The organism is Micromonospora rhizosphaerae, assembly GCF_900091465.1.
GTDB lineage: Bacteria > Actinomycetota > Actinomycetes > Mycobacteriales > Micromonosporaceae > Micromonospora > Micromonospora rhizosphaerae.
In genome coordinates this window covers 5,477,369-6,386,480 of the sequence record NZ_FMHV01000002.1, presented here as the reverse complement: position 1 = coordinate 6,386,480, position 909,112 = coordinate 5,477,369, and the positions used below count along the sequence as shown (strand labels likewise).

816 protein-coding genes, 2 tRNA genes and 38 pseudogenes (2 of these 856 cut by a window edge) are annotated in these 909,112 nt (G+C 71.1%); 500 read left to right on the top strand and 356 right to left on the bottom strand.

The window, feature by feature from the left end:
• Positions 1-586, bottom strand: partial view of a M48 family metallopeptidase gene (locus GA0070624_RS30015; protein WP_091346473.1) — the 5' portion only. Its footprint begins 689 nt before the window's first position; the window shows 586 of its 1,275 coding nt (coding positions 1-586); it begins with the start codon at positions 584-586; its stop codon lies beyond the left edge, outside the window.
• Positions 587-914: 328 nt separating this feature from the next.
• Between GA0070624_RS30015 and GA0070624_RS30010 the strand changes: the two genes are divergently transcribed.
• From GA0070624_RS30010 to npdG, 4 genes are all read left to right on the top strand, one after another.
• A complete protein-coding gene (locus GA0070624_RS30010) occupies positions 915-1,118 on the top strand; it encodes a hypothetical protein (RefSeq protein ID WP_091350136.1) in 204 nt (67 codons plus the stop codon).
• 76 nt (positions 1,119-1,194) lie between these two features.
• Positions 1,195-2,238, top strand: a complete 1,044-nt coding sequence (locus GA0070624_RS30005) for a hypothetical protein (RefSeq protein ID WP_245719062.1) — start codon at positions 1,195-1,197, stop codon at positions 2,236-2,238.
• Positions 2,239-2,315: 77 nt separating this feature from the next.
• Positions 2,316-3,749, top strand: coding sequence for an RNB domain-containing ribonuclease (locus tag GA0070624_RS30000; protein WP_091346470.1), 1,434 nt, complete (start codon positions 2,316-2,318; stop codon positions 3,747-3,749).
• Positions 3,750-3,820: 71 nt separating this feature from the next.
• On the top strand, positions 3,821-4,519 hold the full coding sequence (gene npdG / locus GA0070624_RS29995; RefSeq protein WP_091346467.1) for an NADPH-dependent F420 reductase: 699 nt from the start codon (positions 3,821-3,823) through the stop codon (positions 4,517-4,519).
• Between the two features lie 83 nt (positions 4,520-4,602).
• Here npdG and GA0070624_RS29990 read toward each other — a convergent pair whose 3' ends face one another.
• Positions 4,603-5,232: a ribonuclease FAU-1 family protein gene (locus tag GA0070624_RS29990; protein ID WP_091346465.1), complete on the bottom strand. Its 630-nt coding sequence runs from the start codon at positions 5,230-5,232 to the stop codon at positions 4,603-4,605.
• Between the two features lie 83 nt (positions 5,233-5,315).
• Complete coding sequence (locus GA0070624_RS29985) at positions 5,316-6,665, bottom strand: HNH endonuclease signature motif containing protein (protein WP_091346463.1); 1,350 nt, start codon at positions 6,663-6,665, stop codon at positions 5,316-5,318.
• A gap of 92 nt (positions 6,666-6,757) precedes the next feature.
• On the opposite strand from GA0070624_RS29985, the gene GA0070624_RS29980 reads away from it, so the two are divergent.
• Positions 6,758-7,201: a VOC family protein gene (locus GA0070624_RS29980; protein ID WP_091346462.1), complete on the top strand. Its 444-nt coding sequence runs from the start codon at positions 6,758-6,760 to the stop codon at positions 7,199-7,201.
• A gap of 59 nt (positions 7,202-7,260) precedes the next feature.
• Here the strand turns inward: GA0070624_RS29980 and panB are convergent, their stop codons facing one another.
• Both panB and GA0070624_RS29970 read right to left on the bottom strand, forming a co-directional pair.
• Complete coding sequence (panB, locus tag GA0070624_RS29975; protein ID WP_091346460.1) at positions 7,261-8,106, bottom strand: 3-methyl-2-oxobutanoate hydroxymethyltransferase; 846 nt, start codon at positions 8,104-8,106, stop codon at positions 7,261-7,263.
• 156 nt (positions 8,107-8,262) lie between these two features.
• Positions 8,263-10,023: an NAD+ synthase gene (locus GA0070624_RS29970; RefSeq protein ID WP_091346458.1), complete on the bottom strand. Its 1,761-nt coding sequence runs from the start codon at positions 10,021-10,023 to the stop codon at positions 8,263-8,265.
• Positions 10,024-10,238: 215 nt separating this feature from the next.
• Here GA0070624_RS29970 and glnA (GA0070624_RS29965) point away from each other — a divergent pair, with 215 nt between their 5' ends.
• From glnA (GA0070624_RS29965) to GA0070624_RS29955, 3 genes are all read left to right on the top strand, one after another.
• Entirely contained in the window at positions 10,239-11,588 is a 1,350-nt protein-coding gene (gene glnA / locus GA0070624_RS29965) for a type I glutamate--ammonia ligase (RefSeq protein ID WP_091346456.1), read from the top strand.
• A gap of 39 nt (positions 11,589-11,627) precedes the next feature.
• Positions 11,628-12,320 carry a helix-turn-helix transcriptional regulator gene (locus GA0070624_RS29960; protein ID WP_091346454.1) on the top strand — a complete coding sequence of 231 codons (693 nt, stop codon included), beginning with the start codon at positions 11,628-11,630 and terminating at the stop codon, positions 12,318-12,320.
• A gap of 104 nt (positions 12,321-12,424) precedes the next feature.
• Positions 12,425-12,805, top strand: a complete 381-nt coding sequence (locus GA0070624_RS29955; RefSeq protein ID WP_091346451.1) for a VOC family protein — start codon at positions 12,425-12,427, stop codon at positions 12,803-12,805.
• 50 nt (positions 12,806-12,855) lie between these two features.
• On the opposite strand, the gene GA0070624_RS29950 is transcribed toward GA0070624_RS29955, so the two are convergent.
• Together GA0070624_RS29950 and GA0070624_RS29945 are read right to left on the bottom strand one after the other, a co-directional pair.
• Complete coding sequence (locus GA0070624_RS29950; protein ID WP_091346449.1) at positions 12,856-13,311, bottom strand: hypothetical protein; 456 nt, start codon at positions 13,309-13,311, stop codon at positions 12,856-12,858.
• Positions 13,312-13,544: 233 nt separating this feature from the next.
• Positions 13,545-14,420: a S66 peptidase family protein gene (locus GA0070624_RS29945; RefSeq protein ID WP_091350133.1), complete on the bottom strand. Its 876-nt coding sequence runs from the start codon at positions 14,418-14,420 to the stop codon at positions 13,545-13,547.
• A gap of 127 nt (positions 14,421-14,547) precedes the next feature.
• Between GA0070624_RS29945 and GA0070624_RS29940 the strand changes: the two genes are divergently transcribed.
• The 7 genes from GA0070624_RS29940 (at position 14,548) to GA0070624_RS29910 (ending at position 23,959) form a co-directional block, all read left to right on the top strand.
• On the top strand, positions 14,548-15,315 hold the full coding sequence (locus GA0070624_RS29940) for a type 1 glutamine amidotransferase (protein ID WP_091346447.1): 768 nt from the start codon (positions 14,548-14,550) through the stop codon (positions 15,313-15,315).
• A gap of 1 nt (position 15,316) precedes the next feature.
• Positions 15,317-18,358 (top strand): bifunctional [glutamine synthetase] adenylyltransferase/[glutamine synthetase]-adenylyl-L-tyrosine phosphorylase, encoded by a 3,042-nt coding sequence (locus GA0070624_RS29935; RefSeq protein WP_091346445.1) that lies wholly within the window; start codon positions 15,317-15,319, stop codon positions 18,356-18,358.
• 124 nt (positions 18,359-18,482) lie between these two features.
• A complete protein-coding gene (locus GA0070624_RS29930) occupies positions 18,483-20,000 on the top strand; it encodes a hypothetical protein (protein WP_425413564.1) in 1,518 nt (505 codons plus the stop codon).
• Positions 19,994-21,409 (top strand): polyprenol phosphomannose-dependent alpha 1,6 mannosyltransferase MptB, encoded by a 1,416-nt coding sequence (gene mptB / locus GA0070624_RS29925; protein WP_091346443.1) that lies wholly within the window; start codon positions 19,994-19,996, stop codon positions 21,407-21,409. The genes GA0070624_RS29930 and mptB (GA0070624_RS29925) overlap by 7 nt, the downstream gene beginning before the upstream one ends.
• 12 nt (positions 21,410-21,421) lie before the next feature.
• Positions 21,422-22,927, top strand: a complete 1,506-nt coding sequence (gene mptB / locus GA0070624_RS29920) for a polyprenol phosphomannose-dependent alpha 1,6 mannosyltransferase MptB (RefSeq protein WP_091350125.1) — start codon at positions 21,422-21,424, stop codon at positions 22,925-22,927.
• A gap of 203 nt (positions 22,928-23,130) precedes the next feature.
• Entirely contained in the window at positions 23,131-23,478 is a 348-nt protein-coding gene (locus GA0070624_RS29915) for an ArsR/SmtB family transcription factor (protein ID WP_091346441.1), read from the top strand.
• A 16-nt stretch (positions 23,479-23,494) separates the two neighbouring features.
• On the top strand, positions 23,495-23,959 hold the full coding sequence (locus GA0070624_RS29910; protein WP_091346439.1) for an SRPBCC family protein: 465 nt from the start codon (positions 23,495-23,497) through the stop codon (positions 23,957-23,959).
• A 90-nt stretch (positions 23,960-24,049) separates the two neighbouring features.
• Here the strand turns inward: GA0070624_RS29910 and glnA (GA0070624_RS29905) are convergent, their stop codons facing one another.
• Positions 24,050-25,474: a type I glutamate--ammonia ligase gene (gene glnA, locus GA0070624_RS29905; RefSeq protein WP_091346437.1), complete on the bottom strand. Its 1,425-nt coding sequence runs from the start codon at positions 25,472-25,474 to the stop codon at positions 24,050-24,052.
• Between the two features lie 287 nt (positions 25,475-25,761).
• On the opposite strand from glnA (GA0070624_RS29905), the gene GA0070624_RS29900 reads away from it, so the two are divergent.
• Entirely contained in the window at positions 25,762-26,166 is a 405-nt protein-coding gene (locus tag GA0070624_RS29900; RefSeq protein WP_091346434.1) for an RDD family protein, read from the top strand.
• A gap of 92 nt (positions 26,167-26,258) precedes the next feature.
• Here the strand turns inward: GA0070624_RS29900 and GA0070624_RS29895 are convergent, their stop codons facing one another.
• Positions 26,259-26,948 (bottom strand): DUF4191 domain-containing protein, encoded by a 690-nt coding sequence (locus tag GA0070624_RS29895; RefSeq protein WP_091346432.1) that lies wholly within the window; start codon positions 26,946-26,948, stop codon positions 26,259-26,261.
• A 225-nt stretch (positions 26,949-27,173) separates the two neighbouring features.
• On the opposite strand from GA0070624_RS29895, the gene GA0070624_RS35100 reads away from it, so the two are divergent.
• Complete coding sequence (locus GA0070624_RS35100; protein WP_176731928.1) at positions 27,174-27,344, top strand: hypothetical protein; 171 nt, start codon at positions 27,174-27,176, stop codon at positions 27,342-27,344.
• Positions 27,341-30,475 carry a helix-turn-helix transcriptional regulator gene (locus GA0070624_RS29890; RefSeq protein ID WP_245719060.1) on the top strand — a complete coding sequence of 1,045 codons (3,135 nt, stop codon included), beginning with the start codon at positions 27,341-27,343 and terminating at the stop codon, positions 30,473-30,475. The genes GA0070624_RS35100 and GA0070624_RS29890 overlap by 4 nt, the downstream gene beginning before the upstream one ends.
• On the opposite strand, the gene GA0070624_RS29885 is transcribed toward GA0070624_RS29890, so the two are convergent.
• Positions 30,457-32,037 carry a hypothetical protein gene (locus tag GA0070624_RS29885; RefSeq protein WP_091350119.1) on the bottom strand — a complete coding sequence of 527 codons (1,581 nt, stop codon included), beginning with the start codon at positions 32,035-32,037 and terminating at the stop codon, positions 30,457-30,459. The two genes, GA0070624_RS29890 and GA0070624_RS29885, sit on opposite strands and share 19 nt — an antisense overlap.
• Before the next feature lie 59 nt (positions 32,038-32,096).
• Positions 32,097-33,155 (bottom strand): lipoyl synthase, encoded by a 1,059-nt coding sequence (gene lipA / locus GA0070624_RS29880; RefSeq protein WP_091346430.1) that lies wholly within the window; start codon positions 33,153-33,155, stop codon positions 32,097-32,099.
• A 344-nt stretch (positions 33,156-33,499) separates the two neighbouring features.
• On the opposite strand from lipA, the gene aspS reads away from it, so the two are divergent.
• Positions 33,500-34,786 carry an aspartate--tRNA(Asn) ligase gene (gene aspS / locus GA0070624_RS29875; RefSeq protein ID WP_091350116.1) on the top strand — a complete coding sequence of 429 codons (1,287 nt, stop codon included), beginning with the start codon at positions 33,500-33,502 and terminating at the stop codon, positions 34,784-34,786.
• Between the two features lie 44 nt (positions 34,787-34,830).
• On the opposite strand, the gene nadE is transcribed toward aspS, so the two are convergent.
• From nadE to GA0070624_RS29855, 4 genes are read right to left on the bottom strand one after another with little or no spacing between them, the layout of a single operon-like run.
• Positions 34,831-35,712 carry an ammonia-dependent NAD(+) synthetase gene (gene nadE / locus GA0070624_RS29870; protein ID WP_091346428.1) on the bottom strand — a complete coding sequence of 294 codons (882 nt, stop codon included), beginning with the start codon at positions 35,710-35,712 and terminating at the stop codon, positions 34,831-34,833.
• A gap of 18 nt (positions 35,713-35,730) precedes the next feature.
• Positions 35,731-36,123: a VOC family protein gene (locus GA0070624_RS29865; protein WP_091346426.1), complete on the bottom strand. Its 393-nt coding sequence runs from the start codon at positions 36,121-36,123 to the stop codon at positions 35,731-35,733.
• A 3-nt stretch (positions 36,124-36,126) separates the two neighbouring features.
• Positions 36,127-36,774, bottom strand: coding sequence for a lipoyl(octanoyl) transferase LipB (lipB, locus tag GA0070624_RS29860; RefSeq protein WP_091346424.1), 648 nt, complete (start codon positions 36,772-36,774; stop codon positions 36,127-36,129).
• Positions 36,775-36,830: 56 nt separating this feature from the next.
• A complete protein-coding gene (locus GA0070624_RS29855; RefSeq protein WP_091346422.1) occupies positions 36,831-38,654 on the bottom strand; it encodes a DUF6311 domain-containing protein in 1,824 nt (607 codons plus the stop codon).
• A gap of 191 nt (positions 38,655-38,845) precedes the next feature.
• On the opposite strand from GA0070624_RS29855, the gene GA0070624_RS29850 reads away from it, so the two are divergent.
• Both GA0070624_RS29850 and GA0070624_RS29845 read left to right on the top strand, forming a co-directional pair.
• Entirely contained in the window at positions 38,846-40,048 is a 1,203-nt protein-coding gene (locus GA0070624_RS29850; RefSeq protein ID WP_091346420.1) for an extracellular catalytic domain type 1 short-chain-length polyhydroxyalkanoate depolymerase, read from the top strand.
• Positions 40,049-40,352: 304 nt separating this feature from the next.
• A complete protein-coding gene (locus GA0070624_RS29845; RefSeq protein WP_091336056.1) occupies positions 40,353-41,576 on the top strand; it encodes an IS110 family RNA-guided transposase in 1,224 nt (407 codons plus the stop codon).
• Between the two features lie 23 nt (positions 41,577-41,599).
• On the opposite strand, the gene GA0070624_RS29840 is transcribed toward GA0070624_RS29845, so the two are convergent.
• Together GA0070624_RS29840 and GA0070624_RS29835 are read right to left on the bottom strand one after the other, a co-directional pair.
• The gene (locus GA0070624_RS29840; RefSeq protein ID WP_091350113.1) at positions 41,600-42,499 is read right to left on the bottom strand and encodes a TIGR01777 family oxidoreductase; all 900 of its coding nucleotides are present in this window, start codon (positions 42,497-42,499) and stop codon (positions 41,600-41,602) included.
• Between the two features lie 136 nt (positions 42,500-42,635).
• Entirely contained in the window at positions 42,636-43,637 is a 1,002-nt protein-coding gene (locus tag GA0070624_RS29835) for an aldo/keto reductase (RefSeq protein WP_091346418.1), read from the bottom strand.
• A 155-nt stretch (positions 43,638-43,792) separates the two neighbouring features.
• On the opposite strand from GA0070624_RS29835, the gene GA0070624_RS29830 reads away from it, so the two are divergent.
• Complete coding sequence (locus GA0070624_RS29830) at positions 43,793-44,977, top strand: low temperature requirement protein A (protein ID WP_091346416.1); 1,185 nt, start codon at positions 43,793-43,795, stop codon at positions 44,975-44,977.
• A gap of 3 nt (positions 44,978-44,980) precedes the next feature.
• Here GA0070624_RS29830 and GA0070624_RS29825 read toward each other — a convergent pair whose 3' ends face one another.
• The 3 genes from GA0070624_RS29825 to GA0070624_RS35095 all read right to left on the bottom strand — a co-directional run bounded on the left by GA0070624_RS29825 (position 44,981) and on the right by GA0070624_RS35095 (position 46,992).
• Positions 44,981-46,168 (bottom strand): low temperature requirement protein A, encoded by a 1,188-nt coding sequence (locus GA0070624_RS29825; protein WP_176731927.1) that lies wholly within the window; start codon positions 46,166-46,168, stop codon positions 44,981-44,983.
• A gap of 143 nt (positions 46,169-46,311) precedes the next feature.
• Positions 46,312-46,572, bottom strand: a complete 261-nt coding sequence (locus GA0070624_RS29820; protein WP_091346413.1) for a hypothetical protein — start codon at positions 46,570-46,572, stop codon at positions 46,312-46,314.
• Between the two features lie 258 nt (positions 46,573-46,830).
• Positions 46,831-46,992, bottom strand: coding sequence for a hypothetical protein (locus tag GA0070624_RS35095; protein WP_176731926.1), 162 nt, complete (start codon positions 46,990-46,992; stop codon positions 46,831-46,833).
• Positions 46,993-47,312: 320 nt separating this feature from the next.
• Between GA0070624_RS35095 and GA0070624_RS29810 the strand changes: the two genes are divergently transcribed.
• Together GA0070624_RS29810 and GA0070624_RS29805 are read left to right on the top strand one after the other, a co-directional pair.
• Positions 47,313-47,540 (top strand): GntR family transcriptional regulator, encoded by a 228-nt coding sequence (locus GA0070624_RS29810; protein ID WP_091346409.1) that lies wholly within the window; start codon positions 47,313-47,315, stop codon positions 47,538-47,540.
• Positions 47,541-47,641: 101 nt separating this feature from the next.
• Positions 47,642-48,208, top strand: coding sequence for a hypothetical protein (locus GA0070624_RS29805; RefSeq protein ID WP_091346407.1), 567 nt, complete (start codon positions 47,642-47,644; stop codon positions 48,206-48,208).
• Between the two features lie 240 nt (positions 48,209-48,448).
• Here GA0070624_RS29805 and GA0070624_RS29800 read toward each other — a convergent pair whose 3' ends face one another.
• The 4 genes from GA0070624_RS29800 to GA0070624_RS29785 form a co-directional block, all read right to left on the bottom strand.
• The gene (locus GA0070624_RS29800) at positions 48,449-48,724 is read right to left on the bottom strand and encodes a type II toxin-antitoxin system Phd/YefM family antitoxin (RefSeq protein ID WP_091346405.1); all 276 of its coding nucleotides are present in this window, start codon (positions 48,722-48,724) and stop codon (positions 48,449-48,451) included.
• A gap of 202 nt (positions 48,725-48,926) precedes the next feature.
• On the bottom strand, positions 48,927-50,231 hold the full coding sequence (locus GA0070624_RS29795; RefSeq protein WP_091350110.1) for a type II toxin-antitoxin system HipA family toxin: 1,305 nt from the start codon (positions 50,229-50,231) through the stop codon (positions 48,927-48,929).
• A complete protein-coding gene (locus tag GA0070624_RS29790) occupies positions 50,224-50,499 on the bottom strand; it encodes a helix-turn-helix domain-containing protein (protein WP_176731925.1) in 276 nt (91 codons plus the stop codon). Before GA0070624_RS29790 ends, GA0070624_RS29795 begins: the two co-directional genes overlap by 8 nt.
• A gap of 136 nt (positions 50,500-50,635) precedes the next feature.
• A complete protein-coding gene (locus tag GA0070624_RS29785) occupies positions 50,636-51,559 on the bottom strand; it encodes a TIGR03621 family F420-dependent LLM class oxidoreductase (RefSeq protein ID WP_091346401.1) in 924 nt (307 codons plus the stop codon).
• Positions 51,560-51,768: 209 nt separating this feature from the next.
• Here GA0070624_RS29785 and GA0070624_RS29780 point away from each other — a divergent pair, with 209 nt between their 5' ends.
• From GA0070624_RS29780 to GA0070624_RS29755, 6 genes are all read left to right on the top strand, one after another.
• On the top strand, positions 51,769-51,951 hold the full coding sequence (locus tag GA0070624_RS29780) for a hypothetical protein (protein WP_091346399.1): 183 nt from the start codon (positions 51,769-51,771) through the stop codon (positions 51,949-51,951).
• A gap of 84 nt (positions 51,952-52,035) precedes the next feature.
• Positions 52,036-53,805 (top strand): thiamine pyrophosphate-dependent enzyme, encoded by a 1,770-nt coding sequence (locus GA0070624_RS29775; protein WP_091346397.1) that lies wholly within the window; start codon positions 52,036-52,038, stop codon positions 53,803-53,805.
• Positions 53,802-56,933 carry an FAD-binding and (Fe-S)-binding domain-containing protein gene (locus GA0070624_RS29770; protein ID WP_091346395.1) on the top strand — a complete coding sequence of 1,044 codons (3,132 nt, stop codon included), beginning with the start codon at positions 53,802-53,804 and terminating at the stop codon, positions 56,931-56,933. The genes GA0070624_RS29775 and GA0070624_RS29770 overlap by 4 nt, the downstream gene beginning before the upstream one ends.
• Before the next feature lie 6 nt (positions 56,934-56,939).
• On the top strand, positions 56,940-58,019 hold the full coding sequence (locus GA0070624_RS29765) for an enolase C-terminal domain-like protein (RefSeq protein ID WP_091346393.1): 1,080 nt from the start codon (positions 56,940-56,942) through the stop codon (positions 58,017-58,019).
• 24 nt (positions 58,020-58,043) lie between these two features.
• Positions 58,044-58,472 (top strand): hypothetical protein, encoded by a 429-nt coding sequence (locus GA0070624_RS29760; RefSeq protein WP_091346391.1) that lies wholly within the window; start codon positions 58,044-58,046, stop codon positions 58,470-58,472.
• A 54-nt stretch (positions 58,473-58,526) separates the two neighbouring features.
• Complete coding sequence (locus tag GA0070624_RS29755; protein WP_091346389.1) at positions 58,527-59,534, top strand: SDR family oxidoreductase; 1,008 nt, start codon at positions 58,527-58,529, stop codon at positions 59,532-59,534.
• A 41-nt stretch (positions 59,535-59,575) separates the two neighbouring features.
• On the opposite strand, the gene GA0070624_RS29750 is transcribed toward GA0070624_RS29755, so the two are convergent.
• Positions 59,576-60,907 carry a low temperature requirement protein A gene (locus GA0070624_RS29750; RefSeq protein ID WP_091346387.1) on the bottom strand — a complete coding sequence of 444 codons (1,332 nt, stop codon included), beginning with the start codon at positions 60,905-60,907 and terminating at the stop codon, positions 59,576-59,578.
• A gap of 130 nt (positions 60,908-61,037) precedes the next feature.
• Here GA0070624_RS29750 and GA0070624_RS29745 point away from each other — a divergent pair, with 130 nt between their 5' ends.
• A complete protein-coding gene (locus tag GA0070624_RS29745; protein WP_091346385.1) occupies positions 61,038-61,985 on the top strand; it encodes an SDR family NAD(P)-dependent oxidoreductase in 948 nt (315 codons plus the stop codon).
• 74 nt (positions 61,986-62,059) lie between these two features.
• Here GA0070624_RS29745 and sucB read toward each other — a convergent pair whose 3' ends face one another.
• Both sucB and lpdA read right to left on the bottom strand, forming a co-directional pair.
• Positions 62,060-63,853, bottom strand: coding sequence for a 2-oxoglutarate dehydrogenase, E2 component, dihydrolipoamide succinyltransferase (sucB, locus tag GA0070624_RS29740; protein ID WP_091346383.1), 1,794 nt, complete (start codon positions 63,851-63,853; stop codon positions 62,060-62,062).
• 66 nt (positions 63,854-63,919) lie between these two features.
• Positions 63,920-65,362 carry a dihydrolipoyl dehydrogenase gene (lpdA, locus tag GA0070624_RS29735; protein WP_176731924.1) on the bottom strand — a complete coding sequence of 481 codons (1,443 nt, stop codon included), beginning with the start codon at positions 65,360-65,362 and terminating at the stop codon, positions 63,920-63,922.
• A 128-nt stretch (positions 65,363-65,490) separates the two neighbouring features.
• On the opposite strand from lpdA, the gene GA0070624_RS29730 reads away from it, so the two are divergent.
• A complete protein-coding gene (locus GA0070624_RS29730) occupies positions 65,491-65,817 on the top strand; it encodes a hypothetical protein (RefSeq protein ID WP_091346381.1) in 327 nt (108 codons plus the stop codon).
• A gap of 109 nt (positions 65,818-65,926) precedes the next feature.
• Here GA0070624_RS29730 and GA0070624_RS29725 read toward each other — a convergent pair whose 3' ends face one another.
• A complete protein-coding gene (locus GA0070624_RS29725) occupies positions 65,927-67,498 on the bottom strand; it encodes a leucyl aminopeptidase (RefSeq protein WP_091346379.1) in 1,572 nt (523 codons plus the stop codon).
• Positions 67,499-67,660: 162 nt separating this feature from the next.
• On the opposite strand from GA0070624_RS29725, the gene gcvT reads away from it, so the two are divergent.
• On the top strand, positions 67,661-68,791 hold the full coding sequence (gene gcvT / locus GA0070624_RS29720) for a glycine cleavage system aminomethyltransferase GcvT (RefSeq protein WP_091346377.1): 1,131 nt from the start codon (positions 67,661-67,663) through the stop codon (positions 68,789-68,791).
• A 132-nt stretch (positions 68,792-68,923) separates the two neighbouring features.
• On the opposite strand, the gene GA0070624_RS29715 is transcribed toward gcvT, so the two are convergent.
• The 4 genes from GA0070624_RS29715 to GA0070624_RS36685 all read right to left on the bottom strand — a co-directional run bounded on the left by GA0070624_RS29715 (position 68,924) and on the right by GA0070624_RS36685 (position 75,013).
• Positions 68,924-70,219 carry a DUF2314 domain-containing protein gene (locus tag GA0070624_RS29715; protein ID WP_091346374.1) on the bottom strand — a complete coding sequence of 432 codons (1,296 nt, stop codon included), beginning with the start codon at positions 70,217-70,219 and terminating at the stop codon, positions 68,924-68,926.
• A gap of 66 nt (positions 70,220-70,285) precedes the next feature.
• Positions 70,286-71,059, bottom strand: coding sequence for an adenosylcobinamide-GDP ribazoletransferase (gene cobS / locus GA0070624_RS29710; protein WP_091346372.1), 774 nt, complete (start codon positions 71,057-71,059; stop codon positions 70,286-70,288).
• A complete protein-coding gene (locus GA0070624_RS29705) occupies positions 71,049-73,034 on the bottom strand; it encodes a bifunctional adenosylcobinamide kinase/adenosylcobinamide-phosphate guanylyltransferase (RefSeq protein WP_091346370.1) in 1,986 nt (661 codons plus the stop codon). Before GA0070624_RS29705 ends, cobS begins: the two co-directional genes overlap by 11 nt.
• A 95-nt stretch (positions 73,035-73,129) precedes the next feature.
• Positions 73,130-75,013 (bottom strand): serine/threonine-protein kinase, encoded by a 1,884-nt coding sequence (locus GA0070624_RS36685; protein WP_342672759.1) that lies wholly within the window; start codon positions 75,011-75,013, stop codon positions 73,130-73,132.
• A gap of 133 nt (positions 75,014-75,146) precedes the next feature.
• Here GA0070624_RS36685 and GA0070624_RS29695 point away from each other — a divergent pair, with 133 nt between their 5' ends.
• A complete protein-coding gene (locus GA0070624_RS29695) occupies positions 75,147-75,347 on the top strand; it encodes a hypothetical protein (RefSeq protein WP_091346366.1) in 201 nt (66 codons plus the stop codon).
• On the top strand, positions 75,344-76,135 hold the full coding sequence (locus tag GA0070624_RS29690; RefSeq protein WP_425413526.1) for a site-2 protease family protein: 792 nt from the start codon (positions 75,344-75,346) through the stop codon (positions 76,133-76,135). Before GA0070624_RS29695 ends, GA0070624_RS29690 begins: the two co-directional genes overlap by 4 nt.
• A gap of 49 nt (positions 76,136-76,184) precedes the next feature.
• Here GA0070624_RS29690 and GA0070624_RS29685 read toward each other — a convergent pair whose 3' ends face one another.
• The gene (locus GA0070624_RS29685; protein ID WP_091346362.1) at positions 76,185-77,183 is read right to left on the bottom strand and encodes an aldo/keto reductase family protein; all 999 of its coding nucleotides are present in this window, start codon (positions 77,181-77,183) and stop codon (positions 76,185-76,187) included.
• A gap of 112 nt (positions 77,184-77,295) precedes the next feature.
• The gene (locus GA0070624_RS36200; protein ID WP_245719059.1) at positions 77,296-81,534 is read right to left on the bottom strand and encodes a WG repeat-containing protein; all 4,239 of its coding nucleotides are present in this window, start codon (positions 81,532-81,534) and stop codon (positions 77,296-77,298) included.
• Positions 81,535-81,695: 161 nt separating this feature from the next.
• Between GA0070624_RS36200 and GA0070624_RS29675 the strand changes: the two genes are divergently transcribed.
• The 3 genes from GA0070624_RS29675 to GA0070624_RS29665 are packed head-to-tail and all read left to right on the top strand — an operon-like array spanning position 81,696 to position 84,362.
• Positions 81,696-82,547 (top strand): ABC transporter permease, encoded by an 852-nt coding sequence (locus GA0070624_RS29675; protein WP_091346360.1) that lies wholly within the window; start codon positions 81,696-81,698, stop codon positions 82,545-82,547.
• Positions 82,540-83,373: an ABC transporter permease gene (locus GA0070624_RS29670; protein WP_245719057.1), complete on the top strand. Its 834-nt coding sequence runs from the start codon at positions 82,540-82,542 to the stop codon at positions 83,371-83,373. Before GA0070624_RS29675 ends, GA0070624_RS29670 begins: the two co-directional genes overlap by 8 nt.
• Positions 83,370-84,362 (top strand): ABC transporter ATP-binding protein, encoded by a 993-nt coding sequence (locus tag GA0070624_RS29665; RefSeq protein WP_091346358.1) that lies wholly within the window; start codon positions 83,370-83,372, stop codon positions 84,360-84,362. Before GA0070624_RS29670 ends, GA0070624_RS29665 begins: the two co-directional genes overlap by 4 nt.
• An 87-nt stretch (positions 84,363-84,449) precedes the next feature.
• On the opposite strand, the gene GA0070624_RS29660 is transcribed toward GA0070624_RS29665, so the two are convergent.
• Complete coding sequence (locus GA0070624_RS29660) at positions 84,450-85,010, bottom strand: helix-turn-helix domain-containing protein (RefSeq protein ID WP_091346356.1); 561 nt, start codon at positions 85,008-85,010, stop codon at positions 84,450-84,452.
• Between the two features lie 67 nt (positions 85,011-85,077).
• On the opposite strand from GA0070624_RS29660, the gene GA0070624_RS29655 reads away from it, so the two are divergent.
• On the top strand, positions 85,078-85,929 hold the full coding sequence (locus GA0070624_RS29655) for an AzlC family ABC transporter permease (RefSeq protein WP_091346354.1): 852 nt from the start codon (positions 85,078-85,080) through the stop codon (positions 85,927-85,929).
• Entirely contained in the window at positions 85,923-86,231 is a 309-nt protein-coding gene (locus GA0070624_RS29650; RefSeq protein WP_091346352.1) for an AzlD domain-containing protein, read from the top strand. Before GA0070624_RS29655 ends, GA0070624_RS29650 begins: the two co-directional genes overlap by 7 nt.
• Before the next feature lie 53 nt (positions 86,232-86,284).
• Here the strand turns inward: GA0070624_RS29650 and GA0070624_RS29645 are convergent, their stop codons facing one another.
• The 3 genes from GA0070624_RS29645 to nadA all read right to left on the bottom strand — a co-directional run bounded on the left by GA0070624_RS29645 (position 86,285) and on the right by nadA (position 89,735).
• Positions 86,285-86,893: a DUF3043 domain-containing protein gene (locus tag GA0070624_RS29645; RefSeq protein ID WP_091346350.1), complete on the bottom strand. Its 609-nt coding sequence runs from the start codon at positions 86,891-86,893 to the stop codon at positions 86,285-86,287.
• A 75-nt stretch (positions 86,894-86,968) separates the two neighbouring features.
• The gene (murA, locus tag GA0070624_RS29640; RefSeq protein ID WP_091346349.1) at positions 86,969-88,324 is read right to left on the bottom strand and encodes a UDP-N-acetylglucosamine 1-carboxyvinyltransferase; all 1,356 of its coding nucleotides are present in this window, start codon (positions 88,322-88,324) and stop codon (positions 86,969-86,971) included.
• Between the two features lie 211 nt (positions 88,325-88,535).
• Complete coding sequence (gene nadA, locus GA0070624_RS29635) at positions 88,536-89,735, bottom strand: quinolinate synthase NadA (RefSeq protein WP_091350093.1); 1,200 nt, start codon at positions 89,733-89,735, stop codon at positions 88,536-88,538.
• A gap of 68 nt (positions 89,736-89,803) precedes the next feature.
• On the opposite strand from nadA, the gene GA0070624_RS29630 reads away from it, so the two are divergent.
• The 4 genes from GA0070624_RS29630 to GA0070624_RS29615 all read left to right on the top strand — a co-directional run bounded on the left by GA0070624_RS29630 (position 89,804) and on the right by GA0070624_RS29615 (position 93,240).
• Positions 89,804-90,940, top strand: a complete 1,137-nt coding sequence (locus GA0070624_RS29630; RefSeq protein ID WP_091350096.1) for a glycerate kinase family protein — start codon at positions 89,804-89,806, stop codon at positions 90,938-90,940.
• Positions 90,941-91,107: 167 nt separating this feature from the next.
• Positions 91,108-91,476: an iron-sulfur cluster insertion protein ErpA gene (gene erpA, locus GA0070624_RS29625; protein WP_091346347.1), complete on the top strand. Its 369-nt coding sequence runs from the start codon at positions 91,108-91,110 to the stop codon at positions 91,474-91,476.
• Between the two features lie 205 nt (positions 91,477-91,681).
• Positions 91,682-92,659, top strand: coding sequence for a carbohydrate kinase family protein (locus GA0070624_RS29620; protein ID WP_091346345.1), 978 nt, complete (start codon positions 91,682-91,684; stop codon positions 92,657-92,659).
• Complete coding sequence (locus GA0070624_RS29615; RefSeq protein WP_091346343.1) at positions 92,656-93,240, top strand: P-loop nucleotide/nucleoside kinase family protein; 585 nt, start codon at positions 92,656-92,658, stop codon at positions 93,238-93,240. Before GA0070624_RS29620 ends, GA0070624_RS29615 begins: the two co-directional genes overlap by 4 nt.
• A 139-nt stretch (positions 93,241-93,379) precedes the next feature.
• On the opposite strand, the gene GA0070624_RS29610 is transcribed toward GA0070624_RS29615, so the two are convergent.
• Together GA0070624_RS29610 and GA0070624_RS29605 are read right to left on the bottom strand one after the other, a co-directional pair.
• Positions 93,380-93,607: a sulfurtransferase TusA family protein gene (locus GA0070624_RS29610; RefSeq protein WP_091346341.1), complete on the bottom strand. Its 228-nt coding sequence runs from the start codon at positions 93,605-93,607 to the stop codon at positions 93,380-93,382.
• On the bottom strand, positions 93,604-94,755 hold the full coding sequence (locus GA0070624_RS29605) for a cysteine desulfurase family protein (protein ID WP_091346339.1): 1,152 nt from the start codon (positions 94,753-94,755) through the stop codon (positions 93,604-93,606). The genes GA0070624_RS29610 and GA0070624_RS29605 overlap by 4 nt, the downstream gene beginning before the upstream one ends.
• 171 nt (positions 94,756-94,926) lie before the next feature.
• On the opposite strand from GA0070624_RS29605, the gene ctaC reads away from it, so the two are divergent.
• Together ctaC and GA0070624_RS29595 are read left to right on the top strand one after the other, a co-directional pair.
• Positions 94,927-95,898 (top strand): aa3-type cytochrome oxidase subunit II, encoded by a 972-nt coding sequence (ctaC, locus tag GA0070624_RS29600; RefSeq protein WP_091350090.1) that lies wholly within the window; start codon positions 94,927-94,929, stop codon positions 95,896-95,898.
• 10 nt (positions 95,899-95,908) lie between these two features.
• Complete coding sequence (locus tag GA0070624_RS29595) at positions 95,909-96,334, top strand: cytochrome c oxidase subunit 4 (protein ID WP_091346336.1); 426 nt, start codon at positions 95,909-95,911, stop codon at positions 96,332-96,334.
• Positions 96,335-96,472: 138 nt separating this feature from the next.
• Here GA0070624_RS29595 and GA0070624_RS29590 read toward each other — a convergent pair whose 3' ends face one another.
• The 4 genes from GA0070624_RS29590 to GA0070624_RS29575 form a co-directional block, all read right to left on the bottom strand.
• The gene (locus GA0070624_RS29590; protein WP_091346334.1) at positions 96,473-96,685 is read right to left on the bottom strand and encodes a hypothetical protein; all 213 of its coding nucleotides are present in this window, start codon (positions 96,683-96,685) and stop codon (positions 96,473-96,475) included.
• A gap of 127 nt (positions 96,686-96,812) precedes the next feature.
• Positions 96,813-97,859 carry an anthranilate phosphoribosyltransferase gene (gene trpD, locus GA0070624_RS29585; RefSeq protein WP_091346332.1) on the bottom strand — a complete coding sequence of 349 codons (1,047 nt, stop codon included), beginning with the start codon at positions 97,857-97,859 and terminating at the stop codon, positions 96,813-96,815.
• A gap of 77 nt (positions 97,860-97,936) precedes the next feature.
• Positions 97,937-98,335, bottom strand: a complete 399-nt coding sequence (locus GA0070624_RS29580) for a response regulator (RefSeq protein WP_091346330.1) — start codon at positions 98,333-98,335, stop codon at positions 97,937-97,939.
• 106 nt (positions 98,336-98,441) lie between these two features.
• A complete protein-coding gene (locus tag GA0070624_RS29575; protein WP_091346328.1) occupies positions 98,442-99,395 on the bottom strand; it encodes a cytochrome c oxidase assembly protein in 954 nt (317 codons plus the stop codon).
• Between the two features lie 108 nt (positions 99,396-99,503).
• On the opposite strand from GA0070624_RS29575, the gene ctaE reads away from it, so the two are divergent.
• The 5 genes from ctaE to GA0070624_RS29550 all read left to right on the top strand — a co-directional run bounded on the left by ctaE (position 99,504) and on the right by GA0070624_RS29550 (position 104,671).
• Positions 99,504-100,103: an aa3-type cytochrome oxidase subunit III gene (gene ctaE / locus GA0070624_RS29570; protein ID WP_091346326.1), complete on the top strand. Its 600-nt coding sequence runs from the start codon at positions 99,504-99,506 to the stop codon at positions 100,101-100,103.
• Between the two features lie 72 nt (positions 100,104-100,175).
• Entirely contained in the window at positions 100,176-101,009 is an 834-nt protein-coding gene (gene qcrC / locus GA0070624_RS29565) for a cytochrome bc1 complex diheme cytochrome c subunit (protein WP_091346324.1), read from the top strand.
• 67 nt (positions 101,010-101,076) lie between these two features.
• Positions 101,077-102,168 (top strand): cytochrome bc1 complex Rieske iron-sulfur subunit, encoded by a 1,092-nt coding sequence (qcrA, locus tag GA0070624_RS29560; protein WP_091346320.1) that lies wholly within the window; start codon positions 101,077-101,079, stop codon positions 102,166-102,168.
• Positions 102,165-103,784, top strand: a complete 1,620-nt coding sequence (gene qcrB, locus GA0070624_RS29555; RefSeq protein ID WP_091346318.1) for a cytochrome bc1 complex cytochrome b subunit — start codon at positions 102,165-102,167, stop codon at positions 103,782-103,784. Before qcrA ends, qcrB begins: the two co-directional genes overlap by 4 nt.
• A 224-nt stretch (positions 103,785-104,008) precedes the next feature.
• Positions 104,009-104,671 (top strand): DUF4142 domain-containing protein, encoded by a 663-nt coding sequence (locus GA0070624_RS29550; protein ID WP_091346316.1) that lies wholly within the window; start codon positions 104,009-104,011, stop codon positions 104,669-104,671.
• 64 nt (positions 104,672-104,735) lie between these two features.
• On the opposite strand, the gene GA0070624_RS29545 is transcribed toward GA0070624_RS29550, so the two are convergent.
• The 5 genes from GA0070624_RS29545 to GA0070624_RS29525 form a co-directional block, all read right to left on the bottom strand.
• Positions 104,736-105,023 (bottom strand): Lrp/AsnC family transcriptional regulator, encoded by a 288-nt coding sequence (locus GA0070624_RS29545; protein WP_091346314.1) that lies wholly within the window; start codon positions 105,021-105,023, stop codon positions 104,736-104,738.
• A gap of 80 nt (positions 105,024-105,103) precedes the next feature.
• Complete coding sequence (locus tag GA0070624_RS29540) at positions 105,104-105,988, bottom strand: nucleotidyltransferase family protein (protein ID WP_091346312.1); 885 nt, start codon at positions 105,986-105,988, stop codon at positions 105,104-105,106.
• Positions 105,985-106,524, bottom strand: coding sequence for an NUDIX hydrolase (locus GA0070624_RS29535; RefSeq protein WP_091346310.1), 540 nt, complete (start codon positions 106,522-106,524; stop codon positions 105,985-105,987). Before GA0070624_RS29535 ends, GA0070624_RS29540 begins: the two co-directional genes overlap by 4 nt.
• A gap of 29 nt (positions 106,525-106,553) precedes the next feature.
• Positions 106,554-108,344, bottom strand: a complete 1,791-nt coding sequence (locus GA0070624_RS29530; RefSeq protein WP_091346308.1) for a RelA/SpoT family protein — start codon at positions 108,342-108,344, stop codon at positions 106,554-106,556.
• A gap of 128 nt (positions 108,345-108,472) precedes the next feature.
• Positions 108,473-110,230 carry a DEDD exonuclease domain-containing protein gene (locus GA0070624_RS29525; protein ID WP_091346307.1) on the bottom strand — a complete coding sequence of 586 codons (1,758 nt, stop codon included), beginning with the start codon at positions 110,228-110,230 and terminating at the stop codon, positions 108,473-108,475.
• Between the two features lie 128 nt (positions 110,231-110,358).
• Here GA0070624_RS29525 and GA0070624_RS29520 point away from each other — a divergent pair, with 128 nt between their 5' ends.
• From GA0070624_RS29520 to GA0070624_RS29505, 4 genes are all read left to right on the top strand, one after another.
• Entirely contained in the window at positions 110,359-111,780 is a 1,422-nt protein-coding gene (locus GA0070624_RS29520; RefSeq protein WP_091346305.1) for an NYN domain-containing protein, read from the top strand.
• A gap of 141 nt (positions 111,781-111,921) precedes the next feature.
• Positions 111,922-112,137, top strand: a complete 216-nt coding sequence (locus GA0070624_RS29515) for a hypothetical protein (protein ID WP_091350086.1) — start codon at positions 111,922-111,924, stop codon at positions 112,135-112,137.
• 109 nt (positions 112,138-112,246) lie between these two features.
• Complete coding sequence (locus tag GA0070624_RS29510) at positions 112,247-113,503, top strand: M48 family metallopeptidase (RefSeq protein ID WP_091350083.1); 1,257 nt, start codon at positions 112,247-112,249, stop codon at positions 113,501-113,503.
• Positions 113,504-114,628, top strand: coding sequence for a glycosyltransferase family 4 protein (locus GA0070624_RS29505; protein WP_091346303.1), 1,125 nt, complete (start codon positions 113,504-113,506; stop codon positions 114,626-114,628).
• A gap of 352 nt (positions 114,629-114,980) precedes the next feature.
• Here GA0070624_RS29505 and GA0070624_RS29500 read toward each other — a convergent pair whose 3' ends face one another.
• The 5 genes from GA0070624_RS29500 to GA0070624_RS29480 all read right to left on the bottom strand — a co-directional run bounded on the left by GA0070624_RS29500 (position 114,981) and on the right by GA0070624_RS29480 (position 121,946).
• Positions 114,981-116,648, bottom strand: coding sequence for a putative bifunctional diguanylate cyclase/phosphodiesterase (locus tag GA0070624_RS29500; protein WP_176732066.1), 1,668 nt, complete (start codon positions 116,646-116,648; stop codon positions 114,981-114,983).
• Positions 116,649-116,733: 85 nt separating this feature from the next.
• A complete protein-coding gene (locus tag GA0070624_RS29495) occupies positions 116,734-117,546 on the bottom strand; it encodes an SAM-dependent methyltransferase (RefSeq protein ID WP_091346301.1) in 813 nt (270 codons plus the stop codon).
• Positions 117,547-117,752: 206 nt separating this feature from the next.
• On the bottom strand, positions 117,753-118,421 hold the full coding sequence (locus GA0070624_RS29490) for a response regulator transcription factor (RefSeq protein WP_007072219.1): 669 nt from the start codon (positions 118,419-118,421) through the stop codon (positions 117,753-117,755).
• A 7-nt stretch (positions 118,422-118,428) separates the two neighbouring features.
• On the bottom strand, positions 118,429-120,120 hold the full coding sequence (locus GA0070624_RS29485; RefSeq protein WP_091346298.1) for a sensor histidine kinase: 1,692 nt from the start codon (positions 120,118-120,120) through the stop codon (positions 118,429-118,431).
• Between the two features lie 14 nt (positions 120,121-120,134).
• Positions 120,135-121,946: an AMP-dependent synthetase/ligase gene (locus GA0070624_RS29480; RefSeq protein ID WP_091350074.1), complete on the bottom strand. Its 1,812-nt coding sequence runs from the start codon at positions 121,944-121,946 to the stop codon at positions 120,135-120,137.
• A 159-nt stretch (positions 121,947-122,105) separates the two neighbouring features.
• Here GA0070624_RS29480 and GA0070624_RS29475 point away from each other — a divergent pair, with 159 nt between their 5' ends.
• The 6 genes from GA0070624_RS29475 to GA0070624_RS29450 all read left to right on the top strand — a co-directional run bounded on the left by GA0070624_RS29475 (position 122,106) and on the right by GA0070624_RS29450 (position 127,450).
• The gene (locus GA0070624_RS29475; RefSeq protein WP_091346296.1) at positions 122,106-122,561 is read left to right on the top strand and encodes an SRPBCC family protein; all 456 of its coding nucleotides are present in this window, start codon (positions 122,106-122,108) and stop codon (positions 122,559-122,561) included.
• A gap of 40 nt (positions 122,562-122,601) precedes the next feature.
• The gene (locus GA0070624_RS29470; protein WP_091350071.1) at positions 122,602-123,279 is read left to right on the top strand and encodes a hypothetical protein; all 678 of its coding nucleotides are present in this window, start codon (positions 122,602-122,604) and stop codon (positions 123,277-123,279) included.
• A gap of 69 nt (positions 123,280-123,348) precedes the next feature.
• The gene (locus GA0070624_RS29465) at positions 123,349-124,296 is read left to right on the top strand and encodes an ROK family glucokinase (RefSeq protein ID WP_091346294.1); all 948 of its coding nucleotides are present in this window, start codon (positions 123,349-123,351) and stop codon (positions 124,294-124,296) included.
• On the top strand, positions 124,293-125,006 hold the full coding sequence (locus GA0070624_RS29460; protein ID WP_091346292.1) for an endonuclease/exonuclease/phosphatase family protein: 714 nt from the start codon (positions 124,293-124,295) through the stop codon (positions 125,004-125,006). The genes GA0070624_RS29465 and GA0070624_RS29460 overlap by 4 nt, the downstream gene beginning before the upstream one ends.
• 103 nt (positions 125,007-125,109) lie before the next feature.
• Positions 125,110-126,519 carry a flavin-containing monooxygenase gene (locus tag GA0070624_RS29455; protein WP_091346290.1) on the top strand — a complete coding sequence of 470 codons (1,410 nt, stop codon included), beginning with the start codon at positions 125,110-125,112 and terminating at the stop codon, positions 126,517-126,519.
• A 106-nt stretch (positions 126,520-126,625) separates the two neighbouring features.
• Positions 126,626-127,450, top strand: coding sequence for an alpha/beta hydrolase (locus GA0070624_RS29450; protein ID WP_091346287.1), 825 nt, complete (start codon positions 126,626-126,628; stop codon positions 127,448-127,450).
• Positions 127,451-127,484: 34 nt separating this feature from the next.
• Here the strand turns inward: GA0070624_RS29450 and GA0070624_RS29445 are convergent, their stop codons facing one another.
• Positions 127,485-128,903: an alpha,alpha-trehalose-phosphate synthase (UDP-forming) gene (locus GA0070624_RS29445; RefSeq protein ID WP_091350067.1), complete on the bottom strand. Its 1,419-nt coding sequence runs from the start codon at positions 128,901-128,903 to the stop codon at positions 127,485-127,487.
• Between the two features lie 169 nt (positions 128,904-129,072).
• Positions 129,073-129,924 carry a hypothetical protein gene (locus tag GA0070624_RS29440; protein WP_091346284.1) on the bottom strand — a complete coding sequence of 284 codons (852 nt, stop codon included), beginning with the start codon at positions 129,922-129,924 and terminating at the stop codon, positions 129,073-129,075.
• Positions 129,925-130,171: 247 nt separating this feature from the next.
• Between GA0070624_RS29440 and GA0070624_RS29435 the strand changes: the two genes are divergently transcribed.
• Positions 130,172-130,882, top strand: a complete 711-nt coding sequence (locus GA0070624_RS29435) for a lysophospholipid acyltransferase family protein (protein WP_091346281.1) — start codon at positions 130,172-130,174, stop codon at positions 130,880-130,882.
• Between the two features lie 39 nt (positions 130,883-130,921).
• Here the strand turns inward: GA0070624_RS29435 and GA0070624_RS29430 are convergent, their stop codons facing one another.
• On the bottom strand, positions 130,922-132,142 hold the full coding sequence (locus tag GA0070624_RS29430) for an MFS transporter (RefSeq protein WP_091346279.1): 1,221 nt from the start codon (positions 132,140-132,142) through the stop codon (positions 130,922-130,924).
• Between the two features lie 206 nt (positions 132,143-132,348).
• On the opposite strand from GA0070624_RS29430, the gene GA0070624_RS36545 reads away from it, so the two are divergent.
• Positions 132,349-132,477, top strand: coding sequence for a hypothetical protein (locus GA0070624_RS36545; RefSeq protein WP_281181026.1), 129 nt, complete (start codon positions 132,349-132,351; stop codon positions 132,475-132,477).
• Between the two features lie 96 nt (positions 132,478-132,573).
• Here GA0070624_RS36545 and GA0070624_RS29425 read toward each other — a convergent pair whose 3' ends face one another.
• Entirely contained in the window at positions 132,574-133,266 is a 693-nt protein-coding gene (locus tag GA0070624_RS29425) for a Crp/Fnr family transcriptional regulator (protein ID WP_091346277.1), read from the bottom strand.
• Positions 133,267-133,510: 244 nt separating this feature from the next.
• Between GA0070624_RS29425 and GA0070624_RS29420 the strand changes: the two genes are divergently transcribed.
• The 4 genes from GA0070624_RS29420 to GA0070624_RS29405 all read left to right on the top strand — a co-directional run bounded on the left by GA0070624_RS29420 (position 133,511) and on the right by GA0070624_RS29405 (position 136,629).
• Positions 133,511-134,023 carry a polyadenylate-specific 3'-exoribonuclease AS gene (locus GA0070624_RS29420; protein ID WP_091346275.1) on the top strand — a complete coding sequence of 171 codons (513 nt, stop codon included), beginning with the start codon at positions 133,511-133,513 and terminating at the stop codon, positions 134,021-134,023.
• 155 nt (positions 134,024-134,178) lie between these two features.
• Positions 134,179-135,207, top strand: a complete 1,029-nt coding sequence (locus GA0070624_RS29415; protein ID WP_091346273.1) for a 6-phosphofructokinase — start codon at positions 134,179-134,181, stop codon at positions 135,205-135,207.
• A 68-nt stretch (positions 135,208-135,275) separates the two neighbouring features.
• Positions 135,276-136,094, top strand: a complete 819-nt coding sequence (gene proC, locus GA0070624_RS29410) for a pyrroline-5-carboxylate reductase (RefSeq protein ID WP_091346271.1) — start codon at positions 135,276-135,278, stop codon at positions 136,092-136,094.
• Positions 136,095-136,278: 184 nt separating this feature from the next.
• A complete protein-coding gene (locus GA0070624_RS29405) occupies positions 136,279-136,629 on the top strand; it encodes a DUF2203 domain-containing protein (RefSeq protein ID WP_091346269.1) in 351 nt (116 codons plus the stop codon).
• A gap of 99 nt (positions 136,630-136,728) precedes the next feature.
• Here GA0070624_RS29405 and yczR (GA0070624_RS29400) read toward each other — a convergent pair whose 3' ends face one another.
• The gene (yczR, locus tag GA0070624_RS29400; RefSeq protein ID WP_091346267.1) at positions 136,729-138,216 is read right to left on the bottom strand and encodes a MocR-like transcription factor YczR; all 1,488 of its coding nucleotides are present in this window, start codon (positions 138,214-138,216) and stop codon (positions 136,729-136,731) included.
• A gap of 59 nt (positions 138,217-138,275) precedes the next feature.
• Here yczR (GA0070624_RS29400) and yczE (GA0070624_RS29395) point away from each other — a divergent pair, with 59 nt between their 5' ends.
• Entirely contained in the window at positions 138,276-138,980 is a 705-nt protein-coding gene (gene yczE, locus GA0070624_RS29395; protein WP_245719056.1) for a membrane protein YczE, read from the top strand.
• A gap of 145 nt (positions 138,981-139,125) precedes the next feature.
• Complete coding sequence (locus GA0070624_RS29390; RefSeq protein WP_091346265.1) at positions 139,126-139,632, top strand: GNAT family N-acetyltransferase; 507 nt, start codon at positions 139,126-139,128, stop codon at positions 139,630-139,632.
• Between the two features lie 147 nt (positions 139,633-139,779).
• On the opposite strand, the gene GA0070624_RS29385 is transcribed toward GA0070624_RS29390, so the two are convergent.
• From GA0070624_RS29385 to GA0070624_RS29375, 3 genes and pseudogenes are all read right to left on the bottom strand, one after another.
• Positions 139,780-141,576, bottom strand: coding sequence for a serine hydrolase domain-containing protein (locus GA0070624_RS29385; RefSeq protein ID WP_245719055.1), 1,797 nt, complete (start codon positions 141,574-141,576; stop codon positions 139,780-139,782).
• 11 nt (positions 141,577-141,587) lie between these two features.
• Positions 141,588-142,880 (bottom strand): exo-beta-N-acetylmuramidase NamZ family protein, encoded by a 1,293-nt coding sequence (locus tag GA0070624_RS29380; RefSeq protein WP_091346263.1) that lies wholly within the window; start codon positions 142,878-142,880, stop codon positions 141,588-141,590.
• A gap of 119 nt (positions 142,881-142,999) precedes the next feature.
• Positions 143,000-143,490: pseudogene (locus tag GA0070624_RS29375) on the bottom strand (glutathione peroxidase).
• Positions 143,491-143,633: 143 nt separating this feature from the next.
• On the opposite strand from GA0070624_RS29375, the gene GA0070624_RS29370 reads away from it, so the two are divergent.
• The 4 genes from GA0070624_RS29370 to GA0070624_RS29355 all read left to right on the top strand — a co-directional run bounded on the left by GA0070624_RS29370 (position 143,634) and on the right by GA0070624_RS29355 (position 148,517).
• Complete coding sequence (locus GA0070624_RS29370; protein WP_091346261.1) at positions 143,634-145,247, top strand: glycosyl hydrolase family 18 protein; 1,614 nt, start codon at positions 143,634-143,636, stop codon at positions 145,245-145,247.
• Between the two features lie 176 nt (positions 145,248-145,423).
• Positions 145,424-145,915 (top strand): hypothetical protein, encoded by a 492-nt coding sequence (locus GA0070624_RS29365; RefSeq protein ID WP_091346259.1) that lies wholly within the window; start codon positions 145,424-145,426, stop codon positions 145,913-145,915.
• Between the two features lie 113 nt (positions 145,916-146,028).
• The gene (locus GA0070624_RS29360; protein WP_091346257.1) at positions 146,029-147,435 is read left to right on the top strand and encodes a class II 3-deoxy-7-phosphoheptulonate synthase; all 1,407 of its coding nucleotides are present in this window, start codon (positions 146,029-146,031) and stop codon (positions 147,433-147,435) included.
• 62 nt (positions 147,436-147,497) lie between these two features.
• Complete coding sequence (locus GA0070624_RS29355; protein WP_091350056.1) at positions 147,498-148,517, top strand: threonine aldolase family protein; 1,020 nt, start codon at positions 147,498-147,500, stop codon at positions 148,515-148,517.
• Between the two features lie 45 nt (positions 148,518-148,562).
• Here the strand turns inward: GA0070624_RS29355 and GA0070624_RS29350 are convergent, their stop codons facing one another.
• Together GA0070624_RS29350 and pknB are read right to left on the bottom strand one after the other, a co-directional pair.
• Positions 148,563-149,429 (bottom strand): deoxyribonuclease IV, encoded by an 867-nt coding sequence (locus GA0070624_RS29350; RefSeq protein WP_091346255.1) that lies wholly within the window; start codon positions 149,427-149,429, stop codon positions 148,563-148,565.
• Positions 149,420-151,396, bottom strand: coding sequence for a Stk1 family PASTA domain-containing Ser/Thr kinase (pknB, locus tag GA0070624_RS29345; RefSeq protein WP_091346252.1), 1,977 nt, complete (start codon positions 151,394-151,396; stop codon positions 149,420-149,422). The genes GA0070624_RS29350 and pknB overlap by 10 nt, the downstream gene beginning before the upstream one ends.
• 508 nt (positions 151,397-151,904) lie before the next feature.
• Between pknB and GA0070624_RS29340 the strand changes: the two genes are divergently transcribed.
• Positions 151,905-152,294 carry an Rv2175c family DNA-binding protein gene (locus GA0070624_RS29340; RefSeq protein WP_091346250.1) on the top strand — a complete coding sequence of 130 codons (390 nt, stop codon included), beginning with the start codon at positions 151,905-151,907 and terminating at the stop codon, positions 152,292-152,294.
• 187 nt (positions 152,295-152,481) lie between these two features.
• Here the strand turns inward: GA0070624_RS29340 and GA0070624_RS29335 are convergent, their stop codons facing one another.
• Positions 152,482-153,564 carry a polyprenyl synthetase family protein gene (locus GA0070624_RS29335; RefSeq protein WP_091346248.1) on the bottom strand — a complete coding sequence of 361 codons (1,083 nt, stop codon included), beginning with the start codon at positions 153,562-153,564 and terminating at the stop codon, positions 152,482-152,484.
• A gap of 9 nt (positions 153,565-153,573) precedes the next feature.
• A complete protein-coding gene (locus GA0070624_RS29330) occupies positions 153,574-154,968 on the bottom strand; it encodes an NsdA family TPR-like regulatory protein (protein WP_245719054.1) in 1,395 nt (464 codons plus the stop codon).
• 229 nt (positions 154,969-155,197) lie between these two features.
• Here GA0070624_RS29330 and metF point away from each other — a divergent pair, with 229 nt between their 5' ends.
• Together metF and GA0070624_RS29320 are read left to right on the top strand one after the other, a co-directional pair.
• Complete coding sequence (gene metF, locus GA0070624_RS29325; RefSeq protein WP_091346245.1) at positions 155,198-156,115, top strand: methylenetetrahydrofolate reductase [NAD(P)H]; 918 nt, start codon at positions 155,198-155,200, stop codon at positions 156,113-156,115.
• Positions 156,116-156,163: 48 nt separating this feature from the next.
• A complete protein-coding gene (locus GA0070624_RS29320) occupies positions 156,164-156,850 on the top strand; it encodes a CDP-alcohol phosphatidyltransferase family protein (protein WP_091346243.1) in 687 nt (228 codons plus the stop codon).
• A gap of 99 nt (positions 156,851-156,949) precedes the next feature.
• Here GA0070624_RS29320 and GA0070624_RS29315 read toward each other — a convergent pair whose 3' ends face one another.
• The 6 genes from GA0070624_RS29315 to GA0070624_RS29290 are packed head-to-tail and all read right to left on the bottom strand — an operon-like array spanning position 156,950 to position 162,272.
• Complete coding sequence (locus GA0070624_RS29315; protein ID WP_091346241.1) at positions 156,950-158,437, bottom strand: phytoene desaturase family protein; 1,488 nt, start codon at positions 158,435-158,437, stop codon at positions 156,950-156,952.
• 11 nt (positions 158,438-158,448) lie between these two features.
• Entirely contained in the window at positions 158,449-159,576 is a 1,128-nt protein-coding gene (locus GA0070624_RS29310) for a glycosyltransferase family 2 protein (RefSeq protein ID WP_091346239.1), read from the bottom strand.
• On the bottom strand, positions 159,573-160,421 hold the full coding sequence (locus tag GA0070624_RS29305; protein ID WP_091350053.1) for a carotenoid biosynthesis protein: 849 nt from the start codon (positions 160,419-160,421) through the stop codon (positions 159,573-159,575). The genes GA0070624_RS29310 and GA0070624_RS29305 overlap by 4 nt, the downstream gene beginning before the upstream one ends.
• The gene (locus GA0070624_RS29300; protein ID WP_091346236.1) at positions 160,421-160,999 is read right to left on the bottom strand and encodes a GNAT family N-acetyltransferase; all 579 of its coding nucleotides are present in this window, start codon (positions 160,997-160,999) and stop codon (positions 160,421-160,423) included. Before GA0070624_RS29300 ends, GA0070624_RS29305 begins: the two co-directional genes overlap by 1 nt.
• Complete coding sequence (locus GA0070624_RS29295; protein WP_091350047.1) at positions 160,996-161,754, bottom strand: monooxygenase; 759 nt, start codon at positions 161,752-161,754, stop codon at positions 160,996-160,998. The genes GA0070624_RS29300 and GA0070624_RS29295 overlap by 4 nt, the downstream gene beginning before the upstream one ends.
• A gap of 29 nt (positions 161,755-161,783) precedes the next feature.
• Positions 161,784-162,272 (bottom strand): YbaK/EbsC family protein, encoded by a 489-nt coding sequence (locus GA0070624_RS29290; RefSeq protein WP_091346234.1) that lies wholly within the window; start codon positions 162,270-162,272, stop codon positions 161,784-161,786.
• A gap of 865 nt (positions 162,273-163,137) precedes the next feature.
• On the opposite strand from GA0070624_RS29290, the gene GA0070624_RS29280 reads away from it, so the two are divergent.
• The 4 genes from GA0070624_RS29280 to GA0070624_RS29265 all read left to right on the top strand — a co-directional run bounded on the left by GA0070624_RS29280 (position 163,138) and on the right by GA0070624_RS29265 (position 169,875).
• Entirely contained in the window at positions 163,138-163,587 is a 450-nt protein-coding gene (locus GA0070624_RS29280; RefSeq protein ID WP_091346232.1) for an SAV_6107 family HEPN domain-containing protein, read from the top strand.
• Between the two features lie 115 nt (positions 163,588-163,702).
• Positions 163,703-164,551, top strand: coding sequence for a hypothetical protein (locus tag GA0070624_RS29275; RefSeq protein ID WP_091346230.1), 849 nt, complete (start codon positions 163,703-163,705; stop codon positions 164,549-164,551).
• Positions 164,548-166,239 (top strand): DNA polymerase Y family protein, encoded by a 1,692-nt coding sequence (locus GA0070624_RS29270; protein ID WP_091346227.1) that lies wholly within the window; start codon positions 164,548-164,550, stop codon positions 166,237-166,239. The genes GA0070624_RS29275 and GA0070624_RS29270 overlap by 4 nt, the downstream gene beginning before the upstream one ends.
• A 240-nt stretch (positions 166,240-166,479) precedes the next feature.
• Positions 166,480-169,875, top strand: a complete 3,396-nt coding sequence (locus GA0070624_RS29265; protein ID WP_091346225.1) for an error-prone DNA polymerase — start codon at positions 166,480-166,482, stop codon at positions 169,873-169,875.
• 46 nt (positions 169,876-169,921) lie between these two features.
• Here the strand turns inward: GA0070624_RS29265 and GA0070624_RS29260 are convergent, their stop codons facing one another.
• Positions 169,922-170,641, bottom strand: coding sequence for a sulfite exporter TauE/SafE family protein (locus GA0070624_RS29260; RefSeq protein WP_176731923.1), 720 nt, complete (start codon positions 170,639-170,641; stop codon positions 169,922-169,924).
• A 135-nt stretch (positions 170,642-170,776) separates the two neighbouring features.
• On the opposite strand from GA0070624_RS29260, the gene GA0070624_RS35090 reads away from it, so the two are divergent.
• From GA0070624_RS35090 to GA0070624_RS29240, 5 genes are all read left to right on the top strand, one after another.
• Entirely contained in the window at positions 170,777-170,944 is a 168-nt protein-coding gene (locus tag GA0070624_RS35090) for a hypothetical protein (protein WP_176731922.1), read from the top strand.
• Positions 170,945-170,991: 47 nt separating this feature from the next.
• Positions 170,992-171,741, top strand: coding sequence for a methyltransferase domain-containing protein (locus GA0070624_RS29255; protein WP_176731921.1), 750 nt, complete (start codon positions 170,992-170,994; stop codon positions 171,739-171,741).
• The gene (locus GA0070624_RS29250) at positions 171,738-172,901 is read left to right on the top strand and encodes an alkaline phosphatase family protein (protein WP_091346220.1); all 1,164 of its coding nucleotides are present in this window, start codon (positions 171,738-171,740) and stop codon (positions 172,899-172,901) included. The genes GA0070624_RS29255 and GA0070624_RS29250 overlap by 4 nt, the downstream gene beginning before the upstream one ends.
• A gap of 95 nt (positions 172,902-172,996) precedes the next feature.
• Positions 172,997-174,256 (top strand): DNA polymerase IV, encoded by a 1,260-nt coding sequence (locus GA0070624_RS29245; RefSeq protein WP_091346219.1) that lies wholly within the window; start codon positions 172,997-172,999, stop codon positions 174,254-174,256.
• Positions 174,257-174,371: 115 nt separating this feature from the next.
• Positions 174,372-174,767, top strand: coding sequence for a DUF3040 domain-containing protein (locus GA0070624_RS29240; protein WP_091346217.1), 396 nt, complete (start codon positions 174,372-174,374; stop codon positions 174,765-174,767).
• 253 nt (positions 174,768-175,020) lie between these two features.
• Here GA0070624_RS29240 and GA0070624_RS29235 read toward each other — a convergent pair whose 3' ends face one another.
• The 3 genes from GA0070624_RS29235 to GA0070624_RS29225 are packed head-to-tail and all read right to left on the bottom strand — an operon-like array spanning position 175,021 to position 179,852.
• Positions 175,021-177,483 (bottom strand): transglutaminase TgpA family protein, encoded by a 2,463-nt coding sequence (locus GA0070624_RS29235; RefSeq protein ID WP_091346215.1) that lies wholly within the window; start codon positions 177,481-177,483, stop codon positions 175,021-175,023.
• Between the two features lie 16 nt (positions 177,484-177,499).
• Positions 177,500-178,798, bottom strand: coding sequence for a DUF58 domain-containing protein (locus GA0070624_RS29230; RefSeq protein ID WP_091346213.1), 1,299 nt, complete (start codon positions 178,796-178,798; stop codon positions 177,500-177,502).
• A gap of 1 nt (position 178,799) precedes the next feature.
• Complete coding sequence (locus GA0070624_RS29225) at positions 178,800-179,852, bottom strand: AAA family ATPase (RefSeq protein ID WP_091346211.1); 1,053 nt, start codon at positions 179,850-179,852, stop codon at positions 178,800-178,802.
• Positions 179,853-180,299: 447 nt separating this feature from the next.
• Between GA0070624_RS29225 and leuS the strand changes: the two genes are divergently transcribed.
• Positions 180,300-183,140 (top strand): leucine--tRNA ligase, encoded by a 2,841-nt coding sequence (leuS, locus tag GA0070624_RS29220; protein ID WP_091346209.1) that lies wholly within the window; start codon positions 180,300-180,302, stop codon positions 183,138-183,140.
• Positions 183,141-183,417: 277 nt separating this feature from the next.
• Here the strand turns inward: leuS and GA0070624_RS29215 are convergent, their stop codons facing one another.
• From GA0070624_RS29215 to GA0070624_RS29205, 3 genes are read right to left on the bottom strand one after another with little or no spacing between them, the layout of a single operon-like run.
• Entirely contained in the window at positions 183,418-184,101 is a 684-nt protein-coding gene (locus GA0070624_RS29215; protein WP_091346206.1) for a TVP38/TMEM64 family protein, read from the bottom strand.
• Positions 184,098-184,817: a type 1 glutamine amidotransferase gene (locus tag GA0070624_RS29210; RefSeq protein WP_091346203.1), complete on the bottom strand. Its 720-nt coding sequence runs from the start codon at positions 184,815-184,817 to the stop codon at positions 184,098-184,100. The genes GA0070624_RS29215 and GA0070624_RS29210 overlap by 4 nt, the downstream gene beginning before the upstream one ends.
• Positions 184,807-186,054 carry a MurT ligase domain-containing protein gene (locus tag GA0070624_RS29205; protein ID WP_091350044.1) on the bottom strand — a complete coding sequence of 416 codons (1,248 nt, stop codon included), beginning with the start codon at positions 186,052-186,054 and terminating at the stop codon, positions 184,807-184,809. The genes GA0070624_RS29210 and GA0070624_RS29205 overlap by 11 nt, the downstream gene beginning before the upstream one ends.
• A 356-nt stretch (positions 186,055-186,410) precedes the next feature.
• On the opposite strand from GA0070624_RS29205, the gene mraZ reads away from it, so the two are divergent.
• The 25 genes from mraZ to GA0070624_RS29080 all read left to right on the top strand — a co-directional run bounded on the left by mraZ (position 186,411) and on the right by GA0070624_RS29080 (position 212,863).
• On the top strand, positions 186,411-186,842 hold the full coding sequence (mraZ, locus tag GA0070624_RS29200) for a division/cell wall cluster transcriptional repressor MraZ (RefSeq protein ID WP_091346201.1): 432 nt from the start codon (positions 186,411-186,413) through the stop codon (positions 186,840-186,842).
• 200 nt (positions 186,843-187,042) lie between these two features.
• Positions 187,043-188,152, top strand: coding sequence for a 16S rRNA (cytosine(1402)-N(4))-methyltransferase RsmH (gene rsmH, locus GA0070624_RS29195; RefSeq protein WP_091350042.1), 1,110 nt, complete (start codon positions 187,043-187,045; stop codon positions 188,150-188,152).
• Positions 188,149-188,748: a cell division protein FtsL gene (gene ftsL, locus GA0070624_RS29190; RefSeq protein ID WP_091346199.1), complete on the top strand. Its 600-nt coding sequence runs from the start codon at positions 188,149-188,151 to the stop codon at positions 188,746-188,748. The genes rsmH and ftsL overlap by 4 nt, the downstream gene beginning before the upstream one ends.
• Positions 188,749-188,752: 4 nt before the next feature.
• Entirely contained in the window at positions 188,753-190,963 is a 2,211-nt protein-coding gene (locus GA0070624_RS29185) for a peptidoglycan D,D-transpeptidase FtsI family protein (RefSeq protein WP_091346197.1), read from the top strand.
• Positions 190,964-191,053: 90 nt separating this feature from the next.
• Positions 191,054-192,577 carry a UDP-N-acetylmuramoyl-L-alanyl-D-glutamate--2,6-diaminopimelate ligase gene (locus GA0070624_RS29180; RefSeq protein WP_091346195.1) on the top strand — a complete coding sequence of 508 codons (1,524 nt, stop codon included), beginning with the start codon at positions 191,054-191,056 and terminating at the stop codon, positions 192,575-192,577.
• Positions 192,574-193,971, top strand: a complete 1,398-nt coding sequence (locus tag GA0070624_RS29175) for a UDP-N-acetylmuramoyl-tripeptide--D-alanyl-D-alanine ligase (RefSeq protein ID WP_091346193.1) — start codon at positions 192,574-192,576, stop codon at positions 193,969-193,971. Before GA0070624_RS29180 ends, GA0070624_RS29175 begins: the two co-directional genes overlap by 4 nt.
• Positions 193,968-195,092 carry a phospho-N-acetylmuramoyl-pentapeptide-transferase gene (gene mraY / locus GA0070624_RS29170; RefSeq protein WP_091346192.1) on the top strand — a complete coding sequence of 375 codons (1,125 nt, stop codon included), beginning with the start codon at positions 193,968-193,970 and terminating at the stop codon, positions 195,090-195,092. The genes GA0070624_RS29175 and mraY overlap by 4 nt, the downstream gene beginning before the upstream one ends.
• Positions 195,093-195,317: 225 nt before the next feature.
• The gene (locus GA0070624_RS29165) at positions 195,318-196,742 is read left to right on the top strand and encodes an FtsW/RodA/SpoVE family cell cycle protein (RefSeq protein WP_425413563.1); all 1,425 of its coding nucleotides are present in this window, start codon (positions 195,318-195,320) and stop codon (positions 196,740-196,742) included.
• Positions 196,742-197,848, top strand: a complete 1,107-nt coding sequence (gene murG / locus GA0070624_RS29160) for an undecaprenyldiphospho-muramoylpentapeptide beta-N-acetylglucosaminyltransferase (protein ID WP_091346188.1) — start codon at positions 196,742-196,744, stop codon at positions 197,846-197,848. Before GA0070624_RS29165 ends, murG begins: the two co-directional genes overlap by 1 nt.
• A 136-nt stretch (positions 197,849-197,984) precedes the next feature.
• Positions 197,985-199,466, top strand: a complete 1,482-nt coding sequence (gene murC / locus GA0070624_RS29155) for a UDP-N-acetylmuramate--L-alanine ligase (protein ID WP_091346186.1) — start codon at positions 197,985-197,987, stop codon at positions 199,464-199,466.
• Complete coding sequence (locus GA0070624_RS29150) at positions 199,463-200,281, top strand: cell division protein FtsQ/DivIB (RefSeq protein ID WP_091346184.1); 819 nt, start codon at positions 199,463-199,465, stop codon at positions 200,279-200,281. Before murC ends, GA0070624_RS29150 begins: the two co-directional genes overlap by 4 nt.
• Before the next feature lie 262 nt (positions 200,282-200,543).
• Positions 200,544-201,659 carry a cell division protein FtsZ gene (gene ftsZ, locus GA0070624_RS29145; RefSeq protein WP_091346182.1) on the top strand — a complete coding sequence of 372 codons (1,116 nt, stop codon included), beginning with the start codon at positions 200,544-200,546 and terminating at the stop codon, positions 201,657-201,659.
• 9 nt (positions 201,660-201,668) lie between these two features.
• Positions 201,669-202,415, top strand: coding sequence for a YggS family pyridoxal phosphate-dependent enzyme (locus GA0070624_RS29140; RefSeq protein WP_091346180.1), 747 nt, complete (start codon positions 201,669-201,671; stop codon positions 202,413-202,415).
• A gap of 190 nt (positions 202,416-202,605) precedes the next feature.
• The gene (locus GA0070624_RS29135; protein ID WP_091346177.1) at positions 202,606-203,292 is read left to right on the top strand and encodes a cell division protein SepF; all 687 of its coding nucleotides are present in this window, start codon (positions 202,606-202,608) and stop codon (positions 203,290-203,292) included.
• Between the two features lie 30 nt (positions 203,293-203,322).
• Positions 203,323-203,628: a YggT family protein gene (locus tag GA0070624_RS29130; RefSeq protein ID WP_091346176.1), complete on the top strand. Its 306-nt coding sequence runs from the start codon at positions 203,323-203,325 to the stop codon at positions 203,626-203,628.
• A 43-nt stretch (positions 203,629-203,671) separates the two neighbouring features.
• Positions 203,672-204,466, top strand: a complete 795-nt coding sequence (locus GA0070624_RS29125; protein ID WP_091346175.1) for a DivIVA domain-containing protein — start codon at positions 203,672-203,674, stop codon at positions 204,464-204,466.
• A 68-nt stretch (positions 204,467-204,534) separates the two neighbouring features.
• Entirely contained in the window at positions 204,535-205,134 is a 600-nt protein-coding gene (locus GA0070624_RS29120; RefSeq protein ID WP_091346172.1) for a hypothetical protein, read from the top strand.
• 12 nt (positions 205,135-205,146) lie between these two features.
• Positions 205,147-205,446: a DUF167 domain-containing protein gene (locus tag GA0070624_RS29115; protein WP_176731920.1), complete on the top strand. Its 300-nt coding sequence runs from the start codon at positions 205,147-205,149 to the stop codon at positions 205,444-205,446.
• Between the two features lie 22 nt (positions 205,447-205,468).
• On the top strand, positions 205,469-206,971 hold the full coding sequence (locus tag GA0070624_RS29110; protein WP_091346169.1) for a potassium/proton antiporter: 1,503 nt from the start codon (positions 205,469-205,471) through the stop codon (positions 206,969-206,971).
• Between the two features lie 225 nt (positions 206,972-207,196).
• Positions 207,197-207,616, top strand: coding sequence for a TraR/DksA family transcriptional regulator (locus GA0070624_RS29105; protein WP_091346167.1), 420 nt, complete (start codon positions 207,197-207,199; stop codon positions 207,614-207,616).
• A 67-nt stretch (positions 207,617-207,683) separates the two neighbouring features.
• Entirely contained in the window at positions 207,684-208,307 is a 624-nt protein-coding gene (gene lspA, locus GA0070624_RS29100) for a signal peptidase II (protein ID WP_091350038.1), read from the top strand.
• Positions 208,304-209,248: an RluA family pseudouridine synthase gene (locus tag GA0070624_RS29095; protein WP_091346165.1), complete on the top strand. Its 945-nt coding sequence runs from the start codon at positions 208,304-208,306 to the stop codon at positions 209,246-209,248. Before lspA ends, GA0070624_RS29095 begins: the two co-directional genes overlap by 4 nt.
• A 34-nt stretch (positions 209,249-209,282) precedes the next feature.
• Positions 209,283-210,194, top strand: coding sequence for a hypothetical protein (locus tag GA0070624_RS29090; protein WP_091346163.1), 912 nt, complete (start codon positions 209,283-209,285; stop codon positions 210,192-210,194).
• Between the two features lie 137 nt (positions 210,195-210,331).
• Positions 210,332-211,849 (top strand): AAA family ATPase, encoded by a 1,518-nt coding sequence (locus GA0070624_RS29085; protein WP_091346161.1) that lies wholly within the window; start codon positions 210,332-210,334, stop codon positions 211,847-211,849.
• Between the two features lie 48 nt (positions 211,850-211,897).
• Positions 211,898-212,863 carry a hypothetical protein gene (locus GA0070624_RS29080; RefSeq protein ID WP_091346159.1) on the top strand — a complete coding sequence of 322 codons (966 nt, stop codon included), beginning with the start codon at positions 211,898-211,900 and terminating at the stop codon, positions 212,861-212,863.
• Here GA0070624_RS29080 and GA0070624_RS29075 read toward each other — a convergent pair.
• Complete coding sequence (locus tag GA0070624_RS29075) at positions 212,778-213,482, bottom strand: LON peptidase substrate-binding domain-containing protein (protein ID WP_091346157.1); 705 nt, start codon at positions 213,480-213,482, stop codon at positions 212,778-212,780. The two genes, GA0070624_RS29080 and GA0070624_RS29075, sit on opposite strands and share 86 nt — an antisense overlap.
• 106 nt (positions 213,483-213,588) lie before the next feature.
• Here GA0070624_RS29075 and hisD point away from each other — a divergent pair, with 106 nt between their 5' ends.
• From hisD to hisF, 12 genes are all read left to right on the top strand, one after another.
• Positions 213,589-214,911, top strand: coding sequence for a histidinol dehydrogenase (gene hisD / locus GA0070624_RS29070; RefSeq protein WP_091346155.1), 1,323 nt, complete (start codon positions 213,589-213,591; stop codon positions 214,909-214,911).
• Complete coding sequence (locus GA0070624_RS29065; RefSeq protein ID WP_091346152.1) at positions 214,908-215,981, top strand: histidinol-phosphate transaminase; 1,074 nt, start codon at positions 214,908-214,910, stop codon at positions 215,979-215,981. Before hisD ends, GA0070624_RS29065 begins: the two co-directional genes overlap by 4 nt.
• Complete coding sequence (gene hisB, locus GA0070624_RS29060; protein WP_091346149.1) at positions 215,978-216,589, top strand: imidazoleglycerol-phosphate dehydratase HisB; 612 nt, start codon at positions 215,978-215,980, stop codon at positions 216,587-216,589. Before GA0070624_RS29065 ends, hisB begins: the two co-directional genes overlap by 4 nt.
• 58 nt (positions 216,590-216,647) lie before the next feature.
• A complete protein-coding gene (locus tag GA0070624_RS35085) occupies positions 216,648-216,818 on the top strand; it encodes a hypothetical protein (protein ID WP_176731919.1) in 171 nt (56 codons plus the stop codon).
• Positions 216,818-217,441: an imidazole glycerol phosphate synthase subunit HisH gene (gene hisH / locus GA0070624_RS29055; RefSeq protein WP_091346147.1), complete on the top strand. Its 624-nt coding sequence runs from the start codon at positions 216,818-216,820 to the stop codon at positions 217,439-217,441. The genes GA0070624_RS35085 and hisH overlap by 1 nt, the downstream gene beginning before the upstream one ends.
• 115 nt (positions 217,442-217,556) lie before the next feature.
• Positions 217,557-217,874, top strand: coding sequence for a hypothetical protein (locus GA0070624_RS29050; RefSeq protein ID WP_091346145.1), 318 nt, complete (start codon positions 217,557-217,559; stop codon positions 217,872-217,874).
• Between the two features lie 16 nt (positions 217,875-217,890).
• Positions 217,891-218,619 (top strand): bifunctional 1-(5-phosphoribosyl)-5-((5-phosphoribosylamino)methylideneamino)imidazole-4-carboxamide isomerase/phosphoribosylanthranilate isomerase PriA, encoded by a 729-nt coding sequence (gene priA, locus GA0070624_RS29045; protein WP_091346143.1) that lies wholly within the window; start codon positions 217,891-217,893, stop codon positions 218,617-218,619.
• Positions 218,616-219,005 (top strand): RidA family protein, encoded by a 390-nt coding sequence (locus tag GA0070624_RS29040; protein ID WP_091346141.1) that lies wholly within the window; start codon positions 218,616-218,618, stop codon positions 219,003-219,005. The genes priA and GA0070624_RS29040 overlap by 4 nt, the downstream gene beginning before the upstream one ends.
• 87 nt (positions 219,006-219,092) lie before the next feature.
• Positions 219,093-219,539 (top strand): MarR family winged helix-turn-helix transcriptional regulator, encoded by a 447-nt coding sequence (locus tag GA0070624_RS29035; protein WP_091346139.1) that lies wholly within the window; start codon positions 219,093-219,095, stop codon positions 219,537-219,539.
• A gap of 2 nt (positions 219,540-219,541) precedes the next feature.
• Positions 219,542-219,967 (top strand): organic hydroperoxide resistance protein, encoded by a 426-nt coding sequence (locus tag GA0070624_RS29030; RefSeq protein WP_091346137.1) that lies wholly within the window; start codon positions 219,542-219,544, stop codon positions 219,965-219,967.
• Between the two features lie 169 nt (positions 219,968-220,136).
• Positions 220,137-221,129 carry an NADP-dependent oxidoreductase gene (locus GA0070624_RS29025; RefSeq protein WP_091346134.1) on the top strand — a complete coding sequence of 331 codons (993 nt, stop codon included), beginning with the start codon at positions 220,137-220,139 and terminating at the stop codon, positions 221,127-221,129.
• Positions 221,130-221,202: 73 nt separating this feature from the next.
• The gene (gene hisF, locus GA0070624_RS29020) at positions 221,203-221,970 is read left to right on the top strand and encodes an imidazole glycerol phosphate synthase subunit HisF (RefSeq protein WP_091346131.1); all 768 of its coding nucleotides are present in this window, start codon (positions 221,203-221,205) and stop codon (positions 221,968-221,970) included.
• 118 nt (positions 221,971-222,088) lie between these two features.
• Here hisF and GA0070624_RS29015 read toward each other — a convergent pair whose 3' ends face one another.
• Entirely contained in the window at positions 222,089-222,547 is a 459-nt protein-coding gene (locus tag GA0070624_RS29015) for a hypothetical protein (protein WP_091346128.1), read from the bottom strand.
• Positions 222,548-222,789: 242 nt separating this feature from the next.
• Positions 222,790-223,494 (bottom strand): membrane protein YczE, encoded by a 705-nt coding sequence (gene yczE, locus GA0070624_RS29010; protein WP_245719053.1) that lies wholly within the window; start codon positions 223,492-223,494, stop codon positions 222,790-222,792.
• 58 nt (positions 223,495-223,552) lie between these two features.
• Here yczE (GA0070624_RS29010) and yczR (GA0070624_RS29005) point away from each other — a divergent pair, with 58 nt between their 5' ends.
• Positions 223,553-225,010, top strand: a complete 1,458-nt coding sequence (yczR, locus tag GA0070624_RS29005) for a MocR-like transcription factor YczR (protein ID WP_091346125.1) — start codon at positions 223,553-223,555, stop codon at positions 225,008-225,010.
• A gap of 65 nt (positions 225,011-225,075) precedes the next feature.
• Positions 225,076-226,392, top strand: coding sequence for a low temperature requirement protein A (locus GA0070624_RS29000; RefSeq protein ID WP_245719052.1), 1,317 nt, complete (start codon positions 225,076-225,078; stop codon positions 226,390-226,392).
• 87 nt (positions 226,393-226,479) lie between these two features.
• Here GA0070624_RS29000 and GA0070624_RS28995 read toward each other — a convergent pair whose 3' ends face one another.
• From GA0070624_RS28995 to GA0070624_RS28985, 3 genes are all read right to left on the bottom strand, one after another.
• On the bottom strand, positions 226,480-228,306 hold the full coding sequence (locus tag GA0070624_RS28995; RefSeq protein ID WP_091346123.1) for an AMP-dependent synthetase/ligase: 1,827 nt from the start codon (positions 228,304-228,306) through the stop codon (positions 226,480-226,482).
• A gap of 88 nt (positions 228,307-228,394) precedes the next feature.
• Positions 228,395-228,745, bottom strand: coding sequence for a hypothetical protein (locus tag GA0070624_RS28990; RefSeq protein ID WP_091346120.1), 351 nt, complete (start codon positions 228,743-228,745; stop codon positions 228,395-228,397).
• A 71-nt stretch (positions 228,746-228,816) separates the two neighbouring features.
• Positions 228,817-229,446 (bottom strand): TIGR03085 family metal-binding protein, encoded by a 630-nt coding sequence (locus tag GA0070624_RS28985; protein WP_091350032.1) that lies wholly within the window; start codon positions 229,444-229,446, stop codon positions 228,817-228,819.
• A 216-nt stretch (positions 229,447-229,662) separates the two neighbouring features.
• Between GA0070624_RS28985 and GA0070624_RS28980 the strand changes: the two genes are divergently transcribed.
• Both GA0070624_RS28980 and GA0070624_RS28975 read left to right on the top strand, forming a co-directional pair.
• Positions 229,663-231,540, top strand: coding sequence for an ABC transporter ATP-binding protein (locus tag GA0070624_RS28980; protein WP_091346117.1), 1,878 nt, complete (start codon positions 229,663-229,665; stop codon positions 231,538-231,540).
• Positions 231,537-233,330 (top strand): ABC transporter ATP-binding protein, encoded by a 1,794-nt coding sequence (locus GA0070624_RS28975; protein WP_091346115.1) that lies wholly within the window; start codon positions 231,537-231,539, stop codon positions 233,328-233,330. The genes GA0070624_RS28980 and GA0070624_RS28975 overlap by 4 nt, the downstream gene beginning before the upstream one ends.
• Before the next feature lie 45 nt (positions 233,331-233,375).
• Here the strand turns inward: GA0070624_RS28975 and rpsD are convergent, their stop codons facing one another.
• On the bottom strand, positions 233,376-233,987 hold the full coding sequence (gene rpsD / locus GA0070624_RS28970; protein ID WP_091346113.1) for a 30S ribosomal protein S4: 612 nt from the start codon (positions 233,985-233,987) through the stop codon (positions 233,376-233,378).
• A gap of 70 nt (positions 233,988-234,057) precedes the next feature.
• On the opposite strand from rpsD, the gene GA0070624_RS28965 reads away from it, so the two are divergent.
• Entirely contained in the window at positions 234,058-234,813 is a 756-nt protein-coding gene (locus GA0070624_RS28965) for a DUF2470 domain-containing protein (protein ID WP_091346110.1), read from the top strand.
• A gap of 159 nt (positions 234,814-234,972) precedes the next feature.
• Here the strand turns inward: GA0070624_RS28965 and GA0070624_RS28960 are convergent, their stop codons facing one another.
• The 3 genes from GA0070624_RS28960 to GA0070624_RS28950 all read right to left on the bottom strand — a co-directional run bounded on the left by GA0070624_RS28960 (position 234,973) and on the right by GA0070624_RS28950 (position 237,128).
• The gene (locus GA0070624_RS28960) at positions 234,973-235,569 is read right to left on the bottom strand and encodes a TetR/AcrR family transcriptional regulator (RefSeq protein ID WP_091346108.1); all 597 of its coding nucleotides are present in this window, start codon (positions 235,567-235,569) and stop codon (positions 234,973-234,975) included.
• Positions 235,570-235,632: 63 nt separating this feature from the next.
• A complete protein-coding gene (locus GA0070624_RS28955) occupies positions 235,633-236,388 on the bottom strand; it encodes an ABC transporter permease (protein ID WP_091346106.1) in 756 nt (251 codons plus the stop codon).
• Complete coding sequence (locus tag GA0070624_RS28950) at positions 236,385-237,128, bottom strand: ABC transporter ATP-binding protein (protein ID WP_091346104.1); 744 nt, start codon at positions 237,126-237,128, stop codon at positions 236,385-236,387. Before GA0070624_RS28950 ends, GA0070624_RS28955 begins: the two co-directional genes overlap by 4 nt.
• 110 nt (positions 237,129-237,238) lie before the next feature.
• On the opposite strand from GA0070624_RS28950, the gene GA0070624_RS28945 reads away from it, so the two are divergent.
• From GA0070624_RS28945 to GA0070624_RS28925, 5 genes are read left to right on the top strand one after another with little or no spacing between them, the layout of a single operon-like run.
• A complete protein-coding gene (locus tag GA0070624_RS28945) occupies positions 237,239-237,628 on the top strand; it encodes a MerR family transcriptional regulator (RefSeq protein WP_091346103.1) in 390 nt (129 codons plus the stop codon).
• Positions 237,625-238,632, top strand: coding sequence for an aldo/keto reductase (locus tag GA0070624_RS28940; RefSeq protein WP_091346101.1), 1,008 nt, complete (start codon positions 237,625-237,627; stop codon positions 238,630-238,632). Before GA0070624_RS28945 ends, GA0070624_RS28940 begins: the two co-directional genes overlap by 4 nt.
• 59 nt (positions 238,633-238,691) lie before the next feature.
• Complete coding sequence (gene hisI, locus GA0070624_RS28935; RefSeq protein WP_091346098.1) at positions 238,692-239,126, top strand: phosphoribosyl-AMP cyclohydrolase; 435 nt, start codon at positions 238,692-238,694, stop codon at positions 239,124-239,126.
• A complete protein-coding gene (locus GA0070624_RS28930) occupies positions 239,123-240,676 on the top strand; it encodes an anthranilate synthase component I (protein ID WP_091346095.1) in 1,554 nt (517 codons plus the stop codon). The genes hisI and GA0070624_RS28930 overlap by 4 nt, the downstream gene beginning before the upstream one ends.
• The gene (locus tag GA0070624_RS28925) at positions 240,673-241,290 is read left to right on the top strand and encodes a Trp biosynthesis-associated membrane protein (RefSeq protein ID WP_091346093.1); all 618 of its coding nucleotides are present in this window, start codon (positions 240,673-240,675) and stop codon (positions 241,288-241,290) included. The genes GA0070624_RS28930 and GA0070624_RS28925 overlap by 4 nt, the downstream gene beginning before the upstream one ends.
• On the opposite strand, the gene GA0070624_RS28920 is transcribed toward GA0070624_RS28925, so the two are convergent.
• The gene (locus GA0070624_RS28920) at positions 241,283-241,552 is read right to left on the bottom strand and encodes a hypothetical protein (protein WP_091350027.1); all 270 of its coding nucleotides are present in this window, start codon (positions 241,550-241,552) and stop codon (positions 241,283-241,285) included. The two genes, GA0070624_RS28925 and GA0070624_RS28920, sit on opposite strands and share 8 nt — an antisense overlap.
• Positions 241,553-242,044: 492 nt before the next feature.
• Between GA0070624_RS28920 and trpC the strand changes: the two genes are divergently transcribed.
• The 3 genes from trpC to trpA (GA0070624_RS28905) are packed head-to-tail and all read left to right on the top strand — an operon-like array spanning position 242,045 to position 244,932.
• The gene (trpC, locus tag GA0070624_RS28915) at positions 242,045-242,848 is read left to right on the top strand and encodes an indole-3-glycerol phosphate synthase TrpC (RefSeq protein WP_176732062.1); all 804 of its coding nucleotides are present in this window, start codon (positions 242,045-242,047) and stop codon (positions 242,846-242,848) included.
• A 41-nt stretch (positions 242,849-242,889) separates the two neighbouring features.
• Positions 242,890-244,125: a tryptophan synthase subunit beta gene (gene trpB, locus GA0070624_RS28910; RefSeq protein ID WP_091346089.1), complete on the top strand. Its 1,236-nt coding sequence runs from the start codon at positions 242,890-242,892 to the stop codon at positions 244,123-244,125.
• Positions 244,126-244,128: 3 nt separating this feature from the next.
• A complete protein-coding gene (gene trpA / locus GA0070624_RS28905; RefSeq protein ID WP_091346087.1) occupies positions 244,129-244,932 on the top strand; it encodes a tryptophan synthase subunit alpha in 804 nt (267 codons plus the stop codon).
• A gap of 352 nt (positions 244,933-245,284) precedes the next feature.
• On the opposite strand, the gene GA0070624_RS28895 is transcribed toward trpA (GA0070624_RS28905), so the two are convergent.
• Positions 245,285-245,893 (bottom strand): NUDIX hydrolase, encoded by a 609-nt coding sequence (locus tag GA0070624_RS28895; RefSeq protein ID WP_091346083.1) that lies wholly within the window; start codon positions 245,891-245,893, stop codon positions 245,285-245,287.
• Between the two features lie 103 nt (positions 245,894-245,996).
• Between GA0070624_RS28895 and lgt the strand changes: the two genes are divergently transcribed.
• Entirely contained in the window at positions 245,997-247,292 is a 1,296-nt protein-coding gene (lgt, locus tag GA0070624_RS28890; protein ID WP_176731918.1) for a prolipoprotein diacylglyceryl transferase, read from the top strand.
• Positions 247,293-247,305: 13 nt separating this feature from the next.
• On the top strand, positions 247,306-248,493 hold the full coding sequence (locus tag GA0070624_RS28885) for an FAD-dependent oxidoreductase (protein WP_091350020.1): 1,188 nt from the start codon (positions 247,306-247,308) through the stop codon (positions 248,491-248,493).
• 190 nt (positions 248,494-248,683) lie between these two features.
• Here the strand turns inward: GA0070624_RS28885 and GA0070624_RS28880 are convergent, their stop codons facing one another.
• On the bottom strand, positions 248,684-249,532 hold the full coding sequence (locus GA0070624_RS28880; protein ID WP_091346081.1) for a GNAT family N-acetyltransferase: 849 nt from the start codon (positions 249,530-249,532) through the stop codon (positions 248,684-248,686).
• 145 nt (positions 249,533-249,677) lie between these two features.
• On the opposite strand from GA0070624_RS28880, the gene gltB reads away from it, so the two are divergent.
• The 3 genes from gltB (at position 249,678) to GA0070624_RS28865 (ending at position 257,594) form a co-directional block, all read left to right on the top strand.
• On the top strand, positions 249,678-254,393 hold the full coding sequence (gene gltB, locus GA0070624_RS28875) for a glutamate synthase large subunit (protein ID WP_091346079.1): 4,716 nt from the start codon (positions 249,678-249,680) through the stop codon (positions 254,391-254,393).
• Positions 254,386-255,924, top strand: coding sequence for a glutamate synthase subunit beta (locus GA0070624_RS28870; RefSeq protein ID WP_091346077.1), 1,539 nt, complete (start codon positions 254,386-254,388; stop codon positions 255,922-255,924). Before gltB ends, GA0070624_RS28870 begins: the two co-directional genes overlap by 8 nt.
• 125 nt (positions 255,925-256,049) lie before the next feature.
• Positions 256,050-257,594, top strand: coding sequence for an MFS transporter (locus tag GA0070624_RS28865; protein WP_245719051.1), 1,545 nt, complete (start codon positions 256,050-256,052; stop codon positions 257,592-257,594).
• Positions 257,595-257,729: 135 nt separating this feature from the next.
• Here GA0070624_RS28865 and GA0070624_RS28860 read toward each other — a convergent pair whose 3' ends face one another.
• On the bottom strand, positions 257,730-259,145 hold the full coding sequence (locus GA0070624_RS28860; RefSeq protein WP_091346076.1) for an alkaline phosphatase PhoX: 1,416 nt from the start codon (positions 259,143-259,145) through the stop codon (positions 257,730-257,732).
• A 192-nt stretch (positions 259,146-259,337) separates the two neighbouring features.
• Here GA0070624_RS28860 and GA0070624_RS36540 point away from each other — a divergent pair, with 192 nt between their 5' ends.
• Positions 259,338-261,146, top strand: a complete 1,809-nt coding sequence (locus tag GA0070624_RS36540; protein ID WP_281181025.1) for a hypothetical protein — start codon at positions 259,338-259,340, stop codon at positions 261,144-261,146.
• A 107-nt stretch (positions 261,147-261,253) separates the two neighbouring features.
• Here GA0070624_RS36540 and GA0070624_RS28845 read toward each other — a convergent pair whose 3' ends face one another.
• Complete coding sequence (locus GA0070624_RS28845; protein ID WP_091346073.1) at positions 261,254-262,363, bottom strand: ice-binding family protein; 1,110 nt, start codon at positions 262,361-262,363, stop codon at positions 261,254-261,256.
• Between the two features lie 188 nt (positions 262,364-262,551).
• On the bottom strand, positions 262,552-264,018 hold the full coding sequence (locus tag GA0070624_RS28840; protein ID WP_091346072.1) for an MFS transporter: 1,467 nt from the start codon (positions 264,016-264,018) through the stop codon (positions 262,552-262,554).
• Positions 264,019-264,234: 216 nt separating this feature from the next.
• On the opposite strand from GA0070624_RS28840, the gene GA0070624_RS28835 reads away from it, so the two are divergent.
• The 7 genes from GA0070624_RS28835 (at position 264,235) to GA0070624_RS28805 (ending at position 270,926) form a co-directional block, all read left to right on the top strand.
• Entirely contained in the window at positions 264,235-264,810 is a 576-nt protein-coding gene (locus tag GA0070624_RS28835; protein WP_176731917.1) for a TetR/AcrR family transcriptional regulator, read from the top strand.
• A gap of 413 nt (positions 264,811-265,223) precedes the next feature.
• A complete protein-coding gene (locus GA0070624_RS28830; protein WP_091346068.1) occupies positions 265,224-266,051 on the top strand; it encodes a lipase family alpha/beta hydrolase in 828 nt (275 codons plus the stop codon).
• A gap of 263 nt (positions 266,052-266,314) precedes the next feature.
• Positions 266,315-266,680 (top strand): YciI family protein, encoded by a 366-nt coding sequence (locus GA0070624_RS28825; RefSeq protein WP_091346066.1) that lies wholly within the window; start codon positions 266,315-266,317, stop codon positions 266,678-266,680.
• A gap of 210 nt (positions 266,681-266,890) precedes the next feature.
• Complete coding sequence (gene pyk, locus GA0070624_RS28820) at positions 266,891-268,339, top strand: pyruvate kinase (RefSeq protein ID WP_091346063.1); 1,449 nt, start codon at positions 266,891-266,893, stop codon at positions 268,337-268,339.
• A complete protein-coding gene (locus GA0070624_RS28815) occupies positions 268,336-269,220 on the top strand; it encodes an acyl-CoA thioesterase (RefSeq protein ID WP_091346061.1) in 885 nt (294 codons plus the stop codon). The genes pyk and GA0070624_RS28815 overlap by 4 nt, the downstream gene beginning before the upstream one ends.
• Before the next feature lie 79 nt (positions 269,221-269,299).
• A complete protein-coding gene (locus tag GA0070624_RS28810) occupies positions 269,300-269,767 on the top strand; it encodes an RrF2 family transcriptional regulator (protein WP_091346060.1) in 468 nt (155 codons plus the stop codon).
• Positions 269,768-269,912: 145 nt separating this feature from the next.
• Positions 269,913-270,926, top strand: a complete 1,014-nt coding sequence (locus GA0070624_RS28805; protein ID WP_091346058.1) for a sulfite exporter TauE/SafE family protein — start codon at positions 269,913-269,915, stop codon at positions 270,924-270,926.
• 86 nt (positions 270,927-271,012) lie between these two features.
• Here the strand turns inward: GA0070624_RS28805 and GA0070624_RS28800 are convergent, their stop codons facing one another.
• The 3 genes from GA0070624_RS28800 to GA0070624_RS28790 all read right to left on the bottom strand — a co-directional run bounded on the left by GA0070624_RS28800 (position 271,013) and on the right by GA0070624_RS28790 (position 274,228).
• On the bottom strand, positions 271,013-272,446 hold the full coding sequence (locus GA0070624_RS28800) for a pyridoxal-dependent decarboxylase (protein ID WP_245719050.1): 1,434 nt from the start codon (positions 272,444-272,446) through the stop codon (positions 271,013-271,015).
• 246 nt (positions 272,447-272,692) lie between these two features.
• Positions 272,693-273,703: an LLM class flavin-dependent oxidoreductase gene (locus GA0070624_RS28795; protein WP_176732061.1), complete on the bottom strand. Its 1,011-nt coding sequence runs from the start codon at positions 273,701-273,703 to the stop codon at positions 272,693-272,695.
• 45 nt (positions 273,704-273,748) lie between these two features.
• On the bottom strand, positions 273,749-274,228 hold the full coding sequence (locus tag GA0070624_RS28790) for an Lrp/AsnC family transcriptional regulator (protein WP_091346052.1): 480 nt from the start codon (positions 274,226-274,228) through the stop codon (positions 273,749-273,751).
• Positions 274,229-274,330: 102 nt separating this feature from the next.
• On the opposite strand from GA0070624_RS28790, the gene GA0070624_RS28785 reads away from it, so the two are divergent.
• Positions 274,331-275,488, top strand: a complete 1,158-nt coding sequence (locus GA0070624_RS28785) for a trans-sulfuration enzyme family protein (RefSeq protein ID WP_091346051.1) — start codon at positions 274,331-274,333, stop codon at positions 275,486-275,488.
• A 15-nt stretch (positions 275,489-275,503) separates the two neighbouring features.
• On the opposite strand, the gene GA0070624_RS28780 is transcribed toward GA0070624_RS28785, so the two are convergent.
• Positions 275,504-276,238, bottom strand: coding sequence for a transcriptional regulator (locus GA0070624_RS28780; protein ID WP_245719049.1), 735 nt, complete (start codon positions 276,236-276,238; stop codon positions 275,504-275,506).
• A gap of 48 nt (positions 276,239-276,286) precedes the next feature.
• Positions 276,287-276,369: transfer RNA gene (locus tag GA0070624_RS28775), tRNA-Leu, on the bottom strand.
• 80 nt (positions 276,370-276,449) lie between these two features.
• On the opposite strand from GA0070624_RS28775, the gene GA0070624_RS28770 reads away from it, so the two are divergent.
• From GA0070624_RS28770 to polA, 11 genes are all read left to right on the top strand, one after another.
• A complete protein-coding gene (locus tag GA0070624_RS28770; RefSeq protein ID WP_091346047.1) occupies positions 276,450-277,070 on the top strand; it encodes an ANTAR domain-containing response regulator in 621 nt (206 codons plus the stop codon).
• A gap of 61 nt (positions 277,071-277,131) precedes the next feature.
• Positions 277,132-278,277 (top strand): hypothetical protein, encoded by a 1,146-nt coding sequence (locus tag GA0070624_RS28765; protein ID WP_091346045.1) that lies wholly within the window; start codon positions 277,132-277,134, stop codon positions 278,275-278,277.
• Positions 278,278-278,531: 254 nt separating this feature from the next.
• Complete coding sequence (locus GA0070624_RS28760) at positions 278,532-279,692, top strand: branched-chain amino acid ABC transporter substrate-binding protein (RefSeq protein ID WP_091346044.1); 1,161 nt, start codon at positions 278,532-278,534, stop codon at positions 279,690-279,692.
• Between the two features lie 94 nt (positions 279,693-279,786).
• Positions 279,787-280,737: a branched-chain amino acid ABC transporter permease gene (locus tag GA0070624_RS28755; RefSeq protein WP_091346042.1), complete on the top strand. Its 951-nt coding sequence runs from the start codon at positions 279,787-279,789 to the stop codon at positions 280,735-280,737.
• Positions 280,734-281,888, top strand: a complete 1,155-nt coding sequence (locus GA0070624_RS28750; RefSeq protein WP_091346040.1) for a branched-chain amino acid ABC transporter permease — start codon at positions 280,734-280,736, stop codon at positions 281,886-281,888. Before GA0070624_RS28755 ends, GA0070624_RS28750 begins: the two co-directional genes overlap by 4 nt.
• Before the next feature lie 112 nt (positions 281,889-282,000).
• Positions 282,001-282,801: an ABC transporter ATP-binding protein gene (locus GA0070624_RS28745; RefSeq protein ID WP_425413562.1), complete on the top strand. Its 801-nt coding sequence runs from the start codon at positions 282,001-282,003 to the stop codon at positions 282,799-282,801.
• Entirely contained in the window at positions 282,791-283,501 is a 711-nt protein-coding gene (locus GA0070624_RS28740; RefSeq protein ID WP_091346037.1) for an ABC transporter ATP-binding protein, read from the top strand. The genes GA0070624_RS28745 and GA0070624_RS28740 overlap by 11 nt, the downstream gene beginning before the upstream one ends.
• Positions 283,502-283,550: 49 nt before the next feature.
• Positions 283,551-284,462, top strand: a complete 912-nt coding sequence (locus GA0070624_RS28735; RefSeq protein ID WP_091346035.1) for an ABC transporter substrate-binding protein — start codon at positions 283,551-283,553, stop codon at positions 284,460-284,462.
• 2 nt (positions 284,463-284,464) lie between these two features.
• Positions 284,465-285,442 (top strand): amino acid ABC transporter permease, encoded by a 978-nt coding sequence (locus GA0070624_RS28730; protein WP_091346033.1) that lies wholly within the window; start codon positions 284,465-284,467, stop codon positions 285,440-285,442.
• On the top strand, positions 285,439-286,248 hold the full coding sequence (locus GA0070624_RS28725; RefSeq protein WP_091346031.1) for an amino acid ABC transporter ATP-binding protein: 810 nt from the start codon (positions 285,439-285,441) through the stop codon (positions 286,246-286,248). The genes GA0070624_RS28730 and GA0070624_RS28725 overlap by 4 nt, the downstream gene beginning before the upstream one ends.
• An 86-nt stretch (positions 286,249-286,334) precedes the next feature.
• Positions 286,335-289,034 (top strand): DNA polymerase I, encoded by a 2,700-nt coding sequence (gene polA, locus GA0070624_RS28720; protein WP_091346028.1) that lies wholly within the window; start codon positions 286,335-286,337, stop codon positions 289,032-289,034.
• Between the two features lie 24 nt (positions 289,035-289,058).
• On the opposite strand, the gene GA0070624_RS28715 is transcribed toward polA, so the two are convergent.
• Genes GA0070624_RS28715 through GA0070624_RS28700 form a run of 4 tightly spaced genes read right to left on the bottom strand, consistent with a single transcriptional unit; the run spans position 289,059 to position 290,776 of the window.
• Positions 289,059-289,487, bottom strand: a complete 429-nt coding sequence (locus GA0070624_RS28715) for a DUF3140 domain-containing protein (RefSeq protein WP_091346027.1) — start codon at positions 289,485-289,487, stop codon at positions 289,059-289,061.
• The gene (locus GA0070624_RS28710; RefSeq protein ID WP_091346025.1) at positions 289,474-289,692 is read right to left on the bottom strand and encodes a hypervirulence associated TUDOR domain-containing protein; all 219 of its coding nucleotides are present in this window, start codon (positions 289,690-289,692) and stop codon (positions 289,474-289,476) included. Before GA0070624_RS28710 ends, GA0070624_RS28715 begins: the two co-directional genes overlap by 14 nt.
• Positions 289,693-289,736: 44 nt before the next feature.
• Positions 289,737-289,937 (bottom strand): hypothetical protein, encoded by a 201-nt coding sequence (locus tag GA0070624_RS28705; protein ID WP_091346023.1) that lies wholly within the window; start codon positions 289,935-289,937, stop codon positions 289,737-289,739.
• 35 nt (positions 289,938-289,972) lie between these two features.
• The gene (locus GA0070624_RS28700; RefSeq protein WP_091346021.1) at positions 289,973-290,776 is read right to left on the bottom strand and encodes a class I SAM-dependent methyltransferase; all 804 of its coding nucleotides are present in this window, start codon (positions 290,774-290,776) and stop codon (positions 289,973-289,975) included.
• Positions 290,777-291,140: 364 nt separating this feature from the next.
• Between GA0070624_RS28700 and rpsA the strand changes: the two genes are divergently transcribed.
• Both rpsA and coaE read left to right on the top strand, forming a co-directional pair.
• A complete protein-coding gene (gene rpsA / locus GA0070624_RS28695; protein ID WP_091346019.1) occupies positions 291,141-292,628 on the top strand; it encodes a 30S ribosomal protein S1 in 1,488 nt (495 codons plus the stop codon).
• Positions 292,629-293,120: 492 nt separating this feature from the next.
• Positions 293,121-294,299 carry a dephospho-CoA kinase gene (gene coaE / locus GA0070624_RS28690; RefSeq protein ID WP_091346017.1) on the top strand — a complete coding sequence of 393 codons (1,179 nt, stop codon included), beginning with the start codon at positions 293,121-293,123 and terminating at the stop codon, positions 294,297-294,299.
• A 103-nt stretch (positions 294,300-294,402) separates the two neighbouring features.
• On the opposite strand, the gene GA0070624_RS28685 is transcribed toward coaE, so the two are convergent.
• Positions 294,403-296,088 (bottom strand): hypothetical protein, encoded by a 1,686-nt coding sequence (locus GA0070624_RS28685; protein ID WP_091346015.1) that lies wholly within the window; start codon positions 296,086-296,088, stop codon positions 294,403-294,405.
• A gap of 217 nt (positions 296,089-296,305) precedes the next feature.
• Here GA0070624_RS28685 and uvrB point away from each other — a divergent pair, with 217 nt between their 5' ends.
• Together uvrB and GA0070624_RS28675 are read left to right on the top strand one after the other, a co-directional pair.
• The gene (uvrB, locus tag GA0070624_RS28680; protein ID WP_091350012.1) at positions 296,306-298,411 is read left to right on the top strand and encodes an excinuclease ABC subunit UvrB; all 2,106 of its coding nucleotides are present in this window, start codon (positions 296,306-296,308) and stop codon (positions 298,409-298,411) included.
• A 176-nt stretch (positions 298,412-298,587) separates the two neighbouring features.
• A complete protein-coding gene (locus GA0070624_RS28675; RefSeq protein ID WP_091346012.1) occupies positions 298,588-299,508 on the top strand; it encodes a helix-turn-helix domain-containing protein in 921 nt (306 codons plus the stop codon).
• An 83-nt stretch (positions 299,509-299,591) separates the two neighbouring features.
• Here GA0070624_RS28675 and GA0070624_RS28670 read toward each other — a convergent pair whose 3' ends face one another.
• Entirely contained in the window at positions 299,592-300,353 is a 762-nt protein-coding gene (locus tag GA0070624_RS28670; protein WP_091350009.1) for an SDR family oxidoreductase, read from the bottom strand.
• Between the two features lie 179 nt (positions 300,354-300,532).
• Positions 300,533-300,826, bottom strand: coding sequence for an antibiotic biosynthesis monooxygenase family protein (locus GA0070624_RS28665; protein ID WP_091346010.1), 294 nt, complete (start codon positions 300,824-300,826; stop codon positions 300,533-300,535).
• 101 nt (positions 300,827-300,927) lie between these two features.
• Here GA0070624_RS28665 and pnuC point away from each other — a divergent pair, with 101 nt between their 5' ends.
• From pnuC to GA0070624_RS28650, 3 genes are all read left to right on the top strand, one after another.
• Positions 300,928-301,584: a nicotinamide riboside transporter PnuC gene (gene pnuC, locus GA0070624_RS28660; RefSeq protein WP_091345999.1), complete on the top strand. Its 657-nt coding sequence runs from the start codon at positions 300,928-300,930 to the stop codon at positions 301,582-301,584.
• On the top strand, positions 301,581-302,693 hold the full coding sequence (locus GA0070624_RS28655) for an AAA family ATPase (protein WP_245719048.1): 1,113 nt from the start codon (positions 301,581-301,583) through the stop codon (positions 302,691-302,693). Before pnuC ends, GA0070624_RS28655 begins: the two co-directional genes overlap by 4 nt.
• Positions 302,694-303,040: 347 nt before the next feature.
• Complete coding sequence (locus GA0070624_RS28650; RefSeq protein ID WP_091345998.1) at positions 303,041-304,039, top strand: TerC family protein; 999 nt, start codon at positions 303,041-303,043, stop codon at positions 304,037-304,039.
• Positions 304,040-304,093: 54 nt separating this feature from the next.
• Here the strand turns inward: GA0070624_RS28650 and GA0070624_RS28645 are convergent, their stop codons facing one another.
• Both GA0070624_RS28645 and GA0070624_RS28640 read right to left on the bottom strand, forming a co-directional pair.
• On the bottom strand, positions 304,094-305,029 hold the full coding sequence (locus GA0070624_RS28645; RefSeq protein WP_091345997.1) for a C40 family peptidase: 936 nt from the start codon (positions 305,027-305,029) through the stop codon (positions 304,094-304,096).
• A 58-nt stretch (positions 305,030-305,087) separates the two neighbouring features.
• Positions 305,088-306,185: a mandelate racemase/muconate lactonizing enzyme family protein gene (locus GA0070624_RS28640; protein ID WP_091345996.1), complete on the bottom strand. Its 1,098-nt coding sequence runs from the start codon at positions 306,183-306,185 to the stop codon at positions 305,088-305,090.
• Positions 306,186-306,229: 44 nt separating this feature from the next.
• On the opposite strand from GA0070624_RS28640, the gene GA0070624_RS28635 reads away from it, so the two are divergent.
• Positions 306,230-307,027, top strand: coding sequence for a tyrosine-protein phosphatase (locus tag GA0070624_RS28635; RefSeq protein WP_091345995.1), 798 nt, complete (start codon positions 306,230-306,232; stop codon positions 307,025-307,027).
• Positions 307,028-307,035: 8 nt separating this feature from the next.
• Here the strand turns inward: GA0070624_RS28635 and GA0070624_RS28630 are convergent, their stop codons facing one another.
• On the bottom strand, positions 307,036-307,899 hold the full coding sequence (locus GA0070624_RS28630; RefSeq protein ID WP_091345994.1) for a serine hydrolase: 864 nt from the start codon (positions 307,897-307,899) through the stop codon (positions 307,036-307,038).
• A gap of 71 nt (positions 307,900-307,970) precedes the next feature.
• On the opposite strand from GA0070624_RS28630, the gene GA0070624_RS28625 reads away from it, so the two are divergent.
• Positions 307,971-308,636 (top strand): class I SAM-dependent methyltransferase, encoded by a 666-nt coding sequence (locus tag GA0070624_RS28625; protein ID WP_091345993.1) that lies wholly within the window; start codon positions 307,971-307,973, stop codon positions 308,634-308,636.
• A 195-nt stretch (positions 308,637-308,831) separates the two neighbouring features.
• Here the strand turns inward: GA0070624_RS28625 and typA are convergent, their stop codons facing one another.
• Positions 308,832-310,700 carry a translational GTPase TypA gene (typA, locus tag GA0070624_RS28620; RefSeq protein WP_091345992.1) on the bottom strand — a complete coding sequence of 623 codons (1,869 nt, stop codon included), beginning with the start codon at positions 310,698-310,700 and terminating at the stop codon, positions 308,832-308,834.
• 133 nt (positions 310,701-310,833) lie between these two features.
• Here typA and GA0070624_RS28615 point away from each other — a divergent pair, with 133 nt between their 5' ends.
• The 6 genes from GA0070624_RS28615 (at position 310,834) to GA0070624_RS28590 (ending at position 318,275) form a co-directional block, all read left to right on the top strand.
• Positions 310,834-312,231 carry a DedA family protein gene (locus tag GA0070624_RS28615; protein WP_091345991.1) on the top strand — a complete coding sequence of 466 codons (1,398 nt, stop codon included), beginning with the start codon at positions 310,834-310,836 and terminating at the stop codon, positions 312,229-312,231.
• Entirely contained in the window at positions 312,231-313,103 is an 873-nt protein-coding gene (locus GA0070624_RS28610) for a lytic transglycosylase domain-containing protein (protein WP_091345990.1), read from the top strand. Before GA0070624_RS28615 ends, GA0070624_RS28610 begins: the two co-directional genes overlap by 1 nt.
• Before the next feature lie 95 nt (positions 313,104-313,198).
• Entirely contained in the window at positions 313,199-314,674 is a 1,476-nt protein-coding gene (locus tag GA0070624_RS28605; protein WP_091345989.1) for an alkaline phosphatase PhoX, read from the top strand.
• Positions 314,675-314,687: 13 nt separating this feature from the next.
• Positions 314,688-316,355 carry a CocE/NonD family hydrolase gene (locus tag GA0070624_RS28600; protein ID WP_091345988.1) on the top strand — a complete coding sequence of 556 codons (1,668 nt, stop codon included), beginning with the start codon at positions 314,688-314,690 and terminating at the stop codon, positions 316,353-316,355.
• Between the two features lie 25 nt (positions 316,356-316,380).
• The gene (locus GA0070624_RS28595) at positions 316,381-316,956 is read left to right on the top strand and encodes an ArsR/SmtB family transcription factor (RefSeq protein ID WP_091345987.1); all 576 of its coding nucleotides are present in this window, start codon (positions 316,381-316,383) and stop codon (positions 316,954-316,956) included.
• Positions 316,957-317,027: 71 nt separating this feature from the next.
• On the top strand, positions 317,028-318,275 hold the full coding sequence (locus GA0070624_RS28590; RefSeq protein ID WP_091345986.1) for an MFS transporter: 1,248 nt from the start codon (positions 317,028-317,030) through the stop codon (positions 318,273-318,275).
• Between the two features lie 48 nt (positions 318,276-318,323).
• On the opposite strand, the gene GA0070624_RS28585 is transcribed toward GA0070624_RS28590, so the two are convergent.
• Positions 318,324-318,527, bottom strand: coding sequence for a cold-shock protein (locus GA0070624_RS28585; RefSeq protein WP_091345983.1), 204 nt, complete (start codon positions 318,525-318,527; stop codon positions 318,324-318,326).
• Positions 318,528-318,692: 165 nt separating this feature from the next.
• Here GA0070624_RS28585 and GA0070624_RS28580 point away from each other — a divergent pair, with 165 nt between their 5' ends.
• Together GA0070624_RS28580 and GA0070624_RS28575 are read left to right on the top strand one after the other, a co-directional pair.
• Entirely contained in the window at positions 318,693-319,385 is a 693-nt protein-coding gene (locus GA0070624_RS28580) for a class I SAM-dependent methyltransferase (RefSeq protein ID WP_091345981.1), read from the top strand.
• A gap of 99 nt (positions 319,386-319,484) precedes the next feature.
• The gene (locus GA0070624_RS28575; protein ID WP_091345980.1) at positions 319,485-320,108 is read left to right on the top strand and encodes a DedA family protein; all 624 of its coding nucleotides are present in this window, start codon (positions 319,485-319,487) and stop codon (positions 320,106-320,108) included.
• A 66-nt stretch (positions 320,109-320,174) separates the two neighbouring features.
• Here the strand turns inward: GA0070624_RS28575 and GA0070624_RS28570 are convergent, their stop codons facing one another.
• Positions 320,175-320,828, bottom strand: coding sequence for an MBL fold metallo-hydrolase (locus GA0070624_RS28570; RefSeq protein WP_091345979.1), 654 nt, complete (start codon positions 320,826-320,828; stop codon positions 320,175-320,177).
• Positions 320,829-320,837: 9 nt separating this feature from the next.
• Entirely contained in the window at positions 320,838-321,557 is a 720-nt protein-coding gene (locus GA0070624_RS28565; protein ID WP_091345978.1) for a maleylpyruvate isomerase family mycothiol-dependent enzyme, read from the bottom strand.
• Between the two features lie 180 nt (positions 321,558-321,737).
• Between GA0070624_RS28565 and rsgA the strand changes: the two genes are divergently transcribed.
• From rsgA to uvrC, 5 genes are all read left to right on the top strand, one after another.
• A complete protein-coding gene (gene rsgA / locus GA0070624_RS28560) occupies positions 321,738-322,784 on the top strand; it encodes a ribosome small subunit-dependent GTPase A (protein WP_091350001.1) in 1,047 nt (348 codons plus the stop codon).
• Between the two features lie 399 nt (positions 322,785-323,183).
• Positions 323,184-326,126 carry an excinuclease ABC subunit UvrA gene (gene uvrA / locus GA0070624_RS28555; RefSeq protein ID WP_091345977.1) on the top strand — a complete coding sequence of 981 codons (2,943 nt, stop codon included), beginning with the start codon at positions 323,184-323,186 and terminating at the stop codon, positions 326,124-326,126.
• A gap of 143 nt (positions 326,127-326,269) precedes the next feature.
• Positions 326,270-326,713 (top strand): Rieske (2Fe-2S) protein, encoded by a 444-nt coding sequence (locus GA0070624_RS28550; protein ID WP_091345976.1) that lies wholly within the window; start codon positions 326,270-326,272, stop codon positions 326,711-326,713.
• Between the two features lie 165 nt (positions 326,714-326,878).
• Positions 326,879-327,367 carry a Rieske (2Fe-2S) protein gene (locus GA0070624_RS28545; RefSeq protein WP_091345975.1) on the top strand — a complete coding sequence of 163 codons (489 nt, stop codon included), beginning with the start codon at positions 326,879-326,881 and terminating at the stop codon, positions 327,365-327,367.
• Between the two features lie 140 nt (positions 327,368-327,507).
• On the top strand, positions 327,508-329,451 hold the full coding sequence (gene uvrC / locus GA0070624_RS28540; RefSeq protein WP_091345974.1) for an excinuclease ABC subunit UvrC: 1,944 nt from the start codon (positions 327,508-327,510) through the stop codon (positions 329,449-329,451).
• 25 nt (positions 329,452-329,476) lie between these two features.
• On the opposite strand, the gene recQ is transcribed toward uvrC, so the two are convergent.
• On the bottom strand, positions 329,477-331,321 hold the full coding sequence (gene recQ / locus GA0070624_RS28535) for a DNA helicase RecQ (protein WP_091345973.1): 1,845 nt from the start codon (positions 331,319-331,321) through the stop codon (positions 329,477-329,479).
• Positions 331,322-331,631: 310 nt separating this feature from the next.
• Between recQ and rapZ the strand changes: the two genes are divergently transcribed.
• From rapZ to GA0070624_RS28495, 8 genes are all read left to right on the top strand, one after another.
• The gene (gene rapZ / locus GA0070624_RS28530) at positions 331,632-332,516 is read left to right on the top strand and encodes an RNase adapter RapZ (RefSeq protein WP_425413561.1); all 885 of its coding nucleotides are present in this window, start codon (positions 331,632-331,634) and stop codon (positions 332,514-332,516) included.
• Positions 332,513-333,502, top strand: coding sequence for a gluconeogenesis factor YvcK family protein (locus tag GA0070624_RS28525; protein WP_091345972.1), 990 nt, complete (start codon positions 332,513-332,515; stop codon positions 333,500-333,502). Before rapZ ends, GA0070624_RS28525 begins: the two co-directional genes overlap by 4 nt.
• Positions 333,503-333,556: 54 nt before the next feature.
• Positions 333,557-334,537, top strand: coding sequence for a DNA-binding protein WhiA (whiA, locus tag GA0070624_RS28520; RefSeq protein WP_088992890.1), 981 nt, complete (start codon positions 333,557-333,559; stop codon positions 334,535-334,537).
• A 263-nt stretch (positions 334,538-334,800) separates the two neighbouring features.
• Positions 334,801-335,805 carry a type I glyceraldehyde-3-phosphate dehydrogenase gene (gene gap, locus GA0070624_RS28515; protein WP_091345971.1) on the top strand — a complete coding sequence of 335 codons (1,005 nt, stop codon included), beginning with the start codon at positions 334,801-334,803 and terminating at the stop codon, positions 335,803-335,805.
• Positions 335,802-337,001 carry a phosphoglycerate kinase gene (locus GA0070624_RS28510; protein ID WP_091345970.1) on the top strand — a complete coding sequence of 400 codons (1,200 nt, stop codon included), beginning with the start codon at positions 335,802-335,804 and terminating at the stop codon, positions 336,999-337,001. Before gap ends, GA0070624_RS28510 begins: the two co-directional genes overlap by 4 nt.
• Complete coding sequence (gene tpiA, locus GA0070624_RS28505; RefSeq protein ID WP_091345969.1) at positions 337,001-337,792, top strand: triose-phosphate isomerase; 792 nt, start codon at positions 337,001-337,003, stop codon at positions 337,790-337,792. Before GA0070624_RS28510 ends, tpiA begins: the two co-directional genes overlap by 1 nt.
• 96 nt (positions 337,793-337,888) lie before the next feature.
• Positions 337,889-338,152 (top strand): preprotein translocase subunit SecG, encoded by a 264-nt coding sequence (gene secG / locus GA0070624_RS28500; protein WP_091345967.1) that lies wholly within the window; start codon positions 337,889-337,891, stop codon positions 338,150-338,152.
• A 131-nt stretch (positions 338,153-338,283) separates the two neighbouring features.
• Positions 338,284-338,625, top strand: a complete 342-nt coding sequence (locus GA0070624_RS28495; RefSeq protein ID WP_091345965.1) for an RNA polymerase-binding protein RbpA — start codon at positions 338,284-338,286, stop codon at positions 338,623-338,625.
• A gap of 37 nt (positions 338,626-338,662) precedes the next feature.
• Here GA0070624_RS28495 and pgl read toward each other — a convergent pair whose 3' ends face one another.
• The 6 genes from pgl to tkt all read right to left on the bottom strand — a co-directional run bounded on the left by pgl (position 338,663) and on the right by tkt (position 347,206).
• Complete coding sequence (pgl, locus tag GA0070624_RS28490) at positions 338,663-339,433, bottom strand: 6-phosphogluconolactonase (protein WP_091345963.1); 771 nt, start codon at positions 339,431-339,433, stop codon at positions 338,663-338,665.
• Between the two features lie 116 nt (positions 339,434-339,549).
• Positions 339,550-340,566, bottom strand: coding sequence for a glucose-6-phosphate dehydrogenase assembly protein OpcA (locus tag GA0070624_RS28485; protein WP_091345960.1), 1,017 nt, complete (start codon positions 340,564-340,566; stop codon positions 339,550-339,552).
• Between the two features lie 31 nt (positions 340,567-340,597).
• The gene (gene zwf / locus GA0070624_RS28480; protein ID WP_091345958.1) at positions 340,598-342,112 is read right to left on the bottom strand and encodes a glucose-6-phosphate dehydrogenase; all 1,515 of its coding nucleotides are present in this window, start codon (positions 342,110-342,112) and stop codon (positions 340,598-340,600) included.
• Between the two features lie 37 nt (positions 342,113-342,149).
• Entirely contained in the window at positions 342,150-343,799 is a 1,650-nt protein-coding gene (locus GA0070624_RS28475; RefSeq protein WP_091345956.1) for a glucose-6-phosphate isomerase, read from the bottom strand.
• Between the two features lie 73 nt (positions 343,800-343,872).
• Positions 343,873-345,051 carry a transaldolase gene (gene tal / locus GA0070624_RS28470; protein ID WP_091345954.1) on the bottom strand — a complete coding sequence of 393 codons (1,179 nt, stop codon included), beginning with the start codon at positions 345,049-345,051 and terminating at the stop codon, positions 343,873-343,875.
• Between the two features lie 16 nt (positions 345,052-345,067).
• Positions 345,068-347,206, bottom strand: a complete 2,139-nt coding sequence (tkt, locus tag GA0070624_RS28465) for a transketolase (protein WP_091345952.1) — start codon at positions 347,204-347,206, stop codon at positions 345,068-345,070.
• 265 nt (positions 347,207-347,471) lie between these two features.
• Here tkt and GA0070624_RS28460 point away from each other — a divergent pair, with 265 nt between their 5' ends.
• From GA0070624_RS28460 to GA0070624_RS28450, 3 genes are all read left to right on the top strand, one after another.
• Complete coding sequence (locus tag GA0070624_RS28460) at positions 347,472-348,431, top strand: heme o synthase (RefSeq protein WP_091345950.1); 960 nt, start codon at positions 347,472-347,474, stop codon at positions 348,429-348,431.
• A gap of 240 nt (positions 348,432-348,671) precedes the next feature.
• Positions 348,672-349,007, top strand: a complete 336-nt coding sequence (locus GA0070624_RS28455) for a hypothetical protein (RefSeq protein WP_091345948.1) — start codon at positions 348,672-348,674, stop codon at positions 349,005-349,007.
• A gap of 8 nt (positions 349,008-349,015) precedes the next feature.
• A complete protein-coding gene (locus GA0070624_RS28450) occupies positions 349,016-349,939 on the top strand; it encodes an ATP-grasp domain-containing protein (RefSeq protein ID WP_091349993.1) in 924 nt (307 codons plus the stop codon).
• An 89-nt stretch (positions 349,940-350,028) separates the two neighbouring features.
• On the opposite strand, the gene GA0070624_RS28445 is transcribed toward GA0070624_RS28450, so the two are convergent.
• Positions 350,029-350,973, bottom strand: coding sequence for a COX15/CtaA family protein (locus tag GA0070624_RS28445; protein WP_091345947.1), 945 nt, complete (start codon positions 350,971-350,973; stop codon positions 350,029-350,031).
• 212 nt (positions 350,974-351,185) lie between these two features.
• On the opposite strand from GA0070624_RS28445, the gene GA0070624_RS28440 reads away from it, so the two are divergent.
• From GA0070624_RS28440 to GA0070624_RS28405, 8 genes are read left to right on the top strand one after another with little or no spacing between them, the layout of a single operon-like run.
• Entirely contained in the window at positions 351,186-351,890 is a 705-nt protein-coding gene (locus GA0070624_RS28440; RefSeq protein ID WP_091349988.1) for a helix-turn-helix transcriptional regulator, read from the top strand.
• Positions 351,887-353,317, top strand: a complete 1,431-nt coding sequence (gene sufB / locus GA0070624_RS28435) for a Fe-S cluster assembly protein SufB (protein WP_091345946.1) — start codon at positions 351,887-351,889, stop codon at positions 353,315-353,317. Before GA0070624_RS28440 ends, sufB begins: the two co-directional genes overlap by 4 nt.
• A 56-nt stretch (positions 353,318-353,373) precedes the next feature.
• Complete coding sequence (gene sufD, locus GA0070624_RS28430; protein WP_091345944.1) at positions 353,374-354,522, top strand: Fe-S cluster assembly protein SufD; 1,149 nt, start codon at positions 353,374-353,376, stop codon at positions 354,520-354,522.
• Positions 354,522-354,848, top strand: coding sequence for a non-heme iron oxygenase ferredoxin subunit (locus tag GA0070624_RS28425; RefSeq protein ID WP_088961257.1), 327 nt, complete (start codon positions 354,522-354,524; stop codon positions 354,846-354,848). Before sufD ends, GA0070624_RS28425 begins: the two co-directional genes overlap by 1 nt.
• The gene (gene sufC / locus GA0070624_RS28420; protein ID WP_091345942.1) at positions 354,848-355,621 is read left to right on the top strand and encodes a Fe-S cluster assembly ATPase SufC; all 774 of its coding nucleotides are present in this window, start codon (positions 354,848-354,850) and stop codon (positions 355,619-355,621) included. The genes GA0070624_RS28425 and sufC overlap by 1 nt, the downstream gene beginning before the upstream one ends.
• A gap of 22 nt (positions 355,622-355,643) precedes the next feature.
• Complete coding sequence (locus tag GA0070624_RS28415) at positions 355,644-356,948, top strand: cysteine desulfurase (RefSeq protein ID WP_091345939.1); 1,305 nt, start codon at positions 355,644-355,646, stop codon at positions 356,946-356,948.
• Positions 356,948-357,424 (top strand): Fe-S cluster assembly sulfur transfer protein SufU, encoded by a 477-nt coding sequence (sufU, locus tag GA0070624_RS28410; RefSeq protein WP_091345937.1) that lies wholly within the window; start codon positions 356,948-356,950, stop codon positions 357,422-357,424. The genes GA0070624_RS28415 and sufU overlap by 1 nt, the downstream gene beginning before the upstream one ends.
• Positions 357,421-357,795: a metal-sulfur cluster assembly factor gene (locus GA0070624_RS28405; RefSeq protein ID WP_091345935.1), complete on the top strand. Its 375-nt coding sequence runs from the start codon at positions 357,421-357,423 to the stop codon at positions 357,793-357,795. The genes sufU and GA0070624_RS28405 overlap by 4 nt, the downstream gene beginning before the upstream one ends.
• A 15-nt stretch (positions 357,796-357,810) precedes the next feature.
• Here GA0070624_RS28405 and GA0070624_RS34420 read toward each other — a convergent pair whose 3' ends face one another.
• On the bottom strand, positions 357,811-358,041 hold the full coding sequence (locus tag GA0070624_RS34420; protein ID WP_141715210.1) for a hypothetical protein: 231 nt from the start codon (positions 358,039-358,041) through the stop codon (positions 357,811-357,813).
• Positions 358,042-358,271: 230 nt separating this feature from the next.
• Between GA0070624_RS34420 and GA0070624_RS28395 the strand changes: the two genes are divergently transcribed.
• The 3 genes from GA0070624_RS28395 to GA0070624_RS28385 all read left to right on the top strand — a co-directional run bounded on the left by GA0070624_RS28395 (position 358,272) and on the right by GA0070624_RS28385 (position 360,352).
• Positions 358,272-358,901, top strand: a complete 630-nt coding sequence (locus tag GA0070624_RS28395) for a LysE family transporter (RefSeq protein WP_091345931.1) — start codon at positions 358,272-358,274, stop codon at positions 358,899-358,901.
• A 57-nt stretch (positions 358,902-358,958) separates the two neighbouring features.
• A complete protein-coding gene (locus tag GA0070624_RS28390) occupies positions 358,959-359,615 on the top strand; it encodes an acVLRF1 family peptidyl-tRNA hydrolase (RefSeq protein ID WP_091349984.1) in 657 nt (218 codons plus the stop codon).
• A gap of 371 nt (positions 359,616-359,986) precedes the next feature.
• Positions 359,987-360,352: a YybH family protein gene (locus GA0070624_RS28385; RefSeq protein ID WP_091345930.1), complete on the top strand. Its 366-nt coding sequence runs from the start codon at positions 359,987-359,989 to the stop codon at positions 360,350-360,352.
• Positions 360,353-360,554: 202 nt separating this feature from the next.
• Here GA0070624_RS28385 and ypfJ read toward each other — a convergent pair whose 3' ends face one another.
• Complete coding sequence (gene ypfJ, locus GA0070624_RS28380) at positions 360,555-361,469, bottom strand: KPN_02809 family neutral zinc metallopeptidase (protein WP_091345928.1); 915 nt, start codon at positions 361,467-361,469, stop codon at positions 360,555-360,557.
• A 246-nt stretch (positions 361,470-361,715) separates the two neighbouring features.
• Between ypfJ and GA0070624_RS28375 the strand changes: the two genes are divergently transcribed.
• The 4 genes from GA0070624_RS28375 to GA0070624_RS28360 all read left to right on the top strand — a co-directional run bounded on the left by GA0070624_RS28375 (position 361,716) and on the right by GA0070624_RS28360 (position 366,617).
• The gene (locus tag GA0070624_RS28375; protein WP_091345926.1) at positions 361,716-363,320 is read left to right on the top strand and encodes an ABC-F family ATP-binding cassette domain-containing protein; all 1,605 of its coding nucleotides are present in this window, start codon (positions 361,716-361,718) and stop codon (positions 363,318-363,320) included.
• 165 nt (positions 363,321-363,485) lie between these two features.
• Positions 363,486-363,713 carry a helix-turn-helix domain-containing protein gene (locus tag GA0070624_RS28370; RefSeq protein ID WP_007462679.1) on the top strand — a complete coding sequence of 76 codons (228 nt, stop codon included), beginning with the start codon at positions 363,486-363,488 and terminating at the stop codon, positions 363,711-363,713.
• A gap of 43 nt (positions 363,714-363,756) precedes the next feature.
• Positions 363,757-364,524 (top strand): enoyl-CoA hydratase/isomerase family protein, encoded by a 768-nt coding sequence (locus tag GA0070624_RS28365; RefSeq protein WP_091345925.1) that lies wholly within the window; start codon positions 363,757-363,759, stop codon positions 364,522-364,524.
• A 113-nt stretch (positions 364,525-364,637) separates the two neighbouring features.
• Complete coding sequence (locus GA0070624_RS28360; protein ID WP_091345923.1) at positions 364,638-366,617, top strand: ABC transporter ATP-binding protein; 1,980 nt, start codon at positions 364,638-364,640, stop codon at positions 366,615-366,617.
• Between the two features lie 12 nt (positions 366,618-366,629).
• On the opposite strand, the gene mug is transcribed toward GA0070624_RS28360, so the two are convergent.
• The 6 genes from mug to GA0070624_RS28330 form a co-directional block, all read right to left on the bottom strand.
• The gene (gene mug, locus GA0070624_RS28355; RefSeq protein ID WP_091349981.1) at positions 366,630-367,244 is read right to left on the bottom strand and encodes a G/U mismatch-specific DNA glycosylase; all 615 of its coding nucleotides are present in this window, start codon (positions 367,242-367,244) and stop codon (positions 366,630-366,632) included.
• A gap of 8 nt (positions 367,245-367,252) precedes the next feature.
• Positions 367,253-368,014, bottom strand: coding sequence for an SDR family oxidoreductase (locus GA0070624_RS28350; protein WP_091345921.1), 762 nt, complete (start codon positions 368,012-368,014; stop codon positions 367,253-367,255).
• Between the two features lie 42 nt (positions 368,015-368,056).
• A complete protein-coding gene (locus GA0070624_RS28345; RefSeq protein WP_091349978.1) occupies positions 368,057-368,509 on the bottom strand; it encodes an SCO6045 C-terminal-like domain-containing protein in 453 nt (150 codons plus the stop codon).
• Positions 368,510-368,559: 50 nt separating this feature from the next.
• Positions 368,560-369,378 carry an MbnB/TglH/ChrH family RiPP precursor modification enzyme gene (locus tag GA0070624_RS28340; protein ID WP_091345919.1) on the bottom strand — a complete coding sequence of 273 codons (819 nt, stop codon included), beginning with the start codon at positions 369,376-369,378 and terminating at the stop codon, positions 368,560-368,562.
• On the bottom strand, positions 369,375-370,292 hold the full coding sequence (locus GA0070624_RS28335) for a TIGR04222 domain-containing membrane protein (RefSeq protein WP_091345917.1): 918 nt from the start codon (positions 370,290-370,292) through the stop codon (positions 369,375-369,377). The genes GA0070624_RS28340 and GA0070624_RS28335 overlap by 4 nt, the downstream gene beginning before the upstream one ends.
• 129 nt (positions 370,293-370,421) lie before the next feature.
• Positions 370,422-370,994, bottom strand: a complete 573-nt coding sequence (locus GA0070624_RS28330) for a TetR/AcrR family transcriptional regulator (RefSeq protein WP_091345916.1) — start codon at positions 370,992-370,994, stop codon at positions 370,422-370,424.
• Positions 370,995-371,099: 105 nt separating this feature from the next.
• On the opposite strand from GA0070624_RS28330, the gene GA0070624_RS28325 reads away from it, so the two are divergent.
• The 3 genes from GA0070624_RS28325 to GA0070624_RS28315 all read left to right on the top strand — a co-directional run bounded on the left by GA0070624_RS28325 (position 371,100) and on the right by GA0070624_RS28315 (position 373,796).
• Positions 371,100-371,960 (top strand): carbon-nitrogen hydrolase family protein, encoded by an 861-nt coding sequence (locus GA0070624_RS28325; protein WP_176731914.1) that lies wholly within the window; start codon positions 371,100-371,102, stop codon positions 371,958-371,960.
• A gap of 61 nt (positions 371,961-372,021) precedes the next feature.
• A complete protein-coding gene (locus GA0070624_RS28320; protein WP_091345914.1) occupies positions 372,022-372,711 on the top strand; it encodes an HAD-IA family hydrolase in 690 nt (229 codons plus the stop codon).
• Between the two features lie 155 nt (positions 372,712-372,866).
• Positions 372,867-373,796 carry an RIO1 family regulatory kinase/ATPase domain-containing protein gene (locus GA0070624_RS28315; RefSeq protein ID WP_091345913.1) on the top strand — a complete coding sequence of 310 codons (930 nt, stop codon included), beginning with the start codon at positions 372,867-372,869 and terminating at the stop codon, positions 373,794-373,796.
• An 86-nt stretch (positions 373,797-373,882) separates the two neighbouring features.
• Here the strand turns inward: GA0070624_RS28315 and GA0070624_RS28310 are convergent, their stop codons facing one another.
• Positions 373,883-374,131, bottom strand: a complete 249-nt coding sequence (locus GA0070624_RS28310; protein WP_091345911.1) for a DUF2630 family protein — start codon at positions 374,129-374,131, stop codon at positions 373,883-373,885.
• Between the two features lie 471 nt (positions 374,132-374,602).
• Between GA0070624_RS28310 and GA0070624_RS35445 the strand changes: the two genes are divergently transcribed.
• From GA0070624_RS35445 to GA0070624_RS28270, 8 genes and pseudogenes are all read left to right on the top strand, one after another.
• Positions 374,603-374,932 carry a GNAT family N-acetyltransferase gene (locus GA0070624_RS35445; RefSeq protein ID WP_218105345.1) on the top strand — a complete coding sequence of 110 codons (330 nt, stop codon included), beginning with the start codon at positions 374,603-374,605 and terminating at the stop codon, positions 374,930-374,932.
• Between the two features lie 133 nt (positions 374,933-375,065).
• Complete coding sequence (locus GA0070624_RS28300; protein ID WP_245719199.1) at positions 375,066-376,403, top strand: cytochrome P450; 1,338 nt, start codon at positions 375,066-375,068, stop codon at positions 376,401-376,403.
• A 47-nt stretch (positions 376,404-376,450) separates the two neighbouring features.
• A complete protein-coding gene (locus tag GA0070624_RS28295) occupies positions 376,451-377,308 on the top strand; it encodes a terpene synthase family protein (protein ID WP_091349973.1) in 858 nt (285 codons plus the stop codon).
• Positions 377,305-378,933, top strand: coding sequence for a prenyltransferase/squalene oxidase repeat-containing protein (locus GA0070624_RS28290; RefSeq protein ID WP_218105344.1), 1,629 nt, complete (start codon positions 377,305-377,307; stop codon positions 378,931-378,933). Before GA0070624_RS28295 ends, GA0070624_RS28290 begins: the two co-directional genes overlap by 4 nt.
• A gap of 106 nt (positions 378,934-379,039) precedes the next feature.
• Positions 379,040-381,643 (top strand): sensor histidine kinase, encoded by a 2,604-nt coding sequence (locus tag GA0070624_RS28285; RefSeq protein WP_091345907.1) that lies wholly within the window; start codon positions 379,040-379,042, stop codon positions 381,641-381,643.
• 97 nt (positions 381,644-381,740) lie between these two features.
• A pseudogene (locus GA0070624_RS28280) lies at positions 381,741-382,162 on the top strand (roadblock/LC7 domain-containing protein).
• Between the two features lie 3 nt (positions 382,163-382,165).
• Positions 382,166-382,552 carry a DUF742 domain-containing protein gene (locus GA0070624_RS28275; RefSeq protein WP_091345905.1) on the top strand — a complete coding sequence of 129 codons (387 nt, stop codon included), beginning with the start codon at positions 382,166-382,168 and terminating at the stop codon, positions 382,550-382,552.
• Entirely contained in the window at positions 382,533-383,138 is a 606-nt protein-coding gene (locus tag GA0070624_RS28270) for a GTP-binding protein (protein WP_091345903.1), read from the top strand. The genes GA0070624_RS28275 and GA0070624_RS28270 overlap by 20 nt, the downstream gene beginning before the upstream one ends.
• A 62-nt stretch (positions 383,139-383,200) precedes the next feature.
• Here the strand turns inward: GA0070624_RS28270 and GA0070624_RS28265 are convergent, their stop codons facing one another.
• Entirely contained in the window at positions 383,201-386,053 is a 2,853-nt protein-coding gene (locus GA0070624_RS28265; RefSeq protein WP_091345901.1) for an aconitate hydratase, read from the bottom strand.
• Between the two features lie 345 nt (positions 386,054-386,398).
• Here GA0070624_RS28265 and GA0070624_RS28260 point away from each other — a divergent pair, with 345 nt between their 5' ends.
• Positions 386,399-387,055: a DedA family protein gene (locus GA0070624_RS28260; protein ID WP_091349971.1), complete on the top strand. Its 657-nt coding sequence runs from the start codon at positions 386,399-386,401 to the stop codon at positions 387,053-387,055.
• Positions 387,056-387,112: 57 nt separating this feature from the next.
• Here the strand turns inward: GA0070624_RS28260 and GA0070624_RS28255 are convergent, their stop codons facing one another.
• Positions 387,113-387,763 carry a C39 family peptidase gene (locus tag GA0070624_RS28255; protein WP_091345898.1) on the bottom strand — a complete coding sequence of 217 codons (651 nt, stop codon included), beginning with the start codon at positions 387,761-387,763 and terminating at the stop codon, positions 387,113-387,115.
• Between the two features lie 650 nt (positions 387,764-388,413).
• Between GA0070624_RS28255 and GA0070624_RS28250 the strand changes: the two genes are divergently transcribed.
• Positions 388,414-388,782, top strand: coding sequence for an ArsC/Spx/MgsR family protein (locus GA0070624_RS28250; protein WP_091345896.1), 369 nt, complete (start codon positions 388,414-388,416; stop codon positions 388,780-388,782).
• 209 nt (positions 388,783-388,991) lie between these two features.
• On the opposite strand, the gene GA0070624_RS28245 is transcribed toward GA0070624_RS28250, so the two are convergent.
• On the bottom strand, positions 388,992-389,171 hold the full coding sequence (locus GA0070624_RS28245; protein ID WP_176732059.1) for a hypothetical protein: 180 nt from the start codon (positions 389,169-389,171) through the stop codon (positions 388,992-388,994).
• A gap of 105 nt (positions 389,172-389,276) precedes the next feature.
• Between GA0070624_RS28245 and GA0070624_RS28240 the strand changes: the two genes are divergently transcribed.
• Complete coding sequence (locus GA0070624_RS28240; protein ID WP_091345893.1) at positions 389,277-389,939, top strand: hypothetical protein; 663 nt, start codon at positions 389,277-389,279, stop codon at positions 389,937-389,939.
• Between the two features lie 40 nt (positions 389,940-389,979).
• The gene (locus GA0070624_RS28235; protein WP_091345891.1) at positions 389,980-390,369 is read left to right on the top strand and encodes a hypothetical protein; all 390 of its coding nucleotides are present in this window, start codon (positions 389,980-389,982) and stop codon (positions 390,367-390,369) included.
• A gap of 15 nt (positions 390,370-390,384) precedes the next feature.
• Here GA0070624_RS28235 and GA0070624_RS28230 read toward each other — a convergent pair whose 3' ends face one another.
• On the bottom strand, positions 390,385-390,537 hold the full coding sequence (locus GA0070624_RS28230) for a hypothetical protein (RefSeq protein ID WP_425413524.1): 153 nt from the start codon (positions 390,535-390,537) through the stop codon (positions 390,385-390,387).
• A gap of 115 nt (positions 390,538-390,652) precedes the next feature.
• On the opposite strand from GA0070624_RS28230, the gene GA0070624_RS28225 reads away from it, so the two are divergent.
• Both GA0070624_RS28225 and pulA read left to right on the top strand, forming a co-directional pair.
• Positions 390,653-391,327, top strand: a complete 675-nt coding sequence (locus GA0070624_RS28225) for a cellulose binding domain-containing protein (protein ID WP_091345889.1) — start codon at positions 390,653-390,655, stop codon at positions 391,325-391,327.
• A gap of 236 nt (positions 391,328-391,563) precedes the next feature.
• Positions 391,564-397,062, top strand: coding sequence for a pullulanase-type alpha-1,6-glucosidase (pulA, locus tag GA0070624_RS28220; RefSeq protein ID WP_091345887.1), 5,499 nt, complete (start codon positions 391,564-391,566; stop codon positions 397,060-397,062).
• An 80-nt stretch (positions 397,063-397,142) separates the two neighbouring features.
• Here pulA and GA0070624_RS28215 read toward each other — a convergent pair whose 3' ends face one another.
• The 3 genes from GA0070624_RS28215 to GA0070624_RS28205 all read right to left on the bottom strand — a co-directional run bounded on the left by GA0070624_RS28215 (position 397,143) and on the right by GA0070624_RS28205 (position 402,779).
• Positions 397,143-398,876, bottom strand: coding sequence for a hypothetical protein (locus tag GA0070624_RS28215; RefSeq protein WP_091345885.1), 1,734 nt, complete (start codon positions 398,874-398,876; stop codon positions 397,143-397,145).
• A 374-nt stretch (positions 398,877-399,250) separates the two neighbouring features.
• Complete coding sequence (locus tag GA0070624_RS28210) at positions 399,251-400,996, bottom strand: hypothetical protein (protein WP_091345883.1); 1,746 nt, start codon at positions 400,994-400,996, stop codon at positions 399,251-399,253.
• 298 nt (positions 400,997-401,294) lie between these two features.
• The gene (locus GA0070624_RS28205) at positions 401,295-402,779 is read right to left on the bottom strand and encodes an aminopeptidase P family protein (protein ID WP_091345882.1); all 1,485 of its coding nucleotides are present in this window, start codon (positions 402,777-402,779) and stop codon (positions 401,295-401,297) included.
• A gap of 110 nt (positions 402,780-402,889) precedes the next feature.
• Here GA0070624_RS28205 and asnB point away from each other — a divergent pair, with 110 nt between their 5' ends.
• Both asnB and GA0070624_RS28195 read left to right on the top strand, forming a co-directional pair.
• Positions 402,890-404,851 carry an asparagine synthase (glutamine-hydrolyzing) gene (gene asnB, locus GA0070624_RS28200; protein WP_091349968.1) on the top strand — a complete coding sequence of 654 codons (1,962 nt, stop codon included), beginning with the start codon at positions 402,890-402,892 and terminating at the stop codon, positions 404,849-404,851.
• A 68-nt stretch (positions 404,852-404,919) separates the two neighbouring features.
• The gene (locus GA0070624_RS28195; RefSeq protein ID WP_091345881.1) at positions 404,920-405,852 is read left to right on the top strand and encodes a carbohydrate kinase family protein; all 933 of its coding nucleotides are present in this window, start codon (positions 404,920-404,922) and stop codon (positions 405,850-405,852) included.
• A gap of 181 nt (positions 405,853-406,033) precedes the next feature.
• Here GA0070624_RS28195 and GA0070624_RS28190 read toward each other — a convergent pair whose 3' ends face one another.
• Together GA0070624_RS28190 and GA0070624_RS28185 are read right to left on the bottom strand one after the other, a co-directional pair.
• Positions 406,034-406,864, bottom strand: a complete 831-nt coding sequence (locus tag GA0070624_RS28190; RefSeq protein ID WP_091345880.1) for an MBL fold metallo-hydrolase — start codon at positions 406,862-406,864, stop codon at positions 406,034-406,036.
• Positions 406,861-407,265, bottom strand: a complete 405-nt coding sequence (locus GA0070624_RS28185; RefSeq protein WP_091345879.1) for a thioesterase family protein — start codon at positions 407,263-407,265, stop codon at positions 406,861-406,863. Before GA0070624_RS28185 ends, GA0070624_RS28190 begins: the two co-directional genes overlap by 4 nt.
• Before the next feature lie 112 nt (positions 407,266-407,377).
• Between GA0070624_RS28185 and GA0070624_RS28180 the strand changes: the two genes are divergently transcribed.
• A complete protein-coding gene (locus tag GA0070624_RS28180; RefSeq protein WP_091345878.1) occupies positions 407,378-408,499 on the top strand; it encodes a phosphatase PAP2 family protein in 1,122 nt (373 codons plus the stop codon).
• An 88-nt stretch (positions 408,500-408,587) separates the two neighbouring features.
• Here the strand turns inward: GA0070624_RS28180 and GA0070624_RS28175 are convergent, their stop codons facing one another.
• From GA0070624_RS28175 to GA0070624_RS28165, 3 genes are read right to left on the bottom strand one after another with little or no spacing between them, the layout of a single operon-like run.
• On the bottom strand, positions 408,588-409,955 hold the full coding sequence (locus tag GA0070624_RS28175; protein WP_091345877.1) for a PH domain-containing protein: 1,368 nt from the start codon (positions 409,953-409,955) through the stop codon (positions 408,588-408,590).
• Positions 409,952-410,479 (bottom strand): PH domain-containing protein, encoded by a 528-nt coding sequence (locus GA0070624_RS28170; protein WP_091345876.1) that lies wholly within the window; start codon positions 410,477-410,479, stop codon positions 409,952-409,954. Before GA0070624_RS28170 ends, GA0070624_RS28175 begins: the two co-directional genes overlap by 4 nt.
• 22 nt (positions 410,480-410,501) lie before the next feature.
• Positions 410,502-410,732 (bottom strand): hypothetical protein, encoded by a 231-nt coding sequence (locus tag GA0070624_RS28165; RefSeq protein ID WP_091345875.1) that lies wholly within the window; start codon positions 410,730-410,732, stop codon positions 410,502-410,504.
• Between the two features lie 289 nt (positions 410,733-411,021).
• Here GA0070624_RS28165 and GA0070624_RS28160 point away from each other — a divergent pair.
• From GA0070624_RS28160 to GA0070624_RS28130, 7 genes and pseudogenes are all read left to right on the top strand, one after another.
• Positions 411,022-412,127: pseudogene (locus tag GA0070624_RS28160) on the top strand (AAA family ATPase).
• Positions 412,106-413,098, top strand: a complete 993-nt coding sequence (locus GA0070624_RS28155; RefSeq protein ID WP_176732056.1) for a DUF58 domain-containing protein — start codon at positions 412,106-412,108, stop codon at positions 413,096-413,098. The pseudogene GA0070624_RS28160 and the gene GA0070624_RS28155 overlap by 22 nt, the downstream one beginning before the upstream one ends.
• On the top strand, positions 413,095-414,045 hold the full coding sequence (locus GA0070624_RS28150; RefSeq protein ID WP_091345873.1) for a VWA domain-containing protein: 951 nt from the start codon (positions 413,095-413,097) through the stop codon (positions 414,043-414,045). Before GA0070624_RS28155 ends, GA0070624_RS28150 begins: the two co-directional genes overlap by 4 nt.
• A 611-nt stretch (positions 414,046-414,656) precedes the next feature.
• Entirely contained in the window at positions 414,657-415,361 is a 705-nt protein-coding gene (fabG, locus tag GA0070624_RS28145) for a beta-ketoacyl-ACP reductase (RefSeq protein WP_091345872.1), read from the top strand.
• Positions 415,362-415,382: 21 nt separating this feature from the next.
• Positions 415,383-416,150 carry an enoyl-ACP reductase FabI gene (gene fabI / locus GA0070624_RS28140; protein WP_091345871.1) on the top strand — a complete coding sequence of 256 codons (768 nt, stop codon included), beginning with the start codon at positions 415,383-415,385 and terminating at the stop codon, positions 416,148-416,150.
• Positions 416,151-416,220: 70 nt separating this feature from the next.
• Positions 416,221-417,252 carry a ferrochelatase gene (locus GA0070624_RS28135; RefSeq protein WP_091345870.1) on the top strand — a complete coding sequence of 344 codons (1,032 nt, stop codon included), beginning with the start codon at positions 416,221-416,223 and terminating at the stop codon, positions 417,250-417,252.
• A gap of 36 nt (positions 417,253-417,288) precedes the next feature.
• Positions 417,289-418,068, top strand: a complete 780-nt coding sequence (locus tag GA0070624_RS28130; protein ID WP_091345869.1) for an HAD-IIA family hydrolase — start codon at positions 417,289-417,291, stop codon at positions 418,066-418,068.
• A 6-nt stretch (positions 418,069-418,074) separates the two neighbouring features.
• Here GA0070624_RS28130 and GA0070624_RS28125 read toward each other — a convergent pair whose 3' ends face one another.
• Complete coding sequence (locus GA0070624_RS28125; protein ID WP_091345868.1) at positions 418,075-418,869, bottom strand: hypothetical protein; 795 nt, start codon at positions 418,867-418,869, stop codon at positions 418,075-418,077.
• A gap of 261 nt (positions 418,870-419,130) precedes the next feature.
• Between GA0070624_RS28125 and GA0070624_RS28120 the strand changes: the two genes are divergently transcribed.
• Positions 419,131-419,943 (top strand): DUF3097 domain-containing protein, encoded by an 813-nt coding sequence (locus GA0070624_RS28120; protein WP_091349966.1) that lies wholly within the window; start codon positions 419,131-419,133, stop codon positions 419,941-419,943.
• Positions 419,944-420,199: 256 nt separating this feature from the next.
• Here the strand turns inward: GA0070624_RS28120 and GA0070624_RS28115 are convergent, their stop codons facing one another.
• Positions 420,200-421,513 carry a serine hydrolase domain-containing protein gene (locus tag GA0070624_RS28115; RefSeq protein WP_091345867.1) on the bottom strand — a complete coding sequence of 438 codons (1,314 nt, stop codon included), beginning with the start codon at positions 421,511-421,513 and terminating at the stop codon, positions 420,200-420,202.
• Between the two features lie 94 nt (positions 421,514-421,607).
• On the opposite strand from GA0070624_RS28115, the gene GA0070624_RS28110 reads away from it, so the two are divergent.
• From GA0070624_RS28110 to GA0070624_RS28095, 4 genes are all read left to right on the top strand, one after another.
• A complete protein-coding gene (locus GA0070624_RS28110; RefSeq protein WP_091345866.1) occupies positions 421,608-422,081 on the top strand; it encodes an NfeD family protein in 474 nt (157 codons plus the stop codon).
• Positions 422,082-422,086: 5 nt separating this feature from the next.
• Positions 422,087-423,193: an SPFH domain-containing protein gene (locus GA0070624_RS28105; RefSeq protein ID WP_091345865.1), complete on the top strand. Its 1,107-nt coding sequence runs from the start codon at positions 422,087-422,089 to the stop codon at positions 423,191-423,193.
• Between the two features lie 151 nt (positions 423,194-423,344).
• The gene (locus tag GA0070624_RS28100; RefSeq protein ID WP_091345864.1) at positions 423,345-424,151 is read left to right on the top strand and encodes a hypothetical protein; all 807 of its coding nucleotides are present in this window, start codon (positions 423,345-423,347) and stop codon (positions 424,149-424,151) included.
• 184 nt (positions 424,152-424,335) lie between these two features.
• Complete coding sequence (locus GA0070624_RS28095) at positions 424,336-426,558, top strand: transglycosylase domain-containing protein (RefSeq protein ID WP_091345863.1); 2,223 nt, start codon at positions 424,336-424,338, stop codon at positions 426,556-426,558.
• 61 nt (positions 426,559-426,619) lie between these two features.
• On the opposite strand, the gene GA0070624_RS28090 is transcribed toward GA0070624_RS28095, so the two are convergent.
• Together GA0070624_RS28090 and GA0070624_RS36190 are read right to left on the bottom strand one after the other, a co-directional pair.
• Positions 426,620-427,048, bottom strand: a complete 429-nt coding sequence (locus tag GA0070624_RS28090; RefSeq protein ID WP_141715209.1) for a GNAT family N-acetyltransferase — start codon at positions 427,046-427,048, stop codon at positions 426,620-426,622.
• 41 nt (positions 427,049-427,089) lie between these two features.
• Positions 427,090-427,434: a hypothetical protein gene (locus GA0070624_RS36190; protein ID WP_245719047.1), complete on the bottom strand. Its 345-nt coding sequence runs from the start codon at positions 427,432-427,434 to the stop codon at positions 427,090-427,092.
• 430 nt (positions 427,435-427,864) lie between these two features.
• Here GA0070624_RS36190 and GA0070624_RS28080 point away from each other — a divergent pair, with 430 nt between their 5' ends.
• The 4 genes from GA0070624_RS28080 to GA0070624_RS37045 are packed head-to-tail and all read left to right on the top strand — an operon-like array spanning position 427,865 to position 431,941.
• The gene (locus GA0070624_RS28080; RefSeq protein ID WP_091345861.1) at positions 427,865-428,422 is read left to right on the top strand and encodes a dihydrofolate reductase family protein; all 558 of its coding nucleotides are present in this window, start codon (positions 427,865-427,867) and stop codon (positions 428,420-428,422) included.
• A 49-nt stretch (positions 428,423-428,471) separates the two neighbouring features.
• Entirely contained in the window at positions 428,472-429,281 is an 810-nt protein-coding gene (locus GA0070624_RS28075) for a TrmH family RNA methyltransferase (RefSeq protein WP_091345860.1), read from the top strand.
• Between the two features lie 38 nt (positions 429,282-429,319).
• Complete coding sequence (locus GA0070624_RS28070; RefSeq protein WP_141715208.1) at positions 429,320-429,898, top strand: hypothetical protein; 579 nt, start codon at positions 429,320-429,322, stop codon at positions 429,896-429,898.
• Between the two features lie 54 nt (positions 429,899-429,952).
• Positions 429,953-431,941: a PucR family transcriptional regulator ligand-binding domain-containing protein gene (locus GA0070624_RS37045; RefSeq protein WP_091349964.1), complete on the top strand. Its 1,989-nt coding sequence runs from the start codon at positions 429,953-429,955 to the stop codon at positions 431,939-431,941.
• 123 nt (positions 431,942-432,064) lie between these two features.
• Here the strand turns inward: GA0070624_RS37045 and GA0070624_RS28060 are convergent, their stop codons facing one another.
• Positions 432,065-433,414: a MurL-like N-terminal domain-containing gene (locus GA0070624_RS28060; RefSeq protein ID WP_091345858.1), complete on the bottom strand. Its 1,350-nt coding sequence runs from the start codon at positions 433,412-433,414 to the stop codon at positions 432,065-432,067.
• 87 nt (positions 433,415-433,501) lie between these two features.
• On the opposite strand from GA0070624_RS28060, the gene murD reads away from it, so the two are divergent.
• Positions 433,502-434,851 carry a UDP-N-acetylmuramoyl-L-alanine--D-glutamate ligase gene (gene murD / locus GA0070624_RS28055; protein WP_091345857.1) on the top strand — a complete coding sequence of 450 codons (1,350 nt, stop codon included), beginning with the start codon at positions 433,502-433,504 and terminating at the stop codon, positions 434,849-434,851.
• A 176-nt stretch (positions 434,852-435,027) separates the two neighbouring features.
• Here murD and GA0070624_RS28050 read toward each other — a convergent pair whose 3' ends face one another.
• Complete coding sequence (locus GA0070624_RS28050) at positions 435,028-436,014, bottom strand: hypothetical protein (protein ID WP_245719046.1); 987 nt, start codon at positions 436,012-436,014, stop codon at positions 435,028-435,030.
• A 172-nt stretch (positions 436,015-436,186) separates the two neighbouring features.
• Here GA0070624_RS28050 and GA0070624_RS28045 point away from each other — a divergent pair, with 172 nt between their 5' ends.
• Positions 436,187-437,488 (top strand): aspartate aminotransferase family protein, encoded by a 1,302-nt coding sequence (locus GA0070624_RS28045; RefSeq protein ID WP_091349961.1) that lies wholly within the window; start codon positions 436,187-436,189, stop codon positions 437,486-437,488.
• Positions 437,485-438,975: a CoA-acylating methylmalonate-semialdehyde dehydrogenase gene (locus GA0070624_RS28040; RefSeq protein WP_091345856.1), complete on the top strand. Its 1,491-nt coding sequence runs from the start codon at positions 437,485-437,487 to the stop codon at positions 438,973-438,975. Before GA0070624_RS28045 ends, GA0070624_RS28040 begins: the two co-directional genes overlap by 4 nt.
• On the opposite strand, the gene GA0070624_RS28035 is transcribed toward GA0070624_RS28040, so the two are convergent.
• Positions 438,947-440,290 carry an acyltransferase family protein gene (locus tag GA0070624_RS28035; RefSeq protein WP_091345855.1) on the bottom strand — a complete coding sequence of 448 codons (1,344 nt, stop codon included), beginning with the start codon at positions 440,288-440,290 and terminating at the stop codon, positions 438,947-438,949. The two genes, GA0070624_RS28040 and GA0070624_RS28035, sit on opposite strands and share 29 nt — an antisense overlap.
• Positions 440,291-440,491: 201 nt before the next feature.
• Here GA0070624_RS28035 and ngcE (GA0070624_RS28030) point away from each other — a divergent pair, with 201 nt between their 5' ends.
• The 7 genes from ngcE (GA0070624_RS28030) to GA0070624_RS28000 all read left to right on the top strand — a co-directional run bounded on the left by ngcE (GA0070624_RS28030) (position 440,492) and on the right by GA0070624_RS28000 (position 445,711).
• Complete coding sequence (gene ngcE, locus GA0070624_RS28030; protein WP_091345854.1) at positions 440,492-441,907, top strand: N-acetylglucosamine/diacetylchitobiose ABC transporter substrate-binding protein; 1,416 nt, start codon at positions 440,492-440,494, stop codon at positions 441,905-441,907.
• A gap of 63 nt (positions 441,908-441,970) precedes the next feature.
• Complete coding sequence (locus GA0070624_RS28025) at positions 441,971-442,879, top strand: carbohydrate ABC transporter permease (protein WP_091345853.1); 909 nt, start codon at positions 441,971-441,973, stop codon at positions 442,877-442,879.
• Positions 442,876-443,787: a carbohydrate ABC transporter permease gene (locus GA0070624_RS28020; RefSeq protein WP_091345852.1), complete on the top strand. Its 912-nt coding sequence runs from the start codon at positions 442,876-442,878 to the stop codon at positions 443,785-443,787. The genes GA0070624_RS28025 and GA0070624_RS28020 overlap by 4 nt, the downstream gene beginning before the upstream one ends.
• Before the next feature lie 87 nt (positions 443,788-443,874).
• Complete coding sequence (locus GA0070624_RS28015) at positions 443,875-444,504, top strand: hypothetical protein (protein WP_091349959.1); 630 nt, start codon at positions 443,875-443,877, stop codon at positions 444,502-444,504.
• Positions 444,505-444,596: 92 nt separating this feature from the next.
• On the top strand, positions 444,597-444,971 hold the full coding sequence (locus tag GA0070624_RS28010) for a glyoxalase superfamily protein (protein WP_091345851.1): 375 nt from the start codon (positions 444,597-444,599) through the stop codon (positions 444,969-444,971).
• Positions 444,964-445,284: an ArsR/SmtB family transcription factor gene (locus GA0070624_RS28005; RefSeq protein ID WP_091345850.1), complete on the top strand. Its 321-nt coding sequence runs from the start codon at positions 444,964-444,966 to the stop codon at positions 445,282-445,284. Before GA0070624_RS28010 ends, GA0070624_RS28005 begins: the two co-directional genes overlap by 8 nt.
• A complete protein-coding gene (locus GA0070624_RS28000; RefSeq protein WP_091345849.1) occupies positions 445,277-445,711 on the top strand; it encodes an SRPBCC family protein in 435 nt (144 codons plus the stop codon). The genes GA0070624_RS28005 and GA0070624_RS28000 overlap by 8 nt, the downstream gene beginning before the upstream one ends.
• A gap of 303 nt (positions 445,712-446,014) precedes the next feature.
• On the opposite strand, the gene GA0070624_RS27995 is transcribed toward GA0070624_RS28000, so the two are convergent.
• Positions 446,015-447,004 carry an N-acetylglucosamine kinase gene (locus GA0070624_RS27995; protein WP_091345848.1) on the bottom strand — a complete coding sequence of 330 codons (990 nt, stop codon included), beginning with the start codon at positions 447,002-447,004 and terminating at the stop codon, positions 446,015-446,017.
• Between the two features lie 194 nt (positions 447,005-447,198).
• Here GA0070624_RS27995 and GA0070624_RS27990 point away from each other — a divergent pair, with 194 nt between their 5' ends.
• The 7 genes and pseudogenes from GA0070624_RS27990 to GA0070624_RS27960 all read left to right on the top strand — a co-directional run bounded on the left by GA0070624_RS27990 (position 447,199) and on the right by GA0070624_RS27960 (position 454,708).
• Positions 447,199-448,161 carry a MurR/RpiR family transcriptional regulator gene (locus GA0070624_RS27990; RefSeq protein ID WP_091345847.1) on the top strand — a complete coding sequence of 321 codons (963 nt, stop codon included), beginning with the start codon at positions 447,199-447,201 and terminating at the stop codon, positions 448,159-448,161.
• A pseudogene (locus tag GA0070624_RS27985) lies at positions 448,140-448,454 on the top strand (sugar isomerase); the annotation flags it as partial. The gene GA0070624_RS27990 and the pseudogene GA0070624_RS27985, both read left to right, overlap by 22 nt.
• A gap of 25 nt (positions 448,455-448,479) precedes the next feature.
• The gene (ngcE, locus tag GA0070624_RS27980; protein WP_091345846.1) at positions 448,480-449,889 is read left to right on the top strand and encodes an N-acetylglucosamine/diacetylchitobiose ABC transporter substrate-binding protein; all 1,410 of its coding nucleotides are present in this window, start codon (positions 448,480-448,482) and stop codon (positions 449,887-449,889) included.
• A gap of 33 nt (positions 449,890-449,922) precedes the next feature.
• Positions 449,923-450,864, top strand: a complete 942-nt coding sequence (locus GA0070624_RS27975) for a carbohydrate ABC transporter permease (RefSeq protein ID WP_091349957.1) — start codon at positions 449,923-449,925, stop codon at positions 450,862-450,864.
• Positions 450,865-450,877: 13 nt separating this feature from the next.
• Positions 450,878-451,834, top strand: coding sequence for a carbohydrate ABC transporter permease (locus tag GA0070624_RS27970; RefSeq protein WP_091345845.1), 957 nt, complete (start codon positions 450,878-450,880; stop codon positions 451,832-451,834).
• A 410-nt stretch (positions 451,835-452,244) separates the two neighbouring features.
• Entirely contained in the window at positions 452,245-453,954 is a 1,710-nt protein-coding gene (locus tag GA0070624_RS27965; RefSeq protein WP_091345844.1) for a bifunctional 3'-5' exonuclease/DNA polymerase, read from the top strand.
• 160 nt (positions 453,955-454,114) lie between these two features.
• Positions 454,115-454,708, top strand: a complete 594-nt coding sequence (locus GA0070624_RS27960; protein WP_091345843.1) for a nucleotidyltransferase family protein — start codon at positions 454,115-454,117, stop codon at positions 454,706-454,708.
• A gap of 202 nt (positions 454,709-454,910) precedes the next feature.
• Here GA0070624_RS27960 and GA0070624_RS27955 read toward each other — a convergent pair whose 3' ends face one another.
• The 3 genes from GA0070624_RS27955 to GA0070624_RS27945 all read right to left on the bottom strand — a co-directional run bounded on the left by GA0070624_RS27955 (position 454,911) and on the right by GA0070624_RS27945 (position 458,831).
• A complete protein-coding gene (locus GA0070624_RS27955) occupies positions 454,911-455,834 on the bottom strand; it encodes an amidohydrolase family protein (RefSeq protein WP_245719045.1) in 924 nt (307 codons plus the stop codon).
• Positions 455,831-456,640, bottom strand: coding sequence for a metal-dependent hydrolase (locus tag GA0070624_RS27950; RefSeq protein WP_091345842.1), 810 nt, complete (start codon positions 456,638-456,640; stop codon positions 455,831-455,833). Before GA0070624_RS27950 ends, GA0070624_RS27955 begins: the two co-directional genes overlap by 4 nt.
• Positions 456,641-456,896: 256 nt before the next feature.
• Positions 456,897-458,831: an amylo-alpha-1,6-glucosidase gene (locus tag GA0070624_RS27945; protein WP_091345841.1), complete on the bottom strand. Its 1,935-nt coding sequence runs from the start codon at positions 458,829-458,831 to the stop codon at positions 456,897-456,899.
• Positions 458,832-458,873: 42 nt separating this feature from the next.
• On the opposite strand from GA0070624_RS27945, the gene GA0070624_RS27940 reads away from it, so the two are divergent.
• The gene (locus tag GA0070624_RS27940) at positions 458,874-461,576 is read left to right on the top strand and encodes an MGH1-like glycoside hydrolase domain-containing protein (RefSeq protein WP_091345840.1); all 2,703 of its coding nucleotides are present in this window, start codon (positions 458,874-458,876) and stop codon (positions 461,574-461,576) included.
• Between the two features lie 66 nt (positions 461,577-461,642).
• Here the strand turns inward: GA0070624_RS27940 and GA0070624_RS27935 are convergent, their stop codons facing one another.
• Positions 461,643-462,995, bottom strand: a complete 1,353-nt coding sequence (locus GA0070624_RS27935; RefSeq protein WP_245719044.1) for a hypothetical protein — start codon at positions 462,993-462,995, stop codon at positions 461,643-461,645.
• Between the two features lie 201 nt (positions 462,996-463,196).
• Between GA0070624_RS27935 and GA0070624_RS27930 the strand changes: the two genes are divergently transcribed.
• From GA0070624_RS27930 to GA0070624_RS27915, 4 genes are all read left to right on the top strand, one after another.
• Positions 463,197-463,895, top strand: coding sequence for an HAD family hydrolase (locus GA0070624_RS27930; RefSeq protein ID WP_091345839.1), 699 nt, complete (start codon positions 463,197-463,199; stop codon positions 463,893-463,895).
• 21 nt (positions 463,896-463,916) lie between these two features.
• Positions 463,917-464,708, top strand: coding sequence for a DUF4184 family protein (locus tag GA0070624_RS27925; RefSeq protein WP_091345838.1), 792 nt, complete (start codon positions 463,917-463,919; stop codon positions 464,706-464,708).
• Positions 464,709-465,088: 380 nt separating this feature from the next.
• Positions 465,089-465,751, top strand: coding sequence for a L,D-transpeptidase family protein (locus tag GA0070624_RS27920; RefSeq protein WP_091345837.1), 663 nt, complete (start codon positions 465,089-465,091; stop codon positions 465,749-465,751).
• A gap of 69 nt (positions 465,752-465,820) precedes the next feature.
• On the top strand, positions 465,821-466,531 hold the full coding sequence (locus GA0070624_RS27915) for an AMIN-like domain-containing (lipo)protein (RefSeq protein WP_091345836.1): 711 nt from the start codon (positions 465,821-465,823) through the stop codon (positions 466,529-466,531).
• A 23-nt stretch (positions 466,532-466,554) separates the two neighbouring features.
• Here the strand turns inward: GA0070624_RS27915 and GA0070624_RS27910 are convergent, their stop codons facing one another.
• From GA0070624_RS27910 to GA0070624_RS27875, 7 genes are all read right to left on the bottom strand, one after another.
• Complete coding sequence (locus tag GA0070624_RS27910) at positions 466,555-466,830, bottom strand: hypothetical protein (RefSeq protein ID WP_091345835.1); 276 nt, start codon at positions 466,828-466,830, stop codon at positions 466,555-466,557.
• 47 nt (positions 466,831-466,877) lie between these two features.
• Positions 466,878-467,309 (bottom strand): RusA family crossover junction endodeoxyribonuclease, encoded by a 432-nt coding sequence (locus GA0070624_RS27905; protein WP_091345834.1) that lies wholly within the window; start codon positions 467,307-467,309, stop codon positions 466,878-466,880.
• Between the two features lie 209 nt (positions 467,310-467,518).
• The gene (locus tag GA0070624_RS27900) at positions 467,519-468,223 is read right to left on the bottom strand and encodes a VOC family protein (protein WP_091345833.1); all 705 of its coding nucleotides are present in this window, start codon (positions 468,221-468,223) and stop codon (positions 467,519-467,521) included.
• Positions 468,224-468,535: 312 nt separating this feature from the next.
• The gene (locus GA0070624_RS27890; RefSeq protein WP_176731912.1) at positions 468,536-470,644 is read right to left on the bottom strand and encodes a xanthine dehydrogenase family protein molybdopterin-binding subunit; all 2,109 of its coding nucleotides are present in this window, start codon (positions 470,642-470,644) and stop codon (positions 468,536-468,538) included.
• The gene (locus tag GA0070624_RS27885; protein WP_091349947.1) at positions 470,641-471,633 is read right to left on the bottom strand and encodes an FAD binding domain-containing protein; all 993 of its coding nucleotides are present in this window, start codon (positions 471,631-471,633) and stop codon (positions 470,641-470,643) included. Before GA0070624_RS27885 ends, GA0070624_RS27890 begins: the two co-directional genes overlap by 4 nt.
• Positions 471,630-472,094, bottom strand: coding sequence for a 2Fe-2S iron-sulfur cluster-binding protein (locus GA0070624_RS27880; protein WP_245719197.1), 465 nt, complete (start codon positions 472,092-472,094; stop codon positions 471,630-471,632). The genes GA0070624_RS27885 and GA0070624_RS27880 overlap by 4 nt, the downstream gene beginning before the upstream one ends.
• 165 nt (positions 472,095-472,259) lie before the next feature.
• Complete coding sequence (locus GA0070624_RS27875) at positions 472,260-473,363, bottom strand: winged helix DNA-binding domain-containing protein (protein WP_245719043.1); 1,104 nt, start codon at positions 473,361-473,363, stop codon at positions 472,260-472,262.
• A 146-nt stretch (positions 473,364-473,509) separates the two neighbouring features.
• On the opposite strand from GA0070624_RS27875, the gene GA0070624_RS27870 reads away from it, so the two are divergent.
• Positions 473,510-474,268 carry a HipA family kinase gene (locus tag GA0070624_RS27870; RefSeq protein WP_091349943.1) on the top strand — a complete coding sequence of 253 codons (759 nt, stop codon included), beginning with the start codon at positions 473,510-473,512 and terminating at the stop codon, positions 474,266-474,268.
• Positions 474,265-474,633: a DUF3037 domain-containing protein gene (locus GA0070624_RS27865; protein ID WP_091345831.1), complete on the top strand. Its 369-nt coding sequence runs from the start codon at positions 474,265-474,267 to the stop codon at positions 474,631-474,633. Before GA0070624_RS27870 ends, GA0070624_RS27865 begins: the two co-directional genes overlap by 4 nt.
• 214 nt (positions 474,634-474,847) lie before the next feature.
• On the opposite strand, the gene GA0070624_RS27860 is transcribed toward GA0070624_RS27865, so the two are convergent.
• Positions 474,848-475,339, bottom strand: coding sequence for a GNAT family N-acetyltransferase (locus GA0070624_RS27860; RefSeq protein ID WP_091345830.1), 492 nt, complete (start codon positions 475,337-475,339; stop codon positions 474,848-474,850).
• A 97-nt stretch (positions 475,340-475,436) separates the two neighbouring features.
• On the opposite strand from GA0070624_RS27860, the gene wrbA reads away from it, so the two are divergent.
• Entirely contained in the window at positions 475,437-476,054 is a 618-nt protein-coding gene (gene wrbA / locus GA0070624_RS27855; protein WP_091345829.1) for an NAD(P)H:quinone oxidoreductase, read from the top strand.
• 63 nt (positions 476,055-476,117) lie between these two features.
• On the opposite strand, the gene GA0070624_RS27850 is transcribed toward wrbA, so the two are convergent.
• A complete protein-coding gene (locus GA0070624_RS27850; RefSeq protein WP_091345828.1) occupies positions 476,118-478,085 on the bottom strand; it encodes a chorismate-binding protein in 1,968 nt (655 codons plus the stop codon).
• 268 nt (positions 478,086-478,353) lie between these two features.
• Here GA0070624_RS27850 and GA0070624_RS27845 point away from each other — a divergent pair, with 268 nt between their 5' ends.
• From GA0070624_RS27845 to GA0070624_RS27820, 6 genes are all read left to right on the top strand, one after another.
• A complete protein-coding gene (locus GA0070624_RS27845) occupies positions 478,354-479,745 on the top strand; it encodes an FGGY family carbohydrate kinase (RefSeq protein ID WP_091345827.1) in 1,392 nt (463 codons plus the stop codon).
• Between the two features lie 112 nt (positions 479,746-479,857).
• A complete protein-coding gene (locus GA0070624_RS27840) occupies positions 479,858-482,383 on the top strand; it encodes a sensor histidine kinase (RefSeq protein ID WP_091345826.1) in 2,526 nt (841 codons plus the stop codon).
• Between the two features lie 2 nt (positions 482,384-482,385).
• Positions 482,386-482,802 carry a roadblock/LC7 domain-containing protein gene (locus GA0070624_RS27835; RefSeq protein WP_245719196.1) on the top strand — a complete coding sequence of 139 codons (417 nt, stop codon included), beginning with the start codon at positions 482,386-482,388 and terminating at the stop codon, positions 482,800-482,802.
• A 179-nt stretch (positions 482,803-482,981) separates the two neighbouring features.
• Positions 482,982-483,500 carry a DUF2231 domain-containing protein gene (locus GA0070624_RS27830; protein ID WP_091345824.1) on the top strand — a complete coding sequence of 173 codons (519 nt, stop codon included), beginning with the start codon at positions 482,982-482,984 and terminating at the stop codon, positions 483,498-483,500.
• Positions 483,500-483,916: a hypothetical protein gene (locus tag GA0070624_RS27825; RefSeq protein ID WP_091345823.1), complete on the top strand. Its 417-nt coding sequence runs from the start codon at positions 483,500-483,502 to the stop codon at positions 483,914-483,916. Before GA0070624_RS27830 ends, GA0070624_RS27825 begins: the two co-directional genes overlap by 1 nt.
• 18 nt (positions 483,917-483,934) lie before the next feature.
• Positions 483,935-485,440: an NAD(P)/FAD-dependent oxidoreductase gene (locus GA0070624_RS27820; protein WP_091345822.1), complete on the top strand. Its 1,506-nt coding sequence runs from the start codon at positions 483,935-483,937 to the stop codon at positions 485,438-485,440.
• 44 nt (positions 485,441-485,484) lie between these two features.
• On the opposite strand, the gene GA0070624_RS27815 is transcribed toward GA0070624_RS27820, so the two are convergent.
• Positions 485,485-486,174: a DUF3159 domain-containing protein gene (locus tag GA0070624_RS27815; RefSeq protein ID WP_091345821.1), complete on the bottom strand. Its 690-nt coding sequence runs from the start codon at positions 486,172-486,174 to the stop codon at positions 485,485-485,487.
• Positions 486,175-486,257: 83 nt separating this feature from the next.
• On the opposite strand from GA0070624_RS27815, the gene GA0070624_RS27810 reads away from it, so the two are divergent.
• Positions 486,258-487,157: a phosphatase PAP2 family protein gene (locus GA0070624_RS27810; RefSeq protein WP_176731911.1), complete on the top strand. Its 900-nt coding sequence runs from the start codon at positions 486,258-486,260 to the stop codon at positions 487,155-487,157.
• Here GA0070624_RS27810 and GA0070624_RS27805 read toward each other — a convergent pair.
• Entirely contained in the window at positions 487,142-487,597 is a 456-nt protein-coding gene (locus tag GA0070624_RS27805; protein WP_091349941.1) for a YbhB/YbcL family Raf kinase inhibitor-like protein, read from the bottom strand. The two genes, GA0070624_RS27810 and GA0070624_RS27805, sit on opposite strands and share 16 nt — an antisense overlap.
• Before the next feature lie 166 nt (positions 487,598-487,763).
• On the opposite strand from GA0070624_RS27805, the gene GA0070624_RS27800 reads away from it, so the two are divergent.
• Positions 487,764-488,435, top strand: coding sequence for a maleylpyruvate isomerase N-terminal domain-containing protein (locus GA0070624_RS27800; RefSeq protein WP_245719042.1), 672 nt, complete (start codon positions 487,764-487,766; stop codon positions 488,433-488,435).
• Between the two features lie 42 nt (positions 488,436-488,477).
• On the opposite strand, the gene GA0070624_RS27795 is transcribed toward GA0070624_RS27800, so the two are convergent.
• Together GA0070624_RS27795 and GA0070624_RS27790 are read right to left on the bottom strand one after the other, a co-directional pair.
• Complete coding sequence (locus GA0070624_RS27795; protein ID WP_091345820.1) at positions 488,478-489,341, bottom strand: DUF1028 domain-containing protein; 864 nt, start codon at positions 489,339-489,341, stop codon at positions 488,478-488,480.
• 41 nt (positions 489,342-489,382) lie between these two features.
• Positions 489,383-490,201 carry a low temperature requirement protein A gene (locus tag GA0070624_RS27790; protein WP_091345819.1) on the bottom strand — a complete coding sequence of 273 codons (819 nt, stop codon included), beginning with the start codon at positions 490,199-490,201 and terminating at the stop codon, positions 489,383-489,385.
• On the opposite strand from GA0070624_RS27790, the gene tnpB (GA0070624_RS27785) reads away from it, so the two are divergent.
• The 3 genes from tnpB (GA0070624_RS27785) to GA0070624_RS27775 all read left to right on the top strand — a co-directional run bounded on the left by tnpB (GA0070624_RS27785) (position 490,112) and on the right by GA0070624_RS27775 (position 493,470).
• Positions 490,112-491,509: an IS607 family element RNA-guided endonuclease TnpB gene (gene tnpB / locus GA0070624_RS27785; protein ID WP_245719041.1), complete on the top strand. Its 1,398-nt coding sequence runs from the start codon at positions 490,112-490,114 to the stop codon at positions 491,507-491,509. The two genes, GA0070624_RS27790 and tnpB (GA0070624_RS27785), sit on opposite strands and share 90 nt — an antisense overlap.
• Before the next feature lie 175 nt (positions 491,510-491,684).
• Positions 491,685-492,665 (top strand): LLM class F420-dependent oxidoreductase, encoded by a 981-nt coding sequence (locus tag GA0070624_RS27780; RefSeq protein WP_091345817.1) that lies wholly within the window; start codon positions 491,685-491,687, stop codon positions 492,663-492,665.
• A gap of 1 nt (position 492,666) precedes the next feature.
• Entirely contained in the window at positions 492,667-493,470 is an 804-nt protein-coding gene (locus GA0070624_RS27775) for an SDR family oxidoreductase (RefSeq protein ID WP_091345816.1), read from the top strand.
• On the opposite strand, the gene GA0070624_RS27770 is transcribed toward GA0070624_RS27775, so the two are convergent.
• From GA0070624_RS27770 to GA0070624_RS36185, 6 genes are all read right to left on the bottom strand, one after another.
• Positions 493,464-493,766 carry a hypothetical protein gene (locus tag GA0070624_RS27770; RefSeq protein WP_091349937.1) on the bottom strand — a complete coding sequence of 101 codons (303 nt, stop codon included), beginning with the start codon at positions 493,764-493,766 and terminating at the stop codon, positions 493,464-493,466. The two genes, GA0070624_RS27775 and GA0070624_RS27770, sit on opposite strands and share 7 nt — an antisense overlap.
• A 107-nt stretch (positions 493,767-493,873) precedes the next feature.
• Positions 493,874-496,180, bottom strand: a complete 2,307-nt coding sequence (locus tag GA0070624_RS27765) for a transglutaminase TgpA family protein (protein WP_091349932.1) — start codon at positions 496,178-496,180, stop codon at positions 493,874-493,876.
• 155 nt (positions 496,181-496,335) lie between these two features.
• Complete coding sequence (locus GA0070624_RS27760) at positions 496,336-497,493, bottom strand: DUF58 domain-containing protein (protein WP_091345815.1); 1,158 nt, start codon at positions 497,491-497,493, stop codon at positions 496,336-496,338.
• A 9-nt stretch (positions 497,494-497,502) separates the two neighbouring features.
• A complete protein-coding gene (locus tag GA0070624_RS27755; protein WP_091345814.1) occupies positions 497,503-498,498 on the bottom strand; it encodes an AAA family ATPase in 996 nt (331 codons plus the stop codon).
• 32 nt (positions 498,499-498,530) lie between these two features.
• Positions 498,531-501,155 carry a fibronectin type III domain-containing protein gene (locus GA0070624_RS27750; protein ID WP_091345813.1) on the bottom strand — a complete coding sequence of 875 codons (2,625 nt, stop codon included), beginning with the start codon at positions 501,153-501,155 and terminating at the stop codon, positions 498,531-498,533.
• Positions 501,156-501,302: 147 nt separating this feature from the next.
• Positions 501,303-503,267: a tetratricopeptide repeat protein gene (locus tag GA0070624_RS36185; protein WP_245719040.1), complete on the bottom strand. Its 1,965-nt coding sequence runs from the start codon at positions 503,265-503,267 to the stop codon at positions 501,303-501,305.
• A gap of 235 nt (positions 503,268-503,502) precedes the next feature.
• Here GA0070624_RS36185 and GA0070624_RS27735 point away from each other — a divergent pair.
• The 3 genes from GA0070624_RS27735 to GA0070624_RS27725 all read left to right on the top strand — a co-directional run bounded on the left by GA0070624_RS27735 (position 503,503) and on the right by GA0070624_RS27725 (position 505,184).
• Positions 503,503-503,586, top strand: a tRNA-Leu gene (locus GA0070624_RS27735).
• A 114-nt stretch (positions 503,587-503,700) separates the two neighbouring features.
• Positions 503,701-504,162, top strand: a complete 462-nt coding sequence (locus GA0070624_RS36180; RefSeq protein WP_245718803.1) for an AbrB/MazE/SpoVT family DNA-binding domain-containing protein — start codon at positions 503,701-503,703, stop codon at positions 504,160-504,162.
• The gene (locus GA0070624_RS27725; protein WP_091341790.1) at positions 504,159-505,184 is read left to right on the top strand and encodes a tyrosine-type recombinase/integrase; all 1,026 of its coding nucleotides are present in this window, start codon (positions 504,159-504,161) and stop codon (positions 505,182-505,184) included. The genes GA0070624_RS36180 and GA0070624_RS27725 overlap by 4 nt, the downstream gene beginning before the upstream one ends.
• A 122-nt stretch (positions 505,185-505,306) precedes the next feature.
• Here the strand turns inward: GA0070624_RS27725 and GA0070624_RS27720 are convergent, their stop codons facing one another.
• Positions 505,307-506,335: a tyrosine-type recombinase/integrase gene (locus GA0070624_RS27720; protein WP_091345812.1), complete on the bottom strand. Its 1,029-nt coding sequence runs from the start codon at positions 506,333-506,335 to the stop codon at positions 505,307-505,309.
• A 166-nt stretch (positions 506,336-506,501) separates the two neighbouring features.
• Positions 506,502-507,284: a hypothetical protein gene (locus GA0070624_RS27715; RefSeq protein WP_091345811.1), complete on the bottom strand. Its 783-nt coding sequence runs from the start codon at positions 507,282-507,284 to the stop codon at positions 506,502-506,504.
• 34 nt (positions 507,285-507,318) lie between these two features.
• Here GA0070624_RS27715 and GA0070624_RS27710 point away from each other — a divergent pair.
• The 3 genes and pseudogenes from GA0070624_RS27710 to GA0070624_RS27700 form a co-directional block, all read left to right on the top strand.
• Positions 507,319-507,447 (top strand): annotated as a pseudogene (locus GA0070624_RS27710) (transposase); the annotation flags it as partial.
• Positions 507,448-508,118: 671 nt separating this feature from the next.
• Entirely contained in the window at positions 508,119-509,417 is a 1,299-nt protein-coding gene (locus GA0070624_RS27705; protein ID WP_091341815.1) for an IS701 family transposase, read from the top strand.
• A 24-nt stretch (positions 509,418-509,441) separates the two neighbouring features.
• A pseudogene (locus GA0070624_RS27700) lies at positions 509,442-510,038 on the top strand (NsdA family TPR-like regulatory protein); the annotation flags it as partial.
• Positions 510,039-510,101: 63 nt separating this feature from the next.
• Here GA0070624_RS27700 and GA0070624_RS27695 read toward each other — a convergent pair.
• Both GA0070624_RS27695 and GA0070624_RS27690 read right to left on the bottom strand, forming a co-directional pair.
• Positions 510,102-510,668 (bottom strand): hypothetical protein, encoded by a 567-nt coding sequence (locus tag GA0070624_RS27695; protein ID WP_141715207.1) that lies wholly within the window; start codon positions 510,666-510,668, stop codon positions 510,102-510,104.
• 324 nt (positions 510,669-510,992) lie between these two features.
• Entirely contained in the window at positions 510,993-511,964 is a 972-nt protein-coding gene (locus GA0070624_RS27690) for a zinc-binding dehydrogenase (RefSeq protein ID WP_091345808.1), read from the bottom strand.
• Between the two features lie 603 nt (positions 511,965-512,567).
• Here GA0070624_RS27690 and GA0070624_RS27685 point away from each other — a divergent pair.
• Positions 512,568-513,026: a GNAT family N-acetyltransferase gene (locus GA0070624_RS27685; RefSeq protein WP_091349925.1), complete on the top strand. Its 459-nt coding sequence runs from the start codon at positions 512,568-512,570 to the stop codon at positions 513,024-513,026.
• 247 nt (positions 513,027-513,273) lie between these two features.
• Here the strand turns inward: GA0070624_RS27685 and GA0070624_RS27680 are convergent, their stop codons facing one another.
• From GA0070624_RS27680 to GA0070624_RS27665, 4 genes are all read right to left on the bottom strand, one after another.
• The gene (locus tag GA0070624_RS27680) at positions 513,274-513,699 is read right to left on the bottom strand and encodes a DUF4259 domain-containing protein (RefSeq protein WP_218105343.1); all 426 of its coding nucleotides are present in this window, start codon (positions 513,697-513,699) and stop codon (positions 513,274-513,276) included.
• A 286-nt stretch (positions 513,700-513,985) separates the two neighbouring features.
• A complete protein-coding gene (locus GA0070624_RS27675) occupies positions 513,986-514,543 on the bottom strand; it encodes an NUDIX hydrolase (protein WP_091345806.1) in 558 nt (185 codons plus the stop codon).
• 117 nt (positions 514,544-514,660) lie between these two features.
• Complete coding sequence (locus tag GA0070624_RS27670) at positions 514,661-515,977, bottom strand: ISL3 family transposase (protein ID WP_091345805.1); 1,317 nt, start codon at positions 515,975-515,977, stop codon at positions 514,661-514,663.
• Between the two features lie 818 nt (positions 515,978-516,795).
• Positions 516,796-517,959 (bottom strand): Shedu anti-phage system protein SduA domain-containing protein, encoded by a 1,164-nt coding sequence (locus tag GA0070624_RS27665; protein WP_141715206.1) that lies wholly within the window; start codon positions 517,957-517,959, stop codon positions 516,796-516,798.
• A 116-nt stretch (positions 517,960-518,075) separates the two neighbouring features.
• On the opposite strand from GA0070624_RS27665, the gene GA0070624_RS34405 reads away from it, so the two are divergent.
• Positions 518,076-519,440, top strand: coding sequence for a DUF5677 domain-containing protein (locus GA0070624_RS34405; protein ID WP_141715205.1), 1,365 nt, complete (start codon positions 518,076-518,078; stop codon positions 519,438-519,440).
• Positions 519,441-519,781: 341 nt separating this feature from the next.
• Here the strand turns inward: GA0070624_RS34405 and GA0070624_RS27660 are convergent, their stop codons facing one another.
• Positions 519,782-520,303 (bottom strand): hypothetical protein, encoded by a 522-nt coding sequence (locus GA0070624_RS27660; protein ID WP_141715204.1) that lies wholly within the window; start codon positions 520,301-520,303, stop codon positions 519,782-519,784.
• A gap of 401 nt (positions 520,304-520,704) precedes the next feature.
• Here GA0070624_RS27660 and GA0070624_RS34400 point away from each other — a divergent pair, with 401 nt between their 5' ends.
• Together GA0070624_RS34400 and GA0070624_RS27645 are read left to right on the top strand one after the other, a co-directional pair.
• On the top strand, positions 520,705-523,431 hold the full coding sequence (locus tag GA0070624_RS34400) for a hypothetical protein (protein WP_141715203.1): 2,727 nt from the start codon (positions 520,705-520,707) through the stop codon (positions 523,429-523,431).
• A gap of 1,791 nt (positions 523,432-525,222) precedes the next feature.
• Positions 525,223-525,423: a helix-turn-helix transcriptional regulator gene (locus tag GA0070624_RS27645; RefSeq protein WP_091345800.1), complete on the top strand. Its 201-nt coding sequence runs from the start codon at positions 525,223-525,225 to the stop codon at positions 525,421-525,423.
• Between the two features lie 263 nt (positions 525,424-525,686).
• Here GA0070624_RS27645 and GA0070624_RS27640 read toward each other — a convergent pair whose 3' ends face one another.
• The gene (locus tag GA0070624_RS27640; protein ID WP_091345799.1) at positions 525,687-526,499 is read right to left on the bottom strand and encodes an IS5 family transposase; all 813 of its coding nucleotides are present in this window, start codon (positions 526,497-526,499) and stop codon (positions 525,687-525,689) included.
• A 292-nt stretch (positions 526,500-526,791) separates the two neighbouring features.
• Entirely contained in the window at positions 526,792-527,262 is a 471-nt protein-coding gene (locus tag GA0070624_RS27635) for a MarR family winged helix-turn-helix transcriptional regulator (protein WP_091349923.1), read from the bottom strand.
• A 98-nt stretch (positions 527,263-527,360) separates the two neighbouring features.
• On the opposite strand from GA0070624_RS27635, the gene GA0070624_RS27630 reads away from it, so the two are divergent.
• Positions 527,361-527,894: an NADPH-dependent FMN reductase gene (locus GA0070624_RS27630; RefSeq protein ID WP_218105342.1), complete on the top strand. Its 534-nt coding sequence runs from the start codon at positions 527,361-527,363 to the stop codon at positions 527,892-527,894.
• Entirely contained in the window at positions 527,891-529,108 is a 1,218-nt protein-coding gene (locus GA0070624_RS27625; RefSeq protein ID WP_091345797.1) for an MFS transporter, read from the top strand. Before GA0070624_RS27630 ends, GA0070624_RS27625 begins: the two co-directional genes overlap by 4 nt.
• Before the next feature lie 13 nt (positions 529,109-529,121).
• Here the strand turns inward: GA0070624_RS27625 and GA0070624_RS27620 are convergent, their stop codons facing one another.
• Positions 529,122-530,033 (bottom strand): alpha/beta fold hydrolase, encoded by a 912-nt coding sequence (locus GA0070624_RS27620; RefSeq protein ID WP_091345796.1) that lies wholly within the window; start codon positions 530,031-530,033, stop codon positions 529,122-529,124.
• Between the two features lie 89 nt (positions 530,034-530,122).
• Between GA0070624_RS27620 and GA0070624_RS27615 the strand changes: the two genes are divergently transcribed.
• Positions 530,123-530,641: a CGNR zinc finger domain-containing protein gene (locus tag GA0070624_RS27615; protein ID WP_218105341.1), complete on the top strand. Its 519-nt coding sequence runs from the start codon at positions 530,123-530,125 to the stop codon at positions 530,639-530,641.
• Positions 530,642-531,259: 618 nt separating this feature from the next.
• Here the strand turns inward: GA0070624_RS27615 and GA0070624_RS36175 are convergent.
• Both GA0070624_RS36175 and GA0070624_RS36170 read right to left on the bottom strand, forming a co-directional pair.
• Positions 531,260-531,565, bottom strand: a complete 306-nt coding sequence (locus tag GA0070624_RS36175) for a transposase (RefSeq protein WP_245719039.1) — start codon at positions 531,563-531,565, stop codon at positions 531,260-531,262.
• Complete coding sequence (locus GA0070624_RS36170; RefSeq protein ID WP_245719038.1) at positions 531,538-531,918, bottom strand: hypothetical protein; 381 nt, start codon at positions 531,916-531,918, stop codon at positions 531,538-531,540. Before GA0070624_RS36170 ends, GA0070624_RS36175 begins: the two co-directional genes overlap by 28 nt.
• 172 nt (positions 531,919-532,090) lie before the next feature.
• On the opposite strand from GA0070624_RS36170, the gene GA0070624_RS36165 reads away from it, so the two are divergent.
• On the top strand, positions 532,091-532,546 hold the full coding sequence (locus GA0070624_RS36165; protein WP_245719037.1) for a hypothetical protein: 456 nt from the start codon (positions 532,091-532,093) through the stop codon (positions 532,544-532,546).
• A 669-nt stretch (positions 532,547-533,215) separates the two neighbouring features.
• Here the strand turns inward: GA0070624_RS36165 and GA0070624_RS27600 are convergent.
• Positions 533,216-534,016, bottom strand: coding sequence for an enoyl-CoA hydratase-related protein (locus GA0070624_RS27600; protein WP_091345794.1), 801 nt, complete (start codon positions 534,014-534,016; stop codon positions 533,216-533,218).
• 11 nt (positions 534,017-534,027) lie between these two features.
• Positions 534,028-535,224 (bottom strand): thiolase family protein, encoded by a 1,197-nt coding sequence (locus tag GA0070624_RS27595; RefSeq protein ID WP_091345793.1) that lies wholly within the window; start codon positions 535,222-535,224, stop codon positions 534,028-534,030.
• 80 nt (positions 535,225-535,304) lie between these two features.
• Here GA0070624_RS27595 and GA0070624_RS27590 point away from each other — a divergent pair, with 80 nt between their 5' ends.
• Both GA0070624_RS27590 and GA0070624_RS27585 read left to right on the top strand, forming a co-directional pair.
• Positions 535,305-536,066 carry an SDR family NAD(P)-dependent oxidoreductase gene (locus GA0070624_RS27590; RefSeq protein WP_091345792.1) on the top strand — a complete coding sequence of 254 codons (762 nt, stop codon included), beginning with the start codon at positions 535,305-535,307 and terminating at the stop codon, positions 536,064-536,066.
• The gene (locus tag GA0070624_RS27585) at positions 536,044-536,511 is read left to right on the top strand and encodes a RidA family protein (protein ID WP_342672758.1); all 468 of its coding nucleotides are present in this window, start codon (positions 536,044-536,046) and stop codon (positions 536,509-536,511) included. The genes GA0070624_RS27590 and GA0070624_RS27585 overlap by 23 nt, the downstream gene beginning before the upstream one ends.
• Here GA0070624_RS27585 and GA0070624_RS27580 read toward each other — a convergent pair.
• The gene (locus GA0070624_RS27580; protein WP_091345790.1) at positions 536,508-537,359 is read right to left on the bottom strand and encodes a PaaX family transcriptional regulator; all 852 of its coding nucleotides are present in this window, start codon (positions 537,357-537,359) and stop codon (positions 536,508-536,510) included. The genes GA0070624_RS27585 and GA0070624_RS27580 overlap by 4 nt on opposite strands.
• 445 nt (positions 537,360-537,804) lie before the next feature.
• Here GA0070624_RS27580 and GA0070624_RS27575 point away from each other — a divergent pair, with 445 nt between their 5' ends.
• Together GA0070624_RS27575 and GA0070624_RS27570 are read left to right on the top strand one after the other, a co-directional pair.
• Positions 537,805-538,005, top strand: a complete 201-nt coding sequence (locus GA0070624_RS27575) for a hypothetical protein (protein ID WP_091345789.1) — start codon at positions 537,805-537,807, stop codon at positions 538,003-538,005.
• Positions 538,002-538,439: an acyl-CoA thioesterase gene (locus GA0070624_RS27570; RefSeq protein ID WP_091345788.1), complete on the top strand. Its 438-nt coding sequence runs from the start codon at positions 538,002-538,004 to the stop codon at positions 538,437-538,439. Before GA0070624_RS27575 ends, GA0070624_RS27570 begins: the two co-directional genes overlap by 4 nt.
• A 150-nt stretch (positions 538,440-538,589) precedes the next feature.
• Here the strand turns inward: GA0070624_RS27570 and GA0070624_RS27565 are convergent, their stop codons facing one another.
• Positions 538,590-539,336 carry an SDR family NAD(P)-dependent oxidoreductase gene (locus GA0070624_RS27565; RefSeq protein WP_245719036.1) on the bottom strand — a complete coding sequence of 249 codons (747 nt, stop codon included), beginning with the start codon at positions 539,334-539,336 and terminating at the stop codon, positions 538,590-538,592.
• 119 nt (positions 539,337-539,455) lie between these two features.
• Here GA0070624_RS27565 and GA0070624_RS27560 point away from each other — a divergent pair, with 119 nt between their 5' ends.
• The 6 genes from GA0070624_RS27560 to GA0070624_RS27535 all read left to right on the top strand — a co-directional run bounded on the left by GA0070624_RS27560 (position 539,456) and on the right by GA0070624_RS27535 (position 548,690).
• Positions 539,456-541,822 carry a bifunctional salicylyl-CoA 5-hydroxylase/oxidoreductase gene (locus GA0070624_RS27560; RefSeq protein WP_091345786.1) on the top strand — a complete coding sequence of 789 codons (2,367 nt, stop codon included), beginning with the start codon at positions 539,456-539,458 and terminating at the stop codon, positions 541,820-541,822.
• 27 nt (positions 541,823-541,849) lie between these two features.
• A complete protein-coding gene (locus GA0070624_RS27555) occupies positions 541,850-542,083 on the top strand; it encodes a thiamine pyrophosphate-binding protein (RefSeq protein WP_091345785.1) in 234 nt (77 codons plus the stop codon).
• A 59-nt stretch (positions 542,084-542,142) separates the two neighbouring features.
• Positions 542,143-543,438: an MFS transporter gene (locus GA0070624_RS27550; RefSeq protein WP_091345784.1), complete on the top strand. Its 1,296-nt coding sequence runs from the start codon at positions 542,143-542,145 to the stop codon at positions 543,436-543,438.
• Positions 543,439-543,566: 128 nt separating this feature from the next.
• Entirely contained in the window at positions 543,567-545,615 is a 2,049-nt protein-coding gene (locus GA0070624_RS27545) for an acetate--CoA ligase family protein (RefSeq protein ID WP_091345783.1), read from the top strand.
• A gap of 4 nt (positions 545,616-545,619) precedes the next feature.
• A complete protein-coding gene (locus tag GA0070624_RS27540) occupies positions 545,620-547,179 on the top strand; it encodes an AMP-binding protein (RefSeq protein ID WP_091345782.1) in 1,560 nt (519 codons plus the stop codon).
• The gene (locus GA0070624_RS27535; RefSeq protein WP_091345781.1) at positions 547,167-548,690 is read left to right on the top strand and encodes an acyl-CoA mutase large subunit family protein; all 1,524 of its coding nucleotides are present in this window, start codon (positions 547,167-547,169) and stop codon (positions 548,688-548,690) included. Before GA0070624_RS27540 ends, GA0070624_RS27535 begins: the two co-directional genes overlap by 13 nt.
• A gap of 249 nt (positions 548,691-548,939) precedes the next feature.
• Here the strand turns inward: GA0070624_RS27535 and GA0070624_RS27530 are convergent, their stop codons facing one another.
• The 6 genes from GA0070624_RS27530 to GA0070624_RS27505 all read right to left on the bottom strand — a co-directional run bounded on the left by GA0070624_RS27530 (position 548,940) and on the right by GA0070624_RS27505 (position 557,679).
• Positions 548,940-549,710, bottom strand: coding sequence for a cyclase family protein (locus GA0070624_RS27530; RefSeq protein ID WP_091345780.1), 771 nt, complete (start codon positions 549,708-549,710; stop codon positions 548,940-548,942).
• 46 nt (positions 549,711-549,756) lie between these two features.
• Positions 549,757-551,406, bottom strand: a complete 1,650-nt coding sequence (locus GA0070624_RS27525) for an indolepyruvate oxidoreductase subunit beta family protein (RefSeq protein ID WP_091345779.1) — start codon at positions 551,404-551,406, stop codon at positions 549,757-549,759.
• Positions 551,406-553,754, bottom strand: coding sequence for a thiamine pyrophosphate-dependent enzyme (locus tag GA0070624_RS27520; protein ID WP_218105340.1), 2,349 nt, complete (start codon positions 553,752-553,754; stop codon positions 551,406-551,408). The genes GA0070624_RS27525 and GA0070624_RS27520 overlap by 1 nt, the downstream gene beginning before the upstream one ends.
• Before the next feature lie 729 nt (positions 553,755-554,483).
• On the bottom strand, positions 554,484-555,242 hold the full coding sequence (locus tag GA0070624_RS27515; protein WP_091345777.1) for a FadR/GntR family transcriptional regulator: 759 nt from the start codon (positions 555,240-555,242) through the stop codon (positions 554,484-554,486).
• A gap of 21 nt (positions 555,243-555,263) precedes the next feature.
• Positions 555,264-556,655, bottom strand: coding sequence for a M20/M25/M40 family metallo-hydrolase (locus GA0070624_RS27510; RefSeq protein ID WP_176731909.1), 1,392 nt, complete (start codon positions 556,653-556,655; stop codon positions 555,264-555,266).
• A 10-nt stretch (positions 556,656-556,665) separates the two neighbouring features.
• Positions 556,666-557,679: an ABC transporter ATP-binding protein gene (locus GA0070624_RS27505; RefSeq protein WP_245719035.1), complete on the bottom strand. Its 1,014-nt coding sequence runs from the start codon at positions 557,677-557,679 to the stop codon at positions 556,666-556,668.
• Between the two features lie 179 nt (positions 557,680-557,858).
• On the opposite strand from GA0070624_RS27505, the gene GA0070624_RS27500 reads away from it, so the two are divergent.
• From GA0070624_RS27500 to GA0070624_RS37040, 9 genes and pseudogenes are all read left to right on the top strand, one after another.
• On the top strand, positions 557,859-559,484 hold the full coding sequence (locus GA0070624_RS27500; RefSeq protein ID WP_141715201.1) for an ABC transporter substrate-binding protein: 1,626 nt from the start codon (positions 557,859-557,861) through the stop codon (positions 559,482-559,484).
• 15 nt (positions 559,485-559,499) lie between these two features.
• Positions 559,500-560,513 carry an ABC transporter permease gene (locus GA0070624_RS27495; RefSeq protein ID WP_091345773.1) on the top strand — a complete coding sequence of 338 codons (1,014 nt, stop codon included), beginning with the start codon at positions 559,500-559,502 and terminating at the stop codon, positions 560,511-560,513.
• Position 560,514: 1 nt separating this feature from the next.
• Positions 560,515-561,402 carry an ABC transporter permease gene (locus GA0070624_RS27490; protein WP_091345772.1) on the top strand — a complete coding sequence of 296 codons (888 nt, stop codon included), beginning with the start codon at positions 560,515-560,517 and terminating at the stop codon, positions 561,400-561,402.
• Positions 561,399-562,388 carry an ABC transporter ATP-binding protein gene (locus GA0070624_RS27485; RefSeq protein WP_091345771.1) on the top strand — a complete coding sequence of 330 codons (990 nt, stop codon included), beginning with the start codon at positions 561,399-561,401 and terminating at the stop codon, positions 562,386-562,388. Before GA0070624_RS27490 ends, GA0070624_RS27485 begins: the two co-directional genes overlap by 4 nt.
• Entirely contained in the window at positions 562,385-563,086 is a 702-nt protein-coding gene (locus GA0070624_RS27480; protein ID WP_176731908.1) for an aspartate/glutamate racemase family protein, read from the top strand. Before GA0070624_RS27485 ends, GA0070624_RS27480 begins: the two co-directional genes overlap by 4 nt.
• The gene (locus GA0070624_RS27475) at positions 563,083-564,171 is read left to right on the top strand and encodes an S-methyl thiohydantoin desulfurase family protein (RefSeq protein WP_091345769.1); all 1,089 of its coding nucleotides are present in this window, start codon (positions 563,083-563,085) and stop codon (positions 564,169-564,171) included. The genes GA0070624_RS27480 and GA0070624_RS27475 overlap by 4 nt, the downstream gene beginning before the upstream one ends.
• Positions 564,168-565,718 carry a hydantoinase/oxoprolinase N-terminal domain-containing protein gene (locus tag GA0070624_RS27470; RefSeq protein WP_091345768.1) on the top strand — a complete coding sequence of 517 codons (1,551 nt, stop codon included), beginning with the start codon at positions 564,168-564,170 and terminating at the stop codon, positions 565,716-565,718. The genes GA0070624_RS27475 and GA0070624_RS27470 overlap by 4 nt, the downstream gene beginning before the upstream one ends.
• 129 nt (positions 565,719-565,847) lie before the next feature.
• Positions 565,848-567,008, top strand: a complete 1,161-nt coding sequence (locus GA0070624_RS27465) for an aminotransferase class V-fold PLP-dependent enzyme (RefSeq protein ID WP_091345767.1) — start codon at positions 565,848-565,850, stop codon at positions 567,006-567,008.
• A 277-nt stretch (positions 567,009-567,285) separates the two neighbouring features.
• Positions 567,286-567,417, top strand: a pseudogene (locus tag GA0070624_RS37040) (cyclase family protein); the annotation flags it as partial.
• A gap of 172 nt (positions 567,418-567,589) precedes the next feature.
• On the opposite strand, the gene GA0070624_RS36155 reads toward GA0070624_RS37040, so the two are convergent.
• Positions 567,590-567,973 carry a hypothetical protein gene (locus GA0070624_RS36155; RefSeq protein WP_245719033.1) on the bottom strand — a complete coding sequence of 128 codons (384 nt, stop codon included), beginning with the start codon at positions 567,971-567,973 and terminating at the stop codon, positions 567,590-567,592.
• A gap of 762 nt (positions 567,974-568,735) precedes the next feature.
• Here GA0070624_RS36155 and GA0070624_RS27455 point away from each other — a divergent pair.
• The 4 genes from GA0070624_RS27455 (at position 568,736) to GA0070624_RS27440 (ending at position 572,924) form a co-directional block, all read left to right on the top strand.
• Entirely contained in the window at positions 568,736-569,191 is a 456-nt protein-coding gene (locus GA0070624_RS27455) for an OsmC family peroxiredoxin (RefSeq protein WP_091345765.1), read from the top strand.
• 88 nt (positions 569,192-569,279) lie between these two features.
• Positions 569,280-570,719 (top strand): amino acid permease, encoded by a 1,440-nt coding sequence (locus GA0070624_RS27450; protein WP_218105337.1) that lies wholly within the window; start codon positions 569,280-569,282, stop codon positions 570,717-570,719.
• Between the two features lie 125 nt (positions 570,720-570,844).
• A complete protein-coding gene (locus tag GA0070624_RS27445; RefSeq protein ID WP_091345763.1) occupies positions 570,845-571,660 on the top strand; it encodes a cupin domain-containing protein in 816 nt (271 codons plus the stop codon).
• Positions 571,661-571,769: 109 nt separating this feature from the next.
• Positions 571,770-572,924, top strand: a complete 1,155-nt coding sequence (locus tag GA0070624_RS27440) for an aminotransferase class V-fold PLP-dependent enzyme (protein WP_176731906.1) — start codon at positions 571,770-571,772, stop codon at positions 572,922-572,924.
• 517 nt (positions 572,925-573,441) lie between these two features.
• Here the strand turns inward: GA0070624_RS27440 and GA0070624_RS27435 are convergent.
• Entirely contained in the window at positions 573,442-574,290 is an 849-nt protein-coding gene (locus GA0070624_RS27435; RefSeq protein WP_091345761.1) for a PaaX family transcriptional regulator, read from the bottom strand.
• A 219-nt stretch (positions 574,291-574,509) separates the two neighbouring features.
• Here GA0070624_RS27435 and GA0070624_RS35080 point away from each other — a divergent pair, with 219 nt between their 5' ends.
• A complete protein-coding gene (locus GA0070624_RS35080; protein ID WP_176731905.1) occupies positions 574,510-574,650 on the top strand; it encodes a hypothetical protein in 141 nt (46 codons plus the stop codon).
• 343 nt (positions 574,651-574,993) lie between these two features.
• Here GA0070624_RS35080 and GA0070624_RS27430 read toward each other — a convergent pair whose 3' ends face one another.
• On the bottom strand, positions 574,994-575,347 hold the full coding sequence (locus tag GA0070624_RS27430) for an IS3 family transposase (RefSeq protein ID WP_141715199.1): 354 nt from the start codon (positions 575,345-575,347) through the stop codon (positions 574,994-574,996).
• 23 nt (positions 575,348-575,370) lie between these two features.
• Here GA0070624_RS27430 and GA0070624_RS27425 point away from each other — a divergent pair, with 23 nt between their 5' ends.
• Positions 575,371-576,771: an IS30 family transposase gene (locus tag GA0070624_RS27425; RefSeq protein WP_091337528.1), complete on the top strand. Its 1,401-nt coding sequence runs from the start codon at positions 575,371-575,373 to the stop codon at positions 576,769-576,771.
• On the opposite strand, the gene GA0070624_RS27420 is transcribed toward GA0070624_RS27425, so the two are convergent.
• Positions 576,668-577,378, bottom strand: coding sequence for an IS3 family transposase (locus tag GA0070624_RS27420; protein ID WP_091345759.1), 711 nt, complete (start codon positions 577,376-577,378; stop codon positions 576,668-576,670). The genes GA0070624_RS27425 and GA0070624_RS27420 overlap by 104 nt on opposite strands.
• Entirely contained in the window at positions 577,375-577,686 is a 312-nt protein-coding gene (locus GA0070624_RS27415; RefSeq protein ID WP_176731904.1) for a transposase, read from the bottom strand. The genes GA0070624_RS27420 and GA0070624_RS27415 overlap by 4 nt, the downstream gene beginning before the upstream one ends.
• A gap of 378 nt (positions 577,687-578,064) precedes the next feature.
• On the opposite strand from GA0070624_RS27415, the gene GA0070624_RS27410 reads away from it, so the two are divergent.
• From GA0070624_RS27410 to GA0070624_RS27385, 6 genes and pseudogenes are all read left to right on the top strand, one after another.
• Positions 578,065-578,430 carry a hypothetical protein gene (locus GA0070624_RS27410; protein WP_141715198.1) on the top strand — a complete coding sequence of 122 codons (366 nt, stop codon included), beginning with the start codon at positions 578,065-578,067 and terminating at the stop codon, positions 578,428-578,430.
• Positions 578,427-578,846: a hypothetical protein gene (locus GA0070624_RS27405; RefSeq protein ID WP_091345756.1), complete on the top strand. Its 420-nt coding sequence runs from the start codon at positions 578,427-578,429 to the stop codon at positions 578,844-578,846. Before GA0070624_RS27410 ends, GA0070624_RS27405 begins: the two co-directional genes overlap by 4 nt.
• Positions 578,843-579,097: pseudogene (locus tag GA0070624_RS37035) on the top strand (hypothetical protein); the annotation flags it as partial. The gene GA0070624_RS27405 and the pseudogene GA0070624_RS37035, both read left to right, overlap by 4 nt.
• A 556-nt stretch (positions 579,098-579,653) precedes the next feature.
• Positions 579,654-580,622 (top strand): ThiF family adenylyltransferase, encoded by a 969-nt coding sequence (locus GA0070624_RS27395; RefSeq protein WP_091345754.1) that lies wholly within the window; start codon positions 579,654-579,656, stop codon positions 580,620-580,622.
• Positions 580,623-580,669: 47 nt separating this feature from the next.
• Positions 580,670-580,843 carry a hypothetical protein gene (locus GA0070624_RS35075; RefSeq protein ID WP_176731903.1) on the top strand — a complete coding sequence of 58 codons (174 nt, stop codon included), beginning with the start codon at positions 580,670-580,672 and terminating at the stop codon, positions 580,841-580,843.
• Positions 580,843-581,253 (top strand): nucleoside/nucleotide kinase family protein, encoded by a 411-nt coding sequence (locus tag GA0070624_RS27385; RefSeq protein WP_091345752.1) that lies wholly within the window; start codon positions 580,843-580,845, stop codon positions 581,251-581,253. The genes GA0070624_RS35075 and GA0070624_RS27385 overlap by 1 nt, the downstream gene beginning before the upstream one ends.
• A 1,119-nt stretch (positions 581,254-582,372) precedes the next feature.
• On the opposite strand, the gene GA0070624_RS27380 is transcribed toward GA0070624_RS27385, so the two are convergent.
• A complete protein-coding gene (locus GA0070624_RS27380; RefSeq protein ID WP_091345751.1) occupies positions 582,373-583,437 on the bottom strand; it encodes an integrase core domain-containing protein in 1,065 nt (354 codons plus the stop codon).
• 162 nt (positions 583,438-583,599) lie between these two features.
• Here GA0070624_RS27380 and GA0070624_RS34390 point away from each other — a divergent pair, with 162 nt between their 5' ends.
• From GA0070624_RS34390 to GA0070624_RS27350, 5 genes are all read left to right on the top strand, one after another.
• Positions 583,600-585,558, top strand: a complete 1,959-nt coding sequence (locus tag GA0070624_RS34390; RefSeq protein WP_141715196.1) for a DUF1156 domain-containing protein — start codon at positions 583,600-583,602, stop codon at positions 585,556-585,558.
• Between the two features lie 216 nt (positions 585,559-585,774).
• The gene (locus tag GA0070624_RS27365) at positions 585,775-590,031 is read left to right on the top strand and encodes a bifunctional RecB family nuclease/DEAD/DEAH box helicase (protein WP_091345748.1); all 4,257 of its coding nucleotides are present in this window, start codon (positions 585,775-585,777) and stop codon (positions 590,029-590,031) included.
• 210 nt (positions 590,032-590,241) lie between these two features.
• Positions 590,242-591,849 (top strand): TIGR02677 family protein, encoded by a 1,608-nt coding sequence (locus tag GA0070624_RS27360; protein ID WP_245719030.1) that lies wholly within the window; start codon positions 590,242-590,244, stop codon positions 591,847-591,849.
• Entirely contained in the window at positions 591,846-593,300 is a 1,455-nt protein-coding gene (locus GA0070624_RS27355; protein ID WP_176731902.1) for a DUF2398 family protein, read from the top strand. The genes GA0070624_RS27360 and GA0070624_RS27355 overlap by 4 nt, the downstream gene beginning before the upstream one ends.
• Positions 593,297-594,109: a hypothetical protein gene (locus tag GA0070624_RS27350; RefSeq protein WP_091345746.1), complete on the top strand. Its 813-nt coding sequence runs from the start codon at positions 593,297-593,299 to the stop codon at positions 594,107-594,109. Before GA0070624_RS27355 ends, GA0070624_RS27350 begins: the two co-directional genes overlap by 4 nt.
• A 5-nt stretch (positions 594,110-594,114) precedes the next feature.
• Here GA0070624_RS27350 and GA0070624_RS27345 read toward each other — a convergent pair.
• Positions 594,115-594,908 (bottom strand): IS5 family transposase gene (locus GA0070624_RS27345; RefSeq protein WP_218105384.1). Its coding sequence is split into 2 segments (ribosomal slippage): positions 594,115-594,572 and positions 594,572-594,908, totalling 795 coding nucleotides; the frame shifts between segments, so codons are not numbered across the junction.
• 184 nt (positions 594,909-595,092) lie between these two features.
• Positions 595,093-595,221 (bottom strand): hypothetical protein, encoded by a 129-nt coding sequence (locus GA0070624_RS36535; RefSeq protein WP_281181020.1) that lies wholly within the window; start codon positions 595,219-595,221, stop codon positions 595,093-595,095.
• A 30-nt stretch (positions 595,222-595,251) separates the two neighbouring features.
• Between GA0070624_RS36535 and GA0070624_RS27335 the strand changes: the two genes are divergently transcribed.
• A complete protein-coding gene (locus tag GA0070624_RS27335) occupies positions 595,252-598,542 on the top strand; it encodes an SbcC/MukB-like Walker B domain-containing protein (protein WP_141715195.1) in 3,291 nt (1,096 codons plus the stop codon).
• Positions 598,539-599,813, top strand: coding sequence for a TIGR02679 family protein (locus tag GA0070624_RS27330; RefSeq protein ID WP_091345743.1), 1,275 nt, complete (start codon positions 598,539-598,541; stop codon positions 599,811-599,813). Before GA0070624_RS27335 ends, GA0070624_RS27330 begins: the two co-directional genes overlap by 4 nt.
• Before the next feature lie 456 nt (positions 599,814-600,269).
• Here GA0070624_RS27330 and GA0070624_RS27320 read toward each other — a convergent pair whose 3' ends face one another.
• Entirely contained in the window at positions 600,270-601,217 is a 948-nt protein-coding gene (locus GA0070624_RS27320; protein WP_091345742.1) for a hypothetical protein, read from the bottom strand.
• Positions 601,218-601,346: 129 nt separating this feature from the next.
• Here GA0070624_RS27320 and GA0070624_RS27315 point away from each other — a divergent pair, with 129 nt between their 5' ends.
• From GA0070624_RS27315 to GA0070624_RS27300, 3 genes are all read left to right on the top strand, one after another.
• Complete coding sequence (locus GA0070624_RS27315; RefSeq protein ID WP_091345741.1) at positions 601,347-602,165, top strand: hypothetical protein; 819 nt, start codon at positions 601,347-601,349, stop codon at positions 602,163-602,165.
• A 500-nt stretch (positions 602,166-602,665) separates the two neighbouring features.
• Entirely contained in the window at positions 602,666-603,214 is a 549-nt protein-coding gene (locus GA0070624_RS27305; RefSeq protein ID WP_141715193.1) for a hypothetical protein, read from the top strand.
• Between the two features lie 686 nt (positions 603,215-603,900).
• The gene (locus GA0070624_RS27300) at positions 603,901-604,998 is read left to right on the top strand and encodes a CapA family protein (protein WP_141715192.1); all 1,098 of its coding nucleotides are present in this window, start codon (positions 603,901-603,903) and stop codon (positions 604,996-604,998) included.
• A 396-nt stretch (positions 604,999-605,394) separates the two neighbouring features.
• Here the strand turns inward: GA0070624_RS27300 and GA0070624_RS35070 are convergent, their stop codons facing one another.
• Entirely contained in the window at positions 605,395-605,595 is a 201-nt protein-coding gene (locus tag GA0070624_RS35070) for a hypothetical protein (protein ID WP_176731901.1), read from the bottom strand.
• Positions 605,596-606,055: 460 nt separating this feature from the next.
• Here GA0070624_RS35070 and GA0070624_RS27290 point away from each other — a divergent pair, with 460 nt between their 5' ends.
• The gene (locus tag GA0070624_RS27290) at positions 606,056-606,838 is read left to right on the top strand and encodes a hypothetical protein (protein WP_141715191.1); all 783 of its coding nucleotides are present in this window, start codon (positions 606,056-606,058) and stop codon (positions 606,836-606,838) included.
• Positions 606,839-607,085: 247 nt separating this feature from the next.
• Here GA0070624_RS27290 and GA0070624_RS27285 read toward each other — a convergent pair whose 3' ends face one another.
• Complete coding sequence (locus tag GA0070624_RS27285) at positions 607,086-607,451, bottom strand: ArsR/SmtB family transcription factor (protein ID WP_091349914.1); 366 nt, start codon at positions 607,449-607,451, stop codon at positions 607,086-607,088.
• A gap of 543 nt (positions 607,452-607,994) precedes the next feature.
• The gene (locus GA0070624_RS27280) at positions 607,995-609,071 is read right to left on the bottom strand and encodes an IS110 family RNA-guided transposase (RefSeq protein ID WP_091348255.1); all 1,077 of its coding nucleotides are present in this window, start codon (positions 609,069-609,071) and stop codon (positions 607,995-607,997) included.
• 656 nt (positions 609,072-609,727) lie between these two features.
• Here GA0070624_RS27280 and GA0070624_RS27270 point away from each other — a divergent pair.
• On the top strand, positions 609,728-610,798 hold the full coding sequence (locus GA0070624_RS27270; RefSeq protein WP_245719028.1) for an ATP-dependent DNA ligase: 1,071 nt from the start codon (positions 609,728-609,730) through the stop codon (positions 610,796-610,798).
• Between the two features lie 97 nt (positions 610,799-610,895).
• On the opposite strand, the gene GA0070624_RS27265 is transcribed toward GA0070624_RS27270, so the two are convergent.
• Complete coding sequence (locus tag GA0070624_RS27265) at positions 610,896-611,843, bottom strand: endonuclease/exonuclease/phosphatase family protein (protein ID WP_091349912.1); 948 nt, start codon at positions 611,841-611,843, stop codon at positions 610,896-610,898.
• Between the two features lie 268 nt (positions 611,844-612,111).
• On the opposite strand from GA0070624_RS27265, the gene GA0070624_RS27260 reads away from it, so the two are divergent.
• Entirely contained in the window at positions 612,112-612,783 is a 672-nt protein-coding gene (locus GA0070624_RS27260) for an HNH endonuclease family protein (protein WP_091349907.1), read from the top strand.
• Between the two features lie 63 nt (positions 612,784-612,846).
• Here GA0070624_RS27260 and GA0070624_RS27255 read toward each other — a convergent pair whose 3' ends face one another.
• Positions 612,847-613,098 (bottom strand): hypothetical protein, encoded by a 252-nt coding sequence (locus GA0070624_RS27255; protein WP_091349904.1) that lies wholly within the window; start codon positions 613,096-613,098, stop codon positions 612,847-612,849.
• A 33-nt stretch (positions 613,099-613,131) separates the two neighbouring features.
• Positions 613,132-615,234 (bottom strand): annotated as a pseudogene (gene recD2, locus GA0070624_RS27250) (SF1B family DNA helicase RecD2); the annotation flags it as partial.
• On the opposite strand from recD2, the pseudogene GA0070624_RS36150 reads away from it, so the two are divergent.
• From GA0070624_RS36150 to GA0070624_RS27210, 8 genes and pseudogenes are all read left to right on the top strand, one after another.
• Positions 615,228-615,407, top strand: a pseudogene (locus tag GA0070624_RS36150) (hypothetical protein); the annotation flags it as partial. The pseudogenes recD2 and GA0070624_RS36150 sit on opposite strands and share 7 nt — an antisense overlap.
• 43 nt (positions 615,408-615,450) lie before the next feature.
• The gene (locus tag GA0070624_RS27240; protein WP_091349900.1) at positions 615,451-616,380 is read left to right on the top strand and encodes a TRM11 family SAM-dependent methyltransferase; all 930 of its coding nucleotides are present in this window, start codon (positions 615,451-615,453) and stop codon (positions 616,378-616,380) included.
• A gap of 38 nt (positions 616,381-616,418) precedes the next feature.
• Positions 616,419-616,961, top strand: a complete 543-nt coding sequence (locus GA0070624_RS27235) for a DNA cytosine methyltransferase (RefSeq protein ID WP_091345734.1) — start codon at positions 616,419-616,421, stop codon at positions 616,959-616,961.
• Positions 616,962-617,468: 507 nt separating this feature from the next.
• On the top strand, positions 617,469-617,606 hold the full coding sequence (locus tag GA0070624_RS36145) for a hypothetical protein (protein ID WP_245719026.1): 138 nt from the start codon (positions 617,469-617,471) through the stop codon (positions 617,604-617,606).
• Between the two features lie 105 nt (positions 617,607-617,711).
• A complete protein-coding gene (locus GA0070624_RS27225; protein ID WP_091345733.1) occupies positions 617,712-618,086 on the top strand; it encodes a helix-turn-helix domain-containing protein in 375 nt (124 codons plus the stop codon).
• Between the two features lie 2 nt (positions 618,087-618,088).
• Entirely contained in the window at positions 618,089-619,225 is a 1,137-nt protein-coding gene (locus GA0070624_RS27220) for a tyrosine-type recombinase/integrase (RefSeq protein WP_091345732.1), read from the top strand.
• A gap of 370 nt (positions 619,226-619,595) precedes the next feature.
• Entirely contained in the window at positions 619,596-620,087 is a 492-nt protein-coding gene (locus GA0070624_RS27215; RefSeq protein WP_091345731.1) for a DUF6933 domain-containing protein, read from the top strand.
• Positions 620,088-620,238: 151 nt separating this feature from the next.
• On the top strand, positions 620,239-620,601 hold the full coding sequence (locus GA0070624_RS27210) for a hypothetical protein (RefSeq protein ID WP_141715190.1): 363 nt from the start codon (positions 620,239-620,241) through the stop codon (positions 620,599-620,601).
• Here GA0070624_RS27210 and GA0070624_RS27205 read toward each other — a convergent pair.
• Positions 620,594-620,794 carry a site-specific integrase gene (locus GA0070624_RS27205; RefSeq protein ID WP_091345729.1) on the bottom strand — a complete coding sequence of 67 codons (201 nt, stop codon included), beginning with the start codon at positions 620,792-620,794 and terminating at the stop codon, positions 620,594-620,596. The genes GA0070624_RS27210 and GA0070624_RS27205 overlap by 8 nt on opposite strands.
• Positions 620,795-621,261: 467 nt before the next feature.
• On the opposite strand from GA0070624_RS27205, the gene GA0070624_RS27195 reads away from it, so the two are divergent.
• From GA0070624_RS27195 to GA0070624_RS27145, 11 genes are all read left to right on the top strand, one after another.
• Positions 621,262-622,419 (top strand): hypothetical protein, encoded by a 1,158-nt coding sequence (locus GA0070624_RS27195; RefSeq protein WP_218105336.1) that lies wholly within the window; start codon positions 621,262-621,264, stop codon positions 622,417-622,419.
• Positions 622,420-622,941: 522 nt separating this feature from the next.
• Positions 622,942-623,673 carry a helix-turn-helix transcriptional regulator gene (locus GA0070624_RS27190; RefSeq protein WP_091349895.1) on the top strand — a complete coding sequence of 244 codons (732 nt, stop codon included), beginning with the start codon at positions 622,942-622,944 and terminating at the stop codon, positions 623,671-623,673.
• Positions 623,674-623,848: 175 nt separating this feature from the next.
• Positions 623,849-625,174, top strand: coding sequence for an ABC transporter substrate-binding protein (locus GA0070624_RS27185; RefSeq protein WP_091345727.1), 1,326 nt, complete (start codon positions 623,849-623,851; stop codon positions 625,172-625,174).
• 5 nt (positions 625,175-625,179) lie between these two features.
• The gene (locus GA0070624_RS27180; protein WP_245719195.1) at positions 625,180-626,145 is read left to right on the top strand and encodes a carbohydrate ABC transporter permease; all 966 of its coding nucleotides are present in this window, start codon (positions 625,180-625,182) and stop codon (positions 626,143-626,145) included.
• Positions 626,142-627,002: a carbohydrate ABC transporter permease gene (locus GA0070624_RS27175; RefSeq protein WP_091345725.1), complete on the top strand. Its 861-nt coding sequence runs from the start codon at positions 626,142-626,144 to the stop codon at positions 627,000-627,002. Before GA0070624_RS27180 ends, GA0070624_RS27175 begins: the two co-directional genes overlap by 4 nt.
• Positions 626,999-628,102 carry a serine hydrolase domain-containing protein gene (locus tag GA0070624_RS27170; protein WP_091345724.1) on the top strand — a complete coding sequence of 368 codons (1,104 nt, stop codon included), beginning with the start codon at positions 626,999-627,001 and terminating at the stop codon, positions 628,100-628,102. The genes GA0070624_RS27175 and GA0070624_RS27170 overlap by 4 nt, the downstream gene beginning before the upstream one ends.
• Before the next feature lie 116 nt (positions 628,103-628,218).
• On the top strand, positions 628,219-629,238 hold the full coding sequence (locus GA0070624_RS36530) for an ABC transporter ATP-binding protein (RefSeq protein ID WP_425413523.1): 1,020 nt from the start codon (positions 628,219-628,221) through the stop codon (positions 629,236-629,238).
• 6 nt (positions 629,239-629,244) lie between these two features.
• A complete protein-coding gene (locus GA0070624_RS27160; RefSeq protein ID WP_091345722.1) occupies positions 629,245-630,375 on the top strand; it encodes a mandelate racemase/muconate lactonizing enzyme family protein in 1,131 nt (376 codons plus the stop codon).
• A gap of 34 nt (positions 630,376-630,409) precedes the next feature.
• The gene (locus tag GA0070624_RS27155) at positions 630,410-631,237 is read left to right on the top strand and encodes an alpha/beta fold hydrolase (protein ID WP_091345721.1); all 828 of its coding nucleotides are present in this window, start codon (positions 630,410-630,412) and stop codon (positions 631,235-631,237) included.
• The gene (locus GA0070624_RS27150) at positions 631,234-632,052 is read left to right on the top strand and encodes an aspartate dehydrogenase (protein ID WP_091345720.1); all 819 of its coding nucleotides are present in this window, start codon (positions 631,234-631,236) and stop codon (positions 632,050-632,052) included. The genes GA0070624_RS27155 and GA0070624_RS27150 overlap by 4 nt, the downstream gene beginning before the upstream one ends.
• A gap of 376 nt (positions 632,053-632,428) precedes the next feature.
• The gene (locus GA0070624_RS27145; RefSeq protein WP_245719025.1) at positions 632,429-635,272 is read left to right on the top strand and encodes an FAD-binding and (Fe-S)-binding domain-containing protein; all 2,844 of its coding nucleotides are present in this window, start codon (positions 632,429-632,431) and stop codon (positions 635,270-635,272) included.
• 654 nt (positions 635,273-635,926) lie between these two features.
• Here GA0070624_RS27145 and GA0070624_RS27140 read toward each other — a convergent pair.
• Together GA0070624_RS27140 and GA0070624_RS27135 are read right to left on the bottom strand one after the other, a co-directional pair.
• Positions 635,927-636,586 carry a hypothetical protein gene (locus GA0070624_RS27140; RefSeq protein WP_141715188.1) on the bottom strand — a complete coding sequence of 220 codons (660 nt, stop codon included), beginning with the start codon at positions 636,584-636,586 and terminating at the stop codon, positions 635,927-635,929.
• A 197-nt stretch (positions 636,587-636,783) separates the two neighbouring features.
• Entirely contained in the window at positions 636,784-636,957 is a 174-nt protein-coding gene (locus GA0070624_RS27135) for a hypothetical protein (protein ID WP_218105335.1), read from the bottom strand.
• Between the two features lie 126 nt (positions 636,958-637,083).
• On the opposite strand from GA0070624_RS27135, the gene GA0070624_RS27130 reads away from it, so the two are divergent.
• The 3 genes and pseudogenes from GA0070624_RS27130 to GA0070624_RS27115 all read left to right on the top strand — a co-directional run bounded on the left by GA0070624_RS27130 (position 637,084) and on the right by GA0070624_RS27115 (position 642,207).
• The gene (locus GA0070624_RS27130) at positions 637,084-637,773 is read left to right on the top strand and encodes an IS6 family transposase (protein WP_091349892.1); all 690 of its coding nucleotides are present in this window, start codon (positions 637,084-637,086) and stop codon (positions 637,771-637,773) included.
• Between the two features lie 53 nt (positions 637,774-637,826).
• Positions 637,827-638,798, top strand: a pseudogene (locus GA0070624_RS27125) (aldehyde dehydrogenase family protein); the annotation flags it as partial.
• A 1,588-nt stretch (positions 638,799-640,386) separates the two neighbouring features.
• Positions 640,387-642,207, top strand: coding sequence for a carboxypeptidase-like regulatory domain-containing protein (locus GA0070624_RS27115; protein ID WP_091345716.1), 1,821 nt, complete (start codon positions 640,387-640,389; stop codon positions 642,205-642,207).
• 535 nt (positions 642,208-642,742) lie between these two features.
• Here the strand turns inward: GA0070624_RS27115 and GA0070624_RS27105 are convergent.
• The gene (locus GA0070624_RS27105) at positions 642,743-643,840 is read right to left on the bottom strand and encodes an integrase core domain-containing protein (protein ID WP_091345715.1); all 1,098 of its coding nucleotides are present in this window, start codon (positions 643,838-643,840) and stop codon (positions 642,743-642,745) included.
• A gap of 454 nt (positions 643,841-644,294) precedes the next feature.
• Between GA0070624_RS27105 and GA0070624_RS27100 the strand changes: the two genes are divergently transcribed.
• From GA0070624_RS27100 to GA0070624_RS27085, 4 genes are all read left to right on the top strand, one after another.
• The gene (locus GA0070624_RS27100) at positions 644,295-644,600 is read left to right on the top strand and encodes an ABC transporter substrate-binding protein (RefSeq protein WP_091345714.1); all 306 of its coding nucleotides are present in this window, start codon (positions 644,295-644,297) and stop codon (positions 644,598-644,600) included.
• Positions 644,601-645,029 (top strand): carboxymuconolactone decarboxylase family protein, encoded by a 429-nt coding sequence (locus tag GA0070624_RS27095; protein WP_218105333.1) that lies wholly within the window; start codon positions 644,601-644,603, stop codon positions 645,027-645,029.
• Between the two features lie 6 nt (positions 645,030-645,035).
• Positions 645,036-646,490 carry an aldehyde dehydrogenase family protein gene (locus tag GA0070624_RS27090; RefSeq protein WP_091345713.1) on the top strand — a complete coding sequence of 485 codons (1,455 nt, stop codon included), beginning with the start codon at positions 645,036-645,038 and terminating at the stop codon, positions 646,488-646,490.
• A 260-nt stretch (positions 646,491-646,750) separates the two neighbouring features.
• Entirely contained in the window at positions 646,751-646,999 is a 249-nt protein-coding gene (locus GA0070624_RS27085; RefSeq protein WP_218105332.1) for a hypothetical protein, read from the top strand.
• A 168-nt stretch (positions 647,000-647,167) separates the two neighbouring features.
• Here GA0070624_RS27085 and GA0070624_RS36130 read toward each other — a convergent pair whose 3' ends face one another.
• From GA0070624_RS36130 to GA0070624_RS27060, 4 genes are all read right to left on the bottom strand, one after another.
• Positions 647,168-648,364, bottom strand: coding sequence for an integrase core domain-containing protein (locus tag GA0070624_RS36130; RefSeq protein WP_245719024.1), 1,197 nt, complete (start codon positions 648,362-648,364; stop codon positions 647,168-647,170).
• 1,316 nt (positions 648,365-649,680) lie between these two features.
• Positions 649,681-650,424 carry a helix-turn-helix transcriptional regulator gene (locus tag GA0070624_RS27070; RefSeq protein ID WP_176731899.1) on the bottom strand — a complete coding sequence of 248 codons (744 nt, stop codon included), beginning with the start codon at positions 650,422-650,424 and terminating at the stop codon, positions 649,681-649,683.
• A 64-nt stretch (positions 650,425-650,488) separates the two neighbouring features.
• On the bottom strand, positions 650,489-651,205 hold the full coding sequence (locus GA0070624_RS27065; protein ID WP_091345710.1) for a phytanoyl-CoA dioxygenase family protein: 717 nt from the start codon (positions 651,203-651,205) through the stop codon (positions 650,489-650,491).
• A 227-nt stretch (positions 651,206-651,432) separates the two neighbouring features.
• Positions 651,433-652,569 carry a LacI family DNA-binding transcriptional regulator gene (locus tag GA0070624_RS27060; protein WP_091345709.1) on the bottom strand — a complete coding sequence of 379 codons (1,137 nt, stop codon included), beginning with the start codon at positions 652,567-652,569 and terminating at the stop codon, positions 651,433-651,435.
• Between the two features lie 187 nt (positions 652,570-652,756).
• Here GA0070624_RS27060 and GA0070624_RS27055 point away from each other — a divergent pair, with 187 nt between their 5' ends.
• From GA0070624_RS27055 to GA0070624_RS27040, 4 genes are all read left to right on the top strand, one after another.
• Positions 652,757-654,721 (top strand): glycoside hydrolase 5 family protein, encoded by a 1,965-nt coding sequence (locus GA0070624_RS27055; RefSeq protein WP_245719023.1) that lies wholly within the window; start codon positions 652,757-652,759, stop codon positions 654,719-654,721.
• Between the two features lie 67 nt (positions 654,722-654,788).
• Positions 654,789-656,075 carry an ABC transporter substrate-binding protein gene (locus tag GA0070624_RS27050; protein ID WP_176731898.1) on the top strand — a complete coding sequence of 429 codons (1,287 nt, stop codon included), beginning with the start codon at positions 654,789-654,791 and terminating at the stop codon, positions 656,073-656,075.
• On the top strand, positions 656,066-656,977 hold the full coding sequence (locus GA0070624_RS27045) for a carbohydrate ABC transporter permease (protein ID WP_091345707.1): 912 nt from the start codon (positions 656,066-656,068) through the stop codon (positions 656,975-656,977). Before GA0070624_RS27050 ends, GA0070624_RS27045 begins: the two co-directional genes overlap by 10 nt.
• A gap of 10 nt (positions 656,978-656,987) precedes the next feature.
• On the top strand, positions 656,988-657,833 hold the full coding sequence (locus tag GA0070624_RS27040) for a carbohydrate ABC transporter permease (RefSeq protein WP_091345706.1): 846 nt from the start codon (positions 656,988-656,990) through the stop codon (positions 657,831-657,833).
• Positions 657,834-657,881: 48 nt separating this feature from the next.
• On the opposite strand, the gene GA0070624_RS27035 is transcribed toward GA0070624_RS27040, so the two are convergent.
• From GA0070624_RS27035 to GA0070624_RS37030, 3 genes and pseudogenes are all read right to left on the bottom strand, one after another.
• On the bottom strand, positions 657,882-658,973 hold the full coding sequence (locus tag GA0070624_RS27035) for an integrase (protein WP_091345705.1): 1,092 nt from the start codon (positions 658,971-658,973) through the stop codon (positions 657,882-657,884).
• Positions 658,974-659,175: 202 nt separating this feature from the next.
• Entirely contained in the window at positions 659,176-659,349 is a 174-nt protein-coding gene (locus GA0070624_RS35065) for a hypothetical protein (protein ID WP_176731897.1), read from the bottom strand.
• 289 nt (positions 659,350-659,638) lie between these two features.
• Positions 659,639-659,836 (bottom strand): annotated as a pseudogene (locus GA0070624_RS37030) (DUF5994 family protein); the annotation flags it as partial.
• A gap of 746 nt (positions 659,837-660,582) precedes the next feature.
• On the opposite strand from GA0070624_RS37030, the gene GA0070624_RS27030 reads away from it, so the two are divergent.
• The 5 genes and pseudogenes from GA0070624_RS27030 (at position 660,583) to GA0070624_RS27010 (ending at position 664,479) form a co-directional block, all read left to right on the top strand.
• Entirely contained in the window at positions 660,583-661,656 is a 1,074-nt protein-coding gene (locus GA0070624_RS27030; RefSeq protein WP_091345704.1) for a PIN domain-containing protein, read from the top strand.
• A 131-nt stretch (positions 661,657-661,787) separates the two neighbouring features.
• A complete protein-coding gene (locus GA0070624_RS27025; protein WP_091345703.1) occupies positions 661,788-662,006 on the top strand; it encodes a hypothetical protein in 219 nt (72 codons plus the stop codon).
• Positions 662,007-662,517: 511 nt separating this feature from the next.
• Positions 662,518-662,950 (top strand): annotated as a pseudogene (locus GA0070624_RS27020) (IS6 family transposase); the annotation flags it as partial.
• A gap of 62 nt (positions 662,951-663,012) precedes the next feature.
• Positions 663,013-664,080, top strand: a complete 1,068-nt coding sequence (locus GA0070624_RS27015; RefSeq protein ID WP_245719022.1) for an integrase core domain-containing protein — start codon at positions 663,013-663,015, stop codon at positions 664,078-664,080.
• A gap of 51 nt (positions 664,081-664,131) precedes the next feature.
• The gene (locus tag GA0070624_RS27010) at positions 664,132-664,479 is read left to right on the top strand and encodes an FHA domain-containing protein (RefSeq protein ID WP_091345702.1); all 348 of its coding nucleotides are present in this window, start codon (positions 664,132-664,134) and stop codon (positions 664,477-664,479) included.
• Between the two features lie 323 nt (positions 664,480-664,802).
• On the opposite strand, the gene GA0070624_RS27005 is transcribed toward GA0070624_RS27010, so the two are convergent.
• Entirely contained in the window at positions 664,803-665,249 is a 447-nt protein-coding gene (locus tag GA0070624_RS27005) for a hypothetical protein (protein WP_091345701.1), read from the bottom strand.
• 91 nt (positions 665,250-665,340) lie between these two features.
• On the opposite strand from GA0070624_RS27005, the gene GA0070624_RS27000 reads away from it, so the two are divergent.
• Positions 665,341-666,066 carry a helix-turn-helix transcriptional regulator gene (locus GA0070624_RS27000; RefSeq protein WP_091345700.1) on the top strand — a complete coding sequence of 242 codons (726 nt, stop codon included), beginning with the start codon at positions 665,341-665,343 and terminating at the stop codon, positions 666,064-666,066.
• Positions 666,067-666,478: 412 nt separating this feature from the next.
• On the opposite strand, the gene GA0070624_RS36125 is transcribed toward GA0070624_RS27000, so the two are convergent.
• From GA0070624_RS36125 to GA0070624_RS26980, 6 genes and pseudogenes are all read right to left on the bottom strand, one after another.
• Positions 666,479-667,117: a recombinase family protein gene (locus tag GA0070624_RS36125; RefSeq protein ID WP_245719021.1), complete on the bottom strand. Its 639-nt coding sequence runs from the start codon at positions 667,115-667,117 to the stop codon at positions 666,479-666,481.
• Positions 667,020-667,892, bottom strand: coding sequence for a recombinase family protein (locus tag GA0070624_RS36120; RefSeq protein WP_245719020.1), 873 nt, complete (start codon positions 667,890-667,892; stop codon positions 667,020-667,022). Before GA0070624_RS36120 ends, GA0070624_RS36125 begins: the two co-directional genes overlap by 98 nt.
• Before the next feature lie 139 nt (positions 667,893-668,031).
• Positions 668,032-668,163, bottom strand: a complete 132-nt coding sequence (locus GA0070624_RS36525; protein WP_281181017.1) for a hypothetical protein — start codon at positions 668,161-668,163, stop codon at positions 668,032-668,034.
• Positions 668,164-668,732: 569 nt separating this feature from the next.
• A pseudogene (locus tag GA0070624_RS26990) lies at positions 668,733-669,151 on the bottom strand (DUF4259 domain-containing protein).
• 240 nt (positions 669,152-669,391) lie between these two features.
• Complete coding sequence (locus GA0070624_RS26985) at positions 669,392-670,111, bottom strand: IS6 family transposase (RefSeq protein ID WP_091345699.1); 720 nt, start codon at positions 670,109-670,111, stop codon at positions 669,392-669,394.
• 135 nt (positions 670,112-670,246) lie between these two features.
• Entirely contained in the window at positions 670,247-672,310 is a 2,064-nt protein-coding gene (locus GA0070624_RS26980; RefSeq protein WP_141715186.1) for an amylo-alpha-1,6-glucosidase, read from the bottom strand.
• Between the two features lie 404 nt (positions 672,311-672,714).
• Here GA0070624_RS26980 and GA0070624_RS26970 point away from each other — a divergent pair, with 404 nt between their 5' ends.
• Positions 672,715-674,049, top strand: coding sequence for a hypothetical protein (locus GA0070624_RS26970; protein WP_176731896.1), 1,335 nt, complete (start codon positions 672,715-672,717; stop codon positions 674,047-674,049).
• Between the two features lie 364 nt (positions 674,050-674,413).
• On the top strand, positions 674,414-674,800 hold the full coding sequence (locus tag GA0070624_RS26965) for a hypothetical protein (RefSeq protein ID WP_091345695.1): 387 nt from the start codon (positions 674,414-674,416) through the stop codon (positions 674,798-674,800).
• Positions 674,801-675,013: 213 nt separating this feature from the next.
• On the opposite strand, the gene GA0070624_RS26960 is transcribed toward GA0070624_RS26965, so the two are convergent.
• The 4 genes from GA0070624_RS26960 to GA0070624_RS26945 form a co-directional block, all read right to left on the bottom strand.
• On the bottom strand, positions 675,014-675,370 hold the full coding sequence (locus GA0070624_RS26960; protein WP_091345694.1) for a nuclear transport factor 2 family protein: 357 nt from the start codon (positions 675,368-675,370) through the stop codon (positions 675,014-675,016).
• On the bottom strand, positions 675,367-675,831 hold the full coding sequence (locus tag GA0070624_RS26955; protein ID WP_091345693.1) for an SRPBCC family protein: 465 nt from the start codon (positions 675,829-675,831) through the stop codon (positions 675,367-675,369). The genes GA0070624_RS26960 and GA0070624_RS26955 overlap by 4 nt, the downstream gene beginning before the upstream one ends.
• Entirely contained in the window at positions 675,828-676,175 is a 348-nt protein-coding gene (locus tag GA0070624_RS26950) for an ArsR/SmtB family transcription factor (RefSeq protein WP_091345692.1), read from the bottom strand. The genes GA0070624_RS26955 and GA0070624_RS26950 overlap by 4 nt, the downstream gene beginning before the upstream one ends.
• Before the next feature lie 601 nt (positions 676,176-676,776).
• A complete protein-coding gene (locus GA0070624_RS26945; RefSeq protein WP_091345691.1) occupies positions 676,777-677,910 on the bottom strand; it encodes an FAD-dependent monooxygenase in 1,134 nt (377 codons plus the stop codon).
• 52 nt (positions 677,911-677,962) lie between these two features.
• On the opposite strand from GA0070624_RS26945, the gene GA0070624_RS26940 reads away from it, so the two are divergent.
• The 3 genes from GA0070624_RS26940 to GA0070624_RS26930 all read left to right on the top strand — a co-directional run bounded on the left by GA0070624_RS26940 (position 677,963) and on the right by GA0070624_RS26930 (position 679,963).
• A complete protein-coding gene (locus GA0070624_RS26940; RefSeq protein WP_218105331.1) occupies positions 677,963-678,601 on the top strand; it encodes a TetR/AcrR family transcriptional regulator in 639 nt (212 codons plus the stop codon).
• Positions 678,602-678,921: 320 nt separating this feature from the next.
• Positions 678,922-679,374, top strand: coding sequence for a bacteriocin immunity protein (locus tag GA0070624_RS26935; protein WP_091345690.1), 453 nt, complete (start codon positions 678,922-678,924; stop codon positions 679,372-679,374).
• Between the two features lie 163 nt (positions 679,375-679,537).
• Positions 679,538-679,963, top strand: coding sequence for a hypothetical protein (locus GA0070624_RS26930; protein WP_141715184.1), 426 nt, complete (start codon positions 679,538-679,540; stop codon positions 679,961-679,963).
• 96 nt (positions 679,964-680,059) lie between these two features.
• On the opposite strand, the gene GA0070624_RS26925 is transcribed toward GA0070624_RS26930, so the two are convergent.
• Positions 680,060-680,818, bottom strand: coding sequence for a hypothetical protein (locus GA0070624_RS26925; RefSeq protein WP_091345688.1), 759 nt, complete (start codon positions 680,816-680,818; stop codon positions 680,060-680,062).
• 368 nt (positions 680,819-681,186) lie between these two features.
• On the opposite strand from GA0070624_RS26925, the gene GA0070624_RS26920 reads away from it, so the two are divergent.
• Positions 681,187-682,416, top strand: coding sequence for an IS110 family RNA-guided transposase (locus GA0070624_RS26920; protein ID WP_218105330.1), 1,230 nt, complete (start codon positions 681,187-681,189; stop codon positions 682,414-682,416).
• Positions 682,417-682,555: 139 nt separating this feature from the next.
• Complete coding sequence (locus GA0070624_RS34370) at positions 682,556-682,966, top strand: hypothetical protein (protein WP_141715183.1); 411 nt, start codon at positions 682,556-682,558, stop codon at positions 682,964-682,966.
• Between the two features lie 215 nt (positions 682,967-683,181).
• Here GA0070624_RS34370 and GA0070624_RS26910 read toward each other — a convergent pair whose 3' ends face one another.
• The 7 genes from GA0070624_RS26910 to GA0070624_RS26875 form a co-directional block, all read right to left on the bottom strand.
• Positions 683,182-684,264, bottom strand: a complete 1,083-nt coding sequence (locus GA0070624_RS26910) for an IS110 family RNA-guided transposase (protein WP_245719019.1) — start codon at positions 684,262-684,264, stop codon at positions 683,182-683,184.
• A gap of 400 nt (positions 684,265-684,664) precedes the next feature.
• Complete coding sequence (locus GA0070624_RS26905; protein ID WP_141715182.1) at positions 684,665-685,141, bottom strand: hypothetical protein; 477 nt, start codon at positions 685,139-685,141, stop codon at positions 684,665-684,667.
• Positions 685,142-685,197: 56 nt separating this feature from the next.
• Positions 685,198-686,598 carry a transposase gene (locus tag GA0070624_RS26900; RefSeq protein WP_483819069.1) on the bottom strand — a complete coding sequence of 467 codons (1,401 nt, stop codon included), beginning with the start codon at positions 686,596-686,598 and terminating at the stop codon, positions 685,198-685,200.
• A gap of 203 nt (positions 686,599-686,801) precedes the next feature.
• On the bottom strand, positions 686,802-687,275 hold the full coding sequence (locus GA0070624_RS26895; RefSeq protein WP_091349869.1) for a molybdenum cofactor biosysynthesis protein: 474 nt from the start codon (positions 687,273-687,275) through the stop codon (positions 686,802-686,804).
• 11 nt (positions 687,276-687,286) lie between these two features.
• Positions 687,287-688,894, bottom strand: coding sequence for an alpha/beta hydrolase fold domain-containing protein (locus GA0070624_RS26890; RefSeq protein ID WP_091345684.1), 1,608 nt, complete (start codon positions 688,892-688,894; stop codon positions 687,287-687,289).
• A 276-nt stretch (positions 688,895-689,170) separates the two neighbouring features.
• Positions 689,171-689,641, bottom strand: coding sequence for a hypothetical protein (locus GA0070624_RS26885; protein ID WP_141715181.1), 471 nt, complete (start codon positions 689,639-689,641; stop codon positions 689,171-689,173).
• Between the two features lie 496 nt (positions 689,642-690,137).
• On the bottom strand, positions 690,138-690,566 hold the full coding sequence (locus GA0070624_RS26875; protein ID WP_281181016.1) for an enoyl-CoA hydratase/isomerase family protein: 429 nt from the start codon (positions 690,564-690,566) through the stop codon (positions 690,138-690,140).
• A 240-nt stretch (positions 690,567-690,806) separates the two neighbouring features.
• Here GA0070624_RS26875 and GA0070624_RS26870 point away from each other — a divergent pair, with 240 nt between their 5' ends.
• Positions 690,807-691,088, top strand: coding sequence for a hypothetical protein (locus GA0070624_RS26870; protein ID WP_141715180.1), 282 nt, complete (start codon positions 690,807-690,809; stop codon positions 691,086-691,088).
• Here the strand turns inward: GA0070624_RS26870 and GA0070624_RS26865 are convergent.
• From GA0070624_RS26865 to GA0070624_RS26855, 3 genes and pseudogenes are all read right to left on the bottom strand, one after another.
• Entirely contained in the window at positions 691,063-691,596 is a 534-nt protein-coding gene (locus tag GA0070624_RS26865; protein ID WP_091345681.1) for an HdeD family acid-resistance protein, read from the bottom strand. The genes GA0070624_RS26870 and GA0070624_RS26865 overlap by 26 nt on opposite strands.
• A 94-nt stretch (positions 691,597-691,690) precedes the next feature.
• Positions 691,691-692,362 (bottom strand): annotated as a pseudogene (locus tag GA0070624_RS26860) (BON domain-containing protein).
• Positions 692,363-692,515: 153 nt separating this feature from the next.
• A protein-coding gene (locus GA0070624_RS26855; protein ID WP_425413534.1) for an IS5 family transposase occupies positions 692,516-693,393 on the bottom strand; the annotation gives its coding sequence in 2 pieces (ribosomal slippage) (positions 692,516-693,018 and positions 693,018-693,393; 879 coding nt in all).
• A gap of 258 nt (positions 693,394-693,651) precedes the next feature.
• Between GA0070624_RS26855 and GA0070624_RS26850 the strand changes: the two genes are divergently transcribed.
• Positions 693,652-694,554, top strand: coding sequence for an IS5 family transposase (locus tag GA0070624_RS26850; RefSeq protein ID WP_091345680.1), 903 nt, complete (start codon positions 693,652-693,654; stop codon positions 694,552-694,554).
• A gap of 218 nt (positions 694,555-694,772) precedes the next feature.
• Positions 694,773-695,708: a PrsW family intramembrane metalloprotease gene (locus GA0070624_RS26845; RefSeq protein ID WP_245719018.1), complete on the top strand. Its 936-nt coding sequence runs from the start codon at positions 694,773-694,775 to the stop codon at positions 695,706-695,708.
• 111 nt (positions 695,709-695,819) lie between these two features.
• Here GA0070624_RS26845 and GA0070624_RS26840 read toward each other — a convergent pair whose 3' ends face one another.
• The gene (locus tag GA0070624_RS26840; protein WP_245719017.1) at positions 695,820-696,917 is read right to left on the bottom strand and encodes an IS110 family RNA-guided transposase; all 1,098 of its coding nucleotides are present in this window, start codon (positions 696,915-696,917) and stop codon (positions 695,820-695,822) included.
• A 311-nt stretch (positions 696,918-697,228) separates the two neighbouring features.
• Positions 697,229-697,910, bottom strand: a pseudogene (locus GA0070624_RS26835) (IS6 family transposase).
• Between the two features lie 856 nt (positions 697,911-698,766).
• Here GA0070624_RS26835 and GA0070624_RS26830 point away from each other — a divergent pair.
• Together GA0070624_RS26830 and GA0070624_RS26825 are read left to right on the top strand one after the other, a co-directional pair.
• Positions 698,767-699,798, top strand: coding sequence for an IS110 family RNA-guided transposase (locus GA0070624_RS26830; RefSeq protein WP_091345678.1), 1,032 nt, complete (start codon positions 698,767-698,769; stop codon positions 699,796-699,798).
• 1,598 nt (positions 699,799-701,396) lie between these two features.
• Complete coding sequence (locus GA0070624_RS26825) at positions 701,397-702,494, top strand: IS110 family RNA-guided transposase (RefSeq protein ID WP_245719017.1); 1,098 nt, start codon at positions 701,397-701,399, stop codon at positions 702,492-702,494.
• 298 nt (positions 702,495-702,792) lie between these two features.
• On the opposite strand, the pseudogene GA0070624_RS26820 reads toward GA0070624_RS26825, so the two are convergent.
• The 3 genes and pseudogenes from GA0070624_RS26820 to GA0070624_RS36115 all read right to left on the bottom strand — a co-directional run.
• Positions 702,793-704,037 (bottom strand): annotated as a pseudogene (locus GA0070624_RS26820) (AAA family ATPase); the annotation flags it as partial.
• A gap of 85 nt (positions 704,038-704,122) precedes the next feature.
• Entirely contained in the window at positions 704,123-705,133 is a 1,011-nt protein-coding gene (locus tag GA0070624_RS26815; protein ID WP_245719016.1) for a mechanosensitive ion channel family protein, read from the bottom strand.
• A gap of 148 nt (positions 705,134-705,281) precedes the next feature.
• Positions 705,282-705,602, bottom strand: a complete 321-nt coding sequence (locus GA0070624_RS36115) for a hypothetical protein (protein WP_245719015.1) — start codon at positions 705,600-705,602, stop codon at positions 705,282-705,284.
• 42 nt (positions 705,603-705,644) lie between these two features.
• Here GA0070624_RS36115 and GA0070624_RS36110 point away from each other — a divergent pair, with 42 nt between their 5' ends.
• Both GA0070624_RS36110 and GA0070624_RS36105 read left to right on the top strand, forming a co-directional pair.
• Positions 705,645-705,821 (top strand): diacylglycerol/lipid kinase family protein, encoded by a 177-nt coding sequence (locus GA0070624_RS36110; protein WP_245719014.1) that lies wholly within the window; start codon positions 705,645-705,647, stop codon positions 705,819-705,821.
• A gap of 99 nt (positions 705,822-705,920) precedes the next feature.
• Positions 705,921-706,115: pseudogene (locus tag GA0070624_RS36105) on the top strand (diacylglycerol kinase family lipid kinase); the annotation flags it as partial.
• Between the two features lie 258 nt (positions 706,116-706,373).
• On the opposite strand, the gene GA0070624_RS36520 reads toward GA0070624_RS36105, so the two are convergent.
• The gene (locus GA0070624_RS36520) at positions 706,374-706,697 is read right to left on the bottom strand and encodes a DJ-1/PfpI family protein (RefSeq protein WP_281181052.1); all 324 of its coding nucleotides are present in this window, start codon (positions 706,695-706,697) and stop codon (positions 706,374-706,376) included.
• Positions 706,698-706,763: 66 nt separating this feature from the next.
• On the opposite strand from GA0070624_RS36520, the gene GA0070624_RS26800 reads away from it, so the two are divergent.
• Positions 706,764-707,405, top strand: coding sequence for a TMEM175 family protein (locus GA0070624_RS26800; RefSeq protein ID WP_091345677.1), 642 nt, complete (start codon positions 706,764-706,766; stop codon positions 707,403-707,405).
• Positions 707,406-707,472: 67 nt separating this feature from the next.
• Positions 707,473-707,702, top strand: a pseudogene (locus GA0070624_RS26795) (CBS domain-containing protein); the annotation flags it as partial.
• 74 nt (positions 707,703-707,776) lie between these two features.
• On the opposite strand, the gene GA0070624_RS26790 reads toward GA0070624_RS26795, so the two are convergent.
• Positions 707,777-708,952: a low temperature requirement protein A gene (locus GA0070624_RS26790; RefSeq protein WP_245719011.1), complete on the bottom strand. Its 1,176-nt coding sequence runs from the start codon at positions 708,950-708,952 to the stop codon at positions 707,777-707,779.
• A gap of 145 nt (positions 708,953-709,097) precedes the next feature.
• Between GA0070624_RS26790 and GA0070624_RS26785 the strand changes: the two genes are divergently transcribed.
• Entirely contained in the window at positions 709,098-709,466 is a 369-nt protein-coding gene (locus GA0070624_RS26785; RefSeq protein WP_091345675.1) for a hypothetical protein, read from the top strand.
• A 1,210-nt stretch (positions 709,467-710,676) separates the two neighbouring features.
• Here GA0070624_RS26785 and GA0070624_RS36095 read toward each other — a convergent pair.
• Positions 710,677-711,075, bottom strand: coding sequence for a cytochrome ubiquinol oxidase subunit I (locus tag GA0070624_RS36095; protein WP_245719010.1), 399 nt, complete (start codon positions 711,073-711,075; stop codon positions 710,677-710,679).
• Positions 711,076-711,405: 330 nt separating this feature from the next.
• Between GA0070624_RS36095 and GA0070624_RS35440 the strand changes: the two genes are divergently transcribed.
• On the top strand, positions 711,406-711,621 hold the full coding sequence (locus GA0070624_RS35440; protein ID WP_218105328.1) for a hypothetical protein: 216 nt from the start codon (positions 711,406-711,408) through the stop codon (positions 711,619-711,621).
• Between the two features lie 365 nt (positions 711,622-711,986).
• Here the strand turns inward: GA0070624_RS35440 and GA0070624_RS34350 are convergent, their stop codons facing one another.
• Complete coding sequence (locus GA0070624_RS34350; RefSeq protein ID WP_141715178.1) at positions 711,987-712,895, bottom strand: hypothetical protein; 909 nt, start codon at positions 712,893-712,895, stop codon at positions 711,987-711,989.
• Between the two features lie 155 nt (positions 712,896-713,050).
• The gene (locus tag GA0070624_RS26755) at positions 713,051-713,299 is read right to left on the bottom strand and encodes a hypothetical protein (protein WP_091345672.1); all 249 of its coding nucleotides are present in this window, start codon (positions 713,297-713,299) and stop codon (positions 713,051-713,053) included.
• A gap of 218 nt (positions 713,300-713,517) precedes the next feature.
• Here GA0070624_RS26755 and GA0070624_RS35060 point away from each other — a divergent pair, with 218 nt between their 5' ends.
• Both GA0070624_RS35060 and GA0070624_RS34345 read left to right on the top strand, forming a co-directional pair.
• The gene (locus tag GA0070624_RS35060; protein WP_176731895.1) at positions 713,518-713,736 is read left to right on the top strand and encodes a TMEM175 family protein; all 219 of its coding nucleotides are present in this window, start codon (positions 713,518-713,520) and stop codon (positions 713,734-713,736) included.
• Between the two features lie 124 nt (positions 713,737-713,860).
• Positions 713,861-714,052, top strand: a complete 192-nt coding sequence (locus tag GA0070624_RS34345) for a hypothetical protein (RefSeq protein ID WP_141715177.1) — start codon at positions 713,861-713,863, stop codon at positions 714,050-714,052.
• Positions 714,053-714,446: 394 nt separating this feature from the next.
• Here the strand turns inward: GA0070624_RS34345 and GA0070624_RS26740 are convergent, their stop codons facing one another.
• The gene (locus GA0070624_RS26740) at positions 714,447-714,680 is read right to left on the bottom strand and encodes a hypothetical protein (protein WP_091345670.1); all 234 of its coding nucleotides are present in this window, start codon (positions 714,678-714,680) and stop codon (positions 714,447-714,449) included.
• A gap of 73 nt (positions 714,681-714,753) precedes the next feature.
• A complete protein-coding gene (locus GA0070624_RS26735; RefSeq protein WP_091345669.1) occupies positions 714,754-715,374 on the bottom strand; it encodes a hypothetical protein in 621 nt (206 codons plus the stop codon).
• Positions 715,375-715,414: 40 nt separating this feature from the next.
• Between GA0070624_RS26735 and GA0070624_RS26730 the strand changes: the two genes are divergently transcribed.
• Entirely contained in the window at positions 715,415-716,029 is a 615-nt protein-coding gene (locus GA0070624_RS26730; protein ID WP_091345668.1) for a MarR family winged helix-turn-helix transcriptional regulator, read from the top strand.
• Between the two features lie 367 nt (positions 716,030-716,396).
• Here GA0070624_RS26730 and GA0070624_RS26725 read toward each other — a convergent pair whose 3' ends face one another.
• The 5 genes from GA0070624_RS26725 to GA0070624_RS26710 form a co-directional block, all read right to left on the bottom strand.
• On the bottom strand, positions 716,397-717,185 hold the full coding sequence (locus tag GA0070624_RS26725) for a DUF4352 domain-containing protein (protein ID WP_091345667.1): 789 nt from the start codon (positions 717,183-717,185) through the stop codon (positions 716,397-716,399).
• 18 nt (positions 717,186-717,203) lie between these two features.
• On the bottom strand, positions 717,204-718,526 hold the full coding sequence (locus GA0070624_RS26720; RefSeq protein ID WP_245719009.1) for an ATP-dependent DNA ligase: 1,323 nt from the start codon (positions 718,524-718,526) through the stop codon (positions 717,204-717,206).
• A 105-nt stretch (positions 718,527-718,631) separates the two neighbouring features.
• Complete coding sequence (locus tag GA0070624_RS26715) at positions 718,632-718,931, bottom strand: hypothetical protein (RefSeq protein ID WP_091345666.1); 300 nt, start codon at positions 718,929-718,931, stop codon at positions 718,632-718,634.
• A 33-nt stretch (positions 718,932-718,964) separates the two neighbouring features.
• Positions 718,965-719,120 carry a hypothetical protein gene (locus GA0070624_RS35055; RefSeq protein WP_176731894.1) on the bottom strand — a complete coding sequence of 52 codons (156 nt, stop codon included), beginning with the start codon at positions 719,118-719,120 and terminating at the stop codon, positions 718,965-718,967.
• Between the two features lie 156 nt (positions 719,121-719,276).
• Positions 719,277-719,696, bottom strand: a complete 420-nt coding sequence (locus GA0070624_RS26710; RefSeq protein WP_091345665.1) for a DUF4259 domain-containing protein — start codon at positions 719,694-719,696, stop codon at positions 719,277-719,279.
• A gap of 86 nt (positions 719,697-719,782) precedes the next feature.
• Between GA0070624_RS26710 and GA0070624_RS36090 the strand changes: the two genes are divergently transcribed.
• The 3 genes from GA0070624_RS36090 (at position 719,783) to GA0070624_RS35050 (ending at position 721,370) form a co-directional block, all read left to right on the top strand.
• The gene (locus GA0070624_RS36090) at positions 719,783-720,220 is read left to right on the top strand and encodes a hypothetical protein (RefSeq protein ID WP_245719008.1); all 438 of its coding nucleotides are present in this window, start codon (positions 719,783-719,785) and stop codon (positions 720,218-720,220) included.
• A gap of 13 nt (positions 720,221-720,233) precedes the next feature.
• Entirely contained in the window at positions 720,234-720,779 is a 546-nt protein-coding gene (locus GA0070624_RS26705; protein WP_245719007.1) for a CbrC family protein, read from the top strand.
• 69 nt (positions 720,780-720,848) lie between these two features.
• On the top strand, positions 720,849-721,370 hold the full coding sequence (locus GA0070624_RS35050) for a hypothetical protein (RefSeq protein ID WP_176731893.1): 522 nt from the start codon (positions 720,849-720,851) through the stop codon (positions 721,368-721,370).
• A gap of 144 nt (positions 721,371-721,514) precedes the next feature.
• On the opposite strand, the gene GA0070624_RS26700 is transcribed toward GA0070624_RS35050, so the two are convergent.
• From GA0070624_RS26700 to GA0070624_RS26690, 3 genes are all read right to left on the bottom strand, one after another.
• On the bottom strand, positions 721,515-722,015 hold the full coding sequence (locus GA0070624_RS26700; RefSeq protein WP_176731892.1) for an integrase: 501 nt from the start codon (positions 722,013-722,015) through the stop codon (positions 721,515-721,517).
• 238 nt (positions 722,016-722,253) lie between these two features.
• On the bottom strand, positions 722,254-722,457 hold the full coding sequence (locus GA0070624_RS26695) for a hypothetical protein (RefSeq protein WP_091345663.1): 204 nt from the start codon (positions 722,455-722,457) through the stop codon (positions 722,254-722,256).
• 36 nt (positions 722,458-722,493) lie between these two features.
• A complete protein-coding gene (locus GA0070624_RS26690) occupies positions 722,494-722,856 on the bottom strand; it encodes a helix-turn-helix domain-containing protein (RefSeq protein ID WP_091345662.1) in 363 nt (120 codons plus the stop codon).
• Positions 722,857-722,989: 133 nt separating this feature from the next.
• Here GA0070624_RS26690 and GA0070624_RS26685 point away from each other — a divergent pair, with 133 nt between their 5' ends.
• The 4 genes and pseudogenes from GA0070624_RS26685 to GA0070624_RS26670 all read left to right on the top strand — a co-directional run.
• On the top strand, positions 722,990-723,355 hold the full coding sequence (locus tag GA0070624_RS26685; RefSeq protein ID WP_091345661.1) for a hypothetical protein: 366 nt from the start codon (positions 722,990-722,992) through the stop codon (positions 723,353-723,355).
• Between the two features lie 80 nt (positions 723,356-723,435).
• Positions 723,436-725,043, top strand: a complete 1,608-nt coding sequence (locus tag GA0070624_RS26680; RefSeq protein WP_091345660.1) for a S8 family serine peptidase — start codon at positions 723,436-723,438, stop codon at positions 725,041-725,043.
• A gap of 175 nt (positions 725,044-725,218) precedes the next feature.
• Positions 725,219-726,512, top strand: a pseudogene (locus tag GA0070624_RS26675) (IS256 family transposase).
• Between the two features lie 50 nt (positions 726,513-726,562).
• Positions 726,563-727,125 (top strand): annotated as a pseudogene (locus GA0070624_RS26670) (IS5 family transposase); the annotation flags it as partial.
• A gap of 113 nt (positions 727,126-727,238) precedes the next feature.
• Here the strand turns inward: GA0070624_RS26670 and GA0070624_RS26665 are convergent.
• Complete coding sequence (locus GA0070624_RS26665; RefSeq protein WP_091345659.1) at positions 727,239-729,656, bottom strand: beta-galactosidase; 2,418 nt, start codon at positions 729,654-729,656, stop codon at positions 727,239-727,241.
• Between the two features lie 117 nt (positions 729,657-729,773).
• Here GA0070624_RS26665 and GA0070624_RS26660 point away from each other — a divergent pair, with 117 nt between their 5' ends.
• The 5 genes from GA0070624_RS26660 to GA0070624_RS26640 all read left to right on the top strand — a co-directional run bounded on the left by GA0070624_RS26660 (position 729,774) and on the right by GA0070624_RS26640 (position 735,497).
• Positions 729,774-730,805, top strand: coding sequence for a LacI family DNA-binding transcriptional regulator (locus GA0070624_RS26660; protein ID WP_091345658.1), 1,032 nt, complete (start codon positions 729,774-729,776; stop codon positions 730,803-730,805).
• A gap of 187 nt (positions 730,806-730,992) precedes the next feature.
• Positions 730,993-732,111, top strand: a complete 1,119-nt coding sequence (locus GA0070624_RS26655; RefSeq protein ID WP_245719006.1) for a sugar ABC transporter substrate-binding protein — start codon at positions 730,993-730,995, stop codon at positions 732,109-732,111.
• 1 nt (position 732,112) lies between these two features.
• Positions 732,113-733,075 carry a carbohydrate ABC transporter permease gene (locus GA0070624_RS26650; RefSeq protein WP_091345657.1) on the top strand — a complete coding sequence of 321 codons (963 nt, stop codon included), beginning with the start codon at positions 732,113-732,115 and terminating at the stop codon, positions 733,073-733,075.
• 2 nt (positions 733,076-733,077) lie between these two features.
• Positions 733,078-733,926 (top strand): carbohydrate ABC transporter permease, encoded by an 849-nt coding sequence (locus GA0070624_RS26645; protein ID WP_091345656.1) that lies wholly within the window; start codon positions 733,078-733,080, stop codon positions 733,924-733,926.
• A gap of 29 nt (positions 733,927-733,955) precedes the next feature.
• Positions 733,956-735,497, top strand: coding sequence for a glucoamylase family protein (locus tag GA0070624_RS26640; RefSeq protein WP_091345655.1), 1,542 nt, complete (start codon positions 733,956-733,958; stop codon positions 735,495-735,497).
• A 206-nt stretch (positions 735,498-735,703) separates the two neighbouring features.
• On the opposite strand, the pseudogene GA0070624_RS35435 reads toward GA0070624_RS26640, so the two are convergent.
• The 3 genes and pseudogenes from GA0070624_RS35435 to GA0070624_RS26625 form a co-directional block, all read right to left on the bottom strand.
• Positions 735,704-737,353, bottom strand: a pseudogene (locus tag GA0070624_RS35435) (GH39 family glycosyl hydrolase).
• Positions 737,354-737,954: 601 nt separating this feature from the next.
• A complete protein-coding gene (locus tag GA0070624_RS36085) occupies positions 737,955-738,218 on the bottom strand; it encodes a hypothetical protein (protein ID WP_245719005.1) in 264 nt (87 codons plus the stop codon).
• Positions 738,219-738,851: 633 nt separating this feature from the next.
• On the bottom strand, positions 738,852-739,331 hold the full coding sequence (locus GA0070624_RS26625; protein WP_091345654.1) for a MarR family winged helix-turn-helix transcriptional regulator: 480 nt from the start codon (positions 739,329-739,331) through the stop codon (positions 738,852-738,854).
• Between the two features lie 113 nt (positions 739,332-739,444).
• On the opposite strand from GA0070624_RS26625, the gene GA0070624_RS26620 reads away from it, so the two are divergent.
• The 4 genes and pseudogenes from GA0070624_RS26620 to GA0070624_RS26605 all read left to right on the top strand — a co-directional run.
• Positions 739,445-740,524 (top strand): epoxide hydrolase family protein, encoded by a 1,080-nt coding sequence (locus GA0070624_RS26620; RefSeq protein ID WP_091345653.1) that lies wholly within the window; start codon positions 739,445-739,447, stop codon positions 740,522-740,524.
• Between the two features lie 38 nt (positions 740,525-740,562).
• Complete coding sequence (locus GA0070624_RS26615; RefSeq protein WP_091345652.1) at positions 740,563-740,997, top strand: nuclear transport factor 2 family protein; 435 nt, start codon at positions 740,563-740,565, stop codon at positions 740,995-740,997.
• Positions 740,998-741,503: 506 nt separating this feature from the next.
• Entirely contained in the window at positions 741,504-742,379 is an 876-nt protein-coding gene (locus GA0070624_RS26610; RefSeq protein ID WP_218105389.1) for an IS5 family transposase, read from the top strand.
• Between the two features lie 255 nt (positions 742,380-742,634).
• Positions 742,635-742,868: pseudogene (locus GA0070624_RS26605) on the top strand (SDR family NAD(P)-dependent oxidoreductase); the annotation flags it as partial.
• 248 nt (positions 742,869-743,116) lie between these two features.
• Here the strand turns inward: GA0070624_RS26605 and GA0070624_RS26600 are convergent.
• Both GA0070624_RS26600 and GA0070624_RS37025 read right to left on the bottom strand, forming a co-directional pair.
• The gene (locus tag GA0070624_RS26600; RefSeq protein WP_141715176.1) at positions 743,117-744,154 is read right to left on the bottom strand and encodes a TolB-like translocation protein; all 1,038 of its coding nucleotides are present in this window, start codon (positions 744,152-744,154) and stop codon (positions 743,117-743,119) included.
• 40 nt (positions 744,155-744,194) lie between these two features.
• Positions 744,195-745,334 (bottom strand): annotated as a pseudogene (locus GA0070624_RS37025) (IS3 family transposase).
• Positions 745,335-745,687: 353 nt separating this feature from the next.
• On the opposite strand from GA0070624_RS37025, the gene GA0070624_RS26580 reads away from it, so the two are divergent.
• The 7 genes and pseudogenes from GA0070624_RS26580 (at position 745,688) to GA0070624_RS26550 (ending at position 753,423) form a co-directional block, all read left to right on the top strand.
• The gene (locus tag GA0070624_RS26580; RefSeq protein ID WP_245719004.1) at positions 745,688-747,655 is read left to right on the top strand and encodes an APC family permease; all 1,968 of its coding nucleotides are present in this window, start codon (positions 745,688-745,690) and stop codon (positions 747,653-747,655) included.
• Between the two features lie 10 nt (positions 747,656-747,665).
• Positions 747,666-749,042: a sensor histidine kinase gene (locus tag GA0070624_RS26575; protein ID WP_091345647.1), complete on the top strand. Its 1,377-nt coding sequence runs from the start codon at positions 747,666-747,668 to the stop codon at positions 749,040-749,042.
• A complete protein-coding gene (locus tag GA0070624_RS26570; protein ID WP_091345646.1) occupies positions 749,039-749,725 on the top strand; it encodes a response regulator in 687 nt (228 codons plus the stop codon). The genes GA0070624_RS26575 and GA0070624_RS26570 overlap by 4 nt, the downstream gene beginning before the upstream one ends.
• Before the next feature lie 77 nt (positions 749,726-749,802).
• A pseudogene (locus GA0070624_RS26565) lies at positions 749,803-750,483 on the top strand (IS6 family transposase).
• Between the two features lie 177 nt (positions 750,484-750,660).
• Positions 750,661-751,833: a tryptophan synthase subunit beta gene (trpB, locus tag GA0070624_RS26560; RefSeq protein ID WP_425413559.1), complete on the top strand. Its 1,173-nt coding sequence runs from the start codon at positions 750,661-750,663 to the stop codon at positions 751,831-751,833.
• Positions 751,830-752,552, top strand: a complete 723-nt coding sequence (trpA, locus tag GA0070624_RS26555; RefSeq protein WP_091345644.1) for a tryptophan synthase subunit alpha — start codon at positions 751,830-751,832, stop codon at positions 752,550-752,552. The genes trpB (GA0070624_RS26560) and trpA (GA0070624_RS26555) overlap by 4 nt, the downstream gene beginning before the upstream one ends.
• A 139-nt stretch (positions 752,553-752,691) precedes the next feature.
• Positions 752,692-753,423: a GntR family transcriptional regulator gene (locus GA0070624_RS26550; RefSeq protein WP_091345643.1), complete on the top strand. Its 732-nt coding sequence runs from the start codon at positions 752,692-752,694 to the stop codon at positions 753,421-753,423.
• A 6-nt stretch (positions 753,424-753,429) separates the two neighbouring features.
• Here the strand turns inward: GA0070624_RS26550 and GA0070624_RS37020 are convergent, their stop codons facing one another.
• The 8 genes and pseudogenes from GA0070624_RS37020 to GA0070624_RS34335 form a co-directional block, all read right to left on the bottom strand.
• The gene (locus tag GA0070624_RS37020; RefSeq protein WP_218105324.1) at positions 753,430-753,699 is read right to left on the bottom strand and encodes a transposase; all 270 of its coding nucleotides are present in this window, start codon (positions 753,697-753,699) and stop codon (positions 753,430-753,432) included.
• Positions 753,600-754,373: pseudogene (locus tag GA0070624_RS26545) on the bottom strand (IS110 family transposase); the annotation flags it as partial. The gene GA0070624_RS37020 and the pseudogene GA0070624_RS26545, both read right to left, overlap by 100 nt.
• A 270-nt stretch (positions 754,374-754,643) precedes the next feature.
• A complete protein-coding gene (locus tag GA0070624_RS26540) occupies positions 754,644-754,925 on the bottom strand; it encodes a DDE-type integrase/transposase/recombinase (RefSeq protein ID WP_245719003.1) in 282 nt (93 codons plus the stop codon).
• Positions 754,926-755,073: 148 nt separating this feature from the next.
• Positions 755,074-755,199 (bottom strand): annotated as a pseudogene (locus GA0070624_RS37015) (IS3 family transposase); the annotation flags it as partial.
• A gap of 88 nt (positions 755,200-755,287) precedes the next feature.
• Positions 755,288-756,592 (bottom strand): Nramp family divalent metal transporter, encoded by a 1,305-nt coding sequence (locus tag GA0070624_RS26530; RefSeq protein ID WP_091345641.1) that lies wholly within the window; start codon positions 756,590-756,592, stop codon positions 755,288-755,290.
• On the bottom strand, positions 756,573-756,830 hold the full coding sequence (locus GA0070624_RS26525; RefSeq protein ID WP_218105322.1) for a hypothetical protein: 258 nt from the start codon (positions 756,828-756,830) through the stop codon (positions 756,573-756,575). The genes GA0070624_RS26530 and GA0070624_RS26525 overlap by 20 nt, the downstream gene beginning before the upstream one ends.
• A gap of 228 nt (positions 756,831-757,058) precedes the next feature.
• Positions 757,059-758,057: a ferritin-like domain-containing protein gene (locus tag GA0070624_RS26520; protein WP_218105321.1), complete on the bottom strand. Its 999-nt coding sequence runs from the start codon at positions 758,055-758,057 to the stop codon at positions 757,059-757,061.
• A gap of 239 nt (positions 758,058-758,296) precedes the next feature.
• Positions 758,297-758,437, bottom strand: a pseudogene (locus GA0070624_RS34335) (IS701 family transposase); the annotation flags it as partial.
• A gap of 145 nt (positions 758,438-758,582) precedes the next feature.
• Between GA0070624_RS34335 and GA0070624_RS26515 the strand changes: the two are divergent.
• On the top strand, positions 758,583-759,677 hold the full coding sequence (locus tag GA0070624_RS26515; protein WP_176731874.1) for an IS630 family transposase: 1,095 nt from the start codon (positions 758,583-758,585) through the stop codon (positions 759,675-759,677).
• Positions 759,678-760,033: 356 nt separating this feature from the next.
• Here the strand turns inward: GA0070624_RS26515 and GA0070624_RS26510 are convergent, their stop codons facing one another.
• The 5 genes from GA0070624_RS26510 to GA0070624_RS26490 form a co-directional block, all read right to left on the bottom strand.
• Complete coding sequence (locus tag GA0070624_RS26510; protein WP_218105319.1) at positions 760,034-761,005, bottom strand: quinone oxidoreductase family protein; 972 nt, start codon at positions 761,003-761,005, stop codon at positions 760,034-760,036.
• A gap of 694 nt (positions 761,006-761,699) precedes the next feature.
• Complete coding sequence (locus GA0070624_RS35420) at positions 761,700-761,879, bottom strand: winged helix-turn-helix transcriptional regulator (protein ID WP_218105318.1); 180 nt, start codon at positions 761,877-761,879, stop codon at positions 761,700-761,702.
• A gap of 184 nt (positions 761,880-762,063) precedes the next feature.
• The gene (locus GA0070624_RS26500) at positions 762,064-763,137 is read right to left on the bottom strand and encodes an aldo/keto reductase (RefSeq protein ID WP_091345639.1); all 1,074 of its coding nucleotides are present in this window, start codon (positions 763,135-763,137) and stop codon (positions 762,064-762,066) included.
• A gap of 89 nt (positions 763,138-763,226) precedes the next feature.
• Positions 763,227-764,213 (bottom strand): zinc-dependent alcohol dehydrogenase family protein, encoded by a 987-nt coding sequence (locus GA0070624_RS26495; RefSeq protein ID WP_091345638.1) that lies wholly within the window; start codon positions 764,211-764,213, stop codon positions 763,227-763,229.
• 115 nt (positions 764,214-764,328) lie between these two features.
• Positions 764,329-765,534: a multidrug effflux MFS transporter gene (locus tag GA0070624_RS26490; protein ID WP_091349848.1), complete on the bottom strand. Its 1,206-nt coding sequence runs from the start codon at positions 765,532-765,534 to the stop codon at positions 764,329-764,331.
• A gap of 263 nt (positions 765,535-765,797) precedes the next feature.
• On the opposite strand from GA0070624_RS26490, the gene GA0070624_RS26485 reads away from it, so the two are divergent.
• A complete protein-coding gene (locus GA0070624_RS26485) occupies positions 765,798-766,274 on the top strand; it encodes a MarR family winged helix-turn-helix transcriptional regulator (RefSeq protein WP_091345637.1) in 477 nt (158 codons plus the stop codon).
• Between the two features lie 77 nt (positions 766,275-766,351).
• Here the strand turns inward: GA0070624_RS26485 and GA0070624_RS35040 are convergent, their stop codons facing one another.
• Positions 766,352-766,528, bottom strand: a complete 177-nt coding sequence (locus GA0070624_RS35040; RefSeq protein ID WP_176731889.1) for a hypothetical protein — start codon at positions 766,526-766,528, stop codon at positions 766,352-766,354.
• A gap of 17 nt (positions 766,529-766,545) precedes the next feature.
• Positions 766,546-766,899, bottom strand: a complete 354-nt coding sequence (locus tag GA0070624_RS34330; RefSeq protein ID WP_141715175.1) for a tyrosine-type recombinase/integrase — start codon at positions 766,897-766,899, stop codon at positions 766,546-766,548.
• A gap of 293 nt (positions 766,900-767,192) precedes the next feature.
• Between GA0070624_RS34330 and GA0070624_RS36080 the strand changes: the two genes are divergently transcribed.
• Positions 767,193-767,450 (top strand): M48 family metalloprotease, encoded by a 258-nt coding sequence (locus GA0070624_RS36080; protein WP_245719002.1) that lies wholly within the window; start codon positions 767,193-767,195, stop codon positions 767,448-767,450.
• 290 nt (positions 767,451-767,740) lie between these two features.
• Here the strand turns inward: GA0070624_RS36080 and GA0070624_RS26480 are convergent, their stop codons facing one another.
• The gene (locus tag GA0070624_RS26480; protein ID WP_245719001.1) at positions 767,741-768,373 is read right to left on the bottom strand and encodes a C39 family peptidase; all 633 of its coding nucleotides are present in this window, start codon (positions 768,371-768,373) and stop codon (positions 767,741-767,743) included.
• A 485-nt stretch (positions 768,374-768,858) separates the two neighbouring features.
• The gene (locus tag GA0070624_RS26475) at positions 768,859-769,062 is read right to left on the bottom strand and encodes a hypothetical protein (RefSeq protein ID WP_091345635.1); all 204 of its coding nucleotides are present in this window, start codon (positions 769,060-769,062) and stop codon (positions 768,859-768,861) included.
• Between the two features lie 441 nt (positions 769,063-769,503).
• Here GA0070624_RS26475 and GA0070624_RS26470 point away from each other — a divergent pair, with 441 nt between their 5' ends.
• Complete coding sequence (locus GA0070624_RS26470; protein ID WP_091345634.1) at positions 769,504-770,592, top strand: Ig-like domain-containing protein; 1,089 nt, start codon at positions 769,504-769,506, stop codon at positions 770,590-770,592.
• A 59-nt stretch (positions 770,593-770,651) separates the two neighbouring features.
• A pseudogene (locus GA0070624_RS26465) lies at positions 770,652-770,858 on the top strand (C39 family peptidase); the annotation flags it as partial.
• Between the two features lie 230 nt (positions 770,859-771,088).
• Here GA0070624_RS26465 and GA0070624_RS36515 read toward each other — a convergent pair.
• The 7 genes from GA0070624_RS36515 to GA0070624_RS26435 are packed head-to-tail and all read right to left on the bottom strand — an operon-like array spanning position 771,089 to position 773,751.
• Positions 771,089-771,223, bottom strand: coding sequence for a hypothetical protein (locus GA0070624_RS36515; RefSeq protein WP_281181013.1), 135 nt, complete (start codon positions 771,221-771,223; stop codon positions 771,089-771,091).
• A 2-nt stretch (positions 771,224-771,225) separates the two neighbouring features.
• Positions 771,226-771,921 carry a cation efflux transmembrane domain-containing protein gene (locus tag GA0070624_RS26460; RefSeq protein WP_091345633.1) on the bottom strand — a complete coding sequence of 232 codons (696 nt, stop codon included), beginning with the start codon at positions 771,919-771,921 and terminating at the stop codon, positions 771,226-771,228.
• Positions 771,918-772,277, bottom strand: a complete 360-nt coding sequence (locus GA0070624_RS26455) for an ArsR/SmtB family transcription factor (RefSeq protein ID WP_091345632.1) — start codon at positions 772,275-772,277, stop codon at positions 771,918-771,920. The genes GA0070624_RS26460 and GA0070624_RS26455 overlap by 4 nt, the downstream gene beginning before the upstream one ends.
• Positions 772,278-772,324: 47 nt before the next feature.
• Positions 772,325-772,660: a YnfA family protein gene (locus tag GA0070624_RS26450; protein ID WP_091345631.1), complete on the bottom strand. Its 336-nt coding sequence runs from the start codon at positions 772,658-772,660 to the stop codon at positions 772,325-772,327.
• Entirely contained in the window at positions 772,657-772,965 is a 309-nt protein-coding gene (locus tag GA0070624_RS26445; protein WP_141715174.1) for a hypothetical protein, read from the bottom strand. The genes GA0070624_RS26450 and GA0070624_RS26445 overlap by 4 nt, the downstream gene beginning before the upstream one ends.
• The gene (locus tag GA0070624_RS26440; protein ID WP_091345629.1) at positions 772,949-773,398 is read right to left on the bottom strand and encodes a MerR family transcriptional regulator; all 450 of its coding nucleotides are present in this window, start codon (positions 773,396-773,398) and stop codon (positions 772,949-772,951) included. The genes GA0070624_RS26445 and GA0070624_RS26440 overlap by 17 nt, the downstream gene beginning before the upstream one ends.
• Positions 773,395-773,751 (bottom strand): hypothetical protein, encoded by a 357-nt coding sequence (locus GA0070624_RS26435; protein ID WP_091345628.1) that lies wholly within the window; start codon positions 773,749-773,751, stop codon positions 773,395-773,397. The genes GA0070624_RS26440 and GA0070624_RS26435 overlap by 4 nt, the downstream gene beginning before the upstream one ends.
• A 165-nt stretch (positions 773,752-773,916) precedes the next feature.
• On the opposite strand from GA0070624_RS26435, the gene GA0070624_RS26430 reads away from it, so the two are divergent.
• Positions 773,917-774,135 (top strand): SHOCT domain-containing protein, encoded by a 219-nt coding sequence (locus GA0070624_RS26430; protein WP_176732053.1) that lies wholly within the window; start codon positions 773,917-773,919, stop codon positions 774,133-774,135.
• A 159-nt stretch (positions 774,136-774,294) separates the two neighbouring features.
• On the opposite strand, the gene GA0070624_RS26425 is transcribed toward GA0070624_RS26430, so the two are convergent.
• The 4 genes from GA0070624_RS26425 to GA0070624_RS26410 all read right to left on the bottom strand — a co-directional run bounded on the left by GA0070624_RS26425 (position 774,295) and on the right by GA0070624_RS26410 (position 777,303).
• Positions 774,295-774,909: a class I SAM-dependent methyltransferase gene (locus tag GA0070624_RS26425; RefSeq protein ID WP_218105316.1), complete on the bottom strand. Its 615-nt coding sequence runs from the start codon at positions 774,907-774,909 to the stop codon at positions 774,295-774,297.
• A gap of 290 nt (positions 774,910-775,199) precedes the next feature.
• Positions 775,200-776,012, bottom strand: a complete 813-nt coding sequence (locus tag GA0070624_RS26420; protein WP_245718999.1) for a phosphotransferase family protein — start codon at positions 776,010-776,012, stop codon at positions 775,200-775,202.
• Positions 776,009-776,674 carry a class I SAM-dependent methyltransferase gene (locus GA0070624_RS26415; protein ID WP_091345626.1) on the bottom strand — a complete coding sequence of 222 codons (666 nt, stop codon included), beginning with the start codon at positions 776,672-776,674 and terminating at the stop codon, positions 776,009-776,011. The genes GA0070624_RS26420 and GA0070624_RS26415 overlap by 4 nt, the downstream gene beginning before the upstream one ends.
• The gene (locus GA0070624_RS26410) at positions 776,671-777,303 is read right to left on the bottom strand and encodes a TetR/AcrR family transcriptional regulator (protein WP_218105315.1); all 633 of its coding nucleotides are present in this window, start codon (positions 777,301-777,303) and stop codon (positions 776,671-776,673) included. Before GA0070624_RS26410 ends, GA0070624_RS26415 begins: the two co-directional genes overlap by 4 nt.
• Before the next feature lie 83 nt (positions 777,304-777,386).
• Here GA0070624_RS26410 and GA0070624_RS26405 point away from each other — a divergent pair, with 83 nt between their 5' ends.
• Both GA0070624_RS26405 and GA0070624_RS26400 read left to right on the top strand, forming a co-directional pair.
• Positions 777,387-778,337: an ATP-binding cassette domain-containing protein gene (locus GA0070624_RS26405; RefSeq protein WP_091345624.1), complete on the top strand. Its 951-nt coding sequence runs from the start codon at positions 777,387-777,389 to the stop codon at positions 778,335-778,337.
• The gene (locus GA0070624_RS26400) at positions 778,334-779,161 is read left to right on the top strand and encodes an ABC transporter permease (RefSeq protein WP_091345623.1); all 828 of its coding nucleotides are present in this window, start codon (positions 778,334-778,336) and stop codon (positions 779,159-779,161) included. Before GA0070624_RS26405 ends, GA0070624_RS26400 begins: the two co-directional genes overlap by 4 nt.
• 262 nt (positions 779,162-779,423) lie before the next feature.
• On the opposite strand, the gene GA0070624_RS26395 is transcribed toward GA0070624_RS26400, so the two are convergent.
• The 12 genes from GA0070624_RS26395 to GA0070624_RS36510 form a co-directional block, all read right to left on the bottom strand.
• Positions 779,424-779,612, bottom strand: coding sequence for a hypothetical protein (locus GA0070624_RS26395; RefSeq protein ID WP_245718998.1), 189 nt, complete (start codon positions 779,610-779,612; stop codon positions 779,424-779,426).
• Positions 779,613-779,843: 231 nt separating this feature from the next.
• Positions 779,844-780,959: a glycerate kinase gene (locus GA0070624_RS26390; RefSeq protein WP_218105314.1), complete on the bottom strand. Its 1,116-nt coding sequence runs from the start codon at positions 780,957-780,959 to the stop codon at positions 779,844-779,846.
• A 32-nt stretch (positions 780,960-780,991) separates the two neighbouring features.
• A complete protein-coding gene (locus GA0070624_RS26385) occupies positions 780,992-781,894 on the bottom strand; it encodes a sugar phosphate isomerase/epimerase family protein (protein ID WP_342672756.1) in 903 nt (300 codons plus the stop codon).
• Positions 781,887-783,083: a dihydrodipicolinate synthase family protein gene (locus GA0070624_RS26380; RefSeq protein ID WP_091345621.1), complete on the bottom strand. Its 1,197-nt coding sequence runs from the start codon at positions 783,081-783,083 to the stop codon at positions 781,887-781,889. The genes GA0070624_RS26385 and GA0070624_RS26380 overlap by 8 nt, the downstream gene beginning before the upstream one ends.
• Positions 783,080-784,231 carry a Gfo/Idh/MocA family protein gene (locus GA0070624_RS26375; RefSeq protein WP_091345620.1) on the bottom strand — a complete coding sequence of 384 codons (1,152 nt, stop codon included), beginning with the start codon at positions 784,229-784,231 and terminating at the stop codon, positions 783,080-783,082. The genes GA0070624_RS26380 and GA0070624_RS26375 overlap by 4 nt, the downstream gene beginning before the upstream one ends.
• Before the next feature lie 88 nt (positions 784,232-784,319).
• Positions 784,320-785,150, bottom strand: coding sequence for a sugar phosphate isomerase/epimerase family protein (locus tag GA0070624_RS26370; RefSeq protein ID WP_091345619.1), 831 nt, complete (start codon positions 785,148-785,150; stop codon positions 784,320-784,322).
• A 3-nt stretch (positions 785,151-785,153) separates the two neighbouring features.
• Positions 785,154-786,059, bottom strand: a complete 906-nt coding sequence (locus GA0070624_RS26365) for a DUF6807 domain-containing protein (protein ID WP_091345618.1) — start codon at positions 786,057-786,059, stop codon at positions 785,154-785,156.
• Between the two features lie 72 nt (positions 786,060-786,131).
• The gene (locus GA0070624_RS26360) at positions 786,132-787,337 is read right to left on the bottom strand and encodes an ROK family transcriptional regulator (RefSeq protein ID WP_218105313.1); all 1,206 of its coding nucleotides are present in this window, start codon (positions 787,335-787,337) and stop codon (positions 786,132-786,134) included.
• 11 nt (positions 787,338-787,348) lie between these two features.
• Positions 787,349-788,290 carry a carbohydrate ABC transporter permease gene (locus tag GA0070624_RS26355; protein ID WP_245718997.1) on the bottom strand — a complete coding sequence of 314 codons (942 nt, stop codon included), beginning with the start codon at positions 788,288-788,290 and terminating at the stop codon, positions 787,349-787,351.
• A complete protein-coding gene (locus GA0070624_RS26350) occupies positions 788,287-789,195 on the bottom strand; it encodes a carbohydrate ABC transporter permease (RefSeq protein WP_091345616.1) in 909 nt (302 codons plus the stop codon). The genes GA0070624_RS26355 and GA0070624_RS26350 overlap by 4 nt, the downstream gene beginning before the upstream one ends.
• 53 nt (positions 789,196-789,248) lie before the next feature.
• Positions 789,249-790,643 (bottom strand): ABC transporter substrate-binding protein, encoded by a 1,395-nt coding sequence (locus GA0070624_RS26345; protein ID WP_091345615.1) that lies wholly within the window; start codon positions 790,641-790,643, stop codon positions 789,249-789,251.
• Positions 790,644-790,844: 201 nt separating this feature from the next.
• Positions 790,845-790,970 (bottom strand): hypothetical protein, encoded by a 126-nt coding sequence (locus GA0070624_RS36510; protein ID WP_281181011.1) that lies wholly within the window; start codon positions 790,968-790,970, stop codon positions 790,845-790,847.
• A 294-nt stretch (positions 790,971-791,264) separates the two neighbouring features.
• On the opposite strand from GA0070624_RS36510, the gene GA0070624_RS35415 reads away from it, so the two are divergent.
• The 11 genes and pseudogenes from GA0070624_RS35415 (at position 791,265) to GA0070624_RS26290 (ending at position 802,495) form a co-directional block, all read left to right on the top strand.
• On the top strand, positions 791,265-791,507 hold the full coding sequence (locus GA0070624_RS35415; protein WP_091345614.1) for a hypothetical protein: 243 nt from the start codon (positions 791,265-791,267) through the stop codon (positions 791,505-791,507).
• On the top strand, positions 791,504-792,334 hold the full coding sequence (locus GA0070624_RS26335) for a sugar phosphate isomerase/epimerase family protein (protein ID WP_091345613.1): 831 nt from the start codon (positions 791,504-791,506) through the stop codon (positions 792,332-792,334). Before GA0070624_RS35415 ends, GA0070624_RS26335 begins: the two co-directional genes overlap by 4 nt.
• Positions 792,331-793,722 carry an MGH1-like glycoside hydrolase domain-containing protein gene (locus tag GA0070624_RS26330; RefSeq protein ID WP_141715173.1) on the top strand — a complete coding sequence of 464 codons (1,392 nt, stop codon included), beginning with the start codon at positions 792,331-792,333 and terminating at the stop codon, positions 793,720-793,722. The genes GA0070624_RS26335 and GA0070624_RS26330 overlap by 4 nt, the downstream gene beginning before the upstream one ends.
• Positions 793,722-794,741 (top strand): zinc-dependent alcohol dehydrogenase, encoded by a 1,020-nt coding sequence (locus GA0070624_RS26325; RefSeq protein WP_141715172.1) that lies wholly within the window; start codon positions 793,722-793,724, stop codon positions 794,739-794,741. Before GA0070624_RS26330 ends, GA0070624_RS26325 begins: the two co-directional genes overlap by 1 nt.
• Positions 794,738-795,493: a cupin domain-containing protein gene (locus GA0070624_RS26320; protein WP_091345611.1), complete on the top strand. Its 756-nt coding sequence runs from the start codon at positions 794,738-794,740 to the stop codon at positions 795,491-795,493. Before GA0070624_RS26325 ends, GA0070624_RS26320 begins: the two co-directional genes overlap by 4 nt.
• A gap of 542 nt (positions 795,494-796,035) precedes the next feature.
• Complete coding sequence (locus tag GA0070624_RS26315; RefSeq protein ID WP_091345610.1) at positions 796,036-797,025, top strand: hypothetical protein; 990 nt, start codon at positions 796,036-796,038, stop codon at positions 797,023-797,025.
• Between the two features lie 305 nt (positions 797,026-797,330).
• A pseudogene (locus GA0070624_RS37010) lies at positions 797,331-798,240 on the top strand (ISL3 family transposase); the annotation flags it as partial.
• 441 nt (positions 798,241-798,681) lie between these two features.
• Positions 798,682-799,434, top strand: coding sequence for an ABC transporter permease (locus GA0070624_RS26305; protein ID WP_091345609.1), 753 nt, complete (start codon positions 798,682-798,684; stop codon positions 799,432-799,434).
• Entirely contained in the window at positions 799,431-800,672 is a 1,242-nt protein-coding gene (locus tag GA0070624_RS26300) for a betaine/proline/choline family ABC transporter ATP-binding protein (RefSeq protein WP_218105310.1), read from the top strand. Before GA0070624_RS26305 ends, GA0070624_RS26300 begins: the two co-directional genes overlap by 4 nt.
• Positions 800,669-801,451, top strand: a complete 783-nt coding sequence (locus GA0070624_RS26295) for an ABC transporter permease (protein ID WP_091345608.1) — start codon at positions 800,669-800,671, stop codon at positions 801,449-801,451. Before GA0070624_RS26300 ends, GA0070624_RS26295 begins: the two co-directional genes overlap by 4 nt.
• Before the next feature lie 60 nt (positions 801,452-801,511).
• Positions 801,512-802,495: a glycine betaine ABC transporter substrate-binding protein gene (locus GA0070624_RS26290; RefSeq protein WP_091345607.1), complete on the top strand. Its 984-nt coding sequence runs from the start codon at positions 801,512-801,514 to the stop codon at positions 802,493-802,495.
• Between the two features lie 128 nt (positions 802,496-802,623).
• Here the strand turns inward: GA0070624_RS26290 and GA0070624_RS37005 are convergent, their stop codons facing one another.
• The 5 genes from GA0070624_RS37005 to GA0070624_RS26265 form a co-directional block, all read right to left on the bottom strand.
• Positions 802,624-802,755 (bottom strand): NPCBM/NEW2 domain-containing protein, encoded by a 132-nt coding sequence (locus GA0070624_RS37005; RefSeq protein ID WP_176731886.1) that lies wholly within the window; start codon positions 802,753-802,755, stop codon positions 802,624-802,626.
• 279 nt (positions 802,756-803,034) lie between these two features.
• Positions 803,035-804,843 carry an amylo-alpha-1,6-glucosidase gene (locus GA0070624_RS26280; protein ID WP_091345605.1) on the bottom strand — a complete coding sequence of 603 codons (1,809 nt, stop codon included), beginning with the start codon at positions 804,841-804,843 and terminating at the stop codon, positions 803,035-803,037.
• Positions 804,840-806,165 (bottom strand): MGH1-like glycoside hydrolase domain-containing protein, encoded by a 1,326-nt coding sequence (locus GA0070624_RS26275; protein WP_091345604.1) that lies wholly within the window; start codon positions 806,163-806,165, stop codon positions 804,840-804,842. Before GA0070624_RS26275 ends, GA0070624_RS26280 begins: the two co-directional genes overlap by 4 nt.
• Complete coding sequence (locus GA0070624_RS26270) at positions 806,162-806,980, bottom strand: sugar phosphate isomerase/epimerase family protein (RefSeq protein ID WP_091345603.1); 819 nt, start codon at positions 806,978-806,980, stop codon at positions 806,162-806,164. Before GA0070624_RS26270 ends, GA0070624_RS26275 begins: the two co-directional genes overlap by 4 nt.
• Entirely contained in the window at positions 806,977-808,029 is a 1,053-nt protein-coding gene (locus tag GA0070624_RS26265; RefSeq protein WP_091345602.1) for a zinc-dependent alcohol dehydrogenase, read from the bottom strand. The genes GA0070624_RS26270 and GA0070624_RS26265 overlap by 4 nt, the downstream gene beginning before the upstream one ends.
• Positions 808,030-808,166: 137 nt before the next feature.
• On the opposite strand from GA0070624_RS26265, the pseudogene GA0070624_RS36665 reads away from it, so the two are divergent.
• The 4 genes and pseudogenes from GA0070624_RS36665 to GA0070624_RS26250 all read left to right on the top strand — a co-directional run.
• A pseudogene (locus GA0070624_RS36665) lies at positions 808,167-808,505 on the top strand (hypothetical protein); the annotation flags it as partial.
• Positions 808,506-808,548: 43 nt separating this feature from the next.
• The gene (locus tag GA0070624_RS36070; RefSeq protein WP_245719225.1) at positions 808,549-808,749 is read left to right on the top strand and encodes an ABC transporter permease family protein; all 201 of its coding nucleotides are present in this window, start codon (positions 808,549-808,551) and stop codon (positions 808,747-808,749) included.
• A 4-nt stretch (positions 808,750-808,753) separates the two neighbouring features.
• Positions 808,754-809,908, top strand: a complete 1,155-nt coding sequence (locus tag GA0070624_RS26255; RefSeq protein WP_091345601.1) for an ROK family transcriptional regulator — start codon at positions 808,754-808,756, stop codon at positions 809,906-809,908.
• 85 nt (positions 809,909-809,993) lie between these two features.
• Entirely contained in the window at positions 809,994-810,878 is an 885-nt protein-coding gene (locus GA0070624_RS26250) for a Gfo/Idh/MocA family protein (RefSeq protein ID WP_091345600.1), read from the top strand.
• A gap of 327 nt (positions 810,879-811,205) precedes the next feature.
• On the opposite strand, the gene GA0070624_RS35035 is transcribed toward GA0070624_RS26250, so the two are convergent.
• Positions 811,206-811,403 carry a hypothetical protein gene (locus GA0070624_RS35035; protein ID WP_176731885.1) on the bottom strand — a complete coding sequence of 66 codons (198 nt, stop codon included), beginning with the start codon at positions 811,401-811,403 and terminating at the stop codon, positions 811,206-811,208.
• A 191-nt stretch (positions 811,404-811,594) separates the two neighbouring features.
• Positions 811,595-812,404 (bottom strand): GntR family transcriptional regulator, encoded by an 810-nt coding sequence (locus tag GA0070624_RS26240; RefSeq protein ID WP_218105308.1) that lies wholly within the window; start codon positions 812,402-812,404, stop codon positions 811,595-811,597.
• A gap of 89 nt (positions 812,405-812,493) precedes the next feature.
• On the opposite strand from GA0070624_RS26240, the gene GA0070624_RS26235 reads away from it, so the two are divergent.
• The 11 genes from GA0070624_RS26235 to GA0070624_RS26190 all read left to right on the top strand — a co-directional run bounded on the left by GA0070624_RS26235 (position 812,494) and on the right by GA0070624_RS26190 (position 822,604).
• Complete coding sequence (locus tag GA0070624_RS26235) at positions 812,494-813,498, top strand: Gfo/Idh/MocA family protein (protein ID WP_091345597.1); 1,005 nt, start codon at positions 812,494-812,496, stop codon at positions 813,496-813,498.
• Between the two features lie 4 nt (positions 813,499-813,502).
• Entirely contained in the window at positions 813,503-814,468 is a 966-nt protein-coding gene (locus GA0070624_RS26230) for a sugar phosphate isomerase/epimerase family protein (protein WP_091345596.1), read from the top strand.
• A 2-nt stretch (positions 814,469-814,470) separates the two neighbouring features.
• Positions 814,471-814,833 carry a PfkB family carbohydrate kinase gene (locus GA0070624_RS36505; RefSeq protein WP_281181010.1) on the top strand — a complete coding sequence of 121 codons (363 nt, stop codon included), beginning with the start codon at positions 814,471-814,473 and terminating at the stop codon, positions 814,831-814,833.
• The gene (locus GA0070624_RS26225) at positions 814,833-815,438 is read left to right on the top strand and encodes a PfkB family carbohydrate kinase (RefSeq protein WP_281181009.1); all 606 of its coding nucleotides are present in this window, start codon (positions 814,833-814,835) and stop codon (positions 815,436-815,438) included. Before GA0070624_RS36505 ends, GA0070624_RS26225 begins: the two co-directional genes overlap by 1 nt.
• Positions 815,439-815,440: 2 nt before the next feature.
• Positions 815,441-816,331 carry a Cgl0159 family (beta/alpha)8-fold protein gene (locus GA0070624_RS26220; protein ID WP_176731884.1) on the top strand — a complete coding sequence of 297 codons (891 nt, stop codon included), beginning with the start codon at positions 815,441-815,443 and terminating at the stop codon, positions 816,329-816,331.
• On the top strand, positions 816,331-816,654 hold the full coding sequence (locus GA0070624_RS35400; protein WP_218105307.1) for a 5-deoxy-glucuronate isomerase: 324 nt from the start codon (positions 816,331-816,333) through the stop codon (positions 816,652-816,654). The genes GA0070624_RS26220 and GA0070624_RS35400 overlap by 1 nt, the downstream gene beginning before the upstream one ends.
• Positions 816,651-818,597, top strand: a complete 1,947-nt coding sequence (iolD, locus tag GA0070624_RS26210; protein WP_091345594.1) for a 3D-(3,5/4)-trihydroxycyclohexane-1,2-dione acylhydrolase (decyclizing) — start codon at positions 816,651-816,653, stop codon at positions 818,595-818,597. Before GA0070624_RS35400 ends, iolD begins: the two co-directional genes overlap by 4 nt.
• Positions 818,594-819,490, top strand: coding sequence for a TIM barrel protein (locus GA0070624_RS26205; protein ID WP_091345593.1), 897 nt, complete (start codon positions 818,594-818,596; stop codon positions 819,488-819,490). The genes iolD and GA0070624_RS26205 overlap by 4 nt, the downstream gene beginning before the upstream one ends.
• A 139-nt stretch (positions 819,491-819,629) precedes the next feature.
• On the top strand, positions 819,630-820,616 hold the full coding sequence (locus tag GA0070624_RS26200) for a sugar ABC transporter substrate-binding protein (protein WP_091349826.1): 987 nt from the start codon (positions 819,630-819,632) through the stop codon (positions 820,614-820,616).
• Between the two features lie 6 nt (positions 820,617-820,622).
• A complete protein-coding gene (locus GA0070624_RS26195; RefSeq protein WP_091345592.1) occupies positions 820,623-821,678 on the top strand; it encodes an ABC transporter permease in 1,056 nt (351 codons plus the stop codon).
• Positions 821,675-822,604 (top strand): ATP-binding cassette domain-containing protein, encoded by a 930-nt coding sequence (locus tag GA0070624_RS26190; protein WP_091345591.1) that lies wholly within the window; start codon positions 821,675-821,677, stop codon positions 822,602-822,604. The genes GA0070624_RS26195 and GA0070624_RS26190 overlap by 4 nt, the downstream gene beginning before the upstream one ends.
• A 76-nt stretch (positions 822,605-822,680) precedes the next feature.
• Here GA0070624_RS26190 and GA0070624_RS35395 read toward each other — a convergent pair whose 3' ends face one another.
• On the bottom strand, positions 822,681-822,941 hold the full coding sequence (locus tag GA0070624_RS35395) for an integrase core domain-containing protein (protein ID WP_091345590.1): 261 nt from the start codon (positions 822,939-822,941) through the stop codon (positions 822,681-822,683).
• 256 nt (positions 822,942-823,197) lie between these two features.
• A complete protein-coding gene (locus GA0070624_RS35390; RefSeq protein WP_091345589.1) occupies positions 823,198-823,398 on the bottom strand; it encodes a hypothetical protein in 201 nt (66 codons plus the stop codon).
• Positions 823,399-823,661: 263 nt separating this feature from the next.
• On the opposite strand from GA0070624_RS35390, the gene GA0070624_RS26175 reads away from it, so the two are divergent.
• The 8 genes and pseudogenes from GA0070624_RS26175 to GA0070624_RS26135 all read left to right on the top strand — a co-directional run bounded on the left by GA0070624_RS26175 (position 823,662) and on the right by GA0070624_RS26135 (position 829,897).
• Positions 823,662-824,024 (top strand): ArsR/SmtB family transcription factor, encoded by a 363-nt coding sequence (locus tag GA0070624_RS26175; RefSeq protein WP_091345588.1) that lies wholly within the window; start codon positions 823,662-823,664, stop codon positions 824,022-824,024.
• Positions 824,025-824,098: 74 nt separating this feature from the next.
• The gene (locus GA0070624_RS26170) at positions 824,099-825,739 is read left to right on the top strand and encodes a SulP family inorganic anion transporter (RefSeq protein WP_091349822.1); all 1,641 of its coding nucleotides are present in this window, start codon (positions 824,099-824,101) and stop codon (positions 825,737-825,739) included.
• A 795-nt stretch (positions 825,740-826,534) separates the two neighbouring features.
• Positions 826,535-827,683, top strand: a complete 1,149-nt coding sequence (locus GA0070624_RS26160; protein ID WP_091345586.1) for an NAD(P)-dependent malic enzyme — start codon at positions 826,535-826,537, stop codon at positions 827,681-827,683.
• The gene (locus tag GA0070624_RS26155) at positions 827,680-828,024 is read left to right on the top strand and encodes an ArsR/SmtB family transcription factor (RefSeq protein ID WP_091345585.1); all 345 of its coding nucleotides are present in this window, start codon (positions 827,680-827,682) and stop codon (positions 828,022-828,024) included. The genes GA0070624_RS26160 and GA0070624_RS26155 overlap by 4 nt, the downstream gene beginning before the upstream one ends.
• 180 nt (positions 828,025-828,204) lie before the next feature.
• Positions 828,205-828,399, top strand: a pseudogene (locus tag GA0070624_RS37000) (NADH-quinone oxidoreductase subunit B family protein); the annotation flags it as partial.
• Between the two features lie 64 nt (positions 828,400-828,463).
• Positions 828,464-828,613: pseudogene (locus GA0070624_RS36995) on the top strand (hypothetical protein); the annotation flags it as partial.
• Between the two features lie 130 nt (positions 828,614-828,743).
• On the top strand, positions 828,744-829,085 hold the full coding sequence (locus GA0070624_RS35380; protein WP_218105305.1) for a hypothetical protein: 342 nt from the start codon (positions 828,744-828,746) through the stop codon (positions 829,083-829,085).
• A 302-nt stretch (positions 829,086-829,387) separates the two neighbouring features.
• On the top strand, positions 829,388-829,897 hold the full coding sequence (locus GA0070624_RS26135; protein ID WP_091345583.1) for a hypothetical protein: 510 nt from the start codon (positions 829,388-829,390) through the stop codon (positions 829,895-829,897).
• A 290-nt stretch (positions 829,898-830,187) separates the two neighbouring features.
• On the opposite strand, the gene amaB is transcribed toward GA0070624_RS26135, so the two are convergent.
• The 3 genes from amaB to GA0070624_RS26120 form a co-directional block, all read right to left on the bottom strand.
• Positions 830,188-831,729, bottom strand: coding sequence for an L-piperidine-6-carboxylate dehydrogenase (gene amaB / locus GA0070624_RS26130; RefSeq protein WP_091345582.1), 1,542 nt, complete (start codon positions 831,727-831,729; stop codon positions 830,188-830,190).
• 44 nt (positions 831,730-831,773) lie between these two features.
• Positions 831,774-832,940: an NAD(P)/FAD-dependent oxidoreductase gene (locus GA0070624_RS26125; protein ID WP_176731882.1), complete on the bottom strand. Its 1,167-nt coding sequence runs from the start codon at positions 832,938-832,940 to the stop codon at positions 831,774-831,776.
• Between the two features lie 68 nt (positions 832,941-833,008).
• Entirely contained in the window at positions 833,009-834,211 is a 1,203-nt protein-coding gene (locus GA0070624_RS26120) for a PucR family transcriptional regulator (protein WP_141715171.1), read from the bottom strand.
• A gap of 356 nt (positions 834,212-834,567) precedes the next feature.
• Here GA0070624_RS26120 and GA0070624_RS26115 point away from each other — a divergent pair, with 356 nt between their 5' ends.
• From GA0070624_RS26115 to GA0070624_RS26085, 7 genes and pseudogenes are all read left to right on the top strand, one after another.
• The gene (locus GA0070624_RS26115; protein ID WP_091345580.1) at positions 834,568-835,839 is read left to right on the top strand and encodes a branched-chain amino acid ABC transporter substrate-binding protein; all 1,272 of its coding nucleotides are present in this window, start codon (positions 834,568-834,570) and stop codon (positions 835,837-835,839) included.
• A 163-nt stretch (positions 835,840-836,002) separates the two neighbouring features.
• Positions 836,003-836,965, top strand: coding sequence for a branched-chain amino acid ABC transporter permease (locus tag GA0070624_RS26110; RefSeq protein ID WP_218105304.1), 963 nt, complete (start codon positions 836,003-836,005; stop codon positions 836,963-836,965).
• Positions 836,878-838,011: pseudogene (locus GA0070624_RS26105) on the top strand (branched-chain amino acid ABC transporter permease); the annotation flags it as partial. The gene GA0070624_RS26110 and the pseudogene GA0070624_RS26105, both read left to right, overlap by 88 nt.
• Positions 838,012-838,226: 215 nt before the next feature.
• The gene (locus GA0070624_RS26100) at positions 838,227-839,036 is read left to right on the top strand and encodes an ABC transporter ATP-binding protein (RefSeq protein ID WP_091345578.1); all 810 of its coding nucleotides are present in this window, start codon (positions 838,227-838,229) and stop codon (positions 839,034-839,036) included.
• 2 nt (positions 839,037-839,038) lie between these two features.
• Positions 839,039-839,803: an ABC transporter ATP-binding protein gene (locus tag GA0070624_RS26095; protein ID WP_245718994.1), complete on the top strand. Its 765-nt coding sequence runs from the start codon at positions 839,039-839,041 to the stop codon at positions 839,801-839,803.
• A 201-nt stretch (positions 839,804-840,004) separates the two neighbouring features.
• On the top strand, positions 840,005-840,907 hold the full coding sequence (locus GA0070624_RS26090; RefSeq protein ID WP_091345318.1) for an IS5 family transposase: 903 nt from the start codon (positions 840,005-840,007) through the stop codon (positions 840,905-840,907).
• Between the two features lie 251 nt (positions 840,908-841,158).
• Positions 841,159-841,959: an SAM-dependent methyltransferase gene (locus GA0070624_RS26085; RefSeq protein WP_091345577.1), complete on the top strand. Its 801-nt coding sequence runs from the start codon at positions 841,159-841,161 to the stop codon at positions 841,957-841,959.
• Here the strand turns inward: GA0070624_RS26085 and GA0070624_RS36055 are convergent.
• Positions 841,871-842,284 (bottom strand): transposase family protein, encoded by a 414-nt coding sequence (locus GA0070624_RS36055; protein WP_245718993.1) that lies wholly within the window; start codon positions 842,282-842,284, stop codon positions 841,871-841,873. The genes GA0070624_RS26085 and GA0070624_RS36055 overlap by 89 nt on opposite strands.
• 263 nt (positions 842,285-842,547) lie before the next feature.
• Here GA0070624_RS36055 and GA0070624_RS26075 point away from each other — a divergent pair, with 263 nt between their 5' ends.
• From GA0070624_RS26075 to GA0070624_RS36045, 3 genes are read left to right on the top strand one after another with little or no spacing between them, the layout of a single operon-like run.
• On the top strand, positions 842,548-842,835 hold the full coding sequence (locus tag GA0070624_RS26075; protein WP_141715170.1) for a Rossmann-fold NAD(P)-binding domain-containing protein: 288 nt from the start codon (positions 842,548-842,550) through the stop codon (positions 842,833-842,835).
• Positions 842,817-843,083, top strand: coding sequence for a hypothetical protein (locus tag GA0070624_RS36050; protein ID WP_245718992.1), 267 nt, complete (start codon positions 842,817-842,819; stop codon positions 843,081-843,083). The genes GA0070624_RS26075 and GA0070624_RS36050 overlap by 19 nt, the downstream gene beginning before the upstream one ends.
• A complete protein-coding gene (locus GA0070624_RS36045; protein ID WP_245718991.1) occupies positions 843,080-843,286 on the top strand; it encodes a hypothetical protein in 207 nt (68 codons plus the stop codon). The genes GA0070624_RS36050 and GA0070624_RS36045 overlap by 4 nt, the downstream gene beginning before the upstream one ends.
• Positions 843,287-843,584: 298 nt before the next feature.
• On the opposite strand, the gene GA0070624_RS26065 is transcribed toward GA0070624_RS36045, so the two are convergent.
• From GA0070624_RS26065 to GA0070624_RS26055, 3 genes are all read right to left on the bottom strand, one after another.
• On the bottom strand, positions 843,585-844,481 hold the full coding sequence (locus GA0070624_RS26065) for an RNA polymerase sigma-70 factor (protein WP_091345575.1): 897 nt from the start codon (positions 844,479-844,481) through the stop codon (positions 843,585-843,587).
• Between the two features lie 14 nt (positions 844,482-844,495).
• Positions 844,496-845,698 (bottom strand): NAD(P)/FAD-dependent oxidoreductase, encoded by a 1,203-nt coding sequence (locus GA0070624_RS26060; protein ID WP_091345574.1) that lies wholly within the window; start codon positions 845,696-845,698, stop codon positions 844,496-844,498.
• 71 nt (positions 845,699-845,769) lie between these two features.
• On the bottom strand, positions 845,770-845,982 hold the full coding sequence (locus tag GA0070624_RS26055; RefSeq protein WP_091345572.1) for a hypothetical protein: 213 nt from the start codon (positions 845,980-845,982) through the stop codon (positions 845,770-845,772).
• A 20-nt stretch (positions 845,983-846,002) separates the two neighbouring features.
• Here GA0070624_RS26055 and GA0070624_RS36990 point away from each other — a divergent pair.
• Positions 846,003-847,775: pseudogene (locus GA0070624_RS36990) on the top strand (Tn3 family transposase).
• Between the two features lie 20 nt (positions 847,776-847,795).
• On the opposite strand, the gene GA0070624_RS26030 reads toward GA0070624_RS36990, so the two are convergent.
• Entirely contained in the window at positions 847,796-848,155 is a 360-nt protein-coding gene (locus GA0070624_RS26030; protein ID WP_245718990.1) for a leucine zipper domain-containing protein, read from the bottom strand.
• Positions 848,156-848,652: 497 nt separating this feature from the next.
• Here GA0070624_RS26030 and GA0070624_RS26025 point away from each other — a divergent pair, with 497 nt between their 5' ends.
• Positions 848,653-850,191: a Re/Si-specific NAD(P)(+) transhydrogenase subunit alpha gene (locus GA0070624_RS26025; protein ID WP_091345561.1), complete on the top strand. Its 1,539-nt coding sequence runs from the start codon at positions 848,653-848,655 to the stop codon at positions 850,189-850,191.
• Positions 850,192-850,193: 2 nt separating this feature from the next.
• Positions 850,194-851,600, top strand: a complete 1,407-nt coding sequence (pntB, locus tag GA0070624_RS26020) for a Re/Si-specific NAD(P)(+) transhydrogenase subunit beta (RefSeq protein ID WP_091345559.1) — start codon at positions 850,194-850,196, stop codon at positions 851,598-851,600.
• Positions 851,601-851,684: 84 nt separating this feature from the next.
• On the opposite strand, the gene GA0070624_RS26015 is transcribed toward pntB, so the two are convergent.
• The 5 genes and pseudogenes from GA0070624_RS26015 to GA0070624_RS25995 form a co-directional block, all read right to left on the bottom strand.
• A complete protein-coding gene (locus GA0070624_RS26015) occupies positions 851,685-852,329 on the bottom strand; it encodes a M15 family metallopeptidase (protein WP_091345557.1) in 645 nt (214 codons plus the stop codon).
• Positions 852,326-853,494, bottom strand: a pseudogene (locus tag GA0070624_RS26010) (UDP-N-acetylglucosamine--N-acetylmuramyl-(pentapeptide) pyrophosphoryl-undecaprenol N-acetylglucosamine transferase). The gene GA0070624_RS26015 and the pseudogene GA0070624_RS26010 overlap by 4 nt, the downstream one beginning before the upstream one ends.
• A complete protein-coding gene (locus GA0070624_RS26005; protein WP_091345555.1) occupies positions 853,494-854,522 on the bottom strand; it encodes a D-alanine--D-alanine ligase family protein in 1,029 nt (342 codons plus the stop codon). The pseudogene GA0070624_RS26010 and the gene GA0070624_RS26005 overlap by 1 nt, the downstream one beginning before the upstream one ends.
• Entirely contained in the window at positions 854,519-855,685 is a 1,167-nt protein-coding gene (gene alr, locus GA0070624_RS26000) for an alanine racemase (protein ID WP_176731881.1), read from the bottom strand. Before alr ends, GA0070624_RS26005 begins: the two co-directional genes overlap by 4 nt.
• A gap of 35 nt (positions 855,686-855,720) precedes the next feature.
• The gene (locus GA0070624_RS25995) at positions 855,721-855,912 is read right to left on the bottom strand and encodes a hypothetical protein (protein ID WP_091345553.1); all 192 of its coding nucleotides are present in this window, start codon (positions 855,910-855,912) and stop codon (positions 855,721-855,723) included.
• Between the two features lie 180 nt (positions 855,913-856,092).
• On the opposite strand from GA0070624_RS25995, the gene GA0070624_RS25990 reads away from it, so the two are divergent.
• Positions 856,093-856,833 (top strand): response regulator transcription factor, encoded by a 741-nt coding sequence (locus GA0070624_RS25990; protein WP_091345551.1) that lies wholly within the window; start codon positions 856,093-856,095, stop codon positions 856,831-856,833.
• Positions 856,830-858,488, top strand: coding sequence for a sensor histidine kinase (locus GA0070624_RS25985; protein ID WP_091345550.1), 1,659 nt, complete (start codon positions 856,830-856,832; stop codon positions 858,486-858,488). Before GA0070624_RS25990 ends, GA0070624_RS25985 begins: the two co-directional genes overlap by 4 nt.
• A 223-nt stretch (positions 858,489-858,711) precedes the next feature.
• On the opposite strand, the gene GA0070624_RS25980 is transcribed toward GA0070624_RS25985, so the two are convergent.
• Positions 858,712-859,491, bottom strand: coding sequence for a DUF427 domain-containing protein (locus tag GA0070624_RS25980; RefSeq protein WP_091345548.1), 780 nt, complete (start codon positions 859,489-859,491; stop codon positions 858,712-858,714).
• A 442-nt stretch (positions 859,492-859,933) separates the two neighbouring features.
• Between GA0070624_RS25980 and GA0070624_RS25975 the strand changes: the two genes are divergently transcribed.
• Together GA0070624_RS25975 and GA0070624_RS35025 are read left to right on the top strand one after the other, a co-directional pair.
• Positions 859,934-860,221: a DUF2277 domain-containing protein gene (locus GA0070624_RS25975; RefSeq protein ID WP_091345547.1), complete on the top strand. Its 288-nt coding sequence runs from the start codon at positions 859,934-859,936 to the stop codon at positions 860,219-860,221.
• Between the two features lie 270 nt (positions 860,222-860,491).
• Positions 860,492-860,647, top strand: coding sequence for a hypothetical protein (locus GA0070624_RS35025; protein WP_176731880.1), 156 nt, complete (start codon positions 860,492-860,494; stop codon positions 860,645-860,647).
• Between the two features lie 56 nt (positions 860,648-860,703).
• Here GA0070624_RS35025 and GA0070624_RS25970 read toward each other — a convergent pair whose 3' ends face one another.
• The 5 genes from GA0070624_RS25970 to GA0070624_RS25950 form a co-directional block, all read right to left on the bottom strand.
• On the bottom strand, positions 860,704-861,441 hold the full coding sequence (locus tag GA0070624_RS25970; protein WP_091345545.1) for a VOC family protein: 738 nt from the start codon (positions 861,439-861,441) through the stop codon (positions 860,704-860,706).
• A gap of 294 nt (positions 861,442-861,735) precedes the next feature.
• Positions 861,736-862,572 (bottom strand): carbohydrate ABC transporter permease, encoded by an 837-nt coding sequence (locus GA0070624_RS25965; protein ID WP_091345543.1) that lies wholly within the window; start codon positions 862,570-862,572, stop codon positions 861,736-861,738.
• Between the two features lie 3 nt (positions 862,573-862,575).
• Positions 862,576-863,529, bottom strand: a complete 954-nt coding sequence (locus GA0070624_RS25960; RefSeq protein WP_091345541.1) for a carbohydrate ABC transporter permease — start codon at positions 863,527-863,529, stop codon at positions 862,576-862,578.
• Positions 863,530-863,600: 71 nt separating this feature from the next.
• Positions 863,601-865,112: an ABC transporter substrate-binding protein gene (locus GA0070624_RS25955; RefSeq protein WP_141715169.1), complete on the bottom strand. Its 1,512-nt coding sequence runs from the start codon at positions 865,110-865,112 to the stop codon at positions 863,601-863,603.
• Between the two features lie 224 nt (positions 865,113-865,336).
• Positions 865,337-866,410: a LacI family DNA-binding transcriptional regulator gene (locus GA0070624_RS25950; protein ID WP_091345536.1), complete on the bottom strand. Its 1,074-nt coding sequence runs from the start codon at positions 866,408-866,410 to the stop codon at positions 865,337-865,339.
• A gap of 330 nt (positions 866,411-866,740) precedes the next feature.
• Here GA0070624_RS25950 and GA0070624_RS25945 point away from each other — a divergent pair, with 330 nt between their 5' ends.
• A complete protein-coding gene (locus GA0070624_RS25945) occupies positions 866,741-867,397 on the top strand; it encodes a glycoside hydrolase family protein (RefSeq protein WP_091345534.1) in 657 nt (218 codons plus the stop codon).
• Between the two features lie 5 nt (positions 867,398-867,402).
• Here GA0070624_RS25945 and tnpB (GA0070624_RS25940) read toward each other — a convergent pair whose 3' ends face one another.
• Together tnpB (GA0070624_RS25940) and GA0070624_RS25935 are read right to left on the bottom strand one after the other, a co-directional pair.
• A complete protein-coding gene (gene tnpB, locus GA0070624_RS25940; protein WP_245719191.1) occupies positions 867,403-868,830 on the bottom strand; it encodes an IS607 family element RNA-guided endonuclease TnpB in 1,428 nt (475 codons plus the stop codon).
• A 26-nt stretch (positions 868,831-868,856) separates the two neighbouring features.
• Positions 868,857-869,432 carry an IS607 family transposase gene (locus GA0070624_RS25935; protein WP_091345530.1) on the bottom strand — a complete coding sequence of 192 codons (576 nt, stop codon included), beginning with the start codon at positions 869,430-869,432 and terminating at the stop codon, positions 868,857-868,859.
• A 215-nt stretch (positions 869,433-869,647) separates the two neighbouring features.
• Between GA0070624_RS25935 and GA0070624_RS25930 the strand changes: the two genes are divergently transcribed.
• The 10 genes from GA0070624_RS25930 to GA0070624_RS25885 all read left to right on the top strand — a co-directional run bounded on the left by GA0070624_RS25930 (position 869,648) and on the right by GA0070624_RS25885 (position 884,146).
• The gene (locus tag GA0070624_RS25930) at positions 869,648-870,124 is read left to right on the top strand and encodes a hypothetical protein (RefSeq protein ID WP_091345528.1); all 477 of its coding nucleotides are present in this window, start codon (positions 869,648-869,650) and stop codon (positions 870,122-870,124) included.
• Positions 870,125-870,271: 147 nt separating this feature from the next.
• On the top strand, positions 870,272-871,273 hold the full coding sequence (locus tag GA0070624_RS25925) for an aldose 1-epimerase (RefSeq protein WP_091345526.1): 1,002 nt from the start codon (positions 870,272-870,274) through the stop codon (positions 871,271-871,273).
• Positions 871,270-874,788, top strand: a complete 3,519-nt coding sequence (locus GA0070624_RS25920) for a glycoside hydrolase family 38 N-terminal domain-containing protein (protein ID WP_091345524.1) — start codon at positions 871,270-871,272, stop codon at positions 874,786-874,788. Before GA0070624_RS25925 ends, GA0070624_RS25920 begins: the two co-directional genes overlap by 4 nt.
• A gap of 160 nt (positions 874,789-874,948) precedes the next feature.
• Entirely contained in the window at positions 874,949-875,779 is an 831-nt protein-coding gene (locus GA0070624_RS25915; protein ID WP_245718989.1) for an SDR family NAD(P)-dependent oxidoreductase, read from the top strand.
• A 77-nt stretch (positions 875,780-875,856) separates the two neighbouring features.
• A complete protein-coding gene (locus GA0070624_RS25910) occupies positions 875,857-876,714 on the top strand; it encodes an SMP-30/gluconolactonase/LRE family protein (protein WP_176731879.1) in 858 nt (285 codons plus the stop codon).
• Positions 876,711-877,763, top strand: a complete 1,053-nt coding sequence (locus tag GA0070624_RS25905; protein WP_091345520.1) for a mannonate dehydratase — start codon at positions 876,711-876,713, stop codon at positions 877,761-877,763. Before GA0070624_RS25910 ends, GA0070624_RS25905 begins: the two co-directional genes overlap by 4 nt.
• Before the next feature lie 8 nt (positions 877,764-877,771).
• On the top strand, positions 877,772-878,614 hold the full coding sequence (locus tag GA0070624_RS25900) for a fumarylacetoacetate hydrolase family protein (RefSeq protein ID WP_245719190.1): 843 nt from the start codon (positions 877,772-877,774) through the stop codon (positions 878,612-878,614).
• A gap of 541 nt (positions 878,615-879,155) precedes the next feature.
• Entirely contained in the window at positions 879,156-879,896 is a 741-nt protein-coding gene (locus GA0070624_RS25895; protein WP_176732051.1) for an SDR family NAD(P)-dependent oxidoreductase, read from the top strand.
• 540 nt (positions 879,897-880,436) lie between these two features.
• Positions 880,437-883,547, top strand: a complete 3,111-nt coding sequence (locus GA0070624_RS25890; RefSeq protein WP_176731878.1) for a S8 family peptidase — start codon at positions 880,437-880,439, stop codon at positions 883,545-883,547.
• A gap of 395 nt (positions 883,548-883,942) precedes the next feature.
• On the top strand, positions 883,943-884,146 hold the full coding sequence (locus tag GA0070624_RS25885; protein ID WP_091345512.1) for a hypothetical protein: 204 nt from the start codon (positions 883,943-883,945) through the stop codon (positions 884,144-884,146).
• Between the two features lie 94 nt (positions 884,147-884,240).
• On the opposite strand, the gene GA0070624_RS25880 is transcribed toward GA0070624_RS25885, so the two are convergent.
• Positions 884,241-884,819 carry a dihydrofolate reductase family protein gene (locus GA0070624_RS25880; protein WP_091345510.1) on the bottom strand — a complete coding sequence of 193 codons (579 nt, stop codon included), beginning with the start codon at positions 884,817-884,819 and terminating at the stop codon, positions 884,241-884,243.
• 156 nt (positions 884,820-884,975) lie between these two features.
• On the opposite strand from GA0070624_RS25880, the gene GA0070624_RS25875 reads away from it, so the two are divergent.
• Positions 884,976-885,983 carry a sigma-70 family RNA polymerase sigma factor gene (locus GA0070624_RS25875; protein ID WP_091349801.1) on the top strand — a complete coding sequence of 336 codons (1,008 nt, stop codon included), beginning with the start codon at positions 884,976-884,978 and terminating at the stop codon, positions 885,981-885,983.
• Between the two features lie 116 nt (positions 885,984-886,099).
• Here the strand turns inward: GA0070624_RS25875 and ltrA are convergent, their stop codons facing one another.
• Positions 886,100-887,854: a group II intron reverse transcriptase/maturase gene (ltrA, locus tag GA0070624_RS25870; protein WP_245718988.1), complete on the bottom strand. Its 1,755-nt coding sequence runs from the start codon at positions 887,852-887,854 to the stop codon at positions 886,100-886,102.
• Positions 887,855-888,042: 188 nt separating this feature from the next.
• On the opposite strand from ltrA, the gene GA0070624_RS25865 reads away from it, so the two are divergent.
• From GA0070624_RS25865 to GA0070624_RS25855, 3 genes are all read left to right on the top strand, one after another.
• The gene (locus tag GA0070624_RS25865) at positions 888,043-888,354 is read left to right on the top strand and encodes a transposase (protein ID WP_176731877.1); all 312 of its coding nucleotides are present in this window, start codon (positions 888,043-888,045) and stop codon (positions 888,352-888,354) included.
• Positions 888,355-888,545: 191 nt separating this feature from the next.
• Complete coding sequence (locus tag GA0070624_RS25860) at positions 888,546-889,631, top strand: IS110 family RNA-guided transposase (protein ID WP_091345506.1); 1,086 nt, start codon at positions 888,546-888,548, stop codon at positions 889,629-889,631.
• Positions 889,632-889,654: 23 nt separating this feature from the next.
• Positions 889,655-890,368, top strand: coding sequence for an IS3 family transposase (locus GA0070624_RS25855; RefSeq protein ID WP_091345503.1), 714 nt, complete (start codon positions 889,655-889,657; stop codon positions 890,366-890,368).
• Here the strand turns inward: GA0070624_RS25855 and GA0070624_RS25850 are convergent.
• The gene (locus GA0070624_RS25850) at positions 890,265-891,665 is read right to left on the bottom strand and encodes an IS30 family transposase (protein WP_091337528.1); all 1,401 of its coding nucleotides are present in this window, start codon (positions 891,663-891,665) and stop codon (positions 890,265-890,267) included. The two genes, GA0070624_RS25855 and GA0070624_RS25850, sit on opposite strands and share 104 nt — an antisense overlap.
• Positions 891,666-891,688: 23 nt before the next feature.
• Here GA0070624_RS25850 and GA0070624_RS25845 point away from each other — a divergent pair, with 23 nt between their 5' ends.
• Complete coding sequence (locus tag GA0070624_RS25845) at positions 891,689-892,012, top strand: integrase core domain-containing protein (protein ID WP_176731876.1); 324 nt, start codon at positions 891,689-891,691, stop codon at positions 892,010-892,012.
• 676 nt (positions 892,013-892,688) lie between these two features.
• Here GA0070624_RS25845 and GA0070624_RS25840 read toward each other — a convergent pair.
• Together GA0070624_RS25840 and GA0070624_RS36035 are read right to left on the bottom strand one after the other, a co-directional pair.
• Complete coding sequence (locus GA0070624_RS25840; RefSeq protein WP_176731875.1) at positions 892,689-893,660, bottom strand: phosphotransferase enzyme family protein; 972 nt, start codon at positions 893,658-893,660, stop codon at positions 892,689-892,691.
• Between the two features lie 95 nt (positions 893,661-893,755).
• Positions 893,756-894,169: a hypothetical protein gene (locus tag GA0070624_RS36035; RefSeq protein ID WP_245718987.1), complete on the bottom strand. Its 414-nt coding sequence runs from the start codon at positions 894,167-894,169 to the stop codon at positions 893,756-893,758.
• A gap of 204 nt (positions 894,170-894,373) precedes the next feature.
• Between GA0070624_RS36035 and GA0070624_RS35020 the strand changes: the two genes are divergently transcribed.
• The gene (locus GA0070624_RS35020) at positions 894,374-894,670 is read left to right on the top strand and encodes a hypothetical protein (RefSeq protein ID WP_176731535.1); all 297 of its coding nucleotides are present in this window, start codon (positions 894,374-894,376) and stop codon (positions 894,668-894,670) included.
• Positions 894,671-895,020: 350 nt separating this feature from the next.
• Here the strand turns inward: GA0070624_RS35020 and GA0070624_RS25830 are convergent, their stop codons facing one another.
• Positions 895,021-895,782 carry a methyltransferase domain-containing protein gene (locus tag GA0070624_RS25830; RefSeq protein ID WP_091345496.1) on the bottom strand — a complete coding sequence of 254 codons (762 nt, stop codon included), beginning with the start codon at positions 895,780-895,782 and terminating at the stop codon, positions 895,021-895,023.
• A gap of 82 nt (positions 895,783-895,864) precedes the next feature.
• On the opposite strand from GA0070624_RS25830, the gene GA0070624_RS25825 reads away from it, so the two are divergent.
• Positions 895,865-896,281 (top strand): MerR family transcriptional regulator, encoded by a 417-nt coding sequence (locus GA0070624_RS25825; protein ID WP_218105302.1) that lies wholly within the window; start codon positions 895,865-895,867, stop codon positions 896,279-896,281.
• 773 nt (positions 896,282-897,054) lie between these two features.
• Here the strand turns inward: GA0070624_RS25825 and GA0070624_RS25815 are convergent.
• From GA0070624_RS25815 to GA0070624_RS25800, 4 genes and pseudogenes are all read right to left on the bottom strand, one after another.
• Positions 897,055-898,977, bottom strand: coding sequence for a helix-turn-helix domain-containing protein (locus tag GA0070624_RS25815; RefSeq protein WP_091345494.1), 1,923 nt, complete (start codon positions 898,975-898,977; stop codon positions 897,055-897,057).
• A gap of 30 nt (positions 898,978-899,007) precedes the next feature.
• A pseudogene (locus tag GA0070624_RS35375) lies at positions 899,008-899,203 on the bottom strand (aldehyde dehydrogenase family protein); the annotation flags it as partial.
• 217 nt (positions 899,204-899,420) lie between these two features.
• Complete coding sequence (locus GA0070624_RS25805; RefSeq protein WP_245718986.1) at positions 899,421-900,740, bottom strand: MFS transporter; 1,320 nt, start codon at positions 900,738-900,740, stop codon at positions 899,421-899,423.
• A gap of 91 nt (positions 900,741-900,831) precedes the next feature.
• Positions 900,832-901,980 (bottom strand): zinc-dependent alcohol dehydrogenase family protein, encoded by a 1,149-nt coding sequence (locus GA0070624_RS25800; RefSeq protein WP_091345490.1) that lies wholly within the window; start codon positions 901,978-901,980, stop codon positions 900,832-900,834.
• Between the two features lie 397 nt (positions 901,981-902,377).
• On the opposite strand from GA0070624_RS25800, the gene abc-f reads away from it, so the two are divergent.
• A complete protein-coding gene (gene abc-f / locus GA0070624_RS25795; protein ID WP_091345488.1) occupies positions 902,378-904,060 on the top strand; it encodes a ribosomal protection-like ABC-F family protein in 1,683 nt (560 codons plus the stop codon).
• Positions 904,061-904,311: 251 nt separating this feature from the next.
• On the opposite strand, the gene GA0070624_RS25790 is transcribed toward abc-f, so the two are convergent.
• From GA0070624_RS25790 to GA0070624_RS36030, 3 genes and pseudogenes are all read right to left on the bottom strand, one after another.
• Complete coding sequence (locus GA0070624_RS25790) at positions 904,312-905,172, bottom strand: SAM-dependent methyltransferase (RefSeq protein WP_091345486.1); 861 nt, start codon at positions 905,170-905,172, stop codon at positions 904,312-904,314.
• Positions 905,173-905,558: 386 nt separating this feature from the next.
• Entirely contained in the window at positions 905,559-905,894 is a 336-nt protein-coding gene (locus tag GA0070624_RS25785; RefSeq protein ID WP_091345484.1) for a hypothetical protein, read from the bottom strand.
• 298 nt (positions 905,895-906,192) lie between these two features.
• Positions 906,193-906,327, bottom strand: a pseudogene (locus GA0070624_RS36030) (LuxR C-terminal-related transcriptional regulator); the annotation flags it as partial.
• A 281-nt stretch (positions 906,328-906,608) separates the two neighbouring features.
• Between GA0070624_RS36030 and GA0070624_RS25775 the strand changes: the two are divergent.
• The 3 genes from GA0070624_RS25775 (at position 906,609) to GA0070624_RS25765 (ending at position 908,546) form a co-directional block, all read left to right on the top strand.
• Positions 906,609-906,956, top strand: coding sequence for a YciI family protein (locus tag GA0070624_RS25775; protein WP_091345482.1), 348 nt, complete (start codon positions 906,609-906,611; stop codon positions 906,954-906,956).
• Positions 906,950-908,137: an RNA polymerase sigma factor gene (locus GA0070624_RS25770; protein ID WP_091345480.1), complete on the top strand. Its 1,188-nt coding sequence runs from the start codon at positions 906,950-906,952 to the stop codon at positions 908,135-908,137. The genes GA0070624_RS25775 and GA0070624_RS25770 overlap by 7 nt, the downstream gene beginning before the upstream one ends.
• A 187-nt stretch (positions 908,138-908,324) precedes the next feature.
• Positions 908,325-908,546 (top strand): hypothetical protein, encoded by a 222-nt coding sequence (locus tag GA0070624_RS25765; RefSeq protein ID WP_091345478.1) that lies wholly within the window; start codon positions 908,325-908,327, stop codon positions 908,544-908,546.
• A gap of 80 nt (positions 908,547-908,626) precedes the next feature.
• On the opposite strand, the gene GA0070624_RS25760 is transcribed toward GA0070624_RS25765, so the two are convergent.
• Positions 908,627-909,112, bottom strand: the 3' portion of a protein-coding gene (locus tag GA0070624_RS25760) for a DinB family protein (RefSeq protein ID WP_091345476.1). 105 nt of this gene lie beyond the right edge of the window; only the last 486 of its 591 coding nucleotides appear in the window; its start codon lies beyond the right edge, outside the window; it ends in the stop codon at positions 908,627-908,629.

The window sequence follows — 909,112 nt, the reverse complement described above, 5'->3', positions numbered from 1 at the left end:
AGAGCACCCGCCGTCGACGCACGCCGACCAGGTGCGTGTACGCGTTGATGTCGCCGTCCACCCCGACGATCTGCGGGGTCGGCGCGCCGATCGCCGCCGCCACCTCGTCCACCAGGGCGAAGAGTTCCGGTGCCCGATCCCGGGAGAGCACCTCCAGGTCCTCGTTCAAGCGGTCGAAGCGGGGCCGGAGCGCGTACGCGAGGCCGAGCAGCGCGACGCCGAGCACCACCGACAGGTTCGGGAACGGGAAGGCGACGATCAGCCACACCCCGGTCGTGGCGAGGGCGAGCACCCCGGCAAGGAGCAGCACCGAGGCGACCGCGGTCACCACGCGGGCGGCGCCGGACCGGGCACCGTCCAGCGGTCGCCCGACCAGCCGGTCGAACTGCCGCCCGGTCATCCGGTACGCCAGCCGCCAGGTCGACCGGTCCACCCAGGTCCAGCCGAACTCGCGGGGGCGCCGCGCCCGGTCGTACGCGTCGAGGTCCCACTCGCAACCGGCGCACCACGGCGTTGCGTCCCGCACCGACACCATGGACGCACCGCAGCGCGGGCAGGCGTCCGTCCCCGCCGTCGTGTTGATCACGGCACCCGATCCTGCCGAGCGACGGCCGACGCGGGAACCGGCCGTTCAGCCGATCGGGCCGCAGAGTTGCGGCTGCTCTTGTGGGCCAGCGACGGCTGCCGGATTCGGCCGTGCCGGCGGAGGCGACCGTCGCCGGCCGGGGCCAGCTCGCCCTGGCACGCGCCGGCCGGCCGGGGGTACGACCTGGGCGAGACGCCGCCGCCGGCTTGCGCCGGGAGTTTCCCCGTTCCGGTGCCCGGTGGCCGGCAGCCGGTCTACTGTGGAGGACATCGGCGACATTTCTGGCGATCCGGTGGCGGCCGGAGGCGTCCCGGTGCACAGTGATCTCATGAGCGACAGCGGACGTGGTGCGCGCTACTACTGGTGCACCCGACACCACCGGGTCGAGACCGATGCCGACGTGTGCCCTGCCAAGCACGTTCTCGGACCGTACGCCTCAGCCGCCGACGCGGAGAACGCCCTGCAGAGGGTGCGGGAGCGCAACGAAGCGTGGGAGGCGGAGGACGCCCGTTGGGCCGGGGAGGAGAGGTAGACGGCGCGGGACGGCCCGCGCCGAGGCACCCCGTGCTCCGCGAGGGCGAGAGCACGTCCCCAAGGAGGGAACCGAGATGGCCGAAGCACAAAAGGCCACCACCCGCCCGGCCGCCAGACGTACGACCGCGAAGAAGACCGCCGCCGCGAGCGCGACCCGGACCGCTGCGGCGCGCCGGCCCGGCACGGTGAGGAAGGCGACGGTCACCAGGGCGTCCGCGAACGCCTCCGGCGCCGGCGCCGGTCGGGTTCCGGCGAAGACGGCGGTCGCCAAGAAGGCCGCGGCGACCAGGACCGCCGCGACGAAGGCCCCCGTCACGAAGGCCACCGTGAAGAAGGCGCCCGCGAAGAAGGCAACCGCGAAGAAGGCGCCGGCCACGAAGGCCGCCGCGAAGAAGGCGCCGGCCAAGAAGGCGGCAGCCAAGAAGACCACGGCCGCGAGGAAGGCGCCCGCCAAGAAGGCGCCCGCGAAGAAGACCACGGCGGCGAGGAAGGCGCCCGCGAAGAAGGCGCCGGCCACGAAGGCCGCCGCGAAGAAGGCGCCGGCCAAGAAGGCGGCAGCCAAGAAGACCACGGCGGCGAGGAAGGCGCCTGCGAAGAAGGGGCCGGTCACGAAGGCCGCCGCGAAGAAGGCGCCGGCCAAGAAGGTGGCCGCGAAGGCGCCCGCGAAGAAGGCGCCCGCGAAGAAGGCGCCCGCGAAGAAGGCGCCCGCCAAGACCGCGGGCGCCCGCAAGGTCACCGCCACGGCCAAGAAGACGACCGCCACGGTCAAGAAGACCGGCGCGGCGGCGAAGAAGACCACGGCAGCGAAGAAGGCCCCGGCGAAGAAGGCGACCGCCAAGAAGGCCGCGACGACCCGGCCCACCGCCGGCGCCCGGAAGGCCGCGGCGACGAGGGCACCCGTGAAGAAGGCCACCGGTACCTCGTCGACCGCTACTCGCAAGGCGGCGGCGAAGAAGGCGACACCCGCGGCGTCGACCGCAACGCGCCGGGCGGCCGGGACAAGCACCTCCACCGCCACCACCAAGCGGAGCGTCGCCGCCCGGAAGCCCCCTGGTAAGCGAGTGGTCGCCGGCCGATCGACCATCAAGCCGGGGAGCATCCGGAAGGCCGCCGGCTGAGAGCCGCGATCCGCCGCTGATCGGCCGAACGCCACGCCGGTGAGCGGATCACGCGCCGCGCTGTCAGGATTGACCGCGTGGTGATCCGACGCGTACTGGCGCCCCGCATCGACTTCGGCGCGCTACGGCGCGAGCTGGGACTGCCGAAGGGCTTTCCGGCCGCGGCGCAGCGCGAGGCGGACGAGGCGGCGGCCGCACCGCTGCCGGCCGTCGCCGACCGGACCGACGTCCCGTTCGTCACGGTCGATCCGGCGACCTCGCGCGACCTTGACCAGGCCATGCACCTCAGCCGCCGTCCCGGTGGCGGCTTCCGGGTGCGGTACGCGATCGCCGACGTGGCCACCCACGTACGCCCCGGCGGCCCGCTGGAGGAGGAGACCTGGCGTCGCGGGCAGACGGTCTACCTGCCCGACGGCAACGTGCCGCTGCACCCGCACACGCTCAGCGAGGGCGCGGCCAGCCTGCTGCCCGACGAGGACCGGGCGGCCGTGCTCTGGACCATCGACCTCGATCCCGACGGTGACACGGTTGCCGTCGCCCTGGAACGCGCCCGGGTACGCAGCCGCGCCAAGCTGGACTACGCCGGCGTACAGGCCGACGCCGACGTCGGCCGGCTGCCCGAGCCGATCGCCCTGCTGCCCGAGATCGGCGGCCTGCTCGCCGCCCGTGGGTTCCGCCGGGGCGCGATCAACCTGCCGCTGCCGGAGCAGGACGTCGAACCGGACGGCGACGGCTGGCGGCTGGTGCTGCGTGGGCCGGGGCCGATGGAGGACCACAACGCGCAGATCTCCCTGCTCACCGGGATGGCCGCGGCGGACATCATGCTCGCCGGCCGGATCGGGCTGCTGCGCACCATGCCGTCGCCGAAGCCGGAGGCGGTCGACCGGCTCCGGCTCGCCGCCGCCCCGCTCGGCGTGGACTGGCCGGACGGGCTCGGGGTGGGCGAGGTCCTCGTCCGGCTGGACGCCTCACAGCCCCGGGCGGCGGCGTTCATCGACCAGGCCGCCGAGCTGATGCGCGGCGCCGCGTACACCGCCTTCGACGGGGAGTTGCCCGAGCAGCCGGAGCACGGCGGGGTCGGAGCCGCGTACGCGCATGTCACGGCGCCGCTGCGCCGGCTGGCCGACCGGTACGCGACCGAGGTCTGCCTGGCCCTGCACGAAGGCCGGCCGGTGCCCGACTGGGCGCGCGCGGCGCTGCCGAAGCTGCCGGAGGTGATGTCGACCACCGACCGGACCGCGTCGGCGGCCGCCCGGGGTGCCATCGAGTTGGCCGAGGCGGTGCTGCTGGAGCATCGGGTAGGGGAAACCTTCGAGGCTGCAGTGCTGGACGTGGACGCGTCGCTGAACGGCCAGTCGAAGCCGGGCCGCCCGCCTGGCGGCACGGTGGCCCTGGACCAGCCGCCGGTGCGCGCCCGCTGCACCGGCGAACTGCCGCTCGGCGAGCGGATCCTGGTCCGCCTGGTGACCGCCGACCCGGCGCAGCGCAAGGTCCTCTTCGAGCGCGCCTGACCCGCCGCCAGCGGGGATTGTCACAGTGGCCGGCCGCACTGCCAGCCGGAGACCTTTGCGAGGATGACCGCATGGCTTACGACGCGACCACACTGCCCGACGTCTCCGGGCTGACCGTCGGCATCATCGGTGGCACCGGCGACCAGGGGCGAGGTCTCGCCTACCGGTTCGCCCGGGCCGGGCAGACCGTCCTGATCGGCTCCCGTTCGGCGGAGCGGGCCGCGCAGGCCGCCGCGGAGATCGCCGCGCTGCCCGGCGTCCCGGCCGGAGCCGACGTGGCCGGCGCCGACAACGACGAGGTGTCCCGGCGCAGCGACGTGGTGATCATCGCGGTGCCGTGGGACGGGCACGCCGCCACGGTCGGCGCGCTGGCCGGGCCGCTCGCCGGCAAGATCGTCGTGGACTGCGTCAACCCGCTGGGCTTCGACAAGCAGGGCCCGTACGCGCTCACCGTCCCCGAGGGCAGCGCCGTCCAGCAGGCCGCCGGACTGCTGCCGGACTCCCGGGTGTGCGCCGCGTTCAACCACGTCAGCGCGCCGTTGCTGGCCGACCCGGAGGTCGACCGGATCGACCTCGACGTGCTGATCTGCACCGAGGACCGGGAGTTGGCCGGCGTGGTCGCCGCGCTCGCCGCAAGGATCCCCGGCATGCGCGGCATCTACGCCGGCCGGCTGCGCAACGCCCACCAGATCGAGGCGTTCACCGCCAACCTGATCGCCATCAACAAGCGCTACAAGGCGCACGCCGGCATCCGGGTCACCGACCTGTGACGGTCAGGATCCCGACCAGGTGAGCCTCGGCTCCTGACGCCGAGGGTTGGTGGCGGATCGACCCCGGGCAGGCACGTATCCGGTCAGCTCGTCGGGACCGTCGTCGCCTCGAAATTCGGTGACAGCCGCAGCGGCGCCCAGTGCAGGTCTGGAACGAAGTCGGTGTATGTGCCGTCGAACGGGAACTCGCCCGTTTCGATGAGTTTGATGAGCCGTTCCCCCTCGGCGCGGGCGGCGTCGGCGGTCGCCCGGTCGAAGTAGAGCGGATTCCCGATGCGCTCGGCGAACTCGTCGGTGTCCTTCCACTCCCACTGCCGCTGCGGCGTCACGACGAGGTCGAGGACCAGGTCGGTGGTGTCGACGCCGTCGGGCCGTCGGACATACGGCTCCTCCAGGTTGACGTACCAGCCGGCGAAGACGCCGTCGCGGAAGAACCACCACACCGAGTACGCCGCTGCTGGCGGCATGAGCACCAGGATGTCGTATTCCTGCCAGGTAAGAATGGTCAGCTTCGGATCGCGCATCTGGTCGAGAGTGATCTCGTGCTGGGTGTTGCCGTCGGCGTCGACGAGCCGGGCGAAGTCGCTACCGGCCGGATGCCAGAGCAGTAGGCCGTGCGTGTCGTCGGAGACCACCCGCATGGGCTGCACCCACGTGCACCAGCGGCCGCGCAGGTAGCGACGGGTGATGACCTGTCCCGGCTCGAAGATCATCGCCGCAACGTACACCAATCCGGCGGTCGAGTTTGTCCCGTTGGTTGTCGGCGGACCGCCGTCGGCAGAGGGCTGCTCACCCGTCATGGCGGCCGGGGACGGGCCGACGGTCGGCCGGGAGGCCGCGCGGTGGTGCGCGGTGCCGTCCCTGCCAGGGAGGTCGGAGCGGGTTGTTGGCGCAGGTACGTGCGTTGGTGGTGGCGGCTACGGCGGGGGCGGCGCTGCAGGTCGAGCCAGGCGGGCGGGACGAACTCAGGGTGCCCGTCGGCGGCGAGCCGGACCTGCCAGCCGTGGTGATGGATTTGGCGGTGATGGTGCCGGCAGAGCAAAACTGAATTGTCCAGAGTGGTGCCGCCGCCGTCCGACCAGTGTCGGATTTGGTGGCCCTCGCACCAGCGGGGCGGGCGGTCGCAACCGGGGAAGACGCAGCCTCGGTCCCGCAGGACCAGCGCCCGGCGGAGCGGTCCTGCGATGAGACGGCGTTGCCGGCCGACGTCCAGCACCTGACCGGCGCCGCCGAGCACGGCGGGCAGGATGGCGGCGTCGCAGGCCAACCGCCGGACCGTCTCCGGCGTCAGGGACAGCCCGGTGTCAAGGGTCCCGGCCCCGAGCTGACCGACGACAGCGTCGTAGGACGTGGTGACGACCATCTGGGCGGAGTCACCGCCGTGCTCTGGCAACTCAGCGGTGCGCAAGGCGAGTCGACAGATGTCGCCGAGCGCGTCGTGACGGCGTTGCCCGGGGGAGCGGGTGTCGTCCAGCCCGGACGGGGCGGTCAGCGGGTCCAGCGCCGCGCGAAGTAGGGCCGCCGCCTCGGCATCGAGGCTGCCGGTCAGGCGGAGGCGGCCATCCCGCAGCTCGGCGAGGGTGAGGTGGCGATTGCGGGCCGCGCGGGCGGCCTCGGCCTCCAGCGCCCGGCCGGTGGCAGCCTCGGCAACCTCCGGGGCGACGTGGTCGAGAATCCGGGCGCCGAGCTTGCGCAGCGCGAACGGGTCGAACTGCCCGGCCCATTCGACGAGGAGGCCGACCGACTTTTCGCCCGCCGCAGGGCCGGCCTCCGCGCGTACGACGGCCGTGGTCTCGGTGATCACCTGGGCCTGAGCCGCGTCGACCCGGCCATCGGCGAGGGCGTCACGGACCGCGGGGGAGCCTTCGTGGAGCGCGGCGGCGAGATCGACCAGTCGGCGGGCCGCCGGCACGGTGAGCCGCAGCCTGTCGCGCAGCCAGACCGCCGTCGACGAGGCGCCCTGCGCCACGGCGACGCCCCTCCCGTCGAGCTCCCGTACCAGCGCCAGCTGCACTGCCGCAACGCGCTGCCCCAAGGTGTGCACCGCGTCGAGGGCATCGACGAGGTCCGGCTCGGGCATTGCCCATGCCGGCCGGCCCAAGCACGACCGTAGCGCCGCATCGGCTCGCGCCAGCTCATCGATCACGGCGTCAGGCTAGTACAGGTGTACGACAACTGTGGCGTCGACGGCCGAGCTCATCTCGATCGGCTGTCGTAACCGGGCGGCATCATCGCCGTATGGAGTGGCAACTGGTGATCGATTGTCGGGAGCCGGCACGGCTCGTCGCGTTCTGGGCGGAGGCGTTGCGGTATCGACCGCAGCCACCGCCGGACGGGTACCCAACCTGGCGGGACTGGTACCTGTCCATCGGGATCCCGCCGGAGGAGCTCGGCGAGGGTGACTGCGCGGACCGGCTGGAGGATCCCACCGGAGCCGGGCCGAGGATCTGGTTCCAACCGGTGCCCGAGCAGAAGTCGATCAAGAACCGACTGCACATCGATCTGAAGGTCGGCGGCGGGAGAGGGGTTCCGTTGGCCATCCGGCGATCCCGCGTCGACGCGGAGGTGGCCCGGTTGCTGCCGCTCGGGGCGCGGGTGCTCGGCGGGATGGACGCGCCGGAGAACGACCACTACTCGGTCCAGTTGGCCGACCCGGAGGGCAACGAGTTCTGCGTGGTGTGACACCGGCCGGCGCGCCGTGGGCCGGGCGGCGCGGCCGGAGCCGCACCGCCCGGCCACTGTCAGAAGGTGTGCTCGGCGGCGGGGAACTCGCCGCCGCGTACCTCCTCAGCGAAGCGGCGGGTCGCGTCGGTGAGGGCGCCGGCGAGGTCGGCGTAGCGCTTGACGAAGCGTGGCGCCTTGCCGGTGCGCAGGCCGGCCATGTCCTGCCAGACCAGCACCTGGGCGTCGGTGTCCGGGCCCGCGCCGATGCCGACCGTCGGGATCCGCAGCTCGTGGGTGATCCGCTTGGCCACCTCGCCGGGCACCATCTCCAGCACCACCGCGAACGCGCCCGCCTCGGCCACCGCCCGGGCGTCGGCGATCACCTCGTCCGCCGTGTCCCCCCGCCCCTGCACCCGGTAGCCGCCCAGGGTGTGCTCGCTCTGCGGGGTGAAACCGATGTGCGCCATCACCGGGATGCCGGCGCCGACGATCGCCGCGATCTGGTCGGCGCAGCGCCGGCCGCCCTCGAGCTTCACCGCGTGGCAGCCGCCCTCCTTCATGAACCGCACCGCGGTGCGCAGTGCCTGCGTCGGGCCCTCCTCGTACGAGCCGAAGGGCAGGTCGCCGACGATCAGCGAGTGCCGGGTCGCCCGTACCACCGCGCGGACCAGCGGCAGCAGCTCCTCGGCGGTCACCGGCAGGGTGGTCTCGTAGCCGAAGACGTTGTTCGCGGCCGAGTCGCCGACCAGCAGCACCGGGATCCCCGCCTGGTCGAAGATCGAGGCGGTGTACTGGTCGTACGAGGTGAGCATCGCCCAGCGCTCGCCGCGTTCCTTGGCGGCGATCAGGTCGCGGGTGCGGACCCGTCGGGTGGCCGGCCCGCCGTAGAGGGCGGTCACCTCGGTCGGGGTGGACTCCACCATGACTCTCTCCTTCCTCGAGGCCGCCTTCGCGGTCCCCGGGTTCCGCCGCGATCGTCCCACCGGACGACGGGCCGGCGGCAGGGCGCAGTGGAGGATTTCACTCCCCGCCCGCGGCCGGAGCCGGCTTGCCCAGCACCGGCCGTCGGGAGGTTCGGGTCAGCCGTGTTCCCGCCAGCGGTTGGTGATCGGCAGGCGGCGGTCCCGCCCGAACGCCTTGTGCGAGATCTTCGTGCCCGGGGCGGACTGGCGCCGCTTGTACTCGGCGGTATCCACCATCCGCAGCACCTTGTCGACCACCGCCGGGTCGTGGCCCGACTCGATCAGCCCGTCCCGGCCGAGGTCGCCGTCGACGTAGCCGATCAGGATCGGGTCGAGCACGTCGTAGGCCGGCAGGGTGTCGCTGTCCAGCTGGCCCGGGCTCAGCTCGGCCGAGGGCGCCTTGCCGATTGAGCTCTCCGGGATCGGGGCGGTCTCGCCACGCTGGGCGGCGTCCGCGTTGCGCCACTTGGCCAGCCGCCAGATCAGCGTCTTCCAGACGTCCTTGACCGGGTTGTAGCCACCCACCGAGTCGCCGTACAGGGTGGAGTAGCCGACCGCCAACTCGCTCTTGTTGCCGGTGGTGAGGACCAGGTGGCCCTCCTGGTTCGACAGCGCCATCAGGATGACGCCGCGGACCCGGGCCTGAAGGTTCTCCACGGCCACGCCGGAGAGCGACATGTTGGCCAGGAAGGCGTCCACCATGGGCTGGATCGGCTGGATCCGGTAGTCCAGCCCGGTGCGCTTGGCCAACTCCTCCGCGTCCGCCCGGGAGTGCTCCGAGGAGTGCTGGCTGGGCAGCGACACGCCCACCACCCGCTCCGGGCCGAGCGCGTCCACCGCGATGGCCGCCGACACCGCCGAGTCGATCCCGCCGGAGAGGCCGAGCACCAACGATGGGAAGTGGTTCTTGTTGACGTAGTCGCGCAGGCCCAGCACCAGCGCCTGCCACACCTCGGCCTCGTCGGCGACCGGCTCGATGATGCCGCCGACCGCGACCTCGCCGGTGGGGGCGGGCAGCGTGTCGCTGACCTTGACCCGGACCACCCGCATCCCGTCGGCCAGCTCCTCCTCGCGGTCCACCGGCTCCTTCGCCGGCGGCAGCTCGACGTCGTGCACCAGCAGGTGCTCGACGAACTGCGGCGCCCGGGTGAGCAGCTGGCCCTCCGCGCTGACGATCATCGAGTCGCCGTCGAAGACCAGCTCGTCCTGGCCGCCGATCATGTTGACGTACGCGATGGTGGCCGCGGCCTCGGCGGCCCGGCGGCGGACCAGCGGCAGCCGGATGTCGTCCTTGTTCAGCTCGTACGGCGAGCCGTTGATGTTGAGCACCAGGCCCACGCCGGCCTGCCGGGCGACGGCGAACGGGCCACCCGCCTGCCAGAGGTCCTCGCAGATGGTCAGCGCCACGTCCACCCCGCCGATCCGGACCACGGTCAGCGTGTCGCCCGGCACGAAGTAGCGGTCCTCGTCGAAGACCCCGTAGTTGGGCAGGTGGTGCTTGAAGTAGGTGGCGACGATCTTGCCCCGGTACAGTAGCGCGGCGGCGTTTCGGGCACCCCGGCCCGGCTCGGCGTCGGCGCTGACCTGCGGCGGGCCGTCCGCGTCCAGGTAGCCGACCATGACCGGCAGCTCGCCGAGCCCGTCGGCGGCCAGGTCGGCGGCGAGCCGCTCCAGCGCGGCCTTCGACGCGGCGACGAAGGACCGGCGGAAGACCAGGTCCTCGACCGGGTAACCGGTCAGCATCAGCTCGGGGAAGAGCGCGAGCTGGGCGCCGGCGTCGGCGGCCTTGCGGGTCCAGCCGCGGACCAGGTCGGCATTGCCGTCGATGTCACCGACGGTGGGGTTGACCTGGCACAGGGCGAGACGCAGCGTGGGCATGTCCTCATCTTGCCCCAGCCCGGGGACCCCGACACGGCCGGACGCGGGAGACCCTGGCCACCCCGGTACGTCCCGGGCGGTCCGTGCGGCGGGACACGGGGAGGACGGGCCGCGGGCTGGTCGCGTAACGTCGGCGTAACGAGCCCGGTGGAGACTGGGCGGTCAGGCCGGACCGGCCCGGCCGGTCTCGGAAGACAGTGTCGCGAGGGGTTGAAGTGGACCGTCAGCAGGAGTTCGTCCTCCGTACGCTGGAAGAGCGGGACATCCGGTTCGTCCGGCTGTGGTTCACCGACGTGCTCGGCACGCTCAAGAGCGTGTCGGTCGCCCCGGCCGAGCTGGAGGCGGCCTTCGATGAGGGGATCGGCTTCGACGGCTCGGCGATCGAGGGCTTCGCCCGGGTGTACGAGTCCGACATGGTGGCCATGCCCGACCCAACCACCTTCCAGGTCTTCCCGTTCGAGGGCGGGGTGAGCGGCGAGAGCGCCCGGATGTTCTGCGACATCCTGCTCCCCGACGGCACCCCGTCCTGGGCGGATCCGCGGCACGTACTGCGCCGGGCGCTGTCCAAGGCCGCCGAGAAGGGCTTCACCTTCTACACCCACCCCGAGATCGAGTTCTTCCTGCTGGAGAACGGCCCGATGGACGGCTCGGTGCCCACCCCGGTGGACACCGGCGGGTACTTCGAGCACACCACCCACGCCGTCGCGCGGGACTTCCGCCGCCAGGCCGTGCTCGCCCTCGAGCGGATCGGCATCTCGGTGGAGTTCAGCCACCATGAGGTCGCCCCCGGCCAGCAGGAGATCGACCTGCGCTACGCCGACGCGCTGACCACCGCGGACAACATCATGACCTTCCGGCACGTGGTCAAGGAGGTGGCGCTCTCCACCGGGGTGCAGGCCAGCTTCATGCCGAAGCCCTTCACCGACCAGCCCGGCAACGGCATGCACACCCACCTGTCGCTCTTCGAGGGGGAGCGCAACGCCTTCCACGACCCCGGCGACCCGATGAAGCTCTCCAAGGTGGCGAAGTCGTTCATCGCCGGCCTGCTCCGGCACGCCCGGGAGTACACCGCGGTCACCAACCAGTGGGTCAACTCGTACAAGCGGCTCTTCCCGCAGGCGCTGCCGGACCGGATCACCGAGAGCCCGGCGTACGTCTGCTGGGGTCACCTCAACCGCTCGGCGCTGGTCCGGGTGCCGGCGTACGGGAAGCCGAACTCGGCCCGGGTGGAGGTCCGCTCGCTGGACTCGGCGACCAACCCCTACCTGGCCTTCGCGGTAATGCTCGGGGCCGGCCTCAAGGGCATCGAGGAGGGCTACGAGCTGCCCCCGGGCGCGGAGGACGACGTCTGGTCGCTGACCAGCGCCGAGCGCCGCGCGATGGGATACGAGGCGCTGCCGGAGAACCTGGCCGAGGCGATCGACGTGATGGCCGGCTCGGAACTGGTCGCCGAGGTGCTCGGCGAGCACGTCTTCGATTACTTCCTGCGCAACAAGCGGGCCGAGTGGGAGCAGTACCGCCGCGAGGTCACCCCGTACGAGCGGCAGCGCTACCTCTCGCTATAGCTCGAGGGTCTGTCGTACCCCGGGATTAGCTTGCGGGGCGTGAACCGGACGGATCGTCTCTACGCGTTGGTGGAGGAGTTGCGGGCGGTGTCGCCGCGGCCGCGTAGCGCCCGCTGGCTGGCCGAGCGCTTCGAGGTCAGCGCCCGCACAATCGAGCGGGACATCGCCGCGTTGCAGGCCTCCGGCGTGCCGATCTGGGCCCAGCCGGGCCGCACCGGCGGCTACGTGGTCGACCGCGCGCACACCCTCCCGCCGGTCAACCTGACCGCCGGCGAGGCGGTCGCGATGGCGGTGGCGCTGCACCGGCTCGGCGGGACGCCGTTCGTGTCGGCCGCCGGCGCCGCGCTGCGCAAGCTGATCGCGGTGATGCCGGCCGCCGGCGTGGCCGAGGCGCACCGGCTGGCTGGCCGGGTGCACCTGATCGGCGCCGGCCCGGCCACGCCCGTCCCGGCCGCCGTCGCCGACGCGGTCGCCGCGCGACGGGTGCTCCGCCTCCGGTACGCGGACCGCACCGGCGCGGATTCCGTACGCGACGTGGAGCCGCTCGGCTACCTCGGCAACCCCACGCACTGGTACCTGGTGGCCTGGTGTCGGCTTCGCGACGGGCTGCGCTGTTTCCGCACCGACCGGATCGTCTCGGTGCATCCGCTGTCGGAGGCGGTGACCCGGGAGCTGCGCCCCGGCGACCTGGACATCCCCGAGCGGGTGGTCCGCCGGCTCAGCCTGGTCTGAGTTCGTCGGGAAACACCGACACGACGCTGTCGCAGACAGGGTCGAGGCTGGTTCGTGCGAGGACGCCGGCCGACCGGTCGGCGCGACGAAACGGGAGGCAGTCCATGGCCACGACCAACGGGATCACCTGGTTCGAGATCGGCTCCGACCGGCCGGCGGAGGCCGAGAAGTTCTACGGCGAGCTGTTCGGCTGGACCTTCGAGGAGCAGGGCGGCCCGGGCGGGTCGTACCGGGTGACGGAGGCCGGCGCGGGCGAGGGGATCGGCGGGGCCATCCGGGCCACCGACGGAAAGTCGCCGAACTACGCGATCTTCTACGCGGAGGTCGCCGACGTGGCGGAGACCTGCCGCCGGGCCGAGGCGGCCGGTGGCAAGGTCCTGGTGCCGCTGCGGACCGCGCCGAGCGGGCTCACCTTCGCCCACCTGCGCGACCCGTCGGGCAACCACCTCGGCGTCTTCACGCCCCCGCCCGCCGACCAGGGGTGAGACCGGGCGCCGTCCGCCCCGGCCAGGCAGCCGGGGCGGACGGCTCCTGCTCACTTGTCGGTCGTACCCTCCGGGGCGTGGTGGCCGCGGCCGCCCGGGCCCGGGAAGACGCCGGCCTCGACGGCCTTGGTGATCGCGTCGGCCTGCTCCTGGGTGAGCTTGCCGTCCTTGACGGCCTGGTCCAGCCGTTCCTTGAGCTGCGCCTGCCGGTCCTCGCCGGAGGGCCGTTCGGGGCGGTCGGCCTGGTGCTGCTCGCGCAGCTTCGCCAGGGCCGCGGTGACCTTGTCGGTGGGGACGCCCAGCTCCTTGGCGAGCGCCTCGGCGAACTCGGCCTGCCGGTCGGCCCGCTGCTGCTGCCGGTCGGTGCCCTGGTCGCTGCTGCTCGCGCTCGGCGTCGGGGTCGCGTCGTCGGCGAACGCCACCGTGGGGGCGGCGATCCCCACGCCGAGCACTCCGGCGGCGGCCAGGCCGGCCAGCAGGTGCTTCTTGGAAATCGTGCGGGACATCAGTCCTCCAGGTTGTCCGTGGTGCGATGACGTCACCGACAGTGACGGTCGCGGCTGGAGGAAACCCGTCAGGACCCTATGAACGCGCTGGCAACCCACCCGGCCACCCGGACAAACCGCCTTCGCTCGCACCCGACTCCCCTCGTCGATCATGAAGTTGTTGTCAGCCGCCCCGGCGAGTCGCGACAACAACTTCATGATCAGCGGGCCGGGCCGGGCCGGGTGGGGTGGGGTCAGTGGACGGCGGGGGAGACCGTCAGGGTGCCGGCGTCGGCGTCGAGGGTGGCCGCGGTGCCGACGGGGACCGTGAGCTGGCCGACGCCGTGGCCGATCGGGAGGCCGCCGAGGACCGGGACCCCCAGGTCGCCGAGGCGCTCGGTGAGCACGTCGGCGACCTGCGTTTCCCAGCCGTCCGCGCAGTCGGTGAACTGGCCGACCGCCACCCCGGCGATGCCGTCCAGCGCGCCGCAGCGGCGCAGGTGGGTGAGCATCCGGTCGACCTTGTACGGCGGCTCCTGCACCTCCTCGACCAGCAGCACCGCCCCGGTCAGGTCGGGCATGTCCGGGGTGCCGATCGAGGCGGTGATCAGGCAGAGGTTGCCGCCGAGCAGCGGCCCGACGGCCCGGCCGGGTACGCGTACCCGGAAGGTCTCCTCCTCGGCCACGGCGGCGACGGTGACCGGCTCGGTGGTCATCAGCGCGGCGTGCAGCGACTCCGCCGACCGGGGTGGGGTCCGGTCGTCCAGCCAGGCCGCGCCCGGGCCGTGCACGCTGGCGAGGCGGGCGCCGCGCCAGAGGGCGAACTGCAGGGCGGTGATGTCGGAGAAGCCCGCGACCACCTTCGGGTCCCGGCGGACGGCGTCCATGTCGATCAGGTCGACCACCCGCTGCGCGCCGTAGCCGCCCCGGGTGCAGATCACCCCGCGCACCTCCGGATCGGCGAAGGCCGCGTTCAGGTCGGCCGCGCGCAGCTCGTCCCCGCCGGCCAGATAGCCCTGCCGGGCGTACGCGTTCGGCGCCAGCACCGGCCGCAGCCCCCAGCCGGTGAGCAGCTCGATGCCCCGGGCCACCCGCTCGGGCCGGGTCGGGCCGGACGGCGACACCAGCATCACCGTGTCGCCGGGGCGCAGGACGGGTGGCAGGACGGTCTCGATCACAGCGGCACAGCCTAACCGTCGCCGCAACCCGGCCGAGCCGTTCCGGGGGGCGGTCGGCGCACGGGATAGCCTCGACGTCGTGGCGACCGCGCTGGTGATCGAGAACGACCCGACCGACGACCTCCGCCGGCTGGGGGAATGGCTGACCGAGGGGGGACTCCAGCTGCGGGTGCTCCGCCCGCACGCCGGCGAGGAACTCCCCGCCGACCTGGAGGGATACGCCGCGCTGGTGGTCCTCGGCGGCGAGCAGCAGGCGTACCCGCTGCCGGACGGCAGCCCCGGCGCGCCCTGGTTTTCGGCCCTCGAGGGGCTGCTGCGCAAGGCGGTCCGGCACCGGCTGCCCACTCTCGGCATCTGCCTCGGCGCGCAGCTGCTCGCCACCGCGCACGCCGGCCTGGTGGAGCGGAGCCCGTCCGGCCCCGAGGTCGGCCCCGCGGTGGTCGGCAAGCGGGACGCCGCCGAGGCCGACCCGCTCTTCCGGTACGTCCCGCTGATCCCGGACGTGCTCCAGTGGCACTCCGACGAGATCACCGAGCTGCCCCGGGGCGCGACGCTGCTCGCCGCCTCCACCCGCTACCCGCACCAGGCGTTCCGGCTGGGTGACCGGGCCTGGGGGCTGCAGTTCCACATCGAGTGCGACACCGCGATGATCGCCGAGTGGGCGCGGGACTCCCAGCTCCTCGCCGAGCTGGGCTACGACCCGGAGCTGGTGGTGGCCGCCTGCGACCGGGTGATGGTCGACGTCGAGGAGGTCTGGCAGCCGTTCGCCATCCGGTTTGCCGCCCTCGCGCTCGGCGAGCTGGACGACGACCCGACCCGCCGCAGTCTGCCGCTGCTCGGGCACTGAGATGACCCGACCGACGAGGGCACGCCTCGCCCGGTACGGCTTCGGCACCGCGGAGGGGGACGGCGGCGCCCGGGCCGCCGACCTGCTCGGCCCGGACGGGCTCGGGCTGTGGCGCCCCGACGAGCAGGAGCCGACCGACGAGCGCGCCGCCGAGCTGCTGGCCGCCCTCTCCCGGGCCGCCGATCCGGACCTGGCCCTTCGTCAGCTGCACCGCCTGGTCGAGGCGGAACGCCGCGCCGCCGACAAGCCGGCGGTGCTCGACGCGTTGCACGACGACCCGGGGCTGCGTCGCCGACTGATCGCCGTGTTGGGCGCCTCCTCGGCGCTCGGCGATCACCTGGTGGCCAACCCGGCGCAGTGGTCGGTGCTGGCCACCGCCCCGGACGGGCTCGCCCCCACCGCCGAGGGCCGGCTCGATCTGGCCGCCGCCGCCCGGCTGACCGCCGCAAACGGGCCGGTCGCGGTGCTTCGGCAGGCGTACCGGCTGGCGCTGCTGCGGATCGCGGCGGCCGACCTGACCGGCGGCCGGGGCCTGGAGCAGACCATGGCGGCGCTCTCCGCGCTCGCCGACGCCACCCTCGCGGCCGCGTACGAGATCGCGGTGGGCGAGCTGCCGGACGGGACGCCGCGACCCCGGCTGGCCGTGGTGGCGATGGGCAAGTGCGGCGGCGACGAGCTGAACTACGTCTCGGACGTGGACGTCATCTTCGTCGCCGCCGACGACGCCGACCTGACCGCCGCCACCACGGTCGCCACCCGGCTGATCCACGTCTGCGGGCTGGTCGCCTGGCCGGTCGACGCCGCGCTGCGCCCCGAGGGCAACCGGGGGCCGCTGGTCCGTACCCTCGCCAGCCACCTGGCCTACTACCGGCGCTGGGCCCGGACCTGGGAGTTCCAGGCGTTGCTCAAGGCCCGGCCGGCGGCCGGTGACCTCGACCTGGGCCGGGAGTGGATCGACCAGCTCGCGCCGCTGGTCTGGCGGGCCGCCGAGCGTCCGGAGGCGGTCGAGGACGTCCGCTCGATGCGCCGGAAGATCATCGACAGCGTTCCGCCGAAGGAGCTGGAGCGGGAGATCAAGCGCGGCCCGGGCGGGCTGCGGGACATCGAGTTCGCCGTCCAGCTGCTGCAACTGGTGCACGGCCGGGGCGACGAGTCGCTCCGGGCCCCGGGCACCATCCCGGCGCTGCGCGCGCTGGTCGCCGGCGGCTACGTCGGCCGGGCCGACGGGGAGGCGCTGCTGCGCGGTTACCGCTTCCTGCGCGGCGTCGAACACCGGCTCCAGCTGCAGGCCCTGCGTCGCACCCACACCGTGCCGACCGAGCCGGCCGCCCTGCGCTGGCTGGCCGCCGCGCTCGGCTACACGGCCACCCCGGGCCGCAGCGCCGTCGAGGAGTTCCGCGCCGAGTGGGTCACCCACGCCACCGAGGTACGCCGGCTGCACGCCAAGCTGCTCTACCGGCCGCTGCTGGAGGCGGTGGCCCGGGTCCCCGCCGACGGGCTGCGGCTCACCCCGGAGGCGGCCCGGCACCGGCTGGAGATCCTCGGCTTCGCCGACCCGGCCGGGGCGCTGCGTCACCTCCAGGCCCTCACCGGCGGGGTGAGCCGGACCGCCGCGATCCAGCGGACCCTGCTGCCGGTGCTGCTCAGCGAGTTCGCCGACGCGCCCGAGCCGGACCGGGGGCTGCTCAACTACCGGCAGGTCTCCGAGAAGCTCGGCAGCACCCCCTGGTACCTCCGCCTGCTGCGCGACGAGGGGCCGGTGGCCCGCCGGCTGGCCCGGGTCCTCGCGCTGTCCCGGTACGCGGCCGATCTGCTGGCCCGGGAGCCGGAGGCGCTGCGGCTGCTGGCCGAGGACAGCGAGCTGACCCCGCGCCAGCGGGAGGTGCTCTGCGAGGGCTTCACGGCCGCCGCGGCCCGGCACGCCGACCCGGAGCAGGCCACCCGGGCGGTACGCGCGCTGCGCCGCCGCGAACTGGTCCGGCTCGCCTGCGCCGACGTGCTCAGCCGGGCCGGCGCGCTCGCCCCGCTCGCCGAGCGCGGACCCCGCGCCGCGCAGCCCGGCGCACGCCCCGGGCCGGCGCCGACGCTCGCCGACGTCACCGCCGTGGGCGCCGCGCTGTCGGACGTCACCGACGCCACCCTGGCCGCCGCGCTGCGTACCGCCCGGGCCGCCCAGCCGGCGTTGCCCGGGCTGCGGTTCGCGGTGATCGGCATGGGCCGGCTGGGCGGGTACGAGTCCAACTACCTCTCCGACGCCGACGTGCTCTTCGTCTACGACCCGCCGGCCGGGGCCAGCGAGAGCGCGGCCAGCGCGGCCGCCCACGCGATCGCCGAGGAGTTGCGCCGGCTGCTCGGCGTGCCCGCTCCCGACCCGCCGCTCGGGGTGGACGCCGACCTGCGCCCGGAGGGGCGGCAGGGCCCGCTGGTGCGCAGCCTCGCCGCGTACGCGCAGTACTACGCCCGCTGGTCGAAGGTGTGGGAGGCGCAGGCGCTGCTGCGCGCCCGGTTCGTCTGCGGCGACGCCGACCTGGGCGCCGAGTTCGAGGCGATGATCGACCCGGTGCGCTACCCGGCCGACGGGCTGACCCGCGAGCAGGGGGTGGAGATCCGCCGGATCAAGGCCCGGGTGGAGACCGAGCGGCTGCCCCGCGGCGCCGACCCGGCCACCCACACCAAGCTCGGCCGGGGCGGCCTGGCCGACGTCGAGTGGGCGGTGCAGCTGCTCCAGCTCCGGCACGCCGGCCGGCTGCCGGCGCTGCGCGGCACCCGTACCCTCGACGCGCTCGCCGCGGCCCGGGACGCCGGACTGGTGGACGCCGACGACGCCGCCGCGATGGCCGCCGGCTGGACCCTGGCCGCGCAGGTCCGCAACGCGCTGATGCTGGTCCGCGGCCGGGCCGGCGACCAGCTGCCCCGGCACGGCTTCGAGCTGGCCGGGGTGGTCCGGCTGCTCGGGCGGGACGACCCGGGCGAGTTCCTCGACGAGTACCTGCGCACCGGCCGGCGGTCCCGGGCGGCGATGGAGCGGGTGTTTGATGCCTGACGCGCTCACCCGCCCAGTCCCCGCCCGCGCCGATTCCCGCACCGAGCCCCGGTCCCTGCCCGGCTGGCTTCCGGCCACCGCGGCGGCGCTGCTGCTCGCGGCGGCGTTCCTGCTCGCCCCGCCGATGGGCACGGACCTGGCGGCCCAGGTCGCCCGGGCCGGGTTCGTCGAGCGCCACGGCGGCGCGCCGATCGACTTCGGCTGGTACGGCGGGGTGAACCAGTACGGCTACAGCCTGTTCACCGCCCGGCTCGGCGCGTGGCTCGGGGTACGGCCGCTGGGCGCGCTCGCCGCCGTGGTGGCCGCCGCGGCCCTGGGTTGGCTCTTCGTCCGGCACCGGGCCCGGCGTCCGGTGCTCGCCGGGGTGCTCGGCGCGGTGGTGCTGGTCGGCAACCTGGCCAGCGGCCGGATCACCTTCGCGGTCGGCCTGGCGTTCGGTCTGCTCGCCCTGTGCGCGGTGAGCGCGGCCCGGCCGGCCCGGCCGCTGCGGCTGGTGCTGGCCGCCCTGCTCGCCGCGCTCGCCACCTGGGCCAGCCCGGTCGCCGGTCTCTTCACCGGCCTGGCCGGGGCGGCGCTGCTCCTCGGCAGCCTGCGGGGCGGCGCCGGACCGGGCCGACCGCTGCCCGGCGGCTGGCGGGCCGACCGGCCGCTGGCGGAGAGCCTCGTGCTCTGCCTCGCGCCGGCGCTCGCCCTGGCCCCGATGGCGGTGCTCTTCGGCAACGGCGGGACCCAGCCGTACTCCGCCGAGTCGATGCGGATCAACGTCGCCCTGGCCGTGCTGGTGTTCTTCGTCGTACCCCGCCGCCGTCGGGTGCTGCGCGTCGGCGCCGTGCTCACCGTGTTGCTCCTCGTCGCGGCGTTCTACCTGCCCAGCCCGATCGGTTCCAACGCGCTGCGACTGCCGATGCTCTTCGCGCTGCCGCTGCTCGCCGGGTACGCGCCGCTGCCCGGCCCGTGGCTGGCCGGGCTGCTCGCCGCCACGGTCTGGTGGCAGTCGCCGGTGATGACCAGCGACGTGGCCCGGGCGGGCTCGGCGGAGAGCGCGGCCGCCGTCTACCGGCCGCTCGTCGACGAGCTGGCCCGGCGCCAGCCGGTGGGCCGGGTCGAGGTGGTGCCGCTGCGGGACCACTGGGAGTCGGCGTACGTGCCGCCGACCGTGCCACTGGCCCGCGGCTGGGAACGGCAGGCCGACACCGACCGCAACCCGCTCTTCTACGCCGACGGCCTGAACGCCGGCTCCTACGCCGGGTGGCTGCGCCGGGAGGCGGTCAGCTACGTGGCGCTGGCCCCGGACCGTCCGCTGGATCGGTGGGGGCGCGCGGAGGCCGACCTGGTCCAGGCCGGTCAGCCCTACCTGCGGGAGGTCTGGCGGGACCCGACGTGGCGGCTGTACGCGGTGGTCGACCCGACGCCGCTGGTCGGCGCGCCGGGTCGGCTGCTCGCCTCCGACCAGGGCGGGATGCGGTTCACCACGGACCGGCCCGGCGACGTGCCGGTCCGGGTGCGGTGGTCCCGCTGGCTGACCCTGAGTGGCCCGGACGGCTGCCTGACCGCCGCCGCCGACGGCTTCGTGACGGTGCGGGTCAGCGCGCCGGGGGAGTACCGGGTCAGCAGCTCGCTGCGGCCGTCCGGACAATGCTGACCGTGGACCATCACCGCCTCATCCGCTACTCGGGGTTCGCCGGGTCGCTGCTGCTCGCCCTGGCCGCCTTCCTCGGTGGCGCCCATCCCTCATCCCCGTTGCGCACCAACCCGGTCCTCATCTGGCAGGGCCGGCACGGACCCCTGGTCATCGGCGCGTGGCTGGTCGGCACCGGGCTGATGGCCTGGGCCTGGTGGTCCCTGCGGGACCGGGTGCCATCGGCTCGGTGGGCCCTGGTCACCGCCGGGCTCTGGCTGCTGCCGATGCTGCTCGCGCCCCCGTTCGGCAGCCGCGACGTCTACGCGTACGCCTGCCAGGGCGCCAGCTACGCCAACGGGATCAGCCCGTACGAGCACGGGGTCTCCACGCTGCCGTGCCCGTGGCTGGACACCATCTCCTACATCTGGCGGGACTCTCCGGCACCGTACGGGCCGCTCTTCGTCATCATCGCCGGCACGGTGGTGAAGGCGACCGGCTCGCTGATCGCCAGCGTCGTGGTGTTCCGGGTGCTCGCCCTGGCCGGGGTGGCACTGACGGCGTGCGCCCTGCCGGCGCTGGCCCGCCGCTGCGGCGTACCGGTCGAGCGGGCGCTCTGGCTGACGCTGGCCTGCCCGCTGGTCGCCATCCACCTGATCGGCGGGCCGCACAACGACGCGCTGATGATCGCCGCGGTGGTCGGCGGGCTGGCCGTGGTGGCGTCCCGGCCGGGACGCCCCGGGCCGCTGCTGGCCGGGGGCGCGCTGCTCGGCGTCGCCGTGGCGATCAAGCCGACCGCGCTGGTCGTGGTGCCCTTCGGGGCGCTCGCGGCGATGGTCGGGCCGTACTCGATCCGGACGCTGATCCGCGACGGCGGGTGGGTGGTCGGCGCGGCCGTCGCCACGGTGGTCGGAGTGACCTTCGCCGGGGGCCTGGACTTCGGCTGGGTCGGCGGGCTGTCGCAGGGTGGCGTGGCGATCGCCTGGACCTCCCCGCCGACCGCGGTCGGGCAGGCGGCCGGCTCCATAGCGGCGCTGTTCGGGGCGCACGTCGACGCGCTCCCGGTGACCCGCGGAATCGCCGTGGTGCTCCTGGCCGTGCTGCTGGTGTGGCTCTGGTTCCGGGCCCGCACCCGGGACCCGCTCTACCACGCGGGCCTGGCGTTGGCCCTGACGGTCTCCCTCTCCCCGGTCGTGCATCCCTGGTACTGGACCTGGCCGCTGGCCGTGCTCGCCGCCACCGCGCCGCTGCGGGAGAAGTGGTACCTCGTGGTCGCCCTGGTCTCGTTGTTCCTGATCCTGCCCGACGGCACGGGCCTGCCCCGGTACACCAGGACGCCCGGTGCGCTGCTGATGACGCTGCTGGTGATCGTGGTCGCCGTCCGGTTGGTACGGTCGGCTCGGGCGGCCCGCCAACCGGCCCCCGCCGACTGAGGAGAGGTGCCGGTGACCGACCGCGGCGCAGCGGCCGACGGGCCCGGCCGGGCCTGGGCCGCGCGCTACGCGGGGCTGGTCGGCGCCGTGCTGCTGACGGTTGCCGGCTGGCTGGGCGGGGCGCTGCCCACCGACGCGGTCAGCTCCACGCCGGTCGGCATCTGGCGGGGCGCGCACGGGCCGTGGAGCGTCGGCTGTTGGCTGGTCGGCAGCGCCCTGATGGTGGGCGCCTGGTGGTCGCTGCGGCGGGGCGCACCGTCGACTCGCTGGGCGTACCTGACCGCCGGGCTCTGGCTCCTGCCGCTGCTGGCCGCGCCGCCGGTGGGCAGCCGGGATGTCTACTCGTACGTCTGCCAGGGCTGGGCCTGGACGGAGGGCATTGATCCGTACCGGGTGGGGGTGGCGGCGGCCGGCTGTCCCTGGGCGCACGCGGTCGCGCCGATCTGGCGGGACACCCCGGCGCCGTACGGGCCGTTCTTCGTGCTGCTGGCCGGGCTGGCGGTGGTCCTCGGTGGCGGCCTGGTCGGCGCGGTCGCGCTGCTGCGGGCCCTGGCCGTGGCGGGGCTGCTGCTGGCCGCGCTGTGCCTGCCCGGGCTGGCCCGGGCCGCCGGGGTGCCGACCCGGCGGGCGGCCTGGCTGGCGCTGGCCTGCCCGCTGGTCGGCGTGCACCTGGTCGGCGGCCCGCACAACGACGCGCTGCTGCTCGGCCTGCTCCTGTTCGGCCTGCTGGTGCTGGTCCGGCTGCCCGGCAGACCGCGGGCGCTGCTGGTCGCCGGGGTGCTGCTCGGGCTGGCGGTCGCGGTGAAGGCCGTCGCGGTGGTGGTGCTCCCGTTCGCCGCGCTCGCCGCGGTGTCGGGCCGCTACACGGTACGGGCGCTGCTGCGGGACGCCGCCTGGCTGGCCGGGGGAGTGGTGGCCGCGCTGCTGGTCACGTCGCTGGTGACCGGGCTGGGCTTCGGCTGGGTCCGCGGCCTGGCCCGCAGCGGCGACTCCGAGCAGTGGACCTCCCCGCCGACCGCGGTGGGCTTCGTCGTCGACTACGCCGGTGCCCTGGTCGGCCGGGAGCCCGACGCGGTGCCGGTGGCCCGGATGGTCGCGCTGGTGCTGCTCGCGGCGCTGCTGATGGCGCTCTGGTGGTGGGCCTGGACGTCGCTGCGCCGGCTCAACGACGCCCGGCAGCGGGTGGCCCGGCTGGCCGCCGCCCGACCGCGGGTGACCCTGACCGGGGCAGGACTGGCGCTGGCCGCCACGGTCCTGCTCGGCCCGGCCTTCCACCCCTGGTACGCCACCTGGCCACTGGCCGTGCTGGCGGTGGCCACGGTGTCGGTGCGGCGCACGGTGTGGTTCGTGCTGCCCTGCGCGGTGGCCTCCTTCCTCACCCTGCCGGACGGCAGCGGCCTGGCCCGGTACACCAAGGCCCCGGGCGCCATCGCGATGACCGCGCTGGTGCTGGTGCTCGTGGTGTTGGGGGCCCGGGCGGCGCTGGCCTGGCGGGCCAGGCAGGCTCGGCGGGCCTGATCGAGGATCCGCGGCCGGGGTGGCCAGGTACGCCCGACGTGCTCTGGTCCGGCCCTCCGTCAGGTGCCCCGCCTGTGCGGGCAGCTCCAAAGGGACTCCGGAAGGCACTCACACGCCGACGCGAACAAGCCGGAAGGGCTTGACGGCCCGCACCGCCGGGCCTATGTTTAACGCATCCGTTAATTAACAAGGTGGTTATACAAGTGCCAGGTGATCGACTCAGCGTCATCTTCGCGGCGCTGGCGGACCCGACCCGCCGGGCGATCCTCGCCCGGCTGGCCGAGGGGGACGCCACCGTCACGGAGCTCGCCGAGCCGTTCGCGATCAGCCTCCCGGCCATCTCGCGGCACCTCAAGGTGCTCGAGCAGGCCGGCCTGATCACTCGGGCCCGCAGCGCCCAGTGGCGCTCCAGCAGTCTCAACCCGGAGCCGCTGCGCGAGGCGACGGCCTGGATGGAGCGCTATCGGCAGTTCTGGGACACGAACTTCGACCGGCTCGACGCCCACCTCAAGCGGATGCAGCAGGCACAGACCGAGCAGAGCGAGCAGTGACAGAGAGGACAACACCATGACCGAGACCACGGCGACCGAGGAACTCGTCATCACCCGCGTCTTCGACGCCCCGCGCAAGCTGGTCTGGCGCGCGTTCACCGACCCGGACCAGTTCGCCCAGTGGTTCGGCCCGGTCGGTTGGTCGGTGCCGCGGGACACCGTCGACATGGACGTCCGGGTCGGCGGGCACCAGCGCTTCGTCATGGTCAATGACGAGGACCCGAACATGACCTCGCCGGGCGACGGCATCTTCAGCGAGGTCGTCGAGCACGAGCTGCTGGTCGGCTACGAGGAGGTCAAGGACTTCCCCGGCCTGCCCGACGGCACCCGGATGACCTTGCGGCTGGAGTTCCACGAGGAGCCCGGCGACAAGACGCGCCTGGTGCTGCGGCAGGGCCCGTTCCCCGTGGACGTCCGGACCGGTGCCGAGCAGGGCTGGGGCAGCTCCTTCACCAAGCTGGACGCACTGCTCGCCCGCTGAGCGCGTCACGGCGTACGGAAACGGCCGGGCCGGCCCCGCGATCGCGGAGCCGGCCCGGCCGGTAGCTGGTGGTCACCAGTCGAAGGCTGCTCAGCAGTCGAAATACATCGCGAACTCGTGCGGGGTCGGGCGCAGGCGCACCGGGTCGACCTCGTTGGTCCGCTTCCACTCCACCCAGGTGGAGATCAGGTCCGGCGTGAAGACGCCGCCGTCGAGCAGGTAGTCGTGGTCGGCCTCGAGCGCGTCGAGCACCTCGGGCAGCGAGCCCGGCACCTGCTTGACGTCGCCCCACTCCTCCGGCGGCAGGTCGTACAGGTCCTTGTCGATCGGCGCCGGCGGCTCGATCTTGTTCTTGATGCCGTCCAGGCCGGCCATCAGCATCGCCGAGAAGGCGAGGTAGACGTTCGCCGACGGGTCCGGCACCCGGAACTCGACCCGCTTGGCCTTCGGGTTGCTGCCGGTCACCGGGATTCGGGTGCAGGCGGAGCGGTTGCGCTGCGAGTACACCAGGTTGACCGGCGCCTCGAAGCCCGGCACCAGGCGGCGGTACGAGTTGACCGTCGGGTTGGTGAAGGCCAGCAGCGACGGGGCGTGGTGGAGCAGACCGCCGATGTACCAGCGAGCGGTGTCCGACAGGCCGGCGTAGCCGGTCTCGTCGTAGAACAGCGGCTCGCCGTTCAGCCAGAGGCTCTGGTGGGTGTGCATGCCGGAGCCGTTGTCGCCGAAGAGCGGCTTCGGCATGAAGGTGGCCGTCTTGCCGTTGGCCCAGGCCTCGTTCTTCACGAGGTACTTGAAGAGCTGGAGCTGGTCACCGGCGTGCAGCAGGGTGGAGAACTTGTAGTTGATCTCGGCCTGACCGGCGGTGCCGACCTCGTGGTGCGAGCGCTCCACGGTGAAGCCGGTGTCGACCATCCGGCGCACGATCTTGTCGCGCAGGTCGGCGTAGTGGTCGACCGGCGGCACCGGGAAGTAACCACCCTTGTAGGCGGTCTTGTAGCCCCGGTTGCCGCCCTCCTCCTCGCGGCCGGTGTTCCAGGCGCCCTCGATGGAGTCGATGTAGTAGAAGGCCCGGTTCGGCGCGGTCTCGTGGCGGATCGAGTCGAAGATGTAGAACTCCGCCTCGGGGCCGAAGTACGCGGTGTCGGCGATGCCGCTCGCCGCCAGGTACGCCTCGGCCTTCTTCGCCACGTTCCGCGGGTCCCGGGAGTACGCCTCCCGGGTGAACGGGTCGTGGATGAAGAAGTTCAGCGCGAGCGTCTTCTGCGCCCGGAACGGGTCGATGAAGGCGGTGGCGACGTCCGGGAGCAGGAGCATGTCCGACTCGTGGATCGCCTGGAAGCCACGGATCGACGAGCCGTCGAACGCGAGGCCCTCGGTGAAGAGTTCGTCGGACACGGACTCGACCGGCAGGTTGAAGTGCTGCATCACGCCGGGCAGGTCACAGAAACGTACGTCGACGAACTTCACGTCCTCGTTCCTGAGGTATCGCAGGAGTTCCTCGGGGTTGGCAAACACATGTCCTCCTGGCACGTCCACTCCGGTGGCTGGGCTCCTGGCGACGCTATGACCGTGGGGTTGCCCGGCCGTGTCTCCTTTGTTTCTGCCGTGTTACGTCCCTCGCGGAGCGTCATCTCGGCCGCTCAGGCACCTCCGGATCTCCGTTCGGACGATACCGACAGCGACGATGTACCGCCAATTGATGCCTTTGGCCCGAATTGACGGGGGATGCGGATCCGTCGCTTGTCACCCGCCGCGACGGCCTCCGCCGGACGGTCCGGTGCCCCTGGCTACCCTTGACCGCTGTGACCAACCCCCATGACCCGGCACCGGTGCCGCCCGCCGCAGACCCCGACTTCACCCCGCCGAGCCTGGGCCGCCGGTTCGGGGCGCTGGTCATCGACTGGGTGCTCTGTCTGCTGGTGTCCAACTTCTTCGCCGACCCGATGCGGGACGGCTGGGCGCCGGTGCTGGTGCTGATCCTCGAGTACGGCTTCTTCCTCGGCCTCTTCGCCCAGACCCCCGGCATGTACATCGCCCGGATCCGCTGCGTCGCCTGGGCCGACGGCGGCCGGATCGGCCTGATCCGCGCCCTGCTCCGCGGCGTACTGCTGGCCCTGGCCGTGCCGCCCCTGATCATGGACGGCCACCGCCGCGGCCTCCACGACCGCCTCACCGGCTCGGTCATCACCGACGCCCCCCGCCCCTGAGGTCCGCGATCTTGCACTTCCGGTGCCGACAAACGACGTGAAACAGCGCAAAGTGGCCGCCGAAACTGCAAGATCGCGGGCGGGGGAGCGGGTCAGCGGCCGCGGGTCTGGCGGAAGGCGCCGCGTGGGGGGCGCATGTTCTTCGGGATCGCGCCCTTCGGCATCTGCGGGCGGGCGGTGAGCGCCTTGAGCCGCTTGTCCAGCGCGTTGACGTCCTTGGGGGAGAGGCTGCGCGGCAGCCGCATCAGGGTCATCCGCAGCTTGCGGATCGGCAGCTCGTCCTCGCCCTGGCCGATCATGTAGTCGTGCAGCGGGGCGGTGCCGATCACCTTGGCCAGCCGCCGCTTCTCCTGGCCGAGCAGGCCGCGGACCCGCTGCGGGTTCCCCTCGGCCAGCAGAATCACGCCGGGTCGGCCGATCACCAGGTGCACCATGTCCATCTGGGTGGTGGAGCTGACGGCCGGCGTCACCCGCCAGTCGCCGCGCATGCTCTCCATGATCTGCGCCGCCGCGCCGGGCTGCCCCTCGGCGGCGTTCATCATCGCCTTGTTGGACCGCAGGTTGAGCACGATCAGCACGGCGAGCAGGGTGAGCAGGATGCCGATCGGCAGGTAGATCCAGCCCCAGAGGATCACCGCGACCACGGTGAGCGCGAGCGGGATCAGCACCGCCGCGGCGGCCAGTGGCGCGAACCACCTGTCCTGCTTGGCGGTGAACCGGAACACCATCCCGATCTGCTTCAGCCGCTGGCCGAACGAGACCTTCTCCTGGGGCTTTGCCATACCGCAGAGTCTAGTGGTCGCCGCGCCCGCCGTTGATCCGCGGCCGTCCCTTCCGGCACTCGGTCCCGCGCGGCTGAGTACCTTACGTCGCCGCCCACCCGCTGAGGAGGCGGAGTAAGGAGGGGGACGGGGCGAAGATCAGGCGGCGCACCCATGCCCCGGGGCCACCTTCGCGCGGAGAGTCAGTGTCGACAGCGAAAGACACCGCACGACAGGGGAACCGAGATGTTCGGCAACGACGCAGACCTCCTACTCACCATCCACCGCACCCACGCCGCCGAGCTGCAGGCCGACGCGGCCGCGGACCGGCTCGCCCGGGCGCTGCCCCGCCGCCACCCGCGCGGCTGGCTCGGCCGGCGCCACCACGCCGCCCGGACCACCGACACCCGCCGGTGACCGCCCCCGCCCAGCCGGTCGCCCGACCGGCCGCCGCGCCGCCGGCGCCGCCCGCCGCCGGACGGGTCGACCGCGGCGCGGCGCGGGTGCTGCCGCCCGACCGGCCGGCGCCGGTCGGCGAGGCCGGTCCGGCCGCCACGGGGGCGGCCGGGCCCGGTCCGGCGAGCCCCGGAGACCGACCGGTCGGCGGGGACGGCACTCGCGGCCGTCATGGCATGCTCGATGCCGTGACCGTACGCGCCGCCAGCACCGTCCTCGTCGGCCGCCAGCCCGAGGTGGCGGCGCTGCGCGACGCGCTCGGCCGGGCCCGCGCCGGGGAGCCCACCACCGTCCTGGTCGGCGGGGAGGCCGGCGTCGGCAAGACCCGGCTCCTGGAGGAGTTCGGCGTCCTGGCCACCGACGCCGGAGCCCGGGTGCTGGTCGGCCAGTGCCTCGAACTGGGCGAGGCCGGCCTGCCCTTCGCGCCGTTCGCCGCCGCGCTGCGCGAGGTGCTGCGCCGCGACGGCCCGGGCGTCTTCGAGGGGTACGAGGCGGAGTTCGCCCGGCTGCTGCCCGAGCTGGCCCGAGTGCCGGCCGGCGTCGCGGCACCCACCGGCCTGCCCGTGACGGACACTCCGCGCGGCTACCTGTTCGACCTGGTCGCCGACCTGTTCCAGCGGATCGCCACCGGGCAGCCGCTGGTGCTGATGATCGAGGACCTGCACTGGGCCGACCGGTCCACCCGGGACCTGATCGGCTTCCTGGTCCGGGCGGCCCGGTCCGCCCGGCTGTTGCTGATCTGCACCTACCGCACCGACGAGCTGCACCGCGGCCACCCGCTGCGCCCGTTCCTCGCCGAGCTGGACCGGGCCCGGGGCGTCGAGCGGGTCGAGCTGGGCCGGCTCGACCGGGACGGCACCGCCGCGATCCTGGCCGACCTGCTCGGCGGGGAACCCGCCGCCCGGGCCGTCGACGACGTCCACACTCGGACCCAGGGCAACCCCTTCTTCATTGAGGAACTGGCCGCCGCCGGCAACCCGGTCGGCTGCGCCGCGCTGCCGGAGACCCTGCGGGACCTGCTGCTCGCCCGCGTCGACCGGCTGCCCGAGCCGGCCCAGCGGGTGCTGCGGATCGCCGCCGCCGGCGGCACCCGCTTCGCCCATCAGCTCCTCGCCGAGGTCGCCGGCCTGCCCGAGCACGAGCTGGAGGACGCGCTCCGCTCCGCCGTGGCCGCTCAGCTCGTGGTGGCCGACCCGGACGGCGACTACGAGTTCCGGCACGCCCTCGTCCGCGAGGCCGTCCACGACGAGCTGCTGCCCGGTGAGCACGCCCGGCTGCACGCCCGGTACGCCGCCGCGATCGAGGCGCAGCCGCACCTGGTGGCCGCCGGCCGCGCCCCGGCCGAGATCGCCCACCACTGGTACGCCGCGCACGACCACCGCCGGGCCCTGGTCACCGCCCGCGCCGCGGCCTGCGCGGCCGCCGACCGGTACGCGTACGCGGAGCAGAGCCGGCTGCTGGAACGGGTGCTGGAGCTCTGGGAGCTGGTGCCGGACGCCGCCGACCGGCTGGGCATGGACCACCTCCGGGTGCTGGAGGAGACGCTCGACGCGGCGACCACCGCCGGGGACTACAGCCGCGCGGTCACCCTCACCCGGGCCGCGCTGGCCGAGGTGGACACCGACGCCGAGCCGCTGCGCGCCGCCCGGCTGCTGGCCCGCCGGGGTCGGCTGCTGGCCGTGCTCGGCAAGAGCGACGGCGCCGCCGAGCTGCGCGAGGCGTACCGGCTGGCCGCCGGGGTGCCGGACGGGCGGGAGCGGGTCGGGCTTCTCGCCGACATCGCGGCGTACCTGATGAAGGTCGATTCGGAGCAGGCCGCCCCGGTCGCCGCGGAGGCGATAGCCGCCGCCGAAGCGCGCGGCGAGGACGTGGCGCTGCTGCGGATCGCCCTGCTCTGCCGCGCCGACAAGACCCCCGACCTGGGGCTGGCCGAGCTGCGCCGGGCGGAGGCCCGGGGCCGCGCGGAGGGCAACGCGCCGGCGCTGGTCAGCGCGCTCGTCCACCTCTCCGACGTGCTCTTCGAGCTGGGCCGCTACGCCGAGTCGGAGGAGGCGGCCGCCGCCGGGGTGACCGAGGCGCGCCGGGTCGGGATCAGCCGCTCCACGGGGGCGTACCTGCTGTCGAACCGGGCCGAGGCGCTGATCGCGCTGGGGCGCTGGGACGAGGCCGACGGGGCCTGCGCCGAGGCGGCCCGAATCGACCCGCCCGGGGTCTCCGGCCTGCACTGGCTCCAGCTGCGGGCCGGGCTGCGGCTGGCCCGGGCGCACCCGGCCGCCGACGAGCTGGTCAGCCGCGCGCTGGCCTTCCTCGCCCGGCCGTACCTCTGGCCGAACCACCGGCTTCCGCTGCACGAGCTGCGAATCGAGGCCGCGCTGGCGGCGGACGACAAGGTCGAGGCGGTGCGGGCGGCCCGTACCGCTCTGGCCGACGAGCGCCTGCCCGAGCAGCCCCGAGAGGGGTGGCCCGTGCTCAGCGCCGTCGCCCGTACCGCCGCGCTGGTCGCGGACGCCGACCTCGCCGCCGAGGTGTTTACGATGGCCGCCGCCCTGCCCGTCCGCTATCCGGCGGAACGGGCGCACGCCGCCCAGGTCACCGCGATCCTGGCGGCCGGCGGCACGGCGCTGCCCGCCTGGCGGGCGGCGGTCGACGGGTGGCGGGCGAACGGGCAGCCGTACCCGCTGGGTCGGGCGCTGCTCGGGCTGGCCGAGGCGGCCGCCGCCGCGGGGGAGCGGGACACGGTGGCCTCGGCGGTGCGGGAGGCCGGGGAGATCGCCGACCGGCTCGGCGCGCGGCCGCTCGCCGAGCAGGCCGCCACCCTGGCCCGCCGGGTCGGGCTGCGGGGCGGGGGCCGCCCCGGCCCCGACCTGCTCACCTCCCGTGAGCAGGAGGTGCTGCGGCTGGTCGCCGAGGGGCACAGCAACAGCCGGATCGCCGAGCAGCTCTTCATCTCGCCGAAGACGGCCAGCGTGCACGTCTCGCGGATCATCGCCAAGCTCGACGTCAGCAACCGGGTCGAGGCCGCCGCCCTGGCCCACCGCCTCGGCCTCCTGGAGCGGGACCCCGCGGGTGTGCCTCAGCCGCGCGGCACGTAGATGCGCCAGCCGTCGATCGTGACCAGCTTCAGGTCGCCGGGTTTCGGTCCCAGGCGGTGATCGAGGCGGGCGGCAAGCGGTGAGCCCGCGGGGGCGACCCAGGCCGGGGCGGCGGCCCGCTCCACCGCCCGCCGGTACGCCGGGTAGCGGTCGTGGCCCGGCCGCAGCTCGTCGTCGACCACCGCGCAGACCACGTCCTCGCCGCTGGCGAAGGTGAGCCGGTTGCAGGTCCAGTAGCCCCCTCGTACCTGCCGTACGGCGAGCTGCCGCAGGGTGTCGACCAGCGCGCGGTGCCGGGCGGCCTCGGCGTGGGTGGCCGGCACGGTGCCGACCGCGCCGTGGGTGGCGACGGCGGCCGTGCCGAGCAGGGCCGCCAGCACGGCCACCGCGACGATCCGGGCGGCCGACCGGCGGCGCGCCGCCGCCCAGAGCGGCCAGAGCAGGGCCGGCGTGGCGATCGCCAGGCAGGAGAGGTAACGGGCGCTCTCCATCGGGGTCCGCCCGGCCGCGCTGCTGACCGTGTACGCCCCGAGCACCGCCGCCGCCGCCAGCACCAGCGCGAGCCGCACCGCCGCCCGCGCCCCGTCCGTGACCGAGACCGGACGGTCGTGGAGGGTGTGCCAGGCGGTGCAGGCGGCGAGGACGAGCAGGATCGGGAACACCGCCGCCCACCAGAGCTGCCAGGTGGCGCAGTGGTTCGGCGCGCAGAGGCCCATGCCCAGCGACGGCCCGAGCACCAGCCCGCCGTGCAGCCGCTCGCCCCAACCGGCCGCCGCGTCCCCGCCGCCGGCGGCCAGGACGGCCGCCAGGGGGTTGCGCCCGTGCCGGACGCTGTCCAGCAGCATCGGTGCCGCCCCCAGCAGGGTCGCGGCGCCGACCACCAGGCCGGCGCGGCCGGCCAGCTCTCGCCGGCGCCACACCATCAGCACCACGCCGGTCGCGACGATGTACGGCAGCAGCAGCGGGTCGACCCAGATCATCAACCCGGAGATCAGCCCCCAGGCCGCCCAGCGGGTCAGTCGGGCTCCCGGCCGCCCGGCGCAGAGGTCGAGGGTGAGCAGGGCGAGGCCGACGCCGGCCGGGTTCAGCTCGGGGTAGCCGCCACCGGCGATCAACTGGTTCTTGACGATCCGGTCCGAGCCGAGGGCGAGGAAGCCGACGACCAGCAGGGCGAACCACCGGTCCCCGCCGAGTCGCCGGGTCAGCCGCCAGATCAGGGCGAGGAAGAGCGCGTAGAGCGCGAGGGTGGGCAGCCGCAGCGCGAGCACCGAGGGCCCGGCCACCGCGAAGACCGGTGCGGCCAGGTACGCCTCCAGCGTCCCCATGTACGCCTGGCCGTAGAACCAGACCGGGAACTCCTGGCCGCGGGCGATGTGCAGGGCGGCGAGCCCCATCGTCGCCTCGTCGCTGTTGGTCGGCGGGGCGTCCGCCAGCAGCAGGGCTAGCCGGTAGCCGACCCCGGCGAGGGCGGCGAGCAGGGTGAACAGCACCGGCAGCCGGGGACGCCGGGGCGTGCGCGGGCCTCTGGCCTCGCGCGGCTCCTGGCGTACCCCCGCGGTCATGCCCGTGATCATGGCATCCGGAGCACCGGCGGACGGCCGGTGACACGGGATTGGCCGGCTCAGCCGGCGGTGGTGACCGCCTCGCGGGCCTCCAGGGCCTGCCGGTAGAGCCGCCCGGCCCGGTACGACGAGCGCACCAGCGGCCCGCTCATCACGCCGGCGAAGCCGATCTCCTCGGCCTCCTCGCGCAGCTCGACGAACTCCTCCGGCTTGACCCAGCGGAGGACCGGGTGGTGCCGGGGGGAGGGGCGGAGGTACTGGGTGATGGTGATCAGCTCGCAGCCGGCCTCGTGCAGGTCGCGCAGCGCCTGGGAGACCTCGGCCCGCTCCTCGCCCATGCCCAGGATCAGGTTGCTCTTGGTGACCAGCCCGGCGGCGCGGGCCTGCCGGATCACGTCCAGCGAGCGCTCGTAGCGGAACGCCGGTCGGATCCGCTTGAAGATCCGCGGCACCGTCTCGACGTTGTGCGCGAGCACCTCCGGCCGGGAGCTGAACACCTCGGCGAGTTGCTCGGGGATCGCGTTGAAGTCGGGGATCAGCAGCTCGACGCCGCAGCCGGACTGCAGGGCGTGGATCTGCCGGACCGTCTCGGCGTAGAGCCAGGCGCCGCCGTCGGGCAGGTCGTCGCGGGCGACGCCGGTGATGGTGGCGTAGCGCAGGCCCATCGCGGCGACCGACTCGGCGACCCGGCGGGGCTCGTCGGCGTCGAACTCGGCCGGCTTGCCGGTGTCGATCTGGCAGAAGTCGCAGCGCCGGGTGCACTGGTCGCCACCGATGAGGAAGGTGGCCTCCCGGTCCTCCCAGCACTCGTAGATGTTGGGGCAGCCGGCCTCCTGGCAGACGGTGTGCAGCCCCTCGCGCGAGACCAGCCCGCGCAGCTGGGTGTACTCCGGCCCCATCTTGGCCTTGACCTTGATCCACGGCGGCTTGCGCTCGATCGGCGTCTCGGCGTTGCGCGCCTCGATTCGCAGCATCCGCCGCCCCTCGGGGGCGACCGTCGCGGTGCGCGCAGGCTGCTCAGTCTTCGGCGCGGAGTGCTCGATCGTCACAAGGCCGAGCCTACGCCCGACGGTGGCCGTCGATGGACCTCGGGCGACCGGCGTCACGCCCCAGACCATGTGACACCGGACACCAGCGGCGAAATATCGGCGTCACACGCACGGCGATCGGGTGCTACGGTCTCGGCAACAGCGACGACGGAGCCGAGTAGCGCACCGGTCCCGCCAGTCCAGAGAGCCGCCGGTTGCTGCGAGGCGGTCTGGTCCCGGCGCGCGAAGACCCTCCCGAGCTGCGGGAAGAACGGCGCCCGCGCCCAGTAGAGCCCGCCCGGCTGGCCCCGGTTACCAGGCGACGAACGAGGCTCCCCGCTGACGCGGGGGGCGAAGGTGTGGTGGCACCGCGAGGACCCGCTCGCCCACACCTCCCGGGGATCGCGTTGCGATTGATCGAGGAGGTAACCGCCGTGCAACGCATCCTTTCCACCCAGCTCACCGCCCATGTCGGCGAGACCGTGCGGGTCGCCGGCTGGGTGCACCGCCGCCGGCTGCTCAAGTCGGTGGCCTTCCTGATCGTGCGGGACGCCGCGGGCCTGGCCCAGGTGGTGGTCACCGACCCGGCCGCCCGCGCCGAGCTGGAGCAGCTCACCGAGGAGAGCGTCATCGAGGTCACCGGCACGGTGGTCGCGAACGACACCGCGCCCGCCGGGGTCGAGCTCACCGACCCGGCGGTACGACCGCTCGGCGCGCCCGCCGTCCCGCCCCCGTTCGACCTGTACCGGCCGGCGCTCACCGCGACCCTGCCCACCCAGCTGGACAACGCCCCGACCGCGCTGCGCCACCCGTCGCGGTCGGCGGCGCTGCGCATCTCGGCGGCGAGTGTGGCCGGGTTCCGGGCCGCCCTGGACGCCCACGACTTCGTGGAGATCCACACCCCGAAGGTGGTCGCCTCGTCCACCGAGAGCGGAGCCAATGTCTTCGCGCTGGACTGGTTCGGCCGGCCCGCGTACCTCGCGCAGTCACCGCAGTTCTACAAGCAGCTCATGGTCGGCGTCTTCGAACGGGTCTATGAGGTCGGGCCGGTGTTCCGGGCCGAGCCGCACGACACCGTCCGGCACCTGGCCCAGTACACCTCGCTCGACGTCGAACTGGGCTTCATCACCGACCACCGGGACGTGATGCGCGTGCTGCGGGACACCCTCGCCGGGATGCTGGACGCGGTCGGCGACCGCGCCGGGGCGGCGCTGGCCACCCTCGGGGTGACCGCCCCGGAGGTGCCCGCCGAGATCCCCACCGTGCACTTCACCGAGGCGCTGAAGATCGCCGGGGCGCCGGCCGACGAGCCGGACCTCGCCCCGGCTCACGAGCGGGCGCTGGGGGAGTGGGCCCGGAAGGAGCACGGCTCCGACTTCCTCTTCGTCACCGGGTACCCGATGGCGAAGCGGCCCTTCTACACCCACCCGGACCCGGCCCGGCCGGCGTACTCCAACGGGTTTGACCTGCTGTTCCGGGGGCTGGAGCTGGTCACCGGCGGGCAGCGGCTGCACCGGTACGACGACTACCTGGCCGCGCTCGCCGCGCGCGGCGAGCCGGTCGAGCCGTACGCCGGCTATGTGGACGCCTTCCGGCACGGCATGCCGCCGCACGGCGGCTTCGCCATCGGGCTGGAACGCTTCGTCGCCCGGCTGACCGGCGCGGCCAACGTCCGCGAGGTCACCGCCTTCCCCCGCGATCTGCACCGGCTGACGCCGTAGCCGCAGACCAGGGTGGCCACCGGAGCCCTGGTTGCGGGCCCGGATCAGCGCGAGCGGCCGGAAGCCCGAACCGTGACCGGATCCCCGGCCGGGCCCGCACCCAACGGCGCGAGCGGGAGGCACCGCTTGTGGTCGGTGGCCCGGTAGCGGGCGACCAGCGCCTGCTCGACCTCCGTCGGGACCGGCCGGCCCTCCAGGTAGTCGTCGATGTGCTCGTACGCCAGGCCGAGGGCGTCCTCGTCGAGCCGGCCCGGGGCCAGGCTCTCCAGGTCGGCGGTGGGCGCCTTGCCGACCAGTTCGGCGGGAGCGCCGAGCGCCTGGGCGATCGCCCGCACCCGACGCTTGGTCAGCCCGGTCAGCGGTACGACGTCCGCCGCGCCGTCGCCGTGCTTGGTGAAGAAGCCGGTGACCGCCTCGGCGGCGTGGTCGGTGCCGACGACCAGCCCGTCCATCGCCCCGGCCACCGCGTACTGGGCGATCATGCGCTGCCGGGCCTTGATGTTGCCGTGCACGAAGTCCTGCTGGGCGGCGTCCCGGAAGGTCAGCCCGCCGGCCACCAGTGCGTCCAGGGCGGCGTCGCTGGCCGGCTTGACGTCTACCGTCAGCACCCGGTCGGCCCGGATGAACTCCAGCGCCGCCTGGGCGTGGTGCTCGTCGGCCTGCACGCCGTACGGCAGTCGCATCGCGACGAAGATGGCCGGGTGGCCGGCGGCGCGGGCGCGTTCGGCCGCGAGCTGGCAGAGCCGGCCGGCGGTGGTGGAGTCCACTCCGCCGCTGATGCCCAGGACCAGCGCCGTCAGCCCGGTGTCGACCAGGCGGTCGGCGAGGAAGACGACTCGGTGCTCGATCTCCTGGTGCGCGTCGAAGGTGGCGGTCACCTGGAGTTCGTCGGCGATCTGCTGCTGCGTCGACATCACGTCGGTCATCGGGGGTCCTTCCGGGGGTCAGGCGGGGCCGAGCAGGTCCCAGGGGTTGCCCTCGATGTCGCGGAAGACCGCGACCCGGCCGTAGGGCTCGGTGCGCGGGGGCTTCACGAACTCGACGTTCGCCTCGCGCATCCGCCGGTAGGCGGCCTCGAAGTCGTCGACCCGGAGGAAGAAGCCGACCCGGCCGGCGACCTGGTCGCCGACCACGGCCTGCTGCCGTTCGCCGTCGGCGCGGGCCAGCAGCAGGCCGGTCTGCGCGCCCGGCGGGCGGACCACCACCCAGCGCTTCGGGCGGCCGTCGTTGGTCAGCGACGGCTTGTCCTCGACCAGTTCGAAGCCGAGCACCTCGGTGAAGAAGTCGATGGCCGGGTCGTACTCCGCGACGACGAGGGTGACGAGATCGATCCGCACCCGTCAGGCTTCCACCGTGATCAGGGTCGGCAGGTGGCGCTCGACCACCGGGAGCACGTCGGCGACGGCGACCGGGCGGCCCAGCTCGGCGGTCAGCGAGGTGACGCCCGCGTCGCGGATGCCGCACGGCACGATCCGGTCGAAGTACGTCAGGTCGCAGTCACAGTTGATCGAGAAGCCGTGCAGGGTCACCCCGCGGGCCACCCGGATGCCGATGGCCGCCACCTTGCGGGCCGGCCCCCGGTCGTCCTCCGGCACCCAGACGCCGCTGCGCCCCTCGATCCGGCCGGCGGCCAGCCCGAACTCGGCGCAGACGTCGATCAGCATCTGCTCGGTGCGCCGGACGTACGCGACCACGTCCACCGGGTCGGGGAGCTTGACGATCGGGTAGCCGACGAGCTGCCCGGGGCCGTGCCAGGTGATCTTGCCGCCCCGGTCCACGTCGATCACCGGGGTGCCGTCCATCGGGCGGTCCCACGGCTCGGTGCGCTTGCCCGCCGTGTAGACGCTGGGATGCTCCAGCAGCAGCACGGTGTCGCCCTGCTCGCCGGCCACCACGGCCTCGTGCAGCCGCCGCTGCTCGTCCCACGCGCTCTGGTAGTCGAGCAGACCGGCGTGCACGGCGGTCAGCCCGGAAGTCGTCACACTCACGGCACCAGCCTAGACCCGCCCGCCCTCGCCGCCCCCCGTGAGCCGCCTCACCGCCCTCAGGGTGGGGGGACCTTCCAGAGCCAGACGTCGTCGATGCGTTGCGGCGGGCCGAGGAGGGCGGTGGCGGTGCGGCGCAGGGCCTCCTCGTCGACGTCGTACTTGGCGCCGTGCACCCGGTCCGGCAGGACCACCGCCTCGACCTTCCAGTAGTGCAGGTCGGTCAGGGACTGCTTGATGCTGCCGTCGGTGATGATCGGGACCAGCTTCGTCCGCCCGGCCTGGTCCATGAGCGAGTCGAAGGTGCGCGGCGGCGGCCCGATCCGGCCCCGGCCGTCCGGGCCGCCGGGGCCGAGGAAGAAGCCGGCCGGGATGCGGAACTCGCCCTGCCGGTGGGCCAGGGCGTACGCCTGCCAGCGCTGGCCGTCCGGCGTGACGTCGATGGTCAGCGGCAGCGGGGTGAGCACGCCGCCGGGGGAGACGTGCTGCTTCCAGGTGCCGGCGGTGATGAACCTCGGGATCGGCTCACGGACGCTGGTCAGCAGCGGGGTGGGCAGCAGCGGCAGCAGCGCGGCCGCGAAGCCGAGCGTCCAGGCCAGCTCGGTCGAGCGGTGCCGGGGCGGCTCGGCGCGCAGCCGTTCCACCGCGTACGCGAGCAGCAGCCCGATCACCGGCGCCACCACCAGCGCCAGCCGGGAGGGCAGCGCGGCGTTGACCACCGGCAGGTTGTCGAGCACCCCGAACGGCAGCAACTGGTCCGTGCGCCGGCCGTGCCACTTGGCCCTCGGCCCCCAGGAGAGCACCGCGAAAACGACGGCGGTGACGCCCAGCGCCAGGAGCGTGGCCCGGAACGCCCGGTCGGCCCGCCGCCAGAGCAGCCCGAAACAGGCGACCGCGAGCAGCAGCAGCGGGATGCCGAAGAAGGAGTTCTCCTCGGTCGGGTTCGGCGCGAGCGAGGTGCCCAGCCCGGCCCACCCGGCCAGCGACCGGCGCGGGTACGACCCGTAGGCGGCGATGTCCTCGGAGTGGATCAGCGGGTCGAAGCCGGTGCCGTGGAAGCGTTGCGGCCCGGCGAAGTGCAGCCAGAGCGGGTACGCCAGCAACACCCCCGCGACCAGCGCGGTCACGCCGAGCCCGCGCAGGAAGGCGGGCAGCGCGGCGCGTACCTCGGCGCGCCGGGCCGGGTGCAGGGCCCAGACGATGAGGAAGAGGGCGATCGCGAGCGCGGTGAAGAAGAGCCCCTCGGCGGCGATCGAGAAGGCGATCGCCACCAGCACACCGAGCAGGATGCCGCCGCGTATCGCGTTGCCCGGGCGGCGCAGCCGGAAGACACCCCAGATCAGCAGCGGCACCAGCCAGCCCGCGGTCCAGTTCAGGTGGGCGTTGGCGTGCGACACCATCGCCGGGCAGTAGGCGATGAAAAGCGCCCCCGCCCCGGCCGCGAGCCGGCTGCGGACCAGGTGTCGGCTGAGCAACCAGTACCAGGTCAGTGCGGTGGCGGCCAGGTTGAGGGTAAGGATCACCAGGAACGTCGCGGGCGGCCCGATCAGATAGGTCAGCGGCGCGAAGACCCCCGCGTACACGGTGATCGAGGTGTTGACCGCGAGGTTGACCCCGTCCGGGACGTTGATCAAGTGGGTGAAGAACGGGTTCTCCCCGTGGGTGAGCGCGTGCCCGCCGAAGGCCAGCAGCCACTCGAAGAGCGCCTGGTCGCTGGAGTTGACCGTGATCGCCCGGCGGTTCGGGTCCCACCACAGCCCGCTGGTGACCCAGCCCGCCAGGGCCAGCGCGGCCACCGCCACGATCAGGTCGGCGCGACGGTCCCGGGTGACGGGCGGGGACGCGGGCGACGGACCGGTGGTCACGGACGGGGAGGACGGCACGCAGCGGACGTTACCAACCGGACCCGGACAGGCCGGTCAGACACGAAAGCTGAGCGCGCCACGTCCGCGTCCGCCATATTCGGACATCGACAAATGTGGTTCTCCGGGCCATGTCGGCCGACGGCAACCCGGACGTAACCTCTCGGCAATTCGGGGGTGACCCAGTTCACAATCCGCAACGGGAGGTCGCCGTGCGCCGCTCCTCATCCATACCCATCCGACTCGCCGGGGCGGTCGCCGGCGCCGTGCTGGCCCCGGCCGCGCTTTTCGCCGTCGCCGTGCCGGCCCAGGCCGCCACGCTCACCCAGGTGACCGGCTTCGGCTCCAACCCCGGCAACCTGAGCATGTACGCCTACCGCCCCGACGGCCTGCCGGCGGGCGCGCCCGCCGTGGTCCTGCTGCACGGCTGCACCCAGAACGCGTCGGGCTACTTCACCAACTCGGGCTGGCGGAAGTACGCCGACCTGTGGCAGTTCGCCCTGATCGTGCCCGAGCAGAAGACGGCCAACAACGCCAACTCCTGCTTCAGCTGGTTCCAGACCGGGGACACCGCGCGCGGCCAGGGCGAGGCACTGTCGGTCAAGCAGATGGTCGACTACGCGAAGACCAGCTACGGGGTCGATTCGAGCCGGATCTTCGTCAGCGGGCTCTCCGCGGGCGGGGCGATGAGCGCGGTCATGCTGGCCACGTACCCCGACGTCTTCGCCGCCGGCTCGGTCATCGCCGGCCTGCCCTACCGCTGCGCCACCAGCACCGCCAGCGCGTACTCCTGCATGAACCCGGGGGTGGACAAGACCCCGGCGCAGTGGGGCGACCTGGTGCGGGCCGCGTACTCGGGGTATGCCGGCCGGCGGCCGCGGGTGGCGATCTGGCACGGCACCTCGGACACCACCGTCGCGCCGCTGAACGCCGCCGAGTCCCGCGACCAGTGGACCAACGTGCTCGGCGTCTCGCAGACCCCGACCAGTACGGCGTCGCTGCCCGCCGGCACCAGCCTCGAGGTGTACGGCAGCGACGCGGTCCGCCTCTTCCGGGTCTCCGGCATGGGGCACGGCACGCCGGTCGACCCCGGCTCCGCGACCGACCAGTGCGGCACCGCCACGTCGTACTTCCTGGACACCATCTGCTCGACCTACCGGGACGCGCTCTTCTTCGGCCTCGACGGCGGGACCGCCCCGAGCCCGACCCCGACGGCGAGCCCGAGCCCGACGCCGACCACCTCTCCGGTCTGCGTCACCGCCAGCAACTACGCGCACGTCACGGCCGGTCGCGCCTACCAGTCCGGCGGCTACGCGTACGCCCTCGGCAGCAACCAGAACATGGGCCTCTACAACACCTTCTACACGACCACCCTCAAACAGACCGCTCCCAACTACTGGGTCATCGGCTGCTGACCAGGTGTTAAAAGGGGCCCCCTGCGATGCACGAGGCGTTAACAGGGGGCCCCTCCTAATGAGTTCTGGGAGTGAGCCATCCGGCAAACTCCTGGTGGGTAGGTAGCCGCCGGCGGGTGAGCACTTGCTGTTCCTGGACGTCGAGTCCTGATGAAAGATCGTGCCCCTGCCGGTCGGTGAGGAGAGTTGATCGCTGATGGGATGTCGTGCCCGCCCGGTTGTGGCGTGAGCACTGCTTCATTAGGTCGCTGATGGTTCTCCTGCCGGCTACTGACCGTGTTTGCGATCGGAGGCGGGAGACGCGGTGCTGTTCGTGGGAGATGACTGGGCCGAAGACCATCACGACGTTGAGTTGATGGATGCGGCTGGGCGCACCCTGGCCAGGGCCAGGTTGCCCGAGGGCGTCGCAGGGATCACGCGACTGCACGCGATGATCGGCGCGCAGCTCGGCGAGGACGCCGACGGCGCCGGGCAGGTCACGATTGGGATCGAGACCGACCGAGGGCCGTGGGTGCAGGCGTTGATCGCGGCGGGGTACACCGTGTTGGCGGTCAATCCGTTGCAGGCGGCCCGTTACCGTGACCGTCTCGGGGTGTCCGGTGCCAAGAGCGACGCCGCCGACGCGCACATGCTGGCCGACATGGTCCGTACCGACGGCCACCAACTGCGCCGGGTCGCCGGTGACAGTGCCGGATCCGAGGCGGTCAAGGTGGTCGCCCGGATGCACAAGACACTGATCTGGGAACGCACCCGCGCCAGCCAGCGGTTGCGGCACGCGTTGCGGGAGTACTTCCCTGCCGCGTTGGCCGCGTTTGACGATCTCGACGCCGCCGACACCCTTGAGTTGCTGGCCAGGGCCCCGGACCCGGCCAGCGCCGCGAGGCTGAGCATCAGCCAGATCAGCGCGGCCCTCAAACGGGCCCGCCGCCGCGACATCCCGGCCAAGGCCGCAGCGATTCAGGCCGTCCTGCGCGCCGAGCACCTCAGCCAGCCCGCCGTGGTCACCGCCGCCTACGCCGCCTCGGTCCGGGCGCTGATCGCGGTCCTGGGCACGCTCAACGAGCAGGTCAAGGCCCTGCAAGGGCAGGTCGAGGCCTATTTTGGCCAGCACCCGGACGCTGAGATCATCCTGTCCCAACCGGGACTGGGCACGATCCTCGGCGCCCGGGTGCTCGCCGAGTTCGGCGACGCGGCCGACCGCTACACCTCGGCCAAGGCCCGCAAGAACTACGCCGGCACCAGCCCGATCACCCGCGCCTCGGGTAAGAAACGCACCGTCGCTGCCCGGTTCGTGCACAACGACCGGCTCATCGACGCGCTGATGACCCAAGCGTTCGCGTCGCTGAACACCTCGCCCGGCGCCCGCGCCTACTACGACCGGCAACGCGCCCGCGGCGCCAGCTACAACGCCGCGCTGCGGCAACTCGCCAACCGGCTCGTCGGCATCCTGCACGGATGCCTCAAAACCGGCGCGCTCTACGACGAGGCGACCGCCTGGTCGCATCACCTCAACGAGGCCGCTGCTTGACATTCAAGCTCCTGGGATGTCTTTCACTCGGTGAGGGCGGCGTGGAGGGCGGTGGGGAGGTCGGGGTGGTGGTAGGTGAGGCCGGCCCTTGACAGGACGCCGGGGAGGACCCGGGCGCTGGTGAGGGCCTCGTGGGCGAAGCCGCCGAGGGTGATCTTCAGGGCCAGTGCGGGGATCGGGATGATCGCCGGCCGGTGCAGCTGGCGGGCCAGCTCCTTCGTGAACTCGGCGTTGGTGACCGGGTTCGGGCCGACGACGTTGACCGGGCCGGCCAGGTCGTCCCGGTCCAGCAGGAACGCCGCCGCGTCCAGCCAGTCCCGCATCGAGATCCACGGCAGCCACTGCCGGCCGCTGCCCAGCCGGCCGGCGACGCCGAGCTTGAACGGGAGCAGTTGCGGCTTGAGCATCCCGCCCGCGCGGTGCAGCGGCAGCCCGGTGCGCAGCCGGACCACGCGTACGCCGGCGTCCTCGGCCGGCCGGGTCGCGGCCTCCCAGACCCGGCAGACGTCGGCCAGGAAGCCCTCGCCCGCCGGCGAATCCTCCTCGACCACCCGGTCGCCGGTGTTGCCGTACCAGCCGACGGCGGAGGAGTTGAGGAAGACGGCGGGTCGGTCCTCGGCGGGCAGGCCGGCGATGGTGATGGCCAGGGTGGTGGTGCTGTCCACCCGGCTGGACCGGATCAGCTTCCGGTACTCGTCGTTCCACCGCTTGTCGCCGACGCCGGCGCCGGCCAGGTTGACCACCGCGTCGGCGTCGGCGACCACCGCCGGGTCGAGCTCCGCGGCGGACGGCTTCCACTGCCGCTCGTCGGGGGTGCGCGGCGGCCGTCGGACCAGCCGGACGACCTGGTGCCCGTCCGAGGTGAGCCGGTCGACCAGCCGGGTGCCGAGGAAGCCGGACACGCCGGCCATGAGGATCCGCATGCTCATATCTTCAGGTACGGAGCCCGGCTTGGATGCGTTGAGTGGGATGCGGCACTTCGGGTTCCGGTCTGCCCGTGGCGGTCGACGGGTGGGTAGCCGGCTGCTCGTGCGCTACCGACCTGATGACGTGAATGAATCAGCGTGTGGCGGCCGCCGGGCGCAGGTCGGCCAGGAGCCGCTCCACCTCGGCGAACGCCTCGTCGGGCAGCGGTCCGAGCGCGAGCGTGGCGAAGTTCTCCTCGGCCTGGGCCACCGTCCGGCAGCCCGGGATGGGCACCGTCCGCGGGCTGCGGGCCAGCAGCCAGCCCAGCGCACCCTGGGCGAGGGTGCGACCGTCGGCGGTCAGCGCCTCCCGGATCTGGGCGAGCCGGGCGGACCACTCCGGGGTCGGGCGGCCGTCGGTGAACCAGACCAGCCACTCCGGGGCCACCCCGCGCACGTCGTTCCGCCCGATCGCCCGCGTCGAGCCGGTGAGCAGGCCCATCGCGAGCGGACCGCGGTTGAGGCTGGCCAGGTCGAGCGCGTCGCAGAGCGCCAGCATGTCGGCGTTGTCCTTGAGCACCGACTCGTCGTGCTGAATCGCGGCGCAGTGCGGTCCCGCCTCCGCGAACGCCCGCGCCGACGACGGATTGTCGGTGCTCCAGCCGTACGCCCGGATCTTGCCCTGGGTGACCAGGGCCTCCAGGGTGTCGACCAGGTCGAGCGCGGCGGACGCCGGCAGGTCGCCGAGGTGCAGTTGGTAGAGGTCGACGTGGTCGGTGCCGAGCCGGCGCAGGGATTCCTCCAGGCTGGTCACCGCGTACGCCGGGCCGGCGTCGGTGCCGCTCCACCGCCGGGTGGTCTCGTCGGAGCGGTTGCCGAACTTGGTCGCGATCACCGCGCGGTCGCGACGGTCGGCGAGCGCGCGGGCGAGGACCCGCTCGCTGTGCCCGGCGCCGTAGATGCTGGCCGTGTCGAAAAGGGTGACGCCCAGGTCGAGTGCCCGATGGATGGTCCGGACCGACTCGTCGTCGTCGACCTCGCCCCAGCCGAACGGCTGCCTGTCGTCGCCCCAGAGTAGACCGCCGATCGCCCAGCACCCCATGCCGACCGCGCTGACCTCGATGCCGCTGCGGCCAAGTGTCCGTGTCATCGTCATGCCGTCAGTGTTCGACTTGGAGTGCTCTCGAGGTCAAGCACCAGCGCCTGCGCCCCGGCTCCTCATTCAGGCTCTCCGGTGATCCCCGGTTTTGTAGGTTGGCGGGGAGACCGCCTCCGCTTCCCCGGTGCGGCGTGCCAGAGGAGGCAGACGCGGTGACGTCCAGCCCGCTACCCCGGATCCTTCGCCGGCGCGGCGAGCCCGACTATCCGACGTTCCTGGAACTCTTCTTCGACCTGGTCTACATCTTCATGCTCTCCAGGCTCTCGGCGGGCCTGGCCCAGGACCTCACCGTCCGGGGCGCCGCCCAAACCGCCGTCCTGCTGATGGCCGCCTGGTGGGTCTGGGTACTGACCGCGTGGCTCACCGACCTGTTCAACCCACGGCTGCCGGTCATCCAGGCCACTGTCCTGGCGGTCATGTTCGGCACCCTGCTGATGGCGATCGCGGTGCCGCACGCCTTCGCCGACTACGGGTGGCTTCTCGTCGCGGCGTACTTCGGCATCCACCTCGTCCGGGACGCCGTCCTCATCCCCGGTACCCGGGTGAACCGCCCGATCCAGGCCAGGAGCATCCGTGTCTTCTTCTGGTTTGGCGTCACTGCGGTGCCGTGGGTGGCCGGGGCGTTCGTGGACGGAACGGCCCGGCTGCTGTTCTGGTCGGTCGCGGCGGCGGTCGACCTCGGATCGGCCCGGATCGGCTGGCCGACGCCGAAACTCGGCCGCACTGAGCTCGCCAGTCAGATCTTCACCGGCACCCACCTGTCCGAGCGGCATCGGGAGATCTTCCTCATCTCGCTCGGCGAGCTGATCCTGACCGCCGGCATGGGGCTGGCCGGCAGTGGCTTCCAGGCCGGCCGGGTGGCCGCGAGCGCCGTCGCGTTCGTCAGCGCAGTCGTGTTGTTCCAGCTCTACTTCCACCGGGTGCGGCAGCTCCTGGCACCGCCCTCCGTCACCGTGGTGGAGCGAGTTCGGCCCGGCACCTCCACCTCGTACAGCCATCTGGTGATGGTGGCCGGGGTACTTGTGGGCTCGACCAGCGTCTCGCTGGTCATCGAGCGGCCGTTCAGTGCGGCACCAGCCGCCTGGATCGCCGCCATCCTCGGCGGACCGGCCCTGTTCCTGCTCGGGAGTTGCCTGTTCGACGCCGTGCTGACCGGACGGGTCCTCTGGTCCCGGGCGCTGGGGATCGTGGTGCTGTGCGCCATCGCGCCCGCGATGGCGCTGCTTCCGCCGCTGGCCATCCTGGTCGTGGCGAATCTGATCCTGCTGCTCACTCTGGTCTGGGAGACCCTGGCCCCACACTCGCGGCTGGTCCGGGTCACCGTGCCGGCGGGGTGAGGGTCACCCGAGCGCCGGTGGCATCGGCGTGCGCGGGTGCACTCGGGTGCTCACCAGGTTCGCCGCGGCGATCAGGGCCAGGATGGTCATGGCGAGCAGCGCGACCACGACCGGCGGCAGCACGGACGCGGCCGGCGCCACGCCGGCCAGCAGGATCAGCCCGGCCAGCCGGGACCGGGAGATCCGACCGAACACCGTGTAGTCGAGCACGCCGCGGCCGACCAGGAACAACGCCGGTCCGCCGAGGATGACGGCAGCCCAGGAGGGCGGCGTCTCGCCAAGGGGACGCCCCACGACGAGGTGGCTGGTGACCGCCGTGCCGGCGATGCCGGCCACCATGATCAGGTGGGTGACCGCGGCGGACTGGGTGAGCAGCGACGGGTTCGTCGACCGCGCGATGGCGTCGGTCAGCAGCTCGCCGGCCCGGTAGATGTAGATCCGCCAAGTCAGCACCACGATCGTGAACACCACCAGGAGCGCCCAGGCCCGGTCTCTCGTGTACTCGCCCAGGCTGAAGGTCGTCCCGGTCACGAAGATGGACGCGCCGAGCGCGATGATCATGAACTGCCGGTACCGCTCGGCCACCCGCCCGCCGACCAGCCGCCACTCCTGCGGCCGGGATCGCCCCAGCCGCGGCACCGGCCAGCCGAACGAGGCGGCGACGTACTCCACGCCGACAGTCGCCGCCCAGAACATCAGGCGGGTGGGGCCGGCGGCCAGGCCGCCGCCGATCCAGCCGATTGCTGCGATGGTGTACCAGAACAAGATTCGGCCGCTGCGGCGCAGCTCGGCCGCATCCGGCAGGAGCAGGAGGTAGTAGATGCTCGACCCGAGGTGGATGGCCAGGTAGGTGACCGCGAAGAGCAGTCCGCGCTCGTCGTACGCGTCGGGCGCCGCGGCCGCCAGCAGCAGGCTGGCGGCCGCCACCCCGATGAACTGCACCTGGACCGCGGGCCGGGCCAGGTCGAGGGTGTCTGCGGCCCACGTGGTCAGCGCCCAGACCAGGGTGAACGCGAGCAGCAGGACCAGCGTCTTCCCGACGCCGGTCAAGGTCAGGTCGACAGCGAGCGTCTTGACCAGGGAGATCAGCGCAAAGACGTAGACCAGGTCGAAGAAGAGTTCCAGGAACGCCGGCCGCCCGGGATCCGGCTCGGCTGGAGCCGCCGCATTGGTGCCGCGTTCCGCTGCCATCGACGTCCTCCGGACCCGCCACTCCCTCCTCGCCCGATGACAGGCTACGGGCACCGGCCCGGCCGCGCCTCGCCATCCACTCATACTGGAAAGACCGAGCCCGAGCCCGACGACGCCGGACAAATAAGTGAGCTCCTGCACCATCAGCGGAACCGGCGAATCAAAGCCCAGCCGAGGAAGCGGTCGAAGAGCTGCGTCGGCTCGGGCGCGTCGTGTGGATTCAGGGTGTGCAGTTGCCCGGCCGCGTCGTGCAGCAGGCCGCCCAGGTACACCAGTAGCGCGACTCGGTCATGGGCGTACTCCCGCAGGAGGGTGAGGCGGGCCGTCGCGCACGGCCAGGGGGCGGCGCAGGCCCGGCAGAGCCAGAGCGGGCGGATCGGCAGGTGCGGGGGTGGCCCGCTCACCGGCGACCGCCGTTGGCGCGCCAGGTCTGCCCGGGTGTGAGTCGGCCGACTCGCCCGACCTGCGGGTAGGCCTGCGTGACCTCGTCCCACCAGCAGCCGTTGGGCGGCGGGGCCGGTGGCTCGGTCGGCACCGGCGCGTGCCGGTCGGGGCACGTCGTCCAGCGCAGGCCGCACGAACACCAGCGCCGCCACCGCCGCCAGGTCCGCCGGTGGCGCGGCGCGAGCGGCACCGGCTTCGCGTTCCGTCGCGGCCACATCTCAGCGCGACCGATCGGGTACGCGGACATGCCGGTCGCCGCGCGCCACCAGCTCGTCGACCACCGCCCGGACGGCGAGCTGGACGTCCTCCGCCGTGACGAAGCACGGCATCGGCAGCTCGCCGAGCACCTCTTCCACCGCGTCCATGGGCTGGTCAATCACTGGATGCACCGGACCGCCTTCCTCGTCGGGCGGCGCCGAGACGGGCGGGGTCGGCGGTATGCCGGAGCCCGGCACCCGCCCCGGGCCTGCTCACGGGCCCGCCGACGCCAGGTCGCGGGCAGGGGGTGGCACCCGGCCGACTACCGGGGGAGCGGCCGACCGGGTGTGTTTCACGGGGCGACCAGCTCCGGTTTGCAGACCAGGGAGCCAGCCGAGGGCAGCATCACATATCCGCTTATATAAAGCAAGGCATGAGCGGGCATCGGTTGCCATCTCAAGTTGGCACGTGCTCAAATGGCGGTGCAGACCAGGGAGAACAGATGCCCGCCAAGCCCAAATGGGCGCAGCTTGCCGACCACCTTCGTGGGCAGATCGCGTCCGGTGAACTCGCCCCGGGAGACAAGCTCCCCTCAACGGCTCAGCTCTGTCAGGAGCACGGAGTCTCGACCATCGTCGTCCGCCAAGCCATCTTCGCTCTCAGGACAGAGGGCTTGGTCGAAGGTGTGCAGGGCGTTGGCGTCTTCGTCGCCGAGCGGCCGGAAAGCTAGCCGCCCGACAGGGCCGGGTTGCGTTAGATCGGTCTCCACAGCCCGGGTGGTCGCTACCAAATTCGATTGCTCGGCCCTGGCGCCGGTGCCACCATCTCGCCGTGCTCATCGAGTTCGCCCGCGCCAAGGCCGGATCGACGATTGCCACGATCCGCCGTCGCGATGGTGTCCTCCTTGAGCTTCCCGGCTACGACAGGAAGCACCGGGTTCCGCACGACCTGGCTCACGTGGTGACGGAACGCGAACTTGGAATGTCCGGCGGGGTGTTCGGCTCGATCGCGAGTGGCGCCATGTTTTCCAACATGCGGGTGGTCGACGGCAAGCAACGCCATGACGCTGGTGAGCGCAGCAAGCGCCTCCTCAAGGCGAATCGGGAAGCTCTGGTCCTGGCAGAGATCATGGCCGGCGTGGTGCACGACGCCGTCGAACACGAGGGCGGCCGGAGTGTCTGTGCCGAGGCGCGCAGGGCCTGGGCCAGCGTCAGCGTGGATCCGTTCCCGTGGACGGACCAACAACTGACCGACGCCGTCCGCCGACTGACCGAGCTGGCGGCGAACTACCAGCGCGACGATGCCGTCCAGGTCACCTGGCCGGACAACTTGAGTAGTGCTGTGCCCGACCCGCCAGGCATCAAGCGAGGCCGCCGAGGGCGCAACAAATCGGGCTGACGCCTGGGACAGCCGGCAACGGGCGATCCGGTGGATGGCGGGAACCGCGGCGACCCTGCTGGTCGGGACGGCCGCAGCCGCGCTTCGCCGACGGCGTCGATGAGCCGCAGGGACGAAGTCACCGCCGAGGGGGCTGGAACCACCAATAGCCCTCGAAGCGATATGCCTCTGCGTCATAAATATGACTCACAGTCATACCGCTCACTGGCACCAGAGTCAGGTTTCGATTCCCCAGCGCTCCTACTGCCGGTCCCACAGTGCGGCTCCGCCCTGATCTATGGCGGCGTCGAGATCGGCGCGTAACGCTGGCGCGTCGAGGACGGGCGACGTGGCAAACGCCCTCATCGCGTCGGCTCGTGAGGTGAAGGTTGGTCGCTCCACCGGGACAAGCCGCGCGGCTGGGCTGTCGTTGCGGGTGACGACGTAGGACCGGCCACGCTGCACGTCCTCCAGGATGGCGGCTAGGTCGTCGTGCAGCTCGCGCTGCGTGATGGTGCGAAGCTCACCCTCGGCCACAAAAGCCAGCCTAGCGACGGACCTGTCCAGCGGACGCCTGAGCCTTGGAGGGGCGCGTCGGGCGACGAGCCCACCTGCGCGTGACGATCCCCTCGCCGCCGGGGAGGAGCTGAATGTCTTTCCGTCCATTGACGTGTTCGGCGCAAACGCGTCGGGCAAGTCGAACCTGCTGCGGACCTCGTTCCCTGGCCCTGCGTCCAGCTCAGCCCTGAACGAGCGCGCGGCGGCAGTGCTCGACCAGTGCGGACACGCGCGCGGTGAGGAGGGTCGGCAAAGAACTCTTGAGTTGCCTGACGGATTCGTCGGCCGCCGCCGCTGCGAAACTCGGCGGCACCCGGGCAGCCAACTGATCAATTCGCTCGATCGTCGACTCTGGGTCGAGCCCATTGTCAGCGGCAAAGCGCCGCCAGTGGCGGCCGTTGATCCGCTCAATCCGATACTCACCGCCGATCCGCATCGCCAGGCGCAGCTTCGGCAGGTACATGTCGTCGTAGGGCAGCACGCTCGCGATGTCGTACAGCGGTGCCAGCCGGACCTGGCCGCCCGCCAGCAGGATCGAATAGTTCTTCGCGTGCGCGTCCGTCCCGCCGACGAGCCAGTTGAATGCCAACGCATCGATGAAACGACCGATCTCGATCTCGCTTCGACCTCTTGGCTGCACCTCGCGGCGGAGCAACTCCACGATCTGCTCCGGTGTCGGCCCGCCCTCGCTCTGGTACTTCTGTGTTGGCAGCAAACCCAGGGCCTGGCACATGTCCTCCTGGTGGATGCGCAGCGTCTCCCCTCCCGCTGCCTGCAAGCGGTCGTACCGTTCGATGACGATCGCGCGCTCCCTGCCGAACGCCACCACCTGGGACGACGCCACGGTGAGCGCAGCGTGGCGCGCGGCCTGCAGGCACAGGTGTTCGTTCAGGTCGTGTTCATCGAAACCGGCGATTGCTGGCTTGATGATGTGTGTCGTGGGTGTCGAGCCCCACGGATCCCCCCACCGACCCGATGCCGTGTCGCGGTGAAGGGCCGTCTTGGCCTGCGCGCCTGCAAGGCTGAACTGGCCGGTGCGCGCGAGGTGCCAGGACGCAGGGTCCCGCCGCAGCACCCGAAGTCGCTCGGCGATCTCGTCATCGCTGATCCATTCGACGCCTCCCTCGCCGGTGAGCATCATGTCCACCCGATCCGGGGCCACGAACTGTGCTGCGCCGGCGCAGTCCTCACCGACATGCTGTAGCAGGGCGAATGGATTGCGGGCGGAGACCTGGTAGTCGCGTGCCCAGCGTTCCAGCACCCGCTCGCTGTCCGGCAGCAGGCCCCACAGATACGCTCGGACGGCGCTGTCGTCGTGGATACGCGCAGTCAGCGGCAGGGACAGTGACAGCGGTGCGGCATGGGGGAAACGGCGCCAGTCGTCGTCGTACACAAGGCTGAGCCGTCCATCGCGGGCCTGGCTGACCACCCCCACCCGCCGACCGTCATGGAGCACGACGAGCCGCTTGTCGTCCGACTCACCCATCACTCGGGCCCAACCTTCTCAACAGATCATCGAGATCGACCCCCGTGCCGGGCAATGTCTCCAACGGCACGGCGTCGACCATGAGGTTCAGCGCCGCGAGCGTACGCAGCACCAGGCCGACCTCGGCGCTCTCCTTGCCTGCCTCAAGATCTGAAAGCCAGCGGCGGCTGACTCCGGCCTCTGCGGCGAGGCCGGTCTGCGTCAATCCGAGTTCCCGGCGGCGATCACGCACGTAGAGGCCCAGGTCCCGAACGCTGCCGATTCTCACGGGCCCTCCTATGTGCGCGTCCGTGCACATCATAGCTCATGAGCAGGTACGCGCACATCAGTGGTCGTGTGTGCGAACGTGCACATCATCTCACCGCGAGAACGTGCACGCTGCTCGGCTTGCCCTCGTTGGCGTGTCACTCCGCGGCTGTCAGACGGGGCAGCAAGGCGCGGAGCGGGTCTAGGGCGTTTTCGCGTACCACGAAGCGGGTGATGCCCCAGCGACGCTGGTGGGCCGCGACCGCGTCGACGATCTCGTCCGGCGTGCCGATCAGGACGAACGGGGTGGCCAGCAACTCGGCGACGGTCAGGCCGGTGTCGGCGGCCAGCTCCGCGGCGGCTGCCTCGGCGTCGTCGGTGACCATCACCCGCTGGACGAGGGCCTCCAGCGCCGGGGGCTCGGCTCGGCCGGCGGCCCCGGCCGCCACGTGGGCGAGCTGCGCCTCGATCTGGTCGGCCCGCCAGCGCACCTCGTGGCTGTGCCCGTCGGCGAGGGTCCGGCCGAAGCCGCTCAAGCCGACCACGTCGGCGTGCGCGCCGGCCCAGCGCAGCAGCGCGGAGTTGGCCGTACCGATGGTGAGCGGCACCCGGCGCTGGACGGGCCGCGGCTGGTTCAGTTTGGCCGCGTGGGCGACCAGTTCCGCGGTCTCGACCGTGACCTCCTCGCCCGCCAGCAGGTCCCGGACGGCCTCGGCGACGGCCACGCACCGGCGTACCCGGGCGGCGACGTCGGGGCGCTCGCGCCCGACGGCCCGCCACTCGGCAGGGGTGTGGCCGGCGCCGAGGCCGAGCCGGGCCCGACCGCCGGAGACCACCTCCAGGGTGGCCACGTCGCTGGCGAGCAGGATCGGCTCCCGGACGCCGGCGTTGGAGACGTACGAGCCGAGGCCGAGGGTCGAGGTCACCGCGGCCGCGGCGGCGAGGGCGACGAACGGTGACGCGCAGTCGCCAGGGTGATCGGCGGCGAGCAGGGCGTCGAAGCCGGCCGCCTCGACCCGGCGGGCGAGGTCGAGCCAGCTCGCGCCGTCGGTGGGACGGGCCTGAACGGAGAAGATCACCACGAGCCCAGCATGCGGTGCGGCGACCGGGTCGACCAGCCGGCTGGGGTGGATTCTGCCAGCGGCAGAGCGGCCGACAGGGGTCGGCGGCGGAGCCGGGACCGGCGACAAGCCGGAGCTTGCCGCTTCACCGGCGCCCGGGACTACGGACCGTTTGCGGCCCGGGCGGCCGGGTACCGGCGGCAGGACCGGTGCGAGAGGACGGGTGGGCGATGAAGCGGGGTCGGATCGGTGACGTGGTCGTCGGCACGATCGGCGACGTGGCGGGCACGGTGGTCGATCCCCGGCGGGGGTTCGGCCAGTTGCGATCGGCGGTCTCGGGCAGGGCCATCACGCTCGGGCTGGCCGGCCTGGCCGCCGGTCTCCTGATCGCCTGCGTACGCCGCCGCGGCTGACGGGTTTGCCGCCAACGGGCACGGGTAGCCGCCCAGGCATTGGAACGCGCCGCGGGGCGCGCAGGCCGTGGTGGGAGGCGTGACGTGCAGGAGATCGTTGGCGAGAGTCTGGCCCGGCGACTGGTGGCGTGGGGGGTCGACACGGTCTTCGGTCTACCCGGCGACGGCATCAACGGCCTGATGGAGGGCTTCCGGCGGCAGCGCGAGAAGCTCAAGTTCGTACTGGTGCACCACGAGGAGGCGGCGGCCTTCATGGCCACCGGCTACGCCAAGGCCACCGGGCGCCTCGGCGTCTGCACCGCGACCTCGGGGCCGGGCGCGATTCACCTGCTCAACGGGCTGTACGACGCCAAGCTGGACCACGTGCCGGTGCTGGCCCTCACCGGCATGCAGGAGACCTCGGTGCTCGGCTCGCACTACCAGCAGGAGGTGCACGCCGACCTGCTCTACCAGGACGTCGCGGAGGCCTACAACCTGATGGTCACCAACCCGCAGCAGGTGCCCGGGGTGGTCGACATCGCCATCCGCCACGCCCTGGCCAAGCGGAGCGTCGCCCACCTGACCTTCCCCAACGACGTGCAGGTGGCCATCGCCGGGGAGGACCCGTACCGGCACGTCAGCCCGGGCGAGCCGGCGATGAGCAACCCGATCGTGTCCCAGCCCCCGCTGCCGGCCGCCCAGGTCGAGCTGGCCCGCGCGGCGGAGGTGCTCAACGCCGGCAAGAAGGTCGCCATGCTGGTCGGCATCGGTGCCCGCGGCGCCCGGGACGAGGTGCTCGCCGTGGCGGAGGCGCTGGCCAGCCCCATCGTCAAGACCCTGTCCGGCAAGCAGGTGGTGCCGGACGACCACCCGCTCACCACCGGCGGCCTCGGCCTGCTCGGCACGAAGCCGAGCGAGGAGCTGATGGAGGAGTGCGACACCCTGCTGATGGTGGGCACCACCTTCCCGTACGGGAAGTACCTGCCCTCGCCGGGCCAGGCCCGCGTGGTCCAGATCGACATCGACCCGACCCTGATCGGCCTGCGGTTGCCCGTCGACGCGCCGGTCACCGCCGACGCCCGGCCGGCGTTGCAGCAGCTGCTGCCGATGCTCCAGGCCCGCACCGACCGGTCCTTCCTGACGAAGTACCAGCGCGCGCGGGACGCGTGGCGCGCGGACATGGCCGCGTTGGAGGACCCGAGCCGCGACCCGATCGCCCCGCAGTACCTGATGAGCTGCGTCGATCAGGCCGCCACCTCGGACGCAATCCTGACCTGCGACTCCGGCACCATCGCCACCTGGGCGGCCCGGCACTGGACCATCCGCGGCGGCCGGGAGTTCTACCTATCGGGCAACCTCGCCACCATGGCGCCCGGCCTGCCGTACGCGATCGCCATGCAGCACGCGTACCCGGGTCGGCAGGTCATCGCGTTCGTCGGCGACGGCGGATTCGCCATGCTGATGGCCGAGTTCCTCACCGCGGTGCGGCACGAGCTGCCGATCAAGGTGGTCATCAACAACAACAACTCGTACGGCCAGATCCTCTGGGAGCAGATCGTCCTGGGCTACCCCGAGTACGCCGTGCGGCACCGGCAGCCGGAGGCGGACTTCGGCGCCTGGGCGCGGGCGTGCGGCGGGCACGGCGCGAAAATCACCGACCCGAAGGCGCTGCCGGACGCGATTCGCGCGGCGCTGGCCCACCCAGGCCCGGCCCTGGTGGACTGCGACGTCAACCCGCACGAGCCGCCGATGCCGGGAAAGGTCCGGTACGAGCAGGCCAAGCACTTCACCGAGGCGTTCCTGCGCGGCCAGCCGCACAAGGCCGCCACGCTCGCCACCGTGGCCCGCGACAAGATCAACGAGCTGCGTTCATGACGCGGCGCGGCACCGGCACCGCACGCACGGCAGCTCCGGCCGCGAGGCCGGTGTCCCTGCCCGAGCCCGTCCTGCGACCGCCCGAGCCCGCGCAGGATGTCGACCTGGCCGCACTCGCCGCCGATCTGCGTGCCGCGGTGGACGGCGAGGTGCGCTTCGACGCCGGCTCACGGGGGGCGTACTCCACCGGTGGTTCCAACTACCGCGAGGTGCCGCTCGGCCTGGTGGTGCCACGGACCGTCGAGGCGGCGGTGGCCGCCGTCGCGGTCTGCCGCCGGCACGGCGCACCGGTGCTTTCCCGCGGCGGCGGTACCAGCCTGGCTGGGCAGGTCACCAACGTGGCCGTGATCATCGACTGGTCGAAGTACTGCAACCGGCTGCTGGAGGTCGACCGGGAGGCGCGCACCTGCCTGGTCGAGCCGGGGATCGTGCTCGACACGCTCAACGAACTGCTGGCCCCCGAGGGACTGGAGTTTGGTCCCCGGCCATCCACCCACGACTGCTGCGCCATCGGCGGGATGATCGGCAACAACTCGTGCGGATCGTCCGCGCAGCACAGCGGCAAGGTGGTCGACAACATCGTCGAGATGGAGGTGCTGCTCTACGACGGCACCCGGATGTGGGTCGGCGAGACCACCGACGAGCAGTATGCCGAGATCCAGCGCCGCGGTGGCCGCCAGGCCGAGATCTACGCCCGGTTGCGGGCCCTGCGGGACGAGTACCTGGCGGAGATCCGCACCCGCTTCCCCCACATCCCGCGCCGGGTCTCCGGATACAACCTGGACAGCCTGCTGCCGGAGAAGAACTTCAACCTGGCCCAGGCGCTGGTCGGTTCCGAGGGGACCCTGGTCACGGTGCTGCGGGCCCGGCTGAAGCTGCTGCCGGTGGTGCGGGCCAAGTCCATGGTGTTCCTGTCCTACCCGGACATCGCCGCCGCGGCCGACGACCTACCCCGGATCCTGCCGTACCGCCCGATCGCGCTGGAGGGAATCGACCACAAGCTGATCAACTTCGAGAAGCGCAAGAACCTGCATCCGGCGGCCCTGCACAAGCTGCCCGAGGATGGCGCCTGGCTCATGATCCAGATGGGCGGGGACACCGACCAGGAGGCGGACGCCGCCGCTCATCGGATGCTCACGGGACTGCGCCGCGAGGGCGGGCCGGGCGTGCACCGGTTCGACGACGAGGCCGACGAGGAGCAGATGTGGCTGGTCCGCGAAGCCGGGCTCGGGGCGACCGCCCGGGTCCCGAATGAGCCCGACACCTGGGAGGGCTGGGAGGACTCGGCGGTCGCCCCGGACCGGCTCGGCGACTACCTGCGGGATCTCGAGCGCCTCTATCGGGAGTACGGCTTCGAAAAGGCGTCGCTGTACGGGCACTTCGGGCAGGGGTGCGTACACACCCGGATCCCGTTCAAGATGACGACCGCGGAGGGCGTACGCCAGTTCCGCTCGTTCGTCGAGCGCGCCGCGGACCTGGTGGTCTCGTACGGCGGCTCCATCTCCGGGGAACACGGTGACGGGCAGGCCCGCGGCGAACTGCTGGGGAAGATCTTCGGCGACCGGCTGATCCGCGCGTTCGGGCAGTTCAAGGCCATCTTCGACCCCGACGACCGGATGAACCCGGGCAAGCTGGTGGCGCCGTACCCGCTGGACAGCCAGCTCCGGCTCGGCGTCGACTACAACCACGGCGGGTGGGAGACCGACTTCCGCTACCCCGACGACTCCGGCAGCTTCGGTCGGGCGGTGCTGCGCTGCGTCGGCGTCGGCATGTGCCGGCGGCAGCACGGCGGCGTGATGTGTCCGTCCTACATGGTCACCCGGGAGGAGGAGCACTCCACCCGCGGCCGTTCCCGGCTGCTCTTCGAGATGCTCGACGGGACCGCGCGGGGCGGCACCATCGGCGACGGCTGGCGCTCCACGGCCGTGCGCGACGCCCTCGACCTCTGCCTGGCCTGCAAGGGCTGCAAATCCGACTGCCCGGTCAACGTCGACATGGCCACGTACAAGGCGGAGTTCCTCTCCCACCACTACCGGGGCCGGCTTCGCCCCCGCCCCCACTACTCGATGGGGTGGCTGCCGGTGGCGGCCGCCGTCGCCGCCCGGGCGCCCCGGGCGGTGAACGCGCTGACCCAGGCCCCCGGGTTGGGTCAGCTCGCGAAGCTGGTCGGCGGCATCGACCAGCGTCGGAAGATCCCCGTCTTCGCGCCGGAATCCTTCCAGCGCTGGTTCGCCAACCGGCGGCCCTCCGGCGACGGCTCGCGCGGGGAGGTGCTGCTCTGGCCGGACACCTTCACCAACCACTTCCACCCCGGCGTCGCGCAGGCGGCGGTCGAGGTGCTGGAGGCGGCGGGCTGGCGGGTGCGGGTGCCGGAGCAGCCGGTCTGCTGCGGGCTGACCTGGATCTCCACCGGACAGCTCGGCATCGGGAAGAAGGTCCTGCGGCGGACGGTGGAGGTGCTCCGACCCCACCTGCGCGCCGGCACCGCAGTGGTGGGTCTGGAACCCTCCTGCACGGCGGTGTTCCGCAGCGACGCCCACGAACTCTTCCCCGACGACGAGGACGTCACCCGGCTGCAGAAGCAGACGGCCACCCTGGCCGAGCTGCTGCACGACCACACCCCGGGCTGGCGGCCGCCCCGCCTGCCCGCGCACGCGCTGATCCAGACCCACTGCCACCAGCACGCCGTCCTCGGCACCGCCGCCGACCAGGCGGTGCTCAGCGAGGCCGGGGTCCGGGCGGACTTTCTCGACTCCGGCTGCTGCGGGCTGGCCGGGAACTTCGGCTTCGAGAAGGGGCACTACGAGGTCTCCGAGGCCTGCGCCGAGCGGGTGCTGCTGCCCGCCGTACGGGACGCCGACGAGACCGACGTGATCCTGGCCGACGGCTTCAGCTGCCGTACCCAGGTCGAACAGGGCGCCGCCGACGGCCGGTCCGCGATCCATCTCGCCGAGCTGCTTCGCGCCGGCCTGCACGCCGATCGGGTGTCGCCCCGCCCGGAACGCCAGTGGGCCGAGCGGCCCGCCGGGCCGTCCCCAGCGGCCCGTCTGCTCGCCGTCGGGGCGGTCGGCCTGGCCGCGCTCGCCCCGGCGGTCGCGCTCGCCGCGCGAGTGCGCAGGGCGCGGTGACCGCCGGTGCGACTGACCGCGACGGCGTACCGGGTGCCCACCGACGCGCCCGAGGGCGACGGCACCTTCGCCTGGACCAGCACCACGCTGGTGCTGGTCCAGGCCGAGGCCGACGGGCACACCGGGATCGGCTGGACGTACGGGCCCGCCGCGGCGGTCCCGGTGGTGGCCGAGCAGTTCGCGCCGGTGGTGACCGAGCTCGACCCGGACGACGTTCCGGCGATCTGGTCAGTCATGCAGCGGACGTTGCGGAACGCCGGACGGCCGGGGGTCGCGGGGCTGGCGCTCTCCGCGGCGGACTGCGCGGTCTGGGACCTCAAGGCACGCAGGCACGGGTTGCCGCTGGCCCGGCTGCTGGGCACGGCCCGCCGCCAGGTCCCGGTGTACGCCAGCGGCGGGTTCACCACCTACGACGCGGAGCGCCAGCACCGGCAGTTGTCCGGTTGGCTGTACGACGACGGCATCCCCCGCGTGAAGATCAAGATCGGTGAGTCCGGGGGGACCGAGGTCTCCCGCGACCTGGCCCGGATGGCCGCCGCCCGGCGCAGCATCGGTGACGACGCCGAGCTGTACGTCGACGCGAACGGCGCCTACCAGCGCAAGCAGGCGCTCCGGGTGGCCCGCGCCGCGGCCGACCTCGACCTGCGCTGGTACGAGGAGCCGGTCAGCTCGGACGACCTGGCCGGCCTCGGACTGGTTCGCGACCAGGTCCTGCCCGACGTGACGGCCGGCGAGTACGGCTTCGACCTGGTCTACTTCCAGCGGATGGCCCCGTACGTCGACTGCCTGCAGATCGACGTCACCCGGTGCGGCGGCATCACCGAGTTCCTGCGGGCAGCGGCGGTGGCCGCCGCGTCGGGCCTGGAGGTCTCGGCGCACTGCGCACCCCAGCAGCACCTGCCGGTGGCCGCCGCGACGCCGAACCTCCGGCACATGGAGTGGTTCCACGATCACGTCCGGATCGAGTCGATGTTCTTCGACGGGGCGGCGCCCGCGACCGGCGGCAGCGTACCGGTGGTGTTGGAACGACCGGGCCACGGGCTGGAGCTGCGCGCGGCCGAGACGGAGACGTACCGGGTGCGCTGAGGCGGCCGAGGAGAGGAGGGCGCGATGGACGCGACGACAGCGGTGCCGGTCTGGCACACCAGCGCGATCGCGCGACTGGTCTGGGGCGGCACGCTGAGCGCCGTGCCGCGCCGGGTGCTGCGCCGGCTGGGCCGGCCCACCGGTCTCGCGGTGGCGACCCTGCGGGTGCTCGGCGTGCGGCACCTGGCCCAGGCGGCGCTGACCTTGCGCCGGCCGACTCCCGCGGTGCTCACCGTCGGTGCGGCGGCGGACGGGCTGCACGCGCTGACCGCCGTGGCGCTCGCCGGCGTCGACCGGCGACAGCGGCGACTCGCCCTGCTCGACACCGCCATCGCCGGCGGCTGGATGCTGCTCGACCTCGGCGCGGCCCGCCACCCGCGGCGATGGACCGGCCGGAGGACTCGGCTGCGTGGGCTCGGCCAGGTCCGCTCGGGGCGGGGCGGCCGGCGATGAGATGCGCGAGCAGCGGGTAGGAGTGGGCTGACGGGCGAGACCGGGAGGGACGACATGCGCAGGCAGGATGCACGGGTAGCGGTGATCACGGGCGCCAGCGCCGGGGTGGGGCGGGCCACCGCACGGCTGCTCGCCAGGCGGGGGATCGCCATCGCGCTGCTGGCCCGAGGACGCGCCGGGCTGGACGCCGCCGCCGAAGAGGTACGGGCGGCCGGCAGTCGGGCCCTGCCCATCGAGGTGGACATGGCCGAGTACGACCAGGTGGTCGCGGCCGGGCAGCGGGTGGCGGCCGAACTGGGGCCGGTCGACCTCTGGATCAACAACGCCTTCAGCTCGGTCTTCGCGCCCTTCCAGCAGACCCGACCCGAGGAGTTCCGGCGCGCGACCGAGGTCACCTACCTCGGCTACGTGCACGGCACCCGCGTCGCGCTCGCCCACATGACCCCGCGCGACCGCGGAACGATCGTGCAGGTCGGATCGGCGCTGGCGTACCGGGGGATCCCCTTGCAGGCCGCCTACTGCGGGGCCAAGCACGCCGTCGTCGGGTTCACCGAGTCGCTGCGGTGCGAGCTGCTGCACGACAAGAGCAAGGTCAAGGTGACGATGGTGCACCTGCCGGCGCTCAACACGCCGCAGTTCGACTGGCTGCTGTCCCGGCTGCCCCGGCGCGCCCAGCCGGTGCCGCCGATCTACGAGCCGGAGGTCGCGGCCCGGGCCATCGTGGCCGCCGCGGACCGGCCCGGGCGGCGCGAATACTGGGTAGGGGCGCCCACTGCGTTGACCATTCTCGCCAACCGGATCGTGCCCGGTCTGCTCGACCGCTATCTGGCCCGCACCGCGTACGACTCGCAGCAGACGGACCGGCCCGCGCCGCCGGACCGGCCGGCGAACCTGTGGCACCCGGTGGACGGGCCGGGCGGCGAGGACCAGGGGGCACACGGCAGCTTTACCCCACGGTCGCACAGCCACAGTGCACAGGCCTGGTTGTCCCGGCACCGACTGGTGGCTACGGGAGGTCTGACCGGGGCGGCAGTGGGCGTCCTGGCCTGGCGCCGGCACTGACCGTGCCCAAGCCACCGGCTCCAGGGTCAGCCGGGGCCACCTCACGTCGAGGGCTCGCCGGGCTCCGGCTCGTTCCAGCGGGCCCGCCAGCCCGACTCGTACTGCTCGTGGCTGGTCCGCTCGTGGACCACCAGCTGGTGAAGGGCGTCCCGGGACTCCGCGAAGGCCACCACCTCGACCGCCACCAGCCCCACGCAGATGGCGGTGAGCAGGCCGAGGGTGGCCAGCCCCGGCAGCCGGTCGCCGATCGGGATGCCGGCGGCCAGCGCCAGCAGCGTTCCCACCCGGGTCCAGGTGACCGTGTGCAGCGTGCGGAGCTGGAAGAGCATGTTGCCGCAGAGGTAGACCATCACCCCGCCGAAGAGCAGCGGTACGGCGGGCGGGTGCACCTGCACCTCCGGCCCGACGTGCGGATCGGCGATCATGTGCACGATCCGCTCGGCGCCCAGGGCGAACATGATGATCCCGGCGATCATCGGCAGGTAGAGGTAGGCGTACGCGTCCCGGGCCATCCTCACCCGGGGTTGGCCCTTCGCCGCGTGCAGCGCGATCCGGGCGGCGGGTCCCACCCAGTCGTAGTGCACCCACCACAGCGCGGCGGTGAAGACGATGCCGAGTATGGCGGCGGCGACGGCCGGCCAAGTCGGGGGCTGACCGAGCAGGTTGCTGCCGACGCCGACCGAGATGACCGACTCACCGAGGGCGATGATCAGGATGAGGTCGTACCGCTCGGTCCAGTGCTCGGCGGAGGTGACGTTCCAACCCCAGGTGCCGACGAATTGCCCGGTGCCGTACTGGAGCAGAACCACCACCGCCCACAGCCCGTCGCGGGTGGGGCCGGCCCAGCCGGTGTCCGCGATCTGCGGCGGGAGCAGCGCGGCGACGAGCAGCAGGCCGGTGCTGATCACCAGCTCCGGGCCGAACCGGAGCAGCTGCTTCCGCTCGCGCGGGTTGTCCCGCACGATGTGCAGGTACAGGGCCAGGTGCACCACCCGGATCACCACGTAACTGAGCGCCGCCACCATCGGCCCGGCCGCGTTCTTCTCGGGGGTGCGGAAGGCCTGCGGGAGCGCCAGCGCGAAGGTGAACAGCGCGGCCATCCCGACCACCATCAGCACCGGGACGAAGCCCTCGCCCAGCCGGATCCGGGTGGCGACCACGCTGTGCACGACCCAGCACCACCAGAGCACGGCGAGCACCAGCAGGGCGTGCAGCAGGTTGGTGCTGTTGATGTCCGTGGCGGTGGCCCGGGTGATGATGAAGAACGAAAAGACGAAGACCAGGTCGAAGAAGACCTCGAACCGGTCCACCCGGGCGCCGGGGGCGATGGGCACCGCGGGCCCGAGCCGCTTTCGCCACCCGTCGCCGCCCACCGACCGAGTCTTTCAGCGCCCCGGCCGCCGGGGGCCGGAATCGGCACAGCTCGGCGCGCGCGTTACCTCCGGTCTGGCGTGGGAAAACGCCGGTAGCGCGGGGTCCAGCAGCCACCGACAGGGATGGATCATGACCACCAGTACGCACGTCAGCACGCCGTTCTCCCGGGAGACCACCGCGATGGAGGTGGTACGCGGGATCGACCTCGCCAATCGGCGGGCCATCGTCACCGGCGGCGGGTCAGGCATCGGCGTGGAGACCGCCCGGGCGCTCGCCGCCGCCGGGGCCGACGTCACCCTCGCCGTACGCAATCCTGAGGCCGGCCAGCGGGCCGCCACCGACATTGCCGGCACCACCGGCAACGACCAGATCCTGGTGGCCCCGCTGGACCTCGCCGACCCGGAGTCGGTGGCCGCGTTCGTTCGGACCTGGGACGGACCGCTGCACATCCTGGTCAACAACGCGGGCATCATGGCCACGCCGGAGATGCGCACGCCGCAGGGCTGGGAGATGCAGTTCGCCACCAACCACCTCGGCCACTTCGCCCTGGCCACCGGGCTGCACCGCGCCCTGGCCGCCGCCGAGGGAGCGCGGGTCGTCTCGGTCAGCTCGTCGGCGCACCTGCGCTCGCCGGTCGTCTTCGAAGACATCCACTTCCAGCGCCGGCCGTACGACCCGTGGGCGGCGTACGGGCAGTCCAAGACGGCCAATGTGCTCTTCGCGGTGGACGTCACCAGGCGCTGGGCGAACGACGGAATCACCGCCAACGCGCTGATGCCGGGCGCGATCCGGACCAACCTCCAGCGCTACATCACCGACGAGGACCTGGCCCGGCTGCGTGCGGAGAGCGGCGGCGGCGGGGAGCCCAGTTGGAAGAACCCCGAGCAGGGCGCGGCCACCTCGGTGCTGGTCGCCACGTCCCCGCTGCTCAACGGCGTCGGCGGGCGGTACTTCGAGGACTGCCAGGAGGCCGGGCCGAACCAGCCCGGGACCCGCACCGGCTACGCGCCGTACGCCCGCGATCCGGCGGCCGCGGAGGAGCTCTGGGACGTCTCCGAGGCGCACCTGCGGAGCTGACCGGGAGCTCCCCGGACGACGGAGGGGGCGCGCGGCGCACGCCGCGCGCCCCCCTCCGGGCGTCACCGGTTGAGCTAAAGACCCAGCTCGGCCTCGAAGTTACCGGCCTCCAGCCGCTCCTTGACCGCGACCAGGAAGCGGGCGGCGTCGGCGCCGTCGATCAGCCGGTGGTCGTACGACAGGGCCAGGTAGACCATCGACCGGACCGCGACGACCTCGCCCAGCTCCGGGTCGTTGACCACGACCGGACGCTTCACCACGGCGCCCGTGCCGAGCATCGCCGACTGCGGCGACGGCACGATCGGGGTGTCGAAGAGCGCGCCTCGGCTGCCGGTGTTGGTCAGCGTGAACGTCGCACCGGCGATCTCGTCCGGGGTGATCTTGTTGGCCCGGGTCCGCTCCGCCAGGTCGGCGATCCGCTTGGCGATGCCGCCCAGGTTGAGGTCGCCGGCGTTGTGGATGACCGGCACCAGAAGCCCCCGCTCGGTGTCCACGGCGATGCCGAGGTGCTCCGCGTCCGGGAAGGTGATCGTCCCGGCCTCGAGGTCCATCCGGGCGTTGACGATCGGGCGCGTCTGCAGCGCCTCGACGGCGGCGAGGGCGAAGAACGGCAGGAAGGACAGCTTCACGCCGTGCCGCTGCTGGAAGGAGTCCTTCGCCTGCGCCCGCAGCCTGGCGATCTTGGTAACGTCCACCTCGATCACCGTGGTCAGCTGCGCCATCTCGTGCAGCGACTCATGCATCCGCTTGGCGATGGCCGCGCGGATCCGGGGCAGCTTCTCCGTGGTGCCCCGCTTGGCGCTCGGCTGCGGCTTCGCGGCCGGCTTTGCCGGGGCCGCCGGAGCCGCCGGAGCGGCGGCCGGCGCCGGGGCGGCCTTGGCCCGCTCGGCCGCCTCGAGGACGTCCTGCTTGCGGATCCGGCCGCCGACGCCGGTGCCGTTGACCGAGGAGAGGTTGACGCCGTGCTCGCTAGCGAGCTTGCGGACCAGCGGGGTCACGTAGCCGGCCGCCTCCGCGCCGGCGGGACGCGGCGCGGTCGGGGTCGGCGCGGGCGGCTGGGCCGCCAGCTCGGCCTTCACCGGCTCGGCGGCGGTCTCCGCCTCGGGCGCCGGCTGGTTGTACGACAGGCCCGGGGTGGGCTCCTCCAGCCGCGGCGCCGGGGCGGCCTCGGGCTTCGGCTCGGGCTTCGGCGCCGGCTTGGGCTCGGGCTTCGGCGGGGCGGGGGCGGCAGCCGGGGCCGGGGCCGCGCCGGGAGCGCCGATGATCGCCAGGTCGGCGCCGACGTCGGCGGTCTCGTCCTCGCCGACCTTGATCTCCAGCAGGGTGCCGGCGACCGGCGACGGGATCTCGGTGTCGACCTTGTCGGTCGAGACCTCCACCAGCGGCTCGTCCACCTCGACGGTGTCGCCGACCTGCTTGAGCCAGCGGGTGACCGTGCCCTCGGTGACGCTCTCGCCCAGGGCCGGCAGCTTGACCGGGGTGCCCTGGGCCGGCGGCGCCGGGGCGGCCTGGGCCGGCGGCTCCTCGCGGGCCGGCTCCGGGGCCGGCGCGGGGGCCGGCGCCTGGGCGACCGGCTCCGGCTGCTCGGCCGGGGCCTCCTGCGGCGGCGCGGGCGCGCCGGCCGCCTCGCCCTCAGCGGCGATGACGGCCAGCTCGCTGCCGACCTCGGCGGTCTCGTCCTCGCCGACCACGATCCGGCTCAGCACGCCCGCCGCGGGCGACGGGATCTCGGTGTCGACCTTGTCGGTCGAGACCTCGAGCAGCGGCTCGTCGACCTCGACGGTGTCGCCCTCCTGCTTGAGCCAGCGCGTGACGGTGCCCTCGGTGACGCTCTCGCCGAGCCGGGGCATGGTGACCGATACCGGCATTTTCTCCAGACTCCTTCTGTTCCCCTGGTGGGATCATCGCCCGTCGCCGGACGCCGCGTGTTGTGGTCAGGCGTGTGCGTGCAGCGGCTTGCCGGCGAGGGCCAGGTGCGCCTCGCCCAGGGCCTCGGTCTGCGTGGGGTGGGCGTGGATGAGCTGCGCCACCTCGGCCGGGTACGCCTCCCAGTTGTAGATGAGCTGCGCCTCGCCGATCAGCTCGCCGACCCGGGCGCCGACCATGTGCACGCCGACCACCGGGCCGTCCTCGACGCGGACCAGCTTCACGAAGCCGGCCGTCTTGAGGATCTGGCTCTTGCCGTTGCCACCCAGGTTGTAGTTGTGGGTCTTGATCTTGTCGGCGCCGTACTGCTCCTTGGCCTTCGCCTCGGTCACGCCGACCGACGCCAGCTCCGGATCGGAGTAGGTGACCCGCGGGATGCCGGCCTCGTCGATCACGGCCGGGTTCTGGCCGGCGATCTCCTCGGCGATGAAGATGCCCTGCTGGAAGCCGCGGTGGGCGAGCTGGAGGCCGGGCACGATGTCGCCGACCGCGTAGACGTTCGGCACGCTGGTGCGCAGCCGCTCGTCGGTCAGGACGTAGCCGCGGTCCATCTTCACGCCCTGCTCCTCGTACCCGAGGTTGGCGGTGTTCGGGCCGCGGCCGACGGCGACCAGCAGCAGCTCGGCCTCGACGGTCTCGCCGCCGGCGATGGTGACCTTGACGCCGCTCTCGGTCTTCTCGACCTTCTCGAACGGCTTGCCGACCTTGAAGTTGATCTTCCGCTTGCGGAACGCCCGCTCCAGCGCCTTCGACGACTCCTCGTCCTCGGCGGCGACCAGGCGGGGCAGCGCCTCGATGATGGTCACGTCGACGCCGAAGGACTTCCACACGCTGGCGAACTCGACGCCGATCACGCCGCCGCCGAGCACGATCGCGGAGGAGGGGACCCGGTCCAGGGTCAGGGCGTGGTCGCTGGTGATGATCCGCTCGCCGTCGATCTCCAGGCCGGGCAGGCTCTTCGCGTACGAGCCGGAGGCCAGGACGATGTTCCGGCCGGTGTAGCGCTTGCCGTCAACCTCGACGACGTTCCGGCCGACCAGCCGGCCGGCGCCGGCCACGAAGGTGATGTTCTTGGCGCTGCCGACCAGGCCCTGCAGGCCCTTGTAGAGCCGGGAGACCACGCCGTCCTTGTACGAGTTGACCGCGGCCATGTCGATGCCGACCAGCTCGGCCTTGACGCCGAACTGCTCCGACTCGCGAGTCTGGTCGGCGATCTCGGCGGCGTGCAGCAGCGCCTTGGTCGGGATGCAGCCGTTGTGCAGGCAGGTGCCGCCGAGCTTGCCCTTCTCGATGAGGGCGACGGAGAGATCCAGTTGGGCGGCACGCAGCGCTGCGGCGTAGCCGCCGCTGCCACCTCCGAGAATGACGATGTCGAAGGTTGCGTCGTTCGGCTCGCTCACGTCCAACTCCCAGGTCGCGTCGCTGCATCGGGGGTCACGGTGGGGCGACATGGACACACCCCACCTCGGTCATCTTGTCACTTGGGCATCGGAAGCGCGTAGTGAGGTGCCCAATGACACGTCGTCGACACGTACTCTTGGCACCGTCTTCGATGACCTACGGGGGAGGAGAGGGTCGGGTGGGGCTGTTCCGACGGAAGCGGACGGGCGCGGTGAGCCGCGACCGGGCCGCGGACCGCGCCGATCTGGACCATCTCGAGAACTTTGTCCGGACCCGGCTGGGGGTCGAGGCGTACATCGAGCCCCGGACGACCGTCACCGAGACCACGGTCATGCTGATCGCCGACGACGGGGAGTGGACCCGCCGGCGGATCGACGGCCCGGAGGGGGCGCGCCGCTTCGCCCATCGGATGGCCATTCCGGTCTACGACGTCCGCCTCATGGGCTACCCGCAGCGCATGCGGGACTACAACGAACGCCGCAAGCGCCGCCCCGAGCTCTTCTGACCCCCGGGGCGCACCCCGGGAGAAGCTTCTTACCCGGAAGGAGTGGCCATCCCGCGCGGAATGGCCACTCCTTCCGGGAATTTGTGCGGATCTTGGTGGCGTAACCCGGTCAGCCGTTGGCGGCGATGTCGTCGACCAGCTGGAGCAGGGTGCGGACCGGGACGCCCGTGCCGCCCTTGGTCCAGTAGCCGGTGGGCTCGCCCGAGTGGTAGCCGGGGCCGGCGATGTCGATGTGCGCCCAGGACACCTCGTCGGTGACGAACTCGCGCAGGAAGACGCCGCCCTGGAGCATGTGGCCGGCCCGGTCCATGCCGGCGTTGACCTGCGAGATGTCCGCGACGTCGGAGTCCATGCCCTTGCGCACGTCGTCCGGCAGCGGCATCGGCCAGGCCGGCTCGCCGGTCGCCTCGCCGGCGGCCTTCACCCGCTCGCACAGCTCCGGGGTGCCCATCACGCCGGCGATCTTCTTGCCCAGCGCGATCACCTGACCGCCGGTCAGGGTGGAGGTCTCGAAGAGGTAGTCGCAGCCGTCCTCGCAGGCCCGGGCGATCGCGTCGGCGAGGATCATGCGGCCCTCGGCGTCGGTGTTGAGCACCTCCACCTTCTTGCCGTTGTACATGCTGATCACGTCGCCCGGCCGGTACGACCTGCCGGAGGGCATGTTCTCCGCCATCGGCAGGTACCCGGTCACCGCCACCGCCGGCTTGAGGGCGGCGACCGCCAGCATGGCCGCGCCGACCGCCGCCGCGCCGGCCATGTCCGACTTCATCTCCCACATGCCCTGCGCCGGCTTGATGGAGATGCCGCCGGTGTCGAAGGTGATGCCCTTGCCGACCAACGCCACCCGCTTGCCGGTCGCGCCGCCCTCCGGGGTGTAGGTCAGCTTGACCAGCCGCGGCGGGGCCTCGGAGCCCTGCCCGACGGCGAGGATGCCGCCGTACCCGCCGGCCGCCAGGGCCGCCTCGTCGAGCACCTCGACGCCGAGGCCGGCCTCCCCGGCGGCGGCGGCCACGGCGTCGGCGAACGACGGCGGCCGCAGCTCGTTCGGGGCGGTGTTGACCCAGTCCCGGGTGGTGCGGACCGCGCCGGCCACCGCCTGGGCCCGGGTGATCTCCGCCTGGGCGCCCGCGTCGGCGGCGTCCGGGACGGCGACCAGCACCTCACCCACCGGCTCGCGCCGGGTCGGCTGCGGCTTGGTCTTGTAGCCGGCGAACCGGTAGCCGCCGAGCAGCGCGCCCTCGGCGACCGCGCGCAGCGCGGCCGGGGCGTCGGCGTCGTCGGGCAGCGGCAGGGCGAGCGCCACCCGGGGCGCGCCGGCGAGGGCCCGCACGGCCGCGCCGGCGGCCCGGCGCAGGGTCTCCGGGTCCGGGGCGGCGCCGGTCGGCTCCGGGCCGAGCCCGACGGCGGCGACCACCGGCGCGGTGACCGTGCCCAGCGTGGCCAGCTTGACCACCTCGCCGGGGCCGCCGGTCGCGCCGAGCAGCGCCAGCGTCTCGGTCAGCTTGCCGTCGAACGCCGCGGCGATGCTCTCCGCGCCGCTGGCGAGCAGCAGGGTGCCGGCGAGGCCGCTCGTGGCGGCCTGCTCTCCGGACTGGCTGTGCACGCCGATCACGATCGCGTCGACGGCGAGTTCGGCGGGGTCGGTGTCGACCAGGCTCAGGGTGGTGCTGGGCGATGTCACTGAAGCTACTCCGGGCGGGCCGGGCCGGCCGCTACGTCGCGTACCGGCGATGAAGGTCTCCGGCGGCAACCTACCTGCCGGATGCGTGGCTGTCCCGCCGATCGCTGCCGACGGGTCCCGCCGATGCTAACCATCCGTTCAGGTCCCTGTAGGTTGCCACCCATGACCGACGTGACCCCCGACGTGGCCGAGACCCGGCTGCGCCGTTCCCCGCTGCACGAGCGGCACACCTCTCTCGGCGCGAAGTTCGCTCCCTTCGGGGGCTGGGAGATGCCGCTGGAGTACGCCGGCGGCGGCGTGCTCAAGGAGCACACGGCGGTCCGGACCGGGGTCGGCGTCTTCGACGTGTCACACCTGGGCAAGGCGCGGATCACCGGGCCCGGAGCGGCGGACTTCGTCAACTCCTGCCTCAGCAACGACCTTGGCCGGATCGGCCCCGGCAAGGCGCAGTACACGCTCTGCTGCGACGACGCCACCGGCGGGGTGGTGGACGACATCATCGCCTACCTGCACGCCGACGACCACGTCTTCCTCATCCCGAACGCGGCGAACACCGCCGAGGTGGTCCGCCGGTTGCGCGCCGCCGCGCCGGCCGGGGTCGTCGTCACCGACGAGCACGCGGCGTACGCGGTGCTGGCCGTGCAGGGGCCGCGCTCGGCGGAGCTGCTCGGCGCCCTGGGCCTGCCCACCGAGCACGGCTACATGAGCTTCTCCACCGCCACGCTGAACGGTGTCGGGCTGACCGTCTGCCGCACCGGCTACACCGGTGAGCTGGGCTACGAGCTGGTCGTCCCGGCCGAGCACGCGCTCGCCGTGTGGGACGCGCTCTTCGCCGCCGGTGCGGCGTACGAGCTGCGGGCCTGCGGGCTGGCCGCCCGGGACACGCTGCGCACCGAGATGGGCTACCCGTTGCACGGGCAGGACCTGTCGCTGGAGATCACCCCGGTGCAGGCCCGCTCCGGCTGGGCGGTCGGCTGGGACAAGCCGGCCTTCTGGGGCCGGGAGGCGCTGCTGGCCGAGAAGGCCGCCGGCCCCCGGCGTACGCTGCGCGGCCTGGAGGCGGTCGACCGGGCGATCCCGCGCCCCGGCATGGCGGTGTACGCGGGCGACGCGCGGGTCGGCACCGTCACCAGCGGCACCTTCTCGCCCACCCGGAAGCAGGGCATCGCCCTGGCCCTGCTCGACACCGACCCGAAGCTGGCCGACGGCGATCTGGTCGAGGTCGACATCCGCGGCCGCCGCGCCCAGATGCGCATCACCCGGCCCCCCTTCGTAACCCCCTCGGTCAGGTAACCCCCGGCCCGGCCCCCGCCCGCTCGCGCCCCGGGTGATCATGAAGTTGTTGTCACGACACGCCGGGTGCGATGGCGATAACTTCATGATCAACCGGCCGGGTCGCGGGCGGTGTGCGGGAGTGGGGCGGGGTCAGACGGGTGGGGTGGGCCGTTCGCCGGCGTCGAGGACGGCCTGGGTCCAGCCGCCCTCGATCACGCCGGTGCCGTCGAGCAGGGCCCAGTCGACGACGTCGGCCGCCTCGACCACCACCGGGGCGCCGATCCGTACCGTCGGGTCGGTGGCCGCGTCACTGGCGCTGGCGCCGATGATCCGCTCCGGGGTCTCCCAGGAGGTCACTCCGGCCCAGACGAATTCCGGGCCGTCGTCGCCGGGGAGGCCGTACTTGACCACGAGCTGGGTCTCGGCGGGGAGCTGACCGGCCAGGAACCGGGCCCGGATGTCGCCCAGCCCGGACTGGGCGGTGGCGATCGCCTTGCTCATCGCGTCGCCAGGGCGGGCGTACCGGACGTCCGGCTTGATGCCGGCGAAGAGGGTGGCGCAGGCGGCGGCGAAGTAGCGTCCGGCCGGACCCGGGTGCCCGGGCGGCGGCTTGAGGCTGAGGAAGGAGTCGGCGTCCGGGTCGGTCGCCGGATCCAGCTCCAGCCGGAGCAGCACCGGCGCCGTCGCCCCGTGCTGCTCCGGGTTGCCGTACGCGACCGCGATGTCGTGCCCGGTGACCGTGGCCAGCACCGGGAGCTGCACGAACGCCGGCACCTCCTCGCCGGCCAGCCCGTCGGTCCAGTCCCGCAGCAGCCGGCGGGCCGCGCCGGTCATCACCGCGCCCCAGGCCCGGGTGAGATGGTCCGGCACGCCCTGGGCCTGCAGCTCCAGCAGCCCGAACCGGCGCAGCCCCTTGGTGGTGAACCACAGCCCGTCGGCGTCCGAGGAGTACGGCACCAGCACCCAGTCGACCAGGCGGATCCGACCCTGCTCGTCCGGGAGCGAGCGCAGCGCGGTCGCCGGGTCGAGGAACTGCAGGCCGAAGACATCCACCACGTCGCCGTCGACCGTCTCGGCCACCGCCGCGGCCACCGCCCGGGCGGCCCACTCGTGCGCGGGCGGCCAGCCCGGCCGGTACTCCGCCTGGACCACCACCAGGTGGGTGGCGGCGGCGAGGCGGGCCAGCTGTGCCTCGGTGGCGCCGAACGCGGTGAGCAGGTCCGGCGGCAGCTCCGGGAACTCGCTGATCGCCCGGGTGCCCACGGTCATCAGCGGGCTGTCGAGCATCTGCCGGGCCAGCCCGTACACCGGCTCGGCGAGCCGGCCGGCGAGCGCCTCCACCGCCGTCTTCGGGCTGACCTTGGGCAGCCCCGCGATCGGCACCAGGTAGGTCGCGTCGAGCGACTCCGGGACCGGTACGGGCAGGAAGTCGTCCGTGATGAGCATGCCGTTCCCCCATCGACCGCGCCGGTGCTGTCGCTCAAGAACGCTACCCGGCCCGGCGTGTCCAGCTCAGCCGGACAGCACCAGTCCCAGGTAGACCAGCGTGGTGACGATCTCCACGGTGGCGCCGAGCACGTCGCCGGTGACGCCGCCGAGCCGGCGTACCAGGTGACCCAGGAGCACGACCGCGACGGCGAGGGCGGCGACCACGGCGACCGGCCCCTGCCACGGGCGGCCCGGCACGGCCGGCACCGCAAGCAGCGCGACGGCGGCCGTGCCGAGCACCAGCGCGACCGGTCCGACGGTCCCGGCGACCAGCGCGCCCAGCCCCTCCGGCCGGGCGGCGGGGACGCCGCGCCGGCAGGCCACCGCGACGCCGAGCCGGCCGGCGGCGGTGGCCGCGACCACGGCCGCGAGCACCGCCGGCCAGGATCGCCCGGCCAGCTCCGCGAGCGCCGCGGCCTGCAGCAGGAGTACGAGCACCAGCGCGACCACCCCGAACGGGCCGACGTCCGGCTTCTTCATGATTTCCAGCGCCGCCGCCCCGCGCCGGTACGAGCCGAGCGCGTCCACGGTGTCGGCGAGCCCGTCGAGGTGCAGCCCGCGGGTGAGCAGGGCGGCCAGACCGACGGTGACCGCGGCGGCGACCAGCGGGGGAGCGATCTGCGTCAACAGCAGCAGCGCTCCGGCGAGGACCGCGCCGAGCAGCGCCCCGACCGCCGGGGCGAGCGCCATCGCGACGCTCGCCGCGTCCCGGTCGACCCGGCCGGCGCGCACCGGCAGCGTGGTGAAGGTGGTGACCGCCAGTCGGACGCCGTCGGCGACCCGGGAGTCAGTCGGCACGCCGGCCGGAGGAGTCCGGCACCGCGACCGGCTCGTCCGGCTCGGCGGCGGTGGACCCGGGCTCCGCCCGCCGCGGCTCGGCGAACTCCGGCTCGGTGGTGGTCGGGCCCGGCCCGGCGGGCTCGGGCTCGGTGAACTCCGGCTCGGTGGTGGTCGGGCCCGGCCCGGCGGGCTCGGGCTCGGCGAACTCCTCGTCGGTCTCCGGCTCCTCGCCCTCGTCGGCGCTGCCGCCGAGCGAGGGGTGGGTGGGCAGCGCGGCGGCCAGCGCCAGCGCCGAGCGCAGCAGCGGCAGCGTGGCCAGCGCGGTGGCTCCCTCGCCGAGGCCGAGCCGCAGGTCGAGCAGCGGGGTCAGGCCGAGCACGTCGGCGGCCAGCCGGACGCCCGGCTGCCCGCCGTGGTCGGGTAGCAGGCACCAGTGCCGGGCCTGCCCGGCCAGGTCCCGGCTGACCATCCCGGCGGCCACGCCCACCGGCCCGTCGATCAGCACCGGCACCCGCCGGGCGGTCGCGCCGAGCAGCACGCCGGTGGCGACGGCGATGTCACCGCCGCCCAGCTCGGCCAGCACGTCCGTGGCCCCGCGTGGGGACCGCCGGGTCCGGTGCAGCGCGTCCCGGACCGCCGCGCAGCGGGCCATCCAGGCCGCGTCGTCGATCTCGCCGCTCTCGGTGACCACCCGACCGAGCACGGCCGGCGGTTCCGCGCCGGCCGTCGCCGCGAGCACGGCCGCGGCCGCCGCGTCCGTGCCGGCGCCGCACGCGGCCAGCACCAGCAGCTGTACGCCCGCGTCGGCGGCCTGCTCGGCCAGCCGCCAGCCGTACCGCAGGGCCGACTCGACCTGCTCGGCGGTCAGCGCCGGCCCCTCCTCCATCGGGGCGGAGGTCGGGGCGTCGACGACCTGGAGGCTGGCGCCGTTCTCGGCGGCCAGCCGGGCGAGGGCCCCCTTGCCGACGCGGGCCTGCCGGGCCCGGCGGGCCGACTCGCCGGGCACCGTGCCGGCGGCGGCCCCGCCGGAGTGGTCGCCGTGCAGCAGCAGCACCCGGACCGCGCTCCAGGGCGCCGGGGTGTGGGTGCCCTGGGTGGCGGCGGCAAAGCTCACCACCCGCTCCAGCACGCCGAGCCCGGCGCCGGGCAGGTCCAGGGTGGCGAGCCGGTCGACGGCCTGTGGACCGGCGTACTCGTCGGGCATCGGCAGTTCCATGCCGGGCTGGATGACCAGGCCGGTGGCGGCCAGCGGCAGCGCCATGGTCGGGGCGGCCCAGGCGGCACCCGCCTCGGTTGCCGCGGGGGCCGGAACGGACGGCGCGGCAGGGGTCAGCACCTCCGGCAGCGCGATGCCGTTCGTCGGCGGCCCGGCGAGCGTCGGCTGGCTGGGCGCGCCGGCCTGGCCGGGCCCGGCCTGCGTCGGCACGCCGACGGCACGCGGCCCGGCCGCCGGCTTCAGCCAGGTCGGCTGGCCGGCGACCACCAGTACGACGGCGTCGCAGGCGTCGGCGACCGTGCGGTTCGCCGCGCCCAGCGCGTCGGTGAACGCCCGGCCCAGCGGGGTGGTCGGCACCAGGGAGAGCCCGACCTCCGGGCTGACCAGCACGAGCCGCGCGGCGGTCGCCCGGACCGCCGCCGCGAGCTCGGAGATGGTCGCGGTGTCGTCGGCGGGCTGGTGGGCCGGGTCGAGCAGCACGGTCACCCAGCCGCCGAGGTCGTCGACGAGCAGCGTCTCGTTCGGCTCGGCGGTGGCGATGACGTCGGCCAGCCGGCGCGGGTCGCCCGCCGTCTCCTCGGTGGTCCAGCTCCCCGGTCGGCGGCCGCGGTGCGCCGCCAGCCGGGTAGCCCACTCGGTATCCTCCGGGTCCCCCTCGGGCGCGGTGGCCACGTAGCGGACCGTCGGTGCGTCGGCGACCAGCGATTCCGCGAACTCGGACTTGCCGGACCGGATACCGCCGAGCACCAGGAGCGTGTTCCACCCGTCAACGGACATGCCCGTACCTTAAAGCCGTCCGCCGGGCCGCCGCCCGCCGCCCCGTACGCCGCCCGCGGCGGGCAGCGGCGCACGGTGCGGGCGTGCCGGTCGGCTCAGCCGCAGTGCTCGAAGGGGCTGCCGTAGCTGGCCCCGCCGGCCGAGCCGCCCCACTTCACGCAGGCGCCGGCGGCGCCGGCCCGGACCGGGCCGGCGTAGTACTTGAAGGCGCCGCTGTCCGTGCTCCGGGTCCGCCCCTGCACCTCCAGGTACGCCGCCACGGTGGTGGCGGTGCCGACGCCGGTGTCCTTGAGGGTGACCACGCAGTTGTAACCGTTGCCGGGGTTGTAGAGCAGGTACACCCGGCCCTGTCGGGTACCGCCCGCGGTCAGCGTCGCCGAGTCGATCACCTGGTAGCCGCTGCCGCACACCTGCCCGGCGGTGTACGGGTTGGCCTTCTCCGGGGCGCTGGTGGTGCTGCTCGGCGTCGGTGCACCGGTCGTGCCGGTGGTCGGCTGTGCCGTGCTGCCGGCGGTGGTCGGGGCGGCCGGGTGCCCAGTCGACCGGGTCGGCGCGGCCGGCGGGGACTTCGTGGCCCGGCCAGTGCTGCTCCCGGGCTCCGGCGTGTTCCCGCTGACCTGCGGCTCCGGCGGTGCCGGTGGGGCCGCGGCGGACTCGCCGGTGAGCGCGGCCCGACGCTCCCGCGAATCGGATCCGGCCGGCGAGCGCAGCGCCGCCACGGCCACCGTCGTCAGCAGCGCGACGAGCACGATGCCCGCCGCGCCGGCCAGGGCGAGCGTCCGCCCGCGGCCCGGCCGGCCGCTCGTCGGTTCCTCGAGCGGGTTCGGCATGCCGGGGTGGTCCTGTTGCGGGCCGTACCCGCCGGGGCGCGGCGCGGCAGCACCGGGCTGCGCGACGCCGGCCGACCAGGCCGGGGCGACCGTCACGGGTCTGGGCGGGGTGGGCGTGCCGTCCGGGCCGACCGAGGCGGGCGGCCGGCCGTGCGGTGCCGGGGCGTCCGCCGACGCCCCGCCGCTCGGCGTCGCCGGCGGCGGTCCGGCCGCGTTTGGCGCGGCGGGGGCCTCGGGCGTCGGCAGCGCGGCGGGGCCGGCGACGGCCGGGCCCGGCACGGCCCAGGGCGGGCGGGGCGGCACCGGGACGCTGGCCAGCGTGGCGTCCCGGGCGTCCTGGGCGGCCTCGGCCATCGCCGCGGCGCCGGGGAACCGGTCGGCGGGGCTCTTGGCCAGTGCCCGGCGGACCACCTCGATCACCGCCGGCGGGGTGCCGGGCGGCAGCGGGGCGGGCTCGTCCTGGACGTGCCGCAGCGCCACCTGGAGCGGGTTCTCCCCGTCGAACGGCGGTCGGCCGGCGAGGCAGTAGTAGGCGACCGCGCCGAGCGCGTAGACGTCGGTGGCCGGCGAGACGGGCTGGCCGGCCGCCTGCTCCGGCGACATGTAGGAGGCGGTGCCGAGGACCATGTTGGCGGCGGTGATCCCGGCCATGGTGGCGGACCGGGCGATGCCGAAGTCGACCAGCACCACCCTGCCGTCCCGCTTGACCAGCAGGTTGCCCGGCTTGACGTCCCGGTGCACGATTCCCGCGCCGTGCGCGGCGTGCAGCGCCTGGGCGGCCTGCGCCACCACCGACATGGTGGAGGCCGGGTCGAGGTGGCCGGCCCGGCGGATCCAGGTCAGCAGCGGCTCGCCGTCGACGTACTCCATCACCAGGTAGCTGACCTGGCTGCCGTCCGCGAGCGTCGCCGAGCCGAAGTCGTGGACCTGCACGATTCCGGGATGCCGCAGGGCGGCCATCATCCGCGCCTCGCCGTGGAAACGGGTGGTGAACTCCGGGTCGGCGACCAGCGACGGCAGCAGCACCTTCACCGCCACCTCGCGGCCGAGCAACGTGTCCGTGCACCGCCAGACGGCCCCCATGCCACCGGTCGCGATGCGTTCGCTCAGCAGATAGCGGTCGCTGAGCACCACTCCTCGAGTCAGCACCGAGTCACCGTACCGGCCGACGCGTCGTTCATTGATCCACCCGTGGCCCGGTGGCCCCGACCGTCCCGCGCCCGGCCGACTACGCTTGCACGGGTTCGTCCCAGGGGACGACGACGGCGAGGGGAGACGCGGCATGGCGTGGGGCTGGCGGTACGAGGGCTCGAACGGCGAGTCGGTGGACGGACCGGCGGAGTCGTTCGCCAGCCAGGCGGACGCCGAGTCGTGGATCGGCCAGACCTGGCGGGAGCTCGCGGCGTCCGGCGTCACCTCCGTCGCGCTCGTCGAGGACGACCGGGTGGAGTACCGGATGAGCCTGCTTCCCCCGGCCGAATGATGAGCCGTCCCGGCGAGCCGCTGGTGCTCGGAGTGCCCCGGGGGGCGTTCCGGCCCAGCCCGATCTTCCTCGCCCTGGTCGCGCTCTTCGTGACCAGCGGGGTGATGGCCTGGCAGCGGTTCGGCAACGTCCGCTTCGACGTCTTCCTCTTCGTGATCTCGGGCTGGCTGGTCTCGCTCTGCCTGCACGAGTACGCCCACGCGGTGGTGGCGTTCCGGGCCGGGGACCGGGACATCGCGCACCGCGGCTACCTGACGCTCAACCCGTTCAAGTACACCCACCCGCTGCTGTCGATCGTGTTCCCGGTGATCGTGGTGCTGCTGGGCGGCATCGGCCTGCCCGGTGGGGCGGTCTGGGTGGACCAGCGCGCCATCCCCGGCCGGCTGCGGGACAGCCTGGTCAGCCTGGCCGGCCCGGCCACCAACGTGCTCTTCACCCTGCTGCTGGTGGCGGCGCTGCGGATCGGCTTCGGCGGCGGCGGGTCGCTGGAGTTCTGGGCCGGGGTGGGACTGCTGGCCTTCCTCCAGCTCACCGCCAGCGTGCTGAACCTCCTGCCGGTGCCCGGACTGGACGGCGGCAACATGATCCAGCCGTGGCTGAACCCGCAGTGGCGCCGGATGTACGACCTGTTCGCGCCGTACGGCTTCATCCTGCTCTTCGCGCTGCTGTGGAACCCGCGGATCGGCGGCTGGTTCTTCGGTGCGGTCTTCTGGGTCGCCGACCTGCTCGGCCTCCGGCCCGGCTTCTACTCCGTCGGCCTGGAGCTGATCCGCTTCTGGCAGGGCTGAGCGGGCCCGGTCCGGCCGGCGCGGTGACGCCGGCCGGACCGGGGAGCGCTCACGGACGCTGCGCGGGGGACTCGGTCTTCGCCGGGTCGCGCTCGGTGATCGGCTCGACGATCTCGTCGATCGCCTTGAGCAGGTCGGCGTCGAGCTTCACGCCGGCCGCCTTGACGTTGTCGTGCACCTGCTCGGGGCGGGACGCGCCGACGATCGCCGAGGAGACGTTCGGGTTCTGCAGCACCCAGGCGATGGCGAGCTGCGCCATCGTCAGCCCGGCCTGCTCGGCCAGCGGCTTGAGCTGCTGCACCCGGGTGAGCACCTCGTCGGTCAGCCACTTCGCGATGAACCCGGCGCCCGACTTCTCGTCCGTGGCCCGGGAGCCGGCCGGCGGCGGCTGACCTGGCCGGTACTTGCCGGAGAGCACGCCCTGGGCCATCGGCGACCAGACGATCTGGCCGATGCCCAGCTCCTCGCTGGTGGGGATGACCTCCGCCTCGATGACCCGCCACAGCATCGAGTACTGCGGCTGGCTGGAGACCAGCGGGATGCGCAGCTCGCGGGCGAGCCGGTGGGCCTCCCGGATCTGCGACGCCTTCCACTCCGAGACCCCGATGTAGTGCGCCTTGCCGGAGTGCACGACGTCGGCGAACGCCTCCATCGTCTCCTCCAGCGGGGTGCTGTAGTCGTACCGGTGGGCCTGGTAGAGGTCCACGTAGTCGGTCTGCAGCCGGCGCAGCGAGCCGTTGATGGACTCCATGATGTGCTTGCGGGACAGGCCGCGGTCGTTGCGGCCCGGACCGGTCGGCCAGAAGACCTTGGTGAAGATCTCCAGCCCCTCGCGCCGCTCGCCCTTGAGCGCCCGGCCGAGCACCTCCTCGGCCTTGGTGCCGGCGTACACGTCGGCGGTGTCGAAGGTGGTGATGCCGGTGTCCAGGGCGGCCCGGACGCAGGCGGTCGCCGCGTCCTCCTCGACCTGCGAACCGTGGGTGATCCAGTTGCCGTACGAGATCTCGCTGACCATCAGGCCGGAGCGGCCCAGGTGTCGGAATTCCATGACCCGACCCTAGCCCCGTCCGATCATGGTCACCGGGCGGCGGTACGCGGTGTGACGCTCAGCCGGGCAGCAGGGCGTCCCCGATCCCGGCGGCGCGCCGGTCCCGCCCCGGTCAGAGCACCGGGCTGGCGTCGGCGAGCAGCCGGTCGAGCTCCGCGACCACCTTGGCCCGGCTCGGGTGCACCGGGTCGATCAGTGGCTGGCCCCGCCGGTCCCGCGCACCCCAGCGGCCCGACTCGTCGCCGATCAGGAAGGCGACCGGGTGCACGACCAGGGTCGGGTACACCGGCGCGACCAGCACCCGACCGTGCCGGTCCACCACGCCCCGGCGGCCGGCCAGCTCTACCACGGCCAACCCCTCCTCGGTGAAGCCGTCCACGTGCCGGCCGTCGGCCAGGGCGGTGGCGAAGCCGTGGTACCGGGTCGGCACGACGACCTGACCGGTCCGGTCGACCGCACCCCAGCCGCCGTTCTGGCGGACCGCCGCCAGGCCGCTTCGGAACGGTCGGACGTCCTCGAAGCCCGGCGGGATCCGCACGATGTTGGTCGGGTCGACCGCCATCCAGTTGCCCTTGCCGTCCATCGACACCCAGGCCAGGCCCTCGGAGAAGGACCGCACCCCCCGGTAGCCGTTGTTCGCCTCGATCAGCGCCGCTCCGGACTCGTCGATCAGCGCCCAGCGGGAGGCCTCCGGCCGGCGTACCCAGGCCATCCCCTCGCGGAAGGGCTGCACCTCGGCGTACCGGTGCTCGATCACCAGGTTGCCCTCGGCGTCGGCGTACCCCCAGAGCTCCGACTCCTCGTCCAAGGTGGGCACCGGCGACCGCTCGCTGCGCAGGATCTCGTCCCGGCTGCGCGGCCGCGGGCCGAATCCCCCGGCCGCGGCCCGCTCCTCGACCGCGGCCAGCGCCGTGCCGGTACGCGCGACGAGCTCCGGGTCGTCACCCTGCCGCAGGTCCATGGCCCGCTCGAAGTGCTGGCACGCCTCGATCAACCGGCCCTGGTCATAGCAGGAACGGCCGGCGTGCTCGTGCAGCGCCGCGCGCAGCCGGTCGGGCAGCTCGGGGGAGTTGGCCTGGGCGAAGAGCCGGTCGGCCTCGGCGTGCTCACCACGCCAGCGCAACACCTCCGCGAGCCGGGCGCGCGCCAGCGCGGTCCGCCGCAACTCGCCGGTCGCCTCGGCGTACGTCAGGGCGAGCCGTCCGTCGGCGAGGGCGTCGTCCAGGTCGCCGAGGATCCGCGAGGCCACCGCGCGGAGGCTGAGCAGGCGGGCCCGGCTCCGGTTGTCGACGGCGACGCCGAGCTTGGCGGTGAGCCCGTCGCGGACCGCCCGCAGCTCGTCCGGATCGCTCGCCTCCTCGCGCAGCGTCTCCGGATGCAGCCGCCACTGGAAGGCGGCGAGCGCCTGCTCGGGGTCCGGCTGCGCCGGTCCTTCCTCGCCTCGCTCAGCCTCCGGCCCGGAGTCGGCGGGAGCGGCCGAGACCGGCCGCGCCGGCGGTGCGGACACCGGTGCGGGTGGTCCGGAGACGGGCTGGGAGACCGGTGCGGGCGGTCCCGAGACCGGCTGCGCCGGAGGCGCGGAGACCTGTGCAGATGCCTCCGCGCCGGGCCGCGCGGCCGACTCCGAAACGGGCTGCGCGGGCGGTGCGGACACCGGTGCGGGTGGTCCGGAGACGGGCGGGGCCGGAGGCGCGGAGATCGGTGCGGATGGGCCGGGCTGGGCGGTCGGCCCCGAAAAGGGCTGCGCCGGGGGCGCGGACACCGGTGCGGGTGGCGCGGACGCGGGCTGCGCGGGCGGTCCGGAGACGGGCCGCGAGACCGGTGCGGGCGGCGCGGACGTGGGCTGGGTGGGCGGCCCCGACACGGGTGGGGCGGGTGGTGCGCTGGTCGGCGCGGCGGCGGCTGGCGGGCCGTCCTGCCCGATCGGCGACGCGGAGGCCGGCCGGTACGCGGGCGGCGCCGAGACCGGCCGGTAGGCGGGGGGCGCGGAGACCGGCCGGTACGCGGGCGGGGCGGAGACCTGGCCCGCGGTCGGTGGTGCGCTGTCCGGTGCCACGGGCGGCGCCGAGACGGGTCGGGTTGCGGGCGGGGCGGAGACCTGGCCCGCGGTCGGTGGTGCGCTGTCCGGTGCCACGGGCGGCGCCGAGACGGGTCGGGTTGCGGGCGGCGCGGAGTCCGCCGGGCCCGCCGCCGCGGGGACCGGTCGGTAGGCCGGCGGCTTGACCCGCTGCGCGGGCGCCGTCTCGGCACGCTGGGCCGGCTCGTCGGCCGGCGCCTGCGGCGTGGCCGACTCGGCGGCCGGCGGTGCCGGCCTGCTCGGTCCGAACCACGCCTCCGCCACCTCGACGGCCCGGCCGGCCGGCGGTGTCTGCGCCCCGCGCGGCGTGGACCCGGTCGTGGCCGGTGGCCCGGAGACGGGCGCAGGCGCGGGCCCGGGGGCCGGAGCGGACGGCGACGGGCCGCCGGACACGGGTGCGTCCGCCGGTCGGGTCGGCGGCGCGGAGGCCGGCCGGGGTGCGGGGGCGCCGGACACCGGCGCGCCCGAGGTGGGGGCCACCGGCCGCTCGTCGGGCCGGGCCCGGGCGACGGGCTCGACGGGTGGCCGCCGGCCGTCGTCCTGACGCGGCGGGACCTGCTGGCTCCGCGGCCCGTCGGGCCCGGGCCGGACGCCCGGCTCCGGCTGGGGACGCCGGACGTCGCCCGGGCGGACCGTACCCCGCTCGACCGGGTGGCCGTGCCGCTCGTCGGGCCTGGACCGGACGGCCGGCCGGTCCTCGGGGCGGTGGCGCTCGTCGGGCCGGGACGTGACCTGCTCGGCCTCGGGACGCCGGCCGTCGTACCGGGCACCCTCGACCGGGTGGCCCTGCCAGCCGTCCGGACGGGCGGCGCCCCGCTCGTCACGACCGTGCGACGCGGGTTCGACCGGGTGCGCCGGCCGGCCGCCGGGCCGGCCGACGGTCGAGGGACGCTGGCGGTCGTCGGAGCGCTGGCGGTCGTCGGGACGCTGGCGGTCGTCGGGACGCTGGCGGTCGTCGGGGCGGTGCACGGCGGGCTCGATCCGGGCCCGCTGCTCCGCCGCCTGCCGCTCGTCCGGACGGAGCCGGGAGGGGTCGCCCTGCGGGCGGTACGTCTCCCAACGCTCGTCGGGGCGGAAGGCAGCGGGCCGGTCGACCGGACGCGGCTCGGCGTGGTGGCCGGGCCCGCGCTCCGGGCCGCGCGGGTCCACAGTGGACCAGCGCTGGCCGTCGCGGTCGGCCGCGGGGCGAGGGCCGGCGTCCCGATACGTCTCGGCGCGCGCCGCGGCCTCCCGGCGCGGATCGCGGTCCGGGTGCGGCGGACCGCCGCGGCCCTGCCGGTCCGCCGGGGGAGGGGTCGGCCGCCCGTCGGCCGTCGGCGTGCTCCACTGGCGCTCCGACCGCGTCGGGGCGTCCGGGCGCCGGTCCGCGGCCGGCTGGGGTCGGCGCGCGAACTCGTCGGGCTCGGGAAGCCAGCCGGGCTCGGGCGCGGGGGAGACCGGTCGCTGCGGGGCCGCGTCCGGCGGCATCCGCCGGCCCGACTCCGGGCGGCCCCACCGCTGATCCTGCCGGTCCCGGTCGCCGTGCCAGCCGGCGGCGCGGTCCCGGTCCACCGTCCACTCCGGGGCGCGCTGGTCGTACCGGCCGGACTCGCGGTCGGCCGGGCGGCGCTCGCCGGGGTGTCGGTCGCCGGGCCGGCCGTCCTGGCCCGGTCCACGCGGGTACCGGTCGTCGGCGGCGCGGCGGTCCTCCCAGCCCCGCCGCTCCCGGCCGTCGACGTCGGCGCGCCGGTCCGCCCAGGCGGTGGCGCGGGGATCGTCGTCCCGGCCGCGCCGGTCGCGGCCGTCGCTCACCATGCGCCGGTCGTCCCCACCGCGCCGGTCGCGGTCGTCGCCCCCGCGCCGGTCGTCCCCACCGCGGTGGTACGTCCCACCGGGCCGCTCCGCCGGGCCCGGGATGATCGGGTACGCGCCGCGCCGGTCACCCGGGGCGCGGCTGACCGGGCGCGCGCCGCGCCCGTCGTCGGGGGCGGGGCTGACCGGATCCGCGCCGCGTCGGTCGGGGGCCGGGCTGACCGGGCGCGCGCCGCGCCGGTCGTCGGGGGCGGGGCTGATCGGGTGGGCGCCGTCGCGCGGCTCGCCCGGGGCGGGGCTGACGGGCTTGACCTCGGCCCGGCCGACGACCGCCCGGCCGCGCGGAGCGGGCGAGCTCAGGTGCTGGATGCCGATGTCGCCCGGATAGCGCTGGCCCGGGAACTGCGGCTGCCACTCGTTGGTGGGTTCGGCGGCCCAGGACGGCTCGGCCGGGTCCCCCCAGCGGTCGTAGCCCCGGCTCATCGACCCACCCGCTCGCCGCCCGCGCGGCGCGGCCCCGGGGCCGGCTCGCGTCGCTCGCTCACGGCGATGTCACCTCGTTGCAAATTGTCGCGCTGGTCGCCGGACGTGCCGGTAGAGTCGCCCGGTCCAGCACGTCGTGGCTGCGGATGGAGGGTAGCGGCGTGGGCTCAGTCACCGCCACTGTGGCGCCGCCCACGGACTCAAACGTTATCCGATCGTTCCGGACATTTAGCGCCATAGTCGTCGCCGGTTTCCGACGATACGCGACCTACCGGCAGGCAGCCGTGGCGGGAGTCGTCACCAACACCGTCTTCGGCTTCCTGCGCTGCTACGTCTTCCTCGCCGTGGCCGGGGCGGCCGGCACCGTGGCCGGCTACGACCGGGCCCAGCTCGCCACCTTCGTCTGGGCCGGGCAGGGCCTGCTGGCGGTGATCCTGCTCTGGGGCTGGACCGACCTGGCCGACCGGATCCGCACCGGCGAGATCGCCAGCGACCTGCTCCGACCGGTCCACCCGGTGACCAGCTACCTCGCCACCGACCTGGGCCGCGCCGGGTACGCCTCGATCTCCCGGCTGCTGCCGCCGGTGCTGGTCGGCCCGCTCTTCTTCGACGTGTACCTGCCCCGGCGGTGGGCCACCCTGCCGCTCTTCGTGTTCTCCGTGCTGGTCGCCGTGGTGCTCTGCTTCGGTTGCCGGTTCCTGGTCAACGCCACCGCGTACTGGCTCCAGGACGTCCGGGGCGCGATGATCCTGTGGACGCTCGGCTCCGGGGTGCTCGCCGGGCTCTACTTCCCACTCCGCTTCCTGCCCGGGTGGCTCCAGGTCGCGCTCTGGTTCGGCACGCCCTTCCCGAGTCTGTTCCAGACTCCGCTGGACGTGCTGGTCGAGCGGGACCCGACCCCGATGCAGTTCGGGCTGGTCGGGGTGCAGCTCGGCTGGGCGGTGCTGATCCTCCTCGGCTGCTGGCTGGTGCAGCGCCGGGCGGAACGCCGGCTGGTGGTGCAGGGTGGCTGACCGGGGGCTGGTGGCGGGACCGCGTCCGGGCGCGCTGGCCGCGTACCGGGCGTTGCTGCGCGGGCAGGCGCGGTCGCAGACCACGTATCGCACCTCGTTCATCGTGGACCTGGTGGGCAACGTCGGGGCGACCCTGTTCGACGTGGTGACCGTCCTGGTGATCTTCGGGGTCACCCGGGAGCTGGGCGGCTTCACGCTGCGCGAGGCGCTGGTGATCGTCGGCCTCTCCTCCTGCGGGTTCGCCACCGCCGACCTGCTGGTCGGCAACATCGAGCGGCTACCCCGGTACGTCCGGACCGGCCTGCTCGACGCCGTGCTGGTGCGCCCGCTGGGCGCGTTGCCTCAGCTGCTGCTGATGGACCTCCCGCTGCGCAAGGTGTCCCGCGCGATCTTCGGCCTGGCCGTGCTGGTCGTCGCGCTCGCCTCGGCCGGGATCCACTGGACGCCGGGGCGGCTCGCGCTGGCGCTCGTCGCTCCGCTCGCTGCGGTGGTCTTCTTCGCCGCGGTCTTCGTGGCCACCGCCACCGTGTCGTTCTACTGGATCGACTCCGGCGAGCTGGCCAACTCGATCACCTACGGCGGGCGCGACTTCACGTCGTACCCGGTCACGGTCTACGGCGGCTGGTTCCGCGCACTCTTCGCGTACGGGATGGGCTTCGCCTTCGTCAGCTACCACCCGGCGCTGGCGCTGCTCGGCCGGGCCGACCCGCTGGGCCTGCCGGCCTGGGTCGGCTGGGCCGCGCCCGGCGTCGCGCTGGTCGCCGCCGCGGTCGCGGCCGTGGCCTGGCGCGTCGGGGTTCGTCACTACCGGAGTACGGGGTCATGAGCGTGATCGAAATGCGGGGGCTGCGCAAGGAGTTCACCGTCCGGGTAAAGGCCGGGCGGCTGCGCCGCGAGAAGCGGGTGGTCACCGCGGTGGACGGGGTCGACCTGCGGGTGGAGTGCGGCGAGATGCTCGGCTACATCGGGCCCAACGGTGCCGGCAAGTCGACCACGCTGAAGATGCTGACCGGGGTGCTGATGCCGTCGGCGGGGGAGGCCCGCGTCTGCGGCCTGCGGCCGGTGGCCGAGCGCACCCGGCTGGCGCTGCGGATCGGGGTGGTCTTCGGCCAGCGCTCGCAGCTCTGGTGGGACCTGCCGCTGCGCGACTCGTTCGACCTGCTGCGCCACGTCTACCGGGTGCCGGCCGCCGACCACGCCGCCCGGCTGCGCCGCTGCCGGTCTCTGCTCGACCTCGACGAGTTCCTGGACACCCCGGTCCGGCAGCTCTCCCTCGGCCAGCGGATGCGCGGCGAGCTGACCGCCGCCCTGCTGCACGGGCCGGAGGTGCTCTTCCTGGACGAGCCCACGATCGGGCTGGACGTGGTGAGCAAGCAGGCCGTCCGGGGCTTCCTGACCGAGCTGGGCCGGGCCGGCGACACCACCCTGGTGCTCACCACCCACGACCTGGCCGACATCGAGCGGCTCTGTCACCGGCTCGTGGTGATCGACCACGGTCGGGTGGTGCACGACGGCTCGATCTCGGCCCTGCACAGCCGGTACGGCTCCCGCCGGCTGGTGGTCGCCGAACTGGACGCCGCGCTCGCGGAACCGCCGGTGCTGCCCGGCGCGCCGCTGGAGCGGGTGGAGGCAGACGGGCACCGGCTGGTCTTTGCGCTGGAGTCGGCGGGCGTCGCCGAGGTGGTCGCCGGGCTGGCCGGCCTGGCGACCCTGCGCGACATCTCGATCGTGGAGCCGGACATCGAGGAGGTGGTGGCCCGGCTCTACCGGACGCCCGCCGGCGACGACCGCCCGGTGACCCACGTCGCCCCGTAGCGCTCTTGACGCCGGCCCGGTGCGGCGGACCGGCGCGACCACCCGGTTCATACGCCGGGTGACGCCACCACCGGCGTCACCCGATCCTCACGGATGCTCCATCACCAGGACCGCGAAGGTGCCGGGCGCGAGCGCCTCGTACCGGTGCGGCGCGTCGCCGGGGAAGGTGGCGTAGTCGCCCGGACCGAGGTCGACCAGGTCCGACTCCGGGCCGACGCGCATCCGGCCGGCGGCCACCACGATGTGCTCGATGCTGCGCGGGGTGTGCGGCTCGGCGACGCGGACGGCGCCCGGCTCCAGTTCCATCACGTAGACGTCGCGCCGGGCGTGCGCCGAGCCGGCGGAGAGCAGGGTGGCGGTGAAGTCGGCGTGCTCCGAGCGCACCCGGGGACCCTCGCCGGCCCGGATGACCCGGACCGCGGCCGGGGGTGGCTCGACCAGGCGGCTGAACGGTACGCCGAGCGCCACCCCCAGCGCCCAGAGCGTCTCGACGCTCGGGTTGCCGACCCCTGATTCGAGTTGGGACAGGGTGGACTTGGCGATGCCGGCGCGGCGGGCCAGCTCGGTCAGCGAGATGCCGGCCCGATCGCGCTCGCGGCGCAGGGCGGCGGCGATGGTGGCCAACGGCGGAGCGGGTTCCAGGGCCATTCGTTCGCTCCAGGGGTCTGTTTGTTCGGTTTGACGAACACGAGGGCTGCGTTCATCATAATGGACTATGCGTACGGCAGATCGAACGACCGACGCGGGGATACTCCGCGACGTCGCCGCCATCGGCGCCGCGATGATCGCGGTCGGCGCCTCCTTCGGCGCGGTGGCGGTGGCCGCCGGCCTGCCCGTCTGGGCGACCGTCGCCATGTCGGTGTGCGTGTACGCCGGCGGCGCGCAGTTCATGGCGGTGGGGCTGGTCGCCGCCGGCAACCCACTCGCCGCGGTCCTGGCCGGCCTGCTGCTCAACACCCGGCACCTGCCGTTCGGCCTGACGCTGGGCGACAGCCTCGGCCCCCAGCGTTGGCGGCGGCTGCTCGGCAGCCACCTGATGACCGACGAGGCGACCGCCTTCGCGCTGGCCCGACCGGCCGGCGGTGCGCGCCGGCGGGCGTTCTGGTTCGCCGGGGCGCTGCTCTTCCTGGCCTGGAACGCCGGCACCCTGCTCGGCGTGCTCGCCGGGGGCGCGGTCGGTGATCCGACGGCACTGGGGCTGGATGCCGCCTTCCCAGCCGGGCTGATCGCCCTGCTGCTGCCGTCGCTGCGCGACCGGGAGACCCGTCAGGTGGCGCTGGCGGGGGCAGGGCTGGCGGTACTGGCCACCCCGCTGCTGCCGGCCGGGCTGCCGGTGCTGCTCGCCCTCGCCGGCCTGGCCGTGCCGGCGCTACGCCGTCGTCGGCCACCCCCGGCCGGCGCGGGCGCCGGGGGCGGCGCGGCCGCCGGGACCGGCACGGCCGCTCGGACCGGCGCGGCCGCTCGGACCGGCGCGGTCGGTTCGGGCCGGGAGCGGGGTGCGGACGACGAGTTGTCACGGGAAACCGGATCGACGCAGGTCGTCCGGGCGGGGGAGGCGTCGTGCTGATCGCCGTGATTCTGGCCCTGGCCGCCGGCACGTACGGCTTCCGGGTCGCCGGGGTGCTGCTGCGGGACCGGCTGGACCTGCCCGAGTGGTCCCGGCGGCTGCTGCCGGTCGGCGCCGCCGCCCTGCTGGCCGCGCTGGCCGCGACCGCCGCGTTGACCGAGGCCGGCGGCTTCGCCGGCTACGCCCGGCCCGCGGGCGTGCTGGTCGGGGTGCTGCTCGCCTGGCGTCGGGCGCCCTTCGTCCTGGTGGTGGTCGCGGCGGCCGGCACCACCGCGCTGCTGCGCCTGCTTGGCATCGAATGACGTGACCCCTCCCCGCGGCTGCGGGAAGGGGTCAGGTCGTGCCGGGGGTCGGGTCAGATCTTGTCGCCGATGTTGACCTGCGGCGCCGGGGCCCGCATCCGGCGGAACGTGATCGAGCGCATGATCGCGTACAGGTAGAGCGAGCCCAGCCGCTGGTCGGACTTCGGGAAGCGCTCGCGGACCAGCTTCTTGATCTTGCGAGAGATCAGGATCGAGTCGATCACCACGCCGAGCGCCAGCGCACCCCAGAGGATGTTGGAGATCAGCCGGACGATCGGCGGCATCGCGGCGTTCGAGCCGACCAGCACGATCAGCGCGCCGCCGAAGAACCAGGTGCCGACCGTACGGCGGGAGTCGACCACGTTGCGGGCCAGCAGCCGCTCCGGACCCCGGTCGCGCGGGCCGCCCTCCCGACGGAACTCCGCCGCCGCCTCGGCGCGCGCCGCACGGCGATGCTCCCGCGCCTGCTCCTTGGTCAGCGGCGTGGTGGGCGTGCCCGGACGCCGGCCGGCGGTCGGCCGCTTCGGCGTGACCTTGCCCAGCTCCTTCTTGCTCGGTGTGTAGCCCCGGGGACGGGCAGAGGCGGGCGCCTCATCGGTCGTCACCGGGGTGACGGACTCCTCGACGAGGTTGGCGGACTTGCGGCGAAACAGCGAGGTCACGTCGTGAAGGGTAGCCAAACGGCCGCGCCCGGTGCACCTCGCGGGTGCCCCGGGCGCGAAAAGAGCGATGTGACCTTACGGACGCTCGACGCGCGCGCCCAGGTCGGCCAGCTTCGCCTCGAAGTCCTCGTAGCCGCGATTGATCAAATCGACGCCGTACACCCGGGAGGTGCCCTCGGCGGCGAGCGCCGCGATCAGGTGGCTGAACCCGGCCCGCAGGTCCGGGATGACCAGGTCGGCCGCGTGCAGCTTGCTGGGGCCGGCGATCACCGCCGAGTGCTTGAAGTTGCGCCGACCGAAGCGGCACGGGGTCCCGCCGAGGCAGTCCCGGTAGACCTGGATGTTGGCGCCCATCGAATTCAGCGCCTCGGTGTAGCCGAGCCGCTGCTCGTAGACCGTCTCGTGGACGATCGACAGGCCCCGGGCCTGGGTCAGCGCCACCACGAGCGGCTGCTGCCAGTCCGTCATGAAGCCGGGGTGGACGTCGGTCTCCAGGGCCACCGCGTTCAACTCGCCGCCCGGGTGCCAGAACCGGATGCCGCCCTCCTGGCCCGGGTCGCCGAGCTTCGGCGGGCGGGGGTCGGTCACCTCGTACGCGCCGCCCACCGAGCGGAAGATGTTGAGGAAGGTCATCATGTCGACCTGGTTCGCGCCCAGCACCTCGACGTCGCCCCGGGTGGCCAGCGCGGCGGCCGCCCAGCTCGCCGCCTCGATCCGGTCCGGGATCGGCCGGTGGGTGTAGCCGCTGAGCCGCTTGACGCCCTGGATCTCGATCACCCGGTCGGTGTGCACCTTGATGATTGCGCCCATCTTCTGCAGGACGCAGATCAGGTCGATGATCTCCGGCTCCACCGCGGCGTTGCGCAGCTCGGTGACGCCCTCGGCCATTACCGCGGTCAGCAGCACCTGCTCGGTGGCGCCGACGCTCGGGTACGGCAGGGCGAACTTCGTGCCGTGCAGCCCGTTCGGCGCCGACAGGTGCAGCCCCTCGGGCCGCTTGTCGACGGTCGCGCCGAACTCCCGCAGCGCCTGCAGGTGGAAGTCGATCGGGCGCGGCCCGATGTGGCAGCCGCCCAGGTCGGGGATGAAGGCGTGGCCGAGCCGGTGCAGCAGCGGGCCGCAGAACAGGATCGGGATGCGGCTGGAGCCGGCGTGGACGTTGATCTGGTCGGTGCTGGCGCTCTCGACGTTGGCCGGGTCGAAGACGAGCTCGCCGTCCTCCTTGCCGTCGGTCACCTTGACCCCGTGCAGGCCGAGCAGACCCCGGACCACCTCGACGTCACGGATCCGCGGCACGTCGAACAATCGGCTGGGCGAGTCGCCCAGCAGGGCGGCGACCATCGCCTTGGAAACGAGGTTCTTCGCGCCGCGCACGCGGATCCGCCCTTCCAGCGGAGTGCCTCCGTGTACGACCAGGACGTCGTCGGTCAACGCAACCTCCAGCGCGTTGGTGCTGCCGTGTAGATGGTCGGGCCCACGATCTGCATCGCTACCCCGAATGCGGCCGAGTGCAAACGGCCTACGAGTCGTCGCCCCGGCAGCATAGCCCTCGGTGACGAAAAGGGAATCGGTCACATCACCAGCGAGGGCACGAACCGGGGTGTCCCGTGTGTTTCCGTACCAGCGATGTGACCGAGCGTGATCAAGCGACGGTGGGCGCCGGGGTGTCCGCCGCCGGGAGGGCGAGCATCTGGTCCAGCGCGACCCGGGCGTGGTGGGCGGTCTCCGGGTCGACGGTGATCTGGTTGACCACCCGCCCGGCGACCAGTTCCTCCAGCGTCCAGACCAGGTGCGGCAGGTCGATCCGGTTCATCGTCGAGCAGTAGCAGACCGCCCGGTCCAGGAACATGATCTGCTTGTCCGGGTGGGCCAGCGCCAGCCGGCGGACCAGGTTCAGCTCCGTGCCGACCGCCCATGCCGAGCCGGCCGGGGCCGCTTCGATGGTCTTGATGATGTATTCCGTCGAGCCCACGTGGTCGGCGGCGGTGACCACCTCGTGCCGGCACTCCGGGTGGACCAGCACGTTGACCCCCGGCACCCGCTCCCGGACGTCGTTCACGCTGTCCAGGGTGAACCGGCCGTGCACCGAGCAGTGCCCGCGCCAGAGGATCATCTTCGCGTCCCGCAGCTGCTCCGGGGTGAGCCCGCCGTTGGGCTTGTGCGGGTCGTAGAGCACGCAGTCGTCCAGCGAGAAGCCCATCTCCAGCACGGCGGTGTTGCGGCCCAGGTGCTGGTCGGGCAGGAAGAGCACCTTCGACCCCTGCTGGTACGCCCAGTCCAGCGCCCGCTTCGCGTTGGACGAGGTGCAGACCACGCCGCCGTGGCGGCCGACGAAGCCCTTGATGTCCGCCGAGGAGTTCATGTAGGTCACCGGGACGGTGTCCTGGGCGATGCCCAGCTCGGTCAGCACGTCCCAGGCGGTCTCGACCTGCGACAGCACCGCCATGTCGGCCATCGAGCAGCCGGCGGCGAGGTCGGGCAGGATGACCTTCTGCGCGTCCGAGGTGAGGATGTCGGCGCTCTCGGCCATGAAGTGCACGCCGCAGAAGACGATGTACTCCGCGTCGGGCCGGGCCGCCGCCTCCCGGGCCAGCTTGAACGAGTCGCCGGTCACGTCGGCGAACTGGATCACCTCGTCGCGCTGGTAGTGGTGGCCCAGCACGAACACCTTCGTGCCGAGCGTGGCCTTGGCCGCCGCCGCCCGGGCCACCAGGTCCGGGTCGCTCGGCGCGGGCAGGTCACCCGGACACTCCACGCCACGCTCGGTGGCGGGGTCGCTGCCGCGACCGAGGAGCAGCAGCGCAGTGGCGGTGTTGGAGGGCTCAACCCAGGTCGAAGTCACGACTCCCATGGTCCCACAGCGTGGCCGGTGCGCAGCCGCCGTCGGTGTGTGCTGCCACACTGCTGGGCATGCGCGTGCTGCTCTGCCCCGACAAGTTCGCCGGCACGCTGCCGGCCCAGGAGGTGGCCGCCGCGGTGGCCGATGGCTGGCGGGAGGTGGCCGACGGTGACGAGCTGGTCCTCCGGCCGCTCGCCGACGGCGGCCCCGGCTTCATCGCCGTCCTCGCCGAGGCGCTCGGCGGCCGACGGATCCCGGTGCCGACGGTCGACCCGCTCGGCCGCCCCGCCGCCGGTGAGATCCTGCTCACCGACGACGGCACGGCGTACCTGGAAAGCGCCCAGGCCTGCGGGCTGCACCTGCTCGCCGCCGCCGAGCGGGATCCGAAGACCACCACCTCGTACGGGCTGGGGCTGCTGATCGCCGCCGCGGTGGAGAGCGGGGCGCGGAGCGCGGTGATCGGCCTGGGCGGCTCCGGCACCAACGACGGCGGCGCCGGGATGCTCACCGCGCTCGGCGTGACCCCGTTGGACGAGGCCGGGCGGGCGCTGCCGTACGGCGGCGCGGCGCTCGCCGCGGTGGCCGCGCTGGACGGCGCGCCCCGGCTGCGCGGAACGACCCTGATCGCCGCCACCGACGTGGACAACCCGCTGCTCGGCCTGCATGGCGCCAGCAACGTCTTCGGCCCGCAGAAGGGTGCCACCCGGGCGGACATCCTGCTGCTCGACGCCGCGCTGGAGCGCTTCGCCGCCGTGCTGGAGCGGGAGCTGCCGGGCTGCCCGGCGGGGCTCGGCGGGCAGCCCGCCGGTGGGGCGGCCGGCGGGCTGGGCGCGGCCGTGCTGGCCCTCGGCGGCCGGTGCGAGTCCGGCATCGGACTGGTCAGCCGGGCGATCGGGCTGGACACCGCGCTGGATGCCGCCGACCTGGTGATCACCGGCGAGGGCTCCTTCGACCACCAGTCGCTGCGCGGCAAGGTGGTGGCCGGGGTGGCCGGGGCCGCCCGGGACCGCGGCGTGCCCTGCGTGGTGCTGGCGGGGCGGGTCAGCACCGGGCGACGGGAGGCCGCCGCCGCCGGGGTGACCGAGGCGTACAGCCTGGTGGAGCACTTCGGCGGCGAGGAGCGCGGCGGGGTGGAGGCGGCGATGGGCCGGCCCGCCGAGGGGCTGCGCGCGCTGGGCGCTCGGCTGGCCCGGCAGTGGAGCCGGTGATCCGGCCACCGGCCTGCGGCGCGGGTCACGCCCGACCGGTCTCACGCCACGGAGGTGACTCGCGGCAACGCGGCGTACGATCGGATCTGGACCACACCGGGAATCATTGGACGACGCGCGACGTTGGCCAGTGCGTCCGGACCCATACCGCGCAGGGAGATTTCGACGTGACCACGCCAGCGCAGACCGAGTCGACCGAGGCCAAGGCCCCTGACACCGTCGTCCTCACCGACGTCGCGGCACAGAAGGTCAAGGCCCTGATCGAGCAGGAGGGCCGCGACGACCTGCGGCTCCGCGTCGCGGTGCAGCCGGGCGGCTGCTCCGGCCTGCGGTACCAGCTCTTCTTCGACGAGCGGTCGCTCGACGGTGACATCGTCACCGACTACGACGGTGTCGAGGTCGTCGTCGACCGGATGAGCGCCCCCTACCTGGCCGGCGCGACGATCGACTTCGCCGACCGGATCGACGCCCAGGGCTTCACCATCGACAACCCGAACGCCGGCAACTCCTGCGCCTGCGGCGACTCGTTCAGCTGACCGGCCGGCCCGCAGGGCCGACGGGACGTACGCAACGGCGGCACCGCCCCCACGGGTGGTGCCGCCGTTTTTCATTAGGAGTCGGGTGTCCGTGCGGTGACGTCCGGGTATTCGTGGATCGACCGGTTGTCGACCGACCCGTGACCGGCGTCCGGGCCGGACCGGTAGGCTGACCGGCGCCGTGCTCCCGACCCCGAGGGTTGACATGAAGATCGCCGTGACCGGCTCGATCGCGACCGACCATCTGATGAGCTTCCCCGGTCGCTTCGCCGACCAGCTCCTCGCCGACCAGCTGGACAAGGTCTCGCTCTCCTTCCTCGTCGACGAGTTGGTGCTCCGTCGCGGCGGCACCGCGGCCAACATCGCCTTCGGCATGGCCCAGCTCGGCCTGCGCCCGGTGCTGCTGGGCGCGGTCGGGACCGACTTCGCCGACTACCGCTCCTGGCTGGAGCGGCACGGGGTCGACTGCGACTCGGTGCACATCAGCGAGGTGGCGCACACCGCCCGGTTCGTCTGCACCACGGACACCGACATGTGCCAGATCGCCTCGTTCTACGCGGGCGCGATGAGCGAGGCTCGCAACATCGAGCTGGCCCCGGTGGCCCAGCGGCTCGGCGGCCTCGACCTGGTCCTGGTCAGCGCCAACGACCCGGCCGCCATGATCCGGCACTCGGGGGAGTGCCGCGAGCGCGGTTACTCCTTCGCGGCGGACCCCTCCCAGCAGCTCGCCCGGATGGACGGCGAGGACGTGCTCGGCCTGGTCGACGGCGCGGACTACCTGATGACCAACGAGTACGAGAAGTCGCTGCTGCTGAGCAAGGCCGGCCTGACCGACGCCCAGCTGCTGGATCGGGTGAAGGTCCGGGTCACCACGCTGGGCAAGCAGGGCGTGGAGATCGCCAGCCGGGACTTCGCCACGATCCACGTGCCGATCGCCCGCGAGATCCAGGCGGTCGACCCGACCGGCGTCGGCGACGGCTTCCGGGCCGGTTTCTTCGCCGCGCTCAACTGGGGCGTCAACCTGGAGCGGGCCGCACAGGTCGGCTGCCTGCTCGCCACGCTGGTGCTGGAGAACTTCGGCGGCCAGGAGTACGAGGTCCGCCCCGACCTGTTCGTCAAGCGCCTCGCCGAGTCGTACGGCGACGCGGCCGCCGAGGACGTCCGGCCGCACCTGCTGCCGTGACCTCAGCCGCCCCCGAACCCGCCCACTCCGCGGTCTCCGGACGGGTGGATCCGGGCGCGGTGCGACCCGGCGCCGCCGGTCCGGTGCTGGTCGCCTTCGCCGGGCTGCCCGCGGTCGGCAAGAGCACCCTCGCCAACCGGGTCGGCGCGGCGCTGGGCGCCCCGGTCCTGCCGGTCGACCCGGTCGAGCGCGCCCTGCACCGGTACGGCCTGGTCGGTGACGTCCCCGGGATGGCCGCCTACGGCGCGATCGCCGGCCTCGCCGAGGTGCAGCTCAGGCTGGGGCTGAGCGTGGTCGTCGACGCGGTCAACCCGGTGGCCAGCGCTCGCGGCCTCTGGCACGACCTGGCCGATCGGGCCGACGTGCCGTTGCGGGTGATCGAGGTGCACTGCGGCGACGAGGCGGAGCACCGTCGCCGGGTCGAGGCGCGGCTGCCCGCCGAGCCGGACCCGCTGCTGCCGACCTGGGAGCAGACCCTGGTCCGGCGCGCCGAGTACGAGCCCTTCATCGGCCCCCGGCTGGTGGTCGACACCGCCGTCGACACCGACCCCCTCCCCGGCATCCTCGCCTACCTCCGCTGACCCGCCCCGCCCCGGCCCGCGCCGCCAACCCGCTTCCGCCCGATCTTGCACTTTGGGTGGGCAGTTTGCGGCAATTGGGCTGCCTTGCCCCCACCGCAACTGCAAGATCGCCGGGGGGAGAGGGGTAGGGGGTTACGGGTCAGTGGGTGCGGCGGACGTCGTAGGCGGGGCCGTCGGGGGTGGCGGTGAGGAAGTCTTGGCCACGCATGCGGCACCAGGCGGGGATGTCCAACGCGGCGGCCGGATCGTCGGCGAGAACCCGGAGCACCGCCCCGACCGGCAGCTCCGGCAGGCGGCGGGCCAGGGCGATCACCGGGAGCGGACAGCGCTGGCCCCGGCAGTCCAGCACCTCGTCCGGCTCGCTCACAGCCCCGTCACCCCTGCCTGGGCGCGCAGGTCGGCGACGATGCCGGGCAGTTCGGCGAGGAATCGCTCCACGTCCGTCTCCGTCGTCTCCCGGTGCAGCGAGACCCGGATGTTGCCGTGCGAGAGCACGCCCATCGCCTCCAGCACGTGCGACGGTCGCAGCGTCGACGAGGTGCAGGAGGAGCCGGAGGAGACCGCGAAGCCCCGCCGGTCCAGCGCGTGCAGCAGCGCCTCGCCGTCCACGTAGAGGCAGGAGAAGGTGACCAGGTGGGGGAGGCGGTCGACCGGGTCACCGACCACCTCCACGTCCGGCACCTCCGCCGCCACCCGGGCCCGGATCCGGTCCACCAGCGGCGCCAGCCGGGCCGTCTCGGCCGCCGCGTCGGCCGCCGCCGCGCGCAGGCTCGCCGCCGCGGCCACCACCGCCGGCAGGTTCAGCACCCCCGGCGTACGCCCGGACTCGCGCTCGTCCGCCGGGAACGGCGACTCCCAGCGGGTGCCCTTGCGCACCACCAGCAGCCCGACTCCGGGTGGTCCGCCCCACTTGTGCGCGCTGGCCGTCAGCACCGACCAGCCCGCCGGCAGCGGCGCCCGGCCGACCAGCTGCGCGGCGTCGACGTAGAGCGGTACGCCGGCGTCGACGCACTCGGCGGCCGCCGCCGGCACCGGCTGGACCGTGCCCACCTCGTGACTGGCGCCGATCAGCGCGGCCAGCGCCACCCCGGGCGCCCGGACCGCGGCCGACCAGACCGCCAGATCCAGCCGGCCGAGCCGGTCGACCGGCACGGGCGTGGCGGTGCCTCCGCCGGCCACGTGCCGCTCCGCCGCGTGCAGCACCGCGGAGTGCTCGATCGCCGAGTGCACCAGGATCGACCCGACCCGACGCCGCCCGGCCAGACCGCCGAGCACGGCGGCGTGTGCCGCGGTCGTACCGCTGGGGGTGAAGGAGATCTCATCGGCGCGGACGCCGAGGGTCTGCGCGGTGGCCTCGCGGGCGGCGTCGAGCAGTTGGCGGGCGCGCCGGGCCTGGGTGTAGAGCTTGCCGGGATCGGCCCAGCCGTCGTCCAGCGCGGCCAGCAACGCCTGCCGGGCGACCGGGTGCAGCGGCGCGGCGGTCGCCGCGTCCAGATAGACCGGGGATGCGCTCACGACTGCCGACGCTATCGCGCCGGTAGGCCCGTAGAACCCCCGATGGGGTGGACACTGACCCCAACACGGTCCAGCCCGTCATGGTCGAGTAATCTGCGACCGTCGGTGACGCCTTTGCCGTCGGTGCTGATCGAAAACAACCACCGCGGCGCGCTAGGGAGGCAGGACCAGGTGGTCGCAAGGAGTTCGGAGGTACGGCCGTCGGCCGTACGGCACAGCGCTTCCCCAGGAGCCGGTGGGCGCCGGCGGCGTGGTGCTGGTCGGCTCGCCGGGCTCGGCCTCGGCGGAGTGGCGCTGTTGGTTCTGCTCACCGGCTGCGACGTCGGCAGGACGTTCGACGGCTTCGGCTGGCCGCAGGGCGGCATCACGGCGGAGTCCCGGCGGATGTACGACCTGTGGATCGCGTCCTGCATCGCGGCGCTCGCGGTCGGCGTCTTCGTCTGGGGTCTGATCTTCTGGTGCGTGATCCGCTACCGGAAGCGCGGCAACGAGCTACCGGTGCAGACCCGCTACAACATGCCGATGGAGTTCCTCTACACGATCGCGCCGATCCTGATCGTCTCCGTGCTCTTCTACTACACGGCGATCGTGCAGACTGACGTGAACAAGACGACGAAGAACCCGGACGTCACCGTCGAGGTCGTCGCCTTCAAGTGGAACTGGCAGTTCAACTACCGCGACGGCCAGGGCCGCGAGGCGAACACGGTCGCGTCGGTCCTCGGCACCAGCGAGGTCATCCCGGTGCTCGTCCTGCCGACCGGCCGGTCGATCCGGTTCGAGGAGCAGAGCCGCGACGTCATCCACTCCTTCTGGGTGCCGGAGCTGCTGTTCAAGCGGGACGTCTTCCCGGGCAGTGTCCGTAACGTGTTCGAGGTCCGCAACCTGGAGACCGAGGGTGCCTACGTCGGCCGCTGTGCCGAGCTCTGCGGCACCTACCACGCCTTCATGAACTTCGAGCTGCGGGTCGTCTCGCCGGAGAAGTACGACCAGTTCCTGGCGGCGAAGAAGGCCGGCAAGTCGACCCAGGAGGCGCTCCAGGCGATCGGCCAGAAGCCGTACGCCGAGAAGACCGAGCCGTTCAACACGCGGCGCACCACGGCCAACTTCAACCCGGACAGCGTCGCTCCCGGCGCGGGAAGATGAGGGGACCGGCATGAAGACTGAGTGGCGTATCTTCCTGATCGTCGCGGCGTTCCTCTTCGGCGTCGCGATCCTGTACGGCGCCTGGACGCACGGCGAGAGCGGCCGGATCGAGTGGGTCGGCACGGTGGCCCTGCTGCTGTCGTTCCTGCTCTGCTCGATGTGCGGCGGCTTCTTCTGGTTCGTGTCCCGCCGGATCGACCTGCGTCCGGAGGACCGGCCGGACGCCGAGATCTCCGACGGCGCGGGCGAGATCGGCTTCTTCAGCCCGGGCAGCTACTGGCCGTTCGGCCTGGCACTGGCCGCCTCCGTCGCGGGTCTGGGCCTGGCGTTCTGGCAGTTCTGGCTGCTGGGCCTCGGCCTGGTGGCGGTCATCGGCGCCGCCTCTGGCCTGATCTTCGAGTACTACACCGGCACCCGCCGCACCGCCGAGCACTGAGCTGACGGCTTCTCCGTGGGCCCGCGTCCCGAACAGGGACGCGGGCCCACGTGCGTCCGAACGTGCCGGCCGGGAGGCGCGGGCGAGACGCCGCTGGGCGGCAAAGAGCCGTTCGGGAAAAAGAGCCGCGGAAGGGCGTCAGGCGGCGCGGCGGTGGGGTGAGCGGGTGGGGCGCCGCCAACGGGCGTCCAGGCGCGCGGGGTGGAAGGCGAACGTGGCGATCAGCACCGCCGCGCCGCAGCCGATGCAGACGAGCTCAGGGCAGTCGACGCCGTGGCCGTCTACGCACGGCGGGGCCTCGAACGGCTGAACGCCCTCGCAGGTGTCGCAGTAGAGCTCGCGGTCCGACACGGGCGTCTCCTCTTCCTCTGCCCGCCGACAAGCTGACATCGGCGGCAAGCGGAAATTACTCCCGTGTAGTTTGGCACGCCGTTCCGACACTTTCGGGGACCACCGGGGCGGCTCCGACGGCGGGCGGTCAGAGCGAGCGGGCGACCTCGAGCCAGCGGTCGAGGGCGCCGGCGGCGGCGCCGGAGTCGATCGACTCGGCGGCCCGGGCCATCCCGGCCCGCAGCGCCTCGTGCAGGTCCCCGTCCAGCGGCCGCTGGGTGGCCAGCGCCGCGGCGGCGTTCACCAGCACGGCGTCCCGCACCGGACCGGTCTCGCCGGCCAGCAGCCGCCGGGCCACGTCGGCGTTGTACGCCGCGTCCCCGCCCCGCAGATCGGCCAGGGTGGCCCGGGGTACTCCGAGGTCGGCCGCGTCCAGCAGCGCCTCTCTGACGGTGCCCCGCTGGGCCACCCAGACGCGGGTCGGCGCGGCGGTGGTGAACTCGTCCAGCCCGTCCTCGCCGCGCATCACGATCACCGAGTCCCCCCGGGCGGCGAAGACGGCGGCCATCACCGGGCCCATCCGGAGGTCGAAGCAGCCGACCGCGCCCGCCCGCGGCCGGGCCGGGTTGGTCAGTGGTCCGAGGAAGTTGAACGCGGTGGGCACGCCGATCTCCCGCCGTACCGGGCCGGCGTGGCGGAATCCCGGGTGGAACCGGGCCGCGAAGCAGAACCCGATGCCCGCCTCAAGCACGCACCGGGCCACCTGCTCGGGGGTCAGGTCCAGCGGTACGCCCAGGAACTCGAGCAGGTCCGCGGTGCCGCACAGGGAGGAGGCGGCGCGGTTGCCGTGCTTGACCACCCGGACGCCGGCCCCGGCCACCACCAGCGCGGTCATCGTGGAGATGTTCACCGTGTGTGCGAGGTCACCGCCGGTGCCGACCACGTCCAGGGCGGTGGCGCGTACCTCCTCGGGGAGGGCGACCTCGACCGACCGGCCGAGCATCCCCTGCGTCAGGCCGGCCAGCTCGGCCGGGGTCTCGCCCTTGGCGCGCAGCGCCACCGCGAAGCCGGCCACCTGCGCCGGGCTGGCCGAGCCGGTCATGATCTCGTCCATCGCCCAAGCCGTGTCGGCGGTGGTGAGCTCCTCGCCACGCAGCAGCGCGTTGAGCAGAACCGGCCAGGTCCGTTCGCCCATGGTGGGCCTCCCGAGCGGGCGTGGTTGCGGGTGAGGAACGGCGCCGCGGCCACGCTGCCGCGGCGCCGAGGGGCGACTCAGGCGGCGGCGCGCGTACGCCGCAGCAGCTCGGCGACGGTCGTGCCGGTGGTCACCGGGTCGAGCGGGTGCACCAGGGTGGCGTCGACCTCGGCGTACGCGGCCAACCAGCGGTCGGCGGCGCGGGCGATCACCACGCAGGTCGGCGGGGCGTCGTCCCGGTCGTCCTTGATCTGGCGGGCGATGCCGATGCCGCCGCCGGGGGTCGCCTCGCCGTCGAGCAGGAGCAGGTCGATCTCGTAGTCGTCGATCAGGCGGACGCACCCGGCGTAGTCGGAGGCCTCGACGAACTCGATCTCCAGCCCGGGCGCGGGCCGGGTACCGACGGCCAGCCGCATCCGGTCACGGACCTTGGGGTCGTCGCTGTAGAGCAGGACGGTGCAAAGACGATCGCTCATCGCTGGCTTGGCTCCCACCTCGTAGCTGCCCGCTGATCGTAGCGGTCGTCACAACGGGCCTGGCGGCCCGCCCGGGCGGGCCGGTTCGGGTACCGGTCGGAGGAGGTCATGCCGCGGATTCCGCGGCGCGCTGGCGGGCCTCCTGGCGGTCCAGCTCGCGGTCCACCCGGCGGGCCTCGCGCTCGGACTGCTTGATCCACTGCACTACGAGGACGGCCAGCATGGTGACGCTGACGAACTCGCCGCCGGCCCAGAGGACGCCGCCGGCGACCACCTGGTCGTTCTGCGGGTCCGACCAGCTCAGGTGCAGCGACGGGTACCAGTCGCCGCCGAAGAGGATGGTGCTCTGCATGATGGTGAGCCCGAGCACGGTGTGGAACGGCACGGAGAGCACCATCAGCAGCGCGCGGGCCGGGTACGGCCAGCGGCCGGGCAGCGGGTCCAGGCCGACCAGCGGCCAGAAGAACACGCAGCCGGTCGCGATGAAGTGCGCGTGTACCAGCTCGTGCGCCCAGGCGTGCTCGAGCGTGTAGCGGTACAGGTCGGTGAAGTAGAGGGCGAACGGATTCACCACGAAGATGGCGAACGCCACCAGCGGGAAGCTGTAGACCCGGGCGATCCGGCTGTGCACGATCGCCAGCAGCCGCTTGCGCGGGCGCACCGGCAGGGTGCGCAGGGCGAGCGTCACCGGGGCGCCGAGGGCCAGGAAGATCGGCGCGATCATCGACAGCACCATGTGCTGCACCATGTGCACGGACAGCAGCGCCGTGTCGTACGCGTGCAGCCCGCTGACCGTGACCGAGGCGATGCCGCCGAGGCCCGGGCCGAGGAAGCAGACCGTCCGGACGAGCGGCCAGCGGTCGCCGCGCAGCCGCAGCCGGTACACGCCGTACAGGTAGAGCGCGGCGGCGACCACCAGCCCGAGGGCGAGCCAGCTGTCCAGCCGGGTCTCGGTGAACACCCGGGCGACGGTGAAGGGTGGCGGGACGGCCTCGCCCCCCGCCGCCAGGCGCGACGGAGCGACCGAGGTGGCGGCAAAGATCGGATCGACGTGCAGCACGCTTTTCAGGGTAGGTCAGGCGAACCGGACCACCCCGATCGGGCCACGGATGGCGGGGGTTTGCCACCCCGCTGATCGCCGGTCCCGGTCAAGGGCAATAATGACCGCGTGACTGCGGCCCCAGCCATTGACAAGAGCCGGATCCATTCCCTGACCCGACCCAACATGGTCAGCGTCGGGACGATCGTGTGGCTCTCCAGCGAACTCATGTTCTTCGCGGCGCTGTTCGCGATGTACTTCTCGATCCGCGCGGCGGCGCCGGAGCAGTGGGAGAAGCACACCGAGATCCTCAACATCCCGTACGCGACCACCTTTACGGTGATCCTGGTGTTGTCCTCGGTGACCTGCCAGCTCGGTGTCTTCGCCGCCGAGAAGGGTGACGTCCACGCCCTGCGGCGCTGGTTCACGATCACCTTCGTGATGGGCCTGATCTTCGTCCTCGGCCAGGGGAACGAGTACCGCCACCTGGTGGAGGACGGCATCAAGATCAACGGAGACGGTTACGGGTCGATGTTCTACCTGACCACCGGCTTCCACGGCCTGCACGTGACCGGCGGTCTCATCGCCTTCGTCATCTTCATGGTCCGCACCACCATGGGCCGGTTCACCCCGGCGCAGGCCACGTCGGCGATTGTCGTGTCCTACTACTGGCACTTCGTCGACGTGGTGTGGATCGGGCTCTACGCCATGATCTACTGGCTCCAGTGATCTTGGCGCGTCACATACCGCGCCGCTGCTTCGTCCCCTGAGACAAGGTCCAACCGGTTAAGGACACAGGTCATGACTTCTGACAACGACCGCCGACGCGGTCTGCTCGCGCGCCTGCGCGGGCGGCCCGTAGCGCGCAGCAGGGGCCGCCGCCGGCTGGGCGCCGCGGTCCGACTGCTCGCCGCGCTGATGCTGGCCGGCGGCGCCTACACCGTCTTCGCCCCCGGCGCGCAGGCGCAGGACAACCCGCCGCTGAGCGCCGCCGGCAACGAGGGCAAGGCGCTGTTCGACGTGAGCTGCGTGAGCTGTCACGGTCGCAACGCCCAGGGCGTCGAGGGACGCGGGCCGAGCCTGATCGGCGTCGGCGCGGCCGCGGTCGAGTTCCAGGTCAGCACCGGTCGGATGCCGATGGCCCGGCAGGAGGCCCAGGCGCCGCGGAAGCCCCCGCAGTTCACCGACGAGCAGGTGCGCCAGCTCGCCCAGTACATCCAGGAGCTCGGCGGCGGCCCGCAGATCCCCGAGGGCAACCTCCGCGAGGGCGCCGACCTGGCAGCCGGCGGCGAGCTGTTCCGGATCAACTGCTCGCAGTGCCACGCGTTCGGCGGTGGCGGCGGTGCGCTCTCCTCCGGCAAGTACGCGCCGAGCCTGCACCCGGCCAGCGACCGGCAGATCTACGCGGCGATGCTGAGCGGCCCGCAGAACATGCCGGTCTTCGGCGACAACCAGCTGCGCCCGGAGCAGAAGGCGGACATCATCGCCTACATCCAGGAGAACCTGAAGCAGACCCAGGACCAGGGCGGCTTCAACCTCGGCCGGTACGGCCCGTCCACCGAGGGCCTGGCGGCCTTCCTGATCGGCATCGTCGCGCTGGTCTTCGCGAGCCTGTGGATTGCGGGCAAGTCGTGACCCGGCAGATCATTGGTTTCAGTGCTGTGGTGCCGACCCCCGGCACCACCCGTAGCGAGGTGACGGCATGAGCACCCACACCGAGCACCAGGCCCCGCAGGGCCGGGAGCCGCTCGACGTGCACGACCCCCGGCTTTCCCGGTTCGACATCGTCCGGGAGGGTGCCCGGCGGGACGACATCGAGATCGTCCACTACGAGCCGCAGGTCGTGCCGGGCAGCAAGGCCGAGCGCCGGCTGACCCGCACGGTCGCCTCGATGTTCCTGCTGACCGGCCTGGCCGCGACCGTCTTCCTGGTCGTCTACATCGCGTGGCCGTGGGAGTTTAAGCCCGGCCGCGGCGGCGACAAGTGGTTCACCCCGCTGCTCGGCGTCACCCTGGGCATCGCGCTGCTCGGCATCGGCTTCGGCATCCTCACCTGGGGCAAGAAGCTGCTGCCCAAGGAGGTCTCGATCCAGGACCGGCACGACCAGCCGAGTTCTCCGGACGATCGCAAGATCACCGGCGAGACCATGGTCTACCTGGCCGACGAGCTGGGCGTCCGGCGCCGGCCGCTGCTCGGCATCTCGCTGCTCGCCGGTCTCGCGCCGGTCGGCGCGGTGGTCGCGGCGCCGCTGGTCGGCGGCCTGATCTCCGACCCGCACAAGGACAACCAGATGTTCACCACCGGCTTCAAGCCGGCCGAGGGCGGCAAGAAGAAGGTCCGGCTGGTCACCCAGGACGGCCGGCCGATCCGCCCCGCGGACATCAGCGCCGGCGGCCAGATCACCGCCTTCCCCGGCATCGAGCACGGCGTGAGCAACAAGCACGCCGACTCGCCGACCCTGCTGATCCACCTGCGGGAGTCGGACGCGCAGGAGTCCCGGGCGAACAACGCGCGGATCGGCCACGGCGACTACATGTGGGGCAACTACGCGGCGTTCTCCAAGATCTGCACGCACGCCGGCTGCCCGGCCAGCCTGTACGAGCAGCAGACCAACCGCCTGCTCTGCCCGTGCCACCAGTCCCAGTTCCACATCACCGACAACGCCCGACCCATCTTCGGCCCGGCCAGCCGGCGGCTCCCGCAGCTGCCGATCGAGGTGGACGCAGAGGGCTTCTTCGTGGCGAGGTCGGACTACACCGAAACCATCGGCCCCGACTTCTGGGAGCGGCCATGAAGCGTCGAAAGTTTGACATGGCAACGGTGCCGGGCAAGACCGCCGGGGCGTTGGACGACCGGTTCCAGGCGGCCACCCCGCTGCGCGCGGTGCTGAACAAGGTCTTCCCGGACCACTGGTCCTTCCTGCTCGGTGAGATCGCGCTCTTCTCGTTCATCGTGCTGCTGCTGACGGGTGTCTTCCTGACGTTCTTCTTCGAGCCGGCGATGACCGAGGTGGTCTACAACGGCAGCTACATTCCGCTGCGGGGCACGCCGATGTCGGCCGCGTACGCCTCCAGCCTGAACCTGTCGTTCGACGTCCGGGGCGGCCTGGTCATGCGGCAGATGCACCACTGGGCGGCGCTGATCTTCATGGCCGCGATCGTGGTGCACATGCTCCGGATCTTCTTCACCGGCGCGTTCCGCAAGCCGCGTGAGACGAACTGGATCATCGGCTCGCTGCTGTTCTGGGTCGGCTTCCTGGCCGGCTTCACCGGCTACTCGCTGCCGGACGACGCCCTCTCCGGCACCGGTCTGCGGATCGCCTCCGCGATCATTCTCTCCATCCCGGTGATCGGCTCCTGGATCAGCTCGTCGATCTTCGCCGGCGAGTTCCCGGGCGAGATCATCATCAGCCGGTTCTTCATCGCCCACGTGCTACTCATCCCGGCTCTGCTGGTGGCGCTGATCAGCGCCCACCTCGGCCTGGTGTTCAAGCAGAAGCACACCCAGTGGCCCGGCCCTGGCCGGACCAACGAGAACGTGGTCGGCGAGCGGTTCTACCCGCGCTACACGCTCAAGCAGGCCGGCTACTTCATGGTCGTCTTCGGCGTGATCGCGCTGATGGGTGGTCTCTTCCAGATCAACCCGATCTGGCTGTTCGGCCCGTACGAGGCGTGGGTGGTGTCCGCCGCCAGCCAGCCCGACTGGTACGTCATGTTCCTCGACGGCTCGACCCGCCTGATGCCGGCCTGGGAGATCAACATCCCGATCGGCGACGGGTACGTCATCCCGCCGATCTTCTGGCCGACGGTGGTGCTGCCGGGCATCCTGGTCGGGATCTCCCTGCTCTACCCGTTCCTGGAGGCGCGGCACCTCAAGGACTACAAGCACCACAACCTGCTCCAGCGCCCCCGGGACGTACCGGCCCGGACCGCCGCGGGCTCGATGGCCGTGGCATTCTGGCTGGTGCTGACCCTCAGCGGCGGCAACGACGTCATCGCCGACAAGTTCCACATCAGCCTGAACGCGATGACCTGGGCCGGCCGGATCGGTCTGCTGATCCTCCCGCCGTTGGCCTACTACTTCGCGTACCGGATCTGCCTGGGTCTGCAGCAGCACGACCGCGAGGTGCTGGCCCACGGCGTGGAGACCGGCATCATCAGGCGACTGCCGGACGGCCGGTTCGTCGAGGTCCACCAGCCGCTGGCCGCGGCCGACGAGCACGCCGAGCTGGACTACGTCGGCTGGGTCGTGCCGAAGAAGATGAACCGGCTCGGCGCCCTCGGCCCGGCCATCCGGGGCTTCTTCTACCCGATCGAGAAGCCGGCCGAGGCGCCGGTCTCGCCGGGGCACCCGCCGATCGAGCCCCGTGCCGAGCGGCAGGAGGTCGGCAGCGGCGAGAGCCGTCGCTGACCCGCCCGCAACACCCGACCGTGGCGCCCGCCGGATCTTCCGGCGGGCGCCACGTCCATGTCCGGGCCACCCTGCGCGCGGTGCCCGATCCGTCCTCCCGGGCGCCGTCTGTGCCGGGCGTTCCGCCTCCGGCGGCCGTCCTCCCGCGCCACGGACGGGTGGAATCGCAGGAATAACCCGGGTCAGCCGGGTATCCGTGCGGTCCAACGAAAAGGGGGGGAAACATGTTGGGTATCAAACGCCTCGGGCTGCTCGCCGCCCTGGTGGTGGTCGGGCTGACGCCCGCGGCGGCGGCGCAGGCCGCGGCACAGCCGTCCAGCCAGGACACCCAGTACCTGCAGGCGCTGCACCAGGTGAACCTGGCGGAGATCGTCATGGGCAACCTGGCCCAGCAGAAGGGCCAGAACCAGCAGGTCAAGGACCTGGGCAAGCAGTTCGTGACGGACCACACCCAGCTTGACGAGACGGTGCAGAGCACCGCGAAGCAGTTGAACGTGCGGCTGCCCAGCGAGCCCACCGCCGACGAGCAGAAGGTGATCGACCGGCTCAACAACCTCAGCGGCGCGGAGTTCGACAAGGCGTGGGTCACCGCCGAGCTGAACGGCCACGTCCAGGCCATCCAGGCGACCCAGACCGAGATCTCGCAGGGCTCCGAGCAGTCGGTGGTCCAGTTGGCCCAGGACGCCCTGCCGGTCCTTCAGGCGCACATCGACGCGCTGACGGCCCTGGCCCAGGCCCTGGGCGTCCCGGTCCCGCAGGCGACCCCGACCGGCACGGCGAGCCCCGGTGGCACCGGCACCCCGTCTCCGGGTGGCCCCACTGAGTCTCCGGGCACCGAGTCGCCGTCTCCCGGCACCACTGAGACGCCGTCTCCGACCGGCAGTTGACGTCGTACGGCCGATGGCCGGTCCGCCCTACCGGGCGGGCCGGCCATCGCGCGTCCGGGCCGGATCAGTCGGCGCTGGCCAGCCCGATCGCGAACGCCTCCTCCAGGTCGTGCTGGGAGTACGCCCGGAAGGCGATGTGCGACTCGGTGTTGATCACGCCCGGCACCTTGGAGATGTGGCCCGCGATGACCTCGGCGATCTGCTCGAACTCGCGGACCCGGACCATGGCGATCAGGTCGACGTGGCCGGCCACCGAGTAGACCTCGCTGACGCCGGGGAGGTTGGCCAGGGTCTCGGCCACCTCGGGGATCGAGTCGGTGGCGCAGTCGATCAGCACGATCGCGGTGATCACGGGACATTTCTCCGTTCGTCGACGTCGTCGCCCATGCTAGAGGTTCCCGCCGCCCCGCCGTCCCCGGCTCGTCGATCCGGCTACCGCCGGGCCGCGGCGACTGTCAGGTCCGTGCCGGCCCGGATCGCGTCGGTGAGGCGCTCGTCGGCCTGGACCGCCGCGTCGGGCCAGACCACCGCCCGGGTGACCTCGCCACGGACGACCGCCCCCGCGCCTACCACCGCCCGTCGTACCGGACCGGTCACCGTGGCGGTCGGGTCGACCAGGCTGCCGTCACCGGCCGCGTGCAGGTTGGCGGCGAGGTAGTCGGCCGGGGTCCCGGTGTCGTAGAAGGTGCCGCCGTAGGTCACCACCTCCAGCGCCCCGGCCGCCTCCGCCGGCCGCCAGACCGCCCGGACCAGGTCGCCGAAGGCCGCCGGGAGGTCGCGGACCAGCCGCCAGGGGAGCAGCGAGAAACCGACGAAGCGGTGGCCGTCGAAGGTGCCGGGCTCCCGCGGGTCGTCGGCCGGTTGACCCAGCAGGCGTACGGTCCGCCCGTCCCAACGATGCAGCAGCGCGGCGATGTCCGGCCCGGGCGGGGCCTGCGGGTCGGCCAGGTAGGCGTCCGCGTTGCCGACCAGAACGCCCCGGCCGGCGATCCAGTCCCGCAGGTTGCCCAGGCCGCCGGCGGTGCCGAGCGGGGCGCCCGGCTCGACCGAGAGGTGCGCCCGCGACCCGACGTGCGCGACCACCTGGTCACCCAGGTAGCTGGCGTTCACCGCGACCCGGTCCGGACCGGCGAGGCCGAGCCCGGCCAGCCGGGCCAGCGCCCCGTCGAGCAGGGGTACGTTCCCCACCGGGCAGAGCGCCTTGGGCAGCCGCTCGGTCAGCGGCCGCAGCCGGGTGCCCTCGCCGGCGGCGAGCACCACCGCGCAGACGTCGGTCTCCGCCCGCCAGCCGGCGTCGGGCGGGGCGGGGGCGGTCACGCTCCCGGCTGGGCGGCCGGCGGGAACTGTTCCGCCTGCGGCCCGATGCCGTAGCGGCCGAGCAGGGCGGCGGTGGCCCGGCTCAGCCGGGGCAGGTCGTCCAGCGGGTACCAGGCTGCCTCGAAGACCTCGGCGCCGTCCACCACCAGTTCGGTGGTGGAGGCGGGGACCTCCACCTCGAAGACCACGTCCACCCAGCCCTTGGCGTGCACTACCGCATTGGGCACGGCCGGGCGGAGCCGGTCGGGGGAGAGCCGGATGCCCGACTCCTCGTACAACTCCCGCGCCGCGCCGACCACCGGCGCCTCACCGCGTTGCAGCAGCCCGGCCGGGAGCGTCCAGCTGTATCCGGGCGGCTGGCGCAGCAGCAGCAGCCGGCCCGCCCCCTCGGCCTCGGCGTCCCAGACCAGGGTGACCGCGCCGACGATGTACTTCGGCACGGCGAGCCGGACCAGCCGGCGGCGCAGCGGGACGGGCAGCCGGTAGAAGACCTGGTACGCCAGGGCCCGTCCGGTGACGCGCGAGCGGGGGATCATGCTTCCAGGCTAGTGGTGGCCGGTTTGGCCTACTGCCGGTGGTCGACCAGGTCGATGAGCTGCAGGACCACGGCCTCCGGCTCGACGGCTCGGTCGAAGACCGCGACCAGCAGGGTTTCCAGATCGGGGTAGCCCAGCTCCTCCGACAGCCGCAGCAGCGGCAGGTCGCTGGCCAGACCCCGGTTGTGCTTGCGCAGCGCCAGGCCGATGGTGGCCCGGCCGAGGCGTACCTTGTCGGCGATCGAGATCCCCGGCTCGGTGTGGTCGGCGAACCAGCGGCTGATCTGCATCTGGGCGTGCGGCGACTTGACGAACCCGAGCCACTCCCGGCGCGGCCCCCGGGGAGCCACCTCCGCCTCGAAGCCGCTCTCCGCGTCCGACTCGGTGAAGATCTCCACCACGTCGCCCTCCTCCAGCTCGGAGGAGAGCGGTGCCAGCCGCCCGTTGATCCGCGCCGCCAGGCAGTGGTCGCCCCGGTCGGTGCCCAGCTCGTACGCCAGGTCCACCGGGGTGGCGCCGGCCGGGAGGACGATCTGCCGGCCGTCGGCGACCACCTGGATCTGCGCCTCGGCCAGGTCGCAGCGCAGCGACTGGAGGAACTGGGCCGGGTCGACGGTCTCCTGCTCCCAGTCGAGCACCCGGCGCAGCCAGGCCAGCTCGTCGGCCCGGTCGGCCGCCCGACCGGCGGCCCGCGGGAAGCGGTAGTGGGCGGCGATGCCGTACTCTGCGGAGCGGTGCATCTCCTCGGTGCGGATCAGCACCTCTACCGTGTGGTCCTGCGGGCCGCAGACGCTGGTGTGCAGCGAGCGGTAGAGGTTGTTCTTCGGCGACGCGATGAAGTCCTTGAACCGGCCGGGGACCGGGCGCCAGAGCCCGTGGACCGCGCCGAGCGCGGCGTAGCAGTCGGTGGCCGGACCGTCCACGATGATGGCGATGCGCGGCAGGTCGAACGGAGCGGCGTGGCCGCCGGCGACGGTGTCCTTCCAGATCGAGTAGAGGTGCCGGGGCCGGGGGGAGACCTCGGCGTCCACCCGACTGCGGCGCAGCGCCACCTTGGTCCCGGCCACCACGTCGTCAAGGTAGGCGTCCCAGCCCGGCCGGTCGTGCACGTGCCGGGCGATCCCGGCGTGCTCCTCGGGCTGCAGGTGCAGCAGCACCACGTCGTCCAGCTCGCGCTTGAGGGTCTGGATGCCCAGCCGGTCGCAGAGCGGGACCAGCACCTCCTGGGTGGCCCGGGCGATCCGCTGCTGGGAGGCGGCGGAGCGGACCCCGAGGGTACGCATGTTGTGCAGCCGGTCGGCCAGCTTGATGATCAGGACCCGGACGTCCTTGCCGGCCGCAATGATCATCTTGCGGATCGTCTCCGCCTCGGCGGCCTTGCCGTAGAACGCCTTGTCGAACTTGGTCACCCCGTCGACCAGGTGGGCCACCTCGCGGCCGAAGTCCTCAGCCAGCGCCTGGAGGGTGTAGCGGGTGTCCTCCACGGTGTCGTGCAGCAGCGCGGCGACCAGGGTGGTGGAGTCCATGCCCAGCTCGGCGCAGATCCGGGCGACCGCGAGCGGGTGGGTGATGTACGGCTCGCCGCTCTTGCGGAACTGGCCGCGGTGCATGTTCTCCGCGATGGTGTAGGCCCGGCGCAGCACGGAGGCGTCGGCGCTGGCGTGGATCCCCCGGTGGGTCCGGATCAGCGCGCTGACCGGGTCGGCGTCGGTGGTGGGCCAGGTGAGCAGGGAGCGCAACCGGCGGGTCAGCGGCAGCTCGCCGGAGTGGGTCGGAAGGGCACCCCCCAGGGCGGCGCCGCGTCCGGCGTCGACGTCCACCTGGGACACCTCCTCACCCCGGCCCCTCGGTCGCCCTCCCCGGCGATCGGGAGCAGGCCCGCGAAACGGGCAGGACTGCACTCCGTTAACAGCCTAAGGGAGTAGACGTAGTCCGATCGGTCACATGGTCATGAGCGTTCGGTCGAGAATGGGTGGGACGCGGCGTTCTCCGCCTTGGTCAACAGGTCGCGGAACCGGCCCGCGCCGGTGACCGGCGAGGCCCAGCCGGAGGAGGCCTCCACCAGCCGGGTCTCCCGGCGCTCCAACCAGGACAGGATGCGCTCGGACTCCTCGGCGGAGGCCCGGGGGACCGGGCCGTGGCCGGGCAGCACGGTCTCGGCGGTCGCCCGGATCGTCTCCAGCGTCCGTCGCGGATGGACGTCGGGCGGCGAGACCCCGGCGCCGGCCAGCCGGCCGTGTCGGACCAGGGCCAGCTCCCAGCCGCCGTGCGGGGCCCGCCGGGCGGCGGCCAGCTCGGCGATCCGGGTCAGCCCGGCCAGCCGCTGCATCCGGACCGTGGCGCGGAGCACCGCGGCGAGCCGGGACCGCACCACCGCCGCCTCCTCGTAGCGCTGGTCGCGGGAGAGCACCTCGATCCGGGTCAGCAGCGCGTCCACCACCACCTGCGGGTCGCTGGTGGTCGCGGTGCGGAACGGCGCGGCGGCGCGGTGGTCGTACTCCTCCGGGGTGATCCGGTGCTCGCAGGGCGCCGGGCAGCGACCGAGCTCGGCCAGCGCGCAGGCCGGCATGACCGTGCGCAGCGAGAGCCGGTGGGTGCACTGGCGCAGCGGCACCGCGTCGTGGAACCCCGCCGCGGCCAGCTCGGCGGCCCGGCGGGAGCTGAACGGCCCGAGGTAGGCCTGGTCGCCGGCGGCGAGGCTGCGCACCACCGACAGCCGGGGGTACGTCTCGTCGGTGAGCTTGAGCCAGACCACCCGCTCCGGGTACTTGGAACGGCGGTTGTACGGCGGGGCGTGCGCGGCGATCAGGCGCAGCTCGCGGACCTCCGCCTCCAACGAGTGGGCGCACTCGACCGCCTCCACCCGCTCCGCGGCGGCGAGCATCTCGGAGATCCGGGCCCGCTTCTCCCCAGCCGTGAAGTAGCTGCGCACCCGGGTGGCGATGTCGCCGGAGGTGCCGACGTAGAGCGGCCGATCGTCGGCGGCCCGGAAGATGTAGACCCCCGGCGCCTTCGGCAGCCCCTCGGCCAGGTGCCGCTTGCGGCGCTGGACGGGGGTGACCGCCCGGGCGAACTCGATCGCGTCGCCCACGGTCTCCACCCGGTGCCCGCCCAGCCGGGCGATCAGCCCGTGCAGCACGTCGACGGTCGCCTTGGCGTCGTCGAGCGCGCGGTGGGTCGGCTGGGTGGCGGTGCGGAAGTAGGCGGCCAGGGTGCCGAGCTTGCGATTGGGCACCTCGTCGCGGGTGAGCACCCGGCGGGCCAGCGCCGCAGTGTCCAGCACCCGGGGGTTGGGCCAGCGGTAGCCGTGCTTGGCGCAGGCGGCCTTGAGGAAGCCGACGTCGTAGGGGGCGTTGTGGGCGACGAGCACGGCGTCGGAGATGAACTCCAGGAAGCTCGGCAGCACCTGCTCGATCGGCGGAGCCGGGATCAGCATGGCCTGGGTGATGCCAGTGAGCACGGTGATGAACGGTGGGATGGGCACGCCCGGGTTGACCAGGGTGGCGAGCACCCCCAGCTGCTCACCGCCGCGCACCTTCACCGCGCCGATCTCGGTGATCCCGCCGCCGTCCGGTGCGCCGCCGGTGGTCTCCAGGTCGACCACCACGAAGGTGGTCGCGTACAGCGGCAGCGCGGGGTCCACGCCCGCGCCCGCCGCCGGGTCCAGACCGGCCAGCGCCTCCTGGACGTACTCCGCTCGTGCCACGCGCGGCACGCTAGCGTCGGGGTCCGACACTCCCGCCCCAGCGGTCCCAGCCGTCACCACCGGCCCTACGATGAGAGATCGGCTCACTCACCGGGCGGTGGGCCCGCACGCGGTGGGAGACTTGCCACATGCCCCTCACCGAGCCGTACGACGACCACCTCCCCGAGGAGGAGTCGGTGGCCGCCGCGCACGCCGGTGGGGACGCCGACGACCCCCGGTCCGCCCAGGAGCCGGCCGTGCCCGAGCCGGAGCCCACGCTGCCCGAGCCGGTCCGGCAGCGGATCGTGGCGCTGACCGCCGCGGTGCTGCCCGGTCTGCCCGCCGACGAGGTGCCGGTCCCGCTGCGCCGGGTGGCCAAGTTCGCCCCCAACCGGCGCGCCCGGCTCGGCGCCCCGGCGATCGCCGCCCAGCTCACCGCCGACCCGCTGTTCCGGCAGCGGGTCACCGCGCGGGTGCTGGCCGATGCCGGCGACCTCGGCGGGGCCGTCGTCGAGGGGACCGCCCCGGCCGCCGCCGACCCGGTCGAGGTGGCCGCGCTGGCCTACCTGGCCCGGCCGCGCGGCTGGCGGGAGCTGATCGAGGCCAGCGGCGCCGCGGTGCGGGCCGAGGCGGACAGCGCGGTGGTGGCCGAGCTGGTCCGCGAGGCCGAGCAGCGGGCCACCAGGGCGGAGCACGACCGGGCGGTGGCCCGGGTCGAGGCGGAGAAGCTCCGCGACGAGCTGGCCCGGGTCCGGGAGGAGCTGGGCCAGCTGCGCGAGGAGACCCGGCAGCTGAGCCGTACGCTGCGCGAGACCCAGGCCCGCGAGCGGCGGGCCAACGAACTGCTCGCCACCGAGCGCGGCCGGGCCGCCCGGGTGGCCGCCGACAGCGAGGCCGAGCTGCGCCGGGCCCGGGCCCGGCTGGCTGAGGCGGAGGCGGCGGCCGGGGTGGCCCGGGCCAGCGCCAAGGAGGCCCGCTCCGTCGACGACGCGAAGCTGTGGCTGCTGCTGGAGACGATCGGGCAGGCCGCCGTGGGGCTGCGCCGGGAGTTGGCGCTCGACCCGGTGGAGAAGCTGCCGGCCGACTTCGTGGCGGACGCCTTCGCCGACCGGTCGGCGGTCACCCCCGCCGGTGCGGCCGCGCGCGCCCGGGACACCGACGACCCGGCCCGGCTCGACCAGCTCCTCGCGCTGCCGAAGGCGCATCTGGTGGTCGACGGCTACAACGTGACCAAGCGCGGCTTCGGCGAGATGTCCCTGGAGCAGCAACGCAAGCGGCTGATCACCGGGCTGGGCGGGATCGCCGCGCAGACCGGCGACGAGGTCACCGTGGTCTTCGACGGTGCCGAGCGGATGCACGGGCTGCCGCCGACCCCGCGCGGGGTGCGCGTCCTCTTCTCCCACAAGGGGGAGACGGCGGACGAGCTGATCCGCCGGCTGGTCCGCGCCGAGCCCCCGGGCCGCCCGGTGGTCGTGGTCTCCTCCGACCGGGAGGTCGCCGACGGGGTACGCCGACACGGCGCGTACCCGCTCGGCGCCGACTCGCTGCTGCGCCGGCTGGCCCGCTCCTGACGCCTCTTGATCGGATTCGGGGCGGCTGCGACCTCGTTGTCCGTTTCTGTCACACCGTTGCACTAGCGTCGATGTGACCGACGGTGGTCGGGCGACGACGACCGCGTCGCGCCCGCCGCCGTGACGCATCAGGAGGCGTTCATGCTCATCGACTGCGACAGGTGCGGGATCCGGGGCGCGGGCTGTTCCGGCTGCCTGGTGACCGCGCTGCTCGACACCGGCTCGCCGGCGGCCGGCCTCGACGCCGCCGAGCACCGGGCGATCGAGGTGTTCGCCCGGGCCGGCTTCGAGGTGGAGGTGCTGCCGCCGGCACCGCCGGTCGGGCCACGCTCCGCCCGCCGTCGCCACGCCGCCTGACCGCGGCGTCGGCACCCCGGCCGCGGCGCCCGTGCCGGGCAAATAGGATGAGCGGTCACGGCGGGAGGAGCGGCGGCATGAGGCGGGTACGGCGCGGCGGGGTGTGGCGGTGAGCCCGCGTGGCTGGGCGGTGCTGACCCTGGCCGGGCTGGTCGTGACGCTGGTCGTCGCCAGCGCCCTGCTGATCCCGTGGCACCGCCCTCCGGCGCCGCGCGCCGACCAGCTCGCCGCGCTGCGGGACCTCCCGGTCGACCAGGTGGCCCGGGGCCGGGCCTTCCACGCCGCGCTGCGCCCCGCCGGATACACCGCGCTGGTGGTCGGGCTGCTGGTGGCCCTCGCCCTCGGGCTGACCCCGCTCGGCAGCCGCCTGGTGGAGCTGGTCGGCCGGCCCCTCGGCGGCCACTGGGCCGCCCAGGCGGTGCTCGGCGGGTTGGCCGTGATGCTCGTCGCCGACCTGCTCACCCTGCCGTTCGCCGCCTGGCGCCACACCGTGCTCACCCGGTACGGGCTGAGCACCCAGGGCTGGGGTGGTTGGGCGGTGGACCTGCTCAAGTCGTACGCGGTCAGCGCGGTCATCGGCGCGCTCGCCCTGCTCGGCTTCTACACCGTCGTCCGGCTCGCCCCGCGCTGGTGGTGGGCGTTCGGCGCGGCCGGCGCGGCGGGGCTGGTGGTGCTGCTGTCGTTCGTGCTGCCGGTGCTGGTGGAGCCGGTCTTCAACCGGTTCACCCCGATGGAGCAGGGCCCGCTGCGCACGGAGCTGATCAGCCTGGCCGCCCGGGACGGGGTGCCGGTGCGGGACGTGCTGGTCGCCGACGCGTCCCGGCGTACCCGGGCGGTCAACGCTTACGTCTCCGGGCTGGGACCGACCCGGCGGGTGGTCGTCTACGACACCCTGCTGCACGAGGCCACCCCGGCCGAGGTGACCAGCGTGGTGGCGCACGAGCTCGGCCACGCCAAGGACCGGGACGTCTGGGTCGGCACGCTGACCGGGGCACTCGGCGCCGCCGCCGCGGTGATCGCGCTCTACCTGATCGGCTCCTGGACGCCACTGCTCCGGCTGGCCGGGGTCGACTCCGTCGCCGAACCGCGCGCGTTCCCGTTGCTGATCGCCCTGATCACGGTCGTCGGGCTGGCCGCCACGCCGGTGCAGGCGCTGGTCTCCCGGCGGGTGGAGGCCCGGGCCGACGCGCACGCGCTCGCGTTGACCGGCGATCCGGAAACCTTCGAGGCGATGCAGCGCCGCCTGGCCGGGGTCAACCTGGCCGACCCTGACCCGCCCCGCTGGGAACGCCTCTGGTCGGCGTCCCACCCGTCCACCGTGGAGCGGATGGCCGCCGCCCGCGCCTACGTCAGGGGAGATCGGTAGATGAGCCGGACGTTGCTGATCACCAACGACTTCCCGCCCCGCCCCGGTGGCATCCAGTCCTTCGTGCACAACCTCGCGGTGCGCCAGCCCTCCGGCTCGCTGGTGGTCTACGCGTCGAGCTGGCGGGGGGCCGCCAAGTTTGACGCCGACCAGCCCTTCGAGGTGATCCGGGAGCGCACCCGGGTGCTGCTGCCCACCCCGCTGATCGCCCGGCGGGCGGCGCGGCTGGCCCGCGCGTACGACTGCGACACGGTCTGGTTCGGCGCGGCGGCCCCGCTGGGGCTGCTCGCCGCGGGCCTGCGCCGCCGGGCCGGGATCCGGCGCGCGGTGGCCCTGACCCACGGGCACGAGGTCGGCTGGGCCGCGCTGCCCGGCGCCCGGACCGCGCTGCGGCGCATCGGCCGGGGCGTGGACGTCACCACCTACCTCGGGGAGTACACCCGGGTACGGCTGGCGCGGGTGCTGGACGGGGTGACCGAGCTGCGCCGGTTGGCACCGGGGGTGGACGTGGACACCTACCACCCGTCGGTGGACGGGGAGCCGGTGCGGATCCGGCTCGGCCTGACCGACCGGCCGGTGGTGGTCTGCGTGTCCCGCCTGGTGCCGCGCAAGGGGCAGGACATGCTCATCCGGGCGATGCCGCAGATTCGCCGTCGGGTGCCGGACGCCGCGCTGCTGATCGTCGGCGGGGGCCCCTACCGGACGTACCTGGAGAAGCTGGCCCGCCAGACGGGGGTGGAGCGGGACGTGGTCTTCACCGGCTCCGTGCCGTCGGCCGAGCTGCCGGCGCACTACGCGGCCGGCGACGTGTACGCGATGCCGTGCCGCACCCGCAACCGGGGCCTGGACGTCGAGGGGCTGGGGATCGTCTACCTGGAGGCCAGCGCGACGGGGCTGCCGGTGGTGGCCGGCGACTCCGGCGGGGCGCCGGACGCGGTCCGGGAGGGGGAGACCGGCTACGTGGTCCGAGGCCGGGACGTCGCCCAGCTCGCCGACCGGGTGGCCACGCTGCTCGCCGACCGGGACCTCGCCAGGCAGGTCGGCGCGGCGGGCCGGGCCTGGGTGGAGAAGGAGTGGCGCTGGGAGACCCAGGCGCAGCGGATGGCGGACCTGCTCGCCGGCTGAGGCGCGACGCCACGAGGCTTGACGGCTGAGGCGCGACGCCACGAGGCTTGACGGCTGAGGCGCGACGCCACGAGGCTCGCCGCCCGGGCCGAGCCGCAGTCGCCGTCACCCAGCTCCGACCGGGCAGCCGGCCGCGTACTTGTCCATCGCTCCTCTTGGAGCTGCCCCGTCTGCGCTACCGCCCCATCGGGGCCGTCGCCCAATTCACGTGTCGCGGACGCCGTCGAGGCGGCGCCCCGTCCGTGCGGGCAGCTCCAAAGGAGACCAGAGCCCGTGCCTGGCTCCGCCGCGGAGCGGAGCGAGGCGACCCGGCCGTGCCCGTCGCGCCGCGTGGATCGCGGGGCGGGCCAGCTCAGGACAGGCGGGCCAGGATCTGGTCGGCGGGGGCCGGGCGGCCGAAGTGCCAGCCCTGGCCGGCGTCGCAGCCGATCGCCCGCAGCCGCTCGGCCTGGTCGGCCGTCTCCACGCCCTCGGCGGTGACGGTCAGGTCCAGGGCGTGGGCCAGCGACACCAGCGAGGCGAGGATCCGCTCGTCGGTGCGGCTGGCCGAGTCGGTCGCCGGGGCGCGCAGCCCGGCCACGAACTCACCGGCCACCTTCAGCTCGGTCACCGGCAGATCCCGCAGGTACGCCAGGTTGCAGTAGCCGGTGCCGAAGTCGTCGATGGCGATCCGGACCCCGAGGTCGGCGAGCACCCGCAGCGCCCGTACCGGCTCCTCGGCGGTGCGCATCAGGGTGCTCTCGGTGATCTCCAGCTGGAGCCGTTCGGGGGGCAGGCCGGTCTGCCGGAGCAGGTCCCGCACCTCCTGCACCAGGCCGGGGCGGTGCACCTGGCGGACCGCCAGGTTAACGCTGACGAACGGGGCGTCGTCGTGCCCCGCCGACCAGCTCTCTGCCTCCCGGCAGGCCTCGGCCAGCACCCAGCCGCCGAGCCGCACGATCAGCTCGGTCTCCTCGGCCAGCCCGATGAAGCTGTCCGGCCGGAGCACCCCGAACTCCGGGTGCCGCCACCGGACCAGCGCCTCCACGCCGAGCAGCGTCCCGTCGCGCAGCGAGGCCAGCGGCTGGTAGTCCAGGTAGAACTCGCCCCGCTCCAGCGCCGTTGGAATGGCCGCCGAGAGGGCGTACCGGGCCAGCTCCCGCCGGTTGCGGTCGGCGTCGAAGAGGGACCATCGGGCCCCGCCGGCCGCCTTGGCCCAGTGCAGCGTGCTGTCCGCGGCCCGCATCAGTTCACCGGGCGAGGTGCCCGCGACCTGACGCTCGACGATGCCGGCGCTGGCGGACACGCTCAGCTCGTGCCCGTCCACGACGGCCGGCTCGCTCACCGCCGCCAGCGCCGCCTCGGCGACCTTGACCACGTCGTCGGTGCAACCGGTCCGCTCGACCAGGATGACGAACTCGTCCCCGCCGAGCCGGGCCACCAGGTGCTCGCCGGCGGCCCGGCGCAGCCGCTGCGCCACGCACACCAGCAGCGAGTCGCCGATCTGGTGGCCGAGGGAGTCGTTGACCACCTTGAACCGGTCCAGGTCGAGCATGCACACTCCGAGCCGGTCGGTGCCCCGGCCGGGCTCCGTGATCGCGGCGGAGAGCCGTTCGGTGAAGAGGGTGCGGTTGGGCAGGTCGGTCAGCGGGTCGTGGGTGGCCTGGTGGCGGAACCGCGCCTCGCTGTCCCGCAGCGCCCGTTCGGCCTGGTTCCGCGCCGTCATGGCGGCTCGGCGGATCGCCTCCTGCTCGTCCAGCGTCCGGTCCCGCAGCGCGCGGGCGTACCCGGTGGCCACGGCCGCCAGCAGTCGGGCCATCCGGTCCTCGACGTCGTCGGCGACCAGCCCGAGGTCACGTACCAGCCGGAGCTGGATGACCTCGATGGTTCGGCCCAGCCCCTCGGCCGAGGCGATGTGCGCCGCCACCAGCTCCGCGCCGACCTGCTGGCCGATGCGCAGGTCGAACGGCTCGGCCCGGAGCGCCACGGCCAGCCGCTCGGTGAGCCGCTGCAGCAGGGCTTCGAGCTGGGCCTGCGTCATCGGCAGGTAGCTCGTCCCGGAGACCGCCTTGGCCCACGCCCGGGCGAAGGTGCCGGGACGGGAGCGGGTCGCCGCGGCGGCCCGCTCACCCACCGAGCCGCCCGACGCCACCCATGAAGACCGCCCGCTCGGCGTTCTCCGCCTGCTCCGGGGACTCCGGACGCCACTGCGGCACCCAGACCACCCCCGGGTCGACCAGCTGGAAGCCGTCGAAGAGCGCGGCCAGCTCGGCGCGGCTGCGGATCCAGAGCTGGTTGTCGGTGCGGCGGTAGACCCGCTCCGCCTCCGCCCGCTCACCCGTCTCGCTGCGGCCGTCGTCGCTGGCCTGCGACATCACCAGGTAGCTCCCGGGCGCCAGGGCCCGGCGCAGCGCCCGCAGGATCTCCGCCGGCCGGTCCGCGTCGGGGATGAAGTGCAGCACCGCCACGATCATCACGGCGACCGGCTGGGTGAAGTCCAGCAGCTTGGTGACCTCCGGATGGCTCAGGATCGCCTCGGGCCGGCGCAGGTCCTCCTGGATCACCGTGGCCCGGTCGTTGCCGCCGAGGATCTCCCGGCTGTGCGCCACCGCCACCGGATCGACGTCGACGTAGACCACCCTGGACCCGGGGTCGATCCGCTGGGCGATCTCGTGCACGTTGCCGACCGTCGGGATGCCGGAGCCGATGTCGAGGAACTGGCGCACCCCGGCGTCGGCCAGGAACTGCACCGCCCGGCGGAGGAACGCCCGGTTGGCCTGCGCCATCAGCGGTGCCTCCGGCACCGCGTCGATCATCGCCCGGGCCGCCGCCCGGTCGGCCGCGAAGTTGTGCGAGCCGCCGAGGTAGTAGTCGTACATGCGGGCCACGCTGGGGCGCTCGATGTCGATCGTGTCGGGTGCCCAGTCCGGCCGCTGCATGCCCTCGCCCCTTTTTGTCAACAGCGCGTGGGGTCGTCGCCCGCGCGGGTCACCGGGTATTCTGCCCGCCCACTGTCACAGTGCAAAGACCACCGTCGCTGCGGGTCGGCTCCGCACCGTACGCGGCCGGAGCCGCCCGGGACGCCGCAGCGGCCCGCGTCCCGTGGACGGGCGCGGGCCGCTCCGGGTAGGCGGTCGGGACCGCCTCAGAACTTGGGGGCGTCCGGCGCCTCGAGCAGGCCGAGCCGCAGCGCGGTCATCAGCGCCTGGGCGCGGTTGGCGGCGCCCAGCTTCTCGTACAGCTTGGAGATGTGCGTCTTGGCGGTCGACTCGCTGACGAAGAGCTGCTTGGCGATGCCCGCCACGCTCATCCCGTCGGCGAGCAGCCGCAGCACCTGCCCCTCGCGGGGGGAGAGCTGCGGGCCGGACGGCGCCAGCCGACGCTTCATCGCCTCGGCGAGGTCCGCCGCGGTGAAGGCGCTGGGGGAGGAGGCGGCGTGCCGGGCGGCGGCCACCACCTCGTCGGCCGGGGCGGTCTTCGGAACGAAGGCGCTCGCCCCCGCCTCCAGGGCCCCGAAGAGCTGGTCGTCGCCGGCGTACATGGTGAGCACGACGATGCCCATCGACGCGCTGGACTTGCGGAGCGCACGGGTGGCCTCCAGGCCACTGCCGTCGGGCAGCCGCAGGTCCATGATCACCACGTCCGGCTGGAGGGCACCGGCCTGGCGTACGCCCTCCGCCGCCGTCGCGGCCTCACCGACGACCTCGAACTGCCGGTCCCGCTCGAACGCGTGCCGCAGCCCCTTGCGGATCAGGTCGTGATCGTCCACAAGGAGGACCTTGGTGCGGGTGGCCGGCGTCGGACTTGTGGTCATCCTCGGGTTACTCCCCTTCTGCTGCTGCGCTGCCGCGCACCTTATCGCGCCGGGGCGAGGAGCCGAGTACCACCGCCACGGTCGTGCCGCTGGGTCGCCGCGGCCTGATCTCCAACCGGCCCCGGATACGTTCCGCCCTCTCGGCCATGATCGCAAGCCCGTAGTGGCCGTCGGAGCGCTGGTCACCGATGCCGTGACCATCATCCGACACTTCAATCTGGGCGTACGGGGGGTCCACCGCACAGGTGACCCACAGATTAGACGCCCCGGCGTGCTTGCGCGCATTGGTGACCGCCTCCTGGGCGATGCGCAGCAGCTCGGCCTCGGTGGCGGCCGGGAGCCGGGCGGTGGACTCGTCCAGGGACAGGTGCACCCGCAGCCCGCCGGAGGCGCCGACGGTGCGCGCGTACTCGGCGATGGCGGCGGCCAGGCCCCCGTGCCGGTCCACCTCGCTGCGCAGCTCGAACAGGCTCAGCCGCAGCTCGGTGATCACCCGGGTCACCTCGCCGCGTAGCGTGCGCAGCGACTCGGCGGTCTCCTCGCTGTCGTCGTGCACGGTGGCCAGGGCGTTGTCGATGCCGTAGCCGACCATCACCAGCTCCTGGGCGACCCCGTCGTGGATCTCCCGAGCCAGCCGCTGCCGCTCCTCGTTGGTGGCCAGCGAGCGGACCTCGTCGAAGAGGAGCGCGGCCTCCAGCCGCAGCGCCGCCGGCCCGGTCAGCGCGGTCACCCGGGACATCACCGGCGGCGGGTAGGCGTGCGGAGTGTCCGCCTCCAGCACCACCAGGCCGACCGTCCGGACGCCGGCGACCAGCGGCACGATCAGCGCGGAGACTTCGCCGCCCCGGTGCGACCGGGCCTGCGAGCGGGACGAGGTCTGCGCCTGCTGGCTGGCCCAGGCGTCGGCGATCGCCGAGTCGGCGTCCAGCGTGGTCTCCCAGTCGACCCGCTCCACCCCGATCTGGGCGAGCACCACCAGCCGGCCGGCGCCGCTGGCGGAGAGCACCGCGCCGCGGTCGGTCTTCGCCACCACCCGCAGCTCCTCCAGCAGATGCTCGGAGATGCCGCCCGGGTCGAGGGTGGCGCCGGGCAGCTGCCGGGCGACCGTGCGCAGCTGGGTCAGCAGGCGGGTGGCCTCCGCGTACGGCTGGGGCTTGCCCTCGCCGCGGACCCGCATCACCCGGTGCAGCGTGCTGGCGGTGTACAGGCCGAGACCGGCCAGGATCAGCCACTTCGCGCAGACCGCGAGGTAGCCGGGCTGGACGAGCTGCCGACCGCCGTCGACCTCGGTGAACGCCGCGCTCATCAGCAGGGTGGCCGCGGTGACCGCGAGCAGCGCGGCGCCCTCCCGGAACCGGCGGCGCAGCGCCGTCACGGTCACCGGCACGGCCAGGTACGGCAGCACCGCCGAGGCGCCCAGCCCGCCCGTCACCCCGGTGAGGTGGGTGTCCGCGGCCACCTGGCTGGCCGCCAGCCCGAGGACCACCACCTCGGCGAACCGGCTGAGCAGCCCGAGCACCCGGTGCTGCGGGGCGAGCACGGCGGGCAGCCCGGCGACGCCCAGCAGGGCGATCCACCAGAGCTGGGGGACGTCGCGGGTGGCGAAAACGGTCAGGACGGCGACCAGCGCGAGCAGCACCACGCGCGCGGCCGCGGCGAGGGGTTGGGTCGGGGGCTGGCTGGGTGTGGAGGCGGGCACGTGACGGATGGTAGTCAGCCGCGGTAGATATCGGCGATCTCCGCCGCGTACGTCTTGTGCACGACCTGCCGCTTGACCTTCAGCGACGGGGTCAGCTCGCCGGTGGCCTCGGTGAAGTCCTGCGGCAGGATCCGAAAGACCTTGATCGCCTCGGCCTTGGAGACCGACCGGTTGGCCAGGTCGATGGCGCTCTGGACGTCCGCCCGCAGCGCCTCGTCCTCGCGCAGCTCGGCGACGCTGGTCGTCTCGGGCCGGCCATGCGCGGCCAGCCACTTCGGCAGCGCATCCTCGTCGATGGTGACCAGCGCCGCGATGAACGGCTGCCGGTCGCCGACCACCAGGCACTGACTGACCAGTGGGTGGGCGCGGACCTGGTCCTCCAGGACGGCCGGGGCGACGTTCTTGCCGCCGGCGGTCACGATGATCTCCTTCGTCCGGCCGGTGATGAGGAGAAAGCCGTCGTTGTCGAGCTGGCCCAGGTCGCCGGTGCGGAACCAGCCGTCCGGGGTGAGCGCCTCGGCGGTGGCCGCCTCGTTGTGCCAGTAGCCCCGGAAGACCAGGTCGCCGGAGATCAGGATCTCGCCGTCGTCGGCGATCCGGATGGTGACGCCCGGCAGCGGGCGGCCCACCGTGCCGATCCGGGTGCCGCCGGGCAGGTTCGCGGCGGCGGCCGGGGAGGTCTCGGTAAGGCCGTAGCCCTCCAGGATCGTCACCCCGATGCCGCGGAAGAAGTGCCCGAGCCGGGCGCCGAGCGGCGCGCCGCCGGAGATCGCGTCGCGGCAACGGCCGCCGAGGGCGGCGCGCAGCTTGCGGTAGACCAGCCTGTCGAAGACCGCGTGCTGGGCGCGCAGCGCCAGGCCCGGCCCGTCCGCGGTCTCCAGCGCCTCGCTGTACGCGATCGCCACCCGCTCGGCCCGGTCGAAGATCTTGCCCTTGCCGTCCGCCTCGGCCTTCTGCCGGGCGCCGTTGTAGACCTTCTCGAAGACCCGGGGCACGGAGAGCACGAAGGTCGGCTTGAACTCCTGGAGCTGGCCAACCAGGTCCTTGGTGTCTGCGCAGTGCGCCATGGTGGCCCGGGCCTGCACCACGCCGATCTGGATCAGCCGGGCGAAGGCGTGCGCGAGCGGCAGGAAGAGCAGGGTCGAGGCGCCCGGTCGGAAGAGGTTCGGCAGCACCGGCACCGCGTTGGCGATGTCCGCGTACATGTTGCGGTGGGTGAGCACGCAGCCCTTGGGCCGGCCGGTGGTGCCGCTGGTGTAGATGATGGTGGCGAGGTCGGCGGCCTTCACCGCCTTGCGGCGTACCTCGATCTCGACCGGGTCGACCGACTCGCCGGCGGCGACCAGCTCGTCCACGGCGCCCAGCTCGATCTGCCAGACCTGGCGCAGCTCCGGCAGCCGCTTCCGTACGCCGGCGACCAGGGTGGCGTGGGCGTTGCTCTCCACCACCGCGGCGACCGCCCCGGAGTCGGCGAGGATCCAGGCGGCCTGTTCGGCGCTGGAGGTCTCGTAGATCGGTACGGTCACCGCGCCGGCCGCCCAGATGGCGTAGTCGAGCAGCGTCCACTCGTAGCGGGTGCGGCTCATCAGCGCGACCCGGTCGCCGGGGGAGATGCCGGCGGCGACCAGGCCGCGGGCCACCGCGATCACCTCGTCGCGGAACTGCCGGCAGGTCACCTCCGCCCAGCTGGTGCCCTCCGGGCCGGTGCCACTGGGCCGGGCGAACTGCACCGCGTCCGGGGCGACCTCGGCGTTGTCCCAGACCGGGTCGGTCAGGTTGGCCGCGTCGCCGACAGTGACGATCGGCGGAACGGAGAACTCGCGCACCTGCACTCCCTCGTGCTCGCACTGGCCGGGGCCCGCCGTGGGTCGGCTCTGTCGAAACCTACCCGCCCGTCCCGATGCGTGAGGGAGGGAGGTTGCCCGCCCGGCTGGTGGGACGCCCGCGCGCCGCGCGGGGGGTCGCCGCCGGGTAGCCTCCCCCCCATGGCGGACTCCTCCACCCAGTCGATCATCATCGGCGCGCCACCGGACCGGGTGGCGGCCGTCATCTGCGACTTCCCGAGCTACCCCGAGTGGACCGACGCGGTGCGGCGGGCAGAGGTGATCGAGGAGTACGAGGACGGCTACGCCAGCCAGGTGCGGTTCACCATCGACGCCGGCGTGCTGGCCGACGAGTACGTGCTGGCCTACGAATACGCCGAGGACCTCTCCCGGATCGAGTGGCACCTGGTCGAGCCCTCGAAGATGCAGAAGGCCCAGCACGGGTCGTACGACCTGGTCGGCAACCCGGACGGCACCACCACGGTGACCTACACCCTCGAGGTGGAGCTCTCCGTGGCAATGCTCGGGATGTTTCGGCGCAAGGCCGAGAAGATGATCATGGATGCCGCGTTGAAGCAGCTCAAGCGCCGGGTAGAAGCACCCGGTGCGGCCCACTGACCCGACCGGCGACCCGGTCGTCACGGTACAGGAGCCGACCATGGGGGTTACGGATCCGGGTTCGGCCCGGGAGGAAGCGGAACGCCTGGTGGCCACGCTGCTGGCCACCGCGCGGCTGGCCAGCTCGGCTCCCGGGGTGGGCCCTTGGGGCCCGCTCGGTGGGATCCTGGCGGGTGTCCTCGGTCACAGTGCCGGTCCGGGTCCGTCCACCGGCCCGGACCCGGCGGCGCCCGGGGCGAGCCCCGCCGGGTTCGCCACCGGCTCGCCGGAATGCTGCGTCTGTCCGATCTGCCGGGGTATCGCAGCCTTGCGCGACCCGAGCCCCGAATTCGCCGAGCGGCTCGCCACCGGCGCGGGGGACCTGGCCGCCGGAGTGGCGAGCCTGCTGCGGGCGTTCGCCCCCGCCGAGCCCGCCCGACCGGCCGCCACGACGGCCGAGGGTCCGGCGGGCGCGGCCGCCGAAACCGACGCCGGCGACCACGTCTGGCACGAGGCCACCCGTACCGGGCATGATTCTCAGCCGGCACCCGAGCAGGACGTCTGGTCCGCCGCCACCCGGGGGGAGGGCGCGGCCGATGCGGGTGCCGTCGTGCCGCCCGCCGATGCTGCCCGGCCGGTTGCGCCGGTCACCAGCCGGCCGCCGGCCGGCCGTCGCGTGGTGCCCGCCTCGCGGGCGTCCGGCGAGGTGGGCGAGGACGCACCACGCGACGGGGCCTGACCACGGACATCCCGGCATCGCACGGCGTTCGGCCGATGTCGGGCAGCACAGCAGAGGGGAGTGGCAGCGGTGACGCTGACCATCGGAGTCGACGTCGGTGGCACGAAGGTGGCCGGCGGTGTCGTTGACGACGCCGGCAGGATTCTCGTGCAGATCCGACGGGACACCCCCGCCGACGACGTGGCCAAGACCCGGGACGTCATCATCGAGGTGGTCAGCGAGCTGTCCGTCGGCATCACCGTCGAGGCCGTCGGTATCGGTGCGGCCGGCTGGATCGACGCCAGCCGCTCCGTCGTGCTCTTCGCCCCCAACCTGGCCTGGCGGGACGAACCGCTGCGGGAGTACGTCAGCGCCGCCACCGGCCTGCCGGTGACCGTGGAGAACGACGCCAACGTGGCCGCCTGGGCGGAGTTCCGCTACGGCGCGGCCCGGGACGCCGACGACTCGATGGTCATGTTCACCATCGGCACCGGAGTCGGTGGCGGCATCGTGCTCGGCGGGGAGCTGCTCCGGGGCGCCAACGGCGTCGCCGCCGAGCTGGGCCACATGATGGCCGTGCCGGACGGCCACCTGTGCGGCTGCGGCCGGCTCGGTTGCATCGAGCAGTACGCCAGCGGCAGCGCCCTGGTCCGCTTCGCCCGCGCCGCCGCCCGCCAGGAGCCGCACCGGGCCACCGCCCTGCTCGAGCTGGCCGGCGGCGGGGCCGAGGCGATCACCGGGCCGATGGTGACCGCGGCGGCCAAGGGCGGGGACCTGGTCGCCGCGGAGGCGTTCGCCCAGGTCGGGCGCTGGCTCGGCACCAGCCTCGCGGACATGGCCCAGATCCTCGACCCGCAGGTGCTCGTCGTCGGCGGCGGCGTGATCGACGCCGGTGACCTGCTGATGGGCCCGACCCGCCGATCGTTCACCGAGGCCCTCGCCCAGCGCAGCCGGCTCCCGGTGGCCGAGATCCGCCCGGCCGAGCTGGGCAACGCCGCGGGCGTCATCGGCGCCGCCGACCTCGCCCGCCGTCTGTGAGCGGTACGGAACCGGGTGGTGGCGGGCCGCTGCGCGTCGTGTCGTACAACATCCACAGCCAGCGGGACGACACGGCCGCGCTGGCGGCGGTGGTCCGGGAGGCCGCCCCGGACGTGGTGATCGTGCAGGAGGGGCCGCGCCGGTTCCGGTGGCGGCAGAAGTGCGCCGCGCTGGCCGACTCGTTCGGCCTGGTGGTCGCCGCGGGTGGCCTGCCGTCGCTGGGCAACCTGCTGCTGACCAGCCTGCGGGTACGGGTGCTGGCCACCCGCTGCCAGCGCTATCCACTGACTCCCGGCCGGCACATGCGCGGCGCCGCGTACGCGGAGGGCCAGGTCCGGGGGGCGCGGTTCCTGCTGGCCGGCTCGCACCTGTCCACCGACCCGGCGGAACGGCCGGCCCAGGCGGCGGCGTTCAAGCGGGAGCTGGCCGCGACCACGCTCCCGGTGATCGCCGGCGCCGACCTGAACGAGGGACCGGACGGCCCGGCCTGGCGGACGGTCGCGGCGGGGCTGACCGACGTCGCCGTGGCCGCGGACCGCGCGGACCGGCACACCTACTCCTGCGCCAATCCGCGCCGGCGAATCGACGCCCTCTTCGTCGACCCGCGGATCACCGTGGTCGACTACGACGTCGTGGACACGCCGCAGACCCGACGGGCCAGCGACCACTTCCCGGTCCTGGTCGACCTGCTGCTGCCCGCCGCCGACTGACCCGCCCGCCGATGTCGCCCTCGCCGGGCTGGACAATCGCGGCACTTGTCGGCAGGATTTCGCAGCGACCCGGCACTCGTGCCGCACATAAGGAGATTCCCCGGTGTCCTCCTCCAGCGACCTCGGCCGCCCCGATCCGGAGACGGCGACGCTCGCCCTGACGCGGGACGGCCGTCCGGTCTCCGACCGGGGCGGCACCGTCTGCGTCATCGGCGCCGGGGCCAGCGGCCTCACCGCGGTGAAGAACCTCAAGGAGCACGGCTTCGGCGTCGACTGCTACGAGCGGGAGACCGGGATCGGCGGGGCGTGGAACTGGCGGCACGACCGCAGCCCGGTGTACGCCAGCACCCACCTGATCTCGTCCCGGCCGTTCACCCAGTTCCCCGACTTCCCGATGCCGGACGACTGGGCGGACTACCCGCACCACAGCCAGCTGCTGTCCTATTTCGAGCGGTACGCCGACCACTTCGACCTGCGCCAGCACATCTGGTTCGGCACCGAGGTGGTCCGGGTGGAGCCGGTCGAGGGGGACCGCTGGGACGTCACCACCCGCAGCACCGGCGGATACGGCCCGGAGCGCACCTCCCGGTACGCCGCGGTGGTCGTCGCCAACGGGCACAACTGGTCGCCGAAGCTGCCCCGCTACGAGGCGCTGGAGGAGTTCCGCGGCGAGGTCATGCACGCCTCGTCCTACAAGGACCCGGCTCAGCTGCGCGGTAAGCGGGTGCTGGTGGTCGGCGGCGGCAACACCGGCTGCGACATCGCGGTCGAGGCCGCCCAGCAGGCGTCCCGCTGCTGGCACTCCACCCGCCGCGGCTACTGGTACGCCCCGAAGTACGCCTTCGGCCGCCCCACCGACCAGATCAACGACGCCCTGCTCGCGCTGCGGGTGCCGCTGCGCGTCCGGCAGTGGCTCTACCACTGGACGCTGCGGCTGACCGTCGGTGACCTGACCCGGTTCGGCCTGCCCAAGCCCGACCACCGGGTCTACGAGACCCACCCGATCGCGAACAGCCAGCTGGTCTACTACGTCGGGCACGGCGAGATCACGCCGGTGCCGGAGGTGGCCCGGTTCCACGCGAAGTCGGTCGAGCTGACCGACGGCCGGGAGATCGACCCGGAGCTGGTCATCTTCGCCACCGGCTACCTGCCACGCTTCGAGTTCCTCGACCCGAAGGTGCTCGGCGACGACAACCTCTCCGGCCGGCCCCGGCTCTGGCTCAACGCCTTCGCCGCCGGGCACCCGACCCTGGCCGTGGTCGGCCTGGTGCAGTCGGACTCCGGCATCTTCCCGCTCTCGCACTGGCAGAGCGTGCTCTTCGCCCGGCTGCTCCGGCTGCGCGCCACCCGGCCGGACCGGGCCGCCGCGTTCGCCCGGAAGGTCACCGCCGGCATCGGCGAGCGGTACTCGGGCCGGGTGAAGGACAGCAGCCGGCACTGGTTCGAGGTGGCCCACGTCGACTACCTGCGCGCGGTCCAGCGCGCCCTGGACGGGCTGGAGGGGAGCCGGTGAGCGCGAGGAGCGAGCGTTCCTGGGCGGCTGGCGTGGGACGCGGTCGGGCAGGAATGCGAGTAGCAGCGACGCGGAGCCCCGCAGTCGCAAACGAACGGAAGGCCCGGTGACCGCCGAGCGGCTGCGGATCGTGCGGGGGCGGGAGTGGGCCCGCCCGGTCCGCCCGGCCCGCCGCGAGGTGCTCAGCGCCGTGCCGGAGCTGGAGGAGGGGCGGCCGCCGCTGCTCTTCGTACCCGGTTTCGGGCACGGGGCGTGGGCGTTCGCCGAGCACTGGCTGGAGTACGCCGCGTCCCGCGGCTTCCCGGCGCACGCGCTGAGCATGCGCGGGCACGGCGGCAGCGAGCCGGCGCCGGAGGCGACGCTGCGGTCGTACACCCATGACGTGGTCCAGGTGGCGGCGCGCCTGCCGCGGCGGGTGGTGCTGGTGGGTCACGGCGCCGGGGCGCGGGTGGTCGCGCACGCCCTGGCCCGGTATCCGGTGCGGGCGGCGGTCCTGGTGGCGCCGGTCCTCGGCGGCTGGGGGACGTTCGGTACCGCGCTGCGGCGCAACCCCGTCGGCACCCTGCCGGCGGTTTTCGGCGGCGGCCTGCGGCTGAGCCGCCGGCAACTGTTCAGCCGGGAGCTGCCGGACGGCCAGGCCCGCCAGTACGTCTCCCGGCTGGGCCGGGCCGGGCGGCGGGCGCAGTGGCAGCTGCTGACCGGCCGGGAGCCCGAGCCGGCGGTGGGCCGGCCGCCGGTGCTGGTGCTGGGCAGCCCGGACGACCGGGTGGTGCCGCCGGCCGCGCTGACCCGGGCCGCCCGCCGGTACGCCTCGGCCCCGCTGCTCTTCCCCGGGATGGGGCACGACCTGATGCTGGACGCCCGCTGGCGGGAGCCGATCGACGCGATCCTCGACTGGCTGGAGAAGGACCCGGCGCCGACGGCCGGCTGACGCGTCAGCCAGTCCCGGCGAGCCGGGTGAGGCGTCAGTCGGGCCCGGCGAGCCGGGTGAGCAGGGAGCCGCTCTCGTCCAGCGCGCTGAGGTAGGAGCGGGCCCAGGCGTGGATGTCGTGGCGGTGCAGATGTTCCCGCATCGCCCGCATCCGGGCGGCCATGTCCGCCGGGGACGCCCGCAGCGCCGAGAGCAGCTTCTGCTTCAGCCCCTCCAGGTCGTGCGGGTTGACCAGGTACGCCTGGGGCAGCTCGGCGGCGGCCCCGGCGAACTCGCTGAGCAGCAGCGCCCCGGTATCGTCCACCCGGGCGGCGACGTACTCCTTGGCGACCAGGTTCATCCCGTCCCGCAGCGGGGTCACCGCCATCACGTCCGCGACCCGGTAGAGGGCGGCCAGCTCGGCCCGGTCGAAGGTCTGGGTGAGGTAGTGGATCGCCGGCTCGCCGACTCGGCCGAACTCGCCGTTGATGCGCCCGACCTGGTGCTCCACCCGGTCGCGCAGGATCTGGTACTGGCCGACCCGTTCCCGGCTGGGCACCGCCACCTGGACCAGCACGGTGTCCCGGACCTTGACGTCACCGCTGGCGAGCAGCTCGCGGTACGCCTTGAGGCGCTGCTCGATGCCCTTGGTGTAGTCCATCCGGTCGACGCTCAGGATGACGTGCTCGGGGTTGCCGAGGTCCTGGCGCAGCCGGCGGGCCCGGTCGGCGACGTCCGGTCGGGCGGCGAGCGCGGCCAGCTCGACGGTGTCGATGGAGACCGGGAAGGCGCCGATCCGGACGATCCGGCCGTCGACGCCGATCCGCCGGTCGGTCGCCGGCAGGTCGAGCACCTTCGTCGCCAACTGGGCGAAGTTGTGCGCCGCCTGGGCCCGCTGGAAGCCGACCAGGTCGGCGCCGAGCATGCCGCGCAGCAGTTCGGCGCGGCGGGGCAGCTGCATGAACAGCTCCGGCGGCGGGAACGGCACGTGCAGGAAGAAGCCGATCCGCACGTCGGGGCGGAGCGCCCGGAGCAGGCCGGGGACCAGTTGCAGGTGGTAGTCCTGCACCCAGACCACGGCGTCCGGGTCGGCCACCTCGGCGGCGGCCTCGGCGAACCGCTGGTTGACCCGCTGGTACGCCTCCCACCAGCGCCGGTGGTATTCGGGCTGCTCCACGGCGTCGTGGTAGAGCGGCCAGAGGGTGGCGTTGGCGAAGCCCTCGTAATGGTCGCGCAGGTCCTCGGCGCTGAACGGGACGGTGTGCATCCGGACGCCGTCCACGTCGGGCAGGCGGGGCGCCGGGCCGGGGCCGCCCGCCCAGCCGACCCAGGTCGCCGGGGTATGTCGGAGCAGGGGGTGCAGGGCGCTCACCAGGCCGCCGGGGCTGCGGCGCCACTCGCAGGCGCCGTCCGGCGCCACACTGTCGTCGATGGGGAGGCGGTTGGCCACCACCACGAGGGAACTCTGTCGCATCTCGGGCATTCCGATCAGCAGAGCACCGACCACCGCGACGGAGGAACAACCGGGCAGTCAGTGGGGGACGTGACGTACGGCCATATTCCTACTGACAGCAAGTTACACCACCGTTACCCCGGCGACCGCACGTGGTCGGCGTCCGGGATGCGGGCAGCGGGTGCGTCGGTCAGACCACCGCGCCGTCGTCCGGGTCGTGGTCGTCGGTGTCGCCAGGGCGAAGCCGCCAGACCAGCGTCACGAAGCCGGCCAGGATGCTGGTGAAGCCCAGCAGCGTCACGATCTCCGGATCGCTGACCGGGAGCACGGTCGGCGAGAGGAAGAGCACGAACCCGACCACGATGCCGAGCACGCCGACCACGGCGTACTTCGAGAAGCGCGGCAGCGGGGGCGGTGGTGGCGGGGTGTAGTGCTCCTCGTCGGCGTCGTCCGGCAGATCGGTGCCGAAGGAGTCCAGCCCGTCCAGCAGCGACGGCTCATCCGGCCGGCCGCGGCTGACCGAGATCCCGGAGATGTCGGCGGCGTAGGGGAGGCGCCGGAGGTCGGTGGCGGTGGGGCCGGCGGTCTCGTCGGCACCGGCGCGCGGGGCGGTGCGACCGGTGGGTTCCGACGGGTCGACCGGGTCGTCGACGTCCTCGGCGGCGGGCCACGGGTGACTCCCGGCGGCCGGGGCGGTGTCGAAGTCGGCGACGATCCGGGCCCACTCCGCCTCGATGTCCGGCTCGTCGTCCCGGGACGGCTCGGGGGTCACCTCGTCGGCGAGCTGGGTGAGGTAGTCGCGGGCGGTGGTCAGGTGCGAGCGGTCGACGTAGAGCCGGTCGACCGGCCGGGACGGGACGGTGGTGGTGCGGGTCACCGGGTTGAGGTCGGCGGAGGGCTGGAGGTACGCGGCGATGCCACCGGCGGCGAGCACGTCGAGCAGATGCTCACCGACCCGCGGATCGACGTCGCCCGCGACGGCGTACTCGCTCGCGTCGAGCCCGTTGTCCCGCCGTCCCCGGCGGGGCCCACCCGCTGACACCGGACACCCTCCTCATCGCACCTGGCAGTGCGGCCGCTCGAGCCCGGCGCCCCGTACGCCGTGTCCTGAATCGTGACACGTCAGGACCCGGTTCCGGGAGTGCGTTGTGGCGTGCCGCTCTCGGTTCGTAGGCTGATCACCGACAGTCCCGCTCGCCGACGGCGCCCGGGCGCGGTCCGGCGAGTTTCGGCGGCCCGCCCGGCTCCCGACGACGGTGGTGTCGGCATCCCCGGCTGGAAGGACACCGGTGCTGTACTGGCTGATGAAGTACATCCTCCTCGGCCCGCTGCTGAGGCTGATCTTCCGCCCGCAGGTCGAGGGGCTCCACCACGTGCCGGACACCGGACCGGTCATCCTGGCCAGCAATCACCTGTCCTTCTCGGATTCGATCTTCACCCCGTTGATCATCAAGCGAAAAGTCACATTCATCGCTAAAGCGGAGTACTTCGCCGGTAAGGGCATCAAAGGCTGGCTGACCAAGATGTTCTTCGTCGCCGCCGGCACCATCCCGGTGGACCGTTCCGGCGGCCGGGCGGCCCGGGCGGCGCTCGACACCCAGCTGCGGGTGCTCCGGGCCGGCGGCATCGCCGGCATCTACCCGGAGGGCACCCGCTCGCCGGACGGGCGCCTCTACCGGGGCAAGACCGGGGTGGCCCGGCTGGCGCTGGAGAGCGGCGCCCCGGTCGTGCCGATGGTGATGCTCAACGCGGACGAGATCCAGCCGCCCGGCAAGCTGATTCCCAAGATCAAGCCGGTGAGGATCCGCTTCGGCGCGCCGCTGGACTTCTCCCGGTACGCCGGGATGGCCGGCGACCGGTTCGTCGAGCGGGCGGTCACCGACGAGATCATGTACGAGCTGATGGAGCTCTCCGGCCGCGAGTACGTGGACATGTACGCGCAGAAGGTGAAGAGCCAGCAGACCGCCGAGCCCGCGAAGGCCGAGCCGATCGCCGCGTGACCCGGCGTCCACCCCCAGGGGCGACGGGCCGTGTGGGCCTCACCCGGCGACCGGCAGCGGCGCCTTCCGGCGGGCCGACCATCGGCCCAGGGCGCGGGAGAGCATCGGCGCGATCAACGCCAGCGTCGCCAGGATGCCCACCCCTGAGACGGTCAGCAGCCATCGCGGACCGAGGGCCGACAGCAGCGCGCCGCCGACCGCGTATGCGAGGATCTCCGCCGCGTACGGGAACATGTAGACCGTGCCGAAGACGACGCCGAGGCGGTCGCCCGGCACGTTCTGCTGGATGAGGGTGTCCGCCGCGACGTTGTGCCAGCCCGCTCCCGCTCCCGCGAGCGCCTGGCCGGCGAGGGCCAGCGCGATCACCGGGCTGAACCCGGTCGCCAGGGTGCCCACCCCGAGCGCGAGCAACGCGGTGTAGAGCACCAGATCCATCCGGGCCCGCCGGCCGGCGCGGGCCAGGCTCATCGGGCCGAGCACCATTCCCACGCCGTACGCCGTGCCGAGCAGGCCCACGAGGACCTCGTCGGCAGCGAGTTCGGAGCGCCCCAGCGGTACGACGGCGAGATTGTCCAACGCGGCGAACGTCACCATCACCAGGAACCCGACCGACACCGCGCGGGTGACGGCGTTGCCCCGCACCACCTGCAGCCCGTCGTGCAGCACCTTCCGGAACGGCTCGCCCCGGTGCGCCGGCATCGTGTCCGACAGTCGCCGCACCCCGGCGACCAGCAGCGCCGATGCCAGGAAGCTCGCCACGTCGACGAGCAGCGTGGCGGTGAGCCCGGCCGTGGCGAGCAGCAGCCCGCCGAGAGCGGGTCCGGCGGCGAAGCCGATGTTGACGCCCACCGCCAACTGGGCGTTGGCGGGGGCCAACCGGTCCCGTCCGACGAGTGCCGGCAGCAGACTGCGGCCGGCGGGCGTGAAGGTGGTGGCCGCGACGGTGGCGGCGGTGATCAGTGCGAGCAGGACGGGCAGCGGCGGCATGAGGAGCGCGACCGCCAGGTAGAGCAGCGCCTGGGTGAGGTCGCACCCGATCATCAGCCGACGCTGGTCGAATCGGTCGGCGAGGGCACCGAGCACCGGACCGAGCAGTCGGGGCGCGGTTGAGGCGAGGAGCAGCAGCGCGACGGCCGTGCCCCCGTACCGGTCGTAGACCGCGATCAGCAGGGCCGTCCGGGCGAGCTGGTCGCCCGCGTACGAGATCAACCGAGCGGACCAGTATCGACGAAAGGCAATGTTGCTGCGGATAAGAGACATGTCCGTCAACTCCTCGCTGCGGTCGTTCTGGCCGGTCGGGCACCGGCATGACTGCGGGCGCGGCAACCTTGTCAGCAGACCGCTCCTGCGGGAAACCGCCCTTCGGGTACTGATGTATGGCAATTTGTCTATTTTGCCGGGTTCGCTCCCGCCCTAGTGTCGACGGCAGACAGCGCCACAAATGGCGATCAACCAGGGAGGCGAACATGGAGACGTCGACGAACGCGAGCACGGCGGCCGGCTGGGCGGGCCCGGGCTACTGGGCAGGTCCCACCCGCTGGGCCGGTCCCACCCGCTGGGTTGGCCCGACCCGCTGGGCCGGTCCCACCCGCTGAACCGGCACGGTCACGCCGGCTGCCCTCGGCAGCCGGCGCAGCCGTATGTCCGCGCAGGCGCGGGTCAAAGGGGTGGCGCCCCGCGGCGAGAGGCCGTCAGCGGTCGTTCATGCCGGCGCGGCGGCGCAGCGCGGCCACGTCGGTCACCACGATCCGGCGCCCCTCGGTGCGCAGCCAGCCGCGGCTGGCGAACGAGCCGATCGCCTGGTTGACGCTCTGCCGGGAGCCCCCGGCCATCTCGGCCAGCTGGCTCTGGTTGAGCTCGATCGTGATCATCGGGGCCTGGCTCTCGCCGGCCAGCCGGACCAGCGTCTTGGCCACCCGACCGGGCAGGTCGAGGAAGACATGGTCGGCGTTCTGCTCGGTGAGCCGGCGGATCAGCCCGCCGAGCGAGCGCATCACCGCGTCCAGGATGCGCGGGTTGGAGTGGACCAGCTCCATGAAGGCGGCGCGGGACAGCGCGAGCGCCGAGCAGTCCTCGATCGCCTCCGCCGACGCGGAGCGGGTGGAGGCGTCCAGCAGGGAGACCTCGCCCAGTACGTCGGGCGGACGCATCACCGAGAGCACGGCCCGCTCGCCCGTCGGAGCGGTCCGGAAGACGGCCACCGCGCCCCGGCGCAGCACGATCAGGGACTCGCCCGGATCGTTCTCCACGAAGAGCAGCTGACCCTTGCGGTAGGTGCGCGGGACCGCCGTGGCGATCACCCGCTGCCGTACGTCCGGTTCGAGCCCGGCGAACATCTCGACACCCGTGAGCGCGTCACCCGGCTCCGGCAGGCGAACCTCCACGGCCCAACCCCTCCCAGATCAAGGACCACAACTCGCAGCCGGGTGAACCTGCAGCCCCCGCCATGAGGCTCTGATCCGGTTCGGCGTCCGGTAGCGGTACACATCAGATCATGACGGCCCGGTCGCGTGCTGTACACCCCTGAGGGCACTTCCGTGACCGTGCCGAGCTGCGACGCAGGGAGGACTACGTCCGGGCGGTGCCCCGGCCGCCCGCGTCCGGCCGCGGTGGGCGAGGATGGCGGGGATGGTCTACCGCTATTTCTACGACTGCGAGTTCATCGAGGACGGCCGCATCATCGACCTCGTGTCGATCGGCGTCGTCGACGAGCACGGCCGCGAGTTCTACGCGGTCTCCACCGAGTTCGACGACTCGCGGGCCATACCCTGGGTCCGCCGCAACGTGCTGGACAAGCTCCCCTCGCCGGCCGACCGGGCCTGGCGGTCCCGGGAGCGGATCCGCAACGAGCTCTACGACTTCCTGATAGCGCCGGTCCGGGACCGGCCCGGCGAGCAGATCGAGCTGTGGGCCTGGTACGCCGCGTACGACCACGTGGCGCTGGCCCAGCTCTGGGGGGCGATGCCGGCGCTGCCCCGGGAGATCCCCCGGTTCACCAGGGAGCTGCGCCAGCTCTGGGACGACCGGGGCCGGCCGAGGCTCCCGGAGGCCGAGGCGGGGCGGCACGACGCGCTGGTGGACGCCCGGCACAACCTGGCCCGGTGGCGGGCGATGACCATCCGGGGAGCGTCCGGGCGGTGAACGGCGCCGGGGCGCGCTGTCGGCGGACCGGCGCGGCGACTACAGTGCGCATTGACGGCCCGCCCCGGGCCGGCAACGGCGCCGATGGTCTGATCTGACACATATCCTGGGGCTTATCCGGGCTTCACCTGATGCTCCAGGAGGATGAGCAGATCATGCGTATCGGCGTGCTCACCGGCGGCGGCGACTGCCCAGGTCTCAACGCGGTGATTCGGGCGGTGGTCCGCAAGGGCGTCGCCACCTACGGTCACGAGTTCGTGGGCTTCCAGGATGGCTGGAAGGGTCCGCTGGAGGGCCTGTCCAGGCCGCTGGGCATCGCCGAGGTGCGCGGCATCCTGCCCCGCGGCGGCACCATCCTCGGCTCGTCCCGGACCAACCCGTTCAAGATCGAGAACGGCGTGCACCGGATCAAGGAGAACCTGGCCGCCCAGGGCGTGGACGCGCTGATCGCGATCGGCGGCGAGGACACCCTCGGCGTCGCCACCAAGCTGCACGAGCTGGGCGTCAACGTGGTCGGTGTGCCGAAGACCATCGACAACGACCTCGGCGCCACCGACTACACCTTCGGCTTCGACACCGCGGTCAACATCGCCATGGAGGCGATCGACCGGCTGCACACCACCGCGGAGAGCCACCACCGCACCCTGGTCGTCGAGGTGATGGGCCGGCACGCCGGCTGGATCGCCCTGCACGCCGGCCTCGCCGGCGGCGCCAACGTGATCCTCCTGCCCGAGCGGCAGTTCGACGTCGACCAGGTCGCCGGGTACGTCGAGAAGCGCTTCCAGCACCAGTACGCCCCGATCGTGGTGGTCGCCGAGGGGGCGCACCCGCTGGAGGGGCAGATGGTCCTGCACACCCAGGAGCTGGACGCGTTCGGCCACGTTCGGCTCGGCGGCATCGGCCAGTGGCTGGCCGAGCAGCTGGAGGCGAAGACCGGCAAGGAGGCGCGCACCGTCGTGCTCGGCCACATCCAGCGCGGCGGCACGCCGACCGCGTTCGACCGGGTGCTCGCCACCCGCCTCGGCCTGCACGCGATCGACGCCGCGCACGAGGGCGACTGGGGCAAGATGGTCGCCATGCAGAGCACGGACATCGTCCGGGTGCCGCTGGCCGAGGCCACCCGCGAGCTGAAGACCGTGCCGCTGGAGCGGTACGCCGAGGCCGAGGTCTTCTTCGGCAGCTGATCGGCGGCAGGCGGCGCGGCGGCCCGCAGGTCCGCCGCGCCGCGCCTCGACGAGAGGGGTACGGCGGAATGTCACCCGGGGTGCACACGGTCGCGGTGATCGGCGCGGGCAAGATCGGTGAGCTGATGCTCTCCGGGCTGCTCCGCTCCGGCTGGCCGGTGGAACGGCTGCTCGCCACCACCCGGCGGCCCAGCCGCGCGGAGGAGCTGACCACCCGGTACGGCGTACGGGTGGTGGACAACCTCACCGCGGTGGACGAGGCCGAGGTGCTCGCCATCTCGGTCAAGCCGCAGGACGCGGCCGCCCTGCTGGACGAGATCGGGCTCAAGGTGCCGGCCGACAAGCTGGTCATCTCGCTCTGCGCCGGCCTGCCCATCAGCTTCTTCAACCGCCGGCTGCCCGACGGCACCCCGGTGGTCCGGGTGATGACCAATACCCCGGCCCTGGTCGACGAGGCGATGAGCGCCATCTCGGCCGGCCCGCACGCCACCGGCGCGCACCTGGCCCTCGCGGAGGAGATGTTCAAGCCGCTCGGCGCGACCATCCGGGTGCCCGAGTCCCAGCAGGACGCGGTGACCGCCCTCTCCGGCTCCGGCCCGGCCTACTTCTACCTCCTGGTCGAGGCCATGATCGACGCCGGCATCCTGCTCGGGCTGCCACGGCAGGTGGCGCACGAGCTGATCGTGCAGACCGCGATCGGCTCCGCGGTGATGCTGCGCGACTCGGGCGAGCATCCGGTCACGCTGCGGGAGGCGGTCACCTCGCCGGCCGGCACCACCATCTCGGCCATCCGGGAACTGGAGAACCACGGCGTCCGCGCGGCACTGCTGGCCGCGCTCGAGGCCGCCCGGGACCGCGCCCGCGAGCTGGCCGCCCACGCCGGCTGAGGCCGGCAGGGCTTCGACCGCGCCCGCGAGCTGGCCGCCCACGCCGGCTGAGGCCGGCAGGGCTTCGACCGCGCCCGCGAGCTGGCCGCCCACGCCGGCTGAGGCCGGCAGGGCTTCGACCGCGCCCGCGAGCTGGCCGCCCAGGCCGGCTGAGGCCGGCGCGGCACTGCCGCATACTGGCCGGGTGTTCACTCTCGCCCAGGCACGGCATCTGATGGCGACCCTGCGCCCGCGTGTTGACGAGCTGATCCGGCTCCGGGCCGACCTGGCCGAGCTCCGGGTCGACCTGGCCGACCACGGGGCCAGCCCGTTGGGCGGCCTGGCCGAGGTCAAGGCGCTGGAGGCCCGGCTGCACGCCATCGTGGACGAGCTCACCGAGCACGACATCCAGATCAAGGGCATCGCGCCGGTGCTACTGGACTTCCCCGGTGAGCGCGACGGCCGGTCGGTGCTCTGGTGCTGGCTGGAGGGGGACGGCGACCTGCGCTGGTACCACCGGGTCGAGTGCGGCTTCGCCGGCCGCCGTCCCGTCTGAGGCACGGCGGCCGTCCCGTCTGAGGCGCCGTCCCGTCTGCGGCGCGGCAGCCGTCCGGTGTCAGGCGACCGAAGGGCGGAAGCCGGCGGCGGGATGCCGTCACGCGACCCAGTGCGGTCGCCCGCCGGCCGACGAGGCGGGGAGGCCGTCGGCGAGTGCGGTGGCCATGCGGTGCACAGCCTCGAGCAGGGTGTCGGGAGGCAGGGTGTAGGGGATGCGGAGGCGCTGCTCGAAGAGGCCAGGGTCGGTGGCGAAGTGCGCACCGCCCTCGATCCGCACCCCGTAGTCCAACGCCCGCTCGGCCAGCGGTGCGGCGATGGGTTCGCCCAGGTCGACCCAGAGTGACAGACCGCCGGGCGGCAGTCGCCAGCTCCACTTCGGGATGTGCTCGGCGAGGGCGGCGGCCAGGGCTGCGCGCTGCTCCCGCATCTGTTCCAGGCGCGATGGCAGCAGCTCCCAGGCCCGATCCAGGAGGTCGAGGGCCAGGAGTTGGTCCAGGACCGAGCCGCCCATGTCGGTGGCGACCCGCTGGCCGGCGAGTTCGGTAACCAACCGCGAGGGAGCTCGCAGCCAGCCGATGCGCAGGCCGCCCCAGTGGGTTTTGCTCATCGAGCCGATGGTGATGACCTGGCCGACCCCACCGGGCGTGGCATGGGAGGCGAAGGGCGGTGGGGCGGGGACGTCGAGGGCGAGGTCGGCCAGGGTTTCGTCGACGACGAGCCAGGTGCCGGAGCGCTGAGCGGCGTCCAGGATGCGGATGCGCTCTTGATCGGGCATGAGGCAACCGGTCGGATTGTGGAAGTCGGGGATCAGATAGGCCAGCTGGGGCACGACCTGATGCAGCGTCGACTCGATGATCTCGATATCCCAGCCGGTATCGGTCACCGGGACGGACACGGTCCGGAGCCGGGAGCGGCGCATTGCCTCCAGAGCGTTCGGGTAGGACGGATTTTCGACCAGGACCCGGTCACCAGGGCTGCCCAGGAGTCCCAGGACCAGCGTGAGTGCGTGCTGTGCGCCGGAGGTCACCAGGATCTGTTCCGGCATGGTGGCCAGGCCCCGCTGGGTGAAACGCTCGGCGATGGCGGCGCGCAGTTCGGGCAGGCCGTAGGGGTGGTAGCCGGGGGTGTGCGCGTGCTCGACCAGCCGGGGGGCGACCCGGCGGAGAGCATCGACGAGCGCCTGCTCCGGCAGTCCGGGGGCCGCCCGGGCCAGGTCGATCGCGGTGTCCGGGGGGCTGAGGAACCGGGTGATGCCGCTGGGGGTACGGCCTTCCGGCAGGGCGGTCCAGGTACCCGAGCCCTGGCGGCTGTGCGCGTAGCCGTTCTCGCGCAGCAGGTCGTACACGGCGGTGACGGTGGCCCGGCTGATGTTCAGGGCGGTGGCCAGCTCCCGCTCGGCGGGGAGTTTGACGTGCAGCGCGATCCGCCCGTCCAGGATCAGCGCGCTGATCGACTGAGCCAGGTGGCGGTAGGCGGGCCTCGTTCCGGCCGGGTCGGGCAGCAGCGCGGCGAGCTGTCGGCTCCCCAGGGTCCGGTTCGTGCCGTTCACCCTCGCCACGGGCTGGAACTGAGCTGGCGCGGCCATACCATTCTCCCGAGATTGGCCATGTGGTCTGGGCCAATCAGCGTACAGACTCGCCTCCCGTGGCTCTGAAAAAGACACCAGCGCCCCTGCCGCCCCTGACCTACGTCCCCCTCGGTGAGCGTCCGCTGCGGCGCCTGCCCCAACTGTTCATCGGCCTCGCCCTGTACGGATTCAGCCTCTCGCTCATGGTCCGGGCCTCGCTGGGCGTCAACCCCTGGAGCGTTTTGTACGAGGGGTTGGAGCACCACACTTCCCTGAGCTTCGGCGCGATCAGCGCCGTCCTCGGGGTTCTCGTGCTGCTGTTGTGGATTCCCCTCAAGCAGAGACCGAAGTTCGGCACGGTCGCCAACATCATCGTCCTGGCGTACTCATCCGACCTCGGCCTCCTGCTCATCCCTGCGCACCTGGGCTTCCCGGCCCGGGTCTGCCTGCTGGTCGGGGGAGTCCTGCTCAACGGGCTTTCCGTCGCCGTCTACGTCGGCGCGCGCTTCGGACCCGGCCCCCGGGACGGGCTGATGACAGGCGCGTCCGCCGCAACCGGGCGCTCCATCCGGCTCATCCGCACCCTGATGGAGATCACCGTTCTCGCCGTGGGCTGGCTACTCGGTGGCAGCGTGGGCGTCGGCACCGTGCTGTACGCACTCGCGGTCGGCCCGACCACCCAGTTCTTCATGCCCTGGTTCGCCTACCGGAGCACCGCCGAACAGGCTGCGGAGGCAGCGCTGTCCGAGGAGGTGCTTGCCGGCCAACGATGCGAACCATGACACCAGCCCGAGCCGGGCCGGGCCCGGGACCGCCTGGGGTCCGTGCGCTGCCAGGTCATCCGGCGCGTACGGCGCGTCCGGCGGCGGTCGGGTGCCGCCGGACCCGGCAGGCGGGCTCCGGAGCTGGCTGGGTAGCGTCCGGCCCATGGTCAGCGCACGCCGGGCAATGGTCGACGACGCCGCCGAACTGGTCCGACTGCGGGGCCTGATGATCGCTGCGCTGGAGGGCGCGGAGCCGCCCCCGGGCCCGTGGCGGGACGCAGCGCGGGACACCCTGCGGGAGCGCCTGGTCGAGCCGGAGGAGCTGATGGCCGCCTTCGTGGTGGACGCGCCGGATCGGCCGGGAACGCTGGCCGCCTGCGCGGTCGGCACCATCGACCGCCGCCTCGGCGGCCCGGGCAACCCGAGCGGCCTCACCGGGTACGTCTTCAACGTCTGCACCGACCCCGGCCACCGGCGGCGGGGATACTCCCGGGCCTGTATGGAGGCGTTGCTGGACTGGTATCGGCGGCGTGGCGTGCTCAGGGTCGATCTGCGGGCGTCCGAGAGCGGCGAGCCGCTCTACCGGTCCCTCGGCTTCCGGCCCACCGCGGGGTCGACCCTCCGGCTGACCTTCCCGGTCGCGGCCGCACCTACCGGACAACCGGCATAGCGACAGCCGGGAGACGGGTGCAGGTCTCTTGCGGAGCGGGTGTCAGCGGATGCGGTCGCCTTCGGTTGCCCTTCGCCCCGGCGTCGTCACCGGCGATCGGCAGGGCGGTCCGGTCCCGCGCCGGGCGGTCGGGCCAGGGCGCCGGCGTCAGCTGCGCGTCTCCGACCAGCCGTCGGCGACGAGCCGGGTGGCGTCGGCGCCCTCGCCGCTGAACAGCATCCCGTCGCCGTCCGCGGCCACGATCTGGTCGACGTAGACGCCGCGGCCCTGACCGGAACCGTCGGTGCTACTGCTCCAGCGCAGGTGGGTCGTCCCGTCCGGCAGGTCCACCGAGGCGCGCCACCAGGTCCGGCCGCCGTAACCGGTGACCACGCCGTCCGCCGTCCACGAGCCGTCGCTCGACTGCAGCGCCAGCCGGGCCGGCGACCAGGTCAGCCCGCCGTCCGTCGACGTCTCCACGCGGGCCCTGTCGTAGCCGGGCTCGGTGTCGTACCAGAACATGAAGCTCGCCCGCCCACCCATGGCGGGGTGCCGCAGCGGCGCGGTGAGCGTGACCGTCGCCGAATCGCGCTGGTCCGCCCGCCAGGCGCTGCCCGAGCGCGGGTGCACGGGCATCGCGTTGGCGAAGTCGCGGGCCATCGCCCGCCGGGAGACGTTGTTGCTGCCCCAGGCCCGGTCCGGGTGTACGCGGTTGCTGAGCAGGATGACGAACGAGTGGGACAGTGGGTCGATCACGAGCGACGTGCCGGTGAAGCCCGTGTGTCCGAACGCGACCGGCGAGGAGAGCCCCATCATGTACCAGTGCTTGTTCAGCTCGAAGCCGAGCCCGCGGTCGCTCTCCGGGTAGGCGGACTCCAGCTGGGCGTTGTAGTTGACCAACATCGCGCGGACGGTGTCCTCGCGCAGGATCCGCTGCCCGCCGTACCGTCCGCCGTTGAGCAGCATCTGGCACAGCACGGCCAGGTCGCCGGCGGTGGAGAAGGCGCCGGCGTGGCCCGCCACACCCCCGAGTGACCAGGCGTTCTCGTCGTGCACCTCGCCCCAGACCATGCCGCGTCCGGCGTACGGCTCATATTCGGTCGCGGCGATCCGGCTCCGCAGCTCCGGCGCCGGGTTGTACCCGGTGTCGGCCATCCCCAGCGGGTCGGTGACGCCCTCCCGGACCAGATCCGCGAGCTGGCGGCCGGTCACCCTTTCCAGGAGTACGCCCAGGGCGATCAGGCCGAGATCCGAGTAGACGTACCGGGTGCCGGGGGTCGCGCCCGGGGCGAGGGGGGTGGCCAGCGCGGCGGCGAATCGTTCCGCCGGGCTCGCGTAGGCGCTCCACAGGGGAGCCCAGGCGGGCAGCCCGGAAGTGTGGGTGAGCAGCATCCGCACGGTGACGTCCTGCTTGCCGCCGGCGGCGAACTCCGGGAGGTAGCGGGAGACCGGGGCGTCGAGGGCGATCCGGCCCCGCTCGACCTGCTGCATCGTCACGATCGTGGTGAACAGCTTGGAGACCGATGCCAGGTCGAACATCGTGTCGGGCCGGGTCGGGATCTGCTGATCGGCCGGTAATTCCACCCCGTCCCGCCCCGGAGGCGGCTCGACGGCGCTGTACCGCACGGCGGTACCCACCGCGGCGTGCTGCACGATGACGCCGTCCTTGGCGGCCAGCACGACGGCACCCGCGTACGTCGGATATCCCGGATGATCGGCCGTCGGCTGCAGGTACGCCTCGGCGTCGGTGCGCATGCGGTCGACGTACTCGGGGATCAGGCCGACCTCGCGGGCGCTGCCCGCGCGGAGCGTGTCGTGGGTGAAGCGGAGGTCGGCGGGGGTCACGGTCGGCGGGCCGGCCTCGAGCGCGGCCGGGGCCGCGACCGCCGGCGCCGGAGCGGCGGCGGCCACCAGCGTCAGGCCGAGGGCGAGTGAGCCGAACGGGCGGCGGGACGGGATGGTCACGGCTGCACTCCTCAGTAGAGCAGGTAGGGCTTGCGGCGCTGCTCGAACGCCGTCAGCTCGTCGGCCCAGGCGCCGACCACGTCGTCCACATCGGCTCCCGCGTCGATCATCGTGCGCAGCCGGGGCGAGCCGGTCAGCTTGTCCACCCAGTACGGCCGAACGGTGTCCCACGAGTCCATGCGCCACGCGAACGCCGGGTACCTGCGCGCCTCCACCAGCATCGCCACCGCGGTGCGGATGGGGTCGTAGGCGGCCCGGTCGACGACCTTCACCTCGACGCCGGCGCAGAGCTTGTTCAGCAGCGCCGGCTTCTGGCCGGCCGACGTCGGTGCGAAGTACGCCTCGCGGAACTCGACACCCGGCAGGCTCCGGGCGTTGAGCCGGTCCCCCCAGTGGTAGTCGAAATCGCCGGCGAGCCCGCCGATCAGCTCGAACGGCCGGCAGGTGCCCCGCCCTTCGGTGATCGAGGCGACGCCCTCGAAGAGGCAGGTGCCGGGGTAGACCAGCGCCGTGTCGGGGGTGGGCATGTTGGGGCTGGGCATCACCCAGGGCAGGTCGGTGTCGGCGGCGAGCAGCTCGCGCTTCCAGTTCCGGCACCGCACCACGTTCAGCTCGACCGACCGTCCGGCGTCGGCGGGCAGGAACTCCGCGTTGAAGAGCCGGGCCAACTCGCCGACGGTCATGCCGTGCTGCTGGACGATCTCCTTCAGCCCCACGCCGGAGGTGTAGGCGGGCGTCATCATCGGCCCGTGCGCCCGCCCGCCGACCGGGTTGGGCCGGTCGAGCACGACGTACCGTTTGCCGACCCGGGCCGCGGCGACCATCGAGGTGTACATCGTCCAGATGTAGGTGTAGAAGCGGGCGCCGACGTCCTGGATGTCGAAGACGACGGTGTCCACGTCGGCCTGAGTGAACATGCTCTCCCACTTGGCCTGCGAGGCGCCGTACGCGTCGTAGACCGTGATGCCGGTCCGGGCGTCCGTCCCGGTGCCCTCGCTGCCGCCGGCCTGGGCGGAACCGCGGAATCCGTGCTCGGGGCCGAACGCCGCGACGACCTGCACGCTGCCGGAGCCGTGCATCAGGTCGACGAGGTGCCGGTACGCCGAGTCGACGCCGGTGGGGTTGGAGATGACCCCGACCCGCTGGCCGGCGAGGTCCGCGAAGCCCGACCCGACGAGCACGTCGAGGCCGGTCTCCACGCGACGGACGCCGGGCACCGCGTTGGCGGGGGAGCCAGGGGTCGCCGCCGCGACCGCGCCCGCGGTCACCGCACCCGCACCAGCCAGGAACTTTCGACGCTCCACGCTCGACCTCCCGTCAGTTTCATTGAAACTTAGCTACGCATGGATGCCGGGTCAAGGAAGGTTAGCTACGAAGAGCGGGCGGGCCGGGTCGCTGCGTCCGGCGGGCGGGTGCCGACTGATCAGGCTGCGGGTAGCACCTTCTCGATGGCGGCGCGCAGCTCGGGGGAGTCCGGGGTCACCGTCGGGGCGAACCGGGCCGCGACCGTGCCGTCCGGGGTGACCAGGAACTTCTCGAAGTTCCACCGGATGTCGCCGGTGTGCCCCTCGGCGTCGGGGTGGGCACCAGTTCGGCGTAGAGCGGGTGCCGCGCCGGCCCGTTGACGTCGATTTTCTCCGTCAGCGGGAATGTCACGCCGTAGTTGACCTGGCAGAACTCGCCGATCTCGTCGGCCGTGCCCGGCTCCTGGCCGGCGAACTGGTTGCAGGGCACGCCGAGCACCACCAGGCCGCGGTCGGCGTACTCCTCGTGCAGGGCCTGAAGGCCGGCGTACTGCGGGGTCAGGCCGCAGCGGGAGGCCACGTTGACCACCAGCAGCGCGCGTCCGCGGTACCGCCCGAGGCCGGCCGGGCCGCCGGCGAGTGCGTCGATCTGAACGTCGAAAACGGTCATGCCGCGAGGCTACGCGCTCGTCGGCGACGTCCCGACGGGGGCCGAAGAGATCGATACATGTACATCTTGACGAACTGATGACGGCGTGAGAACGTCTCACCACAGAATCTGGAAAGTTTCCTAACTGTTTGGGGAGGCGCCACATGAAGAGATCCCTCCGCCGGGCCCTCTGGGCCGGTGCCGTGGTCGCGCTGGCGGTGGCGGCGGTGCCGATGGCCACGGCGTCCGCCGCCGGCAGCGTGACCGCCACGTTCACCAAGGTGCAGGACTGGGGGACCGGCCACGAGACGAAGGTGACCGTCACCAACGGCACCAGCGCCAGCGTGGACACCTGGCGCATCGAGTTCGACCTGCCCTCGGGCACCACCATCAGCACCTTCTGGGACGCCGACGTCACCAGCAGCGGCAACCACTACGTCGCGGTCAAGAAGAGCTGGGCCGGCCCGCTCGCCCCGGGCGCCAGCTTCAGCTGGGGCTACAACGGCACCGGGCCGTACGCCGCTCCGCTGAACTGCACCGTCAACGGCGGGTCCTGCTCCGGCGACGGCACCCCGCCACCCACCACCACCCCGCCGACCACCGTGTCGCCCACGACGACCCCGCCCCCCACGACCCCACCGCCGACCACCCCGCCGCCCAGCGGCGACCAGAAGGTCGTCGGCTACTTCGCCGAGTGGGGCGTCTACGCCCGCAACTACCACGTCAAGAACATCCACACCAGCGGGTCCGCGGCCAAGCTCACCCACATCCTGTACGCCTTCGGCAACACCGCCGGCGGGCGCTGCGCGATCGGCGACAGCTACGCCGACTACGACAAGGCGTACACCGCGGCGGACAGTGTGGACGGCGTCGCCGACACCTGGGACCAGCCGCTGCGCGGCAGCTTCAACCAGCTGCGCAAGCTCAAGAAGATGTACCCGCAGCTGAAGGTGCTCTGGTCCTTCGGCGGCTGGACCTGGTCGGCCGGCTTCACCCAGGCCGCGCAGAACCCGGCCGCCTTCGCCGACAGCTGCTACAACCTGGTGGAGGACCCGCGCTGGGCGGACGTCTTCGACGGCATCGACATCGACTGGGAGTACCCGAACGCCTGCGGCCTCCAGTGCGACAGCAGCGGCCCGAACGCGTTCAAGAACGTGATCAGCGCCCTGCGGGCGAGGTTCGGGTCCGGCGCGCTGGTCACCGCGGCGATCACCGCCGACGGCACCAACGGCGGCAAGATCGACGCCGCCGACTACGCCGGCGCGGCGCCGTACCTGAACTGGTTCATGCCGATGACGTACGACTACTTCGGCGCCTGGGCGGCCCAGGGCCCGACCGCGCCGCACTCGCCGCTGACCTCGTACGCCGGCATCCCCCAGCAGGGCTTCTACGCGGACGCGGCGATCCAGAAGCTCAAGGCCAAGGGCATCCCGGCGAACAAGCTGCTGCTCGGCATCGGCTTCTACGGCCGAGGCTGGACCGGGGTCACCCAGACCGCCCCGGGCGGTACCGCGACCGGCCCGGCGCCGGGCACCTACGAGCAGGGCGTCGAGGACTACAAGGTGTTGAAGAACAGCTGCCCGGCGACCGGCACCGTGGCCGGCACGGCGTACGCGAAGTGCGGCAGCAACTGGTGGAGCTACGACACCCCGTCAACCATCGGCGGCAAGATGACGTACGCCAGGAACCAGGGCCTCGGTGGCGCCTTCTTCTGGGAGCTCTCCGGTGACACGAGCAACGGCGAGCTGATCGGCGCCATCAGGGGCGGTCTCGGCTGAGCCGACGGCCGACGCACCCCACACGGCGGGGAGGGACCACGCACCGGTCCCTCCCCGCCCTTAATCGGAAGGGAAGTTGACAAAAGTCCCGGGCATGGCGGGCGCGGCATGAAGGAAGCGATGTGACAGACTCGCCGCTCGGCATGTCTCGATGTCCGCGCCGATGGGAGGGACCGATGGGCCTGACGCACCCGAGGGTGGCGAGCGCCGTCGCCGCGCTCGCGCTCCTGCCGCTCACCCTGGTCGGCTGCGGCATCGTGGGAAACGACGACCCCGCCACCCCGGCCAGCGAGGGGCAGCGGGTGCCGGCCGAGGAGGCCGCCGCCAAGTCCCGCGAGCGGGTGCAGGCGTACCTCGACGCGATGGCCGCGAAGGACGTCGACGCCGGCCGCAGCCAGCTCTGCGCCCCGATGCAGGACGCCTTCGACGCCGCCGCCACCGGCCCGAACGGCGACTTCGCTGATCACTTCACGATCCCGCAGGCGGCCATCACTGGCGTGCGGTCCGGGCCCCGGGGGCAAGAGGTCAGCACCTCGGTCACGGTGGCCGTCGGCGCTCGCAAGGCCACCCGCCCGCTGCTCTTCACCGTCACCCGCAGCGGCGCCGACTGGTGCATTTCGGGCGAGACCCCGGGCGGCAACACCCCGGAGCCGGCGGTCACCCCCTGAGCCGGTCCCGGCCCTGACCTGCGGCCACCCCGCAGTGTGGCGCTGATCTCCAACTGCCGGAACCGTCCCCCTCGGCGGGGGTCTGCCCCGGCTGTCGCCGTAGGCTTTCCCTCATGCGCCATGAGTGGCATCAGTTGAGTCACCCCGCGGTGGGCAGCCCGGCCCTCCAGACCAGTCGTCCGACCGTCGACTCCGCCGAGGACGCGGCCCTCGGCCTGGACCGCTGGCGGGAGCTTCCCCGCGCGCAGACCCCGTCCTGGCCGGACCAGGCCAAGGTCGCCGAGGTCTGCAAGGTGCTCGACACCGTGCCGTCGGTCGTCGCGCCCTACGAGGTCGACCAGCTCCGGCAGCGGCTCGCGCTGGCCTGCGAGGGCAAGGCGTTCCTGCTCCAGGGCGGCGACTGCGCGGAGACCTTCGCGGACAACACCGAGAGCCACCTGCTGGCCAACGCCCGCACGCTGCTCCAGATGGCGATCGTGCTGACGTACGGCGCGTCGCTGCCGGTGGTCAAGGTGGCCCGGGTCGCCGGCCAGTACACCAAGCCGCGGTCGCTGCCGACCGACGCACGCGGCCTGCCGGCCTACCGCGGTGACATGATCAACTCGCTGGAGGCCACGCCGGAGGCGCGGGTCGCCGACCCGCAGCGCATGATCCGGGCGTACGCCAACTCGGCCGCCGCGATGAACATGCTCCGGGCGTACCTGGCCGGCGGGCTGGCCGACCTGCACGCGGTGCACGACTGGAACAAGGGCTTCGTCAAGAACTCCCCGGCCGGCGAGCGCTACGAGGCGATCGCCCGGGAGATCGACCGGGCCCTGGCCTTCATCCGCGCCTGCGGGCTGACCGACGACGAGGCGCTGCGCACCGTCACCCTCTACTGCTCCCACGAGGCCCTCGCCCTGGAGTACGACCGGGCGCTCACCCGGGTCTCGGACAACCGGGCGTACGGGCTCTCCGGGCACTTCCTCTGGATCGGCGAGCGGACCCGGCAGATCGACGGGGCGCACATCGACTTCATCTCCCGGATCGCCAACCCGATCGGGGTCAAGCTCGGCCCGACCACCACCCCGGACGAGGCGATCGAACTCTGCGAGAAGCTCAACCCGGACAACATCCCCGGCCGGCTCACCCTGATCAGCCGGATGGGCAACCACAAGGTCCGGGACGCCCTGCCGCCGATCGTCGCCAAGGTCACCGCCGCCGGCGCCAAGGTGGTCTGGCAGTGTGACCCGATGCATGGCAACACCCACGAGTCCTCGAACGGCTACAAGACCCGGCACTTCGACCGGATCGTCGACGAGGTGCTCGGCTACTTCGAGGTGCACCGCAGCCTGGAGACCCACCCGGGCGGCCTGCACGTCGAGCTGACCGGCGAGGACGTCACCGAGTGTCTCGGCGGCGCCCAGGGCATCGAGGACCTCGACCTGCCCGACCGGTACGAGACCGCCTGCGACCCGCGACTGAACACCCAGCAGTCGCTGGAGCTGGCCTTCCTGGTGGCGGAGATGCTGCGTGGCTGACGCGAGGAGTGAGCTTGCGAGCCCCGCAGTCGGCAGCCGAAAGGATGACTGTGGCTGACAACATGATCGATCTGCGTTCCGACACGGTGACCCGGCCGACCGCCGGGATGCGGGAGGCGATGGCCACCGCCGAGGTCGGCGACGACGTCTACGGCGAGGACCCGACCGTCGCCGCGCTGGAGGCCGAGGTCGCCGCGCTCTTCGGGCACGAGGCGGCGCTCTTCGCCCCGAGCGGCTCGATGGCCAACCAGATCGCCCTCCAGCTCGTGGTCCCGCCGGGCGAGGAGCTGCTCTGCGACGCCGACGCGCACGTGGTCACGTACGAGATCGGCGCGGCGGCCGCGTACGGCGGGATCTCGTCGCGGACCTGGCCGGCGGTCGGTGCGGAGATCGACCCGGACCTGGTCGCCGGCATGGTCCGGCCCGACGGCTACTTCGCGGTGCCGACCCGGGCGATCGCCGTCGAGCAGACCCACAACCGGGGCGGCGGCGGGGTGATCCCGCTGGCCACCCTGCGCGAGCTGCGCCGGGTCGCCGACGACAACGGGCTGGCGCTGCACTGCGACGGCGCCCGGATCTGGCACGCGCACGTCGCCGACGGCGTCCCGCTGGCGGAGTACGGCGGCCTTTTCGACACGATGTCCGTCTGCCTCTCCAAGGGCCTCGGCGCGCCGGTCGGCTCGCTGTTGGTCGGCAGCGCCGAGAAGATCGAACGGGCCCGCTGGATCCGCAAGCGGATGGGTGGTGGCATGCGTCAGGTCGGCATCCTCGCCGCCGCCGGCCGGTACGCGCTGGCGCACCACGTCGAGCGGCTCGCGGCGGACCACGCCAAGGCGGCCCGGCTGGCCGAGGCGGTCGCCCCGTTCGGGGTGCTCGCCGCCCCGGCCCGGACGAACATCGTCCCGCTGGACCTCACCAAGCACCCGCTGGACGCCAAGGCGCTGGCCGCCGCCGCCCGCGCCGAGGGCGTGCTGATCTCCGTGCTCGGCCCGCGCACCGCCCGCCTGGTCACCCACCTGGACGTCGACGACGCCGCCATCGACCGCGCGGCCGAGGCGCTCACCCGCCTCCTCCGCGCCTGACCCACCCGGCCTGGGCCGCCGGCGCGCGGCGCGAGCCGGCGCGGGTCAGCGGCGGAGGCGCTTGAGGGTGGCGATGTCGGCGGCGTGGCCGACGTGCTTCTCCGTGGGGGTCTCCACCACCACGGGAATGCCGGCGGTGGCCGGGTGGGCCATCAGCTCGGCGAACGCCGGCTCCCCGATGGTGCCCTTGCCGATGTTCTCGTGCCGGTCCCGGGTCGAGCCGCACAGGTCCTTCGAGTCGTTGGCGTGCACCAGCTTCAACCGGTCCGGCCCCACCGTCGCCACCAGCGTGTCCAGCGTCGCGGTCATGCCGCCCTCGGCGGCCAGGTCGTGCCCGGCGGCCCAGGCGTGGCAGGTGTCGAAGCAGACCCCCAGCCAGGGGTGCCGGTCCACCGCGTCCAGGTAGGGGCCGAGCTGCTCCACCCGGGAGGCCAGCGACCGGCCGCCGCCGGCGCTCGGCTCGACCAGCAGCATCGGCCCGCCGCCCGCCGCCGCCTCGTCCAGCAGCGGCAGCAGCGCCTCCCGGACCTGCCGCATCGCGGCCTCGGCGTGCCCGGCGTCCACCGCGCTGCCCGCGTGGAACACCACCCCCTGGGCGCCGATCGCGGCCCCCCGGTGCAGCGCGTGCGCCAGGGTCAGCGCCGACCGCTCGACCGTGGCCGGGGTGGGGGAGCCCAGGTTCACCAGCAGGGACGCGTGGATGAAGACCGGCACCTCCCGCTCGGCGCAGCCGTCGCGGAAGAGCGCGTCCTGAGCCGGGTCGCCCGCCGGCAGCGCCCAGCCCCGCGAGTTGGAGACGTAGATCTGCACCACCTCGGAGCCGGCCGCCTCGACGTAGGGCAGGGCGGCCTTCGCCAGACCCCCCGAGGTGGGGGTGTGCGAGCCGATCAGCCGGTGGGCGTTCACAGGCATCCGATGGTGACCGTGGTGCCGGGCGGCACCGGGGAGTTCTCGGGCGGATTCTGGAACCGGACGATGGCGTTCGGATCCCCCTGCACCGACACCGGGAAGCCCTGGCTCTGCAGCTGCTGCTGGGCCTGTGGGCAGGGCAGGTCGACGACCCGGGGCACGACCAGCTGCGGCGGCCCCTTGCTGATCTGCAGCTTGACCTGGGCGCCCTTCTCGACGCCGGTGCCGTCGGCCGGGCTCTGACCGAGCACCTCGTCCTTCGGCTTGTCCGAGTCCTTGTACGTCTCCACCGGGGTCAGCCCGAGCTGCGCCAGCATGGCCCGCGCCTCGTTGATGTTCTTGCCGACCAGGTTCGGCACCGAGATCGGCGCCCGGCCCTTGCTCAGCACGACGGTCACCTTGTCGCCCGGCTTGACCGCCGCGCCGGCCTTCGGGTTGGTGGCCACCACCACCCCCGACGGCAGGTTGTCGTCGTAGCGGGCGGGGCCCTTGACCACCACCAGCTTGGCGTCGGTCAGCTCGGCCTGGGCCAGCTCGAAGTCCTTGCCCACCACGTCGGGCACCGGCAGCCGCTCCGGACCGAGCGACAGCGTGAGCGTGATCGTGCCGCCCTTGACGATCCGGCTTGCGGAGGCCGGGTTCTGCCCGAGGACGCTGTCCTTGGGGACCTTCTCGTCGTACCGGGGTGAGGCGTAGGCCAGGGTGAAGCCGCCGCGGGCGGCCTGCGCCTCCGCCTGGGCCTTGGTCAGGCTCACCAGCTGCGGGGCCACCGTGTAACGCCCCACCCCGAACCACCAGCCGCCGACCGCGGCCACCAGGCCGAGCACCACGACCGCCGCGGCGACCGCCAGGCGGCCCCGGGGGGAGCCCATGACCCGGGTACGCAGCCCGGCCAGCCGGGCTCCGAGATCGCCGCCCTCCGGCGCGGCCCGGCGGCGGTGCGGGCGCTGCCCGCCACCCTCGGGCAGCCGGGCCCAGGAGGGGCGCTCGGCGGGCCGGACCGCCGCCACCACCATGGTCGGCTGGGCCAACGATGCATCGCCGACCTGCCGCAGCATGGTGGTGTGCGAGTTCGAGTTGCCCAGGTCGTCCCGGACCACCTGCACCTCGGCCAGCAGCGCGCCGGCGTCGGTGGGACGGGCGCCGGGATCGCGGCGGGTGGCCCGCCCGACCAGGTCGTCGAGCGCCCTGGGCAACCCGGGCACCAGGGTCGAGGGGGCCGGCACGTCCCGGTCGACGTGCTGCCAGGCGATGTCCACCGGCCGGTCGCCGTCGTACGGCACCCGCCCGGTGAGCATCTCGAACAGCACGATGCCGGCCGAGTAGACGTCGGTGCGCGGGTCGGCGTGCCCCTCGGTGACCAGCTCCGGGGCGACGTACGCCACGGTGGCCATGAGCTGGTTGCCGTTCTCCTCCTCGGCGGCCTCGACCGCCCGGGCGAGCCCGAAGTCGGCCACCTTGACCACGCTGTCCACCAGGTTGGCCGCGCCGCCGCTGGGCGCCTCGGCGACCAGCACGTTCTCCGGCTTGACGTCGCGGTGCACCAGGCCGGCCCGGTGCGCGGCGGCGATCGCGGCGAGCATCTGCTCGGCGATGGCCAGGGCCTCGTCCGGGTTGAGCCGGCGCCGCTCGGCGAGGACGTCGCGCAGGGTGCGGCCGCGGACGTACTCCATCACCAGGTAGGGCAAGCCCTCGTGGGTGCCCTGGTCGTAGACCGCGACCACGTTGGGGTGGGTCAGCCGGGCGATGGTCTTCGCCTCGTCGGTGAACCGCCGTACGAACCCGGCCGCACGGGCCTGGGCCTCGGGTGCCTGGGTCGGGTGAATGATCTTGACCGCCACGGTGCGCTCGAGGCGCTCGTCCGTGGCCGTGTACACGGTCGCCATGCCGCCGCGGGCCACGCGACCGCGAATGCGGTAGCGCCCGTCGATCAGCGAGCCCAGCAACGTGTCGGCGACCTGTGTGTCCATCGGCAGGCAGTCTATGTGTCCAGGGGGTGAAGGTTGAACAGGATGCTACAGCCGGGGGCCGACGGCATCCTTCCCGCCGCGCTCGCGCAGCTCACCGGCCACGCCGTGGGCCCGGGGGCGGAGGCCGTCCGGCCCCGCTGGCGGGGTTCACCGATGTTGAGCGTGCCGGTGGAGGTGACGGTGGCCCTGGGGCCGAGCCGGGCGCCGCTCGCCGGCCCCGGACCTCGGGCTCGGCCTGAATGTCCTGGTGTGCGATATGACTGAGCGGCATAGCTATGACTCTCAGTCATATCACTCAATCGACCCTCGTCTCCGGCGCCGGCCTCGCCCCGTCCCGGTGACCTCGCCGCTGCCCGAGCCCTCCACCCCGGCCCTGATGACCTCGCCGCTGCCGGAAGCGGGGCAAGGGCTTCCGGTCCGCGTGTTCAGCACCGGCGGGGGCAGGCCGGGTAGCAGCGTGACGGGGTGCCGGTGCCGCGCCCGCACGAGCACGTGGCAGGGTGATCGGGTGACCGATTCCGTACCCGCCGACCAGCCCGCCGCCGGCGCGGACCTGCCCGGACCGGCCGATCCGGCCGGCTGGCTGACCCTGCCGGACGTCGCCGAGCGTCTCGACCTGCCGATCAGCAAGGTCCACCAGATGATCCGGGACCGCGAACTGATCGCGGTGCGCCGCGACGGCGTCCGCCGGGTCCCCGCCGACCTGGTGGCCAACCGCACCGTGCTCAAGCACCTGCCCGGCGTGCTCAACCTGCTCGCCGACGCCGGCTACGACGACGAGGCCGCCCTGCGCTGGCTGTACGAGGAGGACGAGACCCTCCCCGGCACCCCGGCCGCCGCCCTCGGCGGCGACCAGGCCCGCGAGGTCAAGCGCCGCGCCCAGGCCCTCGGCTTCTGACCCACCCAGCGCGACCCAGGCCCGCCCCACCCCGCCGGGCCAGCCCGGCCCGACCCACCCCGCCCCGACGCACCGGTGATCATGAAGTTGTTGTCACGACACGCCGGTGTCGCTGGTCATAACTTCATGATCACCGAGGCAAGGCGGGGCCGGCCGGGGCCGGGTCGGGGCCGGCGGGTGGGTGGGGTCAGTCGGTGCGGCGGGTGGCGGCGATGGCCAGGTCGACCAGGGCCTGGCGGGCCTCGGTGTCCAGGTCGACCGTGGTGAGCGCGGCCAAGGCGCTGTCGGTCAGCGCGGTGATCCGCTGCTCCGTCCGGGACAGCGCCCCGCTGGCGATGATCAGCTCGCGCAGTCGGTCCACCCGGGCCCCGCCCAGCTCGGGGTCGCCGAGCCCACCGAGCAGCAGCTCCCGACCGGCGTCGTCGACCGCCTCGAGAGCCGCCGCGACCAGGTAGGTCCGCTTGCCCTCGCGCAGGTCGTCGCCGGCCGGCTTGCCGGTCTGCGCCGGGTCCCCGAACACCCCCAGGACGTCGTCGCGGAGCTGGAACGCCTCGCCCAGCGGCAACCCGTACGCCGAGTACGCCGCCCGTACCTCCGGCGGGGCGTCGGCCAGCGCGGCGCCGAGCAGCAGCGGCCGCTCGACGGTGTACTTCGCCGACTTGTAGCGGGCGACCTTGCCGGCCCGCTCCAGCGAGGTATCGCCGGTGGCCTGGGTCAGCACGTCGAGGTACTGCCCGACGGTCACCTCGGTGCGCATCTCGTCGAAGACCGGCCGGGCCCGGGCCACCGTCCGCGGATCGAGGCCGGCGGAGTGCAGCAGCTCGTCCGACCAGACCAGGCACAGGTCGCCGAGGAGAATGGCCGCCGCGTCGCCGAACCCGTCCGGGTCGCCGGCCCAACCGGCGGAGCGGTGCCGCGCGGCGAACCGGCGGTGCACCGCCGGCTCACCGCGCCGGGTGTCCGAGCGGTCCATCAGGTCGTCGTGGATCAGCGCGCTCGCCTGCACGAACTCCAGTGCGGCGAGGGTGGTGACCACCTGGTCGGAGTCGACGCCGCCGGCGCCCCGGTAACCCCAGTACGCGAAGGCCGGTCGCAGCCGCTTCCCACCCCCCAGCACGAACGCCTCGATCGCCTCGGCGACCGGCACCAGCGCTTCGTCAAGACCGGTCATCCAGCCGCGCTGGCCGGCGAGGAAGTCGGTGAGGGCCTTGTCGATCCGCTGGCGCAGGCCGGCGCGGTCGACGGGGGAAACGGGAGCGGCGTGGGTCACGCCAAGACGCTAGCCGGTCGGCGCCGGTCCCGTCGCATCGCCGGGTCGGCGTGCCGCGCCGGGCGTCGACCCCGGTCGCCTGACCCGGCCCGGTCGCGGTGCCGGGCCGGACCTCAGCGGCAGGTAGGGACGGGCCGCCGCGAGCAGCGCCGCGTACCGCCGTACCGCCGGCTCGTCGCGGTGCGCGGCCAGCCGGCGGCGTACCTCGGTGAGCGGGCCGATCGCCCGGGGCGAGCCCGACCGGACGGCGTCGAGCAGGGCGTTGCCGGCCACCGCGCAGGCCTGCTCCACCTCGCCGAGCTGGAGGTAGCCCCGGGCCAGCCAGCCGCCGTAGATCGCCGCGCTGCGCGGGCGGCCCCGCCGGTCGACGACCGGGTGCAGCAGCGGTGCGGCGGGTGCGGGTCGGCCCAGGGCGACGAGGGTGCGTCCGGTCATCGCCGCCAGCTCGGCCTCGTCCAGCCAGTAGAGCCAGGGCGGTTCCCGGCCCGGCTCCGGCCCGGTCACCCGGCCGGCCGCGGCCAGGGCCTGGCGGGCGGCCCGTTGTCGCCCGCCCAACGCGGCGGCCAGCGCCACCCGGTGCAGCAGCAACGCCCGCAGGCCGGGGGAGGCGGCGCCGCGGCAGCCGGCGTACCCGGTGCGGGCGAGCGTGCGCGCCCCCTCCGCGTCCCCCGCACCGGCGAGCAGGTGACTGGCCGACCCGAGGACGTGCCCGCCGAACGCCCGATCGCCGGCGGCCCCGGCCGCCCGCAGCGCCAGCCGGTAGGCGTCCAGGCCGCCGGACAGGTCCCCGGCGTCTGCGGCGAGCCAGCCGGCGAGCTGGGCCGACTCGGCCAGTACCGGCAGCAGTCGGCGGCGCGCCACCGGGCCGGCCCCGGTGAGCGCCCGGGCCGCCCGGCGCAACCGGTGGGCCGCGTGACCGGCCAGGTCGGCACCGCCCATCAGGTCGTCCCACCGGCGCAGCTCGGCCAGCCCGGCCCCGCCGAACCCCGCGCCTTGCCCGGCGGTGCCGGCGCGCTCGGGCGGCGGGCCGGAGGGTACGCCGAGCAGCGAGCCGGACGGATCGACCAGCCAGCGGTGGGCCAGCGTCAGCAGGGCCGCCCGGGACCGGGATCCGGCCCGGTCGACGGCGGCCGGTGCGGCGTCGCGCCGGCGGCTGTGTGCCGCGGCCTCCGCGAGCAGCTCACCCGGCACGCCGAGGACGACAGCGAGCCAGCCCAGCCAGAAGTCGCCGGGCAGCCGCAACTGCCGTTCCCAGCGGGAGATCTCGTGCCGGGTGAGGGTGGGCACGCCGGAGGCGGCGCAGAGCTCGCCGGCCATCCGCTGCTGGCTCCACCCGCGGGCCAGTCGCAGCTCGGCCAGGAGCGGCCCGAGCAGTCGCGGGCCGGGTGGCGGAAACGGGGTCATCGGTCCTCCGGAGGTCATCGGCTCGGGCGGCGGCGCGCACGTCCGGCCGGTCCGGACCGGCGCGTCGCCGATCGTGCTGGGCCCCCGCGCGGGCCCCCGGGGACCGGCCACCGGCCGGCCCCACCGCGCTGCCCTCGTTCTACCCCCGGGGTACGACGCTCCGCCGCGCCCGCCGCCCGCCGGATGGGAAGCCCTGGGTGCGACGAGCGCTGCCCGTTAGAGTCGGTCCGTGGCGCTCGGTCTTCCCTCGGTCCTCCCCAATCCCCAGCCGGCCATCGGGGAGCTGATCCGCGAGTGCCAGCCGACCTTCTCCTTCGAGTTCTTCCCGCCGAAGACCCCGCACGGGGAGCGGCTGCTCTGGCAGGCGATCCGCGAGCTGGAGTCGCTGCGTCCCTCGTTCGTCTCGATCACGTACGGCGCCGGCGGGTCGACCCGGGACACCACGGTCGCGGTGACCGAGCGGATCGCCACCGAGACCACCCTGCTGCCGATGGCGCACCTGACCGCGGTCAACCACTCCGTCGCCGAGTTGCGGCACGTCATCGGCCGGCTGGCCGGTGTCGGGGTGCGCAACGTGCTCGCCGTGCGCGGCGACCCGCCCGGCAACCCCGGCGGCGAGTGGGTGCCCCACCCGGAGGGCGTGCGCTACGCCGAGGACCTGGTCCGGCTGGTCCGTGACGCCGGCGACTTCAGCGTCGGGGTGGCGGCCTTCCCGTACAAGCACCCGCGCTCGCCCGACGTGGCCAGCGACACCGAGCACTTCGTCCGCAAGTGCCGGGCCGGGGCCGACTTCGCCATCACCCAGATGTTCTTCGACGCCGACGACTACCTGCGGCTGCGGGACCGGGTCGCGGCGGCCGGCTGCGACACCCCGATCCTGGCCGGGGTGATGCCGGTGACCCAGATCGGCACCATCGAGCGGTCCGTCCAGCTCTCCGGGGCGCCGTTCCCGCCCGCGCTGGCCGAGCGGTTCGAGAGGATCGCCGACGACCCGGAGGCGGTCCGCCGACTCGGCATCGAACAGGCCAGCGAGATGTGCGCGAAGCTGCTGGACGAGGGGGTGCCGGGGATCCACTTCATCACCCTCAACCGGTCCACCGCCACCCGTGAGGTCTGGCAGCACCTCCGGGCCGACGCGCGGGTGTGAATCCACGTCCCGCGACACCCGCACCGGGTTTCGACGGATGATCCCGGGGTGGGGACACACCTGAACTGGGACCAGTACGCGACCGCGTGGGCGCGACTGCACGGCGGGTTCGACCCGCGGGCGGCCGCTCCGGTGGTCCGTGCCTGGCTCCGGTTCGCCTACCACGTCGGGTACGTGCTGGGCCGGCTCCGGGTCGGCCCGACCCCGGTGACCGTGGCCGGAGTGCTGCTCTGCGTCTGCGTGCCGCTGTTCGTCGTACGGCCGGTGGACGGGCCGATGCTCGGTGCGCTGTTCGTGCTGCTCGCGGCGGTGGCGGACAGCGTCGATGGCGCGGTTGCGGTGGCGACCGGCCGGACCACCCGGCTCGGGTACGTCTACGACTCGGTCGCCGACCGGCTGGGCGAGGCCGCCTGGCTGACCGCGTTCTGGCTGCTCGGCGCGCCCGGCGCGCTGGTCGCCGCCGCCGGCGGCCTCTCCTGGCTGCACGAGTACGTCCGGGCCCGGGCGGTCTCCGCGGGCATGCGGGAGATCGGCGCGGTGACCGTGGGGGAGCGCCCCACCCGGGTCTGCGTGGCCCTGGTCGGGCTGCTGGTCTCCGGGCTGACCGGGCTGATCGACCCGGACCTGACCTCCGGCACGATCACCATGACCACCACGGTCTGGGTGCTACTGGCCGGCTACGGCCTGGGGCAGCTCTTCGCCGCCGTCCGCCGCGCCCTGATCGAGGCCGGCTGACCGGCCCGCCCGATGAGCGACACGGCTTGCGGCGGCTCGCGGCATCCCCGCGGCCGGACACCGCCACATGCCGCAAGCGGAGTCGATCAAGAGTGGCGGTCACCAGGCGGGGCCGATCTCGTCGGCGACGATCTGCGCCGACAGGGTGACCATCGGCAGGCCGCCGCCCGGGTGACTGGAGCCGCCGACCAGCCAGAGCCCGTGCGCCGGGCCCCGGTTGGCCGGCCGGAGCAGCCCGCCGGCGGTGCCGTAGATGGCCCCGCCCGGCGCGCCGGTCGCCGCGTCCAGATCGGCCGGGGTACGGATCTCCCGGAACACCAGCCGGTCCCGCACGTCCACGCCCCGCTCGGCGAGCACGTCGAGGATCCGGTCGGCGTACGCCTCGGCGAGCCCCGGCCGGCGCCAGTCCACCGCCCCCATGCCGGTGCCATGGCGGGCGGCGTTGACCAGCACGAACCACGCCTCGTGCCCGTCCGGGCGGACCATCGGGTCGTCGGCGACGGTGACGAGGACGGTCGGGTCGAGCGCCGGGCGGGCCCGGATCCCGCGCCCCGGGTCGCCGAAGACCGCGTCGAACTCGGCGTCGTAGTCGCGGGGGAAGAAGACGGTGTGGTGGGCCAGCCCCGAGTCGCCGCGTACGCCGAGCAGCAGCACGAAGCCGGCCAGGCTGCGGTCGGTCAGCCCGGCCAGTCGGCGCGGGGTGGGCAGCAGGTCCCGGTAGACGGTGAGGGCGTCCACGTTGGCCACCACCACGTCGGCGGGGACGGGCGCGGCGACGCCGGCGAGGCGTACCCCCTGCACCCGGCCGCCCGCGGCGTCGATCCGGGTGACCGTGGCGCCGGTCTGCACGACCACGCCGAGGTCGAGACAGCGCGAGAGCAGCGCGTCGGCGAGGGTGCCCAGCCCGCCGCGCAGGTACCAGCCGCCGAAGGTCAGTTCGGCGTGGGGGATGGCGACCAGCGCCGCCGGGGCCCGGCGCGGGTCGGCGCCGGTGTAGGTGGCGTACCGGTCGAGCAGCATCCGCAGCCGCGGGTCGGCCAGGTGCCGGCGGCCCAGCCCGCGCAGGGTGCGGCCCGGGCCGATGGCGGCGAGGTCGCCCAGCCGCCAGGCCAGTGCGGCCAGGTCACGCGGGGAGTCGATGGTCCGGCGCAGGACGTCGCGGTGGGACACCGCCCAGACCCGGGCGGCCCGGCGCCAGAGCCGCTCCCAGTCGGTGGCGGCCCGGTCGCCGAGGGCCGCGCCGATCCGGGCGGCGAACTCCGCCGGGTCGGCGCAGGAGTCCAGGGTCGGGCCGCCGCCGGGGAAGACGTGCCGGACGATCGGGTCCAGCGGGGCCAGGTCGAGGTACTCGTCGAGCTTGGCCCCGGTCGCCTCGAACAGGTCGTGGAAGACCTCGGGCAGGGTGAGCAGGCTCGGGCCGGTGTCGAAGTGGAAGGCCCCCGCCGGGGTGTCGTGCGTGTACCGGCCGAGCTTGCCGCCGACGGTGTCGGCCCGTTCGAAGACGGTGACCTCGTGCCCGGTGACGGCCAGCCGGGCGGCGGTGGCCAGCCCGCCCACGCCGGCGCCGATGACCACGATCCGCGCCATGCCGCGTCCTCCTAGCTGACCGGGCGGCCCCGCCAGGACAGCCGGTGCCGCTTGCGCAGATGGTACGACCGCAGCGTCAGCCAACCGAGGACCACGACCGACACGGGGTGTGTCAGCGCGTCAGGCCACCACCGGCCCCCGGTCGCCCGGGCGCTGACCACCCGGCCGGCCACTCCGACCAGGTAGGCGAGGGCCGCGAGGGCGGCCACCGCCGGCGCGCCGGCCAGCAGCGCCGCCAGCGCGATCAGCGGGGGAGCGGGGTAGAGCAGGAGCAGCAGGGCCACCACGACCGCCGCGGCGACCGGGTGGCCGAAAATGGCCGAGAGCGACTTGGCGTAGCCGTCGCGCAGCTGCGGCCAGGTCTCGTACATCCGGCAGGCGGCCAGCCGGGAGCCGTCGGCGAGGGCGATCCGGCCGCCGGACCGCTTGACCGCCCGGGCCAGCTCGATGTCCTCCAGCACCTTGTCGGCGACCGCCGCGTGTCCGCCGGCCCGCAGGTAGCCGGCGCGGTCGACCACCAGGAACTGGCCGCCCGCCGCGGCCAGGGACGGCCGCGGCGAGCGTTCCATCGCCCGCAGCGGCAGGAAGGTCAGCCACAACCACTGCAGCAGCGGCTGCACCAGCCGGTCGGCCACCGTCCGCACCAGGATTTTCGGATACGGCGACAGCAGCGTGGCCCGCGCCGCGCGCAGCTCGGCCACCGCCGCCGCCACCGCGTACGGGCTGAGCACCACGTCGGCGTCGACGAAGGCCAGGACGGTGGCGGCCGGGTCGGTCCGGCTGGCGAGCTGCCAGCAGGCGTACGGCTTGCCCAGCCAGCCCGGCGGCGGGGCGACCCCGGTGAGCAGGGTGAGCCGCTCGTCGTCGCCGGCCACCGCGCGCACCACGTCGGCGGTGCCGTCGGTGGATCCGTCGTCGAGCACGACGATCCGCAGCCGGGGCACCCCCCGTTGGGCGAGCAGCGCCCGCAGGCACGGCTCCACCCGGTCGGCCTCGTCGCGCAGCGGCAGCAGCACCGCGACCGGCTCGGCCACCTCGACCGGCCCGTCGGCGGGGCGGCGCAGCCAGCGGGTGGCGTTCACCCAGGTGTGCACGGTGAGCGCGGCCACGGCGAGGAGCAGGACGAGGACGGCGGTCATGCGGTCGCGTCGACGCCGGGGCGGGGCGCGGGCATCTGCTTGTCGTTCTCCTGCGGACGGGCGCGGAGGAGCACCAGCGCCAGCGGCACGGCGGCCACCGCCATGCCGGCCGCGCCCCAGGCCGCCGAGGCGGGCAGGCGGAGGAAGACCGCGTGGGCCAGCACGCTGGAGAAGTACGTCCAGAGGTACAGCGCGAACATCGGCCCGTCCTGCCGGCCGGTGCGGTCCACGGCCGGCCCGGCCAATGGGCGCAGCGCCGACATCAGCAGCACTGCGAAGAGCAGCCAGCCGAGGTAGTTGCTGACCGGGATGCGGGGCAGGCCGGGCAGCGCGGGGACGGCGTCCCGCCAGACCCAGTAGCCCTCCGCCACCATCTGCGGATCAAGGAAGAGGTCCCAGGCGGCCAGCCCCACCGCGGCCAGCGTGACCCGTCCGACGTGGCGGGTCCACGCGGCCCGGTCGCCCGCCGGCGGCGCGCCGGGTGTGGTCAGCCGGATGGCCGTCAGCCAGGCCGGCCAGGCCATCCACGTCCAGGCGAGCGGGATGATCAGCGGCACCCCGGCCAGCTTCGGGCCCAGCTCACCGGAGTAGTCGTAGCTGCCGAACGGGAAGCCGGTGGCCACCCCGACCGCCTCGATCGCGAACCCGCCGCCGGTGGCCACCGCGACCAGCGCCGCCGCCGTCCGCGCACCGCGGCTGAGCAGGGCGTGGCCCACCGAGAGCAGCCAGCCGAGCACGACGGTGGCCACGGTCAGCCCGGCCCGGGCGGCGCCGGTGGTCAGCGGATAGCAGATCTGGGCGAGGATCAGCACGGCCAGCAGCGCCCAGGGCACTGGCCGTCGGATCACTGCGCGCCCGGTACGGGTGCCGGGGCCGGTTCGGGCGCGGCCAGCGGCAGGTCCCGGCCGAGTACGCCGAACGGCCGCTCGTCGCCCGGGAAGTGGAAGTCGCGCAGGATGTCGACGAAGCCGAACCGCCGGTACAGCCGCCAGGCCCGGGACTTCTGCTCGTCGGCCTCCGGCGTGGAGAGCAGGGTGGTCGTCCCCTCGGCCATGATCAGCAGGGCGCGCAGCTGGCCGGCGCCGAGGCCGTGCCCCTGCGCGGCCGGGCGGACGTGCAACTCCACCACCTCGAAGCAGTGGGTCAGCCAGCGCTTGCGGGCGTCGACGTCCAGCGCCTGGTACACCTGGTCGTGCCACCACTGCCCGGCCGCGCCGACGTAGCCGTACCCGAAGCCGACCAGGTGGCCCTCGGTGGTGAGACTGGCGACGGCCCGGAAGCCGGGGCGGCGGACGTGGGTGGCGATGTAGCCGCGCCGGGCCTCCAGCAGGTCCGCACGGTAGCCCATCGCCTCGCCGTAGACGGCCACCACGTCGTCCAGTCGCCGGACCAGATCGTCCGGCGTCCACCGCACCAACCTCATGCGCGTCCTCTCGCCTGTTCCAGGTCGCCGTCGGCGACCCACCCGAGCACCGTCCGGTCGCCGACCACCTCGCGCACCTCGAACCGCGCGAAGAGTTCCTCCGCGTACCACCCCTCGATCGGGGTCCGCGTGATCGCGGCGCGGTGCTCCGGGTGACGGTACGCGAACGCGACCAGGTCCGCCGGGTCTCGCCATACGCTCACCGTGCCCTGCCAGCCGAGCGGGGCCTCGCCGACGCCGAACCGGGCGAGCAGCCCGGCCGCGGCGGGCAGGGTGGCGGCCACCGGCGGGATCGCCCGCCAGAAGGTGACCGCCCGGCGGGGTCGCAGCCGGGCCCGGGTCAGCGCCAGCAACGGGCCGTCCACCCGGCCGGCGGATGGGTCACCGAACGGCCGGGTGCCGGACCACTCGCCCCGGCTGGTGAGCGGGCGCAGCCCCACCCGCACGGACGACCGGGCGATGCGGGCCCAGGAGCGGCCCACCGGCGAGTCGTCGAAGCCGGCGGCCGCGGCCGGGGAGTCCCAGACCACCAGCGCCGCCCACCGGGTCAGGTCGGCGTCGCCGGGGCCGAAGCCGGTGCCGGTCCCGGTGCCGAGCAGCTTGCCGAACCGGACGCCGGGGGTGCGCCGCAGCCGCCGCGGGTGCAGCGCCATCCGGGCCAGCGCCCGGGGCACCGCCGCCCGGCGGATCCGCCACACGTGCAGGGTGACCAGCTCCGGAGTGTCCGGAGCCGCCTCGCCGACGGCTCGCCGCACCGGGCGGCTGGGCCTGCCGGTTGGCTCGCTCACGCCACCTCGGCGGGCGTCCCGGCGGTGATCCGCAGCAGCTCGGCGTACGTCGTGGGGAAGACCGCCTGCGGCACCCCGCCCGCGGCCCAGACCTCGTCGTACTCGGCGAGCGCGGTGTCGACCAGGGTGCGCAGCGGCTTCGGGTGGCCGACCGGGGCGACGCCGCCGATCACCTGGCCGGTGTGCTCCTTGACGAACTGCGGGGTGGCCCGGCGCAGCCGGGTGACCCCGATGGACGCGGCCAGGCCGGCGGAGTCCACCCGGTGCGCGCCGGAGGTGAGCACCAGCAGCGGCGCGTCGTCCGCGTCGAAGATCAGCGAGTTGGCGATGGCGCCCACGTCGACGCCGAGCGCCGTGGCCGCCGCCACGGCGGTGTGCACCGCCTCGGGCAGCAGGCGGATCTGGCTCGACCCGCCCGAGCCGTCCCGCGCCTCCGCCGCGTCGAGCGCCCGCTGCACCGCCTGCACGTTCGGATGTGGCTGCATGCGGTCATTCTCCCCGGTCCCGGTTCGCCCGCTTCACCCGCCCACGCCGGGCCAGTTCGGGGTGGTGCGGACCCGACCGGCGGCGTCCACCAGCAGGGCGGCGTACCCGTCCAGGGTGGCCAGCCAGTCGAGCGCGTTCGCGGTAGCCGTCGCTGGTGACGGTGGCCCCCGAGACCGTGTCGATGTGGGCGCTCTGCGCCGCCAGCGCCTCCTGCCGCAGCGGCGGCGCTGCCCGCGGCGTCGGCCCACCAGCCGGGGACCGCCGGGAGGCCACGGCGCGGGGATCGCCGGTCGGCGACGGCGGCGGTCACCGGGCGGTCGTTTCGGTACGGCTGACGTTCATGGGTCAACCCTGCGGCGACGATCTCGGTGCCGCCTTTGCCGATGCTGTGCGCCGACTGAGAATCCCGGCCGCCGACGGCGTGTCGCCCCGACCCGCCGGATCGCACGGTGATCGGGCGCCTCGGCGCGTCACACGTTGCATTTTTGTCGGACGGGGGGTGTACTGTCAGGGCAGTTAGAACGAGTGTTCGATTAGGTCGTACGCCCGTTCCAACTTCCCGGGAGGGGTGTTTCGCGGCGCCGGCTTCCGGGCGGTGCGGTTCCGCGGACCGCACCGGGGTTCCGGGCAGTCGCGAGCCCGGTCCCCGTCAGGCAGGATCGTCGTCCGCCGCCCACGACCCCCGGGCGGCGGGCGACGGACCCGCCGGTACGCCGGCCGGGTGTGGGTGTGGGGAAGCGTCCACACCCGGCCGGCCCCCACCACGGTGCGTCTTCCTCCGCACCACCCGCCCCGGGCGCTCGCCGGCGGATCCAATCCGCTCGCGCGGCGCACCCGCCTCGGCCACGTGGAGGAGACAGTCCCATGCCGACCAGTCCGGCTCAGGCACCGACGGTGCCGGCGCACGTGCTGCCGCACCGCACTCCCGCCCAGCTGCTGGCGGTGGCCCGCCACGGGCTGACCGAGGCCGCCCAGACCCGCCCCGACGGACTCCGCTACGCCGCCGCCCACCTCTCGGCGCTGCGCGCCGCCGCCGCCCTGCTCGCCGCCCGCGCCCGCCCCGCCCCCGGCCGGCGCAACCGGATCACCAGCGTCTGGGTCCTGCTCTCCGCCGTCGCCCCCGAGCTCGACGAGTGGGCGCGCTACTTCGCCGCCGGCGCCGGCAAGCGGGCCGCCGCCGAGGCCGGCATCCCCCGGGTGGTCACCGCCCGCGAGGCCGACGACCTGCTTCGCGCCGCCGAGCAGTTCGTGACGGTGGTGGAGACCGCGCTCGGCCTGGCGCATCAACCGTCGCTCGACGGGCTCGCCGCCTGACCCGTGGCGTCCGGCCGCCGGCGGGGAGCCGGGTGGCCGGACGGCGCGCCTGCACTTCTGATCCAGCACAACGACGGGGTTGGTTCCCGTGGCAACACGACAGGGGGTTGGTCCAATGGCGGGCCGCATGGTGGTCGGTTCCGCCGCACTGGCCGGTCTGGTGCGTCCGGCGAGCGCACCCGACCCGGCGGGCGGTCACCGGGTGCTCCCGGTCCTGCCGGAGCTGACCGGGCTGCTGCCCAACCGCGGGCTGCGTCGCGGCAGCACCATCGCGGTCGGCGTCGGACAGCCCCGGCGCAGCGGCGGGACGTCGCTGATCCTGGCGCTGCTCGCCGAGGCGTCCCGGGCGGGCTCGTGGTGCGCCGTGGTCGGGGTCCCCACCTTCGGGGCCGTCGCCGCGGCCGAGGCCGGGATCGCCCTGGACCGCCTCGCCCTGGTGCCGCACCCCGGGCCCGAGTGGCCCACCGTCATCGCCGCACTGATCGACGGGGTGGACGTGGTGGTCACCGCCGTGCCGACCACGGTCTCCGCCTCGGTCGCCAATCGGCTGGCCGCCCGGGCCCGGCAGCGCGGCAGCGTGCTCGTCCCGTACGGCCGGTGGGACGGCGCCGACGTCACGTTGCAGGTGGTCCGGGGCGTCTGGGAGGGGCTCGGGCCGGGCCGGGGACGGCTCCGACGCCGGGAGGTGACCGTCTCGGCGCGCGGGCGCGGCGCGGCCGCCCGACCCAAGGAGATCAAGGTCTGGCTGCCCGGTGACGGGCTCACCCGGGTCATCCCCCGGGCCACCGGGGCGGTCGTCCCGGGTGTCGCCTCCCGGCCGGCGGTCCGCGGCACGGCCACCCCGGCCGCGTCCGGCACGGGTCGGTCTGGTGCCGGGCGGCTCCGCCCGGTGACGCCGGTCGCCTCGGCGGCCCTGGCCACCCCGTCCCGCCGCGGCGCGCTCACCCTGGTCGGTCCGGCATGACCGGTGCGCCGGTGCGGACGCTGCTGCTCTGGTGCCCGGACTGGCCGGTGCTCGCCGCCGAGATCGTCGACGGGGTGCCCGCCACCGACCCGGTCGCGGTGCTGCACGCCAACCGGGTGGTCGCCTGCTCCGAGCGGGCCCGCGCCGAGGGGGTGCGCCGGGGGCTGCGCAAGCGCGAGGCGCAGGGGCGCTGCCCGCAGCTCACCGTCGTCGAGTACGACCCCGGCCGGGACGCCCGGGCGTTCGAGCCGGTGGTCGCCGCCGTCGAGGAGATGGCCGCCGGGGTCGAGGTGGTCCGCCCCGGGGCGTGCGCGCTGGCCGCCCGCGGCCCGAGCCGCTACCTCGGCGGTGAGGAGGCGGCGGCCGAACGGATCATCGAGCACGTCGCCCAGTCCTGTGCGGTGGAGAGCCAGGTCGGCATCGCCGACGGGGTCTTCGCCGCCGGGCTGGCCGCCCGGGACGGGCGGATCGTGCCGCCCGGCGGAACACCGGAGTTCCTGGCCGGGCTGTCGGTCGAGGCGCTCGGCCGCCCGGCCCTGGCCGACCTGCTGCGCCGGCTGGGGGTGCGTACCCTCGGGGACTTCGCCGCGCTGCCCGCCGGTGACGTGCTGGCCCGGTTCGGCTTCGACGGGGCGCTGGCCCACCGGCTCGCCGCCGGACGGGACCACCGGCCGCTCGCCGTCCGGCAGCCCCCGGCCGACCTGGCGGTCACCGCCGACTACGACGAGCCGATCGACCGGGTCGACGCCGCCGCGTTCGCCGCCCGGGCGCTCGCCGAGCAGCTGCACGAGCGGCTGGCCGCGTACGGGCTGGCCTGCACCCGGCTCGGCATCGAGGCGGTCACCGCGCACGGGCAGGAGCTGCACCGGGTCTGGCGGCACGACGGCCTGCTCACCGCCGCGGCCATCGCCGACCGGGTGCGCTGGCAGTTGGACGGCTGGCTCTCCGGCAGCAACGGCCGAGGCGGGGCCCGCCCGTCCCGACCGACCGCCGGCATCATCCGGTTGCGGCTGGTGCCGGACGGGGTGCTCGCCCAGGCCGGCCTGCAACCCGGGTTGTGGGGGGAGACCGGTGCGGAGCGGGAGCGGGCGCACCGCGCGTTGAGCCGGGTGCAGGGCATCCTCGGCCCCGAGGCGGTGGTCACCGCCGTGCTCGGCGGCGGCCGGTCCCCGGCCGACCAGGTGCGGCTCGTGCCGTGGGGCGACGAACGGCTACCCGCCCGCCCCGGCGAACCGCCCCTGCCGGCCGAGCCGTCCTTGTCGGACGGGTCGGCAGCGGCGGGTGGACCGGCGCGGCAGGGTGGGGCGGCCGCGCGGGATGGGCGGGGCCGGTCGGCCGCGGCGGGGCGGTCCGCCGCGCCGCCGCCGTGGCCGGGTCGGCTTCCGCCGCCCGCGCCGGCCGTGGTGCTGCCCACCCCGCTCCTGGCCACCGTGCACGACGCCGCCGGCGAACCGGTCGTGGTCAGCGCCCGGCTGGCGGTGAGCGCCCCGCCCGCCCGGCTGGTCGTCGGCACGGGCCGGCCGGCGGAGATCGTCGGCTGGGCCGGTCCGTGGCCGGTGGACGAGCGCTGGTGGGCGCCGACCGAGGCTCGGCGGCGGGCCCGATTCCAGGTCTGCCTCGCCGACGGCGCCGCCCTCCTGCTGGTGGTCGAGGCCGGCCAGTGGCTGGTGGAGGCGATCTATGACTGAGCCGGTCGGCGTCCCGGCCCGGCTGCTCCACTCCGCGGCGGGTGGGCCGGGCGTGGCTCACTCCGCCGTCGCTGCGTGCCGGCGGCCCCGCACCACCTCGCGGTCGCTCGCGCTGCTGTCCGGCGCGCCGAGGGAACTTCTCCCGGAAAGCGATATACCTGTGAGTCATAAATATGCCTCCCAGGTATATCGCTCAGCGGCCTCCTCGTCGGTGGAGCCGGCCACCACCGGAGCGGCCGGATGAGCTTCCACAACCCGAAGCTGTCCTGGTCGGAGCTGGAGGGGGTGCTCTCCGGCCGACCCGCTGATGGCCGGCCGGGCGGGGGGCGGGCGGACGGCGGGCGGTCACGGGACGAGCGGCACCTGCATGTGGTGGATCCGCTCGCGGTCGACGCCGACGGCGGCGACTCCCCGGCCTGGAGCCGCAAGCGGCAGCACTACCAGCCGCCCGAGCTGCCCCGCCCGGACGGCGTGGTGCCCTACGCCGAGCTGCACGCGCACTCCAACTTCAGTTTCCTCGACGGCGCCAGCCATCCCGAGGAGCTGGCCGAGGAGGCGGCCCGGCTGGGGCTCACCGCGCTCGCCGTCACCGACCACGACGGCTGCTACGGCGTGGTCCGCTTCGCCGAGGCGGCCCGCGCGCTGCACCTGCCGACGATTTTCGGCGCCGAGCTCTCCCTCGGGCTGCCCGGTCCGCAGAACGGCGAGCCCGACCCGCTCGGCCGGCACCTGCTGGTGCTCGCCCACGGGCACGAGGGGTACGCCCGGCTGGCGGCCACGATCTCCCGCGCCCAGCTGCGTGGCGGGGAGAAGGGCCGCCCGGTCTACGGGGAGCTGGAGGAGGTCGCGGCCGAGCTGCGCGACCACGTGCTGGTGCTCACCGGCTGTCGCAAGGGGCACGTGCCGGCCGCCCTGCTCACCGAGGGCGTCGACGCGGCGGCCCGGGAGCTGGACCGGCTGACCGCGCTCTTCGGCGCCGAGACGGTGGCGGTGGAGCTGACCGACCACGGCCACCCGGTCGACGCCGACCGCAACGACGCCCTCGCCGAGCTGGCCGCTTCCGCCGGGCTGCCCACGGTCGCCACCAACAACGTGCACTACGCCACCCCGGGCCGACGCCGGCTGGCCACCACCCTGGCCGCCGTCCGGGCCCGGCGCAGCCTGGACGAGATCGACGGCTGGCTGCCCGCCGCGGCCACCGCCCACCTGCGCAGCGGCGCCGAGATGGCGGCGCGGTTCGCCGCGTACCCGGGGGCGGTGGCCCGGGCCGCCGAGTTCGGCGCGGAGCTCGCGTTCGACCTGCAACTGGTCGCGCCGAAGCTGCCGGCGTACCCGGTGCCGCCCGGGCACACCGAGATGAGCTGGCTGCGCAAGCTCACCATGGACGGCGCCCGGGAGCGGTACGGCCCGCCCGAGGCGCACCCCGAGGCGTACGCGCAGCTCGACCACGAGCTGGCGATGATCGAGGAGCTGGGCTTCCCCGGCTACTTCCTGGTGGTCTACGACATCGTCACGTTCTGCCGGGAGCAGGACATCTACTGCCAGGGCCGGGGCTCGGCGGCCAACTCGGCGGTCTGCTACGCGCTGCGGATCACCAATGTGGACGCGGTCCGGCACCGGCTGCTCTTCGAGCGCTTCCTCGCCCCGGAGCGGGACGGCCCACCGGACATCGACGTGGACATCGAGTCCGACCGCCGGGAGGAGGTGATCCAGCACGTCTACACCCGGTACGGCCGGGAGCACACCGCCCAGGTGGCCAACGTCATCTCCTACCGGCCGCGGTCGGCGGTGCGGGACGTGGCCAAGGCGTTCGGCTTCTCGCCCGGCCAGCAGGACGCCTGGAGCAAGCAGATCGACCGCTGGGGCTCGGTCGCCTCGGTCGACGTGGAGGACATCCCCGAGCAGGTCGTCGCGTACGCCAACGAGCTGCAGACGTTCCCCCGGCACCTGGGCATCCACTCCGGCGGCATGGTGATCTGCGACCGGCCGGTGATCGAGGTCTGCCCGGTGGAGTGGGGGCGGATGCCCGGCCGCAGCGTGCTCCAGTGGGACAAGGACGACTGCGCGGCGGTCGGCCTGGTCAAGTTCGACCTGCTCGGGCTCGGCATGCTCTCCGCGCTGCACTACGGCTACGACATGATCGGGATGAGCCTCGACCTGGGCGACATGACCCTGGACGACCCCGAGGTCTACGACATGCTCTGCCGGGCCGACTCGGTCGGGGTGTTCCAGGTGGAGAGCCGCGCCCAGATGGCCACCCTGCCCCGGCTCAAGCCCCGCTGCTTCTACGACCTGGTGGTGGAGGTGGCGCTGATCCGGCCCGGCCCGATCCAGGGCGGCTCGGTGCACCCGTACATCCGGCGCAAGAACGGCCAGGAGCCGGTGACGTTCCCGCACCCGCTGATGCGCAACGCGCTGGAGAAGACCCTCGGCGTGCCGTTGTTCCAGGAGCAGCTGATGCAGCTCGCGATCGACCTGGCCGGCTTCGACGCGGCCGGGGCCGACCAGCTGCGCCGGGCCATGGGGGCCAAACGCTCGGCCGAGCGGATGGCGCAGATCGCCGACCGGCTCTACGCCGGGATGGCCGAGCGGGGCATCACCGGCGAGTTGGCCGACGATGTCTACCGCAAGCTCACCGCCTTCGCCAGCTACGGCTTCCCGGAGAGCCACGCGATGAGCTTCGCCTACCTGGTCTACGCCAGCTCCTGGCTCAAGCGCTACCACCCGGCGCCGTTCCTGGCCGCCCTGCTCAACGCCCAGCCGATGGGCTTCTACTCGCCGCAGAGCCTGGTCGACGACGCCCGCCGGCACGGCGTCGAGGTGCGCCGCCCGGACATCAACGCCAGCGGCGCGAAGGCGGTGCTGGAATCCACCCCGGAGACCCGGTGGGGCAGCCAGCCGGGGGAGCCGCCGCACGCCTGGGGGCTGGGCGGGCCCGCCGTCCGGCTGGGGCTGGGCAGCGTCCGTACCCTCGGCGAGGACGTGGCCGAGCGGATCGAGGCCGACCGGACGGCGCACGGGCCGTACCGGGACATGCCGGACCTGGCCCGGCGGGTCGGTCTCACCGCCGCGCAGCTCGAGGCGCTGGCCACCGCGGACGCCTTCGCCTGTTTCGGGCTGACCCGGCGGCAGGCGCTCTGGGCCGCCGGCGCGGCGGCCCAGGACCGGCCGGGCCGGCTGCCCGGCACGGTGACCGGCGCGGCCGCGCCCACCCTGCCCGGGATGGAAGCGGTGGACCGGCTGGTCGCCGACGTCTGGGCCACCGGGCTGTCGCCGGAGAGCCACCCGGCGCGGTTCATCCGCGACCGGCTCGACGCCCTGGGCGCGGTGCCGATCGCCCGGCTCGGCCGGGTCGAGCCCGGCCAGCGGATCCGGGTCGGCGGGATCGTCACCCACCGGCAGCGGCCGGCGACCGCGGGCGGGGTCACCTTCCTCAACCTCGAGGACGAGACCGGGATGCTCAACGTCACCTGCTCGCCGGGGCTCTGGCAGCGCTACCGCCGGGTGGCGAAGACCAGCACCGCCCTGGTGGTGCGCGGCCGGTTGCAGCGGCACGAGGGGGTCACCACCCTCACCGCCGACCGGCTCGACGCGATCGAGCCGCCGGTGGCCCCGGCGTCCCGCGACTTCCGCTGACCCGGGACGCGCGCCGACCCGGAACGCGGTCCGCGGACGACCGGGCTCAGCCGGCGAGGCTCGCGAGCGCGGCGCCGGCGCTGCCCAGCAGCCCGACCAGCACGATCCGGCGGAACACCACCGGGTCGATGCGGTGGAACAGCCGGTTTCCCAGCCACCAGCCGAGCGGCACCGCGGGCAGCGCCACGAGGGAGATCCGCACCACGTCGGCGTGCACCTGACCGGCCAGCAGGAACCCCGTCAGCCCGATCAGGCTGGTGCCGGAGAAGGTCGCCGCCAGGGTGGCCCGGAAGGTGCGCGGGTCGTAGCCGAGCGAGTGGAACGCGGCGACCAGAGGTGGCCCGTTCGTCCCGGTGGCGGCGGTGAGCACCCCGACGATGACGCCGATGGCCCCGAGACCGAGCCGTCCGGTGCGGATCCGCGCCCCGGACCAGACCAGCGCGGCGCAGCCGAGCACCACGGCCGCGATCAGCGCGCTCAGCAGCCGCTCCGGCGCGCGCGCGAGGACCAGCAGGCCGGCCGGCAGGCCGAGCAGGGCGGTGGCGGTGAGTGCCCCCGCGACCCGCCACCGGGCGTACGCGCGTTCCCGAACGGCCGCGGTGAGGGTCAGCCCGATGCCGGTCAGCGCCGACACCACCACGGCGGCGCGCGGGTCGACGGCGGCGGCCAGCAACGGCACGGTCACCAGCGCGTACCCGAAGCCGCTGACCGCCTGGGCGAAGGCGCCGAGCAGCACGATGCCGAACGCGCTGAGCAGGATGACCACCCGCCGAGACTGGCGCACCGGAGGGCGGGCGGACAACCGGCCGGCTCGGAGATAACCGACACATGCGGCATCGTTTTACACGATCCATTTGTTTCAGGAGGCGTTCCGGTTTCCGGTACTACGAGGGGAGGAACGATGAGCGAGACGTACCACAGGGTGGCCAACAGCCGGCGGACCCGGCTGGGGGCGGACTGGCACCCGCACCAGTGCGAGGCCCGGGAGTACCCGGTGACCGACGGGCCGGTGGCCAACGCCCGGCGGTCCCGCGCCGAGCAGGACCCCGAGGGCGGGGCCGAGGCCTGAGCACCACGCGCATCGCCACCACCGGCCGCAATGGGTGAGTGGCGCGGGTGACTAGGCTCGACCGGGTGGAGCAGACGCGAACGTTGACCCCCCGTACCGCCGTCATCTGGTCGGTGCTCCGGGCCGAGCTCGACCGCCGCGCCGGCGAGCGACTGACCGTGCTCGACGTCGGCGGCGGGACCGGCGGTTTCGCGGTCCCACTCGCCGAGGCCGGCCACCGGGTCACCGTGGTCGACGCCAGCCCCGACGCGCTCGCCGCGCTGACCCGCCGGGCCGCGGAGGCCGGGGTCGCCGATCGGGTACGCGCGCTGCAGGGCGACGCCGACGCGCTCGCCGGGCTGGTCGAGCCGGCCAGCGTCGACCTGGCCCTCTGCCACTCCGTCCTGGAGGTCGTCGACGATCCCGCCCCGGTGGTCTCCGCGCTGGCCGCGGCGCTGCGCCCCGGTGGGGCGGCCAGCGTCCTGGTCGCCGGCCGGGCCGGCGCGGTGCTCGGCCGGGCGATGAACGGCCACCTCGACGTGGCCGCCGCGCTCGCCGCCGACCCGCACGGCAGCACCGGGCCCCGGGACACCCTGCGCCGGCGCTACGACGCGGACCGCGCCGCCGCGCTGCTGACCGGCGCCGGGCTCACGGTCGAGGAGATCCACGGGGTACGCGTCCTCGCCGACCTGCTCCCCGCGGCCGTGGCGGACGGCCAGCCGGCCGCCCTGATCGAGCTGGAACGGGCCCTGGCCGCCCGGTCGCCGTACCGGGACCTCGCCGCCCAGCTGCACCTCTTCGCCCGCCGCCCGGCGTGACCGCGGTGTCGGTCGGGCCGTTCGAGCCGGTCGCCCCGCGCTACGGCGGGGGCAGCCTGGCCGACCTCCTACCCAGCGCGCTGGCCGTGCTCGGCGTCGCCGGCGCCGTCGACCTGCTCGGCCTCGGGCCGCGGCTGGCCGGGGTACGCCGGATCGCCGTGCTGCTGGTCGACGGGCTCGGCTGGTACCAGATCCCCACCGCCGCCCCGTACGCGCCGACCCTGGCCGGCCTCGCCGCCACCGTCGGCACGCCGCTGACCTCCGGCTTCCCCTCCACCACCCCGACCAGCCTGGTCACCCTGGGCGCCGGTGCCCCGGCCGGGGCGCACGGAGTGCTGGGGTTCAAGGTCCGGGTCCCCGACACCGACCGGGTGCTCAGCCACATCGAGTGGGCCGACGACCCGGAGCCGCTGCGCTGGCAGCCGGTGCCCACCCAGTACGAGCGGGCCCGGGCCGCCGGCGTCGCGGTCACCGTGGTCAGCCGTCCCGAGTACGGCGGCAGCGGCCTCACCCTGGCCGCCAACCGCGGCGGCGACTACCGGGGCGCCTCGGACGTCGACGCGCTCGCCGTGCAGATGCTCACCGCGCTGGCCGCCGGCACCGGCCCGACCCTGGTCTCCGGCTACCACCCCGACCTGGACCGGCACGGCCACCTCTCCGGGGTCGACTCGGCGCCCTGGCGGCTCGCCGCCGCCGAGGTGGACCGGCTGCTCGCCCGGCTGGTCGACGGGCTGCCGCCGGACGCCGCGCTGCTGGTCACCGCCGACCACGGTCAGCTCAACGTGCCGCAGGCGCACCGGTTCGACCTGGACACCGACCCGCGCCTGGGGGCCGGGGTGCGGGTGGTGGCCGGCGAGCCCCGGGTCCGCTACCTGCACGTCGAGCCGGGCGCGGTCGCCGACGTGGTGGCCGCCTGGTCGGCGGTGCTGGGCGACGCCGCGTGGGTGGCCACCCGGGACGAGGCGGTGGCCACCGGTTGGTTCGGGCCGGTGCCCGAGGAGCACCTGCGCCGGATCGGCGACGTGGTGGTGGTCTGCCGCGGCACGTACGCGGTGGTGGCCACCCGGTCGGAGAGGCCGATGGAGTCGCGGCTGGTGGCGTACCACGGCGCGGACACGGCGGCCGAGATGACCATCCCGCTGCTGGTCGTCCGGGGCTGACCGGCTCGGCTGGCTGCCGCTCGTCGCGCTGCCGGCTGCTGCTTGTCGGGTCGGGCGCGGGCCGGGTTGTCGGACCGGGCGGCTAGCCTGCCGGCATGGGCCGCAGCCAGTCGTTGCCCCGGGGCGGGGATCCGCGCTTCGGGCCGGACGCCGACGACACCGGCTGCCACATCCTGCACGTCGACATGGACGCCTTCTTCGCCTCGGTCGAGGTGCGTCGCCGTCCCGAGCTGCGCGGCCGGCCCGTCGTGGTCGGCGGGATCGGGCCGCGCGGCGTGGTCAGCTCCGCCAGCTACGAGGCCCGCCGGTACGGCGTCCGCAGCGCCATGCCCACCGCCCAGGCCCGGGCGCTCTGCCCGCACGCGGTCTACCTGCCTCCCGACTTCGGGCCGTACTCGGCGGCCTCCAAGGCGGTGATGCAGATCTTCCGCGACGTCACCCCGCTGGTCGAGCCGCTCTCCCTGGACGAGGCCTTCCTCGACGTGGCCGGCGCCCGCCGGCTCTTCGGGCCGCCGGCCCAGATCGCCCGGCTGATCCGCCGCCGGGTCGCCGAGGAGCAGGGGCTGACCTGCTCGGTCGGGGTGGCGCCGAGCAAGTTCGTGGCCAAGCTGGGCTCCACCCGGGCCAAGCCGGACGGCCTGCTCGTGGTGCCGGCCAGCCGGGTGCTCGACTTCCTGCACCCGCTGCCGGTCGCGGCGCTGTGGGGGGTGGGGGAGCGCTCCGCCGAGGCGCTGCGCCGCCTCGGCCTGAACACCGTCGGCGACCTGGCCGAGGCGCCCTTCGGCATGCTGCGCCGGGCGGTCGGTGAGGCGCCCGCCACGCACCTGCACGAGCTGGCCTGGGGGCGGGACCCGCGCCGGGTCAGCCCGGAGCACGTGGAGAAGTCGATCGGCGCGGAGGTGACGTTCGACGTCGACGTGGCCGACCCGCTGGAGATCCGCCGGGCAATGCTCGCCCTGGCCGAGAAGGTCGGCGCCCGGCTGCGCCGGGCCGGGCAGGTGGGGCGGACGGTGTCGCTCAAGGTCCGGCTGGCCGACTTCCGCACCGTCAACCGCTCCCGCACCCTGCCGGTGCCGACCGACACCGCCCGGGAGATCTTCGATACGGCCTGGGCGCTCTGGACCGTCCTCGACCCGGGGGAGCGGATCCGCCTGGTCGGCGTACGGGTGGAGGGGCTGGCCGCCGCCGGGGAGACGCCGCGCCAGCTCACCCTGGGCGCTCCCGAGCGCGGCTGGCGGGAGGCCGAGGCGGCCGCGGACGCCGCCGCTGCCCGATTCGGGCGGTCCGTCATAGGTCCGGCCAGTCTTCTCGGCAAGCGTGATCCGCATCGAAGGGAAAATCCGACCCGCCCCTAGGTCGTCCCGCTTTCCGACGCGCGAGCCCCCTCGTAGACTTGCGGGTAAGCAGCCGAATGGCTGCCACGGTCTGTCGGCCCGACCGGGCCGACCAACGTGACCGGGGAGGAGTGCCGTGCCGCTCTCGGAGCACGAGCAGCGGCTGTTCGAGCAGATCGAGCGGTCGCTTGCCGAGGACCCCAAATTCGCCTCGGCCGTGCGCGCCAGCGACCCGCGTTTCCACGCGCGGCGTCGCCTGCTCGTCGCTGCCGGCGTGGTCATCGCTGGTCTGGCCCTGTTGGTCTACGGGGTCGTGATCACCACCCCGCTGCTGTCGGTGGCGGGTTTCGTTGTCATGCTGGCCTCGCTGGGCTACGCGGTGCAGTCGCATCGCCGCTCCCAGTCGCCCGACCTGCACGTGGTGGGCGGCACGACGAGTCGCCGTCGTCCCCGCGGTCGTACGGGTCGCCGGGGATCATTCCTCGAACGGTTGGAGGACCGGTGGCGGCAGCGCCCGGAGGGGCACCGCTGACCACGTCCCACCCCTGATTCGGGGCCGCGACGGCGCGTCGCCGGAGTCATAGTCCGGCGAGCGTGGTCGCATCACCATGCCTGTTGCTCCCACGCTGCCGGGTCTGCGGCGTCGGCCAAGATCGCACTGTTCGCAGGAAGTGGTGGCCTCGTGGAATCGAGGCCGCCACTTCTTCCCGCAAGTAGCGCGATCTTGCTCGGCACGCCCCCGTCCGCCGGCAACGCGGGAGGCGCCGGCGGACGGCTGGGCCGGATCAGCGGGCCAGGAGGCGGCGCGGGTCCCACCGGAGCAGGCTGCCTCGGAGCCGGCTGGTGGTGACGACCAGGCGGGCCGACGTGTCCGACAGGGCGGCCCGCCAGCGCAGCAGCACCGACGGCGGCAGCACGGCCGCGAGCAGGCGGGTGCGTCGGTCGGCCTGGGCCGCCAGCGCCCCGCGCACCCTCCGTAGCGCCGGGTGCAGCTCTTCGCCGGTGAGCGGATCGCGGGCGTAGCGGGCCCGCTCCTCGGCGCGGCCGAGCAGCCGGACCGCCGTGGCGGCGTCAGCATCCTCGGTGAGCGTCTCCCGGACCAGGCGGGCGGCCGTCGCCCGGGGCGTCTCCGTGCGATCGACGCGTACCCGGAAGTCGATCAGCGTGTCCAGCAGCTCGTCCCAGGCGGCGTGCGCGTCCGCGCGGGCCCGGTCCGCCGCCACGCCGACCACCACCTCGCGTGCCCCGCCGGGCGTGTCCGGGGCGGGGTCCATGGTGGCGGCCGCCGGTGCGGCCGTCCGGCTGCCCCGACGGCGGCGCAGCGCGGCCCGGCGCAGCGCCGGCGCGGCGAGCAGCGCCAGCAGGGCGAGCGCTCCCGCCGTCCACCATGGCCAGACCGGGGCCTGCCGGGTCGGGCCGCCGCCGTCGATACTGAGGCCGGCGTCGATCTCCTTGTCCATGCGGTCCGGCCCCTCTGGGCCGGCCGAGGGGTCGACCCCGCCGGGGGCGGACGCGCCGCTCGGCAATGGGGTGGGCTCCTCGGGAGCGTCGACGTCCGGGGCCCAGGCCGATCGGACCGACCCCTGGATGCTCGCCGCCGGGGTGGCGTCGAACGGCACCCAGCCGATCTCGGCGAAGTAGACCTCGGTCCAGGCGTGCAGGTTCCGGTTGGTCAGCACGTACGTGCCGCCGCTGGAGTTGCTGCCGTTGGTGAAGCCGAACGCCACCCGCGCCGGGATGCCCGCCGCCCGGACCAGCCACGCCATCGCGGCGGCGTACTGCTGGCAGAAGCCCACCCTGCCGGTGAGGAAGTCGGTGATGTCATCCCCGCTGGTGCCGCCCCGGGTGGAGAGCGAGTACCTGAACTCGTTCTCGACGGAGAAGAAGTCGTAGATCGCCCGGACCTTGTCGTAGTCGTTCTGCTTGCCCTTGATCAGGTCCTTGACCAGCTTCTCGACCGCCACCACCGTCGGGGTCCAGGTCAGCTGCTGGCGCAGCACCGGGTCGTCCGCCGGCAGGGACGGCGCCGCGCGCAGCGCCGCCGGGTTGTACGTCGAGCGGACGTAGTCGAACGCGTAACGCTTGCCCCGGGAGTTGTCCCGGTTGGAGAAGACGATCTGGCGGTTCGCGTCATAGAACCAGCTGCCGCTCAGGTCCTCGGTCTTCACCGGCTCGGCGTAGACCGGCAGCAGTGGCATGTTGAGGTTCTTCGTCACCTCGATGGTGGCGCGGTAACGCTGCCGGTCGACGCCCCGGACGCTCCGCTCCGTCGGGTCCGGCAGGCCCCGGTTGACGGGCCGTCCGCTCGGGGCCCGGACCCGGAAGCCATCCGGCCGCAGCTCGTCGGCCACCCCGAAGCGCAGGTAGAAGGGGGCCGGCTCGTTGGTGGTGACCTTGACCAGCTCGGTCACCTCGGACTGGTTGAGCTGCCCGCTGAGCGCGGCGAAGAGGTCGATCCGTCCCTGGCTGCCGCCCTGGCCGGGTCGCCCGGTGCCGTCGCCCGTCCCGGAGCCGACCGTGTCCATCAGGCCGCCGGTCATCCCCGGCACGGCCAGCGGCAGGGCCACCGCCAGTGCCACGCCGACCACCGCCAGCCGCCGGCCCGCCGCGGCCAGCGGGGAGGCTTCCCAGACGTCGACGTCCCGGCCCTCGCCGGTGAACCGGCGGCCGAACCGGCGTACCCGGTCGACGTTGTCGGTGACCAGCAGCCAGAGGTAACCGCAGGCGCCGAAGATGAACGGCGTCGCGGGGACGCTGTCCACGTAGACCGCCACCGGCACCGAGTAGATCGCCAGCATCGGCAGGCCGGCCAGCGCCGGGCGGCGCAGTCCCACGGCGAGCACGTCGACCAGCACCGCGACCCCGCCGATGCCGAGCACCGTGAGGAACAGCAGCGAGTCGACGTCCGGCACCTCCACGCCGTACGACCGCATGTCCGCCACCGACGCGCCGAGCAGCTCACCGAAGTGGGCGAGGGTGCCCGGGCTCGGCAGGAACGCGAGCAGCTCGGTGCCGGCCGGGAAGATCCAGGTCAGCGCGAGCAGGAGACCGGCGAGCATGGCCAGGACCTGGCCCCACAGCGGCGCCCGGACCACGCGGCTCAGGGCCGCCGCGCCGGCCACCACGGCCACCGCGATGGCCGCCTGGATCAGCCACGTCCAGCGCTCGAAGATGGCCGACAGCGGCGCCGCGGCCAGCAGGGTCGCGGCGGCGGCGACGAAACCGAGGTTCCGGTGCGCGGTTGTCACGAGGTCACCCTTCCGGTCATCGCACCCCTCCGGCCACCGTCTCGGCGAGCGCGGCGCGCAGCGCGAAGCCCTGCGAGCCGCGGGCCGCCTGCGGCCACAGCACCGGCAGCCGGCTGCCGTGGTCCACCCCGATCACCCGCCAGCCGCTCTGCAGCAGGGCGAGCGCGGCGGCGCCGTGCGCCTGTTCCGCCTCGGCCCGGGCCTTCGGTGGGAGGGTGAGCCAGGTGGAGCTGTCCAGCAGGAACCCGACGCAGGTCGCGCCGTTGCCGCGCAGCCCGGCCAGCAGCTCGGCCTCGGCGCTGCTCAGCGTGCCGAACAGGGCGATGATCAGCCCGCCGTCGGCCCGCTGCCGGACGCTCTCCACCAGCGTGCCGATCTCGCCCCGCTTGTCCAACCGGACCTCGGCGAGGTGGTCGAGGAGCAGCCCCTCCCCGGCCCCCTCGGTCGCGTCCACGTCCGCGCCGGAGCCGGTGACCAGGCGCAGCTTGTAGCCGGCCTGGCGCAGGTGCACGGCGATGCTGGCCGCGGCGGAAACCGCCCACTCGAAGCTCGCCGTCGGGCCGTCGCCGCGGTGACCGAAGGTGCGGGTGTCCAGCACGACCGTGGCCCGGCTCTCCCAGGGCTGCTCCTCGCGGCGCACCATCAGCTCGCCGGTGCGCGCGGTCGACTTCCAGTGCACCCGGCGCAGGTCGTCGCCCGTCCGGTATTCCCTCGTGGCGGCGTCGTTCTCGCCGTGCACGGCGACCGAGCGGGCCCGGCTGTCGCCGCTGCCGGCGTACTCGCCGGGCAGGCGGACCGAGGGCAGCGGGGTGACCTGCGGGATGACCGTGAGGTGGTCGGTGCTGGGGAAGGCGCGGCTGAGCTCGCAGAGCCCGAACGGGTCGGTCAGCCGGACCACCAGCGGGCCCACCTCGTACCGGCCGCGCACGTCGGCCCGCACCGTGTACGCCACCGAGCTCGCCTGGTGCGCGCCGAGCCGTTCCAGCACCACCCGGGGGCGGCTGCCGAGCGCGTACGGCAACCGGTCCTCCAGCAGCAGCGTGCCGGTGGGCAGCCGGGACAGGTTCTGCAGCCGCAGCACCACCCGGGAGCTGGCCCCGACCGGCACCCGGTGCGGCTCCAGCGCGCGGTTGCAGGCGAGCTTGTAGCGGCTGCGCCCGACGTACGCCGCCGCGAGCAGCGGCAGGATGGCGAGCAGCACGGCCACCCGGAGCAGGTCCTTCTCCCCGAGGATGCCGGCGGAGACCGCCGCGGCGGCCGCGGCCGCCAGGAACGAGCGGCCGCGGGTGGTCAGTCCGCGCAACCCGTCGCGCACGTCACGGCCTCCGGGGCTCGTACGGCCCGCGGCCCTTGCCGGGGGCGGGCCGGGTGTCGTACGGCGAGCGCTTGCGCTCGTGCGGCAGCGGCAGCCGGTGCACCAGCTCGGCGACGATGGCGTCGGTGGTGCGCCGGGCGAGCTGCGCGTCGGCGGTCGGGATGATCCGGTGCGCCAGCACGGGCACCGCGAGGGCCTGCAGGTCGTCGGGAAGGACGTAGTCCCGCCCCTCCAGTGCGGCCACCGCGCGGGCGGTGCGCAGCAGCTGGAGGGTGGCCCGGGGGGAGGCGCCGAGGCGCAGGTCGAGGGATTCCCGGGTGGCGGTGACCAGGTCGATCGCGTACTGCTTGACGGCGTCGGCGACGTGCACCTGCCGGACGGTGGCGATGAGCTGGCGGACGATGGCCGCGTCGGAGACCGGGCGCAGCTCGTTCAGTGGGTCGGTGGCGCCGTGACCGTCCAGCATGGCCAGCTCGGCGCCGGCGTCCGGGTAACCCATCGCGATCCGGGCGGTGAACCGGTCGCGCTGCGCCTCCGGGAGCGGGTAGGTCCCCTCCATCTCGATCGGGTTCTGCGTCGCGATCACCATGAACGGGGTCTGCAGCTGGTAGGTCACGCCATCGACGGTGACCTGCCGCTCCTCCATGCACTCCAGCAGGGCGGACTGGGTCTTCGGCGACGCCCGGTTGATCTCGTCGCCCACCACCAGGTTGGCGAAGACCGCGCCGGGGCGGAACTCGAAGTCGTGCGTCTCCTGGTTGTAGACGCTGACCCCGGTGACGTCGCTGGGCAGCAGGTCGGGGGTGAACTGGATGCGGCGGACCGAGCAGTCGATCGAGCGGGCCAGGGCCTTGGCCAGCTTGGTCTTGCCGACGCCGGGCACGTCCTCGATGAGCAGGTGGCCCTCGGCGAGCAGGACGGCGAGGGCGAGCCGGACCGTGGCGGTCTTGCCCTCGATGACCTGCTCGATGTTGGCCACGATGGCCTCGCTGGCGGCGCGGAACTCGTCGTGCGGCAGCAGACCGCCCACCTCGTCCCAGGTCTGTTGTGTCACGGGCACTCCTCCTCGTCGCCTGGACGGCAGCTCTGAATAGAGCACCTGGACCCGCCGTTGGGTTCGCGTCGGCCGAGCCTCGTCTGCCGCAAAAATCTCACTGTTCTCAGGCTAACCATGTTTGTCGTTGTCGCCGACCCCCGCAGGCGGTCGGTCGGTTACGCCCGGAATATTCGCCGGACCGGGGGACGCGTGGCCGTGTCGCGCGCGGGTAACCAGGTCCCGGCCCGCGTCCGGACACGCCGGGCGTCCCGACCCGTGGTAGTGGGCGACACGGGTGGCCGCCTGGCGGGTACACTGCCGGTCATGGCCGGAGTCTTCCTGCTTCTTACCGGGCCGTGCTGATGCGCTGACGCGCGACAGCACGGCGGCCCCTCCTGCGTGAGGGGCTTTTTTGTGCCCTGAGCAGAGCTCCCCATATCCGACATGAAGCGCCGAGGAGACGCCATGAGTGAGGCAGCCGCACCGGCGAGCGACATTCCCCCGTTCCGGTACACCGCGGCCCTGGCCGACGAGATCGAGCACCGCTGGCAGGACAGCTGGGAGCGGGCGGGGACCTTCCACGCGCCGAACCCGAGCGGGCCGCTGGCCGACCCGGACCACCCCCGGTCGGGCGCGGAGAAGCTGTACGTCCTGGACATGTTCCCGTACCCCTCCGGCGCCGGCCTGCACGTCGGTCACCCGCTGGGCTACATCGGCACCGACTGCTTCGCCCGCTACCAGCGGATGGCCGGGCGCAACGTGCTGCACGCGATGGGCTTCGACGCGTTCGGCCTGCCCGCCGAGCAGTACGCGGTGCAGACCGGCACCCACCCGCGCACCACGACCGAGGCGAACATCGAGCGGTACAGGGAACAGCTGCGCCGGCTGGGGCTGGCCCACGACGAGCGTCGTTCGGTGGCCACCATCGACACCGACTTCTACCGCTGGACCCAGTGGATCTTCCTGCAGATCTTCAACTCCTGGTACGACGCGGACGTGAAGATGGCCCGCCCGATCGCCGAGCTGATCGCCGAGTTCGAGGGGGGCAACCGGGCCACCCCGGACGGCCGGTCCTGGGCCGAGCTGACCGTGGCCGAGCGGCGCAAGATCATCGACGACCACCGGCTGGCGTACGTCTCGGAGGCGCCGGTGAACTGGTGCCCGGGGCTGGGCACCGTGCTGGCCAACGAGGAGGTCACCGCCGACGGCCGCTCCGAGCGGGGCAACTTCCCGGTCTTCAAGCGCAACCTGAAGCAGTGGATGATGCGGATCACCGCGTACGGCGACCGGCTGCTGGAGGACCTGGACTACCTGGACTGGCCCGAGCCGATCAAGCTGCAGCAGCGCAACTGGATCGGCCGGTCCAACGGGGCGCACATCGACTTCCCGACCGCGCAGGGCCCGGTGCGGGTGTTCACGACCCGGCCGGACACCGTCTTCGGCGCCACCTACATGGTGCTGGCGCCCGAGCACGAGCTGGTCGACGTGCTGATGCCGGCCGCGTGGCCGGAGGGGACGAAGGAGGCCTGGACCGGCGGGCACGCCAGCCCCCGGGCGGCCGTCGAGGCGTACCGGAAGGCCGCCGCGGCCAAGACGGACGTGGAGCGGCAGGCGGAGACCAAGGAGAAGACCGGCGTCTTCGTCGGCGCCTACGCCACCAACCCGGTCACCGGCGGGCAGATCCCGATCTTCATCGCCGACTACGTGCTGGCCGGCTACGGCACCGGGGCGATCATGGCGGTGCCCGGGCAGGACGAGCGGGACTGGGAGTTCGCCGAGGTCTTCGACCTGCCGATCGTGCGCACCGTGCAGCCGCCGGAGGACTTCGACGGCAAGGCGTACACCGGGGAGGGCTCGGCGATCAACAGCGCCGCGCCCGACCGCGGCCTGAACCTGAACGGCCTGGGGGTCGCCGACGCCAAGGCCCGGATCATCGAGTGGCTGGAGGTGAACGGGCACGGCACCGGCGCGGTCACCTGGCGGCTGCGGGACTGGCTGTTCAGCCGGCAGCGCTACTGGGGCGAGCCGTTCCCGATCGTGTACGACGAGACCGGCGCGCCGATCGCGCTGCCCGAGTCGATGCTGCCGGTCGAGCTGCCCGAGGTGGACGACTTCTCCCCGAAGACGTACGACCCGGAGGACGCCGACAGCAACCCGGAGACCCCACTGTCCCGGCGGCGCGACTGGGTGGAGGTGGAGCTGGACCTGGGTGACGGGCCCAAGCGCTACACCCGGGAGACCAACGTGATGCCGCAGTGGGCCGGCTCCTGCTGGTACGAGCTGCGCTACCTGGACCCGACGAACCGCGAGCGCTTCGTCGACGCGGAGAACGAGCGGTACTGGATGGGGCCGCGCGACGCGGGCGACTGCGGCGGCACCGACCTGTACGTCGGCGGCGCCGAGCACGCCGTGCTGCACCTGCTGTACGCCCGCTTCTGGCACAAGGTCCTGTACGACCTGGGCCACGTCTCGTCGTTCGAGCCGTTCCGGAAGCTGTTCAACCAGGGCTACATCCAGGCCTACGCCTACACCGACGCCCGCGGCGCCTACGTGCCCGCCGCGGACGTCGAGGAGCGCGACGGCGGCTTCTTCCTGGGCGACATCAAGGTCAACCGCGAGTACGGCAAGATGGGCAAGTCGCTGAAGAACGTGGTCACCCCGGACGAGATGTGCGCGGCGTACGGCGCCGACACGTTCCGGGTCTACGAGATGTCGATGGGCCCGCTGGAGGTGTCCCGTCCCTGGGAGACCCGGGCGGTGGTCGGCTCGTACCGGTTCCTGCAGCGGGTCTGGCGGGCGATCGTCGACGAGCAGACCGGCGAGTCGCGGGTCACCGACGTGCCGGCCGACGAGGCGACCCGCCGGCTGCTGCACAAGGTCATCGACGGCGTCCGCGGCGACATGGAGGCGATGCGGTTCAACACCGCGATCGCCAAGCTGATCGAGCTGACCAACGGGCTGACCCGGCTGTCGGCCACGCCGCGTGAGGTGGCCGAGCCGCTGGTGCTGATGCTGGCGCCGTTCGCCCCGCACGTCGCCGAGGAGCTGTGGCAGCGGCTGGGCCACGACACCTCGCTGGCGTATGCGGACTTCCCGAAGGCGGACCCGGCGCTGCTGGTCGCCGAGACGGTGACCTACCCGGTGCAGGTCAACGGCAAGGTCCGGGGCCGCATCGAGGTCCCCGCCGACGTGTCGGAGGACGAGGTGCGCGAGGCGGCGCTGGAGGCGGTGGCCTCCTCGCTGTCCGGCAAGGAGCCCCGCAAGGTCATCGTCGTGAAGGGACGCATGGTCTCCGTCGTCGTCTGACTCCGCCTCCCCGCCCTGGGGCGCGCCCCGGCGCGCCCCGGGAAGGGAGCAGATTCAGGGAAAGAGTGGCTCGGACGGTGGGCTCGTAGCGCTCTCAGCGGTGATCTGGAACCTTCCGACCGGTGTCGTCAGGCGGCCTGGCGCGGACGCGACACGCCGCGGCAGATCGCTGGGGGCGACTCGGCTCGCCGTGGTCGCGCCGGCGTCGGTGGCGCGGAGAGCGGGGAGGCCGACACCGGAGCGCCGGCGAACGGCCGATCGGGCCGCGCGGCCGGCATCAGGTCGGCCCCAGCCGGCGCCGCCGCTCGGCGCGCCACCAGCGGTGGATCAGCACCGCGCTGGCGATCAGGCCGAAGCTGGCGGGGGCGGCGGCGTACCAGTTGACGTGGCCCGGCGAGCTCACCGCCGCCCCGATCGCGGCGTAGCCGACGGCGGTCGGGGTGGCGGCGATCACGCTGCCGGCCAGGAACGGCAGCAGCCGGGTGCCGGTGGTCCCGTAGCCGTAGCTGACCAGCCCGAAGCCGGCGATCGGCAGCAGCCGGACGGTAATCACCCCGAACACACTCTGCCGGGCGAACCAGCCGTCCAGCCGGGCCAGCCGGCCGCGGACCCGCTCGGCCACGAACTCCCGGCCGAGCAGCCGGCCGACCGCGAAGCCGATCGCCGCCGCCAGCAGCGCCGCGCCGAGGGCGTACGCGGCGCCCGCCAGGGGGCCGAAGATCGCGCCCGACGCGAGCGTGATGAAGGTACGGGGAACCAGGGCCACCAGCAGCAGCGCGCCGCCGACGATCGCCGCGACCGGGGCGTACCCGCCGAGGGAGTCGGCGAGCCGGGGCAGCTGGGCCGGGTCCGGCCGGGGCACCAGCAGGACGGTCACGGCGAACCCGGCGAGCAGGAGCAGCAGACCGGCGAAGCGGAGCGCCGACGGCTGCCGGAGCAGCCGCCGGACGGCGGGGATCATGCCCGGGCGGCGGCCACCGCGGCGCGGCGCTCGGCGCGGAGCCGGTCGGACCAGGTGTCGTCCAGCGGGGCGAGCTGGTGGATGCCGGTGGCCCAGCGCAGCAACAGGTCGGCCAGGGCCGGGTTGCGGGCCAGGGCGGGCCCGTGCGAATAGGTGCCGAGCAGCTTGCCTCGCCAGGCGCCCTCGGTGACGCCGTCGTTGCCGACCCCGGCGGTGACCCGGGCCAGCGGCGACACCCCGGGCCCGAGGTGGGTGCGCCCGCCGTGGTTCTCGAAGCCGGACAGCGCCGGGATGCCCAGCCGCGGATCGACCTCGCCGGCCAGTTCGCCGACGCCCCGGGTGGGACCCCGGTCCGAGGAGATGTCGAGCAGCTCGAGCCCGGCGTACTTGGTGCCCTTGGCGAAGAAGGAGGTGCCGAGGAGCTGGTACCCGGCGCAGACGCTGAAGACCACCGAGCCCTGGGCCACCGCCCGGTGCAGGCCGCCGTCCGCGATCAGCCGCTGGGCGCCGAGCGCCTGCGGGCCGTCCTCGCCGCCGCCGAGCAGGTAGATGTCGGCGGTGGAGGGCAGCCGCTGGTCGGAGCGGACCTCCAGCACCTCGACCGGCATGCCGCGCAGCTGGGCCCGGCGGGCCAGGATCAGCGCGTTGCCCCGGTCGCCGTAGGTGGAGAGCAGGTCGGGGTAGATCCAGACGATGCGCAGGGTCTCAGTTGACACGGTCCAGCTCCGCTCGGATGTCCTGGAAGGCGGTGTAGTTGGCGATGACCTCCAGCCGGCCCGGGGGCACCGCCAGGACCGCCTCGTCGAAGCTCGGTACGTGCTGGAACGGCACGTCGTTGACGTCGAGCCGCACGGCCAGGTCGTACGCCCGGTCGCCGGTGATCAGCACCTGCCGACCGCGCAGCGGGGCGAAGTCGACGTCGTAGAGCCAGGAGGTGTCCAGCCCGTCGGGGTCCCGCGCGTTGATGGAGAGCAGGGTCGGTGCCTCGTCGGCCATGTCGAACGCCTCCAGCCAGCTGGCCGGGTTCTTGGCCAGCAGCAGCCGGATGTTGCGTCCGTCCCGCTCCACCTGCGCGTAGCGCCCGGCGACCGAGGTGACCGCCCCGAGCCGGTAGACCGCGTCCACCGGGCGTACGCCGAACTCGGCGGCGACGGCCAGCGCGGTCGCCGCGTTGCCCAGATTGACCTTGCCGGGGAGCTGGAGCTGCACCTTGTGCCAGGCGCCGGTCGGGTCGAGCACGCCCTCGTCCTCCACCGTCCACTGCGGTTCGGGCCGGCGCAGCGGGCAGCCGGTGCACCGCCACTGGTCGCCTGAGCGCTCGATGGTGTAGCCGCACTCGGGGCAGACCCACGAGTCGTCGTGCCAGCGCTGGCCGGCGCTGAACCAGGTGACGTGCGGTGGGTTGATGCCCTGCGCCGGGTCGGCCGGCGGGGTGGCGGCCCAGACCACCATCGGGTCGTCGGCGTTGGCCACCACCCGCACGTCGGGGTGCCGGACCAGCGCGGCGCGCCAGAGCTGCGCCATCATGGCGACCTCCTTGGCCCGGTCCAGCTGGTCGCGGGAGAGGTTGAGCAGCGCCACCACGTGCGGCTCGGTGGCCTCCAGCACCTGGGCGAGGTAGTGCTCGTCGACCTCGAGGACGGCGTACGGGGTGCTGCCGGCCTTCGCGAGGGCGGAGGTGTGGCCGGTGGGCATGTTGGCGCCGAAGGAGTTGGTGGCGACCCGGCCGAGCACGCCCACGGCGGCGGCGGTGAGCCGGGTGGTGGTGGTCTTTCCGTTGGTGCCCGACACCAGGGCGATGGCGCGCCCCGAGGACAGGTGGGCGAGCAGGTCGGGATCGATCTTGAGACCGATCCAGCCACCGATCACCGAGCCGTCGCCACGGCCCGCGGCCCGCGACAGCGCCGCGGCGGTCCGCGACACCGAACTGGCCACCTTTGCCCGCAGGGGCATCTTCGCGTCCGTCACGGCAGCGAGGTTACCGGACCCGCGGCCCCACCAGATCGCCGCCGACGGCGATCCGTTCGGCCGGGCACCGTCAGGCGTCCGGCCGGCCGGTGCTCGGCCGGATGGAGTCGATCTATGTCGGGTAGCGGACGCGGCCGCGGGGGCAGCGCCGTCCTCCACTCCGCCCCACCCCCTTTGACGTGCTCTTTTGCCCACGGAAACGGCGCGCCACGCGGGCGATTCCGGTTGCAGGTGGAGGGAAGTGGAGTAGAGTGGGGCGCGATGGTGAGGCCGGGAGGGCCGCACCGGCCCGGGGGGTCAGCGGCGCCGCGAACGCCGCTCAGGGCAAGGGGGTTGGGCCGATGTTCCTCGGCACCCACACTCCGCGCCTGGACGACAAGGGCCGGTTGATCCTTCCGGCGAAGTTCCGGGACGAGTTGGCGGGGGGTGTCGTGATCACCAAAGGGCAGGAGCGCTGTCTCTACGTCTTCCCGATGCCCGAGTTCCAGCGGATCGCGGAGCAGTTGCGCGCGCAGCCGATGACGCACAAGGCGGCCCGGGCCTACAGCCGGGTCTTCTTCGCCAGCGCACACGACGAGGTTCCGGACAAGCAGGGCCGGGTGACCATTCCGGGGCACCTGCGCTCGTACGCCGGCCTCGACCGGGATCTGGTGGTGATCGGCGCGAGCACCCGGGTGGAGATCTGGGCCAGGGGGGCCTGGGAGGCCTACCTCGCGGAGAGCGAAGACGACTTCGCCGACATCGAGGAGGGGGTGCTGCCCGGCGGTCTGTAGGGCGTGACGGCGCCCGACGTACTGCGAGATCTCCAGCCGCTTTCGAGTTCCTGGCACCCCTTCCCCGGTGCCAGGCGCACGATCCAGTCGGGGGCCGGGGCCGCCGCGGGCGGGAGCGGATGGGGATCTGGCGGTACGACGAGCGCCGTCCGACGCAGGGCGCGACACGGACGGAAAGACGTTTCAACCAGGGGGTCGAGATGGGGGAGCTACGCGGCACCCACGTGCCGGTGCTGCTCGAGCGATGTCTCGAGTTGCTGGCCCCCGCGCTGGGTCGGAATCGCCGCACCGTTCACGTCGACGCGACGCTGGGTCTGGCCGGGCACGCCGAGGCGGTCCTGGTGGCGCACCCCAACACGGTGCTGATCGGCCTGGACCGGGACACCGAGGCCCTCGCCCACGCGCGGGTCCGCCTCGCCCGGTTCGCCGACCGGATCCACCTCGAGCACGCCGTCTACGACGAGCTGCCCGAGGTGCTCGACCGGCTCGGGTACCCGGCGGTCGACGGGATCCTGTTCGACCTCGGGGTGTCGTCGCTGCAACTCGACGTGCCCGACCGCGGGTTCGCGTACGCGCAGGACGCGCCGCTGGACATGCGGATGGACCAGACCCGGGGGATGACCGCCGAGGAGGTGGTCAACACCTACTCCCACCCGGACCTGGCCCGGGTGCTGCGGGTGTACGGCGAGGAGAAGTTCGCCGGGAAGATCGCCTCGGCGATCATCCGGGAGCGAGAGCGCGCTCCGATCACCTCGTCGGCGCGGCTGGCGGAGCTGGTCCGGGAGAGCATTCCGGCACCAGCCCGACGAACCGGGGGACACCCGGCAAAGAGAACGTTTCAGGCTTTAAGGATCGAGGTAAACAGGGAGTTGGCCGCGCTGGAGACGGCGCTGCCGGCCGCCCTGGACAAGCTCACCGTGGGCGGCCGCATGGTGGTCCTGTCCTACCACTCGCTGGAGGACCGGCTCACCAAGCAGGCGCTCGCCGACCGGGTCCGCAGCAAGGGCCCGATCGACCTCCCGGTCGAACTGCCCGGCACGGGCCCGACGTTCCGGCTGCTCAGCCGAGGCGCCGAGCTCCCTGCGGAGGCGGAGGTCGCCGCCAACCCGCGCGCCGCCTCGGTGCGGCTGCGGGCCGCGGAACGGCTCGACCCGGAGGCGGCCCGGCAGGGGCGTACCGACCGCGAACGGTACCGCCGCCGGGTCAAGGCGATGCACCAACCGGGGACGGGGTCACCGGGATCCGGCAGGGATCCCCGGTCGGCCCCGAGGGACGGCAGCGGGACGGACGAACAGGGGGAGGGGACATGAACGTCAACACGCGCGACGGCCGGGACGCCGTCGGGCAGCGCGCACCGCGGTCGGGGGGCCGGACCGCGGCGCAGCGCACCACGCGGACCACGACCGCGACGGCGGGGGCCGACCGGCTCGACCGTCGGGGGGAGACTCGCGCCCGGGGGGTGCGCGAGTTCCCCACCCAGGGCAGCGCCGCGCTGCGGCCGGCCGAGCGGACCCGGACCACCGGCGGGCCGCCGCCGCGGCTGCGGGTCGCCCCGCCGCCGCCGGTGTCCGTGCCGCGGGCGCCGTTCGTCGGGCTGATCCTGGTGCTGGTGGTCGGCGGGGTGCTCGGCATCCTGCTGGTCAACACGAAGATCAACGAGAACGCCTTCCGGCTGGAGAAGCTCCAGCAGCAGCAGGCCAAGCTCGACGTCGACCAGGAGCAGTTGGAGAAGGAGATCGCCGAGCAGAAGGCGCCGGGCAACCTGACCGCCAACGCCCGCAAGCTCGGCCTCGTCGAGTCGGGCGAGCCCGCGTACATCCGGCTGCCGGACGGCCGGATGATCGGTGTGCCGCACCCGGCCACGGGTGAGCCGGCCATCACCAGCCAGCAGGGCAACGGGGGGTAGTCAGGTGCCCCCGAGATCGGAGGAACCGCGCCGGGACGCCACGGGCTCCCGGCGCGGCTCGTCCCGGGGCGCCGACCCGCGCTCCGGCGAGCCGGGCATCGGGGGCATCTCCGACGCCCGGGCGTACACGCCCCGGGGGCGGACCATCCGTGAGGGCGGCGGCGCCGCCCGGGCCGCGACCAGCGGGGGCGCCGAGCCGCGACGTACCCCGCGTAGCAGCCGCTCCGGCGACCCGTTCCGGCCGGCGTTGCAGGTGCTCGACGGTGGCCGGACCGGCGCGACCCGCACCGGCCGCCGGGAGACCGCCGCCGGGGGTGGGCGCGTCGGCGTGGTGCGAACGGTGCCGCGCCCCAGCCGGGCCCGGCCCGACGACGAGGACGATCTGCCGCCGCCGCGCCGCCGCCCGGGTCCGCGCGCGCCGCGCCGCCCGGACCGGGCCGCCGCGCGCCGGCCCTCCCGCAAGCCGCGGCGCCCGCCGAAGCTCGCCGACCCGCGCCGCCGGCTGCGGCTGGGCACGCTGCTCACCCTGGCGCTCTTCGCCACCATCGGCATCCGGCTGGTCTACCTCCAGACGGTGGACACCCCGGCGTACGCCGACGGCGGGCTCGCGAAGCGGCTGGCCGTGGTCGACCTGCCGGCCCCGCGCGGCGCCATCTACGACCGGACCGGCGCCCCGCTGGCGCACAGCGTGGAGGCGCGGTACGTCTTCGCCGACCCGACGCGGGTCAAGGACCGGGTGGCGACCGCGAGGCTGCTCTCTCCGTTGCTCGGCTTGCCGGCCTCCGAACTCGCCGAGAAGATGAAGCGGCGGACCCTCCCCGGCGGGGGCGAGTCCCAGTTCCAGTACCTGGCCCGGGGCGTCGAGATCGACAAGGCCAAGCAGATCGTGGCGCTGGACCTGGCCGGCATCGGCGTGCACCGGGACGAGCGGCGCGAGGTGCCCGGCGGCGACCTGGCCGCCAACCTGATCGGCTTCACCAGCCAGGACATGGTCGGCCTGGAGGGACTGGAGGCGAAGTACGACGACCTGCTGCAGGGACAGTCCGGTCGAAAGAGGTACGAGGTGGGGCAGGGCGACCTGGCCGCGCCGATCCCGGGCGGCTACAGCGAGACCACCGAGCCCAAGCCGGGCAGCTCGCTGGAGCTGACCATCGACCGGGATCTCCAGTTTCAGGTGCAGCGGATCCTCAGCGCCCAGATGGCGCAGACCCGGGGCAGCGTCGGCGCCGCCGTGGTCCTCGACGTCGCCACCGGCGAGGTGCTGGCCCAGGCGAGTAACCCGACCTACAACGCGGCGACGCCGGAGGAGAGCAAGTCGACCGCCCGGGAGGACGCGGCGACCAGTTTCGTCGTCGACCCGGGCTCGATCCACAAGGCGATCACCTACGGGGCGGCCCTCCAGGAGGGTGTCATCACGCCGGAGACGGAGATGCCGATCGCCAACAGCATCACCAAGGGCGACGTGACCTTCCGGGACACCCACCCGGCCAACGGCCGGCGGATGAGCATCCCCGGGATGCTGGCGTACTCGTCCAACGTCGGGACCATCGAGATCGCCGACAGGCTCGGCAAGGACCGGCTGATCGACTACCAGAAGCGGTTCGGCCTCGGCCAGCCCACCGGCGAGGGGATGCCGGGGGAGGCCTCCGGGCGGCTGCTGCCCGCGGCGGAGTGGAGCGGGTCGTCGTACGGGTCGGTGCCGATCGGGCACAGCGTCGATGCCACGCCGCTGCAGATGGCCGCCGCGTACGCGGCCATCGCCAACGACGGGCGGTACGTCCAGCCGCACCTGATCAAGGACGTGATCGGGCCGGACGGCAAGCGGACGCCGGGCCCGAATCCGGTCACCCGATCGGTGCTCAGCCCGGCCAACGCGGCCGCGCTGCGGACCATGCTGGAGGCGGTCACCACCGTCGAGGGGGCCACCGGCCGAGCCGCGGCGGTCTCCGGCTACCGGGTGGCCGGCAAGACGGGCACCGGCCTGCGGTACGTCGACGGCAGGCAGCAGCCCGGCGAGGTCGGCTCGTTCATCGGGATGGCCCCGGCGGAGAAGCCGAGGTACGTGGTGGCGGTCTTCGTCTGGAGCCCCGGCGGCGAGGGCGGCGCGGTGGCCGCCCCGGCGTTCCGGGAGATGATGGGCTTCACCCTGCGTCACTACCGGGTGCCGCCCTCGGCCACCAGCAGGTCCCCGAAGTTCGAGGTCTTTCCGCGCTGAGCGGAAACGGCGGGACATCATCGGTGCGTGGGACAAACCACCGGGGCGGCTTTGTGGCCGGAACCGGACGACCGGGTAGGGTCTGACGCCGTGCCCGGCAATCCACGACCCCGTACCGTGAATCCCGTCCGGCTCGGCGATCTCGCCGCCCGACTCGCCGCCGAGCCACCGACCGGCGCCGCCGAGGTGGCCGTGACCGGGGTGACCCACGCCAGCCAGGAGGTCCGCCCCGGCGACCTGTACGCGGCGCTGCCCGGTGCTCGCCGGCACGGCGCGGAGTTCGCCGCCGGCGCGGCCGAGGCCGGCGCGGTGGCCGTGCTGACCGACCCGGCCGGCGCGGAGCTGGCCGCCCTGGCGGGGCTGCCCGCGCTGGTGGTGGCCGACCCCCGCGCGGTGCTGGGCACCGTCGCCTCCACCGTCTACGGCGACCCGACCGAGGGGCTGACCATGATCGGGGCGACCGGCACCGCCGGCAAGACCTCGACCGCCTACCTGATCGAGTCAGGGCTGCGCGCGGCCGGCCACACCACCGGCCTGATCGGCACCGTGGAGACCCGCCTGGGCGACCTGGTGGTCGACAGCGTGCGGACCACCCCCGAGGCGACCGACCTGCACGCCATGCTCGCCGCCGCCCGGGACCGCGGGGTCACCGCGGTGGTCATGGAGGTCTCCAGCCACGCCCTGGCCATGGGCCGGGTCGGCGGGGTCCGCTTCACCGTCGGCGGCTACACCAACTTCGGCTCCGACCACCTGGACTTCCACGCCGACCGGGACGACTACTTCGCCGCCAAGGCGCAGCTCTTCGACGGCCGCTGCGACGTCGAGGTGCTCAACCACGACGACCCGGAGCTGCGTCCGCTGTTCAAGCCGGCCACGGTCAGCTACTCGGCGGCCGGCGACCCGGCCGCCACCTGGTACGCCACGGACGTCGACGGCGAGGGGTACACCCAGCGGTTCACCGCGCACGGCCCGGACGGGCTGACCGTGCCGGCCGGCGTGGCGCTGCCGGGCCGGCACAACGTGGCCAACGCGCTGCTGGCCATCGCCGCGCTGGTGGCCGTCGGGGTGGACCCGGCGACCGCGGCGTCCGGGGTGGCCGCCTGCGGCGGGGTGCCCGGGCGGCTGGAGCTGGTCAGCGGGGACGCCCTGGTGCGCGGCGTGGTCGACTACGCGCACAAGCCGGACGCGATCGTGGCCGCCCTGGCCGCGCTGCGGGAGCTGAGCGCCGGCCGGCTGATCTGCGTCATCGGCGCCGGCGGCGACCGGGACCGGGGCAAGCGGCCGGTGATGGGCCGGGCCGCCGCGGAGGGAGCCGACGTGGTGCTGGTGACCGACGACAACCCGCGGACGGAGGACCCGTCCACGATCCGCGCCGAGGTGCTCGCCGGGGCGTACGCAGCCGGCACCCCGGCCCGGATCATCGAGGTGGACGGCCGGCGGGCGGCGATCGCCGAGGCGGTCCGGCTGGCCGAGCCGGGCGACGTGGTGGCGGTGCTCGGCAAGGGGCACGAACGCGGCCAGGAGATCGGCGGCGAGATCCTGCCGTTCGACGACCGCACCGAGCTGGCCGACGCGCTGCGGGCCCGCTTCGGGGACCGGGCGGGTCAGCGGTGATCGCGCTGAGCCTGGCCGAGGTCGCCTCGGCGGTCGACGGGCGGCTGGTCGCCGCCGACCCGGACGCCCGGGTGACCGGGTCGGTCGAGTTCGACTCCCGCAAGGTCGGCCCCGGTGGGCTCTTTGTCGCATTCCCCGGGGAGAAGGTGGACGGGCACGACTACGCCGCCGGCGCGGTCGCCGCCGGGGCGGTCGCGGTGCTCGGCACCCGCGCGGTGCCCGGGGTGCCGATGGTGCTGGTCGACGACGCGCTGGCCGCGATGGCGTGCCTGGCCCGGGCGGTGGTGGACCGGCTGCCCGGGCTCACCGTGATCGGCGTGACCGGCTCTTCCGGCAAGACCACCACGAAGGACCTGATGGGCCAGCTCACCGTCCGGCTCGGCCCGACCGTGGCGCCGCCCGGCACGTTCAACAACGAGCTGGGCCACCCGTACACGGTCATGCAGGCGGGCCCGGAGACGCGCTACCTGGTGCTGGAGAAGAGCGCCCGCGGGGTGGGGCACGTGCGGTACCTCTGCGAGATCGCGCCGCCGCGGATCTCGGTGGTGCTCAACGTCGGGGTGGCGCACATCGGCGAGTTCGGTTCGGTGGAGACCATCGCCCTGGCCAAGGGGGAGCTGGTCGAGGCGCTGCCGGCCGACGGGCTGGCCGTGCTCAACGCCGACGACCCGTTGGTCGACGGGATGGCCACCCGCACGCCCGCCCGGGTGGTCCGGTACGGCGAGGCGGCGCACGCCGACGTCCGCGCCGTGGACGTGGCGCTGGACGACCGGGGCCGGCCGTCGTACACCCTGGTGACGCCGGAGGGTCGCGCGCCGGTCCGGCTCGGGCTGACCGGGCGGCACCAGGTCTCCAACACCCTCGCCGCCGCGGCGGTGGCCCGCGAGCTGGGCATGCCGCTGGCCGACCTGGCCGTCGCGCTCGGCGAGCTGGGGCTGGTCTCCACCCGCCGGATGGACGTCTTCGAGCGTCCCGACGGGGTCACGGTGATCGACGACTCGTACAACGCCAACCCGGCCTCGATGGCGGTCGCGCTGCGGGCGCTGGCCGGCATGGGGGGGCAGGGGCGTACCCTCGCCGTGCTCGGTTACATGGCCGAGTTGGGCGCGTTCGAGCGGGAGGGACACCAGCAGGTCGGCCGGCTCGCGGCCGAACTGGGCGTGGACCGGCTGCTCGTGGTGGGCGAGGCGGCTGCGCCGATCCACGACGGCGCGACAGCGGTAAGCGACTGGGGAGGAAGTTCGGTGCTGCTCACCGATCAGGCGGCGGCCGTCGAGGTGCTGCGGGGCGAGCTACGTCCGGGTGACGTGGTCCTGGTGAAGGGCTCCCGGTACCGCACCTGGGAGGTGGCCGACGCGCTGCGCGCGGCCGCCGGGAACGAGGCCGCCTCATGAGGGCGGTGATCGTCGCCGTCGGGGTCGCGTTCCTCATCTCGTTGTTCTGCACCCCGATCGCGATCAAGGTGTTCACCCGGCTCAAGGCGGGCCAGCCGATCCGGGCCGAGGGCCCGGCCATGCACCAGGGCAAGAAGGGCACGCCGACGATGGGCGGCGTGGTCTTCATCCTGGCCACGGTGATCGCGTACGTCGCCGGCCACCTCGCGCTGACCACCCTGCCGGACGCGCAGATCGCCCAGGTGGAGCCGACCATCACCGCGCTGGTGCTGCTCGGTCTGATGGTCTTCTCCGGCGCGGTCGGCTTCATCGACGACTTTCTCAAGGTGCGCAAGCGGCACAGCGGCGGGCTGAACAAGCGCGGCAAGCTGGCCGGCCAGATCCTGGTCGGGGCGATCTTCGGCATCGTCGCGCTCTACTTCCCGAGCACCATGTACGACGCCAGCGGCAACCGGACCAACGCCGAGACGGTCGGCAGCACGACACTGAGCTTCATCCGGGACATTCCGGCGCTGGAGATCGGCAAGATCGGCGCGGTGATCGTCATCATCATGGTGGTGATGGCGGCGACCAACGGCGTCAACCTCACCGACGGCCTGGACGGCCTGGCCACCGGCGCCTCGGTGATGGTGCTCGCCGCGTACGGGCTGATCGCCTTCTGGCAGTACCGGCACTGGTGCGCCGACCCGAACTACACCGAGGCGTACTGCTACACCGTCCGGGATCCGCTGGAGATCGCGCTGATCGCCGGCGCGGCCGCCGGTGCCTGCGTCGGCTTCCTCTGGTGGAACACCTCACCGGCCCGGATCTTCATGGGCGACACCGGCGCGCTCGGCCTGGGCGGCCTGATCGCCGGCATGGCGATGTCCACTCGGACCATCCTGCTGCTGCCGATCCTGGGGGCGCTCTTCGTGATCATCACGATGTCCGTGGTGATCCAGATCATCTCGTTCCGCACGACCGGCAAGCGGGTGTTCCGGATGTCGCCGCTGCAGCACCACTTCGAGCTTGCCGGCTGGAGCGAGGTCAACATCGTGGTCCGGTTCTGGATCATCGCCGGCATCGGCGTGGCCATCGCGCTGGGCCTGTTCTACAGCGAGTTCCTCGCGGCGGTCACCTGAGCCGGCCAAGGAACGGAGGGGCCCTCGTCGACGCCAGGCGTTGACAAGGGGCCCCTCCTTTCGCTTCGACACGCCGACGGGGCGGTTGCGCCACGGCCGGGCGGGCCGAGCCGCGATGATGTGCGGGTGGGGGAGGGACTTCAGACCGACGGCACGACCGACCCGCAGGCCAGGCGGGCGCCGGCGGCGACCCGGACGCCGGATCCGCCGGGCCTGCCGCTCGGCCTGGATCCGGCCGGTGGGCTCGCCGCGCTGCGCGGTCTGCTGGCCCGGCCGCTGGCCTCCTACCACCTGCTGATCTCCAGCGCCGGCCTGCTGCTGCTGATCGGCCTGACCATGGTCTTCTCGGCGACCAGCGTGAAGGACTACGCCGAGGGCGGCGACGCCTCGGCTTCCCTGGTCAAGCAGACGATCTTCGCGGTGGTCGGCATCGTGGTGTTCTGGGCCTGCCAGCGGCTGCCTGCCCGCACCTTCCGCGCGCTGGGCCGGCCGGTGCTCGGGCTGGCGGTGGTGCTGCTGCTCCTGCTCAACCTGCTGGTCGTGTTGGACTCGTTGTTCCGAATCGACTCGATCGGCCCGCTGCGGGCCCACCTGCTCTGGCTCTACCTCGGCCCGATCCAGGTGCAGCCGGCCGAGCTGGCCAAGTTCGCCCTGGCGCTCTGGGGCGCGCACGTGCTGGTCCGCAAGGGCGCCGCGCTGGGCTGGTGGAAGGAACTGGCCACCCCGCTCTTCCCGGTGGTCGGCCTGCTCTTCGTGCTGGTCGGCTACAACGACCTGGGCAGCATGCTCTGCCTGCTCGCCCTGGTGGTCGGCCTGCTCTGGGCGGCCGGGGTGCGGCTGCGGGTCTTCGCCGCGCTCTCCGCGGTGGGCCTGCTCGGGATCGGCCTGCTGGTGGCGGCGGCGTCCCTCGGCGCCGGCTCCGGCTCGCGCGACGCGGACAACTACCGTCTGACCCGGCTCACCTCGTTCGTCGACCCGCCGGACCCGGCCAAGTGCTTCGAGAACGCCTGCTACCAGATCGTCCAGGCCCGCAACGCGATCGAGCACGGCGGCTGGTTCGGCGTCGGGTTGGGCAAGAGCAGCCTCAAGTTCGGCTGGCTGCCCGAGGCGCACAACGACTTCATCTTCGCGATCATCGCCGAGGAGCTGGGCGTCGTCGGCTGCACGGTGGTTCTGGTGCTCTTCGCCGTACTGGCCTACACCGGACTGCGGATCGCCCGGCGGGTGGAGGACCCGTTCCGCCGGCTCGCCGCCGCGGGGGTGACGGCCTGGCTGGTCGGCCAGGCGGTGATCAACATCGGCGGCGTGGTCGGCGTGCTCCCGCTGACCGGCGTGCCCCTGCCCTTCATCTCCGACGGCGGCAGCGCCCTGGTCGTCACCCTGGCCGCGGTCGGGATGCTCGCCTCCTTCGCCCGTGCCGAGCCCGACGCGGCCCGAGCCCTGCATGCCCGTCCACCGGCCCGGTGGGTCCGACTACTCTGGGCCCCGTTGCCGCCGCTTCCCGGCGGGCGACGCCGACCGGCGTCGCCACCGGCCGACCGTGGGTCCGTGCCCCGGTCCCGTGGGCGGCGGGAGGACGACCAGGCCGCAGCCCGCGGCGCCCGGCCGAGCCGGACGCGCGCCGGGACGGGGAGCGAGAGGAGACGCTGATGGGTCCGCTGCGTTCGGTGGTGCTCTGCGGAGGGGGTACGGGCGGGCACATCTACCCGCTTCTCGCCTTTGCCGACTGCCTGCGTCGACACGACCCGGGCGTCCGGATCACCTGCCTCGGCACCCCGAAGGGCCTGGAGAACGAGCTGATCCCGCCGCACGGCTACGACCTGCGCCAGATCCCGGCCTACCAGCTGCCTCGCTCGATCAACATGAGTCTGGTCCGCACCCCGGACCGGATGTGGAAGGCGGCCCGCGCGGCGGGCAAGGTGATCGACGAGGTCCAGGCCGACGTCGTGGTCGGCTTCGGCGGGTACGTCTCGGTGCCCGGCTACCTGGCCGCCTGGCGGCGTGAGCTGCCGATCGTCATCCACGAGGTGAACGTCCCCCCAGGGGTGGCCAACCGGCTGGGGATGAAGTTCACCAAGCACGTCGCGGTGGGCTTCCCGCACCAGCCGGCCCAGGCCGAGTCGCTGCGCGACGCGCGGGTGGTCGGCGTGCCGCTGCGCCGGGGCATCGCCGGGCTGGACCGCGCCGCCCTGCGCGCCGCCGCGCGGGCCCACTTCGGGCTCCGCCCCGACCTGCCGGTGCTCTTCGTCGCCGGCGGTTCGCAGGGCGCCCGCTCGATCAACCTGGCGGTCTCCGGCGCGGCCAAGGAACTGGCCCGCAACGGCGTGCAGGTGCTGCACGTGATCGGCGCCCGCAACGAGCCGGTGTCGGTCCCCACCGACCTGCCCGTGCCGTACGTGACCCTGCCCTACCTGTCCGAGATGGAGCTCGGCTACGCGGCCGCCGACCTGATGCTCGCCCGGGGCGGGGCGATGACCTGCGCCGAGGTGGCCGCCATCGGGTTGCCCACCATCTACGTCCCCTACCCGCACAGCAACCAGGAGCAGAAGCGCAACGCCCTGCCGGTGGTGGAGGCCGGGGGCGGATTGCTCGTCGACGACGCCGAGCTGACCCCGGACTGGTTGGAGCGGACGGTCATCCCGTTGGTCCGGGATCCGCGGCGGCTCGCCGCGATGGGCGCCGCCGCGGCCGCGTACGGCCGGCGGGACGGCGACGTCGCGCTGCTGAACTTCGTCTACGAGGCGGTGTCTCGGTGAGCGCGAGGAGTGAGCTTGCGAGCCCCGCAGTCGCGAACAACGGCGGCGCCGTGAGCGCGAGGAGTGAGCTTGCGAGCCCCGCAGTCGCGAACAACGGCGGCGCCGTGAGCGGCACCGCGACGGGAAGGTACTCGGCATGAACACCGCGCAGTTCACCCCCGCCGGCACGTTGACCGCGGAGGACCTGGGCCGGATCCACCTGATCGGGGTGGGCGGGGTCGGCATGAGCGGCCTGGCCCGGCTCTTCCTCACCCGGGGCCTGCCGGTCTCCGGCAGCGAGCTGCGCGAGTGGCCGTCCCTGGCCGGCCTGCGGGCGCTCGGCGGCACGATCCACATGAGCCACGAGGCGTCCAACCTTGACGGCGTGGACACCGTGGTCTACTCCTCGGCCATCCCGCAGGACCACCTGGAGATGGTCGAGGCCCGCCGGCGCGGCCTGCGCGTGCTGCACCGCTCCGAGGCGCTCGCCGCGGCGATGACCGGCCGCCGGACGGTGGCGGTCGCCGGCACCCACGGCAAGACCACCACCACCTCGATGGTCACCATGGTGCTCCAGCAGGCCGGGACGGATCCGTCCTTCGTGATCGGCGGGGAGATCTCGGAGGTGGGTTCGGGGGCGCACCACGGCACCGGCGAGTACTTCGTGGTGGAGGCCGACGAGAGCGACCGCTCGTTCCTGATCTACCGCCCGTACGTCTCGATCATCACCAATATCGAGGCGGACCACCTGAACACCTACGGCGATCTGGCCACGCTGGAGGCGACCTTCGCCGACTTCGCCCGGCTCACCGATCCGGAGGGGTTCATCATCACCTGCGCCGACGACCCGGGCGGGCGGCGGCTGGCCGCGACGCTGCGGGCCGAGGGGCGGCGGGTGTACACGTACGGCGAGTCGGCCGACGCCGACCTGCGGCTGAGCGAGATGGCCTCCTCCGCGCGGGGGGTGCGCTACCTGGCCGAGATCGACGGCCGGTCGCTGGGCGAGATCCGGCTGCCGGTGCCGGGGCGGCACATGGGGCTCAACAGCGCCTCGGCCGTGCTGGCCGCGTACCTGCTGGGGTTGCCGATCGAGGCGGCGGAGGCCGCGCTCGGCGTGTTCCCCGGCGTGCGACGGCGCTTCGAGCGCAAGGGCGTCGCGGACAGCGTGGTGGTCTACGACGAGTACGCCTACCACCCGACCTCGATGACGCTGGCCCTGCAGACCCTGCGCGAGGTGGCCGGCGCGGGCCGGCTGGTCGTGGTCTTCCAGCCGTACCGGCTCTACCGGACCCGGGACCTGCAGGCCGAGATCGCCGCGGCGCTCGGCATCGCCGACGAGCTGGTGCTGCTGGAGGTCTTCGGCCCCGGCGAGCTGCGCCAGCCGGGCGAGGGTTCGGCGGCGCTGATCGAGGTGGTGCCGCTGCCGGCCGAGCGGAAGGTCTTCGTCGACTCGTGGGAGGCGGCGCCGGTCGAGGTGGCCCGCCGGGCGCGACCGGGCGACGTCGTGGTCACCATGGGCGCGCCGCCCATTTCGCTGATGGGCGACCAGCTCCTCGACGCCCTGCTGGCCCGCAGCGCTGAGGCCAGCGGCGCGACGGCCATGGGCAGTGCCGTCGGCCCGGACGCCGCGGCCGGATGAGCCCCGGTCCGGCCCGGGGCCGGGTCCCGGGCGCGGACGGCGGCGCCGGCCGGCGCGGTCCGGTACGCCGCTGGCAGCTGGTCCGGGCCGGCACGGACGCGGTCCCGCCATCGACCCGGCGGTTCATGGCGCGGGCCCGGCGGCGCCGGATGCGGGCCGCCCTGCCGTGGGCGGTCGCCGCCGGGGTGCTCGCGCTGGCCGGGCTGGTCGCCTGGACCCTGCTGGGCACCGGCCTGTTCGGCGTCCGCGAGGTGCGGGTGGTCGGCGCGGAGCTGGTCACCCCGGTCGAGGTGCGGGACGCGGCGGCGGTCCCCGACGACACGCCGCTGGCCCAGGTGGACCTGGCCGCCACCGCCCGCCGGGTCGGCACGCTGGCGCCGGTGGAGCGCGCGTCGGTGTCCCGGGACTGGCCGGGCACCCTGGTGATCCGGGTGGTGGAGCGGACCGCCGTCGCGGCGGTGCCACAGGGGGAGCAGTTCGCCCTGATCGACCGCTCCGGCGTCGTCTTCCGGACCGTGCCCCGCGCCCCGGACGCGCTGCCGCTGGTCCGGGTGGACCGGCCGGGCCCGGGCGACCCCGGCACCCGGGCCGGGCTGGCGGTGCTCGCCGCGCTCACCCCGCAGCTGCGCGCCGAGCTGGTCTCGGTGGACGTGGCCGGGCTGGCCCGGATCACCCTGCGGCTGCGCGCCGACCGGATGGTGGTCTGGGGGGACGCGACCCGGGGCGCGGAAAAGTCGCGGGTGGCCACCGCCCTGCTGGGTCAGCAGGCGAAAACGATCGACGTCAGCGCGCCGGACGTGGTGACCTTCCAGTGATCCGCCGGCCGGCGGGCTCTCAGGTGGGCGGGGAAAGTGAGTCGTCCCGCTCCGGCGGCGACACGCCGATCAGATCCTTGGCTCTCGGCGTGGAGCCGCTTACGTTGCCCGGAAGAGGATCAGTGGTTGACATAACTGTAAGCCTCTAGTAGAGGGTGAGGGTTCAGCCTCAGCCGCTACCGGGGACTGCCGTCGTCGACCGCTGGTCTGGCCAAGCCGTGTGGGGTCGGCCCATGCCAATCTCGAATGGAAAGGACCGGAGATGACACCTCCGCACAACTACCTGGCGGTCATCAAGGTCGTCGGCATCGGGGGCGGCGGCGTCAACGCCGTCAACCGGATGATCGAGGTTGGGCTCAAGGGCGTCGAGTTCATCGCGATCAACACCGACGCGCAGGCGCTGCTGATGAGCGACGCCGACGTCAAGCTCGACGTCGGCCGGGAGCTGACCCGGGGCCTCGGCGCCGGCGCCAACCCGGAGGTCGGCAAGAGCGCCGCCGAGGACCACCGCGACGAGATCGAGGAGGTGCTCAAGGGCGCCGACATGGTCTTCGTGACCTGTGGCGAGGGCGGCGGCACCGGCACCGGCGGCGCCCCCGTGGTGGCGAACATCGCCCGCAAGCTCGGCGCCCTCACCATCGGCGTGGTGACCCGGCCGTTCTCCTTCGAGGGCAAGCGTCGCCAGGTGCAGGCCGAGTCCGGCATCGACGAGCTGCGCAACCAGTGCGACACGCTGATCGTCATCCCGAACGACCGGCTGCTCGCGCTCGGCGACCGCAACATCAGCATGATGGACGCCTTCCGGACCGCCGACCAGGTGCTCCTCTCCGGTGTCCAGGGCATCACCGACCTGATCACCACCCCGGGTCTGATCAACCTGGACTTCGCCGACGTCAAGAGCGTGATGAACGGTGCCGGCAGCGCGCTGATGGGAATCGGCAGCGCCCGGGGCGAGAACCGCGCGGTCGAGGCGGCCGAGGCGGCCATCTCCAGCCCCCTGCTGGAGCAGAGCATGGACGGCGCCCGGGGCGTGCTGCTCTCCATCGCCGGCGGCTCCGACCTAGGCCTGTTCGAGATCAACGACGCCGCTCAGATGGTCACCGACGCGGCGCACCCGGAAGCCAACATCATCTTCGGCGCGGTCATCGACGACGCGCTCGGCGACGAGGTTCGGGTGACCGTGATCGCGGCGGGCTTCGACGGGGGCATGCCCGCGTACAAGGCGGCCGAGCCGGGCCGCAAGACCAACCAGAACCAGCCGGCGCAGCCGAACTCGCCGGTTTCGCCGCCGGCCAGCATGCCGGCCCCGCAGCAGTCGCCGCGCCGGGTGCTCTTCGACGACGTGGACGTGCCCGACTTCCTCAAGAACGGGTCCTGAGCCGCGCCGATGACCGACAGAACAGCCACGGTACGACCGGATCGTCGTGCCGAGCTCGCGGCCGGACTGGCCCGGGTCCGGGCCCGGATCGCGGACGCGTGCTCCGCCGCCGGCCGGGACCGTACCGAGGTCACCATGATCGCGGTGACCAAGACCTACCCGGCCGGGGACGTGGTGGCATTGGCCGGGCTGGGGGTCACCGACGTGGGGGAGAATCGCGACCAGGAGGCGGCCGCCAAGGCCGCCGAGGTGGCCGCGGCCGGGGTGGCGCCGCGCTGGCACTTCATCGGCCAGCTGCAGCGCAACAAGTGCCGCTCGGTGGTCCGGTACGCCGACGTCGTCCAGTCGGTCGACAGCGTCCGGCTGGCCGGGGCGCTGGACGCGGCCGCGGCGGCCGGCCGGGACCGGCCGCTGGACGTGCTGGTCCAGGTCAGCATCGACGGTGACCCGGCGCGGGGCGGGGCGGTGCCGGACTCGGCCGACCCGGACCGCGGCCTCGGCCCGGTGGCGGAGGCGGTGGCCGGCGCGGGGGCGCTGCGGCTGGGCGGCCTGATGGCGGTGGCGCCGCTGGGCTGGGAGCCGGAGCGGGCGTTCGCCCGGCTGGCCGAGGTGACGGGGTGGTTCCGGGGGCTGTACCCCGCGGCCACCGCGCTGTCCGCCGGGATGAGCGGGGACCTGGAAATTGCGATCGGATACGGCGCGACACACGTCCGCGTCGGCAGCGCGTTGCTCGGAATGCGTCCCACGCTGCGGTAGCCTGACCGCGAACGAAGCAAATTACATCGGTGTTGTTCAGGAACGGCATCCCGTTGTCCGGGGGTCATGGCGGGCGAGAAGGAATCGCCCGTCAGGGGATTGCCGATCCGGTCCGGTGGGCAGGTTGTCCACTCGCGACAGGCGACACGGCACGGGGGTGCGTGCCGCACGGCGGACGGAGGGGCGCGGGATGGGTGCTCTGCGCAAGGCGGGGGTCTGGCTCGGTCTGGTCGAAGAGGACGACGAGCGGGCCTACGAGGACGGTGGCTACGACAAGGGCGGCTACCGCGACTCGCGCTACCGGTCGAGCCGGTACGCCGAGGAGTTCGCCGACGAGGAGGACGACGAGTCCGAGGAGCCGCCGGCGCCGCGGCCCCGGGTCGGCGACCGCGGCCGGCTGACCGAGCGCGCCGCGAGCCGGGCGGTGGAGACCGACCGGGCCGATGTCGAGCGGGTGGAGCGGTCCAGCGTACGGTCGATCACCCGGTCGGGCGCCGGGGAGACCTCCGGCGCGCTGACCTACCACACCCGGGACAACCTCGCCCTCGCGCCGCAGGTCCAGCCCCGGGAGCGCGCGGTGGTGACCGAAGATGAACAGCGCTACCAGATCACCACGCTGCACCCGACCACCTATCGGGAGGCGCGCACCATCGGCGAGCACTTCCGGGACGGCGTGCCCGTGATCATCAACCTCACCGAGATGGAGGAGGCGGACGCCCGTCGACTGGTTGACTTCGCGGCCGGGCTGGCGTTCGGGCTGCGCGGTACGATCGAGCGCGTGACCAACCGGGTGTTCCTGCTCTCACCGGCCAATGTCCAGGTCACCGCGGAGGACAAGGCCAAGATCGCTGAGGGCGGCTTTTTCAGCCTGAGCTAGCCCACGCTCGACCGAGGGACGTCGCCTGCCGTGTTGTCGATCCTGTTGCAAGTGCTCTACCTGATCGTTTATCTGTTCCTGCTTGTTCTCTTGGCCCGATTTGTGCTTAGTGCCGTTCTGGCCTATGGGCGCCGCTGGCAACCGGGGCGCGGAGCATCGGCAGGACTCGAATCCGTGTGGAGCGTCACTGATCCGCCCCTCAAGGCGTTGAGGCGTGTGATCCCACCACTGCGAATTGGTAACGTGAGCATCGACCTGGCCTCGCTTGTGCTCCTGGTTATCCTGTTCGTGCTGATGAGGTTTGTGTTAACGCCGTCGATCATCGCGGTTTCCTGATGACCGGCACGCTACGCGGCCGCAACTGACCCGAGGAGTTTCGATGCCGCTGACCCCGGCCGACGTCCACAACGTCGCCTTCAAAAAGCCGCCGATCGGCAAGCGGGGGTATGACGAGGAGGAGGTCGACGCCTTCCTGGACGAGGTTGAGCGCGAGCTCGCCCGTCTGATCGAGGAGAACAACGAGCTGCGCGCTCAGGTGGAGCGCGGCGGCCGTGGTGGCGCTCCCGCCGGCCCCGGCGGCGACGCCCGTCTCGCGGCGGAGCTCAACGACGTCAAGGCCCAGCTGGACCGGGTGCAGCGCGACAAGGCGGCCGCCGATCAGGCGGCCCGGGCGATGCAGGCCGAGCTGGAGCAGGTCCGCGCCCAGGGCGGCCCGACCGTCTCCGGTGACGGCGAGCAGCAGGCGCTGCGGGTGCTGATGATGGCCCAGCGCACCGCCGACGACCACGTCTCGGACGCCCGTCGCGAGGCCGACCAGTTGCTCTCCGAGGCCCGTTCCAAGGCTGAGGAGGTCACCCGTGAGGCCCGCGCCAAGGCCGACGCCCTGGAGCGGGACGCCCGCCAGCGGCACCAGGAGGCCATGGGTGGCCTGGACGCCAAGCGCACCGCGCTGCAGAAGCACATCGAGGAGCTGAAGCAGTTCGAGCGGGAGTACCGCACCCGGCTCAAGGCGTACCTGGAGAGCCAGCTGCGCGACCTGGACGGCCGGGGCCAGGGCCTGGAGGCCGAGGTCAACCGCGCCGAGGGCAACCGCTCCGGTGGCGGCAGCAACGGCCTCGCCACCGCCGGCTCGTACGGCGGCGGCCGCTCGGGCTCGCTCGAGTCGGGTCGCTGATCCGCCGTCGGCGCCCGTCCCCGGACGGCCGTCGGCCGCACACCGAAACGATGCGGCGGGGGTGAGCTGTGGCAGTCGCCAGCATCCTGCTCATCCTCGTCGCCGTCGTGCTCCTGGCGGCCGGGTTGGCCGGTGGGTCCGGTCCGCTGCTGATCACTTCCATCGGGGCCAGCCTGCTGGCCGCCGTCGCCCTCGTCGTGGGTGCCCGCCAGGCGGCCGCCACCCGGGCGACGACCGACCGGACGGCGCGGCGTCGGGGCGGGCCGGCCACGTCCCGCAGCCCGTACGGCGCCCCGGTCGTGGAGCCGGAGATCCCCGTCCAGCACGTTCCTCCCACGGTCGGCACCGGGTGGCGGCAACCGCCCGAGCCGCCGTCGGGGTCCGATCTGCGGCCGAGGCCGGCACCGGGGCCCGGCACCGACGAGGCGCCGGCCGACGAGCCGGCCGTCCAGCGGGTGCGGCCCGAGGACGCGGCCCTCGTCGCCGAGCTGCGCACCCCGGTGCACGTGGTGCAGGGCCGGCCGCGATACCACCTTGCCGCCTGTCCGCACCTGCTGGACCGGCTCTCGTCCCGGCTCCCGGTGGCCGAGGCGATCGAGCTCGGCTTCACCCCGTGCGCCCGGTGCACGCCGGACACCACCCTGCTCGCCCACGCCGATCCGAGCTGAGCGCGGGTGCCCATGGACGACACGCTCACGGTCGCGGTGCGGGTGAAGCCGGGCGCCTCCCGGGCCCGGGTCGGCGGCCGCTTCGACGGCCCGCACGGGCCCGCCCTGGTGATCGCCGTGACCGCCCCGGCGGTCGACGGCCGGGCCACCGAGGCGGCCCGCCGGGCCCTGGCCGACGCGCTGGGCGTACGACCGGCGGCGGTCTCGCTGCGGACCGGCGCGGCGAGCCGGGACAAGCTCTTCCTGGTCGACCGTTCCGCGCCGGAGCTGCCCGACGTGCTGCGCCGGCTGCGCGACGGATCGGCCGAGTGAGGCCCGTCCAGGCCGGCCGCGGATGACCCCCGGGCTGGATCTGGCGCTGCTGCTCGGCGCGGCCGTCCTGCTGGTTGCGGTCGGCGCGGTCCGCATCTCCACCCGGCTCGGGGTGCCCAGTCTCCTCGTCTACCTCGCGCTCGGGGTGGCGATCGGCGAGGCGGGGCTGGGCATCCGGTTCGACAACGTCGAGCTGACCCGGATGCTCGGGTTCTGCGCGCTGATCGTGATCATCGCCGAGGGCGGCCTGAGCGCCCGGTGGAGCACCCTGCGGCCGGTGCTCGGCCTGGCCGCCGCGCTCTCCACGGTCGGCGTGGTGGTCAGCATCCTGGTCGTCGGCCTCGCGGTGCACCTGCTGCTCGGCCTGGACTGGCGGCTGGCGCTGCTCTACGGCGCGGTGCTCTCCTCCACCGACGCCGCCGCGGTCTTCGCCACCCTGCGCCGGTTGCGCCTGCCGCCCCGGCTGGTGGCCACGCTCGAGGCCGAGTCGGGCATGAACGACGCCCCGGTGGTGATCCTGGTGGTGCTCCTCTCCCGGAACGCCCCGGCCACCCACGCCTGGTGGTACGAGGTCCTGCTGGTCGCGTACGAGTTGGGCCTCGGCGCGGTGGTCGGGGTGGCGGCCGGGATCACCGGCCGATGGGCGCTGCGCCGGGCCGCGCTGCCCTCGGCTGGGCTCTACCCGATCGCGGTGGTCGGCTTCACCGTGCTCGCGTACGCCGCCGGGTCGGTGCTGCACGCGTCCGGCTTCCTCGCCGTCTACGTCGCCGGCGTGCTGCTCGGCAACGCCCGGCTGCCGCACCGGCAGGCCATCCTCGGCTTCGCCGACGGGCTGGCGTGGCTGGCCCAGATCGGCCTCTTCGTGCTCCTCGGGCTCCTGGTCTCGCCGACCCGGCTGGACGACGCGGTGCTGCCGGCGGTGGTCGCCGGCCTGGCCCTGGTGTTCGCCGCCCGGCCGCTGTCGGTGGCGGTCTCCGCGCTGCCGTTCCGGTTCGGCCTGCGGGAGCAGGCCTTCCTGTCCTGGGCCGGGTTGCGCGGCGCGGTGCCGATCGTGCTGGCCACCATCCCGCTCTCCGAGCGGGTGCCCGGGGCGGACCGGCTCTTCGACGCGGTCTTCGTGCTGGTGGTGATCTTCACGCTGCTCCAGGCGGGGACCCTCGCCCCGGCCGCCCGCCGGCTCGGGGTGACCGCGCCCGCCGAGGCGGCCGAGATCCGGGTCGAGACGGCCCCGCTGGAACGGATGCGGGCGGACTTGCTTCAGGTCGAGGTGCCGCCCGGCTCCCGGCTCGGCGGGGTGCACGTGGACGAGTTGCGGCTGCCGGTGGGCGCGTCGGTGACCCTGGTGCTGCGCGACGGGGCCGGCTTCGTGCCCGGGCCGGACACCCGGCTGAAGGTGGGCGACAGCCTGCTCATCGTGGCCACCGCAGAGGTCCGGGACGAGGTCGAACGGCGGCTGCGGGCGGTGAGTCGGCGCGGTCGGCTGGCTCGGTGGTTTGGCGAGTACGGCGAGGACCGGGACCGATAATCTGCTAACGTTCCTTTTGCCCCGATTGGTGGCTGTCTGGGGCTGAATCGCGGTGCGACGGTGCGGCACGTTGTCGGACGCCTGTACGTTCCGTATCCTTGCCACCCTCCGGAGTGCGCGGCCATGCTCGCCGCGCGCCCGTTTTGTACATGGGGGACGCCCTGGCCGGCGGACCCTGCCCAGGCACCGCCGAATGCCGCGGTATCGCGGCCGAGGGAGCTGACGATGGCGAAGCCAGCCGACACCAGGACCACCGGCCGCAAGCCGGCGGCGAAGGCCACCCGCAGCCCGGCGGAGACCGAGAAGATCCGGGCGGCGTTGGCAGCGCGGCGCACCGAGCTGCGCGCCGAGTACGATCAGACGCTGAGCGAGATCACCGAGCTGCAGCGCGACCGGCTGACCGACTCGGCCGGGGACGACCAGGCCGACACCGGGACGAAGACGTTCGAGCGGGAGCAGGAGATCTCACTCGCCAACAGCATCAAGGAGCGGATCACGCAGGTCGAGCGGGCCCTGGAGCGGCTCGACGAGGGTGGCTACGGCTGGTGCGAGCGGTGCGGCAACCCGATCCCGGTGGAGCGGCTCGCCGCGTTCCCGTCGGCCACCCTGTGCGTGACCTGCAAGCAGCTGGAGGAGCGGCGCTGAGGTCCGCTCCCCGGCGGCGGAGTGGAGACGGTGAGGGATCACCGTGGAGAGCGTCGATGGGGAGCAGATGACCGTAGCACCGCGCGCCGGATCCGGCACCGCTGAGCCGGGCGGCGGCACGCCCCGGCGCAAGGCGCTCGGGGTCCTCCTCGGCGTCGCCCTGGTCGCCCTCCTGGCCGACCTGCTCACCAAGCAGCTCGCGCTGCAGACGCTCACCGGCCGGGGGCCGGTGTCGCTGTTCGGCGGCGCCGTCTACCTCAGCCTGACCCGCAACAGCGGGGCGGCGTGGAGCATCGGGTCCGGCCACACCTGGATCTTCCCCCTGATCACCATCGGCGTGATCGGCTGGATCGGCTGGATGGCGCTGCGGCTGCGGTCGCTGCCCTGGGCGGTCTCCCTCGGCCTGGTGCTGGGTGGGGCGCTCGGCAACCTCACCGACCGGATCTTCCGCGCGCCCGGGCACTTCGTCGGGCACGTGGTGGACATGATCAGCCTGTTCGACCCGTACGGGCAGGTCTGGCCCGTATTCAACCTGGCCGACAGCGCCCTGGTCTGCGGCGTGACGCTGGCGGTGCTGCTCGAACTGACCGGCCGGCAGCGCGACGGCAGCCGGGCGGGCGCCGAGCCGGGCGGGCAGCCGGAATCCGCCGACGAGGCGACCAGCGGCAGCGAGCAGCGGGGGCGGGCGTGACCTCCGCCTTCGCCGCCGGTGGCGACCGCCGGTCCCTGCCGGTGCCGGACGGCCTCGAGGGCATGCGGCTGGACCAGGCGGTGTCCCGGCTCTTCGGGCTCTCCCGCACCGCCGCGGCGGTGCTGATCGACGCCGGCGACGCGCTGGTCGACGGCGCCGTCCGGCCCAACTCGTACAAAGTCAAGGCCGGTTCCTGGCTGGAGGTGACCCTGCCGGCCCCGGCCGCCCCGCCGACCGTGGTGCCGCAGGCGGTGCCCGGGCTGCGGGTGGTCTACGCCGACGACGACATCGTCGTGGTGGACAAGCCGGTCGGTGTGGCCGCCCACCCGAGCCCCGGCTGGACCGGCCCGACCGTGATCGGCGGGCTGGCCGCGATCGGCCACCGGATCTCCACCAGCGGCGCCGCCGAGCGGCAGGGCGTCGTGCACCGGCTGGACGTGGGCACCACCGGGATCATGGTGGTGGCCAAGAGCGAGCAGGCGTACAGCGTGCTGAAGCGGGCGTTCAAGTACCGCGAGGTGGACAAGCGCTACCACGCCGTGGTGCAGGGGCACCTGGACCCGCTGCGCGGCACCATCGACGCGCCGATCGACCGGCACCCGCACCACGACTACCGCTGGGCGGTCGTCTCCGGCGGCAAGCCGAGCATCACCCACTACGACACCATCGAGGCGTTCCCGGCGGCCAGCCTGGCCGACGTGCGGCTGGAGACCGGCCGCACCCACCAGATCCGGGTGCACTTCTCCACCCTGCGCCACCCGTGCGTCGGCGACCTCACCTATGGCGCGGACCCGACCCTGGCGGCCCGGCTCGGGCTGAGCCGGCAGTGGCTGCACGCCCGTGCGCTGAGCTTCCTGCACCCCCGCACCGGCGACGAGGTCAGCTTCGTCAGCGACTACCCCGATGACCTGGCCCGCGCGCTGGACATCCTCCGCGACTGATCCGCCGCGCCGACCGACGAGGGGACGTTTGACCGTGTCCGCCGACGAACCGTCGCGCCCGCCGCGCCGCGGCAGGTCGAGGTCGGTAGGGCTGACCTGGGCGGCGCTGCTCTGCGCGGTGGCGGTCCTGATCACCGCCATCTGGGCCGGCCGACGCGAGCCGGTGGGCGACCGGACCGTGGGCGAGGTCACCCGGGTGGGCGTGGCCGCCGGCGACCCGATCCCCGACTATCTGCGCGCCGCCTCCGACGAGCTGGCCCGGCTGCCGGACGCGTCGCCACCGGCCACCGGTGACGGCACGTACGCCCTGGTCACCTTCGCGTCGTACCTGACCCCGCGGCGGGTCGCCGCGGCGCTCGACGGGGTGCCGGTCTCGGCGGTCGTCGCCCGGGTGCCGCTGCCCGGCCGGCAGACCGAGATCGTCCGCATCCCGGCGATGCGGGTACCGGTGGACGTGGTGGCCGGGATGGCCGAGGTGGCCGCGCGCAAGGACCGGGAGGCCGCCGACTACCGGGCGCGGTCCGTCGCCCCGACCGGCGCCGCCGACCCCGAGCTGCGTCGGCTTTACGACACCGGCGCGCGGGTCGCCGCCGAGGAGGCGGCGGCGTACCGGTCCGGCTGCGCCTGCGTGTACGCGGCGGTGATCCGCGCCACGCCCGAGGTGCTGCGCCGCGTCGCCGCCCGGCCCGGCGTGCGCGCCGTCGATCCCGCGCCGGAGGTGCGGCGGTTGGACCGGACGGTCTTCACTCCGCCGCTGCCGGAGCAGCGGGACGTGGCCCGCCCGCCGGCCGACGAGGGGCTGACCGGCCCGGCCGTCACGCCGACCGGGGGCGCCCCGAAGGTGGGCGATTCGTCGGAAGCCGCACGGACGGTGAGCGGTTCCTCACCGGGCTCGGGCGGGCCTGCCTCGGCCGGAGCACCGCCGTCGACCCCGCCGACCTCGTGAGACGCGGCCGGCGGGAGTGCGCCGGGGCCGCGCGGTGAGGATGGCCACCGGGGGATGTGCGCGGACGGGTGTGGTCCGAATAGGGTTTCGTTCGTAGCCTGTCAGGCGGAGATCCATGGGGCTGGGGAGGGCGATCCTTGGATGGCAGCGAGACCGGCTGGGGTCGGCAAGCTGAGCCGGCACCACGGTGGCGAGCGCTGCTCGACCGGGCCCGGCTCGGCCGCGGTGCTGAGCAGGCCGAGGTCGACCACCGCGCCGAGGAGGCGGCCACGCCCCCCGAGCAGTTGCCCCGGCGCACCGCCGGCAACGGCTGGTCCGGCCGGGCATCGGCGGTCGAGCCTTCCAGCGAGCTGACCTACGGCGCAGAGCCGCCCTACCGGGTCGGGGCGACCTACCGGGTCGAGCCGGCCTACCGGGTGGACCCCGGACACCAGCCCGAGCCGACCTACCCGGCGGAGCCGTCCTATCCGGCCGAGTCGACGTACCGGGCGGAGCCGGCCTACGGGGCGGAGCCGGCCTACGGGGCGGAGCCGGCCTACGGGGCGGAGCCGGCGTACCAGCCCGCGCCGGAGCCGGTCCGCCGCGACCCCGAGCGGCACCGGGGTTCCGCGTCCGTCACCGAGTCCCGGTACGCCCTGCTGGACGACGGTTACCGGCACGAGCCGCCGCCGGTCGAGTCCCGGTACGCGCTGCTCGACAACGGCTACCGGTCGGAGACCTACCAGCCGGCGGAGCCGGCATACCAGCCACCGCAGCCGCTCGCGTACCAGCCGCCGGCGACCGCCGAGGGCTATCCGGGCCGGATCGGGTCGGCCCGCGTCGAGTGGCGGGCGCCGGCCCCGGAGACGGAGCTGGAGCGGGCCGCCGGGGTGCTCCGGCGCGAACTGGGCACGCCGCGGGTGCTCGCCTTCGCCAACCCCAAGGGCGGCGTGCACAAGACCACCGCCACCGTGCTCGCCGCGGCCACCGTGGGCAGCATCCGGGGGCGTGGGGTGCTCGCCTGGGACGACAACGAGCTGCGCGGCACCCTCGGCCTGCGCGCCGGCAGCGCCCGGCACGCCCGCACGATCCGACATCTGATCAGCGACCTCGCCCAGATCGAGATCCTGGAGGGGGAGACCCTGCTGGCGCACCTCGACGACTACCTGCGGCACGCCTCCGACGGCTCGTACGACGTGCTGGCCGGCGAGGAGAGCCCGCGCTTCGCCCAGCGGCTGGACCAGTTCACCGTCAAGCGGGTGCTGGAGCTGCTGCGGCGTACCCACGACGTGGTCTGTGTGGACACCGGCAACAACGTGGAGAGCCCGAACTGGCGTACCGTCATGCAGGCCGCCGACCAGCTCGTGGTGACCACCGTGCCACGGGAGGACGCCGCGTTCAGCGCGGACTGGATGCTCGACCTTCTGCACGAGGTGGGGATGGGGGAGCTGGCCGACAACGCGGTCACCCTGATCTCCTGCCCGACGCCGGGCCGCACGTCGCTCCAGGACGACCTGGAGCGGCACTTCGCCACCCGTACCCGGGCGGTGGCCGTGGTGCCCTACGACCCCGCGCTCGAGACCGGGTCGTCGATCGAGTACCACCAGCTCCAGCCGGAGTCCCGGCAGGCCTGGCTGAAGGCCGCCGCGGTGATGCTGGAACCGTTCGCCCGCTGACCGCCACCAGCGGGCCCGCGGTGGCCCCGGGCCTGAGAGGATCATCGGGTGAGTCCGGACACCTCCGATCCCGAGCAGCCCGTCGACCGTCCGGTCGAGCCTGGCCGCCCCGGTCCCGCTCCCGACCGCCCCTTCGACGGTCCGGCGGGTGCCCACCGCCCCGGCTCGGACGCCGACCGACCGGGCGGGTTCGCTCCGCCCGATCCGGACCGGGCGGCTCCCGGGTGGCCGGGCGGCCTGCCGGTGCCCGCCGGGACCCCGGTGACCGCGCCGGGCGCCGATCCGTTCGCCTGGTACGCACCCGGACCCGAGCACATGCCGGGGGCCGGGACGACCGGTCCGGCAGACGACCGTCGGCGGGCGGTCGGGGTGACGCTCGGCGTCGCGTTCCTGCTGACCGTCCTGGGCGCTCCGCTGGGGCTGCTCTGGGCCGCCGTCGCGCCGGACACCCCGGCGGTGAAGACCGCCGAGGGGGTGATCTACGCCCAACCGCAGCCGGAGGAGCCGATCGCCGCGGACGGCTGGTTCGCACTGCTCGGGCTCGGCTTCGGCGTGCTCGCCGCGATCGCCGTCTGGTTCCTGTTACGCCGCCGCCGCGGCCCGGTCGGGCTGCTCGGTGGGACGGTGGGCGGCCTCGGCGCGGCGCTGGTGGCCTGGCAGTTGGGCCGGCGGATCGGGCTGTCGGCCTACCAGCGGCTGGTGGAGACCGCGCCGGACGGGCGGGCGTTCACCAAGCCGGCCGATCTGCGGGCCGGCGGCGTGGACTGGCTCCTCGGCGTGCTGCCGGTGCCGCACGGCAACCTGCTGCTGCCCGCGTTCGGCGTCGCGGTGACGTACACCCTGCTGGCCGGCTGGTCGAGGTGGCCGTCGCTGCGCCCGGAGCCCGAGCCCGACGCGGCCTGGCGGCCGGCGGTCCCGGCCGCCGGGCTCAGTTCGGGGTGGGGGGACCGGCCAGCTCGCTCAGCGGCGCCGGAACCGCCCGCACCTGGCGGAGCAGAGCCGCCTCGCGGTTGAGCAGACGCAACTCGGCTCGGAGCCGGCCGGCGGTGTCGTCGATGGCGAGCAGCCGCTGCCGGTCGGCGAGCGTCAGCGCGGCCGCGGCGGCCACCAGGTGCGACAGTACGGTCGGGTCCTCCGGCAGCTGCTCGGAGATCTCCTGCGGACCCGGCCGGATCAGCCCCAGGTACTGCCGGAAGACCGAGATCACCCGGGCGGCCAGCAGGTCTGCGACCTCGTCCGTGCCGGCCGGCTCCGGCAGCCAGTCCACCTCGGCGGTCAGGTAGGGCGCGGAGCGGGCGTCGACGTCGGCGATCCGGAACCGCCGCCGACCGACGGTGACGATGTCGAACCCCCCGTCGGCCAGCTCGGTGATCTGCCGCAGCTCGGCGGTGCAGCCCACCTCGTGCAGCGTGACGTCACCGCCGCCCGGGGCCGGTCGGCCCGACGGCCCGGCCGGCGCGACCTCCCAGCCGGCCCGGATCGCCACCACGCCGAACTCGCGCGGCGCGCCCTCCGGCAGCCCGACCAGGTGGCGCACCAGCGCCCGGTAGCGCTCCTCGAATATGTGCAGTGGCAGCACCAGCCCCGGGAAGAGCACCGTCCCGAGCGGAAACACCGGCAGCCGCGCAGTCACGCGTCGAGCCTAGTCCGATCGGGCCCCGGCGGCGTGTCCCGGCTCACCGTCCCGGCCTGCGGGCGGCGCGGGGTGGGCTGCGGGCGGGCGGCCTAGACTGGCACGGGTGTTGAACCGGATCGACCTGCGCGGCGGGGTGCGTGACCCGCGCCGCCTGCTGCCCCGTGCCCAGCTCGACGTCTCCGTGGCCGTCGAGCGGATCCGCCCCCTCGTCGAGGCGGTCCGGGAGCATGGGTACCCGGCGATCCGGGAGGCGAGCGAGCGGTTCGACGGCATCTGCCCGGACCGGCTGCGGGTGCCGGTGGAGGCGATCAAGGAGGCCGAGGGGACCCTCGACCCGCGGGTGCGCGCCGCCCTGCTGGAGTCGATCACCCGGGCCCGCAAGGTCCACGCCGACCAGCGCCGCACCGACCACACCACCCAGGTGGTGCCGGGCGGCACGGTGACCGAGCGCTGGGTGCCGGTCGACCGGGTGGGGCTCTACGTCCCCGGCGGCCTGGCCATGTACCCGTCGACCGTCGTGATGAACGTGGTCCCCGCCCAGGCGGCCGGGGTCCGCTCGCTGGTGGTGGTCAGCCCGCCGCAGCAGGACAACGGCGGCCTGCCCGACCAGCGCGTGCTGGCGGCCTGCGCGCTGCTCGGCGTCGACGAGGTGTACGCCGTCGGCGGCGCCCAGGCGGTGGCGATGCTCGCGTACGGCTCGACGACCGACGCCGAGGGCGCGGAGCGCTGCGACCCGGTCGACATGATCACCGGCCCGGGGAACATCTGGGTCACCGCCGCCAAGCGGCTGCTGCGCGGCGTGGTCGGCATCGACGCCGAGGCCGGGCCGACCGAGATCGCCATCCTGGCCGACGACACCGCCGATGCGGCACACGTCGCCGCCGACCTGATCAGCCAGGCCGAGCACGACCCGCTGGCCGCCAGCGTGCTGGTCACCCCATCGGTCGCGCTGGCCGACGCGGTCGAGCGGGAGCTGGCCCGGCAGGTGCCCGCCACCAAGCACGCCGAGCGGATCGGCACCGCGCTCAGCGGCGAGCAGAGCGGCGTCGTCCTCGTCGACGACCTCGAGGCCGGGCTGCGGGTGGTCGACGCGTACGCGGCCGAGCACCTGGAGATCCAGACCGCCGACGCCCGCGAGTGGGCGCTGCGGGTGCGCAACGCCGGGGCGATCTTCGTCGGCGCCTGGTCGCCGGTGTCGCTCGGCGACTACTGCGCCGGCTCCAACCACGTGCTTCCCACCGGCGGCTGCGCCCGGCACTCCTCCGGCCTGTCGGTGCAGTCCTTCCTGCGCGGCATCCACCTGGTGGAGTACACGCAGGAGGCGCTGCGCGACGTCGCCCCGCACGTGCTCACCCTGGCGAACGTGGAGGACCTGCCGGCCCACGGCCAGGCGGTCAGCGTGCGCTTCCCGGGGGAGAGTTCGTGACCACACTGGACGACCTGCCGATCCGCGACGACCTGCGCGGGCTGTCGCCGTACGGGGCGCCGCAGCTCGAGGTGCCGGTGCGGCTGAACACCAACGAGAACTCCTACCCGGTGCCCGAGCCGGTGGTGGAGGCCATCGGCAAGGCCGTCGCGGCCGAGCTGCGTGACCTCAACCGCTACCCGGACCGGGACGCGGTGGCGCTCCGCGCCGATCTGGCGGCGTACCTGGGCCACGGGCTCACCGTCGACCAGGTCTGGGCCGCCAACGGCTCCAACGAGATCCAGCAGCAGCTGCTCCAGGCGTTCGGCGGGCCGGGGCGCACCGCGCTCGGCTTCACCCCGGCGTACTCGATGCACCCGCTGCTGGCCCTCGGCACCGGCACCGGCTGGATCCCGGGCGCGCGCGGCGTCGACTTCGGACTGACCGTCGAGGACGCGGTGGCCCAGGCCCGCGCGCACCGGCCCGACGTGGTCTTCCTCTGCTCGCCGAACAACCCCACCGGCACCGCGCTCGACCCGGCGGTGGTGTCGGCGGTGCTGGACGAGGTGCCGGGCATGGTGATCGTGGACGAGGCGTACGCCGAGTTCGCCCGCCCCGGCACGGTCAGCGCGCTCGCCGTGCTGCCGGGGCACCCCCGGCTGGTGGTGACCCGGACGATGAGCAAGGCGTTCGGCTTCGCCGGCGGCCGGCTGGGCTACCTGGCCGCCGATCCGGCGGTGGTGCAGGCGGTGCAGCTCGTGCGGTTGCCGTACCACCTCTCGGCGCTCACCCAGGCCGCCGCCCGGGCGGCGCTGGCGCACCGCGACGCCCTGCTCGGCACGGTCGCCGCGATCATGGAGCAGCGCGACCGGATCGTGGCCGAGCTGCGCGCCCGGGGCCACCGGGTCGCCGACAGCGATGCCAACTTCGTGCTCTTCGAGGTGGGCGGGGACCAGTCGGCGGCCTGGCGCACCCTGCTGGCGCAGGGCGTGCTGGTCCGCGATGTCGGCCTGCCGGGCTGGCTGCGGGTCACCGCCGGCACCCCCGCCGAGACTGACGCCTTCCTCGCAGCGATGGAGAAACTCTCATGAGCCGGACCGCCCGGGTGGAGCGGATCACCAAGGAGACCAAGGTCCTCGTCGAGATCGACCTCGACGGCACCGGCAAGGCCGACGTCGAGACCGGCGTCGGCTTCTACGACCACATGCTGAACCAGATCGCCCGGCACGGCGGCTTCGACCTGACCGTGCACACCGTCGGCGACCTGGAGATCGACGCCCATCACACCATGGAGGACACCGCGCTCGCCCTGGGCGCCGCGTTCGACCAGGCGCTGGGGGACAAGGCCGGCATCCGGCGGTACGGCTCGGCGACCGTGCCGATGGACGAGGTGCTGGTCCGGGCCGCGGTCGACCTCTCCGGCCGCCCGTACGTGGTGCACGACGAGCCGCCGCTCGCGCCGTACATCGGGCCGGTCTACCCGACCAGCATGACCCGGCACATCTGGGAGTCCTTCGGCCAGGCGGCCCGGATCACCCTGCACGTGGACGTGCTGCGGGCGGCCCGCCCCGGCGGCCACCCGGACGCCCACCACGTGGTGGAGGCCCAGTTCAAGGCGGTCTCCCGCGCCCTGCGCGAGGCCACCTCGATCGACCCGCGTACCCAGGGCGCGATCCCCAGCACCAAGGGAGCTCTCTGATGAGCGCGAGGACCGGAGCGCAGCGGAGTACCGCAGTCGCGAATGAAGGACGGATCTGATGGGGCGGCTGCTGCCGACGCTGTTGCTGATCCTGGCCGGGGTGCTGGTCGGCGGGACCTGGTCGCTGTTCCGGCAGGGCGCCTCGCGCGCCACGGTGGTGACGGCCGGGCTGCTCGCCGCGCTGGCCGCCGCCGGCGGGGTGCTCTGGCTGCTACCCGGGGAGGGCTGATGGCGAAGCGGATCGTGGTGCTCGACTACGGCTCGGGCAACCTGCGCTCGGCCGAGCGCGCCCTGGAACGCGCCGGCGCGGACGTCACGGTGACCGACGACCTGGCCGCCGCCGCCGAGGCGGACGGCCTCGTGGTGCCGGGCGTCGGCGCGTTCGCCGCCTGCATGGCCGGGATCGAGGCGCTCGGTGCCGGGCCGGTGATCGCGGAGCGGGTCGCGGCCGGCCGGCCGGTGCTCGGCATCTGCGTCGGCATGCAGGTGCTCTTCGAGCACGGCGACGAGCACGGCGTGGTGACCAAGGGCCTCGGGCTGCTGCCCGGCGGGGTGGCGAAGCTGGCCGCCGAGCGGCTGCCGCACATGGGCTGGAACACCGTGCAGGCGCCGGCGGAGTCGGTGCTCTTCGCCGGCCTGCCGGCCGACAGTCGGTTCTACTTCGTCCACTCGTACGGGGTGAACGACGTCGCCGGGCTGGCCGCGGCTGGCGCGAAGGTCACCACCGCGCACCACGGGACGGACTTCGTCGCCGCCGTGGAGCGGGGCCCGCTGTCGGCCGCCCAGTTCCACCCGGAGAAGTCGGCCGACACCGGCGCCACGCTGCTCCGCAACTGGCTGGCGACGCTGTGAGCGCGAGGAGTGAGCCGGGTTTGCGAGCCCCGCAGTCGCGAAACGATGGTGGTTCGGTGAGCGCGAGGAGTGAGCCGGGTTTGCGAGCCCCGCAGTCGCGAACGATGGTCGTTCGGTGAGCAAGGAGCGGGCTCGCCGGCGGGAGGCCCGGCAGGCCCAGTTGGAGCGGGAACGCGCCGTCCGCCTTCGCCGGGTGGCCCGCCGGGAGCGCCGCCGCGCGCTGGTACGCCGGCTGACGCCCCGCCGCGGCCGGACCGGCCGGCTGGCCCGGCACACCCGGGGCGAACGCGCGGCGATCGTGTTGCTCACCGGGGCGGCGTTGATCGGCATCTGGAGTTTGGTCGACGACCTGGCGCTGCGGCTGGCGCTGGTCGTGTTGTTGCTGCTGGTCCTGCCGGCGATCGTGGTGATCGCCCTGGACCGCCGTATCTGAAGCGAGGAGGAGAGCGTTGAGCCTCACCCTGTTGCCCGCCGTGGACGTCGCCGACGGCCAGGCCGTCCGGCTCGTGCAGGGCGCCGCCGGCAGCGAGACCGCGTACGGCGACCCGCTGGAGGCGGCGCTCGCCTGGCAGCGGGACGGCGCGGAGTGGGTCCACCTGGTGGACCTGGACGCCGCGTTCGGGCGCGGGTCCAACGCGGCGCTCCTCGCCGACGTGGTCCGGCGGCTCGACGTGCAGGTGGAACTCTCCGGCGGGATCCGGGACGACGAGTCGCTGCGAGCGGCGCTCGGCACCGGGGCGGCCCGGGTCAACATCGGCACCGCCGCGCTGGAGGACCCGGAGTGGTGCGACCGGATCTGCGGCGAGTACGGCGACCGGGTGGCGATCGGGCTGGACGTGCGCGGTCGTACCCTCGCGGCGCGGGGCTGGACCCGCGACGGCGGTGACCTGTACGAGGTGCTGGAGCGGCTGGACAAGGCCGGCGCCTCCCGGTACGTGGTCACCGACATCACCAAGGACGGCACGATGCGCGGGCCGAACCTGGACCTGCTCCGCGAGGTCTGCTCCCGCACCGACGCCCCGGTGATCGCCTCGGGCGGGGTCTCCACGCTGGACGACCTGCGCGCGCTGGCCACCCTGGAGCCGTTCGGGGTGGAGGGCGTGATCGCCGGCAAGGCGCTCTACGCCGGCGCGTTCACGGTCGCCGAGGCGCTGGCGACGCTGCGGGGTGCGGCGTGACCGTCACCCGGCTGGGCTCGGGCGGCCCCTGGGAGGCCGCCTTCGGCTACTCCCGCGTGGTCCGGGCCGGTGACCTGGCCTGGACGGCCGGCTGCACCGCCACCGTCGACGGGAAGGTCGTCCACGTCGGGGACCCGGCGGCGCAGACCGCGCAGGCGCTGCGAATCGCCCTGAACGCGCTGGCCGAGGTGGGCGCCGAGCCCGCCGACGTAATCCGTAGCCGGATGTACGTGACGGACCGGGCGCACGCCGACGAGGTCGGCCGGGCGCACAACGCGGTGTTCGGCGCCGTCCGTCCGGCCGCCACGATGGTGGTCGTGGCCGGTCTGATCGACCCGGACCACCTGGTCGAGGTCGAGTTGGAGGCCTGGCTCGGCGACCGGTGACTCCGGCTGCCCCTGCCATGGAGTGGGGGCGGCCACACCGTGAGCAGGTCGGTTGTGCACAACTTAATTGGGCGCTATGGTTCGGCGGTGACCGATGATCTGGTGCTACGCCGGCAGGTGTGCTTCGCGCTGTACGCGGCGTCGCGCGCCCTCACCGACGTCTACCGGCCCATCCTCGACGAGCACGGGCTGACCTATCCGCAGTATCTGGTGCTGCTGGTGCTCTGGGAGCGCGGCGACGACGCCCCCACGGTCTCCGAGCTGGGCGCCGCGCTGCGGCTGGACTCCGGCACGCTCTCCCCGCTGCTCAAGCGGCTGGAGGCGGCGGGCCTGGTGGTACGGACCCGGTCGGCGCGCGACGAGCGCCGGGTGGAGGTGGGCCTCACCGAGCAGGGCCGGGCCCTCCGCCAGCGGATGGACGAGGTGCCGTGTCGGGTCGCCCGCGCCACCGGCCTCACCGAGGCCGAGCTGGTCGCCCTGCGCGACACCCTCACCCGGGTCACCGAGACGATCCACCGACAGAAGGAGCAGTGACCATGCAGGTGCTCTACACCGCGTCCGCCCTGGCCGGCGGGGACGGTCGGGACGGCCACGTCCGCACCTCGGACGGCACCCTCGACCTCGACCTGGCGATCCCGAAGGAGATGGGCGGCGTCGGCGGCGCGGCCAACCCCGAGCAGCTCTTCGCCGCCGGCTACGCGGCCTGCTTCCACTCCGCGCTGCGGCTGGTCGCCCGCCGGGCCAAGGCCGACGTCACCGGCTCGGTGGTCGAGGCCCAGGTGGGCATCGGCCCGAACGGCAGCGGCGGCTTCGGGCTCACCGTCGCCCTGGTGGTGGACCTGCCCGCGGTGGAGCGCGCCGCCGCCGAGCAGCTCGTCGCCCAGGCCCACCAGGTCTGCCCGTACTCCAACGCGACCCGCGGCAACGTGGAGGTCTCCCTCACCGTCCGGGAGGCAGTGTGAGCGCGAGGAACGCAGCGCAGCGGAGTACCGCAGTCGCGAACGAGAGTGGCACTGTGAGCGCGAGGAACGCAGCGCAGCGGAGTACCGCAGTCGCGAACGAGAGTGGCACTGTGAGCGCGAGGAACGCAGCGCAGCGGAGTACCGCACTCGCGAACGGGAGGATCGCACTGTGAACCGGGAGATCCACCTGGCCTCCCGTCCGCAGGGCTGGCCGACCGCCGACAACTTCCGCCTGGTGGAGGCCGAGGTGCCCACGCCGGCGCCGGGTCAGCTCGTGGTCCGCAACCGGTTCATGTCGGTCGACCCGTACATGCGCGGCCGGATGAACGACGTCAAGTCGTACGTGCCGCCGTTCCAGCTCGACGCCCCGCTCGACGGTGGCGCGGTCGGCGAGGTGGTGGCGAGCGAGGCCGAGGGGTTCAAGCCCGGCGACACCGTGCTGCACGGCCTGGGCTGGCGGGAGTACGCGCTGCTCGACGCGCGCGCGGCCCGCAAGGTCGACCCGAGCCTCGCGCCGGTGAGCGCGTACCTGAGCGTGCTCGGCATGACCGGCCTGACCGCGTACGCGGGGCTGCTCGAGGTGGCCGGCATGCAGCCGGGGGAGTCGGTCTTCGTCTCCGCCGCCGCCGGTTCGGTGGGCAGCCTGGTCGGCCAGATCGCCAAGCTCAAGGGCGCGTCCCGGGTGATCGGCAGCGCCGGCTCGCCGGCCAAGGTCGAACGGCTGAAGGCGCTCGGCTTCGACGCCGCGTTCGACTACCACGACGGCCCGGTGCGCGACTCGCTCAAGGCGGCCGCGCCGGACGGCATCGACGTCTACTTCGACAACGTCGGCGGTGACCACCTGGAGGCCGCGATCGCCTCGATGAACCTGCACGGCCGGGCCGCCATCTGCGGCATGATCGCGCAGTACAACGAGACCGAGCCGCCGGCGGCGCCGCGCAACCTGGCGCTGGTCATCGGCAAGCGGCTCACCCTGCGCGGCTTCCTGGTCGGCGACCACGGCCACCTGCGCGACCGGTTCGTCCGGGACATGTCCGGTTGGCTGCGCGACGGGAAGATCTCGTACGACGAGACGGTCGTCGACGGCATCGAGAACGCCCCGGAGGCCTTCCTCGGCCTGCTCCGCGGCCAGAATCTCGGCAAGATGCTCGTCCGGGTGTGACCCGGGACTCGTTCCCGGCGGCCGGCCCGCTCGGGCCGGCCGCCGTGCCGTTCGCGTTGGATAGGCTCGCGACATGACGGTGGCGGTGCGGGTGATCCCCTGTCTGGACGTGGACGCCGGGCGGGTGGTCAAGGGGGTCAACTTCCTCGACCTGCGCGACGCCGGCGACCCGGTGGAGCTGGCGGCCGCGTATGACCGGGCCGGCGCCGACGAGCTGACCTTCCTCGACGTCACCGCCTCGTCCAGCGACCGGGGGACCATGCTCGACGTGGTCCGCCGCACCGCCGAGTCGGTGTTCATCCCGCTGACCGTCGGCGGCGGCATCCGGCAGGTCACCGACGTCGACACGTTGCTGCGGGCCGGCGCGGACAAGGTCGGCGTGAACACCGCCGCCGTCGCCCGGCCGGAGCTGATCGCCGAGATCGCCGACCGGTTCGGCCGGCAGGTGCTGGTGCTCTCGCTCGACGTACGGCGCACACCGGCCGGCACCACGCCGAGCGGCTTCGAGGTGACCACCCATGGCGGTCGCCGCGGCACCGGCATCGACGCGGTGGAGTGGGCGCGGCGCGGCGCCGAGCTGGGGGCGGGGGAGATCCTGCTCAACTCGATGGACGGCGACGGCACCAAGGCCGGCTTCGACCTCGCGCTGATCCGGGCGGTCCGGGCCGTGGTCGACGTGCCGGTGATCGCCAGCGGCGGGGCCGGCCGGGTGGCGCACTTCCCGCCGGCGATCGGCGCGGGCGCGGACGCGGTGCTCGCGGCCAGCGTCTTCCACTTCGGCGAGCTGACCGTCGCCGAGGTCAAGGATGCCCTTCGTGGAGCGGGCCACCCGGTCCGCTGACCGCCTGATCGACTCCGTATCCGGGAAGTGGGGCTGTCCGAGTGGCCCGGATACCGCCATGTCACGCATGTTGAGTGGATCAAGCGCGGACCGCGCGCCAGGCGCCGGAGCCGGGGCGTCAGCGGCCGGACTGGCCCTCGGACGAGCGGCGCGGGGCCGGGATGGAGCGGACGACGTACTCCTGCACGGCGGCGGCGTGGTCGTCCTCGTGTAGGTGCCAGTCCGCGGCGCCGGGGGTGTGCCGCCGGCTCAGCACCCCCTGCACGGTGTCCACCGTGGTCGCCAGCCCGGCGCTGGGTCGGGTGCGCCAGAGCCGTTCCCCCTCCGGCGTGATCCGGAACCAACCGTCGGAGACGCTGACCAGGCCGGCGCCGACCAGCCGGCGGACCGCCCCCTCCACCTCGTGCCGTTCCGGAATGGACTGGTTGAGGTGGTCGGCGGTGGAGAGCACGTCAGCCAGGCGAACCCCCTCGGGCCGCCGGGTGGAGGGCGACCGGCGGTGCCGGCCGGCCCCGCTCGCGATCACCAGTGAGACGAAAATCCAGGCATCGGTCCAGCGCCATCCGTTCTCCCCCATGCAGGAATGATGCCCGGCGCTGCCGGCGGAGAAAACACCTGGTTTCCCGATAGGACATCACCGCAGCTCAGCCCGGGGCCATGCGAGCCGCCGCGATCACCCTGGGTGTGCTCCGGGTGACCGCCGGCCGAGATCAGCCGCGGCGGCCGGGCCGCCGGCGCGACGACCGCATCGAGCCGGCGCGACGCGACCGGGCCACCACGCCGCGGCGTGACCCGGGCCACCGACGCCGACGCGCGGCTTCAGGCTGCCTCGCCCGCCGGATGTGCGGCTCCGGTCCGGCAGACGGCCGCGGGCTCCATACCGGACACCGCGGTACCCGTGGCCGGCTCGTCGGGTCGCGCTGCCACCGCGAAGAGCGGGATGAACAGCTGCGCGAGCGGCCCGATGCCGAGCGCGTAGGCGACCGTGCCGACCCCGACGGTGCCGCCGAGCAGCCAGCCGAGCGCCAGCACGGTCACCTCGATGACCGTGCGGACCAGCCGGATGGACCGGCCGGGGCGGCGGGCCACGTACCCGGTCATCAGGCCGTCGCGCGGGCCGGGACCGAGTTGTGCGCCGAGGTAGAGCCCCGTGGCGGCGCCGTTGGCGACGATCCCGACGATCAGCAGGCAGATCCGTACCGGCAGCGGTCCACCGAGCGGCAGGAGGGCGAGGGTGGCGTCCACGACCAGACCGATCACCACCACGTTGCTGACCGTGCCCAGTCCGGGGCGCTGTCGCAGCGGGATCCAGAGCAGCAGGACGACGGCGCCGACCGCGATGGTGACCGTGCCGAAGGAGAGCCCGGTCTGCCGGGCGAGCCCCTGGTGGAAGACGTCCCAGGGGTCGAGGCCGAGACCGGACCGGATCATCAGGGCCATGCTGACCCCGTAGAGGGTGAGCCCGGCGTAGAGCTGGGTCAGCCGCCGGGCCGGCCGGTACCGAAGATTGCCAATTGCTGCCATGCATGCCACCCTAGGGGCCAATCTCGGCGATAGAAGAGCCAATTAGGGAGCGGTGGCCATGACGAGTCAGGTACGTGGTGCCCAATTGGCTCGCCTGCTCGGTCAGTGGCACGCGCTGCCGGGCCGGCGGCGCAGCCCGGACTACGCCGCGCTCGCCGCCGCGGTCCGCGGCCTGCTCGCCGACGGCCGGCTTCCCCTCGGAGTACGCCTGCCGGCCGAGCGCGAGCTGGCCGAGGCGCTGCGGATCAGCCGCACGACGGTCACCGCCGCGTACCGGGAGCTGCGGGAGAGCGGCCACCTGGCCAGCCGGCGGGGCGCCGGCAGCTGGACCATGCTCCCGGGCAACCACCGCGTGGCCAGCACCGGCCTGTGGACCCCGCAGGACGACCGGGACATGATCGACCTGGGGGTCGCCGCGCTGGCCGCCCCGCCGGAGCTCGTCCGGGCCGCCCGGGCCGCCGCCGAGGACCTGCCGCGCTACCTGTGCGGGGCCGGCTACCACCCGACCGGGATCATCGAGCTGCGCGAGGCGGTCGCCCGGTCGTACACCGAGCGGGGGCTGCCCACCAGCCCGGAGCAGATCATGGTCACCAGCGGTACCCAGCACGCGCTGGACCTGGTGCTCCGGCTGGCCCTCTCGCCCGGTGGCGGCGTGCTGGTCGAGTCGCCGACCTACCCCAACGCGCTGGCCGCGCTGTCGGCCCGCCGGGCCCGGATCACCACGCACGGCCTCGCCGTGGACGACGGCGGCTGGGACGCCGAGCTGCTGCTGGGCAGCATCCGTCAGGGCCGGCCGAAGCTGGCGTATCTGATCCCCGAATTCCAGAACCCCACCGGCCACCTGATGCCGACCGAGCTGCGCGAGCGGGTCGTGGGCGCGGCTCACGCCGCCGGGACCGACCTGGTCATCGACGAGTCCTTCGTGGACCTGCCGTTGGACGGCACGGAGCTGCCGCCGCCCACCGCCACCTTCGACCGGCACTCCCGGGTGATCTCCATCGGCGGGATGAGCAAGCCCTACTGGGGCGGCCTGCGGATCGGCTGGGTGCGCGCCTCCGCGCCGCAGGTGCAGCGGCTCGCCGCCGCCCGGGTCGGGGTGGACATGGCCAGCCCGGTGCTCGACCAGCTGGTCGCGGTGCACCTGTTGGCCGACGCGCCGAGCATCGTGACGGCCCGCCGGGCCCAGCTCGCCGCCCAGCGCGACGCGCTGATCGACGCGCTGGCCGAGCGGCTGCCGGACTGGCGGGTCTGCGTCCCGCGCGGCGGCGTGACGCTCTGGGTAGAGCTGGACGGCCCGGTCTCCAGCGCCCTGGCCCGGGCCGCCGAGGAGGTCGGCGTGCGCCTGGCGCCCGGCCCGCGGTTCGGCCTGGACGGCACCCTGGAGCGCTTCCTGCGGCTGCCCTTCACGCTGCCCGCGGCGGATCTGGTGGAGGCGGTGGGACGGCTCGCCGCGGTCCGCTACGACCTGGACCGCGCCGGTCGGCCGCAGTGGCGGGAGCCCTCCGTCATCGCCTGACTCCTCCGCCGCGCCAGCTGTGCGGATCGGGCCTGCGACGGCCACCGGACTGGGAGACTGCCCAGGTGGGGAACGGGGACGCTGGTGCCCGGTGGTCGCGCGGCATCCGGCCCGGGGCGCCGGGCTCCAAGGCGACCCGGCTCGAGCTCTTCTACGACCTGGTCTTCGTCTTCGCGTTCCTCAACGTCACCACGCTGACGGCGACCTATCCGTCGGCCGCCTCGCTGGTGCGCTGCCTGATGGCACTCGCCCTGCTCTGGTGGTGCTGGACCGGGTTCGCCGGGCTCGGCAACGTGATCCGCACCGACCAGGGGGTGGTCCCGCTGGTCGGCTTCTGCACCATGGCGGCGGTGTTCCTGGTGGCGCTGACCCTGCCCGAGGCGTTCGTCGACCGACCGGGCGGGCTGCCCGGACCGCTGGTCTTCGCGGGCTGCTACTTCCTGGTCCGCACCGCCCAGGTGGCGGTCTTCGGCTGGGTCTCCCGTACCGATCCGGAGCTGCGCCGGCGGTGGCTGCCGCTCGCTCTGCCGGTGCTGGTGGCGACCGCCCTGGTGGTCACCGCCGCCCTGGTCCCGCAGCGGCTCGCCGATGGGGCGGCCGAGTCGTTGATCCGGCTGGCGTTCTGGGTCGTCGCGCTCGGCGTCGAGTACGGCGTGGGTCTCGTGCTGCACGGCGCCGGCTGGGGGGTGGTCTCGGCCAGCCACTGGGCCGAGCGGCACGCCCTGATCATCCTGGTCGCCCTCGGCGAGACGATCATCTCGCTGGGCCTGGGGCCCAAGTTCATCGCCGGCCTGCCGCTCACCTGGTCGGTGGTGCTTGCCGCGGTGTGCGGCATCGCCATCGCCTCGATGCTCTGGTGGGCGTACTTCGACACCCTGGCCCTCGCCGTCGAGCAGGTGCTGCACGGGACGCGCGACCGGAGCGCGCGGAGAGCGTTGGCCCGGGACGCCTACACCTACCTGCACCTGCCGATGATCGCCGGGATCATCTTCTTCGCCCTGGGGCTCAAGGGCCTGCTCACCGACGTGGCGAACCCGGACACCCCGCGCTGGGGCGGTCCGCTGCCCCGGTTCGAACTGCTGACCCTCTACGGCGGGGTGGCGGTCTACCTGCTGGCGCTCAACGGGTTGGCGCTGCGCGCGTTACGGAAGGTCCGCCGGGTGCCGGTGGTGGCGCTGGTGCTGATCGTCGCGCTCATCCCGGTCGCCGGCCCGCTGCCGGAGCTGGCCGCGCTGGGGCTGTTGTCCCTGGTGTGTGTGCTGATGACGGTGGCGCAGACCGTCACGGCCGGCACCCACCGGGAGCGGATCCGCCAGGTGGCGCTGGAGGAGCAGCTCGCCGCCGAGGCGGAGCAGAGCGAGTGGCGTCGGCGCCACCTCTGACTGCCGTGCCGACGTCCGACGCCCCGACCACCACCGGCGGCCGTGCCCCGGGACGGAGGAGCACGGCCGCCGGTGGGTACGGGTGGCTCAGAGCTCGGCCAGGGTGCCTTGGTACATCTTGTCGATCTCTGCCGCGAAGTTGCTCTCCACGCCCCGGCGCTTGATCTTCAGCGACGGGGTGATCTCGCCGTGTTCGATGGTGAGGTCCCGGGGGAGGATGGTGACCTTCTTGATCGTCTCCCAGCGGTTGAGCTTGCCGTTCAGCTCCGCCACGTAGCCCTCGACCATCGCCTGCGCCTCCGGCGAGGCGACGATGTCGGCGTACTCCCGGCCCTCCAGCGGGCCGCCGGCCGCCCAGCCCTTGATCGCGTCCGGGTCGAGGGTGACCAGCATGGTGCAGTAGTTGCGGGCCTGGCCGATCACGATCGCCTGCGAGGTGTACGGGCAAATCGCCTTGAACATGCCCTCGATGTGCGACGGCGCGATGTACTTCCCGCCGGAGGTCTTGACCAGGTCCTTCTTCCGGTCGGTGATGCGCAGGTAGCCGTCGTCGGTCAGGCTGCCGATGTCGCCGGTGCGGAAGAAGCCGTCCTCGGTGAACGCCGCGGCGGTCTCCTCGGGCAGGTTGTGGTAGCCGCGCATCACCGGCTTGCCCCGGACCAGGATCTCGCCGTCGTTGTCGATCTTGCACTCCAGGTCGCCCATCGCCTTGCCGACGGTGCCGATCCGCAGCCCGCCCGGCGGGTTCACGAAGTTGCCGGCGCTGGTCTCGGTGAGGCCGTATCCCTCGGAGATGGGCAGGTTGGCGGCGGCGAAGAACGTGGCGATCTCCGGGCTCAGCGGGGCCGCGCCGGAGACCAGCACCCGGATCCGGCCGCCGAGCCGCGCCTGGAGCTTGCTGAACACCAGCTTCTCGGCCAGCGCGTACTTCAGCTTCAGCCCGACCGGGACCGGCTTGCCGGCCTGCTCGAGGGCGACCTTCTCCTTGCCGGTCCGCACCCCCCAGGCGAAGATCTTCGCCTTCGCGCCGCCCGCGCCCTGGGCCGTGGTCACCGCCTTGTTGTAGACCTTCTCGAAGACCCGGGGTGCGCCGCACATCAGCGTCGGCTTGACCACGGCGAGCAGGTCGACCAGCTTGTCCACCCGGCCGTCCACGTAGGTCGGCAGGCCGACGTGGGTGGCGCCGCAGAGCAGGGTCTTGCCGAACGAGTGGGACAGCGGCAGCCACAGGTACTGCAGGTCATCCTCGCGGAGCAGCCCGAGCTCGGCCTGCGCCACGCCCTCCCAGCACCAGCCGCCGTGCAGCAGCTCGACGCCCTTGGGCCGGCCGGTGGTGCCGGAGGTGTAGATCAGGGTGGCCAGGTTCTCCGGCCCGATCCCGGCGACCAGCATGTCGATCAGGTCCGGCTCGGCCTCGAGGGCCCGCGCCCCCCGCTCCTCCAGCTCGGCCAGGGTGAGCTGGGGGACGGCAGCGGTCGGGTCGGGGGTGCCGTCGAAGAGCACCACGTGGGTCAGCGCCGGCAGCTCGGCGCCGGCGATCTTGGCCGCCTGGGTCGGGTTCTCGGCGAAGAGAACCCGCGAGCCGGAGTCCGCGATGATGTACGTCGCGTCCTCGGGTTCGGTGGTCGGGTAGACGGTCGTGGTCGCTCCGCCGGCGCACATGATGCCGAAGTCTGCGATCACCCAGTCCAGCCGGGTGTTCGCCAGGATCGCCACCGGATCCTCCAGGCCGACGCCGAGCCCGTGCAGGCCGGCGGCGACCGCCTTGGCGCGCCGCCCGACCTGCTCCCAGCTCAGCCAGACCGGTCCCGAGTCGTCGGGGGCCGGGTGGCCGAAGGCGCGGCGGTCGGGGGTCGCCGCCACGCGCTTGAGGAACATGTCGGGAATGGAACGGTACGGTACATCGAGAGCCATCGCTGTAGCCGCCTTCAGGGGTGGAGACGTGACGGGGGTCACGTCATTCTGCGGTTACCGAAGAGTATTGCCTGGACCGGGGGGTCGGCTAGTGCGCGGCCGTTACCCGGGTCGGGCGGCCCGTTTCGTCGGCCCGTTTTCCCGCTGTCTGGGACTCAGCCGTACCGGGCCGCGGCGAGCGCCAGTCGTAGGTGGCCCGGATCCAGTTCCGCCGGGTGGCGAGGAAGGCGTGGACCGAACCATCCCGGGTCCGCGCCAGCGCGGCGTCGCGCTCGGCGTACGCCGCCAGGCCGTCGTTGAACCGGGCGGCCGCGGCCCGCAGCGCCGCCTCCTCGTCCTGCCCGGTCTCCGCGGCGATCGCGGTGACCAGGTTGTGCGGGTCCGGGCCGTCGGTCTCCCTGTCGCGTCGCCCCCGGTGGGGCGGCGGGCAGCAGAGCACGGGAGGAGGAATCGGTGCCGGTCACTGGGCCGGGCCTGCCTGGTGTTTCTTCGTGACCGTTTCCGCATCGGTCAGAAGCCCAGGCTGGCCGTCCGCAACCGCTCGGCCGGCGTGGCCGGCCCGTCGATCTGCACCCGGGCCACCCGCTGCCGGCCGGACAGGAACAGGGCCAGCTCGCCCGGCGCGCCGACCAGCCGCAGCCGCGCCCCGCCCCGGCCGGCGGTCCGCTCGCCGAATCCGGGCGCCTGGACCAGCAGGTCCGCCGGGAAGCGGCGCAGCGCCAGTCGGGCCAGCACGGAGGCCCGCCTCCAGAGCACGGCCTGGAGACCGTTCGACAGGTCCCGGCTCAGCCAGCCCGGGCGGGCCCGGCGCACGTCCTCGTGGTGGATGAAGAACTCCATGGTGTTGACCAGCTCGTCGGTGAACCGGTTGCTCACCGGGCTCCACACCGGCGGCCGGCGCACCCGCGCCACCAGCTCCGCGTACGGCCGGGCGGCGACCCGCCGGCGGACCGCCTCGCCGTACCGGCGCAGCGGCGGCAGCAGGATGCCACCGGCGGCGTCCGGTCGGCGTTCCCGGACGACCAGGTGCGCGGCGAGATCGCGGGTGGTCCACCCCTCGGCGACCGTCGGCGCGTCCGGTCCCAGGTCCAGCAGCAGGTCGGCGAGCGCCTCGCGCTCCGCTCGGGCGTACCGCGGCATGGCCCGATCGTAGGGCCGCCGCCGGCCCGCGGCGTCCCCGTGCGTGGCGCGGCGGACCCGCGACCGGCCGGTGGGCGGCGGACCGCGTCGCCGAATGCCCTGGTCGGGGCGCCGCGCCCCGGACGTGACGGCGGACATATCCGCTCCGGGTCGGCGGAGCTGGCCCGGAGCGGTAAGGATGAGGGAGACAATGTGCGGCTTACGGCGGGGGAGAGCGTGACGAGCGGGACAAGTCGGGACGTCCTCGGCCGGGGGCTGAAGGTCCTCGGCCGGGCCATCCGGGAGCAGCCGCGGATCTTCGCGGTGGCGGTGACCGGCAGCGTGCTCTTCGGCCTCATGGTGATCGCCAGCGCGTACGTGGTGGGCGCGGTGGTCGGCGAGGTGGTGGTTCCGGCGCTCGCCCGCGGCTCGGTGGGGGTCGGGGCGCTCGCCCTCGCCGCGGCGGCCCTGCTCGGGATCAGCGTGCTGCGGGTGGTCGGCATCTTCGGCCGCCGGCTCGGCGCCGGCTACATGCAGTTCCGGCTCCAGGCCGCCTACCGCCGCCGGGTCACCCGGCGCTACCTGGACCTGCCGCTGTCCTGGCATCACCGCAACGCCACCGGCACCCTGCTCTCCAACGCGAACTCCGACGTGGAGGCCGCCTGGTACCCGATCGCGCCGCTGCCGTTCGCGGTCGGCACCCTCGTGATGCTGGTCGGCGCGGTCGTCTCCCTCTTCCTCACCGACTGGGCGCTCGCCCTGGTCGGCCTCGCCGTCTTCCCGGCGCTCTTCGCGCTCAACGTGGTCTACTCCCGGCGGATGGCGCCCCGCCAGGCCCGGGCCCAGCGGCTGCGCGCCGAGGTCAGCGGCATCGCGCACGAGAGCTTCGACGGCGCCCTGGTGGTCAAGACGATGGGCCGGGAGGCGCAGGAGACCGCCCGCTTCGCCTCCCGCGCGGGCGAGCTGCGCGACGCGCTGATCGCCGTGGGCCGGCTGCGCGGCGTCTTCGACCCGATGCTGGAGACCCTCCCCAGCCTCGGCACCCTCGCCGTGCTGGTGGTCGGCGCCATCCGGCTGCGGCAGGGCGCGATCAGCGTCACCGAGCTGGTCAGCGTCGCCTTCCTCTTCACCGTGCTGGCCTTCCCGGTGCGGGCCATCGGCTGGGTGCTGGCCGAGCTGCCGCGCAGCGTCGCCGGCTGGGACCGGGTGCGCCGGGTCCTCGACGCCACCGGCGAGATGCCGTACGGCGATGTGGCCCTCGACCCGGCCGAGCCGACCCCGGCCACCCTCGCCTTCACCGACGTCAAGTTCGGCTACGAGCCCGCCGAGGCGCACCTGCCCGGCACCGAGGTGCTCGGCGAGGTCTCCTTCACCGTGCCGCCCGGGAAGACGGTCGCCCTGGTCGGGCACACCGGAGCCGGCAAGTCCACCATCGCCTCGCTGGCGGTCCGGCTGGTCGACCCGCGCGCCGGCACGGTCACCCTGGACGGCGTCGACGTCCGCGACCTCACCCCCGCCTCGCTGGCCTCGACCGTCGCCCTGGTCGCCCAGGTGCCGTTCGTCTTCGACGACACCGTCCGGGCCAACATCACGCTGGACCGGCCGGGCATCGGCGACGACGAGGTGTGGGCGGCGCTGCGGCTGGCCGAGGCGGACGGCTTCGTCGCCGCGCTCCCGGACGGGCTGGACACCATGGTCGGCGAGCGGGGCACCTCGCTCTCCGGCGGGCAGCGGCAACGGCTCACCCTGGCCCGGGCGCTGGCCGGCCGGCCCCGGCTGCTGGTGCTCGACGACGCCACCAGCGCCGTCGACCCCCGGGTGGAGGCGGCCATCCTGGCCGGGCTGCGCGCCCCGGCCGACGGCGCGGGCGCTGCCGCGTCGATCCTGGTGGTCGCGTACCGGCGGGCCACCATCGCCCTCGCCGACGAGGTGATCTACCTCGAGCAGGGGCGGGTCGTCGCCCGAGGTACCCACACCGAACTGCTCGCCACCGTCCCCGGCTACGCCGACCTGGTCACCGCGTACGAGCAGGCGGAGCACGACCGCGAGCAGACCCGGACGTACGACGAGGTCACCCCGCTGACCTCCGGCCTGGAAGTCGAGGTTGACCGGTGAGCGTTACCGTTGAGGCCGAGCGGCCGACGGAGAAGACCGAGTCGACCTGGCGGACGCTGCGGCGGGGGCTGGCGCTCTCGCCCGAGCTGCGTACCGGGCTGGCCGGCACGCTCGGCCTGGCGCTGGTCTACATGATCGGCCGGGTCGCCGTACCGGTCGCCGTGCAGCGCGGCATCGACAACGGCCTGACCGTGCCCGGCGGCCCGGACATGGGCGTGGTCGCCACGGTGGTCGCCGCCACGGCCGCCGTCCTGATGATCACCACCACCTGCGGCTACCTGATGATGCGCCGGCTATTCACGGTCAGCGAGACGGCCCTCGCCGGGGTGCGCACCCGGGCGTTCCGGCACGTGCACGACCTGTCGATGCTGCACCAGCAGTCCGAGCGGCGGGGCTCGCTGGTCTCCCGGGTCACCAGCGACGTCGACCAGATCACTCAGTTCCTCCAGTGGGGCGGCGTGATCCTGATCGTCAACCTCGGCCAGCTGGTGGTCACCACGATCGTCATGCTGGCGTACTCCTGGCAGCTCACCCTGGTGGTGCTCGGCGCGTTCGCCCCGGCGCTGCTGGTGATCCGGCTGCTGCAGCGCCGCCTCGCCGCGGCGTACGGCGTGGTCCGGCAGCGGATGGGCACATTGCTCGGCACCATCGCGGAGAGCGTGGTGGGCGCTCCGGTGATCCGGGCGTACGGGATCGCGGGGCGGACCGCCCGGCGGCTGGACGGGGCGATCGAGGGGCAGCGGCAGGCCCAGCAGCGGGCCATCAGGATCAGCATCATGGGCAGCTCGGTCGGGGAGCTGGCCGCCGGGCTGGCCCTCGCGGGCGTGGTCGTCCTCGGGGTGATCCTGGGCGTCGACGGCTCACTCTCCATCGGTCAGCTGACCGCGTTCCTCTTCCTGGTCACCCTCTTCATCCAGCCGGTGCAGATCGCCACCGAGGTGCTCAACGAGGCGCAGAACGCCATCGCCGGCTGGCGCCGGGTGCTCGACGTGCTGGACGTCGCGCCGGACGTGGCCGACCCGGGAGAGCAGGGGCGGGAGCTGCCGCCCGGCCCGCTGGACATCCGCTTCGCCGGGGTCGGGTTCGCCTACCCGGGCGGCCCGCCGGTGCTGCACGACGTGAGCCTGGAGATCCCGGCGAAGAGCCGGGTGGCCGTGGTCGGCGAGACCGGCAGCGGCAAGACGACCTTCGCCAAGCTGCTCACCCGGCTGATGGACCCGACCGCCGGCGACGTGCTGCTCTCCGGCGTGCCGCTGCGGCAGGTCCGGTTCGACTCGCTGCGGTCCCGGGTGGTGATGGTCCCGCAGGACGGCTTCCTCTTCGACGCCACCGTCGGGGAGAACGTCCGCTTCGCCCGACCCGAGCTGACCGACGCCGAGCTCACCGCCGCCTTCATCGAGCTGGGGCTGGCCGACTGGCTGGACGGGCTGCCGGCCGGGCTGGACACCCCGGTCGGCGAGCGCGGCGAGGCGCTCAGCGTGGGGGAGCGGCAGCTGGTCGCGCTCGCCCGGGCGTACGTGGCCGACCCGGACCTGCTCGTGCTGGACGAGGCGACCAGCGCGGTCGACCCGGCCACCGAGGTGCGCCTCCAGCGCACCCTGGACGCGGTGACCCGGGGCCGGACCACGCTCGCCATCGCGCACCGGCTCTCCACCGCGCAGGCCGCGGACGAGGTGATCGTGGTGGACCGGGGTCGGATCGTGCAGCGCGGCCCGCACGACGAGCTGGTGAAGGATCCCGATTCGGTCTACGGCCTGCTCTACGCCTCCTGGCTGGAACAGACCCGCTGAGCTGGCCCGCCGCGGCCCGGCCGGGGTGCCGGGCGCGGCCATGGGTCAGCGGGAGTAGAACTCCACCACCAGCTGCTCGTCGCAGACCACCGGCACCTCGTGCCGGGCGGGCTCGCGCAGCAGGGTCACCCGCAGGTCGGTCAGGGTGACCGAGAGGTACGGCCGCTCGGGTCCGTCGGCGGCGTTGGCGCCGGTGGCGGCGAGCTGGAACGGGAGCGATGCGCGGCTGCGCTCCCGGACCGCGACCACCTGTCCCGGCCGCAGCCGGTACGACGGCCGGTCGACCTTGCGCCCGTCGACGGTGAAGTGGCCGTGCGCGACGAGCTGTCGGGCCTGGTAGATGCTGCGGGCCAGCCCGGCCCGGTGCACCACCGCGTCGAGCCGCCGCTCGAGGAGCGCGACCAGGGTCTCGCCGGTCTTGCCGGCGCCCCGGGCCGCCTCGTCGAAGGTGCGGCGCAGCTGGGTCTCACTGACGTTGTACTGGTGGCGCAGGCGCTGCTTCTCCAGCAGCCGCACCTGGTAGTCGGAGGTCTTGCGGCGCTGCCGGCCGTGGACGCCGGGCGGGAACGGACGCCGCTCGAAGTACCGCACGCACTTGCGCGTCAGCGGGATGCCGAGGGCCCGGGAGAGCCGGGCCTTGGGCCTGGGGTGGTTCACGCTGGACGTCTCCTTGCTGGTGTTCTAGTCTCCTGATTTAGGTAAGGCTAACCTACTTTAAGGAATTCCCATGCGGCCCAGTCCGGCGGAGATCGTCCGAACCCTCGTCGCGGGCCGGCTGCCCGCCCTCGCCCACCTGGCGCACCGGCCCGGCCCACACCACGTCCGGCACGTGACGGACCCGGAGGGACGGGTGTTGCTGCTGGTGCCGGTGGTGAGCGACCTCGCCGCCGCGCTGCGCCCGGCGGACGGCGAGGCCGACGTCGCGCTGGTGCTGGACGTGCTCGACCTGCCGCCGGCCGCCGGGGCGCCGTCCCTGGGCCGGGCCTGGGTCTCCGGCTGGGCGGCCCGGCTCGACGGCGACGAGGCCCGCCGGGCGGCGCTCGACTTCGCCGCGGCGGAGCCGACCGGCGACCTGCTCGACGTCGGCACCCGGTTCCACCTCTTCCGCTTCGAGGTGGTCGAGGCCCGCTGGGAACGCGCCGACTCCGTGCGCCGGATCGATCCCGGGGCGTACGCCGAGGCCGAGCCGGACCCGCTGCACCCGGTCGAGGCGGAACTGCTGGCCGACCTCGCCGACCACCACGCCGACCAGGTGGCCGGCTACCTCCGCCGGCAGCTCGGCCTGGCCGACGACAACCCCGGCGGGCCGCCGCGGGTGGTGCGGATCGACCGGTACGGCATGGTGGTCGCCTACGGCCGGCCCGGCGCCCGTCGCCGCGCCCGGCTCGCCTTCCCCCAGCCGGTGTCCGACCACGCCGAACTCGCCCGGCTGCTGCACCCCATGCTGTGCCGTCATGCCGGCGCCAGCGAGCGGAGCCGGTAGGCCCGCCGGAGGACATGCTCGCGGAGTTGGGACCAGAGCCCCATCCCGGCGGGCCCTCGCCTGGTCTAGTCCGCACTTTTGAGCAGGCCACCTGCCGGTGGACGGCAGGCGGCCGCGGCCTTTGCCGTCGTCTCCCTCTGCTGGTGACCCGGCCCCGACTCAGGCCGGCAGGTCGCCGGTCAGGTAGCGCTGGACGGTCGGGCCGATCGCGGCGACCAGGGTCTCCGGGGCGGCGGAGGCGACCGGTTCCAGCCGGACCACGTGCCGCATCATGGCCAGCCCCATCAGCTGGCTGGCCACCAGCGACCCGCGCAGCGGCAGCTCGGCGGGGTCGACCTCGAGCTGGTCGAGCACCCGGCGCAGCACCTGGGTGGTCAGGAACTCCCGCAGCAGCCGCGCCGTCCACTCGTTGCTCACCGCCGAACGCAGCAGGCCCACCCCGGCCGCGCCGGCGGGAGAGTCCCAGACGCCGAGGAAGGCCCGGACCAGCCGCTCGCCGATGCCCTCGCGGTCACCGGCGAGCACCTTCGGCAGCACCTCCCGAGGGTCGATCGGCGCCTCCATCGCGGCCAGGAAGAGCTGGTCCTTGCTGCCGAAGTAGTGGTGCACCAGGGCCGGGTCCACGTCCGCGGCGGCGGCGATGGCCCGGATGGAGGCCGCGTCGAAGCCCCGCTCGGCGAACGCCGTCCGCGCCGCCGCGAGGATCGCCTCCCGCGTCTCCGGTTTGCCGGGCCGCCGGCCGGTCCGCCGCGCCATCGCCGCCCTTCGCTCGCTCTCTTCAGTCATCTGGCCCTGGCCCGGCCCGGTCGGGACGCGGTGTCAGCCGCTGCGCCGCCGCAGGGTGGCCGCGGCGAGCACCAGCGCCAGGACCGCCGCGCCCGCGACGATCGCCACGTCCCGCCACATCGTTCCGGTCGGCTCGGCGTGCGCGCCGACCTCCTGCAGCGCCTCGACCGCGTACGACAGGGGGAGCGCGTCGCTGATCGCCTGGAGCCAGCCGGCCATCTGGCCCCGCGGCACGAAGAGCCCGCAGAGCAGCAGCTGAGGGGCGACCACCACCGGCATGAACTGTACGGCCTGGAACTCGGTGCGGGCGAAGGCGCTGCAGAAGAGCCCGAGCGCGACCGCGAGCACGGCGTTGATCGCGGCGATCATGACGACCAGCCAGACGCTGCCCGCGGTGTCCAGGTCGAACACCCAGTACGCCACCATCGAGGCGATGGTGGCCTGGACCGCGCCGGCCAGCCCGAACGCGATGCCGTAGCCGAAGAGCAGGTCGATCTTGCCCAGTGGGGTGGTGAGCAGCCGTTCCAGCGTGCCCGTGGTCCGCTCCCGCAGCATGGCGATGCTGGTCACCAGGAACATGACGATGAACGGGAAGAAGCCGAGCATGATCAGCGCCACCCGGTCGAAGACCGTGGGCAGACCCGGCGGGGTGGGCTGGTCGACGTACATGAAGTAGACCAGGGTGAGCAGCACGGTCGGCACCACCACCAGCAGGGCCACGGTCCGCTCGTCGTGCCGCAGCTGGCGCAGGATGCGCCCGGTGGTCGCGGCCAGGATCCGAAGGCTCATGATGCCTCCCGTCCGGCGTGGCTCTTGCCCGCCTCGCTCGCCCTGATCAGTCGCAGGAACGCCTCCTCGAGGTCGTCGACCCCGGTGGTGGCCCGGACCGCGTCCGGGGTGTCGTCGGCGATCAGCCGCCCGTCCCGGATCAGCAGCAACCGGTCGCAGCGGGCCGCCTCGTCCATCACGTGGCTGGACACCAGCAGGGTCGTCCCGGCCGCCGCCATCTCGTGGAACCGGGCCCACAGGTCGGCCCGGAGCACCGGGTCCTGGCCGACCGTCGGCTCGTCGAGGATGACCAGCTCCGGGTCGCCGACCAGGGCGCAGGCCAGCGACGCGCGGCTGCGCTGGCCGCCGGAGAGGGTGCCGACCAGCTGGGTGGCCGCGTCGGCCAGCCCCACGTCGGTGACCGCCCGGTCGGCGTGGGCGTGGTCCCGGCCGTGCAGGGCGGCGAAGTACCGCGCGTTCTCCCGCACCGTCAGGTCGGCGTAGACGCTGGGCGCCTGGGTCAGGTAGCCGACCCGGCGGCGCAGCTCCGGCACCCCGGCCGGCCGGCCGAGCACCGTGACGGTGCCCGAGGTGACCTTCTGCACCCCGACGATCGCCCGCATCAGGGTGGTCTTTCCACTGCCGCTCGGACCGAGCAGTCCGGTGACCGTGCCGCGCGGCACCGCGCAGCTGATCGCCTGGAGCACCCGCCGCCGCCCGCGGTCGACGACCAGGTCGCGGACCGCGATCGCGTCGTCCATCGCCCCACCTCCCAAGAACTCATCATCTGTTGAACTCAACAGTAGATGAGTTACCGGCCGGTGCGCAACGGCTTGACTTCGAGCGCCCTCTAACTGGAAGCCTTGGGTCCGTGGACATCAGCACACGGGAGATGAGCCTCACCGTGGGTGAGGCGGCGGAGCGGGTCGGCCTGACCACCTACACGCTGCGCTGGTACGAGCAGGAGGGCCTGGTCGCCCCGGTCGGGCGGGACTCGGCCGGACGGCGGCGCTACACCGAGTCGGACCTGGACTGGCTGCTCCTGCTCACCCGGCTGCGCCGGACCGGGATGTCGGTGCGGGACATGCGCCGCTACGCCGAACTGGCCCGGCAGGGGGATCGGACGCTCGGCGCCCGGCGGGCGCTCTTCGAGGCGCACCGGGCCCGGGTGCTGGCCCGGATGGCCGAACTGGAGGAGGACCTGAAGGTGCTCAATTTCAAGATCGATATCTATCGCAAGGCGGAGGAGGAGGCCCGATGATCCGGCGCCGGATGGGCGCGAAGGGACCGGAGGTCTCGGCGATCGGCCTGGGCTGCATGGGCATGAGCTTCGCCTACGGCGCCGGCGACGACGCCGAGTCGACGCGGACCGTGCACCGGGCCCTCGACCTCGGCGTCAACCACCTCGACACCGCCGACATGTACGGCCGGGGCGCCAACGAGCGGCTGCTCGCCCCGGTGCTGCGGGCCCGCCGGGACGAGGTCTTCCTGGCCACCAAGTTCGGCAACCGGACCACCGGCGAGAGCGTCGGCGGCGGCACCGGCACCCCCGGCGCCTTCGTCGACAGCAGCGCCGCATGGGCCCGCGAGGCCTGCGACGCGTCGCTGAGCCGGCTCGGGGTGGAGACCATCGACCTGTACTACCTGCACCGGCGCAACCCGCAGACCCCGATCGAGGAGACCGTCGGGGCGATGGCCGAGCTGGTCGAGGCCGGCAAGGTCCGGCTGATCGGGCTGTCGGAGGTCAGCCCGGAGACGCTGCGCGCCGCGCACGCGGTGCACCCGGTGGCGGCGGTGCAGATGGAGTACTCGCTGTTCAGCCGGGACGTCGAGGGCGAGATGCTGGCCACCTGCCGGGAGCTGGGCGTGGCGCTGGTGGCCTACTCGCCGGTGGGGCGGGGACTGCTCACCGGGGCGATCACCAGTCGGGAGCAGCTCGCCGCGGACGACTGGCGGGCCGGGGCGCCCCGCTTCGCCGAGGGCAACCTCGACGCCAACCTGCGGCTGGTCGACGAGGTGCGGGCGGTCGCGGCCGAGATCGCTGCCACCCCGGCCCAGGTCGCCCTGGCCTGGCTGCTGGCCAAGGGGGAGGACATCCTGCCGATCCCGGGCACCAAGCGGGTCCGCTACCTGGAGGAGAACGCGGCCGCGGCCGACCTTCGGCTCACCCCGGGGCAGGTGGCCCGGCTCGGCGAGGCGGTGCCGCCCGGCGCCGCCGCCGGCGAGCGCTACCCGGAGGCGGCGATGCGGACGGTCGGGCACTGACCGGGGCGGTCCGGTGGCCGCTGCCGGTCGCCGGGCCGCGTGCGGGACAATGGGTCACTGTGCCCGTACCTGACGCGCCGCTGACCGGCGCTCCCGCCAGCTCCGGCGGGCCCGCGGCCCCCGGCCCGGTCCGTCCGTCCCGGCTCGACCCGGCGATCGCCGCCCGGCTGCGCCGCACCCCGGAGGGCCTGGTGGCCGCGGTGGTACGCCAGCACGACTCGGGCGAGGTGCTGATGGTCGCCTGGATGGACGACGAGGCGCTGCATCGCACCCTGACCACCGGCCGGGCCACCTACTGGTCGCGCAGCCGCCAGGAGTACTGGGTCAAGGGCGCCACCTCCGGTCACCACCAGTACGTCCGCTCGGTCGCCCTGGACTGCGACGGCGACGCCCTGCTGGTCAGCGTGGACCAGGTCGGCGCCGCCTGCCACACCGGGCACCGGACCTGCTTCTTCACCGAGTTGCCGGTCAGCTCCCCGGAGGCCACCTCATGACCACCGGCACGGTCAGCCCGGACCTGGCGACCTTCACCGACCTGGCGGCCCGCTGGCGGGTGGTCCCGGTCACCCGGCGGCTGCTCGCCGACGCGGAGACCCCGGTCGGGGTCTACCGCAAGCTCGCCGGTGGCCCCGGCACCTTCCTGCTGGAATCCGCCGAGCAGGGCGTCGGTTCGGCCGGGATGGCCTGGTCGCGCTATTCGTTCATCGGGGTACGCAGCAGCGCCACCCTCACCGAGCGGGACGGCGCCGCGGTCTGGACCGGGGAGCCGCCGGCCGGGGTGCCGGCGTCCGGCGACCCGGTCCGGGTGCTGCGCGAGACCGTCGCGGCGCTGGCCGGCCCGGCCTGGGACCCGGCCAGCGGGATGCCGCCGCTGACCGGCGGCATGGTGGGCTACCTCGGGTACGACCTGATCCGCCGCTTCGAGCGGCTGCCCGAGCTGACCGAGGACGACCTCGGCGTGCCCGAGCTGGGCATGATGCTCGCCACCGACCTGGTGGTGCTCGACCACTACGAGGGCTCGGCGATCCTGGTCGCGAACGCGATCCTGCCGCCGCCGGACGCGCCCGACCGCGAGCCGCTCGTCGCGGCGGCCTACCACCACGCCGTCGGACGGCTGGACGCGATGACCACCGCGCTGTCCCGACCGATTCCGCCCATGATCTCGACCGTCGACCAGCCGCCGGCGGGCGAGGTGGTCAGCCGTACCCCCTCCGGCGGCTACCCGAAGGCGGTGGAGGCGGCCAAGGAGGCGATCCGGGCCGGCGAGTGCTTCCAGATCGTGCTCGCCCAGCGCTTCGAGCGACGGACCCACGCCGACCCGCTCGACGTCTACCGGGTGCTGCGCACCACCAACCCCAGCCCGTACATGTACCTGCTCCGCTTCGACGGCTTCGACATCGTCGGCTCCTCACCGGAGGCGCACCTGAAGGTCAGCACCGGGGCCGACGGCCGGCGGCGGGCGTTGCTGCACCCGATCGCCGGCACCCGGCCACGCGGCGGCACCGCGGAGGCCGACGCCCGGCTCGCCGCCGAGCTGCTCGCCGACCCGAAGGAGCGCTCCGAGCACGTGATGCTGGTCGACCTGGGCCGCAACGACCTGGGCCGGGTCTGCCGGCCCGGCACGGTCGAGGTCCCGGAATTCGCCACCATCGAGCGGTACAGCCATGTGATGCACATCGTCTCCACGGTGGTGGGGGAGCTGCGGGAGGACCGGACCGCCTTCGACGCGCTCGCCGCGACCTTCCCGGCCGGCACCCTCTCCGGCGCGCCCAAGGTCCGGGCCATGGAGATCATCGAGGAGCTGGAGCCGGTCCGGCGGGGCCTCTACGGTGGCACCGTGGGCTACTTCGGCTTCGGTGGCGACCTGGACATGGCGATCGCGATCCGCACCGCGCTGATCCGCGACGGGCGGGCGTACGTGCAGGCCGGGGCGGGCGTGGTGGCCGATTCCGATCCCGCCGCCGAAGACCAGGAGACCCGCAACAAGGCCGCCGCGGTGCTCGCCGCCATCGCCGCCGCCGAGACTCTCCGGGCGGCCCGATGAGCGGGCCGTTCGCCCCCGCCGGGCCGCCCAGCCCCGCCGGAGCGCCCGCCGAGCCGCCCAAGCCGGTCGACGCGCGAGGGCGACGCGAGCTGACGTACGCGATGCTCCTCTGCCTGGCCGGGGCGGGCCTGGCGTTCTGGGCGGCGACCCGCACCTGGTCGGTCGAGCTGACCGCGCGGGGGTCGCTGCCGCCGTCGCGGCAGGCCCGCACCGGCGCGGACCTGCTGCCCTGGGTCTCCGCGCTGGCGCTGGTGGCCCTCGCCGGGGGCGGCGCCGTGCTGGCCACCCGCAACCGGGTGCGCCGGCTGCTCGGTGCTCTGCTGGCCCTGCTCGGCCTGGCCGTGGCGGCCGGCGGCGGCTACGGACTGGTGGCCGGGTTCAGTGGTCAGGTGAGCCGGCAGTGGCCGGCGCTCTGCCTGGTCGGCGGCCTGGTCGCCGCGGCGGGCGGGCTGCTCACCGCGCTGCGCGGCGGCGCCTGGCCGGCGATGGGGGCCCGGTACGAGCGGCCGGCCCGCTCCGGGAAGTCGTCCGGCACGGGCGGCCCGGCGGTCGGCCGGGGCACCCGGGACGCCTGGGACGCGCTGGACCGGGGCGAGGACCCGACGGTCAGCTGACCGGGTGGGTGTCCCGGACCTCGCGCCGCGCCGCGGCGCGGGCGGCGGCCAGCTCGGCCACCAGGCGGTCCAGCTCCCGGCGCTGCTCGGCGCGGGCCCGGTCGGCGCAGACCGCCTCCCAGGCGTTGCCCCGGGCGGTACGCATCCGGCCGTCGCCGACCACGGCGCGTTCGAGGGTGTGCACCACGCCGGCGGCGAGCGACGCGACGGTCCGGGAGATGGTGGTCAGTCCGATGCTCGAGTTCGGGTCGTTGGTACTCATGGTCACCCCGCATGGAGATCGTTGGCGACGGTTGGCCGGCGCCTCATCGAGTCTGCCCGAGGACGATCCTGCCCGGCCCACGTTTCACCGTCGTGAACCCCGCGTCAACGGTCCGTCCGGGGTGGATGACCTGGGCAGGGCCGTTCGTCCTTGAGCTTGCTCACAGCATCGACGGCGGTCGCGATCCTGCGGGGTCCGGCCGACCGTGGTGAGATGGGGGTATGGGCGGCAATCGATGCGCCGTCCGCGGCGGTGGGCGGCCGCGGGTGACGGCCGTCGATGGGCGCGGTGGCGCTGCGTGACATCGCGTTCACCCGAAGTCGGTCATCATGCCACAGCCCATTTCGTGAGGAGCGCCATACCCCCGGGCACTTGTCGCCAGGTCGCGCCCCCTAGCATCGGCCCATGACACCCGGAGAGGGGAGTCCGTTGGTGACTGCTGAGCATGCGCACGCGGAGGGGGACGAGGCCGGTCCGGCAGCGTCCGGAAGCGTGCTCGACGAGATCCTGGCCGGCGTGCGCGAGGACGTCGCCCGGCGGCAGGAGCAGGTGCCGCTGGAGCGGATCCGCGAGCTGGCCGCCGCCGCCCCGCCGCCGCTGGACGCGTACGCGGCCCTGCGCCGGCCCGGTGTCGCGGTGATCGCGGAGGTGAAGCGCGCCTCGCCGTCGCGGGGGCAGCTCGCCGAGATCGCCGACCCGGCCGACCTGGCCGGCGAGTACGCCGCCGGGGGTGCCCGGGCGATCAGCGTGCTCACCGAGGGCCGCTGGTTCGGCGGGTCGCTCGACGACCTGGCCGCCGTCCGGGCCGCGGTGCAGGTCCCGGTGCTGCGCAAGGACTTCGTGGTCTCCAGCTACCAGGTGCACGAGGCGCGTGTCCACGGCGCCGACCTGGTGCTGCTGATCGTCGCCGCGCTGGAGCAGAACGTGCTGGTCGGGCTCCTGGAGCGGATCGAGTCGCTCGGCATGACCGCGCTGGTCGAGGTGCACACCGAGGAGGAGGCCGACCGGGCCCTGGAGGCCGGCGCGCAGGTGATCGGGGTCAACGCCCGCGACCTGCGTACCCTGGAGGTCGACCGCTCGGTGTTCGAGCGGATCGCGCCCGGCCTGCCGAGCAGCGTCGTGAAGATCGCCGAGTCCGGCGTGCGCGGCCCGCACGACCTCATCCGGTACGCCTCGGCGGGCGCCGACGCGGTCCTGGTCGGCGAGGGCCTGGTCACCCAGAAGAGCCCCCGCGAGGCGGTCGCCGAGCTGGTCAACGCCGGCAACCACCCGGCCACGCCCCGCCCGGTGCGCTGACCCGCGCCGGGTCCACGAGTCAGCAGCGAGAGGAGACCGCGATGAGCGCCGACCCCTCGGCACCGGCCTTCCAGGTTCCCGACGCCGCCGGTCACTTCGGCCGGTTCGGCGGCCGGTTCGTCCCCGAGGCGCTGGTCGCGGCGCTCGACGAGCTGGACGCGTCGTATCGGAAGGCGATGACCGATGAGGCGTTCCGCGCCGAGTTCGACGCCCTGCTGCGGGACTACGCCGGCACCCCGTCGCTGCTGTACTCCGCCAAGCGGTTCTCGGCAAAGGCCGGGGCGCGGATCCTGCTGAAGCGGGAGGACCTCAACCACACCGGCGCCCACAAGGTGCGCAACGTGCTCGGGCAGGCCCTGCTGACCAAGCGGATGGGCAAGACCCGGGTGATCGCCGAGACCGGCGCCGGCCAGCACGGCGTCGCCACCGCCACCGCCGCCGCGCTGTTCGACCTCGAGTGCGTGGTCTACATGGGCGAGGTGGACACCGAGCGGCAGGCGCTCAACGTGGCCCGGATGCGGATGCTCGGTGCCACCGTCGTCCCGGTCACCACCGGCTCGCGCACCCTCAAGGACGCGATGAACGAGGCGATGCGGGACTGGGTCGCCAACGTCGAGAACACCCACTACCTGATCGGCACCGCCGCCGGCCCGCACCCGTTCCCCGAGATGGTCCGGGCGTTCGTCCGGGGCATCGGCGAGGAGGCCCGCCAGCAGTGCCTGGACCTGACCGGCGCGCTGCCGGACGCGGTCGCGGCCTGCGTCGGCGGCGGCTCCAACGCGCTGGGCATCTTCCACGCCTTCGTCGACGACCCCGACGTCCGGCTGTACGGCTTCGAGGCCGGCGGTGAGGGCGTGGCGACCGGCCGGCACGCGGCCAGCATCACCGGCGGCTCGTCCGGGGTGCTGCACGGCACGCGGACGTACGTGCTGCAGAACTCGGACGGGCAGACCATCGACTCGCACTCCATCTCCGCCGGGCTGGACTACCCGGGCGTCGGGCCGGAGCACGCCTGGCTGCACGACAGCGGCCGGGCCACGTACGAGCCGGTGACCGACCGCGAGGCGATGGCCGCGTTCGAGCTGCTCTGCCGTACCGAGGGGATCATCCCGGCGATCGAGAGCGCCCACGCGCTCGCCGGCGCGCTGAAGATCGCCCCGCGGATCGCCGCCGAGCTGGGCCGGGAGCCGGTCATCGTGGTCAACCTCTCCGGCCGGGGCGACAAGGACGTGCACACCGCCGGCGAGTACTTCGGCATCCTCGACAAGGAGCAGTGACGCATGAGTCGCATCGGGGGAGCCTTCGACAAGGCCCGCGCCGACGGGCGGGCCGTGCTGGTCGGCTGCATGCCGGCCGGTTTCCCGACCGTCGAGGGCAGCATCGCCGCGATGACCGCGATGGTCGAGGCCGGGGTGGACGTCATCGAGGTGGAGATCCCCTACTCCGATCCGGTGATGGACGGCCCGGTGATCCAGAAGGCCAGCGACATCGCCCTCGCCGGCGGCGTCCGCACCGCCGACACGCTGCGCATCATCGAGGCGGTGGCGGCCACCGGCGCCCCGGTGGTCACCATGACCTACTGGAACCCGATCGAGCAGTACGGCGTCGACGCCTTCGCCCGGGACCTCGCCGCCGCGGGCGGCACCGGCCTGATCACCCCGGACCTGATCCCGGAGGAGGCCGACGAGTGGCTGGCCGCCTCCGACGCCCACGGGCTGGACCGGACGTTCCTGGTCTCGCCGTCCTCCACCGACGCCCGGCTGAAGATGACGGTGGAGCACTGCCGGGGTTTCGTCTACGCCACCGCGATCATGGGCGTCACCGGCGCCCGGGCGCAGACCTCCGAGGCCGCCCCGATCCTGGTCTCCCGGGTCCGCGAGGTCACCGACCTGCCGGTCGGCGTCGGCCTGGGCGTCGGCACCGGCGCCCAGGCCGGCACGGTCGCCGGGTACGCCGACGGCGTCATCGTGGGCAGCGCGCTGGTTCGCTGCCTGCTCGACGCCCCGGACGAGGCGGCCGGCCGGTCCGCCCTGCGCGCGCTGAGCGCCGAACTCGCCGAGGGCGTCCGCCACCCCGCGCGCTGACCGGCCGCAGCCCCGCCACCCGGTCGGCCTGGCGTGGCCCGGCGTGGCTCGACTCCCTTTGCGGCATGTCGCGCCTTCCCGCGGCCGGGATGCCACCGTCTGCCGCAAGTGGAGTGGTTCTTGGGCGCACCGGGGCGCGCCCGCCCCCGGCCCGCCCTCTCGGCCCGCCCCCGGCCCGCCCTCTTGGCCCGCCCCCGGCCCGCCCTCTTGGCCCGCCCCCGGCCCGCCCTCTTGGCCCGCCCCCGGCCTGCCCTCGCGGCCGGGCGCGGCGTTGATCGCCTCGCCTTGCGGGAGGTCGCGCTTTCCCGCGCCCGGGATACCGCCGTCTGCCGCAAGCGGAGTGGATCTCGGCTCAGCCGCCGGGTCGCGGGACCGGTGGAGTCCGCGGCCCAGGCGGGACGCCGCCGGCGGCCGCCCCGGGCGGCATCGCGACGCCGGTTGGTGCTGACCGGGACGCGGGCTCGCCGGGACGGTCCGCCCCGGCGAGCGGGCCGGCGGGCGGTGGCCCCTCCCGCACGGCGTCCCGCAGCACTCCCGACCGTCCGGCCAGCGCGTCGGCGACGGCCACCCGGGTGATCGGGGTGATCGCTTCCGGCAGGCCGCCGGGATCGTGCCAGGCCGGCTGGCAGCCACCCACCGGGTTCGCCGTCGGCGTCTCGCCGCTCGCCCGGGCGCGGAAGACGTGCACCAGCACATCCGGCAGCGGGCCGCACCGCCCGGCCGAGGGCGGGGAAGAGCCCGGGTCGGTGAGCCGGTAGAGCCCCACCAGGTCGACGACCTCGATCTCCCAACCGGTCTCGGCGCGGATGTCCCGGATCACCGCGGCCTGCGGGCTCTCGTCGCGGCGCAGCCGCCCGCCGGGCAGCCCCCAGCGGCGCTCACCCCGGCCCTGCCGGCAGAGCAGCATCCGACCGGCCGCGTCGCTGACGACCGCGGCGACCGCCCAGGTGAGCGCGCCCATGGACAAAGAGCCTACGACCGCGCAAACCAGAAGTCAGCCGACCGACGAACCCGGTGGGACCGGGGTGCCGCGGGGACGGTCCACAGCGGTAGCGTGTTCACTCGTGACCCTCGCCCCGATGACCCCACTGGCGGCCCTGCCCAGCCCCAGCACCGCCGTCTGGCCGCTCGGACCGGTCCCGGTCCGGGCGTACGCGCTCTGCATCATCCTCGGCATCGTGGTGGCCTGCGTGGTGACCGAACGCCGGCTGCGTCAGCGCGGCGTCGCCCCCGGCGCGGTGCTCGACATCGCCGTCTGGGCGGTGCCCACCGGCATCATCGGCGCCCGGATCTACCACGTGATCACCTCGCCGGAGAAGTACTTCGGCGCCGACGGGCAGCCGCTCAAGGTGTTCGCCATCTGGGAGGGTGGCCTCGGCATCTGGGGCGCGGTCGCCGGTGGCGCCCTCGGCGCCTGGATCGCCGCCCGGCAGCTCGGCATCCCGTTCGCCGTGGTGGCCGACGCGCTCGCGCCGGGCCTGCCGCTGGCCCAGGCGGTCGGCCGGTTCGGCAACTGGTTCAACAACGAGCTCTACGGCGGCCGTACGACGCTGCCGTGGGGGCTCGAGGTCCACGTGATGGACCCGGACAACCCCGGGCACGCACTGCGCGACGAGGCCGGCAACCCGGTCCTTCAGCCGGGGCTCTACCACCCGACCTTCCTCTACGAGGCGCTGTGGAACGTCGGCGTCGCCGTCCTGGTCCTCGTCCTGGACCGGAAGCTGCGCTTCGGCCGGGGCCGGGCGTTCGCGCTGTACGTGATGGGTTACACCGCCGGGCGGTTCTGGATCGAGCTGATGCGCACCGACGAGGCGAACCACATCCTCGGCCTGCGGCTCAACGTCTGGACCGCCGCGCTGGTCTTCCTCGGCGCGCTGATCTACTTCCTGCGGGTCCGCGGGCCCCGGGAGTACCTCATCCCGACCGGCGTCCCCGCGATCCCGGTCCCGCCCGCCGGCGGCGACGTGTCGCAGGTCGACCTCTCGGCGCGCGAGGGTGGGCGTCCGGTCGCACCGGAGGGCTACCGGGTGGTGAGCGAGGAGCAGTTCCGCGCGTACCGGGAGACCGGCGTGGTGCCCGAGGAGCCGGCCGAGCCGGAGGACACGACGGCCGACGACAGCGGGGACGGTGCCGGGTCGACGGCACCGGCCGGGACGGCCGGCTCTCCGGCCGTGGGCGAGCCCGCCGACGAGGACCGGCCCGCTGTGGGCGCGGCGGAGGACTCCGCCCGCGGCGACGGGGCCGGCCGCGCCGCGGAGCCCCGGGACGCCGCGACCGATCCGGCGGCCGGCGAGGACGCGCCGGACGCCGAGGACCGGGCGGGTGCCACCGGTGCCCGCCCCGCCGACCGGGACAGCTGAGCGAGGGAACGCGATGCGTACCGCGGTGGTGGTCGGCGCCGGGCTCGGTGGCCTGGCGGTGGCCGGCGCGCTGGCCCGCTCCGGCTGGCGGGTCACCCTCCTCGAACGGGCCGACCGGGTCCGTCCGGAACCGACGGCCGTGGTGCTCTGGCCCAACGGGGTACGCGCGCTGCGCGCCCTGGGCCTCGGCGCCGGGCTGGACGCGATCGCCACGCCGCTGCCCGACGGCGGCGTCCGCCGCCCGGACGGGCAGTGGCTGGTGCAACCCCGCCCCACGCCGGCCGACCGGATGCCGGTGGTGGTGCACCGGGAGGACCTGCACGACGCGCTGATCGCCGGCCTCGGCGACCGGGTGGAGCTGCGGACCGGGGTGACCGTCCGGACGGTCCGCAGGGTCTCCGGGGAGCGTCCCGCGGTCGGCGACGGCCGGCACACCGTCGAGGCGGACCTGGTGGTCGCCGCCGACGGCACCGACAGCGAGATCCGCCGCCAGCTCGCCCCCGAGGCGGCGGTGGTCAGCTCCGGCTGCGCGGCCTGGCGGGCGGTGATCCCCTGGTACCGGGTGCCCCGGCTGGCGGACGAGCGGTCGGTGGGCGGGGAGGTCCTCGGCGCCGGGTACCGCTTCGTGGCCGCCTCGCTCGGTGAGCGCGGCGGGGCCGGTGGGTCCAGCCGGGGCGGCGTCTACTGGGTGGCCACCGCCGCAGGCGCGCCCCGCCCGGAGCCGCCGGAGACCCAGCTCGCGCTGCTCAAGCGCTGGTACGCCGGCTGGCCCGCGCCGATCGCCGAGCTGCTCGACGCGACCGACCCGATCGACCTGGTCCAGCAGGAGATCCGCGAGCTGCGCCCGCTGCCGCGCACGTACGGCTTCCCGGCCGGGCCCGGCGGCGTGGTGCTGCTCGGCGACGCGGCGCACGCCATGCCGCCCCACCTCGGGCAGGGCGCCTGCCTCGCCTTCGAGGACGCGGCCACCCTCGCCGCGCTGCTGCGCGAGTCCCGGCTGCCCGACGCCGTGCAGTCGTACGACCGGCTGCGCCGCCCCCGCGCGGCGACGATGGTCCGGCAGACCCGCCGGATGTCCGCGGTGCTGCAGACCCGGGGCCGCTTGGCGTTGCGCGCCCGCGACGCGGCCCTCGGCACGATCAGCCCCCGGCTGCGCAACACCGCCGCCTCCGCGGCCGCCCAGTGGCACCCGCCCGCCTGAGGTCCGGCGCCTGAGCCCGCGGGCCCGCCGCCCGCCGCTCGGACCCGCCCGCCCGGCCCGAGCCGCCTCCCGGCCCAACCTGGACGCCCGGCCCGACCCGGCGGCGGCCGCCGAGCTGCGAGCCGATCAGGGCGGGCGCCGCCGCGCTGCGAGCCGATGAGGGCGGCCGAAGCCGCCACCCGGCTCGCCGTCAGCCGATGAGGGCGGCCGGTTCGGCGATGCAGGCGGTGCCGACCCGGCGGAAGCCGACCCGCAGGTAGACCCGGGCGATCTCCTCGTTGCCCGCGGAAAGGAAGATCAGCTCGGTGCCGGCGGCGAGCAGCGCGTGGGCCAGCGTGGCGGTGACCGCCGCGCCGAGGCCGCGCCGGCGGGCGACCGGCAGGGTGGCCACCCCGGCGATCTCCGCCACGTCGCCCACCCGCATCGCCATCCCGCTGGCCAGCGCCCCCTCCTCGGGGGTCTCGGCGAGCACCGAGATCCGCCGGCCGTCGGCGATCCGGACGCCCTCCTCGTCCAGCGCGGCCACGTCGAGCCCCGTCACCGCGGCGTCCCGCTCGGCCGGTCCGGCCACGCCCCGCTCGGTGCCGGCGTTCGAGAAGCCGACCGCCGCGATGGCCCGCCGGACGGCGACGTCCGCGGCGAAGCCGGGCGTCGCCGGGTCCAGCACCCGCACCGGTACGTCGCTGAGCGTCGCCGGGTCCGGCAGGCCGGCCGGGTCGAGCACCATCAGCGGCGCTTCCAGCACGTTCAGTCCCGCCGAGCGGGCGACCGCGAGCAGGTCGGGGGTGGTCTCGTGGACCCACTCGAAGGCCTCCGGCAGCCCCAGCTCGCGCTGGCGGGCCCGGACGGCGGTGATGTCGGCGAGTGAGGGCGACCGGGTCGCGTCGAGCCGGGGCCGGGCGTAGAACGGCCAGCCGGCACCGTCCCGGACGAAGAGCACCAGGGGGCCGTACTCCTCCGTGCGGGCTCCGTCGCGGGGCACCGCGTCGTAGAAATGCTCCAGCCGGTCGAGGAGCGCCTCAGTGCGTACCACATCCACCGCGCGAGACTACACGTCCCAGATTCTGGAAGTGTGATCAATCCGAACTGGCCTTGCGCGAACGGCCCTAACGTAGACTCAATAGTCCGACAAGGGCCGACGTCGTCCCGACCATGATCCACCCTGAGTGACGACAGGAGGCCCGGTGGCCTTTCCGTACCCTCTCAGCCCCCAGTCGGCCCCGCCCGCGAGCGGCCTCTACGACCCCGCGCAGGAGCACGACGCCTGCGGCGTCGCCTTCGTCGCCGACCTGCACGGACGACGGTCGCACGAGGTCGTCGCGAATGGTCTCGGGGCGCTCTGCCGGCTGGACCACCGGGGTGCCCGGGGCGCGGAGCACAACACCGGTGACGGCGCGGGGATCATGATCCAGGTGCCGGACGCGTTCCTGCGCGCCGTGGTCGACTTCCCGCTGCCGCCGGCCGGCCGGTACGCCACCGGCCTGGTCTTCCTCCCCGACGACGACACCGCCGAGGCCCGGGCCCGCCAGGTGGTGGAGAAGTACGCCCTGGTCGAGGGGGCCGACGTGCTCGGCTGGCGGGAGGTGCCGACCGACCCGAACGGCCTCGGCGCTTCCGCGCTCGCGGCGATGCCCCGGGTCCGGCAGCTCTTCCTCGCCGCGCACCGGCTGACCGACTCGCCGGCCGGGCCGGCCGGCTCGCCGCTCGCCGGGTTGGCGCTGGACCGGGTGGCGTTCTGCGTGCGCAAGCAGGCCGAACGGGAGACCGCCGAGCGGGGCGTGCCGGCGTACTTCCCGTCGTTGTCCGCCCGGACCATGGTCTGGAAGGGCATGCTCACCCCCGACCAGCTCCCGGCGTACTACCCGGAGCTGACCGACGAGCGGGTGGCCAGCGCCATCGCGCTGGTGCACTCGCGCTTCTCCACCAACACGTTCCCGTCCTGGCCGCTGGCCCACCCGTACCGCTACATCGCGCACAACGGCGAGATCAACACCATCCGCGGCAATCGGAACTGGATGCAGGCACGAGAGGCGCTGCTGCGCAGTCCGGACCTCCCGGGCAACATCCGCCGGGTCTTCCCGGTCTGCACCCCGGGCGCGTCCGACTCGGCCAACTTCGACGAGGTCCTGGAGCTGCTGCACCTGGCCGGGCGGAGCCTGCCGCACGCGGTGCTGATGATGATCCCGGAGGCCTGGGAGAACGACCCGGACATGCGTCCGGACAAGCGCGCCTTCTACCGGTTCCACGCCAGCCTGATGGAGCCGTGGGACGGCCCGGCCTCGGTCGCCTTCACCGACGGCGAGATCGTCGGCGCGGTGCTGGACCGCAACGGGCTGCGCCCCGGCCGCTGGTGGCGCACCTCGGACGGGCTCGTGGTGCTGGGCAGCGAGGCGGGCGTGCTCGACCTCGACCCGGCCCGGGTGGTGGCCAAGGGCCGGCTCCAGCCCGGGAAGATGTTCCTGGTCGACACGGTCAACCACCGGATCGTCTCGGACGACGAGATCAAGGCCGAGCTGGCCGCCGCCCAGCCGTACGACGAGTGGCTGCACGCCGGACTGATCGACCTGACCGACCTGCCCCCGCGCGAGCACATCGTCTACACCCACGACTCGGTACGCCGCGGCCAGCAGACCTTCGGCTACACCGAGGAGGAGCTGAAGATCCTGCTCGCGCCGATGGCCCGGACCGGCGCCGAGCCGATCGGCTCGATGGGCACCGACACCCCGATCTCGCCGCTCTCCACCCGGCCGCGCCTGCTCTACGACTACTTCCACCAGCTCTTCGCCCAGGTCACCAACCCACCGCTGGACGCCATCCGCGAGGAGCTGGTGACCAGCCTGCAGTCCACCATCGGCCCCGAGGGCAACCTGCTCGATCCCGGTCCGGCGAGCTGCCGGCAGATCGTGCTGCCGTACCCGGTGATCGACAACGACGAGCTGGCCAAGATCCTCTCCATCGACGAGGACGGCGACCTGCCCGGCTTCAAGGCGGTCCGGGTCTCCGGGCTGTACCGGATCCGCGAGGGCGCCAAGGGCATCAAGGCCCGGCTGACCGAGATCTGCCGGCACGTCTCCGAGGCGATCGAGGACGGCGTGCGGATCCTGGTGCTGTCCGACCGGGACTCCAACGCCGACCTGGCGCCGATCCCGTCGCTGCTGCTCACCGCGGCGGTGCACCAGCACCTGGTACGCGAGCAGACCCGCACCCAGGTGGCGCTGATCGTGGAGTCCGGCGACTGCCGCGAGGTGCACCACGCGGCGGTGCTGATCGGCTACGGCGCGGCGGCGGTCAACCCGTACCTGGCCTTCGAGTCGGTCGAGGACATGATCTCCACCGGAGTACTGACCGGAGTCGCCCCGACTCAGCCTGACGAGCCCCCATCGGAGATGGCGGCGAGGGCCATCCGCAACTACGTCAAGGCGCTCGGCAAGGGCGTCCTGAAGATCATGTCCAAGATGGGCATCTCGACCGTGTCGTCGTACTGCGGGGCGCAGGTCTTCGAGGCGGTCGGCCTGGACACCCGGCTGGTCGAGCGCTACTTCCGGGGCACCCCGAGCAAGATCGGCGGGATCGGGCTGAACGAGATCCACGCCGAGGTGGCGGCCCGGCACGCCCTGGCCTGGCCGGCGCCGGGCGCGGAGAGCTCCGACCGGCTGGAGGTCGGCGGGGAGTACCAGTGGCGCCGCGAGGGCGAGCTGCACCTGTTCAACCCGGAGACGGTCTTCCTGCTCCAGCACGCCACCCGCAGCCGGCAGTACGACATCTTCCGGCAGTACACCGCCAAGGTCGACGAGTTGGCCGCGCAGGCCGGCTCGCTGCGCGGCCTGTTCACCCTGCGCACCGGGGTCCGGCCGCCGGTGCCGCTCGACGAGGTCGAGCCGGCCAGCGAGATCGTCAAGCGGTTCGCCACCGGCGCCATGTCGTACGGGTCGATCTCGGCGGAGGCGCACGAGACCCTGGCCATCGCGATGAACCGCCTCGGCGGCAGGTCCAACACCGGCGAGGGCGGCGAGGACGTCGAGCGGCTGCACGACCCGCAGCGGCGCTCGGCGGTCAAGCAGATCGCCAGCGGCCGGTTCGGCGTGACGAGTGAATACCTGGTCAACGCCGACGACCTCCAGATCAAGATGGCCCAGGGCGCCAAGCCCGGCGAGGGCGGCCAGCTCCCCGGCAACAAGGTCTGGCCGTGGATCGCGCGGACCCGGCACGCCACCCCGGGCGTCGGCCTGATCTCCCCGCCGCCGCACCACGACATCTACTCCATCGAGGACCTCGCCCAGCTGGTGCACGACCTGAAGTGCGTCAACCCGGCCGCCAGGGTGCACGTCAAGCTGGTCAGCGAGGTCGGCGTGGGCACCGTCGCGGCGGGCGTCGCCAAGCTCAAGGCGGACGTCATCCTGATCTCCGGCCACGACGGCGGCACCGGCGCGTCCCCGCTGAACTCGCTCAAGCACGCCGGCACCCCGTGGGAGCTGGGCCTGGCCGAGGCGCAGCAGACGCTGCTGCTCAACAACCTGCGCGACCGGGTCACCGTGCAGGTGGACGGGCAGCTCAAGACCGGCCGGGACGTGCTCATCGCGACGCTGCTCGGCGCCGAGGAGTTCGGCTTCGCCACCGCCCCGCTGATCGTCGAGGGCTGCGTGATGATGCGGGTCTGCCACCTGGACACCTGCCCGGTCGGCATCGCCACCCAGAACCCGGTGCTGCGCGAGCGCTTCACCGGCCGGCCCGAGTTCGTGGAGAACTTCTTCCTCTTCCTCGCCGAGGAGGTCCGGGGCTACCTGGCCGAGCTGGGCTTCCGGTCGATCGAGGAGGCGATCGGGCAGGCCGAGCTGCTCGACGTCGCCCCGGCGATCGAGCACTGGAAGGCGCACGGGTTGGACCTGGCGCCCGTACTCCACCTGCCGGAGCTGCCCGCGGGCGCCGCGCGGCACCGGATCCGGGCCCAGGACCACGGCCTGGAGCTGGCCCTGGACAACCAACTGATCGCCCTCGCCAAGCCGGCGTTGCGCGACCGCACGCCGGTCCGGGTGGAGGTGGCGGTCCGCAACGGGCACCGCAGCGTCGGCGCCATGCTCGGCGGCGAGGTGACCCGCCGCTTCGGCGGCGCCGGCCTGCCGGACGACACCATCGAGTTCCTGCTGCACGGCACCGCCGGCCAGTCCTTCGGCGCGTTCCTGCCGCGCGGGGTCACCCTGCGGCTGCACGGCGACGCCAACGACTACGTCGGCAAGGGCCTCTCCGGCGGGCGGATCATCGTCCGCCCGGACCCCGCCGCGCCGTTCGTCGACGGCGAGGCCGGGCCGGGGGAGCGGGCCGAGGACCAGATCATCGCCGGCAACACCATCCTGTACGGGGCCACCGCGGGCGAGGTCTTCCTGCGCGGCCGGGTCGGCGAGCGGTTCGCGGTGCGCAACTCCGGCGCCGTCGCCGTCGTGGAGGGCGTCGGCGACCACGGCTGCGAGTACATGACCGGCGGCACGGTGGTGGTGCTCGGCGAGACCGGGCGCAACTTCGCCGCCGGCATGTCCGGCGGCACCGCGTTCGTCTGGAACCTCGACCGGCGGCTGGTCAACACCGAGCTGGTCGACCTCTCCCCGCTGCGCGCGGAGGAGCGGGACCTGCTGCACGAGCTGGTGCAGCGGCACTTCGCCGAGACCGACTCGGCGGTCGCCGAGCAGCTGTTGAAGCGCTGGCCGGAGGCGGTGGACGAGTTCACCGCCGTGGTGCCCCGGGACTACCGCCGGGTGCTGGAGATCATGCGGGCCGCCGAAGCCGCCGGCCGTGACGTCGATGACGCGGTCATGAAAGAACTGACGGCGCCGGCTGAGCCGGCCCAATCGGCGATGCCGGTGCCGCCCGCCCAGCGGGCGGTGGTCCAGGAGGTGGCTCGTGCCTGACCCGAACGGTTTCCTGCGCTACGACCGGCGGCTGCCGGCGCGCCGCCCGGTGCCGGTGCGGATCATGGACTGGCGGGAGGTCTACCCACCGGCCGGCGAGGAGCTGATCCGTGAGCAGGCCACCCGGTGCATGGACTGCGGCATCCCGTTCTGCCACGACGGCTGTCCGCTGGGCAACCGCATCCCGGACTGGAACGACCTGGTCCGCACCGGCAACTGGGACGCCGCGGTGGACTCGCTGCACGCCACCAACAACTTCCCCGAGTTCACCGGCCGGCTCTGCCCGGCGCCCTGCGAGGCCGCCTGCGTGCTCGGCATCGGCGGCGGCGAGCCGGTCACCATCAAGCAGGTCGAGGTGGAGATCGCCGACGCGGCGGTGGCCCGCGGGGGCCTGCGGCCGCGCCCGGTGCCGGCGCCGACCGGCCGGTCGGTCGCCGTGGTCGGCTCCGGGCCCGCCGGCCTCGCCGCCGCGCAGCAGCTCGCCCGCGCCGGTCACGCGGTCACGGTGTACGAGCGCGACGACGCGCTCGGCGGACTGCTCCGGTACGGCATCCCCGACTTCAAGCTGGAGAAGCGGCACATTGACCGGCGGCTGGCCCAGCTCGCCGCCGAGGGCGTCCAGTTCCGCACCGGGGTGAACGTCGGCGTCGACGTCACCGCCGAGCAGTTGCGCGCCGAGCACGACGCGGTGCTGCTGGCCTGCGGCGCGCTGCAGGGCCGGGACGTCCCGGAGACCCCGGGGCGGCGGCTGCGCGGCGTGCACCAGGCGATGGAGCACCTGGTCGCCGCCAACCGCGCAGTCGCGGAGGCGGCTGCCGGCCGGCCCAGCGTCGCGGCGGCCGGGGAGGGGCGGCCCGCCCTCGCCGTGCTCTCGGACGGCACGCCGATCGACGCGGCCGGCAAGCACGTGGTGATCATCGGCGGTGGCGACACCGCCGCGGACTGCCTGGGAGTGACCCACCGTCAGGGCGCGGCCGGCGTCCACCAGCTCGACCTCTACCCGGAGCCGCCGCACGCCCGGGACGCGGAACGGGACCCGTGGCCGACCTGGCCGTGGATCCTGCGCAACTACCCGGCGCACGAGGAGGGCGGCGAGCGGGCCTTCGCCGTGGCGGTGCAGGAGTTCCTCGACGACGGCACCGGCCAGGTCCGGGCGGTGCGGATCGCCGAGGTGACCGTGGAGAAGCGGGACGGCCGGCGGATCGTGACCGTGCTGCCCGGCTCCGAGCGGGAACTGCCGGCCGACCTGGTGCTGCTGGCCATCGGCTTCGAGGGGACCGAGGAGCAGCCGCTGCTGGCGCAGCTCGGGGTGACCCGCAACGCGCGCGGCGCGGTCGACGCCCGCCCCGACTGGCAGACCGATGCGGACGGGGTCTTCGTCGCGGGGGACATGCACCGGGGCGCGTCGCTGATCGTCTGGGCGATCGCCGAGGGGCGGGCCGCCGCCGCGGCCATCCACGCGTACCTGGGCGGGGTGGGCACGCTGCCCGCGCCGGTGGACCCGGCCCGGCAGCCGCTGGCCGCGCGGTGATCATGCACTGCGGTGAGACTCCTCACGGAATAGGGTAAATAGGTTTAACCGCCGTCAGACTTGGCGACTGGCCGGACCCGCGAGGGTCCGGCTTCGTCGTGTCATCGTCTGGACGGGGAATCCTCATGGCCCTCGGCGCCACGTTCGCCGCGCTGCGCCATCGCAACTACCGGATTTGGGCCGCCGCCGGCTTCGTGTCGGTCATCGGGACCTGGATGCAGGTACTCGGCGTCAACTGGTACGTACTGGCGGAAACCCGGTCCGCCACCTCCATGGGGTTCACCGTCCTGCTGCAGGCGCTGCCCACCCTGGTGCTCAGTGCCTGGGGCGGCGCGCTGGCCGACCGGCTGCCGGCCAAGCCGCTGCTGATCGCCGCCCAGGCCGCCCACGCGGCCCTCGCGGCGGGGCTGGCCCTGGTCGCCGTCACCGGCGCCGGCGGTCTCCCGGCGATCTACGCGATCTCCCTGGTCACCGGCGCGGTCTCGGCGATCGAGGGCCCGGTGATGGGGCGCTGGTGCTCCACGCTGGTGGACCGGGAGAGCCTCGGCAACGCCCTCGCCCTGGGCTCGCTGACCAACTCCGCCGGCCGCATCCTCGGCATGAGCGTCGGCGCCGTCGTGGTCGCCGCCGTCGGCCCCGCGCTGCTCTTCGGCATCAACGCCGCCAGCTTCGTCGCGGTGGTGGCGGCCCTGTTCGCCGTACGCGAGCGGGAGCGGCACGTCGCCGAGCCGGCGGCGCCCGACGCCGGAGCCGACGGTGGCATCCGGGCCGGATTCCGCTACCTGCTGCGCCAGCCGGTGGTGCTGGTCGCGATGGCCCTGTCGTTCGTGCTCGGCAGCCTCGGCCGCAACTACCAGGTCACCATGGCGGCGATGAGCGACGGCCCGCTGCGCGGCGGGGCCTCCGGCTACGGCTTCCTCTCCACCGTCTTCGCCGTGGGCACGGTGCTCGGCGCGCTCGTCGCGGCCCGTCGCAGAGACCTTGGCTACCACCTGCTGGTCGGCGCCGGCCTGCTGGCCAGCGCCCTGCAGATCGTCGCCGGCCTCGCCCCGGGCACCATGAGCTTCGCCGCGGTGATCCTGCCCGTCGCCGCCGCCGCCGTGATCATCGACACCACGGTCGGCGCCCGGGCCCAGCTCGACACCGACTACGCCATGCGCGGCCGGGTGCTCGCCGCCCTGGCGGTCACCGGCTCGGTCTCCGCCGCGGTCGGCGCGCCCCTGCTCGGCTGGCTCTCCGAGCACGCCGGACCCCGGCAGACCCTCGTGCTGGCCGGTTCGATCACGGCGGTCGCCACCCTGGCGGCGGGCGTCGTCCTCGACCGGCTGCGGGACCGTCGGCTGCGGCGCCGGGTCGCCCTGGTGCTGGCCGCCCCCGCGGTCCGGCGCCCGGTGCGCCGGGTCGCCGCCACGGCAGCCCGCGTCCGACCCTCGACCGCTACGGTGGGCGCCGCCCGCCCGGCCCGGGCACCGCGCCCGGCGGGGAGGGTCCTGCCCGGCACGCGGCTGGCGGCGTTCCGACCCGGGACCGGCCGGCTCCGGTCGAGCCGGGCCGCTCGCCCGGCGCACGAGTGCGCGGCCTGCGCGGCGCACCGGGGCCGCCGCCGTTCCCGCCTGACAGGCGCGGCGCGGTCGGCCGCCCACCTGGCCGACTGCCCCCGTTCCGCCTGACGCGGGCCCCCGGTCCGACCGGTGCAGGACAAGCGCAGGTGTCCGTGCCCGGGCCAGGGGCGGGTGCCGCCCCGCCTGACCACCGGACGGCCGGCGGCCCCGTCGAGGGGCCGCCGGCCGTCAGACGGGTCGGCCTCAGGCCACGTCGGCGTTGCTCGGCCGGCCCCACGGGCCGGTGATCGCGAAGACGTAGCCGGGGGACTGGATGTTGGCGAAGAGGATCTTCCCGTCCGCGCTGAAGGTCGGGCCGGTGAACTCGCTGTCGTTGAGCTCGTTGCGGGCCAGCGGGTACGCCTTGCCCTCCGCGGTCACCCCGACCAGGTGCGACACGCCCTCGCCGTCCTCGGCCAGGATCACCCCGCCGTACGGCGAGACGGTGATGTTGTCCGGGCCGTCGAAGTTGCCGGCGTCCGCGTCCGGGTCCTGGTTCACCCCGAAGATGGTCTTCAGCGTGACGGTCTCGGTGCGCGGGTCGTAGAACCACACCTGCCCGTCGTGCTCGTTGACGCTGCCGTCGTCGTGCCGGGCGAAGCTGGCCACGAAGTAGGCGCCGCCGTCGGCCCACCAGGCGCCCTCCAGCTTGCGGCTGCGGGTCACCTGCTCGTCGGTGAACTGCTTGCGCACCGAGACCGTCTTCGCGTCCCGGTCCGGCACGTCGACCCACTCCACCCGGTACCGGGTCCCCGGCGCGGTCGCCTCGGACAGGTCGGCGATGTGCTGGCTGCCCAGGTAGCAGCTCATCGCCTGGAGGCTGCCGGCGGTGCCGCCGTCGGGCCGCTGGGCCAGCGCCCGCAGCGCGCCCTTGCCGCCGCGGAAGCCCGCTGGCGGCGTCCAGCGGAAGTAGAGCCCGTTCGGCCCGCCGGCGTCCTCGGTCAGGAAGATCGAATGGGTGTACGGGTCGACGGCCACCGCCTCATGCGAGTAGCGGCCGAGGAACTTCAGCGGGACCGGGTTCTCGTTGGCCGACCGGTCGTGCGGGTCGACCTCGAAGACGTAGCCGTGGTCCTTGAGGTACTTCACGCCGGCCCGCTGCTCGGTCTCCTCGCAGGTCAGCCAGGTGCCCCACGGGGTGATGCCGCCAGCGCAGTTGTTGTGCGTCCCGGCCACGCTGACATACTCGCGGATCCGCTTGCCGTCGCCGTCCACCTCGATGGTGGTGGTGCCACCGCCGGCGCCCGGGTCGTAGGTGAGGCCGGCCAGCGGGGGCACCGGGAAGGGCTCGGCGCCGCCGATCTCGTGGTTGTTGACCAGCACCGAACCCTCACGGCCGAGGAAGCAGCCGGTGCCGTCGGCGTCGCTCGGCGTCGGCTGCCCGGACTCCAGCAGGGTCACGCCGGCCTGCGCCACGATCGTGTACGAGAAGCCGGGCGGCAGGGCCAGCAGACCGGCCGGGTCCGGCACCAGCTCGCCGTAGCCGACCGCCGGACGGGTGGCCGCCCGCGCCGCTACCGGTCCCGCGATCGCTTCCAGGTTGCCGGCCACCACGATGCCGAGGCCGCCGGCCGCGCCGCCGCGCAGCACGGCCCGGCGGGAGATAGGTGAGGAGGTCACGTCGTCGCCTTCCTGTTCACACTGCGTGTTTCCGCTTAGCAGGCAAGCCGGGCGGGTGGAACGGTGCCGACGCAGCCGGGGGCCGCGAGGTGAACACTGGGCCAATCCTCGATGCGTTCGCGTACCGTGCCGGGTCGCTGCGGGTCCGTTAGGGTTCCCTAAATCGGACCGTGGCGGGGTCGAGGGGGCAGCGTGGGCAGGCTCGCGACGGCGTACGCAGAGGTGGTCGCCGCGCACCGGCAGGCCGTCGCGCGGTGGGAGAACGCCCGCCGGGCGCTCGCCGCCGCCGGACCGCCCGCCCCGAGCGACGCCGAAATGGTCGCCGACCTCGCCCGCCTCGGCGCCGACCTTGCTCGCTTGGCCGCCGACCTCGCCGCCCCGGCGGCCGGCGCCGCCGGCGTCACCGCCGCACCCGTGCCGGTACGCATCGGCGAGGCGACCACACTGGACGGTGGCTTTCCGGTGCTGCTGCCGCTGGCCGGCGGCACCCACCTCGCGGTGGACGCCGACGCCCGGGACCCCCGGGTCGGTGAGCTGCTGCGGTCGGTGGTCCTGCGGCTGCTCGCCACCGCCCCGGCCGGCGCGGTCCGGGTCGCCGGGATCGACACGATGGCCTTCGGGGCGGCCTTCCTGCCGCTGCGCCCGCTGCTCGACGCCGGCGTGCTCGCGCCGCCGGCCACCACCGCCGCCGAGGTTGCCACCCTGCTCGACGAGGCGGAGCGGCATGCCGACCGGGACGACCAGGAGCTGCTGCTGCTCGTCGCGGCGTCCGCGCTGCCGCCCCGGGAGCTGGCCCGGCTCGCCGCGCTCACCCACGCCGGCTCGGCCGCGGCGGTTTGCGTGCTGCTCGCCGGCTACCCGCCCGCCGGGCCCGGCGACGCGTCGCCGCCGCTGGGTGCCGCCACCCAGCTGCGCCTCAACGAGCGGTACGCGCTGGTCGGCGACCCACCCGGGCAGCCGTTCAGTACGGACGGCAGCGGGCTGGCCGCGCCCGTGCTGCTCGACGGCGGGCCGCCGCCCCGCACGGTCACCGAACTCGCCCGGCGCCTCGGCGGGGCCACCCGCCCGACCGACGCCGTGTGCCGCACCGACCTGCTCGCCGAGCGGCGGTGGGCGGAGCCCGCCGGGCCGCGGCCGGTGACAGCTTTCGAGGAGTACGCCGCGCTGGCCCGGCAGCTGTCCGCCCGGCAGTGCGGCGGGGAGCAGGCCGCCGCCGAGGCGGAACGCCAGCGGGCCGTGCATGCCGCCACCGACCGGCTCGGCCACCGGCTCGCCGCCCAGGGCCGGCGCCTCGACCGGCTCAGCCGCGCCATCGGCGCCACCCCGCCCGCGCCGGTCGCGGTCCCATCGCCTCCGCCCGCTGCGCCGGTGGTGGCGTCGTCCGCAACGCCGGTGGCGGTCCCGTCGCCTCCGCCCGATGTGCCGGTGGGGGCGTCGGCCGCAGCGCCGGTCCCGTCGCCTCTGGCCGGTGCGCCGGTGGTTGCGTCAGCCGTCGCGCCGGTGGTGGCGTCGGCGGCGCCGGTGGTCCCTGGAGGGTCGATCGTGGCCACGGCGGTGCTGCCTGGCCCGCGCTCGGCGGAGGTCGACCCGGCGGCTGAGCTGGCGGCGGCCCGGCAGTTGGCCGACGAGGCGGACCGGCAGGGGCAGCGGGCGGAGGCGGTCGCCCGGCGGCCCGCGCTGCTGCCGAGCTGGTCGCCGCTGGCCCGGGCGGTGGCGGTCTACACGGGCTGCGCGCTGGCCGGGGCGGTGCTGGTGCTGCTGCTGGCGGTCGCCTCCGAGTTCCAGGCGATCGGCCTCGGCGCGGTGCTCGCCGGGACGTGCACCGGCGTTCCGGTGGCGTCGTTCCTCGCGGGTCACCTGGTGCTCAGGCGCTGGGGCCGACCGGTGATCGGGGCTGGCACACCGCCATCGAGGTTCGTCCCGCTCGGCTTCGTGCTCTGTGCGCTGCTCTCGCCGTCGCTCTACTGTGCCTACGTGCTGCTGTTCCGCCTCCTGCGTTGACCACCCGATCCGTGCCGGTCGCCGGCACGCGGACGGGAGCGGCGTCCTCATGCGACGCCGCTCCCGTCAGAACTGTTGACCGTTGACAGCCCCGGTGGGGCCGCGTGCTACGGAACCCGCTGTTCGGGCGCGGCCGGAGGCGCCCCCCGCTCAGACAGGCCCGGAGGCAGCTCCCGCCCCTGCAAGCCCGGAGGCAGCTCCCGCTCCCGCAGACCCGGAGGCAGCTCCGGCTCCTGCAGGCCGGGAGGGGCCGCCGGAGGCGCCGTCAGCTCCGGCCCGGCGGGAGCGGGCACCGTGGTCTCCGGTGCCGTCGTTTCGGGCGGGACCGGTGCTGGCGTCGTCGGGCTCGGCGTCGTCGGGCTTGGCGTCGCGGGCCCCGGCGTCGTCGGGCTCGGCGTCGCGGGCCCCGGCGTCGTCGGGCTCTCTGTCGGCGACGGGCTTGCCGGTGCCGTCGGCGGCCGAGTCGGTGCCCCCGCGCATTCGGATCGGCTGACCGCGTTCGTGTCCAAAGTGACCGCACCGTCACGGCTGAGGGCGCCGCCCTGCTCGACCTTCGCGGCGGATTGGAGCGTGATCCCGCTGACGGCCATGATCCGGCCGACGAAGGACGTGTTGCTGCCCAGGGTGGCGGAGTCGCCGACCGTCCAGAAGACGCTGCAGGCGGGTCGCGGCGAGTTGATCACCCGTACGTTGCTGTTCTGCGCGGTGGTCAGACCGGAGCCCAGTTGGAAGATGAAGACGGCGCTGGAGTTGCCCTGGGCGTCCAGGGTGAGCGTTCCGTCGAGGTCCGCGTTCTCCGCGGCCTTGTATACGCCAGGGGCGAGGGTTTGTCCGGCGAGCTGAGGGCCGATGGTCCGGCTCGAGGTTCGTCCGGCGGCATCGTTGTACGCGGCCGTCAGGTCGGACTGTGCCCGTTCCGCCGCGGCGTCACCGGCGTGGAGCTGGCCGCTGATGGTTCCCGGTGGGAATCCCGACACCTCCGTGCCCGGGTGTACCCCCACGTCCCCGTTGATGACGGAGCTTCCGCTGTTGGTGATGGAACCGTCGGCGAGCACGGCGTAGGAGGCGGCCGTCGCGAGGTCGACCGGGGCGTCCACCTCCACCTGGGCCGTGGAGAGGGCGGGGGCCAACCCGGCGAGCACCAGGCTTGACCCGAAGAAGGCCGACCGGGCAAGGCGAAGACCCTCGCCGGCGGTACGAGCGAAGTCTCTAGTCATGGCTGGTATCCGTTCGCTGTGACGGTGGTGGCAACGCGAAACGCTGGTTTCGCGACGGCCGGTCCGCGCCTACCGCCTCCCCGCCGACCTCGGGCGCAAACCTGCCGCAGGGCAGGGTCCGGGCCCCGTACGCGGGTAGCGCCGCGGCCCCACCCGCTGGTTTCGGGCAGGGCCGCGGACTCGTCTACTCAGCGCCCGGCGGCGGCCGGGACCAGGTCGGGTGCCTCCGACCGCTCGGCGGCGACCGGGGCCGGAGCCCGGTGGTGGGCCGCCGCCCGGCGGCCGGACGGGACGGCCAGCGCCGCCACCATGGCGGCGAGGGACAGTCCCGTGAGGACCAGGAAGCCCAGGGTGAAGCCGGCCTCCCGGGGCAGCCCGCCGGCCTGCGGGTGGGCGGTGATCACACCGCTCACCACCGCCGCGCCGATCGCACCGCCGATGGTTCGGATGTTGGCGTTCATCCCCGTCGCCACGCCGGTCTGCCGGGCCGGGACGTTGCTCACGATCAGATTGGCCATCGACGCGAACGCCAGCCCGATGCCGAGGCCGACGAGACCACCGGCGACCCCGATCTCCCAGCGGGTGTCGTGCGCGACCGTGAGCATCGCGGAGGCGAGCACGTTGAAGGCCGCGCCGGTGGCGAGCTGCGCCTTGGCGCTGAACCGTGACTCCAGCCGGCCGGCGAGGATGCCGGCGACGAACATGGCCATCAGCATCGGCAGCATCAGCAGCCCCGCCTGGGTGATGCTGGCGCCGAAGCCGTAACCGGCGACGGTCGGGGTCTGCACGAACTGCGGCAGGAACGCGTAGACGGAGAACATTGACGCGCCGTAGAGCAGGGCGACCAGATTTGTCGTCCAGACCCCGGGCAGGCGCATCATCCGCATGTCGATCAGCGGGTTGGTGGAGCGGATCTCGGCGACCAGCCAGCCGGTCAGCAGCACCACTGCGAGCGCCAGCAGGCCGAGCACCCGGCCCGAGGTCCAGCCCCAGTCCGTGCCCTTGCTGATCGGCAGCAGCAACGCGACCAGCCAGCCGGAGAGCAGGACGGTGGCCCGCCAGTCGATCCGGCCGGGGCTGCGGACCGGCGACTCGGGTACGAACAGATGCGCGGCGAGGGCGGTGAGCCCGACGACGACCATCGGGATCCAGAACAGCCAGCGGTAGTCGAGCGTGGCGACGATCGGGCCGGCCAGCACGACGCCCAGGCCACCGCCGGCGGCGACGATGGCGGACATGGCACCGACGGCCGAGGTCACCCGCGCGACGGGGAACTCGTCGCGGATGATGCCGAAGGAGAGTGGGAAGACGGCGCCGCCGATGCCCTGGACGACCCGGGCGGCGATGAGCACGCCGATGGTCGGCGCGACGGCGGCCAGCAGGCAGCCGAGCGCGAGCGCGGCGAGCGAGACGACCAGCATTCGCCCCTTGCCGACCATGTCGCCGACCCGACCGAGGATCGGCGTGAAGATCGATGCGGAGAGCAGGTACGCGGTGAGCACCCAGGTCACCGTGTTCTGTGAGGTGTGCAGGTCGTGCTGGATGGTCGGCAGCACCGGGGTGATCAGCGACTGGAGCATCGCGAAGAACCCGGCACCGGCCGAGAGGACGGAGAAGGTCAGCCGACGCGAGCCGCGCCGGAGCGTGAGTGCCACGAAAGGGCCTCCCGTGATCGCTGTCGGAAGAGAAGGTGGCGACGGGGACTCTCCCGTCGTCGGGCCGGATCCGGCCGCCGTCACGCTCGGGTGGATCCGAGCGGGGACCGGGTAAGCTTTCCGGAGGCACGGCTCCGGAACTATCCGGAGGGGTGCCTCCACAAAAGGTAGCGGAGGATTGCCTCCGGATGCAAGCGAGGAGGGGTGACGCGCGTCATGGCCAGCGTTGGCGTGCCCGAGATCTTCGCGCGACGGCCCAAACGGGCCGATGCCCGGCGCAACTACGAGGCGTTGGTCGCGGCGGCCCGGGAGGCGTTCGGCGAGCGCGGGACGTCGGCTTCCCTGGAGGACATCGCCCGGCGAGCCCGGGTGGGCATCGGGACCCTCTACCGGCATTTCCCCACCCGCCGGGAACTGCTCGAAGCGGTGTATGTCGACGAGGTGGAGGCGCTCTGCCGCTCCGCCGCCGAGTTGGCGGACCTGCCCCCGTGGGACGCCTTCGTCGCCTGGATCAACCGGTTCGTCGCGTACGTCGCCACCAAGCGGGCGCTCGCCGAGGAACTGGTCGACTCGGAGGTGTTCCGGGGCTGCCGGACGGCGATCTACGCCGCCGGCGAGCCGATGCTGCGCCGGGCGCAGGCGGCCGGGGTGGCCCGCCCGGACGCCACGTTCGACGACGTGTTGCGGCTGCTCAGCGGCATCACCACCGCCCAGTTCACCGAGCCGGGGCAGCGGGACCGGGTGCTCGTCTTCGCCCTCGACGGCCTGCGGTACCCGACCGCGGCGCGCTGACCACGGCGCGCCCCCCGAGTCGGCGCGCTCGTGCCCGAGGCGAGGAAGCTCGGCCAGGCGACTGTTGGAAACACGGGGAGGATGACTCACGCAGACAGCGATATGACTCTCGGTCATAGTTATGCCTCGGAGTCATATCGCTCATCGAAGTCGTGGTCGGCGCGAGCGTCACGGTCCGTATCCGCCGCGGTCGGGACCAAACCGCTGCACGACTCGCTCCCGTTCAGCCGCCGTCCACTGCGCGGAGAGCCGGGCCTGAATCGCCGGTTTTTACTTCTCGTGCGACAACGGGTTACCGGCCCGTAACTTGCCATTGACGCGTGTGAATTGCGACGCGCATCATCGTCCCACGATCGATCGGACCCTCACCCGTCCCCCCGGCTCTCCGGGTACCTCCCATCGGAGGTGCAGCCATGCTGCTCCGAACGATCCTTGCCGCCACCGCCGCCACCGCCGCCCTGCTCGTCCCCGCCACCGCCGCCGTAGCCACCCCCGCAGCCGCCAGCTCCGCCGCAACCCCCAGCACCGACGGCAGCGCCGCGACCGGCGGCACGGACGTCGAGGCCATAGCCGTCGCCGCCGACGCCAACCCCGTCATCGTGGTCGGCGGGCTGATCGGTGTCTCCATCGCGTACGAACCGATCGCCGCCCGGCTGCGCGCCGACGGCTTCCGGGTCTCGATCTACCAGCTCCCCGACCTCGGCTTCGGCGACATCCGGGAGTCCGCCCGCGCCCTGTCGTCCTATGTGGACCAGGTGCGGGCCGCCACCGGCGCGGCCAGGGTGGACCTGGTCACCCACTCCGAGGGCGGCCTGGTCTCCCGCTGGTACGTCAAGTTCCTCGGCGGCGCCGACGTCGTCGACCGCTACATCAGCCTGGGCAGCCCGCAACAGGGCACCTACGTCGCCAACATCCTGAATTTCGTCGGGCTCGGCAGTTGCGCCGGCGTCGTCGCGTGCCAGCAGATGTCGATCGGCTCCGACCTGCTCACCGCCCTCAACGGCGGTGACGACACCCCGGGCGCGGTGCGCTGGACCACCGTCCGGACCTGGCAGGACGAGCTGGTCCGGCCGGTCGGCAACGCCGCGCTCAGCGACGGCGCCACCAACGTGCTCATCCAGGCTTGGTGCCCGCTGCGGGTGGTCGGCCACCTCGGCCTCATCCTCGACGGCACCACCTACACGGTGGTCCGGCAGGCGCTCACCGACGCGGCCATCCGCCCCAACTGCTTCGCCCTCTGAGTACCCGGGACGGCCGGCCGCCACCGTGGCGGCCGGCCTCCACGTCCAGGTCAGGCGGCCCTGGCGAGGGCCTCGAACTCGTCGTCGGTGAGCTGCACCTCGGCCGCGGCCGGCGCCGATCGCCATGAGCCGATCCCCGATCCTGTCCGTCATCGGCGGCCACTCCAGCCACCAGGCCATTGGTTTGCCCGCAGATCGCCACCTTCAACGTCCCGCGCGTGCGACGCTGTGCCGGAGTCGGACGTCCGACGGGAGGGGGTGCCATGGGGCGAACGCCGGAGGTCGACTTCGCGCTCGACACGTACGAATGCATCGTGCTGTACCCGGGGCCCTCCGGACGGGCCCTGCCCGAGGAGACGGTGCAGCGGTTGCAGGCCGAGCACCTCGAGCACATGCACGCGCTGCAACGGAAGGGCATCATCCTGGTCGCCGGCTCGGTGGACGGGCCGGCGCGCCAGCCGGACCCGCCGATCGGCTTCGGCCTGGCCTGCACCGGTTCCGTCGACGACATCCGCAGCGTGATGGAGGCCGACCCGGCCGTGCAGGCCGGGCTCTACCGGGTGGACGTGCTGACCTTCCTCTGCCCGGCCGGCTCGCTGGAGTTCCCCCTCGCCAAAGAACAGCACTGACCCCCCGGATCACCGGGCTGCGGGAGCACCCCGGCGGGGGACGCGGCCGGGCGGTACGATCTTCGCCGCGCGGTCGCCGATGCCCGCCGACATACGAGTTCCGGTGCGGTTCCGTCCGCCCGCCGCGCGGGGATCGCGCGTCGTTGGACAATTGTTCCGCAGCCCGAAAGGGGTCGGCCCGCAGGTTGACCCGGAGGAGAGACTAGCCTGATGGGCGTGACACGCCGCGCGAAGATCGTCTGCACTCTCGGTCCCGCCACCTCGTCCCCGGAGCGCATCCGAGGGCTGGTCGAGGCGGGCATGAACGTCGCGCGACTCAACTTCAGCCACGGCAGCCACGCGGACCATGAGTCGGTCTACCGGATGGTCCGGGAGGCGGCCGAGTCCGCCGGCCGGCCCGTCGCCGTCCTGGCCGACCTGCAGGGCCCGAAGATCCGGCTCGGCAGGTTCGCCGAGGGCCCGCACGAGTGGCGCACCGGCGACTCGGTGGTGATCACCGCCGACGACATCGTCGGCTCCAGGGACCGCGTCTCCTGCACCTACCGCAAGCTGCCCGAGGAGGTGAAGCCGGGCGACCGGCTGCTGATCGACGACGGCCGGGTCGCCGTCGAGGTCAGCGAGGTCAGCGGCAACGACATCCGCGTCCTGGTCACCGAGGGCGGCGCGGTCTCCAACAACAAGGGCGTGTCCCTGCCCAACGTGGCGGTCAGCGTCCCCGCGCTGTCCGAGAAGGACGCCGCGGACCTGCGCTTCGCCCTCGGCCTGGGCGTCGACCTGGTCGCGCTCTCCTTCGTCCGCTCGCCGGAGGACATCAAGCTCGTGCACGCCATCATGGCCGAGGAGGGCGTGCACCGCCCGGTGCTGGCCAAGGTGGAGAAGCCCGAGGCGGTGGACCACCTCGAGGCGATCGTGCTCGCCTTCGACGGCATCATGGTCGCCCGCGGCGACCTCGGCGTGGAGCTTCCGCTCGACCAGGTGCCGCTGGTGCAGAAGCGCGCCGTCCAGCTGTGCCGGGAGAACGCCAAGCCGGTCATCGTGGCCACCCAGATGCTCGACTCCATGATCGAGAATTCGCGGCCGACCCGCGCCGAGGCCTCCGACGTGGCCAACGCGGTGCTCGACGGCGCGGACGCGGTGATGCTCTCCGGCGAGACCAGCGTCGGCAGGTACCCGGTGCTCACCGTCAGCACCATGGCCAAGATCGTCAGCACCACGGAGTCCGGCTCGATGGGGGTGCCCCGGCTCCAGCACGACCCGCGTACCCACGGCGGCGCCCTCACCGTGGGCGCCGCCTCGATCGCCCGGGCCATCGGCGCCAAGGCCCTGGTCGCCTTCTCGCAGACCGGCGACACCGTCCGGCGGCTGAGCCGGCTGCACTGCGACCTGCCGCTGCTCGCCTTCACCCCGGTGCCCGAGGTGCGCAACCAACTCGCCCTCTCGTGGGGCGTGGAGACCTTCCTGATGCCGTTCGTCGAGCACACCGACGCCATGTTCCGCCAGGTCGACCAGGCGCTGCTCGGCCTCAACCGGGCCAACCCCGGCGACTATGTCGTGATCGTCGCCGGCAGCCCGCCCGGGACCCCGGGCTCGACCAACACGCTGCGGGTGCACCAACTCGGCTCGCTGGTCGACGCCGCTTCCGCGCGGGCCCTGCAGTGAGCGGTCCCACGGCGGTGACCGGCCAGGCCGCGGTCGATCAGCTCCTCGAGGTGCTCGACCTCGAGCAGACCGACGACATGACCTTCCGGGGGATCAGCCCCCCGGTCGGTCCGCAGCGGGTGTACGGCGGGCAGGTCGCCGGCCAGGCGCTGGTCGCCGCCGGCCGCACCGTGGACCCGGAGCGTTTCGTGCATTCGCTGCACGGCTACTTCGTCCGCCCGGGCGACCCGGCCGAGCCGATCGAGTACCAGGTGGAGAACATCCGGGACGGCCGATCCTTCTCGGTGCGCCGCTCGGTGGCGCTCCAGCACGACAAGCCGATCTTCTTCATGTCGGCGTCCTTCCAGCGGCAGGAGGAGGGGCTGGACCACCACGCGCCCAGCCCGCCCGACGTGCCGGGGCCGGACGAGGTCCCCACGATGACCGACCGGCTCTCCCGCTACCCCGAGCGGCTCGGCATCTGGGGCCGGATCCCCCGCCCGATGGACGTTCGCTACGTGGGCGAGCCCGGCTGGGTACGCCCCGGCGACCGCCCCGCCGAGCCGCACCAGCGGGTCTGGATGCGCATCGACGGCAAGCTGCCGGACGATCCGCTGCTGCACGCCTGCGCCCTGACGTACGCCTCCGACCTGACCCTGCTCGACTCGGTGCTGTCGGTGCACGGCGAGGTGTGGGGGCCTGGCGGCGTGGTGGGCGCGAGCCTCGACCATGCGCTGTGGTTCCATCGGTCGTTCCGGGCCGACGAGTGGTTCCTCTACGACTGCTGGAGCCCGTCCGCCTCCGGCGCGCGGGGCCTGGCCACCGGCCGGATGTTCACCACCGACGGCCGGCACATCGCCAGCGCGGTACAGGAGGGGCTGCTGCGCCGGGTCGGCGCCTGACCGAGCGGGCATCCGACCCCGGCCGACCGGCCGAGGGTCGGCACCCCTGGTGGCTGACGTGGCGGCTAACCTTGCCGCCATGCGTCTCTCCGCCCGGGTCGACTACGCCCTCCGCGCGGCCGCCGAGCTGGCCTCGGTCGCCGACGGCACGACCGGGCGCGGCCGGCCCGTGACGGCCGAGCAGATCGCCCGCGCCCAGGAGATCCCGCCGAAGTTCCTCGAGAGCATCCTGCTCCAGCTGCGCCGGGGAGGGATCGTGCATGCCCAGCGTGGCCCGGAGGGCGGCTACTGGCTCGCCCGGCCGGCCTCGGAGATCTCCCTCGCCGAGGTGATCCGGGTGATCGACGGCCCGCTGGCCCACATCCGGGGACAGCGACCGGAGCAGCTCGGCTACCACGGCGCCGCCCGCGCGCTGCAAGACGTCTGGATCGCGCTGCGGGCCAGTGAGCGGCAGATCCTGGAGCTGGTCACGATCGCCGACGTGGCCAGCGGCACGCTGCCCAGCCGGGTCAACGAGCTCGCCGCCGATCCGCGCGCCTGGAGCTGAATCCTCCTTTCCGACCCGGCTGACCCGCGCCCCGGCCCGGGCCGTCCGGCGGGTCCCACCAACCGGATGGGGACTTGACCGGAGCACACCGGTGCCGCATTGTCGACCAAGTCGATAGGAGATGCCGAAAAGTCAGGGGGCGCTCGTGCGCAAGCTGCTGGTCCTCGCTCTGGTCGGGCTCGCGGCACAGCTGGTCGACGGAGCGCTCGGCATGGCGTACGGGCTGACCTCGTCCACGCTGCTGCTCTTCGCCGGCGTGGCGCCGGCCGCCGCGTCCGCCTCGGTGCACCTGGCCGAGATCGGCACCACGTTCGCCGCCGGGGTCGCGCACTGGCGGTTCGGCAACGTCGACTGGCGGGTGGTCGGCCGCATCGCGGTGCCGGGCGCGATCGGCGGGTTCGCCGGCGCCACCTTCCTCAGCTCGATCTCCACCGAGGCCGCCGCACCGTGGATGGCCGCGCTCCTGTTCACCCTCGGCGCGTACCTGCTGGTGCGCTTCTCCCGGCCGTTGCGCGCCAACCCGACCGCCGGCCGGCTGCGGGGGCGGTTCCTCGGCCCGCTCGGCCTGGTCGCCGGTTTCATCGACGCCACCGGCGGCGGGGGATGGGGGCCGGTCGCCACGCCGGCGCTGCTGGTCTCCGGCCGGATGGAGCCGCGCAAGGTGATCGGCTCCGTCGACACCGCCGAGATCATGGTCGCCGGCGCCGCCAGCGCCGGCTTCCTGATCGGCCTCGGCTCCGAGGGCTTCCTGCTGCCGACCGTGGCGGCGCTGCTGGTCGGCGGCCTGGTCGCCGCGCCGATCGCCGCCTGGCTGGTCCGGATCGTCCCCGCCCAGCTGCTCGGCGCCGTCATCGGCGGCGTGATCGTGCTGACCAACGCCCGGACGCTGCTCCGCGCCGGCGAGCTGCGCGGGCCGGTCCCGTCCGTGGTCTACGCGCTGCTCGCCGCCGGGTGGCTGGTCGCGCTGGCACTGGCGGTGCGGGCGCTGCGACGTACCCGTCGGGCCCGGGCCGTCGCCGAGGCGGCGCTGGCCGCCGACGCCGTGTCCACGACGGCGATCGCCGGCCCGGCCGGGACGTCGCGCGCCGCCCTGCCGCCGGAGCCGGTGGCCGACGACGCGGACGACGCCCGGCGGCTGGCGGCGGCGGTCGAGGGCTGACCCGGCACCGGCCGCGGCGAGACCGGCCTCCCTACGGCGGCGGTCGCCGATCGTCGGCTGGTCGGCGGCCGCCGCTCGTCCGGCGGTCAGGCGCCCACCAGGTCGTCGGCCGTCGCGGCCAGCAGGTTCCACGCCTCGTCGACGTGCTTCTCGGTGGTCAGCGGGGAGCCGACCGCCAGCCGCAGTGCGTACCGCCCCTCGACCCGGGTGTGCGTCAGGTGCACCCGGCCGGTGCCGTTGGCCCGGCGCAGCAGCTCGGCGCTCGGCTCGTCCCCGGCCCGCAGCCGGAAACAGACCAGCGAGAACGGGTGCGGCGCGGCCAACTCGAACCGGTCGTCGGCGCCGACCCGCTCGGCGAACCGGCCGGCGAGCGTCACCCCGGAGCGGATGTGCGCCCGCAGCCCCTCCACCCCGTACCAGCGGAGCACGAACCAGAGCTTGAGCGCCCGGAAGCGACGGCCCAGCGGCACCTGCCAGTCCCGGTAGTCGATCACCGCGCCGGACTCGGTCGCCGCGTTGCGCAGGAACTCCGGCATCACCGTGAGCGCCTCGATCAGCTCACCCCGGTCCGCGACCCAGAACGCGTCGCAGTCGAAGCCGGTGAGCAGCCACTTGTGCGGGTCGAAGCAGTACGAATCGGCGTGCTCCAGGCCGGCGTGCGACCAGCGCAGCTCCGGGCAGACCGCGGCCGCCCCCGCGTACGCGGCGTCGACGTGCAGCCAGATCCCGTACTCCGCGCAGATCGCGCCGATCTCCGGCAGCGGGTCGACGGCGGTGGTGGAGGTCGTCCCGATCGTCGCCACCACGATCGCCGGCACCACCCCGGCCGCCCGGTCCGCCTCGATCGCCGCCCGCAGCTCCTCAGGCCGCATCGCCTGGGTCTGCGGGTCCACCTCCACCGGGCGGACGCCGTCGGCGCCGAGCCCCGCGATCCGGGCGGCCTTCTCGATGGAGGAGTGCCCCTGCGTGGACGTGTACGCCCGGTAGCGCTGGTCGACCCCGACCTCCCGCCAGCGGCCCTTGCTGGTCCGGTGCAGCGCGCCGAGGGTGGCGACCAGCGTCGCCGAGGACGCCGAGTCCTGGATCACCCCGCCGCCCCGGCTGGTGGAGCGGAACCGCGCCGGCAGGCCGAGCAGCCCGGCCAGCCAGTCCAGCATCACCGTCTCCAGCTCGGTGCAGGCCGGCCCGGTCGCCCAGAGCATGCCCTGCACCCCGAGACCTGAGCTGACCAGGTCGCCGAGCACGCTCGGGCCGGAGGTGTTGGCCGGGAAGTAGCCGAAGAAGCCCGGGTGCTGCCAGTGGGTCAACCGCGGCGCGATCAGACTGTCCAGGTCGGCCAGCACGGCCTCGACCGGCTCGCCGCGCTCGGTCGGACCGGCCGGCAGCGCGGCGGCCACCGCGCCCGGTGGGTCCTGGGAGGTCACCGGGCGCTGCCCGAGCGTCGTCCAGTAGTCCGCGATCCAGTCCACCACCGCGTACCCGGCGCGACGGAACTCCTCGGGGTCCATGTGCTCAGCCATCCGCTGAGTCGATCAATTTCCGGCGCCGGCGGCAAGGGCCCGGCTCCAGGTGGGATGGCGACTGTCTGCCGGGACGGGCGACGGCAGGCACCGGGTCGCCAACCGCGGAAACCCGCACGTCGGCGACCCGGTGCACCACACCGCGGCATCCCCGACCCGTCCCGACCGGGGATGCCGTACCACCACCGGCTACCAAGTTAGGGGTGCTGCGCGACGGTGGAGTGACGCCGCTATGAAGAGCGTGTTTCAGGCGTTCCGGGTGAGCCCGCCGGCCACCCGATCGGCGATCAGCTCGAACGACCGCACCCGGTCGGCCACGTCGTACACCATCGTGGTCAGCATCAGCTCGTCCGCGCCGGTGCGCTCCAGCAGCTCGCCCAGCTGCCGGCCGACCGTCTCCGGCGAGCCCGTCGCCTGGCCCTCCCGGCGCTGCGCGACGAAGTCCCGCTCCAGCTCGGTGTACGGGTACGCGGCGGCCTCCTCCGGCGTGGCCAGCGGCTCCGGCCGGCCCGAGCGCAGCTTGAGGAAGGACAACCCGGCCGGCCCGGCCAGCCACTCCGCCCGCTCGTCGGTCTCCGCGCAGACCGCGTTCACCGCGACCATCACGTACGGCTTCTCCAGCCAGCGCGACGGCCGGAAGCTCTGCCGGTACAGCGCCAGCGCGGGCAGGGTGTTCTGCGCGCTGAAGTGGTGCGCGAAGGAGAACGGCAGGCCGAGCAACCCGGCGAGCTGGGCGCTGAACCTGCTCGATCCGAGCAGCCAGATCGCCGGCGACTGGCCCCGCCCGGGGGTGGCCGTGATCGGCCCCGGCTCATCGCCGCTGAAGTAGTTCATCAGGTCCGCCAGCTCCCGGGGGAAGCCCTCGGCCGACAGCCCCTCCATGGTCCGGCGCAACGCCAGCGCGGTCACCTGATCGGTGCCCGGCGCCCGGCCGATGCCCAGGTCGATCCGGCCCGGGTGCAGCGCCTCCAGGGTGCCGAACTGCTCGGCCACCACCAGCGGCGCGTGGTTGGGCAGCATCACCCCGCCCGAGCCCAGCCGGATCGTCGAGGTGTTCGCCGCCAGGTGCGCGATCAGCACGGCCGGGGCGGAACTCGCGATCGCCGGCATGTTGTGGTGCTCGGCCACCCAGAACCGGTGATAGCCCAGCTCCTCGGTGCGGCGGGCCAGCTCGGTGGTGTGCCGCAACGCCTCCCCGGCGGTCGCGCCCCTGGCCACGGGAGCAAGATCAAGAACAGACAACGGTACGTCGATCACGTAGGTGATCAACCCGGCTCCCGCCGGATCTGTTCCGGATATGCCTTAACCCATACCGCGTGCCTGCTCGAAGATCAGGCTGGTCTGGGTGTGCTGCACCGCCGGGTCCACCGCCAAATGGTCGAGCACGAAGTCGCGCAGCGCGTCGCCCGACGCCGCCCGCACGTGCAGCACGTAGTCCTCCGCGCCGGCCACGTGGAACACCGACACCACCCCGGGCAGTCGCACCGATCGGGCCCGGAACGCGTCCACCGCCGCCCGCTCGTGCGCGGCCAGCCGGACCGACACCAGCGCCTGCAACGGCAGCCCCACCGCGGCCGGATCCACGTCGGCGTGGAAGCCGCGGATCGCCCCGCACTCGCGCAGCGCCCGGGTCCGAGCCAGGCAGGTCGACGGCGCCACGCCCACCCGCTCGGCCAGGGCGTTGTTCGGCAGCCGGCCGTCGGCGGCCAGCTCGGTCAGGATCGCGCGATCGATGTCGTCCAGGGCCGCGAACGGCCGCACATCATTCGGTGCAAGGGGCATGCGGCCATCCTTCACCGAACTTCACAATGCTGAAAGGCCTGTGAACAGAATGTTCTGCCGTTCTCTTGCCCGATACCGGGCCGATGTTCGACGCTTCCGGCCATGACGACCGTGGACACCAGAGCCGTGCACGCCGGGCGCGAGGACCTCGCCGGTCTCGGCGTCCACGTCCCTCCGATCGACCTCTCCACCACCAACCCGCTGCCCTCGGTCACCGGCGGCGGCGACGCGTACGAGACGCTCGCCACCGGCGGCACCCTTCCGCCCGGCGCCAGCGCCGTCTACCAGCGGCTCTGGAATCCCACCGTGGCGCGGTTCGAGACCGCCCTCGCCGAACTCGAAGGCACCGCCGAAGCCGTCGCCTTCGCCAGCGGCATAGCCGCCCTCACCGCCGCCCTGCTCGCTGCCACCCGCGACGGGAAGCGCCACGTCGTCGCCGTTCGCCCCCTCTACGGCGGCACCGACCACGTGCTCGCCACCGGCCTGCTCGGCACCGAGGTCACCTGGGCCCGCCCCGAGGAGGTCGGCGCCGCCGTCCGTCCGGACACCGCGCTGGTCATCGTCGAGACCCCGGCCAACCCCACCCTCGATCTGGTCGACATCGCCGCGCTGGCCACCGCCGCCGGCGACGTCCCGCTACTGGTCGACAACACCGTCGCCACCCCCGTGCTCCAGCAGCCGGCCCGGCACGGCGCGGCGCTCGTCCTGCACAGCGCCACCAAGAGCATCGGCGGCCACGGCGACGTGCTCGCCGGCGTCGTCGCCTGCGACGCCGACTGGGCCGTCCGGCTGCGCCAGGTCCGCGCCGTCACCGGGGCCATCCTGCACCCGCTCGGCGCGTACCTGCTGCACCGCGGCCTGCAGACCCTGCCGCTGCGGGTCCGCGCCCAGCAGGCCGGCGCGGAGAAGCTCGCCCTCTGGCTCGCCGGCCACCCCGCCGTCGAGCGGGTCCACCACCCGGTGGTGCACGACCCGGCCGGGCTCGTCGGCCGGCAGATGTCCGGCACCGGCAGCCTGCTCGCCTTCGAGGTACGCGGCGGCGCGCCCGCCGCGGCGGCGGTCGCCGCGGCCTGCAAGCTGATCACCCACGCCGTCTCGCTCGGCGGGGTGGACACGCTGATCCAGCACCCAGCCTCGCTGACCCACCGGCCGGTGGCGGGGGAGGCCAAGCCGGTCGACGCGCTGCTGCGGCTCTCCGTGGGGCTGGAGGACCCGGAGGACCTGCGGGCGGACCTGGCGCAGGCGCTCGCCTCGATCTGACTTCTGGTTCCCGCGCTACGACTTGGGGCCGACGTGGCGGTCGAGGGCGGCGACCGCCTCCCGGCGGGCGACCGAGAGGGAGTTGCGGCGGTTCATCCTCCAGGCGATGCCGAGCAGGTCCAGCGCCCACTGGCAGAGCCCCATGATGTCGGTGGACCTGTTGGAGAACATGTAGCGGGGGTAAACGTACTCCTTACCGCGCACGGCGACCCGATTGGCGAACCGGCAGCCGTCGGAGTGGAAGAGGCCGCGCAGAAAGTGCCCGGCGTTCGCCTTCACGATCTCCCGCTGCCAGTCGGTCAGAACGATTGGGCGCTGGTGCTTCTTGCCCGGCCCGTGTTGGGGGATGAGGCACGGCCAGTGCTTGCCGGTGCTCTGCACCGCCATGCAGCCCTTCTTCTGGATCCGCTGAACCTTGTTGGCCAGCACCGCCCGCATGGCGCTGTCGCAGGCGTCGATGAGGTTGGGCCAGGTATCGGCACAGTAGATGCGAAGGACGGGCACTCGGTCAGACGTGACCAGATGTCCGTCGCCGAGATAGAGGCCGAGCAGATAGGCGTAGGCCGCTGGATCGGGCGGACTCTCCAGGTGGGGGCGGCAGCGGAAGCAGCGGACGGCGCTGCCGAGGACCGCGGGCTCGGGTCGGTCGACGCACCAATGCCAGACGGTGGCGTAGGGCAGCGAGAGGGTGCGCGCTACCGACCGGATGTTGTGGCCTCGGGCACGAAGAGCACGGGCGCATGCCCGCATTTCGGGAGGATGCACTTTCGCATCATCGAACACACGTATGACACAAAGTGCCGGGAGCGGGATTCGAACCCGCAAGCCCTTTCGGGCAGAAGTGTTTGAGACTTCCGTGTATCCCGTTCCACCATCCCGGCGAGTGCCGCTAACTGTACCCGACTACTCTCGTGCGAGAGCATGGGTGTAACCGTGCCGAGAACGATGGTGGGAGTAGCTCGTGGCCGAGACGCAGACGGACGCCGAGCGCAGGCGGGTACTGATCGCCGAGGACGAGGCGCTCATCCGGCTGGACCTGGCCGAGATGCTGGCTGAAGAGGGCTACGAGGTGGTCGGCGAGGCCGGCGACGGCGAGACCGCGGTCCGGCTCGCCGAGGAGCTGAAGCCGGACCTGGTCATCCTCGACATCAAGATGCCGATCATGGACGGGCTGGCCGCCGCCGAGCGGATCGCCGGCGCCCGGATCGCCCCGGTGATCATCCTGACCGCGTTCAGCCAGCGGGACCTGGTGGAGCGGGCCCGGGCGGCCGGCGCGATGGCGTACCTCGTGAAGCCGTTCCAGAAGAGCGACCTGGTGCCGGCGGTGGAGATCGCTCTCTCCCGCTACTCGGAGATCGCCGCGCTGGAGGCGGAGGTGGCCGGCCTGACCGACCGGCTGGAGATCCGCAAGACCGTCGAGCGCGCCAAGGGCGCCCTGATGACGACGTACGGGATGACCGAGCCGCAGGCGTTCAAGTGGATCCAGCGCACGGCGATGGACCACCGGATGACCATGAAGGAGGTCGCCGAGCGGATCATCGCCGAGACCGCCGGCGGCGAGGTGACCCGCCCCGCCTCCTGACCGGGGACGGCGGCCGGTCGGGGGACCCCGCGCGGCGCCGTCGATCGATACGATCGCGGCCATGCGTGCTCGGCGTCCGCTGGCGGTGCTCGGCCTGATCGCCGTGCTGCTCGCCGGCTGCCGCTCGACCGGTCACGCCGAGTCCGAGCCGGCCCGTCCGGTCTGGCGCCCGGTGACCCTGCCGGCGCCGCCGGGCCCGCCCGGCCGGCTCATGCTCCGGGACGCCACCGCCTGCGCGGGCCGCTGGTTCGTGGTGGGCGCGGTGGCGGACGCCGCCGGTGGCACCCGGCCGGCCGCCTGGACCAGCACCGACGCCGCCAGTTGGACGGCCCTGCGTCCGGTGCCCCGCAGCCCGTACGGCGAGGAGAACGTGCTGACCGCGGCGGCCTGCCGGGACGGCCGGTTGGCCGCGGTGGGGGCGAAGAGCGGCGGCGTGCACGGCAATCCGCGGATCAGCACCTGGCGGCAGGCGGCCGACGGCTCCCTGGTGGAGGTGCCGGCCGAGTTCGAGGTGTTCGGCGGCCCGGACGCGGTCAACGTGGGCCGGATCGCGGGCGGCCCGCGGGGCTGGTTGATCGCCGGCAACCGGGCCACCGGGGCGGCCGCCTGGGTCTCCGCGGACGGGACGGACTTCCGGCTGGTCAGCGCGGTGCCGGGGCTGGCCGCTGACGCCGGCGGCCGGCCGTGGGCGGCGGACGCGACGGCGATGCCGTCCGGGTGGCTGCTGGTGGGGTCGGTGCTGCCGTCGGGGCGTACCGGGGTGGACCCGGCGGTGTGGAGCTCGCCGGACGGTCTGGCCTGGCGGCGCGCGGTGCTCTCCGACGCGGAGACCGCCGAGGACCTGCAGCGGGTGGTCCGGCTGGGGGAGCGCACGGTGGCCGTGGGGCGCCGGGGCGACCGGCTGGGCGCCTGGGTGGAGGAGGGCGGCCGGTGGCGGTCCGGCGGCGCGTTCGGCGCCCGGACCGGAGCGGTCTGGGGACTGGCGGCGGTCTCCGGCGGCGTGCTGGCGCTGGCCGCCGACGGGGCGACGGGCTGGTTCTCCCGGGACGGTGACGGTTGGTCGCCGGTGGTCCTGCCCGTGGCGGTGCCGCCGGGCAACGACCGGACGGTGGCGGTGGCGGGATCGGGGGACGTCGCTCTCGTTGTGGTGGACGACGGCGCGCGGGTCCGGGTCTGGTCGGCGGGTGGGCCGTGGAGTCCGGAATAGTTTTTCCGCGACAACTATTCGTCAATGGCACGTGCCCGGTTTTGCCTGTGAACTACCTGCGTGTGTTACAGCACATCCGTGAATCCGGCCACTCAACGTAACGGTTAGGTCAACCCCTCTTCCTAGGTATTCCGGCGTGCCTGACAGTGGGATAACGTCCCGGCCCAGACCGGGATCGCGGTCGGTCCGGCCAACCCCGCAAGGGCCAATTTGCGGCGGGTGGTTCGGACCTTCGACGGAGGAGGGTACGAGCCGTGAGGCAGAAGCTCGCACGGGTGCTCGGTGGCGTGGCCATCGGCGCACTCGTTTTCAGTGGCGCGGCCTGTAAGGCGGACAGTGGTAGCGAAGCCGGCGGCGGCAAGGCCGCCTGCGACCTGAAGATCGGCTTCTTCGGCGCGCTGACCGGTGACGCCGCGGGTCTCGGTATCCACATGCGCAACGGCACCAAGCTGGCGATCGACCAGTACAACAAGGAGAACGCGGACTGCAAGGTCAACCTGGAGGAGTACGACTCCCAGGGCGACCCGGCCAAGGCCGCGCCGCTGGCCCAGCAGGCCGTCGGTGACAGCAAGGTCGTCGGCATCATCGGCCCGGGCTTCTCCGGCGAGTCCGAGGTGGCCGACCCGATCTTCGACGAGGCCGGTCTGCCGACCATCACCCCGTCGGCGACCCGCCCGAGCCTGAGCACCAAGAACTGGAAGATCTTCCACCGGGGCGTCGGTAACGACACCTCCCAGGGCCCGGCCGCCGGTCGCTACATCAAGAACGTCATGAAGGCCGAGAAGGTCTACGTGGTCGACGACCAGTCGGCGTACGGCGCCGGTCTGGCCGACGAGGTCAAGAAGGTCATCGGTACCCCCGCCGGCTACGACAAGATCCAGGTCAAGCAGACCAACTTCTCCGCCGTGGTCACCAAGATCGTCGGTAGCGGCGCGACCGTGCTCTTCTTCGGTGGCTACTACACCGAGGCGGGCCTGCTGCTCAAGCAGCTCAAGGGCGCCGGCTGGAAGGGCACGATGGTCGCCGGTGACGGCGTCAACGACGCCAACTTCATCAAGGTCGCCGGCGACCAGGTCGCCGAGGGCACCGTCCTGACCTGCCCCTGCGCCCCGGCCACCAAGGCCAAGGGCAGCTTCGTCACCGACTACACGACGGCGTTCAACACCGAGCCGGGCACCTACGCCGACGTGTCGTACGACATCACCAAGATCATGCTCGAGGGCATCAAGGGTGGTAAGTCGAGCCGGGCCGATCTGAACACCTTCATCAGCGGCTACAGCGGCACCGGTGGCGCCACCGGCGTGACCTACAAGTTCGAGTCCAACGGCGAGCTGGACCCGGCCCAGGTGATCGTCTGGGCGTTCAAGGTGAACGCGGGCAAGGTCGTCCCGGACATCGAGATCCCGAAGAGCTGACCGGTTCGTCCGGTCCCGTCACGGGACATCAAGGGTGCGGCCGGGAGGCTTCCTCCCGGCCGCACCGCTTGGCCGCAACAGTTGGAGCCCTCACTTGAACTTCGATGAGCTGTTCGGGAACTTCCCGGCCCTGACCATCACCGGGCTGGAACAGGGCGCGATCTACGCGCTCGTCGCCCTCGGTTACACCCTGGTGTACGGCGTCCTGCGCCTGATCAACTTCGCCCACTCCGAGGTCTTCATGGTCGGTACCTTCACCGCCCTGTGGACCTGGGAGGCCCTCGGCTACAACCAGAACTCCCCGGCGCCGGCGTTCGGCCCGCTGCTGGTCGCGCTCGTCGCCGGCATAGCGGTCGCGATGCTGGCCTCGGCGGCCACCGCGGTCACCGTCGAGCTGGTGGCGTACCGGCCGCTGCGCCGGCGCAACGCCCCGCCGTTGGCCTTCCTGATCACCGCGATCGGCGCGTCCTTCGTGCTCTCCGAGTCGTTCGGCATCGGCACTGCCCGGGCGCCGTTCGGCATGCCGGACCTGATCCCGTCGAAGACCGTCTTCACCGTCTTCGGCGCCGGCGTCACCAACATTCAGCTGCTGATCCTCGGCGTCACCCTGGTGATGATGATCGGCCTGGACCAGTTCGTGAACCGCAGCCGGCTCGGCCGGGGCATCCGGGCCGTCGCCCAGGACGCGGACACCGCCGCCCTGATGGGTGTCAACAAGAACCGGGTCATCGTGCTGGTCTTCGTCCTCGGCGGGCTGATGGCCGGCGTGGCCGCCCTGTTGTGGAACGTCCGGTACGGCTACACGAAGTTCAACGTCGGCTTCCTGATCGGCCTCAAGGCCTTCGCGGCCGCGGTGCTCGGCGGCATCGGCAACCTGCGCGGCGCGCTCCTCGGCGGTCTGCTGCTCGGTGTGGTGGAGAACTACGCGGCCGGCCTGTTCGGTGGCGACTGGAAGGACTTCACCGGCTTCGTGCTGCTGATCGTGCTGCTGATGTTCCGGCCGACCGGCCTGCTCGGCGAATCTCTCGGGAGGGCGCGCGCATGACCGCCACCGTGGACAATGGACGGATGTCGGCGTTGAAGGGCCGCTGGGCCGCGATGCCGAAGCAGGTCCGCTGGGCCGCGATCGCGGCGCTGGTGATCTTCCTCTACATCCTGCCCAACAAGTGGTTCTACGAGTACCTCGGCTTCCCGATCGGCAGCGAGTACTTCGCCTTCTACACCACCCGGTCGGACTTTGCCGGAGTCCTCTTCGACACCGCGGTCTTCGTCCTGCTGGCCGTCGGGCTCAACGTGGTGGTCGGCTTCGCCGGCCTGCTCGACCTCGGCTACTTCGGCTTCTACGCGCTCGGCGCTTACACCGTGGCGCTGCTGACCTCGCCGGAGAGCCGGTTCGGGACGAACTGGCCGTGGCTGGCGGCGGTGCCGCTGGCGGTGATGGTGACCATGGTCTCCGGGGTCATCCTCGGCGGTCCGACGCTGCGGCTGCGCGGCGACTACCTGGCCATCGTGACGCTCGGCTTCGCCGAGATGATCCGGCTCTACGCCGCCCGCAACGAGGGCATCCTCCAGGGCCAGCGGGGCATCCCGGCAGTCCCGCACCCGCCGGGCAGCGGCACCGACGGCAAGCCGCTGTTCGGGGTGGTGGACGCCCGGCCGTACTACTGGCTCCTGTTGACGATCATCCTCCTGGTGATCCTGCTGGTGCGGAACCTGGCCAACAGCCGGGTGGGCCGGGCCTGGGTGGCGATCCGGGAGGACGAGGACGCGGCCGAGATCATGGGCGTGCCCACGTTCAAGTACAAGCTCTGGGCGTTCGCCATCGGCGCCGCGGTGGCGGGTCTGACCGGCGCGGTCTTCGCCGGCAAGCAGACCTTCATCAACTCCGACCAGTTCCTGCTGGAAAGCTCCATCCTGGTGCTCGCCGCGGTGATCCTGGGTGGTGCCGGGAACATCAAGGGGGCCGTCGTCGGCGGTGCGCTCACCTGGTACCTGCCGGAGTGGCTGCGCGGCGTCGGTCAGCTGATCGGTGTGGACTTCGACGCGGCCGAGTACCGGATCCTCGTGTTCGGTCTGGTCATCATCGTCATGATGATCTTCCGGCCGCAGGGCCTGGTGCCCAACCGTCGGCGGGCGGCCGAGTTCGCCGACCGGCGTAAGCAAGCGGTTCCCCAGGAGACGGTGCCCAATGAGTGACCCGCAGATGCACAGCGAGCGGGACGTGACCAGCGAGCGGGACATCGCGGACGACGCGCGGACCACGGTCGGCGTGCCGCCTGAGAAGGGCCCGGACGAGCCGGTGGAGGCCATCCCCGGTGCCACGCCCGCAGCAGGGCGGGAGCCGCTGCTGGAGGTCGATCACGTCACCCTCCGGTTCGGCGGCGTGGTCGCCCTGGACGACGTCAACTTCACCCTGTACAAGGGGGAGATCCTCGGCCTGATCGGCCCGAACGGCGCCGGCAAGACGACCTGCTTCAACGCGATGACCGGCGTCTACCGGCCCACCCAGGGCGAGATCCGGTTCAAGGGGCAGCGCACCAACGGCAAGCGCCGGTCCTGGATCACCAAGGCGGGCATCGCCCGGACCTTCCAGAACATCCGGCTCTTCCCGGAGATGACCGCGCTGGAGAACGTGATGGTGGGCGCGGACGCCCACCACAAGACCAGCGTGATCTCCGCGATGCTGCGGCTGCCGCGGCACTGGCGGGAGGAGCGGCAGGGCCGGGAGAAGGCGCACGAGCTGCTGCGCTTCGTCGGCATCGAGCGGCGCGCCGGGGACCTGGCCCGCAATCTCTCGTACGGCGAGCAGCGCCGGCTGGAGATCGCCCGGGCCCTGGCCACCAATCCGACCCTGCTCTGCCTGGACGAGCCGGCCGCCGGCTTCACCCCGGCGGAGAAGGAGGAACTGCTCGGCCTCATTCGTAAGATCCGGGACAACGGCACGACGGTGCTGCTGATCGAGCACGACATGCGCCTCGTCATGGGCGTGACCGATCGGATCGTGGTGCTGGAGTTCGGCAAGAAGATCGCCGAGGGCCTGCCGGCCGAGGTCCGCGAGGACCCGAAGGTGATCGCGGCGTACCTGGGGGTGCCGACCGATGCTGCTTGAGATCAAGGACCTGACCCTGCTGTACGGCCGGATCCAGGCGCTGCACGGGATCAGCCTGGTGGTGAACGAGGGCGAGGTGGTCGCGCTCATCGGCGCCAACGGCGCGGGCAAGACCACCACCATGCGGGCCATCTCCGGGCTGCGGCCGGTGGCCCAGGGCTCGATCGTCTTCGACGGCACCGACGTCACCCGGATGCGCGCCGACCTGCGGGTCGTGCGGGGCATCTCACAGTCGCCGGAGGGCCGGGGCGTGTTCCCGGGCATGACGGTGCTCGAGAACCTGGAGATGGGGGCGTATACCCGGCGCGACCGGGCGGCGGTCGCCAAGGACCTCGACCGCGTGTTCGAGCTGTTCCCGCGTCTGAAGGAGCGCCGCAAGCAGGCCGGCGGTACTCTTTCCGGCGGCGAGCAGCAGATGCTTGCGGTGGGCCGGGCCCTGATGAGCCGGCCGAAGCTGCTGCTGCTCGACGAGCCCTCGATGGGCCTGGCGCCGATGCTGATCCAGCAGATCTTCGAGATCATCACGGAGATCAACCAGCAGGGCACGACGGTTCTGCTCGTGGAGCAGAACGCCCAGCAGGCGCTCTCCCGCGCGCATCGGGGGTACGTGCTGGAGACCGGCCGGATCGTCAAGGAGGGCACCGGCCAGGACCTGCTGCACGACCCGGCGGTCAAGGCGGCGTACCTGGGTGTCGCCTGAGGCGTTGTTCGGTCACGACTGAGGCGCACATTGGCAAGAAGGAGCAAGAATGTTCACCCCTCATAACCGCCGTCGGGCGGCGCTCGGCGTCGCCAGCGCGGCCATGCTCACCCTGTCCCTCGCCGCCTGCGGCGAGAAGGAGAGCACCGACCAGCCCGGCGCCGGCCCGTCGGTGACGGCCGCGGCAGACTCGGCCCTGGCCGCGAAGGTTCCGGACGCCATCAAGGCCGACGGCGTGATCAAGGTCGGCACGGACTCGACGTACGCCCCGGCGGAGTTCCTCGAGGCCGACGGCAAGACCGTGACCGGCTTCGACGTGGAGCTGTTCAACGCGGTGGCGCAGAAGCTCGGTCTCAAGGCGGAGTACGAGTCGGCGCCGTTCGACGCGATCCTGCCCGGTGTCGACTCGGGCAAGTACGAGATCGGCGTGTCGTCGTTCACCATCAACGCCGAGCGGCTCAAGAGCGTCAACATGGTCAGCTACTTCTCCGCCGGCACCCAGTGGGCGACCAAGAAGGGCAACCCGGCCGGGGTCGACCTGGAGAACGCCTGCGGCAAGAAGATCGCCGTCCAGACCGGCACGGTCCAGGTCGACGACATCACCGCCCGGTCGAAGAAGTGCACCGACGCCGGCAAGCCGGCCGTCAAGATCGACCAGTACCAGGCGCAGAGCGACGCGACCGCGGCCGTGGTCAGCGGCAAGGACGACGCCATGCTCGCTGACTCGCCGGTCGGCGCGTACGCGGTCAAGCAGAGCAACGGCCAGCTGGAGCTGGTCGGCGACATCTACGAGTCGGCCCCGTACGGCTACGCGGTGAAGAAGGACCAGCAGGCGTTCGCCGAGGTGCTGAAGGAGGCCGTCCAGGCGGTCATCACCGACGGCACCTACAAGGCGGCGCTGCAGAAGTGGGGTGTCGAGGGCGGCGCCGTCACCACCGCCGAACTCAACCCCTCGGTCTGACCATGTCGGTCGACACGGAAACACCCGAACGGGCACGGCCGGAACCCATCCAGGCCGTGCCCGTGCGGCACCCCGGCCGCTGGATCACTGTCGCGGTGATCGGGGTGCTGGTCGCCATGTTCGTCCACCTGCTGGTGACGAACAAGGCGTTCAACTGGTCGTTCATGGTGGACGAGATGTTCCGCCCGCCGATCGTCGCCGGCCTGCGCGGCACGATCGCGTTGACCATCCTCTCGATGCTGATCGGCATCGTGCTGGGCATCGTCATCGCGATCATGCGGCTCTCGGAGAACCCGATCCTGCGGGGCGTCTCCTGGGTCTACACCTGGTTCTTCCGGGCGGTGCCCCGGCTGGTGCTGGCGATCCTCTTCGGCAACCTGGGCATCCTCTGGTCCCGGGTGGAGTTCGGCCTGCCCTTCGACCGGCAGATCGGCGCGCTGTTCGGGGTGCAGGACTTCGAAGCGCGGCTGTTCGGGTTCACCGCCGTGGACATCCTCACCGGCTTCGTCGCCGGCATGCTGGCGCTCGGGCTCTCCGAGGCCGCGTACATGGCGGAGATCGTCCGGGCCGGCATCCAGTCGGTGGACGAGGGGCAGACCGAGGCGGCGCAGGCGCTCGGCATGAGCCGGGGGCAGATCCTGCGCCGGATCGTGTTGCCCCAGGCGATGCGGGTGATCATCCCGCCGACCGGCAACGAGACCATCGCCATGCTCAAGGACACCTCGCTGGTGGCCTTCGTGCCGGTCTCCACGGAGCTGTTCTTCCAGCTCAAGGCGGTCGGTAACCGGACCTTCCAGGTCTTCCCGATGTACGTGGCGTCGTGCCTGTGGTACCTCCTGCTGACCAGCGTGCTGCTGGTCGGGCAGTACTACCTGGAACGGCACTTCGCCCGGGGCTTCGGCCGCACCGCCGAGGCGAAGAGCCGGCTGGCCGGGATGGGCGTCTGGGGTCGCAACACCGGAGGGGCAGGGGGCGCATGACCGAGGTGACGGTGCCGGCCCAGGCCGGCGCGCCGAAGGCCGAGTCCGGCGTGATGGTCCGGGCCGAGCAGGTGCACAAGTCCTTCGGGTCGCTGGAGGTGCTCAAGGGCATCGACCTGGAGGTGCGTACCGGCGAGGTCTGCTGCCTGCTCGGGCCGTCCGGCTCCGGCAAGTCGACCTTCCTGCGCTGCATCAACCACCTGGAGAAGATCAACGCCGGCCGGATCTGGGTGGACGGCGACCTGATCGGCTACCGGGAGCGCGGCGGCAAGCTGCACGAACTGCGGGAGAAGGAGGTGGCCGCGCAGCGCCGCTCGATCGGCATGGTCTTCCAGCGGTTCAACCTCTTCCCGCACATGACGGCGCTGGAGAACGTCATTGAGGCGCCGGTGCGGGTGCGCGGGGAGAAGAAGGCGGCCGCCCGGGAGCGGGCGGCGGCGCTGCTGGACCGGGTCGGCCTGGGCGACAAGCTCGGGACGTACCCGGGGCAGCTTTCCGGCGGGCAGCAGCAGCGGGTGGCGATCGCCCGGGCGCTGGCCATGCAGCCGAAGCTGATGCTCTTCGACGAGCCGACCAGCGCGCTCGACCCGGAGCTGGTCGGTGAGGTCCTGGACGTGATGAAGGACCTCGCCCGGGACGGCATGACCATGATCGTGGTGACCCACGAGATCGGTTTCGCCCGGGAGGTCGGCGACTCGCTGATCTTCATGGACGGCGGGGTGGTGGTCGAGTCGGGCGCGCCCCGGGAGGTCATCGCCAACCCCCGGCACGACCGGACGAAGGCCTTCCTGGCCAAGGTGCTCTGAACGGTGACCCCGGCGCGGCGGATCGGCCGCGCCGGGGTTGCTGCCGGTGTGCCGATCTGTCGTAGCCGCGGGCTAGAGTCGCTGCCGTGACAGCTACGACGCCGCGCCTGCTCCTCGTCGACGGACACTCCCTGGCATACCGGGCGTTCTTCGCCTTGCCGGTGGAAAACTTCTCCACCACGACGGGGCAGCCGACCAACGCCGTCTACGGCTTCACCTCAATGCTGATCAACGTGCTTCGCGACGAGCAGCCGAGCCACATCGTGGTCGCCTTCGACGTCTCCCGCCGCTCCTTCCGTACGGAGCGGTACGCCGAGTACAAGGCCGGCCGCAGCGAGACCCCGACCGACTTCAAGGGTCAGGTCAGCCTGGTCAAGGAGGTGCTCGCCGCGCTGCGCATCCCGGTGGTGGAGAAGGAGGGCTACGAGGCCGACGACGTCATCGCCACCCTCGCCTGTCAGGGCCGCGACCAGGGCATGTCGGTGCTGATCACCACCGGTGACCGGGACGGCTTCCAGTTGGTCGACGACAACATCACGGTGCTCTACCCGCGCAAGGGCGTCTCCGACCTGGCCCGGATGGACGCGGCGGCGGTCGAGGCGAAGTACGGCGTCGGTCCGCAGCGCTACCGCGACCTGGCGGCCCTGGTCGGTGAGAGCAGCGACAACCTGCCCGGCGTCCCCGGTGTCGGCCCGAAGACCGCCGCCAAGTGGATCAACCTGTACGGCGGCGTGGAGGGCGTGGTCGCGCACGCCGACGAGATCAAGGGCAAGGCCGGCGACAGCCTGCGCGAGCGGCTCGCCGACGTGATCCGCAACTACGAGATCAACTGCCTGGTCTCCGACCTGGAGCTGCCGATCCGCCCCGAGGACGCCCGCTGGCCGGGGTGGGACCGCGAGGCCGTGCATCAGGTCTTCGACACCCTCCAGTTCCGGATCCTGCGGGACCGGCTCTACCAGTACCTCGAGGCGGTCGAGCCGGAGGCGGAGGCCGGCTTCGAGCTGGCCGGCCAGGTGCTCACCGAACCCGGCGGGCTGGCCGGCTGGCTGGAGACGCACGCGCCGTTCGGCACCCCGGTCGGCGTGGCCGTCAAGCTCGACACCGGCCCCAACCGCCGGCACACCGCCTCGGTGACCGGCCTGGCCCTGGCCACCGCCACCGGCGCGGCGGCCTGGTTCGACCCGGCCACCCTCGACCCGGCCGACGAGGCCGCCCTGGCGAGCTGGCTGGCCGACGGCCAGCGCCCCAAGGTGCTGCACGACAGCAAACCGGCGGTGCTGGCCTTCGCCGCGCACGGCTGGGACCTGCAGGGCATCTGGCGGGACACCCAGATCGCCGCCTACCTGGCCCGCCCCGACCAGCGTTCCTACGACCTCACCGACCTGGCGCTGCGCTACCTGCACCGGGAGCTGCGGGTCGACGCGCCGGAGACCGGCCAGCTCACCCTGGAGGGGCTGGGCAACGACGGCGAGGCCGAGCAGAACCTGATGCTCCAGGCCCGGGCCACCCTCGACCTGGCCGACGCCATCGACGCCGAGCTGTCCCGCGACGGCGAGCAGTCCGCCCGGCTGATGGCCGGGGTGGAGCTGCCGCTGATGCGGGTGCTGGCCACCATGGAGCGCACCGGCATCGCCGCCGACACCCACTACCTCTCCGAGCTGGAGGCGCACTTCGCCGCCGAGGTGAAGGCCGCCGCGCAGGGGGCGTACGAGGCGGTCGGGCGGGAGTTCAACCTCGGCTCGCCCAAGCAGCTCCAGGAGATCCTCTTCGGCGAGCTGGGCCTGCCGAAGACCAAGCGGATCAAGACCGGCTACACCACGGACGCGGACGCCCTCCAGTGGCTCTACGCGCAGCAGCCGCACCCGGTGCTCGCGCACCTGCTGCGCCACCGGGACGTGGCCAAGCTCAAGTCGACCGTGGACGGGCTGCTCAAGTCGGTCTCCGACGACGGCCGGATCCACACCACGTTCAACCAGACCGTGGCGGCCACCGGCCGGCTCTCCTCCACCGAGCCCAACCTGCAGAACATCCCCATCCGGACGGAGGAGGGGCGGCGCATCCGGCGCGCCTTCGTGGTGGGGGAGGGCTACGACTGCCTGCTCACCGCCGACTACAGCCAGATCGAGATGCGGATCATGGCGCACCTGTCGTCGGACGACGCGCTGATCGAGGCGTTCAACTCCGGCGCCGACTTCCACGCCGCCACCGCCTCGTCGGTCTTCGGGGTGCCGGTCGACCAGGTCACCCCGGATCAGCGGCGCAAGATCAAGGCGATGAACTACGGCCTGGCGTACGGGTTGAGCGCGTTCGGCCTCTCCCAGCAGCTCGGGATCAGCGTCGAGGAGGCGCGCGGGCTGATGGAGAACTACTTCGCCGGCTTCGGCGGCGTCCGGGACTACCTGCAGGAGGTGGTCGCCCGCGCCCGCCACGACGGCTACACCTCGACCATCCTCGGCCGTCGGCGCTACCTGCCCGATCTGGTCAGCGACAACCGGCAACGCCGGGAGATTGCCGAGCGGATGGCGCTCAACGCCCCGATCCAGGGCTCGGCGGCCGACATCATCAAGGTCGCCATGCTGCACGTCGACAGCGCGCTGCGCGACGCCGGGCTGGGCTCCCGGATGCTGCTGCAGGTGCACGACGAGCTGGTCTTCGAGGTCGCCCCGGGCGAGCGGGGGGCCCTGGAGGCCCTGGTGCGCAAGGAGATGGGCGAGGCGTACCCGCTGTCGGTGCCGCTGGAGGTCTCCGTCGGGGAGGGCCGCGACTGGAACAGCGCCGACCACTGAGGCGGTCGCTGGGAGATTCGCCGGTTACCGTGCCGGTCCCCGGCGCGCCTTCGGTGGGGTGCCGTGCCTCTCGAGGGCCTGCCGGGACCGGCCGCCCGGCGGCGGAAGTGGGGCCTTGAGGGGGTCGTGACCCCAGTTCATCAGGGAGTACCGCCACCGGGTCTCGCGGACGTTGCCGCTCGGTCGCTGCGCCATGTGCCGCCGGACGTACCCGACGACCTTGCGCATGTGCTGGTAGTCGGTGTCTGAGAGATCGCTGCGCCGGCGCCGCAGCAGGTCGATGATCCTCCGGCCGGACTCGTGCCCCACCGACTCGCCGCCCTTGGTGCCCTTCCGCCACCCCACGTGCTTCGACTCGTCGCTCTCGAGCCAGTTCGACAGCTCGCCCGGCTTCATGTTCACCGCCTCGGTGAACTCCCGGTAGATGTCCCGACTGTCGTCACTTCGGCTCATGGCGCAGCGCCTGCGGTCGGTGGGCGACGTCCCGGCCGGAATGGTCGTTGCGGATCCGGTACTGCGGGTCCTCCGGCGAGGCGTTCACGGCGTGTCCGCGTACGTGCGTCCGGTCGATCAGCTTCTCCTTGACCACGCCGTACGCCCGGCCGCTGTGGCTGGCCCAGGAGACGTGGTCGCCCTCGTGGAACTCCTTCTCGGCCATGCCGTCCGGGTACCCGGGGCCGGTGACCGGAAACGACGCCGCCGCTAGGGGGTGATCTCGGCGATCGGCAGCTTGATTTCGAACGGCTCGGTCAGCTCGGCACTGTCGGACGACCAGCTCGTACTGCCGATCTCCGCCAGGTCCTGGCTGATCCCCGAGTCGATCGGCGTGGCGGTGGACCGGGTCCTGCTCGATGCGCCAGTGGTGACGGATGCCGGCGACGGTTGGGACAGGTATCCCTGCATCCGGTCGGCAAGGTCGCACCGAGCGTCCGACGCGTTCAGGTGAACGGCTTCTCGGCGACGAAGATGGCGGTGCCGGGGAAGAGGCGGCCGCGCAGCGGGCTCCACTGCCCCCAGATCCCCTCGTGCCCCTCCGGCCACTCCGGCTCCACCAGGTCGACCAGGCGGAATCCGGCGCCCACGAGTTCGCGGATCCGATCGCCGAGGGTGCGGTGCTGCTCGACGTACGTGGCCACCCCGTGCTCGTCCTGCTCCACGTACGGCGAGCGGTTGAAGTACGAGTGCACGGCGGTCAGCCCGCCCTCGCCCGGGTCGTCGAGGAAGATCCAGCGCATCGGGTGGGTCACCGAGAAGACCCAGCGTCCGCCGGGGCGCACTACCCGGAACACCTCCCGCATCACCGCCGCCGAGTCGTCGACGAACGGGATCGCGCCGAACGCGGTGCAGGCGATGTCGAAGGACTCGTCGGCGAACGGCAGCGTCAGCGCGTCGGCCTGCACCAGCGGGACGCGTACGCCGGTCCTGGCGGCAGCGTGCGCGGCGTGCCGCAACATGCCGGCGGAGAGGTCCAGGGCGACGGGCCGGGCGCCCTGGGTGGCCAGCCAGCGGGCGGCGGCCGCGGCGCCGCTGCCGAGTTCGAGCACCCGGCGGCCGGCCAGGTCGCCGAGCAGCCGGGCGTCGGCCTCGCGCAGCCCCTCCGGGCACCAGACGAAGTCCACGTCCCCGAGGAACTCGCCGTGCTCGGCCTGGTAGTCGTCCGCGTCGGCGTCCCACCAGCCACGGTTGGCTCGGCGGACCTCCGCGGCGCCGACCCGGCGCCGGGTCACCCTGTCGTCATCCACTCGCTCACGCTAGGACCCCGCCCCCGCGGCCCGGCGCCGACCCCGCCCCGACGGGGTGTGACGGGTGGGGCTGATGTGACGGATGAGACAGCCGTGGCACCTTACCGTTCGAAATCTCCGCTTTCGCAGCTGACGAGGTCGCGAGGACACGGGAGGGCTTGCACGCTGTGGTAATGCAGCGGGTAGGCTAGACGATGCGCTCGCGGATCGTGTGCCTCGGCAGGGAGCAGGTGCGCGGTCACCGGAGCCACTAATGATCCTCACTTGATCGTTCGGTGTGCCCGGAGGCGGATCCGCTGGCGCGACAAGGTCACCGCGACGTAAGCCAGCAGTGACAATCCATCCGACCGGAGCAACCGCCCACATGACGAGCAGCATCGAGGCCCCCTCGAGCGCCAACAAGGTCACCGTCGACGACCTCGGCTCCGAGGAAGCTTTCCTCGCCGCGATCGACGAGACCATCAAGTACTTCAACGACGGCGACATTGTCGAAGGCACCGTCGTCAAGGTCGATCGGGACGAGGTCCTGCTCGACATCGGCTACAAGACCGAGGGCGTCATCCCCTCTCGGGAGCTGTCGATCAAGCACGACGTGGACCCGGCCGAGGTGGTTTCGGTCGGCGACCACATCGAGGCCCTTGTCCTTCAGAAGGAGGACAAGGAGGGGCGTCTGATCCTCTCGAAGAAGCGCGCGCAGTACGAGCGGGCGTGGGGCACCATCGAGAAGATCAAGGACGAGGACGGCGTCGTCCGCGGCTCGGTCATCGAGGTGGTCAAGGGTGGCCTCATCCTCGACATCGGGCTGCGCGGCTTCCTGCCCGCCTCGTTGGTCGAGATGCGTCGGGTCCGGGACCTGCAGCCGTACGTCGGCCGCGAGCTCGAGGCCAAGATCATCGAGCTGGACAAGAACCGCAACAACGTGGTCCTGTCCCGCCGGGCCTGGCTCGAGCAGACGCAGTCCGAGGTGCGCACCGAGTTCCTCAACAAGCTGCAGAAGGGCCAGGTCCGCAAGGGCGTCGTCTCCTCGATCGTCAACTTCGGCGCGTTCGTCGACCTCGGCGGCGTGGACGGCCTGGTGCACGTCTCCGAGCTCTCCTGGAAGCACATCGACCACCCGTCCGAGGTTGTCGAGGTCGGCCAGGAGGTCGAGGTCGAGGTCCTGGACGTCGACCTGGACCGCGAGCGGGTCTCGCTGTCGCTGAAGGCGACCCAGGAGGACCCGTGGCGGCAGTTCGCCCGCACCCACGCGATCCAGCAGATCGTGCCGGGTAAGGTCACCAAGCTGGTGCCGTTCGGCGCCTTCGTCCGGGTGGACGACGGCATCGAGGGCCTGGTCCACATCTCCGAGCTGGCCGAGCGCCACGTGGAGATCCCGGAGCAGGTCGTCCAGGTCGGCTCCGAGGTCATGGTCAAGGTCATCGACATCGACCTGGAGCGCCGTCGGATCTCGCTGTCGCTCAAGCAGGCCAACGAGGGCTTCGTCGAGGGCGAGGAGCACTTCGACCCGACCCTCTACGGCATGGCCGCGACCTACGACGCCGAGGGCAACTACATCTACCCGGAGGGCTTCGACCCGGAGACGGGCGAGTGGCTCGAGGGGTACGACAAGCAGCGCGAGACCTGGGAGAACCAGTACGCCGAGGCGCGCCAGCGCTGGGAGGCCCACACCAAGCAGGTGCAGTCCTCCCGGGCCGCCGACGCCGAGGCCGCTGCCAACCCGCCGGCCGCCGGTGCTGCCGCCGCCGCCACGACCACGCCGGCCCCGAGCCGACAGGCCGAGGAGCCGGCCGGCACCCTGGCCACCGACGAGGCGCTCGCCGCTCTGCGGGAGAAGCTCGCCGGCGGCAAGTGATCCGGTGACAACTCCAGCTCGGCGCGTCTGACGCCGCGCAGCGACCTGGAGCCGTCACTGATGACGACGGGCCCCGTCCCCGCGATCCGGTACACGCCGGGTCGCCGGGGGCGGGGCCTTCGCCTATCGCCGATCCGATTACCTGACCCGCCAAGGTCCGCTCCGTCGCAGCGGCCCGGCACCGCTTGCCCGGGCGTCTTGATCGACTCCGTTTCCGCCAGGCCGCGGCCTTGCGCCGCCCTGACACCCCCATCTGCCGCACGTTGAGTCGATCAAGCGGCCCGGCCCCGGCCCGCCGTGATCGACTCCGTTTGCGGCAGGCCGTGCCCTTCCGGGCCCTGACCCCCCGGACCTGCCGCACACTGGGTCGATCAAGCGGCCCACCGGCCACCAATCCGTCCCGGCGCGCCCGGGCCGCCCGTCGGCGAGGGTCCGCGAGAGGCGGGTGGCGCCGGGTTTGGCAGCGACACGATGATCGGGTTGACTGGTCCGGTGCTGATGGTGGGGTTGACCGGTGGGATCGGGTCCGGCAAGAGCGCCGTGGCGGCCCGGCTGGCCACACTCGGCGCGGTGGTGATCGACGCAGACCGGGTCGCCCGTGAGGTGGTCGCCCCGGGCAGCGAGGGGCTGGCCGAGATCGTCGCCGCCTTCTCCGACCGGGTGCTCGACGCGGACGGCGCGCTCGACCGGGCCGCGCTGGGCGCGATCGTCTTCGCCGACGAGGCGGCCCGCCGCCGGCTGGAGGCGATCACCCACCCCCGGGTCCGGGCGCGTACCGCCGAGCTGGCGGCCGCGGCCGCTCCGGACGCCATCGTGGTCAACGACGTGCCGCTGCTCGTCGAGGTGGGGCTCGCGCCGACGTACCACCTGGTGGTCGTGGTGCAGACGGAGGTCACCACCCGGCTGGAGCGGCTGGCGCGGCGGGGGATGGACCGGGCGGAGGCCGAGCGGCGGATCGCCGCGCAGGCCGACGACGCCCGGCGGCGGGCGGCGGCCGACGTGGTGCTGACCAACGACGCCGGCCTGCCGGAGCTGCATGCGGCGGTGGACGCGCTCTGGCGGGACCGGCTGGTGCCCTACGAGGTGAACCTGCGCGAGCGGCGGGCGGTCCGGCCGCGGCAGGTGGTGCTGTGCGAGGCCGACCCGACCTGGCCGCAGCAGTACGCCCGGCTGGCCGCCCGGATCCGGCACGCGCTCGCCCCGGCCGACGTGCGCATCGACCACATCGGCTCGACCGCCGTGCCCGGCCTCGCCGCCAAGGACGTCATCGACATCCAGCTGAGCGTGTCGTCGCTGGAGGAGGCGGACGGGCCGATCGCCGAGCGGCTCGCCGCGGCCGGTTTCCCCCGGTTGCCCGGCGAGTGGTGGGACGACCCGCGCCCGCCCGGCAGCGGACGCTGGGCGAAGCGGTTGCACGGCAGCGCCGACCCGGGCCGCCCCGTCTACCTGCACCTGCGGGTGGCCGAATCACCCGGCTGGCGGCACGCCCTGCTGATGCGCGACCACCTGCGCGCCGACCCCGACCAGCGGGCCGCCTACCTGCAGCTCAAGCGGGAGCTGGCGGCGTCCGCGCCGGACAGCGCCACCTACGGCACGCTGAAGGACCCCTGGTTCGACGAGGAGCACCTGCGGGCTGAGGAGTGGGCCGCGCTGACCGCCTGGCGCCCCTGACTCCCGAAGGCCGGTGAGCGCGTCCCTGACCCCTCCCGCCGGGCGCGTCCCTGCCCCTCCCGCCGGTTGCCAAGCAGAAGCCCGGACCCGTCTCGGCGAGCAGTCAGCCGGATCCGGACGCCGGCGAGCCCGCGGTGGGCAGCGCGGGCACCTTGCCGGGCGACAGGTCGAGCTGTGCCCACACGCCGCGCCGGGTACGCAGCTCCAGCCGGCGCAGCAGTCCCGCCCGGTCGATCCAGTAGCGCAGCACCGCCCGCTGGACCCGGAGCTCGATCACGTCCACGCTGCGGTCGGCCACCCGGTCGCCGCGCAGCCGGACCGCCGCCCGGGCGGCGACCGGTGTGCCGCCTTCCCGCAGCGCCGCGTCGACCAGCCGGTCCAGGTCGTCGCGCACCGGCGCGGCGGGTGACCAGGAGACGCCGGCCGGCGGGGGCAGTGGCGGTCGGGCCGGGATCTCCGCCGCCCGGGCGGCGGTCGGGATCTCCGCCCGGGCGAGCCGGCCCGCCCGGTACCGCAGCAGCGTCCGGCGGCCCGGGGTGTCGACCTCGGCCACCGCCAGGTACCCGGTCGACCCGGCCCAGCTCAGCCAGCCCGCGCCGCGCAGGTTCGCGGTCGGGCCGAGCGGCGCGGTCAGGGTCACCGTGGCCCCACCGGCGGCGCGGAGCCGAGCGGGCAGCCGGGCCAGCCGGTCCGCCTCGCCGTCGGTGAGCGCCCGGGGCAGGCCGGGTCGACCCCCGAGGGCGTCGACCGGACGCAGCGTCGGCCGGTCGCTGCGGACCAGATCCACGGTGACCGGCGTCTGGTCGGGCAGCCGCCCCGCCAGCCGGTGCAGCCGGGCGTCCCGGTCGAGCCAGAAGCGGGGCTCCCGGACCCGGTCCGCGACGGTGGCGGGCGGGGAGGCCCCGCCGGTTGCGGCGGGGTGCAGGGGCGCCTGGATGATGTCCACCGGCGTACCGCCGGCGGTGTCGCGGCCCAGCCAGCGCGCCCCGGCGGCGGCCCGCGCGGCGGGCGGCTCGGGGCGGTCCGCGCCGAGGTCCAGGAGCAGGTCGAGCACGGCGGCCAGGCCGCGCCCGGTGGGCAGCTCGCGCAGCCGCCACCGGTCCATCGGGGGCACCAGCGGCGGTGTGGCCGGGGTGGCCGCCGCGCCCGGGGCCGGCCGGGCCACCACGGCCGACGGGGTGGCCTGAACCAGGCCCCGGTCGGCGCCCGCGCCCGGTCCGGCGACGTCGAGGTAGACCAGGGGCCGGGCCCAGTCGACCCAGCCGACCAGCTCGGTCCGGGTCGCCCCGGCGCCGACCGTGACCCGGACCCCGGACCGGACGTCCCGGTAGTTGGTGACCCGCATCGCGGCGAGCCGCTCGGCCTCGCCCATGGTCGGCGGGCGGGCCGGATCGGCCGGCTCGGGCGTCCAGTCGGTCAGGCCGGCCACCAGCGCCGCGGCGGAGGCCGTGGCGACCACGCAGAGCGCGAGCAGGCTGGCCCGACGACGCCCGACCTGCCCGGACGGATCGCCCCGGTCGGCCGCCGGATCGACTTCCGCGCCGGGGTCGGCCGGCCGGTCCGAGCCGGTCCCGGGGACGCGGGTGGGCGGCGGGGCGGTGCCGGCGGGCGGGGCGGACCGTCGGCGGCGCGCGGCCCGGTTCGTGGGCAGTGGGGCGGCAGCGGGTGACGGGGCGGGTCGGGGCGTCCGCCCGGGGGAGGTCTCCACGTGTGGTTGAACGCCGCTGCCGGCCTCGGGTGACGAACAGCGGCGCTCGCGGCGGCCGGTCTGCGCCTCCAGCGCGACCACGTCGGGTGCGCACGCCGGGGATGCCGGGTGCTGCGACCCCTGTGCCGGGGACGGCCGGCCCCTGCGGGGCGGCCACCGGCCCGGTCGGCCGCCGCGAGCGGCCTACACCCAGAGCCTAGCCCGGTGAGATGTGCCACACAATGGGAATATCGAAGCCGATCACCCGCCCACCGTGGTCGACCCGGAACTGTCGGACCTCGGGCGTACCGTTGTGGGCATGGCGCTCGACATTCCCCGGCTCGACGGTCGTTTCCAGGTCGTCAGCGAGTTCCAGCCGGCCGGCGACCAGCCGGCAGCCATCGACGAGCTTGAGCGTCGGGTTCGGCGCGGCGACCGCCACTCGGTGCTGCTCGGCGCCACCGGCACCGGCAAGAGCGCCACCACGGCGTGGCTGGTGGAGCGGCTGCAACGGCCGACCCTGGTGCTCGCGCCCAACAAGACGCTCTGCGCCCAGCTGGCCAAGGAGTTCAGCGAGCTGCTCCCGCACAACGCGGTGGAGTATTTCGTCTCCTACTACGACTACTACCAGCCCGAGGCGTACATCCCGCAGACCGACACCTACATCGAGAAGGACTCCTCGATCAACGAGGAGGTGGAGCGGCTGCGGCACTCGGCCACCATGTCGCTGCTCACCCGGCGCGACGTGATCGTGGTGGCGACGGTGTCGGCGATCTACGGCCTGGGCACCCCGGAGGAATACCTGGACCGGGCGGTCCGGGTCAACGTCGGGCAGGAGCTCGACCGCGACCAGCTGCTGCGCCGCCTGGTGGACATCCAGTACACCCGCAACGACATGGCGTTCCAGCGCGGCACCTTCCGGGTCCGCGGCGACACGCTGGAGATCATCCCGGCGTACGAGGAGCTGGCCGTCCGGATCGAGCTCTTCGGTGACGAGGTGGAGAAGCTCTACTACCTCAACCCGCTCACCGGGGACGTGGTCCGCGAGGTCGACCACCTGCTGATCTTTCCGGCCACCCACTACGCGGCCGGCCCGGAGCGGATGGAGCGGGCGGTCCGCGACATCGAGACCGAGCTGGGCGAGCGGCTGGCCGAGCTGGAGCGGCAGGGCAAGCTGCTCGAGGCGCAGCGGCTGCGGATGCGCACCACCTACGACATCGAGATGATGCGCCAGGTCGGCTTCTGCTCCGGCATCGAGAACTACTCCATGCACATCGACGGCCGGCTGCCCGGCAGCCCGCCGCACTGCCTGCTCGACTACTTCCCGGACGACTTCCTCACCGTCATCGACGAGTCGCACGTGACGATCCCGCAGATCGGCGGCATGTACGAGGGCGACGCGTCCCGCAAGCGGATGCTGATCGACCACGGCTTCCGGCTGCCCAGCGCCGCCGACAACCGGCCGCTGCGCTTCGACGAGTTCCTGGAGCGGGTCGGCCAGATGGTCTTCCTCTCCGCCACTCCGGGTCCGTGGGAGCTGGAGCACGCCCAGGGCGAGTACGTCGAGCAGGTCATCCGTCCGACCGGCCTGGTCGACCCCGAGGTCATCGTGAAGCCCACCAAGGGTCAGATCGACGACCTGATGCACGAGATCAAGCTGCGCACCGAGCGGGACGAGCGGGTGCTGGTCACCACGCTGACCAAGAAGATGGCCGAGGACCTGTCGGACTACCTCCTCGAGAACGGCATCCGGGTGCGCTACCTGCACTCCGAGGTCGACACGCTGCGCCGGGTCGAGTTGCTGCGCGAGCTGCGCAAGGGCGAGTACGACGTACTGGTCGGCATCAACCTGCTCCGGGAGGGCCTCGATCTGCCCGAGGTGTCCCTGGTCGCCATCCTGGACGCCGACAAGGAGGGCTTCCTGCGCAGCGGCCGGTCGCTGATCCAGACCATCGGCCGGGCCGCCCGGAACGTCTCCGGCCAGGTGCACATGTACGCCGACAAGATCACTCCCTCGATGGCCGACGCGATCGACGAGACCAACCGTCGGCGGGCCAAGCAGATCGCGCACAACGAGGCGCACGGGATCAGTCCCGAGCCGCTGCGTAAGAAGATCCACGACATCCTCGACGACATCTACCGCGAGGCCGAGGACACGGACACCCGGGTCGGCGGCGCGGCGCGGCAGCTCTCCCGGGGGAAGGCGCCGGTCAAGGAGACCCGGAGCCGCAGCCGGGCCGGCGCGGCCGCCCCGTCTCGGGAGGGCATGGCCCGGGCCGATCTGGCCAACCTCATCCAGGAGCTCAACGACCAGATGCTGGCCGCGGCCCGCGAGCTGCAGTTCGAGTTGGCGGCCAGGATCCGGGACGAGGTCGCCGACCTGAAGAAGGAACTGCGCGGGATGGACGCCGCCGGCGTGAAGTGACGGCCGCGCCACGGCGCTCGCCCCGGTCGGCCGCGGCGGAACCGGCCCGTCCGGCGAGCCGGGGCCGCGACGGCCGGTTCGGTCGCGGGCGCCGGAGTCCCGCCGACTGCGTACCGCAAGCGTGGTATTGCCGTGCGTGATGGTCCTGCATACTCTCCCACGGTGGGGAGGCCGGGATGCCGTTGTCAGCGAGTCCTGTCATCCGGCGGCTGCGGCTCGGCGCCGAGCTGCGCCGGCTACGCCACCGGACGTCGCTCACCCTGGAGCAGGTCTGCGGCCGGCTCGGGTGGGCCTCCACGTCGAAGCTGTCCCGCATGGAGCTCGGTCAGAGCCGGCCGGATCTGGTCGACGTGCTCGACCTGCTGGACGTCTACGAGGTGTCGCCGGGCCAGCGGGAGGCGCTGATCCTCATCGCGCGGGACGCCGCGGCCGGCCGCGGCTGGTCGAGGGCGCTGGGCGGGATGGGGGAGCGGCAGCGCGCGTACGCCGAGTTGGAGGCGGGCGCGGCCCGCATCGTCGAGTACCAGCCCGCCGTCGTGCCGGGGCTGCTCCAGACCCGGGAGTACGCGCGGCTGCGGGTGACCGCCGGAGCGCAGCTCTGCCCGGAGGTGGACGTGGCGGCCGACGTGCGGGCGACGCGGCAGGAGGTGCTGCACCGGTCCCGTCCGCCCCGCTACACGGCATTGCTGGATGAGCGGGCGTGCGATCCCGGCGGTACGCCCGGCGACGTCTGGCGGGAGCAGCTGCAACACCTGGTGACCCTCGCCGACCGGCCCAACGTCACCATCCGGCTGGTGTCCCGGGACGCCGTGCCGCACGGCGGCATTCATGCGCTGACCCCCTTCTCCCACTACGCGTTTCCGGATCCGGCCGATCCGCGCATGGTCATGGTGGAGACACTCACCACCGACCTGCGGTTGGTGGCCGAGGCCGACGTCGCCCGGTACGAGCGGCTGGTCGACTGGCTGCTGGCGGCCGCGCTGCCCGCGGCGGAGACGGCATCGCTGCTGGCCCGGCAGGCCGACCGGCCGGTGGTGCCCCGGACCCGGGCGCCGACCGACGACCCGGTTGTGGACATTGGCCGCGCCGACGGGTGAGCGCACCCGGCCAGAGCCGTGGACCCGGGCGCCGACCGACGACCCGGTTGTGGAGATCGGCCGGGCCGAGAGGGGAGCGGCGCTCACCGCTGCCGCTGGAAGCCGCCCTCGGAGTCGATCACCTGTCCGGTGATCCAGTCGGCGTCGGCGGAGCAGAGGAACCGGACGAGCCGCGCGGCGTCCTCCGGGGTGCCCCAGCGCCCGCCCGGGAAGAGCCGGGCCACCTCGGCGAGCAGCGTCGGGTCGGCGTAGCCGGTGTCGGTCGGGCCGGGGTTGACACAGTTGACGGTGATGCCCTTCGGCATCAGCAGCGGGGAGAGCTGGACGGTCAGGTTCTCCACGCCGGCCTTGCTGGCCGCGTACGCCAGCTCGCCGGGCATCGGACCCAGCCGCTGACCGCTGGAGAAGAGCACCAGCCGCCCGCCGGCGTCGCCCCGGAATGCGGCGGCGAAGGCCTGCGCGAGCAGCAGCGTGGCCCGGACGTTCACCAGCAGGTGCCGGTCGATCTCGGCGGCGTCGAGCGCGCCGAGCGGGGTGTGGGTGGAGTAGGCGTGCACCGCCACCACCGCGTCGAGCCGGCCGTGCCGGCGTACCGCCTCGGCGACCAGCTCCCCGGGCGCGGCCGGGTCGAGCAGGTCGGCCTGCCGGTAGGAGACGACGTCGCCCAGCTCGGCCAGGAGCGCCGGCACCCCCTCCGGGTCGCCGCCGTAGGGCTGGGCGTCGTCGTAGTCGGGCAGGCCGGTCAGCAGCAGCCGCCAGCCGTCCGCCGCGAGCGTGCGGGCGACCGCCGCGCCGATGCCGATCCGCCGGCTCACGCCGGTCACCAGGGCGACCCGTTCCGTCATGATCGACACCTAACCGGCAACGGGCGGCGGGCGCAAGGGTTGTCGCCGCGCGGCCACCGGGCCCGGCGCCCCCGAGCCCGTCGGGACCGGCGGCCGGCGCATCGCACGCACGGTATCCGACGGGTACGACATCGGCTCCACAGCGACCGACGGGTGACCTGGCCCGGCCGGTCGACGGCTCAGACCGGAACGTCGATGAAGTGCTCGACCAGCGGCGGGCCGGCGAAATGCGGGCCGATCAGTGCGCGCCACTGCTGGAATCGCTCGGACTGCCGGAAGTTGACGTCGTGCGCCTCGACCGAGTCCCACTCGACCAGGAGCACAAACCGGGCCGGGGACTCGACGCCCCGGGTCATCCGGACCGAACGGCAACCCTCCGCGCCGGCGATGATGGGGTGCGCCTGCTGGTACGCGGCGGCGAAATCGTCCTCGTGTCCGGGCGTTACGTCGATCAGCGCGACTTCAAGCACCATGACCGAAGCCTCCCACGCCGCCGAGGGCGCCAGCGGCGCAGGGGTCTGTCGTGGTCGCCTCCGGCCCTCTAGGGTGAGCGCGCGAGAACGGGGGAGGACGCATGCTCGACTGGCTCACCAGCACGGCGTTCAGCATCGCCGGGACCGGCACCACCTGGGCCGAGCTGCTCGGCTTCGCCACCGGCGTGGTCAACGTGTGGCTGGTCGCCCGGCAGCACATCGCGAACTGGCCGATCGGCATCGCCAACGTGCTCCTGCTCATGCTGCTCTTCTGGACCGCCGGCCTGTACGCCGACGCCGGCCTCCAGATCGTCTACGTCGCCCTGGGTCTGTACGGCTGGTGGCACTGGCTCTTCGGCGGGGAGCGGCGCAGCCGGCTCACGGTCGCTCGCACCGGCCAGCGCGAGTGGTGGGCGCTCGCGGTCGCCGGGGTGGTGCTCACCGGCGGGCTCTGGCTGCTGCTGGACCGGGCCACCGACTCGACGGTGCCGCTGGCCGACGCGGTCACCACCGCACTCTCCCTGCTGGCCACGTACGGGCAGACCCGCAAGCTGGTGGAGAGCTGGTGGCTGTGGATCGCGGCCGACCTCATCTACATCCCGCTCTACGCGTACAAGGGGCTCTGGCTGACGGCGGGGCTCTACCTGATCTTCCTCGGGCTCTGCGTGGTCGGGCTGCGGGCCTGGCGGGCGGACCTGCGGCGGCGGTTGACGCCGACCCCGGTGCCGCCCGGGCCGGCGGCCCCGGTGACCGCGTGACCGCATCGGCCGACCCGGTGCCCGCCCCGGCCGGCGGGCGAACGGGGGAGCCGGAGTTCCGGCACGGGATGGTGGTCGGGAAGTTCTATCCGCCGCACGCCGGTCACCACGCGCTGATCGAGGCCGCCGCGGCCCGCTGTGCGGCGGTCACCGTGGTGGTCGCCCCGTCCCGGCGGGAGTCGATCCCGCTGGCCGACCGGGTCGCCTGGCTGCGCGAGGCGCACGCGGCCACGCCCTGGGTGCGGGTGGTCGGCCGGTACGACGACCACCCGGTGGACTACGCCGACCCGGCGGTCTGGGACGCCCACTGCGCGGTCTTCCGGGAGGCGGTCGGCGGCGAGCCGGTCGACGCGGTCTTCTCCTCAGAGGCGTACGGCGAGGAACTGGCCCGCCGCTTCGACGCCGTGCCGGTCTGTGTGGACCGGGACCGGCGGGCGGTCCCGGTGTCCGGGACCGCGGTGCGCGCCGATCCGGTCCGGCACTGGCGCTGGCTGAGCCCGGCGGTGCGGGCCTGGTTCGTCCGCCGGGTCGTCGTGGTGGGCGCGGAGTCCACCGGCACCACGACGATGGCCGCCGCCCTCGCCGCCCAGTACGGCACCGCCTGGGTCCCCGAGTACGGCCGCGAGCTGACCGTCCGGAAGCTGGCGGAGCTGCGCGCCCGGCGGCCGGCGGCGACGGTCTTCGACGTCATCTGGGATCGGGACGACTTCCTCGAGGTGGTCCGGGCGCAGCAGGCGGCCGAGGACGCGGCGGCGCGGGTCAGCGGGCCGCTGCTGTTCTGCGACACCGATGCTCGGGCCACCGCCGTCTGGGAGGAGCGCTACCTGGGCTTGTCGTCGGAGGCGGTGCGGGCGGCGGCCCGGCGGCCGGCGCTGTACCTGCTGACCGATCACGTGGGGGTGCCCTTCGATGACGACGGCCTGCGCGACGGCGAGCACCTGCGGGCGTGGATGACCGGGCGGTTCCGGGCGGAGCTGGCCGACTGCGGGGTGCCGGTGGTGGAGCTGCGCGGCCCGCACCGCGAGCGGCTGGCCACGGCGGTGGCCGCCTGCGACGCGCTGCTGGCGGCCGGCTGGTCCCTCGCCGACCCGCTGCTCCCGCCGGCCTGAGCCACCGCGATCTGCTACGCCTAGCCTCCTAGGACGCCGCACAGAATGAGCCCCTCGCCACGGCGGGAAGTGATTCCGTCGGCAATCCGGGCGCCCGGAGATGCGCTGACGACCCTGGATGGGGAAGAATGGCGGCCGAGGAGGGGAGTATTCCCCCGTGGCGGAGTCGTCAGCACGGACGACCGTCGGCCCCCCGGCGGCACGACCCGGCTCCGTCGGTCAGTGGCCCGTCCCCGGGTCGGTGACGGAAGAGACCTCCGACAGTCACCAGAGTCAGTGTCGACGCACCCCCGCCGCTCACCCGGCGTACGGTGTGCCCGACGCTGCGTGTCTGCCGGAGGATTGATTTGAACGTGTCCGGATTGGTGTGGGCGGGGACCCTGGTCGCACTGACCGCGGTCCTGCTCGTCGACCTGCTCATCATCGGGCGGCGCCCACACGAGCCGAGTGTCCGCGAGTCGAGCCTGTGGGTCGGCTTCTACGTCGGGCTGGCCCTGCTCTTTGGCGCGGGGCTGTGGCTCGCGGCCGGGCCGAGCGCGGCCGGCCAGTTCTACACCGGGTGGCTCACCGAGTACAGCCTCTCCGTGGACAACCTCTTCGTCTTCGTGATCATCATGGCCCGCTTCGGGGTGCCCCGGCAGTATCAGCAGAAGGTGCTGCTCATCGGCATCGTGCTGGCGCTGGTCATGCGGGGCGGCTTCATCGCCGCGGGCGCCGCGCTGATCTCCCAGTTCTCCTGGGTCTTCTACATCTTCGGCGCGTTCCTGATCTACACGGCGATCAACCTGGCCCGCCAGGGTGAGCCGGACGAGGACGAGTTCAGCGAGAACGTGCTGATCCGGTGGAGCCGCAAGGCGCTGCCGCTCTCCCGGGACTTCGACGGCGCGAGGCTGACCACGCAGAAGAACGGCCGGCGGCTCTTCACCCCGATGCTGATCGTGATGATCGCGATCGGCACCACCGACCTGATCTTCGCGCTCGACTCGATCCCCGCGATCTTCGGCATCACCCAGCAGCCGTACCTGGTCTTCACGGCGAACGTCTTCGCGCTGATGGGGCTGCGGCAGCTCTACTTCCTGCTCGGCGGGCTGCTGGACCGGCTGATCTACCTGAGCTACGGGCTGGCCGTGGTGCTCGGCTTCATCGGGGTCAAGCTGGTGCTGGAGGCCCTCGCGGATAACAATCTGCCGTTCGTCAACGGCGGCCAGCACGTCGCCTGGGCCCCGCACATCCCGATCTGGCTCTCCCTGACCGTCATCGTCGGCACCCTCTCCGTGGCCACCGCGGCCAGCCTGGTGAAGTCGTCCCGGGACCGGCGGCGCGAGCTGGCCGACGCCCGTCGTTGACGCCACGCCGGCAGGGGCGCTCCCGTGGTCGGGCGCGCCCCTGCCGCCTACGGGTCAGATGCGGTGCGCGCCGACCAGGGTGGCCTCCCGGTCGGCGGAGAGCCGCTCCTCCACCACCCGGCGCTGCAGGTAGCAGGCGTTCAGCATCCGCCGGTCGTCGCCGTGCGGCTCGGTGCTGACGATGCCGACGTGGTGGATCCGGCGGCCGGGCCGGGCGAAGAAGTAGAGGTCACCGGGGCGCTCGTCGCCGAGCGCCAGCGGGGTGGTCGCCCGGGCCTGATCGTCGGCGTCCCGGGGCAGGGTCACCCCGAACCGTCGCCAGGCCAGGTGCACCAGGCCGGAGCAGTCGATGCCGTGGCTCGACATCCCGCCCCAGATGTAGACGAGGCTGCGGAGGCGCTCGGCGACGGCGAGGACCTCCTTGGCCTCCGGTCGCTCGGTGGGCAGCGGGACCACGTCGCCCTCCGGCACCCAGAGCGGGTCGGCGTGCCCCGGAGCGTGCACCGGTCGCCACCCGTCGACGGCCCGGCCGGCCGGGGCGAGGCGGGTGCCGAGGACCACCCCGGGCAGCGTCACCGGCCCGTCCGGCGCGGCGTGCAGTGTGGTGACCGTGGCGTCCACGACCAGGGCGGCGGCCGCGCCGTCCGGTCCGGCCCCCGTCGGGTCGGCCGGCCCGGTGGTCAGGTGGGCGGCGGGCAGCCAGCCCGGGTAGCCGCGCGGGTCGAGCTTGGCGGCCGGTTGCTCCATGGCGACCACGTGGGCCCAGCCGTCCGGGCGCAGGTCGGTGACGAGCACCCGCTCACCGAGCACCAGCTGGCTGAGCACACACTCGCCGACCTGCTGGTCGGTGTCCATGCCGGCGATCCAGGCCGGCAGGTCGGGCGCGGCAGCCAGGGCGGGTCGGTCTACCGGTCGTGCCGCCTCCGGGGCGCTCCACAGGGTCGCCACCGGGACCCGGACGAGGGCCTCGCGGCCCGGTTGCAGCTCCACGTCTACCCCCACCTCGCGCCGCCTTCTCCGGAGACACTATGAAAAATTTTGACGGCGATCAACCGCGAGACTGCATCTTTGCTTCAGAGACCGAGGTGACGCCGAGGCCGGGGGCGTCCGGCAGCACGACCGTAGCGCCGTCGTACCGGACCCCGCCGCGGACCGGCGACCAGGCCAGCCACCAGGCGGCGTCGAGGTCCGACACGGCCGTGGTGCCGTAGGCGGCGACCAGGCTGGCCGCCGCGCCGATGCCGATCGGACTCTCCATCATCGAGCCGACGATCGTGCCGACGCCGTGCGCGGCCGCCAGGTCGAGGAGCGTGCGGGCCGGGTGCAGGCCGCCGCACTTGGCCAGCTTGACGTTCACCATGTCGGCCGCCCGGCGGCGGATCACCTCGACCAGGTCGCGGACGCCGAACACCGACTCGTCGGCGAGGATCGGCAGCTCCACCCGGTCGCTGACCCAGGCCAGCCCGTCCAGGTCCCAGCGGGCGACGGGCTGCTCGACCAACTCCACGTCCAGCCCGGCGTCCTCGATGCCGCGGATGATCCGGACCGCCTCCCGCGGCGTCCAGCCCTGGTTGGCGTCCAGCCGGATCCGCACGCCCGGGCCGACGGCGGACCGCACCGCCCGTACCCGGTCCAGGTCGCCGCTGGCGTCGATGCCCACCTTGAGCTTCAGCACGGTGAACCCCTCGGCCTGGCGCTGCTTGGCCGCCGCGGCCAGGTCGACCGCGTCACCGGCGGCCAGCGTGACGTCCGTCGGCACCCGCAGGCTGGTGCCGCCGAGCAGCCGGACCAGCGGTACGCCGAGCCGCCGGGCGGCCAGGTCGTGCAGGGCGACGTCCATGGCGGCCTTGGCGGACTCGTTGCCGACCACCGCCCGCTGCACCTCGCCGCACCGGGCCACCAGGTCGTCCGCGTCCCGCCCGACCAGCGCCGGAGCGAGCACGTCCCGCACGCACGCCTCGGCGCCGGCGATGGACGCCCCGGTCACCTGCCAGACCTGCGGCGCCTCGCCGAAACCGGACCACCCGTCGTCGTCGATCAGCTCGACCACCAGGGTGTCCACCGTGGTGGTGCGGCGCAGCGCGGTGACGAACGGAGTGTGTAAGGGGGCGGAGAGCCGGTGGGTGCGTACCGCGGCGATGGTCATGTGCGGCACCCTATATGCAGGCGGGAGCGAACAGGGGAGGCCGGATGGTGCAGCGGGACTGGGAACTGGTGGGCGCGCCGAACGCCCGTGACCTGGGCGGGCTGCCCACCGCGGACGGACGGCTGGTCCGCGCCGGCCGGCTGATCCGCACCGCCGCGCTGGGTCGGCTGACCGACGAGGACCTGCCGGTGCTGGGCAAGCTGGCCCCGGCCTGCGTGGTGGACCTGCGGGACGGCTCCGAGCAGGAGGTCGCCCCGCCGGACCGGCTGGTCGGCGAACCTCGGGTGGTGCACCTGCCGGTCTACGACCCGGCGCACCCGGTCTTCACGTACGTCTCGGCGGTGCTGCTCGGCCACGACCTGACCGCGTACGACGAGCTCGCCCGGGAGGGCATGCCGGCGGTGATGGCAGTGATCTATCGATGGTTCGTCACCGCGGAGTCGGCCCGGGCCGGGTTCGGGGCGGCGGTTCGGCTGGCGGCCGAGGCGCGGAACCTGCCGCTGCTGTTCCACTGCTCGGCCGGCAAGGACCGCACCGGCTGGCTGTCGGTGGTGCTGCTGACCGCGCTGGGCGTGGACGAGGCGGCGATTCGGGCCGACTACCTGCGGCACAACGAGCTGACGGAGAGCCTGCGCGAGGTGCTGCTGGCGGCGATGACCCGCCAGCAGCCCGACCTCGACCCGGCGACGGCCCGGCCGCTGCTGGAAGTGCGGCCGGAGTACCTGGACGCCGCGTACGACGAGGTGCGGCGGGTGCACGGCTCGTTCGGGGCGTACCTGCGCGACGGGCTGGGGGTCACCGACGAGGTGGTCGGCGCGCTGCGGGACAACCTGTTGGAGTGACGTCCCGCTCAGTCCGTCAGGGCGTGGCGGGCGTCCCAGACGCGGGCCGAGATGTCGGCGATGAGCCGGCAGGCGTCGTCGATCTCCTCGCCGCTGGGGCCGCCGTCGGCCAGTTCGGTGGTGGTGCAGACGACGATCACGTACGGCGGGGCGTCGGGCGGGAAGACCACGCCGGCGCCGTGTCGGATTCCACGTATCCAGCCGTTCTTGTGCGCGATCCGGGTGCCCTCCGGCAGCCCGGCGGCGAGGTCCTCGCGGTGCTCCTGCGCGAAGAGCACCTCGAGCATCGCGGCACAGCTCGCCGGGGAGGCGAGCGGGCCGGGCCGCTCCGCCCCGGCGGCCAGCGCGCCGAGCACGGCGGCCAGGTCAGCGGCGGTGACCAGGTTGTCGATGCCGGCCTCCCGGGCGGCGAAGTCCTCGATGCCCCGGCCGGTGACGCTGTGCCGGGCCCCGCCCAGCGCCCACGCCTCGGCCACCGCCGGCAGCCCGACCTGGCCGAGCACGATGTTGGTGGCCAGGTTGCTGGAGCGGACGATCATCCGCTCGGCGAGCCAGCGCAGCGGTGCCGTGCCGCCGACCCGGTCCCAGACCGCGTCGTCGTTGTCGTAGTGCTCGGCACAGGCGAAGCGGGGCGCGCCCGGCTGGGCGGAGTCGAACGAGTTCTGGACCGGGATCGGGGTGTCCAGGTCGAGGGTGCCCGCGTCGGCGGCGCGGTAGAGCGCGACCAGCACCGCGATCTTCATGGTGCTGGCCGCGTAATGGGTGGCGTCGGGCAGCCGGGTCCAGGTTGGCCGCGCGCCCAGCCGCGCCATGTACCCGGAGACGGTGCCGGGCACCTTGTCCAGTTGGGCGTCGAGATCCTCCCAGGTCATGCCGGTGACCGTAGCCGATCATCGACGCGGGCGGGACAGCGGTCCGCCGCGCGCGGCTCTAGCGTGCGGGTATGACGACCGCCGCGTACGACGCCATCGCCGACTGGTACGAGGACTACGTAACGAACTCCGCGAGCGACTACAGCCGACGGGTCCGGGACCTGCTGGCGCGGTTGCTCGGCACCGGCCCGGGGCGCTGCCTGGACGTGTGCTGCGGCACCGGGGCGTACGCCGCCGAGCTGCGCCGGCTGGGCTGGGATCCGGTCGGGGTGGACCTTTCGGCCGGGCAACTTCGGTACGCCCGGGCCCGGCTGCCGGTGGCCCGGGCCGACGCGACCGCGCTGCCGCTGCCCGACGCCGCGGTGCCGGCCGCGGTCTGCGTGCTCGCCCATACCGACATGCCGGATTACCCGGCGACGATCGCCGAGGCGGCCCGGGTGCTGGCGCCGGGTGGCCGGCTGGTGCACGTCGGCGTGCACCCCTGCTTCTGCGGCGCGTTCGCCGACCGGTCCGATCCGCAGCGGATCGTGATCGACGGCGGCTATGCCGAGCGGGATCGCACCTTCCGGACCTGGAATCCGACCGGGGTGCGGGCGCGCGTCGGCGCCTGGCACGTGCCCCTTGCCGATCTGTGCAACGCCGTCGCCCGGGCCGGTCTGGTGCTGACCAGAGTTGAGGAGTCCGGCTCCGGCCCCGTCCCCGACATCCTCGCCCTCCAGGCCACCAAACCCACCTGACCCGACCACCCCCACCCCACCCCCCACCCCGGCCCCCGCCCCGCCCCGGCCGATCATGACGTTATTGCTCAGACACGCCGGGGTGGAGGGCAACAACTTCATGATCAACAGAGCTGGGCGGCGGGGGGAGGGGGAGGGAGACAGCGGAGCCCGGACCGCGTGGGCGGTCCGGGCTCCAGTGGGGCCGGGAGTGGGTCAGCCGGCGTGCTTGCGGCGGGCGGCCATCCGGCCGCGCTGGGTCTGGTCGAGCACGACCTTGCGGATGCGCACCGCCGCCGGGGTCACCTCGACGCACTCGTCCTCGCGGCAGAACTCGAGCGCCTGCTCCAGCGACAGCTTGCGGGGCGGGATCAGCTTCTCGGTCTCCTCGGAGGTCGAGGAGCGCATGTTGGTGAGCTTCTTCTCCTTGGTGATGTTGACGTCCATGTCGTCGGTACGGGAGTTCTCCCCGACGATCATGCCCTCGTACACCTCGGTGCCCGGCTCGACGAAGAGCTGGCCGCGCTCCTGCAGGTTGGTCATCGCGAACGCGGTGACCGCGCCCGAGCGGTCGGCGACCAGCGAGCCGGTGGCCCGGGTACGCAGCTCACCGAACCACGGCTCGTAGGACTCGAAGACGTGGTGCAGGATGCCGGTGCCCCGGGTCTCGGTGAGGAACTCGGTGCGGAAGCCGATCAGGCCGCGCGCCGGGACCAGCCACTCCATCCGGATCCAGCCGGTGCCGTGGTTGACCAGCTGCTCCATCCGGCCCTTGCGGGTGGCCAGCAGCTGGGTGATCGCGCCGAGGTACTCCTCGGGGGCGTCGATGGTCAGCCGCTCGACCGGCTCGCAGGTCTTCCCGTCGATCTCCTTCGTCACCACCTGCGGCTTGCCGACGGTCAGCTCGTACTGCTCGCGGCGCATCTGCTCGACCAGGATGGCCAGCGCCAGCTCGCCCCGGCCCTGCACCTCCCAGGCGTCCGGCCGCTCGGTCGGCAGCACCCGAAGCGAGACGTTGCCGATCAGTTCCTTGTCGAGGCGGTCCTTCACCATCCGGGCGGTGACCTTGGCGCCCTTGACCCGGCCGACCAGCGGCGAGTTGTTGGTGCCGATGGTCATCGAGATGGCCGGCTCGTCCACGGTGATCAGCGGCAGCGGGAGCGGGTTCTCCGCGTCGGCCAGGGTCTCACCGATCATGATCTCCGGGATGCCGGCGACCGCGATGATGTCGCCCGGGCCGGCGCTCTCGGCCGGCTTGCGCTCCAGGCCCTCGGTCATCAGCAGCTCGGAGATGCGGACCCGCTGGGTGCTGCCGTCGGTGCGGCACCAGGCCACCGTCTGGCCCTTGCTGATGGTGCCCTGCCGCACCCGGCACAGCGCCAGCCGGCCGAGGAACGGCGAGGCGTCGAGGTTGGTGACGTGCGCCTGCAGCGGCGCGTCCTCCTCGTACGCGGGCGCCGGGATGGTGTCCAGCAGGGTGCGGAACAGCGGCTCCAGGTTGTGGCTGTCGTTCGGCACGGCGCCGTCGGCGGGCTGGGTCAGCGAGGCGATGCCGTCGCGCGCGCAGGCGTAGACGATCGGGAAGTCGATCTGCTCCTCGTCGGCGTCCAGGTCGAGGAAGAGCTCGTAGGTGTCGTCCACGACCTCCTTGATCCGGGCGTCGGGCCGGTCCACCTTGTTGATCACCAGGATGATCGGCAGCCGGGCCTTGAGGGCCTTGCGGAGCACGAACCGGGTCTGCGGCAGCGGGCCCTCGCTGGCGTCGACCAGCAGCAGCACCCCGTCGACCATGGTGAGGCCGCGCTCGACCTCGCCGCCGAAGTCGGCGTGCCCGGGGGTGTCGATGATGTTGATGGTGACCGGGTCGGACCCGTCAGCCGGCATGTAGTGCACGCCGGTGTTCTTGGCCAGGATGGTGATGCCCTTTTCCCGCTCGAGGTCCATCGAGTCCATGACCCGCTCGGTGACCTCGCCACGGGCCCCGTAGGCGCCGGCCTGCCGCAACATGGCGTCGACCAGGGTTGTCTTGCCGTGGTCGACGTGGGCGATGATGGCGACGTTGCGGAGGTCGGTGCGAAGCTGCATACCCTCCATACTCCTGTCTGCGGTTGCGGAGGCGCGTGTCGGGGTCACCCCGAGATCGCCCGGATCTGTGCCGAAACTGCTGTTCCGACCGTTCCAGCGGCTGGCATGCTGGCCCCGTGTTCCTGGGGACCGGATGCCTGACCTGCTGACGTCGCTGCAGGGCCTGCCGTCCCTGCTGATCTACGTGGCCGCCGCGACGATCGTCGCGGGGGAGACCGCGGTGATCTTCGGTCTGCTGGTGCCGGGCGAGGCGACCCTGCTGCTGGTCGGCTTCCTAGCGTACGCGGGGACGCTGCGGCTCGTCCCGGCGCTGCTGGTGATGACGGTCGCGGCCGTGATCGGCGACACACTCGCCTTCCGGGCCGGCCGTCGGTACGGCCGGCTGCGCGCCGGCGGGCTGGGCGCCCGGGTCGGCCCCGAACGGTTGGGTCGGGCGGACGCGATGCTCGCCCGGCTCGGTGGGCGGGGCGTGTTCGCCGCCCGCTGGGTGGCTTTCGCCCGCACCCTGGTGCCCCGGCTGGCCGGCGCCGCCGGGATGCCGTACCGGCGGTTCGCGCCGTGGAACCTGGGCGGGGTGGTGACCTGGGTGGGTGGCTCCGTTCTGCTCGGCTACCTGGCCGGAGAGTCGTATCAGACGGTCTCCCGCCTGCTCGGCCGGGCCACCGGCGCGGTGCTCGTGCTGCTGCTCTGCCTCGCCGCGGTGGTGCTGGCGGGGCGGTGGCTGGGGCGCAATCCCGATCCGGCGCGGGCGCTGGCCGCCCGGGCCGCCGCCCTGCCGCCGGTGCGCTGGCTCCGCGGGCGCTACGGGGTGCTCTTCTTCCTGCTCGCCATGCGGATCGGGCCGGCCTGGACGCTGCTGCTCAACCTCGCCGCCGGCCTGGTGCTGCTCTTCACCGCCGGGCTGGCCATCGCCTGGGCGCTGGAGGCGGTGGTGCGGCACAGCGGACTGGCGGTGGTCGACGGCCTCATCGCGGACTGGTTCGCCGATCGGCGTACCCCCGGGGTGGTCGACGCCGCGCTGACCGCGGCCTCGGTGCTGCGCGGGTCATTCCTGATCGCGGTGGTCGCGGTGGTCGCCGCGGTGCTGGCCTGGCGGACCCGGCCCTGGCGGGCCGACCTGCTGAGCGTGGTCGGCAGCGTGGGGGCCTTCGTGCCGCTGGTGGTGCTGGCCCTGGTGGCCGATCTCACCGGGCCCGGCGGGGCCGACGACGCCCTCTTCCCGACCCAGAACGCGGTGGCCACGGCGAGCCTCTGCACGCTGGCCTGGCTGCTCTCCCGGCGCGCCCGCTGGCCGGCGGCGGTGGCGGTCTGGACCGCCGCCGCGGCGGGCGTGGTCGCCATCGGCGGCGCCCGGCTCTATCTCGGCTGGAGCACCGCCAGCGGTACGGCCACGTCGGTCCTGCTCGGGGTGGCGTGGACGGTGGTGTTCATGGTCGCCTGGGCCACCCGGGACCGGGCGGTCGGCGAGGACGCGCCACCCGCCCGATCCTTGCTAGGGTGCCGGTCGGACAGCCACGGGGGAGGGGTCTGATGCGCCGACGGATCGGCCGGGTGAGCGCGGCGGTGGTCGCCGGATTGCTGCTGGCGGGCGGAATCGCTGGGTGCGGCGGCGAGGACCGCGTGCCGCGGGAGGTGGCCGCGCCGGCCGGGCTGCCGACCGAGTTGCCCGCGGAGGCGCCGGCCGACCAGCCGAGCGAGGCGCCGCCGGCGGTCGAGGGGATGGGTGCCGCGCCCAGCGCCACGGCCAGCCGGACCGCCAAGCCCACGACGAAGCCGAAGCCGACCCGGACCGTGGCCGGACCGCTGCCCACCCCGAAGCCGCCCACCGAGACGCGGGTGCCGCCACCCCCGCCGAAGCCGGCGCCGAGCGGCTGCGAGCCGACCTACAAGGGCACCCAGGCGACCCGCAGCCAGGTGAAGGCGGCGCTGGGCGACGCCGCGGCGAAGACCTACTGGCCGACCTCAGCCCCGGACATCAAGATTCCGCTCACCCTGCTCAAGGCGACGGCCTGGCAGGAGAGCGGCTGGCAGTCGAACATCATCGCCTGCGACGGCGGGATCGGGCTGATGCAGGTCATGCCCGCCACCGCGGACTGGATGAACCAGCGCTTCGGCCAGTCGTACGACATCAACGACTACCAGGACAACGCCTACCTGGGCGCCAACTACCTCGCCTGGCTCACCAAGTACATCGGCGACATGTACTTCGAGTCCGACTACCGGCTGGACGCCTCGCTCTGCACCGACGAGCTGAATTCCTGCCTGCTCAACGCCATCATCTCGGCGTACAACTACGGGCACGGCGCGGTGGCCCAGGAGGGCGAGCCGCTGGCCATCCCCAACCCGCAGTACGTGCGCAACGTGCGGGCGCTGATGACGGAGTGCGTCTGCCTGAGTTACTGACGACCGTTTGAGGGATGCCAACGCGGTTGCCAGGTGACAAGGATCACTTTGGACCGGTCCCGACCGACGGGGCCACCGGAGACAAAGGAGTCCCGATGCCCGAAGTCAACCGGCGTTCCCTGCTCCGCGGTGCTGCGGCCGCGGCCGGCGGCGCCGTCCTCGGCGGCCCGTTCCTCGGCTTCGTCGCTCGTGGCGAGGCGGGGGCGGTAGGCAGCCGCCCGGCGCCCCACCCCACCCTCGGCCCGGTGCCGGACCTGCGCGACGGCAAGGTGCGCCTGCACCTGCCGGCGGGCTTCCAGTACCGGTCGTTCCACGACACCGAGTTCCCGGTCGTCCTCGACGACGGCACCCGGCTGCCCGGTCGCCACGACGGCATGGGCGCCTTCCGTGGCCCCGGCGACACGATCCGGCTGGTCCGCAACCACGAGGTGAACAGCCCCGGTGCCGCCTTCGGCGATGCCTCCCTGGCGTACGACCCGATGGCCCAGGGCGGCACCACCACCATCGAGGTCACCCGGTTCGGCGAGGTACGCCGGGCCTGGACCAGCCTGAACGGCACCATGATGAACTGCTCCGGCGGCCGGATGCCGTGGGGCAGCTGGATCAGCTGCGAGGAGACGGTCAACGGCCCGGACGTCGGCCCGGACTTCACCGGCACGTCGAACGTGCCGCTCACCCGGCCGCACGGCTTCATCTTCGAGGTCCCGGTGGACGGACCGTCCGAGCGGCGTCCGCTCACCGCGGCCGGCCGGTTCGCCCACGAGTCGGTGGCGTTCGACCCGGTCGACGGCCACCTCTATCTGACCGAGGACAACTTCGGCTACGCGTCCGGTTTCTACCGGTACACCCCGCCGGAGCACCCGATGCGGTCCGGTCGGCTGGGCGACGGCGGCCGGTTGCAGATGCTCGCCGTGCGTGACCGGCCCAACCTCGACCTGGCCGCGGCGCAGCCCCGGCACGCGACCTATCCGGTGCAGTGGGTGGACATCGACGACCCGGCGCCCGAGTTCCCCTACACCCCGGGCGAGGCGGCGCCGACCAGCAACGACACGGCCCTGACGTACGTCTCCCGGCAGGGTTGGGCGCGCGGCGCGGCGTACTTCTCGCGGCTGGAGGGCTCGGCGTACGACGACGGCGTCGTCTACTTCACCGCCACCCAGGGCGGTGGGCCGGCCGAGGCGTCCACCGGGCCGATCGCCGACGGTTACGGCAACGGGCACGGCCAGGTCTGGGCGTACGACTGCCGGTCGCAGGTGCTGCGTCTGGTCTACGAGTCGCCCGGGCCGGACGTGCTCGACTTCCCGGACAACGTGACCACCAGCCCGCGCGGCACCATCGTCGTCTGCGAGGACAACGTGGCCGACAACTACGTACGCGGCCTGACCCCGCACGGCGAGTTGTTCGACATCGCGTTGAACCGGCTGGTCAGCAGCACCGGGGCGGACCGGTCGAACGACGAGTTCGCCGGGTCCACGTTCAGCCCGGACGGGCACACGCTGTTCGTCAACATCCAGGCGAGCCGGGGGCTGACGTTCGCGATCTGGGGCGACTGGCGCGGCATCGGGGTCTGACCGGACGAGCGACGTGCTGGATCGGCTCGCCACCCGACTCGCCACCGCCGTGCTGCGGCTGCCCGCCGCCCGGACCCGGCGGGTCGCGGTGACCCGGGACATCCCGGTCCGGGTCCGCGACGGCGTCACCCTCCGTACCGACCACTACGCCCCGGACCTGCCCGCCCCGACCGTGCTCATCCGCACCCCGTACGGTCGGGGCGGGCCGATGCGGCTGCTCGGCCGGCTCGCCGCCGAACGCGGCTTCCACGTGGTGATCCAGTCCTGTCGGGGCACCTACGGCTCCGGCGGGGAGTTCGCCCCGCTGGTGCACGAGCGCGACGACGGCCTGGACACGGTCGACTGGCTGCGCCGGCAGCCCTGGTGGTCCGGGACGTTCGGCATGTTCGGCGCCAGCTACCAGGGCTTCGTGCAGTGGGCGCTGGCCGCCGAGGCGGCCGACGAGCTGCGGGGGATGGTCGCGGTGGCGACCGCCTCGGCCACCCGTGACTCGACGTACGCGGGCGAGTCCTTCGCCCTGGACACCGTGCTGACCTGGACGGAGCTGCTCCAGGCGCAGACCGTGCCGTGGCTGGCCCGGCAGTGGGAGCTCAAGCGGGGGCAGCCCCGGCTGACCGCCGCGCTGGCCCACCTGCCGCTCGTCGAGGCCGACCGGATCGCCACCGGCGTGACCGTGCCGTTCTTCCAGGAGTGGCTGCGCCACCACACCCCGGACGCCGACTACTGGCGACCCCGGATCTTCGGCGGCCGGATCGCCGAGGTGCGGGCGCCGGTGGCCATGATCAGTGGCTGGCAGGACATCTTCCTCCCCGCCCAGCTGGAGGACTACGCCGCGCTGCGCGCCGCCGGCGCCCGCCCGCGACTGACCATCGGGCCGTGGACCCACGGCAGCCCCGGCCTGTTCGTGGCCGCCCTGCGGGAGGGTCTCGACTGGCTCGACGAGCACCTGGCCGGGCGGCCGACGCCCCGCCGGGCACCGGTGCGGGTGCACGTCTGCGGCGAGGGCGGCGGCTGGCGGGACCTGCCCGACTGGCCGCCGCCGGCCGTACCCACCCGGTGGCACCTGCACGCCGGCGGTGCCCTCGCGCCGGCCCGGCCGACGCCGTCGGCGCCCGACGCGATCTGGTACGACCCCGCCGACCCCACGCCGTCGCTCGGTGGTCCGCTCCTGGTCGCCCAGCGGGCCGGCGCGGTGGACAACCGGCCGGTGGAGGCGCGCCCCGACGTGCTCACCTACACCAGCGCGCGGCTCGACGCGCCGGTCGAGGTGGTCGGTCCGGTCCACGCCGAGATCCACGTCCGCGGTGAGCTGTCCTACCTCGACGTCTTCGTGCGGCTCTGCGACGTGGACCGCCGGGGCCGGTCGTGGAACGTCTGTGATGGCCTGGTCCGGGTCGCGCCGGGCCGCTTCCCGGCCGATCCGTCCGGGGCGGTGCGGGTGCCGGTCACCCTCTGGCCGACCGCGCACCGGTTCGCCCCCGGGCACCGGCTGCGGGTGCAGGTCTCCGGCGGCGCCCATCCCCGGTACGCCCGCAATCCGGGCACCGGCGAACCCCTCGGCACTGCCGTGACCCTCCGTGCCGGCCGACGGGAGATCCTGCACGACCCGGAGCACCCGTCGGCGATCGTCCTGCCCATCCTGACCGGTCCGGCCTGTTTCGCAACAGATATTGCGCAATAGCTGTTGCAGATGCCAGGCTGTCGGCATGTCGAATCCCGAAGTCCGACAGGTGACCGACTCCCGCGTCCTCGCCGCGCTGTCCCACCCGCTGCGCCGACGGTTGATGGACGTGCTCAAGGTGCACGGTCCGTCGACCGTCGGCCTGCTCGCCGAGCGGACCGGCCAGGCTCCGGCAAACGTCAGCCACCACCTCAAGGTGCTGGCGGCCGCGGAACTCGTGGCGGAGGCGCCCGAGTTGGCCCGGGACCGCCGGGAGCGGTGGTGGCAGCTGGTGCACCGCGGCGTGCGCTGGTCCAACGCCGACTTCGACGCCGACCCCGCCGCCCGCGCGGTCGCCGACGCCGCCGCCTCGCTCAACCTGGATCGGCACGTCTCGCTGGCCCGCGCCTGGCACGCCGCCGACGACGAGACCCACGCCGCCTGGGGCGAGGGGCCCTTCTCCACCGACCGATGGCTGCACCTGACCCCGGAGGAGCTGGCCCAGCTGGGGCGCGAGGTGATCGACCTGTTCGCCCGGTGGGGGGACCGCGAGGTGCCCGACGACGGACAGCGCCGGGAACCGGTCTTCCTCTTCGCGTACGGCATTCCGGCGCAGCCGTGACCGCGCCCTCGACCAGCCACCCGCCGGCTGGCGCCGCGCCGGTCTCTCGTACCCGGGCATCGGACGTGACGATGCGGCGGCGCGGCGGCCTGCTCCGGCACCGGGACTTCCGGCTGCTCTGGACCGGGCAGACCGTCAGCAGCATCGGCAGCAACGTGACCACCGTCGCGCTGCCCCTGGTCGCGGTGGCCGTGCTGGACGCGTCCACCTTCCAGGTCGCCGTCCTCACCGCCGCGGCGTGGCTGCCGTGGCTGCTGGTCGGGCTGCCGGCCGGGGCCTGGGTGGACCGGCTGCGCCGCCGGCCGGTGATGATCGGCTGCGACCTGGTGTCGGCGCTGCTGTTCCTCAGCGTGCCGGTGGCCGCCCTCCTCAAGGTGCTCACCGTCGGCCAGTTGCTGGCCGTGGCGCTGGGCGCGGGCCTGGCCCGGGTCTTCTTCGAGACCGCCCACCAGGTCTACCTGCCCACCCTGCTGCGGCCCGACGAGGTGCCGGAGGGCAACGCGAAGCTGCAGGCCACCCAGACCGCGAGTTACGTGGTCGGCCCGGGGCTGGCCGGCCTCGTCGCCCAGCTCGCCGGTGCGGTGACCGCGTTGCTGCTCGACGCGGTGAGCTTCCTGGTCTCGGCGGCCTGCCTGTGGCGCATCCGGACGGTGGAGCGTCGGCCGCGCCGCCCCGACGGCCCGCCCTCGCTGCGCCGGGAGGTGGCGGCCGGCATCCGCTTCGTCGCCCGGGATCCGTACCTGCGGGTGCTGGCGGTCTTCGGGGCGGCCAGCAACATCGGGCTCACCGGCTACCAGGCCGTGCTGGTGGTGTTCCTGGTCCGCTCGGCGGGGCTGTCGCCCGGCCTGGTCGGCCTGCTGATCGGCCTGGCCAGCCTGGGCGGCATCGTCGGCGCGACCATCGCCACGGCCCTCGCCCGCCGGGTCGGCACCGCCCGCGCGCTGCTGCTGGCCGCCCTGGGCACCGGGCCGCCCGCGCTGCTCATCCCGCTCGCCGGTCCCGGCGCCCAGGTGCTCTGGCTGGTCCTCGGGGGCGTGGTGGTCAGTCTCGCGGTCGCCGTGGGCAACGTGGTCAAGGGCAGCTTCCGGCAGACGTACACCCCGCACGCCCTGCTGGGCCGGGTGACGGTCAGCATGCAGCTGCTCAACTTCGGCACCATCCCGCTGGCGGCGGTGCTGGCCGGGGCGCTGGGCAGCGCGTACGGGCCGGGCCGGGCGATCTGGGCGATGACCGGCTGGCTGGCGCTCACCCCGCTGATCCTGCTCGTCGGGCCGCTGCGGCGGCGACGGGACCTGCCGGCGGCGGCGCGACCCGCCTGAATGCGCTGCGGCGGCGGTCGGGAGCCGACCGCCGCCACCGGCACGGAGCTACAGCGGACGGACGTTGTCCGCCTGCGGACCCTTCTGCCCCTGGGTCACGTCGAACTCGACCTTCTGGCCCTCGTGCAGCTCCCGGTAGCCGCCGGCTTGGATGGCCGAGTAGTGGACGAAGACGTCCGGGCCTCCGCCGTCCTGCTCGATGAAGCCGAAGCCCTTTTCCGAGTTGAACCACTTGACCGTGCCGGTTGCCATGCATCTCTCCCTGCTCAAAGCGGGTGAGCACCGGCCGCGAGGCCGATGATCGCCCTGTACCTCCCCGACAGTAACCGCCCGGACAGCGTTCCGCTGGCGGAAGCGCCGGGGCGTTTCGGGAATCCTTCCGGAACGAAAGCCGCCCGGTCGGGGGCGGGACGGGGCATGCTTGCGCCGGTGAGGGGTCCCACGGCGAGAGCGTTGGCCGAGCTGGAGCGGGAGATCGCCGCTCCGGGCGCCGGTCTGGACCGGCTCCGGCTGGTGCGGACGCCGTTCGTGCCGGAGGTGCGGCTGCACCTGGCCGAGGACGCGATCGTCTGGTGGGCCCGGATGGAGGCGGAGGCGGGTCGGTCCCTGCCGCCGCCGTACTGGGCCTCGGCCTGGGCCGGCGGGCAGGCGCTGGCCCGCCACCTGCTCGACCATCCCGAGCTGGCCGCGGGGCGGCGGGTGCTCGACCTGGCCGCCGGGTCCGGGCTGGTGGCGATCGCCGCCGCGCTCGTCGGGGCCGAGCGGGTGGTCGCCAACGACATCGACCCGTACGCGGTCGCCGCTGTCACCGTCAACGCTCGGGCCAACCGGGTCGTGGTCGCGGCGAGTGGTGACGACCTGCTGGACAGCGAGGTGACAGCGGACCTGCTGCTGGCCGGGGACGTGCTCTACGACGTTGCGATGGCCGAGCGGGTGCTGGCGTTCCTGTGCCGGGCCGCCGCCGGCGGCGCGGACGTGCTGATCGGGGACCCCGATCGGGGACACCTGCCGCCGGACCGGTTGGAGACGGTGGCCAGCTACCCGGTGCTCAGCACCGAACCCTGCGTCGGCTCGCCGGTGCGCCCGGTGCAGGTGCTCCGTCCGGCGTGACCGGCCGGGTGGGCTCGGGGTCGACCCCGAGGCGAGATCAGGGCCCGCTGGGGGATCGGACCGGATGTGCGGGCGATCCGGCGGCCATAGCGTACGGGCATGACGGATCTGCTGGCCCAGGTCGGGGACCTGCCCACCACTCTGCTGATGGGGATCCTCGGCATGGTGATGGTCGCCGACGCCGTACCGCTGCTCGGGGTGCTGGTCCCCGGCGACGCGGCGGTCCTCGCGGCGGTGGGCGCGGGGCGGCCGGCGACCGGACTGGCCACCGTGGCAGCGGTGGTGGCCGGCTGCCTCGCCGGCTGGTCGCTCAGTTTCCTCGCCGGACGGCGCTGGGGCGAGCGGCTGCGGCACAGCCGGGTGGGCGGCTGGATCGGCGAGTCGCGGTGGTCGGCGGCCGAGGTGATCCTGCGCCGCGGCGGCGGCCGGATGGTGCTGGTCGCACCCTTCCTGCCGGTGTTCAACGCGCTGCTGCCGCTGGCCGCGGGTGGGCTGCGGATGTCGTACCGGAGGTTCCTCGGCTGCGCGGCGCTCGGCGCGACGCTCTGGGCCGGCCTCTACGTGCTGCTCGGCACCGCGGCCCGGGCGCTGACCGCGCTGCTGCCCGGGGCGCCGAGCCCGACGGCGGTCACCATGGCGGTGGGCCTGCTGCTCGCCGGTCCGGTGCTGCTCGGCACCCGGCACCGGCTGCGCGCGCTGGCCACGGTCGGTCCGACCGCCTGACGGGTCGCCGGGTCGGGCGGTGGTGGCGGGTGCGGCGGCCGTGGCAGTCCGCACCGGCCGGTGCGGTCACCAGCCGCGGGCGCGCCACTGCGGCAGCGACGGACGCTCCGCGCCCAGGGTGCTGTCCTTGCCGTGGCCCGGGTAGAACCAGGTCTCGTCCGGCAGCCGGTCGAAGAGCTTGTGCTCCACGTCGTCGATGAGCTGCCCGAAGCGCTCCGGGTCCTGGTCCGTGTTGCCCACTCCGCCGGGGAAGAGGCTGTCGCCGGTGAAGAGGTGCGGGATCCCGGACGGGTCGCGGTAGAGCAGGGCGATCGAGCCGGGGGTGTGTCCCTCGAGGTGGATGACCTCCAGGGCGCAGTCGCCGACCGCGACGGGGTCGCCGTCGGCGAGGGGCTCCGCGTCGATCGGGAGCCCGGCGGCGTCGTTGGCGTGCACCAGCGGGCGGGCGCCGGTCTTGGCGACCACCTCCTCCAGGGCCACCCAGTGGTCCATGTGCCGGTGGGTGGTGACCACGCTGGTGAGCCCATCGTCACCGATCAGCTCGAGCAGCCGGGGCGCCTCGTTCGCCGCGTCGATCAGCACCTGCTCGCCGGTGTCCCGGCAGCGCAGCAGGTAGGCGTTGTTGTCCATCGGCCCCACCGACACCTTGGTGATGGTGAGCCGGTCGAGCTCGCGTACGGCCGGTGCGCCGCCGGGGGTGACGTCTCCGGTGTAGGTCATGGCGGGTTCCTATATCCATTCCGGTGGGATCGGCAGGGGACCGTCGGGGGCGACGGTGAGCAGCTCGCCCACGCCGCGGCCGATCAGCCAGGCGGCGAGTTCGGGGGCGGGGCCGGAGACCGCCGGCGCGCCCTCGCGGTCGCCGATGACCAGCTCGTGGCAGCCGCTGCCCTCGAAGCGCAGCACCATTGCCGGCGCGGCGGAGCGGTCGGCCAGGTCGGTGGCGACCTCGTGCAGCAGCCGGTGGCTGAACGCCTCGGGCCAGTCCGCCGGACGGTAGCCGGCGGCCAGGTCCACGTGGTGCACCTCGATCTCCCGCAGCCGGCCCCAGACCAGCAGGGTGGCCACCCGGGGACCGCGCGGCGTCTCGACCGTGGCGGTCCACGCCTCGGCCGGCATGGCGGCGACCGCCTCGCCGAACCGGTCCGCGGACCGGCGCAGGTCCTCCAGGTGAGCCGCCGGCGGCCGGGCGGCGCCGGCCTCGATGTCGGCGGCCCGGGCCGCGGCGCTGGCGTACATCGGGATCCGCCCGCCGGTGCGGGCGGCGGTGAGCAGGTTGACGAAGCCGTCCGCGTTCCGGGCCAGATGGGTCAGCACGTGCCCCCGGGTCCAGCCCGGTAGCAGGGAAGCGGCGGCGACGTCGGCGGTGTCGAGGGCGGCCGCGGTGCGCACCAGGCGGGCCGTGGCGTCGTCCACCTCGCCGGTCAGCAGCAGCGGATCGGTGGTCACGCACCGACCCTAACGGTACGGCGCGGCCGCGTCGCCGGGGAAATAGGTTTCGGTGCGTCCGTGCGCCCCCTACCGTCGTCCTCGAACGCGGCACCGGGACGTCGGAGCGGAGGTGGTGATCATGCCGGGTCGTAGCACGCGTGTTTCGCCATGTTCCGCCTCGACACCGATGAGGATGCCATGACCATCGATCTGACCGCCCTCGGCTGGGACGCCGAGCGGGCGGCACACGTACGACGCGACCACCGTCCGGGCCGGGTGGCCCGGGTCGACCGCGGCGTCTGCACCGTCCTCTGCGCGGACGGCCCGGTCCGCGCCAGCCTGGGCGGCGGGGTGCTGGCCGCCGCCGCCCGTGACCTGACCGCGCTGCCCTGCGCGGGCGACTGGGTGCTGGTCGGCACCTGGCCGGACCGGCGGGTGACCGTCGAGTCGGTGCTGCCCCGACGCACCGCGCTGATTCGGCGCACCGCCGGCAAGGACGCCAGCGGCCAGGTGCTCGCCGCCAACCTGGACGCCGCCGCGATCGTCGAGCCGGTGCATCCCGAGCCGGACGTCGGCCGGGTCGAGCGGGCGCTCTCCCTGGTGCACGAGTCGGGGGCCCGGCCGCTGATCGTCCTCACCAAGTCCGACCTGGCCGCCGACCCGGCCGCGATCGCCCGGCAGCTCGCCGCCGTCGCGCCCGGGGTGCCGGTGCTGGCGGTCAGCGCCGAACGCGGCGCCGGGCTCGACCCGCTGCGCCCCTTCGTGGCCCCCGGCCGCACGCTCGGCCTGCTCGGGCCCTCTGGCGCCGGGAAGTCGAGCCTGGTCAACGCCCTCGCGGGCGCGGTGGTCATGCCGACCCAGGCGATCCGCCGGGTCGACGGCAAGGGTCGGCACACCACCACCTGGCGGGCGCTGATCCCGGTGCCCGGCGGCGGTGCGGTGGTGGACACCCCGGGCGTCCGGGCCGTCGGTCTGCTCGACGGCTCGGTCGGGCTGGACCGGGCGTTCGCCGACATCGCCGAGCTGGCCACCGGCTGCCGGTACGGCGACTGCGCGCACGACGCGGAGCCCGGTTGCGCGGTCCGGGAGGCCCTGGCGACCGGCGAGCTGACCGCCCGGCGCTGGGAGAGCTGGCGCCGGCTCCAGCGGGAGATCGCCTTCGAGACCGGGCGGCGGGAGGCGCGGCTGGCCGCCGAGCGGCGGGGCGGCTGGCGGGGCGGGCGGCGCCGCGCGGCCCGCCCCTGACCACGGCGGGGGATGCGGCGGAGCCTGCCGCTGCCTGCCCACCCCTGGTATGGGCGGTCGGGGCGGCTGCGGCGGAGCCCGTGTGCGGTGACCGCTTTGCCCTGCTGCAGCCCGTGCAACACCGAGGCCGCGTCACTGTCGCCTCCGCTGCAGCAGAGCAAAGCGTGCGACCGACCGTCCCGGTCGTCGGGGACGCCTCCACGCGGCGGGTCATCGCCGACGGTCGGACGGCGCCCGGCGACACGGCCGGCCCGACCGCCCTGAGCTGGGGGAATGGGCGGGCGCGGAAAACTGTCGTACCTCGGGGCTAAAGTTGCTGAGCGTCTTTCCTGCGCCCCGCTAAACCGCTCAGAGCCGCTCCGGAGCGGACAGATTCACTCACCCGGGAGTACACCCACCGTGGCCGACCGACTGATCATCCGTGGCGCGCGCGAGCACAACCTCCGTGACGTCAGTCTCGACCTGCCCCGGGACGCCCTGATCGTCTTCACCGGGCTCTCCGGGTCGGGCAAGTCGAGCCTGGCCTTCGACACGATCTTCGCCGAGGGGCAGCGCCGCTACGTAGAGTCGCTCTCCTCGTACGCCCGGCAGTTCCTCGGGCAGATGGACAAGCCGGACGTCGACTTCATCGAGGGCCTGAGCCCCGCGGTCTCCATCGACCAGAAGTCCACCTCGCGCAACCCCCGGTCCACCGTCGGCACCATCACCGAGGTCTACGACTACCTCCGGCTGCTCTTCGCCCGCATCGGCGAGCCGCACTGCCCGGTCTGCGGCGAGCGGATCTCCAAGCAGACCCCGCAGCAGATCGTCGACCGGGTGCTCGGGATGACCGAGGGCACCCGGTTCATGGTGCTCGCCCCGGTCGTCCGCGGCCGCAAGGGCGAGTACGTCGACCTCTTCGCCGAGCTTCAGGCCAAGGGCTACGCCCGGGCCCGGGTCGACGGCGTGGTGCACCCGCTGACCGAGCCGCCGAAGCTCAAGAAGCAGGAGAAGCACACCATCGAGGTGGTGATCGACCGGCTCGCCGTCAAGGCCAGCGCCAAGCAGCGGCTGACCGACTCGGTGGAGGCGGCGCTCGGCCTCTCCGGCGGTCTGGTCCTGCTCGACTTCGTCGACCTGCCCGAGGACGACCCGGGCCGGGAGCGCCGCTACTCCGAGCACCTGGCCTGCCCCAACGACCACCCGCTGGCGATCGAGGACCTGGAGCCCCGGGTCTTCTCCTTCAACGCGCCGTACGGCGCCTGCCCGGAGTGCACCGGCCTCGGCACCAAGAAGGAGGTCGACCCGGAGCTGGTCGTCCCCGACCCGGAGCGCACCCTGCGCGAGGGCGCCATCCAGCCCTGGTCGAGCGGGCACAACCTGGAATACTTCCTCCGCCTGCTCGAGGCCCTCGGCGAGGCGGAGCACTTCGACATCGACACGCCGTGGCGGGCGCTGCCGTCCCGGGCGCAGAAGACGATCCTGCACGGCTCCGACGACCAGGTGCACGTCCGCTACCGCAACAAGTACGGCCGCGAGCGCTCCTACTACACCGGCTTCGAGGGCGTGGTGCAGTGGATCGAGCGGCGGCACTCCGACACCGAGTCGGAGTGGTCGCGGGAGAAGTACGAGGGCTACATGCGGGACGTGCCCTGTGCGGCCTGCGGTGGCGCGCGGCTCAAGCCCGAGGTGCTCGCGGTCACCCTGGCCGGGAAGAGCATCGCCGAGGTCTGCAACCTGTCGGTGGGGGAGGCGGCCGACCTGCTCGCCGGCATCGAGCTCACCGACCGGCAGAAGCTGATCGCCGAGCGGGTGCTCAAGGAGATCAACGCCCGGCTCAAGTTCCTGCTCGACGTGGGTCTGGACTACCTCTCCCTGGACCGCCCCGCCGGCACCCTGTCCGGCGGCGAGGCGCAGCGCATCCGGCTCGCCACCCAGATCGGCTCCGGCCTGGTCGGCGTGCTCTACGTGCTCGACGAGCCGTCGATCGGCCTGCACCAGCGGGACAACCACCGGCTGATCGAGACCCTGGTCCGGCTGCGCGGGCTGGGCAACACGCTGATCGTGGTCGAGCACGACGAGGACACCATCCGCACCGCGGACTGGATCGTCGACATCGGCCCGGGCGCGGGTGAGCACGGCGGCGAGATCGTGCACAGCGGCTCGGTGCCCGCGCTGCTGGAGAACCCGGAGTCGGTCACCGGGGCGTACCTGTCCGGGCGCAAGTCGATCCCGACGCCAAGGCAGCGTCGCCCGCAAACCCCCGGGCGGGAGCTGGTGGTGCACGGGGCGCGCGAGCACAACCTGCGCAACCTGACCGTCTCGTTCCCGCTCGGCCAGCTCATCGCGGTCACCGGGGTCAGCGGCTCCGGCAAGTCGACGCTGGTCAACGACATCCTGCACGCCGTACTGGCCAACCAGATCAACGGCGCCCGGCTGGTCCCCGGCCGGCACACCCGGGTGACGGGGTTGGAGCAGGTGGACAAGGTCGTCGGCGTCGACCAGTCGCCGATCGGCCGCACGCCGCGGTCCAACCCGGCCACCTACACCGGGGTCTGGGACCACATCCGCAAGCTCTTCGCGGAGACCACCGAGGCCAAGGTCCGCGGGTACGGCCCCGGCCGGTTCTCGTTCAACGTCAAGGGCGGCCGCTGCGAGGCCTGCTCCGGCGACGGCACGATCAAGATCGAGATGAACTTCCTCCCGGACGTCTACGTCCCCTGTGAGGTCTGCAAGGGCGCCCGGTACAACCGGGAGACCCTGGAGGTGCACTACAAGGGCAAGACCGTCTCCGACGTGCTGGAGATGCCGATCGAGGAGGCGGCCGAGTTCTTCTCCGCGATCCCGGCCATCCACCGGCACCTCAGGACGCTGGTCGACGTCGGCCTGGGCTACGTCCGCCTCGGTCAGCCCGCGCCGACGCTCTCCGGCGGTGAGGCGCAGCGGGTCAAGCTCGCCTCCGAGCTGCAGAAGCGCTCCACCGGCCGGACGGTCTACGTGCTGGACGAGCCGACCACCGGCCTGCACTTCGAGGACATCCGCAAGCTGCTGATGGTGCTCGAGGGGCTGGTCGACAAGGGCAACACGGTGATCACCATCGAGCACAACCTCGACGTGATCAAGACCGCCGACTGGATCATCGACATGGGCCCGGAGGGTGGCCACCGGGGCGGCACGGTGCTCGCCACCGGCACGCCGGAAGAGGTCGCCGAGGTGGCCGAGAGCCACACCGGGCAGTTCCTGCGCCACGTGCTCAACCTCGACGGCGAGGCCAAGGGCGCCACGGCGGCCACCAACCGGGCGGCGAAGGCCAACGGCACCACGCCCCGGAGGTCGAAGAAGGTGCCGGCCGGCGCGCGCTGACATCCTCGCGGCCGCGTACCCGGTTAGGTGGCCGGCCCCGGCCGGCCGGAATCCGCGCAAAGCGGGTGAAATCTCTGGCAGGGTGATCCGTGGCAGGAACGTGACCGCGGATCATGACGGGCGCGGCGGCAGAGAGGGGCGTCATGAGTGACGATCAGGTGCTCGCCGAACCGGGTAACCAGACCCGCCGGGCACTGCTCGCCGGTGCGGGCGCGGTCGGCGCGGCGGCGGTACTGGCCGGCTGCGGCAGCGACGACTCCGGCCACGCGGCCGCCGGCCCCACGTCCCCCGCTCAGAGTGGCCAGCCCGTGGCCAAGACCGGCGAAATCCCGGTCGGTGGCGGCAAGATATTCGCCGACCGGGATGTCGTGGTCACCCAGCCGAAGCCCGGTGAATTCAAGGCCTTCAGCGCGATCTGCACCCACCAGGGCTGCAAGGTCACAAGCATCGAGGGCGGCACCATCAACTGCCCCTGTCATGCCAGCAAGTTCTCCATCGCCGACGGCTCGGTCAAGGCGCCCCCGGCCACCAAGCCTCTCCCGGCCAAGGAGATCAAGGTCACCGGCGACCAGATCTCCCTGGCCTGATTCCGGACGGCACGGACGGGGCGGACCCCGGCGGCGGCCGGGTCCGCCCGCTCCGATATCCATACGGTGACCCAACCGTATGAACCGGGCGGCACAGTGATCCGTGTCCAGCAGTGTGGCCGCGGATCATGATGGGGCGGCGGCAGCCGAGAGAGAGGCCGGGAGATGAGTGACGATCAGGTGCTGACCGGACCGGGTACGCAGACGCGACGGACACTGCTCGCGGGCGTAGGCGCGGTCGGGGCGTCGGTCGTGCTGGCCGGCTGCGGCGGTGACGCGGGCGAGACCGGCGGTGGCACGGCCCCGACCAGCGGTGGCCCGAGCGTGAGCAGCGCCGGCGACCCCGCGGGCGGCAACCGGGACACCACCGGCCCGCTGGCACGCACCACGGACATCCCGGTCGGCGGCGGGGCGGTCTTCGCCAGCAAGGGCGTGGTGATCACCCAGCCGAACCCGGGTGAGTTCAAGGGCTTCGACCCGATCTGCACCCACCAGGGTTGCCCGGTGTCGAACGTCGACGGCGGCACCATCAACTGCACCTGCCACAACAGCAAATTTTCCATCGCCGACGGCTCGGTGAAGCAGGGCCCCGCGACTCGCCCCCTGGCCCCCAAGAACATCAAGGTCACCGGCGACCAGATCTCCCTCGCCTGACCCGGCCAGCCAGCTCCCGTTGATCATGGAGTTGGCGGCGATGTCGATCTCCCCGGCTGCCGGCCAACTCCATGATCAACGTGTCGGGGCGACCGCGCGGCGGCGGGGTGGTGTCGGGGGTGGGGACTACGCTTGCTGGCGTGGCTGACCCCTCGACCTACCGTCCGGCACCCGGCACCATCCCGGAGTCGCCGGGGGTCTACCGCTTCCGTGACGGCACCGGCCGGGTGATCTACGTCGGCAAGGCGAAGAATCTGCGCAGCCGACTCAACTCCTACTTCGCCGACCTCTGGGGCCTGCACCAGCGCACCCAGCAGATGGTCACCACCGCCGAGTCGGTCGACTGGGTCACCGTGGGCACCGAGGTCGAGGCGCTCCAGCTCGAATACACCTGGATCAAGCAGTACGACCCGAGGTTCAACGTCCGCTACCGCGACGACAAGTCCTACCCCTACCTGGCCGTCACCCTCGACGAGGAGTATCCGCGGCTGCAGGTCATGCGGGGCGCCAAGCGCAAGGGAGTGCGCTACTTCGGGCCGTACTCGCACGCCTGGGCCATCCGCGAGACGCTCGACCTGCTGCTCCGCGTCTTCCCGGCGCGGACCTGCTCGTCCGGCGTGTTCAAGCGGGCCGGGCAGGTCGGCCGTCCGTGCCTGCTGGGCTACATCGGCAAGTGCTCCGCGCCCTGTGTCGGCAGCGTCTCCGCCGAGCAGCACCGGGAGACCGTCAACGGCTTCTGCGACTTCATGGCCGGCCGCACCGACACCATGGTCCGCAAGCTCGAACGGGAGATGATCGAGGCCAGCGAGCAGCTGGAGTTCGAGCGGGCGGCCCGGCTGCGGGACGACATCGCGGCGCTGCGCCGGGCGATGGAGAAGCAGACCGTGGTGCTCGGCGACGGCACCGACGCCGACGTGGTGGCCTTCGCCGACGACCCGCTGGAGGCGGCCGTCCAGGTCTTCCACGTCCGCGACGGCCGGGTTCGCGGCCAGCGTGGCTGGGTGGTGGAGAAGACCGAGGACCTCACCATGGGCGACCTGGTGCACCACTTCTGCACCCAGGTCTACGGCGGCGAGCAGGGCGAGGCGGACGTGCCCCGGGAGCTGCTCGTGCCCGCGCTGCCCACCGACGCCGACGCCCTCGCGGACTGGCTGGCCACCCACCGGGGCAGCCGGGTGTCGCTGCGGGTGCCGCAGCGCGGCGACAAGAAGTCGCTGCTGGAGACCGTGGAGCGCAACGCGAAGGACGCGCTGGCCCGGCACAAGCTCAAGCGGGCCGGTGACCTGACCACCCGCAGCAAGGCGCTCGACGAGATCGCCGACGGGCTCGGCATGCGTACCTCGCCGCTGCGCATCGAGTGCTTCGACGTCTCGCAGATCCAGGGCACCGACGTGGTCGCCAGCATGGTGGTCTTCGAGGACGGGCTGCCGCGCAAGAGCGAATACCGCCGGTTCATCGTCCGGGGCGCGACCGACGACCTGTCGGCGATGTCGGAGGTGCTGCGCCGGCGCTTCGCCCGCTACCTCGACGCCCGCGCCGAGACCGGGGAGATCGGCGACGAGACCGCCAGCGACCCGGACCGGCCCGGCATCGACCCCACCACCGGCCGGCCGCGCAAGTTCGCGTACCCGCCGCAACTGGTGGTGGTCGACGGCGGCGCGCCGCAGGTCGCGGCGGCCGCGCAGGCCCTGGCCGAGCTGGGCATCGACGACGTGGCGCTGTGCGGGCTGGCCAAGCGGCTGGAGGAGGTCTGGCTGCCCGACGACGAGTTCCCGGTCATCCTGCCGCGCACCTCCGAGGGGCTTTACCTGCTGCAGCGGGTCCGGGACGAGGCCCACCGGTTCGCCATCACCTTCCACCGGCAGCGGCGGTCCAAGCGGATGACCGCCTCGGCGCTGGACAACATCCCCGGGCTGGGCGAGGTGCGGCGCAAGGCGCTGCTGCGACACTTCGGCTCGCTCAAGCGGCTCTCGGCCGCGACGGTCGAGGAGATCACCGAGGTCCCCGGGGTGGGGAAGCGGACGGCGGAGGCGATCCTCGCCGCCCTGCACGACGGCGAGGCGAAGGCCCCGACGACCGACTGACCCCCGAGTGGCCGGGCCGCGGTGGTCAGGGCTCCTCGGCGATCACGGTCAGAATCTGCTCGCCGTGCCTGGCCAGTTTGTTCTCGCCGACGCCGTTGATCCGGGACAGCTCGGCGAGCGAGGCCGGCGCGTCGGTGGCGATCTGGCGCAGGGTGGCGTCGTGGAAGATCACGTACGCCGGCACCCCCTGCTCCTTCGCGGTGGTCGCCCGCCACGCCCGCAACCGCTCGAAGACCGAAGCGGCGGCCGGGGAGAGCTCGGCGACGATGGTGGCAGCGCCCCGGGGCTTCGCCGCCCGGCCGGACGCCGGCCGCTCCGGCTCGCGGCGCATGGTCACGGTGCGCCGCCGACCCAGCACCTCGGAGCTCGCCGCGGTCAGCGCCAGCGTGCCGTAGTCGCCCTCGACGGCCAGCAGGCCCTCGGCGAGCAGCTGCCGGACCACGCCCCGCCACTCGGCCTCGCGCAGCTCGGTGCCGATGCCGAAGACGGTCAGCGAGTCGTGGCCGTACTGGGTGATCTTGTCGGTCCGCCGGCCGAGCAGGATGTCGATGCAGTGCCCGGCGCCGAACCGCTGGTTGCGCTCCCGGTCCAACCGGAAGACGGTGGAGAGCAGCTTCTGCGCGGCGACCGTGCCGTCCCAGCACTCGGGCGGGCTCAGGCAGGTGTCGCAGTTGCCGCACGCGGTCGTCGCCGTCTCGCCGAAGTATTCGAGCAGCTGGACCCGGCGGCAGCGGACCGTCTCGCAGAGGGCCAGCATCGCGTCCAGGTGGGTCGCGAGGTTGCGGCGGTGCGCCAGATCGCCCTCCGACGTCTCGATCATCTTCCGCTGCTGCACCACGTCCTGGAGCCCGTAGGCGAGCCAGGCGGTGGAGGGCAGGCCGTCCCGGCCGGCGCGGCCGGTCTCCTGGTAGTAGCCCTCCACCGACTTGGGCAGGTCGAGGTGGGCGACGAAGCGGACGTCGGGCTTGTCGATGCCCATCCCGAAGGCGATCGTGGCCACCATGACCAGGCCGTCCTCGCGCAGGAAGCGCTGCTGGTTGGCCGCGCGGGTCGCCGCGTCCAGGCCGGCGTGGTAGGGCAGCGCCGGGATGCCCTGCTGGACCAGGAACTCGGCCGTCTTCTCCACCGAGGCGCGGGAGAGGCAGTAGACGATGCCGGCGTCGCCGGGGTGCTCGTCGCGCAGCAGGGCGAGCAGCTGCTTGCGCGGCTCCCGCTTGGGCACGATCCGGTACTGGATGTTGGGCCGGTCGAAGCTGGCCACGAAGTGCCGGGCCTCGGTGAGCTTGAGCCGGGTGGCGATCTCCGCGCGGGTGGCGCTGGTCGCGGTCGCGGTCAGCGCGATCCGCGGTACGCCGGGCCACCGCTCGTGCAGCATCGACAGGTTGAGGTAGTCGGGGCGGAAGTCGTGACCCCACTGGGAGACGCAGTGCGCCTCGTCGATGGCGAAGAGCGCGATGGTGCCGCGGTCGAGTAGCGCGACGGTGGAGCGGACGGCCAGCGCCTCCGGAGCCAGGTAGAGCAGGTCCAGCTCGCCGGCGAGAAAAGCCGCCTCGACCCGGCGCCGGGCGTCCGGATCCTGGGTCGAGTTGAGGAAGCCGGCCCGCACGCCGACCGCGGTCAGGGCGTCGACCTGGTCCTGCATCAGGGCGATCAGCGGCGAGACGACGACCGCCACGCCGTCCCGGACCAGCGCGGGAATCTGGTAGCAGAGCGACTTGCCGCCACCGGTCGGCATCAGCACCAGCGCGTCGCCGCCGGCCACCACGTGGTCGACGACCTCCCGCTGGAAGCCCCGGAAGGCGTCGTAGCCGAACACCCGCCGGAGCACCCGCAGCGCGTCCTCGGTCCGCAGATCGGTGGGGGAGACCATTGGCGCATCCTACGAACCGACCCCGACACCCTGATCGGACGAACCGCCGTTGAAGGGCGTCGCGGCGGCACGGCCAGGGCCCGGAGGAAGGCGCGCCCCGGCCCCGCCGGGTGGTACGGCGGCCCCGAAACCGGACATGCCGGTGTTCCCGTCGTCACCCGTGGAATCCCGGGCGGGGTCCCAACGGTTAAAGTCGCTGATTGACCACGCGCGGCCGAATGGCCGCGGCGCCACGGCTTGGGGGTAGCGGGTGAGCGAGGCGCGGACGGCGGAGGAGCAGGTGCTGGCCGACACGCCGGCGGAGACGGCGCTGGGGCAGCCCGCGCCGACCGAGGCGGAGACCAGCCTGGTGGTGGTCACCGGCCTCTCCGGCGGCGGTCGCAGCACGGTGGCCCGGGCGCTGGAGAACGTCGGCTACTACGTGGTCGACAACCTGCCGCAGGCGTTGATGCTCGACATGGCGGAGCTGGCGTTCAAGGCCGGCGGCGCGGCCCGGCGTACGGCGATGGTGCTGGATGTCCGGTCGCGCGCCTTTTCCACCGATCTCGCGGGGGCGATCCGGGAGCTGAAGGACCGCGGGTTCTCTCCCCGGGTGGTCTTCGTCGACGCGGACGACGAGGTGCTGATCCGCCGGTTCGAGAGCGTCCGCCGCTCGCACCCACTGCAGGGCGAGGGGCGGCTCGCCGACGGCATCGCCGTCGAGCGCGCCCTGCTGGAGGAGGCCCGGGACCAGGCGGACGTGATCATCGACACCAGCCACCTCAACGTCAACCAGCTCCGCCGCCGGGTGGAGGAGCTCTTCGGCGGCGAGGACTCCCGCCGGCTGCGGATCACGGTGATCTCCTTCGGCTTCAAGTACGGCCTGCCGCCGGACGCCGACTTCGTGATGGACGCCCGGTTCCTGCCCAATCCGTACTGGGTGCCCGAACTGCGCGAGCACACGGGCCGGGAGGAGGCGGTCAGCTCGTACGTGCTGGGCCAGGAGGGCGCGGACGCCTTCGTGGCCGGGTACGCCGACCTGGTCAACGCCACCACCGCCGGGTTCGAACGTGAGGGCAAGCGCTACCTGACCGTCGCCGTCGGCTGCACCGGCGGCAAGCACCGCAGCGTCGCGATCGCCGAGGAGCTGGCCGCCCGGCTGCGCCAGTCCGGCATCGCCGCCAACGCCCAGCACCGGGACCTGGGGCGGGAATGACCCAGACGAAGGTGGTCGCCTTCGGCGGCGGGCACGGCCTCTCCGCGTCCCTGCGGGCACTGCGGCACTGCGTACCGGAGCTCGACCTCGACATCACCGCGGTGGTCACCGTCGGCGACGACGGCGGATCGAGCGGCCGGCTGCGCGCCGAGCGGGGCGGGCTGCCCCCGGGCGACCTGCGGCAGGCCCTGGTCGCGCTGGCCGGCGACCATCCGGCCACCCGACGCAGCGCCGGGCTGTTCCAGCACCGCTTCGCGGCCGTCGGCAAGGCGGGCACCGGCGCGGGGAGCGGGGCGGACCCGCTGGCCGGGCACGCGGTCGGCAACCTGGTGCTCTGCGGCCTGATGGAGCTGCTCGGCGACCCGGTGGCCGCGCTCGACCACGCCGGCGCGATGCTCGGCGCGGTCGGCCGGGTGCTGCCGATGTCCCGGCAGCCGGTGGGCATCGAGGCCCGGGTCCGCGGTGCCGACGCTGACCACCCCGAGGAGGTCCGCACCGTACGCGGCCAGCACCAGGTCGCGGTCAGCGCCGGGCAGGTGGAGTCGCTGCGGCTCACCCCCGCCGCGCCGGTGGCCTGCGCCGAGGCGGTGGCCGCGGTGGCCGACGCGGACTGGCTGATCTTCGGGCCCGGTAGCTGGTACACCAGCGTGCTGCCGCACCTGCTGGTGCCGGGGCTGGCGCACGCGATCGTCGCCAGCCCGGCCCGGCGGCTGGTCACCCTCAACCTGGTGGCGGAAAAGGAGACGCTCGGCCTCTCCCTGGCCGACCATCTGGACACCCTGCACCGCTATCTGCCCGAGTTGAAGGTGGACATGGTGCTGGCCGACTCCAAGGCGGTGGGTGACCCCGAAGCGGTCGAAGGTGCGGCAGAATCGCTGGGTGCCCGGCTGGTCCTCGCTCCCGTCGCCGTCACCGACGGCACGCCCCGTCATGATCCGGCCGCCCTGGGCGCCGCGCTGGTGCCTGTCCTGCGCGCCGATCGTTAAGCACCTACGTAATCACCGGCGACACGCCGGTACCGGTCCGTGAGGGGGCGCACTATGGCGATGACGGCCGCGGTCAAGGACGAGCTGAGTCGGGTCGACGTGCCGAAGCCCTGCTGTCGGCGGGCGGAGATGGCGGCCCTGCTGCGCTTCGCCGGCGGCCTGCACATCGTGTCGGGTCGCGTGGTGGTGGAGGCCGAGCTGGACACCGGGGCGGTGGCCCGGCGGCTCCGGCGGGAGATCGCCGAGGTCTACGGCTACCCGAGCGAGATCCACGTGCTGGCGTCGGGCGGCCTGCGCAAGGGCAGCCATTTCATCGTGCGGGTGGTCAAGGACGGCGAGGCGCTCGCCCGGCAGACCGGCCTGCTGGACGTGCGCGGCCGTCCGGTGCGTGGCCTGCCGCCGCACGTGGTCGCCGCGAACGTCTGCTGCGCGGTGTCGGCCTGGCGGGGCGCGTTCATGGCGCACGGCTCGCTGACCGAGCCGGGCCGCTCCAGCGCCCTGGAGATCACCTGCCCCGGCCCGGAGTCGGCGCTGGCCCTGGTCGGCGCGGCCCGCCGGATCGGCATCACCGCCAAGAACCGCGAGGTGCGCGGGGTGGACCGGGTGGTGGTCAAGGACGGCGACGCGATCGCCGCGCTGCTGACCCGGATCGGCGCCCACTCCAGCGTGCTGGCCTGGGAGGAGCGGCGGGTCCGCCGCGAGGTCCGGGCGACCGCAAACCGGCTGGCCAACTTCGACGACGCCAACCTGCGCCGCTCGGCCCGCGCCGCGGTGGCCGCCGCGGCCCGGGTGACCCGCGCGCTGGAGATCCTCGCCGACGACGCGCCCCACCACCTCACCTCGGCCGGCCGGCTGCGGCTGGAGCACCGGCAGGCCTCGCTGGAGGAGCTGGGCGCGCTGGCCGACCCGCCGCTGACCAAGGACGCCATCGCCGGCCGGATCCGCCGGCTGCTGGCGCTCGCCGACAAGCGGGCCCGCGACCTGGGCATCCCGGATACGGAAGCGGCCGTCACGCCCGACATGCTCGTGGTCTGATAGGACGGTGGGGTGCCACGATGCGGGCCGGATCACCACCCGGCGCAGCGCGGTGCCACATGCTCGGATAAGGTCGCTGCGTACGGCAAGGGGGCCGGCACAGGCACTCCTCGCCGTGCTCACCGCCTCGGGCGGTCAGGTCCTCCGGACCGCGGCGGGGCGGCCGAGATGAACTGTCAACGGCCGGCTCCAACGGTCGGCGCACACCACTCCGCCGGCCCGGGTCTGACGCCGGCGGACCAGAACGCGAGGAGATGGGACCTGTGACCATCCGGGTTGGCATCAACGGCTTCGGCCGGATCGGCCGCAACTTCTTCCGGGCAGTGCTGGCGTCCGGCGCTGACGTCGAGGTCGTGGCGGTGAACGACCTGACCGACAACGCGACGCTCGCCCACCTTGTCAAGTACGACAGCATCCTGGGCCGCCTCCCGCAGGAGGTGAAGGCCACCGACGACGAGATCAGCGTGGGCGGCAAGACCATCAAGGCGTTCGCCGAGAAGGACCCGGCCAAACTGAAGTGGGGCGAGGCGGGCGCGGACATCGTCGTCGAGTCCACCGGCTTCTTCACCGACGCCACCAAGGCGAAGGCGCACATCGACGGCGGTGCCAAGAAGGTCATCATCTCCGCCCCGGCGAAGAACGAGGACGTCACGGTCGTCATGGGCGTCAACCACGACAAGTACGACCCGGCCAAGCACACCATCATCTCCAACGCCTCGTGCACCACCAACTGCCTCGCCCCGATGGCGAAGGTCCTGCAGGACACGTTCGGCATCCAGCAGGGTCTGATGACGACCATCCACGCGTACACCCAGGACCAGAACCTGCAGGACGCGCCGCACAAGGACCTGCGCCGGGCCCGGGCCGCCGCGCTGAACATCGTCCCGACCTCGACCGGCGCCGCCAAGGCGATCGGCCTGGTGCTGCCGGAGCTGAAGGGCAGGCTGGACGGCTACGCGCTGCGGGTGCCGGTCCCGACCGGCTCGGCCACCGACCTGACGGTCAACGTCAACCGCGAGACCAGCGTGGACGAGGTCAACGCCGCGATGAAGGCCGCCGCCGACGGCCCGCTCAAGGGCATCCTGGTCTACAACGACGACCCGATCGTCTCCACGGACATCGTCACCGACCCGGCGTCCTGCATCTTCGACGCGCCGCTGACCAAGGTGGTCGGCAACCAGGTCAAGGTGGTCGGCTGGTACGACAACGAGTGGGGCTACTCCAACCGCCTTCTCGACCTGGTCAAGCTGGTGGGTCAGTCGCTGTGAGCATCCGCAGCCTCGACGACCTGCTCGCCGAGGGGGTGTCGGGTCGGCGCGTGCTGGTGCGCGCCGACCTGAACGTCCCGCTCGACAAGCAGACCGGTGAGATCACCGACGACGGCCGGATCCGGGCCGTCCTGCCGACGCTGACCGCGCTGACCGAGGCCGGCGCGAAGGTCGTGGTCTGCTCGCACCTGGGCCGCCCGAAGGGCGCGCCGGACCCGCAGTTCAGCCTCCGCCCGGTCGGCGCCCGCCTCGGTCAGCTGCTCGGAGCCGAGGTCCGGTTCGCCGAGGACACGGTCGGCGACTCCGCCCGCTCCACCGTGGACGGGCTCGCCGACGGCCAGGTCGCCCTGCTGGAGAACCTGCGCTTCAACAAGGGCGAGACCAGCAAGGACGACGCCGAGCGGGGCGCCTTCGCCGACCAGCTCGCCGCGCTCGGCGAGGCGTACGTCGACGACGCCTTCGGCGCGGTGCACCGCAAGCACGCCAGCGTGTACGACGTGCCGGCGCGGCTGCCGCACTTCGCCGGCCGGCTGGTGCTGCGCGAAGTCGAGGTGCTCAGCAAGCTGACCGGCGACCCGGAGCGGCCGTACGTGGTGGTGCTCGGTGGTTCGAAGGTCTCCGACAAGCTGGCGGTGATCGAGGCGCTGCTGCCGAAGGTCGACCGGCTGCTCATCGGCGGCGGCATGTGCTTCACCTTCCTCAAGGCGCAGGGCCTGGAGGTGGGCAGCTCGCTGCTGGAGAAGGAGATGGTCGAGACCTGCCACAGCCTCCTCGAGCGGTCGGGCGGCAAGATCCTGCTCCCGGTCGACGTGGTGGCCGCGGTCGCCTTCGCCTCCGACGCCGCGCACGACACGGTCCGCGTGGACGCCATCCCGAACAAGATGGTGGGGCTCGACATCGGCCCGGAGACGGTGGCCGGGTTCGCCGCCGCCCTCAAGGGGGCGCGGACGATCTTCTGGAACGGCCCGATGGGCGTGTTCGAGATGCCGGCGTTCGCCAACGGGACCCGCGGGGTCGCCGAGGCGATCGCGAAGTCCGACGCGTTCACCGTCGTGGGCGGCGGTGACTCGGCGGCTGCGGTCCGGACTCTCGGGCTGGACGAGTCGGCGTTCGATCACATCTCCACCGGTGGCGGTGCCTCCCTGGAATACCTCGAGGGCAAGACCCTCCCCGGCATCGCGGCGCTGGAGGACTGATGGCGGCCGTCACCCGCCGGCCGTTGATGGCCGGCAACTGGAAGATGAACCTGAACCACCTCGAGGCGAACCTCCTGCTGCAGAAGCTGGCGGCGAGCCTCACCGAGAAGCAGCTCACCGAGGTGGAGACGGTGGTCCTGCCGCCCTTCACCGACCTGCGCACGGTACAGACCGTGGTGGAGGGCGACAAGCTGCTGATCGGCTACGGCGGGCAGGACCTGTCGCCGTACCAGTCGGGGGCGTACACCGGGGACGTCTCCGGGCCGATGCTGGCCAAGCTCGGCTGCACCTACGTGGTGGTCGGCCACTCCGAGCGGCGGGCCTACCACTACGAGGACGACGCCGTGGTCAACGCCAAGGTCGCGGCGGCGCTCAGCAACGGGCTCACCCCGATCCTCTGCATCGGGGAGGGGCTGGAGATCCGGGAGCAGCTCCGGCACGTCCCGCACTGCTGCGACCAGCTGGACGCGGCGCTGAAGGGGCTCACCCCGGAGCAGGTGACCAGCGTCGTCGTCGCGTACGAGCCGATCTGGGCGATCGGCACCGGCAAGACGGCCACCCCGGAGGACGCCCAGGAGGTCTGCGGCGAGGTGCGCAAGCGGCTGGTCGAGACCTTCGGCGCGGCCACCGCGGACCAGGTCCGGATCCTCTACGGCGGGTCGGTCAAGGCGTCGAACGTCGCGGCGATCATGGCCCAGCCGGACGTGGACGGGGCCCTGGTGGGCGGGGCGAGCCTGGACGCCGAGGAATTCGCGCAGATCTGCCGGTTCCCGGAGCACATGGCCCGCTGACGGCTCGCTATCCTTGACCCCGCCCGTCCGCCGGTCGGTGCCACCGTGCCCGACAGGACCGGGTAGATGATCGCAACGAGAGGACTGACCCCCGCCATGCCGATCTGGTTCGCGTACACGATGATCGTGTTGCTGGTCATCACGAGCATCCTGCTCACCCTGCTGATCCTCCTGCACCGAGGTAAGGGCGGCGGGTTGTCGAGCATGTTCGGCGGCGGCGTCAGCTCCAGCCTGGCCGGGTCCTCGGTGGCCGAGAAGAACCTCGACCGTTACACCGTTCTGGTCGGGATCATCTGGTTCGCGTGCATCGTCGGGATCGGGCTCTGGCTCCGCCTCCAGCTCGGCAGCGGGGCAGCCTGACCCAGCCGGTCGAGTCGTACAATCTGCGCGCGGTCCGTCACGACGGGCCGCGCGCAGTCCTTTTCGCGGCACCGCGTCGCCCGCCGCCCATCCGAGCGGCGGTCCCCTCTCGACGACAGGAGCGAGCAGCCGTGGCGACTCGCAACGCCATCCGGGGCACCCGGATCGGGTCCGGCCCCGAACGGCCGACCGAACGGTCCGAGCCGGCCCCGCGCCGGGCAGTCACCTACTGGTGCGGCAACCACCACCGCGTCGAATTCCTGATCGCGGCCGAGGCCGAGGCGCCGCCGGTGTGGGACTGCCCGCGCTGCGGCCAGCCGGCCGGGCCGGACGCCGAGCACCCGCCCGGGCGGGCCCGCACCGAGCCCTACAAGACCCATCTGGCGTACGTGAAGGAGCGGCGCACCCCGGAGCAGGCCGAGGCCATCCTCGCCGAGGCCCTCGCCGCGCTGCGCGAGCGCCGCGGCGGCTGACGCCCGGCAGCCCGGAGACCGCCGGGGTTGCGCCCGTTCAGCGCAGGCTGCGCAGCCGGGGCGGCACCTCGGCCGCCGCGGCCCGGTCCAGCAACCAGAGGGTACGACCGACGCCGTGCACCCCGGCCGCGGGCAGCTGCACCGGGCCCGCCCCGGCCAGCGCCATGCCCACCGCCCGGGACTTGTCCGCCCCGCTGGCCACCAGCCACACCTCCTCGGCGGTGTTGATGGCCGGTAGGGTGAGCGTGATCCGCACCGGCGGCGGCTTGGGGCTGCCCCGGACCGCGCTGACCGGCCGGCTCTCGTAGTGCACCGGGTGCTCGGGGAAGACCGACGCCACGTGCCCGTCCTCGCCGACCCCCAGCAGCAGCACGTCGAAGTGGGGAAGCGCGGCGTGGCCGGGCCGGGCCGCGCTGGCCAGCTCCTCGGCGTACCGGGCCGCGGCCGCCTCCGGGTCGGCGCCCGCCGGCCCGTCGGAGGCGGGCATCGGGTGGATCCGCGCCGGGTTCAGCGGCACCGCGTCCAGCAGCGCCGCCCGGGCCTGGGTCTCGTTGCGGTCCGGGTGGCCGGCCGGCAGGAACCGCTCGTCGCCCCACCAGACGTCGACCCGGGACCAGTCGACGGCGTCCCGGGCCGGCAGCGCCACCGCCGCCCGGTACACCGCCGCGGCGATCCGCCCGCCGGTCAGTACCACCGACGCCTCGCCCCGGTCCGCCTGGGCGTCGAGCAGCTTCACCACGAACCGGGCCGCCACCGCCTGCGCCAGCAGGTCGGCATCCGCGTGTACGGCGACACTCGCCTCACTCATTCGTCCGTGCCTTCGTGTTCCGACCGCTTGGCGCGGTCACCTGTGCTGTCCGACCCGCCGAGCGGTCCCGGCCCGCGCCCGGCGTACCGGCCGTCCGCAGGGTCCCGGGAGCCGGCTCAGTGGTTCGCGGTCGTGCCGCCGTGCGCGGTGATCCCGGCCTCGGCCCGCTGCGCGGTCGCCGGGTCCTTCCACAGGTGCACGCGCTGGGCGGGACGCTGCTGCAGGCCCGAGATGCCGGCGAGGGCGCCGAGCGCCTCCGCGTACACCTGGTCGGCGTCGAGCCGGCGCAGCTCCTCGGCCAGCTCGTCGCCGAGCGGTCGCCGGACCAGCGGCAGCATCCGGTCCTCCTGGCCGGTACGCCGGAAGGTCGCCATGTTCTCCTCCCGGATGAGCGTCAGCTCGTCGCCGTTGGCGCAGCGCAGCTGCAACCCTCGCATCCGCGGAAACTCGGTGGTGCTCTCCCAGATCGGGTCGATGCCGAGCCGGGCGGCCAGCCAGCCGCGCATCAGCGCCGCGGTCGGGTCGGTGCGCGGCGCCACCACGGTCGCCTCGGTGACCTTCGCCTCGATGGTGTCGAACGCCCCGGCGACCAGCGTGCGCCACAGGGTGATCCGGGTCCAGGCCAGGTCGGTGTCGCCCGGAGCGTAGTCCCGGGCCCGCTGCTCCAGGGCCGCGACCGGGTTGGCGGCCTGGGCCGCGTCGGTGATCCGCCGGTCCGCCACCACGCCCAGGAAGTCGGTCGCGATCTCGGCCGGCGGCTCGCCGTGCCACCAGGTCACCACTGGCACGTCCGGCACCAGCAGCGGCAGCACCACCGACTCGGCGTGCAGGGCGAGCCGGCCGTACATCCGGGTCACCACCGCCTCGCACGGGCCGAGCCGGCCGCCGACCACGATCTCCGCGTCCAGCCGGTTGCGCTCGCGCTCGATGTCCGAGCGGACCACCATCACGATCCGGCACGGGTGGGCGGCGGCCGCGATGGTCGCCGCCGCCTCCGCCTCGCGGACCCGCTTCTCCTCCACCACCACGATCAGGGTGAGCGCCATGCCGCTGGCCACCCCGCCCGCGCTGCGCCGCTCGGCGGCGAGCGCCTTGACCACCTCGTTGCCGGTGGTGTCCCACAGGCCGATCACTGGAGCCTCCCGGTCCGCTCGCTCACACTACTCACGCCCGCCGCCAGGCCCGGCCTTCGCGGGCCAGCATCTCGTCGGCGGCCCGCGGGCCCCACTCGCCGGCCCGGTACGGCTCTGGCTTCGTTTCCGCCCAGGCGCGCTCCAGCGGGTCCACCACCGCCCAGCTCTGCTCGACCTCGGCGGCGTCGGGGAAGAGGGTGCGGTCACCGATCAGCACGTCCAGCACCAGCCGCTCGTACGCCTCCGGGCTGGACTCGGTGAACGCCTCGCCGTACTGGAAGTCCATCGCGATGTCGCGGACCTCCATCGCGGTGCCGGGCACCTTGGAGCCGAACTTCAGCACCACGCCCTCGTCCGGCTGGACCCGGATGACCAGCTGGTTGCTGCCGAGCGACTCCACGTCCGCCGGATTGAACGGCAGGTGCGGCGCCTTCTTGAAGATGATGGCCACCTCGGTGACCCGCCGGGGCAGCCGCTTGCCGGCCCGGATGTAGAAGGGCACCTCGGCCCAGCGCCGGTTCTGGATGCCGAGCCGGACCGCCACGTAGGTCTCCGTGGTGGAGTCCTTTGGGACGCCCCGCTCCTCCAGGTAGCCGACGGCGCGTTCGCCGGCGACCCAGCCGGGCAGGTACTGGCCCCGGACGGTGTACCGGGCCACGTCCTTCGGCACGGTGATCGCCTTGAGCACCTTGAGCTTCTCGGTCCGGATCTCGTCGGCGTCGAAGCTGGTCGGCTCCTCCATCGCCACCAGCGCCAGCAGCTGGAGCAGGTGGTTCTGCAGCACGTCCCGGGCCGCGCCGGCGGAGTCGTAGAAGCCGGCCCGGGTGCCGATGCCGACATCCTCGGCCATGGTGATCTGCACCGAGTCGACGTACTTGCCGTTCCACAGCGGCTCGAACAGGTTGTTCGAGAACCGCAGGGCGAGGATGTTCTGGACCGTCTCCTTGCCCAGGTAGTGGTCGATCCGGAAGACGTCCTCGCGGGTGAAGACGTCGTCGACCAGGTCGTTGAGCGCCTTCGCCGAGGGCAGGTCGTTGCCGAACGGCTTCTCCACCACCACCCGCCGCCAGCCGCCGGACTTGGCGTTGTCCGCCATGCCGGTGCGGGCGAGCTGCTTGAGCACCACGGGGAAGGCCGCCGGCGGGATGGAGAAGTAGAAGGCGGCGTTGCCGGGGATGCCGTGGCTGTCGCGCAGCTCGTCGAGCGTCGCCGCGAGGTGGTCGAAGGCGGCGTCGTCGTCGAACGAGCCGCCGACGAACTTGATGTTGCCGGCCAGCCGGGACCAGACCTCCTCCCGCCACGGGGTACGGGCGTGTTTCTTCGCCGCGTCGTGGGCGACCGACTCGAAGTCGCCGTCGCCCCAGTCCCGCCGGGCGAAGCCGAGGACCACGAAACCGGGCGGCAGCAGCCCCCGGTTGGCCAGGTCGTAGACCGCCGGCAGCAGTTTCTTTCGGGCCAGGTCACCGGTGACCCCGAAGATCACCAGAGCGCACGACTCCGGAATCCGCGGCAGCCGCCGGTCCTGTGGCTCGCGCAGCGGGTTCATGCCGCCTCCTCGCTCCGCTGGATTACGTCATTCATCGTCACGTCAGTGTCCGTCCGGCCGCCTCGAGCAGCTGGGCGACCCCCGCCGCCCGCTCGGTCAGGTGCAGTCGCAGCACCGGACGCCCCCGGCCGGCCAGGGCCTGCCGGTCGCCGGCGGCCTGGGCCGCCTGCAGCTGTCCGAAGGAGTACGGGCGCCCGGGCACCGGCAGATCATCGGCGACCGCGCCGGTCACCTGAAGATAGCTGCCGAGCGGCGGGCCGCCCTTGTGGTACTGCCCGGTGGAGTGCAGGAAGCGCGGCCCCCACCCGAAGGTGACCGGCCGGCGGGTCGCCCGGGCCAGCAGCGGGCGCAGGCCGGCCAGCGCGGCGTCGGCGTGCCGGTCGAGGAACGCCATGACGGCCAGGTAGCCGTCGTCGGCGAGCCCGTCGAGGAGCCGGCGCAGCACACCGGTCAGGTCACCCGGGGCGCCCGGTGGGGTGTACACCTCGATCGCGCCCTCGGTGAACGACGGCGTCTCCGCCGGCGGGCCCGAGGCGAGGATGCGGTCGGTGTTCTCCTTGCTCTCGGTGACGTTCGGCTGGTCGAACGGGTTGACGCCGAGCACCACGCTGGCGATCGCGGTGGCGTACTCCCAGGTCAGGAAGTGGGCGCCGAGCGGGCCGTTGACCGCCACGTCCGGGTCGCAGCCGCCACCGGGCACGTCCCCGGCGGTCAGTGCCCCGCCGTAGGTCACGGTCAGCACGTCCGGGCCGGCGGCGACGGGGGCCTGCGGGGACTCCACCACCACGGGCAGGATGCCGACCCCGGCCTTCCCGGTGGACTCGGCGATCAGCTGCTCGATCCAGTCGCCCAGGCCATCGATTCCGGTGCCGTCGGCGACCAGGGCGACCTTGTCCCGTCCGACGGTGGCGGCCGCGGCCAGGGCGGCACCCAGGGCCAGGCCGGGGTTGTCCCGGTCCCGGCCCAGCGCCGGCGACAGCGCCTCGGCCTCGTCGAGCAGTTCTGTCACGGAGACCCCGGCCAGCGCGGTCGGGACCAGGCCGAACGCGGTCAGCGCCGAGTACCGGCCGCCCACCTCGGGGTCGGCGTTGATGGTGAGCGGGCCCATCTCGGCGGCGGTCGCCGCGAGCGGCGAATCCGGGTCGGTGACCACCACGAAGTGTCGGGCGGCCTCCGACTCGGTCATGCCGGCGTCGAGGAACGCCTGCCAGTACGTGCGCCGGTGGGCGTCGGTCTCCACCGTCGAGCCCGACTTGCTGGAGATCACCACCACGGTGCGCTCCAGCCGGTCCGCCAGCGTCGCCCGCACCTGTCCGGGGTCGGTGGTGTCCAGCACGGTCAGCGGCCGGCCCAGGCTGCGCGCGATGACCTCGGGGGCGAGCGACGAGCCGCCCATCCCGGCGAGCACCACGTGGTCCAGCTCGGCCAGCTCCTCGGTCAGCTCGGCGAGCTGGGGGAGCAGCTCCCGGCTGCGGCGGTGGGTGTCCAGCCAGCCCAGGCGGATCCGCGCCGTCGCCTCGGCCTCCGGGCCCCACAGCGTCGGGTCCTTCGCCGCCAGCTTGGCCGGAGAGCCCCGCGCCACCAGGGCTTCCCGGGCGGACGCGGGCGCGGACCGGTCGACCGGGTCCGCGCCGTACACGGTCAGCCCGGCGGCTGCCTCCGCCGGCCCGGCCAGCAGGTCGCTCACGACGCCACCCCGCCGGGCCCGGGAACGGGGTGGCGCGCCCCGGGTCGCCCCGGGGCGCGTCCGGCGCCGTTCGTCACGCGTTGCCCCCGGCCTGCTCGGCGGCCTGGGCGCTGCCCTTTGCGGCCGCGCCGGGCTTGCCGCTGCCCTGGCCGGCCGCGGCGAGCGACTTGCGTACGCCGTCGAGCAGCTCCAGCCAGCTGGCCGCGAACTTCTCCACGCCCTCCCGCTCCAGCACGGCGACCACGTCGGCCATGTCGACGCCGACCGACTTCAGGTCGGCGAAGACCTTGCGGGCATCGTCGTACGCGCCGGTGATGGTGTCGCCCCGGACCTCACCGTGGTCGGCGACGGCGTGGATGGTCGGCTCCGGCATGGTGTTCACCGTGCCGGGGGCGATCAGCTCCTCGACGTACATGACGTCCCGGTAGTTCGGGTTCTTCGTCGAGGTGGAGGCCCAGAGCGGGCGCTGCGGGTGGGCGCCGGCGTCGGCCAGGGCCTGCCAGCGGTCCGAGGAGAAGACCTCGCAGTAGCGCTCATACGCCAGCCGGGCGTTGGCGATCGCGGCCTTGCCACACAACGCCTTGGCCTGGTCGGAGCCGATCTTCTCCAGCCGCTTATCGACCTCGCTGTCGACCCGGGAGACGAAGAACGAGGCCACCGAGCCCATCTTCGACAGGTCGTGGCCGTTCGCCTTCGCCTGCTCCAGGCCGGCGAGGAAGGCGTCCATCACCTGGGAGTACCGGTCCAGGCCGAAGATCAGCGTCACGTTGACGCTGATCCCCTCGGCCAGGGTCGCGGTGATCGCCGGCAGGCCCTCCAGGGTGGCCGGGATCTTGATGAAGAGGTTCGGCCGGTCGACCAGCCACCACAGCGCCTTCGCCTCGGCGACCGTCTTCTCCGTCTCGTGGGCCAGCCGCGGGTCCACCTCGAGGGAGACCCGGCCGTCGATGCCGGCGCTCTTCTCGTATGACGGCCGCATCACGTCGCAGGCCCACCGCACGTCGTACGTGGTGAGCATGCGGGCCGCCTCCTCGACGTCCACCCCGCGGACGGCCAGGTCCTTCAGCTGCCAGTTGTACTCGTCGGCGGCGCTGAGCGCCTTGGCGAAGATGGTCGGGTTCGAGGTCACCCCGGCCACGTGCTTCTCCCGGCGCAGTTGGTCCAGCCCGCCGGTGCTCAGCCGCACCCGCGAAAGATCGTCGAGCCAGATCGCCACACCCGTGGCGCTGAGCTCAGCCAGCCTGTCCGTCATCCCCTCCACGCTCCCCTCAGTTGCCGGTCGGGTTACCGGTGATGTCGCCCACCCGGGTCAGCGCCGCGTGTGCGGCCGCCACGATCCGGTCGGGGGTGAAGCCGAACTGCTCGAAGAGCACGGTGTGCGGGGCGCTCGCCCCGTAGTGCTCCAGGCTGACGCTCTCGCCGCAGTCGCCGACGATGGCGCGCCAGGACATGGCGATGCCCGCCTCCACGCTCACCCGTGCCTTTACCCCGCGTGGCAGGACCGACTCCCGGTACGCCTCGTCCTGCTCGAAGAACCACTCCTGGCAGGGCATCGAGACGACCCGGGTCGGCGTGCCGCTGGCCTCCAGCCGCTCCCGCGCGGTGAGGCAGAGCTGCACCTCGGAGCCGGTGCCGACGAGGATCACCTGCGGCCTGCCGGTGGACGCCTCGGCCAGCACGTACCCGCCCTTGGCGACGCCCTCGGCGCCGGCCAGCTGGTCGCGGTCGAGGGTCGGCAGCGGCTGGCGGCTGAGCGCCAGCGCGGTCGGCCGGTCGGTGTGCTCCAGCGCCTGCCGCCACGCCCAGGCGGTCTCGTTCGCGTCGGCCGGGCGGACCACGTCCAGGCCGGGGATGGCCCGCAGCGCGGTCACCTGCTCCACCGGCTGGTGGGTCGGCCCGTCCTCGCCGAGGCCGATCGAGTCGTGCGTCCAGACGTAGACCACCGGCAGCTTCATCAGCGCGGCGAGTCGGACGGACGGGCGCATGTAGTCGCTGAACACCAGGAACGTGCCGCCGTACGGGCGGGTGCCGCCGTGCAGGGCGATGCCGTTGAGGATGGCGCCCATGGCGTGCTCACGGATGCCGAAGTGCAGCGTGCGGCCGTACTCGTGGCCGGGGAAGTCCTTGGTGGCATGGTTCGCCGGGATGAAGGACGGCTCGCCCTTCATCGTGGTGTTGTTGCTCTCCGCCAGGTCGGCCGAGCCACCCCAGAGCTCCGGCAGCACCGGCGCGAGCGCCTCGAGGACCTTGCCGGAGGCGGCCCGGGTGGCGATGCCCTTGGCGTCGGCGGGGAAGGTCGGCAGGGCGTCCGCCCAGCCCTGGGGGAGCGCCCGAGCGGCCATCCGGTCGTAGAGCGCCCTGCGCTCCGGGTTGGCCTTGGCCCAGGCCTCGAAGGCGCCGTTCCACTCCTGCTGGGCGGCGGCGCCCCGGCCCATCACCGTTCGGGCGTGGTCGAGCACCTCCTCGTCGACCTCGAAGCTCTTCGCCGGGTCGAAGCCGAGGATCTGCTTCGTGGCGGCCACCTCGTCGGCGCCGAGCGCCGAGCCGTGGATCTTGCCGGTGTTCTTCTTGTTCGGCGCGGGCCAGCCGATGATGGTGCGCAGCGCGATGAAGGAGGGGCGGGCGGTTTCCGCCTTGGCGGCCAGCAGCGCCCGGTAGAGCGCCTCCACGTCCTCGTGGTAGTCGCCCTGGTCGGCGTCGCCGCGGCGCCAGTCGACGGTCTGCACGTGCCACCCGTACGCCTCGTAGCGGGCCGCGACGTCCTCGCTCTTGGCGATCCGGGTGTCGTCCTCGATGGAGATCTCGTTGTCGTCGTAGATCACCGTGAGGTTGCCCAGCTGCTGGTGGCCGGCGAGGGAGCTGGCCTCGTGGCTGATGCCCTCCTCGATGTCGCCGTCCGAGGCGATGCACCAGATGTCGTGGTCGAAGACCGACTCGCCGGCCTCGGACTCCGGGTCGAAGAGGCCGCGCTCGCGGCGCGCCGCCATCGCCATGCCGACCGCGTTGCCCATGCCCTGGCCGAGCGGCCCGGTGGTGGTCTCCACGCCCGGGGTGTGCCCGTGCTCCGGGTGGCCCGGGGTGAGCGAGCCCCACTGGCGCAGCGACTGGAGGTCCTGCAGGCTCAGCGGGTAGCCGGAGAGGAAGAGCTGGATGTAGAGGGTCAGGCTGGAGTGCCCGGCGGAGAGCACGAAGCGGTCCCGGCCGGGCCAGTTCGGGTCGGCCGGGTTGTGCCGCATGACCCGGTTGAAGAGCAGGTACGCCGCGGGCGCGAGGCTCATCGCCGTGCCCGGGTGGCCGTTGCCGGATTTCTCCACGGCGTCCATGGCCAGCACGCGGACCGTGTCGACGGCCCTGCGGTCGAGGTCGGACCAGTTGAGTGCGGGTTGCTCGGGTCGGTTGGCAGCCACGATCGTTGTGCTCCTCGGCAGATGGGCGGAACCCTCACTGATGACCCTATCGAGCGGTCCTAAACGTCCGCCCGGGGATCAGTGCATGCTCGTCTGTACGGGTCCGGACGGATCGGTCGGTCAGCTCCGACTGTGACGGCCCGCACCGTTCTCGGGTCGCCCGGGCAGCGCAAACGACGACGCGTAGTCTGTGGGGCGGTGTGTGGACCCGGGACGGGTCCGGCCGACCCCGACCCCCCCTGCCGACGCCGGAAGGTGGCAATCCGTGAGCATGATCACCGAGCGCCCCGTCAGCAACCCTGCCGGGCAGCCGCCGGTGCGCACGGTGGCCGAGGCGTCGGCGAGCGGCCGTCGGGACGTCCGGGCCGTCGTCTCCGCGTACGTCGCGCTGACCAAGCCGCGGATCGTCGAGCTGCTCCTGGTTACCACCGTGCCGGCGATGATGCTCGCCGACGGGGGGATGCCCCCGCTCTGGCTGGTGGCCGTAGTGCTGGTCGGCGGCTCCCTCGCCGCCGGCGCGGCCAGCGTGCTGAACTGCTACATCGACCGGGACATCGACCAGTTGATGCGGCGCACCAAGCGCCGTCCGCTGCCCGCGCACACCGTGTCGCCGCGCAACGCGCTGGTCTTCGGGCTGGTGCTGGCGGTGGTGTCGGTCGCCCTGATGGCCGTGTTCACCAACCTGCTGGCGGCCGGGCTGACCCTGGCGGCGATCGCCTACTACGACCTGGTCTACACGCTCTGGCTCAAGCGGACCACGGCGCAGAACACCTTCTGGGGCGGGGTGTGCGGGGCGGCGCCGGTGCTGATCGGCTGGGCCGCGGTCACCGGCTCGCTGGCCCCCGCCGCGTGGGGCCTGTTCGCGGTGGTCTTCTTCTGGCAGATGCCGCACTTCTACGCGCTCGCCATCAAGTACAAGGCCGACTACGCCCGGGCCGGCATCCCGATGCTGCCGGTGGTGGCCTCCGTGCGACGGGTCAATGCCGAGATCATCATCTTCTCCTGGCTGACCCTGCTCTCCTCGCTGGCCGTCTGGCCGCTGGGGATGAGCCCGATCTACGGCGTCACCGCGCTGGTGGTCGGCGGCATCTTCGTGGTCGAGGCGCACAAGCTCTGCCGGCGCGCGGCGCGCGGCGAGGCGGTCAAGCCGATGCGGCTGTTCCACTGGTCCACCACCTACCTCACCATCCTGTTCGCCGCTGTGGCGCTGGACGCCCTGATCTGAGCCGGTTCCGTCCGGCCGGTGGGACGAGTCCCGAAGAATTTTTCCGGATTTTTTTCGACGTGAGTCAGGGCGGCTCAATCGGGACAGACTGTGATGATCTCACCTGTCCGCTTCGCCCGAACTTAAGCGACACATCCGGGCAAATTTCCTGTGGTCTTCCTTAAACCTCTTCGTAATTGGCATCACAAAGTGTTCGTCGAACTCGCGCACCCGGATGGAACTCTGCTTAGGCTTCGCGTCATGGCAGATGGTTCCGATACGACGCTGACGGCTGAGCAGACCGCTCCGGAGCAGGCCCCCAACGGCCTGGTCTCGGGCATCAAGTCGTTCGCCGCCGGACACGGCGGGGCGAAGGCGGTCATCGAGTACGTCGGAAAGCGCGGTGCGCGGATCGTGCTCGTGGGTGAGGACGGGGCGTGGGCCGACCAGTTCGCGGCCGGCACCGACGTCGCGCGGCAGGCTTGCGCCAAGGCCGGGGTCGCCGTCGAGAACGCCTGGGAGCGTGAACTGATGGACCAGATGCGTCCGAGCAACGACCTGTGGCGGTCCATGGCCCGGCGCACGATGGCCCGTTGACCGACAAATTGACCAACCACCACCAGCAGTCGACCCGGGGGGAACCCCGGGTCGCGCTCGTCACCTGTACCGAGCTGTCCGACCTCGACCCGGACGACCGGCTCGTGCTCGCCCCGCTGGCCGCCCGCGGGATCGCCGCCGAGGCGGTGGTCTGGGACGACCGGGCCGTGGACTGGTCCGCGTACGACCTGGTCGTGCTCCGCTCGCCGTGGGACTACGCGCTGCGCCGCGACGAGTTCGTCGCCTGGGCGCAGACCGTGCCCGCCCTGGCCAACCCGGCCGACGTGGTCCGCTGGAACACCGACAAGCGTTACCTGGGCGAGCTCGCCGCCGCCGGAGTGCCGACCGTCCCGACCTCGTGGGTCGCGCCGGGGGAGACCTGGACCCTGCCGGCCGACCGTGCCGAGTACGTCATCAAGCCCGCCGTCAGCGCCGGCAGCCAGGACACCGGCCGGTACGACCTGGCCGACCCGGAGCACCGCAAGCTGGCCGTCGCGCACGTACGGCGGCTCTCCGACGCGGGCCGGCTCACCATGCTGCAGCCGTACCTGACCGCGGTGGACACCGTCGGCGAGACCGCGCTGCTCTTCCTGGCCGGCCCGGACGGCCTGGCGTTCAGCCACGCGATCCGCAAGGGCCCGATGCTGACCGGCCCGGATCTGGGCGTGGAGGGGCTCTACAAGCCCGAGGAGATCACCGCCCGGACGGCCACGCCCGAGCAGCTGGCCGTGGCGGAGAAGACCCTGGCCGTGGTGCCCGGCGGCCCCGACCGTCTGCTCTACGCCCGGGTGGACCTCATCCCCGGTCCGGACGGTTCACCCGTGCTGGTCGAGCTGGAGCTGACCGAGCCGAGCCTGTTCATCGGGTACGCCGACGGCGCCCCCGACCGCCTCGCCGAGGCGATCGCCACCCACCTGCACCCCAGCGCCTGACCTTCTCCGGGTGCGTTTGTTGTCGCCCCAGCGACAAACAAACGCACCCGTTCCCGTCTCCGGCCGCCGTGGGGGGTGCGGGAGCGGCGTCAGGCGGCCGCGGTGACCGGCTCGGCGGCCGGGGTGGCGGTCGGGGTCGGCTCGACGGGGCGGCGCTCGCGGGTCGACCAGAGCACCCCCAGGGCGGCCAGCAGCACCAGGCAGGAGCCGAGCATGTGCGCGGCGACCAGCGCCGCCGGCAGGTGGGTGAAGTACTGCACGAAGCCGATCAGGCCCTGACCCAGCTCCACCGCGACCAGCACCACGGCGGCCCGCGTCGCCCGGGTCGCGCCGACCGCCCGGAAGGCGAAGATCAGCGCCACGGAGAGCCCGATCAGCAGGAACACCCCGTCGGCGTGCACCTGGGAGATCGACTCGGGGTCCAGGCCGTTGCGGGCGGCGCCCTGGTCGCCGGCGTGCGGGCCGCTGCCGGTCACCCACGTGCCCACCACCAGCACCGCCGCGCTCACCAGCGTCGTGAGCAGCGCCAGCGTGCGCAGCGGCCCGGGCACGGTGGCCACCGCCGGGCCGTCCGGGTCGGCGATCCGCCGCCAGAGGGCGTACGCGGCCGCGATCACCGCCATCGAGGCGAGGAAGTGCAGCCCGACCACCCACGGGTTGAGGTTGGTCAGCACGGTGATCCCGCCGATCACCGCCTGCGCGGGGATGCCCAGGAAGACCGCGATCGCCAGCGGCAGCAGCCCGCGCCGGCGGGGCCGCTGGGCCAGCACGGCGAGCAGCACGGCCAGCGCGATGATCCCCACCGCGAAGGTCAGCAGCCGGTTGCCGAACTCGATCATCCCGTGCACGCCCATCTCCGGCGTCGTGTGGTACGACGCGTCGGTGCACCGGGGCCAGGTGGGGCAGCCGAGGCCGGAGGCGGTGAGCCGGACCGCCCCGCCGGTGACCACGATCGCCACGTTCGCGATGATCGAGGCGTACGCGAGGCGGCGCAGCAGCGAGGCGGAGACCGGGAACCGGACGGAAGGCTTCACGGAGCGAATCCTACGCACCGTAGTGGTACCCGATCGGGTGACTCCGCCGACCCGGTGTTCCGGATCACCGGGACCCGGGTTTGCGGGCCTCCGACGAATTACGTAACGTTGGCGTTGTGAAAAACGCGGCGGCGCTCCCCGGGCACCAGCCGACGACCGCTCCGGTCGCCGGCGACGGCTCCAGCTCGCGGCGCGGCGTCAGACGCGCCGAGCTGGAGTTGTCGCAGGCCGCGTCCGCCGATCTTTCCACCCGCGACCGGGTCACCCAGCTGCTGCTGGAGCGGGGGGCGACCACCGCCGCGCAGCTCGGCTCGGCGCTCGGGCTCAGCCCGGCGGCGATCCGCCGGCACCTCGACGCGATGCTGGCCGACGGCGACGTGGTCGCCCGCGAGCAGGCCGTCCGGGGCACCCGCGGGCGGGGCCGCCCGGCCAAGGTCTTCCTGCTGACGGACGCGGCCCGGGTCCGCTGCGGCACCCACCACTACGACAACATGGCCACCGCCGCGCTGCGCTGGATCGCCCGCAACGGCGGGTCGGAGGCGGTCGAGGCGTTCGCCGCCGATCAGGTCGCCACCCTGGAGGCCCGCTGTCGCGCGGCCATGGAGGACGCCGGCGACGACCCCCTCGCGCGGGCGGAGGCACTCGCCGGGGCGCTGACCGCCGAGGGCTACGCTGCCAACGCGTCCACGATCGCCTCCGGCGGCCAGCTGTGTCAGCACCACTGCCCGGTGGCGCACGTGGCCGCCGAGTTTCCCCAGCTGTGCGAGGCCGAGACCGCGGTGATCTCCCGTCTGGTCGGCACCCACGTGCAGCGCCTGGCCACCATCGCGCACGGCGACGGGGTGTGCACCACGCACATCCCCACTCAGCCACGCATGTCCGGTAAGACCGTCACCACTGTGAGGACAGATAAATGACCGAGCAGATCGTCCAGCCCCTGACCCAGGAGGAGCAGCTCGCCGCCCTGGGCCGCTACGAGTACGGCTGGGCCGACCCCGACGTCGCCGGGGCCTCCGCTCAGCGCGGCCTCAACGAGGCGGTGGTGCGGGACATCTCGGCGAAGAAGAACGAGCCGGCCTGGATGCTCGACCTGCGGCTGAAGGGCCTGCGGCTGTTCGACCGCAAGCCGATGCCGGCCTGGGGCGCCGACCTCACCGGGATCGACTTCGACAACATCAAGTACTTCGTCCGCTCGACGGAGAAGCAGGCCACCAGCTGGGAGGACCTGCCGGAGGACATCAAGAACACCTACGACCGGCTGGGCATCCCGGAGGCGGAGAAGCAGCGGCTGGTCGCCGGTGTCGCGGCGCAGTACGAGTCCGAGGTGGTCTACCACAAGATCCGTGAGGACCTCGAGGAGCAGGGTGTCATCTTCCTGGACACCGACACCGCCCTCAAGGAGCACGAGGACATCTTCAAGGAGTACTTCGGCACGGTGATCCCGGTCGGCGACAACAAGTTCGCCGCGCTGAACACCTCCGTGTGGTCCGGTGGCTCGTTCATCTATGTGCCGAAGGGCGTGCACGTGGAGATCCCGCTGCAGGCCTACTTCCGGATCAACACGGAGAACATGGGCCAGTTCGAGCGGACCCTGATCATCGTCGACGAGGGTGCGTACGTGCACTACGTCGAGGGCTGCACCGCGCCGCTCTACTCCTCGGACTCGCTGCACAGCGCGGTCGTGGAGATCATCGTCAAGAAGAACGCGCGCTGCCGCTACACGACCATCCAGAACTGGTCGAACAACGTCTACAACCTGGTCACCAAGCGCGCCGTCTGCCACGAGGGCGCGACCATGGAGTGGGTCGACGGCAACATCGGCTCCAAGGTCACCATGAAGTACCCGGCGGTCTACATGACCGGCGAGCACGCCAAGGGCGAGGTGCTCTCGGTGGCCATGGCCGGCGAGGGCCAGCACCAGGACGCGGGCGCCAAGATGGTGCACGCCGCGCCGCACACCAGCAGCACCATCGTGTCGAAGTCGATCGCCCGGGGTGGCGGCCGCACCTCGTACCGCGGCCTGGTGCAGGTGCTGGAGGGTTCGCACAGCAGCCGGAGCACGGTCAAGTGCGACGCGCTGCTGGTCGACACCATCTCCCGCTCGGACACCTACCCGTACGTCGACATCCGCGAGGACGACGTGTCGATGGGGCACGAGGCGACCGTCTCCAAGATCAGCGACGACCAGCTCTTCTACCTGATGAGCCGGGGGCTGAGCGAGGACGAGGCGATGGCGATGATCGTGCGCGGCTTCATCGAGCCGATCGCCAAGGAACTCCCGATGGAGTACGCCCTGGAGCTCAACCGCCTGATCGAGCTCCAGATGGAGGGCGCGGTCGGCTGACGCCGCCCGCCCGACCCGCACCAGACACCGTCGTCGCAGAACAGACCAAGGAAGAGATGACTACCCAGGCTTCCGCGCCGCCCAGCACCAAGTCGCAGGCGCTCCGCTCGTACGACGTCGCCGACTTCCCGGCCCTGACCGGCCTGGAGGAGGAGTGGCGTTTCACCCCGCTCAAGCGCCTGCGCGGCCTGGCCACGGCGGACACTTCGGCCGCCACCGGCCGGGGCGTCACCGTGGAGCACCCGCGCCTGCCGGCCGGGGTGTCGGTGCGGTTCGTCGAGCCGACCGACGCCAGCGTCGCGTCGGTGCTCGTGCCGATCGACCGGATCAGCGCGCTGGCCCACGCTGGGGCGGCACGGGTCGCGGTGGTCGAGGTGGCGGCCGAGGCCGTGGTGTCCGAGCCGGTTGTCGTCCGGCTGCTGGGCGCGTACCCCGAGGAGCTCTCCTTCGCCCGGACCCAGGTCCAGGTGGGCCGGTTCGCCGAGGCGACGGTCGTGTTCTCCCAGGAGGGCTCGGCCACGCTGGCCGACAACGTCGAGGTGACGGTCGGCGACGGGGCCAAGCTGACCCTGGTCACCGTGGCCGACTGGGCGCCCGACGCGGTGCAGGCGCAGCACATCAAGATCAAGCTTGGTCGGGACGCCCGGGTGGTGCACGTCCAGGTCAGCCTCGGCGGCGACCTGGTCCGCCAGTACACCTCGGTCGAGTACACCGACCGGGGCGGCGAGGCCGAGCTGTACGGCGTCTACTTCGCCGACTCCGGCCAGCACCTGGAGCACCGCCAGCTGGTCGACCACACCGTGCCGGACTGCCGCAGCTACGTCGGCTACCGGGGCGCCCTGCAGGGGGAGAGCGCGCACACCGTCTGGGTGGGTGACGTGCTGATCCGCGCCGAGGCGACCGGTACCGACACGTACGAGATCAACCGGAACCTGCTGCTCACCGACGGCGCCCGGGCGGACTCCGTACCGAATCTGGAGATCGAGACCGGCGAGATCGCCGGCGCCGGCCACGCCAGCGCGACCGGCCGCTTCGACGACGAGCAGCTGTTCTACCTGATGGCCCGGGGCATCCCGGAGGCCGAGGCCCGCCGCCTGGTGGTCCGCGGCTTCTTCGCCGAGCTGATCAACAAGATCCCGGTCGAGGAGCTGCGCGAGCGGCTCGGCGACGCGATCGAGGCGCGACTCACCAAGGCCGGCGCCTGATGATCAAGATCTGCTCGACCGAGGACGTGCCGAAGGGCACCGCGATCAGCGCCGACGTGGACGGCACCCAGATCGCCATCGTGCACGGCGAGGACGACAACTTCTACGCCGTGTACGACGAGTGCTCGCACGCCGCGGTGGCCCTCTCCGAGGGCGAGGTCGACGGGTGCACGCTGGAATGCTGGCTGCACGGATCCCGTTTCGACCTGCGGACGGGTGAGCCCACCGGGCTGCCCGCGACCGAACCCGTTCCCGTCTATCCCGTCGAAGTCCGCGACGGCGACATCTACGTCAGCCTGACGCCGAGCAATGGAGTGACCCGATAATGAGCACCCTGGAGATCCGCGACCTGAAGGTGTCGGTCAAGCTGCCCGAGGGTGAGCTCAAGCCGATCCTGGCCGGTGTCGACCTGACCGTGAAGTCGGGCGAGACCCACGCGATCATGGGCCCGAACGGCTCCGGCAAGTCCACCCTGGCGTACTCGATCGCCGGCCACCCCAAGTACGAGATCACCGGCGGCTCGGTGACCCTCGACGGCGAGGACGTGCTGGCCATGTCCGTCGACGAGCGGGCCCGCGCCGGCCTCTTCCTGGCCATGCAGTACCCGGTCGAGGTCCCCGGCGTCTCGGTCGCCAACTTCCTGCGTACCGCCAAGACCGCCATCGACGGCGAGGCCCCGAAGCTGCGCACCTGGGGCGGCGAGCTGCGCGGCGCCATGGAGCGCCTCCAGATGGACCCGGCGTTCGCCCAGCGCAACGTCAACGAGGGCTTCTCCGGCGGTGAGAAGAAGCGGCACGAGATCGTGCAGCTGGAGCTGCTCAAGCCGAAGATGGCCATCCTCGACGAGACCGACTCCGGTCTGGACGTCGATGCGCTGCGCGTGGTCAGCGAGGGCGTGAACCGGGTCCGCGACACCGGCGACACCGGCCTGCTGCTGATCACCCACTACACCCGGATCCTGCGCTACATCAAGCCCGACTTCGTGCACGTCTTCGTCGCCGGCCGGATCGTCGAGCAGGGCGGCCCGGAGCTGGCCGACAAGCTCGAGGACGAGGGCTACGAGCGGTACGTCGCCGGGGCCGGTTCGGCGCGGGCCTGACACACGGACAGGGGCCGCTGAGATGACCACCATCGCCATCCCCGAGGGGATGCCGCAGTACGACGACGTGCCGCGTTTCGACGTGTCCAAGGTGCGCGCGGACTTCCCGATCCTCGATCGGGAGATCAACGGGCACCGGCTGGTCTATCTCGACAGCGCCAACACCTCGCACAAGCCGCGGCAGGTGCTCGACGTGCTCGCCGAGCACTACGCGATGCACAACGCCAACGTGTCGCGCTCGGTGCACACGCTGGGCACCGAGGCGACCGAGGCGTACGAGGGGGCGCGGGCGAAGATCGCCGCGTTCATCAACGCGCCGAGTCCGGACGAGGTGGTGTTCACCAAGAACTCCACCGAGGCGATCAACCTCGTGGCGTACGCGTTCTCCAACGCCTCGCTGCGGCCCGACGCCGACCCGCGGTTCCGGATCGGCCCGGGCGACGAGATCGTGATCTCCGAGATGGAGCACCACTCGAACATCGTCCCGTGGCAGCTGCTGGCCGAGCGGACCGGCGCGACCCTGCGCTGGTTCCCGGTCACCGAGCAGGGCCGGCTGGACGAGTCGGGGCTGGCGGACCTGGTCACCGAGCGGACGAAGATCGTCTCGCTGGTGCACATGTCCAACATCCTCGGCACGGTCAACGCCACCTCGCGGATCACCCAGCGGGTTCGGGAGGTCGGCGCGCTGCTGCTGCTCGACTGCTCGCAGTCGGTGCCGCACATGCCGATGGACGTGGTCGACTACGACGCCGACTTCATCGCCTTCACCGGGCACAAGATGTGCGGCCCGACCGGCATCGGGGTGCTCTGGGGCCGGTCCGAGCTGCTCGCCGCGATGCCCCCGGTGTTCGGCGGCGGCTCGATGATCGAGACCGTCGGCATGGAGCGGTCGACCTTCGCCGCGCCGCCGGCCCGGTTCGAGGCGGGCACCCCGCCGATCGCCGAGGCGGTGGCGCTCGGCGCGGCGGTGGACTACCTCACCGGGATCGGCATGCGGGCCATCCAGTGGCACGAGAAGGCGCTGACCGCGTACGCGCTGGACGCCCTCGCCACCGTGCCCGGCCTGCGGATCTTCGGGCCGACGGTGCCGGTCGGCCGGGGCGGGACCATCTCGTTCGCGCTCGGCGACATCCACCCGCACGACGTGGGCCAGGTGCTCGACTCGCTCGGCGTGCAGGTCCGGGTGGGCCACCACTGCGCCAAGCCGGTGTGCAGCCGGTTCGGCGTGCCGGCCATGACGCGGGCGTCGTTCTACCTGTACACCACCACGGAGGAGATCGACGCCCTGGTGGCGGGTCTGGAGCAGGCGCGGAAGGTGTTCGACTGATGCAGCTCGACCAGCTCTACCAGGAGATCATCCTGGATCACTACAAGCACCCGCACGGGCGTGGCCTGCGCGACGCCGACGACCCGGCCGACCGGGTCGCCGAGGCGCACCACGTCAACCCGACCTGCGGCGACGAGGTCACCGTCCGGGTGGCCACCGACGGCGACGTGCTCCACGACATCTCGTACGACGGCATGGGCTGCTCGATCAGTCAGGCCTCGGCGAGCGTGCTGCACGAGCTGTTGCGCGGTCGGGGCGCGGGCGAGGCGTTCGCCGTGCACGAGGCGTTCGTCGAGTTGATGTCCGGCCGTGGCCAGGTCGCGCCGGACGAGGACGTGCTCGGTGACGGGGTGGCGTTCGCGGGTGTCGCGCGCTACCCGGCCCGGGTCAAGTGCGCGCTGCTGCCGTGGATGGCGTTCAAGGACGCCGCGGCACGCGCCGGCGTGGGCATGAGTTCAACGGAGGTGAAGGCATGAGTAGCGAGGAAACCGCCACCGCGGCGACGCCGGCGGCCGACGGCGGCAAGGCCAGCGTCGCCGACATCGAGGAGGCGATGAAGGACGTCGTCGACCCGGAGCTGGGCATCAACGTGGTCGACCTCGGCCTGGTGTACGGCGTGCACGTGGACGAGGACAACGTGGCCACGCTGGACATGACGCTGACCTCGGCGGCCTGCCCGCTCACCGACGTGATCGAGGACCAGGCCCGGCAGGCGCTGACCACCGGGCCGGGCGGCGGACTGGTCAACGACATCCGGATCAACTGGGTCTGGCTGCCGCCGTGGGGCCCGGACAAGATCACCGACGAGGGCCGGGAGCAGCTCCGCTCCCTCGGCTTCAACGTCTGAGCTGTCGAATTCCGACTACGGCCGGCCCGGCGAAAGCCGGGCCGGCCGCTTTCGCTTCTGGAAGCCGGGCGTGGCCGAGCCGGTCGACGGGCTCGCGGCGACGTGGCTCGACACGAACGGCGCGTCCAACGTGAAGTACTCGGAGTACAACCCGGCCGTGCTGGCGTTCCACGAGGCCCACGTCGAGGCGGCCGAGCAGGGCGGCACCAGGTCGTCGTCAGCGCCACCTACTTCGTCGACGTGCACTGCGCCGACTGACGCACCGCGCAGCAAGGTGGGGCCGCGGCCTACGCCGCGGCCCCGCCGCACGTGTACGTCGATGTGCGACTGGAAATCCCGTCGCGCCGGCCCGTCCGGGCCGGGACAATCGTCGTCGTGATCGCACGGACCCGTATGCACGTCCCTGTCGCGGCGGCCAGGCCTGGCCGGCGACAGCAGGCGGTGCGGCGATCCGCGACGGTCTCCGGCCCGCCGGCATGACCGCCGCGTTCGTGGCCGGCCTGCTCGCCGGCTACGGCGTCGCCATTCCCGTCGGCGCGATCGCCGTGCTGATCCTCGGGCTCAGTGCCCGTACCTCCTTCCGGGTCGGCGCCGCCGCGGCGCTCGCGGTGGCCACCGCGGACGGGCTCTACGCCGCCGTGGCCGCGCTCGGCGGTGCCGCGCTGGCCGGTCTGGTCGGGCCGGTCGCCGACCCGCTGCGCTGGATCGCGGCCGGAGTGCTCCTAGTGCTGGCCGGACACGGCGCCTGGCGGGCGCTGCGGCCCAGGCCGGCGGAGCCCGGCCGGTCCGGTGGAACCACGGGGCTGAGCACGCCCGGGCGTGCGTTCGCCGCGCTGCTGGCGCTCACCCTGCTGAACCCGATGACCATCGTCTACTTCGCCGCGCTCGTGCTCGGTCGTCGGGACGCCGGTGACCTCAGCGCCGTGACAGCGGCGCTCTTCGTGGCGGGCGCCTTCCTGGCGTCGGCGAGTTGGCAGCTGCTCGTGGCCGGTGGTGGGACCCTGGTCGGGCGTGCGCTCGCCGGGCCTCGCGGCCGGACGGCCACCGCCCTGGCCTCCAGCGCTCTGATCGCCGCGCTGGCGGTCGACATGCTGCCGCCCGGCTGACCGCCGGACAGCGCCCCGACGGACCCGACAGCCGCCGCCGTGCCGTACGGTCGGGCGGTGACCAGCCGACCCGCAGCCGGGGGCGGCCGGTGGGTCGAGGTCGACCCGGCCCGCGTCGCCCGCTGGGTCGAGGGCTTCGCCGACCGGCACGGCCCGCCCACCACGACCGTCCAGGAGTACGGCCTGCTGCTCTCCGCCCCGGACGGCGCGACCGCCGAGCTGCACACCCCGCCTGGGGCGGCGGCCGCCACCGACGTGCCCGGATTCGTGGTCGCCGCCGCCGCACCACGCCGGCTCGGCTTGCTGCTCGCCCGAAAGGGCGCGGTGGCGGTCGGTGTCGCGGCGGGCACCGACCTGGTGGTCTCCAAGGTGGACACCCGGTACGTGCAGGGGCGCACCGCCGCGGGCGGGTGGTCCCAGCAGCGCTTCGCCCGGCGGCGGGACAACCAGGCGAAGGCGGCCCTGGGCGACGCGGTGGAGCTGGCCGTACGGCTGCTGTTGCCGGAGGCGGCGACGCTGAGCGCCCTGGTCTGCGGGGGCGACCGGCGGTCCGTGGACACCGTGCTGGCCGACCGGCGGCTCGCCCCGCTCGCCGCGCTGCGCGCCGAGCGGTTGCTCGACGTGCCCGAGCCCCGGCAAGCGGTGCTGGTGGGTGCCATCGCCGCCGCCCGAGCCGTGCGCATCCTGGTCCGCGACCCCGACCGCGCCGGCTGACCCGAGCGGTTGGCGTTGGCGCCCGCGGCGGCCGGATCCGGCCGAGGAACCCGTGTCGCCACCCGAGCCGGGGTGGACCCGCCGTGACTGCCGGTCGGCACTGAGCTTCCCGAGTCGGCGAGCAGGCGGCGTACCGAAAGGCGGCAGTCGCACCCAAAGGGGCGTTTTCCCCTGCAAAATAGGCAGTGGTGGGTGCCCGGCGAAGGGACTGCATTACTCCGTTTGTCGCCGCACCCGAACGACCCGGTCAGCCTCGCCCGGTAACCCCGGAACGGGTCGCCCGACGGGATCCACGCCATGTCGGTCTCGAGACCGAGCGTGCCGACGTCGAGCGTCAGCGCTCATCCGTCCAACAGCATGGGAAGACCACCATGACCAGCATCGAGGCCCAGATCCTGCGTACCGTCCTCGACCAGTGGAGGTCCGCCGTCAACGCCCACGACCCCGATCGGGTCGCGTCGTACTTCACCGACGACGCGATCTTCCAAGGCCTGCACCCGTACAGTGTCGGCCGCGAAGGCGTTGCCGAGTATTACGCCTCCCAGCCGATCGGCATGACTGCCGCGTACGACATTCGGGAGACCCGGCGCCTCGCCGACGACCTTGTCCTCGGTTACCTGAGTGTCGACTTCGCCTTCACCGACCGGCCGGTCCTGACCGGTTACCTCAGCGTGATCGTGCGACGGATCGGCGACGCCTGGTTCATCAGCCACTACCAGGTATCGCGGCTCGAATAAACCGAAGCCCTCGATGACCGAAACCTCGGCGACCTGGCGAACGCCCCGCCACCTTCGAGCCGGAGAGTGCGGCGGTGTCGTGGAAGACGGCGGAACAGCTGGCCGCGTCCTCATCTCCACGGCACGGGACCCCGGCGGCGGCTCGCCCACCCGGTCGCCGGGGTCCTCGTCGTCGCGTGGCCGGTGCGGCCGGGCGCCGGTTCTACCGGCTGTTGCCGAAGGTGTCGCAGGACTTCGGGTCCCCGGTCGAGTACCCCTTGGTGAACCACTGCTTGCGCTGCTCGGAGGTGCCGTGGGTGAACTCGTCCGGGTTCACCGGCCGGCCTGAGCGCTTCTGGATCGCGTCGTCGCCGATCTTCTCGGCGGTGTCGATCGCCTGCTGGATGTCCTGCTCGGTGATGCTCTTGAAGACCTTCTGGCCCTGCTCGTCGGCGGTGCCGGTGGCGTTCTTGGCCCACGCGCCGGCGTAGCAGTCGGCCTGCAGCTCCAGCTTCACCGAGAGCGCGTTGGCGTTGTTCGGGTCGCGCTGCTGCTGGCGCCGCATCTGCGCCTCGGTGCCGAGCAGGTCCTGCACGTGGTGGCCGTACTCGTGGGCCAGCACGTACGGCTGGGCGAACTCGCCCTCGGCGCCGAGTTGGTCGGCGAGCAACCGGTAGAAGGTCAGGTCGATGTAGACCCGGTCGTCGGCCGGGCAGTAGAACGGCCCGACGCCGGAGTCCGCCTGCCCGCAGCCGGTGTTGACGCCCTGGCTGAAGAAGACGGTCTTGGCGGCCTGGTACTGATCGCCGAAGGCCTCCGGCATGGCCTTGCGCCAGTACGCCTGGATCGAGTTGACGTAGAGCGTGTTGCGGCAGTCGAGCTGCTGGAGCCGGTCCTCGGCCGAGCACTTCTGCTCCAGCGAGGTGTTGTCGCCCTGGTCGTCCGAGCCCCCGTTGGTCGCCGCGTTGAGGCCGAAACCGCCGCCGATGAGGGCGACGAGCACGGCGATGATGATGCCGACGATGCCCCCCCGGCCGCCGCCGATCGGGATCGGTATCCCCATCCCGCCGCCTCCGCCGGACCCCCGCCGATCATCCACCTGGCTGGTGTCGATCCGCGCGTTCTCGTTCAGCTCCATAATGACCCCGATCACCGTTAGATCCAGTTTTGGTGGTTGCGGTACCGGACCGGGTCCGGACGCCGTTTCGGTACCCGATGATCTTGCTCGGTAATCCGGACGGAGCGCGACAGGCCGCCCGGTACACTTGCCGCGTGCTGCTCTGCGAAGGCTGAACCGCCCCGCGCCGACGGTCCATCGGGCCCGCCGGCGCTTTCGCGTGCCCTGAGTCAGCCCTTCTGAAATCCCGAGAGCGAGTACCGCGAGATGATCACTGCCACCGGCCTGGAACTGCGCGCCGGTTCCCGGATCCTGCTGTCCGACACCACCCTGCGGGTGCAGCCGGGCGACCGGATCGGCCTGGTCGGGCGCAACGGCGCCGGCAAGACCACCACCCTGAAGGTGCTGGCGGGGGAGGGGCAGCCGTACGCCGGGCAGATCGACCGGCGCAGCGCCATCGGCTACCTGCCGCAGGACCCGCGCACCGGTGACCTGGAGGTCACCGGGCGGGATCGGGTGCTCTCCGCCCGGGGCCTGGACCTGCTCATGGCGCAGATGAAGGAGATGGAGGCCCGGCTCGCCGAGGACGCCGACGAGAAGCTGGTCCGCCGCTACGGCGCGCTGGAGGACCAGTTCGCCGCCCTCGGCGGGTACGCGGCCGAGGCCGAGGCCGCGCGGATCTGCGCCAACCTGGGTCTGCCGGACCGCGCCCTGGCGCAGACCATCGGCACCCTCTCCGGTGGCCAGCGCCGCCGGATCGAGCTGGCCCGGATCCTGTTCCGCGACGCCGGCGAGAACGGCGGCGGCATCCTGCTCCTCGACGAGCCCACCAACCACCTGGACGCCGACTCGATCACCTGGCTGCGCGGCTTCCTCGCCAACCACAAGGGCGGCCTGATCGTGATCTCCCACGACGCCTCGCTGCTGGAGTCGGTGGTCAACAAGGTCTGGTTCCTCGACGCCACCCGTTCCGTGGTGGACGTCTACAACCTGGGCTGGAAGGCGTACCTGGAGGCGCGGGAGACCGACGAGCGGCGCCGGCGCCGGGAGCGGGCCAACGCCGAGAAGAAGGCCGGCGCGCTGATGGCCCAGGCGGACAAGATGCGCGCCAAGGCCACCAAGACCGTCGCCGCGCAGAACATGGCCCGCCGCGCCGAGAAGCTGTTGGCCGGCCTGGACGAGGTACGCGTCGCCGACAAGGTGGCCAAGGTGCGCTTCCCCACCCCTGCCCCGTGCGGCAGGACCCCGCTCACCGCGACCGGCCTCTCCAAGTCGTACGGGTCGCTGGAGATCTTCACCGACGTCGACGTCGCGGTGGACCGCGGCTCCCGGGTGGCCATCCTGGGGCTCAACGGCGCCGGCAAGACGACCCTGCTGCGGATTCTCGGCGGCCTGCTGGAGCCGGACACCGGCGCGGTGCGCCCGGGCCACGGGCTGCGGCTGGGCTACTACGCCCAGGAGCACGAGACGCTGGACGTGGACCGGACGATCCTGGAGCACATGCGCAGCGCCGCGCCGGAGCAGACCGACACCGACCTGCGCAAGATCCTCGGTGCGTTCCTCTTCTCCGGGGAGGACGTGGACAAGCCGGCCGGGGTGCTCTCCGGCGGCGAGAAGACCCGGCTGGCCCTGGCCACGCTTGTCTGCTCGGGCGCCAACGTGCTGCTGCTGGACGAGCCGACCAACAACCTCGACCCGGTCAGCCGCGAGCAGGTGCTCGACGCGATCGCCCGGTACCCGGGCGCGATCGTGCTGGTCACCCACGACCCGGGCGCCGTCACCGCGCTCAAGCCGGACCGCGCCATCCTGCTCCCCGACGGCGACGAGGACGCCTGGAGCGACGACCTCCTTGAACTGGTCGAACTTGCCTGACGGCGGCGGCCGATCCGGGCGGTCGGGAAGGTCACGCTATCGGGAAGTTGACATTGCACAGCGTGTCGGTTGGCGAAGAGTTGATATCTGGCGCATGATCGTTGGAGGCGGTCTAATAGGTGGGACCGTATCCGAACCGCACAGTCTGGGACGTGAGGAATCAGCATGGCAGCCACTGGCACAGCCACCAGCACTGAGAAGGGTCGCCGGATCGTCGGAGCCGAGCGTCAGACGCTCGCCAAGGACCTGGTAAAGCGGTACACCTCGGGTGAGAGCATCCGTGCGCTCGCGGCCTCGACCGGCCGGTCCTACGGGTTCATCCACCGGGTGCTCACCGAGTCCGGGGTGCAGCTGCGGCAGCGTGGCGGTGCCCGGCGCCGCAAGAAGGCGTGACCCGCTCACCAGCGTCCATCAGCGCCGTGCCCCGGGCGGTCCGGTGACCGCCGAGACGGCCGGGGTACGACTCGACTGCGACGGGCCGGTCGCGACGGTGACGTTGTGCCGGCCCGACGTGCTCAACGCGCAGACCCCGACCATGTGGCGCGCGATGAGCGACTTCTCCCGGGAGCTGCCCGGCGACGTACGGGTCGTCGTGGTGCGCGGCGAGGGGCGGGCGTTCTCCGCCGGTCTCGACCTGTCGGTGGCCGGCGCCTCCGGGCCGGGCTCCTTCGCCGAGCTGTCTACTTTGCCCGAGCAGGAGTGCGCGGACCGGATCGTCGAGTTCCAGGCCGGCTTCACCTGGCTGCACCGGCCCGACGTGATCTCGGTGGCCGCCGTGCAGGGGCACGCCATCGGCGCCGGCTTCCAGCTCGCCCTCGCCTGCGACCTGCGGGTCCTCGCCGAGGATGCCAAGCTCTCCATGGCCGAGGTCACTCTCGGCCTGGTCCCCGACCTCGCCGGCACCAAGCGCCTGGTCGAGCTGGTCGGCTACTCCCGGGCGCTGGAGATCTGCACCACCGGCCGCCGGATGGACGCCGCCGAGGCGGACCGGATCGGGCTGGCCACCCTCGTCGTGCCCAACGCCGAGTTGGACGCCGCGGTGCGGGACCTGACCGCCGGCCTGCTGGCCAACAACCGGGATGCCGTGGTGGAGATCAAGGCGCTGCTGGCCGGCGCCGCCGGTCGGTCCCACGCCGAGCAGCAGCGCGCCGAGCGGGAGGCGCAGACCCGCCGGCTGCGTGATCTCGCCGGGCGGGGAGAATAGTAAGGACCGTTTGGGAAGATCCGGGTTACTGCCGAGGTTGTCGTAGTCGTCGGGAGAATTGACCCGACGGTCCGAGGCTGCCCGCGACCCGGAGGTGACGAGTGTCCAACCACATGGCCGGTGGCGGCATGGCCGGCTGGAGCATGCTCCGGTCGATGCGCGACCGCGACCAGATCTCCACCCATCAGCTCAAGCGCGGCACCGCCAAGCGGATCATCGACTTCGCCCGGCCGTACCGGCGCGACATCATGATCTTCCTGGTCACCGTGGTGCTGGCCGCGATCATCGGGGTCGCCACGCCGGTGCTCGCCGGTGACGTGATCAACGCGATCAACCGCGGCGGCTCCGAGGCTGGGTCGCTGGTCGTCCGCCTGGCGCTGGTCATCGCCGCGCTGGCGGTGGCGGACGCGCTGCTCTCGTTGGCCCAGCGCTGGTACTCCGCCCGGATCGGCGAGGGCATCATCCTCGACCTGCGGACCCGGGTCTACGACCACGTCCAGCGGATGCCGCTGCAGTTCTTCACCCGCACCCAGACCGGCGCCCTGGTGAGCCGGCTCAACAACGACGTGCTGGGCGCCCAGCGGGCGTTCACCTCGACGCTCTCCGGCGTGGTCAGCAACGTCATCCAGTTGGTGCTCACCGCCGGCGTGATGTTCACCCTCTCCTGGCAGATCACCACGCTCTCGCTGATCCTGCTGCCGATCTTCATCATCCCGGCTCGCCGGGTCGGCCGGCGGCTCGCCGAGATCACCCGCGAGGCGTACAACCTCGACGCGAAGATGAACGCGACGATGACCGAGCGGTTCGGCGTGGCCGGGGCGCTGCTGGTCAAGCTCTTCGGCTCGCCGGAGGTCGAGGCGCGTCGCTTCGCCGGCCGGGCGGAACGGGTCCGCGACATCGGCATCATGTCCGCCATGTACTCGCGGACCTTCTTCGTGGCGATGCTGCTGGTCGCTTCGCTGGCCCAGGCGCTCACCTACGGCCTCGGCGGCTGGCTCGCCGTCACCGGCGCGGCCAGTGCCGGCACCGTGGTCACCCTCGCCCTGCTGCTCACCCGCCTCTACGGCCCGCTGACCGCGCTCTCCAACGTCCGGGTCGACGTGATGAGCGCCCTGGTCTCCTTCGACCGGGTCTTCGAGGTGCTCGACCTGCGCCCCGGCATCGAGGAGAGGCCGGACGCCGTGCCCGTGCCGCGCGCCAACGGCCGGGTCGAGTTCCGCGACGTGCGGTTCCGCTACCCGAGCGCGGACGAGGTGTCGCTGGCCTCCCTGGAGGACGTCGCCGCCCTCGACCGCACGGTCAACGAACCGGTGCTCAAGGGCGTCTCGTTCACCGTCGAGCCCGGGCAGATGGTCGCGCTGGTCGGCCCCTCCGGCGCCGGCAAGTCGACGCTGTCCATGCTGATCTCCCGGATCTACGACGTCACCGACGGCCAGGTGCTGGTCGGCGGGGTCGATATCCGGGACGCCACCCTGGCCTCGCTGCGCGACGAGATCGGCGTGGTCACTCAGGACTCCCACCTGTTCCACGAGACCATCGCGGAGAACCTCCGCTACGCCAAGCCGGACGCCACCGACGACGAGATCTGGGCCGCCCTCGCGGGCGCGCAGGTCGCCGACCTGGTCCGTTCCCTGCCCGACGGCCTTCAGACCATGGTCGGCGAGCGGGGCTACCGCTTCTCCGGCGGCGAGAAGCAGCGCATCGCGATCGCGCGGCTGCTGCTCAAGGCGCCGTCGATCGTGATCCTCGACGAGGCCACCGCGCACCTGGACTCGGAGAGCGAGGCGGCGGTGCAGCGGGCGCTGTCGGTGGCGCTGAGCGGGCGTACCGCGCTGGTGATCGCGCACCGGCTCTCCACCGTCCGCGACGCCGACCAGATCCTCGTCCTCGACGAGGGGCGGATCGTCGAGCGGGGCCGGCACGACGAGCTGGTCGCCGTGGGCGGCCTCTACGCCGAGCTCTACCGCACCCAGTTCGCGGTCGCCGACTCGCCCGCCCCGTACGCGGACGCGACCGGTCCCGAATCGGTGATCACGATGCCGATGGGGACGTACGTCGCCGACGAGGCGATGCCGCCCGCCGCGGCGAACTGACCCCGGCCGGGGTCAGCCGGCGGTCGTCGCGGCGTGCAGCTCCGCGAAGGCGGCGCCGAGCGTCTCCGGGGTGAAGTGCGCGTTCAGCCCGCTCGGGTTGGGCAGCACCCAGAGCCGGGCGCCGCCCAGCAGCTCCGGCTGCGGCCCGAATCCGGCCTTCGGCCGGGCGAAACCGATCCGGTACGCGGTCACCCCGACGACCGCCACCCACCGGGGCCGGTACCGCTCGACCTTGGCGGTCAGGCTCTCCGCGCCGGCCACCAGTTCCTCCGCGGTCAGCTCGTCGGCCCGGGCACTTGCCCGGTCCACCAGGTTGGTGATGCCCAGGCCGTAGCGGAGCAGCTCTTCCTGCTCGCTGGGAGGCAGCTGACGCGGGGTGAAGCCGCCCCGGTGCAGCGCCGGCCAGAACCGGTTGCCCGGCCGGGCGAAGTGCCGGCCGGTGGCCGCCGACCAGAGGCCCGGGTTGATGCCGACGAAGAGCACGTCCAACCCCGGGGCGATCAGGTCAGGGATGGTCCGGTCGGCCGCCGCCGCCAGCTCCTCGCGCGTCGGCCGGGGGTAGCGGGATGCCGCAGGCGCCCGCCGACTGCCAACCGGCTCCCGAGCTGCCCGGCGTTCGTTTCTCACCGGGCCCGTCACAGGCCGCGCAGCGCGCCGCCGTCGACCGGCACGGTGACGCCGGTGAGGTAGCTGGCGGCGGGGGAGAGCAGGAAAGCGGCGACCCGACCGAACTCGGCGGGATCGCCGAACCGGCGCAGCGGGATGCCGGCCTCCGCCTCGGCCCGGGCCTGCTCGGCGTCTCCGGTGGCGGCCATGAGCTCACGGTTGCGGTCGGTCATGATCCGGCCGGGCAGCAGGCCGACCACGCGTACGCCCCGAGAGCCGTACTCGTCGGCCATGTCCTTCGCCACCCCGGCCAGGCCGGGACGCAGGCCGTTGGAGATGCCGAGGCCGGGCACCGGCCCGCGGGCCGACGTGGAGAGGACCAGCCCGATCGCGCCGCCGTCGGTCAGCGCCGCGGCCACCGTACGGGCGGCGCGGACGCTGCCCAGGAAGACGGTCTCGAAGGACTCCCGCCACTGCTCGTCGGTCACCTGGGCGGCCGTGCCGCGGGGCGGTCCGCCCACCGAGATCAGCGCGCCGTCAACACGGTCGAACCGCTCCCGGGCCGCCGTGACCAGCCGCTGCGGCGTCTCCGGGTCGGTCAGGTCGGCGGTCAGGCCGATCGCCCGCTCCGGGCCGCCGAGCGCCTCTACCGCCGCGGCCACCCGCTCCGGGGCCCGGGCCGAGATCACCACCCGCGCGCCGTCCGCGACGAGCTGTTCGGCGGTGGCGAAGCCGAGGCCACGGGAGGCGCCGGTCAGCACGTACACCCGATCGGTCAATCCGAGATCCATGGGGCCGATCCTGCCGCAGCCGGCAACGCCGTGCCAACCGGCTCAGCTGCGGGCGGGGCGCAGCAGGCGTACCCGACCGGCGAGCTGCACCGCGACGGCGCCGCCGACCCACGCGACCGCAGGCAGCCGGCGCGGGCGGGGCGCCGTCCGTCCGTCGTAGCGGCTGGCCGCCTCCCGGACGGCCAGTTCCTCGGCCCCCAGCGGCGGCAGGGTGCCGCGGTCGCGCAGCTCCCGCGCCAGGTCCCAGCCGTCGCGCAGCGACCCTTGGGTCGGGCGGTCCGCCGCCCAGTCGGCGAAGGTCGTCGGCCAGGCGGCGCTGAGGCCGGCGGCCAGCAGCGGCCAGTGCCGGGCCACGTCGCCGCCGCGCTTGCGCAGCAGGGCACGGCGGGCGGTCGCCACCGGCGCCGGCGCGAACCCGGCCGGCAGCGGGCCCCCGGCGACCAGCGTCGCGACCAGCGCCGCCTGCCGCGCGGCGAGATCCCCGCCCGCGTCGATCCCGCGCGCTGGCCGTACGACCGCCCCACCGGTTCGGCCCTCGGGGCGGGTCACGTGATCACCGGGAACCCGGACGCGGCGGCGAGCGCGTCCAGCTCGGCGCGTAGCTCGGGCGCCGGTGGGTAGTGCCCGTCCCGTTCCAGCAGCAGGGCGGGCGGCCGATGCCGGGCGCAGAGCTCGCCCACCAGGTCGAGCACCTCGGCGGGCACCGGATCGGTGTGCGTGTCGTGGTAGAAGCCGCCCTGCTCGGCCCCGCCCGCCACGTGCACGTAGGCGATCCGCTCCAGCGGCAGCCGGTCCAGCAGCGCCAGCGGGTCGGCGCCCCGGTTGCGGGCGTTGGCGTGCACGTTGGCGATGTCGAGCAGCAGCAGCGCCCCGGTGGCGTCCAGGATCTCGGTCAGGAAGGCGGCCTCGTCCAGCTCGTCGTCCGGCCAGTCGAAGAGCGCGGCGATCGGCTCCAGGGCGACCGGCACCGGCAGCTCGGCCTGGGCCCGCCGGACGTTCGCCACCACCGCGGCGACCGCCTCCCGGCTGCGCGGCAGCGGCAGCAGGTGCCCGGCCTCCAGCCCGCCGGCCCGGACGAAGGCGATGTGCTCGCTGACCAGCGGCGCGTCGACCAGTGCGGCCACCCCGGCCAGGTGGGCCACCCGGGCCGGCTCGACCGGCTCCGCGCCGCCGAGGGAGAGCCGCACCCCGTGCGGTACGACCGTGAGGCCCCGCTCGCGCAGCTCGGCCAGGCCGTCCGGCACCGGACCCGAGGCTGGGACGGTCTCCGCCACCACCTCGACGAAGCGCAACCCGGGCAGGTCGGCCACGAAGCCGGCGATCTCCGGCCGCCAGCCGATGCCCACGCCGCTCGGCCCGGTCATCCGCCGCAGCCCCCGCCGCCGCAGCCCCCGCCGCCCCCGCCGCCGCAGGAGCTGGCCCCGCTGCCACAGCCGCCCCCTCCACCGGACGAGCCGCCGTACCCGGAGGAGTAGCCGCTGCTCGCCGCAGCCTGGTACTTGATCTGGGCCTGCTGGGCGAAGTCCGCGTCAAGCGCCCAGAGCGACGCGGTGCCGAAGAGCGCCACCCCCATCGCGGCCTCCGCGCTGCCGTAGGTGGTGTACGCGGGGCGGGCGGCGGGGGAGAGGTACGTGTGCTTCCGCCGCAGTCCCGTCAGGACGGTGTGCCCGGCACGCGTGTCGCGCGGAAGCGGCCACAGCACGATCAGCCCCACGGCGAGTGCCAGCACGCTGAGGATCAGATATCCCGTCGGGCGACCGGCCGACAGCCCCGCCGCGATCCGAACCAGACCGACCAGCAGCAGCACCGACAGGGCCACCACCCCGGCCCGGGCGGCCCGGCGCTGCCGCTGGCCGACGATCAGCCCCCGCCGTTCGAGGCTCTGGCGCAGCCCGTCCACCGCATTCGCGACCCGCGGGTCGGTGCCCAGGTCGCGGCTGCGCGCCCCTCGGGCGGCAGCCCGGTGGACGGCCTGCGCCAGCGGAGTCATCCCGGCGCTCGCCGGGCCGGTGGCCTCCAGCCGCCTCCCGGCTCGCACGCCGACCACGCCCGCCCTGCGCATCGCGGCGAGCGCGCTCCACAGTGCCAGCTGCTCACCGCCGCTGAGGTAGGCCGCCGACTCGGCGTCGATCGGGTCCTTCGGGGTTCGCCCGCGGAGGACCAGGTACCGGTGGACCACGCAGGCAAGGAGGATCACGGCTGCCGCCGTGACGTAGGTCGTGAGGAAGACGGGTCCCGGGATGCCCCAGGTGTCGCCCGATGCCGCCAGCAGCTTCATGGCCTGCTCCTGTAACGCGAGGGGAATCGCGGCCTCATTGTGGAGCAGCGCCGCCAGGGGTGACCCGGTCCGGCGGTCGAGTTACCAGACCGAGATCCGGGGGAATCGACGCGGTCGTGCGGGCAGCGGTCAGCGGCGGCGGACCGCCTCCTCGACCAGGTCGAGCACCGGCCCGAGGTCGCCGGCCGGGCGGCCCATCGCCAGGTGCAGCACCAGCCCGTCGTAGGCCAGTTCCAGGAACTGCGCCAGCACGTCGATCGGCACGTCCGCGCGCAGCACGCCGGCCTCCCGCTGACGGAGCAGCCGCTCCCGGGTGGCCTCGGCGATAGCGGCGGAGCGCTCCGCCCAGCGCTTGGCGAAGGCGGGGTCGGTGCGCAGCCGCCGGGAGACCTCGAGCTGGCTGCCGAGCCAGCCGGTGGTGTCCGGGGAGGCCGCCCGGGCGAGCAGATCCTGCATGACCTGGACCAGGCCGTTGCGGGCCACCGTCTCCACCATGGCGGCGGCGTCGTCCTCGGCCACGGCCAGGAAGAGCGAGTCCTTGTCCCGGAAGTGGTGGAAGATTGCGCCACGGGACAGCCCGGTGGCCTCCTCCAGGCGGCGTACGGTCGCGCCCTCGTAGCCGTACCGGGCGAAACAGGCCCGCGCGGCGGCGAGGATCTCCTGGCGGCGCGCGTCGAGCTGATCCTGACTTACTCTGGGCACGGAACGATCGTGACAGGTGCCCCGGGCCGATGCAAACCGTACGTACGGCTTGAATATCCATTTTTGCAAGATCGACCCAGCTTCGCGGTCCGTTAGGATCGCCGCGTGACTCCGCCCGCCCCGCTTCCCGAGCATTCGCTGACCGTGGCCGCGGTCCAGGCCGAGCCGGTCCCCGGCGATGTCGCCGGCAATGCCGCCACCGCCGCCCGACTGGTCGACCGGGCGGCCGACGCCGGCGCCCGGATCGCCGTGCTGCCCGAGCTGTTCCTGCCGGCGTACCACCCGCCGACCCTGGCCGCCGACCCGACCGGCACGGACGTGGCCGCCGCCGAGGACGACCGGGTCGACGACGCTCGGCTCGACCCGCTGCGGCGGGCCGCCTGGGACGGCGGGACCACGGTGGTGGTCGGCGCGGCCGTCCGGCACCCGGACGGGCGGCGGACCATCTCCTCGCTCGTCTTCGACCCGTCCGGAACGGTGCGGTCGGCGTACGACAAGCAGCATGTCTGGGGCGGCGAGCGCGAGCTGTTCGACGCGGGCCGGCGCGGCGCCACGCTGCTGGTCGGTGACTGGCGCCTCGGCCTCGGCATCTGCTACGACGGCTGCTTTCCGGAGCATGGCCGGGCCGCCGCGGCCGACGGCGCGCACGGTTACCTCTGCCCCAGCGGCTACCTGGCCGGCTCGGAGCACCGGCGCGACCTCTACTACGCGGCCCGCGCCCTGGACAACACCATGTACGTCGTCTTCGCCAACGCGGTCGGCGGCGCCGACCCGTGGCGGTTCAACGGCGGGGCGGCGGTGTACGACCCGGAGGGGCGCCCGCTGGCCCGCGGCGCCGACGCGGGGGAGGAGGTGCTGGTGGCGACGCTCGAACCCGGTGCCCTGGCAGCCACCCGGGCGGCCCACACGATGCTCGCCGACCGCCTTCCCGACCAGGGGCTCCCCCGAACGGCGCTGCGCGGCTGACGGACGGCGCGGGGCGGCTGGGCCCTGTCGGCAGGACACCTCGGTCCCGTAAGGTGCCCCCGTGCCGCTGCTCCTGCTGGACCTGGACAACACCCTGCTTGACCGGGCCGGGGCGTTCCGCGCATGGGGAGAGCGCTTCCTGGACGGCATCGGCGCGCCCCCCGCCGACATCGACTGGCTGCTCTCCATCGACGCGGACGGGCTGACCGACCGGTGGGACGTCGCGGACGCCGTCCGGGACCGCTACCAGCTGCGCATCCGTGCCATCGACCTGGTCGAGGAGCTGCACGACGGGGTGGTGGCGAACACCCGGCTGGACCCGCTGGTGGCCTGCGCGCTGCGGATCGCCGACGACGCCGGCTGGGTGCCGGTGGTGGTCAGCAACGGCGTGGTCCGCCAGCAGGATGCCAAGATCCGCCGGACCGGCCTGGACCGGTACGTCGCCGACTGGTTGATCTCCGAGGAGGCCGGGGTCAGCAAGCCCAACCCGCGCATCTTCGCGCTCGCCGCGCAGCGGGCGCGGATGCCGCTGCGGGGCGCCTGGGTGATCGGGGACAGCCCGGAGGAGGACATCGGCGGGGCGGCGGCCATCGGCCTGCCCAGCGTCTGGCTGCACCGGGGCCGTCGCTGGTCGGACCGCCGGTTCGCGCCCACCCGCACGGCGGACGGGCTGATCGCGGCGGTGGCCACCGTGCTGGCTGAGCAGCCGGAACCGGCTGCTCGCGCACCCCGGGGGCGGGTCGGCCGGTAAATCGGTTGACCCCTTCGGGGGCCCCCGGTGAGCATGGTGCCGCGCGCAGGCGCAGCCGGGCGGAGCCCGGTCGAGGAAAGGAGGTCGGTCATGGCCGTCTTTGCAGGGTCGTTCCACCTGCCTCCACCAGCCTCGACCAAGGGATCACCGAACCCGTGCGTGAACACGACCTCCCGGCGCGCGAGCGCCGTGGCCGCGGCAAGAGCCGCTTCGACGACGACGAACCCTATTTCCTGAAGCACGGCCGGCACGCCGAGCCGGCCCTCGTCGAGCCCGACGACGAGCCCGACCCCGAGGATCGCTGGTCCTCCTGGGACGAGGCCGTGCACGGGCCGGAACCCCACCCGGAGTGGCTGGTCACCGAGCTGGCCGCGAAGGACATCGAACTCGGCGTGCTCAAGACCGGCAAGGAGGCGGACGTCCACCTGGTCCGCCGGGCGGTGCCGGAGACCGACCGGTCCTGCCTGCTGGCGGCCAAGCGCTACCGGGACGCCCAGCACCGGCTCTTCCACCGCGACGCCGGCTACCTGGAGGGACGCCGGGTGCGTCGGTCCCGGGAGAACCGGGCGATGGCCGGCCGGACGGCGTTCGGCCGGCAGATGATCGCCGGGCAGTGGGCCGCGGCGGAGTTCGCCGCGCTGGCCCGGCTCTGGGAGATCGGGGCGGCCACCGGGCGGATCGCCGTGCCGTACCCGGTGCAGCTGCTCGGCACCGAGCTGATGCTGGAGTTCGTCGGGGACGCCGAGGAGGGACAGGCCGCGCCGCGGCTGGCCCAGCTCCGTCCCGACCCGGCCGAGCTGCGCGATCTCTGGGAGCAGCTGGTCGACGCCCTGGTCGTGCTGGCCCGGGCCGGGTATGCGCACGGCGACCTGTCGCCGTACAACCTGCTGGTGCACCGGGGGCGGCTGGTCATGATCGACCTGCCGCAGGTGGTCGACGTGGTGGCCAACCCGCAGGGGCCGGAGTTCCTGGCCCGGGACGTCCGGGTGGTCGGCAGCTGGTTCGCCGCGCGCGGCCTGCCGGCCGGGGACGTCGACCCGGGCGAGCTGACCGGGCTGCTGCTGCGGGAGGCGGGCATCCGCTGACCGGACGCGTCCCGGGCGGCAGCGCGCCGCCCGGGACGCCGGTCGCTCCCTCGTCGCCAGGACGCAGCCCGCGCCCGGCGCAGCCGTCACTGGAGGTAGCGCTCGACCTCCGACAGCGGCCGCTCGCCCTGGGCGTCCGGGTCGCCGTGCGCCGACCGGGCGGCCCGCCGCCGGCGCAGCAGGTCCCAGCACTGGTCGAGGGATTCCTCCAGCTCCCGCAGCCGCTCCCGGGCCGCGTCATCGGTGCCGGCCTCGTGCTCCTGCGCGGCCGTGCGCAGCCGGTGCTCCTCGTCGACCAGTTCGGAGATCCGGTTCAGGATGGTCTTGTCGTCCATGCCCCTGAGCCTCGCACAGGGGGCCCGGACGCGCCCGTGTTCCCCGCGCCGGCGCGGCGCCCCGCCGCTGCGAAGGGAGTCGCGGCCGCCTGGTCGCTCGGGTACGTTGCCTCGCCGTGATCGTCGCTGTACGCACCTTCTGACCGTCCGACGCCCCGGCCGTGGCCGAGCTGCTCCGAATCGCCGCGCCGCACCCGGTCACCACGGCCGAGTTCATCCGCTGGCAGGCGGCCACCGCCCCGGCCGCCGAGCGGTACGCGCTGCTCGTCGCCGACGACGGCGCCAGGTCGCGGCGCGGCGTCAGACGCGCCGCGCTCGAGTTGTCGCAGTCCGCGGGTGAGCTGCTCGGCGTGGCCCGGACCGGGCTGCTGCACGAGAGCGCCGAGCCCGGCCTCGGCTTCGCCAACGTGACGGTGCACCCGGGCCGGCGCGGCCGGGGCGCGGCTCGCCGGGCTGGTGGACGGTGCGGTCGTGGCCTTCAGCCTGGCCCTGACCGACGGCCGGGACCGCTACCAGTCGGGGATGACCGGCACCCGGCGGGCCCACCGCGGCGCCGGCCTGGCCCGACTGGTCAAGGTCGCCGCCCTGCGCCGGGCCCGCGAGGCCGGCTACCGGCAGGCGTTCACCACGAACGACGCCGGAAACGAGGCGATGCTCGCCGTCAATCGTGGACTGGGTTACCGAGTGGTTGCCGGCGAGTGGCGGGTACCGGCGGGACTTGCGGGCCTGAGCGGTCCCATCCGACTTCCTTTGTGGACTGTGAGACATTCCCCTGCGAAACTTTCTCTTGTCCGCGTCTAGAGAAAGCTCTCCGGGCGGTGGCATGCTTCCCGGGACTGTGACACAGCACGGTCATCCGGCGACTTCCCGTGAAAGAGGTGCTCCGCAGGTGGGACCAACAGCCACAGAGGGCCGCCCCCGGCGGGCGGAGTCCATCCCGCTGCGCCACGTCCTGCCCAACCTGGTCCGTGATCCGGCCCGGGCGCTGGTGGAGTTCGGTGAGCGGTCGCGGGGCGAGGTGGTGCGGCTCAACTTCGGTTCGTTCCGTCCCTACCTTGTCACCCGTCCGGAGCACCTCCAGCAGGTGCTGCGCGAGAAGTCCGGCAACTACGTGCGCGCCGGCGACGGCCTGCAGTGGCGGCCGCTGCAGCGGCTCTTCGGTCAGGGCATCCTCAGCGATGGCGAGCCCTGGTCGAACAGCCGGCAGGTCCTGCAGCCACTGTTCACCGCGCGCCGAATCGACGGGCTGGTGGACCGGCTCGCCGAGGCCATCGAGGACGCGGTCGACGAACTGGACGGTCCGGCCCGTGCCGGCCGGCCGGTCGACATGGGGGCCGAACAGGCCCGGATCGTCTGCTCGGCGATCATGCGGGTCTTCTTTGCCGACAAGATCTCGGTGCCGGACGCGCTGCGGATCATGGAGGCGCAGGACGCCGTCGCGTGGTCGGTGATGCCACGCATCCTCGTGCCGTGGGCCCCGCTGGCCGTGCCGATGCCCGGTGACCGCGCGTTCCGGCGGGCCGTCAAGCTCATCGACGAACTGCTGCTGCCGATCGTCCGAGCCTCGAAGGAGACCGCGGAGTCCGACGGCGACGACATCATCGCCACGCTCTGGCGGGGGCGCACCCCGGACGGCGGCCGACTGGACGAGCACCAGGTCCGTAACGACACGGTGTCCATGGTGGCCACCACCACCGAGACCACGATCAGCGTGCTCACCTGGCTCTGGCCGCACATCGAGCGCGACCCGGTCGTCGCCGAGCGGCTCTACGAGGAGATCGATCGGGTGGTCGGCGGCGCCCCGGTCCGTCGGGAGCACCTGCGCGAGCTGCGGTACACCCGACAGGTGCTCGAGGAGCTGCTGCGGCTCTACCCGATCGGGTGGCTCTTCCCCCGTCGGGCCGCCGAGGAGGACGTCATCGGCGGGGTGCGGATCCCCGCCGGGGCCACCATCGTGGTCAGCCCGCTGATCACCCACCGGATGTCGACGTTCTGGGACCGCCCGGAGGTCTTCGACCCGGACCGGTTCGCCCCCGAGCAGGTCCGTGCCCGGCACCGGTGGGCTCACTTCCCGTTCGGCGGCGGGCCGCACCAGTGCATCGGTATGCACCTGTTCTATTTGGAGGCGACGCTGATCGTGGCCACCGTGCTGAGCCGCTACCGGTTCCGCCTCCAGCGGCCGACGGTGCCCGGCATCAAGGTGGCGGCGGCCTTGCGGCCCCTCGACCCAGTGGAACTCACCCTGCGTCCGGCCGCGAGCGTGGCCGCGTGAGCCCGGTGACCCGGTCGGCGCCGCTGGACGGCGTCGACCAGCTGACCATGGCCGCGGAACAGGGACGGATCTGCGCCCTCGCCGCGAAAGGCCAGCGCGACCTGCAGGAGTGCGCGGACGCGTACCCGGAGCTCTTCGCGCCCCGGGAGTTCGACCCGGCATTGTGCGGCAACATCGCGATGACGATGGCCTTCAGCGCTCCCTGGTGCGATCCCGGCCAGCTGCGGATCGCCAACCGCCTGGTGCTCTGGATCTTCGCGCTCGACTGGCTGATCGACTACGACGCGAAGTCGCGCGAGGCCGTCGACCGACTCACCGGGAGGTGCCTCGCCGTGGCCGACGGCGCCACCCCAAAGCCGGACGACGCCCTCGGCCGCTTCCTGGCCGAGCTGCGCGACGAGCTTGCCGCCGCGCGGGCGTACCCGACCCACGGTCCGATGTGGCGGGCGGAGCTGCGTCGGGTGCTTGACGCCATGGTCCGGGAGTGGGACTGGAAGCAGGCCGGGGCCGACCGGCTGCCCAACCTCGACGAGTACCTCGCCAACGCGGCAAACCTCGCCTCCACCGTGGTCAACGTCGTGCACTGGATCCATATCGGCGACCCGGTCACGCTGGCCCGGCTCGACGAGCTGGTGACGGTCAGTGACGAGGTGCAGCGGATTCTCCGTCTCGTCAACGACCTGGCCACCTACGAGCGCGACGTGCGTTGGGGCGACCTCAACGCCCTGCTGCTGGTGTCCGACCCGGACCAGGTGCGCCGGCGGGCCGAAGAGCTGGTCGGCAGCGCCCGGGCGTTGCTCGCTCCGCTGCGGGAGAGCTGCCCGGTCCAGGCGGACTACCTGACCCGCCAGCTCGGTTTCAGCTGCGGCTTCTACGGTTCGACCGACTTCTGGGGAAAGACGTGACCACGTCCTCGATCGACACGCAGGCCCAGGCGGGGACCGAGGTGGCCGGGGAGGCCCGCGAGCTGCTCGCCGCGGTGGCGCTCGAACCGGCGGGCCGGGTCACACCCTCGGTGTACGAGACCGCGCGGGTCGTCGCCGACGCGCCCTGGCTCACCGGTCACGGGCGGCGGTTGGCGTACCTGCTCGCCAGCCAGCGCCGCGACGGCGGCTGGGGCGCACCGGGCGGCTATGCCGTGGTGCCCACGGTGAGCGCCGTGGAGGCGCTGCTCGGCACGCTGCGAGCCGGCGGCGGGGACCGGTCGGGGGAGCCGTCCCGTGCCGAGCTGGCTGCCGCGGCCCGACGTGGCCTGGGTGTGCTCGCCGGCTGGCTCCTCGAGAGACCGTCCCTCCCGGACACCCCGGCGGCCGACCTGATCGTGCCGGGCCTGGTCGAGCGGATCGACGGCCACCTCGCCTGGTTCGCCGCCCACCCGGGCGACGGGTTCGACAGCCCGTTCCCGGGCCTGCCCGGGGTGGACCGGCGCCGGCTCGACGCGCTGCACGCGCTGCTGGCCGCGGGGCGGCCGGTGCCGCAGAAGCTGCTGCACGCGTTCGAGGTGCTCGGGTCCACCGCCCGGCGGCACCGCGACGTCTCCTTGGTCGCCGGCAGCATCGGCGCCTCCCCGGCGGCCACCGCCGCCTGGGTCGGGTCGCCGGCGGGCGCGGACCGGGCGGCACTGGCGTACCTCGAGACGGCGGTCGGCCCGCACGGCGGGCCGGTGCCCTGCTGCACACCGATCACGGTCTTCGAGCGGGCCTGGGCGCTCAGCACGCTGGCCCGGGCCGGGGTGCCGGCCACCCCGGCGCCGAAGCTGGTCGCCGAGCTGGCCGCCGTGCTCGGGCCACAGGGCACACCCACCAGCCCGGGGCTGCCGGCCGACGCGGACACCACCTCGGTCACGCTCTACGCGCTCGCCCGGCTCGGCCATCCCGTGGATCCGGCCAGCCTGCTCCACTACGACCTCGGCAGCCACTTCTGCACCTGGCAGGGCGAGGACGGGCGTTCGGTCACCACCAACGCGCACGTGCTGGAGGCGCTGGGCTGGCACGCCCGGCGCTCGGAGGCGGGCGCCGACCGGTACGGCGCGCGGGCGGCCGCCCTCGCCGGGTGGCTGCGGGACCAGCAGGAGGCCGACGGACGCTGGGCCGACCGCTGGCACGCATCGCCGTACTATGCCACCTCGTGCGCGGTCGCGGCCCTGGACCGGTACGCGCCGGCCGGGGTCGCCGGTGAGGCCGTGGACCTTGCCGTGGACTGGGTGGTGGCCACCCAGCGGGCCGACGGCTCGTGGGGTCGCTGGACCGGGACGGTGGAGGAGACCGCGTACGCCCTGCAGGTGCTGCTCGGCGTCGGGCGGCCGGCCCGGCCGGGCGTACGGGAGGCGGCAAAGCGTGGGCTGTCCATGCTGACCACTGCGGACGGTCGCGGTGACGACCCACCACTGTGGCACGATAAGGACCTCTACACGCCGGTGCTCATCGTGAAGGCCGCTACGATCGCCGCGCGGCAGCTCGCCCGAACCAGATCGGACCTGGTCGGGACGGGTTCGTGGGCGCCGGAACGAGCTCGCCGCGGAACTTCATGATCAGGATCGCTTGAGTGACTCTTCGGACGCTGCTAGCGTGCGCCGGGGTCGATGCGCGTGAGCGCTTCGGGCTGACGGATTACAGGACCAGGCGAGGGACGGTGTAATGGGTTCCCGCAGTGCGAATCTGCGTACCAAGGTTGTGGCCCTGCTCGCCTCGCTGGTTGCCCTTTGGGGCTTCACCGCCTGGGTCACCATCCGCGATGGAATGAACCTGCTCGGCGTGCAGGCCTTCGACACCAAGGTCTTCAATCCCACCGAGCCGCTGCTGCTGCAGTTGCAGCTGGAGCGCCGGACGTCGCTGACCTATCTCGGGCGGTCCGACGAGGGGCAGCGGGCGGCCCTGGCCAAGATGCGGCAGCGGACCGACGAGCTGGCCGCCGAGTTCAAGGAGTCCAGCGACAGCTGGCAGGTCGACCTGTTCGGCGACGACGCCCTCGACCAGCGGATCGCCGAGCTGGTCGGCGGGCTGGACGCCCTGCCCCGCACCCGAGCGGCCGTAGATGACCGGAACATCGACCGGGCTGAGGCCAACGGCACGTTCACCGGCCTGATCGAGTCGATCTACCGGGTCTACGACGCACTGGGCAACCTCGATGACGAGCAGGTCGCCGAGGACACCGCCGCCCTGATCGGCCTCAACCGCTCCCGGGAGCTGCTGTCCCAGGAGGACGCCCTGGTCGCCGGCGTGCTGGCCGCCGGACGCATCACCCCGGCGGAGCAGGCGCAGTTTACCCGGATCGTCGGTGCCCGTCAGTTCACCGCCACCCAGGCGCTCGTCCGCCTCCCCGCGACGGACCAGCACCGCTACGACGAGATGTCGGGCGGGGCCACCTTCCGTCGCCTCACCAACCTGGAGAACCAGGTCATGCAGGGTCGCGGCGCCAAGCCGCCGATCACCGTGGCGGAGTGGAACGACACCACCGGCCCCGCCCTGACCCAGATCGGCGACGTGGTGCTCGCCGGTGGCGACGAGATCGTCGATCGGGCCACCCCGGTCGCCGTCGGTGTCATCGTCCGACTGGTGCTGGCCGCCGGTCTCGGCCTGCTCGCCGTCATCGCCTCGATCATCGTGTCGATCACCACCGCGCGCGCCCTGGTGCAGCAGCTTGAGCGGCTGCGCGAGGCGGCCTTCCGGCTGGCCAACGAGCGCCTCCCCGGCGTGGTCGAGCGGCTCGGTCACGGCGAGGAGGTCGACGTCGCCAAGGAGGCACCGCCACTCGAGTTCGGCGACGACGAGATCGGCCAGGTGGGCAAGGCGTTCAACCTCGTGCAGGAGACCGCCATCCGCACGGCGGTGGAGCAGGCCGACCTGCGCCGCAGCGTCCGTGAGGTGTTCCTCAGCCTGGCCCGGCGCACCCAGGCGCTGGTGCACCGCCAGCTCACCCTGCTCGACGCGATGGAGCGGCGTGAGCAGGACGCGGAGGAGCTGGAGGACCTGTTCCGGGTCGACCACCTGGCCACCCGGATGCGGCGCAACGCGGAAAACCTGATCGTGCTCTCCGGCTCCACCCCTGGCCGGGCCTGGCGACGCAACGTGCCGATGGTCGACGTGGTCCGGGGCGCGGTCGCCGAGGTCGAGGACTACACCCGGGTCAACGTGCTTCCCCTCGGCCAGGTCTCGCTGACCGGCCGCGCCGTCGGTGACGTCATCCACCTGCTCGCCGAGCTGATCGAGAACGCACTGTCCTTCTCACCGCCGCACACCACCGTCGAGGTGCGCGGCCAGCTGGTGGCCAACGGCTTCGCCATCGAGATCGAGGACCGCGGTCTGGGCATGCCCGGAGAGGACCTCGCCGCGGCGAATCACCGGATCGTGGACCGGTCCGAGCTGAACCTGGCCAACGCCTCCCGGCTCGGGCTGTACGTGGTGAGCCGGCTGACCGAGCGGCATGGCGTTCGGGTGCAGCTCAAGGAGTCGGCGTACGGCGGCACCACCGCCATCGTGCTGATCCCGGCGGCGCTGGTCACCGCCGAGGACGACCCGAGCACCTCGGGCGGGTTCCCGGCCGGCGTGCCGGCCGTCGCCCGTCCGGTGCCCGGGGCGTCCGCTCCGGCCGGTCCGGTCACGGAGCAGCCGCCCGCGCCCGCCCCGGCGCCAGTGGCGCTGGCCGAACCGCCCGCCCCGCCCCAGCCGCGTGCCGACGGGGAGGCGGGCACGGCCGCCGATGAGGACCCGCTGCCCACCCGGTCACCGGGCCGGACGCTCCCGGCCGGCGCACCCGAGGGCGAGGGCGGACTGCCGTCCCGGCCGCGACGCTGGTCGGGGCGGCCGGCGCTGGACGGGCCCACGTTCCCGGCTGGACTGCCGGTGTCCGCCGCCCGCTCCGACGCGGAGGGTCCGGCGGCCGCGGTCGCCCTCTCCCCATCGGTGGGCGCGGAGGCCGCGGTGGCGGGCGCCGAGGCGGCACCATCGGCGAGCACCGGGCCGGAGCCGGCGGTCGGCGCGGGACCGGCCCGGACGGAGTCCGGCCTGCCGGTCCGCATCCGGCAGGCCAACATCGTGCCCGAGTTGCGGAACGAGGCGACCGCCGAGGACATCGACGACGAGGACATGGTGCGCCCGCCGGAGCAGGTGCTCCGGATGATGAGCTCCTACCAGACCGGCACCCGGCGCGGCCGGACGGACGCCGCCCGACTGCTCGGTGGAGCCGGCAGCCGGTCGGACGACGGCCCGGAACCGGACGACGGCGACCAACAGACGACCTGACCCGGCGCCGCGCCCCGGTGCGGGTACCCCGCCCCGCGGCGCGACCGGTCAGCCCCATACGAGCACGGCGACAAGCCGGGGGAGAAGAGGACGACGAGTGGCCCAGAAGACGGCATCGAATGCCGACCTGACGTGGTTGCTGGATGATCTGGTCGGTCGGGTGAAGCAGGCCGAGCACGCGGTCGCGCTCTCGACCGACGGCCTGTTGATGGCCTCCTCGCAGGGGCTCAGCCGCGACGACGGAGAGCACCTCGCGGCGATGGCGGCGGGCATCCAGAGCCTGGCCCGGGGGCGGGCAAGCGCTTCGGCGGGGGCCAGGTGCAGCAGACCATCATCGAGATGCAGTCGTCCTTCCTGTTCGTCACGGCGGCCGGGCGGAACGCCTGCCTCGCCGTCCTCGCCAACGAGGAAGCCGACGTCGGTCTGATCGCCTACGAGATGGCGATGCTGGTCACCCGGGTCGGCAGGCACGTCGCATCGCCGACACGGAACGCCGAGCAGTCGACCAGCGAGAAGTAGCCGATGACGGTGCAGGGAGAGTCCGCGGAGCACCAGTGGATTGACGACCATGCGGGGCCGGTGGTTCGTCCGTACGCCGTCACGCGTGGCCGGGCCCGCCCGGTCACCGGCACGTTCGACCTGATCTCCCTGGTGACGGCGACCCGCGCGGACGTGACCACCGAGATCGGCCTGGGCCCGGAGCACCTGGCGATCGTCGGGCTCTGCCAGCGGATCCAGTCCGTCGCCGAGATCGCCGCTCACCTGGACCTGCCGGTGGGCACCATCCGGGTCCTGCTCGGCGATCTGGTGGCGCGTGGCCTGGTGCAGGTCCGCGAGCCACGCAACACGGCGGGCCTTCCCGACAACAGCGTTTTCGAGGCGGTTATCAATGGACTACGGGCGCTCTGAGCGGCTGGCGGGAGCGGCGCTGCCCACCGCGATCAAGATCCTGATCGCCGGTGGTTTCGGCGTCGGCAAGACCACCATGGTCGGCTCGGTCAGCGAGACCCGTCCGCTCCGGACCGAGGAGGTGCTGACCGAGACCGGCGTCGGCGTCGACGACCTCTCCGGGGTGGAGCAGAAGACCACCACGACGGTGGCGATGGACTTCGGCCGGATCACCATCAGCGACGACCTGGTGCTCTACCTGTTCGGCACGCCGGGCCAGGACCGCTTCTGGTTCGTCTGGGACGAGTTGGCGCTCGGCGCCATCGGCGCGGTGGTGCTCGCCGACACCCGTCGACTGGCCGACTGCTTCCCCTCGATCGACTACTTCGAGGGGCGGGGCACGCCGTTCGTGGTGGCCGTGAACTGCTTCGACGGTGCCCGACACTACCAGCTCGACGAGGTGCAGGCGGCGCTCAACCTCGACTCGGGGGTGCCGGTGGTGCTCTGCGACGCCCGGCAGCGGGAGTCGAGCAAGGAGGTGCTCATCACGCTGATGGAGCACGCCATGAAGACCCGCGAGGCCCGTCGCCGCGCCGCCGGCGACTGACCTCTGAACGTCGAAGGGCCCCTCCCCGCGGTCGCGCGGGGAGGGGCCCTTCTGCTGGTACGTCAGCTGGCGATCATGCGACGCAGCACGTACTGCAGGATGCCGCCGTGCCGGTAGTAGTCCGCCTCACCCGGGGTGTCGATCCGGACCACGGCGTCGAACTCCAGGCCGGTGTCGGTGGTGACCTTCACCGTACGCGGGGTCTCGCCGTCGTTCAGCGCGGTCACGCCGGTGATGGAGAAGGTCTCCGTGCCGGTGAGGCCGAGCGACTCGGCGTTCTCGCCGGCCGGGAACTGCAGCGGCAGCACGCCCATGCCGATCAGGTTGGAGCGGTGGATCCGCTCGTACGACTCGGCGATGACCGCCTTGACGCCGAGCAGCATCGTGCCCTTGGCCGCCCAGTCACGGGACGAGCCGGAGCCGTACTCCTTGCCGGCCAGCACGACCAGCGGGACGCCGGCCTCCTGGTACGCCACCGAGGCGTCGTAGATGGTGGTCTGCTCGCCGGTCAGGTGGTTGACCGTGAAGCCGCCCTCGACGCCCGGCACCAACTGGTTGCGCAGCCGGATGTTGGCGAAGGTGCCCCGGATCATCACCTCGTGGTTGCCCCGGCGTGAGCCGTACGAGTTGAACTCGTGCCGCGCCACACCGTGCTCGGCCAGGTACTTCCCCGCGGGGGAGTCGGCCTTGATGGAGCCGGCCGGCGAGATGTGGTCGGTGGTGACCGAGTCACCCAGCTTGGCCAGCAATCGGGCGCCGGCGATGTCCTGGACAGCCTTCGGCTGCCGCTCCATGCCGTCGAAGTACGGGGGCTTGCGGACGTAGGTGGACGCGTCATCCCAGGCGAAGGTGTCACCGGTCGGGGTGGGCAGCGACTGCCAGCGCTCGTCGCCGGCGAAGACGTCCGCGTACGCCGAGCTGAAGCCGGTGGCGCCGATCGCCGAGGCGATGACGTCCTGGATCTCCGCGCTGCTCGGCCAGATGTCCCGCAGGAAGACCGGCTGGCCCTGGCTGTCCTCGCCGATCGGCTCGTTGGCCAGGTCGATGTCCATCGTGCCGGTGAGCGCGTACGCGACCACCAGCGGCGGGGACGCCAGGTAGTTCATCTTGACGTCCGGGTTGATCCGGCCCTCGAAGTTCCGGTTGCCGGAGAGCACCGAGACGACGGCGAGGTCACCCTCGTTCACCGCGGCAGAGACCTCCTCCGGCAGCGGGCCCGAGTTGCCGATACAGGTGGTGCAGCCGTACCCGACCAGGTTGAAGCCGAGCTTCTCCAGGTACGGGGTGAGGCCGGCCCGGTCGTAGTAGTCCATGACGACCTTGGAGCCGGGCGCGAGGGTGGTCTTGACCCACGGCTTGCGGGACAGGCCCTTCTCCACGGCGTTGCGGGCGAGCAGCGCGGCGCCGATCATCACCTGCGGGTTCGAGGTGTTGGTGCAGGAGGTGATCGCCGCGATCACGACCGCACCATGGTCCAGCTCGTACTCGACGCCGTCGGGGCTGGTGACCCGGATCGGGTTGCTGGCCCGCCCGCCGGCGCCCACCGCCGCGCTCTCCAGGTCGCGCGGCGCGTCGGCCGGGTCGTTCACCGCGTTGGCCGGCGAGTCGCTGGCCGGGAAGGACTCGGCGCTGGCCTCGTCCGCGTGGCCCACCACGCCGTACGGCGGGTTGGTGCGGACGCCGCCGCGAGCGTCGGCACCGCTGCCGGTCTGGTCCGCGGCCACGTAATCGGTCAGCGCGGAGCGGAAGAGCGTCTTGGCGCTGCCCAGCGGCACCCGGTCCTGCGGGCGCTTCGGGCCGGCCAGCGACGGCTCGATGGTGCTCAGGTCGAGCTCGAGGCGCTCGGAGTACTCCGGCTCACGGTTCGGGTCGTGCCAGAGGCCCTGCTCCTTGGCGTACGCCTCGACGAGCGCGACCTGCTGCGGGTCGCGGCCGGTCAGCTCCAGGTAGCGGATGGTCTCGGCGTCGATCGGGAAGATCGCGACGGTGGAGCCGTACTCCGGGGACATGTTGCCGATGGTGGCCCGGTTGGCCAGCGGCACGGCGCTCACGCCCGGGCCGTAGAACTCGACGAACTTGCCGACCACGCCGTGCTTGCGCAGCATCTCGGTGATGGTGAGCACCAGGTCGGTGGCGGTGGTGCCGGCCGGCATCTCGCCGGAGAGCTTGAAGCCGACGACCCGCGGGATCAGCATGCTGACCGGCTGGCCGAGCATCGCGGCCTCGGCCTCGATGCCGCCGACGCCCCAGCCCAGCACGCCCAGGCCGTTGACCATGGTGGTGTGCGAGTCGGTGCCGACCACGGTGTCCGGGTACGCCTGGCCGTTGCGCTCCATGACCGTGCGGGCCAGATACTCGATGTTGACCTGGTGCACGATGCCGGTGCCCGGCGGGACGACCTTGAACTCGTTGAACGCGGTCTGGCCCCAGCGCAGGAACTGGTAGCGCTCCTTGTTGCGCTCGTACTCCAGCTCGACGTTGCGCTGGAAGGCATCCTCGCGGCCGAACAGGTCGGCGATGACGGAGTGGTCGATGACCAGCTCGGCCGGGGCGAGCGGGTTGACCTTGGTGGCGTCGCCGCCCAGGTGGCGGACGGCCTCCCGCATGGTGGCCAGGTCCACGACGCAGGGCACACCGGTGAAGTCCTGCATCAGCACCCGCGCCGGGGTGAACTGGATCTCCACACTCGGGTCGGCGGTGGGGTCCCACGCCCCGAGCTGGCGGATGTGGTCGGCGGTGATGTTCGCGCCGTCCTCGGTCCGCAGCAGGTTCTCCAGCAGGATCTTCAAGCTGTAGGGCAGCCGGTCGTGGCCCACCACCTTGTCGATCTTGAAAATCTCGTAGCTCGCGTCTCCGACGCGTAGCTGGGTCTTCGCACCGAAGGTGTCGAGGCTCGCCACGTCGTACTCCTTCACACCAGCGACCGTGAATAGTCCTGAGCAGTCTGTCGCACCGGCCGGGGCGCCGCCCTGCTTAGGCAACACTTACCGCCGATTCTCCACTTCAACAAAACCGTACGTCCGTCTTGCTATTGACGCAACCTCGTGCCATGGTTCGGGACGAGGAGGTGCCGCCATGATCCATCACGTCCTGCTCGCCTGCTCACCCGGCTCCCAGGCCCCGATCACGGTGTTCAACTGACCGCCTCCTGACCGCCGGACGCCGGCCGCAGGGGCGCCCGAAGGGTGGTCGGTGGGTGAGCGGGCGGCCCGGACGTCGGACCGGAGGTAGGGTTCGAGGTCGGACCGGAAGGGGTGGCGGTGGTCGACGTACAGCACTGGCTTACCGCGCTGCCGCCGGGCGTGGTCTACCTGATCGTCGCCGCGGTGATCGGCGTGGAGAGCATGGGCGTCCCGCTGCCCGGCGAGATCGTCCTGGTCAGCTCCGCCCTGCTCGCCGCCACCGGGGTCGTCGAGCCGGAGTGGGTGGCCAGCGCGGCGGCGTTCGGCGCGATCGTGGGCGACTCCGTCGGGTACGCGGTGGGCCGGCGCGGCGGTCGTCCGCTGCTCGTCCGGCTCGGCCGGCGCTTCCCTCGACATCTCGGCCCTGCGCACCTCGCCCGCGCCGAGCAGAGCTTCGCCCGACACGGGGTCTGGGCGGTCTTCTTCGGCCGCTTCGTGGCCCTGCTGCGGATCCTCGCCGGGCCCCTCGCGGGCGCGCTGCACGTCCCGTACCGTCGATTCCTGCTGGCCAACGCCGCCGGCGGCCTGGTCTGGGCGTTCGGCACCACCTACCTGCTCTTCACCGTGGGCCGGGCGGCCGAGCACTGGCTCAAGGACATCTCCTGGGCGGGGCTGGTGATCGCGGTGCTCGCCGGCCTCGCCAGCACCTGGTGGCTGCGCCGCCGCGCGCGCCGGCTCGAGCCCGTGGAGGTGGCCGACGAGGCCGAGCCGGTCCGGGCCGGCAGCGACCGCTGACCCCAGACACGACGAAGGGCCGGCCCCGGGTGGGGTCGGCCCTTCGGTGTTGGTGTGTCAGGCGGCGTAGCCGCGGGTGGCGATCCAGTCGGCCAGGTTGTCCACGCTCATCCGGTAGGAGGCCTGGTTCGGGTCGGCTGAGTCGGCGATCGTCACGGTGTGGCCGTCGTCGTGGTAGCCGACGACGCTGATGTAGTGTCCGCCCTCGAAGGAGTGGGTGTTGCCGTCGGTGTCGGTGGCGGTGCCGGCGATGTTGGCCACGACGGCGCGGCCGTCGTCGATGGTGCGGACGAGGTCGGTGCGCAGCTTGTCGGTCTGCTTGTCGTCGGCCTTGTTGTCGCGGATTTCGGTGCTGCGGTAGGCGTTCTTGCCGGTTTCCTTGTTCAGCACCGGGGTGATGTCGTTGATGGAGTTGGTGCCGGCTTCGGTGGTGCCCATCTCCTTGGCCATGGCGTCGACGTTGATGTCCTTGCCCTGCACGCTCAGGGCGTTGCGGGTGGCGGCGGGGCCGCAGTAGTAGAAGTTCGGCTGGGCCTGGTAGCGGACGTTGAGTTCGCGTTCGCCGCTGGTCTTGCGGTCGGTCTGGACCTGCGCGGCCTTCTCGGCCGGGGTGGCCTGGGCGGCGACGGCGGGGGCGGCGATGGCGCCGCCGGTGACGGTGAGGCCGGCAGCGGTCAGGGCAGCCTTGCGGATCAGGTTGGTACGCATGGTGATCGAGGCCTTTCGTTCGGGGGTGCACGGCGACGCGCGCGGGGGTGCGGCGCGCCGCGATGAAAAAGGGGGGGGTGAGAAGGGGCCCTGCGGCCGGGGGCCTGCTCGGGTGTCCCGGGGGTGTAACCGTCCGGGCCAGCCGCACATTCCGCGGGGGTGGCATCCGGGTGACCCGTCGTCGGCGCCGGGGGCGCCGCAGGTTACGCCATGTTCAACGACCCGGGGGCGGGCGTCATTCCGCCGCCGGAGTGGCCCCGAACCGGACATCGGGCCCGCAAGCCGGGCAGCGTACGCATCCGGTCTGCAGTGAATCCGGACATTCGGGCAGACCGTCTCTGATGGGCGTCGGCTCGGATGCCCTCAGGCCGGTGGCCGGGCTGGCGAAGGATGCGGCCTCGCAGGCTCGCCGAGACGCTGCGTTGGATGCGAGGGTTGTCCGCGGCTGGCGCCGCCGATCGGACAGGTGCTGGTCAGCCCCGTCCGTCGCGGCAGGACCGAGGGGACGCCGGCGGCGTCGACCGAAGACAGTCACTCAGGGTGCAACATTGCCCGCGACGCGGGAAAGTCACGCTCCGTCAGAGGTCCGCTGACTCTGGCACGTGGGCCTTGTGGCGACTGGCCGGCGAGGTCTGCCACCATGTCCGGTCATGGAGATCTGGCACAACCCGGCCTGCTCGAAGTGCGCTGGTGCCCGGGCGACCCTGGACGAGGCTCGGGTGCCGTACCGGCTGCGGGCGTACCTCGAGCAGCCGCCGAGCGCGGCAGAGTTGACCGAGGTGCTGCGCCGGCTCGACGCCCGGGCGTGGGACGTCTGCCGGACCGGAGAGCCGGCCGCGGTCGCTCAGGGCATGGCCGACTGGGCCCGGGACGACGCCAGCGAAGCGCGCTGGATCGAGGCGATGGTGGCCCATCCGGAGCTGATCCAGCGCCCGATCCTGCTGCTCGACGACGGTGGCGCGGTGGTCGGTCGTACCCCCGAGGCGCTCGACGAGGCGGTGCGCCGGACGGGCGAGTGACCGCCGGTCAGCCGAGGATCCGGCACTGCGGCGCGGTCGCTGCTGGTCGCGGTGCCGGCTGGGGGCGCAGCTCGGGCCAGCTCCGCCGGCTGTCCCTTCCGGACCTGACCGCCGGCCGCCCCGGCCGCTCATCGCGGCCTCCTCCCGTCCTCCACGAACCGACGGTAGAACGGTCGCGCATGCGACCGGATCGGCGAACTGAATCGGGATCAGCGCCGCTCTTCGGCGGAGGGGATGCTTCCTGCGGCCTGCGCGTGCCGCTCGCGCAACCGGCCCCGGATCTCCTCCGGGGTGTACGCCCGGCGCCTCCGCTCCGCCCGGGCGATGACCACCCCGGACGCCGCGACCCCGGCGAGGCCGGCCAGCCCGAGCACCTTCCACCACCGCATCCGTTGCCGCATCGGCTTAGGGTAGTCGTCCATGAGCGAGCGCAGCGAGCGAAACACCCCGCGGTCGGGCCTCCTGCCGTCAGCGGATGTCCAGGAGGCGACGGCGTGAGCATCAGCCTGGACGAGGCCGTGGAGCTCACCCGGACCGGCGACGTGTGGGTGTTCCGGGGCCGCAGCGCGCCGGACCGCGCCATCCAGTTCACCACCAACAGCCCCGTCAACCACGTGGGCATGGCCGTGGTGCTGGACGACATGCCGCCGTTGATGTGGCACGCCGAGCTGGGGCGGTCGCTGCCGGACATGTGGACCGGCGCCCACCAGCGGGGCGTGCAGCTGCACGATCTGCGGGACGCGGTCTGCGTGTGGGCCAACCGGTACGGCCAGCGGGCCTGGCTACGCCAGCTCGAACCGCCGGCCGACGCCGGGATGGAGGAGGCGGTGCTGCGCAGCGTCGCCCGGCTCGACGGCACGCCGTTCCCGTCCACCGCCCAACTCGCCTGGCGCTGGCTGCGGGGACGGGTTCCGAACCTGCGGCGCCCGGCTCCGTCCGCCCCCGACGGTGACCGCGTGCCGGTGGGCGACCGGGCGCTGGAGACCGCGTACTGCGCCGAGGTGGTCGCGGTGACCTACGAGGCGATGGGCCTGCTGCCGGCCGGTCGGCGTCCGAACTGGTACGACCCGGGGCGGTTCTGGAGCGGGGACGACCTCCACCTCTCCGGGGGCGCTCAGCTCGGCGCCGAGATCGAGGTGCGCATTCCGCCGCGCTGACCAGGTTTGCCGTGACCCGTCGGTGGCAATTGAGACCCGCGTGAGAGCTTCCACCGATCTCGACGCGCTGACCGACTTCTTCGACCGGTACGGCGTGGCGCTGACCGCCGGCGACGTGCCCGGCATCGCCGGCTGCTACGCCCTGCCCGGGCTGGTGGTCGCCGACACCTACAGCTTCTCGTTCACCTCGCCGGCCGCGGTGGCGCTCTCCTTCGTCGGCGCGGCACCGGACTACCAGGAGCGCGAACTCGTCGCGGCGAACGCGCAGATCGAGGACGTGCAGGCGGTCTCCGCGCTGCTCACCGAGGTCGCAGTGCGGTGGGAGTTCCTGGACAGCCAGGGGCGGGCGGTGCCGGGGGAGCGCTACCGCTATCTGCTGCGCGCCACCGAGGACGGCCCGGCCATCTGCACCGTCATCCGCACGGCGTGAAACTCAGAGTGGCGGTCAGCGGTGAGCCGTGACCATAGAGTGGTCCTGCCGGTCGCCGCGTCCCTCGGCGCGGAACTCGGCCATCGCGGCGAGAAAGCTGGTGCGCACCCGTTCGGTGGGTGGAATCAACGCGGGCATGGTCGTGAGTAGATCCGAAGCGCCGCTCATCGGCTATCCGTTTTCTGCGTCCCGCCAACCGGACGGTCGGAACCCCGACCGCCCACGTGCGACCTTCTGACAATCATGGCTACGCTGGCGCGTCGGCTCGACGAGGGGGGACTTTATGAGCGTGGGGCATGACGACGGGCAAACGCCGCCCGCACCGAGGGTGCTGACGTCGGCGCCCTGGGTCGTCGTGGTGCTGGGTGTCGGCCTGTTGACGGCCCTGCTGCTCATAGTCCTTTTCTCGCTGCGTGGGCCGGAGCCGGTGCGCCAGGCGGCGCCGGCGCCGGCGCCACCGATGTACCTGCCCACGATGTCGGCGCCGACCGCCTCCGCCCCGCCGGCCGACGTCCCGTTGGCCAGCGTCGACGCCAACGCTTCGCCGACGCCGTCCGGCAGCGAGAGCCCGTCGCCCAAGGCCAGTTCCGCCCGCCCCTCCGCCTCGGCGGCCGGCGCGCCGGGCGTGGCGCGTACCGGCACGGTGACCGCGCGGTACCAGGTCACCCGGAGCGAGCGGGACTTCTTCGAGGCCCGGCTGACCGTCACCAACGGATCGGCCCGGAGCCAGAACTGGCGGGTGGAACTGCTCTTCGGCGGCAACGTCAAGAGCGTCCAGGCGTCCTCCGCCTCTGGGGTGTCGGTCAGCTCGCAGGGCAATGGGGTGTTCGTGCTGACGAGCACCGGCCCGCTCGGGTCGGGGGGAAGCGCGACCGTGCAGATGCGGTTCACCCGCACCGGCACCGGAGACCGTCCGGGCGAGTGCACCGTGAACGGCGCCGCCTGCGCCATCGGCTGACCGCGTCGCCCCTGGTCGAAGCGGTGGAGTGACGAGCCGGGCGCTCTGCAGCCCAGGCCGAGAAGATCAGCACCACCGGCCTGGAATTCTGCACCGGTCAACGGCTCGGGCTGCTCCGGCCTTTGATCCCGTTTCGCAAGTAGACTGCTTTGTTGCGACTTGGTTTGCAAGGTATTGCAGAATGTTTCGGCGACGGTTAGCGTGCGGGCGAATCAGCGACCAGAGGAAGGCCGTCGATGAAACCCCCGCCGATATCCCGCAAGGCGCTGCTCGCCTTCATCTCCACCCTCACCCTCGCCCTCGTCGGCGTGCCGGTCGCCGTTCACCAGCTCGGCGCCGATGCCACGCAGCGAACCTCCGGCACCGACCTCCTCGCGGCCGCCGGCGCGGCGCAGTGGCGCCAGGAGCCTTCGGCCGAGGCGCTCCTCAGGGCCGGCAGCAACGCCGCGAAGGCGGAGCAGTTCTACTTTGTCCTGCCGGACCGCTTCGCCAACGGGGACAAGCGCAACGACGACGGCGGCTACCCCGGCGACCGGCTCAGCACCGGGCTGGATCCGAAGGACAAGGGCTTCTACCACGGCGGCGACCTCAAGGGCGTCATCGACAAGCTGGACTACATCCAGGGTTTGGGGACGACCGCCATCTGGCTCGCCCCGGTCTTCAAGAACCGGCCCGTGCAGGGCAGCGGCGCGGACGTCTCGGCGGGCTACCACGGCTACTGGATCACCGACTTCACCCAGGTCGACCCGCACTTCGGCACGAAGGACGACCTGAAGAACCTGGTGACGCTCGCCCACCAGCGGGGCATCAAGGTCTACCTCGACGTCATCGTCAACCACACCGCCGACGTCATCAAGTACGCCGAGAACAGGTACGCCTACGTCGACAAGAAGACGGCGCCGTACCGGGATGCCCAGGGCCGGGCCTTCGAGGACCGCAACTACGCCGACGGGACCCGGGATTTCCCGGACGTCAACCCGAAGTCCTTCCCGTACACGCCGACCTTCGCCACCCCGGCCGACGCGACGGTCAAGGTCCCGGCCTGGCTGAACGACCCGACCATGTACCACAACCGGGGCGACTCGACCTTCGCCGGCGAGAACAGCGAGTACGGCGACTTCTTCGGCCTCGACGACCTCTGGACCGAGCGGCCCGAGGTGGTGCGCGGGATGACCAAGATCTACGGGGACTGGATCGGCGCCACGGGCGTCGACGGCTTCCGGTTGGACACCGTCAAGCACGCCAATCTCGACTTCTGGCCGCAGTTCAGCCGGGGCATCGAGCGGGCCGCCGAGCAGGCCGGCAAGCAGGACTTCTTCATGTTCGGCGAGGTCTACAGCGCCGACCAGGAGATCGAGTCGACGTACGTCCGGCGCGGCGGCCTGCCGGCCACCCTCGACTTCTCGTTCCAGGAGGCGGCGCGCGGCTACACCGCGGCCGACGGCTCCGCCAGGGCCCTCGCCGACATGTACGCCCGCGACGACCTCTACGCCGCCCGGGACACCGACGCCAACCGGCTGACCACCTTCCTCGGCAACCACGACATGGGCCGGATCGGCTCGTTCATCGCCGCCAACGGCGGGGACGACGCCGCCCAGCTGCGCCGCGACCAGCTCGCCCACCAGCTGATGTTCCTCACCCGCGGCCAGCCGGTCGTCTACTCCGGCGACGAGCAGGGCTTCACCGGCCCGGGCGGGGACAAGGACGCCCGGCAGGACATGTTCGCCACCCAGGTGCCGGACTACCTCGACGACGACCTGATCGGCACCGACCGCACCCACGCCAGCGACCAGTACGACCCGGACCACCCGCTGTACCGCACCATCGCGGAGCTGGGCAGGCTGCGCCAGGCGCACCCGGCACTGCGGGACGGCGTCCAGGTCACCCGGTACGCGGCCGACGCCGCCGGCGTCTTCGCCTTCTCCCGGATCGCCCCGGCCGACCGCACCGAGTACGTCGTGGCGGTGAACAACGCCGCCAGCGCGCAGACTGTCTCCGTGGACACCTGGTCGGCCGGTGCCACCTTCGCCGGCATCTACGGCGACTCCGCCGCCCCGGTCGCGGGTGCCGACGGCAAGCTCTCGCTCACCGTGCCGCCGATGTCGGCGGTGGTCTACCGGGCCGGCACGCCGATCCCGCAGGCCGACGCCGCGCCGGGCATCACCATCACCGAGCCGGGTGACGCCCCGGTCGCCACCAAGGCGGCCGTCACCGCGAAGGTCACCGGCGACCCGCTGGCCACCGTCACGTTCGCCGCCCGGGTCCCCGGCGGCAAGTGGACCCTGCTGGGCAGCGCGCACGAGGCTCCGTACACCGTCTACCACGACCTGACCGGCCTGGCCGGCGGGACCAGGGTCGAGTACAAGGCCGTGGTCCGCGACGGCAGGGGCCGGATCGCCAGCACCCGCTCCACCGGCACCGTCGGCACGCCGGCGCAGAGCGCGTCGCGGGACTGGGCGGTGGTGCACTACCAGCGCCCGGCCGGCGGGTACGACGACTGGGGTCTCTACACCTGGGGCGACATCGACCCGGCGTACCAGACCGAGTGGCCCAAGGGGCAGCCGTTCGCGGGTGAGGACTCCTTCGGGCGGTTCGCCTGGGTCAAGCTGAAGCCGGGCGCCAAGTCGGTCGGCTTCCTCGTGGTGGACAAGAACGGGAACAAGGACGTCGCGAACGACCGCGCGATCGACGTGACGCAGACCGGTGAGGTCTGGGTCAAGCAGGGCGACAGCACGCTCTATCCGACCCGGCAGGCCGCCACGGGCGAGCCGGACCCGGCGGTCGACGAGAACACCGCGGTCATCCACTGGCGGCGGGCCGACGGCAACTACGACGGCTGGGGCCTGCACCTCTGGGACGGCGCCGCCAACCCGACCGACTGGTCCAGCCCGCTGAGACCCGCCAGCATCGACGCCTTCGGCGCGGTCTTCCGGGTGCCGTTGGCCGCCGGGGCCACCGGGCTCAGCTACATCGTCCACAAGGGGGACGAGAAGGATCACCCCGAGGATCAGCGGCTGGACTTCGCCAGCGCGGCTCGTGAGGTCTGGCTGCTCGCCGGCGTCAAGGGCCGCCTGCTCCCGTCGACCTCCTCCGGCGTGGCCAAGGACCTGGACATCACCAAGCAGAAGGCGCAGTGGATCGACCGGTCCACCATCGCCTGGCAGACCGGGCCGACCGACGGCAAGCAGTACGCCCTGGTCGCCGCCCCAGCCGGTGGACTGACCATCGCGGACGGCGAGCTGTCCGGGACGTACACCTCGCTGCCGCTGCGGGCGCAGCGCAACGGGCTCACCGAGGCCCAGCGGACGGCCTTCCCGCACCTGTGGGCGTACCACGCCTTCACGCTGGACCAGGCCGACCTGGCCAAGGTGCCGGCGGCGCTGCGCGGCCAGCTGGTGGTGACCGAGCGGGACGCCGAGGGCAAGCTGCTCGGTGCCACCGGGGTGCAGATCCCGGGCGTGCTCGACGACGTCTACCGGGCGGCCACCGGCGCGAAGCTCGGCCCGACCTTCGCCGACGAGGTGCCCACCCTGGCCGTCTGGGCGCCGACCGCCCGCACCGTGTCGCTGCAGCTCTTCGACTCGCCCACGGCCGAGCCACGGGCCGTACCGATGAGCCGTAACGACCGCACCGGCGTCTGGTCGGTGCGCGGCGCCCGGGGCTGGAATGGCAAGTACTACCGCTACCAGGTCGAGGCCTGGCAGCCGGCGGCGCAGAAGGTGGTCACCGCGGCGGTGACCGACCCGTACTCGGTGGCGCTCGCGCCGGACTCGACGCACAGCCAGATCGTCGACCTGGCCGACCCGGCGCTGGCCCCGGCCGGCTGGGCGACGCTGGGCAAGCCGGCGGCGGTGCCGTCGTCGAAGGCGCACATCCAGGAGGTGTCGATCCGCGACTTCTCCATCGCCGACGCCAGCGTGCCGGCCGAGCGGCGGGGCACCTACCTCGCCTTCACCGACCCGAACACGGCGGGCATGAAGCACCTCAAGGCGCTCGGTGACGCGGGGGTCAACTACCTGCACCTGCTCCCGGCTTTCGACTTCGCCACCATCCCCGAGCGGCGGGCCGACCAGCGGCAGCCGGCCTGCGACCTGGCCGCACTGCCGCCGGACTCCGACGAGCAGCAGAAGTGCGTCGCGGTCGTGGCCGACTCCGACGGCTACAACTGGGGGTACGACCCGCTGCACTACACCGTGCCGGAGGGGGGCTACGCCGTCGACCCGGCCGGGGCGAAGCGGACCACCGAGTTCCGGCAGATGGTCGCCGGGGTCAACAACGCCGGCCTACGCGTGGTGATGGACGTCGTCTACAACCACACCTCGGCCGCCGGGACCGACCCCAAGTCGGTGCTCGATCAGGTGGTGCCGGGGTACTACCACCGGCTGCTGGAGGACGGCAGCGTCGCCAACTCGACCTGCTGCGCCAACACCGCCCCGGAGCACGCGATGATGGGCAAGCTGGTGGTGGACTCCGTGGTCACCTGGGCCAGGCAGTACAAGGTGGACGGTTTCCGGTTCGACCTGATGGGTCACCACCCGAAGGCGAACATCCTGGCCGTGCGGGCCGCCCTGGACCAGCTCACGGTGGCCAGGGACGGCGTGGACGGGAAGAAGATCCTGCTCTACGGCGAGGGCTGGAACTTCGGCGAGGTCGCCAACGACGCCCGGTTCGTGCAGGCCACCCAGGCCAACATGGCGGGCACCGGCGTGGGCACGTTCAACGATCGGCTGCGCGACGCGGTGCGTGGCGGCGGACCGTTCGACGGCAATCCGCGGCTCCAGGGCTTCGCGTCGGGGCTGTACACCGACCCGAACGGCGACCCGGTCAACGGCTCGGCGGCCGAGCAGAAGGCCCGGCTGCTGCACCAGCAGGACCTGATCAAGGTCGGGCTGGCCGGCAACCTCGCCGGCTACCGGTTCACCGGCTCGTCCGGCAACCCGGTCACGGGCGCGCAGGTGGACTACAACGGCTCACCGGCCGGTTACACCGCCGCACCCGGCGAGGCGGTCACCTACGTCGACGCGCACGACAACGAGATCCTCTACGACGCGCTGGCGTACAAGCTGCCGCAGGGCACCTCGGCGGTGGACCGCACCCGGATGCAGGTGCTCGCCCTGAGCACGGTGGTGATGGCGCAGGGGACCGGCTTCGTTACGGCCGGCTCGGAGCGGCTGCGGTCGAAGTCGCTGGACCGCAACTCGTTCAACTCCGGTGACTGGTTCAACCAGATCCGCTGGGACTGCACCCAGGGCAACGGCTTCGGCGCCGGCCTCCCGCCCGCGCAGGACAACCAGAGCAAGTGGCCGTACGCCAAGCCGCTGCTGGCCGACCCGAAGCTGGTGCCGGACTGCGCCGCGATCAACCTGGCCGACGCCCGGTACGCCGAGCTGCTGAAGATCCGCGAGTCCTCGCCGGTGTTCGGGTTGACCACGGCCGACCAGGTGCAGCGGCGGGTGGCCTTCCCGCTCTCCGGCAAGGACGAGAGGCCCGGCGTCCTCACCATGACGCTGGACGCCCGCGGCCTGGACGGGAAGTGGAAGTCGGTGACCGTGATCTTCAACGCCACCCCGGAGGCGGCGGAGCAGACGGTGACCGGCCTGCGCGGGGCGAACGTGGCCCTGCACCCGGTGTTGGCGAACTCGGCCGACCCGGCGCTCCGGACTGCCGCGTTCGACCCGGCGAGCGGCACCTTCACCGTGCCGGCCCGCAGCGTGGCGGTCTTCGTCCAGCAGTAGTTCGCGCGGATCGGCCCCCTGCCACCGTGGTGGCAGGGGGCCGACTTCTTCACCTGTCCGGCCGTCCGCTGTTCGGTCGCTCAGTCGTCGCAGCCTTCGATGGGGTCTCCGGCGCAGTTTCTGGGGTCGTTCCTGGTTACGGTGGAGTCGTCGTCGAGGGTGACCTTGCCGTCGTTGTTGAAGATGCCGCCGGCGATGTCTTCGGTGTCCTTGTTGTTCTCGACTTGGGCCTTGTTCTCGGTGACGTGGCTGTTGGTCAGGGTGACCTTGCCCTCGTTGTTGTAGATGCCGCCGCCGTTCTCGCCGGCGAAGTTCTTGGCGATCTTGGTGTTGCGCAGGGTCAGGGTCGCCTCGAAGTCCTCGTGGTCCTCGTGGTTGGGCTGGGCGGCCGGGGCGGGGTGCCCGTTGTGTTCTTCGACGGGTTCGCCGTTGAAGATGCCGCCGCCGAAGCGGCCCGCGCTGTTCTCGAGGATCTCGCTGTCGGTGACGGTGGCGGTGCCGCCCTTGTCCTTGTCCTTGTCGTGGCGCTGGGCGTTGGGGTGTTCCCGCTCTTCGCTGCTGACGTTGTAGATGCCGCCGCCGTCCTTGCCGGCGTGGTTCTTGGTGAGCTTGCTGCGCTCGACCGTGAGGACGGTGTCGACGGCGTAGATGCCGCCGCCGTTGTCGCTGGCGGTGTTGTTGTCGATGGAGGTCCAGCTGACGTCGACGAAGCCGCCGTTGCTGGAGATGCCGCCGCCGTTCTTGTCGGCCTTGTTGCCCTCGATCAGGGTCTTTTCGATCTCCACGGTGCCGGCCTTGCCGTCGTCGTGGTCGTCGTCGTGGTCGCCGTCGCGGCCGCCGACGAGGTCTGTCCCGCCGGGCCTCGGGCCGTGGTGCTTGCGCTTGGTGCCGTTGGCGATGCCGCCGCCGTTCTCGCCGGCGGTGTTGTTGGTGATGCGGGACTCGCCACCCTTGCCGTCGTTGGACCCCTCGACCTCCAGGACACCGGCGTTGAAGATGGCGCCGCCGTTGTCGCCGGCGTGGTTGTTGTCGAGCGTGCTGTTCTGGACCTCGACCTCGCCGAAGTTGGCGATCGCGCCGCCGTTGTCGTCGGCGCTGTTGAGGGTGAACTTGGTCTGCACCAGGGTGGCCTCGCCGCCCCGCTGGACCAGCAGCCCACCGCCGTCCTCCCCGCTGTCCTTGTCGTGCGTGGGCCGCGACATCGGTCTCGGCACGTACTTGACGGGTTTCTTGTTCTCGCCCACGTTGCCGCCGGTGACGGTGAGGTCCTTCAGGGTCAGGTCACCACCCTCGGCGACCCGGAAGATCCGGAAGCCGTCCTCGGAGTCCCGCTTGATCGTGGAGCCCTCACCCTTGATGGTGATCTCCTCCTTGATCGTCGGCAGACCCGTGGCGGTCTTGTCGATGGCCTCGTGCAGCTTGTAGGTGCAGTCCCGGGCCAGCTTCAGCGTGCCGCCCCCGTCCCGGTTGGCCTCGCGGATCGCGTCGATCAGCGCGTCCTCGTCACACGGGACCTCCTGCACCTCACCGCGCTCACCCTTTTCCTTGCCATCCCCCTTCTGGTCCCGTTCGTTCTGCTCATCCGCATCAGCCTTCTTACCGCCGTCGTCGCCGCTGACCCGCTGGGCTGTGGACCACTTCACGTCGGCCAGCCGATGGGCGCCGGTGGCCCCGGTGGTGGCGTAGGCCACGCCCGCCAGGCTGACCGCTCCGGTGAGGCCCGCGACGCCGGTGGCGAGCCAGAGCCGACGACGACGAATCGGGGAGGTCTTCTCGCGGGGGGCCTCATCGTCATTGCGAAGGTAGTTGGACATCGGAGTTCTCTGCCCTCTCCTTGTATCAGACAAGGTCGCTTCACCCTGGAAGGCGACCTTCGCTACAAATCGGTTGTAGCTGCTGAAGAACACCGTATGGGAATCTTCCTCACCATGTGCGCTTATGCGAAAGAAGCGCACATTAGGTAGACGTACGGCGGAGAGGGGAGGAGGGCACCCGGGCGAGCAGCCGCGGCGCTGGGGTGGCGAAGGACGGCTTCAGGGGCGGAAATCTCGCGATCGTCTCCGGGCGCGTCAACCGTGACGGACCACGCGTACCGGCACAGGGTGCGTCCCCGGCCGCGGGAAGGCGGAGGGAGCCCCTCTCCGCCGCGATGGGCGGCGGAGAGGGACTCCCGCGCTATGTGGTGGGTTCAGTCGTCGCAGCCTTCGATGGGGTCTCCGGCGCAGTTTCTGGGGTCGTTCCTGGTTACGGTGGAGTCGTCGTCGAGGGTGACCTTGCCGTCGTTGTTGAAGATGCCGCCGGCGATGTCTTCGGTGTCCTTGTTGTTCTCGACTTGGGCCTTGTTCTCGGTGACGTGGCTGTTGGTCAGGGTGACCTTGCCCTCGTTGTTGTAGATGCCGCCGCCGTTCTCGCCGGCGAAGTTCTTGGCGATCTTGGTGTTGCGCAGGGTCAGGGTCGCCTCGAAGTCCTCGTGGTCCTCGTGGTTGGGCTGGGCGGCCGGGGCGGGGTGCCCGTTGTGTTCTTCGACGGGTTCGCCGTTGAAGATGCCGCCGCCGAAGCGGCCCGCGCTGTTCTCGAGGATCTCGCTGTCGGTGACGGTGGCGGTGCCGCCCTTGTCCTTGTCCTTGTCGTGGCGCTGGGCGTTGGGGTGTTCCCGCTCTTCGCTGCTGACGTTGTAGATGCCGCCGCCGTCCTTGCCGGCGTGGTTCTTGGTGAGCTTGCTGCGCTCGACCGTGAGGACGGTGTCGACGGCGTAGATGCCGCCGCCGTTGTCGCTGGCGGTGTTGTTGTCGATGGAGGTCCAGCTGACGTCGACGAAGCCGCCGTTGCTGGAGATGCCGCCGCCGTTCTTGTCGGCCTTGTTGCCCTCGATCAGGGTCTTTTCGATCTCCACGGTGCCGGCCTTGCCGTCGTCGTGGTCGTCGTCGTGGTCGCCGTCGCGGCCGCCGACGAGGTCTGTCCCGCCGGGCCTCGGGCCGTGGTGCTTGCGCTTGGTGCCGTTGGCGATGCCGCCGCCGTTCTCGCCGGCGGTGTTGTTGGTGATGCGGGACTCGCCACCCTTGCCGTCGTTGGACCCCTCGACCTCCAGGACACCGGCGTTGAAGATGGCGCCGCCGTTGTCGCCGGCGTGGTTGTTGTCGAGCGTGCTGTTCTGGACCTCGACCTCGCCGAAGTTGGCGATCGCGCCGCCGTTGTCGTCGGCGCTGTTGAGGGTGAACTTGGTCTGCACCAGGGTGGCCTCGCCGCCCCGCTGGACCAGCAGCCCACCGCCGTCCTCCCCGCTGTCCTTGTCGTGCGTGGGCCGCGACATCGGTCTCGGCACGTACTTGACGGGTTTCTTGTTCTCGCCCACGTTGCCGCCGGTGACGGTGAGGTCCTTCAGGGTCAGGTCACCACCCTCGGCGACCCGGAAGATCCGGAAGCCGTCCTCGGAGTCCCGCTTGATCGTGGAGCCCTCACCCTTGATGGTGATCTCCTCCTTGATCGTCGGCAGACCCGTGGCGGTCTTGTCGATGGCCTCGTGCAGCTTGTAGGTGCAGTCCCGGGCCAGCTTCAGCGTGCCGCCCCCGTCCCGGTTGGCCTCGCGGATCGCGTCGATCAGCGCGTCCTCGTCACACGGGACCTCCTGCACCTCACCGCGCTCACCCTTTTCCTTGCCATCCCCCTTCTGGTCCCGTTCGTTCTGCTCATCCGCATCAGCCTTCTTACCGCCGTCGTCGCCGCTGACCTTCTGCTGGGCCGTGGCGGCCTGCGTGTCGGCCACGCGGTCCGTCCGGTCGGACTTGTTGTCCCGAGCGGCGAGGCCGCCCAGCGCCGCCAGACCGACGACGCCGGTCAGCCCGGCCACGCCGGTGGCGACCCAGAGCGCCCGCCGCCTGTTCGTCGGCGGGGGCATCGGGGCCCCGCCGTCGGGAGTCGTTACGTCGTTGGACATCAGAGCCTTCCGCCCTTTCGTGCAATCAGACGGGTCGCACCGCCCGAGGCGGGGCGACAAGCTACAAATCGGTTGCAGCCTCCGATCGCCACCGTATGGGAAGGATCCTCACGACGAGGACTTACCCGAGGAAAACCCGCATTTACCCCAGATCGGGCGACAGGGCAAAACGGCGGCAAGTGGGTCCGGAACGGTGCCGAGCGCGCAAACGCCGACGGGCCCCGCCACCGGTGTCGAAACGACGGAAACGTCGCAGACGCCGGCGGCGGGGCCCGCCGCTGTGGTCGTACTCCCGGGGTCAGCCCGGCAGGCGCGGCCCGGCCTCGCGCTGCTCGGCCAGCCAGGTCTCCACCTCGTCTGAGCGGCGCGGCAGGCCGGCCGAGAGGTTCACCGCACCGTTCGCGGTGACCAGGATGTCGTCCTCGATGCGGACGCCGATGCCGCGCAACTCCTCGGGGACGAGCTCGTCCTCCGGCTGGAAGTAGAGGCCCGGCTCCACGGTCAGCACGTAGCCCTCGCCGAGCGGGCCGTCCCGGTACATCTCCTTGCGCGCGTTGGCGCAGTCGTGCACGTCGATGCCGAGCATGTGGCTGGTGCCGTGCAGCGTCCAGCGGCGGTAGATCGTGGAGGCCGGGTCCATCGCCTCGTCCACGCTCACCGGCAGCAGCCCCAGGTCCTTGAGCGCCTCGGCGAGCACCCGCATGGCGGTCAGGTGCACCTCCCGGAACGCCACCCCCGGCTTGATCGCGTCGATGCCGGCCTGCTGTGCGGTGTAGACGGCGTCGTACACCTGACGCTGGAGCGGGGTGAACCGGCCGTTGACCGGCAGCACCCGGGTGACGTCGGCGGTGTAGAGGTTGCGGTTCTCCACGCCCATGTCCATCAGCAGCAGCTCGCCCGGGCGAGCGGTGCCGTGGTTGTGCACCCAGTGCAGGATCGTGGCGTGCTCGCCGGCGCCGACGATCGAGCCGTACCCCACATCGTTGCCGTCGTGCCGGGCGCGCAGCGCGAAGATCCCCTCCAGCAGCCGCTCGGAGACCGCCCGGTCCGCCGGCAGCGCCCGGGCGACGTCCTCGAAGCCGCGCACCGTGGCGTCGCAGGCCTCCTGGAGCTGGGCGATCTCCCACTCGTCCTTGACCAGCTTCAGCTCCGAGATCGCGATGGCCAGCTCCCGGTCGCGGGCCGGCTGGTCCTCGGCGCGGGCGCCGTCCCAGGGGCGGACCGCCGTGTCCACCCGGGCGTCGAAGCCGCGCAGCACCCGGCTACGCCGCGGCGCCAGGTCGGCCAGCGCCGCGTCCAGCTCGGTCAGGTCGGCGGTCGGCAGGCCCAGCTCGGTCGACTTCTCCGCCAGGGTGGGCCGTCGGCCCACCCAGAGCTCGCCGTTGCGGCTGCGGAAGAACTCGTCGGTCACCCGGGACGACCGGGGCCGCATGTACAGCGTCGCGTCGTGCCCGGAGCCGTTCGGCCGCAGCACGAGCACGCTGTCCGGGTCGAGGTCGCCGGTCAGGTACGCGAAGTCGCTGCCCGGTCGGAACCGGTAGTCGGTGTCGTTGGCGCGTACCTTCTCCCCGCCGCTCGGGATGACCAGGGTCTCGCCGGGGAAGGCCGCGGAGATGGCCGCCCGCCGCTTGGCGTAGTTGGGCACCTCCGGCCGCGGGCCGACCGGCAGCTCGGTGTCCCGCCAGCCCTGCCGCATGAACGCTAGGAACGCCTCCGGGAAGTCCGGGTCGTGCGATTCGGTGCCGTCCGCCGGCTTGCCCTGCTGCGCCCGCTCCTCGGCCATGATCCGCCTCCTCCGCCTCGTCGCTGGTCCAGACGGTACCGCGCGGACCGTGGCGGGGAGAGCCTGCGGTGCCGCGACGGCCGCTCGGGCCGCGTGGAAAGATGACCACCATGTGCGGACTCCTGGCCTTCTTCAGCGCGCGCGGTGACGCCGCCGCCCAACGCGACAACATCGCCGGAGCACTGGAGTGCCTGCACCACCGCGGCCCGGACGAGACCGGTGTCGAGGTGGTCGGCGACGCCTCCGGCCGGTACGCGGACGGAGTGTTCGCGCACAAGCGTCTGGCGATCATCGACGTGGCGCTCAGTCACGAGCCGCTGCCCTACGCGGACGGCCGCTACCTGCTCACCTTCAATGGTGAGATCTACAACTACATCGAGCTGCGCGAGGAGCTCATCCGGGACTTCGGCGCGCAGTTCGCCACGAACGGCGACGGCGAGGTGATCGTCGCCGGGTACCACCACTGGGGCGAGCAGGTGCTCAGCCGGCTGCGGGGCATGTTCGCCTTCGTGATCTGGGACCGGCAGGAGCGGCGGGCGTTCGGCGCCCGGGACTACTTCGGCATCAAGCCGCTGCACTACCTGGAGACCGCCGACGGGCTCTACCTCGCCTCGGAGAAGAAGGCGCTGCTGCCGTTCGCCCAGTCGGCGTACCAGGGCGACGCGGGGATCGACACGGCCAACCTGAGCCACTACCTGACCCTGCAGTACGTCCCCGAGCCCGGCACCCTGCACAAGGGGATCAGCCGGATCGGGTCGGGGGAGTACCTGACCTGGACCCCGGGCGGTCGGATCGAGGTGCGCCGGTGGTACCGGCCGGTGTTCCGGCCGACCCCGGTCTCCGACGAGCAGAAGCTCTACCACCAGATCCGGGAGACGCTGCGGGAGAGCGTCCGGATGCACATGCGCTCGGACGTGCCGGTCGGCTCGTTCCTCTCCAGCGGCATCGACTCCACCGCCGTGGTCGCCCTGGCCCGCGAGTTCAACCCGAACATCCTCACCTTCACCGTCGGGTACGACGTGCCCGGCTACTCCGAGATCGACGTCGCCCAGGACTCGGCCCGGCACCTCGACGTCACCACCATCCCGACCAAGATCGGGCCGCAGGACATGATTGAGGCGCTGCCGAAGATCGTCTGGCACCTGGACGACCCGGTGGCCGATCCCGCGCTCGTGCCGCTCTACTTCGTGGCCAAGAAGGCCGCCGAGCACGTCACCGTGGTCCTCTCCGGCGAGGGCGCGGACGAGTTCTTCGGCGGCTACACGATCTACCGCGAGCCGCTCTCGCTGAGCACCGTCAACGGGCTGCCGGGCGGGGTGCAGAAGGGGCTGCGAGCGGTCTCCAAGGCGATCCCTCAGGGCGTCAAGGGCAAGAGTTTCCTGGAGCGCGGCACCACCCCGATCGAGCAGCGCTACTACGGCAACGCCCGGATGTTCACCGAGGAGGAGAAGCAGCACCTGCTGCGCCGCTACGACCCCTCGGTGCGCTACACCGACGTCACCGCGCCGATCTACGCCGAGTGCCCCGAGCTGGACGACGTCACCAAGATGCAGTACGTCGACCTCTACACCTGGCTGCGCGGCGACATCCTGGTCAAGGCCGACCGGATCTCGATGGCGCACTCGCTGGAGGTGCGGGTGCCGTTCCTGGACCGGGAGGTCTTCGAGGTCGCGGCCACCATCCCGGTGGACCTCAAGCTCCCGCCCCGCTCCGAGGCGACCAAGTACGCGATGCGCCAGGCGTTGCAGGGCGTCGTGCCGCCGGCCATCGTCAACCGGAAGAAGCTGGGCTTCCCGACCCCGACCCGCGTCTGGCTGCGCGGCGAGATGTACGAGTGGGCCCGGCACGTGCTGGCCACCTCCGGCGCCGGTGACCTGATCGACCTGCCGTACGCGATGCGGCTGCTCGAGGAGCACAAGCGGGAAGAGGCGGACAACTCCCGCAAGGTGTGGACCGTGCTGATCTTCTGCATCTGGCACGCCATCTTCGTGGCGAAGACCCTTGACCCCGGCATCCAGCGCAACCAGTCCGCTCTGCTCACCAAGCCGGTGGTCGGCAGCATGGTCCGCTGAGCCGCGCGCCACCCCCGGCCGATGGGCGAGGATCGGGGGTACGGCGGCGACGGACGAAAGGGATCCCCATGGGATACGCGGTGGTGCTCGGCGAGGCGCTGGTCGACCTGCTCGACACCGATGTCGACGGGCAGCCCGTCTACCGACCGGCGATCGGTGGCGGGCCGCTCAACGTGGCCGTGGCGGTGGCCCGGCTCGGCGGTGGCGTCCAGTTCGTCGGATCGCTCGGCGACGACGCGCTGGCCGACCGGATCCGCGCCTTCCTCGTCTCGGCGGGCGTCGGGGTGGCGGGGACGGTGACCGTACCGGCGCCGACGGCGCTGGCGGTGGCCACCTTCGCCGGCCCCGAACCGGACTTCCGCTTCTACGGTGAGCCGAGGTCGTACGCCCTGCTCACCGCCGACGACCTCGATGTGGCGCTGGTCGAGGGCGCCGACGTCCTCTACTGCGGGTCGATCGTGCTGCTGCACCCGCCGGTGCTGGCCGCCGCGCGGCGGGCCTGGCGGATGGCCGGGGCGCTGCGGGTGTTCGACCCGAACGTCCGCCCCCGGCTGCTGGGAGCTCCCGGGGCGCTGTCCGCGCTGCGTGAGGTGGTGGCCGAGTTCGCGGCGAGCGCCCATCTGGTCAAGCTGAGCACCGCCGACGCCGAGGTGCTCTATCCCGGCGAGCCGGTCGACGGGGTCGCGGCGTACCTGCGGGAACTGGGCGCGGCGACCGTGGTGGTCACCCTCGGCGAGGACGGCGCGCTGGTCACCGCCGGGTCCGACCTGGTACGGATCCCGGCGCCCAAGGTCCGGGCGCTGGACGCCACCGGCGCCGGCGACTCGGTGATGGGAGCGCTCATCGCCGACCTGCTCGTCGACGGGGAGCCGGAGGACCCCGTCGGCTGGCAACAGCGGGTGGCCTTCGGCCTGCGGGTGGCCGCCCTGGTCTGCGAATCCCCCGGCGGCGCCATCTCCATGCCCACCCGGCCCGCCGTCGCCGCCCGCTTCCCAACCTGACGCCCCGCCCCCTCCCCCCGCCCCCCGCCCCCCGCCCCCCGCCCGAGGCTCGCGATCTTGCACTTCTGGTTGGGATGAAAGGCGTAAACCGGGATCGATCGGCAACCAGAACTGCAAGATCGCGGATGAGGGCGGCAGCGGGGGCGGGGTCGGCGGGGGGTGGGGCGGGTGAGGGGAGGGTTTAGGCGGTGCCGGTGAGTTCGGCGTAGCCGCGGTGGGCGGCGATGAGGCCGGCGCGGGCGCCGAACGGGGAGTCCGCGGCCACCCGTTCGGGCGGGGCGCTGCCGGTGTGGCCGGCGCGGATCAACCAGGACTGCTGGACGAACTGGGCGTGCTGGGCGCGGACGAACTCGGCGTCCACCGGCTCCCCGTGCCCGGGCACCACCACCGTCGCCGGCGTGGTGAGCCGCAGCAGCTCCGCGACCGCGTCCGGCCACTGCAGCGGGTACGACTCCTCGAAGGCCGGCGGGCCGCCCTGCTCGACCAGGTCGCCGGCGACCAGCACGTCCGCGTCCGGCACGTGCACCACCAGATCGGCGTCGGTGTGCCCGCGCCCGGGATGGCGCAGCACCACCCGCCGGCCGCCGACGTCCAGCGCGGTCTCGGTGAGCACCGGGTGCGTCGGGGCGAGCAGCACCGTGTCGGCCAGCTCGGCGGCGAGGGCCGGCTGCTCGTTGCGGATCTCCTCGTACGCCGCCCGGCGCACCTGGTCGGGGCGCTCGCGCAGCGCTTCGGCGGCCAGCTCGTGCGCGTACACCGGTCGGGGCGGGTCGGCGGCCAGGGTGGCGTTGCCGAAACAGTGGTCGAAGTGGTGGTGGGTGTTGACCACCGTCCACGGGTGCGGGGTGACCGCCCGCGCCGCCTCGGCCAGCTCACGTGCCTGCCCCTCGGTGGAGAGGGTGTCCACCAGCAGCGCCGCGCCGTCGCCGACGACGAGTGTCACGTTGACCCGCAGCAGCGGCTCGCGCAGTACGTGGACGCGGTCGGCGACCTCGACGAACCGGACGGTCATGACGCCCGCGACGCACGCTCGACGAAGCGCTGCCGGTCGACCAGCACTCGCTCGACCCGCCCCTCGGCCACGGTCTCGCCACCGTCGGTGACCGCCACCTCGAACAGCAGCCGCCGGCCGTCGACCTTGGCGAGGCGGGTCCGCGCCACCACGGTCCGGCCGACCGGGGTGGGGGCCCGGTGGTCCAGCTCCACCCGCAGCCCGACCGTGGTCTGCCCGCTCGGCATCCGGGTCGCCGTCGCGGCCACGGTCGCGGCCTCGGCCAGGGCGAGTACCCGGGGCGTGCCGAGCATCGGCACGTCGCCGGAGCCCACCGCCTGGGCGGTGTCGGCGTCCGTGACGGTCAGCTCGACCCGGGCGGTCAGGCCCGGCGCGAAGGGCGACTCCGGCTGCTCCTGCATGGGCAAAGCCTAGACGAGCCGGGCCGGAGCCGCGCGGTGTCCGTAGCGTCGCCGCCCGCTGCCGGGTGACCGGCGTCGGTCGATGCCTCACCCGCCGTTAACCTTGACCGCGATGGCCGTCGTGACTGATCCCCAGCCCCCCGCCCGCACCGATGCCCCCAAATCGCCCGACGGCGGGCGTCGCCGGGCGGTGGCGATGGCGATCTGGGGGATCGCCTTCGTGGCCGCGTGGCTCGCCATCGGCCTGCCCACCGACCCCGCGTACGCCTTCGTCTGGATCTGGGCGGCCACCATCGCCTGGAACTCCTCCCGGCCGTGGCGCAGCCACCTGCGCTTCGCCCGGGACTGGATCCCGGTGGTGCTGCTGCTCGTCGCGTACAACCTCTCCCGGGGCTTCGCCGACAACGGGGCGACGCCGCACGCCATGGAGCTGATCATCGCCGACCGGTTCATGCTCGGCTGGGCCACCGGCGGCGAGGTGCCCACGGTCTGGTTGCAGCAGCACCTCTACCGGCCGGAGGTGCACTGGTGGGACGTGCTGGCGAGCTGGGTCTACTTCTCCCACTTCGTGGTGTCGCTGGCCGCCGCCGGGGTGCTCTGGTTGCGCAACCGGGCTCGGTGGGCGGCGTTCATGCGGCGCTGGGGCTTCCTCTGCGCCACGGGGCTGCTCACCTACTTCCTCTACCCGGCCGCCCCGCCGTGGTGGGCCGCGCAGAACGGCCTGCTCACCGAGGTCGCCCGGATCTCCACCCGGGGGTGGAAGGCGTTCGGCATGCACGGCGCGGGCAACCTGCTCAACGCCGGCCAGATCGCCTCCAACCCGGTGGCCGCGATGCCCTCCCTGCACACCGCGTTCGCCCTCTTCGTGGTGCTGTTCTTCCTCCGCTCGACCCGCCGGCGCTGGTGGCCGCTGCTGCTGGCGTACCCGCTGGCGATGACCTTCACGCTGGTCTACTGCGGCGAGCACTACGTGATCGACGTGCTGGTCGGTTGGGCGTACGTGGGGGTGACCTTCCTGGTGATCGGCCTGGCCGAGCGCGGGTGGGCGGCCCGGCGGGCCCGGCGGCCCGAAGCCGCGTCGGTCTCCGCCGGACCGGCCGGGGAGCCGGACCGGTCGGCCCGCGGGGCGGAGCCGGAGCGGGTCCCCGCCGCCGACGGGTCCGCCCTTCGGGGTGAGCCGGAGCGGGCTCCGTCGGCCGCCGCCGACCGGTCGGCGGTACCGGCCGACCGCTGAGCTCCGCGCTACGGCCGCCGGTGTCCGCCGGCGCCGCTGAGCTCCGCGCCACGGCCGCCGGTGTCCGCCGGGGCCGCTGAGCTCCGCGCTACGGCCGCCGGTGTCCGCCGGCGCGCCGGGCGGCGTGCGCCCGCGCGGTCAGCTCGGCCGCGAGCTCCCAGGCCTCCGCCAGGTCCCGGTCGTACGCGGCCGCGCTGCCGCCGCCGGCCGGGTCCGCGTGCACGGTGGCCAGCCGCAGCCACCGCTGCGCCGGCCCCTGGGTCACCCGCACGCTCTGGATCCGGGCGTACGGCACGATCACCAGCCGCCGGGTGAGCAGGCCGGAGCGGACGGCGAAGACCCGGTCGTCGAGCGCGGCGCCGACCGCCGAGCGGCTGAGCGGACGCAGCCAGCGGGCCCGTCGCGGCGGCGGGGTCAGCGGCAGGGCGGTGAGGCTTACGCCGGGCAGCACCTCCGCGACGACCAGCTCGCCGGTCCGCACGTCGCCGACGGGCAGCAGCCGGTCGGGCCGGTTCCGGTCGTCCGGTTCGGCGGCCGAGTAGCCGGCCACCTCCAGCCGCAGCCGCAGCCAGCCCTTCATCCGCCAGAGCAGTGGCCAGGTCACCCCGACGGTCTGCACCCGGTCCAGCGGCACCGTCTGCGCCCGGGTCTCCAGCAGGCCGTTGCGGATCCGCAGCGTGTCGTCGTCGCGGTCGAGCCGGAAGCTCCAGTCGTCGAGGACCCGGCGGACGGGTTGCAGCAGCACGCCGGCCATCGCGGTCAAGGTGCTGGCGACGGCGATGAACGACCAGGAACCCTCGGAGAGGAACTGCGCCACGACGAAGACGAGGCCGAACGGGAGCAGGAAGGCCTGCGGGGTGAGCAGCTGGCTGACCAGCAGGTCCTGGTTACGCACCGTGTGCAGCCAGCGCTCGGTGGGCGCCGGCGCGGCCTCGCCGGCCGGCGAGACGGTCTCCGGCGCCCGGCCGGCCACCGCGAGCAGACGCCGGCGCAGCGCGGTCGCCTCGGCCACGCTCAGGTAGGCCAGCGGCGCCTCGGTCTTCCCCCCGCCCACCACCTCGAGGCGCAGCTCGGCGAGCCCGGTGAGCTGGGCGAGCAGCGGCCGGACCACCTCGACGGCCTGGAGCCGTTCCAACGGGATCGCCCGGGTACGCCGCCAGATCAGCCCCTCGTGCACCCGCAGCTCCCGGCCCACCACGTGATAGCCGGTGTTGAACCAGCTGATCACGGCGAGCACGGTCGCGCCGAGGGCGAGCACGGCCGCCATCACCGCGAACCAGCCGAAGCCGACCCGGGACAGCGTGGACCAGGAGAGACCGGCGATCACCACCACCAGCGACTTCGCGCCGTGCAGGACCGGACTGAGCGGGTGCAGTCGCTGCCGCGGCTCCTCGGCGGGCGGGGGCGGCGGCCCTGGCAACGCGGGCCAGGCCGGCCCGACCGGGCCGTGGCTCACAGTCCCTCCGCCCGGTCCTCGCCCAGGGCGGTCAGCCGGTCGCGCAACCGGGACGCCTCCGCCGGCCGCAGCCCGGGCACCCGCGCGTCGCTCGCCGCCGCCGCCGTGTGCAGCTGCACGGTGGCCAGGTCGAACGCCCGCTCCAGCGGCCCCGCGCTGACGTCGACGAACTGCATCCGCGAGTACGGGACGATGGAGAGCCGCCGGACCAGCAGCCCGTGCCGGACCAGGAGGTCGTTCTCCCGCTCGGCGTACCCCCAGGCGTGCACCGCCCGGACGATGGTGACCGTCCGCCAGCCGGCCAGCAGCACCACGACGCCGAGGGCGGCGCCGAAGAGCCAGTTACCGGTGAGCGCCCAGCCGAGGGCGAGCCCGGTCAGCAGGACGGCGAGCACCATGCCCAGCCGGATCAGCTCCACCCAGATCAGGTCGTCGGAGATCGGCTGCCAGCGGACGGTGTCCGGCCAGGGCTCCAGGGGGCGGGCCGGGGCCGGCGTCGGCCCGGCGAGGTCGTCATCGTTCACCGCGGTGATCCGCTGCGCTCGCTCACCCTTCGAGGGTAGGCGATCCGGTCACCGGCACGACCTCGCGCAGGAAGCCGCGCCCGTCGAGGAAGGCGCCGAGCGACTCCCGGTGGTCGGGACAGGCCAGCCAGGTCTTGCGCCGGTCGGGGTCGTGCAGCCGGGGATTGTTCCAGCGCAACGCCCAGACGGCGGGAGCGCGACACCCACGCGCGGAGCAGACCAGCGCATCCTCGGCGGGGGCGGAAGTGGTCATCCGGGCGAGTCTAGGCCGGGGCGCCGGGAAGGCCAGCGCCGGGCGCAGCCCGGGAGTTTGGCGCCGGGCGGCCACGGGGGGAGCCGCCCGGCGACGGGGTGAATCGTACACACGCCGTACCCCTTTCTGTCCACCCGTGTTCAGCGTTTTCCTGGCGTCGGACGGCGTGCTCGCCGGTGGCGTCGGACGGCGTGGCGAAAATCGGCTTCTCCCGACCTCGGCTCTCAGCCGGGCATGACAGTCTTGATACGCACCACGCCGCGACAACCGATCATGCTGTGGAGGACCGGTGGCCCAGCCGACCACGCCCGACGCCCCGACCCCGACCGAGGCCGTGCCGGACGCGCCGCCCGCGGTCACCACGCCGGCCGAGGACGCCACCCTGCTGGAACGGGCGTTGTTCGAGATCAAGCGGGTGATCGTCGGTCAGGACCGGATGGTCGAGCGGATGCTCGTCGCCCTGCTCGCCCGCGGCCACTGCCTGCTGGAGGGGGTGCCCGGCGTGGCGAAGACGCTCGCCGTGGAGACCCTGGCCCGCGTGATCGGTGGCTCCTTCGCCCGGGTGCAGTTCACCCCCGACCTGGTCCCGGCCGACATCATGGGCACCCGGATCTACCGGCAGTCCAGCGAGAAGTTCGACGTCGAGCTGGGGCCGGTCTTCGTGAACTTCCTGCTCGCCGACGAGATCAACCGGGCGCCGGCCAAGGTGCAGTCGGCGCTGCTGGAGGTGATGAGCGAGCGTCAGGTGTCGATCGGCGGGGAGACCCACCGGGTGCCCGACCCGTTCCTGGTGATGGCGACGCAGAACCCGATCGAGCAGGAGGGGTCTACCCGTTGCCGGAGGCGCAGCGGGACCGCTTCCTGATGAAGATCGTGGTGGGTTACCCGACCGACGCCGAGGAGCGCGAGATCGTCTACCGGATGGGCGTCGCCCCGCCCGAGCCGGCGCGGGTGTTCAGCCCCTCCGACCTGATCGCCCTGCAGCGCAAGGCCGACCAGGTCTTCGTGCACAACGCACTGGTGGACTACGCGGTCCGGCTGGTGCTGGCCACGCGTACCCCGGCCGAACACGGCATGCCGGACGTCGCGCAGCTCATCCAGTACGGTGCCAGCCCGCGCGCCTCGCTCGGGCTGGTCCGGGCCACCCGGGCGCTGGCGCTGCTGCGCGGCCGGGACTACGCCCTGCCGCAGGACGTGCAGGACATCGCCCCGGACATCCTGCGGCACCGGCTGGTGCTCAGCTACGACGCGCTCGCCGACGACGTGCCGGCCGACCACATCGTGCACCGGGTGATGTCCACCATCCCGGTGCCGTCGGTCGCGCCCCGGCAGCAGGCCACCCCGCCGCCACCGGGCGCACCGTCCGGCGCCGGCTGGCCCGGGCAGCGGCCGTGACCCCAGCCATGCCCGCCGCGGCCGGCGGGGACCGCAGCGCGCTGGTGCTGTCGCGGTTGCAGCTGCTGGTCACCCGCAAGCTGGACGGCCTGCTCCAGGGCGACTACGCCGGACTGCTACCCGGGCCGGGCAGCGAGGCGGGGGAGTCCCGCGAGTACCGCCCCGGCGACGACGTACGCCGGATGGACTGGCCGGTCACCGCGCGGACGACGATGCCGCACGTCCGGCGTACGGTGGCCGACCGGGAGCTGGAGACCTGGCTGGCGGTGGACCTCTCGGCGAGCCTGGACTTCGGCACCGGGCAGTGGCTCAAGCGGGACGTGGTGATCGCCGCGGCGGCCGCGCTGGCCCACCTGACGGTGCGCGGCGGCAACCGGATCGGGGCGGTGGTCGGCACCGGCGCCCCGGCGCCGGCCGGCCGGTGGCGGGGCGCGTCGCCGGCGACCGGGCCGGGAACCCTGCTGCGGCTGCCCGCCCGCGGCGGTCGCAAGGAGGCGCAGGGGCTGCTCCGGGCGATCGCCGGGGCCGAGATCCGCCCCGGACGCAGCGACCTCGGCGCCCTGGTCGACATGCTCAACCGGCCACCGCGGCGGCGCGGCGTGGCGGTGGTCATCTCCGACTTCCTGGCTCCCCCACAGCAGTGGGGCCGGCCGCTCCGTAAGTTGCGGGTCCGGCACGACGTGCTGGCGATCGAGGTGGTCGACCCGCGCGAGCTGGAGCTACCCGACGTGGGGGTGCTGCCGGTGATCGACCCGGAGACGGGGGAGCTGCACGAGGTGCAGACGGCCGACCCGCGACTGCGCCGCCGGTACGCCGAGGCGGCCGCCGCCCAGCGCGCGGCGATCGCCGCCGAACTGCGCGCCGCCGGCGCGGCCCACCTGCGGCTGCGTACCGACCGAGACTGGCTGCTGGACATGGTGCGTTTCGTGGCCGCGCAGCGGCACGCCCGCACCCGAGGGACGACACGATGATCCGTTTTCTGCAACCGTGGTGGCTGCTGGCCGTGCTGCCGGTGCTCGCCCTGGCCGCCGCGTACGTCTGGCGGCAGCTGCACCGCCGGGCGTACGCGATGCGGTTCACCAACGTGGACCTGCTGCGGACCCTCGCGCCCAAGGGGCTCGGTTGGCGGCGGCACGCGGCGGCCACCGCGTTCCTGCTCTGCCTGCTGACGCTGGCCACCGCCATGGCCCGCCCGGCGATGGACACCAAGGAGCCGCTGGAACGGGCCACCGTCATGCTCGCCATCGACGTGTCGCTCTCCATGCAGGCCGACGACGTGGCGCCGAACCGGTTGGAGGCCGCCCAGGAGGCGGCCAAGCAGTTCGTCGGCGAGCTGCCCGAGAGCTACAACCTCGGGCTGGTCTCCTTCGCCAAGTCCGCGAACGTGCTGGTGTCGCCGACCAAGGACCGGGAGGCGGTGACCACCGCGATCGACGGGCTGGTGCTGGCCGAGGCCACCGCCACCGGGGAGGCGGTCTTCACCTGCCTCGAGGCGATCCGCTCGGTGCCCGCCGACGGGGCGGCCGGCATCCCACCGGCTCGGATCGTGCTGCTCTCCGACGGCTACCGCACCTCCGGCCGGTCAATCGAGGACGCGGCGGCGGCGGCGCAGGCGGCGAACGTGCCGGTCTCCACCATCGCCTTCGGCACCGACGCCGGGCAGGTGGACATCGGCGGCCAGCTGCAGCGGGTGCCGGTGGACCGGCTGGCCCTGGCGCAGCTCGCGGAGACCACGGAGGGGTATTTCTACGAGGCCGCCTCGGTCAGCGAGCTGAAGCAGGTCTATCAGGACATGGGCAGCTCGATCGGGTTCCGCACCGAGCCGCGCGAGATCACCCAGTGGTACGCCGGGATCGCGCTGCTCTTCGCGCTCTGCGCCGGCGGGCTGAGCCTGCTCTGGTCGTCGCGCCTGCTCTGACCGGGCGCGGCGGCCGAGGGCCGGCGGCGGTCAGTGACCGCCGCCGGCCAGGACGAAGAGGACCGCGACCCAGACGGCGGCGAGGGTGAAGCCCAGCGGGGCGACGTAACGGCTCATGGGACGGCTCCGTGGCGACTGGACGGTCCGGGGCGGACGTGCCGGACCGCAGGGGTGGATCAGGACGCGCACACGAAGTCGTGACCGGGGGGCTCCTCCGCGGCCGGCCCGGGCGAGGGCGGCGCAGCACGGTCGCCCCGGCCGGAGGCCGAGGAAACGGGCGGTGCGGGGGAGCGGGAGCTGGGTCAGCTCACCTGACTGAGTCGTGGCTCAGCGGGGCTGACGGTCGGCCCGGCCACGACTGGGAGGATCGCTATCTCGCACAGCGATCACCTCCTGCGGTCGGCGGGGCCCGAAATCGCGGGCGATCCAACGCCCGCAAACGCCGATCATCGTACACCCGGCGCGCCGGCCCGCCGCACTCGGCCGACCGGTTCGCAGGGCCCGTCCGGTGGGCCGACCGACCCCGCTGCGCGGGCTCCTCCGTTAGCGCTTACCTGCCGGTAACCCCTAGGCTCCGGACCGACGTGGATCAGCTGAGCAGAGGGGGACCCGTGGCCCGTACCGTGCTGGTGACCGGCGGCAACCGGGGGATCGGCCTGGCCATCGCGCAGGCCTTCGCCAAGCAGGGCGACCGGGTGGCGGTGACCTACCGCAGCGGCGAGGCCCCCGAGGGGCTCTTCGGCGTGAAGTGTGACGTCACCGACTCCGACTCCGTCGACGCGGCCTTCACCACGATCGAGGGCGAGCTGGGGCCGGTGGAGGTGCTGGTCGCCAACGCCGGCATCACCGACGACACGCTGCTGATGCGGATGTCCGAGGAGCAGTTCACCCGGGTCGTGGACACCAACCTGACCGGCTCGTTCCGGTGCGCCAAGCGGGCGTCGGCGAAGATGCTCCGGGCGAAGTGGGGCCGGATGATCTTCATCTCCTCGGTTGTCGGCCTGTACGGCGGCCCGGGCCAGGTCAACTACGCGGCCAGCAAGGCCGGCCTGGTCGGCGTGGCCCGCTCGATCACCCGCGAGCTGGGCAGCCGGAACATCACCGCCAACGTGGTCGCGCCCGGCTTCATCGACACCGACATGACCGCCGCGCTGCCCGAGGATCGTCGTACCGAGTACCGCAAGGCCATCCCGGCCGGCCGGTTCGCCGCCCCGGAGGAGGTCGCCGGCGTGGTCGCGTGGCTCGCCTCGGACGCGGCGGGCTACATCTCCGGCGCCGTGATCCCGGTCGACGGCGGCCTCGGCATGGGCCACTGAGAAAGACGGAGGGAACTGCACATGTCCGGACTGCTCGCCGGTAAGCGGCTGCTGGTCACCGGCGTCATCACCGACGCCTCGATCGCCTTCGCGGTGGCGAAGCTCGCCCAGGAGAACGGGGCCCAGGTGGTCCTCACCGGCTACGGGCGGCTCTCCCTGGTCGAGCGGATCGCCAAGCGGCTGCCCGAGCCGGCCCCGGTGATCGAGCTCGACGTGACCAACACGGAGCACCTCGCCGGCCTCGCCGACAAGGTCCGCGAGCACGTCGACGGCCTCGACGGGGTGGTCCACTCGATCGGCTTCGCTCCGCAGAGCTGCCTCGGCGGCGGCTTCCTCGACGCCCCGTGGGAGGACGTGGCGACCGCGCTGCAGGTCTCCACGTACTCCTACAAGTCCCTGGCCATGGCGGCGCTGCCGCTGATGTCTACGGGCGGCGCGGTGGTCGGCCTCACCTTCGACGCCACCAAGGCCTGGCCGGTCTACGACTGGATGGGCGTGGCCAAGGCCGGGCTGGAGTCCGCCTCCCGCTACCTGGCGCTGCACCTGGGCAAGCAGGGCATCCGCAGCAACCTGGTGGCCGCCGGCCCGCTGCGCACCATCGCGGCCAAGTCCATCCCCGGCTTCGAGCAGTTCGAGGACGCCTGGGCCGAGCGCGCCCCGCTCGGCTGGAGCCTCACCGACCAGGAGCCGGCCGCCCGGGCCTGCCTGGCGCTGCTGTCGGACTGGTTCCCGGCCACCACCGGCGAGATCGTCCACGTCGACGGCGGCTACCACGCGATCGGCGCCTGAGACAACACCGAAACCCGCCCGTCCCGGGGTGGTCGCCGGGCTGTCACGGCCGTCGGGGGAGAATGGGCCCATGTCGTACGACGCGTTGGTGCTGGTCTCCTTCGGCGGCCCGGAGCGGCCCGAGGACGTGCTGCCGTTCCTGCAGAACGTGACTCGGGGGCGGGGCGTGCCGCCGGAGCGGCTCGCCGAGGTCGCCGAGCACTACCTGCACTTCGGCGGGGTCTCCCCGATCAACCAGCAGTGCCGGGAGCTGCTGGCCGCGATCCGCGCGGACTTCGCCGGCCACGGCGTCGACCTGCCGGTCTACTGGGGCAACCGGAACTGGGACCCGATGCTCGCCGACACCGTGGCGCAGATGCGCGACGACGGGGTCAAGCGGGCGCTCGCCTTCGTCACCAGCGCGTACGGCGGCTACTCCTCCTGCCGGCAGTACCAGGAGGACATCGCCGCGGCCCGGGCCGCGGTCGGCCAGGACGCTCCTGTGATCGACAAGCTGCGGCAGTTCTGGGACCACCCGGGATTCGTCGAGCCGCACGCCGACGCGGTGAAGGCCGCGCTGGCCCAGCTCGACCCGGCGAAGCGGGACACCACCCGGATCGTCTTCACCGCGCACTCCGTACCCGTGTCGGCGGCCGCCACCGCCGGCCCGCACGGCGGCCGGTACACCGCCCAGCTCGAGGAGACCGCCCGGCTGGTGCACGCGGCGGCCGCCCCCGACCTGCCGTACGACCTGGTCTGGCAGAGCCGGTCCGGCCCGCCGCAGGTGCCGTGGCTGGAGCCGGACATCAACGACCACCTGGCCACCCTCGCCGAGCGGGGCGTCACCAGCGTGGTGGTCAGCCCGATCGGGTTCGTCTCCGACCACCTCGAGGTGGTCTGGGACCTGGACAGCGAGGCGCTGGAGACGGCCAAGCAGCTCGGTCTGGAGTTCGTCCGGGCCGGCACGCCGGGCACCGACCCGCGGTTCGTGGCGATGGTCCGCGAGCTGGTGACCGAGCGGACCGCGCCGGACGGGGAGCGGCTGCGCCGCCGCCTCGGCGAGCTGCCGATGTGGGACACCTGCCCGACGCCGTGCTGCGTGCCCCCGGCCCGCCGTCCCTGAGCCTCGACCGACCTTCGACACCCCTGGGGACGACTGATGCATGACCGCAAGCCGGTGCAGAGCTGGCTCACCGACATGGACGGCGTGCTGGTGCACGAGGGCCAGCCGGTGCCGGGCGCGCCGGAGTTCGTCAAGCGGCTCCGGGCCTCCGGCAAGCCGTTCCTGGTGCTGACCAACAACTCGATCTACACGCCGCGGGACCTCCAGGCCCGGCTGGCCCGGATGGGGCTGGACGTGCCGGAGGAGGCGATCTGGTCGTCCGCCCTGGCCACCGCCAAGTTCCTGGACGACCAGCGGCCGGGCGGCACCGCGTACGTGATCGGCGAGGCCGGCCTGACCACGGCGCTGCACGCGGTGGGCTACGTGCTCAGCGACTTCGCCCCCGACTACGTGGTGCTGGGGGAGACCCGCACCTACAGCTTCGAGGCGATCACCAAGGCGATTCGGCTGATCAACGACGGCGCCCGGTTCATCTGTACCAACCCGGACGCCACCGGCCCGTCGGTGGAGGGCGCGCTGCCGGCCGCCGGTTCGGTCGCCGCGATGATCTCCAAGGCGACCGGGGTGGAGCCGTACTTCGTCGGCAAGCCGAACCCGATGATGATGCGCTCGGCGCTGAACACCATCGACGCGCACTCGGAGAGCACCGCGATGATCGGCGACCGGATGGACACCGACATCCTCTGCGGGCTGGAGGCCGGGTTGGAGACGATCCTGGTGCTGACCGGGATCAGCTCCCGCGCGGAGGCGGAGCGCTACCCGTACCGGCCGTCGCGCATCGTCGACTCCGTCGCCGACCTGATCGACGAGGTCTGACCGGCCTCAGGGGCGCAGCGGGGCGTTGCAGGCGGCCACCAGGGCCTGCCGGCAGGCGGTGGTGAGCGGCCGCAGTGCGGCGTCGCGCTGCTGGGCCTCGTAGTTGTTGATCGCCCCGCCGGGCGCACTGTGCCCGGCCAGGGCGAGCACCCGGTCCAGCACCGCGGCCCGGGCGAAGAGCCGCCGGGCGCGCGGGTCGAAGCCCGGCGGCAGGTCGGTCGCGGCGTCCGGGCGGCGCAGCGCCGCGAGGGCCCCGGCCAGCTCGGGTCGCCACTGGGCCACGTCGAGTCGGGTCAGGGCCGCGGTCGTCTCGGCCAGCGCCGCGGCCAGTTCGGCCTCCGCCTCGGCCGCCCCGGGCGTGGCGAGCGACGCCGCCGGCGCGTCGGCGGGCAGCGGGTACACCCGCCAGAGCACCGTCTCGAAGGTCACCCCGGAGCCGGAGATGTGGGTACGCACCTCCGGGATCAGCCCGAGCCCGCTCGCGATCACCGCCTCCCCGGCGAGCAGCGCCGCGCCGGCGAAGTCGCCGGGACCGGGCAGCCCGCGCGGGTCACCCGGCGCGGGCAGGACCAGGCGGATCTCGTCCGGCGAGAGCTTCGCCAGGATGGGCAGCGCGTCCCGCAGCGGCACGTCGGTCCAGGTGCCGGGGGCGTCCGCGACCAGGTGCTCCTCGTCGCCGGCGATGACGTCGGCGACCTCGTCGAAGGGGACCAGGCCGGCGCGCCAGGCGCGCACCCAGGCAACGAACCGGCTGGACCGGCGCGGAGCCAGCGTGGCCGCGCCCGCTGCGGGGGAGGACATGCGGAAAGGGTACGTGGTCCGCACCGGCCCTGTCTCGACTGCCGCCCCGGCCGCGTCACCTGCCCGGAACTGCCCGCTTCACCCCGTGTCGCGGGTCCGCTCGGCGCGTCGGCCACCGCCCAGGTCACCGCCGATGATGGAGTCGTGGCGCTCGTTTTCCGCCACTCGACTCCTTTTGTTCGGTGGCACAACTCCCTGATCGACAAGGGCGGGCGGCGCGTCGGGAGGTGGCGGCGCAGGGGCGGGTTTAGCGTGATCGACATGGCGCGGCGATACGGCGAGGACGTGCTGGCGGCGGACTGGCGACGGCGGAAGGTCATCCCGGAGGTGGACGCCGAGCCGGATCTCGTGGTCGAGGACGTCGACTCCGGCTTCTGCGGCGCGGTGGTCGGCTTCGAGTCCGGCGCGGTGGTGCTGGAGGACCGGCACGGCCGGCGGCGCAATTTCCCGCTGCTGCCGGCGGCGTTCCTGCTCGACGGCCAGCCGGTCACGCTCCGCAGGCCGGCACGCGCCCCGGTGCCGGCCGCGCGGCGGCGTACCGCCTCCGGCTCGATCGCGGTCGACGACGTACCCGCGCGGGTGGCCAGGGCCAGCCGGATCTGGGTCGAGGGTGTGCACGACGCCGCCCTGGTCGAGCGGATCTGGGGCGACGACCTGCGGGTCGAGGGCGTGGTCGTGGAGCCGCTCGACGGCATCGACGCTCTCGACGCCGCGGTGCGCGACTTCGCCCCCGGCCCCGGCCGGCGGCTCGGGGTGCTGGTCGACCACCTGGTGCCCGGCTCGAAGGAGAGCCGGATCGTGGCCCGGGTGACCTCGCCGCACGTGCTGGTCACCGGCCACCCGTACGTCGACGTGTGGCAGGCGGTGAAGCCGACGGCGCTGGGCATCCCGGTCTGGCCGGTGGTGCCGCCGGGCCGCCCCTGGAAGGAGGGGGTCTGCGCGGCCCTCGGGGTGGCCGAGCCGGCGGACATGTGGCGGCACATCCTGTCCCGGGTGGACAGCTTCGCCGACGTGGAGACGCCACTGATCAACGCGATGGAGCGGTTGATCGACTTCGTGACAGAACCTGCCTGACGCAGGCTCTTTTCGTGGTTGCGGTCAGGGCCGTGGGCGGGCTGCGAGGTCCGGTCGCGGTCGGGGTTTCGGGTCCTTTTCGCTGCTACGAGTCTGATGACGTGAATGGATCGGGCGTGATTCGTTCGCGTCATCAGGTCTGTAGCGGCTGAACCATCCTGGCGGCAGGGCAGGGTGGAGCGGTGGCGGTGGCGGTGGCGGTGGCGGGGGGTTGGGTGCCTCGGTTGCCGACGGTGTGCGGGTGCCGGGTTCGGGGTCAGGGTTCCTGGTCGGGGGAGCGGGTGAAGACGAAGGTGGCGATGTCCAGGGCCACCGGCCGGCCGGCCTCGTCCCGGACGACCGTGAGGATCTCGCCGCTCTGGCCGCCGGAGCGGCCGCGCCAGCGGTCCGGGCCCTCCGGGGTGAACCGGAGCACCGGCTGGCCGACCGGGCCGCCCAGCAGGTCGCCGGCGTCGGCGCGGAACTCGTACTCCAGGCCCATCCACCACCAGCGGCCGGTCAGCTCGGCCAGGTCGGCCGGGGGCGGCGCGTCGGCCGGGCACCACGGCTGCACCCGGGGCGGCTCGGCGTCCAGCACCAGGGTGAGGACCTCTCGGGCCAGCCCCACGATGTGGTGCCCCTTGCGCAGGCCGTACGAGTTGGCGAAGGCGACCGCGGCGGTGCGGCTCGGCCGGTGCACCGCCAGGCCGGCGACGTACCCGGGCATCGAGCCGCCGTGGCCGACGTACACCCGGTCGCCGACCCGGTAGAGCTCCACCCCCAGGCCGTGCCCGCCGGTCCACGAGTCGAGGTCGCTGATCACCACCGGCGCGCACATGGCGGACAGCGTCTCCGGCGCGAGTACGGCCGGAGTCGGGTCGGCCAGGAACGCGGCCCACCGGCCCAGGTCCTCGATCGTCGACCAGAGCTGGCCGGCCGGCGCCATCGCCCCGGTGTCGGTACGCGGCTCCTCGCGCAGCGTGTCGTGCCAGGGGTGCACCACGTAGCCCCGGGCGTACGGCTCGGTGGCGTGGAAGGTGGTCCGGCGCATGCCGAGCGGTTCGAGGATCCGCTCGCGGAGCAGGTCGAACCAGGGCATCCCGGTGACCTGCTCCAGCACGCCGCCGAGCAGCCCGTACGCCAGGTTGGAGTAGTGGTAGACGCGGTGCGGCGGGTAGGCGATCTTGTCCGTGGTCAGCCCGGCCAGCAGGGTGGCCAGGTCGGCACCCTCGGTCCGCTCCCACCACCGGCCGTCCGGCTCCCGCTGGAGGCCACTGGCGTGCCCGAGCAGCTGGCGGAGGGTGAGCGCGCCGACCGGGGTGCCGGGCAGGTGCTTGTCCAGCGGGTCGTCCAGGGCGAGCCGGCCGGCGTCGCGTTGCTGCATGACCAGCACGGCAGTCATCGTCTTGGTGATCGAGCCGAGCCGGTACTGCAGGTCGGCGTCCGGCCGCGGGTGTTCTCCGGCGGCCGCGAGGTGCGCCAGCGACCCGTCCCGCACCACCCCGAGGGCGAGTGACGGCGCGGTTCCCTCGGCCTGGGCCCGGGTGACCAGGGCGTCGACCTGTCGGACGGTCTCGGGCAGCAGGGGCACGGTCGTCCTCCTCTCCTCGGGCGGCACGGGTCCCGCCGAGCTTACTGATCATCACGGGGCGGTGGCGCGTGCATTCGCGTGTCACGATCGTGGTGTGGACGCGCTGCTGTGGGTCGTGCTGGGTGTGGTGCTGGCGGTCGCCGAGATCTTCACGACGACGCTCTTTCTGATCATGTTCGCCGCGGGCGCGTTCGCCGCCGCCGGCGCCGCCGCGCTCGGTGCCCCGGTCGCGCTCCAGGCGTTGATCTTCACGGTGGTCTCCGCCCTCTCCGTGGCGTTGGTCCGGCCGGTCATCCGTCGGCACGCGCTTTCGGCGCTGGAGAGCGGGGAGCAGGCGTTCGGCGTGGAGGCGATCGAGGGCGCGACGGCGCTGGTGCTGGAGCCGGTGGACGCCGAGCAGGGCCTGGTGAAGATCGACGGTGAGCTGTGGAGCGCCCGGTCGTACGACGCGACGCAGCGGTTCGCCCCCGGTGAGCGGGTGCAGGTGATAAAGGTCCGGGGCGCCACCGCCCTGGTCTGGCAGGACGACATTTCCACCCCGGGCGAGCTGCCCGAAGCGAAAAGGTGAACGGTATGGAGTTTGCAGCGGTCCTGTTGATCGCCGCGGCGGTGATCGTGGTGGTGACGCTGATCAAGGCGGTGCGGATCGTGCCGCAGCAGCGCCAGGACGTGGTCGAGCGGCTCGGCAAGTACAAGCGCACCCTGAGCCCGGGGCTGAACCTGCTGGTCCCGTACATCGACGCGGTCCGCACGAAGGTCGACATGCGGGAGCAGGTGGTCAGCTTCCCGCCGCAGCCGGTGATCACCTCCGACAACCTGGTGGTCTCGATCGACACGGTCCTCTACTTCAAGGTGGTCGACTCGGTCCGTGCCACGTACGAGATCTCGAACTTCCTCCAGGCCATCGAGCAGCTCACCGTGACCACGCTGCGCAACGTGATCGGCTCGCTCGATCTGGAGCGCGCGTTGACCAGCCGCGAGGAGATCAACCGGCACCTCTCCGGGGTGCTGGACGAGACGACCGGCCGGTGGGGCATCAAGGTCACCCGGGTGGAGATAAAGGCGATCGAGCCGCCGCCGAGCATCCGGGACTCGATGGAGAAGCAGATGCGCGCCGAGCGGGACCGCCGGGCCGCGATCCTCAACGCCGAGGGTCTGAAGCAGTCGCAGATCCTCACCGCCGAGGGTGAGAAGCAGGCCGCCGTGCTCCGCGCCGACGGCGACCGCCAGGCCCGCATCCTCCAGGCGGAGGGCCAGGCGAAGGCGATCCGGACCGTCTTCGACGCGATCCACCAGGCCAACCCGAGCCAGAAGGTGCTCGCCTACCAGTACCTCCAGGCGCTGCCGCAGATCGCCAACGGCTCCGCCAACAAGGTCTGGATCGTGCCCGCGGAGCTGACCAAGGCCCTGGAGGGGATGGGCGGCGCGCTCGGCGGGCTGGCCAACATGGTCGGCGACGTCCCGTCGCCGGAGGCCGCCAAGGGCGCCGGCGAGGTGGAGCGGGAGGCCGCCGAGGCGGCGCAGGCGGCGGCCACCGCGGCCCAGGAGATCCACGACGAGGTACGCGTCGCGGAGGCGCAGGCCACCGGCGGCAACGCCCCGCAGGGGCTGCCGGCGCCGGAGCCGGTCTCCCCGGAGAGCCTGCTCCACGACCCGACGGACCGGCGCGAACGGGGCTGACCCGACCACCGTCCGAGCCCGGCCGGTAAATGCGAAAAAGCCTCATGCAGCGCCCCGGCGCCTGCCACGATCGGTCCGAGAGGACGGGTGGTGACCAGGAGCCGGGGCGCCGGCGCGTCCCGCGCCGCCCGCACGCGGAGCGAGGTGAGGCATGAACGATCCGGCGAACAGGTTGTGGTCGAGGGAGCCCGTCCCCGGCGCGCACGATCCCGCCGGTCCGCTGGGCACCCGGCGTACCGGGGGCGGGTTCGGGGTGATGCCCTTCGTTCCCGACCCCGGACCGGCCGCCCCGGCCACCAACGCGAGCTGGGCCTGGTCGGTGCGGCGCTTCGCCCGCGCGGCGGTCTGGCTGCTGCCCGCGTACGCGATCCTCTACGGCGCGGTGGCGATGGCCAGCGACGGCGGGGTGGGCAACGACCCCTACCCGGCCGACGGCGGGCAGCTCTACCTGGTCGGCTGGGTGGCCGCGGTCTGGCTCGGCCTGCTCGCGCTGCTGGCGCTGACCGGCCTGCTCGCCGCCACCCGGTGCCGCCGGATCGCCACGGCCGGGCTGCTGGTCAGCATCGCCGGCGTCGTGCTGATGCTGCCGTTCGCCGGGCTGTCCGAGCAGGCCCCGGTCTTCGGCACCACCGCGCGCAGCCTGGTCCTGTTCGGGGCCACCTGGTACAGCCTGGGGTGGTTGCTCACCGGTTGGTCGGTCGCCCGGTCCGGGATGTTCAGTTACGGCGACGGGGTGATGCTGATGATCGCCGCCCCGCTGCTCGGCCTCGCGGGCGCCCTGATCGGCTCGTTGCAGACCTTCGGCGCGCTCTTCGCGCTGGTAGCCGGCATCGGCATCGGCTACCGCGCCGGCCGCCTGGTCCCCGCGGCCATCGCCCGCGACGCCGCCAACGCCAGCGTATCCACCCCCACCCCGCCCGGCTCGTCCCCGGGTGGTGGCCCCCTCCCCACCGGATGACCTGGCCTGCGGTGATCAAGAGGTTTGCGTCCCCGAGAGGCCAGGAAATGGACGCAAACCTCTTGATCAACGCGCTGACGCCGCCGGGGACGAGCGGGAGGAGTGGCTGGGTGGTTGCCGTGAGGTGGCTGACAGTTGCCTGGTGGGGTGGTCGGATAGTGGCTTTCGCGGCAATCCTGGGTCCATGCCGTCACCCCGGTCGCCGCTGTTGCGGCTCTTCACCGTGCTCCTCACCGGCGTTCTCGCCGGGCTCGTCCTCGCCGTCGCCGCCCTCCCAGGCAACCTGATCGGCGGCCTCGTCACGAAGTCGGCGCTCGGGGCGTACGCGGAGCTGCCCGACGCGCTGCGTACCCCCGCGCAGCCCCAGCGCTCCTACCTCTACGCGAACGACGGCAAGACGCTGATCACCACCTTTTACGACGTGAACCGCACGGATGTGCCGCTGGCCGAGATCGCGCCGGTGATGCGCCAGGCGATCGTGGCGGCCGAGGACCGGCGGTTCTACTCGCACGGCGGCGCGGACCTGCGCAGCATCGCCCGGGCCCTGGTCGCCAACGTCACGGGCGGTCAAACCCAGCAGGGCGGCTCCACCCTGACCATGCAGTACGTCCGCAACGTGCTCAAGACCGATCCCACCCGCACCTCCGAGGAGCGGCAGGCCGCCACCGAGCAGACCGTCGGGCGCAAGCTCCAGGAGATCCGGTACGCCAGCGCGCTGGAGAAGAGCCTGAGCAAGGACGAGATCCTCAACCGCTACCTGAACATCGCCTACTTCGGCTCCGGCGCGTACGGGGTCGCGGCGGCCAGCCAGCGCTACTTCGCCAAGTCGCCCGCCGAGCTCACCCTCGGCGAGGCGGCCCTGCTCGCCGGGCTGGTGCAGTCGCCGGACGCGTACAGCCCGATCGACGGGGACAAGAACAGGGCGCTGGAGCGCCGGGCCTACGTCCTCGACTCGATGGCCCAGACCGGAGCGATCACCGCGGCGCAGGCCGCGGCGGCGAAGGCCGAGAAGCTGACCCTGCACCCGGCCGCCCAGCCCAACGGCTGCACCGCGGTCGCCCAGGGGCACGACGACTGGGGCTTCTTCTGCGACTACCTCCGCCAGTGGTGGCTGGGCCAGCCGGCCTTCGGCGCCACGGTCAAGGAGCGGGAGCAGGCGCTGCGCCGCGGCGGCTACACGGTGGTCACCTCGCTTGCCCCGCAGGTCCAGGCCACCGCGCAGAAGCAGGCCACCGCCGTCTACGGGTACGGCAACAAGCGCGCCCTGCCCATCGCGGCGGTGGAGCCGGGCACCGGCCGGGTGCTCGCCATGGCGGTCAACCGGCACTACAGCCTGGCCGACAACCCCGCCGGGCAGGCCAACCGCCCGAACACGGTCAACCCGCTGATCTCCGGCGGCGCCAGCGTGGACGGCTACCAGGCCGGCTCCACCTTCAAGCTCTTCACCATGCTCGCCGCGCTGGAGGCCGGCAAGCCGCTCTCCACCGGCTTCGATGCGCCCAGCAAGCTGCCCACCCGGTACGCCGCCGAGGGCGAGGGCGCCTGCGACGGCAGGTGGTGCCCGGCCAACGCCAACCCGGAGTGGATGGACGGGTACCGGATGATGTGGGACGGCTTCGGCCGCTCCGTGAACACGTACTTCGTCTGGCTGGCCGAGCAGGTCGGTCCGGCGAAGGTGGTCGAGATGGCGCAGCGGCTCGGCATCACCTTCCGGGCCGACTCCGACGCCGCCTTCGCCAAGGACGACCCGGAGAACTGGGGCGCGTTCACCCTCGGGGTGGCCGCCACCACCCCGCTCGACCTGGCGAACGCGTACGCCACCGTGGCCGCCGAGGGGACGTACTGCTCGCCGCTGCCGGTGGTCTCGGTGACCGCCGCGAACGGCGACAAGGTGGACGTCGGTCAGCCGTCCTGCGAGAAGGTGCTCGACACCGACGTGGCCCGGGCGGCCACCGACGCGGCCCGCTGCCCGGTGGGCCAGCAGTCGGCGTACGGGCAGTGCAACGGCGGCACGGCGACCTCGGTCGACCGGATCGTGGGCCGGCCGGTCGCCGGCAAGACCGGTAGCTCCGAGCAGAACGCCACTGAGACCTTCGTCGGGTTCACCCCGCAGGTCGCGGTCGCCGGCATCGCCGCCAACCCGGACGACTCGACCGATTTTGTCGGCGCGGCGGTGCAGGCGAGGGTGATCGACGCGGTGGCCCGGGTGATCCGGACCGCGGTGAACGGAGAGCCGGTGGAGGACTTCACCGCGCCGAGCCGCGAGCTCGCCGGAAACCCGCAGCGACCGGAGCCGCAGCCGACCCCGCAGCCCGGCGACCGGCGGCAGCCCGGCAACCAGTCCGGGCAGTCCGACCGCGGCCTCCCGTCGGACCTGCTGCGCTGGCTCCAGAAGCACCGCCGCTGATCGGTTAAGGAGGGGCCCCTTCTTAACGCCTCCGGTATGGCAGGGGCCCCTTCTTAACACCTCAGTCCGCGGCAGCCGGCCGGTACGGACCGACCCGGAACATGCCGGGCATCTCGTCGTGCACCGCGTACCCGAAGCGGCGGTAGAGGCTGACCGACTCCCCGGCGGCGAAGAGGCCGACGAAGGTCCGCGACGAGGCGCGACCGGCGATCCACTCCTCCAGCCGCGACAGGATCGCCCCGCCGACGCCCCGCCGCTGCCGCTCCGGCACCACGGCCAGGTCCTGCAGGTAGTGGTAGATCACCCCGTCGCCGACCAGCCGGCCGATCCCGATCACCCGGTCACCCTCGACGGCGACCACGCCGTGCAGCGAGGCGGCCAGCGAGGCCGGGATCGCCGCCCGGTCGTACGCGTCGGCCCAGCCGACGGCGGTGGTGACGGCGACGAACTCCTCGACCGTGGGCAGCCGGTCCACCAGGCGATAGTCCATGATCGACAAGCGTAGCCAGACCGGCCGCCCGCCGCGGCTGGTTATCGGTCGACCAGCGCCCCGACCACCCCGTCCAGCGCGGCCGCCACGTCGTCCGGCCCGCCGTCGCCGTCCACCACCACGAACGACCCGAACTCCGGCAGCGCCCGGTAGGCGGCGTCCAGCGCGCGCAGGTGGGCCAGTTCCTCGGTGTCGATGCCCCGGGCGAGCACCCGCCGCTGCGCCACCGCGGGCGACGTGGCCAGGAAGCAGACCACCGCCGGGCGGGGGAAGAGCGCGTAGGCCGTCCGGACCAGCCGCCGGCCGCGGTCACCGCGGCCGCCGTGATCACGTGCTGGCAGTACGTCCACCGGTCCAGCACCGCCGTCCGCCCCGTCAACCGGCACCAGAGCAGCGTGCGGCCCATCGCCGCCGCGCGCACCGTCGCTTCGACGAGCGGATAGAGGGTTCGACCGAACAGCGCCACCCCGTCCCGACGGCCGAGCGCCAGGGCGAGCCGGTTCCAGAGCGGACGGCCGCCCGCGTTTTCGAAGTAGGTCGCCGGCGTGCCCCGTGCGATCAGCCGCCGCGTCAGCGCCCGGGCCTGGGTGCTCTTGCCGGAGCCGTCGACACTGACCAGGGCGATCATCACGGGGCGGGCCATGGGCCAGGACGGTATCGGGGCCGCGCAAGCCGTCCGGGGCCCCCGGCGGGGCGGGGAGGTGGTGCCCGAGATCCGCCGGAAAAAAATCCGCGCCGGCTGTCGGATCCGGTCCGGCGGCGCCGACCCACCGGTGAGAGCGCCGCGGGGGCGCCGGGAGCAGGAGGGACACTGCCATGCGCAAGCTCGTCTACTGGGTGCACCAGTCCGTCGACGGCTTCATCGAGGGGCCGAACGGCGAGTTCGACTGGCCGGCGATGGGGCCGGAACTGTCCGCGTACTCCTTCGAGTTGACCGGCCGGGCCGACGCCTTCCTCTACGGCCGCCGGGTGTGGGAGCTGATGTCCTGGTACTGGCCGCGGGCCGAGTCCAGGTCGCAGGACCCGCACGACCTGGCCTTCGCGCCGATCTGGCGCCGCACCCCCAAGATCGTCATTTCCCGTACGCTGGAGAGCGCCGAGTTCGACGCCCGGGTGATCGGCCGCGACCTGGCCACGGAGGTCGCCGCGCTCAAGGCGCAGCCCGGCGGGGAGCTGCTGCTGACCGGCGGCTCCGGCGCCGCCGCGGCGCTGACCGAGCTGGGCCTGATCGACGAGTACCAGGTCGTCGTGCATCCGGTCGTGCTCGGCGGCGGCAAGCCCGTCTTTCCCGCCAAGGACCGCCTCGACCTGCGGCTCGCCGAGACCCGGGGCTTCGACGGCCGGTCCGTGCTGCTCCGCTACGCGCGGGCGTGACAGGCCGGCCTGCGCTTGCCGGGCCGGAGCTGCCAGGCAGAATCGTCGGGTGCCCGTCCACCAGATCACCGACCCCGACGACGACCGGATCGCCGACTACCGGGCGCTGACCGACGTCGAGCTGCGTACCCGCTGGGAGCCCCCGCACGGCCTGTTCATCGCCGAGGGGGAGCTGGTGCTGCGGCGGGCGCTGCGGGCCGGCTACCCGGCCCGGTCGTACCTGGTCGACGCGAAACGGGTCGACCAGCTCGCCGACCTGGACACCGGGGACGCGCCGGTCTACGCCGCCACCCAGGACGTGCTGCAGCGGGCCACCGGCTTCCACGTGCACCGGGGCGTGCTGGCGTCGTTCCACCGCAAGCCGCTGCCGAGCGCCGCCGAGGTGCTCGACTCCGCCAAGCGGGCGGTCATCCTGGAGGACGTCAACAACCACACCAACCTCGGCGCGATCTTCCGGGCGGTGGCCGCGCTCGGCGTGGACGCGGTGCTGCTCTCCCCGTCCTGTGCCGACCCGCTCTACCGGCGCAGCGTACGGGTCAGCATGGGGGAGGTCTTCGCCGTCCCGTACGCGAGACTTGAGCCCTGGCCGGACGCGTTGGCGCAGGTCCGGGCGGCGGGGTTCACGGTGCTGGCGATGACGCCCGCCCCGGACGCGGTGCCGATCCAGCGGCTGGACGCGGCCCAGCGGGCCCGCGCGGCGCTGCTGATGGGCGCCGAGGGGGCCGGCCTGACCCGGGCTGCGATGGACCGCAGCGACGTCCGGGTGGTGATTCCGATGCGGCGCGGCGTGGACTCGCTCAACGTCGCCGCGGCCACCGCCGTCGCCTGCTGGGAACTGGGCCGCGACGACCCACTGTGACCCCCACGGCGGGCGTCCCGATCGGTAGGGTCGCGCCCGTGAACCCGGTCACCGCTCGCCGTGGCGTGGTGTGCGGGGCCCATGTGGTCGCCGCCGGGGGTGCCGGCTGCCTGTTGTGGGCGTTCAGCGTTCCCGGAGTCGCCGTGCTGCTCGCGGCGGCCGCCGTGGCCGTGCTCGGCGTCGCCGTCCTGCTCTGGACGGTCGGAGCGCAGTTGTCGCACAGCGCAGGTCGGACCTGGCCGGGGTGGCTGCCGGTCGCGCCGGCCATGGCGGTGGTCGTGCTCGCGTTGCTGGTCACCGGCGTTCCGCTGCGGGCGCGCTGGGCGCTGAGCCGGGACGCGTTCGAGACCGTGGTGGCGGAGCTGCCCCAACGCCGCTCGGCGACCGGGTTCGACCGGGTGCGGGTGCCGGCGACGGTGGGCAGCTACCGCATCACCACCGCCTACCTCGTGCCGGGCGGAGTCGTCTTCTACGAGGAGAACGGGGCCTTCTTCGACGACGCCGGCTTCGCCTACCTGCCCGACGGACCCACCGCCTCGCTGGCGAACGGTTCCTTCGAATCGCCCGTCTTCAGACCGCTCGGCGCTGGCTGGTACCGCTGGACGGCGAGCTGGTGAGGGGCGGCCGGACGGCTGTCGAAATGCAGGGTCACGCAGGGTAGCGTGACGGCCGTGTTCCCTACCGTCCGTGAGGTTCTCGCCCTCGACCCGGTCCGCCACGGCGCCCCGCGCCTGGTCGCCGGGGACGCGGGCCTGGACCGGCTGGTGCGCTGGGTGCACGTGGCCGAGGTGCCGGACATCGCGACCCTGCTCAACGGCGGCGAGCTGGTGCTCACCACCGGCATCGGGCTGCCCGCCGACGACGCCGGGCTGCGCGCGTTCATCTGCGCGCTGGCCGACGTCGGCGTCTCCGGGCTGGTGGTCGAGCTGGGTCGCCGCTACGTCAGCGGTGTTCCCCGGGTGATGGCGGCCGCCGCCGAGCGGCGCGGGCTGCCCCTGGTCGAGCTGCGGCGGGCCACCCCGTTCGTCCGGATCACCGAGGCGGTGCACGCGCTGATCGTGGACGCCCAGCTCACCGAGCTGCGCGCGACCGAGGAGATCCACCAGCGGTTCACCGAGCTCTCGGTCGAGGGCGCCGACCCGGCGGAGGTGGTCCGGCAGGCCGCCGAGCTGGCCGGCTGCCCGGTGGTGCTGGAGAACCTGGCCCGGCAGGTGCTCGCGTACGATCCGGCGGGGGAGAGCGCCGAGCTGCTGCTGGACGGCTGGGAGCAGCACTCCCGGCGGATCCGCCCGGCCGGGCGGACCGCGTACGACCCGGACAGCGGGTGGCTGGTGACCACGGTCGGCGCCCGGGGTCAGGACTGGGGCCGGCTACTGCTGCGCTGGCCGGGCGGCGGCGAGGGTCTGGACCGGTCCACTGCCGGGCCGGTCGCCGCCATCCAGGCCCCGGACACCCCGCCCACCCGGCTGACCATCCTGATCGAGCGCGCCGCCTCCACCCTCGCGCTGGGCCGGCTGATCCGGCGGGACGCCGAGGGGCTGGAACGGCAGATCCACCGCACCCTGCTCACCGCCCTGCTCGACCACTCCCGCCCGATCGACGAGATCGCGCTACGGGCGAAGGCGCTCGGCGTGGTGCTGGACCGCCGGCACCTGGTCGGTGTGGTGGTCCGGCACCGGGCCGACGACCCGCTGGCCGATGCCGGCCCGCCCGGGGACGGCGGATTCGGCGCGGAGACGGGACCCGAGGCAGGCCCGGCCCGGCTGCGCGATCTGGCCGAGGCGGTCGGTCAGGCGCTGCGCGAGGCCAAGCTGACCGCCCTCACCAGCGCCGTCGACGACCACGCGGTCGGCGCGCTGCTCGCCCTGCCCGACCCCGCGGCCGAGGAGAAGGCGCTGGCCGCGTTCGCCGCCGCGCTGCGTCGGGTACGCCTCGACACCGCCCCGACCCGCCCGCCCGCGCCGCGTTCGCCGGTCGGCCCCGCCGTGGCCCGGCCGACCGACGCGCCCGCCCACCCGGCCTCAGCCGACGTCGGTCGATCGACCGACGCCCCGGGCCGACCGATCACCAGCGGCGTCGGTCGGTCGAGCGACGGGCCCGCCCGCCCGACCTCCACCGGAGCCGGTCGGTCCACCGGCGGCCCGGCCCGGCCGATCACCAGCGGCGTGGGTCCGCTCCGGCGGCCGCCAGCCTCCGCGCCGGGGAGCCCGGCGGCGGTGATCGTGGCCGCCGGTTCCGGGGTGAGCAGCCTGCGGGAGGCCGGGCGTTCGCTGGTCGAGGCGCGGCAGATCGCCGAGGCGGCCCGCCGGGACCGGCGTGACCTGCCGATCTTCCGGCTGCCCCACGTCGGGCTCGCCGGCCTGCTGCACCTGCTGCGCGACGAGCCCCGGTTGCAGACCTTCGTCGAGCGGGAACTCGGCGCGCTGCTGGCGTACGACGCCCAGCACCCGCGCGAGCAGCTCCTCGGCACCCTGCGGGCGTACCTGGAGCAGGGCCGGAACAAGTCGGCGGCGGCCGCCGCGGCGCACCTGTCCCGCCCGGCGTTCTACGAACGGCTGGCCCGGATCGGCCGGATCCTCGATGTCGACCTCGACTCGGTCGAGGCCTGCCTCTCCCTCCACGTCGCCCTGCTCGCCCTCGACGCCGTCCGCACCCCCTGACCGCCCCCACCCGCCCCGGGCTCGGCGATCACGAAGTTGTTGTCCTCCGCATCGGCGTGTCTTGGCAATAACTTCATGATCGACCCGGCTGAGGCGACAAGGGGGCGGGGCGGGCGCGGCGGGTCAGAGCAGGGTGGTGAGGGTCTTGGCGTAGGTGGCGGGGACGAAGTTGGGGCCGCCAGGGGTGAAGACGTCGGAGGTCGCCGCCGCCGACCAGGCGGTGTCCGGGACCGCCTCGGCCAGGGCGCGGACCACCGGGGCGTCGCGCCACTGGTCCTGCTCGGCGAGCAGGCTCAGCGCCACCACCGACTCCTCGACCTCGCCGACACACTCGAACGGCTTGTGCCCGTCCACGCCCAGCAGCTCCCGGTAGCCGGGGATCTGGTCCGGGTCGGCGAGCAGGTCGCCGCCGAAGATGTGCACCAGCCGCTCGCGCGGCATGAACGGCGCCAGGGCCAGGAACACGAATCGGCATTTCGGGCAGTCGCGGCACCAGCGCTCGCTGGCGTCGCGCAGCTTGAAAGCGGCGTTGCAGCTGGTCACCACGTGGTCGTACCGGTCGATCCCGGCGAAGAGCCGGGCGATGTGCAGCTCGGAGAGCGAGCGCAGCAGCGAGAAGTACGGCTCGGTGAGCCCGGCGTGCTCGGCCAGCGCCGCCCGCAGCAGCCCCTCCGCCTCGACCCCCTTCGACCACTGGTGGTTGATCTCGTGACCGTTCCAGATCAGGTTCGGGTCGGAGGCGGAGCGCTCGTTGGACATCACCACCGGGCCCAGCCCGTGCAGCACGGCGGTGGCCACCGCGATGAGCGAGTTGATCGCGGTGACCGGGATGTGGCCGTTGAGCGCGCCGGCGGCGTTGAGGTCGAACAGCACCGGGTCGATCCGCCGCCGGGCGGCGAGGGGGACCAGATCGGAGGCCTGGTTGACCGCGACGATCACCCGGTTCGGGTTGACCGAGAAGGGCACCGGGTCGAGGCCGGCCCGGCGCAGCGCCTCCAGCGTCACGATCGAGTCCTTGCCGCCGCCGACGGCCGAGAGCGGGCGGCGGTCGGAGTTGTCGTACACCTGGGCCGGGGGGGCCGAGCCGGTCGGCACCTCGGGGCGCAGCTCCAGCACGTGTGGCAGCTGGTTGCGGTAGGCGTACTCGGCCAGGCCCTTGGTGTAGACGGCGGTGACCAGCTCGGCGGCGGCCGTGCCGAGCGGCGCGGGCAGCACCAGCCGGCGCGGGGCGGCGGTCTTGTAGTAGCTGACGCCCGCGACCACGTGCAGCAGTTCGAGGACCCGGTTGACTGTGGCGACGGTCTCGTCCGACGGCGGCTCCGGCGGCACCGGGAGGCTGATCACCTCGGTGAACCGCTGCTCCCCGTCTGGGCCGGTGAGCGTGTAGTCGAACAACGCCTCGCCGGTGGCGAAGTCGATCGAGTAGGACGGGAAGGTGAAGGCGTCCATCCGCCGGAGCTGCTCGTTGGGCACACGCCATACTAGGCCCTGGTTCGTCCGCCGTGCCCGACTGCGCCGGACCTGACCGCCATGCACCGGCCGAGCTGGAGGAGATCACCCGTGCGCCTGTCTGACCTGCGCGGACGTACCGTCGCCGTCTGGGGGGCCGGCCGGGAGGGCCGGGCCGCGGTGACCGCGATCGCCGCGCACGGCCCGGCCGGCCTGGTCGTCGTCGACGACAGCGCCAACTTCCTCACCCTGCCCTGGGAGGGCCCGCTCGCGGAGGCTGCACCCCTGGTCACCGGCGAGGAGGGCTTCTCCCGGCTGGCCGCCGCCGACGTGGTGGTGCGCTCGCCGGGGGTGCCGAACACCCACCCGTGGATGGTCGAGCTGCGCCGGCGCGGCGTGACCGTCACCCAGGGCAGCGCGCTCTGGATGGCCGACCACGCCGACCGGACGGTCGGGGTCACCGGCAGCAAGGGCAAGAGCACCACGTCCAGCCTGATCAGCCACCTGCTGACCGCGATGGACCGGCCCAACGTCTTCGGCGGCAACATCGGTGTGCCGCTGCTCGACCTGCCCGAGGCCGAGCTGTACGTGCTGGAGCTCTCCAGCTACCAGTGCAGCGACCTGGCCGACTCGCCGCGGGTCGCGGTGGTAACCGCGCTCTTTCCCGAGCACCTCGACGCGCACGGCGGCGAGCGGGAGTACTACCGGGACAAGCTGAATCTGCTCGCGCACGGACCGCGGACCGTGGTGGTCAACGGCGCCGACCTCCGGCTGGCACTGGAGTTGGGCGACCGGGCGGCCGTGCGGGCGGGCCTGCCGGACGCCACCCACGTGGCCTCCGGCCCGGATGGCGCGCCGTGGTTCCACCTGCGCGACCAGCCGCTCTTCCCGCGCGCCGTGCTGCCTCTGGTCGGGCGGCACAACGAGGGCAACCTCTGCGTGGCGCTCGCCGTGCTCGACGCGCTCGGCGTCGACCTGGTCGCCCGCAAGGACACCCTCGCGGTCGCGGTCGCGGAGTTCCAGGGGCTGGCCCACCGGCTCACCGAGCTCGCCGACCCGTCCGGCCTCACCTTCGTCGACGACACCCTGGCCACCAGCCCGTACGCGGCCATGCACGCGATCGACGCGTACGAGGGACGGCCGCTGACGGTGATCGTCGGAGGCGCCGACCGGGGTCTGGACTACACCCCGCTCCGCGAACACCTGGCCGAACGGGCGGTCACCGTGATCGGCATCCCGGACAGCGGCCCCCGCATCGTCGAGGCGCTCGCCGGCCTGCCGGCCGTCCGTACCGAACTGTCCGACGACCTGGTCGCCGCGGTCGGGCTGGCCCGCAAGCTCACGCCGGCCGGCGGGGTGGTGCTGCTCTCCCCGGCCGCGCCGAGCTACGGCCGGTTCCGCAACTTCGAACATCGTTCGGAGGTCTTCGCCCAGGCCGTCCGGGAGACCGCACCGGCCTGAACCGGAACGCCGGCGCCGGTTCGCTCGGCGGCTCCGCGCCGTCACTGGCGGTGACCTGGCCGGCGGGCGAGCCCCCCATCCTCGCTCGCTTTGCGCGCCGAGCAGGGTGTCCGGCGGACTGCGCCGCTGACCGTGGGTGAGCAGAGCCGACACGGCTGCCGGGCTTACGTTGCGTGTCAGCTGGCAGGGCCGGCAGGGGCGGAGATCGAGGCGTGCAGGGCGCGCATCGCGCGGATCGCCGAGCGGATCTCCTGCAGGTAGCGGCCCGGGGTGAGGGTCGGTTCGGGCACCCGCGCCAGGGCCACCAGCGTGGGATCCACGCCCACCGTCTCGATCCCGCAGCCGTAGGGCACGGCCAGGGTGCGCAGCGCGTCGCAGTGCTGGAACGGCACGTAGATCGGCGCGGTCACCACCAGCACCGGGTCGCCCGGGGAGAGCCGCACGTGCTCCGCCCAGAACCGCTGGGTGTCCGCGGTGTGCGCCCGACGCCGGTCGGGCTCGCTCGACGGAGCGGCGAGCACGCGTACCGGCGGCAGCCCGGCAGGCCGGTAGGTGCGCGACGACCAGGAGTGGTGCGGATGCCCGGCGTCGTGACCGTCCTCGTCGGACGGGGCGGCCAGCCCGAACGCGAGCCGGACCGCCGCGTCCAGCACCTCCACCTCGGTGTCGCAGTCCGCGATGCCCGCCGCGGTCAGGACCGCCCGTTCCACCTCGGACAACGGCCGGAAGCTGCCGAGCAGGGCGACCTCCCCGGTCACCCTCGGGCCGGTGCGCACCAGGTGGGCGGCGTAGGAGACCCGCCGTACGCAGGCGTGCGCCAACCCGCCGAGCACCACCAGGTGGGCGTACCCGGGGAGCGCCGGCGGCACCGCACGGACCAGGCCGAGCGCGGCGGCCGCGTCCTGCACCAGCCGGACGGTCTCCGGATCGAAGGCCGGCTCCCGGGCGTCCGGACGTTCCCGCCCACTCCGGTAGTCCCAGTGCCGGGCGGAGAATTCGTCCAACTCGGCCAGCACCTCGCCGAGGCCCCCGACGGGCCAGGCGCCGCCGAAGCGGTAGACCAGGGTGCGCAGCGGCGCGGAGCCGACCCACCCTCCGATCTGGTCGGCCAGGACGGTGCCGGGGACGCGGGGACGGCCGGTGGGCAGCGACACGTCGGGCACGACCGGATCGTAACGGCCGACCCCGGCCGGGCCGCCTCGGAATGCGTCGAACGCGTCTCTGACGCTGTGTCAGGCGGCGGGGGTGGTCGCGCTACAGCTTGACAGTTGTCCATGTCGCTGCCCAATGGGAGCGTGCGGTGACCGCGAACCGCCGGCGCTGAAGGGTGCGACGATGACCACCGACGATCTCCTGGCCCGGCACCGGGCCGTGCTCCCGTCCTGGATGCCGCTCTACTACGACGAGCCGATCGAGCTGGTTTCCGGCTCCGGTCGCCGGGTGACCGACGCCCAGGGGCGGACGTACCTGGACTTCTTCGGTGGCGTGCTGACCAACATGATCGGCTACGACATTCCGGAGATCCGGGAGGCGGTCGAGCGCCAGCTGGCTACCGGCATCGTGCACAGCTCCACCCTCTACCTGATCAGGCAGCAGGTCGAGCTGGCCGAGAAGATCGCCCAGGTCTCCGGCATCCCGGACGCCCGGGTCTTCTTCACCAACTCGGGCACCGAGGCGAACGAGGCCGCGCTGCTGGTCGCCACCAACTACCGCCGCTCGCACCAGATCCTCGCGGTGCGCAACAGCTACCACGGCCGGTCGTACGCGGCGATGGGTGTCACCGGCAACCGGGGCTGGTCGGCCAGCGCGCTCAACCCGCTCCAGGTGGCCTGGCTGCACTCCGGCGAGCGGCTGCGCGGCCTGCTCTCCCGGCTCAGCGCCGACGCTCAGATCGACGCGGCGGTGGAGGACCTGCGCGAGGTGCTCGCCACCCAGACCGCCGGCGACGTGGCCTGCCTGATCGCCGAGCCGATCCAGGGCGTCGGCGGCTTCGTGCACGCCCCGGACGGCCTCTTCGCCGCCTGGAAGAAGGTGCTCGACGAGTCCGGCATCCTGTTCCTCTCCGACGAGGTGCAGACCGGTTGGGGGCGTACCGGCGAGCACTTCTGGGGCTACCAGGCGCACGGCGTCACGCCGGACCTGCTCACCTTCGCCAAGGGCATCGGCAACGGCTTCGCGCTGGCCGGCGTGGTCGGCCGCGCCGACGTGCTGGAGTCGGTGCCGGCGATCAGCTTCTCCACCTTCGGCGGCAACCCGATCTCCACCGCCGCCGGGAACGCCGTCCTCGACTACCTGCTCGACCACGACCTGCAGGCCAACGCGGCCCGCACCGGCGCGATCCTCGCCGACGGCCTGCGCGCCGCGGTGGGCGGCCTCGACTGCGTCGCCGAGGTACGCGGCAAGGGGCTGATGCTCGGCATCGAGTTCGTCCGTCCGGGCACGAACGAGCCGGATCCGGCGTTGACCGTCCGGGTCTTCGAGGCGTGCCGGGCCGGTGGCCTGCTCGCCGGCAAGGGCGGCCTCTACGGCAACGTGCTGCGGATGGGCCCACCGCTCACCCTCACCGAGGACGAGGCCCGGGAGGGGCTGTCCATCCTGGTCGACGCGATCCGCTCGGCGGCGGAGGTGGTGGCGTGACCACCATTGGGCACTTCATCGACGGCAAGCGGCTGAGCGGCACCTCGGACCGCCGCGCCGACGTCTTCGACCCGGCCACCGGCCGGCGTAGCGCAGAGGTGGAGCTGGCCTCGGCCGCGGACGTCGCGGGCGCGGTGGAGGCCGCCGGGCGGGCCGCGCGGGCCTGGCGGGACGCCTCCCTCGCGAAGCGGACGGCGGTGCTCTTCGCCTTCCGCGAGCTGGTCAACGCCCGGCGGGACCGGCTCGCCGAGGTGATCACCGCCGAGCACGGCAAGGTGCTCGCCGACGCCGCCGGCGAGGTGCAGCGCGGCCTGGAGGTGATCGAGTACGCCTGTGGCATCCCCTCCGCCCTGCGCGGCGGGTTCAGCGAGAACGTCTCCACCGAGGTCGACTCGTACAGCCTGCGGCAGCCGGTCGGGGTGGTGGCGGTGATCTCGCCGTTCAACTTCCCGGTGATGGTGCCGCTGTGGTTCGTGCCGATCGCGATCGCCTGCGGCAACGCGGTGGTGCTCAAGCCGTCCGAGAAGGACCCGAGCGCGGCGCTGCTGCTGGCCGAGTGGTTCGCCGAGGCCGGCCTGCCGGACGGGGTGCTCAACGTGGTCAACGGCGACAAGGAGGCGGTCGACGCCCTGCTCGACCATCCGGGCGTGAAGGCGGTCTCGTTCGTCGGCTCCACCCCGGTCGCCCGGTACGTGCACCAGCGCGGGTCGATGGCCGGCAAGCGGGTGCAGGCGCTCGGCGGCGCCAAGAACCACATGGTGGTGCTGCCCGACGCGGACCTGGACCTGGCCGCCGACGCGGCGGTCAACGCCGGGTTCGGCTCGGCGGGAGAGCGCTGCATGGCGATCTCCGTGCTGGTGGCGGTGGAGCCGGTCGCCGACGCCCTGGTCGCGAAGATCGCCGAGCGGATGGCCCGGCTGCGCACCGGCGACGGCCGGCGCGGCTGCGACATGGGCCCGCTGGTCACCGCGGCGCACGCGGAGAAGGTCCGGTCCTACGTGGAGTCCGGGATCGCGGCGGGCGCGGTGCCGGTGGTGGACGGCCGGGACGTCACGCCGGACGGCGAGGCGGACGGGTTCTGGCTCGGCCCGACCCTCTTCGACCACGTCACCCCGCAGATGTCGATCTACACCGACGAGATCTTCGGACCGGTGCTCAGCGTGGTCCGGGTCGGCTCGTACGACGAGGCGGTCGACCTGGTCAACGCCAACCCGTACGGCAACGGCACGGCGATCTTCACCAACGACGGCGGCGCCGCCCGGCGCTACCAGCACGAGGTGGAGGTGGGCATGGTCGGGATCAACGTGCCGATCCCGGTGCCGATGGCGTACTACTCCTTCGGCGGCTGGAAGGCGTCGCTCTTCGGCGACCTGCACGCGCACGGCGCCGACGGGGTCGCCTTCTTCACCCGGGGCAAGGTGGTCACCAGCCGCTGGCTCGACCCGCGCCACGGCGGGGTCAACCTCGGCTTCCCCACCCAGACCTGAGCAGCCGCAGCGCCCCCGCCCCGGCCAGGTAGGCCACCAGCGCCGGGGCGGGGAACCCCAGCGGCTCCGGCGCCGTCTTGGGGGTCAGGCTGTTCAGCAGCAGCGCGGCGACCACCCCCGCGTACCCGGCGGCGGCGAGCGCGGTGCGCGGCCAACCGCGGGCGGCGATGTCGCCGTGCCGATGGGAACGGGCCTCGATCGGGCCGAGGACGGCGACCAGGGCGGCAAGCACCACGGCCAGCGCCAGCAGCCAGGGCAGCCGCCACGCCCACCAGGCCGCCGAGCCGACCTGCGGGGTGGGCAGCACGCCGAGGGCGTCCAGCAGGCCGACCAGCAGCACGGCGGCGCTCAGGTGCCAGAGGAAGACGGTCAGCACCACGGAGTTCACCGCGATCACCGCCTGCCACGGGCCGGACCGGCGCAGCCAGCGCCGGGCCGGGTCCTGCAGCAGCAGGATCAGCCCGAGCTGCGCGGTGGCGACGGAGAGCAGCGCCAGGCTCGGCGGCGCGGCGTTGTCCAGCCGTTCGCCCGGCACGTTGAGCATCGCCACCGGGTACGGCCCGACGATGGTCAGCAGCACCAGCGCGACCAGGCCGGCGGCCAGCAGGACCACGCCGGCTCGCCTCGAGGTGGGCAACCGCCGGCGCCGCGGGGTGTCCGGGGAGCGGGCGTCGTACCAGGCGAAGCCGAGCTGGTGTACGGCGAGCCAACCGAACAGGTAGTTCGCCGTGGCCAGGCCGGCCGGGCCGAGGATCCGTCCCAGGTCGCCGAGCGCGACCAGCCCGACCAGTACCACCGGCACGACCAGCCCGAAGCGGCGGTGCAGCGCGTACATGACCGGGGTGAGGGGGACGACGACCAGGTAGGCGACGAGGAACCAGAGCGGGATGGTGGCGAACCAGACCACCGTGCGGATCTCGCTGGGGTCGGCGCCGCGCAGACGGGCGACGGCCGCGCCGAGCGCCAGCACCACCACCAGCGCGGTAGTGGGCCGGACCAGCCGGGCGCTGCGGTCGATCAGCCAGCCCGTGGCGTCGCCGCCCCGCGACCGGCGGGACGTCAGCGAGGCGGCGTTGGCATACCCACCGACCAGGAAGAAGACCGGCATCACCTGGGCCACCCAGGTCAGCGGCCAGGCCCACGGCAGGTCCCCCAGGGCCGAATGGCCGGTCGGCCTGCCGTTCCGGTCGTACCCGATGACGGTGACTGCCCAGTGCCCGAGAACCACCATGGTGATGGCCAGGGCGCGGAGCAGGTCGACGTAGCGATCCCGCCCGGCCGGCGTGCGCTCGGCGAGCTGCCGCAGGCGGCGCATGGGGAAAGGCTATGCCAGCCGACTGTGTTCCGTGGTCATAACGGTTCGGTTGTCGGGTCTTGTGATCCGCGCCCCACTGTCGTAGAAATTCTTCAGCAAGATTACGTGAACTGAAGACGAGCGACACTCCCGTGCCTCGACGCCGCGGCCGCCGTCCCCCATTCCCCGGCGGACCGCCCGTACCCGAACCGAGGAGAAGTGATGAACAGGCGTGAGATCCTGCGGCGCACCGCCGCCGCCGGCCTGCTGGCCACCCCCGCTGCCGGCCTGCTCGCCGGCTGTGCCACCTCCGGCGGCGACGACAAGAGCGACGGCGGCGCCTACAAGGGCACCAAGAGCGAGCAGAACCCGCTCGGCGTCAAGGAGGACGCCCCGCTCGAGGTGGTGATCTTCAACGGCGGCTTCGGCGAGGAGTACGCCAAGTCCCACGAGGCCATGTACAAGGAGAAGTACCCCAAGGCCGAGATCAAGCACTCCGCGACGCAGGAGATCAACAAGACCCTGCAGCCGCGCTTCGTCGACGGCACCCCGCCGGACGTGGTGAACAACTCCGGCGCCGGCCAGATCGACTTCAACGGTCTGGTCTCCCAGAACGCCGTCGCCGACCTGGGTGAACTGCTCGCCGCACCGAGCCTCGACCAGCCGGGCAAGACGGTCAAGGACACGCTGCTGCCCGGCGCGGTCGAGGTCGGCTCGTACGACGGCAAGTTCCTGGTGCTCAACTACACCTACACCGCCTACGGCATCTGGCACTCCACCAAGCTCTTCGCGGAGCGGGGCTGGGAGTACGCCAAGACGTGGGACGAGCACATCGCCCTGTGCAAGAAGATCAAGGCGGCCGGGATCGCGCCGTGGACGTACCAGGGCAAGCACCCCCGTTACATGAGCTGGCCGATGATCGCCACGGCCATCAAGTTCGGCGGGCCGTCCGTCGCCACCGCCATCGACAACCTCGAGCCCAACGCGTGGAAGTCCGACGCGATGAAGACCGCGGTGGAGGCGTGGCACCAGATCGTCAAGGACGGCTTCATCCTCGCCGGCTCGCCGGGCCTCGACCACGTCCAGGCGCAGACCGCGTGGTGCCAGGGCAAGGCCGCCTTCGTCTCCTGCGGCTCCTGGCTGGAGAGCGAGCAGAAGAAGGTGACGCCTGCGGGCTTCAACATGACGATCCAGCCGACGCCCAGCCTCGGCAGCAGCGACAAGCTGCCGTTCGAGGCGATCCGCGGCACGGCCGGGGAGCCGTTCATCGTGCCGGCCAAGGCGAAGAACCTCGCCGGCGGCCTGGAGTACTTCCGGGTCATGCTGTCGAAGAAGGGCGCCCAGGACTTCACGAAGAAGGTCTCCAGCCTGACCGTGGTGGCCGGCTCGACCGAGGGCATCGAACTGCCGTTCGGCCTCAGCACCGTGGTCAAGGCGCTGGACGCGTCCGGCAGCAACGGCTTCAACTGGGTCTACAACAACTACTACCGCAAGCTGGAGCGCGAGCTCGTCGACGCGGCGTGCGGCGAGTTCTTCAGCGGCCGGATCGGCCCCGCCGAGTTCCTGGACCAGTGCCAGAAGGGCGCCGACTCGATCGCCCAGGACACCTCGATCAAGAAGTACAAGCGGGCCGCGTAACGTCCGGTGGGTGGGGACGGGTTCCGTCCCCACCCGTACGCCGCTGGGGAGAAGGTCCTTCTCGTGAGACATGGCAAGTACCCGCTGATCGTCACGTTCCTGGTACCGCCGCTGCTGCTGTACGGCATCTTCGTGGTCTCGCCGTACCTGCAGGCCTTCCAGATCTCGACCACCGACTGGCTCGGGTACTCGGCGGAGTTCAACCCGGTCGGCCTGGCCAACTTCGAGAGGCTGCTGGACGACGAGCGGGTGTGGAACGCGCTCAAGAACAATGCGGTGCTGCTCGCCGTGGTGCCCGTGCTGACCATCGGGTTGGGTCTCTTCTTCGCCACCATGCTCAACATGGGTGGTCGCAAGGGCCGGGCCGGGGTGAGCGGCGTACGCGGCACCTCCATCTACCGGATGGTCTACTTCTTCCCGCAGGTGCTCTCGGTGGTCATCATCGCCCTGCTCTGGAAGGAGGTCTACCACCCCAACAGCGGCCTGCTCAACGGCGCCCTCCGCGCCGTCGGCCTGCCCGCACCGACCTGGCTCGGCGAACCTCGGACGGCCTTCTGGTGCGTGCTGGCGGTGATGGTCTGGAGCAACGTGGGCTTCTACGTGGTGCTCTTCGGCGCGGCCATGTCGGCCATCCCGCGCGACATCTACGAGGCGGTGATGCTCGACGGGGCATCGCGGTGGACCATGCTGCGCCGGGTCACCATCCCGCTGCTCTGGGACACCGTGCAGGTCGCCTGGATCTACCTGGCGATCGCGGCGCTGGACGGGTTCATCCTGATCCAGCAGATGACCAACGGCGGCCCCAACTTCTCCTCCGACGTCATCGGGCTGCGGATGTACGAGACGGCGTTCGGCAGCGAGAACAGGTTCGGGTACGCCTCGGCGATCGGCGTGGTGCTGTTCTTCCTGACCCTGTCGGTGGCGGTGCTGGCCCTGCGGGCCGCCCGGCGTGATCGGATCGAGTACTCGTGACCATTCTCGACAAGACCGCGACGCCGGACGGCGCAGCCGAGGGGGACCGGCGGGAACCGCAGGACCGGAAGCTTCGCCGCGAACTCGGTGTCGCCAACGTCTTCTCGCACGGGTTCCTGCTGTTCTGGGGCGCGCTGACCGTGCTGCCGCTGCTCTGGATGTTCGTCAGCTCCTTCAAGAGCGACGGGGAGATCCTGTCGGACCCGTGGGGGCTGCCGGGTGCGCTGCGGTTCGAGAACTGGGCGCGGGCCTGGACCGAGGCGCAGATCGGCCGGTACTTCCTGAACAGCACGATCGTGGTGGCCGGGTCGCTCACCCTGACCATGCTGATGGGCGCCGCGGCGGCGTACGTCTTCGCCCGGTACGAGTTCCGGGGCCGGCAGTTCGTGTACTACCTCTTCGTCGGCGGGATGATGTTCCCCGTCTTCCTGGCCCTCGTGCCGCTCTTCTTCGTGGTGCGCAACGCCGGCCTCTTCGGCACCTGGACCGGGCTGATCCTGGTGTACGCGGCCTACTCGCTGCCGTTCACGGTCTTCTTCATGACCGCCTTCTTCCGGACCCTGCCGACCACGGTCGCGGAGGCGGCGCTGATCGATGGCTGCGGTCACTTCCGGCTCTTCTTCCGGGTGATGCTGCCGATGGCCAGACCGGGTCTGATCAGCGTCGCCATCTTCAATTTCCTCAGCCAGTGGAACCAGTTCATCCTGCCGCAGGTGCTGATGCAGGGCGACGACTCCAAGTGGGTGCTGGCGCAGGGGCTGGCCGCGCTGGCGGTCAGCCAGGGCTACCAGGGCGACTACAGCGGTCTCTTCGCGGGTCTGACCATCGCCACGCTGCCGGTGCTCGCCGTGTACATCGCCTTCCAACGTCAGATCCAGTCCGGCCTGACCGCCGGCCAGCTCAAATGAGGTCTCGCCCACACGGGACGGGGCAGCGGCATCCGCTGGTGCTCCTCTATGGTGGGCCGGCACATTAACCGAATTGACGGGGATCACATGTTTCTTCTCTACACGCTCCTGCTGATGCTGGGCGGCATCGCGATGATCGTCATCGGCCTCGCCATCCGCGAGCAGGGCACCGGCTCCCGCATCCTCAACGTCGTCGTCGGCCTCGCCTTCTTCGCGTACGGGTTCTACCTGATGTTCCTGTTCGAGGGCGGCGAATATCGAATCTTCTTCTACGCCTTCATCCTGCCGATCCTGCTGATCGTGCGCGCCGTGAAGGCGCGGAAGGAGGCCAAGGAGGAGGCCGCCGCGCACCAGTTCGCCGCCCAGAGCCAGCCCGGCCAGCCCGGCCAGTCCGGCCCGCAGGGCCACGACTACCCGGCCGGCCACGGCCAGTCCGCCGAGGGTTGGCCGGCTCCGCAGGGCCAGTACGGCCAGCCGGCCCCCCAGGCTCCCTACGGCCAGGCGCCGCAGGCTCCCTACGGCCAGGCCCCGCAGGCTCAGTACGGGCAGACCCCGCAGGCTCAGTACGGGCAGGCCCAGTATGGCCAGGACCCGCAGGCTCAGTACGGGCAGGCCCAGTATGGCCAGGACCCGCAGGCTCAGTCGGGCCACCCGGGGCAGCCCGGCTACCCGGCCCCGCAGGGCCAGTACGGTCAGCCGGGCTATCCGACCAACTGACCGCGTTTCCGCAGCCAGGGCCGGTCGGCCGCGGGTCGGCCGGCCCTCGCTCCGCTTGACTGGTAGGAAGTCTCCTACCTATTGTGGCCGGCATGACCGTGACCCATGTGCAGCTCGTCTCCGTACCCGTCAGCGACCAGGACCGCGCCCGTGACTTCTACGTCGACGTGCTCGGCTTCGACCTGGTGTGGGACAACCCGATGGGCCCGGGCGGGCGCTGGGTGCAGGTCGCCCCGAAGGGGGCGGCGACCGCGCTGACCCTGGTCACCTGGTTCCCGACCATGCCGCCGGGCTCGCTCAAGGGCCTGGTGCTGGAGACCGACGACCTCGACCGCGACGTGGCCGCGCTGCGGGACCGGGGAGTGGTGTTCGCCGACGGTGGCATCCAGGTTGCGCCCTGGGGCCGGTACGTCACCTTCGACGACCCGGACGGCAACGGCCTCGTGCTCCAGGCGACCCGTGTCTGAGGGTGACGTCTTCGCCGCGCTCGCCAACCCGACCCGGCGCGAGCTGCTCCGGCTGCTGCTCGAGCGGGGTGAGCAGCCGGTGCAGCGCCTCGCCGACCACTTCGACATGCGCCGGCCCAGCCTTTCCGAGCACCTGAAGGTGCTCAAGGACGCGGGCCTGGTGGTGGAGCAGCCGGCCGGCCGGCAGCGGCTCTACTCGCTGCGGGCCGAGCCGCTGCGGCAGGTGGCCGACTGGCTCAGCCCGTACGAGCGGTTCTGGCGGGCCCGCCTCGCCGACCTGCGCGAGGTGCTGGATGCGATGCCCGATGAGTGAGCCGACCACGATTGCCGTCGACCAGTTCCTGGCCCATCCGCCGATCAAGGTATGGCGGGCGCTGACCGATTCTGATCTGCTGGCCCGCTGGCTGATGTCGAACGACTTCACGCCGGTCCAGGGCCACCGGTTCACCTTCCGCACCGACCCGCGTCCGGGACAGGGATTCGACGGCGTGGTCCACTGCGAGGTACTGGAGATCGACCCGCCGCGCCGGCTGCGCTGGGCCTGGCGCGGCGGCCGGTTGGACACCGTGGTGACCTGGACTCTCGCGCCGGAGGGGCGGGGCACCCGGCTCTTCCTCGAGCACAGCGGCTTCGACCCGGACGACCCGGTTCAGCGCCGGACGTTCACCCTGCTCGACGGTGGCTGGCGCTCGCACGTCTGGCGCCGTCTGGAAGGCATCCTGGCCGCCGCGGCTGGCTGATTCACGGCGTGGCTTCGGCCACGCCCGCCGCGGGCATCAGCCACGGGGACGGCGAGTCTCCCGCGTTCGCTGTGTAGCTGCCCCGTCGGTGCGACCACCGGCGGCGGGCGGAAGCCTGACAGCCGAATCTCTGCCCGTGAGCACCGCGACACGGACGGCGGCACTGGCCTGGCCGGCTCTTCCCAGCGGAAGATCTGGTGGCTTTCCCGGCGTTCCCACCCGTGCACAGCCGACGGGCGCACGGGCGGGGCAGCTCCAAAGGCGTCCGCCAGTGTCTTGCCCGGCGAGGAAAGGCCGTGCGGGTCAGCGGGTCGGGGGGACCAGCCGGGCGTGCAGCGCCGCGGGATCGGTGACCTCGGGCAGGTCGCGGGCGGCGAGCCAGGCCGCCGCGGCGGCGCCGTCCCCGGCCGTGTGCAGCGGGGCGTCCGGCCAGCGCCGGGTCAGCTGGGCGCGGACCGCGTCGGCGAGCGGGGTGTCCCCGGTGAGCAGCCCGCCGCCCAGCACGACGGGGTCGCTCGCGCCGGCCGGCCGGATCCGGCTCACGCTCTCGGCGAGCAGCGCGGCGGCCTCGGCGATCAGGTCGACTCCGGTCGGCTCGCCCTCGTGGGCCGCCGCGACCACCAGCGGGGCGAGTCGGGCCAGCTCCACCGGCGGGCGGCGGGTCACCGCCTGCACCACCGCCTCCGCGGTGGTGCGGGGCCGGGCGGCCACCTCCGGCGAGCCGGTCAGCTCGGTGAGGACCCGGGCGGCCAGGCCGCCCGGGGGACGGGCCCGGTCCAGGTCGGCGAGGAGCCGCCGGACCGCCTCCCGGCCCAGCCAGAAGCCCGAGCCGGCGTCGCCGAGGAGCCAGCCGTGCCCGTCGGCGGTGCGGTCCTGCCGCAGGTCGCGAACCTGGGCGGCGATCGCGCCGGTGCCGGCGATCAGCACCGTGCCGTCCGGGGCTGAGGTGCCCGAGGCGTACGCGACGAGGGCGTCGCCGTGCACTGTGTACGGGCAGCGCAGCCCGGCGTCGTGCCAGGCCCGGTCGAAGGCCTCCCGTCCGCGCGGGTCGGCGAGCAGCCGGCCGGCCCCGGCCAGCCCGATGGTGCCGGCCCGGACCCGGGCCGGGTCCACGCCGGCGAGCGCGGCGCGCAGCGCGGCCAGCAGTTCGGCGGCGGCCCGCTCGGCGCCGTGGCTGGTCGGATTGCCGCCAGCGGCCCGGCCGGTACCGAGCCGCTCACCCTCCAGGCTCAGGGCGGCGGCCCGAGTGGACGTACCTCCGACGTCGAGACCGACCACGACGGTGCCGGACATCCGTTGGGCCTCCCTGGGGTCTCGCGCTGCGGCTTCATGCTGGTCGGCCGCGCTCCGCGAGGCAAGATCCGCGCCGGCGCGGAGCTGTGCGCCAGGTAACAGTTTGAAAACTTCGCCCACGGCCTTGACACGGAGGGCCCTTCAGTAAGAACTTTTACCACTAACAGTTAACACTCTTTTCGGAAAGGCCTTCGATGGTCGATCACGAGGTGGACACCGCCGCGGGGACCGCGGTGGTCGACCCCGACGCGGTCGACCGGCGAGGCGGCGTGGCCGTCTCTTCCGACGGGGTGCTGGCCCGAGTCCGGGCCGGGGCGGGGGAGCTGACGGGGGCGTTGCGCCGGGTCGCCGAGCATGTGCTCAGCGACCCGGAGGCGGCGGCCCGGGCCACCATCGTGGAGTTGGCCGAGCGCAGCGGCACCTCGCCGGCGACCATCACCCGGTTCTGCCGGGCGATGGGCTTCGAGGGCTACGCCGACCTGCGACTCGGCATCGCCGCGGAGACCGGCCGGGCCCGGTCGGCCGGCTGGACCGTCGACATCGGACGGGAGATCCAACCGAGCGACCCGTTGACCCGGGTGCTCGACCAGATCATGGCCGCCGACACCCGGGCCATGCACGACACCGCCGCGCTGCTCGACCTCGCCGAGGTGGAACGGGCCGCGGTCGCCATCGCCGGGGCGAGCCGGGTGAACATCTTCGGCGCCAGCGGCAGCGCGCTGGTCGGCGAGGAGATGCAGTTCAGCCTGCACCGGATCGGGGTGGCCGCCTGGGCCTGGAGCGACGTGCACGAGGGGCTGGCCAGCGCGGCGCTGCTGGGCGCCGGGGACGTGGCGCTGGGCATCTCGCACAGCGGGCAGACCCGGGAGACCATCGAGATGCTCGCGGAGGCCGACAGTCGGGGCGCGACCACGATCGCGCTGACCGGCTTCCCCCGCTCGCCGCTGGCCGAGCTGGCCGACATCGTGCTGCTCACCGCCAGCCAAGCCACCACCTTCCGGCCGGACGCGCTCTCCGCCCGGCACCCCCAGCTGGTCGTGCTCGATCTGCTCTATGTCGCGGTGGCCCAGCGCACCCACGACCGCGCCCACGCGGCCTTCCGGCGTACCGCCCAGGCCGTTGACGGACACAAGGCCGCGAAGGGGGCCACCTCATGATTACCGCCCCGCGGTGCGCCGCCCCGGTCCGGCTCGATGGAGTGGTCGAGCCGGACAACGGCGCGCCGTACGGCGACGCACTGCTGCCGCTCGAGGGCGGCGGCGCGGTCTGTGCGGTCTCCTCGGTCAACGCCGCGCTGCTCGCGCGGCTGCTGACCGCCGAGGTCGTACGACGGTTCCACCAGGCCGGGGAGGTACCCCCTAGCTACCTCTCCGCCAACGTCCCCGGTGGGGACGAGCACCACCTCGCCCTCGAGTCGCGGTACGCCGGGCGCCTCCGGCGGGCCGCCTGACCCGACACCACAAGGAGAGACAGAGATGTCGGTTACCCCCGAGAACCGCGGCGACCTCAGCCGCCGCACACTGCTGCAGCGCGCCGCCGCCGCCGGCCTGCTCGTCACCCCGGCCGCCGGTCTGCTCAGCGCCTGCGCGGGCAGCTCACCCGAGAAGTCGAACACCGGCGGCGGGACGAAGAGCAAGGACAACCCGTTCGGCGCCAAGGACGGCAGCGCCGTCAAGGTGGTCATCTTCAACGGTGGCCTGGGCGACCAGTGGGCCAAGGAAGACAAGGCCATCTTCAACAAGAAGCACCCGAACATCACGGTCAACATGAGCTCGACTCAGAAGATCAAGACCGAAGAGCAGCCGAAGATGGCCACCCAGCCGAGCGACCTGATCATGAACTCGGGCGCCGACTCGATGGACCGCGCCACGCTCGTCAACGAAGGCGCGATCGAGCCGCTCGACGATCTGCTCAAGGCACCCGCCTGGGACGGCGAGGGCACCGTCGAAGACTCGCTGCTGCCAGGCACGGTGAGCGACGGCACCCAGGACGGCAAGTTCTACGTGGTCAACGTGGCCTACACGGTCTGGGGCAACTGGTACGACGCGGCCCTGTTCCAGAAGGAGGGCTGGCAGCCGCCCGTGACCTGGGACGACTTCTTCGCCCTCGCCCCGAAGATCAAGGCGAAGGGCATGGCGCCGTACGTTCACGACGCGATTCACGGCTACTACCCGCGGTGGGCGCTGATGGCGAGCATCTGGAAGGCCGGGGGCAAGCAGGTGGTCATCGACATCGACAACCTCAAGGACAACGCCTGGAAGGCCGACGCCGTCCTCAAGGGGCTGGAGCCCTGGGAGAAGCTGGTCAAGGACAAGCTGCTCCTCGCGGGCAAGCTCGACCACACCCAGTCCCAGCAGGCGTGGCTGGACCACAAGGCCGCGTTCATCCAGGTCGGCACGTGGCTGAAGAACGAGATGGCCAAGACCATCCCGCCGGGCTTCGAGTTGACGCTGTCGGACTACTGGAGCAACACGGGGGACGCGGCGCCGAAGGACGTCTACGCGAGCTCCGGTGAGGGCTTCGTGGTGCCGAGCAAGGCCCCCAACAAGGAGGCCGCGAAGGAGGTCCTGCGGGCGATCCTGTCGAAGGAAGGCTCGGCCAAGTTCGCCGAGCTGACCAAGTCGCTGGCCTCCACGAAGGGCTCCGGCGACAATGTGCAGGACTCCGCCCTGGCGAGCGCGAACAGCGTCATGAAGAACGCCAGCGGTCTCATCTCGGTGCGGATCTGGGACTGGTACGCCGATCTGGAGAAGGAGGGCCAGAACCTGTCCGAGGAGTTCATGGCCGGCCGGCTCACCGCGCGGCAGTTCGTCGACAAGATGCAGGCGGCCGCCGACAAGGTCGCCAAGGACCCGAACGTCAAGAAGCAGACCCGGACGTCCTGACCAACCCCGGATCAGTTAGAGAAGTGAGTGACCATGCGGCACGGTGTTGCGCGTTTTGTCACGGGCTTCCTGGCCCTGCCGGTTGCGCTGTACCTCTTCTACGTGGTGTGGCCCTTCGTGCAGGCGGCGGGATACTCGTTGACCGACTGGGGTGGCTATTCGGACACCCAGAAGTTCGTCGGTCTTGATAACTACGTCCGACTGTTCAAGGACGAGCTGGTCAGGACGGCGTTCTGGCACAACGTCTTCTTCCTGGTCATGCTGCCGCTGGTCACGATCGCGCTGGCCCTGTTCCTCGCGTTCCTGCTCAACGTGGGTGGACGCGGGGGCAGGGCCGGCATCCGGGGCGTCTTCGGCTCCGGTCTGTACAAAGTGATCTTCTTCTTCCCGATCACCCTGTCGCTGGTGGTCATCGCGGTGATGTGGAAGGCGGTCTACCGCTCCGACGATCAGGGGCTGATCAACGGCGTACTCATGAAGGTCGGCCTGGTCGACCGGGACAACCCGATCGCGTTCGTCGTCGACCCGGAGCCGTTCCTCGGTGTTCCGGCGGTGCTGTGGTGGCTGCTGCTGATCGCGGTGTGGAGTGGCACCGGCTTCTACATGGTGCTCTTCTCCGCGGCCATGCAGTCGATCCCGAGGGATATCTACGAGGCTGCGCTGCTCGACGGCGCCAGCCGGGTGCATACGTTCTTCCGGGTCACGCTGCCACTGCTGCGCGACACCGTGTCGGTGGCGTGGGTCTACCTGGGGTTCATCGCGCTGGATATGTTTGCGCTGGTGTACGTCATGACCCCCGACCAGGGCGGCCCGAACCACACCAGCGAGATCTTCGCGTCGGTAATCCAATTCACTGCGTTCCGGAAGGGCCAGTTCGGCTATGCCTGCGCCATCGCCGTGGCGCTGGCGATCTTCACGATGCTCCTGGCCGCGGCGCAGTTGAGGATCACCCGTCGCGAGCGGATCGAGTTCTGAGGAGGCGGTGGCGATGAGCACGGTGACACAGCCGTCGGGCCCGGTGACCCGGCCCGACAAGACCCCGCCCGGGCGGGGGGCGCCGAGGACCGGCCGGCGCGGCGGTGGCCTGGCCGAGCGGTTCTTCAACGGCTTCTCGCACCTGTTCCTGCTGGTGTGGGCCGTCATGGTGGTCTACCCGCTGCTGTGGGTGGTGATGTCGTCCTTCAAGGACGACGCGCAGATTATCAAGGAGCCGCTGTCGCTGATCCCCGATGCGCTGCACTGGGACAACTTCGCGCGGGCCTGGGGCCAGGGCCACATCGGGGCGTTCTTCCTCAACACGGTGCTGATCCTCGCCGGCAGCGTGACGCTGACCATGCTGCTGGGCTCGATGGCCGCGTATGTGCTGGCCAGGTACGAGTTCCCCGGCAACCGGGCGATCTACTACATGTTCCTGTCCGGCCTCACGCTGCCGATCTATCTTGCGGCGGTGCCCCTCTTCAAGGGCGTCTACAACACCGGCACCGTCTTTCCCCTGCTTGGCCCGAACAAGCACGTCATGCTGATTTTGGTGTACGTTGCCTGGTCGCTGTCGTTCACGGTCTTCTTCATGCACTCGTTCTTCCGGACGCTGCCGACCACGGTTGCCGAGGCGGCGATGGTCGACGGCGCCTCGCACACGATGACCTTCTTCAGGGTCATGCTGCCGATGTCCAAGCCCGGCCTGATCAGCATCGGCATCTTCAACGTGCTCGGCCAGTGGAACCAGTGGTACCTGCCGACCCTGCTCATGCAGTCGGTGGGCGGCGAGCCGAAGAACCAGGTCATCTCCCAGGGGCTGATCGAACTCTCGGTCAACCAGGGGTACAGGTCCGACTGGTCCGGCCTCTTCGCCGGCGTGACCATGGCGATGCTCCCCGTGCTCATCGTCTACATCGTCTTCCAGCGCCAGGTCCAGTCCGGCCTCACCGCCGGCGTCGGCAAGTAACCCGGCCCCGGCGGTGGGTGGCTCGGGACCGGGCGCGTGGGGGCGCGCCTCCATGACCGGGGTGCGGGGCTGCCAGCTGTTGCCGGCCGAGTAGGCGCTGATGCATTTCGGTGGACTTCAGTGATAGAGTGACCGACGCCGGGCGGACGATAACCAAGTTCGCCCTGCAAGCAGGACTCCTGCGGCGGCAGGTTAAATGCGCCACCTTGATCGGTACCGGGAGTGCCTCGGGAACCGGACCCCTCGGGTCGAACGGACGCGGAGACGGTGTAAGTCCAGCACGTTCGCTGGCGATGGTCGCTGAAGCGTCAACCTCGCACCGCGCAAGCGGCTAAGACGAGGAGCGTCCGGGGGTAACGCCGGACTGTGAGTGGATGAGCTTACTCATGCTCACTCGCTCGCAACGGTGAGTGTCGGAGGCGCGGGGCAGAATCGCGTTCGTGCTGGTGGCAGTGGTGTCCGACGAGCGGGGCGGGGGAGTGCTGCAACCCCTCGACCCCGCCGGCCGGCCCACGGCGCCGGCCGAGCCGGTGGCCGACCTCGCCACCGCGGTGGCCGCGCGGGAGGCCGCCGAGCACCCGCGTTGGGTGTGGGCGTCCGGAGCGGCGGTCTACCCCGCGCTGCTGCGCGCCGGCGTCCGGCTCGAGCGCTGTCACGACGTGGAGCTGACCGAGGCGCTGCTGCTCGGGTACGCCGGCCGCTGGGGCGAGCCCCGCTCGCTCGCCGCGGCCTGGGCCCGGCTGACCGGCGCGCCGGTCCCGCCAGACCCGGCGCCCCGCCCGCCGGAGCCACCCGGCCACGGGCAGGGCGCGCTCTTCGACGCGCCGTCCGGCCCGCCGGGCCCGGGCGTCGAGGCCCTCACCCGGGTGTACGCAGACCAGCTCGCCCGGATCGCCGCGACCGAGCACCCCGGGCGGTTCCGGCTGCTGGTCGCGGCCGAGTCGGCCGGCGCGCTGATCTCCGCGGAGATGGGGGCGGCCGGCCTGCCCTGGCGGGCCGAGGTGCACGACGCCATCCTGGCCGAGCTGCTCGGCGAGGCCTCCCCGGTCGGTGGTCCGCCCCGCCGGCTGGCCGAGCTGGCCGCCCGGATCGCCGGGGCGTTCGGCGTACGACAGCTGCACGCCGACTCTCCGGCGGAGCTGCTGAAGGCGTTCGCCCGGGCCGGGGTGGAGCTGCCGAACACCCGGGCCTGGGTGCTGCGCGGGGTGGAGCATCCCGCCGTGCCGCTGGTCCTGGAGTACAAGGAGCTCTACCGGATCTGGACGGCGCACGGCTGGACCTGGCGGGACGCCTGGGTCTCCGGCGGCCGGTTCCACCCGGAGTACGTACCCGGCGGCGTGGTCTCCGGGCGGTGGGCCACCCGGGGTGGCGGGGCGCTGCAGATCCCGAAGGTGATCCGGCGGGCGGTGGTGGCCGACCCGGGCTGGAGGTTCGTGGTCGCCGACGCCGGTCAGCTGGAGCCCCGGGTGCTCGCTGCGGTCTCCGGGGACGCCCGGCTCGCCGCGGCCGGTGGTGCCGGCGACCTCTACGCCGCCCTCGCCCGGGACGCCTTCGGCGGTGACCGGGCCCGGGCCAAGGTCGCGCTGCTCGGTGCGATGTACGGGCAGACCGGCGGGGCGGCGGTGCCCGCGCTGGCCGTGCTGCGGCACAGCTATCCCACCGCCTTCGGCTACGTCGAGGCGGCGGCCCGCACCGGCGAGGCGGGTGGGCTGGTCCGGTCCTGGCTGGGGCGCACCTGCCCGCCCGGTTCGGCGGGCTTCTCGGACGGCGAGGAGGCCGCCGTCGACCCGGAGGCCGTGGCGGATCCGCATGGGCCGAGCGCCCGCGCCGCCCGCTCCCGGGGCCGGTTCACCCGCAACTTCGTCATCCAGGCGACCGCCGCCGAGTGGGCGTCCACCCTGCTGGCCACGCTGCGTACGGCGTTGGCCGGCACCGATGCCGAGCTGGTCTTCTTCCAGCACGACGAGGTGATCGTGCACTGCCCGGTCGACCAGGCGGACGCGGTGGCCGAGGCCGTCGCCGCCGCGGGCCGCCGGGCGACCGCGCTGCTCTTCGGCGACACCCCGGTTCGCTTCCCGCTGGATCTGTCGATCGTCGACTGCTACGCCGACGCCGCGTAACGGTCGGGCAACAAAGCGGTATACCGACCAATTTTCCCTTTTTGCCCCGCCACCCCGCCCCTGGGGCGGTCGTTGGGACCGTTGTGCGTACGACGGGGCGGGCCGGGTGCGGGGGTCCGTCCCCTTGGTTGAGGGGGCGTAGCTGAACCGGATCGCAGGAATGATCATCGCAGCGGGCGGAGGGCGCCGGATCGGTGGACCCGAGGCCCTGCTGCATCAGGGGGAGCGGCCCCTGGTGAGCCGGATGATCGACACGATGACCGAGGCGGGCTGCGAGCAGGTCGTGGTCGTGCTTGGCGCGGCGGCCGACCAGGTCCGCGAGACCACGGACCTGACCGGGGCCACGGTGGTGGTCAACCGGGCGTGGGGGACCGGGGTCGGCTCCTCGATCCGTGCCGGGCTGGCGGCGCTGACCGACGAGGGGATCGAGGCGGTCGTCGTGGTGCCGGTGGACATGCCGGGGCTGACCGCGGCGGCCGTCCGGCGGGTGAGCGCGCTGCCGTACCCGGATGTGCTGGTCTGCGCGACCTACGACGGGCTGCGCGGCTACCCGATGCTCTTCGGCCGCCGGCACTGGGCCGGCATCGCGACCCTGGCCAACGCCGACGTCGGCGCGCGGCCCTACCTGCTGGCGCACAAGGACCAGATCGTCGACATCTCCTGCGACTCGGTGGCCGACGGCAGCCGGATCGACAGCCCGGAGCTCATGGCGCTCTACGGACTCACCGTCCCCCCACAGCGCGTCGGCGTCTAGGGCTCCGCCTCGCGGTGCCCCGCCCGGCTCCCGCGCGCGCTGGTTGCCGACGAACCCGCCCGCGCGGCCCCGGTCCCACGCCGGTTCGCCACCCTGCCGATGATGGCTGCGCGGTCGGCCGGGCACCCGTCCTCCCGCCGGCCTCGGGAACCCGTCGACGCGCTTTGCTCTGCTGCAGCCGCGGCAACACCGGCAGCCGGTGTCAATCCAGGTCGAACAGGGCGGCGCCGTTGTGCCAGCACACCGCCCGCAGCCAGTCGTCGCCGAGGTCGAGTTGGGCCAGGCCGGCGAGCTGCTCGGCGTACGGGTAGGGGATGTTCGGGAAGTCGCTGCCGAGCAGCACCTTGCCGGCCAGCCCCAGCTCGCGCAGCCGGGGCAGCTCCTCGTCCGGGAACGGCATGAACCGGTCGAAGAAGGAGGTGAACGCCATGGTGGTGTCCAGCCGCACCCGCGGGTACGTCTCCGCCAGGCGGCGGAAGGCGGCGTAGTCCGGCGCACCCAGGTGCGCGACGATCGCGGTCAGCGTCGGATGCCGGGCGAGCAGCGCGGCGAACGGCTCGGGTCCGGTGTGCGCGGTGCCGACCGGGGCGTGCCCGGCGTGCACCACCACTGGGACGCCGGCGTCGGCCAGCAGCCCCCACACCCGGTCGAGCTCCGGGTCGGTCGGCAGGAACCCGCCCACCTGCACGTGCACCTTGAACACCCGGGCGCCGGCGGCCAGCGCCTCGGTGACGTACCGCTCGGCCTCCGGCTCCGGGTAGAAGGTCGCCGACGGCAGGCAGCCGGGCGTGGCCGCGGCGAAGTCCAGCGTCCACCGGTTCAGCGCGGCGGCCATGCCGGGCCGGTGCGGGTACGCCAGCGCGCTGAACGCCCGGACGCCGAGCCGGCGCAGGTGGGCGATCCGCTCGGTGTCACTCCACCGGTACCGGATCGGCCACTCGGTGCCGACCAGCGGGCCGGCCGCGTCGAAGTACGCCCACACCTTGCGCAGCAGCCTGGGCGGCAGGAAGTGCACGTGCACGTCGGCGAGTCCGGGCAGCCCGAGCCGCTGCCAGAACGCCGGCACCTCGGCGTCATCGAGGGGCGGCCGTCGGACGGCGTCGGAGACATCCAGAAAGCTGGTCACGCCTCGATATTGAACCGGTGCAGCACCGACGGCGCGACCAGCCCCACCGCGGCCAGCACTGCGAGGACCGTCAGCGCGGCGCGCAGCACGATCACCTCCGCCTTGCTGCCGGTCCGCAGCGCGATGCCGTCGGGCAGTCCGACCATGGTCCACATCCGCCGCTTGATCGGGATCGGCCAGAGGATCGGCACCCCGGCCCGGGTGATCATGTCGCCGAGGATGTGCACGAAGCAGCCCACCCCGACCGCCAGGCCGATCATCGGATAGCCCCGGTCGCCGGGCAGGTTGGCGAAGGTGAACCAGGCGGCGGCCGCCGACACCAGGGTCACGATCAACCAGCCGGCCCGTTCCGCCCACTCGTCGAACAGCCCGCGCAGCGCGAGCCCGATCATGAAGAACAGGATGCTGACCACGGCCCACTTGCCGTACGCGGCGCAGAGCGCCGTGGTGCCCCAGCCGACCAGCACGGTGAACGGGATGGTGTGGGTCAGGGTGCGGTGGCCGTTGCTGCGGCGCGGGTCCTTGCTGAGCTTGGTGGCGTAGTAGACGCCGAGCGAGATCTTCTCCATCACCTCGGCGATGAAGAGGCTGAACACGCCGAAGGTCCGGGCCACCGTCGCCCCGCCCTGGTTGCGGGTCACCTTGCCGGAGAGGTCCAGGTCGGGGAAGAGGGCCCCACCGGCGCAGACGGCCGTCCCCACCGCGAGCGCCAGCGGCGTCTGGTGGTAGTCGGCGAAGTGGTCCAGCGCCCAGGCGCCGGTCAGCCACACCGCCGCGCCGGACAGCGCGTGGGACGGTCCCATCATCTCGGCTCGCCCTCCCCAGAGATCTTGATCGGCAAAACTACGCCACTGTAGTTTGCGTCGCCGTCGAGGGGGATCACCCGGACGGTCCACTGGGGAGGGGAGTCGGGGGCGGGGCCGGAAGCTCAGCAGGCGGCGCCGCGTCGCGGCGAACCCGTGGGGCGGCAGGATCCCGGCGACGAGGCACATACCGAAGCCAACACCACTCGTAGGACAATTCCCGACTGGCGATCACCGGCAGACGTTGGTGAGCACCCCGTCAGCGCGTCCGCCGGACGCGCAGGAACTCGGCGACCGACCACGCCTGGAACGGGCAGCCGGTCGCGGCGTGCGGCGGGTCGCCGTCGGCCGTCTCGCTCACCGAGCCGAGCCCGTACTCCCCCAGATGCCCCTCAAGTCCGACCAGCAGGTCATCCACCGGCAGCTTCGCCCGGCGGTACGCGTCGACGAACGGGCCGATCAGCCAGGGCCAGACGGTGCCCTGGTGGTAGCCGCTGTCCCGCTCGGCCGGCCCGCCCCGGTGCCGCCCGACGAAGCCGGGGGAGTCGGGGGCGAGGCTGCGCGGGCCGAGCGGGGTGAACAGCCCCGTCGCGATCCGGCGCAGCGTCGCCGCATCCGGCTCCAGCGGGGCGTACGGCAGCGACCAGGCGAGGAGTTGATTGGGGCGGAGCAGGTCGTCGTCGTGACGCGCCGCACCGCCCAGCGGGTACGCCGGCGCGTCCACCACGTCGTGCAGCCAGCCCACCGGCGCCGGGAACCGCCTCCGGAACGAGGCGGCCGCCTGTGCGTGCAGCCCCCACAGCGCCGTGGCGTCCCGGCCGGTCAGCTCGGTCAGCTCGGCCAGACCCGCCAGCCCGTTCACCCAGAGCGCGTTGACCTCCACCGGCTTGCCGGCACGCGGGGTCACCGGCACCCCGTTCACCCGGGCGTCCATCCAGGTCAGCGCCATGCCCGGGAGGCCGCCCTGGGTGACCAGCCGGTCGGCCGGGTCGACGCCGATGCCGTACCGGGTGCCGGCCAGGTGTGCCTCGACCACCCCCTGCAGCAGGGGCAGCAGTTCGGCGCCCAGGTCGGTGTCGGCGGTGGCGGTGACGTGCCGGTTCACCGCGTGCAGGAACCACAGCGTCGCGTCGGCCGTGTTGTACTCCACCCGGCCGGTGTCGGCGGTGTTCGCCAGCATCCCCTCCGACAGCGTCGCCGCGTACGCCCGGAGCAGCTCGCGCCCCTCGTCGGCCCGGTTGGTGCAGAGGAAGAGCCCCTCGTAGGCGGTCATGGTGTCCCGCGACCAAACGCCGAACCAGGGGTAGCCGGCGACGACGTCCGGGCCGAAAGCGGTGCGGATCACGAACGCGTCGGCGGCCAGGGCGAGCGTCGCCTCCACCGCGTCGGTCGGCTTCGCCGCGGCCACCACCGCCCGGTTGCGCCGCCGGGCCGCCTCGACCAGCCCGGTCGCCGGGGGCGGCTCCTCGGCCAAGCCGTCCGCCCAGGCCAGCACCGACACGGTGTCGCCGGGCTTGTCCAGCGCCCCGGAGAAGCGCCCGGCGTACCAGAGGTCCTCCTCCGGGCTCAACCCGCGGGCCGCCTCCTCGCGGTGGCGTACGCCCAGCCACCACTGCCCCTCGGGCGTCCAGTCCGGCCCGGCCAGCCGGAACGCGCCCTCGACGATCGCCCCGCCGGCGACCGGCTCCATTCGGGGCGCCGGCCCGTCCGCCCGGCGCTCGCCGTGCGCGTCCCGCCAGGTGCAGACCGCGGCCAGGTCCAGCCGGACCGGGCCGCCGGAGACCAGCCGGTGCACGACGGCGACGCAGGATCGGCCGTACGCCATGGCCAGCTCCCGCTCGATCACCACGTCGCCGATCCGCCACCGCCAGCGGGGCACCCCGTCGACGAGGGCGAACTGCTCCAGCCGTTCGAAGCCGCGCGGGTCGACGATGCCGGAGGACCACTCGTGCGCGCCCAGCCGGACCCGGTCCCCGGAGGGGAGGGTGACCGCCGGGTCCAGGCTGACCAGCCCGACCCGGCGGGACGCCGGCGTGTCCCCGGCCACCACCAGCAGGCCGTGGTAGCGGCGGGTCCGCAGCCCGCTGACCGTGCCCATGGCGTAGCCGCCGCGGCCGTCCGGCACCAGCCACTCGCGGCTCGCCCCGCCGGCCAGCTCGCCGCAGACCTGCGGACCAGAACGAATGTCGATCAACTTTCCTCCACCGGCGGCGACGTGTACCACGCCACGACGAGAATGGCCGCTGTGGTGAAGTACCCCGGCGGCGTCGAAGATGTGCAGGTGTTCACTGACCGGTCATCCTCCGACGCCCCCGACCCCGAGCGGCTCCGACTCGCCCAGGCCGACGCCGGCGAGCAGGACTGGCGTGCCTGGGGCCCCTATCTTTCCGAGCGGGCGTGGGGGACGGTACGGGAGGACTACAGCGAACACGGCACGGCGTGGGACTATTTCCCCCACGATCACGCCCGGTCCCGAGCCTACCGGTGGAACGAGGACGGGATGGCGGGCGTCTGCGACGACCGGCAGACCTTCTGCTTCGCCCTGGCCCTGTGGAACGGGAAGGACCCGATCCTCAAGGAGCGGATGTTCGGCCTCGGCGGCGACGGCGGCAACCACGGCGAGGACGTCAAGGACTACTGGTGGTACGAGGACTCCACTCCCACCCACTCGTTCATGCGCTGGCGCTACCACTACCCCCAGGCCGCCTTCCCGTACGACGAGCTGGTCGCCGTCAACGCGCTGCGCGGCCGGGAGGACACCGAGTACGAGCTGGTCGACACGGGGATCTTCGACGACGACCGGTACTGGGCGGTGACCGTCGACTACGCCAAGGCGTCCCCCACCGACATGTGCATCCTGATCACCGTGGCCAACCGGGGTGACCGGGCGGCCAGCCTGCACGTGCTGCCCACCCTCTGGTTCCGCAACACCTGGGCCTGGGGCCTGCCCGGCGGTGACCGGGTGCCGAAGCTGGTCGGCGAGGGCGCCCGGCTGGTCGGCGAGCACAGGGTGCTCGGGCAGCTCCTGCTGGAGGGCGACGGCGAGCCGACCTCGCTGCTCTGCGACAACGACACCAACGCCGACCGGCTCTGGGGGCTGCCCGGCCGGTCGCCGTACCCGAAGGACGGGATCAACGACCACGTCGTGTCCGGCGCGACCACCGTCAACCCGGACCGGGAGGGGACGAAGGGGGCACTGCACTACGTGCTGGACGTGCCGGCCGGCGGGCAGCGGCAGATCCGGCTGCGGCTGACCCGCACCGCCCCGCCGCCGGCGAGCGCTCCGCCACCCCCCGCCGACCTGGGCGACGGCTTCGACGCGGTGCTCTGGGCCCGGCGCGCCGAGGCGAACCGCTTCTTCGCCGGCGTCATCCCGGCCGCCGCCTCCGCCGACGAGGCCCTGGTGGCCCGGCAGGCCATCGCCGGGCTGATGTGGGGCAAGCAGTTCTACCACTTCGACGTCAAGCGCTGGCTGGAGGGCGATCCCGGCTCGACGCCGCCGCCGGCCGGCCGCCGGCACGGGCGCAACAGTCACTGGTGGCACATGACCAGCTTCGACGTGATCTCCATGCCCGACCCCTGGGAATACCCCTGGTACGCGGCCTGGGACCTGGCCTTCCACTGCGTGACCATCGCCCGGGTCGACCCCGGCTTCGCCAAGGACCAGGTGCTCCTGCTGCTCCGCGAGTGGTACCTGCACCCCAACGGGCAGATTCCCGCGTACGAGTGGGCGTTCGGCGACGTGAACCCGCCGGTGCACGCGTGGGCGGCGCTGAAGGTGTTCGAGATCGACGGCTCCCGGGACTACCAGTTCCTCGCCCGGGTGATGCACAAGCTGCTGCTCAACTTCACCTGGTGGGTCAACCGCAAGGACACCGGCGGCAACAACGTCTTCGAGGGCGGCTTCCTCGGGCTGGACAACGTCGGCCCGTTCGACCGCTCGGCCGCGCTGCCGGTGGCCGGGGTGCTGGAGCAGTCCGACGGCACCGGCTGGATGGCCATGTACGCGCTCAACCTGCTCGACATGGCGATCGTGCTCGCCGAGCACGACCGGGCGTACGTGGACACCGCGACGAAGTTCTTCGAGCACTTCGCGTACATCGCCGCCGCCGCGTACCACCAGGGGCTCTGGGACGACGAGGACGGCTTCTTCTACGACGTGCTGCGGCTGGCCGACGGCAGCCAGGTCCCGCTCAAGGTGCGCTCGGTGGTTGGCCTGCTGCCGCTGGCCGCGACCACCCGGCTCACCGCGCGGACCCTGCACTACCTGCCCGAGCTGGGCGCCCGGCTGCGCTGGTTCCTCACCAACCGCCCCGAGTACGGCGACGTGATCGGCGCCCGTCGGCTCGGCCCGGACGGCCGCCAGCAGCGGCTGCTCTCCATGGTCGGCCCGGAGCAGATGATCCGGCTGCTCGCCCGGATGCTGGACACCGACGAGTTCCTCTCCGAGTACGGCCTCCGTACGCTCAGCCGCGCGCACCTGGACAAGCCGTTCTCGGTCAGCTTGGGCGGCCAGGAGTTCTGCGTCGGCTACGAGCCGGCCGAGTCCACCAGCGGGCTGTTCGGCGGCAACTCCAACTGGCGCGGCCCGATCTGGATGCCGACGAACTTCCTGCTGATCGGCGCGCTGCGCGACTACGCCGCCTTCTTCGGCGACGACCTCCAGGTCGAGTACCCGACCCGATCGGGTCAGAAGCGGACCCTCGACGAGATCGCCGACGATCTCTCCACCCGGCTGATCTCGCTCTTCACCCGAGGCGACTGGGGGCGGCGGCCGATCTACGGCGCCTGCCAGCTCTTCCAGACCCACCCGGACTGGCGGGACCTGATCTCCTTCCCCGAGTACTTCCACGGCGACAACGGCGCGGGGCTGGGGGCGTGGCACCAGACCGGCTGGACCGCGCTGGTTGCCGACCTGATCCTCACCCTGCGCCGATGATCCGTCGAACCGGCCGAGGGCGCGGCGGCCGGGAGGATCGGCCGCCGCGCCCGCGGGTGCCGGCATTCAGGGCAACGGGAAGAAGGCGATCTTGCCGTGGTACTCACCGGCGACGGTACTGGTGTCGCTGCCGATGAAGAGCCCGCGGTCGGTGGCGTAGATGTCGGCGGTACCCACCCCCCGCTCCTTCGTGGGGTTCCACGCCAGGGCCTTGCCGGTGGTGGGGTGGATGGCGCCGATCCCGGGCCGGGACACCGCGCCCGGGCCGGCCGAGTTGCGGCCGTACGGGTTGTCCAGCCAGCGCTGGTGCCCCCCGACGTAGACCGCGACGCCGGTGATCGCCACCGAGAGCAGCGTGTCGCCACCGGTGTAGTTCACCCAGGTCGGTTGCTTGCCGGAGGTCTCGGTGCCGAACTCCCACCGGGCTGCCGTGTCGCAGAGCAGACCGGTGTACGTGTAGCCGGTCGTCACCACGGCGAACCAGGTCCCGTCGGGCGAAATGTCCACCCCCCGCATGTAGGTGGGCGTGCCGCCGGAGCAGGTGGGCTGGTACCGGATGGTCGACCAGCCGGAGAGGGCCGCGCCCGTGGAGCTCAGCCGCGCCACCGCGATCTGGTGGCGGGCCTGCCCGGCGACCGAGCTGAAGTTGCCGATGAAGATCAGCCGGCTGCCGTCGGCGGAAACGTCGAGCGCCTCGACCTTGACCGGTGCGGTGGCCCCGGTCGAGGTGGTCCGGGGACCTTCGAGCCGCAGGTTGACCGACGAGTCGGCGGCGCCGGTGCCGGTATTGAGCGCCGCCAGGCCACGCCGGGTCACCCCGGCCACGGTCTGGAACGCCCCGCCCACGATCAGCCGCCCGCCGACCAGCCGCATGTCGTTGACCTGGCCGTTGAGCGCCGCCGGGGTGAAGCCGGCCACCCGCGCGCCGGTGGCCGCGTCGATCCGGGCGACTCGGGGCGCGGCAGCGCCGTTGACCGAGGTGAACGACCCACCGATGTAGAGCGACCGGCCGTCCTCGGCGGCGGCGAGCGCCTTGACCGTGCTGTTGACGACGGGCCGGAAGGTGGTGTCGATCCGGCCGGTGGTGGCGTCGAAGGCCACCAGCCGAGGCATGGCCAGCTCGGTGGTGCTGCCCGCGTTGCGGACCTTGGTGAAGGAACCGGCCATGTAGACGCGGTTGCCGATCTGGATGATCCGGTACACGGTGCCGTCCAGCGCGTGTGGCGTCCAGTTCGCCGGATCGGCACTGACCACTGTGGAGTGCTGGGCGTTGACCGCGAGGGCCGGGGTCGCCGGCAGGGCGGTGCCCGCCGCGACGAGCGCCGCCACCAGGCCGGTGGCCGCGGCGCTCCGGTACCGCCGGTTCCGTCTCGTGGGTCGGGACCGAGTCGTGCGTGGATGGTCGCGAGAGGTAGTCATCGCCGTAGCATCCCGCCACGACCCGGGTACGCACAGTCGGGTGCCCGCCGTCGACTCGTCGGCGTTCGGTCAGATTCGCGCCGACCGTCCGGCCGCCCACCGATGATCTTGTACGCTCTACCGCGCGTCGGCGGCAACCCCGGTGTCCGCCCTCGTCGTTCGCAGTAACGTGGCCCGGTCCGGACACGGGAGGGAACCACGATGGAGCAGCGGCGGGACGCGAATGTGCTGGTCTTCGACGCCGACGACACGCTCTGGGAGAACAACGTCCTCTTCGAGCGGGTGATCGACGACTTCCTCGCCTGGCTGGACCACCCGACGCTGGACCGCGCCGAGATCCGGGCCGTACTCGACGACATCGAGCGGGCCAACGCCGTGGCGCACGGTTACGGCAGCAAGGTCTTCCTGCGCAGCCTCGGCGAGTGTCTGGAGCGGCTGCGCGAGCGGCCGGCCACCGAGCGGGAACGCCGGGAGATCGACGACCTGTGCGCGGCGCTGGTCGGGCACAAGGTCGAGCTGATGCCCGGCGTCGCGGAGACCCTCGACGAGCTCGCCACCCGCCACGAGCTGCTGCTGCTCACCAAGGGGGAGCGGGAGGAACAGCAGCGCAAGCTCGACGCCTCCGGCCTGCTGCACCACTTCCGGGCCGCGCACATCGTCCGGGAGAAGGACGTCGACACCTACCGCTGGTTGGCCCGCGAGCACGCCTTCGAACCGGCCACCGCGTGGATGATCGGCAACTCCCCGAAGTCGGACATCCTGCCCGCCCGGGCCGCCGGCATGAACGCCGTCTTCATCCCGAACGAGAACACCTGGGTGCTGGAGCACGACGAGCTGGAACCTACCGACAGCGGGGTGATCCGGCTGGCCGCCTTCACCGACCTGGTCCAGCATTTCTGATCGACCGGTAACCTCCGACTCGTGCCGCTGACCTTCCCCTCGCACCTGGCCCCGGTGCTGCCGCTGAAGCTGTGGCGACCGCGCTGGTTCGACGGGGTGGCGCTGGCCACCGGCGCGGTGTCTCCGGACGTCGGGTACCTGTTCACCGGCACCGGGTTCGACCCCGGTCTGCGTACCCACACCCTCGGCGGGCTGCTCTGGTGGTGCCTGCCGGTCGCGCTGGCGTACGCCTGGATCGTCCGTCGGGTGGTCGCCGGGATCGCGGTGCACCTGCCCGGTCAGCGCGCCTTCGCCTGGCGGGACCATGCCGCGCTCGGCGGCGTCCGGCACCCCTGGCCGGTCACCGCCGCCTCGGCGTTGATCGGCGCGGCGAGCCACGTCGCCTGGGACCGGGTCACCCACACCGACGGCTGGCTCCGCCTCCTCGGGATCGAGGACTTCCACGTGGCGACCGGCTTCTACTGGTGGTCCGTCTCCGACGTGCTCAGCACGGTGGTCGGTGCGGCCGTCGTGGTGGGCCTGGCGCTGCGGGCGGCGCGCCGGCATGAGATCTTTGACGGCGTGCGGCCACCGGCGCCACCGGCGCGGCCCATGCTCTTCTGGGGCGTGGCGCTGGCGGTGAGCGTCGCCGGCGCGGCGGTGCTCCCGGGCCTGCCCTACGCCACGCTGCCCGCTCCCGGCGGGGTGCGACTGCTCCACCTGGCGGCGCTCGCACTGATCGCGGGAGCGGGGGCGGCCGGCGGCCTCGCCACCGACCGGCGGGCCGCCGGGCGTACCAATCGCCTCATGCGGAAACAGCGTCAATCCGACTGAGCGCGTTACGCCGACATGCCGTGTTCCAACGTTGGTATCAATCACATTCTGCCGGGTTCCGAAGCCCTTGTTCGACCTCCGACGGGATGCCTAACCTGAGCCCGCGTTCACGGCTCTTCGGGGTGAGTCGGGAGCGCGCCGAAGTCCGGTAGTTGGGCACCGTGGAGCTGAGTGCAGGCGGGCCGGCTCGCCGTGCAGAGCCCGGCGTAGGCGGCGTGCCACGCCCGCCGCGCTCTCGACGGCGAAAACCGCTACCACGCCGGACGGCTGGGGGTCAGGACCGGGGAGTTGCGGACCCGGTCCTGACCCGTCTCCGGCGCTCCGCCGTCATCGGGCCGCCCGACGGCGTCGGCGGGCCGGCGACTGCCAGGATCAACGGCATGGAACGCGAATCCCTCGACTCCGGGCCGGGCCCGAGCACCGCCTCCCGACTGACTAGGCTGCCGCCGCACACCGACCAGCTCGTCGTCGTGACCGGCGACGGCTGGCGCACCAGCCACGCCACCCTGGAGACGTTCGTCAGGACGGGCAGCCGGTGGGACGCGGTCGCCGTGCTGCCCGCCTGGATCGGCGCCGACGGGTTCAGCGACGCGCATGTGGAGGGCGTGCCCACCACACCCACCGGCGTCTTCGCGTTCGGTCCGACGATGTACGGCATCTCGCCGGATCCGGGCGTCCGGTTTCCCTACCACCTGCTCGGGCCGGACCACTGGTGGAACGCCAACCCGGACTCGTCGGCGTACAACACCTTCCAGCACACCGGCACGAACCCGGGCGGGGAGAGCGAGGCGCTCTGGCGGGAGGTCCCCGCGTACACGCACCTCGCGGTCATCGCGTACAACATGCCGCCGACCGTCGCGGCGCCCGTGCCGTACGCGGGCAGCGGTATCTTCCTCCACGAGTTCAGCCGGCCCGGCGGCAACGCCACCGCCGGCTGCGTGGCGCTCTCCCACGACGACCTGGTCGGTGTGCTCCGCTGGCTCGACCCGGCCGCGTCGCCGCGCATCGTGCTCGCGCCCCGCCAGCATCTCGGTCGCTACTGATGGAACCCCGACTCTGGACAGCGGCGACGCCCTCTGTTCGACGTGGGCTATCGGAGGTCAAATGGAGGGATGACACCTCAGCGCGTACCAGTGCTCGCCAGCCTGGTCATGCTGCTCGCGGCGGCCTGCGCGACCGACAACGACGGCGCGACCTCCGCCTCCCCGACGGCGGCTCGGCCGAGCGTGACCGCCGCCGCCACCGCGCCCGCAACGACCCCGCCGGGCACCGCCGCCACCCCGGGCCCGTCGGCCACCTGGCCGACCGCAGCGGAGGGGGACTGGCGGGTGACGTACGGCTGGGCGGTGCCCTCCGCACCGGCCCGGGTGGCGCACACCGTCCAGGTGCCGGTCACCCCCGCGCCGGGGGAGCCGCTGCCCGTCCTGGTCCAGATCCAGGTCGGCGACCATCCCGTCGAGGAATTCAGCCGGATCACCTTCGCCTTCCGCGGCCCGACCCCCACCTACGAGGTCGCCTACGTGCCGCGGGTCGAGGCGGACGGCAGCGGCGACCCGGTGAACCTGCCCGGCAACGTATTCCTCGCCATCCGCTTCAACCCGGCCCAGGGTCACGACAGCAGCGGCCGCACCACGGTGAGCGCACCGGCGCGGGCGATCGGCTACCCCACGCTGCGCGGCTGGGCTCCCGCCGGCGACTTCGAGGGATACCTCAGCTTCGGCCTCGGGCTGCAGGCCACGAGCGGATCGTTGCCGGTCCGGCTGGCGGAGTCCACCCGGCCGGACGGCACCCACGTGGTCTCGGTCGACGTACGCCGGAGCTGACCAGATCCCCGGGCACACGTACCTCAGCAGACCTCGCCCCGGACGATCGCCACGGCCACCCGGCAGAACTCCTCCATGTCGGGGTTGAAGCCGGCGGCGATGTCCGGGTGCAGGCCGGCGCGGGTCTCGTCCAGCAGCCGACGGCAGACCTCCTCGACCGGCTCACCCGCGTAGCTGGCCCGGATCCGCTCGGTGGCCGCCTGCAGGGCCGAGGTCAGCTGATCCTCCAGCGGGCCGCGCAGCTTCTGCTGCACAGGGTCCAGCCCGGTCGGGTCGAGCGTCACATGTGGCTCCGACATCGGCGCTCCCTTCGTCGGCGTCCGCGGTACCCCACCGCGGCCGTCGGTCAAACCACGGTGGGTACGGCCGCCACCCGGACCTGGTACGAGAAGTCCTCCGCCGGCTCCTCGACGTACGACAGCCGGCGGATCTGCCGGTCGTCGTCGTAGAGGGCGACGTCGACCAGGACGCCGAGATGGGCCAGCCCGATGTTGGCCACCCGCTTCTTGTCCTGCAGCACCGCGCAGACCCCACCTAGCAGGGTGCTGGCATCGGAGGTGCGGTGCCCGGGCGGGCAGCGCAGCGTCAGGTCCACCTCGATCGGCCCGGCGAGCGGGGTCCAACCGGTGCGCTGGGCCGCCGTGCAGGCCGCCTGGAGCAGGGCGCGGACCCTCGTCGCCTGCCGGTGCCCTGCGGCGAAGATGGACAGCGCCTCGGTCTTGACCGGGGGCAGGCCGCTCACCTCGAACGTCAGGGCGAGAGCGCGGGTGTCCTGCACGACGGCACCTCCTCGTTGGGTCGATCCTGCCCAACCGGTGCACCGGGAGAGGGTTTTCCCGCGATTACCAACCGATCGGGCGGGCTGGGGGTCGGCCGGAGGCGTATCGACTTCGACGGCGACGCGCTGGCTGCGGAGCTACGGAAACGCTAGTCCACCAGGGCGGACGCTGGGTAGCTCGCCTTCACTGGGTGGGACGCGGGGGTGGCTCACGACGTCGGCCGCGGTGCGAAGGCGCAGAACTCGTTGCCCTCCGGGTCGGCCAGCACCCACCAGGGAGTCTGCTCGCCGGGCTCGCGCAGCAGGGTGGCACCGGCAGCGATCAGCGCGGTGGGGTCCGGGTCGGCCAGGTCGACGTCCCAGTGCACCCGGTTCTTCACCTGCCTGCGCTCCGGGACCGGGTCGAAGACCCAGTAGTCCCAGGGAAACCCGTCGGCCCCGATCAGCGACGCCGTGCCCTCCTCGGTCGTCTCCACCCGGCCGCCGACCAGCCCCGCCCACCAGGTCGCCTGCGCCACCGGGTCGGCGCTGTCCACCACCAGCTCGAAGACACCGGGCTGCTTGTCCTCCCGCGGCGGGAACGCGCAGAAGTGGTTGCCGTCCGGGTCGGCCAGCACCCACCAGCTGATCTCCGCGTCCGGCTCCCGCACCAGCCGGGCGCCGGCGGCCAGCAGCGCCGCCGGGTCCGGGTCGGCGAGCCGCAGGTCCAGGTGGACCCGGGTCTTGCCGGTGCGCGGCTCGGGCACGGTGTTGACCCAGATCGACTCGGCTTTCGAGCGGGCGGCGCGGGGATCGATCCGGGTGTCGCCGTCGCCGGTGTCCACCAGCTTCCCGTCGAGGAGGCCGGCCCAGAAGGCGCCGAGCTGGTGGGCGTCGGCGGCGTCCATGCAGAGGTCCTTGAAGCGCGCGATCATCCGGCCATCATGCCGCGCCGGTCGGACACCCGCCGCCCGCCACCCTCCCCTCCCGCCCTCGCGCGTCGCCCCTCGCTGATTCACGGAAAGAGGGCCCGGCTGTCGGCCGAGTCGCCGGTGCGGGAGGGCGAGAACCGGCGGGTCTGGTTCAACCTGGAGTAGATCCACCTGTTCGACCCGTCCACCGGTCGCGACCTCACGCTGCACGAGGGGCGGGCGACGGGCGCCCTCGCCGATTGACCGGACGGGTCCGGCGGGGCCGGTGGCCGAATTCGCCGCCGGCCCCGCCGGGTGTCGCCGACCCGGCCCGGGTCACCGCGCGGGCAGACGGTCCAGCAGCTTGTCCAGCCGGATGGGCAGGTCCCGGACCCGTAAGCCGGTCGCGTGGTGCACCGCGTTGGCGATGGCCGCGGCGGTGCCCACGATGCCGATCTCGCCCAGCCCCTTCACCCCGGCCGGGTTCAGCTCGGGATCCTCCTCCGGCAGGCAGTACGCCTCGATCCGCTCCACGTCCGCGCAGACGCTGATGTGGTACGTGGCCAGATCGTGGTTGACCCAGTCGCCGTACCGCTCGTCGAGCAGGCCCTCCTCGTGCAGCGCCATCGACAGCCCCATCGTCATACCGCCGATGAGCTGGCTGCGGGTGGTGGTCGGGTTCACCACCCGGCCGACGGCGAAGACGCCCAGCATGCGCCCCACCCGGACCTCGCCGGTGTCCGCGTCCACCCGTACCTCGGTGAACTGCGCGCCGTACGCGTACCGGGGCCGGGCGGGTTGCGCGCGGACCTCGTCGGCGGTGCTCACCTCGACGGTCAGCCCCTCGGCGGGCACCGCGCCGCCGGGGTGGTCCCGGATCCGGTCGCGCAGTCCCTCGCAGGCCCGGATGACGGCCCAGCTCCACGAGGCGGTGCCCATCGAGCCGCCGGCCACCCCCGCCGGCGGCAGGTCGCTGTCGCCGACCCGGATCGCGACCCGTTCCACCGGCACGTCCAGCGCGTCGGCGGCCACCTGCCACAGTGCCGTTCGGGCGCCGGTGCCGATGTCGGTCGCGTTGATCCGTACCTCGAAGGTGTCGTCCGGTGCGGCGGTGGCCGCCGCGGCGGCCGCCCGCGCCCGGGCCGGATAGCTGGACCCGGCCACCCCGCTGCCGACCAGCCACCGCCCGTCGCGTCGAGCCCCCGGCGTCGGGTCCCGGTCGGCCCAGCCGAACCGGCGCGCCCCCTCCCGCAGGCAGGCGACCAGGTTCCGGCTGGTGAACGGCTGCCCGCGTTCGGGATCGACCGTCGGGTCGTTGCGCACCCGCAGCTCGACCGGGTCGACGCCGCACCCCGTCGCCAGTTCGTCCATCGCGGACTCCAGCGCGTACGCGCCGGGACACTCACCGGGTGCGCGCATCCAGAACGGCGTCGGCACGTCCAGCCGGACCACCCGGTGCGTGGTGCGCCGATGCGGCCCGGCGTACATGCTGCGGGTGTAGACCGCGCTCTGCTCGGTGAACTCGTGCAGGGTCGAGGTCTGGCTGATCGCGTCGTGGCAGACCGCGGCGATCCGCCCGTCCGCGTCCGCGCCGAGCCGGACCCGCTGGATCGTCGGGGTGCGGTACCCGACCGGGCCGAAGAGCTGCTGCCGGGTAAGGGCCAGCCGGACCGGCCGGCCCACCTGCTTGGCGGCGAGCGCGGCGAGCACCACCGCCGCCTTGGCGTACCCCTTGCTGCCGAAACCGCCGCCGACGTGCTCGGCGACCACCCGGACCGACTCCTGCGGCAGCCCGAACAGCTGCGCGAGGGTCGCCTGCACCGGGGACGACCCCTGGTTGGAGTCCTGCACCAGCAGCCGCCCGTCCGCCCACTGTGCCGTGGTGGCGTGCGGCTCCATCGGGTTGTTGTGGTAGGCCGGGGTCCGGTAGGTGGCGTCCACCCGCACCTCGGCGGCCGCGAACCCGGCGTCGAAGTCTCCGTCGGCGGTGTCGGTCGGAAAGCTCGGGTTGACCTTCTCCGGCCGGTACAGCCCCGGGTGGTGCTCCGAGAGCACGGTGCTGTGCGCCTCGGTGTCGTAGTCGATCCGGACCAGCCGAGCCCCCTCGCGTGCCGCCTCGATGGACTCCGCCACGACGACGGCGACGAACTCCCCCCGGTAGTGCACGGCCGGCTCCTGCAACAGGAACAGCGTCCGGTCCACGCCGGGCGCCAGCCGGGGCGCGTTGCCGTGGTGCAGCACGTCCAGCACCCCGGGCACGGCCAGCGCCGGGGCCACGTCGATCCGGCTGATCCGCCCGCGCGTCGCCGCCGCCGGGACCGCCCAGCCGTACGTCACGTCCGCCACCGGGTACTCGACCGCGTACCGGGCCGCCCCGGTGACCTTGTCCCGGCCCTCCAGCCGCGGGTGCTCCCGGCCCACGGCGCCGACGGGTGGCGCGCTCACCGCGACACCGCCCGAGCCAGTTCGGTCAACGCGCGGACGGTGAGATTGCGGATCAACGGCACCTTGAACTCGTTGTGCTCCAAGGGGCGGGCCGCGGCGAGTTCGGCGTCCGCGGCCCGGGCGGCCAGCTCGGCGGTGAACGGCCGCCCGCGCAGCGCCTCCTCCGCGCGGTACGCCCGCCACGGCCGGTGCGCCACCGCCCCGTACGCCAGCCGGATGTCTCGGACCACGTCCCCGGCCAGGTCGAGCGCCGCCGCCACCGAGCCGACCGCGAACGCGAAGGTGGCCCGGTCGCGCACCTTGAGGTAGGTGGACCGCCGCGCGAACAGCAGCGGCGGGATCCGCACCGCGGTGATCAGCGCGCCCCGAGGGAGTGTGGTCTCCCGCTCGGGGTGGAGGCCGGGCGTGCGGTGCAGCTCGGTCAGCGGGATCTCCCGGGCTCCGCCCGGGTCGTGCGCCTCCACCACGGCGTCCAGGGCGACCAGCGCGACCGCCAGATCGGACGGGTGGGTGGCCACGCAGAACTCGGACCAGCCGAGGATGGCCAGGTCGCGGTTCTGCCCGTGCCGCGCCGCGCAGCCGGTGCCGGGCTCCCGTTTGTTGCACGCCTTGCCGGTGTCCTGGAAGTAGACGCAGCGGGTGCGTTGCAACAGGTTTCCGGCGGTGGTGGCCATGTTGCGCAGCTGCCCCGAGGCGCCGGCGAGCAGCGCCCGGGCGAGCAGCGGATGGTCCCGCCGGACCACCGGATGCGCGGCCAGGTCGCTGTTGCGCACCGTGGCCCCGATCCGCAGCCCGCCGCCCGGTAGGGGCTCCACCGTGTCCAGTGGCAGCCGGGTGACGTCCACCAGCAGGTCCGGCCGCTGCACGCCGAGCTTCATCAGGTCCACCAGGTTGGTCCCGCCGGCCAGGTACGCGGCCTCCGGCTCGGCGTCGAGCAGCGCGACCGCCTCCGCGACGTCGGCGGGCCGGTGGTACCGGAAGTCTCTCACCGGGACCCCGCCGCGTCGCGGACCGCGGCCACGATGTTCGGGTACGCGGCGCAGCGGCACAGGTTGCCGCTCATCCGTTCCCGCACCTCCGCGTCGGTCAGCTCCACCGGCGCGGTCAGGTCCTCGGTCACCGCGCTGGGCCAGTCGCGGGCCACCTCGTCGAGCATTCCGCTGGCGGAACAGAGCTGGCCCGGCGTGCAGTAGCCGCACTGGAAGGCGTCCTGCGCGACGAAGGCCGCCTGGAGCGGGGAGAGACCCGCCGGGCCGGCGAGCCCCTCCACGGTGACCACCGACTGACCGTCCAGGGTGACCGCCAGGATCAGGCAGCTCTTCACCCGCCGGCCGTCGAGCAGCACCGTGCACGAGCCGCACTGGCCGTGGTCGCAGCCCTTCTTGCTGCCGGTCAGGCCGAGCCGCTCGCGCAGGGCGTCCAGCAGCGTGGTCCGGTTGTCCAGCGTCAGCTCGTGGCCGGTGCCGTTGACGGTGAAGGCGACCCGGGACGACCGCCCGTCGTCAGCCGGTTCCCCGCTCGCCCGCCCGCCCCGCACCGGGCCAGACTACCGTTTTCCATACGATTTCCTGACGAATCCGGGCGGATGCCCGACGGGCGGGATCGGCGGAGCGGGTCACCAGGAGTGACGTAGCGGCAGGCCGAGGAACCGGGCGTAGCCGTCCAGGGCCGCCTCGACCCTGGCCCGGACCGCGGCGTCGAACGGGACCAGCGGATTGAGCGTCGCGGTCACCCGGGTCCTGCCGATGGTGCGCTTCCAGGTGCCGACCACCCGGCCGCCCCGCACGACGGTGGCCTGAAACACCCCGTTGCCACCGGGAATGACCGCCTGCTTGTGCGCCGGGTCGAGCATCAGCGCGCGGTCCTTGTAGCCGAGCAGGTACTCGTCGAACCCGGGCAGCAGGTGCAGGTCGTCCACCGGGGAGCGGGGGGCGTCGAGCAGCGCCGCGTCGACCAGCGCCGGCACCCCGTCCACCAGCACCGTGGCCAGGGCGTCGCCGGCCACGGCGATGCCGCGTCTCGCGTCGGCGGCGGTCAACCCCGTCCAGCCGGCGAAGTCCTGCCGGGTGGTGGGCCCGTGGCTGCGGAAGTAGCGCCGGGCCAGGATGCCGAGCGCCTCGTCGCGCTCCGGCCGGACCGGGTCGGGCGCCCACTCGTCCAGCAGGGCGAAGCTCTGCTCGCTGCCGATGTGCGGGGCGATGCAGGTGACGCCGCGCTGGCTGGCGTACCAGAGCAGGTGGTAGCCGCGCTGGCCGGCGGTGTCGAGGTCGGCCTTGGCGAGCGCGGCCAGGCACTGGGCGCGGGTGAGCCGGCCGCCGCCGGCCAGCGCCGCGCCGAGCACGTCGGCGGCCCGGTCGGCCTCCGCCTCGCTGAGCCCCAGGGCCGCCCGTCGCTTGGCGGCGCCGGCCAGCGCGCGTACGCCGGTCACCTCCAGCATCCAGCGGGCGTCCCGGGCCGGCACAAGATGGACCGTCCCCCGCATCGGCCAGGTCCGCAGCGCCTCCCGGCGCTCCAGCGCGTCCCGGACGTCGGCCAGGGGGCGCCCGGGCAGCCGTACGCCCAGCGACCACATGCCGCTCGCCGCGTCCTGAGCCTGCATGGCGCCGAACCACTCGACCACCCCGGCCACGTCGCGCGGTCGGGCGGTGGGGTGCGGGCGCAGCAGCAGGCTGGTCATCCGCAGGGCCAGCGCCTCGGCGCCGGTGAGCCGCACGTCCACCTGTCGCCTCCCGTGTGCTGGACGGTCAGCATAGGCGGCCCGTCCGACGTTCCCGAGCGGGACAAGAACGGGCGGACGCATGACCGTTGGTGCCGCGTGGCGCCGTCCGGGGCCGTCGCGAGGATGCCCCGGTTAGGGTGGGCGACGTGCTTCGTCAGGTCACCGGCATCCGGTACGTCACTCCGCTGCGCGAAGGTGGCTCGCTGCCCGGTGTGGTGGAAGCCGACGACCTCGGCACGTACGTGGCGAAGTTCCGTGGTGCGGGCCAGGGACCGAAGGCGCTGGTCGCCGAGGTGATCTGCGGCGAACTGGGTCGCCGGCTCGGGCTGTCCGTGCCGCGGCTGGTGGTGCTCGAGATCGACCCGGTGATCGGCCGGGCGGAGCCCGACCAGGAGGTGCAGGAGCTGCTGCGCAACAGCGGCGGGGGCAACCTGGGGATGGACTTCCTTCCCGGCGCGCTCGGCTACGACCCGCTTGCTCACCCGGTCGACGCGGCCCTCGCCTCCCAGGTGCTCTGGTTCGACGCGTACGTCGAGAACGTGGACCGGAGCTGGCGCAACCCCAACCTGCTGATCTGGCACCGCGCGCTGTGGCTGATCGACCACGGCGCCACGCTCTACTTCCATCACAACTGGCCCCGGGCGGACGCGGCCGTGCACCGGGCCTACCGGGCGGACGACCACGTGCTCGCCCCGTACGCAACCCGGCTGGCCGAGGCGGACGCCGAGCTGGCCCCGCGGATCACCCCCGATCTGCTCACCGAGGTGCTCGCCCTGGTGCCGGCGGAGTGGCTCACCGGTCCGGACTTCGACCACCCCGACGCCGCCCGGGCGGCGTACGTGGACCACCTGGCCCGTCGGGTCGCCCGGACCGACGCCTGGCTGCCCTCCGGGAGCGCGGCATGAGAGTGCCCTTCGAGTACGCGGTGATCCGGCTGGTGCCCCGGGTGGAGCGCGGCGAACAGATGAACGTCGGGGTGATCCTCTACTGCCAGGGCCACGACTTCCTCGGCGCGCGTACGCATCTGGACGCCGACCGGGCGCGCGCCCTGTCCCCCGATGTGGACCTGGAGGCGGTGGCGGCGGTGCTGCGTTCCTGGGACCGGACCTGCGACGGCGACGGGCCGGCGCGGCAGATGAAGCGGGGAGAGCGGTTTCGCTGGCTGGCCGCCCCGCGAAGCACGATGATCCAGGCGGGGCCGGTGCACACCGGGCTGACCGCGGATCCGGCGGCGGAGCTCGACCGGCTGATGGACGCCCTCGTCCGCTGAGCGAAGTCCCCTGATCGCGCTACGCCAGCAGCGTTGCCGGCGGAGCGCGATCCCCCGTTCAGGTTCGCCGGTGCGGGGCGGCGGCGGGGTTCCGCCGGCACCGGTGCGCTCAGAATCCTCGCTGACCGGATTCCCGTCACTGGTGGTAATCGGAACTTGCGGGAATCTTGAGCAGCGGCAAGCAATCGATCATGGTGATTGGCGGTCGGCCCGCTCAGACCAGCCGCCGGTACATCACCAGCAGGTCGACGTACCCCTCGGTCGGGTGCCGGAAGCCGTCCGGCACCCGGCCGACGACATCGAAGCCGAGCGACCGCCAGAGTCCCACGGCCCGCGTGTTGGTCGCCACCACGGCGTTGAACTGCATCGCCCGGTAGCCCTCGGCCCGGGCCAGCTCGAGCACGTGCGCACCGAGCGCCCGCCCGACGCCCCGCCCGGCCGCGGCCGGCGCGACCATGAAGCTCGCGTTGGCCACGTGGTTGCCCGGGCCGGCCTGGTTGGGCACCAGCTTGGCCGACCCGAGCACGGTGCCGTCCGGATCCACCGCGACCACCGTGCGCCCCGGCGGCGGCACCAGCCACATCCGCCGGGCCTGCTCCTCGCCGATGTCGCGGGGCCAGGTGTACGTCTCGCCGGCCGCCACGATCTCCCGCAGGAAGGGCCAGATCAGCGGCCAGTCGGCGATCGTGGCGTCCCTGATCTTCACCCGCCGAGCATGCCACGCCCGGACCGACCCCCGGCGTTTGCCGCCGCAATTAACGGGTAGCCGCCGGAGCTGATCCGAATCGAGGAGGAAACGACTGATGGATGGCCAGGTCAAGGTGGCGGTGATCTACTACAGCGCGACCGGCATCACCTACCAGATGGCACAGTCGGCGTGCGAGGCCGCCGGGGAGGCCGGGGCCGAGGTGCGCCTGCGCAAGGTACGTGAGCTGGCGCCCGAGGAGGCGATCCGCTCCAATTCGGGCTGGCAGCAGCACCATCTGGAGACCCAGGACGTACCAGAGGCGCAGCTCGACGACCTCTCCTGGGCCGACGTGGTGATCTTCGGCTCACCCACCCGGTACGGCATCATCGCCGCCCAGCTCAAGCAGTTCATCGACACCAGCGGCCCGCTCTGGGCCCAGGGCGCCCTGGCCAACAAGGTCTACTCGGCGTTCTGCTCGACGGGCACGGCGCACGGTGGCCAGGAGGCGACCCTGCTGTCGCTGTTCCACGTCTTCTACCACTGGGGCGGCATCGTGGTGACCCCGGGCTACACCGACCCCAGCCAGTTCGTCGCGGGCAATCCCTACGGCGCCTCGCACACCAGCAACAACGCTGAGATCGCGCCGGACCACGTGGCGCTGCGGGCCACCGCGTTGACCGCCAAGCGGGCGATCCAGATCAGCGCGGCCCTGAAGCGGGGGATGGCCGGCTGAGCACGGCGACCGGTGGCCGGGCGGGGGCTCTCGACCCGTCCGGACCACCGGTCGCCCCCACCCCTACCCGCGATCGGCGCGACCATGCCCGGTCAGCGCCGGATGGGCGAGCAGGTGCCCGAGCAGGTCGGCGAGGACGGCCATGCCGTCCCGGCTGAGCACCGACTCCGGGTGGAACTGCACCCCGGCGAAGCCGGGCCCGCGCAGCGCGTGCACCGCCCCGTCCACGGCGTCCCGGGACAGCTCCACCGGCCCGTACGCGGTCGCGATCCGGTCCGCCTCGGCCAGTGCGGTGAAGGTGGAGTAGAAGCCGACCCGGCGGGACGCGCCGAAGACCGGCACGTCCCGCTGCAACCCCTGGTACGGCGCCTCCCGGCGGTGCAGCGGCAGCCCGAGCAGCCCGGAGAGCAGCTGGTGTCCGAGGCAGACCGCCAGCGTGGGCCGACCGGTCTCCAGCCGGCCGGCCAGCAGCGCGCGCATCGCCGCCATCTTCGGCTCGGCGAGGTCGCCCGGGTCGCCCGGGCCGGGGCCGACCACCACCAGGTCGTACCGGTCCACCGGGCCGGGCCGCCGCCAGTCGCGGCGGTCCACCGTCAACCCGAGGGCGCTGAGCTGGTGGGCGAGCATCCCGGTGAAGGTGTCCTCACCGTCCACGATCAGCCCCCGCCGGCCGGCCAGCCCGGGCAGCACCGTCGCGCCGGGGGTCCGCTGGTCGAGCCAGAACCGGGCCAGCGGGGCGTTGCGGGCGGCGAGCGCGGCCCGTACCTCCGGGTCGTCGGCGAGCGACCGGTCCGGGCCGCGGCGCGGCGTCAGACGCGCCGAGCCGGGATGGTCGGACGACTGTTCCGGGCGGCGCTCCGGCGCGTCCGGGCCGAGGCCGAGCGCGGCGAGCACCCCGGCGGCCTTGGCGTGCGTCTCCGCCACCTCGCCCTCGGCCGTGGAGTGCCGGACCAGGGTCGCGCCGACCGGCACCCGCAGCTCGCCGGCGGGGGAGAGCTCCGCGGTCCGGATCAGGATCGGCGCGTCGAGGGTCTGCCGGCCGTCGGCGTCCAGGCCGAGCAGGGCCAGCACTCCGGCGTAGTAGCGGCGGCCGGTCCGCTCGTGCCGGGCGATCACCCGGCAGGCGTTCTCCATCGGGCTGCCGGTGACCGTCGGGGCGAACATCGTCTCCCGCAACACCTCCCGAACGTCCCGCGAGCCGCGCCCGGCCAGCAGGTACTCGGTGTGCGCGAGGTGCGCCATCTCCTTCAGGTACGGCCCGATCACCTGCCCGCCGTGCTCGGCGACGGTGGCCATCATCTTCAGCTCCTCGTCGAGCACCATGTACAGCTCCTCGACCTCCTTGCGATCGTGGAGGAAGCGCAGCAGCGCGTCCCGGTCGGCCGCCGCGCCGGTGTGCCGGAAGGTGCCGCTGATCGGGTTCATCATCACCAGCCCGTCGTCGACGCTGACGTGCCGTTCCGGGCTGGCGCCGACCAGGATCCGGGTGCCGGTGTGCACGACGAAGGTCCAGTACGCGCCGCGCTCACGCAGCAGCAGCCGGCGCAGCGCGGCCAGCGCCGCCACCAGCGGCGGCCCCTGCACGGTGGCCCGCAGCGTGCGGTGGATGACGAAGTTCGCGCCCTCGCCCCGGCCGATCTCCTCGGCGAGCACCCGGCCGACGATCCGGGCGTACTCGTCGTCGGCGATGTCGAAGCCGGCGCCGGTGCTGACCACGGCCTGGTCGGGCAGCACCGCGAGCACGTCGGCCAGCCCGATCCGCTGGTGTCCCTCGATCACCAGGCACTCCAGCGGCACGCCGTCGTCGACGCAGGCGAAGCCGCGCTCGCCGATCTGGCGGTACGGCACCACGGCCAGCGTGCGCGGCCCGGGCGCGCCGTCCGGCAGCGGGATGTCCGCGAGCCGGTCGGCCGTGCGTACCGCGCCGGTGAACAGCTCGAGGTGGTCGGCGCCCGCGCGGCGGACGAGCGCGAACGGGCCGGGGTCGGCGCCGTCGGCGGCGGCGGCGAGCAGGTCGTGCGGGCGGGTCATCGGTGTCTCCTCGGAAGGCCGGGAGCCGCCGGCGGGGCGGCCCGGGGAGCCGGGGAGAGACCGGCGACCGCCTCGACGGGCGGCCGCGTGGGAAGCTACGCGCGGGGGTGGGCCGCCGGGTCGGCGGGCCACCAGCAGGACAGGTGCGCGGGCATGGCGATCACTGTACGCGACCGGACGGCCGCCGGGGAACCGAGCGCCCCCACCCGCCCCGGCCGAGGCGGATCTTGGCTTTTATCGCGCGGCCCGGCGGGTAGTTTGAGCCAGGATGAAGATTCTCGCTCTCGACCTGGGCACCTCCTCCGTACGAGGACTCGTGCTGGACGCGGACGCCAATCCGCTGCCCGGCGCGCTGGCCCGGCGCAAGGTGCACCTGGCCACCGGGGACGACGGCAGCGGCACCCTCGACGGCCCCCGCTACCTCGCCTGCCTGGCCGAGTGCCTGGACGAGTTGGCGGCCGGCGGGCACCTGCGCGACGTCGAGCTGGTCGCGGCCTCCGGGCAGTGGCACTCGGTGGTGCCGCTGGACGTCGGCGGCGAGCCGCTGGGTCCGGTGCTGACCTGGCTGGACACCCGTCCGGCGCCGCCCGCCGGCACCCCCGGCCCGGCCGATCCGGCGGCCTTCCACCAGCGCACCGGCGCCTGGTGGCACCGCTGCTACTGGACGATGCGGCTGCCCTGGCTGCGGGAGCGGGCGTCGGCCCCGGTCGCCCGCTTCGCCGGCCTGGTCGAGTACGTCTTCGGCGCGCTGCTCGACGAGGCGCCCATGTCGATCTCGATGGCCTCCGGCACCGGCCTGCTCGACCTGTGCCGGCTGGACTGGGACGCCGAGGCGTGCGAGCTGGCCGCCGTACGCCCCGGTGAGCTGCCCGCGCTGGCCACGGTGGACTGGCGCGGTCGGCTGCGGCCGGCACACGCCCGCCGCTGGCCGCAGCTCGCGGACGCCCGATGGTGCCCGCCGGTGGGCGACGGCGCCGCCTCCAACGTCGGCTCCGGCTGCGTCGACCCGACCCGCGCCGCGGTGACCGTCGGCACCTCCGCCGCGGTACGGCTCATCCAGCCGCTGCCGGCCGGCGTGGAGCTGCCGCCGCTGCCCGACCAGCTCTGGCGCTACCGGGTCGACCACGACCACGTGGTGACCGGGTCGGCGTATTCCAGCGGCGGCAACCTCTTCGCCTGGGCCAACCGGGAGCTGCGGTTGCCCCAGGGCGCGGAGCTGGAGGCCGCGCTGGCCCGGGTGCAGCACGGCAGGGTGACGGCGAATCCGCGCCTCGGCGGGGACCGGCCGCCCGGCCTGCTGCCCGCAGGCTCCGGTGCGCTGCACGGGCTCGGCTTCGGCACGACCGCCGTCGACATCCTCGCCGGGCTGATGACCGCGCTCTGCCAGCTGGTCGCCGACGACCTGACACTGCTGGAGTCCGGCGTGGAGAAGCCGGCCGAGGTGGTGCTGGGCGGGGGAGCGATGGCCGCCTCGCTGTGGTGGCGGCAGGCGTTCGCCGCGGCGCTGGCCCCCCGGTCGGTGCGGCACCAGCGGAACCCGGAGATCGGGGCGACCGGCGCTGCGCTCGTGGCGCTGGGCCGGGTCGCGGGGGCGGCCCGCATCGGCGGCATCGGCCGGACGGACGAGCGGAACCCGCCGAACGCCGTAGTCCGCTCCTGACCGCCCTGACCTTCCTGGTCCGCTGGCCGGTCAGCCCGTTGACACCGCTCACCGGCCTGGTTGGATGGACTGCGCCCCAGACGTGGCGGAGGCGAGGGACCGAGGAGGCAGTGTGGGCGCAGGTCCCGACCCGGCACACAGTGCGATCTCCCACCACCGCCGCCGCCGGTTCGACGTCCGGGTCGTACCCCATCGGCGGCGCTCCCCGTTGCGGCTGCGGGACTGGCGGATGCGCACCAAGCTCGCCACCGTTCTCGTCATCCCCTCGGTGGCGTTCCTGGTGCTGGCCGGCGTGCAGACCCGCGGCCTGGTCGGGCAGACGACCGCGCTGACCGGATTCGCCCGTGAGGTGGGCATCGGCCGGCAGATCATCGTGGCGGTGGACCGGCTCCAGCATGAACGGGACCGCACGGCGGGTGAGCTGGCGGCGCTGCGCCGGGCGGCTGGCAACGCCGAGCGGGACGCCGCGATCTTCGAGCTGGAACCGTTGCAGGCCGCCACCGACGAGGCGGTGCGGGACCTGCGCCGGGCGGCCGAGCCGCTGGCCGACGCCGACGCCGCCTGGCGAGTCTCCTATTCGGAGGTGCTCGATGCGTACGACCAGGTCATCTACATCCGTCCCGCGGTGCCACCGGCGGTGCTCGGCAGCGACACCATCCTCAGTAACTACCATCGGGCGATCGATGCGCTGCTCAACCTGCTCGCCGAGCCGTCGCCCGGGGAGGACCAGCGGGCGCTCAACAACGCGGTGCTGCGGTACGTCCAGTTCTCCCGGGTCAAGGAGCTCTCCTCGCGGATCCGCGCCCAGCTCTACGCGGCGGCCCGCGCCGGCCGGTACGAGCTGGAGGACCAGGTCGCCCTGACCGACCTGCGGGCCCAGCAGCTCACCGCCCTCGGCGCGTTCCGGGTGGCCGCGACCGCCGACCAGATCCGGCGCTACGACCAGACGTCGGTGGACCCGGCGTTCGTGGCGGCCACCCGGATGGAGGAGCGGACCCTGCCGAGCGACGCCGTCCAGCCGGCGGTGCTCTCCGCGCCACAGTGGTGGGCGGCCAGCGAGCAGCGTCAGGAGCTGCTGCGGCAGCTGGAGGGCGAGGTGCTCGACGACGCCGTACGCCGCGCCGACGACGCCAGCTCGGGGCAGCTGCGGGACACGCTGCTGGTGGTCGGCGGGATCGTCGCGGTGCTCCTGGTCGCCCTGCTGATCTCCGTGCTGGTCGGTCGCTCCATCGCCCGGTCCATGCGTCTGCTGCGCAGCCAGGCGCTGCGGATCGCGCAGATCGAGCTGCCTGACGCCCTCGACCGACTGCGCGGCGTGGACAGTCCGGCGACCGGGATCGACGTTCCCCCGGCGGTGGTCCGTTCGCTGGACGAGATCGGCGAGCTGGCCGAGGCGTTCGTCGCGGTGCACCGCAGCGCGGTCAGCGTCGCGGTCGAGCAGGCGACGATGCGGCGCAACGTCAACGCCATGTTCGTCAACCTCGCCCGGCGCAGCCAGGTGCTGGTCGAGCGCCAGCTGGAACTCCTCGACGACCTGGAGCGCGAGGAGGACGACCCGGCCCAGCTGGAGAACCTGTTCAAGTTGGACCATCTCGCCGCCCGCATGCGCCGTAACGACGAGAGCCTGCTGGTGCTCGCCGGCACGGAGTCCACCCGGCGGTGGCACCGCCCGGTCGGCCTGGGTGCGGTGCTGCTGGCCGCGAGCGCCGAGGTCGAGCAGTACCAGCGGATCCGCCACGAGTCGATGGCCGACCTGCACATCGTCGGGCACGCCGTCGGCGACCTGGTGCACCTCTTCGCCGAGCTGCTGGAGAACGCCACCGCCTTCTCCCGTCCGGACACCACCGTCCGGATCGCCGGCCGCGGTGAGGGCGCCGGGGCGCTGGTCGAGATCGCCGACCAGGGGCTCGGGATGAGCCCGGCCGCCCTGGCGGAGGCGAACGCGCTGCTGGCCGAGCCGCCGGCGGCCGACGTCGGAGCCTCCGAGCGGATGGGTCTGTTCGTGGTCAGCCACCTGGGCGCCCGGCACGGCGTCCAGGTGCGGCTGCACGGGGGTCAGGACGGCCTCGCGGCCCGGGTGCGGCTCCCCGCCGAACTGCTGGCGCCGGCCCCCGGCCCCGAGCTGGACCCGCCGGCCTCGCCGCGGATGCTGACCACCCAGGTCGGCGCGGCCGTCCGCCCGGCCAATTCGCCGCTGCGGCAGCCGGTGGAGCTGCCGGTGGCCGGGCGTCGCCCGGAGCCGCCGGCCGTGCCGCCGCAGCACCGGCCGGTGCCGGCCCGCGCCGAGGACGTGCTCGCCCCGCTCGTTGGTCCCTCCGGTCCGGCCGGGGGCGGCTGGTTCTCCCGGCAGGTTCCGCCGGCGTCGTCGGCGGGCATGACACTCGCGCCGCACCCGACGCCGGTGACCGGAGGGACCAACGAGCGGGGACTGCCGGTACGAGTGCCGATGGCCCACCTTTCCGCGGTCACCCGGTACGCCCGCCCCGGCGAGCCGACGCCGCGCCACGAACCCGATCCGGACGCGGTCGGCGGCATGCTGTCCCGCCTGTACGGCGGTGTGCGGCGGGCCGAGGCCGAGGAAACCAGGGAGATGATCATGCCGCCGGCCGGCGTACGCAGCGAAGGGGGACAACAGTGACCATGTTGAGCCAGGAGGCCCGCGACCTGAGCTGGCTGGTGAACGCGTTCGCCGAACGGGTCCCCGGGGTGGCGCACGCGGTGGTGGTCTCCTCCGACGGGCTGCTGGTGGCGATCTCGGCCCACCTGCCCCGCGACCACGCCGACAAGCTGGCCGCGGTGACCTCGGGGCTGATGAGCATGACCGCGGGTGCGGCGCAGATGTTCGACGGAGACATCGTCAAGCAGACCGTCGTCGAGATGGGGCGGGGATACTTCCTCATCATGCAGATCCGGGACGGCTCGATCCTGGCCACCCTCGCCGGCGCCGAGGCCGATATCGGCGTCGTCGGCTACGAGATGGCGCGGCTGGCCAAGCAGGCCGGCGAGATGCTCACCCCGGCGTTGCGGGCGGAGCTTCAGCAGGCGCTGCCCCGCTGACCGGTGCGGGGGGCCGGGGCGGGTGCCCCGGCCCCCCGCGGGTTCCGAAGCCGTCGCCGCGGAGCGGCCCGGGTGATCCGGACGCATTTTTCGCCAGCGCTCGCTATTGAAATTCTGGGCCGGACGGTCCAGGATGGCGATTAAGAGCAGCACCCATTGGCGAAAATGGACGGTGTCGCGTGGAATCCTCGGCACAGGCCAAAGCTCCGGTCACCGCGCTGGCCGGCCCGTACGGCCACCCGCTACACCCGGCCCTGGTGGCGGTGCCGATCGGTGCCTGGATCGCCAGCTTCGTCTTCGACCTGGCATCCCGCGTTGTCGATCACCCCGGCTTCCTCGCCGACGGGTCCCGTTGGCTGATCGCCATCGGTGTGCTGGGCGCCCTGGCCGCGGCCGTCACCGGCTTTCTGGACCTGCTCGCCATCCCGCCACGAACGCCCGCCTTCCGCACCGCCCTCGTGCACATGTCGCTGAACCTGGCGGTGACCGCGGCGTACGCGATCAACTTTCTGGCCCGCGGCGGTCAGCCTGCCGCGGCGCCGGTGCCCTGGGGTGCCCTGGCGGCGTCCGCGGTGAGCCTGGCGGCGCTGTCGGTGTCGGGATATCTGGGCGGGAAGTTGGCCTACCGGTACGGCGTCCGGGTCGCCGACGAATCCACCCAGGCCGAGGGCTATCGGGTGCCGAAGGAGGACCTCTGATGGGTATCGCCGCGCTGGTGACCTGGCTGGCCACGGCCGTGATCGGCTTCACGATGCTCGGCCTGTGGGTGGCCAGGGGCGGGCTGCGAGCCGTCGGCGAGGGGGGCGACGCGAAGCCGACGAGCCGGTTCCCGCGCGGCCTCGTCTTCGGGCACTTCCTCTTGGCCGCCGCCGGCCTCGTGGTCTGGATCGTCTACCTGGCCGCCGGCTTGGGGGCGTTGGCGTGGCTGGCCTTCGGGCTGCTCCTCGTCGTCGCGATCCTCGGCGATGTGCTGTTCGTCCGTTGGTACAAGGGACGCGGCCTCCGAACGATCGAGTCCGGTCTACCCAAGGCCCTCGTCTACGCCCACGGTCTGCTCGCCGTCACCACCGTGATCCTGGTGTTGCTCACCGCGCTCGGGGTGGCTGCCCGCTGACCGATTCGGAGGCTCGGCATGGCAAGAGGCCCCACGTTCGGCATCGTCGGAGCCGGTCTCGCCGGCGCCAGAGCCGCCCAGGCGCTGCGTGAGGGCGGCTTCGACGGCCGGGTGGTACTGCTCGGTGCGGAGTCCGAGCGGCCCTACGAGCGGCCACCGCTGTCCAAGGGGCTGCTGTTGGGGAGCACTCAACGCCGCGAGGCGTACGTGCACGACGCCGGCTGGTACGAGGCGAACGACGTCGAGCTGCGTACCGCAACCCGGGTCACCGGCATCGACCGCGACGCCCGCCAGGTCGTCCTCGGCGATGACGAACGGCTGGGATACGACAAGCTGCTGCTGGCCACCGGTGCGACGCCCCGCCGCCTGGCTGTTCCGGGCGCCGGCCTGGAGGGCGTGTGGTATCTGCGCACGTTGGCGGACTCCGATCGGATCGCCGAAGTCCTCACCGACCAGGCCCACCTCGTCGTGATCGGCGCCGGCTGGATCGGTCTGGAGATCGCCGCCGCGGCCCGCCAGCGCGGCGCCGCCGTGACCGTGGTGGAGGTCGCCGATCTGCCGTTGCAGCGGGTCCTCGGCGACGAGGTCGCCCGGGTGTTCGCCGATCTGCACCGCTCACACGACGTCGCCTTCCACTTCGGCGCCGAGGTGCTGCGACTGCGGGGTTCGGGGCGGGTGTCCTCGGTGCTGCTGACCGACGGCACCCAACTGGGCGCCGACACCGTCGTCGTCGGCGTGGGCGTCCGCCCCAATGTGGAGTTGGCGGCGGCGGCGGGCCTGACCGTGGAGAACGGGATCGTCACCGACGCCCTGCTGCGCACCTCGGACCCGCACATCTACGCCGCGGGTGACGTGGCCAACGCCTACCACCCACTGCTGGGCCGGCACATCCGGGTGGAGCACTGGGCGAACGCGCTCAACGGCGGTCCGGCCGTGGCGCGATCCATGCTGGGCCAGCGGGACGAGTACGTACGGCTGCCGTACTTCTTCTCCGACCAGTACGACCTGGGGATGGAGAACTCGGGGTGGGCGGCTCCGCGTGGTTACGACCGGGTGGTTCTTCGCGGCGACCCGGTGCTGCTGGATGGCAAGGCGCCGGAGTTCGTGGCGTTCTGGGTGAACGGCCACGGTAGGGTGCTCGCCGGCATGAACGCCAACGCGTGGGGCGTGACGGACCAGGTTCAGGCGCTGGTGCGTGCCGGCCACGCGGGCCTCGCCGTCGATCTGGTCAAGCTCGCCGATCCGCAGGTGCCACTCGATCATCTCTTGGGCCGAGCTGTACGCAGCAGGCGCCGGGACTGGGGGCCGGAAGGCGGGCGCCTCGTACCGCGTCTGCAGCAGCCCGGCGCCGACCAGCCGGTCGGCGGACGGCGTGACTCGCGCGGCCAGGCCGGGTGGGCCGACCGTCCGGCCCGAGGCAGCGGACCGGCCGGGCGACCACTCCGCCCGGAGATGAACTTGGCGCGAAAAAGCCTGCGAAATTCGGGCCTTCACGGGACCACGCGGTGGTCGCGGAGGGAGTAACGTACTTCACCAGAGAGGCCGCTCCCCCCGTGGCGGCCTCTCTCCTATTTTTCCGGCGGCGGCGCACCGTCCCGATCGGACGATGCCACCGGGTGGCGCAGCCCCGGATGGCCCGCCGGCAGCGAACGCCGGATCACCAGCCAGCTCCCGGCCAGCGCGGCCGCGATCAGCGGCCAGGTCAGCGCCACCCGGGCTACCACCAGCGCGACCACCTGGCCGGCCAGCCAGAGCGGCACGAAGACCGCGACCCGCAGCAGGTAGGTGGCCGCCCAGACCCAGCTGCCCCGCGCGTAGGCCCGCAGCAGCGCGGGATCCTGGCGCCAGCGGCCGCGCTGCCCGAGTGCCGCGCCGACCAGCACCCCAAGCAGCGGCCAGCGCACCACGATGCTGACGATCCAGGCGAGCGCGCTGGCCGCGTTGGAGACCAGTTGCACGAGGAAGAAGTCGCCGGCCCGGCCGGTGCGCAACGCGATCAGCGCGGCCACGCAGACCGCGAGCAACCCGATCAGCACCGAGCGCGGCCGGTCCCCGCGGCGCAGCCGCCACCCGGCCACCGCCGCGCCGGTCAGCACCGCGGCGGTGACCCCGCCCCACAGCCCGGCGGCCAACCAGCCGACGGCGAACGCCACCGGCGGCAGGGTCGCGTCGACCGCGCCCCGACGCCCGCCGAGCAGGTCCGCCAGCGACTCGGGTCGGTCCCGCGACGGCCGCTCCCGCTCGGGCGTGCTGGTCACCCGCCACCTCCTCTGGTCCGCCCCAACGTACCGGGACGGCACGGGCGGCCAACCGAGCGAGCGGCGGCAACGGCCGTTACCGTGTGCGGGTGCGCGAGACGGCGAGGGGCGGGACGGCGGTCTGGTTGGTCGTGCTGGCCCTGGCGCAGGCGGCCGCGCTTTTCCTGGTGTGGCGCTTCGCCGTGCACACCGAGGTCGGACAGTGGCTCGACACCGTCGCCCTGACCGGCAACCGGATCGGTCAGGAACGCATCGACGGACCGGTCGACCGGATCCTCAACGCCATGTCGGTGGTGTCCCTGCTGGTGGCCACCGGGATGATCGGCTTCATCGCGCTTATCCGGGGCCGGATCGCCCTGGCGGTCACCGCCACCCTGCTGATCGTCGGCGCCAGCGTCAGCGCCCAGCTGCTCAAGTACGTCCTGACCCGGCCGGATTTCGGCGTCGACCCGGAGCGGGCGGCGGCGGGCAACAGCCTGCCCAGCGGCCACACCGCCGTGGCCGCGTCGGTGGCGGTGGCGCTGATCCTCGTGCTGCCGCGCACCGTACGGGCGCTCGGCGCGTTCCTCGGCGCCGGCTACGCCGCCGCCGCCGGGGTGGCAACTCTCTCCGCCGGCTGGCACCGGCCCAGCGACGCGGTGGCGGCGTTCCTGGTGGTCGGGGTCTGGGCGGCGCTGGCCGGCCTGCTCCTGCTGGTCACCCAGCGAGAGCGGGCGGAGGTCTCGTCGGCCGACGCGCACCGACTCGCCGCCGCGGTGCTCGGCCTGGGCGGCGCGCTCGCGATCATCGCGTCCGGCCTCGCCCTGTCCTGGCTGGTCGACCTCCCCGAGGTCCCCGTCGACGAACTCGCTCGCCGCCCGCTCTTCATCGGGTACGCGGGCAGCGCGGCCGGCATCGTCGGGACGATGGCCCTGGTGGCCGCGCTGGTCCTCGCGACGGTGCACCGGCTGGTGCCCCGCTACAAGCGTCAGGTGCGGAAGTAGGTCCCCACCATGGTGCCGCTGGCGATCTCCTTGTCGGTCAGCGCGCGATGCACGTCGGGGGCCTGGGGCGCCTCGGGCAGGTCCAGCGGGCGCTCCAGCGCGTAGAGGCGGAAGAAGTACCGGTGCGGGTCTTCGTGCCGCGGCGGATGCGGGCCGCCCCACCCGGTCGTGCCGAACCCGTTGGGCCACTCCCGGCCGCCCTCCGGGACCGCGCCCTCGGCCACCCCGCTGGACTGGGGCGAGATCCCGGTGACCAGCCAGTGCAGGAACGGGGTCTTCCCGGCGTCCGGGTCCTCGACGATCAGGATCAGCTCTTCGGCCGCGTCGGGGACCTGAGACCACTGCAGCGGCGGCGAGACGTTTTCACCCTCCTGGGCGAAGCGTCCCGGTAGCTGGTCGTGGTCGTTGAACGCGGTGCTGCGCATCATGATGCCGGCCATCTCTCGGCGCCCCCTTTCCTCGTCGGGCGGCGCGTACCCGCCGCGGCGGCGCCGAAACGGCCGGCCCGGTGACCCCCGATACCCAGGGCGGCGCCGGTCCGGCGGGCGTGAGAGGGTACGCCGAATCGCGGCCGCGGCTGGGCGGACGGGTGGACGGGAGGATCGGGTGGACGTGGTGCGGAGGGCGTTCCGGGACGAGTGCGCGCGGCTGGAGGAAATCCTGCGCGGGCTCGACGCGGCGGACCTGGACCGGCCCACCCCCTGCCCGCCCTGGGCGGTGCGGGAACTCCTCGCGCACGTGCGTACCGGCGCCGGGCGCCTCGTCGACATGCTCGCCGCGCCGCCCCCGGACCGGGCGGAGGTGGACGCCGCCGGCTACTTCGGCGCGACCAAGTTCACCCCGGAGGTGGACGGCGCCCGGATCGACAGCGCCCGGCGGGAGGCGCGGGAGCTGGTCGGCGTACCGGAGGTGGCCGCCGACTTCGCGCGGGCCTGGCGGGCGGCCGACGACGCCGTCGCCGCGCAGCCGCCGGGGCGGCTGGTCCGCACCCGGCACGGCGACGCGATGACCCTGCCGGAATTCCTGCGTACCCGGGTGGTCGAGGTCGGCGTGCACGGCCTCGACCTGGCGGTCGCCCTCGACCGGCGGCCGTGGCTGACCCCGACCGCGGCGGACGTGGTGGCCGGGCTGCTGACCGGCGGCCGGCCCGTCCCGGACGGGCTCGGCTGGGACCCGCTGACGCTGATCCGCAAGGCCACCGGCCGGGTGGCGCAGACCGAGCGGGAGCGCACGCTGGTCGAGGAGTCCGGCTTCCGCTGGCTCTCCTTCGGCGGCTGAGCCGACCGCCCTCCGGCGTGTCGCCGGCCGGCGGCGGGCGGGTCAGTCGCCGGCGCGGGCAGCCGGGATGTGCGGGGCGGTGCGGCGCAGGTGGTCCAGCACGATCGGGTCGATTCGGCCGGTCACCAGCCGCTCCTCGAGGTTCTCCACGCCGGCCCAGGAGGCGAGCGCGTCGTCGAGACCGGGCGCCCCCACCGGGTGGCCGACGGCGGCCAGCAGGGCGGCGACCTCGTCGGCGAGCGGGCCGGTCAGGTCGAGCAGGGCGGCCGGATCCGGCTTGCCGAAGAGCAGGGTGTGCATGTCGAGCAGCCGGCCCAGCTCGGTGACCGGGTCGGGGTGGTCGTCCACCCGCAGGTCGACCAGGGTGTCGCCGGTGCCGGCGTACCCGCCGTGCCGCTCGACCACCAGCAGCCCGGCGCTCTGCCGGCCGCGCCGGTCGCCGCCGGCCCGGTCGCCGGCTCGCAGCGCGCCGAGCAGCCGTTGCGGGAACGGCAGCGCGTCGCCGCCCAGCCAGGCGTCCCGGATCGCGTCGATGACGTGCGGGCCGGCCAGGATGTTGCCCTGCGCGGCCCAGCCGTCGCCGGCCTGCCCGCCGGCCCACGGGTGGCAGCGCGTCCCGGTCCAGGTCGCGCCGTCGCCGGTCGCCCCGACCACGCCGAGCTGCCGGTCGTCCCGGCCGGGGTCGGCGGCGACCAGGCCGGCCACCACGTCGGCGACGGCCACCCCGGTACGCAGCAGCGCCAGCCCCTGCGGCCGGTACGCCAGGTTGACGTGCGCCTGGGTGGCGACGGCGCCGACCTCGGCCTCGGCGGCCGGGACCAGCGCGCCGGCGGCGAGGAACTTGCTGGCCACGGCGACGCCGTGCAGGCGACCGTCGGCGGAACGGGCAACGATCGAGAAGGTCACGGGCGGATGGTATCGCCGGCGGGCGATATCCGGGGGTGGGCTCAGAACGGTGGCGCCGCCGCCTCGGGCGGCTTGCCCCGGGCCCGTCGGGCATCGGCCACCGCCACCGCGAGCAGGACCGCGGCGGCGAGCGTCGCGGGGATCAGCGGGGTGCCTCTGTGCGGCAGGAACGGCGTCAGCGCCAGCAGGACGAGGATCGCGATCCAACGCGAGGGCGAGACGCGGCCGAACACCTCGTACTCGAAGCGGGCCCGGCCGGCCAGGAAGAGCACCGGTCCGCCGATGATCATCGCCACCCAGGCCTCCTCCGGCTGGGCGAGCGGATGCCTGATGCTCAGCTCGTACCCGATCGCGGTGGCGGTCATCCCGGTGAGCATGACCAGGTGGGTGTCGGCGGCCGACCGGCCGATCGTGGCGGGGTGCCGGGCCTTGGCGACCGCCTCGGCGAGGATCTGCCCGGCGCGCTGGATGTAGATCCGCCAGAACAGGATCGAGGTGACCAGCGCGACGGCGAACGCGGCCGTGGCTCCCGGTCCGTACGGGCTGGGGCTGTAGGCGAGACCCGCCACGAGGATCGTCTCGCCGAGCGCGATCAGGAAGAACTGCTGGTACCGCTCGGCTAGAGGCTCGCCGGCGATGTCCCATCGGCTCAGAGAGTGGCTTGCGGTGGGTACTGCATTCTGACGGGGTGGATCAGCGGCGCAGTGCCGTGGGGGTGTGGCGTTGGTGGTCTCGGGTGAGTGTCGTATCGGGTGGTTATCGTGCTGGGCGTGGCGGACCGGGTGCGGTTGAGTGTCGTGCAGGCGTATCGGTTCGCGTTGGACCTGACGCCCCGGCAGGAGCGGGCGGTGCTGGCGCATGCGGGGGCGGCGCGGGTGGCGCACAACTGGACGCTGGCGCGGGTGAAGGCGGTAATGGATCAGCGGGCCGCCGAACGCACTTACGGCATCGACGAGGCGGACCTGACCCCGACGCAGGGCTGGTCGCTGCCGGCGCTGCGCAAGTCGTGGAACGCGGCGAAGTCCGATGTGGCGCCGTGGTGGGCGGAGTGCTCCAAGGAGGCGTACAACACGGGCCTGGACGCGCTGGCTAGGGCGTTGAAGAACTGGTCCGACTCGCGTTCGGGTAAACGTGCAGGACGCCCGGTCGGGTTCCCCCGGTTCAAGTCACGCCGCCGGTCGACTCCGTCGGTGCGGTTCACCACCGGGGCCATCCGTGTCGAGCCGGACCGTAAGCATGTGGTGTTGCCCCGGCTGGGCCGGTTGAAGCTGCACGAGTCGGCTCGCAAGCTCGCCCGCCGCCTCGACGCGGGCACCGCCCGGATCTTGTCCGCGACGGTGCGCCGCGACGGTGGCCGCTGGTTCGTGGCGTTCTGCGTCGAAGTCGACCGCGCCGCACGTACGCCAAACCAGCCACAAGTGGTGGTCGGCGTGGACCTGGGTGTGAGGCATCTGGCGGTGCTGTCCACCGGTGAGGTGGAGCCCAACCCGCGCCACCTGGACGCCGCCGGCCGCCGGTTGCGGCGTCTGGCCCGGCGCGCATCTCGCCGGGTCGGCCCCGACCGGCGCACCGGGCGGCGGGCGTCGAAGCGGTGGGAGCGGGCGCGCGCCCAGCTCGGCCGGGCGCACGCGCGGGTGGCGAACCTGCGCCGTGACGGCCTGCACAAGCTGACCACCCGACTGGCGCGCGAGTTCGGCACCATCGTGGTCGAGGACCTGAACGTGGCCGGGATGCTGCGCAACCGCAGGTTGGCCAGGTGCATCGCTGACGCCGGGTTCGCCGAACTGCGCCGGCAACTGGCGTACAAGACCGGGTGGAATGGCGGGCGGCTGGTGGTGGCTGACCGCTGGTATCCGTCCTCGAAGACCTGTTCGGGCTGCGGCGCGGTGAAAACCAAACTCGCCCTGTTCGAGCGCACGTACACCTGCGCCATGTGTGGTCTGGTCCTGGACCGGGACGTCAACGCCGCACGGAACCTGGCCGCGCTGGCGGTCACCGTCGCCGGGAGTGGCTCGGAGACGCGAAACGGACGTGGAGCCGACCGTAAGACCCGCCCCGGCGGGCCGGTGGCTGTGAAACGTCAACCCGGCACCGCCAAAGCGGGCAAGACCGGGACCGTCCCACCGCAAGGTAGGACATCCAATCATGTGCCCGCTTACGCCTCATGAACGGAAACGGTGCCAACAGCAGCAGGTCTTGTAGCCTCCGTTGACCTTAGGCCGTAACACTCTTTCCGGGCGGTGCAGCGCATATCGCCCGTATCGCCGCCGCCCGGGACCGTTCCGGATCTTGCCTGCGGCGACGGCGAGCGGGCACGATCGACCGGTGACGAATCGATGGGGGATGACCGTGCCGTTGAGCGGGATCCCGCTCGCCGATCACGCCGCGGTCTATGCGGCCCTCGATCGGGCCGGCTTCACCGACGTCTGGTCGTCGGAGGTGGCCGGGACGGACGCGTTCACCCCGCTGGCGCTCGCCGCCGCCTGGCAGCCCCGGCTGCGCCTCGGCACCGCGATCACCCCGGTCTTCACCCGGGGGCCCGGGCTGCTGGCGATGAGCGCCGCCGCCCTCGCCGAAGCAGCACCTGGGCGCTTCGCCCTCGGCATCGGCGCCTCCTCACCGGTGCTGGTGCGGGACTGGAACGCGATGCGGTTCGACGAGCCGTTCCGCCGTACCCGCGACATGCTGCGATTCCTCCGCGCGGCGCTGCGCGGGGAGACCGTCGACGAGGCCTACGACACCTTCACCGTGCGCCGGTTCACCCTGGAGCGCCCGCCGGCCGTGCCGCCCCCGGTCCTGCTGGCCGCGCTGCGCCCCGGGATGCTGCGGCTCGCCGCGGTCGAGGCCGACGGGGTGATCCTCAACTGGCTCGCCGCCGACGACGTCGCGCGGGCGGTGGCCGAGCTGGGCGAGCGTCGGCCGGGCTTCGCCGTCGTCGCCCGGATCTTCGTCTGCCCGACCGAGGACGCCGGGCACGCCCGGGCGCTGGCCCGCCGGCTGATCACCGGCTATCTGACCGTGCCGGCGTACGCGGCCTTCCACCGCTGGCTCGGCCGGGAGTCGGTGCTCGGGCCGATGTGGGAGGCCTGGGCGACCGGGGACCGGCGGGGCGCCGCCGCGGCCGTACCGGACGAGGTGGTCGACGCGCTGGTGCTGCACGGCTCGCCCGAGCGGTGCCGGGCACAGGTGCGCCGCTACGCCGAGGCCGGCGTCGACGTACCGGTGATGGCGTTGCTGCCCACCCCGGAGCTGGCCGCCGGGGGCGCCGCGGCGCTGGCCACGCTGATCCCCCGACTGGGGATCGCCGACGCGGACGGGAGTTGAGATGAACCTGACCGACCGGGTGGCCGTGATCACCGGCGGCGCGGGCGGCATCGGTGCCGCGCTGGCCCGCCGGTTCGCCGCCGAGGGCGCCGCCGCGGTCGTCCTCGTCGACCTGGACGCCGACGCGGGCCGCGCGGTCGCCGAGGGCATCGGCCCGGTCGCGCACGCCAAGGCCGTGGACGTGACCGACGAGGGGCAGGTCCGCGCCCTGGTCGAGGAGACCGAGCGACGGTACGGCCGGATCGATCTGTTCTGCGCCAACGCGGGGGTGGCCACCGGTGGGGGAGCGGAGGCGCCCGACGCCGACTGGGACCGGGCCTGGCGGGTGAACGTCCTCGCCCACGTCTACGCCGCCCGGGCGGCGCTGCCGGCGATGCTCCGCCGCGGCCAGGGGTACCTGCTCTTCACCTGCTCGGCGGCGGGCGTGCTCACCGCGGTCGGCGACGCCCCGTACACGGCGACCAAGCACGCGGCGGTCGGCTTCGCCGAGTGGCTCTCCATCACCTACCGGGACTCCGGGATCCGGGTCAGCGCCCTCTGCCCCCAGGGTGTGGACACGCCGATGCTCGCCGACGGGCTCGCCGCCGGCCACCTCGGCGCCCGGGTGATCGCCGCGTCCGGTGCGGTGCTCACCCCCGACCAGGTCGCCGACGCGACGATCGCCGGGTTGGCCGAGGAACGCTTCCTGATCCTGCCCCACCCGGAGGTCGCCACCTACGCCCGGCGGCGCGCCGAGGACCCGGACGGCTGGCAGGCCGGCCTGCGCAAGCTCGTCCGCCGGCTGCGCGCCGCCGACGGTCAGTAGGAGCCGCTCCCGTCCCCGCCGCTTCCGCCCCCGTGACCGGCGGCGTCGCCGTAGGCGCTGTTCTCCAGGAACGCCGCGGAGTAGCGGTCCGGCGGATGGGCGCCGCGCTCGAAGGTGTCCCGGTGCGGGCGGGGGCCCGAGCGGCGCAGCTGCCGGACCGCCGCTGCGGCAGCGGCGAGCTTCTCCTCGCGGGTCAGCGGCCGACGACGGTTGGCCCGCCGGAGCAGGACCACGGTGGCCGTCCCGGCGACGACCACGGCGACCAGCGCGACGAGCAGCCAGACCGGGGTGGACATGCCCTCACGGTAGGAGCAGCGGGCCACCCACGGATGACGCCAGGCGGCCCGCCCGCGCGGCGAGTCGGAACGGGCGGCAGCCACCGAAGCGACCCGTTCGCCGGCCATCAGCGGCGCCAGCGCAGCGGGCCCGGGTGCACCGACCAGAGCAGCCGCCGCCACCACGGGCGGGCCGCCCGCAGTACGGCCACATAGTCCTCGGCGACGCCCGCCGCCCGCTCCGCCTGTTCGAGAGTCGCCGTGCCGAGGGCGAAGGCGACCTGGTTGAGCAGGCGGGCCAGCTCCGCCACGTCGGCGTCCCGCGGCCCCGCGCCGCCGCCCGCCGGCTCGCCCGCGTCCGTCGGGCCCCGGCCGTTCGATCCCCCGTCCCGCGCCGGGACGTCCGGCGTCCCGGCCCCCTCCGGGGCCCGCGTCCGGTCGGCCGCCATCGCCGCGCGGGCCTCCACAATGGCGTGGCGGGCGCGCTCGGCCACCTCGCTGGCGGCCAGGTCGCCGCCGACCGGCCGTCCGGCCAGCCGCAGCGCGTCGGTCACCTCCCGCCAGGCGCCGGCGATGCGCTGGCCGGGGTCACCCCGGTCGAGCCGGGCCCGGGTCTGCGACCGGCGCAGCGTGCCCAGGGTGAGCAGCACCAGCCCGACCAGCAGCACCAGCCCACCGGTGCCGCCGCCCACCAGGACCGGCGTCGACACGCCGTGCCGACCGCTCGCCGGCTCGGGTGCGGCCGCCGGGGGCGTCGCGGTGGGTTCCAGGGTCGGCTCGGGCACCTCCGACGGGGGCGGGTCCTCGGGGGTGGGACGGAAGTCCTCTTCGACCGGGCGAGGCTCGGAGTCCGGCCGGGGCATCGGGTCGAACGGCACCCAGCCGATTCCCTCGAAGAGCACCTCCGGCCAGGCGAACGCGTCCACGGCCCGAACCGGACCGTCACCCTTGGGCTCGAAGCCCACCACCACCCGGGTGGGCAGGCCGGCCAGCCGGCCCAGCACCGCGAACGCCGCCGCGAACTGCTCCGAGGTGCCCCGCTGCCCGCCGCCGTTGCGCGGTCCGAAGAGGAAGAAGGCCAGGTTCGGGTACGCGTGCCCGCTCGGCGCGTCCGCGGTGACCCGGTAATGCTCGGCCAGGAACTCCTCGATCGCGGCGGCCCGGGCGTACGGCGCGCCGTTGGAATCGGCGAGCTGGGCGGCGAGCCGGCGCAGCTGCTCCGGCGCCCCGTCGGCCACCCGCAGCACCCGGGCCACCGCGTCCCCGGCCGGCACGTTCGCCGTGGCGAGCAGGTTCGCGTCGGGACGCTCCCGGGCCGAGGTGACCGTGTAGCGCAACCCCGGGCTGAGCCCCTCCGGGCGGATCAGGGTCCCGGTCGCCGGGTCGTACGCCACCCGGGCGCCGGTGACCTCGCGGGGGGTGGCGACGGCGGGGAGCAGCCGCCCGGACAGGTCGGCCACGGTGATCTGCTGGCGGACCGTGTCGACGGTGCCGCCCGGAGCCGGCTCGGCGGCGGGCAGGATCCGCCCGGCATTGCGGTAGGTGGCCCCGACTCGCCAGGTCACCCCGTCGTAGTCGCTGAGCACGGCCAGCCGGATCCGGAGGCCGCCCTGGTCCGGCCCGCTCGCGCCCTCCTCGGTGGAGACCTCCAGCAGCTTCTGGTCCGGGCTCAGCGCCCAGCCGGAGATCCGGATCAGCGGGTTCTCGTCCAACGACTCGACCTGTGGCGGCTCGACGTACCGGCGGGGGTCCACCGGGCGCTCGTCGACCCGACCGGCCACCACCGGGGCGAGCAGGGCGGCGAAGCCGATCACCGCCGCCACGCCGGCCGCGGTGACGGCGACCAGGCGGGCCCGGACCGCCGCGCGTACCGCCGGGGCGAGGCCGGCGGCGGGATCGGTGCCCGCAGGGTCCTGCCGGGCGGGGACTGCCAGGCCGGCTGCGGCGACCGCGGCGAACGCGACCGTCGGCCAGACCGCCGGCTCGGCGTTCGGGCCCACCACGTAGAGCGCGCCGGCGTAGAGCAGCACGGGCGGCAGGTAGCCGAGCAGCACCCGCCCGGCCCGCAGCGCCACCTCCGCCCCGGCCAGCCCGGCCAGCCAGGCGGCGACCAGCGGCACCAGCACGGTGTCCGGGGCCGGCTCCATCGGGATCATCGCGGTCAACAGCCGGGGGATGGCGTTGCGGGCGGCGTCCGCCGTCACCTCGGCCAGGCTCCCCGGCAGGTCGGCGTGCGCGGCGGCCAGCCGTAGCGACAGCCCCGTCCAGCCGGCCAGGGCGAGCACCGACAGCGGGGCGACCAGCCAGGAGGGCAGCCGTCGGGCGGCGACGCTGACCAGCACCGAGCCGAGCGCGGCGCCGAGGACCAGCCGGGTCAGCAGCGGCCCGGCGTATACCCGGCCCAGCGCAACGCCGGCCAGGGCGATCATGGTCATCTGCGCGAGCGGCACCGGCACCCCCCGCAGCACCCGCGTCGCGGCCCGGACCCACGGGCCGTCGCCCGGCGGTGCCGCCCCGCCCGGCGGCGTCGGTCCGCTCGGCGGTGTCGGCCCGGCGGGTGAGCCGCCGGTCTCCCGGACCGTCGACAGGCTCACCACCGGCGGATCCCGTCCCACTCGGCGGCGAACTCCGCGCCGTCGGCCGCGTCCACGACCATCAGGCCCGCCGTGCCGGCCGGCGTCGGCTCCGCCGCGCCGAGTACCCCGACCACCACCGAGGGGTACGCCCCGCGCAGCGCGCCGACGTGCCCCAGGTCGGCGCGGCCCCCCGGCCCGGTGAGGAACACCAGGGTGTCGCCGAGCGGCTCCTGCCGCAGCCGGCTCATCGCGGTACGCAGCACGTCCTCCCCGCCCTCGGCCAGCTCGACCGCGGCGAGCCGGTCCAACGGCCCGCCACCGGTGGCCGGGGCGTCGCCGTTGGCGGGGGCCACCAGCATCAGGCTCACCGGCAGGTCCGCCCGGACGGCCGCGGCGACCACCGACGCCGCCGCCTCGCAGCCGGACTCGAAGGACTCGGCCGCCCCGTCGACCCGCTCCGGATGCGCGGTCGCCCGGTTGTCCAGCACCACCACGATCCTGGGCAGGCTGGTGTCCACATTCTCCCGGACCATCAGCTCGCCGACCCGGGCGCTGGTCCGCCAGTGCACCCGGCGCAGCTCGTCGCCGACCACGTACTCCCGCAGCGAGTCGAAGGTGATCGAGCCGTGCGGCACGGTGTCGACCCGCCCGTCCAGGCTGCGCCCCGCCCCGGTCGGCACCGCGGTCAGCAGGTGGATGCGCGGGTGCACCCAGACCGGCACCGTGCCCCCGTACGGGCGGGCGAGCGCGACCAGACCGAGCGGGTCGCGTCGGGTCAGTCGCAGCGGGCCGACCGGCACCACGCCCCGGCGGCGGGTCGGCACGTCGTAGCGAACCGTGGTGTCCCGGCCGGGGCGCAGCCGCAGCAGCGGCACCGGCACCAGCGCGTCGCCGCAGCGGTCCTCGGCGACCAGGCTCGCCGCCCGCAGCCGGCCGGTGTTGCGCACGGTGAGCGCCATGCTGGCCGGCTCACCCCGGGCCACCCGGTCCGGGTCGGCGGTGCGCTCCACCTCCAGCCGGGGCCGCCAGGCGGCGGTGGCCAGGGCGTACCCGACCGCGACGGCGGCCGCAGCGCCGAGCACGGTCAGCTCCGGGTACGCGTACCGGAAACCGACGCCGAGCAGCGCGACGGCGGCGACGAACAGCCCGACCCCGCGGGCGGTGATCCCCACGTCCGCGCCTCAGCCGTGCACCGGGGCGGGCTGGCCGGTGGGGAGCGGTACCGGCACGGAGGCGACCGCCTGGCGCAGCACCTCGACGGCGGTCACCCCGCGCACCTGCGCGTCCGGGGTGAGCAGCAGCCGGTGCGCGAAGACCGGCTCGGCGAGGGTCTTCAGGTCCTCCGGCATGATCCAGCCCCGGCCGTCGATCAGGGCGTACGCGCAGGCGGCCCGGGTCAGCGCGATCACACCCCGGGGGCTGACCCCGACCCGCACCTGCGGATGGCTACGGGTGGCCGCGGCCACCCGCACCGCGTACGTGTAGAGCGGCTCGGCGATGTGCACCCGGCGGGCCATCCGGACCATCTCGCCGAGAGTTGCGGTGTCGGTGACCGCGCTCAGCGTCTCGGGAGAGCGGACGGTGGCCCCGCGCAGCACCTCCACCTCGACCGCCTCGTCCGGGTAGCCGACCGAGAGCTTCATCAGGAAGCGGTCGAGCTGGGCCTCCGGAAGCCGGTAGGTGCCGTCCATCTCCACCGGGTTCTGGGTGGCCACCACCAGGAACGGCTGCGGCACCGGATGCGGTACGCCGTCCACCGTGACGGTCCGCTCCTCCATCACCTCCAGCAGCGCCGACTGGGTCTTCGGCGACGCCCGGTTGATCTCGTCGGCGATGACGATGTTGGCGAAGACCGGCCCCGCCTGGAACTCGAACGCCCGGGTGGCCTGGTTGAAGATGGTCACCCCGGAGACGTCCGAGGGGAGCAGGTCCGGGGTGAACTGGATCCGCCGCCACTGGCCCTTGACCGTGGCCGCGATCGCCCGCGCGAGGGTGGTCTTGCCGACCCCGGGCACGTCCTCGAGCAGGAGGTGCCCCTGGGCGAAGAGGGCGGTCAGCGCCAGCCGGACCACCTCCGGCTTGCCCAGCACGACCGTGTTGACGTTCTCGGCCAGCCGGGCGGCGAGGGTGGCGAAGCCCTGCGCCTCCGCCTGGCCGAGCGGTTCGTTGGTGTTCACGTGCGCGGCTGCTCCTCGGCTGGGTGGCGCGGTCAGCAGGTGGGCAGCAGGTTGATGTTGTCGCCGCCCTCCAGGTTGAGCCAGGCCCACGGGATGTAGTTCCGCCCGGAGTACTCGACCTGCACCCACCAGGTGCTCTGCTTCTGATTGTTGTAGATCCAGGAGTCGATGTTCTCCCCCTGCTTCTTGCAGTAGGCCCGCAGCCGGGTGCCCGGCTTCGCCCAGCCGACCTGCTTGGCGTTGATCTGCTGCGGCACGGAGAAGATCTCGTTGCCGTTGCGCCCGTCCACGTCCGCGTCACAGTAGGTGCGCTGGTCGCCGGACGGCCCGTTGTTGCACGTGGCGATGCCGTAGAGCGGGTCGGTGGACTGGGCCCGGGTCGCGGTGCCCCTGCCCGCGGCGTTGGTCGCGGTCACCGTCACCGTGTACGCCGTTCCCGGCGTCAGGCCGGTCACCCGCAGGCTGGAGCAGCTGCCGCTGGCGGTCCTCCCGCCCGTGGCGGCCGAGCAGGTCACGTTTCCGCCGCCCGCGTCCACGGTGAACGTCACGGTCACCGAGGTCGCGTCGGCCGACGAGCCGGTCACGGTGACCCGGGGCGCGGCGACCGTGCGGGCGGTGGTGAACGCCTCCGGGCCAGGGCCGGCCTCGTTGACCGCCTTCACCTTCACCGTCACGTTCTGCCCGTTGCCGAGGCCGCCGACCGTGGTCCGGGTGTCGGTCACCTCGCTGATCCTGCCGGCCACATCGACCAGGTACTTCGTCACCGGGCGGCCGTTCTCCACCGCCGGCGACCACCGCACCGCGATGGTGCCCGGCCGGTCGGCCACCGTGGTTGCCCGCAGGTCCGCCGGTTGGCCGGGGGCGGCGAACGGCACGACGGTGTTGCTCACCGGGGAGGCCGCCGATCCGGCGCCCCTGTCGTTGACGGCGACCACGGTGAAGGCGTACTGGGTGCCGTACGCCAGCTCGCCGGCCGGCACCACCAGCTCCGTCTTCGTCGACTCGCCGGCGGGGGCGTTGGTGCCGGCCGAGGTGGCGGTGACCGCGTACCTGGCGATGGTGTTGCCCTGGCCGTTGGCCGCCGGCCATTTGACCAGCACCGTGCCGTCGGGCCGGGCCTCGGCGGTGACGCTGGCCGGCGGATCCGGCACGGCGGCGGTCGGGACGACCGGGTTGCTCCGCCGGGCCGGCCCGGCGCCCTTGGCGTTCACCGCGTGCACGGAGAACCGGTACGTCTCGCCGTTGGTCAGTCCGGTGATCTCCACCGAGCGCTGGTTGGCGCCCACCTCGTGGCGCGTGCCGGCGCCCTCCACGACGTACCGGATGATCGCGGAACCGTTCGCGGCGGCCGGCCGCCAGCGCACCCGGGCCGACGCGTTGCCCGCCGCGGCGGTGACGCCGCGGGGCGCGCTCGGCTTGCCCACTTTGGGCTTCGGCGGGGGCGGCGGCGGGGGAGCGGGCGGTGGATCGCCGCCGAGGACGTCGTTGGCGTACTTGTTGACCTCGCGGACCCGGTTCTTGTCGTCGACCACGCGGGCGATCGCCGAGTTGGGCGCGTTGATGAAGAGGTGGTTCTCCCGCACCTCCAGCTCCAACGGCCCACTGCTCTTGCCCTTGATGGTGTCCACCAGTTGCCCGTTGGCGTCGAAGGAGTAGACGGTGCCGGTCGTCTCGTCGGCGCAGTAGAACCGGCCGGCCCAGGCGACCGCCGGGCTGAGGCGGTCACCCGCGCCGGGCACGGTGAACTGCCGCACCTCGCTGCCGTCGCGGACCACGTGCACCCGCCGTTCGCTGGCCACGGTCACCGGTACCTGCGGCCCGCTGGTCCGCGCCGGCAGAGTCCCCGGACCGGCCATCGTCAGGTTGGCCCGCTGCGTCCGCCCCGCCTGCACCGTCACCAGCGTGGCGGAGGTGCGGTCGAGCACCGCGACACCGTCGTCCAGGGTGGAGACCACCAGTTCGTGGCTGGGCTCGGTGACGTCGTACGTCTCGACCTGCTTCGGGCTGAGCCCCGTACCGGCTCGCGGCGCCGCGCCCGGCGTGGCGGGCAGCTCGGCGGCGGTGATCGCCGAGACCGTGCCCTCGCCGGGCACCGCGATCCACAGTCGACCCTCGCCGTCGAACGACCCGCCGGTGATGCCCGGCGGATAGCGCACCGGCTCGCCGACCGGCGTCAGCGAGCGCGGGTCGAGCTGCCGGACGATGCCCTGCACCGCGTCGACCACGAACGCCGCGTCCTCGTGCAGCACGACGTTGACGCCCAACCCGGGGCTGGTCGGGGTGGTCGCGGTGATCTGGAGGGTGGCCAGGTCCAGCGAGCTGACCTGGCCGGTGTTGAGGTCGCGCAGGATCAGCAGCCGGTCGGTCTGGGTGACCTGCATCTGGTGCCGACGGGCGCCGGGGATCTCCACCCGGGTGTCGACCCGCGCGGTGACCCCGTTGACCCGGGCCATCTCGCTGCGGGTGGTGCTCCACAACCAGGAGCTCGCGTCGTAGTTGGCGACCGCGTTGTCGGCGGCGCCGAGCCCGAGGACGGTCAGCCCCATCGCGGCCAGCAAAGCGGCCACGGTGCCGATGGTGACCAGTCCGCCCCGCATCCGGATGCGGCGCCGGGGGGTCTCCGTTCCGGTGCTCGCGACGTCCTCGATGGTGGCCACTGCCGGCTGCCTCCCCCTGTCGGTGCGGGAGGAGGCGCCGCGCGGTGCCACCCTCCCCAGAGCCGGGAGACATCATATGGTCCGGTCGACGCCGGGGGAACCCGCACCGTCGCGCTGTGGACACTCAGCGTGTGTGTGGGGGAATGGTCAGCGCGACGGGGTGGCGCGCTCCCGGTCGGTGCAGACCTGACCGGACGTCGCGAACGTGTCCGTCGAGTAGACCGCGAGCACCGTGAAGCAGTAGTCCAGCCTCCCGTTCAGCCCGTTGACCGTGTAGCTGGTCTGCCCCGGATCCACGGTGGCCATCACGCCCAGCTTCTGCCCGGCCCGGCCCCCGGCAATCATGAACGGCACTCCGCCGCCGGTGGGGTCCGTCCAGGTGATGGTGATCGTGGTGGTGTCGTCGCGCAACTGCAGGTCACCCGGGGGTGCACCGGTGGCCGTCGGCTTCGCCCGGGTCGGCGCGGGCGCGGGGGCCGGCGCGGGGTCGCGGTTGAACGCCACCGCGCCGACCCCGACCGCGGCCGCCACGGCCACCACCGCGGCGCCGGCCACCACGGCGACCGCGGTCCGGCTACGACCGCGCGGCTCGGGCTCCTCCGCCACCGGGTACGCCGGCGGCTGATGGAACGGCGCCGGCACCGCCGGCCAGGCCCCCGGCGGCGGGTACGCCTCGGGCGCCGACTCGGCGGCAGCGGGTTCCGGGAACTCGAGCAGGTCGTCGTAGACCGGCAGCGGCCGGTGCGCGGCGGGCTCCGTCTCCGGTACGGGCACCGGCTGGTCTGCGGCCGGGAGGTCCGGCTCGCCGGCGTCGTCCGTCGGCACGTCGGGCCCGGCCTGCGCCGGCAGGTCCAGCGGCTGCGGCGGCGCGGCGCTGCTCCACGGCGGCGCGGTCAGCCCCCATGGCGGTACGGGGGGCGCGCTGACCGGCGGCCCGTTCAGCGGTGGCGGGCCGACCGGGTGCGCCGGCGGTGGGACGGACGGCGCGTTGACGGGGTGGGTGGCGCCGGCCGGGTGCCCGGGCGGACCGCTCACCGGGTGGGTCGGTGTTGGTGAGGTGCCGGCCGGGTGGCTCCGTGCTGGTGGGGCGCTCACCGGGCGGGTGGGCGTGGGCGGGGCGCTGACTGGTGCGGTGGCCACCGGGCCCGTCGCCGCGGCGCTGGCCGACGCGGTTGGCGCCTCGGCGACGGCCTGGACCGCCTCCTCCTCGAGTAGCGGGGCGATCTGCTGCACCTGGATCGTGGGCTTGGCCCAGCCGGGTGCGGGCGCCACTGGCTGGCCACTCGTGCCAGGCGCGCCGGTGCCCGCAGCCGATGCGGACGGGTCACTCGCCGCGGTGGGGGCCGGGATGACGGGTGGCGGTGGTAGGAGAGGGGCCGACTGCGCCATGTCCCGGGTTGGTGGTTGCGGCGGCGCCCAGGGCGACTGGGCGGGCGACGGGTGCGTGGGCGGAGGTCGGGTCGGCTGGGGGCCGTCCGGCCGTGGTGGCTGCGGTGCCCACTCCGATCCGGGAACGGTCGCCGCGGGCGGGGCGGACGGCGGCGTCCCAAGGGTGGTCGCGGCGGGCAGGATCCTGGGCGGCGTGGGCTGCGGTGGGGCGGGAACGGCCGGCAGAGACATCGTCGGCCCGGCGAACGCCGCAGGGTCCGCGGGTGAGCCAGGTGCGGCGGGACCGGGAGCGGCGTCGCCGAGGTACTGCCGGGCGGCGCGTACAGCGGGGTGGTCGGGGCCGAGCACCGCGGGCCCGGCGGTGGCGACGCGGGCGTAGTTCCGCCTGGCTTCATGCCGGTTGCCCAGTTCCTCCGCCACTCCGGCCAGATCGAAGGAGATCGCCAGCATGAGCGGATCGCCGTCGCCACGGCGGCGCTCGCCGGCGGCGTACGCCTCTTCCAGGACGCGGCGGGCGGCGGCCGGGTCGTCCGCCTCCCGGTGGAGCCGAGCCAGCAGGTGGGCGCTGCCCAGCACCTCCGGGTGGTCCTCCCCGTACGCCGGTCGGGCCGACTCGATCGCGGCGGCGAGCAGTCGGCGGGCGGTCGCCAGATCACCGGCGGAGCGCAGGGCGAGGGCCTGATGCTGAGCGGCGGTCAGGGGCGGGGTGGGACACGTGAGCAATGCTGCCGGTAGTCGGCGGCCGGACGCTACCCGCCGCGACGGATCGCGCGGCCCGGCCGCGGAGGATGACCCGGATCCGATTCGCTGACCTGCGGAAACGCTCGGGCCGGCCACCCGATGGACGGCGATGTGCATGATCCACCCGGGCCGTGTACAGTAATCCCCCGTGCGGCCCACCGGGGCGGCGGACGGGTGACGCGGTCACCCCGGCCGACAGGGTAGGCTGGACGAGCAGGTCCGGGTGGCGGAATGGCAGACGCGCTAGCTTGAGGTGCTAGTGCCCGTATAGGGCGTGGGGGTTCAAGTCCCCCCTCGGACACAATTTCCCAGCATATCTGCGTGATTTGACGTACTGGTGGTCAAGCACGCTTGACCACTCCACTGCTGGCCTATCGGCCCTGTCGATCTCCGTCCGCGGGCGGGGGTGGCCATCGTGACCGCCCGCGTCGTGTCTCCGGTCGTCCCGCCTACGGTGCATGGCAGCCGGCAGGCCGGGGCAGCGAACCCTCGGCGGGCGTTGCCGGTCGCGCAGCTTGCCTCACAGGGCGGACCGTCGCCGGTCTACGGGATGGCGGCGATCGACTGCAACGGTCGCCTGGCTGACGGCACCGTCATCCCATCGCTGGGTTGGGTCGCGGGTACCCACTTGGACATCCGGGTCAGCGGCGGTCTTGTCCTGCTCACCGCGGATCCGCACGCTGTGTTCCGGGTGACCCGGCCGGGTCAGGTGCGGCTGCCGGCGACGGTTCGGCACTGGTGCGGGCTCGTGCCCGGCACTCGGGTGCTGCTGGTCGCCGACGCCGCCGCTGGGCTCCTCGTGGTTCACCCACCGGCCGCACTCCATGCCATGATCACGGCGTTTCACACCGCCGTGCTGGGTGGTGAGGCCGTATGACAGGGCAGAGGACTTCCGCACCCAGCCAGGCCGACCTGGACGCGGCGCTGGTGTTGCTGTCGCGGCTGGGCATCTCCCCCGACGACCTGGTGCACGCTGGTGCGGCCCGTGCGCCGGCGCCAACATTCGCCGACTACATCCCGGTGGTCTCCGATGCGGTCAGTGCCGGCACCCGCCGGGTCTACGGCCCGTACTGGAACCGCGTCCTTGAACAGTGGGCGCAGCGCCGGTTGGACGAACCCACCCCCTCGGATATCGAGCGGCTGGCCGAGCATGTCAGGACGCACGTGATCGCCCGCCGTAACGCCCGCGGTGGTCGCAGCGCGGCCGAGCATCTCATCGCCGCCCTGCGCTGTCTGTACAACCACGCTGTCGCCGACGGCCATCTGGCCGAGGCGGACAACCCGGCGAGGAAAGTAGCCAAGCCCCGGCGGCTGCCCAGCACCCGCCGGGCGGTGCCGGACGACCGCCTGGCGGAGATCAACCGGATCGCGGCCAGCACCGGCGACGATCCGGCACTGGACACTCTGCTGCTGCGGCTGCACACCGAAACCGCCTGCCGCCGGGGCGGTGCCTTGGCGCTTCGGCCAGCCGATCTCGACCCGGACCAGTGCCTCGTCCTGTTGCGCGAAAAGGGCGACACGGTGCGCTGGCAGCCGATCTCGCCCACCTTGATGCGCCACCTGCACCAGCACGTGGATGACCGACCAGCGCCACCGGCGACGCCGCTGCTGCGCTACCGCAGTGGTCAACCGATCACCTACCGCCGGTACGACCACCTGTGGCAGCGCATCGGCAAGCATCTGCCCTGGGTGGCAGCCCAGCAGATCAGCACCCACTGGCTGCGGCACACGACGCTGACGTGGGTCGAAAGAAACTTCGGCTACGCCCTGGCCCGCGCCTACGCCGGTCATACGGACAGCGGGGGAGGCGGCGTCACGGCAACGTACGTGCGGGCGAGCGTCCATGAGGTAGCGGCTGCGTTGGCTGCCCTCACGGGCGAGCCGCATCCTTTGGCCTGAGCCAGCCCGGCCACCATCTCGGACGGGCGGCCGGGCATCCCAGCGGTCGCAGAGGTCCCTGGTCGGCGTCGACGTCACACTGACGGGCACCGACCAGGGCCACCGCACCATTGCGCATGGGATCATGCATCGGCGTGCGGATCTCGGGTTTGGCGCCCCGCCATGCCGACACTGGCCGTTGGCACCGCGAGCGGGTGTGGTTCGCCGGTAAGGGCGGCCAACGCGGCCGCGACCTCGTAGACATCTGCCCGAACGTAAGTCGAGGTCGTACCGGCGTCGTTCTTCCCCTCGTGGCCGGCGTACGCCCGCGCGACCGCGTAGCCGAAGTGCCGTTCCACCCACGTCAGTGTCGTGTGCCGCAGCCAATGGGTGCTGACCTGTTGTACAGCGACCCAGGACAGCTGCTTGCCGATGCGCCGCCACAGGTAGTCGTAGCGGCGAGCCGTGATCGGTTGGCCGTTGCGGTACCGCAACAACTGATCCCGTGGATCGCCAGTTCCGCGCTCTTCGCCGTGCCTCAGGAGCTGCCGCATCAAGGCCGGCGACACCGGCTGCCAGCGCACGGTCTCGCCCTTCTCGCGCAGCCGCACCAGGCATTGCGCCGAGTCAAGGTCGCAGGGACGAAGCGCCAGGGCGCCGCCACGGCGGCATGCCGTCTCCATGTGGAGTCTCAGCAACAACGAGTCGAGGTCGGGGTCGTTGCCGGTCGTCTGGGCCACGGCGATGATCTCCGCTATCCGGGCCTCGGGAATCGCCCTGCGGGTGCTGGCGAGCCGGCGTGGCTTGCCGACGCGCGTTGCAGGGTTGTCGCCTTCGGCGATCAGGCCGTCCGCCGCCGCGTACTTGTAGAGGCACCGCAGGGACGAGATCAGGTGTTCCGCTGCCGTTCTGCCGCCACGCGAGTTCCTCCTCGCCACTGCTGTTCTCTTCGTTTGCTCGGCGAGTTGCTTGATTTCCAGAGGTGTGGGTTCGTCGATGCGTCGGTCACCCCAGACGTGCCGTACCCGTTTCCAATAGGTGTCGTAGACGCGCCGTGTTCCGCCGGTCACGACGCCAGAGACTCGGTCGATGTACTCGGCGAAGGTGGGCATAGACCTGGTTGGCGGGGAAGTGGACGGTTCGGCGAGGAGCTGTTCAGGCGTGATGCCCATCCGCGCGAGCAGGAACCGCGCCGCTCTCAGTTCAGCGCCGCCAACGACGTTGTCGCGATGCCCAGGCTACGTCCAGGTCCTGCAGGTCATGGGCGGGGAGGTTCTCCGCGCCGGGTGTCACACCTCAGCCGTCGGCTTCCGGCGGGCCCCGCTCATCGGCGGCCGCTCAGAACCAACTGGCAATATCCCGGTAGGGCTCCAGTACAAGGTCGACCATCTGGTCCCAGCTATCCCCGAAGTTATATGCAGCCATACCTAGCATGCCAAGCGCAAAGAGGCCGCCGAGAAGGAAGCCCAAACCATTGAGCAGGTTTTCCTTGAGCCGACCCCTGCGAAACGGGAGCGTGATTAGGGTGCGCAATCCCCACAGCGTTGCCCCGATGGCGCAGACCGCCACTACCAGCGGAACCAAAGCGAGGATTGGCAGGAAGATCACCGTCAAGATCAAGCCGGGCACGTTGGTGACCGCATCCTGGACGGTCTGAATAGGGCCTGCGATGGACGCGATCCACCGTCCGGGGACCGTCGGTGTCCCTGCGCAGATCAGCACAAGTCCGAGCAGGATCTTGAAAAGGAAGGCATTACCCGACGGCTTGGAGGGCCGGTTGACGCGGACCGCTTCTTTGTCGCTGAGCCAGTCGGCCGTTGTGTGGTGAGTCAGCTTGAGCGGGTTGACGTGCCACCTGATCCATCCTTCGCTGATCGCCAGGAGTCCCATAATGATCCACATGAGCTGGTCCCAGCTAAGCCTCCAGATCAGCCAGACGAGCCCGATTATCGCTATGTCGACGGTAACGAGAGCAAAAGCCCACTTGTCAAAGTCAGCGCCCGGGAGCTGCTCCCGGGAAACCTCGACTTCATCCTCCTCGAGGGCGTCACGGGGGTCGGCAGGTGGCTCAGGAGCGGCACCGGCGGCGGCGCCCGCCGACCCGTCGTCCCGCTCGTCCATAGATAACAGCGTATTCGGTGTATCAAGTGGGGCCGTGCAAACCTACGTGATCCATCTGATCCGCGACACGTTCCGGCTGACCTCCCGCAAGTACCGGGACGAGCTGAAACGCGACATCAAGCCGATCTACACCGCGGTCAACGCCACCGCTGCCCGGGTGGCGGCCCGGCCGCATCCTCCCCGAAACGTCCGTCACGTCGTCTTGACAAGCAGCAGCCGATGAGATGATCCGATCGGAGCGGCGAGCCGGTCGGATACCCCGTCAAGCGGGAGGGCGGACAGGTAGCGGTAGGCAGACGCAACCATGCTTCGGCGCGGAGTCGGCACCGCAGGCGCTGACATCCGCGGTTGACATCAACGGAGCCAGCCGTCGGCGGACTCGCCCGGACGGATCAAGGCGTCACCGTGGACGTCCTGGACGGTGATGAACGCTGCGACCATCGCCGGATGCGCCTCACAAGCGAGGCGTCACCTCTAGGCCGCGTGGACGGTCCGCGGGCCGGACTGAAGCGAACGACCCCCTGCGGTAACAGAGGGCCGTTCTGTCCGAGGTGTTCAGCCAACCTTTGTCGTGGCTCACATCTCGTTCCTGTATAACGATTCGTCACCCGCTTAGCTACGCATGAGCGCCGCCTGCCATAGGCAATAGACGGACTGGCCTGATTCAGGCACTCCGGCTTGCCCAAGCGTCGAACAGCACCGCCCTCGGTGCTCACGTCCTAGTACTCCAGCCGGGGATGTTGACCTTGGCTGAGCTGTGGCGTGATGCGGCGCGGGAACGAGGGCAGCCACCGTCGATCATGGACGGTTGTGTGGACTGACCATGACGCAGCGGTGGCTGCCGGATACAGGGTAGACGCCCAGCGATGGCGGATGTTGTTCGACGACCTGCTGTTCACTGTCGGCCAACGTTTCCGCAGGCCGGAGCCCCGGCGGCGGGTACGGGACTTTGTCCGAGGCCTGCTGGCGCCGCTACCGCGTAAGAACTGCTGGACGATCGCTGAGCACGCCGGCGACGCCGGTCCGGACGGGATGCAGGACCTACTGACCCGGGTGAAGTGGGACGACGTGGCGGTCCGCGCCGACGTGCGTGAGTTCATCTGCGAGCAGTTCGGCGACACCGAAGCGGTACTGGTCATCGACGAGACCGGTGATCTGAAGAAGGGCCGGCACACCGTCGGCGTTCAACGGCAGTACTCCGGCACCGCCGGGAAGATCGAGAACTGCCAGCTCGCCGTGCATCTGGTCTACGCCACCGAGGTGGTTCACGCGATGCTCGACGCGGCCCTCTACCTCCCGAAATCGTGGTGCGACGACCCGCAACGCCGGGCTGAGGCGGGTGTCCCGGAGCAGGTGCGGTTCGCGACCAAGCCACAGCTGGCGTCCCGGATGATCGAGACCGCGGTCACCGCCGGGCTGCCCTGCCGCTGGGTGGCCGGCGACGAAGCCTACGGCGGAGACCCGCGCCTGGCCGCCCAGCTTCGTCAGTTGCAACTGGGCTACGTCCTGGCGGTGGCCTGCTCACATCAGGTGACCACCAGCCTCGGTGTCTACCGCGTAGACGCGCTGGCCACGGGACTGCCCGCTTCTGCCTGGCAGCGCGTGTCCGCCGGTCGAGGCGCCAAGGGACACCGCTACTACGACTGGTCCTTCACCGCCCTACCCGCCCACCGCGACCAGCACGGAGGACACCACTGGCTCCTGATCCGCCGCAACCGGACAACCGGCGAGCTGGCCTTCTACCGCTGCTGGTCACCCGAACCCGTCCCGCTGCACACCCTCGTCACAGTGGCCGGGCGCCGCTGGAAAATTGAAGAGTCGTTCCAAGCCGCGAAGACCGGCCTCGGCCTCGACCAGCACCAGAACCGCCGCTGGACGTCCTGGCACCGCTGGACCACCCTGGCGATCCTCGCCCACGCCTTCCTCGCCGCTGCCACCGCTCACCGCGACCGGCCCGACCCGGCCGGGCTGATCCCGCTAACCGTCAACGAGCTACGCCACCTGTTCAACGTCCTGATCATCGAGCCCACCCGCCGCCACACCGATCCCTTGCTCTGGTCGGTCCGCCGACGCCGCCACCAAGCCCGCGCCATGAAAAGCCATTACGCCCGACAAGCCCTCATCGAGCCGTGATCACGATCCCCGGCTGGAGTACTAGCCGGAATGTCAGACCAGGCAAACCTGCTCGGGCATCCGCGCGAGGCACTGATGCTGGCCCGAGCTGGCCGTCGAGGGCTGGCCGAAGGTGAGTCCACGGCGTGCCTCGCAGACCTGCACATCCTTGAGGCGCGTGCCCTCGCAGCCGTCGGTGATGCGCCCGCCGCCGCTGCGTCCGTCGCACGAGCTGAGCAGGTGTTCGCTCGGGTCAACCACGACGAGGAACCCGCGTGGGCCAAGTTCATCGACGCTCCGTACCTTCTCGGCGAAGCGGCCCACTGCTTCCGCGATCTCAAGGAGCCGGCAGAGACCGAACGGTTCGCCACGGAGTCCGCCGCAGGCGCACGGCGGCAGGGGAGAGCGCGCCGGGGCGCGCTGAGCGAGGCAGCGCTGGCGGTGGTCGACCTCGACCGCTCCGACGTAGACGCTGCAGCGTCTCGCGCAACGCGGGTTGTCGAGCTGTCAGCGTCGGTCAACTCCTCTCGCGCTATCGAAACCGTGCGCGACCTGCAGCGGCGGATGAAGCCCTACCCGAAGGTGCCGGAAGTTCAGCGCTTCAACGCCCGCGCTGGTGAGCTGCTCGGGCTGGCGGCGTAAAGAGGCGTAGAAGGTTAGGGCGACCATGGCGCCTGCCAACCTGGTGCGATGCCGTGAACGCCGCTAGGAATCCGCAGGCTCGAACCGGAAGGAAGGGCTGTTGGGCGTCGGCGTGTACGACAGCCCCTCAGGGGCGGTGAACTCCTGGAGCCGAGCAAGCGCTGATTCGGCCGAGGTGATGTCACTCAGATACACCCGGATGCCGGTGAAGCGAAGCCATGCGTCGGCGGTGACAGGATCCATGCCTAGGCCGTCCAAGTCACCGGTCAGCGTGGCACGGGCGTGAATCCATAGATCACGCTGCTCCACGATCTCCAGGTCAATGAGGTCGTATTGGTGATGCTGGAAGAAGCAGACGCTGGACTCAGCAGGCTCGCCGACGCCTCGAATCGCTTGGCCTGTCATGTTGCCCCAACTGGCCCCGGGCAGAGGTAGCCACTCGATGTCCAGGAAGATCTGACTGCTCCCGTAGTCCCGGATCACCTCTTCGAACGGAAAGCGGAAGCTCCACGTCAGGTGTGGGGCCAGCCCCACCCTCGGGTTGTCGAACAGCAGCCCGCCCCACGTTCCGCCTTCGACCGGAACAAGCTCCCGGACATCCAGGGCATCCTCGTCCTCAGCCTCCCTCATCACGGCGGGAGTCTCCCACAAGATCCTGCAAGCCAACGGTCTGGATCGCGTCAAGCATCTGGTGGGACGCCACTGTCACGGATGTCCCGTGACGGGACAAGCACCTACTCGTGATTGTCTAGTCCCACCACATGCTTGACGAATCCGTCCCAGGACATGCACGACAGTCGGCCTTGGTCGCCCTGGTTACAGTCCGTGACAGATGAGCGGCCTTGGGCACACTCACATGCCGATGAGCGTGTGGTCCGGCTTTGGCGGTGGCATGGGCCGTTGAGCCTCAGCGGCGGATGACGTGGCCAGGTCAGCGATCCCAGGCGCAGGCCGTCAAATCAACAGCAGGGTCTTCCCCACGGCGGTGCGGTTTTCGACTGCGGCGTGCGCATCGGCGGCACGCTCCAACGAGAAGGTCTGCCCGATGATCGGCCGGACGAGTCCCGCTGCCGCCTGCGACATCATCCGCTCCGCCCACCGCACCACATGCGGTCCGAAATCAAAGAGCTGTTCGATGCCGATCACCTTCACGTCCCTTTGGCTCGCCTCCGCAGGGTCGATAAGCGTGGCCTCACCGCTGGAGGCGCCGTGCACCGAGAAACGGCCGCCGCGGGCCGTCACCTCGAACGCGGCCCGCCCGATCTGGCCGCCGACGCCGTCGAACACCACATCCGGTCCCGCGTCACCGGTCGCTTCGAGCACCCGCTTGATCCAGCCTGGTTCGGAGTAGTCGACGACCGCGTCGGCGCCTAGCTCTCGGACCAGATCGAGCTTCCGGCCTCCGCGAGCGGCTCCGACGACCCGCGCGCCCGTCGCACGGGCGAGCTGCACCAGCAGGCTGCCCACCCCACCCGCCGCCGCTTCGACCAGAATCCAGTCACCTGGGCCGATCTTGGCGTGTTCGGCCAGCCCCTGCGCCGTGCTGCCGTCGCTGTAAAGGGCGGTGGCCTCCGGCAGGCCGAGGCCGTCTGGCACCGGGAACAGCTCCCCGACCAGCGCCACCGCCCGCTCGGCGAAACCGCCGGTCTCTCCCGTACTGGCCACGACACGCCGCCCCAGCCAAGCCGGATCCACCTGGGCGCCGACTGCGCTCACAAGCCCGGCCACCAGACCGCCCGGCACGTACGGCAGCCGCGGCCGTTCATGCCACCTGTCGGTGCCACGCCGGATCTGCGTCTCGACGAACGTCATGCCCGCCACCGCCACATCGACCACGACCTGGCCCGGCCCGGCCACCGGGTCCGGCGCCTGACCTGGAACCAGCACCTCGGGACCCCCGAAACGGATCGCCTGGACCACTCGCATACCACCTACTCCCATCCGTTCGCCGACGCGAACGCCGAAAGCATGCAACCTCAAGTTTGCTTGAGGTCAACCGACGCATCCCCGACGAGACCCGTGGTCCCACAGCCACCGCGTCAGACCTTCGCCTGAGCCCAACTGAACATCCGCTCATGCCGCGATCCGCGCGTTACGGAGCGTCATGTCAACCGAATGGAGCCGACGTCCGGACTTGCCGATGAGCGGTCGTTAGAGAAAGTGCAACGCGCGGGCGGCTAGCTCCCGGGCACCTGCCCACTCTGGGGCATCATGGAGCGCCTCAACCGTCCACAAGTGAGCATGCTCCGCGCCGCTCATGTCAGACAGGGCGGCGTCCACAGCAGTGACGTGCGGGGTCGCCTCCGCCCGGTAGCCAACCGGCGCTTACCAACTGGGGAACGAGTAGATGTCCGTCCTCGGAGGAAAAAGCCAGTTCGTCCACCGGAACCCGGATGTCCTGCGACGCTAACCAAGCCTCCTGCTGCGTACTGGCGGACCTGGTGTAGCGGGCGGCGGTTGGCGGCCTACGATTCGGCGGTGAGTTCCTCGCTGACTGCTCGCCCGGCTCGGGTCGAGGACGTCGCGCAGATGGCACGTGTGAATGTGCGGTGCTGGCAGGAGACGTATCGGGGACTCATGTCGGACGCGGTGCTCGACGACCCAGGGTTCCTGGCTGCTCGGGAGCGGTTTTGGACTGCCGCGTTGACCGACGAGCGCTATCGCGAGAACCGCGTGGCTGTCGCCGAGCGGGACGGCGAGCTGGTCGGGATCGCCATGTCAGGCCCGCCCTTGGACGCCGGGGCGGCGTGGGCGAGGCAGCTGTATGTGCTCTATGTGTATGCGGCCGACCACGGCACGGGTGCTGGGCCGGCGCTGCTGGAGGCGGTCGTCGATCCGGAGGAGTCGGTGGCGCTGTGGGTGGCCGACCCGAACCCTCGTGCACAGGCGTTCTACCGCAAGCACGGCTTCGTTGCCGACGGGACGGCCCAGGTCGAGGGCGGGGTGCGGGAGATTCGCATGGTCCGCGGCATGCAGCACAGTCGATAATCCAGTCGCGGGCGGGCTCCCGGCCGGCGTCGTCGCCTGGATGGGCCTCAGCGGCGGGCTGCGCGGTGCGGTGGGGCGCATGAGGAACGCGAGTTGCCTCGGGCGGGACGCTTCCACGCGACTGAGTATGCCTGCGCGACGTCTTTCTATGCCGCAATCCGCGCGTCACGCTGTGTGGCCGATCGTCGTGGGGGCGAGGGCGTCCGGACGTGTCGAAGTGCTCGGTGAGTTCGGCGTTGACGCCCGACTACAGATCGAAGAGGGTTTCGGCCTGCGGTGGGTCGAGGACGTTGCGAAGATCGCTGATGGTTCGACGCCATGTCGCGTCATTCCTCCAGCCGTCGGCAAGCCAGGACGGCGGTGTGACCAGGCGATCGAGGGCGGTGATCGCCAGTTGCCGTACGTAGCCCGGAAACTGCGGCATGGACGTGGACGGACCGTAGTTGGAGCGCACGGGCTCACCGGCAGGACACTGGGCGGCGACCAAAGCTGCGGCTGCTACCGCCCGGGGCGCGTCACCGGCATCGAGTTCCTGGCTGATGCCGGTAGTAGCAACGCGTTCCAGCACGGCGCCGACCATCTCGATGCGCCCCTGCGCCGTCGTCTTGTCCAGCGCGTCGGCGAAGTCCGCAGCGTCATCGTTGCCGAACGGACTGGAGTCCCAGAACCCCACAGCAGCCACCTCCCGTTTGTCGCCCGGGGACGATCTTCACACCTGTTATCGCTGTGGGAGCCTGGCCGGGCAACGCTCGCAGGTCAATGAAACAAGTAGCCGCGATGCGCCGCCCCTGTTGCGGACCGTGAGGGCCTGCGCGACCCACTTGAGGATCATGTCGGGTATCAGGTGGGACGCGAGTGTCAAGCATGTCGGCTCTTCGAACTTGATCGGGGTTTGATCGGTTGGCGCCTGCTCTGGTGTGAGGGAGCTCTGCTGGGCGGTCGATGAGGACGGTGATCCTCTATAAGCATCGACGCTGCACAGGCTGCTCGGCCTGGTCAGCTCGCCACGCCAGCAGCCGGCGATACGCGTCCATGCCGTCCGGCACCCACGTCCACTCGGCGAGCCGCCGTTCCAGCTCCTCCTCGGTGAGGAACGCGTGCCAGGCGACCTCCTCGGCCTGTGGGTCGACCGGCGGCTCGCAGCGTGTCTCGTAGACAGCGGACCACCAGGCGTGCTCGGGCGTCTCGTAGAGGAACTTGAACAGCGGTACGGGCGCGGGCAGTCCCGACACTCCCAATTCCTCCTCGGCCTCGCGCAGTGCTGCCTCGTCGTACGACTCGCCCGTGCCGACCACCCCGCCGACGAACATGTCGTACAGCGATGGGAAGACGAGCTTCCGCGCGGTGCGGCGGTGCACGAAGACGCGCCCCTCCGCGTCTCGTGCCAGCACGAACACGCAGCGGTGCCGCAATCCGTGGGCGTACGCCTCCTTGCGTGGCGCCTGCCCCACCACCCGGTCGTGCTCGTCCACGATGTCCAGGATTTCGTCCGCCGAGAGCGCCGACTGATCAGCCATAAGGACATCCAACAGCAGTCGCGCGGCGCGAGAGCGGTCGGCCCTGCCGGCATAGCTACATCGCCGCTCCCAACGCCGGCTCGCCATCGAGCCCGATCCATAGAAGCCTTTCGAAAGTTAGGCCGGGTGGAGGTGTCCGCGTGTGCGTCGGGTGGTGGCGCAGCGGGTGCGTAGCCTCTGGTTGTCGGGGTTGCGGAAGCCGTAGGCGTCGCGGGCGACGGTCTTGATCACTCGGTTGGTGCCTTCGCTTCCGGCGTTGGTGATCCCGGTCTGGATGAATGCGAGGATTTGTGGCCACCAGGTCTCGGTCGTGGTGGCGAGTCGGTGGATTTCGGACAGGTCGCTCGTCGCGCACCGCTGGTAGAACCTGCCCAGCAGCTTGCTGATCTCGGCCCGGTTGCGGTTGGTCCTCGCGATGGCGAGGAGGTCAAGGAGGTCTTCCCTGGCGTTCCAGGCGGCAAGGATCGGTTGCCCGATCGCCGCCGGTAGGTCGGTCAGGTCGTCAACGAGGGTGTCGACGTGCTCGGCTCGCATTCGCGCCGCTGAACGGGTGAGCCGGTTACGTAGTTGCCACTCCCGATCTTGTTTGCGGCCGCGGCGGCCGCGCTGGGTCATGGTGACCCGGCGGCGGACTTCGGTGACCGCTGCGTTGGCCAACTGCACCATGTGAAAGTGATCAACGACGATGGTGGCCTGCGGTAACACCGCGCGGATCGCGGCCTTGAACACCGTGCACATGTCGATCGCCACCGCTTGGACCGCGTGCCGCCACGCCGCTGGGCGGGCGGCGAGCCAGCCGACGACTGAGGCGGTGGTGCGGCCCTCGACCTGCGCGAGTAGGCCTTGCCCGCCGGACAGGTCCACGAAGCCGACATGCCAACGGTCGGCGGTCGTGCTCCACGGTCCGTCCTGCTCATCGAAGACCCATCTCGGTTTGCCGCGGCGGACCTCATCGATGCCCAGCACCTTGACCGGGCCGGGCTCGGCTGGCAGCACCTCGGCAGCGTGGGCGCGAAACGCCGCCGAGACGACCGGCCAGGACACCTGGTGATCGCGGGCCGACTGCACCACCGTCCGGCCTGCGTCGGCGACCGCCGTACCAGCCGAGCGGCGTAGCCGGCGCGTGAGCCGTGCCCGCGCCGGCACCTCGCTGACCTGCTCGGTGAACGAGCCACGCTCGCAGTCCCGGTTGTCGCACCGCCACCGGGGCTTACGCCACCGCAGCCGAGGCGCCCGACCCGCCACCGGCAAATCCCGCGGCCGGGTCGTGGTCCACTCCTTCACCCGCCACGCCCGCTGACCGCACCGCGGGCAGCATCGCGCCTGCTCATCCACCGTGGCCAGATGCACCACCGGCGTGCCATCACCCGCCTGCTCCACCCCGGTCACCGCTAGGCCGTCAAGGCCCAGCAGCCGAGTCGTATCGTTGACCATGCCTGCAGCTTTTCACTTGTGATCGTCCGAACTCGACACTCAGATGATCATGGAAGAGCTGCGGGTCCTCAAGCATGAGCGACTCTTCCACCCAGGGAATCAAGACCGCGCGGGCCAGCGCCGGCCCCGCTCAAGTTCGAAGAGCCAGCATGTCCCGTGACGGGACAGCACCTACTGGTGATCTGTTGCCGAATTGACCTGTACTAGATCAAGGCGCTCCGCGCGGCGCGGGTCGGGGCGCGGCAAACGGCCCTGCGGAGCCGCCGCCCCGGCCGCCTACGGCGCCGGGGCGGAAAGTCAGCCGGCCCGAACCCCACACCCCGCCCCGCGCGTCACCCCTGGGTCAGTGAGGTGACCCGGTGACGAGTCCCGCAGATGACCAGGGCCAGACGGACACGCTCTCACCCGTTCTCCACGCTCCAGCAGCACTACGAGAGCCGGAGGCCACCACGGGCGGACGGAGTTGCCGAACGATCCGTGCGGGGTCGCTGGAGCCCCAGGGAGGAAGGGGGTTGGTGGTGGAAGGGGTGGAAGGTGAAGGAGAGAGGCGGGGTTAGAGCCTTGCCTCCGGCGGGGGCCAGACGACTCCAGGATGGAGTTGCCGAACGGTTCCGGCGGGTGGGTGGTTGAGGTGGGATGCCATCCCGTCAGCCACCGACCCAGGCAAGCCGAGCAGACCAGGGCCAGGGTGACCAGGTCGTACGTCCGGTCGGGCGCTCCACCTGGTCACCCTGGCCCTGGCCCGCTCCACGGTGTGTGGGTCGGCGGCAGACGGGATGGCAACTGGGATGCTCTGCGAATGCCGGCAACCTCACGTCTTACACCGCATCGCTATTCATCTCCTCACGAAGCAAGTTCCGCAGTGCCTGGCATCGGACAACGAGATCATCGTAAGTAAGGACCGCAATTCGGCCACCGAAGAGCATGTTGCGCCAGCGAAGCCGCTCCACATCGCTTTGACTTAGCGAAGAGCGCGTGCCGATAATAACGAGCCCGTTCGCCCGCCGAACACCGGGAAGGTTTACCCGTGCATAGGGCGAGTTCTGGTCAAGCCAGGCAAGCCAGTCCAACACCTGCTGCTCGGCATGCACCAACGCTGATGTGGGATTGCCAGCGTTCGTGTAGAGGGCGTGGGTGCTGGCCTCTATTTCTACCACATCCACGCTGCCGTCAGATAGCTCAAGCGCGTAATCTGTCACATATTCAGCACCAAGGCGATGCTTCGGAATAACCCGGCTGTAGCTCGGTCCAAAAAATGCGGGGTTGCGAGTGAGGCATTCTTGAAGGGCGTTTTCATTGCGGCTTGACGCGGCAAGAAGGTCCGTCATTTCGTCTATGGCATCGTCGAGTCGGCCGATAACTGCTTTGGCTCTCGCGTTCGCGTTGCGGGCAATCTCGAGCTGCTTGAAAAGGTTACTAACCTCTGCCGGTTGTGGAACCTGCCGCATCCCCGCCGCTAGGGAACGGATATTTTCGGTTGGACGATGTCGGACCTTCTCGCCATGCGAGTCCGTGAACTCCACTCCGTCGGTCATGGCATCATCGAAAAGCTTGTCAAGTACTGCGACCTCTGCCCGTGAATTGGCAATCAACGGCACGTCGAGCAGTGCTGTCATGACCGAGAGCCACTTCGCCATTTCATAACTGTCATAACCAACCTCGACGAGCGGGCGCAAAGTCTGCCGATTGTCCTGCGGGTCCAATACCCACCCAATTGGTGTGAAGCAATATGTTCCATCCTCTCCGATGGAGAAGACTACCTCCTTCGAACCCTGAATCACTTTATAGACAGCGCTCTCGTCGTCTACAAGCAGGGCTCGGCCTATGCCGTCCACGGGCGCTAGGTGGCCTTCTGGCGTTGAGGTCCCCAGGTCATCGGTAATGACGAATGGTGGAATCTTCCAGGCCAGATCCAACCACCGGCGCACACGGGTGCCAGGAGGATGTGAGGTGGTGTCCAGGGGAACCGGTTCGAGCGTCACGCCCTGATCCTCCGTGCCGGAGGTCGGTTTGAACAGTCCCCATAGCCGAGAGCCCAGCTGCCTTGCTTGCTCGACCGCAAGCTCGGTCTAAGAAACGACCAGGCAGAGGCGTGTGGATGAGCTGGGGCTTCACGATGGACAGTCGGTCTAGTAGGCTGGCCGGCTACCCAAGTCACGGGGAGGGGATCAAGGTGTCGGACGAGTCCATCGTGCTCAACTTTCTCAACAACAGGGCCGCGCAGGCTAAGGACCACACGACCCTCAATCCCGAGGAGTTGATTGAGGAGGCGATGTCTCAGGCCGAAACCCTTGCTCCCGACTTTATCCAGTCGATCCGGCGCAGCGCCAACGATCGGATTGCATCACGGCGAAAGACGGCACGAGCAGCCCGCCGAGCCATTGGCACGGACTGGGCGGCAACAGTCAAGAGCTTTGACGAACTCCTAGCCACTAGCGAAGAGATTCATCAAAGATCCCTCGCGGCCATGATCAGAGGATTTGGGAAAAGGGATGAGGCCGAGAAGGTCATAAGAAGCCACGGGCGTTGGCTCGCGGGGAAAAACCTTAAGGTTCTCATGACCCTTACAATCCATGCGCGGGCATGTAGGACGGCAACGGAGATCGCCCCGCTTGTGTTCGCAGGATTTGATGACGGGGCTTTCGCAAGGCTGCGGACCCTCTATGAAATCGGTGTGATCCATCGGATTATCGGCACCGGTCCGTACGAGGTGTGTGAGCGGTACCACTGCTATAGCGCAGTCGAGTACTTGGACGACCTCAGGGATCAAAGGCGCTATGGGGCTCAGGTGGGTTGGCTCCCGCCATCGGATGAGATGATTGCGGAGGCGGAACAGGATGCCCAGGAGGTGTATAGCCTCTATGGTCCCGACATCCGACGGCCGTACGAGTGGGCGCGACCCTTGTTCCCGAATAAGCCTGGTCGGATCACTTTTGCGGATCTAGATAAGCATGCCACGAACAATGGGTTGAGGGCCCTTTATCTTACGGGGAACCATGGAATCCATGCTGGCGCTTATGTGGCCCTCAGCAACGTCGACACAAAGAAGTCTTATCTGAACTCGACACGGCCATCGGGCCGGATCGAAAATTTCGAACTCCTGATCCGGGGTGCTGTGACTCTCTTGGAGTTGGTGTCTATTGCAACCTGTCGACAAGTCGCAGCGGAGTACCAGTTGCTCGATGAAGCGTTCGCTCAGGCTGTGATGGAGGAGGCCGCGGAGGGCGTATTCAGATCGCTACAGGCCGACGTCCAACAGAGAGAAGAGAGGATGCATTGCCGGGATCGTGGCAACGGTGACCGTTCATCTGCTGAAGGGACCAGCAGCCACCCAAGCAGTGCCAGCAAGCGTCCGAGACAGCGTGATCCCAACGGCGACTCTGCCCCAAGCTCGGCCCCGACCAACCACAAGCCGAGCACAACCGGGCCGCCAATCGGCATCGGGACGGACGGGCGCGTCTGAGCTACGGTGTCGCCGTGGCGGATCAGAGCTGGTCGGTCCCTGGCTGCCGGCTTGGCTGGCACTGTGCTCGGCTCGCTGCTGCAACCTGGCGCGGACCAAGATTCTCAGCCCTCACAGAGCCACGAGGCGAATCCGCTTGGGTAAGCACAGCAGGTGCCGCACACCCACGTTCGGGTCGAAGTGTTCGGCGGGGTCCGGCTGGCCCTGCCTTCCCTGAAGCGGGGGCCCAGCAGTACAGCAGCGATGTACAGCACTCGATAACGACCGGGGCTCCCATCAGGACCGAGGCCGGCCGGTCAGCCATCCGTGACTCTTCGTCGTCAAGCCGCTCGATGCGGCGCCTACTCGCCATTGGAAGCGAAGTGTGCTCGCAGCCTGTCGAGCTCTGCTGGGTCCGCGCAGGTATCACGGATGTACTTGCCCCGGGCGTACGAGATGTGATCGGCGCGCTTGCCCTCGTCACGTAGCCGGGGGGCTATGACGGTGTCGAAGTAGCGGCCGGCGAGCTTTCCGTTGGCTTCCCGTGCCGCAGTCTCTTCGACGCTCCGATGCTCCTGCGCGATCTCCTCCTCAGTCGGATCGGGCTGTCCGGGCCCAAGCACCCAGGCTGGATTATCGCCATCGATGTCCGCGGGTTGTAGCTCGATACCGAAGGCCGCGCTCCAGAAGGCCGGGATGACACGACGTTCGCGGTTGTGGGGCGCGGTACCGGTCAGCGGCTCGTACTCGTCATCGGCCTCCTCCTGGATCAGCCATCCCGGGACGGGGTACGTCCAGACCCCCTTGCCGTCGCCGGCGAGAAAGATCATGCGCCAACCAGGTGGTGCTGGTTGGAAGTCGATGTCGCGATACTGACGAGCCATCACTCTCCTTTGGAGCGTCAGGGCGGCGTGGGCTGCATGACAGCCTGCCACCCAGACGGAGATCTTGGGTGCCCGGAACGCCTCCGTGATGTCCGGCAATCCGCGGGCCTGCGGGCAGCGACCGGCGAAGAGCCGCCCTTGAGGAAGTTGTGATCACATATGAGCGCGAGGACCCAGCCATGTATCCGGGGGTAGCGATGGAGCAGGCAACATCACAAGCAGTCTTCTACCCTCTGAGACGCGTCAGGGCGGTCGGACGCTGGATGACCACCTGGACTCGCCGGAGTCTCCAGAGGCTGACCGGCTGGACCTCAACGGACGGCTGGGTTCGTAGCGAGAGCGAGCAAGCCCATCCATATCGGCCAACCTCTGCTGCCAGGTACCGCAGATGGATAGAGTCAGTGTGGTTCGTCTCGGCCCTCTTCTTCACGCTGGTCGCCTTAGCGGTGCTCTTCCGTAGTCGGCAGGTGTCCTTCCTTCCCTCGTGGGCCCCAGCCAACGCCAGCGAAGCGCTAGGCCTTGCTTGGCAAGTTCAGACCTCGATCGCCGCGATCGCGTTCGCTGGATTGGCACTCGTCATTCAACTTGCGAGCAATCCTCCAGTGGCCATTCGAAGCAGCCGTGAGGTTCTATATCGCGAGACTCTATTTCGGAGCCTCTTGCTGTTCGCGGGCGCAAGTAACGTTACGTTGGGCATAATCGCGATCTGGCTTGCCAGCGATGGCGGAGCCATCATAGGCTTCCTTTTTTGCTTTGTTGTGACAATGTTGTTCATCGGCCTCTCCTACTTCCGTGCGGCCGAGCACTTCCTTGACGAAAGGCGCGCAGCTGTTAGGGCGCTCAATCTGCTGCAGGAGAAGTTGAGCGACGGGCTTTACAAGCTAGACGTCATGGCGAGGGCGAACACCCGCCTTGCCGACCTTTTTCCCGGGGACTCTCTGATACGAGCCCGATCCAGAGCTTCTGGCAGCACTGACGGAATACCACTTGTGATAGTGGGTCAATCCGTTCGGCTTGAAGATGTCAACTATCGCCTACTTCAACGGATTGCCGCGAAGCATTTGCACCGGATGTGGTTGATCAATTTTCCCGCGGAGGCGACTCAGGAAGCCCCGCCCAAGCGAGTCGAAGGCTCACTTCGTGACACGGCGCCCGCTATTCTGCTGGACTCCCGCATCAATGAGGTTGTCCCTGCGGGAGGCCATATCTTTACGCTCACTGCAAGTCTAGAGGCCGATGATCCCCGCGTTAGGGTTCTTGAGAATGACCTTCGGGGTTGCATACGATTGCGCGATGGTGACGAAGATGACGACGAAAGACTAAGAGGGGAGCTCGTCACACTTAAGGACAGCCTGTTGTCGACGATAGCTGCGGGAACGACTGGCTCGTTGCGGCAGGGACTTGACGTCTACAGTGAGCTTTTCAATCGAATTCTTGCGAGCACTGGCCGTATTCAAGACCCTTCTATTCTCTTTTCTTTCAGCGCCTACGGGCCCTACTGGCGATGGCTGCAGCGCGACGTCCGAGAGATAGCGGTATCCGCGATTGAGGTCCTTGGAAGGAGAGGTTTGTATGTAACCGTTGACCATGCCTACTCTCTGTGCAAGTTGGCATTTAAATCCGGAGATTACGACGCTCTGCGGGAATTCCTAGGGCTGTATCCCGCATATCTCACAGAGGTCCTCGGGCAATCGTCCGACGACGCCCTCGCTGAGTATGTGGCAGTATCTCTTCAGAATCTCACTCAGCTTTTCATGCGGGCTGAGGTACGAAATGACATGCAGGCCCGGCGCTTGGTCGAAGAAATATCAGCAGGTGTCTTCGCGGAGATGATGAGAATTTGCGTCGATACTGAAAGGTCGGCCCTGTTCGAGAGGTTATTAGCGTATTTCGGAGTGCCTTCCGACCTCATCGGCGGATTCGGCGCCGCAGACCGAAAGGCGAGCGAGTCGAAGGCCGCTGCCCTTCTGGCGGTACTTGCATGGACGCTCTACCGAGCGGAGAACCTGCATGCCTCTCAACAGCTCGAAGACATTGCTGCCAAACTGCTTCGCTTAATCCCTGCGCACCTCGTGTGGGCCGCATATGTCGAAGTGGGGGAGGGCGTACTAGGCCAGGGGCGCCCATGGAGTAGATGGGAACTGCAAACGAAGATTCCGCTTCAGGTTCACATGATGGCCTTCGACTCCTATCTAGCTTCCGCCGCGCTAATGGTTGCCGCAGCGGTGGGCCTAGTTGTGCCGCCTGGAGTTCCCTCAGCAGACGATGCCTCGCGGGCTGGATCTCTTCTCAATGCCTTCGAGTTGGCGGGCCGGCTTTCGCGGTTCGTGCCTTCCTTTACCTTTCAAGGCGAGCGTTTGGAGCAGCAGCTGAAGGCCCTCGTTGATCAACGACGATCGGCCGAGAAGCAAGCTATTCGAGAATCGGCGATAGAGTCGGAACGGGTTGAGCGGTTCATCAGTGCCTTGAGGGAGGCGATGGACGAATCTTCTAATCGATTGTCGAACACTTTCTCCCGAAATGCTCCTCATGAGATTCCTGGTGACGGCACCAAGCTGTATCTGAACACGCTTGTTCCCCGCGAGTTTTTCGTCTCGTCTGAACGCGTCCTTGCTGAACCCGAAATGCTTGCCAGCAATGCGGCGTACGGAATGATCAGGGGCGAGAATAAATTCATCGTCCGTTCGCTGGTGGACGGACTGGCATGGCAGGACGCAGGCGTGGCGGAGATTGCCCGCCGGGCTGAGGCACTCAAGGAAGAGGCGTCCGGGACCCTTTTCCTTGTGGTTCTAAATTCCTGGGAACTTGCGGATGCCCTTGGCTTCTTCCGTGGCGGTGTTCAGATGGGACAGCAACAAGGAATGTTCGTGGAGACGGACGACGGGATCGGCGCCTGCGTTGCGTGCGATATGAACCTCGTTTCCCCACTTCTGCGGAGCCCTCAGCCACTCGACGGCGTCGGTGAGTGGCAATTTCTGCGGGATCATGGGGTCGCGGCGGTCGTAAGGGATTACTCAGGTGAGAGCGAAGAGCCGGTAGCGCAGGTAGTAGTCGGTGTCGCCCTCGAGTGGACCGAGCGACCCGAAGGAGTTGTCGGATTCCGGATATCGGACACAGTAGCTAGTTGACCGGTGGCGGAATCTGCTAGCCATTGGCCTGCGGTGCGACAACCCGGCGCGCCGGCATCAGTTGGGCTCGTAGCAGACCAGACCCGGTTGGGCCGCTACATCAGCAAGAAGTCAGCAAGAGGTACGGCGTCATCCATTGCTGTACGACATCCGATGGTGGCCAGCGTGCACGTTACGGCATCAGCTGGCATCAGTTGAACCGTGACGGGAGGCGAGATCAACATTCACACCGAAGAGGTCACTGGTTCGATCCCAGTATCGCCCACCATGAATATAGGTAGGTAGGAAGCCCGTCACCGGAATCGCCGGTAACGGGCTTCTCCGCTGTTGCCCCTTATATTGGGAGCAACTTGGGAGCAGGAGGCGCCGGGACCGTCCGCTATCTCCTGGTCGCGTAGCGGCCGCGGATGCGGATGCGGATGCAACACCCCGATGCCGGAGCAGTTCTGACCTCGGGTGAACCCCGGTGAGTGGGCAGCGTGCCGAAGGCGAGGACGATCTCACTGCTTCGGCTCACCATGATCAATCCAATGGTGTCGGCGCATTCGACCCGGGAGCCTGAGCAGCCAGAGTCCTGCGCCCAGGTCATTTGGGTGAGGCGCTTATCGCCTGGCAGAGTCCAGAGGACCGTCCTCACCGGACATATTTGCCCTGCTGTACGCCTCCGCTCACCGCTGCTCGACGATCCTCCCAACGTCGATTCCGAGCAACCCGAGGCCGGAGACCGGCGGACCGGCACGCCGATCGGCACCCGCTCGGCCCCGCAGGGCCAATGCGGACAGACGGCTACCGCGAGTCCGAGCCCGGCAATGATCCAGCCGCCCGAGGCGTCGACAGCGCTCGCCGCTGTCGCGCCAAGGCCGTTTCAATCACTCTCTTCAACTTCCACTTGCCGAGTCGCTTGTTGACCGCTGCCGTCGCGGGATCGACGACGGCCTCAGGCCGTTGTGGCTGGCGCGGCGCAGTCTCGTTGACGTCGACGTTGACGATGTTCGTGAGCTGGCGGTGGGCTTACAGGTGCCGGGCGGGCATCAGCCCGCTGACGACGGCGAGGGGCTGCGACGAGGACGTCCCTGAGGCCTTCCGACGCCGGCATCCAGTCGGTGACCGTAGGAGGTTCAGCGGCGAGCGCCGCGCGAGGGGAGGTCGCCACCCTTATCCGGAGGCTCCGAGCGCAGCCAACCGAGGAACCGGGCGTGCACCCCACGGTTGTCGAGGCCGAGGCGGTGTAGATCATCCAGGGCGTCAGCGAGAGCGAGTGCGAGGTATACGGCCAGGGACGAGCGGGCGTCCCGGTATTCCGTCAGCAGCGCCAGACGGGCGGGGGAGCAGGGCCAGGGGCAGCCGCAGCGGCGGCACCGCCAGAGGGGGCGCATCGGCGCGTGGGGGCGTCCCGGTGCGCCGCTCACCACTGGATGCCTGCCCGGCGCGACTGCGCGGGCGTCAGGTGCCCTGCCCGCCCAATCGGCGGGTACAGCGCCGTCACCTCCCGTCCCCATAGTGGCGGCGGCACCGAGGCGGCACCCCGGTATGTCGGCGAGGGCTCGGCCGGGGGTACTGGGCCGCGATCGGGGCACGGCCAGGGCGGGCCGCAGGTGCATCGCCGCCATCTCGTCCGCCAATCCCGGCGGTGTCGTGGGCCTGCGGGTATGGGGTGGGGTGTCCCAGTCAGCGGCATGTGCTCATCGTTCGTCGATGGCTATCCACTTGTCAAGGTGCATCCTGCAACGTGACCAGTTGCTGTAAGACGAGCTGCGGTTTGACCAGTTACTGCCTGGCTACCCTGCGGCCATGCCACGGCACCTGTACGGAGCGGGGGAGATCGCTGCGCGCCTCGGCGTCAGCCGACAGCGGGCGCGGCAGATCATCGACCGCCCGGACTTCCCTGAGCCGTACGACCGGCTCGGGATGGGCGCGGTGTGGCTGAAACGCGACGTGGAATCGTGGATCGCGGAGCACCGTCCGCACCTGGGCGAGCCCGACGAGGAGTAGTGGCGGGACAGACGGTTTAGGAAGGGTGTAGCGCCTGCTGGACCATCTCCCGTCCTACCAGGGCATACGTCAAGCGGGCTCCCTACGATGGCCGTGATCATTCCGCGCAGGTTCCGGATCTTGCGACTCGGTCTGACCCGTCCGCGCTCGGTCGGCCTCGACCGCCAGCGTTGATGTCAGCGGCTGACGTCAGGCCGTTCGCTGCTGCTTGCTTGTTGCCAACTGAGGGCGGGAACACTCTGAGAGCCTGGTAAATAAGGGTTTCAGGTGTGTTGGTGACGGGCGAGGCGGCGAGCCATAACGATGATCATGGCCCATTGGACCATCGCGGCGTGGTGTTCAAGGAGCCGTTCGTAGTCACGGACGGTGCGCCGGCACCGGTTGATCCACGAGAAGGTGCGTTCGACTGCCCACCTGCGGTGTAGGACCACGAAGGTGGTCTGCCCGGCGAGTTTGGCGACGATCCGCACGGTCAGGGCGAGGTGGGTGGCGGCCCAGTCGACGAGCCTGCCGGCGTAGCCGCTGTCGGCCCAGACCAGGCGGATGCCGGGGAAGCAAGCGTGCAACGCCTGAAGGAGGGGGCGGGCGCCGTCGCGGTCCTGGGTGTGGGCGCCGGTGATCAGGATCGCGAGGAGCAGGCCGCAGGTGTCCACGGCGATGTGCCGTTTCCGGCCGTTGACCTTCTTCCCCGCGTCGTAGCCGCGGCTGGCCCGCCCGACGGTCTCCGCGCCGCGTACCGACTGGGAGTCGACCAACGCGGCCGTCGGCTGCCGGTCGCGGTCCTCGACCTGGGCGCGGACCTGTTCACGCAGGCTGTTGTGCATGCGGTGGAGCGTTCCGTCGGCGGTCCAGGTCTTGAAGTAGTGGTAGACCAGCTTGTGGTGGGGGAAGTCGGCCGGTAGCGCGTCCCACTGGCAGCCGGTGCGATCGAGGTAGCGGATCGCGTCCACGATGTCGCGGCGAGGGTAGATGATCGGCCGGCCACGTCCGGTGCCGGCCGGGACGTACGGGGCGAGGACGGCCCACTCGGCGTCGCTGGTGTCGGACGGGTAGTGCCGTGGCCGGGCGGTGGGCAGGTGAGCATCGAGGGTGGCCGGGGTGGTGGATGCGGCGACACCGGCGACAAGGTATACAGACAGGGTTGGGCCTTCGGTCGTGCTGGTTTAGTCGCCTTTGCTCGTACCGGAGGCCCTTCCTCATGTCACGCCAACACGCTGGCACCACCGCCGCAGCCGATCTTCACGGCGCACCCCCCGCCGGCCTGAAACCCTTATTTACCAGGCTCTGAAGCACCCTGGCCGAGGCAACGCCGTTATCCCGGCGGCGAAGCATATTGTGTTCCTGACTCACGCCGACAGCCATGAGCACTTACTGCTGACCAAGGGAGCGGAGGTGGGCTGTGACCTTGCTGGTGATCCTAGCCAGATCGGCGAGGTCGGTGGGGGTGAGTTGGTCGATGAAATGGCGCCGTACTGACTCGACGTGGGCAGGCGCGGCGGTCTCGATGGCGCGGCGGCCGGTGGCGGTGAGGCTGATGTCGGTGCCGCGTGCATCCGTTTCGCAGGGAAACCGGTCGATCAGACCACGGGATGCCATGCGGGCAAGGTGGTGTGAGGTCCGGCTGGGTGACCAAAGGAGCCGGGTACCCAGGTCTTTGATGCACCAGCGCGGCGCCGCCGAATCATTGAGGAGGCTCAGCACGTCGTAGTCTGGCTCGGACAGGCCGGAGTCGGCCGTCAGCTCGCTGGCCACTCGGGCGTCCAGTGCCCGTTTCATCTGCCGGTACCCCGTCCATGCCGCCCGCTCGGCGTCGTCGAGCCAGCGCACCCCATCCGCCATGTGCACCATCCTATCGGGCAGAAGCTTGACATGTCATTCAGTTCCATTGCAAGATACGTCAATCATTTTGTATGACGTGTCAAGCAAGGAGTTTCGCTGTGACCGTGGGAATCGTGATCGGCAGTACCCGGCCAGGCCGGGTGGGTGGCCAGATCGGGGCTTGGATGGCAGGGCGAGTCGGCTCGGATGGTGACCTCATCGACCTTGTCGAGCAGGGGCTGCCCCTGCTAGATGAGCCCGAGCACGCTTCCACCGGGCGCTATGCGCATGCACACACCCGCCGGTGGAGTGAGCGGGTTGCCGGCTGTGACGCGCTGGTGTTTGTGACCCCGGAGTACAACAGTTCGTTTCCGGCATCGCTGAAGAACGCGCTGGACTTCCTCTATCACGAGTGGCGCGGCAAGCCAGTCGGCGTCGTTGCTTACGGTGGGATCTCCTCGGGTGGGCGGGCTGCGCAGTCACTGCTGCCGGTGCTGGTACACCTCGGGATGGTGCCGGTAGGCACGCTGCTCGTCCGGTTCCGCAACCACCTCACCGACGGCCGCTTTGTCTCCAGCGACGCGCTCAATGCCGACGCCGACGACCTGCTCGACACAATTCGCAAGGCCAGCAAGCCGGTCGCCCGCCGGTGAGGCTGGGTCGTTCGTTCGCGCTCCTGTGGGCAGGGCAGAGCGTTAGCCTGGCCGGTGATCAGCTCACCCGCCTGGCCCTCCCCCTCGTCGCCGTGCTAGTCCTGCACGCCACACCCGGACAGGTCGCCGGGCTCGCCGCGGCCGGCCAACTACCTTCCCTGATTGTGGCGCTACCGGCCGGCGTCTGGGTCGCCCGGTTCGGACTGCGCCGCACGATGCTCGCCGCCGACATCGTGCGCTGCGCCGCGATCCTGTCTGTGCCAGTGTTCGGCGCGGCCAACTATCGACAGCTGCTGGCGGTGGCCGTCGTGGTCGGCATCGCCACGGTCCCGTTCCAGATCGCATACCAATCGGTGGTGCCCGCACTGGTCCCCGCCGAACTGGTACCAGCGGCCAACCGCCGACTGGCCCTGTCCGAGTCTGCAGCCAGACTTTTGGGCCCCGCTGCCGCCGGCCTGCTCGTCGGAGCAGTCGGCGCGGTCCGCACCCTATACATCCACTCCGCCAGCTACCTGATCAGCGTCGTCACCCTCGCCGCAATCCACGCGGATAGCCCAACCGGCCGCACGGACACCGGCGGCATGGCCCGCCAAGTCATCGCCGGCTGGCGGTACGTACTCGCCACTCCGCCACTGCGCGCACTGATGTGGGCCAGCGCCCTGTTCAACGCCGGCTTCGCCGGCTACGAAGCCCTCCTCGCAATCTTCGCGATCCGCACCCTCCACCTGGCGCCAGGCATCCTCGGTCTAACGCTCTCCGCCGCCGGAGTCGCGATACCCCTAGGTGTCGCACTCAGCCGCACCGCAGAACGACGCACAGGACGCGGCCCGACACTGCTGCTCGCGGCCGCCCTGTCGGCCGCCGGCCCGTTCCTAGTCGCCACAGCCACCCCAGACACCGCCGCCTGGCTGCTCGCCGCCGCCTCATTCATCAGCGGAATCGGCGGCGGCTGCTGGGCCGTCACCGCACTCACCACCCGCCAGCTACTCAGCCATCCCGACATGCGCGTCCAAACCACCGCCATCCACCGCTTCGTCTCCCTCGGCGTCCTAGCACCCGCAGCGTGGGCGGCCGGCCTCACCGCCGACACCGCAGGCCCCCGCTGGGCCATCCTCACCTTCGCCGCCCTAGGCGCACTCTGCCTCCTGCCCCTCCTCCATATCCCCCGCCACTCCTGGTCGCCCAGTCACTCCACGGGCTACTTGACGCAGTAACGGCGTCGGCCTACTACGCGACGAGGCCGTGGTGGCGTTGCGGCGCGTGCACCCCGGGCAGGCCCCTGGCCTGCCGGCGACTGCCGGCCCGAGGGGTCGCAGAGGCTCCGGGGTCAAGGGCGGCCCGCAGGGCCGTCGCGCAGCGACGCGAAGCGCCCTTGACCTTGGAGGGGCGGCCCCGCACACTCCGCGCCGCATCGCCACCACGGCCGGCGGTGACACGCTCTGCGCCGCGGGCTTGTGGCCGCGCGGCCCGGCCGGCTGCCGGCCCACAAACCCACCGGTCGACGGCCTGTCGTTCCACGGCGGCCCTCCAGGCTCCCCGCTTTCCGCGCCAGCCGCTGGGCATCAGGTGTGACGGCCGCAGAGCGACAGCGGCAGCGGCCGGCGCGCGCCCAGGCGGCGGCGCGTGCGGCCCGTCAAGGGCCGCCTCGAGCGTCAGCGCGGTACGGATGTTTGCCTCGGTCTCGGGCGTCTGCTCGCGCTGGTAGTCCCACACGGTCTGCCAGAAGCCGGCCACGAACCCGGCGTCGTAGCCGTTTCCGTTCTGGGTAATGATCGCGGTGATGGCGGCCGGGTTGGCCAGCGCGAGGCGCCAGCCGATCGGGGCGCCGTAGTCCTGGACGTACATCGCGTATCGCCCCACACCCACTCGGTCGAGCAATCCTGCGGTGAGGTCGGCCAGGGCATCGAAGGTGTAGTCGAACTCCTCGACCGACGGGGCGGCAGAGAGCCCGAACCCGAGGTGGTCCGGAGCGATCACACGGTATCGATCGGCCAGCGCGGGGATCAGGTTGCGGAACATGAACGAGCTGGTCGGGAAGCCGTGCAGGAGCACGATCGCCGGGCCGTCAGCCGGGCCGGCCTCCCGGTAGAACAGCCGCTGGCCCTGCACGGTCGCGTGGCGGTAGTGAACAACAGTCATCTCTAACCCCTCTAAATCACTTTGATGGTTAGACCCAAGCACGAGTTGATGTAACCTGTCAAGCAACGTTTGGGGGTTAGATTGTGACCGTGCCCGCGACTGACGAGACCGATGAGATCCTGCTGCTCGACCTGCTCAACACCACACCCGTCATCGACGGGTCAGCACGTGATGAGCTGGCCACCTTCGAGGCCGGCCGGAAGTGGCTCACCGCCCACAGCCAACCGGCCTCTGAGGACGAGTGGCGCTCCCTGATCGACGTGCGCTCGGCACTGCAGGACATCGTCCGTGGTGAGGGAGAACCGACCTCCGTCGCGCGGTTCGTGGAAGGCGTGAGCTGCCGGCCGTCCCTCGTCGCCGATGGACTCACCTGGACCCTCAACCTGCCCGAAGGGCGATCGGCGGCCGCCCGAGCGGTGCTCGCCTGGAACGCGCTACGGGTGTCCAGCCCCGGGCGCCTACGCCCCTGCGCCAACCTGGAGTGCCGGCTGTATCTCATCGACCACAGCAAGTCAAACAATGCCCGCTGGTGCTCGATGGCGATCTGCGGCAACCGCATGAAAGCCCGACGACACTACGAGCGCGCCCGTCAGGCCCGGACGACCTGAAGGAGCGCCATCATGGCACGCCTACTGTCACTCAACGTCGCTATACCTAGGGACGTGCCCTGGCAGGGCGGGACCATCACGCCGCGATGTCCAAGTATCCGGTCACCGGTCCACGCATGCTCCGCACCCTGAACGTCGATGGCGACGGGCAAGGCGATATATGGCGCGGCTACGACGGCGAGATTCGGGCCGTGCTCGCGAGTCCTACGACGACTGGCGACAGTGGCTCGGACGCGACGACCTCGAATGCGGCCTGTGGGGGTGCCAATACCCTGGTCAGGTGGTCTGAGCTGGGGCTTTACGCGACGCGTTCGTATTCGTTGATGAGCCCTGCCGAAGGTGGGTCGGCGTTTGATCCGTTCGTGGGTCAGGTCGACGACGGGTCGGTCGGAGCGTGGTGCTGCAGCTGCAACGCCCGATGGGGACATCGCCCGTTGTAGTGACGGACGTACCGGCCTTCAACGTTCGGCGCACGGTCAGGCGGACCATCACCAACCGGACGCGCGCGCAACATCGGTACAGACTGATGTCCTGCCGCCGAGCACACGACCGCAGGTTTGCGACCCCAAACCAAGACGGAGAAACGAGAAGCCTGTGGGGCTCGTAAAGCCGGTTCGGCTATGCTGCCTGCGAATACTCGTTGATCAACCCGCCGAGGATCGGGCGCCGTCGGACCCTGGCGGTGGTCAAGTCAGTGGCTCCCGATGGCGGGTTGGGCGGCTGCTGGCCGAGCGATCGATGTGGGCGGTGGCCGTAGTGGGCCATGTACTCGGCGAGGACGGCCGCGAGGTGGCGCTGGCCGACGATGAACATCCGGTCGGTGCACTCCCGGCGTATGGTGCCCACCCACCGCTCGGCGAACGCGTTTGCCCGGGGAGCCTGCGGCGGGGTCTTGATCACGTCGATGCCTTCGGCGGTGAACACGGCGTCGAAGGTGTGAACTTCTTGTCGCGGTCGCGGAGCAGGAACCGCAGGCTTGCCGCGCGTTGGTCGAGGTCCATCAGTAGGTTCCGTGCTTGCTGCGTCACCCAGGCGCCGGTTGGATGCGCGGTCACTGCGCCGAGGTGAACCTCCCGGGTGGTGATCTCGACGAAGAACAGCACGTAGATCCGCTTGAGCAACACCGTGTCGACGGTGAAGAAGTCACAGGCCAGGATTGTGTGAGCCTGGGCGGTCAGGAACTGTTTCCAGGTCGGTCCGGACCGCCGGGGTGCCGGGTCGATCCCGGCCTGGTTGAGAATCTTCCACACCGTGCTGGCCGCCACCGGGTAGCCCAAGCCGACCAGTTCACCCTGGATGTGGCGGTGCCCCCACGACGGGTTCTCCGCCGCGAGTCGCAGCACCAGGTCACGGACCTGTTTGTCAACCGGTGGCCGGCCCGGCCGGGCATGTGGGTACGTCCATCGTCGGGCGACGAGTTCGCGGTGCCACCGCAACAGCGTGGCCGGGGTGACGAAGAACGCGGACCCAGCGCGGGCGGGGCAGCAGCCGCGACAGCGCCGCCAGAACCATCCGGTCGGCTGGTTCGAGGACGGGGCGGGTCACCTGTCGGCGCAGCACCGCCACCTGATGGCGGAGTACCAGAATCTCCGCATCCTTGGCCCCACCGTCGCGGGCGATCTGGGACAACATCTGCAGGATCTGGTGCAGCAGCAGGTACAGCAACGACGCGCTCATGGCCACGAGCACGATGGCTGCTCCGGGCTCGAGCTCGCACAGAACCACTCTTCAGACAGCCGAACCGAGTATTCGAGCCCCACAGGCGGTCGGGTGCGCCGTGACGCCCAGGACGCGGATGCGGCGGCTGGCGTGTTCGATCACCGTCAGGATGTACATCCGCGCTCCGGTCAGCGTCACGGTCTCGATGAAGTCTGCGGTCAGCAGCGCTTCGGCTTGGGAACGTAGGAAGTCTGTCCAGGTGGTGGCGGCCCGGTCGGGTGCCGGGGTCGATCCCGGCCTGGCGCAGGATCTCCCAGACGGTGGACGGGGCGACGTTGATCCCGAGCGTGAGCAGTTCGCCGTGCACCCTGCGATACCCCCAGCTGCCGTTCTCCTTTGCCAGGCGCAACACCAGCACTCGGATGGAGCGCAGGGTGCGGGGCCGGCCGCGTCGCTGTGGCCGCGATGCCGCGGCGTGGCGGTGGGTGATCAGGTCACGGTGCCAGTTGAGAATCGTGTCGGGCCGGAGCAGTAGCCGCAGACCCCGCAGGGTCGGCCTCGGCAGTGGGTGCAGTAGCGCGGCCAGCCGCGCCCGATCGACTGGCTCGAACCGGACGCGCTGCGCGTCGAGCTGGCGCTGCAGCACCGCGAGCTGATGGCGCAACGACAGGATCTCGATGTCCTTGTCACGGTCGCCGCCAGGCAGCAGCGTAAACGCGTTCGTGATGCCCAGGTACGCGAGTCGCAGCAGCATGAGGCGGCATCATCGCGTAGTCGTCGGTGACGATCGGTACGGGCGACGTCCTCGGCCAGGCGAAGGCCGGACCTGGACGTCAAGAGAGCCCGCGAGCTGCACGGATGCCTTTTCGGCAGGTACAGGGCCGCCGCATTGTGCGCTCGGCCCTCGGCTCGCGTTCAGCGGTACGGCGAGAAGTCGGGCGGACGCTTCTCGGCGAATGCCTGGGCGCCTTCCATACCCTCCTCGGAGTGCGCGAACAGTTCCAGTCCGTCGAACGCCAGGTGGGACAGGCCGCCGATGTGGTCGCTGTCGGCGTTAAACGAATGCTTGAGAAACCTCAGGGCCGTGGGGGAGTAGGACCCGATGCGGCGACCCCACTCCAGCGCCTTTTCCATGAGTTGCTCGGCCGGCACGACCTGGTTGACCAGTCCCCACCGTTCGGCCGTCGCGGCGTCGTAGAGGTCGAGGAGGAACCAGATCTGCCGCGCTCGCTTCTCGCCGACGACGCGGGCGAGGTACGCCGAGCCGAACCCCGCGTCGAAGGAGCCGACGCGGGGGCCGCTCTGCCCGAACCGCGCGTGCTCGGCCGCGACGGTGAGGTCGCACAGGACGTGCAGCACGTGACCACCGCCGACCGCGACGCCGTTGACGGCGGCGATCACCGGCTTTGGGATGTCGCGGATGATCCGGTGTAGCCGTTCGATCTCGAAGGTGCCCCACTCGGTCTCACCGTAGGACCCGGTCTCCGCGCGCTCCTTGACGTCCCCGCCGGCGCAGAACGCTTTGTCGCCGGCGCCGGTGAGTATCACGCACGCCACGCGCTTGTCCGCCCAGGCGTGCTTGAACGCGTTAATCAGCTCGTCCACTGTGCGGCCGCGGAAGGCGTTATAGCGGTCCGGCCGGTTGACCGTGATTACCGCGACGGCATCCTCCTCGCGTACCTCGTAGGCGACGTCGGTGAACTCCTCGACCTTCACTTCTGGCTCCCTCACTGAACCTCTACGACGATGGCCTGACCCTGGCCGACTCCGATGCAGGCGCAGGCGACACCAACCCCGCCGCCGCGGCGGCGCAGTTGCCGGCACAGGTCGGCGACGACCCGCAGGAGCGACGCCCCGAGCGGGTGACCGATCGCAATCGCGCCCCCGTTCGGGTTGACCCGCTCGAGGTCGATCTCCGGCAGTCCGCGCAGCGTCGAGAGCACCATCGCGGCGAACGCCTCGTTTATCTCCCACACGTCGACGTCCCGGTGCCCGAGACCGGCTCGCGCCAACGCGCGCTCGACGGCGGGCACGGGGGCGATGGAGAAGCGGTCCGGCTCGACGGCCACGGTCGCCGAGCCGAGGATGCGCCCGAGCGGGGTGAGGCCCAACTCCTCTGCGGCCCCGCGTGTGCCCACGAGGAGGGCGAGGGCGCCATCGTTTATCGGCGACGAGTTGCCGGCCGTCACCGTCCCGTCCGAGGCGAACGCCGGGCGCAACGCCGCCAGCTTCGCGGCGTTCGTGTTCGGCCGTACCGATTCGTCGCGCCGCACGACCGTGCCGTCCGGCGCCGTCACCGCCATGACGTAGTCGTCGTGCAGCCCTGTCTCCCAGGCCGCGCTCGCGCGCTCGTGACTACGCAGCGCCCACGCGTCCTGCTCGTCCCGGCCGATGCCGAGCTCGGCGGCGACCCGCTCCGCGCACCCGCCAAGGGAGCCGGTCCAGTGCGCGGGAAGGCGGGGGTTGACCATTCGCCAGCCGACCGTCGTCTGGTGCAACTCCATGCTGCGGGGCAGCGCGTCCTCCGGCTTTGGCAGGACGAACGGCGCACGGCTCATCCCCTCGACGCCGCCGGCGATGACCAGGTTGGCCTCGCCGACCGCGACGGTACGCGCGCCGTGCAAGAGGGCCTCCCCGCCGCTGGCGCACAGCCGGTTGACCGTCGTTCCCGGGACCGTGACCGGGAGACCGGCGAGCAGCCCCGCCATGCGCGCGACGTTGCGGTTTTCCTCGCCCGCGCCGTTCGTGTTGCCGTAGACCACGTCGTCGATATGTTCGGGGTCGAGCCCGGGGTGGCGGGCGACGAGTTCCGCGATGGGCAGGGCGGCAAGATCGTCGACGCGGATCCCGGACAGGCCGCCGCGGTAGCGACCGAACGGCGTGCGGACGGCGTCGAGGATGACGGGAGACCTGAGCTCGTTCATATGTCGCTATCTTGACGGTCGTCGCCGCTGATTGACAAGATGCGGGTGTCCGTCAGCTCTAATCAGGCGAGGAGTCCCCCGTGCCAGCCGCGACGCGTACCTGCCTCGTCACCGGTGCCGGCCGAGGAATCGGCCGCGCCGTGGCGCAGCGACTTTCGGCCGAGGGTCATCGTGTCGCGCTCACCGCGCGCTCCACCGATCAGCTCGGGCAGGTCGCCGCGACGTTGCCCGGGCCGTCGCTCGTGCTTCCCGCCGATATCACGGTGGCCTCCGCCGTTGACGAGGTATTCGCGGCGGTCGAGGCCGAGTGGGGCGCGGTCGACGTGCTGGTCGCCAACGCGGGGTCGGGGGTTTCGGCCAAGCTCGCCGACACCACCGACGAGATGTGGCGGGGTCAGCTTGACCTGCTGCTCACGGCGCCCTTCCGGTGCGTACGCCGGGCGGTACCCGGGATGGTCGAGCGCGGATTCGGTCGCGTGGTCGTGGTCGCCTCGATCGCGGCCAAACGGGGCGAGCCCTACATCGCGGCGTACACAGCCGCGAAGCACGGGGTTCTCGGGCTCGTCCGCGCCGCCGCCGCCGAGTTGGCGAGTAGCGGCGTGACGGTCAACGCGGTGTGTCCGGCGTACGTCGACACGCCCATGACCGATGTTACGGTGGCCGCGATCGCGGAGAAGACGGGCCGTTCGCTGGCGGAGGCCCGCGCGGCGCTCGCCGCCCGGCAGCCCATCGGGCGCCTGGTCACGCCAGAAGAGGTCGCCGAAGCGGTGTGGCTCTGCGCTGTCAACGGGGCGGTGACGGGCCAGGGCATCAACGTGGATGGCGGCGCCGTCCAGTCCTGATGGAGCGGAGGGTGTTCTAATGGCGCGGAGGGAAGGGAATCCAACTCCTATGGAACGTGTCAACCCGCACGAGTTGGCGCCCCCGTCCGGGTTCTCGCACGCTGTCTCGGTCGAGCGCGGTCGGCTAGTGTTCCTCGCAGGCCAAACCGCGCTCGATGCGGGCGGGCGCATCGTCGGTGACACAGTCGTGGAGCAGTTCGAGCGCGCCCTGACCAACCTGGTGACCGCGCTGAAGGCGTCCGGCGGCGAGGCCGCTCACCTGGTCAGCCTGACGGTCTACATCGTCAACATGGAGGACTACCGGTCGCACGCGCGCGAGATCGGTGCCGTCTGGCGGCGGGTGGTGGGCCGTGACTACCCGGCGATGGCGGGGATCGGCGTGGCCCGGCTCTGGGACGTCGAGGCGCTCGTTGAAGTTCAGGGGATCGCGGTCGTACCCGGCTAACGGCCAGTGATCGCGCGGACGTGCCGGTGAGCGGGCTCGCGCAGCAGAAGCTGCAGCGACTCGAACAGGTCGGCGGCGCGGGAGCCGTGCCAGTTGGCTGGGAGGAGCTCGACGGGCAACCCCGGGTCGAGGAACGGGAGCCGCCGCCAATGGGTGAGCGCCCGGATATAGTCCGCGAACGCTTGGCCTTCGTCCAGCGACCGGCGGCGGCGCCACCGGGCTAGTACCGGTTGCCAGGACGTGCGGAACTCGTCGTACAGCCGCTGCAGTCCCTCGAGGTTCCACCACTGGTCTATGCAGGCGCGAATGTCGGCAAAGGCGAGGTACTCGGCGCGGAACAGGTTGACGTAGGAAGTCAACTCGAGGCGCTCGAGTTCCTCGCGCGCCTCGTCATAGAGGTGCGCGGGGGCGATCCAGACGCCCGGCGCCGCAGTGCCGAAGCCGAGCCACGTCAGCCTCGAGCGCAAGACGTGCCGGCGGTCGCGCTCGGATTCGGGCACCGAGAAGACCGCCAGCACCCAGCCGTCGGAGAGGCGGGAGACGGGCCGCTGGAAGATGCGCCGGTCACCCTCCGCGAGAATTTCCCGGGCCCGCTCCGAGAGCGCGTAGCCGGCCGAGCTATTGAGCTTCGCGGCCTCGAGGATGCCGCGGCGCTTCAGCCGGGAGATGGATGAGCGGACGGCCGGCTCGTCGACCTCGAGATCGGCCATGAGCCGGATGAGGGAGGAGACCGAAAGCCAGCCGCCGGCCTCCCGCGCGAACGCCCCGTACGTGGTCACGATGAGGGCTCGTGGCTGCAGCCCGCGGGTCTCGCCGACCCCCTGTGGATCGGCCGTCAACGTCGTCACGGATGAACGATAGCGGCAGGACGACGCGGTGGTTTCGACACACCCCCGCGAGGTGCTCGCGCGGCCCGCACCGCCGCCCGACCTGATCGTTTTGATCGCTCGAGGATCACGTTGCCGCCGTGCGCCACCCGCGGTGGGCGGTCGCGTCGATCGAGTTCCGCCGGGTCGGCCAGCAAAGGGGTCTGGCTCCGGACCTTCGACGACGTCGCCCTTGCCGTCGATCGGGTGCCGGGTCTGGTCGGCAGAGGCGCTCGGTCCGCAGGTGTGGCTCGTGCTGGTCGGGCACTCCGCGGGCGTCACGGCGGTCGGATGCCAACGGGGCGAAACGGCTGCTCCGCGTGGCTGAACCGATCGGCCGTTGGTTGAATCTTATCGCGCTTTCTTGACTTCCGTCACAGTACTGACAGACTAAGCGCATTGCGTACGACCCTTGAGGTGATTCATCGTGCTCAAGCCCACGTGCGACGCCGTCTTAACCGGCGCCCCGTTGCTCGCGTTCACGTTCGGCCTCGGCGGCATCGTCGTCTTTCCGCTGCACGCCGGCGCCGCCGGCTCGCTGCCGAACAAGGTGGGCCCTGACTGCTCGCGGACGCCGTGGCCGAGCACGGCGACCGCCCAGTCGCAGGCCGAGACGGTGGTGCCATGAGGATCGAGGCGACCGAGGCGGCGAGCGTCATCGTCCAGCGACGGGTGGAGTGGCCGGACACCGACGCGGCCGGCCACTACCACCACTCCACCGTCATCCGCTGGATCGAGTCGGCGGAATCCGTCCTGCACGAGCGGCTCGGACTGCTCGACCTGTTCGGGGTGGTCCCGCGCGTACGTTACGAGGTGGACTACCTCGCGCGGCTGTGGTTCCGCGACCGGGTCGACATCGAGATCCGCGTTGCAGCGGTCGGACGTACGTCGGTCACCTACAGCTTTGAGGTGCGCCGTGGGGGCGAGGTCGCGGCGCGCGGGTCGATGGTGGCGGTCAGCTCCGACCCACAGGTCGGCGGCACGATGCCGTGGCTGGACGAGGTGCGCAAGGCGCTTCTGGAGTCCGGTCCGCAGGCGCGTGAATTGATCAGCGGCGCCTGAGCGAGCCGCGCACGAGCGACTGATAACCATCCATTGTGGCTGGACCAAGTCGGTCAGGAAAGATTGTGCAACCACATCCGGACGCCCGGGAGCCGGAGAGCGATCGGCATGGGCGCCGAGCAGGATAGCGTTCTCAGGCGAGGGCCCGCCTCATAGCGGCATGAAGCGGCCGCCGTTGACGTCGAGCACTACGCCGGTGATGTACGACGCCTCCTCCGAACAGAGGAACAGGATCGGGTCCACGGCCTCGCGCAGGTCGGGGAAGCGGCGCAGCGGGATCGCGTCGAGGACTTCGTCGCGCTCGGCGGACGGCATGGCGTCGTACATGCCCTGTAGCCGCCCGGTGAGGAAGAGCCCGGGAGCGACCGCGTTGACCCGCACGCCCTGCGGCCCCACCTCGCGGGCCAGCCTGCGGGTAAGTCCCAGCACGGCCGCCTTGCTGGTGGCGTAGGGGACGCCGGTGACAGGCGAGGGCTGCCGGCCGCCGATCGACGAGGTGGTGACGATGGATCCGCCGCCGGCCGCGACCAGATACGGCACGGCCGCCTGGCAGCAGTAGAGCGTCCCCTTGACGTTGACGTCTATGACGAGATCGACGTGCTCGGGTTCGATTTCCGCCAGGTCCCGTGGCGTGCCGAGCGAACCTCCGGCCAGCGTGACGAGCACGTGGGGCCCGCCGAGACGTTCGTGAACCTCGCGCATGAGGGTGGTCACTGCGCCCGGATCGCGCACGTCAACGACGAAGCCGGCCGCTTCGACGGCGTGCTCGACGCGCAGGGCCTCGACCGTCACGTCCACCGCCGGGCGGTTCACGTCAACGACCGCGACCGCGGCACCTTCGGCGGCCAGGCCGTCGCAGATCGCGCGGCCGATGCCTCCCGAACCGCCGGTGACCACTGCCGTGCGTCCGCGAAACCGGGGCCATCGAGCCATCCTCGATCTCCTACCGTTACCTTGACGACCGACGAAAACACAACATACTCTCGATCCGTCGGTTCGGACAACGGGAGGTGTCGGTGCGCATCGCGGTCATCGGTGGGGGCGCGGGTGGGCTGTATTTCTCCGCTCTCGCCAAGCAACTCGGCCCGCAGCACGAGATCACAGTGTGGGAACGCAACGCACCCGACGATACCTTCGGCTTCGGCGTTGTGTTCTCCGACGAGACCCTGGGCGGTATCGAGCACGCCGACAAGGCCATCTTCAACGCGATGGAGCGGGAGTTCGCCCGCTGGGACGACATCGACATGCACTTCCGCGGTGAGGTGGTGACGAGCGGAGGCCATGGCTTCGCCGCGATGAGCCGCCGGCGCCTTTTGCAGATCCTGCAGGAGCACTGCCGGGACCTCGGTGTGACCCTGCACTTTTGCACCGAGGCGCCGAGCGCCGACGAGCTGTCGCGCAGCTACGATCTGGTGGTCGCCGCCGACGGACTCAACTCGATGATCCGCGCCAAGTACGCCGATACCTTCCAGCCGAGCATCGACGTGCGTCACTGCAAGTACATGTGGCTCGGCACCGACCTCGTTTTCGACGCGTTCAAGTTCTACGTCTGCGAGACGCCGTACGGCGTCATGCAGATCCACGCCTACCCGTACAACGCCACTGGCTCGACGTTGATTGTCGAGATGCACGAGAGCGTGTGGCGGGCCGCCGGCTTCGACGTGCTCGCCGCGGGGGAGTTCCCGCCGGGACATAGCGACGAAAAGTCGATCGCGAGGGTGCGCGAGTTGTTCGCCGACATCCTCGGCGGCCACGAGGTGCATGCGAACAACTCAAAGTGGATCAGTTTTGCGACAGTGCGTAACGAGACCTGGCGGCACGGCAACGTCGTGCTGCTCGGCGACGCCGCGCACACCGCTCACTTCTCCATCGGCTCGGGGACGAAGCTCGCCATGGAGGACGCGCTGGCGCTCGCGGCGTGCCTGCACGAGCAGCCGACGGTTCCGGCGGCGGTCGAGGCCTACGAAGCAGAGCGCAAACCGGTGGTGCTCTCCACGCAGCGCGCGGCGCAGGCGAGCCTTGAGTGGTTCGAAAACCTCGGCCAGTACGTCCACCAGGAGACGCCGCAGTTTGCGTTCAACATCATGACCCGCAGCCGTAGGGTCACCTACGAAAACCTACGCCTGCGTGACCCCGAGTTCGTCGAGCGCGTCGACGAGTGGTTCGCCGACCACTCCGCCCGTCGTAGCGTGGCGCCCGGAGACGTTCGCCCGCCGATGTTCCAACCGTTCCGGCTGCGTGGCCTGGAGCTGAAAAATCGCGTCATCGTCTCGGCGATGGACATGTACAAGGCGGTCGACGGCCTTCCCAACGATTTCCACCTTTCCCACCTCGGCGGCAAGGCGCTCGGCGGTGCCGGCCTGGTGATGACCGAGATGGTCTGCGTCTCGGAGAGCGGACGCATCACGCCGGGTTGCGCTGGCATGTACCGCCCCGAGCACGAGGCGGCCTGGCGGCGGGTCGTTGACTTCGTACACACCGAGACCACGGCCAAAATCGGCATCCAGGTCGGACATTCAGGGCGCAAGGGTTCGACCAGGCTGATGTGGGAGGGGATCGACCAGCCGCTGCCCGATGGCAACTGGGAACTCGTCGCGCCCTCGCCGCTGCCCTACCGGCCGGGCGTCAACCAGGTGCCCCGCGAACTCACCCGCGCCGATATGGACGAGATCCGCGAGCAGTTCGTCCAGGCCGCGCAGATGGCCGCGCGGGCCGGCTTCGACCTGCTCGAATTGCATTGCGCGCACGGCTACCTGCTGTCGAGCTTCATCTCGCCGATCACCAACCATCGCACTGACTCCTACGGCCGGTCGCTGGAAGGCCGGCTGCGCTACCCGCTCGAGGTGTTCCGCGCGATCCGCGACGTCTGGCCGCAGGACCGTCCGATCTCGGTGCGCATCTCGGCCACCGATTGGGTCTCCGGTGGCATCACCGGCGAGGACGCGGTGGCGATAGCGAGTGCCTTCGCCGACGCCGGCGCCGACGCCATCGACGTGTCGACCGGGCAGGTGACGCCGGAGGAGAAGCCGGCCTTCGGACGCTCCTACCAGACGCCGTACGCCGACGCGATCCGTAACCGGGTCGGCATCGCGACGATCGCGGTCGGTGTGATCAGCTCGTACGACGACGTGAACTCGATCGTGCTGGCCGGTCGGGCCGACCTTTGTGCGGTCGGGCGCGCGCACCTCTACGACCCGAACTGGACCCTGCATGCGGCTGCCGAGCAGGGGTACCGGGGACCGGGCGCGGAGTGGCCCGATCCGTGGCAGGCGGGGCGCCGCAGACCGCAGACGGGGCGTACCGACGGGCCAAAGCCGCGGCTGCAGCTTGTCCGTGAGGGTGAGCCCGGGACCCGGCACGCCCGATGGCAGCCGGCGAAGTGACTCCCTGACCCCTGGAAGGCGGAACGCGTGATCGCTGCGGAGACGGTCGTCCGGACCCCCGCACTCGGCGTCGTCCATGTGGTCGGTGTGGTCGGCAGCGGCAACTTCCATGTCACCGACGCCCTCGTCGCATCCGGCGCACGGTTCGTCGCCGCTTGGGACGAGTGTGGTGCGGCCACCCTGGCCGACGCCTTCAGAAGGCTCGGCTCAGACAACGTCGCTGTCCGCTCCGTTTACCCCCAAATTCAGGAGGGACCTTGATCAACACAGCCACACCCCCCGTAAAGCCGAGGGGCCATGCCCGGACCCTCGTCGTTGCCATGTGCTTCGCGGCGATCATCTTCGACGGTTACGACCTCATCGTCTACGGCACTGTCGTCCCCACGCTACTCGGCCGTGATGAGTGGGCGCTCACCCCGCCTGAGGCCGGCCGCATCGGCTCGTACGCGCTCATGGGCATGCTCGTCGGCGCCGCCGTCGTCGGCACCGTCACCGACCTGGTGGGTCGCCGCCGGATCATGCTCGGCTGCGTGACGTGGTTCTCGCTCGCCATGGGCCTGTGCGCGCTCGCGCCCACGCCCGAGCTTTTCGGCCTGGCCCGGTTCGTGGCCGGCATCGGGCTGGGCGGCGTCGTGCCCACCGCCATCGCCCTCACCATCGAGTACGCCCACCCACGGCACCGCAGCCTCACCAACGCGCTGATGTTCTGCGGGTACTCCGTGGGGGGCATCCTCGCGGCGCTCATTGCGATCCCAACGATCCCGGCGCTCGGCTGGCGCACGATGTTCTGGATCGGGATGGCGCCACTTGTGCTGTTCGTGCCGCTCGCGTTCGCCCTGCTGCCGGAGTCGCCGAGTTTCCTGCTCGCCAAGGGACGCCGCCAGGAGGCCGAGCGGCTGGCCGCCCGGTTCGGGCTCGTCCTCGACGAGCGCGACATCGTCGCGGAGTCGGCGCCGGATCGGCAGGAGACGAAGCGGTCCGCCGTCGCCTCGCTGTTTTCCCGCAGCTATCTGGTCGCGACCCTGCTGTTCTGGCTCGGCACCGCCGTCGGCCTCCTGCTCGTGTACGGCTTGAACACCTGGCTGGCCCAGATCATGCGCCAGGCCGGCTATCCCCTCGGGTCGGCGCTGGCGTTCCTGCTGGTACTCAACCTCGGTGCCATCATCGGCACGCCGCTGGCGGGGATCGCCGCCGATCGCCTCGGGTCCAAACGCGTCATCACGGCGATGTTGCTCACCGCCGCGGCGTGCATCTTCCTGCTCAGCCTCCGGCTGCCGACGCTGGCGCTGTACGCCCTCGTCGCTGTCGCGGGGGCCTGCACGATCGGCACGACGATCCTCGTCAACGCCTACACCGCCAACCACTACCCGGCGCGGGCTCGCGCCACCGGCCTGGGCTGGGCTCTGGCCGTTGGCCGGCTCGGGGCGATCGTCGGCCCGGTGTACGGCGGCCTGGTGCTCGCATCGGACCTCGGGCTGGCGGCGAACTTCTACGCCTTCGCAATCCCGGCGCTGGTCGGCGCCGTGGCGGTGGCGCTGATACCGCGGTCGCCCGTCGACCGGCGGGAGGGCGCTTGCGAAGGCAGCGCAGAAACGGAGCTAGCGTCCGCACATTGAACCGCTGACGGGCGGAGGGCGCGCGGACGGTGCGCCTTCCGTCCACAGCGGCAAAGACGAGGCGACTGCCGATCTCCGAAAACGTTTGGCATCTTGACGATCGAAAGAGAAACGTGAGGACCTCAGCCGTGTCCAACCCGCTCCGCGCACTGTGGTCGGCGCGCTCCGTCGCGGTCGTGGGCGCCTCCGCGCGACCCGGTTCGCTCGGCCGGCTGCCCGTGGAGTACCTCCGCCGCCACGGCTACGGGGGCGCTGTCTATCCGGTCCGTCCCGACGGCGGCGAGGTGCTCGGCCTCCCAGCCTACCCGTCGGTGCAGGCCTGCCCCGGCCCGGTGGAGCTCGCTATGCTGCTCGTCTCCGCCGACAAGGTGCCGGGCGCGATCGACGACTGCGTGGCCGCCGGCGTCCCGGTCGCCATCGTCTGCTCGAGCGGCTTCGCCGAAACCGGCGAGGTGGGCGCGCGGCTGCAGGACGAGATCGTCGCGAAGGCGCGGGCCGGGGGTTTGCGGCTCGTCGGCCCGAACTGCATCGGTGCCGTCGGCGTCGAGACCGGGCTGGTGGCCTCGTTCAGTCCGCTGTTCTCCGGCGCGCAGACGGCGCTCGTACCCGGTCCGCTCGCCTTCGTCAGCCAGAGCGGAGCCCTCGGATACGGCACGGTCAGCCTCGCCTTCGAGCGGAGAATCGGTTTGGGCCAGGTGGTGACGACGGGCAACGAGGCGGACGTCACCGCGCTGGAAGCCCTCTGCGCGCTCGCCGAGGAGCCCGGGTGCACCGGGCTGCTCGGCTACGTCGAGTCGCTCACCGACGGCGCCGCGCTGCGCCGGCTCGCCGCGTCTGGGGTGCCCGTGGCACTCCTGAAAGCGGGGCGATCCGAAGCCGGTCAGCGGGCGGCGGCCTCGCACACAGGTGCCCTGGCGGCTGGCGACCGGGTCGTCGATGCCGCCCTGCGGCAGCTTGACATCGTGCGGGTCGAGGACGTCGACGAGCTACTCGACGTCGCGCAGGCGTTCGCGCAGCCCCGACGCCCGGCCGGGCCCCGGGTGGCCGTGGTGACGACCAGCGGCGGATCCGGCATCCTCGCTGCCGATGCGATCGAGCGGTACGACCTGCGGCTGGCATCCCTGGGTCCGCAGACCGGTGCGGTCCTGCGCGAGATCGTGCCAGCGTTCGGCGCCACGGCCAACCCGGTCGACGTCACGGCCACCGTGATGGGCGACCCGTCGTTGTTCGACCGGGCCCTGGACGCGGTCGCCGACGACCCCGAGGTCGATTGTGTGGTCGCGTGCTTCTGCGTCCTCACCGGCGATGACGTCGCCCAGGTGGTCACCTCGCTGGAGCGGATCGCCGCCGCCACCGGCAAGCCGGTCCTGGCCGCGCGGACCGGCGCTGAGCACCTCGCGCCGGCGGCGGCCGCCGCCCTGCACGCTGCCGGCATTCCGGCCTACCCGACCCCTGCCCGTGCCGTACGCGCGGCCGCGGCCCTTTGGCAGGTGAGTCGGCCGCGCCGCGGCGTCGCGCTCCCCGGGGGTAGCCGCTGCATTCCCGCCCCGGCACCCGGCGCCACGGAGGCCGAACTCAAGGCGCTGCTCGCGACGACCGGCCTGCCGGTACCGCGGCATCGGATCGCGGCGAATCGCGACGACGCGGTGGCCGCGGTCGCCGAGGCAGGTGGTCGCGCCGTGTGCAAAGCCGTTGTTCCCGGCTTGCTGCACAAGACCGAGGCGGGGGGCGTCGTACTGGACGTCACCGAGGCCGACGCCGCGGCGACGTACGACCGGCTCGCGGCGTTGGGCGGTGACGTGCTCGTCGAGGAGCAGGTCGATCAGGGCGTCGAGGTGCTCGTCGGCGTGGCACCCAGCCCGTTGGGCCCGGTGCTGACGGTCGGTCCGGGCGGCGTACTCACCGAGGTGTTCGACGACGTGGCGCTCCGGCTGCTGCCCGTAACCGCGCACGACGTGCGGGAGATGATCGCCGAGACGCGCGTCGCGTCGCTGCTCGCCGGCGTCCGCGGCCGGACGCGCGCCGATGCGGACGCCCTCGTGGAGCTCGTCGTCCGGCTCGCCGACACGGTCGCCGCCTGGCCCGCCGGCTTCGAGCTTGACCTGAACCCCGTAGTCGTGCTCCCCCGGGGAGCACGCATCCTCGACGCCGCCTACGCGGCACCCCCTGAGGAGTGAGCACATGGACATCGGCCGTCTCGTCGCCCGATCCGCCCGCCGTTACGCTGGCCGCCGAGCCCTCGACGGGCCGCAGGGCCGGCAGACCTTCGCCGAGTTCGGCGAGCGGGTGGCCCGGCTGGCGCGCGGGCTGCGCTCGCTCGGGCTCCAGCCCGGGGACCGGGTACTCGATTTGCAGCCGAACCAGAACACCTATGTCGAGACCGATCTGGGAATCCCGGGCGCCGGCCTGGTGCGGGTCGCGCTGAACTACCGGCTACACCCCAGCGACTGGGCGCGAATCGCCGACGACTGTGGTGCGGTGGCCCTCGTCTACGACGCACGGTTCGCGGAGCAGACCGAGGAGCTGCGGTCCGGCCTGGACCCGGACCGGGTGGTCGTCATTGGCGACGCCCCGGGCCGGCCGTACGAGAAGCTGCTCGCCGAGCAGAGCGCGCTACCGCTGCTGCTGTCCTGCGACCCTGACTCGCTGTGCGGTCTGCACTACTCGAGCGGAACCACCGGACATCCGAAGGGCGCGCAGCGCAGCCACCGCAACCGGATGGCAAGCCTGGTCAACATGGTGACCGACGTGGTCGGGTCGCTGCCCGGGCCGGACGACGTGTACGTACACGCAGGTCCCATCACCCACACGAGCGGACTGTTCGTGCTGCCCTTCCTCGCGCACGGAGCCACCCAGCTGATCCTGCCCACCTGGGACCCCGAGGCGCTGGTGGACGCCGTCGAAAACCGCGGCGCCACGCACACCGCGCTGGTACCGACGATGATTGCGCGCCTGTTGGCCGTGCCCGAGGTCGACCGCGACCGCATGCGAGGACTCAAGATGCTCGGCTACGCCGGCGCGCCGATGCCGTCGGAGCAGATCCGGGCGGCCCATGAGCGGCTCACCCCCAACCTCGTCCAGTACTACGGCCTGGTTGAGGCCATCCCACCGGTCACCATCCTCGACGCGGCCGACCACGCACGCGGACTGACCGACGCGCCCGCCCTGCTGACCAGCGCCGGCCGGCCGGCGTTCGGCGTCGAGGTGAGCATCGTCGACGAGAGTGGCCGTGAGGTGCCCGTGGGCGAGGTCGGGGAGGTCGTGACCCGCGGCGACCACGTCATGCCGGGCTACTGGAACGCCGAGGGCAGGGCGGACCTGTCCAAGAGCGTTCGGGACGGATGGCTGCACACCGGCGATCTCGGCCGGTTGGACGATGCCGAGCGGCTGTGGCTCGTCGACCGAAAGGGCGACATGATCATTTCTGGTGGCTACAACATCTATCCCCGCGAGGTCGAGGACATCGTCGCCGAGGTGCCCGGTGTGCACGAGGTCGCCGTCGTCGGAGTGGACGACCGTGACTGGGGCCAACGCGTCGTTGCCCTCGTCACCGTCGAGCCGGAAACGAGCGTGACCCCCGAGGCGATCATCGAGCACTGCCGCGCGCGCATGGCGTCGTACAAGAAGCCGAAGGACGTCCGCCTCGTCGACTCCTTCCCACTCAACTCCACCGGCAAGATCGCCAAGAAGCAGCTGCGCGAGCAGCTCAATGCGGAGGCAACGGCAACATGGAACGGCTGAAGTCCGACTACGCCCCCCAAGGCGCGGAGCGCCCGGGGGAGTACCCGTACACACGGGGTGTATCCAGCGAGCCCGCGCCATGGATTATGGGGCAGTACGCCGGGTTCGGCACGCCTCGGGAGTCGAACCAACGCTTTCGTCAACTCCTGGACGCCGGTGTCACCGGCTTCTCGGTCGCGCTCGACCTGCCCACGCAGATGGGTCTGGACTCTGACGACCCGCTCGCCGCGGGGGAGGTGGGTCGGGTCGGCGTGGCGATCGACTCGCTCGCCGACATCGAGATCCTCATGGACGGCATCCCGCTCGAACGCATCTCGCAGGTGCGCACGACGGCGAACTCGATCGGCTACATCTGGGCGGCGCTCTTCATCGCCCTCGCCGAAAAGCGCGGCGTCGACCCGGGCGAGTTCGGCATGTTCATTCAGAACGACGTGCTCAAGGAGTTTGTCGCGCGCGGCACCCAGATCTTCCCGCCCACCCCGTCGCTGCGGCTGTCGGTCGACGTGATCGAGCACATCTCCCGGCACGTCCCGCGGTGGGTGTCGCTCGCGATGAGCGGCTACCACCTGCGCGAGTCCGGGGCGGACGCCGTACAGGAGGTGGCCTTCACCTTCGCCAACGCTCGCGCCTATCTCGACGAGGCGGTCCGGCGTGGGCTCGACGTCGACCAAGTGGCCCCGACTCTGTTCACGTTCCTGGCCATCACCACCGATTTCCTGCCGGAGGCCGCGAAGTTCCGCGCGGCCCGCCGAGTCTGGGCGCGACTCATGCGCGAGACGTACGCCGCCCGCGACCCGCGCAGCGAGCAGCTGCGCATCTTCGCCTTCACGGCCGGCTCCACGCTGACGGCGCAGCAGCCGCTCAACAACGTCGTCCGGGCGACGGTGGAGGCGATGGCCGCCGGCCTGGTCGGCGTGCAGACAATGCACGTGTCGGCGTATGACGAGGCAGTCGGGGTGCCGACGGAGGCGGCGGCGACGCTGGCACTGCGTACGCAACAGGTCGTTGCCTTCGAGACGGGTATCACGCAGACCTGCGACCCACTCGCCGGCTCGTACGCCGTCGAAGCGTTGACCGACGACCTGGAACAGCGCATCTGGACGGCGCTACGGGAGATCGAGGAGCGCGGTGGCGCGCTGACGTGCGTCGAGGACGGCTGGTTCGCTCGCCGGCTCTCCGATGGCGCCTACCGGCTGCAGCGGGAGGTCGAGACGGGCGAGCGGGTGGTCGTCGGCCTCAACCGCTGGCCCGCGGACGCCGAGCCCTTGGAGGTGTTCGCGATCGATCCCGCACTGGAGGCGGAGCAGGCCCGGTCGGTGAGGCGGCTGCGGGAGGGGCGGGACGCTGCCGCGGTTGAGCGCTGCCTGAGGGACCTGTCTGATGCGGCGCGCGCCAGCGAGAATGTGGTGCATGCCTGCGTGGCCGCGGTGAAGGCGTACGCCACCATCGGTGAGATCGTGCAGCGGCTACGACTTGTCCACGGTGCATGGGAGTCCACCGCCACGTACTGACGTCGGTGCACTGCGCCCATTGGTGGCGTACGCGAGCCGGTCGCTGCGCCGGCGACCACAGGACCGTCCCGCTCACCCGTGCCATCCGGCTGATGTCCCTGGCGTCGCAGAACTCGGGCTGGTCCCGAACGGCACGGAGTCTGATCCATTAAGCGAGGTCCGCCCCGCTGGAGGGAGCAAGCCGGGCTGTGAGCTGGGTGTCGTGTGCCGGTCCGGGATTTTCCGGACCGGCACACCGAGGGACATCCGTCAGCGGGCCACCAGGGCCAGGACACGGCATGGGCTTCCCGAACCGTTGACGATCGGCAGTGGTGCGGCGATCACGAGGGCGCCGGTGACCGGAAGCCTGTCGACGTTGCGCAGCTGGGTGAGGCCGTACTTGTTGGCGCCGAGGAACATCTGGTGGCACGGGAAGGGCGGATCAAAGGCGAACGCGCCGCCGGCGTCGGTGCCCACGGTCTCCACGCCCAAGCCCAGGATGCCGGTCCCCGAGAGGTAGCGAGCCGCCTCGGGGGTCAACCCGGGCGTATGGGGACCGTTGTCGTCGGCGTTGGCGAAGGCTGCCGGGTCGTCGCCGCGTGCCGACCAGCCGGTGCGGTAGATGAGCCAGGCGTGATCGGGCAGCTGGCCGTACTCGGCCTCCCACTTCTCCACGTCGCCGACGTCGAGGAGGTAATCGGGGTTCTCGGCGACCTCGGCGGTCTTGTCGATGACCACGGCCGGTCCCATCAGCCGTTGGGCCGGGACCTGGGACACGTCGTCGAGGTCCTTTCCGCTCACCCAGTGGTTCGGTGCGTCGAAGTGGGTGCCGGTGTGCTCCCCGGTGCGGAAGTTGTTCCAGTACCACGCCGGGCCCCGGTCGTCGTATCTGCTGATCTCCTCCAGCTCGAATGTTGCTGTCTGTCCCATCTCCGGGGGGAGCTGGAGGATCGGGGTGCCCGGGTGCAGCGGCGAGGTCAGGTCGATCACCTCCACCGAACCGTCGACCAGCCGGGCGGCGAGACTGCTGAGGTCGGCCATCGGGGGTTCCTTTCGTTTGGCGGTTTCGTGGGCTCTGTTCGTCGGGTCAGGCGCTACGGGTCGTCGGCTGGTTCTGGATCGCGGCGAGTCCGGCCTGAAGCGCCTTGCCGTCCTCGTCGGCGAGGGCGGCCGACCGGAGCCGGGCGAGCGCTGGCGCGGCGTCGGGCAGTGCCGCCAACGTCGCGGCTGCCTCGATGAGCTTTGTAAAGCTCTCTGTTCCGTGCTGGTGGGTCTGGCCGTAGCCCTTGAGCACCTGCTGACACTCGACGATCTCGCAGGCCAAGGCGTAGTCGTCGGCCGCCGTTGCGACGGCCAGGTCGAGCCAGGCGTCGATCGCCTGCTGCTCACGGCCGAACCGCAGCGACCGGGGTCGCAGCGGCCGCATCCTGGCCATCACCCACAGCATGGTGAAGCCGATGATCGAGGTGGTGTTCACCACCATGCCGTGGCGCGTGAGCCGTGCGACCAATTTCCGGGAGAACGCCGACCCGGCCAGCCAACGGCCTAGCCGGGTGGGCAGTGTGTCGGTGATCTCGTCGATCTGCGGGTGGAGGTACTCGCGGACCTGCATCAGCTGACCGGGAGCGGCGTGTGCCTCGGCGCGCACCCCCGCTAGCCGGGCGCGGCGGATCTTCTGCAGGGCGACGTGGATGGTGTCCTGATAGCACATCCACAGCGCGACGTGCCTTGCCGCCTCGGTGGTAAGTCTCGCCTCACCGGATGGGTCCGGCTCCAGCGCCGCCAGCCGTGCCACCCGGTCCAGGTAGCGGTCGGTGTAGGAGGGGTCCTGGTAAACCGCGGTCCGTGCGCAGCCGCGCAGCAGCATCGACCGGGCTGCCTCGGGGAACTCGGTGCCCACCCGCTTGGCTTGGTTTTGTAGGCCCGGTCCCACGAGGTGGCCCGGGTCGGTCGTGGCCACCGCCCGCCTCTGCTCCTCCTCCGCTGCCGCCACAGCGGCGCCGTCCCCGGAGGGCCGGCGGCCGATGGCCACCGGAACCGGCTCGCGCTTGGGCGCGACGGGCCGAGGAGTAGGTTGCGGGGGTGGCTGTTGGGCAGCTTGGTATCCCAGCGCGAAGGCAGCCAGCGAGGTGTCCACCGCCTTGCCGGAGTCGCATACCGCGGCCTCGAACTCCTCGCGGGAGAACGGCAGGACGTTGGATCCGGCCAGGCCGCCGAACAGCGAGGCGCTGATCACGCTCCGGGACTGTTCGGCAAGCTGCATGAAGTCCGTGCCGATGAACTTCTTGGAGCCGCGGTGGGCGGCCTCCAGCAGCTCGTTGCTGTCCACTCGGCCGTCGCCCAGGGCAATCCGTTCGCTGATCGCATAGACCCGGTTGGTGGAGGCGATCAGGACGGTGCGGTCGGGTGTGCAGAAGCCGCGCTGGATGGCTCGCCCGGCCTCCAGCAGCTCTGACGCGATGACGATGTCCACCTCGCCGGGAGTGGGAAAGACACTCAGCACCGGTTCGAGTCGGCCGCCAGCGGCCGGGTTGCCGCGCGGCGGCGGGAACATCTCGACGTAGTACACGGTTGCGCCGGTGCGTTGGGCGACTCCGGCCACGGACGTGTTCTGGGCGGTGTAGCCGGCACGTTCGCCCATGGCGACGATCCAGTCGGCGAGGACGCCGCCGCCCTCGCCGCCCATGGCGAGGATGGCGATCGTGATCGGGCGCTGCCCATCAACCCAGCTGGACATCAGGCCACCTCGAATTCCGCAGCTCGGCGCTCGACGCGCCCCGACAACACTGAGATCCACGCCGACCGGAGCCAAGCGAGGGTCCGGTCCAACCAGGTCTCGTTGTGCACCACATCGGTCCGGTAGAACGACGGGCACAGGGACGCTGCGTGAGCGTTCGCTCCGCAGACGCCGCAGCCGACGCAGCTGTCCAGCACCGTGGCGACCGGGTCGGTGCGCATCGGGTCCGGGTTGGGCTTGATCGTCAGGGACGGGCAGCCGGAAATGCGGATGCAGGCGTGGTCGCCGGTGCAGGTGTCGGCATCGACGCCGAACCGTTCCTGCACGACCCGCTTGCCAGCCTTGATCGCCTTCGCGTTCTCGGGCTTGACGCGCCGTTGCCGGTTCAGCTGGCACTCGCTTTGGGCGATGATGACCTTGGGGCCGGGTTCCTTGGTGGTCAGGGCCTGGACGAACAGGTCCCGTAGCTCCGCGACCTTGTAGGTATTGGTCACCGTCCGAGCCCATCTCACCCCGATCCCGCGGACCGCCCTCTCGATGGGGTGCTTGGTCGACCGGATTGGGTTGTCGGCTTTGGAGGAGAGGACGTCCTGGCCTCCGGTTGCCGCGCTGTAAGCGTTGTCGACGACGACGAGCAGTTGGTCGTTGTTGTTGAAGACCGCGTTGCCGACCCCGCTGGTCAGGCCGTTGTGCCAGAACCCGCCGTCGCCCATGATCGCGATCGTCCGGTGGTCGGCGTCCTGGGAGTTCAGCGCGGCAGCGCCGGCCGAGCCGAGACCGTAGCCCATGGTCGTCGCCCCGAGGTTGAACGGTTCGTTGATGGCGAACAGATGGCAACCGATGTCGGCGCTGACGTGGTGCTGCCCGGTCTCGCGCTCGGCGAGCTTGAGGGCGCTGAAGATCGGGCGCTCAGGGCAGCCGGTGCACAGGCCCGGCGGGCGTGGCTGCACCACCGGCGGTGCGACCCGGACGGCGAAGGGGCTTCGCGGGTCGTCGTCTGGGAGCAGCAGCGCGGGCTCCCCGTCAAGCGCGTCGGGCAGGTACGTGTGCAGGAAGGTAGACAGTCCGCGGGTCACGGCCGTCGCCGTGTACTCGCCGGCGGCCGGTAGGAGGTCCTTGCCGTGCAGGGCGGCTGTCGCACCCGCCCGCCGTAGGATGGCGTTGAGGTTCTGCTCGATGTAGTCGGGCTGGCCCTCTTCGACCATCAGGACGGCGCGCTTGCCGGCGCAGAAGTCCAGGATCTCCGAGTCCACCACGGGGTAGGTCACGTTCATGACGTAGATAGGAACTCGTGTGCGGCCGTAGGCGTCGGAGCAGCCGAGCAGTTCCATGGCACGGTTCAGGGTGTTGTAAAGGCCGCCTTGGACGATGATGCCGACGTCGGCGGTCCCGTCGCCGAACACCTCGTTGAGACCACGTTCGCGGATGAACTTGACCGCAGCCGGCCACCGTTTGGCGATCTTCTCCTGCTCGTGTAGGAAGCTCGCCGGCGGAAGCACGATCCGGCTGAGGTCGCGGACAGGGTTCTCGATGGCGTCCTTGACCGTCATTGGCGGACGGATGCTGTCCTTGGCCACGAAGCTCCCGTGAAGGTGGCACGAGCGCAGCCTGAGCTCGAGCATCACCGGTGTGTTGCTCGCCTCGGACAGCTCGAAGCCGGTTTCGACTGCGTTCACGATCGCAGTGATGTTTGGCCGGGGGTCCAGCAGCCACATCTGCGACTTCATTGCGAAGGCGTGCGACCTCTCCTGCATGATGCTTGAGCCCTCGCCGTAATCCTCACCGACGATGATCAACGCGCCACCGGTCACGCCGCCGCTGGCCAGGTTGGCCAGGGCATCGGAGGCTACGTTGGTGCCGACCGTCGACTTGAACGTGATCGCGCCGCGTAGCGGGTAGTGCACCGACGCGGCCAGCATCGCCGCCGCAGTCGCCTCCGAGGCGCTGTTCTCGAAGTAGACGCCGAGTTCCTCGAGGATCTCGTGTGCGTCCCCCAGTACGTCCATCAGGTGCGAGATAGGTGCCCCCTGATAGCCGCCCACGTAGGCGACACCGGACTGCAGGAGCGCTTTGGTCACCGCGAGGATCCCCTCGCCGGTGAACGTCTTCCCGGCACCCTGACGCAGCTTCAGGACTTCAGTGGCGAACGACCGCTCAGCCATCCCACGTTCCTCTCGACCTCTTGCGAACTTCTCTCTAGTAGGCCGCGCCCTGGTACATCGCCCCTGTGCAAGCCCTACGGCCAGCTGGGCCTGGACCCCCCGCACAATGACGCTGCTGGCCGCGGAGCCGGGGGCGACCACGTAGCGCACCACCTCGGCCGGCAGGTCGGTGTTGCGGTAGTTCACCCCTCGCCTCGCCAGCTCGTCGGCGAGCTCGGCGTACGCCGGCCCGCCAAGAACAACGGGTTCCAGCTCGACACCAGTTCCACGGTGTAGACGGGGAACACGGCCTCGCGAGTGCAGGTCGCGCCTCCGGCAGCTTGTTGCGCTCACATATCGCGGCCGACCAGCCGTCACGCGCTAGCAGGGCCGCTGCGCCCAACGCGTTGACGCCACTACCCACGATCACGGCGTCATGAGTGTCGGTCATGCAGATTCCTTTGCGTCGCGCCGTCAAGCTGTCGAGCCCGCGCAGACTGGACTGGGCGTGAGCGTAACGCCTATGCCGGATATTTGTCGACCGTCAGATCGACGAAAGGACGCTCAGGCGGACTGGCACAGGTCGATCCGCGCCCACGTTGGGTCCATCGCCATCGGGCTCGCCGGGTCCGCTACCGCCGGGCGAACTACCCACACCCTGCTGGATACCCCCGCTCTCGTACCACTGCTGGGGTCAACTCGCGATGAACAGGCGAACAAGTGCCTCGACGTCATCGGCAACACTCGCGGCAGCCGGACGGTCAGGTACTCGGAGGCGCTCCAACCTCACCGCCACGTACATGCGACACGTCCCGGTCGGTCTTATCGGAGGCGAAGATATGCTGGCCGCCCACTCCTCGCCCATGAACAGCACGCAGAAGAATCGACGGTGCAACTAGGAAGATCGGCCGGCGGTCTCGGAGTCGCCGGGACCAGTTATTCTTCGACGTTTCGGCGCGGGGTGGTGGGTGGCAGCGGCAGGGTGTAGCCGGTGACGCGCTCCCAAGCGTGCTCCATCATGGCCATGTGGGCATCCATCACTTTCCTGATGCGCTGCTCGTCGCGGCTGGCGATGGCGTCCAGCGTCTGTTCGTGCATCGCAATGGACTCCCGCATCTCGGCATCGGGGTCGTAGGCGAGGACGTGTCGGGCTATCTCCAGACGTTCCAGCAGATCGTGCATCAAACTTACGATGGTGGGATTGTGGGTCGCCTCCGCAATCGCGAGGTGGAAGCGCAGGTCCAGCTGCCGAACCCCCTCCAGGTCCTTGGCCGTCCGCTGTAGGTCGAGAACCTCGCGGATCCGCTCGTGGTCCTCGTGCGTCATTAGGTGTCCGGCAAGAACGGCCACCGGAGTCTCGAACAGTCTGCGGGCGGCCAAGACATTGGCGACTTCACTGACGTTGGGTTCGGGGGCGGGCCCGTCGAGGAGGTACGCAGGAACGTAACTGGTCACCACGGTGGCGCCCTTAGCCGGCCCACCGTCCGAGACGATTCTGACCACCCGCGCCTTCTCCAGCTCGCGGATAGCCTTGCGAATGGTCTGCCGACTCACCTCCAGCTGTTCGGCGAGAACCCGTTCGGGCGGTAGTTTCTGCCCTGGTTTGAAGGTGCCTTGTCGAATGACTCGGCCGAGGCGTTGAACGACCGCATCGACGGTCCCGCGCCCCTGGATCGGCTGAAACTGTTGACTCATTCGATTCGGCTCCCCCGAAACCTAGGCGGTGATGGTCAGATTGTAGGTTTCCCCGTGGTCGGGCTGAAACGCCGCTTCGATCTCAGCGGCACGTTCGAACATGCGAACCGTGAACTTGACGTGGTCGAGGTAGTCCGACACCGAGATGCTCTCGTCCGGGCCGTGGATGCCGCTTGCCATTCGGGTGGAGCCGGGCGGCATGACGGCATGGATGCCGAGGGCCTCGTTGACGATGTGCAATGGACCGGCCCCAGGAACCATCGGATAGACGACGGGCTCGCCGAAGCAGTCGCGAGCGGCCTGCACGAGTGCGCGAGCCAGCGTTGAGTCACGGGGTCCCTTCGAGGCCGGCTCGCTGTGCAACACCTCAATGCTCACGTCGGTGAAGCCGTGCCGGTCCAGGTGCCTCCGCAGCTGATCGACCACGGCGTCGGGCGTTTGTCCATCGACCAGACGGATGTCGAGCTTGGCGGTGGCATGCGCAGGGAGCACTGTCTTGGCCCCCGGATCGGTGTAACCGGCACTGAATCCGGAGATGTTGATTGTTGGTTCCAGGACCATGCGGCGGCTGATCTCGGCGTTCGGTCGGCCGACCAGGACCCTGCGACCGGGCAGAGCCGCCTCCGCTGCCGACGGCACCTCCACGGCGGCGACGGCGGCCTCGTCTCCCTCGTCCGGCCTAGTCGCGTCGGCGCCGAACCCGTCGACCGTGGGGCGACCATCGACGTCGACCAGCGTGGCAAGCGCGTGCGCGAGCTCGACTGCGGCTGACCTGAACACTCCCGCGAACGCTGAGTGCTGGTCGCGGCTGAGCAGACGGCAGGTCAGCTCGACGTAGACGATTCCCCGGCAACCGAAGCCGATCTCGGGTTGGCCGTCGTCGCGTCGCAGGTAGCTCTCCCAGATACAGGCGTCGGCCCGGAGCAGCTCAGCATACTCCTCAAGCAGGTGGCGCAGACCCGGGCTACCCACTTCTTCGGCGCCCTCCGACAGCCAGACAAGTGAGCACGGTAGCGGGCGACCTGTAGCGCGAAAGGCCCGGATGGCATGCAGTCGTGCCATGATGTCGGCCTTGTCGTCTGCCACCCCGCGGGCAATGATGCGGCCGTTCCTCAGTTCGGCGGCGAACGGCGGGGCGGACCAGTCGCCGAGAGGCTCCACTGGTTGGACGTCGTAGTGCGAGTACAACAGGATCGTGTACGGCAGGGCGCCCTGCGCGCGCCCTAAGACGGCGGGAGCGGCGTTCGCGACCGGTACGACCCTGGTTTCGTCGAGTACAGGTGCCAGCTGGTCACCCAACCACCGAGCCATTTCATCCATCGCAGGGCCGCCCTCAGCCGAGATGGATGGGATGCGGCAGCACTCGCGCAACTCTTCGATCAGCTGCTCGCTGTTGGCGTCGACCCAGCTCATCGGGTCTGAACTACTGGGCATGGGACCCCTCCCGCATGCGTTCGGTTGCCGCATGGAAGCTGCGCACCCAGTGGCCTGGACGAAGCTCCTGCAGTTGCGGCATCGAGGTGGTGCATCCGTCCGCCTCTCGCGTATGCGGACAGCGATCAGCAAACCGGCAGTGCGTTGGCGGGTCGATGAGGTTGGGCGGAGCGCCTCCGATCGCCGACAGCCGGCCGTGCCGTACGTTTGTGCCGCCCACTGTCGGCATCGCGGCCATCAGCGCCTCGGTGTACGGGTGCTCGGGATGTGCGAACACCTCCGACACGGCGGCATGCTCCACGATCTGGCCGGCATACATCACGGCCACCCGGTCGGCCGTCAGCGCCGCCACTCCCATGTCGTGAGTGATGAGCAGCATGCTCATTCGACGTTCCTCACGGATGCGAGCCAGCAGGGCGAGGATCTCGGCCTGGATTGTCACATCGAGTGCCGTGGTGGGCTCGTCCGCGATGAGTAGACGAGGGCCGCAGGCCAGCGCCAAGGCGATCATCACGCGTTGACGCATTCCGCCCGAGAGCTGGTGGGGGTAGCCGTCGAGACGCCGGGCCGGATCGGGAATCCGGACCTCGCTGAGGAGCTCGACGGCACGTGTTCGTGCTTGCACCTTGGTCAGCGAGGAATGTCGGCGCAGCGCCTCCACCAAGTGGCTGCCGATCGTGAAGCTGGGATTCAGCGACGTGCTCGGATCCTGGAAGATCGTGCCGATGTCGCGACCACGCACATCCTCCATCTGACGCTCCGAGAGCGACCTGAGGTCGCGGCCCTCGAACTGAATGGTGCCCTGAACGACGCGGCCGCGGGTGCCTCCTGGTAGGAGCCCGATGATCGACATCGCCGTCGCGGACTTCCCGCAGCCGGACTCGCCCACGAGGGCCAGCGTCTCCCCCGGTTCGACCGAGAAGGTGACGCCATCCACCGCCCGCACGACGCCATGACGTGTTCTGAACTCCGTATGCAAGTCCTGTACCTCGAGCAGCGACACGATGGCTCCCTGCAGCTAGGGGACGACGGACGACGACGCCCGCCATCGTAGAGCCGAATCGGCCAGGATGGAACACAAAGTTTTCCAACTTGGGTGCTTTCCCAAGCCTCGATGGGCTGCTAGCTTTCACGCACCGCGGCCGGCCTTACGCGGGTCAGCCCCTAGGAGCGAATGGTGAGGTGGGTGTGTTGAGGAGCCGAGGATTCGGAACCACCAAGCGTCTTGCTGCGCTCGTCGCAGCTACCGTGTTGGGTGCCTCGGGTGCAGGGTGCACCGCGGATGTCACGGGCAAGTCGAAGGGCGTGGCGGGCTCGGAAACCGGCGTCATGACGATCAGTCGGGCGAACGATCCGACCTCGCTGGACCCCGCGCAGCAGGTGTCCACCGGGGGCGGACTCGAGACGTTAACCGCGTTCTACGACCGACTCGCCGATCTTGATGCCAGCGGCAAGATCCACCCGTCCCTTGCAACGGAGTGGAAGGTTTCGGATGACGGGCTGACGTACACCTTCAAGCTGCGTGACGGGGTGATGTTCCACGACGGATCGCCGTTCACCGCGGACGAGGTGCGGTTCACCTGGCAGCGCATCGTTGCGATGAAGGCTCCGGCGGCACAGTACTGGAGCAACGTGAAGGAAGTCGCCGTAGTCGACCCACGCACGGTGGCATTCCACCTGAAGCAAGCCAGTCCGACGTTCCTCCCCACTCTCGCCGGCCAGCGCGGCGTGTATATGGGCCCGAGCAAGGCGTGCGTCGAGGCCAACGAGAAGACCAAGGGCGACTGGGCCGCTGCCTACTTCACTGACCACGAGTGCGGCACCGGCCCTTACAAGTTGGACACATGGCAGCACAACCAGCAGATCACCTTCAACGCATACGAGAAGTACTGGCGTGGCTGGGATGGCAAGCACGTCCAACGGTTCGTTCAAAAAATCATCAAGGAACCGAGCACAGCGCAGCTCCTGCTCACCCAGGGCCAGCTGGATCTCGCGGCCGACTCGTTGCCGATCCAGGTCTATCAGCAGCTGAAGCACGGCGAGGGCGTGACGGTGGACAGCGCATCCACGACGACCATCGACCAGATCGTCTTCAACCTCGACAAGGGGCCGATGAAGGACCCCCGCGTCCGCGAGGCCATAGCGCTGCTCTTCGACTACAAGGCCGCCATCGAGCAGGCATACGCCGGGGAGGCGGATCGGGTGTTCGGCCCGATCCCTAATACGGTGTGGCCGAAGATCCCTGACCAGGCGAAGCGATTCGACCGCAATGTGGAGCCGGCCAAGCGCCTCCTGGCCGAGGCGGGCTACCCGGACGGCTTCACCCTGCAGTTCGACATCGCAGACCTCAACCAGTGGCGCAACCTGGCCCTCATCCTGGAGAGCAGCCTGGCCGAGGCCCACATCACCGTGAAGACCAACATCAGCACCTGGCCCGTGCTATTCGCCAAGTTGAGCAAGCCCAAGGGTGAGAAGCCGTTCGACATGGCCGGCTTCCAGATGTGGGCGGCCATCCCGGACCCGAGCGACATCCTCATGTGGTGGAACACGGATGCCACCACCGTCATCAACCCCGGCTGGGGAGACGCCAAAACCGATGCCCTGATCGACGGCGCGCAGACCGAGACCGACCAGGCCCAACGCTCCACGATGTACGAGCAGCTCATCACCACGATGAATGCAGACGTGCCGGCGATCTGGATCGACCAGCCCAAGGCACTGACCGCGATGAGGAAAGACGTTCATGGGTTTGTTTACAACCCTTACTACAACGGGCTTCTCGACTTCTACGCGCTGTCGAAGTCTTGAGACGTGAGGTGAACCTTGCGGATCCTTCGCCTCGGCCTGCGCCGCCTGCTTGCGCTCGTGCCCGTCCTCCTGGGAGTCACCGTGATCACGTTCGCGATCGTGCGGAGCGTGCCAGGTGACCCGGCACGAGCCATCGCAGGCCCGTATGCCGACCCACAGACGATCGCAAACGTGCGAGCGCAGTGGAAGCTCGATGACCCGATCAGCAATCAGTACCTGAGCTACCTGGGACGGCTGGTGCGAGGCGACCTGGGTACCTCCATCCAGAGCCGCTCGCCCGTCAGATCGGACATCGCGGCACTGCTGCCGGCGACGCTGGAGCTCGCTCTTTTGGCTCTGGCGATCATGGTTATCGTTGGCGTCGGACTCGGAGTGATGGCGGCGGCGCAGAAGAACCGGGCACCGGATCATGTCGCCCGCGTGATCGCAGTCCTGGGCGCTGCGCTGCCGACCTTCTGGCTCGCCCTGGTGCTTCAGTTGGTGTTCTTCCGAGTTCTTGACTGGTTGCCGGCGGTGGGACGCCTGACCGATGGCTTGGCCCCGCCGCCGAAGGTCACCGGGTTCTACACCGTAGACAGCCTGATCGCACTCGACATGACCGCGTTCAGTGACGCCCTGGCGCACATCATTCTGCCGGCGTTGACGTTGGCCCTCGCGGGCCTGGCGGGGATCTGTCGCATCACCCGGGCGTCCATGCTCGAGGTCCTAGAGCAGGACTACATCCGCGCGGCACGGGCGCGCGGGATCTCGGCTCACCGCCTCGTGCTCAGGCATGCCCTGCGCAATGCCCTGATGCCGACGGTGACTGTGGTGGGACTGCTGTTCGGCGCCTTGATCGGCGGCGCGCTGGTGGTGGAGTGGATCTTCGGCTGGCCGGGCGTCGGCACCTATGCGGCGACGTCCATCACCAACCTGGACTATCCCGCGATCATGGGAGTCACTGTCGTCCTGGCGGTCGTCTACCTGGCGGCGAACTTCGTCGTGGACATGCTCTACCTGTTGCTCAACCCCGTTCTCAGGGAGTATTGAGATGTCCACGGAATCGTCGCAGCGCAGAGCGCTCGTGCGCGAACGACGTCGACGTCGGCGTCGCGAAAGCTGGCACCTGCTGCGTGAGAACCCGCTGACGCTGTTCGGCATCGGTCTGGTTCTGCTGCTCGTGTTCGTGGCGCTCGTCGCGCCGCTTCTCACCCCGTACGACCCCGTGAAGCCAGACCTGCTCCACCGGTTGGAAGCTCCCAGCACGTCGCACCCGTTCGGTACCGACGACGCTGGACGTGACGTGCTGGCGAGGGTGGTCTACGGCGCCCGCATCTCCTTGCGCATCGGCATCTTGGCGGTGGCGGTCATCGTCGCCGTCGGCGTTCCCATCGGAGTGCTGGCCGGCACGGTTGGCGGTCGAGTCGACGCCGTCATCATGCGCATCGCCGACATGTTTCTCGCCTTCCCAACATTGGTTCTCGCCCTCGCGGTGGCCGCGACGCTCGGGGGTGGCCTGCAGAATGTCGTCATCGCCGTCGCGATTGCAGGCTGGCCCTGGTACGCCCGACTGGTGCGCTCCGCTGTGCTGTCGGTGAGGCACCAGACCTACATCTCGGCCGCCCGCGTGGGCGGAAGCTCGTGGTTGCGCGTGACACGTCGTCACATCCTCCCCAACAGCATCGCCCCGATCATCGTCCAGGCATCGCAGGACCTGGGGTTCGTGGTTCTGCTAGCGGCGAGCCTGGGATTTCTGGGCGTCGGCGTATCCATTCCTACACCAGAATGGGGAACGATGATCAACGATGGGCGCGCGGTGTTCATGAATGGCTGGTGGGTCGCGGCATTCCCAGGGCTGGCGATCGTGCTGACGGTCCTCGCCTTCAACCTGGCCGGCGACGGGCTGCGTGACCTGCTCGACCCCAGGAGCCGGAGATGAGCTCTCTCACCCTGTCGAACATTTCTAAGCGCTACCCGGTGCGCCGGGACCTGCTTGGGCGCGTTGTCGATGAGTTCTCGGCGGTGGACGGGGTCAGCCTCACGGTGCCACACGGCAAGACGTTGGGGCTGGTCGGTGAGTCCGGGTGCGGGAAGACGACCCTGGGGCGAATCGCGGTGCGCCTACTCCAGCCCACCACCGGAGAGGTGCGCCTCGACGGTCGGGATTTCGCGCGCTTCACCCGTCAGGAGCGAAAGCAGGTTCGTCCGAAGATCCAGATGGTCTTCCAGGACACGCAGACCTCGCTCGATCCTCGGATGACGGTTGAGGCGATCGTGGCCGAGCCTTTGCGGGCCAATCGGATTGTCGAGCGGTCCTCGCTGAACGAACGCGTCACGATCTTGCTCGAGCGTTGTGGCCTGGACATCGATCATCTCCAGCGCTACCCCCACGAGCTGTCGGGCGGCCAGCGTCAGCGTGTGGTCATCGCACGCGCTCTTGCCACCGAACCCGACGTGATCGTTCTCGACGAACCCACCTCCGCGCTCGACGTCTCCGTTCAGGCCCAGGTGCTGAATCTGCTCAAGGACGTACAGGACGAGCTGGGCCTCACCTACGTCTTCATCTCGCACGATCTCGGCGTCGTCCGGTTCATGAGCGACGACGTGGCCGTCATGTACCTGGGGCGGATCGTCGAGAAGGGTCCCGCGGAGGAAGTCTTCACATCACCGCTGCACCCGTACACGAAACTGCTCTTGCGGTCGGTTCCACGACCTGATCCGTCGGCCCGGGCGGAGCTGTCGACCAGCAGACCGGGAGAGGTGGCCGCGGGGACCGCCCTGCCCGCCGGCTGCGGCTTCGCCCCGCGGTGCCCCCATGCCCGGCCCGCATGCGGAGAGCAACCCGAGCTGCGCCAGATCGGTGGCCACGACGCCGCGTGCTGGGCGGCCGAGTCATGGCACCCCAATGGAGTGGAAGTCGGATGAAGATCTTGGTTATCCACCCCGTGAAGAGGGGGGTGCTGGACGAGGATCCGATGCCCCCTCTCCCACCATTCATCGAGGTCGAGAGCCGTTGGTTGTCGCGTGGGCCCACGTCGATCGAATGTCGTGCCGACAAGGCCCGTGCGGTGCCGGGAGTGCTCGACCTCGTGACGGAGTCGAGGGCCGAGGGCTTCGACGGCATCGTCGTGAACTGCTTCATGGAGCCGGGGCTCGCCGCGGCGCGTGAGCTGACGCACGTGCCGGTCGTCGGGCCCGCGCAGTCGGCAATGACGCTGGCGACGACGCTGGGCGGTCGGTTCTCCGTGATCCTGCCATCCGGAAGTGGTGCACCCATCGCTGCCGAACAGGCACGGCGCTACGTGGGATCCGAGCGGTTGGCGTCGGTGCGCAGCGTCGAGATGCCGGTAGCCGAACTTGGGGACACCGAGCGTCTGACGGCCGGCCTGATCGAGCAGGCGGAGCGAGCCGTCTCGGAGGACCGGGCTCACGTCGTGATCCTGGGATGCACCGGCATGTGTGCGACCACCACAGCAGTCAGCGCGGTGGTCAGCAGCCGCGGGGTGCCCGTCATCGATCCAACCTTGGCGGCGATTGGGGCCATCACCGCCCAGGTGTGTGCAGGAGTCAGTCACAGTCCACGGGCGTACGCAATGCCCAGATGGCGAACGGATGCAGCATGAAGACGTGGAAGATCAAAGAGCAGGATCTCGAGTCGATCGCGATCGGGGCGGGCATTCTCGGGACCGGCGGCGGCGGTAACCCTCACGTCGGAAAGCTCATGGCCAACAGGCTCCTGCGTGAAGGGCTAGACGTCGAGGTTGTCGCGCTGAACGACGTTCCTGACGAGTGGCGCATCTGCACCGTCGGGGGCATGGGAGCGCCGACCGTAACCATCGAGAAACTACCCCGAGGCACCGAGTCCGTGGGAGCGGTGCGCGCTCTCGAATCACACGTCGGTCACCGAATCGACGCGCTGATACCTGCCGAGATCGGTGGGGGCAACTCCATCGAGCCCATGATCGCGGCGGCGCGGATGGGAATCCCGATCATCGACGCCGACGGTATGGGGCGGGCTTTCCCCACGCTTCCGATGATCACATACTTCATCTATAGCCTGTCGTGCTTCCCGTGCGCGGTCTGTGACGACAAGGGGAACCAAATCGTCTATCCCAGTGGGGTCAACGTGCACTGGCTGGAGCGGCTGACCAGAAGTGCTGCCGTGGAGATGGGCGGCCACGCCGCTTGCGCGGTCGCCTACATGTCCGGCGCTGATGCCCGCAGGACGGCCATCGCAGGCACGCTCAGCTGGGCCCGGGAAATCGGCGAGAAGGTGCGCGGGGCGCGCCAGCGGCACTCCGACTCCATCATCTCCGAGATCCTCTCCGCGACCGACGGGACAGTTCTCTTCGAAGGCAAGATCGTAGATGTCGATCGTCGAACTGCGGACGGCTGGGTGAGAGGCCGAGTGCAGATGGAAGGCGCGCAAGCCTACGCCGGGTCCGAGATGACGATCTCGTTCCAGAACGAGAACCTCATCGCGTGGCGGGACGGCATAGTCGTCGCAACCGTGCCCGACCTGATCTGCATCGTCAACAGCGACGACGGAGAACCCGTCACCACCGAGATGCTGCGGTACGGCTATCGGGTGAGCGTGCTCGGCATCCCTTGCTCGCCGAAGCTTCGCACCCCAGAGGCGCTCGAGGTGGTTGGTCCGAGGGCGTTCGGATACGAATTGGCCTTCCAGCCGTTGGAGGACTTGGCATGAGAATCGGAATCGACGTCGGAGGCACCAACACGGACGCCGTCTTGATGGACGGCGCAGAACTGGTCTGCAAGGTCAAGACCCGGACCACCAGCGACGTGATGTCCGGCATCACCGACGCCATCGGGACGTTGCTGGACGACGCGAACGCCACCCCAGACGTTCTGCTGGCGGTCATGATCGGAACCACGCACTTCACCAACGCCGTGATCACCCAACAGGGTCTCGCGCCGACAGCGGTGATCAGGCTGGGGTTGCCCGCAACGCAAGCCGTCGAGCCGCTCGAGGACTGGCCTGGCGATTTGAGGGCAGCGGTCGGCGGTTCGTCGGTGCTCGTGCACGGCGGAAACGAGTTCGACGGGCGGGAGCTGTCGGCTCTGGACCCCGACGAGTTGCGAAGCGCGGTGCGGAAGCTCGTCGACACGGGGGTCGAGTCGATCGCGCTCAGTGCCGTCTTCTCCCCGATCTCGCCCGAGATGGAGCGTCGCGCGGCGCGGATCATCCAGGACGCGGCCCCAGGCCTGAGCATCACGCTCTCGCACGAGGTAGGGCGGCTGGGGCTCCTTGAGCGTGAGAACGCGGCGGCTATCAACGCGTCCCTGCGCCCGCTCGCCCGACGCACTGTGGCGGCGTTCCGCCGCAGTCTGGTCGACAGAGACATCAAGGCACCGCTCTACCTCACCCAAAACGACGGCACCCTGATGCTTGCCGAAACTGCCGAGAAGTTCCCGGTCCTGACGTTCGCGTCTGGTCCGACCAACAGCATTAGAGGTGCCGCCTTTCTCTCCGGCTACCAGGACGCCCTGGTCATGGACGTGGGCGGGTCGACCGCTGATGTCGGTGCCCTGGCCCAGGGTTTCCCCCGTGCCTCCTCAGTCAACGCGATGTTCGCTGGCCTACGTACGAGCTTCCGCATGCCCGATCTGATCTCCATCGCGTTGGGGGGTGGCACCGTGGTGGTGGGCGATCAACCCGCCATCGGTCCCACCAGTGTCGGTCACGCGATCAGTGAGCAGGCGGTCGTTTTCGGCGGGGGGACACTCACCGCGACGGATCTGGCGGTGGCTGGCGGCCTGACGTCACTGGGTGACTCCTCGCGGGTTGCCGATCTGGACCCCGGGCTGGTCGCGCGCGGGCTGAGCACCATGCGGGCGATGATGGAAGAGACGCTCGACCGTATGAAGCTCGCTCGTGGTGATGAGCCGGTCATCGTCGTCGGTGGTGGGAGCGTCCTCGTACCGGGTGAGCTGAAGGGTATCTCCGACGTGATCCGCCCGGAGCACTTCGAGGTCGCCAATGCCGTCGGGGCGGCCATCGCTCAGGTGAGCGGTGAAGTGGATCAGATCATGAAGCTGGACGCCGGGCGAGAGGAGATCCTCGGGACCGCTCAACGGCTCGCCTTCGATCGCGCACGGGCAAACGGCGCGGACGGCGACTCCCTGCGCGTGGTGGAGGTCGAGGAGATTCCGCTGCCATACCTGGAAAAGGCGATGACTCGTGTGCGGGTCAAGGTTGTCGGAGACCTGGCCATGACGGGCGCTCGTGTGTGACCGGCACCAGGCGTCTGGCCGCTCGTGGCAGGCGTTGGTTTCCTTCGTGCTCCTACCCCCCGATGCCCTGACTGCTCAGCGGTCTGCCCGTTGACACCTGACGTCTCTTCCACTGTGAGGATGTTCCCGATGAGCGCCCCCCTGGCCACTGAACCCGACACACTCGGTGAGTTCCGTCAACTCTTCCCGGCTCTGTCCGAGCTGGTGCACTTGGCTAGCTGCAGCCAGGGTGCGCTGTCCATGCAGGTGACCGCTGCACTCTTCGAGATGCAGCACACGATGCGGCAGCATGGAGCTCCGTGGGACCTTTGGACGAGGGAGGTAGAACGGGCACGGCATCTCTTCGCCAGATTCATCAATGCCGCACCCTGCGAGATCGCGGTCGTGTCCTGCGCTTCTGAAGGGGCCTACCACGTCGCCTCGAGCCGTTCCTGGGAACGCCGGCCGAAGATCGTCACCACGGACATGGAGTTTCCCTCCATCGCCCAGGTCTGGCTCGCCCAGCAGCCGCGGGGTGCCGAGATCGCTCATGTGCCGCATAGGGAAGGGATCGTCGCCGCCGAGGACTATGTCGATGCGATCGATGAGCAGACAGGGCTTGTCTCCATCCCCCTCGTCTCGTACCGCAATGGAGCACGGATGCCCGTCGACGAGGCTGTCTCGGCCGCACGCAGAGCCGGTGCGAAGGTGTTCGTCGATGGATACCAGGCGTGCGGTGTCCTTCCTGTCGACGTCAAGGCGATCGACTGTGACTACCTTGTCACCGGGTCGCTGAAGTACCTGCTTGGTCTCCCGGGGATCGCGTTCCTCTATGTCCGCGACACTGTCGCCCATGAGTGCATGCCTCAGCTCACCGGGTGGTTCGGCCAGGCCGACCCCTTCCGGTTCGATCCTCGTGACTTGGACTTCGCTCTGGACGCGCGCAGATTCCAGACCGGTACGCCCTCGATTCCGTCGGCCTACGCGGCGGCCGCCGGGCTCACCGTCCTGTCCTCGACGTCATCCAATGCGGTCGACGAGAAGGTCAGGTCCCTGGTGGACACCACGCAGGCGCGCCTGGTGAGCGACGGCGAGCGGCTGTGGTCACCTGCCGACCCGTCGCTTCGCGGACCGATGGTTGCGCTCGTCGACGAGAATCCCGACGACTTGGCAGCCTTCCTTGCCCAGCGGCGCATCTCGACCAGCCCACGCGGTGCCGTGCTACGGCTGTCGTTCCACGGATACAACTGTGAGTCGGACGTAGACGCGGTATGTGAGGCCATCCGCGAATACCGGCGGCTCAGGTCCTGACCGACCGGGGGTCCGGCGCGGCGCCCGCAGACAGACGATGGCCAGTGAACGGTCGCGTTCTCGGGTGCCTCAACAACAGTTCCGGGCCTTGGCGCCGGTTCCGAGCAAGGTCCTCCCAACAAATCCAATGCCTGTCCATCTCTTTCGACGGTTAGAGATGGGCCCCATAACCAGACGTCATTGATCGTCGACAACTGCCCAGGAGGTTTCCGATGCCGATCCTGTCGGCCCTCGTCGCCGCCGACGCTCCGGTTCCATCGAGATCGTCGACCTCACCGTGCCGCTGAGCTCCGATACACCGACAATTCAACTGCCCGACCACTTCGGCCAGACCGCGAGGTTCGAGTTCGACGAGATCAGCGCGTACGACGACCGCCGGCCGGCCTGGTACTGGAACAACTTCCGCACCGGCGAGCACACCCGGACCCACTTCGACGCGCCGATCCACTGGATCACCGGCAAGGCGGAGAGACGCCGCATCGTCCCGGCCGGCAAGCTCGTGGCCTTCCAAGGCGGCGATCTCGGTGTCCAGGGCGGTCAGGATGGCCACCTGGGCCGACACCGTGGCGCGTACGCGCTGGCTACGCCGGCGGCTGGCCGAGCTGCACGTGGAACGCCTCACGCAGGTCCTCGATCGGGATCGGATCGAATTCCATCTGCAGGTGACAGGCGCCGTCGTCACCATTGGGAGTCAAGCGAACGAAGAAGGCGAAACCGTCCTCGACGGGCTCTGCCTTCAACACCAGGGGATTGTTGCGGCCGGGGGTCACTGCCGCCGAGAAGCTCGCACCCGACGCCGCGCCCAAGCGCGAGAGCATCTCCTCCGCGAAGTCCACCACCTCAGCATCGGTGAGGTAAGCGGTGCAGTCGGCCGTCAGCCGAGAGCACGAGTCCGCGGTGACCCGCCAGGTGTCTTCACCGGTCCGAGCCATGTCCAGCCACGCAACATCCTTGCCGAGGCGCATTTGCGGACCTTCCATCCTCACCTTCCGACACTCCACCCTGGGCTCAAGATCCTATGGTGCGGGTCTCCGCCGCTGGAACCGGCCGAACGTCACCCAGCACGCCACCAACTCGGCGAACCTATGTGGTCACAGCACCAGAGAGGCTCCGCCTCGGACCGCCGAGCAGTCCAGTTGAGCTGGACGAACAGCCTTCGTCCTACCTCGGGCCAAGCTCACGCAGGGACCCGCGGCCCGATCTTGGCCGGCCGCCACCACCCGCTGCGCCGATGTCCGGCCGCCGTGGCGACCGGCCGTGCCACCCAAAGTGGCTGGTCAGAACCCATGTCTGCGAAATGTGGAGCGGGCAACACGACGTTACGCCCGCTCAAAAACTTGATGCGAACGTCGAGAATCTGGCGACCAAGGATCTAGCCGACACGGAACGGCACGACATCCATCAGCGGGCGAATCTCCTGGCCACCGGCAGGCGCGCGATCTTCACACGGGAATCGAACGGGCCTGAGGGCAACAGTGCTCACCTGCCAGACGGCTAGCGGATCCGAGCCTGCACCAACGCCGACCCCGGTAGCCGTCGTTAGCCGATCCACGGATCGAGGCGCAGGGTCTCGTCCGCCTCGGCGAACTTCGTGTTCTGGCGCTGGCAGACAAGGGATAGGCGGCTTGAAACGAAGATATAGCGAGTTGCAGACGACCGTTGACAGCAGGCAATATCGCTCCTACGCTGCGCCTACCACAGCTTGTCCAACCGCACAAAACCGACCCATGAAACGCTCAGGTGGAGGTAACCGGTTGCTGTCCCTACGTCGTACGTCGTCCGCTCGATGGGCCGGTCCCGCCTCGAGCGGAGCCGGCACCTTGGAGCTGGGCGCTACCGAATTCGCATTCTCGCTCAAGACTCGGGTCGGCGATGAGCCGGCGACGAATCCTGAAGAGCTCCTCGGTGCGGCGCACGCGGGCTGCTTCGCGATGTCGCTTGCCAACGAGTGCGAGAACAACGGCACCGCCGCCGAATCGCTGCAGGTCAAGGCAGCGATTCACCTCGTGCAGCAGTCCGATGGATTCCGGATCCCTCGCGTCGACCTGCATGTGACCGGCCGCGTCCCCGGTGTTGACGCAGCTCGGTTCGTCCAACTCGCCACTGTCGCGGAGGCCGGCTGCCTGGTTTCGCGACTGTTTGACGCCGAGATTGTTCTTACCGCAGAGCTGGAGAAGGCATGAGCATCGTCAGTCAGCTATCGCATTGCTCCCACACCGCCGAGGCGACCGCCTCGGCGCTCGTTCCGCACCGGCTAAGGGGGAACGCATCGTGACTTCGACACCGGATCTCGCCAGGGACACCGGCCTGCATCGCAGGCTTACCAGGCGCCAGCTGACCATGATCGGAATCGGCGGAGCGATCGGCACCGGCCTGTTTCTGGGCTCCACGCTGGCCATCAGTAAGGCAGGACCGGCGGTCATCCTCGCATATGTCGCATGTGGCCTAGTCGCGCTGGTGATTGCCTACGCGCTCGCTGAGATGACAGTCGTGCACCCGACCGCAGGTGCCTTCGGGGCGATCGCGCACAAGTATTTGGGCCGCTGGGCGGGGTTCGTCCTACGCTGGACCTACTGGTCAATGCAGGTGATTGCGATCGGCGGCGAGGTCATCGCCGCGGGCATCTACGTCCATTATTGGTGGCCAAAGCTGCCGCTTGCGTTGATGGTCGGCGTGTTCGCTGTCGTCGTCCTAGCCATCAACAGTGCGGCGGTCAAGATCTTCGGAGAGCTCGAGTACTGGTTCGCGATGATCAAGGTCACCGCGATCAGTGTCTTCATCGTGCTCGGCGTGATCATCATCTTCTTCGGGTTGCCGCATCACCCGTCTACCAACTTCAGCAACCTGACCAACCACGGTGGCTTCATGCCCAACGGTCTTTCCGGCGTGGCAACCGCGATGGTCTTCGTGCTGTTCAGCTACATCGGAACCGAGGTCGTCTCGGTGACGGCGGCAGAGTCGGAGAACCCAGAACGGGACGTGCCCCGCGCGGCTCGCTCGATGATCCTGCGGCTCGGGCTGTTCTACATTCTGGCGATTCTCGTTGTCGTCGCGGTCGTTCCGTGGACGGTCACCGCTCAGGGTGGGGCGCTTGATGCCAGCCCGTTCGTCAAGGTGTTCTCCGCGGCCGGCATTCCTGCAGCCGCGGGACTGATGAACTTCGTGGTCTTGACCGCGGCGTTGTCCAGCGCCAACACCAACCTGTACCTGACCACGAGGATGATGCACTCACTCGCGCTGCACCGGTATGCTCCGCGCTGGACCGGACGGGTCACTGCGGCTGGCGTGCCGCGTAACGCGTTGGTGGTTTCAGCCGTCGGACTGCTCATTGCGGTGATCCTGTCCTGGAGCTCGAACTCGCAGGCCTACCTAATTCTGTTCGGCATCTCGGTGTTCGCCGCGATCGTCGTGTGGCTGCTCATCCTGGCTACGCACATCGCATTCCGTGCCAGGCGCAAGCGTGACGGTCTGCCGCCTTCGCCTGTGCAACTGTGGGGTGCGCCGGTGACCACGGCGGTCACGGCGGTCTTCCTTGTCGGCGTGCTGGTTTCGACGTTCTACATCGACGGACTCGATCCGGCCTGGAAGTTCGGTATTCCGTTCTTCGCGTTCCTCCTGATCGCATTCGTGATCACCAACTCGCGGCGGAAGGGGGATCCGAGCGCTGACGCCACCGGTGAGGAGGAGAGCTCGGCGGCGTTGGTGAGCTGATCATCATCCTGCATTGACGTCGAGCCCATCTCGGTCAGCCACCGTCCAGGCGGTCGAACGAGGTGGGCTCGACGTAACGCTGGAGGTAGGTCGAGATTGGCGTGACGCGACGACAGAAGGTTGCAATGCGAGAAGGACTAGTTCGCACTGAACATGATGTGACTGCGTATCGAAGCCCAGGCGACTCGGTCTCGGAGGCGTGCCTCGTCGATGGCGCCGGCTACGCCGAGGCGATGACTCAGCGGATGATGCGATGGACCCGCGGGAGGTGCCGCGCGCGGGTGGACAGTAGGAATGACCAGCTCATCTACGTGCTCTCGGGCAGGGGGCATTTGTATGCTGGCGAACAGGCCGCGATCCTGGGGGCCGGAACGGCAGCCTTCGTGCCAGCAGGGGAGAGCTGGGTCGTCGAGGTTGAAGGAGCTGATGATCTCCTAGCCTCCTGCGCCTCGGTGCCGGCCCCGCCTGGGCCGTCTGCGGTCGCGTTGCAGAAGGAAGCGGGGCCGTGGCACCTGACCAAGGTGCTCGGGGCGCAAGTGCGGCAGGCCGCGACGTCCGATCGCGAGTTCGAGGTGCTTCATGACCCGTCGACGGGCAGCAGCGGAGCAACGCAATTTATGGGCTTCATTCCGCAGACGGGCGCCCCGAAGCATTACCACCTGTACGACGAAATCTGCGTGATCATCCGGGGAGCTGGTGCCCTGCACGTCGGCGATACGACTCAGGAGCTCGGGCCGGGCTCGACGTTCCACGTGCCTCCGCGACTGTTGCATGCCGTGGAGAACACCGGCACGAGCGACTTGTGGATTTTGGGTGTCTTCCGCCCGGCAGGCTCGGCAGCCGCTGCCTACTACCCGGACGGGCGGCGCGCACCGAACTACGTCGATGAGAGATCGCCTCGCTCTCGCGAGTCGATGACGGCCGCCATCAGCTGTACATAGAGGAAGTCCGGTGAGATCATCGTAAGCGCCCACCAAACCTGATCTTCCGCTTCGCATGCGCTCTACCGACGCGCGTATGCGGTCTGCGCTGACTTGAGGAGTGCTTCTCTTGACCGCTTCAGCTTCCACGTTTCCTGTCGATTCGATTCGGCACCGCTTTCGGGTTTTCGACAATGTTGTCTATCTGAACTCCTGCTCCCAGGGCGCGCTGTCGGACTCGGTGCGACACGCCTACACCGAGTATCTCGACGGACTCGAGCGGGAGGGATCGCTGTGGGGCCACTGGGTCGATCGACTGGAGCGGGTGCGCGTTGCAATCGCCACGCTGCTGAACGCGACGCCTGCCGAGGTCGCGGTGACGACGTCGGCATCAGCCGGTGTCAGCGCGCTGGCCAGCGCGATCGACTTCACCGCCGGCCGGAACAAGGTCGTCACCACCGACCTTGAGTTCCCGACGATCGGTCAGATCTGGCACGCGCAGGAGAGTCGGGGCGCGAACGTCGTGCACGTTCCCGCTGAGGCCGACAACACGATCTCGCTGGAGAAGTTAGCCCAAGAGGTTGACGAACAGACCGCGATCGTCTCGGTCACCCAGATTTGCTACCGCAACGGTGCTCGGAACGACCTCGCTCCGATCATCGAACGCGCGCACGCGAAAGGTGCCTTGGTACTCGTTGACGTCTATCAGGCGATCGGCGCCATCCCGATGGATGTTGCTGAGTTGGACGCAGACTTCATCGTCGGCGGATGCCTGAAGTATCTGCTCGGATCGCCCGGTGTTGGCTTCTTCTATGCGCGGGCAGGCAAGACCGACCACCTGTGTCCGACCACAGTGGGCTGGTTCGGCGCTCGGGACATCTTTGCCATGAACATCCACTCCTACGATCCGGCGCTGGACGCGCGGAGGTTTGAATCCGGCACGCCCGCGGTGCCGAGCTTGTACGCGGCTGCCGCTGGCATCGAGGTGATGCTTGAGATCGGTGTCGAGCGCACGCAGGCGCACGTCGAGGGACTGCTGACTCAGCTGCGCGAGGGTGTCACAGCTATCGGCGGCAAGATCGCCACACCCGAGCGGCTGCACGGTCCGATGCTTGCCGTGCAGACGACCGATGAGCACGCCTACGTCGAGGCACTGGAGAAGGAAAGCGTCATCGTCAGCTCTCGCGATGGCAACGTCCGCATCTCGCCGCACTGCTACAACAACGCCTCGGACATCGATGCGGTGATTGCCGCTTTGGATAAGCACCGCGATCTCCTGCGCTGATCGCAGTGTCCTGCATCGTCGCCGTCGTCGTCAGCCATCGTTTTCGATCTCGACGCAGCAAAGGGATGGTTCGGGAGCGGATTCGATTGTGGTGGCGTGTTCGTCGAGGAGCGGGCGGTTTTGCGCGGGCGTGGCTGATGGTGGCACGGCTGATGTGCACCAACACGGCCAGAGTGTCCTCGGGTAGGTGCAGCCGCAGGTACAGGATCGTGGCAAGGACCCGGTCGGGGAACGTCGGTAAGGGTGGGCGTCCGCTATGTGGGTGCAGGGTGTCGTTCCAATCGCCGTGAAAGCCGTCGCGCGTTGTCGCGCCGGCCGCGGCGGGCATCGCTGACGACCTTGGTCCGGCTGCCGAAGGTCCGCTGGCGAGTCCAGCACAACTATCGCGGGCGTCGGCACTACTCGACGACGGCAGGCATCGGAATAGCCCGGCTCTGGGCGCCCACGCGTTCGTCGAGATCCAGGCCTCGCTGAACTGACGAACTCCAACTGATTGGCCGAGAGTGGGTCGACCGCTTCAGCCATGGATCACTCCGACTGCGTGTCGTCGCGCAGATTCGTCGAGTCTTGAATGCAGCTCGTTGAAGATCTCACCTGCGGTGACGCCATTCCAGCGGGCGGGTAGCAGTTCCAACGGCAGGCCTGGATCAAGATACGGCAACCGCCGCCAGGCAGTCAACAGCGGAATATACTCGTGGAATGCCTGGCTATCACTGACCGATTTCTTTGCCAAGCGCTGCGCCAGCGGACGGTAGTGGTCGATAAACCGCGCATACTGCGCTGACAGATCGCCGAGATCCCACCACAGTTTGACCTTCGACTTCAGATCGTCGAAGGCAACATGGTTGCCCCGAAAGATATCCACGTACGTATCCAGCCCGCGCCGAACGAGGACTTCCTTGACCTCATGCGCTAGGTTGCCCGGCGCAATCCAGACACCGGGCTCAGCGGTACCAAAGCCCAGCCGGGTCAGCCACGTTCGCAACTCGTGCCGCTTGTCGCGCTCGGTCTCGGGGACCGAAAACACCACTAGCACCCAGCCGTCATCGAGAGTCGCCCTGCGCCGTGCAAAGATACGCGCATCGCCCTCCTGTAGCACTTCAAGCATTGACGGCGATAGTGCATACCCGACCGCGCCATCGAGCCTCATGCTTCGCAGAGTGTCGCGGCGCTTGAGTCGGGAGACCGACGAACGCACAGCCGGGCCGTCGATGCCGATGTCGGACATCAACCGCACCAGCGAGGCGACTGAGAGCCAGTTGTGCTCGGCCCGCGCATACAAGCCGAAAATGGTGACGATCAGCTGTCGTGGCTGGACGTCACCGAAGCCGGACTCCATGCCAGATCTGCCCGTAGCGCTCGTCATGTGATCACGATAACGCCCGGTCAGGTCGCGACGTTCCGTCGCGACCTGCTCGGCCTCGCGAACGCTGCGTCCCAATGCTCGGCGACGTGGCAATCTCCGCGATCTTGTGGGTGCGCCGCCGAAACCCGGCAACGCCTGGCCGCCCACCTACCGCTGGCCCGTCAGCTCAGCCGGCGAACCACCGACCTGTGGAGCACCCACCCGAGCGAAGACCAGCGAATGCGGCTGATCGAGGCCCTGCCTGGCGTCGACGGAGCCCTCTCCATCGACGACGTCCGTTGGGCCGAGATCGACACCGAACTCGCGCCGTGGCGCCGCACCGCACACAACGCCCTCCTTGGAACCCGGGACCGTTTCTGAAGAGCTTGCGCCACCAGGGCGGGCCCCGGATGCTCGGTCCGTGGCCCGCCCAGCCCCGGTAATTGGCCTGTCAGCCGAGCTGGATGGCGCCGAGAAGGCGTAGTGCGTGTTGGGAATCGGTCTGTGTCGATCAGCCGACACGAACCCCCATGCCTGCGGCGAGCGGGGTTGCGACGGGCAGACGCAGATCCTCCTCTTGGTGACGTAGGTCCCGGTGGCAGGGGAGTGGGCGCGGTGAGACCTGGCGTTCCGTGGGAGCCCCCCGGTTTACCCCCCGAAAGCCCTGGCCCGGCGCTGACGAACAGTGACAAGATGAGTTCCCCCCGCTTTGATGGAGCGGTGGTTACCTGCTGCCGGCTGGCGCAGGGGTGGCGATAGCTGGCTCGGTCGGGCCGTGCTGGGGGGTGTGCCAGGCGGTTTCGTACTCGTCGGGGCTGAGGTAGCCCAGTTCCTTCTGGATGCGGCGGGTGTTGTACCAGCCGTCGATGTAGGCGAAGATCGCGTTCTCGGCCTCGTCACGGGTGCGCCAGCTCGTGCGGTAGACCAATTCGATCTTCAGCGTCGACCAGAAGTTCTCCATCAGCGCGTTGTCGAACGAGTCGCCGGCGGAGCCCATCGAGGGCAGGATCCCGTTGTCCTGCAAGCGTTCGGCGAAGCGGAAGGACGTGTAGTTGGCGGATTCAACTGGTCGTCGCAACACCTTGTCGGAGAGGTGAAGCGATGGCGTATGGGCTGGGGCAGAAGCGGGTTCGGGAGTATCGGGGTCAGATTCCTTCGCCGGGACGGCCGACGGTGGCGTGGCGTGAGGACCGGGTCAGGTTCTGGGCTGCGATCAGTCGCGGTGTGATGACCGAGGACGCGGCCGCGGCGGCGGGCGTGTCCTCGCCGGTCGGGTTCCGGTGGTTCCGGCACGCTGGCGGCGTGAATCCTGCGTTGCCGCCGAGGGTGTCGGGCCGCTATCTGTCGTTCAGCGAGCGCGAAGACATCGCTCTGTCGCGGGCGCAAGGCATGGGCGTCCGCGAGATCGCACGCCAGCTCGGCCGGGACCCGTCGACGATCTCGCGGGAGTTGCGGCGCAACGCCTCGACCAGGACGTACCGCCTGGATTACAAGGCTTCGACTGCGCAGTGGCATGCTGAGCGTCGAGCCCGCCGGCCGAAGACCGCGAAGCTGCTGGCCAATGAGCGGCTTCGAGAGTACGTCCAGCAACGGCTTGCGGGTGCGATCCGGACAGCGGGCGGCCGACTGGTCGCTGGGCCGCAGGGCCCGCAGTGGAAGGGCCGCAACAAGCCTCACCGTGGTGATCGGGCATGGACTATCGGATGGAGCCCGGAGCAGATCTCCCGCAGGCTCAGGGCCGAGTTCCCGGAGGATGAGTCGATGCGCATCAGCCACGAGGCGATCTACCAGGCGCTCTACGTCCAGAGCCGCGGCGCCCTCAAGCGCGAACTCGTCACCTGCTTGCGGACCGGGCGGGCGCTTCGCGTTCCCCGGGCACGCGCGAAGCAACGCGCGTGGGCGCACGTCACCAGCGACACGCTGATCAGTGAACGTCCCGCTGAAGTCGCGGACCGTGCCGTGCCCGGGCACTGGGAAGGGGATCTGATCATCGGTTTGCAGCGTTCCGCGATCGGGACACTGGTCGAGCGGACGACGAGGTTCACGATGCTGATCCACCTGCCTCGTGAGGACGGCTGGGGTGTGATCCCGCGGACGAAGAACGGGCCGGCTCTCGCCGGCTATGGGGCGATCACGATGAGCAAAGCCCTCGCCGCGACAATCACCCAACTGCCCGAGCAGCTCCGCAGATCGCTGACGTGGGACCGCGGCAAGGAGTTGTCTGCGCACGCACGCTTCACGGTCGAAACCGGCGTCCCGGTGTTCTTCGCCGACCCCCACAGCCCCTGGCAACGCGGCACCAACGAGAACACCAACGGGCTGCTGCGGCAGTACTTCCCGAAAGGCACCGACCTGTCCAGATGGAGCGCCGACGAGATCAACGCCGTCGCCCACGCCCTCAACAGCCGACCCCGGAAAACCCTCGACTGGAAGACCCCAGCCGAAGCCCTCGACGAACACCTACGATCGCTCCAACAACCCAGTGTTGCGACGACCGATTGAATCCGCCGTTCGACCCGCGGTCGCTGTGGTGGATCAACTGGCCGTCGCGAACATCGCGTGACCAGATCCCGTATTCGAGGGCGGCGAGGATCAGGTCGGTGTCGCAGCGATCGGAGGTCTTCCACCCGACGATCCGGCGGGAGAACGCGTCCCGGACCGCGGCCAACCAGAACACTCCTTCACCGCATGGGATGCGGGTGGCGTCGGCGACCCAGAGCCGGTTCGGCCCGGCGGCGGTGAATTGCCGGTTGACCAGATCCGGCGCCGGCGTCGCCCGAGGATCCTGCCGCGTCGACCCGCCGCGCCAGCCTCGGCGCAGGAACGCACCCTGCCAGGCCTGTTGCGCCATCAGCCGCTCCACCCGCTTGCGGCCCACGCGAATGCCGTCACGGCGTAGCTGCCGGTGCACCCGGTCCGCGCCGTAGGTGTGCCCGGACGCGGTCCAGATCTCGTGAACGTTGGAGATCAGGCCCAGGTCGACCACGTCCCGGTCGCAGGGCCGTTCGGCCTGCTTGACCCACGCGTAGTACGTCGAGGCGCCGACGCTCAGGACCCGTAGCAGGAGCGCGACCGCGAACTGGTCACGGTGTTCATAAATGAACGTCATGACCGCCGTCGGGTCGGGTCGAGCTCCGCCGCGAAATACGCGCTCGCCGCTTTCAGGATCTCGTTCGCCCGTCGCAGCTCGGCGACTTCCTTGCGCAGCCGCCGATTCTCCTCGACCATCTCGCTGGTAGGCCGGTCCTGACGCTCACCCGCGTCGGCCTCGGCCTGCCGGATCCAGTTCCGCAACGCCTCGTGATGCACGCCCAACTGCTCGGCCAAGCGCCGGATCACCGGCTTCGGATCCGACTCGCGGTACAAGCGCACAGCGCGCTGGCGTAGCTCGTCGGGGTACTTCTTCGGTGCTGCCACGGACGACTTCCTCCCCACGGCCATCAGACCATGATCAAGAAGCTCCATGAAAGCGGGGGTGGCTCAAGAAGAGACCAGTGCCTGGCCATGTCTGTGCAGGTCATTGCCCACTTACGGCAAGCAATGACAAGCTCAGGATGGCTACGGTTGGTAACAAGGGGTCGTGGGTTCAAATCCCGCCGTCCCGACAGAAGACAGGCTCTGACCTGCCGCAACGTAGACAGAGCATTGAGATGAGTGGATGGGTTGGCGGTCGACCCCTCGAAAACCCCTCGCTTTCGTGAATTTCTGAGCCGAGGACCAGCGCGCGATTACAACTGGTCGGTCAGCCTCGACTACCTGACGAGACCCTGAGTGTGGGTCGCGAAGGGAGCGGCGATGACCGCCGGAGAGCACACTTCCACGACCGTGACGGAGATCGACCTGATCGAGGTCGACGAGACGGTCGGCCACGACGAGCGGGAGCGCCGGCGTGCGCGCTCGTACACCGTGGAGGTCCGTACCCCAGCGGGGTTCGAGGCCCTGTTCCGGGTCCATCCGGATGAGCTGGTAGAGAAGCTCGCCACGCAGGCCGAGCGGCACTTCGTCAACAAGGGTGAGCTGGCTCCGGGTAACTACCGGCTGGAGCTGCTGAAGGACGGCACCACGGTGCCGCTCACCCCGTCGGCGACACTCCGCGACTCAGGTGTTACTGCTGGTGCGGTCTGCGCGCTGGTTGTCGCGGATCCCCAGGTGGATGGGTGACCCTGCACCCGGCGCTGCGCGCCGAGCTCCTCGATGACGAGCTCGGCGTCGCACGCGCCCGCCTTGGCACTCGGGTGACCGGGATTGAACGGCGCGACGCATTGATCCGCGTTCCGCTGTCCGCGCCGGACGGTGGTCCGGTCTTTCTGACTCTTGACGGCAGCAACTACGACGCCGAGCCGTTCGAGTTGTACGTCACGGAACCGGACGGCGTGGTGGCGCCGCCGGCCCGGTGGCCTGGGCAACTCGCCCAGGCGATGCACCCGGTACTCGTCCGACCGTTCCTGTGCATCCGGGGCTGCTACGAGTACCACACCTATCCAGGCCACCATCAGGACCGTTGGGACACCGTACGCGCCACGCTGCGCCTTGCCGAGTTGCTCGATCATGCACTTCGTAAGGCGGGCCGCCCGTGAACGAGTACCGAGTAGTACTCCCGCCGGATGTCGCCGCCGACGTCGAGACGTTCCTGACCGACCGGGGCGCTGACGGTTTGGAAGGTACCGGATTGATCGCATGCATCCGCCAGGCGGAGGACCACTGGATCGCGACCCGGTTCGTGGCGCCTGATCAGCGGGCGAAGCGCGGCCTGGGCGGGTGCTGGGTCGAGGTCACTGACGCCGGCAAGCGCCAGCTGGCCGCCGGGCTGGGCCGCGGTGAGCGCTACTTGGTGCGGGTGCACAGCCACCCAGGCGAGGCTTTCCACTCCGATACCGATAACTGCAATCCGGCGTTGACCTTCATCGGCGCGCTGAGCGTCGTCGCACCGTACTTCGGCCTGGGACTTCGACGTGGCCTCGACGCGTGCGCTGTGCTGCGCCTGACAGCACGCGGATGGGAGCCGGTCGACGGAGAGCGCACAAGATGGCTGCGGGCCGGCACCGATTGGGAGACGGGGAAGTGACCGACCCTCGTCTCCGGTTGGTGACCGGCTCTCAACTCGCCGAGCACGGTGACGCCGTGCTGCGCGCCCTCGACGGCGTCCGGGTAATCCTGAGGCTGACCGGGGCACCGCCGAGTACGAACGCAAGCGTCCGACTATTGGTGTCGCTGGCCGCCCGCCTATTCTCCCACGTTGATATTGACGGAGACGCCGCAGTCGGTACCACGGACGCCCCCATGTCCGCTGGTCAGCTGCTGGAGCAACTGCATTGGGTACGGCCTACTCCGACCGCGACCCCGGTAAGGGACCGGACGATCAGCATCGGCGGTGCCCGTACCGGGTGGGTGACAATGTTGAGCCGGCGACACCGCTGTCGGCCAACCGGCCGGCGGTGGCACTCGCCGGCGTGGGCTCGGTAGGCACCAGCACCGTCGCTGCGCTGCTTAGCGGTAACGAACCCTTCGTGGGCGAGGTGGACCTGGTCGACCCGGAGGTCTTCGACGACCGCAACCCGTACCGCTACCCGGCATTGCTCACCGACCTCACCGGGAGCGAGAAGGTCGGCTGGGCCGCCCAGGCGCTCCGCGCCGCGGGGATCAACGCGCACCCGTTCCGCGGCACCGTCGGTTCGTGGGTCGCGTCCCGACCGGCACCTGGCTTCGACGGCCTGCTTGTCGCCAGCCCCGACACACTGGCCGGTCGCCGGGACGTCACGGACGTACTGGCCCGTACCACGCTGTCAATCGGTGTCGCGGGGTTGTCCTTCCACGTCGCTCGCCACCATCTCGGCGATGAACTCGCGTGCCCGTACTGCGAGTACGTTCCGCTGGGTCCGCCCACCACCCAGGCCGACGTGTACGCCGCGCAGACCGGCTTGGAGGTGGCCCGGGTCCTGCGGTTGATGCAAGCGGATGCCGTGCTGACCGCCGAAGACGTCGCGGTCGCCCAAGCGGCTGGCCGAATACTGCCCGAGACGGCGATAGCCCTCGTCGGCCACCGTCTTGAAGATCTCGTCGCCCGAGCATATGCCGAGGTCGGTATCGGCAGCCCGGCCGCGAGCGGCGACGGGCAGGTGTACTTGGCGGCGCCGTACGTATCCGCGCTGGCGGGCGTGCTCGCCGCCACAGAGATCTACAAGATCTCGCTCGGGCTCGCCGGTGTCGACCGACGTGTTGACCTTGACCTGGCCGGCATTCCCCAGGGGTACGTACGGCGCCCGCCGGCCGACGCGACCGGTCGGTGCCTGTGCGCGTCGCCGTTTCGCCGCCGGTTCATGCGTCAGCTCTATTCATCGGACGGGCCGACATGAGCGTGCGCACGCCGAGCACCGGCCGTTCCGCGGCGCAGAATGACCAGGTGGACCTACGATCCTCGCTGGCGCCGCCGGTACCGGACTGGCCGCAGCTGTACGAGCAGCACCGGCCGGCGATGTTCCGGGTGGCCGTGGCCGGGTTGAAGGCGGCCGGCCGGTCGACCGTGGACGCGTTGGACATCGTGCACGACGCCTTCAACTCGACCCGGATGAGCTGATGGTCAGAGCCATCGCTGACGCCCTAGCCAACGTCGACGGTGGCTGGGTGCTGTGCAACTTCCCTCGCAAGATCCGTCAGGCTGAGTTGCTGGCACAGAGCGGCCATGTCCCCGACACAGTGATCGAACTCGTCCTGACTGAGGACCAACTCCGCCTCGCCGTTCACAGCCGGGTGGAACGTCAGATAGAACTGGACCCCCAGCAAGCCGACCGACGCCAGGAACTCCTGCTTCTGCACTCGCATTCCCAGGAGAACTACCAGGAGCAGGTCGAGCCGTTACGCGCCTACTACCGGACCCATGGCCTGTTCCAAACCGCCAGTGGCCTCGGTGACTACGAGGACATAGCAGCCAGGCTGATCCCGATCGCCTCCGACGGTCAACGCCACCCGCCAGATCGGGCAGGGTAGGCCGGCTGCCGGCCAATGTGGGAGGACTTTCTTCACATCTATCAAGGCGGCCCTGAACGGGCCGCACGCGCCGCCGCCTGGGCGCGCGCCGGCCGCTGCCGCTGTCGCTCTGCGGCCGTCACGCCTGATGCCCGGCGGCTGGCGCGGAAGGCGGGAAGCCCGGAGGGCCGCCGTAGAACGACAGAACGTTGACGGTGGGGTGGTGGGCCGGCAGCTGGCCGGGCCGCGCGGCCACGTGCCCGCGCGGCGTAGGGGAGGGCAGGCCGGCCGCGTCGGCGAGCTGGCGGGCCGGGTGCGGGGTTGCCGTTAGGGCGCCTCCGGCGGGGGCGCTCCGGCTCCGGGATGGCGAAGGTCGCCGGCAGCCGCCGGGTTCGTGGGTGGTTGCGGTAGGCCATCCCGCCTGCCACCGACCCGGGCAAGCCGAGCAGACCACCGCCCGACCCGCCAGCGTCCGAACCAGCCGTTGAGGTCCGCTTGACGTGGCGGGCCGGGCGACGGCCCGCTCCCCAGCAGGGCGGGTCGATGGCAGACGGGATGGCCGAGTGTCTGCTTGCGGCGGACCTCTATGCCGTCAAGGCCGATCGCGAGCTGCCGGGATGCTTGGGTCTCCGTGGTAATCGCTTTCGATCGGGCGAGGTTAAGGTGCCGTCGTGAAGTCACTCGGATCGCGGGTCCTGCTCGCCCACGCCACGATAGTGCTCGTCCTTGTGGCCGTTTTTCTTGCTATGTATGCCAGCGCCGACGGCCCGACTGCCGCTGTCGGCCTCATGCTGCCTGGCCTTCCGCTGCTCGCGCTTGGGCTGCCCTGGTCGGCTGCCTTTTTTCAACGCAGACGACGATCTCGCAAAAAGCACCTGGCTGGTACTGGCGCTTGGGCCAGCGATGGCCAACGTAGTCATCCACGGCTTGGTCCGCTTGATCTGGGTCGCCGTGCGGCATCTTGGCGACGGAACCATTGGACGCCGCGGCTGAGTGACTATCTGAGTGACGACCGGCGCGACCAACGACGGTCAGCGGTGGACTCTGGCGGACCGCCTGGGCAGCGCAGGTCCACTACCCGCCCAGCTCATCGAGTAGCGTGTGGGGTTTCAAAACTCGGTCGCGGTCCCTGGGCTGGTCTTATGCGGCGCGGTTGTACTCGTTGATCAGCCCGCCGAGGACCGGTCGGCGCGCAATGCGCCGGTGGTCGGCATTGACGGCGGGCCGGGCTGAGCGCGGTGGAGTCAGGTGCAGGGCTCGGTGCGGTCGCCACCGGTTGTAGTGCTCGGCGTACGCGGTCAGCACGTGCCGCAGGTGCCGGGCGCCGAAGATGAGCATCCGGTCGGTGACCTCGCTGCGGACGGTGCGCACGAACCGCTCCGCGTACGCGTTGGCACGCGGACAGCGTGGTGGGATCTTGACCGCGGTGATGCCGGCGTCGGCCAGCACCGCGTCGAACGCGGCGGTGAACTGCCCGGCCCGGTCTCGGATCAGAAATGTGAACTGGCCGGCCCGGTCACCCAGGTCCGTGAGGAGGTTTCTGGCCTGCTGGGTGGTCCACGCCCCGTCCGGGTTGGTGCTCACGCCGAGGATGTGTACGTAGCGGCTGCGGACCTCGAGGATGAAGAACACGTACAGGCGGGTCAGGGTCACCGCGCAGTCGACGTGGAAAAAGTCGCAGGCCAGCATGGACGCCGCCTGGGTGTGCAGGAACTGGCGCCAGGTGGTGTCATCGCGGCGGATCGGCGCCGGCGGGACACCGAGCCGTTTGAGGATGCGGCGGATGGTGGCGGCGCTGACCCGGTAGCCCAGGCCGAGCAGTTCACCGCGTATGCGCTGGTATCCCCAGCCGGGGTTGTCGCGGCTCATCCGTGCCACGAGGTCGACGATGGTCGGGTCGATCGGTGGGCGGCCAAGGTGGGGGAAGGTCCAGTGCCGGGCGACCAGCCGGCGATGCCACCGCAGCAGCGTCGCGGGCGTGACCAGTCGATGCCACCTCAGCGCCGGGGGAAGCTGCCGGGCGAGGGCGGCGAGGATCGCCCGGTCGGTCCAGTCCAGGCGTGGCTTGGGGTTGGTCCGGCGCAGGACGGCGTTCTCGTGACGCAGGACGAGGATTTCCACGTCCTTGGCCGCATCGGCTCGAGGGAGCAGCGTCAGCCACTGGATCAGTCGGCAGAGCACCAGGTAGATCAGGCGTACGGGCACCTGCCGATGATGACCGGCCTACCGGCTTCGCGCTGTACCCGCCCAGGTCAGCAGCGATGACGGACTATTGAAACCCCACAGGCTGTCCGTTGACCGGTGCATACGGGTCGGTACTGTCACCCTCGACCCTGTCCCTGACAGCGAGAGCACCGTCGTGACCTCATGGTAAGTCTGCTTGAACGTCAGTTCCCGTACCGCGACGTATCCCGTCTCGTGGCAGCGGACCGGCGCAGCCCAGACCCGGCTTACCAGGCCCACCGGTGGTGGGCACGACGCCCGCCGGCGCTGCTGCGCGCCCTGCTGCTCGCCGCCACGCTACCTGCCGATACTACGCAGGAGTGCCTCTGGCGGGCATACGCCTCGCCGGAGCCCCATCTGGACAACATGACGGTCGTCGACCCCTTCTTGGGTGGTGGAACGACGGTGGTCGAAGCGGCGCGTCTCGGCGCCCGAGCGCGTGGCCTTGATGTCGACCCCCTCGCCGTCCTCATCAACCAGCATCAACTCATGCCACCGGATCCGGCAGACGTACTCGCCGCGGGAAGACACCTTGTGGACCACGTCGCCGGAGCCCTCGGCCATCTGTGGGCCACGCCCGCCACCGCGGATGATCGCTGGACCCCGCTGCACTACTTCGCCGTCGCCGCTGTCACCTGCCCGGAGTGCCACCATCAGGGACCGCTGTACCGCTCCCTGGTCCTCGCTCGCAGCGTGGGCCACGCCGGCTCCGTGGTCCGCGACGTCGCGGTCACCGCATTCTGCCCCGATTGCCTCGCGCTCCATGACTGCGAGGAAACCGCCACCGAGATTCGCTGCTGCGGCACTACGCGTCGGCTCGAAGACGCAACCTTCCGCGGCGCGCGGTACTCCTGTCCTGCGTGTGGACATCGAAGTAGCCACGAAGCGCTGAAGAGCGGCGCCAGCCCACGGATCCTCCTAGCCGTTGAGGAAACGCCCGCGGCCGGAGGTGATGCGGCACGGAGACCGCGCCGGCGCATCCGCGCCGCCACCTCGGCAGATCGTGAACTTGCCCAAGGGTCGGCCGCCGAGGCGACCGCTGCCGTGGTCCACGCCGGCGCAATACCGATCCGGACGCCCGCCAACGACAACCGACCTGTCAGCTTCGGGATTACCACCATCGGCGACCTGCACACACCACGCCAACTGGCGTACCTGCAGACCGCCCTAGCCTGGGTCGCGACCGCCAAGCTCGACGAGGCTGTAGCGCGTGCGCTACGGCTGGCCGTCTCGTCGACTATCACGTCGAACAACAGACTCTGCGGCTATGCGCGCGACTACGGCCGGCTCGCGCCGCTGTTCAGCATCCGCGCCTTCTCCTTGCCCTGGCTCACGGTCGAACTCAACCCTCTCAATCCAACGGGGGGCCGCGGCACCCTCGCTGCGGCGCTGTCGCGGATCGCCCGATCCTGTGCAGACGTCGCCCGACGAAACATCATCGCCAAAGGCGGCAAGACCAACCCCGTCACCGTTACGTGGACACGGCGCCGCCACTCCCACTCCGTAACCTGTGCCGACGCCACCACGGAATACGACGGCCAGTCCGCTCCGGATGCCGATGACCGGGCAGACATCTGCATTACCGATCCGCCGTACTTCGACTTTATTCCATACGATGCCCTGAGTCAGGTCTACCGAGCCTGGCTGCCCGACCAGCAACATCTCAGTGGCCCACCGCTGTTGCCGCAGGGAGCTGAGCCGGTCACCGAATTCGGTACCCGACTCGGCCGCGCGCTCGCCCACGCGGCGTCTGCCTGCAAGGAGAACGCACTGCTGGCATTCACCTACAAGGGTGGCGACATCGCCTGGGACGCCGTCGGCCTCGCCCTAGATCACGCCAAACTCTGTGTGACTGCACTATGGCCCGTCCTGGCGGACCCACACATGGGCCACCACGCTCACGAGGGAAACTGCGAGTACGACATTGTCGTCGTCACCCGCCAGATGACTGCGTCGGAACCTAGCGTGCCGCCCGACGACGTCAGTGTGGCGCACTGGACTGGTGTGCTGCGTCCCGCCCTGCGTGTGTCCGCAGCCGACGAGGCGAACATGCGATCGGCGATACGTATCGCGGCGCCCCGATGGGCTGCCCCTTTAAGTTAGTGAATGGGGCGAATGGTAACAACATCGAGAAAATAGGGTAATTGCGATCCGCCGTGACCAGGCGTATCGGAAGAATCCGGACTAAAGTGGCGACTCGCAATCCTCTTAACGGATGAAGGCGTGACTTCGGTCCGTGGTGACCCGTAACCTTTTCCTGGCCTTATCCGCCACATCCCGGTCAGGAGGTTCTTGTTGCCCCGCTTTGACAAGACCTGCGTGACCCAGTTCGCCAGTACCGGATGCGAGAAGCAACTCCGGTTCTCGCTACACCCGGACACGAACCAGCACCGCGCCGAGCGAACCGCGCTAGATCTGCCGCATCCGCAGATCCGGCCCGCGCTCGCCGAGATCCGCAACGCCGGGAACGAATGGGGCTATAGCAAGATTCAAGAGCTCGCCGAGGCGTTCGGTCGGCCACGCCTGCTCGGCGGAGCGAGCAATCCCACGGTGGGCGCTGCCAGCCCCGGTCTGCGCTTCGTCCCGTGTGAGCTCCTGCCGCTGCTGCGCCCTGGCGTCCCGGCGGGATGCTTTTTGATCGAGGCGGAGTTCGATGCGGATACGCCGACGTTCAATGCGGCTCACGGTCTTGACGGGCTGACCGCCCACGGCGTCGGCGGCACGCTGGAGTTCGCCCGCGTACGGCCGGACCTGATCGAGGTCATTGCATGCGACGGCCCGGGCGCGAGCACCCACTACGTGACGCCGTTCGGGCAGCTGGAGGAGGTTCCCACCGGTGACAACCGCTGCCAGCTGCGCATCGTTGATGTCAAGCTGACCAGCGAACCCGGCCCTCACTACTTCGCTGAGCTGGCCTACTACGCCCTTTCCCTCGCGGCATGGCTGCAGGAACACGGGCTGGACCGGCAGTACGTCGTCAGCAGCGCCCCGGCGGTGTGGCCGGGCAGCGAGACCGACAGTGCCCTACGCAAGGCGACCAACGACAGTGCCACCGGCGTCGCTCTGTACCAGGCATTCCACGAGGATCTGGAGACCGCCCCGCTGAGGATCTTCCTCGCAGATCTCACGCGGCTGCTGCACGACGTCCTCCCGCGCGTGCTGGCAACGCCCTACGCGGACCTGCCGTGGGCCGTCACGCCCGGATGCCAGGGCTGCGAAAACCTCGGGCAGAAGTTCAGCGACACCCCGGGTGCCGGCCCCAGCGACTGGGATGATCGGCATTGCTTGCCGACCGCCGAGCGCACCCAAGACCTGTCCCGCCTGCCGTTCGTCTCCCGAGGCGCGACCCGCGTGCTGCGCGAACGCGGCCACCACGACGTACCCGCCGTCGCCGCACTGCCAGAGAGCGACGACACGTTTGACGCTCATCACCGCCTTCGCGGGCAGCGCTCCGTCGTCGCCTCCCGAGCACGCGCCCTCACTGGAGCCCGCGTCGCGCCCCTCGCGTCGCGGGACGCCACCACCGCGGCGATTCCCCGCTTCGCCAAACTGCGCCTGTACGTGACCGCGGACTTCGACCCGGGCAGCGCCATCACACTGGCCTTTGGCCTCCGCTGGGCATGGCACGACTCCGGCGGCCAGCTACGGTCTGTCGCTCGTCGGCGCATCCACTACGTGCCGGGCAAGACGATCCAGGACGAGTGGCCCGTCTTCGCCGCCCTCCTTGACGACATCCACGCCCTCCTCACCGAGGCCCAAGGCATCGATCCGCGGGCTGATGTCCAGGTCTACGTATGGGACAGCGTGACGCTCGACCACCTCACACGGGTTGTCGGCCGCCATCTCGGCCAGATCATGGCCAACCGCACCTTGAACCGTCTCGCCTGGCTCTTCCCGCCCGAAGTGATCATGGATGCGCCCCACCTGGCAGCCAGCCCGGCCGTCAGCGTCGTGCGGGATGCCATCAAGGGACTTCTGACGCTGGACCTGCCCCACACCTACACGCTGATCGAGACCGCTCGCCGCTACCACGACCCCAGCCATCCCAATCCCCGGTTCTACATCCCGAGGTTCTGGCACGACCCGTTCAGCGACCAAATCCCACCCGAACGCGCCCACCAGCTCTGGCGCGGCCGCATGAGCCCGAACGCCCCCACGCCCACCCAGCTCCAAGCCAACCTGCAGCAGACCGTCAGTAGCAAGCTCGACGCCCTCGCCACGATCACCGACCGCCTCAGCCGGGACCTGCGAGGTCGACTATCGCGCAAGGCGCCGCAGATTCGACAACTCCATGGCCCGGCCGACCTCGCCGGCACCAGTCACCTCGGCTTGCTGCTCTTCGCGCATGCGAAGCTCAATGCCGCTCTCGACCAGCTCGACGTCAGCCGCACCCGCGCGCTTGCCATCGCCGAACGCGAAGCGACCTTCGCCAGCGCTCGACTTACACGGCGCCTGACCGGGACCGAGGAAGCGTCCGCGCTGGCCGTGTTGGGCCTCACGGCACAAGCGCACCGAGCCGTCTACGAACTCGCGCCCGGTAGCCGGGAGGTCAAAGCCAAGCCCGGCAATTTCGACTGGGCCATCGCCCCAGAAGCGGCCACCGGACTCCTCGAGCAAACCTTCGGCACCGTTATCCGCACGCGACGCGACGGCGCTCTCGACGCCCGCTGGTCGGGTAATTGGCCAGCTCTGAACCTGTCGATGACGAAGGTTCTCGGCGTGAACATTGTCGACATCGACCGCGATCGACGGCTGGTGGTCGTAGACTTCAACGACTTCGGCGATGCCACGCCGCTTCGACAGGATCTGACAGAGCGTGGGCACGTACAGCTAGACCGTGATCTCGTCCTGGACCCCGTCGCGATCGACGTCTTCACCAAGAAGGTCGAACGCACGGTCGCCACCATCGGCAACCCGCCGACGGCCACCCGCGACACCCGCATCCAGAACGCCCTCGGCATCAGCCGCAACCCCCGCCGCGGCAACGTCCACCCCGTCGAGGACTTCATGTGGGGCGCCCGGGCAACCGCCGACGCGCCGATCCCGCGCGAGACCACCATGCTGCGTGATGAACTCGAGGCCAGGGGCTTCCAGCTCAACGACAGCCAGTGGACAGCGTGGCAACAGGCCCTCACACGCCGCCTCGCCCTGATCTGGGGCCCGCCGGGAACCGGCAAGACCGCCACGGTGCGCGCCATCCTCGCCGCCCTGGCCCACGACAGCGCAACCGCCGGCCAGCCGCTACGCATCGCCGTCGCCGCCGGCACCTACACCGCCGTCGACAACGTCCTGCAGGGGCTGGTGCCTACGCTGGCTCACTGGCCCGACGTCGCCGTACGGCGACTGCGCAGCGCAGGCCGGACAGCCCCCAGTTGGCTGACAGACCCGGACAAAGACATCGACAGCAGCGACCGCACCGCGCTGCAGGCCACCGCCACGCGCCTGGCCGGACCCGACACCACGATCGTCGCCGGAACGACACACCAGATGTACCGGCTCATCGAGGAAGCGGCAGGCGTCGCAGGGCAGCTCTTCGACGTGATCGTTATCGACGAGGCCGGCCAGCTCGACGTCGCCAGTGCCCTGCTCGTCCTGGCCGGCGCTGCGCCCAACGCGGCCGTAGTTGTCGCGGGCGACCCGAAACAACTGCCGCCCATCCACGCTGCCAGTCCGCCCGCCGGCCTCGAAGCCCTCGTCGGGTCGATCTACAACTTCTTCCGCGACTGGCACGACGTGCCCGACAGCCCACTTATCATCAACTACCGCTCCAACACCGAGATCGTCGCCCTCGCCCGCCGCGCTGGCTACCCACCAGCGCTGACGGCGGACCGTCCCCGCCTTCGTCTCCAGTACGGCACCACCGACCTTTCCCGCGGCACCACCCCGCCCGTAGGCTGGCCCCGAGGGCTGCCGTACAGCCCGGAGCTCACCAACATCGCGGACCCCGACCGGCCGGTGGTATGCCTGACCTATCCCGAAGGCGTGTCCGGGCAGTGGAACCAGTTCGAGGCCGACACCGTGGCGGCACTGGTGTGGTGGTACTCGGCCCACCAGGCCGACAGCCTTGCCGGGTCGGGTGACGACGCGGCGCCGGCGCCGATCGGAGCACAGCAGTTCTGGAAGTCCGGCGTCGGCGTGGTAACCCCGCACCTCGCCCAGCGCTCCCGGATCGTCGCGCGGCTGCGCGACCTGTTCGGCACGCCCGGAGCCCACCCCGACACGGACTCCTGGATCTCCGACGCGGTCGACACCGTCGAACGCTTCCAAGGCCAGGAGCGCGCCATCATCATCGCCAGCTATGCCGTCGGCGACCCGGACACCGTCGCCGAAGAGGCCGAGTTCCTGCACGACCTCAACCGCTTCAACGTCCTCGCCACGCGAGCCAAGGCGAAGTTGATCGTGATAGCTAGTCGGGAACTCGTCGCCCATATCAGCGGCGACCTGGAGGTCATTCGCTCCAGCGAACTCCTCAAGGACTTCGTCGACACCTTCTGTACCCAGAGCCAGCGGGTCACGCTGGGGTGGTCGGATCAAGGCGTCCATCGCCCGGTCGCCGTCGAGCTGCGCTGGCACTGACCGACAGGTACAGCTCCGGCGCCGATCCACAATCGCCGGCACGCCGATCCCGCTCGTAAAGGGGCGGCCGTTACGAATCTTCGTACATAAGTACGAGTGGCCGTTTTTGTCGCACCTATCTGCAACCATCGTCGATGGTCGACGCCAAAGGATGGGGAGGCTCGTGAGGCCGAACAAGGGGCGAGTGTCCACCGCAGTGAGGGCGGTGTGGTGAACCAGCCTGATCAGGTGGCGACCGGCGGACAGGACGACTACAGATCGCAGCACTCGGGCGTTGGCTCGACGACCGCAGGTCTGACGCTCGACGCTTTCGCGTTGGCCGACCGCCTAAAGCTTTTCAACTTCACCCGGCGCGGCGAGGGCTTCCTGTGGGTGCTCCGCGCGGTGGAGCAGCGCCGGGCCTCGCATCGACCTCGGCTGCACGTTGATGATGTCGCGGAAGCACTCGTCGAGCTCGCTGCCGCCCATCCGGACGTGCCACAAGAAATGAACCTGCGATACATGCTCGATGAGCTGGTTGGGGACAAGGTGCTTGCGCCGAGCGACGACGCCTCGCGTGCGGGCAGCCTGGCAGCGTACCGACGGCGGCATACGACGTACCAGTTCACCGAGCTGGGCTACCGCGCCTACACGGCCGTGGAGGACGTGTTGTCGACCCGGTCGGACGAGGTGAGCCTGTCTCGGCTGGTCTTCGCCGACGTTCTTGCCGACTTCCGCGCGTTGGCGGAGGCGAACCTGACGGGCGACGGGGAGGAGGTGTACCGCAAGCTGTCCCGGCTGGACGCTGTCCTGGCCGACATGACCCGGCGGGCGGCCCGCTTCTACCTAATGTTGGACGACCTGGCGCGGGGCACCGACGCGTCACCGGAGACCTTCCTGCGCTACAAGGACGCGCTGCTCGCCCACATGGCCGACTTCGCCTCGGACTTGGCCCGGTACGCGCCGCGACTGGCCGAAGCCGTCCATCGGGTGGAGGCCAGCGGGGTCGAGGTGCTGCTCACGCGGGCGGCTGAGGCTGATGAGCGAGTATTCGCCACACCGCAGGCACGACTCGATGACTGGCGGCGCCGCTGGCAAGGACTACGGGACTGGTTCTGCCCCAGCGTCGCGCGCACGAGCGACGCTGACCAACTGCAGACCGCCACTGTGTCGGCGATCGGTGGCGTCGTGGGGCTTCTACGGCAGGTGTTGGAAGGTCGCCGAAGCGGGGTGAGCAGGCAGACACAGCTGCGCCACCTTGCCCAGTGGGTTATGGCGGCCCCGGACGACGACGCCGCGCACGCCATCATCAGCGCCGGATTCAACTGGCGGGCGGTCCGACACCTCAGCGGCGGTCACGCAGACCCAGAACTGATATCCAGCCGACTGCCCTGGTGGCAGGCGCCCGGCGTACCGCTAAGCGTCAGCATGCTGCGACACGGAAAACGCCCCAGCCCCGGCCCTCCGGCACCGCTGCGACGGGCAGACGGCGCCAGAGCGATGCTGCGCAGCCGGCAACTGGCAGCGCGGGCCGCCGCGGAAGCGGCCGAGGCGGCACTCGCCGACGGCGGCGCCACCGGCCGGACCCTAGACCAAGACGAGGTGGCAGTCCTCTTGCGTCTGCTTACGCTGGCGTTGGAGACCCGCACCGTCGTGTCCGGCCGGCTCCTCACCGCGAGGGCCAGCACCGCATCCCTGCGGATTACCTTGACCCCAAGCGCAGCCGGCAGCGTGGTGCGCACCGCACACGGCCGCCTGCACCTGCCAGGCGTCGCCATCGCGGTGGCAGTGGAACCAGCCACCCGTGTGCGGCCACGGCGGAAAGGGAACGATCAGTGAGTCCCTACCAGGTCGCTGCTGGCATCTCCGCCACAGACCTGCCCTCCTACCAGCGCGCCGCCAGGCTCGTCCTGCGGCACACCCTCATCACCGATGTCTATCCCCGGCCCGGGATGCTGGAGCTGGTCCACCGCTGGGAGGACCCACTTGCCGGGGACCTCCGTGTCCTGTTCGGCTACCGCCTAGACGTCCGCACCTCCTACGCCCGGCTTATCCGCTGCTTCGATCGGCTTACCCCGGTTGTGCAGTTCCGCAGCCGTGCACGCCGGCCCTTCGACCGCCGTCGGTACGCCTACCTTTGCCTGGTCCTTGCGGGACTGCGCCGCTCGTACACCGAGATCTCGCTCGCCGTCATCGCCCGCATCCTGGCACCCCAGGCCAACGCCGTCGACGGACTCCGCTTCGACCCCACCATCAGCGAGCACAAGCAGGCCCTCGCCGACGCGCTCGGCTTCCTGGAGCAGGTCGGCGCACTCCGCTGCTCGGACGGCTCCGCCAACGCGTGGCTACGCGATCCGGAGACAGGTGACGCCCTCTACGACGTCGACCACGATCTGTGCAACGCGGTGTTCCGTCCAACTCGCTCCCTGCGTGACCTGCCCTCCGCCGGCGCCCTGCTGACACCCGCCAAGGGGCTGGGCCGCGACGCCCGACGCGTCGCCGGGCAGCGGGCCCGCCGCGAGGTAATCGAGTACCCCGTCACCTACTTCGACGAGGTCGACGAAGACGCCGCGGCCGCGCTGCGCGATCCCCAGCTGGCCGAGGACCTGAGCCGACTGACCGGCGCCGTTGTGGAACGGCGCGCCGAGGGGATAGCCCTGATCGACCCCACGGGAACCTTCAGCGACGCACCGTTCCCGGCGCCCAACGCGGTCGCGCGCGCTGCGGCGCTGCTGCTCGGGGCCATCGCCGATGACCTCACGCGTACCGAGTCCGAGGCAACCGCCATCAGGCTCGCGACGCCCCCGGCCGTCGAGCTCCAAGCGGAGCTGATCTCCCGAGTCGACGAGGGCATGCCTGGCACCCAGCAACCCGGCACGCCCACCGGCCAGGAGGAAGCCGGACTCGTCGACTCGGGTCCCGGCTGGGCCGTGGTCGAGGCCGGCGCCGCATTGCCGGTCATCAACGACGCCCGGTTGACTGAACTGATGCACGACCTGTACATCCGTTTCGGCGCCGCCTCCTTCACCGACACCTGGGCCGCCGACCCGAGCGGCATGCTCGCCGCCGCGCGGCGCTTCCTGTTCGAGATGAAGCTCCTCGCCCCCGCGCCATCGGGTGCGTTTGTCATGCCCGCAGCGGGCCGCTACCGCACCATCATCCCGGTCGTCGCCCCTCCCCACGATCAACTTCTACTTGAAATCGGCCCGGTCGTTTCCTCCGGCGAAGGTTCAGGCGCCGTCGGCGCTGGTCAGGTAGATGATGTGGCACAGCGAAAGGATCCGGAGTGATCTCTGGCGACGGCATGGACCAGCCGCCCCACCCCCGTAGTGACCGATTCCGTCCCAGCCGCGCCGGCATCGTCAACCTCTGGGACTACACCGACGAGGAGTTCGCCTTCGCCGACGGCCGCTTGGCGCTGCGCGGAGCGAACGGCTCCGGCAAGACGAAGGCCCTCGAGGTGGTCTTTCCCTTTGTCTTCGACGGCTCCGTCGACGCCCGCCGCCTCGACCCGTTCTCCGGGGAAGAGCGCACGATGAAGTCCAACCTGCTCTACCGCGGGCAGGACGCCGCCTATGGCTACGTCTGGATGGAGTTCGTCCGCACCGACGTCGACGGCAGCGTCATCGAAGCGGTCACCATCGGAGTCGGCATGTTCGTGCGTCGCCACGACACCGACGTGAACCGATGGTACTTCGTCACCAATGGACGAGTCGGCTTGGACTTCGGACTCCTGACCCGCAACGACGAGCCGATGAGTAAGAAGCAGCTCATCGCTCAGCTCACCCCCGACGCTGTCATAGGCGACCGCAGGGGCTACCGGGCGGCCGTCGACGCCCGCCTGTTCGGACTCGGCCCGGAACGTTACACCCAGATGGTGGACCTCCTGCTCCACCTCCGACGACCGCTGCTGGCAAAGGACCTCGATCCGGTTAAGGTCTCCGACACCCTTTCGGCGGGGCTGCGCCCACTCGACGACAGCCTCATCAAGCAGGCGGCGCAGTCCTTCGATGACCTCGAAGGAGTCCAACGGGAGGTGGACACCCTGGCCATCGCCAGCGACGCGGTGCGTGCTTTCCTCGCCGACTACCTCACTTAGAGGTCCTAACAAAGCCGGGTGACGTGTCGGTACGTGATGATGCAGGTGGCCAGGGCGAGGAAGGCTTCGTGGATGTCGTCGCGGCGTTCCCAGCGGATGCGTAGCCGTTTCATGCCGTGGTACCAGGCAATCGTGCGTTCGACGACCCAGCGGATGACGCCGAGGCCAGAGCCGTGGGGTTGGCCCCGGCGGGCGATGCGGGGGCGGATGCCCTTGGCCCGTACCGCCCGGCGGTAGATGTCGTAGTCGTAGGCGCGGTCGGCGAACAGCTGGTCGGGGCGTCGGCGGGGCCGGCCACGGCGGCTTCGTACGGGTGGGATCTTGTCGATCAGCGGGAGCAGTTGGGTGACGTCGTGGCGGTTCCCGCCGGTCAGCGACACGGCCAGGGGGATGCCGGCGCCCTCGGTCAGGACGTGGTGCTTCGAGCCCGGGCGGGCGCGGTCGACCGGGCTCGGGCCGCTTTTGGGCCACGTCTGGCAGCCCGTACGTGTGAGGAGTCGATCACGGCGCGGGACCAGTCGAGCTTGCCGGCTGCCTGGAGTTCGGCCAGCAGCAGCTCGTGCAGCCGCTGCCACACCCCGGCCCGGTTCCACTCCTCCAGGCGCCGCCAGCAGGTCATCCCGGACCCGAACCCCAGCTGTTGGGGCAGGAACTCCCACTGGATGCCGGTGTGCAGCACGAACAGGATCCCGCACAGCACCTGCCGGTCCGGGATCCGCTTGCGTCCCGGGTGCCGTGGGTTGCGCTCAGGTTTAGGCAGCAACGGCTCGATGCGCTGCCATAGCCCGTCCGGCACGATCCACGGCGGCTGCTCGCCACGCCTCACGGCCCGAGATTCTAGATCGTCATCCACAAGGGACGAAAGACCCGGAGATCATTTTGTTAGGACCTCTTATCTGCGCGTCCACACCAGGGCACGACTGGACGCCGCCGACGGGCGCGCCACAGTCGTCGCGGACCGCGTCCGACAGCTCGCCGACGCCTCACGCGAGGTCCATGATCTCCAGCGCCGTGTACGCCACGCGAAGAAGGCACTCGTCGACGCTGAGCGCGAGTGCAGCCGACTGGCCGGGCATCTCGACGGTCTGAAGAACCTCGAGGCATACCGCCACCACGGCGGGCTGGTGCAGCTGCGTGGACGCGTGCAGGACACCAAGCGACGAGTCGCTGCCGCCCGTACGACCCTGGAGCGCCATGACCAGCAGGCCGACAAGCTGTCCGCAGACTTGAACAGTTCGCGCGAGCGGTTGACCGAACACTCCCGCGAGGCCGGTGTCGCCGCGGGGAACCTGCTCGAGGCAGCCGGGCGGGCCGGCATCGACTGGGACGGCGACCCACTGACCCTCGAAGGTAATGTCATCGCCATCACCAAAGCGCGGGCCGCCACCCGCGCCGCCGACCTGGACGCGGTCAAGGCCGAACTCGCCAGGACCGCCATCGCGAAGCAGGCTCGCGACCAGGCCGCCGAAACGCTGACGGCCGCCGAAGCGCGGCATCGATCCGCCGAAGAAGAACTGGCCAGCGCTCAGCGAACGCTCGCCGACATCCGGACCCAGGCGCACCAAGCCCTCGCCGATTGGGCGCACCGATGGAACAGCTCCACTGGTGCCGAGCCCACAGTCACCGACGATGACCACCAAGCTCTCGCGCGCGCCATCGACCGAATCGGTGAGCCGGACGCACCTGGCCTGCCCGCCACCTTCTCCGCACTCACACGGCAACGTCGTGAGGCGACGAGCCTGCTGGTACATCAGCTCGGCGAGGGTTGCAAGAGCCTGCGCAAGGAGCTGAGCGACGAACAGGACCGGCGAGCGGAGATCGCAGCCGAACGCGATGAGGCACCCGCGGCCGACCCGCTGCGACAGGCGCCGCGGCACGGACGTGCCGGTGGCCCGCTGTGGCAGCTGGTGCAATTCAAGGACCATGTCGACGACGACGCCGCCGCCGGCGTCGAGGCGGCTTTGCAGGGTGCCGGGCTACTCACCGCGTGGATACACCCCAACCCAGCCGCCACCGTCGACGACCTCGCCGCCCGCCGGCACGACGGCTACCTGCTGGCCCTGCCCGCCGATCGGCGCCCCGCCGGCCGCACGCTCGCCGACGTCCTCTGCGCAGAGGATGAGGCCGACGTCGATCGCGAAAGCATCGAGGCGGTACTCGCGTCGATCTCGATGATCGAGCCCACGGACGCGGCGGTCGCCGCCGCACCCGCGACGATCATCACCGCGGACGGCCTGTTCGTTCAGGGAATCCAGGTCGGCGCCTTTACCAAGGAGTCCGCTGAGTACATCGGTCCCAAGGCCCGAGCCGCCCGGCGCGCCGCCCGGCTAGCTGACTGCGACGCCGCCATTGCCCGCATCGGTGAGCAGCTCGGTGCGCTGGAGGAGAGGCACCGGACGCAAACCGGTGCGCTCGACGCCCTGGACCGCGCCGAGAGGGCGTTGCCTGCCACCGTGGACCTCGCCAGAGGTGCCCGCGCGGTCGACACCGCGTCAGGAAAGATCTCCGGAACTCGGCAGGCGGTGGTCGAGGCACGAACCGTCCACGACACCAAGACCAGAGACCTGTCCGTCACGCAGCGACGGCTGCGCCAGGTCGCCGAGGAGCACGCCATGCCCAGCGATCCGCAGCTGATCGCAGTGGTGGAGCAGGGACTGGCGGACTTCCTGACCGCCGGACCCGCACTGCACGAGGCACGGCGGCGGGCCCACAGCACCGAGCGCGACGTACACGACCGCGAGCGCCTGCTGGGGGAACACGACCGCCAACGGGAAGGCCTCGATGAAACCCTCCGAGAGGAGTCCGGTCTCCTCGCCGAGATTGTCGCCGCGCTCGACACCGCCGAGGCCGAACACGGTCCCGAGGCCGCCGCGGTCGCTGACCAGGTCGGCCGCGCCGAAGAGGAACTGCGCTGGGCCGGTGAGGTGCGCGAGGGGGCCCGCACAGCGCTCAGCGCGTCGCGGGAAGAACGCGCGGCGGCCAACCAAACCCTGAGTCTGCTGAGGGACGCTCTGGCCGGCGTCGTCAGCGAACACCTCCGGCAGCTACTCACGTTCGGTACCTGTGCCCTGCCGGAGCTGCGTCCACTGCTCGAGATCACCACCACTCGGCCATGGCCCGTCGAGGCCGAGTGGCCCGATCCGATACACGCCGCTGCGGAGCTCGCCGAAAGGTTCGTTCACGCCGTCACCGACGACAGCGCCCAGGACAGCGAGCGGGATCTGGCCACTGACGCCACCTCATACGTGCCCGCAGATGCTCTGCACCTGATCGACGCGTACCGTACCGCCCTGCCTGGTCGCACCCCGGCATCTGCCGCCCTCCAGCAGAGCGCCTCGCGTCTGTCAGTGGCCCTACACGAACTCTCCGATCGTCTCGCCGCCTGCGAGCAGGACTACCGGCTCGAATGGGACCAGGTCGATAACATCATCACGGTGCAGGTCGCGGACGCCGACGGGCTCGCCCCCATCGCCGTATTCGCCGGACGCCTCAACAGCCGTCATGCAGAGCAGGAGATCCTGCTCAGCGAGCGAGAACGCGCCGTACTCGAAGATGGCATCCTCACCGGCATCGCCGCTCAGATCCACGCCCGCACCGTAGCCGCACGAGACCTCGTTCACGCCATGGACGCCGCCACCACCAGCCGACGCATGTCCTCAGGCGCCACCGTCGGTATCAGCTGGGTCCTCGCCAACAACCTCAGCGACTCCCAGCGGATCGTGGCGACCATCCTCAAGAAGGATGCTGCGCACCTCGGCCCGGACGACCTCGCCGCCCTGCGCGGCCATTTCCGCGCCGAAATCCACGCCGCCCGGGCTCGCGACCGCAGCCAGCGGGACCGGCGTAAGAGCTACCACCAGCTACTCACCGAAGTGCTGGACTACCGCTCGTGGCGAACGTTCCAACTCAAGCTCCTCCGCCCCGGCGGAGCGGAGGAGATCCTCACGAAGGCCCGGCACAGCGTGCTGTCCGGAGGAGAGAAGTCCGCCTCCATCCATCTGCCCCTCTTCGCCGCCGCGAACGCCCAGTACGCCTCCGCCCAGCCGACCTGCCCCCGCCTTATCGCCCTCGACGAGGCGTTCGCCGGCATCGACGACAAGTACAAGCCCGAGCTGATGGGCCTCACCGTCGCGTTCGACCTCGACGTCATTGCCACTGGCCACGATCTCTGGCTGACCTACCCCACCGTCCCGGCGGTCGCCCACTATGACCTGCACCACGACGAGGTCGCCCACGCCGTGTCGTGCATGCTGCTGCTGTGGGACGGCGACGCGCTGTACGTCGACGACGGGCACGCCAGCAGCACTGAACTCGCCGCCAACCTGCTCGGTCTGACCCCGACCCGCCAGACGCCGGCCGGCACACCGCCATCGTCGAGGCTAAGCATTCCTGACGAAGACGACTTCGACGACACTGACGAGGTCCTCCCGTGACCGCCAGCTCTACGCCGTCAGACCCACTCGCGCCCTACCGCGGCAGCGCCTACCAACGGCTTCTCGCAGCCGCCCGCCGCTCACTGGAACGAAGCGGCGGCAACCTCGACGCCACCATCGGCATCACCGCCCCCCACGAGGACGAACGTCAAGCGATCATAGGTATCACGGGCCAGTACCGAGACGCCTCGGTCAAGCGTCTGACCGTGTCGCTGGCGGCAATGGACGCGGCGATGCGCCGCGGCTGTGGCCTCGGCCTGCAGACGGTCCTCGAGCGAATTCACGCCCGTGCTCTCGACGACCGGCCCGCCGAACGCGCCACCGAGGCCGCCGCCCGCCAGCAAGTCATCGGCATTGCCCGCTCCGGCGCCGTCGCCGCAGAGCCATGGTTCGCGCAATGGTTGGACGAGATCAGCAGCGACGGCACCCTGACCAAGCTCGTGCGAGCCAGAGACGAGCAGCTGCTGCACCAAGCCGTACGCGTTCTCGACACCCTGCACCGCCGTACCCCCGGTGAACCGCCCATCCCCATCCCGTCGCTCGCCACCGATACCACCGGATACCCGAAGACGCTCAATCAAGGCACCCTGCCAACCCTCGTACTGCGCGCTCTCGCCCTGCGCTATGAACTCCCTCGCCCCAAGACCGCCGAGGAACGGCGCAACCTATGGGACATGGCCGATGTCGTCGTCGACGATCTCGCCAGCCACGTCCTCGTGCTGAACTTGCCCAGCGAAGGCGACGGCCTCGGCCGGTGGTTATCCGACGCGGCACACCACGGCATGCCGTTCCGCGTCATGCTCTACCAGCTAATCACAATGCCGATCACCCCTATCACCACCGACCCAGTGTTCGTGTGCGAGAACCCGGCCGTCCTCCGCCGCGCCGCAGCTCACCTCGGTCGACACGCCGCCCCACTCATCTGCACCGAAGGCAGGCCCGCAACCGCCTTCCATCGCCTCGCGAATGCCGTCACAGCCGCCGGGAGCACTTTGCACTACCACGGCGACTTCGATCATGCCGGCGTCGCCATGACTATTGCAGCGAGCGAACGGCATGCCGCCACGCCGTGGCGCATGACGCACGAGGACTACCTACGCGGCCTCACGCGCACGGAAGATCGCCATCTGCTGACGAAGGTGCCGGGCGTTACCCCATGGGACCCGACTCTCGCCCAGGTCATGGCCGAACACCGCCTCGCCGTCTACGAGGAGGCCGTCACCGACGACCTCCTCGTAGACCTCGCTCACCGCAACATCCTCCCGAACTGAGTCGTCGACGACGGTCATCGATGTCCAAGTCTCATTCGTTAGCTGCGTGGTGCTACATGTCGGGTAGCTGCAACGCTTGACCCGTTTTCGGGCTGACACGCTCGTTGTCCCCGGCCCAACACCGGTTGGGCGCCTGCGCGGTGAAGTCCCGTTGTACCAGGTCCTCTGCCCGATGCCCGACGGGATCAGCGATGGTGGTGCGCATCTTCATACCCCGCACCGCACCGGCGGCGGCGTGCACCTGCCGGATCCACTGGCAGCGGCTCTACATCCTGATCGAGGGCGTGCGGTACTGCGTCGAGCCAACGGTGGCCGACACCGCCACCAGCATGTTGTTCTGGGCCTGGCGCGCCGGGTGCGGCGCCGAATACACGTACCCGTTTCGTTTCGTTTCGGCGCAGCGCAGCACCGGGCCGCCTGACCGGCAATCTCCTTCCTGGCCATGGGACGCAGGTGTTACCGGGTGCGTTGAGCGGGAAGCTGCACGCGCAGCACGTGGGCGAAGTCGCGGCGCAAGGCGGTGAAGTCGACCGGGCGGGCGGCCATCTGGGCGCAGAGCTGTTCCAGCGGCCAGGCGGCGAGATGGCCGAACCGGACGGCGTAGATCGCCACGGCGTTCAGGCGGTAGGTGTCGGAGTAGTCCATCAGCGCGTAGCCGAGCAGTTGGTCGAGGTCGGCGCGGGCCAGCGACGCGGCACGGGTGCCGTCGGCGCGGGGGATGCCGCCCTTGCTGGCCTTGAAGTCCACGAGCATCCCTCCGGCGATGAGGTCCGCGTCGGCGTTGAGGTCTGCGCTGCCGTCGAACGTCATCCCGGTGGCCACCGGTCCGGCCGGCAGCGCGGGCAGCAGCCGGTCGAGGGCCAGATCGCGCATGGCAAAGAGGTCGGCGACCTCGTCATCGTTGGCCAGGTCGAGCAGATCGCCGGCCGTGCTGGCCGGGGTCAGTCGCATCAGGCGGGACCGCTCCACCGTCGGCGCCCGGTACAGTTCTACGAGCAGCGCCAGGGCGTAGCAGACCCGGGCCCACCACTGGTCACTGCGATCGGCGAACGCGGCCGGGCGCATCCGCAGCTCGACCTCGTCGGTGCCGGCGCCGCGGGGAATCTGTCCACCGGCGAGTTCGCGCAGCAACTCGGCCCCGGCTTGCAGACACGGCGCACGCCGCGACAACAACCCGGCCAGCGGCAGGTCGATCGACGGCTGGGCGTCGACGAGCATCCGCAGCCAGAAGTCGATCGCCGCGCCCTGCGTACCGGGACTGACCTGCTTGCTTGGCAGGACCCGGGCCGGGCCAGCTGCGGTGCGAAACCCGGCCTGGATTTCCTTGTAGTGGGGGAACGTGGCGTCCAGCCACTGCGCCACCGGGCTGTTGCGGTTCTTGATCTCGTACGTCAAGGCGGACATACCCGGCACGCTACTGTCCACCCCCGATAGTTCCGCACCGCCACCGCGACCTCCCTTTCATCCGAACGAGTGAACCGGCCGCCGGCGGCCAGGACTTGTTGTCGTACCCGGCGGATACGGTGTCGCCTCGTGGATGACCTCACCAAACTGCACTCCGCCGTGACGGACTTCGCCGATCAGCACACCATGGTCGTCGTGCCCGCCGTGCCGACGCACGACCTCGGCCCCGAGGTGCAACTCGAGCCGGACGTCCTGGATCTGCCCGGCTTCCTGAATGTGGCGCACCAACTCGGCGCCCGCGCCCTATACGTGCAGACCGAGACGTTCAACCCGGACCCCGACGAGGTCACCGATCCGCCGGCGCGACTGCTCAAGCACCGCGGCAAACCCTGCACCATCGAGGTCGCATTCGTCGCCAGTGGTGTCGTGCACTTCTGGGAGCACACCGCCAGTTGGTACACCGAGTGGGAGAACCTCATTGAGAGCCAGGCCTCGCTCGTCGATGCGGACGACGAACCCCGATGGCTCAGCGAGGACGACCGCGAACGTCTCGCCGCACCGGCCGTGGGGGCCCTGCTGGCCATGCCGGAGTTCCGGGCTGCGAAACCGGGCGGAGCGCGGCAACGGTTCGCCAAGTCCCACCTGCCCGCCGACCTTCACGAGCGCGTGCACTGGGACGCCGTGCGCACCGCATGCGACCGCGCAGAAGAACTCACCCAGCAGCGCTACGCCGAGGTTGACGAGCGATACGACGAGCTCGCGGCGCAGCTACTGAAGGATCCGGCCTACCAGCGCGCCGGGTCAGTCGGCGTCCGCAAGCAGGCCGCCGAGCACTTCCTCACCGCCTGGGCGGACGGCTTCGTGCCGCCCTCGGTGGTCCGAGACGAGCTGTACGCCCGTGCCCAGCGGCTGGCCAAGGCCGCGGCACGACCGCCCGCGCTGTACTGAGCCGCCCGTGGGCTCTACGGCTTCCGATCCGTGGAGCCACGCACGAACCGCGGCCGTGGCGCCGCGCCCAGGCCGCTCGAGCGCGCCGGCTCCAACCACCGCCATACCGTGCGCTCGGCCACGCCGACACTCGACGCCGTCAGCTGCACATGCGCCGAACTCAACCGGCCGGCCGCGTCCAACTCCAGCAGCCGGCGCACCGCCGCTTCGCGCAGCCCCCGCGACCCAGCGGAACGCGACGCCACCGCCGCCTCCCACCCCCGGTTCCGAGCCAGCACGAATGGCGCCCACGATCATCAATCGACCGAGAACTTGCTGCACCCACCGTCCCATACTGACAGCAGCTGAAAGATCCACTGACAGCAGGCGAGAGACCCCAGCCGAACGACGTGCCGCCGTCCTCCACAGCGGACCGCGCCCATGACGAGGAGCTATTGGTCGGCAACACCATCTGCGCGGCGCGGTCTCATCTGATCGCCACGCACGCGTACCCTGCCCGCGTGGATGCTGGGGAATTCATTGCGTTGGGTGCGGCCCTGCTCGCTGCGGTAGTGGCCATTGCGGTACCGGTTTGGACTTTCAAGCGGACCCTTGAGCTCGAACGCATCAAGTGGGTGCGAGACCAACGTGCTCAGCTGTACATCGACATACTGGCGGAGGCGTACGCCGAGAAGCAGTGGTTCCTCGACCTTATGACGCGCCGGGAGATCACCCTCATCGAGGAGAGGGACGGTGAAGAACGGCGCGGGCCCAGCCAGGCGGATTTCCCGCCGGGACCCGACCTCCGGCTCGGCCCGGTGGAGCGCTCCAAGCTCGGCGCCCGCGGCGCGTTGTTCGCCAGCGCCGAGGTGTCGAAGGCGTTCAACGCCTTCAGCGGAGTCCTCGGCCGGTGCTCGCTGATCCAGCCGCAGTCCGAGGCCGAAGCGCATATCGCCAATGTCCAGGCTGATGAGCTGTTCGATGCGCTCTCGACCGCGATCCGCAACGAACTGGGCGCCGGCGCGAAGCTGAACCTCGCACAGCCGACGGCGGACGACGCCAAGAGCTGACCGTTCTCGGCGGCTCTACTGACACCCGCTGAGAACGGGCCGCTGGCAGTCAAGCGAGAATCTCAGGGCCTACGCGTCAGAGTGACGGTTAGGGAGAGTCGTCTCAGGGGAAACACCATAGACACTCTTATCGGTACACCTCCTGTAGACATGATTGTCATTCTTGGGTCGCATTTGCCAAAGCCTGCTCGGTGGGCCTTCTGAGCCTTGGTCCGTCCCCTCCGCGTCGACCAGCCGGAGCGCGACCTTGCCGAGGTCGCCCTCGTCGGGATGGAAGCCGTGCTGGAGCACCCACATGCCGACCGTGTGCCCCTTGCCTGGCTCGGTCCGGCACCGGATCGAGCGCGGTGACCGCCCAGTTGCCGGCGTACGCGGGAGCCGGGGCCAGGACCATTCCGCCGATCAGCCCGAGCAGCGCGGTGGCCAGTACGGCGAGAACGCTTCGGGTACGCCTGTCCACCACCTCCACCAACGACGAGCCGCCGGCCGCGGCTCCGGTTCCGCCGGCGTGCCGCGACACGGGTGTCGCCCTGCCGGGACGCCACGAACATTCCCAGACAGCCTTCCCGGTCATGTCGAAGCGCCGCCGCCGGCTAGCCATCTACTTTGGATGTAAGCGGCGGTCCGGCGGTAGGTGGTGGCCGCCGGGTCACGGGGCGTCGCCCGGAGCGCGTACCCTCGGCCGGGTGATCCGCAGGACGGCGCTTACCTCGCTGGCGGCGCTGACGGCGGTCGCGGTCGGCGTCGGGCTGGCCGGATGCGCCGCCGGATCGACCGGCCCGGCGCCGGTCTGGCGCGGGGCCACGCCGGGTCCGACGCCGTCCGCCACCGGCACCGCGACGCCTGAGCCGAGCGCGCCGGTCGAGGTGCGGCTGGCCTTCGCCGGTGACGTCCACTTCACCGGCCGTACCCTGCGCCTGCTCGACGATCCGGAGACGGCCTTCGGGGCGATCGCGTCGACGCTGCGCGACGCCGACGTCACGCTGGTCAACCTGGAGACGGCGGTGACCGATCGGGGCACCCCGCAGCCGAAGACGTACCACTTCCGGGCTCCGAAGACCGCCTTCGCGGCGCTGCGTGCGGCCGGGGTCGACGCGGCGTCGATCGCCAACAACCACATCCTCGACTACGGCCAGCAGGGGCTCTCCGACACCCTCGACGCCGCGACGGAAGCCCAGTACCCGGTGTTCGGCGCGGGCCGCGACGCCGACGCGGCGTATGCGCCCTGGTTTACCACCGTACGAGGGCTGCGGATCGCGGTGCTCGGCATGTCACAGGTGCATGACCTGGCCGGGTCGTGGCGGGCGACGGACACCCGACCGGGGGTGGCGATGGCGTTCGATCCCGCCCGGGCCACCGCCGCGGTGCGTTCGGCGCGGGAGCAGGCCGACCTGGTCATCGTCTTCATGCACTGGGGCGTCGAGGGAAATTCGTGCCCGAGCGGGGAGATGAAGACGTTCGCCGGAAGGCTGTCCGCGGCCGGCGCCGACATCGTGGTCGGTACGCACGCGCACACGCTGCTGGCCGACGGCTGGCTGGGCCAGACCTACGTGCACTACGGACTGGGCAACTTCCTCTGGTACGGCAATTCGCACAGCACGGACTCCGGCGTGCTGAACCTGGTCGTACGCGACCGGACAGTGGTGGACAGCCAGTTCGTCCCGGCGGCGGTCTCCGGTAGCGGCCAGCCGGTGCCGGCCACCGGGGTTGGCAAGCAGCGCATCCTCGACAGGCTCGCCACCGCACAGCGGTGCACCGGCTTGGCGGCGAAGCGCCCCGGATAGCGCGGCGGACAGGGCCTGGCCGCCCCCACCACATCGAAGACCTCATCGACAAGATCAAAAAACGCAACGCCGACATGGCTACCGCGAAAGCCAGCCCCGACCCCGCCCACCCGCGCCAGCGTGAGAGGAGTGCGACCCACCGGGCCTGCCACCATCGCGCGTATCCGCGCGACCCTGCGCAAGGCGTTCAACGACGCCCTCGCCCGCGAGGTGGTCAGTGGCATCCCGAACCCTGCCACCCTGGTCAAGACTTCCAATGCTCGGGCCAAGCCGATCGTGTGGGAACCGGAACGGGTCGAGAGGTGGAGGGCCACGGGTGAGGTCCCCGGTCCGGTCATGGTCTGGACCGACGACCTCCTCGTCCAGTTCCTCGACTACGCCCCCGACCTGCACCCCCTACTGCATTTCATGGCCTACCGTAGACCCCGCCGCGGTGAAGCGTGCGGCCTCCTCGACGCCGAAGTCCGCCTCGGCAAGGCCGAGGTCAGCATCGTCAACCAGATCGCCACCCGCGGCTACGAAACCCGCCAGAAACGGCCCAAGAGCGACGCCGGCAACCGCGATGATCCCCGACCCCGACCCCGTCGCCGTGCTCACCGCCTACAAGGCCCGCCGCGCCGCCTGGCGCCTCGCCGCTGGCACAGGCTGGCCAGACACCAGACTGTTCTTCGTCCGCGCCGACGGCAAACCCTGGCACCCCGACCCCGTCACCCAACGCTTCCGCCGCCTCGTCAAACGAGTCGGGCTGCCACCCATCCGCCTGCACGACCTGCGCCACGGCGCCGCCACCCTCGGGCTCGACCTCCGGCGTCGACATCAAAGTCGTCTCCGGCCAACTCGGCCACTCCACCACGACACTCACCCGCGACACTTACCAGAGCGTCGTCAAGCGGCTGCACCATGAAGCCGCAACCGCCGTCGCCGACAGGATCAAGAACAAGCGGCGCCGTACCGCTTGAGCGACCGACCTGGGTGATGGGTTGAAATATCGGCTCAGGGGGTCTGCGGTACTTTCTTCACCAACACCAATCGGTGAACAGGTGGAGTTCCTGCCGCGTTGCCGGACGTCTTACATGAGGCGACAGCCGGTATCCACATTGGAGGCCATGATTTGATGAGTTCCTACACCATCACCATCGCCGCTGACGATCCCAGTCGAGCGATCACAACCCTGAAGGTCGAGGTGAACGACACCACCCCGCGCATCACCGAACTAGTCGTTCGCGCCGGGCAGGGGGACGGGCTGACCGCGGGCCAGATCCCCGCGGTCGACCTGGACCTGCTCTTGAGGGCGATCGCGCCCGCCGCCGGTGGGCGGCAGGCGATAGCCACGCCGCCCATTGCCGTATCCGACGAGGCGCCCGCAGCCGGCGCCGTGCCCATCGGCGACGGTGAGCCCGCCGCCGAGCCGACGGCGGTCCAGCCCACCGCCCCTACCACGGGTGCGGATGAGCCGGCTACGAGTAAGCCTGTGGAAGCTGGTGCGGTTGACGTCGTGGTGCCTAAGCAGGCGTCACCGGCGACCAGGGCAAGCAAAGCGAAGAAGGCCACCCGGGCTTCAGGCGCCGGCGCGACCCACAGCCGAGCGGGCAAGCCGAAGACCGCAACGGGCGCCAAGGCCACGACTACGGCGGCGAAGGCCACGAAGCGGATCGCCAACGGCGGATCCTCCGCAGGCGAGGGACGGGTGTACCGGCGCTCACCGGCCGATCTCGAAGCGGTCTACCAGCAGGCCGGCAGTGTGACGGCTGTCGCCGACCATTATGACGTGCCCCGGCACACCGCCCAGGGGTGGATCCGCACGCTGCGCCGCCGGCAAGCCGGGCCAATTTCTGAGTAGGGAAACGGTTACCGGGTCGGAACGGGCCAACAGGGGTGTCGCTTCAAGGCGCGGGATAAGACCTGACGGCGGGTGTTCTGCCCTCCAGCCCCGGCCAGGTCGGGTCGGGTCGCCACGTTGGGCGGGCCGCCGCTACCGCGGGATTCTTGAACACCACGCGCCCAGCGCGCTGGATAGGTGCGTCCTGCGTGGGTCTGCCGACCGACGGGTGGGGACCGGGCACCGGTGCGGCCTTCGACAGTGCCGATCAGCGGGCCTTCTTCGTCGCGCGCTTGCGGGGCGGCGTCAACAGGTCGGCGATCGCCGCGATCGCGGACGGCACCAGGCGGTAGTACGCCCAGACGCCGCGCTTCTCGCGCTCGAGCAGGCCGGCCTCGGTGAGGATCCGAAGGTGATGACTCACGGTCGGCTGGGAGAGACCAAGCGGCGCGGTGAGGTCACTTACGGACGCCTCGCCCTCCGGAGCGGACTGGATCAGACTGAGTAGTCGCAGTCGGGCCGGGTCGGCGAATGCCTTCAGCACTCCCGCGAGCCGCTCGGCATCGGCACGCTTAATCGGCTCGCCAGCAAGCGGCGAGATAGCAGGCATTTTTGCAGTTCCCACGCCCTCCATCGTTCCACCAACACCATCGATAGGCCGGTGGAACCGGGACCAGGACCCCGATGGCCAGCAGTCCGGGCGGTGTTGGTACACCCCCTGGTCGCGTCCACGCCGGTGTGCCACCGCGGGCGTGATCTCGTACAGGCAGGCCTGCCACAGGACGGTTTCCCCGCCGCCGGGGACGATGTGCCCGTCCACTTGGCCCGCCGCGCAGCAGCACGTCCACCCATTCGACGGTACGTGTTCTCTGGGCAGGGGCGTGCGCGACGAGCACCCTATATGCCCAGGCTGGCAAGGGTTGCGGATGCGGGCCGGGGTCCGCTCGTTAGCTGCGTACGCGTGCAGCCGGTCCCCGCGCCGCTGCTTGACGCGGGGACCGGTGGTCGGTGGCCTGCGGCTGGGGCTGCTCCACCTGCGTGTGGCCGTGGCCAGCAGCCGGGCGGCGGCCTCGCCGACCAGCTCAGCTTCGCCGTCGAGACCTTGGCGCACCACCGGCGGTCCCCAGGCTGTGGACAACCGCGCCCGCTGATGCTCCTGTAATGCAAGCCGGGCTGGTCAGAGCTCTGCGAGGGCTGTGGATGACGGGGGCCGGATGCGCAGGGATTCCAAGATCAGCGGGTAGACCTGACGCGCGATGTACCGCTTCAGACATCGGGAGATGTCTTTGTTGCTCAGTCCTTGCTCGCGTCGGCGCTCGACGTAGGTCTGCGTCTCGGGATGGCAGCGCATCCGGTTGACCGCCACGATGTAGAGCGCCCTGTTGGCCATCCTGTCCCCGCCTCGGTTGAGGCGGTGCCGGTCGGTGCGACCGGAACTGGCGGGGATGGGTGAGACCCCGCAGAGTGCGGCGAACGCCCGCTCGTCGCGGATCCGCTCCGGGTTGTCGCCGGCGGTGATGAGCAGCTGCGCGGCGACTTCAGGGCCGACTCCGGGCAACTCCAGCAGCTGCGGGGCGGCCTGCTTGAGCAGCACCTGCAGGTCGACGTCGGCGGCCCGGATCTCGCGGTCCAGGTCGATGATGCGACGCGCCAGCCGACGGATCGCGGTCTTGGTCGCCGCGATCGGGTCGGCGATGTCCAGGGCCGGCCGCAACGCGGCAGCAGTCATGATCAGCTCCGAGTTGCGCAGGTCCAGCAGTTGGGTGCGCAACGGTTCCGGGGCGGTGCGGACCATGCCGACCAGGGCGTTGAGCGCCGCGGTGCGCGACTTCACCGCTGAGGTGCGGGCCACGCGGATGACCCGGATGGCCTCCACCTGCCCGTCTCGGTTCTTTGGGGTGGTGGACGCGGTGCCGGCCAGCACCGCCCGAGCGGCGGCTTCGGCGTCGATCGGGTCGGACTTGCCGCGCTGACGGCGCATCTTGCGGTTGGGCCGGTCGACCTCCACGAGATGCACGCCCTGGGCGCGCAGGTAGCGGGCCAGGCCGACGCCGTAGCTGCCGGTGCCCTCGATCCCGATCGACCGCACCGGACCGTGTTCGCTCATCCACGCCAGCAGCGCCCGGTAGCCAGCCACCGTGGTGGGGAACTGGCGATGGCCATGCATCCGGCCGACCTCGTCGATGACCACGGCGGTGTGGGTATCGGCGTGGGTGTCAACGCCGCCGATGACTTCGAACTGGTGATCTGTCATGGTGGGAGTGCTGTCCTTCCAGGTGACCAACCGGGGCAGCACGCACCGTCGGGCGGACGGACAGCACGGTGATGGGACCTCTTGCACAGGCTCCTGTCAGGTCACACCCGTCCGTTCGGCGCGTGCACCCGGCGCGGCCGACAAATCAGGCGAAGGGCAGCCGAGGCGCCAGGTGGATAAAGAGTCAGACCAGCGCCGGGAGCACGACGATCATGGCCGACCGGGCGGGACGAAGCATCTCACCGTGGAAAACGCCCTGATCATGGACGAACCTGCTAGCACCCCTGGGACCTGCGCTTTGTCGCCATGCTTGCGGACCGTGGCCCACGAGCGAGTAGCGCAAGAACCGCCAGAGGGTCCGTTCGCGGCCTGCCGCTGAAGTCATGGTGGGGGAGTAGCCGGCCGTGGGCAGTCCGCGCAGGTCGGCGTTCCCCTGGTGGGGCTGGCTGAGCGTGGGGCGTAGGTGGCCCGACGCGCCGCGGGCGGCGACGTGATCAGCGTCCTCCCTCGCTGGCTGGTCGAACGCCACCGGTGGCACGAGCCGCGGGCGGATTCGTTGTCGCGGATCTCCGCCCGAGACGGCCTCCTGCGTACCCACGATGACGTGGGGGACGAATGATGAGACGCGTTCACGGCTGGCACGGGCGGAGCTGGAGGTGACTCCCGCCCCACCGCGGGCAAGCGCGGCGGCGGCACCCGTGCTGCGTCGGCCGGTCGCGCCGATGCTCGCGGCGCCGGTCGACGCGGTGCCCGAGGGCCCCGGCCTGGTGCACGAGCCGAAGTGGGACGGGTGGCGGGCGATCGCCTTCCGCGAGACCGACGGGGTGTACCTCCAATCGCGGGCCGGCCGGAACCTGACCACCTACTTCCCGGACATCACCCGCGCGATCCGGACGGCCATCCCGCCAGGCGTGGTCCTCGACGGTGAGCTGATCGTCTGGGAGCGTGGCCGAACCAACTTCGCGCAGTTGCAGCGGCGCGTCACCGCCGGCCGCGCCCTGCTGCGCCTGGCACGCGAGTGCCCCGCCCACTACGTGCTGTTCGATCTGCTCGCGGAGGCTGGAGGACAGGTGATCCTGGACCTGCCGCTGTCGGAGCGCCGGGCACGGCTGGAGCAGCTGCTCGCCGGCGCGCCGGCGCAGCTCACCCTGACCCCGCAGACGGCCGACATGCGGCAGGTGTCGGACTGGTTGCTGCACTGGACCGTCGCGGCGGGCATCGAGGGCGTGGTGAGCAAGCGGCTAGCCGGCCGGTACGAGCCCGGCCGGCGAGGCTGGTCGAAGTTCCGGACCCGGATCGTCACGGAGGCCATCGTCGGTGGGGTGACCGGCAGCATCAGCAGCCCGGAGACCGTGCTGCTCGGCCGATTCGACCGGCGGGGACGGCTGCGATACACCGGCCGCACCCACCCCCTGACCACCATCCAGGCCGTGGAGCTGGCCGCGCTGCTCGCGCCGCCGCGGCTGCCGCGCCGCGGCGTCGTGGCCCACCCGTGGCAGCAGCCGCTGCCGGCGTCCTGGTCGGGCCAGTTGGACCAGCCCGAGCCGCTGCGGTACGTACAGGTGGAGCCGACCGTGGTGGCGGAAATCGAGGCCGACGTGGCGTTCGAGCACCAGCGGTGGCGCCATCGGGTGCGGTACGCCAGGGCCCGGACCGACATGTCGGTCTACGACGTGCCGCTGCTCCTTGGCGAGGGTGAAGACCCGTTCGGGACGCCGAGCGGCTGACGGGCGGATCCGGCGACAATCCCTGGCTGGCTTCACAACCTCAGTCACCCAGGTTGAGGACGGCCGTCTACGCCCTCGGCGACCGCTGGCCGTCGCTCTATGGCCCGGTGAAGCGAGCGACGACCGGGGCGTGGTCGGGCACGATGGCAGCCTCGCGGCTTCGGGTGGACACGCCGATGGAGGTGATGTCGTCGACGAGGGAGTCGATGCTGACCAGGCGCAGCTGTAGGTCGCGGGTGGCGAGGATGTGGTCGATGAGCTCGCCGTGGCGCTGGTAGATGCGGGAGTAGGCGCGGGCTGGGGGTAGGCGGCGTCCGAGGTTGTACAGCCGGATCGCGTCGCCTTTGTCGGGGCGGTGGACGTCTCCGTCGGCGGGTCCTTCAAGCAGAACGGTGGTGACGGCGTCGGGTCCGTCGTTGAGGTCCCCGCACAGGATCGTTGGCATGCCGGGCTGCCCGTTGACGGCGGCCGCGGTGAGGACGTCGTTGAGGTGTACGCGCAGGGCGACGGCTTCGGCGGTACGGCGCAGCAGGGCGTAGCCGGCGCCGCGGGCGCGCTCGTCCTCGTTGCGCGGATAGCGTCGTCCGCCTGGGTAGGTGAGCAGTTTGCTCTTGAGGTGAGCGGTCAGCAGCCGCAGGCCGGGCCCGCCGCAGTCGACGTGGACCTGAACCGCTCCGCGGCCCAGGTGCGTGAGCGTTCCGCCGTCGACGTCGGGGACCGCCGGCAGGCCGGCCTGCGGCAGCGCGATGATTTGCGCTTCCTCGGTGAGGGCGTGCCGGGCGAGGAGGGCGACGCGGATTCCACGGCCGTCCGGGTGGGCGGACACGACCGCCTGCCAGGGCTCGCCGAGGGCGGCCCGGAGATCTTCAGCGGCTGCCGAAGAACCGATCTCTTGCAGGGCGACGACGTTGGCACCGGTGCCGGAGATGAGCCCGGCCAGGTAGGCGAGTTTCGCGGCGTAGGTTTCCGCGGCTGAGGGGTCGGTGTCGTCGGGCCGGAACAGGTTTTCCACGTTCCACGTCATGACGATCAGGTCGTTGGCCACCGTCGCTCCCTGCATTCAGGTCCGCTACCAGGCTCAACGTCGCACTGTAGGCCGCCGGGAGATCCTCGACTGCCGCTACGTCGCCATGTCGACAGCCACGAGCAGGCCAGCTGCAAGAGGGCCGCGAGGTGCTGATGGGCCCAGTGCCGGGACAGGGGCGTTGAATTCAGTCTTCGCGGAAGTGCCTCCACCCCTTCACAAGGACGACCTTCGATGGACATGATCGTTGGAGATGGTCGTGTCCACCACGGTTTCCCAGGAGGCCCACATGCGAGACACCCAGATGTCCACCCGATCCTCCCTGCGGCGACGTGTCGCCGCGACGGCCGTCGCCGCGCTCGCCGGCGCGTGCTTGGTGGCCGTGAACGCGCAACCAGCCGCGGCCACGCCTCCGGGAATCCCCTCCAAGGCGACGGCACAGTCACAGCTCAATGCCCTGACGGTGGCGGCGCAGGGCTCGACCAGCGGCTACTCCCGCGACCTGTTCCCGCACTGGATCACCATCAGCGGCACCTGCAACACCCGCGAGCAGGTCCTCAAGCGCGACGGCACCTCCGTCGTGGTCGACAGCTCGTGCGCTGCCACCTCCGGCCGCTGGTACAGCCCCTACGACGGCGCGACCTGGTACGCGGCCTCGGACGTCGACATCGACCACGTCGTGCCCCTGGCCGAGGCGTGGCGCTCCGGCGCCAACTCCTGGACCACCAGCCGCCGGCAGAGCTTCGCCAACGACCTGACCCGCCCTCAGCTGATCGCGGTCACCGACAACGTGAACCAGGCCAAGGGCGACCAGGACCCGTCCACCTGGCAGCCGCCGCTGACGTCGTACCGGTGCACCTACAGCAAGATGTGGATCACCGTGAAGTACAGCTGGGGCCTGACCCTGCAGTCGTCGGAGAAGTCCGCCCTGCAGGGCATGCTCAACACCTGCAGCTCCTGACCGCGCGGTTCCGGCCGGCGGCGCTGCCCTCTCGGACGCGACCGCCGGCCGGAACCTGAGCCGTCACTGGGGCGGGGACGAGGTGGCACCGCCGGCTTGCTTGCGCCAACTGCCGCCGGCGTCGGCGGCGAGGAGACGCTGGACCATCGCGAGGGCTTCCGGCTCGGTGTCGAACTCCCACCGCAGCGCCCGACCGGTCTCGCTGTCCCCGGCGCGGGCGACGACCTTCCACCGGACTTCGCGGGTCAGCCACACGTCGCGGCGGCCCAGGCGCCCCCAGATCCCGTTCCACCATCTTGCCGCCACGTCCTCCACCACGGCATCGTACAAGTGTTCGACTGGCGTGTGTCAGCTAAGTCGGTGGTCGAGGGCGGTGTGGCGGCGTCCGGCGCCGACAGTGCGTACGGCGGCGGCGAGGGCGCGGCGCGAGCCGACAAGGACGACGAGGTTCTTGGCGCGGGTGACGGCGGTGTAGAGCAGGTTGCGTTGCAGCATCATCCACGCGCTCGTGGTCAGGGGGATGACGACGGCGGGGTATTCGGAGCCCTGTGAGCGGTGGATGGTCATGGCGTAGGCGTGGGCGAGTTCGTCGAGCTGGTCGAAGTCGTAGTCGATGCTCTCGTCCTCGTCGGTGCGCACCGTGAGGGTTTGCTCGTCGGGGGGGAGAGCGGTGACGATGCCGAGGGTGCCGTTGAAGATGCCGGCTTGGCCTTTGTCGTAGTTGTTGCGGATCTGGGTGACCTTGTCGCCGATGCGGAACACCCGCCCGCCCATTCGTCGCTCTGGCTGGCCCTCGCGTTGGGGGGTGAGGCGCTGCTGGAGCAGGGTGTTGAGGGTGCCGGCTCCGGCGGGGCCGCGGTGCATGGGGGTGAGGACCTGCACGTCCCGGCGCGGGTCGAGCCCGAAGCGCGCCGTTATGCGAGTGCAGGCGATGTCGACGGTGAGCGCGGCGGTGGCGTCGGTGTCGTCGCAGGCGAACAGGAAGAAGTCCGACATGCCCTCGAGGAGGGGCGGGCGGCCGGCGTTGATGCGGTGGGCGTTGGTGACGACGCCGGACTGGGCGGCCTGGCGGAAGATCTGCGTCAGCCGAACCCTGGGGATCGCCGGGGCGGTGAGCAGGTCGCGCAGGACTTCCCCGGCGCCGACGGAGGGGAGTTGGTCGACGTCGCCGACCAGGAGCAGGTGCGCACCGGGGGGTATGGCTTTGACGAGTTTGTTGGCCAGGATCAGGTCGAGCATGGAGGCCTCGTCGACGACGAGCAGGTCCACGTCGAGGGGGTTGTCCCGGTCGTAGGAGGCGTCCCCGCCGGGGCGTAGTTGCAGCAGCCGGTGCACGGTGGCCGCGGGGTGGCCGGTGAGCTCGGCCAGGCGTTTGGCGGCGCGGCCGGTCGGGGCGACGAGGGTGACCTTGGCTTTCTTGGCGGTGGCGAGTTCGACGATCGAGCGGACGGTGAAGCTCTTGCCGCAGCCCGGCCCGCCCGTCAGCACCGCCACCTTTGACGTCAGCGCCAGGCGGACGGCCTGTTCCTGCTCCGGGGCCAGGTCGGCGCCGGTGCGCGCCTTCAACCAGGCCAAGGCCTTGCCCCAGTCGACGCCGGCGAAATGGGGCAGCCGGTCGGCCCGGTCGTTGAGCAGACGCAGCAGGGAGCCTGCAAGGGACTGCTCGGCGCGGTGGAACGGCACCAGATACACCGCCTGCACCGGCTCCCCGTCCGGGCCGGGCAGCGTCTCGCGGACGACGCCCTCGTCGGCGGCGAGTTCGTCGAGGCAGCGGGTGACGAGGTCCCCGGGCACGTCGAGGATCCTCGTGGCGTCGGCGACGAGCTGCGCGGCAGGCAGGTAGCAGTGGCCGCTGTCGGTGGCCTCGGACAGGGTGTACTGCAGGCCGGCCATGACCCGCTGGGGGCTGTCGTGCGGGATCCCGACGGCCTGGGCGATGGTGTCGGCGGTCTTGAACCCGATGCCCCACACGTCCGCCGCCAGCCGGTACGGCTCCTTCGTGACCACGCCGATGGAAGCGTCGCCGTACTGCTTGAAGATCCGCACCGCCAGGGACGTCGACACCCCGACGCCTTGCAGGAAGACCATCACCTCCTTGATGGCTTTCTGCTCCTCCCACGCCGCGGTGATCTTCGCCGTGCGCTTCGGCCCCAGCCCCGGCACCTCCACCAGCCGGGAGGGCTCCTCCTCGATCACCTGCAGGGTGTCCAGGCCGAAGTGAGCGACGATCCGCTCGGCGAACACCGGCCCGATGCCTTTGACCAGGCCTGAGCCGAGGTAGCGCTGGATGCCCTGGATCGTGGCCGGCAAGACGGTGGTGTAGGAGTCGACCTCGAACTGCCGTCCGTACTGCGGATGCGACGACCACCGCCCGGACAGGCGCAGACTCTCCCCGGGCTGCGCGCCCAGCAGCGCCCCCACCACGGTCAGCAGGTCGGAGCTGCGACGCGTTCATCTACCACGTCACCGACGAGGAACTGCTCACCCTCGCCCAGCAGGCCAGCGAGCAGCAGTGGGCAGTGGCGCACCTACGGGTGCACGGCGACCTGCTCGTGTTCAGCCAGCACCAGCCACCGGATCGGCCACAGACTGCTCGTCGGCAGGAAGGCGGTCGCCGTGCCTGAGCACATCCCTGCCCCCGACGAGCCGAACCAGTCGCACAACGGCATGACCCGCGAGGTCTACCTCGGTCGCCACCGCGCCTACGACGGCCGCCACCGCGCCGAGCCGGACCCAGACGGCCTGTCAGTGTGGGCCACCGCCCAGCACACGGGACCCGTGCAGCGCCGTGGCCGGTACGTGCCCGAGTCGGTCAAGCACCCGGCCCGCATGCTGCCGGCCATCGCCTCGCACGCCGTGCACGCCTACACCCAGCCAGGGGACCTGGTGCTGGATCCGATGTGCGGCATCGGCACCACCCTCGTCGAGGCCGTCCACGCCGGCCGCGACGCCATCGGAGTGGAGTACGAGTCGCGGTGGTCGGACATCGCCGACGCCAACATCACCCACGCCCACACCCAGGTAGCCACCGGCCGGGCCTCGGTAATCCGCGGGGACGCCACTCGGCTGCGGTCCCTGCTGCCCGCCGCCCTCGCCGGCCAGGTCGCCCTCGTGGTCACCTCACCGCCGTACGGGCCGACCGTCCACGGCCTCGTCCGGCCCGGCGCGGACGGGGTGGCGAAGTTCGACAACGCCTACAACGACGGCACCGACAAGGGAAACCTCGCCTACCGCGACCTCACAGGTCTCACCGACGGCTTCGAACAGATCCTCACCGGCTGCGCGATCCTGCTCCGCCCCGGCGGCACCGTCGTGGTCACCGCAAGGCCGTGGCGCAAGAACGGCCAACTCGTCGACCTGCCCTCCGCCGTCATCGCCGCCGGCGTCCGCGCCGGCCTGACGCCGACCGAGCGGTGCGTCGCCCTCCTCGCCGCGGTCCGCGACGGGCACCTCGTCGCCCGCCCGTCGTTCTTCCAACTCCAAGCCGTCCGCAAGGCCCGCGCAGCCGGCACGCCACTGCACCTGATCACGCACGAAGACGTCCTGATCCTCACCAAGGCGGCACAGTCCGACCCGCTCGGGGCCGCCGATGACTGACAGCCAGGCCATCACCATCGGCGTGCACGGGGGGTGGCGTGAGTGACCACCGCCTGGGGCCCCGAATCGGATCGTTGTGCACGGGGTACGGCGGCCTCGACATGGCCGTCGAACTGGTGCTCGGCGGCCGGCTCGCCTGGTACGCCGAAACCGACCCACACGCCCGCACCGTCTGCGCACACCACTGGCCGCACGTGGCCAACCTCGGCGACATCCGCACCATCAACTGGACCCACGTGCCGCTCGTCGACGTCCTCACCGCCGGGTTCCCCTGCCAGGACATTTCCAACGCCGGCAAACGCGCCGGCATCACCGGCCCCCACTCCAGCCTCTGGCACCACATCACCACAGCGATTCGCATACTTCGACCACCGCTCGTGTTCGTGGAGAACGTGGCCGTCCTCCGGCGGCGCGGACTCGACGTCGTCCACGCCGACCTGGCCACGCTCGGGTACGACACGAGCTGGCTATGCCTACGCGCATCCGACATCGGCGCACCCCACCGACGCGACCGACTGTTCCTGCTCGCCACCCGAAGCGGGGGAGAGGCTGCGGACGCTGCCCACACCCTGCGCCCGTGACGGCAAGGGGCCCGGCCACCAGCACGGACTGCCCGACGTCATCGAACCCCACGGCACCCGGCATAACCTTCTACCGACCCCACGCGCCAGCGACACCGGCACCTCAGGCCGTCGCGCCGGCACAGGCTTCCGGCCGCCCCTGTCACAAGTACTGCTGCCCACCCCGCGTGCCACCGACGGGCAGAAAGGCTGCCCAGGGCAACGGGGCTCGCACGGGGACCTCACCTTGCCGTCAGCGGCCGTGCGTTGCGTACCACATCGCCTACCGACGCCCCGGGCCTCCGACGCGCACGGCCCCGGCCGCCACGGCGACGGCGGCGCGAACCTGCGCACCACCGTCGCCCAGCTCACCAGCGGAAGCCTCGGCACACTCGACGAGACCACCTGGGGATCTACGCCCCCGCGATCGCCAGCTGGGAAATACTGATCGGCCGGCCCGTCCCCGCACCCACCCAACCCGGGCAGCACGGCAAACCCGTCCTCGCGCCGCCGTTCGTGGAATGGCTCATGGGCCTACCCGAACACTGGGTCACCAACCCCACACTCGGACTGCCCCGCACCGCCGCGCTGCGCGTCCTCGGCAACGGCGTCGTCACCGCCCAAGCGGCAACCGCCCTCCGCCTCCTGCTGCGCCGCCACCACTGAACCCTGCCGCACCACGTGGCTCTTCGCGGACGGCCCCACGCTGCCCGCGAAGAGCCACCCGTGCTGGCCCAGGCCCCGTCACCCACCTCGACTCGAGGAAGCCGCATGCAATCCACCCCGCCTCGACCCCGACGCCGGCTACCGCCACCCGCGCCCCCACCCGCCCACGTAACCGGTCACAGCGACGACCAAGAACCGCGTCTCTACACCCCGTCAGAAGCCGCAGCACGACTGCGCGTCACGGAATCCTGGCTGCGCCGCCGCGCCGGCCGCCGCCAGATCCCCTGCACCTTCCTCGGCAAGCACCTGCGCTTCTCCGCCGCCGACCTCGCCGCCATCATCGCCGCCGCCGCGGAACCCGCCACCGGACGGCGCCCCACCCGGCGACGCCCACGACCGCCTACCACCACCGACTTGCCCCACGCCGGAAGTCACGCGTCCATCACCGACGCACCGCACACGAACCGATCGGAGGAATAGCCATGGCCTGGGTGGAAAAGCGCGGCATCAAATTCCGCGTCCGCCTCCGCATGCCCGACGGCACCGTCACCACCGACTCCGTCCACGACGTACGCGCCGACGCCGTAATCCGCGCCAAAGAGATTGACGTGGAAGTCGCCCGCGACACCTTTATCGACCCCCGCGGCGGACGCATCCCCCTCGCCGACTGGGTACCGATCTGGCAGTCAACACACCAGGCATCCCCGGCCACCTGGTCGGCCTACCGCAGTCATCTGCGGCTGCACATCCTGCCCGCCCTCGGCCCGCTGCCCCTGGTCGACATCCGCCGCCAACACGTCAAGACGCTCGCCGTCGCCCTCGGCAAGCGCCTGTCACCCCGATCCGTCACCGACGTGATCATGGTCCTGTCGATGATCCTGCAGGAAGCGGTGGAAGACCGCCGGATCCCGCTCAACCCCTGCCGCGGCATCCGCATCCCCAAAGGCATCCGCGCCGAACGACCCCACGCCACCGCCGAGCAGGTCACCGCCATCGTCGCCCGCCAACCACGGGCCTGCGACGGGCTGATGATCCTCACCGCCGCCTACACCGGCATGCGATGGGGAGAACTCGCCGGCCTCGCCCGCGACAACCTCGACCTCACCACCGGCAGCATCTACGTCCACCCCGGTGTCGGCGCGCTGCACGAAGTCGACGGCAAGCTGTACCTCGGCCCACCCAAAACCAACGACTCCGTCCGCCACATCCGGCTACCCCGCTTCCTGACCAACCTCCTCGCCACCCACCTCGCCGATCATCCCCACGCCACCGTCTTCCCCGGCGCCCGCGGCTACCACCAACGCCGCTCCAACTTCAACCGCCGCGCCTGGACTCCCGCCGTCGCGGGCAAGCCGAACAGAGGAATCCCGCCGATCCTGCCCGGCATGCACTTCCACGACCTACGCCACACCCACAAGACCTGGCTCATCGAAGACGGCATCCCCGAGATCGCCCAAGCTCGCCGCCTCGGACACCGCCTCGCTGGTGTAAGGGGCATCTACAGCCACGTCACCGAACCCATGATCAACAATCTCACCGAAGCCTTGCAGCACCGTTGGGAAACCACCCAACCCGATAGCCCCGACACGGTCGTCCGCCGGCTGCGCCCTGTCGCATGACAGGTCAGACCGGTCGAGGGCGAAGCCATCAGACGCGCTCACGCCTGCCGCACCTGTCGCGCAGCCTGCGTCCGAAGTCGCCCGCCACGGTGCGCCCGTCACAAACACCGGAGATGCCTCCGGCGAGGGCTCTGTCTCACGTGCTGGGGCCGCCCCGGCTGGGACTGGCCGGCGGCAGGCATCCGCCGTCGCCTGCCACAGCCTGACCGGCACTGGAGCCTCTGGAACCTACCGCCTCGAGGCACCCACTCATCGGCTCTGTTAGCCATGCCCGGCGGATGCGACCCGACGGGTTCGACGGTGGCCAGCCGCCGCCAGCCACCCGACCCTCCGGCGGCGCCCGCCCGGCGCTGACCGGCAGGATGGCAGGGTGCTCATCGTCCGCGCGACCAAGAAACTGCTGGCCCGGATCGGCACGGCCGACCTGGCTGGCGAGGAGTCGACCACACTACTGGGCCAGTGGTATGCCACCGTCCTGCCCTGGCGCCCGCAGGCCGCGCTGCTGGTCAACGAACCGACCTTGCTGCCCGTGCTGATGCCGCTGGCGCCCGCGGCCACTCTGCTCGACCGGATCAGCGACCACATCGCCACCGCCCTGGCCGCCCACCAGGCACCGCACACCGTCATCGAGAACGAACGACGGCACATGAACGAGCATCGGGTCGCCAGCACTGTCAACCGCAGCGTCGTCGGCATCATGAACGAGTTCAGCTACCTGGCCACCGTCTACCGCCGCGACGACCCCGGCCAGAGCCTGCTCGACCTCTCACTGCGGCTGGCCACAACGCCGTGCAGCCCCCTGTACTCCAAGAGCATCAGCCCGGACCGAGAACTCGCCGCCCTCCTCACATCGGCAGCCTGACCATCGCAGCAACCGCACCAGCACTGAAACCATCCCGCGTCCGCTGGAACCGAAACCGCGCGGGCATCTGTGGCGATGAACGCCAGCCCACCCGGAGCGGCAGATCCGGTCGTTGAGAGGTGCCCGAGGCTGGTGTCGTAGCGTGCCACCCGTGAAGGATCACGAGCATGGGAATGTGCCCGGACCGTACGGGACCGAGGAAGAGCTCCGCCTGGAGGTCGAAGAACTCACCGACCTGCTGCGAGAGGACTCCGATTTCGCTGATCTCCGTGACTTGCTGGCTGCCCGCGGTCTGCGCGCATCGGACGTCCTCCTAGCGGGATTCATCTCGGGCGAGGACAACAGCCAGTATGGTGTACTCATTGCCGCCGACCTGCAGTGTATTCAGTTCGAGATCAATTCGGCCCGCCGACTGATCCTCTGGGAAACGATCGAAGATGTCGGCGTCTTGGCGAACGACTTCGCAGCGGTCGCCATCGGCATGGCAATGAGGCGCGCCGGCCACCTCACCTGAGTTGCACGGGGTCCAGCAGCAGGTGATCGACCGCCCGATCGATGGCCCGCGCTACCGCTGACGGCAACGGGATCAGGACGACCTTGCCGCCCTTGCTGCGGACCCGCAGGACCCGGTGGCCGTGTTCCTCACCGAGGTCGCCGATGTTGGCACCGCAGGCTTCGAAGATCCGCAACCCGAGGAGACCGAGCATCGCGATCAGCGCGAAGTCGTTCGGGTTGTCCGACAGCCGTGCGGCGGTGATCAGGGCTTCGAACTGCAGATGACCCAGCCCGAGGGTAGGTGAGAACCCCGGGTGGGATGCGGCTCATCGACTTGGGGACCGTGCAGATCGCACCACCGGAACGGGACCTGTGGATGCTCACCACGGCATTCACCAGCCTGGTCGGTGCTGAGCCAGTCGGCCTCGACAACGAGGGTGCTGGCCACAATACACCCGGGCGAGCGGTCGCATTGCCACACCTGCCGGTATCGCCCTCCATCGACGTTGGTGGGCGCTAGCCGATGTCGCCTCGTTCATCGACGACCTTCGCAGGCCGCACGGCGACGGAGAAGATGCCGCAGCAGCGCTGACCTACCTCACCGGATACCTCGAGACCGCCCCCGATTGAACGGCGCTACAACGGACGAACTCGGCTCCGCGCACCCGATAAGCCATCGATGACCGCTATCGCTCATCGGCACGTCCGGACGTCGGCGACCGGCGCCGACATCACCGTCGGTGACGAGCGCTTCGCGGCAGTGCGGATGCCGCGTCGAGGCTCAGCGGACCGCATGATTTGTCGTATCCGATCGTTAGGATCATCGGCCATGACTCGCACCACGCCGCCGCGGCCGCTGGACATCACGGAGCTCTTCCCCGAGTTGAGGGAGCACTCGGCGACGGCCACGCGGCTGCATCCCCGGCCCGGTATGCCGACGGCCGCCGACAGTTCGGTCGGTGGCCCGCTGCTCTGGCCGGCCGATGAGGCCTGGCCAGTGTGCATAGATGGCGATGCCCACTACATTTTCCGGCTCCGGACGCCGTCGACGGTCCGCCGCAGCCGGGAGATCTACGCGGCGGCGCAGGCCCGTGCCGACGCGACGGGCACTCGTTACGCCCTGACCGACGAGGAGCGAGCGCAGTTGCCGGGCCTCGACTTCTCCGAGCCGCACAGCCTGGTGAACCAGCCGATCTCGCTGGTCCCGGTGGCGCAGCTATACCGCCGGGACGTTCCCGACTTCACCGGCCCGGACGGCGCCGATCTGTTGCAGGTGCTGTGGTGCCCGCTGGATCACCCCGAGGAGGGCTACAACCCTCGGGTACGGCTGTACTGGCGGCAGAGCGCCGACGTCAGCCGGCCCTTGGCCGCGGCTCCCGAACCCCCCGTCGTCAACGACTCCTATCTGCCGACTCCCTGCGTCGTGTACCCGGAACAGATTCGCGAGTACCAGTACGGCGGACTGCTGCCCGAGGAACTCGACGCCCGGATCACCGCTTGGGAGGAGGAGACCGAGGAGGAATCCGACGACGAGGAGGGAATCGACTATCAGTTCGACCTGTCACTGGCGCCGGGCTGGAAGGTGGGCGGCTTCGCGAACTGGTCGCTGACCGACCCGCATCCGGTGGACTGCACGGAGTGTGGCACCGCGATGACGCTGCTGTTCACCGCCGACTCCGGCGAGTGGCACGGGTCGGGCGGCAGCTGGCGGCCGGTGGAAGATCCGGCGGAGGCTCCGCCCAACCCCACCGATGTCTCCATCGGCCGGGGTTATGCCCTGTACATCTTCCGCTGCCCGGTCTCGTTCGATCACCCACCAGCCACCGCCATGCAGTGATCTCTTCGAACGTCGGTATCCGAAACGGCGCACTACTTTCGGCATGTCCGCGCGTGGCCCCAGGGACGGCTGGCCACGCTCTGTGACGCGCGGTCCGCGATCCTGGGCACATTCCCTCGTACGCCGACGGCCCTCTTTGCCGACGTTCGCCCGGGGAGCACGTGGGGAGCAGCCGGGAGCACTGGACGGCGATGAACAGGCCCTTTGGCCACACCTGCTGTCTTTACTTTCCGCAGGTCCTGGGCGTGCTGCCTCGTTGATCGTGCTTGATTGACCTCTTCGGGAAGACCGAAGTACTCAAGCCGCCACTCGTCTCCATAGGCGCCGCCTGCGGCGAGTGGCCCCGTCCGCCTCCTGTGCGTCCGCACGACAGCGTGCTCCGTGTATGTCGTCTCGGTGAGTCGGTTTGTGGCCTGGCCCGGCTTGCGGTGACGTTCCGGCAAGCAGGGTCTGCAAGTTCCAGGTTAGACAGGTCGTCTAAAGTCTTGACCATCTGACTTGATGTTGGTTAGCGTGCCTGCCATGCAGACGGAGCAGCCGTACGAGGGCTCATCGCGATCGGACGGGCGTAGCCGGCAGCGTCCGGGCGTCGTGCCGTCCGCGGTGAAGTCGGCGCGTACCCCGGACGACTACTTGGAAACGCTGCGACCTCTCCTCGAGCCGATGTCGAAGGCGCTCGGCAACAGGTGCGAGATCGTTCTCCACGACTTCCGGCAGCCCGAGCACTCGATCGTGGCAATCACCGGCGATGTCACGGGCCGCAGTCCCGGAGGTTCAGTCACCCAGATCGGGTTGGCGATCATCCGGGCGGGCGACGACGCAGAAGATCAGTACAACTACATCACCAAGGCGCCGAACGGCCGGATCCTGAAGTCAACCACCGCGCCACTACGCGACGCGGACGGTCACGTCTTCGGAGCACTGTGTGTCAACGTCGACGTCACCGAGATGTGGATGATGTCGCAGACCATCCAGGAGATGATCGATGTTGACGCTCAAACGCCGCAGCCGGTCACTTTCGTAGACGACATCGACCGGGTCATCGGCGAGGTCCTCCAAGAGGAGACCAAGATGCTCGGACGCCCCCTGACCGGACTGACCAGGGCGGAGCGCCTGCAGCTGTTAAAGGCCCTGGACTATCGCGGTGTCTTTTCGCTGCAGCGGTCGGTCCCGCAGGTGGCAGAGCACCTCGGCCTGTCGCGAGCGACCCTTTACAACGATCTCCGGGAGATGCGTCGGGACAACGACGACTGACGCCAGGAGCCTGCGACACCCCCATTTACAGGCACGGCTGATGTCCGAGCCCGCACCGCGCAACCCACAAATGGCAGCACCCCTATCCCTTATGCCGCCTACCCGTCTTCCGCTTGGCAGTGCTCAACGCCAGCGTTTCGATCCCGCCAGCCCCCGAACGATTCGGAGATGACCCATGTCCAGACCTGATCCTGGCATCACCTCGCGCCGGGCCTTCCTGACCAAGAGCGCGTTGGCCCTCGGTTCCGTGGCCGCCCTGCCGCTGCTGCAGGCCTGCGGCGGATCCGGCGGCGGAGCTGCCGGCAAGGTGTCCCTCGACTTCGAGGGCTGGAACTACGACCCGGAGTTTCAAACGGACGTGGTCAACGAGTTCGTGCAGAAGAATCCGGCGATCCAGGTCAAGTTCGTGGGGCAGCCCGCCGACCAGTACCTGCAGAAGATGATCGCCCGGTTCACGAGTGGTAACCCGGCGGACGTGCTCTACGTACGCGACCAGGCCTTGGCCGGTTGGGCAGACGCGGGTTACCTGCAGCCCATCGAGGGGTTCGCCGGTTGGGAGGAGCTCACAAAGGGTCTCTTCCCGTTCCACCGTAGCGGTATGGAGTACAAGGGCAAGGTGTGGGGCCTGCCGTACTATGGCGACCACATCGCCTACGTGTACAACAAGGCGATGCTGCAGAAGGCCGGTATCAGCGCGCCGCCGGCGACCTGGGCTGAGGTGGCTGAGCAGGCGTTGGCCATCAAGCGGGCCGGCATCCTCGACAAGCCGGTGGTCTTTCCGCTCAAGGTCGGCGGCGGCCTTCACTGGTGGTCAGCGGTTTACGCCAGCGGCGGCAGCCTCTTCGACGAAAGCGGCGACCCGGTATTCCCGGACAAGGACCCGGTGGCGCTGGGGCTACTCGAGTGGATCGTCGACGCCGCCCGTAATAAGCAGATCCTGGACCCGACGTCGGTGCAGATGGGGACCGCCGAGACCCGTTTGGCGATCGCGGCTGGCAAGGTTGCCTTCGCCTCCAGCGCCCGTTACGACCTCAAGATGATCAATGATCCGAAGACCTCGAAGATCGCCGGTTCGGGTGTACAGACCCTATTTCCGAGCCTCACCGCCGGCGGACCGCATGCGACGGTCGGGTGGACGCAAATGTTCTCCATCGCCGCGACGACCAAGCACGCGGAGCAGGCGTGGGCGCTACTGAAGTACATCAGCAATCCCGAGGTGGCCAAGCGCTTTTACCTGAAGAAGGGCGTCGGGTATGCGTACGAGTCGCTCAACGATGACAAGGACATCGCCGCGGAGACGGCCAAGTGGAGCGATATGCAGATGTTTGCCAAGCAGGGCAGCCTCGCCAAGGCGCGGGAGTCGCTGGATCTGCCATGGGCCACCGAGTGGGAGGACTACAACATCCAGCAGATGCAGGAGGCGGTGCTGGGCAAGAAGAGCCCGCGGGAGGCCCTCACCGCGTCGGCCGACAAGGCCCGGCAGCTGAAGAAGTCTGCGTGAGCCCCATGTCCACCATACAAGCCGATCCATTCGTTCCCGCCGGACCACCGGGGGAGCGACGCACGTCGTCGCGCCCCCCGCACCGGCTCGTCGAATGGCGGGAGCGCATCTTCCCGTATGCGCTGAACCTGCCGGCGATCCTGATCCTGCTGGCGCTGATCGCATACCCGATTGGGCTGTCGTTCTGGATCAGCCTGCACGCCAAGAGCCTGCGTCGCCCCAACGACTTTCCGTTCGTCGGTCTGGACAACTATGCCACCGCGATGGGCTCTTCGGAGTTCGTCTCCGCCCTGGGCGTGACGCTCAAGTTCGCGGTGGCCTCGGTCGCCCTCATCGTGCTCTTCGGCCTGGGACTGGCCCTGTTGCTCAACGCGGACCTGAAGGGCCGGGCGGTGCTGCGTGCCCTGGTGCTGGTGCCGTGGGCCGTGCCGCCGATCATCAACGCCACGCTGTGGAGGCTCATCTTTGACTCGCACGTTGGGGCGCTCAATGGGCTGCTCCTGCAGCTCGGCTTCATCGACAGTTATCGGTCCTGGCTGATCGACCCGAACCTGTCATTGGTGATGGTCGTCATGGCCCACGTCTGGAACCACGTGCCCCTGGCCACCATCATCCTGCTCGCCGCGTTGCAGGCGATTCCCCGCGAGCTGTACGAGGCTGCGCAGGTGGACCGGACTAGCCGGTGGCGTGTGTTCTATCGGATCACGCTGCCGTGGCTGTTGCGCCCGATCCTCATTGTGATGATCCTGCAGACGATGGGAGCGCTGCGCGCCTTCGATCTGTTCTACGTGCTGACCGGCGGCGGCCCAGGAAACTCCACCACGGTGCTGGCGTGGCTGACATACCGGACCTCGTTCGTCAACCTCGACCTCGGTCTCGGCAGTGCCTACTCGTACGTGATCATGGCGATCACGCTGCTTGTGGCACTGTTCTACATCCGCGGCTTGTACAAGCGGGGTGACGTCGAATGAAATCCCGATATCGGCCCGCGCTCTACGTCTTCATGGTGCTCGCGGCGGCTTACCTGCTCGCACCGGTCGGCTGGATGGTGCTGCTCAGCGTAACGAACCAGGCCGAGGCGCTATCGGTGCCTCCGCACTGGACCCCGGAGAACCCGACCGTCGACAACTACAAGGCGTTCTTCCAACCAAACGCGAGTCAGGCCCTCATCGGGGCAGATGCGATCGCGGCGATGCCGCGGGCGATCTTGAACAGCGTCGTCGTGGGAGTAAGTGTCGCGGTGGTCAACGTCGTCATCGGCTCCATGGCGGCGTACTCGTTCGCCCGCCTGAAGTTCCGTGGCAGCGGCACGCTCATGGTCGTGTATCTCGCGTCGCGGATGGTGCCCGCGATTGGCATCATGATCCCACTCTATGTAGTCATGCAGAACCTCGGCCTGCTCAACAACCTGGTGTCGCTCGTCCTGGTCGAGACCGCGGAGACGCTGCCGTTCAGTATCTGGCTGCTGGCGTCCTACTTCCGCACCATCCCGCGCGACATCGAGGACGCCGCCCGCATCGACCGCTGTAGCTGGCTGCGCGCGATGGTGAAGGTGTTCCTGCCGGTCGCCGCGCCGTGCCTCGTCGCTACCGCGGTCTTCGGCTTCATGTCCTCGTGGGGTTCGTTCCTCTATCCACTGCTGTTCACCTCTGGCCCGGAAAGCGCGACCTTGCCGGTCATTGTCTCGAACTTCGCCACCGACCTGAACGCCGACTATGGCCTGTTGTCGACCTCGGGGGTCTTCGCAATCCTACCGCCGTTCCTGCTGGCCCTGTGGTTCCAGCGCTGGATCGTCAGCGGTGTGGCGTCCGGGGCGGTGAAGGGATGACCGTACTTCCCGTGGACGACGGCCACCCGGGGTTCGACGCCGGCCGGCTGGCCCGGGTCAGCGACCTGCTCGACATCGCCGCAAAGGACGGCATGTACCCGGGTGCGGTCGCGGTGGTCGCCCATCGGGGCCGCGTGGTCTACCAGCACGCCGCCGGCCGGCAGCAGGACGGCCCAGAGCCTCGAGTCAAGATGCCGCTCGACGCGGTGTTCGACCTCGCGTCGGTCACCAAGCCGGTCGCTGGCACGGCACTGTTGCTGATGATCGAGGACGGGCTGCTGACGCTGGACGACTACGTCGTGGATCACGTGCCCGAGTTTCAAGGGCGGGATAAGGGCGCGGTGCGGATCAGGCACCTGGTCAGCCACACCTCTGGAGTGGCGTCGAACCCGAAGCTCTACCACGAGCACAAGTCCTGGGAGAGGCTGCGGTCGGCGTACCTGACGCTGCCCCTGATCGGCGTACCGGGCAGTTTGTTTCTCTACTCGAGCATCAACTTCATCCTGCTGACGCTGATCGTCGAGCGGGTCTCCGGCAGGGCGCTTGACGTGCTGCTGCGCGAACGTGTGTTCGGGCCGCTCGGCATGACCGACACGATGTTCAACCCGCCCGAGGCGTTGCGGCCGCGCATCCCGGCGACTGAGTACGTCGACTGGCGAGGTAGCTACGACTGGGGCGTGGTGAACGACAAGACCGCGCAGCTGATGGGCGGCGTCTCCGCTCACGCCGGGCTGTTCTCCTCCGCACAGGATCTGGCGCTGTTCGGCCACATGCTGCTTAGCGGCGGCCGGTACGGCGACGCCCGGGTACTCAGCCCCGCTGCGGCCAAGCTGTTCCTGAGCGGCTGGCCCGACGAGCGCGGCGCCAGCCGTGGCGTCTGCTGGCTACCGGGGAACAGACGGACTTTCGGTGACCTAGTCGGCGGCCACTCCTTCGGACACACCGGCACCACCGGCACGGCCATGTGCCTCGTGCCGGCCGACGACCTGGTCGTCGTCCTGCTCACCAACCGCGTCCATCCCACGCGGAGCAACGATCTCATCGAAAAGTTCCGACCAAGGTTCTTCAACGCGGTGGCCGCCGCGCGGACCGGGAACTAGGGCAAGGAGCCGGAAAAATGGCACGAGTAAAGATCGAGTCCCTGGTCAAGAGGTTCGGCACCACTACCGCAGTCGACGACGTGAGCATTGACATCAGCGACTGCGAGTTCCTCGCGATGGTCGGGCCGTCCGGTTGCGGCAAGAGTTCCACACTGCGCATCGTCAGTGGTCTGGAGAAGCCAACCGCGGGCCGGATCATGTTCGACGGCAAGGACGTGACCCGGCAATCGCCCGACCAGCGCGACGTGGCGATGGTGTTCCAGAGCTACGCCCTCTACCCGCACATGTCGGTGCGTCGCAACCTCGCGTTCCCTCTGGAGAACATGCGGCTGCCGCGCGCGGAAATCGAGTCGCGGGTGGCGAAGGCGTCGGAGATGCTCGGGATCGGCGACCTGCTCGACCGGCGGCCGCGGCAGCTGTCCGGCGGTCAGCGCCAGCGCGTCGCGCTCGGTCGGGCGGTGGTGCGCGACGCGTCGGTGTTCCTGCTCGACGAGCCGCTGAGCAACCTCGACGCGCAGCTGCGCGTGAGCATGCGCTCGGAGCTCAAGCGCCTGCACGGCGAGCTCAAGCAGACGTTCATCTACGTCACCCACGATCAGGCCGAGGCCATGACGATGGCCGACCGGATCGCTGTGATGGCCGACGGCAAGCTCCAGCAGCTGGGTACGCCGGACGAGATCTACTTCCGGCCGGCGAACCGGTTCGTGGCGCAGTTCATGGGTACGCCGGCGATGAACTTCCTCTCTGGCCGGCTCACGCTCGAGGGCGGTCAGGCCCGCGTCCTCGTCAACGGCACCACCCACACCGTCAGCGTGCCCGAGTCGGTCGCCCGATGGACCGGCCCGCACGAGGTGGCCCTGGGCGTGCGGCCAGAGGCCATCCAGCTGGTGCCGGCGGGCAGCGGCTGCCTTACCGGGGTTATCAGCCTCGTCGAACCGCTGCATCCGGACGTCTTCGTGACCGTCGACGTGGGCGGCCAAGCGCTCATCCTGCGTACCGGCACCGGCGACCGGCCGGCAGTCGGCCAACGCGTCGATCTGCACCTCGCCACCGCCGCGCTGCATGTCTTCGCCGCCACCGGCGAGCGAATCGGCGCGGATCCTGTTGTGCCGGTCGACGCGAGCGCGGAAAGGTAGGAGGCCATGCGGATCACGGCAATGACCGTCCAAGTGGTCAACATACCGCTGACCACGACATGGCAAACCTCCTTCGACCGCCGCACCGGCACGACTCGTACAGTGGTGCGCCTCGAGACCGACACCGGCCTCGTGGGGTGGGGCGAGACATTCCGCGGCAGTCCCACGGCGGCGCTCATCGAGCGCTACCGGGACATCCTCATCGGCTGGAACCCGTACGAGCTGGAGAAGCTGCGGACCCGGTTGCGGATGACGCCGTTCTTCTACGGCTACCTCGGCTATGCCGCAGTAGCCGGCATCGAGATGGCCTGTCTCGACCTGATCGGCAAGGACACCGGGCGATCGCTTACCGAACTCCTCGGGGGTCGGGTGCGTGACCAGGTGCGGGTTTCCGGGATGGTGACGCCCGGCATGCTGCCGGCCGGCACCGGACCGGCGTCGCCGCAGGCGCTGGCCGGGGCCGCCGCGGAACTGCGCGACCAGTACGGCTTCGACGTGCTCAAGCTCAAAGGATCGTCCAACGCCCGCAAGGATGTCGCTCTCGTGGCGGCCATGCGCGAACGCCTGCCCGACATCGGGTTGCGACTGGACCCGAACGCGGCCTGGTCGGTCGCCGACTCGGTCTGGGCCGCCCGCCAGCTGCTCCCGCTCGACCTGGAGTACCTGGAGGATCCGTGCGCGGGGATGGAAGGCATGGCGCGGGTCCGACAGGCGGTCGGAATTCCATTGTGCACGAACATGTGCGTCGTCCGGCTGGAAGATTTCGCTCCGGCGATCCGCACCGGTGCGATCGACGTGATCCATGGCGATGTGCACAAGTGGGGTGGTGTCGGTGCCGTGCGTCGGCTCGCCGCCCTGTGCGACGCGTTTGGCATCGGCATGAACCTGCACAGTGGAGGGGAGCTGGGCATCTCCACCGCTTGCCACTTACAGCTGACGGCCGCGACCGCCGAGATCGGGTACGCGGTCGACAGCGTGTACTACCTGCTCGCCGACGACGTGATCGAGGAGCCCTTCGCGGTGAAGGACGGGATGCTGCCTGTACCCACCGGTCCCGGCCTCGGCGTGACGGTCGACACCGAGAAGCTCGAGCGCTACTCCCGGCTGCACGCGATCGAAGGAGACCTGGTGTGGTAGCCCGTGGATGCCCAAAAGCGAATAGGCGCACACCGTGACCGACCCAGCCGCGGTGCCCGTCAACGGAGCGTCGCTGGCCGTCGCGGACGGATCCCTGCACTACACCTTGTCCGGCCACGGGCCCGTGGTGGTCTTCGCCCACGGGCTCGGCGGCAACCACCGGTCGTGGTGGCAACAGGTGCCCTACTTCGCTCAGCGCTACACCTGCCTGAATTTCAGCCACCGCGGGTTCGCTCCGTCGCGCGACGATGTCACCGGCCAGCCGTCGCCGCAACGGTTCGCCGATGACCTGACCCGGCTGCTCGACCACCTCGACTTCGAGCGGGTGTCCATCGTCGCGCAGTCGATGGGTGGCTGGACGGCGATGGAGTTCGCGCTGCGCGCTCCCGACCGGCTCACGTCACTGGTGCTGTCCGGCAGCACAGGCACCCTGAGACATCCCGGGCTCGCATCGCTCGGCGCGACCGGCGGTGACCCGACGATCCGCAGGCTGCGTGCCCGCGGCGTGCATCCGGCGGCCGGCGAGCGGATGGCGCGGGAGCAACCTGAACTTCATCGGCTGTTCGCCGACATCGACCGCTCGAGTGGCGAATGGGACCGTGATGCGGTCCGGGCGGCCTTGGACGCCATGCGCGTCCGCGACCCCGACGAGCTGCGGGCCGTGCGCTGCCCAGTGCTCGCGCTGGTAGGCGCGGAGGACGTCGTCTGCCCTCCCGCCAACGTCGAGATCCTCGCGAGCGGGCCGCTGCGGGTCAGCGTGACGACGGTCCCGCGAGCCGGTCACTCGGTGTATTTCGAAAGATCGGCGAAGTTCAACGAAATCGTCCGGAATTTCCTGCGTGACGCTGAGGTGAACGGATGACGGGCGTAGGGGTAATCGGCACGGGGGCGCTCGGCCACGGTATTGCCAGCCGGCTCGCGGCTGGCGCGATTCCCGGTGTCACCCTGGCGGCCGTCGCCGGCCGGCCGGAATCCGAGGCCCGGCTACAGGCCTTCGCGCGCCAGTGGCGGTGCCAGGCCACGACCCGGCCGTCCGACCTGCCGGGCATGGGAGCCAGACTCGTTGTCGAGGCAGCCGGTGTCGAAGCGGCTCGGGAGTACGCCCCGCCGTTACTCACCGCCGGGGCCGACGTCATCCTCATGAGTACCGGGGCGCTGGCGAGCCGTCAGTTCGTCCTCGATCTCGAACACGCGGCGGTGGCCGCCGGCCGGCGGGTGTACCTGCCGTCGGGATCGATCGCCGGGCTGGACGGGCTGCTTGCGGCGATGGAGGGCGGGGACGTCGAGGTAGCCATCACGACCCGCAAGCATCCATTGGCGTTGCGCGAGGCGCCGTACCTTGCCGGCTCCGACCTCGATCTCGACCACCTCCACGAGGCAATTGTGATCTTCGACGGCAGCGCGCAGGACGCCATCGCTGGCTTTCCGTCGAACATGAACGTGGCTATCACGTTGGCCACGGCGGCCGGCGACCTCGACCGGGTGAAGGTGCGCATCGTGGCCGACCCGGCGGCGACACTCACGGTCCACCAGGTAAAGGTCAAGGCGAAATCCGGCACCATGACGGTCGAACTGGTCAACCGTCCGTCGCCGACCAACCCGCGGTCGAGCTGGCTCGCCGGGCTGAGCGCGCTCGCGACGATCCGGCGTATCGCCTCGTCGCTGCACGTCGGGTAGGTCCGGTCCTCGGTCGTTCGGCTGTAAGCGACCGTCGGCCACGACAACCCATTCGAAGGAGGCCCGTGATGCTGCTACCTATTAGAACCCCAGGTGCCGAACATGGGCAGCCACTGCTGGGCGTTAGTGAGATCATCGATGTCCCGGAGGTAACGGCCGGTGACTTCAAGCCCGTATCCATCGCCGACGGTCCTGCGAGGGTCGTGCTCGACCCAGGCGACATCATCAACACCGGGACGCCACCAAGCGTCGCCCTACTCCGGAGTACCTCAAGCCGGGTGACGTCGTGGAACTGGGCATCACCGGCCAGGGCCGGCAGGGGCAGACCGTCGTCGCGGTGCCCTGAATCACCGTCCCAGCCACGAACGAGGCGGCCATGACATCCATGCATACGGACACCGCTCAGCCACCTGCCGAACCGCTGCTGGACACGCTCCGGGCAGCCGTCCCGGGAGGTGAGGTCAAAGACCGCAACATTGACCGGATTGCCTATGGGTCGGACGCGTCGCATTACGCGCTCGTCCCGCGGGCGGTCGTGGTGGCGCGTGACAGCGCGGACGTCGCGTCTCTATTCCGGGCGAGCGCCGCCGCCGGGGTCCCGCTCACGTTCCGATCCGGCGGCACCAGCCTGTCCGGTCAGGGCGTGACCGATGGCATCCTGGTCGATACTCGACGCCACTTCCGCAGCGTTGACGTCATGGACGGGGGCGCCCGGGTACGCGTCCAGCCCGGGGTCACCGTCCGTCAGGTCAACGCCCGGCTCGCACCGCTGGGGTACCGGCTGGGGCCCGACCCCGCCAGCGAGACCGCGTGCACTATCGGCGGCGTCATCGCCAATAACTCCAGCGGCATGTCGTGCGGCACCGAGTTCAACACGTACCGCACCATCCAGTCGATGGTGTTCGTGCTGCCGAGCGGAGTCGTGATCGACTCGGCCGCGCACGACGCCGACGCGCACCTGCACGCCCGGGAGCCGGATCTCCACGAGGGACTGCTACGGCTGGCGGCGCTGGTGAAGGCTGATCCGGACGCCGTCCGCACCATCCGGTTGCAGTTCTCGATGAAAAACACGATGGGGTATGGCCTCAACGCGCTCCTCGACTACGAGCGGGCGATCGACATTCTGGTCCACCTCATAGTCGGCAGCGAAGGCACCCTCGCTCACGTCGCTGAGGCGACCTTCGAGACGGTTCCGGTACTGCCGCACGCCGCGACCGGGCTGCTGATCTTCCCGGAGCTACGCGCGGCGACCGACGCGCTGGAGGCCCTGCGCGACAGCGGTGCAGTGGCCCTCGAACTGCTCGACCGGGCCTCGCTGCGCGTCGCGCAGTCCGATCCGACCGTCGACCCGCTCCTGCGGTCGTTGACGATCGACCGGCACGCGGCGCTGCTCGTCGAGTACCAGGAGGCCTCCGCCGAGGCGCTGGTGCAGCGTCGCGCCCAGGCGGATCCGGCCATCGGCGGCCTCCCACTGGCCAGATCCGCCGCCTTGTCATCGGACGCCGCCGCCCGTCGTCGGCTGTGGCGGCTGCGCAAGGGCCTGTACGCGGCAGTCGCCGGGACCCGGCCGCCGGGAACGACGGCGCTGCTGGAGGACATCGCGGTGCCGGTGCAGGCCCTGTCGCGCACCTGCGAAGAGCTGACCGCGTTGTTGGCCCGGCGCGGCTACGAGGGCAGCGTCATCTTCGGCCACGCCAGGGACGGCAACATCCACTTCATGCTCACCGAGCGGTTCGCCGAGCGTGGCCAGGTCGACCGGTACGCCAGGTTCACCGAGGAGATGGTGGACCTCGTCCTCGCCGAGGGCGGCACCCTCAAGGCCGAGCACGGCACCGGACGGGTAATGGCACCATACGTGCGGCGGCAGTACGGCGACGCACTGTACGAGGTCATGCGCGAGATCAAGCGGCTCTGCGACCCAGCCGGTCTCCTCAACCCCGGTGTGGTGATCAGCGACGATCCGCAGACCCACCTGCGGCATCTGAAGGTGACGCCGACGGTCGACCCGCAGATCGACCGGTGCGTGGAATGCGGGTACTGCGAGCCGGTGTGCCCCAGCCGCAATCTGACCACCACGCCCCGCCAGCGCATCACCCTGTTGCGCGCCATCAACACCGCACGCACGACCGACCCGGCGCTGACGGCCGAACTGGAACGCGACTACGGCTATGCCGGCATTGACACCTGCGCCGCAGACGGGATGTGCCAGACGTCATGCCCGGTGTCCATCAACACGGGCGACGTAGTCAAGCGGCTGCGTGCTCAGCGCACCGGCCCGGGGGAGCAATGGGCGTGGCGGACGGCGGCGCGCCACTGGCATGGTGCCACCCGGGCGGCCGCGTCGGCGCTCACCCTCGCGTCCCGGCTGCCCAACGTAACCACGCGAGCGAGCCAGGCGGGTCGCGCGCTGCTCGGCGCCGACACCATCCCACTGTGGACACCTGACCTGCCCAGCGGCGGCCAGCGGCGACCGGCGGCTTCCGCGCCGCTCCACGCCAGCGCCGTATTCTTCGCCGCGTGCACCGGATCGATCTTCGGGCCGCCCGACGGCGCCCCCGGCGCGTCCCGTGCCTTCCTTTCGCTATGCCGCAAGGCGGGCGTCGAGATGGTGGTCCCCGCCGGGCTCGACTCCTTGTGCTGCGCAACCCCCTGGCAGTCGAAGGGGTTCACCGACGGGTACGAACAGATGCGTGCCAGAGTCGTGCCGGTCCTGCTCGCCGCCAGCCGAAATGGTGACCTGCCGATCGTATGCGACGCGTCGTCCTGCACCGAGGGTCTTGAGCAGTTGCTCTCCGACCCGGCTGGCCATGGCCAACTCCGCGTCGTCGACGCAGTCAGCTTCGTCCACGCCCAACTGCTGCCGCGCCTCGCCGTTACCAGCCGCCTCGACTCCCTGGCGCTGCACCCGACCTGCTCATCGACCCGGCTGGGCATCAACGACACGTTGAGCCGCCTGGCGAACGTCGTGGCGACCACGGTACGAGTGTCGGAAGACTGGAGCTGCTGCGCGTTCGCTGGCGACCGGGGCCTTCTCCATCCCGAACTGACAGCGTCAGCAACGGCATCGGAAGCTGATGATGTGGCCGGAACGCCGGCGGCCGCCTACGTATCGTGCAACCGGACCTGCGAGGTAGGCATGTCGCGGGCGGTCGGGCACACCTACCGCCATCTCATCGAGCTGGTCGACGAAGTGACCGCACCCCGCAGTGAGGTGCAGTAAGGACCTGGACATGTCCTCCGACATGAGCGAATGAGTCCATGCCCGAGCCGCCCGACGTCCCGTGGCCTGGGATCACACTCCAGCCGTGCGACGCTCAATTCGCCTCAGACATCTGCCCTGGCGAAGTAGGGGCGGGGGAGCAGGTTGAGAGCAGCGGGTCGCTCCCAATCGCGCTGAACCGCCCGCAGCTTGGCTGAGCTGTTCGTATCGTCTTAGCCGGACCTGTTCAGAGCCGTAAGGAGCCGCTGGGGGGTCTGACCTTGCCTGTGGGTGCAGATTGGGAGCAGCTTGGCGGAGTGGTCACCGCGTCCGAAGTGGTCACCGACCCCAGGTGCCGAAGCGTCGGCTGACCTGCGACGATGCGGGCGAGCGGGCCGGCATGAGCTCCCAGAAGACCGAAGAGGTCAGCCTTCGCTGCTCCCCGCCTGGTCGGTGCCGGCTGTCGTCGTGGAGCCCGCTGACGCCACTCAAGAAAGTCTGCGGCATCGACGTAGGGCTCTGGGGCCGGCCGTGCTGCTGGCGGTATGGATCCCGGGAGCTGAGACTCGAATCCCACCAGCAACCTCCTGACCAGGGCTTCTTGCTCGGAGACCTCTTCGGCGGTCCTGAAGTGGTCGCGGCGCATCGACCGGTTGGGCTGGAGGCGACCCTCAGTCACCCCAGAAATTGAGCCTCTGGCGCGAATCCTGTTGTGAGGGCGTGACTTGCGATTAGGTCGCACTCGATCTCGAGCAGTTGTGTGGGGGAGCAGCCCGGCAAGCCTGCCCAGGAGCTTTCGAGGGGCTGGCTGAAGGCGGCGCCCTGCCGGTGGCCTTCAAGCTGACTCTTGGCGGCATGAGCGGCCAGTCGTGCCCGGATCAGCCCTTGACCGATGTACACGAGGCGCGTCTGGCCGGGTCGGCGGATCCGGTAGACGCCCACCATCGGCTCCGCCACCGGCCCGGAACTCCAGGAGCTCCAGGGAAGCTGCGCCCAGTCACACGCCGTCGGAGCCCGACCAAGGTCAAGGACCGGGTTTTGGTCGGCAGGCCTGGAGGCGCGGGAGTCCTGGTAACCGCGTGCTCGGCGGCCTGCCCTCACGAGCGCTGCGGTGTTACCGGTGGACTTGACCCACCCGTCCGGCATGCGTCCGAAGTTGGCCGTCGGCGAGCGACCGAATCGCGTTCGGTGTTGCGAAAGCACCACACACTCCGCCATCTTGCGTTCCCTGACGTCGCCGGCGAACTCCGCGATGGAGAACTCGAACTTGGCGCCCTCGGCGTTGCGCATGACCCAGAGGCAGGGAGCGGCCGTATGCGGGTCGTTGTACGGCATCTCATCGCGATAAAGCACGCATAGCTGACCGAGTCGGCGTCGCAGCTCAGCGGTCTGCCCGACGTAGGCGAGGGCGCTGTCACCGATGCGCCTCACCTGGTACAGCCCCGGGCCTTGCGGCACCTGCAGGCGAACGGGCCGGTCGCCCAGCGGAAGCCAACCGCTCCACGCGAGAGCCGGCGTCGCCCGGCTCGAGCTCAAAGCCGGCCACCCGCACGGAAGTGGTCAAAGGTCCCTCGCACCTGCTGGATCCACAACGCCTCTCGAGCCTGCTTCCAGGCACCCTTGTGGAGTAAACCCATGTCCCGCGCGAGCTGATAGAAGCCTGGGCCGGCGTCGTTCGCATCAAGGTAGATCACCAGCGCCGACATCATCGCCCCTACAACCGGATACGTCTCCTGGACAATCCGGCCCAGCAAAGGGCTCCGTTGCATTGAGCGTTAGCAAGATCGAGGCAGGCTTGACCGGTGAAGCCATCAACCCGTCCTCGCCCCTGCCTGCCGCCGAAGTCGGCGTTCGGCGGGTTCCGGTTCCCGGCCGAGGTGATCGTGGTCGCGGTCCGCTGGTACCTGCGCTACAACCTGTCCTACCGCGATGTGGAGGAACTGCTGGTCGAACGCGGCGTCGAGGTCGACCACGTCACCGTCTACCGGTGGGTGCAACGCTTCACGACGCTGCTGGCCGACGCGGCCCGATTCTGTCGCCACTCACCGGGTGATCGATGGTTCGTTGACGAGACGTACGTCAAGGTCAACGGCGTGTGGCGGTACGTGTACCGGGCAGTTGACCAGTATGGGCAGGTCATCGACGTGCTGGTCTCGGCCCGCCGGGACGCTGATGCGGCCCGGCGGTTCTTCCGTCGTGCCCTGGCCGCGCTTAAGGTGACACCCAGCGAGGTGGTCACCGACGCCGCCGCGGTCTACCCGGGCGTGCTTGACGAGCTGATCCCGTCCGCGTGGCACCACGTCGAGCGGTACGCCAATAATCCGATCGAGGCCGATCACAGCCGGCTCAAACAGCGGTTAAGACCGATGCGCGGGCTGCGGACCGACACGACAGCGCAGGTGATCATCGCCGGACACGCCTTCATGCAGAACCTACGACGCGGCCACTACGAACTCGGAATCGACGCCCCACCGGCTACGCGGGTCGCTGCGGCGTTCACCGAACTCGCCCAGGCGATCTGACCGCGGATTCGATACCGGTTCGACACGTCCGCCGATACCACAATGCAACGGCGCCACTGAACCTCGTCGCGCACAAGCTGGCCCCGGCTGTCGCCGTGGGCGCGCCGATCGTCGTCAAACCGGCCCCGAAGACGCCCCTGTCGGCGCTGCTGCTGGGGGAGCTGTTCGCCGAAACCGAGCTTCCGTCGGGCATGGTCTCGGTCGTCGTCGTGCCCAACGAACGCGCCGGCGACCTGGTCGCCGACCCGCGGCTTCCGGTGGTGTCCTTCACCGGCTCGGGGCCGGTCGGCTGGGGGATTCGCGACGCGGTCCCGCGCAAGCACGTCACCCTCGAACTCGGCGGCAACGCGGCGGCGGTGGTCTGCGCGGACTGGGCCAGCGACGCCGACCTTGACTGGGCCGCCTCGCGTATCGCGACTTTCGCCAACTACCAAGCCGGGCAGTCGTGCATCTCCGTTCAGCGGGTCTTCGTCGACCGGACGCTGGCCGGCCCATTCGCCGATCGGCTCGTCGCCGCCGTGCGGGCACTTCGGGTCGGTGACCCGTGGGACGAGACCACCGACGTCGGCCCGCTGATCGACGTCGTCGCCGCCGAGCGGGTCGAGGCGTGGGTGGGGGAGGCGGTGGCAGCCGGCGCGACGCTCTTGACCGGTGGCGTGCGGGACAACAGCGCCTTTGCTCCGACCGTGCTCGCCGATGTGCCGCCGCATGTCAAGGTGTCCAAGGAGGAAATCTTCGGCCCAGTGCTCACCGTCACCACCATCGACGGAGTCGACGCCGCGTTCGTCGCCGTCAACGACTCACGGTACGGGCTGCAAGCGGGCATCTTCACCCACGACATCCGCGTCGCCATGTGGGCGCAGGCCGAGCTGGAGGTCGGTGGCATCATCGTCGGTGACGTGCCCAGCTACCGCGCCGACCAGATGCCTTACGGCGGGGTCAAGGAGTCCGGCGTCGGCCGAGAGGGTGTGCGTTCGGCGATGGAGGACCTGACCCATGAGCGAGTTATGGTTCTCGCCGTGTAGCGGGAACGGTCCCGCCCGGCGCCCGGCGCCCCGCCAACAGGCCGAGCAATCGCGGGACGATTACCACCGGACTGCGGTAGCCGGCTGGGGGCAGTGGAGGGCCCAGACCGGTGCTGAACTGCATCGAACAGCACTCAACTAGAGCCGTAGGCGCTTACGGGCGGCCCGCAGGGACGGTGATCGACAGCCGAGATACCTTGACCTGTTCTTGTGCTCGCGACCAGCGTCGTTCGAGGCTGGATACATCGCCGTTGACCCCACCGGGCGCGTGATCGTCGCCGACGAGCCGGGACATCTGCCGGGGCTAGATGAACGGCTGGCACTGCTGGCAGGGCGGCGAGCAAGCGCCCACACCACCCGTAGCGCTGCCTACTTCACCTGGCACCGCGAGAACACCTTTCGCGGGTCAGGGTCACCGCGCAGTCGACATGGAAGAAGTCGCAGCACAGCATCGTGGACGCCTGGGCGCGTAGGAACCGGCGCCAGGTCGTGTGATCGCGACGGACCGGTGCCGGCGGTATGCGCAGCCGCTTGAGGATCCGGCGGATCGTGGCGGCGCTGACCCGATAGCCCAAGCCAAGCAGCTCTCCCTGGATGCGCTGCTAGCCCAGCCGGGGTTGTCTCGGGCCATCCGCACCACGAGGTCCACGATCGTCGAATCGACCGGTGGGCGGCCGAGGTGAGGGTAGGTCCAGTGTCGGGCCACCAGCCGGCGGTGCGATCGCAGCAGCGTCTCGGGAGTGACCAGCCGATGCCACCTCAGCGTTTTCGGGAGCTGCCGGGCCAGGGCCGCCAAGACCGCTCGTTCGGTCCAGTTCAAGCGCGGGTTGGGGTTTGTGCGGCGCAGGATCGCGTTCTCGTGACGCAGGACGAGGATCTCCGCATCCTTGACAGCGTCCGATCGAGCGAGCAAAACCAGCCACTGGATCAAGCGGCAGAACATCAGGTAGATCAAGCACATGGGGACGCCGCCGATGATGACCGACCTACCGGCTCCGCGTCGTACCCGCCCAGGTCAGCGACGACGACCAATTATAAAAACGCACACGCGTGGTGAGCGGGGATCCGGCACCCTCGACAGGGCCTGGAGCAACCCGGCCTGTTCACCCTCGGTCACCGCACGCGCTGACGTGTCGATGGGGGTGGTGACTGCGGACAGTACCGGGATCGCGCATGCTGACATCGCGGGTGAGGTCCTCAAGGGTGTCATGGGAGCGTGAGGACTCCATGATCACCTAACGGATCTCACCCGCCCCGTCCGCCTCCACAGAGGCCACTCATCCCACACAAACCCAGCTCAGAAACCCCACGCTCGAGAACGCAACGGCCCCTGGTTGCGCTACCTCCAGGTCGACCCCGATGCCGTACGCATCGACGCCCTCCGCAGCCTGTAACCGAAACTCACGTTGACCCCGTCGCGGGGTTCGATCAGCTTTGCTGATTTTGTCGAACGCCGTCAATCCGACAGCAACCTCTATCGATTGACCCGTGCGATTAGCCTGTGGGTGCCAAACGGCGCACGGGGGAGGTACCTGCACCTTGTTTGCGCAGGCCCCGCCCCTTGTTACCTACTAGTACGGGGGACCAGATGACCAGTCAGCTGCTGCGAAGACTAGGCGTGGTAACGGCTGCGGTGCTCGTCGTCGCGTTCGGCGCCGCGGCACCCGCACAGGCCGAGTCGACCACCGGGTCGATCTCCGGCCACGTCACCCGGCCCGACGGTTCGCCAGCACCGAGCGAGTTGGTCTTCGCGCGCGACGTCAACTCCGAGAACCCGGGCGGCGCCGCGGTCACCGACGAGAACGGGTTTTACTTCATCATCGACCTCGTTCCCGGGTCCTACCGCGTCAGCATTCCCCGTGGCTCCCAGACCCAATACGCCCATGGCAAGACAAGTTCCTCAACTGCAGACGTGTTCGTGGTGACCGCCGGCGAGGTGACCGCGGTGGACGAGCAGTTGTTGGCTCTCGGCACGCTGCAGATCGTTGTGACCGAGGCCGACGGCGCGCCGGCGCGGGGAGAGGTCAGCCTGCACAATCTCGACCAATCCTTCGGCAGCAGTGCACGGCTGGATGAGAGTGGGCAGGCGAGCCTGAACGTGTTTCCCGGCGAGTACAAGGTCCAAGTCGTCCCGGCGATCCCCGGGGACCCCGACAACCTGGACTTCGCCCGGGCGCAGTGGCTGCACGGCGCAACGTCGTTCGAGCAGGGCGAGGTCGTCGCGGTCACGCCCGACACAACTACCGCCGTCGCAGAGCGGCTTCTTCCGTCGGGCGCGGTGACGGTAACCGCGCGAGACTCGATGGACGGTTCACCGATCGTCAACTTTTGCGCCCGCGTGGCGGACCGTGAGTGGTGCAGTGACGGCTCGGGTTCGGTCACTCTCACCGGCCTGCTGCCCGCGACCCACGACCTCGAAGTCTTCACACATGACGGCCTGTACCTCCCAACGGATGCTACGGTGACCATCGTCGCCGGCGAAACGGTGCCGGCCGTCGTGGACCTTGTCCCAGGCGGCGCGATCACCACGACGGTTGTTGACGCAATCACCGGCCAGCCGGTCGCCGGCGCATGCTTGATACCCGTGCCGATGGGCAGCGGTCGAGTGGGCGACGCAGGCGGGGATTGCACCGGGGTCGACGGCCAGACGACCCTCGGACCGCTCCTCGGTGGCGTTTACCACCTGTTCGTCGTGCCCGAGACCGGCTCCGGATACGGCGCGCAGTGGGTGGGCTGGATGGGTGGCGTCGGCGACCCCGCCCGAGCCCGCGGAGTAACTGTCGAGCCGCGCGCCGTCGCGGCCATGCCGTCGGTCAAACTGGATCGCGCCGGCACGATATCGGGTACGGTGACCAGCGCGGCTACCAGGCAGCCGGTGACATCCGGCCACGTCTCACTCTTCCCGTACGGTAACGGGAGCCCGGCATTCGACAGCGAGATCGACGAGTCGGGCCGCTACAGCCTGGACTGGCTCGGCCCGTACGAATGGCCCCTGGTTTTCACTACCCTTGACCACGCACGGCAGTGGTCCGGCGGGGTGGCCGACCGGCGAGAGGCCAAGCAAATCAAGGTGCAATCGGGTAAGACGACGACCTACAGCCCGGCGCTCAAGGTGGGCACGGTCATGACCGGGACAGTGACGGATGCCACCGGCAACCCGCTCACGATCGACTTCGACGTCATCAATGCGGCGACCGGTGACAACATGGGCAGTGGCTTCAGCCCAGGGGGCACCTACCGTTCGCTGATCCTGGGGCCGCAGACAATCAAAATCAACTGGCGACTGCACAACGAGACGACGTCCCACGAGGGCTGGTACGACGACGACATCGACTTCGAGCACGCAAAGCCGATCGACGTGCCCAAGAAGGGCACACTAACGGTGGACCTGATGATCGCCACCGGTTAGGCCTCAGTGAGCGGGCCGGCGGTACCGCCGGCCCGCTCCGCCAGCTGCGCGCCTGCCGGGTCGTAGTTCCAGTGAGGCATCGCCTCGGACCGCCCAGTCGACTGGTTGAGCTGGTCTTTTCCGTCGCTGGCGTCGCATCATCGCATTCATAGCCGCAACTGTGGAGGCGGTCATGGGTGCGCGTGTGGTGACGGTCAACGAGGTGCTCGATGGTCATGTGGCGTTGGACATCCAGTGTCTGGACCGCGTATACCTCAACGCGTATGTGCCGAAGCTGCAGACCAGCTTCCAGGTGGTGGCGTTTCTGTCCGGGCACCGCGGGTTCCCGTTCCCGTCGCCGGCGCTGTTCAACCAGATCGGGCAACGGCTCCGCCGGGCGGTGGCCTCCTACGCCGAGGCCAATGACATTCCGTGGGTCAGGTTCGGCAAGGACGACGACAAACTCGCGGTGATGCGCCCGCATCTTGCCCGGCAGGCCGCGACCGGGCGGTCCGGGGTGGCCGCGTGCGGGTGCCGAAAACCCCGTCCGTGCAGGTCATGCAGCATGTTCATACTCGTGCAAGATGCCGCCGAGGCGGTCACGTCGGCGGATGTTGAGGTGTGTGATCCGGTCTGGATCGGTGAGCGGTTCGGGCAGTGGATGGAGTGGTCGGGCGTTCGAGATGCCCCGATGGGGGCGGTGGGCGTTGTGATGCCGCTCGTATTCGTGCAGGGCGTGTAGGAGGTGCGCCTGGTCCCAGATCAACGTGCGGTCCAGCAGCTCGTGTCGGCAGCTTTGGATCCACCGCTCCATGACGGAGTTCATCCGGGGCATCTGAACGCCGCTGAGCACGACCTTGATCCCGGTGTCGGCGAGGATCGCGTCGAACAATGGTGGGTATTTGCCGTCGCGGTCGCGGATCAGGAAGCGTGCCCGGCAGTCGGCGTCCTGCAGGTCCATGGCGAGGTTGCGCACGGCCTGGGTGACCCAGGCAGCGGTCGGGTGCGCGGTGGCGCCCAGGATCCGAATCCGCCGGGTGGCGTGCTCGATGACCGCCAGGACGTACATCCGTGCCCCGGTCAACGTCACCGCTTCGAAGAAGTCGGCCGCGAGGATGGCCTCGGCCTGGGAACGCAGGAACGCCGCCCAGCTGTCCGAGGTCCGCTCGGGTGCCGGGTCGATCCCGGCCTCGTTGAGGATTTCCCAAACCGTGGACGCGGCGACCTTCACTCCCAGGACCAGCAGTTCGCCGTGGATGCGCCGGTAACCCCAGCCGCTGTTTTCGCGCGCCAGGCGCAGCACCAGCGTTCGGATGGACCGTACCGTGGGGGGCCGGCCAGCCCGCTTGGGACGGGAGACGGCCGCGTGGCGGCGGGCGATCAGGTCGCGGTGCCAGCGGAGCACGGTCTCGGGGCGCACGAGCAGTCGGACCCGGCGCAGCACGTCGCGGGGGAGTCGGTGCAGCAGGGCAGCGAGGATGGCCCGGTCAGCAGGGGCGAACCGGACCTTCTCGCCATGCAGCTGTCGTTCGAGGACCACGATCTGGTGGCGCAGGGCGAGGATCTCGGCGTCCTTGGCCCGGTCGCTCATGGGGAGCAGCCTCAGCATCGCGAGCGCGTTGGTCACGCCGAGGTACGCCAGTCGAAGCAGCACGGCGAGGCATCATCACGTAGTGACTGGCAGCGATCCGATGCGCCCTGGAACGTCGACCGGGGTAAGGTTTGCCACGCTCAGACCGGGCACGACCAGGGCGGACGACATTGTCGGCACCCTCAAGGCCAGTCGCAGCAGCACGGCCGACCATCATGCCGCGGCTATCACCGCCTACGTGAGAGCCCCAGCGCAAGCAGTCGGGGTCGACGTCCCGTCCAACGCACGCACGGGCTTCGACCAGGGCGGATGGGGTTTTCGGCAGGGGCAGGGCTGAATGAACCCGCCGAAGCTCGTAGCGACCAAAGATCGCTAGCGCCAGTCGGCGGAAAGTACCCGATGGGGGACTCCTCCGGTCGGCCGCCGATGCCTAGCGTTTCGCGACAACCGCAACCTTAGTCGGCCCTGCCGCCGATGATCGGAGGAAGTCGTGACCGTCAGATCCTCCAAACCATGGATGGGCGCACTCGTACTCGCCGCGGCCGCAACATTACTCGCCGCCTGCGGCGGCGGGTCACTGGGCGGCGCAAAGGCGGATGGCAACGGCTCTGCCGGTGACACTGTCAAGGTTGGACTTCTCGTCGCCAAGTCCGGCGTGTACGCGTCCGTGGGGCGCGACATGGAGAACGGGTTCAAGCTCTACCTCGCTGAGCATGGCCAGAAGCTCGGCGGCAAGCGCGTCGAGCTGGTCGAGGTCGACGAGGGCGAAAGTCCGCAGAGCGGGGTCGCCGGCGCGACCCGCGAGTTGCTGGGGGTGGGTTGAGTGGCAGGTCTGCCTGGCGAAGCCGACAAGCGGCAGGCGTACGTCGACGACATGGTGCGCCGGCGCGGCTACGTCCTCGACTACCACAAGGTCATGGCGGCCCAGGACCTTGACGTCCTGCGCGCCGCCGACGGTCTCGTGCAGGCGGCCTATCTGGCGCCGCGGTCGCTGGATCGCCGTACCAAGGAGCTGCTCTTCGTCCTGAGCCGCACCGTGTTGCGCGCGGACCGGCACCACATCGCGAGCCACATCCGAGTGGCTCTGCAGCACGGCGCAACGCCCCGCGAGGTGTTGGAGGCGATCGAGATCGCGCTGCCGGAGGCGGGCGTCGTCGCATTCCAACACGGCTTCGACGTTTGGCGCGAGGCGGTCGGCGCCGAGGGCATCGAACCGAGCGGGGACCCGTTCACGACGAAGGATGAGGAGTAGCAGCGGATGGACTTCAGGACGCTGAACCGCCAGTTCATCGGCGGTACCTGGCGTAACGGCTCGCTGGACAAGAAGCTCGTCGACCAGAACCCCTATGACGGGTCGACCGTCGCCGAGTTCAGGATGGCGGCCGTGGCCGACGTGGACGGAGCGTACCGGGCCGCGGAGCAGGCCCAGGCCGAGTGGTGGCGCGTGAACCCGTACGTGAAGCGTGCGGTGTTCGAGCGCGCCGTCCGGTACGTCGAGGACCATGCCGACGACATCACCGACGTCATCATCGACGAGTTGGGTGGCACCCGCCTCAAGGCAGCCTTCGAGATCGGCCTGGTGCTGGACATGCTGAAGGAGGCGGCCACCTTCCCGCTGCGGATGGAGGGGCGCATCCTCCCGTCGCCGATCGACGACAAGGAGAACCGCCTCTACCGGCAGCCCGTCGGCGTGGTGGGCGTCATCAGCCCGTTCAACTTCCCGTTCTTCCTTTCCATGAAATCGGTCGCGCCCGCCCTGGGCGCTGGCAACGGTGTGGTGCTCAAGCCGCATGAGGACACCCCGATCACGGGCGGCACGCTCGTGGGCAAGATCTTCGAGGAGGCGCGCGTCCCGGCCGGGCTGATCAACGTGATCGTCACCGAGATCTCCGCGATCGGCGACGCCTTCATAGAGCACCCCGTGCCGAGGGTGATCTCATTTACCGGCTCGACCGGGGTCGGCCGCCACGTCGCCGAGGTGGCTGCGCGCAACTTCAAGAAGCCGATCCTCGAACTGGGTGGAAACAGCGCCCTCATCGTGCTGTCCGACGCGGACCTCGACCTGGCGGTGGACGCGGCGGTGTTCAGCCGGTTCACCCATCAGGGTCAGATCTGCATGTCGGCCAACCGGGTGCTGGTGCATCGCGACCTGTACCAGGAGTTCCTCGACCGGTACGTCGCCAAGGTGGCATCGCTGACCGTCGGCGATCCGAGGGACGAGCGCACCATCATCGGCCCGCTCATCAACCAGCGGCAGGCCGACAACCTGCAGCGGCTCGTGGAGCAGGGCATCGCGGACGGCGGCCGGCCGGTGCTGCGGGGCACGGTGTCGCGCACGCTCTTCGAGCCGGTGATCCTGGCGGATGTGACACCCGGCATGCCGATCGCACAGGCCGAGCTCTTCGGTCCGGTCGTGTGCGTCATTCCCTTCGACAACGATGACGAGGCCGTGGCCATCGCCAACGACACTCCGTTCGGTCTGAGCGGCGCCGTACACACCCGCAATCTCGACTACGGTGTCGAGCTCGCGAAGCGGATCCAGACCGGCATGATCCACATCAACGACACGTCGATTCACGACGAGCCCATCGTCGCCTTCGGCGGGGAGAAGCAGTCGGGTCTCGGCCGGCTCAACGGCGAGTGGAGCCTCGAGGAGTTCACGGCGCTGAAGTGGATTTCGGTGCACCGGGGCCGCCGGCAGTTCCCGTACTAGGCGGCTCGCCGCCGCCGGCACAGACGTTTGTGGCCGACCCGCAGCGCTGCTGGTCGGCCACAAACGTAAAGAGGTTGTGCCGCAAGCCTAGGCCAGCTTGTCGGCGAACCAGTCGGTCATCTTCGCGACCGCGTACGCGAGGTGGTCGTAGCTGCAGTGCAGCCTGCCGGCCCGGTCGAAGACCTCGAACGTGACGTCGTCGACGGTGAGCGCGTCGACGAACCGGCGGGCGTGAAGGGTGCCATCCCAGCGTCAGGGCTGTGAGCAGGGAGGACGGGAATCCTGGCAGGCTGTCGTTCATGGTGGTTCGCACGCTGGCGTTCGTCGTCGTCCGACGCGTCTTGGATCTGGTCGGGCTGGGTTCGAACCCGGACGCGAAGGACGTGGAGATAGCGGTTCTCCGACATCAGTTGATGGTGTTACGACGGCAGGTCCCGCGGCCGCGCTACGCCTGTGGGGCTCGAAAACTCGGTCATCCCCTGCGACCTGGGCTTTTGTTCGAGGTATGACCCGTGACGGGTCCTGAAGATGAACGCGTTCAACACACCAGGACGCGTTCTCTGAACGCGTTCGAGTTGATCATGCACGTCGATCGGGATTGAAGACGAAGAGCCAGTTCACAGGGCATCACCGAGTTTTCGAGCCCGACAGGTTGCCGAACCGGTGGGCGGTGATGCTCACTGCCTGCTCGCGCAGGAAGGGCAGCATCTCGACCCTGCCCGACTCGGTGACGGGTTGGGCGTGGATGGCCAGGTCGGGCCGCCCGTCCACTGTTCGATATGCCACGGCGGCGTCGCCGTTGACGAGGCGGACGCGGCCTCCGTCCATAGCGCGGGGCGTCGTGACCAGGCTTTGTCGGTCTCGGTGACCGGGGCGGCACCAACCGCGGACAGAGCGGTCGTGACACTGGGTGGCAGGTCGGTGTAGGTCGAGACGCTGACCTCCGCGCCGGCGACGAGCCCTGCCGCCACGACCCGGACCAGGTCGGTCGTGCTTCCCGAGGCCAGGCGGACCGTGACCGGGTGGGGAAGGTAGCGGAGCAGGTTGCGCTCGGGCGCCAGCCGGGACACGAACCGGACGGTGCCGTACTCGGTGGCCCACGCCGCTGCGTCGCTGCCCATTGAGCGCTCCATCCGGGCAAGGTCGTCGATCCCGTCGGCCCGGGCGGCGGTGAGGATCGAGCGGGCGACGTCGCCCAGGGGGCCTGTGCGGTGGCCGGAGCCGACTGTGTAGGTGCCGAAAATGTCGTCCGGGCAGCTCAGGTGGCGTGTCGGTATTCGTGGAGGACGCCGCCGAGTCGGTCGCGTCGTCGGATGTCGAGGTGGTCGATTCGGCACGGCTTGGATCGGTTGGGGGAGCGGGCGTAGGGGTGCCGCGGCGCGGAGCGTGCGGTGGGGCCGGTGCTCGTTGTAGAAGGCTTCGTACTCGCGGAGCGCGTGGAGAAGATGGGCCTGGTTCACGATCAGGGTTCGGTCGAGGAGTTCGGCTCTGCATGAGCGCACCCACTTCTCCATGATCGCATTCATCCTCGGTACCTTGATTCCGGTCTTCACGATGGCGATGCCCTCGTTGTGGAAGACCGCGTCGAAGGCGGCCGTGTACCGGCTGTCACGGTCGCGGGTCAGGTACTTCGCGGTCGCGCCGGCGTCTTGGAGGTCCATGACCAGATTCCTGGCCAGTTGCGTCGTCCAGGTCGCTGTGGGGTGCGCGGTGGCGCCGAGGATACGGACGCGGCGGGTGGCGTGTTCGATGACGGCGAAGAAGTACAGGCGGGCGCCGGTCAGTGTGCGGGTTTCGAAGAAGTCCGCGGCGAGGATCGCGTGCGCTTGGCTGCGCAGGAACGCGGGCCACGTCTGGCGGTCTCGGCCGGGCACGGGATCGATATCGGCGTCCTTGAGGATTTCTCAGACCGTCGATGCGGCGACCTTGATGCCGAGGGCGGCCTGTTCGCCGTGGATGCGTTTGTAGCCCAGCTCGGGTTTCCCGGGTCAGACGCAGGACGAGGGCCCTGATGCTGCGCACGGTGGGTGGCCGGCCGGGCCGTTTCGGGCGGGACGCCTTCGCGTGCCGGTGGCGCAGGAGGTCGCGGTGCCAACGGAGGACGGTGTCCGGGGGAGACGATCAGGTGCAGCTGCCGCAGCGTCGGCCGGGGCATTCGGTGCAGGAGGGCGGCGAGGAATGCCCGGTCGGGCGGAGCGAGGCGGGGTCTGTCGACCTGGCGCTGCAGGACGGCGAGCTGGTGGCGCAGCGCAAGGGCCTCGGCGTCCTTGTCCACATCGCTCATCGGCAGCAGCCGCACGAAGGCGAACACGTTCGTCAACGCCAGGTAGGACAGTCACAGCAGCACGATGACTCATACTGGCGCACCGCGCCTGTCGGTCCGCGGCCGTATCCGACAATCGCAGGTCACAGCGCATGGATGACGTTTTCGGTACCCACAAGGTCCACCTCCGGCGGATCAGTTCACGATGCCAGCGCAGCAGAGTCGAGGGCGTGACCAAAAAGATCGGCCAGCGATCTCGGGGCAGCAGCTTCGCCAAAGCCGCGAGGACCATCCGGTCCGCCGGGCTATGCCGGGGCCTGGCCACCTGCCGGCGCAACACCGCGAGTTGGTGGCGCAGTACCACGATCTCCACGTCCTTCGCGTCCGGCGATGGACCCAGCCCGACCAGCCAGAGCACCTGCCGGGCGACCACGAACACCAGAGTGCGCACCACCATGGGCTCATCCTGCCGGGCCCACGCCGTGCCTGGCCACAGCCGTAGCGCTGAACTTGCACCCTTCAGGGGGAGCGGTGGCGTCGCCGACTGCGAGCAGGATGCAGGCTCCGGTCTGACCCCGATGCGGGGCATCGAGGTCAGCCCCTCGGCAAGAGCGGTGCCAGGCGGGAAAGGTGGGTCTCGGCGGCGGCGCCGGGCAGCACGACGGTTTGGCGTTGCGGTCTCAGTCGAGCAGTGGTAGGAGGGTGGCGCGCGCCGGCGCTTCTTGCTCGATCACATAGTCGCGGGCTAGGCAGGCGCGCGCGAGAGCTCCGACAGCGTCGGCCCGTTCGGCAAGCCGAGCGATCTGGACCTTGGCGTTTGCGCTAAAGGACGGGCGTCGGGCGGCCCGAGGATGCCGGGATGGGCCGCAGGGAGGTTGCGTCACATCGCATCCAGCATCCACTCCGGCCGGCCGGCGCACGATGCGGTCAGCTGACGGTCTGTCGCGTGGTGGACGGGGAGCGACCGAAACGGCGGCGGAACGACCTGCTGAAGTGGGTCAGGTCGTTGAACCCAGCGGCGTGACACACCTGCGTCACGGGTAGATCTGACGCGGCGAGCAGGGAGCGAGCAAACTGGAGCCGCCGACCGGCCAGGTAGTCCTGAAATGTCACTCCAGTCGCCTGACGGAACAGGACGCTGAAGTAATGGGGCGACAGGCAGGCAACCGCGGCGACGTCGGCCAGGCGGATCGGCTCTCTGAAGTGGTGGTCGATCCACGCAAGGGCGCGTTGCAGCCCGGCGCGAGGGGTGCTTGGCAGGGGTGGCGTCGCACCGCTCGCGGCTCGCGCCACATCGGCCAGCACGCGAGCCAGCGTGGCGTGAAGGGCAACCATCGACACCGGATCAGGTCGGCGGCTCTCGGCCAGCATCCGCTGGAAGTCAGGGGCGAGGTCGGGTAGGTGGATCGCCGGCTCTGATGGCGAGTCCGGCCGCAATTCCGGGGGCAGCTGCTCGTCGCTGTAGACGACGTTGGTGATGTGCAGCCTTGTGCCCGGGTGTGGGCGTATTTCGTGGAAGTCGGCTGGGGTCAACGCGAGGATGTCGCCAGCTCGCACTCGCTGCATTGTGCCGTTGAGCGTGTGTAGCCCGGCTCCCGCCGTGACGAAGGACAGTTCGAAGAACTCATGCCAGTGCAGTTCGAAACCGGCGTCCAGCATCTGCTCGTACACGGCGATGCCATGGTCTGTGCTCAGCCAACGATCGGCAGCGAGGCGATTCGGGGGCTTGGCGAAGTCACTTGTTGACATACTCGTTGTCCGCGATCGCCTTCCCGCGTGCCAGCCACACGAGATGGCCGGCGTTGTTCTTGCTCTCCGGGAGGATCCGCGTACTGGCCGGTAGATATCTCATGGTGTACCCGGCCCGGCGGTGTGGACTTGTGTTGGCGGTCGCTCCATGCAAAATCCGCCCGTCGTGCAGTGAACAGTGGTTGGGCTCGAGCTCCAGGTCGACCGCCGTCGACGCGTCGACCCCGGCGGCCTCACTGCCGAAGAAGGCATCTGGGTCGAGTACCCGGTAGTCCGGTTCCGCTTGCCGGTGACTGCCAGGAATGACGCGCATGCACCCGTTTTCGCGGCTGCTCCGGTCGATCGCCAGCCACACCGTCACGATGCCTTCGTTGTCGTCCAGCCGCCCCTCCCAGTAGGCGGCGTCTGAGTGCCAGGGTGTCGGAGGTCCGACGAACGGCATCTTGCAGATGAAGCCCGACGACCAGAGCACGATGTCCGGGCCGGTGATCGGCTCGACCAGATCGAGCACGGCGTCGTCGAGCAACAGCTCCAGCAAACGGTCGTCACGCGTGTGCGGCATGTCTAGCTCGTCGAAGATGCGCTCGCCGTGCTCGGCCAGGTGGTCCTTGAGGATGCCACTGAGGCGATCGAACTGCGCGGCCGGGAAGAGCGGCCGGTCGACCAGCGCGTATCCGTCACTCTGCCAGGATTCGAGCATCATACTGTTCCTTTTCGTTCGATGGTCCAACTCGTTGCACTGAGGTTATGTACGGGCTGACGGCGGTGGCTCGGCTAATTCTCCGACGAGATATGCGGAAGTTCCGTGGCGCCGGCCGAGGCGTGGTCCTGGTCGAGCCCTGGATCAGCGGAGGTGTCCGGGGGGGACTTTCACGCGCCCCGGGTCCTCTGCGCCAACGGCTGACCAGCCACTCCGGCGGGTCAGGCGAATCACCGCGATCGCTCTCGCGGCGGCGCGACCGATGCTCGGGGCACCAGCTTGACCGGTATCACGGCGGTGACGGTCGGCAGCTCGGGGTTGGCGAGCCGTTGCATTGCTCGCCGCGTCGCCTCGGTGCCGATCGCCTCCTTGTGCACGCGCACTGTGGTGAGTGCTGGTTGGGTGTGCACCGTGCGGTTGTCGTCGAATCCCGCGATGGAGACGTCGCGAGGTACAACGAAGCCGGCCTCCTGCAACGCGTTCATCGCCCCGAGTGCGGTGTCGTCGTTCGCGCAGTAGATCGCGGTGAAGGGCGCCCTCGATGCGAGCAGCCGGACGGTTGCATCGAAGGCCGACGGCGCGGTGAGGCTGGCGCTCTCCAGCAGCTCCGGTCGGATCGGTATCCCGGCGTAGGCCAGCGCGTTGCGGTAGCCCGTGGCGCGTGCCTCGATTGAGTACACCGCGCTCTTGATGCCTCCAGGGTCGAGCGGGCCGCCGATCCAGGCGATGTCGCGGTGGCCGGCGGCGATCAGGTGCTCTACGGCCGTCCGGGCGCCCTCCACGCCGTCGGACACCACCGCGTCGACGTCGAGACCGGGCGCCGCGTGGTCGACCAGCACCAGTACGGGAACCACCTCGGCGAGGACCTGCACCACGTCGGCGTGGGCCGGACCGACCAGAAGGGCGACGTTGAGTCGCAGGCCGGCGACCAGCCTGCGCAGCCTGCCGGGCCGCAGGTCCTCGCGGACGAGCGACCGGTAGGTGATGTGGGCGTTGTGGCGCTTGGCTTCGGTCTCGGCGCCGTGGAGGATCTGCGCCCAGAACGGCGCCATCAGTTCCGTCTCGGATATGTGCGGCACCGTCAGCAGGAAGCCGATCTCGGTCGTCGAGCTCCGGTGCGGTCGGGCGTGCCCGCCGCGCCGGGCGGTGGCCCGCTGATAGCCGAGTTCCTCGACCGCTCGACGTACCCGGTCGGTCAGCCGGGGATCGACGTTGTCATGACCGTTCAGCACCCGTGACACCGTGCCGGCCGACACCTGCGCGGCTAGCGCGATGTCTCGGACAGTAACCGCCACAGGCCCCTCCCGCGTGGTGATGAACGCCGATGAACAAGCTTCACTGTTCCACGTCAGTGAAGCTCTCGTCAATCCACGACTGCCGCGAAGTCAGTGGCATCAGGACGCCATAGATCTGGTGGCCATCGGTAATGGCGTCTGCTGCGCGCCAAGCCGCGCAGATCGTTCATGAACAGTCACCCTATTGACCGGTGAACGATCGTCGATTCAGACTGCTGTCCACCCGAGGCAACTTCATCATCGAGCCAGAGGAGTACGTGTGACTGAGCTGGTCCCGATCGCCCGACCCGCCGTGCACCTGCCGACAGCCGGTGGCGTGCCCTGGGTAGGGGCGAACTTCTGGTCGCGGCTGGGTGGTCCGCTGATGTGGCGCTCATTCGACGAACAGCTGGTGTTGGACGAGCTCGGGATCCTCGCGGAGCATGGCCTGACCCTGACGCGGTCGTTCTTCTACTGGCCGGACTTCCATCCGGAGCCGGACCGGGTGGACGAGGAGCTGTGCTGCCGGTTCCGGCGTTTCCTCGATCTGCATGCCGAGGCCGGTCTCGGCACCGTCCCGACGTTCATCGTCGGACACATGTCCGGCGGTAACTGGGATCCGGAGTGGCGGAACGGCCGTGACCTGTACCGGGACGTGTGGATGGTGGCCCGGCAGGCCTGGTTCGTCCGCGAGATGGTGACCAGGTTCCATGACCACGAGGCGGTGGCCGGTTGGCTAGTCTCCAACGAGATGCCGCTGTACGGCGGTGTCGGCGGCCAGATGGGGGCGAGCGGTCAGGGCGCCGATCCTTCGGATGTAACGGCCTGGGCGCAGCTGATGGTCGATGCGGTACGTGCCGGCGGCGGCATCCAGCCGGTCTCACTCGGCGACGGCGCCTGGAGCCGCGAGATCACCGGGTCCGACAACGGCTTCCGGATCCGCGAGCTGGCGCCGTTGGTGGACTGGCTCGGCCCGCACAGCTATCAGATGAACGACGACCCGATCCGGCAGCACCTGATGCCGGCGGCGCATGTGGAGCTGAGTCACTTCAATCGGCCGGTCGTGGTGGAGGAGTTCGGAGTCACCACCGACTTCGTCTCCGACACGGGCGCGGCCGACTACTACCGGCAGGTGCTACACACCACCCTGCTCGCCGGCGCGACAGGCTGGATCGCCTGGAACAACACCGACTTCGACCTGCCCGATCAGGATCCGTACCGGCACCACCCTTTCGAGCTGCACTTCGGCATCACCACCACGGGCGGCGAGCCCAAGGCGCCGCTGCTCGAGATGCAGCGGTTCCGTGCTCTGCTGGACCAACTCGACTTCCCGCGGTGCCGTCGCACCGACACGCACACCGGAATCGTGGTGAGCAGCCATCTGGAGGCGGGCTACCCGTTCTGGGATGACACCGACACCCCGGCATTGCGGGACGCACTACTGCAGGGCTACATCTCCGCGCGGCTCGCCGACCTCGCCCCAGCGATGATCCGGGAGTCCGAGGGCATCGCCGCAGCGCGTCTGCTGATCGTGCCGTCGGTGAAGGCCTTGAGCGCGCCCGGCTGGCGTGCCCTCGGTGAGGCGGCCGAGGCCGGAGCGACCGTACTGGTTAGCTACTCGTGCGGGGAGACCCCGAGCCAGCGCGGCCCGTGGTGGCCGAAGCTCGACGACTTCTTCGGGGTCCGCAAGCTGCTGCGCTACGGGCTGAATGAACCCGTGCCGGAGGACGTCGTGGCGTGGCGGTTCGGCGAGGACTTCGGCGACCTGACAGCTGGCATGACCCTGTCGTTCCGGGCGGCGGGTACGCCGGACGGCCGCTGCATGCTGCCGGTGGAGCCTGACGGCGCCCGGGTGGTCGCCGAGGATGCACACGGCCGGCCCGCGCTGCTGGTCCGGGACACCGGCGCCGGACGGATCGTGTTGTCGACGTACCCGGTGGAGTACTTCGCCGCCCGCAGTCCGCGGGTCAACCCCGACGACACGGTGCGCCTGTACCGCGCCGCCGCCCAGGTCGCCAGCGCCTTACCCGCCGTAGTCGTCGACGACGTCAACGCGTTCGCCGACGTCATCGAACGGCAGGACGGCCGCCGGTTCGCGCTTGTCGTCAGCGAGGCGGGCGAGCCGCTGACGGTCGGCGTTCGCAGCACTGAGCCAGGATCGCGCCTGCTCGACCGCGATGGCCAGGAGATTCACGAGGTCGCCCTGGCGCCGTACGGCGTCGACCTGGTCGAGGTGTCGACATGACATCCCGCATCACCCTCACCGCGTCAGAGCCGGCGCGATCGTCCCAGTTCGACAGGAGGAACTGTCCATGAGAGCAAAGAGAACGCTTCTGGCGCTGGCGCTGCCCTTCGCCCTGCTACTTCCCGCAGCCTGCGGCGGAGCGGACGAGGGCGGTGGCGACAGCGGCACCCTGCGCATCCTCACCAACCTGCCCGACAGCGACTCGAAGGGCAAACAGCTGACCACGATCATCGCGAACTTCCAGAAGGCCAACCCCGGCGTGAAGATCGAACGGGAGGACGCGCCGGCGCCCGAGGAGGCGCACAACCGGTACGAGCAGGCGAAGCTCGCCGGCAACGAACCCGACATCGTCATCACCAACCTGTTCGGCAAACCCACGTCCTGGCTCGACAACGGCGCCACCGTGGACGTCGCGAAGGACGCCAAGGACTGGGGTCTGGAGTCCCTGTTCCTGCCGGAGGCGCTGAACGCGTGGCGCAAGCCGGACGGCAGGCTGCAGGGCTTCCCGTGGGAAGGGTTCACCTGGCCGGTCTGGTACAACCTCGACCTGCTCAATAAGGCGGGCGTCGCGAAGGTCCCCACGACGACCGACGAGCTGATCGACGCCACCAAGAAGCTCCGCGCGGCGGGCATTCAGCCGATCGTCACCGGTGGCAAGGACTGGAGCGGCAACAAGCTGTTCTCGCTGATCGTGGAGTCCATGACGACCGACGAGCAGGCGCTCGCAGCGTTCCGCGACGGTGCTTGGGACACCCCGGAGGTCAAGGCCGGGATCGAACTGTTCACGAAGCTGCGTGATGCCGGCGTGTTCACCGACAGCGCCGAGGGCCTGACGGCCGACCAGCAGCGCAGCACCTTCGGCGCCGGCAAGGCGGCCATCATGCACGGCGGTTCCTGGGACTACGGCAGCGCCGACATCCCGACGGCGAAGAACGCGAACATCGAGCTCGGTGGCTTCCCGCTCGCGCCAAGTAGCACCCGGCAGAAGCCGGTCATCTACACCGACTTCACCGCTACCGGTGTCTGGATCAGCCCCAAGGGCCAGGACAAGGCCGCGACCGTGGAGAAGTTCGTCAAGCACCTCTACACGCCCGAGTCGCTCGGTCTGCTCGTCGAGGCCGGCGCCCTCGCCCCCGTGGCGGACGACAAGGTCAAGGTCGACAAGAGCACTCTCCCCAAGCTGTACGTCCAGGCGTCCGAGAAGCTCAAGGCGACGACCGAGGTCGCCGTACTGTCCGACGTGCACGTTCCGACGAAGTCCCAGACCGGATTCGAGCGAGCCACCAGCCTGGCCTTCACGCCGGGCACATCGGCCGACGACATCATTAAGGCGCTCAAGCAGGCATGGCAGTAGTAGCGGCGACACCGCGGGCGCCCAGTGACCGCCGGCGGCGGACCTGGGTGCCCGCGGCGCTGGTGACCTCCCCGGCGCTGCTGTGGTACGCGGCGTTCATGGTCGCGCCGCTGGTGAGCATGTTCGTGTTGAGTCTGTTCGAGTGGAACAGCCTGCTCGCCACGCCCCGGTACGGCGGCCTGGCGAACTTCGAACGCCTCCTCGACGACCCGCTCATCCGCACCGCGGCGAAGAACAGCCTCGTCTACGTCGGCGTCTCGCTAGTGCTGATGATCCCGCTTGCGTTCCTGCTCGGGTACTTCCTGAGCCGCAAACCGCCGGGCTACCGAGTGCTCAGCGTCATCTTCTTCACGCCTGGCATCGTCTCGGTGTCGGCGCGGGCCATGATGTTCATCGGCATGTACCAGCCGGAGGGGATCATCAACAAGGTCCTCGAGTTCACCGGCCTGGACGGGCTGACCCGGATCTGGCTGGCCGACGGCCAGACCGCGCTGTGGGCAGTGATCGGCGTCGAACTGTGGGCCGGGATCGGCTTCACCGGCGTGATCTTCGCGTCGGCCCTGACCGCGGTGCCAGAGGAGGTCTATGAGGCCGCCCGGATCGACGGAGCACCGACCTGGACGATCATCTGGCGCATCGCCTATCCGATGACCCGCGACTTCGTCGGCCTGATGACCATGCTGCAGTTCCTCTGGCTCCTGCTCGGCTCGGCGCAGAACATCCTGCTGCTGACCAAAGGCGGACCCGGGTCGTCCTCGATGACGCTCGCGTACTACCTGTACGACCAGGCGTTCGTCTCCACCCGACTCGGCTACAGCCAGGCGATTGGCGTACTGCTGTTCGTCGTCGGCTTCGCCGGCATGCTGGCGATCCGCCGAGCCTTCCGTACCAGGGAAAGATGAGGCCACGACGATGACGATCGGCAAACCGCGGCGCCGGCCCAGCGCCGGGTCGGTCCTCGCTTACGGCGTAGTTCTTGTGTATGCGGCCGCAATGGTGCTACCGCTGTACTACGTCATAATCAGCGCGTTCAAAACCAACGAGACCATCTTTGACGCGCCGATCACGCCACCCACCAACTTCACGTTCGACGAGTTCACGCGAGCCGATGAGAACGTCAACATGACCTCGGCGCTGCTCAATTCAGCCGTAATCACCATCGGCGCCGGGATCGTGGCGCTCGTGCTGGCGGTGTTGGCTGCGTACGGTATCGCCCGGAAGCGGTCACGGTTCGCCTCCGCGGCCGAGACCAGCTTTGGGCTCGCCTTCCTGATCCCCGGACTGGCCGTCCTGATACCGGTCTACCTGTTAGCGGTCAAGACCCACCTGATCCACACGCCCCGGTTATACCTCGTCCTTTTCTACACAGCCACGACGCTGCCACTGTCGGTACTCATCCTCGTCCCGTTCTTCCGTTCGATCCCGCGCGAGATCGAGGAGTCGGCCACTATGGACGGCGCCGGCTGGTTGACCGTCCTGCGCTACATCATGCTGCCGCTCGTCGCACCTGGAGTCTCCACCGTCGCGATCCTGAACTTCCTCGGCGTCTGGAACGAGTACTTGTTCGCGTCGGTGCTGACCACGGAAGCGTCACGTACCGTGCAGGTCGCGCTGCCATTCCTGCAGGACCCCCGCGGCGCGAACTTCGCGTTGCTGTCCGCCGGCGTCGTGATTACCCTGCTGCCGGTGTACGTCACCTATGTGATCCTGCAGCGCCGCATGCAAGAAGCGCTCGTCGCAGGGTCGGTCAAGGGCTGACCGATCCTGCGACAACCCTGCGCTTGCCGAAAACCTCGTCCGCGCAGGTCAGGCGGCATGCTGGTACTCATGGAGGATGCCGCCGAGGCGGTCGCGTCTTCGTATGTCGAGGCGGGCCAGCTTGTTCGGATCGGCGATCTGCGCGCGCAACGGGTGCAACGGGCGGGCGTTCGCGATGCCCCGGTGTGGGCGGTGTCCGTCGTAGAACTGATCGAACTCGTTCAGGGCGTGGAGCAGGTGCCGCTGGTTCCAGATAAGGGTCCGGTCCAGTAGTTCGCGGCGGCAGGTCGGTACCCACCGTTCCATGATTGAGCTCATTCGCGGCATCCGGATGCCGCTCAGCACGACGTCGATGCCCGCCTCGGCGAGGATGGCGCCGAACAAGTGGGGGAATTTGCCGTCCCGGTCGCGGATCATGAACCGGGCTTGGCAACCGGCGTCTTCGAGGTCCATGACAAGGTTCTTCGCGGCCTGTACTACCCAGGTGGTGGTCGGGTGCGGGGTGGCGCTGAGGATCCGGATTCGGCGGCTGGTGTGCTCGATCACCGCGAGCACGTACATTCGCGCTGCGGTGAGGGTGACTGTTTCCAGGAAGTCGCGCGCCAACAGGGCGTCGGCTTGGGAGCGGAGGAAGTCGGCCCAGGTGCTGCGGGCCCGTTCGGGCGCCGGGTCGATCCCGGCCTCCTTCAAGATCTCCCACACGGTGGACGCGGCCACGTGCACGCCGAGCACCAGTATGTCGCCGTGCAGACGTCGGTAGCCCCAGCTGGGATTTTCCGGTGCCAGGCGCAGCACCAGGGTGCGGACGGAACGCACGGTCGGGGGCCGGCCCGGGCGTTTCGGCCGGGACTTGTGCGCGTGGCGGCGGGCGAGCAGGTCGCGGTGCCAGCGCAACACCGTGTCGGGGCGCACCAGCAGCCGCAGCCGACGCAGCACGTCGCGCGGCAGCCGGTGTAGCAGGGCCGCGAGGAGCGCCCGATCGCTCGCGTCGAACCGCACCTTCTCCGTGCCCAGCTGACGCTCCAGCACCGCGATCTGATGGCGCAGCGCCAGGATCTCCACGTCCTTGTCTCGATCGTTCATCAGCAGCAGACGCAGCATCGCGAACGCGTTCGCCAGGTAGGCCAGTCGCAGCAGCACGGCCGACCATCATGCCGCGGCGATCACCGGCTGCGTGAGAGCCCCAGCGCAAGCAACCGGGGGCGACATCCCGTCCACCCCACGCACCGGCTCCGACCAGGGCGGATGGCGTTTTCGGCAGGGGCAGGGTTGGATCGTCCCGGGCGCAGCCTTGCAGACGTCGGCGGCGTCCGCCAGGCTGCCGGACCCAGCAGGGCCATTCTCACCGGTCGATAGGCCCGGCGAGCTCGGTGGGATCGAGACGCAGGGTCGCGAGCAGCCCGGCGTGCCGGGTGGTGTCGACCTGCTCCGGCAGCTCCCGCTCGACCCAGTCGGCCCTGGTGTGCTGGCCGCGCCGACGCAGCGCGGAGACGATAGCGTGTCGGGCAATTGTCATGGTTTGCTCCTCGGTGGTGATGGTGGGACCCTCGCCGGTCCTTCGCTACCTCGGCGGAGGTGCTGTCGGCGCGGGCGCCGATTCCGCCGGCGCCGAGTGCGCGGCCCGTGCAGCGTCGACGATGCGTGAAGCGACGATGGGAAGGTGTCGGGGGCGGTGCGGAGACGGCCGCCCTTTCCCTCTGAAGTGCGCCTGCCCCCGCTGTCGGCCCCCGCGCCGGACACCATGCCTGCGGCCGTGAGCAGCTGCGGAGTAGGACCAGGTTGCCTGCGGTGGCGGCGAGCGCCATCGCCGCCTCGGCCAGGTCGACCGCGGTCTCCGGCGGGACGACCAGCAGGTCGACCCGGCTGTCGTTGAGGCAGATAGCGGTCAGCAGGCTGGCGGGCTTACTGGTGAAGTAGCCCAACCGCAGGACCCTGCCGCAGACGGCGAGGCGGCGTGGATTGCCGTCCCATCTGTCGGCGTTGAGGACCAGCGGTGGCGTCATATCGGATCCTTATCGCCGTGACCGCGGCGTAGCGGCGGGGTCGTGCGCGGAATCGCGTCTTGCGCCGGGCGGGGTGCCGGTTCGCCGACCCGTCCGGCCCGGGTCGTTGTTTGCCCCGCTCGGTCACGGCGGTGCAGCTGGGTGATGCGGGCGGTGCCGATCACCATGGCGACGATCACGAGCGCCGCCGCGCAGGAACCGATCAGGCCCGCGCCGGCGCGACTCAACGGCACCCGGGCCGGTGGGAGGCACGGAGGCCGGTGGGAGGTGGCGACCACGTTGCGATGTTGCGACGGCGGAGGTCGGTCGGGCGGGCCGCTGCGGATCGCGTGCGCTCGGGTACCGACATGGCATCCCCTCGGGCGAAGCCGGCGTGGCGGGCACCTCAGGAGTGGGATGTCGTCAATTCCCGGATAGCCCCAGCCTACGCCTGCCCGGACCGGTCTGCTCGGTGCCGCCGCGATAGAGGGCCGAGGCTCGCCCCGAGCGGTTCGTGTCCGACCCACCACCGCACCGGCTTCCAACCCTGGCGCCTCGGCCCCGGCGCCCCGGCAGCGCTTCGTACCCCCGACAGCGAGGCGATCGGCGTGGCCGTGGCCGGGCGGGCCGGGTGGCCGCTCATGCCAAACCCACCTCAGTCCTGGCGGGCCGAGCGGTCAACACCTACACCAGCCGGTGGGACCAGCCGCCGGTCCGCCCCCGAAGCCATCGGGAACTGACTCGGCACCGGGCGTAGGCTGGCTCGCGTGGATCAAGAAGACCGAATCGCCCTGTTCCTCGACTATGAGAACCTAGCGCTGGGGGCCCGCGAACACCTTGGCGGCATGGCCTTCGACCTCCGGCCCATCGCCGATGCCCTCGCCGAGCGAGGGCGGGTGGTGGTACGTCGGGCGTACGCCGACTGGTCGTTCTTTGACGAGGACCGTCGGATGCTCACCCGGTCTCACGTTGAACTCATCGAGATGCCCCAGCGCATGGGCGCAACGCGCAAGAACGCCGCCGATATCAAAATGGCCGTGGATGCTGTGGAGTTGGCCTTCGAGCGCGGGTACATCTCGACGTTCGTGATATGCACCGGTGACAGTGACTTCACTCCGCTGGTGCACAAGCTCCGCGAGCTGAACAAGCGTGTCATCGGCGTCGGAGTCCAGAAGTCCACTTCGGCGCTGCTCCCGCCCGCGTGCGATGAATTTCTCTACTACGACCGCCTTGAGGGGGTCGATATCCCTCCGCGTGGCCGGCGCGGCCGTCCGGCGCGTCTACCCGGCCCGGACCTGCAGCAGGTGGAGCAGGAACCCGAGCCCCAACCGGCGGTTGAGGAACCCGTGCGGGATGTCGACACGCTCGCCGTCCTCGTGGCTCAGACCGTGGCTGGTCTTCAGGGCAGCTCAAGCGGTGAGGTGACCGCCTCGACGCTGAAGCGCACGCTGCTCAGGAAGGATCCGACCTTCAGCGAGTCTGACTACGGCTTCCGCGCCTTCGGGGAACTCCTGCGGCACCTTGCCGACCGCAACGTGATCGACCTGGCAGAGGGCCCCGCCAAGGGCGACCCCGAAGTGTCCCTGCCCGAACATGGCGATCGGGAGGTGGCGTTCGGGCTGCTTCGTTCCGTCGTCCTGGACCTGGCTGGCGGCGAAGGCGCGGTGGCCCTGTCCGGCCTCAAGAATCAGATTCGGAGGGCACGGCCGGACTTCAGCGAGAAGAAGCTCGGCTATCGCAGCTTCCTTCAGTTCTGTAAGGCAGCCGCCACCAGCGGCGCGGTCCATCTCGAGTGGAGCCCCGAAGCCGACGACTATCTACTCACCACACAGGCTTCGTGACCGCGCGACTTTCGGGCAGCGGGGGAAGCGTCACGATGTGAACGCACGTCGCGGCCGGGGGTGTGACGTTGAGACCGCGGCTTTCGTGCTGGCCCGTACCCCTTGGCGACGAATTGCTATACGGTCGGCGGGTGATTGTCGAGGAGCATTGGTGGAACGGTGACACGACCCGGCGCGGGCGTCGGGACGTGTACATCCGCACCGACGGGCGGCGCTGGGACGTCCAGGCGCAGATCGGCGGCGCGTCCGGCCGTTACCGAGTGCAGGAATGCCCCAGTCGGGCCTCGGCGGCCATCCTCGCCAACGCCTGGCGTGGTAGCCATCCGGCCTGGCGTGAACTGCCGCGCTGACGCCCTGGCCGACCGCGAGCGGCCCTCGTAGAGGTGCAGGTGGGACCCGCAACTACGCGTCCGCCGGTGCGGTGCCAGCCGCGGCGCGGCCCGATGATCTCTCGAGCACGCTAGGACACGCTTGACAGCAGGCGACCGAACTCGCTGGTCGGACTCACCACCTTCGGCGAACCTCCCACCTGTGCACGGCATGGATTGTTCCGTGACGGGGCGAGCTGGCCACTCTCGTTCGCGTTGTCCGTGTACGCTCAGCGAGAGTCGCCAGGCGGGCTCACCGGTCGCGCGAAATCCGCAGGTTCTGCGGTCAGTATGGCGGCGAACTGGAGATCATGCTCGCGGAAGAGGCGTACGACTCAGCGACGCACGGTCCGGGGACCTGGCGGCTTTGACGTTTCGCGGCCCGGTCTACGGGCGCGGAACGATGGACAGTCGGAGGGCGCTGTTGCGTTGAGCGTTTGCGTGATCGAGGCAGACTTGATCGGTGAGGTCGTTGGTTCGTCCTCGCTCGTGGCTGCCACCGAAGTCGGCGTTCGTTGGCTTCCGGTTCCCAACCGAGGTGATCGTCGTCGCGGTGCGCTGGTATCTGCGGTTCAATCTGTCCTATCGGGACGTTGAGGAACTCCTGGTCGAGCGCGGCGTGGAGGTCGATCACGTCACCGTGTACCGGTGGGTGCAGCGGTTCACGCCGCTGTTGGCCGACTCTGCCCGGTTCTGCCGCCATTCACCAGGCGATAGGTGGCACGTCGACGAGACCTACGTCAAGGTCAACGACGTCTGGCGGTACGTGTACCGGGCGGTCGACGAGTACGGGCAGGTTCATCGATGTGCTGGTCTCGGCGCGTCGGGACGCCGACGCGGCGCGGAGGTTCTTCCGCCGGGTGCTGTCCACGCCGAAGGTCAAGCCCACCGAGGTGGTCACCGACGCCGGCGCGGTCTTGTACCGTGCCAGAACTCGACGCACAGGTTGTGAGCTGGAGTTTGACCGAGCTGAAAACTGATTGGGTTCGTGGCTGTCCGACTGCTCTACCTCGTCATGATTCGGGTGTTCGGCTGGCTCGTGCTCCTCGCGCGGAGCGATGCCGCCAAGACGGCGGAGCTGTTGGTGTTGCGGCACGAGGTCGCCGTGTCGCGACGACAGGTCGGTCGCTCACGGCCGTCGTGGCCGGATCGGGCGGTGCTGGCCGCGCTGGCCAGGCTGCTGCCCTGCCGGCTGCGGGAGCATCGGATCGTCACCCCGGCCACGCTGCCGGCGTGGCATCGTCGCTTGGTTGCCCGGCATTGGACGTATCCGAACAGGCCGGGTCGTCCGCCTATCACCGCTGAGGTTCGGGATCTTGTCGTACGACTTGCCCGGGAGAACCCTTCATGGGGGCATCGGCGCCTTCAGGGTGAGCTGGTGGGGCTCGGTCACCAGGTCGGGGCCGGCACGATCCGCCGGATCCTCGCCGCCACCAGGATCGGCCCGGCGCCCCGTGGAGTCGACACCTCCTGGCGGACCGTCCTCCGCGCCCAGACGGCTGGGCTGCTCGCGGTCGACTTCTTCCACCTCGACACCATCACCCTGCGCCGGCTGTACGTCCTCGTCGTCATGGAGGTCGCCACCCGCCGGGTGCACATCCTCGGCGTCACCGAACACCTGACCGCAGCCTGGACTACGCAGCAGGCCCGCAACCTGGTGATGGGCCTCGGCGACCGGATCGGCTCGTTCCAGTTTTTGATCCGCGACCGGGACACCGAGTTCGCCGCGTCCTTCGACTCGGTGTTCGTCGGCGAGGGTGTCGACGTGGTCAGGACTCCGCCGCGGATACCCCGAGCGAACTGCTACGCGGAACGGTTCATCCGCAGCGTCCGGTCCGAGTGCACCGACCGGATGTTGATCTACAACGAGCGGCAGGCCCGTGCGGTCCTCGACGACTATGTGGCCCACTTCAACGGCCATCGTCCACATCAGAGTCTCGCCCAACACCCACCGAGCCACGAGCCCGGCATCGTCATCCCGATCGACACTCCAATACGGCGACGACGGATCCTTCGGCGGCGTGCTCAACGAGTACCACCGAGCGGCCTGACCTGATCAACGAAGCCGCAGGTCAGGCCGGCGCAGCGAGTTCTGGCACGGTACAGGATGGGCGGCGAGGACGCGGGCGCGGTGGCGTTCCCGCAATTCGCGCCCGAGCGACGCTTCGTGTTGACCGGCCAGCAGATGGTGATCGGGCGGCGCAGCCGGTCGCGCGGCGTCAATCCGGACATCGATCTGGTCGGCCCGCCCGAAGATCCTTGCGTGTCCCATCTGCACGCGCTCCTGATCGCCCAGCCCGACGGCTGGGCGGTGGTCGACCTGGAGTCGGCCAACGGCACGTACCTCAACGACCCGTCGTCGAACCCGATCGACCCGAACGTCCAAGTACCGATCAAAGACGGCGACAAGATCTACCTGAGGGCCTGGACGGCCCTGACCATCCACGCCGGGTGAGGACAAGGTTGCGAGGCATCGTCGAGTCGATGGCGCCACCGCCTGGCTGCTCGGCCCCGACGCCACCTACACCTCCGGCGCCGTGCTGCGCGTCGCCGGAGGTCCGTGGCATTCGGCGGCGTCGCCGAACCCCGGAAGGAGGTGGTGTCGAGCCGATTCAGCATCGAGAGTCGAAGGAACCCGTTCAGAGGGTTACCGGCTTCGGCGAGTAGCTTCGCGACTGTCTCGTCACAGGTCGAGGACCGCCTTGCCGGGGACCCGGCGGGCGAGCAGCGCGTCGGCCGCCGCCACGGCCCGCTGCTTCATGGCTTCGAAGGCGTGTGTCACCGCGCGCCCTCGCTGGTTTCCAAGCGGATGGTGGTGGACGAGGCCAGCCTCGCCAGCGCCAGCGCACCGACGAGCAAACCGAAGTCGCGTAGCGCGACGTCGAAGTATTCACCCATCGTGACGAGGTTGACGATGATGCCAAGCAACCATGCGGCGACCACGTAGCCACCGATCGCGGGTCTGATCGCGACGAGGATGCCGGCAAGGATCTCTACGACTCCCACCGCGAGCATCGCCTGGTGCGCGTCACCGGGCACGATGTCGTTGATCCAGGGAGCGAGGTACTGCTCCCAGTCGGTGAGCAACCCGAAGAACTTGTCCAGGCCGAAGAGGATCGGAGCGACTGTGAAGACCGTGCGTAGGAGGAGGAATGCCTGATGGGCGCGGTCGTTCGCGGCGACCGGCGTCGCAGATGATGGTGCGGAGGAACGCGTGTGGGTCATGACGACCTCCCGGTTCTAAAAGAGGGTAGCCTTGACTTTAGAGTCGGGCCGGGATTACGTCAATAGATTTCTCCTTTAGAAAGGACTGGTCGTGTCGGACGAGCTCGCCGAGCAGATCGCCGGGGTCGGTGCGTTGTTGGAACCTGCCCGTCGCGCGCTCTACCTGTACGTGGCGGCGCAGCCCGACGCGGTCAGCCGCGAGCAGGCGGCGGACGCCGTTGAACTACCGTTGCACTCGGTGAAATTCCACCTCGACCGGCTGGTGGAGGAGGGCCTGCTCGACGTGGAGTTCCGCCGACTGTCGGGGCGGACCGGCCCGGGCGCGGGTCGCCCATCGAAGCTGTATCGGCGCTCATCGCGGCAGCTTTCGGTGTCCTTGCCCGAACGTCGCTATGACCTGGCCGGCGATGTGCTGGCGACGGCCATCGACCGGTCGTCGAGCGACGCTGTGCCGATCGCGGACGCGGTGCGAGACGCCGCGGAGGAGGAGGGCCGGCGCATCGCCGCGGCGGCTGCGGACGAGGGCAAGGCCGCTCCAGGCGTCGCTTCGGCCGTGGCCACGGATGGTGATCGCCATAACAATCTGGTACGTGCGGCGCGAGTGCTGGCTCGTCATGGCTATGAACCGCGTATCTCCGATCGGGAGATCCGCCTCGCGAACTGCCCATTCGACAAGTTGGCGGCCAAGCACATCGAACTGGTTTGCGGCATGAACCTCGCCCTCATCGGCGGCGTCATCGACGGACTTGACCTCACGGGACTGAGTGTGGAGCTCGCGCCGCGACCTGGCTTCTGCTGCGTCAAGATCCACGGCTGAGCCGACAAGCGGGAGCCGAGGCCCGGTTCCTAACCTGCCGGGAACCGCGGGCGGTACTCCCGGTGCTGAACCCGGCCACATCCACGGCCGACACCGTCGTCGGCCGCGTTGGCCGGCTCGGCGACCTGGCGCCGGAGTGATCCAATCGATGCGGATCTTTTTCGCGCCATGTCGTCCATCGGCGCCTGTCCTACTTCCTGTACAGCGATGTCAACAGCAACGGATTGACCAGGGGCATCCGGCTCGGTGACATCTTCGGCGGACGAAGAGGTCACCGAGCAGCTCTAGATTTGCGCGAGCGGAAGAGTCGTAGCCACGATGATCGGGCGTGGGGCTTCGGTCCGTCTAGCCCTCGGACACGTTAATCCCCCACGGAATCTCTGATGGGGATTGCGCTTAGCCCGTCAGTGGGCTATGGGCGACCAGGTGTGAGGGCCAAGTCCCAGGCGTTGCCATGGGAGACGATCGTCATTTGGTTCGCGCGCAGAATCGCTACCACCTCGGTCGGCGCAAGGGCGTGAGCCCGTCGCCTCGCTTGGCCCTGCCTGCTGCTGCGGTTCATGTCGGCCGTGAGGCTGGTAAGTAGGTCGTCTTCCCGTAGATAGAGGTTCTTGGGGCCTCGTGGGAGTTTCGCGCTGGTGTGCCCGTGCCGGCAGCGGTAGCCGGCGCGGCCGTGCACCCAGTGCGATTCCATCCGCCGCCCGCAGTGACCGCAGCGCAGCAGACCGGACAGTAGGAAGGTCCGGGCGTGGCCGTCCTCGGGGGTCGGGTTACATCGGATGGCCTGGGCGGTGACGAAGTCCTCCTCGCGGACCAGCGCGGGGTGCGCCATCTCCTTGGAGATCACCCACTGTCCGGCAGGGTTCCACCGGTGCACCTCGCTGCGCTGGTGGTCGACGGGGTTGTGGTCGGTGCGTTGCCGGTTCCACACCTGTCGGCCGGTGTAGCGGGGGTTACTCAAGATCGCGGCGACCGTGCGCAGGGTCCACCCGTCTCCGCTGCGGTGCCGGTTGCGGTCCGGGTCGACGCCGGACGGGCAGGGAATCCCCATCTCGTTCAGTGCTCGGGCGATGCTGGCAACGCTGCGTCCGGCAAGGCGTTTGGGCGAACATCCACCGTACGTGTGGGGCGGTGGCCGGATCGGGTTCGAGCCGGTTTAACCGGCGGCCCCAACGGGCGTGGGCGGCGTTCGGGTGAGGTCCGGCGTCGGCGAGCTGGTAGCCGTAGGGCGGCCGGCCACCGAGGTAGCGTCCCTGTTCGCGGGCTTGAGCCTGCATCGCGGCTATGACCCGGAACCGGGCGCGCTGGACCTCGCGTTTGGACTGAGCCCCCAACATCATGACCAACCCCCGGTGGGTGGGGCTGTGGTAATCGAGCGGGCCGTCGGTCTCGGGTAGCCACAGCTGTACGCCGTGGCGCTCAAGAGTCGGGGCGAGGTGTGGCAGTTGGTTGCCGTGGAACGCGCGTTCGTACTCACCGACCACGATCGCGTCGAACGCACGGTCGGGATCAGCGAGCGCATCCAGTAGCGCCGCGGCTTGCGGGCGCTCATCCCACGCCTTGCGGCGGGAGTATCCGATATCGAAGAACTCGGCCACGATCGTGCCCCGCCCTGCGGTCAGGCCGAGGGCCACCTCACGTTGCCAGTGGTACGACGATGCCGGGTCCTGGAAGTCCTTCGTTGACATTCGTCCGTAGAACGCGAACCGCAGCCCGCGGCCGAAGGGAGCCGCGTCACGGCGACTCGCTGTCGCACGCTTCTGTTCGCGATCGATCCACCCGGTCAGCAGGTCCGGATTACTGCTACTCGCGGAAGTTGTCGTCACGTCTCGCTCCGTCGATAGGCAGTCGCTCGCGGAGGCGAGACTGCTGCTCACTCACGGCCACACTTGGCCAGAGAGGGCACCCAGAAGTGGTCTCTCTCAGCGCTTCAACCGGCGGGTTCGGGTTGTTGCGTGGTTGCGTTCAGGGGAGTGGTGTTGTCGACCTGCCCGTGAAAAGGCCGTTGATGTCCGTGTCCGGCTCGGTACCCAGGCCCTCGACTTCGAACTGGAGGAATCCACGGAACCCGCGCCACGCCGCGGCGACGTCGGTCACGGCCGCCGCTCCTGGCCGTGCCGGCGTGCTGGCGGTCACTTGAAAATCCCCGCGCACGGACACGACCGTGTAACCAAATGTCTCGATCACAGCAAGTGACGAAAATTGACCCAAGACCAGCCGATGGCACTTCCGACCAAAACGCCTGCCGGGCTTCCCAGCAACATGGGATCCCCGCGCGAACCACAGGATTCGGTGGCAAGCCGACCCGCACCGCAGCCGCGTCAAACGCGGCGAGGAGCGGAAGCGGCGCGGCAGGACGGGCCGCTTCCACAGCGAGGCCGACAGCGGGCCGGATGAGAGGTTCATCGTCGGCTGTCACCCTCCGCCGGCCCGCTACTGCGAGCGACGAGGTGTCCGCCTGTGAGGACTGAACGTGTCCGTCGGCGCGGAGGGCAATGTCCGCCAAAAAGGAAAAATCCGTGTCCGCTAGCACGGCGCAGGATTCGCGTGAGCTCGTCGGGGCTGCGGCGCCACGGCACACCCACGCCCGTCACCAGGTCCTCGGCCGTTTCGGACGCAGGTACGCAGCGATAAGGGCGTGCCGCCGGACGTTGCACCAGCTCCCACTACGCCGTCAGGACTCTGCGCAGGCCGCGGACGGCGTCGAGGGCCGGGTTGACGTCCCCGGCGGCGGCGTCCTGCCACAGGTCGCGCCATTCGGAGTCCGCGGCCATGATCTGATCGAGGGCCCTCGCCGCGAGTACCGCCAGGCCGTCGGGCAGATCGAGCCGGCCGTCGTCGCGTAGGAAGTCCGGCGCGTACGGGGAGGTGATCGGCTGCCCGCCGGGCTGCTGCGCGGCCACGATCGCGGCTGCAGCGATCGCCTGGCAGGCGGTGTCGGCGTCGAGGTAGCCGTCCTCGCTGGCGGCTCGGCTCAGCGCCTCGCGGACAGCGCCGGGCGCTGGGCAACGTGGGCGTCGTCGAGGTCACCACACCAGTCAGCGGCGGTGTCGTTGTCGAACGGTCCGCTGTCCCCGGTCCCCACGAGGCCTCCCAAGATCGGTTGCGCGGCGTTCTCGCACCGGCCACCGACAGGCTGAACAGGAAGGCGGCTATGGTGGCCGGATGGCGATCGGCAGGTCGGGGCAGCGGCGGCCGGAGACGGCAGCGGCTGAGCTCGACGCGTACCTGCGCGAGTTCCGGGCGGGCGGCTTCCCGGTGGCCCGGGTCGGGTGCCGTTGTTGCCTGATCGGGAGACGCGTCAGGCCGGGGTCCGGGTCTGCGGTCAGAGCACCCGGGCGAGTTCGCTGAACGCCGTGGCGACGCGAAGCTCGGGGGATGCGTCGAATCCGGGTTCGTAGTGTCCGCGGCGCAGATTCTGGATGAACGCATGTCCGGCGATGATCAGCTGTGCGGTCTGGTCGGTTCCGAGCCCGCGCATGGGTCGTAGCCGATGTTTGAGCTGACTGTGATCGGCCTCAATGGGATTGTTGGCGTGCCGCACGACATGATGCCAGGCCGAGGGGACGAGTTCGTCAAGCACGGCGGGGTAGACCGGGGCGGCGTCGGTAACGACCTCGGTAGGCCTCACCTTGAGCACCCGCAGCGCCCGCAGAAAGAATTGCCGGGCCGCGACGGCATCCTGGCGAGCCGAGACCAGCACGTCAATCACCGGCCCGTGCTGGTCGACCGTCCGGTAGGCGTAACGCCACACACCGTTGACCTTGACGTAGGTCTCGTCGACGAACCACCGGTCACCCGGTGAGTGGCGGGCGAACCGGGCGGCATCGGCCAACAGCGGGGTGAACCGTTGTACCCACCGAAACACGGTGACGTGATCGACCTCGACACCGCGTTCGATGAGCAGTTCTTCCACGTCCCGGTAGGAGAGGTTGTACCGCAGGTACCACGAGACCGCGACGACGATCACCTCGGACGGGAAACGGAATCCGGTGAACGCCGACTTCGGCGGCGAGCACGGGCGACGACGGCTCGATAGCCTCACCGGTCAAGCCTGCCTCGGTCCCCGGACACAGGCAACGCAACAGCCCCCGCGAGTGGGCCCGGCGGGGCGGAGCCGCGGCCGATGCGACGCGTCCTTGGCCCGTGATCCGCCCGCCGGCACCGCGCGCCACTCCGGCTACGGCGTCATCAACTCGCGCGGGCCGGGTGTCGGCCGCAGCCGATCCAGGTCATGCGCCGCAGTGCCGCCAAGGGCCTCGGCCCGGGCTCCGTGGAAGCGCACCCCGTGCAGCGCCAGCCGGGCGAGGCCTTCGGGTAGCTGCGGACGCACGGACAGAGTGCCAGCATCCGGCTCGAGGCCCAGCATCATGCGGATCAGCATCATCGGTGCGCCGGCGGCCCAGGCCTGCGGTGAGCAGGCGGTCGGGTACAGCGCGGGCACCAGGCTGTTCTCCCGCGGGTAGCCCGCGAGCGCCTCGGGCAGTCGGTGATGCAGGTAACGACCGGCCTCCAACAGTGCCATCGCGAGCCGATTGGCCTCCTCGCGGCGACCGTATCGGGCCAGCCCGGCCGCCGCGATCGCCGTGTCGTGCGGCCAGACCGTGCCGTTGTGGTATTCCAGCGGGTTGTAGGCCGGCTGCTCTGCGGCGAGCGTCCGCACCCCCCACCCGGTGAACATCCGAGGCCCACAGAGCAGTGCGGCGAGCGCATCGACGCGTTCAGGCGGGACGATCCCGCTCCATAGCAGATGTCCGATGTTGGATGTGAGAGTCGTGACCGGCTTCTTGTCTCCATCCAGCGCGAGCGCATAGTAGCCGGCGTCCGGTAGCCAGAAGTCGGTGTTGAATCGGCGATAGAGGTCCTCGGCGTCACGCTCCAGACGCTCGGCAAGCTGGGAATCGTGCCAATGTTCCCGGGCCAGCCGCGCGGTTCGTCGACGCGCATCGTAGGCGTACCCCTGGATTTCACAGGTGGCCCGGGGGAGCTTGGCGAGAGTGCCGTCGGCGTGGACGATCGAGTTCCAGGAGTCCTTCCAGCACTGGTTGACCAACCCGCTGCGTGGATTGCGGGTCTGGTACTCGATGTAGCCGTCGTGGTCGAGATCGCCGTACTTGTCCAGCCACTCCAGCGCCGCACGTGCCGCAGGCTCAAGCTCCCGAACCGTTTGCACGTCACCGGTCCACCGTTCGTACTCGTCGAGAACGATCAGAAACAGCGGCGTGGTGTCGGCAGCACCGAAGTACGGGGACTGCGGGCGGTCGCCGAAGTGGGCGAGTTCCCCGCAGCGCAGTTCGTGCAGGATCTTTCCCGGCTCAGCATCGCGGTGGTCGTCCCGATGAGTCGCCTGCCGCTCGGCGAGTGCCCGCAGCGTGGTCCATGCAAGTTCGGGGTGGAACGGCAGGGCCTGATAGCTCACCAGCAGGCTGTCCCGGCCGAACAGCGCCATGAACCAGGGCAGTCCTGCGGCGGGCAGCGACGCCTGGTCGCGCGGGAACGGGTAGAACCGCAGCGCGGCCAGGTCGAGCAGACTGCGGTGGTAGATGTGCAGGAGATCGTCCCAGTCCGTGTCAAGGACGGGTGCCGAATCCAGCCAGTCGCTGATGGTGTAAGGCATGTCCGGGCAGTGCGGACGGCGCCTGACCGCCACGTCCGCCTCGACGCCGACCCGGACCTCGATGTCGATACACCAATCCTGCCCCGGCGCCAGTTCACAGCGGTAGGTGAGTGATTCTTCGGTGATGAAGGCACCAGGCGCGGCGATGTGGGTCTCCCGGCAGAAATCACCCCGCCGGTAGCCCAAGGTGATCCCACCCTCGCGGCGGGCGCGGTACAGGTGGCCGGTTTTCGACATCTGGTCCTTGACTTCGAAGATGTCGGCGAAGTCGGCGTCAAACAACACGCTGAGCTCGAAGGCGACCGAGTCGGTGGTGAAGTTGTGGACGGTGATGCTCTCGTACATGCCGGCGGCAACCCCCCGCCGGCGGGTCACCGAAAGCGACGGGTTCTGGTAGATCGTCCCGGTCGGCTCCATCAGGAAGAAGACAACTTCGTCGTACTCCAGGTTATCCGCGCTCAGCGCCTCCAGTTGCTTGCCGTTCAGACGTAGCTGCCAGCGGGACACGTGCCGAATGTCGCGGTAGAACATGCCGTCAGGCACCGCTGGGGCCGGGTTTATCTCACCCCGCCGGTCGCTGACCACGAAGGCATCGCCCTGCAGGATGTTTATCTCATCGAGCCGCACCCCTGGCCCTCCGCTCTGTGCACGAATCCTGGGTCCGCTCACGCGTCGAATCCCACGCGCCGGGGATTACCCCTTTTTCTGGCGACTGTGCGGAGGATCTGCTGTGGTCGACAAGCGCAACCACGGACAGCGGCCGGCCCGGATGTGGTATCGCCCGATGGTCGCCCGCCGTCCGGACGAGCCCTACCGCACGGTGACACCGTTGGAACTGCTCTTCGACCTGTGTTTCGTGGTGGCCGTGCGGCAGACCGGCGCCGCTGCTCGCCCTGCTTCAGGCCCACGGCTTTACCAACGTTCACCAGCTGCACGGCGCCTTCGAGTTCGGCAAGGACTTCATCGCCCAACGCTGCGACGATGGCCAGCTGCGCCAGTACGCGCTGCAGAGCAAGGCCGGCGACATCACGATGTCGGGGTGGCGCGACGTCCGGCATCAGCTTTTCGAGGCGCGCTTCAACGGTCTGGCGCACCCCGACTTCGACCGGGACCTGCCTCGCGCCGCCGTTCGGGTCCTGACCTGCAGGCTCGTCGGTGGCGCCGCGGTTGAGGCCCAGGAGTACGCGACCCAGCTGGGGCAGTCGTCTGGACCGGGCTTCGAGGTATGGGACCGCGAAACGCTGCGCTCAATGATGACTGCCCACCCAGGGTGCGGTCTGGCCGGCGGCAGTCCGGGTGACCTTCTGGCCTTGCTGGGCTCAATAGGCCAGGGCAAATCCGATCATACAAGCATCGAGCAGTACAGCCGGCGCTGGACCGAGAGCCCACTGCAACGTGTGGCGGTCGAAGCCGCCGTTGTGGCCCACCGCCTACGCACAAACCGACGCAGCGACCTGGCCGCCATCACCGCGCTTGCGCTGCTGCGGGCCGCGCTGTGTCAGCCCTCGGTGCCGCAGTGCCGCGAGCTTGCCGCCGTTGCGCGTCGGCTGTACGCCACCTACGCCGCTGGGCTGCTCGACCGATACCAACCGGCCGTAGACAACCCGCCAGACCTGGTGAAGCTCATCGACTCAGGGTTCGTGCATGTCACGTACCCGGTGACTTGTATGACGCTCGCCGAGACCTGGGGCTTGCCCGCACTCGCCCCCCACGTCGACCCCGACATCACCCACCGCGCCCGCGCTTCCGTCGCCGCGCTGCTCAAGCACCAGCCCGGAGCCGCACATCCCATCTCCGACCGGTGGGCGGTATCCATCATCCCTGCCGTGCTTGCAGCCGCCGCCATCGACCGCGCCGCGGTGGAGGCCTATCTGCATAGCGTGGTGACCTGGGTCGCCGATGCCTATGACAACGGCATCGGCCTGGCCAGCACGAGAGCAACCCCGGCCGACGAGGTCACCATGCTGCTCGGCCCGGAACTGGAGCATATCGAGGTCGCCAAACCCGCTACCTCATATCTCGCTACCGTGCTCATCGACCTCGCCGCAGCTGCCGACGTTCCCGACACCTATCAATATGCCGTCAATGAACTTCTTGCCGCCGGCGCGGCACCGACCTTCATCACGGCCGACGAAGCCCAAGCGAAATGGGGAGCCGTAAACAGCGGGCTGCAAATCGTGCCCGTCGTTCGCTATCGCGAGATGTGGGCCCCCGGCGGTCCCCTTGCCCTGCATCACGACGAGACTGCCCCAGCGGACATTGCCGCGTGGGACGCCCTTGCCCTTGCCACACTCCCTAGGAACCGTCACCACTGGTGGGCCATCCGCCAGACCCTGAGGGAGGGGGAGTCGCCCTGCGCGACTTAACGCCAGAAACAAAGAGGCCAAGATCGGTGGAGGTGCCGCCGCCCCTTCTGGCGCCCAAGATCAAGAGAGCACCACCTGCGGGAACGCGGATCGGGTTCCTTACTGTCCCGTCCCTTCTGGACGTCCCCCGCCGCTCGTCCGCTGGGTGATGGTCGGCGGTCGGCAGCAACGCGCTCCGGTATCCGGATCTGCCGATGACAGTGCGTTGTCCGCCCACTACGCTGATAGGTAGTGATCCAGCCAATCCGGCGCCGTCGTGATCCTTCGCACGGCCGCCTCGATATGATCGTCCACCGTGTCCGGTCCGCCGTCGCAGTCCGTGCCGAAGAGCAGGGCTTGCCGGTTCAGTTGGACGCTGGCGGTTGTGACTGCCCTGCTCCTCTTCTGCGGGCTGCCACTTGGGTTCGCTCGGTACTCGAACCGCAACGAATCGCGCGAAGCGGACAAAGAGGTCGACCGATACCTGACCCTCGTACAAGGACGCGATCGCGCGGGCGCCGACGCGATGCTCTGCGGCGGAGACGACACGAGCGCCGTCCAACTGCCCGGCATGAACCAACCGAATTGGCACCTCCCCCTCGTGGAGTCCTTCACCATCGTCAACACATGGGATTGGTCATCGGTGACAGACGGCCACGGGAGGGGTTACCAAGTCCGACTGGTGTTCGCCGACAGATCGACCGCCAAAGTCGAGCTGGCGGTGGAGGTGATAGCAGACGACCCGTGCATCGCTACGGAGATTCCGTTCTGAACGAGCAGACCTCCGCTACCGCCACTGAGCGGGACCGCCGACGGCATCCGGATCTGCCGATGAGAGTGCGTGAAAGGACATCGATAGCAGGAGCGGTAAGTGGTGTTTTCGAGATGTGAGTGGCCTGCACCACGGTGGTGCTTGCGAGACGGGCCCTGACGAGCAGGAATCCCTCAGTGTCCTGAGTGCTCTCCGGCTGAGTCGCCCGCCGCCTCAGGGCAGCGGGACGACGTAGGAATCGACGCGGGCGATAAGCCCGTCGCGGAACGTGAACAGGTCGTTGAAGGCGAACCGGAACCGCCCGTGGTCGACGCTGACGCCGCGGCCCTCGCCGGTGGTGACGACGACCGGGCCGTCCTCGTGGATACGCTGGACCTCGAGTTCGGGGCTGCCGGTGAACGCCGGATTCTCGATCTCGCCGTCGAACTCCGCCTTGCCGCGGGTGGTCCGGTGGCCGTGGATGACCCACTCGACGTCGTCGGTGAGGGTCGCGAGGATTCGCTGGTGGTCGCTCGTCCGGAATCCTTCGAAGTACTCCGCGACGAGGTCGCGCTGGGTCTTCGGCGTCATGGTGCTCTCCGTCCTGGTGTGGCATCGCAATGCTGGAGGTGTGCGGCGAGGGCGTCGAGGATCGAGGCGAGCCCGTCGGCTGCTTGGGCGGTCCGGAGCTCAGGGGGAAGCCGACGCTGGTGGACCGTGAGATCCGTGCCGCCGCCGGCGGGGCGGACGTTGACGGTTGTGCGGAGGCCGGTGGTGGGCTCGTCGAACACGAGTTTGTGCGGTGCGGCGACGCTTACGTAGACGAACCGGAGCCGGCGGGTCGCGCCGTCCGGCGCGCGGGTGTCGAGCGCGAACTCTCCGCCGGGACGCAGGTCGACGGTCACGGACTCAGGGGGCACGGTGGCGTGCGAACCGCCCCAGAACGCCGCGATGCTTGCCGGCGAGATGAAGGCGGCCCAGACGCGTTCGGGTTCGGCCGGGAGGTGGCGCTTAGCGATCAGTTCGTCGCCGCGGAGCTCGGAGCTGGTCAACGGGCCGCTCCGTCGTCAGTGAGGTGCTGCTCAAGGGCGTCGAGCCGGTCGTCCCAGGCGCGGCGCTGGTCGTCGATCCACGTGCCGAGCAGCGACAGCTGATCGACCCTCAGCCGGCAGGGGCGCCTGGTGCCCTCGCGCCGCTGCTCGACCAGGCCGCACCGCCGCAGCACACCGACGTGGTGGGAGATCGCCTGTGGGGTCAGGTCGAACGGTTTAGCGAGCTCTCCCACCGTGGCGTCACCCCGCGCGAGACGAGTCACCAAGGCGCGACGGACGGGGTCGCCGAGAGCAGCGAAGGCCGAGTCGAGGTCTGGGCCGGGTGCCACGAGCGAGGGAGGCATGGCTTCATGCTAGCGCAAATGCTCATTTGCGCAAGTCGTCGTTTTTGAAGATAGGCTTGTGCCAGCCCTGCCGGGCAGCACCAGTGCACTGCGACGAGGCGGCGCAGCGGGGGAAGCGGAGCCGGTGGGCCTGCGCCCAGCCCGAAGCTCGCTTGATCGAAGTGCAGCAGCACGCCGCAGCGACCAGTAGCACGCCCGGCATGCTGCGCGAACTGGGCGCTGACGGCCCGCCCACCACCATCCGCCTCAATGCGCAAAAGCCGCTGCCAGCCATGCCCGACCGCAACGAGACTGATTGAGCAATGACCGATCATGCCGCGGAGAGGTTAAACGCCGCCATGCCGAGATCGGCAGTCAGGAGCGATAGCGTTGACCTGCCGCCCTCCGGGCGGCCATCCGATACTGCCGCTGGTCGCGCGTTGGAGGTTCCGGTGGTGGCGCACATCCGAAACTGCCGATGTCCGGATGTTGATCAAGTTGCCCGTCGAGGGAACGGTGACCGGGCAACTTCACGGCCCGCGTCGCTTTGCGACGGGAGCTCTTGTTGGCGCTGTTCGTTGATCGAACGGTCTTCGAACAGCGGGTGCTCCGTGAATTGATCTTACCTTGCGCCGGCCTTCAGCCGCTGCCAGCCCGTGACCAGGCGGGCGCCGTTGTCGCGCAAGGCCACCCCGAACCGGGTGGCCGGCACCATGAGCGTGGCGGCCGTGGCGAACCCGTTCTGCTTGGGCGCAATGAGCTTGCGGTGCTCGTGCTCGTAGGCCTTCAGGCCCTGCCCGAGGTCATTGCGGTGCTCGGCCAGCCTGCACGCGAGCGTGTACGACCCCGCGATCGCCAGGCTCGACCCGTCGCCGAACAGTGACACCGAGGACGCGGCGTCGCCGAGCAGTCCTATGCGCCCCTGGGACCAGGTGTCGAGGCGTACCTGGCTGACGGCATCGAAGTAGAGGTCTCCGGCATCGCGTACACGCTCGATCAGCTCGGGCACGATCCAGCTGCCGCCCGCGTACGCCTGCTCGACGGTGCGCTTGTGCTGGGCGGTGTCGCGGTAGTCGTAGCCGGGCACGGGTTTGCTGCGCCAGATGAACGCCGCGATACCGCCGTGGCCGCGCACCGGATGGACGGAGGCGAGGCGGCCGGGCATGCCGTAGAGCAGCACGTCGGTCGTCGGATTGAGCTCGCGCTCGACGGGCAGGGTGGCCACGTAGAGCCCGCGGTGCCTGACGAAGTCCGTCTCCGGTCCCCAGGCGAGCCTCCGGACCATCGAATGCTGTCCGTCGGTGCCGATGACCAGGTCGAACCGGCGCGGTGCATTCCGCTCGAAGGTGACGTCGACGCCGCTACCGTCCTGGGTGAGGGCTGAGATGGAGTCGCTGTAGATGAACTCGGCGCTACCGGTCACGGCGTCGGTGATGATCGCGGCCAGGTCGGCCCGGGGCACCTCGACCTCGGTGGCCCGGTTGACCGACAGGTCGACGCGGCTCTTGCGCCGTCCCTGTGCGTCGATGAAGGCGAGGCCGGTCGTCGCCGTCGCGGCCGTACGCAGCCGGGGGAGCAGGCCCATCTTCTCGGCGATCGGGAATGCCGGTCCGCGTACGTCGACGGGGTTGCCGCTGGAGCGCTGGCCGGCGGCGCGCTCGACGATCGTCGGCGCGAATCCGTTGCGGGCGAGCCAGTACGCGAGGGTCGGGCCGGCCACGCCGGCGCCGGAGATGAGTACCGTCTTCGCAGTCATGGGTTGACTGTATGACCAACTTTGAAATCTGGTCAACTGTTAGGATGTCGGTGTGACTGCCCGCACCGATCGTGAGACGAAGATCCTCGAAGTCGCTGCCGACATGCTGCTCCGGCACGGCTACCGCCGCGTCACCATCGACGACGTCGCCGGCGCCGCCGGCATCGGCAAAGGCACTGTCTACCTGCATTGGAAGACGCGCGAGGAGCTGTTCGCTGCCGTGTTCGCCCGCGAGGTACGCGGCGCGATCGCCGACATGGTGACCGCCCTGGGCGCCGACCCCGCCGTCGCGCTGCTGCACCGTTTCGCCGCGGAGTTCTTCCTGGCGATCCTGCGCCGCCCGCTGCTGTACGGCATGGTGGTCGGCGATGTGCAGATGTGGGGCAAGCTCGTCGGCTCCGAGGCCGGCTACGACGGCGGCCGGCACAACAGAGTGATGGCGTCCTATGTAGACGTTCTGGCCGCGCGACGCCTGGTGCGTACAGATCTGGCGACGCCGGAGCTGACCTACGCCTTCCAGTCCGTGTTCGAGGGCTTCATCTACGCCGAGCGTACGGTCGGTTCAACGGGTACGCGCGACGAGCGGGCGCGGTTGCTTTCGGCCACGGTCGAATCGGCGTTCTCCCTGCCGGGTACTCCCGACGTCGCGCTCGCCGATGAGGTTGCCGCGCTGCTGTCCGGCCTAGTCTGATCCGCACACGAATCCCCCAACGGACAGCACCTTCTGCGCTCACGCCGAGATGCCTGGCCGTTACCTGCGCACTCTCATATAGGGCGCTCGTTCCGCTGTCGCGGGGGGTATTCGTGCAGGGAGCAGCCGAGGTCGCGACTGCCACGAAACATCCGGATCTCCCGCTCCGGGCGTGCTGGCGTTCATCGCCCAGGGTGATCCGGCAGCATCCTCATCTGCCGCGACGCGCGCGTTCGACCAGGCTCCCGGACATCCGACTCTGCGATGAGCGCGCGGTGCGCCCAGGAGATGATGCCAGTCGGTCCATAGACAATGTCCGGATGGAGTTGCGTCCCGAGCTCTGCCCGCCGGTGGTCCCGGCGCAGAGCATCGCAGAGCTGTGTACCGCCATAGAGACCATCGAAGGGCTGCTGGAGCGCGGCGAGTCGGCCGACGCGGCAATCGCCGCGTTCAACGCCGGCACCGACCACGCCTACACCGCCCACGACTTCCTCACATACTGGAAGTCGCGTGACGTCGAGGACTTCGCGATCGAGGCCGCCCGACCCGCTTTGCCGAAGGTCGAAAACGTCACCCGCGATGAACTGATCGAGATTGTCCGCCGGATACAGCGCGCCGACGACGACACCGACTACTACGTTCTCTTGCTGCACACCAACGTCCTACACCCACGAGTCACCGACCTGATCTTCTATCCGCCACCGGAGCTGGCCAATGCGTCACCGGAGGACATCGTCGACGCAGTCTTGAGCTACCGACCCATCGCGTTGTGACAACGCCGCAGCGCGCGCTCATGCCGGCGGGCGGGTGCCTGGGCTGGCCGGCGCCGACCACCATCCGTAGCGGCTCCGCCAGCGGAAACGGGCTAGCTGCCAAGGTCGAGGGCTTCAACTTGCAAGGCCCAACCAGGGAGCCTGAAGGCGTAAGGTCGCTGCCGTGGATCAATGGCTTTCGGTGCTCAACGACCTTCTCGTGAGGCCGTTCCCGGCCTACGCCGACGCGCACCAAGTCGACCTGCGGGTGAGCGAGGACTTCGAGGACTGCCAGACTCGCGATGAGATCTACGAACCTCGTTGTGCCGAGTTCGAGACGGACCGTGACCGCCTCGCGCAGGCCATCACAACCCGGTATGGGGCGCCGCAGCCGAAAGATCTCATGCCGTACGTCTCTGGCAATCCGCCGCATGATGAGCCAGGCAGCTTGCTCTTCGACTACTTGGCCGGCTGGTTCTCCGAGGTCGACGTCGGGCAGGTTGGCGACCGCGGCATCATCGTCGAGGTCGGCCACTACGACAAAGAGCTACCGCTGCAGCTCATGCTCGTCGTAGGCGATATGGGGGACGGTCGGACAACCGTGCTGTAGCAGTATCCGGATCTGCGGCGAACCGGAACGGAGCCTGCGGGCAGTCGCCGAGTGTGCACGTCCGCCTATGGCGGGGTGCGGTCATACGGTGCGTGGTTAGGCGCCGACGACCGGGGATGCGATGTTGTCGCCCGACCTTTTCAGGAAGCGCAGGCCCTTCTTAAGTGAGGCACGAGGGTTGGTGTCGACGAAGTCCGCCCAGTCCGGGTCTTGTTCGCCGCGCATCCATGCGTAGCGGGCAAGTGCGTAGCCGAACATCGGTTCGGTCAGGTAGCCCAACCGGCTGGCCGACCAGCGGCTGTGTCGACCCTCCGCCCGGTTAGAGAACTCCAGCGCAGCGTTGGCGGAAACGACTCCGAAGCCGAGGAAGACGGTGAGCAAGTCGGTCAAGGGCTCCTGGTCCACCCGATCGGGCCGGACCCGGTCCTCACCGAGCAACCTCTCATGCGCCAGCTCGTGTGCGACCGTGGCGATCAACGCCAATGGTGTCTGCCCGAGGGATTCTTCCAGCGAGATCAGGGCCTTGCCGCCGACGGTGCGATAGTGCCCTGCCGCGCCCGACCAGCTGGCCGATACCGGAATCCAGTCCGTCACCTCACCCGGGAGGGCCTCGGCACTGAAGTCAACGTGTACACGCCCGGGGACCACCCCCATGTACCCGCAGACCCTGGTGACCGCATCGCGAATGTCCTGCTCAGAGCCGGAGTATTCGCCCGGGAAGAAGTCGTCTGTGGGCAAGACGACCGGCGAGTGCAGCCACGAGCTGCCGAACTGGCCTACGAACCACCGTAGGTTGTCGTCGATCCAGGTCTGCTCGTCAGCGACGACCGGGCATCTGGCCTCGAACCACGCCATCACCCACCTCCCCGCAGGGATCGTAGGTTGTCGGCGCTCGCACCCGATCACTCCGGCGACCGTTGATCAAGATCCGTCGCAAGATCGCACGCTCACTGCGCAGACTCTTCCTGTCGGCGGTCTCGTCGGGCACCGTGTCTGGTGCCGGCGATCTCGGGTCGTCGGCGCACCTGGTCTCCACCGGGCCACCGCCTCGCACGCTTGACCGTCAGAGGTCCGGCATGAGTTCCGCGGGGCCCGGTGGTCCCAGGGCACGTATGACTGGCGACAGGGCTGAGCGCCGTCGAGCGCCGATCAGTGAGCGACCGGCTTCCGTGTCCTGAGACCACTGGGTGCCCACCTGCTGCTGCAACAGCAAGGAGGACACTATGAGTGTCGGACACGACTCCTCGATGCGTCGACCCACTGCGGGCATCGACTGGGCCAGCACGGAGCACGCCCTCGCGATCGTTGGCCCCGACGGTGTCGAGGTTCAACGGATGCTCGTCGAACACACCGCTGCGGGGCTGCGGAAGCTGCTGCGATGCCTGCAGCAAGCCGCTGTGCTCGAGGTCGGTATCGAACGCCCCGACGGGCCCATCGTCGAGGCCCTCCTCGATGCGGGGCTCACGGTCTTCGTGATCGCCCCGAACCAGATCAAGCACCCGCGCCGCCGCTACGGCGCAGCCGGCAACAAGGACGACCGCTTCGATGCCTACGTCCTGGCCGATACCGTCCGCACCGACCACCATCGCCTGCGTCCCCTCACCGTCGACTCTCCCGCGACACTCACGTTGCGGATGACCGTCCGCGCCCGCAAGGACCTCATCGCCGCCCGTGTCGCGATGGCCAATCAGCTCCGCGCCCACCTCGAACACGTTCTGCCCGCCGTGATCGGGCTGTTCCGCGACATCGACTCCGCGATCACCCTGAGTTTCCTCACCCGGTTCACGACTCAGGACAAGGTCGACTGGTTGTCGCCACGCAGACTGCAGAACTGGCTGCGCAGCGTCTCCTACCCCAACCCGGCACGAGCCGGGCTGCTGCACGCCCATCTGCTCGCGGCTACCCGCGGGACCACCGGTCCTGAAGCCACCGCCCGGGCGCACGTCACCGCTGCGTTGGTGGCTGGGCTTACCGCCCTGCGGGAGCAGATCAACGCGCTGGAAGAGCAGATTGAGCTCCAGCTGCTGCAGCATCCCGACGCGGCGGTGTTCACGTCCCTGCCCCGGGCAGGGATCGTGCGAGCGGCCCGGCTTCTGGCTGAGATCGGTGACGCCCGCGGCCGCTTCCCGACGCCCGAGGCACTCACCTGCCTGGCCGGCGCCGCGCCCTCGACCAGGCAGTCCGGGAAGGTGAAAGTCGTCGGCTTTCGCTGGGCCGTCGACAAACAACTCCGTGGAGCAGTCATCGACTTCGCCGGCGACTCCCACCACGCCAACCCCTGGGCCGCCGACCTCTACCGGCGGGCCCGGGCTCGAGGCCACGACCACCCCCACGCCACTCGAATCCTCGCCCGCGCTTGGCTGCACGTGATCTGGCGCTGCTGGCAAGACGGCGTCCCCTACGACCCCACCCGCCACCGAGCTCTGCAGGCCGTCCTCGCCCCTCCCGCTTGACACAGGGCTACTCATGCCGCACAGCGGTCGCTACGCACCGTGACGGCCATTGATTGGAGCGGACGCACGGTCATCGGACCTACCGGGAGGCCGCCGCTGGAGCTGGCGGCACGTCGGTACCGTGACCCGGTGACCCTCGTTGACGATCTGCGGCGTTGCGCCGATGCGTCGGGAGGTCCGCTCGCCAGGCTCGAAGCAGGCGTTGACCGCTTCGGTCCTGTCGCTGCGATCCTGTGCCCCGGGCGGATACGTCAGTGTCCGCCAGCGGGATCACGATGGTTACACGGTGCTGATCTGGGCTGGTGACGAGCTTGAGGCCTGGGGGATCACGCCGAGGTTGGACGACATCGTCACCACCATGCGAAGCTGGCAAGCCGACCAGCCGGTGCAAGCCCTGACCGAAGCGTCGCCATACCTGACGGCCGTCGATCAGCAGACCGCTGTCGACATCCTGTGGGGCCTGCTCTCTGGCAACAGCGATCCGCACGTGGCGCGATCGTCACTGCGGCTGCGGCCCATCCGGTGCTGCGCGCCCAGAGACCGTGGATAAGCCACGCCACGCTGCACCTGCTCCATCCCGGAGACCCTGCCGGTTCGACGCGCCGCGGCTTGGCGTTCCTGCCGGTCGATGAGGCCAGGTTCAGGGTACTCGTATACGGCGGTCCCACTGGCCCCGTTCAAGACGCTAAAACGGCTGCGGCAACGGCGGCTGTGGCAGCCTCGGAGTGGTGACCGGACGGCACCCGCTCATGGCACCCCTTTATGTCAAGGCGCCGCTGACACCAGGGGTTTAGGGTGGTTGGTGGCGGGTCCGGGTAGTGGCTTGTCCGAAGGGCCGATGTCCGGGGTCAGGTCGGTCACGCTGGATTGCAGAGTCGTCCCCGAGTGCCCTCCCGGGCCTGCCACCTGCCGTCGTCTCCGGTCTTCGACCATGCGGGCATAGACCACGTTGGAGAGGCGTCGCTTCAGCGGGCGCATGGCTTCCATGGAGGTCTTCCCGGCGGCTTTCTTCGCGTCGAAGTAGGCGCGGCCTTGGGTGCGGTTGCGCAGCTGGACCACGGCCATGATGTGCAGCGTGCGGTTGATCCGGCGGTTTCCGGCGCGGGAGAGCCGGTGGCGCTTCTGGTCGCCGGAGGAGGCGTCCAGGGGTGCGGTGCCGTTCCAGGAGGCGAACCGGTCGCGGTCGGCGAACCGGCTGATGTCTGCGACGTCTGCCAGTAGGCGGGCTGCGCCTGAGGGGCCGATGCCATGCAGCTCCATCAGGGTGGAGCCGCGCGCGTTCACGAGTTCTTTGAGGTCCTTCTCCGCGGCTTTGATCTTCTTGTCGATGCCTTCGAGTTCACTGATCAGCTCGACGGTGAGGCGGCGTCTGGTCTTGCCCACGATGTCGCGGGGTTTGACCGTCGCGATCAAGGCGCGGGCCTGTGGCGCGGACAGGAACTTCTTCGCCCCGCCGGGTAACAGTTCCAGCAGCAACCGGTGCAGCCGGTTGATGGTCTGGGTGCGGGCGCGGCCGAGTTCGTCACGCCGGTCGGCGAGCATGCCCATCACCTGCAGGTCCGCGTCGACCTGAACCTGCACCAGATTCGGGCTGCGCAGCGCCACCATCGCCACCGAGTGCGCATCCACCGGGTCGGTTTTGCGGCCGTTGCCGGTGGCGAACACCCGCACCTGCGCCGACAGTTTCGCGGGCACGTCGAGCACCGTCTCACCGTCGTGGACCAGGCGGTGGGCGATGTGTTTGCCGATGCCGTTGCAGCCCTCGACCGCCCAGACCCGATCGGCGTACTTGCGGCCGGCGGCGAGCATGTCGGCGTAGCCGGCCTTGTCAGTCCCAAAGCGGCCCACCGCGAGCCGCGTTCGTCGGTGACCTCGATGGTGGCTGAGCGCTTGTGCGGGTCCATCCCGATGATCACGCTCATCGGCGCCTCCCTTGGCTGAACTGGACGGAGTTGTCAGCAAGGAGGGCACCGCTACTTCGAGCAGAACAAACCCCTTTCCAGCCACTCCTCGCGCGGCGCCCGGCGAGACCGCAGGCCATGAGAGAGCCACACCAATGACACCGGTGCGCAGCCGCAATGTGGGAGCGTCTCGCCGGGCACCTGGACCGAGTCTGGCCGGACACCGATCCTGGACCAAGTCTCTAAGTAGCCGCGATCCGCGGGCTACGGAGCGTCACGCCGAGCTGGGCCGGTGGCCTTCCGGACGTGCCGAGTTGAATACGTTGGCCTGCCGCTCTTCGTCGGGGTCAGTCGAGCTGCTCGAACTGGAGGTTGGCGTGCAAGACCGCTGACCTGTTCGCGATCTCGACGCCTTCCTGGGTGAAGTCGAACACGGCGTGTAGTACAACGTTGATGCTCAACGACTGGGCCGAACCGAACTCCATCCGGGTGATGTCGACCGGGTTGTGCCCCCCGCCTAGGTAGATGCTCGCATCGATGTAGCCAGGGTGCGGGTTGATCGGGAAATCGAAGGTTCGGTTGGTCAGTGCAGACAGGTCGCTGCCGGGTAGATCGATGAAATCGCCGCGGATGGCCGTCCTAACGATCTCGGGTCCGTCAGTGCCGGGGCGGAAGGTCGCGGGATCGAAACGGTCGGCTGCGGAGAACGGCGCGAGCGGTACGGTGATCGCCCAGGTACCGGCATCTGGGCCTGACCACAGCGGTGAAAGGTAGACGATCTGACCGGGCTCCAGCCGCAACAGGTCGTCCGACAGTTCGAGCACGACGAGCATGCTAGGCCCCGAGCTGGTCGCCCTGCCCTCACGGGCCTGCCGTCATATCAGTTCCGGACTGTGCCGGGGCATCCTTCTGCCGCGGGTCGGGTGGTACGGTAGTCGGCTTGCCAGGCGGGGTCGGTCTGGCGGGTGCGGGCGGTGGTGAGGTGGGCTTCGTGGTGGCCGATGGTGATGCTGCGCCCGGTCTTGGACTCGGTGCAGTGCCTGCGCAGCGGGCAGGTGGCGCAGGCGCTGCCGAAGTCGGCCCTGCCGGCGTTGCGGTCGTGGCCTCGCACCCGCCGGATCGGGATCGTGACGCCGCCCGGGCAGGTGACCTGCTGGTGTTGCAGGTCGATGTCGAAGCGGTCCTTGGTGAACTTCCCGGCGGGGGCGTTCGGTGGCTGGACCTTGGTCTTGATGTCGATCCCGGCGGCGTCGAGCCGGTCGAGGACCTCGCCGGCGCCGTAGGCGGCGTCGCCGTAGACCGCTGCGGTGTCCTCGGCGGGCTCGGTGGCGTCGGTGAGATCGGTGATGAGGTCGGCGACCGGCTCGACGCCGCCGGTGTTGCCGGCGGTGACCTCGGTGGCGGTGATGATCTCGGCGTCGGGGTCGACGGCGATGTGGCCCTTGTAGCCGTCGAAGCCGCGGTGGCTGGTCTTGTGCCCGTGCCGGGCCTCGGGGTCAACGGTGGAGATCACCCGGTCCGGGGCGACCTTGCGGGCGATGCGCAGCACACCGTCGTCGCCGGTCTCCAAGTCCTGGCCCAGCACCGTGGCCAGCAGCCGCGTCGCCTGAACGACCGGCTCGGGCAGCGTCAGCCCGTCGAGGACGGCCAGCAGCGCGTAACCGTCGCGGGCCCGGGAGTCGACCAGGGCATCACGGGCGGTCTTGTCGTCCCAGTCGATGACCGGCTTGCCGGTGCCCCTGTAGTCATCCCCGCTGGCCAGCACGGCCCGCAACCGTGCGGCCAGGTCGCCGCCGGCGGCGGCGAGCAGCCCCCGGACCGCCGAGCGGATCAGCGTGATCGTGTCCATCGTCGCGACCGCGTCATACAACGGTGTGGAATCGAGGACCCGCCGCCGACCCAGCAACCCCGCCGCCCGGACGGCGTCCAACGCCACCTCGAACACCCGGTCCGGCCGGTCGGAGCGGCGCAGCCGTTCCCGCATGTCCACCAGCACCGTGTGAGCGAACCCGACCCGACCCGCGCCGTCCCAACCACCGACCCCAGCGGCGTAACGCCAGCGCGCGTCGAACGTGAACCGGTCCACCGCCTCCCGATCCGACAGCCCTTCCAGTCGTTGCAGGACCATCACCGTGGCCACCACCGACGGCGGCACCGACCGGCGACCGATCTGCGCGAACAGGTCGGTGAACAACCCATCCGGAAACAGCATCTGCCGATGCTGGTGCAGGAACGCGAAGATCGAGTTCGCCGGCAAAGCCTCTTCACAGAACCGGCTCACCGGATCCAGCAGATCCAACTGCTGCGAAGCCACACCCAACGCCACACCAGCAAACTATCTGAAATAGATAGAAAACGATGGCCGCCACGCCGGTGGCAGCCATCGCTTACCACCAGTCACCTAGTCGATGTTCCCCGACCGGCGCGTCCTGTGAGGACGGAGCGGCCCCTCGGCGGTCAGGCAAAGGGCCCGGCGGCGGTTGTCTAGCTGTTGATCATGACGCCGACGGGGCCGACGCGCAGGGTGCCGTCGGTCAAGGGCGTGCAGCGGACGCCGCCTCTACCGCGTAGCGCCTTCCACCCACCGGTGCCGATGGTGACGTCCATCCAGGCGCACGGATTCGCTGGCCGGTTCACCCGCAGGCTGACCGGACCTTGCCATGAGTCCAGGATCAGTACCGACCCGACCAGCTCGTCCACGGCGATGCCGGTAGTGAGGACGTTGCGCCGGACCTGCACCAGATCAACGCCGGGCGGCAAGGACTCCTGCGCGATCACGGTCACGCTCGCGTCGCGATGCGCCTGCTTGCCGAAGTACCGGTCGCCGACGATGCCCAGGCCCGCCCGGATCCGGACCTCCTCGACCAGTTCGCCCGACGGCGCCGGCGCCGGACCGTCCGCGGGCCGGCCCACGTACCGATGTACGGGCGAGGCCAGCAGCTGGACGATCCGCGACATGGCAGCCAGCGTCACCCGATGACCTTGGGCCTTCGCATTGGCGCACCATCCAACGGATGTGCGGCCGGGGCCTCCCCGAACGCCTGGCGCAGGTGCAGGGCGACCTCCTCTTGGGCGTGCGCGGCCTTGTCCAGCACTGCGGCAAGGCCGAAGAAGTCGTGCATCACTCCCCCGTAACGGACCGACGTGGCCCGCACGCCGGCGGCGTCCAAGCGGGCGCACCACTCGTCGCCCTGGCTCTGCAGCACGTCGCGGTCGGTGGTGACGATCAGTGTCGGCGGCAGACCGGCGAGGCCCTGCGCGGAGAGCGGGAGCAGCTCGACCCTGGGGTCTTTCAGGCTGTCGGTCACGCCACGGAAGGCGTGCATCATCATCCAGGACAGCAGTGGACGATTCAGCGGCCGGGCGTCTGCGGCGTCCCGCATGGACGCGCCGTACTGGGCGGTGGTGGTCAGCGGGCAGACGAGCACCTGCGCCACGGGCAGTGGCTCACCTGCCTGCTTGAGCTGACCGCAGGTCGCGGCCGCCATGTTCGCCCCGACGCCCTCGCCACCGATGGCGATGCGTGACGGGTCGCCGCCGAGCCCGGTGGCGTTGGTCCGGAGCCACCGGTAGGTGGCCAGCACGTCCTCGTGGGCGGCCGGGAACACGTGCTCGGGAGCCTTGCGATACTCCGGCGACACCACAATCGCGCCCGTCCGGTTGACCAGGGCGCGGCAGGACGCGTCATAGTCGTCGTTCGTGAACAGGATCCAACCGCCACCGTGCACCCACATCACGACGGGCACCGGATCGCGGGTCTGGCCGAGCGGCTTGTAGACGCGTACGACCAGATCACCACCCGGGCCGGGCACGGTGACGTCCGCCGCCGATCCGACCTCCTCGGGGTCCGTCGGCCGCCCGTCCTGCTGCAGGATCTCCATCGCCGCGTCGGCGAGGCTCGGCTGCTGGCGGGCCTGCTCGAGGGTGAGGAGCTCGTACGGGGCCAGTACCAGTCGGGACCAGGTGTCGAGGATCCGCTGCGCCTGGGTGTCGAGCAGGCAGGAGGCGTCGGTCGACAGGACGTTGCTGCGGCCGGATACCCGGTCGCGTACCTTGTCCATGAACCCGGCGGCCGCGTGCATGAGCCTGCGACGGCGTCCGGTGGACGGGACGGTGGGATGCGAGCGGGCCGGGACCGACCGCTTGGCGGCGAGGTACCGCTCGCCGAGCCGACCCATCTCCTCCGCGCCCACCGCCCGACGCAGCGCCGGCAGGAACTCCCGTTCCTCCTTCTCGATGTGGTGCCGGACACCGCCGATCAGCTTGTTCAGCGCCCGCTCGAATTCGCGGCTGCCGGGATCCGCATGGTCAAGCAGGACGAGCAGCCTCTTGAGGGCCTGGTGCTCGTCCCGCCCCTCCTCGGCGTCCGCGGCGGCGCCGATCTCGGCCAGCGCCGGATACAACACCTCCTCCTCGGCGTGGGCGTGCAGGGCGCGGCCGTAACTCACCTGGTCGACCAGCATGCGCCGGTCACCGCGTCCGGCCTCGAGGTGCTCGAAGAGGCGGTTCGCCACCACGTGGTCGTCGGCGATCAGGTGGTCGAGGTCGCCCGGCAAGGTCGCGTACGGCAGCGTCATCGGACACCTCCTCCTCCACACTTATCGCAACCGGCGCCGCCTTCGCGGCATAACCTGGCATGTCGCCAAGAACCCGAACGGGCGGGTCGACGCTGGTCAGCGCACATCCCAGCCAGACGTTGGCGCCCGGCTGCACCCGCAGTGAACATGGGTCGGCCGCGTACACTCACGCCTGTCTTCCCGTCAGCAGAGCCCGCGTGATCATCCGGCGCATGCGCCCTCAGAGGGGGTACGGACGGCCCGCGGCGAGCGCGGCCGACCCGGCTGACCGGGGAACTACCTGGTCGTCGCCGCCTGGAACGCTTCGCCGTACCACCGCCGCAGATCCCGCGACGCCTCGATCAGCCCCACCACGACCCACGCTCGCTCGCTGTCGGACATCTCGTGGAGCGCGCGGAGATCGGCGCGCTGCCAGTCGAGTTCCCGATCCGAGAGCGAACGTTCCGCCCACCAGCTCAGAGCTTCCGGCCGGTTGTCGGCCAGCTCACGGTCGAGGAATTCCACCGAGCTCTCCACCCGGCTCAGGCCGCCGCCCGGAGCGCGGTACGAGATACCCGCCTCCCCGGCGACCAGGGCCGGCATCACCCTGGCGGCCGCCACGTACCGCCCCACCATCCACAACAACCGGGTCTGGGACAGCCAGCCCAACCAGACCCAGACCCACGGCCTACAGATCACCGACACCGGCACCTGCGAATCAGGGTGGGTCCACGACAACCAGTGGGAAGGCAACGCCGTCGCGGCCACGCACTTTGAGACCGCGCGGTCCGGCGGTTGCTGGTACCACAACCTCGGCCTCGACGAATGCCCCGGCACACCCCTGATATTCACGCCGCCGTAGGGGGCTCTGGCGAACGCCCTGATCCTGGCGATCAGTCCCGGCGGTCCTCCTCCGGGACCGGAACCTCCTGGTGCTGTTCGAGGGCGTCGGCCTGATTGGCGTCAGGGGGCAGCGATCTGGGCATCTCGCGCGGATCGTCCGGAACCAGCACACCCTGCTCCGCAAGATCCGCCTCGGACGCCTCCGGTACGGCGTCCTCGACCGTGTCCGGGGGCCCACCTCGGTCTCGTCCTGCTGCTGCTCCAGCGCGTCGGCTTCCGGCGGCTGACGGAGCGGATCAGCCTCTTCGTCCCAGTTGGCGGTCATCACGGCCTCCTGACCGGTACACGTCTCGGTCCCCTGCGCGAAGCCCCCTGCCTACCCACCTCGGACGGGGTAGGCACGCTGGGACGGGGAGCGCCATCAGCGGCCGGTGAACGTGGCCTTACCCGGTCCGGTCCGTCCGTGAGGAAAGGAGCGCACCGTGCCACGGAGGTCCTCGGTCCGGTACAGGTCGGCGGCGATCTGCGTGACGTGCCGGTTCGCCTCGGGCACGCCGCCCCGCTCGAAGTGGGCGAGCACCTGCTTCGTGGCGGCGTGGGCGCGGGTCGGACCGGCGGCGAACGCCGGCGCCGCCGCGTCAAAACCGTCGTCGGGAAGCACCCGGTTCACCACGTTCCACCGTTCGAGCGCGGCGGCCGAGTAGCGTTCGCCGGTCATCACGAACTCCTTCGCCCGGCCCACGCCTGCCCGCGCGGCGGGCCGCTGGGTGCCGCCCATGGTGGAGGTCAGCCCGACCACCTTGTCCACCAGGCCAAAGCTCGCGCGTGCTCTGACCGGCTGTTCTGCCACACCTACGGCCGCACGAAGGGTCAGGCGCAGATGATGCCGGCTGGCGGTGGCCGCCTTCCTCGTCCTCGGGCAGCACCTGCGCCCGATGCTGATCTCCTGGCAGGACCCGGCGCGGCTGACCGAGTACGCCTCCAGCCCCACCCCGTTCTGACCGGTCAAGCTGATGGACCTCGGCATCGTCGTTCCGGCCGCCGTAGCCACCGGCGTCGGCCTGCTCCGGCACGCCCCTGGGCGCGCCGGATGATGTACGCGCTGCTCACCAGTTACACCTGCCTCGCCGTCTCGCTGGCGGCGATGGCGGTCGTGATGATCGTCAACGGTGACCCGGACGCATCGGTGGGCCTGGCGGTCGGGTTCGGGCTCTTCGCCCTGGTCTTCGTCACGCTCGCCGCCGCGCTGTACCGCCCACTGTTGCATCAGGGGTCAGCGAGCCGCTCCAACGCTGAGGGGCCAAGTCCGCTGCCTCCAAGTCGCGGTCTCATCGATGGCGTTCGTGTCAGCCAGCGGCGCGTGCCGCGCTGATCGGAGAGCGCCTGCGTTGCCATGCCGCCGCCAGCATCACCACGCCGGCCACGATCGCGTAGGCGCCGATCACCTGCGCTATGACCACCGTTCCGACGTCGGGGCGGAACAGGATGAGCAGCCCGGCCAGCACCGACACGACGCCGACCACCGCGAGCAGCCGCGCGGCACGCCAGCGGACCGACGCCCAGATGTCCAGTACGCCGATGACGATCGCCCAGATGCCGATCACGATGGCCAGCGCGAACGCGGTGATCGCGGGCCACAGCAACGTCACCAGGGCGATGGCCACGCCGAGCAGACCGGTCAGCAGGAACAGTCCCCGAACTGCGCCGGGTTGGCCGCGGCTGAACCCCGCCGCCAGGTGCACCGCTCCACTGACCAGCGCGTACGCGCCGAACAGCACCGCGAGGGCGAGCGCCGTCACGGCTGGCCATAGCAGGGCCAGCAGGCCGAACACGATCGCGGCCACTCCCCGCAGGGCCAGTACCCAGACTCCATTTCGCATCGCGTCACTCCTCGATGGGCCAGCGGCCCTGCCCTCTCGGACTTGCCCACTCAACGTCGAACCGTGGTCGGACGCCGGCGGATAACTGGCGGCACTAGTCCGCGGGGTTGACCACGATCCGGTTCTCCACCGATGTCACTCCCGGCGCCGACCAGGCGACCCGCGCTGCCTCTTCGCGCCCGCGCCAGGACCGGACCACACCGGTCAAGATGACCTCGTCGCCCTCGATGGTCACGGTGAGCCGCTCGCCGGGCGTGTCCACGGTACGGACCAGCGCCTCCTCGATCCGGCGCCGCGCCTCCGCCAGATCCACCCTCGTTCGCGGCCGCAGGGAGATCTGGTTGCTCACTCCGCGCACCCCGGACAGGCGGCGCACCGCCCGTTCCGCGGCCCGTCGCTGGTATTCCCACTCGACCTCGCCGCTCAGCGTCACCCATCCCCTGCTGACGCTGACGTGGATGTTCTGGCTCGGCACCAGCGCATCCCACTCCAGGGCCCGGGTCGCCGCCGCCGCCAGATCCGGGTCCGTGCGCTCCGCCGAGGTCGGCAACTGCACCTCGATGTCGTTCGCGACCGCCTTCACCCCACGCACCCGGTACGCCGCCTACTTCTTCACGTACGAGTCGACCCACCCGGTCAGGGCCACCACCCCATCCTTGGCCGACACGCCGATCTCATTGGGTTGCACCCGGGCGTCCCACTTAAACTCAGCCAGCACATCCCGCTGGAGCTGCTCATCTGTCCGAGTCATCGTTGCGGTGGTCATCGGGTTCCCTCCAGGTTCGTGGCTTTCCGACGTGATGTTTCGCGTTCGATGCCGCGCCGTCCGCAGATTGCGGCAGCCGTAGCCGAACGGGTGACCGGTCAACATTTCGAACCGGTCGACTTGCTCGGGGACCAGGGCCTGTGTCGAAGTCGGTCACAGCCACTCGCTGATCGCGGCGACGTGCACGGTGGCTTCGTAGCGCACGGCGAGCTTGTCGAATCGGGTGGCCACGGCGCGGTTGCGCTTGAGCCGGTTGATGCCGCATTCCACGGCATGACGCTGCTTGTACCGCTCGGGGTCGAAGGCCGGTGGCCGGCCGCCCTTCGAGCCCCGTTTACGCCGGTTGGCGTCCTGATCGGCCTTCGACGGGATGGTGGCCTTGATTCCGCGTCGGCGCAGGTAGCGGCGGTTGACCCGGGACGTGTACGCCTTGTCGGCCAGGACCCGGTCCGGGCGGGTCCGCGGCCGGCCGCTGCCCAGACGGGGCACCCGGATGCCGTCGAGCACCGCCACGAACTGCGGACTGTCCCCACGCTGCCCCGCGGTCAGCACGATCGACAACGGCTTCTGCCCCTGCTCGCAGGCCAGGTGCAGCTTCGTCGTCAGCCCACCCCGCGACCGCCCGAGCGCATGATCGGCCGGCTCGACCGTCACCCCGCCCGGCGGTTCGACCTGCAGATCCCCCTTTTACGCGCCCCGACGGCGTGCTGATGCGCCCGGGCGACCGACGAGTCCACCGACACGTCCCACGTCACACGCCCGGCCGCGTCGGCCACCGCCTGCAACCAGGTCAAGATCTTCGCCCAGGTCCCGTCGCGCTGCCAGCGGCGGAACAACGCGTACGCCGCCGCCCATGACCCGTAGCACTCCGGTACGTCCCGCCACGGCGCACCGACCCGGGTCCGCCACCGGATCCCATCAATGAGCTGCCGCTTCGTCCATGTCGGCGGCCGACCCGGCCGACGCCCCACAGGTAGCAGCGGCTCCACCGCCGCCCACTGCGCGTCAGTCAGGTCGTGCCGCCTCGTCACCGCTACAGTGGCCACGAGGTCTCCGTGCTGATGGTCTTCTTCGTCGATGAACCATCTACCGGAGACCTCACTACTTCTCGATCACCGACGCGCCGGAATCTCTTCGCCCACCACCGCCGACTTCGACACAGGCCCTAGCCCGTGTTTCGTAAGGGCGCTGGGCGGTGAGAAGAGCCGGCGTGGCGGTGATCGATAAGAGAGGAGGTCTCCGGTAGATCGGTTAGCGACCAAGCAAACCGAAGACCGACCGGAGACCTCGTGCCCAGGGTAGCGGCAGCGAGGCGGCACGATCTCACCGACGCTCAGTGGGCGGGGCTGCGGCCTGTTCTGCCTGCGGAGCCGGGCCGGGGGCGTCCGCCGCGTTGGACGAAACGGCAGATCATCGACGGGATCCGGTGGCGGGTCCGGACCGGGACGCCGTGGCGGGATGTGCCGGAGGTGTATGGGCCTTGGCAGACCTTGTATCGCTGGTTCCGGCGCTGGCAGCGTGACGGCACGTGGGCGAAGGTCCTGGCAGGGTTGCAGGCCGGGGCAGACGCCGCCGGGAAGATCGACTGGACGGTCAGTGTCGACTCCACGATCAGCCGCGCCCACCAGCACGCTGCGGGTGCCCGCCGGGACGGTCACCTGCAGAAAGAACCGCCGGGCGGCGTTGCCACCGAGCCTGCCGATCACGGGCTGGGCCGTTCCCGGGGCGGGTTCACCACCAAGACGCACCTGGCCTGCGAGCAGGGCCGCAAGACCCTCGCCGTGGTGATCACCGCTGGGCAGCGCGGAGACAGCCCACAGTTCATCACCGTGCTGCAGCGGATCAAGGTGTACCGGGTCGGCGGGGGCCGGCCCCGCACACGTCCCGACCTGGTCCTGGCCGACAAGGCGTACACCAGCCGCGGCAACCGCGGGTATGCCCGCCGCCGAAAGATCCGGGTCTGCATCCCGAGCAAGGCCGACCAGGACGCCCACCGTAAGGCCAAGGGATCCAAAGGCGGACGACCACCCGCCTTCGACCCGGTCGACTACCGATTGCGGCACGCCGTGGAATGCGGCATCAACCAGCTCAAACAGCACCGCGCCATGGCCACCCGCTACGACAAACTCGCCGTCCGCTTCGAAGCCACCGTCACCATCGCCGTCATCAACCAGTGGCTCCGAGCCTTATGAAACACGGGCTAGTTGCTCTGGCCCTTTCCCGCGCGTCGCTGACACCGTTGCCAGCGCACCGATTCCCTGCGCCGCCCGGGTGCGACGGGCGAACCTGCGTAACGGGCTGTTTCCGCGCTACCCACCTTCTACGATTCCTGAGGGGGACACGGGCGACGTATGCGTGGAGCGGTGCCGGGCGCCGCAGACGCACGAATGAGGGACCCGAGGAGGCAGCGGTGGCACAGGCCTACCCCCAGCCGCCGGCCCCGGCGATCCGGCGACCCTGGCTGCGGATCTTCTCGGGCGGCCTGGCGCTGTGGCTGGCCACCGTGGTGGTCACCTTCCTCACCGGCAACCCCAACCTGGTGCCGACCCTGGTGCTGTTGGGCAGCTTCCTGGTGCCCGTGACGTTCGTGGCGTGGGCCTTCCAGCGCCGGGAGACCGGGGAGCTCGCCCCGGGCCTCATCCTGAACACGTTCCTGGCCGGCGGCGTGCTCGGGGTGCTGGCGGCGTCGCTGCTGGAGTCCTACCTGCTGCGCCCGTCGTGGTGGCTGTTCTTCGGCGTGGGACTCATCGAGGAGGCCGTGAAGCTCGCGGTGCTGGCGTTCCTGACCCGGCACCTGCATGTGAAGGCACCACGGGACGGGATCGTTCTCGGCGCCTCGGTCGGGTTCGGCTTCGCGGCCCTGGAAACCGCCGGGTACGCGTTCACCGCGCTGTTTACCGTCCACGGGCTGTCGGTGACCCAGGTGGTGGAGACCGAGCTGTTGCGCGGCGTGATCGCACCGTTCGGTCACGGCCTGTGGACGGCGATCCTCGGCGGGGTGCTCTTCTCGTCCAGCACCCGCGAGCACTTCACGATCAGCGGGCGGCTCATCCTGGCCTACCTCGGCGTCTCCCTGCTCCACGCCCTCTGGGATGGTATGCGCGTGATCGCGCTGCTCCTGACGCTGCTGCTGACCGGAGGTACCACGACTCCCCAGGGCTGGGTGGCCAGGCCGACCGCTGGGCAGGCCGCCCTCTTCGCCGTGCTGGAGTTAGCGGGGCTGGCACTCGTGGCGCTGGTGGGGGTCGGCTGGCTCTGGACGCTGGCACGGTTAGCGCACCGCGCGCCGCAGGCGCCCCCGCCGGCGTACGGGTGGCGGGTGCCCATCCGCCCGCCCGGCACCTGAGAACGCCAGGTCGAACGACGGCGGCACTCGTCGTTCCGCCGCTCGTCGCAAAGGAAAGGGCTCAGGTGGCGAGCTAGTCGGATGCGAAGGCGCTGATGCCCCTATGTTCTGTCAAGCGGTTCGTGGGGTCGGATCTATGGGATCGAGCTGGCGGAGCAGGTGGTAGATCTCGCGGGCGATGTACCGCTTGAGACATCGCATGGCTTCGCGGCGGGTGAGGCCTTGGCTGCTGCGTCGGTCGAGGTAGTCCTGGGTGCGTTGGTCACCCCGTGATCGGGTCAGGGCGATGCGGTAGAGGGCGGCGTTGGCGCGGCGGTCGCCGCCGCGGTTGAGTCGGCGCCGGCGGGTCTTGCCCGAGGACGCCTCGATCGGGTTGACGCCGCATAGCGCGGCGAAGGACGCCTGGCTGTGCATCCGGTCGGGGTTGTCCCCTGCGGTGATCAGCAGCGCGGAGGCGCTGTCGGGGCCGATCCCGTGACGGTGCAGCAGCTGTGGCGCGTTCGAGTTCAGCACGGCGGTGATCTGGCGCTGGAGTTCGCGTTCCTCGGCGGTGAGTGTCTGGATGCGCTGGGCCAGGCGGCGCAGGGTGTAGACGGTGGCGGTGGCCACGTCGGTCGGGGCGGTGTCGGGCAGGGCGGCGCAGTGGCGGATCAACGCTGTGTTGGACAGGCCGGTCAAAGTGTCGCGTAGCGTTGTGGCGGCGGTGACGATGACGGCCTTGAGCTGGTTGACCGCCTGGGTGCGGGATTTCACCGCGGAGGCTCTGGCCAGGCGGAACATGCGCAGCATCTCCACCGGCCCGTCGGCGGTCTTTGCGGTGGCGGCGGCCCGGCCGGACAGCACCGCCAGGGCGGCGGCCATCGCGTCGACGGTGTCGGTTTTGCCGTGGCGGCGGCGCGCCGCGCGGTCGGGGCGGTTGACCTCGATCACGGTCAGACGCTGGTCACGCAGGTAGCGGGCCAGGCCCGCGCCGAAGGAGCCGGTTCCCTCGACACCGGCGCGGCGGAGGTCGCCGAAACCACGTGCCCAGGCCAGCAGGTCGCGGTAGCCGGCGGCGGTGGTCGGGAAGCTGGCAGAGGCGACCTGGACGCCGAGCGGGGTGGTCACTGCGGCGACGTGGGCGTCCTTGTGGGTGTCGACGCCGAGGATGACCTCCTCGCCGGTCGGGTCGGGCTGACCGTCCGGGGCGGTGTTTGGCATGCTGGACATGGACCGTTTGTCTCCTGATGGCTTGGGACGGCGGATGGCCATCGCCGGGCCGGCAGGGCGGTCAGAACTGTGATGGTGCCCTTGTTGCAGCAAGGCCCCTATCGGGACACGCTCTACCGGTCCGGTGACAGCAGGCCCTCCCGCGAGCCACAGTCGACAGATCAGCGCGAAGGCATCGACTGAGCCGGTTGCGTTACGGGTCAGACCGTGGCCCGCGGGAGCACGGCTCCTACCGTCTCAGAACCGCACCCTCACACTCACAGTTGCGTTATCGGATCGGCGGACGTGTTGAACCCGTGCCGGGGTCACGGTCAGATCGCTTGGGCGAGTTCGGTGAACGCAGCGGCGACCCGCAGAGCGGGTGGGGCGTCGACGGCGAGTTCGTAGTGGCCGCGTCGGAGGTTCTGCATGAACGCGTGTCCGGCGATGATCACCTGTGCCGTCTTGTCCGTTCGTAGCCCGCGCATCGGTCTCAACCGGTGTTTCAACTGGCTGTGATCAGCCTCGATCGGATTGTTCGCGTACCGTTCGACGTGGTGCCACGCGGACCGGGATCAGCTCATCCAGCACGCCAGGGTAGACCGGCGCGGCGTCGGTCACGACCTCGCCGGGTCACCTTCAACTTCGACAGCGCGTGGCGGAAGAACCGCCGGGCCGCGCCGGCGTCCCGGCGGGCCGAGACCAACGCGTCGATGACCTGCCCGTCCTGGTCGACCGCCCGGTACACCACACACCGTTCACCTTGACGTACGTCTCATCAACGAACCACCTGTCGCCTGGCGAGTGGCGGGAGAATCGGGCGGCGTCGGCCAACAGCGGCGTAAACCGCTGCACCCACCGGTAGACGGTGACGTGATCGACCTCCACACCACGATCAACCAGCAACTCCTCAACATCCCGATAGGACAAGTTGAACCGCAGATACCAGCGCACCGCGACCACGATCACCTCCGGCGGGAACCGAAGCCCGGCGAACGCCGACTTCGGAGGCAGCCACGAGCCAGGCCGGGTCGATGACTTCACTGCTCAAGTCTGCCTCGATCTCGGCGACGCTCAACGCAACGGAGCCCGCTGCAGCGGATTACGCCGCTGCATGCACGGCTCGCTGTGGGCGAACTGGGGACCGAGGCCGTCCTGCACGGGGCAATCGCGACGGGCGTGGCGATCGCCCGAGAGGTCGTTTTCACGGCAAGCGTCGACTCCTGACAGAACCTGAGAACTGCATCCCCCGACCGTGACCGCTCAGCTTCTGTGACGTACCGAATGCCACCGACGACCTCTTCGGACTGCCGAAGGGGTCTCCGAGCAAGAAGTCCTGGTCAGAAGGTTGCTGGTGGGATTCGAGTCTCAGCTCCCGGGATCCATACCGACAGCAGCACGGCCGGACCCAGAGCCGTACGTCGATGCGACAGACTCTCTTGAGTGACGTCACCGGGCTCCACGACGACAGCCCGCACCGGCTAGGCGGGGAGCAGTGAAGGCCGACCTCTTCGGTCTTCTCTGGGAGGTCACACCGGCCCGCTCGCCCGCATCACCGCAGGTCAGAGCGCTCTGCTCCGCCTGGCTGGTTGAACACTTCGGGCGCGGCGACCACTTCGCCAAGCTGCACCCAATCTGCTCCCACATGCAAGGCCACGCGGTTCGGGAGCTCCTTACCGGCCTGACCTGCGGATGCTCCCCTATCAGGCGACATAGAGTCTTGTCGACTGCTGCTCAATACGGCTGAGCACTCCGTGTGAAGCAGGACGCCGCACCGACTCTGATGCGATGAAGGAGCGGGGCCTCCGCTCCTCGTGACCTCCCGGCGGGATGCTGGGAGTGCTCACGTCCACGACGAAGGAGGCCCCTGGTGGAAGGGTATGCGGGACAGCAGTTCGTGGGTATCGACCTGCATCGGCGCCGGTCGGTGATCGTCCGGATGACCGAGCTGGGTGAGGTCTTGGAAAGTGTGCGGATCGTCAACGACCCGGACCGGTTGACCGAGGTGATCGCCCGGGCCGGGCAGTCGCCGGAGGTGGTGTTGGAAGCCACCTACGGCTGGTACTGGGCGGCCGACGCGCTGCAGGCGGCCGGGGCCAGCGTGCACCTGGCGCACCCGTTGGGAGTCAAGGCGTTTGAGTACCGTCGGGTGAAGAACGATGTCCGGGACGCGATCGACCTGGCCGATCTGTTGCGGATGGGTCGCCTCGCCCAGGGGTGGATCGCCCCGCCAGCGACCAGGGAGTTGCGGGAGCTGGTCCGCCACCGCGCCAAGCTGGTCGCCGTGCGCAGCCTGTGCAAGGCGGAGGTGCACGCTGTGCTGGCCAAGTGTGGTGTGCAGGTGCCGATGACCGACCTGTTCGGGGTGGCCGGCACCGCGCTGCTGGACCGGCTGGACCTACCCGCCGCCTACACGGCCCGGATCGCGTCGCTGCGCCGGTTGATGGACGCACTCGACGTCGAGATCGACCTGTTCGCCCGGCTGGCCCGCGCCCGGCTCGCCCGGGATCCGGCCTACACCGCGGTTCAGACCATCCCCGGCATCGGACCCACCCTGGGTGCGGTGTTCGTGGCCGAGATCGGCGACGTCACCCGCTTCGCCACCGCGCCGCAGCTGACATGCTGGGCCGGATTGACCCCGCGCCACCACGAGTCTGACAACCGGGTGCGCCGCGGCTCGATCACGAAACAGGGCTCCCGGCTGGTGCGCTGGGCCGCGGTCGAGTCGGTGCAGACCTTGTCCGCGACCAGCAAGGTCGGACACATGCGTGACCGCATCGCCGCCCACCGCGGCCGCAACATCGGCGTCGTCGCGGCCGCACGCCGGCAACTGGAGTACGTCTACTACGCGCTCCGCGATCACCACGTGCGCGCCCTCCACACCACCCTCACGGCGGCATGAACCGCCCCTCGACCGGTCGGCGCGGGTCGTGCAGGTCATGACCCCCACCACAACGCCAGGCGTGGTCGCCCCTTCTGATTGACCCCGCCGACCCGAGCACCGCGCACCCCATCATGTCCGCCCCTGCAGCGGGCGAAGGGATGACCGGCAGCCCCACCAAGGGCCTGCCCACCGCCGGGACACCGGCACTGATGAGCGCAACACCCCCGACCATGCCAAGACCCGGGAGCCCGCCCACTCACGCTTCTCCGCCGCCCACATCCTGCGCCAAGCGGCGCCGGCGTCAAGGCCCTACGGCCGCTACGCGGTCGGGCAAAGCCCGAACCTTGACCCCGACGCCTCAGCCCGGCGCGCCCACACCCCGCCGAAGAAGGTCAAAACCAAGACCAGCACCACCCTTGACCGGGCCCCGCTCCTTCAGGGATGGCCTGCGGAAACGGAAACCCGCAGGTCGTGGTGGGTGCAGTTGAACGTCGTTCGGTGCCTTTGGGCGCTGTTCAACGCCGTTCAGTGCACCCGGTTGCTCCCAACCTGCTCCCCGGCCACGGGCCGCGACGCCGGCGGGAGCTGATCGGCTGGCGCGAGTCTCTTGTCACGCAGGCCCGCGCCGCTGTGGGCGGGGAACTAACGCGGTGCCGGGTCCGCCGCTGGAACGAATGCGCTGCCTCGGTTCACGGCATCCCTAAGCTCCCGATCCGCTCCCGGCATCCGTCAATCGGCTCGCCGAGCCAATCGCATTTGGCCGCCACCTCCTTCGCCCACCGGTTCGGCCTCATCGGACTCCCGGCGCACCGCCGCGCCTCGTGAGGTGACTCGCGGATCTTGCTGTTGCCGAGCCGCTCAGGTGCTCGGGCGACCGGGCAGGTTGATCATCGGTGAAGGACTAGACAGCCCTGCTGCACCGTCCGTGAACCTTGCACGTCGCGGGTCGCTGATCCGGCTCGACATCGGGTTCATGGTCCCTGCCACAGTGCCGCCCACTGGCCTTCCCGAAACCTTACGAGTCCGATCTGCGGTGACCGAACATCCCTGGCGACAGCCGCTCGGGGGCGAACGATTCTGCGGCTGGCGGTTCCCGCGGCCATCATGGCCTGTCAGCCAAGTCCGCGGCGGCGGGGGCGAGCGGGTGTGGCTGACCGGTCATGGCGACCAGCGCGGCGGCGACTGACGGCAGGTCGGCCTTGATGTAGGTGGTGGTGGCGGGAGTTGGTGTGGCCGGCGTAGGCGCGGGCGACGCCGTAGCCGAAGTGACATTCGACCCAGGCCGAGCTGGCCCACGCGATCTGACTGCGGACCCGAAACGGACTCGGCATGTCTCCTGATCCCGCAACGCAACTGTGAGTGTGAGGGTGCGGTTCTGAGATCGTAGGAGCCGTGCTCCCGCGGGCCACGGTCTGACCCGTAACGCAACCGGCTCAGTCGATGCCTTCGCGCTGATCTGTCGACTGTGGCTCGCGGGAGGGCCTGCTGTCACCGGACCGGTAGAGCGTGTCCCGATAGGGGCCTTGCTGCAACAAGGGCACCATCACAGTTCTGACCGCCCTGCCGGCCCGGCGATGGCCATCCGCCGTCCCAAGCCATCAGGAGACAAACGGTCCATGTCCAGCATGCCAAACACCGCCCCGGACGGTCAGCCCGACCCGACCGGCGAGGAGGTCATCCTCGGCGTCGACACCCACAAGGACGCCCACGTCGCCGCAGTGACCACCCCGCTCGGCGTCCAGGTCGCCTCTGCCAGCTTCCCGACCACCGCCGCCGGCTACCGCGACCTGCTGGCCTGGGCACGTGGTTTCGGCGACCTCCGCCGCGCCGGTGTCGAGGGAACCGGCTCCTTCGGCGCGGGCCTGGCCCGCTACCTGCGTGACCAGCGTCTGACCGTGATCGAGGTCAACCGCCCCGACCGCGCGGCGCGCCGCCGCCACGGCAAAACCGACACCGTCGACGCGATGGCCGCCGCCCTGGCGGTGCTGTCCGGCCGGGCCGCCGCCACCGCAAAGACCGCCGACGGGCCGGTGGAGATGCTGCGCATGTTCCGCCTGGCCAGAGCCTCCGCGGTGAAATCCCGCACCCAGGCGGTCAACCAGCTCAAGGCCGTCATCGTCACCGCCGCCACAACGCTACGCGACACTTTGACCGGCCTGTCCAACACAGCGTTGATCCGCCACTGCGCCGCCCTGCCCGACACCGCCCCGACCGACGTGGCCACCGCCACCGTCTACACCCTGCGCCGCCTGGCCCAGCGCATCCAGACACTCACCGCCGAGGAACGCGAACTCCAGCGCCAGATCACCGCCGTGCTGAACTCGAACGCGCCACAGCTGCTGCACCGTCACGGGATCGGCCCCGACAGCGCCTCCGCGCTGCTGATCACCGCAGGGGACAACCCCGACCGGATGCACAGCCAGGCGTCCTTCGCCGCGCTATGCGGCGTCAACCCGATCGAGGCGTCCTCGGGCAAGACCCGCCGGCGCCGACTCAACCGCGGCGGCGACCGCCGCGCCAACGCCGCCCTCTACCGCATCGCCCTGACCCGATCACGGGGTGACCAACGCACCCAGGACTACCTCGACCGACGCAGCAGCCAAGGCCTCACCCGCCGCGAAGCCATGCGATGTCTCAAGCGGTACATCGCCCGCGAGATCTACCACCTGCTCCGCCAGCTCGATCCCATAGATCCGACCCCACGAACCGCTTGACAGAACATAGGGGCATCGGCGCCCGCTCGTGTCCGGGCTGCGCAAGGCCCGCGAGCAGGGCGGCACCGAGGAGCCGCTGAAGGAGACCGCGGAGCTGCTGTAGGGGATGGCGCTGCTCGCCGAGGGTGGGGAGCTGGCCGACCCGTCCCGGTTCACCCGCATCCTTGCCGACCGGCTGGCCCGCACGCTGTGAGGCCGGCACCGTGACGGTGATCGGTTAGGAGGCACGAGAAGTGCGTCTTCTGGACGCCGCCCCCGCAGATCTCCTGCGTGTCGTCAGCCCCGGCAGGGGCGGGCGTCACGTGCCGGCCGGCACGGCGGCGGGCCGGACCGAGAGGTCGAGTTCGCCGCCGACGACGTTGACCTCGATGGTGTCGCCCGGATTCGCCCCGTCCTCGAGCAGCAGGGTGGACAGCCGGTCTTCCAGCTCGCGCTGGATGCTGCGCCGCAGTGGCCGCGCGCCGTACTCGGGCTGGTAGCCCCGGTTGGCCAGCCACTGCACGGCGTCCGGGCTGACCTCAAGGTTGATGTCCTGTGCGTGCAGCCGGCGGCGGGTGCGGTCCAACAGCAGGCCGGTGATCTCGAGGAGTTGCTCCCGGTCCAGGCCGGTGAAGATTATGATCTCGTCGATCCGGTTGAGGAACTCCGGCCGGAACCGCTGCCCCAGCAGCCCCATCAGTTCCTCGCGCAGGTCGCTGACCGGACGCCCTGCCGTCTGGGCGGCCAGAATGCGGTCCGCGCCGATGTTGCTCGTCATGATCAGGATGGTGTTGCTGAAGTCGACCGTGCGACCCTGCGAGTCGGTGAGGCAACCGTCGTCGAGCACCTGCAGCAGCGTGTTGAACACATCCGCGTGCGCCTTCTCCACCTCGTCGAAGAGCAGCACCGAGTACGGCCGGCGCCGGACCGCCTCGGTGAACTGGCCGGCCTCCTCGTACCCGACGTAGCCCGGGGGCGCCCCGACCAGCCGGCTGACCGTGTGCCGCTCCTGGAACTCGCTCATGTCGAAGCGGATCATGCTGGACTCGTCGCCGAAGAGCGCCGCGGCGAGGGCCCGGGCCAGTTCGGTCTTGCCGACGCCGGTGGGTCCGAGGAAGAGGAACGACCCGTCGGGTCGCTGGGGGTCACTCAGCCCGGAACGCGATCGGCGGACGGCGGCTGCCACGGCCCGTACGGCCTCATGCTGGCCGACCACGCGCTCGTGCAGTTGCTCCTCGATGCGCCTCAGCCTCTGCTTCTCCACCTCCGTGAGTTGGGTGACGGGAACACCGGTACGGCGGCTGACCACCTCGGCGATGTCGCTCATGTGCACCTCGGGCACCGGGGGCGTGCCCTCCTGCGCCGCCGCCAGGTCCCGCTCGGCCGCACTGATCTCGGCTTTCAGCGCACCCGCGCGCTGGTAGTCCTCGTTCGCCACCGCGCTGTCCTTCTCCCGGCGCAACTGGGACAGCCGCTTCTCGATCTCCTTCTTGTCCGGAGCCGGGGTGCGGGAACGCAGCCGGACCCGCGCCCCCGCCTGGTCGAGCAGGTCGATCGCCTTATCGATGGGGTGGGTCCTCGGCACAGGCCCACCTGAACGCTACGCACCTTTCGCCCGTCAAGGCGGCTTTTGTGGGTTTGCGAGGAGGTCAGGGTTTGTACTCGCTGCGGGTGCGGGGGAGCCACTGCGGGTGGTTGTCGCGGATGTAGCGGATCAGGCCCTCGCGGAGGTCGCAGCGGAGGTCCCAGGCGCTGGGCCCGTCGGCGGCTGCGGCCTGCACCTCGATCACGACGCTCGATGCGGTGGCGTCGACCATCTGCAGTACCCACTGGCTCCGGTCCCACAGCGGTGAGGACTCGACGAGCCGTCGGGTCTCCGTGCGCAGGTCCTCGAGGTCGGCGGTGTGGTCCACGTGGATCTGGACCTTGCCGACCACCCGCGCCTCGTGCCGGGACCAGTTCTGGAACGGGCGCTCGGTGAAGTACATCGTCGGCAGGATGAGCATCCGGTCGTCCCACAGCCGGACGACCACGTTGGTCAGCTTGACCTCTTCGACCCGGCCCCACTCGCCCTCGATGACCACCACGTCGCCGACGTGCAGACCGTCCGAGAAGGCGACCTGAATACCGGCGAACGCGTTGCCCAGCGCGGTCCGGGCGGACAGGCCGATGAGCGCGCCGACGACGCCGGCCGAGCCCAGGACGGAGATCCCGAACGCCCGGATGGGCGGGAAGGTGGTCACGATCAGGCCGATGGCCACGATCGTGACCACTACCGCGGTGAAGCGTCGGACGGGGCGGATCTGGGTTCGGGCCCGCCGGATCCGGCGGTCCGCGACCACCTCCGGCGGCAGCCGGCTGAAGGTAACGCCCTCGGCGACGTACAACGCCTTGATCACCAGCCAGGCGACGCTGCCGATGAGCAACAGCCCGATGACGTGTCGGACGTCGCCGAGCCATCCGGTCGGCCTCGGCGGCAGTGCGAGGTACAGCCCGGTGAAGAGCAGCACGGCGGCCGTCGGACGGCGGCAGGCCTTCCGCAGTGGTCCCAGGACCCACCGGTAGCGACCGTGGTCGACGCGACGGACGAGCCTGCGCGTGCCGATGTCCAGCAGCACGGCCACCGCCAGCGTGGCCAGCATGATCAACGCCGCGCGCATCAGGCGGCGACCGCCGTGGTCTCGACCGTCATCCCGCTGCGCTCCTCGCCCACGTCATGACGTACAGAGGACCGGTTACCGCCTGACCCTATGCACACCGGGAGGACACGGAGTATTTCCTGCCAAGAACACCCCTTCCGGGTGGCACTCATAGCCGCCGGCACCGCGGTGAGAGGCAGCCGACGCGTACGGATCTGATCGGCTGGGTGACACCGGCGGCCATGAGCACGAGCACTGCGGTGGGCGCCGAGCGGGTGGCCGCCGCCCGGGTGGGCACGGTCGCCGTCGTCGCCCACCGCCGGAAGACCCTCGGCGGCGGCCTCGACGAGCTGTGGGCGGAGCTGGCCGGCGCGGGCGTCGAGGACCCCATCTGGTACGAGCTGCCGAAGAGCCGCAAAGCCCCGAAGAAGGTCCGCAAGGCGCTGAAGAAGGGGGCCGAGCTGATCTTCGTCTGGGGCGGCGACGGCATGGTGCAACGCTGCGCCGACGCCCTCGGCGGCACGGGCACCCGATGGCGATCCTGCCGGCCGGCACCGCCAACCTCTTCGCCGCGAACCTCGGCATCCCCGAGGACCTGCCCGAGGCGGTCCGGATCGGCCTGCACGGGCTGCGCCGCACCCTCGACTTCGGCAAGCTCAACGGTGAACACTTCGCCGTGATGGCCGGCGCCGCTTCGACGGCGACCTGACCCGGGAGGCCGACCTGACGCTCAAGGGCAAGCTCGGCCGGCTCGCCTACATGCGGACCGGGCTGCGGCACGTCCGCGGCGAGCTGGGTCCACGCCCGGGTGACCGTCGACGGCGCGACGTGGTTCGACGGCGAGGCGAGCTGCCTGCTCTTCGGCAACGTCGGCACCATCACCGGCGGCATCCCCGCCTTCGACGACGCCTGCCCAGACGACGGCTGCCTGGAGGTCGGCGTGGCCACCGCCAACGGTGCGCTGGACTGGGCGCGTACGCTCGGCCGGATGGCGGCCGGCCGGTCGGAGGTGTCGCCGTTCGCGCGGATCACGCGCGGACGAAAGGTCAAGGTCCGCTTCGCCACGCCCCAGGACGTACGAGCTGGACGGCGCCGCCCGCAAGGAGGTCACCAAGCTCAAGGTGCGGGTGGTGCCCGGCGCCCTGACCCTCGGCTGCCCGGACCCGCGCCCCTGACCGCCGCTCGCAGGGGAGCAGGACAGGAGCGTGGGCGAGACGGAGCTGTCCCTCCCTCTCGCCCACGCCGGTGGGGCATCGGGTTGTTAGCGCAGCACGGCGTCGGGGTTCGCGCGCAGGGCCGCGACGATCGGCGCCGGTGCGGTGCCGGGCGAGCCGGCCCGGTAGGGCGGCTGCGGGTCGTACTCGATGCCGAGTTGGATCGCCTGAGCGGTGGCGTCCCCGACGATCCGCCCCGCCAGGGTGAGCGCCATGTCGATGCCGGCGGAGACCCCGGCGGCGGTGACGTACTTGCCGTCCACCACCACCCGGTCCGCGGTGGGCAGCGCACCGTACGCGGGCAGTTGGTCCAGGGCCAGCCAGTGCGAGTTGGCCCGCCGGCCGTCGAGCAGCCCCGCCGCGGCCAGCAGCAGGCTGCCGGTGCCCGGCTGCGCACCCGCTCGGAGAGTACGCCTACCTGACCCGGGGTCGCCGCCCTGGCGCTCGCGGTCGGCGCCGGCCTCACCGCGCCGGACACTGGCCGGGCGATCGGGTTCAGCGACGCCGTCTTCGCCATCATCATCACGCTGCTCGTGCTTGACCTGCGCACCCCGGAGGTACCACCGGGTGGGCTGCTCACCCGCTGGCCGGTCTACCTGGCCTACGCCACGTCGTACCTCTACGTCGCGGTGAACTGGCTGAACCACAAGGACACCTTTCACCGGATCCGCTGCACCGACCGCGGGCTGCACTGGGCGAACCTGGGCGTGTTGTTCAGCGTGGCCCTGCTGCCGTTCGTCACCGCGGTGGTCTCCCAGGCGGTGGAGGCGGGCGACCGGTTCGACGAGGGCGTCGCGGTGGCGTTGTACGGGCTGGTCGGGGTGGTCCTCTCGGCGGCCTGGCTCTACCACTACCTCAGCCGGCACGGGGAGCTGCTGCAACGGCACGTCACGCCCCGGTTCTTCGCCGTCGAGCGGCTCCGGGCGCTGCTCGGGATCATGGCGTACGCCGCGGCCGGCGTGGTCGGCTGGCTGGTCAGCGTGCCGGCGGCGCTGGTCGTCCTGCTCCTGCTTCCGCTCTTCTACGGCCTGTCCAGCAACGGCTTCTACGACCTGCGGCGCAGGCTGTGCCACCGCTGAGTCCGGCCACGTTACCCCGCCCGGGGTGGCAGGTAGACCGCGGTGCCGACACCGAGAGGGGAGCACCATGACAACGGTCGGAGAGTTCATCACGACCCGGTTGGTGACGATGGACGGCGACGACACGCTCACCGCCGCGGCGCAGGAGATGTGCGACAGCGCGATCGGCGTGTGGTGGTGACCGACGACGACAATGCGGTCGGTATCGTCACGGGCGGGGACATCACGGTCCGGGGTGTTGCCGAGAACATGGATCCCAACTCGACCAGACTCAACCAGATCACCAGCAAGGACGTGCACCGAACAGTCGCTGTCGCTAAAGCAATAGCCGGAGAGCGCTGCTGACGTCGAGCGTTGGCGGCAGCACGAGGCTAGTGATCCGTCGCGGTCCGGGCGGCGCCCTGCCTGCGCCGGGTAGCGACCACGGTGGTGGCGACGAGGGTGGCGAGGAGCAGAGCGGTCAGGCGGGACGGCGCCGGCGTGAGCGGTGTGAGCAGCACCAGCGCCGCCGTGGCCCAGTACGGCACGGTCATCTTCAGCTGCTCATACGGGCGGATGTGCAGCGTCCAGACTGCGAGCAGGTAGACGGCGACCGGCGCGGCTACCGCGTACCCTGCGGCGACGCGCCCGAGGTGGGCGGTGCCGGTTTGGTAGTCGACGTCGACGGCGAGGCCCGCGCCGAGCGCAGCCGCCGATGCGAAGATCAGGTACTGACCGTATCCCCACAGCAGCGCCACGCGCGGCGAGGCCGCCAGGTGCTGAACTGGGCGATCGAAGTACAGCCACCACATCGCGAAGACGATCACGATGCCGGCACCGGCGATCGACAGAAGAGGGCTTGCCTTGGTCCCCCGGTCAAAGGCGGTCTGGACGGCGAGGCTGGCCGCGAGTACCGACTCGCCGAGGACGATGATGGTGAAGAGGCCGTACCGCTCGGTTATGTGGCGTGGGTGCCAGATGATCGGAGCGGGGCGTCTCGCCCAGAAGGGTAAGAGCAGCTCGCCGAGGACGATCGCCAGGAAGCCGGGCAACAGCCAGTGCCACCCTCCGGGCAGTGCCAGCCGGGCGATCCAGGCCGCCTGCAGCACGATGACGCCCACGGCGTAGCGCAGTGCGGTGGCCCGCCGCTCCGGGTCGCTGCGGGCGACGCGCAACCATTGCGCGACCATCGCCAGCCGCATGATCACGTACCCGTAGGTGATGACGGAGAAGTCGCCGCGGTCGAACGCGCGGGGTACGCCACCGGCGATCACCAGCGCCCCGGCGATCTGGACCAGGGTGGTGAGGCGGTAGACGTCGTCCTCGGGGTCGTACGCGGAGGCGAACGTGGTGAAGTTCATCCATGCCCACCAGATCGCGAAGAACACCGCCGGGTAGAGGCCAATCCCGTGACCGATGTCGGCCTCGCCCAGGTTGTGGTGCAGTCGATCGGCGGCCTGCCGCACCGCGGCCACGAAGCACAGATCGAAGAGCAGTTCCAGCGGAGTCACCCTCCGGTACGGCTCGTCGGTGGGGCGGGCGACCATCGGCCGGTACCAGGCGCGCACGGGATATCGTGGATGACTCACTGTGCCGGACATGGCAGCACCTCGGACGGCTCGCGCGACGAAGGTTCCCTGCGCTGATCATCCCGAACACGGCCCGTCCCGTGCTGACGCTCACCAAAGTTTCACGTGACGGGGCCTGGCGCTCTTGGCGGAGTTGGCCGACTGCCTGGTCGAGCCGCCGGTCCTGGAGTGGCCTTTCTACGGCGGTTCGATAGCCGACGTGGCGGCCTCGGGCCTCGGCGGTGTCACCGTCGACTCCGTCCCGTGGTTGGCGGAATACCTGCTCGAACGGATGCGCGTTCCGAGCCCGGGTCGATGCGACCTTCTCGCGTTGCGGCTGCTGCTCGGCCTGGCCTTCCCCGAGGGGCTGCCGCCCGACGGCGTCAGCTTCGCCGATCTCTCCGCTTCGCAGCAGGAGGTCGTCCGGCTCGTGCTTCAGGCCGGTCTGCTGAGGCAGGGGCCGAAGATGCCGCGAGGTCGGGGAGTGCAACCTGCCCTGCACGGAGGACGTTGAGGATCTGGTGTGCCGGCCGTACCGACCAATAGGGCGGGCACTTTTGCCAGGCTGTGCAGTGTCGCTTGTCGAGGAGGTTTCCGAGACGCTAAACGCCCTACCTTCATTGCCGGCCCGTCGCGGACCCGGCCCGACTTCTACGCCGCCGGGGTCGACCACAACTCGTTCGACACGGTCTCCCTTCGGCCCTCGGTCCACGAGCCGCCTCAATGGGCCTGACCGAGAGGTGGACGCGCAAGAGGACAGTCCTGCGCTTTTCCGAAGGGCAGCCACCCGAGCAGCCAAACCGGCCAGCAAGGGCGAACGATCGCGGACGCTTGACAACCTTTGTTGTCAGGCGGACTCTTGAGTGCGAGGTCACTAGCAAGGGGGTCGGGTCATGCGGGACCTAACGCCGGACGAGCGGCAGGAACTACGGCGGGAGCTAAGTGCGGTTGCCGCAGACTGGGCGCTGCGGCTAAAGGACTCCGATCTGGATGGCCGGCGCAGAGCAGACCACGAGCCGAACTCCGCGGAGAGGATGCGGACTCACCTCGCGCGCATGGCGGCGGGTGAGCAGATGCGTACCATTCTCGCTGACCTCGTGTCCGCGAGTGCAGATGAAGCGGTGCAGCACGGTGCGGGGTATCCGGAACTTGGCGCAGCGGTAGGCGCCAGCCGGCAAGCGGCACGCAAGCGATGGCCTAACCTGTCGATCTCCAAGAGGCGCGCCAGCGAGTGGAAGCAACCGCCCGGGGGTATCGGTTGGGCCGGTGACAGCCATCTGGGGTACCCGGGAACTGTCTGAGGGAAGTCGGCAGCTGACGTCGCGGGCCCACCTGACCTGACTCCGCGGCATACGTGCGGCAGACAAAACTTCCGCACCACCGGGCGCGGGGAGCCCGCTCGTAGTGCGGATCATGTTGTTGGTCCGCAGGTAGGCGGCGGCCTTGTCCGGGTCGGGGCTGCGCAGCGCGGGGTAGTGGCGGTGATGCCCGCCGCCGTGGCGGATGCGGTCCAGCAGGTGGTCCTCACGGATGTAGAGGATCTTCGGCCGCGGAGAGAGTTCGCTGCGAGTGCTGGTGTAGCCGTGCCGGCAGCGGTAACCGGGACGGGCGTGCACCCAGTGGGAGTCCATGATCCGGCCGCAGACGCCGCAGCAGACGAGCCCGCCGCTGCTCGAAGATCCACCGTACGTGGGGCGCGGTGGCGGGGTCGGGTTCCAAGCGGTTCAGTCGTCGTCCGCATGCTGCGTGGGCACGGTTGGGGTGCGGGCCAGCGTCCACGAGCTGGTAGCCGTAGGGTGGCCGGCCGCCGAGGTGGCGGCCCTGCAGCTCGGCTTGAGCGCGCATGGCCGCGGTCGTGCGGTGCCGGGCAGCGACAGCATCGTGCCGGACACCGCGCCGACGGCGAACAGCACCGCCGCCACCTGTGACCAGCGGCGGGCCAGCAGCAGCGCGGTCTCGTCGTTCCGGCGAATGCCGCGGGCGTTCGCGATCAGCATCAGGAATGTGAAGGCCACCCCGAACGGCACCAGGATGATGTGGAAGCCGAGGGTGAAGGCCATCTGCTCGCGCGCCGGCAGCAGCTGCGCCGGATCGGCGAGCACGAGGCTGACGCCGACGGTCACCAGTGACAGGCCAGGCATGGCGCGTGCTACCCGTTGACGGCGGCCGGAAACGTACCGATGGGGTGAGGATCAGTCAGCGTGTTGGGAACGGGTGCTGTCCACGCCAGCCTGACCCGCCTGACCGAGCTGATCCATGACGGGCGCGCACGCTGGGTGGCCGCTGGCGTCGGCTGCCCGCGCAGCAGCAGTCGCTGATGGCCTTGGCCCACCTGGAGGTTCGTCCGCTACGCGGACGACTTTCTGATCCTGGTCCGCGGCGAGCGCGCCCACGCAGGGGCCCTGCGGGAGCAAACGGCGGCGCTGTTGGCCCCGATGGGATTACACCTGTCGGTGACCAAGACCCTGATCACGCACATCGACGATTTCGACTTCCTCGGCTGGCGCATCCAGCGTCACCGCCGCAAGGGAGACACCCGGCGGTTCGCCTACAACAACCCGTCGAAGACGGCTTTGGCCTCCACCACGGGAAAGGTCAAGACGATCTGCCGACGCCCGGCGATCGTGAAGCTGTGGTCCGACGAGGCCAACTTGCACAAGTCCGCTTGATTCCGGCTGGGGCGTTTCAACTGCGGGTTCACCGTGAGGAAGTCTCGGTGCGTCGTTGATCGCAGCCGGGGAGCTGCTGCCGAGGGAATCGGGCCTGTTCGCTCCCGCCCAGCCGGTCAGCGATCGTTGCCGATGTCCGCCGCCTACCACCGGACCGGATGCCACCCTGAGCACGTGGACCGGGCAGGGAGCTGGGGAAAGGCGGCATCGGGATCACGGTGAACGGCTTCTGATGCATACCGCGTTGTAGTAGCCGCGCTGGCGACGGCGGTGGTCGTGGACCTGATCTCCGGCGTGCTGGTCCGTCGGGTAGCCCGCAGCCGCTACAAGTGGCTGCTGGAGCCGCTGCGGCACGCCTGCCGCAATCAGCTCTGCGGCTGTTGCCCCTGCGGTCCTACCAGCCGCGCCGTGACCTGCCTCAGGGGCTGGCTGCTGTTGACGATCTTCTTCATCCGTTGCCACGCCGCTCGGGCCGGAGATCCGCCCAGCACGCCGCCCAGACCCCCACCGCCGCCAGCCGCCGCCCCGCTGTTCTGAGCCAGTTGCTGGGTGGTCTGTCCGAGTTGCTGGGTGGTCTGTCCGAGCTGTTGACCGACCTGCTGGGTGGCCTGCTGCAGCGTCTGCGACAGCGGCCCGTTGGGCCCCAGCGCCTCCTGCGCTGTCTGCCCGACGTGGTCGAGCGTCCGCGCCAGCGGCCCCTGCGGTCCGAGCACCTGCTGAGCTGTCTGCCCGACCTGGTTCACGGCGGTGTCCACCGTCTTCACCACCGACTCGATGATCTGAGGGTTGCGCTCGATGGTGCGCAGGGCGCTGTCGAGAATGCCGCGGAGCTCCTCGAGCCGAACCTCGAGCATCGCCTCGGTCTCGACGCCCTTGATGTCGATTTTCACCGTGCCGAGATGCGCCTGAACGCCCACGTCGAGCTGGAGCAGGCTACCCAGCCGGGCTCGCAGTGAGACGGAGGCGTCCAGGTTGTCGACCTCGACGTAGATCTGTTCGACCTTGACCTGCGGGATCTGGAGGACGACGTCCGGATCTGACATCGTCTTGCTGCTGTGCCCGCCAGCCGGCTGGGGAAGGTCGTGTTCACCACGCTGCGGGGCGGCGGGGCGTTCGCCGGGCTCGGCACCCGTTGGCCCGCCGGCGGGACAGAGGTTCTGGCCCCGACCGGCGACTTCCGCGTCCTCCTCGGCGTCGCGCTGCCGATCGACCTGCTCGCGCGGTTGCGCGGGCGACTCCCGTGCGCCCGTGTCCCGGCTCTCCGGTTCGGCCATCCCGCACTCCTCGGGCCTCGCCTAGCATGCGGACCGAATGGAGCCCACCATCGGTATGTGGCTCCGACCCTCGGCCCACCCCCTCGGACCGGGTCGCGGTCTACCCGTGTGCCGACGCATCAAACGGCTCAGAGGTGCGCCGAGGAGACGGCGGGTCAGCTGCGCCTGAAAGCGAGGGGCAAGCAGGTGAGCACCTGCTCCCACCCGTGCCCGCGCTCACGACGACCCCAACGACAGGTCGGCGTGCCAGTAGCGATCGGTGTCGTCTTGCTGGCCATGACGATCATGCCGGTCGCGCTGGTGACGGCCTGCTTGGTGGTCGTCACGTTGTTGAAATTGAGCGACAGGCTGTCCCGGATGACCGGCGGACCACGGCCGTCGGGGAAGGCGGAGCTGCGCCACAAGGTCCTTGCATGGCCGTGTGTGCGCGACCGGGGAGATGCCAAGAACTCCTGGCACCCAGAATTGTGGCAACCCGTTAGGCCCCTAGTTCATGATCTGCACTATTGATTCGGATTTGGGGCGGCGGTGCACGGCTGCTTACCGCGGACGCCCCTGGGTAGGCACGCTTGGTGAGCAGCCAGGCACGGACCTCGGCACCCGGTCGGACACCAGCCGTGCCGTGGCGTTCAGCGACGCCATCGTGGCCATCGTCATCACGCTGCTGGTCCTGGATCTCCGGGTGCCGAACGTCCGGCCCGGCCGCGTCCTGTCCGGACTGCTCGGCCAGTGGCCGGCGTACGTCGCTTCTTTCGTGTCCTACTCGTACGTGGCCGTCGTCTGGCTCAACCACAAGGCGGCGTTCAACCGCAGCAAATCGATCGCGGCCTGCACTAGATGAACCTGTTCCTGCTGTTCACCACGGCGCTGCTGCCGTTTCCGACCATCGTCGTGTCGCACGCGCTGCAGGAGCACGACAACGCGGGACCAGCGTGTAGCCATCGCCTTCTACGCGCTCATCGGCGTTGCTGTGCGCGACTTGGCTGGCGTTCTACCACTACCTGGCCCGGCACCCCAACCTGCTGAAGGAACAGGTCAAGGACGGGTTCTTCCCCGTCGAGCGGTTCCGGGCCCTCGCCGGGGTCGTTCCCGGTTCGACGCCGATTTCGCCTGGCTCCCGGAGGTGGCCCGCAGGCTGGCCGACCCGACGCCACTGACCGCCACCGTCAGCCCGCCCACCGCCCTCCACCGCCGGATCGCCGAGCGGATGGCGCCGACCTCGACCGGCGCCGTCCGCCGAAACGGTCGGTGGCGCTACAACATCTCCAGCGGTTGCGGGCCGGCCGGCGGCGGGAACGTCGTGTCGAGTGCCGCTACTCCTCCTCAGTCAGATGCAGGTCGCGCGCTTCCGCGTTCTCCCGGGTGCGTTGGGCTCGGACGATCGGGGGATGGCCGCAACCATCTCCTGCCGCAGCAGCCAGGCCAGCGCGACCTGAGCGGGCGTGGCCCCGTTCCGGGCGGCGCCCGGACGACACCCACGGCCGCCTGTTCACGTGGAGGAACAGTGGCGACAGTCGAGAAGAGGCCATCCGAGGACGGCAAGAAGATCCGCTAGCCGCCTGCGTAGCCGTGCCCGTTGTGGCACTCCTGCGGCTCGTCGCCGACCAGTTCGCGGACCTGGCGATAGGGGAAGGCGACGACGTGCGGGTCGGCGCGGGCCCGCTGCACGAGGCGGCGCAGCTCGGCGGGGGTGTCGGCGACGCGCTCGACGACGGTCACGCCGGCGGGCGAGTTGTCGGCCCGGTCCCAGCGGATCGTGATGTGCCAGCGTGTTCGCCACTCCACGCCCGCAGGTTAGTCGAACACACGTTCCAGGATGGGGATAGCGGGGGTCTGCTGGCCCACGCTGCCTCGTTGTTCATGACGCGGCGGGGGCGGGGGGCGGGGGTTCGGATGTGTCGGTGTCTGTCGCCGGGGCGACGGCTGCCGGCCGTCCACGGCGTTCGTAGATCGCCGAGGCGAGCACGAGTGGGGCCAGTAGCAGTGGCGTGGTGAACGCGATGAAGCCGAGGACTCGTTTGACGGCTGTCGCTGTGCCGGCCACCGTGATGATTGCGGGATGTGTATCGGGCCAGTCCAGCAGCAAGGTCCACACGCCGATGTTCTCGACATAGTCGAGGACGGTCATGGCGACTGTCGGCAGCAGGAACGGCCACCATCGGTCGCCGTAGCGGCGGACCAGCAGCGCCGTGGCCACCAGGAGGAGCGCGGCGAGTGCGGCCGGATAGGCCAGGTCGAGCAGTTGCTGGTGGATGTAGGCAATGCGTCCGGCAGGGCCGCAGGCGGTCAGCATGGTCCGGGCATCCTGCATGGTCCACCAGGCGCGGACGTCGAACGGGGGCAGACCGGCGCAGGCGCGGCTCACCGCCATGAGGGAGGCGGGCCAGCTGCCGAACATGAGCGCCGCCAGCGGCAGGTAGATGGCTGCCGTCACAGCGAGGTGGCGGGGACGGACGGAGGAGATGAGTGAGCGGAGCACGGGATCACCACCTGTGGTTTACCGCTGTATCGTATAAGATATGCAACGTAACAGCAGCAAGCTTCGTCGGTCTACCGGGTTGTTGTTCGACATCTGGCTAGTGACGCACTTGACCACGAATCTGCTCGATGAGGCACTGCGGGACCTGGGCGTCACCGCGGACGAGTTCGGCCTGTACTCGCTGCTTCATGAACTCGGACCGAGCACGCCGACGCAGATCGCCCGCTGGACCGGGATGGCTCCGACGACCGTGTCCGGAATGGCTCGCCGGCTCATCGCACGAGAGCATGTCACTCAGATGCCGAATCCGCGGGATGCCCGTTCACGACTGCTTGGACTCACCAACGAGGGCCAGCGGGTCACCAACGCCGGCGGCGCTCGGCTCGCCGCAACCATGCCGAGGCTGCTCGACGCGCTTGCTCCGCACACGTCCACAGCACGCCTCGGGCTCCGGCGGCTCGACCACGCGCTCCGCTTGGTGGTCGGCGCGGCCAAACGGCCGGACGAGCCGCTGCCCGGCGAAACCGGCCAGGTCGCCGACGGCGGCAGTGTGTCCTATGCCGGCACCCCGCTGAACGAGGCACAACAGCAGGAGGTCCAGCAGTTCATCCGTTGGATCATCCATCGCGACGCATCGCCCGGCGACCATGGCTGACCCGTCGCCCCGCCTCGACCTGGTCCGGCCGATGTCATACAGGGAGCCTAAGCGAGTGGAAGCAACCGCCCGGCATCGGTTGGGCCGGTGATAGCCATCTGAGTTACCCGGGGGAGCCTGAGGGATCTGGGTCAGGAGGACCGGCGCCCACCTGATCCCACGCATTCGTTGTGCGTGTTCTCTGCCCGGAAGCCGATCCCGTTGCCCGACGATGGCGGGGAAGGGACGTGCATGAGTGACGCTCGCGGTGTGGGCGGACGGGGCTGGAGGTGGTGAGTCCGGCCTGGCAGCGACAGCCCCGGAGGTTCTAGGTTCTCCGGGGCTGTCGCTGTTTTCGCCAGTCACGCATTTCGCCGCTGGGGGCCGGTCACAGGGTGACGACGGCGTCCTCGGCGAGGGTGAGCAGGCCGGCGTCGAACGTGATCGTCTTCAGCTTCGTCCCCTTCGGCACGTCGAAGTAGACGTTCGCGCGCACCGAGTTGCCCGGGTTGATCTCGTCGAGGAAGCCCTTGGCATCCTCGTTGCCGTACATTCCGGCCTCCCCGTCGGGGCTGTACTCCCGGCCGCTGGCGTCCTGGGCCGTGAGAATGCTGTCGGCGTGGAAGGTGTGCGCGCTCTTGGTCACGTTCTTCGCGGTGACGTTGACCCGGCAGAAGGTGCCCTGCGCCTTGGTGTTGAGGAAGCTGGTGCCGACCTGGGAGATGCCGCACTTGACGCTGTTGACGGTGTACTCGAAGTCGCCGCCGCGCACCTTGTCCCCGATGCCGAAGGTCTTCGGCTTCGCCGGCGCCGGCGCGGTGGTAGCGGGAGCGGTCGTGGCCGGGGCGGTCGTGGCGGGGGCCGGCGCGGCGGGGGCCGTCGTAGGCGCAGCCACCGCCGGAGGCTCACTCGCCGACACGCTCGCCGGCTTCGGGTCGCTGAAGACGGCACCCACGGCGCCGATGCCGCAGCACAGCAGCACCAATGCCCCGACGCCGATGGCCGTCGGCACGAGCCACGCCGGGCGCTTGCGCGGCGGCGCCACCGCCGGGAACTGCGCGGTCGGCGGAGGTCCGTACGGTGCCGGCTCACTGGGCGGGGGTCCGTACGGTGCCGGCCCACCGGCAGGCGCATCGGGGTTCGGCTGGTTCTGGCTCGGATCGCCAGGCATGGTCATGTTTCTATCCCCACAGGTCTAGGCGCGGCGCCCCGCCGCGCGAAGTCCCGGTAGACGGTAAGTGGGGCGCCCGAAAGAAGCACCCCCGTGTCCGCTATTCGACTCCGCACGACCGTGTGAAAAGTCCGCCCGAACTGCTTGCCGCTGGGCAACCGTTTGGATGATCTTGACCTTCTCGTTCCCGACGGTCACGCCGGTCGGCCCCTGACGTTCATGCGCCGGCCGCCGGTCCCAGAACGGGTCGGCCTCGTCGCCAAGCAGCAGTGGCACGTCGTACACCGACATGTCGAGCCGCGGTCGCACGTACCGCACCCGGTGGCGCCATCGCCGGTGCTCGAAGGCGGTGTCCACTTCGATCTCGGCCACCACGGTCGGCTCGACCTGCACGTAGGGCAGCGGCTCGGGTCGGTCCAGCTGCCCGCTCCAGCCCGCCGGCAGCGGCTGCGGCCAGGGGTGCGCGACGATGCCCCGGCGCTGCAACCGGGATGGGGACAGCAGCGGCGCGACCTCCCGGCGTTGGACCATCGCCAACGGGTGCGTCCGTCCCGTGTAGCGCAGGTGTCCCCGTCGATCGAACCGGCCGAGGAGCAGCGTGCTCGGGTTGCCGAGGCTGCCGGCCACCCCGCCGACGATCGCCTCGGTCGCCATGTGCACCCGGAACTTCTGCCAGCCGCGCCGGCCGGGCTCGTACCGGCCGTCCAGCCGCTTGACGACCACCCCCTCGATCCCGGCCGCCGTGTACGTGGTCAGCCAATCGCCCACCTCATCCATGTCGGTGGTCTGCGGCGTGAGGGTCAGCTGCGCGGGCGCATCCTCGAGCAGCTCCGTCAGCCGGGCCTGTCGCTCGAACGGCGGCGCGTTGATCACGACCTGGCCGCCGGCGTCGGCGAGCAGATTCCACATGACGTAGTGCGCAGGGTGTTCCCGCGCCATCATCAGCAGGCCCCGGCCGGCGGTGATCCGGCGCTGCAGCCGGGCGAAGCTGGTCCGCCCCCGCTCCCACACGATCAGCTCCCCGTCGAGGATCACCCCCTGCGGGAAGGTGTGGCGGATCGCCCGGGTGATGTCCGGGAAATACGGGGTCAAGTTCTTGCCGGCGCGCGACTGCAGGTAGACGCCGGCAGCCTCGACGAAGGCGATAGCGCGGAACCCGTCCCACTTGGGTTCGTACGCCAGGCGCGGCCCCTGCGGCACCGCGTCCACCGGGGCCGACAGCATCGGGGCGACCGGCCGACGCAGCACCGGCTCGGCCCAGCCGAGGCTCACCCCGGCCGGGCCGAGCCATCCACGCAGCGCACCGCGCTCATCCGGCCCCCTGCCGCGATCGTGCCCGACCGGCATGGCACCGTGGGCGCAGATCGGGCAGCGCGAATGGCTCAGTGCTCTTCTACGTGAACACGGCGACGGCCCGAACCGGGGGCCGTGAGCGTGTTATTGAGGTGCCAGCTACGGGTGTAGCCACTTCCAGCCGGCGAGGCAATTGCCGGTCTCGAAGATGGCGCCCTTGGGCACCTGGACCTCCGTGTAGGACGTCGCGTAGCCGCCGTCATCCAAGCCGTACTCCGGCGGCAGGGACAGCCCCCACATGCAGTCGGTCAGTCCCGTACCCCCATCAGTCGCCCACGTTCCCGGCTCGACAAGGTCATCCTTCCCGCACCACTCGACCTTCTTGCAGCTGGACCCGGCGACGTAGTAGCCACACTTGTCGGGCTTGTCGTCGATGCAGTCGCCTCCCTCGCCCGTCATCGTCGTCGGCAGCTGAACTCTATGGCTGTCGCTTCAACCGGCCGGGTGCGGGTTGCGTTCAGAGGAGTGGTGTTGCCGACCTGCCGGTGAAAGGCCGTTGATGTCCGTGTCCGGCTCGGTGTCCAAGTCCTCGATTTCGAGCTGGAGGAATTCACGGAACCCGCGCCACGTCGCTGCGACGTCGGCCACGGCCGCAGCTCCTGGCCGTGCTGGCGCAGGATCCGCGCGAGCTAGTCGGCGCTGCGTCGCCACGGCACACCCATGCCCGTCACCAGGTCCTCGGCCGCTTCGGACGCAGGTACCCAGCGATAACGGCGTGCCGCCGGACGTTGCAACAGCTGCCCGCTACGCCGTCAGGACTCTGCGCAGGCCGCGGACGGCGTCGAAGGCCGGGTTTACGTCCCCGGCGGCGGGCTCCTGCCACAGGTCGCGCCATTCGGAGTCCGCGGCCATGACCCGGTCGAGGGCCCTCACCGCCAGTACAGCCAGGTCGTCGGGCAAGTCGAGCCGGCCGCCGTCGAGCAGGAAGTCCGGCGCGTACGGGGAGGTGATTGGCTGCCCGCCGGGCTGCTGCGCGGCCACGATCGCGGCTGCGGCGATCGCCTGGCAGGCGGCGTCGGCGTCGAGGTAGCCGTCCGCGCCGGCGGCCCGGCTCAGCGCCTCGCGGACCAGCTCCGGGCGCTTGGCACCGTCGGCGTCGTCGAGATCACCACACCAGTCAGCGGCGGTGTCGTTGTCGAACGGTCCGCTGTCCCAGGTCCCCATTGATCCTCCCAAGATCGGTTGCGCGGCATTCTCGCACCGGCCACCGACAGGACCCCACCGAACACGAAGGCGGCTATGGTGCCCGGATGGCGATCGACGGGTCGGGGCAGCGGCGGCCGGAGACGGCAGCGGCCGAGCTCGACGCGTACCTACGCGAGTTCCGGGCGGGCGGCTATCCGGTGGCCCGGGTCGTCCACGTGGCGTGTGCGCGGTGCGGCGGGTCGGTGTTCGGGGTGCGGGTCGACGATGACGCTGGCTACGCCGAACGCACCTGCCACTTGTGCGGTGACCGGTCTGTAATGCTCGATGGCCTCGACGTCGCCGAGGACGCAGATCCCGGTAACGCCGCCTGCCTGTGCGGCGGTGAGCGGTTCGACGTTGCGGTGGGGTTCGCGCTGCGCGAAGACGGTGAGGTGCGGTGGCTGTCGGTGGCGTTGCGCTGCACCGCGGACGACGCCCTCGGGGTCTACGCCGATTGGAAAATCGACTACTCGCCCAGCGGTCATCTCATGGCCCGGGTCTGACAGGAGTGGTCGAGTGACACAGCCGCGGTTCCGTTACCACCCCGATCCGGTCGCGACCGGGTCGGCCGTCCCCACGGTCGAGGCGTGCGTGCTGTGCGGGGTTGCTCGCGGCTGGCGGTACGCCGGTCCGATCTACGGCCGCCAGGCCGACGTTCTGTGCCTGCACTGCATCGCCTCGGGTGAGGCGGCGCGGACGTTGACGGGCGCCGCCGACTTCCCGTGCATGTTCACCGACGCGACCGACGTGCCACCAGACGTTCCGTTCGCCGTCGTCGAGGAGGTCACGCAACGCACGCCGGGGTTCGGCTCCTGGCAGCAGCCGAGCTGGCTGTATCACTGCGGCGACGGTGCCGCGTTTCTCGGCCCGGGCGGCTACGAGGAGCTGCGCACCCACCCTGATGCGCTGACGATGATCCGGGACGATCTGCACCAGCTCGGGTGGCCGGCAGATCAGGCCGACGCGATGCTGCGGCGGATGGATGCCAGCGGTGAGCCGTCGGCGTACCTGTTCCGCTGCCTGTATTGCGGCGTGCACCTGGCCTCCTGGGACATCGGATGACCGGCGGCAGCAGGGACAGGTCAGCAGATGCCGGCGCGTCGGCCGATGATGGACGGATCTGATAGCCCAATGGACGTGGCGTACATCCGGCGCTGGCGCGAGGACATCACCGCGTGCCTGGACCGGCTGCTGCCGGGCTTCGAAGTCCGGTTTGGTTATCCGCCGGGCCGGCACACGATCGGCGGCCCAGCGGGGGAGGAGGAGCTTGCCTCCCTGGCGGGCATGCGCCCGCCCGACGATTTGCTCGCGTGGTACCGGCAGGTGCGCGAAGTGAGCCTGCCGGACGTCGGCAACGGCTACTTCATCCACGATCCCGGCCTGGTCCTGCACAGGGAGGTGACGTCTATCCGGGGGCGCTTCACCGCGGACGTGGTCGTGTTCGCCAGTGATGGCGGCGGCACCCTGTTCGCGGTGGAGGCGGTGACCGGCTCGCCGGTGTACCGGCTTCCTGCCGGCGAGATCGTCGCCGGTGTCTACCGCAGCGATGACCCACGATTCGACGTGGTGGCAGAGAATCTGACCGGCTTTCTCGACCGGCTACGTGACGCGGTCGAGGTGTTCGCCGCCACGGGCGCACCCGGCGACTTATAGAAACGGCTGGCACGGCTCGGTCCGAGAGGTGAGACTCGTGGCTGTGGCACAGGTCGCGATGGGTCACCAGCGCCCGTACCGTTACATCGGTCCGGCCGATGTGCTTGCCGCCGTATCGCGCGAGGACGGTGGCCGCCTGGGCGGTCACGAACCGCTTCCACGTCGGCCCGCATCGCCGCGGCGCCGGCTCGACCCCGGCCTGGTTGAGGATCTTCCACACGGTGCTGGCCGCCACCTGATGATCGAGGCCGACCAGTTCACCTTTGATCCGGCGGTGCCCCCACGAAGGGTTCTCGGCGGCCAGCCGCAGCACCAGGTCACGGATCTGCTTGGCCACCGGCGGCCGGCCCGGCCGCGCGTGCGGTATGTCCATTGCCGGGCGATCAGCTGCCGGTGCCAGCGGAGCAGGGTCGCCGGGGTGAGGAAGAACGCCGCCCACTGCGGGTGGGGGAGCAGCCGCGACAACGCCGCCAGCACCACCCGGTCGGCCGGTTCGAGATTTGGGCGGTGCACCTGGCGGCGCAGCACCGCCACCTGGTGCCGTAGTACCAGGATCTCGACACCCTTGGCTCCGCCGTCCCGGGCGAGCTGGGTCAACATCTGCAGCACCTGGCGCAGTAGCAGGTACATCAACGAAGCGCTCATGGCGCGGGTCGTCGCAGCTTCCACAAGGCTGACCTCACACAGAACCCCATGTCAACCGGGCTGAACCTGAAATACGAGCCCCACTGGCCACTACAGCCATACACCGGCCGCCGCGATGTCCTACCCGACATCATCCGCGCTGTCACGGGCCTGGCCACCGACCCGGCGGCCGCATTGTGAATCACCGCTCAACAATCACCACTATTGACCCCCAGGTCGTTACATACCCACGGCGAGTTCACCCGTGCGGTGGGGCTGTCCGGCCGTCGTGTCCGCGATCCAGGGAGCCGGCCAGCTCGGCGAACTCGTCGCCGGATAAGACCACGCTGGCGATGGCAAGGATGTCGTCTTCGGGCAGTCGGACGGGTACGGCGACTAGGACTTCGTCGCGGCGTCGGATGTGCACCATGACCGGTAGATCGGCCAGGCGAATGACTCGCATGGCGTCTCCTCTGTGCGTTCGTCCCAGTGGGGAAGCCTAGTCCTGCTGCTGCCGGCCGTTCAACAAAGAGCGGATTAACGCTTGGACATGCCGGCGCTCCTCCGGGCTGAGCTTGGCCAACCCTGCGACCATGACCTCGATCTCCGGATCGGATACCGGTTCTTGCCACACGTGAAGCCCCGCCGCAGTCGCCGCGGCGCCGCGGACAGTGTCGAGCGGGACGTCAAGGCCCCTCGCGAGCCGCTCGAGAGTCACCGGACGTGGTGGCCTGCTCAGCCGCTCCAGGGTCGCAAGGTTGTGCACGGTGGAGCGCGGCAGCCCGCCACGCCGTGCAATATCGCCATAGGACCAGTGGTTCTCGGCCATCCGATGACGTATCAGCTGCTGTAAAGCGTTCATCGCGGGCCGAGCATAACGCGAGACGCATGTCTTTCGTCTATCTTGCGTCGTCCTCTTGCCGACGTCCGGGCCCCGGCGTATCGTCCAGTTATGATGGACAGTCGTACATCTATACCGTACAGAGGAGGTAGACGTGACAACCGCAACCTACGCGCCACCGTTCCTTCAAGGCCCCGCTGGGCAGGCCCTCCCGTGGCAGCAGGGCACTTACGGGCAGCCGGGACAGTTCACCCCGACAGGGTTTGAGCAGGTCCCGCAGTTCAGCCCGGGACAGCAACCGTTCGGCACCCCATCCATCGGCTCGCAGGCTCCGGGCGTGGAGCAGATCGTCCCGAGCATCCAGGTCATCGTTCAGCTCCTGAGTAACGCACAGCAGGGCCTCTGGACGGCCCAGCACGTGCTGGCCCAGCTGCCCCCGTACATCGCGGCGATGCTTCAGCAGCCGTATCACCAGTTCGCCCAGCGGCAGGTCGCGCGGCCGTACTCGATGGCTTGGTGAACCGAATCGACGGTCCGATCACGACGGCGCCACTCAAGCCACGGCGTCGTCGTGATCATCGCCTCGAAAGGAGGCTGGAGATGGCTGAGCCCGCCAATCGCGCTGCCAAGAAGGAAAGGGGCAAAGGCGGCTCACGCGGTACCGAGCCGCGGACCGAGCGCTGCCTGATCGCGCCCACGCCTAGATATCAGCTGGCGCCGTACCTGGAGCCGATCGGCGAGAACATCGTCGACCGCCTGCGCGAGGATCGCGAAGCCACGATCATCCGCGTCATCCGTCCGGTAGAACGGCCCGGGCCGCTGGCGCCGCCCATCGTCGTGGCACAACTGACCCCGGCGCGTGCAGCACAGCTGGCGACCATGCCGGAGCTGATCGTCGAGAGCGACCAGCCGCTCCGGTACGGCACCGCCGCGATCGCCGTGACGGATCCGGGCGTGACTCCATACGACGAGCCTGTCGAGATCGCGGTCCAGGTGGAGAACTCAGACGGCACACCGCTTCACCGGGCGGCCGTCCACGTGATCGCCGAACACCCCTCGCTACCCGCGCTGACCGCGGAGGATGGGCGCGCGACGACCACGGTAGCCAGGCAGGAGATCGACGCGGTGACCGGCGTCTACGTGCAGCCGCGAAACGATCATTGGAGCGTCTGGCGCGAGCGGCCCCGGCTCTCGGCGACCGAGCCGAACCGGATCGTCTGCAACAAGATCGCAACGTCCACTGGGGATGACTGGCCGCGCCGCGCGATGGGATTCGACCGGGTTCCCCCGACATATCGAGGGCACGGGGCGCGGATCGCGATCGTCGACTCAGGCGTCGCCATGACTCACAAGGATGTGGCCGACCAGGTCGCAGGAGGGCGTGACATCGTCGCCGGCGACGACAGCGGGTGGCACGACGACTCGACCGGGTTTGGGACATTCGCGGCCGGCCTGATCGCAGCCGCCGACGCGGGCAACCAGGTCATCGGGCTCGCACCAGAGGCCCAGTTGCACGTCTACAAGGCCTTCCCCGGCGGACACGTGAGCGACCTGTTCGAGGCACTGGAACATTGCATCGCGGCCCAGGTTGACGTCATCGCGCTCAACGTAGGCACCCGCCACCCCTCGTGGCTGGTTGCCAGGAAGCTCGAAGAGGCGCGTCAATCAGGGATCGCCTGCATCGCTGCTGCCGGCAGCAACGCCGGCCCGGTCAGCTTTCCCGCCGCGCTACCGACCGTGCTCGCCGTCGCGGCGATCGGAAAGCTCGGCACCTTTCCGCCGGACAGCTACCATGCCACCCAGTTCACCGGTGCGCCGAGCCCCGAGGGATACTTCGCGGCACGGTTTAGCGCCAGCGGACCGGAGATCGATCTTTGTGCACCCGGCGTGGCCGTGGTGTCCACGCTTCCCCCAAACAATCTGGGTGCACTCGATGGCACGGCTGTTGCGGTGCCACACGTCGCTGCGCTCGCGGCCCTTGTCCTAGCCCACCACCCGGACTTTCGCACCATGTTCCAGATGCGCAGCCCAGCACGGGTCGATCGGCTCTTCGAGATCCTGAAGGAAAGCTGCCAACCTTTGATGTTCATCGACCCGCTGAGGATTGGCCGCGGTCTGCCCGATGCCGCCACCGCCGTAGGTTTGTTCCCGACCATGGCGCGGACATCATGGAGCTACGGCCGCGCACCGATGATGCCCGCGGGATAAATTCGCATTCGAGATGAGGCCGTCCGCACCAGGGCGGCCTCATCACCTCCGACGCGCGGACAGTGAGCATGGCTCGAAAACTGTGGATGAGCGCCGTGGGGGCGTACCCTCCCGGCGAGTCCGAATCCAAGGAATCGAGTAGAGCCCGCGCGCCAAACGCGCGTCGGGAAGGTACGTGCTTACCGTCGTCAACCCGGAAGAGCCCACGCCATGGCGGTGCCGCAGCCGGCCGCGTCCGGCGGGTCGTTGATCGACGAGATCGTGCGTGACGGTGCCCGGCGGATGCTGGCCGCGGCGCTGGAGGCCGAGGTCGCGGCGTACATCGCCGCCCACGCCGACCAGGTGGATGAGCAGGGCCGCAGGCTGGTGGTGCGCAACGGTCACGCCCGGCCGCGGCAGGTGCTCACCTCGGCTGGTGCGGTCGAGGTGGCCGCGCCGCGGGTCAACGACAAGCGCGTCAACGAGACCACCGGCGAGCGCAAACGGTTCGCCTCGGCGATCCTGCCCGCGTGGTGCCGCAAGTCCCCGCAGATCAGCGGGGTGCTGCCGCTGCTGTACCTGCATGGGTGTCGTCGCAGGACTTCGTGCCGACGTTGCAGCAGTTCCTCGGCACCAGCTCCGGGCTGTCCGCGGCCACGATCACCCGGCTGACCGGGCAGTGGCAGGACGAGTCCCGCACCTTCGCCGACCGGGATCTGTCCGGTGCGGACTATGTCTACGTGTGGGCCGATGGCGCGCACCTGAACGTGCGCCTCGACGAGGCGAAACTGTGCTTGCTGGTGATCGTCGGGGTGCGCGTCGACGGCCGCAAGGAACTCGTCGCCCTCGCGGAGGGCTACCGCGAGTCGGCCGGGTCGTGGGTCGACCTGCTATGCGACTGCCGGCGGCGGGGCATGCGCGCCCCGATCCTGGCGGTCGGCGACGGTGCGCTCGGGTTCTGGAACGCGCTACGCGAGGTGTTCCCTGAGACACGGGAGCAGCGCTGCTGGTTCCACAAGATCGCCAACGTCCTCGCGGCGCTGCCGAAATCCGCCCATCCCGGGGCGAAGAAGGCCCTGGCCGAGATCTGGAACGCCGAGGACCGCGACCACGCCCGCCGCGCCGTGGCCGTGTTCAAGCTCGCCTACGGGGCGAAGTTCGGCAAGGCCGTCGCCACGGTCGTTGACGATCTGGACGAGCTCCTCGCGTTCTACGACTTCCCGGCCGAGCACTGGGTGCACCTGCGTACCACGAACCCGATCGAGTCGACCTTCGCCACGGTCCGGCACCGCACCAAGGTCACCAAGGGCCCCGGCTCCAAAGCCGCCAGCGTCGCCGTGGCGTTCAAGCTCATCGAGGCCGCCCAGCAGCGGTGGCGGGCCGTCAACGCGCCCCACCTCGTCGCCCTGGTCCGCGCCGGCGCCCGCTTCGAACGCGGCAAACTCGTCGAACGACTCGCCGCCGAGACCGCCACGAGCACAGCCGCCTAGGGCGTGTCCTGCCGATCTTGTAGCGGTTGATCGTTGACGATCTGACGGTGGTGCGTCGTGGTGAGTTGACCGATGAAGCGTGGGCGGTGATCGCGCCGCTGCTGCCCGAACCGGGAAGTTCTCGGGGGCGGTGGAGGGATCATCGGCAGGTCATCAACGGGACTCTGTGGAAGCTGCGCACCGGCGCGCCCTGGCGTGACCTGCCGGAACGCTTCGGGCCGTGGAAGACCTGCCACGAACGCCTGCGCCGCTGGACGGCGGATGGGACGTGGGATCGGATCCTGGCCGCGGCGCAGGTCCACGACGACGGCACACCGGTGCAGTGGACGATCAGCGTCGACTCGTCGATCGTGCGGGCGCACCAGCATGCCGCTGGCGCCCGCAAAAAGGGGGCTCCCCAACAAGTACGGCGACGCCTGGCGCGCAAGATGGCGAGGCCATCGGCCAGTCCCGCGGCGGTCTGAGCACGAAGATCCACCTCGCCGTCGACGGACGCGGCAGGCCGTTGTCGATCCTGCTCACCCCAGGCCAGGCCGGCGACAACCCCCAGCTACTGGCCCTGCTCGACGCCATCGCCGTGAACGAGCCTGGACCCGGCCGGCCCCGTAAACGGCGGACCGGAGTCCATCCAACTGGTCTTCGGAATCCCGGGCGTCGCCTTCCGCGCGCACCTCGGTGCGCCGGTCGCCTCCCGGTCTGTGAGTGGGCGGTCATCCGGTGCGGGGTTCAGTCGACGCTGACCCGGACCGGTTCGCCATCTGGGGCCTGGACGGTCAGAGTGGTCCGACCGTCGGCCATGGTCACCTCGCCCCGGTCGGCGCGTACCGGTCGGTCGGTGGTGAAGACCGCGACATCCTCGGTCTGGGTCGGCCGGAGCAGCACGTTCGAGCCGTTCCGGGCCACCAGTTCGCAACTGCTCTCCACCAGTGTGGCCGGCCCGACGCGGATTCCGGCGGGCAGCATCAGTCCGGTGCGGGCGCCGATGCGCAGCCGCCGGCCGGACAATACCGCCTTGTCCCGGTGCCACAGGCCGAACTCGATCGCCGACGGCGCGACGTTGACCAGGTGAAGCAGCCGCTGGCCGGACCGGTCCACGGTCGAGGTGAGCAGCAGCCCGGGGTCGCCTGAATCGTGCCGGAGCCGGGGCCGCACCCCGAGCCGGTCCAGCACCGCTCGCCAAAAGTCCAGGTGGCACGGGTAGTCGGTGGCGATCACCACGGCCTGGCCGGCGCCCACGGTCACCTCGGTGCCGCACGGACGGCCGGAGCCGACCTCGGTGAGCAGCCGTTCACCGGGCCCGGCGAGCAGTTGGGCGTAGCCGACCCGGACCTCGGCGGGGCCGGCCGCCCAGTCGTGGCCCACCACCGACGGGAAGTAGTGTGGCCCGCCCTCCAGCCAGCCGTCCGGCCGCAGCCCGAGCGCGTCGGCCAGCAGGGTGCACGGCGTGCCGTCGTGGTCCTGGGTGGGCAGCGGTCCGTGCAGCAGCAGCCGGCCGCCGGCCCGCAGATGGTCGACCAGCCGCTGCTGGACGTCCGAACCGAGGGTATTGGCGGTGGCCAGCACCAGCACCGGCGGTGTACCGCCCGGCACGTGTGCTGCGCCGCCCGGGGCCTGCAGGTCCGCTGCGGGGAACGAGTAGCCGGCGAGCAGCAGTGCCCGCGCCAGCACGTCCCGCGCGCCCATGCCGCGGAACCGTTCCAGTTCGGCGACCTGCGCCGCCCGCTTGGTGGACGCCGGGTGGTGGTACTCGGTCAGGTAATGGTCGCGAATGAATCCGAGGGCGAACCCGTCGTGTTCCTCGTCGCCGTCGGCGAGCAGGTCGCCTACCCCACGTACGGCGTGCAGTGCCCGCCTTGCCGCGCCGTACGTCGCGTTGAGCCGCCCTTCGGGGCCGACCGGGGCGGCGAAGCCGTGCCGCTCGCCGGTGAACGCGATCCGGTTGTTGCCGTCGCCGACCGGCTCGGCCATCGGCGGGTTGTGGCCGCCGGCGAACAGGTAGAGGTTGAGCAGCCGGTTGCCCTGCGCCACGCAGAGCCGGGTCTTCAGGTCGATCGCCTCCGGTGGGTAGCGCGTGGACAGATCCTCGCCGTAGTCGCCGCTGCCGGCCTCGAACTCCAAACAGGTCAGCGGCTGGGCGCGGTCGTGCGTGGCGGCCAGGAAGGCGTTGGACACGTACAGGTCGGCGACGTTGCCGACGGTCAGGTCGCCGAGGTAGTAGTCCGAGCCCGAGGTGAGCTGTGGCTGCCCCCGGTACGCCTCGACCAGCTGGCTGATCCCGATCGGGAAGGTGCGGCCCCGCCGGTCGGCGGTGCCGTGGACGTTGACCAGGAACGGCACCCCGGTCACCCCGTGCCGCTCGGCGCTTTGCCGCAGCGCCGCCACGTACCGGCGGTAGCGGTCCCGCATGTAGCGGCCCAGGTCGTCGTGCAGCGCCAGCGACCGCTCCTCGGCCGGGGTACGCAGGGCGGTGGACCACGCCGCCGGATCGGCCGGATCGGCGCCGATCCGTGCCGCGGCGGTGTCCTTGCCGTACCGCTCGACCGCCCAGCGGGCCAGGTCGGCGCAGAGGCCGTCGGTGAGGTCGGGGGAGTTGGTCACCCAGGACAGCATCCCGATCTCGTTGTCGAGTTGGACCGCCACCACCGGTCCGCCGCGCGGCGCGAGCCGCTCCGCGATCAGTGGCATCACCTGGGCGTACCAGCCGTCGGCCGCGGCGAGGAACTCGGGCGCAAGGTAGTCGATGGTGCGGGTGCTGATCGGCGCGCCGTCCCAGGTGGTGGGCAGCAGGTGCGGGTGCTCGTCGTACACCCGGTAGGGGATGCCCTCGTTCTTCAGCTCGGCCATGACGAACGGGCCGGGGCGGACCACGGCCCGCAGCCCGCGCTGGTGCGCGAGGTCGAGGAAGCCGGCCAGGTCGCGCTGCTCGTGGGTACGCCCGGTCAGGTCGACCGAGCCGTCCGGCAGTTCGTGCCACAGCCATGGCACGTAGGTGGCGACAGTGTCGCCGCCGCAGTCGCGTAGGCGGTTGAGCCGGTCCGCCCAGTCGGCCCGCCCGAGGCGGAAGTAGTGCACCTCGCCGGCGAGCAGCAGCTCGGGCCGGCCGTCCACGAGGATCCGGCGATCGCGGAGTAGCACTTCTGGCATATAGGGCAGAGCTCCTTACACAGGAGATTATGGACCCGAGGCTTGTGAAGTTCGTCTCGGCTGCCTATGGTCGCCTGAAACCGGTTTCCGTAAGCCACGTTACGGATCGAGGGAGCGATGGGCAACAGCCGCATGACGGTTCGCGAGATCGCCAAGCTCGCCGGCGTCTCCGTGGCCACCGTCTCCCGGGTCTCCAACGGCACCGGCCAGGTCTCCGAGGAGATGCGCCGCCGGGTGCTGGAGGCGATCGAGAAGCACGGATACCGCCCCGACCACCTCGGCCGTGCCCTGGCCGCCGGCCGGCACGGCGCCCTCGGCCTGGTCTTCCCCGGCCTGTCCGGCCCCTACTTCACCGAGCTGATCCAGGGCTTCGAGTCCGAGGCCGTGCCGTCCCGGGCCAGCGTGCACATCCTCTGCACGCACCTGCGATCCGACGCCGACGACCAGGTGTTGGAGATGGGCCGCCGGGTGGACGGCGTTGCCGTCATCGGCGGCACCGTCTCCGACGAAGCGCTGCTCCGGCTCGCCACGATGGTCCCCGTGGTGGTGATCGCCGGCGAGGGACCCGGCGACATCCCGTCGGTCCGCGCCGACAACGCCGGCAGCATGCTGGCACTCACCCGACACCTGCTCGTCGACCACGACCTGCGCGATCTGGTCTTCGTCGGCAACCCGGCGGGCTCGCCCGACGTCAGCGAACGCTGGGCCGCCTTCCGGGGGGCGCACCACGACCTCGGCATCGATCCGCCGGCCGAGCCGGTCGCGGTCAGCATGCAGCAGGCCGACGGGGTGCTCGCCGCCGACCAGTTGCTGTGCGGCGACACACCCAGGCCCGCCGGGGTGGTCTGCGCCAACGACGAGATCGCCCTCGGCGTGCTGGTCGGCGCGCTCGGCCGGGGCCTGCGTGTGCCGCAGGACCTGGTCATCACCGGCTTCGACGACATGCCGGCCGCCGCCCTCGTCACTCCCGCCCTGACCACCGTCCGGCAACCCGTACGCGAACTCACCGCCGAGGCGGCCCGGCTGATCCTGCGTGCCGCCGACCAGCCCGGCAACACTGCCGCGGGCAGTCTCGTGCTGCCCACCGAACTCGTCCTGCGCCGCAGTTGCGGCTGCCCGGCGCCCCCGACCGGAGGTACCGGCAGGTGACTAGCTCACACCCATGGAAACCACCAACCCCCGGAGGTACGACATGAGAAGTAGGCGGTTAGCCGTCGCGGTCGTCTTGGCCGCGTCGGTCGCGCTGACCGGTTGTGGCCGTGACTCGGGCGGCGGCCAGGACGAGGCGAAGTCCGTCGGCGCAGGCAAAGCGAGCGGGGACATCACCGTCTGGGCGATGGGCACCGAAGGCGAGAAGCTCGCCGAGTTCGCGAAGGAGTTCTCCACCGAGAACCCCGACGCCAAGGTCTCCGTGACGGCGGTGCCCTGGGACGCGGCGCACCAGAAGATCGCGAGCGCCATCGCCGCGAAGCAGACGCCGGACGTGTCGATGATCGGTACCACCTGGCAGGGCGAGTTCGCCAAGTCCGGCGCGTTCGACCCGACCCCGCCGGACCTGATCAAAAAAGACGACTTCTTCCCCGGCGCCTGGGACACCACGATCGTCGACAACACCTCGTACGGCGTCCCGTGGTACGTCGAGACCCGGCTGATCTACTACCGCAAGGACATGGCCGCCAAGGCCGGGTTCCCGGACGGCCCGAAGACGTGGGACGACCTCAAGGCCATGGCCAAGGGCATGAAGGAGAAGGCGGGCGCAAAGTGGGGCCTCAACCTCCAGCCCGGCAAGACCGGCAGCTGGCAGTCGGTTCTGCCGTTCGCCTGGTCCAACGGCGCCGACGTGGCCAGCGCAACCAAGTTGAGCTTCGACACCCCAGAGATGACCGAGGCGCTCGGCTACTACCAGTCCTTCTTCAAGGAGGGCCTGTCCCCGACCGCGCTGCCGGATGGCTCGCTCGAGCCTGGTTTCGTCAAGGGTGAGATCGGCGCGTTCATTTCCGGCCCCTGGCATATGGGCATCGTCGAGGAGCAGGGCGGCGCCGGCTTCAAGGACAAGTACGCGGTCGCGCAGATGCCGATGAAGAAATCGTCGACCTCGTTCATCGGCGGCAGCAATCTCGCCGTCTTCAAGGACGCCAAGAACCGTGACGGCGCCTGGAAGTTCGTGCAGTGGCTGAGCAAGCCCGAGGTGCAGGTCAAGTGGTACCAGGCGGTCAAGGACCTGCCCGCCGTCCAGTCTGCCTGGAACGACTCGACGCTCTCCGGCGACACATTCCTTGCCGCGTTCGGCCAGCAGCTCAAGAGCGCCAAGGCACCGCCGGCGATCACGACCTGGGAGCAGATCGCGGCCGCGTTCGACCTCGAGGTCGAGAAGCTGTGCAAGCAGAACGCGGAACCGGCCGCGACGGCGAAGGCGATCCAGGAGAAGGTGAGCGTCATCGGGACCGGGAGCTGACATGGCCGGCGCCTCCGCGGCGACGGCACCGGCGCGACCGGCCGGGGCGACCAGCCCCGACCGGCCCGCCGGGTCGGTCCGGCGGCGTCAACGCCTGCGGCGGGCGCTGACCGGCTGGGCCTTCTCCGCGCCGTTCACCGTGTTGTTCCTCGTGTTCATGGCGCTGCCGGTGGTGGTCTCGCTGGTCATGAGCTTCACCGACCTGCGCTCCACCGACCTGCGCAACCCGCTGGCCGTCAACGTCGTCGGCATCGACAACTACACCCGCCTGTTCTCCGACCAGCTGTTCCTGCGGTCGTCGGTCAACACGCTCGTGTTCGTCGTCATCGGGGTGCCGCTGACGATGGTGCTTGCCCTGGCCGCCGCGACGGCGCTCAACTCCGGGCTCGTACGCTTCCGCGCGCTGTTCCGGGTCGGTTTCTATCTGCCGGTCGTGACCAGCATCGTGGCGATCGCGGTGGTCTGGCGCTTCCTGCTCGACCCCGAGATCGGGCTGGTCAACAACCTGCTGCGACTGGTCGGGATCGACGGGCCGAACTGGCTGTTCGACACCAGGCTCGCGCTGCCTTCGCTGATCGTCATGGCGGCGTGGCGCAACTTCGGGTTCCTGATGGTGATCTTCCTGGCCGGGCTCCAGGCGGTGCCGGCCGACCTCTACGAGGCGGCGACGCTCGACGGCGCGACGCGGTGGCAGCAATTCCGCAACGTCACCCTGCCGATGCTCCGGCCGACGCTGCTCTTCGGCGGGGTGGTCACCGGCATCGGCTACCTCCAGTTCTTCGAGGAGCCGTTCGTCATGACGCAGGGTGGCCCGCTCTCCTCGACGCTGTCGGTGTCGTTCCACATCTACAACCAGTTCGGCTTCGGTAACTACGGCTACGCGGCCGCCGGCAGCTATGTGCTCTTCCTGGCCATCGTGGCGCTGTCGGTCGTGCAGTTCCGCCTGCTGGGGGAGAGGAACTGACGATGGCGACGAAGGACAGCACCCTGCGTACCCGTGATCGGGTCGCCAAGACCGTGCTCTACGTCGTCCTGCTCGTCGGGCTGCTCGCGGTGGCCGGACCGTTCGTCTGGATGGCCCTCTCGTCGGTCAAGCCGGAGGCGGAGATCCGCGAGGCGCCGCCGACCTGGTGGCCCGAGACGTTCACGCTCGACAACTTCCGCGAGCTGTTCTCCCGGCTCGACTTCCCGCTCTACTTCTTCAACTCATTCCTGGTCGCGGCCCTGGTCACGGTCGGCAACCTGCTGTTCTGCTCGCTCGTCGGGTACGCGCTGGCCAAGCTGCGGTACCCCGGCAAGCGAGTGCTCTTCCTAGCCGTGCTCGGCATGCTCATGGTTCCCGGCATGGTGACCTTCGTCCCGCAGTTCGTGCTGGTCAGCAACATGGGCCTGACCAACACGTACGCCGGCCTGATCCTGCCGTTCCTCGTCGGACCGTTCGGCGTGTTCCTCATGCGGCAGTTTCTCCAGTCGATCCCCGACGACCTCATCGAGGCGGCCCGGGTCGACGGTGCCGGCGAGTTCCGAATCTTCTGGCGGGTGGTGGTTCCGCTGTGCCGGCCGGCACTGGCCACCCTCGGTATCCTCACGTTCCTCGCGTCCTGGAACAACTTCCTCTGGCCGCTCGTGGTCGCCACCACGGAGGACAAGTACACGTTGCCGGTCGCCCTCGCGCTCTACAGCGTCGGCCAGAACCGCACCGACTACGGTTTGCTCCTCTCGGGAGCGGTCGTCGTCGTGCTCCCGGTGCTCATCGTGTTCCTGGTCCTCCAGCGGCACTTCCTGCGCGGCATCGCGACCACTGGAATCAAGTGATCCATCCCCGCAACCAGACAAGGAGACCCATGCGACGCCTTCTCGCACCGCTCCTCGCGCTGGCGCTCGTGCTGGCCGGCGGCTCGGCCGCCGTCGCGGCACCCGACGAGCGCGGCCCAGACCGGGCCCTGCTCCGCTATGCCACGGACACGTGGCGGTCGATGGCCGCCATGACCGACCCCGGCACCGGCCTGGTCGCCGACAACATCACCGGCGACCTCGCCGCCGGCGGCCGCGCCACCTACACGTCCCCCACCAACATCGGCGGCTACATGTGGTCCGCGGTGGTCGCCCGCGAGCTCGGCATCATCTCGCCTGCGGAAGCCCGCCAACGGATCGCCAGGACCCTCGACACGCTCGCCCGGCTCAAGCACCACACCGCGTCGGGCATGTACTACAACTGGTACGACCCGCAGGACGGCTCGGTCGTCACGGTCTGGCCCGACAACGGCAACACGGTGTATCCCTTCCTGTCCAGCGTGGACAACGGCTGGCTCGCGGCCGCGCTCAATGTGGTCAAGGGTGCCGTGCCGGAGCTGCGCGGCAAGGCCGACGCGATCCTGCGAAAGATGAACTTCGGCTTCTACTACAACCCGGCGGCGTCGACCCCGTTCGGGGCCAGCGGCCTGATCGCCGGCGGCTTCTGGGACGCGCCACCCCCGGGGTGCTCGCGGCAGCGCGACGGCGTCTGGTTCACCTGCAACCACTACGACATCACCGTCACCGAGCCGCGCATCGCGACGTACCTCGGCATCGCGATGGGCCAGATCCCGCCGAAGGCCTACTACAACACGATGCGCACCCTGCCGGCCACCTGCGACTGGAGCTGGCACGAGATGCAGCCGGTCGGCTTCGACACCACCTACGAGGGCGTTTCGGTGTACGAGGGCGCGTACCGGTACCGCGGCATCCAGTTCGTACCCAGCTGGGGTGGCGACATGTTCGAGGCGCTGATGCCCGACCTGTTCGTACCCGAGGCGCGGTGGGCGCCCAACAGCTGGGGCCGCAACCATCCCGCGACGGTCGCCGGCCAGATCGAGCACGGGATGAATGACGCCGGGTACGGTTACTGGGGCTTCTCCCCGGCGAGTGACCCGGCCGGCGGTTACATGGCTTGGGGTGTCGACGCGATGGGCATGGACACCGACGGCTACCCGTCCGACATGGAGCGCTCGAAGTATGACGCGGGGTTCGGCGACTGCCGCCCAGCAGGTCCGGACCCCGACTACGGCGACGGCGTGGTGACCCCGCACGCGGCGTTCCTCGCTCTCCCGTACGCCAAGGGAGCGGTCGTCGACAACCTCGCCCGGCTCAAGGCCGACTTCGACTCGTACGGCCCCGGCGGCTTCTACGACGCGATCGCGGTCGGCAGCGGCACCGTGGCCAAGCGCTACCTCTCGCTCGACCAGGCCATGATCATGGGTGCGCTCGGCAATGAGCTCGCCAACGACCTCGTCCGCCGCGCGTTCGTTTCGCCGGAGTTCGAACGCCGGATCCGTCCACTGATCGCACAGGAGACGTTCAACGTGCCGGCCAACCAGAACCTTCCACAGCTTGTCGTGGCTGGCTGACGGCACCGTAGAAGGCAACCGGTCCCCAGCCCGTCGAACGCACCGGAGAAGGGAAGTAGGGCCCTCAGGCGCCGCAGGGCCCTACTTCCCTGATCGAGCACGATCATGCCAGTGGCCGGCGCGGCGGGAGCAGGGCCGAGGCCGGACGCCCCGCGGACATGACTGGCCGACACCTGGCGGACGGCGCCAGCCGGGGCCGGCACGGTTCACGCCCGGGGCACCTCGACCAGCACCGCGCCGGGCTGCGGCAGCTCCAGTTCTATCACCGCCGCTCCGCCATCGGCGGAAGGCTGCACCTTCTCCACCGTGAGCTGGTCGGCGGCGCGCAGCGCGGCCCACTGCTCGTCGGTCGGCCACTCAGCGACCCCCAGCCGCTCGGCGAGGGTGGTGATGTCACCGTGCTCCCGGTCGAGCCGGGAAACCAGGGCCGGCCGGCCTGCCGCGCCGTCGACGACCAGCCGGATCCGCCGGGCCAGCGCCGGGTCTCCGTTCCGCTTGTCCTGGTCAAGGGTGGACACCCAGACCAGGATCGCCAGGCTGCCGTCACCGCGCCGGCTGGCCCAGGTCTGCACCAGGCCGTCGGCGCCGTCGCCGGCGGCCCGTACCGGCAGTTCGGTCTCGCCGAGCTGGGCGAGCATCCGCAGCGCGTGGTAGCGCGGCTTGGCGATACCGCCGACGGTGAGCAGGCCGAACCCGCCGTGCAGCAGCCTCGGCGGCCGGCCGAGTTCCTCGAAGTGGTCGCTGGCCACCCAGTAGGACAGCGCCTCGACCCTACCGGCGGCCGACCGCATGCCGGTGAGCAGGAACGTGGCGGCCGAGGTGCCGTCGTTGACCGGGTGGAAGTGGGTGGGGGTGACGCCCCATTCGGTCCACAGGATCCGCGCGTCGGAAAAGCCGAGGCGGGCCAGAGTGGGCCGCAGGTCCAGCGGCGGGCTGCCGTATGTGTGGGTGGAGACGAAGTCCACCGGTGCCCCGGACCGCATGGCATGCTCCAGCAGCGCGTCCACCCAGCCAGCGGCCGCCGACGAGGGCCCACCCACCGGAATCCGCGGGTCGACGTCCTTGACCGCGCGGGCGGTCACGTCGTACAGCCGCATCCATTCCTCGCGGCTGCCGCTCCAGAAGACCTCCAGGTTGGCCTCGTTCCACACCTCGAAGTCTCAACCGAGCACCTGCTCCCCGTACCGGTCCAGCAGGTGGGCTACCAGCGCCCGAACCAGCCCGGACCACCGGTCCCAGTCGCGCGGCGGGGAAATGATGCCGCGATAGGTGAAGACGGTGAGGTCCGGGTTGCTGGCCAGGTCGCGGGGCATGAACCCGATCTCCACCACCGGCGTCATTCCGATGCCGAGGAGCAGATCGTAGATCTGGTCCACGCGGCTGAAGTCGTACACCGGCTCGCCGTCGACTTCGCGGTAGACACCGAGGTCGTCGTGCAGGATCGAGTGCGCCCGCACGGTGGTCACGCCGATCTCCTCGCGTACCCGGCGGAGCGCGGCCAGCAGTTCGATGCCGATCTCCCGGCCGCCTGAGCGGTCCCGGCAGAGCAGTTGGGACAGCCGCTCGCTGCCGATCATCGGCTGCCAGGGACGGTGCAGGGTGGTGCCCGCGGCGTCGACGTCGAGGCGCAGCGTGACGGTGGTCGGTTCCCCGACGCCCGGCAGGGCGGCCGCCGTGACCGGGTCGCTCAGCGCGCCGGTCACGGTCACCTCGGGTACGGCAGCCACCGCGTACGCGTACTGCTCGCCCGGGAGACCGGTGGTGTCGACGTACCAGGTGTCCGGAACGGAGAGCACGTCGCCGCCGAGGTGGTCCAGCGGGGTGAACGGCCCGGACACCCGATCGCCATCCAGCATTGCACGATGCACCAGGTAGCCGACCGCGCCGTCGACGGGCTGCCAGGAGAGGCGGACGTGTCCGCGGCCGGGGGTGGCGGTGAGGCAGGCCGGCGGTGGCAGGTCGGGTAGCGCGGCCGTGCCGCCTTCGTCGCTGCGGCGGGCGATGCGGGCTTCCCAATCGGTCCGGGCGTCGGACGGCTCGGGTTCGCTGGCGTTCGTCACCGGGTACCTCCTGGCGGTCTTGATTGAACCGGTTCGACGAATGTAACCGGTTACCGTCGGTCGTGCGATCCGGCTACCGGCCGCGGCTGACTCGCGCTGCGCACCCCGTAGCTGACAGTGGAGCGCCCTCGACGCGTCTGGGTCTTGAGACGGCGAACCTCCGCGGACCTCGGGATGTCTTCACGGGCGTGTGCGATGCGAGGACGTTCTCGTCCCGGCGCTCGTCAGTGCAGTCGATAGCGGTCTGGGAACTGGACGAGGGTGGCAGCGACCATTTCACCGGCGAAGTCCGGCCACCTCTCACCGCGCATGGGTGCGGCGCGGACCGTCAACGGCGAAGCCGGTCACGCCCCAACCTCCCCGCGGGCAGTGCCCGCCGAACCGACAACATCGCCCGTTAGCCAATCGCGATCCCGATTTGACCAGCCGCGCCGGCCTGGCTCGTACGTCCGGTCAGGTTTTGTGACCACGCCCTCGATGCCCGCCGCGACGGTCCAGTGCACCAGCCAGTCCCCATCTGCCGCATGTCCGCAGTCTGCGGCGTCAGCGTGAGCTGCGCCGGCGCGTCGCCGAGCAACTGCTCCAGCCGGGCACGCCGCTGCGCCGGCGGCAGGTCCAGGATCACCCGACCGCCGGCGTCCGCGAGCAGGTCGAACAGCACGTAGTGGGCGGGACACTTGCGCGCCAGCCGCAGCAGGTCGCGGCCAGCGGTGACCGGCGTTGAAGCTGTATGAAATTGGTCCGGCCGCGCTCCCAGACGATCAGCTCACCGTCGAGCACCACGCCTGGCGGGACGGCCGCCCGGATCGCCCGGGTGATGTCTGCTGGCGATGTGGGATATCACAACTGTCCGAATGCTGGCCTTCGTGGCGTCCGGCGATGCTCGACGAAGAGGTGTGCCGAGGCGGCGTGCTCGTGGAGGTGCGTATGCGGGAAACCCAGGTACGGATTGAAAGAGGGATGGGGGAACGGCTCCCACGAGCACCGCGCCCCTGACTACCAATGGACGATGAAGGCACGGGCGGCTGACTTCTGGCGCGACCTGACCAAGGACCAGAGGCCCTTTCCGCCGCTCGGACCGCTTCTTAGCGTGTTGTAAGGCTCAGGCCTAAGCTGAACGGCCCTACCTGCGAGAGCCGCTGCCTGCGCTCCCTTACGACCCTGTCCTTCCCTCGTCGAGGGCGCGGCGGCCAGCGGCCGGCGTAGGCCCGGTGGAGCGGACCGGGGTGTCCAGAACTCTGACAACGGCTTCGCGGACCGCGGGGCTTCGACGAATTCTTGGGTGCGTTCCCTGTCAGCGCCGCGGCTCGTCGGGGGTGCCGGTTCGCCGGTTGTGGTGGTTCAGCAGCCTGGACAGCAGCTCGGTCAACCGCTGTCGCTCCTCGGGTGACAGCGGAGCCAGCAGTTCGTCCTGGGTTTCGGCCAGCCGCTTCTCCAGTCGCCGCAGTTGCCGCTTGCCCGCGGCGGTCAGCGTGATGATGTTGCGCCGCCGATCGGCGGGGTCCGGGGCGCGCTCGACCAGTTCGCGGTCGGCGAGCTCGTTGATCGTCGCGACCATGTCGCTGAGGTGGATGCCGCTACGGCGGCCCAGCGCGGCCTGGCTGGCCGGGCCGAACTGCTCCAGCGTCGCCAGCAGGCGGTAGTGGTAGCCGCGGGCGCCGACGGACGAGAACCCGTCGGCCACCAGGCGGTGCGCGTGGTTGGCGGTCTGGGTGAGCAGCCAGCTGGGCAGGCTCTCCCACTTGGCGGGCGTCTCCTCGGATGGGTTCTCCATGTGACAAGTCTAACGAACCGTTCGGGGCACCAATGATCGTGATATCGTTCGTGCACCGAACGTTATTCGCCTGAACGTTCGGACGGTGAATGAATTGCCCTGGAGTTGAAACCATGATCAAGCCGTTCCGCATCGACATCCCTCAGGCCGACCTCGACGACCTGACCGACCGGCTCGCCCGCACCCGTTGGCCCAACGAGGTCGCCGACGCCGGGTGGGACTACGGCTTCCCGCTGGCGCGGCTCAAGGAACTGGCCGAATACTGGCGCACCGGCTACGACTGGCGCGAGCACGAGGCCAAGCTCAACGAGCTTCCGCACTTCACCACCGAGATCGACGGCCAGAACGTCCATTTCGTTCACGTCCGGTCTCTTAAACCGGACGCGCTCGCGCTGATCCTCACCCACGGCTGGCCCGGTTCGTTCCTGGAATTCCTCGATGTGATCGAGCCGCTGTCGCGCGACTTCCACCTCGTGATTCCGTCCATCCCCGGCTTCGGGTTCTCCGGGCCGACCCACGAGCGCGGCTGGGACGCCGTCCGGGTCGCCCGGGCCTGGGCCGAGCTGATGCGCCGCCTGGGGTACGAGCGCTACGGCGCGCAGGGCGGCGACTTCGGCGCGGGCATCTCCATCGGGCTCGGCGCGGTCGCGCCCGAGCACGTCGTCGGGGTGCACGTCAACTACCTGCCGACCCGGCCGGACCCCGACGTCGAGGTGTCCGAAGCGGATGAGGCCCGACTGGACAAGGTCAGGCAGCTGATGGCGAACCGCCCGCCGTACCAGGCTCTGCAGGCGCTCACCCCGCAGACCATCGGCTACGCGCTGACCGACTCGCCGGTCGGCCAGCTGGTCTGGATCGCCGAGCGATTCGCACAGTGGACCGACCCCGCCACGCCGGTCAGCGACGATCGGATGCTCACCGACATCTCGCTGTACTGGCTGACCGCGACCGCGGCCTCCTCGGGCCGGTTCCACCACGACACCCCGCGGGGGAGCCAGCAGCCGTGCCGGGTGCCGCTGGGCGTGGCGGTGTTCGCGCACGACATCACGCTGTCGGTGCGACCGCTGGCCGAGCGGCTGTACGACATCAGGCACTGGTCGGAGTTCGAGCGCGGCGGCCACTTCGCCGCGATGGAGGTGCCGGACCTGCTCGCCGAGGACATCCGGGACTTCTTCCTCACCCACATCAAGTGACACGAACATTAGCTAGTCGAACTACTTGAGAGGCCATCATGACCAGCACCGAAACCCTGATCCGCGCACTCGCCGACCGCGCCGAACTTGCCGACCTGGTCGCCCGCCACAGCTTGTGGATCGACGAAGGTCGCTACGGCGAGACCGACCGGCTCTTCACCGAGGATGTCGTCGTCAAGTCCCCGCGCGGGGAGGTCCGCGGCATCGCGGCGCTCATCGAACTCGTGCGCTCTGGCCACGACACGTACGTCCGCACCCTGCATAGCAAGTCCAACCTGATCATCGAGGTCGACGGCGAGACCGCCACGGTGCGGGCCCACGACATCGCCGTATTCGTCATCGACGACAAGACCGAGGCCCTCGCGGCCGGGTTCCACCGCTACGGGGCGCGCCGCACCGAGGACGGCTGGCGCTTCGACCGCCTCGTAGTCACCCCGGTCGCACTGACCGAAGCCATCGGCCGGGCCCTCTAGAAGACACTGCTGGCCGTGGACTCCCGGGCATCCCGGGAGTTCGTGGCCAACGGGCCGTTCGCCTTCGCCGAGTCCAGCCGCACCCTCGTGCCCTTGGCGCCGACAGAGGCCCTTGGAGGCCCGTCGGCAGCGCTCCGGCGTCGAGCCCGCTCGCGCTCGCCGCATAACCCCGACAAATTCGGTGGCGAGCTGGAACAGTGCCGCGGTTCGCGCTTGCGTGACGTGAATGTCGATCCGCGCCAGGCGGTCACGGAGCGCCTCGTCGGTGATGGGGCGCCCGGCGAGCCGGGCCAATTGTTATACCGACTCGCTTGGGAGTGCCTTCAGCTGCATCCTCGCGGTTACCGAGCGCCTGAATGTAAGAGCCTGGTAAATAAGGGGTTCGGGCGGTCGCCGGTCCTGGCGAAGATCGACAATCGTGACGGCGCCGGCGTGGCGGCGTGACATGGGGAAGGGCCTTCGGTACGAGCAAAGGCGACTAAACCAGCACGACCGAAGGCCCAACCCTGTCTGTATACCTTGTCGCCGGCGTCGCCGCATCCGCCACCCCGGCTATCGTTGACGATCACCTGCCCACCGCCCGGCCACGGCACTATCCGTCCGACACCTCGGATGCCGAATGGCAGGTCCTGGCTCCGCACGTGCCGGCCGGGACCGGGCGCGGCCGGCCAATCACGTACCCCCGCCGCGACGTCGTGGACGCGATCCGCTACCTCGACCGGACAGGCTGCCAATGGGACGCGCTGCCTGCCGACTTCCCGCACCACAAGCTCGTCTACCACTACTTCAAGACCTGGACCCGCGACGGCACGTTGAACCGCATGCACAACAGCCTGCGTGAACAGGTCCGCGAGCACGTCGAGGGGCGTCACCGACAGCCGTCGGCCGCGCTGGTCGACTCCCAGTCGGTACGGGGCGCGGAGACCGTCGGCCGGCCCAGCCGCGGCTACGACGCCGGCAAGAAGATGAACGGCCGGAAACGCCACATCGCCGTCGACACCTGCGGACTGCTCCTCGTCGTCCTGGTCACCGGCGCGAACGTGCAGGACCGCGACGCCGCCAAACCGCTGCTGTGGGCACTACGCACATGCTTCCCCACCATCGGCCTGACCTGGGCCGACAGCGGCTACGCCGGCAAACTCGTCGACTGGGCCGCCACTCACCTCGCCCTGACCGTGCGCATCGTGGCCAAGCTCGCCGGGCAGACCACCTTCGTCGTGCTGCACCGCAGATGGGCGGTCGAGCGCACATTCTCCTGGATCAACCGGTGCCGACGCACCGTCCGCGACTACGAACGGCTACCCGACCACCACGCCGCGATGGTCCAATGGGCCATGATCATCGTCATGACCCGCCGCCTCGCCCGCCACCAAAACACCTGAAACCCTTATCTACCAGGCTCTTAGGGGATGCGTGCGACTCAATCGAGTCAAAAGTGAGCCGCTCCTTCTTGCGTCCGTTCTGGATGCCAGCCATACGAAAGTTGCCAGACCTCGGACGTCGACATCCGCACCCGCACCCGCGTCATGGCCGTGCACCCTCGCCGCGACGGGGGATACCTCGTCCACACCGATACCGGCGACGAGATGGCCGCCCCGATCCGCTAGGACCACCCCTTCTTCGTCCGGCAGCCGTACGACCACTGGGCCGCCTACGGGCAGTCGAAGGCCGCCAACGCCCTGTTCGCCGCCCATCTCGACGTGCTCGGCCAACCGCACGGCATCCGCGTGAGCTCGGTGCATCCCGGCGCCATCCTCACCCCGCTGCAGCGTCACCTCAGCCGGGACGAGACGCGCGCCGGCGGCTGGATTGACGAGCACGGCCGGCCGGCCGGCCGGCCGGCCGACTACTTCAAGACCCCCGTCAAGTAGCCCGCGGCCCGGCTATCGGCTGCGGTGCAGCAGACCCAGCATGGCGAGCGGAGACCCGTGTGGAGGACATGGCGGTGCTCGCCCGGCTGCACGGCAGCGAGAACTGCCGGCTCGTCGTGTGGTTCGACCGTTGAACGTGCCGGTTCCCTCGCTGTCCCGGCGGTACAACGCCCCGGCCTGAGCTTGTCGGTGGACGGCAAGCTCAGGCCGGTGCCATCGCAGGCAGGTGCTGTCAGGGCGGGCGGTGGTCAGGGCGCGTCGAAGACCCACAGTTGTGCGTCGAAGTCCTCGTACTTGCCGGGCCGGTACAGGGCGGCCAATTGCCGGCCGTCGGGTGAGAACACCGCCCCGTACAACGAGGCGCCGGTGATTGTGCGCGTCGCGCCGGTACCGGTGTCGACCAGCCAGACCCCGTGCTGGTCGCCGCGGCGTCCGGCGATGGCCAGGTGCCGCCCGTCCGGGTCGATGGCCATGCCTGTGGTCGTGGTGAATCCGCGGGCCAGAACGTGTGGCTTGCCGTCGGGCAGGTCGCGGACCCAGACGCTGGTCGGGAAGTCGATGCGGCGTTGCCCGCTGTGCCCTTGGGCCTGCGGTACGGCCAGGAACAGCAGCCGCTGCCCGTCCGGGGTGAGGGTGGCGGCGAAGGCCCGCCCGTCGGCCCGGCAGTCGTCCGCCCCGGAGCGTCGGAAATCCTCATCGAGGGCCCAGGTGTGCCCGTCGAGGGTGACCGGTGCGCCGAAGCTGCCGGGGCCCTGCCGGGTCAGCGGCGCGAACCCGTCGCAGATGCCGGAGCCGTGCGTGACGAACCCGGTGGTGAGGTCGCGGTGCCAGGTGACCCCGGTCGGGTTGACGTCGCCCAGCGGCGCCAGGACCTCCAGCCGCCCGCTAGTGGGGTCGGCGGCGACCAGGTCGATGCGGGACTGCTCGGCCTGGCAGAAACGGGCCAGGCCGAGCCGCCCGTCGGGTAGGGCGTGGGGCAGCAGGTAGTCGACCCGGGTGCAGCCCTCCATGCCGGGCAGGGTCAGCCGGGAGGCTTTCTGCCCGGGCCGTGCCCGCCAGATTTCGGTGGGGGTGCCGACGTCCGGCGGCTGCCGGAGGGTGTAGAGGTACCCGTCCGGCAGCCACGCCACCGCCGCCAGGTCGCCCCGGGGCAGGTCGAGTCGGGTGCCGGGCGGCCGGGTCGTGCCCGACCCGTTCGCCCGCCAAGGCAGCGTGCACCCTGACAGCGCCAGCAGCGCGGCCAATGTCGCCGCCGCGACCACCCTGTTCAGAAGATTTCGTTCCACAGCCACTTACCTGAGGTTCCCCCGGGATGTGGACACCGGGTTATGCCGCGATGTGGTGCAGCGTAGTCGCTGTGAGGGCCTGTTCGTAGTCGGCGGGGCTGAGGTAGCCCAGCACGGAGTGGCGGCGGCGGTGGTTGTAGAAGGCGATCCACCGGAACAGGTCGCGGCGGGCGTCGGCCTCGGTGGTCCAGCGGCGGTGGTCGACGTCCAACTCTCGTTTGAGGGGTGGCAAAGAACGCCTCGGCCAGGGCGTTGTCATACGACGATCCGATCCGGCCCATCGAGCGGCGGACACCGTGGCGGCGGCAGGCGTCGGCGAAGCGGCCGCTGCTGTATTGGGCGCCCCTGTCCGAGTGAAAGATCACCCCTTCGACCCGGCCGCCGCGGGCAGCGACCGCGGCGTCGAGAGCGTCGATGACCAGGCTGCTGCGCATGTGGGTGTTGATCGACCAGCCGATCAGCCGGCGGGTGGCGATGTCGATGACCGTGGCCAGATACAACCAGCCGCCACCGACGTGCAGGTAGGTTATGTCGCCGCACCACCGCTGGTCGGGCGCGCTGGCGGTGAAGTCCCGGCCGATCAGGTCCGGCACCGGCGGGGCGGCCGCATCGGCGACGGTGGTGCGTTTGCGGCGGCGCAGGTGCCGGCCCACGACATCCCGCTGCCGCATGATCCGCTCCACCCGCTTGCGATTGACCCGCACCCCGTGAGCCCACAGCTCGAGGTCACCCGCGGCGACCCGTAGGCGCCACCGGAGTCGGCATGGATGACCTTGATCTGCTTGGCGAGGACATCCTCGGCGGCGGCGCGAGCCTGACGGGCCGGCTCGCTGGCGACCCAGCGGTAAAACCCGGAGCGGGAAACGGCCAGGATCCGGCACAGCCGCTTGACGCTTCAGGTCGCGCGGTGGGCTGGTCACCGATCCATCTCCTTCGCGAAATAGGCGGCTGCCTTCCGCAGGATCTCCTTCTCCTGCCGCAGCTCAGCCACCTCGCGACGCAGCCGAGCGATCTCGGCGTCCTTGTCCGCCACTGACAACCCGTCACGCGACGCGCCGTCGGCCGGCTCGCCCTGGCGTTCGGTAGCACGGACCCAGTTCCGCAGCGTCTCGTGACTCATCCCGAGCTCACGCGCCACCTGGTTGATCGGCCGCCCCTCGTCCAACCGAGCATCCCTCACGTCCCGGCCTGTCCGGTGGGGCCCGGATCGGTCCGTTTGCGGCTTGGCGGTGAGATTCTCATGATTGTGTCGCCAATTCCATCGATGCGGCGCTATACAGGCGAGCTGCGCGGTGGTACGCAGCGCAGCCGGTAGTTCGCGGGAGCAGCCGGGCCACGCCGAACAGGCCGACTCAGTTTCCAGGGGCGAGGCCGCAGTACCACCAAGCCACGTCCGGCGCTACGGGCGTCAATTCGCCGGTTTCGGCGGGTGACGAACAGAGCCGCCAAGATCGCGTAAAGATGACCCGCTGCGGTGTTAAGAAGATGTCAAGATTCGCGGATCTTGGCGGGCGGCGGCCCGATGTTGGAGCCGTGTTCGAACTCTTGAAGCGCTTGCTGGTCGGCACGCCGCTGCGCACCGACCGGCTCGGCGAGCAGTTGCTGTCCAAGCGGATCGCGTTGCCCGTCTTCGCTAGTGACCCGCTTTCCTCGGTCGCATACGCCACGCAGGAGATTCTGCTGGTCCTGACGCTGGGTGGGCTGGCCTATCTGTACCTGGCTCCGTGGATCGGGTTGGCAGTCATCGTGCTGCTGGCGGTGGTGGTCCTCTCCTACCGGCAGGTCGTGCGGGCGTACCCGTCCGGCGGCGGCTCCTATGAGGTGGCGACCCGGAACCTCGGCCCGTCAGCCGGGCTGGTGGTGGCGGGTGCTTTGCTGGTCGACTACATCATGACGGTGGCGGTGTCCGTGGCCGCTGGCGTGGACAACATCATCTCCGCGTTTCCCGACCTCAACCCGTGGCGGGTGCCGATCAACCTGGGCTTTATCGCGCTGCTCACGGCGATGAACCTGCGGGGCGTACGCGAGTCCGGCCGGATCTTCGCTGTGCCGACCTATCTGTTCGTCCTCGGCGTGCTGGTCCTGGTCGTCACCGGTTTCGTCCGGATCGCGTTCGGGGACACGCCGCTGGCCGAGAGCGCCGCCTGGTCCGTCGCGCCCGAGCCGGGACACGCCAACCTGACCGGCCTGGCCCTGCTGTTCCTGGCGCTGCGTGCCTTCTCGTCGGGCTGCACTGCGCTGACCGGCGCGGAGGCGATCTCCAACGGCGTGCCAGCGTTCAAGGCGCCCAAGGGCGAAAACGCGGCCCGCACGATGCTCGCCATGGGCGCGCTGTCGATCACCATGTTCGGCGGCATCACCGCCTTGGCGCTCATCGCGAAGGTGCACTACGTGGAGAACACCTGCGACCTCGTCGGCTACCCCGGCGACTGTGCCACCTCGGCGCAGCGGACCGTCATCGCGCAGCTCGCGGCGGCCATCTTCGGCGGCACCAGCTCGCCCATGTTCTTCTACATCCAGGCGGTCACCGCCCTGATCCTCATCCTGGCGGCGAACACGGCCTTCAACGGCTTCCCGCTGCTCGGCTCGATCCTAGCCGAGCACCGCTACCTGCCCCGTCAGCTGCACACCCGGGGCGACCGGTTGGCGTTCTCCAACGGCATCCTGCTGCTGGCGCTGGTCGCCGGCGCGCTGATCTACGCGTACAAGGGCTCGGTCACCAGCCTTATCCAGCTCTACATCCTCGGCGTGTTCACCTCGTTCACACTGTCGCAGACCGGCATGGTCCGACACTGGAACAGGCTGCTGCGCACCGAACGCGATCCTGGACGACGGCGGCATATGCACCGCTCCCGGCTGATCAACGCGTTCGGCGCCGTCTTCACCGGCCTCGTCCTGGTCATCGTCACCATCACCAAGTTCACCCACGGCGCGTACCTCGTGGTGATCGCGATCCCGGTGCTGTTCGCGATGATGCGGGCGATCCGCCGCCACTACGACCGCGTGGCCACCGAGCTGGCACCGGAACCGGGCGGCATGGTGCTGCCCAGCCGCATCCACGCGGTGGTACTGGTCTCCCGCCTGCACCGGCCGACGATCCGGGCGCTCGCCTACGCCCGCGCGACCCGGCCGGACACGCTCACCGCGCTGACCGTGGCGATCACTCCAGAGGAGGTGCGCCAGCTGCAGACGGAGTGGGACGAGCACGACATCCGGGTGCCGCTGACCATCGTGGACTCCCCATACCGGGACATCACCGGGTCCGCGCTGGCCTTCATCGACAGTCTGCGCAAGGAGCACCCGCGTGACCTGATCATCGTCTACATCCCCGAGTACGTCGTCGGCCGCTGGTGGGAGCACGTGCTGCACAACCAGTCGGCGTTGCGGCTGAAGGCCCGACTGCTCTACCAGCGGGGCGTCATGGTGACCAGCGTGCCGTGGCAGCTGGAGTCCAGCCGCAGCGAGCCGGAGATCCGTACTCCAGCCCAGGTCGGCCGATAACTTGGGCGGTATGCGGGACAGGTCGCGGGCGTACCAGCGGATGCTCACCGGCGTGCTGCTGGCGGCGGTCGGGCTGGCCGGCCTCACCGCTCTGCTCGTGCCGGTACGTACGGAGCTCGCGCTGGCCAGCATCGTCCTGCTCTACCTGGTGGTCGTGGTGGCGGCTGCCGCGGTCGGCGGGCTGACCGCCGGGCTGGCCGCCGCGGTCGCCTCCGACCTGGTCGTCAACTTCTATTACGTCCCGCCCTTCCACACGTTCACGGTGGAGAACCGCGATCATGTGATCACGCTCGTCGTCTACGTCGCGGTCGCGGTCACGGTCAGCGTCGCGGTGGACCTGGCCGCCCGCCAGCGCGCGGCCGCGGCGCGCACCGGTGTGGAAGCGGCGGTGCTCGCGCGGATCAGCGCCGAGCCAGTCGGCACCGGGTCCGTGGCCGCTCTGCTGTCTCGGGTACGCGAGGCGCTGCACATGGACAGCGCGGCGCTGATCGAGACCGACCCGGCCGGTGTCGAGCGCATCGTCGCCGTAGCCGGACGGGAACCGACCGGAGTGCCGTCGATGTCCGTGCCGGCCCGGCCGAATCTGCGCCTGGTCGTCGAGGGGCCGGACCTGTTCGCGCCCGATCCCCGGTTCCTGGCCCGGCTGGCCGCGGCCGCCGCCCGCACCCTGGACGCGGAGCGCCTGGCAGACCAGGCGGCCCGGGCTCGGCAGCTGGCCGAGATCGACCGGTTGCGGGCGGCCCTGCTGGCGGCCGTCGGCCATGATCTGCGTACGCCGCTGGCAGGGATCAAGGCCGGGGTGTCCAGCCTGCGCGACCCGGACCTGGAGTTGGCCCCGGCCGGACAGGCGGAGCTGCTGGAGACCATCGAAGAGTCCGCCGACCGGATGTCCGACCTGGTGGAGAACCTGCTGGCGATGAGCCGCCTGCAGGCCGGGGCGCTGATAGTCGACAGCCGCCCGGTCGCCGTCGACGAGGTGGTCGCCGCGGCGCTGCTCCATCAGGGGCCGGTCACGGTCGACGTCGACGTGCCGGACGACCTGCCGCTCGCGTACGCCGATCCGGGGCTGCTGGAACGGGTCGTGGCGAACCTCGTCGCCAACGCCGTCCGGGAGTCGCCGTCGGTGCGCGTGGTCGGCCGTGCTTCCGGTGACCGGCTGTCGTTGGAGGTGGTCGATCATGGTCGCGGCATACCGGCCGAGGACCGCGAGCGGGTCTTCGCCCCGTTCCAACGCCTTGACGATCGATCCACCGAGGGCGGGCTAGGTTTGGGTCTGGCCATCGCCCGCGGCTTCACCGAGGCGATGGGCGGCACCCTGACGGCGACCGACACCCCGGGCGGAGGACTGACGATGACGATCACCCTGCCGCAGGCGGCAGCTCAGTGACCCGGGTCCTCGTCGTCGACGACGATCGTCAACTGGCGCGGGCGCTGCGCATCGCCCTGTCGGCCCGCGGCTACGAGGTCGCCGTCGCCACCGACGGGGCCAGCGGGCTCGCCGCCGCCGAGCGAACACCGCCCGACCTGGTCATCGTCGACCTCGGCCTGCCCGACATGGACGGGGTCAGCATCGTCCAGGCGCTGCGTGGCTGGTCGGCCGCCCCGATCATCGTGCTGTCGGCCCGGCACGCCGAGCAGTCAAAGATCAACGCGTTGGACGCCGGAGCCGACGACTACGTGACCAAGCCATTCGCGATGGGTGAGCTGCTGGCCCGGATACGGGCCGCACTGCGCCGAGCCACCGCCGGTGAGCAGATCTCCCCCGTCGTCACGACGGCGGCGTTCACCGTGAACCTGTCCGCGAAACGGGTCACCACGACCGCCGGAGCGGAGGTTCGCCTGACCCCGACCGAGTGGCACCTGCTGGAAGTGCTTGCACGCAACCCCGACCGGCTGGTCACCCACCAGCAGCTACTGCACGAGGTGTGGGGGCCGCGATACGAGACCGAGACCAACTACCTACGCGTGCACCTGGCAAACCTCCGACGCAAGCTGGAACCCGACCCCAGCCGACCCCGCTACCTGCGCACCGACCCGGGCCTCGGCTATCGCTTCACCCCTGAACAGTAGGGGCACCGTTGCATTGCACGTTGGCAAGATCGAGGCAGGCTTGAGCAGTGAAGTCATCGACCCGCTCGTGCCCGTGGTTGCCTCCGGCGTCGGCGTTCGCCGGGTTCCGGTTCCCGACCGAGGTGATCGTGGTCGCGGTCCGCTGGTATCTGCGCTTCAACCTCTCGTATCGCCACGTTGAGGAACTGCTGATCGAACGTGGGGTCGAGGTCGATCACGTCACCGTCTACCGGTGGGTGCAGCGGTTCACGCCGCTGCTGGCCGACGCCGCCCCGCCACTCGCCAGGCGACCGCTGGTTCGTCGACGAGACCTACGTCAAGGTCAACGGCGTGTGGCGGTACGTGTACCGGGCGGTCGACCACTACGGGCAGGTCATCGACGTGCTGGTCTCGGCACGTCGCGACGCCGACGCGGCCCGGCGGTTCCTCCGACGAGCGGTGTCGACGTTGAAGGTGACACCCGCGGAGGTGGTCACCGACGCCGCGCCGGTCTACCCCGGCGTGCTCGACGAGCTGATCCCGCAGGCGTGGCACCACGTCGAGCAGTACGCCAACAATCCGATCGAAGCCGATCACAGCCAGTTGAAACACCGGTTGAGATCGATGCGCGGTCTACGAACGGACAAGACAGCACAGTGATCATCGCCGGCCACGCCTTCATGCAGAACCTCCGCCGCGGACACTACGAACTCGCCATCGACACCCCGCCCGCTCTGCGGGTCGCAACGGCGTTTGCCGAACTCGCCCAAGCGATCTGACCGCCCACCCGACACGGGCTTAACGCGTCTTCCGATCCCACAACGCAACGGCGCCGCGATGTGCCGCTACATGGCGCGCCCGAGGAGAGGGGCAGGGGTCGCTGGCGCTCGCGGGAGGTCGTCCGGATCATCTTGCCAGGGTGGACTCAGCCGTTCTATAACTGTTGCATGAGTTCTATAACGGTGCGGACGACAGTCGTTCCGGGGCGGTACGGGAGCTACGGCGGGCGATACGTGCCGGAGTCCCTGATCCCCGCCTGCGAGGCGGTCGCCGAGGCCTTCTCGGAGGCGTGGGCCGATCCCGGGTTCCGCGGCAGCCTCGCCGCGCTGCTGTCGGCGTACGCGGGACGGCCGACCCCGCTGACGCCGGCCCTGCGGCTGTCGGCCGAACTCGGTGTAACGGTGCTGCTCAAGCGGGAAGACCTGACGCACACCGGATCACACAAGATCAACAATGTGCTGGGACAGGCGTTGCTGGCCCGGCGCATGGGGCGTACGCGCCTGATCGCCGAGACCGGGGCGGGCATGCACGGCGTCGCGACGGCGACGGCCGGTGCCCTGCTGGGTTTGCCGGTGAAGGTGTTCATGGGCGAACGCGACGTGGAACGCCAGGCGCACAACGTCTTCCGTATGCGGCTGCTGGGCGCCGAGGTCGTTCCGGTGACCACCGGCAGCCGTACGCTGAAGGATGCCACCAGCGAGGCGATGCGCCACTGGGTGACAGACGCCGACGAGGCGTACTACTGCGTGGGCTCGGTCATCGGTCCGCACCCGTATCCGACGATGGTCCGCGAGTTCCAGCGCGTCATCGGTGACGAGGCCCGGCGGCAGTGCCCGGCCGAGCTGCCCGCTGCCACCCCCGACTACGTGGTCGCCTGCGTCGGCGGCGGCAGCAACGCGGCGGGCACGTTCGCCGGGTTCGTCGAGACATCGGCGAAGCTCGTCGGGGTGGAAGCCGAGGGCGGCTCCGGCGCGGCGAACGGGGAGATCGGCGTATTGCACGGCTTCCAGTCGCTGTTCCTCCAGGACGAGCACGGGCAGATCAAGGAGGCGCACTCGATCGCGGCCGGGCTGGACTACCCCGGCGTCGGCCCCGAGCACGCGTACCTGCGCGATCTGGGGCGCGCCCGGTATGTCACCGTCTCCGACGGGGAGGCGATCGCGGCCGCCGTCCGGCTCGCGCGGGCGGAGGGCGTACTGCCCGCCATCGAGTCGGCCCACGCGGTCGCCTGGGTCGTCCGCGCCGCCGGTACGCCGGAGCTGCCCAGCGGATCGACCGTGCTCGTCACGCTCTCGGGGCGCGGCGACAAGGACATCACCACCCTGATCGCGGAGGCGGACCTCGCATGAAGCTGCTGATGCCCTACATCACCGGCGGGGTCGTGCCAGGCTGGACGGCGTACCTGAGCGCCTTCGAGCACGCCGGAGCCGACTTGATCGAGGTCGGGCTGCCGTTCTCCGATCCCACGGTGGACGGTCCCACCATTCAGGAGTCCTCGGACGCGGCGCTCGCCCGAGGCACCACGCCCGCCTCGGTCCTGGAAGACCTCGCCAAAGTGCGGATAGACATCCCCCTCATCGCCAGCACGTACGCCAACCTCGCGCTGCGGCCCGGGTTCGGTGACGCGCTGACGGCGGCCGGGGTGACCGGGCTGATCGTGCCCGACCTGCCCCTCGACGAGCTGGCCGGGCTGGACGTGCCGGGCGTCCAGGTGAGTCTGCTCGCCTCGCCCGCCACGCCGGACGACCGGCTCGCCGAGATCGGCCGGCGCAGCCAGGGCTTCGTGTACGCGATCTCGGTCATGGGCACGACCGGCGAACGCGACCGGCTCGCACCGTCGGCCGCCGCTCTGGCTGCCCGGCTCAAGCAGGTCACGGACCTGCCCGTGCTGCTGGGCTTCGGCATCTCCACCCCGGAGCAGGCGGCCGAGGCGGCGGCGGTCGCCGACGGGGTCATCGTCGGGGCGGCCGTCATGCGGCGCATCCTCGACGGGGCGGGTCCCGCCGAGGTCGGCGCCTTCGTGGCGTCGCTGCGGGCCGCGCTGTCTCTGGTGGCCCTCGTGCGATGATCGGCGGTGGCGCAGATCAGCGACAGCCGCGCGCCTCAAGATCGGCGGCTGCCGCCGATCTGTAACACCAGAGCACGCTGATCGGCGGAAGCCGCCGATCATGGGAGCGGACACAGCCGACGCAGCGGGAGGGAGAACAGTGGCACGCTATCGGGCCATCGCCGCCGACCTCGCCGCAAAGATCCGCGACGGTCATTACGTGCCGGGCGAGGCGCTGCCCGCGCAACGCGAGCTGAGCACAGCGTACGGCGTCACTTTGATGACGCTGCGGCAGGCCCTGCGCGAGCTGAGCGCCGAGGGGCTGATCGTCCAGCAGCCCGGCAAGGGCACCTTTGTCGCACCGCCCCATGCGGCGTACCAGCTGGGATCTTTGCGGAGCTTTGGCGACGATTTGCGCGAGCAGGGCCACGAGGTACGCACGATGGTGATCTCCCGCGCGCAGCGCCGCGTGCCCTCGCGCGTCGCGGCCCGGCTGCGGGTCCGCGCGGCCGAGACGGGCCTGCGCCTGGAGCGGGTCCGCGCGTTCGCTGGCCGCCGCGCCATTCACCAGATCTCCTGGGTACGCGAGCCGCACGCGGACCGGTTGCGCGACGTGGATTTCACCGGCACGTCGTTGTACGCGGCCCTGGCCGACCTCGGAGTGGTGGTGGCCCGAGCGGCGGAGACGATCCGGCCGGAGGTGCTGAACGCGGACGTGGCCCGGTATCTGGACGAGGACGAGGGAGCGCCGGTGCTAGTCAGCGACCGGATCACGTACGCGCCCGACGGGACGGCCCTGGTGGCGGACCGGGCGACGATGCTGGGAAGCATGATGCAGATCACCGCCGAGCGGGCCGCCACTGGGCTGTCCCTCCACTGGGGAGCGGTCTAGCCCGGCCTAGACCGTCTCGCCGACGATCTCGCCTCCGGCCGTTGGAATGACCGTCACGTCGACCTCCTGTAGTTGGAGGACATTGACGTGGTTACCGACTCCCTTATCGCGGAACTGTAGTGATCGCAGCTGCCCGTCCGTTGAGTGTTCCCCTAACGAAAGCCTGTGCCGGTTGGTCATGCCAGAGGAAGCGGGGACCGGCGCGACGCCGCAGAGTCTGGCCCAGGCCGGTTCGGAGCGGACCCGGTCGATGTTGTCGCGGGCGACGATGAGCATCTCCGCGGCGGTGTCGGCGCCCACGCCGAACGCAGCGACCAGTTGCGGCACGAGCTGGCCGGTGAGTTCGGCGAGCAAGCCTCGTCGGTCTTGATTTCGTCGTTGAGTTGCTGCCAGCGACGGGCGAACGACCGCAGGGTGTGCTTCGTCGCGGCGAGCACGGTGGTGATCGGACCGCGACGCGGGCCGGCGCACCGCTCGATCAGGGCCATCTTCGACATGGGTTGCAACGGTTCGCGCAGCTCGGGAGCCGCGGTGACCAGCACCGCCTCGAGGGTGATCATCGCGGCGGTGCGGGCCTTGACCGCGACGTCCTTGGCGACCTTGATCTGGCGGATCATCTCCACCGTGCCGTCGTCGGTCTTCGGGACGCTTGTGGCGTTGCCGGCCAGCACCGAGCGAGCGGCGTTCTCGGCGTCGAGGGTGTCGCTCTTGCCACGCAGCCGCCGATCCCGGCGGTCGGTGCGCAGGACCTCGATCACCCCGAGACCACGCCGGCGGACGGCGGAGGTCAACCCTGCCCCGTAGGAGCCGGTGCCCTCGATTGCGAAAATCAGCTTCTTCACGCCGAAGCCGGCCGCCCAGTCGATCAGCTGCTCATAGCCGCCTCTGTCGGCGGGGGACGAGCGGCCGTCGAGGCGGCCGCCGATGTCGTCCAATGCGACGGCGACGTGGACGTGCTTGTGGTTTCGACGCCGATGACTACTCGACGTCGACGCGGGTCGGGGTTCATGCTCGACATCGCGGGCTCCAGCTCAGACCAGGGCGACAGGGGTTCGTGACGCTGGCCGGCCGGGTGGACGGGACTGTGACGGGACGTGCTGCGATCAGGCTCCTATGAGGTCACTGCCCGCCCGGCCAGCACCACTGGGTGCTGCACCGCCAGGCAGACGACAGAGCAACAGCAAGGACACCCGAACCGCGGGGTCAGTCGTAAGCAAGAGTCAGGCCACCTGACGGCGACTCAAAGTCTCACGGTCGTACGAGTCGCCGACGGAGCCCATCGAGGGCAGGATCCCGTTGTCCTGTAAGCGTTGCGCGAAGCGAAAGGACGTGTAGTTGGCGGCCCTGTCCGAGTGGTGGATCAACTGGCCGTAGCGGACGTTGCGTGACCAGATGCCGTATTCGAGGGCGGCGAGGATGAGGTCGGTGTCGCAGCGGTCGGAGATCTTCCAACCGACGATCCGGCGGGAGAACGCGTCGCGGACCGCCGCGAGCCAGAACACGCCCTCGCCGCAGGGGATGCGGGTGGCGTCGGCGACCCAGAGCCGGTTCGGCCCGGTCGCGGTGAAGTTCCGGTTTGATCAGGTCCGGTGCCGGCGTCGCGTTCGGGTCCTGTCGGGTCGAGCCGCCGCGCCAGCCGCGACGCAGGAACGCACCCTGCCAACCCTGGGAGGCCATCAACCGCTCGACCCGCTTGCGGCCCACGCTGATGCCGTCGCGGCGTAGCTGCCGGTGCACCCGGTCCGCGCCGTAGGTGTGCCCGGACGCCGTCCATATCTCGTGAATGTTGGACGGCAGGCCGAGGCAGCGCTGTGACCCTGACCGGGCGCGGGCTGGCCGAAGGGGCTGGCCCTGGGGCTAGTAACTAGCCGAGGAACGTGACGTACAGCAGATACACGTTCAACACGATGATCACTGCGGCGATGCCACCCGCCGCCGCCGTGGTGGCCCGGCTGTTGACGAACGAGCCCATGATGTCCGCGCGGCGGGTGAGCAACAGCAACGGGACCAGAGCGAAGGGGATGCCGAACGACAGGACCACCTGCGAGACGACCAGGCTGTCCGTGGCCGGCAGGCCCAACCCCAGCACCAGCAGTGCCGGGAGCATTGTCAGCCCGCGCCGGACGAACAGCGGGATGCGCTGGCGGATGAAGCCCTGCATGACGACCTGCCCGGCGTAGGTGCCCACGCTCGACGAGGACAGTCCGGAGGCGAGCAGGGCCACGGCGAACGCGAGGGCCGCGCCGCCACCGACGAGGTGGCCGAGCCCGGCGTGGGCGGCCTCGATCGAGTCGACGTCGGCATGGCCGGTGCGGTTGAACAGCGAGGCCGCGATCACCAGCATGGACAGGTTGATCACACCGGCCGCGCCGAGCCCGACAACCACGTCGAGCCGCTGGAAGCGCAGCAGCTCGTGGCGTTCGGCGTCGTCCCGGCAGGCCACCCGGGCCTTCGTCAAGGCGGAGTGCAGGTACACCACGTGCGGCATTACGGTCGCGCCGATGATGCCCGCCACGAGCAGCAGGCTGTCGTTGCCGGCGAGCCCGGGAACCATCCCGTCGGCGACACCGACCGGGTCGGCGCCGACCACGGCCAGGTCATAGAGGAAACCGAGAAACACGATGCAGAGCAGCCCGACGATGGCAAGCTCGAAGCGCCGGTAGCCGCGCTGCTCCAGGCCGAGGATCCCGAACGCGACGACCGCGGTGATCAGCCCGGCCGGGAACAGCGGCACCCCGAACAGCAGGTTCAGCCCGACCGCCGCGCCGACGAACTCGGCCAGGTCGGTCGCCATCGCGATCACCTCTGCCTGGACCCACAGGCCGCGGGAGACCGGGCGCGGCAGGTGCTCGCGGCACAGCTCCGGCAGGTCACGCCCGGTCGCCACGCCAGCCTTGGCCGACAGGTACTGCACCAGCATGGCCATCAGGTTGGCCACCACGATCACCCAGGCCAGCGTGTACCCGAACCTCGCGCCGGCGGTGAAGTTGGTGGCGAAGTTACCCGGGTCGATGTACGCAACCGCTGCCACGAACGCCGGACCGAGCAGCGCCAGCACCCCGCGCAGCCGCCCGCGGGAGCGCAGCAGCTGCAGCGCGCTCAGCTCGGTGATGGGTGCGGCGGGCTCGGTGACGGCCGGTGGCCGGCCGTCACCGATTACGGGGCCCATGCCTCACCCGACCGACGGCCCAAGCCCGAGCGACTGCGGCGTACTGGAGTCCGGCGCGGCTGCTGCAGCCCCTCGTCCAGCGGCCCGAACTGGTCATCGGCGCCGGGCTGCCATCCCACGGTGTCTGCTCCTCGACGACCAGCGTGTTCGTGGTCGGCAGCAGGCCGGCCACCGAGGCGCCGTTCTGCAGCGCCGCGCGGGCCACCGGCGGTGGGTCGACGATACCCATCTCGATCATGTTGCCGAAGCTGCCCTGCGGCGCGTCGAACCCGTCGGGTGGCTCGGGTGGAGTTCGAGGTGCATCATGTGCTTCCTATCCTGGTCGTTGCCCGGCGGTGAAGGCGGCGATCCGGTGCCGCTGGGGTGGAGTCTGGCGCTGGCCGTGTGCCGGGCGCACGGGCCGTCCGGTACGGGCCTGGGAACACGCACCGCAGTGCGCGCCGGGACCGCGGCGATGGCCAGGTGATTAGCTGGCGGCCCCGCCGCTCATCGCGATGTCGCCGTTAAGGCCGGAGGGATAGAAGCCGCCGGAGTTCGCCGGGCTCGCGTTGAGGTACACGATATTCAGGACCGACTGGGCCGAGCGGCCGTAGGCGATGCCGTTGGCGTCCGTGGGAATGAGGTTCGCCTCGGCGCTGGTGCCGATACCCTGGTCGTCGTCGACCGGTCCGTCGAGACTGTTGCGGGCGTCGGAGAGCTTCTGCACGCCCGCGAAGACGGCATCGTCGATCATGCCTTCGTTGTAGAGCGCGGAGCGGACGATCCCGGCGTGGTACGCCTCCGTGGCGAGCAGACCCGCGGCAGCGTCCAGGTACGTCTTGTTGGACAGCAGCGGGGCCGCTCCTTTGAAAGCGGAGACGCCGACGTCCTCGAACAGGAACGCGGCGAACAGGAAGTTGAGATCGTTGGCGTACGGGTCGAACATCTCGCCCGACTTGATGAGCCCGGCCGCGGTGGCCGCCGCGGTGAAGCTCGTGTCAAGAGAGATCGCCGGACGGGAAACGGCGTGCTCCCCGAGGGCGGACCGCAGGAAGGCCACATGCTGCCGCTCGTCCGAGGCGATCTCCCGTGCGAACTTGCGCACTACCGAGTTGCTGAAGTTGACCATGCCCCCACCGGTCACCTCACCCCGGGTGCCGGTACCGGTGGTCATCTCGTCAGGCAGTCCCTGCCCCGTGGTGGCGCGAAGGTAGAACTCGGCTTCGAGGTATTCGAGGTTGAGGGCGAAGTTCAGGATCGTCGCGTCACTCGGCCCCGAGCCGTCCGGCGATCGCGCGGCGGGATTCGTCGGGTCCGTCATCGACGCGAGCTTCCGTCGATCGTCATCCGACTCTGCGCTGCGCGATACCGCCTCTTTGATGAACTTCTTTACCATGGAAGTCGGCCCCCGTTCCGATCCACGACACGCCGGGTACCCCATCGATATGTCGCCGGTGTGCCGCGCGCTACTGCCGTCGGCGCTCACGCTAGGGCGTGGCTGTCTCGGCCGTGCTCCTTTCCCTAACCTTCATCCGGGGGAGGTGCACGGCGGGGATGGCCGCACCACGGCGCAGGCCAACCAAGAGCGATGACAGATGGAACCGAAGACGATCGCGAACTTGTCCTGCCGTACGTGGGCCCCGGCGCGCAGCGGGGGTGTTGCCGTTGGACCGGCCATGACACCAACTCGCCGCCGCGACCGTGCGCGGCTCATCGGCGTGCTCGTCCCGGTCCCGCCTTCTCCCCGGCCGCCTCGGCCAAGGTCCAGCCGTTCTTGCCGGCCAGCGGCGACGGCAGGCCCAGCAGGTACGAGCGGGCACGCCGGCGCGGCTCCACCCGCCGAAATCGGCCAGCGATCCGCGCCATCAGGTCATCCAGACCGGGCACCTAACCCGAAAGATCGTCCACCGCCACAGGTGCGGGAGTCTACAATGGACGAGCGTTCCGGCGCCTGATCTGCACAACCGGTTCTAGTGTCGTGAGTCGTTAATTCGGCCGCAGATAGTAGGCTGTGGGGGTGGCTGGTCGTCCTCGTGGTCTTGTCGAGCTGACTGATGATGAGCGTGCGTGTCTGACCCGGTGGGCGCGGCGGGGTAAGTCGTCACAGGCGTTGGCGTTGCGGTCGAAGATCGTCCTGTTGTGCGCCGATGGGCTGGTCAATACCCATGTCGCGCAGCGGCTTGGTGTGTCGCGGGACATGGTGGGCAAGTGGCGTAGCCGGTTCCTGGCGCGCCGGTTGGAGGGCCTGGTCGACGAGCCGCGGCCTGGGGCGCCTCGCCGGATCAGCGACGACCAGGTCGAGGAGGTCATTGTTCGTACGCTGGAGCAGCAGCCGGCCAATCAGGACAGTCACTGGTCGACACGGTCGATGGCCAACGCCACCGGGTTGTCGCAGACCGCGGTGTCGCGGATCTGGCGGGCGTTCGGGCTCAAGCCGCATCTGGTGGACACCTGGAAGCTGTCCGCGGATCCGCTGTTCGTGGAGAAGGTCCGTGACGTGGTCGGCCTGTACCTGGATCCGCCGGTCAAGGCGATGGTGCTGTGCGTGGACGAGAAGTCGCAGATGCAGGCCCTGGAGCGGACCCGGCCGATGCTGCCGATGATGCCCACGGTCCCGGCCCGACAGACCCACGACTACGTTCGTCATGGTGTGGCGAGTCTGTTCGCCGCGTTCGACGTCGCCACTGGCACGGTCATCGGGCAGGTCCACCGCAAGCACCGTCACCAGGAGTTCCTGCGCTTCCTCAAGACCATCGACGCGAACACCCCCGCCGAGTTGGACCTACACCTGATCCTGGACAACTACGCCACCCACAAGACCCCGGCCGTGCAGCGATGGCTGGCCGCGCATCCCCGCTTCCACCTGCATTTCACCCCGACCTCGGCGTCCTGGCTGAACCTCGTCGAGCGGTGGTTCGCCGAACTGACCAACCGGAAACTGCGCCGATCCAGCCACCGGAGCCTCGCCGAACTCGAAGCCGACGTCCGCGCCTGGATCGACGCATGGAACGCCGACCCGAAGCCCTTCGTCTGGACCAGGACCGCCGACGACATCCTCAACAGCGTCGCCACCTACTGTGGCCGAATTAACGACTCAGGACACTAGCTGTAAGACTGCCAACGGAAGTGCGGCTGGAGTAGTAGGCGGCAGTGGTCGCAGGCACTCCGGTGATCTGCGGCCGACCGACAGGTGCAGGGCCAGGTGCTCCGCCTCGGCTCCTGTTGTCGTCATGCTGTCGTCATGGGCAGCCTATGTTGCGCCTGTCGCTTGGGGCTTCGCTGGCGTGTCGCTGCAACCCGGATCGGTTGTTGGCCACTGCGGTCAGACGCCTCGACCCGGCGCGGCCCATGCCCTGGCCGGGCTACGCTCTCGGCCCGCAGCCCACGACTCAGGACAGCCCGAGGCGTGGCCCGGATGTCCTACGGGCGGGTGCAGCCCGCCGGGGGCCCGGAAAACAGGCCTCACGTCACCGTCAGCAGCAACCTGCCCGGGTACGAAGTCTGCAGACGTCGATGCGCCTCCGCCGCCCGCCCCAGCGGGAACTTCTCGGCAACATTTACCTCGAACGGTCCAGCCTCGATGAGCTCGTTGAGGCGCCGCAACCGCTCGGGACCCGTCTCGCCGTTGTAGGCCCGGACCGTCACGCCGGGTCGCTCGCGCGGTACCGGTTGAACGCCGTTGGGGTACGCGAGCACGCCACCGTCGCGTAGCGCTTCGGTGAGCCTGTCAAGCGTCTCCCCACCGGCCATGGCCAGGATGCCGCCGACGCCGTCCGGCGCCACATCCCGGATCCGGGCGAGCACCTCCACGACGTCGCCGTGACCGTCGACGGACAGGTCGGCACCGAGCCGGGTCACCAGCGCCACGCCCTCCGCCCTGGAGGCAACAGCGATCACGCTGAGCCCCTGCCGCTTGGCCAATTGCACGGCCAGATGCCCCTGACCGCCGCTCGCGCCGAAGATCAAGACCCACTCCCCGGCCGGCAGGCCGAGGACGTCCAGGCCCGACAACGCGGTCAGCGCGTTGGCTGGCATGGCTCCCGCATGCTCCACCGGCACACCCGAGGGCAGCTTCGCGACGTACTGCGCCTTCGTCGCCGCGTACTCGGCGTAGAAGCCGCCTTTCGGCCGTCTGCGGCCATACACGTAGACCAGGTCGCCCACCGCGACGTCGGTCACCTGCCCGCCGACCGCGGCGACGGTGCCCGCCCCTTCGGCGCCGGGCACGATGGGAAATGCGGCGCCCTCCGGCACCAGCGCGCCCTCCCGCTCAAGGGCGTCCCACACCCCCACGCCGGCGCTCCACACCTTGAGTAGCACCTCGTCGTCGGCGATCTCCGGCACAGGCAGGATACGCGGTGTGATCACCTCCGGACCGCCGAACTCGTCGAAGGCCGCGGCCTGCATCCGCTCGGGCACATCCCCGTCGACCATATGGAATTCCTCTCCGCCCTGCTGCTCCCGGACGCCCGGCCCGCCGCGCGATGGCCGCCAGTACGTCGCCCTCCCGGCTTGGCGCTCCCGCCGCCATCAAAGTCGGGAGGTTCCCGCGGAGGCTTCGACGGATGCATCGCCCGCAGCCGGTGGTCCACACACGTCCCGGCCTACTCCGCACGCGCCAGCGTCACCGATCGCAGCATGCCCTGCCCCAGCCCAGTCGGCCCGCGCCTGAGCGCAGTTCACCCAGTCGGGCTACCGGCGGGAGCGGGCCGGAGCATCGCGCCCCGACGGCCGCTGAACCTGGGCAGTCCGACCGTGACCCCATACGGCAGCTCGCGCGGGATGCTGGCCGCGCGGCCCGGCCGGCTGCCGGCCCGCCACCTCGCCGGTCAACGGCCTGTCGTTGTTCGGCGGCCCTCCGGGCTCCCCGCTCTCCGCGCCAGCCGCCGGGCATCAGACGTGACAGCCGCAGAGCGCCAGCGGCAGCGGCCGGCGCGCGCCCAGGCGGCGGCGCGTACGGCCCGTTCAGGGCCGCCTTGAAGACGCGGTACTTGCGCCATTGCCCGAGGAGCTGGTCGTGACGCGCGGCAACCAGAACGCGAGACAGCCCCAGCTCCTCACCACTGCTCGTAGACGTTCGCGGCAGCGTCAGGCGTCGCCTCGCCTCGCTCTGCTTCGGCTTGACCTCCTAACCGGTGGCCTGGTCGACGAGCACGAGGCTGCGCTCCTCCGGGGCCAGGTCCTTGTTGCCCCGGCCGTGGAGGGCGAGGATGACCGGGCGCAGGCTGCGCCCGGTCATCGTGAGGACGTACTCGTAGCGCGGCGGCCGGTTTTGGTAGCGCCGGCGCTCCAGCGGGCCGGCGTCCACCGGGGACTTCAGGCGGCGGCCAGCATGTTCGGGGCGATGCCGAGGCTGCGCTCGAACTCGTCGAAGCGGGTGAAGCCGTCGAAGGCGTCAGGCATGATCAGCATGCTCCACCACTCGCCGACGTACTCCAGGCTGCGCGCGATCGGGCCACTCCATGTCCTCGAAACTGGTCCGCCGCCTGAGATCACGCTACCGGGATCGCGGGCTCGTCGATCACGCTTGCGTCACCGCCGCGGATGGGGCCCACGCTCCACGCGTTCAGCTCGTGCGGGGTGCCGAGCCTGATCGCGCTCACCTCGTCGAGCCGGGCGAACTGCGCCGGGGTCAGCGAAACGTCCAGCGCGCCCAGGTAGTCGTCGAGCTGCGCGACGCTGCGCGGGCCGATGATCGGCACGTACGCCGTGGCCGCCCGCGCGCCCTGCTGCCGCATCCAGGCGATGGCGACATGGGAGGCCGGCACGCCGAGCTCGGCCGCGACGTCGAGGACGGCGTCGACGATCGCGGTCTTCTGCGCGGTTTCCTCGAAGAACCCGACGGCCTTGAGGTCGCTGATCCGGCCGGTGGCGCCCTGTCGGTACTTGCCGGTCAGCAGACCGCCGCCGAGCGGGCTCCACAGCGCCGCGCCCAGGCCAAGCGCCTGCGCCATTGGCAGCAGCTCCCGCTCGGCGGTGCGGTCGACGAGGCTGTACTCGACCTGGATACCGGCGACCGGGGACCAGCCGCGCAGCTCGGCGATGGCGGCGGCGCGCGACACCCGCCAGGCCGGGAAGTTCGACAGCCCGAAATAGCGGATCTTTCCGGCGCTGACCAGGTCGTCCAGGCCGCGCAGGATCTCCTCCATCGGGGTCAGGCCGTCAGGGGCGTGCACCCAGTACATGTCCAGGTGATCGGTGTTCAGGCGGCGCAGGCTGGCCTCGAGGGCCTGGACCATGTACCGGCGGCTGTTGCCGGTGTTGGAGACGGTCTGCGGTCCGACGCCGTTCATGCTGTACTTGCCCGTCAGCACGAAGTGGTCCCGGTCGGCGCCCAGGAACTCGCCGAGCAGCTGCTCGGATTCGCCGGCCTGGTAGTTCTCGGCGGTGTCGATGAGCGTGCCGCCGGCTTCGGCGAACCGGTCGAAGATCTTGCGGGCCTCGGCGGGCTCGGCACCGGGGCCCCAGCCGCCACCGGCGCGCCAGCCGGTGCCGAAATTGGCGGTGCCGAGGCCGTACTCGGACACGCGCAGGCCGTTGTTGCGCCCGAAGGTGGTGTATCGCATGGGTGGACATCTCCCTAAGACGAGTAAGACGAGTAACTTGCGTTGTGTAAGCGTGGACGCGGGCCTTGGCGCCTGTAAGGTGTGTCGGGTCAGCGGCGGACGGTCACGACGATCTTGCCGACCTGGGATCCTGACTCGAGACGACGATGGGCCCCGACGATGTCCTCCAGCGGGAACACGGTGTCGATGACCGGCCGCAGGACTTTGCGGGCGACACCGTCGAGAATCCAGTCAACGGCGACCTTGCGGCGTTCGACGTCGGTGGTGAGGTCGAAGACTTTGTATCCGCGGATGGTCAGGCTCTTGCCGATCACCGCCAGCACCGGCAGCGTCGTGGCCTCGGTGCTCAGCGCACCGTAGACGATCACGGTCCCGCCGGGCGCGGCGGCGCCGATCAGACGCGCCAGAGCCGGTCCTCCCACCGGGTCGAAGATCACACGCGCGCCCTGCCCGTCGGTGAGCTCGTTCACCCGGGTGACAACGTCTTCCTCGGTCGTGGCGATGACCGCTTCGGCGCCGGCGTCCAGGAGCTGCTGACGCTTGGCGCTGGTGCGGGTCAGGGCCACAGGCCGGGCCCCCACACTGCGGGCGATCTGGATCGCGGCCAGCCCGACGCTGCTGGAGGCGGCCGGGACGAGCAGCGTGTCACCGGCCTTCAGGGCCGCGGTCTCGATGAGGGCGCCGTAGGCGGTCAGGTACTGCCCCCACAGGGCCGCGGCCTCTTCCCAGGACAGCGTGTCGGGGTGCTTGACCACCGCGGTGGCGGGCGCGATGGCCAGCTCGCCGTGGATGGGGTAGTCGGTGGCCCTGAAGGAGGGGATCAGGCTGACGGCATCGCCGACGGTGAAACCTTCGACGCCTGGGCCGATGGCGTCGACCTCACCGGAGGCCTCCCATCCGATACCGGAGGGGAGCTCCATGAGGTGGCCGCTGCGGAGCATGGCATCCGCTCGGTTCAGCCCGAGAGCTCTGGTGCGGATGCGGATCTCGCCCTGGCCGGGTTCGCGGACCTCGACGTCGTCCAAGGTCAGGACCTCGGGGCCACCGGTGGCGTGGAATCGGACAATCTTGCTCATGGGAGGTGTCTTGCCTTTCAAGTTGGAAGTTGGACCTGATCTGGTTGCTCGTAAGGTCGGAGGGCCCGGGGGGCTGCTCCGCGCAGATCGAGGGGTTGCAGTGCGGGGCGAGCCCCTACGCACCCGGTTCGGCCCCGGCGAGGCCGACGCGCGGCGCGACGAGCAGCATCACGGCGGTCGCCGCGGTCATCCCGCCGGCGACCACCAGTGCCATGGCGACGCTGCTGCCGCCGAGCACGCCGACCAGGGGGGCGCCCAGCGCACCCCCGCCGAACTGGACAGCGCCGAGCAGCGCCGCAGCGGTCCCGGCCGCCTCGCCATGCCGGGTCATTGCCAGGGTCGGGGCGTTGGGGAAGGCGAGCCCGATCGCGGCGAGCACAAGGAACAGTGACACCAGCAGTGTGGCCAGGCCACCGAGGCCGGTCACGGCGAAGAACAGCACGATGAACCCGCCGGCGGTGCCGGCGATCAGGGCGGCGCGCAGGATCTGCAGCGACGTGTACCGGCGCAGCAGTACCACGTTGAACTGGATGGCGCCGATGAGTCCGGCCACACTGGCCGCAAAAACAAGGCCGAACTGCTGCTCGTCGAGACCGTACTGCTCTTGCAGGACGAAGGACGAGCCCGCCACGTAGGCGAACTGGGCGGCGGAGTACAGCCCGACGACGAGTACCAGAGCGAGGAAGGCACGGTCGCGGAACAGCCGGCCGTACCAGTGCACAGTCGCCGCCGCACCGCCTCGGTGACGGCGGCGCGGCGGGAGGGTCTCCGGAAGGCCGAAGAGCGCAACTGCGATCAGCAGTACGCCCAGCACCGCCAGCGTCACGAACACGCCCTGCCAGTCGGTCCAGCGCAGCACCGCGCTGCCCAGGCTCGGTGCGAGAATCGGTGCCGCGCCAGTGACGAGCATCAGTCGCGAGAAGATGCGGGCGAAGGCGGATCCGCTGAACAGGTCCCGCACGACTGCAGTGGCGATCACCGTGGCGGCCGCCACACTGAGCCCCTGCAGCACGCGCAGCACGTCGAGTACGGCGATGTTGGGCGCGAACACGCACAGTATCGACGCGGCCACGTGCAGGATCAGCCCGGCCAGCAGCGGGCGGCGGCGGCCTGCCGCATCGGACAGCGGCCCGACGAACAGCTGCCCGACGGCCAATCCGAGCAGCGTCCCAGTGAGCGTGAGCTGCACCGCCGTCGTGGTGGTCGCGAGTGCGGCCGTCACGGCGGGCAGCGCGGGCAGGTACATGTCGACGGTCAACGGACCGATCGCGATGAAAGCACCGAGCATGAGCACCAGCCACACCCGCTGGCGGCCGGTCATCAGGTCACCCGGCAGCACCGGTTCGGCGCCGTCGGTGGTCACGGCGTCGCTCATGAGACCTCCCTCCAGACGATTTCGAACTCCGTATCCGTGCGCTGCACGGCGATGCCGTGTACCCCGCGCGCCGCCGCGCAGCCGTTCCAACCCGCGCGAGTACTGCCGATGATGGTCCTGATCTTTGTCATTGCGGTTCCTCTATAGGTTGCTTGGTCAAGCAACTATCGGCCGCAACGTTTCCTTCGTCAAGCAACTATGCTGGGAGGATGTCCATCATCACACCCGGCCGGACACCGGCCCCAGAAGGGCTACAACCCCTCAATCGGGACGAAGAAGCACTCGTCCGGAGCCTCACCCGCGCCATGTGCGCGCTGCCCCGTGCCATCGACGCAGACATGGTCCGCGAGCACCGGCTCTCCCTCACCGAATACACGGCGCTGATGCACCTGTCCGAGGCCCCCGACCGGCAGATGCGCATGAACGAACTCGCCGCCGCCTGCGAGATGTCCTTCAGCGGCATGACCCGCGTGGCACAACGCCTGGAAAGCGAAGGGCTGATCCGGCGAGTCAGATCCACGCATGACGCACGGGGCTGCAACGCCGTCCTTACCGATGCCGGTCTCGCCCGTCTTGAGGCTGCGTGGCCGACCAACCTCGCCGCCGTTCGCCGGCACCTTCTCGACCACCTGACAGGGATCGACCTCGCCCGACTCGCCAGGGCCATGCAGAACGTGGCCTCGTGAAATGAACGTGCGCTCGTCGGCGGCGCGCCATGGGTGTACGTCATCGAGATCGCCGCCGGAGCGTCGGGAACGGCGAGTCACGCCGTCCGGCTGTAGGGCGCCTGACCGTAGCCGTCGCGCGGGTGGCCGTCGTGTCCGCGGAACTCGGTCCCCGCCTCGGGTACGCCGTGGCCTGGCGGCGCGGTGACCACCAGGGTCCGTGTCACCAGGTCGGGCATGCCGCAGGCGATATGCCACAACTGCTTCGGTTTCACGACCGGACGCTCCGGGGCTATGCCTTTGTGCAGCCGGAGCCTTCCGGTGGGGTCGAAGCAAAGGTAATGCTCCTCGATCGCCTCCCGCAGCACGACCCGAGCAGCGTCACGACCGACCTGACGCTGACCGGTGCCCGGAGGTCCAGCGCGAATGCCTTGACGTCGTTGCGGCTGATCGCGTCCAGGTGCTGGTCGCCGAAGCGCGGCAGGATGTGCACCCGCAGCATCGACTCGTAACGGGCCAGGGTAAGGGCGCGATTGAGATGGCCAAGAACGAGCAGGCCGACGGCACTCGACGAGCGAGAGTCGGACAGATGAGCCTGGCGCTCGCCCTCACCACCGGCCCGATCCTCGTGGGTGGTGGGCACCACCGTGCTGCGATTCTTCTTCCGCCGCGTGGCTGATCCCCGGCCGATCCTGCTTAGATCTCGCTCATCATTGCTGGCTTGCCGCCTGGCATGGCCAGCTGGCCGCCATGGATGGGTTGATCGGTGCCGCGGGGCATTGCTGGTCCTCGCCGCGCTGATCAGATTCACCGTCGTCACGATCCGGCGAGGACTGGCGAGCCGGTCCCGATAGGCTCACGTCGACCTGCCGGCACTCCTCGGAGAAGCACCAGGCCCCGGAAGGGAAGCGGTGCTTTTGGATCCCCCACACGGCTCCGTTGGCCTACAGCCAGGGTGGGCCTCGGCTCACAGTTCTCGGCACCGGCGCGCGAAGCCTTCCTCCTGCGCAACTCGCTGCCGTTCTCAGTCACGAACGGGCGCATCTACGGGGGCGGCATCACCTGCTCGTCACTGTGGTGAAGGGACTCGCGGCAGCCGCGCCCTGCTTGCCGCTGACCCCACCTGCAGCCGTCCGCCTGCTCATGGAATTGCGCGTCCGCGGGAGTAGGGCCTTAGTGCTGTGCGGGCGGCTCTGACCACATTCGCCAGCGGGCCTCGCCCCGCGGCGGCCCTGTCTGTGGCAGGGGCAGACGTTTCGCTCCGGCTGCAACGCCTCCAGACTCCTGCACTGCCTTACACGGCACTCGCTCGGTACTGCGATCTCCAGCGACCGACCCGCGGCGCCTGACCCTCTGCGACCCCCATTGACCAACTGTCGCTTCGCTCTCGCCGAGGACAGCAAAACGGCGACCGACTCCGCACGCGCAGAGGCCACTGGTCGGGCCCTGCCTTCGGGAACCAGCCAGCGGCCGTGATCTCATCGGTGTCAGCTGGAGTAGCCTCGCTCGGCGATCCAGTCGGCGAGCTTCTCGTCGTCCATCCAGTAGTGCTTCTTCGGGTCGTACGGGTCGGCGACCTTCATCGCGTCACCGCCGTCGCGGTACCCGACGACGCTCACGTAGTGCCCGCCCGGGAACGGGTGCTTGTCGCCGCCGGTGTCGACCCCAGTGCCGATGGTGTTGGCCACCACGCCGCGCTTGGCGTCGACCGCCTCGATTACGTCAGTGCGCAGTTTGTCGACCTGTTCAGGCTTCGCCCTGGCCTCGGTGATCTTGGTGGTGTCGTAGCCACCACCGGTCACCTCGTTGAGCACCTGCGTGGTCTGGTCGGCCGAGTCGGTGCCGGCCTTGGTGGTGCCCAGCTTCTCGGCGACGTCCTTCTGGCTCAGCACCTTGCCCTGCGTGGACAGGGCGATTCGGGTCGCGGCCGGAGCACAGTAGTAGCCGTTCGGCTGCCTCTGGTAGTCGTGTTCCAGCACCCGCTTGCCCTCGCCCCCGGGAGGCGCGGGCGGCGCGGCGACAGGCTTGCCCGCGTTAGGTGCAGGCTGGGCGGCGACCGCCGGACCGGCGACGGCACCCCCCGTCACCACACCGGTGACCATCAGACCAGCAACGGACACGACGCTCCTGCGGACAATCGAGTTCATCGTGAAGCTCCCATCGGGGTTGACGCCTCCACGCGAATCGGAGGCGCAGCACCGCGGGGAGAGGACAACGCCCGCGGTACCTCGTTGGTGCCTCGGACACTCCCGGCTCCCGGGCTCTCGTCCGGCCTTCCGGGCTCTCACCAACGGTTACCCCACCCAGGTCCGGGAAAACGCTGCGAGCCTCCCGGAGTAGTGGGAGAATGCGCCCCGGTTCAGGCAACCCGGCCTACCGGGGTTCGGTGCGGCGATCGGGTCGCTGGGCAGGCGGGCGTCAGCGACGAGGGCGGCGAGGGGCGGCTTTTTCCGCACCCATCGCCTGTCGCTGGCCGTCTACGCGCTCGCCAAACCATGCCGAAAGGCATCCCGCCACACGACACGAAACGCTCGGCCGGGCAATCCCCGGCCGAGCGTTTCGAATCACCTCATCCCACTGTGACCGTTCCCCCTCCCACGTGCCCTCAGATGCGGCGGGCGGTGAGCCACCGGTCCGGCCAGTAGCCGACACCCTCCAGAATGGGTTCGCCGGACAGGTCGCCCATCGTCGGGCCGTCGGTCTGCGACCGGCTGGAGATGAACCGGTGGTGCCCGCCGTCGTCGAGGCCGAGGTAGATGCCCGAGTGGTCGATCTGTTTGTTCGGTACCGGCTGGGCGTTGAGGAACACCAGGTCGCCGGGGAGCAGGCGGTCGATGCCGCGGGCCCGCTGGCCGGTGTTGGGGCATCAACTGGACGCCCGGGCCGGATTCGGCCATCGCGTACGCGCGGCGCGGAAGACCCTCACCCGGGGTGTTCGTGCCCCGCAGCGGATACCCCAGCCGGTGCCTGTAGACCATCCGCAGGAAGCCGGAGCAGTCCAGAGCCAGGGCGCGCTGCGGCTCAGGCTTTTCCCTCTTGCCGTTTGGAAACATCCACGGCTCCTGCACGTAGTCGTAGAAGTCGGAGCGTTCCATCGCTGAAGGCCGACTCAGAGCTTTGTTATGTGCGCCGAGATCCGGGTATCCCGGCGACGCGGAAACCCCATCTGACGCCAGACGACGCATAGAGGGGAAATGAGCCCCATGGCCAACGGCCTGGACTGGAAATAGATCTGATAGGGGTCGAGGTGATGAACGGTGTATCGCGGATTTTCCAGCGCCTGGCAACGGTGGGTCCCGCTCGGCCGGATCATGCCCAAGCAGCTTGCCGAAATATCTGGACGACAAGGGCTCCGGAGGGGCGCCCACGGCGAGACCGAGACATGGTCCAGGTCCGGAGTTACCGGCGCGGAGGACCAGTGTTGGTACTTGGTACCTGCTTGCTGCTCACCCCCTTAGCTTGGCCCACATCCGTGCCTGCGCATGCGTCGAGCGCCAGCTTCGATGCAGCGCGCAAACGGGTCACTGGCGCGGTGGGCGGCGGGGCGGGCGCCACGTCAACTGCGACCATGAAGTTCACCATCGTGGCCAGGCCGAGCCGTGATCCGATCGCCAGCACCATAGAGCTGCAGAGCGGCCAGGTTTACGGCGTCGGTATGCCGGTGCCGGTGAAGTTCAGCGCGCCGATTCCGGATGGTGCCAAGGCCGATGTCGAGCGGCGCTTGTCCGTAAAGAGTGATCCTCCTCAGACTGGCGCCTGGCGGTGGTACGGCGACCAGCAGGTCATCTACCGTCCGAGGAACCATTGGCGGCCCGGCACCAAGCTGACGGTGACCGCAGGGTCGGGTGGTGTGCCGGCAGCCGGAAGCGTCGAAACCAGCCGCAGCGTCACGGCAACAATCGGCCAGCGGACCGAGTTCAAGATCTCCAATGACACCAAGCAGATGAAGGTCTTCCAGAACGACAAGCTGGTCAAGAAATTTCCCGTGAGCCTTGGCAAGCCGCTGACGCCGTCGTCCTCGGGCAACATGGTGATCATGAGCAGAGAAGCCCGCGCGCTCTGGGTGTACGGGCCGAATGAGCAACTCGACGTCAGGCACGCCGAGCGCCTCACCGGGGACGGCGAGTACATCCACGGAGCCCCGTGGTCGGTGGCCGACCAGGGTCAAAACAACGTCAGCAATGGGTGCACGAATCTGTCACCCGACAACGCCCAATGGGTGTACGACAACTCGCAGATCGGCGATCCGGTGACGGTCACCGGCACGGAGAAACGCCTGGATCCGAGCAACGGATGGACCGTTTGGGACATGAGCTGGGACGACTACGTCAAGAAATGACACCACGAAGAGAATCCGAGCTGGTCAAGATCGTTAGCCTAAGGGACGTTTCGGTGGTAGTCGCGAAGAACATCGTCGGCTCCGCCACCGACACCGATGGCGGCCGGCACTCCTTCCCCGGCGGTCACTACATCGCCGTGGTCAGCTACAAGGACAACGGCCGGACCGTCCGGATCGTCGACTCGGCGGACCCGTCGCGCCCCGCCTACTGGATAATCACCATCGACCTGGCGAACTGGATGGCCACCCGTGGTTACTCCGCCTGATCCCGCCTCCGCCTCTCGGGCACCGGCTCCGGGTCGACGCCGACGCGCCAGGAGGTGCCCATGGTGAGCTGGGCGGCGAGCGTGGCGGCAATCCCGGCGACGGTCACGACCAGGCCAACGACATGCAGCGCCCGGTGGTCAAGGCCGGGCAGTAGTGGCAGACCGGCGAGGGCAGTGGCCGGGCCGGCGAAGCCAAGCGCGAGGGCGGCGATGACCAGGAGTTTGGCCCACTAGCGGAGGGTGCCGGCCGCTTCGGCGTCGAGGCGTACTCCGGTGTCGCCGGTGCGGCGCCATTGGGACACGGTGCGCCAGCCGAAGGCGAGCAGAAGGCCGAGCAGGTACAGCGCGAGTGCGAGCCAGGCCATCGTCATGCCTTCCGGTCGGTGCAGCAGCTGTCGGCGCATGCCGTGGCTGGGCCGGCGTCGGCGGCGGGCAGGGGGGCGACGCAGTCGTCGCAGTGTTCGCCCCGCCAGGCTTCCACGCCTTCCTTGACCGCCACGGCAGCGATGACGAGCGCGGCTATCGGGTCGGCCCAGGACCAGCCCCAGAGGGCGTTGAGGGCGAGGCCGACGAGGAGCACTGCAGACAGGTAGGTGCACAGCATCGTCTGGGTCGAGTCGGCCATGACCGTGGCTGAGCCAAGTTCCCGGCCGGTGCGCCGCTTCGCGCGTACAAGCAGCGGCATCACGATCAGCGACGCCACGGCCAGGCCGATCCCCACCGGGCTGGCGTCGGCGTCTCCGCCGGCCAGGAGCGAGCGGAGGGCGTCGAAGGTCACCCAGGCGGCCAGGGCGAAGAACGACACGCCGATCAGCCGTAGCGCCAGCCGCTCCCGGTCCTCGGGCACGCGGGAGCGGAACTGCCAGATGAGCACGGCGGCGCTCGACACCTCGACGAAGGAGTCCAGGCCGAAGCCGATCAGTGCGGTGGAGGAGGCCGCCGCGCCGGCGGCGAACGCGACCAGGCCCTCGAGCAGGTTGTAGCCAGCGGTGGCGTAGGCCAGCCACAGGCTGCGCCGGGACAGCACCGCCCGGCGTCCCGGGGTCAGTAGTGATGTGCTCACGCGCTCACCCCCGCCAGAGAGCTGGCCGGGGCCCCGTAGACCGGGCACAGGGCGACCGCTTCCCCGGTGGCGGCGAGGAGTTGTTCCGCCGAGCGCAGCAGGTCCAGTAGCTCCGGCCGGGTCAGCGCGTAGAACGACTGGCGGCCCTCGACCCGGTAGTCGATCAGCCCGCAGTCACGAAGGCACGCCAGGTGCTTCGACACCGTCGACTGGGCCAACCCCAGCTCGCCGGTCAGGTCCACCACCCGCGCCTCACCCGACGCGAGCCGTTGCAGGATCGCCAGCCGGGTCGGATCACCGAGGGACCGGAACAACGCCACGGCAGGAGTGAGTCCAGGGGGGAAACCAATCGCCATGCCGCGATGATAGCGCCAAGACGGGATGGATTTCCCGGAGGGTTGTGTCAGCCGCTGCGTGGGGCGTACATGATCACTGCCACTCCGATGAGGCAGATGGTTGCGCCGATGATGTCGTAGCGGTCGGGGCGGAACCTGTCGACGACCATGCCCCAGGCCAGGGAGCCGGCGACGAAGACACCGCCGTAGGCGGCCAGGACGCGGCCGAAGTTCGCATCGGGTTGGAAGGTGGCGACGAATCCGTAGCACCCGAGCGCGATGACTCCGGCCGCGATCCACAGCAGCCCTCGGTTTTCCCGCCAGCCCTGCCATACAAGCCACGCGCCGCCGATCTCGGCTAGCGCGGCGAGCAGGAACAGCAGGATCGAGCGGGCAACCGTCATGCCTTGGACCGTAGCGGCAGCTCCTTGCGGTCCTGTTCCTCGGGCTTCCCGCAGGAGCAGCTGCCGCCGGAGCAGCCGGCTGCGTGCCGGCGCTTGCTGGCCCACCACCAGGACAGCCCGGCAAGTATCGCCAGGGCGACGGCAACCCCAGGCATGAAGCGGTTGGCTACCGCCCAGCCTGCACCACCGATGATCCCGGCGGCCAGCAGGGCCGGCAGCACGCAGCAGGCGGCGCAGGCGGTTGCTGCGAGTCCGGTCAGGCCGGAAGGCATCAGGCGGCGAGCCCGGTCAGCAATGGTCGGCACGGTCGTTCCTCCCGGCGAGTTCAGCGAATGGCAGGGGACAGCAGGAGCTTCCGGCGCACGCGACGAGGTCGTCGCAGCCAGCGGCGATGGCGGCTCGTAGGGTGTCGCGGATGACGGTCAGGTCCGCCAGCTTCTGTTCGACCTCGGCGAGCTTGTCCTTGGCCCGGGCCTGTAGGCCCGTGTCCGGTCGCCGGCTGTGCTGGTGCCGACCGGCGTCGAGCAGGTCGGCGACCTCGTTGAGGGTGAAGCCGAGGCGCTGCGCGGCCTTGATGACCCGCAGCAGGGCCACCGTCTCGGTCGGGTATAGCCGATGCCCACCAGGTGACCGCTGCGGCGAGGCGAGCAGGCCACGGCGCTCGTAATAGCGCAGGGTCTGCAGGTTGACCCCGGCCGCGTCGGCCAGCTGGCCGCTGCGCAGCCCTGATCCGCTCATCGCGTGCCTGCCGCTGACGCGGCACGATTGGCGAGGCCATCGAGCACGTCGACCTGTGCCGCCGGTACCCGAACGTCCAAGGTCAGCGAGTCCGGGCCAGACCGGGAAACGTCAAAGGCAAAGAACGAGCAGCAGGACGACTCACGGGCCGTCAGATCCCGGGCCGTCTCCTCCACATGGGCCGCGCAATCGAGCTGCAGCCGCAAGTGCTGCGGCGACAATCGGTCGGAACCTCGCACGGCATCGCGGAAGAACTGGTCGAACTCGGCGAGCCGCAGTGGCCTTTCGGCCGTCGGCAGGGTGCACGCATCCGGCGCCCAAGCATCATCGGTGGTGATGTGGTGGTCACTCATACCTCGACGGTAAGCCTGTACCTAGGTACCGAATGCAAGCTGGTGTCGCGCCCACCCGCGGGGGCTCAGAGGCCGTTGCCAGGCCGTCAGAGATTCCGCCGGGACGCCGCCGTGCGAAGCGGCGGGCGTGGGGTAGGCAATCCTCCGGAGGAGGTGGGTCCGGTGATGGATGGCATGGCGGGGATGTGCATCTGGATGCTGATCTCGGGCCTATTCGGCCTGGCGATCTTGGCGCTGATCGTCGTGGGCGTGGTGTGGCTGGTGCGGTCCCTGTCGGGCTCCAGACCGGATGCGGGCGAGCAAGAGCTACGCCGCAGGTTCGCGGCCGGTGAGATCGATGACGAGGAGTTTCGGCGTCGGCGGGAAGAGCTGCGCCGCCCGTAAGACCTGCTGGGCTTGTCTGACCCTGCATGACCCCAATTGCCTTGCATGTGAGCAGCCGTTGGCGGCACCGAGACCCTGCTTACCGTCACGTCACCCGCGCAGTGGCTGGTCAACCCGCCCGCAGGGCAGGTGGAGCAGCTTGCCCGTCCCCCGGAACCCTCAGCCGCAGTCGCCGAGTAGGACCCAGGTGAACGGCTGCACGTCACCTGCCGGGGTGTGGTGCTCATCCCGGGCGGCGCGGAGGACGGTGTAGCCGGGGAACTGCGCGGCCAGCTCGTCCGCGCCGTAGCGGGCGGTCGGTAGCCCGGAACATTGGGTGGGCCCGTCGGCGGCGAAGGTGCCGACCACCAGGTAGCCACCCGGAGCCAGCGCCTGCCTCAGCACCTGCCGGTAGCGGTCCCGGCCGGCGGGGTCGGTGAGAAAGTGGAACACCGCCCGGTCGTGCCACAGCCGGTAGCGGCGGGCCGGCCGCCATGACAGCAGGTCGGCCACGATCCAGTCGACCCGGTGCGCGTCGGCGCCCAGGCGGTCCCGGCTGACGGTCAGGGCATCGGCGGCAACGTCCAGCGCGCTCACGTCCCGATACCCCGCCTGCAGCAGGTGGCCGACCAGCACGCTCGCCCCGGCGCCGACGTCGATCACCGGATCTGCGAGCGACAGCCCGGCGTCGTCGATAAGGGCCATCGACTTGTCGGCTTTCGCCTCGAACCAGCTCACCTCGGTGACCGTCCGGCGCGAGTAGACGCCGTCCCAGTGCACACGCGTGTCGTCCACGCCCGCCAGCCTCCCACCCGTCGGCGGCCTGATCCAGGATGCGTGGCACAGCCCACCTCACACCCGGCTGGCGGTTCGTGGCTTTGCCGGGCGGGGCACCCGCTGGCGTGTTGCAGGCGCAGCCCCGCGGTGCTCATGGCCGGCGCGTCTGGTCCGCCTCAATGAGCAGGTTGAGACGCTCATGGACAGCTGGAGCACCGACCGCGAACGCGGCAGCGCGCTCCTGCTCTGCGGCATCCCCGCCGACGAGCTCACCGCCTTCACGTGCCCGGACACCGGCAGGCCGAGCCTCACGCGATGCCTTTCCGGGCGCGTTCGAGCAGACCGATGATCCTCTCTTCTTCGGCCGGGATGCCTTCGCTCAGCCGCGCCGCGGCGTGCACCACCAGCCACGACCTCGTCTGGCGCAGCGGCGGCGAGCCGCGCCGGTAGTCTCGCGCGTAGGCGTGGGCGAGCACCGACCGCCCAGCGGCGATCAGCGCCCGTGACACCAGCGGCGTGCCGGGCAGCGGATCGGACCACCGCAGCAGCAGCAGCGTACGAGCGTGGTCGGCTTCGGGGACGCCCCGCGTCGCGGCGCCCCAGTCAATGACAGCGGCCTGGTCTGCGGCCAGCAGGATGTTGCCGGGGTGGTAGTCGCCGTGGCACAGCCGATCGCCGTCCGGCAGCCCGTCCAGCAGCCGCGATACGAAGTCGAGCAGATGCTGCGGCAGCGCGGCGTCGCGGATCCGGGTGGCCAGGACCTGGCGGAGGCCGGTCAGCTCTGCCGGCGCCTGAACACGATGGACCGCGAGGTGCGCCTTGGCCAGGGAGCGGGCCAGTGCGTAGAGGCGCCACGGTCGGCGTTGCAGAAGCGTCAGCATGTCCGGTCCGGCCAGGCGCTCCACCACCAAGCCGGTCCGGCCATCGCACTCCACGACGTCGACCAGCCTCGGTGCGACGCCACGATCTTCCAGTGACCGGAGGGCCAACGTCTCGGTGCGGTGGCCGCCGAAGCCGGGACGGTACAGCTTGAGCACCGCCCCGTCGCTGCACGCGTACACGTCCGCCTCGCGACCTGCGCCGAGCCGTGGCCCGAGCGCCCCGGCGCTCGCGATGTTCACGCGCCCGTCTCCGGCGGGGCCAGTTTGCGGGCGCGGATGCGCTCCACCGTGCCGGCCTTGAGCCGTTCGGCCTCCTCGATCTCGAAGCTGGCGGCCTGGACGAGGGACAGCTGCCGGCGGGTGAAGTGCTCCCCGGCTGCGCGGATCGTGATCCGTTCCAGCAGCCACTGGGCGGCGCGGATCGGCGGCCAGCTGCTGGCGATGTGGTCCACCAGCAGCAGGGTGCCGTCGGGCACCAGGACCCGGTGCATCTCGGCGATCGCGGCAGCGGGGTCGGGGATGGTGCACAGCGACAGCGCACACACCACCGTGTCGAACGACGCGTCGTCGAAGGGCAGGCGCTCGGCGTCGCCTTCGCGCAGGTCCACCTTGCGGCCGAGATCGGCGGCGCGCTCGCGCGCGATGGCCAGCATCGCCGGACTCAGCTCGATGCCGGTGATGGTCGTGTCGGATCGGTAATGGGGCAAGTTACGGCCGGTGCCGATCGCGACCTCGAGAACCCGGCCGTGAGCGCGCTGGCCGAGCCACTGGCGTCCACCGGCAAACCAGGTCTTCTCGAAGAAGGCGATCTGCTTGTCATAGCTGGGCGCGCTCTTGTCCCACACCCGCTTCTGCCGGGCGGTCGGGCTTTCACCCGTCTCGGGCTTTGCTGTGTTGGTCATGACGGTCCTTGTCTACGTGCAGGGTTGGGAAGCGAGCAGTCGGTGTCGGAGGCGACGGCGGCGCCGATGACTCCCATGACCGCCTGTCGCACCCGCGCGGCGGCCTGGGCGGGGTCGGGTTGTCCGGCATCGAGCCAGGCGATGATTGCCTCGATCGCCACGACCGGCGCGAGCTGCGCTGCCCATCGGGCGAGAGCCTGGTCGGGGACGACGGCGGAGATCTGCAGGTATGCGGCGGCAGTGATGTCGGCGCGGAACTTCTCGATGCGCTCCTTGAACTCCGGCTCCCGCAGGGCGTGCTGGAACAGCAGCCGGAACCCGGCAGGCGACTCGATCGCAGCATCGAGCAGGCCGTCGATGCTGGCATCGGTGAACCCGCCGACAGGCTCGTCGACATGGGCATCCAGCCGCGCGCACATCCGGTCCAGGACCGCCTGATACAGGTCGGTCTTGGAATCGAAGTGCCGGTAGAGGATCACCCGCGTGATGCCCGCCTCGGTGGCGATGTCCTCCAGGCTCGTTGCGGCGAAACCGGACCTGGCGAACGCCTCGGTCGCCGCGGTGAGGATCTGCTCCCGGCGCTGTGCCCGGGGCAGGCGGCGTACCGGCTCCGGCTTCTGGTCGACCACCACGGACCTCCAACGCAGGCTTGTTGACTTGAGAGTGTACTTATGCCTATGTTGCCTTTCAAGTACACAAGCTGGAGGTATCGATGAGCGACTCGATCATCGCCGTCAGCGAGATCACCAAGCAGTTCCGCAACGGCACCCGCGCGCTCGACGGCCTGACCTTGCAGATCCCGCGCGGAAGCATCTACGGGCTGCTCGGCCCGAACGGCGCGGGGAAGACCACCCTGATCCGCATACTCGCCACCCTGCTTCGCCCCGACACCGGCACCGCGCGCGTCGCCGGACACGACGTCGTCCGCGACGCGACCCGAGTACGAGAGCGGATCGGCCTCGCCGGACAGTTCGCCGCCGTCGACGACCACCTGACCGGCCGCGAGAACATCATCATGATCGGCCGCCTCTACGGCCTGACCCACCGCGAGGCAGCCCGCCGAGCGGCAGACATCCTGGACCTCATCCACCTCGCCGACGTCGCCGACCGGCAGGTCAAGACCTACTCCGGAGGCATGCGTCGGCGCATAGACCTCGCCGCGAGCCTCATCGGCCGCCCACAGGTGCTGTTCCTCGACGAACCCACCACCGGCGTTGACCCGGCCAGCCGCCAAGACCTGTGGCACCTCGTGCGGAACCTGGCCGCCGAGGGCACCACCGTGCTGCTCACCACCCAATACCTCGACGAGGCCGACCAGCTCGCCGACCGCATCGCCGTCATCGACCACGGCCGCCTGCTCACCGAAGGCACCGCCACCGAACTCAAAGACCGCACCGGCGGCGCCATCATCCAACTCGACCTGCCCACGGAGCTGCAGCAGGCAGCCTTGGCCACCCTGGAACCGCTGGCCGCCCGATGCGACCGCGACCGGATCACGCTGCCCGCCCCCGACGGGCCACTGACCCTGCGGCACGCGCTGCGCCTGCTCGACCACGCCGACATCACCCCGACCGACGTCGCCCTGCACCGGCCCACCCTCGACGACGTCTTCCTCGCCCTCACCCGCCACGACAACCGCGAACTCGCCGGGAGGACCGCATGACCACCGCCGCCATCCCCGCTCGCGGCCACGGCCGCGCCCTCATTCACACCGGCGTCGTCACCCGCCGGAACCTGCTCGCCAATATCCGCCTGCCCGACGTGCTGATCCTGTCCACCGTCCAGCCCGTCGTGTTCATGCTCATGTTCCTCTACGTCTTCGGCGGCGCCATCCAAGCCGCCCTACCCGCCGCCGCCAAAGGCGAGTACGTCTACTGGCTGATCCCCGGCATCCTCGCCCAGTCCGCCGTTTTCGGGTCCGCGCCCACCGCCTACGGGCTCAACAACGACCGCACCAAAGGCGTCCTGGACCGCTTCCGCGCCCTGCCCATGGCCCGCTCCGCCGTGCTGACCGGCCGCACCATGGCCGACCTCATCCGCAGCACTTTCATCCTCGGCCTGCAACTCGCCGTCGGCGTCGCCCTCGGGTTCCGCTGGCAGAACGGCCTCGGCGACATGCTGGCCGCCATCGGCGTCGCGCTCGCCTTCGGCTACGCCTGCTCCTGGCTGATGGCCTACCTGGGCCTCACGATCCGCAACTCCGAAGCCATCCAGGCCGCCATCTACATGGTCGTCTTCCCGATGACCCTGACCAGCTCCGTCTTCCTACCCACCCAGACCATGCCCGGCTGGCTCCAGACCTTCGCCGAACACCAGCCCATCACCATCATCGCCAACGCCCTGCGCGGCCTCACCCTCGGCCAAGAAGCGCTACCGGCCGGCCACACGGTCACCAGCGAGACAGTGCTCGCCCTCGCCTGGACGACAGGAATCCTCGCGATCTTCGCACCCCTCGCCGTACGTGCCTACCAGCGCGACGTCGCCTGACGGGCTCCGAGGCAAAGGAGGCGGCGCGGCTCGCTGCCGCGCCGCCTCAAGGCTGTGCCAACGGTACCGAGCTGCTCGAACGCCGTGAGGGCAAGCGCCCCCGGATCCGGGCCCAACCGCAGATGGTCAGGTAACTGCCTCCTCGGTGCGACCTCGCCCGCATCGGGCCTCGCCCCCGAGCACTACCCGTGCCAGTGGAGCACGGTCTCGGGGCGCACAGGCAGCCGGATCTGGCGTAGCACGTCGCGGGGGAGTCGGTGCATCAGCGCGGCGAGCGACGCCCGGTCAATGGGGTGAACCGGATCTTCTGGCCGTGCAGCTGCCGCTGGAGGACCGTGATCTGGTGGCGCAGGGCGAGGATTTCGGCGTCCTTGGCCCGGTCGCTCATGGGTAGCAGCCGCAGCATCGCGAGCGCGTTGGTCACGCCGAGGTACGCCAGTCGAAGCAGCACGGCGAGGCATCATCACGTAGTGACCGACAGCGATCCGAGGCGCCCCGGAACGTCGACAGGGGCAAGATTCCGTCGCGACGCTCAAACCCGGCCACGACAAGGGCGGACGACATTTTCGGCACCCTTAGGATCGTGGTGGCCGAGCGGATCGCGGCCTGGCTGCCGGCGCGCAAACACCGCCGTGCCCGCCTGATGCACGGCCTGGCTCATGTGCACCGCGAAGGTGGCCACCTAACTCATCGGGTGCAGCCACCTGCGCGCGACGAGGCGGGCCGCCTGCCGTAGCAGCGGTCCTGCTGCGCTCATGCAGCGCTCGAGATCAGGTTCGAGGTCGGACAACCGGAATACTTGCTTGATGCCGATGTCCGCCAGGTCGGCATCATCGAGGTCGGACCCTCCACAGACAGCAACCACTGGTGCCCCGGCAACCCGTGCCGCTGTCGCCACGCCGAAGGGGGTCTTGCCGGACAATGTCTGTCGGTCCAAGTAGCCCTCGCCTGTCACCACCAGTGCTGCGCCTGCGACGACCTCGTCGAACCCGATGACTTGAAGTAGGAACTCGATGCCGGATTGGAAGCGGGCGCCGAGCAGTGCTTGAGCGGCGAATCCGACTCCTCCGGCGGCACCCGCGCCGGCCAGGCCAGCCGCGTCGCCGCCGGTGTGGTCCGTCAGGACCTCGGCGAGTCGACTAAGGCCCCGCTCAAGCAGCTGTTGTTCTCGCCAGCCAGCGCCCTTCTGCGCCGAGAAGACGGCGACCGCACCCCGGTGACCCAGTAACGGATTGTCGACGTCACTCGCAAGGGTCAGTTCTGCTTGGGCGAGGCCCGGATGCAGCCCGGTTAGATCGACGGTAGTCAACTCGCTCAATGCCCCACCCCCGTCCCGCAGGTCTCGGCCGGCGTCGTCGAGCAGGCGGGCTCCGAGCGCGCTGAGCATCCCGGCGCCCCCGTCGGTGCTCGCGCTGCCACCTACCCCGATCACGATCCGCCGGATGCCGGCGTCGAGGACCGCGCCGACGACCTCGCCGAGTCCACGGCTGGAGGCCGTGAGGGGTGCTAACTCGCCGCCGGGAAGTCGTACCAGCCCGCACGCGTCAGCCATCTCCACGACGGCTGTGTCCCCATTGGTGGCGTAGTGCGTGTCGACGGGGCGTCCTGTCGGCCCGGTGACCGTCACCGGCAGCAGCGTGAACCCCGCCGACCGGACCGCTTCGAGGGTGCCGTCGCCGCCGTCGGCGACCAGGGTGCTGCGGACATCGACGGCGGGTGCCACGTCGCGCAGTCCTCCCGTGACCGCCGCCATGACCTGGCTCGCCGTTAATGAGCCCTTGAACTTGTCGCAGGCCACGACCGCGTGACCTCGACGTATCGAGTCACCGGTCACCGGTCAGCGGGTGCAGGATCGGCTGCGGCGGGATCGAGGTAGGGGTGCACGAGTTCGGCGTATCGGCGGGCCATTGTCGCCAGCACATCGTCGCCGTTCATCGCCCAGATCGCGGCGTTGAAGATCTCCACCTCGATGTCACCGTCGTACCCCGTGGCGGCGATCATCGAGGTGATAGCACGGAAGTCGATCACGCCGTCGCCCATCATGCCGCGCGAGAGCAGCGCGTCAGAGGCGATCGGCAGGTTGAAGTCACAGACCTGGTAGCTGGCGACCCTGCCCTCCCGGCCAGCGCGGGCAATCTGCTCAGGCAACTGGGGGTCCCAGAAGACATGGAAGGTGTCGACCACGACGGCGACGGCGTCCGCCGGGTGACCGGATGCGATGTCGAGGGCCTGGCCGAGGGTAGACAGGACCGCGCGGTCTGCGACGTACATGGGATGGAGGGGCTCCAGGACCATCCGCACGCCATGCTCCTTGGCGAACGGCACCAGCTCGGCGAGTCGGTCCGCCACCCGTTGACGAGCGCCAGCGAGGTCGCGGTCGCCCTCTGGGAGCCCACCTACAACCATGATCAGCGCGTCAGTGCCCAAGGTCGCGGCCTCGATGATGGCGGCCCTGTTGTCCTCGAGCGCGGCCCTCTGCCCGGCGGCATCAGCTGCCGTCAGGAAGCCACCTCGGCAGAGTGAGGAGACCCGCAGACCCGCGTCGCGCACTCGTTTGGCCGCGGCGTCGAGCCCGACCTCGGCGACACGGTCGCGCCAGAGGCCGACCGCCGGCAGTCCGGCTCGGACTGAACCGTCGACTGCCTCGGGCAGGGTCCAGTTCTTGGTGGTCATGGTGTTCAGCGAGAGCCGCCGCAGCGTCGCCTGGTCGATGTCCATCATGCTCTCAATCACCGATCCCCTGGACGGACAGGTACCGCCGCATCCGGTGCGCGGCGAAGTCCGGATCAGCCAAGAGCTCGGCTGCGTCCGCCAGCCGGAAGAGCTCGACCAGGTGCAGCACCGAGCGCCCGGCGTGCAGCCCGCCCACCATCGAGAAAGCGGCCTGATGGCCGTTCAGCCAGGACAGGAACGCGATCCCGGTTTTGTAGTAGTAGGTCGGTGCCTCGAAGATGTGCCGGCCAAGCGCCTGGGTGCCGTCTAGGATCGCCCGCGCTGTAACGTCGTCGCCGGCATCGAGGGCCTGGATGGCCAACGAGGCGGCGGGGTAGATCGCGGCGAAGATGCCCAGCAAGGCATCGGAGTGCGCCTTTCGGTCGCCGACGACGAGTTCCGGATAGTTGAAGTCGTCACCGGTGTACAGGCGGACCCCCTCGGGGAGTGCGGCGCGCAAGCGGATCTCGTGGGCTGCGTCGAGCAGCGACACCTTGACCCCCTCGACCTTCGCGCGATGAGCATCGATGATCCGCAAGAACGCCGATGTCGCCTGTTCGACATCGTCCGAGCCCCAGTAGCCGGCCAGTGCAGGGTCGAACATGGCGCCGAGCCAGTGCAGGATGACGGGGCGGTCCGCGTCAGCTAGCAGGCTGCCGTACACATGGGCATAGTCTTCCGCGGAGCGTGCAATCCGGGCCAGCGCCCTTGAGGCCATAAGGATCACTGTGGCCCCGCTGCCGGCCACGGCCTCAATCTGCTCCCGGTAGGCCGCCAGCACCGCCGCCAGGCCCGCAGCGCCCTCAGGCGTACGGCTGGGGTCGAGCTGGTCAGTGCCCGCACCGCAGGCGATCGCACCGCCGACGGACCGGGCCTCCGCGGCAGAGCGGCGGATCAACTCGGCCGCCGCTGGCCAATCGAGACCCATGCCACGCTGGGCGGTGTCCATGGCGTCGGCAACGCCCAGCCCGTAGGACCAGATCCGGTGCCGGTACCGGAGCGTGCTGTCCCAGTCAATGGCTGCGGCGCCACCCGGGACGTTCTCGGATAGTGGCTTGGGGATCACATGTGCTGCGGCAAAGGCGACGCGGGACCTCAGCGGAGCCTGCGGCTGCGGCCATTCTCGCGGCGGCTTCAGGACGTGGCGCCCGAGGCTGCCGTCGATGTTTGGCAGGAGCACGGCTCCTGCCGAATTGGCGACGGTTGTCACAGTGAGACCTCGCCGAGCTCTACGCGCCGTCCCTCGCTTGAGGACTGCAGGCCCGCCTCGGCAAGCCTCAGACCGCGAACGCCGGCAAGGAAGTCATATGGGTGGTCGCCGTCGTTCAGGACGTACCGGATGAACTGCTCCCACTGCGCTTTGAAACCGTTGTCGAATTCCCCGTTGTCCGGCACCGGATTCCACTGCTGCCCGAACGACATGGGCTCCACCAGATCGGGGTTCCAGACCGGCCTGGGCGTCTGTGCACGATGCTGCGCGACGCAGCGGTGGAGCCCGGCGACCGCGCTGCCCTCGGTGCCGTCGACGTGGAACTCGACGAGTTCGTCCCGGTGCACGCGGGTCGTCCACGACGAGTTGATCTGGGCGATCACGCCCCCGGACAGCTCGAAAATCCCGTAGGCGGCGTCGTCCGCCGTGGCGGCGTACGGCTTGCCCTGCTCGTCCCACCGCTGTGGAATGTGCGTGATCACCCTTGCCGTCACCGCTTCTACGGTGCCGAACAGGTTCTCGAGGATGTAGTTCCAGTGCGGGAACATGTCTGTCGAGATGCCGCCGCCGTCCTCCTTGCGGTAGTTCCAGGTGGGCCGCTGGGACGGCTGCCAATCACCCTCGAACACCCAGTAACCGAACTCGCCTCGCACGGACAGGATGCGGCCGAAGAATCCGCCGTCGATGAGGCGCTTGAGCTTCAGGAAGCCGGGAAGGTACAGCTTGTCATGCACGACGCCGTTCTTGACCCCGGCGTCTCGCGCCGCGCGGGCAAGACGGAGGGAGCCCTCGACATCGTCGGCGATCGGCTTTTCGGAGTAGATGTGTTTGCCGGCAGCGATGGCCTTCAGGATCGCCTGCTCACGCACTGTGGTGAGCTGTGCGTCGAAATAGATCGGGTCGTCCTGGTTCCCGAGCGCCTCGTCCAGATCGGTCGTCCAGCGCTCGACGCCGTGCCGGGCGGCGATCTTCTGAAGCCTGTCCGCGTTCCGGCCGAGCAAGATCGGGTCGACCTGGACACGGGAGCCGTCGGACAGCTCCACACCCCCTTGGTCACGGATGGCCAGGATGGAGCGCACCAGATGCTGGCGGTAGCCCATCCGCCCCGTCACACCGTTCATAATGATGCCGAGCGATCGTGATGCCATGTCTAGGGCTCCTTCGGATAGCGCTTACCAGTGCGGTGAGAAGAAGTGACGATGGCGCTCTGTGGGCGCCTTCGGGCAGGGTCCTGCATTACAGGCGAACGCCTGCCTCTGCTGCGGCGGTCGCGAGATATTGACGGCTGGCCGCAGCCATCTCGTCTACGCTCGGGCTGAAGTCGAATGCCTCAACGGAGATCCAGCCGTCGTATCCAACGCCGCCCAGTGCTTTGAAGATCGGCACGAAGTCGGTGTCTCCGAACCCGGGGCCTCGCCGGTTGGCGTCGTTGGCCTGCACGTAGGCCAGGTGCGGCGCGGCCAGGTCGATCAGCTCGGGGATGGGCGTCCGTTCTGAACTCATGCTCTTTACGTCGAGCACCATTCGGAGCGCCGGTGAACGGACCGCCTCAACGAGACCAACAACCTCTGCCGTCGTATTCATGAAGTCCGTTTCTTCAGCAGGCAACGCCTCAAGGCAGACCGTCACGCCGACCTGTTCCGCGAGGGCGGCCCACGCTCCAAACGTCTGAAGCGCTCGCTTCCTTGCCGTCTCGGCCGACATCCCTGGCGGCGTACTGCGCTGGCCCGGGGAGCCGAACACGAGGACCTCGCCCCCGAGGTCACCACACAACTCGGTCAGGGCTCGGAGGTACTGCAGCGTCCGTTTCTCGGTTGCGGGATCGTCTGTGGACACGTGCATACCCTGCGTGCGGGCGAGCAGCCAGTGAAGGCCCGTGATAGACAGCCCTCGGTCGTGAGCCATTGCCCGGATCTTTCGGCGGTCGGCCCGTGTGAGCTGGTCCGGGTCGGGTCCAAGCGTGTAGGGCGCAAGTTCCACCCCGGTGTATCCGGCTTGGGCGAGACGGTCGAACGCGATGTCGAGCGGCTCGTTCTCAAAGCCTTCGTTGCACATGGCGAGGCGCATTTGTCAGCCCTCGAGCGGCGCGGTGTCGGCGAACGCCGCGAAGTGCTTCGCGACCCGACCCGTGCGTGCGTCCCCTAGGTGAGCGACCACCCGGAAGCGGAACGTCACGGGGTCATCCGGATCGAGGACAAGGGTCCCGTCCCGACCCTCCCCCGGCCAGAAGTCGCTGTAGCCGAACGGGTTCGCGGCCAGCAGCCCGTAGTCTCGTACGTGCCAGCAGGTGGGGTGGCGCGGGTTGTCGGGATGGTCCAGTACCGCCACCCCGACGACCGTCCCGTCAACCGGGCCGGAGTAGTCACACCAGTCCGCTGGGCGCCCCCAGCACTTCGCCTCCCCAACATCACCCAATGCGTTCTCGATTCGGCCGCCGCGGCGCTCCTCCATCGGTACGGCCACCCGGACGGCGATCAAACCGGCCTCCTTCGTGTCCCGAAGGACTACCGGTTGGCGTCCAGGTGTCGTCAGGGTCGTCTGCATATCGACCACCACCGCGCCGTCGTCCGCCGGAGGTCGTACGACTGTAATGCGACGCTCCCGCAGGTGGACATCGCCGTCCGCGGCAATCCACTGGAGTCCCTGGGTCACCCGCCAGGCCTGGTCGGTGTGGCCGATGTCGGCGGGGCTCTCCGCCACGATGCGCCCATGCCCATCGAACTCGGTCCAGAAGTCCGCCCCGTCAACGTTTCGGTGCCCCCACCAGATCCCGCGGTGATGCGGATGGTCACGTGAATCCTCGGGGACGTCCTCATCGAGCGATCGCGTGACCTGATGTCCGCCTGGCACGATGAGCCGCTGCAGGTACGGGCGGGGTGACGACCCGCCCAGGTGGTATGACGCTACGGCACCCCCATCGAACGAAATGGCGACCGTGTCCTGCTCGGTCGCCGTACCGACCTGGTGCTCGGGCATGCCGAAATTCCTCTCCTAGCGGGGTTCTTTCCACAACCTGACGTTGGCGTTGACCGGGTCCTCGCTCCTGCTTCAGGAGCCAGCGGTGGCTTTCGTTCGCTCCGCAGCCATGGCACTCAGCCGACGATCGACCTCCTCCGGGCTGAACACCTGGTCGCGCACCATGACAACGGCGCCCGCGATCCCGGCCCGATCACCGAGAGCGCTTGTGGTGACAAGCAGCCGCCGAGTGGCGAGTGGCTGGGTCCGTTGCAGGAGCGACTCGTGCACACCACGGAGGAAGTGCTCGCCGGTGTCGGCCAGGTCGCCGCCGATCACGAGCACGCGGGGGTTGATCAGGCTGATCGCGGTGGCGAGCACCTCGCCCACGAGCAGGCCGGCTCGACGGACGATCGAGACCGCCGCGGGTTCTCCGGCGGAGACGAACGAGATGACGTCGCGGCTCGTGAGGGCTTTGAACCCGAGGTCGCGCAGCTGGCGAGCCATTGCCGCACCGCTTGCGCTGGCTGCGAGGCAGCCGGTTGCCCCGCACGCACACTGTGCGGCGCTGCCGCTGATGCGCACGTGCCCGATGTCACCTTCGGCACCGTCGACGCCACGGAGGACGCCGCCGTCCACGACGATCCCGGCACCCAGCCCGGTGCCCACCTTGATGAACAGCAAGGACTTTTCGTCGGGGAAGACGACGCGATGCTCCCCCAGAGCCATCATGTTGGCGTCGTTGTCGAGGTACAACGGCACGTCGAAACGCCGCGACATCTCCTCCCGTACCGGGAAGTCGTGCCAGCCGGGCATGATCGGTGGGCGCACCACGCGGGCAGCCTCGAAGTCCACTGGGCCCGGGACACCCATCCCGATGCCGCACACACTGTCCCTGCCTCGCCCTGCTTTCTCCAGCAGGGCGTCGAACCGGTCGCACACCTCGGGCAGCACGGATTGCGGCCCGGCTGCGATACGACTGTCGACGACCTGCTCTGCAAGGATCTCCCCACTGGCATCGGTGACCGCCACGCGGGCGTGCGTGACGTCGAGGTCGGCGGCGAGGATGGTCGGGGTGCGGTCCTCGAAGGTCAGCAGCGTTGGCGGCCGACCGCCCGACGACGAAGCGATGCCCCCCTCGCGCAGGTAACCGGCACTGACCAACGCGTCGATGCGGGCGGCCACAGTGGATCGGGAGAGCTCGGTGATCTCGCCGAGCTCGCGTCGTGTGCCGACTCGCCCGTCCCGGAAGAACTGCAGCAGATGGCCAGCGCTGTTTGACGGCCGCCCCGGAGCCACGTGCGTCCCCCTCATCCCTTCTCGGCGCCCGCGCTGAGCCCCTCGACGAGCAGCCGTTCCGACGCGAAGAACAACGCGATGATTGGAATAGTTAACACCACGGACCCAGCCATCAGCACGGTAGTGGGCACCTCGATGCTGCCGGACAGCTGCGCGAGCCCGAGGGACACGGTCCAACGGTCGCGGTCCTGCACGAGGAATAGCAATGCGAACAAGAACTCGTTCCAGGCGATCATGCAGACGTATAGCCCGGTGGCCATGACGGCAGGCATGGCCAGCGGCAGGCTGACCCGCCGGATTACCCCGAGCCGACCGCAACCATCGAGGAGAGCCGCCTCTTCGAGGCTGACTGGGATCGTGTCGAAATACCCTCGGAGCATGTAGATGGTGACGGGGATGGTGTGGGCGACGTAGACGAGCGCCAGGCCGAAGAGACTTCCGCGTAGTCCGAGTCGAGCGAAGAGGACGAACAGCGGGACGGCAACGATGATCGACGGAAAGAAATAGACCCCAACGAAAAGGGCGCTCACTTGACGGCGTCCGCGGAAGGCGAGACGACTGATGGCGTACGCCCCGGGGATCGACGCCGCCAGCGTAATGATCACGGTCCCGACCGACACGAGCAGGCTGTTTCTTATCAGGGTGAGGAATCCCTGTCCGCCGTCGGCGACCGAGCGGAGCACGCGACGGTAGGCGTCGAGCGAGATCTTGGCGGGGTCCACCCAGATTCGACCCGGGTCGAGTAGGAGGTCCTGGATGCTGCGCACGGACAGCATGAGCATGTAGTAGAACGGCAGCACGGAGGCCAGCACGAGCAACGCGATGACCACCCACCGCAGCACGCGCAGGGCAAGGGTCTCGATGCTGTCTCGCGTCCACCGACGCCCGGGCCGCCTCGGGGTCTCCGGGTCGGCGGGACGAGCGGCCGGCTCGGCGCCGGTCAGGGTCGTCACTGAGAGTCTCCTTCCCACCGGCGGGTGGCTCGGCGCTGGATGAGCAGGAATATCACGAGCACACCGGCCAGCACGACTGCCTGGGCGCAGGCAGCGCCCACGTCCTTTCGCGAGGTGAGGTAGTCGAAGACGCGAACGCTGACGACCTCGGTGCCGGATCCTCCGCCGGTGAGCAGGTAGACATCGTCGAACTTGTTGAACGTGAAGATGAATCGCAGCACGAACAGCACGGCGATCGTGGGCACGAGTTGCGGCCACAGGATATGCCGGAAGCTCTGCAGGGGTGTCGCGCCGTCTACGCGCGCGGCTTCTTCGCTGTCCTTCGGCACGGCCTGCAGCCGCGCTGTTAGGAACAGGAACGCGAACGGATAGTAGCGCCAGATTTCGAACGCGATGACCGTCAGCAGCGCGGTGGAGGACTGAGACAGGAACGGGATGGCCTCGCTCCAACCGAGGAAGCGCGTGCCCCAGTCGTTGACGATGCCGAACTGGGGGTTGAGCATGACCGTCCACACAAACGTGACCGCGACGACCGGGGCGACGTAAGGCAGCAAGATCAGGCCTCGTACGAGGGACCGTCCCCGGAAGGGGCGCCGGACCGCGATTGCCGCGACCAGGCCCACCGCGATCGACCCGGCGGTAGAGCCAAGGGCGTATAGGACGGTGGTGCGTAGCGCCTGCCAGAAGCCGGGTGCTGTGAGCACGCTGATGAAGTTGTCCAACGTGTATCGTCCGAAGAACCCGGCGTAGCGAATGTTGATCAGCCGGATATCTTGAAATGCTAGGGCGAAGGCCCAGACTATCGGGACCACGAGCACCAGCACGACCATCGCCACCGTGGGTGTTATCAGGCCGAGCCCGGTGCGCGCGTCCTGCTGACGCAGAGTTCGCGTGCGTACTGCCATCGGTCCTCCCGCGGGTCGGGCCCCACGGACATGTGGGGCCCGACCCGGCAACATCATTTGAGCGACTTCGCGATTTCCTCGACCGCCGCGGTGGCGTCCTTGCCCGCCTTCTCCGGCGAGCCCCCGTTGACCATCGCGTTGATGGCCTTGGGCACGGGCAGTTCGCCGAGGGTGGCGCCGACCAACGCGCCCTGGCCCTGCGGGAAGCCCCAGCGGTCGAACCGGTCCGGACCGCTGAGAATCGAGTTGATGACGTCGGCGGAGTAGATGCTGCTCAGCGGCATCTTCTTGTCGACGCCGGCGGTGAGCCCGCCCCACGCCTTCACGAACTTCTGCGGGTCGTCGGCGGTGCCCTTGCGGACCGGCACCTTGCCCTCGGGGGCGAGCGCGAGCCAGTCGGCGTAACCGTCATTCATCATGTACTCGACGAACTTCTTCGTCGCGGGCTTGTTCGCGTCGCGCGTGATCGCCCAGGACACCACCTGGCCGAACTGCGCCGGCTGCCCGTCAGGACCGCTGACCGGACCGATGACACCGGTGTTCTTGGCCAGGAAGGTCGGGTCGGCCTTGCATTCGGGGCAGGTCGGCAACGCGTCGTTTCGCAATCCGGCCAGTTCGTCGAGCAGGAACGACGACCACACCACCATCGCCGTCTTGCCGGCGAAGTAGTTCGCGCGCGTGGTGTCGACGTCCTGGTTTCCCTTGAGCGAGTATTTGCTGGCCAGGTCGTTGTAGAAGCGGAAGGTGTTCACGCACTGCGGGCTGTCGAGCGTTACCTTCCTGTTTGCGTCCACCATCTGGCAGCCATTGCCGAGCGCGAAGTACTCGAAGGACTGCTGGGTGAATCCATCGCCCGGCGTCGTCGCCAGCGCGATGCCGGCCGTCCCGCCCGTGTTCAGGCGCGAGGCTGCCGCCGTGATCTTGTCGAAGCTGTCCGGTGCGGCAAGCCCGGCCTTGGCGAAGAGATCCTTGCGGTAGAAGAGGAGCTGCGACCACGCGTCGCTGGGAACCGCTAGCTGACGCCCCTTGTCCTGGGTGAGTTTGAGCGCGCCAGGGGAGAACGTGTTCTCGCCGAGATCCTTGACGATCTCCCCGGGAGTCTGCGTGTCGAGAAGTTCGTTGACGGCGAGCGACTGAACGCCCGCCGGATTCAGCGCCGCCACGAGGTCCGGCAGCTTGCCCTCAGCCGCGGCCGTAGTGATCACCTGGTCGAACTGATCCTCAGCAATGGCGACGACGTTGACCTTGATCCCAGTGCTGGCTTCAAATTTTGCGGCGATCGCCTTAGTGGCCTCGACCCGCTCCTGGACGTCCTCTGTGGTCCACATGGTGATCGACTTTGCGGTGCCCTGGTCCTTACCGCCGTCGTTGCCTGCAGGCGCGCTGGTGGTGCACCCCGCGAGAAACGTAAGGACAGCACTAGCGGCGATGACGTATCTCGCGCGCATCTTCACCTTCCTGTTGGCTGGCGGGGTGCGAGCCCCTTGCCCGGTTGACGCGGCTGCGGCTAACGCCCCTGAAACTTCCGCTACATCTGAGCGCAACTTCTGCCAGAACACAAGACAAAGACGAAAAGATGTCGGCCGGAAGTCCTCAGGCCATGCGGCGTCAGGGCTTTCAGATCCACGCCGAAGCCCCGCAGAAACCGACTATCGGTGGAAATCATCCGTTTCGTCCAGCACTGCCTGAAGCGTGTCCCGCGGCATCAGCAGGCCCCGCTGCACCGCCTCCGCGCTGCCGCTGTGGACAGGGTCCTCGTGCTCGATCGAGAGCACTCGGTGAATCCCCCGGCACGCAGCGTCCGCACGACTCGTCCAGGTGGGGCCGGGTTTAGCCGACGCGGATCGTCGACCGGCCATGCGGCGATCTCGAGAGCGGCAAAGCCCGGCCGCTCCGGCCCACCGGACGATGGCCGGCAGCGAGAGGTCCCTCAGGGATGCCGTCCAAGACGCCAAGCTGCACGATTCGCCCTCTAGGGCACCGCCACATAGATCCGCCGTCATGGGACCGGAACTTGACGGATCACTAGACAGGTTTAGTCTAACGGTCAGTCAAAACTGGGAGGCGTGATGCAGCAGGTGGTCGAGTTCCTCGGCCCTTGTGTCGTAGGGCTCGCAGCGGAACCGGCCAAGCCGGTGTCGCCGGGCACGGTACGGGTGCGGACATGGTATTCAGGCATCTCCGCGGGCACCGAGCTCACCGCATACCGGGGCACCAACCCCTACCTCAACAAGACCTGGGGCAGCGACCGCCGCCTCTTCGTCGAAGGAGTCCCGCTGCGCTTCCCCGCCGCCATCGGAGACGCTCGATGACCGGCCAGGTGAACGAGCCACCACTAACCGAGCGGATCAGCTGCCAGGAGCAACTGCTGCCTGGCACGTCGCTGCAGCAGAAGTGGGAGGCTGCCCAGCAGGCGGGGTTCAACGCGATCGAGCTGCGTGGCAAGGGCGACCTGGCCTTCGAGGGCCGGCGTCTGGAACTGCAGCGCGCGGTGGCAGACGGCGTCGTCATGCCGACGGTGTGCGTGGAGATGCTGCACTTCATCGGCGACTTCGACGAGGAGCGCCGGCGCGACGCCGTACGCCAGATGCGCTCACAGCTGAGCATGATCGCCGCGATTGGCGGCGAGATGGCGATAACACCGGCCTCCTACGGCCAGTTCTCCCGCCGTCTGCCGCCCTTCGAACCGCCGCGCAGGCCGGAGGACGATCGCGCGGTCCTGCTCGAGGCACTCGCGGAGCTGGGCGAGCACGCGGAACGCGAGGGCGTGGTGCTGGGGCTCGAGCCGCTGAACCGGTACGAGAATCACATGGTCAACACCCTGGCCGACGCCGTGTCGCTGTGCAAAGAAATCGGGCTGCCGTCGGTGCGCGTCGCGGCAGACACCTACCACATGAACATCGAAGAAGCCGACCCCGCGGAAGCGCTGCTCGACGCCGCACCATGGTTGGGCCACGTTCAGGTGTCGGACTCCAACCGGCTCGAGCCGGGCGGAGGCCACGTCGACTGGTCACTGCTGTTAAGCACGCTGAACGCCATCGCGTATCCCGGCTGGCTGGCCTTCGAGTGCCGGCTCTCCGGCGACGCCACCGAGGTGCTGCCGCGCTCGGTCTCTATGCTCCGGCGCGCGGCCTCATGACGGCGATCGGGCTGCAAGCTCGGGCAGGCGCGACGACGGGCGGCTACGCGCTGTCGTCCGAGGACTTGCGGCGCACCGCCGTGGCGACGCTGGTCCGCAACTGGCGTGGCCGGTCCACCGTGCCGACCCCCTCTCTCTACCCCCATCAATGGAGCTGGGACTCCGCGTTCAATGCGGTTGGCTGGGCGCACGTTTCGCCGCGCCGCGCCTGGACTGAACTATCCGCCCTCCTGGGCGCTCAGTGGCGCGACGGTCGCGTACCCCAGATCGTCTTCGACCCAGCCGTAGCGGAGGACGCGTACTTCCCCGGTCCGTGGTTCTGGCGGCCGCTGCCTGCGGATGGCCCGCCGCGCGGCGTCGTGACCAGCGGGCTCGTGCAGCCGCCGGTGCACGCCGGCGCCGCACTTACGGTCGCGCGCCGATCTCCCGGCCCGGAGTCCGCCGCGGCGCTGCGGCGGCTCTACCCCCGGCTGGTGCGCTGGCACGACTACCTGTGGTCCCGACGCCGCGCACCAGAGGTCGGTCTGGTCGCGATCGTGCACCCGTGGGAGTCCGGTCTGGACAACAGCCCGACATGGGACGCACCTCTTCGTGCCGTACCGGCGCGGAACGTTACCGAGGTCGCCGGCCACCGGCGCGACCTGCTGCATGCCGGGTCCGCGCATCGTCCCACCCACGACGATTACGCACGCTACGTCCTGCTCGTCCGCGATTACCGCGACGGCGGATACCGCGATACGCACCACTCGCTGCGGTTCTACGTGGTCGACCCGCTGATGAACGCTGTCCTGGCATGGTCGGAGCGCGCCCTGGCCGCGATTGCCCGCATCGTCGGGGCCGACCCGCAGCCGCACCTCGACCGAGCCCGTGAGATCACCCAGCTCATGCAGGAGCACTTGTGGTCCCCCGCCGCCGGCTGTTTCACCGCAATGGACGCCCTGACCGGTGCGCCAATCCGCACCCGCACGGTCGGCGGGCTGGCGCCGCTGCTGCTGCCCGACCTGGACGCGGCCATCCGCGAAACGCTCGTGGCGACGCTGACCGGGCCGGCCTTCGGCCTAGGGGACGGCGTCCGCGGTGTACCGAGCTACGACCTCACGGCACCGGATCTTGACCGGCAGCGCTACTGGCGCGGGCCTACGTGGGCGAGCACCAACTGGCTGGTGTGGCAAGGCCTACAGACCGCGGAACGGCACGACCTCGCCGGCCGGCTGGCGGCAGACATGGTCGGCCTGGTCGCCGCCGCCGGACTACGGGAGTACTTCGACCCCATCACCGGCGCAGGCCTCGGCGGCACCGACTTCACCTGGACTGCCGCTGTACTTCTGGACATGCTGCCCCCGCCGTCCGCGGCGACCGCCACCAACCCCATCCAGATTGGACCGTGATGATCGCTCAAACCCTCATATCCCACCACATCGGAGAGATGGCGCTAGAGCCGTACGAGCTTCCCGACCTACTCCCACCCGACGGCATCCGCGTTGAGGCCGCCGTCACCACCATCAGCCCCGGCACCGAGGTCGCGAACTACCTCGGGACGACGACCCAACGCACCCCCGAGTCCACCGAGGCCTACGTGCCAGGCTATTCGTTCGCCGGGACCGTGCTCGCCGTCGGGTCACAGCACACCCGCTTCGCGCCCGGTGACCGAATCTGCGGCCCGCTCCCACACGCGTCGCACGCGGTGGAGGCCAGGCCCGAGCGCCTCGCCCGGATGACGAAGATTCCCGACGGCGTCAGCTTCCGGGACGCCTCTTTCACCCAGTTGGGCTGCATCGCACTGAACGGTGTGCGTCGTGCCCGCATTGAAATGGGGCAAAGTGTCGCCATCGTCGGCGCCGGGCTGGTCGGTCTACTGGCCGGCCGGCTCGCGCGGCTCGACGGCGCGTGGCCGCTTGTCTCGCTGGACCTGGTGCCCGGGCGGCGGGCTTTGTCCGCGCGCTACGGCGCCCACTTGGCCCTGGACCCGCGCGATCCGGACACCAGAGACCGGCTCGAAGCGGTCGCGCCGGGTGGCTTCCAGGTAGTCATCGAGGCCACCGGGTCGCCCCAAGCCTTCCTGCCGTCACTCGCTCTCGCTCACAAAGGCGGTCGCATCGTGCTCCTTGGCAGCACGCGTGGCGCGGTCACCAACTTCGACCCCTATGCCGACGTGCACGTTCGCGGACTCGACCTCGTGGCCGCACACGTCTCCAGCACCCCCACCGCAGGTGCCAATGAGGGGCCATGGACAGAAGCGGCGAACCGCGCCTTCCTGCTGTCGCTCATCGAACACGGCGAACTGGACATCAATCCGCTCGTGACCCACACCATCGCCCCCAAGGAGGCGCCGGACGCCTTCGCCGCGCTTGCGGACCGATCGGCCGACCACCTCGGCGTCGTCATCGACTGGGCCGGGCAACGATGACCGCCGAGGACGAGGTCAACGGGCTCCTCGCCGGCGTCTTCCCCGCCGGCACTGCCCCTTCCCGGCTCGCCGTCTACGACTGGTCCGGCCCCGACGGCCTTCCCGGTGGCTCCGCGCACGCCCACCTCGCCTGCACTGAGGGATACGTCGTCGTGGGCGGGCGCGGACGGCTGCAGACGCTGAGCTCCAGCGGCTTCGCTGAGACCCCCCTGGACGCTCAGACGGTCGCATGGTTCGAGCCAGGAGTCATCCACCGGCTGGTGAACGACGGTGACCTGCGCATCGTGGTCCTGATGCAGAACAGCGGACTGCCCGAGGCCGGGGACTGCGTACTGACCTTCCCACCCGATCGTCTTGCTGACCCTTCTGCCTACCAGGAGGTTGCTTCGATCTCCGACGCGGCGGACGCCGAGGCGGCGGCCCGCAGGCGCAAAGACCTCTCGGTCGAGGGTTTCCTGCAGCTGCGCGAGAAGGTCGCCTCCGAGGGTCCGCGCGCGCTGGAGGACTTCTACCGCGCGGCCGTTGCCCTGACCGCCTCGCGACGGAAACAATGGCACGACGTCTGGTCTAACGGTGCGCTAGTCGCTGCGCGAACCACCGGCAGACAACTCGACGCGCTGGACGGCGGGCAGACGGATCACCTATACGGCGGGCGTCTGCACATCGAGGGCTACCCGGCCGACCGCCGTTTCGGCATGTGCGGGCGGCTCGAGACGTACAACGGAACGCCGCGCGGCCGGCGGGGCTCATAACTGCGGTTGTCGGCTCGTTCTCGCCCTTGGCTGCCGCCGGCGTCGGCTTTTGCCGAGTTCCCGAGTCGGGCGCGATGGGAACGATCAGTGGGTCAGCCGTGAGCTCCAACATGGGCGATTTCGGGGCATTCGCCTCGGAGCGACTGGTCGGGGTTCGATGGCGTCCCCCATCGCGGATGAGGAAGCGGTAGGCGTCGGATCGCTGCGTCCCCATCTATGGTGGGTTCTACCGCTCGGCACTTGCACCACGAAGACCCACCGCCATGTGCTGAGGGCCTTACGCGACCTGTCCTCATGACAGCCGCACACCGCCCTGGACCCTGCTGCAGTGATAGGGCGGCCGTGTCAGCTTGCCTCCGCCAGACGTCTTGAGGTCCAGCGCCGATTAAGGCACCCTGTGGCTGTTGGCGCGCTGATGCCGGCGGGGGCTCCACCAAGGCGGCCACCACTGAAAGAGTCGACCTCGTTGCGACGTACGCGCGGTTCTTGTCAGAGCCACCTGCCACCCTCAGGCCAAAGCACCTGGCGGAGGAGAGTGGAGCATGCGGCTCGCACTGGTGGAGATGGCTCTCGGTGCGGCTGGTGTTCCGGCGACGGAGGGAACGGGGGTTTATGTCTGGGCTGACGGGGAGTCCCCCGATGCCTACGTACTGTACATCGGCGAAGCAGCAAACGTTCGGAAGCGGATCGGGGACGAGCAGGCTTGGGCCGAGCAGTTTGCTCAGCTGCGGCACGCCGGGCACAGCCTCTGGGAATCGGCCGGCTGCGGCCTGTCGGCCGTTCTGGCGACGGCGTCCAGCCCGACAGTTTTCACCTGGCCGATGGACGCAAGCCGCCGCAAGCTGGTCCAGGTTGCCCTCATCAGGCTCGCCGCGCTAACGGGCGGCACGCCGCCCGCGCAGGGTGCCGGTTGGGACTACGACCGAGGCAGGAGCGCCCTCGACATTGCAGCGAGTGGGCTCCTTGGCGAGTGGTTCAACGGCCAGGTCGGCCGAAGCGTTGAGCGGGACGCTCCAATCCAACAGCACTCGGCGGACGGAAAACCTACGCACCATCTTTCAAAGTTGAGAAGCGCGACCCGCCGTCGACAGGCTTATAGTCCGCTCATGTCCGATGAAATCGAACATTCGTCTGAAGGGCGAACTCCCGCTGCCGCGCTCCACCGGGTGAACGGGATGATCGAACGCAAACTGGCGGATCTTGAGGAACTGGTTCGACTCAGGGCCGAACTCACTGGGGACGATCCGTTCGGTGACCGACTGCGCCAGGAGCAGGCCAAGGCGTTCTTCCAGCACCGACGGGACGAGGCTAGGCAGCGAGATCCCGAGGGTTGGGCGGCGGCGAATGCCTGGGCACGTGAGGTTCTCGAGCAGACCCGCCGGAGGCAGGAAAAGGCAAGTAGACGGCCGTCGCCCGCCGTGGAGGTGGCGACGCAGCTGGTAGTGCGGTGGCATGAAGCGCGACGTGCCGAGTCTGAGGCGCTAAGGGCAAGGATGCGCAATCTCGGTAGGGGTCAGAACGAAGCTGACTAGCTAGTCCCCCCTAACGGTAGTTGCTGCCGGTAACCATCCAGCCACCTGCGCACCTACCTGCTCGTGCGGGGCGGCCATCCCAGTGGCGACCGAACCTGGCGGTAGAGTGGATCAACAACTTGACCTGCAACTACCATCATCTTTCCCGGGCCGCACCTCCCGGGGAAGAGGGGCTCAACGAAGTTGATGGGGGTCGGCTGATGCCGTAGGTCTGTCCGGAGTGGACCTGGTGTGAGGGGAGCCCGAGGCTCTTGGTGATCATCTTGTTGTCGAGGCAACCTGATCACAACAGTAGAGCCACGGGCATGGTTGAGGATACGAGCCGGCTGTTGGGCCTTGCCGGTCTGGCGGTCGTCGGAGTCGCTGACGGGCCGCACGGTCCGGTGGTGGACGTGATCACCGCGGATGAGCAGGCACGGCAATGCCCGGAGTGCGGGACACCGGCGCGCAGGTCGAAGGGCCAGCGGGTGACCCGGCCGCGTGACCTGGCCGTGGGAGGGCGGCGGCCGAGTCTGCGGTGGTGCAAGCGTCGCTGGCGTTGTGATGAGCCCGCCTGTGGGCGCGGGTCGTTCACCGAGGCGGTGGCGGCTGTGCCGGCCCGCAAGCGGTTGACCGCACGGTTGCGGGCGGCGGCCGGTGCCGCGGTCGCCGACGGTGGCCGCACGGTGGTGCAGTCTGCGCGGGATCATGAGGTGTCCTGGCCGCTGGTCGCCGCCGTTCGCGGCGCATGCGGCTGCGGTGCTGCCTGAGCAGCCACAACCTGTCGAGGTGTTGGGCATCGATGAAATCCGCCGGGGCAGGCCGAAGTTCGTGTTCGACGAGGCCATCGGCGCCTGGCAGAGCACCGTCGACCGCTGGCACGTCGGGTTCTGCGATCTGTCGGGTGGGCAAGGGCTGCTCGGTCAGGTCGAGGGCCGCAACGCCCAGGTCGTGGTCGACTGGCTCCTGGCGCGCCCGCCGGCCTGGCGTGATCAGGTGCGCTACGTCGCGATCGACATGTGCACGATCTTCAAGTCCGCGGTCGAGCGAGTACTGCCTCACGCCCAACTCGTCGTCGACCACTTCCACCTCGTCCAGTTGGCCAACGCCACCGTTACCGAGGTCCGCCGCCGAGTCACCGTGCAGGTCCGCGGCCGGCGCGGACGCAAAGGCAACCGCGAGTGGGAGCTCCGCAATCGGCTGACCCGCTCCGCCGCCCGGATGCGCGCCGAGCACGGCGGGGCAGCGGGGCTAGCGACCAAAGATCGCTAGCCGACCCTGCCGTTCGACCTGCGACTTCCGCGCCGTATCCGGCCGGCGGGCAAGCCTGTCCGGCGGTTCCTCGCGGAACATCAGAGGACATCTCGGGCTCCGGTCCCGGGCCGGCCGAACTGACGCGGGGCACATGACGTACCGTGACACACCCACAATGATCGCCTGGGCAGAAGTTTCTGCCCGGAAGGAGGAGATGGACGAAGCGGTGGGCCCCGACCCCGTCTCGCTCGGCGCTCCCGTCTGAACTTCCTACCTCTTACTCCAACCACTCCACGTCCCACACGGAGGGCCATTGCCGAACGCCTACGCCCGAAATGTGATGGCCAACTGGCCATGGCAGGTCCCGCACCGCCGCGGCCACATCTGGCCCGCGGCCTGCCAGCCGCCGAGAGGACGTGTCAGATGACCTTCTTCGAATATCTGGAGAGCCGCCGCGACCTGCTGGTCGCCCAGACAATTGAGCACGCCACGATCGTGCTGATGGCGGTAGCGCTGGCGACGCTCATCGGCATGTCCATCGCCGTTCTCACCTACCGCCACCGTCGCGCCCGGGGAATCGCCGTCGCGATCGCCGCAGCTGTGCTGACCATTCCTTCGTTCGCGTTGCTCGGCCTGTTGATCACACCGCTGGGCTTGGGGTACCTTCCCGCGCTGGTCGCGCTGACCCTGTACGCCCTGTTGCCGATCACCCGTAACACGGTGGTGGGACTGACCGAGATCGACCCCGCGCTGACCGAAGCGGCTCGCGGCATCGGGATGAGCTGGGTGCGGATGCTGTGCACGGTCGAGATACCGCTGGCATGGCCGGTCATCCTGGCGGGTATCCGCGTCTCCACCCAGATGACGATGGGCATCGCGGCGATCGCCGCGTACGTCGGCGGCCCGGGCCTGGGTAACCAGATCTTCTCGGGCCTGGCCAACCTCGGCGGCGTCAACTCGCTGAACCAGGCCCTAATCGGCACCCTCGGAGTGGTCGTCCTCGCCCTCGTCCTGGACCTCTGCCTGGGCCTGCTCGGTGTGCTGACCCGGGGCCGCCGGTCTGCCCTCTCTCGGTCAACCGCGCCGTCCCCCGCCGAGCAGCCGGACTCCGTCACGACGCTGGCCGGCGCACCGTCCCTCCCGGCTCCGTCCACCACCCAGGGAGGTCAACGATGACCGCTGACGTGATGATCGAACTGCAACAGGTCAGCAAGCTCTACCGGGGACAGAAGACCCCGGCCGTCGAGGACGTGTCGATGACCATCCGGCGGGGCGAGATAGTCGTGCTGGTCGGCCCATCCGGCTGCGGCAAGACCACCACCATGAAAATGATCAATCGATTGATCGAGCCCACCTCTGGGCGGATCATGGTGGACGGATCAGACGTCACCTCGCTCGACCCGACCGAGCTGCGCCGGCGTATCGGCTATGTCATCCAGCAGGTGGGGCTCTTCCCTCACATGAGCGTGGCGACCAACGTCGGGTTGGTGCCGAAGATGCTTGGTTGGGACCGCAAGCGGATCGACGCCCGGGTCGACGAGCTGCTGCACCTGGTCGGGTTGGAGCCCGGCCAGTACCGGCACCGCCTGCCACGGCAGCTCTCCGGCGGCCAGCAACAGCGCGTCGGGGTTGCCCGCGCGCTCGCTGCCGATCCGCCGGTGATGCTGATGGACGAGCCGTTCGGCGCCACGGATCCGTTGACCCGGGACCGGCTGCAAAACGAGTTCCTCAGGCTGCAGGAGAAGCTGCAGAAGACCATCGTCTTCGTCACCCACGACTTCGACGAGGCGATCAAGATGGGCAGCCGCATCGCGGTGCTCGGGGATCGATCGAGCATCCGGCAGTTCGACACCCCGGAGCGGCTACTGAGCAATCCCGCGGACAAGACGGTGGCCCAGTTCATCGGTGCGGGCGCCTCACTCAAACAGCTCAACCTTCGCCGGGTCGACGCGGTCGAATGGGACGAGGCCGAGTTGGTCCACTTGGACGACTCGCCGACGTCGGCGCTGCGCCGGCTGGACGAGACCGGCGAGTGGGCCGTACTGAGCGTGGACAGCGAACGGCGCCCGCTGCACTGGATCACCGCCCGGGACCTGGATCCGAATCAGGACAACCTGCGGGGGACCGGCGGACCCGCGACCGTGGTGGAGCCTCGTGCCACGCTGCACGACGCGCTCGACGCGATGCTGAGCAGCAGCAGTGGTGCAGCGGTGGTGGTCGACGACGCGGGCCGGTACCGCGGCACCCTGTCCATCGACCGGCTGATGCGGGCGATCGGTGAGATGCGCGAGAGCGAGCGGCTCCGCGATCGGCCGGTGGCAGAGGCCCCGAAGCCGGCGGACGGGCCGAGAGCCGATGCGATGCCCGTGCAGCGCCGTGGCACCCGGTCGGCGGCGGATGGGGAGACGCCATGAGCGTCGACACCGTCGCCTCCGGTCAGGTCGCGGACGCCCCACCCTCGCGGTGGCGGGGCCTGCTGCGCCGGCACGCGACCATGCCGCTGGTCCTCGCGGCAACGCTGCTCGCCACCTACCTCTGGGTGCGCTCGCTTGCCCTGGACGACATCGAGCGGCGCTCGCTCAATGCCGGGTACCTGCTTCAGGTGACCGGCCAGCACATCTCGATCTCCGCGATGACCACGCTGCTGGTGGTGACGATCGCGGTCAGCGCCGGCGTCCTGCTCACCCGCCCGGCACTGCGCTGGCTGGCACCGTTCGTCACGGCTCTGGCCAACATCGGCCAGGCGATGCCGGCCATCGGGGTGCTGGTACTGCTCAGTATCTGGTTGGGCATCGGCGCCGGCACCGCACTCATCGGGCTCGTGGCCTATGCGGTGTTGCCCGTGCTGCGTAACACGATCGCCGGAATCAACCAGGTCGACCGGCATATGATCGAAGCGGGCCGGGGCATCGGCATGTCCCCGCTCGCGGTCCTGCTCCGGGTCGAGCTGCCGCTCGCGGTACCGGTGATTCTCGCCGGCGTGCGCACGGCGCTGGTGCTCGCAGTCGGGGTCGCCACGCTCGCCACCTTCATCGATGCGGGCGGTCTCGGCGGATTGATCGTGACCGGGATCAAGCTTCAGCGTGATCCCGTCCTGGTCACCGGTGCGGTGCTCACCGCCACCCTCGCCCTGACGCTGGACTGGCTCGGCGGTGTGATCGCCGACCTGCTCCGGCCGCCCGGGCTCGACTGATCCACAGATCATCCACATCCCCTTTTCCCAACCGGCGCCCGTGCGTCGTGGAGGTCATCAATGCGTACCCGCACACCCCTTTCCCGGCTGGCCGCCGGTACCGCACTCATCGCCATGGCACTGACCGGTTGCTCGGTCACCACCGAGGACTCGGGTGCGGAGGTGGCGGTCGGAGCGGGGTCGATCAAGAAGGACGACGCCCTCGTCGGCCAGACGATCGTTGTCGGCTCCAAGGACTTCACCGAGAACATCGTCTTCGGCCACATCACCATGCTGGCGCTCAAGGCGGCAGGCGCGAACGTGATTGACAAGACCAACATCAAGGGGTCGGTCAACGTCCGCAAGGGTCTGCTCGCCGGAGAGGTCGACGTGTACTGGGAGTACACCGGAACCGCCTGGATCACCTACCTGAACCACACCGACCCGGTCCCCGACTCCCGGCAGCAGTACGACGCAGTGGTCAAGGAGGACAAGGAGAAGAACCAGGTCGTCTGGGGTGCCATCGCACCGGCCAACAACACCTACGCGATGGCGGTGCGTGCGGAGAAGGCCAAGGAGTGGAACCTTCGTACCCTGTCCGACCTCGCCGCGTTCGCCAAGAGCAAGCCGACCGACGCGACCTTCTGCCTGGAGAGCGAGTTCGCCGGGCGGAACGACGGGTGGCCCGGCATGACCAAGACGTACGCCATGAACGTGCCGAAGTCCAACATCAGGACCGTCGACACGGGAGTCGTCTACACCGAGACGAAGAAGGGCGAGTCCTGCAATTTCGGTGAAGTGTTCACCACCGACGGCCGGATCAGCAACCTCGACCTGGTGGTGCTGGAGGACGACAAGAAGTTCTTCCCCATCTACAACCCGGCGCTGACGGTCAACGGCGCAACCGCCGCCAAGTACCCGAACCTGACCAACATCCTTGAGCCGATTACCGCCAAGCTCGACGACGAGACCATCCGCAAGCTCAACGAGCGCGTCGACGTCAAGGGCGAACCGGTGGCGCAGGTCGCCGCGGACTGGTTGAAGGAAGAGGGCTTCATCGCCTGACGTCCCGCGCGACCGCGGGAGGCTCCCCGCACCCGGGGAACCTCCCGCGGTCGTCCCTGTCCACGTCAATGCTCCGGTCGGAGGCCTGGGGCATGTGACCGAGGTGGGCTCCCCGCCCGCGGCGCTCGTCAGCTCCCCGGGAGGCGGATGAGCTTGGCGTCGGCCCAGTCGCCGTGGTCGCTGTTGTTTGTGTTGCCGGCGTCGGTGACCCCTAGCACGAGTTGGTCGCCGCCGACGTCGGTTCCCCGGTCGGCGCACACAAGATGATGCCTTGAAGGTTCGATTCGTGCTAGAAGATCTCGCAACCGGGTTCGGCGCGGCCTGAATTCCGCTACTCAGGGCCGATAGGCAGATGCACTCGGCCAGCGCCATTTGCTCGACGTGATCCCCGATGCCGCCGGCCGCTTCATGCTGACAAGTTGGGAGCCGCTCTGCACGCCGTCGAGAGGACCAGGGCCAGGAAGTAAGCGAGGCTGGGTGATGCAGCCAGGAGACGCCCCCGACGGTGTAACCAGCAGCAGACGGCCCATCGGTCGGTGTCACCCGAGCGCGGTCAGCAGGGCCAACGGCGATGCCGCCGCCCAGGCTTGCGGCGAGCAGGAATGCGGGTACGGCACAGGACCGTCGTTCGCGATGCGGGGTAACCCGGTGAGCACCTCCGGGAGCCGATCGTCGTAGTAGGCGGCCGCGGCGAGCAGTCCCTCTGCGATGCGTGCCGCGTCGTCCCGCCGGCCGGCGGCGACCAGGCCGGCCACCGCGAATGCGGTGTCGTGGGGCCATACGCCGCCGCGGTGGTAGGACAAGGGGTGGTACGGCGCCTGACCCTCGGCGAGCGTGCGTACGCCCCAGCCCGAGAAGAAGTCGTCCTGTGCCAGCCGCCGCCCGACGGCGGTGGCCCAGTCGTCGGCGATGATGCTCGACCACAGCACATGTCCGGCGTTGGAGGCGAGGGCGTCGACCGCCCGGCCGGAGCCGTCCAGGGCCAGTGCCACGAATCCGTCGGGCAGACGAAAATCGGCCGCGAACCGCGTCTGCAACGCGTGGGCGCGGGCGGTTAACTCCCCTGCCCAGGAGGCGTCGCCCCACACCTGCTCGGCGATCCGGGCGGTGCCGAGCAGGCCGCGGTAGGCGTACGCCTGGGCCTCGGACACCGCGATCGGCCCGGCCGCCGGTGTGCCGTCCCGAAAGACGATCGAGTCGGCCGAGTCCTTCCAGCACTGATGCACGAGGCCCGGCCCGTCGGTGCGGTAGGTCAGGTAGCCGCGAGCGTCGAGCTGCCTGCACACCCAGCCGGCGGCGGCCCGCGCCGGGCCTTCGAGGGCCTTGGCGAGGACGTCGTCGCCGGTCAGCTCGTGGTACGCGGCCAGCAGCGCCAGGAACAACGGGGTCGCGTCGACGGTGCCGTAATAGCGACCGTACGGAACCTCGCCAAGCGTCGCCAGCTCGCCGAAGCGCAGCTCGTGCACCACTTTGCCGGGTTCCTCGACGCGGGCCGGATCATTGCGGCCGCCGAGGAATGCGCCGAGCGCGCGTAGTGTGCCGGCGGCGAGTTCCGGGCGGTACGGCAGTGCGAACAGCGACGAGATGAGGCTGTCGCGGCCGAAGACGGTGAGGAACCAGGGCGCGCCGGCGGCGGGCACATGGGCGCCGGTCGGCAGCCCGGGCACCTTGACGCGGAGGGCGTCGAGGTCCGCGAGGCCGCGCCGGACGCAACGGGCCAGGTCGTCACGTGCGACGTGCGGCATCGGCGGGGATGCCTCCATGGACGGCGCGGGCCGTCCGGCGTCCACGGTCAGGCTGACGGACGCCGAGCCGTGCGGCGCGAGTGTCAGCGTCCACTCCGCGCTGTCGGTGGTCAGCCGGGCCGCCGGCGCCGCAGTCACCGTGGTGCTGCGCCGGAAGCCGCGCCGCTCGTAGGCGAGGATCAGGCCGTCGCCGTCGAGCGTGGTGGTCCGGACCGCGTCCGACTTGTCGAAGACCCGGTCGGAGCGCAGCTCGAACTGGTCGGCGAAGTCGGTGGCGAGGTGGTATCCCAGGCGTACGGTCTGCGGCTCGTTGACGTACGACTGCAGTGTCAGTGTCTCGACCAGCCGGCCGGCCGTCACCTCGCGCTGTCGGTGCACGGCGAACGGCGGATTGGATCCGCGCGGGGTGTCCGGGATGGCCACCGACGTGGTGCCGGAGGACCGCAGCGTCCGCAGTGGCCGCCCGTGCACTCGCAGTGCCAGCGTCGACAGGTGCCGACAGTCGTCGACGAACAGCCCGTCGAGCTCGTCTTCTCCCAGGTCGGCGCCGGGTGCGGAGGTCAGCAGACAGGTCGACCCCGCCACCATGACGGAGGGGGTCATGCGGCGCGGATGAGGTCGAGGGTCAGCGCGGCCGTCCAACTGAATCCGTCGCTGCCGTGTCCGGTGCCGGTCAGTGGGTCGACGTACTCGCGGAACCCGGTCTCGAGCACCCGGTGCAGGAGCCGGTCGCGCAGGTCGTCGGCCAGTGCCGTCTCGCCGTGCAGGCGCAGCCCGTGCCAGAACAGCCAGCTGGTGTTGACCCAGCCCGGTCCCCTCCAGTACTGGCCCGGGACGTGGTCGGGCGCGGTCAGGTCGTAGGAGGGCAGCGGGCACGCCTCGCGGAGCCGGAAGCGGTTGCCCAGCGCGGTGTCGACGAGTTCCCGGGCCACCGGCAGCCCCGGCACGATCATCGGCATCAGGCCGGTGATCGACCAGGAGCGGACGAGCTCGCCGGTGTTTACGTTGCGGGGGAAGAACATGTTCGCGGCCGGGTCGTACAGCCGGGACACCAGGGCGGCGGTGAGCCGGGCGGCCGTCGCGAGGTGTGGTGCCGGGTCGCGACCGATCGCCGCGGCGATGTCGGCGAGCGCGTGTTCGCCTGCGATCAGCAACGCGTTGTACAGCGGGTCTTCGATCGCGAAAGCGTGCATTGACGGCGAGTCGGCGTACCCGGCATCGCGGTAGTCGCTCGCCAGCCTGATGTAGCGGCCGTAGTCGAGGTCGGTCGGCCGTTCGGCCGCCGGCGCATGGGCCAGGTCGCGCCGGGTGAACGAGCCGGGCGGCGCCGGCTCGATCCGCGACAGCGGCGCGTCCCACGCCGGACTGTTGTCCATCCCGGACTCCCACGGGTGCACGATCGAGGCGAGACCCGCGCCACCCAGGTCGCGTCGGGTGAGCAGGTAGTGGTGCCAGTGGGCGAGTCGCGGGTACATCCGCGGCAGGAAACCGCGGACGTGCGCGACGGCCGGGTCGGCGCGGTACGTGGCCCAGGTCGCGAGGGCATGCGCGGGCGGTTGCACGATCCCGGAGGTGGGCACGGCCGCCGCGTTCGCGGATCCCGAGCGCCAGAACCCGGGTCCGGGGAAGTACGCGTCCCCCGGAACGTCCGGATCGAAGACGATGTGCGGTACCCGGCCGTCGTGCCACTGGGCGCCGAACAACGACTCGAGTTCCCGCTGTGCGCGGGTGGGGGATAGGTGGCGCAGCCCGATCGCGATGAACGCCGAGTCCCAGCTCCACTGGTGCGGGTACAGCTTGGTGGCCGGCACGGTGGCGCGCGCCCGCCAGTTCGTCACCAGTACCCGCCGGGCGGCCCGGTCGAGGTTACGGTGGTCGGACGCCGCGGGGCGGGTGTCCACCGCGATGGTGGGTGCGATGGTCATGCGGCGACGCCCACCATGTGGCGGCGCAGGAAGCCGGGGATGCCGGCGACGGCCGCGATGGGCTCTCCGCGCAGCCGGCACTCGACGGCGAGGTGACCGTCGTAGCCGATCGCGTCCAGGGTGCCGAGCAGTGCCGCCCAGTCCAGGTGACCGGCGCCGGGGTGGAAGCGGTTGGAGTCGCTGACCTGGACGTGCCCGAGGTGCCTGGCGGCCAGTACCAGGGCGGTGGTGGGCTCGTCCTCCTCGATGTTCATGTGGTATGTGTCGGCGAGCACCTTGACCGAGGAGAGTCCGACCGCGGTGATCAGCTCGACCGCCTGCTCAAGCCGGTTGACCATGTGGTCCTCGTAGCGGTTGAGCGGTTCGAGGGCGAGCACCACTCCCTCCCGCGCGGCATGCTCGCCCAGTTCGGTGAGACCCTCGATGAGCACCGCGCGGTCGTCCGGCTCGCTGCGGGGCGGTTCGAACGGGGGCAGCCGGCGGGAGAACATGCCGTACGAGGCCGGCGTGCACGCGACCGCACCGGGCCCACCGATCTCCGCGATGACCGACAGCTGGGACTTCATCTGCGCGATCGCGTCGCGGCGCAGGTCCGGGTCGAACGCGCCGAAGAAGTGCAGCATCTCCACGCACACCGATGGCATCGGCACCCCGTCGCGGGCGGCGCGGCGGAGCTCGGGCAGCCGGTCGCGGAAGGCGAAGTCGCCGCGGCCCCGCACTTCGATCGCGTCGTAGCCCGCCCGCTGGGCGAACTCCCACTTGTCCTGGAGCGTCGCGCCGGGCAACAGCTGTTCCTGGCAGGAAACCTTGATCATGAGAACTTCAACACCACCTGAAGTGCCTCTTCGGGCCGGCGGTCGAGCATGTCGAAGGCTTCCGCCGCCTCTTCCACCGGAATGACATGGGTGACCAGCCCGACCGGGTCGACCTTGCGGTCGAGGGCGAGCTGGAGGAACGTGTGGTTGAGGCGGGCTTGGTCCCACCGGCCGGCGAGTGCCGGCGGCACGCCGCCGATCTGGGAGGACACGAGTCGCACCCGGTTGTGGTGGAACTCGTCGCCGAGCCGCAGGCCGACTCCGTCGCCCTGATAGAAGCCGGAGGAGACGACCCGGCCGTCGACGGTGACGGAGCGGATCGCGTCGTGCAGTGCGCGGTAGGAGCCGCTGATCTCGATCGCGACGTCGGCGCCGCGGCCCTCGGTGAGCTGGCGCAGCTGCCGCGCGACGTCTTCGGTGACGGCATTGATGGTGGCTGCGGCACCGTACTCGCGTGCCTTGTCGAGCCGCGACGGTACGGTGTCGACGGCGAGCGCGGTGGCGCCGCTCAGCTGGACCAGCCGGGTGGTGAGCAGGCCGAGCACGCCTTGACCGAAGACGGCGACCATCTCACCGAGATGGATGTCGGCGGCGAGCACGGCGTTGAGCGCCACCGCGCCGACGCGGGCGAATGTCGCGGCGACCGGGTCGAGACCATCGGGCAGGGCGCAGCCGCGCAGCCGGTCGACCGGCAGCACGGCCTCGCCGCGATGTCCCCAGATGCCCCAGACCTGCTGGCCGACCGCCGGGATCGCCGGATCGTCGTCGGCGGCGACGTCGGGTGCGACCTCGACGACTTCACCGACCTCCGAGTAGCCGAGCCCGGCGATCGGGTAGCTGAGGCCCGTCCCCTCGACGAACAGCCGTAGGGCGGGGTCCCAGGTCCTGTTCAGGTACGGGTTGGTGCCCCGGTAGGCCGTCAGTTCGGTGCCGGCGGAAATGCCGGAGAAGCTGGTGCGAACCCTGATGTGGCCAGGTTTGAGTTCGACGCTGGGCTGCTCGATCACATCGACGTGACGCGGCGAGGTGAACTGGACTATTTGGGACACTCTTGCTTTTCACCCCAAGGTTGGGTAGGGATGCGCGCCGTTAACGCGGCCGTTAGGAGCAAGATGCTACCGACTTATGTGTTGCAATCAAGTATAAGGTTTGCTGAAATCCTGGCCGCAGCGCGCGTTCGTAGTGCATGGTCATCAACCCAACACGGAGGGTGTTTCGTGAAGAGCAAGGACGCTCGAGCCGTCGGTGGCTCGTGGGCGGCGTAGCGGCGGGCCTACTCGCCGTGCCGGCGCTGGCCGGGTGTGGCGCCGAAGATGCCGGCACTCTGCCCGACGTGGTCGGTGCGCTGCCGCTGGCGTCCGTGGCGCAGATGGCCTCGAACCAACTCCTCGACACCACGGTTGCGGCACTACCTGTCGACGATCCCGGAGAGAGTCTCGAGGAGGCCGCTGCCGTCGACGGCTACACCCGATTGCAGACCATTCGCAAGGTGGTGTTGCCCTTGGTCGCGCCAGCGGTGATGGCCAATGCCCGGTATGTGTTCATGATAGCTTGGAACGAGTTCCTGTTTGCTTCTGCTCTTCCTGGTCGAGGACCGGGCGGACTGGACGGTCTCACTAGGACTCACTCAGCTTTCGGGTGGCATCGAGGTGAGCAAGACGGTGTTGATGGCCGGGTCGGTCGTCCTCACACTGCCGATCGTGATCATCTTCTTCGCCGCCGAGCGTCTGCTGACGGAGGGACTGACTGCTGGTGCCGATAAGGGCTAGGCCGGTGGGCAACCAGAGTTCCGCCGGCCACCTGCTGTGGCTGGTCCGGACGGGCCGTGCCCGCACCCGTGCGGAACTCCAGACCTACACCGGGCTGTCCCGCTCGACAGTCACGCAGCGGATCGACGCGCTGCGGGCCGCCGGTTACCTGCGCGCCTCCGGCGTGGAAGGATCCACCGGCGGCCGGCCAGCGGAACTGCTGGAACTCGACACCGGCCACGGCGTGGTGATGGTGGCCGACCTCGGCGCCAACCACGCCTGGGCCGCCGTGCTCAACCTCAACGGGCAGCTGCTCGCCGAGGAACATGAGCTGATCAAGATCGGCGTAGGCCCGGAGGCGGTGCTGGGCTGGGTCGACGCCGCCTTCGCCCGGCTGCTTCCGAAGGCCGGCTGCGAGCCCACCCAGGTGCGAGGGATTGGTGTCGGCGTGCCCGGCCCGGTCGAATTCGAGGCCGGCATGGTGACCCAACCACCGATCATGCCGGGCTGGGACGGCTACCCGATCGCCGAGCGACTGCGCACCACCTGGAACCGGCCGGTGTACGTCGACAACGACGCCAACCTCATGGCGCTGGGCGAGCAGACGCTGCATTACCCCGACTGCCCGACGCTGGTGCTGGTCAAGGTTGCCACCGGAATCGGCGCGGGCGTCATCGTCGACGGCCAGGTCTACCGCGGCATCGACGGCGGTGCCGGCGACATCGGCCACATCCGGCTACACGACTATCCGCAGGCCCGCTGCCAATGCGGTCTCTACGGATGCCTGGCGGCGGTGGCCAGCGGTCTCGCGCTGGCCCAGCACCTCACCGCTTCCGGTACGCCCACCTCCTCCGGAGCTGAACTGGTCGAGCGGATCCGCTCTGGTCACACGGAGGCGGTTCACCTGGCCCGCACGGCGGGCAAGCTGGTCGGCGAGGTGCTCGCGACCGTGGTCTGCCTGCTCAACCCGGGTGTGCTGGTCATCGCGGGCGACCTGGCCGAACTGCATTTCGTGACCGGGGTGCGCGAGATGCTGTACCAGAGCGCCTTGCCCCGCTCGACCCGCCGCCTCGAGGTCACGACCAGTCAGCTCGGCGACCGCGCGGTGTTGGCCGGTGCGCACGCGATGGTCATCGAGCAGGTGTACGCCCCCGAGACCGTCGACGCCGCCCTAGCCTGATCACCCCACCCGCTACGCCGCGTCGCCGCACCCCGGCCCGGCGGGCGTACCGCACCGACCTGGAGAGTGAGCCGTGGGACGCGATATGACCCCGAACGTAGACCCGGTCACGGTTGGGCTGGTGGGGGCGGGGCCCTGGGCAGCGACCATGCATGGGCCCGTACTCGCCGCCGGGCCCGAGACTCGGCTGACCGCCGTGTGGGCGCGCCGGCCGGAAGCGGCGGCCGAGCTCGCCGCCACACTCGGCACGACCGCCGCCAGCTCCTACGAGGAACTGCTCGACCGCTGCGAGGCGGTCGCGTTCGCCGTGCCGCCCGACGTCCAGGCCGCCCTCGGCATCCGCGCGGCAAAGGCCGGCAAAGCGCTGTTGCTGGAGAAACCACTCGCACTCGACCTCGACGACGCCCGCCGACTCGCCGACGCCGTCGGCAACGCCGGCGTGGTCAGCCAGCTGGTGCTGACCAAGCGCTACCACCCCCGCACCCGCGCGTTCCTCGCCGCGGCGCGAGACTTCCCGGCCATCGGCGCTCGCGCCAGCTACCTGCACGGCGCGTTCCTCGGTGGCCCGTTCGCCACCGGGTGGCGGATGACGTACGGCGCCCTGCACGACCTCGGCCCGCACCTGCTCGACCTCGCCGACGCCGCACTCGGCCGGATCACCGACCTGCGCGCTTGCGGTGACCCGCGACGGTGGGTCGAGTTGACCTGCGAACACGAGGGTGGGGCGGTCAGCCAACTTTCGCTCTCCGGCGCGGTCGGCCTGCCGTCCTCACGCGCCGGCATCGAGCTCTTCGGGCGCACCGGCGCGATGGGCCTCGACTTCGCCACGGTGGACCACGCCGAGTGCTGGCCGATCGTACGGGCCGAGTTCGCCGCCGCCGTCCGCACGAAAACGCCGCACCCCCTCGACATCCGCCGCGGGTTGCTCCTCCAGGAACTGCTGACCGCGGCGGCCCGCATGACCGGGTGAGCGCGTGTACCGTGCTTGGTCATCACGGTATTCCCGACCGCGCCTGGTTCGGCTGCGCGGATGACGGCGTCGACAGAGCCGACCTCGACAGCGCGGGTGCCGAAAACCCCGTCCGTGCAGATCATGCGGCGTGTTCATACTCGTGCAGGATGCCGCCCAAGCGGTCACGTCGGCGGACGTCGAGGGGTGTGATCTGGTCTGGATCGGTGAGCGGTTCGGGTAGTGGGTGGAGTGGTCGGGCGTTCGAGATGCCCCGATGGCGTCGGTGGGCGTTGTGATGCCGCTCGTACTCGTGCAGGGCGTGCAGGAGGTGTGCCTGGTCCCAGATCAACATGCGGACCAATAACTCGTGGCGGCAGCTCTGGATCCACCGCTCCATGGGGAGTTCATCCGGGGCATCTGAATGCCGCTGAGCACAACCTCGATCCCCGCCTCGGCGAGGACGGCGTCAAACAGCTCCGGGAACTTTCCGTCCCGGTCCCGGATCAGGAACCTCGCCCGGCAGCCCGCGTCCTCGAGGTCCATGGCCAGGTTCTTCGCACTCGCGGCGTACTGTGCTCACCCAGCGTTCGGCAAATAACGAATCCTCGGCGGCGTGCTCAACGAGTACCACCGAGCGCCCTGACCCGATCAACGAGGCCGCGGGTCAGGCCGGCGCAGCGAGTTCCGGCACGGTACAGGCGGCCGGTCGGCCCGGCCATGGGCGTCGTCCCGCGTCACCGCTCGTCGATCATGACCTCGATGCTGTAGTCCTGAGCTCGGTAGCAGTGGTCGCCGTACTCCACCGGGTTGCCTGCCGAGTCGAACGCGCTGCGCGTCATGGTGAGCACGGGCTCGGACGGCTTCAGCCCCAGGTGCCGCCGTTCGGCCGCGGTCGGGGTGCGTGCGCCGATCGTCTGGTGCGCGACGACCGGCCGCACGCCACGATCGCGTAGGAGGGCGTACAGGCCCTGCGCCTGGAGCTGCTCCCGGGTGATGTCGGCGCACGACGATGGCAGCCAGTTGCGCAAAATGGCCAGCGGGCGGTTGTCGGAGAACCGCACGCGGACGATCGAGAGCAGTTCGGCGTCGGCGGGCAGATCGAGCGCCGCCGCCACGCGCTGGTCCCGCACAAGTTCATGCTGCAGAACGATGGTCGTGGGTCGGCCCGCGTCGCGCTTGAGGTCGTCGTAGAGGCTGGTGAGTTCGGCGCGCCGGTGCACCTTGCGGTTGGCGACCGTGGTGCCGAGTCCGCGCCGGCGCAGCAGCAGGCCCTGGCTGACCAGTTCCTGGATGGCCCGTCGCACCGTCGGCCGTGACAGGTTGAGTCGCTCGGCGAGGGCGATCTCGTTCTCGAATGGATCGCCGGGCTGCAGCTGGCCACACCGGATCGCGGTGCCGAGCTGCTCCGCGAGCTGGTGGTACAGGGGCACGGGGGAGGACCGGTCGATCGTCACGCCCACTCGGATGACCATGGCCGGCACCCTACTCCCAAAAGCCAGAATGACGTTACGTGAAGATGTCAGAACAAGCTCTTGACGATACATCGATGTACGGGCACGCTACACCCCACGGCCAGCGGCGGAAACCAGCCGCGGGAACCGCAGCCATCGACGCCGTGGATTGGATGATTCATATGCGCATCGGGCTCGCGGGTGTGGGAAGGATCGGCGCTTTCCATGCCCGGACCCTGGTAGGCCTCGACTTCGTCGACGAACTCGTCGTGACCGACACCAACGTGGAGGCTGCCCGGGCCCTCGCCGAGGAGTTCGGTATCGAGGTCGCCGCGGATTCCGAGGCGCTGCTCGCCTCGGGCGTCGACGGTTTCGTGATCGCGACGGCCACCCCCGGGCACGCCCCGCTGCTGTGGCAGGGGATCGCGGCCGGGGTGCCGACCTTCTGCGAGAAGCCCGTCGCGGCCACCCTCGAAGAGACCATCGCGCTGACCGGCCTCGTCGCGGCCACCGGGGTGCCGGTGCACGTCGGCTTCCAGCGACGCTTCGACGCCGGCTACCAGCGCGCGCGGCGCGCGGTGGAGTCCGGCGAGCTGGGTTTCATCCACACCATCCGGGCCAACACCCACGACCAGTCCCCGCCGCACGCGTCCTACATCCCGACCTCGGGCGGGATCTTCCGCGACTGCAACGTGCACGACTTCGACATCCTCCGGTTCGTCACGGGGCAGGAGGTGACCTCTGTCTACGCGACGGGTGCGAACAAGGGGGCGGACTTCTTCTCCGGGGCCGGTGACGTGGACACCGGCGCCGCGCTGCTGACCTTGGACGATGGCACGATGGTCCTCGTCTCCTCGACCCGCTACAACGGCGCCGGACACGACGTGCGCATGGAGGTGTTTGGCGAGAAGGGCACGATCGCGGTCGGGCTGGACCACTCGCTGGCGATGGGGTCCGCCGAGGAGGGGGTCGACTTTCCCCGGGGCCCCCGAAAGTGGTCCTTCATGGAGCGCTTCCTTCCGGCGTACCAGGCCGAGCTCACCGCGTTCGCGGACGTCGCCCGCGGCAAGCGACCCTCGCCCTGCACCGTCCGCGACGCCCTCGAGGCCTTCCGTGTCGCCGAGGCCTGCGAACTGTCCCGGGTGGAGCGCCGCCCGGTCGCACTCTCCGAGATCAAGGGAGTCTGAGGCCATGACCGCTGTCAGCGCCGAACCCACCGGGCCGGCCGCCGACCGCAGCCCGGTGGCCGACCGCATCGCCGGGGCGCCCATCTCGTGGGGAGTCTGCGAGGTCCCCGGCTGGGGCCATCAGCTGGAACCCGCCGTCGTGCTGCGCCAGATGCGCGAAGTCGGTCTGGCCGCCACCGAGTTCGGACCGGAGGACTTCCTTCCTGACGACCCCTCGGCCAAGGCCGCGACGCTGGCCGGGTACGGCCTGAAGGCGGTGGGGCAGTTCGTCCCCCTCGTCCTGCACGACCCGGGCCACGACCCGCTACCCGAGGTCGAACGCGCGATGGCCGGTCTGGTCGCGGCCGGCGCCTCCACGGTGGTCATCGCGGCTGCGACCGGTCAGGAGGGCTACGACGAGCGTCCGGTCCTCGACGAGTCCCGCTGGTCGACACTGCTGGGCAACCTTGACCGCATCACCGAGGCCGCATCCGCCCGCGGACTCGTGGCCACGCTGCACCCGCACGTCGGCACGATGGTCGAGAGCGGCGAGGAGACCGCCCGGATGCTCGCCGGGAGCCGCATCGGCCTGTGCCTCGATACCGGACACCTGCTCATCGGCGGCGGCGATCCGGTCGCGGTGGCGCAGCAGCACCCCGGGCGGATCGCCCACACCCACCTCAAGGACGTCCGCCTCGACTGGGCCCGGCGGGTGCAGTCCGGCGAGGTGACCTACACCGAAGCCGTGGCCGGTGGCATGTACGTCCCGCTCGGTCAGGGTGACGTCGATGTCAAGGCGATCGTGACGGCCCTTGAGGACGGCGGGTACGCGGGGTGGTACGTCCTCGAGCAGGACTGCATCCTGGCCGGCGCTCCGGCCACCGGGTCCGCGGGACCGGGCCCGGTGGCCGACGTACGGGCGAGCATCGGGCACCTGCTCGCCGTGGCCGGCAAACCGGCCGTGGCGGGACCGAGCGCGGCAGGGGCCTGACGATGGTGACGGCAGCAGGCGCGACGTACGACCTGGTGGCGATGGGTCGGTGCGGGGTGGACATCTACCCGCTCGACCACGGTGTGGGCCTCGAGGACGTCAAGCGCTTCGAGAAGTTTCTGGGCGGAAGCGCGACCAACGTCGCCGTGGCCGGGGCGCGGTACGGACGCCGGACGGCGCTCATCACGCGTACCGGCCGCGACCCGTTCGGTCGCTACATCCGCCGGTCGCTGCGTGAACGCGGCGTCGACGACGTGTTCGTCGCCGAGGTCGATGGCCCCCGACGCCGGTCACCTTCTGCGAGATCTTCCCCCCGGACGACTTCCCGCTGTACTTCTACCGCTATCCGACCGCCCCCGACCTGATGATTCAGGCGGAGGGACTCCCGCTCGATGCGATTCGCGCGGCCCGGGTCTTCTGGGCCACCGTCACCGGGCTGTCGCAGGAGCCGTCCCGCACGGCGCACTTCGCCGCGTGGCAGGCCCGCGGCCGGCGGTCGCACACCGTCCTCGACCTCGACTACCGGCCGATGTTCTGGCCGCACTCGGTAGAGGCCGGCGACCAGGTCGCCAAGGCCCTGGAGCATGTCACCGTCGCGGTCGGCAACCGCGAGGAGTGCGAGGTGGCGGTCGGCGAGACCGAACCTCAGCGCGCGGCGGACGCCCTGCTCGAGCGCGGGGTGGAGCTCGCCATCGTCAAGCAGGGACCCAAGGGGGTGCTGGCCGCGACCGCCGACGAGCGCGTCGAAGTGCGGCCGTTCCCCGTGACGGTGGTCAACGGCCTCGGCGCGGGTGACGCCTTCGGGGGTGCGCTGGTCCACGGGCTGCTCAACGGGTGGGAGCTGGGTCGCATCCTGCGCTTCGCCAACGTGGCCGGGGCGATCGTCGCGTCCAAACTCGAGTGCTCCAGTGCCATGCCAACCACCGCCGAGGTCGAGGCCGTCCTCGCCACCGCGGGACAGGAGGGATGATCATGACGACGACCCGTTCGACCATCGCCGATCTGACCGAGATCCGGGTACGCGAGCCGCGACGGATCATCGACGGCTGGGCAGCCCGCCGGCGCCGGCAGCTCGTCGGCGTGGACGGCAGGCTGCTGATCGTGGCCGCGGACCACCCGGCGCGCGGCGCGCTGGGCGTGCGTGACGACCGTCAGGCCATGGCCTCGCGCAGCGCGCTGCTGGAGCGGCTGGCCACCGCGCTGTCCCGCCCCGGCGTCGACGGCGTTCTCGGCACGCCCGACATCCTCGACGACCTGCTCCTGATGGGGGCGTTGGAGGACAAGGTCGCCATCGGGTCGATGAACCGAGGCGGCCTGCAGGGCGCGGTCTTCGAGCTCGACGACCGGTTCACCGCGTACACGGCCGACGCGATCGCGGCCCGGGGGCTGGAGGGCGGCAAGATGCTTACCCGCATCTGCCTCGGCGATCCGGGTACGGCAGCCACGCTGCAGGCGAGCGCCCACGCGATCACCGAGCTCGCCGCCCACGGTGTCATGGCGATGGTGGAGCCGTTCCTCTCGGTTCGGGAAGACGGCCGGGTGCGCAACCTGCTCGACCCCGACTCGACCATCACGTCGATCCACATCGCTGCGGGTCTGGGGTCCACCAGCCTGCACACCTGGCTGAAACTGCCCGTGGTCGACGATCTGGAGCGCGTCATGGACGCCACCACGCTGCCGACGCTTCTGCTCGGCGGTGACCCGAGACGCGACCCGGACGACACGTACGCCGCGTGGGGCAAGGCGCTCGACCTGCCGGCCGTGCGCGGCCTGGTGGTCGGGCGGGCGCTGCTCTTCCCGCCGGACGGTGACGTGGCCACCGCCGTCGACATCGCCGCGGAGCTTGTGCACGGGGGGCGGTGATGAGCGACAACGCACGCTGGGTGCATCCCTTCGGCAGCGCGGGCGACGGCGACTTCCAGGTGTGCATCAGCGACGCCCTCGACGGGTGGCGCCACACCAGCCTGCGGGTGGCCACGCTGGCACCGGCCGCTCAGGTGAGCCTCGACGCCGGCGACAGCGAGGTCATCGTCGTACCCCACGACCTCTACTACCTGAACGTCATGGCCGGCCCCGGGCCGACCCGGGCCTGGCTCATCTGCGACGACCCCGCCCACGCCCGGGTGCGGGCCTCGTGGGCCCAGCAGGATGTCGGCCCGAGACTGCCGATCGGAGGACCTCGATGACCGCCGGCGCCGACACGGTACGCCTGACCGTGGGGCAGGCCGTCGTGCGCTTCCTGGCCAGCCAGTGGAGCGAGCGGGACGGCCAGCGCCAGAAGCTGTTCGCCGGGTGCCTCGGCATCTTCGGCCACGGCAACGTCGCGGGCGTGGGCCAGGCTTTGCTGCAGAACGAGCTGGCCGAGGACGAGGAGCGCCTGCCCTACGTGCTGGCCCGCAACGAGCAGGCCATGGTTCACACCGCGGTGGCCTACGCACGACAGAAGGACCGCCTCCAGACCTGGGCCTGCACGGCGTCCGTCGGCCCCGGCTCGACGAACATGCTCACCGGGGCGGCCCTGGCCACCGTGAACCGTCTGCCGGTGCTGCTGCTGCCCTCGGGCACATTCGCCACCCGGGTGTCCGGACCGGTGCTGCAGGAGATCGAGGTGCCGCACGCCGCGGACGTCACCGTCAACGACGCCTTTCGCCCGCTGTCGCGCTTCGTCGACCGGGTCAATCGGCCGGAGCAGCTGCCCTCGGCCCTGCTCGGCGCCCTGCGGGTCCTCACCGACCCGGTGGAGACGGGCGCGGCGACCATCGCGCTGCCGCAGGACGTGCAGGCGGAGGCGTTCGAGTGGCCGGTCGAGCTTTTCGCCCCGCGGGTGTGGCGGGTCGCCCGGCCGGTTCCGGAGGCTGTCGACGTCGCGGACGCGGCCGCGCTGATCCGCTCGGCGCAGCGGCCGCTCATCGTCGCCGGTGGCGGGGTGCACTACTCCGGCGCGGAGGAGGCGCTGCGCGTGTTCTGCGAGGCCACCGGCATCCCGGTCGCGGAGACCCAGGCCGGCAAGGGCGCGCTGCCGCACGGTCACCCGCAGGCCATGGGCGCGATCGGCTCGACGGGCACGACCGCCGCCAACGCGTTGGCCCGGGAGGCCGACGTCGTCATCGGCATCGGCACCCGCTACAGCGACTTCACCACCGCTTCGCGCACCGCCTTCCAGGATCCGGGCGTCCGCTTCGTGAACATCAACATCACCCGGTTCGACGCCGGCAAGCACGCGGGGCTGCCGGTCGTGGGGGACGCCCGCGAGGCCGTCACCGCCCTCACCGCAGCCCTACAGGGGTATGCCGTGGACCCGGCGTACCAGGGTCGGCAGGCGAGGCTGTTCCGCGACTGGGACGTGCGGGTGGAGGCCGCCTACCACCCTCCCGCCGAGGTCACCGACGCACTCGCCGACGGCGTCCTCACCCAGGGCACCGTGCTCGGCTGCGTCAACGAGCTGTCCGACCCGAGGGATGTCGTCGTCTGCGCCGCCGGCTCCATGCCCGGCGATCTGCACAAGCTGTGGCGTGTCCGGGACCGCAAGGCCTACCACGTCGAGTACGGCTACTCGTGCATGGGCTACGAGATCCCCGGCGGCATCGGGGTGCGGCTGGCCGACCCCGACCGGGACGTCTTCGTCCTGGTGGGCGACGGCTCCTACCTGATGATGCCGACGGAACTCGTCACGGCCGTGCAGGAACGGGTCAAGGTGATCGTCGTTTTGGTCCAGAACCACGGCTTCCACTCCATCGGCTCACTGTCGGATTCCCTCGGCTCACAGCGGTTCGGCACCAGGTACCGATTCCGTAACGACGCCACCGGCCGGCTGGACGGCGGAAAGCTGCCGATCGATCTCGCCGCCAATGCCCGCAGCCTCGGCGCGACGGTGATTGAGGTGCGCAGTCGCGGGGAACTCGAGCAGGCGATCAAGGATGCCAAGGCCGCCCAGGCGGACGGCGGCCCCGTCGTCATCCATGTCGAGACCGACCCCACCGTCCACGCCCCCGATAGCGAGTCGTGGTGGGATGTTCCGGTCAGTCAGGTCAGCGACCTCGACACCACCCAGCGCGCCCACGCCGCGTACGCGGAGCACAAGGCCACCCAGCGCGCACTGCTGGCGCCGACCGAAAGGAGGAACCGATGAGCAGGCCGGCCATGATCGGCAGCGCCCCGGACAGCTGGGGCGTGTGGTTCCCCGACGATTCCCGGCAGACTCCCTGGCAGCGCTTCCTGGACGAGGTCGCCGCCGCCGGCTACACCCGGATCGAGCTGGGGCCCTACGGCTACCTGCCCACCGACCCGGCCCGGCTGCGCGACGAGCTCGACAAGCGGGGACTGACCGTGACCGCGGGCACCATCTTCGAGCACCTGCATCGCGCCGACTCGTGGGACACCACGTGGCAGGACGTGTCCGCGGCCGCCACGCTGACCGCTGTCATGGGCGCCCGGCACCTCGTGGTCATCCCGGACTTCTGGCGCGACCCGCAGACGGGGAAGGTCCTCGAGGACGCACACCTGACCGACGAGCAGTGGGTGGCGTACGCCGGGCAGATGAACCGGCTCGCGCGGCGCATCCGGGAGTCGTTCGGCCTGCAGATCCAGTTCCACCCCCACGCCGACACCCACGTGGACACGCACGAGAACGTGGAGCGGTTCCTCGACGAGACGGACCCCGACCTGGTGAGCCTGTGCCTGGACACGGGGCACATCTCCTACTGCGGTGGGGACAACCTCAAGCTCATCGGCGACCATCCCGAGCGGATCGGGTATGTGCACCTCAAGCAGGTCGACCCCGCTGTCGTGGCCGCCGTGCACGAACAGGGCATCGGCTTCGGCGAGGCCGTTCGGATGGGCGCCATGTGCGAGCCACCGGCGGGCATCCCCGACATGCCCCCCATCCTCGACGCCCTGGCAAATCTCGACGCGGAGATCTTCGCCATCGTCGAGCAGGACATGTACCCGTGCCCCGCCGACAGACCCCTGCCCATCGCGAGGCGGACCCTGACGTACCTGCAGTCCTGCGGCCCGCTGCGCTGACCGGCTCCTGCGGGAGCAGCTGACACACCACCGATCGCACCAGGCACCGACGATCCCCCAACAGGCGGTACCACCGCCTGACCCGTCCCCCAGATCCGTCCCGACGACGTGGCGGATGAAGAAAGGCAGAAACGAAATGATGCGCAGATCCCGCATGTCCCTGCTCGCGGCCGGCGCCGTGACCGCTCTCGCCCTGGCGGCGTGCAGCTCCAGCGGAGGCAAGCAGTCCACCGGGGGTGACGCCGGTAAGGCCGGCACCGCCACCACCCCGAGGATGACCGTCGCCTTCATCACCCACGCGGCACCGGGCGACACCTTCTGGGACCTGGTCCGCAAGGGGGCCGAGGACGCGGCGAAGAAGGACAATGTCGACCTGCAGTACCAGTCGGACCCGGACGGCGCGAACCAGGCCAACCTCGTGCAGTCCGCGATCGACAAGAAGGTCGACGGCATCGCGGTGACCCTGGCCAAGCCCGACGCCATGAAGGCCAACGTGCAGAAGGCCGTCCAGGGCGGGGTTCCAGTGGTCGCCCTCAACGGCGGCATCGACGCGTGGAAGAGCATGGGCGTGCTCGGCTACTTCGGCCAGGACGAGCGGATCGCCGGTGAGGCGGCCGGCCAGCGGCTCACGAAGGACGGCGCCAAGAAGGCGCTCTGCGTCATCCAGGAGCAGGGCCACGTCGGCCTCGAGGCCCGGTGCGACGGCACCAAGGCCGCCTTCCCGAACACCGAGAAGATCTACGTCACCGGCACCGACATGCCGAGCGTCCAGGCGGCGATCACCTCGAAGCTGCAGCAGGACAAGAGCATCGACCGGGTGCTGACCCTCGGCGCCCCGTTCGCGCTGACCGCCGTCAAGTCGGTCAAGGACGCCAGCAGCTCGGCCAAGGTGGTCACCTTCGACACCAACAAGGACCTGGTGACCGCCATCAAGAACGGCGACGTCCAGTGGGCGGTCGACCAGCAGCCCTACCTGCAGGGTTACCTCGCGGTCGACAGCCTGTGGCTCTACAAGACCAACGGCAACACCATCGGCGGTGGCCAGGCGACCCTGACCGGTCCCGCGTTCATCGACAACACCAACGTCGCCGCCGTCGAGAAGTTCGCAAGCAACGGCACGAGGTGAGCTGACATGACTGCTACGGCCACGGAGCCGAGCAGGGGGTTGGCGGCCCGGGACGACCGGGTCGCCACCCGCCCCCTGGCGGCACGGCTGCTGAGCCGCCCTGAGGTCGGGTCGCTCATCGCCGCGATCGTGATCTTCCTGCTCTTCATGGCGGCCGCGGAGCCCTTCCGCAACGTCGCCAACGTCGGAACGATCCTCTACGGGGCCTCGACCATCGGCATCATGGCCGTCCCCGTGGCGCTGCTCATGATCGGCGGGGAGTTCGACCTCTCCGCCGGCGTCGCGGTGACCACCTCCGGGCTCTCCGCGTCTCTGCTCGCCTGGAACTTCGGGCTCAACGTGTGGGTCGGCATCCTGCTGGCGCTGGCCGTCTCCGTCGCGATCGGCGCGTTCAACGGGTGGCTGCTGCTCAAGACGGGCCTGCCGAGTTTCCTGGTCACGCTCGGCACGTTCTTCATCCTGCAGGGCGTCAACCTCGGCGTCACGCGGCTGCTCACCGGCAACGTCGCCAGCGCCGACATCAGCGACATGGACGGCTTCGCCAGCGCGCAGAACATCTTCGGCTCCGAGGTGACCCTCGGGCCGGTCACCCTGAAGATCACCGTCCTGTACTGGGTCCTGCTGACCGTCATCGCCGCCTACGTCCTGCTGCGTACGCGGGTGGGCAACTGGGTGTTCGCGGTGGGCGGTGACGCCGCCGCGGCGCGCGCCGTCGGCGTACCCGTCCGGGCGACCAAGATCGGCCTGTTCATGGCCGTGGGGTTCTGCGCCTGGCTCTCCGGCATGCACCTGCTGTTCCAGTTCAACACGGTGCAGTCCGGCGAGGGCGTCGGCAAGGAGTTCATCTTCATCATCGCCGCCGTCATCGGCGGCTGCCTGCTCACCGGCGGCTACGGCTCGGTGGTCGGCGCGTCGCTCGGCGCGCTGATCTTCGGCATGACCCAGCTCGGCATCAACTACGCCGGCTGGAACCCCGACTGGTTCAGGACGTTCCTCGGCGTGATGCTGCTGCTGGCGACGCTGGTGAACATGTACGTCAAGAGGAGGGCGGACCTGCGATGAGCACCGCGACCAACGAGCGGCACGACGTCGCCGGCCATTCGACCACCCCCATCCTCGAACTCGAGAACGTGGGCAAGAGCTACGGCAACGTCCACGCCCTGCGCGGGGTCAGCCTCAACGTCCGCCAGGGCGAGGTCACCTGCGTACTGGGCGACAACGGCGCCGGCAAGTCGACGCTGATCAAGATCATGTCCGGCCTGCACGACCACACCGACGGCACGATGAAGCTCGACGGCGAACCGCGCCGCTTCGGCTCGCCGCGGGCCGCCCAGGCGAGCGGCATCGCGACGGTCTACCAGGACCTCGCGCTCGCGCCGCTCATGTCGGTGTGGCGGAACTTCTTCCTCGGCAACGAACTCCGCAAGGGGCCGTTGCGCACGCTGGACATCGCCCGGATGAAGCGCATCTGTGAGGATGAACTGGGCAAGATGGGGGTCGTCGTCCCCGATCTCGACCGGCCGGTCGCGGGCCTCTCGGGCGGCCAGCGCCAGTGCATCGCGATCGCCAGGGCCATCTACTTCGGGGCGAGGGTGATCATCCTCGACGAGCCGACGGCCGCGCTCGGTGTCAAGCAGTCCGGTGTCGCCCTGCGGTACATCGTCAAGGCCCGCGACGCCGGCCTGGGCGTCATCTTCATCACCCACAATCCGCACCACGCCTACCTCGTCGGCAACCACTTCATCATCCTCAAGCTCGGTCGGGTAGTCCTGGACGCACACCGCGACGACCTGACCCTCGAACAGCTCACCACGGAGATGGCGGGTGGCCAGGAGCTCGCCGAGCTCAGCCACGAGCTACGCGGGATCGACCCGGGCAAGGTCATCGCGCCCGGAGAGGTCGAACACGGTCACGTCGAAGCCCCCGCTCTCAGCCCCGAGGAGCTCAAGGCGGTGGAGCGCGAAGAAGGGGAAGAGCTGAGGGCCTGAGCGCGTTCCCCTGCGGGTCGGGATCATCGGCGTCGGCATGATGGGCTGCGCTTGCCGAAAACCTCGTCCGCGCAGGTCACGCAGCATGCTCGTACTCGTGGAGGATGACGCCGAGGCGTGGGCGTCTTCGTATGTCGAGGCGTGCCAGCTTGTCCGGATCGGCGATCGGTGCGGGCAACGGGTGCAGCGGGCGTGCGTTCGCGATGCCCTGATGAGGCCGGTGTCCGTTATAGAACTCTTCGAACTCGCGTAGGGCGTGGAGTAGGTGCCGTTGGTTCCAGATCAAGGTCCGATCCAACAGTTCATGGCGGCAGGTCTGTAGGACGATGTCGAACACCTCGCGGAACTTGCTGCGATGCGGCCACCTTCACCCCCAGCACCAGCAGTTCGCCGTGCAGGCGTCGGTAGCCCCAGCTGGGATTCTCCCGCGCGAGGCGCAGCACCAGGGCACGGACGGAACGCACCGTGCGTGGCCAGCCCGGATGCTTGGGTCGGGAGACGGCCGCGTGACGGCGGGCGATCAGGTCGTGATGCCACCGCAGCACGGTGTCCGGGCGCACCAGCAGCCGCACTCGGCGCAGGTACGTCGCGCGTCAGCCGGTGCAGCAGGCCGCCAAGAACGCCCGGTCACTTGCGGCGAGCCGTACCTTCTCCTTGCCCAGCTGGCGTTCCAGCACGGTGATCTGATGGCGTAGGGCAAGTATTTCCACATCCTTGTCCCGGTTGCTCATCGGCAGTAGGCGCAGCATCGCGAACGCGTTCGTCACGCCCAGGTACGCCAGGCGCAGCAGCACGGCAGCCCATCATGCCGCAGCGATCACCCGGCTGCGTCAGGGCTCACCGCCCCGAACCGGCGCCGAGATTCCCAACCCGGTAACTCGACTCCGACCAGGGTGGATGAGGTTTTCGGCAGGGGCAGGTGTGGGCCAGCGCTCGGCCGACAACCGGCCTGGGTTGTGGCGAAGGTGTTGAGGATCACTCCGGCCGGGGCTGCCGGGTTCGGGCGACATGAAGAGGTCTTCAATTGCCAAGGCCGTTAGTCTGGTGGGGAGGGCGTGTGGTGCTGCCGCTGTATGAGAGGAAGGCGGAGTTCTTCCGTACGCTGGGGCATCCGGTGCGTATCCGGGTGCTGGAGTTGCTCGGTGATGGGCCGATGACGGTGCGGGATCTGCTGGCTGATGTGGACATCGAGGCGTCGAGCCTGTCTCAGCAGTTGTCGGTGCTGCGTCGGGCGGGGATCGTCACGTCGAGGCGGGACGGGTCGGCGGTCATCTACGCCCTCGCGGGGCCGGACGTGGCGGATCTCATGCGGGCGGCCCGCCGTTTTCTCACGGAGATGTTGGCGGGTCAGGCGGAGCTGCTGGAGAGCCTCCGTGGGGATGGGGTCGACGCTGACGACCAGCCGTCGGTCCGGCGGTGAGCGCCGCCGTGTTCGCCCGGGTGGCCTGGCGCCGGGTGGTTGGTCTTCTGCCGGGGGCCACGGATGTTGCGGCGATGCGGAGGCAGCCTCGCCGTGACCTGGTCGCCGGGCTCACCGTTGCGGTGGTGGCGCTGCCGTTGGCGCTGGGGTTCGGGGTGTCGTCCGGTTTGGGGGCCTCGGCCGGTTTGGTGACCGCGATCGTCGCCGGTGCCCTCGCTGCGTTGTTCGGCGGGTCGAACCTGCAGGTGTCTGGGCCCACCGGGGCGATGACGGTGGTGCTGGTCCCGATCGTGGCGCGGTACGGGCCGGGCGGTGTGCTCACCGTCGGAGTGCTGGCGGGCCTGATGCTGCTGGCACTGGCCCTGGTTCGCGCCGGACGGTACGTGCGTTACGTGCCGGCGCCGGTGGTGGAGGGCTTCACCGTGGGTATCGCCGCGGTGATTTTCCTGCAGCAGGTGCCTGCCGCGTTAGGTGTGCCGAACCCGGACGGTGAGAAGGTCACCGTGGTTGCCTGGCGGGCGTTGGTCGAGTTCGCTGGCCATCCGAACTGGCCCGCGCTGGTGGTGGCGCTGGGGGTGGCGGCGGTGATGCTGGCCGGTGCGCGTTGGCGTCCCACGGTGCCGTTCTCGCTGATCATGGTGGCTGCGGCTACCGTGGCTGGGCAGCTGTTGTCGCTCGATGTCGCCCGCATCGGTGTCCTGCCCGCCACGCTGCCCGCCCCCTCGCTGGGCTTCCTGGACCTGGCTGCCGTACCGGCATTGTTCACCTCGGCGTTGGCGGTCGCTGCCTTGGCCGCTCTGGAGAGTCTGCTGTCGGCGACGGTCGCCGACGGCATGACGGTGAATCAGCGCCACGACCCGGATCGGGAACTGTTCGGTCAGGGGGTCGCGAATTTGGTGACTCCGCTGTTCGGTGGCGTTCCGGCGACGGCGGCTATCGCCCGTACCGCGGTCAATGTCCGCTCTGGCGCCCAGTCGCGACTCGCTTCGCTTACCCACGCGGTCGCTCTGGCGGTGATCATGTTGGCAGCCGCTCCGCTGGTGGCGTACATCCCGCTTGCCGCGCTGGCCGGGGTGCTGCTGGCCACGGCGGTGCGCATGGTCGAGGTGGGTTCGCTGACCGCCCTGGCCCGCGCGACCCGCTCCGACGCGCTCATCCTGGTGCTGACCGCGGTAGCCACCCTCGCGTTGGACTTGATCGCCGCCGTCGGGATCGGCCTGCTCGTCGCTGCCGCGTTGGCTATCCGCAAGATCGCGCGTGCGGCCCGGTTGGAGGAGGTGCCGCTCGACATCGCCGATCACCACGTCGAGGAGGCTGCCCTGCTCAGGGAGCACATTGTGGCCTATCGCTTCGACGGGCCGTTGTTCTTCGCGGCCGCCCACCGGTTCCTGCTCGAACTGTCCGAGGTGGCGGATGTGCGGGTGATCATCCTGCGGATGTCGAGGGTATCGACGATCGATGGTTCCGGCGCGCTGGTGCTACGTGACGCGATCGAGCGTCTCGAACACCGCGGCATTACTGTCTTTGTCTCCGGTGTCCGGGCGGGACAGGAGAAGATCCTCGACGCGGTCGGCGTGCTCGACCGGCTCCGCGCTGCTGGCCGCGTCTTTCCCGGCACGACAGAGGCGATCGGCGCAGCCCGCGCCCATCTGCGCCGCATCGGCGTGCTAGCCGGGGGAGAGCAGGGCGTGCTCGACCCCGCTGGGCAGTTGTGACGGTGGCGGAACTGCGTCAGGAAGGCAAAGGCGGCGATGAACCCGGCCCGGCGTGCGGCGTGGGACGCCTATCTGGCTGTCCGGGTCGGCCTCCTACCCGACCTTGGCGCCCTACCAGTGAGCGACGGCAGGATCGCCGCGAAGCTGGCCGGACTTGGGATCCGCATTCGTCAACATGCACCGCTGTGGCCCGCCCACGGCGGCAGGCTCGTCGTCGCGGTCGGCCGCGCCCGTGAACTGCAGCGCGCCGGCGATCGCGCCGGCCTGACCGCTCTGCTGCGAGTCATGCTCCTGTGGCTGTTCAGACTCTCACGCGGTACGGCCCGGCTGCCAGGCACGGCACCCGGCAGTAGCTGACCCGGTGCCGGCGTCGGAGGATCGTCCCGGCGTGGGTGACCGGGTGGCGGCGGCTACCAGGCCAGCCGGCCGTCGTTTCCGGCTGCGGGAGGCGGCATGGCCCGCCGTACGAGAGATGGGCCGGCGGGCCATGCCGGATCAGGGCGCCGTCATCGCGGCGAGCACGTGCGGCGGGTCGAATCTCTGCCGACAGGGCCGCCCGCAGTCGATATGCCGGACTGGCCCCAGGTCTTCTGTGATGGCTCTATGTGTGATCGGCTTACCGACGCCCTCATGACTTGCTAATTTTAGCAAGTCACGAGATGCGCTTGGTTGCAGATCGCCAGGACAGGGAGGCGGCTTACGCCGCGCCCGTCCGGGTGGCTGACGCCTTGCAGTCGCGGTCGCTGGTAGGTAGGCGGCCTCATTGATGGAAGCTGACAGGAACGGCGGTCCCGGATGCCAGGACGGCGCGAGGGATTGGCGGCAGGTGGCAGGCCGCCGGATAGGGAACGAGCTGCCCCTGCGGCGGACGAGGTGACCGGGCGATACCGGGTCGCGGTGGTGACCGACGGCACGGCGGTACCGGGCCGGGGTGCTGTGGGACTGGCGGCGGCGTTGCGGGTGGTGGACGGCAAGGCGATTCTGTTTGCCCAGCTGGCCGCGATTGAGGCGGTGCCGATTTGTCTGGCATCCACGGGCCCCGACGAGTTCGTGGCGGCGGTGCGGGCGTTGGCTCCCTCGTTCGATGGGATCGATCTGGAGGCGATTGCGGCGCCGGCCTGTTTCGAGGTGGAGCGACGGCTGCAGGAGGCGCTGGACATCCCGGTCTTTCACGACGACCAGCACGGTACGGCGATTGTGGTGCTGGCGGCCTTGCGCAACGCGTTGCGGGTGGTGGGCAAGCGGGTGGAGTCGGCGCGGCTGGTGGTGATCGGGGCCGGGCCGGCGGGTACGGCGACGGTGAGGTTGCTGGTGGCGGGCGGCGCCACCGATGTGGTGGTGGTCATGCGGGGCGGGGTGCTGCACCGCGACGACGTGCCCTGGTTGCCGCCGCATGAGGCGTGGATGGCCGGGTGGACCAATCAGCGGCGGGTGCGGGGCGGGCTGGCTGAGGCATTGGCTGGGGCGGACGCGGTGGTCGGGTTCTCCCGGGCGGGGGTGCTGACCCGGGAGTTGGTGGCGTCGATGGGCGAGGCCCCGGTGGTGTTCGCGTTGGCTGCCTCGGAGCCGGAGATCCGCCCGCAACTGGTGAGGGACATCGCCCCGGTGGTGGCCACCTGCCGCGCCGACCACCCGAACCAGATCGACAACGCGCTGGTGTTTCCGGGGGTGTTCCGGGGTGCGCTGGATGCGGAGGCAACTTGGGTCACGACGTCGATGAAGCTGGCCGCCGCTGATGTGCTTGCCGGGCTGATTTGCCGGGAGGACCTGTCGGCCACCCGGCTGCTGCCTCAGGTGCGCGACGATCGGGTCGTGCCCACCGTGGCGGGGGCGGTGGCGGCGGTCGCGGCCGAACTTCGGCGCAGTTCGCCTCCGGCGGCCGGCGGCGTGCCGCGGCAGGACGCAGCTCGTAGCGTGTCTCCCCAGGAAGGGGTGGGCCCGTGAGTACGCCGTTGTATCAGGCCAAGGCCGAGTTTTTCAAGACGTTGGGGCATCCGGCACGGATTCGAGTCCTCGAGCTCCTCGCGGAGCGGGAACATGCGGTGTCGGAGCTGCTGCCGCAGGTGGGTATCGAAGCGGCGCACCTGTCGCAACAGTTGGCGGTGCTGCGCCGGGCGAACCTGGTGGTGACTCGCAGGGACGGTTCGACCGTGTACTACTCGTTGGTCAGCCCGCAGGTGGCGGAGTTGCTGGCGGTGGCGCGGCGGATCCTGACCGAGGTGTTGACGAGTCAGGCCGAGCTGCTGGGTGATCTACGCGCCGCTGAGCGGGCTGATTCCTCGTGAGCACGCGCGCTGTCCAACCCAGCAGCGCGGGCAGGAAGGGCCGGGAGGACGTCGATGAGGGGGAGTGGATGGTGTGGCTGATCGGCAAGATCCGCAGCGTGGGTCGGGTGGCCGAGCCCGCGTCGGGCGCGTCGGGCCCAACCGCTGTCGGGCGCGGCCGGGTTGGGTGGGTCGGCGCAGGTGCGGCATGTGGATGCCGGGTCGTGTAACGGTTGCGAGATCGAGATCGGGCAGGCGTTCAGCCCGGTGTATGACGCCGAGCGGCATGGGGTGCGGCTGGTGGCCTCGCCGCGGCACGCTGACGTGTTGACGGTGACGGGCCCGGTCACGGTGAACATGGCAGGGGCGCTACGTAAGACGTACGAGGCTATGCCCGAGCCGAGGACTACAAGCGGATGCTGGCGTCACCACCACCGGCAGCCGGCTGGCGATCACCGCCGTGCTGCTGCACGTCCTCGGCCACGGCCTGAGCAAGGCCGTCGCGTTCTGCGGCGCCGGCCAGATCCTCGGCGCGCCCGGCAGCCCCCGCCTGGCTGTCGTACGCGGGCTGGCCGCCCGCCACCCCACCCTGGCCGCCAGCTTCGGCCTCGCCTTGCTGGCCCTGCTCGGCCTGCCCCCGTTCAGTCTCTTCGCCTCCGAGCTGGGCATCGCCCGCGCCGGCCGCCCACCCCCACACCCACCTCGACGACTTCACCATCCCCGTCCACACCAACGGCGACGTGCTGGCCCGGTTCCTCGTACGCGCCGACGAGATCCGCACCTCTGCGGCGATCCTCACCGCGCTCCTGCCCACCCTCACCGCCGGCACGGCAACCAGCGAGCGCGCGTTGCCGGCACCCGGGCGCCGAGCGGCCGGCGTAGGCATCGTCGAAGGCTGGCGCGGCGCCATCACCCACCGCGTCGAATTGAACCCGGACGGCACCCTCACCCGGGCCAAGATCGCCGACCCGTCGTTCTTCAACTGGCCCGCCCTGCCCGTCGCGCTCACTGACACGATCGTCCCCGACTTCCCCCTCACCAACAAAAGCTTCAACCACTCCTACGCCGGAAACGACCTCTGATGCCATGCAGGAGCAGGCCCCCGCTGCTCGTGAATCTCACTCTGGGCGTGCCACTAGATGATCGGTTGCTCGCCCTCGACGCCTGCGCCGTGTTACCCACCGAGGGCCACACCTGGCAGGAGCTGAGCTACTGGCGCACCTACACCGGCCGCGCCGACCTTGCCACCACCGTCATGGCCAGCCTCGAACACGACGCGTCTGACGCGGGAGGACCGCTACGGCAACGGCGACCTGCGTGTGATCTACATGCCGAACAGGCCGTGTCCTGGCGATCGTGACGGCCTGGGTGATCAAATGCAGCCATGACAGCTCTCTCGTGGCGTGACGGACTGCAGGAACTGCGCCGACTGATCGCGGCGGAAGGCGGCGACCCGGATTGCTTCCAGGACGTCGGCCTCGCGTGGCGTGCCTTCCGAGCGTTCCTGGTGGTCCCGTTGGACGGTCTCTTCGACCGCTGGGAGGGTGACGTGGAAGCGGACACCCTGGTTCTCGAGTTCGGTGTCTCCGAATGGCCGGACGGCCCGCCGCGGCTGCTGCTCGCCCGGCGCTTCGCCATCCCTGCGGTCGAATGGCACGATGGTATGCCGGGCGAGCCGTCGGGCGGCGAGGACGCTCTCGACCTCGCGGATACGGTCCAGATCGAGATGGAGCTGACATTCCCTCCCGGCACCAGTGGGGAGGCCGACGGCTTCTGGACGGCGGCGCGCAGCGGCGAGTTCGACGTGACGGCACTCGCCGAGGCCGGGGAACTCGTGACCGGGCTCCGGCTCGGGCCGATCCATGGCAGGATCGCACTGACGAACTGCGACTAAGCCTGGATCCGCGGCCTTGATCTTTGGTTCAGCGCAGATACCGTACGGGAGCGCGGTGGCTGCGGACGGACGAGACAGCACAGGTGATCGTTGCTGGCTACGCCTTCATGCAGAACCTACGATGCGGACACTACGAACTCGGGCTCGACGCTCCGCCCGCTTTGCAGGTCGCCGCTGCGTTTGCCGAACTCGCCTGGGCGATCTGACCTCGGGACCGAGAGGGGTTCATTCAACGCGTCCATCGATCCCACCATGCAATGGCGCCTTTGCGAGCCCGACAGGTTCAGCGGTCAGACCGTGAAGTCGACGCCCTGCGCCAGGGGAAGCTCACCGGAGAAGTTGACCGTGTTGGTCGCCCGGCGCATGTAGCTCTTCCAAGCGTCCGAGCCCGACTCCCGGCCGCCGCCGGTCTCCTTCTCGCCGCCGAAGGCGCCACCGATCTCAGCGCCCGAGGTACCGATGTTGACGTTGACTATCCCACAGTCGGAGCCGTCCGCGGAGATGAATCGCTCGGCCTCCCGTTGGTCGTTGGTGAAGATGCTCGATGACAGGCCTTGGGGCACCGCGTTGTTCATCGCGATTGCCTCGTCCAGGCTCTCGTACGGCATTACGTACAGGATCGGCGCGAACGTTTCCTGCCGGACGATGTCGGTCTGCTCGCCAACGCGCACGATCGCCGGCTCGGCGTAGTACGCGTTGGGGGCCTGGTCTTCGAAGCGACGCCCACCGCCAACCAGTACCGTGCCACCCTGCTGGGTGGCGGCCGCCAGGGCGTTGCTCATGTTCTTGTACGCGGTGTCACTGATCAGCGGGCCGACCAGCGTTCCCGCCCCCAGCGGATTGCCGATGGGCAGTCGGTTGTACGCCTCGGAGACCTTCTCGACGAGCCGGTCGATGACGGAGGTGTGTGCGATGACCCGGCGCATCGTCGTACACCGCTGCCCGGCGGTGCCTGCGGCCGCGAAGACGATGCCGCGGGTGGTCAGGTCGAGGTCGGCCGAGGGCGCGACGATGGCGGCGTTGTTGCCACCCAACTCAAGCAGGAAACGTCCGAAGCGGTCGGCGACCCGCGGTCCGACCGAGCGGCCCATGCGGGTTGAACCGGTGGCGCTCAGCAGTGCCACGCCCGATTGGTCGACGAGCGCCTGCCCGGCGTCCGCGCCGCCGATCAGCACCTGGCTGAGGTGCGTCGGCGCCCCCAGCTCCGTGATGGCCCGGTTGAGCAGGGCGCCGCACGCGGCGGAGGTGAGCGGGGTGATCTCCGACGGCTTCCAGACGACAGGATCGCCGCAGACGAGGGCGACCGCCGTATTCCACGACCAGACGGCGGCGGGGAAGTTGAAGGCGCTGATGACGCCCACGACGCCGAGCGGGTGCCAGGTCTCCATGAGGCGGTGACCGGGCCGTTCGGAGGTCATCGTCCGGCCGTACAGCTGCCGGGAGAGGCCCACGGCGAAGTCGCAGATGTCGATCATCTCCTGGACTTCGCCCAGCGCCTCCGAAGCGATCTTGCCAACCTCCAGGCTGATGAGCGCAGCGAGGTCGCTCTTGTGCTCGGTCAGCAGCTCGCCGAACCGTTTGACCAGGGCGCCGCGGACCGGTGCCGGTACGGTACGCCACGCGAGGAACGCCTCCTGGGCGCGCTCGACGGCGAGATCGACGGCCTTCGCGTCCACCCACCCGACCGAGAGCAGGCTCTCACCATTGATGGGCGATGTCGTCCTCACGTCGCCGGCGATCGCCGCCAGGTCGACTCCGCACCGCTGTGCGGTGGTACGGGCAAGCTCGGCGAGTTCCTCGGCACGGGGAATCGCGGTCGGCCTTGGTGCCATGACTGTCTCCCTGTACTGGTCTCGAGCGCGTCCGCGCGGGGCGGTCAGACGATGTTCAGTTCGGGTCGGATCTCGGCGTCGGCGAACCTGCCGGCATGCAGCCCGCTGATGTCGACGAAGGGCTGCCGACCCAGGTAGAGGTCCCTCATGACCTCCCCGACGGCCGGACCCATCAGGAAGCCGTGGCCGGAGAAACCGGTGGCGTACAGGAACCGTCTCACCTCGGCCGCCTCTCCGATAAGGGCGTTGTGGTCGGGAGTCATCTCGTACAGGCCGGCCCAGCCGCTGGCGATGCCCACGTCTGACAGTGCCGGGGTGCGGCGCGCCATCGCCTTGCCCAGCCTCGGCAGCCAACTATCGGAGCGGGTCAGCTTGAACCCGGGGGTCTCGTCGGGGTCGGACATCCCGAGCAGCAGCCCTCTGCTCTCACAGTGGAAGTAGAAGCTGGTACCGAAGTCGATGGTGAACGGGGTGTCGGCATCGAGGCCGGGGATTGGCTCGGTGATGAGGATCTGTCGGCGCAGGGGGGATACCGGCAGGTCGACGCCGACCCATTCGCCGATCTGGCGTGACCACGCGCCGGTCGTGCAGATGACCGTGTCGGTCTCGATCCGGCCGCCCTCCGTGTTAACCGCGACGATCCGATCGCCGTCGGTCTCTATGCCGATCGCGGCGCAGCTCGTGATCAGTTTCGCGCCGTTACGGCGGGCGGCGGAGGCGTATCCGAGGACGACCGACTCGGGGGTGCAGTGCCCGTCGGTGGGGGCGTAGACGGCGCCGAGCAGGCCCTCGGTGGAGATCAGCGGGGACATCCGCTTCGCCTCGTCGACCGGGATCATTCGACTGGGCACGCCGAGTTCGTTCTGCAGCGCCACGTTGCGCTCGAACGTGGCCACGCTCTCGGGGGAGTCGAGCAGGAACAGGTAGCCCACCTGGTGCAGGTCGATCTCCTGCTCGAAGTGCTCCCGGAAGTGCCTGAACACCTCTAGGCTGCGGAGCCCGAGTGCGATGTTGATCCGGTCGGAGAACTGGGCGCGTACCCCGCCGGCGGCCTTGCTGGTAGAGCCGGCGCCGAGCGCCTCCTTCTCCACGAGTGCGACGTCGCATACGCCCGCCGCGGCCAGGTTGTACGCGGTGCTGACGCCCATGACACCGCCACCGATGATCACCACCGACGCCTTCGACGGCAGTTCGCGACCGGTTCGCGTCATCGTTCCTCGCTCTCAAACCGACCCTGGGTTGGAGGAAGTTACATCATCGCTGGCGCTGACCTGTCCGACTAGTGCGGTCCGCCGTTGCGGTGGGGGATGATGCCGGCGAGGCGGCCGAGCTTGATGCTCAGGTGCAGGGCCAGCCGATCGAGCCCGTCGTGCAGGTGGAGGCCGGACACGGTCTCCACCTTGCGGAGGCGGTAGTAGACCGTTCCGCGGTGCACGTTGAGGAAGGCGGACGTGCACTTCATGTCGCAACCGCTATCGAGGTAGGCCTCGAGCGTCGGCAGCAGGCTGGGGTCGCCGGCGTCCATGATGGACCGTACGACGGAGGAGGCCAGCGCACCGACCTGGTCGGTGGGGATGCTGACCAGCGCCCGGAAGGCGCCCAGGCGGCCCCATTCGGCGACCGGCCCCAGCTCCGGTAGCGACTCCGCGACGCGCGCCGCAAGCTTGGCCTGGCGGTAGGCTGCGTGGACCTCGACAAGCTCGGTGTGCGGGTCGCTGATGCCAGCGACGACGGTCAACAGCGGGGGGTGCGTGGCGTTCAGGTAGACCCGGCGCAGCCGCGCCGCCGCCGACCGTGCGGGCTGAAGATCGCCGGACCGGGGCAGCGGTACGAGGAGCACGGTGTGGTTCGGCTCGACGACCCGCAGGACGGCCCGTGGCAGGGCGTCTGTGCCGACGTCCCACAGGACCGTCTCGAGGTCGTCGGGGGTCGCCTCGGCGGCCGGATGCGCAAGTACGACGGCGGCCACCGGCGAGCGGGGCGGGATGGTGCCGGACTCCAACAGCTCAGCTGCTGCCCGCTGCCGTACGTCGAGCGGCGCGGCGACCAGGTCGGACAATCGGCTCGCGTCGACATGGCGGGCGCGTTGCATGGCGTGCAGCAGCCGGCCGATCTCCGCGCCGAGGTCTGCGACGTGCTGCAGCTGATGATCGGTCAGCACCTGCACGTTGTCGAGGATCCATAGGTAGCCGTAGGTGATGTTGTGCCAGCGAGTGGGCACGGCCACCCGGCTCCACATGCCCTGATCCGGGTCGGCGGGGATCCGCAACGGACCGATGGCGGAGAAGACGCCGCTGCGCTCCAGTAGCGCGCGGACCTGGTGGGGAGTGCGGCGCAGTAGCAGACTCTCCCGTCGGATCCAGTCGATCTCTCCGCCGTGCGGGCCGAAGACGATCGAGTCCAGCCGCACGTCAGTCAGCTGTATCGGCAGCCCCACGTATTCCGTGAGGTCATCGACGATCCGCTGGAGATCAGCGTGCACGAGGACTCCCGAGCATCGACCAGCCGCCGTTTGGGCGTCCATTGATTTTGAACAGTCGTCGAAAAGATCGGGAGTCTTCGACGGTTGCGGAACGGTAAACGGCACGATCGGCTGGTCGCTACCAACACGTTATCCAGGGAAAACGTTGCGAAGGTGCAGGTCGGGCACGGTGTCTCGACAGATGTTCAACGCCGGGTGTGCTGACCACGACAATCGTCCATCGCCGCGCGGGCCGGTCGCGCCTACGGTCGTCGCCACGATCGAGGTCGGTACAGCCGGGCTCGGGGAGGGGCCCGGAGGCCTACCGCGGCTTCGCCGACCCCAGTCGCAGTTACGACGAGGGAGAGGAGCTTCGGATGGCCAGACATGTCAACGTACTCACGGGTCTGGTGGTCGTCGCGATGGCCGCTGGGGCGTGCGGGGGAGACCCGGGCGGCACGGGTACCAGCACCGGCGAGGCGAAGAACGTCGTCGTCGGCGTGGACCTGCCGTTCCAGGGCGCGTCCAAGGACGCCTCCGACGCCACATGGAACGCCATGCAGCTCTACCTAGAGCAGCAGGGCGGCAAGGCCGGCAAGCACACGGTGACACTAAAGAAGTACGACGACTCCACGGCGGCCAAGGGCGCGTGGGACGACGCCACCTGCGCCAAGAACGCGCAGGACCACGTCGCGAACGCCAACGAGGTCGCGGTCATGGGCACCTACAACTCCGGCTGCGCCAAGATCGAGGCTCCGGTGCTGAACGCGGACTCGACGGGACCGCTGCTGATGATCTCGCACGCGAACACCAACCCCGGCCTGACGAAGAAGTGGGACCCGGGCGAGCCGGAGAAATTCTTCCCAAGCGGCAAGCGGAACTACGGTCGGGTCATCACCACCGATGACTATCAGGGTGCCGCAGCCGCGCAGTTCGTCGCCAAGGACCTCCAGCTCAAGAAGTGCTACGTGCTCAATGACAACGAGACGTACGGCCAGGGCGTGGCCAAGACGTTCGCGGACGAGGCGAAGAAGCAGGGTATCGAGGTCGTTGGCGAGCAGGCCTGGGACAAGGCCCAGCCGAACTACGTGGCGCTGTTCCAGCAGGTCAAGTCGAAGAACCCAGACTGCGTCTACTTCGGCGGCATCTACGACAACAACGGCGGCCAACTGGTCAAGGACAAGGTCAAGGTCCTCGGCCCGAACAGCGGCCCGGTGAAGCTGCTCGGTCCCGACGGCTTCACGGGCTACACCGACCTGCAGAAGCTCGCCGAGGGCCAGGGCATGTACCTGACGTTCGCCGGCCTGGACACGGCGCAGCTGCGGGCGGCCGGCGGCGCCGCAGCCACCTTCCTCGACGCTTACAAGGCCAAGTACGGCTCCGACCCGGTCACCAGCTACGCAATGTACGGCGTGATGGCGCTGCAGGTGATCCTCGCCGCCATCGAGAAGTCCGACGGCACCCGCAAGGGCGTGCGGGACGCGGTGTTCGAGGGCTCCGGCATCTCCATCCCGGCAAGCAAGGCGGTGCTCGGCAAGGACCTGGCGATCGACCCGAAGAGCGGCGACGCCAGCGCCCGGGACATCTCGGTTTTGATCATGAAGGGCAACAAGGAGACGTTCCACAAAGCCTGGCCCGTCACCTCCTGACCCGCCGCTATCAGGGTGTGGCGCGCCGATGCTGGCGCGCCACACCACCGGACGCTCTACCCACCGCCGCACAGGGAGCCCCATGACCCCGACCACCCTCGCCCCGACCGCCATCCGTCCCCCACTGTCCCGGCGGGCGGTCATCGAGCGCTCGGCTGCCACCTTGATCCTCGTCACCGTTGCGATATGGCTTCTCGCCAACGTCGTAGAGTCGCCGGGCCAGTTCTTCTCTGCCGCCGTTGCCGGGCTCAACAACGGCGCGCTCTACGCGCTCATTGCGCTGGGCTACACGATGGTGTACGGCATCATCCAGCTGATCAACTTTGCCCACGGGGACTTGTTCATGCTGGGCACGCTCTTCAGCGGCTTCCTGCTCACGACCGTCATGGGGCAGCGGGAGTCCAACGTGGTGGCCTGGCTGCTCTTTCTGGTCACCCTGCTCGCCACGATGGCCTTCTGCGGCACGCTCAACGTAATGATCGAGTTTCTCGCCTACCGCCGCCTGCGTCGTGCGCCCAGACTCGCCCCCCTCATCACGGCGGTGGGCATGAGCTTCGTGCTCCAGCAGATCGGTCTGCTCTGGAATGGCTCGGGCCAGAGGCAGTGGCCAAGCGTCCTACCGTCGGGCGCCATCCACCTCGGCGCTGTCCAGATCGACTACAAGTTCCTCATCATCATCGTCCTCACGGTGCCGCTGCTGCTGCTGATGAGCTGGCTGGTCACGAGGACCAAGCAGGGGAAGGCGATGCGGGCGACATCGCAGGACCAGGACGCCAGCCGGCTGATGGGCATCAGCGTGAACTCGACGATCTCCTTCACGTTCCTCCTTGGCGGGGCGCTGGCCGGGGCGGCCGGTGTCATGTACCAGCAGACGATCGCCTCGACCCGCTTCGACCTCGGCTTCCAGCTCGGGCTCATCGCATTCACTGCGGCGGTCCTCGGCGGCATCGGCAATCTGACCGGTGCTGTGCTCGGGGGCGTCCTGATCGGGCTGATCCAGGGCATCAACGACGGCGCACCGTACGGACTCGGGCAGAAGTGGTCGCAGACCGTGGTCTTCAGCATCCTGATCCTGCTGATGGTGTTTCGACCGGACGGCCTGCTCGGCCGCGCGACAGGGGAGTAGCCGTGGGATACGACCTGTCCAGGCCTGTGCCGCCACCGCAGCGTCGACGCTGGGTGCCCGAGCATCTGCGGTGGCCGATCGGCTTCGCCCTCGCCGCACTGGCCGTGTTCTTCCTGCATTACTACGCCAGCAGACTCGGGGCCGACGGGTTCCTCCAGACCTGGCTCCCGCGCGCGTCGCTGAACGAGGCGCTCGTCTGGGTGATCTGCGCGCTCGGCCTCAACATCGTCGTGGGGTACGCCGGCCTGCTGGATCTCGGGTTTGTCGCGTTCTGGGCCATCGGCGGTTACACGGCCGCGTGGCTGATGTCGGCGTTCTTCTATCAGATCCGGGTGCACCTGTTGGGGTCGGTGCCGACCAACCAGCCGGGCATCCATTTCAGCTTCTGGATGGTGCTCGTCGCCGGTGCGGCTCTGTGCTTCGTCTTCGGGGTCATCATCGGTGCACCCACCCTCCGGCTGCGCAGCGACTATCTCGCGCTCGTCACGCTCGGATTCGGCGAGATCATCCCACAGGTCTTCCGGAACGGAGACAACGTCTTTGGGTTCAACCTTTCCAACGGGGACAAGAGCATTACGCCGGTCGACCCGATCTACAGCGTCGCGATCGAGGCGAATGGTCTGAGCATCCGTAACCTCGGTCCGTTCGACCTGCTGTCGAAGTACCTGATCTTCGTCGCGCTCGCCGCGCTCATCATCTTCATCTCACTGCGGCTGCGGGAGGGCAAGCTCGGCCGGGCGTGGCTGGCGATCCGCGAGGACGAGGTGGCGGCGAGCGCCATGGGCGTGCCGCTCATGCGCACGAAGCTTGCGGCGTACGGCATCGGCGCGGTGGCCGGGGGCATCGGTGGGGTCGCGTACGCCACGCACGTGAATGGCGCCTTCGCGGGAACGTTCCGGTTCTCCATCTCCATCACGCTGCTCGCGATGGTGGTGCTCGGCGGCATGGGCAATGTGTGGGGTGTGACGCTCGGTGCGCTGATCCTCGCCTGGGTGAACTCGACCGGCCTACCGCAGTTCGGCAACGCCTTCAACGCACAGTTCGGCACCGAGATCAACTTCACGTCATACAACTTCCTACTTTTCGGCGGGGCGCTGGTGTTGATGATGCTCTTTAAACGGGAGGGCTTCCTGCCGGAGTCCCGGACGCGCCTGGTGCTGCGCGAGCACGAGAAGACCGCCGTGGGTCAGGATGCGATCGAGGTGGACGAGCTCGACGAGCAGGTCGAGCGCGCGGCGGCCGGCGAGGGGAGTGACCGACGGTGACTACGACGACCAAGACGACCGAGACCCGGACGGCCCTGCGAGCCGAACACCTCACAGTCCGCTTCGGCGGCCTCGTGGCGGTGAACGACGTCAGCTTCACGGTGCCCGAGGGCGGGATCGTGAGCATGATCGGCCCTAACGGGGCCGGCAAGACGACCTTCTTCAACGCGCTCACCGGGCTTTACGAGCTGACCGCAGGCCGCGTTTACATCGGCGACCGCGACATCACCAACTTGGCACCGCACCGCATCGCCGCCCTTGGCGTTGGCCGGACGTTTCAGAACATCCGGCTGTTCGGACTGATGACCGCCGAGGAGAACGTCAAGGTGGCCATGCATTCCCACCTGCGCTCCGGGGTGACCGCGACGGTGCTGCACACCCCGAGGCAGCGCCGCGAGGAGCGCGAGGCGCGGGAAACGGCGCGGGAACTGCTCGACTTCGTGGGCATCGGCCGGGCCGCCGACGAGTACGCCCGCAACCTCTCCTACGGCGACCAGCGTCGGCTCGAGGTCGCCCGGGCGCTCGCGGTGCGGCCGAGCGTGTTGCTGCTCGACGAGCCGACGGCCGGGATGAACCCGCGGGAGTCCGCCCGGTTCACCGAGTTCGTCCACCGGGTGCGCGAGGCGAAGAACCTGTCAGTGCTGCTCATCGAGCACGACATGAGCGTCGTGATGCGGGTTTCGGAACGGATCACCGTGCTCGACCACGGCGAGCGCATCGCCGAGGGAACACCGGAGCAGATCCGGTCCGACGCCCGCGTCATCGAGGCCTACCTGGGCAAGGCCGCCCGGGAGCGGAGGTTGTGACCATGCCGAACGCCTTCCACGCCGTCCCTGTCCCGGAGCAGCGTCCCCCGTCCAGCGAGCCGATGCTCTCGCTCGATCGGATCGAGGTCTACTACGGCAACATCGCCGCCGTGAGGGGCCTCACCCTCACCGTCATGCCCGGCGAGATCGTCACGCTGCTCGGATCGAACGGGGCCGGAAAGTCCACCACGCTGCGTACCATCTCCGGGCTGCTGCATCCGCGCCGCGGCACGATGACCTTCGAGGGGCGCCGGCTCAACGGGCTGCCCGCGCACCAGATCGTGCGCCTCGGGATCGTTCAGGCGCCGGAGGGTCGCCGGATCTTCCCGCGGATGAGCGTCGATGAAAACCTCGACCTCGGCGCGTTCGTGCGCACCGACAGGCACGGGATCGCCGCCGACAAGGAGCAGGTCTACGAGCTGTTCCCCCGCTTGCGCGAACGCATCGCGCAGCGCGCGGGCACGTTGTCCGGGGGCGAGCAGCAGATGCTCGCCCTCGGCCGGGCGCTCATGGCGAGGCCGAAGCTGCTGCTCCTCGACGAGCCGTCAATGGGTCTCGCCCCGGTGCTCGTCGAACTCATCTTCGAGACCATCGCCCGCATCCGGCAGCAGGGCACCACGGTGCTGGTCGTCGAGCAGAACGCGCTCGCGGCACTGGAGATCGCCGACCGGGCGTACGTGCTGGAGTCCGGCCGGCTGAAGGTGTCAGGCGCGGCCGTCGACGTCGCGAACAACCCGGAGGTCGTCCAGGCGTACCTCGGCGGCTGATCACGGTTGGGGAAGCACTGCCTTCGCACGCCTTGCCGGTCTCAGTTGTGCCGGATATGTGCCCGACGATCTTCACACTAGCCCGTGTTTCGTAAGGCTCTGCTAGGCGGTGAGAAGCCGGCGTGGCGGTGATCGATAAGAGAGGAGGTCTCCGGTAGATCGGTTAGCGACCAAGCAAACCGAAGACCGACCGGAGACCTCGTGCCCAGGGTAGCGGCAGCGAGGCGGCACGATCTCACCGACGCTCAGTGGGCGGGGCTGCGGCCTGTTCTGCCTGTGGAGCCGGGCCGGGGGCGTCCGCCGCGTTGGACGAAACGGCAGATCATCGACGGGATCCGGTGGCGGGTCCGGACCGGGACGCCGTGGCGGGATGTGCCGGAGGTGTATGGGCCTTGGCAGACCTTGTATCGCTGGTTCCGGCGCTGGCAGCGTGACGGCACGTGGGCGAAGGTCCTGGCAGGGTTGCAGGCCGGGGCGGACGCCGCCGGGAAGATCGACTGGACGGTGAGCGTCGATTCCACGATCAGCCGCGCCCACCAGCACGCTGCGGGTGCCCGCCGGGACGGTCACCTGCAGAAGGAGCCGCCGGGTGGTGTTGCCACCGAGCCTGCCGATCACGGGCTGGGTCGTTCCCGGGGCGGGTTCACCACCAAGACGCACCTGGCCTGCGAGCAGGGCCGTAAGACCCTCGCCGTGGTGATCACCGGTGGGCAGCGCGGAGACAGCCCGCAGTTCATCACCGTGCTGGAGCGGATCAAGGTGTACCGGGTCGGCGGCGGCCGGCCCCGGACTCGTCCCGACCTGGTCCTGGCCGACAAGGCGTACACCGGCCGCGGCAACCGCGGGTATGCCCGCCGCCGAAAGATCCGGGTCTGCATCCCGAGCAAGGCCGACCAGGACGCTCACCGTAAGGCCAAGGGATCCAAAGGCGGACGACCACCCGCCTTCAACCCGGTCGACTACCGATTGCGGCACGCCGTGGAGTGCGGCATCAACCAGCTCAAACAGCACCGCGCCATGGCCACCCGCTACGACAAACTCGCCGTCCGCTTCGAAGCCACCGTCACCGTCGCCATCATCAACCAGTGGCTCCGAGCCTTATGAAACACGGGCTAGGCCGGGCAGGCCGTACGGGAAGGGCCCTTGTTGGCAAGGGGCCCTTCCACGCGCCTCAGTCGAGCAGCTCGGTCACCGTGCCGGCGGCCAGTGTACGCAGGCAAGCAGGCACGGGACACGCTGAGCGTCCATCCGGTACTACCCTGAGCCTCGCAACGCGGCGGTCGCCGCCCGGCAGACCACAGCCGGCTAGACGTAGTTATGGGAGTTGGCCCGTGAATCTGCCAGAAGCCGACCCGATGCGAGACCGGATCGACACGACGACCGCGCACCCGGCCCGCCGCTACAACTACTGGCTCGGCGGCAAGGACAACTTCGCGGCCGACCGCGAGTCCGCGGACCGGATCGCTGCGGCCTGGCCCAGCGCGCCGATCGCCGCCCGGGAGAACCGGCGTTTCCTGCGCAGGGCCACCACCTACCTGGCCCGCGAGGCGGGCATTCGGCAGTTCCTTGACATTGGCACCGGCCTGCCCACCGCCAACAACACACACGAGGTCGCCCAGGCGATCGCTCCTGAGACACGAGTCGTCTACGTGGACAACGACCCCATGGTGATGGCTCACGCGCGGGCACTGCTCACCAGCGCCCCCGAAGGCCGCACCGCCTACCTCGAAGCCGACCTCCGCGAGCCAGAGACAATCCTTACCCACCCGGACCTGCTCGCCACGCTGGACCTGTCCCGCCCAATCGGGCTGATGCTCGTCGCAGTGCTGCACTTCATACCCGGCCCCGGGGCCGCAGCGCCGATCGTCGCGCGCCTGCTCGACGCGCTCCCAACCGGAAGCTACCTGGTCGCCACCAACGCCACGAAGGACTTCCTTTCCGAGCCCGTGGCCGCCGTCTACGACCGCATGCTCGCCACTGGACAGACCGACATCTGGCCGCGGACCAGGGCCGAGTTCGCCGCCCTACTTAGGGACCTCGACGTCGTGGAGCCCGGCGTCGTCCCCGTCAACGAGTGGCGTGCCGAGAGCGAGGAAGCCCCACGGCCGGCCTCCGCGGACGTGTCGGTCTACGGAGCCGTCGCCCGGCTCCCGTGACCGCTGCGCCAACCTTGGCGACGGCGCCAAGGATGCGGATCATCGCTTCCGATGGGCGCCGGTCCGGGGTGATGCCCAGCGCGAGCGCGGTCGCGGCCGGGACATCAGCGATCCACTCGGCGATCGCGGTGTATGAGTGGTAGCCGGCCACCACGGCACACACGGCCGCGGCGACCACGACCGTCAGCCGGTGCCGCACCCCGCGGTGAGCTGGGGGATCTGGCAGACCGGCCAGCGCCGCGGGCAGCCCAGCAGCGGCTTCGAACACGGTGACCGCCGGTGCGCCGGACAAGGACGAGATCAGCGATGATGGCAGCGCGGGCATGACTCACTTCGGACGATCAACAAGGCGTAGGAACCTCGATGATCACCGGAACCGGTCATGCCCGCCCTGCTACCACCAGCAAGGGCGCGTCTACACCAACCACATCAAGACGGGCACCCTCACGACTTTGCCAGGGGCCCTGCCACGAGGGTGGACTCCAAACTCGCTGCCCGTTGCCCCATTCGAATCGATCGATCAGGATGTGGTGCTCAATGACGTTGCCGGCGTGGTGCTCATAAGGCTTGCCGAAAACACTCGACAAGGTGCCTGGCCCGGTGACGGTGGCGCCGTTGATGTTGAGCCGGCCGGTCGCCGCCTCCGAGGTCGCCGCCGAGCTCGTACGCCTGGCCGAAGGCCCCGCCCAGGGCCGGGCGACCGAGCTGGCCGGCCCCGAGGTGCTGAAGATGGCATCGATGATGCGCCGCCTGGCCAAGGGCAAACTGGTGCTGACGGTGCCCGTCGGTAAGGCGATGGCGAACGGTGGCGTGCTGCCGGCCGGCGACTTCCACAGCGGGAAGATCCCCTTCGAGCAGTGGGCGGCGTCGCGATGACCGTGGCGGCCAAGCGCTGGATGGCCGGGCTGCTGGCAGTGGCGGCGGCCTACCAGGGGGTGTGGGCGGCGGCGTTCCCGCTGTCGTTCTACAACGACTTCCCGGCGCCGGGGCTCCACTGGGTGGCGGCGCTCGGCCCGTACAACGAGCATCTGGCCCGCGACGTGGGGGCGCTCAACCTGGCGCTGCTGGTGCTGAGCGTGTGGGCGCTGCGCCGCCCGACCCCCCCCGGGAGTCCCTGGCGGTGACTGGGGGCGCATGGTTGATCTACAACGCGATCCACTTCCTGTGGCACCTGCTGCACCTGGACGTCTTCCCGAGCATCGACAAGATCGGCGTGGCGGTGATATTGGGTGGCCTCCTGATCCTCTCGATCCTCATGATGCTGCCCGTCAAGGAGACCAAACCCGGTCCTTCCGTACGCCTCGGCGAGGTCGGTGGGCAGGGCTGACCTCAGACGTACGCCCGCGGTGTGCCGTCCTTTTCGACGGTGGAACACCACGGGAGCGCCTGGGTTTCTCCCGCGCTCGCGGGGTGGGCGTCTTGCTGGGCTCGCGTGGTCGGCGCGTGCCAGCGTTTTGCTGAGCTCGCGGCCCGCGTGCGCCGGTGTTGGGTTGCGCCCGCCGGGTCAGCGCGCCGGCCAGGACGACCGGCTCGGCGGCGGTGACGTCCGCGGCCGTGCGGCGCAGCAGGCGCAGGCAAAGGATTTCCCGCAATCGACCCGATAGACGTAGATGCTTAAGGTCGTCTCAGTGCAGGGTGAGCGGGGTTTCGGACCCGATACGGGACAGCTTCTCCGGGTTACGGACGTAGTAGATGCCGGTGACGCGGGCGTCCTCGATCCGCAGCGCGGCGACGCCGTCGATCTCCCCGTCGACGCGAAACAGCAGTGCCGGGCTGCCGTTGATCACGGTCGGTTCGGTGGTGAGCGTGCCTCCGACCTTTTGCATGCTACCGATGAACATGCGGACCGCCTTCTCCGCGCCGACGATCGGCCGCAGCGCGGCCTGTTTGAAGCCGCCGCCGTCGCTGACCACGACCACCTCGGGCGCGAGCACGTCGAGCAGGCCCCGCAGGTCGCTGGTCTCGACCGCGCGCTGGAACGCCTCCAGCGCCGCCCGCCTTTCGCTCGGGGAGACCACCTTGCGGGGGCGGCGGGCATCGACGTGCCGCCGGGCGCGGTGCGCGATCTGGCGTACGGCCGCCGGGCTCTTGTCGATGGCCGCCGCGATCTCGTCGTAGCTGACCTCGAACGCCTCGCGCAGCACGAAGACGGCGCGCTCGGTCGGCGAGAGCGTCTCGAGGACGAGCATCATCGCCATCGACACACTCTCGGCCAGCTCGACATCCTCGGCCGTGTCCGGCGCGGTGAGCAGCGGCTCGGGCAGCCAGGGACCGACATACGCCTCCTTGCGCCGCTGCAGGGTGCGCAGGCGGTTGAGCGACTGGCGGGTGGTGATCCGGATCAGGTAGGCGCGCTGATCGCGTACCTGATCCAGATCGACCTTGACCCACCGCAGCCAGGTCTCCTGCAGCACGTCCTCCGCGTCGGCCGCCGATCCGAGGATCTCGTAGGCGACGGTGAACAGCAGGTTTCGGTGGGCAACGAAGGTCTCGGTCGCCGGGTCACCGGCGTGGTCGCTCATCCCGGCACCTCTCCTTAGGCCCGCCGGCCGGTGACCGTCGGCGCCTCGCCGGCCTTGGCGCGCCGCAGCTCCTGGCGCTGGCGATCCTTGAACCAGAGATTGAGCGAGCCGGGTCTGCGCGCCTCTTGCGCCATCTGCCAGATGGTGCTCTTGCACACGGCCTCCTTGAGCATCGCCATGGACCCGCCGCCCAGGTAAGACACCCCTGTCACGGTGTCGTCTTTCTTGGCGTACTGGACGATTCCGGCGCGGCGCCCCAGGCTGATGCACTGGCCGAAAAACCCGACGTTGAAGTCGGCGGGCTGCTTGCCGGCGATCCGGCTCAGCACCGTCTCGGCGGCCTGCGGGCCCAGCTGCACCGCGGACTGGCAGCTCATCCGCACCGGCAGGTTCGACGGTGCCGCCGAGTCCCCGGCCGCGACGACGCGTGCGTCGTCCACGCTCGTGAGCGTCTCGTCGGTGAGCAGGCGCCCCAAGGCATCCGTGCTCAGCCCGCTGCGGGCGGCCAGATCCGGCACGCCGAATCCCGCGGTCCAGATGGTCACGCCGCTGCGCAACTCGCGGCCGTCGGCGAGCTGGACGGCATCGCGTGTCACGCCCGTCACCGTCGCGCCGGGGCCCTCGATCACGGTCACGCCGAGCGTGGTGAGCCGCTCGGCCACCGAGCGCCGGGCCCGGGGATGCAGGTAGGGCCCGAGCACCTTTCCGCACACCAGGGTCACCTTCCGGCCCAGCTCCGCCAGCTCGGAAGCGGTTTCAAGGCCGGTCGACCCGGCTCCCACCACCGTCACCGCGGCCGATGCGGGCGCGGCGTCGACGACCGGCCGCAGCCGCCGCGCCTCCTCCAGGATGGAGATCGGGTAGGCGTGCTCTGCCGCGCCGGGCACGCTCGGGTCGGCGCTGCCGCTGCCCACGGCGTAGATCAGGTAGTCGTAGCCGAGCGTGCCGCCGCTCGCCAGGGTCACGCGACGCTCGGACGTGTCGATCCGGGTCACGGTGTCGACCACCAGCCCGACGCCGCCGGCCAGAATCCTTTGGTAGTCCACCACCGCGTCGTCCGACCCGCCGACGAGCTGGTGCAGGCGGATCCGCTCGACAAAGGCCGGACGCGGGTTGATCAGGGTCACTGTCACGCCGTCGCGCCGCGTCAGGCGGTTGGCCGCCATCACGCCGGCGTATCCGCCGCCGACCACGATGACATCGGTGTTCTCAGCCATGGCCTCTCCTTCTTCAAGGTGCGGCCTCAAGACACCGCGCGTCCGGCGGTTTGTGACATCAGTGAGTCAGGTCACTCGCCGAGCGCCGAGTCAAGCACGTGTTCTGCGTGCTGGAGCTGTTCCACGCCGGCCTCAAGCGCCGCGACATTTTCGCCAAGGTGTCCGACCGGTTCGCCGACCCGCGGGCCCGGCTGCTGTCCGACGACGCGTGGGAGGCGGTCAAGCAGCCGGTACTGTCCGCGTTGCTGCTGCCCGAAGACCCCAGCGAGCTGCTGGAGGCCCACGCTGGTGACCTGGACGAGGCGTGGCGAGCGACCGCCGCGGGCCTGGACGCCAACACGCACCTGAGCGTGGGCGCCGACGGCCTGCCCGGCTGGCCCACGTCGACCAGCACTACCTGCGCCCGGACACCTACATCGCGGCCAATGCGGTACTCATCGATACCCAGGCCGGTATCGGCCTGGCGCAGGCGTGGGGCGGCGGGATGGTCGCCGCGGTGGATGGGGTGCGGTTCGTCGTGCCGGTGCGCAGCATCGACGCCCGGCCCAGCCCGAAGTACTTCGCCCGCAAGAAGGGCGTGACCTGGCTCAACATGATCTCTGACCAGCGCATCGGGCTGGCCGGCCGGGTCGTGTCGGGCGCGGCGAAAGACACCCTGCACTTCGTGGACCTGATCTTCAACCCCGACAGCGACCGCCGGCCCGAGGTTTTGATCACCGACCAGGGCTCGTACTCCGACATCGTGTTCGCCATCGTGACGCTGCTCGGGTTCGACTAAGGGCCGGTGCTGGCCGATCTGCCCGACGCGAAGCTGTGGCGGATCAACCGCGGCGCCGACTACGCCGCGCTGGACCGGGCTGCCCGCGGCACCATCGACCTGGAGAAGATCGCCCGGCACTGGAGCGACATCCTGCGGATCGTCTGCTCGATCTACACCCATACCGTGTCGGCCCACGACGTAATCCGTATCTTGCAGCGCGATGGTCGGCCCACCCAGCTCGGTGATGCGTTCGCCATGTACGGGCGGATCTTCAAGACCCTGCACGTGCTCACATTCGTCGACGACCCGGCGTACCGGCGTGAAATGAAGGCGATGCGCAACCTCAACGAGGGGCGTCACGACCTGGCCCGGCATATCTTCTACGGCCGCAAGGGGGAGCTGCACCGGGCGTACCGCGACGGGCAGGAAGACCAGCTCGGCGCGCTCGGGCTCGTCCTGAATTGCGTGACGTTGTGGAGCCCGGTCTATCTGGACCGGGCGTTGGCCAAGCTGCGGGCGCAGGGCTACCCGGTGCTGGAGGACGGCGTGGCCCGCCTGTCGGCGTACGTGCGCCGGCATATCAACGTGCACGGCGACCACTCGTTCCGGCTACCCGACTGCGGCGGCGCCTGGCGGTCGCTGCGCGATCCCGACGACGCCGACCCGGACGAGGGCGACTGGATCCGATCACGGCCACCATGGCGTTGGCGGCTACTCGTGTTGCTCCACAATCGCCGCGGCGACGTCCCGGCCGACCGCGAACACGGTGCCGATTCGGTCGGCGGCCACGGTGAGCTGGTCGCTGGCGCGGGCGAGGTTGGTGGTGATGTGCAGCGCTCTCGGGTCGTCCGGGCTGCGTACCGTGCACACCTCCAGCAGCAGCTTGAGTGTTTCGGCCGTGCCGTCCGCCGCAGCCATCACCCCCAGATCGACCGGTACCGAGCACCGGTTTCCTCATGGTCAACGGGTTCGAGGAGGCGCTGGCGGCGGCCCGGCGGGCGGCCGGCGACAGCGGCATCGCCATTGGCGGGGGCGCTGACATCATCCGGCAGGCGCTCACGGCGGGGGTGGTCGACGAGCTCGGCATCACCACCGCTCCGGTCGTCCTCGGCCGGGGGAAAGGGCTCTTCGAGGGCTTCGACCGCGATATCGACCTCAAGATCCTTTCGGTCCACCGCTCGCCGTACGCTGTTCATGTGCGGTACGCCGTCGTGCGCTGATCCCGTCGTGGCGGGGAGGCCCACCCGCAGGGCACGCACGGGTCGACGAACCGGGGGTGCGCCCACCACTCGGGCGCGTCGCCGGGGCTGGCCTTGATCTGCATCTCCTCGCCGTACTCACGGCGGCTTCAACGGTGACGGTGCGACCGGGCATGTCCAGCAGCGGTGCCAGCCGGCGGGGCCGAGCCTGCAGACGATGAGCAGCTGGAATACCCGTGCCTCCACCGCGGCGGGCGTCCTGTGGGGCAGTCGGTGGGCCACGCTGGGCCGGTCGACAAGGCCGACGTCGCCTTCTGCTCGCCAGCGGGCCAGCCACTGGTAGCCGGTCGCCCGCGCGCAGCCGAGTTCCTTGACCACGTGGGCGACCGGCCGGCCCTCGCCGACGACACGCGCGATGAGCAGCCGGCGGGCGTACACGGTCAGGCGGGCATTACGGTGGGCCATCGAGACCTCCGGTTCGGATGTGGGCGTCAGCACCTCACACCTCGCCGGAGGTCTCCCTATTGATCAAGCCGACACGCCGTCAACAACGCTCGTGGTCAATACAGCTAGGCGCCGAAGCTGAGCTTCCGCGTCCTTAATTGGCCGAACGTACAGGCCGAACGGCCTAGGTGCGGGTGGGTGGTCTCCCATACAGTGCCCAGTCAGCACTTGATCACCTGGCTGCGGACCCGCAGCGGTCGATACCGGAAGGGTGCGGCCAACCCGGGCGAGACGAGAGGGGCGGTCCGGCGTCGCGAAAAAGCAAAGCAAGGGCTCTGCGCCACCGTCACGCGAACCGCTTGTGTGTCCCGCCGGAGCGGGGCGTCAACCCTGACGGGGCTGACCGAGCGTCGTGGCGGATGGCGCTTGCGCCAGGCGCGGAGGAGTGAATGCAACCAGTGCGGCCCGTCTCGCCGTCGAGCGTGGACATTGGTTAGGCCGAGCGGCATGGATCGCTGCGCCTGCGGGCCAAAACCAGAGTTGGAGGGGACGTGCTGATCGGGGTGCCCAGGGAGGGTCGGCCAGGGGAGACGCGGGTGGCGGCTACGCCGGCGACTGTACGTCAACTCACCGGTCTTGGTTACGGGGTGGTTGTTGAAAGCGGCGCCGGATTGGCCAGCAGTTTCCTTGATGAGTCCTATGTCGGGTCGGGCGCCCGGATCGGGTCGACATCTGAGGCGTGGTCGGCGGATGTCGTGCTGCACGTGGCCAAGCCGACCGCCGAGGAGGTCGCACGGCTGCGCCGTGGTGCCCTGCTGGTCAGCTTGCTGACCCCGGCCCTCGATTCCGAGTTGATCGACACGCTCGCCGCCCAGTCGGTCACGGCGCTGGCGATGGATGCCGTCCCCAGGATCTCGCGGGCCCAGTCGCTGGATGTGCTCAGTTCTATGGCCAACATCGCCGGGTACCGCGCGGTCGTTGAGGCCGCGCACGCCTTCGGCCGCTTCTTCACCGGCCAGGTGACCGCCGCCGGGAAGGTGCCCCCGGCCAAGGTGCTGGTGGTCGGCGCCGGCGTGGCGGGGCTGGCCGCGATCGGCGCGGCGAGCAGACTCGGCGCGATCGTGCGCGCCGCCGACGTTCGCGCGGAGGTCGCCGAGCAGGTGCGTTCGCTGGGCGGTGAGTATGTGGCCGTGCCAGACGCCGAGCAGCAGGTCAGCACCGACGGCTATGCCAGGGAGATGTCCGACGATTACCACCGCCGGGCCGCTGAGCTCTACGCCGAGCAGGCCCGGGACGTCGACATCATCATCACCACCGCGTTGATCCCCGGCCGGACCGCGCCGAGGCTGATCACCGAGGAGATGGTCGCCAGCATGCGGCCGGGCAGTGTGATCGTCGACATGGCCGCCGACCAGGGCGGCAACGTGGCGGGCTCAGTACCCAATCAGGTTGTCACCACCGCCAACGGCGTGTTGATCATCGGCTACACCGACCTACCCGGCCGGCTGCCGGCCCAGGCCTCACAGCTGTTCGGTACCAACGTGGTCAACCTCATGAAGCTGCTGACCCCCGGCAAGGACGGGCAGGCCGTGCTCGCCCTCGACGACGTAGTGCAGCGGTCGATGACCGTCGTCCGAAACGGCGAGAAGCTCTGGCCCCCGCCGCAGGTGCAGGTCTCGGCGGCTCCGGCCGCCGCTCCCGTGGCACGGCCTGCCACCCCCGCGCCCGCCGAGAAGCCGGCAGCGTCGCCCGCCCGGACGTTCGCTGTGGTGGGCCTCGGAGCGGTGCTGCTCTTTCTTGTTACCGCCTTCTCGCCAGGCCGCCTGATCGAGAATCTCACCGTCTTCGCATTGGCGATCGTGGTCGGCTTCTATGTGATCGGGCACGTGCACCACGCGCTGCACACTCCGCTGATGTCGGTGACCAACGCAATCTCCGGGATCATCGTGGTCGGCGCCCTGTTGCAGATGGGCCACGCCAGCACCCTGGTTACCGTCCTCGCGTTCGTCGCGATTCTGGTGGCCTCCATCAACGTTTTCGGCGGCTTCGCCGTGACCCGCCGCATGCTTCGCATGTTCACGAGGGGCTGATCATGACTGCCGTCTCCGCCGCTTCGGCGGCCTACATCGTCGCCGGCTTGTTGTTCGTCCTGAGCCTGGCCGGCCTGTCGAAGCATGAAACCGCCAAGTCCGGCATCGTTTACGGCATCGCCGGCATGGCGCTCGCGCTCGTGGCGACCGTCGGCCTGGCCTCGCGCAGCGTCGAGGCATCCGCGATCGCGCTGATCGTCGTCGCGATGGCCCTCGGCGCCGCAGTCGGCATCTGGCGCGCCGGTAGGATCGAGATGACCGGCATGCCCGAGCTGATCGCGTTGCTGCACAGCTTCGTCGGTCTGGCCGCGGTACTGGTCGGCTGGAACGGCTACCTGTCGGTCGAGGCTGAAGGCGCCGCGCAGCCCGAGCTCGCGCACGAGTTGCTGGGTATCCATTCGGCCGAGGTGGCCATCGGCGTCTTCATCGGGGCGGTGACATTCACCGGCTCGATCGTTGCGTTCCTCAAGCTGTCAGCGCGGATCAACAGCAACCCGCTGATGCTGCCGGGCCGCAACTGGCTCAACGTCGCTGCCCTGGCCGCGTTTGTCGGTCTGACCGTCGCCTTCGTCATGAGCCCGGGCCTGGGGCTGCTCGCCGCCGTCACGGTGCTCGCACTGGCCCTCGGCTGGCACCTGGTCGCCTCGATCGGCGGCGGCGACATGCCGGTCGTTGTGTCGATGCTCAACAGCTACTCAGGCTGGGCCGCCGCGGCGTCGGGCTTCCTGCTCGACAACAACCTGCTGATCCTCACCGGCGCACTGGTCGGCTCCTCCGGCGCATACCTCTCGTACATCATGTGCCGGGCGATGAACCGATCCTTCATCTCCGTGATCGCCGGGGGCTTCGGCAACGAGGGCGCGGTCGCCCCTGCGGCAATGGAGGGCGAGCACACCGAGATCACCGCTGAGGAGGCCGCCGAGCTGCTGCACACCGCCAAGTCGGTGATCATCACGCCCGGCTACGGCATGGCTGTGGCGCACGCACAGGGCGCCGTCGCCGAGCTGACCCGGAAGCTGATCGATGAGGGGGTGGAGGTCCGTTTCGGCATCCACCCGGTCGCCGGCCGCCTGCCGGGGCACATGAACGTGTTACTCGCCGAGGCGAAGGTCCCCTACGACATCGTCCTGGAGATGGACGAGATCAACGACGACTTCGCAAACACCTCGGTCGTCCTGGTCATCGGGGCCAACGACACGGTGAATCCGGCCGCGCTGGAGGACCCCGGCAGCCCGATCGCCGGCATGCCGGTGCTGGCGGTGTGGGAGGCCGAGAACGTGATCGTGTTCAAGCGGTCGATGAGCACCGGCTACGCCGGCGTCCAGAATCCGCTGTTCTTCCGCCAGAACACCCGGATGCTGTTCGGCGACGCCCGCGAGCAGGTCGAGGGCATCCTGAAGGCGCTTTGACCGCGACGTCGAACGACCCCGCCGGTGAGAGGAAACCAGTTGGCCTCACCGCCAACACGGCGGTGACGCCGGCGTACAGCCGCTTCACGGCAGATCCACTGGCCCGTACCGGGTCCGGGCGGCCCCGGTGCTCAACGCCCAGTAGCGGTCGCCGAACGACCAGTGCCACCATTCGGTCGGGTAGTTGACCATGCCGGCAGACGACAGCGCCTGGCCCAGGATGCCGCGATTGGTGCGCGCCTGCGGGGAGATGTCGGGTGATCCGGTGAAGCAGGCGTTGGCGCTGTCCACCGGGCTGGCGTTGACGATCGTGCCCAGGTCCAGTTCGAGCCCGTCGGCCGTACAGAGCGTGAGGTCGACCGTCCCGCCGGTACTGTGTGGAGCCACCTCGGGCGGCGAGATGTACTTGCTGGCCTCCACGTGCCGGCGCGCCGAGTCCCAGTCCGGGTACCTGCGGCGCAGTTCGGCCTGGTAGCTCTCGAAGTAGGTCGTTTGCAGGCTGAGTGGCCGGTACCCCTCGATGATCAGCAGCCGCAGCCCCCGGGGCAGGGTCCGCTGGGCGGCGAGCAAGCGCTGGACCGTTGCCTCGCGTAGGTGTGCGTAGGCCCCGGCCTCGTCGGCCAGGCGATCGTCAACCCGAAGTTCCGCAACCTGGCGTATGTCGACCAGGGCTTCCCCGTTGTCGCCGAGCGGGAGGGCCGAGATTCGCCGATCAGACAGCAGGATCATGACCGGTACCGGCCGGCGGCGTCGATGATCGCGCTGGCCACGGCCGTGGCCGCATGGGGCCGGCCGTGTTGACGGGCGGCGTTGGCCAGCTCCCGGCGTCGCTCCGGGTGGTCGAGCAGCACCATGATCTCCTCGTAGAGGCGGTTGGCGGAGGCGTCGGGGCCGGCGAGCATGCGGGAGGCACCGGCGTCGGCGAGGTGCCGTGCGGTCCGTCGTTGTTCGTCGCCGCCGGTGGGGATGAGCGGGATGAAGACGCATGCCTTGCCCAGGGCGGTGAGTTCGGCGACGGTGCCGGCGCCGCTGCGCGCGACGACGATGTCCGCGGCGCTCGGGACGTCGGGCAGCTCGCCGTGCACGTAGTCGACGACCCGGTACCTGCTGCGTAGGTGTTCCGGGAGGGCGTCGGCGACCTGCCGCATCCGGTCGAGGGAGTAGTCGCCGCACTGGTGCAGCACCTGACATTTCTGCAGGAGTCCGGGGAGGATGTCGGCGATCAGGTTGTTGACCTGGACGGCGCCCTGGGCGCCGCCGGTGACGTATACCAGCGGCAGGCGGGGATCCAGGTGGTATGCGGCGAGCGCCCGGTCGCGGTTGCCGCTGAGGATCTCGGGCCGGATCGGGTTGCCGGTGACCACCGCGCGGGCTTTCGCTCGGGCGGGCAGATGGTCGATGGAGGATTCGTGGCTGAGCAGGACTCGATCGGCCAGGCGGGCGAGGATCCGGTTCGCCAGCCCGAGCGTGAGGATCTGCTCGTGCATGACCAGCGGGCGGCGGGTCATCCAGGCGGCGATCCCGATCGGGACGGAGACGTATCCGCCGGTGGAGAAGACCACCTCGGGCCGGCTGCGCACCACGATCATGATGGCCTGGAAGATGCCGAGTGGCACGCGGAAGGCGTCGGCGACGTTGCGGCCCCACTCGTGCAGGTTCGGCGATCGGCGCAGTTTGCCGGTGGTGATCGCCGTGAAGGGGATGCCTTCCTGCCGGGCGATGCTGGCCTCCAGTCCGTGGGCGACGCCCACCCAGCGGACGTCCGGTGCGGTGCGGGCCGTCGCCAGTCGGTCGCGGAGCGTACGGATCGTGGTCAGCGCCGGGTAGGTGTGCCCGCCCCGCCGGTGACGATGACGCGAATGCTGCGGAGATGTTCGGCGGTGTAGACGGCCATCAGCAGGGCGCCGGAGAGGGGGAGACGGCGTCGCGCCGCTGCAGCGCGCCCTCGATCAGGATGTCGAGCAGCGCCGAGAAGCCGATCCCGGCCCGCTGCCAGATCTGCGGGTACTGGGAGGCGGCGGTGAACCCGGGGAAGGTGTTGACCTCGTTGATCACCGGCTCCCGGCAGTCTCCGGTCCACCCGTCGCCGTGCTCGGCGTCCGGATCCGGCAGGAAGAAGTCGACGCGGAGCAGCCCACGGCAGCCGAGCGCGTGGAACGCCTGCACGGCCCGGTCCTTCAGCAGCCGGGTGGTGCCGGGGTCGAGCTGAGCCGGGATGTCGAAGACGGCGCCGCCGTCGTACTTGGCGTCGTAGTCGAAGAAGGCGGCGTTCGCCACCCGTATCTCCAGCGGCGGCCCGGCCTCGACGTGGCCGTCGGGGTGCTCGAGGACGGCGACGTCGATCTCGCGCCCGCGCACCCCGCGCTCGACGAGGACCTTCGCGTCGCTCTCGCGCGCGAGCCGCAGGGCGGCGGGCAGCTGCGCCCACCGCTCGACCTTGGAGACCCCCAGGCTGGAGCCGGCCCGGGCCGGTTTGACGAAGACGGGGAGCCCTAGCCGCTCCTGATCCCGCGACGACAGCTCCTCGTCGGGCCGCAGCGTCACCCCGTCGGCCACGCGCAGGCCGTCGGCGGTGAGGAGTTTCTTTGTGACCGGCTTGTCCATCCCCGCGGCGCTGGCGAAGACACCGTTTCCGACAAACGCGACGCCGAGCCACTCCAGCATCGACTGGACGGTGCCGTCCTCACCGTACGGGCCGTGCAGCGCCGGGAACACCACGTCCTGCTCGCCGAGGGTCCGCAGCGCCTGCGCGAACGTGGCCCGGTCGCCGTTCACCCGCCACTGGCCGTCCCGCTCGATCAGCACCTCGGTCACGTCGTAGGTGTCGCGGTCGAGGTGGGCCAGGATGCTTTCCGCCGAGCGCCGGGAGACGTCGTGCTCCCCGCTGCGCCCACCGAACAGCACCGCCAAACGAACAGTCATGATCTTGCCGCTTCCCCGTGTAGGTGTACGCGCGCAACTCGCGCGCCGATTCCGGTCAAGACTTCGTGCGGGTTGGTGCCGGCCCACTGCGCCCATTCGGCGGCCGTCGGCTCGGCCGGGTCGAGCGAGCCCGGCTCGGCGCCGGCACCGAAGACAACCACGGGATCGCCGAGCGTCACCGGTAGATCGCCGACGTCGACGACGCACTGATCCATGGCGATGCGACCGACGATCGGGCATCGTCGACCGGCGAGCCAGACCCACGCGCGGCCCTCGGCGGTGCGCGACAGACCATCGGCGTACCCGAGCGGCAGCAGAGCGAGCGTGGTCGGCCGATCGGTCACATGATCGGGGCCGTAGGACACGCCGGTGCCGGCGGGCACGCGTTTCAGGTTGATCACCCTTGACCGCAGGGTCATGGCGGGTCGCAGGCCGTAGCGGCGGGGACCGGTCGCGCCGAACGGGTCGACGCCGTACATGGCCAGGCCGATCCGGCAGAGATCGAACCGGGTCTGCGGGGCGGCCAGTGCCGCCGCCGAATTGGCCAGATGTATCACTTCGGGGTCGAGCCCGGCATCCCGGGCGATCCGCAGCGCCTCCCGGAACGTTGACAGCTGCCGGGCGATGCTCGGGCAGCCCGGCACGTCGGCATTCGTCAGGTGGGACCACACCCCGCGTACCCGGACGCTGCCCTCCGCCTCGTGCTTGCGAGCCCAGGCGACCAGTTCGGGCCATTCGTCGCCGCCGGCACCGTTGCGGGACAGACCGACGTCCGCCTTGAGTTGGACCGCGGCGGGCACACCGAGATCCGCGGCCGCGTTGGCGATCGCGCGCAGATGGGCCAGGGTCGACACCGCGATGTCGACGTCCGCGGCGATCAGGCGGGTGAAGTCCTCGTCCGGCCGGTGCAGCCAGCTCAGGACGGGCGCGTCGATGCCCGCCGATCGCAGTGCCACCGCCTCCGTCGCCGAGGTCACGCCCAGCCAGTCGGCGCCGGCCCCCAACGCGGCCCGCGCCACCGGCACCGCGCCGTGCCCGAACGCGTCGGCCTTCACCACGGCCATCAACCCGGTACGTGCGATCGCCCCGACCATCCGGATGTTCTCCGCGATCGCCGCAAGATCGATCACGGCCTCGGCCAGCTGGGCACTCTCATTGGTCACACCGGTCCCCGCGCGCCGACCGCGCGTACCCGGCGTCACCCGGCAGCGCCGGGTTCGACGGGCGGTTCATCCGGCGGTTCGGCGGCCCCGTGCCCGCCGACCGCGGCGGCCCCGTGTCCGCCGACCGCGGCGGCCCGGCGCACCGCGAGCGTCTCCCGGATCCGCCGCCGGACCGCCCGCCGCCGCTGCTCATCGCGGCGGCCTGGGTGTGCTGGTTCGAAGATCATGTCCGGCTCCTGACTGCCATGACGGGCACGGTAGGCAGCCTGTTGTGAAGAACCCTTGAAGACGCCGTGGGCCAGCTGTGCGGATATCCCGCTCGCCGCTCTCCGGAGCCCGCCCACATCAGTTCTTCACGGGTTTCGGGTTTACTTGACCCCCGCCACCACCAGGCAGAATGGGGAAACATGAGCGCGCGGATCCTGGTCGCCGAGGACGACCCCAAGCAGGCCAACCTGGTACGGGTCTATCTCGAACGCGAGGGGCACAGCGTGCTGCTGGTCGGCGACGGGCGGGCCGCGCTGGACCAGTGCCGGTCCCGCCGGCCGGACCTGGTGGTCCTCGACGTGATGATGCCGGTCGTCGACGGCCTCGACGTGTGCCGGATCCTGCGCGCCGAATCGGACATCCCGATCCTGCTGCTGACCGCCCGTACCACCGAGGACGACGTCCTGCTGGGCCTCGATCTCGGTGCCGACGACTACCTCACCAAGCCGTACAGCCCGCGGGAGCTGGCCGCCCGGGTACGGGCGCTGCTGCGCCGGGCCCGGGTGGTGAACGCCGACAACCGGGCGGTGCTGCGCGTCGGCAACCTCGAGGTGGACGCCGGCCGGTTCGAGGTACGCGTCGGCGGCCGGCCGGTCGCCCTGACGGCCAAGGAGTTCGGCATCCTCGAGGTGCTCGCCGGCGAGCCCGGGCGGGCGTTCACCCGAGCGCAGATCATCGACCGGGCCTTCGGATTCGATCATTTCGTGCTCGAACGCACCGTCGATGCGCACGTGATGAACCTCCGCCGCAAGATCGAGGACGACGTTGCCGAGCCGCGGTACGTGCAGACCGTCTACGGCCGCGGCTACCGGCTCGCCGAACCGGAGCCGGAACCGGTGGCGACGCCGACGCCCGAGGGCACGCCCGGAGCCAGCCGGTGAGTTTTCGGCTACGGGTGCTCTGGCTGGTCATCCTCGTCGCGGTGAGCGCGACCGCGGCGACCGCGTGGCTGACCCTGCGGCAGGCCTCGCAACAGATCAACGACTCGGCCACCACCGACCGGGCGCAACTCGACCAGGTCGTCGGCCGACTCAGGACGTACAGCAGTCAGCACGGCACCTGGGAGGGCGTGCCCGACCTGGTGCAGGACCTGCGCACCCAGACCGGTCAGCGGATCCACCTGGTCGCCGACACGGGCGACGTGATCGTGGACACGGACACCCAGGAGAACCGCACCGCCCGGCCGCTCGGCACGATGGTCGGGTTCGTCGACCCGCGGCCGGTATTGAATCTGGCCGCATTGCCAGCGGAGCCGGCGGGCCGGGAGAAAGGCGTGGTCGTTGCGATCAACGCCTACCGCACGGGCGTGCTGTTCGCCGCATGCCTGACCCGGGAATCCGTCCCTGTTGTCGCTTCAACCACCAGCACGGGAGTTCCGCAGTTCGACGCCGACCTGGGCGCGGCCGACGGGCGTGGTCGCCGGGGCGTCGACGAGATCGTCGACGGCTGTCGCGACGCCGCGGCCGAGCCGGGCCGGGACCGGGCGGCCGGCGCTGCCCGGGTGCAGGTCTGTGGCACCTCGACGGAGGAACCAGTGGATTCCTGCCTGGCCCGGGCCTTCACCAACGAGATCAGTGACGTCGCGCCGGTACCCGCCCGGGTCTACCTCGGCGCTCGCGGCGATCCGGCGTCCGTGTTGACCGCCGGTCCACTGCTCGCCGCGGCAGTGGGCGTTGCGGCGGTCGCGGTCATCGGCACCGCGCTGCTGAGCCGGCGAGTGCTGCGGCCCATCGACACGCTCACCGCGGCCGCTCAGCGGCTCGGCCGGGGTGACCTCACCGGACGGGTTCCGGTGCGGGGCAACGACGAGCTGGCGGAGTTGGCCCGGTCGTTCAACCGGATGGCCGACTCGCTGCAGCGCGGGGAGGAGCGGCAACGCCGGCTGGTCGCCGACGTCGCACACGAACTGCGCACCCCGCTGGCCAACCTGCGCGGCTATCTCGAGGCGCTCTCCGACGGCGTGATCACGCCGGACCAGGATCTCTTCGCGTCACTCCACGAGGAGGCGGTGCTGCAACAGCGCATCGTCGACGACCTGCAGGACCTGGCCCTGGCTGAGGCCGGCAACCTGGCGTACCACCGGGTCACCGTGGATCTGGCCGAGCTCCTGGAGACCTGCCGCACCGCCCACCACGCCCGGGCGGAGTCAGCCGGGGTGTCGTTGCGCGTGGCGGCCGAGCCGGTTGCGGTACACGCCGATCCCGACCGGCTCCGCCAGGTGGTGGGCAATCTCGTCACCAACGCACTACGGGCGACCGCTGCGGGCGGCAGCGTCCGGCTGGTCGCGAGCCGCACCGAAACGCAGGCGATCGTCCAGGTCGTCGACACCGGCTCGGGAATCGCAACGGACGCGCTGCCGCATGTGTTCGACCGGTTCTGGCGGGCCGACGCCGCGCGGGGCCGCCGTACCGGGGGCAGTGGCCTCGGCCTCGCCATCGCCCGGCAGATCGTCACCGATCACCAGGGCACCATCAGGGTCGCGAGTGAGGTCGGCGTCGGGACGACATTCACCATCACGCTTCCCCGCGCCGACTAGCGCTGTACCTGCCGAGAATTACGTCCGGGCTGGCCAAGCGGCATGTTCGTACTCGGGTACACCCCTCACGGCACGTGGGAGCTGACCGGGCTCGGCCCGGGATCAGCGGAGCGGTCCGCTCCCACAGTCCGTCAACGATCTCCCTCTCACGCATGGTCACCCGATGTACCGGCCTCCGCCACCGTCTACAACCGACACGCCGGCCTCAAACTGAAACGATCTTTTACGCGGTGACCTGACGCCCGTCGACCTCGAGGTGGACTTTGTGGGGGTAGAAGCAGAGGTGTTCGGCGGCGGCCAAGCCCTCGGGGAGCGGGTGCGGCAGGCTCCATGCAGCGTCGGATACCCGTTGTCCCTCGGCGTGCAGGTGCCAGTGCTGCCCGTCGCCCTTGTAGGGGCATTCCGAGACGGTGTCGCTGCGTTCGAGGACGCCAAGATCTACGTCGGCGAAGGGCAGGTAGTAGCGGATCGGGTTGCTTGTCTCGAACAGTAGCTTCGGCCGGGTGGACTCGGCGATTACCCGTCCGGCGTGGCGGACCACTACGTGGCGTGATGCGGGGCGTACGTCGACGCGGTGGTAGGGATCGCGGACGTGGCCGTAGATTGGTTCGTCCTCCTCGAACCAGCGATCCATGGCGGCGAAGGCCACCGAGACGTACCCGTGCAGCGCCGGGATCGCGTCGTCGCTGTCCCGGAAGGCGGTGACCGCGCCAGGTGCGGTGCGCTGGCCGGCCCGCACACTGAACTGTGCCCGGCCCTGCGCGTCGGGCTCGGCGGCTGACAGCAGGTCCTGGTCCAGGTCGTCGAAGGGGTAGAAGTGTTGGGGCAGGCGGCCGGTCTCGTGCAGCACGACTCCGCGTTGGCTGTCCAGCACGGTCCGCCCGGCGAACACCGCCCGCATCCGACGGGGCCAGGGTTCCCAGTAGCGCACGTGCTCGGGAACGGGGAAGTCGAACCCGCCGCGCTGCCCGGCGAATGGGGCGTGCCCGAATGTCAAGGACATTGCTTCTTCCTCCCGCGGTATCGCCCGGGGTACGAGTATGTCCGCCGCATGGCTTACCACGACTTCGGTCAGCCGTGCCGGAACAGCACCCGTTGGCACCCTGTCTGCCAGGCTACGGTCCCGACTCCGCTCCCCGCGACGGAACCTAGGATCGCCGCCGATATCGGGTGGCAGGACGAAGCCATGTCAGCTCGGCTACGCACCGCTGCACGGCGCATACGGCACGTCGGGAGCAGCTCACCGCACGGACCCCGCGCCGCACCTGACAATGGGTGCGCATATCGGCGCAGCAGGCTGTCCGGCGGCGAGGAGCTTCTGCACGCCAGTCAGCCGCTGCGATGGCCGTCGGCGAGTGGCCACGATGATCAGGTTACGCGGCCTACGTCGTCAATGCTGGCGTCGCTGGTCTGCCGGTGTCCGCTCGGCCTGGCATGGTAGAGGCATGTGCAGGAACATTCGCGTGCTCCACAACTTCGAACCGCCTGCGACCGACGATGAGATCGAGGCCGCCGCCATCCAATACGTGCGCAAGGTCAGCGGCACGACACGGCCGTCCGCAGCCAACGCGGAGGCGTTCGACGAGGCGATCCGCGCTGTCACGGCGGCCACCCGAACCCTACTGGACAGCCTCGTGACGAACGCGCCTCCCCGTGACCGCGAGGTGGAGGCCGCAAAGGCCAAGGCGCGCGCCGCCGAACGGTACGGGCATCGACCAGCGACCTCGGGCTGACGGCTCCCGATCTGACCACTCGGTGACCTCTTCGGCAGCTCCAAAACGCGTCAGCGTCCGTGGTCGCGCTGGTCAGCCGCCGATGTCCTCAACTGGTCACCTCGACCTAGCCTGGCCGGGCTGCCGTCGTGGCACCAGTAGATAAGAAGCCGATGTGAGGACGCCGACGACGCCAATGCCAAGCCGGCAACTGCCACTGCCGGCGACGAGGCTACGCCTGACGAGCTCCCGTCTAGATCCACGGAACCGCGGGTCTGACATGATCACGACATGCCCGACCCCGAGTCCACCGACGGCAGTCCGCCGCCGGGGCCGTCTGCGCCGACGGCACGCAGCAAACTGCTCACGCTGCTCGTGCTGCTGCTCGCCTCGGCCGTGCTGCTCGCGCTGTGTTTCGGCTGTGCCGCCATCTGGCTGTACAACTAGGGCGCGTCGCAAAGTCCGGGCTGGTGGCCGTAGTGCGCGGATGACGAGGGTTCGGGTCAGCCTGGGGCGAGGAGGCAGAACTCGTTGCCTTCCGGGTCGGCGAGGACGGTCCACGGGACATCGCTGTGGCCTAGGTCGATGGCGGTGGCGCCGAGAGTCCGCAGTCTGGCCGCCTCGGCCTCCGGGTCGTCACCCGGGTAGGGGCGGACGTCGAGATGGACGCGGTTCCACACGGTCTTCACGTCGGGTGTGCGGCGGAACTGCAGATATGGGCCGATGCCCTTGGCGGAGCGCAGTACCGCGTTGTGGTCGGTCACCTCGTGCAGGGTCCAGTCCATGGCCTTGCCCCAGAAGCGGGCCATGGCTCGCGGATCCGCGCAGTCGACCACTACCGCGGCGATCGGTCCGGTGTCTCGGTAGAGCGGTCGGGGGTCCAGCACGCAGAACTCGTTGCCCTCTGGGTCGGCCATGACCGTCCATGGCACGTCGCCCTGGCCTACGTCGGCGAGTGTTGCGCCGAGATCCTTCAGGCGCGTGACCACCTCCGCCTGATGGGCCGCCGAGGTGGTGGCGAGGTCGACGTGCACGCGGTTCTTCACCGTCTTGGGTTCCGGGGAGGCGATGAGGTCAAGGCAGACAGCGACGGGGTCGGGGTAGACGAAGCCCTCGGGTTCGAGGTTGGTCACGCCGGGTCCCTCGCTGGAGACTCCCCAGCCGAGCGCCTCCGCCCAGAAACCGCCCAGCGCGGAGTCGTCCCGAGCCTTCATGTTGATTTGAACGAGCCGCGTTGCCATGCCGACGATGCTAGGGCCTGTGTTGAGTCGGCGGTGGGCCCGAGCTGGAGTGACCGTTCGGCGCGTCGAAGATCGGCATATGGCGAGGTCTCCGGTAGATGGTTCAGCGACCAAGCAGAACCCGAACCGGAGACCTCGTGGAACCCTAACGGTGACAGGACGGTTCGACCTGACCGACGTGCAGTGGGCGGTGCTGCAGCCGTTGCTGCCGGCGCCGAAGCGCCCGGGTCGACCTTCGTCATGGACCATGAGGTGATAGGCCCACGTCGAGTCGATCAGCGGGCTGGGGTGCTACTACGCCTTGAGCGCACCGGAGAGCATGCCCCGAATGAACGCCCGCATCGTGATTGTCAGCACGACGACCAGCGGCAGGGCGGAGAGCACGTATCCGGCCATCAGCTGGGGGTAGTCCACGTTGTACCGATCGCCGGTGAGGAACGCGAGCGCCACCGGCACTGGGCGCTGCTCCTCGGAGCTGATCGTCACCAGCGGCCACAGGAACTGGTTCCACGTCCACAGCACGTTGAGCGTGACGAGGGTGGCCAGTGTCGGAAGACTCAGCGGCAGCACCACGTGCCAGAGCACGCGCAGGTCGCCGGAGCCGTCGAGCTTCGCCGCCTCGACCAGCTCCTGGGGGACAGCGCGAAAGAAGGCGCGCAGCAGAAAGACCGACAGACCAACGGTTCCCGCGGTGTACGGCAGGACCATGGCCCATTGCGTGTCGATGAGCCCGAGATCGCGGACGAGCACGAACATCGGCACGAAGGTGAGCACGGCCGGCACCATCATCGTGCAGATGGCGACGGTGTAGATGAGCTTTTGGCCGCGGAAGCGACGCCAGGCGAACGCGTACGCCGCCGGCACGCCACAGGCCAGAACGAGCGCGACGGTGGCCGTGCTGACCTGCACCGAGTTCCAGACCGAGGGCAGCACCTCACCCGCCGCAGCGCGGTAGTTGTCGAGGTGCACGTGACGATCGGGCAAGAAGTAGTTGGTGGCGAACGCCGACTTCGTCTTCAGAGAAGAAATTACGACGAAGGCGATCGGGTAGAGCGATGCCCCGAACAGCACGACGAGGATGAGTGCCCGCACGGCGCCGCCGGCGCTCGACCGCCACCGCTTCGGACCCATGGCTCAGTGCTCCTTTCGCCAGGGCCGAGCCGGCCCGAGCACCGTGAGGACGAAGATGACCACGAAGAGCACGACGCCGATCGCGGCCGCGTAGCCGTACTGCCCGTAACGGAAGGCGTTGTTGTAGAGCAGCAGGCCCGGTACCACGCTGGCGTCGGCCGGGCCGCCCTGAGTGAGCAGGAAAACGTTGTCGTAGTTCTGCAGGCCGAGGATGACCGAGAGGATGACCAGCAGCCGAGTCTGCCCGCGTAGCAGCGGCAGCTCAACCGACCAGAAGGTCCGCCAGCGGCCAGCGCCGTCCATGCGAGCTGCCTCGTAGAGGTCGCGCGGGATGGTCAGCAGCCCCGCCAGGTAGATCAGGGTGTTCGCGCCGTTGAGCCAGGGGAAGCCCACCAGGATCAGCGCGAACAGCACAACATCCGTATCGCCGAGCCAATTGTGGCCCAGCGAGTCTAGCCCGACCACGCCGACGAGCCGGTTGACCAACCCGTCCGGCTGCAGGAACTGGCTCCACACCAGGAAACCGACGACCGTGGGCACGACCGCCGGGACGAGCAGCAGGATGCGCAGCCAGTACTGGACCCGGTCGCTGCGCAGGTGGTGGATCAGCCAGGCCGTGCCCAGCGGCACCAGCACCGACTGCGCGACGAACGCTACGGTGAGCAGGCTCCCGTTGCGGATTGATCGCCAGAACAGCGGGTCTTCGGTGAACATCGCCCGGTAGTTGGCCAGGCCGACGAACTCGTCGATATTCGCGCCGTTCCACTCCGTGAACGAGCGGTAGATTGCCTGACCGAACGGGTAGAGGACGAAGACGCCAAGCACGGCGACGAGAGGCAGGACCAGAACGTACGGCAGGAGCGCGTGCGTCAGGCGTGTCGTTGCCGACTCGCGGCGCGCGGCACGCGGCGGCGACGCCGTCGCGGCGGGCGCCCGCCCGTCAAGAACCTGAGTCATCCCGTCGCCCTTCCCCGCTGACGGATGCCGGGTCCCGGCGGACGACTGCCCCGCCGGGACCCGATCCTTGCCTATCCGAGTTCGCGCTTGATGAAGCCCTGGTCTACCTGAGCAGCGGACACCTTGAGGTTCCGCTCGAGCGCATCCAGGTTGGACTTGGACCGCTGCGACAAGAATTGGTCGATGCTCGCCTTGCCGCTCCACAGACCCTGCCACTGGGCGATGAACTGGTCGAAGTCCTTTGTGTCGAAGGTGGGTGGCATCCCGAAACCGTACAGCGGGATCTCCGCGAACTTCGCCGTCGTGTCGACCTTCGTGAACGAGGCGGGGTACTGCACACCGACGATCTCGGCCGGGTCACCTGCGGTCGTCCCGCTGTCGCCCTTGGCCGCCCACATCCTGCTCGCCTGGGCCGGGCTCGTGATGAACTGCAGGAAGTCCACGGCGAGTGCGCTCTGCTTGGTGGCAGCCGGGATCATCCAGCCGTTCCGCGTGCCAGCCAGCGGGTTGGTGCCACCTGCGGTGAGGCCGGGAAAGTCGGTCGGGGTGATCGAGGGGAAGTTGGTCGCCCCGATCTCGAACTGCTTATCCGTCGCCAGCCCACCGATCTTCGTCAGGATGCCTGGAATCGCGAAGGTGCCGGTCAGGTTCTGCACGCTGGCGCCGGAGACGAACTTGTCCTCGACCTCCGCCCCCTTTGCGGCGAGCGCATTGGGGTTGAGGTGCGGCTTGAGCTGCAGCATCAGCTCCACCGCGCGGCGGTACTCCGCCGACTTGGCCGGGTCGATGACACCCTTGCGGAAGGCGACGTACAGCTCGTCCGGGGTGTACGACTCGCCCGCCCCCGAGGCGGCTTTCGCGGGGTCGTACTTCCACCCGTCGGAGTGCCGCAGGTTGATCTGCTCGCTCTTGGGCCGGTAGAGCGCCTGCAGCATGGTGGTCAGCAGCCACCACGTCTGGGCGTCGTCGTTCTTGATGGCGGTGTAGATGGGCGCCTGGCCGCTCGCTTTGAGCTTGTCGTTCGCCGCGATCCAGTCCTGCCAGGTGGCCGGCGGCGTGGTGATGCCGGCCCTCTCGTAGGCCTTCTTGTTGTAGGTGAGGCCGACCCAAACGGCGGACCACGGCACCATGACGGCCTTGCCACTGTCCATCGTCGACTCCACCGAGCCCGGGCGGAAGCCCTCACGCCAGGTGCCGGTGCCGCCGTACGAATTCGCCTTGCCGAGCGCACCGGTCAGGTCGGTCGCTAAGCCGCGCCCACCGAGCCCCTGCACCATCGGTGGCTCGACCATCACGAGGTCGGCTGCGGTGCGCGAGACGAGCCGGGTCTCGAGGGCGTCCTTGTAGCCGTCGTACGGCGCCATCTCGATTTTGATGTCGACGCCGGCGTGCTTGGCCTCGTAGTCCTTGGCCGCGGCCTCGAGCTGCGCCTTCCAGTTGGGCGTGCCGTCGAAGGCGAGCACCCGCAGGTCGCCGGAGAGCTTGCCCGCCGTGTCACCGTCGTCGCTGCCACAGGCAGCCGTCAGCATGAAGAGGCTGGCAGCCACGCCTGCGGCCGCCAGTCGTCGGGTATGTCCGCGCAACCGTTCCTCCTCGAATGAAGGTCCGCCGAGCGGGCTTGCCCGGCGGTCCTGTCGCTCGGCGGGCGCTGGGGCCTTGCTTGGTGAGGCCTCGCCGGTGTGGGTGCGGCAAAGGCTAGGGCGGTGTAGATAACGTTGTCAACGGATGCGCCGAAACCTCGTCCTTACGGCGTCGAGACCCGGAGCCGGAAACCTAACGCCGGTGGTGCTTGCGAGCGGCCCCGCCGCTAGACACCGGCAGCGGAGCTCGAGCCAGCTCTCGTGCCGGCCCTTGCGGCGCGAGGGCCAGGTGTGCGCGAGCCGGCGCCCGCGGCGGGTGCGCGCCGGCCGGCCGTCTCCGACCCGTAGTGCACGAGCGTCGTGGGGACGACGACCTGCTGCGGAGTGCGCCGGCCATCGAGGCGTTCGAGCAGCAGTTGGGCCGCCCGCCGGCCCGCCTCGGCGGCGTCGTACGAGACCAGCGCGAGCGGTTGCGCGAACAGGCCCGCCGTCTCGATGTCATCGAACCCCGAGACATCCGCCGCGCCGCCGCGCCGCTGCAGCTCGGCGAGCACACCCACGGTCATTCGGTTGTTGCAGGCGAAGAACGCGGTCGGCGGGTCGTCACCGTCCAACAACTGAGCTGTCGCGGCGGCGGCGTCCGCCGGAGTGAGCGGGCCGAGGCAGACCAGGTCCTCGGGGTACGGGACGCCCGCGCGTGCCAGCGCCGAACGGAAGCCGGCGAGGCGCTCGCGCATCGTCCAGACTTTCGCCTCGTGGCCTAGCACGGCGATCCTCTGGTGGCCGCGATCGAGCAGGTAGTCCGTCGCGGCGACGGCGCCGCCACGGTTGTCCACCAACACGGTGTCCGCGATGATGCCGGTCGCCGGCCGGTCGAGGAAAACGACTTGCAAGCCCATCTCGATCTCGGCCTGGAGGAAGCTGTGATCAAGCGACGTCGGCACGATGATCATGCCTTCGACTCGTCGTTGACACAGCTCGAGCACGAGCGCGCGCTCCCGCTCAGGATCCTCCTCACTACTGGCCGTCATGAGCACGAAGTCCCGGTCGTGTGTCAGCTGCTCGACGCCGCGGGCGACCGAGCTGTAGAACGGGTTGCCGAGATCCTCGATGACAAGCCCCACGCTCGCAGTGGATCGACCCGCGCGCAGGTCACGAGCCATCGCGTTACGGCGGAAGCCCAGCTTGGCGACGGCCAGGAAGACTCGGTCGACCATCTCGGGACTTACCCCCGATTCGCCGTTGACCACCCGCGAGACAGTCTTGAGACCGACGCCCGCCTCCCGCGCGACGTCCACCATCGTCGGCCGTCGATTCCTCATGCGCCGCCTCCATCGCATTCGTACGTTGTCACGCTAGCGCCCGCCCATGATCGCACGCGGCTGCGAACCGTCGCTGCTGTCGCACGTTCCGTCGTCGACCCCGCCGCGGCCCGCGCAGCTTGTGTTTTCCGCGCCACGTACTGCGACCTCGGTGCGGGGTTCGACTCTAGACAACGTTGTCAGATTATGGCTACTCTAACTGACAGATCGCGATCTATATCACGACCCCGAGGATGCCGCGCCAGGACGAACGCTCCATTCGCTGCGCACGACTGGGGCGCCACGTGTGCGTGGCCCGTCCCGTTCAACATGCATTTCATCTCCACGGTCACTATCGGCGGAGAGATCTGGGCGTACTACATCAAGAACAAGCCCGACGGCACCTTCGCAACCGCCCTCGCTACGTCCACCGACGGTGTCAACTGGACCGACCACGGCATCGTGCTCAACACCGGGCCCTCCGGCTCCTGGGACGACCGGATCGCGAGCTTCCCTGGCGTGGCGTACGTGAATGGCACGTTCTACCTCGTGTACGAGGGAGCTGGCTTCAACCCCGCCAACCCGGGTGACATCGGCCTGGCAACGTCGACCGACGGGGTCACCTTCACGAAGGCCGGACGGATCCTCACGCACAACCCGTCTGGGTGGGAGTCGGCGAACATCAGTACGCCGAACCTGTGGTACGAGAACGGTACCTGGCACCTCTATTACCACGGGTACGACGGCACGGACGTGCGCGTCGGCTTCGCCAGCGGAGCGAGCCTCACCTCGCTCTCGAAGAGCGGCAGCAACCCGGTGCTGAGCACTGGCCCGGGCGGTTCGTGGGACGCCGGCACGATCGGGAAACGGGACATAGTCAAGAAGGGCTCGTACTACTACATGGTCTACGAGGGCAGCACTGACGCCGTTGCTGATTCCGTAGTCGGGTATCAGCAATCCCAGCCTTTCGGCTGGAAAGGTCCGTAACGGTGTCACCGGAGTGCGTGTTGCGTTTCGGTGTCCTGATGACGGTCTCGCGTTTCCTGCTGCCGTTGGTGTGGCAGGGTTGCGCCACCTGCCCGCCCACCCGTGGCCTTGCGGCTACGGGTGGTGGCGCGGGTCTTCTGGTCGGCTTCACGCGGTTTCGGCGCTGGCACGCCCGGGTCTCCGGCCACTCCGGTACCCGTTGTTACTGCCGCCGCGAGGGCGGCGAGGTTGCGGGCTGCGTTCTCGTCCCGGTCAATGACCAGATCGCAGGCGTCGCAGATGAAGACTCGGACGTGCAGCGGCAGCTTGGCTTTCACGGCGCCGCAGTTCGAGCAGGTTTTGGAAGACGGGTACCAGCGGTCAGCGACCACGGTGGTGCCGCCCGTCCAGTCGGTCTTATAGGCGATCTGGCGGCGGATCTCTGCGAACCCGGCGTCGGCGATCTTGCGGGCCAGGCGCCGGTTGCGGAGCATGCCGGCCACGTTGAGGTCTTCGACCACGACGCTGCCGTATTCGGCGGTGATGCCGGTGGTGAGTTTGTGCAGGGCATCAGCGCGTAGATTCGCCACCCGGTGGTGCACGCGGTTGCGCTCGGTGTTCGCGGCGAGCCACCGCCCGGACGGCTCCTGTCCGGTGCGCCGGTCCGGCCCCCGGCGGCGGGCCAGCCGCCGGGAGAGCCGCTTGAGCTGCGTGAGCGCGCCGTCGTAGTGCGCCGGGTTCGGCACGAACCGCACCGTGCCCTGGCTGTCGGCGATCACCGCGAGGCACTTCACGCCCAGGTCCACACCTGCCGCCACGTCTGGGCGCGCCGCAGCGCGGTCGGCGGCACGCTGGATCTCGACCTGGAAGGAGACGAACCACCGGCCCCGCTCGAACCTGACCGTGGCGGACAGGATGCGGGCGGTACCGTTCGCGATGCGGCGTTGCAGCTTGCGGGTGGACTCGTGGGTGCGGATCGTCCCGAGCCGTGGCAGCGTGACGTGCCGCCGGTCCGGCTCTACCCGGATGGTGCCGGTGGTGAACCGGCAGGCGAGCCGGGCCTTGTGCTTGGACTTCTGCCGAGGCATCCCCACGCGCTTGCCCTGACGCTGCCCACGCTTGGACGTGGCGTAGTTGTCGAACGCCGCCGCCGCGTTCGCCAGGCCCGTGCTGTACGCCTCCTTGGAGTTCTCCCCCCACCAGTCAGCAAAACGCGGGTCAGTCTTCTTGACCTCGTTGAACACCTTCCGCAACGCCGGCAGCGACCACGGCCGCCACGGCGTCAACTCCTCCTCGCCGATGCCGTACGACGCCTCCGCCTTCCGCTGCCACCACGACGCCACCACCCAGGAGACGGCCCAGTTGTAGGCGGCACGAGCCGCCCCGCAGTGCGACCGCAGCCGCTGCTCTTGCGTGACGTTCGGGTCCAACGCGAAACGCAACGCCTGGACCACGAAACCAGACCGCGGCTGGAACTTCTTCACACCGACGGTTCCGCGGCGGTCGCGGCGGCCAAAGCGCGTGCGGCGCGGTTCTTCGCCGCCCGCCGTCCGTACAGCCTGGCACACATCGACGTCAGCGCGTCGGCCATGTCCTTGACCAGGTCGTCTGTGGACTCTTCCGGGTCGATGATCACCAGACGGCGCCCGGTCGCAGCGAGCGCGGCTTGCAGCTGCTCCACGCCGAACCGGGCCAGCCGATCCTTGTGCTCAACCACGATCACGGCCACAGCCGGATCGGCGAGGATGCGATGTAGCTTGCGGCGCTTGCCGTTCAGGCCCGAGCCGACCTCGGTCACGATCTCCGCCACGGCGAAGCCCTGAGCGTTTGCCCCCTCCACGACCCGTGCGGTCTGGCGGTCCAGGTCGCTCTTCTGATCACTGGAGGAAATTCGGCAGTAGACGACCACCCGGCCGGCCGCGGCCGGCGCCTCCTCCACGATCCACGTACCAGACGGCGCCTGACGGACAGGGACGGGCATCTTGCCGTCCTTCACCCACCGCCAGGCGGTCTGATAGGTCACGCCCTGCTGGCGCGCCCAGTCTGAGAGCTTCACACGGACATGATACGACTACATGCGACTATGATTGCCCATGCAATCGGGAGCAGTTGCTAGCCCCCTTTGAGACCGCGCAGTGGTCGAGCGGGCTCGCCCGGGCACCGAACCCGTCCGGCCCCTGGTCGAACTACCGGCAGAACCCGGCGCTCGCTCCAGAGAGCGGGTTCGGTAACGACGGGCCCGCATTCCTCAGCCTAGGCGGGGAGCGGTGGGTGTACTACCGCAGTATCGGCCAGTTCGGCAGCGTAACCCGTCGCGCCAAGGTCTCCAACGAGACCAACGGCGGGTGGGGGCTGATGTTCGAAACCGAGTCGATGCCGTACCACCAGGTGGGTCGCCCCGACGGGGACGGCTGGTCGGCGAACACGTCCGACGGGCCGGGGTTTCTCGCGTACGGGCCGTACAACAACAACGTCGTGCCCGACTGGAACACCGGCGTGGTCAAGCTCGCGATCGACAACGTCACGGCCGGCAACGATCTCGTGGCGACGATCGACGTATACGACGCGACGGCGGGCCAGATCATCGCTGTGCGGCAGATCTTCCGGCACGACTTCCAACAGGCCAACCACTATGAGTTCATGATCGTGCCGTTCGCGTGGGAGGGCCGTGCGGGCCATACGTTCGAGATCCGGACGTTCACGCACGGCACCGCGTACCTGCGGCAGGACCGCCAAGGCACCGACTAGTTCCTCCGTGATCAGAGCGTCCGTCATGCCGTCCTAACGACCAGGGGGGACGCTCTGATCACGAGGCGGACCGGGTCTAGACAACGTTGTCGGAGCGGGTTACGGTGACCGCCCAAGAGCCAGCAGCGGACAGCAGGAGGCGCGACGGTGAGACGGCTCGACGTCGTGGAACGGCGCGGGTGGGAGATCGTCCGGCTCGGCTCTGATCTGCTGGCCGCCGAGGTCCTGCCCGGCAAGGGTGGCGATGTCCTGTCGCTGCAGTGGCTTGGCACGGCAACCGAGTTGCTGTGGCAGTCGCCATGGGGGCTGCGCGCTCGCGGCGCCGTCACGACGAGCGAGCACGACGTGGCCCGACTGATCGAGGCGTACCCGGGCGGCTGGCAAACCGTCTTCCCTAACGGCGGCGACGCGGTCACCGAACACGGCGTCGCCTGGGGCATGCACGGCGAGGCTTGGCTGACACCGTTCGACTGGACGCCCGTAAACGGCGCCGGTGGCGGCTGCGGCGTCGAGCTGCGCGCCCGGCTCGTACGCAGCCCATTCGAGATCGTCAAGCGAGTCGTCCTGGACGCTGACCGGTTGAGCGTCAGCGAAACCATCACGAACGTCGGCGGCGAACCCATTGAGGCGATGTGGAGCCAACACCCTGCCTTCGGGGCGCCGCTGATCGGGCCCGACACGCTCATCGAGGCGACCGCCGGCACGTTCGTTGTCGATGACCGGCGCGACACGCCGAGCGGCGACCTCGCGCTCGGCGTCCGCGCCACATGGCCCCACGTCCCCGGCCGGGGCGGCGGGACCGTTGACCTGACCCGCATCCCGGCACCCGACGCAGGCGTCGACCGGATGGGCTACCTCACCGACTTCACCCGCGGTCACGCGGCGATCCGCAACCCGCGCCTGGGCCTGGCCGTCGAGGTGGACTGGGACGCGGCGACCCTGCCGCACGCGTGGTACTGGCTGGAGGCGGGTGGCGGCGCGGGATTCCCGTGGTATCGCAGCGCCTACGTGTTGGCAATCGAGCCGGCAACGAGCTTCCCCGGCCAGGGCATCGCAGCCGTACGGGCCAACACGGGCACCCAGGTCGTCTTCGCCCCCGGTGAGACGCGGACCGCGTCCGTCACCGTCACCGTGCGGGAGCTGGCATGAGTAGGCGACTCTGGCAGCTCGGCGACCCGGCTGCCGGCCCGCGTCAGTTCGCCGATCACTGGTACGCCGGCACCGACGCGCGGCCCTCGCCGTACTCCCCAGTGGACAGACCGGACCCGGCCGAGCGAGGTCCCGTCTTCGAGATCGGCCGCAGCGACGCCTCGACGCACTGGCCGGCGGTCCAGCCGGGCCCACTTGACGCCGGACACGGCTGGCAGCCCGCGGACGCGACGATCCGGTTCGACGCTCCGGCCGGCTCCGAGGAGCTCTGGCATGACCTGCACCTACATGCGCTGGCCAGCCACGGGCCCTGCCCGGATCTGATCGTCACGGTCAACGGCCGGCGCGGTCTGGTGCTGCTCGACCCGGTACGCGACGACCGGGCCCACGCGCCGATGCCGCCCTCGCCGATTTCAGGGCCGATCGACCGGGTCGTCCCGCTGCGGCCCGGGCTCATCCGGGCCGGCCGGAACGAGATCATCCTGACCACGCACTGCCCGGAGGAGGTCGAGCCCGACCTCACGAAGACGCGGCCACATCTGCCGCATCTGGGGGTGTGGTTCGGCAGCGCACTGTCCTGGCGGGGACTCTCGCTCGCCGCCGGCACCACACCTGCTGAACCGACGTTGCGGCTTCGCCCCACCCCGCTGTACGTCGAACGCGACGGCGACCTCTTCGAGCTGGTCGACCTGGACCTGACCACTCCGCACGGGTTCGCCGCGGGCACCGCCGCCCTGCGGGTCGGCTCCCACGAGCTGTCATCTCCGGTGGAGGGCATCGACTTCGGCGACATCCGGATCAGGTTCGCCGTGCCCGCCCGATTCGACACCGACACCGACACCGAGATCGATGCCCACGCCACGCTCGACCTCGACGGCCGCCGGGTCGAGCTGCCCTGGACGCCGTTCCGCCCCGCACGGCGCTGGACGCTGCATCTGATCCCTCACGTGCACCTGGACGTCGGCTACACCGACAACCAGGCGAAGGTCATCGAGCTGCACAACCGCAACATCGATCGGGTGACCGGGATCTTGCGCCGCACACCCGACTATGCGTTCACGATCGACGGCAGCATGATCCTGGAGACCTTCCTGCGGTCCCGTACCGAGGCGCCCACAGCCGCGGCACTCGAGGCGATCCGCGCGGGCCAGGTCGGCGTCAACGCGTTCTACGCCCTGTTCCTCGCCGGCGTGGCGAGCCTCGAGGAGTGTTACCGGGCGGCCTACCTCTCCGCCCAGCTCGGCCGTGACCTGGGCCTGCCGATGCGCACGGCCAACCTCACCGACGTGCCGTCGTACCCGCAGGCGATCCCGTCGATCGTCGCCGCGCTTGGGCTGGCCGGCTTCTTCGGCATCGCCAACCACACCCGCGGCGGGAACCCGGACAGCGACACCCTGCACCTGCTCTCGCCTGTTCGCTGGCGCGGCCCGGACGGCGCCGAGGTGGTCGCGTACTTCTCCGACTCGTACTCTCAACTGCGCTTCATGTGCGCGGACCCGCCGTCGCTCGCGGGCATGTCCGCGTCACTCCCGCGCTACGCGGCCCGCTACGACCGACCCGACTATGTCCCGCACGACCTGCCGATCGTTGGCACGCACGCTGACAACGAGGACGTCGCCGACGGATACGCCGACCTGGTCGAGCGGTGGAATGCCCGGTACGCCTATCCCCGACTGCGCTTCAGCACCATCGCCGACTATCTCGACGCCATTCGCCCGCTCGCCGACCGGCTGCCGGTACTCGAGGGCGACGGCGGCAGCTACTGGGAGGACGGCGTCGGCACGCAGGCCGCTGCGATCGCCCGCTATCGTCGCGCGCAAGCCCTCATGCCTGCGGCCGAGGCCATGTCCGCGCTGGTCGCGGCGGCAGATCCGACCGTACGCCCAGACCTGTCCACCCTCGACGAGGGCTGGCGCCGGTTGCTGCTCGGCTGCGAGCACACCTGGACCGCGGCCCATGCGACCATCCGCCCACACTCGGCGGATGTGATCGACCAGCGCGACTGGAAGATCGGCCAGATCGACGAAGGGCTGCGCATCGCGACCGACGAGGCCCGGCGAGCACTGTCCCAACTGGCCGAGCTCGTGCCCACCGACGGCCCCGCGCTGGTGGTCGCGAACCCGGCCAGCTTCGCGCGGAACGTTGAGATCGAGGTGGAGCTGGCCGCCGACGAGCGCGTCGAGACGCTCGATGGCACCCCGCTACCCGCGATCCGGCTCGGCTCCGCGCCCGGGGTCGTCCGGGTGCGCACCGGCTCGCTGCCCGGCTTCGGTTATGCGACGTACGCCGTGCGTCGTGACACTGTGCCATCCCGTGAGGTCACGGCCCACCCCGTGCCGTCCACTCTGGATACGCCGCGCTACCGGGTCGAATTCGACCCGGACACCGGCCGGCCGACCAGCCTGCGCCACCACCGACTCGACCGGGAGCTGCTCGACCCGAGCCATGGCTGGGCGCTCGGCGACGTGCTACACGTGACCGGTGGCGGCACCGCCAGCAGGCGTGGGCTGGGCGACGAAGCTACCTCCCTCAACGACATCGACCCGACCCTGCCCCCACCACAGCTGACAGTCAACGCGGCGGCGATGCGGGCCGAGGGGGCCCGCCGTCTGCCCTGGGGCTGGGAGATCAGCGCGGTCGGCGCTGCGCCGAGCCTGCCTGTGGTGCGTACGACGCTGCGACTGCACGACGACAGTGACCGCATTGACCTCACGGTCACTCTGGTCAAGGAGGCTGAGCTGGCGAAGGAGTCGGTGTACGTCGCGTTCCCGTTCGCCGTGCCCGATCCGATCGTGCGGTACGACCGGCAGCAGGGCTGGGTCGACCCCGCCCGCGATCACCAGCCCGGCGCCTGCAACGAGTGGTTCACGGCGCAGGACGCCGTCACCGTTGCCGGCCCGGACCTCTGCGTGGCCTGGGCAAGCGCCGACGCGCCGCTGTTCACCCTCGGCGACATCGTGCGTGGTCGGTGGCCACGCACCGCCACCCCGAGCGGCGTGGTCCTGTCCTGGGTCATGAACAACTACTGGTGGACAAACACGCCGGCCAGCCAGGACGGCACGGTCATCCTGCGATACGCGTTCACACCGCTGTCCACGTACGACCCGGTTGCCGCCTGGCGACTCGGCCGCGACCTGCGCGCGCCGGTGTTGGCCAACCTGGTCACGTGGCTGGACAAGGGCGATAGCACACCGCGACGGCCCGCCGCCGGCGCCCTTCTCGACGCCGCCCTGCCGCCCAACGTGGACGCCTCGGTCTTCGCCGGCCGCAGGGCGAACGGCATCGTGGTCCGGCTCCGCGAGCTCGCCGGCACCGCCGCCACCGCATCTGTCCGGCACCCACATACCGGCCCGGGGGCCGTCGCGCTGCGCTGCACCGCGACCGAAGAACCGATCGAGTCGCTACCCGTCGGGGCGGACGGCACCGTAGCCGTCACCCTGCGCCCGTACGAAGTCGTCACCGTCGCGCTGAAGGAGCCGGCGTGTGAACCACCGCTTCCGGGTCGAGCCGGGTGAGTCTCGAAGCAGCGCACTCACCCTCACGGTGACCGCCGACGGAAACGGACGTCACGACTGATCGAAAGGTGCCATGTCCGCCCACCGACTGGTCCGGTGATCACTTTCCAGGGCGGTCGGTCGTGGACGGGGATAACCGCCGAATGACGAGGAGGACGGCATGGGTGAACGGATGGGGGATGGCGACATGGTGTACGCCGGCGACCTTGCCGGCAAGGTAGCGGTCGTGGTGGGCGGGTCTACCGGCATCGGCGCCGCGACCGCGCTTCGGCTAGCGAGCGCCGGCGCGGCGGTCGTCATCGGCGGGCACGAGGCCGATGATGTGAAGGCTGTCGTGGACCGGCTGGGCGCCCAGGGGGCCGTGGTGGACGGCGACGTGGGCGACGTGCGCAACGATGACGACATGGCCCGGTTGTGCGCTACCGCAGCGGGCCGGTTCGGCGGGCTGGACGTGTTGGTGTACTGCGCGGGCATCCAGCGGTACGGCACCGTCGTAGACACCACCGCCTCCGGGTTCGACGAGGTCATCGCCGTTAACCTACGCGGCCTGTACCTCGCCGCGCACCACGCCGTACCCAGGATGCGGGAGCGGGGCGGCGGCGCCATCGTCGCCGTCGCCTCGGTGCAGGCCCACGCGACCCAGAAGGGGGTAGCGGCGTACTCCGCCAGCAAGGGCGGCATCGTCGCACTAACCCGGGCGATGGCCATCGACCATGCGGCCGACGGCATCCGGGTGAATGTGGTTTCACCGGGTTCCGTCGACACGCCGATGCTCCGTCGTTCGGCCCGGCAGTTCGGCAACGGCCGCGCCGAAGATGACGTCCTGCGGGATTGGGGGGCCAGCCACCCGCTGGGCCGGGTCGCCCGCGCCGACGAGGTGGCCGAGGTCATCGCGTTCCTGGCCGGTCCGCGGGCCAGCTTCGTCACCGGCGCGGAAATCCGGGTCGACGGAGGACTGCTCGCCAACCTGGCCGTGGCGCTGCCCGAATGACGACGGGACTGGAACTGACAGTAGACGAGCCGGTGGCTGGGTCGAGCCGGATCTCCAACACCTTCGGGACGGGAGTCATGACCACTGACGTACGGATCTATTTCGACGGTCTGTTCACCGAACCGCGGTTGGACCACGCGGAGGGTGTGGCAGTAGCCCCGGACGGGACGCTGTGGTGCGGCGGCGAGCAGGGCCAGATCTACCGTCTGGCAGACGGCCGGTTGGAGCAGGTCGCGTCGACGGGCGGGTTCTGTCTCGGCCTGGCGTTGGACGCCGCGGGACACGTCTTCGTGTGCGACGCGGCCCACGCGGCGGTGATGCGGTTGGACACGGTCACTGGCCAGGTCGACACGTTCGCTGACGGCGTGCCGGGCCACCGCTTCGTCAACCCCAACTATCCAGTGTTCGACACGGCTGGGCGACTGTACGTGTCCGACAGCGGCACGCCGCACGTACCGGGCCCGGGCATCGCCCGGCTCGAGCCGGACGGCGCTGGGGTGCTGTGGCATACCGGGCCGTTCGACTTTGCCAACGGGTTGGCCCTGTCCGCGGACGGCCGCACCCTGTACGTGGCCGAGACCTGGGGTCACCGCGTCACGGCGATCGACATCACCGCCGACGGTGCGCCCGGTGCGCGACGCGTTCTCGCGCGGCTGGGCGAGGCGCTGCCCGACGGGCTTGCGCTGGACACCGACGGCAACCTCTACGTCGCCTGCTACGAGCCCAGCCAGATCCTGGTCGTCGCCCCCGGCGGCGCCGTGTCGGTCCTGGCGCGGGACCCGGGCGCCCACGAGTTGTGCCACCCCACGAACGTGGCGTTCCTCGGCGGCACCCTGATCGCGGCCAACCTCGGCCGCTGGCACCTGTCCGCCGTCGAAACCGGGGCCACCGGGCTCCCGCTGGGCCCGTTCCGCGAGAAAGGGACACGGCCATGAGCATGCGCATCGCCCTCGGCCACATCGACACCTACGACGACCGGACCGCGGCGTTCGCCCGACAGCTCGGTTTGACCAGCGTGCAACTGCACGCCCCCAGCAACCTCCCGAGTGACGCCGGCTACTGGACATACCCAGACCTGCGGGCGCTGCAGGACCGCTGCGCACGCGACGGCCTGACCATCGAAGGGCTGGAGAACGTTCCGGCAGCCCTCTTTGACAAGATCCAGCGCGGCGCGGCCGGGCGGGACGAGCAGATCGAAAACTACCAGCGCACGATCCGTAACCTGGCCCGGGCCGGGATCTTCCTGCTCGGCTACCACTTCATCACGACCTACGTGTGGCGCACCGACATGCGTGCCGCCGGCCGGGGCGGCGCCCGCGTCACCGCGTTCGACCTCGCCGACGTTGGCGCCGGCAACGCCCTGGCCAGCTACAAGCTGACACCCAGCGAACCGATCGAACCGCCGATCACCGCCGAGCAGATGTGGGCCAACTACCAGTACTTCCTCGATGCCGTGCTACCAGTCGCCGAAGAGGCCGGCGTCCGACTCGCCCTGCACCCCGACGACCCGCCGGTCGACGCCCCGCTCGGCGGCGCCGCGCGCATCTTCACCACCCCGGCCGCCCTCGAGGAGGGTCACCGGCGGGCCAACGGCAGCCCGGCGTGGGGCCTCAACCTCTGCCTCGGCACGGTGTCCGAGATGGACGGACACCGCAGCGTCGACGAGGTGATCGACTACTTCGGTCGTGCGAACGCGATCAGCTACGTCCACTTCCGCGACGTGAACGGCACCGTGCCCGCATTCACGGAGTGTTTCCTCGGCGAGGGGAACCTCGACCCGGCCGCCGTGATGGCCCGGCTCGCGTCGGTCGGCTTCGACGGCTTCATCATCGACGACCATACCCCGGCTATGACCGACGATCTCGACACGTGGGGCGACACCTCGTCCGCCGCCTATTGCAGCCGCGGGCGCGCCCACGCGATTGGCTACCTTCAGGGCATCCTCACGGCTTGCGGACGGCTACCCGCCGGACAGGAGAGCTGATGAAGCTGATGCGGGTGGGCCCGGCCGGCCACGAACACCCGGTGCTCGTCGGAGATGACGGCCGGCACCATGACCTGACGCCGGTTACGGCGGACCTGGACAGCAAATTCTTCGCCACGGGCGGTGTGGCGCGGGTCCGCGCCGCCTACCAGTCGGGCCGGCTGCCGGAGGTGGACGTCTCCGGCCTGCGCGTCGGCGCCCCGGTGGCGCGGCCGGGCGTCGTGCTGTGCATCGGTATGAACTACGCCGCGCACGCGGCCGAGTCTGGCGCCGCCCCTCCGGCCGAACCGGTCATCTTCTACAAGGCACCCAACACCCTTGTGGGGCCGTACGACGACGTGGTGATCCCGCGCGGTTCGACGCGAACCGACTGGGAGGTGGAGCTGGCCGTTGTGATCGGTGCTCGCGCCCGCTATCTCGACACCCCCGATGATGCGCTGACCTGCGTGGCCGGGTATGCCACATCGAACGACTTGTCCGAGCGGGAGTTCCAGCTTGACCGCTCCGGCGGGCAATGGTCCAAGGGCAAGAGCTGCGAGACGTTCAACCCGCTCGGACCGTGGCTGGTCACCCCCGATGAGGTCGGCGACCCGCAGGACCTTCCGCTGCGCAGCTGGGTCAACGGCGAGCCGCGCCAGGATTCCTCCACCAAGGACATGGTGTTCGAGGTGGCGCACCTGGTGTGGCACCTGTCCCAGTTCACCGTGCTGGAGCCAGGCGATGTGATCAACACCGGGACGCCGCAGGGGGTGGCGCTGTCGGGCCGCTTCGGCTACTTACGCCCGGGTGATGTCGTAGAGGTCGAGGTGGCCGGCCTAGGCCGGCAACGCAACACCTGCCGGCAGGCGTGAGCACGATGAGCTCGCCACGATCCACCTCGTCGCCTACGTTACCTGGCCTCCGCAGAGGTCCACGGGTCAGACGCGAGGAACCCGGCCCCGGAAGCTCATCCGGCTCCGGCGCGCGGTCGCGGACGGCAAGCTCAAGGTGGGCGCCAACCTGGCCGAGGATGGGCGTTGGATGCGCGGCGCCCGGGACGGAATGGTCCGGCACGCGCGCATCGGCGTGGACACCGACCAGCGCTGGCACGTCGGTCCGCGCGGTGGAATGGCTGCGCGTCCTCGCCTGGACGACGGTGGTGGAGCGAGGAGCCGACCAGCCCGGACGACAGGCTGCTGGCGGGCGTCGGGCTGCGCAGGTACATCGAGCGCCTGCGAAACCTTTCGTCGACCCGGTGGTGATCCGCGACGGCCACTACGTCGCGCCGACCGCTACCGGTACTCCGCCGGGATCGGCGCCGAGAGGTTCGACCGCTTCCGAGATCCATATGACGCCGCGTGGCGATGACCGTTACCTCGCCTTACCAACGATGGGAGCCATTAGGTGAGCACAATGCATGGTCTGGTGGCGGTTGTTACCGGCGGCGCATCGGGCATCGGCGCCGCATGCGTGCGTCGGTTCGTGGATGCCGGCGCGCGGGTGGCCGCGCTGGACGTGACCGCGGGCGACCGGACCGACGACCGGGTGCTGCCCGTGCACGCCGACGTGGCCGACGCCACGTCCGTCGAGGCGGCGCTGGATTTGGTCGCCGCCGCGTTCGGCGGGGTGGACATCGTGGTCAATAACGCGGGCGTCAGCGCCGTCGGAGGGGTCGACGCCAACGACGACGCCGAATGGCACCGGGTGCTCGATGTCAACATCGTCGGGGTCGCTCGGGTCAGTCGGGCGGCCCTGCCGTACCTGCGCAACTCTGCCCACGCGGCCATCGTGAACATCTCGTCGGTCGTCGCCTTCGCTGGCTTGCCCAACCGGGTCCTGTACTCGGCGACCAAGGGCGCCGTACACGCCATGACGCTGGCCATGGCCGCCGACCTGGTGGCCGACGGCATCCGCGTCAACTGTGTGTGCCCCGGCACTGTCGACACCCCGTGGGTCGCCCGGCTGCTCGCCACGTCCGCGGACCCGGACGGGGAGCGGCGCCGGCTGGAGGCGCGGCAGCCGACGGGCCGGCTTGTCACGGCTGAGGAGGTGGCCGACGCGGTGCACTACCTGGCGTCGCCGGCGGCCGCTGCCACGACCGGCTCCGCGTTGGCCGTGGACGGCGGCATGCACGGACTACGCCTCCCGAGGTGATGGACGAGGGCCAATGCGGGTGTCTGCCCATGAGGTGCGGTTAGCAGCATCAGCGCTCGACGGTGACCTGGCGTTGGGCGGTAGCGCGGGGTCTGACACGGGCGGCGTTGCGTTTACTGGATCGTCGAACGCGTTGAACCTGTATCGGTCCGAGGTCAGATCGCCATGGCGGTGGCGGCAAACGCCGCAGACATGCGTGCGGTGCAACCGAACCAGGGTGGCGCACCTGTGCCAGGGCGCATCTACGCCGCAAAGTGATCTAGCCCCGGGTGGTGCCAAGTGTGACACTCTGCCGAGCTCATCTCCACGATGGCCCGAATAGTCAGCTCAAGAAGAGGGTCGATGTCTGTGCATCTTCTCCGGTTACCCCGGCACGCCGTCCGTAGGGCGGCAGCCGGTGCCCTTGCGGTGGTAGGGATAGCCGCTCTGGCCGCCGTGCCCCCATCATCGGCGCTCGCCTCACCGCAGCCGGCCACCGCGTCCGACCCTGCGCGGCAACGCCTCGAACACCACGCGGTCGCCCTGGTCACCGGAGATACGGTGGCGGTCACCCGCGGGCGGAGGGGCATCACCTCGTACCGCGTCACCCCCGGCCCCGGACGCCAGGACATCACGTTCCTGACCCGGTCCTCCGGCGACGGCTCCGTCTCCGTCATCCCCTCCGACGCGCTGACTCTGCTCGCTACCGACCACCTGGACCCCCAGCTGTTCGACCTGGGCGCGCTGATCGACAACGCCTCCACCGTCGGCGGCGACCTGCCACTTCTCGCTCAGTACGGCAAGGCGACCACGGCGGCGCGGTCCGACCAGGTGCGAGCCCTGCTCGCCGACACCGCCCGGACCACCCGCACCCTGCCCCGACTCGGGTTGAACGCGGTGCGGGTGACGCCGACGAACACCGGCCGCATGTGGCGTGCGGTCACCGGCGGCGAGAAGTCCGCCCACCGGTTGCGCGGCGACCTCGGCAAGCTCTGGCTGGACCGCAAGATGAGAGTCTCGCTGGACCACAGCGTGCCGCAGATCGGCGCCCCCACCGCATGGCAGGCGGGACTCACCGGCTCCGGCGTCACCGTCGCGGTCCTCGACACCGGCTACGACCTCGACCACCCCGACCTCACGGACGCGGTCGTCGCGTCCGCCGACTTCGTCGGCGAGGGCACCATGGACGACCACGTCGGACACGGCACCCACGTCTCCTCGACCATCGCTGGCAGTGGCGCCGCCTCCGACGGGCTGCGCAAGGGTGTGGCGCCCGGCGCGAAGCTGGCCGAGGGCAAGGTCTGCAGCGAGGACGGCTGCCCCTGGTCGGCGATTCTCGCCGGGATGCAGTGGGCAGCCACCGAGGTGCATGCCAAGGTCATCAACATGAGCCTCGGCGGCGTCGACACGCCCGGTGTCGATCCGCTTGAGGCCGCGGTGAACGACCTGTCGGCCCAGACCGGGGCGCTCTTCGTCATCGCGGCGGGCAACGGCGGCTGCGGGTACGGCGTCCACCCGGTCGGCTCACCGAGCACTGCCGACACAGCGCTGAGCGTGGCCGCGGTCGCCCAGAACGACTACGTCGCCAGCTTCTCCAGTTGCGGTCCCCGCGGCGGTGACTCCGCGCTCAAGCCGGAGATCAGCGCCCCGGGCGTGAACATCACCGCGGCGGTCCCCGGCGGCGGCTACGGGACCCTCAGCGGCACCTCGATGGCCACCCCGCACGTCGCCGGGGCAGCGGCGATCCTGGCCCAGCAGCACCCCGACTGGACCGGTCAGCAGCTCAAGGCGGCCCTGATGAGCACCGCGGCCAAGGTCCCTTGGGCGGGTACGCCGTCGACCAGGTACGGGACTGGCCGGGTGGACGTCGCGCGGGCGATCGCCGCTCAGGTCACCCCGAGCGTCGGTGCCATCAACGTCAACCAGCCGTGGCCCCGTCCGGCGGCCCCCCTCACCCGTACGGTCAGCTACCGCAACGACGGGACCGCGCCCGTCGTGCTCGACCTGGCCGTGTCCTCGGTACCGACCGCGCTGGTCACGCTGAGCACCTCGCGGCTGGAGGTGCCGGCCGGCGACAGCGCCTCGGTCACGGTCACCGTCGGCAGCCAGGGTGAGACCGAGGACTACCACCTGGGCGCCCTCACTGCCACCATCGAGGGGACCCAGGTGGCGCAGACCGCCCTGACGTACCACCAGGAGGCGCGCTACGACGTCTCCGTGAACCTGATCAACCGGCTCGGTGAACCCGCTGACGGCGGTGTCGCCGTGGTGAACGGCGCCACCGGCGAGTTGACCTGGTTGACCGTCGTCGGGGGCGCGGCGCGGGCGCTGCTGCCCGCCGGCCGGCACTACCTGCTGACGAGCGTGTACCCGGGTGGGCCGGAGGACATCACCTTCACCTATGGGATCGTGCCGATCACCGTCACCGACGAGACGACGGTCCTGCCAGTGACCATCGACGCCCGCCTCGGTAAGCAGGTCAGGCTCGATGTCTCAGACCGATCGGCCGAGCATGTCGTGACGTCCGTGGACCTCACCCTCGCCGTGGCGGGCAAGCGTCTGGCGCACGGCGGCGCCTTCGGCCTGGAGGGCGCCAACTACGTGCTTCCGCTGGACGACCCTGCCGTCATGTACAACGCGCGGGCGGTCTTCGACAAGAAGGGATCGACGGCGCAGTCGCCGAGCCCGTACTACTACCGCGTCGCCGACGTCCGCGAGGGCATCCCGACCGACCCGGTGCGGACCCTGGCCAAGGAGGAACTCGCCCGAGTCGTCATGAACTTCAAGGCACCCGGCGTCGCCTCCAGCGGATTCGCCTCGGTCGGCATGGTCAGCGACGGCGGGCTGCCCACACTGTCCTTCGAGGGCCCCGTCAACTATCCGTCGACCGTGACTGAGTACCGCTCGCCGGGCAGGTACGAGAGCGACATCCGGATCGGGGACAACTGGATCTTCGCGCCGGCGAAGGCGGTCAGCCTGGCCCAGGAGAGCGGGCAAACCTGGAACAACGCGATCCTCGGGCCGAACTTGGACGCCACGACCGGGATGCGCCGGGAGGACTTCATGTCGATTCCGAGCATCCCCTGGTTCGTCGACGCCGAGCCGCACACCTTCGGCTACAGCCCCGCGTCCGGCACGCTCACCCTCAGTCGGGACGGACAGCAGATCACCCAGTGGCCGGCCAGTCAGTGGGGCTACGTCTACGGGCTGCCGGCCCAGGAGTCGACGTACACCCTGCGGGCGAGCGTCAGCCGCGACGTGCCGTTCTCGGCCCTGTCGAACAGGATCGACACCGAGTGGCGGTTCACCGCCGCGGGCACCGAGTCGGATGTCGCCAATCCGCTCATCGTGCCCCGCCTGGCGGCCGTCGGCCTCGACGAGTACAACCGGGCCGTCAGCGGGTCGTCGACCACGGTGCTAATCGGCGTGGGCGGCCAGCCCACCGGCGGCGTCCGGGCCACGCGGGTGGAGCGGGCGGAGGTGTCCTTCGACGAGGGCGGCACCTGGCGGCCGCTGCCGGTCACCGCCGGGCCTGCGGGGAACTTGGGCAAAGTCATGGTCCGCAACCCGTCCGCATCAGGGCACGTCGCGCTCCGCGTCACGCTGGCCGACCAGGACGGCAACCAGGTCACGGAGACCGTCTACCGTGCCTATGAGGTGCGGCACCGATAACCGCGCGACCCAGGTCCGAGCGGCTCATGACGCCGCTCGGGCCTGGGACCCTGGCGTCGCCTGCCGACCTCACTGCCGAGCTGGACACCGAGGCTGGCCAGGACAGGTCGGCAGGCCTGGCCCGTAGTGCCCGCCACGGCGCTGGTCGCGGTGACCAGCGACGAATGCGCCCACATCGACACGTCCGGACGCCTTGCCTAGTCAGCTGGTTACGCTCGGTGACGCGCGGGTCGCGGCAGTTGCGGACGTTCCATTCGCTCGCATGCAGTCGAGTCGCACAGCTCGACGGGCGCAGAGGCATGCCGATTGCTAGATCGGTGGGCCATCCAGGTGACCAACGGGCGCTGTGCGCGGCGATGAGCACGCCATGCGATGCGGTGGGAGACACTCGGACGATGACCGGCATGCCCCCGGAGATGTTGTATCACCGATGCCTGGGCTGGCACGCCCCTGCCCTGCGGCGAACCGGAATCGTCGCCTCCATCGGGCTCGTTGTCGCTCTGGCGCTCCTGCCGTTCATGAGGTGGGAGTTGGCCGCGGTCGGGGGCTGGGACGCCGCCGCGCTACAGCGCGCGGTAGCGGCAGATCCGTACACGTGACCTTGGACAACGGCAGCGGCATGGAAACCGTCCCGGAGTGCGGTGACCCAAGGAGGCGCTCGCCGGCCGACGTCGATACAGCGGTGGCTAGTCACTAGGCGTCTCGGATGGGCTGGTAGGTGAGGGAGGCGAGGCCGTCACCGACGGTGCGGGTGTCGACCAGGCGCATGGGTTTCTTGTGACTGGTCTCGCCGAAGAGGCGCTTGCCGGCCCCGAGCACGAACGGGTAGATCATCAGCCGCAGCTCGTTGACGAGGTCGTGCTCGATCAGCGTGTGCACGAGCTGGCCGCTGGCATAGACGACGATGTCCCCGTTTACCCTCTGTTTCAGCTTCGAGACCTCGTTCACCACGTCGCCCTTCAGGACGGTCGAGTTGTTCCAGTCGGGGTCTTCGAGGGTCGAGGACACGACGTACTTGGGCAGTCTGTTCAACCTATCCGCCCACTCACCAGTCCGGGATGGCCACCTCGCGGCGAACCACTCGTAGCTCCGTCGACCCAGCAGCAGCGCCTCGGCGCCCAGCGCCTCGTCGCGCTCGACCTTGGCCCACGCCTCGCGGTCCTTGTCCCCAACCTGGCCGAACCAGCCGCCGCGACTGAAGCCCTCCTCACCCGTCGGGTCCTGGATGACTCCGTCGAGCGAGACGTTCTCGCTGATGACGATCTTTCCCATTTCGGTTCTCCTTCGTTGGCGTGGTCAGCTACCACTGATGTCGACACCGCGACCTCGGCAAAGTGGCGCCCGCCAACCGCCCCGTTTGCCCCCTGGCCGGTGTCTATACAAGAAGTGCGACAAGACGTGGGAAGAGGATGACCGAGGGTGGGGGACGTGGCCGCTGATCTGATCTCCAGGGCACGGGCCGGGGACGGCGAGGCGTTCCGGGAGCTGACCGAGCCGCACCGCCGAGAGCTGCAGGTGCACTGCTACCGGATGCTCGGATCGTTCCAGGACGCCGAGGACGCCCTGCAAGACACGCTGCTGGCCGCCTGGCAAGGCCTCGGCCGGTTCGAGGGACGCGCCTCGCTGCGCACCTGGCTCTACCGGATCGCCACCAACCGGTGCCTCAACACACGCCGGGCGGCCAGCCGACGCCCGGCCAAGCAGTGGGACATACCCGACGTTGAACCGCCCGAGCCAACCGGGCTCGGCGAAGTCGTCTGGCTCGAACCATATCCCGACGCCCTGCTCGAGGGTGCCATCGACGCACCGCCCGGCCCGGAGGCCCGCTACGAGCAGACCGAAGCCATCTCCCTGGCCTTCGTGACCGCCCTTCAGATCCTGCCGCCTCGCCAGCTCGCCGTGCTCATCCTGCGCGACGTCCTCGGATTCCACGCCAACGAGGTGGCCGACATGCTCGACTCGAGCGCCGAATCGGTCAAAAGCGCCCTCAAACGGGCGCGCGCCAGCCTGCAGCACCGACGGCCCACGACCGACGACCAAGAACCGCCGCCCGCCTCCGACTCACCCTCTGAAGATGCGATCGTGGCGAGGTTCGTCCGCGCGTGGGAGTCCGCCGATCTTGACGCGCTGGTGGCCCTTCTGACCGACGACGTCTTCGTGTCGATGCCACCGATGCCCTTCGAGTACGAGGGCCGAGACGTCGTGGCCCGCTTCTGCGCCAGCATCTTCCGCGCAGGTCGCAGGTTCGACCTCGTCCCCACGCGAGCCAACGGTCAGCCGGCGTTCGGCGCCTACCTGCGCGCCGCCAACGGAATCAGCCACGGGATCGGCCTCTACGTCCTCACCCTCACCGGCGACCGGATCTGCGCCATGACCCGCTTTGAAAACAGCGTCCTCCCATCGTTCGGGCTACCGCGATCGCTCCCAAGCCAGTAACGGCCCTCATCTGTCCGCAGTCGGGTAGGCGGGACGCATTGCTGCGTCCCGCCCCCCTAAGAACCGTGCGTGCCACTCGTCGCGGCACACGGCTCAAGCAAGCCGCTTGGGCGATTTCAGGTGTGCAGGGGTGCTGGGTCCTTCTGCGTGCCGGTTGCACGGCGGTGGCAGGAGGAGTGAACGAGTCGGGTTTCGTCCGGCGTGCCTGTCCCGTGGGCGATGATGTGTTGTCTGGTGATCGCCTTGCGGGTGGTGCGGTGCCACTGTTCCCATTCACGGGGGCTTTGTGGCTCGCGGTCGGCGTGTAGGAGCAGTTGTCCGCAGATCGGACAGGATCCGTTCTGCCTGCGGAGCAGGTGTAGGGTCCTGCGGTCGAGCGGGGGTTTGCTCTTGCCACGCCGTTCGGCCCAGTAGCTGGCTTGGGCGGGGTCGTCGGGAGAGGCCTCGCCGCGTACCAGCCGGTGCCGGACGATTTTTGTCCAGGCGAACTTGGGTAGGTATGCGCCGCTGTCGCGGTCACCGAACACCCAGCGGTCCTGCCTGGCGGTGTTGTACCGGCCGAAGTACCGGTTGATGATCCAGCGCTTCGGCTTGTGGGGGTGGCGGTGGCAGGCCCATTTGTAGGTGAGTCGCCACAGGTGCACGTCCAGAGCTGCGAACACGATGGACGACGCCGCCCCGCGGTAGTAGTTCGCCCATCCCCGCACGATCGGGTTGATCCGCGCGAGGACTGCTGCCGCGTTCGTGCCTCTCAGGGCGCGGAACTCGACGGCGAGGCGTTGCCTGACTCGTTTGACGGCCGCCTTACTGGGTTTGATGAGCAGCTTGCCGTGGTGACGGCGGGCGGTGAATCCCAGAAAATCGAACCCGTCATCGAGGTGGACGATCCTCGTCTTGTCCTCGTTGAAGGTGAGACCTCGGGGCGCCAGCCATGCGGCGAGCCTCGCTTTGACGTCTTCGGCCTGCTGCCTGGAGTGGCAGAGGGCGACCATGTCGTCGGCGTATCTGATCAGTGAAGGGGAGCCACGTTTCGTCCGCCGCTCATCGCTGCGTTCTTTCCGGACTCCTGCCGCCTCTTCCAGCCCATGCAGCGCGATGTTCAACAGCAAGGGACTGATCACGCCGCCTTGCGGGGTTCCCTCATCGGTCGGCGTGAATCCCTTGCCCGGTTCGAACACGCCCGCCTTCAGCCAGTCCCGGATCATTGTCCGGCCGGGGAACATCCCGATCGTGGCGAGGAGATGGTCGTGGTCGATCCTGTCGAATGCCGCGCTGAGGTCCGCGTCCAGCACCCACAAGCGTTGCGCGGTCACGCCGCACGACGTCACGTGGATGACAGAGATCGCGTCCTGGCAGCTACGACCCGGCCGGAACCCGTAACTCTTGGGTTCGAACCGGGCCTCCCATTCGGGCTCCAGTGCGTTACGGTGTCGCGCCTGGTGGACGCGATCCGAGATTACGGGAATGCCGAGCGGGCGCTGTTTCCCATTGGCTTTCGGTATATACACCCGCTTGACCGCGAAGGGGGTGAAGGACCGGGCCGTGCGGTGTGTCTGCACCGCCAGGTCCATTCGCGCCGGGGAGGTCAACGCGACCTGCCCGTCGATGCCCGCGGTCGTGCGGCCAGCGTTGCGCTGCGCGACTTGGCGCACGCTGATGAGCGTGTTAGACCAGCTCCGCAGCATCATCTTCTGCAGGTTCCTGACCCTGGGCCAGTCGCCTTCCTTCGTCGCCTTGAAGATCCTGCCCCGTAGCCGCCGTACGTTCTCCTCGTGGCGCCGCCAGGCGACGGTGTCCCACTGCGGAGATACGTCCTCAGGTCCGTTCACTCCGAGGGCCGCCATCGCAACATCGAAAGCTAAAGCCGTCATCGCGTCTAACTTGTCCTTCGGTTCGGGTGGTTGCGGTGCGCCGTCGTCAAAGGCTCACCCGCCACACGTCAGCCTGCCTTCGCAGCCGGGCACAAGGTCCGGTATCCGGCCGGTTATACTGGGCCTGACCCGCTTTGGCGGACATCTGAGATCAGGAGCCGGTGGGCTCCGGGAGGATGTCCAGCATCATGGAGAGCGTGGGTAGGAAGCGGCCTCGGCCTCGTCGGTCGTTCACGGCACAGTTCAAGGCCGAGATCGTGGAGCTGTGTCAGCGGGGAGACCGCACGATCGGGCAGGTCGCGAAGGATTTCGACCTGACCGAGACCGCGGTGCGGGAGTGGGTCAAGCAGGCCGAACTCGATGCCGGAACCCGCAGTGATGGGTTGACCAGTGATGAGCGGGCCGAGTTGGCGCAGCTGCGCAGGGAGAACCGGCGGCTGCGTGAGGACGTCGAAATTTTGAAGCGGGCGACGGCTTTCTTCGCGTTCATGCCAGCCTGATCGTGGTCCGGCGGGGTTCGCTCGTTTCTTTGCTGCCCCGGCCTTGGCTGGTGGCTTTTCGTTGATGTGCGGCCCCGCCGGATCCTGCACCGGGCCGCGGTGTGGCTTGATAGGTGCGTGCCGATGCTCGATGAAGGCGTGCCCCCGCTGCCCGGCTGAAGGTTTCAGCTGGTCGAGGCGAGGGAGACGGCATGGTCGTGATCGGGGTCGACGCGCATAAGCGCAGCCACACGCTGGTGGCGGCGGACGAGTTGGGCCGCAAGCTGGGCGAACGGACGGTCGGAACGACCAGCGACGGGCATTTGCAGGCGGTGCAGTGGGCCGCGCAATGGCCGCAGGTCCGCTTCGCGCTGGAGGACTGCCGGCACCTGACCCGCCGTCTGGAAGGCGACTTGCTGGGCGCCGGGCACCAGGTGGTGCGGGTGCCGACCCGGCTGATGGCCGCGGCGCGTCGGGGTTCGCGGCAGGCCGGCAAGTCTGATCCGATTGACGCGCTCGCGGTGGCGCACGCGGCGCTGCGTGAACCGGACCTGCCGGTGGCGCAGCTGGACGGCCCGGCCCGCCAGGTGAAACTCCTGTCTGACCACCGCCGGGATCTGGTCGTGGAGCGGACCAAGTTGGTCAACCGGCTGCGGTGGCATCTGCACGAACTTGACCCGGGGCTGCAGATCCCGTCTCGAGGTCTGCGCCGCTACTGCGTCATCGACGACCTCAGCGACCGGCTCGCCGGAGCCGAGGGAACGGTGGCTCGGATCGCCCGGGACCTCCTCGTGCGGTGCCGGGAGCTGACCGTGCAGATCAACAGCCTGGAGCGGGAACTACGCGACCTGGTCCGCGTCCTGGCGCCGAGCCTGATCGCCGTTCCCGGCTGCGGTGTTCTCGGCGCGGCGATGATCCTGGGCGAGACCGCCGGCGCCGCCCGGTTCCGTTCCAGGCACGCCTACGCCCGGTTCAACGGCACGGCGCCGATCCCGGTCTGGTCAGGCAACACGGTGCGGGTGCGGCTCAACCGTGGCGGCAACCGGGTCGTCAACACCGCCCTTCACATGATCGCCGTCACGCAGGCCCGCGGCGTCGGCCCTGGCAAGGACTACGTCGACAAGCAACTCGCCGCTGGCAAGACCCGCACCGAAGCGCTGCGGCTGCTGCGCCGCCGGCTGTCCGACCGGGTCTTCACCGCCCTCATCGCCGACGAACGCCGCGCATCCCAGCCCGCCCGAACCGTCACGACATCGCCTCCTACCAACCTGACAACCGTGATGACGGCGGCGGCTTGACATAGGAGCATCAAGGAGACCCGGTGAACGTGTACCCGTTCATCGAGGCGGAGCAGGCCGGCTCGCGCAGCGTGAAGCGTGCGTGTGAGCTGATGCAGGTCTCCCGGTCCGCCTACTACCAGCACGTTCGCGGTGAGCGGTCCGAGCGGGAGCGCGTCGACCAGGCGCTGACCGAGAAGATCACCGAGGTGCACGCGATGTCGAGGGGCACCTACGGGGCGCCGCGGGTGCACGCCGAACTGGCCGCGGTCGGGCTGCGGCACGGCCGTAAACGCGTCGCACGGTTGATGCGCACGGCCGGGATCGCCGGCAGGTGCCGGCGCCGGTGGCGCACCACCACCGTCGCAGACCCGACGGCCGAAGCGCGTCCTGACCTGGTCGGCCGGGACTTCGAAACGGACGCGGCCGCGATCGACACCCGCTGGTGCGGCGACATCACCTACATCAACACGTGGGAAGGCTGGCTGTATCTGGCCACCGTCATCGACCTGGCCTCCCGCCGGGTCGTCGGCTGGGCCGTCGCCGACCATCTACGCACCGACCTGGTCGACGCCGCCCTCACCGACGCCATCCGCCGTCGGCGGCCACCGTCGGGGTTGATCTTCCACTCCGACCGCGGCTGCCAAGGCGGATTCAATCGGTCGTCGCAACACTGGGTTGTTGGAGCGATCGTAGGTGTTCGTCGAGGGCTTCGGCTGGGGTCTTCCAGTCGAGGGTTTTCCGGGGTCGGCTGTTGAGGGCGTGGGCGACGGCGTTGATCTCGTCGGCGCTCCATCTGGACAGGTCGGTGCCTTTCGGGAAGTACTGCCGCAGCAGCCCGTTGGTGTTCTCGTTGGTGCCGCGTTGCCAGGGGCTGTGGGGGTCGGCGAAGAACACCGGGACGCCGGTTTCGACCGTGAAGCGTGCGTGCGCAGACAACTCCTTGCCGCGGTCCCACGTCAGCGATCTGCGGAGCTGCTCGGGCAGTTGGGTGATTGTCGCGGCGAGGGCTTTGCTCATCGTGATCGCCCCATAGCCGGCGAGAGCCGGCCCGTTCTTCGTCCGCGGGATCACACCCCAGCCGTCCTCACGAGGCAGGTGGATCAGCATCGTGAACCTCGTCGTCCGCTCGACCAGTGTCCCGATCGCGGAACGCTGCAAACCGATGATCAGATCCCCTTCCCAGTGCCCGGGCACGGCACGGTCCGCGACTTCAGCGGGACGTTCACTGATCAGCGTGTCGCTGGTGACGTGCGCCCACGCGCGTTGCTTCGCGCGTGCCCGGGGAACGCGAAGCGCCCGCCCGGTCCGCAAGCAGGTGACGAGTTCGCGCTTGAGGGCGCCGCGGCTCTGGACGTAGAGCGCCTGGTAGATCGCCTCGTGGCTGATGCGCATCGACTCATCCTCCGGGAACTCGGCCCTGAGCCTGCGGGAGATCTGCTCCGGGCTCCATCCGATAGTCCATGCCCGATCACCACGGTGAGGCTTGTTGCGGCCCTTCCACTGCGGGCCCTGCGGCCCAGCGACCAGTCGGCCGCCCGCTGTCCGGATCGCACCCGCAAGCCGTTGCTGGACGTACTCTCGAAGCCGCTCATTGGCCAGCAGCTTCGCGGTCTTCGGCCGGCGGGCTCGACGCTCAGCATGCCACTGCGCAGTCGAAGCCTTGTAATCCAGGCGGTACGTCCTGGTCGAGGCGTTGCGCCGCAACTCCCGCGAGATCGTCGACGGGTCCCGGCCGAGCTGGCGTGCGATCTCGCGGACGCCCATGCCTTGCGCCCGCGACAGAGCGATGTCTTCGCGCTCGCTGAACGACAGATAGCGGCCCGACACCCTCGGCGGCAACGCAGGATTCACGCCGCCAGCGTGCCGGAACCACCGGAACCCGACCGGCGAGGACACGCCCGCCGCCGCGGCCGCGTCCTCGGTCATCACACCGCGACTGATCGCAGCCCAGAACCTGACCCGGTCCTCACGCCACGCCACCGTCGGCCGTCCCGGCGAAGGAATCTGACCCCGATACTCCCGAACCCGCTTCTGCCCCAGCCCATACGCCATCGCTTCACCTCTCCGACAAGGTGTTGCGACGACCAGTTGAATCCGCCCAATACACCAGCACCCAGCACGCCCGTCTCGCCAAGCGCCACGGGATCCGACTGTCACTGGGCCGGCGCGGGCAGTGCTGGGACAACGCCGTCGCCGAGTCGTTCTTCGCCACGATCAAGACCGAACTGCTGCACCGCCAGCCGTGGCCGACCCGCACCACCGCCCGGCAGGCAATATTCGAATACGTAGAAGGCTGGTACAACACCCGACGCCGGCACTCCAGCCTCGGCTACCTCAGCCCCGCCGCCTACGAAGCCAGCGCCATCATCAACCCGCTACCGGCCAGCAAGGTAGCGTGAGTCAACACATCGACCCTGTCCGTCGAAACGGGTCAAGCCCATACGACAACGACCGGTAGGAGGACCGGTCTGAACGTTCCCGCTTTCCCGCTGCCTTTCAGCCTGCCGGCGTTCGCTTCTTGGGCGTCCTGTTCCCGCCACGGAGTTGGGCTCTCCTTACGGTCGGCTTACCACGACATCCGAGGACATCGTGGACCGTGCCGGGGTTTCCACGTTCCACACGCGTGAGACACGGCCGGGTCGGGCGCCCTCTTGACCCCGGAGGCGACGGTATCCACACGACCGTAGATGAGTCCTCGATCGTCGTCTGCCGACTCTCAGCGGCTAGCCTCTTTATCTCCCCGGCACCACATGTCCGACCCGGGGAATTGCCGTGACGAGGCATCAACGAGGGTTCACCATATTCACCCTTTCGGCCTTCCCCTCACCTGTGACTCCCAGTCGGTGCGGGAGTCCTCGGGCTTTCCCCTGAGCTTCGCACCCAGCCATTACTAGCCACGCACGTCAGGGCGGGGACCGGTCTCGGACACTGACCGGGAGCTACGTCTCGGGCATCTACACCCGACCTCCAATCGACGTACTCACTCAACACGTGCGACCTCGTGTCGCACCTCATCTCGGCAAGAGCGCCCGCCTGCACACCGCCGCGACCGACGCGGACCCTTGTGCGGACAGCTCAGATCTCCGGTGGCTGCCATGACGGCGCGGCGCCTCCGCACACCACCGTCAAGAGGGTTTCGAGCAGCTCGCGGGTGTGCGGGTCGTCAAGAACCTCACTGATCCACGCGGCGGAGTCGGCGCGCTCCGGGGAGCGAGCGTTTGGCGTCAGCCAGTCGGTGGCGGCGATCTCGGTGATGTGCCCGAGTTGCGCGATGAGCATCGAGAAGTGTCCGCGCCGGTTCACCGTCGCCGGTCCAGCGGCCTCCCGGTAGGCGTCGATCAGGGCGCGGGCTCGGCCCGGATCGGCGCGGGCGAACTCGAAGAGCACGCACCCGAGCTCCTGGCTCGGATCAGCCGGCCCGCTGTTCTCCCAGTCGATGACGCACACTCCGCCGTCCGCGGTTGGCAGGACGTTGTCGGCCCACAGGTCGCGGTGGCAGGTCCGCAGCATCTGGGGCGGCTCGAGCCAGGACTCCAATGCGACCAGCTCATCACGCAGATCGGCCAACTGGGCGGCGAACGGCGCCCCCGCTTCCACGAGCTGCTGGACCAGTTGGTCCCAGCGATCGGCGCCGACTGGTTCGTGATACCAGGGGTCCAACTGGCCGGGCTCGGTGACCGGTACGCGGTGAATGGCGGCCACGACCGTGCCCACCAGCGCCGGGTCGAGACAGGGGTCGGGGGCCTTCACGTCGACCCACTCGTACACCCTGACCTGTCTGCCTTCCACGGTGGCGAACACGCTTCCCTCCGTGGTGCGGCGCACCTGCGGCGTCGGTACGCCGGCGGTGTAGGCCGCTTCCTGAAACGCTGTCGCCAACCGCACCTCGTCCTCACCGGACTGGTGGAACGGCACCTTCACCGCCCAGCTGCCGTCTTCCGTCTCCAGCCGCCACACGAGGCCTTGCTTGCCCCGCGCGACCGGCCCGTCCGACAGCCTCGCGGCCCCGCCAAGAGCGAAGCGTCGGGCGAGGTCCACGGCATCCACCAGGCCACCCCAGCACACCTGCGCGCAGCAGGACCAGCAGGCGGGTACGGATCGCGGCAGTTAGTGAGTTCTGGTGGCGGTGACGCGATCAGGGTTTACACGGAGCGTCCTGATGCTCCGGCTGAGTTCGCGGTCCCACGAACATCCGCGCGAAGAGCGCCAGCGAGGCGGCCGGTTGGACGATCCCGCACGAGCTGCCGCCTCACGCGCTCGGCGCATCGGCGGCGCATCCGTAGCACCGGCGCGGTCACGCCCTGCTCGGCAGCCAGCTGCTCGATCAGCGCGTCACCGAACTGCGTGGAGCTGATCAGCTCGCCGGCTTCGGCGGTGAGGCCGGCGGCGGCCCGGCCGAGCAACAGGTCCGGGTGGCCGTAGGGATGCGACGGCGAGCGGGAGCCGGTCGGCACGCCCGATGGCAGTTCCTCGGTGTCGTCGGCCTTCACCACCACGATCCCGGCGCGCCATGCCGCCCAGGGCGGCGTCGGCGTGGCGGGAGCCGAGCCGGGCAAGGGCGCAGCACAGCCGCAGCCACGCCCCGGGGCGGCTCGAGCGGCGCCCTACACGGCGCGTGTAGGAACCCGGCGAGGATTTCGGAGTCGACGTCATCGGCGTGCCGGGCGTATCCGCGGCTGATCTTCGCGGCCATGTGGGTCAAGGCGGGCAGCGCAACGCCGAGCGCTCCGACGACTCCACGCGGGTCCCCACTCGCGGGCGTGGTGAGCAAGCTGCCGCCACAGCGCGTCGGTGGTGTCGCTGTCGTACCGCTCGTACGCGAGCAGCTTGCGCAGCTGGTCCAGGGGCATGGTCTGGTCCGGCGATACAAGGAACTGCGTGCCTATCCCGAGGCGCTGGCGATGATCCGGGATGATCTGCAAGTCGCGTTTGCGCTCACCGGCAGGTTCGCCCGCTCGGTCGCCGCGGCCGAGCCCGGCATTGCGCGCCTTGACGATCGCTTCGGCGTGGTCGGCCACGTGCGGCTGCGATGCCCGCCCGGCGTGCCCAGGCCGTAGCCGTTATCCCACCGCGTACCCGATCGGGACCGCTGGTGGCCGGGACCTGGGGCGCTGTTGCCGTCATTTCGGCGCCAGCTGTACCTCGTCCTGTATGACGATCATGGACCTGTGGTTGACGTGGCCCCTCGGACACGATCAATTTCCCCATGAAAGTCCGCGACAGGCTGTGCCTGGACGCGGACTTTCTGTTGTTGCGGGTGTAGGTCAGCCGCAGTCCGAGTTGCCGGTAGACCTCCGCGCGGTCGGCTGGGTCGGCCTCGCTCAAGGCGGCGGCGATGTCGCCCAGTTGCTGGACGAGTTCCGTGATCTGCCGTCGAAGGTCCGGTCGCTGACGGCGCAATGTGGGCTCAACGGGTGGCTGCGGCCAGGAACATGGGGATGGCTACCATCAGCCGCCCGGCGGCGGCACGCTGGGTCTGCTCACTGACCCATGCCTCGGCCTGCTCGCCGCTGATGGCACCTGTCTGGTGGGCGGCGGCAGCGTGTCCGGTGAGCAGCGGCTGCATGGTGGCGTCGGTAAATATTGCGGTGTGGACCTCGACCTCGACGTCGTGGAAGCCGGCGTCGAGGAGCAGGTTGCGGTAGGCGCGGGCGATGCGTGGGTGGGGGATGGTCTCGGCGCGGGCGTGGACGATGCGGCGGGTCAGTTCGGGGTGGTCGGAGTCGATGACCAGGGTGTCCCAGTCCTGGCCGAGCAGCACGATTCGGCCACCAGGCGCGAGGACCCGGCGGGCTTCGGCCAGGGCGGCGGGCGGGTCGGGCAGGACGTGGTACACCTTGTCGGCCCGATACCCGTGAGCCTGCCCGTCGCCCAGCGGCAGGTCGGTTGCGTCCGCGTCGCGTACGTCGATGTCGGGGAACCGGCTGCGAGCGGCAGCCAGCATGGTGGGGTCGAGGTCCACACCGATGGCGTGGGCGCCGTGCTGGGCGAGTTCTGAGACAGCGCGGCCGGCGCCGCAGCCGACGTCGACCACCGTCGCGCCCGGGAGCAGCCGCAGCAGCTGGTAGCTGCGGGCGCGTAGCGTGGCGGCGCCGGGCGTGGTCTCGGCGGCGTCGAGTACCCGGATCAGGGTTCTGGTGTCGGTGTAGGCGGTGTGCGTGTCGGTCATGGGACGGAGTGTGCGACTTCAGGTAGACCTGAAGTCAAGTAAGGCTGCTCTTAAGGTGAGCCTGAAGTCGGGGGGATGGTCGGTGGAGTACTCGATCGGGGAACTGGCGGCCCGCTTCGGGCTGGCCACGCACGTGTTGCGACATTGGGAGGATGTGGGGTTGCTGTCGCCGGCGCGGCGGGTGGCGGGGCGCCGGGTGTACGGCGCCGCGCATGTGACCCGTGTGGCGGAGATCCTGCTGGGTAAGGACGCGGGGTTCACCCTGGAGCAGTTGCGGAAGCTGTTCACCGCTCCGAATCGGGACCGGCGGCGGGAGGTGCTGCGCGGCCAGTTGGCCCAGGTACGGGAGCGCATCGCCCGGCTCACGCTGTCGCAGACGCTGCTGGAACACGCGTTGCGGTGCCGGCACCCGGATTACCAGTCGTGCCCGCGGTTCCAGGCGATGGTGCTCGCGCGGCTGGACGGGGTGGATGTGGCTGAGGCCCTGGACCACCGCTGACCCACAAGGCGAGTAGGGCGGTACCCTAGCTGCTTCTGCCCGCTCTTGGCTCCCCTCTATGTCAAGACACCGTCGGGAGCGGGGTTCTAAGCTGAGTCTCGGCGGGTCCGGGAAGTGACTGTTCCGAAGAGCTGGCCTCGGGGATTGGGTCAGCCGCGCTGGATTGCAGAGCCGCTCCCCGTTGTCCTCCCGGGCCCGTCCTGGTTGTTTTCGCGTCGTTGACCATCTGCTTGTAGACCAGGTCGGACAGTCGCCGTTTCAGGCAGCGCATGGCCTCCCGGCCGCCCTCCGTGCCGGCACCCCGGCGTCGATCGTCGTAGCGATCATGCTGGCGGCCAACTCTGATCGGGTGGCGAACTCGATCTCGTCCGGCCTGCGGGCCCCTGCTCGAACAGGCCGTGGTGCGGCCGGTGACCGCCCAGTACCCCGGGGTCTCCGCTCAGCTGCAGTCGATGCTTGAGGCCGTCCTTACCGGGCGGATGGAGCCGCATGCCGCGACCGCCCGCACCGCAGAGATGATCAGCGCGATCACTGGTCGGCCCCTTGCCTGACGGGCCGCAGTTCCTCATCCCGCACCTAACTCGTACACCCACAAGCGCTCACAAGGGGTTGCAGCCCGGGGTCATGGAGTCGTAGACGGTGCGGGCCGCCGCCCCGTCCGCGACGCGACCTCGCCTACTCGGCGACGTGCGGGCCGGCCTGGCACAGGTGCGGGATCGGCTCGACCTCCAGCGCGTTAGGGACCATGCAAGCCGGTCTCGCCGGGCGTGGCGTCAGGTCAAGACGGATACGAGGTTGCCGGTTCCGTCATCGGCCTGCCGAAGCCGCCGCAGGTGCAACGCGAGTTGCAGTTCCAGCGCCTGCTGTGGCTGCTTCCAGCTGACGCCAAGCAGGGTGGCAATGCGCTCGAGTCGCAGCGCGACGGTGTTGGTGTGCACCTGCAGTATCGATCGCGCCGCCTTGAGGTTTCCGCCGGCGGCGAAGTATGCCTCCAGCGTGCCGACGAGGTCGCTTCCCCGACGTGTGTCATGATCGAGCAGCGGTCCCAGTTTCGCCCGTACGAAGTCATCGACGTCGTCAGGCCCGGGGGAGCCGAGGATCATCCCGGCGAATCCGAGCCCGCCGACGTCGCAAGATTCTCCGTGTCGGCCAAGCGCGAGCAGGGCGGACAGGCAGCGGCGGGCTTCGTGATAGGCGTCGCGGATCGCCGCGGGACCGGCGGCGGGTCCGTCGGCGCCCGCCGTGACGACGCAGCCGAGTGCCTCGCGTAGCCGAGCCGAGACGAGCTGCGCCGCCTCGGCCGGTGCCCTAGCCGGGAGGATCACGACGAGACGACCGTCGCGGTGTCCAGCGAGGCCTCGATGCTCCGCTGCCAGCCGGGCGGCCACGGCCACGGCCCGATCCCGGTCGCTGTAGTCCATTGCGGCGACGACGATGGCGTGTTCGACGTCGAGGTTGGCACGGTGATGGCGGGCCCGCTCGCGCAACGTAGCGGAGTCCCGCTCCGGATGCAGCAGCACGTCCTCGAGGAGCTCCCCTCGTACGCGGTGCTCGGCCTCGGCGACCGAGCGTTGAAACAGCAACAGCAGCGCTGTGACGACCGCCGCGCGTTCGAAGATCCGCTGAGCTGACTGGGTCAGCCGGTCAGGGCCGGACAACACAAGGGTGCCCAGGTGGTTGGTGCCGGCCACCGCGGCCGCCAGCCAGCAGCGGTCGATCGCCAGGTCCAGTTCGACGGTGCCTCCGGTGCGGCGGGCTTCGTGTACGGCGGCGAGCAGCGACTCGTCGACCAGGGGTGGCTCGCCGCCGACGGCGGCAAGCACGGCACCGTCGGGATCAAGTACCGCAACGTCGCCGCCGAGAACTTCGGCGAGTACCTTGGCGACGTCGACGGCGCCGCCACCGTGGAGCAGCACTCCGGTAAGTCGGTCGTGCGCGTCGGCGGCGAGTTCGACTTCGTGTGCATGCCGCCGTAAGAGGGCGGTCACCTGATCCAGCTCATGCAACGCCGCCTGGGTCTCGGAGAACAACCGGGCGTTCTCGAGCGCGACGACCGCATGCGCGGCGAGGCGGGTGGCCAACGCCACCTCCTCGGGTGGAAACGGGCGCGGTGAACGGTTTCCGGCGAGCAACGCCCCGATGACTCTGCCGGCGAGCAGCAGCGGCACACCGAGCAGGGCGTGGATACCCTCGTCGCTGACGGCGGCGTCGACGTCGGTGGTGTGCACGAAACGACCATCCGATTGGTAGTCGCCGGTGGCGTACGGGGTGGCGGTGTGTACGACGAGTCCGCCCAATCCCGCTCCGAGGGGCAACCGGATCGCGCGGAACCGGGCGGACACCGACCCGTCGGTGACCCGGATGTACACGTCGTGCCGTTCGTCGTCGATGAGGCTGAGGTAGGCGAGGTCGACGCCGAGGAGGTCGCGCGCGCGGCGGACGATGGCGCGCAGCACTGCGTCGACGTCGCGGATGGCGGCCAGGTCAGTCGCCGTTTCGTACAGCGCGCGCAGCTCCGCCTCGCGCTGGCGTTGCTGCGTCATCTTGGTGCGTACCCGGAGCGAGACCTCGATCTCCGCCCGCAGCCGCTCAAGCTCCGCCTCGCTCGCGTCTTCGTCGCGTGCGAGGCGAAGCTGTTCCTCGAACGCCTCGGGCGGGGCCTCCTCGTTAAGGAGTTCAACGAATGAACGTGCCATGACAGGAGGTTATGTCTGCCACGTGCGGGGCTAAAGGTCGACTCCGCTGAACACCAAGACCCGTACGTCGGTGCAGTCCTCCATGGCCGCGCGGATCCCCTCCCTGCCGACACCTGAGGCCCTCATCCCGCCCGCCGTACGGCATCTGGTCGGCGCGGTAGGAGGGGATGTCTCCGACGATCACGCCGCCGACGTTCAGCCTCGCATTGGCCCGCTTCGTCGAGTCCGGTGGCAGCCGCTCGCGCAGCTCGTCGTACACCTTCCGGTCAGCGCCGCCGCCGCGTACCGGATGGCGTACGCGGCGGCGACTGCCGCCTCGACCTGAGGTGCGGTGGGGATCGACACCGTACCCACGTGCCTGCCGTCGTAGGGATGGGCGACGCGCAGGGCGGTGTCACCCAGCTACGGCTACCCGGCGATCCAGCACGGCGTGACGGTCTCAGTCATGCGGTCTCGTCGACGGTGGCGCGGGTGGGAACCGCCGCGGCGGGTGGGAAACCGGGCTCGTCCGCAAGGTCGGCCCGCACGGTCTCCCGCGAAGCGATCAGGGCGGCGATGGTGATCACCGCCATGGCGGCGACATAGATCGAGATCGGCAAAGCCGAGTTGAACTCGGCGAGCAGCGCCACCGCGATGATCGGGGCGAGGCTGCCGGCGAACACCGAGGCGAGCTGGTAGCCGATGGAGGCGCCGCTGTAGCGCACACCCGTGCCGAACAGCTCAGAGAAGAACGCCGCCTGAGGACCGTACATCGCGGCGTGGAAGATCAGACCGCCAGTGATGGCGGCGGTGATGGCGGTGAACGACCTGGTGTCCACCAGCGCGAAGAACAGGAACGCCCAGACGAGGACCCCGCCCGCGCCGAGCAGGTAGATCGGCCGTCGTCCGACCCGGTCGGAGAGGGCGCCCCACAGCGGGATGGCGGCGAAATGAACGGCCGAAGCGATCAGTACCGCATTCAGGGCGGTCGCCCTGCGCATGCCAAGCTCGGTCGTGACATATGTCAGGACGAACACGGTAAAGATGTAGTACGAGACGTTCTCCACGACGCGGGCGCCCATCGCCACGAGGACCGCGCGCCGGTACCGCTGTACGACCTCCAGCATCGGCGCCCGCCGGCGTTCCTGCGCGCGCTCCATCTCCGCCTGGGCCCGCTGGAAGACCGGTGACTCGCTCAACGACACGCGGACATAGAGGCCGATGGCGACCAGAGCAGCACTGAGTAGGAACGGCACCCGCCAGCCCCAAGAGGCGAAGGCCGCATCGGAGGTCGTGGCGGCCATGATGGCCAGCACACCGACGGCGAGCAGGTTGCCCGCGGGCACGCCGGCCTGTGGCCAGCTGGCCCAGAATCCGCGCCGCGCCGGGTCGCCGTGCTCGGCGACCATCAGTACCGCGCCGCCCCACTCACCGCCGACGGCGAAGCCCTGCAGCAGGCGGCAGATGACCAGGAGGATCGGCGCCCACACGCCGATGGAGGCGTAGGTCGGCAGCAGCCCGATCGCGAACGTCGCCACGCCCATGATCAGCAGGCTCAGCACGAGCATGCCCTTACGCCCGACCCGGTCACCGAAGTGACCGAACACGATGCCACCGAGTGGCCGGGCGACAAAACCCACGGCGTAGGTGGCGAATGCCAGGATCGTCCCGACGAGCGGGTCGAACTTCGGAAAGAACAGGGTATTGAAGACGAGCGCGGCGGCGGATCCGAAGACGAAGAAGTCGTACCACTCGATCGTGGTGCCGACCAGACTCGCTGCCACCACCTTTCGGATGGATGAACGCTCCACACGTGCGGTACTAGACATGACGTGTCCTCCGTACGGTCTCTGGGGGTTGGGGGTAATTCGGGGGTTAAGGGCGGATCGTGGTCGATCCCTCGAAGAGGAGGGTCTGACGAACGACGTCCCCGCTCGCCAGCGCGTCAAAGGCGGAGTTCAGTTCCGCGAGCCGGACGTCGCGGCTGTGCAGCTCGTCCACGGGCAACCGGCCCGCCTGATAGAGCGCGAGGTAGCGCGGCACGTCACGGCGGGGCACCGCCGAGCCCATATACGAGCCGATCAGACGACGCTCCTCGGCCACAATGCCCAAAGCCGGAAGGGTCAGCCGCTGGTCCGGATGCGGCAGCCCGATCGAGACCGTCGTGCCGCCCGGACGGGTGGCCGCATAGGCCGCGGCGAGAACGTCGGCGTCGCCGACCGCCTCGAACGCGTAATGAGCACCGCCCCGGGTGAGATCCCGGATCGCCTCGACCGCGTGATCGCCGGCCCGGATCACCTCCGTCGCGCCGAGTCGTTTCGCCACCTCGAACTTGGCCGGCGCCGTGTCCACAGCGATGATGGGATGGCAACCGGCAAGCCGCGCGCCCATCACGGCGCTGAGGCCGACGCCACCAAGGCCGAACACCACCGCCGAGCAGCCCGGCTCGGCGCGGGCCGTGTTGATCACGGCGCCGACACCGGTGACCAGCGCGCAGCCGAACAGCGCCGCCGTCTCGAACGGGACGTCGTCCGGCACGACGACCAACGAGGCGGCTGACGCAACGGTCCGCTCGGCGAAGCCCGACACCCCGAGATGGTGGTGGACCGGTTGTCCATCGCTGCGACGGAAAGGCCGCGTTCCGGACAGCAGTGTCCCGGCCCTGTTGGCCGCAGCGCCCTGCTCACACAACGCGGGCCGGCCGGACTGGCAGGACACGCAGGTCCCGCAGACCGGCACGAACGAGAAGACGACGTGGTCGCCAGGGCGAAGCGTGGTGACTCCGGGGCCTACCTCCTCGACGACGCCGGCGGCCTCGTGACCTAGTACCATTGGAGTCGGTCGCGGTCGCACACCGCTGATCACCGACAGGTCTGAGTGACACAATCCGGCCGCACCGATCCGGACGAGCGCCTCCGCCGGCCCGGGCGGATCGAGTTCCAGTTCCTCGATGACCAGCGGGCGGCTGGTGCCGTACGGCGCGGACCTCCCCGTCGTCGTAAGGACTGCGGCGCTGACCTTCATACGGCGACCCCTTCACCATGCCTGCTCAGCAAGCAACGTAGGCCGCTGCCACGGCTCATACGATGGTGTTGTTACACAGCTACCGACGGCTCTGCTGGTGCTAGCAACCAGCGTCGGGGCGCACAGCTCGGTGAAGGGCTCCGGTAGTCGCGTGCAGGTGGAGGAAGAGCGCGTCGCGTGCTTCGGTCCGCCACACGTCCACGCCTGCTAGATTAGGTGGTGAGTGATCGGGAACGAGGGAGACCAGACGATGGCAGGTGATGACGACATTTCCGGGTGATACCCGGAAATGATCGGCTACGGGCAGGCGGGCAAGAGGACGCCGCCGTGGCCATGATGTCGTCCACCTGTTCCCCGCCGGGCGTGTTCACCGCCCGCGTCTCACCCTAGGTCTCACATGTCCGACGCGTTCATCGTCTGTTCGAACCTGTCCTTCTCCTGGCCCGACGACACACCGGTCTTCCGGGATCTGTCCTTCACCGTCGGTGGCGGCCGCACCGGCCTGGTCGCCCCGAACGGCGCCGGGAAGACCACACTGCTCAGGCTGATTGCCGGCGAGTTGCGACCCACCGCCGGGACGGTCTCCGTGCGGGGAGTGCTCGGCTACCTCCCGCAGAACCTGCCGCTGGTCGGCGATCCGGCACCGCCAAGACGCCCCGATGGGACACCGGCCCTGGGATCTGACCTGACCGTCGCCGAGGTACTGGGGATCGCCCCGGTGATCCGGGCACTGCACGCCATCGAGTCCGGGGACGCGAGCGAGGAGCATTTCACCACGGTCGGCGACGACTGGGACATCGAGGAGCGCACCCGAGCCCAGCTGGACCGGCTCGGCCTCGAACACGTCCCGCTCGACCGGCACCTGCACACCCTTAGCGGCGGCCAGGTCATCTCCCTCGGCCTGGCGGCACAGCTGCTCAAGCGGCCCGACGTGCTGCTGCTCGACGAACCGACCAACAACCTCGACGTCGACGCCCGGCACAAGCTCTACGACGTGCTCGACGATTGGGCCGGCTGCCTGCTGCTCGTCAGCCACGACCGGGCGCTGCTCGACCGGATGGACCGGATCGGCGAACTCGACCGCGGCGAACTCCGGTTCTACGGCGGAAACTTCACCGCGTACGAGCAGGCCGCGCGCACCGCGCAGGAGGTCGCCGAGAAGAACGTCCGCAACGCCGAGCAGGAGATCAAGCGGGAGAAGCGGGAGATGCAGCAGGCCCGCGAGCGGGCCGAACGCCGGGCCAGCAACGCCGCCCGCAATCTCAAGAACGCCGGACTGGCGAGGATCGTCGCCGGGGGTCTGAAGCGCGCTGCGCAGGAGTCCGCCGGGCGGTCCAACGAGACGCACGCAGCCCGGGTCAGCGAGGCCAGGGCGCGACTCGACGACGCGAGCCGGGCCCTGCGCAACGAGCAGAGCATCACGCTGGAACTGCCCGGCACCAACGTACCGGCCGGACGTACGGTCTTCCTCGGCGAACGGATGCAGGTCCGCTACGGCGGGCGAGACCTCTTCGCCGGCGACGGTGTCGACCTCACCATCCGGGGACCCGAACGGATCGCGCTGCTCGGCCCCAACGGGGCCGGCAAGTCCACCCTGCTGCGCCTGATCAACGGCGATCTGGAGCTCGACGGCGGACAGGTGAAGCGGGCCGGCCGGATCGCCTACCTGTCCCAGCGGTTGGATCTACTGGACCTCGACCGTACCGTGGCGGAGAACCTGGCCGCGTCCGCGCCCGCCATGCCGGAGGCGCAACGGATGAACCTACTCGCCCGGTTCCTGTTCCGGGGCACCCGCATGCATCTTCCGGTCGGGGTGCTCTCCGGCGGCGAGCGGCTGCGTGCCACCCTGGCCTGCGTCCTGTACGCCGAACCAGCGCCCCAACTGCTGCTCCTGGACGAACCAACCAACAACCTCGACCTGGTCAGCGTCGGTCAATTGGAAAGCGCGCTGGGCGCCTACCAGGGCGCGTTCGTCGTGGTCAGCCACGACGAACGGTTCCTCGCGGAGCTCAAGGTCGACCGCTGGCTGCGGCTCTCCGAGGGGCGCCTGTTGGAGACCGGCCCCCCGGACGTCGACTGACTCGCGTCGGACCGCCCTGTCCGCGGGCCGCGTTCGTCACACCGAGATAGGCCAGTCGAAGCAGCACAGCCGATCATCATGCCGCGCGTGGGACAGACAGTCGGGAGAGGACCCGGCTCCTGCCGCCCGGTCAGGATCCGCTTACAGCTGCTCCCACCCGGGCGGATGAGGTTTTCGGCAAGGGCGACGCCCACCGCCGGGAGACCAGTTCAGGATGCCAACGAAGCAGCATCTCCACGGTGCCGAGTCGGTCAGGGTTTGCGGGCGACGCCTCCGTAGACGGAAGCCTCGGCGGCGGACGGGCGCGGCTGCGGCTCGTTTTCGGCCCGCCACTCCGCCACCGGACCGATCCCCGGAGGCGCCAGCTCGAGCCCGTCAAAGAAGCGGGCGAACTCATCGCGACTGCGGAACCGGATCGGGCCGTGCCGGCCGCTGGTGGCAGCGGCGTCGGCCTCCCTCTTTTGCTCTGGCGGCATGAGATCGGTGGTCACGTTGGTGACAGCCAAATAACTGCCCGATGGCAGCGCGTCGAGCAGCCGGGTGACGATCCCGTACGGGTCCTCAGAGTCGACGATGAAGTGCGTGATCGCGATCAGCATCAGCGCCACCGGTTGGGACAGGTCCAGGGTGCGCAGCAGGTCCGGGTGATTGAGGATCTTCTCCGGCTCGCGCAGGTCGGCGTCGATGTAGGCGGTGGCGCCTTCGGGAGAGCTGGTGAGCAAGGCGCGGGCGTGGGACAGCACGATCGGGTCGTTGTCGACGTAGACGATCCGCGAATGCGGGGCGATGGACTGTGCGACTTCGTGAGTGTTGTTGGCGGTCGGGATTCCGGTGCCGATGTCGAGGAACTGCCGGATCCCCGCCTCTTCGGCCAGGAAGGACACGGCGCGGCGCAGGAAGTAACGGTTTTCCAACGCGGCGATGCGGACGGCGGGGAAGGCTGCTGCGATCGCGTCGCCGGACTCCCGGTCGGCCTGGAAGTTGTCCTTGCCGCCGAGCCAGTAGTTGTATCGGCGGGCCGGATGCGCCACCGACGTGTCGATCCGCGATGACGTCAGCTCCGCGGCGACCGGCGAGAATCTCGTCTCTTCGCTGCTCACAGGTGCCTCCATCGGCTCTGATGTCTGCCGAGCCGGACGCGGCGGTCCGGCCCGTCCACTTCGGCCACGCGCCCTCATCGTAGTGGCAACCCGTCCCACGGTGCCCACCCGCGGCTGCGGCGCCCGCTGCCTCGCCGGTGGTGCGTTTCCCCGCCGGGCCCGTGGGTCAACGCTCTCCGTCGATCGACCGGCCGAGGTGGCCACCCGGACCCGCCGGGCCCTGTCGCTGACATCCGCTCACCCATGCCGCGAGTGGCGCGTTCGCAGATCCGCCGGCGGGTACGTCCGACTCTGCGATGAGCGGACGGTCGGCTACCGGCTGGTCTCAGGCGCATCAGGCAGGCCGACCTGGACTCGCCAGGGATGCGGTTCGAATGGGCCCGAGGCGAGGACGTCCATCACATCGCCGTGCCGGCAGCGAACGTCTCGACCAGCTCGTGGCTGTTTACCGCGTGCCATTGCGCCTGACGCACTTGGTGCATGTTGTGGTCCTGCGGGCACCAGCACGCCACCTCCACCGCCGCGTCCACGGTGAGCTTTGGTGGTGCCAGCCAGGCGATGTCGAGTGTGAGTTCGAGCCAGTCGTCGCGGGTGTTGTACAACGTGATCGTCGTGTCGACGAGCAGCAGGTAACGGCGTCTGTTCGAGGCCTGCGGGGGCTCCGTCCGGTCTGGATGCCAATGCCATACCGTGCGGTCGGCAGCCGACGGGTGGCTGTCGAGTTCGTTCGCCAACCTCCGCAGCTCGCCTTCAGCGCTCAAGTAGTCACGCGGTAGTACCTCGTGTAGCGGGACGTGCGCCATCGATGGAGCCGGTCCGACCATGCTCCGATGATCCACCAGAACGCGCGGGTTGCGTCCCGCCGGGTGGAGCATTGATCTGCCGGTGACGGTGCCCGCGGCTGCCGCTCAGACGCTTGTGGTCGACGCGCGACGCCGGGCGCTGACGCCGACGGTCGTCAGTGATTCGATCGATCTGAGTGGACGCAGTTGCGACGACGCGACTGGGTCCCGGGGTGACGTTCGCTGGCGCGAGCCCGGATTGGTAGGCGAATACGACCAGCTGGGCTCGGTCACGGGCGGCGAGTTTGATCATCGCGCGGCTGACGTGGGCGCGTGCCGTGGCTGGGCTGAGTGTCAGCCGGTGGGTGGTTTCGTCGTTGGTCACGGTCTTGCCCTACCGGGATCCGTGACTCGTTCGGCACGCTGGGTGCCGTTGCCGGATCGCGATCCTCCGGGATGAGGGTGCGGCTTTCGTACCACCAAAGTTGATCAGTCGGGTGATCGGCGATGGGAAACCGACGTCGGTCTTGTCAACCCCGCAGGATAGACGAGGTCTGGACAAGGTCAAGTACGGAGGAGGTCAAGATTTCCGGTGTCGAGCTGTCGTTTTCCTGGCTCGTCGTTCGTCTTATTGCGTGACCATCTGGTAGTGACGAGGAGGACGCGATGAAGTACGTCATGCTGATCTATCAAGGCCCCGCGCTTGAGCGACAGGCCGCGCTGCCCGAGGAGCAGCAGAAGCAGGTCTACGCCGACTACCAAGGGATCAACCAGACGCCGGGCGTCACCCCCGGGCTGCCGATGGGCCTGCCCGACAACGCGACCACCGTGCGGGTCGAGGGCGGCAAGACCCTGACGACCGACGGCCCGTTCGTCGGGATGAAGGAGGCCGTCGGCGGCTGGTTCATCCTCGAGGCGGACGACCTCGACGCGGCCATCGAGGTGGCCGCCCGTGTCCCTGCGGCACGCTATGGTGGCGCCGTCGAGATCCGCCCGTCGGAGGTGTATTGGTAGCGGCGCTCGATCAGGTCTTCCGCGAGGAGTGGGGCCGCGTCCTGGCCGCCCTGATCGGCTTCCTCGGCGATTTTGACCTCGCCGAGGAAGCCGCGCAGGAGGCGTTCGCCATCGCCGCCGACCGGTGGCCACGCGACGGCATCCCCCGCAACCCGCGCGCCTGGCTGATGACGACGGCTCGGAATCACGCGACGGATCGCATCCGCCGCGATCGGGCGCTCACGGCCAAGTTCGGCCTGCTCGTCGCCGGCGATCGTGCCGAGGTGCCGATGAACACCACGATGTTTCCCGACGAGCGCCTGGAGCTCATCTTCACCTGCTGTCACCCGGCGCTCGCAGTCGAGGCGCAGGTTGCGCTCACGCTGCGCACCCTGGGCGGGCTCACCACGGACGAGATCGCCCGGGCCTTCCTGGTACCGGAGCGCACGATGGCGCAGCGGCTGGTGCGGGCCAAGCGAAAGATCAAAGCGGCGGGCATCCCGTTTCGCGTGCCACCGGTTCACCTGCTCCGCGAGCGTCTCGACGCCGTTCTCGCCGTCGTCTACCTGATCTACAACGAGGGCTACGGCGGCCGCGACGAGTTGGCGGCGGAGGCGATCTGGTTGGGGCGCGCGCTGGCCGAACTGCTTCCGGACGACCCCGAGGTTCACGGGCTGCTGGCGCTGATGCTCCTGCACGATTCCCGACGCGAGGCGCGGTTCAGCGACGGCGAGCTCGTGCTGCTCGGCGATCAGGACCGGTCCCGGTGGAACACCGAGCAAATCGCCGATGGCCGCGCCGAGCTCGATCGCGCGCTGGCCCTGGGTGGCCGCGGGCCGTATGTGCTGCAGGCCGCGATCGCCTCGTTGCACGCCGAGATGCCGTGCGACTGGGCGCAGATCGCGGCACTTTACGGCCAGCTCGGCCGCCTGACCGGCTCGCCCGTCGTGGAGCTCAACCGCGCCATCGCCATCGCCGAGGCCGAAGGCCCCGAGGCCGGCCTGCGTATCGTCGACCAACTCGGTCTCGACGACTTCCGCTATCTGCACTCGACCAGGGCCGAACTCCTGCGACGTCTCGGGCGCACCGACGAGGCGCGTGACGCCTATCGACGTGCGAGACAACTCACCGACGACGGCGCCGAACGACGCTTCCTTGAACGCCGGCTAACGGAACTGGCAGGCACGACAGACTCGGGTTAGTCGTCGTTGTGTCCGACAGAACGACGCGCGAAGCACAGACATCTCAGCCTGATCTGCATATCAGCCCGACCTGTTGGAGCCGTCTCGGGACCGCAGCGTTGTCAACGTAAGGGCAAGCTCGACGTCTGCACAATCGACCCAGTGCCATTCGTGTTCGTCTTCCCCTGTACGACTCGCCGGGGCGCTGATGAAGTTCTGGTGGCAGCTCGCCATGACCTACACGGAGGTGACCGAAGCGGAACTTCGCCAGCACCTCAGCACTGAAAAATGGGACGCCGTCCAGGACCTCATCGATGCGATCAGGCGCTCTCCGGAAGCCATCGATGCGTGGATCGACGCGGCTTATCGGCGATTCCCGGTCGTCCAGGACCGCGGCTACGAAGCGTGGCGGCCGGAAGACCGCACCTGATCACGACCGCCATCTGAGCGGTTCTACTTTGCCGATGAGCGTGTGCTGGCCTCACCGCTTGTATCGATGGAACCGTTCGGCTACTCAAACCGGTCAGCGAGCTTCGTCAGCTTGGTGACGTACGCCGGCCAGTCATAGTCGTGAGGGACGTTGGTGTTCTCCCGCCGCAAGCCGATCGCCGTGTCGTACTGCTCGCGCATGATGTCGGCGTGACCGGCGTGACGGGCGAGGTCGCAGGTCACGTGGACGATGATCCTTTGCAGCGTCACGATCTGCCTACCAGGCTGCCACCACGGCACTCGCCCCGGCGCGTCGAGCGGTAGCTGTTCGATCGTCTGATCCGCGAACACCCCGACACGGCGATACAGGTCGATCAGCCCATCCTTCGTCTCGTCCTCCCGCGCGTACCAGTCTGCCTGCGGATCCTCGTCGTACGCCGGCATGGGGACCAGTTCCTCGGGCGTCGGGAACTCACGCCCGAAGGTAGGCCCGAAGTAGCCGGCTTCGACATTGAGGCAGTGCTTGAGGACTCCCAGCAGGTTGTTGCCGGTCGTGGTGCGGGGCAG

Excerpts from the sequence above, each read along its gene's own strand:
- GA0070624_RS28825 (WP_091346066.1), top strand. The coding sequence starts at position 266,315 with ATGGGGCGAACGCCGGAGGTCGACTTCGCGCTCGACACGTACGAATGC.
- GA0070624_RS27195 (WP_218105336.1), top strand. The coding sequence starts at position 621,262 with ATGACCGCTATCGCTCATCGGCACGTCCGGACGTCGGCGACCGGCGCC.
- GA0070624_RS28045 (WP_091349961.1), top strand. The coding sequence starts at position 436,187 with ATGACCACCGACGATCTCCTGGCCCGGCACCGGGCCGTGCTCCCGTCC.
- GA0070624_RS28765 (WP_091346045.1), top strand. The coding sequence starts at position 277,132 with ATGCGTGCTCGGCGTCCGCTGGCGGTGCTCGGCCTGATCGCCGTGCTG.
- GA0070624_RS27865 (WP_091345831.1), top strand. The coding sequence starts at position 474,265 with ATGAGAGTGCCCTTCGAGTACGCGGTGATCCGGCTGGTGCCCCGGGTG.
- GA0070624_RS29495 (WP_091346301.1), bottom strand. The coding sequence starts at position 117,546 with ATGCAGCGGCCGGACTGGGCACCCGACACGATCGACATCGAGCGCCCC.
- GA0070624_RS29270 (WP_091346227.1), top strand. The coding sequence starts at position 164,548 with ATGACCGGTGCGCCGGTGCGGACGCTGCTGCTCTGGTGCCCGGACTGG.
- GA0070624_RS29950 (WP_091346449.1), bottom strand. The coding sequence starts at position 13,311 with ATGTCCCGCACGATTTCCAAGAAGCACCTGCTGGCCGGCCTGGCCGCC.
- GA0070624_RS26290 (WP_091345607.1), top strand. The coding sequence starts at position 801,512 with ATGCGTACCCGCACACCCCTTTCCCGGCTGGCCGCCGGTACCGCACTC.
- ltrA (WP_245718988.1), bottom strand. The coding sequence starts at position 887,854 with ATGACGGCTTTAGCTTTCGATGTTGCGATGGCGGCCCTCGGAGTGAAC.
- GA0070624_RS28120 (WP_091349966.1), top strand. The coding sequence starts at position 419,131 with ATGGCGCGGCGATACGGCGAGGACGTGCTGGCGGCGGACTGGCGACGG.
- rpsA (WP_091346019.1), top strand. The coding sequence starts at position 291,141 with ATGACGAGCAGCATCGAGGCCCCCTCGAGCGCCAACAAGGTCACCGTC.
- GA0070624_RS36155 (WP_245719033.1), bottom strand. The coding sequence starts at position 567,973 with ATGCGCCTCGGCAAGGATGTTGCGTGGCTGGACATGGCTCGGACCGGT.
- GA0070624_RS27145 (WP_245719025.1), top strand. The coding sequence starts at position 632,429 with ATGACATCCATGCATACGGACACCGCTCAGCCACCTGCCGAACCGCTG.
- trpB (WP_091346089.1), top strand. The coding sequence starts at position 242,890 with ATGAGCGCCGACCCCTCGGCACCGGCCTTCCAGGTTCCCGACGCCGCC.
- GA0070624_RS27585 (WP_342672758.1), top strand. The coding sequence starts at position 536,044 with ATGGCGGCGCCGTCCAGTCCTGATGGAGCGGAGGGTGTTCTAATGGCG.
- ftsZ (WP_091346182.1), top strand. The coding sequence starts at position 200,544 with ATGACACCTCCGCACAACTACCTGGCGGTCATCAAGGTCGTCGGCATC.
- GA0070624_RS25995 (WP_091345553.1), bottom strand. The coding sequence starts at position 855,912 with ATGATCTTCGAACCAGCACACCCAGGCCGCCGCGATGAGCAGCGGCGG.
- GA0070624_RS27435 (WP_091345761.1), bottom strand. The coding sequence starts at position 574,290 with ATGACGAGCGCTACGGGCAGATCTGGCATGGAGTCCGGCTTCGGTGAC.
- GA0070624_RS28955 (WP_091346106.1), bottom strand. The coding sequence starts at position 236,388 with ATGAGCCTTCGGATCCTGGCCGCGACCACCGGGCGCATCCTGCGCCAG.
- trpA (WP_091345644.1), top strand. The coding sequence starts at position 751,830 with ATGAAGCTGCTGATGCCCTACATCACCGGCGGGGTCGTGCCAGGCTGG.
- GA0070624_RS27465 (WP_091345767.1), top strand. The coding sequence starts at position 565,848 with ATGAGCGCCCCCCTGGCCACTGAACCCGACACACTCGGTGAGTTCCGT.
- GA0070624_RS29520 (WP_091346305.1), top strand. The coding sequence starts at position 110,359 with ATGCCCCTCACCGAGCCGTACGACGACCACCTCCCCGAGGAGGAGTCG.
- GA0070624_RS26950 (WP_091345692.1), bottom strand. The coding sequence starts at position 676,175 with ATGCCTCCCTCGCTCGTGGCACCCGGCCCAGACCTCGACTCGGCCTTC.
- GA0070624_RS28605 (WP_091345989.1), top strand. The coding sequence starts at position 313,199 with ATGCCCGAAGTCAACCGGCGTTCCCTGCTCCGCGGTGCTGCGGCCGCG.
- GA0070624_RS29770 (WP_091346395.1), top strand. The coding sequence starts at position 53,802 with ATGACGCGGCGCGGCACCGGCACCGCACGCACGGCAGCTCCGGCCGCG.
- GA0070624_RS29535 (WP_091346310.1), bottom strand. The coding sequence starts at position 106,524 with ATGATCCCCCGCTCGCGCGTCACCGGACGGGCCCTGGCGTACCAGGTC.
- GA0070624_RS26200 (WP_091349826.1), top strand. The coding sequence starts at position 819,630 with ATGCGCAGATCCCGCATGTCCCTGCTCGCGGCCGGCGCCGTGACCGCT.
- GA0070624_RS28670 (WP_091350009.1), bottom strand. The coding sequence starts at position 300,353 with ATGACGGAACGGGTCGCCCTGGTGACCGGCGTGAGCCGGCGGATCGGC.
- GA0070624_RS28385 (WP_091345930.1), top strand. The coding sequence starts at position 359,987 with ATGACCAGCATCGAGGCCCAGATCCTGCGTACCGTCCTCGACCAGTGG.
- GA0070624_RS26665 (WP_091345659.1), bottom strand. The coding sequence starts at position 729,656 with ATGCCAGAAGTGCTACTCCGCGATCGCCGGATCCTCGTGGACGGCCGG.
- GA0070624_RS28715 (WP_091346027.1), bottom strand. The coding sequence starts at position 289,487 with ATGAGCCGAAGTGACGACAGTCGGGACATCTACCGGGAGTTCACCGAG.
- asnB (WP_091349968.1), top strand. The coding sequence starts at position 402,890 with ATGTGCGGACTCCTGGCCTTCTTCAGCGCGCGCGGTGACGCCGCCGCC.
- GA0070624_RS28095 (WP_091345863.1), top strand. The coding sequence starts at position 424,336 with ATGCCGTCACCCCGGTCGCCGCTGTTGCGGCTCTTCACCGTGCTCCTC.
- hisH (WP_091346147.1), top strand. The coding sequence starts at position 216,818 with ATGGCGAAGCGGATCGTGGTGCTCGACTACGGCTCGGGCAACCTGCGC.
- sucB (WP_091346383.1), bottom strand. The coding sequence starts at position 63,853 with ATGCCGGTATCGGTCACCATGCCCCGGCTCGGCGAGAGCGTCACCGAG.
- GA0070624_RS27010 (WP_091345702.1), top strand. The coding sequence starts at position 664,132 with ATGGGCGGCGAGGACGCGGGCGCGGTGGCGTTCCCGCAATTCGCGCCC.
- GA0070624_RS27845 (WP_091345827.1), top strand. The coding sequence starts at position 478,354 with ATGAAGATTCTCGCTCTCGACCTGGGCACCTCCTCCGTACGAGGACTC.
- GA0070624_RS28640 (WP_091345996.1), bottom strand. The coding sequence starts at position 306,185 with ATGACCATCGCCGCGGTACGCACCCACCGGCTCTCCGCCCCCTTACAC.
- pgl (WP_091345963.1), bottom strand. The coding sequence starts at position 339,433 with ATGAGTGAGGCGAGTGTCGCCGTACACGCGGATGCCGACCTGCTGGCG.
- GA0070624_RS28995 (WP_091346123.1), bottom strand. The coding sequence starts at position 228,306 with ATGGCTCTCGATGTACCGTACCGTTCCATTCCCGACATGTTCCTCAAG.
- GA0070624_RS28835 (WP_176731917.1), top strand. The coding sequence starts at position 264,235 with ATGGCCAGCGTTGGCGTGCCCGAGATCTTCGCGCGACGGCCCAAACGG.
- GA0070624_RS28130 (WP_091345869.1), top strand. The coding sequence starts at position 417,289 with ATGCATGACCGCAAGCCGGTGCAGAGCTGGCTCACCGACATGGACGGC.
- GA0070624_RS27900 (WP_091345833.1), bottom strand. The coding sequence starts at position 468,223 with ATGATCGCGCGCTTCAAGGACCTCTGCATGGACGCCGCCGACGCCCAC.
- zwf (WP_091345958.1), bottom strand. The coding sequence starts at position 342,112 with ATGAACCCGCTGCGCGAGCCACAGGACCGGCGGCTGCCGCGGATTCCG.
- sufU (WP_091345937.1), top strand. The coding sequence starts at position 356,948 with ATGCAGCTCGACCAGCTCTACCAGGAGATCATCCTGGATCACTACAAG.
- GA0070624_RS27915 (WP_091345836.1), top strand. The coding sequence starts at position 465,821 with ATGACACCTCAGCGCGTACCAGTGCTCGCCAGCCTGGTCATGCTGCTC.
- GA0070624_RS28810 (WP_091346060.1), top strand. The coding sequence starts at position 269,300 with ATGCGTCTCTCCGCCCGGGTCGACTACGCCCTCCGCGCGGCCGCCGAG.
- GA0070624_RS29945 (WP_091350133.1), bottom strand. The coding sequence starts at position 14,420 with ATGCTGGTGTCGCCGTCCGGCCCGACCCGGCCCGAGCGGGTGGCCCGG.
- GA0070624_RS29980 (WP_091346462.1), top strand. The coding sequence starts at position 6,758 with ATGGAGTGGCAACTGGTGATCGATTGTCGGGAGCCGGCACGGCTCGTC.
- GA0070624_RS27100 (WP_091345714.1), top strand. The coding sequence starts at position 644,295 with ATGGGCGCACTCGTACTCGCCGCGGCCGCAACATTACTCGCCGCCTGC.
- GA0070624_RS27835 (WP_245719196.1), top strand. The coding sequence starts at position 482,386 with ATGTTGAGCCAGGAGGCCCGCGACCTGAGCTGGCTGGTGAACGCGTTC.
- GA0070624_RS27595 (WP_091345793.1), bottom strand. The coding sequence starts at position 535,224 with ATGAACGAGCTCAGGTCTCCCGTCATCCTCGACGCCGTCCGCACGCCG.
- GA0070624_RS27490 (WP_091345772.1), top strand. The coding sequence starts at position 560,515 with ATGTCCACGGAATCGTCGCAGCGCAGAGCGCTCGTGCGCGAACGACGT.
- GA0070624_RS29475 (WP_091346296.1), top strand. The coding sequence starts at position 122,106 with ATGGCGGACTCCTCCACCCAGTCGATCATCATCGGCGCGCCACCGGAC.
- npdG (WP_091346467.1), top strand. The coding sequence starts at position 3,821 with ATGGCTTACGACGCGACCACACTGCCCGACGTCTCCGGGCTGACCGTC.
- GA0070624_RS27805 (WP_091349941.1), bottom strand. The coding sequence starts at position 487,597 with ATGGCCGGCATCATGATGCGCAGCACCGCGTTCAACGACCACGACCAG.
- GA0070624_RS25905 (WP_091345520.1), top strand. The coding sequence starts at position 876,711 with ATGAGCATGCGCATCGCCCTCGGCCACATCGACACCTACGACGACCGG.
- recQ (WP_091345973.1), bottom strand. The coding sequence starts at position 331,321 with ATGGTCTCCCCCACCGATCTGCGGACCGAGGACGCGCTGCGGGTGCTC.
- GA0070624_RS26370 (WP_091345619.1), bottom strand. The coding sequence starts at position 785,150 with ATGCGCCTCGCCATGTGCAACGAAGGCTTTGAGAACGAGCCGCTCGAC.
- GA0070624_RS27150 (WP_091345720.1), top strand. The coding sequence starts at position 631,234 with ATGACGGGCGTAGGGGTAATCGGCACGGGGGCGCTCGGCCACGGTATT.
- GA0070624_RS26655 (WP_245719006.1), top strand. The coding sequence starts at position 730,993 with ATGGGCACCGAAGGCGAGAAGCTCGCCGAGTTCGCGAAGGAGTTCTCC.
- GA0070624_RS28885 (WP_091350020.1), top strand. The coding sequence starts at position 247,306 with ATGCGTACCGCGGTGGTGGTCGGCGCCGGGCTCGGTGGCCTGGCGGTG.
- GA0070624_RS25775 (WP_091345482.1), top strand. The coding sequence starts at position 906,609 with ATGAAGTACGTCATGCTGATCTATCAAGGCCCCGCGCTTGAGCGACAG.
- GA0070624_RS28740 (WP_091346037.1), top strand. The coding sequence starts at position 282,791 with ATGCTGCTTGAGATCAAGGACCTGACCCTGCTGTACGGCCGGATCCAG.
- GA0070624_RS28525 (WP_091345972.1), top strand. The coding sequence starts at position 332,513 with ATGACCCAGACGAAGGTGGTCGCCTTCGGCGGCGGGCACGGCCTCTCC.
- GA0070624_RS29515 (WP_091350086.1), top strand. The coding sequence starts at position 111,922 with ATGCTCATCGACTGCGACAGGTGCGGGATCCGGGGCGCGGGCTGTTCC.
- nadE (WP_091346428.1), bottom strand. The coding sequence starts at position 35,712 with ATGACCGACGTGATGTCGACGCAGCAGCAGATCGCCGACGAACTCCAG.
- GA0070624_RS29205 (WP_091350044.1), bottom strand. The coding sequence starts at position 186,054 with ATGCCCCTGCGGGCAAAGGTGGCCAGTTCGGTGTCGCGGACCGCCGCG.
- GA0070624_RS27445 (WP_091345763.1), top strand. The coding sequence starts at position 570,845 with ATGCGAGAAGGACTAGTTCGCACTGAACATGATGTGACTGCGTATCGA.
- GA0070624_RS28375 (WP_091345926.1), top strand. The coding sequence starts at position 361,716 with ATGATCACTGCCACCGGCCTGGAACTGCGCGCCGGTTCCCGGATCCTG.
- GA0070624_RS28675 (WP_091346012.1), top strand. The coding sequence starts at position 298,588 with ATGCCGTTGTCAGCGAGTCCTGTCATCCGGCGGCTGCGGCTCGGCGCC.
- GA0070624_RS27770 (WP_091349937.1), bottom strand. The coding sequence starts at position 493,766 with ATGTCCACCCCGGTCTGGCTGCTCGTCGCGCTGGTCGCCGTGGTCGTC.
- GA0070624_RS27190 (WP_091349895.1), top strand. The coding sequence starts at position 622,942 with ATGCAGACGGAGCAGCCGTACGAGGGCTCATCGCGATCGGACGGGCGT.
- GA0070624_RS26970 (WP_176731896.1), top strand. The coding sequence starts at position 672,715 with ATGTCGGGGTGGCGCGACGTCCGGCATCAGCTTTTCGAGGCGCGCTTC.
- pknB (WP_091346252.1), bottom strand. The coding sequence starts at position 151,396 with ATGGACACACAGGTCGCCGACACGTTGCTGGGCTCGCTGATCGACGGG.
- GA0070624_RS28335 (WP_091345917.1), bottom strand. The coding sequence starts at position 370,292 with ATGAAGCTGCTGGCGGCATCGGGCGACACCTGGGGCATCCCGGGACCC.
- GA0070624_RS29355 (WP_091350056.1), top strand. The coding sequence starts at position 147,498 with ATGATCGATCTGCGTTCCGACACGGTGACCCGGCCGACCGCCGGGATG.
- GA0070624_RS28865 (WP_245719051.1), top strand. The coding sequence starts at position 256,050 with ATGGCCCTCGGCGCCACGTTCGCCGCGCTGCGCCATCGCAACTACCGG.
- GA0070624_RS25880 (WP_091345510.1), bottom strand. The coding sequence starts at position 884,819 with ATGGGAAAGATCGTCATCAGCGAGAACGTCTCGCTCGACGGAGTCATC.
- GA0070624_RS25970 (WP_091345545.1), bottom strand. The coding sequence starts at position 861,441 with ATGGCAACGCGGCTCGTTCAAATCAACATGAAGGCTCGGGACGACTCC.
- GA0070624_RS28800 (WP_245719050.1), bottom strand. The coding sequence starts at position 272,446 with ATGGCTGAGCACATGGACCCCGAGGAGTTCCGTCGCGCCGGGTACGCG.
- GA0070624_RS29290 (WP_091346234.1), bottom strand. The coding sequence starts at position 162,272 with ATGCAGCCACATCCGAACGTGCAGGCGGTGCAGCGGGCGCTCGACGCG.
- wrbA (WP_091345829.1), top strand. The coding sequence starts at position 475,437 with ATGGATGGCCAGGTCAAGGTGGCGGTGATCTACTACAGCGCGACCGGC.
- GA0070624_RS36125 (WP_245719021.1), bottom strand. The coding sequence starts at position 667,117 with ATGGGGATTCCCTGCCCGTCCGGCGTCGACCCGGACCGCAACCGGCAC.
- GA0070624_RS28150 (WP_091345873.1), top strand. The coding sequence starts at position 413,095 with ATGATCCGTTTTCTGCAACCGTGGTGGCTGCTGGCCGTGCTGCCGGTG.
- GA0070624_RS26005 (WP_091345555.1), bottom strand. The coding sequence starts at position 854,522 with ATGACTGTTCGTTTGGCGGTGCTGTTCGGTGGGCGCAGCGGGGAGCAC.
- GA0070624_RS28035 (WP_091345855.1), bottom strand. The coding sequence starts at position 440,290 with ATGCGCCGCCTGCGGCAGCTCGCCGAGCGCACGCCGGCCGGGCGGGAT.
- GA0070624_RS35085 (WP_176731919.1), top strand. The coding sequence starts at position 216,648 with ATGGGGCGGCTGCTGCCGACGCTGTTGCTGATCCTGGCCGGGGTGCTG.
- GA0070624_RS26235 (WP_091345597.1), top strand. The coding sequence starts at position 812,494 with ATGCGCATCGGGCTCGCGGGTGTGGGAAGGATCGGCGCTTTCCATGCC.
- abc-f (WP_091345488.1), top strand. The coding sequence starts at position 902,378 with ATGTCCGACGCGTTCATCGTCTGTTCGAACCTGTCCTTCTCCTGGCCC.
- GA0070624_RS36145 (WP_245719026.1), top strand. The coding sequence starts at position 617,469 with ATGGGCCTACCCGAACACTGGGTCACCAACCCCACACTCGGACTGCCC.
- GA0070624_RS28940 (WP_091346101.1), top strand. The coding sequence starts at position 237,625 with ATGATCCGGCGCCGGATGGGCGCGAAGGGACCGGAGGTCTCGGCGATC.
- GA0070624_RS27775 (WP_091345816.1), top strand. The coding sequence starts at position 492,667 with ATGAACCTGACCGACCGGGTGGCCGTGATCACCGGCGGCGCGGGCGGC.
- GA0070624_RS26095 (WP_245718994.1), top strand. The coding sequence starts at position 839,039 with ATGCCGAACGCCTTCCACGCCGTCCCTGTCCCGGAGCAGCGTCCCCCG.
- proC (WP_091346271.1), top strand. The coding sequence starts at position 135,276 with ATGTCACCCGGGGTGCACACGGTCGCGGTGATCGGCGCGGGCAAGATC.
- GA0070624_RS28920 (WP_091350027.1), bottom strand. The coding sequence starts at position 241,552 with ATGAGTACCAACGACCCGAACTCGAGCATCGGACTGACCACCATCTCC.
- GA0070624_RS26920 (WP_218105330.1), top strand. The coding sequence starts at position 681,187 with ATGAGTGTCGGACACGACTCCTCGATGCGTCGACCCACTGCGGGCATC.
- GA0070624_RS26680 (WP_091345660.1), top strand. The coding sequence starts at position 723,436 with ATGGCTGAGCCCGCCAATCGCGCTGCCAAGAAGGAAAGGGGCAAAGGC.
- GA0070624_RS28610 (WP_091345990.1), top strand. The coding sequence starts at position 312,231 with ATGCGCCGACGGATCGGCCGGGTGAGCGCGGCGGTGGTCGCCGGATTG.
- GA0070624_RS28080 (WP_091345861.1), top strand. The coding sequence starts at position 427,865 with ATGCGCAAGCTCGTCTACTGGGTGCACCAGTCCGTCGACGGCTTCATC.
- GA0070624_RS27475 (WP_091345769.1), top strand. The coding sequence starts at position 563,083 with ATGAAGACGTGGAAGATCAAAGAGCAGGATCTCGAGTCGATCGCGATC.
- GA0070624_RS26500 (WP_091345639.1), bottom strand. The coding sequence starts at position 763,137 with ATGCGATACACCACCTTCGGGCGCAACAACGGCCTGCGCGTGTCCGAG.
- GA0070624_RS26725 (WP_091345667.1), bottom strand. The coding sequence starts at position 717,185 with ATGACCATGCCTGGCGATCCGAGCCAGAACCAGCCGAACCCCGATGCG.
- GA0070624_RS29370 (WP_091346261.1), top strand. The coding sequence starts at position 143,634 with ATGAAGAGATCCCTCCGCCGGGCCCTCTGGGCCGGTGCCGTGGTCGCG.
- GA0070624_RS27050 (WP_176731898.1), top strand. The coding sequence starts at position 654,789 with ATGAGAGCAAAGAGAACGCTTCTGGCGCTGGCGCTGCCCTTCGCCCTG.
- GA0070624_RS28215 (WP_091345885.1), bottom strand. The coding sequence starts at position 398,876 with ATGTCCAACTACCTTCGCAATGACGATGAGGCCCCCCGCGAGAAGACC.
- GA0070624_RS26440 (WP_091345629.1), bottom strand. The coding sequence starts at position 773,398 with ATGAGCGGATCAGGGCTGCGCAGCGGCCAGCTGGCCGACGCGGCCGGG.
- GA0070624_RS28350 (WP_091345921.1), bottom strand. The coding sequence starts at position 368,014 with ATGGATCTCGGATTGACCGATCGGGTGTACGTGCTGACCGGCGCCTCC.
- GA0070624_RS28105 (WP_091345865.1), top strand. The coding sequence starts at position 422,087 with ATGGAGTTTGCAGCGGTCCTGTTGATCGCCGCGGCGGTGATCGTGGTG.
- GA0070624_RS26615 (WP_091345652.1), top strand. The coding sequence starts at position 740,563 with ATGACCAGCACCGAAACCCTGATCCGCGCACTCGCCGACCGCGCCGAA.
- GA0070624_RS29630 (WP_091350096.1), top strand. The coding sequence starts at position 89,804 with ATGCGCGTGCTGCTCTGCCCCGACAAGTTCGCCGGCACGCTGCCGGCC.
- GA0070624_RS29310 (WP_091346239.1), bottom strand. The coding sequence starts at position 159,576 with ATGACCGCCGTCCTCGTCCTGCTCCTCGCCGTGGCCGCGCTCACCGTG.
- GA0070624_RS25980 (WP_091345548.1), bottom strand. The coding sequence starts at position 859,491 with ATGTCCTTGACATTCGGGCACGCCCCATTCGCCGGGCAGCGCGGCGGG.
- GA0070624_RS26125 (WP_176731882.1), bottom strand. The coding sequence starts at position 832,940 with ATGACGCGAACCGGTCGCGAACTGCCGTCGAAGGCGTCGGTGGTGATC.
- GA0070624_RS26295 (WP_091345608.1), top strand. The coding sequence starts at position 800,669 with ATGAGCGTCGACACCGTCGCCTCCGGTCAGGTCGCGGACGCCCCACCC.
- GA0070624_RS28270 (WP_091345903.1), top strand. The coding sequence starts at position 382,533 with ATGGACTACGGGCGCTCTGAGCGGCTGGCGGGAGCGGCGCTGCCCACC.
- GA0070624_RS28425 (WP_088961257.1), top strand. The coding sequence starts at position 354,522 with ATGATCAAGATCTGCTCGACCGAGGACGTGCCGAAGGGCACCGCGATC.
- tpiA (WP_091345969.1), top strand. The coding sequence starts at position 337,001 with ATGGCGGCCGTCACCCGCCGGCCGTTGATGGCCGGCAACTGGAAGATG.
- GA0070624_RS29665 (WP_091346358.1), top strand. The coding sequence starts at position 83,370 with ATGAGCGTGATCGAAATGCGGGGGCTGCGCAAGGAGTTCACCGTCCGG.
- GA0070624_RS27220 (WP_091345732.1), top strand. The coding sequence starts at position 618,089 with ATGGCCTGGGTGGAAAAGCGCGGCATCAAATTCCGCGTCCGCCTCCGC.
- GA0070624_RS28665 (WP_091346010.1), bottom strand. The coding sequence starts at position 300,826 with ATGGTGCTTGAAGTCGCGCTGATCGACGTAACGCCCGGACACGAGGAC.
- GA0070624_RS27725 (WP_091341790.1), top strand. The coding sequence starts at position 504,159 with ATGACAGGGCAGAGGACTTCCGCACCCAGCCAGGCCGACCTGGACGCG.
- GA0070624_RS29935 (WP_091346445.1), top strand. The coding sequence starts at position 15,317 with ATGACCCGACCGACGAGGGCACGCCTCGCCCGGTACGGCTTCGGCACC.
- GA0070624_RS28360 (WP_091345923.1), top strand. The coding sequence starts at position 364,638 with ATGGCCGGTGGCGGCATGGCCGGCTGGAGCATGCTCCGGTCGATGCGC.
- GA0070624_RS28710 (WP_091346025.1), bottom strand. The coding sequence starts at position 289,692 with ATGGCCGAGAAGGAGTTCCACGAGGGCGACCACGTCTCCTGGGCCAGC.
- GA0070624_RS27530 (WP_091345780.1), bottom strand. The coding sequence starts at position 549,710 with ATGGCCGACCTCAGCAGTCTCGCCGCCCGGCTGGTCGACGGTTCGGTG.
- GA0070624_RS28575 (WP_091345980.1), top strand. The coding sequence starts at position 319,485 with ATGACGGATCTGCTGGCCCAGGTCGGGGACCTGCCCACCACTCTGCTG.
- yczR (WP_091346267.1), bottom strand. The coding sequence starts at position 138,216 with ATGGCCGCGCCAGCTCAGTTCCAGCCCGTGGCGAGGGTGAACGGCACG.
- mraZ (WP_091346201.1), top strand. The coding sequence starts at position 186,411 with ATGTTCCTCGGCACCCACACTCCGCGCCTGGACGACAAGGGCCGGTTG.
- GA0070624_RS26275 (WP_091345604.1), bottom strand. The coding sequence starts at position 806,165 with ATGACCATCGCACCCACCATCGCGGTGGACACCCGCCCCGCGGCGTCC.
- GA0070624_RS27975 (WP_091349957.1), top strand. The coding sequence starts at position 449,923 with ATGCGGCACGGTGTTGCGCGTTTTGTCACGGGCTTCCTGGCCCTGCCG.
- GA0070624_RS28310 (WP_091345911.1), bottom strand. The coding sequence starts at position 374,131 with ATGGACGACAAGACCATCCTGAACCGGATCTCCGAACTGGTCGACGAG.
- GA0070624_RS28895 (WP_091346083.1), bottom strand. The coding sequence starts at position 245,893 with ATGGGCGCGCTCACCTGGGCGGTCGCCGCGGTCGTCAGCGACGCGGCC.
- GA0070624_RS29550 (WP_091346316.1), top strand. The coding sequence starts at position 104,009 with ATGTTGGGTATCAAACGCCTCGGGCTGCTCGCCGCCCTGGTGGTGGTC.
- GA0070624_RS28930 (WP_091346095.1), top strand. The coding sequence starts at position 239,123 with ATGACCACCGGCACGGTCAGCCCGGACCTGGCGACCTTCACCGACCTG.
- GA0070624_RS27690 (WP_091345808.1), bottom strand. The coding sequence starts at position 511,964 with ATGCGAGTGGTCCAGGCGATCCGTTTCGGGGGTCCCGAGGTGCTGGTT.
- GA0070624_RS26825 (WP_245719017.1), top strand. The coding sequence starts at position 701,397 with ATGTCCAGCATGCCAAACACCGCCCCGGACGGTCAGCCCGACCCGACC.
- GA0070624_RS26065 (WP_091345575.1), bottom strand. The coding sequence starts at position 844,481 with ATGAGCGACCACGCCGGTGACCCGGCGACCGAGACCTTCGTTGCCCAC.
- GA0070624_RS27960 (WP_091345843.1), top strand. The coding sequence starts at position 454,115 with ATGATCATCGCAGCGGGCGGAGGGCGCCGGATCGGTGGACCCGAGGCC.
- sufD (WP_091345944.1), top strand. The coding sequence starts at position 353,374 with ATGACTACCCAGGCTTCCGCGCCGCCCAGCACCAAGTCGCAGGCGCTC.
- GA0070624_RS27535 (WP_091345781.1), top strand. The coding sequence starts at position 547,167 with ATGGAACGGCTGAAGTCCGACTACGCCCCCCAAGGCGCGGAGCGCCCG.
- GA0070624_RS25915 (WP_245718989.1), top strand. The coding sequence starts at position 874,949 with ATGGGTGAACGGATGGGGGATGGCGACATGGTGTACGCCGGCGACCTT.
- qcrB (WP_091346318.1), top strand. The coding sequence starts at position 102,165 with ATGAAGCGTCGAAAGTTTGACATGGCAACGGTGCCGGGCAAGACCGCC.
- GA0070624_RS26715 (WP_091345666.1), bottom strand. The coding sequence starts at position 718,931 with ATGACGGGCGAGGGAGGCGACTGCATCGACGACAAGCCCGACAAGTGT.
- GA0070624_RS27920 (WP_091345837.1), top strand. The coding sequence starts at position 465,089 with ATGGAACGCGAATCCCTCGACTCCGGGCCGGGCCCGAGCACCGCCTCC.
- GA0070624_RS28625 (WP_091345993.1), top strand. The coding sequence starts at position 307,971 with ATGACGACCGCCGCGTACGACGCCATCGCCGACTGGTACGAGGACTAC.
- GA0070624_RS26335 (WP_091345613.1), top strand. The coding sequence starts at position 791,504 with ATGACCGGCCAGGTGAACGAGCCACCACTAACCGAGCGGATCAGCTGC.
- GA0070624_RS28100 (WP_091345864.1), top strand. The coding sequence starts at position 423,345 with ATGAACGATCCGGCGAACAGGTTGTGGTCGAGGGAGCCCGTCCCCGGC.
- GA0070624_RS28580 (WP_091345981.1), top strand. The coding sequence starts at position 318,693 with ATGCTTGCGCCGGTGAGGGGTCCCACGGCGAGAGCGTTGGCCGAGCTG.
- GA0070624_RS29660 (WP_091346356.1), bottom strand. The coding sequence starts at position 85,010 with ATGGCCCTGGAACCCGCTCCGCCGTTGGCCACCATCGCCGCCGCCCTG.
- GA0070624_RS26365 (WP_091345618.1), bottom strand. The coding sequence starts at position 786,059 with ATGCCCGAGCACCAGGTCGGTACGGCGACCGAGCAGGACACGGTCGCC.
- GA0070624_RS35080 (WP_176731905.1), top strand. The coding sequence starts at position 574,510 with ATGCGGCTGATCGAGGCCCTGCCTGGCGTCGACGGAGCCCTCTCCATC.
- ngcE (WP_091345846.1), top strand. The coding sequence starts at position 448,480 with ATGTCGGTTACCCCCGAGAACCGCGGCGACCTCAGCCGCCGCACACTG.
- GA0070624_RS29655 (WP_091346354.1), top strand. The coding sequence starts at position 85,078 with ATGCGTACGGCAGATCGAACGACCGACGCGGGGATACTCCGCGACGTC.
- GA0070624_RS27850 (WP_091345828.1), bottom strand. The coding sequence starts at position 478,085 with ATGACCCGCCCGCACGACCTGCTCGCCGCCGCCGCCGACGGCGCCGAC.
- GA0070624_RS27990 (WP_091345847.1), top strand. The coding sequence starts at position 447,199 with ATGGTCGATCACGAGGTGGACACCGCCGCGGGGACCGCGGTGGTCGAC.
- GA0070624_RS35035 (WP_176731885.1), bottom strand. The coding sequence starts at position 811,403 with ATGGACCTCGAGGACGCGGGCTGCCGGGCGAGGTTCCTGATCCGGGAC.
- ngcE (WP_091345854.1), top strand. The coding sequence starts at position 440,492 with ATGAACAGGCGTGAGATCCTGCGGCGCACCGCCGCCGCCGGCCTGCTG.
- GA0070624_RS26135 (WP_091345583.1), top strand. The coding sequence starts at position 829,388 with ATGACAGCTCTCTCGTGGCGTGACGGACTGCAGGAACTGCGCCGACTG.
- GA0070624_RS25830 (WP_091345496.1), bottom strand. The coding sequence starts at position 895,782 with ATGACCGACACGCACACCGCCTACACCGACACCAGAACCCTGATCCGG.
- GA0070624_RS27550 (WP_091345784.1), top strand. The coding sequence starts at position 542,143 with ATGTGCTTCGCGGCGATCATCTTCGACGGTTACGACCTCATCGTCTAC.
- ftsL (WP_091346199.1), top strand. The coding sequence starts at position 188,149 with ATGAACGTCAACACGCGCGACGGCCGGGACGCCGTCGGGCAGCGCGCA.
- GA0070624_RS27515 (WP_091345777.1), bottom strand. The coding sequence starts at position 555,242 with ATGAGTCAACAGTTTCAGCCGATCCAGGGGCGCGGGACCGTCGATGCG.
- uvrB (WP_091350012.1), top strand. The coding sequence starts at position 296,306 with ATGGCGCTCGACATTCCCCGGCTCGACGGTCGTTTCCAGGTCGTCAGC.
- GA0070624_RS27280 (WP_091348255.1), bottom strand. The coding sequence starts at position 609,071 with ATGACAGATCACCAGTTCGAAGTCATCGGCGGCGTTGACACCCACGCC.
- GA0070624_RS27645 (WP_091345800.1), top strand. The coding sequence starts at position 525,223 with ATGCCACGGCACCTGTACGGAGCGGGGGAGATCGCTGCGCGCCTCGGC.
- GA0070624_RS29885 (WP_091350119.1), bottom strand. The coding sequence starts at position 32,037 with ATGACCGCGGGGGTACGCCAGGAGCCGCGCGAGGCCAGAGGCCCGCGC.
- GA0070624_RS28705 (WP_091346023.1), bottom strand. The coding sequence starts at position 289,937 with ATGCAGGGATACCTGTCCCAACCGTCGCCGGCATCCGTCACCACTGGC.
- GA0070624_RS28830 (WP_091346068.1), top strand. The coding sequence starts at position 265,224 with ATGCTGCTCCGAACGATCCTTGCCGCCACCGCCGCCACCGCCGCCCTG.
- sufB (WP_091345946.1), top strand. The coding sequence starts at position 351,887 with ATGACCGAGCAGATCGTCCAGCCCCTGACCCAGGAGGAGCAGCTCGCC.
- pntB (WP_091345559.1), top strand. The coding sequence starts at position 850,194 with ATGACTGCCGTCTCCGCCGCTTCGGCGGCCTACATCGTCGCCGGCTTG.
- hisB (WP_091346149.1), top strand. The coding sequence starts at position 215,978 with ATGAGCCGGACCGCCCGGGTGGAGCGGATCACCAAGGAGACCAAGGTC.
- GA0070624_RS28010 (WP_091345851.1), top strand. The coding sequence starts at position 444,597 with ATGACCGTGACCCATGTGCAGCTCGTCTCCGTACCCGTCAGCGACCAG.
- GA0070624_RS27485 (WP_091345771.1), top strand. The coding sequence starts at position 561,399 with ATGAGCTCTCTCACCCTGTCGAACATTTCTAAGCGCTACCCGGTGCGC.
- GA0070624_RS26495 (WP_091345638.1), bottom strand. The coding sequence starts at position 764,213 with ATGAGCAAGATTGTCCGATTCCACGCCACCGGTGGCCCCGAGGTCCTG.
- GA0070624_RS26455 (WP_091345632.1), bottom strand. The coding sequence starts at position 772,277 with ATGGCGATTGGTTTCCCCCCTGGACTCACTCCTGCCGTGGCGTTGTTC.
- GA0070624_RS35065 (WP_176731897.1), bottom strand. The coding sequence starts at position 659,349 with ATGACAATTGCCCGACACGCTATCGTCTCCGCGCTGCGTCGGCGCGGC.
- GA0070624_RS29505 (WP_091346303.1), top strand. The coding sequence starts at position 113,504 with ATGAGCCGGACGTTGCTGATCACCAACGACTTCCCGCCCCGCCCCGGT.
- mptB (WP_091346443.1), top strand. The coding sequence starts at position 19,994 with ATGCTGACCGTGGACCATCACCGCCTCATCCGCTACTCGGGGTTCGCC.
- GA0070624_RS27455 (WP_091345765.1), top strand. The coding sequence starts at position 568,736 with ATGAAACGCTCAGGTGGAGGTAACCGGTTGCTGTCCCTACGTCGTACG.
- GA0070624_RS27940 (WP_091345840.1), top strand. The coding sequence starts at position 458,874 with ATGGCCGCTGTGGTGAAGTACCCCGGCGGCGTCGAAGATGTGCAGGTG.
- tal (WP_091345954.1), bottom strand. The coding sequence starts at position 345,051 with ATGACGGACAGGCTGGCTGAGCTCAGCGCCACGGGTGTGGCGATCTGG.
- GA0070624_RS35025 (WP_176731880.1), top strand. The coding sequence starts at position 860,492 with ATGCCCGACCCCGAGTCCACCGACGGCAGTCCGCCGCCGGGGCCGTCT.
- GA0070624_RS29580 (WP_091346330.1), bottom strand. The coding sequence starts at position 98,335 with ATGAGCGATCGTCTTTGCACCGTCCTGCTCTACAGCGACGACCCCAAG.
- GA0070624_RS29470 (WP_091350071.1), top strand. The coding sequence starts at position 122,602 with ATGGGGGTTACGGATCCGGGTTCGGCCCGGGAGGAAGCGGAACGCCTG.
- GA0070624_RS26280 (WP_091345605.1), bottom strand. The coding sequence starts at position 804,843 with ATGACCCCCTCCGTCATGGTGGCGGGGTCGACCTGTCTGCTGACCTCC.
- GA0070624_RS27185 (WP_091345727.1), top strand. The coding sequence starts at position 623,849 with ATGTCCAGACCTGATCCTGGCATCACCTCGCGCCGGGCCTTCCTGACC.
- pulA (WP_091345887.1), top strand. The coding sequence starts at position 391,564 with ATGAAACCCCCGCCGATATCCCGCAAGGCGCTGCTCGCCTTCATCTCC.
- GA0070624_RS27090 (WP_091345713.1), top strand. The coding sequence starts at position 645,036 with ATGGACTTCAGGACGCTGAACCGCCAGTTCATCGGCGGTACCTGGCGT.
- mraY (WP_091346192.1), top strand. The coding sequence starts at position 193,968 with ATGAGGGCGGTGATCGTCGCCGTCGGGGTCGCGTTCCTCATCTCGTTG.
- GA0070624_RS27820 (WP_091345822.1), top strand. The coding sequence starts at position 483,935 with ATGGCAAGAGGCCCCACGTTCGGCATCGTCGGAGCCGGTCTCGCCGGC.
- hisF (WP_091346131.1), top strand. The coding sequence starts at position 221,203 with ATGACGGTGGCGGTGCGGGTGATCCCCTGTCTGGACGTGGACGCCGGG.
- fabI (WP_091345871.1), top strand. The coding sequence starts at position 415,383 with ATGTCCGGACTGCTCGCCGGTAAGCGGCTGCTGGTCACCGGCGTCATC.
- GA0070624_RS28785 (WP_091346051.1), top strand. The coding sequence starts at position 274,331 with ATGACGACCGTGGACACCAGAGCCGTGCACGCCGGGCGCGAGGACCTC.
- GA0070624_RS26230 (WP_091345596.1), top strand. The coding sequence starts at position 813,503 with ATGACCGCTGTCAGCGCCGAACCCACCGGGCCGGCCGCCGACCGCAGC.
- GA0070624_RS27825 (WP_091345823.1), top strand. The coding sequence starts at position 483,500 with ATGGGTATCGCCGCGCTGGTGACCTGGCTGGCCACGGCCGTGATCGGC.
- GA0070624_RS27685 (WP_091349925.1), top strand. The coding sequence starts at position 512,568 with ATGGCACGTGTGAATGTGCGGTGCTGGCAGGAGACGTATCGGGGACTC.
- leuS (WP_091346209.1), top strand. The coding sequence starts at position 180,300 with ATGAGTGAGGCAGCCGCACCGGCGAGCGACATTCCCCCGTTCCGGTAC.
- GA0070624_RS28415 (WP_091345939.1), top strand. The coding sequence starts at position 355,644 with ATGACCACCATCGCCATCCCCGAGGGGATGCCGCAGTACGACGACGTG.
- GA0070624_RS26405 (WP_091345624.1), top strand. The coding sequence starts at position 777,387 with ATGAGCGACTCGATCATCGCCGTCAGCGAGATCACCAAGCAGTTCCGC.
- GA0070624_RS29030 (WP_091346137.1), top strand. The coding sequence starts at position 219,542 with ATGCAGGTGCTCTACACCGCGTCCGCCCTGGCCGGCGGGGACGGTCGG.
- GA0070624_RS28190 (WP_091345880.1), bottom strand. The coding sequence starts at position 406,864 with ATGACCGTCCGGTTCGTCGAGGTCGCCGACCGCGTCCACGTACTGCGC.
- GA0070624_RS27930 (WP_091345839.1), top strand. The coding sequence starts at position 463,197 with ATGGAGCAGCGGCGGGACGCGAATGTGCTGGTCTTCGACGCCGACGAC.
- GA0070624_RS27115 (WP_091345716.1), top strand. The coding sequence starts at position 640,387 with ATGACCAGTCAGCTGCTGCGAAGACTAGGCGTGGTAACGGCTGCGGTG.
- ypfJ (WP_091345928.1), bottom strand. The coding sequence starts at position 361,469 with ATGGAGCTGAACGAGAACGCGCGGATCGACACCAGCCAGGTGGATGAT.
- GA0070624_RS30010 (WP_091350136.1), top strand. The coding sequence starts at position 915 with ATGAGCGACAGCGGACGTGGTGCGCGCTACTACTGGTGCACCCGACAC.
- GA0070624_RS27160 (WP_091345722.1), top strand. The coding sequence starts at position 629,245 with ATGCGGATCACGGCAATGACCGTCCAAGTGGTCAACATACCGCTGACC.
- GA0070624_RS28015 (WP_091349959.1), top strand. The coding sequence starts at position 443,875 with ATGTTTCTTCTCTACACGCTCCTGCTGATGCTGGGCGGCATCGCGATG.
- GA0070624_RS36545 (WP_281181026.1), top strand. The coding sequence starts at position 132,349 with ATGGAGACGTCGACGAACGCGAGCACGGCGGCCGGCTGGGCGGGCCCG.
- GA0070624_RS29760 (WP_091346391.1), top strand. The coding sequence starts at position 58,044 with ATGGACGCGACGACAGCGGTGCCGGTCTGGCACACCAGCGCGATCGCG.
- GA0070624_RS29365 (WP_091346259.1), top strand. The coding sequence starts at position 145,424 with ATGGGCCTGACGCACCCGAGGGTGGCGAGCGCCGTCGCCGCGCTCGCG.
- GA0070624_RS30005 (WP_245719062.1), top strand. The coding sequence starts at position 1,195 with ATGGCCGAAGCACAAAAGGCCACCACCCGCCCGGCCGCCAGACGTACG.
- iolD (WP_091345594.1), top strand. The coding sequence starts at position 816,651 with ATGACCGCCGGCGCCGACACGGTACGCCTGACCGTGGGGCAGGCCGTC.
- GA0070624_RS28750 (WP_091346040.1), top strand. The coding sequence starts at position 280,734 with ATGACCGCCACCGTGGACAATGGACGGATGTCGGCGTTGAAGGGCCGC.
- GA0070624_RS26945 (WP_091345691.1), bottom strand. The coding sequence starts at position 677,910 with ATGACTGCGAAGACGGTACTCATCTCCGGCGCCGGCGTGGCCGGCCCG.
- GA0070624_RS29895 (WP_091346432.1), bottom strand. The coding sequence starts at position 26,948 with ATGGCAAAGCCCCAGGAGAAGGTCTCGTTCGGCCAGCGGCTGAAGCAG.
- GA0070624_RS29705 (WP_091346370.1), bottom strand. The coding sequence starts at position 73,034 with ATGTCCGTTGACGGGTGGAACACGCTCCTGGTGCTCGGCGGTATCCGG.
- GA0070624_RS27635 (WP_091349923.1), bottom strand. The coding sequence starts at position 527,262 with ATGGCGGATGGGGTGCGCTGGCTCGACGACGCCGAGCGGGCGGCATGG.
- GA0070624_RS26250 (WP_091345600.1), top strand. The coding sequence starts at position 809,994 with ATGACCCCGAACGTAGACCCGGTCACGGTTGGGCTGGTGGGGGCGGGG.
- GA0070624_RS29970 (WP_091346458.1), bottom strand. The coding sequence starts at position 10,023 with ATGCCCACGCTGCGTCTCGCCCTGTGCCAGGTCAACCCCACCGTCGGT.
- GA0070624_RS26935 (WP_091345690.1), top strand. The coding sequence starts at position 678,922 with ATGGAGTTGCGTCCCGAGCTCTGCCCGCCGGTGGTCCCGGCGCAGAGC.
- GA0070624_RS27240 (WP_091349900.1), top strand. The coding sequence starts at position 615,451 with ATGACCCGCGAGGTCTACCTCGGTCGCCACCGCGCCTACGACGGCCGC.
- GA0070624_RS27670 (WP_091345805.1), bottom strand. The coding sequence starts at position 515,977 with ATGGTCAACGATACGACTCGGCTGCTGGGCCTTGACGGCCTAGCGGTG.
- GA0070624_RS26225 (WP_281181009.1), top strand. The coding sequence starts at position 814,833 with ATGATTCAGGCGGAGGGACTCCCGCTCGATGCGATTCGCGCGGCCCGG.
- GA0070624_RS26300 (WP_218105310.1), top strand. The coding sequence starts at position 799,431 with ATGACCGCTGACGTGATGATCGAACTGCAACAGGTCAGCAAGCTCTAC.
- GA0070624_RS27045 (WP_091345707.1), top strand. The coding sequence starts at position 656,066 with ATGGCAGTAGTAGCGGCGACACCGCGGGCGCCCAGTGACCGCCGGCGG.
- GA0070624_RS25950 (WP_091345536.1), bottom strand. The coding sequence starts at position 866,410 with ATGGTGGACGTCGCGCGGGAGGCGGGCGTCGGTCTCAAGACTGTCTCG.
- GA0070624_RS27470 (WP_091345768.1), top strand. The coding sequence starts at position 564,168 with ATGAGAATCGGAATCGACGTCGGAGGCACCAACACGGACGCCGTCTTG.
- GA0070624_RS29810 (WP_091346409.1), top strand. The coding sequence starts at position 47,313 with ATGCCCGCCAAGCCCAAATGGGCGCAGCTTGCCGACCACCTTCGTGGG.
- GA0070624_RS26490 (WP_091349848.1), bottom strand. The coding sequence starts at position 765,534 with ATGACCGGCCGCCAGCGGGTGTGGCTGGTGCTCATGCTCGGTGCTTTC.
- GA0070624_RS26625 (WP_091345654.1), bottom strand. The coding sequence starts at position 739,331 with ATGGAGAACCCATCCGAGGAGACGCCCGCCAAGTGGGAGAGCCTGCCC.
- GA0070624_RS26640 (WP_091345655.1), top strand. The coding sequence starts at position 733,956 with ATGCGACGCCTTCTCGCACCGCTCCTCGCGCTGGCGCTCGTGCTGGCC.
- GA0070624_RS26160 (WP_091345586.1), top strand. The coding sequence starts at position 826,535 with ATGCCAGGACGGCGCGAGGGATTGGCGGCAGGTGGCAGGCCGCCGGAT.
- GA0070624_RS26435 (WP_091345628.1), bottom strand. The coding sequence starts at position 773,751 with ATGAGTGACCACCACATCACCACCGATGATGCTTGGGCGCCGGATGCG.
- GA0070624_RS29125 (WP_091346175.1), top strand. The coding sequence starts at position 203,672 with ATGCCGCTGACCCCGGCCGACGTCCACAACGTCGCCTTCAAAAAGCCG.
- GA0070624_RS28925 (WP_091346093.1), top strand. The coding sequence starts at position 240,673 with ATGAGCGGGCCGTTCGCCCCCGCCGGGCCGCCCAGCCCCGCCGGAGCG.
- GA0070624_RS36110 (WP_245719014.1), top strand. The coding sequence starts at position 705,645 with ATGGCGATCCTGCCGGCCGGCACCGCCAACCTCTTCGCCGCGAACCTC.
- GA0070624_RS25800 (WP_091345490.1), bottom strand. The coding sequence starts at position 901,980 with ATGAAGGTCAGCGCCGCAGTCCTTACGACGACGGGGAGGTCCGCGCCG.
- GA0070624_RS35090 (WP_176731922.1), top strand. The coding sequence starts at position 170,777 with ATGAGCGAGACGTACCACAGGGTGGCCAACAGCCGGCGGACCCGGCTG.
- GA0070624_RS36530 (WP_425413523.1), top strand. The coding sequence starts at position 628,219 with ATGGTCGGGCCGTCCGGTTGCGGCAAGAGTTCCACACTGCGCATCGTC.
- GA0070624_RS28255 (WP_091345898.1), bottom strand. The coding sequence starts at position 387,763 with ATGCGTACCAACCTGATCCGCAAGGCTGCCCTGACCGCTGCCGGCCTC.
- GA0070624_RS25790 (WP_091345486.1), bottom strand. The coding sequence starts at position 905,172 with ATGGAGGCACCTGTGAGCAGCGAAGAGACGAGATTCTCGCCGGTCGCC.
- GA0070624_RS29415 (WP_091346273.1), top strand. The coding sequence starts at position 134,179 with ATGCGTATCGGCGTGCTCACCGGCGGCGGCGACTGCCCAGGTCTCAAC.
- GA0070624_RS26415 (WP_091345626.1), bottom strand. The coding sequence starts at position 776,674 with ATGACCAACACAGCAAAGCCCGAGACGGGTGAAAGCCCGACCGCCCGG.
- GA0070624_RS25860 (WP_091345506.1), top strand. The coding sequence starts at position 888,546 with ATGGTCGTGATCGGGGTCGACGCGCATAAGCGCAGCCACACGCTGGTG.
- GA0070624_RS26470 (WP_091345634.1), top strand. The coding sequence starts at position 769,504 with ATGAACGGTGTATCGCGGATTTTCCAGCGCCTGGCAACGGTGGGTCCC.
- GA0070624_RS28405 (WP_091345935.1), top strand. The coding sequence starts at position 357,421 with ATGAGTAGCGAGGAAACCGCCACCGCGGCGACGCCGGCGGCCGACGGC.
- GA0070624_RS29265 (WP_091346225.1), top strand. The coding sequence starts at position 166,480 with ATGAGCTTCCACAACCCGAAGCTGTCCTGGTCGGAGCTGGAGGGGGTG.
- GA0070624_RS26375 (WP_091345620.1), bottom strand. The coding sequence starts at position 784,231 with ATGGCATCACGATCGCTCGGCATCATTATGAACGGTGTGACGGGGCGG.
- GA0070624_RS28185 (WP_091345879.1), bottom strand. The coding sequence starts at position 407,265 with ATGCAGGAGCAGCCGGAGTCGCCCTTCGCGCCGGGCCTGACCGCCCGG.
- GA0070624_RS27695 (WP_141715207.1), bottom strand. The coding sequence starts at position 510,668 with ATGAGGGAGGCTGAGGACGAGGATGCCCTGGATGTCCGGGAGCTTGTT.
- pnuC (WP_091345999.1), top strand. The coding sequence starts at position 300,928 with ATGCTCGACTGGCTCACCAGCACGGCGTTCAGCATCGCCGGGACCGGC.
- rsmH (WP_091350042.1), top strand. The coding sequence starts at position 187,043 with ATGGGGGAGCTACGCGGCACCCACGTGCCGGTGCTGCTCGAGCGATGT.
- GA0070624_RS26430 (WP_176732053.1), top strand. The coding sequence starts at position 773,917 with ATGGATGGCATGGCGGGGATGTGCATCTGGATGCTGATCTCGGGCCTA.
- GA0070624_RS27910 (WP_091345835.1), bottom strand. The coding sequence starts at position 466,830 with ATGTCGGAGCCACATGTGACGCTCGACCCGACCGGGCTGGACCCTGTG.
- GA0070624_RS27320 (WP_091345742.1), bottom strand. The coding sequence starts at position 601,217 with ATGTCCGCCTTGACGTACGAGATCAAGAACCGCAACAGCCCGGTGGCG.
- trpD (WP_091346332.1), bottom strand. The coding sequence starts at position 97,859 with ATGGGCGAACGGACCTGGCCGGTTCTGCTCAACGCGCTGCTGCGTGGC.
- GA0070624_RS27140 (WP_141715188.1), bottom strand. The coding sequence starts at position 636,586 with ATGCCGTACAACGACCCGCATACGGCCGCTCCCTGCCTCTGGGTCATG.
- GA0070624_RS28195 (WP_091345881.1), top strand. The coding sequence starts at position 404,920 with ATGGGATACGCGGTGGTGCTCGGCGAGGCGCTGGTCGACCTGCTCGAC.
- GA0070624_RS26575 (WP_091345647.1), top strand. The coding sequence starts at position 747,666 with ATGCGGGACAGGTCGCGGGCGTACCAGCGGATGCTCACCGGCGTGCTG.
- GA0070624_RS26890 (WP_091345684.1), bottom strand. The coding sequence starts at position 688,894 with ATGACGCTGCCGTACGCGACCTTGCCGGGCGACCTCGACCACCTGATC.
- rsgA (WP_091350001.1), top strand. The coding sequence starts at position 321,738 with ATGACCATCGATCTGACCGCCCTCGGCTGGGACGCCGAGCGGGCGGCA.
- lpdA (WP_176731924.1), bottom strand. The coding sequence starts at position 65,362 with ATGTCGCCCCACCGTGACCCCCGATGCAGCGACGCGACCTGGGAGTTG.
- GA0070624_RS29330 (WP_245719054.1), bottom strand. The coding sequence starts at position 154,968 with ATGACCCCGTTTCCGCCACCCGGCCCGCGACTGCTCGGGCCGCTCCTG.
- GA0070624_RS29445 (WP_091350067.1), bottom strand. The coding sequence starts at position 128,903 with ATGCGACAGAGTTCCCTCGTGGTGGTGGCCAACCGCCTCCCCATCGAC.
- GA0070624_RS29315 (WP_091346241.1), bottom strand. The coding sequence starts at position 158,437 with ATGGCGCGGATCGTGGTCATCGGCGCCGGCGTGGGCGGGCTGGCCACC.
- GA0070624_RS28845 (WP_091346073.1), bottom strand. The coding sequence starts at position 262,363 with ATGACTAGAGACTTCGCTCGTACCGCCGGCGAGGGTCTTCGCCTTGCC.
- GA0070624_RS35100 (WP_176731928.1), top strand. The coding sequence starts at position 27,174 with ATGTTCGGCAACGACGCAGACCTCCTACTCACCATCCACCGCACCCAC.
- GA0070624_RS28630 (WP_091345994.1), bottom strand. The coding sequence starts at position 307,899 with ATGACCTGGGAGGATCTCGACGCCCAACTGGACAAGGTGCCCGGCACC.
- GA0070624_RS26870 (WP_141715180.1), top strand. The coding sequence starts at position 690,807 with ATGATGTACGCGCTGCTCACCAGTTACACCTGCCTCGCCGTCTCGCTG.
- GA0070624_RS29500 (WP_176732066.1), bottom strand. The coding sequence starts at position 116,648 with ATGACGCAGGCCCAGCTCGAAGCCCTGCTGCAGCGGCTCACCGAGCGG.
- GA0070624_RS26645 (WP_091345656.1), top strand. The coding sequence starts at position 733,078 with ATGGCGACGAAGGACAGCACCCTGCGTACCCGTGATCGGGTCGCCAAG.
- lspA (WP_091350038.1), top strand. The coding sequence starts at position 207,684 with ATGACCGTAGCACCGCGCGCCGGATCCGGCACCGCTGAGCCGGGCGGC.
- GA0070624_RS28615 (WP_091345991.1), top strand. The coding sequence starts at position 310,834 with ATGCCTGACCTGCTGACGTCGCTGCAGGGCCTGCCGTCCCTGCTGATC.
- GA0070624_RS28125 (WP_091345868.1), bottom strand. The coding sequence starts at position 418,869 with ATGTCCTCCCCCGCAGCGGGCGCGGCCACGCTGGCTCCGCGCCGGTCC.
- GA0070624_RS27620 (WP_091345796.1), bottom strand. The coding sequence starts at position 530,033 with ATGACTGTTGTTCACTACCGCCACGCGACCGTGCAGGGCCAGCGGCTG.
- GA0070624_RS28395 (WP_091345931.1), top strand. The coding sequence starts at position 358,272 with ATGACCGCCGCGTTCGTGGCCGGCCTGCTCGCCGGCTACGGCGTCGCC.
- GA0070624_RS29490 (WP_007072219.1), bottom strand. The coding sequence starts at position 118,421 with ATGACCACAAGTCCGACGCCGGCCACCCGCACCAAGGTCCTCCTTGTG.
- GA0070624_RS28000 (WP_091345849.1), top strand. The coding sequence starts at position 445,277 with ATGAGTGAGCCGACCACGATTGCCGTCGACCAGTTCCTGGCCCATCCG.
- GA0070624_RS26525 (WP_218105322.1), bottom strand. The coding sequence starts at position 756,830 with ATGATCGAGATGGGTATCGTCGACCCACCGCCGGTGGCCCGCGCGGCG.
- GA0070624_RS27480 (WP_176731908.1), top strand. The coding sequence starts at position 562,385 with ATGAAGATCTTGGTTATCCACCCCGTGAAGAGGGGGGTGCTGGACGAG.
- panB (WP_091346460.1), bottom strand. The coding sequence starts at position 8,106 with ATGGTGGAGTCCACCCCGACCGAGGTGACCGCCCTCTACGGCGGGCCG.
- GA0070624_RS26510 (WP_218105319.1), bottom strand. The coding sequence starts at position 761,005 with ATGGTCGACGGGGATGTGCCCGAGCGGATGCAGGCCGCGGCCTTCGAC.
- GA0070624_RS29715 (WP_091346374.1), bottom strand. The coding sequence starts at position 70,219 with ATGCTCATCACGGACGACTTCCTGCCCGTACCGGTCCCGGAGTCGCTC.
- GA0070624_RS27995 (WP_091345848.1), bottom strand. The coding sequence starts at position 447,004 with ATGTCCGGCACCGTCGTGGTCGGTCTCGACGTCGGAGGTACGTCCACT.
- GA0070624_RS25945 (WP_091345534.1), top strand. The coding sequence starts at position 866,741 with ATGCATTTCATCTCCACGGTCACTATCGGCGGAGAGATCTGGGCGTAC.
- GA0070624_RS29755 (WP_091346389.1), top strand. The coding sequence starts at position 58,527 with ATGCGCAGGCAGGATGCACGGGTAGCGGTGATCACGGGCGCCAGCGCC.
- GA0070624_RS26620 (WP_091345653.1), top strand. The coding sequence starts at position 739,445 with ATGATCAAGCCGTTCCGCATCGACATCCCTCAGGCCGACCTCGACGAC.
- GA0070624_RS29150 (WP_091346184.1), top strand. The coding sequence starts at position 199,463 with ATGAGCCCCGGTCCGGCCCGGGGCCGGGTCCCGGGCGCGGACGGCGGC.
- GA0070624_RS26660 (WP_091345658.1), top strand. The coding sequence starts at position 729,774 with ATGGGCAACAGCCGCATGACGGTTCGCGAGATCGCCAAGCTCGCCGGC.
- GA0070624_RS25815 (WP_091345494.1), bottom strand. The coding sequence starts at position 898,977 with ATGGCACGTTCATTCGTTGAACTCCTTAACGAGGAGGCCCCGCCCGAG.
- GA0070624_RS29115 (WP_176731920.1), top strand. The coding sequence starts at position 205,147 with ATGGACGACACGCTCACGGTCGCGGTGCGGGTGAAGCCGGGCGCCTCC.
- GA0070624_RS26710 (WP_091345665.1), bottom strand. The coding sequence starts at position 719,696 with ATGGGGACCTGGGACAGCGGACCGTTCGACAACGACACCGCCGCTGAC.
- GA0070624_RS26305 (WP_091345609.1), top strand. The coding sequence starts at position 798,682 with ATGACCTTCTTCGAATATCTGGAGAGCCGCCGCGACCTGCTGGTCGCC.
- GA0070624_RS36505 (WP_281181010.1), top strand. The coding sequence starts at position 814,471 with ATGGTGACGGCAGCAGGCGCGACGTACGACCTGGTGGCGATGGGTCGG.
- GA0070624_RS29795 (WP_091350110.1), bottom strand. The coding sequence starts at position 50,231 with ATGGGTGAGTCGGACGACAAGCGGCTCGTCGTGCTCCATGACGGTCGG.
- GA0070624_RS26115 (WP_091345580.1), top strand. The coding sequence starts at position 834,568 with ATGGCCAGACATGTCAACGTACTCACGGGTCTGGTGGTCGTCGCGATG.
- GA0070624_RS26960 (WP_091345694.1), bottom strand. The coding sequence starts at position 675,370 with ATGACGCCGAAGACCCAGCGCGACCTCGTCGCGGAGTACTTCGAAGGA.
- GA0070624_RS27135 (WP_218105335.1), bottom strand. The coding sequence starts at position 636,957 with ATGTCGGCGCTGGTGATCTACCTTGATGCGAACGACGCCGGCCCAGGC.
- GA0070624_RS26220 (WP_176731884.1), top strand. The coding sequence starts at position 815,441 with ATGACGACGACCCGTTCGACCATCGCCGATCTGACCGAGATCCGGGTA.
- GA0070624_RS27675 (WP_091345806.1), bottom strand. The coding sequence starts at position 514,543 with ATGGCTGATCAGTCGGCGCTCTCGGCGGACGAAATCCTGGACATCGTG.
- GA0070624_RS36515 (WP_281181013.1), bottom strand. The coding sequence starts at position 771,223 with ATGGCCTGGCTCGCACTCGCGCTGTACCTGCTCGGCCTTCTGCTCGCC.
- GA0070624_RS36115 (WP_245719015.1), bottom strand. The coding sequence starts at position 705,602 with ATGCCGTCGCCGCCCCAGACGAAGATCAGCTCGGCCCCCTTCTTCAGC.
- GA0070624_RS27385 (WP_091345752.1), top strand. The coding sequence starts at position 580,843 with ATGGTCAGAGCCATCGCTGACGCCCTAGCCAACGTCGACGGTGGCTGG.
- GA0070624_RS27970 (WP_091345845.1), top strand. The coding sequence starts at position 450,878 with ATGAGCACGGTGACACAGCCGTCGGGCCCGGTGACCCGGCCCGACAAG.
- GA0070624_RS26695 (WP_091345663.1), bottom strand. The coding sequence starts at position 722,457 with ATGCGAGTCATTCGCCTGGCCGATCTACCGGTCATGGTGCACATCCGA.
- GA0070624_RS27425 (WP_091337528.1), top strand. The coding sequence starts at position 575,371 with ATGGCGTATGGGCTGGGGCAGAAGCGGGTTCGGGAGTATCGGGGTCAG.
- GA0070624_RS25990 (WP_091345551.1), top strand. The coding sequence starts at position 856,093 with ATGAGCGCGCGGATCCTGGTCGCCGAGGACGACCCCAAGCAGGCCAAC.
- lipA (WP_091346430.1), bottom strand. The coding sequence starts at position 33,155 with ATGGTCTGGGGCGTGACGCCGGTCGCCCGAGGTCCATCGACGGCCACC.
- GA0070624_RS28730 (WP_091346033.1), top strand. The coding sequence starts at position 284,465 with ATGTCGGTCGACACGGAAACACCCGAACGGGCACGGCCGGAACCCATC.
- GA0070624_RS28635 (WP_091345995.1), top strand. The coding sequence starts at position 306,230 with ATGGTGCAGCGGGACTGGGAACTGGTGGGCGCGCCGAACGCCCGTGAC.
- GA0070624_RS28275 (WP_091345905.1), top strand. The coding sequence starts at position 382,166 with ATGACGGTGCAGGGAGAGTCCGCGGAGCACCAGTGGATTGACGACCAT.
- GA0070624_RS26895 (WP_091349869.1), bottom strand. The coding sequence starts at position 687,275 with ATGTCGCGGATCGTCCAGCTGCTGGCCTCGCCCGTACATCGGTACGTG.
- GA0070624_RS26270 (WP_091345603.1), bottom strand. The coding sequence starts at position 806,980 with ATGATCAAGGTTTCCTGCCAGGAACAGCTGTTGCCCGGCGCGACGCTC.
- yczE (WP_245719053.1), bottom strand. The coding sequence starts at position 223,494 with ATGGCAGCAATTGGCAATCTTCGGTACCGGCCGGCCCGGCGGCTGACC.
- GA0070624_RS27175 (WP_091345725.1), top strand. The coding sequence starts at position 626,142 with ATGAAATCCCGATATCGGCCCGCGCTCTACGTCTTCATGGTGCTCGCG.
- GA0070624_RS28985 (WP_091350032.1), bottom strand. The coding sequence starts at position 229,446 with ATGCCGCGGTACGCCCGAGCGGAGCGCGAGGCGCTCGCCGACCTGCTG.
- pyk (WP_091346063.1), top strand. The coding sequence starts at position 266,891 with ATGGGCGTGACACGCCGCGCGAAGATCGTCTGCACTCTCGGTCCCGCC.
- GA0070624_RS26330 (WP_141715173.1), top strand. The coding sequence starts at position 792,331 with ATGACGGCGATCGGGCTGCAAGCTCGGGCAGGCGCGACGACGGGCGGC.
- GA0070624_RS26700 (WP_176731892.1), bottom strand. The coding sequence starts at position 722,015 with ATGAGCGCTTCGTTGATGTACCTGCTACTGCGCCAGGTGCTGCAGATG.
- GA0070624_RS25900 (WP_245719190.1), top strand. The coding sequence starts at position 877,772 with ATGCGGGTGGGCCCGGCCGGCCACGAACACCCGGTGCTCGTCGGAGAT.
- GA0070624_RS29215 (WP_091346206.1), bottom strand. The coding sequence starts at position 184,101 with ATGATCCCCGCCGTCCGGCGGCTGCTCCGGCAGCCGTCGGCGCTCCGC.
- sufC (WP_091345942.1), top strand. The coding sequence starts at position 354,848 with ATGAGCACCCTGGAGATCCGCGACCTGAAGGTGTCGGTCAAGCTGCCC.
- amaB (WP_091345582.1), bottom strand. The coding sequence starts at position 831,729 with ATGGCACCAAGGCCGACCGCGATTCCCCGTGCCGAGGAACTCGCCGAG.
- GA0070624_RS26345 (WP_091345615.1), bottom strand. The coding sequence starts at position 790,643 with ATGCGCGCGAGATACGTCATCGCCGCTAGTGCTGTCCTTACGTTTCTC.
- GA0070624_RS28210 (WP_091345883.1), bottom strand. The coding sequence starts at position 400,996 with ATGTCCAACGACGTAACGACTCCCGACGGCGGGGCCCCGATGCCCCCG.
- GA0070624_RS37020 (WP_218105324.1), bottom strand. The coding sequence starts at position 753,699 with ATGCTCATCGTCGCCCGCGACAACATCGACCGGGTCCGCTCCGAACCG.
- GA0070624_RS28090 (WP_141715209.1), bottom strand. The coding sequence starts at position 427,048 with ATGGACTATCGCCTGGTGGACCGGCTGCCCACGGTCGAGGAGTTCGTC.
- GA0070624_RS34390 (WP_141715196.1), top strand. The coding sequence starts at position 583,600 with ATGGTAAGTCTGCTTGAACGTCAGTTCCCGTACCGCGACGTATCCCGT.
- GA0070624_RS26190 (WP_091345591.1), top strand. The coding sequence starts at position 821,675 with ATGAGCACCGCGACCAACGAGCGGCACGACGTCGCCGGCCATTCGACC.
- GA0070624_RS28370 (WP_007462679.1), top strand. The coding sequence starts at position 363,486 with ATGGCAGCCACTGGCACAGCCACCAGCACTGAGAAGGGTCGCCGGATC.
- GA0070624_RS26240 (WP_218105308.1), bottom strand. The coding sequence starts at position 812,404 with ATGTATCGTCAAGAGCTTGTTCTGACATCTTCACGTAACGTCATTCTG.
- GA0070624_RS29390 (WP_091346265.1), top strand. The coding sequence starts at position 139,126 with ATGGTCAGCGCACGCCGGGCAATGGTCGACGACGCCGCCGAACTGGTC.
- GA0070624_RS28960 (WP_091346108.1), bottom strand. The coding sequence starts at position 235,569 with ATGGCGCGGCGGACCGGCCGGCGGCCCGGCAAACCGGAGACGCGGGAG.
- GA0070624_RS29780 (WP_091346399.1), top strand. The coding sequence starts at position 51,769 with ATGAAGCGGGGTCGGATCGGTGACGTGGTCGTCGGCACGATCGGCGAC.
- GA0070624_RS26085 (WP_091345577.1), top strand. The coding sequence starts at position 841,159 with ATGCGAGACCGGATCGACACGACGACCGCGCACCCGGCCCGCCGCTAC.
- GA0070624_RS34350 (WP_141715178.1), bottom strand. The coding sequence starts at position 712,895 with ATGGCCGAACCGGAGAGCCGGGACACGGGCGCACGGGAGTCGCCCGCG.
- murG (WP_091346188.1), top strand. The coding sequence starts at position 196,742 with ATGGGTCCGCTGCGTTCGGTGGTGCTCTGCGGAGGGGGTACGGGCGGG.
- GA0070624_RS26720 (WP_245719009.1), bottom strand. The coding sequence starts at position 718,526 with ATGCCGGTCGGGCACGATCGCGGCAGGGGGCCGGATGAGCGCGGTGCG.
- GA0070624_RS29910 (WP_091346439.1), top strand. The coding sequence starts at position 23,495 with ATGACCGAGACCACGGCGACCGAGGAACTCGTCATCACCCGCGTCTTC.
- GA0070624_RS28180 (WP_091345878.1), top strand. The coding sequence starts at position 407,378 with ATGGCCGTCGTGACTGATCCCCAGCCCCCCGCCCGCACCGATGCCCCC.
- GA0070624_RS29110 (WP_091346169.1), top strand. The coding sequence starts at position 205,469 with ATGACCCCCGGGCTGGATCTGGCGCTGCTGCTCGGCGCGGCCGTCCTG.
- GA0070624_RS27005 (WP_091345701.1), bottom strand. The coding sequence starts at position 665,249 with ATGACCCACACGCGTTCCTCCGCACCATCATCTGCGACGCCGGTCGCC.
- secG (WP_091345967.1), top strand. The coding sequence starts at position 337,889 with ATGCCGATCTGGTTCGCGTACACGATGATCGTGTTGCTGGTCATCACG.
- GA0070624_RS28950 (WP_091346104.1), bottom strand. The coding sequence starts at position 237,128 with ATGGACGACGCGATCGCGGTCCGCGACCTGGTCGTCGACCGCGGGCGG.
- GA0070624_RS27510 (WP_176731909.1), bottom strand. The coding sequence starts at position 556,655 with ATGAGCTGGGTCGACGCCAACAGCGAGCAGCTGATCGAAGAGTTGCGC.
- GA0070624_RS28965 (WP_091346110.1), top strand. The coding sequence starts at position 234,058 with ATGCGGCCCAGTCCGGCGGAGATCGTCCGAACCCTCGTCGCGGGCCGG.
- GA0070624_RS29350 (WP_091346255.1), bottom strand. The coding sequence starts at position 149,429 with ATGCCTGTGAACGCCCACCGGCTGATCGGCTCGCACACCCCCACCTCG.
- GA0070624_RS28545 (WP_091345975.1), top strand. The coding sequence starts at position 326,879 with ATGAGTGACGATCAGGTGCTGACCGGACCGGGTACGCAGACGCGACGG.
- GA0070624_RS29280 (WP_091346232.1), top strand. The coding sequence starts at position 163,138 with ATGCCGACCAGTCCGGCTCAGGCACCGACGGTGCCGGCGCACGTGCTG.
- GA0070624_RS28570 (WP_091345979.1), bottom strand. The coding sequence starts at position 320,828 with ATGACCTACACCGGAGACGTCACCCCCGGCGGCGCACCGGCCGTACGC.
- GA0070624_RS27715 (WP_091345811.1), bottom strand. The coding sequence starts at position 507,284 with ATGGACGAGCGGGACGACGGGTCGGCGGGCGCCGCCGCCGGTGCCGCT.
- GA0070624_RS29990 (WP_091346465.1), bottom strand. The coding sequence starts at position 5,232 with ATGATCTTCGAGCCGGGACAGGTCATCACCCGTCGCTACCTGCGCGGC.
- GA0070624_RS26815 (WP_245719016.1), bottom strand. The coding sequence starts at position 705,133 with ATGCGCGCGGCGTTGATCATGCTGGCCACGCTGGCGGTGGCCGTGCTG.
- GA0070624_RS27660 (WP_141715204.1), bottom strand. The coding sequence starts at position 520,303 with ATGGCTCGTCAGTATCGCGACATCGACTTCCAACCAGCACCACCTGGT.
- GA0070624_RS36055 (WP_245718993.1), bottom strand. The coding sequence starts at position 842,284 with ATGCCCGCGCTGCCATCATCGCTGATCTCGTCCTTGTCCGGCGCACCG.
- GA0070624_RS29930 (WP_425413564.1), top strand. The coding sequence starts at position 18,483 with ATGGGCACGGACCTGGCGGCCCAGGTCGCCCGGGCCGGGTTCGTCGAG.
- GA0070624_RS29840 (WP_091350113.1), bottom strand. The coding sequence starts at position 42,499 with ATGCGGATCCTCATGGCCGGCGTGTCCGGCTTCCTCGGCACCCGGCTG.
- GA0070624_RS28595 (WP_091345987.1), top strand. The coding sequence starts at position 316,381 with ATGTCGAATCCCGAAGTCCGACAGGTGACCGACTCCCGCGTCCTCGCC.
- GA0070624_RS25895 (WP_176732051.1), top strand. The coding sequence starts at position 879,156 with ATGCATGGTCTGGTGGCGGTTGTTACCGGCGGCGCATCGGGCATCGGC.
- GA0070624_RS27765 (WP_091349932.1), bottom strand. The coding sequence starts at position 496,180 with ATGACCATGATCGCCCTGGCCGGCGTTGCGCTGGGCCGGGTATACGCC.
- GA0070624_RS26205 (WP_091345593.1), top strand. The coding sequence starts at position 818,594 with ATGAGCAGGCCGGCCATGATCGGCAGCGCCCCGGACAGCTGGGGCGTG.
- GA0070624_RS28780 (WP_245719049.1), bottom strand. The coding sequence starts at position 276,238 with ATGCGGGCATGCGCCCGTGCTCTTCGTGCCCGAGGCCACAACATCCGG.
- GA0070624_RS26315 (WP_091345610.1), top strand. The coding sequence starts at position 796,036 with ATGCGGCTCGCACTGGTGGAGATGGCTCTCGGTGCGGCTGGTGTTCCG.
- GA0070624_RS29835 (WP_091346418.1), bottom strand. The coding sequence starts at position 43,637 with ATGACGATGACACGGACACTTGGCCGCAGCGGCATCGAGGTCAGCGCG.
- GA0070624_RS28585 (WP_091345983.1), bottom strand. The coding sequence starts at position 318,527 with ATGGCAACCGGCACGGTCAAGTGGTTCAACTCGGAAAAGGGCTTCGGC.
- GA0070624_RS27720 (WP_091345812.1), bottom strand. The coding sequence starts at position 506,335 with ATGGGCATCACGCCTGAACAGCTCCTCGCCGAACCGTCCACTTCCCCG.
- GA0070624_RS25975 (WP_091345547.1), top strand. The coding sequence starts at position 859,934 with ATGTGCAGGAACATTCGCGTGCTCCACAACTTCGAACCGCCTGCGACC.
- gcvT (WP_091346377.1), top strand. The coding sequence starts at position 67,661 with ATGACCGACGTGACCCCCGACGTGGCCGAGACCCGGCTGCGCCGTTCC.
- GA0070624_RS28165 (WP_091345875.1), bottom strand. The coding sequence starts at position 410,732 with ATGACCACTTCCGCCCCCGCCGAGGATGCGCTGGTCTGCTCCGCGCGT.
- GA0070624_RS28295 (WP_091349973.1), top strand. The coding sequence starts at position 376,451 with ATGGCCGCGGAACAGGGACGGATCTGCGCCCTCGCCGCGAAAGGCCAG.
- GA0070624_RS29140 (WP_091346180.1), top strand. The coding sequence starts at position 201,669 with ATGACCGACAGAACAGCCACGGTACGACCGGATCGTCGTGCCGAGCTC.
- GA0070624_RS26015 (WP_091345557.1), bottom strand. The coding sequence starts at position 852,329 with ATGATCCTGCTGTCTGATCGGCGAATCTCGGCCCTCCCGCTCGGCGAC.
- GA0070624_RS35050 (WP_176731893.1), top strand. The coding sequence starts at position 720,849 with ATGGACGTGGCGTACATCCGGCGCTGGCGCGAGGACATCACCGCGTGC.
- typA (WP_091345992.1), bottom strand. The coding sequence starts at position 310,700 with ATGCAGCTTCGCACCGACCTCCGCAACGTCGCCATCATCGCCCACGTC.
- GA0070624_RS27570 (WP_091345788.1), top strand. The coding sequence starts at position 538,002 with ATGAGGATCGAGGCGACCGAGGCGGCGAGCGTCATCGTCCAGCGACGG.
- GA0070624_RS26730 (WP_091345668.1), top strand. The coding sequence starts at position 715,415 with ATGCAACGTAACAGCAGCAAGCTTCGTCGGTCTACCGGGTTGTTGTTC.
- GA0070624_RS28250 (WP_091345896.1), top strand. The coding sequence starts at position 388,414 with ATGGAGATCTGGCACAACCCGGCCTGCTCGAAGTGCGCTGGTGCCCGG.
- GA0070624_RS29105 (WP_091346167.1), top strand. The coding sequence starts at position 207,197 with ATGGCGAAGCCAGCCGACACCAGGACCACCGGCCGCAAGCCGGCGGCG.
- GA0070624_RS28245 (WP_176732059.1), bottom strand. The coding sequence starts at position 389,171 with ATGCGGTGGTGGAAGGTGCTCGGGCTGGCCGGCCTCGCCGGGGTCGCG.
- GA0070624_RS27180 (WP_245719195.1), top strand. The coding sequence starts at position 625,180 with ATGTCCACCATACAAGCCGATCCATTCGTTCCCGCCGGACCACCGGGG.
- GA0070624_RS28230 (WP_425413524.1), bottom strand. The coding sequence starts at position 390,537 with ATGAGCGGCGCTTCGGATCTACTCACGACCATGCCCGCGTTGATTCCA.
- GA0070624_RS27950 (WP_091345842.1), bottom strand. The coding sequence starts at position 456,640 with ATGATGGGACCGTCCCACGCGCTGTCCGGCGCGGCGGTGTGGCTGACC.
- GA0070624_RS26530 (WP_091345641.1), bottom strand. The coding sequence starts at position 756,592 with ATGGGCCCCGTAATCGGTGACGGCCGGCCACCGGCCGTCACCGAGCCC.
- GA0070624_RS27205 (WP_091345729.1), bottom strand. The coding sequence starts at position 620,794 with ATGCTCGGTCTCCTCGGGTTGCGGATCTTCGAAGCCTGCGGTGCCAAC.
- GA0070624_RS29015 (WP_091346128.1), bottom strand. The coding sequence starts at position 222,547 with ATGGGGGAGAACGGATGGCGCTGGACCGATGCCTGGATTTTCGTCTCA.
- GA0070624_RS34405 (WP_141715205.1), top strand. The coding sequence starts at position 518,076 with ATGAGCTGGGGCTTCACGATGGACAGTCGGTCTAGTAGGCTGGCCGGC.
- GA0070624_RS26320 (WP_091345611.1), top strand. The coding sequence starts at position 794,738 with ATGACCGCCGAGGACGAGGTCAACGGGCTCCTCGCCGGCGTCTTCCCC.
- GA0070624_RS27935 (WP_245719044.1), bottom strand. The coding sequence starts at position 462,995 with ATGACTACCTCTCGCGACCATCCACGCACGACTCGGTCCCGACCCACG.
- murC (WP_091346186.1), top strand. The coding sequence starts at position 197,985 with ATGAACACCGCGCAGTTCACCCCCGCCGGCACGTTGACCGCGGAGGAC.
- GA0070624_RS29690 (WP_425413526.1), top strand. The coding sequence starts at position 75,344 with ATGATGAGCCGTCCCGGCGAGCCGCTGGTGCTCGGAGTGCCCCGGGGG.
- whiA (WP_088992890.1), top strand. The coding sequence starts at position 333,557 with ATGGCGATGACGGCCGCGGTCAAGGACGAGCTGAGTCGGGTCGACGTG.
- GA0070624_RS26865 (WP_091345681.1), bottom strand. The coding sequence starts at position 691,596 with ATGCGAAATGGAGTCTGGGTACTGGCCCTGCGGGGAGTGGCCGCGATC.
- GA0070624_RS27225 (WP_091345733.1), top strand. The coding sequence starts at position 617,712 with ATGCAATCCACCCCGCCTCGACCCCGACGCCGGCTACCGCCACCCGCG.
- GA0070624_RS29300 (WP_091346236.1), bottom strand. The coding sequence starts at position 160,999 with ATGAGGTTGGTGCGGTGGACGCCGGACGATCTGGTCCGGCGACTGGAC.
- qcrA (WP_091346320.1), top strand. The coding sequence starts at position 101,077 with ATGAGCACCCACACCGAGCACCAGGCCCCGCAGGGCCGGGAGCCGCTC.
- qcrC (WP_091346324.1), top strand. The coding sequence starts at position 100,176 with ATGACTTCTGACAACGACCGCCGACGCGGTCTGCTCGCGCGCCTGCGC.
- GA0070624_RS29135 (WP_091346177.1), top strand. The coding sequence starts at position 202,606 with ATGGGTGCTCTGCGCAAGGCGGGGGTCTGGCTCGGTCTGGTCGAAGAG.
- GA0070624_RS25965 (WP_091345543.1), bottom strand. The coding sequence starts at position 862,572 with ATGGGTCCGAAGCGGTGGCGGTCGAGCGCCGGCGGCGCCGTGCGGGCA.
- GA0070624_RS27410 (WP_141715198.1), top strand. The coding sequence starts at position 578,065 with ATGACCGCCGGAGAGCACACTTCCACGACCGTGACGGAGATCGACCTG.
- GA0070624_RS35400 (WP_218105307.1), top strand. The coding sequence starts at position 816,331 with ATGAGCGACAACGCACGCTGGGTGCATCCCTTCGGCAGCGCGGGCGAC.
- GA0070624_RS29955 (WP_091346451.1), top strand. The coding sequence starts at position 12,425 with ATGGCCACGACCAACGGGATCACCTGGTTCGAGATCGGCTCCGACCGG.
- GA0070624_RS25850 (WP_091337528.1), bottom strand. The coding sequence starts at position 891,665 with ATGGCGTATGGGCTGGGGCAGAAGCGGGTTCGGGAGTATCGGGGTCAG.
- trpA (WP_091346087.1), top strand. The coding sequence starts at position 244,129 with ATGAGTCGCATCGGGGGAGCCTTCGACAAGGCCCGCGCCGACGGGCGG.
- GA0070624_RS26195 (WP_091345592.1), top strand. The coding sequence starts at position 820,623 with ATGACTGCTACGGCCACGGAGCCGAGCAGGGGGTTGGCGGCCCGGGAC.
- GA0070624_RS28455 (WP_091345948.1), top strand. The coding sequence starts at position 348,672 with ATGGCAGATGGTTCCGATACGACGCTGACGGCTGAGCAGACCGCTCCG.
- GA0070624_RS26485 (WP_091345637.1), top strand. The coding sequence starts at position 765,798 with ATGTCCATCATCACACCCGGCCGGACACCGGCCCCAGAAGGGCTACAA.
- GA0070624_RS36090 (WP_245719008.1), top strand. The coding sequence starts at position 719,783 with ATGGCGATCGACGGGTCGGGGCAGCGGCGGCCGGAGACGGCAGCGGCC.
- GA0070624_RS29275 (WP_091346230.1), top strand. The coding sequence starts at position 163,703 with ATGGCGGGCCGCATGGTGGTCGGTTCCGCCGCACTGGCCGGTCTGGTG.
- GA0070624_RS27170 (WP_091345724.1), top strand. The coding sequence starts at position 626,999 with ATGACCGTACTTCCCGTGGACGACGGCCACCCGGGGTTCGACGCCGGC.
- GA0070624_RS28590 (WP_091345986.1), top strand. The coding sequence starts at position 317,028 with ATGCGGCGGCGCGGCGGCCTGCTCCGGCACCGGGACTTCCGGCTGCTC.
- GA0070624_RS25765 (WP_091345478.1), top strand. The coding sequence starts at position 908,325 with ATGAAGTTCTGGTGGCAGCTCGCCATGACCTACACGGAGGTGACCGAA.
- GA0070624_RS29430 (WP_091346279.1), bottom strand. The coding sequence starts at position 132,142 with ATGTCTCTTATCCGCAGCAACATTGCCTTTCGTCGATACTGGTCCGCT.
- GA0070624_RS26170 (WP_091349822.1), top strand. The coding sequence starts at position 824,099 with ATGCGGAGGCAGCCTCGCCGTGACCTGGTCGCCGGGCTCACCGTTGCG.
- GA0070624_RS27420 (WP_091345759.1), bottom strand. The coding sequence starts at position 577,378 with ATGACGTTCATTTATGAACACCGTGACCAGTTCGCGGTCGCGCTCCTG.
- GA0070624_RS29620 (WP_091346345.1), top strand. The coding sequence starts at position 91,682 with ATGAAGATCGCCGTGACCGGCTCGATCGCGACCGACCATCTGATGAGC.
- GA0070624_RS26690 (WP_091345662.1), bottom strand. The coding sequence starts at position 722,856 with ATGAACGCTTTACAGCAGCTGATACGTCATCGGATGGCCGAGAACCAC.
- GA0070624_RS25910 (WP_176731879.1), top strand. The coding sequence starts at position 875,857 with ATGACCACTGACGTACGGATCTATTTCGACGGTCTGTTCACCGAACCG.
- GA0070624_RS29245 (WP_091346219.1), top strand. The coding sequence starts at position 172,997 with ATGGGCCGCAGCCAGTCGTTGCCCCGGGGCGGGGATCCGCGCTTCGGG.
- GA0070624_RS25865 (WP_176731877.1), top strand. The coding sequence starts at position 888,043 with ATGGAGAGCGTGGGTAGGAAGCGGCCTCGGCCTCGTCGGTCGTTCACG.
- GA0070624_RS28205 (WP_091345882.1), bottom strand. The coding sequence starts at position 402,779 with ATGGCCGAGGAGCGGGCGCAGCAGGGCAAGCCGGCGGACGGCACCGAA.
- GA0070624_RS27040 (WP_091345706.1), top strand. The coding sequence starts at position 656,988 with ATGACGATCGGCAAACCGCGGCGCCGGCCCAGCGCCGGGTCGGTCCTC.
- GA0070624_RS29825 (WP_176731927.1), bottom strand. The coding sequence starts at position 46,168 with ATGGCAGCGGAACGCGGCACCAATGCGGCGGCTCCAGCCGAGCCGGAT.
- GA0070624_RS25885 (WP_091345512.1), top strand. The coding sequence starts at position 883,943 with ATGACCGGCATGCCCCCGGAGATGTTGTATCACCGATGCCTGGGCTGG.
- GA0070624_RS29685 (WP_091346362.1), bottom strand. The coding sequence starts at position 77,183 with ATGGAATTCCGACACCTGGGCCGCTCCGGCCTGATGGTCAGCGAGATC.
- GA0070624_RS36200 (WP_245719059.1), bottom strand. The coding sequence starts at position 81,534 with ATGAGCCGGGGCTACGACCGCTGGGGGGACCCGGCCGAGCCGTCCTGG.
- GA0070624_RS28790 (WP_091346052.1), bottom strand. The coding sequence starts at position 274,228 with ATGCCCCTTGCACCGAATGATGTGCGGCCGTTCGCGGCCCTGGACGAC.
- GA0070624_RS25960 (WP_091345541.1), bottom strand. The coding sequence starts at position 863,529 with ATGACTCAGGTTCTTGACGGGCGGGCGCCCGCCGCGACGGCGTCGCCG.
- GA0070624_RS28735 (WP_091346035.1), top strand. The coding sequence starts at position 283,551 with ATGTTCACCCCTCATAACCGCCGTCGGGCGGCGCTCGGCGTCGCCAGC.
- GA0070624_RS28225 (WP_091345889.1), top strand. The coding sequence starts at position 390,653 with ATGAGCGTGGGGCATGACGACGGGCAAACGCCGCCCGCACCGAGGGTG.
- GA0070624_RS26450 (WP_091345631.1), bottom strand. The coding sequence starts at position 772,660 with ATGACGGTTGCCCGCTCGATCCTGCTGTTCCTGCTCGCCGCGCTAGCC.
- GA0070624_RS27065 (WP_091345710.1), bottom strand. The coding sequence starts at position 651,205 with ATGATGCTCGAATCCTGGCAGAGTGACGGATACGCGCTGGTCGACCGG.
- GA0070624_RS27285 (WP_091349914.1), bottom strand. The coding sequence starts at position 607,451 with ATGGAGGGCGTGGGAACTGCAAAAATGCCTGCTATCTCGCCGCTTGCT.
- GA0070624_RS26650 (WP_091345657.1), top strand. The coding sequence starts at position 732,113 with ATGGCCGGCGCCTCCGCGGCGACGGCACCGGCGCGACCGGCCGGGGCG.
- GA0070624_RS29360 (WP_091346257.1), top strand. The coding sequence starts at position 146,029 with ATGCGCCATGAGTGGCATCAGTTGAGTCACCCCGCGGTGGGCAGCCCG.
- GA0070624_RS27260 (WP_091349907.1), top strand. The coding sequence starts at position 612,112 with ATGCGAGACACCCAGATGTCCACCCGATCCTCCCTGCGGCGACGTGTC.
- GA0070624_RS26060 (WP_091345574.1), bottom strand. The coding sequence starts at position 845,698 with ATGGCTGAGAACACCGATGTCATCGTGGTCGGCGGCGGATACGCCGGC.
- GA0070624_RS27540 (WP_091345782.1), top strand. The coding sequence starts at position 545,620 with ATGGACATCGGCCGTCTCGTCGCCCGATCCGCCCGCCGTTACGCTGGC.
- GA0070624_RS26350 (WP_091345616.1), bottom strand. The coding sequence starts at position 789,195 with ATGGCAGTACGCACGCGAACTCTGCGTCAGCAGGACGCGCGCACCGGG.
- GA0070624_RS28340 (WP_091345919.1), bottom strand. The coding sequence starts at position 369,378 with ATGACCGGGCCGAGCGGCGTGGGCATCGGCTGGCGGCCGGAGATCGCC.
- GA0070624_RS27790 (WP_091345819.1), bottom strand. The coding sequence starts at position 490,201 with ATGCGCCAGCACCGCCCGCTCCTGCCGGGGCGTCAGGTCCAACGCGAA.
- GA0070624_RS29695 (WP_091346366.1), top strand. The coding sequence starts at position 75,147 with ATGGCGTGGGGCTGGCGGTACGAGGGCTCGAACGGCGAGTCGGTGGAC.
- GA0070624_RS29745 (WP_091346385.1), top strand. The coding sequence starts at position 61,038 with ATGACCACCAGTACGCACGTCAGCACGCCGTTCTCCCGGGAGACCACC.
- GA0070624_RS28550 (WP_091345976.1), top strand. The coding sequence starts at position 326,270 with ATGAGTGACGATCAGGTGCTCGCCGAACCGGGTAACCAGACCCGCCGG.
- GA0070624_RS26325 (WP_141715172.1), top strand. The coding sequence starts at position 793,722 with ATGATCGCTCAAACCCTCATATCCCACCACATCGGAGAGATGGCGCTA.
- GA0070624_RS28135 (WP_091345870.1), top strand. The coding sequence starts at position 416,221 with ATGTCGTACGACGCGTTGGTGCTGGTCTCCTTCGGCGGCCCGGAGCGG.
- GA0070624_RS29420 (WP_091346275.1), top strand. The coding sequence starts at position 133,511 with ATGGTCTACCGCTATTTCTACGACTGCGAGTTCATCGAGGACGGCCGC.
- GA0070624_RS26840 (WP_245719017.1), bottom strand. The coding sequence starts at position 696,917 with ATGTCCAGCATGCCAAACACCGCCCCGGACGGTCAGCCCGACCCGACC.
- GA0070624_RS28285 (WP_091345907.1), top strand. The coding sequence starts at position 379,040 with ATGGGTTCCCGCAGTGCGAATCTGCGTACCAAGGTTGTGGCCCTGCTC.
- GA0070624_RS25920 (WP_091345524.1), top strand. The coding sequence starts at position 871,270 with ATGAGTAGGCGACTCTGGCAGCTCGGCGACCCGGCTGCCGGCCCGCGT.
- GA0070624_RS27525 (WP_091345779.1), bottom strand. The coding sequence starts at position 551,406 with ATGTCCAGCTGGGTTGATGGGCAGCGCCCGATCACGATCGCCATCCTC.
- GA0070624_RS26925 (WP_091345688.1), bottom strand. The coding sequence starts at position 680,818 with ATGGCGTGGTTCGAGGCCAGATGCCCGGTCGTCGCTGACGAGCAGACC.
- GA0070624_RS26400 (WP_091345623.1), top strand. The coding sequence starts at position 778,334 with ATGACCACCGCCGCCATCCCCGCTCGCGGCCACGGCCGCGCCCTCATT.
- GA0070624_RS29595 (WP_091346336.1), top strand. The coding sequence starts at position 95,909 with ATGAAGACTGAGTGGCGTATCTTCCTGATCGTCGCGGCGTTCCTCTTC.
- yczR (WP_091346125.1), top strand. The coding sequence starts at position 223,553 with ATGACGAGTCAGGTACGTGGTGCCCAATTGGCTCGCCTGCTCGGTCAG.
- GA0070624_RS28725 (WP_091346031.1), top strand. The coding sequence starts at position 285,439 with ATGACCGAGGTGACGGTGCCGGCCCAGGCCGGCGCGCCGAAGGCCGAG.
- GA0070624_RS27780 (WP_091345817.1), top strand. The coding sequence starts at position 491,685 with ATGACCGTGCCGTTGAGCGGGATCCCGCTCGCCGATCACGCCGCGGTC.
- GA0070624_RS35415 (WP_091345614.1), top strand. The coding sequence starts at position 791,265 with ATGCAGCAGGTGGTCGAGTTCCTCGGCCCTTGTGTCGTAGGGCTCGCA.